The organism is Enterobacter sp. LU1 (assembly GCF_008271405.2).
GTDB classification, from domain to species: Bacteria; Pseudomonadota; Gammaproteobacteria; order Enterobacterales; family Enterobacteriaceae; genus Enterobacter; species Enterobacter hormaechei_C.
The window spans coordinates 2,805,962-3,728,707 of the sequence record NZ_CP043438.2 but is presented as its reverse complement, the minus strand read 5'-3'; the positions used below and the strand labels follow the sequence as shown (position 1 = coordinate 3,728,707).

At 55.4% G+C, this 922,746-nt stretch carries 835 protein-coding genes, 21 tRNA genes, 3 rRNA genes, 1 other RNA gene, 4 pseudogenes, 1 riboswitch and 2 other annotated features (2 of these 867 only partly in view); of the genes and pseudogenes, 516 read left to right on the top strand and 348 right to left on the bottom strand.

Annotation, left to right across the window (positions count from 1 at the left end; translation table 11 throughout):
• From FZF21_RS17810 to FZF21_RS17785, 6 genes are all read left to right on the top strand, one after another.
• Positions 1-302, top strand: partial view of a hypothetical protein gene (locus tag FZF21_RS17810; RefSeq protein ID WP_080340097.1) — the 3' portion only. The gene continues 268 nt to the left of window position 1, outside the view; 302 of the gene's 570 nt are visible here — the last part of the coding sequence; its start codon lies beyond the left edge, outside the window; it ends in the stop codon at positions 300-302.
• A 295-nt stretch (positions 303-597) separates the two neighbouring features.
• A complete protein-coding gene (locus tag FZF21_RS17805) occupies positions 598-741 on the top strand; it encodes a hypothetical protein (protein WP_015571788.1) in 144 nt (47 codons plus the stop codon).
• 258 nt (positions 742-999) lie between these two features.
• Complete coding sequence (locus tag FZF21_RS17800; RefSeq protein WP_023295377.1) at positions 1,000-1,668, top strand: isochorismatase family protein; 669 nt, start codon at positions 1,000-1,002, stop codon at positions 1,666-1,668.
• A gap of 222 nt (positions 1,669-1,890) precedes the next feature.
• Positions 1,891-3,066, top strand: a complete 1,176-nt coding sequence (locus tag FZF21_RS17795) for an outer membrane protein transport protein (RefSeq protein WP_149121188.1) — start codon at positions 1,891-1,893, stop codon at positions 3,064-3,066.
• A gap of 63 nt (positions 3,067-3,129) precedes the next feature.
• Positions 3,130-3,759: a winged helix-turn-helix transcriptional regulator gene (locus tag FZF21_RS17790; RefSeq protein ID WP_015571785.1), complete on the top strand. Its 630-nt coding sequence runs from the start codon at positions 3,130-3,132 to the stop codon at positions 3,757-3,759.
• A gap of 100 nt (positions 3,760-3,859) precedes the next feature.
• Positions 3,860-4,471 carry an outer membrane beta-barrel protein gene (locus tag FZF21_RS17785; protein WP_023295375.1) on the top strand — a complete coding sequence of 204 codons (612 nt, stop codon included), beginning with the start codon at positions 3,860-3,862 and terminating at the stop codon, positions 4,469-4,471.
• A 155-nt stretch (positions 4,472-4,626) separates the two neighbouring features.
• Here FZF21_RS17785 and FZF21_RS17780 read toward each other — a convergent pair whose 3' ends face one another.
• Complete coding sequence (locus FZF21_RS17780; protein WP_244323622.1) at positions 4,627-4,929, bottom strand: hypothetical protein; 303 nt, start codon at positions 4,927-4,929, stop codon at positions 4,627-4,629.
• A gap of 171 nt (positions 4,930-5,100) precedes the next feature.
• Between FZF21_RS17780 and FZF21_RS17775 the strand changes: the two genes are divergently transcribed.
• A complete protein-coding gene (locus tag FZF21_RS17775; protein WP_149121189.1) occupies positions 5,101-7,083 on the top strand; it encodes an alkyl sulfatase dimerization domain-containing protein in 1,983 nt (660 codons plus the stop codon).
• Positions 7,084-7,185: 102 nt separating this feature from the next.
• On the opposite strand, the gene FZF21_RS17770 is transcribed toward FZF21_RS17775, so the two are convergent.
• Entirely contained in the window at positions 7,186-8,070 is an 885-nt protein-coding gene (locus FZF21_RS17770; protein WP_149121190.1) for an SDR family oxidoreductase, read from the bottom strand.
• A gap of 61 nt (positions 8,071-8,131) precedes the next feature.
• Entirely contained in the window at positions 8,132-8,521 is a 390-nt protein-coding gene (locus FZF21_RS17765) for a YdeI family stress tolerance OB fold protein (RefSeq protein WP_003862868.1), read from the bottom strand.
• Between the two features lie 139 nt (positions 8,522-8,660).
• On the opposite strand from FZF21_RS17765, the gene FZF21_RS17760 reads away from it, so the two are divergent.
• The 4 genes from FZF21_RS17760 to FZF21_RS17745 are packed head-to-tail and all read left to right on the top strand — an operon-like array spanning position 8,661 to position 11,153.
• Positions 8,661-9,164, top strand: a complete 504-nt coding sequence (locus tag FZF21_RS17760) for a hypothetical protein (RefSeq protein ID WP_015571782.1) — start codon at positions 8,661-8,663, stop codon at positions 9,162-9,164.
• Positions 9,165-9,173: 9 nt separating this feature from the next.
• Positions 9,174-9,620, top strand: coding sequence for a YetF domain-containing protein (locus tag FZF21_RS17755; protein WP_006811854.1), 447 nt, complete (start codon positions 9,174-9,176; stop codon positions 9,618-9,620).
• An 11-nt stretch (positions 9,621-9,631) separates the two neighbouring features.
• Entirely contained in the window at positions 9,632-10,150 is a 519-nt protein-coding gene (locus tag FZF21_RS17750) for a 2-oxo-tetronate isomerase (protein ID WP_047738347.1), read from the top strand.
• A gap of 16 nt (positions 10,151-10,166) precedes the next feature.
• Positions 10,167-11,153 carry an SDR family oxidoreductase gene (locus FZF21_RS17745; protein ID WP_015571781.1) on the top strand — a complete coding sequence of 329 codons (987 nt, stop codon included), beginning with the start codon at positions 10,167-10,169 and terminating at the stop codon, positions 11,151-11,153.
• Here the strand turns inward: FZF21_RS17745 and FZF21_RS17740 are convergent, their stop codons facing one another.
• The 7 genes from FZF21_RS17740 to FZF21_RS17710 all read right to left on the bottom strand — a co-directional run bounded on the left by FZF21_RS17740 (position 11,154) and on the right by FZF21_RS17710 (position 17,505).
• Positions 11,154-12,779 (bottom strand): alpha-amylase family protein, encoded by a 1,626-nt coding sequence (locus FZF21_RS17740; protein ID WP_149121191.1) that lies wholly within the window; start codon positions 12,777-12,779, stop codon positions 11,154-11,156.
• Positions 12,780-12,787: 8 nt separating this feature from the next.
• Positions 12,788-13,798, bottom strand: a complete 1,011-nt coding sequence (cydB, locus tag FZF21_RS17735; protein WP_015571779.1) for a cytochrome d ubiquinol oxidase subunit II — start codon at positions 13,796-13,798, stop codon at positions 12,788-12,790.
• On the bottom strand, positions 13,798-15,201 hold the full coding sequence (locus FZF21_RS17730) for a cytochrome ubiquinol oxidase subunit I (protein WP_017382872.1): 1,404 nt from the start codon (positions 15,199-15,201) through the stop codon (positions 13,798-13,800). Before FZF21_RS17730 ends, cydB begins: the two co-directional genes overlap by 1 nt.
• A gap of 70 nt (positions 15,202-15,271) precedes the next feature.
• Positions 15,272-16,144, bottom strand: coding sequence for a manganese catalase family protein (locus FZF21_RS17725; RefSeq protein WP_015571777.1), 873 nt, complete (start codon positions 16,142-16,144; stop codon positions 15,272-15,274).
• A 17-nt stretch (positions 16,145-16,161) separates the two neighbouring features.
• Positions 16,162-16,668 carry a ferritin-like domain-containing protein gene (locus FZF21_RS17720; RefSeq protein WP_017382870.1) on the bottom strand — a complete coding sequence of 169 codons (507 nt, stop codon included), beginning with the start codon at positions 16,666-16,668 and terminating at the stop codon, positions 16,162-16,164.
• 60 nt (positions 16,669-16,728) lie between these two features.
• Positions 16,729-17,226 carry a ferritin-like domain-containing protein gene (locus FZF21_RS17715; protein ID WP_003862851.1) on the bottom strand — a complete coding sequence of 166 codons (498 nt, stop codon included), beginning with the start codon at positions 17,224-17,226 and terminating at the stop codon, positions 16,729-16,731.
• Positions 17,227-17,316: 90 nt separating this feature from the next.
• The gene (locus FZF21_RS17710; RefSeq protein WP_015571775.1) at positions 17,317-17,505 is read right to left on the bottom strand and encodes a general stress protein; all 189 of its coding nucleotides are present in this window, start codon (positions 17,503-17,505) and stop codon (positions 17,317-17,319) included.
• A 453-nt stretch (positions 17,506-17,958) separates the two neighbouring features.
• Here FZF21_RS17710 and yjdI point away from each other — a divergent pair, with 453 nt between their 5' ends.
• Together yjdI and FZF21_RS17700 are read left to right on the top strand one after the other, a co-directional pair.
• Entirely contained in the window at positions 17,959-18,189 is a 231-nt protein-coding gene (yjdI, locus tag FZF21_RS17705; RefSeq protein WP_015571774.1) for a 4Fe-4S mono-cluster protein YjdI, read from the top strand.
• A 10-nt stretch (positions 18,190-18,199) separates the two neighbouring features.
• Positions 18,200-18,472: a GNAT family N-acetyltransferase gene (locus FZF21_RS17700; RefSeq protein ID WP_003862848.1), complete on the top strand. Its 273-nt coding sequence runs from the start codon at positions 18,200-18,202 to the stop codon at positions 18,470-18,472.
• A gap of 33 nt (positions 18,473-18,505) precedes the next feature.
• On the opposite strand, the gene FZF21_RS17695 is transcribed toward FZF21_RS17700, so the two are convergent.
• Both FZF21_RS17695 and FZF21_RS17690 read right to left on the bottom strand, forming a co-directional pair.
• Positions 18,506-19,735: an amino acid permease gene (locus FZF21_RS17695; protein WP_015571773.1), complete on the bottom strand. Its 1,230-nt coding sequence runs from the start codon at positions 19,733-19,735 to the stop codon at positions 18,506-18,508.
• 116 nt (positions 19,736-19,851) lie between these two features.
• The gene (locus FZF21_RS17690; RefSeq protein WP_017382868.1) at positions 19,852-20,316 is read right to left on the bottom strand and encodes a multidrug/biocide efflux PACE transporter; all 465 of its coding nucleotides are present in this window, start codon (positions 20,314-20,316) and stop codon (positions 19,852-19,854) included.
• Positions 20,317-20,417: 101 nt separating this feature from the next.
• Here FZF21_RS17690 and FZF21_RS17685 point away from each other — a divergent pair, with 101 nt between their 5' ends.
• From FZF21_RS17685 to FZF21_RS17675, 3 genes are all read left to right on the top strand, one after another.
• On the top strand, positions 20,418-21,284 hold the full coding sequence (locus FZF21_RS17685; RefSeq protein ID WP_015571771.1) for a LysR family transcriptional regulator: 867 nt from the start codon (positions 20,418-20,420) through the stop codon (positions 21,282-21,284).
• 92 nt (positions 21,285-21,376) lie between these two features.
• A complete protein-coding gene (locus FZF21_RS17680) occupies positions 21,377-22,555 on the top strand; it encodes an acetyl-CoA C-acetyltransferase (protein ID WP_017692722.1) in 1,179 nt (392 codons plus the stop codon).
• Between the two features lie 317 nt (positions 22,556-22,872).
• Positions 22,873-23,556 (top strand): oligogalacturonate-specific porin KdgM family protein, encoded by a 684-nt coding sequence (locus FZF21_RS17675; protein WP_045344637.1) that lies wholly within the window; start codon positions 22,873-22,875, stop codon positions 23,554-23,556.
• A gap of 206 nt (positions 23,557-23,762) precedes the next feature.
• Here the strand turns inward: FZF21_RS17675 and FZF21_RS17670 are convergent, their stop codons facing one another.
• Complete coding sequence (locus tag FZF21_RS17670) at positions 23,763-24,938, bottom strand: oligogalacturonate lyase family protein (RefSeq protein WP_032649393.1); 1,176 nt, start codon at positions 24,936-24,938, stop codon at positions 23,763-23,765.
• A gap of 300 nt (positions 24,939-25,238) precedes the next feature.
• Between FZF21_RS17670 and kduI the strand changes: the two genes are divergently transcribed.
• The 3 genes from kduI (at position 25,239) to FZF21_RS17655 (ending at position 28,628) form a co-directional block, all read left to right on the top strand.
• Positions 25,239-26,075 (top strand): 5-dehydro-4-deoxy-D-glucuronate isomerase, encoded by an 837-nt coding sequence (kduI, locus tag FZF21_RS17665; RefSeq protein ID WP_017382863.1) that lies wholly within the window; start codon positions 25,239-25,241, stop codon positions 26,073-26,075.
• A gap of 63 nt (positions 26,076-26,138) precedes the next feature.
• Complete coding sequence (kduD, locus tag FZF21_RS17660; RefSeq protein WP_003862835.1) at positions 26,139-26,900, top strand: 2-dehydro-3-deoxy-D-gluconate 5-dehydrogenase KduD; 762 nt, start codon at positions 26,139-26,141, stop codon at positions 26,898-26,900.
• A 312-nt stretch (positions 26,901-27,212) separates the two neighbouring features.
• On the top strand, positions 27,213-28,628 hold the full coding sequence (locus FZF21_RS17655; RefSeq protein ID WP_023304357.1) for a sugar porter family MFS transporter: 1,416 nt from the start codon (positions 27,213-27,215) through the stop codon (positions 28,626-28,628).
• Positions 28,629-28,710: 82 nt separating this feature from the next.
• Here FZF21_RS17655 and FZF21_RS17650 read toward each other — a convergent pair whose 3' ends face one another.
• Genes FZF21_RS17650 through FZF21_RS17635 form a run of 4 tightly spaced genes read right to left on the bottom strand, consistent with a single transcriptional unit; the run spans position 28,711 to position 32,936 of the window.
• Positions 28,711-29,997, bottom strand: a complete 1,287-nt coding sequence (locus FZF21_RS17650; RefSeq protein WP_047738355.1) for an ABC transporter substrate-binding protein — start codon at positions 29,995-29,997, stop codon at positions 28,711-28,713.
• A 13-nt stretch (positions 29,998-30,010) separates the two neighbouring features.
• Entirely contained in the window at positions 30,011-31,138 is a 1,128-nt protein-coding gene (locus FZF21_RS17645) for an ABC transporter ATP-binding protein (RefSeq protein WP_017382861.1), read from the bottom strand.
• A 12-nt stretch (positions 31,139-31,150) separates the two neighbouring features.
• Positions 31,151-32,053: a carbohydrate ABC transporter permease gene (locus tag FZF21_RS17640; RefSeq protein ID WP_017692724.1), complete on the bottom strand. Its 903-nt coding sequence runs from the start codon at positions 32,051-32,053 to the stop codon at positions 31,151-31,153.
• Entirely contained in the window at positions 32,046-32,936 is an 891-nt protein-coding gene (locus FZF21_RS17635; protein WP_023304356.1) for a sugar ABC transporter permease, read from the bottom strand. The genes FZF21_RS17640 and FZF21_RS17635 overlap by 8 nt, the downstream gene beginning before the upstream one ends.
• 544 nt (positions 32,937-33,480) lie before the next feature.
• On the opposite strand from FZF21_RS17635, the gene wzz(fepE) reads away from it, so the two are divergent.
• Entirely contained in the window at positions 33,481-34,617 is a 1,137-nt protein-coding gene (gene wzz(fepE) / locus FZF21_RS17630; protein ID WP_017382859.1) for an LPS O-antigen length regulator Wzz(fepE), read from the top strand.
• Positions 34,618-34,650: 33 nt separating this feature from the next.
• Here wzz(fepE) and FZF21_RS17625 read toward each other — a convergent pair whose 3' ends face one another.
• Positions 34,651-34,974 carry a cupin domain-containing protein gene (locus tag FZF21_RS17625; protein WP_015571763.1) on the bottom strand — a complete coding sequence of 108 codons (324 nt, stop codon included), beginning with the start codon at positions 34,972-34,974 and terminating at the stop codon, positions 34,651-34,653.
• A 135-nt stretch (positions 34,975-35,109) separates the two neighbouring features.
• Here FZF21_RS17625 and FZF21_RS17620 point away from each other — a divergent pair, with 135 nt between their 5' ends.
• Entirely contained in the window at positions 35,110-35,802 is a 693-nt protein-coding gene (locus FZF21_RS17620; protein ID WP_015571762.1) for an aspartate/glutamate racemase, read from the top strand.
• Here the strand turns inward: FZF21_RS17620 and FZF21_RS17615 are convergent.
• Entirely contained in the window at positions 35,797-36,723 is a 927-nt protein-coding gene (locus FZF21_RS17615) for a LysR family transcriptional regulator (protein ID WP_149121193.1), read from the bottom strand. The genes FZF21_RS17620 and FZF21_RS17615 overlap by 6 nt on opposite strands.
• A gap of 120 nt (positions 36,724-36,843) precedes the next feature.
• Here FZF21_RS17615 and lysA point away from each other — a divergent pair, with 120 nt between their 5' ends.
• Positions 36,844-38,106, top strand: a complete 1,263-nt coding sequence (lysA, locus tag FZF21_RS17610; RefSeq protein WP_017692727.1) for a diaminopimelate decarboxylase — start codon at positions 36,844-36,846, stop codon at positions 38,104-38,106.
• Here the strand turns inward: lysA and FZF21_RS17605 are convergent.
• Complete coding sequence (locus FZF21_RS17605) at positions 38,076-39,113, bottom strand: LacI family DNA-binding transcriptional regulator (RefSeq protein WP_003862814.1); 1,038 nt, start codon at positions 39,111-39,113, stop codon at positions 38,076-38,078. The two genes, lysA and FZF21_RS17605, sit on opposite strands and share 31 nt — an antisense overlap.
• Positions 39,114-39,412: 299 nt before the next feature.
• On the opposite strand from FZF21_RS17605, the gene FZF21_RS17600 reads away from it, so the two are divergent.
• From FZF21_RS17600 to FZF21_RS17585, 4 genes are all read left to right on the top strand, one after another.
• Complete coding sequence (locus FZF21_RS17600; RefSeq protein ID WP_032649375.1) at positions 39,413-40,738, top strand: PTS transporter subunit EIIC; 1,326 nt, start codon at positions 39,413-39,415, stop codon at positions 40,736-40,738.
• 7 nt (positions 40,739-40,745) lie between these two features.
• Positions 40,746-42,173, top strand: a complete 1,428-nt coding sequence (locus tag FZF21_RS17595) for a glycoside hydrolase family 1 protein (protein WP_047738357.1) — start codon at positions 40,746-40,748, stop codon at positions 42,171-42,173.
• Positions 42,174-42,251: 78 nt separating this feature from the next.
• Positions 42,252-43,025, top strand: a complete 774-nt coding sequence (locus FZF21_RS17590; RefSeq protein ID WP_003862809.1) for an FCD domain-containing protein — start codon at positions 42,252-42,254, stop codon at positions 43,023-43,025.
• The gene (locus FZF21_RS17585) at positions 43,022-43,498 is read left to right on the top strand and encodes a GNAT family N-acetyltransferase (RefSeq protein ID WP_032669290.1); all 477 of its coding nucleotides are present in this window, start codon (positions 43,022-43,024) and stop codon (positions 43,496-43,498) included. The genes FZF21_RS17590 and FZF21_RS17585 overlap by 4 nt, the downstream gene beginning before the upstream one ends.
• On the opposite strand, the gene galR is transcribed toward FZF21_RS17585, so the two are convergent.
• Positions 43,453-44,475 (bottom strand): HTH-type transcriptional regulator GalR, encoded by a 1,023-nt coding sequence (gene galR, locus FZF21_RS17580; protein ID WP_003862806.1) that lies wholly within the window; start codon positions 44,473-44,475, stop codon positions 43,453-43,455. The two genes, FZF21_RS17585 and galR, sit on opposite strands and share 46 nt — an antisense overlap.
• A gap of 617 nt (positions 44,476-45,092) precedes the next feature.
• Here galR and aas point away from each other — a divergent pair.
• On the top strand, positions 45,093-47,252 hold the full coding sequence (gene aas / locus FZF21_RS17575) for a bifunctional acyl-ACP--phospholipid O-acyltransferase/long-chain-fatty-acid--ACP ligase (RefSeq protein ID WP_063945979.1): 2,160 nt from the start codon (positions 45,093-45,095) through the stop codon (positions 47,250-47,252).
• Positions 47,245-48,438 carry a lysophospholipid transporter LplT gene (gene lplT, locus FZF21_RS17570; RefSeq protein WP_047738360.1) on the top strand — a complete coding sequence of 398 codons (1,194 nt, stop codon included), beginning with the start codon at positions 47,245-47,247 and terminating at the stop codon, positions 48,436-48,438. The genes aas and lplT overlap by 8 nt, the downstream gene beginning before the upstream one ends.
• Positions 48,439-48,531: 93 nt before the next feature.
• Here lplT and FZF21_RS17565 read toward each other — a convergent pair whose 3' ends face one another.
• The 3 genes from FZF21_RS17565 to mutH all read right to left on the bottom strand — a co-directional run bounded on the left by FZF21_RS17565 (position 48,532) and on the right by mutH (position 50,744).
• Positions 48,532-49,572: an NADP(H)-dependent aldo-keto reductase gene (locus tag FZF21_RS17565; RefSeq protein ID WP_015571754.1), complete on the bottom strand. Its 1,041-nt coding sequence runs from the start codon at positions 49,570-49,572 to the stop codon at positions 48,532-48,534.
• Positions 49,573-49,704: 132 nt separating this feature from the next.
• Positions 49,705-49,923 (bottom strand): YgdI/YgdR family lipoprotein, encoded by a 219-nt coding sequence (locus FZF21_RS17560; RefSeq protein WP_003862794.1) that lies wholly within the window; start codon positions 49,921-49,923, stop codon positions 49,705-49,707.
• 128 nt (positions 49,924-50,051) lie between these two features.
• Positions 50,052-50,744 (bottom strand): DNA mismatch repair endonuclease MutH, encoded by a 693-nt coding sequence (gene mutH / locus FZF21_RS17555; RefSeq protein WP_033487604.1) that lies wholly within the window; start codon positions 50,742-50,744, stop codon positions 50,052-50,054.
• A gap of 683 nt (positions 50,745-51,427) precedes the next feature.
• Between mutH and rppH the strand changes: the two genes are divergently transcribed.
• From rppH to recD, 12 genes are all read left to right on the top strand, one after another.
• Positions 51,428-51,958 carry an RNA pyrophosphohydrolase gene (gene rppH, locus FZF21_RS17550; protein WP_003862791.1) on the top strand — a complete coding sequence of 177 codons (531 nt, stop codon included), beginning with the start codon at positions 51,428-51,430 and terminating at the stop codon, positions 51,956-51,958.
• 12 nt (positions 51,959-51,970) lie between these two features.
• On the top strand, positions 51,971-54,217 hold the full coding sequence (ptsP, locus tag FZF21_RS17545) for a phosphoenolpyruvate--protein phosphotransferase (protein WP_015571752.1): 2,247 nt from the start codon (positions 51,971-51,973) through the stop codon (positions 54,215-54,217).
• 228 nt (positions 54,218-54,445) lie between these two features.
• Complete coding sequence (lgt, locus tag FZF21_RS17540; protein WP_149121194.1) at positions 54,446-55,321, top strand: prolipoprotein diacylglyceryl transferase; 876 nt, start codon at positions 54,446-54,448, stop codon at positions 55,319-55,321.
• Between the two features lie 6 nt (positions 55,322-55,327).
• Positions 55,328-56,122: a thymidylate synthase gene (thyA, locus tag FZF21_RS17535; protein ID WP_015571751.1), complete on the top strand. Its 795-nt coding sequence runs from the start codon at positions 55,328-55,330 to the stop codon at positions 56,120-56,122.
• A 184-nt stretch (positions 56,123-56,306) separates the two neighbouring features.
• Positions 56,307-56,771, top strand: coding sequence for a prepilin peptidase-dependent protein (locus tag FZF21_RS17530; protein ID WP_017692737.1), 465 nt, complete (start codon positions 56,307-56,309; stop codon positions 56,769-56,771).
• A complete protein-coding gene (locus FZF21_RS17525) occupies positions 56,762-57,322 on the top strand; it encodes a prepilin peptidase-dependent protein (protein ID WP_047738365.1) in 561 nt (186 codons plus the stop codon). The genes FZF21_RS17530 and FZF21_RS17525 overlap by 10 nt, the downstream gene beginning before the upstream one ends.
• Positions 57,319-57,717: a DUF2509 family protein gene (locus tag FZF21_RS17520; protein ID WP_017382846.1), complete on the top strand. Its 399-nt coding sequence runs from the start codon at positions 57,319-57,321 to the stop codon at positions 57,715-57,717. Before FZF21_RS17525 ends, FZF21_RS17520 begins: the two co-directional genes overlap by 4 nt.
• Entirely contained in the window at positions 57,702-58,025 is a 324-nt protein-coding gene (locus FZF21_RS17515; RefSeq protein ID WP_023295356.1) for a prepilin-type N-terminal cleavage/methylation domain-containing protein, read from the top strand. The genes FZF21_RS17520 and FZF21_RS17515 overlap by 16 nt, the downstream gene beginning before the upstream one ends.
• A 12-nt stretch (positions 58,026-58,037) precedes the next feature.
• Positions 58,038-61,412 (top strand): exodeoxyribonuclease V subunit gamma, encoded by a 3,375-nt coding sequence (gene recC / locus FZF21_RS17510; RefSeq protein WP_047738368.1) that lies wholly within the window; start codon positions 58,038-58,040, stop codon positions 61,410-61,412.
• 139 nt (positions 61,413-61,551) lie between these two features.
• The gene (gene ptrA / locus FZF21_RS17505) at positions 61,552-64,434 is read left to right on the top strand and encodes a pitrilysin (RefSeq protein WP_047738370.1); all 2,883 of its coding nucleotides are present in this window, start codon (positions 61,552-61,554) and stop codon (positions 64,432-64,434) included.
• Entirely contained in the window at positions 64,431-67,973 is a 3,543-nt protein-coding gene (gene recB, locus FZF21_RS17500) for an exodeoxyribonuclease V subunit beta (RefSeq protein ID WP_045333549.1), read from the top strand. The genes ptrA and recB overlap by 4 nt, the downstream gene beginning before the upstream one ends.
• Positions 67,970-69,790, top strand: a complete 1,821-nt coding sequence (gene recD, locus FZF21_RS17495) for an exodeoxyribonuclease V subunit alpha (RefSeq protein WP_149121195.1) — start codon at positions 67,970-67,972, stop codon at positions 69,788-69,790. Before recB ends, recD begins: the two co-directional genes overlap by 4 nt.
• A gap of 33 nt (positions 69,791-69,823) precedes the next feature.
• On the opposite strand, the gene argA is transcribed toward recD, so the two are convergent.
• Positions 69,824-71,155: an amino-acid N-acetyltransferase gene (argA, locus tag FZF21_RS17490; RefSeq protein ID WP_047738372.1), complete on the bottom strand. Its 1,332-nt coding sequence runs from the start codon at positions 71,153-71,155 to the stop codon at positions 69,824-69,826.
• Positions 71,156-71,382: 227 nt separating this feature from the next.
• Between argA and amiC the strand changes: the two genes are divergently transcribed.
• Positions 71,383-72,636 carry an N-acetylmuramoyl-L-alanine amidase AmiC gene (gene amiC / locus FZF21_RS17485; RefSeq protein ID WP_017382840.1) on the top strand — a complete coding sequence of 418 codons (1,254 nt, stop codon included), beginning with the start codon at positions 71,383-71,385 and terminating at the stop codon, positions 72,634-72,636.
• Between the two features lie 89 nt (positions 72,637-72,725).
• On the opposite strand, the gene FZF21_RS17480 is transcribed toward amiC, so the two are convergent.
• The 3 genes from FZF21_RS17480 to FZF21_RS17470 all read right to left on the bottom strand — a co-directional run bounded on the left by FZF21_RS17480 (position 72,726) and on the right by FZF21_RS17470 (position 73,171).
• A tRNA-Met gene (locus FZF21_RS17480) sits at positions 72,726-72,802 on the bottom strand.
• Between the two features lie 44 nt (positions 72,803-72,846).
• A tRNA-Met gene (locus FZF21_RS17475) sits at positions 72,847-72,923 on the bottom strand.
• A gap of 171 nt (positions 72,924-73,094) precedes the next feature.
• Positions 73,095-73,171: transfer RNA gene (locus FZF21_RS17470), tRNA-Met, on the bottom strand.
• A 208-nt stretch (positions 73,172-73,379) separates the two neighbouring features.
• Here FZF21_RS17470 and mltA point away from each other — a divergent pair.
• Positions 73,380-74,477 carry a murein transglycosylase A gene (gene mltA, locus FZF21_RS17465; RefSeq protein ID WP_015571742.1) on the top strand — a complete coding sequence of 366 codons (1,098 nt, stop codon included), beginning with the start codon at positions 73,380-73,382 and terminating at the stop codon, positions 74,475-74,477.
• Positions 74,478-74,552: 75 nt separating this feature from the next.
• The gene (tcdA, locus tag FZF21_RS17460; protein ID WP_006811804.1) at positions 74,553-75,359 is read left to right on the top strand and encodes a tRNA cyclic N6-threonylcarbamoyladenosine(37) synthase TcdA; all 807 of its coding nucleotides are present in this window, start codon (positions 74,553-74,555) and stop codon (positions 75,357-75,359) included.
• Here the strand turns inward: tcdA and csdE are convergent.
• The gene (gene csdE, locus FZF21_RS17455) at positions 75,350-75,796 is read right to left on the bottom strand and encodes a cysteine desulfurase sulfur acceptor subunit CsdE (protein WP_017382839.1); all 447 of its coding nucleotides are present in this window, start codon (positions 75,794-75,796) and stop codon (positions 75,350-75,352) included. The two genes, tcdA and csdE, sit on opposite strands and share 10 nt — an antisense overlap.
• Complete coding sequence (gene csdA / locus FZF21_RS17450) at positions 75,796-77,001, bottom strand: cysteine desulfurase CsdA (protein WP_047738374.1); 1,206 nt, start codon at positions 76,999-77,001, stop codon at positions 75,796-75,798. The genes csdE and csdA overlap by 1 nt, the downstream gene beginning before the upstream one ends.
• Before the next feature lie 191 nt (positions 77,002-77,192).
• Between csdA and FZF21_RS17445 the strand changes: the two genes are divergently transcribed.
• The 4 genes from FZF21_RS17445 to rlmM all read left to right on the top strand — a co-directional run bounded on the left by FZF21_RS17445 (position 77,193) and on the right by rlmM (position 80,216).
• Positions 77,193-77,420: a YgdI/YgdR family lipoprotein gene (locus FZF21_RS17445; protein WP_015571738.1), complete on the top strand. Its 228-nt coding sequence runs from the start codon at positions 77,193-77,195 to the stop codon at positions 77,418-77,420.
• A 350-nt stretch (positions 77,421-77,770) separates the two neighbouring features.
• Positions 77,771-78,688: a glycine cleavage system transcriptional regulator GcvA gene (gcvA, locus tag FZF21_RS17440; protein ID WP_003862758.1), complete on the top strand. Its 918-nt coding sequence runs from the start codon at positions 77,771-77,773 to the stop codon at positions 78,686-78,688.
• A 39-nt stretch (positions 78,689-78,727) separates the two neighbouring features.
• Positions 78,728-79,123 carry a DUF423 domain-containing protein gene (locus FZF21_RS17435; protein WP_003862756.1) on the top strand — a complete coding sequence of 132 codons (396 nt, stop codon included), beginning with the start codon at positions 78,728-78,730 and terminating at the stop codon, positions 79,121-79,123.
• The gene (gene rlmM / locus FZF21_RS17430; RefSeq protein ID WP_045340018.1) at positions 79,116-80,216 is read left to right on the top strand and encodes a 23S rRNA (cytidine(2498)-2'-O)-methyltransferase RlmM; all 1,101 of its coding nucleotides are present in this window, start codon (positions 79,116-79,118) and stop codon (positions 80,214-80,216) included. The genes FZF21_RS17435 and rlmM overlap by 8 nt, the downstream gene beginning before the upstream one ends.
• A gap of 57 nt (positions 80,217-80,273) precedes the next feature.
• Here rlmM and xni read toward each other — a convergent pair whose 3' ends face one another.
• The 5 genes from xni to queF form a co-directional block, all read right to left on the bottom strand.
• A complete protein-coding gene (gene xni, locus FZF21_RS17425) occupies positions 80,274-81,029 on the bottom strand; it encodes a flap endonuclease Xni (RefSeq protein ID WP_045141976.1) in 756 nt (251 codons plus the stop codon).
• A gap of 112 nt (positions 81,030-81,141) precedes the next feature.
• On the bottom strand, positions 81,142-82,509 hold the full coding sequence (locus tag FZF21_RS17420; protein ID WP_015571736.1) for an L-serine ammonia-lyase: 1,368 nt from the start codon (positions 82,507-82,509) through the stop codon (positions 81,142-81,144).
• Between the two features lie 62 nt (positions 82,510-82,571).
• Positions 82,572-83,861, bottom strand: a complete 1,290-nt coding sequence (locus FZF21_RS17415; RefSeq protein ID WP_003862749.1) for an HAAAP family serine/threonine permease — start codon at positions 83,859-83,861, stop codon at positions 82,572-82,574.
• A gap of 504 nt (positions 83,862-84,365) precedes the next feature.
• Entirely contained in the window at positions 84,366-85,730 is a 1,365-nt protein-coding gene (gene ppnN / locus FZF21_RS17410; RefSeq protein ID WP_003862748.1) for a nucleotide 5'-monophosphate nucleosidase PpnN, read from the bottom strand.
• Positions 85,731-85,846: 116 nt separating this feature from the next.
• Positions 85,847-86,689 (bottom strand): NADPH-dependent 7-cyano-7-deazaguanine reductase QueF, encoded by an 843-nt coding sequence (queF, locus tag FZF21_RS17405; RefSeq protein ID WP_047738377.1) that lies wholly within the window; start codon positions 86,687-86,689, stop codon positions 85,847-85,849.
• Positions 86,690-86,758: 69 nt separating this feature from the next.
• On the opposite strand from queF, the gene syd reads away from it, so the two are divergent.
• The 8 genes from syd (at position 86,759) to FZF21_RS17365 (ending at position 95,093) form a co-directional block, all read left to right on the top strand.
• Positions 86,759-87,304 (top strand): SecY-interacting protein, encoded by a 546-nt coding sequence (syd, locus tag FZF21_RS17400; RefSeq protein ID WP_047636592.1) that lies wholly within the window; start codon positions 86,759-86,761, stop codon positions 87,302-87,304.
• A 632-nt stretch (positions 87,305-87,936) separates the two neighbouring features.
• A complete protein-coding gene (locus tag FZF21_RS17395) occupies positions 87,937-88,266 on the top strand; it encodes a YqcC family protein (protein ID WP_017382834.1) in 330 nt (109 codons plus the stop codon).
• Complete coding sequence (gene truC / locus FZF21_RS17390) at positions 88,263-89,048, top strand: tRNA pseudouridine(65) synthase TruC (protein ID WP_023295347.1); 786 nt, start codon at positions 88,263-88,265, stop codon at positions 89,046-89,048. Before FZF21_RS17395 ends, truC begins: the two co-directional genes overlap by 4 nt.
• 15 nt (positions 89,049-89,063) lie before the next feature.
• A complete protein-coding gene (locus FZF21_RS17385) occupies positions 89,064-89,513 on the top strand; it encodes a flavodoxin (RefSeq protein WP_047734878.1) in 450 nt (149 codons plus the stop codon).
• A gap of 308 nt (positions 89,514-89,821) precedes the next feature.
• Positions 89,822-91,177 carry a galactarate/glucarate/glycerate transporter GudP gene (gene gudP / locus FZF21_RS17380; protein ID WP_003862734.1) on the top strand — a complete coding sequence of 452 codons (1,356 nt, stop codon included), beginning with the start codon at positions 89,822-89,824 and terminating at the stop codon, positions 91,175-91,177.
• Positions 91,177-92,517 carry an enolase C-terminal domain-like protein gene (locus FZF21_RS17375; protein ID WP_045333289.1) on the top strand — a complete coding sequence of 447 codons (1,341 nt, stop codon included), beginning with the start codon at positions 91,177-91,179 and terminating at the stop codon, positions 92,515-92,517. Before gudP ends, FZF21_RS17375 begins: the two co-directional genes overlap by 1 nt.
• A 15-nt stretch (positions 92,518-92,532) precedes the next feature.
• Positions 92,533-93,870: a glucarate dehydratase gene (gene gudD / locus FZF21_RS17370; RefSeq protein ID WP_032619132.1), complete on the top strand. Its 1,338-nt coding sequence runs from the start codon at positions 92,533-92,535 to the stop codon at positions 93,868-93,870.
• Between the two features lie 77 nt (positions 93,871-93,947).
• The gene (locus FZF21_RS17365; RefSeq protein WP_045331239.1) at positions 93,948-95,093 is read left to right on the top strand and encodes a glycerate kinase; all 1,146 of its coding nucleotides are present in this window, start codon (positions 93,948-93,950) and stop codon (positions 95,091-95,093) included.
• Positions 95,094-95,143: 50 nt separating this feature from the next.
• On the opposite strand, the gene barA is transcribed toward FZF21_RS17365, so the two are convergent.
• Positions 95,144-97,903, bottom strand: a complete 2,760-nt coding sequence (barA, locus tag FZF21_RS17360) for a two-component sensor histidine kinase BarA (RefSeq protein WP_017692749.1) — start codon at positions 97,901-97,903, stop codon at positions 95,144-95,146.
• A gap of 57 nt (positions 97,904-97,960) precedes the next feature.
• On the opposite strand from barA, the gene rlmD reads away from it, so the two are divergent.
• The 5 genes from rlmD (at position 97,961) to eno (ending at position 105,643) form a co-directional block, all read left to right on the top strand.
• Positions 97,961-99,259, top strand: coding sequence for a 23S rRNA (uracil(1939)-C(5))-methyltransferase RlmD (rlmD, locus tag FZF21_RS17355; RefSeq protein ID WP_047738379.1), 1,299 nt, complete (start codon positions 97,961-97,963; stop codon positions 99,257-99,259).
• Positions 99,260-99,310: 51 nt separating this feature from the next.
• Positions 99,311-101,542: a GTP diphosphokinase gene (relA, locus tag FZF21_RS17350; protein ID WP_017382827.1), complete on the top strand. Its 2,232-nt coding sequence runs from the start codon at positions 99,311-99,313 to the stop codon at positions 101,540-101,542.
• 67 nt (positions 101,543-101,609) lie between these two features.
• Positions 101,610-102,401 carry a nucleoside triphosphate pyrophosphohydrolase gene (mazG, locus tag FZF21_RS17345; protein WP_003862720.1) on the top strand — a complete coding sequence of 264 codons (792 nt, stop codon included), beginning with the start codon at positions 101,610-101,612 and terminating at the stop codon, positions 102,399-102,401.
• A 223-nt stretch (positions 102,402-102,624) separates the two neighbouring features.
• Positions 102,625-104,262 carry a CTP synthase (glutamine hydrolyzing) gene (gene pyrG, locus FZF21_RS17340; protein WP_003862718.1) on the top strand — a complete coding sequence of 546 codons (1,638 nt, stop codon included), beginning with the start codon at positions 102,625-102,627 and terminating at the stop codon, positions 104,260-104,262.
• Between the two features lie 82 nt (positions 104,263-104,344).
• Positions 104,345-105,643: a phosphopyruvate hydratase gene (gene eno / locus FZF21_RS17335; RefSeq protein WP_006811784.1), complete on the top strand. Its 1,299-nt coding sequence runs from the start codon at positions 104,345-104,347 to the stop codon at positions 105,641-105,643.
• Between the two features lie 52 nt (positions 105,644-105,695).
• On the opposite strand, the gene FZF21_RS17330 is transcribed toward eno, so the two are convergent.
• Positions 105,696-106,520, bottom strand: a complete 825-nt coding sequence (locus FZF21_RS17330; RefSeq protein WP_015571725.1) for a MurR/RpiR family transcriptional regulator — start codon at positions 106,518-106,520, stop codon at positions 105,696-105,698.
• 166 nt (positions 106,521-106,686) lie between these two features.
• Between FZF21_RS17330 and FZF21_RS17325 the strand changes: the two genes are divergently transcribed.
• The 3 genes from FZF21_RS17325 to queE are packed head-to-tail and all read left to right on the top strand — an operon-like array spanning position 106,687 to position 109,679.
• Complete coding sequence (locus FZF21_RS17325; protein ID WP_047732549.1) at positions 106,687-108,246, top strand: maltose/glucose-specific PTS transporter subunit IIC; 1,560 nt, start codon at positions 106,687-106,689, stop codon at positions 108,244-108,246.
• Positions 108,246-108,953: an N-acetylmannosamine-6-phosphate 2-epimerase gene (locus tag FZF21_RS17320; protein ID WP_017692753.1), complete on the top strand. Its 708-nt coding sequence runs from the start codon at positions 108,246-108,248 to the stop codon at positions 108,951-108,953. Before FZF21_RS17325 ends, FZF21_RS17320 begins: the two co-directional genes overlap by 1 nt.
• A 54-nt stretch (positions 108,954-109,007) precedes the next feature.
• A complete protein-coding gene (queE, locus tag FZF21_RS17315) occupies positions 109,008-109,679 on the top strand; it encodes a 7-carboxy-7-deazaguanine synthase QueE (protein WP_006811780.1) in 672 nt (223 codons plus the stop codon).
• 17 nt (positions 109,680-109,696) lie between these two features.
• Here the strand turns inward: queE and FZF21_RS17310 are convergent, their stop codons facing one another.
• Positions 109,697-111,094, bottom strand: a complete 1,398-nt coding sequence (locus FZF21_RS17310) for an MFS transporter (RefSeq protein WP_063945972.1) — start codon at positions 111,092-111,094, stop codon at positions 109,697-109,699.
• Positions 111,095-111,121: 27 nt separating this feature from the next.
• Positions 111,122-112,291, bottom strand: coding sequence for a M20 aminoacylase family protein (locus tag FZF21_RS17305; RefSeq protein ID WP_063945971.1), 1,170 nt, complete (start codon positions 112,289-112,291; stop codon positions 111,122-111,124).
• Positions 112,292-112,462: 171 nt separating this feature from the next.
• On the opposite strand from FZF21_RS17305, the pseudogene FZF21_RS17300 reads away from it, so the two are divergent.
• Positions 112,463-114,305: pseudogene (locus tag FZF21_RS17300) on the top strand (hypothetical protein).
• Here FZF21_RS17300 and queD read toward each other — a convergent pair.
• On the bottom strand, positions 114,290-114,655 hold the full coding sequence (queD, locus tag FZF21_RS17295; protein WP_006811776.1) for a 6-carboxytetrahydropterin synthase QueD: 366 nt from the start codon (positions 114,653-114,655) through the stop codon (positions 114,290-114,292). The pseudogene FZF21_RS17300 and the gene queD overlap by 16 nt on opposite strands.
• A 303-nt stretch (positions 114,656-114,958) precedes the next feature.
• On the opposite strand from queD, the gene cysJ reads away from it, so the two are divergent.
• From cysJ to cysH, 3 genes are all read left to right on the top strand, one after another.
• Positions 114,959-116,764, top strand: coding sequence for an NADPH-dependent assimilatory sulfite reductase flavoprotein subunit (gene cysJ / locus FZF21_RS17290; protein WP_032619140.1), 1,806 nt, complete (start codon positions 114,959-114,961; stop codon positions 116,762-116,764).
• Positions 116,764-118,476: an assimilatory sulfite reductase (NADPH) hemoprotein subunit gene (cysI, locus tag FZF21_RS17285; RefSeq protein ID WP_015571717.1), complete on the top strand. Its 1,713-nt coding sequence runs from the start codon at positions 116,764-116,766 to the stop codon at positions 118,474-118,476. Before cysJ ends, cysI begins: the two co-directional genes overlap by 1 nt.
• A gap of 99 nt (positions 118,477-118,575) precedes the next feature.
• Positions 118,576-119,310: a phosphoadenosine phosphosulfate reductase gene (gene cysH, locus FZF21_RS17280; RefSeq protein ID WP_017382820.1), complete on the top strand. Its 735-nt coding sequence runs from the start codon at positions 118,576-118,578 to the stop codon at positions 119,308-119,310.
• A 93-nt stretch (positions 119,311-119,403) separates the two neighbouring features.
• Here the strand turns inward: cysH and FZF21_RS17275 are convergent, their stop codons facing one another.
• Positions 119,404-120,447, bottom strand: a complete 1,044-nt coding sequence (locus FZF21_RS17275) for an aminopeptidase (protein ID WP_015571715.1) — start codon at positions 120,445-120,447, stop codon at positions 119,404-119,406.
• A gap of 237 nt (positions 120,448-120,684) precedes the next feature.
• Here FZF21_RS17275 and cysG point away from each other — a divergent pair, with 237 nt between their 5' ends.
• From cysG to FZF21_RS17220, 11 genes are all read left to right on the top strand, one after another.
• Positions 120,685-122,043, top strand: coding sequence for a siroheme synthase CysG (gene cysG / locus FZF21_RS17270; RefSeq protein ID WP_047055867.1), 1,359 nt, complete (start codon positions 120,685-120,687; stop codon positions 122,041-122,043).
• 9 nt (positions 122,044-122,052) lie between these two features.
• Positions 122,053-122,961, top strand: coding sequence for a sulfate adenylyltransferase subunit CysD (gene cysD / locus FZF21_RS17265; protein ID WP_006811770.1), 909 nt, complete (start codon positions 122,053-122,055; stop codon positions 122,959-122,961).
• A 9-nt stretch (positions 122,962-122,970) separates the two neighbouring features.
• Positions 122,971-124,395: a sulfate adenylyltransferase subunit CysN gene (cysN, locus tag FZF21_RS17260; RefSeq protein ID WP_063945970.1), complete on the top strand. Its 1,425-nt coding sequence runs from the start codon at positions 122,971-122,973 to the stop codon at positions 124,393-124,395.
• Positions 124,395-125,000, top strand: a complete 606-nt coding sequence (gene cysC / locus FZF21_RS17255; protein ID WP_149121196.1) for an adenylyl-sulfate kinase — start codon at positions 124,395-124,397, stop codon at positions 124,998-125,000. Before cysN ends, cysC begins: the two co-directional genes overlap by 1 nt.
• Positions 125,001-125,058: 58 nt before the next feature.
• Positions 125,059-125,385: a DUF3561 family protein gene (locus FZF21_RS17250; RefSeq protein WP_006811767.1), complete on the top strand. Its 327-nt coding sequence runs from the start codon at positions 125,059-125,061 to the stop codon at positions 125,383-125,385.
• Positions 125,386-125,464: 79 nt separating this feature from the next.
• Positions 125,465-125,776: a cell division protein FtsB gene (gene ftsB / locus FZF21_RS17245; RefSeq protein WP_003862095.1), complete on the top strand. Its 312-nt coding sequence runs from the start codon at positions 125,465-125,467 to the stop codon at positions 125,774-125,776.
• 19 nt (positions 125,777-125,795) lie between these two features.
• A complete protein-coding gene (gene ispD, locus FZF21_RS17240; RefSeq protein WP_063945969.1) occupies positions 125,796-126,506 on the top strand; it encodes a 2-C-methyl-D-erythritol 4-phosphate cytidylyltransferase in 711 nt (236 codons plus the stop codon).
• Positions 126,506-126,985, top strand: a complete 480-nt coding sequence (gene ispF / locus FZF21_RS17235; RefSeq protein WP_003862097.1) for a 2-C-methyl-D-erythritol 2,4-cyclodiphosphate synthase — start codon at positions 126,506-126,508, stop codon at positions 126,983-126,985. Before ispD ends, ispF begins: the two co-directional genes overlap by 1 nt.
• Complete coding sequence (truD, locus tag FZF21_RS17230) at positions 126,982-128,031, top strand: tRNA pseudouridine(13) synthase TruD (RefSeq protein ID WP_062938581.1); 1,050 nt, start codon at positions 126,982-126,984, stop codon at positions 128,029-128,031. The genes ispF and truD overlap by 4 nt, the downstream gene beginning before the upstream one ends.
• On the top strand, positions 128,012-128,773 hold the full coding sequence (gene surE / locus FZF21_RS17225; protein WP_017382816.1) for a 5'/3'-nucleotidase SurE: 762 nt from the start codon (positions 128,012-128,014) through the stop codon (positions 128,771-128,773). The genes truD and surE overlap by 20 nt, the downstream gene beginning before the upstream one ends.
• Positions 128,767-129,393, top strand: a complete 627-nt coding sequence (locus FZF21_RS17220) for a protein-L-isoaspartate(D-aspartate) O-methyltransferase (protein ID WP_015571709.1) — start codon at positions 128,767-128,769, stop codon at positions 129,391-129,393. Before surE ends, FZF21_RS17220 begins: the two co-directional genes overlap by 7 nt.
• Before the next feature lie 94 nt (positions 129,394-129,487).
• Here the strand turns inward: FZF21_RS17220 and FZF21_RS22260 are convergent, their stop codons facing one another.
• Entirely contained in the window at positions 129,488-129,619 is a 132-nt protein-coding gene (locus tag FZF21_RS22260) for a peptidase (protein WP_336624881.1), read from the bottom strand.
• Here FZF21_RS22260 and nlpD point away from each other — a divergent pair.
• A complete protein-coding gene (gene nlpD, locus FZF21_RS17215) occupies positions 129,561-130,634 on the top strand; it encodes a murein hydrolase activator NlpD (RefSeq protein ID WP_244323633.1) in 1,074 nt (357 codons plus the stop codon). The genes FZF21_RS22260 and nlpD overlap by 59 nt on opposite strands.
• Positions 130,635-130,693: 59 nt before the next feature.
• A complete protein-coding gene (gene rpoS, locus FZF21_RS17210) occupies positions 130,694-131,686 on the top strand; it encodes an RNA polymerase sigma factor RpoS (RefSeq protein ID WP_013098493.1) in 993 nt (330 codons plus the stop codon).
• 50 nt (positions 131,687-131,736) lie between these two features.
• Here rpoS and FZF21_RS17205 read toward each other — a convergent pair whose 3' ends face one another.
• Positions 131,737-132,114, bottom strand: a complete 378-nt coding sequence (locus tag FZF21_RS17205) for a DUF4440 domain-containing protein (RefSeq protein WP_045347777.1) — start codon at positions 132,112-132,114, stop codon at positions 131,737-131,739.
• A complete protein-coding gene (locus FZF21_RS17200) occupies positions 132,111-133,313 on the bottom strand; it encodes an MFS transporter (RefSeq protein ID WP_047738391.1) in 1,203 nt (400 codons plus the stop codon). The genes FZF21_RS17205 and FZF21_RS17200 overlap by 4 nt, the downstream gene beginning before the upstream one ends.
• 109 nt (positions 133,314-133,422) lie before the next feature.
• Here FZF21_RS17200 and FZF21_RS17195 point away from each other — a divergent pair, with 109 nt between their 5' ends.
• On the top strand, positions 133,423-134,310 hold the full coding sequence (locus tag FZF21_RS17195; RefSeq protein ID WP_047738395.1) for a LysR family transcriptional regulator: 888 nt from the start codon (positions 133,423-133,425) through the stop codon (positions 134,308-134,310).
• Here FZF21_RS17195 and FZF21_RS17190 read toward each other — a convergent pair.
• Positions 134,307-134,714 carry a MarR family transcriptional regulator gene (locus FZF21_RS17190; protein ID WP_015571704.1) on the bottom strand — a complete coding sequence of 136 codons (408 nt, stop codon included), beginning with the start codon at positions 134,712-134,714 and terminating at the stop codon, positions 134,307-134,309. The genes FZF21_RS17195 and FZF21_RS17190 overlap by 4 nt on opposite strands.
• Positions 134,715-134,887: 173 nt before the next feature.
• On the opposite strand from FZF21_RS17190, the gene FZF21_RS17185 reads away from it, so the two are divergent.
• The 3 genes from FZF21_RS17185 to FZF21_RS17175 are packed head-to-tail and all read left to right on the top strand — an operon-like array spanning position 134,888 to position 137,139.
• A complete protein-coding gene (locus FZF21_RS17185; protein ID WP_047738398.1) occupies positions 134,888-135,490 on the top strand; it encodes a non-oxidative hydroxyarylic acid decarboxylases subunit B in 603 nt (200 codons plus the stop codon).
• Positions 135,480-136,907, top strand: a complete 1,428-nt coding sequence (locus tag FZF21_RS17180; RefSeq protein ID WP_149121198.1) for a non-oxidative hydroxyarylic acid decarboxylases subunit C — start codon at positions 135,480-135,482, stop codon at positions 136,905-136,907. The genes FZF21_RS17185 and FZF21_RS17180 overlap by 11 nt, the downstream gene beginning before the upstream one ends.
• 10 nt (positions 136,908-136,917) lie before the next feature.
• On the top strand, positions 136,918-137,139 hold the full coding sequence (locus FZF21_RS17175; protein WP_003862116.1) for a non-oxidative hydroxyarylic acid decarboxylases subunit D: 222 nt from the start codon (positions 136,918-136,920) through the stop codon (positions 137,137-137,139).
• 140 nt (positions 137,140-137,279) lie between these two features.
• Here FZF21_RS17175 and mutS read toward each other — a convergent pair whose 3' ends face one another.
• Together mutS and FZF21_RS17165 are read right to left on the bottom strand one after the other, a co-directional pair.
• Positions 137,280-139,841 (bottom strand): DNA mismatch repair protein MutS, encoded by a 2,562-nt coding sequence (mutS, locus tag FZF21_RS17170; RefSeq protein WP_017692766.1) that lies wholly within the window; start codon positions 139,839-139,841, stop codon positions 137,280-137,282.
• Positions 139,842-139,954: 113 nt separating this feature from the next.
• Positions 139,955-140,185, bottom strand: coding sequence for a SymE family type I addiction module toxin (locus FZF21_RS17165; RefSeq protein ID WP_017692767.1), 231 nt, complete (start codon positions 140,183-140,185; stop codon positions 139,955-139,957).
• Positions 140,186-140,360: 175 nt separating this feature from the next.
• Here FZF21_RS17165 and FZF21_RS17160 point away from each other — a divergent pair, with 175 nt between their 5' ends.
• On the top strand, positions 140,361-140,705 hold the full coding sequence (locus FZF21_RS17160) for a nitrous oxide-stimulated promoter family protein (RefSeq protein ID WP_022649174.1): 345 nt from the start codon (positions 140,361-140,363) through the stop codon (positions 140,703-140,705).
• Between the two features lie 61 nt (positions 140,706-140,766).
• Here FZF21_RS17160 and flhA read toward each other — a convergent pair whose 3' ends face one another.
• The 6 genes from flhA to hypA form a co-directional block, all read right to left on the bottom strand.
• A complete protein-coding gene (gene flhA / locus FZF21_RS17155; RefSeq protein WP_017382808.1) occupies positions 140,767-142,839 on the bottom strand; it encodes a formate hydrogenlyase transcriptional activator FlhA in 2,073 nt (690 codons plus the stop codon).
• A 62-nt stretch (positions 142,840-142,901) separates the two neighbouring features.
• Positions 142,902-143,912, bottom strand: a complete 1,011-nt coding sequence (hypE, locus tag FZF21_RS17150) for a hydrogenase expression/formation protein HypE (RefSeq protein ID WP_047738401.1) — start codon at positions 143,910-143,912, stop codon at positions 142,902-142,904.
• Entirely contained in the window at positions 143,909-145,030 is a 1,122-nt protein-coding gene (gene hypD, locus FZF21_RS17145; protein WP_047738403.1) for a hydrogenase formation protein HypD, read from the bottom strand. Before hypD ends, hypE begins: the two co-directional genes overlap by 4 nt.
• Positions 145,031-145,033: 3 nt before the next feature.
• Entirely contained in the window at positions 145,034-145,306 is a 273-nt protein-coding gene (locus tag FZF21_RS17140) for a HypC/HybG/HupF family hydrogenase formation chaperone (protein ID WP_015571696.1), read from the bottom strand.
• Complete coding sequence (gene hypB / locus FZF21_RS17135) at positions 145,297-146,160, bottom strand: hydrogenase nickel incorporation protein HypB (RefSeq protein WP_149121199.1); 864 nt, start codon at positions 146,158-146,160, stop codon at positions 145,297-145,299. The genes FZF21_RS17140 and hypB overlap by 10 nt, the downstream gene beginning before the upstream one ends.
• A gap of 3 nt (positions 146,161-146,163) precedes the next feature.
• Positions 146,164-146,514, bottom strand: coding sequence for a hydrogenase maturation nickel metallochaperone HypA (hypA, locus tag FZF21_RS17130; protein ID WP_015571694.1), 351 nt, complete (start codon positions 146,512-146,514; stop codon positions 146,164-146,166).
• 210 nt (positions 146,515-146,724) lie between these two features.
• Between hypA and hycA the strand changes: the two genes are divergently transcribed.
• From hycA to hycI, 9 genes are all read left to right on the top strand, one after another.
• Positions 146,725-147,189, top strand: a complete 465-nt coding sequence (gene hycA / locus FZF21_RS17125; protein ID WP_017382804.1) for a formate hydrogenlyase regulator HycA — start codon at positions 146,725-146,727, stop codon at positions 147,187-147,189.
• Positions 147,190-147,262: 73 nt separating this feature from the next.
• The gene (locus FZF21_RS17120) at positions 147,263-147,871 is read left to right on the top strand and encodes a 4Fe-4S dicluster domain-containing protein (RefSeq protein WP_017382803.1); all 609 of its coding nucleotides are present in this window, start codon (positions 147,263-147,265) and stop codon (positions 147,869-147,871) included.
• The gene (hycC, locus tag FZF21_RS17115) at positions 147,868-149,682 is read left to right on the top strand and encodes a formate hydrogenlyase subunit 3 (RefSeq protein ID WP_047738405.1); all 1,815 of its coding nucleotides are present in this window, start codon (positions 147,868-147,870) and stop codon (positions 149,680-149,682) included. The genes FZF21_RS17120 and hycC overlap by 4 nt, the downstream gene beginning before the upstream one ends.
• 1 nt (position 149,683) lies before the next feature.
• Positions 149,684-150,607 carry a respiratory chain complex I subunit 1 family protein gene (locus tag FZF21_RS17110; RefSeq protein ID WP_032625965.1) on the top strand — a complete coding sequence of 308 codons (924 nt, stop codon included), beginning with the start codon at positions 149,684-149,686 and terminating at the stop codon, positions 150,605-150,607.
• Positions 150,608-150,622: 15 nt separating this feature from the next.
• Entirely contained in the window at positions 150,623-152,332 is a 1,710-nt protein-coding gene (hycE, locus tag FZF21_RS17105; protein WP_077580019.1) for a formate hydrogenlyase subunit HycE, read from the top strand.
• Positions 152,333-152,341: 9 nt separating this feature from the next.
• On the top strand, positions 152,342-152,884 hold the full coding sequence (locus FZF21_RS17100) for a formate hydrogenlyase complex iron-sulfur subunit (protein WP_023295328.1): 543 nt from the start codon (positions 152,342-152,344) through the stop codon (positions 152,882-152,884).
• The gene (locus FZF21_RS17095; RefSeq protein ID WP_017382799.1) at positions 152,884-153,651 is read left to right on the top strand and encodes an NADH-quinone oxidoreductase subunit B family protein; all 768 of its coding nucleotides are present in this window, start codon (positions 152,884-152,886) and stop codon (positions 153,649-153,651) included. Before FZF21_RS17100 ends, FZF21_RS17095 begins: the two co-directional genes overlap by 1 nt.
• Complete coding sequence (locus tag FZF21_RS17090) at positions 153,648-154,058, top strand: formate hydrogenlyase maturation HycH family protein (RefSeq protein WP_017382798.1); 411 nt, start codon at positions 153,648-153,650, stop codon at positions 154,056-154,058. The genes FZF21_RS17095 and FZF21_RS17090 overlap by 4 nt, the downstream gene beginning before the upstream one ends.
• Complete coding sequence (gene hycI / locus FZF21_RS17085) at positions 154,051-154,506, top strand: hydrogenase maturation peptidase HycI (protein ID WP_023295326.1); 456 nt, start codon at positions 154,051-154,053, stop codon at positions 154,504-154,506. The genes FZF21_RS17090 and hycI overlap by 8 nt, the downstream gene beginning before the upstream one ends.
• A gap of 88 nt (positions 154,507-154,594) precedes the next feature.
• Here hycI and FZF21_RS17080 read toward each other — a convergent pair whose 3' ends face one another.
• Together FZF21_RS17080 and ascF are read right to left on the bottom strand one after the other, a co-directional pair.
• Entirely contained in the window at positions 154,595-156,019 is a 1,425-nt protein-coding gene (locus tag FZF21_RS17080; RefSeq protein WP_017692779.1) for a 6-phospho-beta-glucosidase, read from the bottom strand.
• A gap of 18 nt (positions 156,020-156,037) precedes the next feature.
• Positions 156,038-157,489 carry a PTS cellobiose/arbutin/salicin transporter subunit IIBC gene (ascF, locus tag FZF21_RS17075; protein WP_047738412.1) on the bottom strand — a complete coding sequence of 484 codons (1,452 nt, stop codon included), beginning with the start codon at positions 157,487-157,489 and terminating at the stop codon, positions 156,038-156,040.
• Positions 157,490-157,702: 213 nt separating this feature from the next.
• On the opposite strand from ascF, the gene FZF21_RS17070 reads away from it, so the two are divergent.
• From FZF21_RS17070 to FZF21_RS17055, 4 genes are all read left to right on the top strand, one after another.
• The gene (locus tag FZF21_RS17070; RefSeq protein ID WP_017382794.1) at positions 157,703-158,716 is read left to right on the top strand and encodes a LacI family DNA-binding transcriptional regulator; all 1,014 of its coding nucleotides are present in this window, start codon (positions 157,703-157,705) and stop codon (positions 158,714-158,716) included.
• A gap of 133 nt (positions 158,717-158,849) precedes the next feature.
• The gene (gene hydN, locus FZF21_RS17065; RefSeq protein ID WP_017382793.1) at positions 158,850-159,395 is read left to right on the top strand and encodes an electron transport protein HydN; all 546 of its coding nucleotides are present in this window, start codon (positions 158,850-158,852) and stop codon (positions 159,393-159,395) included.
• A gap of 6 nt (positions 159,396-159,401) precedes the next feature.
• Positions 159,402-161,618 (top strand): carbamoyltransferase HypF, encoded by a 2,217-nt coding sequence (gene hypF, locus FZF21_RS17060; protein ID WP_149121200.1) that lies wholly within the window; start codon positions 159,402-159,404, stop codon positions 161,616-161,618.
• Between the two features lies 1 nt (position 161,619).
• Positions 161,620-162,642, top strand: coding sequence for a HoxN/HupN/NixA family nickel/cobalt transporter (locus tag FZF21_RS17055; RefSeq protein ID WP_032669326.1), 1,023 nt, complete (start codon positions 161,620-161,622; stop codon positions 162,640-162,642).
• Positions 162,643-162,769: 127 nt separating this feature from the next.
• Here FZF21_RS17055 and norW read toward each other — a convergent pair whose 3' ends face one another.
• Together norW and norV are read right to left on the bottom strand one after the other, a co-directional pair.
• Complete coding sequence (gene norW / locus FZF21_RS17050) at positions 162,770-163,903, bottom strand: NADH:flavorubredoxin reductase NorW (protein ID WP_039269942.1); 1,134 nt, start codon at positions 163,901-163,903, stop codon at positions 162,770-162,772.
• The gene (gene norV, locus FZF21_RS17045; RefSeq protein ID WP_040118028.1) at positions 163,900-165,348 is read right to left on the bottom strand and encodes an anaerobic nitric oxide reductase flavorubredoxin; all 1,449 of its coding nucleotides are present in this window, start codon (positions 165,346-165,348) and stop codon (positions 163,900-163,902) included. The genes norW and norV overlap by 4 nt, the downstream gene beginning before the upstream one ends.
• 187 nt (positions 165,349-165,535) lie before the next feature.
• Between norV and norR the strand changes: the two genes are divergently transcribed.
• Positions 165,536-167,050, top strand: coding sequence for a nitric oxide reductase transcriptional regulator NorR (gene norR, locus FZF21_RS17040; protein WP_047365796.1), 1,515 nt, complete (start codon positions 165,536-165,538; stop codon positions 167,048-167,050).
• Here norR and gutQ read toward each other — a convergent pair.
• The 7 genes from gutQ to srlA all read right to left on the bottom strand — a co-directional run bounded on the left by gutQ (position 167,047) and on the right by srlA (position 171,981).
• Entirely contained in the window at positions 167,047-168,012 is a 966-nt protein-coding gene (gene gutQ, locus FZF21_RS17035; RefSeq protein WP_015571677.1) for an arabinose-5-phosphate isomerase GutQ, read from the bottom strand. The two genes, norR and gutQ, sit on opposite strands and share 4 nt — an antisense overlap.
• Complete coding sequence (locus FZF21_RS17030; RefSeq protein WP_015571676.1) at positions 168,005-168,778, bottom strand: DNA-binding transcriptional repressor; 774 nt, start codon at positions 168,776-168,778, stop codon at positions 168,005-168,007. The genes gutQ and FZF21_RS17030 overlap by 8 nt, the downstream gene beginning before the upstream one ends.
• A 63-nt stretch (positions 168,779-168,841) precedes the next feature.
• Positions 168,842-169,201 carry a transcriptional regulator GutM gene (gene gutM / locus FZF21_RS17025; RefSeq protein WP_047738419.1) on the bottom strand — a complete coding sequence of 120 codons (360 nt, stop codon included), beginning with the start codon at positions 169,199-169,201 and terminating at the stop codon, positions 168,842-168,844.
• Between the two features lie 91 nt (positions 169,202-169,292).
• Complete coding sequence (srlD, locus tag FZF21_RS17020; RefSeq protein WP_045338371.1) at positions 169,293-170,072, bottom strand: sorbitol-6-phosphate dehydrogenase; 780 nt, start codon at positions 170,070-170,072, stop codon at positions 169,293-169,295.
• Positions 170,073-170,086: 14 nt separating this feature from the next.
• On the bottom strand, positions 170,087-170,449 hold the full coding sequence (gene srlB / locus FZF21_RS17015; RefSeq protein ID WP_017692786.1) for a PTS glucitol/sorbitol transporter subunit IIA: 363 nt from the start codon (positions 170,447-170,449) through the stop codon (positions 170,087-170,089).
• A gap of 12 nt (positions 170,450-170,461) precedes the next feature.
• Positions 170,462-171,421 (bottom strand): PTS glucitol/sorbitol transporter subunit IIB, encoded by a 960-nt coding sequence (locus FZF21_RS17010; protein WP_149121201.1) that lies wholly within the window; start codon positions 171,419-171,421, stop codon positions 170,462-170,464.
• Positions 171,418-171,981 (bottom strand): PTS glucitol/sorbitol transporter subunit IIC, encoded by a 564-nt coding sequence (srlA, locus tag FZF21_RS17005; protein WP_015571673.1) that lies wholly within the window; start codon positions 171,979-171,981, stop codon positions 171,418-171,420. The genes FZF21_RS17010 and srlA overlap by 4 nt, the downstream gene beginning before the upstream one ends.
• Before the next feature lie 251 nt (positions 171,982-172,232).
• Between srlA and mltB the strand changes: the two genes are divergently transcribed.
• From mltB to FZF21_RS16910, 19 genes are all read left to right on the top strand, one after another.
• The gene (gene mltB, locus FZF21_RS17000; protein ID WP_015571672.1) at positions 172,233-173,333 is read left to right on the top strand and encodes a lytic murein transglycosylase B; all 1,101 of its coding nucleotides are present in this window, start codon (positions 172,233-172,235) and stop codon (positions 173,331-173,333) included.
• Positions 173,334-173,623: 290 nt separating this feature from the next.
• Positions 173,624-174,277 (top strand): ATP-binding cassette domain-containing protein, encoded by a 654-nt coding sequence (locus tag FZF21_RS16995; protein ID WP_017382783.1) that lies wholly within the window; start codon positions 173,624-173,626, stop codon positions 174,275-174,277.
• Positions 174,274-175,134 carry a metal ABC transporter permease gene (locus tag FZF21_RS16990; RefSeq protein WP_015571669.1) on the top strand — a complete coding sequence of 287 codons (861 nt, stop codon included), beginning with the start codon at positions 174,274-174,276 and terminating at the stop codon, positions 175,132-175,134. Before FZF21_RS16995 ends, FZF21_RS16990 begins: the two co-directional genes overlap by 4 nt.
• Positions 175,135-175,148: 14 nt before the next feature.
• Positions 175,149-176,027, top strand: a complete 879-nt coding sequence (locus FZF21_RS16985; RefSeq protein WP_047738422.1) for a metal ABC transporter substrate-binding protein — start codon at positions 175,149-175,151, stop codon at positions 176,025-176,027.
• Between the two features lie 130 nt (positions 176,028-176,157).
• Complete coding sequence (gene pncC, locus FZF21_RS16980; RefSeq protein ID WP_003862172.1) at positions 176,158-176,655, top strand: nicotinamide-nucleotide amidase; 498 nt, start codon at positions 176,158-176,160, stop codon at positions 176,653-176,655.
• An 89-nt stretch (positions 176,656-176,744) separates the two neighbouring features.
• Entirely contained in the window at positions 176,745-177,803 is a 1,059-nt protein-coding gene (gene recA / locus FZF21_RS16975; RefSeq protein ID WP_015571667.1) for a recombinase RecA, read from the top strand.
• 68 nt (positions 177,804-177,871) lie between these two features.
• Positions 177,872-178,372 (top strand): recombination regulator RecX, encoded by a 501-nt coding sequence (recX, locus tag FZF21_RS16970; RefSeq protein ID WP_047738424.1) that lies wholly within the window; start codon positions 177,872-177,874, stop codon positions 178,370-178,372.
• Between the two features lie 131 nt (positions 178,373-178,503).
• On the top strand, positions 178,504-181,131 hold the full coding sequence (gene alaS / locus FZF21_RS16965; protein ID WP_015571666.1) for an alanine--tRNA ligase: 2,628 nt from the start codon (positions 178,504-178,506) through the stop codon (positions 181,129-181,131).
• Positions 181,132-181,372: 241 nt separating this feature from the next.
• Positions 181,373-181,558: a carbon storage regulator CsrA gene (csrA, locus tag FZF21_RS16960; RefSeq protein WP_000906486.1), complete on the top strand. Its 186-nt coding sequence runs from the start codon at positions 181,373-181,375 to the stop codon at positions 181,556-181,558.
• A 342-nt stretch (positions 181,559-181,900) separates the two neighbouring features.
• Positions 181,901-181,993: transfer RNA gene (locus FZF21_RS16955), tRNA-Ser, on the top strand.
• A 4-nt stretch (positions 181,994-181,997) separates the two neighbouring features.
• Positions 181,998-182,074, top strand: a tRNA-Arg gene (locus FZF21_RS16950).
• 64 nt (positions 182,075-182,138) lie between these two features.
• Positions 182,139-182,215, top strand: a tRNA-Arg gene (locus tag FZF21_RS16945).
• Between the two features lie 29 nt (positions 182,216-182,244).
• Positions 182,245-182,321 (top strand) — tRNA-Arg (locus FZF21_RS16940).
• Between the two features lie 29 nt (positions 182,322-182,350).
• Positions 182,351-182,427: transfer RNA gene (locus FZF21_RS16935), tRNA-Arg, on the top strand.
• A 126-nt stretch (positions 182,428-182,553) separates the two neighbouring features.
• Positions 182,554-183,120, top strand: a complete 567-nt coding sequence (yqaB, locus tag FZF21_RS16930) for a fructose-1-phosphate/6-phosphogluconate phosphatase (RefSeq protein WP_015571665.1) — start codon at positions 182,554-182,556, stop codon at positions 183,118-183,120.
• The gene (locus FZF21_RS16925; protein ID WP_017692791.1) at positions 183,117-183,545 is read left to right on the top strand and encodes a YqaA family protein; all 429 of its coding nucleotides are present in this window, start codon (positions 183,117-183,119) and stop codon (positions 183,543-183,545) included. Before yqaB ends, FZF21_RS16925 begins: the two co-directional genes overlap by 4 nt.
• A gap of 83 nt (positions 183,546-183,628) precedes the next feature.
• Positions 183,629-185,173, top strand: a complete 1,545-nt coding sequence (gene gshA, locus FZF21_RS16920) for a glutamate--cysteine ligase (protein ID WP_023295314.1) — start codon at positions 183,629-183,631, stop codon at positions 185,171-185,173.
• 152 nt (positions 185,174-185,325) lie between these two features.
• Positions 185,326-185,841, top strand: coding sequence for an S-ribosylhomocysteine lyase (gene luxS / locus FZF21_RS16915; protein WP_017382778.1), 516 nt, complete (start codon positions 185,326-185,328; stop codon positions 185,839-185,841).
• A gap of 53 nt (positions 185,842-185,894) precedes the next feature.
• Complete coding sequence (locus tag FZF21_RS16910) at positions 185,895-186,659, top strand: helix-turn-helix transcriptional regulator (RefSeq protein ID WP_045328381.1); 765 nt, start codon at positions 185,895-185,897, stop codon at positions 186,657-186,659.
• Here FZF21_RS16910 and leuA read toward each other — a convergent pair.
• From leuA to FZF21_RS16845, 13 genes are all read right to left on the bottom strand, one after another.
• Complete coding sequence (gene leuA, locus FZF21_RS16905; protein WP_047738426.1) at positions 186,646-188,301, bottom strand: 2-isopropylmalate synthase; 1,656 nt, start codon at positions 188,299-188,301, stop codon at positions 186,646-186,648. The two genes, FZF21_RS16910 and leuA, sit on opposite strands and share 14 nt — an antisense overlap.
• A gap of 185 nt (positions 188,302-188,486) precedes the next feature.
• On the bottom strand, positions 188,487-190,034 hold the full coding sequence (gene emrB, locus FZF21_RS16900; RefSeq protein ID WP_006811709.1) for a multidrug efflux MFS transporter permease subunit EmrB: 1,548 nt from the start codon (positions 190,032-190,034) through the stop codon (positions 188,487-188,489).
• Positions 190,035-190,050: 16 nt separating this feature from the next.
• Positions 190,051-191,223, bottom strand: a complete 1,173-nt coding sequence (gene emrA, locus FZF21_RS16895; protein ID WP_017382776.1) for a multidrug efflux MFS transporter periplasmic adaptor subunit EmrA — start codon at positions 191,221-191,223, stop codon at positions 190,051-190,053.
• 130 nt (positions 191,224-191,353) lie between these two features.
• The gene (gene emrR / locus FZF21_RS16890; protein WP_017694792.1) at positions 191,354-191,884 is read right to left on the bottom strand and encodes a multidrug efflux transporter EmrAB transcriptional repressor EmrR; all 531 of its coding nucleotides are present in this window, start codon (positions 191,882-191,884) and stop codon (positions 191,354-191,356) included.
• A gap of 314 nt (positions 191,885-192,198) precedes the next feature.
• On the bottom strand, positions 192,199-193,383 hold the full coding sequence (locus tag FZF21_RS16885; RefSeq protein ID WP_033487554.1) for an MFS transporter: 1,185 nt from the start codon (positions 193,381-193,383) through the stop codon (positions 192,199-192,201).
• Between the two features lie 204 nt (positions 193,384-193,587).
• Positions 193,588-194,583 (bottom strand): glycine betaine/L-proline ABC transporter substrate-binding protein ProX, encoded by a 996-nt coding sequence (gene proX / locus FZF21_RS16880; RefSeq protein WP_149121202.1) that lies wholly within the window; start codon positions 194,581-194,583, stop codon positions 193,588-193,590.
• 9 nt (positions 194,584-194,592) lie between these two features.
• Positions 194,593-195,657: a glycine betaine/L-proline ABC transporter permease ProW gene (gene proW, locus FZF21_RS16875; RefSeq protein ID WP_015571659.1), complete on the bottom strand. Its 1,065-nt coding sequence runs from the start codon at positions 195,655-195,657 to the stop codon at positions 194,593-194,595.
• Positions 195,650-196,852 (bottom strand): glycine betaine/L-proline ABC transporter ATP-binding protein ProV, encoded by a 1,203-nt coding sequence (gene proV, locus FZF21_RS16870; RefSeq protein WP_023295312.1) that lies wholly within the window; start codon positions 196,850-196,852, stop codon positions 195,650-195,652. The genes proW and proV overlap by 8 nt, the downstream gene beginning before the upstream one ends.
• A gap of 333 nt (positions 196,853-197,185) precedes the next feature.
• Entirely contained in the window at positions 197,186-198,145 is a 960-nt protein-coding gene (gene nrdF / locus FZF21_RS16865) for a class 1b ribonucleoside-diphosphate reductase subunit beta (protein WP_017382773.1), read from the bottom strand.
• 9 nt (positions 198,146-198,154) lie between these two features.
• Complete coding sequence (nrdE, locus tag FZF21_RS16860) at positions 198,155-200,299, bottom strand: class 1b ribonucleoside-diphosphate reductase subunit alpha (RefSeq protein ID WP_017692796.1); 2,145 nt, start codon at positions 200,297-200,299, stop codon at positions 198,155-198,157.
• Entirely contained in the window at positions 200,272-200,682 is a 411-nt protein-coding gene (nrdI, locus tag FZF21_RS16855; protein WP_015571656.1) for a class Ib ribonucleoside-diphosphate reductase assembly flavoprotein NrdI, read from the bottom strand. Before nrdI ends, nrdE begins: the two co-directional genes overlap by 28 nt.
• Entirely contained in the window at positions 200,679-200,918 is a 240-nt protein-coding gene (nrdH, locus tag FZF21_RS16850; RefSeq protein WP_017382770.1) for a glutaredoxin-like protein NrdH, read from the bottom strand. Before nrdH ends, nrdI begins: the two co-directional genes overlap by 4 nt.
• Positions 200,919-201,159: 241 nt before the next feature.
• Positions 201,160-201,486, bottom strand: coding sequence for a DUF883 domain-containing protein (locus FZF21_RS16845; RefSeq protein WP_017382769.1), 327 nt, complete (start codon positions 201,484-201,486; stop codon positions 201,160-201,162).
• A 158-nt stretch (positions 201,487-201,644) separates the two neighbouring features.
• On the opposite strand from FZF21_RS16845, the gene FZF21_RS16840 reads away from it, so the two are divergent.
• On the top strand, positions 201,645-201,989 hold the full coding sequence (locus FZF21_RS16840) for a DUF2002 family protein (protein WP_006811693.1): 345 nt from the start codon (positions 201,645-201,647) through the stop codon (positions 201,987-201,989).
• A 32-nt stretch (positions 201,990-202,021) separates the two neighbouring features.
• Here the strand turns inward: FZF21_RS16840 and alaE are convergent, their stop codons facing one another.
• Positions 202,022-202,471, bottom strand: coding sequence for an L-alanine exporter AlaE (gene alaE / locus FZF21_RS16835; protein ID WP_015571653.1), 450 nt, complete (start codon positions 202,469-202,471; stop codon positions 202,022-202,024).
• A gap of 496 nt (positions 202,472-202,967) precedes the next feature.
• On the opposite strand from alaE, the gene stpA reads away from it, so the two are divergent.
• A complete protein-coding gene (gene stpA, locus FZF21_RS16830) occupies positions 202,968-203,372 on the top strand; it encodes a DNA-binding protein StpA (RefSeq protein ID WP_015571652.1) in 405 nt (134 codons plus the stop codon).
• Between the two features lie 37 nt (positions 203,373-203,409).
• Here stpA and FZF21_RS16825 read toward each other — a convergent pair whose 3' ends face one another.
• Positions 203,410-203,589 carry a hypothetical protein gene (locus FZF21_RS16825; RefSeq protein ID WP_015571651.1) on the bottom strand — a complete coding sequence of 60 codons (180 nt, stop codon included), beginning with the start codon at positions 203,587-203,589 and terminating at the stop codon, positions 203,410-203,412.
• A 342-nt stretch (positions 203,590-203,931) separates the two neighbouring features.
• Here FZF21_RS16825 and FZF21_RS16820 point away from each other — a divergent pair, with 342 nt between their 5' ends.
• Positions 203,932-204,090 (top strand): YqaE/Pmp3 family membrane protein, encoded by a 159-nt coding sequence (locus FZF21_RS16820; RefSeq protein WP_003862203.1) that lies wholly within the window; start codon positions 203,932-203,934, stop codon positions 204,088-204,090.
• Here the strand turns inward: FZF21_RS16820 and FZF21_RS16815 are convergent.
• Positions 204,087-205,016: a LysR substrate-binding domain-containing protein gene (locus FZF21_RS16815; protein WP_015571650.1), complete on the bottom strand. Its 930-nt coding sequence runs from the start codon at positions 205,014-205,016 to the stop codon at positions 204,087-204,089. The genes FZF21_RS16820 and FZF21_RS16815 overlap by 4 nt on opposite strands.
• 320 nt (positions 205,017-205,336) lie before the next feature.
• Between FZF21_RS16815 and FZF21_RS16810 the strand changes: the two genes are divergently transcribed.
• The 7 genes from FZF21_RS16810 to FZF21_RS16780 all read left to right on the top strand — a co-directional run bounded on the left by FZF21_RS16810 (position 205,337) and on the right by FZF21_RS16780 (position 213,790).
• Positions 205,337-205,942, top strand: coding sequence for an ankyrin repeat domain-containing protein (locus FZF21_RS16810; RefSeq protein ID WP_015571649.1), 606 nt, complete (start codon positions 205,337-205,339; stop codon positions 205,940-205,942).
• A 108-nt stretch (positions 205,943-206,050) separates the two neighbouring features.
• Positions 206,051-207,592 (top strand): acyl-CoA synthetase FdrA, encoded by a 1,542-nt coding sequence (gene fdrA, locus FZF21_RS16805; protein ID WP_023295310.1) that lies wholly within the window; start codon positions 206,051-206,053, stop codon positions 207,590-207,592.
• On the top strand, positions 207,592-209,007 hold the full coding sequence (locus tag FZF21_RS16800) for a DUF1116 domain-containing protein (RefSeq protein WP_047738434.1): 1,416 nt from the start codon (positions 207,592-207,594) through the stop codon (positions 209,005-209,007). The genes fdrA and FZF21_RS16800 overlap by 1 nt, the downstream gene beginning before the upstream one ends.
• A gap of 11 nt (positions 209,008-209,018) precedes the next feature.
• Positions 209,019-210,599, top strand: coding sequence for a xanthine permease (locus FZF21_RS16795; RefSeq protein ID WP_149121204.1), 1,581 nt, complete (start codon positions 209,019-209,021; stop codon positions 210,597-210,599).
• Positions 210,596-211,552: a carbamate kinase family protein gene (locus FZF21_RS16790; protein ID WP_017382762.1), complete on the top strand. Its 957-nt coding sequence runs from the start codon at positions 210,596-210,598 to the stop codon at positions 211,550-211,552. Before FZF21_RS16795 ends, FZF21_RS16790 begins: the two co-directional genes overlap by 4 nt.
• A gap of 1 nt (position 211,553) precedes the next feature.
• Positions 211,554-212,933 carry an amidohydrolase family protein gene (locus tag FZF21_RS16785; RefSeq protein ID WP_047738437.1) on the top strand — a complete coding sequence of 460 codons (1,380 nt, stop codon included), beginning with the start codon at positions 211,554-211,556 and terminating at the stop codon, positions 212,931-212,933.
• A 125-nt stretch (positions 212,934-213,058) separates the two neighbouring features.
• Entirely contained in the window at positions 213,059-213,790 is a 732-nt protein-coding gene (locus FZF21_RS16780; RefSeq protein WP_017382760.1) for a methyltransferase domain-containing protein, read from the top strand.
• Here FZF21_RS16780 and FZF21_RS16775 read toward each other — a convergent pair.
• Positions 213,787-214,389 carry a short chain dehydrogenase gene (locus FZF21_RS16775; RefSeq protein WP_047738439.1) on the bottom strand — a complete coding sequence of 201 codons (603 nt, stop codon included), beginning with the start codon at positions 214,387-214,389 and terminating at the stop codon, positions 213,787-213,789. The two genes, FZF21_RS16780 and FZF21_RS16775, sit on opposite strands and share 4 nt — an antisense overlap.
• Positions 214,390-214,486: 97 nt before the next feature.
• Here FZF21_RS16775 and FZF21_RS16770 point away from each other — a divergent pair, with 97 nt between their 5' ends.
• Together FZF21_RS16770 and FZF21_RS16765 are read left to right on the top strand one after the other, a co-directional pair.
• Positions 214,487-215,374 carry a LysR family transcriptional regulator gene (locus FZF21_RS16770; RefSeq protein WP_015571641.1) on the top strand — a complete coding sequence of 296 codons (888 nt, stop codon included), beginning with the start codon at positions 214,487-214,489 and terminating at the stop codon, positions 215,372-215,374.
• Positions 215,375-215,393: 19 nt separating this feature from the next.
• Positions 215,394-216,575, top strand: coding sequence for a PLP-dependent aminotransferase family protein (locus tag FZF21_RS16765; protein WP_017382758.1), 1,182 nt, complete (start codon positions 215,394-215,396; stop codon positions 216,573-216,575).
• A 26-nt stretch (positions 216,576-216,601) separates the two neighbouring features.
• Here the strand turns inward: FZF21_RS16765 and FZF21_RS16760 are convergent, their stop codons facing one another.
• The 12 genes from FZF21_RS16760 to FZF21_RS16705 all read right to left on the bottom strand — a co-directional run bounded on the left by FZF21_RS16760 (position 216,602) and on the right by FZF21_RS16705 (position 240,787).
• A complete protein-coding gene (locus FZF21_RS16760; RefSeq protein ID WP_015571639.1) occupies positions 216,602-216,967 on the bottom strand; it encodes a HigA family addiction module antitoxin in 366 nt (121 codons plus the stop codon).
• A gap of 10 nt (positions 216,968-216,977) precedes the next feature.
• On the bottom strand, positions 216,978-217,277 hold the full coding sequence (locus FZF21_RS16755) for a type II toxin-antitoxin system RelE/ParE family toxin (RefSeq protein ID WP_015571638.1): 300 nt from the start codon (positions 217,275-217,277) through the stop codon (positions 216,978-216,980).
• A gap of 250 nt (positions 217,278-217,527) precedes the next feature.
• Positions 217,528-218,727 carry an HlyD family efflux transporter periplasmic adaptor subunit gene (locus FZF21_RS16750; RefSeq protein ID WP_017382757.1) on the bottom strand — a complete coding sequence of 400 codons (1,200 nt, stop codon included), beginning with the start codon at positions 218,725-218,727 and terminating at the stop codon, positions 217,528-217,530.
• Positions 218,708-220,900: a type I secretion system permease/ATPase gene (locus FZF21_RS16745; protein ID WP_045328302.1), complete on the bottom strand. Its 2,193-nt coding sequence runs from the start codon at positions 220,898-220,900 to the stop codon at positions 218,708-218,710. Before FZF21_RS16745 ends, FZF21_RS16750 begins: the two co-directional genes overlap by 20 nt.
• Positions 220,897-222,300 carry a TolC family outer membrane protein gene (locus FZF21_RS16740; protein WP_023295304.1) on the bottom strand — a complete coding sequence of 468 codons (1,404 nt, stop codon included), beginning with the start codon at positions 222,298-222,300 and terminating at the stop codon, positions 220,897-220,899. Before FZF21_RS16740 ends, FZF21_RS16745 begins: the two co-directional genes overlap by 4 nt.
• 82 nt (positions 222,301-222,382) lie before the next feature.
• Positions 222,383-233,806, bottom strand: coding sequence for a BapA/Bap/LapF family large adhesin (locus FZF21_RS16735; protein ID WP_149121205.1), 11,424 nt, complete (start codon positions 233,804-233,806; stop codon positions 222,383-222,385).
• Positions 233,807-234,670: 864 nt separating this feature from the next.
• On the bottom strand, positions 234,671-235,846 hold the full coding sequence (locus tag FZF21_RS16730) for a hypothetical protein (RefSeq protein ID WP_047738443.1): 1,176 nt from the start codon (positions 235,844-235,846) through the stop codon (positions 234,671-234,673).
• Between the two features lie 11 nt (positions 235,847-235,857).
• Complete coding sequence (locus FZF21_RS16725; protein ID WP_023295301.1) at positions 235,858-236,649, bottom strand: aldolase/citrate lyase family protein; 792 nt, start codon at positions 236,647-236,649, stop codon at positions 235,858-235,860.
• On the bottom strand, positions 236,631-237,374 hold the full coding sequence (locus FZF21_RS16720; RefSeq protein ID WP_047738445.1) for an alpha/beta hydrolase: 744 nt from the start codon (positions 237,372-237,374) through the stop codon (positions 236,631-236,633). The genes FZF21_RS16725 and FZF21_RS16720 overlap by 19 nt, the downstream gene beginning before the upstream one ends.
• An 8-nt stretch (positions 237,375-237,382) precedes the next feature.
• A complete protein-coding gene (locus tag FZF21_RS16715; RefSeq protein WP_047738448.1) occupies positions 237,383-238,147 on the bottom strand; it encodes an SDR family oxidoreductase in 765 nt (254 codons plus the stop codon).
• A gap of 3 nt (positions 238,148-238,150) precedes the next feature.
• The gene (gene hisD / locus FZF21_RS16710; protein ID WP_017692807.1) at positions 238,151-239,473 is read right to left on the bottom strand and encodes a histidinol dehydrogenase; all 1,323 of its coding nucleotides are present in this window, start codon (positions 239,471-239,473) and stop codon (positions 238,151-238,153) included.
• A gap of 75 nt (positions 239,474-239,548) precedes the next feature.
• Entirely contained in the window at positions 239,549-240,787 is a 1,239-nt protein-coding gene (locus tag FZF21_RS16705) for an MFS transporter (RefSeq protein ID WP_023295299.1), read from the bottom strand.
• 308 nt (positions 240,788-241,095) lie between these two features.
• Between FZF21_RS16705 and FZF21_RS16700 the strand changes: the two genes are divergently transcribed.
• The 5 genes from FZF21_RS16700 (at position 241,096) to FZF21_RS16680 (ending at position 247,048) form a co-directional block, all read left to right on the top strand.
• The gene (locus FZF21_RS16700; RefSeq protein ID WP_003862277.1) at positions 241,096-242,166 is read left to right on the top strand and encodes a LacI family DNA-binding transcriptional regulator; all 1,071 of its coding nucleotides are present in this window, start codon (positions 241,096-241,098) and stop codon (positions 242,164-242,166) included.
• Positions 242,163-243,134, top strand: coding sequence for a nuclear transport factor 2 family protein (locus FZF21_RS16695; RefSeq protein ID WP_015571630.1), 972 nt, complete (start codon positions 242,163-242,165; stop codon positions 243,132-243,134). The genes FZF21_RS16700 and FZF21_RS16695 overlap by 4 nt, the downstream gene beginning before the upstream one ends.
• A 105-nt stretch (positions 243,135-243,239) precedes the next feature.
• Positions 243,240-244,382 (top strand): ester cyclase, encoded by a 1,143-nt coding sequence (locus FZF21_RS16690; protein ID WP_015571629.1) that lies wholly within the window; start codon positions 243,240-243,242, stop codon positions 244,380-244,382.
• Complete coding sequence (gene hisD, locus FZF21_RS16685; protein ID WP_017692810.1) at positions 244,383-245,678, top strand: histidinol dehydrogenase; 1,296 nt, start codon at positions 244,383-244,385, stop codon at positions 245,676-245,678.
• Between the two features lie 53 nt (positions 245,679-245,731).
• Positions 245,732-247,048 carry an amidase family protein gene (locus FZF21_RS16680; RefSeq protein WP_045141893.1) on the top strand — a complete coding sequence of 439 codons (1,317 nt, stop codon included), beginning with the start codon at positions 245,732-245,734 and terminating at the stop codon, positions 247,046-247,048.
• A 64-nt stretch (positions 247,049-247,112) separates the two neighbouring features.
• On the opposite strand, the gene ugpC is transcribed toward FZF21_RS16680, so the two are convergent.
• From ugpC to FZF21_RS16620, 12 genes are all read right to left on the bottom strand, one after another.
• Positions 247,113-248,168: a sn-glycerol-3-phosphate ABC transporter ATP-binding protein UgpC gene (gene ugpC / locus FZF21_RS16675; protein WP_047738452.1), complete on the bottom strand. Its 1,056-nt coding sequence runs from the start codon at positions 248,166-248,168 to the stop codon at positions 247,113-247,115.
• Between the two features lies 1 nt (position 248,169).
• Positions 248,170-249,381 (bottom strand): ADP-ribosylglycohydrolase family protein, encoded by a 1,212-nt coding sequence (locus FZF21_RS16670; RefSeq protein ID WP_063150992.1) that lies wholly within the window; start codon positions 249,379-249,381, stop codon positions 248,170-248,172.
• A complete protein-coding gene (locus tag FZF21_RS16665; RefSeq protein ID WP_149121206.1) occupies positions 249,378-250,778 on the bottom strand; it encodes an extracellular solute-binding protein in 1,401 nt (466 codons plus the stop codon). The genes FZF21_RS16670 and FZF21_RS16665 overlap by 4 nt, the downstream gene beginning before the upstream one ends.
• A 14-nt stretch (positions 250,779-250,792) precedes the next feature.
• Entirely contained in the window at positions 250,793-251,692 is a 900-nt protein-coding gene (locus FZF21_RS16660) for a carbohydrate ABC transporter permease (protein WP_045328343.1), read from the bottom strand.
• Positions 251,692-252,615, bottom strand: coding sequence for an ABC transporter permease subunit (locus FZF21_RS16655; protein WP_223230137.1), 924 nt, complete (start codon positions 252,613-252,615; stop codon positions 251,692-251,694). Before FZF21_RS16655 ends, FZF21_RS16660 begins: the two co-directional genes overlap by 1 nt.
• Positions 252,616-252,736: 121 nt before the next feature.
• Positions 252,737-253,975, bottom strand: a complete 1,239-nt coding sequence (rbsK, locus tag FZF21_RS16650) for a ribokinase (protein WP_032649197.1) — start codon at positions 253,973-253,975, stop codon at positions 252,737-252,739.
• A gap of 582 nt (positions 253,976-254,557) precedes the next feature.
• Positions 254,558-255,439, bottom strand: coding sequence for an AbaSI family restriction endonuclease (locus FZF21_RS16645; RefSeq protein ID WP_149121207.1), 882 nt, complete (start codon positions 255,437-255,439; stop codon positions 254,558-254,560).
• Positions 255,440-255,852: 413 nt separating this feature from the next.
• Complete coding sequence (locus FZF21_RS16640; protein ID WP_149121208.1) at positions 255,853-258,186, bottom strand: primase-helicase zinc-binding domain-containing protein; 2,334 nt, start codon at positions 258,184-258,186, stop codon at positions 255,853-255,855.
• A gap of 14 nt (positions 258,187-258,200) precedes the next feature.
• Positions 258,201-258,521, bottom strand: coding sequence for a DUF5375 domain-containing protein (locus tag FZF21_RS16635; protein ID WP_149121209.1), 321 nt, complete (start codon positions 258,519-258,521; stop codon positions 258,201-258,203).
• Positions 258,518-258,745, bottom strand: a complete 228-nt coding sequence (locus tag FZF21_RS16630) for a hypothetical protein (RefSeq protein ID WP_017692848.1) — start codon at positions 258,743-258,745, stop codon at positions 258,518-258,520. The genes FZF21_RS16635 and FZF21_RS16630 overlap by 4 nt, the downstream gene beginning before the upstream one ends.
• On the bottom strand, positions 258,742-259,299 hold the full coding sequence (locus FZF21_RS16625) for a host cell division inhibitor Icd-like protein (protein WP_059353804.1): 558 nt from the start codon (positions 259,297-259,299) through the stop codon (positions 258,742-258,744). Before FZF21_RS16625 ends, FZF21_RS16630 begins: the two co-directional genes overlap by 4 nt.
• On the bottom strand, positions 259,296-259,562 hold the full coding sequence (locus tag FZF21_RS16620; RefSeq protein WP_047737302.1) for an AlpA family transcriptional regulator: 267 nt from the start codon (positions 259,560-259,562) through the stop codon (positions 259,296-259,298). The genes FZF21_RS16625 and FZF21_RS16620 overlap by 4 nt, the downstream gene beginning before the upstream one ends.
• 550 nt (positions 259,563-260,112) lie before the next feature.
• Here FZF21_RS16620 and FZF21_RS16615 point away from each other — a divergent pair.
• The 5 genes from FZF21_RS16615 to FZF21_RS16595 all read left to right on the top strand — a co-directional run bounded on the left by FZF21_RS16615 (position 260,113) and on the right by FZF21_RS16595 (position 263,742).
• On the top strand, positions 260,113-260,856 hold the full coding sequence (locus FZF21_RS16615; protein WP_149121211.1) for a capsid protein: 744 nt from the start codon (positions 260,113-260,115) through the stop codon (positions 260,854-260,856).
• 2 nt (positions 260,857-260,858) lie between these two features.
• A complete protein-coding gene (locus FZF21_RS16610) occupies positions 260,859-261,077 on the top strand; it encodes an ogr/Delta-like zinc finger family protein (protein ID WP_149121212.1) in 219 nt (72 codons plus the stop codon).
• 28 nt (positions 261,078-261,105) lie between these two features.
• The gene (locus tag FZF21_RS16605; protein ID WP_149121213.1) at positions 261,106-261,669 is read left to right on the top strand and encodes a phage polarity suppression protein; all 564 of its coding nucleotides are present in this window, start codon (positions 261,106-261,108) and stop codon (positions 261,667-261,669) included.
• Between the two features lie 508 nt (positions 261,670-262,177).
• The gene (locus FZF21_RS16600; protein ID WP_149121214.1) at positions 262,178-262,999 is read left to right on the top strand and encodes a hypothetical protein; all 822 of its coding nucleotides are present in this window, start codon (positions 262,178-262,180) and stop codon (positions 262,997-262,999) included.
• Positions 262,996-263,742, top strand: a complete 747-nt coding sequence (locus tag FZF21_RS16595) for a hypothetical protein (RefSeq protein ID WP_128771958.1) — start codon at positions 262,996-262,998, stop codon at positions 263,740-263,742. Before FZF21_RS16600 ends, FZF21_RS16595 begins: the two co-directional genes overlap by 4 nt.
• A gap of 43 nt (positions 263,743-263,785) precedes the next feature.
• On the opposite strand, the gene FZF21_RS16590 is transcribed toward FZF21_RS16595, so the two are convergent.
• The 12 genes from FZF21_RS16590 to FZF21_RS16540 form a co-directional block, all read right to left on the bottom strand.
• Positions 263,786-264,979: an integrase domain-containing protein gene (locus tag FZF21_RS16590; RefSeq protein WP_149121215.1), complete on the bottom strand. Its 1,194-nt coding sequence runs from the start codon at positions 264,977-264,979 to the stop codon at positions 263,786-263,788.
• Positions 264,980-265,298: 319 nt separating this feature from the next.
• Complete coding sequence (locus FZF21_RS16585) at positions 265,299-266,207, bottom strand: DUF4760 domain-containing protein (RefSeq protein ID WP_023317197.1); 909 nt, start codon at positions 266,205-266,207, stop codon at positions 265,299-265,301.
• A 488-nt stretch (positions 266,208-266,695) separates the two neighbouring features.
• Entirely contained in the window at positions 266,696-267,871 is a 1,176-nt protein-coding gene (locus FZF21_RS16580; protein ID WP_149121216.1) for a DUF3596 domain-containing protein, read from the bottom strand.
• A complete protein-coding gene (locus tag FZF21_RS22255) occupies positions 267,826-268,035 on the bottom strand; it encodes a hypothetical protein (protein WP_000050710.1) in 210 nt (69 codons plus the stop codon). The genes FZF21_RS16580 and FZF21_RS22255 overlap by 46 nt, the downstream gene beginning before the upstream one ends.
• Positions 268,025-268,336, bottom strand: coding sequence for a hypothetical protein (locus FZF21_RS16575; protein WP_149121217.1), 312 nt, complete (start codon positions 268,334-268,336; stop codon positions 268,025-268,027). The genes FZF21_RS22255 and FZF21_RS16575 overlap by 11 nt, the downstream gene beginning before the upstream one ends.
• A gap of 103 nt (positions 268,337-268,439) precedes the next feature.
• Complete coding sequence (locus FZF21_RS16570; protein WP_149121218.1) at positions 268,440-268,853, bottom strand: hypothetical protein; 414 nt, start codon at positions 268,851-268,853, stop codon at positions 268,440-268,442.
• Between the two features lie 189 nt (positions 268,854-269,042).
• Positions 269,043-269,297 (bottom strand): hypothetical protein, encoded by a 255-nt coding sequence (locus tag FZF21_RS16565; protein WP_149121219.1) that lies wholly within the window; start codon positions 269,295-269,297, stop codon positions 269,043-269,045.
• The gene (locus FZF21_RS16560) at positions 269,290-269,655 is read right to left on the bottom strand and encodes a hypothetical protein (protein ID WP_125366205.1); all 366 of its coding nucleotides are present in this window, start codon (positions 269,653-269,655) and stop codon (positions 269,290-269,292) included. The genes FZF21_RS16565 and FZF21_RS16560 overlap by 8 nt, the downstream gene beginning before the upstream one ends.
• Positions 269,656-269,880, bottom strand: a complete 225-nt coding sequence (locus tag FZF21_RS16555; RefSeq protein ID WP_125366207.1) for a hypothetical protein — start codon at positions 269,878-269,880, stop codon at positions 269,656-269,658.
• Positions 269,881-270,054: 174 nt separating this feature from the next.
• Positions 270,055-270,249 (bottom strand): hypothetical protein, encoded by a 195-nt coding sequence (locus tag FZF21_RS16550; protein ID WP_116363850.1) that lies wholly within the window; start codon positions 270,247-270,249, stop codon positions 270,055-270,057.
• Complete coding sequence (locus tag FZF21_RS16545) at positions 270,239-270,559, bottom strand: hypothetical protein (RefSeq protein WP_149121220.1); 321 nt, start codon at positions 270,557-270,559, stop codon at positions 270,239-270,241. Before FZF21_RS16545 ends, FZF21_RS16550 begins: the two co-directional genes overlap by 11 nt.
• A 184-nt stretch (positions 270,560-270,743) precedes the next feature.
• Positions 270,744-271,388 carry a helix-turn-helix transcriptional regulator gene (locus tag FZF21_RS16540; protein WP_116363849.1) on the bottom strand — a complete coding sequence of 215 codons (645 nt, stop codon included), beginning with the start codon at positions 271,386-271,388 and terminating at the stop codon, positions 270,744-270,746.
• A gap of 165 nt (positions 271,389-271,553) precedes the next feature.
• On the opposite strand from FZF21_RS16540, the gene FZF21_RS16535 reads away from it, so the two are divergent.
• From FZF21_RS16535 to FZF21_RS16515, 5 genes are all read left to right on the top strand, one after another.
• Entirely contained in the window at positions 271,554-271,787 is a 234-nt protein-coding gene (locus FZF21_RS16535; protein ID WP_109740585.1) for a helix-turn-helix transcriptional regulator, read from the top strand.
• A complete protein-coding gene (locus tag FZF21_RS16530) occupies positions 271,771-272,067 on the top strand; it encodes a hypothetical protein (protein WP_149121221.1) in 297 nt (98 codons plus the stop codon). The genes FZF21_RS16535 and FZF21_RS16530 overlap by 17 nt, the downstream gene beginning before the upstream one ends.
• A 426-nt stretch (positions 272,068-272,493) precedes the next feature.
• The gene (locus FZF21_RS16525; RefSeq protein ID WP_149121222.1) at positions 272,494-274,113 is read left to right on the top strand and encodes a DEAD/DEAH box helicase; all 1,620 of its coding nucleotides are present in this window, start codon (positions 272,494-272,496) and stop codon (positions 274,111-274,113) included.
• On the top strand, positions 274,110-275,081 hold the full coding sequence (locus tag FZF21_RS16520; protein WP_149121223.1) for a toprim domain-containing protein: 972 nt from the start codon (positions 274,110-274,112) through the stop codon (positions 275,079-275,081). The genes FZF21_RS16525 and FZF21_RS16520 overlap by 4 nt, the downstream gene beginning before the upstream one ends.
• A 77-nt stretch (positions 275,082-275,158) precedes the next feature.
• A complete protein-coding gene (locus tag FZF21_RS16515; RefSeq protein WP_149121394.1) occupies positions 275,159-275,503 on the top strand; it encodes an antiterminator Q family protein in 345 nt (114 codons plus the stop codon).
• Positions 275,504-276,033: 530 nt separating this feature from the next.
• Here the strand turns inward: FZF21_RS16515 and FZF21_RS16510 are convergent.
• Positions 276,034-276,855 carry a hypothetical protein gene (locus FZF21_RS16510; RefSeq protein WP_048209458.1) on the bottom strand — a complete coding sequence of 274 codons (822 nt, stop codon included), beginning with the start codon at positions 276,853-276,855 and terminating at the stop codon, positions 276,034-276,036.
• A 368-nt stretch (positions 276,856-277,223) separates the two neighbouring features.
• Here FZF21_RS16510 and FZF21_RS16505 point away from each other — a divergent pair, with 368 nt between their 5' ends.
• Genes FZF21_RS16505 through FZF21_RS16495 form a run of 3 tightly spaced genes read left to right on the top strand, consistent with a single transcriptional unit; the run spans position 277,224 to position 278,528 of the window.
• Positions 277,224-277,472 carry a class II holin family protein gene (locus FZF21_RS16505; RefSeq protein ID WP_008499363.1) on the top strand — a complete coding sequence of 83 codons (249 nt, stop codon included), beginning with the start codon at positions 277,224-277,226 and terminating at the stop codon, positions 277,470-277,472.
• A 1-nt stretch (position 277,473) separates the two neighbouring features.
• The gene (locus FZF21_RS16500; RefSeq protein WP_149121224.1) at positions 277,474-278,013 is read left to right on the top strand and encodes a lysozyme; all 540 of its coding nucleotides are present in this window, start codon (positions 277,474-277,476) and stop codon (positions 278,011-278,013) included.
• Complete coding sequence (locus FZF21_RS16495) at positions 278,010-278,528, top strand: hypothetical protein (protein ID WP_149121225.1); 519 nt, start codon at positions 278,010-278,012, stop codon at positions 278,526-278,528. Before FZF21_RS16500 ends, FZF21_RS16495 begins: the two co-directional genes overlap by 4 nt.
• 412 nt (positions 278,529-278,940) lie before the next feature.
• Here the strand turns inward: FZF21_RS16495 and FZF21_RS16490 are convergent, their stop codons facing one another.
• On the bottom strand, positions 278,941-279,522 hold the full coding sequence (locus FZF21_RS16490) for a hypothetical protein (RefSeq protein ID WP_149121226.1): 582 nt from the start codon (positions 279,520-279,522) through the stop codon (positions 278,941-278,943).
• 72 nt (positions 279,523-279,594) lie between these two features.
• On the opposite strand from FZF21_RS16490, the gene FZF21_RS16485 reads away from it, so the two are divergent.
• Positions 279,595-281,052 carry a glycosyltransferase family 2 protein gene (locus tag FZF21_RS16485; RefSeq protein ID WP_149121227.1) on the top strand — a complete coding sequence of 486 codons (1,458 nt, stop codon included), beginning with the start codon at positions 279,595-279,597 and terminating at the stop codon, positions 281,050-281,052.
• Positions 281,053-281,163: 111 nt separating this feature from the next.
• Here FZF21_RS16485 and FZF21_RS16480 read toward each other — a convergent pair whose 3' ends face one another.
• Positions 281,164-281,385: a hypothetical protein gene (locus tag FZF21_RS16480; RefSeq protein ID WP_045626411.1), complete on the bottom strand. Its 222-nt coding sequence runs from the start codon at positions 281,383-281,385 to the stop codon at positions 281,164-281,166.
• Between the two features lie 163 nt (positions 281,386-281,548).
• Between FZF21_RS16480 and FZF21_RS16475 the strand changes: the two genes are divergently transcribed.
• Positions 281,549-282,154 (top strand): hypothetical protein, encoded by a 606-nt coding sequence (locus FZF21_RS16475; protein ID WP_149121395.1) that lies wholly within the window; start codon positions 281,549-281,551, stop codon positions 282,152-282,154.
• A 16-nt stretch (positions 282,155-282,170) separates the two neighbouring features.
• Here FZF21_RS16475 and FZF21_RS22245 read toward each other — a convergent pair whose 3' ends face one another.
• Positions 282,171-282,350, bottom strand: coding sequence for a hypothetical protein (locus tag FZF21_RS22245; RefSeq protein ID WP_077064159.1), 180 nt, complete (start codon positions 282,348-282,350; stop codon positions 282,171-282,173).
• A 101-nt stretch (positions 282,351-282,451) separates the two neighbouring features.
• On the opposite strand from FZF21_RS22245, the gene FZF21_RS16470 reads away from it, so the two are divergent.
• From FZF21_RS16470 to FZF21_RS16360, 23 genes and pseudogenes are all read left to right on the top strand, one after another.
• A complete protein-coding gene (locus FZF21_RS16470) occupies positions 282,452-282,808 on the top strand; it encodes an HNH endonuclease signature motif containing protein (protein WP_149121228.1) in 357 nt (118 codons plus the stop codon).
• 14 nt (positions 282,809-282,822) lie between these two features.
• A complete protein-coding gene (locus tag FZF21_RS16465; protein WP_053004003.1) occupies positions 282,823-283,386 on the top strand; it encodes an HNH endonuclease in 564 nt (187 codons plus the stop codon).
• A 115-nt stretch (positions 283,387-283,501) separates the two neighbouring features.
• The gene (locus FZF21_RS16460; protein ID WP_045326830.1) at positions 283,502-283,999 is read left to right on the top strand and encodes a phage terminase small subunit P27 family; all 498 of its coding nucleotides are present in this window, start codon (positions 283,502-283,504) and stop codon (positions 283,997-283,999) included.
• On the top strand, positions 283,999-285,735 hold the full coding sequence (locus FZF21_RS16455; protein ID WP_149121229.1) for a terminase TerL endonuclease subunit: 1,737 nt from the start codon (positions 283,999-284,001) through the stop codon (positions 285,733-285,735). The genes FZF21_RS16460 and FZF21_RS16455 overlap by 1 nt, the downstream gene beginning before the upstream one ends.
• Positions 285,735-287,039: a phage portal protein gene (locus FZF21_RS16450; RefSeq protein ID WP_149121230.1), complete on the top strand. Its 1,305-nt coding sequence runs from the start codon at positions 285,735-285,737 to the stop codon at positions 287,037-287,039. Before FZF21_RS16455 ends, FZF21_RS16450 begins: the two co-directional genes overlap by 1 nt.
• Before the next feature lie 13 nt (positions 287,040-287,052).
• Positions 287,053-287,901 (top strand): head maturation protease, ClpP-related, encoded by an 849-nt coding sequence (locus FZF21_RS16445; protein WP_020898875.1) that lies wholly within the window; start codon positions 287,053-287,055, stop codon positions 287,899-287,901.
• Between the two features lie 9 nt (positions 287,902-287,910).
• Positions 287,911-289,122, top strand: a complete 1,212-nt coding sequence (locus FZF21_RS16440) for a phage major capsid protein (protein ID WP_058679255.1) — start codon at positions 287,911-287,913, stop codon at positions 289,120-289,122.
• A gap of 43 nt (positions 289,123-289,165) precedes the next feature.
• Positions 289,166-289,492: a head-tail connector protein gene (locus tag FZF21_RS16435; protein WP_149121231.1), complete on the top strand. Its 327-nt coding sequence runs from the start codon at positions 289,166-289,168 to the stop codon at positions 289,490-289,492.
• Between the two features lie 8 nt (positions 289,493-289,500).
• Positions 289,501-289,839, top strand: coding sequence for a phage head closure protein (locus FZF21_RS16430; protein ID WP_149121232.1), 339 nt, complete (start codon positions 289,501-289,503; stop codon positions 289,837-289,839).
• The gene (locus FZF21_RS16425; protein WP_047731783.1) at positions 289,836-290,285 is read left to right on the top strand and encodes an HK97-gp10 family putative phage morphogenesis protein; all 450 of its coding nucleotides are present in this window, start codon (positions 289,836-289,838) and stop codon (positions 290,283-290,285) included. The genes FZF21_RS16430 and FZF21_RS16425 overlap by 4 nt, the downstream gene beginning before the upstream one ends.
• Entirely contained in the window at positions 290,282-290,629 is a 348-nt protein-coding gene (locus FZF21_RS16420; RefSeq protein WP_022648886.1) for a DUF3168 domain-containing protein, read from the top strand. The genes FZF21_RS16425 and FZF21_RS16420 overlap by 4 nt, the downstream gene beginning before the upstream one ends.
• Positions 290,630-290,688: 59 nt before the next feature.
• Positions 290,689-291,108, top strand: a pseudogene (locus FZF21_RS16415) (phage tail tube protein); the annotation flags it as partial.
• Between the two features lie 32 nt (positions 291,109-291,140).
• Entirely contained in the window at positions 291,141-291,524 is a 384-nt protein-coding gene (locus FZF21_RS16410; RefSeq protein WP_001549114.1) for a phage tail assembly chaperone, read from the top strand.
• An 8-nt stretch (positions 291,525-291,532) separates the two neighbouring features.
• Entirely contained in the window at positions 291,533-291,817 is a 285-nt protein-coding gene (locus FZF21_RS16405; protein WP_112001095.1) for a DUF4035 domain-containing protein, read from the top strand.
• Positions 291,818-291,884: 67 nt separating this feature from the next.
• On the top strand, positions 291,885-292,484 hold the full coding sequence (locus FZF21_RS16400; protein ID WP_126496713.1) for a hypothetical protein: 600 nt from the start codon (positions 291,885-291,887) through the stop codon (positions 292,482-292,484).
• A gap of 63 nt (positions 292,485-292,547) precedes the next feature.
• On the top strand, positions 292,548-295,802 hold the full coding sequence (locus FZF21_RS16395; RefSeq protein ID WP_149121233.1) for a phage tail tape measure protein: 3,255 nt from the start codon (positions 292,548-292,550) through the stop codon (positions 295,800-295,802).
• A gap of 2 nt (positions 295,803-295,804) precedes the next feature.
• Positions 295,805-296,143: a phage tail protein gene (locus FZF21_RS16390; RefSeq protein WP_149121234.1), complete on the top strand. Its 339-nt coding sequence runs from the start codon at positions 295,805-295,807 to the stop codon at positions 296,141-296,143.
• Positions 296,140-296,898, top strand: a complete 759-nt coding sequence (locus FZF21_RS16385) for a phage minor tail protein L (RefSeq protein WP_006809150.1) — start codon at positions 296,140-296,142, stop codon at positions 296,896-296,898. The genes FZF21_RS16390 and FZF21_RS16385 overlap by 4 nt, the downstream gene beginning before the upstream one ends.
• A 2-nt stretch (positions 296,899-296,900) precedes the next feature.
• Positions 296,901-297,611, top strand: a complete 711-nt coding sequence (locus FZF21_RS16380) for a C40 family peptidase (RefSeq protein WP_023296258.1) — start codon at positions 296,901-296,903, stop codon at positions 297,609-297,611.
• A complete protein-coding gene (locus FZF21_RS16375) occupies positions 297,611-298,195 on the top strand; it encodes a tail assembly protein (protein WP_045357639.1) in 585 nt (194 codons plus the stop codon). The genes FZF21_RS16380 and FZF21_RS16375 overlap by 1 nt, the downstream gene beginning before the upstream one ends.
• Before the next feature lie 53 nt (positions 298,196-298,248).
• Complete coding sequence (locus tag FZF21_RS16370) at positions 298,249-302,088, top strand: DUF1983 domain-containing protein (RefSeq protein WP_149121235.1); 3,840 nt, start codon at positions 298,249-298,251, stop codon at positions 302,086-302,088.
• Between the two features lies 1 nt (position 302,089).
• A complete protein-coding gene (locus FZF21_RS16365) occupies positions 302,090-303,055 on the top strand; it encodes a DUF6453 family protein (protein ID WP_149121236.1) in 966 nt (321 codons plus the stop codon).
• A 61-nt stretch (positions 303,056-303,116) separates the two neighbouring features.
• Positions 303,117-304,280, top strand: coding sequence for a hypothetical protein (locus tag FZF21_RS16360; RefSeq protein ID WP_244323621.1), 1,164 nt, complete (start codon positions 303,117-303,119; stop codon positions 304,278-304,280).
• A gap of 66 nt (positions 304,281-304,346) precedes the next feature.
• Here FZF21_RS16360 and FZF21_RS16355 read toward each other — a convergent pair whose 3' ends face one another.
• From FZF21_RS16355 to smpB, 3 genes are all read right to left on the bottom strand, one after another.
• The gene (locus tag FZF21_RS16355; RefSeq protein ID WP_149121237.1) at positions 304,347-304,586 is read right to left on the bottom strand and encodes a DinI family protein; all 240 of its coding nucleotides are present in this window, start codon (positions 304,584-304,586) and stop codon (positions 304,347-304,349) included.
• A gap of 271 nt (positions 304,587-304,857) precedes the next feature.
• Positions 304,858-305,221, bottom strand: a transfer-messenger RNA (tmRNA) gene (gene ssrA / locus FZF21_RS16350).
• Between the two features lie 89 nt (positions 305,222-305,310).
• Entirely contained in the window at positions 305,311-305,793 is a 483-nt protein-coding gene (smpB, locus tag FZF21_RS16345; protein ID WP_003863115.1) for an SsrA-binding protein SmpB, read from the bottom strand.
• Positions 305,794-305,949: 156 nt separating this feature from the next.
• Between smpB and FZF21_RS16340 the strand changes: the two genes are divergently transcribed.
• Both FZF21_RS16340 and FZF21_RS16335 read left to right on the top strand, forming a co-directional pair.
• Positions 305,950-306,387 carry a type II toxin-antitoxin system RatA family toxin gene (locus tag FZF21_RS16340; RefSeq protein ID WP_003863117.1) on the top strand — a complete coding sequence of 146 codons (438 nt, stop codon included), beginning with the start codon at positions 305,950-305,952 and terminating at the stop codon, positions 306,385-306,387.
• Complete coding sequence (locus FZF21_RS16335) at positions 306,377-306,664, top strand: RnfH family protein (protein ID WP_017383006.1); 288 nt, start codon at positions 306,377-306,379, stop codon at positions 306,662-306,664. Before FZF21_RS16340 ends, FZF21_RS16335 begins: the two co-directional genes overlap by 11 nt.
• Positions 306,665-306,772: 108 nt before the next feature.
• Here FZF21_RS16335 and bamE read toward each other — a convergent pair whose 3' ends face one another.
• The 3 genes from bamE to nadK form a co-directional block, all read right to left on the bottom strand.
• Positions 306,773-307,111, bottom strand: coding sequence for an outer membrane protein assembly factor BamE (gene bamE, locus FZF21_RS16330; RefSeq protein WP_003863121.1), 339 nt, complete (start codon positions 307,109-307,111; stop codon positions 306,773-306,775).
• A 138-nt stretch (positions 307,112-307,249) separates the two neighbouring features.
• Positions 307,250-308,911 (bottom strand): DNA repair protein RecN, encoded by a 1,662-nt coding sequence (gene recN / locus FZF21_RS16320; protein ID WP_015571579.1) that lies wholly within the window; start codon positions 308,909-308,911, stop codon positions 307,250-307,252.
• Between the two features lie 85 nt (positions 308,912-308,996).
• Complete coding sequence (gene nadK, locus FZF21_RS16315; protein ID WP_017383004.1) at positions 308,997-309,875, bottom strand: NAD(+) kinase; 879 nt, start codon at positions 309,873-309,875, stop codon at positions 308,997-308,999.
• A gap of 122 nt (positions 309,876-309,997) precedes the next feature.
• On the opposite strand from nadK, the gene grpE reads away from it, so the two are divergent.
• Positions 309,998-310,591 carry a nucleotide exchange factor GrpE gene (grpE, locus tag FZF21_RS16310; protein WP_003863126.1) on the top strand — a complete coding sequence of 198 codons (594 nt, stop codon included), beginning with the start codon at positions 309,998-310,000 and terminating at the stop codon, positions 310,589-310,591.
• A gap of 51 nt (positions 310,592-310,642) precedes the next feature.
• Here the strand turns inward: grpE and FZF21_RS16305 are convergent, their stop codons facing one another.
• Positions 310,643-311,929, bottom strand: coding sequence for an HlyC/CorC family transporter (locus FZF21_RS16305; protein ID WP_026094274.1), 1,287 nt, complete (start codon positions 311,927-311,929; stop codon positions 310,643-310,645).
• A 19-nt stretch (positions 311,930-311,948) separates the two neighbouring features.
• Complete coding sequence (locus tag FZF21_RS16300; protein WP_014832951.1) at positions 311,949-312,740, bottom strand: inner membrane protein YpjD; 792 nt, start codon at positions 312,738-312,740, stop codon at positions 311,949-311,951.
• A 166-nt stretch (positions 312,741-312,906) separates the two neighbouring features.
• Between FZF21_RS16300 and ffh the strand changes: the two genes are divergently transcribed.
• The 7 genes from ffh (at position 312,907) to FZF21_RS16265 (ending at position 318,324) form a co-directional block, all read left to right on the top strand.
• Positions 312,907-314,268: a signal recognition particle protein gene (gene ffh, locus FZF21_RS16295; RefSeq protein WP_003863132.1), complete on the top strand. Its 1,362-nt coding sequence runs from the start codon at positions 312,907-312,909 to the stop codon at positions 314,266-314,268.
• A gap of 116 nt (positions 314,269-314,384) precedes the next feature.
• Positions 314,385-314,633 carry a 30S ribosomal protein S16 gene (rpsP, locus tag FZF21_RS16290; protein WP_003863133.1) on the top strand — a complete coding sequence of 83 codons (249 nt, stop codon included), beginning with the start codon at positions 314,385-314,387 and terminating at the stop codon, positions 314,631-314,633.
• Between the two features lie 15 nt (positions 314,634-314,648).
• Positions 314,649-315,188 carry a ribosome maturation factor RimM gene (gene rimM / locus FZF21_RS16285; protein WP_015571575.1) on the top strand — a complete coding sequence of 180 codons (540 nt, stop codon included), beginning with the start codon at positions 314,649-314,651 and terminating at the stop codon, positions 315,186-315,188.
• Positions 315,189-315,219: 31 nt separating this feature from the next.
• Positions 315,220-315,987: a tRNA (guanosine(37)-N1)-methyltransferase TrmD gene (gene trmD, locus FZF21_RS16280; RefSeq protein WP_003863138.1), complete on the top strand. Its 768-nt coding sequence runs from the start codon at positions 315,220-315,222 to the stop codon at positions 315,985-315,987.
• Positions 315,988-316,030: 43 nt separating this feature from the next.
• Positions 316,031-316,378, top strand: coding sequence for a 50S ribosomal protein L19 (gene rplS / locus FZF21_RS16275; RefSeq protein WP_002914145.1), 348 nt, complete (start codon positions 316,031-316,033; stop codon positions 316,376-316,378).
• Between the two features lie 132 nt (positions 316,379-316,510).
• Positions 316,511-316,915: a DUF2946 domain-containing protein gene (locus tag FZF21_RS16270; RefSeq protein ID WP_023304265.1), complete on the top strand. Its 405-nt coding sequence runs from the start codon at positions 316,511-316,513 to the stop codon at positions 316,913-316,915.
• Positions 316,916-316,953: 38 nt separating this feature from the next.
• On the top strand, positions 316,954-318,324 hold the full coding sequence (locus FZF21_RS16265) for a PepSY-associated TM helix domain-containing protein (RefSeq protein WP_047738490.1): 1,371 nt from the start codon (positions 316,954-316,956) through the stop codon (positions 318,322-318,324).
• Between the two features lie 2 nt (positions 318,325-318,326).
• On the opposite strand, the gene FZF21_RS16260 is transcribed toward FZF21_RS16265, so the two are convergent.
• From FZF21_RS16260 to FZF21_RS16245, 4 genes are all read right to left on the bottom strand, one after another.
• Positions 318,327-318,812 (bottom strand): OmpA family protein, encoded by a 486-nt coding sequence (locus FZF21_RS16260; RefSeq protein ID WP_017382956.1) that lies wholly within the window; start codon positions 318,810-318,812, stop codon positions 318,327-318,329.
• Positions 318,813-318,824: 12 nt separating this feature from the next.
• Positions 318,825-320,045: a diguanylate cyclase DgcN gene (dgcN, locus tag FZF21_RS16255; RefSeq protein WP_017692859.1), complete on the bottom strand. Its 1,221-nt coding sequence runs from the start codon at positions 320,043-320,045 to the stop codon at positions 318,825-318,827.
• Positions 320,038-320,574: a YfiR family protein gene (locus FZF21_RS16250; protein ID WP_032672087.1), complete on the bottom strand. Its 537-nt coding sequence runs from the start codon at positions 320,572-320,574 to the stop codon at positions 320,038-320,040. Before FZF21_RS16250 ends, dgcN begins: the two co-directional genes overlap by 8 nt.
• 153 nt (positions 320,575-320,727) lie before the next feature.
• Positions 320,728-321,102: a DUF2799 domain-containing protein gene (locus tag FZF21_RS16245; protein WP_032669369.1), complete on the bottom strand. Its 375-nt coding sequence runs from the start codon at positions 321,100-321,102 to the stop codon at positions 320,728-320,730.
• Positions 321,103-321,314: 212 nt separating this feature from the next.
• Between FZF21_RS16245 and aroF the strand changes: the two genes are divergently transcribed.
• From aroF to FZF21_RS16230, 3 genes are read left to right on the top strand one after another with little or no spacing between them, the layout of a single operon-like run.
• On the top strand, positions 321,315-322,385 hold the full coding sequence (gene aroF / locus FZF21_RS16240; RefSeq protein ID WP_006811632.1) for a 3-deoxy-7-phosphoheptulonate synthase AroF: 1,071 nt from the start codon (positions 321,315-321,317) through the stop codon (positions 322,383-322,385).
• A gap of 10 nt (positions 322,386-322,395) precedes the next feature.
• Entirely contained in the window at positions 322,396-323,517 is a 1,122-nt protein-coding gene (gene tyrA, locus FZF21_RS16235; protein ID WP_149121238.1) for a bifunctional chorismate mutase/prephenate dehydrogenase, read from the top strand.
• Positions 323,518-323,577: 60 nt separating this feature from the next.
• Complete coding sequence (locus tag FZF21_RS16230; protein ID WP_047055254.1) at positions 323,578-324,450, top strand: SMP-30/gluconolactonase/LRE family protein; 873 nt, start codon at positions 323,578-323,580, stop codon at positions 324,448-324,450.
• Here the strand turns inward: FZF21_RS16230 and pheA are convergent.
• From pheA to bamD, 4 genes are all read right to left on the bottom strand, one after another.
• Positions 324,447-325,607 (bottom strand): bifunctional chorismate mutase/prephenate dehydratase, encoded by a 1,161-nt coding sequence (pheA, locus tag FZF21_RS16225; RefSeq protein WP_022649058.1) that lies wholly within the window; start codon positions 325,605-325,607, stop codon positions 324,447-324,449. The genes FZF21_RS16230 and pheA overlap by 4 nt on opposite strands.
• Positions 325,608-325,637: 30 nt before the next feature.
• Positions 325,638-325,763 (bottom strand) — a sequence feature (Phe leader region).
• Positions 325,715-325,762 carry a pheA operon leader peptide PheL gene (pheL, locus tag FZF21_RS16220; protein ID WP_100229775.1) on the bottom strand — a complete coding sequence of 16 codons (48 nt, stop codon included), beginning with the start codon at positions 325,760-325,762 and terminating at the stop codon, positions 325,715-325,717. It overlaps the preceding feature by 48 nt.
• Positions 325,764-325,867: 104 nt before the next feature.
• Positions 325,868-326,209, bottom strand: coding sequence for a ribosome-associated translation inhibitor RaiA (raiA, locus tag FZF21_RS16215; protein WP_003863162.1), 342 nt, complete (start codon positions 326,207-326,209; stop codon positions 325,868-325,870).
• A 267-nt stretch (positions 326,210-326,476) separates the two neighbouring features.
• The gene (gene bamD / locus FZF21_RS16210; protein WP_003863164.1) at positions 326,477-327,214 is read right to left on the bottom strand and encodes an outer membrane protein assembly factor BamD; all 738 of its coding nucleotides are present in this window, start codon (positions 327,212-327,214) and stop codon (positions 326,477-326,479) included.
• Positions 327,215-327,345: 131 nt separating this feature from the next.
• On the opposite strand from bamD, the gene rluD reads away from it, so the two are divergent.
• The 9 genes from rluD (at position 327,346) to FZF21_RS16165 (ending at position 339,324) form a co-directional block, all read left to right on the top strand.
• Positions 327,346-328,326, top strand: a complete 981-nt coding sequence (gene rluD, locus FZF21_RS16205; protein WP_017383977.1) for a 23S rRNA pseudouridine(1911/1915/1917) synthase RluD — start codon at positions 327,346-327,348, stop codon at positions 328,324-328,326.
• Positions 328,323-329,054: a purine nucleoside phosphorylase YfiH gene (gene yfiH / locus FZF21_RS16200; RefSeq protein WP_040118001.1), complete on the top strand. Its 732-nt coding sequence runs from the start codon at positions 328,323-328,325 to the stop codon at positions 329,052-329,054. Before rluD ends, yfiH begins: the two co-directional genes overlap by 4 nt.
• Positions 329,055-329,183: 129 nt before the next feature.
• Complete coding sequence (clpB, locus tag FZF21_RS16195; RefSeq protein ID WP_045337481.1) at positions 329,184-331,757, top strand: ATP-dependent chaperone ClpB; 2,574 nt, start codon at positions 329,184-329,186, stop codon at positions 331,755-331,757.
• Between the two features lie 429 nt (positions 331,758-332,186).
• Positions 332,187-333,728: ribosomal RNA gene (locus FZF21_RS16190) — 16S ribosomal RNA — on the top strand.
• 84 nt (positions 333,729-333,812) lie between these two features.
• Positions 333,813-333,888, top strand: a tRNA-Glu gene (locus FZF21_RS16185).
• 182 nt (positions 333,889-334,070) lie between these two features.
• Positions 334,071-336,975, top strand: a 23S ribosomal RNA gene (locus FZF21_RS16180).
• A gap of 192 nt (positions 336,976-337,167) precedes the next feature.
• Positions 337,168-337,283: ribosomal RNA gene (gene rrf / locus FZF21_RS16175) — 5S ribosomal RNA — on the top strand.
• Together the 16S, 23S and 5S rRNA genes with 1 tRNA gene alongside form the textbook arrangement of a ribosomal RNA operon.
• Positions 337,284-337,412: 129 nt before the next feature.
• Entirely contained in the window at positions 337,413-337,865 is a 453-nt protein-coding gene (locus FZF21_RS16170) for a DUF4385 domain-containing protein (RefSeq protein WP_032619240.1), read from the top strand.
• Positions 337,866-338,016: 151 nt separating this feature from the next.
• Entirely contained in the window at positions 338,017-339,324 is a 1,308-nt protein-coding gene (locus FZF21_RS16165; RefSeq protein WP_017383558.1) for an MFS family transporter, read from the top strand.
• On the opposite strand, the gene FZF21_RS16160 is transcribed toward FZF21_RS16165, so the two are convergent.
• The 5 genes from FZF21_RS16160 to trxC all read right to left on the bottom strand — a co-directional run bounded on the left by FZF21_RS16160 (position 339,321) and on the right by trxC (position 345,042).
• Complete coding sequence (locus FZF21_RS16160) at positions 339,321-339,644, bottom strand: YfiM family lipoprotein (protein ID WP_003860739.1); 324 nt, start codon at positions 339,642-339,644, stop codon at positions 339,321-339,323. The genes FZF21_RS16165 and FZF21_RS16160 overlap by 4 nt on opposite strands.
• 45 nt (positions 339,645-339,689) lie before the next feature.
• Positions 339,690-341,045, bottom strand: coding sequence for a CDP-diacylglycerol--serine O-phosphatidyltransferase (pssA, locus tag FZF21_RS16155; RefSeq protein WP_006811620.1), 1,356 nt, complete (start codon positions 341,043-341,045; stop codon positions 339,690-339,692).
• A 109-nt stretch (positions 341,046-341,154) separates the two neighbouring features.
• The gene (gene pat / locus FZF21_RS16150) at positions 341,155-343,818 is read right to left on the bottom strand and encodes a protein lysine acetyltransferase (protein WP_063946201.1); all 2,664 of its coding nucleotides are present in this window, start codon (positions 343,816-343,818) and stop codon (positions 341,155-341,157) included.
• A gap of 35 nt (positions 343,819-343,853) precedes the next feature.
• Positions 343,854-344,552: a tRNA-uridine aminocarboxypropyltransferase gene (tapT, locus tag FZF21_RS16145; RefSeq protein WP_047718866.1), complete on the bottom strand. Its 699-nt coding sequence runs from the start codon at positions 344,550-344,552 to the stop codon at positions 343,854-343,856.
• 70 nt (positions 344,553-344,622) lie between these two features.
• Complete coding sequence (gene trxC, locus FZF21_RS16140) at positions 344,623-345,042, bottom strand: thioredoxin TrxC (RefSeq protein WP_003860733.1); 420 nt, start codon at positions 345,040-345,042, stop codon at positions 344,623-344,625.
• 204 nt (positions 345,043-345,246) lie between these two features.
• Between trxC and FZF21_RS16135 the strand changes: the two genes are divergently transcribed.
• Positions 345,247-346,332 (top strand): tRNA/rRNA methyltransferase, encoded by a 1,086-nt coding sequence (locus FZF21_RS16135; RefSeq protein WP_017383555.1) that lies wholly within the window; start codon positions 345,247-345,249, stop codon positions 346,330-346,332.
• 39 nt (positions 346,333-346,371) lie between these two features.
• Here FZF21_RS16135 and ung read toward each other — a convergent pair whose 3' ends face one another.
• The gene (ung, locus tag FZF21_RS16130; RefSeq protein WP_003860729.1) at positions 346,372-347,061 is read right to left on the bottom strand and encodes a uracil-DNA glycosylase; all 690 of its coding nucleotides are present in this window, start codon (positions 347,059-347,061) and stop codon (positions 346,372-346,374) included.
• A gap of 315 nt (positions 347,062-347,376) precedes the next feature.
• On the opposite strand from ung, the gene grcA reads away from it, so the two are divergent.
• Positions 347,377-347,760 carry an autonomous glycyl radical cofactor GrcA gene (grcA, locus tag FZF21_RS16125; RefSeq protein WP_003860727.1) on the top strand — a complete coding sequence of 128 codons (384 nt, stop codon included), beginning with the start codon at positions 347,377-347,379 and terminating at the stop codon, positions 347,758-347,760.
• A gap of 52 nt (positions 347,761-347,812) precedes the next feature.
• Here the strand turns inward: grcA and srmB are convergent, their stop codons facing one another.
• On the bottom strand, positions 347,813-349,141 hold the full coding sequence (srmB, locus tag FZF21_RS16120) for an ATP-dependent RNA helicase SrmB (RefSeq protein ID WP_017383554.1): 1,329 nt from the start codon (positions 349,139-349,141) through the stop codon (positions 347,813-347,815).
• 132 nt (positions 349,142-349,273) lie between these two features.
• On the opposite strand from srmB, the gene FZF21_RS16115 reads away from it, so the two are divergent.
• Positions 349,274-350,011 carry a tRNA1(Val) (adenine(37)-N6)-methyltransferase gene (locus tag FZF21_RS16115; protein WP_017383553.1) on the top strand — a complete coding sequence of 246 codons (738 nt, stop codon included), beginning with the start codon at positions 349,274-349,276 and terminating at the stop codon, positions 350,009-350,011.
• On the opposite strand, the gene nadB is transcribed toward FZF21_RS16115, so the two are convergent.
• A complete protein-coding gene (gene nadB / locus FZF21_RS16110; protein WP_017692868.1) occupies positions 349,996-351,615 on the bottom strand; it encodes an L-aspartate oxidase in 1,620 nt (539 codons plus the stop codon). The genes FZF21_RS16115 and nadB overlap by 16 nt on opposite strands.
• 425 nt (positions 351,616-352,040) lie before the next feature.
• Between nadB and rpoE the strand changes: the two genes are divergently transcribed.
• The 7 genes from rpoE to FZF21_RS16075 all read left to right on the top strand — a co-directional run bounded on the left by rpoE (position 352,041) and on the right by FZF21_RS16075 (position 357,081).
• Positions 352,041-352,616 (top strand): RNA polymerase sigma factor RpoE, encoded by a 576-nt coding sequence (gene rpoE, locus FZF21_RS16105; protein ID WP_006176728.1) that lies wholly within the window; start codon positions 352,041-352,043, stop codon positions 352,614-352,616.
• Positions 352,617-352,647: 31 nt separating this feature from the next.
• Positions 352,648-353,298, top strand: a complete 651-nt coding sequence (gene rseA, locus FZF21_RS16100; protein WP_015572138.1) for an anti-sigma-E factor RseA — start codon at positions 352,648-352,650, stop codon at positions 353,296-353,298.
• Positions 353,298-354,251, top strand: a complete 954-nt coding sequence (gene rseB, locus FZF21_RS16095; RefSeq protein WP_003860717.1) for a sigma-E factor regulatory protein RseB — start codon at positions 353,298-353,300, stop codon at positions 354,249-354,251. The genes rseA and rseB overlap by 1 nt, the downstream gene beginning before the upstream one ends.
• Positions 354,248-354,724 carry a SoxR-reducing system protein RseC gene (rseC, locus tag FZF21_RS16090; protein WP_063946202.1) on the top strand — a complete coding sequence of 159 codons (477 nt, stop codon included), beginning with the start codon at positions 354,248-354,250 and terminating at the stop codon, positions 354,722-354,724. Before rseB ends, rseC begins: the two co-directional genes overlap by 4 nt.
• 431 nt (positions 354,725-355,155) lie before the next feature.
• Positions 355,156-356,385: a site-specific integrase gene (locus tag FZF21_RS16085; protein ID WP_149121239.1), complete on the top strand. Its 1,230-nt coding sequence runs from the start codon at positions 355,156-355,158 to the stop codon at positions 356,383-356,385.
• 106 nt (positions 356,386-356,491) lie between these two features.
• The gene (locus FZF21_RS16080) at positions 356,492-356,629 is read left to right on the top strand and encodes a hypothetical protein (protein ID WP_167497066.1); all 138 of its coding nucleotides are present in this window, start codon (positions 356,492-356,494) and stop codon (positions 356,627-356,629) included.
• A complete protein-coding gene (locus FZF21_RS16075) occupies positions 356,614-357,081 on the top strand; it encodes a type II toxin-antitoxin system YafO family toxin (protein ID WP_141421123.1) in 468 nt (155 codons plus the stop codon). Before FZF21_RS16080 ends, FZF21_RS16075 begins: the two co-directional genes overlap by 16 nt.
• A 78-nt stretch (positions 357,082-357,159) precedes the next feature.
• On the opposite strand, the gene xis is transcribed toward FZF21_RS16075, so the two are convergent.
• From xis to FZF21_RS16030, 10 genes and pseudogenes are all read right to left on the bottom strand, one after another.
• Positions 357,160-357,414, bottom strand: a complete 255-nt coding sequence (gene xis, locus FZF21_RS16070) for an excisionase Xis (protein WP_244323632.1) — start codon at positions 357,412-357,414, stop codon at positions 357,160-357,162.
• 76 nt (positions 357,415-357,490) lie between these two features.
• Positions 357,491-357,733, bottom strand: coding sequence for a DUF4060 family protein (locus FZF21_RS16065; RefSeq protein WP_017692869.1), 243 nt, complete (start codon positions 357,731-357,733; stop codon positions 357,491-357,493).
• On the bottom strand, positions 357,720-358,331 hold the full coding sequence (locus FZF21_RS16060) for a hypothetical protein (protein WP_149121241.1): 612 nt from the start codon (positions 358,329-358,331) through the stop codon (positions 357,720-357,722). Before FZF21_RS16060 ends, FZF21_RS16065 begins: the two co-directional genes overlap by 14 nt.
• 34 nt (positions 358,332-358,365) lie before the next feature.
• A complete protein-coding gene (locus FZF21_RS16055; protein ID WP_063959361.1) occupies positions 358,366-359,451 on the bottom strand; it encodes a RecT family recombinase in 1,086 nt (361 codons plus the stop codon).
• A 9-nt stretch (positions 359,452-359,460) separates the two neighbouring features.
• Positions 359,461-362,526 carry a RecE family exodeoxyribonuclease gene (locus FZF21_RS16050; RefSeq protein WP_032659825.1) on the bottom strand — a complete coding sequence of 1,022 codons (3,066 nt, stop codon included), beginning with the start codon at positions 362,524-362,526 and terminating at the stop codon, positions 359,461-359,463.
• Between the two features lie 122 nt (positions 362,527-362,648).
• Positions 362,649-362,936: a hypothetical protein gene (locus FZF21_RS16045; RefSeq protein ID WP_022651664.1), complete on the bottom strand. Its 288-nt coding sequence runs from the start codon at positions 362,934-362,936 to the stop codon at positions 362,649-362,651.
• 83 nt (positions 362,937-363,019) lie between these two features.
• Positions 363,020-363,178 carry a YdaE family protein gene (locus FZF21_RS16040; RefSeq protein ID WP_167497065.1) on the bottom strand — a complete coding sequence of 53 codons (159 nt, stop codon included), beginning with the start codon at positions 363,176-363,178 and terminating at the stop codon, positions 363,020-363,022.
• A gap of 9 nt (positions 363,179-363,187) precedes the next feature.
• Positions 363,188-363,373 carry a YebW family protein gene (locus FZF21_RS16035; protein WP_022651662.1) on the bottom strand — a complete coding sequence of 62 codons (186 nt, stop codon included), beginning with the start codon at positions 363,371-363,373 and terminating at the stop codon, positions 363,188-363,190.
• Positions 363,373-363,613: pseudogene (locus FZF21_RS22235) on the bottom strand (hypothetical protein). Before FZF21_RS22235 ends, FZF21_RS16035 begins: the two are co-directional and overlap by 1 nt.
• Before the next feature lie 58 nt (positions 363,614-363,671).
• The gene (locus tag FZF21_RS16030; protein ID WP_032645736.1) at positions 363,672-364,082 is read right to left on the bottom strand and encodes a helix-turn-helix domain-containing protein; all 411 of its coding nucleotides are present in this window, start codon (positions 364,080-364,082) and stop codon (positions 363,672-363,674) included.
• A gap of 115 nt (positions 364,083-364,197) precedes the next feature.
• On the opposite strand from FZF21_RS16030, the gene FZF21_RS16025 reads away from it, so the two are divergent.
• The 9 genes from FZF21_RS16025 to FZF21_RS22300 all read left to right on the top strand — a co-directional run bounded on the left by FZF21_RS16025 (position 364,198) and on the right by FZF21_RS22300 (position 368,898).
• On the top strand, positions 364,198-364,425 hold the full coding sequence (locus tag FZF21_RS16025) for a YdaS family helix-turn-helix protein (protein ID WP_022651660.1): 228 nt from the start codon (positions 364,198-364,200) through the stop codon (positions 364,423-364,425).
• Positions 364,426-364,427: 2 nt separating this feature from the next.
• Positions 364,428-364,970 (top strand): toxin YdaT domain-containing protein, encoded by a 543-nt coding sequence (locus FZF21_RS16020; protein ID WP_006811599.1) that lies wholly within the window; start codon positions 364,428-364,430, stop codon positions 364,968-364,970.
• A gap of 8 nt (positions 364,971-364,978) precedes the next feature.
• Positions 364,979-365,233 carry a hypothetical protein gene (locus FZF21_RS16015; RefSeq protein WP_032659815.1) on the top strand — a complete coding sequence of 85 codons (255 nt, stop codon included), beginning with the start codon at positions 364,979-364,981 and terminating at the stop codon, positions 365,231-365,233.
• A 173-nt stretch (positions 365,234-365,406) separates the two neighbouring features.
• Positions 365,407-366,399 (top strand): replication protein, encoded by a 993-nt coding sequence (locus FZF21_RS16010; protein WP_032654604.1) that lies wholly within the window; start codon positions 365,407-365,409, stop codon positions 366,397-366,399.
• Entirely contained in the window at positions 366,383-367,075 is a 693-nt protein-coding gene (locus FZF21_RS16005) for a replication protein P (protein WP_032654601.1), read from the top strand. The genes FZF21_RS16010 and FZF21_RS16005 overlap by 17 nt, the downstream gene beginning before the upstream one ends.
• 11 nt (positions 367,076-367,086) lie before the next feature.
• Positions 367,087-367,773 carry a DUF1627 domain-containing protein gene (locus tag FZF21_RS16000; protein WP_045349313.1) on the top strand — a complete coding sequence of 229 codons (687 nt, stop codon included), beginning with the start codon at positions 367,087-367,089 and terminating at the stop codon, positions 367,771-367,773.
• A 3-nt stretch (positions 367,774-367,776) separates the two neighbouring features.
• Positions 367,777-368,037 carry a DUF977 family protein gene (locus tag FZF21_RS15995; RefSeq protein ID WP_032654595.1) on the top strand — a complete coding sequence of 87 codons (261 nt, stop codon included), beginning with the start codon at positions 367,777-367,779 and terminating at the stop codon, positions 368,035-368,037.
• Entirely contained in the window at positions 368,034-368,453 is a 420-nt protein-coding gene (locus FZF21_RS15990) for a hypothetical protein (protein ID WP_023304246.1), read from the top strand. Before FZF21_RS15995 ends, FZF21_RS15990 begins: the two co-directional genes overlap by 4 nt.
• Positions 368,454-368,772: 319 nt before the next feature.
• Positions 368,773-368,898 carry a hypothetical protein gene (locus tag FZF21_RS22300; protein ID WP_280115426.1) on the top strand — a complete coding sequence of 42 codons (126 nt, stop codon included), beginning with the start codon at positions 368,773-368,775 and terminating at the stop codon, positions 368,896-368,898.
• A 132-nt stretch (positions 368,899-369,030) separates the two neighbouring features.
• Here the strand turns inward: FZF21_RS22300 and FZF21_RS15985 are convergent, their stop codons facing one another.
• Complete coding sequence (locus FZF21_RS15985; protein ID WP_032659802.1) at positions 369,031-369,411, bottom strand: hypothetical protein; 381 nt, start codon at positions 369,409-369,411, stop codon at positions 369,031-369,033.
• Positions 369,412-369,859: 448 nt separating this feature from the next.
• On the opposite strand from FZF21_RS15985, the gene FZF21_RS15980 reads away from it, so the two are divergent.
• The 8 genes from FZF21_RS15980 to FZF21_RS15945 all read left to right on the top strand — a co-directional run bounded on the left by FZF21_RS15980 (position 369,860) and on the right by FZF21_RS15945 (position 373,456).
• On the top strand, positions 369,860-370,276 hold the full coding sequence (locus FZF21_RS15980; protein ID WP_032659798.1) for a hypothetical protein: 417 nt from the start codon (positions 369,860-369,862) through the stop codon (positions 370,274-370,276).
• Positions 370,277-370,432: 156 nt separating this feature from the next.
• Positions 370,433-370,666 (top strand): DinI-like family protein, encoded by a 234-nt coding sequence (locus tag FZF21_RS15975; protein ID WP_045341234.1) that lies wholly within the window; start codon positions 370,433-370,435, stop codon positions 370,664-370,666.
• Between the two features lie 404 nt (positions 370,667-371,070).
• Positions 371,071-371,670 (top strand): DUF1367 family protein, encoded by a 600-nt coding sequence (locus FZF21_RS15970; protein ID WP_126340206.1) that lies wholly within the window; start codon positions 371,071-371,073, stop codon positions 371,668-371,670.
• 5 nt (positions 371,671-371,675) lie between these two features.
• On the top strand, positions 371,676-371,876 hold the full coding sequence (locus FZF21_RS15965; protein ID WP_017692885.1) for a hypothetical protein: 201 nt from the start codon (positions 371,676-371,678) through the stop codon (positions 371,874-371,876).
• A 2-nt stretch (positions 371,877-371,878) separates the two neighbouring features.
• Positions 371,879-372,160: a DUF1364 family protein gene (locus FZF21_RS15960; protein ID WP_047736743.1), complete on the top strand. Its 282-nt coding sequence runs from the start codon at positions 371,879-371,881 to the stop codon at positions 372,158-372,160.
• The gene (locus FZF21_RS15955) at positions 372,157-372,513 is read left to right on the top strand and encodes a RusA family crossover junction endodeoxyribonuclease (RefSeq protein WP_045343112.1); all 357 of its coding nucleotides are present in this window, start codon (positions 372,157-372,159) and stop codon (positions 372,511-372,513) included. Before FZF21_RS15960 ends, FZF21_RS15955 begins: the two co-directional genes overlap by 4 nt.
• Positions 372,510-372,647 carry a YlcG family protein gene (locus FZF21_RS15950; protein ID WP_017692888.1) on the top strand — a complete coding sequence of 46 codons (138 nt, stop codon included), beginning with the start codon at positions 372,510-372,512 and terminating at the stop codon, positions 372,645-372,647. The genes FZF21_RS15955 and FZF21_RS15950 overlap by 4 nt, the downstream gene beginning before the upstream one ends.
• Positions 372,644-373,456 carry an antitermination protein gene (locus FZF21_RS15945; RefSeq protein ID WP_149121242.1) on the top strand — a complete coding sequence of 271 codons (813 nt, stop codon included), beginning with the start codon at positions 372,644-372,646 and terminating at the stop codon, positions 373,454-373,456. Before FZF21_RS15950 ends, FZF21_RS15945 begins: the two co-directional genes overlap by 4 nt.
• 143 nt (positions 373,457-373,599) lie before the next feature.
• Here FZF21_RS15945 and FZF21_RS15940 read toward each other — a convergent pair whose 3' ends face one another.
• Positions 373,600-373,971, bottom strand: a complete 372-nt coding sequence (locus FZF21_RS15940; protein ID WP_006811580.1) for a hypothetical protein — start codon at positions 373,969-373,971, stop codon at positions 373,600-373,602.
• A 561-nt stretch (positions 373,972-374,532) separates the two neighbouring features.
• Here FZF21_RS15940 and FZF21_RS15935 point away from each other — a divergent pair.
• The 19 genes and pseudogenes from FZF21_RS15935 (at position 374,533) to acpS (ending at position 392,302) form a co-directional block, all read left to right on the top strand.
• Entirely contained in the window at positions 374,533-375,504 is a 972-nt protein-coding gene (locus tag FZF21_RS15935) for a P63C domain-containing protein (RefSeq protein ID WP_047736739.1), read from the top strand.
• Positions 375,505-375,682: 178 nt separating this feature from the next.
• Entirely contained in the window at positions 375,683-376,069 is a 387-nt protein-coding gene (locus tag FZF21_RS15930) for a phage holin family protein (protein ID WP_015570936.1), read from the top strand.
• The gene (locus tag FZF21_RS15925) at positions 376,056-376,337 is read left to right on the top strand and encodes a phage holin family protein (RefSeq protein ID WP_026094305.1); all 282 of its coding nucleotides are present in this window, start codon (positions 376,056-376,058) and stop codon (positions 376,335-376,337) included. The genes FZF21_RS15930 and FZF21_RS15925 overlap by 14 nt, the downstream gene beginning before the upstream one ends.
• A complete protein-coding gene (locus tag FZF21_RS15920; protein WP_149121243.1) occupies positions 376,337-376,966 on the top strand; it encodes a glycoside hydrolase family 19 protein in 630 nt (209 codons plus the stop codon). Before FZF21_RS15925 ends, FZF21_RS15920 begins: the two co-directional genes overlap by 1 nt.
• Positions 376,967-376,973: 7 nt before the next feature.
• Entirely contained in the window at positions 376,974-377,243 is a 270-nt protein-coding gene (locus FZF21_RS15915; protein WP_032637826.1) for a hypothetical protein, read from the top strand.
• 1,095 nt (positions 377,244-378,338) lie between these two features.
• The gene (locus FZF21_RS15910) at positions 378,339-378,569 is read left to right on the top strand and encodes a hypothetical protein (RefSeq protein WP_017692897.1); all 231 of its coding nucleotides are present in this window, start codon (positions 378,339-378,341) and stop codon (positions 378,567-378,569) included.
• Between the two features lie 219 nt (positions 378,570-378,788).
• A pseudogene (locus FZF21_RS15905) lies at positions 378,789-379,403 on the top strand (terminase small subunit); the annotation flags it as partial.
• 688 nt (positions 379,404-380,091) lie between these two features.
• A complete protein-coding gene (locus tag FZF21_RS15900; RefSeq protein ID WP_149121396.1) occupies positions 380,092-380,640 on the top strand; it encodes a recombinase family protein in 549 nt (182 codons plus the stop codon).
• A 116-nt stretch (positions 380,641-380,756) separates the two neighbouring features.
• Entirely contained in the window at positions 380,757-381,179 is a 423-nt protein-coding gene (locus FZF21_RS15895; protein ID WP_149121244.1) for a hypothetical protein, read from the top strand.
• Between the two features lie 759 nt (positions 381,180-381,938).
• The gene (locus FZF21_RS15890; protein WP_149121245.1) at positions 381,939-383,735 is read left to right on the top strand and encodes a FliC/FljB family flagellin; all 1,797 of its coding nucleotides are present in this window, start codon (positions 381,939-381,941) and stop codon (positions 383,733-383,735) included.
• A gap of 145 nt (positions 383,736-383,880) precedes the next feature.
• Positions 383,881-384,813: an RNA-guided endonuclease TnpB family protein gene (locus FZF21_RS15885; RefSeq protein ID WP_149121246.1), complete on the top strand. Its 933-nt coding sequence runs from the start codon at positions 383,881-383,883 to the stop codon at positions 384,811-384,813.
• 595 nt (positions 384,814-385,408) lie between these two features.
• Entirely contained in the window at positions 385,409-385,606 is a 198-nt protein-coding gene (locus tag FZF21_RS15880; RefSeq protein WP_244323620.1) for a hypothetical protein, read from the top strand.
• 182 nt (positions 385,607-385,788) lie between these two features.
• Positions 385,789-387,594 (top strand): translation elongation factor 4, encoded by a 1,806-nt coding sequence (gene lepA, locus FZF21_RS15875; RefSeq protein ID WP_003860714.1) that lies wholly within the window; start codon positions 385,789-385,791, stop codon positions 387,592-387,594.
• A gap of 15 nt (positions 387,595-387,609) precedes the next feature.
• Positions 387,610-388,584: a signal peptidase I gene (gene lepB / locus FZF21_RS15870; RefSeq protein WP_006811565.1), complete on the top strand. Its 975-nt coding sequence runs from the start codon at positions 387,610-387,612 to the stop codon at positions 388,582-388,584.
• A gap of 223 nt (positions 388,585-388,807) precedes the next feature.
• Complete coding sequence (gene rnc / locus FZF21_RS15865; RefSeq protein ID WP_003860711.1) at positions 388,808-389,488, top strand: ribonuclease III; 681 nt, start codon at positions 388,808-388,810, stop codon at positions 389,486-389,488.
• Entirely contained in the window at positions 389,485-390,390 is a 906-nt protein-coding gene (gene era, locus FZF21_RS15860) for a GTPase Era (RefSeq protein ID WP_003860709.1), read from the top strand. Before rnc ends, era begins: the two co-directional genes overlap by 4 nt.
• A gap of 17 nt (positions 390,391-390,407) precedes the next feature.
• Entirely contained in the window at positions 390,408-391,115 is a 708-nt protein-coding gene (gene recO / locus FZF21_RS15855; RefSeq protein ID WP_015572142.1) for a DNA repair protein RecO, read from the top strand.
• A 75-nt stretch (positions 391,116-391,190) separates the two neighbouring features.
• Positions 391,191-391,922 carry a pyridoxine 5'-phosphate synthase gene (gene pdxJ, locus FZF21_RS15850; RefSeq protein WP_015572143.1) on the top strand — a complete coding sequence of 244 codons (732 nt, stop codon included), beginning with the start codon at positions 391,191-391,193 and terminating at the stop codon, positions 391,920-391,922.
• Positions 391,922-392,302: a holo-ACP synthase gene (gene acpS, locus FZF21_RS15845; RefSeq protein WP_015572144.1), complete on the top strand. Its 381-nt coding sequence runs from the start codon at positions 391,922-391,924 to the stop codon at positions 392,300-392,302. The genes pdxJ and acpS overlap by 1 nt, the downstream gene beginning before the upstream one ends.
• Here acpS and FZF21_RS15840 read toward each other — a convergent pair.
• Both FZF21_RS15840 and FZF21_RS15835 read right to left on the bottom strand, forming a co-directional pair.
• A complete protein-coding gene (locus FZF21_RS15840; RefSeq protein WP_003860704.1) occupies positions 392,299-392,559 on the bottom strand; it encodes a YfhL family 4Fe-4S dicluster ferredoxin in 261 nt (86 codons plus the stop codon). The genes acpS and FZF21_RS15840 overlap by 4 nt on opposite strands.
• 56 nt (positions 392,560-392,615) lie before the next feature.
• Complete coding sequence (locus tag FZF21_RS15835; protein WP_003860702.1) at positions 392,616-393,464, bottom strand: MurR/RpiR family transcriptional regulator; 849 nt, start codon at positions 393,462-393,464, stop codon at positions 392,616-392,618.
• Between the two features lie 118 nt (positions 393,465-393,582).
• Here FZF21_RS15835 and murQ point away from each other — a divergent pair, with 118 nt between their 5' ends.
• The 4 genes from murQ to tadA are packed head-to-tail and all read left to right on the top strand — an operon-like array spanning position 393,583 to position 397,056.
• Positions 393,583-394,479 carry an N-acetylmuramic acid 6-phosphate etherase gene (gene murQ / locus FZF21_RS15830; protein ID WP_015572145.1) on the top strand — a complete coding sequence of 299 codons (897 nt, stop codon included), beginning with the start codon at positions 393,583-393,585 and terminating at the stop codon, positions 394,477-394,479.
• Between the two features lie 9 nt (positions 394,480-394,488).
• Positions 394,489-395,853 carry a PTS transporter subunit EIIC gene (locus tag FZF21_RS15825; protein ID WP_015572146.1) on the top strand — a complete coding sequence of 455 codons (1,365 nt, stop codon included), beginning with the start codon at positions 394,489-394,491 and terminating at the stop codon, positions 395,851-395,853.
• A 3-nt stretch (positions 395,854-395,856) separates the two neighbouring features.
• Positions 395,857-396,492 carry a phosphatidylglycerophosphatase C gene (gene yfhb, locus FZF21_RS15820; RefSeq protein WP_017383550.1) on the top strand — a complete coding sequence of 212 codons (636 nt, stop codon included), beginning with the start codon at positions 395,857-395,859 and terminating at the stop codon, positions 396,490-396,492.
• 24 nt (positions 396,493-396,516) lie between these two features.
• Complete coding sequence (tadA, locus tag FZF21_RS15815) at positions 396,517-397,056, top strand: tRNA adenosine(34) deaminase TadA (protein ID WP_149121247.1); 540 nt, start codon at positions 396,517-396,519, stop codon at positions 397,054-397,056.
• On the opposite strand, the gene mltF is transcribed toward tadA, so the two are convergent.
• Positions 396,944-398,494 (bottom strand): membrane-bound lytic murein transglycosylase MltF, encoded by a 1,551-nt coding sequence (mltF, locus tag FZF21_RS15810; protein ID WP_017383549.1) that lies wholly within the window; start codon positions 398,492-398,494, stop codon positions 396,944-396,946. The genes tadA and mltF overlap by 113 nt on opposite strands.
• A gap of 267 nt (positions 398,495-398,761) precedes the next feature.
• On the opposite strand from mltF, the gene purL reads away from it, so the two are divergent.
• The 5 genes from purL to glnB all read left to right on the top strand — a co-directional run bounded on the left by purL (position 398,762) and on the right by glnB (position 407,117).
• On the top strand, positions 398,762-402,649 hold the full coding sequence (gene purL, locus FZF21_RS15805) for a phosphoribosylformylglycinamidine synthase (RefSeq protein ID WP_063946203.1): 3,888 nt from the start codon (positions 398,762-398,764) through the stop codon (positions 402,647-402,649).
• 532 nt (positions 402,650-403,181) lie between these two features.
• Positions 403,182-404,615 carry a two component system sensor histidine kinase QseE/GlrK gene (qseE, locus tag FZF21_RS15800; RefSeq protein WP_003860691.1) on the top strand — a complete coding sequence of 478 codons (1,434 nt, stop codon included), beginning with the start codon at positions 403,182-403,184 and terminating at the stop codon, positions 404,613-404,615.
• Positions 404,612-405,364: a two-component system QseEF-associated lipoprotein QseG gene (gene qseG, locus FZF21_RS15795; protein WP_149121248.1), complete on the top strand. Its 753-nt coding sequence runs from the start codon at positions 404,612-404,614 to the stop codon at positions 405,362-405,364. Before qseE ends, qseG begins: the two co-directional genes overlap by 4 nt.
• Positions 405,361-406,698 carry a two-component system response regulator GlrR gene (glrR, locus tag FZF21_RS15790; protein WP_015572150.1) on the top strand — a complete coding sequence of 446 codons (1,338 nt, stop codon included), beginning with the start codon at positions 405,361-405,363 and terminating at the stop codon, positions 406,696-406,698. The genes qseG and glrR overlap by 4 nt, the downstream gene beginning before the upstream one ends.
• A gap of 80 nt (positions 406,699-406,778) precedes the next feature.
• On the top strand, positions 406,779-407,117 hold the full coding sequence (glnB, locus tag FZF21_RS15785; RefSeq protein ID WP_003860685.1) for a nitrogen regulatory protein P-II: 339 nt from the start codon (positions 406,779-406,781) through the stop codon (positions 407,115-407,117).
• Positions 407,118-407,197: 80 nt separating this feature from the next.
• On the opposite strand, the gene hmpA is transcribed toward glnB, so the two are convergent.
• Positions 407,198-408,388 (bottom strand): NO-inducible flavohemoprotein, encoded by a 1,191-nt coding sequence (gene hmpA / locus FZF21_RS15780; RefSeq protein ID WP_017383546.1) that lies wholly within the window; start codon positions 408,386-408,388, stop codon positions 407,198-407,200.
• A 304-nt stretch (positions 408,389-408,692) separates the two neighbouring features.
• Here hmpA and glyA point away from each other — a divergent pair, with 304 nt between their 5' ends.
• Positions 408,693-409,946: a serine hydroxymethyltransferase gene (gene glyA, locus FZF21_RS15775; protein ID WP_003860678.1), complete on the top strand. Its 1,254-nt coding sequence runs from the start codon at positions 408,693-408,695 to the stop codon at positions 409,944-409,946.
• Positions 409,947-409,999: 53 nt separating this feature from the next.
• Here the strand turns inward: glyA and FZF21_RS15770 are convergent, their stop codons facing one another.
• Positions 410,000-410,422, bottom strand: coding sequence for a DoxX family protein (locus tag FZF21_RS15770; RefSeq protein WP_015572152.1), 423 nt, complete (start codon positions 410,420-410,422; stop codon positions 410,000-410,002).
• Between the two features lie 172 nt (positions 410,423-410,594).
• Here FZF21_RS15770 and FZF21_RS15765 point away from each other — a divergent pair, with 172 nt between their 5' ends.
• Positions 410,595-411,734 carry a 3-phenylpropionate MFS transporter gene (locus FZF21_RS15765; RefSeq protein WP_017692912.1) on the top strand — a complete coding sequence of 380 codons (1,140 nt, stop codon included), beginning with the start codon at positions 410,595-410,597 and terminating at the stop codon, positions 411,732-411,734.
• Here the strand turns inward: FZF21_RS15765 and csiE are convergent, their stop codons facing one another.
• Complete coding sequence (gene csiE, locus FZF21_RS15760) at positions 411,735-413,012, bottom strand: stationary phase inducible protein CsiE (RefSeq protein ID WP_015572154.1); 1,278 nt, start codon at positions 413,010-413,012, stop codon at positions 411,735-411,737. It lies immediately after the preceding gene.
• Positions 413,013-413,137: 125 nt separating this feature from the next.
• Here csiE and FZF21_RS15755 point away from each other — a divergent pair, with 125 nt between their 5' ends.
• Both FZF21_RS15755 and FZF21_RS15750 read left to right on the top strand, forming a co-directional pair.
• A complete protein-coding gene (locus tag FZF21_RS15755; protein ID WP_017692913.1) occupies positions 413,138-413,776 on the top strand; it encodes a DUF1007 family protein in 639 nt (212 codons plus the stop codon).
• Positions 413,767-414,747 (top strand): nickel/cobalt transporter, encoded by a 981-nt coding sequence (locus FZF21_RS15750; protein ID WP_017692914.1) that lies wholly within the window; start codon positions 413,767-413,769, stop codon positions 414,745-414,747. Before FZF21_RS15755 ends, FZF21_RS15750 begins: the two co-directional genes overlap by 10 nt.
• Positions 414,748-414,793: 46 nt before the next feature.
• Here FZF21_RS15750 and FZF21_RS15745 read toward each other — a convergent pair whose 3' ends face one another.
• The 3 genes from FZF21_RS15745 to suhB form a co-directional block, all read right to left on the bottom strand.
• Entirely contained in the window at positions 414,794-415,477 is a 684-nt protein-coding gene (locus FZF21_RS15745; protein WP_045142488.1) for a DUF2931 family protein, read from the bottom strand.
• Positions 415,474-417,459, bottom strand: coding sequence for a type VI secretion system tube protein TssD (gene tssD, locus FZF21_RS15740; RefSeq protein ID WP_149121249.1), 1,986 nt, complete (start codon positions 417,457-417,459; stop codon positions 415,474-415,476). Before tssD ends, FZF21_RS15745 begins: the two co-directional genes overlap by 4 nt.
• Before the next feature lie 210 nt (positions 417,460-417,669).
• Positions 417,670-418,473, bottom strand: coding sequence for an inositol-1-monophosphatase (gene suhB / locus FZF21_RS15735; RefSeq protein ID WP_003860668.1), 804 nt, complete (start codon positions 418,471-418,473; stop codon positions 417,670-417,672).
• Positions 418,474-418,605: 132 nt separating this feature from the next.
• Between suhB and trmJ the strand changes: the two genes are divergently transcribed.
• The 11 genes from trmJ (at position 418,606) to sseB (ending at position 427,401) form a co-directional block, all read left to right on the top strand.
• A complete protein-coding gene (gene trmJ / locus FZF21_RS15730) occupies positions 418,606-419,331 on the top strand; it encodes a tRNA (cytosine(32)/uridine(32)-2'-O)-methyltransferase TrmJ (RefSeq protein WP_015572157.1) in 726 nt (241 codons plus the stop codon).
• 234 nt (positions 419,332-419,565) lie between these two features.
• Entirely contained in the window at positions 419,566-420,057 is a 492-nt protein-coding gene (gene iscR / locus FZF21_RS15725; protein WP_015572158.1) for a Fe-S cluster assembly transcriptional regulator IscR, read from the top strand.
• A 119-nt stretch (positions 420,058-420,176) separates the two neighbouring features.
• Entirely contained in the window at positions 420,177-421,391 is a 1,215-nt protein-coding gene (iscS, locus tag FZF21_RS15720) for a cysteine desulfurase (RefSeq protein ID WP_003860663.1), read from the top strand.
• A 24-nt stretch (positions 421,392-421,415) separates the two neighbouring features.
• Positions 421,416-421,802, top strand: a complete 387-nt coding sequence (iscU, locus tag FZF21_RS15715; RefSeq protein ID WP_003860661.1) for a Fe-S cluster assembly scaffold IscU — start codon at positions 421,416-421,418, stop codon at positions 421,800-421,802.
• Between the two features lie 13 nt (positions 421,803-421,815).
• A complete protein-coding gene (gene iscA / locus FZF21_RS15710) occupies positions 421,816-422,139 on the top strand; it encodes an iron-sulfur cluster assembly protein IscA (protein ID WP_003860659.1) in 324 nt (107 codons plus the stop codon).
• 76 nt (positions 422,140-422,215) lie between these two features.
• Positions 422,216-422,731, top strand: a complete 516-nt coding sequence (gene hscB / locus FZF21_RS15705; RefSeq protein WP_024908642.1) for a co-chaperone HscB — start codon at positions 422,216-422,218, stop codon at positions 422,729-422,731.
• Positions 422,732-422,745: 14 nt separating this feature from the next.
• Entirely contained in the window at positions 422,746-424,596 is a 1,851-nt protein-coding gene (gene hscA / locus FZF21_RS15700) for a Fe-S protein assembly chaperone HscA (protein WP_015572159.1), read from the top strand.
• 1 nt (position 424,597) lies between these two features.
• Positions 424,598-424,933 carry an ISC system 2Fe-2S type ferredoxin gene (fdx, locus tag FZF21_RS15695; protein ID WP_003860652.1) on the top strand — a complete coding sequence of 112 codons (336 nt, stop codon included), beginning with the start codon at positions 424,598-424,600 and terminating at the stop codon, positions 424,931-424,933.
• A gap of 1 nt (position 424,934) precedes the next feature.
• Positions 424,935-425,135: a Fe-S cluster assembly protein IscX gene (iscX, locus tag FZF21_RS15690; RefSeq protein WP_003860650.1), complete on the top strand. Its 201-nt coding sequence runs from the start codon at positions 424,935-424,937 to the stop codon at positions 425,133-425,135.
• Positions 425,136-425,196: 61 nt separating this feature from the next.
• Positions 425,197-426,483, top strand: coding sequence for an aminopeptidase PepB (gene pepB, locus FZF21_RS15685; RefSeq protein WP_047736714.1), 1,287 nt, complete (start codon positions 425,197-425,199; stop codon positions 426,481-426,483).
• Positions 426,484-426,624: 141 nt separating this feature from the next.
• A complete protein-coding gene (gene sseB / locus FZF21_RS15680; protein ID WP_023325069.1) occupies positions 426,625-427,401 on the top strand; it encodes an enhanced serine sensitivity protein SseB in 777 nt (258 codons plus the stop codon).
• Between the two features lie 17 nt (positions 427,402-427,418).
• On the opposite strand, the gene FZF21_RS15675 is transcribed toward sseB, so the two are convergent.
• From FZF21_RS15675 to FZF21_RS15660, 4 genes are all read right to left on the bottom strand, one after another.
• Positions 427,419-428,189 carry a MurR/RpiR family transcriptional regulator gene (locus FZF21_RS15675; RefSeq protein WP_017692918.1) on the bottom strand — a complete coding sequence of 257 codons (771 nt, stop codon included), beginning with the start codon at positions 428,187-428,189 and terminating at the stop codon, positions 427,419-427,421.
• Entirely contained in the window at positions 428,189-429,034 is an 846-nt protein-coding gene (gene sseA, locus FZF21_RS15670; protein ID WP_017383536.1) for a 3-mercaptopyruvate sulfurtransferase, read from the bottom strand. Before sseA ends, FZF21_RS15675 begins: the two co-directional genes overlap by 1 nt.
• An 89-nt stretch (positions 429,035-429,123) precedes the next feature.
• Entirely contained in the window at positions 429,124-430,491 is a 1,368-nt protein-coding gene (locus FZF21_RS15665; protein WP_047736713.1) for a 6-phospho-alpha-glucosidase, read from the bottom strand.
• 12 nt (positions 430,492-430,503) lie between these two features.
• Positions 430,504-432,048 carry a PTS transporter subunit EIIC gene (locus tag FZF21_RS15660; RefSeq protein WP_032671865.1) on the bottom strand — a complete coding sequence of 515 codons (1,545 nt, stop codon included), beginning with the start codon at positions 432,046-432,048 and terminating at the stop codon, positions 430,504-430,506.
• A 286-nt stretch (positions 432,049-432,334) separates the two neighbouring features.
• Between FZF21_RS15660 and FZF21_RS15655 the strand changes: the two genes are divergently transcribed.
• The 16 genes from FZF21_RS15655 to FZF21_RS15580 all read left to right on the top strand — a co-directional run bounded on the left by FZF21_RS15655 (position 432,335) and on the right by FZF21_RS15580 (position 455,558).
• Entirely contained in the window at positions 432,335-437,287 is a 4,953-nt protein-coding gene (locus FZF21_RS15655; protein ID WP_063946207.1) for an alpha-2-macroglobulin, read from the top strand.
• A gap of 1 nt (position 437,288) precedes the next feature.
• A complete protein-coding gene (gene pbpC / locus FZF21_RS15650; RefSeq protein WP_149121250.1) occupies positions 437,289-439,616 on the top strand; it encodes a peptidoglycan glycosyltransferase PbpC in 2,328 nt (775 codons plus the stop codon).
• 88 nt (positions 439,617-439,704) lie between these two features.
• Entirely contained in the window at positions 439,705-442,083 is a 2,379-nt protein-coding gene (locus tag FZF21_RS15645) for a DMSO/selenate family reductase complex A subunit (RefSeq protein ID WP_348273040.1), read from the top strand.
• Positions 442,080-442,709 carry a DMSO/selenate family reductase complex B subunit gene (locus tag FZF21_RS15640; protein ID WP_015572168.1) on the top strand — a complete coding sequence of 210 codons (630 nt, stop codon included), beginning with the start codon at positions 442,080-442,082 and terminating at the stop codon, positions 442,707-442,709. The genes FZF21_RS15645 and FZF21_RS15640 overlap by 4 nt, the downstream gene beginning before the upstream one ends.
• Positions 442,702-443,481 (top strand): DmsC/YnfH family molybdoenzyme membrane anchor subunit, encoded by a 780-nt coding sequence (locus tag FZF21_RS15635; RefSeq protein ID WP_032103986.1) that lies wholly within the window; start codon positions 442,702-442,704, stop codon positions 443,479-443,481. The genes FZF21_RS15640 and FZF21_RS15635 overlap by 8 nt, the downstream gene beginning before the upstream one ends.
• On the top strand, positions 443,481-444,356 hold the full coding sequence (locus FZF21_RS15630) for a 4Fe-4S binding protein (protein WP_047062461.1): 876 nt from the start codon (positions 443,481-443,483) through the stop codon (positions 444,354-444,356). Before FZF21_RS15635 ends, FZF21_RS15630 begins: the two co-directional genes overlap by 1 nt.
• Before the next feature lie 124 nt (positions 444,357-444,480).
• On the top strand, positions 444,481-444,912 hold the full coding sequence (gene ndk / locus FZF21_RS15625) for a nucleoside-diphosphate kinase (protein WP_003860625.1): 432 nt from the start codon (positions 444,481-444,483) through the stop codon (positions 444,910-444,912).
• Between the two features lie 147 nt (positions 444,913-445,059).
• Positions 445,060-446,226, top strand: a complete 1,167-nt coding sequence (locus FZF21_RS15620; protein WP_003860623.1) for a bifunctional tRNA (adenosine(37)-C2)-methyltransferase TrmG/ribosomal RNA large subunit methyltransferase RlmN — start codon at positions 445,060-445,062, stop codon at positions 446,224-446,226.
• A 291-nt stretch (positions 446,227-446,517) separates the two neighbouring features.
• The gene (rodZ, locus tag FZF21_RS15615; protein ID WP_032649072.1) at positions 446,518-447,528 is read left to right on the top strand and encodes a cytoskeleton protein RodZ; all 1,011 of its coding nucleotides are present in this window, start codon (positions 446,518-446,520) and stop codon (positions 447,526-447,528) included.
• A gap of 26 nt (positions 447,529-447,554) precedes the next feature.
• Entirely contained in the window at positions 447,555-448,673 is a 1,119-nt protein-coding gene (gene ispG / locus FZF21_RS15610) for a flavodoxin-dependent (E)-4-hydroxy-3-methylbut-2-enyl-diphosphate synthase (RefSeq protein ID WP_017383528.1), read from the top strand.
• Between the two features lie 81 nt (positions 448,674-448,754).
• Entirely contained in the window at positions 448,755-450,029 is a 1,275-nt protein-coding gene (gene hisS / locus FZF21_RS15605) for a histidine--tRNA ligase (protein WP_022649001.1), read from the top strand.
• Positions 450,030-450,042: 13 nt separating this feature from the next.
• Positions 450,043-450,663 (top strand): YfgM family protein, encoded by a 621-nt coding sequence (locus tag FZF21_RS15600; RefSeq protein ID WP_017383526.1) that lies wholly within the window; start codon positions 450,043-450,045, stop codon positions 450,661-450,663.
• 10 nt (positions 450,664-450,673) lie between these two features.
• A complete protein-coding gene (gene bamB / locus FZF21_RS15595) occupies positions 450,674-451,852 on the top strand; it encodes an outer membrane protein assembly factor BamB (RefSeq protein WP_017383525.1) in 1,179 nt (392 codons plus the stop codon).
• Positions 451,853-451,964: 112 nt separating this feature from the next.
• Positions 451,965-453,437: a ribosome biogenesis GTPase Der gene (gene der, locus FZF21_RS15590; RefSeq protein ID WP_022648998.1), complete on the top strand. Its 1,473-nt coding sequence runs from the start codon at positions 451,965-451,967 to the stop codon at positions 453,435-453,437.
• A gap of 299 nt (positions 453,438-453,736) precedes the next feature.
• Positions 453,737-455,278: a peptide MFS transporter gene (locus FZF21_RS15585; protein ID WP_003860609.1), complete on the top strand. Its 1,542-nt coding sequence runs from the start codon at positions 453,737-453,739 to the stop codon at positions 455,276-455,278.
• A 58-nt stretch (positions 455,279-455,336) separates the two neighbouring features.
• Positions 455,337-455,558: a zinc ribbon domain-containing protein gene (locus tag FZF21_RS15580; RefSeq protein WP_003860607.1), complete on the top strand. Its 222-nt coding sequence runs from the start codon at positions 455,337-455,339 to the stop codon at positions 455,556-455,558.
• Here the strand turns inward: FZF21_RS15580 and FZF21_RS15575 are convergent.
• Genes FZF21_RS15575 through xseA form a run of 3 tightly spaced genes read right to left on the bottom strand, consistent with a single transcriptional unit; the run spans position 455,555 to position 458,357 of the window.
• Positions 455,555-455,905 (bottom strand): protealysin inhibitor emfourin, encoded by a 351-nt coding sequence (locus FZF21_RS15575; protein WP_003860606.1) that lies wholly within the window; start codon positions 455,903-455,905, stop codon positions 455,555-455,557. The two genes, FZF21_RS15580 and FZF21_RS15575, sit on opposite strands and share 4 nt — an antisense overlap.
• On the bottom strand, positions 455,905-456,924 hold the full coding sequence (locus tag FZF21_RS15570) for a M4 family metallopeptidase (protein ID WP_047736706.1): 1,020 nt from the start codon (positions 456,922-456,924) through the stop codon (positions 455,905-455,907). The genes FZF21_RS15575 and FZF21_RS15570 overlap by 1 nt, the downstream gene beginning before the upstream one ends.
• Positions 456,925-456,983: 59 nt before the next feature.
• Positions 456,984-458,357, bottom strand: coding sequence for an exodeoxyribonuclease VII large subunit (xseA, locus tag FZF21_RS15565; RefSeq protein WP_047736704.1), 1,374 nt, complete (start codon positions 458,355-458,357; stop codon positions 456,984-456,986).
• A gap of 159 nt (positions 458,358-458,516) precedes the next feature.
• On the opposite strand from xseA, the gene guaB reads away from it, so the two are divergent.
• Positions 458,517-459,983: an IMP dehydrogenase gene (guaB, locus tag FZF21_RS15560; RefSeq protein ID WP_003860601.1), complete on the top strand. Its 1,467-nt coding sequence runs from the start codon at positions 458,517-458,519 to the stop codon at positions 459,981-459,983.
• A 67-nt stretch (positions 459,984-460,050) separates the two neighbouring features.
• Positions 460,051-461,628 carry a glutamine-hydrolyzing GMP synthase gene (guaA, locus tag FZF21_RS15555; RefSeq protein ID WP_003860599.1) on the top strand — a complete coding sequence of 526 codons (1,578 nt, stop codon included), beginning with the start codon at positions 460,051-460,053 and terminating at the stop codon, positions 461,626-461,628.
• 101 nt (positions 461,629-461,729) lie between these two features.
• On the opposite strand, the gene FZF21_RS15550 is transcribed toward guaA, so the two are convergent.
• Positions 461,730-462,083: a helix-turn-helix domain-containing protein gene (locus tag FZF21_RS15550; RefSeq protein WP_015572178.1), complete on the bottom strand. Its 354-nt coding sequence runs from the start codon at positions 462,081-462,083 to the stop codon at positions 461,730-461,732.
• A 337-nt stretch (positions 462,084-462,420) separates the two neighbouring features.
• Here FZF21_RS15550 and FZF21_RS15545 point away from each other — a divergent pair, with 337 nt between their 5' ends.
• Positions 462,421-463,596 (top strand): efflux RND transporter periplasmic adaptor subunit, encoded by a 1,176-nt coding sequence (locus FZF21_RS15545; protein ID WP_023295135.1) that lies wholly within the window; start codon positions 462,421-462,423, stop codon positions 463,594-463,596.
• Between the two features lie 23 nt (positions 463,597-463,619).
• On the top strand, positions 463,620-466,772 hold the full coding sequence (oqxB, locus tag FZF21_RS15540; protein WP_047736702.1) for a multidrug efflux RND transporter permease subunit OqxB: 3,153 nt from the start codon (positions 463,620-463,622) through the stop codon (positions 466,770-466,772).
• A 66-nt stretch (positions 466,773-466,838) separates the two neighbouring features.
• On the opposite strand, the gene FZF21_RS15535 is transcribed toward oqxB, so the two are convergent.
• The 3 genes from FZF21_RS15535 to FZF21_RS15525 all read right to left on the bottom strand — a co-directional run bounded on the left by FZF21_RS15535 (position 466,839) and on the right by FZF21_RS15525 (position 469,551).
• Positions 466,839-467,318, bottom strand: a complete 480-nt coding sequence (locus FZF21_RS15535; RefSeq protein ID WP_003860591.1) for an Rrf2 family transcriptional regulator — start codon at positions 467,316-467,318, stop codon at positions 466,839-466,841.
• Positions 467,319-467,485: 167 nt separating this feature from the next.
• A complete protein-coding gene (locus FZF21_RS15530) occupies positions 467,486-468,874 on the bottom strand; it encodes an ATP-binding protein (RefSeq protein WP_045327324.1) in 1,389 nt (462 codons plus the stop codon).
• Entirely contained in the window at positions 468,874-469,551 is a 678-nt protein-coding gene (locus FZF21_RS15525; protein ID WP_063946209.1) for a response regulator, read from the bottom strand. Before FZF21_RS15525 ends, FZF21_RS15530 begins: the two co-directional genes overlap by 1 nt.
• A gap of 203 nt (positions 469,552-469,754) precedes the next feature.
• Between FZF21_RS15525 and FZF21_RS15520 the strand changes: the two genes are divergently transcribed.
• Positions 469,755-470,591, top strand: coding sequence for a MipA/OmpV family protein (locus FZF21_RS15520; protein WP_063931630.1), 837 nt, complete (start codon positions 469,755-469,757; stop codon positions 470,589-470,591).
• Between the two features lie 129 nt (positions 470,592-470,720).
• Here the strand turns inward: FZF21_RS15520 and FZF21_RS15515 are convergent, their stop codons facing one another.
• From FZF21_RS15515 to FZF21_RS15505, 3 genes are all read right to left on the bottom strand, one after another.
• A complete protein-coding gene (locus FZF21_RS15515; protein ID WP_032649056.1) occupies positions 470,721-471,467 on the bottom strand; it encodes an alpha/beta hydrolase in 747 nt (248 codons plus the stop codon).
• 10 nt (positions 471,468-471,477) lie between these two features.
• Entirely contained in the window at positions 471,478-471,945 is a 468-nt protein-coding gene (locus FZF21_RS15510) for a DUF6130 family protein (protein ID WP_040117934.1), read from the bottom strand.
• Between the two features lie 156 nt (positions 471,946-472,101).
• Positions 472,102-472,272: a YfgG family protein gene (locus tag FZF21_RS15505; protein WP_017383512.1), complete on the bottom strand. Its 171-nt coding sequence runs from the start codon at positions 472,270-472,272 to the stop codon at positions 472,102-472,104.
• A 368-nt stretch (positions 472,273-472,640) separates the two neighbouring features.
• Here FZF21_RS15505 and FZF21_RS15500 point away from each other — a divergent pair, with 368 nt between their 5' ends.
• The gene (locus tag FZF21_RS15500; protein ID WP_149121252.1) at positions 472,641-474,881 is read left to right on the top strand and encodes an EAL domain-containing protein; all 2,241 of its coding nucleotides are present in this window, start codon (positions 472,641-472,643) and stop codon (positions 474,879-474,881) included.
• 4 nt (positions 474,882-474,885) lie between these two features.
• Here FZF21_RS15500 and ppx read toward each other — a convergent pair whose 3' ends face one another.
• The 4 genes from ppx to purM form a co-directional block, all read right to left on the bottom strand.
• On the bottom strand, positions 474,886-476,424 hold the full coding sequence (gene ppx, locus FZF21_RS15495; protein ID WP_017383510.1) for an exopolyphosphatase: 1,539 nt from the start codon (positions 476,422-476,424) through the stop codon (positions 474,886-474,888).
• A gap of 3 nt (positions 476,425-476,427) precedes the next feature.
• On the bottom strand, positions 476,428-478,488 hold the full coding sequence (gene ppk1, locus FZF21_RS15490; protein ID WP_015572188.1) for a polyphosphate kinase 1: 2,061 nt from the start codon (positions 478,486-478,488) through the stop codon (positions 476,428-476,430).
• Positions 478,489-478,716: 228 nt separating this feature from the next.
• Positions 478,717-479,358: a phosphoribosylglycinamide formyltransferase gene (gene purN / locus FZF21_RS15485; RefSeq protein WP_006811493.1), complete on the bottom strand. Its 642-nt coding sequence runs from the start codon at positions 479,356-479,358 to the stop codon at positions 478,717-478,719.
• Positions 479,355-480,392, bottom strand: coding sequence for a phosphoribosylformylglycinamidine cyclo-ligase (purM, locus tag FZF21_RS15480; protein WP_017383509.1), 1,038 nt, complete (start codon positions 480,390-480,392; stop codon positions 479,355-479,357). The genes purN and purM overlap by 4 nt, the downstream gene beginning before the upstream one ends.
• 266 nt (positions 480,393-480,658) lie before the next feature.
• On the opposite strand from purM, the gene FZF21_RS15475 reads away from it, so the two are divergent.
• The 4 genes from FZF21_RS15475 (at position 480,659) to FZF21_RS15460 (ending at position 485,102) form a co-directional block, all read left to right on the top strand.
• A complete protein-coding gene (locus FZF21_RS15475) occupies positions 480,659-482,089 on the top strand; it encodes a 6-phospho-beta-glucosidase (protein WP_023295128.1) in 1,431 nt (476 codons plus the stop codon).
• Positions 482,090-482,305: 216 nt separating this feature from the next.
• Complete coding sequence (upp, locus tag FZF21_RS15470) at positions 482,306-482,932, top strand: uracil phosphoribosyltransferase (RefSeq protein ID WP_003860560.1); 627 nt, start codon at positions 482,306-482,308, stop codon at positions 482,930-482,932.
• Positions 482,933-483,014: 82 nt separating this feature from the next.
• Positions 483,015-484,304, top strand: coding sequence for a uracil permease (gene uraA, locus FZF21_RS15465; protein ID WP_017692944.1), 1,290 nt, complete (start codon positions 483,015-483,017; stop codon positions 484,302-484,304).
• Positions 484,305-484,400: 96 nt separating this feature from the next.
• On the top strand, positions 484,401-485,102 hold the full coding sequence (locus FZF21_RS15460; RefSeq protein WP_166792068.1) for a DnaA inactivator Hda: 702 nt from the start codon (positions 484,401-484,403) through the stop codon (positions 485,100-485,102).
• Positions 485,103-485,188: 86 nt separating this feature from the next.
• Here the strand turns inward: FZF21_RS15460 and FZF21_RS15455 are convergent, their stop codons facing one another.
• Genes FZF21_RS15455 through celB form a run of 3 tightly spaced genes read right to left on the bottom strand, consistent with a single transcriptional unit; the run spans position 485,189 to position 488,886 of the window.
• Positions 485,189-486,607 (bottom strand): leucyl aminopeptidase family protein, encoded by a 1,419-nt coding sequence (locus FZF21_RS15455; protein ID WP_110292308.1) that lies wholly within the window; start codon positions 486,605-486,607, stop codon positions 485,189-485,191.
• Positions 486,607-487,563, bottom strand: coding sequence for a N(4)-(beta-N-acetylglucosaminyl)-L-asparaginase (locus FZF21_RS15450; protein WP_017383506.1), 957 nt, complete (start codon positions 487,561-487,563; stop codon positions 486,607-486,609). Before FZF21_RS15450 ends, FZF21_RS15455 begins: the two co-directional genes overlap by 1 nt.
• Before the next feature lie 3 nt (positions 487,564-487,566).
• Positions 487,567-488,886, bottom strand: a complete 1,320-nt coding sequence (gene celB / locus FZF21_RS15445; RefSeq protein ID WP_015572194.1) for a PTS cellobiose transporter subunit IIC — start codon at positions 488,884-488,886, stop codon at positions 487,567-487,569.
• 147 nt (positions 488,887-489,033) lie between these two features.
• Here celB and FZF21_RS15440 point away from each other — a divergent pair, with 147 nt between their 5' ends.
• Positions 489,034-489,858 (top strand): homeodomain-like domain protein, encoded by an 825-nt coding sequence (locus tag FZF21_RS15440; protein WP_040117930.1) that lies wholly within the window; start codon positions 489,034-489,036, stop codon positions 489,856-489,858.
• Here the strand turns inward: FZF21_RS15440 and arsC are convergent.
• Both arsC and bepA read right to left on the bottom strand, forming a co-directional pair.
• Entirely contained in the window at positions 489,855-490,211 is a 357-nt protein-coding gene (gene arsC / locus FZF21_RS15435) for an arsenate reductase (glutaredoxin) (protein WP_047717124.1), read from the bottom strand. The genes FZF21_RS15440 and arsC overlap by 4 nt on opposite strands.
• 13 nt (positions 490,212-490,224) lie before the next feature.
• Positions 490,225-491,688 carry a beta-barrel assembly-enhancing protease gene (gene bepA, locus FZF21_RS15430; RefSeq protein WP_047062602.1) on the bottom strand — a complete coding sequence of 488 codons (1,464 nt, stop codon included), beginning with the start codon at positions 491,686-491,688 and terminating at the stop codon, positions 490,225-490,227.
• A 220-nt stretch (positions 491,689-491,908) separates the two neighbouring features.
• On the opposite strand from bepA, the gene FZF21_RS15425 reads away from it, so the two are divergent.
• Positions 491,909-492,973: an AI-2E family transporter gene (locus FZF21_RS15425; RefSeq protein ID WP_149121253.1), complete on the top strand. Its 1,065-nt coding sequence runs from the start codon at positions 491,909-491,911 to the stop codon at positions 492,971-492,973.
• Positions 492,974-493,112: 139 nt separating this feature from the next.
• On the opposite strand, the gene bcp is transcribed toward FZF21_RS15425, so the two are convergent.
• Both bcp and FZF21_RS15415 read right to left on the bottom strand, forming a co-directional pair.
• Positions 493,113-493,583 carry a thioredoxin-dependent thiol peroxidase gene (gene bcp / locus FZF21_RS15420; RefSeq protein ID WP_015572198.1) on the bottom strand — a complete coding sequence of 157 codons (471 nt, stop codon included), beginning with the start codon at positions 493,581-493,583 and terminating at the stop codon, positions 493,113-493,115.
• On the bottom strand, positions 493,583-494,152 hold the full coding sequence (locus FZF21_RS15415; RefSeq protein WP_000213743.1) for a glycine cleavage system transcriptional repressor: 570 nt from the start codon (positions 494,150-494,152) through the stop codon (positions 493,583-493,585). Before FZF21_RS15415 ends, bcp begins: the two co-directional genes overlap by 1 nt.
• A 145-nt stretch (positions 494,153-494,297) precedes the next feature.
• On the opposite strand from FZF21_RS15415, the gene dapA reads away from it, so the two are divergent.
• The 6 genes from dapA (at position 494,298) to ypfH (ending at position 500,755) form a co-directional block, all read left to right on the top strand.
• Positions 494,298-495,176 carry a 4-hydroxy-tetrahydrodipicolinate synthase gene (gene dapA, locus FZF21_RS15410; RefSeq protein ID WP_003860542.1) on the top strand — a complete coding sequence of 293 codons (879 nt, stop codon included), beginning with the start codon at positions 494,298-494,300 and terminating at the stop codon, positions 495,174-495,176.
• 16 nt (positions 495,177-495,192) lie between these two features.
• Positions 495,193-496,227 carry an outer membrane protein assembly factor BamC gene (gene bamC, locus FZF21_RS15405; RefSeq protein ID WP_006811481.1) on the top strand — a complete coding sequence of 345 codons (1,035 nt, stop codon included), beginning with the start codon at positions 495,193-495,195 and terminating at the stop codon, positions 496,225-496,227.
• Positions 496,228-496,336: 109 nt separating this feature from the next.
• Positions 496,337-497,050 carry a phosphoribosylaminoimidazolesuccinocarboxamide synthase gene (purC, locus tag FZF21_RS15400; RefSeq protein ID WP_001171626.1) on the top strand — a complete coding sequence of 238 codons (714 nt, stop codon included), beginning with the start codon at positions 496,337-496,339 and terminating at the stop codon, positions 497,048-497,050.
• A gap of 120 nt (positions 497,051-497,170) precedes the next feature.
• Positions 497,171-498,040, top strand: coding sequence for a neutral zinc metallopeptidase (locus FZF21_RS15395; RefSeq protein WP_001303362.1), 870 nt, complete (start codon positions 497,171-497,173; stop codon positions 498,038-498,040).
• Positions 498,040-499,986, top strand: coding sequence for a GNAT family N-acetyltransferase (locus FZF21_RS15390; protein WP_045328415.1), 1,947 nt, complete (start codon positions 498,040-498,042; stop codon positions 499,984-499,986). Before FZF21_RS15395 ends, FZF21_RS15390 begins: the two co-directional genes overlap by 1 nt.
• Before the next feature lie 73 nt (positions 499,987-500,059).
• Positions 500,060-500,755 (top strand): esterase, encoded by a 696-nt coding sequence (gene ypfH / locus FZF21_RS15385; RefSeq protein ID WP_023295120.1) that lies wholly within the window; start codon positions 500,060-500,062, stop codon positions 500,753-500,755.
• Between the two features lie 39 nt (positions 500,756-500,794).
• On the opposite strand, the gene FZF21_RS15380 is transcribed toward ypfH, so the two are convergent.
• Genes FZF21_RS15380 through FZF21_RS15370 form a run of 3 tightly spaced genes read right to left on the bottom strand, consistent with a single transcriptional unit; the run spans position 500,795 to position 502,504 of the window.
• A complete protein-coding gene (locus FZF21_RS15380) occupies positions 500,795-500,992 on the bottom strand; it encodes a YpfN family protein (protein ID WP_000383991.1) in 198 nt (65 codons plus the stop codon).
• A gap of 24 nt (positions 500,993-501,016) precedes the next feature.
• Complete coding sequence (dapE, locus tag FZF21_RS15375) at positions 501,017-502,144, bottom strand: succinyl-diaminopimelate desuccinylase (RefSeq protein WP_017383496.1); 1,128 nt, start codon at positions 502,142-502,144, stop codon at positions 501,017-501,019.
• Positions 502,145-502,147: 3 nt separating this feature from the next.
• A complete protein-coding gene (locus FZF21_RS15370) occupies positions 502,148-502,504 on the bottom strand; it encodes an ArsC family reductase (RefSeq protein ID WP_015572203.1) in 357 nt (118 codons plus the stop codon).
• Positions 502,505-502,891: 387 nt separating this feature from the next.
• Here FZF21_RS15370 and ypfM point away from each other — a divergent pair, with 387 nt between their 5' ends.
• A complete protein-coding gene (ypfM, locus tag FZF21_RS15365; RefSeq protein WP_015572204.1) occupies positions 502,892-502,951 on the top strand; it encodes a protein YpfM in 60 nt (19 codons plus the stop codon).
• Between the two features lie 109 nt (positions 502,952-503,060).
• Here the strand turns inward: ypfM and acrD are convergent, their stop codons facing one another.
• Positions 503,061-506,174, bottom strand: a complete 3,114-nt coding sequence (gene acrD, locus FZF21_RS15360; RefSeq protein WP_017383494.1) for a multidrug efflux RND transporter permease AcrD — start codon at positions 506,172-506,174, stop codon at positions 503,061-503,063.
• 141 nt (positions 506,175-506,315) lie between these two features.
• Positions 506,316-508,010, bottom strand: coding sequence for a nitrate/nitrite two-component system sensor histidine kinase NarQ (gene narQ, locus FZF21_RS15355; protein ID WP_032669410.1), 1,695 nt, complete (start codon positions 508,008-508,010; stop codon positions 506,316-506,318).
• A 152-nt stretch (positions 508,011-508,162) separates the two neighbouring features.
• Between narQ and aegA the strand changes: the two genes are divergently transcribed.
• The 3 genes from aegA (at position 508,163) to FZF21_RS15340 (ending at position 511,950) form a co-directional block, all read left to right on the top strand.
• The gene (aegA, locus tag FZF21_RS15350) at positions 508,163-510,139 is read left to right on the top strand and encodes a formate-dependent uric acid utilization protein AegA (RefSeq protein WP_149121254.1); all 1,977 of its coding nucleotides are present in this window, start codon (positions 508,163-508,165) and stop codon (positions 510,137-510,139) included.
• Positions 510,140-510,206: 67 nt separating this feature from the next.
• Positions 510,207-510,800 (top strand): GDP-mannose pyrophosphatase NudK, encoded by a 594-nt coding sequence (gene nudK, locus FZF21_RS15345; RefSeq protein ID WP_017692952.1) that lies wholly within the window; start codon positions 510,207-510,209, stop codon positions 510,798-510,800.
• Positions 510,801-510,906: 106 nt separating this feature from the next.
• Positions 510,907-511,950 (top strand): DUF1176 domain-containing protein, encoded by a 1,044-nt coding sequence (locus FZF21_RS15340; protein ID WP_023295117.1) that lies wholly within the window; start codon positions 510,907-510,909, stop codon positions 511,948-511,950.
• An 89-nt stretch (positions 511,951-512,039) separates the two neighbouring features.
• Here FZF21_RS15340 and ygjK read toward each other — a convergent pair whose 3' ends face one another.
• The 6 genes from ygjK to ebgR form a co-directional block, all read right to left on the bottom strand.
• Positions 512,040-514,391 carry an alpha-glucosidase gene (gene ygjK, locus FZF21_RS15335; RefSeq protein WP_047737528.1) on the bottom strand — a complete coding sequence of 784 codons (2,352 nt, stop codon included), beginning with the start codon at positions 514,389-514,391 and terminating at the stop codon, positions 512,040-512,042.
• 15 nt (positions 514,392-514,406) lie between these two features.
• Positions 514,407-515,465 carry a protein YgjJ gene (ygjJ, locus tag FZF21_RS15330; RefSeq protein ID WP_032102771.1) on the bottom strand — a complete coding sequence of 353 codons (1,059 nt, stop codon included), beginning with the start codon at positions 515,463-515,465 and terminating at the stop codon, positions 514,407-514,409.
• 38 nt (positions 515,466-515,503) lie between these two features.
• Positions 515,504-516,940, bottom strand: coding sequence for an amino acid permease (locus tag FZF21_RS15325; protein WP_149121255.1), 1,437 nt, complete (start codon positions 516,938-516,940; stop codon positions 515,504-515,506).
• Between the two features lie 53 nt (positions 516,941-516,993).
• A complete protein-coding gene (locus FZF21_RS15320) occupies positions 516,994-517,443 on the bottom strand; it encodes a beta-galactosidase subunit beta (RefSeq protein ID WP_015572213.1) in 450 nt (149 codons plus the stop codon).
• Positions 517,440-520,523: a beta-galactosidase subunit alpha gene (ebgA, locus tag FZF21_RS15315; RefSeq protein ID WP_047737525.1), complete on the bottom strand. Its 3,084-nt coding sequence runs from the start codon at positions 520,521-520,523 to the stop codon at positions 517,440-517,442. The genes FZF21_RS15320 and ebgA overlap by 4 nt, the downstream gene beginning before the upstream one ends.
• Positions 520,524-520,669: 146 nt before the next feature.
• On the bottom strand, positions 520,670-521,653 hold the full coding sequence (ebgR, locus tag FZF21_RS15310; protein ID WP_015572215.1) for a transcriptional regulator EbgR: 984 nt from the start codon (positions 521,651-521,653) through the stop codon (positions 520,670-520,672).
• Positions 521,654-521,791: 138 nt separating this feature from the next.
• On the opposite strand from ebgR, the gene FZF21_RS15305 reads away from it, so the two are divergent.
• Positions 521,792-522,124, top strand: coding sequence for a tRNA-binding protein (locus FZF21_RS15305; protein WP_017692958.1), 333 nt, complete (start codon positions 521,792-521,794; stop codon positions 522,122-522,124).
• An 87-nt stretch (positions 522,125-522,211) separates the two neighbouring features.
• Here FZF21_RS15305 and tkt read toward each other — a convergent pair whose 3' ends face one another.
• Positions 522,212-524,200 carry a transketolase gene (gene tkt, locus FZF21_RS15300; protein ID WP_015572216.1) on the bottom strand — a complete coding sequence of 663 codons (1,989 nt, stop codon included), beginning with the start codon at positions 524,198-524,200 and terminating at the stop codon, positions 522,212-522,214.
• 19 nt (positions 524,201-524,219) lie between these two features.
• Positions 524,220-525,170, bottom strand: a complete 951-nt coding sequence (gene tal, locus FZF21_RS15295; protein WP_047719307.1) for a transaldolase — start codon at positions 525,168-525,170, stop codon at positions 524,220-524,222.
• A 286-nt stretch (positions 525,171-525,456) separates the two neighbouring features.
• On the opposite strand from tal, the gene maeB reads away from it, so the two are divergent.
• A complete protein-coding gene (gene maeB, locus FZF21_RS15290) occupies positions 525,457-527,736 on the top strand; it encodes an NADP-dependent oxaloacetate-decarboxylating malate dehydrogenase (RefSeq protein ID WP_023295115.1) in 2,280 nt (759 codons plus the stop codon).
• A gap of 79 nt (positions 527,737-527,815) precedes the next feature.
• Here the strand turns inward: maeB and hemF are convergent, their stop codons facing one another.
• Both hemF and amiA read right to left on the bottom strand, forming a co-directional pair.
• The gene (hemF, locus tag FZF21_RS15285) at positions 527,816-528,715 is read right to left on the bottom strand and encodes an oxygen-dependent coproporphyrinogen oxidase (protein ID WP_023295114.1); all 900 of its coding nucleotides are present in this window, start codon (positions 528,713-528,715) and stop codon (positions 527,816-527,818) included.
• Positions 528,715-529,590, bottom strand: a complete 876-nt coding sequence (gene amiA / locus FZF21_RS15280) for an N-acetylmuramoyl-L-alanine amidase AmiA (RefSeq protein WP_047737521.1) — start codon at positions 529,588-529,590, stop codon at positions 528,715-528,717. The genes hemF and amiA overlap by 1 nt, the downstream gene beginning before the upstream one ends.
• A gap of 212 nt (positions 529,591-529,802) precedes the next feature.
• Between amiA and FZF21_RS15275 the strand changes: the two genes are divergently transcribed.
• The 10 genes from FZF21_RS15275 to pdxK all read left to right on the top strand — a co-directional run bounded on the left by FZF21_RS15275 (position 529,803) and on the right by pdxK (position 538,149).
• Positions 529,803-530,228 carry a GNAT family acetyltransferase gene (locus tag FZF21_RS15275; protein WP_003861292.1) on the top strand — a complete coding sequence of 142 codons (426 nt, stop codon included), beginning with the start codon at positions 529,803-529,805 and terminating at the stop codon, positions 530,226-530,228.
• Positions 530,215-530,664, top strand: coding sequence for a DUF2919 domain-containing protein (locus tag FZF21_RS15270; RefSeq protein ID WP_003861294.1), 450 nt, complete (start codon positions 530,215-530,217; stop codon positions 530,662-530,664). The genes FZF21_RS15275 and FZF21_RS15270 overlap by 14 nt, the downstream gene beginning before the upstream one ends.
• Positions 530,665-530,727: 63 nt before the next feature.
• On the top strand, positions 530,728-531,303 hold the full coding sequence (locus tag FZF21_RS15265) for an RpoE-regulated lipoprotein (protein WP_032102764.1): 576 nt from the start codon (positions 530,728-530,730) through the stop codon (positions 531,301-531,303).
• Positions 531,304-531,395: 92 nt separating this feature from the next.
• The gene (locus tag FZF21_RS15260) at positions 531,396-532,295 is read left to right on the top strand and encodes a Dyp-type peroxidase (protein ID WP_017383480.1); all 900 of its coding nucleotides are present in this window, start codon (positions 531,396-531,398) and stop codon (positions 532,293-532,295) included.
• 176 nt (positions 532,296-532,471) lie between these two features.
• Positions 532,472-533,485 carry a sulfate ABC transporter substrate-binding protein gene (locus FZF21_RS15255; RefSeq protein ID WP_047737519.1) on the top strand — a complete coding sequence of 338 codons (1,014 nt, stop codon included), beginning with the start codon at positions 532,472-532,474 and terminating at the stop codon, positions 533,483-533,485.
• The gene (cysT, locus tag FZF21_RS15250; protein WP_047057292.1) at positions 533,485-534,318 is read left to right on the top strand and encodes a sulfate/thiosulfate ABC transporter permease CysT; all 834 of its coding nucleotides are present in this window, start codon (positions 533,485-533,487) and stop codon (positions 534,316-534,318) included. The genes FZF21_RS15255 and cysT overlap by 1 nt, the downstream gene beginning before the upstream one ends.
• Positions 534,318-535,193: a sulfate/thiosulfate ABC transporter permease CysW gene (gene cysW, locus FZF21_RS15245; protein ID WP_149121256.1), complete on the top strand. Its 876-nt coding sequence runs from the start codon at positions 534,318-534,320 to the stop codon at positions 535,191-535,193. Before cysT ends, cysW begins: the two co-directional genes overlap by 1 nt.
• Positions 535,183-536,277 (top strand): sulfate/thiosulfate ABC transporter ATP-binding protein CysA, encoded by a 1,095-nt coding sequence (cysA, locus tag FZF21_RS15240; RefSeq protein WP_047057290.1) that lies wholly within the window; start codon positions 535,183-535,185, stop codon positions 536,275-536,277. The genes cysW and cysA overlap by 11 nt, the downstream gene beginning before the upstream one ends.
• 118 nt (positions 536,278-536,395) lie before the next feature.
• The gene (gene cysM, locus FZF21_RS15235; RefSeq protein WP_032671795.1) at positions 536,396-537,307 is read left to right on the top strand and encodes a cysteine synthase CysM; all 912 of its coding nucleotides are present in this window, start codon (positions 536,396-536,398) and stop codon (positions 537,305-537,307) included.
• Between the two features lie 5 nt (positions 537,308-537,312).
• Complete coding sequence (gene pdxK, locus FZF21_RS15230) at positions 537,313-538,149, top strand: pyridoxine/pyridoxal/pyridoxamine kinase (RefSeq protein ID WP_015572224.1); 837 nt, start codon at positions 537,313-537,315, stop codon at positions 538,147-538,149.
• Positions 538,150-538,193: 44 nt separating this feature from the next.
• Here the strand turns inward: pdxK and crr are convergent, their stop codons facing one another.
• The 5 genes from crr to cysZ all read right to left on the bottom strand — a co-directional run bounded on the left by crr (position 538,194) and on the right by cysZ (position 542,988).
• Positions 538,194-538,703 (bottom strand): PTS glucose transporter subunit IIA, encoded by a 510-nt coding sequence (gene crr, locus FZF21_RS15225; RefSeq protein ID WP_003861316.1) that lies wholly within the window; start codon positions 538,701-538,703, stop codon positions 538,194-538,196.
• Positions 538,704-538,743: 40 nt separating this feature from the next.
• Positions 538,744-540,471 carry a phosphoenolpyruvate-protein phosphotransferase PtsI gene (ptsI, locus tag FZF21_RS15220; RefSeq protein WP_006811455.1) on the bottom strand — a complete coding sequence of 576 codons (1,728 nt, stop codon included), beginning with the start codon at positions 540,469-540,471 and terminating at the stop codon, positions 538,744-538,746.
• Between the two features lie 45 nt (positions 540,472-540,516).
• Entirely contained in the window at positions 540,517-540,774 is a 258-nt protein-coding gene (gene ptsH / locus FZF21_RS15215) for a phosphocarrier protein Hpr (protein ID WP_000487600.1), read from the bottom strand.
• A 317-nt stretch (positions 540,775-541,091) separates the two neighbouring features.
• On the bottom strand, positions 541,092-542,063 hold the full coding sequence (gene cysK / locus FZF21_RS15205; RefSeq protein ID WP_047737516.1) for a cysteine synthase A: 972 nt from the start codon (positions 542,061-542,063) through the stop codon (positions 541,092-541,094).
• 163 nt (positions 542,064-542,226) lie between these two features.
• Positions 542,227-542,988, bottom strand: coding sequence for a sulfate transporter CysZ (cysZ, locus tag FZF21_RS15200; protein ID WP_006811452.1), 762 nt, complete (start codon positions 542,986-542,988; stop codon positions 542,227-542,229).
• Positions 542,989-543,217: 229 nt separating this feature from the next.
• Between cysZ and zipA the strand changes: the two genes are divergently transcribed.
• The 3 genes from zipA to FZF21_RS15185 all read left to right on the top strand — a co-directional run bounded on the left by zipA (position 543,218) and on the right by FZF21_RS15185 (position 546,514).
• Positions 543,218-544,213 carry a cell division protein ZipA gene (gene zipA, locus FZF21_RS15195; protein ID WP_015572226.1) on the top strand — a complete coding sequence of 332 codons (996 nt, stop codon included), beginning with the start codon at positions 543,218-543,220 and terminating at the stop codon, positions 544,211-544,213.
• A gap of 68 nt (positions 544,214-544,281) precedes the next feature.
• Positions 544,282-546,297: an NAD-dependent DNA ligase LigA gene (gene ligA / locus FZF21_RS15190; RefSeq protein ID WP_017383473.1), complete on the top strand. Its 2,016-nt coding sequence runs from the start codon at positions 544,282-544,284 to the stop codon at positions 546,295-546,297.
• A gap of 1 nt (position 546,298) precedes the next feature.
• On the top strand, positions 546,299-546,514 hold the full coding sequence (locus FZF21_RS15185) for a DUF3820 family protein (protein WP_003861328.1): 216 nt from the start codon (positions 546,299-546,301) through the stop codon (positions 546,512-546,514).
• On the opposite strand, the gene FZF21_RS15180 is transcribed toward FZF21_RS15185, so the two are convergent.
• The gene (locus tag FZF21_RS15180) at positions 546,511-547,506 is read right to left on the bottom strand and encodes a bile acid:sodium symporter family protein (protein WP_015572227.1); all 996 of its coding nucleotides are present in this window, start codon (positions 547,504-547,506) and stop codon (positions 546,511-546,513) included. The two genes, FZF21_RS15185 and FZF21_RS15180, sit on opposite strands and share 4 nt — an antisense overlap.
• Positions 547,507-547,595: 89 nt before the next feature.
• Here FZF21_RS15180 and FZF21_RS15175 point away from each other — a divergent pair, with 89 nt between their 5' ends.
• A complete protein-coding gene (locus tag FZF21_RS15175; protein ID WP_033487403.1) occupies positions 547,596-548,537 on the top strand; it encodes a LysR family transcriptional regulator in 942 nt (313 codons plus the stop codon).
• On the opposite strand, the gene FZF21_RS15170 is transcribed toward FZF21_RS15175, so the two are convergent.
• The 5 genes from FZF21_RS15170 to FZF21_RS15150 all read right to left on the bottom strand — a co-directional run bounded on the left by FZF21_RS15170 (position 548,528) and on the right by FZF21_RS15150 (position 549,384).
• A complete protein-coding gene (locus FZF21_RS15170) occupies positions 548,528-548,869 on the bottom strand; it encodes a FlxA-like family protein (RefSeq protein ID WP_017383471.1) in 342 nt (113 codons plus the stop codon). The two genes, FZF21_RS15175 and FZF21_RS15170, sit on opposite strands and share 10 nt — an antisense overlap.
• Positions 548,870-549,006: 137 nt before the next feature.
• Positions 549,007-549,082 (bottom strand) — tRNA-Lys (locus tag FZF21_RS15165).
• A 4-nt stretch (positions 549,083-549,086) separates the two neighbouring features.
• Positions 549,087-549,162, bottom strand: a tRNA-Val gene (locus FZF21_RS15160).
• A gap of 29 nt (positions 549,163-549,191) precedes the next feature.
• Positions 549,192-549,267: transfer RNA gene (locus FZF21_RS15155), tRNA-Val, on the bottom strand.
• A 41-nt stretch (positions 549,268-549,308) separates the two neighbouring features.
• Positions 549,309-549,384: transfer RNA gene (locus FZF21_RS15150), tRNA-Val, on the bottom strand.
• 258 nt (positions 549,385-549,642) lie between these two features.
• Here FZF21_RS15150 and gltX point away from each other — a divergent pair.
• Entirely contained in the window at positions 549,643-551,058 is a 1,416-nt protein-coding gene (gene gltX / locus FZF21_RS15145) for a glutamate--tRNA ligase (protein WP_047737512.1), read from the top strand.
• Between the two features lie 51 nt (positions 551,059-551,109).
• Here gltX and FZF21_RS15140 read toward each other — a convergent pair whose 3' ends face one another.
• Positions 551,110-551,496, bottom strand: coding sequence for a YfeC-like transcriptional regulator (locus tag FZF21_RS15140; RefSeq protein WP_017383469.1), 387 nt, complete (start codon positions 551,494-551,496; stop codon positions 551,110-551,112).
• A 1-nt stretch (position 551,497) separates the two neighbouring features.
• Positions 551,498-551,860, bottom strand: coding sequence for a YfeC-like transcriptional regulator (locus FZF21_RS15135; protein ID WP_015572232.1), 363 nt, complete (start codon positions 551,858-551,860; stop codon positions 551,498-551,500).
• A 217-nt stretch (positions 551,861-552,077) separates the two neighbouring features.
• Between FZF21_RS15135 and FZF21_RS15130 the strand changes: the two genes are divergently transcribed.
• The 3 genes from FZF21_RS15130 to FZF21_RS15120 all read left to right on the top strand — a co-directional run bounded on the left by FZF21_RS15130 (position 552,078) and on the right by FZF21_RS15120 (position 554,672).
• Positions 552,078-552,153: transfer RNA gene (locus FZF21_RS15130), tRNA-Ala, on the top strand.
• 41 nt (positions 552,154-552,194) lie between these two features.
• Positions 552,195-552,270, top strand: a tRNA-Ala gene (locus FZF21_RS15125).
• Positions 552,271-552,482: 212 nt separating this feature from the next.
• Positions 552,483-554,672: an EAL domain-containing protein gene (locus FZF21_RS15120; RefSeq protein WP_149121257.1), complete on the top strand. Its 2,190-nt coding sequence runs from the start codon at positions 552,483-552,485 to the stop codon at positions 554,670-554,672.
• Between the two features lie 46 nt (positions 554,673-554,718).
• On the opposite strand, the gene nupC is transcribed toward FZF21_RS15120, so the two are convergent.
• The gene (gene nupC / locus FZF21_RS15115) at positions 554,719-555,906 is read right to left on the bottom strand and encodes a nucleoside permease NupC (RefSeq protein WP_003861341.1); all 1,188 of its coding nucleotides are present in this window, start codon (positions 555,904-555,906) and stop codon (positions 554,719-554,721) included.
• Between the two features lie 345 nt (positions 555,907-556,251).
• On the opposite strand from nupC, the gene FZF21_RS15110 reads away from it, so the two are divergent.
• Complete coding sequence (locus FZF21_RS15110) at positions 556,252-557,490, top strand: Nramp family divalent metal transporter (protein ID WP_149121258.1); 1,239 nt, start codon at positions 556,252-556,254, stop codon at positions 557,488-557,490.
• Positions 557,491-557,523: 33 nt separating this feature from the next.
• On the opposite strand, the gene FZF21_RS15105 is transcribed toward FZF21_RS15110, so the two are convergent.
• Both FZF21_RS15105 and mgrA read right to left on the bottom strand, forming a co-directional pair.
• A complete protein-coding gene (locus tag FZF21_RS15105; protein ID WP_015572233.1) occupies positions 557,524-557,871 on the bottom strand; it encodes a DUF2502 domain-containing protein in 348 nt (115 codons plus the stop codon).
• Between the two features lie 126 nt (positions 557,872-557,997).
• A complete protein-coding gene (gene mgrA, locus FZF21_RS15100) occupies positions 557,998-558,996 on the bottom strand; it encodes an L-glyceraldehyde 3-phosphate reductase (RefSeq protein WP_015572234.1) in 999 nt (332 codons plus the stop codon).
• Positions 558,997-559,182: 186 nt separating this feature from the next.
• Here mgrA and ipdC point away from each other — a divergent pair, with 186 nt between their 5' ends.
• Entirely contained in the window at positions 559,183-560,841 is a 1,659-nt protein-coding gene (ipdC, locus tag FZF21_RS15095; RefSeq protein ID WP_017692977.1) for an indolepyruvate decarboxylase, read from the top strand.
• Here the strand turns inward: ipdC and FZF21_RS15090 are convergent, their stop codons facing one another.
• Entirely contained in the window at positions 560,842-562,077 is a 1,236-nt protein-coding gene (locus FZF21_RS15090) for an ion channel protein (RefSeq protein WP_032619299.1), read from the bottom strand.
• A gap of 205 nt (positions 562,078-562,282) precedes the next feature.
• On the opposite strand from FZF21_RS15090, the gene glk reads away from it, so the two are divergent.
• Positions 562,283-563,248 (top strand): glucokinase, encoded by a 966-nt coding sequence (gene glk, locus FZF21_RS15085; protein ID WP_045349118.1) that lies wholly within the window; start codon positions 562,283-562,285, stop codon positions 563,246-563,248.
• 35 nt (positions 563,249-563,283) lie between these two features.
• On the opposite strand, the gene FZF21_RS15080 is transcribed toward glk, so the two are convergent.
• Both FZF21_RS15080 and FZF21_RS15075 read right to left on the bottom strand, forming a co-directional pair.
• The gene (locus FZF21_RS15080; protein WP_015572237.1) at positions 563,284-564,015 is read right to left on the bottom strand and encodes a LytTR family DNA-binding domain-containing protein; all 732 of its coding nucleotides are present in this window, start codon (positions 564,013-564,015) and stop codon (positions 563,284-563,286) included.
• A gap of 13 nt (positions 564,016-564,028) precedes the next feature.
• Positions 564,029-565,726, bottom strand: coding sequence for a sensor histidine kinase (locus tag FZF21_RS15075; protein WP_045349116.1), 1,698 nt, complete (start codon positions 565,724-565,726; stop codon positions 564,029-564,031).
• Between the two features lie 386 nt (positions 565,727-566,112).
• On the opposite strand from FZF21_RS15075, the gene alaC reads away from it, so the two are divergent.
• Positions 566,113-567,348, top strand: a complete 1,236-nt coding sequence (alaC, locus tag FZF21_RS15070; RefSeq protein WP_023304168.1) for an alanine transaminase — start codon at positions 566,113-566,115, stop codon at positions 567,346-567,348.
• Positions 567,349-567,406: 58 nt separating this feature from the next.
• On the opposite strand, the gene ypdK is transcribed toward alaC, so the two are convergent.
• Complete coding sequence (gene ypdK / locus FZF21_RS15065) at positions 567,407-567,478, bottom strand: membrane protein YpdK (protein WP_099458937.1); 72 nt, start codon at positions 567,476-567,478, stop codon at positions 567,407-567,409.
• Positions 567,479-567,837: 359 nt separating this feature from the next.
• A complete protein-coding gene (gene lpxP, locus FZF21_RS15060) occupies positions 567,838-568,758 on the bottom strand; it encodes a kdo(2)-lipid IV(A) palmitoleoyltransferase (protein ID WP_026080619.1) in 921 nt (306 codons plus the stop codon).
• 268 nt (positions 568,759-569,026) lie between these two features.
• On the opposite strand from lpxP, the gene FZF21_RS15055 reads away from it, so the two are divergent.
• Positions 569,027-570,406, top strand: a complete 1,380-nt coding sequence (locus FZF21_RS15055) for a diguanylate cyclase (RefSeq protein ID WP_045349114.1) — start codon at positions 569,027-569,029, stop codon at positions 570,404-570,406.
• Between the two features lie 13 nt (positions 570,407-570,419).
• Here FZF21_RS15055 and FZF21_RS15050 read toward each other — a convergent pair.
• Positions 570,420-570,491, bottom strand: a tRNA-Arg gene (locus FZF21_RS15050).
• Between the two features lie 75 nt (positions 570,492-570,566).
• The gene (locus FZF21_RS15045) at positions 570,567-571,496 is read right to left on the bottom strand and encodes a formate/nitrite transporter family protein (protein WP_015572241.1); all 930 of its coding nucleotides are present in this window, start codon (positions 571,494-571,496) and stop codon (positions 570,567-570,569) included.
• A 314-nt stretch (positions 571,497-571,810) separates the two neighbouring features.
• Here FZF21_RS15045 and mlaA point away from each other — a divergent pair, with 314 nt between their 5' ends.
• Positions 571,811-572,563, top strand: a complete 753-nt coding sequence (gene mlaA, locus FZF21_RS15040) for a phospholipid-binding lipoprotein MlaA (RefSeq protein WP_003861365.1) — start codon at positions 571,811-571,813, stop codon at positions 572,561-572,563.
• Positions 572,564-572,605: 42 nt separating this feature from the next.
• Here mlaA and fadL read toward each other — a convergent pair whose 3' ends face one another.
• A complete protein-coding gene (gene fadL, locus FZF21_RS15035; RefSeq protein ID WP_017383456.1) occupies positions 572,606-573,889 on the bottom strand; it encodes a long-chain fatty acid transporter FadL in 1,284 nt (427 codons plus the stop codon).
• Between the two features lie 372 nt (positions 573,890-574,261).
• Between fadL and FZF21_RS15030 the strand changes: the two genes are divergently transcribed.
• From FZF21_RS15030 to sixA, 4 genes are all read left to right on the top strand, one after another.
• Entirely contained in the window at positions 574,262-574,546 is a 285-nt protein-coding gene (locus FZF21_RS15030) for a YfcZ/YiiS family protein (RefSeq protein ID WP_017383455.1), read from the top strand.
• Positions 574,547-574,774: 228 nt separating this feature from the next.
• Positions 574,775-576,085: an acetyl-CoA C-acyltransferase FadI gene (gene fadI, locus FZF21_RS15025; RefSeq protein ID WP_017383454.1), complete on the top strand. Its 1,311-nt coding sequence runs from the start codon at positions 574,775-574,777 to the stop codon at positions 576,083-576,085.
• Positions 576,085-578,232: a fatty acid oxidation complex subunit alpha FadJ gene (gene fadJ / locus FZF21_RS15020; RefSeq protein ID WP_047737495.1), complete on the top strand. Its 2,148-nt coding sequence runs from the start codon at positions 576,085-576,087 to the stop codon at positions 578,230-578,232. The genes fadI and fadJ overlap by 1 nt, the downstream gene beginning before the upstream one ends.
• A gap of 209 nt (positions 578,233-578,441) precedes the next feature.
• Entirely contained in the window at positions 578,442-578,927 is a 486-nt protein-coding gene (gene sixA / locus FZF21_RS15015; RefSeq protein ID WP_003861375.1) for a phosphohistidine phosphatase SixA, read from the top strand.
• A 46-nt stretch (positions 578,928-578,973) separates the two neighbouring features.
• Here the strand turns inward: sixA and smrB are convergent, their stop codons facing one another.
• Positions 578,974-579,525 carry an endonuclease SmrB gene (gene smrB / locus FZF21_RS15010; protein ID WP_015572246.1) on the bottom strand — a complete coding sequence of 184 codons (552 nt, stop codon included), beginning with the start codon at positions 579,523-579,525 and terminating at the stop codon, positions 578,974-578,976.
• Between the two features lie 145 nt (positions 579,526-579,670).
• On the opposite strand from smrB, the gene prmB reads away from it, so the two are divergent.
• Genes prmB through FZF21_RS14980 form a run of 6 tightly spaced genes read left to right on the top strand, consistent with a single transcriptional unit; the run spans position 579,671 to position 584,222 of the window.
• Positions 579,671-580,603 carry a 50S ribosomal protein L3 N(5)-glutamine methyltransferase gene (prmB, locus tag FZF21_RS15005; RefSeq protein ID WP_003861381.1) on the top strand — a complete coding sequence of 311 codons (933 nt, stop codon included), beginning with the start codon at positions 579,671-579,673 and terminating at the stop codon, positions 580,601-580,603.
• Between the two features lie 60 nt (positions 580,604-580,663).
• Positions 580,664-581,749, top strand: coding sequence for a chorismate synthase (gene aroC / locus FZF21_RS15000; RefSeq protein ID WP_015572247.1), 1,086 nt, complete (start codon positions 580,664-580,666; stop codon positions 581,747-581,749).
• A 2-nt stretch (positions 581,750-581,751) separates the two neighbouring features.
• A complete protein-coding gene (gene mepA, locus FZF21_RS14995) occupies positions 581,752-582,576 on the top strand; it encodes a penicillin-insensitive murein endopeptidase (RefSeq protein ID WP_017383452.1) in 825 nt (274 codons plus the stop codon).
• On the top strand, positions 582,576-583,385 hold the full coding sequence (locus FZF21_RS14990) for a sulfite exporter TauE/SafE family protein (protein ID WP_003861386.1): 810 nt from the start codon (positions 582,576-582,578) through the stop codon (positions 583,383-583,385). The genes mepA and FZF21_RS14990 overlap by 1 nt, the downstream gene beginning before the upstream one ends.
• Positions 583,385-583,930: an elongation factor P hydroxylase gene (locus FZF21_RS14985; RefSeq protein ID WP_032102744.1), complete on the top strand. Its 546-nt coding sequence runs from the start codon at positions 583,385-583,387 to the stop codon at positions 583,928-583,930. Before FZF21_RS14990 ends, FZF21_RS14985 begins: the two co-directional genes overlap by 1 nt.
• Before the next feature lie 13 nt (positions 583,931-583,943).
• Positions 583,944-584,222 carry a YfcL family protein gene (locus tag FZF21_RS14980; RefSeq protein WP_017383451.1) on the top strand — a complete coding sequence of 93 codons (279 nt, stop codon included), beginning with the start codon at positions 583,944-583,946 and terminating at the stop codon, positions 584,220-584,222.
• Positions 584,223-584,280: 58 nt separating this feature from the next.
• Here the strand turns inward: FZF21_RS14980 and mnmC are convergent, their stop codons facing one another.
• Positions 584,281-586,278 carry a bifunctional tRNA (5-methylaminomethyl-2-thiouridine)(34)-methyltransferase MnmD/FAD-dependent 5-carboxymethylaminomethyl-2-thiouridine(34) oxidoreductase MnmC gene (gene mnmC, locus FZF21_RS14975; RefSeq protein WP_149121259.1) on the bottom strand — a complete coding sequence of 666 codons (1,998 nt, stop codon included), beginning with the start codon at positions 586,276-586,278 and terminating at the stop codon, positions 584,281-584,283.
• A gap of 158 nt (positions 586,279-586,436) precedes the next feature.
• Here mnmC and fabB point away from each other — a divergent pair, with 158 nt between their 5' ends.
• Complete coding sequence (fabB, locus tag FZF21_RS14970) at positions 586,437-587,654, top strand: beta-ketoacyl-ACP synthase I (RefSeq protein ID WP_017383449.1); 1,218 nt, start codon at positions 586,437-586,439, stop codon at positions 587,652-587,654.
• A 68-nt stretch (positions 587,655-587,722) separates the two neighbouring features.
• Positions 587,723-588,901, top strand: a complete 1,179-nt coding sequence (locus FZF21_RS14965; protein ID WP_047729280.1) for an MFS transporter — start codon at positions 587,723-587,725, stop codon at positions 588,899-588,901.
• Positions 588,902-588,986: 85 nt separating this feature from the next.
• Here the strand turns inward: FZF21_RS14965 and flk are convergent, their stop codons facing one another.
• Positions 588,987-589,991, bottom strand: a complete 1,005-nt coding sequence (flk, locus tag FZF21_RS14960; protein WP_045349109.1) for a flagella biosynthesis regulator Flk — start codon at positions 589,989-589,991, stop codon at positions 588,987-588,989.
• 111 nt (positions 589,992-590,102) lie between these two features.
• Here flk and pdxB point away from each other — a divergent pair, with 111 nt between their 5' ends.
• The 15 genes from pdxB to hisP all read left to right on the top strand — a co-directional run bounded on the left by pdxB (position 590,103) and on the right by hisP (position 604,206).
• The gene (pdxB, locus tag FZF21_RS14955; protein ID WP_047057273.1) at positions 590,103-591,239 is read left to right on the top strand and encodes a 4-phosphoerythronate dehydrogenase PdxB; all 1,137 of its coding nucleotides are present in this window, start codon (positions 590,103-590,105) and stop codon (positions 591,237-591,239) included.
• A 66-nt stretch (positions 591,240-591,305) separates the two neighbouring features.
• Positions 591,306-592,319, top strand: a complete 1,014-nt coding sequence (locus FZF21_RS14950; protein WP_015572252.1) for an aspartate-semialdehyde dehydrogenase — start codon at positions 591,306-591,308, stop codon at positions 592,317-592,319.
• Positions 592,319-593,131 (top strand): tRNA pseudouridine(38-40) synthase TruA, encoded by an 813-nt coding sequence (gene truA, locus FZF21_RS14945; protein ID WP_001286071.1) that lies wholly within the window; start codon positions 592,319-592,321, stop codon positions 593,129-593,131. The genes FZF21_RS14950 and truA overlap by 1 nt, the downstream gene beginning before the upstream one ends.
• A gap of 28 nt (positions 593,132-593,159) precedes the next feature.
• Positions 593,160-593,819, top strand: coding sequence for a DedA family protein (locus tag FZF21_RS14940; RefSeq protein WP_003861406.1), 660 nt, complete (start codon positions 593,160-593,162; stop codon positions 593,817-593,819).
• A gap of 154 nt (positions 593,820-593,973) precedes the next feature.
• Complete coding sequence (gene accD / locus FZF21_RS14935) at positions 593,974-594,879, top strand: acetyl-CoA carboxylase, carboxyltransferase subunit beta (RefSeq protein ID WP_014884667.1); 906 nt, start codon at positions 593,974-593,976, stop codon at positions 594,877-594,879.
• Between the two features lie 70 nt (positions 594,880-594,949).
• On the top strand, positions 594,950-596,218 hold the full coding sequence (folC, locus tag FZF21_RS14930; protein WP_023295092.1) for a bifunctional tetrahydrofolate synthase/dihydrofolate synthase: 1,269 nt from the start codon (positions 594,950-594,952) through the stop codon (positions 596,216-596,218).
• Positions 596,208-596,903, top strand: a complete 696-nt coding sequence (gene dedD, locus FZF21_RS14925) for a cell division protein DedD (protein WP_017383444.1) — start codon at positions 596,208-596,210, stop codon at positions 596,901-596,903. The genes folC and dedD overlap by 11 nt, the downstream gene beginning before the upstream one ends.
• A 254-nt stretch (positions 596,904-597,157) precedes the next feature.
• The gene (gene cvpA, locus FZF21_RS14920) at positions 597,158-597,646 is read left to right on the top strand and encodes a colicin V production protein (RefSeq protein WP_000262116.1); all 489 of its coding nucleotides are present in this window, start codon (positions 597,158-597,160) and stop codon (positions 597,644-597,646) included.
• Positions 597,647-597,679: 33 nt separating this feature from the next.
• Entirely contained in the window at positions 597,680-599,197 is a 1,518-nt protein-coding gene (gene purF / locus FZF21_RS14915) for an amidophosphoribosyltransferase (RefSeq protein ID WP_006811407.1), read from the top strand.
• 89 nt (positions 599,198-599,286) lie between these two features.
• Positions 599,287-599,856 carry a UbiX family flavin prenyltransferase gene (locus tag FZF21_RS14910; protein ID WP_015572254.1) on the top strand — a complete coding sequence of 190 codons (570 nt, stop codon included), beginning with the start codon at positions 599,287-599,289 and terminating at the stop codon, positions 599,854-599,856.
• A gap of 290 nt (positions 599,857-600,146) precedes the next feature.
• A complete protein-coding gene (argT, locus tag FZF21_RS14905) occupies positions 600,147-600,929 on the top strand; it encodes a lysine/arginine/ornithine ABC transporter substrate-binding protein ArgT (RefSeq protein WP_015572255.1) in 783 nt (260 codons plus the stop codon).
• Positions 600,930-601,155: 226 nt separating this feature from the next.
• Positions 601,156-601,938: a histidine ABC transporter substrate-binding protein HisJ gene (hisJ, locus tag FZF21_RS14900; RefSeq protein WP_003861421.1), complete on the top strand. Its 783-nt coding sequence runs from the start codon at positions 601,156-601,158 to the stop codon at positions 601,936-601,938.
• A gap of 88 nt (positions 601,939-602,026) precedes the next feature.
• Complete coding sequence (locus tag FZF21_RS14895) at positions 602,027-602,713, top strand: histidine ABC transporter permease HisQ (RefSeq protein WP_015572256.1); 687 nt, start codon at positions 602,027-602,029, stop codon at positions 602,711-602,713.
• Positions 602,710-603,423 carry an ABC transporter permease gene (locus FZF21_RS14890; RefSeq protein ID WP_003861424.1) on the top strand — a complete coding sequence of 238 codons (714 nt, stop codon included), beginning with the start codon at positions 602,710-602,712 and terminating at the stop codon, positions 603,421-603,423. The genes FZF21_RS14895 and FZF21_RS14890 overlap by 4 nt, the downstream gene beginning before the upstream one ends.
• A 9-nt stretch (positions 603,424-603,432) precedes the next feature.
• Complete coding sequence (gene hisP / locus FZF21_RS14885; RefSeq protein ID WP_003861426.1) at positions 603,433-604,206, top strand: histidine ABC transporter ATP-binding protein HisP; 774 nt, start codon at positions 603,433-603,435, stop codon at positions 604,204-604,206.
• Positions 604,207-604,346: 140 nt separating this feature from the next.
• Here hisP and FZF21_RS14880 read toward each other — a convergent pair whose 3' ends face one another.
• From FZF21_RS14880 to yfcG, 4 genes are all read right to left on the bottom strand, one after another.
• Positions 604,347-604,847, bottom strand: a complete 501-nt coding sequence (locus FZF21_RS14880; protein ID WP_149121260.1) for a GNAT family N-acetyltransferase — start codon at positions 604,845-604,847, stop codon at positions 604,347-604,349.
• Positions 604,848-604,891: 44 nt separating this feature from the next.
• Positions 604,892-605,785, bottom strand: coding sequence for a TIGR01777 family oxidoreductase (locus FZF21_RS14875; protein ID WP_047734976.1), 894 nt, complete (start codon positions 605,783-605,785; stop codon positions 604,892-604,894).
• Positions 605,786-605,798: 13 nt separating this feature from the next.
• Complete coding sequence (folX, locus tag FZF21_RS14870; RefSeq protein ID WP_003861432.1) at positions 605,799-606,167, bottom strand: dihydroneopterin triphosphate 2'-epimerase; 369 nt, start codon at positions 606,165-606,167, stop codon at positions 605,799-605,801.
• Positions 606,168-606,242: 75 nt separating this feature from the next.
• The gene (yfcG, locus tag FZF21_RS14865) at positions 606,243-606,872 is read right to left on the bottom strand and encodes a GSH-dependent disulfide bond oxidoreductase (RefSeq protein WP_003861434.1); all 630 of its coding nucleotides are present in this window, start codon (positions 606,870-606,872) and stop codon (positions 606,243-606,245) included.
• Positions 606,873-607,012: 140 nt separating this feature from the next.
• Between yfcG and yfcF the strand changes: the two genes are divergently transcribed.
• Genes yfcF through yfcD form a run of 3 tightly spaced genes read left to right on the top strand, consistent with a single transcriptional unit; the run spans position 607,013 to position 608,887 of the window.
• Complete coding sequence (yfcF, locus tag FZF21_RS14860) at positions 607,013-607,657, top strand: glutathione transferase (RefSeq protein WP_017692996.1); 645 nt, start codon at positions 607,013-607,015, stop codon at positions 607,655-607,657.
• Between the two features lie 56 nt (positions 607,658-607,713).
• Positions 607,714-608,265, top strand: coding sequence for a phosphodiesterase (gene yfcE, locus FZF21_RS14855; RefSeq protein WP_017692997.1), 552 nt, complete (start codon positions 607,714-607,716; stop codon positions 608,263-608,265).
• Positions 608,266-608,320: 55 nt separating this feature from the next.
• Positions 608,321-608,887: an NUDIX hydrolase YfcD gene (gene yfcD, locus FZF21_RS14850; protein WP_006811396.1), complete on the top strand. Its 567-nt coding sequence runs from the start codon at positions 608,321-608,323 to the stop codon at positions 608,885-608,887.
• 3 nt (positions 608,888-608,890) lie between these two features.
• On the opposite strand, the gene FZF21_RS14845 is transcribed toward yfcD, so the two are convergent.
• Positions 608,891-609,910, bottom strand: a complete 1,020-nt coding sequence (locus FZF21_RS14845) for a LacI family DNA-binding transcriptional regulator (RefSeq protein WP_017383439.1) — start codon at positions 609,908-609,910, stop codon at positions 608,891-608,893.
• Positions 609,911-610,146: 236 nt separating this feature from the next.
• Here FZF21_RS14845 and FZF21_RS14840 point away from each other — a divergent pair, with 236 nt between their 5' ends.
• The 5 genes from FZF21_RS14840 to FZF21_RS14820 all read left to right on the top strand — a co-directional run bounded on the left by FZF21_RS14840 (position 610,147) and on the right by FZF21_RS14820 (position 614,128).
• A complete protein-coding gene (locus FZF21_RS14840; protein ID WP_045349104.1) occupies positions 610,147-610,590 on the top strand; it encodes a PTS sugar transporter subunit IIA in 444 nt (147 codons plus the stop codon).
• 79 nt (positions 610,591-610,669) lie between these two features.
• On the top strand, positions 610,670-610,942 hold the full coding sequence (locus FZF21_RS14835) for a PTS sugar transporter subunit IIB (RefSeq protein WP_014884648.1): 273 nt from the start codon (positions 610,670-610,672) through the stop codon (positions 610,940-610,942).
• A gap of 21 nt (positions 610,943-610,963) precedes the next feature.
• Complete coding sequence (locus FZF21_RS14830; protein ID WP_017383437.1) at positions 610,964-612,355, top strand: PTS ascorbate transporter subunit IIC; 1,392 nt, start codon at positions 610,964-610,966, stop codon at positions 612,353-612,355.
• Entirely contained in the window at positions 612,352-613,182 is an 831-nt protein-coding gene (locus tag FZF21_RS14825) for a transketolase (protein ID WP_047737465.1), read from the top strand. The genes FZF21_RS14830 and FZF21_RS14825 overlap by 4 nt, the downstream gene beginning before the upstream one ends.
• Positions 613,175-614,128, top strand: coding sequence for a transketolase family protein (locus tag FZF21_RS14820; RefSeq protein WP_015572265.1), 954 nt, complete (start codon positions 613,175-613,177; stop codon positions 614,126-614,128). Before FZF21_RS14825 ends, FZF21_RS14820 begins: the two co-directional genes overlap by 8 nt.
• A 108-nt stretch (positions 614,129-614,236) precedes the next feature.
• On the opposite strand, the gene pta is transcribed toward FZF21_RS14820, so the two are convergent.
• Both pta and ackA read right to left on the bottom strand, forming a co-directional pair.
• The gene (gene pta, locus FZF21_RS14815) at positions 614,237-616,378 is read right to left on the bottom strand and encodes a phosphate acetyltransferase (protein WP_017383435.1); all 2,142 of its coding nucleotides are present in this window, start codon (positions 616,376-616,378) and stop codon (positions 614,237-614,239) included.
• A 75-nt stretch (positions 616,379-616,453) separates the two neighbouring features.
• Entirely contained in the window at positions 616,454-617,656 is a 1,203-nt protein-coding gene (gene ackA / locus FZF21_RS14810; RefSeq protein WP_015572267.1) for an acetate kinase, read from the bottom strand.
• Between the two features lie 337 nt (positions 617,657-617,993).
• On the opposite strand from ackA, the gene yfbV reads away from it, so the two are divergent.
• The 4 genes from yfbV (at position 617,994) to FZF21_RS14790 (ending at position 621,615) form a co-directional block, all read left to right on the top strand.
• Positions 617,994-618,449: a terminus macrodomain insulation protein YfbV gene (yfbV, locus tag FZF21_RS14805; RefSeq protein ID WP_047737463.1), complete on the top strand. Its 456-nt coding sequence runs from the start codon at positions 617,994-617,996 to the stop codon at positions 618,447-618,449.
• A 92-nt stretch (positions 618,450-618,541) separates the two neighbouring features.
• Positions 618,542-619,036, top strand: coding sequence for a YfbU family protein (locus FZF21_RS14800; protein WP_008502874.1), 495 nt, complete (start codon positions 618,542-618,544; stop codon positions 619,034-619,036).
• Between the two features lie 11 nt (positions 619,037-619,047).
• Positions 619,048-619,707 (top strand): sugar phosphatase, encoded by a 660-nt coding sequence (locus FZF21_RS14795; protein ID WP_047737461.1) that lies wholly within the window; start codon positions 619,048-619,050, stop codon positions 619,705-619,707.
• A 75-nt stretch (positions 619,708-619,782) separates the two neighbouring features.
• Positions 619,783-621,615 (top strand): SLC13 family permease, encoded by a 1,833-nt coding sequence (locus tag FZF21_RS14790; protein ID WP_017693001.1) that lies wholly within the window; start codon positions 619,783-619,785, stop codon positions 621,613-621,615.
• Between the two features lie 80 nt (positions 621,616-621,695).
• Here the strand turns inward: FZF21_RS14790 and yfbR are convergent, their stop codons facing one another.
• Together yfbR and alaA are read right to left on the bottom strand one after the other, a co-directional pair.
• A complete protein-coding gene (gene yfbR, locus FZF21_RS14785; protein ID WP_003861468.1) occupies positions 621,696-622,295 on the bottom strand; it encodes a 5'-deoxynucleotidase in 600 nt (199 codons plus the stop codon).
• 117 nt (positions 622,296-622,412) lie between these two features.
• Positions 622,413-623,627, bottom strand: coding sequence for an alanine transaminase AlaA (gene alaA, locus FZF21_RS14780; protein WP_003861471.1), 1,215 nt, complete (start codon positions 623,625-623,627; stop codon positions 622,413-622,415).
• 937 nt (positions 623,628-624,564) lie between these two features.
• On the opposite strand from alaA, the gene lrhA reads away from it, so the two are divergent.
• The 14 genes from lrhA to nuoN all read left to right on the top strand — a co-directional run bounded on the left by lrhA (position 624,565) and on the right by nuoN (position 641,169).
• A complete protein-coding gene (gene lrhA, locus FZF21_RS14775) occupies positions 624,565-625,503 on the top strand; it encodes a transcriptional regulator LrhA (protein WP_017693002.1) in 939 nt (312 codons plus the stop codon).
• Positions 625,504-626,134: 631 nt separating this feature from the next.
• On the top strand, positions 626,135-626,575 hold the full coding sequence (nuoA, locus tag FZF21_RS14770) for an NADH-quinone oxidoreductase subunit NuoA (protein WP_003861475.1): 441 nt from the start codon (positions 626,135-626,137) through the stop codon (positions 626,573-626,575).
• A gap of 15 nt (positions 626,576-626,590) precedes the next feature.
• Complete coding sequence (gene nuoB, locus FZF21_RS14765) at positions 626,591-627,265, top strand: NADH-quinone oxidoreductase subunit NuoB (protein ID WP_003861482.1); 675 nt, start codon at positions 626,591-626,593, stop codon at positions 627,263-627,265.
• Between the two features lie 89 nt (positions 627,266-627,354).
• A complete protein-coding gene (gene nuoC / locus FZF21_RS14760) occupies positions 627,355-629,157 on the top strand; it encodes an NADH-quinone oxidoreductase subunit C/D (RefSeq protein ID WP_149121261.1) in 1,803 nt (600 codons plus the stop codon).
• A 2-nt stretch (positions 629,158-629,159) separates the two neighbouring features.
• Entirely contained in the window at positions 629,160-629,660 is a 501-nt protein-coding gene (nuoE, locus tag FZF21_RS14755) for an NADH-quinone oxidoreductase subunit NuoE (protein WP_006176513.1), read from the top strand.
• Entirely contained in the window at positions 629,657-630,994 is a 1,338-nt protein-coding gene (gene nuoF / locus FZF21_RS14750) for an NADH-quinone oxidoreductase subunit NuoF (RefSeq protein ID WP_003861487.1), read from the top strand. The genes nuoE and nuoF overlap by 4 nt, the downstream gene beginning before the upstream one ends.
• Before the next feature lie 54 nt (positions 630,995-631,048).
• Positions 631,049-633,772, top strand: a complete 2,724-nt coding sequence (gene nuoG, locus FZF21_RS14745) for an NADH-quinone oxidoreductase subunit NuoG (RefSeq protein WP_015572271.1) — start codon at positions 631,049-631,051, stop codon at positions 633,770-633,772.
• Positions 633,769-634,746 carry an NADH-quinone oxidoreductase subunit NuoH gene (nuoH, locus tag FZF21_RS14740; protein ID WP_003861490.1) on the top strand — a complete coding sequence of 326 codons (978 nt, stop codon included), beginning with the start codon at positions 633,769-633,771 and terminating at the stop codon, positions 634,744-634,746. The genes nuoG and nuoH overlap by 4 nt, the downstream gene beginning before the upstream one ends.
• 14 nt (positions 634,747-634,760) lie before the next feature.
• Complete coding sequence (gene nuoI / locus FZF21_RS14735) at positions 634,761-635,303, top strand: NADH-quinone oxidoreductase subunit NuoI (protein WP_003861491.1); 543 nt, start codon at positions 634,761-634,763, stop codon at positions 635,301-635,303.
• A 10-nt stretch (positions 635,304-635,313) separates the two neighbouring features.
• Positions 635,314-635,868: an NADH-quinone oxidoreductase subunit J gene (gene nuoJ / locus FZF21_RS14730; protein ID WP_003861493.1), complete on the top strand. Its 555-nt coding sequence runs from the start codon at positions 635,314-635,316 to the stop codon at positions 635,866-635,868.
• Positions 635,865-636,167 (top strand): NADH-quinone oxidoreductase subunit NuoK, encoded by a 303-nt coding sequence (nuoK, locus tag FZF21_RS14725; protein ID WP_003861496.1) that lies wholly within the window; start codon positions 635,865-635,867, stop codon positions 636,165-636,167. Before nuoJ ends, nuoK begins: the two co-directional genes overlap by 4 nt.
• On the top strand, positions 636,164-638,005 hold the full coding sequence (gene nuoL / locus FZF21_RS14720; protein ID WP_003861497.1) for an NADH-quinone oxidoreductase subunit L: 1,842 nt from the start codon (positions 636,164-636,166) through the stop codon (positions 638,003-638,005). Before nuoK ends, nuoL begins: the two co-directional genes overlap by 4 nt.
• A gap of 170 nt (positions 638,006-638,175) precedes the next feature.
• Positions 638,176-639,705 (top strand): NADH-quinone oxidoreductase subunit M, encoded by a 1,530-nt coding sequence (nuoM, locus tag FZF21_RS14715; protein ID WP_003861498.1) that lies wholly within the window; start codon positions 638,176-638,178, stop codon positions 639,703-639,705.
• 6 nt (positions 639,706-639,711) lie between these two features.
• On the top strand, positions 639,712-641,169 hold the full coding sequence (nuoN, locus tag FZF21_RS14710) for an NADH-quinone oxidoreductase subunit NuoN (protein ID WP_015572273.1): 1,458 nt from the start codon (positions 639,712-639,714) through the stop codon (positions 641,167-641,169).
• A 105-nt stretch (positions 641,170-641,274) separates the two neighbouring features.
• Here nuoN and FZF21_RS14705 read toward each other — a convergent pair whose 3' ends face one another.
• Together FZF21_RS14705 and rbn are read right to left on the bottom strand one after the other, a co-directional pair.
• The gene (locus tag FZF21_RS14705) at positions 641,275-642,279 is read right to left on the bottom strand and encodes a chemotaxis protein (protein ID WP_015572274.1); all 1,005 of its coding nucleotides are present in this window, start codon (positions 642,277-642,279) and stop codon (positions 641,275-641,277) included.
• 64 nt (positions 642,280-642,343) lie between these two features.
• Positions 642,344-643,261: a ribonuclease BN gene (rbn, locus tag FZF21_RS14700; RefSeq protein ID WP_015572275.1), complete on the bottom strand. Its 918-nt coding sequence runs from the start codon at positions 643,259-643,261 to the stop codon at positions 642,344-642,346.
• A gap of 71 nt (positions 643,262-643,332) precedes the next feature.
• Between rbn and FZF21_RS14695 the strand changes: the two genes are divergently transcribed.
• The 8 genes from FZF21_RS14695 (at position 643,333) to menE (ending at position 651,244) form a co-directional block, all read left to right on the top strand.
• Complete coding sequence (locus FZF21_RS14695; RefSeq protein WP_023295084.1) at positions 643,333-643,797, top strand: GNAT family N-acetyltransferase; 465 nt, start codon at positions 643,333-643,335, stop codon at positions 643,795-643,797.
• Between the two features lie 50 nt (positions 643,798-643,847).
• The gene (elaB, locus tag FZF21_RS14690) at positions 643,848-644,153 is read left to right on the top strand and encodes a stress response protein ElaB (protein WP_017693006.1); all 306 of its coding nucleotides are present in this window, start codon (positions 643,848-643,850) and stop codon (positions 644,151-644,153) included.
• Positions 644,154-644,239: 86 nt separating this feature from the next.
• Positions 644,240-645,535 carry an isochorismate synthase MenF gene (menF, locus tag FZF21_RS14685; protein WP_017693007.1) on the top strand — a complete coding sequence of 432 codons (1,296 nt, stop codon included), beginning with the start codon at positions 644,240-644,242 and terminating at the stop codon, positions 645,533-645,535.
• An 88-nt stretch (positions 645,536-645,623) separates the two neighbouring features.
• Positions 645,624-647,294, top strand: a complete 1,671-nt coding sequence (gene menD, locus FZF21_RS14680) for a 2-succinyl-5-enolpyruvyl-6-hydroxy-3-cyclohexene-1-carboxylic-acid synthase (RefSeq protein WP_063946218.1) — start codon at positions 645,624-645,626, stop codon at positions 647,292-647,294.
• Entirely contained in the window at positions 647,291-648,067 is a 777-nt protein-coding gene (menH, locus tag FZF21_RS14675) for a 2-succinyl-6-hydroxy-2,4-cyclohexadiene-1-carboxylate synthase (RefSeq protein WP_017693009.1), read from the top strand. Before menD ends, menH begins: the two co-directional genes overlap by 4 nt.
• Positions 648,064-648,921 (top strand): 1,4-dihydroxy-2-naphthoyl-CoA synthase, encoded by an 858-nt coding sequence (gene menB, locus FZF21_RS14670; RefSeq protein WP_003859452.1) that lies wholly within the window; start codon positions 648,064-648,066, stop codon positions 648,919-648,921. Before menH ends, menB begins: the two co-directional genes overlap by 4 nt.
• Complete coding sequence (gene menC, locus FZF21_RS14665) at positions 648,921-649,886, top strand: o-succinylbenzoate synthase (protein ID WP_045338078.1); 966 nt, start codon at positions 648,921-648,923, stop codon at positions 649,884-649,886. Before menB ends, menC begins: the two co-directional genes overlap by 1 nt.
• The gene (gene menE, locus FZF21_RS14660; protein ID WP_047737450.1) at positions 649,883-651,244 is read left to right on the top strand and encodes an o-succinylbenzoate--CoA ligase; all 1,362 of its coding nucleotides are present in this window, start codon (positions 649,883-649,885) and stop codon (positions 651,242-651,244) included. The genes menC and menE overlap by 4 nt, the downstream gene beginning before the upstream one ends.
• Here menE and FZF21_RS14655 read toward each other — a convergent pair whose 3' ends face one another.
• The 3 genes from FZF21_RS14655 to FZF21_RS14645 are packed head-to-tail and all read right to left on the bottom strand — an operon-like array spanning position 651,245 to position 654,194.
• A complete protein-coding gene (locus FZF21_RS14655) occupies positions 651,245-652,759 on the bottom strand; it encodes a tripartite tricarboxylate transporter permease (RefSeq protein ID WP_047737447.1) in 1,515 nt (504 codons plus the stop codon).
• Positions 652,760-652,770: 11 nt separating this feature from the next.
• Positions 652,771-653,202 carry a tripartite tricarboxylate transporter TctB family protein gene (locus FZF21_RS14650; protein ID WP_149121262.1) on the bottom strand — a complete coding sequence of 144 codons (432 nt, stop codon included), beginning with the start codon at positions 653,200-653,202 and terminating at the stop codon, positions 652,771-652,773.
• Between the two features lie 11 nt (positions 653,203-653,213).
• Positions 653,214-654,194, bottom strand: a complete 981-nt coding sequence (locus FZF21_RS14645) for a tripartite tricarboxylate transporter substrate binding protein (RefSeq protein WP_006811363.1) — start codon at positions 654,192-654,194, stop codon at positions 653,214-653,216.
• A 152-nt stretch (positions 654,195-654,346) separates the two neighbouring features.
• On the opposite strand from FZF21_RS14645, the gene tctD reads away from it, so the two are divergent.
• The 4 genes from tctD (at position 654,347) to FZF21_RS14625 (ending at position 658,383) form a co-directional block, all read left to right on the top strand.
• Positions 654,347-655,021 carry a transcriptional regulator TctD gene (tctD, locus tag FZF21_RS14640; RefSeq protein ID WP_006811361.1) on the top strand — a complete coding sequence of 225 codons (675 nt, stop codon included), beginning with the start codon at positions 654,347-654,349 and terminating at the stop codon, positions 655,019-655,021.
• Positions 655,008-656,417, top strand: a complete 1,410-nt coding sequence (locus FZF21_RS14635) for a sensor histidine kinase (protein ID WP_047737444.1) — start codon at positions 655,008-655,010, stop codon at positions 656,415-656,417. The genes tctD and FZF21_RS14635 overlap by 14 nt, the downstream gene beginning before the upstream one ends.
• A gap of 129 nt (positions 656,418-656,546) precedes the next feature.
• Positions 656,547-657,089, top strand: coding sequence for a YfaZ family outer membrane protein (locus FZF21_RS14630; RefSeq protein WP_003859436.1), 543 nt, complete (start codon positions 656,547-656,549; stop codon positions 657,087-657,089).
• A 94-nt stretch (positions 657,090-657,183) separates the two neighbouring features.
• Positions 657,184-658,383 (top strand): nicotinamide mononucleotide deamidase-related protein YfaY, encoded by a 1,200-nt coding sequence (locus FZF21_RS14625; RefSeq protein ID WP_047737441.1) that lies wholly within the window; start codon positions 657,184-657,186, stop codon positions 658,381-658,383.
• Positions 658,384-658,414: 31 nt separating this feature from the next.
• Here FZF21_RS14625 and glpC read toward each other — a convergent pair whose 3' ends face one another.
• Genes glpC through glpA form a run of 3 tightly spaced genes read right to left on the bottom strand, consistent with a single transcriptional unit; the run spans position 658,415 to position 662,437 of the window.
• Complete coding sequence (glpC, locus tag FZF21_RS14620) at positions 658,415-659,605, bottom strand: anaerobic glycerol-3-phosphate dehydrogenase subunit GlpC (protein WP_045141706.1); 1,191 nt, start codon at positions 659,603-659,605, stop codon at positions 658,415-658,417.
• Positions 659,602-660,819: a glycerol-3-phosphate dehydrogenase subunit GlpB gene (gene glpB, locus FZF21_RS14615; RefSeq protein ID WP_017693018.1), complete on the bottom strand. Its 1,218-nt coding sequence runs from the start codon at positions 660,817-660,819 to the stop codon at positions 659,602-659,604. Before glpB ends, glpC begins: the two co-directional genes overlap by 4 nt.
• Positions 660,809-662,437 carry an anaerobic glycerol-3-phosphate dehydrogenase subunit A gene (gene glpA, locus FZF21_RS14610; protein ID WP_047737439.1) on the bottom strand — a complete coding sequence of 543 codons (1,629 nt, stop codon included), beginning with the start codon at positions 662,435-662,437 and terminating at the stop codon, positions 660,809-660,811. Before glpA ends, glpB begins: the two co-directional genes overlap by 11 nt.
• Positions 662,438-662,687: 250 nt before the next feature.
• Here glpA and glpT point away from each other — a divergent pair, with 250 nt between their 5' ends.
• The gene (glpT, locus tag FZF21_RS14605; protein ID WP_149121263.1) at positions 662,688-664,040 is read left to right on the top strand and encodes a glycerol-3-phosphate transporter; all 1,353 of its coding nucleotides are present in this window, start codon (positions 662,688-662,690) and stop codon (positions 664,038-664,040) included.
• 11 nt (positions 664,041-664,051) lie between these two features.
• A complete protein-coding gene (gene glpQ / locus FZF21_RS14600) occupies positions 664,052-665,113 on the top strand; it encodes a glycerophosphodiester phosphodiesterase (protein WP_023304137.1) in 1,062 nt (353 codons plus the stop codon).
• Positions 665,114-665,196: 83 nt separating this feature from the next.
• On the opposite strand, the gene yfaE is transcribed toward glpQ, so the two are convergent.
• The 4 genes from yfaE to ubiG all read right to left on the bottom strand — a co-directional run bounded on the left by yfaE (position 665,197) and on the right by ubiG (position 670,045).
• The gene (gene yfaE / locus FZF21_RS14595) at positions 665,197-665,451 is read right to left on the bottom strand and encodes a class I ribonucleotide reductase maintenance protein YfaE (protein ID WP_003859419.1); all 255 of its coding nucleotides are present in this window, start codon (positions 665,449-665,451) and stop codon (positions 665,197-665,199) included.
• Positions 665,451-666,581, bottom strand: coding sequence for a class Ia ribonucleoside-diphosphate reductase subunit beta (gene nrdB / locus FZF21_RS14590; RefSeq protein WP_032620274.1), 1,131 nt, complete (start codon positions 666,579-666,581; stop codon positions 665,451-665,453). The genes yfaE and nrdB overlap by 1 nt, the downstream gene beginning before the upstream one ends.
• A 100-nt stretch (positions 666,582-666,681) precedes the next feature.
• Positions 666,682-668,967 (bottom strand): class 1a ribonucleoside-diphosphate reductase subunit alpha, encoded by a 2,286-nt coding sequence (gene nrdA, locus FZF21_RS14585; protein ID WP_023295072.1) that lies wholly within the window; start codon positions 668,965-668,967, stop codon positions 666,682-666,684.
• A gap of 349 nt (positions 668,968-669,316) precedes the next feature.
• A complete protein-coding gene (gene ubiG, locus FZF21_RS14580) occupies positions 669,317-670,045 on the bottom strand; it encodes a bifunctional 2-polyprenyl-6-hydroxyphenol methylase/3-demethylubiquinol 3-O-methyltransferase UbiG (RefSeq protein ID WP_006811346.1) in 729 nt (242 codons plus the stop codon).
• A gap of 146 nt (positions 670,046-670,191) precedes the next feature.
• Between ubiG and gyrA the strand changes: the two genes are divergently transcribed.
• Together gyrA and rcsC are read left to right on the top strand one after the other, a co-directional pair.
• Positions 670,192-672,828 carry a DNA topoisomerase (ATP-hydrolyzing) subunit A gene (gene gyrA / locus FZF21_RS14575; RefSeq protein WP_017693022.1) on the top strand — a complete coding sequence of 879 codons (2,637 nt, stop codon included), beginning with the start codon at positions 670,192-670,194 and terminating at the stop codon, positions 672,826-672,828.
• Between the two features lie 135 nt (positions 672,829-672,963).
• Positions 672,964-675,810, top strand: coding sequence for a two-component system sensor histidine kinase RcsC (rcsC, locus tag FZF21_RS14570; RefSeq protein WP_149121264.1), 2,847 nt, complete (start codon positions 672,964-672,966; stop codon positions 675,808-675,810).
• 111 nt (positions 675,811-675,921) lie between these two features.
• Here rcsC and rcsB read toward each other — a convergent pair whose 3' ends face one another.
• Together rcsB and rcsD are read right to left on the bottom strand one after the other, a co-directional pair.
• Positions 675,922-676,572 carry a response regulator transcription factor RcsB gene (gene rcsB / locus FZF21_RS14565; RefSeq protein WP_003859405.1) on the bottom strand — a complete coding sequence of 217 codons (651 nt, stop codon included), beginning with the start codon at positions 676,570-676,572 and terminating at the stop codon, positions 675,922-675,924.
• Positions 676,573-676,588: 16 nt separating this feature from the next.
• Positions 676,589-679,261: a phosphotransferase RcsD gene (rcsD, locus tag FZF21_RS14560; RefSeq protein ID WP_017383411.1), complete on the bottom strand. Its 2,673-nt coding sequence runs from the start codon at positions 679,259-679,261 to the stop codon at positions 676,589-676,591.
• A 744-nt stretch (positions 679,262-680,005) separates the two neighbouring features.
• On the opposite strand from rcsD, the gene FZF21_RS14555 reads away from it, so the two are divergent.
• The 6 genes from FZF21_RS14555 to mgtE all read left to right on the top strand — a co-directional run bounded on the left by FZF21_RS14555 (position 680,006) and on the right by mgtE (position 687,348).
• On the top strand, positions 680,006-681,100 hold the full coding sequence (locus tag FZF21_RS14555; RefSeq protein WP_039270334.1) for a porin OmpC: 1,095 nt from the start codon (positions 680,006-680,008) through the stop codon (positions 681,098-681,100).
• A 114-nt stretch (positions 681,101-681,214) separates the two neighbouring features.
• Positions 681,215-682,270: an FAD:protein FMN transferase ApbE gene (gene apbE / locus FZF21_RS14550; protein WP_015572290.1), complete on the top strand. Its 1,056-nt coding sequence runs from the start codon at positions 681,215-681,217 to the stop codon at positions 682,268-682,270.
• A gap of 72 nt (positions 682,271-682,342) precedes the next feature.
• Positions 682,343-683,401, top strand: a complete 1,059-nt coding sequence (gene ada, locus FZF21_RS14545; RefSeq protein ID WP_126805085.1) for a bifunctional DNA-binding transcriptional regulator/O6-methylguanine-DNA methyltransferase Ada — start codon at positions 682,343-682,345, stop codon at positions 683,399-683,401.
• The gene (gene alkB / locus FZF21_RS14540) at positions 683,401-684,051 is read left to right on the top strand and encodes a DNA oxidative demethylase AlkB (protein WP_003859395.1); all 651 of its coding nucleotides are present in this window, start codon (positions 683,401-683,403) and stop codon (positions 684,049-684,051) included. Before ada ends, alkB begins: the two co-directional genes overlap by 1 nt.
• Positions 684,052-684,127: 76 nt before the next feature.
• Positions 684,128-685,771, top strand: coding sequence for a multidrug ABC transporter permease/ATP-binding protein (locus FZF21_RS14535; RefSeq protein WP_149121265.1), 1,644 nt, complete (start codon positions 684,128-684,130; stop codon positions 685,769-685,771).
• Between the two features lie 140 nt (positions 685,772-685,911).
• Positions 685,912-687,348: a magnesium transporter gene (mgtE, locus tag FZF21_RS14530; RefSeq protein WP_006811337.1), complete on the top strand. Its 1,437-nt coding sequence runs from the start codon at positions 685,912-685,914 to the stop codon at positions 687,346-687,348.
• On the opposite strand, the gene FZF21_RS14525 is transcribed toward mgtE, so the two are convergent.
• Positions 687,311-688,606 carry a SulP family inorganic anion transporter gene (locus FZF21_RS14525; protein WP_033487472.1) on the bottom strand — a complete coding sequence of 432 codons (1,296 nt, stop codon included), beginning with the start codon at positions 688,604-688,606 and terminating at the stop codon, positions 687,311-687,313. The two genes, mgtE and FZF21_RS14525, sit on opposite strands and share 38 nt — an antisense overlap.
• A 187-nt stretch (positions 688,607-688,793) precedes the next feature.
• On the opposite strand from FZF21_RS14525, the gene mqo reads away from it, so the two are divergent.
• Positions 688,794-690,443: a malate dehydrogenase (quinone) gene (gene mqo, locus FZF21_RS14520; protein WP_032103229.1), complete on the top strand. Its 1,650-nt coding sequence runs from the start codon at positions 688,794-688,796 to the stop codon at positions 690,441-690,443.
• Positions 690,444-690,577: 134 nt separating this feature from the next.
• Here mqo and eco read toward each other — a convergent pair whose 3' ends face one another.
• Positions 690,578-691,087, bottom strand: coding sequence for a serine protease inhibitor ecotin (eco, locus tag FZF21_RS14515; RefSeq protein WP_015572295.1), 510 nt, complete (start codon positions 691,085-691,087; stop codon positions 690,578-690,580).
• A gap of 202 nt (positions 691,088-691,289) precedes the next feature.
• Here eco and FZF21_RS14510 point away from each other — a divergent pair, with 202 nt between their 5' ends.
• Entirely contained in the window at positions 691,290-691,550 is a 261-nt protein-coding gene (locus FZF21_RS14510) for a DUF2534 family protein (protein WP_006811332.1), read from the top strand.
• A 66-nt stretch (positions 691,551-691,616) separates the two neighbouring features.
• Here FZF21_RS14510 and FZF21_RS14505 read toward each other — a convergent pair.
• From FZF21_RS14505 to FZF21_RS14495, 3 genes are all read right to left on the bottom strand, one after another.
• Positions 691,617-691,693, bottom strand: a tRNA-Pro gene (locus tag FZF21_RS14505).
• 73 nt (positions 691,694-691,766) lie between these two features.
• Complete coding sequence (yejM, locus tag FZF21_RS14500; protein WP_047737432.1) at positions 691,767-693,527, bottom strand: LPS biosynthesis-modulating metalloenzyme YejM; 1,761 nt, start codon at positions 693,525-693,527, stop codon at positions 691,767-691,769.
• A 19-nt stretch (positions 693,528-693,546) separates the two neighbouring features.
• On the bottom strand, positions 693,547-693,774 hold the full coding sequence (locus tag FZF21_RS14495) for a YejL family protein (RefSeq protein WP_001135586.1): 228 nt from the start codon (positions 693,772-693,774) through the stop codon (positions 693,547-693,549).
• Between the two features lie 134 nt (positions 693,775-693,908).
• On the opposite strand from FZF21_RS14495, the gene yejK reads away from it, so the two are divergent.
• Positions 693,909-694,916 carry a nucleoid-associated protein YejK gene (gene yejK / locus FZF21_RS14490; RefSeq protein WP_017693031.1) on the top strand — a complete coding sequence of 336 codons (1,008 nt, stop codon included), beginning with the start codon at positions 693,909-693,911 and terminating at the stop codon, positions 694,914-694,916.
• 51 nt (positions 694,917-694,967) lie between these two features.
• On the opposite strand, the gene rplY is transcribed toward yejK, so the two are convergent.
• Complete coding sequence (rplY, locus tag FZF21_RS14485) at positions 694,968-695,252, bottom strand: 50S ribosomal protein L25 (RefSeq protein WP_015572298.1); 285 nt, start codon at positions 695,250-695,252, stop codon at positions 694,968-694,970.
• Between the two features lie 125 nt (positions 695,253-695,377).
• On the bottom strand, positions 695,378-697,138 hold the full coding sequence (locus FZF21_RS14480) for a DEAD/DEAH box helicase (RefSeq protein ID WP_015572299.1): 1,761 nt from the start codon (positions 697,136-697,138) through the stop codon (positions 695,378-695,380).
• 151 nt (positions 697,139-697,289) lie between these two features.
• On the opposite strand from FZF21_RS14480, the gene rsuA reads away from it, so the two are divergent.
• The 3 genes from rsuA to FZF21_RS14465 all read left to right on the top strand — a co-directional run bounded on the left by rsuA (position 697,290) and on the right by FZF21_RS14465 (position 699,833).
• Positions 697,290-697,997 carry a 16S rRNA pseudouridine(516) synthase RsuA gene (gene rsuA, locus FZF21_RS14475; protein ID WP_017383401.1) on the top strand — a complete coding sequence of 236 codons (708 nt, stop codon included), beginning with the start codon at positions 697,290-697,292 and terminating at the stop codon, positions 697,995-697,997.
• Between the two features lie 15 nt (positions 697,998-698,012).
• Positions 698,013-699,212: a Bcr/CflA family multidrug efflux MFS transporter gene (locus FZF21_RS14470; RefSeq protein WP_017383400.1), complete on the top strand. Its 1,200-nt coding sequence runs from the start codon at positions 698,013-698,015 to the stop codon at positions 699,210-699,212.
• A gap of 276 nt (positions 699,213-699,488) precedes the next feature.
• A complete protein-coding gene (locus FZF21_RS14465) occupies positions 699,489-699,833 on the top strand; it encodes a YejG family protein (RefSeq protein WP_003859372.1) in 345 nt (114 codons plus the stop codon).
• 3 nt (positions 699,834-699,836) lie between these two features.
• Here FZF21_RS14465 and yejF read toward each other — a convergent pair whose 3' ends face one another.
• The 9 genes from yejF to FZF21_RS14420 form a co-directional block, all read right to left on the bottom strand.
• On the bottom strand, positions 699,837-701,426 hold the full coding sequence (gene yejF / locus FZF21_RS14460; RefSeq protein ID WP_149121266.1) for a microcin C ABC transporter ATP-binding protein YejF: 1,590 nt from the start codon (positions 701,424-701,426) through the stop codon (positions 699,837-699,839).
• Between the two features lies 1 nt (position 701,427).
• Entirely contained in the window at positions 701,428-702,453 is a 1,026-nt protein-coding gene (locus FZF21_RS14455; RefSeq protein ID WP_015572302.1) for a microcin C ABC transporter permease, read from the bottom strand.
• On the bottom strand, positions 702,453-703,547 hold the full coding sequence (locus FZF21_RS14450) for a microcin C ABC transporter permease YejB (RefSeq protein WP_003859369.1): 1,095 nt from the start codon (positions 703,545-703,547) through the stop codon (positions 702,453-702,455). Before FZF21_RS14450 ends, FZF21_RS14455 begins: the two co-directional genes overlap by 1 nt.
• Before the next feature lie 9 nt (positions 703,548-703,556).
• Entirely contained in the window at positions 703,557-705,362 is a 1,806-nt protein-coding gene (locus tag FZF21_RS14445) for an extracellular solute-binding protein (RefSeq protein WP_017383396.1), read from the bottom strand.
• Positions 705,363-705,437: 75 nt separating this feature from the next.
• Positions 705,438-706,991, bottom strand: coding sequence for a cyclic di-GMP phosphodiesterase (locus tag FZF21_RS14440; RefSeq protein WP_059295361.1), 1,554 nt, complete (start codon positions 706,989-706,991; stop codon positions 705,438-705,440).
• Positions 706,992-707,118: 127 nt separating this feature from the next.
• Positions 707,119-707,688: a bifunctional murein DD-endopeptidase/murein LD-carboxypeptidase gene (mepS, locus tag FZF21_RS14435; protein ID WP_003859364.1), complete on the bottom strand. Its 570-nt coding sequence runs from the start codon at positions 707,686-707,688 to the stop codon at positions 707,119-707,121.
• Positions 707,689-708,103: 415 nt separating this feature from the next.
• Positions 708,104-708,817 carry a phosphatase PAP2 family protein gene (locus FZF21_RS14430; RefSeq protein ID WP_017693036.1) on the bottom strand — a complete coding sequence of 238 codons (714 nt, stop codon included), beginning with the start codon at positions 708,815-708,817 and terminating at the stop codon, positions 708,104-708,106.
• 33 nt (positions 708,818-708,850) lie between these two features.
• On the bottom strand, positions 708,851-709,837 hold the full coding sequence (locus FZF21_RS14425; RefSeq protein ID WP_059295359.1) for a GTP-binding protein: 987 nt from the start codon (positions 709,835-709,837) through the stop codon (positions 708,851-708,853).
• A gap of 123 nt (positions 709,838-709,960) precedes the next feature.
• A complete protein-coding gene (locus tag FZF21_RS14420; protein ID WP_149121267.1) occupies positions 709,961-711,427 on the bottom strand; it encodes a fructuronate reductase in 1,467 nt (488 codons plus the stop codon).
• Positions 711,428-711,632: 205 nt separating this feature from the next.
• Between FZF21_RS14420 and uxuA the strand changes: the two genes are divergently transcribed.
• Positions 711,633-712,823, top strand: coding sequence for a mannonate dehydratase (gene uxuA / locus FZF21_RS14415; RefSeq protein ID WP_017383391.1), 1,191 nt, complete (start codon positions 711,633-711,635; stop codon positions 712,821-712,823).
• A gap of 116 nt (positions 712,824-712,939) precedes the next feature.
• Here uxuA and yeiP read toward each other — a convergent pair whose 3' ends face one another.
• The gene (gene yeiP / locus FZF21_RS14410; protein ID WP_003859355.1) at positions 712,940-713,512 is read right to left on the bottom strand and encodes an elongation factor P-like protein YeiP; all 573 of its coding nucleotides are present in this window, start codon (positions 713,510-713,512) and stop codon (positions 712,940-712,942) included.
• Positions 713,513-713,676: 164 nt separating this feature from the next.
• Between yeiP and FZF21_RS14405 the strand changes: the two genes are divergently transcribed.
• The gene (locus FZF21_RS14405) at positions 713,677-713,931 is read left to right on the top strand and encodes a YkgJ family cysteine cluster protein (protein ID WP_003859353.1); all 255 of its coding nucleotides are present in this window, start codon (positions 713,677-713,679) and stop codon (positions 713,929-713,931) included.
• Here the strand turns inward: FZF21_RS14405 and setB are convergent.
• Positions 713,928-715,109 carry a sugar efflux transporter SetB gene (gene setB, locus FZF21_RS14400; protein ID WP_015572310.1) on the bottom strand — a complete coding sequence of 394 codons (1,182 nt, stop codon included), beginning with the start codon at positions 715,107-715,109 and terminating at the stop codon, positions 713,928-713,930. The genes FZF21_RS14405 and setB overlap by 4 nt on opposite strands.
• 358 nt (positions 715,110-715,467) lie before the next feature.
• On the opposite strand from setB, the gene fruB reads away from it, so the two are divergent.
• Genes fruB through fruA form a run of 3 tightly spaced genes read left to right on the top strand, consistent with a single transcriptional unit; the run spans position 715,468 to position 719,238 of the window.
• Positions 715,468-716,598, top strand: coding sequence for a fused PTS fructose transporter subunit IIA/HPr protein (gene fruB / locus FZF21_RS14395; RefSeq protein ID WP_040117881.1), 1,131 nt, complete (start codon positions 715,468-715,470; stop codon positions 716,596-716,598).
• On the top strand, positions 716,598-717,536 hold the full coding sequence (gene fruK / locus FZF21_RS14390; RefSeq protein WP_006811313.1) for a 1-phosphofructokinase: 939 nt from the start codon (positions 716,598-716,600) through the stop codon (positions 717,534-717,536). The genes fruB and fruK overlap by 1 nt, the downstream gene beginning before the upstream one ends.
• 16 nt (positions 717,537-717,552) lie before the next feature.
• Entirely contained in the window at positions 717,553-719,238 is a 1,686-nt protein-coding gene (fruA, locus tag FZF21_RS14385; RefSeq protein ID WP_015572312.1) for a PTS fructose transporter subunit IIBC, read from the top strand.
• Between the two features lie 74 nt (positions 719,239-719,312).
• Here fruA and nfo read toward each other — a convergent pair whose 3' ends face one another.
• Together nfo and FZF21_RS14375 are read right to left on the bottom strand one after the other, a co-directional pair.
• Positions 719,313-720,170, bottom strand: coding sequence for a deoxyribonuclease IV (gene nfo / locus FZF21_RS14380; RefSeq protein WP_017693043.1), 858 nt, complete (start codon positions 720,168-720,170; stop codon positions 719,313-719,315).
• Between the two features lie 64 nt (positions 720,171-720,234).
• Positions 720,235-721,281, bottom strand: coding sequence for a YeiH family protein (locus FZF21_RS14375; protein ID WP_017383388.1), 1,047 nt, complete (start codon positions 721,279-721,281; stop codon positions 720,235-720,237).
• A 97-nt stretch (positions 721,282-721,378) separates the two neighbouring features.
• Between FZF21_RS14375 and yieE the strand changes: the two genes are divergently transcribed.
• Positions 721,379-722,245, top strand: coding sequence for a DNA-binding transcriptional regulator YeiE (gene yieE / locus FZF21_RS14370; RefSeq protein ID WP_017383387.1), 867 nt, complete (start codon positions 721,379-721,381; stop codon positions 722,243-722,245).
• A gap of 180 nt (positions 722,246-722,425) precedes the next feature.
• Complete coding sequence (locus tag FZF21_RS14365) at positions 722,426-723,895, top strand: amino acid permease (protein ID WP_006811308.1); 1,470 nt, start codon at positions 722,426-722,428, stop codon at positions 723,893-723,895.
• 54 nt (positions 723,896-723,949) lie between these two features.
• Here the strand turns inward: FZF21_RS14365 and FZF21_RS14360 are convergent, their stop codons facing one another.
• Together FZF21_RS14360 and fghA are read right to left on the bottom strand one after the other, a co-directional pair.
• Positions 723,950-725,935, bottom strand: coding sequence for a ligand-gated channel protein (locus FZF21_RS14360; protein WP_015572315.1), 1,986 nt, complete (start codon positions 725,933-725,935; stop codon positions 723,950-723,952).
• A gap of 267 nt (positions 725,936-726,202) precedes the next feature.
• Complete coding sequence (gene fghA, locus FZF21_RS14355) at positions 726,203-727,030, bottom strand: S-formylglutathione hydrolase (RefSeq protein WP_149121268.1); 828 nt, start codon at positions 727,028-727,030, stop codon at positions 726,203-726,205.
• Between the two features lie 137 nt (positions 727,031-727,167).
• On the opposite strand from fghA, the gene FZF21_RS14350 reads away from it, so the two are divergent.
• The 7 genes from FZF21_RS14350 (at position 727,168) to mglC (ending at position 735,361) form a co-directional block, all read left to right on the top strand.
• A complete protein-coding gene (locus FZF21_RS14350) occupies positions 727,168-728,316 on the top strand; it encodes a YbfB/YjiJ family MFS transporter (RefSeq protein ID WP_017383385.1) in 1,149 nt (382 codons plus the stop codon).
• A 102-nt stretch (positions 728,317-728,418) separates the two neighbouring features.
• Positions 728,419-729,087, top strand: coding sequence for a GTP cyclohydrolase I FolE (gene folE / locus FZF21_RS14345; protein ID WP_015572317.1), 669 nt, complete (start codon positions 728,419-728,421; stop codon positions 729,085-729,087).
• Between the two features lie 18 nt (positions 729,088-729,105).
• Positions 729,106-730,263 carry a DUF418 domain-containing protein YeiB gene (gene yeiB / locus FZF21_RS14340; RefSeq protein WP_149121269.1) on the top strand — a complete coding sequence of 386 codons (1,158 nt, stop codon included), beginning with the start codon at positions 729,106-729,108 and terminating at the stop codon, positions 730,261-730,263.
• 155 nt (positions 730,264-730,418) lie between these two features.
• Complete coding sequence (galS, locus tag FZF21_RS14335; protein WP_003859324.1) at positions 730,419-731,441, top strand: HTH-type transcriptional regulator GalS; 1,023 nt, start codon at positions 730,419-730,421, stop codon at positions 731,439-731,441.
• Positions 731,442-731,736: 295 nt separating this feature from the next.
• Positions 731,737-732,735: a galactose/glucose ABC transporter substrate-binding protein MglB gene (mglB, locus tag FZF21_RS14330; RefSeq protein WP_017383382.1), complete on the top strand. Its 999-nt coding sequence runs from the start codon at positions 731,737-731,739 to the stop codon at positions 732,733-732,735.
• 79 nt (positions 732,736-732,814) lie between these two features.
• Positions 732,815-734,335, top strand: coding sequence for a galactose/methyl galactoside ABC transporter ATP-binding protein MglA (gene mglA, locus FZF21_RS14325; protein WP_003859320.1), 1,521 nt, complete (start codon positions 732,815-732,817; stop codon positions 734,333-734,335).
• Between the two features lie 15 nt (positions 734,336-734,350).
• A complete protein-coding gene (mglC, locus tag FZF21_RS14320; protein ID WP_003859318.1) occupies positions 734,351-735,361 on the top strand; it encodes a galactose/methyl galactoside ABC transporter permease MglC in 1,011 nt (336 codons plus the stop codon).
• A gap of 127 nt (positions 735,362-735,488) precedes the next feature.
• Here the strand turns inward: mglC and sanA are convergent, their stop codons facing one another.
• From sanA to FZF21_RS14300, 4 genes are all read right to left on the bottom strand, one after another.
• Entirely contained in the window at positions 735,489-736,199 is a 711-nt protein-coding gene (sanA, locus tag FZF21_RS14315) for an outer membrane permeability protein SanA (RefSeq protein ID WP_017383381.1), read from the bottom strand.
• A gap of 127 nt (positions 736,200-736,326) precedes the next feature.
• Complete coding sequence (gene cdd / locus FZF21_RS14310) at positions 736,327-737,211, bottom strand: cytidine deaminase (RefSeq protein ID WP_032103253.1); 885 nt, start codon at positions 737,209-737,211, stop codon at positions 736,327-736,329.
• A gap of 128 nt (positions 737,212-737,339) precedes the next feature.
• Positions 737,340-738,035 carry a CidB/LrgB family autolysis modulator gene (locus FZF21_RS14305; protein ID WP_015572322.1) on the bottom strand — a complete coding sequence of 232 codons (696 nt, stop codon included), beginning with the start codon at positions 738,033-738,035 and terminating at the stop codon, positions 737,340-737,342.
• Entirely contained in the window at positions 738,032-738,427 is a 396-nt protein-coding gene (locus tag FZF21_RS14300; protein ID WP_003859308.1) for a CidA/LrgA family protein, read from the bottom strand. Before FZF21_RS14300 ends, FZF21_RS14305 begins: the two co-directional genes overlap by 4 nt.
• Before the next feature lie 168 nt (positions 738,428-738,595).
• Between FZF21_RS14300 and dusC the strand changes: the two genes are divergently transcribed.
• The 3 genes from dusC (at position 738,596) to FZF21_RS14285 (ending at position 742,096) form a co-directional block, all read left to right on the top strand.
• Positions 738,596-739,531, top strand: coding sequence for a tRNA dihydrouridine(16) synthase DusC (gene dusC, locus FZF21_RS14295; RefSeq protein WP_015572323.1), 936 nt, complete (start codon positions 738,596-738,598; stop codon positions 739,529-739,531).
• Positions 739,532-739,862: 331 nt separating this feature from the next.
• The gene (mdtQ, locus tag FZF21_RS14290) at positions 739,863-741,281 is read left to right on the top strand and encodes a multidrug resistance outer membrane protein MdtQ (RefSeq protein WP_149121270.1); all 1,419 of its coding nucleotides are present in this window, start codon (positions 739,863-739,865) and stop codon (positions 741,279-741,281) included.
• A gap of 50 nt (positions 741,282-741,331) precedes the next feature.
• Entirely contained in the window at positions 741,332-742,096 is a 765-nt protein-coding gene (locus FZF21_RS14285; RefSeq protein WP_149121271.1) for an SDR family oxidoreductase, read from the top strand.
• Between the two features lie 94 nt (positions 742,097-742,190).
• Here the strand turns inward: FZF21_RS14285 and FZF21_RS14280 are convergent, their stop codons facing one another.
• Positions 742,191-742,763 carry a DedA family protein gene (locus tag FZF21_RS14280; protein WP_032671766.1) on the bottom strand — a complete coding sequence of 191 codons (573 nt, stop codon included), beginning with the start codon at positions 742,761-742,763 and terminating at the stop codon, positions 742,191-742,193.
• Positions 742,764-742,920: 157 nt separating this feature from the next.
• On the opposite strand from FZF21_RS14280, the gene FZF21_RS14275 reads away from it, so the two are divergent.
• Together FZF21_RS14275 and pbpG are read left to right on the top strand one after the other, a co-directional pair.
• Positions 742,921-743,508, top strand: a complete 588-nt coding sequence (locus FZF21_RS14275) for a Yip1 family protein (protein WP_003859296.1) — start codon at positions 742,921-742,923, stop codon at positions 743,506-743,508.
• Positions 743,509-743,675: 167 nt separating this feature from the next.
• Positions 743,676-744,599, top strand: a complete 924-nt coding sequence (gene pbpG / locus FZF21_RS14270) for a D-alanyl-D-alanine endopeptidase (RefSeq protein ID WP_015572329.1) — start codon at positions 743,676-743,678, stop codon at positions 744,597-744,599.
• A gap of 105 nt (positions 744,600-744,704) precedes the next feature.
• On the opposite strand, the gene FZF21_RS14265 is transcribed toward pbpG, so the two are convergent.
• Both FZF21_RS14265 and dld read right to left on the bottom strand, forming a co-directional pair.
• Positions 744,705-745,259, bottom strand: coding sequence for a GNAT family N-acetyltransferase (locus FZF21_RS14265; RefSeq protein WP_015572330.1), 555 nt, complete (start codon positions 745,257-745,259; stop codon positions 744,705-744,707).
• Between the two features lie 102 nt (positions 745,260-745,361).
• Positions 745,362-747,119: a D-lactate dehydrogenase gene (gene dld, locus FZF21_RS14260; protein WP_015572331.1), complete on the bottom strand. Its 1,758-nt coding sequence runs from the start codon at positions 747,117-747,119 to the stop codon at positions 745,362-745,364.
• Positions 747,120-747,308: 189 nt separating this feature from the next.
• On the opposite strand from dld, the gene bglX reads away from it, so the two are divergent.
• The 5 genes from bglX to FZF21_RS14235 all read left to right on the top strand — a co-directional run bounded on the left by bglX (position 747,309) and on the right by FZF21_RS14235 (position 753,494).
• Positions 747,309-749,606 (top strand): beta-glucosidase BglX, encoded by a 2,298-nt coding sequence (bglX, locus tag FZF21_RS14255; protein ID WP_149121272.1) that lies wholly within the window; start codon positions 747,309-747,311, stop codon positions 749,604-749,606.
• A gap of 136 nt (positions 749,607-749,742) precedes the next feature.
• Entirely contained in the window at positions 749,743-750,660 is a 918-nt protein-coding gene (locus tag FZF21_RS14250) for an ABC transporter substrate-binding protein (RefSeq protein ID WP_015572333.1), read from the top strand.
• Positions 750,661-750,672: 12 nt separating this feature from the next.
• Positions 750,673-751,830 (top strand): ABC transporter permease, encoded by a 1,158-nt coding sequence (locus FZF21_RS14245; protein WP_017383374.1) that lies wholly within the window; start codon positions 750,673-750,675, stop codon positions 751,828-751,830.
• Positions 751,823-752,773 carry an ABC transporter ATP-binding protein gene (locus FZF21_RS14240; protein ID WP_149121273.1) on the top strand — a complete coding sequence of 317 codons (951 nt, stop codon included), beginning with the start codon at positions 751,823-751,825 and terminating at the stop codon, positions 752,771-752,773. The genes FZF21_RS14245 and FZF21_RS14240 overlap by 8 nt, the downstream gene beginning before the upstream one ends.
• Positions 752,757-753,494 carry an ABC transporter permease gene (locus FZF21_RS14235; protein ID WP_017383373.1) on the top strand — a complete coding sequence of 246 codons (738 nt, stop codon included), beginning with the start codon at positions 752,757-752,759 and terminating at the stop codon, positions 753,492-753,494. The genes FZF21_RS14240 and FZF21_RS14235 overlap by 17 nt, the downstream gene beginning before the upstream one ends.
• On the opposite strand, the gene FZF21_RS14230 is transcribed toward FZF21_RS14235, so the two are convergent.
• Positions 753,469-753,582: a protein YohO gene (locus FZF21_RS14230; protein ID WP_017383372.1), complete on the bottom strand. Its 114-nt coding sequence runs from the start codon at positions 753,580-753,582 to the stop codon at positions 753,469-753,471. The two genes, FZF21_RS14235 and FZF21_RS14230, sit on opposite strands and share 26 nt — an antisense overlap.
• Positions 753,583-753,651: 69 nt before the next feature.
• A complete protein-coding gene (gene mlrA, locus FZF21_RS14225; RefSeq protein ID WP_017693055.1) occupies positions 753,652-754,392 on the bottom strand; it encodes an HTH-type transcriptional regulator MlrA in 741 nt (246 codons plus the stop codon).
• Between the two features lie 218 nt (positions 754,393-754,610).
• On the opposite strand from mlrA, the gene FZF21_RS14220 reads away from it, so the two are divergent.
• From FZF21_RS14220 to FZF21_RS14210, 3 genes are read left to right on the top strand one after another with little or no spacing between them, the layout of a single operon-like run.
• On the top strand, positions 754,611-756,296 hold the full coding sequence (locus tag FZF21_RS14220) for a sensor histidine kinase (protein ID WP_149121274.1): 1,686 nt from the start codon (positions 754,611-754,613) through the stop codon (positions 756,294-756,296).
• Entirely contained in the window at positions 756,290-757,009 is a 720-nt protein-coding gene (gene btsR, locus FZF21_RS14215) for a two-component system response regulator BtsR (protein WP_149121275.1), read from the top strand. Before FZF21_RS14220 ends, btsR begins: the two co-directional genes overlap by 7 nt.
• Positions 757,010-757,055: 46 nt before the next feature.
• Positions 757,056-757,526 (top strand): DUF1456 family protein, encoded by a 471-nt coding sequence (locus FZF21_RS14210; RefSeq protein WP_015572337.1) that lies wholly within the window; start codon positions 757,056-757,058, stop codon positions 757,524-757,526.
• Positions 757,527-757,634: 108 nt separating this feature from the next.
• Here FZF21_RS14210 and metG read toward each other — a convergent pair whose 3' ends face one another.
• Positions 757,635-759,668 (bottom strand): methionine--tRNA ligase, encoded by a 2,034-nt coding sequence (metG, locus tag FZF21_RS14205; RefSeq protein WP_015572338.1) that lies wholly within the window; start codon positions 759,666-759,668, stop codon positions 757,635-757,637.
• Positions 759,669-759,805: 137 nt separating this feature from the next.
• On the opposite strand from metG, the gene apbC reads away from it, so the two are divergent.
• Complete coding sequence (apbC, locus tag FZF21_RS14200) at positions 759,806-760,915, top strand: iron-sulfur cluster carrier protein ApbC (RefSeq protein WP_017383367.1); 1,110 nt, start codon at positions 759,806-759,808, stop codon at positions 760,913-760,915.
• A gap of 89 nt (positions 760,916-761,004) precedes the next feature.
• On the opposite strand, the gene FZF21_RS14195 is transcribed toward apbC, so the two are convergent.
• Positions 761,005-761,484, bottom strand: a complete 480-nt coding sequence (locus tag FZF21_RS14195; protein ID WP_149121276.1) for a GNAT family N-acetyltransferase — start codon at positions 761,482-761,484, stop codon at positions 761,005-761,007.
• Positions 761,435-761,767, bottom strand: coding sequence for an RcnB family protein (locus tag FZF21_RS14190; RefSeq protein ID WP_017383366.1), 333 nt, complete (start codon positions 761,765-761,767; stop codon positions 761,435-761,437). The genes FZF21_RS14195 and FZF21_RS14190 overlap by 50 nt, the downstream gene beginning before the upstream one ends.
• 482 nt (positions 761,768-762,249) lie before the next feature.
• Between FZF21_RS14190 and FZF21_RS14185 the strand changes: the two genes are divergently transcribed.
• Genes FZF21_RS14185 through FZF21_RS14175 form a run of 3 tightly spaced genes read left to right on the top strand, consistent with a single transcriptional unit; the run spans position 762,250 to position 766,036 of the window.
• Positions 762,250-763,389: a polysaccharide export protein gene (locus FZF21_RS14185; protein ID WP_047737410.1), complete on the top strand. Its 1,140-nt coding sequence runs from the start codon at positions 762,250-762,252 to the stop codon at positions 763,387-763,389.
• The gene (locus FZF21_RS14180) at positions 763,389-763,838 is read left to right on the top strand and encodes a protein-tyrosine-phosphatase (RefSeq protein WP_017383364.1); all 450 of its coding nucleotides are present in this window, start codon (positions 763,389-763,391) and stop codon (positions 763,836-763,838) included. Before FZF21_RS14185 ends, FZF21_RS14180 begins: the two co-directional genes overlap by 1 nt.
• The gene (locus FZF21_RS14175; RefSeq protein ID WP_149121277.1) at positions 763,838-766,036 is read left to right on the top strand and encodes a polysaccharide biosynthesis tyrosine autokinase; all 2,199 of its coding nucleotides are present in this window, start codon (positions 763,838-763,840) and stop codon (positions 766,034-766,036) included. The genes FZF21_RS14180 and FZF21_RS14175 overlap by 1 nt, the downstream gene beginning before the upstream one ends.
• 44 nt (positions 766,037-766,080) lie before the next feature.
• Here FZF21_RS14175 and FZF21_RS14170 read toward each other — a convergent pair whose 3' ends face one another.
• The 5 genes from FZF21_RS14170 to FZF21_RS14150 form a co-directional block, all read right to left on the bottom strand.
• A complete protein-coding gene (locus FZF21_RS14170; RefSeq protein WP_023304100.1) occupies positions 766,081-767,547 on the bottom strand; it encodes an aspartate aminotransferase family protein in 1,467 nt (488 codons plus the stop codon).
• An 18-nt stretch (positions 767,548-767,565) separates the two neighbouring features.
• On the bottom strand, positions 767,566-768,942 hold the full coding sequence (locus FZF21_RS14165; protein ID WP_015572345.1) for a diaminobutyrate--2-oxoglutarate transaminase: 1,377 nt from the start codon (positions 768,940-768,942) through the stop codon (positions 767,566-767,568).
• 311 nt (positions 768,943-769,253) lie between these two features.
• Positions 769,254-769,697 (bottom strand): hypothetical protein, encoded by a 444-nt coding sequence (locus FZF21_RS14160; RefSeq protein ID WP_032654244.1) that lies wholly within the window; start codon positions 769,695-769,697, stop codon positions 769,254-769,256.
• Positions 769,698-769,882: 185 nt separating this feature from the next.
• On the bottom strand, positions 769,883-770,167 hold the full coding sequence (locus FZF21_RS14155; protein ID WP_032654241.1) for a YadA C-terminal domain-containing protein: 285 nt from the start codon (positions 770,165-770,167) through the stop codon (positions 769,883-769,885).
• A gap of 193 nt (positions 770,168-770,360) precedes the next feature.
• Positions 770,361-770,813 carry a hypothetical protein gene (locus FZF21_RS14150; RefSeq protein WP_063946227.1) on the bottom strand — a complete coding sequence of 151 codons (453 nt, stop codon included), beginning with the start codon at positions 770,811-770,813 and terminating at the stop codon, positions 770,361-770,363.
• Positions 770,814-771,429: 616 nt separating this feature from the next.
• A riboswitch (TPP riboswitch) is annotated at positions 771,430-771,526 on the top strand.
• A gap of 35 nt (positions 771,527-771,561) precedes the next feature.
• Between FZF21_RS14150 and thiM the strand changes: the two genes are divergently transcribed.
• Genes thiM through FZF21_RS14135 form a run of 3 tightly spaced genes read left to right on the top strand, consistent with a single transcriptional unit; the run spans position 771,562 to position 773,918 of the window.
• The gene (gene thiM / locus FZF21_RS14145; RefSeq protein WP_023295038.1) at positions 771,562-772,332 is read left to right on the top strand and encodes a hydroxyethylthiazole kinase; all 771 of its coding nucleotides are present in this window, start codon (positions 771,562-771,564) and stop codon (positions 772,330-772,332) included.
• Positions 772,329-773,129, top strand: coding sequence for a bifunctional hydroxymethylpyrimidine kinase/phosphomethylpyrimidine kinase (thiD, locus tag FZF21_RS14140; protein ID WP_017383356.1), 801 nt, complete (start codon positions 772,329-772,331; stop codon positions 773,127-773,129). The genes thiM and thiD overlap by 4 nt, the downstream gene beginning before the upstream one ends.
• 42 nt (positions 773,130-773,171) lie before the next feature.
• Positions 773,172-773,918 (top strand): GntR family transcriptional regulator, encoded by a 747-nt coding sequence (locus tag FZF21_RS14135; RefSeq protein WP_003859242.1) that lies wholly within the window; start codon positions 773,172-773,174, stop codon positions 773,916-773,918.
• On the opposite strand, the gene FZF21_RS14130 is transcribed toward FZF21_RS14135, so the two are convergent.
• From FZF21_RS14130 to FZF21_RS14120, 3 genes are read right to left on the bottom strand one after another with little or no spacing between them, the layout of a single operon-like run.
• Positions 773,892-774,845: a PfkB family carbohydrate kinase gene (locus tag FZF21_RS14130; RefSeq protein WP_116481195.1), complete on the bottom strand. Its 954-nt coding sequence runs from the start codon at positions 774,843-774,845 to the stop codon at positions 773,892-773,894. The two genes, FZF21_RS14135 and FZF21_RS14130, sit on opposite strands and share 27 nt — an antisense overlap.
• Positions 774,842-775,846, bottom strand: coding sequence for an ADP-ribosylglycohydrolase family protein (locus FZF21_RS14125; protein WP_149121278.1), 1,005 nt, complete (start codon positions 775,844-775,846; stop codon positions 774,842-774,844). Before FZF21_RS14125 ends, FZF21_RS14130 begins: the two co-directional genes overlap by 4 nt.
• Positions 775,843-777,120: a nucleoside permease gene (locus tag FZF21_RS14120; protein WP_003859236.1), complete on the bottom strand. Its 1,278-nt coding sequence runs from the start codon at positions 777,118-777,120 to the stop codon at positions 775,843-775,845. The genes FZF21_RS14125 and FZF21_RS14120 overlap by 4 nt, the downstream gene beginning before the upstream one ends.
• 248 nt (positions 777,121-777,368) lie before the next feature.
• Between FZF21_RS14120 and fbaB the strand changes: the two genes are divergently transcribed.
• Entirely contained in the window at positions 777,369-778,421 is a 1,053-nt protein-coding gene (gene fbaB / locus FZF21_RS14115) for a class I fructose-bisphosphate aldolase (RefSeq protein ID WP_047737397.1), read from the top strand.
• Between the two features lie 54 nt (positions 778,422-778,475).
• Here the strand turns inward: fbaB and FZF21_RS14110 are convergent, their stop codons facing one another.
• From FZF21_RS14110 to FZF21_RS14100, 3 genes are all read right to left on the bottom strand, one after another.
• A complete protein-coding gene (locus FZF21_RS14110; protein ID WP_063419072.1) occupies positions 778,476-779,783 on the bottom strand; it encodes an RbtT/DalT/CsbX family MFS transporter in 1,308 nt (435 codons plus the stop codon).
• 96 nt (positions 779,784-779,879) lie between these two features.
• Positions 779,880-781,487, bottom strand: a complete 1,608-nt coding sequence (locus tag FZF21_RS14105; RefSeq protein ID WP_149121279.1) for an FGGY family pentulose kinase — start codon at positions 781,485-781,487, stop codon at positions 779,880-779,882.
• A gap of 11 nt (positions 781,488-781,498) precedes the next feature.
• Entirely contained in the window at positions 781,499-782,248 is a 750-nt protein-coding gene (locus tag FZF21_RS14100; protein WP_017693070.1) for an SDR family oxidoreductase, read from the bottom strand.
• A gap of 162 nt (positions 782,249-782,410) precedes the next feature.
• On the opposite strand from FZF21_RS14100, the gene FZF21_RS14095 reads away from it, so the two are divergent.
• Positions 782,411-783,442, top strand: a complete 1,032-nt coding sequence (locus FZF21_RS14095) for a LacI family DNA-binding transcriptional regulator (protein ID WP_047736601.1) — start codon at positions 782,411-782,413, stop codon at positions 783,440-783,442.
• Here FZF21_RS14095 and FZF21_RS14090 read toward each other — a convergent pair.
• Entirely contained in the window at positions 783,439-784,386 is a 948-nt protein-coding gene (locus FZF21_RS14090) for a sugar-binding transcriptional regulator (RefSeq protein ID WP_023295033.1), read from the bottom strand. The two genes, FZF21_RS14095 and FZF21_RS14090, sit on opposite strands and share 4 nt — an antisense overlap.
• A 211-nt stretch (positions 784,387-784,597) precedes the next feature.
• Here FZF21_RS14090 and dalD point away from each other — a divergent pair, with 211 nt between their 5' ends.
• From dalD to FZF21_RS14040, 10 genes are all read left to right on the top strand, one after another.
• Complete coding sequence (gene dalD, locus FZF21_RS14085; protein WP_047736603.1) at positions 784,598-785,965, top strand: D-arabinitol 4-dehydrogenase; 1,368 nt, start codon at positions 784,598-784,600, stop codon at positions 785,963-785,965.
• Positions 785,966-785,974: 9 nt separating this feature from the next.
• Positions 785,975-787,438: a xylulokinase gene (xylB, locus tag FZF21_RS14080; protein WP_015572354.1), complete on the top strand. Its 1,464-nt coding sequence runs from the start codon at positions 785,975-785,977 to the stop codon at positions 787,436-787,438.
• 67 nt (positions 787,439-787,505) lie between these two features.
• On the top strand, positions 787,506-788,783 hold the full coding sequence (locus tag FZF21_RS14075; RefSeq protein WP_017693074.1) for an RbtT/DalT/CsbX family MFS transporter: 1,278 nt from the start codon (positions 787,506-787,508) through the stop codon (positions 788,781-788,783).
• 44 nt (positions 788,784-788,827) lie between these two features.
• Positions 788,828-789,493 (top strand): HAD-IA family hydrolase, encoded by a 666-nt coding sequence (locus FZF21_RS14070; RefSeq protein ID WP_015572355.1) that lies wholly within the window; start codon positions 788,828-788,830, stop codon positions 789,491-789,493.
• Between the two features lie 297 nt (positions 789,494-789,790).
• Positions 789,791-790,945 carry a mandelate racemase family protein gene (locus FZF21_RS14065; RefSeq protein ID WP_047738859.1) on the top strand — a complete coding sequence of 385 codons (1,155 nt, stop codon included), beginning with the start codon at positions 789,791-789,793 and terminating at the stop codon, positions 790,943-790,945.
• A 33-nt stretch (positions 790,946-790,978) separates the two neighbouring features.
• Positions 790,979-792,595, top strand: coding sequence for an ABC transporter substrate-binding protein (locus FZF21_RS14060; RefSeq protein WP_047062943.1), 1,617 nt, complete (start codon positions 790,979-790,981; stop codon positions 792,593-792,595).
• A complete protein-coding gene (locus FZF21_RS14055) occupies positions 792,592-793,629 on the top strand; it encodes an ABC transporter permease (protein ID WP_017693076.1) in 1,038 nt (345 codons plus the stop codon). The genes FZF21_RS14060 and FZF21_RS14055 overlap by 4 nt, the downstream gene beginning before the upstream one ends.
• Complete coding sequence (locus FZF21_RS14050) at positions 793,626-794,531, top strand: ABC transporter permease (protein ID WP_015572358.1); 906 nt, start codon at positions 793,626-793,628, stop codon at positions 794,529-794,531. Before FZF21_RS14055 ends, FZF21_RS14050 begins: the two co-directional genes overlap by 4 nt.
• Positions 794,503-795,363, top strand: coding sequence for an ABC transporter ATP-binding protein (locus FZF21_RS14045; protein ID WP_032669503.1), 861 nt, complete (start codon positions 794,503-794,505; stop codon positions 795,361-795,363). The genes FZF21_RS14050 and FZF21_RS14045 overlap by 29 nt, the downstream gene beginning before the upstream one ends.
• A gap of 9 nt (positions 795,364-795,372) precedes the next feature.
• A complete protein-coding gene (locus tag FZF21_RS14040) occupies positions 795,373-796,146 on the top strand; it encodes an ABC transporter ATP-binding protein (protein WP_023295028.1) in 774 nt (257 codons plus the stop codon).
• 69 nt (positions 796,147-796,215) lie between these two features.
• Here FZF21_RS14040 and yegS read toward each other — a convergent pair whose 3' ends face one another.
• From yegS to yegD, 9 genes are all read right to left on the bottom strand, one after another.
• Entirely contained in the window at positions 796,216-797,115 is a 900-nt protein-coding gene (yegS, locus tag FZF21_RS14035) for a lipid kinase YegS (protein WP_015572360.1), read from the bottom strand.
• A gap of 248 nt (positions 797,116-797,363) precedes the next feature.
• Positions 797,364-798,725, bottom strand: a complete 1,362-nt coding sequence (gene yegQ, locus FZF21_RS14030) for a tRNA 5-hydroxyuridine modification protein YegQ (RefSeq protein ID WP_017383261.1) — start codon at positions 798,723-798,725, stop codon at positions 797,364-797,366.
• A gap of 228 nt (positions 798,726-798,953) precedes the next feature.
• Positions 798,954-799,676, bottom strand: coding sequence for a two-component system response regulator BaeR (gene baeR / locus FZF21_RS14025; protein ID WP_015572364.1), 723 nt, complete (start codon positions 799,674-799,676; stop codon positions 798,954-798,956).
• Complete coding sequence (gene baeS, locus FZF21_RS14020; RefSeq protein ID WP_063946294.1) at positions 799,673-801,076, bottom strand: two-component system sensor histidine kinase BaeS; 1,404 nt, start codon at positions 801,074-801,076, stop codon at positions 799,673-799,675. The genes baeR and baeS overlap by 4 nt, the downstream gene beginning before the upstream one ends.
• Positions 801,073-802,488: an MFS transporter gene (locus FZF21_RS14015; protein ID WP_032669506.1), complete on the bottom strand. Its 1,416-nt coding sequence runs from the start codon at positions 802,486-802,488 to the stop codon at positions 801,073-801,075. The genes baeS and FZF21_RS14015 overlap by 4 nt, the downstream gene beginning before the upstream one ends.
• On the bottom strand, positions 802,489-805,566 hold the full coding sequence (mdtC, locus tag FZF21_RS14010) for a multidrug efflux RND transporter permease subunit MdtC (RefSeq protein ID WP_017693079.1): 3,078 nt from the start codon (positions 805,564-805,566) through the stop codon (positions 802,489-802,491).
• Entirely contained in the window at positions 805,567-808,689 is a 3,123-nt protein-coding gene (locus FZF21_RS14005) for an MdtB/MuxB family multidrug efflux RND transporter permease subunit (RefSeq protein WP_149121280.1), read from the bottom strand.
• Entirely contained in the window at positions 808,689-809,891 is a 1,203-nt protein-coding gene (locus FZF21_RS14000; protein WP_047738854.1) for an MdtA/MuxA family multidrug efflux RND transporter periplasmic adaptor subunit, read from the bottom strand. Before FZF21_RS14000 ends, FZF21_RS14005 begins: the two co-directional genes overlap by 1 nt.
• A gap of 216 nt (positions 809,892-810,107) precedes the next feature.
• The gene (gene yegD, locus FZF21_RS13995) at positions 810,108-811,460 is read right to left on the bottom strand and encodes a molecular chaperone (RefSeq protein WP_047738852.1); all 1,353 of its coding nucleotides are present in this window, start codon (positions 811,458-811,460) and stop codon (positions 810,108-810,110) included.
• Positions 811,461-811,590: 130 nt separating this feature from the next.
• On the opposite strand from yegD, the gene alkA reads away from it, so the two are divergent.
• Positions 811,591-812,463 (top strand): DNA-3-methyladenine glycosylase 2, encoded by an 873-nt coding sequence (alkA, locus tag FZF21_RS13990; protein ID WP_023295022.1) that lies wholly within the window; start codon positions 811,591-811,593, stop codon positions 812,461-812,463.
• Here the strand turns inward: alkA and FZF21_RS13985 are convergent.
• Positions 812,428-815,757 carry a diguanylate cyclase gene (locus tag FZF21_RS13985; RefSeq protein ID WP_047738850.1) on the bottom strand — a complete coding sequence of 1,110 codons (3,330 nt, stop codon included), beginning with the start codon at positions 815,755-815,757 and terminating at the stop codon, positions 812,428-812,430. The genes alkA and FZF21_RS13985 overlap by 36 nt on opposite strands.
• Positions 815,758-816,099: 342 nt before the next feature.
• Between FZF21_RS13985 and udk the strand changes: the two genes are divergently transcribed.
• The 3 genes from udk (at position 816,100) to asmA (ending at position 819,288) form a co-directional block, all read left to right on the top strand.
• On the top strand, positions 816,100-816,741 hold the full coding sequence (gene udk, locus FZF21_RS13980; protein ID WP_000130320.1) for a uridine kinase: 642 nt from the start codon (positions 816,100-816,102) through the stop codon (positions 816,739-816,741).
• 91 nt (positions 816,742-816,832) lie between these two features.
• On the top strand, positions 816,833-817,414 hold the full coding sequence (gene dcd / locus FZF21_RS13975) for a dCTP deaminase (protein ID WP_006811250.1): 582 nt from the start codon (positions 816,833-816,835) through the stop codon (positions 817,412-817,414).
• A gap of 23 nt (positions 817,415-817,437) precedes the next feature.
• Positions 817,438-819,288: an outer membrane assembly protein AsmA gene (gene asmA / locus FZF21_RS13970; protein WP_047727523.1), complete on the top strand. Its 1,851-nt coding sequence runs from the start codon at positions 817,438-817,440 to the stop codon at positions 819,286-819,288.
• A 90-nt stretch (positions 819,289-819,378) separates the two neighbouring features.
• On the opposite strand, the gene FZF21_RS13965 is transcribed toward asmA, so the two are convergent.
• Positions 819,379-820,962 carry a TerC family protein gene (locus tag FZF21_RS13965; RefSeq protein ID WP_015572372.1) on the bottom strand — a complete coding sequence of 528 codons (1,584 nt, stop codon included), beginning with the start codon at positions 820,960-820,962 and terminating at the stop codon, positions 819,379-819,381.
• Positions 820,963-821,655: 693 nt separating this feature from the next.
• Between FZF21_RS13965 and FZF21_RS13960 the strand changes: the two genes are divergently transcribed.
• The 36 genes from FZF21_RS13960 (at position 821,656) to ugd (ending at position 862,774) form a co-directional block, all read left to right on the top strand.
• Positions 821,656-822,792 (top strand): polysaccharide export protein, encoded by a 1,137-nt coding sequence (locus FZF21_RS13960; RefSeq protein ID WP_003862079.1) that lies wholly within the window; start codon positions 821,656-821,658, stop codon positions 822,790-822,792.
• A gap of 6 nt (positions 822,793-822,798) precedes the next feature.
• Positions 822,799-823,242, top strand: coding sequence for a low molecular weight protein-tyrosine-phosphatase Wzb (wzb, locus tag FZF21_RS13955; protein WP_003862078.1), 444 nt, complete (start codon positions 822,799-822,801; stop codon positions 823,240-823,242).
• A gap of 2 nt (positions 823,243-823,244) precedes the next feature.
• A complete protein-coding gene (gene wzc / locus FZF21_RS13950; protein ID WP_015572374.1) occupies positions 823,245-825,407 on the top strand; it encodes a tyrosine-protein kinase Wzc in 2,163 nt (720 codons plus the stop codon).
• Between the two features lie 111 nt (positions 825,408-825,518).
• On the top strand, positions 825,519-826,361 hold the full coding sequence (wcaA, locus tag FZF21_RS13945; protein WP_017693085.1) for a colanic acid biosynthesis glycosyltransferase WcaA: 843 nt from the start codon (positions 825,519-825,521) through the stop codon (positions 826,359-826,361).
• The gene (gene wcaB / locus FZF21_RS13940) at positions 826,361-826,852 is read left to right on the top strand and encodes a colanic acid biosynthesis acetyltransferase WcaB (RefSeq protein WP_003863505.1); all 492 of its coding nucleotides are present in this window, start codon (positions 826,361-826,363) and stop codon (positions 826,850-826,852) included. Before wcaA ends, wcaB begins: the two co-directional genes overlap by 1 nt.
• Positions 826,849-828,066: a colanic acid biosynthesis glycosyltransferase WcaC gene (wcaC, locus tag FZF21_RS13935; protein ID WP_047738848.1), complete on the top strand. Its 1,218-nt coding sequence runs from the start codon at positions 826,849-826,851 to the stop codon at positions 828,064-828,066. Before wcaB ends, wcaC begins: the two co-directional genes overlap by 4 nt.
• Positions 828,041-829,261, top strand: a complete 1,221-nt coding sequence (gene wcaD, locus FZF21_RS13930; protein ID WP_003863508.1) for a colanic acid polymerase WcaD — start codon at positions 828,041-828,043, stop codon at positions 829,259-829,261. The genes wcaC and wcaD overlap by 26 nt, the downstream gene beginning before the upstream one ends.
• 16 nt (positions 829,262-829,277) lie before the next feature.
• Complete coding sequence (gene wcaE / locus FZF21_RS13925; RefSeq protein ID WP_003863510.1) at positions 829,278-830,024, top strand: colanic acid biosynthesis glycosyltransferase WcaE; 747 nt, start codon at positions 829,278-829,280, stop codon at positions 830,022-830,024.
• 16 nt (positions 830,025-830,040) lie between these two features.
• Positions 830,041-830,595 (top strand): colanic acid biosynthesis acetyltransferase WcaF, encoded by a 555-nt coding sequence (gene wcaF, locus FZF21_RS13920; RefSeq protein ID WP_032671738.1) that lies wholly within the window; start codon positions 830,041-830,043, stop codon positions 830,593-830,595.
• Between the two features lie 21 nt (positions 830,596-830,616).
• Positions 830,617-831,738, top strand: a complete 1,122-nt coding sequence (gmd, locus tag FZF21_RS13915) for a GDP-mannose 4,6-dehydratase (RefSeq protein ID WP_003863514.1) — start codon at positions 830,617-830,619, stop codon at positions 831,736-831,738.
• A 2-nt stretch (positions 831,739-831,740) separates the two neighbouring features.
• Entirely contained in the window at positions 831,741-832,706 is a 966-nt protein-coding gene (locus FZF21_RS13910; RefSeq protein ID WP_023303988.1) for a GDP-L-fucose synthase, read from the top strand.
• A gap of 2 nt (positions 832,707-832,708) precedes the next feature.
• Positions 832,709-833,188, top strand: coding sequence for a GDP-mannose mannosyl hydrolase (locus tag FZF21_RS13905; protein WP_003863519.1), 480 nt, complete (start codon positions 832,709-832,711; stop codon positions 833,186-833,188).
• Positions 833,185-834,408: a colanic acid biosynthesis fucosyltransferase WcaI gene (gene wcaI, locus FZF21_RS13900; protein WP_022651482.1), complete on the top strand. Its 1,224-nt coding sequence runs from the start codon at positions 833,185-833,187 to the stop codon at positions 834,406-834,408. The genes FZF21_RS13905 and wcaI overlap by 4 nt, the downstream gene beginning before the upstream one ends.
• A 3-nt stretch (positions 834,409-834,411) precedes the next feature.
• Positions 834,412-835,848 carry a mannose-1-phosphate guanyltransferase gene (cpsB, locus tag FZF21_RS13895; RefSeq protein WP_047738846.1) on the top strand — a complete coding sequence of 479 codons (1,437 nt, stop codon included), beginning with the start codon at positions 834,412-834,414 and terminating at the stop codon, positions 835,846-835,848.
• 109 nt (positions 835,849-835,957) lie between these two features.
• Positions 835,958-837,328, top strand: a complete 1,371-nt coding sequence (cpsG, locus tag FZF21_RS13890; protein WP_045338360.1) for a colanic acid biosynthesis phosphomannomutase CpsG — start codon at positions 835,958-835,960, stop codon at positions 837,326-837,328.
• Positions 837,329-837,442: 114 nt separating this feature from the next.
• Positions 837,443-838,837, top strand: a complete 1,395-nt coding sequence (gene wcaJ, locus FZF21_RS13885) for an undecaprenyl-phosphate glucose phosphotransferase (RefSeq protein ID WP_006811236.1) — start codon at positions 837,443-837,445, stop codon at positions 838,835-838,837.
• Position 838,838: 1 nt separating this feature from the next.
• Complete coding sequence (gene wzxC / locus FZF21_RS13880; RefSeq protein ID WP_003863527.1) at positions 838,839-840,317, top strand: colanic acid undecaprenyl disphosphate flippase WzxC; 1,479 nt, start codon at positions 838,839-838,841, stop codon at positions 840,315-840,317.
• A gap of 15 nt (positions 840,318-840,332) precedes the next feature.
• Positions 840,333-841,613 carry a colanic acid biosynthesis pyruvyl transferase WcaK gene (gene wcaK, locus FZF21_RS13875; RefSeq protein ID WP_045338358.1) on the top strand — a complete coding sequence of 427 codons (1,281 nt, stop codon included), beginning with the start codon at positions 840,333-840,335 and terminating at the stop codon, positions 841,611-841,613.
• On the top strand, positions 841,610-842,830 hold the full coding sequence (gene wcaL / locus FZF21_RS13870) for a colanic acid biosynthesis glycosyltransferase WcaL (protein WP_047726988.1): 1,221 nt from the start codon (positions 841,610-841,612) through the stop codon (positions 842,828-842,830). The genes wcaK and wcaL overlap by 4 nt, the downstream gene beginning before the upstream one ends.
• 12 nt (positions 842,831-842,842) lie before the next feature.
• Positions 842,843-844,234: a colanic acid biosynthesis protein WcaM gene (gene wcaM, locus FZF21_RS13865; protein ID WP_032654200.1), complete on the top strand. Its 1,392-nt coding sequence runs from the start codon at positions 842,843-842,845 to the stop codon at positions 844,232-844,234.
• Positions 844,235-844,408: 174 nt separating this feature from the next.
• Positions 844,409-845,305 (top strand): GalU regulator GalF, encoded by an 897-nt coding sequence (galF, locus tag FZF21_RS13860; protein WP_047738844.1) that lies wholly within the window; start codon positions 844,409-844,411, stop codon positions 845,303-845,305.
• A 386-nt stretch (positions 845,306-845,691) separates the two neighbouring features.
• Positions 845,692-846,816 carry a UDP-N-acetylglucosamine 2-epimerase (non-hydrolyzing) gene (gene wecB, locus FZF21_RS13855; RefSeq protein ID WP_047354495.1) on the top strand — a complete coding sequence of 375 codons (1,125 nt, stop codon included), beginning with the start codon at positions 845,692-845,694 and terminating at the stop codon, positions 846,814-846,816.
• A 3-nt stretch (positions 846,817-846,819) separates the two neighbouring features.
• Entirely contained in the window at positions 846,820-847,908 is a 1,089-nt protein-coding gene (gene rfbB, locus FZF21_RS13850) for a dTDP-glucose 4,6-dehydratase (RefSeq protein WP_047354496.1), read from the top strand.
• Positions 847,905-848,804: a dTDP-4-dehydrorhamnose reductase gene (rfbD, locus tag FZF21_RS13845; protein ID WP_047354497.1), complete on the top strand. Its 900-nt coding sequence runs from the start codon at positions 847,905-847,907 to the stop codon at positions 848,802-848,804. The genes rfbB and rfbD overlap by 4 nt, the downstream gene beginning before the upstream one ends.
• A gap of 45 nt (positions 848,805-848,849) precedes the next feature.
• Positions 848,850-849,728 carry a glucose-1-phosphate thymidylyltransferase RfbA gene (gene rfbA / locus FZF21_RS13840; protein WP_048210193.1) on the top strand — a complete coding sequence of 293 codons (879 nt, stop codon included), beginning with the start codon at positions 848,850-848,852 and terminating at the stop codon, positions 849,726-849,728.
• A 2-nt stretch (positions 849,729-849,730) separates the two neighbouring features.
• A complete protein-coding gene (rfbC, locus tag FZF21_RS13835) occupies positions 849,731-850,279 on the top strand; it encodes a dTDP-4-dehydrorhamnose 3,5-epimerase (RefSeq protein ID WP_047738840.1) in 549 nt (182 codons plus the stop codon).
• An 11-nt stretch (positions 850,280-850,290) separates the two neighbouring features.
• A complete protein-coding gene (locus FZF21_RS13830) occupies positions 850,291-851,427 on the top strand; it encodes an oligosaccharide flippase family protein (RefSeq protein WP_149121281.1) in 1,137 nt (378 codons plus the stop codon).
• Positions 851,411-852,475 carry a polysaccharide pyruvyl transferase family protein gene (locus FZF21_RS13825; RefSeq protein ID WP_072059665.1) on the top strand — a complete coding sequence of 355 codons (1,065 nt, stop codon included), beginning with the start codon at positions 851,411-851,413 and terminating at the stop codon, positions 852,473-852,475. The genes FZF21_RS13830 and FZF21_RS13825 overlap by 17 nt, the downstream gene beginning before the upstream one ends.
• 16 nt (positions 852,476-852,491) lie before the next feature.
• Entirely contained in the window at positions 852,492-853,910 is a 1,419-nt protein-coding gene (locus tag FZF21_RS13820) for a hypothetical protein (protein ID WP_047738837.1), read from the top strand.
• Entirely contained in the window at positions 853,907-854,761 is an 855-nt protein-coding gene (locus FZF21_RS13815; RefSeq protein WP_047738835.1) for a glycosyltransferase, read from the top strand. Before FZF21_RS13820 ends, FZF21_RS13815 begins: the two co-directional genes overlap by 4 nt.
• Positions 854,762-854,771: 10 nt before the next feature.
• Positions 854,772-856,169 carry a mannose-1-phosphate guanylyltransferase/mannose-6-phosphate isomerase gene (locus tag FZF21_RS13810; protein ID WP_047738880.1) on the top strand — a complete coding sequence of 466 codons (1,398 nt, stop codon included), beginning with the start codon at positions 854,772-854,774 and terminating at the stop codon, positions 856,167-856,169.
• A gap of 18 nt (positions 856,170-856,187) precedes the next feature.
• Positions 856,188-857,618 carry a phosphomannomutase gene (locus FZF21_RS13805; protein ID WP_047738833.1) on the top strand — a complete coding sequence of 477 codons (1,431 nt, stop codon included), beginning with the start codon at positions 856,188-856,190 and terminating at the stop codon, positions 857,616-857,618.
• A gap of 22 nt (positions 857,619-857,640) precedes the next feature.
• Positions 857,641-858,756 (top strand): glycosyltransferase family 4 protein, encoded by a 1,116-nt coding sequence (locus FZF21_RS13800; protein ID WP_208971015.1) that lies wholly within the window; start codon positions 857,641-857,643, stop codon positions 858,754-858,756.
• An 8-nt stretch (positions 858,757-858,764) separates the two neighbouring features.
• Complete coding sequence (locus FZF21_RS13795; protein ID WP_047354504.1) at positions 858,765-859,823, top strand: DUF1972 domain-containing protein; 1,059 nt, start codon at positions 858,765-858,767, stop codon at positions 859,821-859,823.
• Positions 859,824-859,976: 153 nt separating this feature from the next.
• A complete protein-coding gene (gene gndA, locus FZF21_RS13790) occupies positions 859,977-861,383 on the top strand; it encodes an NADP-dependent phosphogluconate dehydrogenase (protein ID WP_047738831.1) in 1,407 nt (468 codons plus the stop codon).
• Positions 861,384-861,607: 224 nt separating this feature from the next.
• Entirely contained in the window at positions 861,608-862,774 is a 1,167-nt protein-coding gene (ugd, locus tag FZF21_RS13785) for a UDP-glucose 6-dehydrogenase (RefSeq protein ID WP_045343191.1), read from the top strand.
• Between the two features lie 49 nt (positions 862,775-862,823).
• Here ugd and FZF21_RS13780 read toward each other — a convergent pair whose 3' ends face one another.
• Complete coding sequence (locus FZF21_RS13780) at positions 862,824-863,828, bottom strand: NAD-dependent epimerase (RefSeq protein ID WP_047738828.1); 1,005 nt, start codon at positions 863,826-863,828, stop codon at positions 862,824-862,826.
• A gap of 192 nt (positions 863,829-864,020) precedes the next feature.
• Here FZF21_RS13780 and wzzB point away from each other — a divergent pair, with 192 nt between their 5' ends.
• Positions 864,021-865,001 (top strand): LPS O-antigen chain length determinant protein WzzB, encoded by a 981-nt coding sequence (gene wzzB, locus FZF21_RS13775; protein ID WP_047738827.1) that lies wholly within the window; start codon positions 864,021-864,023, stop codon positions 864,999-865,001.
• Positions 865,002-865,040: 39 nt separating this feature from the next.
• Here wzzB and hisIE read toward each other — a convergent pair whose 3' ends face one another.
• The 9 genes from hisIE to hisL form a co-directional block, all read right to left on the bottom strand.
• Positions 865,041-865,652: a bifunctional phosphoribosyl-AMP cyclohydrolase/phosphoribosyl-ATP diphosphatase HisIE gene (gene hisIE / locus FZF21_RS13770; RefSeq protein ID WP_047738825.1), complete on the bottom strand. Its 612-nt coding sequence runs from the start codon at positions 865,650-865,652 to the stop codon at positions 865,041-865,043.
• Complete coding sequence (hisF, locus tag FZF21_RS13765; RefSeq protein ID WP_047062981.1) at positions 865,646-866,422, bottom strand: imidazole glycerol phosphate synthase subunit HisF; 777 nt, start codon at positions 866,420-866,422, stop codon at positions 865,646-865,648. Before hisF ends, hisIE begins: the two co-directional genes overlap by 7 nt.
• Complete coding sequence (hisA, locus tag FZF21_RS13760) at positions 866,404-867,141, bottom strand: 1-(5-phosphoribosyl)-5-[(5-phosphoribosylamino)methylideneamino]imidazole-4-carboxamide isomerase (protein ID WP_033487305.1); 738 nt, start codon at positions 867,139-867,141, stop codon at positions 866,404-866,406. The genes hisF and hisA overlap by 19 nt, the downstream gene beginning before the upstream one ends.
• The gene (gene hisH, locus FZF21_RS13755; protein ID WP_063946288.1) at positions 867,141-867,731 is read right to left on the bottom strand and encodes an imidazole glycerol phosphate synthase subunit HisH; all 591 of its coding nucleotides are present in this window, start codon (positions 867,729-867,731) and stop codon (positions 867,141-867,143) included. Before hisH ends, hisA begins: the two co-directional genes overlap by 1 nt.
• Positions 867,731-868,798 (bottom strand): bifunctional histidinol-phosphatase/imidazoleglycerol-phosphate dehydratase HisB, encoded by a 1,068-nt coding sequence (hisB, locus tag FZF21_RS13750; protein WP_015572397.1) that lies wholly within the window; start codon positions 868,796-868,798, stop codon positions 867,731-867,733. The genes hisH and hisB overlap by 1 nt, the downstream gene beginning before the upstream one ends.
• Positions 868,795-869,856, bottom strand: coding sequence for a histidinol-phosphate transaminase (gene hisC, locus FZF21_RS13745; protein ID WP_149121282.1), 1,062 nt, complete (start codon positions 869,854-869,856; stop codon positions 868,795-868,797). The genes hisB and hisC overlap by 4 nt, the downstream gene beginning before the upstream one ends.
• Complete coding sequence (gene hisD, locus FZF21_RS13740) at positions 869,853-871,157, bottom strand: histidinol dehydrogenase (RefSeq protein ID WP_017693108.1); 1,305 nt, start codon at positions 871,155-871,157, stop codon at positions 869,853-869,855. The genes hisC and hisD (FZF21_RS13740) overlap by 4 nt, the downstream gene beginning before the upstream one ends.
• Before the next feature lie 5 nt (positions 871,158-871,162).
• Positions 871,163-872,062 carry an ATP phosphoribosyltransferase gene (hisG, locus tag FZF21_RS13735; protein WP_000886595.1) on the bottom strand — a complete coding sequence of 300 codons (900 nt, stop codon included), beginning with the start codon at positions 872,060-872,062 and terminating at the stop codon, positions 871,163-871,165.
• 45 nt (positions 872,063-872,107) lie between these two features.
• Positions 872,108-872,231: a sequence feature (His leader region), on the bottom strand.
• Positions 872,207-872,257, bottom strand: coding sequence for a his operon leader peptide (gene hisL, locus FZF21_RS13730; RefSeq protein WP_131618339.1), 51 nt, complete (start codon positions 872,255-872,257; stop codon positions 872,207-872,209). It overlaps the preceding feature by 25 nt.
• Before the next feature lie 172 nt (positions 872,258-872,429).
• Here hisL and FZF21_RS13725 point away from each other — a divergent pair, with 172 nt between their 5' ends.
• The 4 genes from FZF21_RS13725 (at position 872,430) to FZF21_RS13710 (ending at position 875,855) form a co-directional block, all read left to right on the top strand.
• Positions 872,430-873,254 (top strand): SDR family oxidoreductase, encoded by an 825-nt coding sequence (locus FZF21_RS13725; RefSeq protein ID WP_017383300.1) that lies wholly within the window; start codon positions 872,430-872,432, stop codon positions 873,252-873,254.
• A gap of 41 nt (positions 873,255-873,295) precedes the next feature.
• The gene (locus tag FZF21_RS13720; RefSeq protein ID WP_047728942.1) at positions 873,296-874,225 is read left to right on the top strand and encodes a LysR substrate-binding domain-containing protein; all 930 of its coding nucleotides are present in this window, start codon (positions 873,296-873,298) and stop codon (positions 874,223-874,225) included.
• Positions 874,226-874,444: 219 nt separating this feature from the next.
• Positions 874,445-874,507, top strand: coding sequence for a membrane protein YoeI (yoeI, locus tag FZF21_RS13715; RefSeq protein WP_099458931.1), 63 nt, complete (start codon positions 874,445-874,447; stop codon positions 874,505-874,507).
• Entirely contained in the window at positions 874,497-875,855 is a 1,359-nt protein-coding gene (locus tag FZF21_RS13710; RefSeq protein ID WP_006811203.1) for an APC family permease, read from the top strand. The genes yoeI and FZF21_RS13710 overlap by 11 nt, the downstream gene beginning before the upstream one ends.
• A 126-nt stretch (positions 875,856-875,981) precedes the next feature.
• Here the strand turns inward: FZF21_RS13710 and sbcB are convergent, their stop codons facing one another.
• The gene (gene sbcB, locus FZF21_RS13705) at positions 875,982-877,409 is read right to left on the bottom strand and encodes an exodeoxyribonuclease I (protein ID WP_180240627.1); all 1,428 of its coding nucleotides are present in this window, start codon (positions 877,407-877,409) and stop codon (positions 875,982-875,984) included.
• Between the two features lie 200 nt (positions 877,410-877,609).
• On the opposite strand from sbcB, the gene dacD reads away from it, so the two are divergent.
• The 4 genes from dacD (at position 877,610) to FZF21_RS13685 (ending at position 881,007) form a co-directional block, all read left to right on the top strand.
• Positions 877,610-878,782 carry a serine-type D-Ala-D-Ala carboxypeptidase DacD gene (gene dacD, locus FZF21_RS13700; protein WP_047740833.1) on the top strand — a complete coding sequence of 391 codons (1,173 nt, stop codon included), beginning with the start codon at positions 877,610-877,612 and terminating at the stop codon, positions 878,780-878,782.
• A 118-nt stretch (positions 878,783-878,900) separates the two neighbouring features.
• On the top strand, positions 878,901-879,374 hold the full coding sequence (sbmC, locus tag FZF21_RS13695; protein ID WP_017383302.1) for a DNA gyrase inhibitor SbmC: 474 nt from the start codon (positions 878,901-878,903) through the stop codon (positions 879,372-879,374).
• A 91-nt stretch (positions 879,375-879,465) separates the two neighbouring features.
• On the top strand, positions 879,466-880,524 hold the full coding sequence (locus FZF21_RS13690; protein WP_149121283.1) for an FUSC family protein: 1,059 nt from the start codon (positions 879,466-879,468) through the stop codon (positions 880,522-880,524).
• A 147-nt stretch (positions 880,525-880,671) separates the two neighbouring features.
• Complete coding sequence (locus tag FZF21_RS13685; protein WP_000450410.1) at positions 880,672-881,007, top strand: DUF496 family protein; 336 nt, start codon at positions 880,672-880,674, stop codon at positions 881,005-881,007.
• A 146-nt stretch (positions 881,008-881,153) separates the two neighbouring features.
• On the opposite strand, the gene FZF21_RS13680 is transcribed toward FZF21_RS13685, so the two are convergent.
• Positions 881,154-881,229, bottom strand: a tRNA-Asn gene (locus tag FZF21_RS13680).
• 226 nt (positions 881,230-881,455) lie between these two features.
• Between FZF21_RS13680 and emmdR the strand changes: the two genes are divergently transcribed.
• Positions 881,456-882,874, top strand: a complete 1,419-nt coding sequence (emmdR, locus tag FZF21_RS13675; protein WP_023294986.1) for a multidrug efflux MATE transporter EmmdR — start codon at positions 881,456-881,458, stop codon at positions 882,872-882,874.
• Positions 882,875-882,977: 103 nt separating this feature from the next.
• Positions 882,978-883,053 (top strand) — tRNA-Asn (locus FZF21_RS13670).
• A gap of 119 nt (positions 883,054-883,172) precedes the next feature.
• On the opposite strand, the gene FZF21_RS13665 is transcribed toward FZF21_RS13670, so the two are convergent.
• Positions 883,173-884,627 (bottom strand): AMP nucleosidase, encoded by a 1,455-nt coding sequence (locus FZF21_RS13665; protein ID WP_015572404.1) that lies wholly within the window; start codon positions 884,625-884,627, stop codon positions 883,173-883,175.
• Positions 884,628-884,703: 76 nt separating this feature from the next.
• Positions 884,704-886,020 (bottom strand): shikimate transporter, encoded by a 1,317-nt coding sequence (gene shiA / locus FZF21_RS13660; RefSeq protein WP_149121284.1) that lies wholly within the window; start codon positions 886,018-886,020, stop codon positions 884,704-884,706.
• Between the two features lie 256 nt (positions 886,021-886,276).
• Between shiA and pagP the strand changes: the two genes are divergently transcribed.
• Positions 886,277-886,852, top strand: coding sequence for a lipid IV(A) palmitoyltransferase PagP (gene pagP, locus FZF21_RS13655; RefSeq protein ID WP_003859516.1), 576 nt, complete (start codon positions 886,277-886,279; stop codon positions 886,850-886,852).
• On the opposite strand, the gene FZF21_RS13650 is transcribed toward pagP, so the two are convergent.
• From FZF21_RS13650 to FZF21_RS13640, 3 genes are read right to left on the bottom strand one after another with little or no spacing between them, the layout of a single operon-like run.
• Complete coding sequence (locus tag FZF21_RS13650; protein WP_026080612.1) at positions 886,849-887,772, bottom strand: acyltransferase family protein; 924 nt, start codon at positions 887,770-887,772, stop codon at positions 886,849-886,851. The two genes, pagP and FZF21_RS13650, sit on opposite strands and share 4 nt — an antisense overlap.
• Positions 887,773-887,810: 38 nt before the next feature.
• On the bottom strand, positions 887,811-890,873 hold the full coding sequence (locus FZF21_RS13645; protein ID WP_149121285.1) for an efflux RND transporter permease subunit: 3,063 nt from the start codon (positions 890,871-890,873) through the stop codon (positions 887,811-887,813).
• A complete protein-coding gene (locus FZF21_RS13640) occupies positions 890,873-891,958 on the bottom strand; it encodes an efflux RND transporter periplasmic adaptor subunit (RefSeq protein WP_167497064.1) in 1,086 nt (361 codons plus the stop codon). The genes FZF21_RS13645 and FZF21_RS13640 overlap by 1 nt, the downstream gene beginning before the upstream one ends.
• Positions 891,959-892,432: 474 nt before the next feature.
• On the opposite strand from FZF21_RS13640, the gene FZF21_RS13635 reads away from it, so the two are divergent.
• From FZF21_RS13635 to ldtA, 3 genes are all read left to right on the top strand, one after another.
• Positions 892,433-892,864, top strand: coding sequence for a universal stress protein (locus tag FZF21_RS13635; protein ID WP_003859525.1), 432 nt, complete (start codon positions 892,433-892,435; stop codon positions 892,862-892,864).
• A 47-nt stretch (positions 892,865-892,911) separates the two neighbouring features.
• Complete coding sequence (locus FZF21_RS13630) at positions 892,912-895,605, top strand: cation-transporting P-type ATPase (RefSeq protein ID WP_149121286.1); 2,694 nt, start codon at positions 892,912-892,914, stop codon at positions 895,603-895,605.
• Positions 895,606-895,667: 62 nt separating this feature from the next.
• Positions 895,668-896,600 (top strand): L,D-transpeptidase, encoded by a 933-nt coding sequence (gene ldtA / locus FZF21_RS13625; protein WP_015572412.1) that lies wholly within the window; start codon positions 895,668-895,670, stop codon positions 896,598-896,600.
• A gap of 135 nt (positions 896,601-896,735) precedes the next feature.
• On the opposite strand, the gene FZF21_RS13620 is transcribed toward ldtA, so the two are convergent.
• Positions 896,736-896,811 (bottom strand) — tRNA-Asn (locus tag FZF21_RS13620).
• Positions 896,812-897,131: 320 nt separating this feature from the next.
• Between FZF21_RS13620 and nac the strand changes: the two genes are divergently transcribed.
• Together nac and cbl are read left to right on the top strand one after the other, a co-directional pair.
• Positions 897,132-898,049 (top strand): nitrogen assimilation transcriptional regulator NAC, encoded by a 918-nt coding sequence (gene nac / locus FZF21_RS13615; RefSeq protein ID WP_003859531.1) that lies wholly within the window; start codon positions 897,132-897,134, stop codon positions 898,047-898,049.
• A 96-nt stretch (positions 898,050-898,145) separates the two neighbouring features.
• Positions 898,146-899,096, top strand: a complete 951-nt coding sequence (gene cbl, locus FZF21_RS13610) for an HTH-type transcriptional regulator Cbl (RefSeq protein WP_017383311.1) — start codon at positions 898,146-898,148, stop codon at positions 899,094-899,096.
• A 154-nt stretch (positions 899,097-899,250) separates the two neighbouring features.
• On the opposite strand, the gene FZF21_RS13605 is transcribed toward cbl, so the two are convergent.
• From FZF21_RS13605 to FZF21_RS13595, 3 genes are all read right to left on the bottom strand, one after another.
• On the bottom strand, positions 899,251-900,132 hold the full coding sequence (locus FZF21_RS13605) for a nucleoside-specific channel-forming protein Tsx (RefSeq protein WP_149121287.1): 882 nt from the start codon (positions 900,130-900,132) through the stop codon (positions 899,251-899,253).
• Positions 900,133-900,216: 84 nt separating this feature from the next.
• Entirely contained in the window at positions 900,217-901,779 is a 1,563-nt protein-coding gene (locus FZF21_RS13600; protein WP_149121288.1) for a bifunctional UDP-sugar hydrolase/5'-nucleotidase, read from the bottom strand.
• Between the two features lie 128 nt (positions 901,780-901,907).
• Complete coding sequence (locus FZF21_RS13595) at positions 901,908-903,461, bottom strand: bifunctional UDP-sugar hydrolase/5'-nucleotidase (RefSeq protein WP_015572415.1); 1,554 nt, start codon at positions 903,459-903,461, stop codon at positions 901,908-901,910.
• 132 nt (positions 903,462-903,593) lie between these two features.
• Here FZF21_RS13595 and FZF21_RS13590 point away from each other — a divergent pair, with 132 nt between their 5' ends.
• Positions 903,594-904,769, top strand: a complete 1,176-nt coding sequence (locus FZF21_RS13590) for a cytoplasmic protein (RefSeq protein ID WP_085939390.1) — start codon at positions 903,594-903,596, stop codon at positions 904,767-904,769.
• A 105-nt stretch (positions 904,770-904,874) separates the two neighbouring features.
• Here the strand turns inward: FZF21_RS13590 and FZF21_RS22225 are convergent, their stop codons facing one another.
• From FZF21_RS22225 to FZF21_RS13545, 10 genes are all read right to left on the bottom strand, one after another.
• Positions 904,875-905,666: an aryl-sulfate sulfotransferase gene (locus FZF21_RS22225; RefSeq protein ID WP_244323619.1), complete on the bottom strand. Its 792-nt coding sequence runs from the start codon at positions 905,664-905,666 to the stop codon at positions 904,875-904,877.
• A complete protein-coding gene (locus tag FZF21_RS22220) occupies positions 905,663-906,400 on the bottom strand; it encodes an aryl-sulfate sulfotransferase N-terminal domain-containing protein (RefSeq protein ID WP_244323618.1) in 738 nt (245 codons plus the stop codon). Before FZF21_RS22220 ends, FZF21_RS22225 begins: the two co-directional genes overlap by 4 nt.
• A gap of 246 nt (positions 906,401-906,646) precedes the next feature.
• Positions 906,647-907,036, bottom strand: coding sequence for a M15 family metallopeptidase (locus FZF21_RS13580; RefSeq protein WP_023294975.1), 390 nt, complete (start codon positions 907,034-907,036; stop codon positions 906,647-906,649).
• Positions 907,023-907,349: a phage holin family protein gene (locus tag FZF21_RS13575; RefSeq protein ID WP_017693121.1), complete on the bottom strand. Its 327-nt coding sequence runs from the start codon at positions 907,347-907,349 to the stop codon at positions 907,023-907,025. The genes FZF21_RS13580 and FZF21_RS13575 overlap by 14 nt, the downstream gene beginning before the upstream one ends.
• A 329-nt stretch (positions 907,350-907,678) precedes the next feature.
• Positions 907,679-907,754 (bottom strand) — tRNA-Asn (locus FZF21_RS13570).
• 163 nt (positions 907,755-907,917) lie between these two features.
• Positions 907,918-910,107: a TonB-dependent siderophore receptor gene (locus FZF21_RS13565; RefSeq protein WP_149121289.1), complete on the bottom strand. Its 2,190-nt coding sequence runs from the start codon at positions 910,105-910,107 to the stop codon at positions 907,918-907,920.
• A 26-nt stretch (positions 910,108-910,133) separates the two neighbouring features.
• On the bottom strand, positions 910,134-911,459 hold the full coding sequence (locus tag FZF21_RS13560) for a SidA/IucD/PvdA family monooxygenase (protein ID WP_017383315.1): 1,326 nt from the start codon (positions 911,457-911,459) through the stop codon (positions 910,134-910,136).
• Positions 911,456-913,198 carry an IucA/IucC family siderophore biosynthesis protein gene (gene iucC, locus FZF21_RS13555; RefSeq protein WP_047738794.1) on the bottom strand — a complete coding sequence of 581 codons (1,743 nt, stop codon included), beginning with the start codon at positions 913,196-913,198 and terminating at the stop codon, positions 911,456-911,458. The genes FZF21_RS13560 and iucC overlap by 4 nt, the downstream gene beginning before the upstream one ends.
• Positions 913,195-914,142, bottom strand: a complete 948-nt coding sequence (locus FZF21_RS13550) for a GNAT family N-acetyltransferase (RefSeq protein WP_047738791.1) — start codon at positions 914,140-914,142, stop codon at positions 913,195-913,197. The genes iucC and FZF21_RS13550 overlap by 4 nt, the downstream gene beginning before the upstream one ends.
• Complete coding sequence (locus FZF21_RS13545; protein WP_047738789.1) at positions 914,142-915,884, bottom strand: IucA/IucC family protein; 1,743 nt, start codon at positions 915,882-915,884, stop codon at positions 914,142-914,144. Before FZF21_RS13545 ends, FZF21_RS13550 begins: the two co-directional genes overlap by 1 nt.
• A gap of 138 nt (positions 915,885-916,022) precedes the next feature.
• Here FZF21_RS13545 and FZF21_RS13540 point away from each other — a divergent pair, with 138 nt between their 5' ends.
• Positions 916,023-917,222, top strand: coding sequence for an MFS transporter (locus FZF21_RS13540; RefSeq protein WP_047738787.1), 1,200 nt, complete (start codon positions 916,023-916,025; stop codon positions 917,220-917,222).
• A gap of 3 nt (positions 917,223-917,225) precedes the next feature.
• Here the strand turns inward: FZF21_RS13540 and mtfA are convergent, their stop codons facing one another.
• Positions 917,226-918,023, bottom strand: a complete 798-nt coding sequence (gene mtfA, locus FZF21_RS13535; RefSeq protein ID WP_017693127.1) for a DgsA anti-repressor MtfA — start codon at positions 918,021-918,023, stop codon at positions 917,226-917,228.
• 266 nt (positions 918,024-918,289) lie between these two features.
• Between mtfA and FZF21_RS13530 the strand changes: the two genes are divergently transcribed.
• Positions 918,290-919,192 (top strand): LysR family transcriptional regulator, encoded by a 903-nt coding sequence (locus FZF21_RS13530; RefSeq protein ID WP_003859540.1) that lies wholly within the window; start codon positions 918,290-918,292, stop codon positions 919,190-919,192.
• Here FZF21_RS13530 and FZF21_RS13525 read toward each other — a convergent pair.
• The 3 genes from FZF21_RS13525 to FZF21_RS13515 form a co-directional block, all read right to left on the bottom strand.
• On the bottom strand, positions 919,164-919,952 hold the full coding sequence (locus FZF21_RS13525) for a substrate-binding domain-containing protein (RefSeq protein ID WP_032619377.1): 789 nt from the start codon (positions 919,950-919,952) through the stop codon (positions 919,164-919,166). The genes FZF21_RS13530 and FZF21_RS13525 overlap by 29 nt on opposite strands.
• Before the next feature lie 6 nt (positions 919,953-919,958).
• Positions 919,959-921,260, bottom strand: coding sequence for an MFS transporter (locus tag FZF21_RS13520; RefSeq protein WP_003859542.1), 1,302 nt, complete (start codon positions 921,258-921,260; stop codon positions 919,959-919,961).
• A 260-nt stretch (positions 921,261-921,520) separates the two neighbouring features.
• A protein-coding gene (locus FZF21_RS13515; RefSeq protein WP_149121290.1) for a serine hydrolase crosses the window boundary here: on the bottom strand, positions 921,521-922,746 show its 3' portion. Its footprint extends 70 nt past the window's final position; the window shows 1,226 of its 1,296 coding nt (coding positions 71-1,296); its start codon lies beyond the right edge, outside the window; it ends in the stop codon at positions 921,521-921,523.

Sequence of the window (922,746 nt, the reverse complement as noted above, 5' to 3'; positions counted from 1 at the left end):
CAACTGCGAAAACTTATCTCTGTCAGTATGCTATTGCTGCGGTACAGAATGGGAGAATAGGCGCATTGCGTGTGCTGGGTAAGGCTGAGGTAACGTTGTATGTTGATAGCTTCAAAGCAAACCGTCTGGACGGTACATACCTGCTCACGCCAAAGCTGAAAACTAAGGGGATATTGATGATGGCAGATGATAAAAGCAAAGTTTATGCTTATGATCCGTCGCTGAAGAACTTTGCAATTAGTGACCGCATCGCAAGAAGCACTGAACAATGGGATCGTTGTGAATTGGTGCAAAATAAATAAGCCAATACTGCTGATTAATTATGGTTTCAGGTAATGTGGGGCCTGGCTTCTTTACGGTTGAATACCTCAATCAACTAGTTTTTCCGATGAATCCTCTGTATTGAATGTTTCGCATAGGGATAACGCTGAACGCTGGTTACCCAGGTGAACAGGTTGATACGTGCAAAGTGTTTTTCCGTTCTGCGTCCGCTCCTCCTCTGCTAAACGACGAATCACCCACGGCATAACACGCTAAGTTGCACATTTCCTGCACCCTGGATACCCTGAGATTAATCCTAATAACTCAAGGGTGAGTATGGCTACCGGGAAGAGAAAGAACCAAAAGGAATCACCTGAAGAAGAGTTAGATCGCTTGCTGGATGAGCTTGAACTCACAGAGGAGCAACGGGAGTTTATCGAATCCATGCGGGAGGATAAGGGCGATCCCAGTAGTGAGTAACGCTTGCCTTCAGCCGAACGAATACGAATGGCCGCGTAACGGCATTGTAAAGATTTCTTCTCCTCACGAGGGCTTCCGTCAGCGTCGATGGCTCAGCGTACCGTGCCAGAAATTGTCCTGAAATGATGCAGTATTCAGACCGGATCGGACTACTATTCATTATGATTTATCAATGCATTATACCCTGACCATGTGCATGTAAAATCGCGGAGCCGGGAGAGTTGACGGCAATGTAAAAGAAATCATGAGGAAAGAAATATGGCTGCTACAAACGGTATGATTGATACTGATGACGCTGTAATTTTACTCATCGACCATCAGAGTGGCTTATTCAACACGGTACGTGATGTGCCTGTACCAGACCTTCGTAATTATGTGACAGCGATAGCCAAAGTTGCCACGCTTTTAAATATCCCGGTGATCACCACGGCCTCTGTTCCTGACGGTCCCAATGGCCCGCTCATCCCGGAAATTCACAAATATGCACCCCATGCCGTGTATGTTCCACGCACCGGGCAGATTAATACCTGGGATAATCCGGCGTTTGTGAAGGAAGTGGAAAAGACGGGCAGAAAGACCCTGATTATTGCCGGCACGCTCACCAGCGTCTGCATGGCGTTCCCTGCGGTTAGCGCTGTCCAGGAGGGGTATAAGGTTTACTGTGTTGTGGATGCCTCGGGGAACTGGTCCAAAATCGCGACCGATACCACCATCGCGCGCGTGGCTCAGGCGGGAGCGATCCCTACCGATACGTTTGCCATTGTCGCTGAATTAATGAGAACCTGGAACCGCGCGGAAGGTTCTCGCTTTGCTGAGATCCTGGCAGAGCATGTCTGTCCGGAATATAAGTGCCTGATTGAAAGTTTCGGCAAAGCTCAGGAAATTGCCAGAACAGGCCCGGAAACCAATCTGGAGCATTATAAGTAAGTCCGGATAAACCTGAACATAATTCCTGGATTTTATCGTCCTGTACCTGAACGTATTACAGGTGCAGGACGTAGCGGCGTCGTATTCCGGACGTCGCTGAATTGTCAGAGATATTAAGAGGGGCTGAACCGCGCATAATTTAAAATTAAACCCTCTTCCTTTTTACGTCATCAGGCGCCCCTGTTATATCTGTCGGCAAATTTTTTATTTCCCGGATCGCAGATGAAAACACGACTCCTCCTGTGCGCGGGCTTATTTGCCGCCTCCAGTGCCCATGCCAGCGCCCTCTATTTTTATGAAGCCGGCACCGAAGATACCGCGCTTGCCGGAGCAGGGCAGGCGGCTCGTGCGCAGGACGCCTCGACAATCATGACCAACCCTGCTGGCATGACGCGCCTGCCGGATCATATGGTCACCGGTGGGTTACAGGTTATGGATGGCTCCATCGACAACCAGCTGGATAACCATGCCCATCAAAGCCCCGGCGACGTGATGAAAACCATCCCGAATGCCAGCGCCTTTTATAGCCAGAAGATAAACGATGATCTTTATGCCGGGATCGGGCTTTACGGTAATTACGGTCTGGGGATCGATTACGGTAGCTGGGCGGGCGACAGGCTGATTAAAAAGAGTACCCTGGTTGCAATGACGCTCAGTCCGTCACTGGCATACAAGCTCAACGACCGAATCTCAATAGGGGCGTCCGCCAACGTTAATTACGGTTATTTCTCGCTGACCCGCAACGTTAATGATAATGACTATCGGCAGCATGATGAGGACTGGGCCATGAGCTATCGGCTTGGGCTACTCATGCAACTGACCGACCAGACGCGAGCCGGTATTACATGGAACAGCGAGACGAACTATCGCTACTCTGTTAACGGCAAAGCTCGAGTACAGAATGGTGCCTACGACCTCCCGGTGTCGGCACAAATCAGCGCGCCGCAGCAAATCATGCTCAGTCTTGTGCATGATATTAACCCGCGGTGGTCGGTTATGGGCGATCTCGGCTGGCAGGACTGGAGCCAGTTCGGTGCCCCGCAAATCGTCGTTGGGGAGCGGCAACTGAACAACGTCAGCCGCCTGAAGGATACGTGGCACGGCGCGGTGGGCGTGCAGTATCGTCCAACACCTCAGTGGCGACTGAATATCGGTGTGGCGTTCGACAGCTCGCCGTATGAGAGTCAGAGTGATGTGGTCTTAACTTTACCCACCGGGGATGAGTGGCGATTTGGCACGGGAGCCCAGTATCAGATCACCCCGGCCAGCAATATTGGTATTGCCGTGTCGTATCTTCATATGCAGTCGTCGCATGTGAAATCCCCGACGGCGTTTGCCGGAAGTTACGATCATCCTTATCTTTGGTTTGCCAGCGTCAACTACAGCTATCAGTTTTGATCGGCTAACCGCTTAAAATATATGGTCTATAATGGCAGATATTGAATGTCAGAAGGTTGTACCATGCATATTTTACCGCCTGTTCGACCCGAAAAATCCATCGAACGACTGACCGCCATCCTTGAGCCGATAGCGGAGAAAGTGCACGTTGTTCCGCGTAAGCGACTCACCTGGTTACGGAAGGGGAAACAGCAGATGTACCTCTTTCTGGAAGGAGAGCTGTCCCTGCTGCGGGCTTCGGATGGACTGGTGGTAGTGACCGTTTACGAGCCGCATTTGTTTGGTATTGCAGAGATGATCCAGCCTACGCAGGGGCACCTTCTCCGTGCTGAAAGAGAGTCGACTATTTTACGTCTCGATGCGGACAAGGCGGCTGAGTTGTTTCGTGCCGAGGGCGTCTGGGAGGATGTCGCCGCGCTGCTCTCATACCATACGGCCTATTTAATATTCCGTGATGCTCAGGTACTCCAGCAGCGTACCTATTCCGTTATTCGTAACCACCTTCAGGAAATGATTTTGCTCCCGGAAGAGACGCGTTTGCGTACCACGATTCTGGAATATATCCAGGATCGTACGCTGCTCTCTCGCAGCAGTATACTCAATGTATTATCTGCTCTTAAGCAGGGGGAATATATCGCCTTTAAGCGCGGTGGATATCTGCTTGAGGTCAGACATTTACCCGAGTCATTCTAGCGGAAGTTTAAAATTAAACAGAAATGCAATTAACGCTACCGTTAATTTTCTATATCGTTTGCTTTCTCAGATTTAACATTATCAAGTAAACGGTATATTTATGAAAAAGACAGTTATCGCATTGATTATGGCTAATGCATTTACCGCCACTTCCGCGTTCGCCGCCGCTGATGCGGGCACCTGGTATAGCGGGGCGAAATTCGGCTGGTCTCACTATTTTGATACCAATATGGGTTCAAAAGCGTTTGAGAACACGCATTCCGATCACTTCGATTTTAACCATGATAATGTCGGCGGGGGTGTTTATACGGGTTATCAGATTACCCCATGGCTTGCGGTAGAAGGTGGTTATGATTATTTAGGTAACATGCAGATTAAAGGTCAGCATGGCGCCGGGGCGCAAATGAAGACGCAGGGCCTGCAAATGTCTCTGAAGGCCAGTTATGCCCTGACCAGTGACTGGGATATTTACGGCCGTGCCGGCGCAATGGGCTATCGCGCTGAATCCGATGTAAGTGGTCACAATCGTTTTGAAACCGGTGTGCGCCCGCTTGCAGCCGTGGGTACTGAATACGCTTTCAATAAAAACTGGGCGGGCCGCCTGGAATATCAGTGGGTAAGCAACGTGGGCAATGTTAACCAGATCGGCGTGAGCAGCGACCTGAGTTCCGTCACCGCAGGGCTTAGCTATCGCTTTGGTCAGTACGACTGATGCCCGTGATATGCCCATTAATAAAAACCCGGCTGCTTATGTTGCCGGGTTTTTTATTTTCAGCTGGTGAATAACGGTTCAAGAATGATATGAATATTTTGCAGGCCCGTGACATTATTATCTTTCAGGTATTGCTGATTAACCATATCTAACTGTTACAGTTTGGTCAGCGAGGCATAGACGCGTTGAACGTCACTGTCCGCAACAAAAATTTCTTTTGCGGTGGTGTCCTGGAGATACTGTGATTTTACGCTGCGCGTTAAGGTCTCGATCTGCTGTTTATTTTCCTGATAAAGAGACGCGATATGCGATATCTGTGCCTGCGGCGGTTTTTCCCCCGGCAACACCAGTGGAATTTGCAGATGATTAATTTTTTCAACATTGTCTGGTTGGGGAGAACTACAGGCTGTTAATGTGCTGAGGGTTAATACAGCGAAAAAGAACGGCAGGCTCTTCATCGAATCACTCCGGGGAAATAACTGGACTCAGCATTATCCCTTAAGGACGCAGCGACGAAAGAATAAACTAATTTATTTATAAACGTTATTTCCATAGGTTAAAGATAAGCCTGGTGATAGCCTCCTTTCCCCCCATGTACCGCCAGCGTGAATATAACTCCTCGAGGAAGTATGAAATTTAAAACTCTCGTTAGTGCGATGGCCGTTGCTGGTCTGCTATTAGTGTCGTTGACCTCATTGCCTGTCCTGGCACAAAAGGAAGGGAAGGGAGCCACTGCCCATACGAAAGAGATGAATGATGCACTTTATGGTCAACTGCCCTTCTTTGATAAGACGGATTTCCGAAATGCGCACAAAGGCTTTATTGCCCCGCTGCCACCCGCGGTGATTAAAGGCGAAAAAGGCGCCGTTATCTGGAACCCCCAGAAATACGCTTTTATTAAAGAAGGGCAAAAAGCGCCGGATACCGTCAACCCGAGCCTGTGGCGTCAGGCGCAGCTGAATAATATTGGCGGTCTGTTTGAGGTCACGGAAGGCGTCTACCAGATCCGTAACCTCGATCTGTCGAATATGACGATTATAGAGGGCAAAGAGGGGATCACGGTTATCGATCCGCTGGTGTCTGCGGAAACGGCCAAAGCGGGCATGGATCTTTACGTTCAACATCGTGGCAAACGCCCGGTTGTTGCCGTTATTTATACCCATAGTCATGTCGATCATTATGGCGGCGTGCGTGGCGTAGTCGATGAAGCGGGAGTGATAACCGGCAAAGTGAAAGTCTATGCTCCAGCAGGTTTTATGGAAGAGGCGGTATCGGAAAATATCATGGCCGGAAATGCCATGAGCCGCCGTGCCAGTTATATCTACGGAAACCTGTTAAAGGCCAATGTAAAAGGTCAGGTAGGGGCGGGTCTGGGGACGACCACCTCAGCCGGGACGGTCACGCTTATCGCGCCCACTCACGCCATTACCGAAGACGGGCAGAAAGAGATCATCGACGGTCTCACCTATGATTTTATGCTGGCGCCGGGGTCGGAAGCGCCGTCTGAAATGCTCTGGTATGTGGAAGAGAAAAAGCTGATTGAAGCAGCAGAGAACGTCACTCACACCCTGCACAATACTTACTCGCTGCGCGGGGCGAAGATACACGATCCGCTGGCATGGTCAAAATACATCAATAACGCCCTCGATCGTTGGGGGGATAAAGCGGAAATTATTATCGCGCAGCACCACTGGCCCACATGGGGTAATAAGAAAGTGGTGAAGCTGATGAAAAGCCAGCGTGATATCTACCGCTATATCAACGACCAGACGCTGAGGCTGGCGAATAAAGGGCTGACGAGGGATGAGATAGCCGCTAATTTCGCCCTGCCTTACGGGCTGGCAAAATCCTGGGCAGGCCGTGGCTATTACGGCTCGGTAAGTAACAATGTCAAAGCCACCTATGTCTACTATCTTGGCTGGTTCGACGGAAATCCGGCGACGCTCAATGAACTGCCTCCGGTCGAGGCAGCGAAAAAATATGTCGATTACATGGGCGGAGCCCGCGCGATCCTTGAAAAAGCCCGGGTTGATTATGCCCGGGGAAATTACCGCTGGGTGGCGCAGGTAGTGAGTAAAGTCGTTTTTGCCGATCCAAATAATAAGGCGGCGCGCGAACTGGAAGCGGACGCGGTTGAACAGCTGGGATACCAGGCCGAGTCAGGACCCTGGCGTAACGCCTACCTCACCGGTGCGCAGGAGTTGCGTAACGGGGTGAAGAGGATGCCGACGCCCAATACCGCCAGCCCGGATGCGGTTCGTGCCACGTCGACTGAGATGATTTTTGACTACTTCGGCGTTCACCTTAACGGCGTCAGAGCTGCGAATGCCAGAGGGATTTTTAACGTTGATCTGGGTCGCGAGGGCGGCAGGTACAAGCTGGAGCTGGAGAATGGCGTGCTGAACCATATCGCCAACGCTCAGGCAGAAGATCCGGATGCAACCATCACGCTCAGCCGCGAAACGCTGAATAAAATCATCCTCAAAGAGACCACGTTGAAAAAGGCGCAACAGGCAGGAGAGGTGACGATCGTCGGCAATGCCGCGAAGGTAAACGAAATGCTGCGCTGCATGGAGAGCTTCAGCTTCTGGTTTCCTGTCGTCACCCCTTAAACGTAAAAAGGGCTGCTTTCGCAGCCCTTTAGCATTCGCCTGCAACAATTTGCCGGGTGGCGGCTTCGCCTTACCCGGCCTACACTCTGCGCGCCTTGAGCGCTAGATGACGCCATCCCCGCCGTCTGAACACCACACCTGCCCGGAGGTGTATGAACACTCATCCGAGGCCAGGGTGACATACAGCGGTGCGATCTCCGCGGGCTGTCCCGGGCGTCCCAGAGGGGTACTCTCGCCAAAATGTTTCACTTTTTCCTGTGGCTGCCCACCGCTGGGCTGAAGCACGGTCCAGTAAGGTCCCGGCGCTACCGCGTTCACGCGGATCCCCTTCGGTCCCAGCTGTTTCGCCAGCGCTTTGGTGAACACCGCGAGACAGGCTTTGGTCTGCGCATAGTCAAGCAGTACGGCGCTCGGTTTAACCGCCTGAACGGAGGAGGTGTTAATGATGGAAGCAGGGGCTTTCATATGGCGCAACGCCGCCTTTGTGATCCAGAAAGGCGCATAGACGTTGGTCTTAAAGGTCGCGTCAAAATCTTCCGTGGTCAGTTCTTCCAGCGATTCACGGTACTGCTGGCGGCCTGCGTTATTCACCAGGATATCCAGCCCGCCCAGTTTTGAGACGGCCTGCTCCACCAGGTTCTGACAAAAAGTTTCGTCCCGCACATCGCCCGGAAGCGCGACGGCATTCCGTCCTTCCGCTTTAATCAGGGCGATGACTTCCGCTGCGTCTTCTTCCTCTTCCGGCAAATAGTTAATCGCGACATCTGCCCCTTCGCGGGCATAGGCAATGGCTACCGCGCGTCCTATGCCGGAATCGCCCCCGGTAATTAGCGCCTTCTTACCGGCAAGACGACCATGCCCTTTGTAGCTCTTCTCGCCGTGGTCGGGTACGGGTTCCATTTCAGAGGCCAGACCCGGTGGCGTCTGGGGCTGCTCCGGGAAAGGTGGCGTTGGGTAAGCGTTCGTACGTTGTTCATTATCACTCATAGCTAACTCCTTGTTAGGGGTGAGATTTGATGGATAGTTACAGCGTTAACGCTTCGCTGAATTATTTTTGCAAGTGGCTGACCCGCACTACGGGTGGGGATGATTTTTTATCGAGCGAGCCGCTAATACTGATCATGTTGTCAGGTTCCACGGTTCTGTCGTCAAATACGGCTTTCGGGATAATAACGTCGATTTTCCCGGTTTTATCCTGGAATACGTATTTATCGCCATTGCCATCAATAAGATTGCCGCGCAATGAAATAGAGGCACCATCATGCATCTCTTTCGCCTGAGTAATGGTCATAATGCGCGCATCATCGGTACCACGATAACCGCTGTCCAGCGCATGCGGCGGTGGCGGCGCGTCACCCTTTTGTAACCCGCCGTTATTATCTGCCCATGCAGTAGGGATAATTAATATTAACAAGGCTGAAATCACTGATAATTTCATCTGATATCCTTCATTTTGGATGTCTTGACTTATTAAGTATTGTTGCTATTCCTTTATGTGGCAAATGTGATAAGTCTTAAAAGCATTTGCACAGGAAAATCATAAATTTCGGCAATTAAGCGAAACGGTGACCACAGCCATGGAACCAAAAAATGAAAAAGTGCCTGGGATAAAAGAGAGTAGCCGTTTACTGACGTTTGAGTATGCATTTCGCCAGGTGGGTTTTATTGTGCTGTTAGCTATTATCGTGGCCGCGATAGCCGGCCTGTTTTCCAGCGGTGCGGTCAGCGACGTGGAGAAAACAAACGAAGCAAAATCCCTGACCCTGAGCTATGAGCGCTTCGGTCGCCGCCAGACCGAATCGCGGATGGCACTGACGTTTCCGGTGACGTCTGAGGGGAAATATACCCTCAGCATGACCAGCGAAAGCAGCGACGCGTATGAGCCAGGCAGCGTCTGGCCACAGCCGGACAGCATGTACAGCCGGGGGAATACCCTGTTTCTCGTCTACGATCGTTTACAACAGACCGATAAATTTACCGTTTTGTTATTTATCACGCCGTCAAAAGCAGGGAAGTGGACAAACAGTATCCGCGTAAACAACGAGCCAGATATCCATTTCTGGCAGTTTATTTACCCCTAGGAGTCGAATATGGACATGGTTTTTCGTGCCCTGGCAATTTACCTGTTTCTGGTCATTGTGTTTAAAGTTGCCGGGCGACGCGCTCTGCTACAAATGACCAGTTTTGACCTCATTTTGCTCTTAATTATCAGTGAGGCGACACAACAGGCGCTGCTTGGCGAAGATTTCTCCGTCACCGGCGCGATGATTACAATAACGACGCTGGTGGTTGTGGATATTATTTTTGGCCTGCTGAAAAAATATTTTTCCACTGTCGAGAATATTCTTGATGGCACGCCGGTGATATTGGTGGAGAACGGTGTTCCCCTTGCCGATAAACTGAAAAAGGTCGATGTATCCTGTGATGATATATTGGTATCAGCCCGCCAGAATCACGGTATTACAGAATTGAAGGAGATTAAATACGCTATTCTTGAGCGTAATGGTCATATTTCTATTATTCCTGACGAAAATTAAGGGGCAACGCGATGAGCAACCTTATTCACGACAGCAACAGCACCATCAGCGAGCTGACGAAAAAGCTCGCCACTCAGCTTACGGACAGAGGTTTGCGGTTAACCACCGCAGAGTCCTGTACCGGCGGCAATCTCGCTGTTGCGCTTTGTGCCGAAGAGAACACGGCGGAATTTTATGACGTTGGCATGGTGGTGTTCAGCGATGCGGCGAAGGAGAGGATCCTCGGCGTGCGGCACGAAACCATTGAGCGCTTCACCGCCGTCAGTGAACAAACGGTGACCGAGATGGCCGCTAAAATTCGCGAAATTGCCGAGGCGGATATCGGCCTTGCCATCAGCGGCTATGCGGGACCGGAAGGCGGCGACGATGGCACCGCAGCCGGTACGGTCTGCTTCGGCTGGAATATTCGCGGAAAGACGGAAACCCGCACCGTGCTGTTTTCCGGTCAATGTCAGGATGTGGTGGATAAAGCGGTGCGTTATTCCCTGTCTGAACTGATCGAAATACTCTCCGGCTGGGATAACGTCTGAAACAAGGGGAAAGGCTATGGCTGTGATCGTTATTACCGGCGGTACGGCGGGCGTGGGGAAAGCCACGGCGCTGCACTTTGCCAAAGCGGGCTACGATGTGGGCATCATTGCCCGCGACGAGCAGAGCCTGCGCTCCACAGAAGAGGAGTTGCGCCGTTTTGGGATCAACGCCCGTGCCGTTCAGGCCGACGTGGCCGACAGCAAGGCGGTGACCGATGCTGCTAACGAGATTGAATACCGGCTTGGGGCCATCGATGTCTGGGTGAATAACGCTATGGGCGGGATGCTGGCGCCGTTTCGCACCATGTCCCCGGAGGAGTTTCGCCGCGTCACCGAGGTGACCTATCTGGGCTATGTTAACGGCACCCGCGCCGCGCTGGAGTTAATGACCCCACGCGATCGCGGAACGATTATTCAGGTTGGCTCCGCGCTGGCCTACCGTTCCATTCCCTTGCAGTCAGCCTACTGCGGGGCGAAAGCCGCAATCCGCGGATTTACCGATGCTGTGCGCACCGAACTGATGCATGAAAACAGCCGGGTGCAGATCGCAATGGTACAGATGCCGGGCCTCAATACGCCGCAGTTCGAGTGGGCGAGGAATAAATTTGCCTGGGCGATGCGCCCGGTTCCTCCCGTTTTTCAGCCGGAAGTAGCTGCCAGCGCTATTTTTAAGGTGGCGCAGAAACCGGTGCGGGAACTGTGGGTGGGCAGCAGCACCGTCCAGTCGATTGTCGGGCAATTTCTTTTCCCCGGCTTTCTGGATCGGCTGATGGTTAAAAAGGCCTGGGAAGGGCAGATGACCGATACGTTAAATGCGGATGACCGTCAGGACTATCTGGATCAGCCGGTTAACGACCTGCATAAAATCCACGGGCACTTCACCGACGAAGCAAAAGAGCGTGCTATCAGCGTCACCTCCGGCATGCCGGGGAAAGTGCTGCTCGGCTCCCTTGCCGTCACGGGCGCGATCGTGGCCCGTCTGCTGCTCTCGCGTAGACGATAATCAGCGCAGTGCGGTACGATCGGTCCAGAACCAGCGGTAGCCATAGCCGCTGAGGTTAAGCGCGACGGTTTTGCCGCACACCAGCGCGTCGTCGTAACGTTTGTCCGCCAGGCAGGCGGTCCAGGTCGCATGCCGGATCCCTCTGGCGGTAAAATTAACGGGCTTATCGCTGAAGTTAACGAAGGTCAGAATGCTGCGCGTGTCGGTTTCGTAATAGAGCCCCAGTACCGCATCGCTGTCGATATTAATAAGACGAAACGGCGCGACGCCGATCTCAGGGAACTCCGAGCGCGTATTGGCGATATCGATAATGCAGTGCAGGAGTGAGTTGCGGTGCAACAGCGAATCCGCCACGTTGATTTTTTGATAGCGGTACGGGCCGTGGTCAATCATCGGGGCGACAAAAGTTTCCGGGTCGGCATCTGAGAAACCGCCGCCTTGCGATCCGGCCCACTGCATCGGGGTGCGTACGGCGTAACGCTCCTCCAGATCCAAATCATCCCCCATGCCAATCTCATCCCCGTAGCGCATGACCGGTACGCCCGGCAGCGAAAACAAGACCGCATGGCAAAAGGCCAGCCGCTTTCGATCGCCATTAAGCATCGGCGCCAGACGGCGGCGGATACCTCGCTGATACACACTCATCTCTTCGTCAGGGGCAAAGGTATCGATGACGGTCTGCTTCGCTTTTTTTCCTATCCCTTCCAGATCCAGCTCATCATGATTGCGCAGCCAGTTGGCGAAGCAGCAGGAGTCCGGCGGCACAATCATCTTCTTCACCGCGTTGCGCAGCGGTCGTGCGCTCTTCTCTGCCAGGCTGACGTAAAAGTACTTATTGAGCCAGAAATTCAGCACCAGGTTGAGCCGGTCGTTCTGACCAAAATAATCTTTGTAGGCCTCGACCTCCACGTCGACTTCGCCGAGCAGGATCGCGTCCGGGTTACGCTGCTCAATAAGACGGCGCAAATGCTCCAGGATCCACAGGCCGCGTTTTTCATCCCCACGTCCGGCCTGTTTTGTCAGGTGCGATGCCGCATCCAGGCGAAAGCCCGACACCCCGAGCTTTAGCCAGAAGATGATGATGTTCTCAATCTCCTTTAGCACCGCAGGGGAGGCCAGATTGAGATCCGGCTCGTGGTGATAAAACATATGCCGGTAGTATTGCCCCGCCTCGTCGTCCCATGTCCAGATGCTCTTCTCCACGCCGGGGAACATCGGTGGCGTATCGTCGTCGTCCGTGTCGGACCACAGGTAATAGTCACGGTAGGGTGACTGGGGGTTGCGGCGGGCCTGTTGAAACCAGGGATGCGCATCCGAGGTATGCTGTATCAGCAGCTCAATAATGACCTGCATCCCCAGCTCCCGCGCCTGTTCAATAAAGGCGATGATATCGTTGAGCTTGCCGAAGCGGGGATCGACCTGCAAATGGTCGCTCACGTCATAGCCTTCATCGAGAAAAGGCGTGAGGTAAAACGGGGTGATCCAGATAACCGTCGCGCCCATCCGGCGGATGTAGCGCAGCTTCGCGGTGATTCCGGCGATGTCGCCACAGCCATCGCCGTTAAGATCGTAAAACAGGGCGGTATCAATCTGGTAAATAATGGCGCGTGTATGCCAGCCTGCCATAGCAATCCTTAATGATAACCTTCGGTATCAGACACTTTGCCCCGGAAGACGTAGTAGCTCCAGGCGGTATAAACCAGGATCACCGGGATGATTAACAGCGTACCAATCAGCATAAACAGCTGGCTGGCAGGCGGCGCGGCGGCTTCCCACAGGGTGATGTGCGGCGGAATAATGTGTGGCCACAGGCTGATGCCCAGGCCGCTAAAGCCGAGGAAGATCAGGCCCAGCGTTAACAGGAACGGACGGGCATGGCTGTCGGGATTGCGCGTCAGCCGCCAGATCCACAGGCTGAATACCGCCACCAGAACCGGAACTGGCAGGAACCAGAAGAAGTTAGGCAGAGTAAACCAGCGCTCGGCGACAAACTGCCAGCCGAGCGGGGTCCAGATACTTACCACCGCAATAACGGCAATCAGCGCCAGCAGCACGTGGCGGGTCAGCTCGCGCATCCGGTTTTGCAGCGCGCCTTCGCTTTTCATGATCAGCCACGTGGTAGCCAGCAGGGTATAGGCGACAATTAAGCCCAGCCCGCAGAACAGATTAAACGGGGTGAACCAGTCCAGCGAGGAGCCCACAAAGCGACGCCCTTCCACGTCAAAGCCGTTGATCATCGCGCCAACCACGATCCCCTGGCTGAAGGTTGCCAGCAGGGAACCGCCGGCAAAGGAGTAGTCCCAGAATTTGCGGTGTGAAGGGGTCGCCTTAAAGCGAAACTCAAACGCCACCCCGCGGAAAATAAGCCCGATCAGCATGGCTGTCAGCGGGATGGTCAGGGCATCGATAATCACTGCGTAGGCCAGCGGAAACGCGCCGAACAACCCTGCACCGCCGAGAACCAGCCAGGTTTCATTTCCGTCCCAGACCGGGGCGACGCTGTTCACCATCACGTCGCGCTCTTTGGCATCGCCCACAAAGCTGAACAGCATGCCGATACCGAGATCGAAACCGTCCATGATGATGTACATCAGCGTGGCGAAGACAATAATGGCAAACCAGATGACCGGGATATCGACGCCCATCAGATCTTCTCCTCTTCCGGAACGGACTCGGCGGCGGACAGCGGACGGGCAGGGGTGCCCGACGTATTAGACGTTAGCGTGCCCACAGGCTGCGGACCTTTTTTAATCAACCGGGCGAGATACACATAACCCACGCCAAACACCGAACAGTAGACCACGATAAAGGCCAGCAGGCTGATGCTCATCTGCAACGTGCTGTGCAGAGACACCGCATCTATCGTGCGCAGATAGCCGTAAACGACCCACGGCTGGCGGCCCACTTCGGTGGTGACCCACCCGGCGAGCAGCGCGAGCAGTCCGGCAGGCCCCATACAGAGGGCAAACCAGTGGAATGGCCGCGAGTGATAGAGTCGACGGCGATAGCGCAGCCAGACACTCAGCACGCCAAGGGTAATCATCAGCAGCCCCATGCCGACCATAATGCGGAAGGACCAGAAGACGATGAGCGAGTTAGGGCGGTCCTCTTTCGGGAAATCCTTCAGCGCCGGGACCTGTTTATCCAGGCTGTGCGTCAGGATCAGGCTGCCGAGCGCGGGAATTTCAAGCCCGTATTTGGTGCGCTCCTCTTCCATATCCGGTACGCCAAACAGCAGCAGCGGGGTGGCCTCGCCGGGCGGGTTTTCCCAGTGGCCTTCAATCGCGGCGATTTTGGCAGGCTGGTGCTCAAGCGTATTCAGGCCGTGCATATCCCCAACCACGGCCTGAATGGGCGCGACCAGCAGCGCCATCCACATGGCCATGGAGAACATTGTGCGAATAGCGGGCGTATCGTTACCGCGCAGCAGATGCCATGCCCCGGATGCGCCCACAAACAAGGCGCTGCACAGGAAGGCGGCGATGGACATATGGATCAGGCGGTAAGGGAATGAGGGGTTAAAGATAATGGCCAGCCAGTCTTCGGGAATGACCTGACCGTTCTGAATACTGAAGCCCTGCGGGGTGTGCATCCAGCTGTTGGAGGCGAGGATCCAGAAGGTGGACATCAGCGTGCCCAGCGCCACCATGCAGGTGGCAAAGAAGTGCAGGCCGGGGCCGACCTTGTTCCAGCCGAACAGCATCACGCCTAAGAAACCAGCTTCCAGGAAGAAGGCGGTTAAGACTTCATAGGTGAGCAGAGGGCCGGTTATGCTGCCTGCGAACTGGGAAAAGCCGCTCCAGTTAGTCCCAAACTGGTAAGCCATGACCAGCCCGGAAACCACGCCCATACCAAAGTTGACGGCGAAAATTTTCAGCCAGAAATGGTATAGCGAGCGCCAGACATCATTTTTGGTGCGAAGCCACATGCCTTCGAGAACCACCAGATAGCTCGCAAGCCCGATGGTGATCGCCGGGAAGAGAATATGAAAAGAGACGGTAAAGGCGAACTGTATCCTGGCCAGATGAAACGCATCAAGCTCGAACATGCTCCGTACCTCTGGAACTGATAGCGCACAAGGCATTGCCAGACAGCCTCAGGCTGCCTGGCAAAACCGGTTACGGTTTTTTCTTACCTGCACCAAGCTCGGCACCGGTAAGCGGATCGGCATTGGGGTCGGATTTCGTGCGTGCGCACATCGCTTTGACCAGCGTTTCCTGCTCTGTAGTGAGCGTTACGCTTGCGCCGCCGTCACCGCCATCGACCGCTGGCTGAGGAGATTCCACGTAGTCGAAGTGCTTATCGCTGTTCCAGCTGCCGCGAACTTCTCCCCCCTCAGACATATTGTAGTACTTGTTGGTGTACTCTTCGATTGGCGGCAATTTACCCGGTGGGAAATTGTTACGGATCGACTGGAGCGCCTTCTCAAACGAGAGCTGGTGTGCTGCCTCACGCGTCATTAAAAACGCCAGCGCATCTTTAACACCCGGATCGTCCGTTACGTTAATAAGCCGTTCGTAGATAATTTTGGCGCGCGCCTCGGCCGCTATGTTAGAGCGCAGATCCGCGGTCGGTTCGCCAATGGTATCCACGTACGCCGCCGTCCACGGTACGCCTGCGGAGTTAGTAAGCGGAGTACCGCCGCCGTAGAGCAGGGAGGTGATATGACTGTCGTTGCCGTTCTCGGTCATGGAGCGGTACAGTTCCGCTTCATTTTCAACGCCTTCCGCCAGTTCGCCTTTCGCACCCTTATTGAGCATACCCACCAGGGTGCCGATAATTTCCAGGTGACTTAACTCCTCGGTCGCGATATCCATCAGCATATCTTTACGACCGGGATCGTCGTCGCTCAATCCTTGCGTAAAGTAACGACATGCCGCGGCAAGTTCGCCCTGTGGCCCGCCAAACTGCTCAAGCAGAAGATTGGCCAGGCCCGGATTCGGTTCGGCTACGCGTACCGTGTATTGCAGCTGTTTTACGTGTCGAAACATACATTCTCCCTCTTTTGTTATTTTTTCGCTTCAACGCCATCCGCGTCGGAGCGCAGCAGGAACTGTTCCGTCGTCTGTGGAATATGCTGGAGCAGCCAGTCTGCCATCTGGCGCTCTTCTTCCAGAATGGATTCAAGGGCTGGAATGGAGGCGGTATCGCCCGCTTGTTTGGCCGCAGCCAGCAGAGAGGTGTAGCAGGCAATTTCAAACTGCTCAAAAACGTAGCCGCTGATAGAGCCTTTAACAATTTCGTCGGAAGGGAACATGCCGCCAATGGACTGGCCGAGCGCCGCCATTTTACTCATGGAATCTTTTATGACCGAACGGGAAATATCATTGCGGTCGAGAATTTCTTCCAGCACGGTAATTTGGTGTTTAGTTTCATTAACGTGTTGTTCAATTCGTGCACGTAAGTCGGGATAATTATCAATACGGCTGGCCATTGATTCCAGCATGGATTCGGCTTGCTTTTCCATCGCATGGGCATCGCGTAGCCAATCATGGTAGTGTTCTACATGATTCATAATTAACTCCTGTGATTTATTTTTGGTTAATTTTTGGTGCTGATGCTCATCAGATATTAATTATCCTTTCTGGGCTTTTTGATTAATATTACCGACAGCCAGATCGGTTAATTTGAGATCGGTTTCTTTTTCTTCTTCCAGCGTTTCGGCAAGAAGTTTAACGGCTTTTTTATAGCCTAATTGTTCAGCCAGGGTGGCCAGGGTGCCGTAGCTGGCAATTTCGTAATGTTCAACTTTCTGAGCTGCGGCAATTAATGCAGCGTCACGCACTTCATTTTTCTCAGTGCTCTCAATAACTTCGTTGGCTTCTTCAATTAAGCCTTCCATCGCAACGCATTTCATGCGCTTCAGTTTGAGACCGGATTCCTGCTCAATAATCTGATCGATACGTTCGATCTGTCCCTGCGTCTCTTCGAGGTGAGCCGTGAACGCGGCACTCAGCTTCTCGCTGGATGCGGCGCGAGCTAATTTGCTTAGCGCGCGGGTCAGCTGCTTCTCAGCGCTGTAGGTGTCGGATAACAGGTGAATAAATACATCTTCAACAGTTTTCATATTCATATTTTCGCTCCAGTGAAATAAAGGGAAGGTACTGCGAGCCGACGGGCCCGCAGCATGCTCTCGGTATATTTATAAGAGCTTTAAATAAGATCAGGAGTTATCAGATTTACGGCCTCCGCCGTGACTGCTCTGTCCCCCTTTCTTACCCGCTTCAGATGCGCGTTGCGGATCGTTTTTGAAATTACCGCCGCTGTGCTGGCCGCCTTTACGTCCAGCTTCTGATGCCTTTTCACGGTCTTCAGCGAAATTACCGGAACCACCACGATGTTGCTCTGCCATATATCAACCCTCATGTTGCGTTTATGTCAGGAGATACGATAAGTAATTCGTATCAGTTGTCGTTCAGAAATTAACATTAGTCGTTATGTGAGAAGAGTCAAATTTCTTGTCTGGGTTGTTTTGCGGTAATTTTGCAGGGAGTGAAGAAATACCGCTTCGTTACGATTTTTAAAAACGGATGGGAAATCCATCAGTTAGATGAAAATAAATCCGGAGGTTAAGATTGCGCTTAGCTAATAATCCTAATGTGAACGTGGCGTGAATTATTACAAGAATTGACACAGCGCAAAAATATATCTTCGCAACGGGTGTTCTTGTATTCGGAATAATCCTATGAACGTGAAGAAGTCATGCGCTGAAAAGAGTGTGGCTAAACCTCGTTTTTGACGTGGTCAGGCGGATCGGGTGAGGGTATGCTTCTTTTGTCACCACAATAATTACAGAGGCAATGTCATGGATCAGGAGCTACTGGATGCGGGGTACCGGGCCTATACCGGTGAGAAAATCGATGTCTACTTCAACACCGGGATCTGCAAACACTCGGGCAACTGCGTGCGCGGCAGCGCGAAGCTGTTCGATCTGAAGCGTAAACCATGGATCGCGCCGGATGAAGTAGATGCAGAAACGGTTATGCGCGTAATTGATACCTGCCCGAGCGGTGCGCTGAAGTACCGCCAAAAATAAGCGAGGAACCATGGAAATTCTTGAAGGCCATAACAAGTTTTACGTCAACGACGCCGAAGGCAATCAGGTAGCGGAGATCGTCTTTGTCCCGACCGGCGAGCATCTGAGCATCATTGAGCACACCGATGTGGATCCGAGCCTGAAAGGGCAGGGTGTGGGTAAACAGCTGGTGGCGAAGGTGGTAGAGAAGATGCGCGGTGAGAATCGTAAAATTATCCCGCTGTGTCCATTTGCGAAGCATGAGTTTGATAATACGCGGGAGTATGACGATATTCGGGCGTAAAACAGATGCCCGGCATTGCGCCGGGCAGCATACTCAACCCACAAACATCACCGACACACACAGCACACCCACAATCAGCGTCAGCAGGTTACCGATGGAGCGGTACGGTTTTAATGACGGGATCAGGTACGTCGACAGCGTCGGCATGATGAACAGGATCATGGCGATAAGCGGACCGCTGATGGCATAAATCATTGAGATCGCATTCGGGTTGATGCAGCAGACCGCAAAGGTAATCAGCGACACGCCGAGAATCGAAATCGCGCGGTTAAAGGCGCGGCTTTTCTTCACACCCACCTGATTCAGCGACGATTTCACAATTTCCGTTGCCCCTTCAATCACGCCAAAATAGGTGCCGAGGAACGATTTCGACATCGCAATAATCGCCACGATAATGCCGGAAATGCCCAGCCATGCCGGGGACGATGGCATCATCGACAGCGCGGACAGGATCGTCACCCCTTCCTCTTTTGCCGCCACGATATACGACGGTGGAATCGAAAGCAGGCAGCTGAACACAAAGAACAGCACGCTGAGGCAGATGATCAGGTACGCCACTTTCATGATTTTTTTGCATTTACCCATCGCCTCTTCACCGTATTTCTCGCGACGGTCTACGGCGAAGGTCGAGATGATCGGAGTATGGCTAAAAGCGAAAACCATCACCGGGATCGAAATCCACACCTGGTGCAGCGTATGCTGGTCGAAGGCCATCTGGCTGGTCAGCAGCGACGGCTGCCAGCTGCCCGTCAGATACAGCGAGACAAACAGGAAATAGGCGATCAGCGGAAAGACAAGGAAACCCATCACCTTAATGGTGATGTGCCGCCCCATCAGGAAGATCAGATTCAAAATCAGCACTACGCCAAAGCTCACCAGCATCCGCATGCCGGTATCCACCGTCATCCGTTTCGCCAGCTGTTCAGTGAGTGAGTTGGTTATCGCCACCGCGTAAATCAGAACTACCACAAAGAAGGCCACAAAATAGAGTGTGGTGATCAGGTTGCCGATCTTTTTGCCGTAGTAATGCGAAACGGCACCGGTGATCCCTTCGTTGCCTTTCGTCTTCGACGACAGAATAAATTGCGCCAGCGCTTTATGCGGCCAGTAGGTTAAGGGATACGCCACAAGGGCGGTGATCAGCAGGACAATCGCGCCAGCAGAGCCGAGCTGAATGGGCAAGAACAGGGTTCCTGCGCCCACGGCAGTGCCGTAGAGGGCGAAACTCCAGAGAGTCTCTTCTTTTGACCAAATTTTCGACATTAGAGCAACGTATCAACTATAAAACGAACAAAAAGGAGTGCAATTTACCATAATTATGCGTTGAGGTCGCCGTTGCTTCGCAGGGGGTGGGCCGGAGCAGGTCTCCGGCCGGAAGGTTATTCGCTTGCCAGGGCGCGTCGTTGCTGGCGGCGCTTGATGATTTTCTCCCGCAGGGTGTCGTACGCCCAGTTGTAGAGCATGGTGTACGGCAGGAAGAACAGAAAGAAACCAATTTCCAGGGTAAAAGCCTGGAGCAGCGTCACGCCCAGCACGGCGGCAACGATGGTTACGCCAATCACAATAAAGCCGCATTCAAAACCCAGGGCATGCAGGGCGCGCACTTTCGCCGTGCGCTTCACCCGCTGGACGGGCCAGAAACGGTCGAAGCCAAAGTTATAGATAATGTTCCAGAGCATTGCCGTGGTCGCCAGAATAATGGTGAGCCCCCCCATTTCAACCACCGAGCGCTGCATTAGCCACGCGGCCGTCGGGGCGAGGATCGCCGTAGCAATGCCTTCAAAACAGACGGCATGGAAGATCCGCTCCGGCAATTTACGTTGGAGTGCATCCTGATATTGCATATTTACCTCATATAGACGCCAGTATGGGCGTTGATGCCGCCTATTCTTATCGTTTAAGGTGATATATAAAAGATGGTATCCATCGATAAAGTAGATACATCATGCGTTACTCTCCCGAAGCACTGACCGCGTTTGTTGAAACTGTCGCCGCAGGTTCGTTTTCTGCTGCGGCACGGCGGCTGCGTAAAAGCCAGTCCACCATCAGCACCTCCATTGCCAACCTTGAAGCTGACCTTGGCTTTGAGCTGTTCGATCGCTCGGCGCGTCACCCGGTATTAACCGCCCAGGGTGAACAGGTGCTGGGCTATGTCCAGTCGATACTCGCCGCCAGCGCGCGCCTGGATGAGCTGGCCGTATCGTTAACCGCGCAAACGGAGGCGCGTTTTACCTTTGTTCTCTCCGATACGCTTAACCCGGCCGTGCTGGAAGAGATGATGAGCCAGTTCGACCAGCGTTTTCCGCACACGGAATTTGAGTGCCTGATTGGAGAAGAGGAGGACGTGATCGATCTGCTGCAAAAGGAGCGGGCGCAAATTGGCCTGACGGAAGCGCGCGACAGCTACCCGACCGATATTGGCGCGACCCGTCTGCCTATGCAGACGCGGATGGCCATCTACGTTTCTGCCGGACATCCTCTGGCAGGGCAACATGAGACGCAGGCGGACGAGCTGCATGGCTGGCGCGAGCTGCGGCTGAGCACCTATCTTGAACGGGAAGCGCCCCTTTCGCGCGGGCCGGTCTGGTCTGCGCCGAATTACCTGTTACTGCTGAGCATGGCGGTACAGGGCTTTGGCTGGTGCGCGTTACCCTGCGCGCTGGTCGACGAATTTGCCGCGTCGAAATCGCTGGTGCAGCTGAACGTGCCGGGCTGGCCGAGGTCGATTGCCATCGATCTGGTATGGAACAAACGAACCCCGCCCGGCGTCGCCGGAAGCTGGCTGCGCCAGTACTTACAGGACGCACGATAATCCTGTGACTAAACTCACTAATTTTAAACATTTGCGTCAATTGTTGATAACAATCCTCTACTATCGTCATGTCATTTTGCACAGAGGTCGTGATGAAAGATGTCGTTATAGTGGGTGCGTTACGTACAGCTATCGGCTGTTTTCAGGGAGCGCTTGCGCGTCACTCTGCGGTTGATCTTGGCAGCGTGGTGGTAAGAGCGCTGGTGGAACGCAGCGGGGTTGCCGCACATGAAATTGATGAGGTGATCCTGGGCCAGGTGCTGACCGCTGGCGCGGGACAAAACCCTGCGCGCCAGGCGGCGCTGAAGGGCGGCCTGCCTAATACCGTTTCGGCAATTACCATTAACGACGTCTGTGGTTCAGGTTTGAAAGCGCTCCATCTTGCAACGCAGGCCATCCAGTGTGGTGAAGCGGATGTGGTCATTGCCGGCGGGCAGGAGAATATGAGCCGTGCCCCGCATGTCCTGACCGACAGCCGGACCGGCGCGCAGCTCGGAAACAGCCAGCTGCTTGACAGCCTGGTTCACGACGGGCTGTGGGACGCCTTCAACGACTACCATATGGGCGTAACGGCGGAAAACCTGGCGCGGGAATACGGTATCAGCCGCGAGCTTCAGGATGCATATGCCCTCAGCTCACAGCAAAAAGCGCGTGCAGCGATCGACTCCGGGCGTTTTCGCGATGAAATTGTCCCGGTCAGTACCCAGCGCCAGAACGGTGAAGCGCTCATCGTCGATACCGACGAGCAGCCGCGCACCGATGCCAGCGCAGAAGGGCTGGCAAAACTCGATCCGGCCTTTGAAACGCTCGGTTCCGTAACGGCAGGCAACGCCTCATCCATTAACGACGGTGCGGCGGCGGTGATGATGATGAGTGAAAGCAAAGCCCAGGAGCTGGCGCTGCCGGTGCTGGCGCGGATCAAAGCGTTTGCCAGCGTGGGCGTTGATCCCGCGTTAATGGGGATCGCCCCGGTCTATGCCACGCGCCGCTGCCTGGAGCGGGCGGGCTGGGAGCTGAACGATGTGGATCTGATTGAGGTCAACGAAGCTTTTGCTGCACAGGCGATCTCGGTCGGGAAAATGCTGGAATGGGATCCGCTGCGGGTCAACGTCAACGGCGGAGCCATCGCGCTGGGCCATCCCATTGGCGCCTCCGGCTGCCGCATTCTGGTGTCGCTGGTCCACGAAATGAAAAAGCGTAACGCCCGAAAAGGGATCGCAACGCTCTGTATTGGCGGGGGGCAGGGGGTGGCCCTGGCTATCGAACGGTAATTTCTCCCTCTGCGCACAGAAAACCTCCCACGGGAGGTTTTTTTGTGTCCGCAGAATCCTTTTTTAACACTTATGCGTTCTTTCTGAAGCCCGCAATAATTATTGCGCGGTTAATTATTGGCTTTGTGAAGTGCTTAATGTGATCTCACGCCTGAAATTTACGGTTAATACCCTTTTTTTGTTGATGGGGTTCACGTCAATCTTTGCCAAAAAAAATGAAACAAATAATTTCGATCCTTGTCACTAAAATAACGATGCATAAAAAATAAACTCAAGTTTCATAAAAACGAAACGTTATTTTAATTGAGGGTTTTTTCATGTTTAAGAAATCTCTGCTCCTTGCTTCCCTTATTAGTGCCTCTTTTGCGGCTAGCGCCGTTACCGTCGATCTGCGTCACGAATATATTGACAGCGGCTCGAATGCCGACCGTGTTGCCGTCTCGCACCGCTTTGATAATGGCTTTGGTTTTTCAGTCGAGGCGAAGTGGAAATCAGGCGGGGACAAGGCAGATCAGCCATTCGCGGATGTAGTGGGGAACGGTCACGAAGATCAGATTAGCTGGCGCTGGAAAGCGACAGACAATATCGCCCTGACCCCTGCGTTTACGATTGAAAGCACAGACAGTCGCACCATTTATAAACCGAATCTGCATGTGCAATATAGTTTCGATAATGGCTTCTACGTGGCTGCGCGTTACCGTTACGAATATACCCGCTACCCGTCAAGCTCAAATAAGGACGATGATAAAGTTAACCGTGGCGATGCGTGGGTCGGTTGGGTATTAGGTGACTGGCGTACCGAGCTGAACTATGTTTACGCGAAAAGTTCTGAAGGCGTGGCCCGAAATAACAATAAAGATTATTCCAACGAATATAACGCCAAGCTGGCCTACAAATGGGATAAAAACTGGGCGCCGTATGTGGAGGTGGGCAACGTGGGGGTTAAAGACACGGACGAACGCCAGACCCGTTTCCGTTTAGGCGTGGCGTACGCCTTCTGATAATTTATCTTCTTCGCTAAAACCGCCGGGTGGCGCTAACGCTTACCCGGCCTACACCTTCTTATCCGACCTACACCTTCCTTCCAATCCGTCGTTTCGTAGGCCGGGTAAGCGAAGCGCCACCCGGCAAAAAGCGCCGCGCAATCACCTAAAAAAAAGCCCTCCGAATCGGAGGGCAAGGCCAGTTACAGAAACACTAACTCAAATCAGACATGCAACATTTCAGGTTGCTCAGGGAGTTTCGCGATATAGAGGGCCGGTTTGCCGTCTTTATCGGAACTGTACAGCACCGCTTTTTCGTCCGGCGTGAAGGACGGATGCGGGTGGGTTACCTGGCGGCTGTTCGCCACCGTAGCCCATGAGGTGTCATGACGGGCGATGCGGTAACAGGCTTTCTTCGCCACGTCAAAGGCATACAGATAAGGATCGTTATCAATGGTGTAGCCGCCGGTGTCTTTCACATCGACAGGCGTACCGGAGCCGTCGCCAACCAGCAGGGTGCCGTCGACGTTGCTCATCAGATGCGAACAGGCGGGCATGTTCATTACCGCTTCATTCACGCCGGTGTCCGGGTTGAAGCGGGAGATGGTGCGCCCTTGCTGACCTTTCAGGTAAGAAACGTAGATCAGCGCGGACCCGTCCGGCACCCAAAATTCATGTGTACAGCTTTCACCTTCCGCGTGCGTTTTCACTTTCCGCACGTTGCTGCCATCTTCGTTCACCAGCCACATGCGGGCGTCGACCAGGTCGTGCGGCCCTTCATGACAGAAGGCCACGGTATTGTCATCGAACGGGCGATAAATCGGATGTCCCAGCCAGATCTTCTCGTCATGAATGGTGGTGCTTTCACCCGTTTTCAGATCAACGCGCAGCAGGCGGCAGTGCGGCCCTTTGTGGAAGAAGTCGTGGAAAATTTTCCAGTCGTTGAGTGGCGTCCAGTCGCGTCTGGCAATCTCAATACCCACCAGTTTGGTGCAGTCGCTGTTCGCGACCCAGGTGCCGTAGCCGACCCACTCTTCCGGAACGCGGTACACTTCGCGCTCTGCCAGCGTCTGTAAATCCACCTCCAGCAGGGTGCGATCGTTCTTCACATAGTAGAGGGATTTATCGTCCGGAGAGAGAAAACCGCCAAAGGTGTTATCGCCCGCGCCTTCGGTCAACTGTACCGCTTCGGCTTTTTTCAGATCCAACAGGTAATAGTTCCAGTGACCGTCGAACTCCCCGGCGAACAGCAGGTGGCTGCCATCGTTAAAGAAGCACTTCTGGTAAAAGTAGTTGCGATGACAGGTTACTTCCGGTGGGGTCAGGCGGGTGACTTCCACGCCTGTATCCGGATCGCGGCTGACCTCGTAGTTCAGCTTGACCCGCATACCTTTAGCCATAATGCACTCCTTTGAACGCGTAATGTAGGTTGAAAACTGGGTGTTAAATTATCAAAACGTTGTTTCATTATGTGTGACTGACAGCGCACTTTCTCAGTTTCATTAACCAGATTGAGGGTCTTAAAGATTTATCGTGATCGAAACACCATTTCTGGCATAAACAAGCAGAAAAAATGAAACGTTGTTTTAAATGCAATTGAAAACCCCGTGGTCAGGGGATAATATGTGTTCATCACGAAAACGGAACGTTGTTTCGTTATTTATCTTTGCCTTCGGGCACGATCAATTCTGGAGGTTTACGTGGACGTCAGACAAAGCATCCACAGTGCGCACGCTAAAACGCTGGATACTCAGGGGCTGCGCAGTGAGTTTTTAGTTGAGCAAGTGTTCGAAGCCGACAAGTACACCATGGTCTACAGCCATATTGACCGCATTATTGTGGGCGGGATTATGCCGGTAGCGAAAACCGTCTCCGTGGGCGGTGAAGTGGGCAAACAGCTGGGCGTGAGCTACTTCCTCGAACGCCGTGAACTGGGCGTGATTAACATCGGCGGGCCGGGCACCATTACCGTCGATGGCCAGTGCTACGAAATTGGTCACCGCGACGCGCTGTACGTCGGCAAAGGGGCGAAAGAAGTGGTGTTCGCCAGCATTGATGGCAGCAAACCGGCGAAGTTTTACTACAACTGCGCCCCGGCTCATACGACTTACCCTACCAAAAAAGTCACGCCAGCGGATGTTGCCCCGGTGACCCTTGGCGATAACCTCACCAGCAACCGTCGCACCATCAACAAATACTTTGTTCCGGATGTGCTGGAAACCTGTCAGCTCAGCATGGGGCTGACCGAACTTGCGCCGGGCAACCTGTGGAACACCATGCCGTGCCATACCCACGAGCGCCGCATGGAGGTCTACTTCTATTTCAACATGGATGAAGACGCCTGCGTGTTCCACATGATGGGACAGCCGCAGGAGACGCGCCATATCGTTATGCACAACGAGCAGGCGGTCATTTCGCCGAGCTGGTCCATCCACTCTGGCGTGGGAACGAAAGCCTATACCTTTATCTGGGGTATGGTCGGTGAAAACCAGGTCTTCGATGACATGGACCACGTCGCTGTTAAGGATCTGCGCTAGTCGCAGGCAGTTAAGTATATATCTGCCTGTTGCTGACAGGCGCTGAACGATTAAGGAATAAACATGATTCTGGATGCATTTTCTCTGCAAGGTAAAGTGGCTGTGGTTTCCGGTTGTGACACCGGGCTGGGGCAGGGTATGGCGTTAGGTCTGGCTGAAGCGGGCTGCGATATCGTCGGGATTAACATCGTTGAGCCAACGGAAACCATCGAGCGCGTTACCGCACTGGGCCGCCGTTTCCTGAGCCTGACCGCGGACCTGCGCAAAATCGATGCGATCCCTGAGCTGCTGGATCGCGCGGTGGCGGAGTTTGGGCATATCGATATTCTGGTCAACAACGCCGGCCTGATCCGTCGTGAAGACGCGATTAACTTCAGCGAAACGGACTGGGACGACGTGATGAATCTGAACATCAAGAGCGTGTTCTTTATGTCCCAGGCGGCTGCGAAGCACTTCATCGCCCAGGGGAAAGGGGGCAAGATCATCAATATTGCCTCCATGCTCTCTTTCCAGGGCGGCATCCGCGTGCCGTCTTACACCGCATCGAAGAGTGCCGTGATGGGCGTGACCCGTCTGCTGGCGAACGAGTGGGCGCAGCACAACATCAACGTCAACGCGATTGCGCCGGGCTACATGGCCACCAACAATACCCAGCAGCTGCGTGCGGATGAAGAGCGCAGCGCGGCAATCCTGGAGCGTATTCCAGCGGGTCGCTGGGGTCTGCCGAGCGATCTGATGGGCCCGGTTGTGTTCCTGGCGTCCCCGGCTTCGGATTATATTAACGGCTACACCGTTGCCGTTGACGGCGGCTGGCTGGCACGATAATTCACCCCGAATAAAGAACCTCTGCCCTCGGGTGGAGGTTTTTTTTGCGCCAAAATTGGCTTTATCCATATCCTTAAAGATGAAAAATCCATACTGAAAAGGAATGAATGACGGGTGTCACACATTTATTGCTTAAATATTAACTAATTAATAAAAAATAAGGTTAAACCACCCTGATTTGAAATTGTAATGTCCATCACAGATCGGTATGTCGTAGCGAAATAATCCATATCTTCACCAGTTCCGGCCTGACACTTTCTTCCGGTATCTCGTAATTTCACTTAACGAATTTCGCTGTTGAGGCAGGAAACTATGACATCTGTAAATGACTCTACCCTTATGCCCGCTGCGCTGCGCGATACCCGACGCATGAACCAGTTTGTTTCTGTTGCGGCCGCCGTAGCCGGTTTACTGTTTGGTCTGGATATCGGCGTTATCGCTGGCGCACTGCCCTTTATTACCGACCACTTTACGTTAAGCAACCGCCTGCAAGAGTGGGTGGTGAGCAGCATGATGCTCGGCGCGGCCATCGGCGCGCTCTTTAACGGCTGGCTGTCGTTCCGTCTCGGGCGCAAATACAGCCTGATGGTCGGGGCGATCCTGTTTGTTGCCGGCTCTCTTGGTTCAGCGTTTGCAACCAACGTTGAAGTGCTGCTGCTCTCCCGCGTGCTGCTGGGCGTGGCGGTGGGTATCGCGTCCTACACCGCGCCGCTTTACCTCTCCGAAATGGCGAGTGAAAACGTGCGCGGGAAGATGATCAGCATGTACCAGCTGATGGTGACGCTCGGTATCGTGCTGGCGTTCCTGTCGGATACATACTTCAGCTACAGCGGCAACTGGCGGGCAATGCTTGGCGTGTTGGCGCTGCCTGCGGTGCTGCTGATTGTGTTAGTCATTTTCCTGCCGAACAGCCCGCGCTGGCTGGCGCAAAAAGGGCGTCACGTGGAGGCGGAAGAGGTGCTGCGCATGCTGCGCGACACGTCTGAAAAAGCGCGTGAAGAGCTGAACGAAATCCGCGAGAGCCTGAAGCTGAAGCAGGGCGGCTGGTCGCTGTTTAAGGCAAACCGCAACGTGCGCCGCGCGGTGTTCCTCGGCATGCTGTTACAGGCGATGCAGCAGTTCACGGGGATGAACATCATCATGTATTACGCCCCACGCATCTTTAAAATGGCCGGTTTTACCACCACCGAACAGCAGATGATCGCCACGCTGGTGGTAGGGCTGACCTTTATGTTCGCCACCTTTATCGCGGTGTTCACCGTTGATAAGGCCGGACGTAAACCGGCCCTGAAAATTGGCTTTAGCGTGATGGCGCTCGGCACCTTAATACTCGGCTACTGCCTGATGCAGTTCGATAACGGCACGGCGTCCAGCGGCCTCTCCTGGCTCTCCGTCGGCATGACCATGATGTGCATCGCCGGTTACGCGATGAGCGCCGCGCCGGTGGTGTGGATCCTGTGCTCTGAAATTCAGCCGCTGAAATGCCGTGACTTTGGTATCACCTGTTCCACCACCACCAACTGGGTGTCGAACATGATCATTGGCGCGACCTTCCTGACGCTGCTGGATGCGATTGGCGCGGCAGGCACCTTCTGGCTCTATACGGTGCTGAACGTGGCGTTTATCGGCGTGACCTTCTGGCTGATTCCGGAAACCAAAGGCGTGACCCTGGAGCATATTGAACGCAAGCTGATGAGAGGGGAGAAACTACGTAATATCGGCGTGTAATGTCATTGCCCGGTGGCGCTTCGCTTACCGGGCCTACGATAGCCTGTAGGCCGGGTAAGCGAAGCGCCACCCGGCTTTGTGTTTACCGCATCGCACGTCTCAAAATACGCTCCGCCTGACGCTGGAAGTCAGCGGCCGTCTCTTCCACGGTTTTCTGCCCGTAGTCGATATACTGCAAAGAAGTACCGAACTGCGCCACAATCTGTGGGTCGTCAAAGTATGGCGAGACGGTGAGTTTCGCCGGCAGCGACTGCGCCAGGCGCAGGCCCGCCACGGATGGATCGTCCTCTTTAATGGTGCCGTCTTCGGTCAGATACTGCACCGCCACTTTGCTCAACGGCACGCCGCGCTCAAGACCCAGCGTATCAACCCCTTCTTTGCTGTTGAGCAGGAAGTTAATCAGCTTCGCTGCCGCTTCCGGGTTTTTGGTTGTCTTACCAATCGACAGCATCTGCGCCGGTTTGAAGAACAGACCCGCGTCGGTGGCTCCCGGCAGCATTGGGTAGCTGCCGAGCTCCAGTTTCGCCGGTGGCTTCAGGTTGTCGGAATATTTGTTGATGGTGGAGTTCCACATGTAGGTGCCGCCCCATTCACCCTGGATCCACGGCTTCATCTCATACATGTTGCTCTTACCGAACGAGGCATAGTATTTGGTGTCCGGCATGACGTGGCTGTCGATCAGCTTTTTGTAGGTCTGGAAAAACTCCACCCACTGTTCCTTTGTGTAGCTGAACTTTTTGGTTTTCTCATCCACCGCAGGAATGTTGTACTTCTGGATCATGTACGAATTCAGCAGCGCCAGCGTATCCTGGTGCTCCAGGATCACCGGGTAGTATTGCTTGCCGAGCTTGCCCTCGAAGGTTTTACCGGCCGCCATCAGCTCGTCCCAGGTTTTCGGGTACGCAATACCCGCTTTTTTCCAGGTTTCGTCATTGAAGTAGAACACGCGCGCCGTCACCGAGATCGGAATGCCGTTCAGCTTGCCGTTCACGGTGGTGGTTTGTAGCTCTTTGGGATCGAACTGCGACAGGTCGATCACGTCCTTCATCTTGTTCAGATCGTAGAAGCCATCACCGGTTTTGGAGAAGATCGGCAGCCAGTTCCAGTTCGTCTGCATTACGTCCGGCTCGGTGCCGCCCGCAATCTGGGTGGTCAGACGGGAAAGGTGACCGTCCCAGCCGGTGTATTCCGCTTTCACGTTGATGTCCGGGTTCTGCTTATGGAACTCTTCCAGCGCTTTCAGGGTGACCTGGTGACGGCCGTTGCCGCCCCACCAGGACATCCGTAAATCCACATTCTGCGCCATCGATGGCAAAGCGGTAAGGCCGAGGGTCGCGGAGATTGCTGCGCTTAAAAGCACTTTTTTCATTTTTATCACTCCATCAGAGAGAGAGGTTCTGTTCAGTTTTTGCGTCAAAAATATGACACTTGTTCATCTCAAACGTGAAATACACCTTACGATGAAGCCCCTTATCAATCATTGGCTTAGCCTCATCGGACGGGATTCGGGCGGTCAGTTCGTAGTCCGCGACCTTCAGGTACACAAAGAATTCGTGGCCCATGTTCTCAACGCGCACCATCTCCCCGCTACAGCCGCCGTCCGGGAAGGGCTCATCAGAGAGCGATACAAATTCCGGGCGCACGCCGTAGAAGATCTCCTGACCCGCGTAAGCCGCGACTTTCTCCTGCTTCTCCGCGTTCAGCGGCATGGTTTCATCGCCAATGGCGATGTGCAGCTGGCCCGCTTTTTCGACCAGCACGCTTTTGCGTATATTCATCTCCGGCGCGCCGATAAAGCCCGCCACGAACATGTTCTTCGGCTTGTGGTAGAGGTTGTCCGGCGTATCCACTTGCATGATATGGCCGAGCTTCATCACGCAGATGCGGTCACCCATGGTCATCGCTTCGGTCTGGTCGTGGGTCACGTAAACGGTAGTTGCTGGTTTACCCGACTTCTTCAGCTGCTTGTGCAGGTCAGAAATACGGATACGCATCGAAGCGCGCAGTTTGGCGTCGAGGTTTGAAAGCGGCTCATCGAACAGGAACACATCCGGTTTTTTCACAATCGCACGGCCTACCGCCACGCGCTGCGCCTGGCCGCCGGAAAGCTGGCGCGGCAGGCGGTCGAGCAGCTCTTCCAGCTCAAGAATTTTGGCGGCTTCATTCACCTGAGACTCAATCTGATCTTTCGGCAGTTTGCTCAGCTTGAGACCAAAGGCCAGATTCTCGCGCACCGTCATGTGCGGATAGAGGGCGTAGTTCTGGAACACCATTGCAATACCGCGCTCCTTCGGCGCGAGGTTGTTCACGATCTTGTCGCCGATGCGCACCTCGCCGCCGCTGATGGTTTCCAGCCCCGCCAGCATGCGCAGGGTCGTGGATTTGGCGCAGCCGGATGGGCCGACGATCACCATGAATTCCCCTTCAGCAATTTTAAGATCGATAGCGTGTACCGCTTTAAAGCCGTTGGAGTAGACCTTTTCCAGCTTGTTGAAAATAACTTCAGCCATGGTATTTCCCTCTTAACCTTTAATTCCGCTGCTGGTGACGCCCTGTACGAAGTAGCGCTGTGCCAGGAAGAAGACAATGATGGATGGCAGAATGGAGATGCTCGCCATTGCCAGAATTTCGTTCCACGGCGCGCCTTCGGTGACGTCGATGGACATTTTCAGCGCCAGTGCGATGGGGTATTTATCCACGCTGTAGACGTAAATCAGCGGCCCGATAAAGTCGTTCATGGACCACATGAACTGGAACAGGGCGACGGAGATAATGGCCGGTTTCAGGATCGGTACCACCACGTACCACAGCACCTGGAAGGAGTTACAGCCGTCAATCTGCGCCGCCTCTTCCATGTCACGCGGGACGCCGCGCAGGAACTGGATCAGCATGAAGACGAAGAACCCCTGAGTGGCGAAGGCCAGCGGCAGGTACAGCGGCATATAGCTGTTGAGCATGCCCATTTCACGGAACATGAGGTACTGCGGGATCAGCAGCACGGTGCTGGGCAGCAGCATGGTGGTGATGAGCGTGGCGAACCAGAACTTCTTCCACGGGATCTCGAAGCGGGCAAAGCCGTACGCCACGATGGTGGAGGAGATAATGGTCAGGATCACTTTCGGGATCACATACTTAAAGGTATTCAGCATGTAATGGCCGAAGTTGTACTCGGTCCCGGTTTTCCAGCCGTTCACGAAACCATCCCAGGTGGCGTGGGCTGGCCACAGGCTCAGTGTGGTGAAGATCTCGTGGTTCGGTTTGAACGACGCGGAGAACATCCACACCAGCGGGTAAAGCATCAGCAGGCCGACAACCAGCAGGATCACATAGCGAACGGAGGCGTTGATTTTCTCTCTGCGCAGCGTGCGGGCCACTTCGCGTTCGGCGACGCTTCTTGCCGTGGAGAGTTGTTGAATATCAGCCATTTTTGCCTCCTTTATCGGCGGAGTAGAACACCCAGTATTTCGACGACTTAAAGGCGATACCGGCGAAGACGGCCACCACCAGGAACAGGATCCACGCCAGCGCCGCGCCATAGCCCATATCGAAATACTTGAACGCGGTGTCGTAGATGTAGAGCGAGAACAGATAGGTCGAATAGGTTGGCCCGCCGCCGGTAATGACGTACGGCCCGGTAAATTCCTGGAACGCCTGCGTGGTCTGCATGATGAAGTTGAAGAAGATCACCGGCGTAATCAGCGGCACGGTCACCTTCATGAACATCTGCCATTTCGATGCGCCATCGATCATTGCCGCTTCATACTGGGACTGCGGTACGTTTTGCAGCGCGGCCAGGAAGATGACCATCGCGGAACCGAACTGCCAGACGCGCAGCAGGGTAACGGACATCAGCGCCAGCGACGGCTCGCCCAGCCAGTTCACCGGATCAAAGCCAAATACACCGATAAAGCTGTTCAGCAGACCATCAATGGCAAATAAGGCGCGCCACAGTACGGCAATGGCGACGGAGCTGCCGAGGATCGACGGAATATAGTAGGCCGTTCGGAAAAAGCCGATGCCGCGTAATTTAAAGTTCAGGACAAAGGCAATTCCTAATGCAAAGGCGAGCTTTAACGGGATGGTTAAAAATACATAGGCAAAGGTCACGCCCATGGATTTCCAGAAGAGCGTGTCTTCGGTAAACATGTAGCGATAGTTTTCGATGCCGTTAAACACCGGCGGACTCATCAAATCGTAATCCGTAAAGCTGAGGAAAAACGATGAGACGAAGGGGAATGCCGTAAAGATTATCAGCCCGATGATATAGGGTGATATCCATGCGAGCCCCAGCAGCTTGTTTTCATTCATACATACCTACCTGGCAATCAATGGTTTAATACGAAATCTGCTTTGTTACATTTTCCCGGGCCTGCGATGCGCGGCATGGGAGCTGAAATTCAGGGTGCAACGTCTGGCAACGGCAAAACCTACGTTTGTTTTTTAACGCTTTTTTGTCTTTCTTCATGCTGTAAGCGCTTCTGGTTTCAAAAGAGCTGAACCGGTGTTCTTGGATGCTAAAACATCGTTTTATTTTATATTATTGCGATTTATTTCTGCGTCATTCGCTTAATGGTGGAAATGTGATCGGCGTCGAAACGCTGTTTCAATATAGTGAGGGAGGTGGCATTTTTGACTTTCCATGGACGTTCGCCGCGGCCCATGAGGAAGAGATAATGAAGCAAAAGGGGAGCAGGAATAACAATAGTCACGCAGCGTGGCTAACTACCAGATCTGATAGCAGGTCTACAGATGTACCAATTCGTCATTCAGATAATTCTTACATTCTTGTATGATTTGTTACACCGGAACCAGTCAGGCAGAATTTCACTGCATCCTTAAAAGAAGAACAGTTATGTCAGCGATGGATTTCAAAAAACATACGGATCTCAATTTTCCTCACTATGCTCCCCCGGCGGTCAGCGCTAAAGAAATAGATCTTCTGGGTCTGCTGGACGTCCTGCTGGCAGCAAAAAAACGCATCATCACCATTGTCTTTGCATTTGCACTGGTCGGCCTGGCAATCGCTTTTCTGATACCGCAAAAATGGACCAGTAAAGCGGTCATTACGCCCGCGGAACAGACGCAGTGGAGTTCGCTGCGCCAGATGATGGTGGCGCTCCAGGTGCTTGATGTCGACGTGAAAATTACCCGTGCGGATGTGTTTAATCTGTTTATCAAAAAGTTTCAGTCCCAGTCTCTGCTTGAAGAGTACATGAAGAGCTCACCTTACGTGATGGCTCAGCTCGATGGCGCTCAGGTTGACCCGCTGGAGCTGCACCGCGCGGTGGTCAATATTGCCGAAAAGATGAAGGCTGTTGATAACACGCAGGAAAAAAACGCTGATAAAGCACCGTACCTCTCCTGGACGTTAAGCTTCACTGCCCCAACGGCAGAGGACGCGCAGAAAGTGTTGAATGGTTACATTCAGTACATCTCCCGCATCGTCGAGCAGGAGACCATGCAAAACATTCGCGATCAGCTGATCCTGAGAACCAAAACGGTTCAGCAGCAGCTGGAGCTGGATCGGGTCCGTCTGACAAATATCCATAATACCAACCTGCAACGCCTGAACTACTCGCTGGAAGTGGCGAACGCGGCAGGGATCAAAAAGCCGGTCTACAGCAATGGACAGGCGGTGAAAGACGATCCGGATTATTCCGTCGCCCTCGGTGCGGACGGGATTGCGCAGAAATTGCAGATTGAAAAAAATCTGAAGGATGTTTCTGAGCTGAACGCCGATTTCCAGAACCGCGAATACTATCTGGCACAGCTGCAAAAACTTTCCTTCGAAGATGTGAGCCTGGAGCCGTTCAAATACCAGCTTTCACCTTCTATGCCGGTGAAAAAAGATGGCCCGGGCAAAGCCCTGATCGTGCTGCTGGCGTGTATTCTGGGTGGACTGTTCGCCTGTGGCAGCGTGCTGCTGCGCGAGGCAATGAGCACCCGCAACCCGCTGCCGGAACAACTTCCTGAGCCGGTTACGGAATAACTTCAAAAAAGGCGCTCAACTGAGCGCCTTTTTTTATTTCAGGAAATCTTCGCGAACCGGCGTAAAGGTATCCAGCAGGGTGCCGGGTTTCAGGCAAACGCAGCCGTGCATCACGTGCGGCGCTTTATAAAGGGTGTCGCCCGCCATCACCACATGCTTCTCCTCGCCGATGGTGAACTCAAACTCCCCCGAGAGAACGTAGGTGAGCTGCTCATGCGGGTGGTTATGCATCGGGCCAATCGCGCCTTGCTCGAAATTCACTTCCACCGCCATCATCCTGCCGTCGTGCGCCAGAATACGACGCGTCACGCCGTTGCCCAGATCCTCAAGCGTGGTCTCTTTATGGAAAATAAACATATTTTCGCCCTGTTATGTAATGAAACATTGTTTCAATTAATTTATCTCACCCGCGGCGAAAAGGAAACGTTTAGCCAAATAACTGGAAAGGCGATCACAAGTTTGCTTCACTGGGTGAAACGCACAGGAGGAAAGATGAAAACGATCGGTCTGTTAGGGGGCATGAGCTGGGAATCAACGATCCCGTACTACCGCCTGATTAATGAAGGTGTCAAACAGCGTCTGGGCGGTCTGCATTCGGCCAGCCTGCTGCTGCACAGCGTGGATTTCCATGAAATAGAAGCCTGCCAGTCGAGCGGGGAGTGGGACAAAGCCGGGCAGATGCTGGCGGACGCCGCGCTCGGGCTGGAGCGTGCGGGCGCGCAGGGTATTCTGCTGTGTACCAACACCATGCATAAGGTGGCGTCGCACATTGAAGACCGCTGTTCGCTGCCGTTCTTACATATCGCGGATGCCACCGGGCGTGCCATACGTGCCGCCGGCATGACGCGCGTGGCGCTGCTGGGGACGCGCTACACCATGGAGCAGGATTTTTACCGCGGGCGGCTGAACAGCCAGTTCGGGATTGAAAGCCTGATCCCCGAAGAGGCCGACCGGGCGCGCATTAACCAGATTATTTTTGATGAGCTGTGTCTGGGCACCTTCAGCGAAACGTCGCGCGCATGGTATGTCAGCGTGATTGAGAAACTGGCGCAGCAGGGGGCGGAAGGGGTCATCTTCGGCTGTACCGAAATTGGCCTGCTGGTGCCGGCAGACCAAAGCCCGATAACGGTCTTCGATACCGCCGCCATCCATGCCGCGGATGCGGTGGAGTTTATGCTGTCATAGTGGTTTTTGCAGGTCAGGTAAGCGAAGCGCCACCTGACGCGCGTGCGCAATCAGGTGTTCACTAAACGCATCAACCAGCGCTGAGGCGGGCCGGTGCAGCGGGCGGATCAGGCTCACGGTAAAGGGAACGGAAACGCTAAAACGGCGCAGAACCACGCCGCTGCTGGCGTAGTCCATGGCCGTGAGCGGGTTCACCACCGAAATACCCACGCCCGCGCGCACCATCGCGCAAATTGACGCCGCACTGTGCGTTTCCATTACCATCCGCCGCTTCACCTGATGTTCGGCAAACAGGCCATCCAGAAGCTGCCGGTAGCTGTCGGTCTGCGACAGGCTGATATAGTTCTCACCGTGAAAATCCGCCGGCGTCAGCTCCGCTTTGTGGGCAAGCGGGTGGCTGGCAGGTAGCACGCAGACCTCATCCAGCGACAGCAGCTCCGTGCGTTCCGTTCCCGCTGGCGTGACGAGGGTTTCGGTCAGACCCAGATCGTGGCGCTGGGCCGAAAGCCACTCCTCCAGCAGCGGCGACTCCTGCGGCACGATGGTCAGGCTGACCTCCGGATAGCGGGCCAGAAACGGCTGTAACAGTACCGGCAGGAATGACTGGGAAAAGACCGGCAGGCAGACGATGGACAGCTCGCCCTGGCGGAACTCCCTCAGGCTCTCTGCCGCGCTCACGATCCTGTCCAGCCCGTACCAGGAGCGCTGAACCTCCTCAAACAGACGTAAACCCTGCACCGTTGGATGCAGCCTGCCGCGGGTGCGTTCAAACAGCTTCAGCCCCAGCACTTTCTCAAAACGCGCCAGCTCGCGGCTGACCGTCGGCTGCGAGGTGTGCAGCATGTGCGCGGCTTCAGTGAGATTGCCGGTGGTCATTACCGCATGAAAAATCTCGATATGGCGTATGTTAACGGCGGGCATAGGGCACCTGATGGCTGAGCGTAGTCCATATCATTTTTGCATAGACTCAAGATAAAACGATATTTTTTATTCTCTTCAGGCTATGGCGTAATGATAAAAAACAGATTTCCGGAGACGACCATGCCACGCCCACTCAACCAGACTGAGACCGATTTAAACGCCGATAACCTGCTGCGCCTGCCTGCCGAATTCGGCTGTCCGGTGTGGGTCTACGATGCACAGATTGTCCGCGAGAAGATCGCCGCGCTGCATCAGTTTGACGTGGTGCGTTTTGCGCAGAAGGCCTGCTCCAATATTCATATTCTGCGCCTGATGCGCGAGCAGGGCGTGAAGGTTGACTCCGTATCGCTGGGTGAGATCGAACGTGCACTGGCGGCCGGGTTTGATCCGAAAGCCGACAGCGACGCGATCGTCTTTACCGCTGACCTGATAGACGACGCCACGCTGGCGCGCGTGCATGAGCTGCAAATCCCGGTCAATGCCGGTTCGGTGGATATGCTGGAACAGCTTGGGCAGGTCTCTCCTGGCCATCGCGTCTGGCTGCGCATCAACCCGGGCTTTGGTCACGGTCACAGTCAGAAAACCAACACCGGGGGCGAAAACAGCAAGCACGGGATCTGGTATGCCGATATGCCTGCGGCGCTGGAGGTTTTACAACGCTACAACCTCAAGCTGGTGGGCATTCACATGCATATCGGGTCCGGCGTGGATTACGGCCATCTTGAGCAGGTCTGTGGCGCCATGGTGCGTCAGGTTATCGATTTTGGTCAGGATCTGGAGGCGATCTCCGCCGGGGGAGGGCTTTCGATTCCTTACCGCGAAGGGGAAGAGGCGATCGACACGGATCACTATTACGGCCTGTGGAGCGCCGCGCGTGACAGCATCGCCGCCCATCTGGGCCATGCGGTGAAGCTGGAGATTGAGCCGGGTCGTTTCCTGGTTGCCGAGGCCGGCGTGCTGGTGGCGCAGGTGCGGAGCGTGAAGGAGATGGGAAGCCGTCACTTTGTGCTGATTGATGCTGGCTTCAACGATCTGATGCGCCCGTCCATGTACGGCAGCTATCATCACATCACCGCACTTGCCGCCGATGGCCGCGATCTGGTTAACGCCCCGCGCATCGAGACCGTTGTTGCCGGCCCGCTGTGTGAATCCGGTGACGTCTTTACTCAGCAGGAAGGCGGGAAAGTCGAAACCCGTTCGCTGCCAGAGGTAAAACCGGGAGATTATCTGGTGCTGCATGATACCGGTGCGTACGGGGCGTCTATGTCTTCCAACTACAATAGCCGCCCGCTGCTGCCGGAAGTACTGTTTGATAACGGCGTGGCGCGGCTGATTCGCCGTCGCCAGACCATTCAGGAGCTGCTGGCGTTAGAGCTGGTCTGATTAAACCAGGGCCCTGTTGTCACCGAATCGCGTAACACCAGCGTGCCGGTGAACGGCGGGATCGCTTCAACCGGCTGGTTTTTTGCCAGCCGGATCGCCTGGTCGATCGCCGTGACGATCATGTTGTCGATCGGCAGATACACCGACGACAGGGCAGGCTCCAGCCACTTTGCGCTGGGGGCATCGTCAAAACCAAACAGCGAAATATCCTGCGGGATCTTCAGCCCGGCCTGGTGTAATGCTTTGGAGGCGCCCAGGGCCATATCATCGTTACAGGCAAACAGGGCGCTGAACGATGTCTTTTCCGCAATCAGCTCCTTGCACAGCTCGTAACCCCGCGTCATGCCTGCATCGCCGTATTTAATCCGCCGCTCGTCGAGACGAATACCGTGCTTCTCCAGCGCCTTACGGTAGCCCATCAGTCGCGCTTTACCCGTTGGCGTGTGGATCGGGACGGTGATACAGGCGATCTCCCGGTGGCCCTGGCTTATCAGGTAATCCACCGCTTTGAAGGCTGCGTCCTGCTGTTCAAAGAAGACGCAGCGATCCGCCGCCTGGCTCACTTCACGGTTAATGATCACCAGCGGCGTCTGCACGCTGTTGATCAGCTTCAGGATCGTCTTTTCGCTCATGTAACGCGTATACAGCACGATGGCGTCGCACTTGCGATCGGCGAGCATCTGGACCGCCTGTTCTTCCTGCTCAGGGGCGTCGTGACCGTCGGTAACAATCAGCTGTTTTCCGTGCTTTTCGGTCTGCCGTGACGCCTGCTGTAGCAAACGACCAAAGTAAAAACCGTCGAACGTCGAGACGACCAGACCAATGCTGTTGCTGGTCTGGTTAGCCAGCGAACGCGCGAGAAAGTTCGGACGATAGCCCAGCTCCTCCATCGCGCGAAATACCTGCTGACGCGTGCTCTCTTTAACCTGACCTGTGCCGTTCAGCACGCGCGAAACGGTGGCCTTCGACACGCCCGCACGCAGTGAGACATCCAGCATTGTTGCCATTCGAAATTCCTGTTTCCACGTAATGGTTTGCAGTTTAACACAGACCATCCGGCGCATAAGCGACGTGGGAAGGGCAAAACCCCATAACGATCACGCTTTTCGGTAACGATCCTCGCCCGCGGGATAAATGCCTGTCATTGGCATGCCAAAATGGTGATAAATCGCAATCTGGAATACCTCTTACCTCATTGAGAGCTTAATCACAGAACAAAGCGCCTGTGGACGCTATTTTTGGCATACCAATAGTATCCGGCTGTCCATCTTATTCAATAAAAGCCCTTTTACTGAGGTATTACCCTATGGCATTTCAGGAAAAACTGATCGACGCTCTGGGCAGTTTTGCCACCACCTTCAACAGCTATCGCTATATCCAGGCGATCAAGTCTGCGTTTATTACCTTAATGCCGGTCATCATTGTGGGGGCGTTCTCGGTACTGATCTCCAATATGGTGCTGGATCCGAAAAACGGCCTGGCGAGCTTTCAGTCGCTGTCGTTTCTGGCGGCGTTAAAGCCGATCACCAGCGCGCTGAACTATGCCACGCTCAACTTTCTCAACATCGGCGCGGTGTTTTTAATCGGCATTGAGCTGGGGCGTATTAACGGCATTAAGTCCCTGTTCCCCGGCCTGCTGGCGGTGATCTGCTTTATCTGCGTGACGCCGACCACGGTGGAAATGCTGGTGGACGGCGAGATGCACGTGGTGAAAGATGTGCTGCTGCGCCAGTTCTCGGATACCCGCAGCCTGTTCCTCGGCATGTTTATCGCCATCCTGTCAGTGGAGATTTACTGCTGGCTGGAAAACCGCAAGGGGCTGAAAATCAGGATGCCAGACACGGTGCCGCCGAACGTCGCCGCGTCGTTCTCTGCGCTGATCCCGGCCATTATCACCACCACCGCCATCGCCACCTTTGGCTTCGTGTTTCATCGGGTTACCGGAATGTATCTCTACGACGCGGTTTACCAGGTGGTGCAACAGCCGCTGGAGCGCGTGGTGCAAAGCCTGCCGGGGATCCTGCTGCTGATGTTTGTCGCCCAGCTGTTCTGGGTGATTGGTATTCACGGCAACCAGATGATCAAGCCGATCCGCGAGCCGCTGCTGCTGGGGGCGATCACTGTCAACATGAGCGCGTTCGAGCAGGGCAAAGAGGTGCCAAACATCATCACCATGCCGTTCTGGGACGTCTATATGAGCATCGGCGGCTCCGGCCTGACCATCGGCCTGCTGATAGCCGTCATGATTGCCACCAAACGTAAAGAGATGAAGGAGATCGCTAAGCTCTCCATCGGCCCGGGTATTTTTAACATCAACGAGCCGGTGATCTTCGGGATGCCAGTCATGCTCAACCCGATCCTGGCTATCCCGTTCATCATCACGCCGCTGGTGACGGGCTCGATTGGCTACTTTGCCACCGTGACCGGATTTGCCGGGAAAGCCGTGGTGATGGTGCCCTGGACCACGCCGCCGCTGATCAACGCCTGGCTGTCAACCGCGGGCTCCATGGGGGCGGTGATCACCCAGTTTATCTGCATCGTGACCGCGGTGATTATCTATCTGCCGTTTGTGAAAATTGCCTCACGCCGCGCAGATCAGGCCGCACTGCAACAAGCCACCGATAACGCATGAGGACAGGATGAGCATAAAACAGATAACCATACCGCCAGATTTTATGCTGGGCGCGGCGGCATCGGCCTGGCAGACCGAGGGCTGGAGCGGCAAAAAGTCGGGGCAGGATTCGTGGATCGATCTCTGGTACAAGAACGATCGTCACGTCTGGCACAACGGCTACGGCCCGGCGGTGGCAACCGACTTTATCAATCGCTTTCGCGAAGACGTGGCGCTGATGAAGCAGGCGGGACTGACCCACTATCGCACCTCGATCAACTGGTCGCGCTTTTTGACCGACTATGAAAACGCCACCGTAGATGAAGAGTACGCCGCTTATTACGACGCGCTGTTCGATGAAATGCACCGTCAGGGCATTGAGCCGATGATCTGCCTGGAACACTACGAATTGCCGGGCGTGCTGCTGGAGACCTACGGCGGCTGGGCGTCGAAGCACGTCGTCGAGCTGTTCGTTCGCTATGCGGAAAAGGTGTTTGAGCGCTTTCACGGCAAAGTCACCCGCTGGTTTACCTTCAACGAGCCGATTGTGGTCCAGACGCGCGTCTACCTCGACGCGCTGCGCTGGCCCTATGAGCAGAACACCAGCACCTGGATGCAGTGGAACCACCATAAGGTGCTGGCGACGGCGAAAGTGGTGAAGCTGTTTCGCGAGAAAGGGTATGACGGCACGGTGGGTTGTATTCTCAACCCGGAGGTGACCTACCCGCGCTCGCGCGCGCCGCATGACGTGCGGGCGGCAGAGATGTACGATCTGTTCTATAACCGCGTCTTTCTTGACCCGCTGGTGCACGGGCGCTATCCGCAGGCGCTTTTTACCCTGCTGGCGCAGCATCAGGTGCAGTGGGATTACACGGCTGACGAGCTGGCGCTGATTGCCGACAACACCGTCGACGAGCTGGGCATTAACCTCTATTACCCGCATCGCGTCAAAGCCCCGTCCCGCGCCTGGCACCCGGAGACGCCGTTCCACCCGGCGTACTACTACGAGCCGTTCGAGCTGCCGGGGCGGAGGATGAACACCTCCCGCGGCTGGGAGATCCTCCCGCGCATTATTTACGACATGGCGATGCGGATTAAAAACGACTATCGCAACATTGAATGGTTTGTGGCGGAAAGCGGGATGGGCGTGGAGAACGAAGCGCAGTTTCGCAATCGCGACGGCATTATCGATGACGCATACCGCATTGCGTTTCTCAGCGAACATCTTTATTACACGCTGCTGGCGCGGGAGGCGGGGGCTAACTGCCACGGCTATATGCTGTGGGCCTTCACCGACAACGTCTCCCCGATGAACGCGTTTAAAAACCGCTACGGGCTTATTGAGATCGACCTTGAAAACCATCGCGCACGGCGGGCAAAGAAATCGGCATCCTGGTTTCGCCAGCTGCGCGATGAGCGTGTGCTGACGCTCAGGGTTGACGATGAATGGAAGTAAGCCTTCTGGTAAAATAGCGCACAAACTGGCCGGGAGGACGTCCGGCCCGCGCATTAACTGAAAAACACAGGTGAAAACGTGGATAAGGCTGTCATCCTGCCGGAAAAAAAACAGTACCAGGAGATTGGCGAGGATTTACGGGCGCAGATTATCCAGGGGCATTATCCCGTGGGATCGCGTCTGCCGCCGGAGCGCAACATCGCCGAGACGTATGGCGTGAGCCGCACTATCGTGCGCGAGGCGCTGCTGATGCTTGAGCTACAGGGGACGGTGGATATTCGCCAGGGGTCTGGCGTGTACGTGATGCGCATTCCGGAGGAGCATGAAAACGAGGAAGAACGTTTTCTGAACAGTGACGTGGGTCCGTTTGAAATTCTTCAGGCGCGCCAGCTGCTTGAAAGCAACATTGCCGCCTTTGCCGCAAAAATGGCGACGCGGGCGGATATCGACAACCTGCGCCGCATCATCGAGCAGGAGCAACGGGCTATTGCCGCCGACGATCGCAGCCAGGACAACAACAAAATGTTCCACCTGGTGCTGGCGGGAGCCACACAAAACCAGATGCTGCTGGCGACCGTTGAAAGCGTCTGGCATCACATGGACAGCAGCCCGCTGTGGCAGCAGTTTAATGGCCACATCGCCAGCCGCGCATGGCGGCTGAAATGGCTCGGCGACAGGCAAACCATTCTCGCTGCGCTCCGCCGCCGCGACGTGATGGGGGCGTGGCAGGCGATGTTCCAGCATCTTGAAAACGTCAAAAAGAGCCTGCTTGAGCTGTCAGACGAAGACGCGCCCGATTTTGACGGCTATCTCTTTGAATCGGTCCCCCTTTTCCAGGGGAAACTGGTGTGAATATACTGCCGCTTCACGCTGCGCCGCAGTTTACACAGCGGGTGATCGACTGGATCTGGAACGCGTTTGGTGAAGGTATGCCGCGTGCCTTTTTCCAGAGCATTGTTGAGCACAGCCTGACGCCGGGCGAGTTACCGCTCACCTTTATTGCCGTTGAGGATGACCAGCTGCTGGGCACCGTTGGGTTGTGGCGTTGCGATTTAATTTCCCGACAGGATCTCCACCCCTGGCTGGCTGCGCTGTATGTCGATGAAGCCGCCCGGGGAAACGGGCTGGCGGGAAAACTTCAGCGGCATGTTATCGGCTACGCGCGACGCGCCGGATATCACGAGCTTCATCTCTGGTCTGCCTGCCGCGACTTCTACGAACGTTACGGCTGGCACTACATCGGCGATGCGCTGGAATACCCGGATAAAACCGTCCATCTCTATCGCTGTTCGCTCACGGCTTCCGCGGGCGATACCACCGAGTGACGGCGCACTAAGGTTGGGCTGAACAGGTGGGTAATTTCCGGTGGCGGGCGATGCTCGGCCAGCGCTAACGCCAGTTCTGCCGCCTGCGTTGCCATGGTCACAATCGGGTAGCGCACGGTGGTCAGGCGAGGGCGCACGTAGCGCGACACCAGCACATCATCAAAGCCAATCAGCGAAATTTCTGCCGGGACGTCAATCCCGTTATCATTCAGCACGCCCATTGCGCCGGCGGCCATGGAGTCGTTATAGCTGGCCACGGCGGTGAAATTCCGCCCGCGGCCCAGCAGCTCCGTCATCGCCTGCTCGCCGCCACTCTCATCCGGTTCTCCGTACGCCACAAGACGATCGTTGCACGGCAGACCGGCTTCGCGCAGCGCGTCGTAATAGCCCTGAAGGCGATCTTCCGCATCGGAAATTGGGTGGTTGGAGCACAGATAACCAATTCGGGTATGGCCCTGCTGGATCAGATGACGGGTTGCGAGCCATGCGCCGTAACGGTCGTCGAGCGCCACGCAGCGGGTTTCAAAACCGGGAATAATACGGTTGATAATCACCATCCCCGGCATCTGTTTCATCAGATGGATCAGCTCGGCGTCGGGGATCATTTTTGCATGGACCACCAGCGCCGCACAGCGATGACGGATCAGCTGCTCAATGGCCTGGCGCTCTTTCTGTTCATTGTGGTAGCCATTACCAATCAGCAGGAAATTTCCGGTGTGATAAGAAACTTGTTCTACGGCTTTGACCATTGCACCGAAAAACGGATCGGATACATCCCCGACCACCAGCCCGATGGTTTCTGTCGACTGCTGGGCAAGGGCGCGCGCGTTGGCGTTAGGGTGATAATTCAGGTTTTCCATGGCGTCCTGCACGGCCTGGCGCGATGCATCACTCGCTTTAGGGGAGTTGTTGATCACGCGGGAGACGGTCGCGACGGAAACACCGGCCAGACGAGCCACATCCTTAATTGTCGCCATTCAATACCTTCTTATAGGGGTAAGCGTTTACACACTAACTAGTGTTGCGGAAAAGCGGCGCGCATTCAAGGGGAGCGGGTAAGCGTCCTCTGCAAACGTGAAGCAGAACATCCCTCGCGGTGTAATCGTTACACGGCCAGTCATGTCTGAATAATGTCAATCTGAACCTTTAGTTACACTTTGCCTCAGGCTGTTGCGATTGTCCGTTAGCAACGATGCGTAGTGAATTGCTAGAGTCGAGATCCCAGAGGTATTGATAGGTGGAATCAACTTCGGTTGATTAACACGATTTACACCAACCTGCGTTTTACGCAGGTTTTTTTTTGCCTGTAAGTTCAACCTGTAACAGCAAAAGAGAATATTCACACCTGGTTGCACTTCGGCTCATTCCCTTGCGTTTTCCCGCTGGCGAAGCCTGTCGCCGGAGGCCACAATCAAGATCCCAGAGGTATTGATTGGTGAGAATTCCTGGTACGTTTTCGTACTCTTCTCTTGCACCAACCTGCGCGGATGCGCAGGTTTTTTTTCGCCTCTGTTTTTGCTATCGCTCCCTCACTACTTCTCGTGTAATCTGCCACCATTTATACCTTTCACACTGGCTGGCAAAGGGAGTTGAAATGCTTTTTGGGTTCTTCCGCACACTGTTTCGTGTCCTGTTTCGCATCCGCGTGACTGGCGATACGCAGGCACTCTATGGCGAGCGTGTGCTTATCACACCGAATCACGTCTCTTTTCTTGATGGCGTATTGCTGGCGCTGTTTTTGCCCGTGCGGCCCGTCTTCGCGGTTTACAGCTCCATCAGTGAAAAATGGTACATGCGCTGGCTCAAACCGCTGATTGATTTTGTCCCGCTCGACCCAACCAAACCGATGATGATTAAACATCTGGTGCGTCTGGTTGGGCAGGGGCGCCCGGTGGTTATCTTCCCGGAAGGGCGTATTTCAGTGACGGGCTCCCTGATGAAAATTTACGACGGGGCCGGTTTTGTCGCGGCGAAGTCTCAGGCCACCGTCGTGCCGCTACGCATCGACGGGGCTGAGCTGACCTTTTTCAGCCGTCTGAAAGGGCTGGTGAAGCAGCGTCTGTTCCCGAAAATTACGCTGCATATATTACCGCCGACGCCACTGCCGATGCCCGAGGCGCCGCGCGCGCGCGACCGCCGTAAAATCGCCGGGGAAATGCTGCACCAGATTATGATGGAAGCGCGCATGGCCGTTCGCCCGCGCGAAACGCTGTATGAATCGTTGCTGTCGGCGCAGTATCGCTACGGTGCGAAGAAAAACTGCATCGAAGACATCAATTTTACGCCGGATACCTACCGTAAGCTGTTGACCAAAACGCTGTTTGTCGGGCGTATTCTGGAAAAGTACAGTAAACAGGGCGAAAAGATCGGCCTGATGCTGCCAAACGCGGGTATCAGCGCGGCGGTAATCTTTGGTGCCGTGTCCCGGGGCCGCATTCCGGCGATGATGAACTACACGGCGGGCGTGAAAGGGCTCTCCAGCGCGATTACCGCAGCACAAATCAACACCATCTTTACCTCCCGCCAGTTCCTGGATAAAGGCAAGCTGTGGCACCTGCCGGAACAGCTGACGCAGGTGCGCTGGGTGTTCCTGGAAGATCTGAAAGCAGACGTCACGACCGCCGACAAGCTGTGGATTTTCGCGCACCTGCTGATGCCGCGTCTGGCGCAGGTTAAGCAGCAGCCGGAAGATGATGCCATTATCCTCTTTACCTCCGGCTCTGAAGGCAACCCGAAAGGTGTGGTTCATAGCCACAAAAGCATTCTGGCGAACGTCGAACAGATTAAAACCATTGCTGACTTTACCGCCAACGATCGCTTTATGTCAGCGCTGCCGCTGTTCCACTCATTTGGTCTGACCGTGGGTCTCTTTACGCCGCTGCTGACCGGTGCTGAGGTGTTCCTCTACCCAAGCCCGCTGCACTACCGCATTGTGCCGGAACTGGTTTATGACCGTAACTGCACGGTGCTGTTCGGGACGTCCACCTTCCTCGGTAACTACGCGCGCTTCGCCAACCCGTATGATTTCTTCCGCGTACGCTACGTGGTGGCGGGCGCGGAAAAACTCCAGGACAGCACGCGCCAGATCTGGCAGGACAAGTTTGGCCTGCGCATTCTGGAAGGCTATGGCGTGACGGAGTGCGCGCCGGTGGTCTCCATCAACGTTCCGATGGCGGCAAAACCGGGAACGGTTGGCCGCATTCTGCCGGGGCTGGATGCGCGTCTGCTGGCGGTGCCGGGTATTGAAGACGGAGGACGTCTTCAGCTGAAAGGGCCGAACGTCATGAACGGCTATCTGCGTGTGGAAAACCCGGGCGTGCTTGAGGCGCCGACGGCCGAGAACGTCAATGGCGAGGTTGAAACGGGCTGGTACGACACGGGCGATATCGTGCGCTTCGACGATCAGGGCTTCGTGCAGATCCAGGGACGTGCAAAACGCTTCGCCAAAATCGCCGGGGAAATGGTCTCTCTTGAAATGGTCGAAACGCTGGCGACCGCCGTCTCGGCGGAGAAAATGCATGCGACCGTGGTGAAAAGTGATGCCAGTAAAGGCGAGGCGCTGGTGCTCTTCACGACAGACGGTGAACTGAAGCGTGACGCGCTGCTCAGGTATGCACGCGAACACGGTATCCCCGAGCTGGCGGTCCCCCGCGATATTCGTTACCTCAAACAGTTACCGGTGCTGGGCAGCGGTAAACCCGATTTCGTGACCCTGAAGGGCATGGTTGAAGAGGCAGAACAGCAAAATGCGTGAGTCAGTGCACACTAACACTTCAATCTGGTCGAAAGGCATGATGGCGGTTATCGCCGCCCAGTTTCTTTCCGCGTTCGGCGATAACGCGTTGCTGTTTGCCACGCTGGCATTGCTGAAAGCTGAGTTTTATCCCGACTGGAGCCAGCCGATCCTACAGATGGTGTTTGTGGGTGCTTACATCGTATTTGCGCCGTTTGTCGGCCAGGTGGCGGACAGCTTCCCGAAAGGTCGGGTCATGATGTTTGCCAACAGCCTTAAGCTTCTGGGCGCGGCAAGTATCTGCTTTGGTATCAACCCGTTTGTCGGCTACACGCTGGTGGGCATTGGTGCGGCAGCCTACTCCCCGGCGAAGTACGGTATTCTGGGTGAGCTCACCACCGGTGATAAGCTGGTGAAGGCCAACGGCCTGATGGAGTCCTCCACCATTGCGGCTATTCTGCTGGGTTCGGTGGCGGGTGGCGTACTGGCAGACTGGCATGTGCTCGCCGCGCTTGGCATCTGCGCCCTGATGTACGGTGGCGCGGTGATCGCCAACCTGTTTATCCCCAAACTGGCCGTGGCGCGTCCGGGGCAATCATGGCGCTTCAGGCCCATGACCGGCAGCTTCTTCAACGCCTGCCGCGTACTGTGGCGTAACGGTGAAACACGCTTCTCGCTGATGGGCACCAGCATGTTCTGGGGGGCCGGCGTTACGCTGCGTTTCCTGCTGGTGCTGTGGGTGCCGGTGGCGCTGGGCATTACTGACAACGCCACGCCGACTTATCTGAATGCCATGGTCGCCGTCGGGATTGTTGTCGGGGCCGGGGCTGCGGCAAAACTGGTGACGTTGGAAACCGTCGCGCGCTGCATGCCTGCGGGGATCCTGATTGGCGTCGGCGTTCTGTTCTTCTCCCTGCAACATGCCCTATTGCCTGCCTATGCCCTGCTGTTGCTGATCGGCATGTTAGGCGGTTTCTTTGTGGTGCCGCTAAACGCGCTGTTGCAGGAGCGCGGCAAGCAGACCGTTGGGGCGGGTAACGCCATTGCGGTGCAAAACCTTGGTGAAAACATGGCGATGTTACTGATGCTGGGGATTTACTCGCTGGCGGTAAAAGCAGGTGCGCCGGTCGTGGCAATCGGGGTAGGATTCGGCGCGCTGTTCGCGCTGGCGATTAGCGGTCTGTGGGTCTGGCTGCGTCGTCGTTGAATTGTGCGGCCTGATGCCCTCACCCCGGCCTTCTCCCACGGGGAGAGGGTGAAAACCCTAAAAACGGCAACGCACGTTGCCGTTTTGCTTTTATTACGGTGCCGGGTAGGTATAAACCTGATGCACCGCTTCAATCTCCGCTAATACCTCTTCACTCAGGTTCAGATGGAAACTCTCAATATTGGTTTTCAACTGATCCATCGTCGTTGCGCCGAGCAGGGTACTCGCCACAAACGGCTGACGACGCACGAAGGCCAGCGCCATCTGCGCCGGATCCAGTCCGTGGCGTTTCGCGATATCCACGTAGGCCGCAACGGCTTTTTGCGTCTGCTCGCCGCTATAGCGGGTGAAGCGGCTGAAAAGCGTGTTACGCGCACCAGCCGGTTTCGCGCCGTTCAGGTATTTGCCCGTCAGGGTACCGAAGCCCAGACAGGAGTAGGCGAGCAGCTCCACCTCTTCGTACTGCGTCACCTCCGCCAGACCCACTTCATAACTGCGGTTCAGCAGGCTGTACGGGTTCTGAATGGTCACGATGCGCGGCAGATCGTGTTTATCGGCCAGATGCAGATAGCGCATCACGCCAAACGCCGTCTCGTTGGAAACGCCGATGTAGCGGATCTTACCCGCCCGCTGGCACTCCGTGAGCGCTTCCAGCGTTTCCAGCAGGGTAACTGCCGGAGCACTTTCGTTCCAGGTGTAGCCAAGCTTACCGAAGCAGTTCGTCGGACGCTGCGGCCAGTGCACCTGATAAAGATCGAGATAGTCGGTTTGCAGGCGCTTGAGGCTGGCATCCAGCGCGGCACGGATATTCTTCCGATCGAGGATCTGGTTAGGGCGGATCCCGGCATCGTTATTACGGGAAGGGCCGCTGACTTTGGAGGCGATGACCAGCTTTTCGCGATTACCGCGTTTCGCCAGCCAGTTGCCGACATACGTTTCAGTAAGACCTTGTGTTTCCGGGCGGGGAGGAACGGGGTACATCTCCGCCACGTCAATCAGGTTAATGCCCTGGCTGACGGCGTAATCGAGTTGTGCATGGGCATCGGCTTCGCTGTTTTGTTCACCAAATGTCATGGTGCCCAACCCCAGTTGGCTAATCTCCAGAGCGCTGTGGGGGATACGGTGATAATGCATAGCCGGTTTCCTTTTTTAGACATACAGACTGCGTCAGGAACCTCCCGACAAAGGAATATAAACATGGCAGAGGGAAGGCAAAAGGGGAAGGAAAAAATCAAAAAGGCCAGCAAGCTACTGACCTTTATCTGTTTAACGCTCGATGATCTGGGAGACTTCGTCGCGATTAATCTGCATTTGATTGCCTTCGCGATCGCGGTAACTCACCAGACCGGTATCGTCGTCGACTTCGGGTTTGCCATCGGTCAGGATCATACGACCATCTTTCGTTGACATGACATAGTCGCTGCTGCAACCCGATACCGCAAACGCTAAACCGACTGCTGAGATAATTACTGCCCATTTTTTCATCGTTCTCATCCTCACCTGGCTCGTATCAAATCATAGTGTAGTAATAACCTGATATTACGACAGGTGAAAGGGGGGAAATCTTAAAAAGGAGGAGATTATGTTAGCCGGAGCGCAAAATTGGTAAAAAACTATGTTTTCAACAGGAAGTGGCGTGCCAGCAGCGCCCCGGTGAAATTCTTTTTAAGATAGAAACCGCGCGGCAGCGTCAGGATCGGTTCGCCCTGTGCGCCTACCGCTTCAGTGAGCGCTTTGCTGTTGGCGGCTTTGGGACGAAGTTGCAGCACTTCGCCATGCCGGGCGGTGATACGCTCAACCTGTCCCAGCACAATCATGTCCATCAGCTCTTCCCAGTCCTGGGAAAGCTGTCTCTCCTCTTCTTCATTCGGGCTCCAGAGCAGCGGGGCGCCAACGCGACGCTCAGCCAGCGGGATCTGCCTGTCGCCCTCAACGGGTACCCACAACACCCGCTTCAGCTTATGCCTGACGTGGCTGGTTTCCCATGTCACTCCGCTGTTACCCGTGAGCGGCGCAACGCAGACAAAGGTGGTTTCCAGCGGCCGCCCCTGGCTATCGATGGGGATCGTCTTCAGTTCCACCCCCAGCGCCGCAAAATCTTGCTCGGGTTTACTGCCCGCGCTTGCGCCCAGCCAGCGTTCCAGCAACACGCCGATCCAGCCCTTATCACGCTTTAGATCGTTAGGTATCGTCAACCCCGCCATCACGGCCAGCTCGCCCAGTGAATAGCCTGCCAGGCGTTGTGCCTGCTGGAGCAACTGGGCTTCACTGACGGGAGGAGAGAGCAGTGGGGCGAGAGATTGCATGCTAACGACCTTTTGATTAAAAAATGAGCTGATATTTTATCCCTTGTGGACAGAGTTTACCTTTTTCTGTGCACCTATTCCATGTGGATGATTTATATCATCTTTTTTAGAATACAATCCGTCCCGCGGCGGCTAAAAAACAGGTTGTGCAATTCTGGTCACTGACAATAAACAGGATCTTACACCATGTTATCCACAGAAAAATGGGATAACTGGGAATAACTGCCACTACTGTTTCAATTTACAGCCTTGACGTGCGATGAAAATCGAATTTTCACACAAATTGTGCCTAACTTATTGGCACAAACTGTGGATAAAACCGACGCTGTTCGATCTTTCATCAGCAGGAGGATCTTTGATGTGATGATCGTCACGTTTATCGCCCTGGATACCCTTAATTTCAATATAATTATATGAATTTAAATGATTTGTTATAAGCGGGGTAAATTGGCGGCTCGTCGGGTTACAAGGTTGTTCATCGGTAATTCCGCACTTCTTCACAACTATATCCACAGAAAAGGTGAATAAAAATGGTCTCTGTCGCCCGAATCTGTTTATAACTCCGCACTAAATTGTGAGTTATTCAAATGTTATTAGGTTGCAGGCCTGTAAGAGAGTGGTTTACCGCCTCCCTGTAGTGTGAAACAATCATTCATATATCAGATTTAGTTTGGGGTAGTCCGGTGATTGATGACGATGGCTACCGCCCAAACGTAGGAATAGTAATTTGTAATCGTCAGGGCCAGGTGATGTGGGCCCGGCGATATGGTCAGCACTCCTGGCAGTTCCCGCAAGGCGGGATCAATCCCGGAGAGTCCCCAGAACAAGCGATGTACCGGGAGCTGTTTGAAGAGGTTGGTTTAAGCCGAAAAGATGTTCGCATCCTGGCTTCGACCCGCAACTGGTTGCGTTACAAGTTACCGAAACGTTTGGTGCGTTGGGACACAAAGCCGGTTTGTATCGGCCAGAAACAGAAGTGGTTTCTTTTGCAGTTGGTGGGCAACGATTCAGATATCAATATGCAAACCAGCAGCACGCCAGAGTTTGATGGCTGGCGCTGGGTAAGCTACTGGTATCCGGTTCGTCAGGTCGTGTCATTTAAGCGCGATGTATATCGTAGGGTGATGAAAGAGTTCGCAAGTGTCGTGATGCAGCTTCAGGAGACGCCTCCGAAGCCACAGAGCGCACCTGCCTGGCGACGTAAAAGAGGTTAAGCTACGCAAATCATGCTCACCCGCTTGCGAGAAATAGTTGAAAAGGTTGCCAGTGCGCCTCGCCTCAACGAGGCGCTGAATATTCTGGTGACGGACATCTGTCTTGCGATGGAAACCGAGGTCTGTTCGGTCTACCTGGCCGACCATGACCGACGTTGCTACTACCTGATGGCAACCCGCGGTTTAAAAAAACCACGGGGACGCACCGTCACGCTCGCGTTTGATGAAGGTATTGTTGGCCTGGTCGGGCGACTGGCGGAGCCAATCAACCTTGCCGATGCGCAAAAACACCCCAGCTTCAAATATATCCCTTCCGTCAAAGAGGAGCGGTTCCGCGCTTTCCTTGGCGTGCCGATTATTCAGCGTCGTCAACTGCTTGGCGTGCTTGTTGTCCAGCAGCGCGAGTTGCGTCAGTACGACGAAAGCGAGGAGTCCTTCCTCGTCACGCTGGCAACGCAAATGGCTGCGATCCTCTCTCAGTCTCAGCTGGCAGCCCTTTTTGGGCAGTATCGTCATACCCGCATCCGCGCGCTTCCGGCCTCGCCGGGCGTCGCGATTGCCGAAGGCTGGATGGATGCCACGCTCCCGCTGATGGAGCAGGTCTACGAAGCCTCGACGCTGGATGAAGCGCTTGAGCGCGAACGGCTTACCGCTGCGCTGGAAGAGGCGGCAAATGAGTTTCGTCGCTACAGCAAACGCTTTGCCGCTGGCGCTCAAAAAGAGACGGCGGCCATTTTCGACCTCTACTCACACCTGCTTTCCGATGCGCGTTTGCGTCGTGAGTTATTTGCCGAGGTCGATAAAGGTTCGGTGGCAGAATGGGCGGTTAAAAAGGTCATTGAAAAATTTGCCGAGCAGTTTGCGGTGCTGACTGACGGTTATCTGAAAGAGCGCGCCGGCGATTTACGCGCGCTTGGGCAACGTCTGCTGTTCCACCTTGATGATACTATTCAGGGGGCGAATGCCTGGCCGAGCCGGTTTGTACTGGTGGCCGATGAACTCTCGGCGACGACGCTGGCGGAATTACCGCAGGACAGGCTGGCGGGCGTAGTGGTGCGCGATGGCGCAGCTAACTCCCATGCCGCCATTATGGTGCGCGCGCTCGGTATTCCGACCGTGATGGGGGCGGATATTCAGCCCTCCGTACTGCACCGCCGTACGCTGGTGGTGGACGGATACCGCGGTGAGTTGCTGGTGGATCCTGAGCCGGTTCTCCTTCAGGAGTACCAGCGTCTTATCAGCGAAGAGAATGAATTAAGCAAGCTGGCGGAAGATGACGTCAACCTGCCCGCGCAGCTCAAGAGCGGTGAGCGGGTGAAGGTGATGCTCAATGCTGGCTTAAGCCCTGAGCATGAAGAGAAGCTCGGCAGCCGCATCGATGGCATCGGCCTCTACCGCACCGAAATACCGTTTATGCTGCAAAGCGGCTTCCCGTCAGAAGAGGAGCAGGTGGCGCAGTATCAGGGCATGTTGCAGATGTTTAACGACAAACCCGTCACGTTGCGCACCCTGGACGTCGGCGCGGATAAGCAACTGCCCTATATGCCCATCAGTGAAGAGAATCCCTGCCTCGGCTGGCGTGGGATCCGCATAACCCTCGATCAGCCGGAAATCTTCCTTATCCAGGTTCGTGCGATGCTGCGTGCCAACGCGGCCACGGGGAATCTCAGCATTTTGCTGCCGATGGTCACCAGTATTGACGAGATCGACGAAGCGCGGCGGTTGATAGAACGTGCAGGGCGCGAAGTGGAAGAGATGATCGGCTATGCGATCCCTAAACCCCGTATTGGCGTGATGCTTGAAGTGCCTTCGATGGTCTTTATGTTGCCGCAGCTGGCGACCCGCGTTGATTTTATCTCCGTTGGCACCAACGACTTAACGCAATACATTCTGGCGGTCGATCGCAACAATACGCGCGTTGCCAGCATCTACGACAGCCTGCATCCGGCGATGCTTCGTGCCCTGGCGATGATCGCCCGCGAAGCCGAGCAGCATAATATCGACCTGCGCCTGTGCGGTGAAATGGCCGGCGATCCGATGTGCGTGGCGATCCTGATTGGTCTCGGTTTCCGTCACCTGTCAATGAACGGACGTTCCGTTGCGCGTGTGAAATACCTGTTACGTCACATCGAACAAGATGAGGCGCGCGAACTGGCCGCGCGTAGCCTGGAAGCACAGCTGGCAGCCGAAGTGCGCCATCAGGTGGCTGCGTTTATGGAGCGACGCGGCATGGGCGGTTTGATCCGCGGCGGCCGCTGATCCCCACAAAATAATGACGGCTCGGACGCCCCCCTCTCCCTTGAGGGAGAGGGATGGGGTGAGGGGGAACAGCGCGCATGAAACCCTATACACATCTTTTACATCTCAGGCGCATCCTCCGCGCCTGCCTTATGCTATGATTCGCAACTTTGGAGCACCTGCCAACGGCGGGAATGCAATTCACCCGCTGTCCACTTTCAGCGGAATAACAACATCTTGTGGTGACAGATGAACAGTGGTTATCTGCATTTTCCGGAATTCGATCCGGTTATTTTCTCAATAGGACCTGTAGCGCTGCACTGGTACGGTCTGATGTACCTGGTGGGCTTCGTCTTTGCCATGTGGCTTGCTGGCCGTCGCGCCAGTCGTCCAGGCAGCGGCTGGACGAAGAACGAAGTGGAAAACCTGCTTTATGCCGGCTTCCTCGGCGTGTTCCTGGGCGGTCGCATCGGTTATGTCCTGTTCTATAATTTCCCGGTATTCCTGAAGGACCCGCTCTATCTGTTCCGCGTCTGGGACGGTGGCATGTCTTTCCACGGCGGGCTGATTGGTGTGATCCTGGTCATGGTGATCTTCGCCAGACGCACCAAACGCAACTTCTTCCAGGTGGCTGATTTTATTGCGCCGTTAATCCCGTTTGGGCTGGGCGCAGGGCGTTTGGGCAACTTCATCAACGGTGAACTGTGGGGACGTGTCGATCCGAGCGTGCCGTTTACCATGCTGTTCCCGGGTTCCCGCGCGGAGGACATCGCGCTGCTGCCTTCGCATCCTGAGTGGCAGTCTATTTTCGATACCTACGGCGTTCTGCCGCGCCATATGTCACAGCTCTATGAGCTGGCGCTGGAAGGCGTGGTGCTGTTCATCATCCTGAATCTGTATATCCGCAAACCGCGCCCAATGGGGGCTGTCTCTGGTCTGTTCCTGATTGGCTACGGCGCGTTTCGTATCATCGTCGAGTTCTTCCGCCAGCCGGATGCGCAGTTTACCGGTGAATGGGTACAGTACATCAGCATGGGGCAGATCCTCTCCATCCCGATGATTGTCGCGGGTGCCATTATGATGATTTGGGCGTATCGTCGTCGTCCACAGCAACAACTTTCCTGAGGAATCATGAAACAGTATCTTGAATTGATGAAAAAAGTGCTCGACGAGGGCACGCCGAAAAACGACCGTACCGGCACCGGTACGCTCTCCATTTTTGGCCACCAGATGCGCTTCAATCTGCAAGAAGGCTTTCCTCTGGTGACAACGAAGCGCTGCCATCTGCGCTCGATCATTCATGAACTGCTCTGGTTCCTGCAAGGCGATACCAACGTTGCTTATCTGCATGAAAACAATGTCTCCATCTGGGACGAGTGGGCAGATGAGAACGGCGACCTGGGCCCGGTATACGGCAAGCAATGGCGCGCGTGGCCTACCCCGGACGGCCGCCATATCGACCAGATCACGACCGTCATGAACCAGCTGAAAAATGACCCGGACTCGCGCCGTATTATTGTTTCTGCATGGAACGTGGGTGAACTGGATAAAATGGCGCTCGCGCCTTGCCACGCGTTTTTCCAGTTCTACGTGGCGGACGGCAAGCTCTCCTGCCAGCTCTATCAACGCTCCTGCGACGTATTCCTCGGCCTGCCGTTTAACATCGCCAGCTACGCGCTGTTGGTGCACATGATGGCGCAGCAGTGCGATCTTGAAGTGGGCGATTTTGTCTGGACGGGCGGTGATACCCACCTCTACAGCAATCATATGGAACAGACGCATCTCCAGCTGACGCGCGAACCGCGTGCATTGCCGAAGCTGGTGATCAAACGTAAACCGGAATCGATCTTCGATTACCGTTTTGATGATTTCGAGATTGAGGGTTACGACCCGCATCCCGGCATTAAAGCTCCTGTCGCCATCTGATACGGCAAATCCTGACACAACCGGTGCTCTTTAGCGCCGGTTTTTTTTCACGCCCGTTTTGTTTTTCGAGCCTGTTTCCAGAGACGATGCAACGCGTTGCAACGGGTGAAAATCTCCGGAAAGCGGCTCGTAAAGTTCTGGTTTGACGCTCGTACCGTTTCTGCTATTCCGCCACACTCCCGCCATGAAAAACGAACAAGGCTTTACGCTTATCGAAACCCTTATCGCCGTTTCGCTGACAGTGATCCTCAGCGCCACAGGGCTCTATGGCTGGGACAGCTGGCAGCAGCGGCAGCGGCTTTGGCAAACTGCCTGCCAGGTGCGGGATTACCTGGTGTTTTTGCGCAATGACGCCAACCGTCACAACAGCGAGCACAGGATCGCGCTGTATAACGACGGTGAAAAGAACTGTCTGGCCAGTTCAGCGGTGACCGGTTGTGACAGCGGCGGACCGTTCGTGATGAAGCCGATGTGGCCCGAGGTCACGATAAGCGACATAACCCCTGCGCTGGGATTTTACGGTTTAAGGGATACCGCATGGGCCGGACATATCCGCGTGCAGAGCCGCGCTGGTGGGTGGTGGGTTATTGTCTCAAATGGCGGACGTATCAGGCTGTGTAATGCCGCAGGAGAAGGTGCATGCCAGTAAATCGAAAAGGGTTTTCCCTGCTGGAAGTGCTTATTGCGATGACGATAAGCAGCATTCTGTTACTCAGCACGTCACGTTTTTTACCGGGGCTACAGCGGGGTGTTTTAGTGCAATCCGGACAGCAGGAGCTGGAGGATGAGGTCTGGCAACGTCTGTTCGCGATCGGTAAACAGTTTCAGAGGGCAGGATATTGTGCAGAGCATTGCCAGGGGCAGGGGATGATCATCGGCAGGCAAGGACGATGTGCGATTGTGCTATGGGATGCGAACAGCAACGGCCAGTGGGATAGCACCGCGTCAGAAAACGACAGTACGGGATTCCGGCTTGAGTCCGGATCGCTTGAAACGCTGCGGGGCGCCACATCCTGTGACGGTAAGGGATGGGATAAGCTCACCGACCCGGATCGGGTCCTGATAGAGCAATTTATGGTCACTAAAACCGATCATGATGGCTTTGCGCCGGTCATCAGTATCGAGCTGCGTGCCCGCCGCAAAGGTGAACTGGCCGCACCCTTTTCGGCTCGCCATACCGTAACGGGGTTTAATCTGTGAATCGTCAGCGGGGCATGTCATCGCTGGCGCTGGTCCTGCTATTACTGGTGCTCGGCACGCTGATCCTCACCGGATTAAATCAGCAGCTGCAAACCTTTAGCACGCTGGTAAGTGGCGAGAGTTTGTCTGTTCGCCAGCAGGCTGCCGTGCAATCTGCACTGGAGTGGGGGCGCGTTCAGGAATGGGCTTTACAGCCAGAGGTTCAGTGCAAACAGACACAACGTTTGCGGGTCTGTATAAGGCTGTTTGGGGCGCGTGTGTTGCTTATTGCCGGCAATGACAATCTATTGCTATGGCGAGGCGGGGACATCTCGGAGGGGCAGATACGCTTTTCCGCCCACGGCTGGAGTGATTTCTGCCCCCTTAAGGAAAGTACGCTATGTCAGTTACCCTGAGCAGACAAAAAGGATTTAGCATGGTTGAGGTTTTGCTGGCAATGATGTTGCTGGTTGTGGTTGTGATGGCGTTATCCGGCTATCATCGCGCGCTGGCAGCCCGGTATGCGGCGCTTAGCCAGTATCGTCAGCTATGGCATCATGCGTGGAATCAGTCGCAGATCTCAACATTAACGCTCCCGCCGGGCTGGCAGGTCAGTCGGGGGCAGACAACACAGTCCGGATGTGTCAGCATCACGGTCACACTTATTTCTCCTATGGGGCGGCAGGGCGCGTTGACGCGTCTGCATTGCCCGGTTAGCCGCTAGTCGGGAGCGTTTATGCTAAGGGTTTACCACTCAAATCGTCTGGATGTGCTGGAAGCACTGATGGAGTATATCGTTGAGCAAGAGCGTCTTGACGATCCGTTTGAGCCAGAAATGGTGCTGGTGCAGAGCACCGGTATGGCGCAGTGGCTGCAAATGTCCCTTTCGCAGAAATTTGGCATTGCGGCCAACATCGATTTTCCGCTGCCCGCGAGCTTTATCTGGGAGATGTTTGTTCGCGTCCTGCCGGATATTCCTGAGCAGAGCGCCTTCAACAAACAAAGTATGGCCTGGAAACTGATGACGCTGCTGCCGGACATGCTGGCGCATGATGAGTTTGCCATGCTGCGGTACTACCTGAATGACGACACCGACAAGCGTAAACTTTTCCAGCTTGCCTCACGTACTGCCGACCTTTATGACCAGTATCTGGTTTACCGTGCAGAATGGCTGATTCGCTGGGAAGCGGGAGAATTAGTCGATGGGTTACCGGAAGCGCAAATCTGGCAGGCGCCGCTCTGGAAAGCGCTGGTCGAGCATACCGGGAAACTCGGTCAGCCTAAGTGGCACCGTGCTAACCTGTACGATCGCTTTATCTCAATACTTGAGAACAGCGCAGAACGGCCAGCCCGTTTGCCGTCACGCGTGTTCATTTGCGGTATCTCCGCGCTGCCGCCTGTCTACCTGAACGCGCTAAAAGCGCTCGGTAAGCACACTGATATCCATATCCTCTTTACCAACCCGTGTCGGCACTATTGGGGGGATATTCAGGATCCGCGCTGGCTATCACGGCTGGTCACCCGTCAGAGAAAACGCCTCTTTGAGGAACGCGCCGTGCCGCTGTTTAAAGACAGTGAAAACGCGGCGCAGCTTTTTGATGAAGAAGGGATTCAGAACCTGCCGAACCCGCTGCTTGCCTCGTGGGGCAAGCTCGGACGCGACTATATTTATCTGCTTTCTGAAATCACCTCCTCGGGAGAAGGGGATGTGGATGCGTTTGCGGATATTACGCCGGACAGCCTGCTGCACAATATTCAGCTTGATATTCTGGATTTGGAAAACCGTGCCGTTGCCGGGATCACCGCCGAGGAGTTTGCGCGAAGCGACAATAAGCGAAAACTGGATCCTGACGATCGCAGTATCGCGATCCACGTTTGCCACAGCCCACAGCGTGAAGTTGAAATTCTTCATGACCGCCTGCTGGCCATGTTACAGGACGATCCAACCCTGACACCGCGCGATATCGTGGTGATGGTGGCGGATATCGACAGCTACAGCCCGTTTATTCAGGCGGTATTTGGCAGCGCAACGGGCGACCGCTATCTGCCCTACGCAATCTCTGACCGTCGCGCTCGTCAGTCACACCCGGCGCTACAGGCCTTTCTCAGCCTGCTTTCGCTGCCTGATAGCCGGTTTATCTCTGAGGATGTGCTGGCACTGCTGGATGTGCCAGTTCTGGCCGCACGTTTCAACATTAACGAAGAGGGGTTGCGCTATCTGCGCCAGTGGGTCAACGAATCTGGTGTCCGCTGGGGTATCGACGATGATAACGTCCAGGAGTTCGAACTCCCTGCGACCGGCCAGCATACCTGGCAGTTTGGCCTGACGCGCATGCTGCTGGGGTATGCGATGGAGAGCATCCACGGCGAATGGAATGACGTGCTGCCGTACGATGAATCCAGTGGGTTGATCGCGGAACTGGTTGGTCACTTAGCCTCGCTGCTTATGCAGCTCAACCGCTGGCGCCGTGCGTTGATGCAGCCCCGCCCGCTCGAAGAGTGGCTGCCGATTTGCCGCGAAATGCTGAATGATTTCTTTCTGCCGGACAGCGAAACTGAAGCCGCCATGGCGCTTATCGAGAAGCAGTGGCAGGCCATCGTTGATGAGGGGGTTAATTCGCACTATCACGAGGTGGTTCCTCTTTCGCTTCTGCGTGATGAGCTGACGCAACGTCTCGATCAGGAGCGCATCAGCCAGCGCTTCCTTGCGGGGCCGGTGAATATTTGTACCCTGATGCCAATGCGTTCAATCCCGTTCAAAGTGGTCTGTCTGCTTGGCATGAACGACGGTATTTATCCGCGTGCGCTTCCACCTCTGGGTTTTGATCTCATGAGCGCACAACCGAAGCGGGGCGACCGCAGCCGCCGCGATGATGACCGTTATCTCTTTCTTGAGGCGCTGATGTCTGCGCAAAGCAGGCTGTATATCAGCTATATCGGTCGTTCAATTCAGGACAACAGCGAGCGTTTCCCGTCTGTGCTGGTGCAGGAGCTGGTGGATTACATCGGACAGAGCCACTATCTGCCGGGGGATGAAGCCTGCAACTGCGACGAAAGCGAACGTCGGGTGATAGCGCATATCACCTGTCACCATAGCCGTATGCCGTTTGATCCTGTCAATTACGTTCCTGATGAACTGCAAAGCTACGCCCGCGAGTGGCTTCCCGCCGCGAAGAAAGCGGGGACGCCGCAAACCGATTTTATTCAGACGCTCGAACCGCGCGTCATAGATACCCTCTCGTTTGAGCAGCTACAGCGTTTTTGGGCGCACCCGGTCCGGGCTTTTTTCCAGCAACGCTTGCAGGTGAATTTCCGTTCTGAAGAGAGCGAAATCCCCGATGCGGAACCGTTTATTCTTGATGGGCTGGAGCGTTTTAAGCTTAATTCCCAGCTTCTGAATGCGCTGGTTGACGAAGAAGACGCCAGTAAACTGTTCCGACGTTACAGGGCGTCGGGATTACTTCCGTATGGTGCATTCGGCGAAATCGTCTGGGATGCCCAGTGCGAGGAGATGCGAGCGCTTGCTGACCGCGTTATCGCGTGTCGGCAGCCGGCGAGCAGCATTGAAATCGATCTCGATTGTAACGGTATGCACCTCAGCGGCTGGCTCACGCACGTGCAGTCTGACGGGCTGCTGCGCTGGCGGCCATCCATGCTCAGCGTTTCACATGGCCTGCAACTCTGGCTCGAACATCTTGTCTACAGTGCGAGTGGTCACGAAGGTGAAAGCCGGTTGTTTGTCCGTAAGGACGGCGAATGGCGTTTCCCGCCGATGGAGCCTGAGCAGGCGTTGACGTATCTGTCGCTTTATATTGAAGGTTACCGTCAGGGCATGAACAAACCTCTGCTTTTGCTGCCTGAAAGTGGAGGAGCATGGATAAAAGCCTGTTATGACACGCAGAATGATGCCATGTTAACGGATGAGGCTTCGCTCCAGAAAGCGCGCAGCAAGTTTTTGCAGGCCTACGAAGGGAACATGATGGTACGTGGCGAAGGTGACGATGTCTGGTATCAACGTTTATGGCGAACGCTGGAGCCAGAATATTTCGACATTATCACCCAGGAGGCGCAACGCTACCTGTTACCGTTGTTCAAATTTAATCAGTCCTGAGTGCTGTATAAAAATTGCGCAGTATGAGGTGTTCATTTATGATGCACCTCTTATCACGGACTGATGTACCCAAAGAAAGAGATGCTGGCGTGTCCAGCACGCACGTTGTTAATGATGTAGCCGTGATAAAGAGGTCGTAATGCCAGGCAGCACCTTGTTCAAAGCGTTTGTTTTGTTTATCGCCCTTTGGGCTCCCGTCACTCAGGCCGATTCCGGTTGGCAACCTGTCAAGGAAACAATCCGTAAGAGCGATAAGGACACCCGTGAGTATCAGGCGATTCGTCTTGATAACGGGATGACCGTGCTGCTGGTTTCCGATCCTCAGGCGGTGAAATCGCTCTCCGCGCTGGTTGTGCCGGTGGGTTCGCTGGAAGATCCTGACGCCCATCCGGGACTGGCGCACTACCTTGAGCACATGACGCTGATGGGCTCTAAAAAATACCCACAGCCTGACAGCCTGTCCGAATTTCTGAAAATGCATGGCGGCAGCCACAACGCCAGTACCGCGCCGTATCGCACCGCGTTTTACCTGGAAGTGGAAAATGATGCGCTTGATGGGGCGGTGGACCGTCTGGCGGATGCCATCGCCGCACCGCTGCTGGATAAAAAATACGCTGACCGTGAACGTAATGCCGTGAACGCCGAACTGACGATGGCGCGCACGCGAGACGGTATGCGCATGGCGCAGGTTAGCGCTGAAACCATCAATCCGGCGCACCCGGGTTCGCGCTTCTCAGGCGGCAACCTTGAAACGTTGAGCGACAAGCCCGGTAGCCCGGTGCTCAATGCGCTGCATGCGTTTCGTGAAAAATACTATTCCGCCAATCTGATGAAAGCGGTTATCTACAGCAATAAACCGTTGCCGACGCTGGCAAACATGGCCGCGCAGACCTACGGCAGGGTGCCAAATAAAAATATCGATCTGCCGCAGATTAACGTGCCGGTTGTCACGGACGCGCAAAAAGGCATTGTTATTCACTATGTGCCGGCCTTGCCGCGCAAGGTGTTACGCGTTGAATTCCGTATTGATAACAACACGGCGCAGTTCCGCAGCAAAACCGACGAGCTGGTGACGTATCTTATCGGCAACCGCAGCCCGGGTACGCTCTCCGACTGGCTGCAAAAGCAGGGGCTGGTGGAAGGTATTCGCGCTGACTCCGATCCCGTTGTAAATGGGAATAGCGGCGTGCTGGCCATCTCCGCGACGCTGACCGATAAAGGGCTGGCTCACCGGGACGACGTCGTTGCGGCCATTTTCAGTTACCTCTCTCTGCTGCGCGATAAAGGCGTCGATAAACGCTACTTTGACGAGCTGGCGCACGTGCTGGATCTCGATTTCCGCTATCCCTCTATCACGCGTGATATGGACTACGTTGAGTGGCTGGCAGATACCATGATCCGCGTGCCGGTGGAACATACGCTGGATGCGGTAAATATTGCCGACCAGTATGACGCCGGAGCGCTCAAAGCGCGTCTGGCGATGATGACTCCGCAGAATGCCCGCGTCTGGTATATCAGCCCGAACGAACCGCATAACAAAATGGCCTACTTCGTTGATGCCCCGTATCAGGTTGAAAAAATCAGCGAACAGACCTTCGCGGGCTGGCAGAAAAAGGTGGGGGAAATTGCGCTGACGTTACCGGAACTTAACCCCTACATCCCGGACGATTTCTCGCTGATCAAACCCGCAAAGGCGTATCCGCACCCGGAGCTGATTGTTGATGAGCCGACGCTGCGCGTGGTCTACACCCCAAGCCGCTATTTCGCCGACGAGCCAAAAGCGGATGTTAGCGTGGTGCTGCGTAACCCCAAAGCAATGGACAGCGCCAGAAACCAGGTGCTGTTTGCGCTTAATGATTATCTGGCCGGTATTGCCCTCGATCAGCTCAGCAATCAGGCTGCCGTTGGCGGTATCAGTTTCTCCACTAACGCCAATAACGGCCTGATGGTGAATGCCAACGGCTATACCCAGCGTTTGCCGCAGCTGTTCCAGGCGCTGCTGGACGGTTATTTCAGCTATACGCCTACGGAAGAACAGCTCGAGCAGGCTAAGTCCTGGTATGCCCAGATGATGGATTCTGCCGAGAAGGGTAAAGCCTACGATCAGGCGATTATGCCAGCACAGATGCTGTCGCAAATTCCGTACTTCCAGCGCGAAGATCGCCGCGCGTTATTGCCCTCAGTCACCTTAAAAGAGGTGCTGGCTTACCGTGATGCGCTGAAAACCAATACCCGTCCTGAGTTCCTGATTGTAGGGAATATGAGCGAAGATCAGGCTAAAACGCTGGCGCAAAACGTCCGTGCGCAACTGGGTTCAAAAGGCGATGAGTGGTGCCGTAACCAGGATGTGCTGGTAGAGAAAAAACAGAACGTGATCTTCGAAAAAGCGGGAAGCAGCACGGATTCCGCGCTGGCCGCGGTGTTTGTCCCTGTCGGTTATGACGAATTTACCAGCTCAGCCCAGAGTGCGGTGCTTGGTCAAATTATTCAGCCGTGGTTTTACAACCAGCTGCGCACCGAAGAGCAGCTGGGCTATGCGGTGTTCGCTTTCTCCATGAATGTGGGCCGTCAGTGGGGGCTGGGCTTCCTTCTGCAAAGCAGCGACAAGCAACCCGCTTACCTGTGGCAACGTTATCAGGCGTTCTTCCCGCAGGCGGAAGCAAAACTGCGCGCCATGAAGCCGGAAGAGTTTGCCCAGATCCAGCAGGCGGTTATCGCCCAGGTGATGCAGCCGCCGCAGACGCTGGGTGAAGAGGCCTCGCAGCTGAGCAAAGATTTTGATCGCGGTAATATGAAATTTGATTCGCGTGATAAAATAGTGGCCGAAATAAAACAGCTGACGCCACAAAAGGTTGCCGATTTCTTCCATCAGGCGGTAGTAAAACCGCAGGGTATGGCCATCCTGTCTCAGGTTTCTGGCAGCCAGAACGGGAAAACGGACTACGTAAAATCAAAAGAGTGGACCGTCTGGAAGAGCGTCAGCGCGCTGCAACAAACTATGCCCTGGAGTAAGAAAGAATGACCCATACCGCTGAGCCGCTTGATCCCCTAAGTTTACCTCTACAGGGTGAGCGACTGATTGAAGCCTCAGCGGGAACGGGAAAAACCTATACCATCGCCGCGCTCTATCTGCGTCTGCTGTTGGGGCTCGGCGGCAACGCCGCTTTTTCGCGCCCGTTAAGTGTGGAAGAGCTGCTGGTGGTAACCTTCACCGAAGCGGCCACTGCCGAGCTGCGTGGCCGTATTCGCAGCAACATTCATGAGCTGCGCATCGCCTGTCTGCGTCAGACGACGGATAACCCCCTCTATGCCAGCCTGCTGGACGAGATTGCGGATAAGCAACAGGCTGCGCAATGGCTGCTGCTGGCCGAGCGGCAAATGGATGAAGCGTCCGTTTTCACCATTCACGGTTTTTGTCAGCGCATGCTGAGCCTGAATGCGTTTGAATCCGGCATGCTCTTTGAGCAGCAGCTTATTGAAGATGAATCCGAGCTTCGCTATCAGGCCTGTGCGGATTTCTGGCGTCGTCACTGTTATCCGTTGCAGCGCGACATTGCCGAAGCTGTTCACGCCCTGTGGAAAGGTCCGGAAGAGCTTCTTCGCGCTATCGACCGTTACCTGCAAGGCGAAGCGCCGGTCATTAAATCTCCGCCGCCTGCCGATGAAACGCTGGCCTCGCGCCATGAAAAGATCGTCGCTAAAATTGCCGCGCTTAAGCAGAAGTGGAATGAGTCGGTTGGTGAAATCGATACAATCATCGAAAACTCAGGCATCGACAGACGCAAGTTCAACCGTGGGAACCAGGGGAAGTGGATCGAAAAGATCAGCGCCTGGGCCCAGGAGGAGACGCGGGGCTACCAGCTTCCGGACGCGCTGGAAAAATTTTCGCAGCGCTTTTTGACTGAGCGAACCAAAGCCGACGGCATTGTGCCTGAGCATTCCCTGTTTGTGGCGATTGATGCGCTGCTTGCGGAGCCATTAACGCTCAATGACCTGATGATCACACGCGCCATGACGGAGATCCGCCAGGCCGTCGCGCGCGAAAAACGTCGCCGGGGCGAGCTGGGGTTTGATGACATGCTGAGCCGCCTGGACGAGGCGCTGTCCAGCGAGAATGGTGAAGCGCTCGCCAGCGCGATCCGTACCCGTTTTCCGGTGGCGATGATTGACGAATTTCAGGACACCGACCCTCAGCAGTACCGCATTTTTCGCCGCATCTGGCGACAGCAGCCCGACACTGCCCTGTTGTTGATAGGCGACCCTAAACAGGCGATTTACGCCTTCCGTGGGGCAGATATCTTCACCTATATGAAAGCCCGTAGTGAGGTTGTCGCGCATTACACGTTAGACACTAACTGGCGTTCCGCGCAGGGGATGGTTGAGAGCGTCAATGCGCTGTTCAGCCGTATGGAGACGGCGTTCATGTTCAATGAAATCCCTTTCCTGCCGGTGAAATCCGCCCCAAAAAACGCATCCCTGCGCTTCGAAGTCAGTAGCGCGGTGCAACCCGCCATGACCTTCTGGCTGCTGGAAGGGGAAGGCTATGGGGTTGCCGACTATCAGGCGGCGATGGCCCAGCACTGCGCCGCGCAAATCCGTGACTGGCTGAGCGCAGGCGCGCGCGGCGAGGCGCTGCTGTGGAAGGGGGAACAGGCGAATCCAGTTAAAGCCTCTGATATTACCGTGCTGGTGCGCAGTCGTCAGGAAGCGGCGCTAATCCGCGATGCGCTAACGCTGCTGGATATTCCGTCAGTGTATCTTTCTAACCGCGACAGCGTGTTCGACACGCTGGAAGCCCAGGAAATGCTCTGGCTGCTTCAGGCGGTGCTGGCCCCGGAGCGCGAAAATACGCTTCGAAGCGCGCTGGCCAGTTCCATGCTGGGGTTGAACGCGCGCGATATTGATGAGCTCAACCATGACGAAAACGCATGGGATACGGTGGTGGAAGAGTTTGTCCATTACCGTGAACGCTGGCAAAAACGCGGCGTCATGGCGATGCTGCGCGAATTGATGACGCGGCGCCAGATTGCCGAAAATATGCTGGCGTCATCGGGCGGTGAAAGGCGTCTTACCGATATTTTACACATCAGCGAACTGTTGCAGGAAGCCGGCACCCAGCTTGAAAGTGAACATGCCCTCGTGCGCTGGCTGGCGCAGCAAATCGCGGATCCAAACAGTAACGCCTCAAGCCAGCAGATGCGTCTTGAGAGCGATAAGCATCTGGTGCAAATCGTCACCATTCACAAATCGAAAGGTCTCGAGTATCCGCTGGTCTGGCTGCCCTTTATCGCTAACTACCGCGTTCAGGATCAGGCCTATTATCATGATCGCGAGACTTTCGATGCGGTGCTCGATCTCAGCAAGGCGGAAACCAGCGTTGAGCTGGCGGAAGCGGAGCGTCTGGCGGAGGATTTGCGCCTGCTTTACGTGGCGCTGACCCGTTCTGTCTGGCATTGCAGCCTGGGCGTCGCGCCGGTTTTCCGCCGTCGCGGGGAGAAAACAGGGGAGAGCGATTTCCATTTAAGCGCCTTAGGGCGGCTTATTCAGCGTGGTGAGCCGAAAGATGCGGCGGGGTTGCGCCTCTGTATTGAGTCGCTTTGCGGAGACGATATCGCCCTCCATATCCCTTCTCTGCCAGACAACAGCCGCTGGGAAATGGCGCAAGAGCCCGCGACCGATCTTAACGCGCGCCAGATCACACGGGTGCTTGCCGACGACTGGCGCGTCACCAGCTATTCTGGCCTGCAACAGCACGGGCAAAGTATTGCGCAGGATCTCATGCCGAAGCTGGACGTGGATGCCGCAGGGGTGGGCGATGTTCCGGTTGAACCGACGTTAACTCCACATCAGTTCCCACGCGGCGCGTCGCCGGGCACCTTTTTGCACAGCCTCTTTGAAGAGCTTGATTTCACCCAGCCTGTCAGTGAGGAGTGGGTGCTGAAGATGTTGCAGAGTGGAGGCTATGACGCGCACTGGCAGCCCGTTCTCACTGACTGGATCAGCGCCATTTTGCAGGCGCCGCTGACGTCGCAGGGCTTCTCTCTTCGCCAGTTAACGGCAAGAAATAAGCAGGTTGAGATGGAGTTTTATCTGCCTGTCGCAGGCCCGCTTAAGGCCGACGCGCTCGATGCGCTTATCCGTCAGTACGATCCGCTGTCAGCTGGTTGCCCGCCGCTGAACTTCCGTCAGGTACAGGGCATGCTGAAAGGGTTTATCGACCTGGTCTTCCGTCACGAAGGACGGTACTACCTGCTGGATTACAAATCGAACTGGCTGGGCGAGAACAGCGAAGCCTATACCCAGCAGGCGATGGCGGCCGCTATGCAAATGCATCGCTACGATCTGCAATATCAGCTCTATACCCTGGCGCTGCACCGCTATTTGCGCCACCGTATTGCGGATTACCGCTACGACGATCATTTTGGCGGCGTCATCTACCTGTTCCTGCGCGGGGTCGACGCTGCCGATCCGCGCTCCGGGATCTTCAGTACTCGTCCGGATGCGGAATTGATTAATAAAATGGATAACCTGTTTGCAGCAAACACGGAGGAGATGGCATGACGATGCAGGACTTATTGCTGGATGCGGTAGAGCAACGCGTGCTGCGTCAGCTGGACGTGCAGTTTGCCATGATGATTGCCGCTGACCAGCCCGCCGTGATGCTTGCCGCTGCCCTGTTGAGTAAAGACGCCGGAGAGGGGCATGTGTGTCTGCCGCTCTCGCGTCTGGTGGTTGACGAGAAAATGCCGCCTGTCCTCCAGTCCTGCTTTGCGCTGCTGGGGGAAAGGGTGGACTGGCAGAAAATCTTGCGTGAATCGTCAGCCGTCGGGCCGGGAGACAACCAGGCACCGCTGATCCTGACGGGGGAGCGCTTATACCTGAACCGCCTGTGGCGAAACGAACTGACGGTAGCGCGTTTCTTTAGTGAGACCAATGCGCCGCTTCCCTGCGACGAAGCACAGCTTCGCCAGACGCTGGACAGGCTGTTTGACTCCGGTGAGGCCACAGACTGGCAGAAAGTGGCGGCAGCCGTCGCCCTGACGCGGCGGATCTCGGTGATATCCGGCGGCCCGGGAACGGGGAAAACAACGACCGTCGCAAAGCTGCTGGCAGCCCTGATACAGCTTTCAGGCGAGCAGCGATGCCGTATTCGTCTGGCGGCGCCCACCGGGAAGGCCGCGGCGCGTCTGACCGAATCACTGGGCGGTGCGATGCAACGGCTGCCGCTCACCCAGGAGCAGCTTGCGCTTTTCCCGGGTGAAGCAAGTACTCTGCACCGTCTGCTCGGCGCGCAGCCGGGTAGCCAGCGGCTGCGCTACCATGCGGGCAATCCGCTGCATCTGGACGTGCTGGTGGTGGATGAAGCCTCCATGATCGACCTGACCATGATGTCGCGCCTGATCGATGCGCTACCACCCCATGCGCGCGTGGTTTTCCTGGGCGATCGCGACCAGCTCGCCTCTGTAGAAGCCGGGGCGGTGCTGGGAGATATCTGTACCTACGCCAGTTACGGTTATACCGCCGCGCGGGCGCAGGAGCTCGCCCGTCTGACCGGTTGCTCGCTTGAACCCGATCACACGCCGATCGCGGGCGCACTGCGTGACAGCCTGTGCCTGCTGCAAAAAAGCTACCGTTTCGGTAGCGACTCCGGCATCGGCCAGCTGGCTGCGGCGGTCAACCGTGGCGACAGGCACGCCACGCGTAGGGTGTTTGACGGTTCTTTCACTGACATTGAAAAGAAATCGCTGCAAAGCGGGGAAGAGTATCAGGCTATGCTTGAGGAGGCTCTCCAGGGATACCAGCATTTTCTGAGCTGCGTGCAGCAGCGCAGTCAGCCCGGGCAGGTCATCGCCGCATTTGGCGAATACCAGCTTCTGTGCGCATTACGGGAAGGGCCGTTTGGCGTCACGGGCCTGAACGACAGTCTGGAGCAGCTGCTGGTGCAGAAGCGCAAAATTAACCGTCAGCTGCATTCGCGATGGTATGAGGGCCGGCCAGTGATGATCTCCCGCAACGACAGTGCGCTGGGGCTGTTCAACGGCGATATCGGCATTGCGCTCGATCGCGGTAACGGACTGCGCGTCTGGTTCCAGCTACCGGACGGCAGCGTGAAGTCCGTCCAGCCCAGCCGCCTGCCAGAGCATGAAACGGCATGGGCGATGACGGTACATAAATCTCAGGGCTCCGAGTTCAACCATGCGGCGCTGATCCTGCCGACACAGCTGTCGCCGGTTGTGACCCGCGAGCTGGTCTACACCGCCATTACCCGTGCGCGCCAGCGTCTTTCACTGTATGCGGATGAGCGCGTGTTGAGTCAGGCGATTGCCACTCGTACCGAGCGCAGAAGCGGATTAAGCGCGATATTTGAATCTGTCTGAGTGAACGCCCTCTCCAGCAGGAGAGGGTGACTGTTATCCCAGGTCCGCCATTAACACCTTCGAGCGGCGCTGGTAGTTGTACATCTCTTTCTTACTTTCCGGCAGGGAATCAATCTCCACCGGCGTGAAGCCGCGCTCCTGGAACCAGTGAATGCTGCGCGTGGTAAGCACGAACAGCTTGCTCAGACCCATCTGGCGCGCCTGTGCCGCCACGCGTTCAAGCAGCAGCTCCCCCCGTGAGGAGCTACGGTAATCAGGATGCACGGCGACGCACGCCATTTCGCCAATCTGCTCTTCCGGGAACGGATAAAGCGCCGCACAGGCAATGGTCAGGTTATCCCGCTGAATGATGGTGAACTTGTCGATCTCCATCTCCAGCTGCTCGCGGGATCGGCGAACCAGAATTCCCTGTTGTTCCAGCGGACGGATCAGCTCCAGAATGCCGCCGATATCGTTGATGGTGGCACGGCGGATCTGCTCGGCGCTCTCCATGACGATCTGCGTACCGATCCCGTCACGGGAGAACAGCTCCTGCAACAGCGCGCCGTCTTCCTGATAGCTGATCAGGTGGCTGCGGCGCACCCCGCTACGGCACGCTTTAACGGCGCCGCGCAGAAAACGCACGGTACCGGAATAGTAATCGCCTTCTGCTTCCAGCGCTTCGACGCGCGCCTGGGCTTCATTCGGAAAAAGTTCTGGCACAATCACGCCCTCATCGTTCACGACACCCTGTGAGGAGCAAAAGCCGATCATTTTTTCCGCTTTCAGCTTGATGGCCAGCTGGGTGGCAATCTCTTCTGAGGTCAGATTAAAACTTTCACCCGTTACGGAGACGGCAACAGGGCCCATCAGAACGATCGCGCCATTGTCTAACTGGCGGTGAATGGCTTCTTCATCAATACGGCGGATGCGGCCGCTGTGGCAGTAATCCACGCCATCGTCCACGCCGAGCGGCTGAGCGATGATAAAGTTGCCGCTCACCACGTTGATGTGCGCGCCCTGCAACGGCGTATTATTCAGGCTCATCGACAGGCGGGCGGTGATATCGAGCTGCAACAGACCCGCCGCCTGTTTGACCAGCTCGAGGGTTTTCGCATCCGTCACGCGCGTGTGTTTGTGGTAGATCGGCTCATGGTGATGGGCGGCCAGGTTGGCTTCAATTTGCGGACGTGCGCCATACACCACCACCAGACGGATGCCGAGGCTGTGCAGCAGGCCGATATCATTGACGATGCTGGAAAAGTTTTCATGCTCAATGGCTTCGCCGCCAAGCATGATGACAAACGTTTTTCCCCGATGGGTGTTGATATAGGGAACAGAATGGCGGAATCCCTGGACCAGTTCGGTTCTGCGTTCCTTAACCATGACACAACCCTTAGTGAATGTTTATTCGTAATTTCTGTATTTTTATTCGATTGTGGCCGCGTGTGCAAGCCTAAATTTTCTGCGACCCACAGAAAATAATAAGTAATCCGTGCGTTAACGTATGATTGTTTACCCTTTTATAGATGACAGTTTATGCGTCATTCGTTAAAGTTTTCGGTCAATTTGGGCGTTTTGTTCATCAATCAGATTTCTTGCTCGGGAGAAGCATGTCGGGATCCAATTCAGCAATAAGCCGCCGCCGCCTGTTAAAAGGGGCCGGGGCGATGTGGTTGCTTAGCGTCAGCCAGGTGGGTCTTGCCGCCACAAGCCAGGTAGTCGCGGTGCGCGTCTGGCCGTCGTCGACCTATACGCGCGTGACGGTCGAGTCCAATCGCGTGCTGAAATACAAGCAATTTGCCCTCAGCAATCCTGAACGTGTGGTGGTTGATCTCGAAGGTGTGAACCTCAACTCCGTGCTTAAAGGCATGGCAGCTCAGATCCGTGGCGACGATCCGTTTATTAAATCGGCGCGCGTCGGGCAGTTCGATCCGCAAACCGTGCGCATGGTGTTTGAGCTGAAGCAGAACGTGAAACCTCAGCTCTTTGCCCTTGCGCCTGTAGCCGCCTTTAAGGAGCGTCTGGTGATGGATCTCTATCCGGCGAATGCGACGGATATTCAGGATCCGCTTCTGGCATTACTTGAGGATTACAACAAAGGCGATCTCGACAGCCAGGTTCCGCCAGCGCAAAGTGGCCCACAGCCGGGCAAGGCGGGGCGCGATCGCCCGATTGTGATCATGCTCGATCCTGGCCACGGCGGAGAAGATTCCGGCGCTGTCGGGAAATATCGCACCCGCGAAAAAGATGTGGTGCTGCAAATTGCCCGTCGTCTGAAGGCATTGATCGACAAAGAGGGCAATATGCGCGCCTACATGACGCGCAACGAAGATGTCTTTATCCCGCTGAAGGTCCGCGTGGCAAAAGCGCAAAAGCAGCGCGCGGATCTGTTTGTCTCTATTCACGCGGATGCCTTCACCAGCCGCCAGCCGAGTGGATCTTCAGTGTTTGCCCTGTCAACGAAAGGGGCGACCAGTACCGCCGCGAGATACCTGGCGGACACGCAGAACGCCTCGGATTTAATCGGTGGCGTGAGCAAAAGTGGCGACCGTTACGTCGACCATACGATGTTTGATATGGTGCAGTCGCTGACCATTACCGACAGCCTGAAGTTTGGTAAAGCGGTGCTGGGCAAGCTGGGCCGGGTCAACAAGCTGCACAAAAACAGCGTCGAGCAGGCCGGATTTGCGGTACTGAAAGCGCCAGATATTCCATCCATTCTGGTCGAAACCGCGTTTATCAGTAACGTGGAAGAGGAACGTAAGCTCAAGACGGCTAAATTCCAGCAGGAAGTGGCGGAGTCGATTCTGGCGGGGATCCGGGCCTACTTCTCAGACGGGGAAACCCTGGCGCGGCGGGGGTAGGGCATTAAGCCGGGTATCATGCCCGGCACTTTCACAAACGCCAGATACAAAAAAACACCCTTCAGGGTGTTTATTGTTTTAAGAAGTGTTGGTTGCGGGGGCCGGATTTGAACCGACGACCTTCGGGTTATGAGCCCGACGAGCTACCAGGCTGCTCCACCCCGCGTCCGTCTTTCTACACTTGTAGAAACTTACTTCTTCAAATTTGATTGGTTGCGGGGGCCGGATTTGAACCGACGACCTTCGGGTTATGAGCCCGACGAGCTACCAGGCTGCTCCACCCCGCGTCCGTCTTTTTGCTTCGTATTTCAAACCACATCTGCGTTGACTTTCCTCGTTCACCTCAGTCACTTACTGGAGTAAGTTCCTAAGGATTCACTGCGTCGTCGCCTTGCTGTGATTCGAACTACTTCGCAAAAACTTCTACTGTCGTAGAAGATACTTCATCAAATTTTAATTGGTTGCGGGGGCCGGATTTGAACCGACGACCTTCGGGTTATGAGCCCGACGAGCTACCAGGCTGCTCCACCCCGCGTCCGTGGAAGCGCACTATACTCGGATAGGTTTGTGATGCAACCCCTTTTTCACATAATTCATTATTTTGTATGCAAAATGAACGGTAAAAGCCACTTTGGACTATTTTTTGTGCAGAATTTGCCAAAGGGAAGGCGATTGCATTTCATTAACACGGTGGGTTTGTTATCTTCATCTCGCGGAATTGGGCAACTAAAAGACGAGATATAATGAAAGGACGTTGGGCGAAGTATCTGATGACAGGCGCAATGGTGGCGATTCTTGCGGCTTGCTCTTCCAAACCGACCGATCGCGGTCAACAGTATAAAGACGGGAAGTTATCCCAGCCTTTCTCTTTAGTTAACCAGCCAGACGCCGTGGGCGCTCCGATCAATGCCGGAGACTTCTCCGAGCAGGTCTACCAGATCCGCACTGCTTCTCCGCGTTTATACGGTTCGCAGAACAACGTCTATAGCGCCGTGCAGGACTGGCTGCGTGCAGGCGGTGATACCCGCAATATGCGCCAGTTTGGTATCGATGCCTGGCAGATGGAGGGGGCGGATAACTACGGTAACGTCCAGTTTACCGGTTACTACACTCCGGTTGTCCAGGCGCGACACACACGCCAGGGCGAGTTCCAGTATCCTATTTACCGTATGCCGCCGAAACGCGGTCGTCTGCCGTCCCGCGCCGAGATCTACGCCGGCGCGCTGAGCGAAAATTATGTTCTGGCCTACAGCAACTCGCTGATGGACAACTTCATTATGGACGTGCAGGGCAGCGGCTATATTGATTTTGGCGACGGCTCGCCGCTGAACTTCTTTAGCTACGCCGGGAAAAATGGCCATGCCTATCGCAGCATCGGTAAGGTGCTCATCGACCGTGGCGAAGTGAAACGAGAAGATATGTCGATGCAGGCGATCCGCGAGTGGGGCGAAAAACACAGCGAAGCGGAAGTGCGTGAGCTGCTTGAGCAGAACCCATCGTTTGTATTCTTCAAACCGCAGAACTTTGCGCCGGTGAAAGGGGCGAGCGCCGTCCCGCTGATTGGCCGCGCTTCTGTGGCATCGGATCGTTCGATTATCCCGGCAGGTACTACGCTGCTGGCGGAAGTTCCACTCCTCGACAACAACGGCAAATTCAACGGCAAGTATGAATTACGCCTGATGGTGGCGCTGGACGTGGGTGGGGCGATCAAAGGCCAGCACTTCGACATTTATCAGGGCATCGGCCCGGATGCCGGCCATCGTGCAGGCTGGTATAACCACTACGGACGCGTGTGGGTGCTGAAGGCAGCGCCGGGTACCGGAAACGTATTCAGCGGCTGATTGTGTTATTCTGAGGGCAAGACGGATTACGGTTCAGGGTGAGGAATACCTCACCCTTTTTACATCTGAGGTTTTATGTCTGTGGTAATCAGCGATGCCTGGCGCCAGCGTTTCGGCGGCACGGCACGGTTATATGGTGAAAAAGCCCTGCAACTGTTCGCGGATGCGCATGTCTGCGTGGTGGGCATTGGTGGCGTGGGGTCGTGGGCGGCAGAAGCGCTGGCGAGAACCGGCATTGGCGCAATTACGTTGATTGATATGGATGACGTCTGCGTCACTAACACTAACCGTCAGATCCACGCCCTGCGTGATAACGTCGGTCTGGCGAAGTCCGAGGTGATGGCGGAGCGTATTCGTCTCATCAACCCGGAGTGTAGGGTGACGGTGATCGACGACTTTGTGACGGCAGATAACGTCGCGGAGTACATGAGCAAAGGCTACAGCTATGTGATTGACGCCATCGACAGCGTGCGGCCAAAAGCGGCGCTGATCGCTTACTGTCGTCGTTACAAGGTGCCGCTGGTGACAACGGGCGGCGCGGGTGGACAAATTGATCCGACGCAGATCCAGGTGGCGGATCTGGCGAAAACCATTCAGGATCCGCTGGCCGCTAAGCTGCGCGAGCGCTTAAAAAGCGACTTCAACGTGGTGAAAAATAGCAAAGGCAAGCTGGGCGTGGACTGTGTGTTCTCGACAGAAGCGCTGGTTTATCCGCAGGCGGATGGTTCGGTCTGTGCAATGAAAAGCACGGCGGAAGGGCCAAAGCGGATGGATTGTGCCTCAGGGTTTGGAGCGGCCACCATGGTGACCGCCTCCTTCGGCTTTGTGGCGGTCTCTCACGCCCTGAAGAAGATGATGGCGAAGGCGGAACGTCAGGCCTGAGCCTGACGGGCGGCATCCAGTACCGCGTCGTTTAGCGCAATCAGTCCCTGACCGCGCGAGGCGCTAAGCTGCGCGCGAAGTCCCAGCTCATCAAACAGCGCCAGCGGAGAATGCGCCAGCAGTTCTGCGGCGCTTTTCCCTTCGATTGCGGTCAACAGCACCGCCAGCAGACCGCGAACAATGCGTCCCTCGCTGTCGCCGAAGAAATGCAGTTTCTCACCGGATACGCTAAACCCAAGCCAGACGCGGTTCTCGCAGCCTGCGATCTCCTTCGCCTGTGATTTCAGCTCGTCTGACAGCGTGGGCAACTGTTTACCCAGCAGGATCAGCTGACGATATTTATCTTCCCACTGCGTGAGCGGGACGAAGGTCTGTTTTAACGTCTCTTCAGTAATAACGGTGCCGAACGGGTGTCCGGCTAAAGCTGAACTTGTCATTAATCCACCAGTAATTCCAGGGCGCGGTCGACGGCGGAAACCAGCGCCTCGACGTCGCTTTTTGTATTATACGGTGCAAACGAGGCGCGCAGGGTACCGCTTACGCCAATGGCCGCCAGCAGCGGCTGGGCGCAGTGCTGTCCGGCACGCAGGGCAATGCCATATCCGGCAAGCAACGTCACCATGTCGCTATGGTGCACGCCCGCGAAATCAAAGGCGAGCAGGCTGGAGTCCTGGACGCGGAACGAGCGAAAACCCGGACGTTTTTTCAGTTCTTCTTCCGCCAGCGTCGCCAGACCCCGGCTCCAGCTTTCAGCCTGAACCACGTCCGTTTCTGCCAACCATTCGAGCGCTGCGCTCAGACCGATAACCCCGGCCACGTTTGGGGTACCGGCTTCCAGGCGGTAGGGTACATCCTGCGTTTTAAAACCGTCGAAGGTGACTTCGGTAATCATCTTGCCGCCGCCGAGCCACGGCGTCATCCGGGCCAGCAGTTCAGCTTTGCCGTACAGCGCGCCGATACCGGTTGGCCCGTACAATTTGTGTCCTGAGAAGGCATAGAAGTCGATATCCAGCGCCTGAACGTCAGCCGGAAAATGCACCACACCCTGCGCACCGTCGACCATCACCACCACGCCGCTGGCATGGGCAATCTCAATGGCACGCGCCAGATCCGGGCAGCCGCCGGTGACGTTGGACATCTGCCCCAGCGCCAGAATACGGCTGCGCGGCGTAATCAGCTCAGGCAGACGCGCCACGTCAGGCAGGAAGTCCGCACCCAACGGGAGCTTTACAACCTGTGCCCCGGTTTGTTCGGCCACCATCAGCCAGGGTACCAGGTTGGCGTGGTGTTCCGCCTCGCTGACGATGATCTCATCCCCGGGCTGCAACAGCGGACGCGCGTAACATTGCGCCACCATGTTAATGGCCTCGGTGGTGCCCCGCGTCCAGACGATGTTCTTACCGCTGTCAGCATTGATCAGGCGCGCGACCTGATCCCGTGCGGCTTCGTATTGCGCCGTTAAGCGCTGCGCGTCGGCATACTGGCTGCGGTGCACGTTCCCGGCGCTCAGGGTGTAAAACTGGCGGGTTGCCTCAATCACCGCCTGCGGTTTAAGGGCCGTGGCGGCGCTATCAAGATAAATGCCGGCATCGGCCAGCGCAGGAAACTGTGCGCGAAACTGCGCAGGACTGAAAGCGTTCATGGAATTCCTCATATCGATTCTACGATCGTCGCGCAAATTCATCGGCAGGGCAAGGAAGTTGATATCTATCAGATTTGTCTGCTTATCCTGGCGAGTCTGAAAAAGCAGGTTATGCTAAATAGTGTTAGGCGGATGTTTTAGCCTGTTATAAATCGAGGTTTGAATAGCATTAATTGCTAAAGGAGATAATCATGAAAAAGACAGCTGCAATCATTTCTGCCTGTGCGTTGACCTTTGCCCTGAGCGCCTGTTCTGGTAATAACTACGTAATGCATACCAACGATGGTCGATCTATCGTCTCTGAAGGGAAACCGACAACCGATAATGATACCGGGATGATTTCATACAAAGATGCTAACGGGAACAAACAGCAGATCAACCGCAGTGACGTGAAAGAGATGAAGGAAATCGAGCATTAACAGTTAGATAAGCGAAAAAAAAGCACCGCAAGTTGGCGGTGCTACATTAATCACTATGGACAGACAGGGTAAATGTACAGGAAGTGAAAAATTGGTAGCGTTGCTACCGTGGTCTGAATCGCAGACCAATTGCAAACACAACAACACAACATCACAACCGTAAGCCAAAAGCCCTTCAGAACACGCATTCCAAAAAAAGCTTTTCGTTCCGGCTCAGGAAGTGCCGCCACTATAGGTATTTGCTGGTAGTTCCTCAACGGACAAATTATAATGGCTCAGATAAAAAAAACTAATAGGTTAAACGTTGTTTCCTATATGTTAAATCTCATTAACATCTAAGCCAGATAACCATGTCCAAGCGATTGCCACCCCTAAATGCATTACGTGTTTTTGATGCAGCAGCACGCCACCTCAGCTTCACCCGCGCAGCCGATGAGCTTTTTGTGACACAGGCCGCAGTAAGTCATCAAATCAAGTCTCTGGAGGATTTTCTGGGGCTTAAGCTGTTCCGTCGACGCAACCGTTCGTTGCTGTTGACCGAAGAGGGGCAGAGCTATTTTCAGGATATTAAAGAGATTTTTTCCCAGCTGACGGAAGCCACTCGCAAGCTTCAGGCCCGGAGCGCAAAAGGCGCTCTGACTGTGAGTTTATTGCCCAGTTTTGCCATTCAGTGGCTGGTGCCGCGACTCTCAAGCTTTAACTCAACTTATCCGGGAATCGATGTCCGAATCCAGGCGGTGGACCGTCAGGAAGACAAGCTGGCAGATGATGTGGACGTGGCGATTTTTTACGGTCGCGGTAACTGGCCGGGCTTGCGTGTGGAAAAATTATACGCAGAATATCTGTTGCCGGTCTGTTCACCGCTGCTGCTGACGGGGGATAAAGCGCTCAAAACGCCCGCCGATCTGGCGCAACATACGCTTTTGCACGATGCTTCGCGTCGCGACTGGCAAACTTATACCCGCCAGTTAGGTCTTAATCATATAAACGTGCAGCAGGGGCCCATTTTTAGCCACAGCGCGATGGTGCTACAGGCTGCCATTCACGGGCAGGGCGTGGCGTTGGCAAACAACGTTATGGCGCAGTCCGAAATTGAGGCAGGCCGTCTGGTTTGCCCATTTAACGATGTACTGGTCAGCAAGAATGCATTTTATCTGGTTTGTCATGACAGTCAGGCAGAACTGGGTAAAATAGCCGCTTTCCGGCAGTGGATACTGGCGAAAGCGGCAAGCGAGCAAGAAAAATTCCGCTTCAGGTATGAACAATAACGTTTGTGTGCCGGGCACGCATCAATTCAGGACTTAAACATGACCAGCCGATTCATGCTGATTTTCGCCGCGGTGAGTGGCTTTATTTTTGTAGCTCTGGGCGCGTTTGGCGCGCATGTCTTAAGCAAATCTCTGGGCGTTGTGGAGATGGGTTGGATCCAGACCGGCCTTGAATATCAGGCGTTCCACACGCTGGCAATTTTTGGGCTGGCGGTGGCGATGCAGCGCCGCATCAGCATCTGGTTTTACTGGAGCAGCGTCTTTCTGGCGCTGGGTACCGTACTGTTCAGCGGCAGTCTTTACTGTCTGGCGCTGTCGCATTTACGCCTGTGGGCGTTTGTTACACCTGTCGGCGGCGTCAGCTTCCTGGCGGGTTGGGTGTTAATGTTTATCGGAGCTATCCGTCTGAAACGCAAGGGCGTTGTTCATGAATAAGGTTGTTTTATATTGTCGCCCGGGGTTTGAGAAAGAGTGCGCCGCGGAAATCACCGATAAAGCGGCGAAGCGTGAAGTCTTCGGATTCGCTCGCGTCAAAGAGAACGCGGGCTATGTGGTATTTGAATGCTATCAGCCTGATGATGCCGACAAGCTGGCGCGCGAACTGCCGTTCAGCTCATTGATTTTCGCCCGTCAGATGTTTGTCGCGGGCGAACTGCTGAAAGATCTTCCGCCGGAAGATCGCATCACGCCGATTGTTGGCCTGTTGCAGGGTGTGGTGGAGAAGGGCGGCGATTTGCGCGTGGAAGTGGCCGACACCAACGAAAGCAAAGAGCTGATGAAGTTCTGCCGTAAGTTCACCGTGCCGCTGCGCGCGGCGCTGCGTGATGCGGGTGTGCTGACAAACTACGAAACGCCAAAGCGCCCGGTCGTGCATATCTTCTTTATTGCGCCAGGATGTTGCTACGCCGGCTACTCGTATACCACCAATAATTCGCCGTTCTTTATGGGGATCCCGCGTCTGCGCTTCCCGGCAGATGCGCCAAGCCGTTCAACCCTGAAGCTGGAAGAGGCGTTTCACGTCTTTATCCCGGCGGACGAGTGGGACGAACGTCTGGCAAACGGCATGTATGCCATCGACCTTGGCGCGTGCCCGGGCGGCTGGACCTATCAGCTGGTGAAACGCAATATGTGGGTTTCGTCTGTGGATAACGGCCCGATGGCGCAAAGCCTGATGGATACCGGGCAGGTCACCTGGCTGCGTGAGGACGGCTTCCGCTATCGCCCGAACCGCAACAACATCTCCTGGATGGTGTGCGACATGGTAGAAAAACCGGCGAAAGTCGCGGCGCTGATGGCCTCCTGGCTGGTGAACGGCTGGTGTCGTGAGACGATTTTCAACCTCAAGCTGCCGATGAAAAAGCGCTACGAAGAGGTGTCGCAGAACCTGGCTTATATTCAGCAGCAGCTGGACGAACACGGGATTAACGCGGAAATCCAGGCGCGTCAGCTTTATCACGACCGCGAAGAAGTGACGGTGCATATCCGTCGCTGGTGGGCGGCAGTGGGTGGGCGTCGCGACGAGCGATAACGTTTGTAACGCCCGGTGGCGCTGCGCTTACCGGGCCTACAAAATCGTGTAGTTGTTTTAACGTTCTAACCTTAACTGCTGTAAATTCCCGTCCAGCTGTAAATCCGTCTGTAGCGTCGCCACCTCCCGGCAGATAAACGCCATCTCTTTATGCGCCTCCAGCTTTTTGCGCCATTTTTCCGGCACTTCATCAAGCCTGGCGTAAATTCCTTCCAGACTCTGAAACTCCGTCAGCAGCTGTGCGGCGCTTTTGGGTCCAATACCGGCGACACCCGGCACTTTAGAGCTGCTGATCCCCGCCAGCCCCCAGTAATCCGGCAGTTGCTCAGGCGATACGCCAAACTCGCTGGCAATGAATGGCGCGTCCAGCCAGCGTTTTTGAAAGTAGTCCCGGATGCGGATCGTTGGAGAGAGCAGCTGGCAGTAGCCTTTGTCGGTTGAAACGATAGTCGCCTGATGCCCGGCGCTCGCGACTTTAACCCCCAGCGTTGCGGCTAAATCGTCAGCCTCATTACCGTGGGCGCCCCAGCACGGAACGCCGCGCTGCTCAAAGGCCGCGCGGATAGCGGGCATTTCTGCGTGCAGATCGTCCGGCATCGGCGCACGTCCGGCTTTGTAGTCCGGCAGGCGCTGGTGCCGCCAGCCGGTATTGCGTGCTTCATCGTCGAATACGGCAACAGCGTGGGTGGGTTCGCTATGGCGAATGAGCTGCTCCAGCGCGTGTAAACAGGTGTCCTTGCAGGGGGTGCCCTGTACCGCATGAATACGGCGAATCAGGTTAAGTGCATCGACGATAAGCAAATGAACGGCCACAGATAATCTCCCTTCTGTCTAATGGGTGAAGGGTAACACTGAGCGCAGCATGAAACTATGAATGGTGGGGAAAACAGGAAGAAGCCTCGCAAAACGAGGCTTCCTGAGAGGCTTAATCGCAGGTGACGATCTTCATCGCCAGGCCACCGCGGGAAGTTTCGCGGTATTTGGCGTTCATATCTTTACCGGTTTCGTACATGGTTTCGATAACCTTGTCGAGGCAGACGCGCGGTTCGCTGGTACGACGCAGCGCCATACGGGCCGCGTTCACCGCTTTCACAGAGGCGATGGCGTTACGCTCGATGCATGGCACCTGGACCTGTCCGCCGACCGGATCGCAGGTCAGCCCCAGGTTATGTTCCATGCCGATTTCCGCCGCAATACAAACCTGCGCAGGACTTGCGCCCAGTAGTTCGGCCAGACCCGCCGCCGCCATAGAGCAGGCGACGCCCACTTCACCCTGACAGCCCACTTCCGCGCCGGAAATCGAGGCGTTCATCTTGTACAGTGAGCCAATCGCACTGGCGACCAGCATATACCGCGCGAGTGAGTTTGCATTCACTTCACGGATAAACTTGTCGTAATACGCCAGAACCGCCGGAACAATTCCGCACGCCCCGTTGGTTGGCGCGGTGACGACGCGGCCACCCGCGGCGTTCTCTTCGTTCACCGCCAGCGCGAACATGTTGATCCAGTCGACGACGGCCATCGGGTCGGTGGTGGTTTTGTCGGTGCTGACCAGCATGCGGCGCAGCGCAGCCGCACGACGCGGAACACGCAGTTTACCCGGCAGCACGCCTTCGGTGGTGATCCCGCGCTCAATGCCGCTGCGCATCACTTCCCAGACGTTAGCGAAGTGCTGTTCCAGCTCCTCTTTGCTGTGCAGGGCCAGCTCGTTTTTCATCATCAGGCCGGAGAGAGAAAGCCCTGTCTCCTGGCAGTGACGCTGTAAGTCGGCCGCGTTTTTGTAAGGGTACGGCACATCAACGGCAGAATTGGTACTTTGACCAAAATGGTCCTCGTCGACGATAAACCCGCCGCCGATGGAGTAATACGTCTGGCTGTAAACCGCTTTGTCGCCGGCCAGCGCGGTAATGCGCATGCCATTCTCGTGCAGCGACAGGTTATCCGCATGGAAATTCATGCAGTGATCAACCGGGAATTCAACCTCATGCTCGCCGTTCGCCAGCAGCAAACGACCGTGGGTGTTCACGTCCTGGATAAAGCCAGGTATTGCATCAATATCAACGGTATCCGGCAGATTACCCGCCAGCCCCATGATAATGGCAATATCGGTATGGTGGCCTTTACCGGTCAGGGAAAGGGAACCATATACATCGACAACCACGCGGGTGATGTCGTGCAAAATGCCGCGTGCAATCAAGTCATCCGTGAATTGTTTACCGGCTTTCATTGGTCCGACGGTGTGAGAGCTGGAAGGACCAATACCGATTTTGAAGATATCGAATACGCTAATCATGATGCGTCCATTGCTTCAGTCAGAGGGGAGAAGTGCGCCGTCCGCAGACGGCGCAGAAGGTATTAGCTGAACAGCGAGTAGAAAATAGCGGAGATGGCAATCAGGCCCATCACAACAACGAACACGTTGCTGATATGGCCGCTGTATTTACGCATCGCAGGCACTTTCTGAATCGCGTACATCGGCATCAGGAACAGGATCATCGCGATAATCGGGCCGCCCAGGGTTTCAATCATGCCCAGAATGCTTGGGTTCAGGGTGGCTACCGCCCAGGTGGTCACCAGCATGAACAGCGCAGTGATTTTGTTCAGACGGTTGATTTCAATGGTCTTGCCTTTACCACGCAGAGATTTAATCACCATGCCGTTGAAGCCTTCACGTGCGCCCAGGTAGTGGCCCAGGAAGGATTTGGTGATGGCGATAATTGCGATGATCGGCGCCATCCACGCAATCAGCGGTGCGTTAAAGTGGTTTGCCAGGTAAGACAGAATAGAGATGTTCTGCTCTTTCGCCGCCGCCAGATCCGCCGGGGAGAGGCTCAGCACGCAGCTGAACACGAAGAACATTACGGTCAGTACCATCATGATGTGCGCGCGAGCCAGGATGCTGGAGCACTTCTTCTCTGCGCCATTGCCGTACTCTTCACGCTTCGCTACTGCGAAGGAAGAGATGATTGGCGAGTGGTTGAAGGAGAACACCATCACCGGGATCGCCAGCCACAGGGTCAGCAGCAGACCGTTGCCGGTCGTGGATGCGCTGCTCAGAGACAGGGTTTCCAGCGCAGCGCCGTTCCACTGTGGGATCAGGTACAGAGCCAGCACCATCAGAGCCGCAACAAACGGGAACACCAGCACGCTCATCGCTTTCACAATCATCTGCTCGCCGAAGCGCACGATGGTCATCATACCGACGATCAGGATCAGGGACAGAATCGCACGCGGCGGCGGGGTCATCTGAAGCTGGTGCATCATAAAGCTTTCTACGGTGTTGGTGATAGCAACACTGTACACCAGCAGAATCGGGTAAATCGCGAAGAAGTAGAGCAGGGTAATCAGCTTACCTGCGCCGACGCCGAAGTGTTCTTCGACGACTTCAGTGATGTCTTCGCCCGGGTTTTTACCGGACAGCACGAAGCGGGTCAGGCCTCGGTGCGCAAAGAAGGTCATCGGGAAGGCGATGAGGGCCATGATGATCAGCGGGATCATACCGCCGACACCTGCGTTGATAGGAAGGAACAGTACACCAGCGCCGATTGCTGTGCCGTACAGGCCAAGCATCCACATGGTATCCGTTTTGCGCCAACCGCTTCGGGATTCAATCGAAGCAACGGTGCTGGTTTGAGTGGTTTCCATCTGTATCTCCTGGAGGAAGCAAATTGTCAGGTTTTTAGTCAAATCCGATGAAAAAGCGCCTGACGGTAATATGAAATTCGTTCAGTGACGGTTTTTTAATAATTTTTGCCCGTAACTATTGGCGGGCGGAAAGATACATTCTAGTTATGAATCTATCAGTGATCGCGATCCCAAATGCAATAATCCACTTGTGATGTGGGTATCTTTAGACCATTTATCTGTTAAAAAAACATCAAAGAGAATTTACGGGCGCGAAGGCTACCATTAACGACATGTTTTCGAAAAGGTCGACCCGCGAGATAGGTGTCTTTCGCTGTAAAGAAATGGGATTTTAGGATTTTCTGGCGGGTAATTTCGATTAAGACTGATTATTTACGGTTTCAAAAACGAGGTAATCGTTTGCGCAGGCGTCAGATTTGTTAATAACATTGAAGATCGCTATGAATTGCAACACGAATAAAAAAGCCGGATGACGATCCGGCTTGAGAGGAGAGGAATGTCGCTTTACTTGATGATTTCGTAACACGGAATATAGGCAGAGCCTGGAAGCTTCATGCGGTGCTGAGCGACAAAGCCCTGCAACATATCATCCATGCGGCGCATCATCTCCGGATCACCGTGGATCTTATACGGGCCAAACTCTTCAATTGCGCGTATCCCCACCTCTTTCACGTTCCCCGCCACGATGCCAGAGAAGGCGCGACGCAGGTCGGCAGCCAGCACTTCCACCGGCTGATCCGGATAGAGTTTGAGGTTCGCCATGTTCTCATGCGACGGCTCGAAGGGGATCTGAAGATCCGGTGCGATACGGATGGACCAGTTAAAGCTGTAGGCATCCCCGGTATCACGACGATTCTCTTTCACCAGCGGCATCGCTTTTTTCATCTGACGGGCCACTTCTGCGGCATCGTCAATAATAATGCGGTAGTGACGGCGCGCGTCTTCGCCCAGCGTATGCACGATAAACTCGTCCAGCACGCGGAAGTAGTCGGCGCTCTCTTTCGGGCCGGTCAGGATCAGCGGCAGAACCTGATCTTTGTTGGCCGGGTTCATCAGGATCCCGAGCAGATAAAGCAGCTCTTCCGCCGTACCTACGCCGCCCGGGAAGATAATAATGCCGTGCGCGATACGGACAAACGCCTCAAGACGTTTTTCGATATCCGGCATAATAATCAGTTCGTTAACCAGCGGGTTAGGCGGCTCAGCGGCGATGATCGACGGCTCGGTCATGCCGATAAAACGGCCTTCTTTATAGCGTTGCTGCGCGTGACCTACTGCCGCGCCTTTCATTGGTGCTTCCATCGCGCCAGGACCGCAACCGGTACAGATATTCAGTTCGCGCAGGCCGAGCTGCGTCCCCACGCGGCGGGCATACAGGTATTCGGTTTCGTTAATAGAGTGACCACCCCAGCAGACGACCATGTTCGGCGCTTCGCCCACGTGCAAGGCGCGGGCGTTACGCAGAATGGAGAAGACCAGGTTAGTGATATGAACGGAACTTTCCAGGTCAAGATGCTGGAAACGTCCGGCGTTGCTGATCTGTCCGTTAACAAACAGAATGTCGCGCAGCACGGCAAACAGGTTGGCCTGAAGTGAGCGAATAATACGCCCGTCGACAAAAGCGTCTTCCGGCGGGTTGATCACTTCCAGCTTCACCCCGCGCTCGCGGCGCAGCACGTTGATATCAAAACTTTCGAAGCGGGACAGCAGCTCTTTACTGTTGTCGGTCAGGCTTCCGGAGTTCAGTACGGCAAGTGAACAGTTACGAAACAGTTGATAAAGGTCGCTACTGGCGGTGCGTTTAAGCATGTCCACTTCCAGCTGCGACAACATATCCATAGAGCCAAGCGGGCTAATATGTGTAATCAAGTGAGCTCCTTATGGGACGATTATCGTCTTTCCCTGTTGATTACAATAGCCCTGGCTTATGACGTTTCACAACACTTCGGGCGGAATACCGCCCGCATATTGTGAAAATATTTATCTTACTGGCGCACCAGCCGTCCGGTGGCAGGCACAAAATCGGTATTGGTGCGCCACGGATTGATATCCAGGCCGCCGCGACGGGTGTAGCGGGCGTAAACGCTCAGCTTTTCGGGCTGGCAGAAACGCTGGATGTCGTTGAAGATGCGCTCCACGCACTGCTCGTGGAATTCGTTGTGATGACGGAATGACACCAGGTAACGCAGCAGCTTTTCACGGTCAATCTGCGGGCCGCGGTACTGGATCTGTACCGAGCCCCAGTCCGGCTGATGGGTGATAAGGCAGTTGGATTTCAGCAGATGGCTGACCAGCGTCTCGTTGACCACTTTTCCGCCCGCCGCGTTTTCCAGGTAGTCGGTGCTAAATTCATAGCTTTCCACCTCAATGTCCTGATCGTCGATGCAGGTGCCGTGGAAATGGGCGACAGGCTGTCCTTCCAGCTCATGCAGACGGTATAACGAGACGGTTACGTTCCCCTGCGCGCACGCGCTCAAATCACGTTCAAGCGTCTGTTGTACCTGGTCCCAGCTGTTGAATTTGGTCTGGTTAAAGCTGTTGAGATAGAGCTTAAAGCTCTTGGATTCGACCAGGTTTACGCTGGCGTAATCCAGCTCGACGTGGCCCACGGCCACCTGCGGCAGACCGCGCGCATTCAGCCAGGAGAGTTCGTACAGCGTCCAGATGTCGCCGCCGACAAACGGCAGCGCGTCAGCGTGCAGCCCGAGCGGATCGCGGTTCAGACTGCGCGGCACGCCCTGCAACAGGCTTGCATCGTAGGTGTCGCGGTAATCGGTCGATTTACCCAGCGTTAAGCCCGTTAACGCCTGATGATTTTCGTAAGACATGTTTCATAGCCACTTTACAGGTACACTTATGGGCTGAGTTTATCCTGTCTTACAAGAAGAGAGAAATCGGTGGATATCGAAACTGCAAATGCCCTGACGTCCTTCACGACCCGCTATTGCGATGCCTGGCATGAAAAGCGGGGGACGTGGCCGCAAAGTACTGACTTATATGGCGTGCCGTCACCGTGCATTATCGCTTCGCAGGATGGTTACGTTATCTGGCAACCGAAACCGTTCACGGGCGAGCAGAATGTAAATGCGGTTGAACGCGCGATGGACATTGTGATACAACCTGCGCTTCATGCATTTTATACCACGCAGTTTGCCGGGGATATGACTGCATGTTTTGCAGGACAGCCGTTGACGCTGCTGCAAACCTGGAGCGAAGACGATCTGCAACGCGTTCAGGAAAACCTCATTGGTCACCTGGTCACGCAAAAACGCCTTAAGCTCTCTCCGACTCTTTTTATTGCGACGCTCGACAGTGAACTGGACGTCATTTCTGTCTGCAACCTGTCTGGTGAGGTCATCAAAGAGACGCTCGGCACCCGCAATCGCGACGTTCTCGCGCCTTCACTTGCGGATTTTCTTACCCAAATTGAGCCGCTTCTGTAATCCATGATGCTACTGGACGTGTGAGAGATCTCTTACACGCTCTGTGAGACATCGCCGAAACAGTTAGCGTTGCCTTAGGAATTTCAGATTAATATTAACTTTTCTTTCAACAGGTTAGTGGTTTTCTGAAAGGGAATCCCCCGTTTCGCCTGGCTTACATTGCTTACAAGGTGGGTTGTAAGACGAAGCAGAATAGCGGATTCTATCTGTGTCGACAGGATGCCGACACGAGAAACGAACATCAGGATGATGGCGTTTCTTACCAGGGACACGTCAGGATGACGCCGCAGGAAGGCTTCAGGATGAAGCAAAGTGGATCACGCAGGATGCGTAAGGGACACCTCCAGGAAGGAGAACGAGAGCCGGTCAGGATGGTCGGTGGGTCAGGATGGCCAGGACGTTTCAGGATGAAACCTACACATCAGGACGATGTGAGCAGGAAGCAAAAGGTAAAGGGATGACCAGGCCTTCGGGCATCAGGAAAAGTTGTCACGGATGAGCAGGGAGCACGTATTGTAGCTGGAATGCTGCGAAACGAACCGGGAGCACTGTTTTTACAGTGCTCCCTTTTTTTATTTCTGTCGTCCGCAATGCTATGCTTCGCGCCATTCCGTTTTTCAGTTGAGGTATATATGTCGCATCATGACAACGTTCGTGCGCAGTTGCACGCCATCGAAGCCCTTATGCGCCAGCATCAGCTGTGGCAGGATAACGCGCCGCAGCCAGACGCGTTCGCCAGCACCCAACCGTTTTGTCTGGATACGCTGGCCCCGTTCGAGTGGCTCCAGTGGGTCTTAATTCCGCGTATGCACGCGCTACTGGAAGGTGGTCACGCGTTGCCCGCGTCTTTTGCCGTCTCTCCCTATTACGAAATGGCGCTGGAAGCGACCCACCCGGCGCGTGCCATGATGCTGGTGGAGCTGGAAAAGCTCGATGCGCTTTTCGCCGGTGACGATGCATGACGCTTGAGATCCTTTATCAGGATGAGTGGTTAGTGGCGGTGAATAAACCGTCCGGCTGGCTGGTGCACCGTAGCTGGCTCGATCGCGATGAGAAAGTGGTGGTCATGCAAACCGTGCGCGATCAGATCGGTCAGCACGTCTTTACTGCTCATCGTCTGGATCGGCCAACCTCTGGCGTTCTGCTGATGGGGCTTTCCAGTGAGGCGGGTCGACTGCTTTCGCAGCAGTTTGAGCACCACCAGATGCAAAAGCGCTACCACGCCATCGTGCGTGGCTGGCTGACGGATTCCGCCACGCTTGATTATCCGCTGGTGGAGGAACTGGATAAAATTGCCGATAAATTTGCCCGCGAAGATAAAGGCCCGCAGCCTGCGGTGACCGACTATCGCGGTATGGCGACCACAGAACTGCCGGTGGCGACCAGCAAATTTCCGACCACGCGATACAGTCTGGTTGAGCTTTTGCCCAAAACCGGGCGCAAGCACCAGCTTCGCCGCCATCTTGCACATCTGCGCCACCCAATTATCGGCGACAGCAAGCACGGCGATCTGCGCCAGAACCGCAGCGCGGCCGAGCACTTTGGCTGTAACCGGCTGATGCTGCACGCCAGCGAGCTACGCCTGACGCACCCGTTTACCGGCGAACCGCTGACTATTCGCGCGGGGCTGGACGAGGTCTGGATGCAGGCGCTGTCACAGTTTGGCTGGCTGGGACAACTCCCCGAAAATGAAAGGGTTGAGTTTGCCGCAGGCAACGTTCAGGATGAACAGCAAGCGCAATAATTACGGGAGCAAAGCATGGCTGAAGTAGGCATTTTTGTCGGCACGATGTACGGCAACTCGCTGCTGGTGGCGGAGGAAGCGGAAGCAATCCTCGTAAACCGGGGCCATAAAGCAACGGTCTATGAAGATCCGGAGCTGGCGGACTGGGAAAAGTATAAAGATAAATACATCCTGGTGGTGACCTCCACCACCGGGCAGGGCGATCTGCCGGACAGCATCGTCCCGCTTTTCCAGGGCATTAAAGACCAGCTCGGCTATCAGCCAGATGTTCACTATGGCATCATCGCCCTCGGCGATAGCTCTTACGCTAATTTCTGCGGTGGCGGTAAACAGTTCGACGCGCTGTTGCAGGAACAGAGCGCTCAGCGCGTCGGAGAGATGTTGCTGATTGATGCGGGTGAACACCCTGAGCCAGAAAGCGAGTCAAACCCGTGGGTCGAGCACTGGGCAACGCTGCTTAAATAACCCTGCGCTATACCAATGCCAGGCCGGGTCAGGCGTAGCCGCCACCCGGCATTACACCCCGCCCCAAACGCCATTTCCGTGAACCACCTTCCACTCCTCTGGGCTTATGCCCTAAACAACCTCCCTCACGCCCTTCAATACTGTGTTTTTGCACGGTGAGGTGAAGAGGCACTCCTTCATATACTTTTCCCGTCACTATAAAACGGCTTCTGGCCGTACCAAAACCAAACACAAATCTCTCATTCTGATTACCCTACAGGTGCTGTACAGAATGAACCAGGCGAAAGCTATGTTTCAGGAGTGCAACAATGAGTACATTAAGCCACGCGGCGAGCAGCGCTGAGAAGCGCACCAACGCCCGCTACTGGATAGTGGTGATGCTGTTTATCGTCACCTCTTTCAACTACGGCGACCGTGCCACGTTATCCATTGCCGGCTCTGAGATGGCAAAGGACATCGGACTTGATCCGGTAGGTATGGGTTATGTTTTCTCCGCATTTTCATGGGCCTACGTAATCGGCCAAATCCCTGGCGGCTGGCTGCTGGACCGCTTTGGTTCAAAACGGGTCTATTTCTGGTCCATTTTCATCTGGTCGATGTTTACCCTGTTACAGGGCTTCGTGGATATCTTCAGCGGCTTCGGCATTATCATTGCGCTCTTTACCCTCCGCTTCCTGGTGGGCTTAGCGGAAGCGCCATCGTTCCCTGGCAACAGCCGTATTGTGGCCGCCTGGTTCCCGGCGCAGGAGAGGGGAACGGCGGTAGCCATCTTTAACTCGGCGCAATACTTTGCGACGGTTATTTTCGCGCCAATCATGGGCTGGCTGACGCACGAAGTGGGCTGGTCGCACGTCTTCTTCTTCATGGGCGGGCTGGGGATCGTCATCAGCTTCATCTGGCTGAAAGTGATCCACGAACCAAACCAGCATCCGGGCGTGAACAAGAAAGAGCTGGACTACATTGCTGAAGGTGGGGCGCTGATCAACATGGATCAGAAAACCCAGAAAGCTAAAGTTCCGTTCAGCCAGAAATGGGGGCAGATCAAACAGCTCGTCGGCTCACGAATGATGATCGGTATCTATCTCGGCCAGTACTGCATTAACGCCTTAACCTACTTCTTTATCACCTGGTTCCCGGTTTACCTGGTGCAGGCGCGTGGGATGTCGATTCTGAAGGCGGGGTTTGTCGCCTCCGTGCCGGCCATCTGTGGCTTCGTGGGCGGGGTGCTTGGCGGGGTCATCTCCGACTGGCTGATGCGTCGTACCGGTTCGCTGAATATTGCGCGTAAAACGCCAATCGTACTCGGCATGCTGCTCTCCATGACCATGGTGTTCTGTAACTACGTCAGCGCGGAGTGGATGATTATCGGCTTTATGGCGATGGCCTTCTTCGGTAAAGGCATTGGCGCACTGGGCTGGGCGGTGATGGCAGATACCGCGCCGAAAGAGATCAGCGGCCTGAGCGGCGGTCTGTTCAACATGTTTGGCAACATTTCCGGCATTGTCACCCCAATCGCTATCGGTTACATCGTCGGCACCACTGGCTCCTTCAACGGCGCGCTGATTTATGTAGGCGTCCATGCGCTGGTGGCGGTACTCAGTTATCTGGTGCTGGTGGGTGACATCAAACGAATCGAACTGAAACCTGTTGGGGAGCGCGGATGATGACAACGCAATCAAGCCCAATCGTGACGGAGATGAAGGTCATTCCGGTGGCGGGGCAGGACAGCATGCTGCTCAACATTGGTGGCGCGCATAACGCCTGGTTCACCCGCAACATTGTGGTGCTGACCGACAGCGCAGGGAATACCGGCGTCGGGGAAGCGCCTGGCGGAGAGGTGATTTACCAGACGCTGGTCGACGCCATCCCGCAGGTGGTTGGGCAGGAGGTCGCCCGCCTGAACAAGGTGGTTCAGCGGGTGCATAAGGGCAACCAGTCGGCGGATTTTGATACCTTCGGCAAAGGCGCCTGGACGTTTGAACTGCGCGTTAACGCGGTGGCGGCGCTGGAGGCGGCTCTCCTCGATTTACTGGGCAAGGCGCTGAACGTGCCGGTCTGCGAACTGCTGGGGCCAGGCAAACAGCGTAATGCGGTAACGGTGCTGGGCTATCTGTTCTACGTTGGCGACCGGACGAAAACCGATCTGCCGTATCTGGAACGCTCGCCGGGCAGCCACGAGTGGTATCACCTGCGTCATCAGGAGGCGCTCTCTGGCGAGGCGGTGGTACGCCTTGCAGAGGCGGCGCAGGATCGCTACGGCTTCAAAGACTTCAAGCTGAAAGGCGGCGTTCTGCCCGGCGAGCAGGAGATTGACAGCGTGCGCGCGTTGAAAAAACGCTTCCCGGAGGCACGCATCACCGTCGATCCGAACGGCGCCTGGCTGCTGGATGAAGCTATCGCGCTGTGCAAAGGGCTGGGCGACGTGCTGACCTACGCGGAAGATCCGTGCGGCGCCGAGCAGGGATTTTCTGGCCGCGAGGTGATGGCCGAATTCCGCCGCGCTACCGGGCTGCCGGTTGCGACCAACATGATCGCCACCAACTGGCGTGAAATGGGTCATGCGGTGATGCTGAATGCGGTGGACATACCGCTGGCGGACCCGCACTTCTGGACCCTTTCCGGCGCGGTGCGCGTGGCGCAGCTGTGCGATGACTGGGGGCTCACCTGGGGCTGCCACTCCAATAACCATTTCGACATTTCGCTGGCGATGTTTACCCACGTTGGCGCGGCGGCGCCGGGCAACCCGACCGCCATCGATACGCACTGGATCTGGCAGGAAGGCGAAGCGCGCCTGACCAAAAATCCACTTGAAATCAAAAACGGCACCATTGCCGTACCGGATGCGCCGGGGCTGGGCGTGGAGCTTGACTGGGATCAGATCCACAAGGCGCATGAAGCGTATAAAAAACTGCCGGGCGGCGCGCGCAACGACGCAGGCCCGATGCAGTACCTTATCCCCGGCTGGACATTTGACCGTAAGCGCCCTGTATTTGGACGTCACTGATAAAAGGATCGAACGATGAGCACATTTTCTACCCCTGTAGTCACCTCCATGCAGATCATTCCTGTCGCGGGACATGACAGCATGCTGATGAACCTGAGCGGCGCCCATGCGCCGTTCTTCACCCGTAATATTGTGGTGATCAAGGACAACTCAGGGCATACCGGTGTCGGTGAAATCCCGGGCGGGGAGAAGATCCGTAAAACGCTGGAGGACGCCATTCCGCTGGTGGTGGGTAAAACGCTGGGCGAGTACAAAAATGTGCTGACTCGCGTGCGTACGACCTTTGCCGATCGTGATGCGGGTGGCCGTGGTCTGCAAACGTTTGATCTGCGCACCACTATCCATGTGGTCACGGGCATTGAAGCCGCGATGCTGGATCTGCTGGGCCAGCATCTTGGCGTCAATGTCGCCTCCCTGCTGGGCGACGGCCAACAGCGCAGCGAAGTGGAAATGCTCGGCTACCTGTTCTTTATCGGCAACCGCAAACTCACCCCGCTGCCGTACCAGAGCCAGCCGGACGAAAAATGCGACTGGTATCGTGTGCGTCACGATGAAGCGATGACCCCGGACGCGGTAGTGCGCCTGGCGGAAGCCGCGTATGAAAAATATGGCTTTAATGACTTCAAGCTGAAAGGCGGTGTACTGGCGGGTGAAGAAGAAGCAGAGGCGATCGCCGCGCTGGCGAAGCGCTTCCCGCAGGCGCGCGTCACGCTGGATCCGAACGGTGCCTGGTCGCTTGATGAGGCGATAAAAATCGGTAAGCAGCTTAAAGGCGTACTGGCCTATGCGGAAGATCCGTGCGGTGCAGAGCAGGGGTTCTCCGGACGTGAAGTGATGGCGGAGTTCCGTCGCGCCACCGGGCTGCCAACCGCCACCAACATGATCGCGACCGACTGGCGTCAGATGGGGCACACGCTCTCGCTGCAATCGGTGGACATTCCGCTGGCAGACCCGCACTTCTGGACGATGCAGGGCTCGGTTCGCGTGGCGCAGATGTGCCATGAGTTCGGCCTGACCTGGGGCTCGCACTCCAACAACCACTTCGACATCTCGCTGGCGATGTTCACCCACGTGGCGGCTGCCGCGCCGGGCAACATTACCGCCATCGACACCCACTGGATCTGGCAGGAGGGCAACCAGCGCCTGACCAAACAGCCGTTTGAAATCAAAGGCGGTATGGTACAGGTTCCTGCTACGCCGGGTCTGGGCGTAGAACTGGATATGGACCAGGTCATGAAAGCACATGAGCTGTACCAGAAACACGGCCTGGGGGCGCGTGATGACGCGCTGGCGATGCAATACCTGATCCCAGAGTGGACATTCGACAATAAACGTCCGTGCATGGTACGATAAGCACATTGGGACCGCTCCCATGAGTGGTCCCTTACGTGGTGTATGCTTAACGTAACTAACATGCGTAAGGATGGCTTATGAAAATTGTTATCGCTCCGGACTCGTATAAGGAAAGCTTGAGCGCGCTGGAGGTGGCGACAGCGATAGAGGTCGGTTTTCGCGACATTTTCCCGTCAGCGGACTATGTCAAATTACCGGTTGCCGATGGTGGCGAAGGGACGGTGGAAGCGATGGTGGCAGCCACGCATGGGCGTCTTGTCCATGTTCCCGTTACCGGGCCTTTGGGTGAACGCGTGGAAGGGTTTTTCGGGTTATCCGGAGACGGGAAAAGCGCCTTTATCGAGATGGCGGCAGCGAGCGGTCTGGAGCTTGTTGCTCCCGCAAAGCGTAACCCGTTAATCACCACCTCCTGGGGAACCGGGGAACTGATCCGTCATGCGCTGGATGCGGGCGTTAAGCATATCATTATTGGCATTGGAGGCAGCGCGACCAATGACGGTGGCGCAGGCATGGTGCAGGCGCTGGGCGTAAAACTGCTGGATGCGAAAGCGCAGCCCGTAGGGCCGGGCGGCGGCGAACTGGCAAGCCTTGCACATATCGATCTTAGCGGGCTGGATAAGCGGCTGGCAGACTGTCGAATTGAAGTGGCCTGCGATGTAACCAACCCTCTGATCGGCGAGACAGGCGCTTCTGCGGTATTTGGTCCGCAGAAAGGGGCGACGCCGGAGATGGTCAGGACGCTGGACAACGCGCTGGCGCATTACGCAAAAATTATCGCCCGGGATCTGGATATTGACGTCTTAAACCTGGCGGGCGGCGGTGCGGCTGGCGGAATGGGGGCGGCGCTGTATGCATTTTGCGGCGCACAGCTCCGTCAGGGGATTGAGATTGTCACCGATGCCCTGCATCTTGATGAACAGGTCGCGGACGCCGATCTGGTGATCACGGGCGAAGGGCGTATCGACAGCCAGACGATCCACGGCAAAGTGCCCGTTGGCGTGGCGAGAGTCGCGAAACGCTATAACAAGCCAGTTATCGGCATTGCCGGCAGCCTGACGGCGGATGTTGGCGTGGTGCATGAGCATGGACTGGATGCCGTATTCAGCGTGATTTACACCATCTGCTCGCTGGAGGATGCGCTGGAAAATGCGCAACAGAATGTACAGATGGCCGCAAGGAATATTGCGGCGGTGATAAAGATGGGGCAGGGGATGTCGCGTTAACGTTCGTGCTCCTGTAGGCCCGGTAAGCGAAGCGCCACCGGGCTTTGGTCTTAGCTCCCCAACACCTTCATTGCTTCCCGCGTCACGTTGTCCATCTCGTCCAGCAGCTCCAGGAACTCCGGTTCGAGATCGGATTCTGGCGTACCCGCGCGGAGCTGCTGTTCAAGCAACTGGCAGAGATTTTTCAACCGCGGTACGCCGCTGTAGCCGCAGCTGCCGTGCAGTTTATGAATGGCTTCCAGCAGTCCTTCGGGGTTTTCACCCACCAGCTGTTCTTCAACCTTGTTACGGATCTCAGGCAGGAAGTCCACCAGCATTTGCAGCATATCGCGGGCCAGATCGGGTTTGCCTGCCGCCTGGCGCAGCGCCAGTTGCCAGTCAAACGTGGCGTTCTGGTTAACGCTGATCTCCGGCGATTCAGCTGTAATGGTGTATGTCCCGCCAATGTGCCCCGGCTTGTAGCGTAGCAGCAGGCTGTGCAGCTTCTCTTCGTCGATCGGTTTCGCCAGATAATCGTTCATGCCCGCACCCAGCAGTTTCTCCTTTTGCCCCGCCATCGCGTGCGCCGTCACGGCAATCACCGGCGTCTGCTGCTGGTGCGGAAGCTGGCGAATCAACTCGCAGGCGCGGATGCCGTCCATGCCCGGCATCTGAATATCCATCAGGATCAGGTCGAACTGCATCTGTTTGGCTTGTTCCACGGCTTCGGCGCCGCTGGTACACAGCTCAACATGCTGAACCTGATCCTCAAGCAGCACGCCAATCAGCTTCAGGTTCGCCGGGTTATCGTCCACGGCCATCACCGTCATCGGCAGCTTATGTTCGTCGTTTTCCAGCGGCAGGGACTGATGCGTCAGACGGCAATATTCGGTCAACGCAGGTAACAGCCGTGTGGCGGTGAGGGGTTTCAGCAGACACGCCGCCGCCCCGTCGTTTTTCAGCTCTTCGGCGTTGATTTGGGCGTGGCACGGCAGCGCCAGCAACAGGTAGTCCGTCATTGAGGCCGCCTTCGCCAGGCGTTCCTGCTGCATGGTCAGTTCTCCGGTAAACGTCACCGGAATTCCTAACAAAAGAATATCGTAATGATCGTTCGCCAGCGCGGAGAAGGTCGGGCTGTAGATGACCTCCAGCGGCGTGCTGCTTAATACATCCAGCGTACACTGCGCCGCCGCGGCGTTCGGTTCCACATAGGCCAGACGCATCCCTTTCAGGCAGCCGGTGACCGGGCCGTCGGTCTGCACGTTCGGGTTAAGATCAAGGTTGATATGGAACCAGAAGGTTGAGCCCCGGTTAGGCTGGCTGTGGAAGGAGATATCGCCTCCCATCTCTTTCACCAGCTTTTGGGTGATCACCAGCCCCAGGCCCGTTCCGCCGTGGCGACGGGAAATGCTCGCATCGGCCTGGCGGAAAGCCTGGAACAGACGCGTCTGATCGCGCTCCGGAATACCGATGCCGGTATCCCTGATCTGCACTTCAATCTGGACTTTGTTATTACTGAGCGCCCTTTTTTCGACCAGAATGTCGATGTTGCCGCTCTCGGTGAACTTAATCGCGTTGCCCACCAGATTGGTAATGACCTGTTGCAGGCGCAGCGGGTCGCCAATGACGTTATCCGGCACATCATTTTTAATATTGAGCGTCAGCTCCAGTCCCTTATCATGCGATGAGTGGGCAAGAAGCGTGACCACGTCATCCAGCGTGCTGCGCAGCGGGAAGGGGATACTCTCCAGAATCAGCTTGCCCGCTTCCAGCTTCGAGAAGTCCAGTACGTCGTTAATAATGGTCAGCAGGTTGTTGGCTGAGCGTTCAATGGTATGCAGATGGTCACGCTGGGTCGGGTTCAGCTCGCTTTTGAGCGTCAGACGGGTGAAGCCAATCACCCCGTTCAGCGGCGTGCGCAGCTCGTGCGACATGTTCGCCAGGAACTCAGACTTAATACGTGCCGCCTCCTGCGCACGTTTTTTCGCCAGATCCAGCTCCACGTTCTGAATCTCCATCTGCTCCAGCGTTTCGCGCAGGTCAGAGGTGGCCTGGTCAACGTTGTGCTGCATCTCTTCGTGATAAGCCGCCAGCGACATCGCCATTGAGTTGATGCCATTTTTCAGCATATCCAGCTCGCCGAGCATAAAGCCTTCCACGCGGCTGTCGAGCTGACCCCGGCGGATCCGGTCAACGGTATTCACCATGTTGCGGATAGGCCCCGTGACGTCGCGCATCAGTCGCCAGCCGAAGATCAGCGCGATGCCGATGCAGAACAGCATCATCACGCCGGAGATGAAAATTTCTTTGTACTGCTGGAGCCGCACCGACTTGAGATCCAGCTCCAGCGCCACATATCCCAGCATATTATTGCTGGACTTCGCATCGGACTGGGCGGATTCATCGGGTGAATAACTTTCGGAGATAATCGGCGTGCGCAGGATCATGATATCGCCGCGCCGCAACACCGTAAGATGACGCGGGAAGGGGGTACCTTCCGGGATTTTCAGCGACGTGGGGTCCAGATGGAAATTCGAGGTGACGAACAGACGGTTATGCTCATCGTAAACGGAAATGGCGCGCACGATCTCTGAATGACGGCGGTGCAGCACGCTGATTAACTGACCAATGGATTCACGGTTTTGCAGGTTCATGCCGTACTCGCTGGAGACGGCCAGCGGTTCGATAATGCTGGCCCCGGCATCTTCAAGCTGTCTCTGCAAATCGTTATAGCGATGCACCACAAAGAAAATGCTCAGCAGCAAACCGATGAGAACGGTAGGAGCGAGGATCAAAATCATCATGCGCGCGCGCAGGCTGTAGTTGGTCATGGAGTTCCGTTATGGGACAATCAGGCTAATTATGTTTATTTGAGAACAATCTCGGCGATGGCGCAATTCTACTCTGCAAAACGACGCGTGACGACGCGTCAGATCATAACTGTTGAAGCCACGGACCTCGATCCTTTTGGACAGGGGGTGGCGCGTCACAAGGGTAAGACACTGTTTATCACAGGTTTGCTGCCAGGAGAACGCGCAGATATCACGCTGACGGAAGACAAACGTCAGTATGCGCGCGGTCAGGTCAAGCGCCGTCTTAATGATAGCCCGGAGCGCGTGACGCCTCGCTGCCCCCATTTTGGCGTCTGCGGTGGCTGCCAGCAACAGCATGCCAGCACAGAATTACAGCAAAAAAGTAAAAGCAGCGCGCTGGCCCGCCTGGTCGGACACGACGTGAATGACATCATTGCCGATCGGCCCTGGGGCTACCGTCGCCGCGCTCGCCTGAGCCTCAGCTACCAGCCCAAAACCGAGCGGCTGGAGATGGGTTTTCGCAAAGCCGGCTCCAGCGATATCGTCTCTGTCACGCAGTGCCCTGTTTTGGCGCCCCATCTTGGGGCGTTGCTCCCGGACGTGCACCACTGTCTTGCATCGCTGGATGACGTGCGTTCGCTGGGCCATGTCGAACTGGTGCTGGCCAACAGTGGCCCGCTGATGGTGCTGCGCCACACCGCGCCGCTGTCAAAGGCGGATCGCGAAAAACTGGAACGCTTTTCGCATTCTCATGAGCTTGCGCTTTTCCTCGCGCCGCAAAGCGAGATACTTGAGCAGGTCAGCGGAGAAGCGCCCTGGTATGCGTCAGACGGGCTACGCTTAACGTTCAGCCCGCGGGATTTTATCCAGGTTAACGACGGCGTGAACCAGCAGATGGTGGCGAACGCGCTGGCGTGGCTGGACGTAAAGCCCACTGACCGGGTGCTCGATCTGTTCTGCGGCATGGGGAACTTTACCCTGCCGCTGGCGCGCAGAGCAGCCAGCGTGGTCGGGGTGGAAGGCGTTGAGGCGCTGGTGGCGAAAGGCCAGGAGAACGCCCAACAGAACGGTTTGCAAAATGTGACATTCTTTCATCAAAATCTTGAGGATGATGTCACTCGGCAACCGTGGGCTAAGCAGGGCTTTGATAAGATCCTGCTCGATCCGGCGCGCGCAGGTGCGCCGGGCGTGATGCAGCATATAATTAAACTCGCGCCTGAACGCGTGGTCTATGTTTCCTGTAACCCGGCGACGCTTGCCCGTGACAGCGAAGCATTATTGAGCGGGGGTTACCAGATTCGGCGTCTGGCAATGCTGGACATGTTCCCGCACACTGGTCATCTGGAATCGATGGTGTTGTTCGAGCACATCTAATGAGTTTGGCTTGTCGACTTCGACAGGCCCTTGTCCCTAAAGGAGAGGACGATGGTTGCGGTAAGAAGTGCACATTTAAATAAAGCTGGTGAGTTTGACCCTCAAAAATGGATCGCAAGTCTGGGGATTTCCAGCCAGCAGTCGTGTGAACGCTTAACCGAAACCTGGGCCTATTGTTTACGCACAACGCAGGGGCATCCGGACGCTGAACTGCTGTTGTGGCGCGGCGTGGAGATGGTTGAAATTCTCTCCATGCTGAACATGGACATCGAAACACTACAGGCCGCACTGCTGTTCCCCCTGGCGGACGCCGACGTGGTGACGGAAGAGGTCCTGCGTGAAAGCGTCGGCCAGTCCGTCGTGGCGCTCATCCACGGCGTGCGTGACATGGCTGCCATTCGTCAGCTGAAAGCCGCGCAAACGGACTCTGTCTCTTCCGAGCAGGTGGATAACGTCCGCCGCATGCTGCTGGCGATGGTAGATGATTTCCGCTGCGTGGTGATCAAGCTGGCCGAACGGGTTGCCCATCTGCGTGAAGTGAAGGATGCGCCGGAAGACGAGCGCGTTTTGGCCGCCAAAGAGTGTACGAATATCTATGCGCCGCTGGCGAACCGTCTCGGTATCGGGCAACTGAAGTGGGAGCTGGAAGATTACTGCTTCCGCTATCTGCATCCGGCGGAATACAAACGCATTGCAAAATTGCTGCACGAACGCCGCATTGACCGCGAGCACTATATCGAGGAATTTGTCAGCGGGCTGCGCCAGTCGATGAAAGAGGAGAATGTGCGCGCCGAGGTTTACGGGCGTCCGAAGCACATCTACAGCATCTGGCGCAAAATGCAGAAGAAACACCTCGCCTTTGACGAGCTGTTTGACGTGCGCGCCGTACGTATCGTGGCGGAGCGTCTCCAGGACTGCTATGCCGCGCTGGGGATCGTGCACACCCATTTCCGCCATCTGCCGGATGAGTTCGATGACTACGTCGCCAACCCCAAACCAAACGGCTATCAGTCCATCCATACCGTGGTGCTCGGCCCTGGCGGCAAAACGGTGGAAATTCAGATCCGTACCAAACAGATGCACGAAGACGCCGAGCTGGGCGTGGCGGCGCACTGGAAATACAAAGAGGGTACCTCCGGCGGCGGTCGCTCCGGTCACGAGGATCGTATCGCCTGGCTGCGTAAGCTGATTGCGTGGCAGGAAGAGATGGCTGACTCCGGCGAAATGCTCGACGAAGTGCGCAGTCAGGTCTTCGACGATCGCGTCTACGTCTTTACCCCGAAAGGGGACGTGGTTGATTTGCCGGCAGGCTCCACGCCGCTCGATTTCGCCTACCATATCCACAGCGATGTGGGACACCGTTGCATCGGGGCGAAGATCGGCGGACGTATCGTACCGTTTACCTACCAGCTCCAGATGGGCGACCAGATTGAAATCATCACCCAGAAGCAGCCAAACCCAAGCCGCGACTGGTTGAATCCGAACCTCGGTTACGTTACCACCAGTCGTGGGCGCTCTAAAATTCACGCCTGGTTCCGCAAGCAGGATCGTGACAAGAACATCCTTGCCGGTCGTCAGATCCTGGACGACGAGCTGGAACATATTGGCATCAGCCTGAAAGAAGCGGAGAAGTTCCTGCTGCCGCGCTACAACTTCAACGAGCTCGACGAACTGTTAGCGGCGATTGGCGGCGGCGATATCCGCCTGAACCAGATGGTGAACTTCCTGCAAGCGCAGTTCAACAAGCCAAGCGCAGCGGAGCAGGATGCGGCGGCGCTGAAACAGCTCCAGCAGAAAACCTACGCTCCGCAGCAGCGCAGCAAGGACAATGGCCGCGTGGTGGTTGAAGGGGTGGGTAACCTCATGCACCATATTGCCCGCTGCTGCCAGCCGATCCCGGGAGACGATATTGTCGGCTTTATCACCCAGGGGCGCGGGATCTCGATTCACCGCTCCGACTGCGATCAGCTTGCAGAGCTGCAATCGCATGCGCCGGAACGTATCGTGGAAGCCGTCTGGGGGGAGAGCTACTCGGCGGGTTACTCGCTGGTGGTGCGCGTCACTGCCAACGACCGCAGCGGCCTGCTGCGCGACATCACCACCATTCTCGCCAACGAGAAGGTCAACGTGCTGGGCGTTGCCAGCCGCAGCGATACCCGCGAGCAGCTTGCCACCATCGATATGACTATCGAAATCTATAACCTTCAGGTGCTGGGCCGCGTACTCGGCAAACTGAACCAGGTGCCGGATGTGATTGACGCGCGTCGTCTGCACGGCGGCTAAACATCCTCTTCTGTAGGCCGGGTAAGGCAACGCCGCCACCCGGCTCAGGCATTTAATGGAATCTGTTATGACTCAAATCGACCGCCTGCTTGGCATCATGAAACGCCTGCGCGACCCGGAAAACGGCTGCCCGTGGGATAAAGAGCAGACTTTCGCCACCATTGCGCCTTACACGCTGGAAGAGACCTACGAAGTGCTGGACGCGATTTCGCGAGAGGATTTCGACGACCTGCGCGGTGAGCTGGGCGACCTGCTGTTCCAGGTGGTGTTCTACGCGCAGATGGCGCAGGAAGAGGGGCGCTTTAACTTTGACGATATCTGCGCCGCTATCAGCGACAAGCTGGAGCGCCGTCATCCGCATATCTTTGGTGATGCCTCCGCAGGCAACAGTGCGGAAGTGCTGGCGCGCTGGGAGCAGATAAAAAGCGCCGAACGCGCTGAAAAATCCCAGCACTCGGCGCTGGACGACATTCCCCTGAACCTTCCCGCGCTGATGCGCGCGCACAAAATTCAAAAGCGCTGCTCGGCGGTAGGGTTTGACTGGACCTCTCTCGGCCCGGTGCTGGAAAAAGTGCACGAAGAGATCGACGAAGTGATGCATGAAGCGCAGCAGGCCGTTGTGGATGAAGCAAAGCTGGAAGAGGAGATGGGCGATCTGCTGTTTGCGACCGTCAACCTTTCGCGGCACCTCGGTGTAAAAGCGGAAACCGCCCTGCAAAAAGCGAACATTAAATTCGAACGTCGCTTTCGCGAAGTTGAGCGGATTGTCGCCTCGCGCGGCCTGGAAATGAGCGGGATTGACCTCGACGCGATGGAAGAAGTCTGGCAGGAAGTAAAACGCCAGGAACATGATCTCTAACGAGATTTTGCGATCAAGCGCAATTTGTGTGATTTTTTAAATGACAAGCGCTTGATTTGCGTCAAAAACATTTACCCAAAAGGGGCTATTTTCTCACTCCTTATGTTTGTCATGGCCTGGAGTGGAGACGGAGAATGAAAGTTTGTGGCGCTCGTCGTGTTCGGGTATACTACTTTCCCGTCCTGGTTATTCCATCGTTTCACCCTAACTTCTCAGGTTCAGCATGACAACGAACTATATTTTTGTGACCGGCGGGGTCGTATCCTCTCTGGGTAAAGGCATTGCCGCAGCCTCCCTCGCAGCCATTCTTGAAGCCCGTGGCCTCAATGTGACCATGATGAAACTGGATCCGTACATCAACGTCGATCCTGGCACCATGAGCCCAACCCAACACGGGGAAGTGTTCGTTACTGAAGACGGCGCTGAAACCGATCTGGATCTTGGCCACTACGAGCGTTTCATCCGTACCAAAATGACCCGTCGTAACAACTTTACGACTGGCCGTATCTACTCTGACGTTCTGCGTAAAGAGCGCCGTGGTGACTACCTGGGCGCGACCGTGCAGGTCATCCCACACATCACTAACGCCATTAAAGAGCGTGTCCTTGCCGGTGGCGAAGGGCATGACGTTGTGCTGGTTGAAATCGGCGGTACCGTAGGGGATATCGAATCCCTGCCGTTCCTCGAAGCGATTCGTCAGCTGGCGGTAGATATTGGTCGTGAGCACGCGCTGTTCATGCACCTGACGCTGGTGCCTTACATGGCGGCAGCAGGTGAAGTGAAAACCAAACCGACTCAGCACTCTGTTAAAGAGCTGCTCTCCATCGGTATTCAGCCTGACATCCTGGTTTGCCGTTCCGATCGCGCGATTCCGGCGAACGAACGCGCGAAAATTGCATTGTTCTGTAACGTGCCTGAAAAAGCCGTTATTTCAATGAAAGATGTCGATTCCATTTATAAAATCCCGGGCCTGTTGAAATCACAGGGTCTGGACGATTATATTTGTAAACGATTCAGCTTGAACTGTCCGGAAGCTAACCTGTCTGAATGGGAGCAGGTGATTTACGAAGAAGCCAATCCGGGCGGCGAAGTGACTATCGGTATGGTCGGCAAGTACATCGAACTGCCGGATGCCTATAAGTCAGTTATCGAAGCGCTGAAACACGGTGGTCTGAAGAATCGCGTCTCTGTGAACATCAAGCTGATTGATTCACAGGATGTGGAGACGCGCGGCGTTGAAATTCTTAAAGATCTGGATGCTATCCTCATCCCTGGCGGCTTCGGCTACCGTGGTGTTGAAGGCAAGATCGCCACTGCACGCTATGCGCGTGAAAACAATATTCCATACCTCGGTATCTGCCTGGGTATGCAGGTTGCGCTGATTGAATTTGCGCGCAACGTAGCGGGAATGGAAAACGCGAACTCTACGGAATTTGTGCCAGACTGTAAGTACCCTGTTGTGGCGCTGATTACGGAATGGCGCGACGAAGACGGTAACGTCGAAGTCCGTACCGAGAAGAGCGATCTGGGTGGCACCATGCGTCTTGGCGCACAGGCCTGCCAGCTGTCCGACGATAGCGTGGTACGCAAGCTGTACGGCGAGCCGGTCATCACCGAGCGCCATCGTCACCGCTATGAAGTCAACAACATGTTGTTGAAACAAATTGAAGCTGCGGGTCTGCGTGTTGCGGGCCGTTCCGGGGATGATCAGTTAGTCGAGATCATCGAAGTGCCTAACCATCCGTGGTTCGTGGCCTGCCAATTCCACCCGGAATTTACTTCAACGCCGCGTGACGGGCATCCGCTGTTTGCAGGCTTCGTGAAAGCCGCCAGCGAGTACCAGAAGCGTCAGGCGAAGTAAAAAAAGTTAGAACGGCAACGCGTACCTTTGGTACGCGTTGTTTGTCTGGAGTTTTAGTTTAACTTGTACTGAGGAAAATCTAATGTCCAAAATCGTTAAAGTCATCGGTCGTGAAATCATCGACTCCCGTGGTAACCCGACCGTTGAAGCTGAAGTTCATCTGGAAGGTGGTTTCGTCGGTATGGCAGCGGCTCCATCAGGTGCTTCTACAGGTTCCCGCGAAGCGCTGGAACTGCGTGATGGCGACAAATCCCGTTTCATGGGCAAAGGCGTACTGAAAGCGGTTGGCGCTGTTAACGGTCCTATTGCTCAGGCTATCGTTGGCAAAGATGCTAAAGATCAGGCTGGCATCGACAAGATCATGATCGATCTGGACGGTACTGAAAACAAATCTAACTTCGGTGCGAACGCAATCCTGGCCGTTTCCCTGGCGAACGCCAAAGCGGCAGCGGCAGCTAAAGGCATGCCACTGTTCGAGCACATCGCTGAACTGAACGGCACCCCAGGCAAATACTCCATGCCTGTACCAATGATGAACATCATCAACGGTGGTGAGCACGCAGACAACAACGTTGATATTCAGGAATTCATGATTCAGCCAGTTGGCGCGAAAACCCTGAAAGAAGCGGTACGTATGGGTTCTGAAGTGTTCCACAACCTGGCTAAAGTTCTGAAAGCTAAAGGCATGAACACGGCTGTTGGTGACGAAGGCGGCTACGCGCCAAACCTGGGTTCTAACGCAGAAGCACTGGCTGTTATCGCTGAAGCAGTTAAAGCAGCAGGCTACGAGCTGGGCAAAGACATCACCCTGGCGATGGACTGCGCAGCATCTGAATTCTACAAAGACGGTAAATACGTTCTGGCTGGCGAAGGCAACAAAGCGTTCACCTCTGAAGAGTTCACCCACTTCCTGGAAGACCTGACCAAACAGTACCCAATCGTTTCTATCGAAGACGGTCTGGACGAGTCTGACTGGGATGGTTTCGCATACCAGACCAAAGTACTGGGCGACAAAATCCAGCTGGTTGGTGACGATCTGTTCGTAACCAACACCAAGATCCTGAAAGAAGGCATCGAGAAAGGCATCGTTAACTCCATCCTGATCAAATTCAACCAGATCGGTTCTCTGACCGAAACGCTGGCTGCGATCAAAATGGCGAAAGACGCTGGCTACACCGCGGTTATCTCTCACCGTTCTGGCGAAACTGAAGACGCTACCATCGCTGACCTGGCTGTTGGTACCGCTGCTGGCCAGATCAAAACCGGTTCTATGAGCCGTTCTGACCGTGTTGCTAAATACAACCAGCTGATTCGTATCGAAGAAGCGCTGGGCGAAAAAGCACCTTACAACGGTCGTAAAGAGATCAAAGGCCAGGCATAAGCCTGAACCTTCGTTCTTATGAAAAAACCCGCTTCGGCGGGTTTTTTGTTTTCTATAGCAGAAGCGGCAACGTGGCGCTTGCCGTTTGCTGGCTAACGTCACCGTAATGGCTGTCTACTGCAATAAGGGAAGTGGTTAGCAGTTCAACCAGTAGCATCACGCCAACCTTGGCGTTGAGCGCACCCGCGCTCAGCGGTCCCTCGGGTTTGGCTGCAACCAGCTGTAAATCGCTCAGGGAGGCCAGCGGGCTGCGAGGCGTATTGCTGAGTGCCAGTACCTTAACGCCCCTCTTGCGGGCGAGTTTCACCACGTGAAGCAGATCCCGTGTAGAGCCGGAACTTGAGATGGCCACCACCAGCGTCTCTTTCGAGAGCGTCGTCGCATTCATGGCGGCGCGATGCATATCGCTAAATAGCTGTGCAGGTTTGCCGAGTCGCAGCAGCTTGTAATGCAAATACTCCCCCAGAATCGCGCTGGCCGCCACTCCGTAAATTTGCACTGACTGCGCCTGATGCAGGGCCAGTGTCGCCTGTTCAAGCTGGGCCCGGTCGAGGAGTTTTGCGGTATCTTGCAGCGCCTGGACAGACTCATCCACCACGTTATCTATTGCATCTCCTGCCTGACGCTCCGGCAAACCCTGCTGAATATCCAGCGCAAGCGCCATTTTAAATTCGTTATATCCCTTACAGCCCAGCGTGCGGCAAAGGCGTGTGACGCTGGCCTCGCTGGTGCCGCTTTCACGCGCCAGCTCGGTGATCGTCAGGTAGAGCACTCTGGCAGGATCGTTGAGGACAAACTCCCCCAGTTTTTGTTGCGTTGGGCTGTACCCGGAAGCCTCCTGGCGTAGCTTCAGCAGCAGGTTTTCATGGTCCGACATGCTAGATCCTTAATGCGTTTCTCTGCCAACTAGTGTGGCGGAAAGCGGGGGAGAGATGCCAGTCATTTCGAAAAAGTATGATCGGTGTCCTGGTTTTTGGTGGTAATTTTCACAGTTAAAAATATATATGGTAAAAATTTTCATCAATAACCAGGGGGATAAAAAAATGATGCAAATGTTCAGCGGAACGTCTTCCGGCGGATGGTTTGAAAAAGCGCAGCGCTTCGGCAAATCCTTTATGTTACCCATCGCCATACTGCCCGCAGCAGGTCTGTTGCTGGGGATCGGCGGGGCGCTATCGAATCCAAATACGCTTACTGCGTATCCATTTTTAGACGTTGGCTGGCTACAGGCCATCTTTACCATCATGAGCAGCGCAGGCTCGATTGTGTTTGCAAACCTGTCGGTACTGTTTGCTGTTGGGGTCGCCGTTGGGCTGGCGAAAAATGATAAAGGCACGGCAGGGCTGGCGGCGTTGCTCGCTTATCTGGTGATGAATGCCACTATCAATGCGCTGCTGATCCTGACCGGAAAACTGGCGCATGAGAACCCGGGCGCCGTAGGGCAGGGCATGACGCTGGGTATTCAGACGCTTGAAACGGGCGTGTTTGGTGGGGTAGTTATTGGGCTGGTGACCTGCGCACTGCATCATCGGTTTAATAAAATCGCGCTTCCGCAATTCCTGGGCTTTTTTGGCGGCTCACGCTTCGTTCCCATTATCAGCTCACTGGCGGCGATACTCGTCGGCGCGCTGATGACCGTGGTCTGGCCGAATTTTCAGAAGCTGATCTTTGGCCTCGGCGGGCTGGTGGATGCCACCGGCTATCTGGGGACGTTGCTGTACGGCTTCATCCTGCGCATGCTTGGCCCGTTTGGTTTGCACCACATCTTCTATCTTCCGTTCTGGACCACCGCGCTTGGCGGCAGTGAAATTGTTAACGGTCACCTGGTTGAGGGCACGCAGCGGATCTTCTTCGCCCAGCTCGCCGACCCGAACACGCAGCATTTCTATGAGGGCACGTCGCGCTTCATGTCCGGGCGCTTTATTACCATGATGTTTGGTCTGCTCGGCGCCTGCCTTGCGATGTACCACACGGCCAGGCCGGAGAACAAAAAGCGGGTTGCCGGGCTGCTGCTCTCTGCGGCGTTAACCTCATTCCTGACGGGAATTACCGAGCCCATAGAGTTCTCATTCCTGTTTATTGCCCCGGTGCTGTACGTCATTCATGCGCTGTTTGACGGGCTGGCGTTCATGCTCGCGCACATGCTGCACATCACCATCGGACAAACATTCTCCGGCGGGTTTATTGATTTCGTGCTGTTCGGCATTTTGCAGGGGGAAGCGAAAACTAACTGGATGTTCGTCCCGCTGGTGGGCGTACCGTGGTTCTTCCTTTACTACTGTACCTTCCGCTATCTGATCAAACGTTTTGATTTTGCCACGCCGGGCCGTGAAAAGGAGGCGTTGGCTGACGAGGCTACCCTGCCGCAAAGCGAGCGCGCCGCGGCGGTGATCGCCGGGCTGGGAGGAAAAGACAATCTGGATGACGTTGACTGCTGCGCCACGCGCCTTCGCGTCACGGTGAAAGACGGTAGCAAAGTCAATGAATCTGCACTGAAAGCGACCGGCGCCCGCGGCGTAATCGTCCGCGGCAACGGTGTCCAGGTCATCTATGGACCGCACGTCACCATTATCAAAAACGAAGTAGAAGAGATCTTATCGTAATGAAAACTGTACTGGATAACCTGAAAGGAAAACTGGTCGTCTCCTGCCAGGCGCTGGAAAACGAACCGCTGCACAGCCCGTTTATTATGTCGCGAATGGCGCTGGCGGCGGCCCAGGGCGGTGCCGCTGCGATCCGCGCCAATAGCGTGGTGGATATTGAGGCTATCAAAGGGCTGGTCTCACTGCCGGTAATCGGCATCATCAAACGAGACTATCCGGACAGCGAGGTGTTCATCACCGCAACGCTCAAAGAAGTGGATGAGTTGATGGCGGTCGGCCCGGAGATCGTTGCGCTGGATGCGACCGCCCGGAAACGGCCCGGTGGCGGATCGCTGGACATGCTGATCGCGCAGATCCGCACCCGTTACCCTTCGCTGCTGCTGATGGCGGATATTGCCACCGTGCAGGAGGCCGTGGCCGCGCAGGCGCTGGGGTTTGATTGCGTCGGAACCACCCTTTACGGTTATACGGCGGAGACTGCGGGCCATTCGCTACCGGAAAATGACTGCGCGTTTTTGAAAGAGGTGCTGTCTGCCGTCACGATCCCCGTGATTGCTGAAGGTAACGTGGATACGCCTGAACGCGCGGCCAGGTGTCTGGCGCTGGGGGCGCACACGGTTGTCGTCGGCGGGGCGATCACCCGACCACAGCAAATTACGGAACGGTTTATGGCGGCAATTGGCGCGCAAAGCACCGATGGAGCATGATCATCTGACGGGGATCTGCGATACTTATCGTTTATCCCTTTAACAGAGTTGACTATGCAGTACCCGATTAACGAGATGTTCCAGACCCTGCAAGGCGAGGGTTACTTTACCGGCGTTCCCGCTATCTTTATTCGTTTACAGGGATGCCCGGTTGGCTGCGCCTGGTGTGATACCAAACATACGTGGGATAAGCTCGCAGATCGGGAAGTATCGCTGTTCAGCATTCTGGCGAAAACCAAAGAGAGCGATAAATGGGGCGCGGGTAGCGCAGAAGATCTGCTTGCCATTATTGGTCGTCAGGGCTGGACGGCGCGGCACGTGGTGATCACCGGCGGGGAACCCTGCATTCACGATCTGATGCCGCTCACCGAACTGCTCGAGAAGAACGGCTATAGCTGTCAGATCGAAACCAGCGGCACCCATGAAGTGCGCTGCTCCCATTCAACGTGGGTAACGGTTTCACCAAAAGTGAATATGCGTGGTGGGTATGACGTACTGTCGCAGGCGCTTGAGCGAGCTGATGAGATCAAACATCCGGTGGGGCGCGTGCGTGACATCGAAGCGCTGGACGAACTGCTGGCGACGCTGACGGACGAAAAGCAGCGCGTGATCGCGCTACAGCCTATCAGCCAGAAAGACGATGCGACCCGTCTGTGCATTGAAACCTGTATCGCCCGCAACTGGCGCCTGTCGATGCAGACGCACAAATATCTGAACATTGCCTGATACTTTTGTGGCCCCGCTTAACGCGGGGCTTTTGTTGTTGGCAGTAAAGCCCAGGTCACGACTGCCGACCCAAGGCAAATCGCACTGTTGAAAAGCAAGGCATACTGCGCGGCACTGGCCGTTCCCATCGGCAGCCATAGCGCGTACAGCGATGCGGTGACCGCGATACCCATTGCGCCGCCCAGGGAACTGCCCATCTTATAGATCCCAGAAGCCACCCCCACTTTGTTTTCAGGGGCATTCATTACCGCCGTGTCCGTTGAGGGCGTGGCGTAACATCCGAGCCCCAGCCCGAATAAAATATTGCTCAGAAAAACGGTAACAATGTAGACCTCTTTGCTTAAGAAGGTGCATGAAATCAGCGAAATACCTGTTGCGGTCAGCAGCGGGCCGGTCATCATCGGCAGCCTGGCACCATAGCGCTGAAGCAGTTTTTCACCCACCCGGATCATCGCCAGTACGGTAACCAGATACCCCAGCGTCATCATGCCGGTCTGTAGCGGTGACAGATGATGGCCCTGCTGCAACCAGATGCTGGCGATCATCATGGTGCCAATGCAGCCGTTGAGCAGGAAATTTGAGAATACCGAGGCGCTATAGGCCCGGTTTTTAAACAGGGCGAAATCGATCAGCGCCGCATCGCCTTTCCGCCGCCCGGTAACGATAAAGCACATCAGTGCAATCACGGCTCCACACAGTACAAGAAGCGATAAACTGCTGCTCCAGCCCCAGCTGTGTCCTTTGCTGATAAACAGATTGAACAGCACCAGCATAAGGACAAAACTCACCAGGCCGCTGATATCCAGTTTGTGTCGACACGCATCAGGGCAGCGGCTTTCCGGCGTGGCGCGGATAAGCAATAGCGCGACCAGCGCTACCACCATCGACAAAATAAAAATCCAGCGCCAGCCCAGCGTGGTGGCGATGGCGCCTCCCACAAATGAGCTCAGGCCACTCCCGCCCCATGAACCGATAACCCAGAAACTGATTGCGCGCTGGCGTGCTTTACCTTCATACCAGGTTTTAATCAGCGCCAGTGTGGCGGGCATAATGCAGGCCGCTGATAGCCCCTGTATCGCTCGTCCCAACAGAAACAGGACGGGCTCCCATGAAATGAACAGCAGACCACTCCCGATCATGCTCAGGATCAGGCCAATCATGGTCAGGCGCATGCGCCCAAACTTATCGGCAAACCCACCGCAGGCGACGACAAAACAGCCGCTGAACAACGCGCTCAGGCTGACGGCCAGCGTAAGGGTTTCGAGGGCAATATCGAGGCTGTTCTGCATGGCCGGAACCACGTTGATAACCGACTGGGCAAACAGCCAGAATGTCAGAACGCTCATGACGATCCCCGCCAGCAGCCGATCGTTACCGGCGTAGGCGGATGTGCCTGTCAGGGAAACGGTACTCATAGTGCAGCCCTCCCGGGAAGGTGCGAATCAGCGCAGATAGTGTTCGGTCAGTGCGGCCCACAGCGCCGCGCCGGTGAGGAGAATGTTGTCGTTAAAGTCGTAACCCGGGTTATGTACCATGCAGCGGTCAGGCTCATCCCCGGCGCCAAGGGTGAAATAGCAGCCATTGGGATTTTTATCGAGCATGAAAGCAAAGTCCTCGCTGCCCATAAACGCATTCACCTCCGCGACGGCATCCTGACCGAACAGATCGGTGGCGACGCTGCGCACCATCTCGTTGGCTTGCGGATTGTTTTTCAGCACCGGGCTGCCGTTAATGTGTCGAATGGTGGCCGTCGCATTGAAACTTTCCGCCTGTGCAACGGCGATATCATGGATACGCTGTAACACGGTTTGCCGCACGTGTTCATCCAGCGTGCGCACGGTAAGTTTCATCAATACTTTGTCGTTGATAATGTTGGGAGCGTGCCCGGCCTGAATGCTGCCTACGGTAACGACGGCAGGCTGGAAGGGGGTAATGTTGCGCGAAACAATGGACTGCAACGCGATAGTGATATGACAGGCAACCAGGGTGGCGTCAACGGTATGTTCTGGCACCGCGCCGTGCCCCCCCACGCCGTTAACCTCAATATGAAGGGTGTCGGAAGAGGCCATCATGGCGCCATCGCGCAGACCAATTTTTCCGAGGGGCTGTGACGGCATATTGTGCAGACCAAAGATGTGGTCGCAGGGGAACAGGTCAAACAAACCGTCCTCTACCATAACGCGTCCGCCATACAGAAGTTCTTCCGCGGGCTGAAAAATAAGGTGCAGCGTGCCGTTAAAATTGCGGGTGCGTGCCAGGTACTCCGCTGCATACAGGAGCGTTGTGGTGTGGCCGTCATGACCGCAGCCGTGGAATTTACCCTCAACGGTACTGCTCCACGCCTTGCCGTTGTTTTCCTGCATTGGCAGCGCATCCATATCGGCGCGCAGGCCCAGGCGTTTATGCCCGTTACCCACCTTCAGTGTGCCAACCACACCGGTTTTCGCTAGGCCGCGATGAACCTCATATCCCCATTCCTGAAGCAGCGCTGCAACGCGATCGCTCGTGTTGTGCTCCTCAAAACCAATTTCAGGATGCTGATGAAAATAGCGACGTAATTCAGTGAACCGAGCTTCGTTGCCACGCAGAGCTTCGATAATTGGATGTGTCATTTTTGTTATCCTTTTTCTGCCAAACGATGATAATTTCGAGTCTATGACGATCGTCCCGCCTGAAAATGCATTTTTTTGTTGTAAAGCGACGGCTTTATTTTGATTGTTTTTCATACAATTCAGTTATGACAAAAAAGATCAGGTCATTTTTTGTCTTTGGTGAGGGGTAAGATGGCGCAACGGGGAGATGAGTTTTGGATAGAGATTCAGGACATTCGCCACTGCGTGGAGGATGAAGGCGATACGCTAACGTTGCTCTGGGTGCTGGAAGGGCGGGCAGAGCTGAACACCGATGTGGGACGTGACATCCTGGAGGCCAATACCCTTGCTATCATCAACCGTCATCGGCGCTGGCAGTTCACGAGCGAAACGGCAAATGTCACCCTGCGCGTAACCCTTTCCGGGCGCTGGGTCGTCCAGCTCTGCAATGATTTTTTTGCCCATGATTATGCTGTACCGGCAGAAGCCGGAGGCGGCACGTATTCGGACGGACAGGCGTGAGCAGCGCTATCCGGTCGCCGTGGACAAGCTGTTTAGCCTGCTCAATGAACCGGTGGCGCGCGGTTGGGGAGCCTCGCCGCTCATCGTTCATCCGCAGCAGGAGCAGAGCCTGGATCTTGAGCAGCTTAATCCTCTTTCTGCCTCGCTGCGCCGTATGCGGGTGGTCATTACCCTGCGTGAGCTCGACGATTTGCTGCGTGAGGACGTTCGACAAAATCTGGAGGCGATAAATGAGGCCATTCCCATTGAGGGAATTGATATCGCCGAACCTTTTCTCAGCAGTCGTCTGTTTGCCACCGGGTGGGATGACCCCCAGATGGCGGGCTACGCCTGCTGGTACAATCTGCATCAGCTCTTCACCTGGCTGGCAAAAAAGCAGTGGACGGTGCTACTGCACACCGGCGTAACGACCCGTCGCGATCTTCTGACCCGTTTTTTACAACAGTCGGTTAATCATTTTTCGCCAGAGATCACCGCGGGCTGGCACTTCGTCATGCACTGGTCAACACAGGCAAGTGAGGAGACCCGGGAGCAGGTCTGGCTGGCCCAGCAAAAGGCAATACGAACTTATCTTCCGCAGGCAAAGTTTGGTTTATGGCACCGATTTGCCCCCGTCAGCGCGGGCGTAAGCGACGATACCCTGTTCAGTTCAGCCATCCTGATGCAGGCCGATTTTCTTGCCTGTTCTGCCGATGCTAATGAACTTCTCGATCCCGCGCAGCTGGAGGCAACCCCTCTCTCCTCAACGGAAAATTATCCGATACTGAAGGTCCGCCAGATCCTCGCTGCCCTTCGCCTGCGAAAAAGTTCGCTTCCCGTCTGGCTTCTCTCCTGGAATACCCTCACCGGCAACACGCGGGCGACAAACGGCTGGTTTTTTCGTGGGGCGCTGCTGATGCAGAACCTGCTCGGGCTTTCGGAGCAGGTCTGGCTGGCGGGATTCTGGCTCAATTCGGGCCTTCAGGGAGAAGCTCGTGCGAACAACACCATCGATACCTCAAGCCTTGCGCTACAGTATAACCATGGTCTGCCGCGTCCGGTTTATTGGGTACTCTGGCTCTGGCAACGTCTGCGGGGCGAGGTGCTGGTCAATGATAAGCGTGTCCTGCTTACGCGCCATCGCAATGGTTATCAGCTGTTGCTGCGTAATGTGGTGGTTTTTAATCCGCTCCTTTCCAGTGAAGAAGCATTCATCCAGCGTTTTCGCCAGCAGTATCATTTACACCTGAAGGGAATGCGCGGTAAATGGCGAATTAAATGTCATCTGTTTGATCAGCACAACGGCGCGCTCTATCCGTTACTTGAAGGGGTTGGCAGCGAAAGCGGCCCTGATGAAGAGATGTGGCGCTGGATAGCGCATAAAGCGCGTCCAACGCTTTCCGTACGCGATGAACGCCTTTATGACGGCTGGCAACTGAGTGAATCACTGGAGAGTAATGCGCTGGTGCTCTACGAGTTTACGCCGCTCGTGCCTCGTGAGACCGCAACGGAGGAGATTCACTCCCCGCGGTAGACGCAGCCTGCCGTGCAGGTCTCTTTGATCATCACCGCGCTCAGCAGCGGGACCAGCGGTTTCATCTGATCCCAAATCCATTTCGCCAGCACTTCGCTGGTCGGGTTTTCAAGGCCCGGAATATCATTCAGATAGTAGTGATCGAGACGATCGTAGGTCGGCTTAAACGCAGCCTTCAGTTCGGCAAAGTCCATGATCCAGCCCGTATGGGGATCGACTTCACCGGTGATTTCAAGACGCACCATAAACGAGTGTCCATGCAGGCGGCCACATTTGTGTCCGGCAGGAACGTGTGGAAGGTGGTGTGCGGCTTCGAAGGTGAAATCTTTAAACAGTGTGGTGGACATCATAGCTCTCAGGAATGCGGAAAAAACCGCCGCATAGTACCGGAAAGCACAATTTTTATCATTAACTAAAACGGCTCTGAACGGTCACCGCCTCGTATTCATGGTGTTTATCGGCCTTTATTGTTTTATTTCAAATAGTTATTTAATCGCTTTTATCGTTAAGAACGATAACTAAAACAGGTTAGTCCATTTGGTTATTTATTATTTCCATCCCTTCTTTAATTGTTATTATCCCCGCCGTTAACCTTATCTTCAGTTTGGATTTATTCGCTTAAAGTCCGCTTTGCTACTGGAACATAACGACGCATGACAACACAGGCCCCACCTTCAAATTTGCTTCCCCTTAACCCGGAGCAACTGGCGCGCCTCCAGGCCGCGACTTCCGATTTTTCACCCACCCAGCTCGCCTGGGTCTCCGGCTATTTCTGGGGAATGCTCAATCAGCAGCCGGGTGCTGTGGCTGGCGTCCCGCCAACGGCCGTTGAAATTCCTGCCATCACGCTTATCTCCGCTTCGCAAACGGGTAATGCCCGTCGTGTGGCCGAAGCGCTGCGTGATGACCTGCTCGCCGCGAAGTTGAACGTCAACCTGGTCAACGCCGGGGATTATAAATTCAAACAGATCGCGTCAGAAAAACTGCTGGTGGTGGTGGCGTCAACGCAGGGGGAAGGTGAGCCTGCGGAAGAAGCCGTCGCGCTGCATAAGTTCCTGTTCTCGAAAAAAGCGCCCAGGCTGGAGGGCACCGCCTTTGCCGTCTTCGGCCTCGGTGATACGTCCTATGAATTTTTCTGCCAGTCCGGTAAAGACTTCGACAGCAAGCTGGCGGAGCTGGGTGCAGAGCGCCTGCTGGATCGCGTAGACGCTGATGTCGAATACCAGGCCGCCGCCGCCGAATGGCGGACGCGCATCGTTGAGGTGCTGAAGGCCCGCGTCCCGAAAGAGACGCCAGCGCAAGCCGCCGTTACCGCAGCGGGCACCGTCAACGAAATCCACACCAGCCCTTACACGAAAGAGGCGCCGCTGACGGCGAGCCTGTCGGTAAACCAGAAAATCACGGGCCGTGATTCGGAAAAAGACGTGCGCCATATCGAAATCGATCTCGGTGACTCCGGCCTGCGTTATCAGCCTGGCGATGCGCTGGGCGTCTGGTATCAGAACGATCCGGCGCTGGTGAAAGAGCTGGTCGAGCTGCTGTGGCTGAAAGGCACGGAGCCGGTCCAGGTGGAAGGTAAAACCTTACCGCTCTCTGAGGCGCTTCAGTGGCATTTCGAGCTGACGGTGAACACCGCCAATATCGTTGAAAACTACGCCACCTTAACGCGCAGCGAGTCCCTTCTGCCGCTGGTGGGGGACAAAGTGAAGTTACAGCATTACGCCGCGACGACGCCGATTGTCGACATGGTGCGTTTCTCCCCGGCACAGCTGGATGCCGACGCGCTGATCGGCCTGCTGCGTCCGCTGACGCCGCGTCTTTACTCCATCGCCTCCTCACAGGCGGAAGTGGAAAACGAAGTCCACATCACCGTTGGCGTGGTGCGTTACGACATCGAAGGCCGCGCGCGGGCGGGCGGGGCGTCGGGCTTCCTGGCCGACCGCGTGGAAGAAGAGGGCGAGGTGCGCGTCTTTATCGAACACAACGACAACTTCCGCCTGCCGGCAAACCCGGAAACGCCGGTGATCATGATTGGCCCGGGCACCGGCATCGCACCGTTCCGCGCCTTTATGCAGCAGCGTGCAGCGGACGAGGCGCCGGGTAAAAACTGGCTGTTCTTCGGCAACCCGCATTTTACTGAAGATTTCCTCTACCAGGTTGAATGGCAGCGCTACGTCAAAGAGGGCGTGCTGACCCGCATCGATCTGGCCTGGTCCCGCGATCAGAAAGAAAAAGTATACGTACAAGACAAACTGCGCGAACAGGGCGCAGAGCTGTGGCGCTGGATCAATGACGGCGCCCACATTTATGTCTGCGGCGACGCCAATCGCATGGCGAAAGACGTTGAGCAGGCACTGCTGGAAGTGATTGCCGAATTCGGCGGTATGGATGCCGAAACGGCGGATGAATTTTTAAGTGAGCTGCGCGTAGAGCGCCGTTATCAGCGAGATGTCTACTAATGAGCGAAAAACATCCTGGCCCACTGGTGGTCGAAGGCAAACTGTCTGATGCCGAGCGCATGAAGGTAGAGAGCAACTACCTGCGCGGTACCATTGCCGAAGATTTAAATGACGGCCTGACCGGCGGTTTCAAAGGCGACAACTTCCTGCTGATCCGTTTCCACGGTATGTACCAGCAGGACGACCGCGATATCCGCGCCGAACGTGCCGAACAGAAGCTGGAGCCGCGTCATGCGATGCTGCTGCGCTGCCGCCTGCCGGGTGGCATCATCACCACCAAACAGTGGCAGGCGATCGACAAGTTTGCCGGTGAAAACACGATTTACGGCAGCATCCGTCTGACTAACCGTCAGACCTTCCAGTTCCACGGCATTCTGAAGAAAAACGTCAAGCCGGTGCACCAGATGCTGCACTCCGTGGGGCTGGACGCGCTGGCGACCGCCAACGACATGAACCGTAACGTGCTTTGCACCTCGAACCCGTATGAGTCCGAGCTGCACGCCGAAGCGTACGAGTGGGCGAAGAAGATCTCCGAGCACCTGCTGCCACGCACGCGTGCCTATGCGGAGATCTGGCTCGATCAGGAGAAAGTCGCGACCACGGACGAAGAGCCGATCCTCGGTCAGACCTACCTGCCGCGCAAATTCAAGACCACGGTGGTTATCCCGCCGCAGAACGATATCGACCTGCACGCCAACGACATGAACTTCGTGGCGATTGCCGAAAATGGCAAGCTGGTCGGCTTTAACCTGCTGGTGGGCGGCGGTTTGTCCATCGAGCATGGGAACAAGAAAACCTACGCCCGCACCGCGAGCGAGTTCGGCTTCCTGCCGCTGGAGCACACGCTGGCCGTGGCTGAGGCGGTGGTTACTACCCAGCGCGACTGGGGCAACCGTACCGACCGTAAAAACGCGAAAACCAAATACACCCTGGAGCGTGTAGGCGTCGAGACGTTCAAAGAAGAAGTGGAGCGTCGCGCGGGGATCAAGTTTGAGCCGATCCGCCCTTACGAATTCACCGGTCGCGGCGATCGCATTGGCTGGGTGAAAGGTATCGATAATAAATGGCACCTGACGCTGTTTATTGAAAACGGTCGTATTCTGGATTATCCGGGCCGCCCGCTGAAAACCGGTCTGCTGGAAATTGCTAAGATCCATAAAGGCGAGTTCCGCATTACCGCCAACCAGAACCTGATTATTGCCGGCGTGCCGGAAAGCCAGAAGGCGAAGATCGAGAAGCTGGCGCGCGATCATGGGTTGATGAATGCGGTTAAACCGCAGCGTGAAAACTCGATGGCCTGCGTGTCGTTCCCGACCTGCCCGCTGGCGATGGCCGAAGCGGAACGTTTCCTGCCGTCCTTCACTGATAAAGTGGAAGCGATTCTGGAAAAACACGGTATTCCGGACGAGCATATTGTTATGCGCGTCACCGGCTGCCCGAACGGCTGCGGTCGCGCGATGCTGGCCGAGCTGGGTCTGGTGGGCAAAGCGCCGGGTCGTTACAACGTGCACCTTGGCGGCAACCGTATGGGGACGCGCATTCCGCGTATGTACCGTGAAAATATTACGGAACCGGAAATTCTTGATTCCATCGACGAGCTTGTCGGGCGCTGGGCGAAAGAGCGTGAAGCGGGTGAAGGCTTCGGCGACTTTACGGTGCGTGCGGGCATCATTCGCCCGGTGCTCGATCCCGCCAGGGATTTCTGGGAGTAACACATCCTTTGCCCGGTGGCGCTTCGCTTACCGGGCCTACGGGTTTTGTAGGCCGGGCAAACGCAGTGCCGCCCGGCAAAACAGGCAAACGAGGTTCTTATGTCCGTACTCGATCTAAACGCCCTAAATGACCTGCCAAAAGTCGAACGCATTCTGGCCCTGGCAGAAACCAACGCCCAGCTGGAAAAACTCGACGCCGAAGGGCGCGTGGCGTGGGCGCTGGAAAACCTGCCGGGTGACTATGTGCTGTCGTCAAGCTTTGGCATCCAGGCGGCGGTCAGCCTGCACCTGGTGAATCGGATCCGCCCGGACATTCCGGTGATCCTCACCGATACCGGCTATCTGTTCCCGGAGACCTACCAGTTTATTGACGAGCTGACGGACAAGCTCAAGCTGAACCTCAAAGTTTACCGCGCGACGGAAAGCGCGGCCTGGCAGGAGGCGCGCTACGGCAAGCTGTGGGAACAGGGCGTTGAGGGCATTGAGAAATACAATGAGATCAACAAGGTCGAGCCGATGAACCGGGCGCTGAAAGAGTTGAACGCTCAGACCTGGTTCGCGGGCCTGCGCCGCGAGCAGTCCGGGAGCCGGGCAACGCTGCCGGTGCTGGCGGTGCAGCGCGGCGTGTTCAAAGTGCTGCCGATCATCGACTGGGATAACCGCACGGTGTACCAGTATCTGCAAAAGCACGGGCTGAAGTACCATCCGCTGTGGGATCAAGGCTACCTGTCGGTAGGCGACACCCACACCACGCGTAAATGGGAACCGGGAATGGCGGAAGAAGAGACGCGATTCTTTGGGCTGAAGCGCGAGTGCGGATTGCACGAAGGGTAATGTTTTTTCGCCCGGTGGCGCTGCGCTTACCGGGCCTGCAACGGCACGAAACGTAGGCCCGGTAAGGCGTAGCCGCCACCGGGCTTAACGACATCAGGCTTTCCCCGCTTTCGCCAGCTCCTTCACCAGCGGCAGCATCACCTTCACGACATCCCGGCTGCGGTGCTCAATCCGCTGCGGCAGCGCTTTATCAATGTGCTGCTGATTATCCAGCCGCACATCATGCCAGCTGGTCCCGTCCGGAAAGGCTTTCGATTTGCTGCGCTGCTGATAGCCATCTTTTTTGCCCAGCGCCCAGTTCGTCGCCTCGACGTACAGCACCGGAATGCCCGCCTTATCAAACACTTCACCGTCATTACAGCAGCCTGTGCCTTTAGGATACTGCGGGTTACCGCCCGGATTTGTCGCGGCATAGACGCCATGTGTGCGGGCAAGCGCCAGCGCGCGGTCGCGGGTGAGTTTACGTACGCTGCTCGGTGTGCTCTGTCCGCTATTAAAATAGAGCTTATCCCCCACGATCAGATTATCGAGGTTAATCACCAGCAACGTATTTTTCTTCTCCTCAGCGCTCATGCGCTTAAGGAGATTCTCAGCGCCGAGTTTTCCTTCTTCTTCGCCGCTGGTCGCAACAAAGCGAATGCTGTATTTCGTCGGAATATTCTTCAGGCGTTCGGCCAGCTCAAGCATCACGCCCAGCCCCGCCGCATTATCATCCAGTCCCTGAAGCGTCAGCCCGCCGAGGTTATTATCGACATCGGCGTCGCTCAACGGCGTGTAGGTATCAAGGTGCGCCATAATAATAATCTGCTCAGCCGCCTTTCCTTCGTGCGCCGCAATAACCGTGCTGCCGGTTACGTTATGCCAGTTTTGCGTTTTATTGCGTGTGGTATAGATGTAGCGGCTGTGGAAAGCGCGAATGTCGCTCTCATAGCCCATATCCGCAAACTGCTGACGGATATAGTCTGCCGAGAGCATCTCGGCTGGGGTTCCGGTCATACGGCCCGGAAAGACCGTCGCAATATGCCGCGCCTGCATACTGGCTATTTCACCGTAAGATTGATTTTTTGCCTGAGCCGGAAGGATAAAGCAAACGCCGAGCGCCAGGGCAACGAATCGGTGGCGCATTGCGGAAAACATAGTGAGTCCTTAAAAACAGAGCAAAATTTTAACCCGCATAGTATGAAACTGTGATCGGGTAGACACAATTTGAATTGCTCCTAAATGCCCGAAATTTCGCGTGTTAAGCACTTTTTGATATTTGCTTTTCCACGGCGTTATTCCATTGAGTAACTACTCATTCCAATTCGTAATTTCATTCGATCTAAGCCGCCCCCTATAGTCCCTTTATTCGTGGTTGTTAGTGAGTTGTTGCCTGTGGACTATCTCCCCCTTTTTGCTGCCTTAAAAGACCGACCGGTACTGGTTGTCGGGACGGGTGAAATTGCCGATCGCAAAATCGCCTTCCTGCAACGCGCCGGGGCGCAGGTGCAGATCGTTGCAGAGGCGGATTTTGAAGAGTCTCAGATCGACAGCGTGGTGCTGGTGATTGCGGCAACCGAAGATCGGGCGCTCAACCGCCGCATCTCCGACGCAGCTCAGGCCCGTCACCGTCTGGTGAACGTGGTAGACGACCAGCCGTTATGTTCATTTATCTTCCCGTCGATTGTCGACCGCTCGCCGCTGCTGGTAGCGATCTCCTCCGGCGGCACCGCCCCGGTGCTGGCGCGCGTGCTGAGAGAAAAAATCGAAGCGCTGCTGCCGACCAGCCTCGGACGCATGGCGGAGAAGGCCAGCTACTGGCGCAACCATTTGAAAACGCGTCTGACCAGCGTGACGGAACGCCGTCGCTTCTGGGAGCGTGTGTTTCGCGGCCGCTTTGCCAGCCTGATGCAGGCCGGTAACGAGACGGCGGCGCAACAAATTCTCGAAGACGAACTGGATAACCCCGGCAGTACGGGCGGAGAGATCATTCTGGTGGGCGCCGGGCCGGGCGATGCCGGGCTGCTCACGCTGCGTGGCCTCCAGGTTCTTCAGGATGCGGATATCGTGTTCTATGACCACCTGGTCACCGACGGTATTCGCGAGCTGATCCGCCGTGACGCGGAGCAAATTTGCGTCGGCAAACGTGCCGGCGAGCACTCCGTGCCCCAGCACGACACCAACCAGATGCTGATTGCCGCTGCGAAAGCGGGCAAGACCGTGGTGCGCCTGAAAGGGGGCGACCCGTTTATCTTTGGTCGTGGTGGCGAGGAGTTGCAGGCGGCAGCCGAAGCGGGCGTCCCGTTCCAGGTGGTTCCCGGCATTACAGCGGCGTCTGCCGTCACTGCCTACGCCGGTATTCCGCTGACCCATCGCGATTACGCCCAGAGCGTGACCTTTGTGACCGGGCACTATAAAGCCGACAGCACGCCGTTTGACTGGTCGCATCTCGCCCAGAGCCGACAAACGCTGGCGATTTATATGGGCACGATGAAAGCGGCTGACATCAGCGAACAGCTTATTCAGCACGGTCGCGATGCGACGACGCCGGTAGCGGTGATCTCCCGCGGGACACGCGTCGATCAGCATGTCGCCATCGGCACCTTACAAGACCTTGCAACCCTGGCGAAAGACGCCCCAATGCCCGCCCTGATCGTGGTGGGAGAAGTGGTGCAGCTGCACAGCACGCTCGCCTGGTTCCAACACACAACCGACACAGAAGGCTTTGGCGCTTCTGTTATAAATTTGGCTTAAGGAACGGTTATGGACCAAAAACGACTTACTCACCTGCGGCAGCTCGAAGCGGAAAGTATCCACATTATCCGCGAAGTGGCCGCCGAGTTTTCTAACCCGGTGATGATGTACTCCATCGGTAAAGATTCCAGCGTCATGCTGCACCTGGCGCGCAAAGCGTTTTATCCGGGTACGCTGCCGTTCCCGCTGTTACACGTGGATACCGGCTGGAAATTCCGCGAGATGTACGAGTTTCGTGACCGTACCGCCAAAGCCTACGGCTGCGAGCTGCTGGTGCACAAAAACCCGGAAGGGGTGGCGATGGGCATCAACCCGTTCGTGCACGGCAGCGCCAAGCATACCGACATCATGAAAACCGAAGGGCTGAAGCAGGCGCTGAATAAATACGGTTTTGATGCGGCCTTCGGCGGCGCGCGACGTGACGAAGAGAAATCCCGCGCCAAAGAGCGTATCTACTCTTTCCGCGACCGCTTCCACCGCTGGGACCCGAAAAACCAGCGTCCGGAGCTGTGGCACAACTACAACGGCCAGATCAACAAGGGCGAAAGCATTCGCGTCTTCCCGCTCTCCAACTGGACCGAGCTGGATATCTGGCAGTACATCTATCTGGAAAATATTGAGATCGTTCCGCTGTATCTGGCGGCCGAGCGCCCGGTGCTGGAGCGCGACGGCATGCTGATGATGATCGACGACGATCGCATTGATTTACAGCCGGGCGAAGTGATCAAAAAACAGATGGTCCGTTTCCGTACTCTCGGCTGCTGGCCGCTGACCGGCGCGGTGGAATCCAGTGCGCAGACGCTGCCCGAGATCATCGAGGAGATGCTGGTGTCGACCACCAGTGAGCGACAGGGCCGCGTGATTGACCGCGACCAGGCAGGCTCCATGGAGCTGAAGAAACGTCAGGGTTATTTCTAAGGAGCCGCCATGAATACGACTATTGCCCAACAAATTGCCGATGAAGGCGGCGTAGAAGCTTATCTGCACGCCCAACAGTACAAAAGCCTGCTGCGTTTCCTGACCTGCGGCAGCGTGGATGACGGGAAAAGTACCCTGATTGGTCGTCTGCTGCACGACACGCGCCAGATCTACGAAGATCAGCTCTCTTCCCTGCACAATGACAGCAAACGCCACGGCACCCAGGGCGAAAAACTCGACCTGGCGCTGCTGGTGGACGGCTTGCAGGCGGAGCGCGAGCAGGGCATTACCATTGATGTCGCCTATCGCTACTTCTCTACCGAAAAGCGCAAATTTATTATCGCCGACACCCCGGGGCACGAGCAGTACACCCGTAACATGGCGACCGGCGCGTCCACCTGTGACCTGGCGATCCTGCTGATCGACGCCCGTAAAGGTGTGCTGGATCAGACTCGTCGTCACAGCTTTATCTCTACGCTGCTGGGGATCAAGCATCTGGTGGTGGCGGTGAACAAAATGGATCTGGTGGACTACAGCGAAGCGCGTTTCGACGAGATCCGCCAGAGCTACCTGACCTTTGCTGAACAGCTGCCGGGCAACCTCGATATTCGCTTTGTGCCGCTGTCGGCGCTGGAAGGGGATAACGTCGCCTCTCAGAGCGCGAACATGCCGTGGTACAGCGGCCCGACGCTGCTGGAAGTGCTGGAAACCGTTGAAATTCAGCGCGTGGTCGATACCCAGCCGATGCGCTTCCCGGTGCAGTACGTGAACCGTCCGAACCTCGATTTCCGCGGCTTCTCCGGTACTCTCGCTTCAGGCTCCGTGAAGGTGGGTCAGCGCGTCAAGGTGCTGCCATCCGGCGTGGAATCGACCATCGCCCGTATCGTCATCTTTGATGGCGATCTGGACGAAGCCGGGGCAGGTGAAGCGGTAACCCTGGTACTGAAAGACGAAATTGATATCAGCCGCGGCGACCTGCTGGTCGACGCGCAGGAAACGCTGGCGGCGGTGCAGGGCGCATCCGTGGATGTAGTGTGGATGGCCGAACAGCCGCTGACCGCAGGCCAGAGCTATGACATTAAAATCGCCGGCAAGAAAACCCGCGCCCGCGTGGACGGCATTCAGTTCCAGGTGGACATCAACAACCTGACCCACCGTGACGTGAGCGAGCTGCCGCTGAACGGCATCGGTCTGGTGGATATGACCTTCGACGAGCCGCTGGTGCTGGATCCGTATCAGCAGAATCCGGTGACGGGCGGGCTGATCTTCATTGACCGCCTGACCAACGTCACCGTCGGTGCCGGGATGGTGCGTGAGCCAAACGCGCAGGCTGCCGTGGCCTCTGAGTTCAGCGCGTTTGAGCTGGAGCTTAACGCGCTGGTGCGTAAGCACTTCCCGCACTGGGGCGCACGCGATCTGCTGGGAGGCAAGTAATGGCTGCCCATGATGAGAACGTCGTCTGGCATCCTCATCCGGTCACCGTCGCCCAGCGCGAACAGCTCCACGGTCACCGTGGGGTTGTGCTGTGGTTTACCGGGCTGTCTGGCTCCGGTAAATCCACGGTGGCAGGCGCACTGGAAGAGGCGCTGCATCAGCAGGGGGTGAGCACCTACCTGCTGGACGGCGACAACGTGCGTCACGGCCTGTGCAGCGATTTAGGGTTCAGCGATGAAGATCGTAAAGAGAACATTCGTCGGGTGGGGGAAGTCGTCAGCCTGATGGCGGATGCCGGGCTGGTGGTGCTAACGGCGTTTATCTCACCGCACCGCGCCGAACGTCAGATGGTGCGCGAGCGCGTGGGGCAGAATCGCTTTATTGAAGTGTTTGTGGATACGCCGCTGGCAATCTGCGAAGCGCGCGATCCGAAAGGGTTGTATAAAAAAGCCCGCGCGGGAGAGCTGCGAAACTTCACCGGCATTGACTCGGTTTACGAAGCGCCTGAATCCCCTGAGATTCATCTGCAAGGTCAACAATTGGTAACAAATTTAGTAAGCCAATTATTAGACCTGCTCAGACGGGACGATATTATCAGATCCTGAGACGGTATCGTTCGGGAGCTGTCTTCCCGAGCGATGAGTCACGGTCACAGGATTAGCTATGCGCAACAGTGAAAACTACATGATTACCACCGGGTCGGAACCGTTAACGACCGACGACGAGACGACCTGGTCCTTCCCTGGGGCGATAGTCGGCTTCGTATCGTGGCTACTGGCGCTGGGTATCCCGTTTTTGATCTACGGTGGTAACACCCTCTTTTTCTTCCTCTATACCTGGCCTTTCTTTCTGGCGCTGATGCCCGTTGCGGTGGTTGTGGGCGTGGCGCTGCACTCCCTTTTCAACGGCAAGCTCCTGTATAGTACGCTCATCACTATCGCCACCGTTGTGGTCATCTTTGGCCTGCTGTTTTTATGGCTGATGGGCTAACTTACGGCATAATTAAAACCCCGCAGTAGAGTCCAGCGGAAAGTTATGGGATGATGATGCCGTTTTTTCAGGGGGCAGGATGGGTAAACTAACGCTGCTGTTGCTGGCTTTGCTGGTCTGGCTGCAATATTCGCTGTGGTTCGGCAAAAACGGACTGCACGACTACAGCCGGGTGAGCGATGACGTCGCGGCACAGCAGGCGACAAACGCCAAACTTAAAGCGCGTAACGATCAACTTTTTGCTGAAATTGATGACCTCAATGGCGGCCAGGAGGCGATTGAGGAGCGCGCACGCAATGAACTCAGTATGACTAAGCCGGGCGAAACGTTTTATCGCCTGGTTCCGGATGCGTCTAAACGCAATCAGGGCTCCGCACAAAACAATCGATAATCAGGCCCAGGATTACGACATGGCAGCAACTTTTTCGGACGTCTGTGCCGTGGTGCCGGCCGCAGGTTTTGGCCGGCGCATGCAGACAGAGTGTCCCAAGCAGTACCTCTCAATTGGTGATAAAACGATCCTCGAGCACGCCGTGGCAGCGCTGCTGGCGCATGCCCGGGTGAAACGCGTGGTTATTGCCATCAGCCCCGGCGATGCGCGTTTTGCGCAACTCCCGCTGGCACATCATCCTCAGATTAGCGTTGTTGACGGCGGCGCCGAGCGGGCCGACTCTGTTCTGGCGGGCATTCAGGCTGCCGGGAACGCGCAGTGGGTGCTGGTGCACGATGCCGCGCGTCCCTGTCTGCATCACGACGATCTGTCACGTCTGCTGGCCCTGAGTGAAACCAGTAACGTGGGCGGCATTCTGGCCGCCCCGGTGCGTGACACCATGAAGCGTGCCGAACCGGGTAAACCGGCGATTGCCCACACCGTCGAGCGCGTGGATTTATGGCACGCGCTGACGCCGCAATTTTTTCCCCTCCAATTACTCCACGACTGCTTAACGCGTGCGCTTAAAGAAGGTGCGACCATTACGGACGAAGCCTCGGCGCTGGAGTATTGCGGTTTCCACCCAACGCTTGTTGAAGGGCGCGCTGATAATATAAAAGTGACGCGCCCGGAAGACTTACAGCTCGCGGAATTTTATCTTACCCGTACGACCCCTCAGGAGAAGGCATAATGCGTATTGGACACGGTTTTGATGTACACGCCTTTGGCGGCGTTGGCCCAATTATCATTGGCGGCGTGCGCATTCCTTACGAAAAAGGTCTGCTGGCGCATTCTGATGGCGACGTGGCGCTGCATGCGCTGACCGACGCGCTGCTGGGTGCCGCCGCATTGGGCGACATTGGCAAACTGTTCCCGGACACCGATCCTGCTTTTAAAGGCGCAGACAGCCGCGAACTGCTGCGCGAAGCCTGGCGTCGTATTCAGGCCAAAGGCTACACCCTCGGCAACGTTGATGTGACGATCATTGCTCAGGCACCGAAGATGCTGCCGCACATCCCTCAGATGCGCGTGTTTATCGCTGAAGATCTGGGCTGCCATATGGACGACGTCAACGTCAAAGCGACCACCACGGAGAAGCTGGGCTTTACCGGTCGTGGCGAAGGCATTGCCTGTGAAGCCGTGGCGCTGCTGGTGAAGGCGGCCAAATGACGGATTTCGACAACCTGACGTATCTGCACGGTAAACCGCAGGGCAAGGGGCTGCTGAAAGCCAACCCTGAAGATTTCGTGGTAGTGGAAGATCTGGGTTTTGAGCCGGACGGCGAAGGCGAGCACATCCTGGTGCGCATTCTGAAAAACGGCTGCAACACCCGCTTCGTGGCGGACGCGCTGGCAAAATTCCTCAACATTCACGCCCGCGAGGTGAGCTTTGCCGGTCAAAAGGATAAGCATGCCGTGACCGAACAGTGGCTTTGCGCCCGCGTGCCCGGCAATGCCATGCCCGATTTAAGCAAATTTGAGCTTGAGGGCTGTAAGGTACTGGAGTATGCCCGCCACAAACGCAAATTGCGTCCGGGAGCGTTGAAAGGCAACGATTTCACGCTGGTGCTGCGTGAAGTGACCGACCGCGATGACGTTGAAAGACGCCTTAAGGCCATTACCGAACGCGGCGTGCCAAACTATTTTGGCGCACAGCGCTTTGGCATTGGTGGCAGCAACCTGCTGGGCGCGCTGCGCTGGGCGCAAAGCAGCGCGCCGGTGCGCGACAGGAATAAACGCAGTTTTTGGTTGTCGGCAGCCCGCAGTGCGTTGTTTAATCAGATTGTGAGCGAACGGCTGAAAAAACCGGACGCGAATCAAGTTGTTGTCGGCGATGCGCTACAATTAGCGGGACGCGGAAGCTGGTTTGTGGCAACGGCCGATGAGATGGCCGATGCCCAGTCGCGCGTGGACGCTAAAGCGCTGATGATTACCGCCGCCTTGCCGGGCTCAGGCGACTGGGGAACCCAGGGCGAGGCGCTGGCCGCTGAGCAGTCAGCGGTGGCGGATGCGCCAGAATTACAATCATTGCTGGTGCGGGAAAAAGTCGAGGCGGCGCGCCGTGCGATGCTCCTCTACCCGCAACAGCTGAGCTGGAACTGGTGGGATGACGTAACCGTCGAGTTACGCTTCTGGCTGCCGGCAGGTAGCTTTGCCACCAGTGTTGTCAGGGAACTTATCAACACGTCGGGTGATTATGCGAATATTGCTGAGTAACGATGACGGGATCCATGCGCCAGGTATTCAGACGCTGGCGAAACACCTCCGCGAATTTGCGGATGTGCAGGTCGTGGCTCCCGATCGTAACCGCAGTGGCGCGTCTAACTCATTGACGCTGGAGTCTTCACTTCGCACCTTTACCTTTGAGAATGGCGATATTGCCGTCCAGATGGGGACGCCGACCGACTGCGTGTTTCTGGGCGTAAATGCGCTGATGCGCCCGCGGCCGGATGTTGTGGTCTCCGGCATCAATGCCGGGCCGAATCTTGGCGATGATGTGATTTACTCCGGCACCGTGGCCGCGGCGATGGAGGGGCGTCACCTGGGGTTCCCGGCGCTGGCGGTCTCGTTAAACGGCCACACCCACTATGACACTGCCGCCGCGGTAACCTGCTCTATTCTCCGTGCGCTTGGCCGCGAGCCGCTGCGTACCGGACGTATCCTCAATATTAACGTGCCGGATCTCCCGCTGGACGAGATCAAAGGGATCCGCGTGACGCGCTGCGGCAGTCGCCATCCGGCCGATCAGGTTATTCCCCAGCAGGATCCGCGCGGCAATACCCTGTACTGGATCGGCCCGCCGGGAGATAAATGCGATGCCGGGCCAGACACCGACTTCGCTGCTGTGGATGAGGGTTACGTTTCCGTTACGCCGTTGCACGTAGATTTAACCGCTTATAGCGCGCATGATGTGGTGTCGGACTGGTTAGATCGGGTCGGAGTGAACGCGCAATGGTAAGTAAACGTGTACAAACTCTTCTGGAACAATTACGCGCACAGGGGATCGCCAACGAGCAGGTGCTGGATGCACTTGCCCAGGTTCCTCGTGAGAAGTTTGTAGATGAGGCGTTTGAACACAAAGCGTGGGAAAACGTGGCGCTGCCCATCGGGCAAGGCCAGACGATTTCGCAGCCTTACATGGTGGCGCGTATGACGGAGCTTCTGGAGTTAACGCCAGACTCCCGGGTGCTGGAAATTGGCACCGGTTCAGGGTATCAGACCGCGATCCTGGCCCACCTTGTGCACCATGTCTGTTCCGTGGAACGGATTAAAGGCTTGCAGTGGCAGGCGCGCCGTCGCCTGAAACAGCTTGATTTACATAATGTATCGACACGCCACGGCGATGGATGGCAGGGTTGGCAGGCTCGCGCCCCGTTTGACGCCATAATAGTCACGGCCGCGCCACCTGAAATTCCCGCTGCACTTCTCTCGCAGCTGGACGAGGGCGGCATTCTAGTTTTGCCCGTCGGCGATGAGCAGCAGCTTTTAAAGCGCGTTCGTCGACGCGGCGGCGAGTTTATTATCGATACCGTGGAAGCCGTGCGCTTTGTGCCCCTGGTTAAGGGCGAGCTGGCCTGAGACTCGGATTTTTCCAGGGTTATTGAGGCAAATTCAGAGTATGGTGTGGCGCGATAGGTTCGTGCCATCACGGTTATTTTTAAGTCACTGGTAGTTAACACATTCCTGGGGGATAAATGAGCGCGGGAAGCCCAAAATTCACCATCAGCCGTGTTGCGGCATTATCACTGGTTTCGCTCTGGCTGGCAGGCTGTACAAGTTCTGACAATGCACCTGCGCCCGTCAGTTCCGTCAATGGAACCAGCGGCTCGGGTAACACGTCCAGCGGAATGTTGATTACCCCTCCGCCTAAAATGGGCACGTCCACGGCGCAGCAAACTCCGCAGATCCAGCCGGTTCAGCGTCCAGTTACGCAGCCTTCGCAGATTCAGCCAGTGGATCAGCCTGTTCAGACCGAAAATGGCCGCATAGTGTATAACCGTAAGTATGGGAACATTCCGAAAGGTAGCTATACCGGCGGCAGCACCTATACCGTGAAGCGCGGCGATACGCTGTTCTATATTGCCTGGATCACCGGGAACGATTTCCGCGATCTGGCACAGCGAAACAACGTCCAGGCCCCGTATGGTCTGGAAGTCGGGCAAACGCTTCAGGTTGGCAACGCGACGGGGACACCGCTTACGCCAGGCAACACCGTTTCAGCGGCCGACGTAACTGCGCAAAATAACAGCGTCACCCCTGCACAAAAAATCACCACGGTGGTTGCTTCACAACCTGTAATTACGTATTCTGAGGATTCAGGTGATCAGAGTGCTAACAAAATGTTGCCGAATAATAAAGGTACTGCGACTGTTGTCACAGCACCGACTACGGCACCTGTGGTTAGCTCTACTGTACCGACTGCAAGCAGTCAGAATGCCAGCTCGTCAATCACCACCTGGCGCTGGCCAACTGACGGCAAGATTATCGAGAACTTCGCTACCTCTGAGGGGGGCAACAAAGGGATCGATATCGCAGGCAGTAAAGGACAGGCAATCATCGCGACCGCAGACGGGCGCGTTGTCTATGCCGGTAACGCACTGCGCGGTTACGGTAATCTTATTATCATCAAACATAATGATGATTACCTGAGTGCCTACGCCCATAACGACACTATGCTGGTCCGGGAACAACAAGAAGTTAAGGCGGGGCAAAAAATCGCTACCATGGGTAGCACCGGAACCAGTTCTACACGCTTGCATTTTGAAATTCGTTACAAGGGGAAATCCGTAAACCCGCTGCAATATTTACCGCAGCGATAAATTGACGGGGCATGCCAGCCAGGGTGTCTCGTCCAGGGATCACGGGTAGGAGCCACCTTATGAGTCAGAATACGCTGAAAGTTCATGATTTAAATGAAGACGCGGAATTTGATGAGAACGGAGCAGAGGCTTTTGACGAAAAAGCCTTAGTAGAAGAGGAACCCAGTGATAACGATTTGGCTGAAGAAGAGCTGTTATCGCAGGGTGCCACACAGCGTGTGCTGGACGCGACTCAGCTTTACCTTGGGGAGATTGGTTACTCCCCACTGCTAACGGCCGAAGAAGAAGTCTATTTCGCACGTCGTGCTTTGCGTGGTGATGTTGCCTCGCGTCGTCGCATGATCGAAAGTAACCTGCGACTGGTCGTGAAAATTGCCCGCCGTTACGGCAATCGTGGTCTGGCTCTGCTGGATCTGATTGAAGAGGGCAACTTAGGTCTCATCCGCGCAGTTGAGAAGTTTGACCCGGAACGCGGGTTCCGTTTCTCAACCTACGCGACCTGGTGGATTCGTCAGACCATCGAACGGGCTATTATGAACCAGACCCGTACGATTCGACTGCCGATCCACATTGTCAAAGAGTTGAATGTTTATCTGCGTACCGCGCGCGAGTTGTCCCATAAACTGGACCACGAGCCAAGTGCGGAAGAGATTGCAGAGCAACTCGACAAACCGGTTGATGACGTAAGCCGTATGCTGCGTCTCAACGAGCGCATTACCTCGGTTGACACCCCGCTGGGTGGCGACTCCGAAAAAGCGCTGCTGGACATCCTGGCCGATGAAAAAGACAACGGCCCGGAAGACACCACGCAGGACGATGACATGAAACAGAGCATCGTCAAATGGTTGTTCGAACTGAACGCCAAACAGCGTGAAGTGCTGGCACGTCGTTTCGGTTTACTGGGGTATGAAGCTGCGACACTGGAAGACGTCGGTCGTGAGATTGGCCTGACCCGTGAACGTGTTCGTCAGATTCAGGTTGAAGGACTACGCCGCCTGCGTGAAATCCTGCAAGGGCAAGGTCTGAATATCGAAGCGCTGTTCCGCGAGTAAGCAACCATTCGTCAGAAAAGGCCCGTCGTGAGACGGGCCTTTTTTATGCCTTACGGCTGCGCCGTTTCGTGCAGCAAACGCCAGGTGATGTTATCCCCTTCCTGATTAAGCACTGCGGTTGACCAGCGCACGTTGACGGGCTGGCCTGGCCGGGTTTGCGTCTCCCGGTAATGGAGCACTGCGCCGTTGTCCCATGTCTGAAGCGTTGTTAACGCATCAATGTCGATCCTGAGCCCCGGTCGGGTTCCCCGCTGCGCATATAAAAATTGGGCAAGCGCGTGATGATCTAAAGGGTTGCCACTCGGTGGAACCATCAGAAAATCCGGACGGAAACGGGCGAGCAGGGCGTCCCCATCGCCTTCGCCTGCACCTAACCAGTTTTCAAGGGCGACGTGAATGTCGAGGATCTCTTGTTCGAAATGGGTCATGGTTGCTCCTGTTGCAGTTGCGCAAGTAACTGCGTGTTGTTAAGACGGTAAACGTACAGTATGGGCAGTAGGGTGATGACTGCGGCAAAAACAAACATCCAGTGCCAGGCGGCCAGCGGCGCGAGATAATCCTGCATGAAGCTCAGCGCCTGCGCCAGCAGCAGAGCGCCCGCAAAAAAGCTCAACTGACGATTCAGATTCCATAGCGCGCTGGCATCGGGCATATCTTTCGGTCGCATCGTCAAAAACGCGCTGCTCTGAGCCGTACTGCTGCAAAGGCTTCCCCCCGCGCCCATCAGCGCAAACGCAACGGCAGGTAGCAGCATTGCCGGGCCGACGTTAACTAAAAGCAGAATGCCCGTCGCCTGCAAAAGGCAACCGATGACCACCAGCGGCCGGGGGCCGATACGGTTGAAATAGCGTCCTGTCGCGGTGATAGCCACAAACGAAGCCACAGACCACGGCAGCATAAGCATGCCCGTTGCGGCGGGTGTCATATTGGCCTCGCTCTGGAGGTAATACATGCCCGTTACGTTCACGCCGATAAAGATGCCGGGTACGCACACATAGATAAGCATGGATAAGCGCAACAGCGGATCCGTCAGCAAAGACAGGTTTACTGTCCTGGTGGTGTTTATCGGCGACGGTTCTGTTTTAAGCCACGCGCAGGCCAAAGCAAAGGTGACAATGGCGACGGGCAGGGTGGCAAAAAAAATCCAGCGCCAGCTGAATGTCTGAACCAGCATACCGCCCACAGCCGGTGAGCACGCGGGGGCAAGCAGTGCGACCAGCATCACCGCCGAGGAGAGTCTGGCCCGCTCATGAGGCTTAAACTGTTGCCAGGTCAGCGCCTGACCAACCGGGATCAGTAAACCCCCTCCGGCGCCCTGTACGACTCGCCAGGCAATCAGACTTTCCAGCGAAGATGAGAGACCCGCCGCAACGGAGGCCGCGCTAAAGAGAAGCAGTGAGAGCAGGATAACGCGCTTCGGCCCGACGCGGCGCGTCAGGATACTGCTGAAAGGGATGACTAGCGTCAGCCCGGCAATGTATCCGTTACTTACCCAGGCAAGCGCGGAAGGTGTGGTATTGAAAGCACGAGCCATCGCCGGAAAGGCGATACTGGCAATAAACATGTTTATCAAATCAAGGAAAAAGCCGAGCAGAAAGACGACGGCGATTTTGCTGCGATACGTCATGGAAGTTCCTCCGGTGAGGTGGCGTATCGTATCGGCCCGCGCGTTACGGATAAACGCGACAAAGCACGATATACTGTCAACATTATTTTGACAGTTAACCAGGTAAGCGATGCTTAATTTACAGCGTACGGCGATGTTTATCGCCGTAGCGGACACCGGCAGTTTCACCGCCGCAGCGGAGGCGATGGGGCTGACAAAAGCGGTGGTCAGCTTTCATATTCGTCAGCTTGAAGAGGAGCTGGGCGTCACCCTGTTGCTGCGAACCACCCGACGCCTGAAGCTGACCGAGGCGGGGAAGCTCTTTCATCAACGAAGCGTGATGCTGTTACGGGATGCAGAGCGATTGCAGGATGATGTTCGCGCCAACCACGCCGGGCTGACGGGAGAACTGCGGATCACCACCACGCCCGAATATGGCTCGCAGGTGGTGGTGCCTTTGCTGGCTGAATTTAGCCAGCTGCACCCGGACCTTCGCGTGCGGCATGTCTCGTCCTCTTTGCATGCCGATCTTATCGCCGAGCGCTTCGATGTCGCTATCCGGCTCGGCACGCTTGCAGATTCGCGCTACCACGCCGCGTTGATGACCTCCTTCACCATCCTGCCCGTGGCAACGCCAGGCTGGCTGGCAAACCATCCGGTTAACTCGCTGGAGCAGCTGGCGGAAGCGGACTGGATCATTCATGAGCGTTTAACCTCGCCGCTGCGCTGGCAGGTGAGAGGTGTTGATGAGCAGCCGATTTCCTTTGAGATCAAGAGAGCGCCGCGCCTGTATGCAGACAGCGCCCAGGCGCTGATGGCTTTTGCCCTCGCGGGATGTGGAGTGGCGCTGCTGCCGGAGTGGCTGGTGCGAAACGCACTGGATGCAGGGGAACTGGTCTCGCTGTTACCGGCGTACACGTTCGCTCAGCAGGGCATCTATGCCGTTTATCCTGATGCCCGGCATGTGCCCGCGAAAGTGCGAACATTTATTGATTTTATGCGCGTCAGGGTTACTTAATCCTGCATCATCTTTTTAATGAGCGCTGAAAATTGCTCTCGTTCCGCGCCGTTAAGGCGCCCTAAAAACGCCTCATCCACCTCATTTCCAATCGGTTTACTGCTCTCAAGCAGGGCCTCACCTTCGGCCGTCAGAAAGACAAACCGACGGCGCTTGTCCGCCGGATCGTGCTCGCGCCTGACCAGGCCGCGTGCTTCCATGCGGCTCAGCATTTCTGCCAGCGTCGCTTTGGTGCTCACCGCGACTTCAGTCAGGGCAACCTGCTCAATGCCAGGATTTTCAGCAATTGACCGCATCACCGCATACTGTGGCTTTGTCAGTTCGGGCAATGCGTGCTGCCACTGGGCGGTATGCTGTTGAAAAAGCTGACGTAGCAGGTGGAAAGCTTCTTGTCTTAACTCCATGGACACTCCGACGGAAAAATACTCCCTCTATGATAGCCGCTCTCGGGCTGAATTTTAACGCGAGAGTTTTTTAGCGATTAGTGTGATCGTATGCGAACGATCTTGTCAGCAGCAGGATCAAGGCGTAGTTTAATTAATATGTTCGTATACGAACAAACTAATTGAGGTGCTGAATGAGATTGATTGTGGGAATGACGGGCGCAACGGGTGCGCCATTAGGCGTGGAGTTGTTGCAGGCGCTGCGGGAAATGCCGGAGGTGGAAACGCATCTGGTGATGTCGAAGTGGGCAAAAACCACGATTGAGCTGGAAACGCCCTTCACTGCGCATGACGTTGCTGCCCTGGCGGATGTCGTCCATAGCCCGGCCGATCAGGCTGCCACCATCTCCTCCGGCTCGTTTCGCACCGACGGCATGATCGTCATCCCGTGCAGCATGAAAACGCTGGCGGGTATCCGCGCGGGCTACGCCGAAGGGCTGGTAGGGCGTGCGGCAGACGTGGTGCTGAAAGAGGGACGCAAGCTGGTGCTGGTTCCCCGTGAGACGCCGCTCAGCACCATCCATCTCGAGAACATGCTTGCCCTTTCCCGCATGGGCGTGGCGATGGTGCCGCCTATGCCTGCGTACTACAACCACCCGCAAACCGCCGATGACATTACCCATCATATCGTGACCCGCGTTCTCGACCAGTTCGGTCTGGAGCATAAAAAAGCCCGACGCTGGGAAGGTTTGCAGGCAGCGAAACATTTTTCACAGGAGAATAAAGATGGCATTTGATGATTTGAGAAGCTTCTTGCAGGCGCTCGATGAGCAAGGGCAGCTGCTGAAAATTGAGGAAGAGGTAAACGCTGAGCCGGATTTAGCGGCGGCCGCCAACGCTACCGGGCGCATTGGCGATGGCGCGCCTGCGCTGTGGTTCGATAATATTCGCGGTTTCACCGATGCCCGTGTGGTGATGAACACTATCGGCTCGTGGCAAAACCACGCTATTTCGATGGGGCTGCCGGCGAATACCCCGGTGAAAAAACAGATCGACGAGTTTATTCGTCGCTGGGACAAATTTCCCGTCGCGCCAGAGCGTCGTGCAAACCCGGCCTGGGCGCAGAACACGGTGGACGGGGAAGACATTAACCTGTTCGACATTCTGCCGCTGTTCCGCCTGAACGACGGTGACGGGGGCTTTTATCTCGATAAAGCATGCGTTGTCTCCCGCGATCCGCTCGACCCCGATCACTTCGGCAAGCAGAACGTCGGGATCTATCGTATGGAAGTGAAGGGCAAGCGTAAGCTCGGCCTGCAACCGGTGCGGATGCACGATATTGCGTTGCATCTGCATAAGGCAGAAGAGCGCGGCGAAGACCTGCCAATTGCCATTACGCTGGGTAACGATCCGATCATCACCCTGATGGGCGCCACGCCGCTGAAATACGATCAATCCGAGTATGAGATGGCCGGTGCGCTACGTGAAAGCCCGTATCCGATTGCGACGGCTCCGCTGACCGGTTTCGATGTGCCGTGGGGGTCGGAAGTGATCCTGGAAGGGGTGATTGAAGGCCGGAAACGTGAAATTGAAGGGCCCTTCGGTGAGTTTACCGGTCACTACTCCGGCGGGCGCAACATGACGGTTGTGCGTATCGACAAAGTTTCTTACCGCACTAAACCGATTTTCGAATCTCTCTACCTGGGCATGCCGTGGACCGAGATTGATTATCTGATGGGGCCCGCCACCTGCGTACCGCTCTATCAGCAGCTGAAGGCTGAATTCCCGGAAGTGCAGGCGGTAAACGCCATGTACACCCACGGTCTGCTGGCGATTATCTCCACTAAAAAGCGTTACGGCGGTTTTGCCCGTGCGGTCGGGCTCCGCGCCATGACCACGCCACACGGTCTGGGTTACGTGAAAATGGTGATTATGGTGGATGAAGACGTCGATCCGTTTAACCTGCCGCAGGTGATGTGGGCGCTGTCATCGAAGGTCAATCCGGCAGGCGATCTGGTGCAGCTACCGAATATGTCTGTGCTCGAGCTTGACCCCGGCTCCAGCCCGGCGGGGATCACTGACAAGCTGATCATTGATGCCACCACCCCTGTTGCCCCGGACAACCGTGGTCACTACAGCCAGCCGGTACAGGATCTTCCTGAAACCAAAGCCTGGGCCGAAAAACTGACCGCGATGCTGGCGGCACGTCAATAAGGAGGAAAAAATGATTTGTCCACGTTGTGCCGATGAACATATTGAAGTGATGGCAACATCACCGGTGAAAGGTGTCTGGACGGTATACCAGTGTCAGCACTGTCTGTATACCTGGCGCGATACCGAACCGCTGCGCCGTACCAGCCGCGAGCATTACCCGGAAGCGTTCCGCATGACGCAGAAGGATATTGATGAGGCGCCGCAGGTGCCGACGATCCCGCCGCTGCTGTAAAAAAAGCCCGGTGGCGGCTGCGCTTACCGGGCGATAATATTGTGCGGTCCTTTGCCCGGTGGCGCTACGCTTACCGGGCCTACGGGTTTTGTAGGCCGGGTAAGGCGAAGCCGTCACCCGGCAAAAAAGACCGCAGAGAACTAAACCAGACTCTTCAACCGATAAATCCACTCCAGCGCCTGTCGCGGCGTCAGGGAATCCGGGTCGAGATTTTCCAGCGCTTCCACGGCCGGAGAGGTCTCTTCCGGGACCGCTAGCAGTGACATCTGCGTACCATCTATCTGCGTCGCCGCCGCATTCGGTGACAAACTTTCCAGCTCACGCAGTTTCTGACGCGCGCGCTTGATCACCTCTTTCGGCACGCCCGCCAGCGCCGCGACGGCCAGGCCATAACTCTTGCTTGCCGCGCCGTCCTGCACCGTGTGCATAAAGGCGATGGTGTCGCCGTGCTCAAGCGCATCAAGGTGGACGTTAGCCACGCCTTCCATTTTCTCTGGCAGCTGTGTCAGTTCGAAATAGTGCGTTGCGAACAGCGTCAGCGCCTTGATTTTATTTGCCAGACTTTCCGCGCACGCCCAGGCCAGGGACAAGCCGTCATAGGTGGAGGTACCGCGTCCTACTTCGTCCATCAACACCAGACTGTTCTCTGTTGCGTTATGCAGAATGTTGGCGGTTTCGGTCATCTCGACCATAAATGTAGAGCGACCGCTCGCCAGATCGTCCGCCGCACCCACACGGGTGAAGATACGGTCGATAGGGCCAATCTCAACTTTCTGCGCCGGAACGTAGCTGCCGATGTAGGCGAGCAGCGCGATAAGGGCTGTCTGGCGCATATAGGTGCTTTTACCGCCCATGTTGGGGCCGGTAATGATCAGCATTCTTCGCTGCGGTGACAGGTTCAACGGGTTGGCAATAAACGGTTCGTTCAGCACCTGCTCAACCACCGGGTGGCGGCCTTCGGTAATGCGAATGCCGGGTTTGTCAGTAAAGGTCGGACAGGTGTAGTTCAGCGTATCGGCGCGCTCGGCCAGGTTTACCAGGACATCCAGCTCGGCCAGCGCAGCGGCGCTCAGTTGCAGGTCAGCCAGGTGCGGCATCAGGATGTCGAACAGCTCGTCATACAGCTGTTTCTCCAGCGCCAGCGCTTTACCTTTCGACGTGAGCACTTTGTCTTCGTACTCTTTCAGCTCGGGAATAATGTAGCGCTCGGCATTTTTCAGCGTCTGGCGGCGAACGTAGTGAATCGGTGCCAGGTGGCTCTGCCCACGGCTGATCTGGATATAGTAACCGTGTACCGCGTTGTAGCCGACTTTCAGGGTGTCGAGCCCCAGACGTTCACGCTCGCGGATTTCCAGCTTATCCAGATAATCCGTCGCGCCATCGGCCAGCGCACGCCATTCGTCCAGCTCTTCGTTATAACCTGGAGCAATAACCCCGCCATCCCGCACCAGAACAGGCGGCGCATCAATGATGGCGCGTTCCAGCAGTTCGCGAAGCTCGGTAAATTCGCCCATGGTTTCGCGCAGCTTCTGCACTGGCGCGCTGTCGATCTCTCCCAGCTGAGCACGCAGTTCCGGCAACTGCTGGAACGCGTGACGCATACGGGCAAGATCGCGTGGACGCGCGGTGCGCAGTGCCAGGCGCGCCAGGATACGCTCAAGATCACCCACCTGACGCAGCACCGGCTGCAAGTCGGTGTAACGATCCTGCAATGCGGCAATGGTTTGCTGGCGGCCGATCAGCGTGTCGGTATTGCGGATCGGCATATGCAGCCAGCGTTTGAGCATACGGCTGCCCATGGGGGTAACCGTGCTGTCGAGAACCGACGCCAGCGTATTTTCCATGCCGCCAGCGAGGTTCTGAGTGATCTCCAGGTTGCGGCGCGTGGCGGCATCCATGATGATGCTGTCCTGCTGACGCTCCATGGTAATGGAACGGATATGGGGCAGGGCGGTACGCTGCGTATCCTTAACGTACTGCAACAGGCAGCCTGCGGCACACAGCCCGCGCGGGGCATTTTCTACGCCAAAGCCAATCAAATCGCGCGTGCCAAATTGCAGGTTCAGCTGCTGGCGCGCGGTATCAATTTCGAACTCCCACAGTGGACGACGACGCAGGCCGCGGCGACCTTCAATCAGCGCCGTCTCGGCGAAATCCTCTGCATAAAGCAGTTCTGCCGGATTGGTGCGCTGTAGTTCAGCCGCCATGGTTTCACGGTCAGCCGGTTCACTCAGGCGAAAACGACCGGAGCTGATATCCAGCGTGGCGTAGCCAAACCCTTTACCGTCCTGCCAGATCGCCGCCAGCAGGTTATCCTGGCGCTCCTGAAGCAGGGCCTCATCGCTGATGGTTCCCGGCGTCACGATGCGTACGACCTTGCGCTCAACGGGGCCTTTCGACGTGGCCGGGTCGCCAATTTGTTCGCAGATAGCGACAGACTCACCCTGGTTCACCAGCTTCGCCAGATAGTTTTCAACCGCGTGATGCGGGATACCTGCCATCGGGATGGGCTCGCCTGCCGACGCGCCACGTTTCGTCAGGGAAATGTCGAGCAGCTGAGACGCACGTTTCGCATCGTCATAAAAAAGCTCGTAAAAATCGCCCATACGGTAAAACAGCAAAATTTCCGGATGCTGTGCCTTCAGCTTCAGGTACTGCTGCATCATTGGCGTATGCGCGTCGAAATTGTCGATTGTGCTCATGGAGTTATGATATCCATTTCTTTGAAAATATTACGCTTTGAGCGGCTCAATGGCCGATTGTTCCTTCTATTGTCGCATGAAAAAAAGGTGCGGCGCAGAAAAAAGTCACGACTTTACGAGGCATCTTCCACCATTAATTCAATGATGATTTTCCCGTGCTCGACGCCCACCCGAACCTGCGAGTTGGTGGTAAATCCCGCTTGCTCAAGCCAGTCGCCTTTCAGGCTCAGCGCTGCGTGTACGCTGTAGCGTTTTGGAATTTTCGTTTTACGGTCTTCATGACGTTTTCTGAAGTAACCCACTTTCAAGTGACGATAGGGTTTGGCGATCGCGATCTCTTGCATAAGCTCTCCGGTGAATGCGGTCAAAGGTGGTTATTTATGCCTGTATAAAATACCAGTAAAACGCAGCGGGGGGCGGGGTAATTCTGGAAGGGCGCTTCAGAAAATGGAATGCAATGACTGAAAATGTGCGGATAAAAGGGTATTATAAATGCACTTTATTGTTGAGGACGACGTTATGTCCGGTAAACGTATTTCACGAGAAAAAAAGACGATCGCCAGAATGATCGCCCTGTACGAAAACAGGTGTCCGCACGCCATAAAAGAAGAGGGGCACTATTCAGCGCTCAAGGCTTATGCCGATAAGCGGCTGGATAAATGCGTGTTTGGTGAGGAAAAACCTGCCTGCAAACAGTGCCCTGTGCACTGTTATCAGCCCGCCCGACGGGAAGAGATGAAGCAGGTGATGCGCTGGGCAGGGCCACGTATGTTATGGCGCCATCCGATTCTGACCATCCGTCATCTGATCGACGATCGCCGTCCGGTTCCGGAATTACCCGAAAAGTATCGGCCCAAAAAATAACCGGCTCCGCGCCGCAGTGGGCGACAAATTACGCGCAGGGCGACGTCGCCGGAATGACGGGTTAATTCAGACTCTCTTTATCGATTCCCAGACGCTTCATGCGCGAGAGCAGGGTGGTACGCTTCAGCCCCAGCCGTTGCGCCGCACCTTTCGGTCCGGCTACCACGCCGTTGGTCTCCTTCAGCACTCGCATAATGAGCTGATATTCATCTTCTCCCTCTTTCGCAAGCTCGGTTGCGGTCACGGTCGTTTCAGAAGGAGTAACCTCTGGCAGGGAGAGCTGGAGCACGTTCCCGCGGGTCAGCAGGACCGCGCGTTCAATGACGTTTTCCAGCTCGCGCACGTTCCCCGGCCACTCCATCGCCGAGAGTGTGCGTAGCGTTTCGGCAGGAATACTGTCGATATTTCGCCCCATCCGGCGGGCAATCTTCGCGGTAAAGGCTTTCACCAGCAGCGGAATATCTTCCGGGCGCTCGCGCAGCGGCGGCAGGCAGATCGGGAAGACGTTCAGGCGATAGTAAAGATCGCTGCGAAACTCGCGGTCGGCGACCATTTTTTTTAGATCGCGATTGGTGGCGGCAATAAGACGCACGTCGGTCTGGATCAGCTTGTTGCTGCCGAGGCGCTCGAACTCCTGCTCCTGCAAAACGCGCAGCAGCTTGGGCTGAAGCTCCAGCGGCATATCGCCCACTTCGTCGAGGAACAACGAGCTTTTATCCGCCAGTTCAAAACGGCCCAGCCGCTGGCTGCTGGCGCCGGTAAAGGCGCCGCGCTCGTGGCCGAACAGGTCGCTTTCCAGTAAGCCCGCAGGCATCGCCGCGCAGTTCATCTTCACCATCCGGCGGCTGTTGCGGTTGCTCAGGTTGTGGATCGCCCGGGCAATCAGCTCTTTCCCGGTACCGGTTTCACCGAGGATCAGCACCGTGCTGTCGCTCTGCGCCACCATTTCCACCTGCTTAAGGACGCTGTACATGGCATCGCTGCGTCCGATGATTTCGCCAAACTCGCTGTCCACGTTGTTGAGCTGCTCGGTCAGCGCCAGGTTTTCGTCCACCAGCCGCTCCTTCAGGCGGTGGATCTCCTGATAGGCGAGGGCGTTATCCAGCGCAATGGAGATACGCTCGGCGATCTGGCGCAGCAGCTTCAGGTTGGCGGTAGTAAATACGGCCTCATCGCACTGCGCCAGTTTAAGCACGCCGAGCATGGTGTTGCCGGACATCAACGGCAGCAGGCACAGGGTCTGGATCTTGTTGCCCCAGGTGTTGAACAACATCCGCTCGTAGGGGGCTACCGGATCCTGTTCATTGAGATTGAGCAGCAGGATCTCTTTGCTTTTAAATACCCGCTCGGACAGCGTTCCCGCTTCGTCCACTTCGCTCTGCTCGTGCGCCGGGTTGGCTTCATCAAGGTAGTGGGTGGAGTAGATGTTCAGCTTGCCTTTCCGGTTGCCGCGTAGCGCAATGCTGATGGCATCGATTTTAAAATAGTGATGGATCTCTTTTGACACTTCGCTGACCAACTCATCCATGTCCAGGCGGGAGAGCACGGCGTTGGTGATGGCAACCAGAATGCGGAAGTTATCGCGCTCGCGGCTCAGCAGGTCGTAGTCCACGTTATTGGTGACGCGGCTTTGGATCTGCTCCGCGACAACGGCCACAATCTGGGTAAAGGTGTGCAGGCGTTCGTACTCCGCCTCGCTCCAGGGCTGGTCGGTATCGCGGATAAACTCGCAGCCGCCAAAAATTTGCCCTTCCACCGCCAGCGGCAGCATGCTGTAGTGGCCGAACGGGTGGTAAAGATTGCTCTCTGCCAGCTTCGGCCAGGCCTGGCGAAACTGGTCAAAATTGCAGTGCAGCGCTTCCGGGCGGGAGAGGATACGCCGCACCGGGCCGTGGGCCAGAAACGTTTCATCTTCATATTCGAAGATTTTGCCGTTATCACGCGTTGAGAAATAGCTCGCGCGGTGGGTTGCGCTATGCCAGAGCACAATGGCGGCGCTGTCCGCCAGCGCTGATTGCCTGACCAGCCGCGTCAGGGCATCGCTCAGCGCGCCGAGATCGGGCTGTTGTAAAAGTGTGCGCGTGATGTCAAACAGGCCCTGCTGTCCAAGATCGCTCATCGGTGTATACGGCATTGTTGCTTTCCAATAGAAACTGGCAAAAAGAGAAATTCAGCGCTGACCGCTTTTGGCGCGGTCTAGCAAATTCGGGGTAACGGTTCAGCGTGCGGCAGATCCAGCGTGCGCTTCACGCCGTAAAGCCCGGTCAGGCGCACCCCTTTGCACTCAACCACGTCGCCGATGATGGCCGCGTCTTTCCCTAAAGGATGCGCGCGCAGCTGTGCAAGTACGGCTTCCGCCGCCGCGCGTTCCACGCCGATCACCAGCTTGCCCTCATTGGCAAAGTTAAGCGGGTCTAGCCCTAATAGCTCGCACAGCCCGCGCACGGCGGGCTTAACGGGCAGGCCGCGCTCGGTCAGCTCAATCCCGCAGCCGCAGCTTGCCGCGAACTCGTGCACCACGGCATTCACGCCGCCCCGCGTGGCGTCGCGCAGGGCTTTTACGCCCGGCATGTCGCGCAGCGTCTGGATCAGCGGCGTGAGTACCGCGCAGTCACTGCGCAGCTCGCCATCCAGCCCCAGGCCTTCGCGCAGGTTCAGGATGGTTGCCCCGTGGCAGCCCAGCGTGCCGCTGACAATCAGCACGTCGCCTGCGCAAAGCTGCTGCGCGCCCCAGTGAATGTCGGCGGGGATCGCCCCCATCCCGGCGGTGTTGATGAAGAGCTTATCCGCCGCGCCGCGCTGCACCACCTTGGTATCCCCGGTCACGATAGCGATCCCCGCCTCGCGGGCGGTGTGCGCCATGCTGTTGACCACCGCCGTGAGCGTCTCCATCGGTAACCCTTCTTCGAGGATAAACCCGCAGGAGAGGTAACGGGGGATCGCGCCGCTGACGGCCACGTCGTTTGCCGTGCCGCAGACGGCGAGCTTGCCGATATCGCCGCCGGGGAAGAACAGCGGGTCAATCACGTAGCTGTCGGTAGAGAACGCCAGCCTGTCGCCGTGGGCGGTCAGGGCCGCGAGGTCAATACGCGCCTGATCTTCCTGCTCGGCGAGCCAGGGGTTATTAAAGGCCTCCATGAACAGCCGGTTAATCAGCTGCTGCATCGCCTGTCCACCGCTTCCGTGCGCCATTTCCACCGTGTTCATGCTTCACACTCCTGGTTGCGATAGTTATACCACGCGGCGCATGCCCCTTCGGAAGAGACCATCAGCGCGCCAAACGCGGTTTGCGGGTTACAGGCGTTGCCAAATAACGGGCAGTGATGAGGTTTGCATTTGCCGGTGAGTACGTCGCCACAGCGGGCGCGGGGATCGTCGCACACCTGCTGCGGTTGCGGGCGGAAATGCGCTTCGGCGTCGAAGGCGCGATACGCGGGCGTCAGGTGCACGCCGGATTCGGCAATCAGCCCCAGTCCGCGCCACTCGCTGTCGCCTTCGACGCTAAACACGTCGGCTATGGCCTGCTGTGCCCGTCTGTTACCTGCATCGGGCACCACGCGACGATACTGATTTTCCACCGCACTCAGGGCCGCTATTTTCTGCTCAACCAGCATGGTCACGCCTTGCAGTAGATCAAGTGGCTCGAAACCAGCCACCACTAACGGACGATTGTACTGTTCAGCGATAAAACCGTAGGCTTCTGTGCCGATCACCATGCTGACGTGGCCCGGCGCCAGAAACGCGTCGATACCGTTATCCGGCGCTTCAAGCAGGCTGCGCAGCGTGGGAATAAGCGTGATGTGCTGGCAGAAAAAGTAAAAGTTTGTGACATTGCGGGCTTTCGCCTGCTGGAGGGTAATGGCGGTGGCGGGCATGGTGGTTTCAAAACCCAGCCCGAAAAAGACGACCTTACGCTCAGGATTAGCCATCGCCAGCGTCAGGGCATCCATCGGTGAGTAGACGATCCGCACGTCCGCGCCGCGCGCCTTCGCCTGGAGCAGCGAGCCATTTTTTCCCGGAACACGCATGGCGTCGCCAAAGGTGCAAAAAATCACACCGGGGCGGCTGGCGATGTCGATACAGCTGTCGATGCGCCCCATCGGCAGCACGCACACCGGGCAGCCGGGGCCGTGGATAAACTCGATGTTCTCCGGCAGCAGCTGGTCGAGGCCAAATTTAAAGATGGCGTGGGTATGTCCGCCGCACACCTCCATGATCCGCAGCGGTTTTTCTTTCGTGTAGTCCAGCAGCGAGGCGCGGGTTTTCAGGCGATCGATAAGCTGCAACACCTGCTCCGGCGCGCGATATTCATCAACGTAACGCATGTGTTATCGCTCCTCGCCATACAGCAGGGCGCCCACGTCCGGCTCGACGTCAAACATATTCTGTAGCGCATCCAGCGTGTCGCGGGCTTCTTCCTCATTAATCACGCTCATGGCAAAACCCACGTGGACCAGCACCCACTGGCCGAGACGCGTTGCACCGGTCTCATCGTGGCTGCCTACCAGCGTCAGGTCGACATCGCGCAGGATGCCGCAGACCTCCACTTTGGCCTGATTGCCGTCGAGGGAATGAATTTGTCCGGGCACGCCTATGCACATCGTTCGTTCTTCAGCCAGTTCAGCCAGGCGTCCATCCCGTCGCCGCGCGTGGCGGAAACCAGCAGGATCTCAATGTCCGGGTTCACTTCCCGGGCGTAAGCCAGGCACTTATCCACGTCGAAATTCAGGTACGGCAGCAGGTCGACCTTGTTCAGCAGCATGAGGGAGGCGGCGGCAAACATATGCGGATATTTAAGCGGCTTGTCTTCCCCTTCGGTCACGGAGAGCACCGCCACTTTATGCCGCTCGCCGAGGTCGAAGCTTGCCGGGCAAACCAGGTTGCCGACGTTTTCAATAAACAGGATACCGTTATCCGCCAGCGGCAGGCGCGGGGCGGCGTCGGCAATCATCTGCGCGTCCAGGTGGCACCCTTTCCCGGTGTTGACCTGAATCGCAGGCGTACCGGTTTCGCGGATGCGCGCGGCGTCGTTTACCGTTTGCTGGTCGCCTTCGATTACGGCGCAGGAGACGTGTTCGTTCAGACGTTTAAGGGTTTCGGTCAGCAGCGTGGTTTTACCGGAGCCGGGGCTGGAGACCAGGTTCAGCACCAGCTGTTCGCGCGCGGCAAAGCGGGCGCGATTGCGGGCGGCGAGCTGGTTATTCTTGTCCAGCACGTTGATCTCCACCTCCAGCATCTGGCGCTGGCTGATGCCCGGCGCGTGCGTACCCGCTTCGCCGTGGCCGTAATGCAGGTCGCCCGCGTCGGAACGCTGCGGGGCAAAGGTGATGCCGGTCAGGGCCGCCGCGGGACGCGGGGCAGGAGAAAAGGGCGCGGAGCGAAACGCGGAGTGGGGACGGTGTTCATCCCCTTCTATATACAGGTTGCCTTCAGCGCAACCGCAGGTACTACACATACATTACTCCTTCTCGATTTCGAGGCGTTGGATCTGCATACCGTCATCCGCCACGATGCGCAGCCCGCTGCTCTGGCACTGCGGACAGCGCTGTACCTTCGATGACAGCAGCGTGACGTACTGCTGACACTGCTCGCACCAGCACTCCGCCTGCTGCTCGTCGATATGCAGCTCGCACCCTTCCGCCAGCGTGCCGCGGCACACCAGCTCAAAACAGAAGGTGAGGGCGCTGGTCTCGACGCAGGAAAACGCCCCGACCTTCAGCCAGACGCCGGTGACGCGTTTCGCGTGGTTTTGCACTGCCTGCTGTTCGATAAGTTCCAGTGCCCGCTGGCAGAGAGTGATTTCGTGCATGACGCCTCCTTAATGAATTGCCCCTTCAATGCAATAACGGTGCCAGCTTGATTTGCGTTACGGCGTGACGATGTCAACGCTGTCGAAATGACACGTCGACACTGCGGCGGTGACAGTGCACATCTCTTTAAAATCCATTTAAATCAATCAATTAAAAAGTGGCACGAAATCTGCTTAACAGCCGCTAACTCCATTAACCGGATACCTTTTATGACTATTTGGGAAATTAGCGAAAAAGCGGATTACATCGCGCAACGTCATCAGCAGCTCCAGGAGCAATGGCACCTGTACTGCAATTCACTGATCCAGGGGATCACGCTGTCGAAGGCCCATCTGCATCACGCCATGAGCTGTGCGGCGCAGGGGGATATGCGTTTTGTCCTGTTCGGCCACTTTACGATTTACGTCACCCTGGCGGAGACCTTCAACAGCCACACGATTGAGTACTACGTCGAGACGAAAGAGGGCGACAGGCACTGCATCGCCCGGGCGCAGCTGATGGCGGACGGCATGGTGGACGGTCACGTCAGCAACCGCGATCGCCAGCAGGTGCTGGAGCACTATCTGGAGAAAATCGCGCCGGTTTACAACGGCCTCTACGCCGCCGTTGAGCATGACAGGCCAGTCAACCTGAAACAGCTGATCGACGGAAAATCCTCCGCGAACGTGGCCTGAAAAACGAGTGTCGAGAAGTGTCGATAAGACAGTTTTTTTTCGTCAAAAATGACCATCACCAGAGGATGACCCGGTGAACCGTTTTGTAATTGCTGACTCGACGGTCTGTATTGGCTGTCGGACCTGTGAGGCGGCGTGCTCGGAAACGCACCGCCTGCACGGGCTACAGTCCATGCCGCGCCTGCGCGTCATGCGTAATGAGAAAGAGTCTGCCCCGCAGCTCTGTCACCACTGTGAAGACGCCCCGTGCGCGGGCGTCTGTCCTGTCAATGCCATCACCCGCGTTGACGGCGCGGTACAGCTGAACGAAAGCCTGTGCGTGAGCTGCAAGCTGTGCGGCATCGCCTGTCCGTTCGGCGCCATTGAGTTTTCAGGCAGCCGTCCGCTGCATATTCCGGCGAATGCTAATACTGCGAAAGCGCCGCCTGCGCCACCGGCTCCGGCACGCGTGAGTACGCTGCTGGACTGGGTGCCGGGCATTCGCGCCGTTGCGGTGAAGTGCGATCTGTGCAGCTTCGATGAGCAGGGTCCGGCCTGCGTGCGGACCTGCCCGACCCGGGCGCTGGTCCTGGTCAACATCCGCGACATCGCTCGCACCAGCAAACGCAAGCGCGAGCTGACCATCAATACCGACGTCGGCGATCTTTCGCTGCTGCGGGCGCTTAACGAGGGGGCGAAATGAACGCGATAGTTATGATGACCAGCGGTGTGGCCTGGTTTGCCGCCGCCGCTGTCCTGGCGCTGCTTCTCTCCTTCCATAAAACGCTGAGCGGGGTGATCGCCGGTATCGGCGGGGCGGTCGGCAGCCTGATGACGCTGGCGGCGGGCGGGGTTGTCCTGATCGACGGCCAGTCCGTCGACACCCTCATCCCGCTGATTCACCACGCCGTTGAGCTTACGCCGCTGAACGCCATCTGGCTGATAACCTTTGGCCTGTGCGGACTGTTTATCAGCCTGTTTAATATCGACTGGCACCGACATCAGCACAGCAAAGCCAACGGCCTGCTGGTTAACCTGTTGATGGCCGCCGCGGTCTGTACCGTTATCGCCAGCAACCTCGGCGCGCTGGTGGTGATGGCAGAAATCATGGCCCTGTGCGGCGTGTTCCTGACCGGATGCAGCGCCTCCGGAAAGCTGTGGTTTGCGCTCGGACGTCTCGGTACGCTGCTGCTGGCGCTGGCCTGCTGGCTGGTGTGGCAGCGTTTCGGCACGCTGGATTTTGCCGCGCTTAACGGTCAGCCGCTGGGCAACGACGTCTGGCTGTTGGGCGTAGTCGGTTTTGGCCTGCTGGCCGGGATTATCCCGCTGCACGGCTGGGTGCCGCAGGCGCATGCCAATGCCTCAGCCCCGGCCGCTGCGCTGTTCTCCACCGTGGTGATGAAGGTCGGTCTGTTCGGCATCCTGACGATAACCCTGTCGGGCGGTCAGCCGCCGCTGTGGTGGGGCGTGGCGCTGCTGATTGCGGGGATGATCACCGCGTTCGTCGGCGGGCTGTACGCGCTGATGGAGCACAACATCCAGCGTCTGCTGGCGTACCACACCCTGGAGAACATCGGGATTATCCTGCTCGGCATGGGCGCGGGCGTCACCGGGCTGGCGCTCAACCAGCCGGCGCTGATTGCCGCCGGGTTTATTGGCGGTCTGTATCACCTTATCAACCACAGTCTGTTTAAAAGCACCCTGTTCCTCGGTGCGGGCAGCGTCTGGTTCCGCACCGGGCACCGCGATATTGAAAAGCTCGGCGGGATTGGCAAAAAAATGCCCGTCATTTCGCTGGCGATGCTGGTCGGGCTGATGGCGATGGCTGCGCTGCCGCCGCTGAACGGCTTTGCCGGCGAGTGGGTGATTTATCAGTCCTTCTTCGCCCTCGGCCAGAGCGAGGCGTTTATCGGGCGTTTACTCGGCCCGCTGCTGGCGGTGGGCCTGGCGATCACCGGCGCGCTGGCGGTGATGTGTATGGCGAAGGTTTACGGCGTCACCTTCCTGGGCGCACCGCGTACGCGTGAGGCTGAGAACGCCTGCTGCGCACCGCTACTGATGGGCGTAAGCGTGGTCGCACTGGCGGTGTGCTGCATCGCGGGCGGCGTCGCCGCGCCGTGGTTGCTGCCGCTGCTGGGCCACGCCATTCCGCTGCCGCTGGTCACGGCGCATACCGTCGTTTCCCAGCCGATGATGGCGCTGCTGCTGATTGCCGCGCCGCTCCTGCCGTTCGTGCTGATGCTGTTCTTCAGACGCGACCGTCTCGCCTCCCGCTCGCGCGGCGCGGCGTGGGCCTGCGGCTACGAACATGAGCAGTCGATGGTCATCACCGCCCACGGTTTCGCTATGCCGGTGAAGGAGAACTTCGCCGCCGTGCTGAAGCTGCGCCACTGGCTGAACCCGGTGGGCTGGGTGCCGGGCTGGCAGGGTGCCGCTGTGCCCGTGCTGTTCCGCCGCCTGGCGCTGCTCGAGCTGGCGGTGCTGGTGGTGATTGTCATTTCACGAGGAGCCTGACATGAGTCTGTTACTGGCAATTCTTCAGGCGCTGGTGCTGTTCGCCGCCGCGCCGCTGCTGTCGGGCATCACGCGCGTGGCGCGCGCCCGGCTGCACAACCGTCGCGGACCTGGCGTGCTCCAGGAGTACCGCGATCTCTTCAAACTGCTTTCCCGTCAGAGCGTCGCGCCGGACGCCGCAGGCTGGGTGTTCCGCCTGACGCCGTTTGTGATGGTGGGCGTGATGCTGACCATCGCCACCGCGCTGCCGGTAGTGACGGTGGGCTCGCCGCTGCCGGTGCTGGGCGATCTGATTACGCTGATCTACCTCTTCGCCATCGCGCGTTTCTTCTTTGCGATTGCGGGTCTGGATACCGGCAGCCCGTTTACGGGTATCGGCGCCAGCCGCGAAGCGATGCTCGGCGTGCTGGTTGAGCCAATTCTGCTGCTGGGGCTGTGGGTTGCCGCACAGGTTGCAGGCTCGACCCATATCAGTTTTATCACCGACACCGTTTACCACTGGCCGGTTTCACGTTCTCTCCCGCTGGTGCTGGCGCTCTGCGCCTGCGCGTTCGCCACCTTTATCGAGATGGGCAAGCTGCCGTTCGATCTCGCGGAAGCGGAGCAGGAATTACAGGAGGGGCCGCTCACCGAATACAGCGGCTACGGCTTTGCGGTGCTGAAGTGGGGCATCAGCCTCAAGCAGCTGGTGGTGTTGCAGATGTTCGTCGGCGTTTTCTTCCCGTGGGGGCAGATGACGCACTTCTCTGCGGGCGGCCTGCTGCTGGCCGTGGTGGTGGCTGCGCTCAAGCTGCTTATCGGCGTGCTGGTGATTGCCCTGTTTGAAAACAGCATGGCGCGCCTGCGTTTTGTCGAAACGTCACGCATCACCTGGGCCGGTTTTGGTTTTGCATTTTTAGCGTTCGTCTCCTTGCTGGTGGCGTGATTAAAGAGAGTGTTTATGTCTGAAGAAAAGAAAGGTCAGCAGTATCTCGCCGCGTTGCATCAGGCTTTCCCGGGCGTGGTGCTGGAGGAGTCCTGGCAAACCAAAGACCAGATCACCGTCACCATTAAGGTGAACTATCTGCCGGAAGTGGTGGAGTTTCTCTATTACCAGCAGGGCGGCTGGCTGTCAGTGCTGTTCGGCAACGACGAGCGTCAGCTGTGTGGCAACTATGCGGTGTACTACGTGATGTCGATGGAGCAGGGGGAGAAGTGCTGGCTCACCGTGCGCGTAGAGGTCGATCCGGCTAAACCGGAATACCCCTCCGTCACGCCGCGCGTGCCTGCCGCCGTCTGGGGCGAGCGCGAAGTGCGCGACATGTATGGTCTGGTGCCGGTTGGCCTGCCTGACGAGCGTCGCCTGGTGCTGCCGGACGACTGGCCGGATGAACTCTATCCGCTGCGCAAGGACAGCATGGACTACCGCCAGCGCCCGGCCCCGACCACCGACAGCGAAACCTACGACTTCATCAACGAGCTGGGCAGCAAGAAGAATAACGTGGTGCCGATTGGCCCGCTGCACGTTACCTCCGACGAACCGGGCCACTTCCGCCTGTTCGTCGACGGCGAGAACATTATCGACGCCGACTACCGCCTGTTCTACGTCCACCGCGGCATGGAGAAGCTGGCGGAGACCCGCATGGGCTACAACGAAGTCACATTCCTCTCTGACCGCGTGTGCGGCATCTGCGGCTTTGCCCACAGCACCGCCTACACCACCTCTGTGGAAAACGGCATGGGGATCGTGGTGCCGGAACGCGCGCAGATGATCCGCGCCATTCTGCTGGAGGTGGAGCGCCTGCACTCGCACCTGCTCAACCTCGGCCTGGCCTGCCACTTCGTCGGCTTTGACTCCGGGTTTATGCAGTTCTTCCGCGTGCGCGAGGCGTCGATGAAGATGGCGGAGATCCTTACCGGGGCGCGTAAAACCTACGGCCTGAACCTGATCGGCGGGATCCGCCGCGACCTGCTGAAAGACGACATGATCCAGACCCGCCAGCTGGCGCAGCAGATGCGGCGGGACGTGCAGGAGCTGGTGGACATGCTGCTCAGCACGCCAAACATTGAGCAGCGCACCGTCGGGATTGGTCGTCTTGACCCGGAAATCGCCCGCGACTTCAGCAACGTCGGCCCGATGGTGCGCGCCAGCGGCCACGCCCGCGATACCCGCGCCGATCACCCGTTTGTCGGCTACGGCCTGCTGCCGATGACCGTGCACAGCGAGCAGGGCTGCGACGTCATCTCCCGCCTGAAGGTGCGCATCAACGAGGTATTCACCGCGCTGAACATGATCGACTACGGCCTCGATAATCTGCCGGGCGGCCCGCTGATGGTGGAAGGCTTCACCTACATTCCAAACCGCTTTGCCCTCGGCTTTGCCGAAGCGCCGCGCGGGGACGACATCCACTGGAGCATGACCGGCGACAACCAGAAGCTCTACCGCTGGCGCTGCCGCGCGGCCACCTACGCCAACTGGCCAACCCTGCGCTACATGCTGCGCGGCAACACGGTTTCCGATGCGCCGCTGATCATCGGCAGCCTCGACCCGTGCTACTCCTGCACCGACCGCATGACCGTCGTGGACGTGCGCAAGAAGAAAAGCCAGGTGGTGCCGTACAAAGAGCTTGAGCGCTACAGCATTGAGCGTAAAAACTCGCCGCTGAAATAAGGACTCGCCATGTTTACCTTTATCAAAAAAGTGATCAAAACCGGCACGCAGACCAGCAGCTATCCGCTGGAGCCGATGCCGGTGGATAAAAACTTTCGCGGCAAGCCGGAGCACAATCCGCAGCAGTGCATCGGCTGCGCGGCCTGCGTCAACGCCTGCCCGTCGAATGCCTTAACGGTGGAAACGGACCTGAAAACCGGCGAGCTGGCCTGGCAGTTTAACCTCGGGCGCTGCATCTTCTGCGGCCGCTGCGAGGAGGTCTGCCCGACGGTGGCCATTCGCCTGTCTCAGGAGTACGAGCTGGCGGTGTGGAAAAAAGAGGACTTCCTCCAGCAGTCGCGCTTTGCGCTGTGCAACTGCCGCGTCTGCAAGCGTCCGTTCGCCGTGCAAAAAGAGATCGACTACGCCATCGCGCTGCTGAAGCACAACGGCGACGTCCGCGCGGAGCATCACCGCGAAAACTTCGAAACCTGCCCGGAGTGCAAGCGTCAGAAGTGCCTGCTGCCGTCCGACCGTATTGATATCACCCGCCATATGAGAGAGGCCAGCTGATGGAAAACCTACTGGGCCCGCGCGATGCTAACGGCATTCCTGTGCCGATGACGGTGGACGAATCCATCGCCAGCATGAAGGCGTCGCTGCTGAAAAAAATCAAACGCTCGGCCTACGTCTACCGCGTGGACTGCGGCGGCTGCAACGGCTGCGAGATTGAGATCTTCGCCACGCTGTCACCGCTGTTTGACGCCGAGCGCTTCGGCATCAAAGTGGTGCCGTCTCCGCGCCATGCGGACATTCTGCTGTTTACCGGGGCCGTCACCCGCGCCATGCGATCCCCCGCGCTGCGCGCCTGGCAGTCCGCGCCGGACCCGAAAATCTGCATCTCGTACGGTGCCTGCGGCAACAGCGGCGGCATCTTCCACGACCTGTACTGCGTCTGGGGCGGCACCGACAAAATCGTGCCGGTGGACGTCTACATTCCGGGCTGCCCGCCGACGCCCGCCGCCACGCTGTACGGTTTTGCCATGGCGCTCGGCCTGCTGGAGCAAAAAATCCACGCCCGCGAGCCGGGCGAGCTGGACAACCAGCCTGCCGCCATTCTGCACCCGGACATGGTGCAGCCGCTGCGGGTGAAGGTTGACCGCAAGGCGCGGAAACTGGCGGGCTATCGCTACGGACGCCAGATTGCCGACGATTATCTGCGCCTGCTGAGCCAGGGCGACCATCAGGTGGCGCGCTGGCTGGAGGCGGAAAACGATCCGCGTCTCAATGAGATCGTGGCGAACCTGAACAGCATCGTCGATGAGGCGCGTATCCGATGAGTGAAACGGTGGTGTTCAGCCAGCTGAGCCGTAAGTTTATTGATGAGAACGATGCCACGCCGGCTGCGGCGCAGCAGGTGGTCTATTACAGCCTGGCGATTGGGCATCACCTCGGGGTGATCGACTGCCTGGAGGCGGCGCTGAGCTGCCCGTGGGCCGATTACCTGGCGTGGATCGCCACGCTGGAGGAGGGCAGCACGGCGCGGCGCAAAATGGAAGGCGTGCCGAAGTACGGCGAGATCGTGATCGACGCCAACCACATTGCGATGCTCGCCAACGCCTTTGACGAGGCGCTGAGCAGGCAAACCCCCGAACAGCAGGCGTGGAGCAAAACGCTGCTTAGCATGCTGCACGATATTCATCAGGAGAGCGCCATCTACCTGATGGTGAGGAGATTACGTGACTGACGTTTTACTGTGTGTCGGCAACAGCATGATGGGCGACGACGGCGCGGGTCCGCTGCTGGCGGAACTGTGCGCCGCAAACCCGCCGGGCAGTTGGGTGGTGATTGACGGCGGCAGCGCGCCGGAAAACGACGTGGTGGCCATTCGCGAGCTGCGCCCGGACAGGCTGTTAATCGTTGATGCCACCGATATGGGGCTCAACCCCGGTGAGATCCGCCTGATTGACCCGGACGACATCGCCGAAATGTTTATGATGACGACGCACAATATGCCGCTGAACTACCTGGTCGATCAGATTAAAGACGACGTGGGTGAGGTGCTGTTTCTGGGGATTCAGCCGGACATTGTCGGGTTCTATTACCCGATGACGCCGCCGGTGAAAGAGGCGGTGGACGTGGTCTATTCACGGCTTGCCGGGTGGGTTGGGGATGGGGGATTTTCTCAGCTCTGAGCAGTGCCGGGTGGCGGCTTCGCCTTACCCGGCCTACCAAACCCATCCCCCTCTCCCTGTGGGAGAGGGCTGGGGTGAGGGCAACAGGCTACTCCAGATCCCCCCCGTTACTCGCAATCACCTTCTTATACCACCAGAATGATTTCTTGCGCTTGCGGTCCAGCGTGCCGTTCCCGGCGTCGTCCCGTTCGACGTACACAAACCCGTAGCGCTTGCTCATTTCCCCCGTTGAGGCCGAGACAAGGTCAATGCAGCCCCAGGTGGTGTAGCCCAGCAGCGGTACGCCGTCCTCAATCGCATCAGCCATCGCGCGAATATGCTCGCGCAGGTAGCTGATTCGGTAGTCGTCGTTGATCTCGCCGTTTTCATCAATGACGTCCTTCGCTCCAAGGCCGTTTTCCACCAGGAACAGCGGCTTCTGGTAGCGGTCGTACATCATGTTCATGGTGATGCGCAGGCCGAGCGGGTCAATGCCCCAGCCCCATTCGCTCACCTGAATGTGCGGGTTGCGCAGGGACTTCACGATGTTCGCCGCGCTGGTGTTTCCCGCGTTCATGTCCGCCGACGCGCAGCGCGAGGCGTAATAGCTGAACGAGACAAAGTCGACGGTGTTTTTCAGCAGTTCATCGTCGCCCGGGTCTTTCACAATCACCACGCCTTTCTCGCGGAACACGCGGGCAGAGTAAGCCGGATAGCTGCCGCGCGCCTGCACGTCGATAAAGAACAGGTTCTCGCGGTCTTTCTCCAGCGCCATCCACACGTCTTCCGGCTTGCAGGAGTACGGGTAGAAATTGCCGCCCGCCAGCATGCAGCCGACGTGGTTTTCCGGGTTCACCTCGTGGGCGATTTTGGTCGCCAGCGCGCTCGCCACCAGCTCGTGGTGCGCGGCCTGGTATTTCACCTGATCTTCGTTTTCACCTTCTTCAAATACCAGCCCCGCGCCGGAGAACGGGCTGTGCAGCATGATGTTGATTTCGTTGAAGGTCAGCCAGTATTTCACCAGCCCGTTAAACGCCTCGAAGCAGGTGCGGGCGTAGCGGGCGAAGAAATCCACCATCTTACGGTTGCGCCAGGAGCCGTACTCCGTCACCAGGTGCATCGGCACGTCGAAGTGGCAGAGCGTCACCAGCGGCTCGATGTTGTACTTTTTACACTCCTCGAACACCGCGCGGTAGAAGGCAATGCCTTCCTGATTCGGCAGCGGTTCGTCGCCGTTCGGGTAGAGGCGGCTCCAGGCAATCGAGGTGCGGAACACCGTAAAGCCCATCTCCGCCATCAGGGCGATGTCTTCTTTGTAGCGATGGTAAAAATCAATCGCCTCGTGGCTCGGGTAGAATTCGTCGTCCCGCAACGAAAACCGTTTTTCCTTGCCGACTTTTACCGCCAGACGGTTTGCGCCGTGGGGGATCATGTCGACCGTCGTCAGTCCTTTGCCGCCTTCACGGTAAGCCCCTTCACTCTGGTTGGCGGCAAGCGCGCCGCCCCATAAAAATCCTTGTGGAAAAACAGACATTCTTACCTCGCTTTCAGTTTATGCTTCTGCTGCTTTGTTCTGTACCGGTGCGGTTTGCAGGGCGCGTGCTTTTTCGGCTTCGTCTTCTACCGGGATATCCTCAAACCCTAACAGCAGGGTTAGCACAAACGACAGCACTACCGCCAGACCCATCACGCCAAACACCCAGACGATGGTCATCGGGTTGGCCGGGTCGAAGAACTGCACGCTGGTGAACAGCCCCGGCGCCGCCATCGAGTGGCTGGCAAGACCGGCCATGCCCGCCACCGCGCCGCAGATAAAGCCGCTGATCAGGCTCGCAATCAGCGGACGCTTCAGGCGTACCGCTACGCCGTACAGGGCCGGTTCAGAGATCCCCGCCATGATGGCGGAGGCCGCCGCGGCCAGCGCCGTCTGGCGCAGCTCCGGGTTTTTGGTTTTCCACGCCACCGCCAGCGACGAACCGCCGAGCGACAGGTTGGCGCCGATTTCCGACGGCATCACCATCCCTTCTTTGCCCGTTTCGGCAATGGTCTGGATGATGGTCGGCGTAAACACGCGGTGCATCCCGGTCATCACCAGCAGCGGCCACAGCGCGCCCATAATGGCAACGGAGAGCCAGCCCAGATAGCCGTGAATGGTGTAGACCAGCGCGGAGATGGCGCTGCCGATCCAGATCCCGAGCGGGCCAATCAGTACGATGGCGAGCGGGGCGGCAATCAGCACGATCAGCATCGGCTTGAGGAAGTTTTTGGTCACCGCCGGGGTAATGCGATCCACCCAGCGTTCGATGTATGACAGGCACCAGGTCATCACCAGGGCGGGGATCACCGTGTAGGTGTATTTCACCGCCGTCACCGGAATGAAGGCGAACTCAACGTGCTCGCCCTGCGCGGCTTTCGCCATCAGCTCGATAAAGCTCGGGTGAACCAGAACGCCCGCGATGGCGATTGCCAGCGACATGTTGGTTTTGAACTTCACCGCCGCGGACGCCGCCACCATCAGCGGCAGGAAGAAGAACGCGCCATCGCCGATAACGGTCAGGATCGTCAGCGTCGGGTCGCCTTTGCCCAGCACGCCGGTCATCTCAAGGATCATCGCCAGCAGCTTGACCATCGACCCGCCGATGATCGCCGGGATCAGCGGAGACATGGTGCCGATCAGCGCATCAAGGATCCCGGCGCCAATGCGGCGCAGCGTGAGCTTCTGTGGACCTTCCGCTACGGCAGGTTGCAGGTTAGCGGGCAGCAGGCTCACCACTTCACGGTATGCCTGGGACACGGTGTTGCCGATGATCACCTGACACTGGTTGTCGTTGCGCACCACGCCGAGCACGCCGCTGATGCTTTTCAGGCGTGCGGCGTCGGTGAGACTTTCGTCTTTCAGGACGAAGCGCAGTCGTGTCATGCAGTGGGTGACGGCGACGATGTTCTCTTTACCGCCCAGCGCGCTGACAACGTCGTTTGCCAGCGCAGCGTAATTTTTTGCCATCGGATGTGATCCTGTTATCGTTGTGTGAAATGTAGGAAACCGGTTTCACATAATCATCATGAGTTTCTTCTAATGAAACAAGACTACTTTTTATGCATTTTTTCGTTTCGTGATGACGATCACTCGTGGCCGTAAAAAGCGTGATAACGCCGCTGCGACAATTTTTCTGCGGTGCAGTACACTGCGCCCATCAGGTTCAGACGGAATAATAATATGACCACGATGCTGGAAGTGGCGAAGCGGGCAGGCGTATCAAAAGCGACGGTCTCCCGGGTACTGTCGGGGAACGGTTACGTCAGCCAGGAGACGAAAGACCGCGTGTTTCAGGCCATCGAAGAGAGCGGGTATCGCCCCAATCTGCTGGCGCGAAACCTGGCGACCAAACGCACCCAGACTCTGGGGCTGGTGGTGACGAACACCCTGTACCATGGGGTCTACTTTAGCGAGCTGCTGTTTAACGCCGCGCGGATGACGGAAGAGAAGGGGCGTCAGCTGATCCTGGCGGACGGCAAGCACAGCGCCGAAGAGGAGCGCGAGGCGATCCAGTACCTGCTCGACATGCGCTGCGACGCGGTAATCATCTATCCGCGTTTTCTGAGCGTGGAAGCGCTGGACGAGATCATTGAGAAATGCGAGCAGCCGATCATGGTGCTCAACCGCCGTTTGCGGAAAAACAGCAGTCACAGCGTCTGGTCCGATCATAAAGCGTCGTGTCAGGACGCAGTATCGCAGCTGATTGCGAAAGGCCACCGGGAGATTGCGTTTATCACCGGTTCGCTGGATTCCCCCACCGGGGTGGAGCGTCTTTCCGGCTACAAGGACGCGCTGGCGCAGCACGGGATTGCAGTTCGCGACGCGCTGATCGCCGAAGGGAAGTGGAACCCGGCCAGCGGCGCGGCGGCGGTCTCTCAGTTGCTCACCCGCGGCGAAACGTTTACCGCGCTGGTGGCGAGTAACGACGACATGGCGATTGGCGCCATCAGGCAGCTGCACGAGAGCGGCGTCGCCACGCCGGGCGCAGTGTCCGTCATCGGCTTTGACGATGTGGCAATCGCGCCCTATATCGTGCCGTCCCTCTCCAGCGTGCGTATTCCAGTAACGGAGATGATTCAGGAGACCATCAGCCGTATGATTTTCATGCTCGACGGCGGTGAGTTTAAGCCTCAGCAAACCTTCTCCGGCGAGCTTATCCTGCGCGACTCCGTCATTGACGGCCCGCATCGCTGACGTCGACATCTGTCATCGTCACTAATGACGATGACAGATCCTTCTCTTTTAAATTTCCCTATAAAATCAATGCATTAAATATTGGCACGGTTTATGAATAGCTTCGCGCATAACAGTAATGCCGGAGAAGCAGATGAACCGTTTTATTATGGCCGATGCCAGCAAATGCATTGGTTGCCGTACCTGTGAAGTGGCGTGCGTGGTGTCCCATCAGGCAGAGCAGGATTGCGCCTCTCTCACCCCTGATACCTTCCTGCCGCGCATCCACGTCATTAAAGGCGTGAATATTTCTACCGCCGCTATCTGTCGCCAGTGCGAAGACGCGCCGTGCGCCAACGTCTGTCCGAACGGGGCGATTAAGCGCGAGAAAGGCTTCGTGCATGTGATGCAGGAGCGCTGCATCGGGTGCAAAACCTGTGTGGTGGCGTGTCCGTATGGCGCGATGGAGGTGGTGGTTCGCCCGGTGGTGCGCAACAGCGGTATCGGGCTGAGCGTACGCGCGGAGAAAGCCGAAGCCAATAAATGTGACCTCTGCTACCACCGCGATGCCGGTCCGGCGTGTATGGAAGCCTGTCCGACGCATGCGCTGGTCTGCGTCGATCGCGACAAGCTCGAACAGATGAGTGCCGAAAAACGCCGCCGCGCGGCGTTCGACACCTCATCATCGCTGCTGTTTTAAATTGCGATGCGCGTTAACGGCGTACAGCTTCGGGTGCGCGGCAAGGTGCAGGGGGTAGGATTTCGTCCCTTCGTCTGGCAGCTTGCGCACCAGCTGGGGCTGGCAGGCGACGTCTGCAACGACGGAGAGGGTGTCCTGGTGCGTCTCGCGGGCAGTGGGGGTGACTTTACCGCGAGACTGCGCCAGGACTGCCCACCGCTGGCGCGCATCGATCGCATTGAAACGCAGCCGTTCAGCTGGACGACGCTGCCGGATGAGTTTGTCATCCGCCACAGCGAGAGCGGGGCGATGGACACGCAAATCGTCCCGGATGCCGCCACCTGTCCCGCATGCCTGGTGGAGATGCGCGATCCCCGCGAACGTCGCTACCGCTACCCGTTTATCAACTGCACCCACTGCGGGCCGCGGTTTACCATTATCCGCGCCATGCCCTATGACCGCCCGGCCACGTCAATGGCGCCATTCCCTCTCTGTGTGCCCTGTGAAACGGAGTACCGCAACCCGGCTGACCGGCGTTTTCACGCCCAGCCGGTGGCCTGCCCGGATTGCGGACCGCAGCTGGAGTGGCGAGCCGGGGAGGCTGCTGCCACCCGCGAATCGGCGTTAAGCGCGGCGGTGGCGATGCTGGAAGGCGGCGGGATTGTGGCGGTCAAAGGGCTGGGCGGTTTTCACCTGGTCTGCGACGCGCTTAACCCGCAGGCGGTTCGGAAATTACGGGCACGCAAGCAGCGCCCGACCAGGCCGCTGGCGGTGATGATCCCGCATGCGGACGATCTGCCGGAGGCCATCCAGACGCTGTTACGTTCACCCGCTGCGCCGATTGTGCTGACGCCAAAAGCCTGCCTTCCTGCGTTTCCTGAGGAGATTGCGCCGGGGCTGGATACGGTCGGCGTGATGCTGCCTGCGAACCCGCTCCAGCATTTGCTGATGCTGGACTGCCAGCGCCCGCTGGTGATGACCTCCGGCAACCTCAGCGGCCATCCACCCGCCATAAGCAACCAGCAGGCGCTGGAAGAACTCAGTGACATCGCTGACGGCTTCCTGCTGCACAACCGCGACATCCTGCAACGGATGGATGATTCAGTGATGGACCAGGAGGGCACGATGCTGCGTCGCGCACGCGGTTTTGTGCCGGATGCCATCACATTGCCCGCCGGATTCCGCGACATCCCGCCCATGTTATGCACCGGCGCGGAGATGAAAAACACCTTCTGCCTGGTGCGTGGCAACCAGGCGGTACTGAGCCAGCATTTTGGCGATCTGAGCGACGAGGGGGTAGAGGCGCAGTGGCGCAGTGCGCTCTCGACGATGCAGGACATCTACGCCTTTCAGCCTGAGCGCGTGGTGTGCGATGCCCATCCGGGATATCACGCCCGACAGTGGGCCCGGACGCAGGCGCTGCCCGTTGAGACCGTGCTGCATCATCATGCGCATGCGGCAGCGTGTCTGGCGGAGAATGGCTGGCCGCTCGACGGCGGGGATGTTATTGCCCTGACGCTGGACGGGATCGGCATGGGCGAGAACGGCGCGCTGTGGGGCGGCGAGTGCCTGCGGGTGAACTATCGCGACTGCGAACGGCTGGGCGGTCTGCCAGCCGTTGCGCTGCCGGGGGGCGATCTGGCGGCAAAACAGCCGTGGCGCAATTTGCTCGCCCACTGTCTGGCGTTCGTACCTGACTGGCAGCAGTACCCGGAAACAGAGGTGGTACAGCGTCAAAACTGGCCGCTGCTGGCAACGGCTGTGTCGCGCGGTATCAATGCGCCGCGGGCCTCCTCCTGTGGTCGTCTGTTCGACGCCGTGGCCTGTGCGCTGGGCATTGAAACGCAACGCTATGAGGGCGAAGCCGCGTGCCGGCTGGAGGCGCTGGCCGAACGCTGCGCAGGGGTTGATCATCCGGTGACGCTCCAGACGGATAACCTTGCGCTGTTCTGGCAACAGTGGCTTACCTGGCGGGCGGAACCCGGCGAGCGTGCCTGGGCTTTTCACGATGCGCTGGCAAAAGGGCTGAGCGAACTGGCGGCAACGCATGCCCGCCGACGGTCGCTCTCTACGGTGTGCTTCAGCGGCGGCGTCCTTCACAACCGCCTGCTGCGCGCGCGCCTTCGTCACTACCTTTCTGATTTCACGCTTCTTTTTCCTTCGCGCCTGCCCGCAGGCGACGGAGCGATCTCCTTCGGGCAGGCGGTGGTTGCTGCCGCCCGATCATGTTCACAAGGGATTTAAAATGTTACGACTTTTACGCAATGAACCTCGTGCAGCGTGCCTGCTGCTGGCTCTCGGGATGGCTAACCTGCTGGCCTGGGGGCTGGCGTGGCACACCTTTAGCGGCAGTACGGCGCTGATGGCGGCCAGCCTGCTGGCCTGGTGTTACGGACTGCGTCATGCGGTGGATGCCGACCATATCGCCGCGATTGATACCGTGACGCGTAAGATGATGCAGCAGGGTAAGCGCCCGTCCGGCGTGGGCGCATGGTTTTCACTCGGACACTCCACCATCGTGGTGCTGGCCTCCATTGCCATCGCCGCGACCGCCACGGCATTTCAGAAGAATATGGCATGGTTCCATGAAACCGGCAGCCTGATTGGCACCGCCGTCTCCGCCACCTTCCTGCTGGCGATGGCGCTGGTGAATATGGTGATCCTGCGCGGCGTCTGGCGCAGTTTTCAGGCGCTGAAACACGGCAGGCCGGTGCAGGGCGACATCACGCTGCCTGCACAGGGTGGCGTCATGAACTGGCTGTTCGGCAAAACCTTCAGCCTCGTCAATAAAAGCTGGCAGATGTACCTGGTCGGTTTCCTGTTCGGCCTGGGGTTCGACACCGCCACCGAAATCGGCGTGCTGGGGATCTCCGCCGCCAGCGCCTCCAGCGGGATGTCGGTGTGGTCGATCATGATCTTCCCGGCGCTCTTCGCCAGCGGCATGGCGCTGGTCGATACGCTCGATAACCTGCTGATGGTGGGTGCCTACGGCTGGGCGTTTAACAAGCCGCAGCGCAAGCTGTACTACAACATGACCATCACCGGGACTTCGGTGGTGGTGGCGCTGTTTATTGGCGGCCTGGAAGCGCTGGGTCTGCTGATGGACAAGTTCTCCCTCAGCGGCGGCGTGTGGGATCTGATTGGCGCGGTGAACGATAACCTGGGCGACGCCGGATTTGTGGTGGTCGGGCTGTTTGTCGCCTGCTGGCTGATCTCGATGGCGAACTATCGCTGGCGCGGTTATGACGCGCTGGTGGTGCGCCCCTGACGCTGAAAGTGTAGCGATAAAAAAAAGCCCCGGGACATCGGGGCGGTGGACAATAAAATCCAAAGGTTAAGTAAGCGTGGCAGTACTGTAGGCCGGGTAAGCGGAGCGCCACCCGGCATGACGAGGGTTAAGCTGGTAGCGATTTCAGCAGCGCGAAGGCCTCCTTCATTCTGTCTTCGCTGACGACAAAGGCGCGCATCTGACCGTCGGTATCGGTGCCGCGCGCCACCATGCCCTGAGGCGAAAGGACAATCTCCCAGTCCAGATCCTGACGCTGCGTTTCACCTGCGAGATGCAGCGGTAGTTCCGGCGTTTTTACCTTCACCAGCATGGCGGGTAATTTCACCGGGGCGTTGCCGCCGAGCAGGTTTTTCGCCAGGAACATGGCGCTTAACTGAATCGGTTGCAGGAACGGCAGCACCTGGCCGTTAATTTCCGCACAGTCGCCCAGGGCATAAATGTCCGGCCGGGTGGTTTGCAGGTAGCTGTCCACCTTCACGCCGCGATTGATCTCTGCGCCCGCGCGGTGCGCCAGCGCGGTTTCCGGGCGCAACCCCGTCGCCGCAATAACCACATCCACTTCCACGCTGCGGTTGCGGTCGAGCGTCGCACAAATGCCGGTTTCGGTTTTGCTCAGGCTCTGTAACTGCGATTTCAGCAGCAGATGTACGCCCATGTCGGTCAGACGATGCTGTAAGCGACTGCTTACTTCTGCCGGCATCAGCGCTGACAGAATGCTGGCCGCGTGGTCAACCAGGGTGACGGATTTTCCCGCCCGGCAGAAGTCCATCGCCAGCTCGGTGCCAATCAGTCCGCCGCCGACAATCATCACCCGCGTGGCGTCGCGTAACAGGGTCTCGCTGGCCTGATACTCCTGCTGGCTGTTGAGCGTGACCATCAGCTCGCGGCCCTCAACCGGCGGCACAAACGCCGATGCCCCCGTCGCCAGCACCAGTTTGTCGTACTGCCAGGTTTTATCTTTCGCGTTCACCACGTGGGCGTCGGCGTCGATATCGGTGACCCAGGTGTACGGAAACAGACGCAGGTTAAACTGTTCTGCGAACTCCCCCGCCGTCTGGCGGGTGAGATCGTCGGCGCGCTGATTCTGGCTAATGACGTGGCTTAAATCAGGCTTGTTGTACTCATCCATGCTGTCGGCGGCGATCACCGTCAACGGCACGTTAGCATCCTGTTTGCGGATATTTTTCACCAGCTGGCGGGCGGCAAAGCCCGAGCCGATAATGACGATGCCGTGGCTCATTTTGCCTCCGTTGCCAGTTCATCAAAGACGTCTTTCCCGAGGGAACATTCCGGGCAGAGGAAGTTGTCCGGCACCTCGCTCCACGGCGTACCCGGCGCGACATCCTGCAACGGCTCGCCCAGCTCAGGATCGTAAATCCACTGGCAGACGCTGCACTGCATGCAAGGGCCGAGGTCGGCAGCGGCAGGAGCGGCTTCTGCTACAGCTTCCGGCGTAACCGCCGCGGCGGGTGCGGTTTCCGGCAGCGGCGCAAGCGCCCACTGGCGGGCAATGTCGCGACCGTGCTGACGACAGATTTCCAGCGCGTCGAGATCCGGACGCCATTTCGCCTTCAGGCTCAGGGACATCTCAAAACCGGCATCCTGTAAACGGGTGGAGAGACGGTCTACCGCGCCGCCGCTCCAGCCGTGTGAACCAAAGGCGCTGGCGCGTTTGTTACGAAAGCGCAGGCCGGTCATCTCTTCTACCAGTCCGGCAATTTTCGGCATCATCACGTTATTCATGGTGGAGGTACCCACCAGCACGCCTTTGGAGCGGAAGACGTTGGTCAATACCTCATTCTTATCGCTGCGCGCCACGTTGAAGATTTTCACCGCCACGTTCGGGTCAACTTCGTTGATGCCCTGGGCAATGGCGTCCGCCATCATGCGGGTGTTGTTGGACATGGTGTCGTAGAAGATGGTGATGCGATCTTCCTGATAGTCCGCCGCCCACTTCAGGTACAGTTCGACAATCTGGGTTGGATTTTCACGCCATACCACGCCGTGGGAGGTGGCAATCATATCCACCGGCAGGTTGAAGCCGAGGATCTCGGTGATTTTTGGCGTGACCAGACGGCTGAACGGGGTCAGGATGTTGGCGTAGTAGCGCTGGCACTGTTCGAACAGCTCGGTCTGATCCACTTCGTCGTTGAACAGACGTTCGTCACAGTAGTGCTGGCCGAAGGCGTCGTTACTGAACAGCACCGCGTCACCGGTCATGTAGGTCATCATGCTGTCCGGCCAGTGCAGCATTGGGGTTTCCACGAAGATCAGCTGTTTGCCATTGCCGATATCCAGCGTGTCGCCGGTTTTCACGGTGTGGAAGTTCCACTCCGGATGGTGGTGGTGGCCGTTGATGGAGTCAATGGCGTTGGTGGTGCAGTAGATCGGGGTATCCGGAATGTGGGACATCAGTTCGGTCAGCGCCCCGGCATGATCCTCTTCCGCGTGGTTGATGATAATGTAGTCGATCTCATTCAGATCGATTTCGCTGCGCAGGTTCTGCACGAACTCGCGGCTGAATTTGTGATCGACGGTATCGATCAGGACGTTTTTCCCTTCACGAATGAGATAGCTGTTGTAGCTGCTGCCGCGCAGCGTTTTGTATTCCGTCCCGTGAAAATCACGTACTTCCCAGTCACGTTGACCCACCCAATGAATGTTATTTTTAACCAGAATAGACATAGCAACCTCAACTTAATACGGCGTTTTCAAATAAGATGACTGTCATATATCAAGTTGCGTGCCAACTTTTTAACCTGTTGAAAATTATGTGTTTTCGTTTCGATGCTCCTTAGTGGGTAGTCATTTTGACTATCTTAAAAATTGTCAATATGACACTATGTATTGTCAAAATGACAGTGAGGCAGAGATGAGCTTTTCCGTAGATGTGCTGGCGAAGATCGCCATAGAACTGCAAACCGGTATTGGTCATCAGGACCGCTTTCAGCGGCTGATCTCCACGTTGCGCCACGTGCTGGATTGCGATGCGTCGGCGCTGCTGCGTTACGAAGGGCGGCAGTTTATTCCGCTGGCTATCGACGGTCTGGCGAAGGACGTACTCGGGCGGCGCTTTACCCTGGAGGGCCACCCGCGTCTGGAAACCATCGCCCGCGCGGGTGACGTGGTGCGTTTCCCGGCAGACAGCGATCTGCCCGATCCTTACGACGGCCTGATCCCCGGACAGGAGAGCCTGAAGGTGCACGCCTGTATCGGCCTGCCTCTGTTTGCCGGGCAGAACCTGATTGGCGCGTTAACCCTCGACGGCATGTCGCCTGATCAGTTCGATACCTTCAGCGACGAAGAGCTACGGCTGATTGCCGCGCTGGCGGCCGGGGCGCTGAACAACGCCCTGCTGATAGAACAGCTGGAGAGCCAGAATATTCTTCCGGGTAGCCCGACGGTGTTTGAGCAGGTGGCGCACACCGAAATGATCGGCCTTTCGCCGGGCATGGCGCAGCTCAAAAAAGAGATTGAGATTGTCGCCGCGTCTGATTTGAACGTGCTGATCTTCGGGGAGACCGGCACCGGTAAAGAGCTGGTGGCAAAAGCGATCCACGAAGCCTCGCCCCGTGCGGTGAATCCGCTGGTCTATCTCAACTGCGCGGCGTTGCCGGAAAGCGTGGCGGAAAGCGAGCTGTTCGGACACGTCAAAGGGGCCTTTACCGGGGCGATCAGCAACCGCAGCGGCAAGTTCGAAATGGCTGATAACGGCACGCTGTTCCTCGATGAAATTGGCGAACTCTCCCTTTCGCTCCAGGCCAAACTGCTGCGGGTGTTGCAGTATGGCGATATTCAACGCGTGGGAGACGATCGCAGCTTACGCGTGGATGTGCGCGTGCTGGCGGCGACGAACCGCGATCTGCGCGAAGAGGTGCTGGCGGGGAATTTCCGCGCCGATCTGTTCCACCGTCTGAGCGTGTTCCCGCTCACGGTGCCGCCGCTGCGCGAGCGGGGCGAGGATGTGGTTCTGCTGGCGGGCTTTTTCTGCGAACAGTGTCGGCTCAAAATGGGGCTTTCCCGCGTGGTGCTAAGTCCCGGCGCGAGGACGCACCTGCTGAGCTACGGCTGGCCGGGTAACGTGCGTGAGCTGGAACATGCGATCCACCGCGCGGTGGTGCTGGCGCGGGCAACGCGTTCGGGGGATGAAGTGGTTATTCATGCGCGCCATTTCGCGCTGCATGAGGAAACGATGCCGCCCGTGAAGCCGGTGATACCTGAGAGCGTGAACGAAAACCTGCGCGAGGCGACGGATGCGTTCCAGCGTCAGATGATCGCCCGCGCGCTGGAGCAGAATAACCGCAGCTGGGCGGCGTGCGCGCGGGCGCTGGAGATGGACGTCGCCAACCTTCACAGGCTGGCGAAACGTCTGGGGCTGAAGGGTTAAATAATCCCCGCCTGGTAGAAGTCTTGCAGGTTGATCGCGCCGCACAGCCTGCCGTGCTCGTCCACCACCGGCGCGGCGGTGATTTTGCGCTTCATCAGCACCTCTTTGGCTTCAATCGCGCGGCTGTCGGCATTCAGCGTCAGCCCGCCCTGGGTCATTGCTTCGGATACCCGCGCCTCCAGCTTGCCGCCGCCCACCAGCCAGCGGCGCAGGTCGCCGTCGGTGAAGACGCCCTTCACCTGGCGGTCATTGTCGCATACCGCAACCAGCCCCAGCCCGGTGCGGCTCAGCTCCAGCATGGCGTCCATCACGCTGGTGTCGAGTTTGACCTGAGGAATGGCATCGTCCGTGCGCATCAGGTGGTGAACCTTGTTGAGCAGACGAGCCCCAAGCGCGCCCGCAGGATGGGAGCGGGCGAAATCTTCCTCATTAAAACCGCGCGCCTGCATCACCGCCATCGCCAGGGCGTCGCCCATCATCAGCGTGTTGACGGTGCTGGAGGTCGGTGCCAGGTGCATCGGGCAGGCTTCGCGCTCAACGGAAATATCCAGGGTTGCTTTCGCGGCCAGCGCCAGCGGCGAACGGGATTTGCCGGTCATCGCTAACAGGGCCACCGATTTTTCTTGCAGGCGAGGGATGATGAGATCCAGCTCTTTGGCTGAACCGGAGTAGGAGATAAACAGCATCACGTCGCGGCTTTCGATCATCCCCAGATCGCCGTGCAGCGCTTCGGCAGGATGCACGAAGAACGCCGGGGTGCCGGTGCTGGCAAGCGTCGCGGCAATCTTCTTGCCGATATGACCGGATTTACCGATACCCGCCACGATCACTTTGCCCTCGCAGTGGATAATGGTGTTGGCTGCACGAACAAAATCCTCACCCAGACGTTCCGGCAGGCGGCTGGCTTCCTGTAGCTCCAGCAGCAGGGTCTGACGGCCTGCGTTTAACAGAAAATCACTCATTTTTCTCTCCGGTTACGATCACGTCGATGCCCTTCGCTTCCAGCGCTTTTTTAAATGCCGGATCGATACCTGCGTCGGTAATCAGCTTATCGACGCTTTCAAGGCTACAGACAATGTTGGGGCTTTTACGGCCAAACTTCGACGAGTCCGCCATCAAAATCACTTCCCGCGCGGCGTTGCACATCGCTTTGCTGACGCTGAACACCTCGTTGAAGGTGGTCACGCCCGCGTTGAGGTCGATGCCGTCCGTGCCCATAAACAGCTTATCGAAGCTGAAGTGGTCGAAGGCATTCTCCGCCAGCTGCCCGTGAAACGACGCGGATTTTTTACGGAAGGTGCCGCCGGGCATCAGGATGGTCTGCTCGCTGTCGAACTCTGACAGGGCATTGACGATGTGCAGGCTGTTGGTCATCACGGTGATGTTATTAAAGCGGCTGAGCAGCGGGATCATCTGTAGGACGGTACTGCCTGCGTCGAGGATAATGGAATCGCCGTCCTGGATAAATTTGACGGCGGCTTCGGCAATCAGCGCTTTCTGGTGGGTATTGATCAGCGTTTTGTGGTCGATAGGCGGGTCGGCTTCGTCTTTATTGAGCACCACGCCGCCGTAGGTACGAATGACGGCGCCGGAGTTTTCGAGCAACACCAGGTCCTTGCGTATTGTCGTGCCGGTGGTGTCAAAGTAGTGGGCCAGATCCTCTACCGAGCACTTTCCCTGCTTTTGCAGATGCTCAAGTATGGCCGCCTGCCGCTGACGTGGTTTCATAGGCGCTTCGTTCCTTACGTTGCGAAATGATAATTCCGCAAGTTTATAACTTTCACAACGAAATTATCCATGTTTCAGATTAAGCGCTAATGATAGTGCATTCTGACAGAGTGAATCATGGGGGAAGATCACATCAGGTTGTAATTCATGCAGCGAAATGCCGTCGATCGCCTGGATTTTGGTCGGACGGGCAAACACCGTTACGCCGCGCATGATGAGGGAATCGCAAACCATATTGTTTTCATCCAGCGCAACAGCGACGACAACCCGCGGTTTAAAGCGGCCGCCGGAACGCCCGACGCCCACGCGGCCTTTCTGGCACAGGGCACCAAAGGCGCGGTTAAACTGATGGATTTGCCAGCCGCCAAACGCCATCTGGCAAAGCCAGGCGAGGGCGGCGACGGTGATGAGTGCGGTGACCATATCGGCTCCTTAACTGCCGGGTGGCGGCTGCGCCTTACCCGGCCTACGGGGATTGTAGCCCCGGTAAGCGCAGCGCCACCGGGGAATGAACTCAGAACATCACCTGCCCACCGGTGACGTTAATCGACTGCCCGGTGCAGTACGAGGCTTTCGGGCTGGCGTAAAACAGCAGCATGTTCAGCACGTCCTGATAATCGCACCCGCGCTTCAGCGGCACTTTGTCGATGTAGTACTGTTCGACGTCCTCCGCTTTGATGCCAAGTTTGGCGGCATACTGCGGCAGCAGGGACTGGAACATCGGGGATTTCAGCAGGTTACCCAGCATCAGCGCGTGAACGGTTATGCCGTATTCGGCCAGATCCAGCGCCAGAGACTGCGTCAGCCCGACGCCGCCAAACTTCGCCGCGCTGTAGCCGGAGTTGTGCTTGCTGCCCACTTTCCCCGATTTTGAGTTGATCTGAATGATGCGACCCTGAATACCGTCGCGGATCATCAGACGGGAAAATTCGCGGGCGCAGAGGAAATAGCCCACCAGATTCACCTGCAACGAGCGGTCAAAATCCCCCAGTTCGAAATCGCTGATAAAGGCCGCTTTCGCAATCCCCGCGCTGTAGACCAGCAGATCGGTGCGACCAAAAATCTCATCCACGCCGCGGGCCAGCGCCATCACGCTCTGCTCGCTGGTGGCGTCGGCGCCAAATCCATACGCCATCCCTTCGCCAAATTCGATGTTGATGGCGTCCGCTACGCGGGCGGCTTTCTCACTCTGAATATCCACGACCGCCACGCGGTAGCCCTCTGCGGCAAGCCCATGGCAGAGGAACTCGCCTAAGGTTTGTCCCCCACCAATGACAACGGCAACCTGACTCATGTGTCTCTCCTTTATTACGAAATAAATTTTAACGTGCAGCCTGGGGTGACAGCCTGCGGAACCGGCCCCTCAACGTGAACCGTGCCGGGATACTCCGCCCGCGGCTGGCCGTCGAAACGCAAGGTGATGTGCCCCAGCTCGCGCAGGTTTTGCTCGGCGACGTCACCGACGGCGGTTACGGCATAGCGCGCCTTGCCCAGTTCCAGCTGGCCACCGGCCTTCAGCTCGCCGTTTAACTCGCCGTGGCAGTGGATGAAGCAAAACTCTTCGATATCTGCCGGGGCCCCTTCGCGGAAGGTGATCAGCATCTGGTCGCTCAGCGCATCGGCTGCGCTCTGGCCGATGCGGGTAATGGTGGTCTGGTAAATCACGGTCATGGCAGGAACCTCTTATTGATAAATAAAGCCGGAGACAAACCAGGCAATTAGCACCGTTGGCGCGCCCGTCAGGAAGCGGCTCACCAGCACGGAGGGGACGCCCACGCGCACGGTCTCCTGGCGCGCTTCCGCCAGCGACAGCCCGACGGGGATGAAGTCGCACGCCGCCTGAGCGTTAATGGCAAACAGGGCGGGCAGGGCGAGATGCGGAGGGATGTTCCCCAGACCAATCTGCACGCCAATCAGCACGCCGATGACCTGGGCAATCACCGCGCCCGGGCCGAGGAACGGCGACAGCAGCGGGAAGGAGCAGATCAGCGCCAGCGTCACCAGGCCGAGCGGGTGGCTGGCGAGCGGGGCGAGGCCGTGGGCAATCCAGTCGCCGAGGCCGGAGGCCATGATGATGCCGATCAGCGCCGAGACGAACGCCATAAACGGCAGAATGGTTTTCAGCACCGTGTCGATGGTGTCGCGCCCGGACTGAAACAGCACCGCCACGGCGGACCCCATCCCCATCCCGACCTTCGCCAGCAGGCCGTCGCTCTGCTCGGTGATTTTTTTGCTGGTGTCGTAGTCGCGCGGGGATGCTTTTTGCGGCGCGGGTGTGCCATTCACCAGCGTGATGTTGTCCTCCTTCACGCCCGAGACATAAATGTCCTCAAGGATGTACTGCGCCAGCGGGCCTGATTTGCCCGTGGAGTGAATATTCACCGTCGGAATGCGGCGCTTCGGGTAGATGCCGCAGCGCAGGGTGCCGCCGCAGTCGATTACCGCCACGCCGATTTCCGCTTCCGGCGGCTCGCCTTCCTTGAAGCCGTCGAACGCTTCCCAGCCGGTCAGCTCGCGCAGCCTGTCGACGATCGCCGGGCGCGTGCCCGCGGTGATGTAGACGATCTTTTTGCCTTCGGTGGCGTCGAACTCCAGCGGGCCGCCCCAGCCGCCCGTGCCTTTATCTATGCGGATCCGGTTCATACTGTGGCTCCCGAAAGCTGGACTTTCTCATCAAGCTGAATGCCCATTTTTTTCTCAAAAATGGCGGTAGTGAGGTCCGTTACCCAGCCGCGGAAGAAGTTGGTCACCAGGCCGACCAGCAGATAGCTCACCGCCAGCGGGCCGAGCGGCAGTCCCAGCGTAGTGAGACCGCTGGCAATCCCGAGGTAAACAAACAGCTCGCCGGGGTTAATGTGCGGGAACAGGCCGTTCATTGAATGGCAGCTGTAGGAGGCGGCGGCGTAATAACTCGGCTTGTACTTCTCTGGCATAAAGCGGCCGAGGCTTAAGGTCATCGGGTTGCAGAACACAAAGGTGCCGATGAAGGGCAGGATCAGGTAGCGGGACAGCGGATTGCCGGCACAGCGCTGGGCGAAGCGTTCAATACGCTGCTGGCCGATAAAGTTAATCAGGGCGTTCATGATCACCAGCAGGCTGATCAGCAGGGGCAGGATCCCGGTCACCATGCCGGTGAATACCTCGCCGCCTTTCTGAAACAGCCCGATGAACCACTCGGCGCCGTGGGTGATGGTTTCTATCATTCTTCTCTCCTGTAGGGCGTTTGTTTTTGTCTATCTGCGGCTAATAATAATCACTTTGAAAGGTTTTAAAGTGTTAATCAGATCTCACAATGAAAGAAAAATGTATTATTTTGAAAGTTTATTGGTGAGGTGAATAATTTTTGGTGGAAAAAAGCGCGGATTTGCGTCGGGGAGGTGTGTACCGCTTCCTTGAGGAGTTGGGGATGCTTTACCATACTGGGTTCTTACCGAACTCGTTAAATGGATGCCACATGTTCAAGCGTCGTTATGCAGCGCTGTTGCCTGCGCTTATTCTCCTGTCCGCCTGTAGTAGCAAACCCAAGACCGAAGCCGCTCAGCCAACGGCGGGCGCGCCTTCCGGAGGATTCCTGCTGGAGCCGCAGCACAATATGATGCAGATGGGCGGCGACTTCGCGAATAACCCTGCGGCCGAACAGTTCATCGATAAAATGGTGAGCAAGCACGGTTTTGACCGCCAGCAGCTGCATGCCATTTTGTCTCAGGCGAAGCGTCTGGACTACGTGCTGCGCCTGATGGACAGGCAGGCGCCGACAGCCCAGGTGCCGACCGGGCCAAACGGCGCGTGGCTGCGCTATCGCAAACAGTTTATTACCCCGGACAACGTGCAGAATGGCGTGGTGTTCTGGAATCAGTATGAAGACGCCCTGAACCGTGCGTGGCAGGTCTATGGCGTGCCGCCGGAGATCATCGTCGGTATTATTGGGGTCGAGACCCGCTGGGGACGCATTATGGGTAAAACCCGCATCCTTGATGCGCTGGCGACGCTCTCCTTCAACTACCCGCGCCGCGCCGAGTATTTCTCTTCCGAGCTGGAAACCTTCCTGCTGATGGCGCGAGACGAACAGGACGATCCGCTCGATCTGAAAGGGTCGTTCGCCGGGGCAATGGGCTACGGCCAGTTTATGCCGTCCTCCTATAAGCAGTACGCGGTAGATTTTAACGGGGATGGTCACATCAACCTGTGGGATCCCGAAGATGCCATTGGCAGCGTGGCCAACTACTTCAAAGCGCATGGCTGGACGCCGGGCGGCCAGGTGGCGGTGCAGGCGAACGGCGAGGCGTTTGGTCTGGAAAACGGATTTAAAACCAAATACAGCGTGGCGCAGCTGGCAGCGGCAGGCTTAACGCCGTCGCAGCCGCTGGGCAATGTTGACCAGGTGAGCCTGCTGCGCCTGGATGTCGGAACCGGTTATCAGTACTGGTTCGGGCTGCCGAACTTCTACACCATTACCCGCTACAACCACAGCACGCACTATGCGATGGCGGTGTGGCAGCTGGGGCTGGCGGTGTCTCAGGCGCGTGTGCCGGCAGCGTCACCGTTTAGCCAGTAAGTTACCCTGACGGGTAGGCCGGGTAAGGCAACGCCGCCACCCGGCATGGCTGCCCGCACCCTGACCCTCTCCCACGGGAGAGGGAAGTTTGCAGAAACATTTCGCCACACTCCCACTTCACTCCCACCGTTTACATCTTAACCGTCTTTCATTATTGTTATGTTATAACATTACTTTTGAATTGAGATATCCATGTCCCTGTTTTCTCTCTCATCCCCGGTTCGGCTGCTGCTGGCGCTGGTGCTCATTCTGTTTCTCGGCCTGGCCGTGCGCTGGGCGGTGGCGTTGCCATGATCGTGATGAACGACCTGGTGGCGGGTTACGATCGCCAGCCCGTTACGCGCGCGCTGTCCGGCGTGATTGAACGCGGGAGCATGACCGCTATCGTCGGGGCCAACGGCTGCGGCAAATCCACGCTGCTGAAAACGCTCGCCGGCTTTATTCCGCCCGTCAGCGGTACGTTTCGCTGGCAGGGGAGACGTCCGGTGGTGGGCTGGCTGGCGCAGCGTCACGCGCTGGAGGCGCAATTTCCTCTGACCGTGCAGGACGTGGTGAGTATGGGCTGCTGGCCAGCAATCTCACTGTTTGCCGGTTTTCGTCGGGATACCCGCATGCGCATTGCCGGCGCGCTGGAGCGCGTGGGGCTGGAGTCCATGGCGTTCTCTACCATAGATGAACTTTCCGGCGGCCAGTTTCAGCGCATGCTGTTTGCCCGCGTTTTGGTGCAGCAGGCGCCGCTGGTGATGCTGGATGAGCCTTTCACCGGCGTCGATGAAGCGACCTGCAACGTGCTGATGGATCTGATGCTGGAGATGTATATGCAGGGGCAGACCCTGCTGGCGGTACTGCACGACAGCGAACGCGTCTCGCGCCACTTTCCACAAACGCTGCGGCTGGACGCTGATACGCCGCACTGGAAAACCGAGCGGGTGAGGGTGGCATGATCTGGCATCTCTTCTTCCAGCCGTTTATTGAGTACGGCTTTATGCGGCGCGCGCTGGTGGTTTGCCTGGCGCTCTCCGTCAGCACCACTGCGCTGGGCGTATTTCTTCAACTGCGTCGGATGAGCCTGATGGGGGACGCCCTTTCTCACGCCATTTTGCCGGGTGTCGCGGTGGGCTATCTGCTCAGCGGGATGTCGCTGCTGGCAATGACTGTCGGCGGGTTTATTGCCGGGATCGCCGTTGCGCTGGTGGCCGGGCTGGTCAGCCGCCGCACGCCGCTTAAAGAGGATGCCAGCTTCGCGGGGTTTTACCTGGGCTCGCTGGCGCTGGGCGTCACGCTGGTGTCGCTGCGTGGTTCAAATGTCGATCTGCTTCATCTTCTGTTTGGCTCCATTCTCGCCGTGGATAGCGCGTCAGCCCTGTTCGTGACGGGCGTTTGCATGTTCACGCTCCTCACGCTGGCGATTTTTTATCGGGGGCTGGTCAGCGAAGCGTTTGATACCGCGTGGTTGCAGGTGAACGCGCGCTGGCTGCCCGGGATGTTACACGGTCTGTTTCTGGCGCTGCTGGTGCTCAACCTGGTAGCCGGTTTTCAGGTGCTCGGCACGCTGATGGCCGTCGGGCTGATGATGTTACCCGCCGTGGCGGCACGCTGCTGGGTGCGCACACTGCCAGGGTTACTTTTGATGGCGGGTATCAGCGGTATTTTTTGCGCGTGGCTGGGCTTAAGCCTTTCCTGGGCAGTGAGTCTGCCCGCCGGGCCCTCCATTGTGCTGACCGCCAGCGCATTGTTCTTTATTTCAGTTTTATTTGGCACGCGCAGCAGGCTGGCGGATAGCCTGCGGGCGCTTTTTTAACGCAAGGGGAAACGATGAAACGTACAGGGTTAGCCGTGGCGCTCGCGCTCGGCATGATGACGCACGGCGTAATGGCGAAAACGCTTAATGTGGTGACCAGCTTTTCCATCCTGGGAGACATCACGCAGCAGGTTGGCGGCGATCGTGTAAAGGTGACGACGCTGGTGGGGCTGGACGGTGATCCCCATACTTTCGAACCCTCGCCCAAAGACAGCGCGGCGCTGAGTAAAGCTGACGTGGTGGTGGTCAATGGGCTGGGGCTGGAGGGTTGGCTCGACCGTCTGGTGAAAGCCTCCGGATTCAAAGGCCAGCTGGTGGTTGCTTCGGACGGCGTGAAAACGCACACGCTGGAAGAGGACGGTAAAACCGTGACCGATCCGCACGCGTGGAACAGCGCGGCGAACGGCGCGCTGTATGCGCAAAATATTCTCTCAGGGCTGGTGAAGGCCGATCCTGAAGATACGGCGGCGCTTGAAGCTACCGGTAAACCCTATATTGCGCAGCTCTCTCAGCTGGACGGTTGGGCTAAAAAGCGTTTCAGCGACATCCCACAGGCGAAGCGCAAAGTGCTGACCAGCCACGACGCCTTCGGCTATTTCAGCCGCGCCTACGGCGTGACGTTTATGGCGCCGCAGGGGCTGTCGTCTGAGAGTGAAGCCAGCGCGGCGCAGGTAGCGGAGATCATCAATCAGATTAAAGCTGACGGCGTGAAAACCTGGTTTATGGAAAACCAGCTTGACCCACGCCTGGTGAAGCAGATTGCGACCGCCACGGGCGCCCAGCCGGGTGGTGAACTTTACCCGGAAGCGCTGTCCGCGAAGGGCGGCGTGGCGGACACCTACGTCAAGGCGTTTCGCCACAATGTGGACACCCTCGCTAACAGCATGAAATAAGCGTCTCTCTGGCCGATGCGCCCGCATCGGCTTTTTTCTGAAGCCCCCTCGTAAAACCCGACGCGCATCCCCATATTTGATGAGAAAGTGCTATCTTGTGCTGCATGTTTTTCTAAGGCCTGGAGCGAGAATGACTGACCATGAATTGATGCAGCTAAGCGAAGTGGTGGGGCTGGCGCTGAAACAGCGCGGCGCGACTCTCACGACCGCAGAATCCTGCACCGGCGGCTGGGTGGCGAAAGCAATTACCGATATTGCTGGCAGTTCCGCCTGGTTTGAACGCGGCTTTGTGACCTACAGTAACGAGGCGAAAGCGCAGATGATCGGCGTGCGTGAAGCCACGCTTGAGCAGCATGGCGCGGTCAGCGAGCCGGTGGTGATCGAGATGGCGATTGGCGCGCTGAAAGAGGCGCGCGCAGATTACGCTATCTCCATCAGCGGTATCGCGGGGCCGGACGGCGGCAGCGACGTGAAGCCTGTCGGCACCGTCTGGTTTGGCTTTGCCACCTCAAAAGGTGAAGGGATCACCCGCCGGGAATGCTTCAGCGGCGACCGCGAAAGCGTGCGTCGTCAGGCAACGGAATACGCGTTAAAAACGCTCTGGCAACAATTTCTACAAAATACTTGATACTGTATGACTATACAGTATAATTGCCTCAACAGAACAGAAGTCCATGGTGAAGCGCAGTTGCTTCTCCCGGCATGACAGGAGTAATAATGGCTATCGACGAAAACAAACAGAAAGCGTTGGCGGCAGCACTGGGCCAGATCGAAAAGCAATTCGGTAAAGGCTCCATCATGCGCCTGGGTGAAGACCGTTCCATGGATGTGGAAACTATCTCCACTGGTTCGCTTTCTCTTGATATCGCACTGGGCGCTGGCGGTTTGCCGATGGGCCGTATCGTAGAAATCTACGGTCCGGAATCCTCGGGTAAAACTACCCTGACGTTGCAGGTTGTTGCGGCGGCACAGCGCGAAGGTAAAACCTGTGCGTTTATCGATGCCGAGCACGCGCTGGACCCGGTCTATGCCCGTAAACTGGGCGTTGATATCGACAACCTGCTGTGCTCCCAGCCGGACACCGGCGAGCAGGCACTGGAAATTTGTGACGCGCTGGCGCGCTCAGGCGCGGTTGACGTGATCATCGTCGACTCCGTTGCGGCGCTGACGCCAAAAGCGGAAATTGAAGGTGAAATCGGTGACTCTCACATGGGCCTCGCGGCACGTATGATGAGCCAGGCGATGCGTAAGCTGGCGGGTAACCTGAAGCAGTCCAATACGCTGCTGATCTTCATCAACCAGATCCGTATGAAAATTGGTGTAATGTTCGGTAACCCGGAAACCACCACCGGCGGTAACGCTCTGAAATTCTACGCTTCTGTCCGTCTGGATATCCGCCGTATCGGTGCGGTGAAAGAAGGGGATAACGTAGTCGGTAGCGAAACCCGCGTGAAGGTTGTGAAGAACAAAATCGCAGCACCGTTCAAACAGGCTGAGTTCCAGATCCTCTACGGCGAAGGTATCAACTTCCTCGGCGAGCTGGTTGACCTGGGCGTGAAAGAGAAGCTGATTGAAAAAGCGGGCGCATGGTACAGCTACAACGGTGACAAGATTGGTCAGGGTAAAGCGAATGCTATCTCCTGGCTGAAAGAGAACCCGGCGGCGGCGAAAGAGATTGAGAAGAAGGTGCGTGAACTCCTGCTGAACAACCAGGACTCTAAACCTGATTTCGTGGTCGACGGCGCGGATGCTGAAGAAACCAACGAAGACTTTTAATCCTCTCGGATAAAAATGAAGGGCTGCTGATGCGGCCCTTTTTGCATTTCTGAATCGACAGGTTTTTTATGAGTGAACCGACATCACGCCGACCAGCCTACTCACGCTTGCTGGATCGGGCCGTGCGTATTCTTGCCGTGCGTGACCATAGCGAACAGGAGCTGCGGCGGAAACTGTCAGCGCCCGTCATGAGCAAAAACGGTCCGGAAGACATTGATGCCAGCGCGGAAGATTATGACCGCGTGGTTGCCTGGTGCTACGAGCATCACTATCTGGATGACGGCCGTTTTGCCGCTCGCTTTCTTGCCAGCCGTGGTCGTAAAGGCTATGGGCCAGCGCGTATCCGCCAGGAGCTGAACCAGAAAGGCGTAGCCCGTGAATCGATTGAAAAAGCCATGCGCGAAAGTGAAATTGACTGGTGCGAACTGGCGCGTGAGCAGGCGGTACGAAAGTACGGTGAGCCGCTGCCGCGTGAATTTTCAGAAAAAGTTAAAATCCAGCGCTTTTTGCTCTACCGCGGCTTCCTGATGGAAGATATTCAGGATATCTGGCGTAATTTTACCGATTGAACGCATGCGGGATTTTACTTCCCACTAAAGAAAACTTATCTTATTCCCACTTTTTCCAGTAGCTGGTCCGTCCAACTGTTTACAGATACAGATCTGCTGCGACATTTCGTTAGCTTGATTTCAGGATAATTATGAGCAAGAGCACCGCTGAGATCCGTCAGGCGTTTCTCGATTTTTTCCATAGTAAGGGACACCAGGTTGTTGCCAGCAGCTCCCTGGTACCGAACAATGACCCGACTCTGCTGTTTACCAACGCCGGGATGAACCAGTTCAAGGATGTGTTCCTTGGTCTCGACAAGCGTAATTATTCCCGCGCCACAACCTCACAGCGTTGCGTGCGTGCGGGCGGTAAACACAACGATCTGGAAAACGTCGGTTACACCGCGCGCCACCACACCTTCTTCGAAATGCTGGGTAACTTCAGCTTCGGCGACTATTTCAAACACGATGCCATTCAATACGCGTGGGAACTGCTGACCGGTGAAAACTGGTTCAATCTGCCGAAAGAGCGTCTGTGGGTGACCGTGTATGAGACCGATGACGAAGCGTTCGACATCTGGGAAAAAGAAGTGGGTATCCCGCGCGAACGTATCATCCGTATCGGTGACAACAAAGGCGCGCCTTACGCGTCTGATAACTTCTGGCAGATGGGCGACACCGGCCCTTGCGGTCCGTGCACCGAGATCTTCTACGATCATGGCGACCACATCTGGGGTGGCCCTCCGGGAAGCGCGGAAGAAGATGGCGATCGCTACATTGAGATCTGGAACATCGTCTTCATGCAGTTCAACCGTCAGGCCGACGGCACCATGGAGCCGCTGCCAAAACCGTCCGTAGATACCGGTATGGGCCTTGAGCGTATCGCGGCCGTTCTGCAACACGTTAACTCCAACTATGAGATTGACCTGTTCAGCACCCTGATCAAAGCCGTTGCTGAGGTAACGGGCGCAACCGATCTGAGCAACAAATCACTGCGCGTTATCGCAGACCATATTCGTTCCTGTGCGTTCCTGATTGCTGACGGCGTTATCCCGTCGAATGAAAACCGTGGCTATGTGCTGCGTCGTATCATTCGTCGTGCGATCCGCCATGGCAACATGCTGGGCGCGAAGGACACCTTCTTCTATAAACTCGTTGGGCCACTGATTGGCGTGATGGGCTCTGCCGGTGACGAGCTGAAACGCCAGCAGGCGCAGGTTGAACAGGTTCTGAAAACCGAAGAAGAGCAGTTTGCCCGTACGCTGGAGCGCGGTCTGGCGCTGCTGGACGACGAGCTGGCGAAACTCAAGGGCGACACGCTGGATGGCGAAACCGCTTTCCGCCTGTACGACACCTACGGCTTCCCGGTTGACCTGACCGCGGACGTTTGCCGCGAGCGCAACATCAAAGTTGACGAAGCAGGCTTTGAAGCCGCAATGGAAGAGCAGCGTCGTCGTGCGCGTGAATCCAGCGGTTTTGGCGCGGACTACAACGCGATGATCCGCGTTGATAGCGCGTCTGAATTTAAAGGCTACGAAGAGCTGGCCCTGACCAGCAACGTAACCGCGCTGTTTGTTGACGGTAAAGCCGTAGACAGCATTAGCGCGGGCCAGGAAGCGGTTGTTATCCTGGATAAAACGCCGTTCTATGCGGAATCGGGCGGCCAGGTTGGCGATAAAGGCGAACTGAAAGGCAATGGCTTCAGCTTCAGCGTAAGCGATACCCAGAAATACGGTCAGGCAATTGGTCACCAGGGCAAACTGGTTTCCGGCTCTCTGAAAGTGGGCGAGGGCGTTCAGGCCAACGTTGACGAAGCTCGCCGCGCGCGCATTCGTCTGAACCACTCGGCAACCCACCTGATGCACGCAGCCCTGCGCGAAGTGCTGGGTACGCACGTTGCACAGAAAGGTTCTCTGGTTAATGACAAAGTGCTGCGTTTCGACTTCTCGCATTTTGAAGCGATGAAGCCGTCTGAAATTCGTGCGGTGGAAGACCTGGTGAATGCCCAGATCCGTCGTAACCTGCCAATCGAAACCCACATCATGGATCTCGAGGCAGCGAAGAAGAAAGGTGCGATGGCGCTGTTTGGCGAGAAATATGACGACCGCGTTCGCGTGCTGAGCATGGGCGACTTCTCTACCGAACTGTGTGGCGGTACTCACGCATCCCGCACCGGTGACATCGGCTTGTTCCGCATCGTTTCCGAGTCGGGGACGGCGGCAGGCGTGCGTCGTATTGAGGCGGTGACCGGGGAAGGCGCAATTGCCAGCCTGCATGCGCAGAGCGACCAGCTGCACGAGATCGCGCAGCTGCTGAAAGGCGATAGTCAAAACCTGGGCGAAAAAGTGCGTGTCGCGCTGGATCGTACCCGTCAGCTGGAAAAAGAACTCCAGCAGCTGAAAGAACAGGCTGCGGCGCAGGAGAGCGCAAACCTCTCCAGCAAAGCGGTAGACATTAAGGGCGTCAAACTGCTGGTCAGCGATCTGGCGGGCGTTGAGCCTAAGATGCTGCGTACCATGGTCGACGATCTGAAGAACCAGCTTGGTTCGACGGTTATCGTGCTGGCAACGGTCGCAGAGGGTAAGGTTTCTCTGATTGCGGGCGTCTCTAAGGATGTGACGGATCGTGTTAAAGCAGGGGAACTGATTGGCATGGTCGCCCAGCAGGTGGGTGGCAAAGGTGGCGGTCGTCCGGACATGGCGCAAGCCGGTGGTACGGATGCGGCGGCACTTCCCGCGGCATTAGCCAGCGTTGAAAGCTGGGTAAGCGCGAAACTGTAATAACTACAAAGCACAAGCAGACGCCATAGCGGTAACGTTATGGCGTCTTGCTCACTGCGCTATCGATAACGATAAAGTCAGGTTGAGTTTGTGTATATCGGCTAAACTTACGTTTAACAGAATGTGATGCCGTGACTGCTTACACTTTACGTGTTTGTCATCGCTTACTTTTTGGCGTTATATGATGGATAATGCCGGGATACAAGAGACCCGACTCTTTTAATCTTTCAAGGAGCAAAGAATGCTGATTCTGACTCGTCGAGTTGGTGAGACCCTCATGATTGGGGATGAGGTCACCGTGACAGTTTTAGGGGTAAAGGGTAACCAGGTACGTATTGGTGTTAACGCTCCTAAAGAAGTATCTGTCCACCGTGAAGAGATCTACCAGCGTATCCAGGCTGAAAAATCCCAGCAGTCCAGTTACTGATATTGTCGCGTCTCGCTGTCGGGCGAGACGCAACCCTCCTGCTATTTTTCCTGCATAAAGTTACCGTTCTATTTCAAACGCTTCGTTTTTGACCACTCTCATAATCTTATCTCATCCAAAAGACGCGCTTCTCTCAACACAATTCTGTGAAGATGCCTGCAAAATCAGCTTATAAAACACTCTCTTTGCGGCTTTTACATGCGAATTGGGTGCGAATTGTGCAAACGAAAAAAGCATGTGGAAAATTGTTTGACTTATAAGTCCCAGAAAGTAATATATGCGCCACGCAGCGACGAGAAGCTCTTAACGAGTTGCTCGAAGCACTCGAAAGAGGCGTTGTGTGGTGAGGTGGCCGAGAGGCTGAAGGCGCTCCCCTGCTAAGGGAGTATGCGGTCAAAAGCTGCATCCGGGGTTCGAATCCCCGCCTCACCGCCATTTTGCATCCGTAGCTCAGCTGGATAGAGTACTCGGCTACGAACCGAGCGGTCGGAGGTTCGAATCCTCCCGGATGCACCATCTATTACTTCATATTGCTTTCGAAGTGATATGAATATCGAGCAGTACAGTAGTAAATCCCGATGCATCCGTAGCTCAGCTGGATAGAGTACTCGGCTACGAACCGAGCGGTCGGAGGTTCGAATCCTCCCGGATGCACCATTTACTATTTCTGAAAGCAGTTCCCTGATGCATCCGTAGCTCAGCTGGATAGAGTACTCGGCTACGAACCGAGCGGTCGGAGGTTCGAATCCTCCCGGATGCACCATTTACTGTTTATAAAAGCATTTCCCCGATGCATCCGTAGCTCAGCTGGATAGAGTACTCGGCTACGAACCGAGCGGTCGGAGGTTCGAATCCTCCCGGATGCACCATCTCTTCTTGTGATCCCCTTCGATGTTTAGTTCTTAATCACTCTCATTGTTATCACTTCGCAATCAGCGACAAAAATCCCCTTTTACGATAAAGTAATGCTTTGTTAATCGTTTAGCGAGAGCACGATGTACGCACAGTATGACGGTTTGATCTTCGACATGGACGGCACCCTCCTGGATACCGAACCCACGCATCGTCAGGCCTGGACCGAAGTCCTGGGCCGTTACGGTATGCGTTTCGATTTACAGGCGATGATTGCCCTCAATGGATCGCCCACCTGGCGTATCGCACAGGCCGTGATTGAGCTGAATCAGGCCGATCTCGACCCGCATCAGCTCGCGCGTGAAAAAACCGACGCGGTAAAAGCCATACTGTTAGACACCGTGCAGCCTTTACCACTCATTGACGTCGTCAAGGAGTGGCACGGGCGTCGTCCTATGTCTGTCGGTACGGGCAGCGAGAGCGCGATTGCTGAAGCGCTACTCAACCACCTTGGCCTGCGCCACTATTTTTCTGCCGTCGTTGCCGCCGATCATGTTAAACATCACAAACCCGCACCGGATACCTTCCTGCTCTGTGCAGAATTAATGGGTGTTCCACCTGCAAAATGCGTGGTGTTTGAAGATGCTGATTTTGGCATTCAGGCCGCGCGTGATGCCGGAATGGCGGCGGTGGACGTTCGCTTACTGTGAGTGACGCGCTGTCACTCGCTTCATTATTCGCCAGCAGTTTTTTAAGCTCCACCCTCTTACCGGGGAATTCGGAAGTGGTGCTGGTGGCGATGCTGTTGTCCGGCGTAAGTCAGCCCTGGTTGCTGGTCTTAATAGCAACAATGGGTAATAGCCTTGGAGGGCTGACTAACGTTATTCTTGGACGTTTCTTTCCGCTACGCGAAAAATCTCGCTGGCAGGAAAAGGCAGTCGGCTGGCTAAAACGCTATGGCGCTGCCACGCTGTTATTAAGCTGGATGCCTGTAATAGGCGATTTACTGTGTCTGCTGGCGGGATGGATGCGCATTTCCTGGGGACCGGTGCTCTTTTTTTTGTGCCTTGGCAAGGCGTTACGCTATGTTTTACTGGCATGGGTAACACTACAGGGTATGACGTGGTGGCACTAATTGGTGGAATGAATTCGCGACCTTCAATCGTCAACCATTACAATTATGCTGAGTGACAATTTTTTGACAGGCGGGAGGTCAAATTGATCCCGGACGTATCACAGGCGCTGGCCTGGCTGGAAAATCACCCTCAGGCACTGAAGGGTATTCAGCGTGGGCTTGAGCGCGAAACGCTGCGCGTAAATGCGGATGGTAGCTTAGCGACTACGGGACACCCGAAGGCGTTAGGCTCGGCGCTGACACATAAATGGATCACAACCGATTTCGCCGAAGCGCTGCTGGAGTTCATCACGCCAGTAGACGGTGATATTGATCATATGCTGACGATCATGCGCGACGTGCATCGCTTCACCGCCCGCAACCTAGGCGACGAGCGTATGTGGCCTCTCAGCATGCCGTGCTATATCGAGCAGGGGCAGGATATCGAGCTGGCGCAGTACGGCACCTCGAATATTGGTCGGCTGAAAACGCTGTATCGCGAAGGACTGAAAAATCGCTACGGCGCACTGATGCAGACGATCTCTGGCGTGCACTACAATTTCTCTCTGCCGATGGCGTTCTGGCAGGCGAAGTGCGGTGAAACGGATAAAGAAGCGATCTCCGCGGGTTACTTCCGCCTGATCCGCAACTACTACCGTTTTGGCTGGGTTATTCCGTATCTGTTCGGCGCGTCACCGGCCGTCTGTTCTTCGTTCCTGCAAGGGAAACCGACCACGCTGCCGTTCGAGAAGACCGAATGTGGCATGTATTACCTGCCGTACGCGACCTCCCTGCGCCTGAGCGACCTTGGCTATACCAATAAATCGCAAAGTAATCTCGGAATTACGTTTAACGATCTGCACGAATATGTGGCAGGCTTGAAGCGGGCGATAAAAACCCCGTCGGAAGAGTACGAAAAAATCGGCCTCGAGAAAGACGGTAAGCGCCTGCAAATTAACACCAACGTGTTGCAGATTGAAAATGAACTGTATGCGCCGATTCGTCCGAAGCGCGTGACGCGCAGCGGTGAAACACCGTCGGATGCGCTACAGCGCGGCGGGATCGAATACATTGAAGTGCGCTCGCTGGATATCAACCCGTTCTCACCGATTGGCGTTGACGAACAGCAGGTTCGCTTCCTTGACCTGTTTATGGTCTGGTGCGTACTGGCGGATGCGCCGGAAATGAGTTCCGACGAACTGCTGTGTACCCGTGCCAACTGGAATCGCGTGATTCTGGAAGGGCGCAAGCCGGGTCTGACGTTAGGTATTGGCTGTGAAACGGCTCAGTTCCCACTGTCTAAGGTAGGGAAGGATCTGTTCCATGACCTGAAGCGCGTAGCCCAGACGCTGGACAGCGTGTACGGCGGCGAAGCTTACCAGAAGGTCTGCGACGAACTGGTTGAAAGCTTTGATAACCCGGAACTGACATTCTCAGCACGTATTCTGCGTTCTATGATTGAGCAGGGAATTGGTGGCACAGGGCGTTCACTCTCAGCGGAGTACCGTGAGATGCTGATGCAGGAGCCGTTAGAGATCCTGAGCGAAGCGGATTTTGTGACAGAGCGTGATGCGTCCGTTGTGCGTCAGAAAGAGGTCGAAGCGGCGGATACGGAGTCGTTTGAGGCGTTTCTGGCGAAGCAGGCCTGAACCAAAAAGAAAAAGGCCACATCGCTGTGGCCAAAATATACATCTCTGAATTCAGGGATGATGATAACAAATGCGCGTCTTTCATATACTCAGACGCGCATTCTGTAGAAGAGTTCAGTTTATTTTAAAAAAATCACTATCGGAGGTGACGTATGCCGTTATTAGATAGCTTTACTGTCGACCATACCCGTATGGAAGCACCAGCAGTCCGCGTGGCGAAGACCATGAACACGCCGCACGGCGACACGATCACCGTTTTCGACCTGCGCTTCTGCGTGCCCAATAAAGAAGTGATGCCAGAGAAAGGCATTCACACGCTGGAACACCTGTTCGCCGGATTCATGCGCGACCACCTGAACGGCAACGGCGTGGAGATCATCGATATCTCTCCGATGGGCTGCCGCACCGGTTTCTACATGAGCCTGATTGGTCAGCCTGATGAGAAACGCGTCGCGGATGCGTGGAAAGCGGCGATGGAAGACGTACTGAAGGTGAAAGAGCAGAACCAGATCCCTGAGCTGAACGTTTACCAGTGCGGCACTTACCAGATGCACTCTCTGGAAGAAGCTCAGGAGATTGCCCGTCATATCATCGAACGTGATGTTCGTGTAAACAGCAATGACGAGCTGGCCCTGCCAAAAGAAAAACTTCAGGAACTGCACATTTAGTATCGTGCCTGTGGATGCCCGGTGGCGCTTCGCTGACCGGGCCTACAATCCTGATGACGACAACCATCACCTTCTCCTTTACCCATCGCCCGCTTGTGCCGTTTTCGCATGATTATGCTCATGGCGACAGCGAGCCGTGGCATCAGCACGACTGCGCGCAGCTCCTGCACAGCCTCACCGGCGTCGTGCGGGTCGATACCGCATCCGGCTGCTGGGTGGTGCCGCCCGGTCGCGGCGTCTGGCTACCTGCGGGTACGCAGCACGCCTTGCGCATCACCGGCAACGTTGCTGCCCGCACGCTGTTTATCGACCCGCTGGCGCGCGCCGATCTTCCGGCGACCTGCCAGATCGTGCAGATCTCGCCCCTGCTGCGCGAGCTGATCCTGACCTCCCTTACGCTTCCTGAATCTTACGCACCCGGAAGCCGCGATGAACGTGTTTATGAGCTGATCCTCGATGAAATTCGCCTCATGCCGGTACTGCCGTTTCACCTGCCCGAGCCGGAAAGCGAAGCGCTGCGCCACCTCTGCCAGCAGATTCGAATGGCCCCGGGAGAAAGCTGGAGCAGCGCCCAGGCCGCAGGTATTGTGGGGATGAGCGAACGCACGCTGAACCGCCATTTTCAGCAGCAGACAGGCCTGAGCTACGGCGAGTGGGTGAGAAGGGCGCGACTGCTGGAAGCCTTAGTGCGGCTGGCGCAGGGCCAGCCGGTATTACGCGTGGCGCTGGATCTGGGGTATGGCAGCCACAGCGCCTTTACGGCAATGTTTCGCCGGGTAATGGGTCTCTCACCCAGCGATTACTTCAGGAACGACTGACCGCGTTAAAAAGCGCCTGAATCGACGCGCGTGCCACGTCGCTGTCGATGCCCACGCCCCAGCGGCTGGTCCCATCCTGGAACAGGCAGCGGATATAGGCCACCGAGCGGCTGTCGCTGCGTTCGCCTAACGTATGTTCGTGATAATCCTTGATCACAAACGGTGCGTTGATCCAGCGGCTTAAGCCGTGAGCGGCGGCGGAGAGCAAACCGTTTCCCTGGCCTTCCAGCTGGCGGGTGCCCCCTTGCGTGGCGACGCTTGCCGTCAGCCGCAGCTGGCCGTCCTGCTGGCTGTCGCTGCGGTACGATTGCAGCGCTAATGGCGGGCTCGCCACCAGGCCGTAGCGGGCGCGGAACAGCTGCCAGAGCGCATTCTGCGTCATCTCTTTTCCATGGTTATCCGTTTCCTGCTGCACGTGCTGGCTAAAATCCTGTTGCAGGGCGCGAGGCAATTTCAGGCCGTGGTTTTGCTCAATAAGCCAGGCGCTTCCGCTTTTTCCTGACTGGCTGTTCACGCGGATCACCGCTTCATAGGTACAGCCAATATCCTGCGGGTCGACGGGCAGATAGGGCATCTCCCAGCGTTCGCCAGGCTTACGGGCATCGAAACCTTTCTTGATGGCATCCTGGTGCGAGCCGGAGAAGGCGGTGTAAGCCAGACGACCCGCCCACGGATGGCGCGGATGGACGGGCAGCTGGTTGCAGGTTTCTACCGTTTCAACCACCCGATTCATATCACTGAAATCCAGATTCGGGCTAATGCCCTGGCTGTAGAGGTTCATCGCCAGCGTCACCAGGCAGACGTTGCCCGTGCGCTCACCGTTACCAAACAGGCAGCCCTCCACGCGGTCAGCCCCGGCCATGACGGCCAGCTCTGCGCTGGCGACGCCGGTACCGCGATCGTTATGCGGGTGCACGCTGATACAGACGTCACTGCGGCGGCTGAAGTGGCGGCAGAAATACTCGATCTGGTCGGCATAGACGTTCGGCGTGCTCACTTCGACGGTAGCGGGGAGGTTGAGGATCATCGGACGCGCCGCGCACGGCTGCCAGATCTCCGCCACGGCTTCACAAATCTCCAGCGCAAACTCCGGTTCGGTAAAGCAGAAGGTTTCCGGGGAGTACTCGTACTGCCAGCGGGTGTCAGGGTTCTCTTCACACAGCTGACGAATCAGGCGCGTCGCGCGCGTCGCCAGCTCGACGATTTGCGCTTTCTCCATGCCGAATACCAGACGGCGGAACAGCGGGGCGGTGGCGTTATACAGGTGAACGGTGGCCTGCTTCGCGCCGCGCAGGGAGTCGAAAGTGCGACGGATAAGATCGTCCCGCGCCTGCGTTAACACCTGAATGGTGACGTCATCCGGGATGCGGTTCTCCTCAATCAGCTGACGCACAAAATTGAAGTCCGTCTGCGAGGCGGACGGGAAGGCGACTTCGATTTCTTTAAACCCGCAGCTCAGCAGCAGATCCCAGAATTGCAGCTTGCGCGCGCTGTCCATCGGCTCGGCCAGCGCCTGGTTACCGTCGCGTAAGTCGGTCGAGAGCCAGCGCGGGGCGCGGGTGATAATCTGCTCCGGCCAGCGGCGGTCGGGCAACGAAAGGGTGGGGTAAGGCTGGTATTTTTCGGCGGGTGTGTTCAGCATGGTGCGCTCCTGTTGTCTTTTCACTATCGTGAATCGATTTCAGGCGCACTGCTTTATCGGAACTGACAATCGCTGTCGCGTTTTGGACAAGGGGGGCGATTGTTGCCCGGTGGCGCTGCGCTTACCGGGCCTACGATCGTAGGCCGGATAAGGCGTAGCCGCCACCCGGCAACCCGTGCACAGGGCTAGTGCGCCCCACCGCCCCCGCTACCGGCCCCAAAAGGCGGTTTGGCAAACCACACCAGCCCCAGCAGGACGATGAAGATCCCCGCCGATATCCAGAAAATCTCGTTTGCCGAGATAATCAGCCCCTGGTTGGTGATCTGCTGGGCAAGCCAGCCGGACGCCTGCTGCTCCGTCATCCCCATCCCCTCAAGCTGGCTATACATCTGCTGAGCGTTAGGGTTGAACGGGTTCACCGCTTCGGTGAGTTGAGCATGGTGCATCGATTCCCGGTTGGTCCACAGCGTGGTGGTGATCGAAGTCCCGATGGAGCCCGCCAGCGTACGGGTGAAGTTCGACAGGCTCGATGCCGCCGCCATCCGCTCAGGCGGTAAGCCGGAAAGCGTAATGGTGGTCAGCGGCATAAAGAAGCACGCTACGGCGAAGCCCTGAATAAACTGCGGCCACGCGGAGGCGCCAAAGTCCATTCCCGGTTCAAACGTATACGCGCGCCAGTAGAAGCACACGGCGTACATGATGAAGCTGAACGTCACCAGCCTGCGCATGTCGAGCTTATGGGCGAAACGGCCAATAATCGGCGACAGCAGAACCGGAATTAACCCCACCGGCGCGGAGGCCAGCCCCGCCCAGGTTGCGGTATAGCCGTACACCTCCTGCAACAGCTGCGGCAGCAGAACAATCGCGCCGAAGTAGAGCATATAGGCGAGACTGATACAGAGGCAGCCGATGGTGAAGTTTCGCGATTTAAACAGCGAGAGGTCGACTATCGGATTATCGTCCGTCAGCTCCCAGACAATCAGGAAGCTGATGGCCACCACGGCGACCACCGTCAGCACAATGATTTCCGTAGAGGCAAACCAGTCCAGCTCTTTGCCGCGGTCGAGCATGATTTGCAGGCTGCCGATGCCGACAACCAGCAGTGCCAGCCCGATGCCGTCGATCCGCCGCTGTTCGGTCCGCGTTTCGCGACCACGCAGAGACTGTAGCGTCATCAGCACCACCAGCGCACCGATGGGCACGTTGATGAAGAAGATCCAGCCCCAGTGATAGTTATCGCTGATATAGCCGCCGAGGATTGGCCCGCAAATTGGGGCGACGATCACCGTCATCGACCACAGCGCGAGCGCGATGGAGCGCTTGGCGGGCGGATAGTTGTTCAGCAGCAAACTCTGCGACAGCGGAATCAACGGCCCGGCGACAATCCCCTGGATGACGCGGAAGAAAATCAGCATCGTCAGGCTGCTGGACATGCCGCAGGCCCAGGAGGCCAGCACGAACAGGATCGTCGACCAGAGGAACAGCTTCACTTCACCGACGCGCTTCGCCAGCCAGCCGGTGATGGGAATGGAGATGGCGTTCGCCACCCCGAACGAGGTAATGACCCAGGTCCCCTGGCTCAGCGATGAGCCAAGGTTCCCGGCGATCGTAGGGATCGCCACGTTTGCGATGGTGGAGTCCAGCACCTGCATGAATGTCGCCAGCGACAGCGCAATGGTCATAATGACCAGCTGCGCCCCCTCCAGCGGTTTTTGCGGCTTTTGCTGTTGCATAACGCTCACCTTCGGCTTAACCGGCGTTTGCCTTCACGATGTCATCGATCAGCTTATTGACCGGATCGAGGCTAATTTCACGGGCGTTACTTTCATAAGCTGGCGTACTGCGCACCTGGCTTGCGAGGATCTGACCGTCGCGGTTGGCGGTATCGACCGTCACCAGCGTGGAAAGGCCAATTCGCAGCGGATGGTCTGCCAGCTGCTTAGGATCCAGCTCGATACGCACAGGCAAGCGCTGTACCACTTTGATCCAGTTGCCGGTGGCGTTCTGTGCAGGCAGCAGGCTGAACGCGCTGCCGGTCCCCATGTCCAGACCGACCACTTTTCCGGTGTACTTGACGTCATCGCCGTAAATATCGCTGACCACGGTCGCGGTCTGGCCGATACGCATATGCGCCAGCTGGGTCTCTTTGAAGTTCGCATCGACCCACAGATTGTTTGCCGGAACGACCGCCATCAGCGGCGTGGTGGTGCTAATCTGCGCCCCTGGCTGTACGGAACGACGGGAAACGTAGCCGGTCATCGGGCTGACGATTTTGGTACGTTGCAGGGCAAGCCATGCGTTACGCACTTCGGTCGCCGCCTGTTTCACCGCTGGCTGGTTTTCCAGAGAGGTACCCAGCACCATCGCCTGATTAGCGTTGTACTGTTGGATCGCCACGTCCAGTTGCGCCTGTGCGCTGGCCACCGCGTCGCGGGCGTGCTGCAACTCTTCACGGCCAATCAGGTTGGCGGTGCCGAGAGGAACACGACGATTGAGGTCGCTCTGCGCCTGAGCCAGGGCCGTTTTCTGCACGTCGATATTGGCCTGAAGCTGCTTGCTGTTGATCATCAGCTGGCGGGTCTGGCGAACGCTGGAGGCCAGCGCCGTCTGTGCTTTTTCAAACGCCTGTTGGGCGTCGGTCGGGTCGAGCGTGACCAGCACATCGCCTTTTTTCACAAAGTCGGTGTTATCAGCCCAGACTTTCGTCACGCTGCCTGACACCTGGGCCATGATTTGAACCTGATTCCCTGCCACGTATGCATCGTCTGTCTCTTCAACATGACGCAAGACTAAAAACCAATAGATCCCATATGCCACGGCAATAATAATAAAGAGCAAGGTCAGCAGAATAAGGGCGCTCTTACGTTTGCCCTTTTTGTTGGCCGGTTGCTGCGGGAGGGTGTTCTCCGCATTTGCGCTCATTGTTGTTCTCCACGATCTTTTTATTTTCACATCGGCTGAGCCGACCTGTTGTCAGAAAGGCCAGCAGTTTCACGTGCTGGCCTGTCAGTTTTTCTTTTTAGCAATCTGGAATGTTGAGCGGATCGTCGCGTTAGCGCAGCGCCTCAAGGATGACGCCGTCTTCATCCATCTGGTCCAGACGGGTGAGCAGCTTGCGAGTAATGTGCTCAAGCTGGTCGCGCTCGGCGGTGCTGAGGGCAGACCAGAGCTGGTGCAGGCAGTTGTGCTGCGGTGGCAGCACTTCGCGCAAGAATTCGTGACCTTTCTCGGTCAGTTGCAGATGCAGGCAGCGGCGATCGTTATCGCTTTCACGGCGTTCAATCCAGCCGCGCTTTTCCAGTTCATCCGCGATACGGGTCGCATTGGTACGGGATGACCCCAGCGCACAGCTCAGTTCCGACGGCTGAATGCTGTGATTTTCCTGAGACTCCAGCGTAATCAACGCCATAAACAACGTCTCGTTAATCCCCTGCGCTTTCAGCATCTTGTTACGATTTTCCAGCAGCTTACCCTGCATGTGCATGCACAGGCGGGTCAGCAGGATTTCCTGATACGGGAAGTCCTCATGACGACTGGCGCGGAACTTAAGCATTTGTTCAATGGGCGTAAACGAACTATCCATTTTGGGCATAACCTCATTAATTACAGCCGATATAGTAACGACAGTGACAAATAATGTAAATGAATTATTTGTGCGGTTATATCCGCCAAACGTATGTCACCATCAGAAAGCGCCGGGTAAATCCGTGACCCGGTGAGCACAGAGAGCGTGGGGTGTGTACCCGCGAAAGAGGGGATGTGAGGACAGGGGTCTGAACTATTCATGCCGGTAGTAAATATGTCACCCACAGTAAAATTTCTGGGATAAATGATTACCGTTACCTTAACAGATGCAGGCCCCCTTTACACCCCAGGGGGCCCAAAGCTAAGTAAAACTTAGTGAATTGCTTCCTGACGGTGATAGCCGCGCCACCATACCAGCAGATTTATCGCCGCGACGATGGCGCCGATGGCGCACACGCCCGTCCAGCCCGCATGCTGCCAGGCGGAGGCTGAGATGAGCGAGCCCGCCGCGCCGCCGATAAAGTAGCTGGTCATGTACCCGGCCGTCAGACGGTTACGGGCATCCGGCTTCACGCGGTAAATCACGGTCTGGTTGGTGATATGTACACCCTGCACGGTGAGGTCGAGCACCAGAATACCGACAATCAGCGCCAGCACAGAGACGTGTCCGTACCAGATGGCCGCCCAGGAGAGCAGGAGTAAAACCAGCCCTGCGGAGGTGGTCATATGAGATTTGCCTTTGTCGGCCAGCCCACCCGCCGGGCGCGCGCCCAGTGCGCCAGCCGCGCCTGCCAGCCCGAACAGGCCAATCACGCCTTCTGAGTAGTTAAACGGCGGTGCGGCGAGCAGAAACGCCATCGACGTCCATAAGATGCTGAAGTTAGCGAAGGTGAGACACCCCAGAACGGCGCGCGTGCGCAGGAGTTTATCCCGGGTGAAGAGGCTGAAAACGGAGGCGAGGAGCTGCGGATAGTTCAGGTGATTTTCCTGCTTCACCCTTGGCAGGCCGCGCCACAGAGCCAGCGCCATGATAACCATCAGCACGCTCGCCACCCAGTAAACGGTGCGCCAGCCGCCGAGGCTCGCCAGCAGCCCGGCAACGGTTCGCGCCAGCAGGATGCCCAGCAGCAGGCCGCTCATGATAGTGCCGACCACTTTGCCGCGTTTTTCCGGGGAAGCCAGCGTCGCGGCGAGGGGAACCAGAATTTGCGCCACCACCGAGAACAGCCCCGTCAGCGCGGTGCCGATAATCATCATCGTTAACGACTGGCTGCTGGCGGTGATCAACATCCCGCCCGCCGCCAGCAGCGTCATGGAGACGATAAGCATCCGGCGCTCAAACATATCGCCTAATGGCACCAGGAACAGCAGCCCGGCCGCATAGCCGAGCTGTGCGGCGGTGACAATAAACCCGGCGGAGCTGGCTGAAAGATCGAAGGCGCGTGCGATGGTGTCGAGCAGTGGTTGTGCGTAATAGTTGCTGGCGACGGCCAGACCCGTTGCCACGGACATTAAAAGGATGAGTGCGGGGCTAAGCCCTTGAGTTGTTTTTGTCATTAGTTTCAGGAATCGTGAGTTAAGTGATTATTTTTCCGGAAACATAATAACCAATGATGGTGAATGTTGGGGAATTGTTACGTGGTGGATTGTGCGGTTAAGGTTGGGTGCGGTTTGATCCCCTCACCCCGACCCTCTCCCAGGGGGAGAGGGTGGTCATCGTTCCCTCTTCCCCTGGGAGAGGTTAGGGTGAGGGAAAATGTTTTACTTCTGCACCTCAAGCGCCTCTTTCACCCAGCCATCGAACTGCTGCTGGTGGGCTTTGATCCAGCCATCCACGTGGCCTTTGATATCAGCTTCGGATGATTTACCCGCGTGCATCATCGCGTTCTGGGCGTTAATGTCTGCCAGCGGCAGTTTCATCACCGAGAACAGCTTCGCCGCCGCCGGGTTTTTCTCGGCCCAGGCTTTGTTCGCCACAATATGCATGGTGTTCACCGGGAAGCCATAGTTCATGCCGTTTGGCAGTTTGGTGTCGATATCTTTCTGCTCGCCTGGCAGGGAGGAGAAGGGCACCTGCAACCACACCACGTCTTTGCCCGGCTTCAGCACGTCGCTCACCCAGTACGGCGTCCAGGTGTAGTAGATCACCGGCTTGCCTTCTTTAAAGCGGGCGATGGTGTCGGCCATCATCGCAGAGTAATTGCCGTGGCTCACGTCGACGGTCTTCGCCAGATCGAAGGCTTTGTTCTGGTGGTTAATCACCGCTTCACAGCCCCAGCCCGGCGAACAGCCCATCATGTCGGCTTTACCGTCACCGTTGGTATCAAACAGTTTTGCGATCTTCGGATCTTTCAGCTGTTCAATATTGGTGATGTGATATTTATCGGCGGTTTTCTTGTCGATCAGATATCCCTGCGCAGCGCCGGTCACAAAGGTGCCTTCGCGGTAGAATTTCTTGTCACCGCCTGCGGCGGCATACATGTCGTCGTGCAGCGGCTGCCAGTTCACGGCGGTAAAGGTGGCATCACCGGAGGCAATGGAGGTATAGCCCACGTTGTAATCCACTTCGCTGGCGGTATTCACCGTATAGCCCAGTTTCTCCAGCGCACGGCTGACAATCTGGGTCTGGAAGGACTCTTCCGAAATGGTGCTCTGCACCGGCTGCACGATAATGCCTTTGCCCGGCAGGTCAGCGGCAACTGCGCTGGTGGAGACAAGGGTCGCAAACGCTGTGGCAAAAAGTACGTTATGTCGCATCGTTGTTCCTTATTTTGTAAATGGGCGGGTGAGTAACCCGACAGGGCCGGTGGTGTACCAGCGACGGTTGCCGCGACTACGTGAATCACGACCGACAGCCTGGGTCAGGCGGTCAAGAATGATGGCGAGGATCACAATCCCGACGCCGCCGACGGTCGCCAGCCCCATATCGAGACGGCCAATGCCGCGCAGTACCATCTGACCTAACCCGCCAACGGCAATCATCGAGGCGATCACCACCATCGACAGCGCCAGCATCAGCGTCTGGTTAACACCTGCCATAATGGTCGGCATCGCCAGCGGAAGCTGAACCTTAAACAGCATCTGACGCGGGCTGGCGCCGAACGAGCGCGATGCCTCTATCAGATCCGCAGGCACCTGGTTAATGCCCAGAATGGTCAGGCGAATAATCGGTGGCAGGGCGAAGATAATGGTCACGACCACCCCCGGTACGTTACCGATGCCGAACAGCATCACAATAGGCACCAGGTAAACGAACGCTGGCGTGGTCTGCATCGCATCCAGCAGCGGGCGGATAATCTTCGCGGCCCGGGGGCTGCGCGCCAGCCAGATCCCCATCGGCAGGCCGATCACCACGCAGAACAGCAGGGCGGTCAGCACCAGCGCCAGGGTGATCATCGCCTGAGACCACGCGCCAATCGCGCCGATGGCAATCAGGGAGATGAGCGTGGCGATCCCCATACCCGCGCTGCCGAACTGCCATGCGATCAGCGAGAACAGGATAATCGCCACCGGCGCGGGCATGCCCAGCATCAGCTGCTGGAAGCCGTTCAGGATGTAATCCACCGGGATGCGGATCCCCTGGAACACCGGACGGAAGTGGGTAACGACCCAGTCGATCCCCTCCGTTACCCAGCTATCCAGCGGGATCAGCGTCTTGTGGAACGGATCCATAATATTGAAATGCTCTGGGGCAGGCGCTGGTGCGCTGTTGAGCCAGTCTGCCGCGCCGCCGCCATCGGCAGGCGCAGGCGTCGACCCCCACGCATCGGCAGATTGCGCCGCGCTGTCCGCTGCTTCAGTGGTGCCCCATGGGTTTGATTGATCAGCCATTGTTTGTCCCCTCGCGATCTAAAGCCTGTAGCAGCATCCGTTTTGAGATGATGCCAACGTACTGTTGTTCTTCACCGACGACCGGCACGGCGCACGGCGCCTGACCCACGTGAGAGAGCAACTCGCTGAGCGGCGTTTCGGCGTCCACGGCAAGCGGAGCGTCAATCAACGCCGCATCGATTCCCTGGTTTTCGCTCAGGGCGGTTTTCAGAGAGTCGATGGAGACCACGCCGACAAATTTATTGCCGCGTTCAACCAGATAACCGTATTCACGGTCTTCGTCCTGCAACAGCTTCAGCGCGGAGCGCGGGCCAAAACCTGGCGTTTTACGAATAATGCCGTTTGGTGTTCGACGGGCAATATCTTTCGCACTGAATACGTGGCTAATATCCACGCCGCGGAAGAAGGTGCGCACATAATCATTCGCCGGATTATTGAGAATTTCATCCGGTGTGCCGACCTGCACCACTTCACCATTTTGCATAATGGCGATACGGTCGCCAATACGCATGGCTTCATCCAGATCGTGAGAAATAAAAACAATGGTGCGCTGATGTTTGGCCTGTAATTTTACCAGCTCATCCTGCATCTCGGTGCGAATTAAGGGATCGAGCGCCGAGAAGGCTTCGTCCATTAATAAAATGTCCGGATTAATCGCTAATGCACGCGCTAATCCCACACGCTGACGCATACCGCCGGAGAGTTCATCCGGATACGCATGAGCATAATTTTCCAGCCCGACCTGACGCAGTGCATCAAGGGCTTTTTCCTGACGTTCCTGAGCGGGCGTGCCGGCTAACTCCATGCCAAAGGCGGTATTATCGAGTACCGTCATGTGCGGCATCAGTGCAAATGACTGAAACACCATCGCAATTTTCTTTCTGCGCACCTCGCGGAGATCTGCGTCTGATATTCTGGCGATATCCACGCCGTCTATCAGCACCTGTCCGCGGGTGGGTTCAATCAGGCGATTGAGAAGGCGAACCATAGTGGATTTACCCGAACCGGATAATCCCATGATGACAAAAATCTCGCCTTCTTCAATGGCCAGACTGGCGTCTTTAACGCCAAGCGATAGCCCGGTTTTTTCCAGAATTTGCTCTTTCGAAAGGCCTTTCTCAATATATTTGAATGCGCGCTGCGGGTGCTCGCCAAATACTTTATAAAGATTTTTCACTTCTAATTTAATTGCCATGCAATAGAGAGTGTCCTGTTATTTGTTTATGTCGATATGATTACCATGGTAAATAGTTAACTGGCATTACCCTAACATACTCAGAATCTGAGACAACCCTGGACCGGCCTGAGGGCGGAATTTTGCCGCAAGCGAAACGGCTGAATTTCCCATGAATAAAGGGCTGAGGGCAGTTTGAATTTTTCTCAATTTTTTGCTGCTGCATCGGGAAATTTCGCCTGAATCGGTGTGATTCAGGCGAATATGACGGGGAAATTACAGTGTAGTACGTAGTGGAATATTCGGCTGGAAATAATGAAATGCAGAGTTAATTAATGAACGTTAATTCATTCATTAAAAATCCCAGTCCTCGTCTTGCGTTTCCACCGCTTTACCCATCACGTACGACGAGCCGGACCCGGAAAAGAAGTCGTGGTTTTCATCGGCGTTGGGCGACAGCGCCGCGAGGATCGCCGGGTTCACCTCCGCCATTTCTGGTGGGAATAACGCTTCGTAGCCCAGGTTCATCAGCGCCTTGTTGGCGTTATAGCAGAGGAAGGCTTTTACGTCCTCTTCCCAGCCCGTTCCGGCGTACAGCTCTTCGGTATAGCTCAGCTCGTTGTCATACAGATCCATCAGTAAATCGAGGGCAAAACCTTTGAGTTCCTCGCGTTTTTCCGCGCTGACTTTCTCCAGCCCTTTCTGATACTTATAGCCGATGTAATACCCGTGTACCGCTTCATCGCGGATGATGAGGCGAATCAAATCGGCGGTGTTGGTGAGCTTGCCCCGGCTCGACCAGTACATAGGCAGCCAGAAGCCGGAATAGAAGAGGAAAGATTCCAGGAACACGCTGGCGATCTTCTTCTTCAGCGGCTCGTCGGCCCGGTAATATTCCAGCACCAGATCTGCCTTGCGCTGCAATGACGCGCTCTCTTCACTCCAGGCGTAGGCCGCGTCCACGTCTCTGGTCTGGCACAGGGTGGAGAAAATCGAGCTGTAGGAGCGGGCATGGACCGCCTCCATAAAGCTGATATTCGACATTACCGCCTCTTCGTGCGGGGTCAGCGCATCACTCATCAGCGCGGGCGCACCCACGGTATTCTGAATGGTGTCCAGCAGCGTCAGGCCGGTAAAGACGCGGATTGTCAGCTGCTGCTCGGCATGGCTCAGGGTTTGCCAGGCCGGAATATCGTTGGAGAGCGGGACCTTTTCCGGCAGCCAGAAGTTGCTGGTCAGGCGGTTCCAGACCTCCAGGTCTTTATCATCCTGAATTTTGTTCCAGTTAACGGCACTTACGCGTGACAGTTTCATCCTTTCTCCTTACAGCGCGCAGGACACGCAGCCTTCAATTTCGGTGCCTTCCAGCGCGAGCTGGCGCAGGCGAATGTAGTACAGCGTTTTGATGCCTTTCTTCCAGGCGTAGATCTGCGCTTTGTTGATATCCCGCGTGGTGGCGGTGTCCGGGAAGAAGAGCGTCAGCGACAGCCCCTGATCCACATGTTTAGTCGCCTCGGCGTAGGTATCAATGATCTTTTCCGGGCCAATCTCATAGGCGTCCTGGTACAGCGCCAGATTCTCGTTGGTCATAAACGGGGCAGGGTAGTAGACACGCCCGGTTTTGCCTTCCTTACGGATTTCAATCTTCGACACGATGGGGTGGATGCTCGACGTGGCGTGATTGATATAGGAAATGGAGCCGGTTGGCGGCACCGCCTGAAGGTTCTGGTTATAAATGCCGTAGCGCATCACCTCTTCACGCAGCTGTTGCCACATCTCACGCGTCGGCAGGGTGATGCCAGCGCGGGCAAACAGCGCGCGTACTTTTTCGGTTTTCGGCTGCCAGTCGCCTTCCAGATACTGGCTGAAATACTCTCCGCTGGCGTAGCGGGACTGCTCAAAGCCTGCGAACCGCTGGTGGCGTTCGCGCGCCAGCATCATCGAGGTATGCAGCGCATGCCAGGTGATGGTGTAGAAATAAAGGTTGGTGAAATCCAGCCCTTCCGGGCTGCCGTAGGCGATGCCCTCCCGCGCCAGATAGCCGTGCAGGTTCATCTGCCCAAGGCCGATGGCATGCGACGCGGCGTTGCCCGCCTCAATGGACGGTACGCTGCGGATGTGGCTCATGTCCGATACCGCCGTCAGCCCGCGAATGGCGGTCTCTACCGTGCGGCCAAAATCGGGTGAATCCATGGTATGGGCAATATTCAGCGACCCGAGGTTACAGGAGATATCCTTGCCCACGTCCGCGTAGTCGAGGTTTTCGTCGTAGGTGGACGCGCTGTTGACCTGCAAAATCTCCGAGCACAGATTGCTCATGTTGATGCGCCCGGCAATCGGGTTAGCGCGGTTCACCGTGTCCTCGTACATGATGTACGGATAGCCGGACTCAAACTGAATTTCAGCCAGCGTCTGGAAGAAATCGCGGGCGTTGATGGTTTTTTTGCGAATGCGATCGTCGGCCACCAGCTCGTCGTACAGCTCGCTTATCGCCACGTCGCCAAAGGCTTTGCCGTAAATCCGCTCAACGTCATACGGTGAGAAGAGCGCCATGTCGGCATTCTCTTTAGCCAGCTTAAACGTGATATCCGGGATCACCACGCCAAGCGACAGGGTTTTGATGCGGATCTTTTCGTCGGCGTTTTCACGTTTGGTATCCAGAAAACGCAGAATGTCCGGGTGGTGCGCGTGCAGATAAACCGCACCCGCGCCCTGACGTGCGCCAAGCTGGTTGGCGTATGAGAAGGCATCTTCCAGCATCTTCATCACCGGGATGACGCCGGAAGACTGGTTTTCGATGCGCTTAATCGGCGCGCCCGCTTCCCGCAGGTTCGAAAGCAGAAACGCCACGCCGCCGCCGCGTTTCGAAAGCTGTAGCGCCGAATTCACCGCACGGCCAATCGACTCCATATTGTCTTCAATACGCAGCAGGAAGCAGGAGACCAGTTCGCCGCGCTGGGCTTTCCCACAGTTAAGGAACGTTGGCGTGGCGGGCTGGAAGCGACCGGAGAGGATCTCCTCCGTGAGTCTTTCGGCCAGCGCTTCATCGCCCTGCGCCAGCGTCAGCGCCACCATCACCACCCGATCTTCAAAGCTTTCTAAATAGCGTTTGCCGTCAAAGGTTTTCAGGGTGTAGCTGGTGTAATACTTCCACGCGCCGAGAAACGTCTGGAAGCGAAAACCGCTGGCGTGCGCCCGTTCAAACAATGCCACCACGAAGGCGCGGTCGTAGCGTGTCAGGACACGCTCTTCGTAATAACCCTCTTTTACCAGCCAGTCGAGACGTTCCTGCTGGCTGCCAAAGACGACGCTGTTCGGGCGTACATGAGCGGCAAAAAAGGCGTCCACCGCCTCATGATCTTTGCCAAACTGAATGCGCCCCTCGCGGTCATAGAGGTTTAGCATGGCGTTTAATGCGTGGTAATCCGGCGTCGCCTGAATCACGCGTTCTGCGGTTGTCGTTGCCAAAATTCGTTCACTCCTTTACGCACGTTCTCTACGTCCTGCTGTGTCCCCATCAGTTCAAAACGATAGAGATACGGCACGCCGCATTTTTGAGAGATGACATCCCCGGCGCGGGCAAAGGCCTCGCCGAAGTTGCGATTGCCTGCGGCGATCACGCCGCGAATCAGCTGCCGGTTATGGGGATCGTTCAGAAAGCGGATCACCTGACGAGGCACAGCCCCTGCGGTGCCGCCACCTCCATAGCTGGGCACCACCAGAATGTAGGGTTCGTCTACCTGAATACGCTCCCGCTCGTTCAGCGGAATGCGTATCGCGGGCAGCCCGAGACGCTCCATAAACCGAAGCGTGTTTTCCGAGCTGCTGGAAAAGTAGACCAGCGTGCTCATGCACTGACGCCCTGAGCGGCAAGGCGGTTGATCATGTCCGGACGGAAGCCAGACCAGCTGGTGTCGCCGGCAACGACAACCGGAAGCTGACGGAAACCCTGCGCCCGCAGGGTGTCTGCCGCGTCGGGCACCTGATCAATATTGACCATCTCAAATGCCACGCCGCGGCTCTCCATCGCCCGTTTCGTGGCGTGGCACTGAACACAATCGTTACGAGTGTAAATAATAATGCTCATGATTCGTATTTCCATTTAGAATGAGAGAACGGCGCGAGTAAACGCGTCATGTTGTGTGTCTTTCTAAAGGGAATACTAGATGTAGTTGCGATAAGTTTCAACCACACAAGATATGGGAAATACAGATTAATAAGGCCCCAACGATGAGCCTGGCGGGGCAGGGCGGGCTGTGCGGGTTTTTCAGGCTGTCAGGCAAAGAAAAGCCCCGGCGCCTGAGGCGACCGGGGCTGAGAACGCGCGCTTACTTACGCAAGCTAAGCAGGGCGCCGACAAAAATCCCGACCGCCGCGACCGTTCCCAGCGTACAAAGTGGTTTTTCACGTACGAAGGTGGTGGCGCAGCTGGCCATGTCGCAGGCCGCCTGAGTGGTACGTGAGCGGCCATTCATCCTTGCCCGCGTTTCACGCAGCAGAGACTGAGCCTTACGTTTCGCGGCATCTGCTTCGTCCTTCGCGTCAGAGCCCCAGGATTTCAATACGGCTTCCAGCGTGTCCGCTAATTGGCTGACATCGTTACGAATATCCTGTGTGTCGTCATTAATATCGTTTCGGTTCGGTCTGTTAAACATACGATCCTCCATAATTTGTGTTCCCGTTTAGTTTAGTCCAGAAATGTAATATCTGAAGCGAGTCACGGCTTATCGGGCAGTTTATGGAATATTCTGAAAGCCCTGCTAATGCTGAATACTGTAAGGTTGCCGGGCAGGAATGATAATGAGGAAAAGATATGTATTTACGACCCGATGAGGTGGCGCGCGTTCTTGAAAAAGAAGGGTTCACCATGGATGAGGTAACATCAAAAGCGTACGGATATCGCCGTGGTGAGAATTATGTTTACGTCAACCGTGAAGCAAGAATGGGGCGTACTGCTCTCATTATTCACCCGACACTCAAAGACAGAAGCCTGTCATTTGCTGAGCCCGCCTCGGATATTAAAACCTGCGATCATTATCAGCAATTTCCGCTCTATTTAGGCGGCGAGACGCATGAACATTATGGTATTCCGCACGGTTTCAGCTCGCGTATGGCGCTGGAGCGGTTCCTGAAAGGGCTGTTTGGCGACGTACAATAACTCTGCGACTGGCCTGAGCCAGTCGCCTTACCTTACGCTTTTGCCTGGCTATAAGGGCTGACTTTAAACAGGCGGCGGCAGTAGTCAAGAAAGTAACCGTACACCGCACCCATCAGCATGGATACCACGATATTTGAACTTACCGCAGCGGCGATTTGATGCCAGTCTGCGCCCACCGTCAGCAAAATAACCACATACACCGGGGACTGGAACGTTACGTAAGCCAGCACGTCCGCCAGGTTTTTTACCCAACCCGCCGGGCTAATACGCCGGGCTAAACGCATCACTGCATCGCGATACAGGCCGTACGGCCAGGCAATCATGATATTCACCGGAATGGCCACCAGGCGCGACGAGAGGGATTGCTCAAAGGACATTCCCGACAGGAAAATTTCAATCAGCATATTCACGACGGAACAGTAAACGACCATCGCGAACGTATCCGCTACCGCATGGCGCAGGCGAGACTGCGGTGAGAACATGTCTGAACTCCTCGAACAGGACAAAAAAGTGACGTTTTACCTGCGGCCCTTAGTGCTTTAGGTTGGTTTGCTATGAGTGTATAGCGTATCTCTCTGGCTTTTAACTAACAAGTAGTGATTAATTTTTATTTGCAGGCGCTTTGGCCATAAAATTCTCTAAAGTTGTGCGTTTTTTGCGCGCTTCGTTATTTTCTCTCCCTGTCTATATTTTATTAAAATAAATCAATGGATTAGTTTATCAGTGCGCGTGTAAAACCTCTGTTGTATGGGAGAGTGGAGGCGGTTTTTTGAACTGTTTTAAACAGGGGTTTTTGGCCTGGGGAAGGGCGGTATATTACGCATTAAAACAGACATATATTTCGGGGTTATATTAACGGGATATTCTAAAACATTTACAATAATGTCAAAACGTCAGGGTGGGTAGATATCAGAACAAAAATCAATTATTCTGTTGCCTGATTTATGTTATACACACGAAGAAAGGTTTTTCATTATTATGGCTTTAACGTTACAGAATCTTAATAATATTCGTACCCTCCGGGCGCTGGCACGTGAATTATCCATGGATGTTCTGGAAGAAGTGCTGGAAAAATTCCGGATTGTCACTGAAGAAAAACGCAGCGAGCAGGCTGAATTAGAGCGTCAACGCGCTGAACAGCAGGATAAAATTAATGCTCTGCTGGAACTGATGAAAGCTGACGGTATTTCTCCGAGCGATCTGTTAGGCAGTGATCTGGCGCAGGCGGGTCAGCCGACGAAAAAACGTAAAGCGCGTGCGGCGAAATATCGTTTTACTGACGCGAACGGTGAAGAAAAAACCTGGACCGGCCAGGGGCGTACGCCAAAGCCAATTGCAACCGCACTGGCAAACGGTAAATCGCTGGACGATTTCCTGATCTGATGATTATTCGGGCGGTGTATTCCGCCCGATTATTGACTTAGCAGACGCCAAAGTCACCGTCTTCGGAGTACAGAACCACGTCCGCCGCTTTCAGGTGATATTTCTCGCCCTGCTCATTGCTGGCCTGCACAGCCACAATGTTTTCACCATTCACTTCGAGCACTTTCAGTTTCGGACCGCCCTGACGCGGTTGGACATAATCACCGACAGAAAACATAGCACCTCCTCATCATTGTCATGATCTTCACCATAGCCCACGTCCGGGGGCGGGGTACAGCCTAATCTTTCAGATACTCCTTATCAGGTACGTCGGTTCCACGGCATCACTTTCAGCAATCAGCGCGTTTGCCTGCTGCGGCGAAATAAGAGGAAGAGACATTGCGTTTCCTTACGGTCAATTTCAGAACAGTAGAGCATTTAAGGCGGGGGTTTAAGCCAGTGTAAAGAGGGTAAAGGCAGGTAAAAGCGCGAGAGACGCATGGCAGTTAACCGTAAACTGGCTACGCTTAGAGAAGTGTCTTTTATAATTTTCAATTGGTTAGCTTGCACGGAGTTTTTTATGGGTTTTTGGCGCGTTGTTTTTACGATTATTCTCCCGCCGCTGGGCGTGCTGCTTGGCAAGGGGCTGGGCTGGGCGTTTATTCTGAATATCCTTCTGACCATCCTGGGCTACTTCCCCGGTCTTATCCACGCGTTTTGGGTTCAGACGAAGAGCTAGGTACGCCACAGTAAGTCACTGTAGATCCGGGTCAGCACGCCTTCGGGGCCAAACTGCTGTTTGATCCAGCGCGTGACCTGACCGGTCGCCGCATGCTGCGTGGCGAGCAGCATGCGCGAATCCTGACGTGGATTATTGATCCGCCGCGTTACCAGCAGCCCGTCCTCCACCGCCTCACGCGTCATATATTCCGGTAAAAAGCCAATACCTTCCCCCAGGATCTGACACTGGCATTTCGTGTTGAAGTCCGGCACCAGAATCGCCTCCTGACCGTGAAGCAGCCAGCCCACCTTCTTGTTGATGGTATGCGCGGTGTCCTCGACCATGATATTGGGATACAGACGCAGCTGACTTTCGGAAATGGGCTCCGGGGCGAACGCCAGCGGATGCGTGGGCGCGATGGCAAATACCCAGCGGATCGCCCCTATCTCGGTGTAATCAATGCCGCCGCCGTCCAGCAGCGTATCCGGCGCGCCAATGGCGATATTGGCCTGATTATTAATGATGGAATCCCAGACGCCGTTATACACCTCGGTCGTCACCGTGATCTGGCAGGTGGGAAACTGTTTTTTCAGCACCTGGAGCAAACGCGCGGTATGGCGTGGCGTATACAAAAGCTGATTTATGCAGATGCGCACCCGCGTCTCAATGCCCTGAGAAATGGTATCAATCCCGCGCTTGATGGCATGAAAGTCATTCAGCAGGTCGGTCGCTTTACGATAAAAATAAAAACCGGATTCGGTCAGCTCAATGCTGCGCGTGTTGCGTACAAACAGCACCACGTCCAGTCCGGTCTCCATGCGTTTGATGGTGTAACTGATGGCGGAGGTGGTCACGCCCAGCTCGGCAGCCGCTTTGCTAAAACTGCCAAAACGTGCCGCGGTGGTGAAGGCCAGCAAATTCTCTTCGGTAAAGATGGAATTCATATTATGGCTCCTGGTGACCATCAGTATTGAACATATTTTAACAGCGGCGTTACATCATAGTTGATGTCGATCACAGTTCTGGATTTTTACGTAGAACCGTGCTGTGTAAGGCTTTTTCAGCCATAAGGATAATGCAGCCTGAAGCGCGTAAAAGCGGTGAAACATAAGAAAAAGGTTGCACAGACGCACATTTCTCCCGGACCGTTGAATTTAACTCAACAATGAATTGCGTGTCGATGAATCATTTTTAAGCGGATTCTTTTATGACCAGGCTGTTGCTATTCTCAGGTCATCAGAAGTGAAACATAGGGAGTCTGAATATGTCTGCAACTGCACTGGTTACAGAATTTCTGCTGGCGGCAGAAGAGGGCAATATCGACGCGCTAAAAGCCTGCCTGGAGAAAGGCGTGGATATTAACGCGACCAACCGCCAGAAAAGAACCGCCATTATTATTGCCAGCCTGAAAAAGCATTACGCCTGTGTGGAGTTTTTAATTGCCGCCGGGGCGGATATTGATAAACAGGACCAGACCTGTTTTAACCCCTTCCTGATCGGCTGCCTGACCAATGATTTAACCCTGCTGCGCATTGTCCTTCCGGCAAATCCGGATCTCGATCGTCTGACGCGCTTTGGCGGCGTGGGCATTACCCCTGCCAGTGAAAAAGGGCACGTTGAAATCGTGCGTGAGCTGCTGGAAAAAACCGACATCAACGTCAACCACACCAATTTTGTCGGCTGGACGCCGCTGCTGGAGGCCATCGTATTAAACGACGGCGGCGCAAAGCAGCAGGAAATTGTGAAGCTGCTGCTCGATCACGGCGCGAACCCGCACATGACCGATAAATACGGCAAAACCCCGCTCGAACTGGCGCGGGAAAAAGGCTTCAACGCGATCGCAGACCTGCTGCTGGCGGCAGGCGCATAGTGCATTCGGTCAGCCTTCCCCTGGCTGGCCGTTAATCAATAAACGCATTGTTACCGACGTGCATTTAGCACGACGGCGGCCCCCTTTTATCTTAAACAGGTGAAAATAATGCCAACCAAAATCGTCATAAAAAAGAATACGTATTTCGATTCGGTTTCCTTAATGTCGGTTTCCACCAAAGCCAATAAATTGCCGGGCGTCGAGCAGGCGTTTGTGGCGATGGCGACGGAAATGAACAAAGGGGTATTAAAAAACCTCGGGCTATTAACGCCGGAATTAACGGACGCGAAAAACGGCGACCTGATGATCGTTATTAAAGGCGACGCGGCGAATGAGGAAACCCTCGCCGCCATTGAAGCGTTATTCACGCGTAAAGAGCGCACTGGCTCCCATGAAGCACGCTACGCGACGATTGCCAGCGCCAAAACCCATCGTCCGGACAGCAACCTTGCGGTGATTTCCGTCAACGGCACCTTCGCCGCACGGGAAGCGCGCCAGGCGCTGGAAAACGATCTTAACGTGATGCTGTTCTCCGATAACGTATCGCTCGACGACGAGCTGGCGCTGAAGCAGCTGGCGCATGAAAAGGGTCTGCTGATGATGGGGCCAGACTGCGGCACCGCCATTATCAACGGCGCGGGGCTGTGCTTCGCCAATGCGGTGCGTCGCGGGCAGATTGGCATCGTTGGTGCCTCCGGCACCGGCAGCCAGGAGCTGAGCGTGCGCATTCACGAGTTCGGCGGCGGCGTGTCGCAGCTGATTGGCACCGGCGGACGCGATCTCAGCGAGAAGATCGGCGGCCTGATGATGCTCGATGCCATCGACATGCTGGAGGCGGACGACGCGACCCGGGTGATAGCGCTCATCTCCAAACCGCCTGCACCCGCGGTGGCTGAGAAAGTACTGGCCCGGGCTCGCGCCTGCCGCAAGCCTGTGGTTGTGTGCTTCCTGGGCAGCAACGAACCGCCAGCCGATGAAGACGGTTTACAGTTTGCTCGTGGCACTAAGGAGGCGGCCCTGAAAGCGGTGCTGCTTACCGGCATTAAAAAAGACGACCTGGATTTACATCCGCTCAACTGGCCGCTGATCGAAGAGGTACGCGCCCGCCTGACGCCGCAACAGAAGTACATTCGCGGCCTGTTCTGCGGCGGCACCCTGTGCGACGAAGCGATGTTTGCCGCGCTGGAGAAATTTGACGATGTTTACAGCAACATCCAGCCGGATCCGGCCAGGCGTCTGAAAGACATCAGCGTCAGCCAGGCCCACACCTTCCTTGATTTCGGTGACGACGACTTCACCAACGGCAAGCCACACCCGATGATCGACCCGACCAACCGCATCAGCCGCCTGCTACAGGAGGCGCGCGATCCGCAGGTGGGGGTGATCGTGATGGATTTCGTGCTTGGCTTTGGCGCGCATGACGATCCGGTTGGGGTGATGATCGAGGCGATCAAAGAGGCACAGGCGATCGCGAAAGCCGACAACCGTCCGCTGGAAATTCTCGGCTACGTGCTCGGCACCGATCAGGATCCGCAGTCGCTGGCGCAGCAGTGCCAGCTGCTGACTGACGCAGGCGTCATCTGGGCCAGCAGCAGCACCAATACCGGATTACTGGCACGCGAATTTGTCTGCAAAGGGGAGAGAGCATAATGACGACCTTATTCAACCAGCCGCTGAACGTGATTAACGTCGGGATTGCGATGTTCAGCGACGACCTCAAAAAACAGCACGTTCCCGTAACCCAGCTCGACTGGACGCCGCCGGGGCAGGGCAATATGCAGGTGGTGGACGCGCTCGACCAGCTGGCGGAAAAACCGCTGGCGGAGAAAATTGCCGCCGCGAACAAAATTGCCCTTGAGCGGATTATTCAGTCCCATCCGGTGCTGGTGGGCTATGACCAGGCCATCAACGTGGTGCCGGGCATGACCCGCACGACCATTCTGCACGCCGGTCCGCCTGTTACCTGGGAAAACATGTGCGGGGCGATGAAAGGCGCGGTTACCGGCGCGCTGGTGTTTGAAGGGCTGGCGACGGATCTGGACGATGCGGCAAGGATCGCCGCCTCCGGAGATATTACGTTCTCGCCGTGCCACGAGCATGACTGCGTGGGCTCGATGGCGGGCGTCACCTCCGCGTCGATGTTTATGCACATCGTTGAGAACAAAACCTACGGCAACCGCGCCTTCACCAACCTCAGCGAGCAGATGGCGAAGATCCTGCGCATGGGGGCTAACGACCAGAGCGTGATCGAGCGCCTGAACTGGATGCGCGACGTGCTCGGCCCGATGCTGCGCGACGCGATGAAGATTATCGGCGAAATCGACCTGCGCCTGATGCTGGCCCAGGCGCTGCACATGGGCGACGAGTGCCACAACCGCAACAACGCGGGCACCACGCTGCTTATTCAGGCGCTGACGCCGGGGCTGATCCAGGCGGGCTATCCGGTGGCGCAGCAGCGTGAAGTGTTCGAGTTTGTCGCCAGCAGCGACTACTTCTCCGGTCCGACGTGGATGGCGATGTGTAAGGCCGCGCTGGATGCCGCCCACGGCATTGAGTACAGCACCGTCGTCACCACCATGGCGCGCAACGGCTACGAGTTCGGCCTGCGCGTTTCCGGCCTGCCGGGGCAGTGGTTCACCGGCCCGGCGCAGCAGGTGATCGGCCCGATGTTCGCGGGCTATAAGCCGGAAGACTCCGGGCTGGATATCGGCGACAGCGCGATTACCGAAACCTACGGCATCGGCGGCTTTGCAATGGCGACGGCCCCGGCCATCGTTGCGCTGGTGGGCGGCACGGTGGAGGAAGCCATCGATTTTTCTCGCCAGATGCGCGAAATCACCCTCGGCGAAAACCCGAACGTCACCATTCCGCTGCTGTCGTTTATGGGCATCCCGACCGCCATCGACATCATGAAGGTCGCGGGCAGCGGCATTCTGCCGGTCATTAATACCGCCATTGCCCACAAGGACGCCGGGATCGGCATGATTGGGGCGGGCATCGTTCACCCGCCGTTTAGCTGTTTTGAAAAGGCGCTGTTAACCTTCCGCGATCGCTTCGTTCTATAAGGTATGCATCCATGAAAAACATGAAACTGGAGTGGAAAAGAGGTGACTGGGCAGCTTATTTCGGGTTGATGACCAACAACCTGACCAATTTGCTGACCATGATGGGGCTGCTCATTTTTGTCGTCGGCATCCCGAAGGAGATTGTTTATGGACGCATCGCGCCAGCCTTCGGGCTGGCGGTGCTGGTGGCGAGTCTTTGCTATACGTGGTTTGGCCTGCAAATGGCGCGCGCCACCGGACGAACGGACGTCACCGCGCTGCCGTCCGGCCCAAGCGCGCCGTCGATTTTTACCGTGACCTTCCTGGTCTTAATGCCGGTTTACCAGCAAACCGGCGATGCGGATTTCGCGATTCAGATTGGCCTGGTGTGGTGCTTTGTGGAAGCGATGATCCTCGCGGGCGGTTCCTTCCTGGGGGAAACCATCCGCAAGATGATCCCGCGTACCGTGCTGCTGTCGTGCTTGTCCGGTCTTGGCCTGCTGCTGCTGGCGATGAACCCGATGTTGCAGGCGTTCGAAGCGCCGACCGTGTCGTTTATCGTCCTGCTGCTGATCTTCATTAACTGGTTCGGTAAAAAGCCGATTTTCGCCAAAATCCCGACCGGCCTGCTGCTGTTAATTGCCGGTACTCTGCTTGCGTGGATCTCCGGCCTGCAAAGCCCGGATGCCATTAAAGCGTCCATGTCATCATTCGGCTTTAACCCGCCAGAAGTGCACGTGGACAGCTTCATGCAGGGACTGCCGCACGCGCTGCCGTATCTGGCGTCCGCCGTACCGCTGGGGCTGGCGAACTACATCTTTGACCTGGAGAACATCGAAAGCGCCCACGCGGCGGGGGATGAATACCCGACCCGCAAGGTAATGCTGGCGAACGGTCTGGCCTCGATGCTCGGCTGCCTGATGGGCAATCCGTTCCCGGTCACGGTATACGTCGGCCATCTTGGCTGGAAAGCGATGGGCGCCAGCATCGGCTACACCCTGGCGTCCGGCGTGACCATGTTCATCGTGCCGCTGTTCGGGCTGGGGGCCTTTATGCTCGCCATCATACCGATGACCGCCATCGTGCCGATTCTGGTGTTTATCGGCGTCGTCACCGCCAACCAGGTGGTGAGGGAGACCCCGAAAGTGGAGGTGCCCGTCATCTTCATCTGCCTGTTCCCGTGGATCGCCAACTGGGCGCTGACCATGATGAACAGCGTGATGAGCGCGGCGGGGACCAGCGCGGCGAAAATCGGCACCGACGTGCTACACAGCAAGGGGATCTACTACGAAGGGCTGATGCATCTCGGCAACGGCGCGCCGCTCGCCAGCATGCTCTGGGGCTGTATCGCCATTTTCGCCATCCTCAACAAACCGCTGCGTGGGGCCGTCGCGGCGGCCGGTGGAGCGCTGCTGGCGCTGTTTGGGGTGATCCACGCGCCGGTGGTGGGCTTTGCCGAGGGCAGTTCCCTGATGTTCGTCACGGCCTACCTGATGATGGGCGGGATGTTTGTGGTGAAGCATGTGCTGGATACCTCTGTTAATCCCCCTCTCCCTGTGGGAGAGGGCCGGGATGAGGGCACCAGAACGCACCTTCTAAAGGAAACAAAATGAAAGAGCTTATGGTCGTCGCCATCGGCGGCAACAGCATTATCAAAGACAACGCCAGCCAGTCGATTGAGCATCAGGCGCAGGCGGTCAAAGCGGTGGCTGAGTCGGTGCTCGAAATGCTGGCCTCGGACTATGACATCGTGCTCACCCACGGCAATGGCCCGCAGGTGGGGCTGGATCTGCGCCGCGCCGAAATCGCCCACGAGCGGGAAGGGCTGCCGCTGACCCCGCTGGCAAACTGCGTGGCGGATACCCAGGGCGGGATCGGCTACCTGATCCAGCAGGCGCTCAACAACCGCCTGGCGGCGCGCGGGGAACAAAAAGCGGTCACGGTCGTCACCCAGGTGGAGGTGGATAAAAACGATCCTGGCTTTACGCACCCGACAAAACCCATCGGCGCGTTCTTCAGCGAGGCGCAGCGCGACGAACTGCAACTTGCGCACCCGGACTGGCATTTTGTTGAGGATTCAGGCCGGGGGTATCGCCGCGTGGTGGCTTCACCGCAGCCGCGGCGCATCGTTGAGTCGGATGCCATCAAGGCGCTGACGCAGAAAGGATTTGTGGTGATCGGCGCGGGCGGCGGAGGCATTCCTGTGGTGCGCAGTGAACAGGGCGATTACCAGAGCGTGGACGCGGTGATAGATAAAGATCTCTCTACCGCGCTGCTGGCGCGCGAGATCCGCGCCGACGTGCTGGTGATCACCACCGGCGTGGAGAAAGTGTGCATCCACTTCGGCAAGCCAAACCAGCAGGCGCTGAGCACGGTGAACGTGGCGCAGATGACGCGCTACATGGAAGAAGGGCATTTTCCGGCGGGCAGCATGTTGCCGAAAATCGTCGCCTCGCTGGAATTTTTACGCCATGGCGGCAGGCGGGTGATCATTACCTCGCCGGACTGCCTGCCCGCAGCGCTGCGCGGTGAAACGGGTACCCACATTATTAATGAAGGAAGATAAGATGAGTGAGAATAAAAGCCGCCGCGAGTTTATCAGCCAGAGCGGCAAAATGGTTACCGCCTGCGCGCTGTTTGGCGCCACGGGTTCCGTCGCGTATGCTGCCGATTCAGCAAAGGCAACCTGCGAGACGGGTAAACCGATGAACATCACCGCAAAACATTACTATCTCGACAACGTGCTGCTGGAAGCCGGGTTTAACTTCGACGGCAGCGTGGCGACAAGTACCCGCACCGAGCTGAAAACGCTGGAAATCAAAGACGGGAAAATCGTCACCCTGCGCGACAACAACAGCCACGCGGACGCGACCCTGCCGCACTTCGACGCGGGCAAAAAGCTGATGCTCCCGGCGATGCGCGACATGCACATCCATCTGGATAAAACCTTCTACGGCGGCCCGTGGCGCTCCCTGAACCGTCCGGCGGGCACCACCATTCAGGACATGATCCGCCTGGAGCAGAAGCTGCTGCCGGAGTTACAGCCCTACACGCAAGAACGCGCCGAAAAGCTGATCGACCTGATCCAGTCCAAAGGGTCAACCATCGCCCGCAGCCACTGCAACATAGAGCCGGTTTCCGGCCTGAAAAACCTGGAAAATTTGCAGGCGGTACTGGCGCGCCGAAGCCCTGGTTTTGACTGCGAAATCGTTGCCTTCCCGCAGCACGGCCTGCTGCTGTCTCATTCTGAAAAGCTGATGCGCGAGGCGATGCAGGCGGGGGCGCATTACGTGGGCGGGCTGGACCCGACCAACGTCGACGGCGCGATGGAGAAATCCCTCGACACCATGTTCCAGATTGCGCTGGATTATGACAAAGGGGTGGATATCCATCTGCATGAAACCAGCCCGGCGGGCGTGGCGGCGGTGAACTACATGGTAGAAACCGTGGAGAAAACGCCTGCGCTGAAGGGAAAGCTGACCATCAGCCACGCCTTCGCCCTGGCGACGCTTAACGAGCAAGAGGTGGATGAGATCGCCACCCGCATGGCGGCGCAGCAGGTGACCATCGCCTCCACCGTGCCGATTGGCACTCTGCACATGCCGCTGAAGCAGCTGCGTGATAAAGGCGTGTTTGTCATGACCGGTACCGACAGCGTGATCGACCACTGGTCGCCGTACGGTCTGGGGGACATGCTGGAGAAAGCCAATCTCTACGCCCAGCTCTATATTCGCCCGAACGAGCAGACGCTTTCGCGCGCGCTGGGCATTGCCACCGGCGACGTGCTGCCGCTGAACGACAAAGGCGAGCGCGCGTGGCCGAAAGCGCAGGACGACGCCAGCTTTGTGCTGGTAGATGCCTCCTGTTCTGCCGAGGCCGTGGCACGCATCTCTCCGCGTACCGCTACGTTCCATAAGGGGAGTCTGGTCTGGGGCTCTGTGGGTTAATGTGGTGCCGGGTGGCGCTGCGCTTACCCGGCCTACGGTTCGGAGATTTTGTAGGTCGGGTAAGGCGAAGCCGCCACCCGACAATGCAGTATACTGCTATGCACATTCTTAAAGAGGGATCAGCCATGGCACAAAACATCTACGACAATCCGGCGTTTTTCGAAGGCTACGCTCAGCTTCCGCGCTCGGTGCAGGGGCTGGACGGCGCGCCGGAGTGGCCTGCGCTCAGGGCGATGCTGCCGGATTTAACCGGCAAATCGGTTATCGATCTTGGCTGCGGCTATGGTTGGTTCTGCCGCGCGGCGCGTGAGCTGGGCGCGTCTGACGTCACGGGCGTGGATATCTCCGAAAAGATGCTCGCCCGCGCAGTGGAGCTCACCGCCGATCCACAGATTCACTATCAGCGTAGCGATCTGGAGTCTCTCAAGCTCAACGAGAACAGCCTCGATCTGGTCTACAGCTCGCTGGCGCTGCACTATCTGCCGGAACTGAACACATTATTTGCCCACGTTCAGCGCGCGCTTAAACCCGGCGGTTGCCTGGTCTTCTCAATGGAGCACCCGATTTACACCTGCGCCTCCCGTCAGGGCTGGCTGACGGACAACAGCGGCGAGCGGTTCTGGGGCGTGAACCATTATCAGGACGAAAGCCAGCGCGTCAGCAACTGGCTGGCAGACGGGGTGATTAAATACCACCGTACGCTGGGCACCACGCTTAACGCGCTGATCAAGGCCGGATTAACAATAAGCGAAGTCAATGAGTGGGGACCAACGCAGGCGCAAATTGACGCCTGGCCCGCGCTGGCAGAAGAGGCAGAGCGCCCGATGCTGGTGCTGATCGCCGCCCGTAAGGCTTAATAACCGACTTTATACACCCGCCCGCTCTGCACCCCTTCGACGCTGCGGCGGTAAGCCTGCGCAACGGTCGCGGCGGGAACGCTTTCAAAGCCCGGGAAGAAGCCGTCGTACGCTTCGGCGGATTCGGTCAGCACCGTCGGGCTGATCAGATTAATGCGAATACCGCGCGGCAGTTCACAGGCCGCGGCGCGCACAAACCCTTCCAGCGCGGCGTTAACCGTGGTGGCATTCACGCCCTGGGCAATCGGCTCGTGCGCCACAATCCCGCTTATCAGCGTAATCGAGCCACCTTCGTTCAGGTAGTGCTGGCCGGTCAGCGCCAGACGAACCTGCCCCAGCAGCTTATCCTGCAAACCCTGGTTGAACTCGCCGTCGGTCATGGTTGAGAGCGGGCCGAAGTGCAACCCTCCGCTGGCGGAGACAATCGCATCCACCGGACCGATCTTTTTGAACAGCGCCTGCACGCTCGCCTGCGAGGTGATATCCACCTGATGATCGCCCTGCGTGCGACCCACGCGGATCACCTCGTGGCGACGGCTTAGCTCTTCTGTCACAGCACGACCGACGGTACCGCTGGCACCAATAATGATGATTTTCATAGCAGGCTCCTTATGTTGTGAGCCTTCATTCTTTAATAAATAAAAATTCAGATAAACTGGGCTGATGTTAGAAGATTACTAACCAGAGGTTCGTAATATGGATAAGCTTCGCGGCATGGAGACGTTCATCGCGGTGGTGGAAAGCGGCAGCTTTACCGGCGCGGCGGCCCGGCTGGAGATGTCGGCGGTAATGGTCGGGAAGTATATTGCGCAGCTGGAATCGCAGCTCGGTACGCGGCTGCTGGAGCGCAACACCCGTCGCCAGAGCCTGACGGATGCCGGACGCGTTTATTTCGAAGAGGCCAGGCGCGTGCTGGAGCAGGTCTCGATTGCTGAAAACGCGGTTGAGCGTCTGCGAGCCACGCCCGCCGGCACCCTGCGCGTGACGGCGCCTACCTCGTTTGGCGGCTGCGTTATCGCGCCTCTGACGGCCACGTTTTTGCAGCGTTACCCGGAAGTGCGCATCGAACTGGATCTCACCAACCGAATGGTGGATCTGGTAGAGGAAGGGGTCGATCTGGCCATTCGTATCGGTGAGATCCGTAATGAGGATCTGGTGGCGAAATATCTGTGTCCCTACAACATGGTGATCTGCGCCGCGCCGGATTATCTGGCGCGTCACGGTACGCCGCAAACGCCAGCCGATCTGGTGGATCACCTGTGCCTGTCGCACACGGTCTGGACGGCGCGTAACGAGTGGCGGCTGCCGGGAGTGGAAGGCGAAGTGCGCTGGAAGCGTGATGCCGTCTTACGATGCAATGACGGCTACGGCTTACGCATGGCGGCGCGAGCCGGGGCGGGACTCCTGCTGCAACCGGAAGTGCTGGTGGCGGAAGAGCTGGCGAGCGGCAGGCTGGTTAGGGTTCTGGAAGCGTTTACGCCCGCGCCGAGGCCGGTGCATTTACTGTGGCGTCAGGATTTGCGGCCGCTGCCTAAGCTAACGGAATTTATTGCCCATATTCTGCTAAGATTGGGCACAATATAAAAAAGAAGGTAAGTAAAGAATGTCTGCAAACAAACTCGCCAGCAGCGCGCAGGGCCTGCAATCCTCTGCCATCCGTGAATTATTAAAACATAGCAAAATGGCAGGCGTGATTTCGCTGGGTGGCGGTATTCCAAATCCGGACCTGTTCGATCATGAGGGTTTAAAAATCGCTGCTGATGCCGTGCTGTCTCAGCATTTTGGCGAAGCGTTCCAGTATGGCCTGACGGAAGGCGTCCCGGGGCTGCGCGAAGAGATCCAACGCATCTGTGAAGGTCGCGGCATCGCCTGTAAAGCCGATGACGTGGTCATTACTTCCGGCTCGCAACAATCGCTTGACGTGCTGGCGCGGGCGTTAATTAACCCGGGCGATACGGTCGTCGTGGAGCGGCCTACCTACCTCGCCGCGTTGCAGGTCTTTGGCCTGGCGCAGGCGAATTTTGAATCCGTTGGCACCGACGGCGACGGCATGAAAGTGGATGAACTTGAAGCGCTGGTAGCCACCAAAACCATCAAAGCGGTTTATATCGTGCCAACCTTTGGTAACCCGGGCGGCGTGACGCTCTCCGAAGCGCGTCGTAAACAGCTGGTGGAATTATCGAAGCGCTATGACTTCGTGATTATCGAAGACGACCCGTACAGCGAGATCAACTACACCGACGAAGCGTTCCGCCCGCTGATTGCTCATGCCAAAGATATCGGCAATGAGGATAACGTGGTGTACACCTCCACCTTCTCTAAAATCCTCGCGCCGGGCACCCGCGTGGGCTGGGTGCTGGTGCCGGAGTGGCTGAAGCGCGCGGTGGTGAACCTCAAGCAAACCACCGATCTGCACACCAGCACGCTGTCGCAGCTGATGACGTACGAGTATCTGAAAACCGGTCGTCTGGCGAATCAGATTAAAATGATCCGCGAAGCCTATCGCCAGAAATACCAGACCTTTGCAACGGAACTGGAAGCGGAGCTGGGCGATGTGATGTCGTTCCACAAGCCAAAGGGCGGCATGTTCCTGTGGGCGAAAATGAACAACGGCATCAATACGACGAAATGGCTGGAAAAAACGTTGAGCAACGGCGTCGTGTTTGTGCCGGGTGAGTTCTTCTACTGCAACGAGCCGGACCATACCACGCTGCGCATGTCTTTCGTTACCCCAACGGATGAGCAGCTTAAAGAAGCGGTTCGACGCCTCAAAATTTCCCTGTAACAGGATGCGCATAATGGCAGATGCCGTTATGCGCTGTTCCCGTGCAGGGTAACGTCTGGCTTGCCGGATTTTCGCTTCGCCATGACTTCCGCAACGGTTTTTATCCGGCTTAACTCCTCCTGCGTGCGGGAGTTAGATTGCGCTTCCCAGATATCAACGTTTAGCTGTAAGTTCAGCCAAAATTCAATAGTGGTATTAAAGGCTTTTGCCAGTTTGATCGCCATATCGGCAGTAAGTTTGCGATTGTTATTGACCAACGCGCTTACGGTATTGCGGTGTACATTTAGCATCTCTGCCAGATCGTTGATTTTCAGATTGAGCGGTTCAAGATACTCATACTGCAACACCTCGCCCGGCGTGGTGGGTTTGCGGAGTGCCTGTTGAAGTGTCATAGGTGATGCCTCACTTGTGTTGCGTGTACTTGTGTGGAGAGAGATAGAGATCGTCTGCTTTTCCCTCTGACCAGCGAAATACAAGCCTGTATTGTCTGTTTACCCGGATAGAGGAATATCCCTTCAACGGAGGACTCAATGCTTCATACATATTGCCCGGTGGCGATCGTAAATCCAGGTGCGACATGGCCGCATTGATGATGTCGAGCTTTCTTGCAAGCGCTGTTTCCAGATTCAAAGGAATAACATTGCTCGATCTCCCGTAGAGAAAAAAATCCTCAAGCCATTGATCCCGAAAATGATTAATCATAATGCTGGTAAGCTCCAGTCCTTGAAGCTGAGTGGATAGTAATGCACTCCTGCACTGTGCGCAAGTGCGTTTTGTCTGCGAGTAATTTTACCCTGGTCATGGCTGAAGGGAAGTGTGATGCATGACTAAAGGTTAATTCTTCGAGGCGGATTCCACGTCTTGCGTGCGGATTAATGCCCGGCGGCGCTGCGCTTGCGCGGGCCTGCGAGAATGTAGGCCGGGTAAGGCGCAGCCGCCACCCGGCGTTTGACTACCGCTCCCTCAGCGCCTCCTTCGCCCGGTTAAACGGTTTGATCATATAATCCAGCACCGTTTTCTCCCCGGTCTTGATATCCACCGTCGCTATCATCCCCGGCACGATCGAGAAGTGCCTGCCCGCCTTATTCACCAGATAATCCTGGCTGGTACGGATAAACACCCGGTAATAGAACACCTCCGGCTTCGCTTCGTCCTGAATAGTGTCCGGCGAAATGGTCTCCACCACCCCGTGTAGCCCACCGTAAATCGCGTAATCGTAGGCGGTGATTTTCACCAGTGCCTCCTGATTAGGGTGGATAAAGGCGATATCCCGCGGCGAGAGGCGGGTTTCAATCAGCAGGTGATCGTCCACCGGCACAATTTCCATCAGCTCGCCGTTGGGCGGGATCACACCGCCAATCGTCGTCACTTTGATGTTTTTCACGATCCCGCGCACCGGAGACTTCACCGTCAGACGGGTAACGGAATCCTCGCGGCCTTTCAGGATCGCTGACACCATATCCACCTCGGCGTTGGCCTTCGACAGCGCTTCACGGGCCTGCACGTAATACTGGGAACGCACGTCGGTGAGCTTCAGCTCCAGGTCGCTTTTCTGCCGTTGCAGGCGCAGCACTTCCACGTGGCTGGCGGCCCCGGTTTTCACCAGCCGCTGGGTGATCGCCAGCTCTTTGTTCGCGAGATCTAACGCGGCGCGCAACTCCCGCTGGGTATCCTCAAGCTGGGCGCGGCGCGAGTTGTAGAGCCGCGTTTCAGCGGCGGTCAGGTCGGTCCATTTCGCCAGGGACGGCGGGAATTTGAGCGGCAGATCGTTCACCTCGGCATACAGACGCGCGCTGGAGGCCAGCGATGCCCGGTAACGCGCCGCGCTTTCGCCGACGTTGGATTCCGAGCGGGTAGGATCCAGCCGCGCCAGCACCTGTCCGGCCTGCACCTGATCCCCTTCGTGCACGTTCAGCTCGGTGAGGATACCCCCATCCAGCGACTGCAATACCTGCTCGCGTGAACTGGGGATCACTTTCCCGGTGCCGGTTGAGACTTCGTCCAGCACCCCGAACCACGCCCAGACGCCAAGCACCACAAACATCAGCAGGGAGAAGAAAACAATGCGCCGGGCACCGGTATAACCGCTTTCTGAGTCGAGCGCGTTATCCAGATCTTCTACTGCGGCAACGTCACGCTGACTGATTTTCATTTTTCCACTCCCGTCCGGTTGCCTGCTGCTGTTGCTGCATACGGCTGTTGTTCAGCGCCTGGGCTTTTGGCGCGTCCATCACCAGCATGCCATCTTTGAGTACCACCACGCGCTCCACCAGCTCCAGCACCGGCACGCGGTGGGTCGCGACAATCAGCGTGCGGTTGCCAAGCCACGCTCCGAGGCGCTGAATAAATTCCCGCTCGGTATGCTCATCAAGGGAAGCGGTCGGTTCATCCATCAGCACGATATTCGGATCGCGCAGTAGCATCCGTGCCAGCAGGATGGACTGCCGCTGCCCGCCGGACAGCCCGACACCGTTCTCCATAATCGGGTAATCCAGCCCCTTCGGCAGCTTCTGCACAAAGCTGGCCGCGCCGCACATCTCCAGCACCTCGAAGATCTCTTTATCGGTGGCGCGCGGCATGCCGAGCGTGATGTTCTCGCGCAGGGTGCCGTAAAACAGCCGGGCGTTCTGGGTCATAAAGCCGACGTTTCGCCGCACGTCAGCCACGTCCAGATGCGGCAGGCTGAGGTTGTCGAGCCGCAGTTCACCGCCCGCCAGATCCATCCCGCCCGCCATCGCCTGCAACAGGGTTGATTTGCCCGCGCCGTTGCGCCCGAGGATCGCCACTTTCTCGCCCGCTTTGATCTCCAGACGGTTAATGCGCAGCGCCATGCGCGGATCTTCCGGGTGATAGCGGAACTGCGCCTGCTCGAACAGGTAATGTCCGCGCAGCACGTCCTGACGGATCGGCGTCTCTTCGCGCTGATTCTCGGTCGGCAGCTGCATAATGCTGTCCAGCCCCTCTTTGGCCGCCTTCACCTGCTGCCAGCGGGCCAGCACGCCGCACAGCGTCGCCATCGGGGCGATCATCCGTGAGGCGAGCATTGAGGCGGCCACCACTGAACCGGTGGTTAAGGTGCCGTCGATCACCATCGGCGCGCCCACCACGATCACCCCGGCATACACCAGGCTCTGAATGGTCATCCCCCAGTTGATCAGGTTCTGCGTCAGCTCGCGGGTGCGCAGGCCGGATTCGGCGGTGATCTGGATATAGCTGTTCCACTGCTGCAAAAAGCGGTTCTCCGCCTGCATCAGCTTGATGTCCTCCAGCCCCTGCACGCTCTCCACCAGCACCGCGTTGCGCAGGGTCGATTCATGCGCCGACTGCTTCGCCAGCTCCGCCAGCTTCTTTTGCAGCAGCAGGCCGGGCAGGACCATGATCACCGCCGCCACCGGGGCGATCCACGCCAGCTGCGGGGCGATGATCGCCAGCACAATCACAAACAGGATAAAAAACGGCAGATCGACGATGGTGGAGATGGTGGAGGAGGTGACCATCTCGCGGATCTGCTCCAGCTCGCGCAGCTGGGAGATAAAGCTGCCGGTGGATCGCGGAATGGCGCTGTGGCGCAGCCGCAGCGCGTGGCCGAACACCCGATCCGAGACGCGCAGATCCGAGCGTTTACCCAGCAGATCCATAATGTGTCCGCGCGCCACGCGCAGCACAAAGCCAAACAGCGTGGCGATCAGCACCCCGATGGTCAGCACATAGAGCGTCGGATAGGACTGGGCGGGGATCACCCGGTCATACACCTGCATGGAAAAGACGATGCCCGAGAGGGAGAGCACGTTAATGAACAGTGCCGCCAGCATTACCCAGCTGTAAGGGCGAAGGTCGCGCATCACCAGCCGGTAGAGCCAGTCCGGGCGGTATTTTGAGATATAGGCATCCACGCGGCTGTCCTTCAGCGCCGCCAGCGGACGCAGGGCGATGACGTGGCGGATGGCAGGCAGCATCGCGCTCATCGACAGGCGGTTGGTGTGCGTGCTGTCGTCGAAAAAGCTGACCTCAAGCGTATCCTCGCCGTCGAAATTGTCGATCACGCCGATTTTACCGTCGTTCAGCTCCACCACCACCGGCAGACGCCAGCTGTTGATAGCGTGCTGATCGGCCGTCAGCAACTGGAATGTCAGCCCGGCTTCACGGGCGAGCTGCGTCAGGGCGGGCACCATCGGTTTGCCTTTCAGCCACGGCGCGCCGGCGATCAGCGAGCCTGGCGAACAGGCAACGCGATAGCGCGTCGCCACATAGCCAAACGCCTGCGCCCACTGCTCCAGCGCCTCATCCGTCATGTTTTCACCCTGCGGAATATCGCGTTGCTTCATGGCTGGATCTCCACGGTCTGGATGGTGCGGTTTTCAAGATCGAACGCGTGACGCAGGCGCCCGGTGTTGTACAGACAGTTGAGCTGAAGCTGATGCAGCTGTCCGGCGGTTTGCTGTTGGGTAAAGCGCGCCTGATACACCTCCTGCTCGGCGTTGAGCACGTCGAGCAGCGGGCGGGAACCGAGATCGAGATACTGCTGCTGATACAGCTCGCGGGTGCGGGCGCTGAGCGCTTCCTGACGGCCCTGGATCTGAAGCGTGCTCATCAGGCTCATCACCTGGCTGCGCGCTTCCAGCAGTTTTTGCCGCACCTCAAGACGGGTGCGCTGGATGGTGGACTGGGCGGATTCCACCGCGTGTCCGGCGGCGTTACGCCGGGCGGTGAGGCCGCCGCCCTGATAGAGCGGCATCTGCACTTTTACCCACGCGGAGTACTGGGTGCGGTCCCGCGTTTCGTTGCCGGCGTAGCGGTCGTTCAGGTAGTGACGAACTTCCGGCTCCAGCGAAACGGTAGGGGTCATTTGCGCGTTGGCATAGTCGAGATTAGCCTGCGCGACGTTGGCCTGCGCCCAGGCCGCTAATACCGAGGGCACCAGACGATCGTCCGGCTCGGCGATGTCGCAGCTGCGGGCCAGGCTCTGCGGAAAGTCATTGCTGACCGCGTTCAGGCTGTCCCAGCCCAGCAGGCTCATCAGCGTGGCGCGCGAGCTGTCGAGGCTGGCCTGATACTGCATCAGCTGCGCACGCGCCCCTTCGATGCGGGCGTCGGTCTGCACCACGTCAGAGAGTGACGTTGCGCCTTCATCATTACGTTGTTTCGTCAGGGTGCCGATGGAGGACAGGGCATCCAGCTGTTCTTTGGCGGTCTCGACCATCTGCTGCCAGGTCTGCACCTGCACCATGGCGATGGCGGTATCGTGGGCGATGGTGTCGATGCTCACCAGCACGTTGGCCTGCTGCTGGGCGACGCCCGCGTTTTCCGCGCGTACCTGGCTTGCGACTTTGCCGAAGTCGTAAAGCATTTGCGAAAGAGAAAGCACCAGCGAAGGGGTAAAGCCATTATCGTCGCCGTCGTGGCTATAACCGTTATCCATGCCGGCGTTAATTTGCGGATAATATTTCGATTTGGCGACGTCCACATTTTCGCTCTGCTGATAAAGTTTGCCGACGGCTTCACTGATGGCCGGATGCCAGGTCACGGCGCGGTTAACCGCTTCATTCAGCTGTAGCGTGCCGGGGGCGGCTTTGCTGGCTACGGGCGCCACGCGACCATTTAAAGAGGGGAGTTCCTGCGTTTCGCTTAATTGTCCGGTATTAATCATCGCCGCAGGGTTTGCCGCGATAGCGGGCACAGATATCAGGCAGCACGAGAGCCACCAGTAAGGCATCTTCTTTCCCATGTCTTGTCCCTAATAAAAAAGTACTGCTTTTTTGTTTATGCCCGGGCGCTGTGCGCGCCCGGGTCATTTCTTGCAGGTGCTATCAGGTAATGATGTGTTGCTGGTTTACAAGCTCGTCGTAGGTGGTCTGAACGTTGTCCAGCGTAACGAGCGCAGATTTAGTGTAGGCGGCTCCCGTGCCGTCACGGTCGATGGAGATCACAGTATTGTTACCGCTTTGTGAAACAGACACATAGTTCCCCAGCGTCGACGCACTACCGTTCCAGCCCACCAGAAGATCGCCAATGTCGATCTTGTCTCCCTGCGTGAGGGAGAAGTTCGTCCAGTGGTCGCCCGTGCTGTTACCTGCGGTAGCGTTACCCGCCGTATTGTTCAACACCTGATAAATCAGCGTGTCGCCGTAGGCCGTGCCGTTAATCACATCGTTATGCTCCGAACTGACAAATTTCGGCGCCATGTCAATGGTCAGCGACGCGGTATCCGTGGCGCCGCTGGCGTCGGTCAGGGTGTAGTTAAAGACCTCCTTGCTGGTAATGGTAGAGAGCGAGATCCCCGGGTTAAGGGTATAGGTGTAACTGCCGTCAGCGGCAATCGCCAGCGTCCCGTAGTGGCCCGTGATGTTTGACATCGTGCTGCCGGTGTACGGATCCAGCGTGGTGGTAACGCCGTCGTAGCCGGTAATGCTCACGCGGGTATCAACCGAGTGCAGCTGGTCCATCGCCCCTGCGGAGCCGGTGCCGTCGAAGATATTGCCGTCAACGGTGTGGGTGCCCGTCGCGTCGAATTGCGACAGGGAGTAGGTCGTGCCGTTTACGCTTGGGGTAATGGTGATGTTCCCCACGCTCAGCCCCGGTACGCTGCCGGTAAAGTTCAGCGTATAGGTCCCGGCGTTGAGATCCAGACCGGTCAGCGGAACGTCGATGCTGCCGCCCAGCAGTGAGCCTCCGCTGAAGGAGCCGCTGCGAATCACATTCGTCCCGTCAGTGATTGACCAGTTCACCGTCAGCCCGCCCAGTGCTAGCAGCGAGGCCACGTTAAAGTGCAGCGAGGCGTTATGCAGCGCGGTGTTTGCATCCACCACGAAGGTCCCGCTTCCGCTGCCCTGCGTTGACCCCAACACGGCGGTGGTCCAGCTGGCGGTGCCGACGGAGGTATCCGTATAGGTTGAGGTATGGTGAACCGACGTGACGTCCATCGCGGTGCTGACATCGTTTACCGCATCCATTGGGCGCGCGGTTGGGGTGATGTTCAGCGATGCCGTGTCTTTCGAGCCGTCAGGCGCGGTGATGGTGTAGACGAAGGTATCCGGCGTGCTGATATGGTCCGCCCCGACCCCGCTGTTCAGGGTGTAGGTGTACTCTCCGGCCGCGTTGATCCGCAGCGTACCGTACTCGCCGGTGATCTCCGTCAGACCGCTGCTGTTCACCGCCACGCCGTTAACGTCGGAGACTACGGTACCCGCTGGCGCAATATCATCCGCCAGCACATCCCCGGTCGTGCTCTCGCTCACGCTTGCCACGCTGTAGACATGATCCTGCAAGACGTTCAGCGTGTAGGCCGTCAGCGCGGTGATCCCCGCCGCCGTATTGAGCAGGAACAGGTACTCGCCAGCGGGCAGATTCAGCGTCAGCTGCGAGGAGGTGCCGCCCAGCAGCGGCGCGCGCAGCCAGCCGGGTTCAACGCGCATCTGCTCGAAGGTCTGCGTCGCATTGTTGAACTTATAGATGTAGAGGTCGAACACCGAGGCCAGCGCCACGCCGCCCACGGACGCCTGAACGGTCATGGTGCGGGTGGTGCCTTCTTCTACGGAGTAGATGATCGGGTTGGCCAGATCGTCCAGCAGGTTCAGCCCCAGCGTATTGCCAAGGTTGATCCCCACCAGGGTAAAGCCGCCCTGCGACGAGGTGCCGTTGTTGATCGCCTCCACGGTGGTATCGAAGGTCAGCGAGGCGGTATCGTCCACGGCCACGATACCGCTGCTGCTGGTGCCTTCGCCCAGCGACAGCACCAGATTTGCCGAGGCGCTGGTGCCGTTGTGGGTGATGGTGTAGGTAAAGTTCTCCGTGCGCCCAATGACGGCGGCGCTGGTGTTGGTCAGGTTATAGGTATAGCTGCCGTCCAGGTTGATGGTCAGCGTGCCGTACTGCCCCTGAATCACCGTGCCGTCGGCCGTGACGCTGGTGGTGGTGCCCTGGGCGTTGGTGACCGCGGTGACGGTGGTGCCCGCCGGGGCGTTGTCGCTGCCTGCGGTTGGGTCCACGTCGGTGATGACGTTCCCGACAACGCTGGTCTCGCCGGACACGGTGCCTGCGCTGGTCTCTTTCACCGCCACATCGAGGCTGGTGTAAGAGCCGGTTGCCAGCAGGTTAGTGTTGTAGCTCAGGACGCGATACTGACCATCCGCCAGGCCGGTCAGGTTCAGCGACACCCCCGTCGCGCCGAGGGTCAGCAGGTCAGCGAACTGCGGCTGTCCGGTGTCGACCACGGTGGTCCAGGTGTTGTTGGCGGCGTCAAAGCGCTGTACCACCAGCTCAAGGGTATTGAGCAGGGAAAGAACGGCCCCCGTGGCGTTGGCGTTCACGGCAATATCCGCACTGCCGCCGCTGCCGACGGTGAAACCTACCTGCGCGGTGTCGTTGCCGAGCAGCGTCAGCACGTTACCTACGGCGCCCACCAGCAGGAAACCATAGTCGCTGTACTGCGAGTTGGTCACCGTTGCGGTGGTTGTCAGCGCCAGCTCTTCAACGTTGGTGCTGGCTGAGAGCGGCACCACCGGCGCAAGGGCTGAGCCGGGCAGCGAGACGTTGCCTGCCGCGTCGGTGGCGGTGATTTGCAGCGTCTGGCCTTCCGTCTGTTTATTGAGGAAGGTGTAGCTCCAGGAGCCGTTGCTGTCTGCCGTGGCGGTGACCGTTGAGTTATCCGCCAGACGGATGGTGACGGTACTGCCCGCTTCGGCGCTACCGGTCAGTACGCTGCCGTCTGCGTTGAAGGTCCCGGTCGGGGCCGTTGGCGCAGTGAGATCGACAATGACGGTGGTCGAGGTGGAAATCGGGCTGGTGCCCGAGCCGTTGCTCGCCGTGGCGGTGAAGGCATGCGGCCCTTCGCTCAGCACCGGCGTGGTGAAGCTCCAGTTGCCGCTGGCATTCGCGGTGACCGTGCCCATCAGCACCCCGTTGTTATAGAGGGTGATAGTCGCGTTTGGCTGCGCCGTGCCGCTCAGAGTTGGCGTGGTGTCATCGGTGGTTTTCCCGTTGGTCAGGTTGCCCGTCACCGTGCCAACGTTATCGTCGATGTTAGCGATAACCGGCGCGTTCGGGATCGTGGTGATCGGAGCAATCACGGAGGTGGTGATACCCGCGTTACCGGCCTTATCGGTAGCAAAGACAATCAGTGACTCCCCGCCGGTCTGTGGAGGGGTGAGGGTGGCGCTGAAGTTTCCGCTGCCGTCCGCGACGGCGGTACCAAGCACGGTTCCGGTGCTGCTGGTGATGGTGACGGTACTTCCTGCTTCCGCCGTACCGGTAACCTGCGTCCCGTTGGTGATCACCGCCAGCCCGGTTGGGGCTGGTGGCGGCGTCAGGTCAACGTTGATCGTGATAATCGGCGATGGCGCGCTGGTATTGCCCGCGGCATCGGTGGCGGTGGCGGTGAAGTTATGCGCGCCTTCGGTCAGCGTGGTGCTGGTTTGCGGCAGCGTCCAGTTGCCGTTGGCATCGGCAGTGACGGTTCCTACCAGCGTCGTGCCGTCGTAAATACGTACGGTGGCATTGGCTTCCGCCGTACCGTTTAAGGTCGGACGGGTGTCGTTGGTTGGGTTGGTGCCGGTGACAGGGCCGGTGACGGTTCCCACATCATCCACAATCGAGGTGATTGCCGGTGCGACAGGGGCGGTGGCATCCACATTGATGGTGTAACCCCCGGTCTGCGCGCTGGCGTTGCCCACGGCGTCGGTGGCGGAGAAGGTCAGATTATGCGGCCCGTCAGCCAGCGGGGTGGACGGCGTAAAGCTCCACGCGCCGCCGGTGGCGACCGCGGTGCCAATCTGTACCCCATTGTCATAGATGGTTACCGTCGCGCCGGCTTCTGCCGTACCGGTGAGCGTTGGACGTGCATCGTTGGTTAACCCGCCGTTGGCGACAGGCGTCGCAGCATTACCGACGTCGTCGGTGATGCTGGTCAGCACCGGTAGCGCTGGCGGCGTGGTGTCAATGGTCAGGCTGAAGTCGGCGGACGGCGCGCCGGTGTTCCCCGCCTGATCCGTTGCTTCTGCGGTAAAGGTGTGTGACCCGGTGCCCAGCGGCACGGTGATATCCACGGTCCAGTTGCCGTTAGCATCGGCAGTACCGGTGCCCACCAGCGTAGTGCCTTCGTAGATATTCACGGTGGCCAGCGGCTCGCTGGTCCCCACCAGGCGCGGGAGAGGATCGTTCGTGGTCTGGCCGGAGCCAATCGCCCCGGTGATGGTGCCAACATCGTCAATCGCCTGGGTGATAACCGGCGCGGCAGGCGCAGTCGTATCCACAACCAGCGTAAAGCCTGGTGAGGCAGAACTGACGTTGCCCGCGGCATCGGTTGCCGTGGCGGTCCAGGTGTGGCTGCCGTTTGCCAGCGTGCCGGTGGTGAAGCTCCATACGCCGTTGGCATCCGCCACGGCGGTGCCCACCTGCTGACCATTCTCATAGATGGTGATGGTCGCGTTGGCTGCCGCGGTGCCGTTCAGCGTTGGCGTGGTGTCGTCTGTGCTTTGTCCCGAGGCGACCGGGCCCAGCACGGGACCGGCATTGTCGGTGGCAGGGGTAAAGACCGGTGCGTCGGGCACCGACGTATCCACCGTCAGGTTGAACGGTGGCGAGGTGACCCCGGTATTGCCTGCGGCATCGGTGGCGTTGAAGGTAATGGTATGCGGCCCTTCACCCAGCGCGGTGGTCGGCGTGAAGGTCCAGTTACCCTGCGCGTTGACGACCGCCGTGCCGATTTCCACATCATCGACAATAACGTGCACCGTTGCGCCCACTTCCCCCGTACCGTTGAAGGTTGGACGGGTGTCGTTGGTGGAACCGTTGCTGGCGATGATTCCCGTTCCCGGGCTGACATCGTCTATCACCGTGGTGACCACCGGGGCCGCAGGGCCGGTGGTGTCCACCGTAAAGGCGAACACTGGCGAGTTGGCGGAGACGTTTCCGACATCATCGCTGGCGTTGACGCGCAGGTTATACGTCCCGTCCGTCAGAACCGGATCCGGCGTAAAGGTCCAGTTACCGTTGCCGTCGACCGTAGTGGTACCAATCTCCACGCCGTTATTCAGAACGTGAATGGTGGTACCCGCCTGGCCGGTGCCGCTCAGGGTTGGCGTGGTGTCATTGGTGACCTGCCCGGCGGTAAGCGGGCCGGTTACGCCACCCGGAGCGTTGTCGCTGACCGTATCGATCGTCGGCACCTGTGGCGCCGTCAGATCGATATTGATGCTCCAGACGCCGGACGGCTGGCTGACGTTGCCCTGCGGATCCGTCGCTCTGACCGTAAAGTCATGCGTTCCTTCCCCGAGGGCGGTTTCAGGGGTAAATGTCCAGGCGCCGGTACCGTCTGCCGCCACCGTACCAATCTGCGTGGCGCCATCAAAAATGGCGACGACGCTGTTCGGCTCGGCGGTACCGGTCAGGGTTGGCGTGGTGTCGTTGGTTGGATCGCCGCTTGGGACAGGCGTTGCCGCATTGCCTGCGTTATCCGTCACGCTGGTAATCACCGGCGTGGTGGAAACGGTGTCGACCACAATGGTGATCCCGGCCGACGGGGTGCTCTCATTGCCTGCCGGGTCGGTGGCGGTCACGGTCAGGGTGTGGCTGCCGTCGTCCAGCGCAGGCGGCGTGTAGCTCCAGGTGCCGGTCGGACCGACAACAACGGTGCCCAGCGGGTCGCCGTTATTGTACACGGTAATGGTGTCCCCGGCCGTGCCTGTCCCGGTCAGGGTAGGACGGTTGTCGTTGGTGCTCTGCCCGTCGGCGATTGGGCCGGTGACCGGACCTACGTCATCGGTCACCGCACCGATGGCTGGCGCTGTCGGGGCGGTAAGGTCGACGGTGACGGTCGCGACAGGCGACTGCCCGCTGGTCGCGCCGGTGGTGGTATTCGTGGCGGTGACGGCGAAGGTGTGTGGCCCTTCCGTCAGCGGCAGGAGCGGCGTGTAGCTCCAGTTGCCGTTATCATCCGCAACAACGTTCGTCAGCGGAACCAGCGCCCCATCCTGATAAATGGCGATCACGCTGCCCGGATCGGCGGTGCCGGTAAGGGTAGGCGTGACGTCATTGGTGGTTTTATCTTTCACATCACCAGTGACGGGATCGACGTCATCGTTGATCGCCATAATCACCGGCACCGCAGGCAGCTCGAGCGGAGAGTCCGGCACGTCAAAGGTGGTTGACGGGCTGGCATTGCCTGCGGGGTCCGTGGCGGTGAGCGTCAGCGTCGCGGCATCCAACTGGGCCGGGGAGAGGGCAATGGAGAAGGTGCCTCCCGTCGCGACCCCGGTCCCGATGACATTGCCGTTGGCGTCACGAACCGTCACCGTGGTTCCGTCATCTGCCGTCCCGGTCAGCGGGGTGCCCTCCGCGGCAATGGTGATATTAGTTGGCGTTGCAGGCGGCAGGGTATCCACCGTCACGCTGAGATCCCCGGAGCTGGCGGAGGTATTCCCCGCCGCGTCACTCGCGGCCACTGAGAAGGTATGCGGCCCCTCGGTAAGCGCAGGGTCGGCGGTCCAGGACCATGTCCCGTTCGGCTGAACCTCCACGACCACCGGCGAGGCGACACCATCAACAGAAACGGTTACGCTCGAACCCGGCTCGCCAATCCCGGTGAGGGTTGGCGTACCGTCGCGGGTGTAAAGCACGCTGTTGGTCAGCTGGCTGTCAGAGACGGCGTCAATTTGCGGCACGGTTGGCGCCTGCGTATCAACCTCCACCGTAAAGACCGGGCTTACCGGGCTAACGTTACCGGCATCGTCCACCGCGGCGACGGTGATATTCAGCGGGCCGTCGGTCTGCGTCGGCAGGGTATAGGACCATCCGCCATTGACGACTTCAACGCGATCCACTTCCACGCCGTTGTTGTAGATGATCACCGTCTCGCCGGTGGTGCCGGTTCCGCTCAGGGTCGGTGTGGTGTCGTTAGTGGACCCGCCGTTCTGCGCGCCGGCGATGTCGCTGATGGTCGGGGTATCCGGGGCGAGGGTATCGACCGTTATCGTGATACCGGCTGATGGCACAGATTCGTTCCCGGCTTCATCGGTGGCGGTCGCCGTGTATTCGTGCGTCCCTTCGCCAATGTTGCTCTCAGGACGCCAGCTCCAGTTACCGTTACCGTCCACCGTAACGCTGCCCACGGCCTGCGGCTCGCCTGTACCCACCTGGTCATAGATGGTGATAACGTCATTCGGCGTACCGGTGCCGCTCAGGACCGGACGCGGATCGTTGGTGGATTCGCCATCCAGCACGGGGCCGGTGATCTGGCTTACGCTGTCTGTCACCGTTGGGGTTCCCGGCTGGTCAGGCGCGTCGGTATCAATGGTAATGGTCACCGGCGTGGACGGCGCGCTTTCGTTCCCGGCGCTGTCCTGGTTAGTGACCGTCAGGGAGAGAGCGTAGGTGCCGTCAGGCAGCGGAGTGGTGGGCGTCCAGCTCCAGTTACCGTCGCCATCGATCTCGGCCTCACCAATTTTGGTGGCGCCATCGTAAATGTTCACGGTATCCCCCGGCGTGCCCGAGCCGCTCAGGGTTGGCGTGGTATCCCGGGTGGTCTCCCCAGGATTCAGGGCCGTCCCCGGCGTGCCGCCGTCCGGGTTGACGGTGATCTCAGGAATATCCGGCGTTGCAGGCGCGGTCGTGTCGATCGCCAGTTCAAACGGCGGCGAAATGGTGGTGTTACCCGCCTCATCCGTTGCGTGGACCGTCAGCGAGTGCGGGCCGTCCGTCAGCGGCGTGGTTGGCGTAAAGCTCCAGCCACCGCTGCCGTCGAGCACCGCCGTGCCGAGCAGGGTGGTTCCGTCATAGATCGTGATGGTGGTGCCGTCCGGTGCGGTTCCCTGCAACTGCGGCAGCGTGTCGTCGGTGGTGTCCCCGCTGTTAAGCGGAAGCTGCACGGGCCCCACGTTATCGGAAACGGTGTCAATGGTGGCCGCCGGTGGCGGAGTCGTATCGACGGTAAAGGTAAAGCCGGCTGATGGTGCGCTGGCGTTGCCCGCCGCATCGCTCGCGACGACGGTGAACGTATGCTGCCCGTTCACTAATGGGGTAGTAGGCGTGAAGGTCCATGCGCCACCGCTGTTGACAACGGCAGTACCAATATCCTGTCCGTCCAGACGGATCGTTACGGTGGAGCCCGGCTCGCCGGTACCGTTCAGCGTCGGGAGCGTGTCGTTGGTGGTTTCATTGGTGTCGAGCGCACCCGTGCGGCCCGGTACGTCATCAATGACCTGCGTAATGGCCGGCGCGCCCGGGGCGGCGGTATCCACCGTGATGCTCCAGGTGTTCGATGTCCCGCTGAGGTTATTGTTGGCGTCAACCGCCGTCGCCGTCAGTACGTGCCCGCCGTCCGGTAGCGCGGTTTCCAGCGTGATGGACCACTGACCGTTCGCCGACACGACTGCGGTGCCAATTTCGGTAGTACCGCTGTAGAGGGTGATGGTGGTGCCAGGCTCGCCCGTTCCGTTGATGGTTGGCGTGCTGTCGTTGGTGAGACCGTTCTGGCTGACAGGACCGGTGACGCCGGGGGCATCATCCACCACGCCCGTGATGACCGGGGTTTGTGCCGCGGTGATGTCCGGCGCGTCAAACGGCGCGGTCGGACCGGTGTTTCCGGCGGTATCAGTGGCATCGGCGGTCAGGGCTTCGCCGTTGGCTTTCGGCGGGATCAGATCTACGCTGAAATTCCCCTGATCGTCGGCGACCGCTTCCCCGACCTTCACGCCATTTTCACGAATGGTGACGGTACTGCCCGGCTCGGCTGTACCGGTTACGGTGGTGCCGTCGGCAGAGATCACCACGTTTTCCGGCGCCAGCGGTGGGGTGCTGTCTGGCGCGTCGGCAAAGCCAGACGGGCTGGTGTTGCCGCTGCCGTCGGTGGCCGTCACTTCAAGGGCTTCGCCGTTGGTCTGGGCTGGCGAAATCGGGATGGTAAATGTGCCGTCCGGACCGGCGGTGGCCTGGCCGATGATCGTACCGTCCGGCGCTTTAATGATGATTGTGCTGTTTGGCTCGGCGGTTCCGCTGACGCTGGCCCCGTCTTCCGCCACCACCAGGTTGCCCGGTGCGGCAGGCGGGGTGATATCCGCTGCGTTAACCAGCGCCGGTGAGCTCTGGTTGCCTGCGGCATCGGAGGCGACCACGGAGATAATCTCACCGTTGGTCTGCGCAGGGTTCAGGTTGGCGACATAGTTGCCGTTGCTGTCGGCAGTGGCGGTCCCGATTTGCAGCCCGGCATTGTTGGTGATGACGATTTTACTGCCCGGCTCGGCGGTACCGGTGATCTGGGTGCCTGCGGAGTTGAGCGTCGCAACCGGCATGTCTGGCGGCGTAAGATCGACGGTAAAGTTGATCGGCTGAGACAGACCGCTCTGGTTGCCTGCCGCATCGGTTTCCCGCAGGGTAATCGAGTGTGCGCCTTCTGCCAGTGGATTCGTCGGCGTGATGCTCCAGGTACCGTTCGGCAGAACGGTGGTGGTGCCGATAACAACGCCGTTATCGTAAACCGTGATCGTGCTGCCCGGTTCGCCTCTGCCCGTCAGGCGCGGCTCTGAGGCATCGGTAAACTGCCCGGCACCGATCGCTCCTTTCAGTACGCCCGTGTCGTCGTTAATGATAAATCCGGAAGGCGTTTGCGGCGCGGTGACATCTACCGTGACGGTAAAGACCGGCGAGGCCGGACCGGTGTTACCGGCGACGTCGGTGGCGCGCACGGTAAGCTGGTGGCTGCCTTCGCTCAGATTCACCGACGGCGTAAAGCTCCAGCTTCCGTTACTGCCCACAACCGCTGTGCCAATGGCAATGCCGTTATCATAGATGGTGACCGTCGAGCCCGCTTCCGCCGTGCCGGTGAGCTGTGGCCGTGGGTCGTTGGTGCTGCTTCCACTCCCGAGCGTGCCGGTGCCAGGCGCAACATCATCGGTGATGCTGACGATCGCTGGCGCGCCAGGCGCGACGGTATCGACCACGAAGGTTACCGCCGTGGACGCCGGGCTGGTATTGCCTGCGGCATCGGTCGCGGTGGTGGTAATGGCGTGGCTGCCTTCAGACAGGTTGGTCGACGGGGTAAAGCTCCATTTCCCGGTGGCATCGGCTGTGGCGGTGCCAATCGGTTTCCCGTTGTCATAGAAGGTAATGACGGTGCCGGCTTCACTGATGCCGCTGAACGTCGGACGCGAATCGTCCGTGCGTTGTCCGTTGCTCAGCGGGCCTGTTTCGGCGCCCACGTTATCATTGACGGTGACAATCTCGGGTGCATCCGGCGCGGTTAAATCCGGTGCCGTGACCTGAACGCCCGGGCTGGTATTGCCGGACGGATCGGTGGCGGTAGCGGTGATCTGTTCTCCGTTGGTAAGCGGCGTACCGAGATCAATCGTAAATTTCCCGTCGCTGCCCGCTTTGCCCGTTCCGATGGTGTTGCCATCGGCATCTTTCAGGGTAACGGTGCTGCCCGGCTCAGCGGTACCGGTGACGGTTTTGCCGTCAGGAGAGACCTCCAGATTGGCCGGGGCATCCGGCGCGGTGAGATCCGGTGCCGTAACCTGACCGCCCAGGCTGGCATTGCCGGACGGATCGGTGGCGGTGGCGGTGATCTGTTCCCCGTTGGTGAGTGGCGTACCGAGATCAATCGTAAATTTCCCGTCGCTGCCCACCTTGCCCGTTCCGATGGTGTTGCCATCGGCATCTTTCAGGGTAATCGTGCTGCCCGGCTCAGCGGTACCGGTAACGGTTTTGCCGTCAGGTGAGACCTGTAGATTGGTGGGGGCATCCGGAGGCGTGGTATCTGGCTCGGAAGGATTTCCCGGATTGCCGGGATTCGGACTGTTGTTATCGTCATCCCCGCCACCTCCACCGCCGGTTCCCGCCGCAATGGCAATCCCACCTGCGACGGCCAGGCCACCCAGCACCCAGGGCCACGCTGCGGCGCCGCCGGTATCACTCCCTGACGCCGCCAGTAGGGCGTCCGTGGAGGCGATGGATTCATAGGTGGCGGCACCGGTTGGATCTTCAATCCACCACAGCGCACCGTCGCTCTCCTCAAGCACCAGCTGGCTCACGCCCTGCGCGTCGGTGACGTAGAAATTCTTGAGGGTAATCACTTCGCCCGAGTGGAGGGTAATCACCAGATCGTTTCCGCTGCGGGAGTAACCTGAGATATCGGCGCGATCCACGTTAAGTTTAACGATTGAGGAGTGATCGAGTGTTATCTGTGTCCCTTCCGTGGTCGTTTCCACGCCAGTTAGTTTCGATATAACAGATATTTGGCTCATACAGTTATTACTCCAGCAGAGTTATTGTTTACGGCGTGTCAGACGTGGCCATATTTTCTGGAGGGATGAGGGCGCTCCCGGCGAAAATACTGTGAATAAAACAGTATTTACCATTGCTTTCTTTAGAGCGACCGAGATCCGCCAGCAATCAACGTGGCAACATCAGGGCGAAGCTAATTATTTACATGAGAAACTGTTATTTATTTATATTTTCGTATTTTATAAGCCTTATTATTTGTGCAGGTATTATTTATTTTGCTGTAAAAATGATATAGCTATAAATATCTGAATGTGCAAATTAAGTGTCTGTAAACCCTGCACTGTGATTGCAGAGAAAATTAATTGATAGCGCGAATATATTTTGTTGGCTATGCGGACCGCGCCACAGAGGCGTTGGCGTACAGGCGGTCGGGATTAGGTAGTGGAAGAGATGATAGGGGGATAATACTGAATACACAGGCTTTATTTATAATTCCAGCGAACATTAATGACTGCTTAATTATGATTTAAGTTAGGGTAAATCATCTGCTGTATGATATATTTCAAAGAATCGCATTAATAAAATATATTTTCGGTTTGGGTTTGGATTCTGCTACGCATAAAAATAAACTGTCGACTTCACATATTTCATAAATAAAAAGGCCGCAAATGTGGCCTTTCTGAGGGGGGAGGTTTAGCCGAAAGAGATAATCCCCATTTCAATCAGTGCGGCGAGCGTCAGAAGAATAAAGAGGATAACGACTATGGGTCTGTACATTTGATTTTCCATCCATGTTTATCATGCAATCCGTTTTATGTGCATCATTATTGATGATGGTGCAGGCGATCCCTGCCCCCCTATTTTGCGCCACTTTGCCGTAAAAATCAGTTAGCTGCTGGCACTTTTTCTACTTTTTCTCCGGCCCGACGGGCCGTGGCTGGCAGGATGTCGGCATCCGCCACGTAGCCATCAGGATCGAGACAGCGATTGTGTTCTCTCGCCTGGTGCAGGATCGCTTCGTCCCAGTACAGGCGCTTACGCTGATCGCCCTGGGTCGTCAGAATAAACTCCACATTGCCATCAACCGCGCGGTAGCGGCGCCAGCTGTTTGCCGGAATGGAGATCACCGAACGTTCCGGGGCGATAATGCTGACTTCCTTACCCGCCTCGTTCCAGGTCACCTCCAGCTGGCCTTTAAAGACCATGATCACCTGAATATCCGGGCAGAGATGGCGACCGACAATGTGGTCGTCAGCAAGCCGCAGCCATTCGACGGAAAAACCGTGCGGGCTCAGGATAGCGGGAGCGGAATCCCGATCCTGTGAAATGCCGAAACCGATAACCGGCGCAATTTCGCCGCCGTGTCCCGGCAGCACCGAGTCCAGCAGTCCCTGCGCTGACCAGCAGCGATCATCGCCGGTTACCGCACGCTGGCGCATCTCCTCAACGCTGTAGTCACGCAGACCGGCAATATATTGCTCTGACAGCGGCGTCAGCAGCGTGGCGGGATCGGGCGTTGGTTCACCTGCCTCCTGCGCAATCAGCATATTATCCTTGCTGAGATACATACCGTACTCGCTGGCGGCCGCCAGCACTGACGGGTGCCAGATGATGCCGCCCGTGTTGTCCCCGCCGAGCACGGTAAATACCATGCCGCAGGTATCTTCTTTACTGACGTTGGTGAAACCGCGGAAGATCCAGGTCGGTATTGAGAGGATGGTGGGCGCGCTAAATTCAGCTTCATGCTCGCCGTTGGCGCCCCAGCGAAAACGCCATGTCCCTTCATGGATCAGGAACACTTCTGCGGTGAAATGCAGATGCAGGTTATTGGTTACCCCTTTCGGCATAGCCGCCGCGCCAATGTTAAAGCCGTGCGGCTCGGGGATATTAACAATCTGCTCGCTGGACTGAGTTACACCCGGGCCGATGAAGGAATAGTTTTGTTTGAGATGCGAACCGGGCAGCTTGCAATCAATAAAGGCAAGATTGCAGGAAACCATATCGTCGGGGGCGATTAACCGTGTTCGTGCCTGGCTCTGGGTAAGATGGATAGTTTTCATCATTTCTCCTTTTAATAACCGGATGCACCGGTGGTAGGGATGGCGTTGCCGCGGGCGAGGGCAATTGCTTCACGTGAGGCGCGACCCAGCTGCATAACGTCGTTTGCAGGGGTAACAAACTGGAAACCCTGCGCAATACGCGCTGCGGCGGCCGCGCCGGAAGTGCAGAAAATACCGGCAATCTTCTGCTGCTGGCGGCAGCAGTGAATCACCCGCTCAATAGCAGCAAGCATTTCGGGATGTTGGGATTCGGCGCTGGCGCTGCCGGTCAGCGTCAGCGAGAGATCGTTGGGGCCAATAAACACACCGTCCAGTCCTTCGGTATCAAGGATGGCGTCAAGATCCGCCAGCCCTTCGCGGGTTTCGATCATTGCCAGCGTCAGGATCTCGTCGTTAGCGTGCTGTGGATAATCACTGCCGCCGTAGAGTAGACCTCTGGCCGGACCAAAGGAGCGAACACCCAGCGGTGGATAGCGACAGGCAGCGACAAAACGGCGAGCCTGTTCCGCGCTGGAGATCATCGGACAGATTACGCCATACGCGCCGGCGTCTAATACGCGCATGATTTGCGCCGGATCGTTATCTGCCACCCTCACCAGCGGCACGGCAGGCGTGCTCGATAGCGCCTGTAGCATCGACAACGCGCTGGCAAAATCAATCATGCCGTGCTGCAAATCGACGGTGACGGCGTCGTAACCCTGATGGCCCATAATTTCCGCGCTATACCCGGACGGGATCGCCAGCCAGCCGTTAACGATCGGGGTATTTTCCAGAAATGCGGTCTTTAAACTGTTTTTGCGCACTGTATGCACTCCGTTATCCACTGACGCAGCAGCGGCGCGATCTCATCCGGGGTTTCCAGCGGAATAAAATGCCCGCCAGCCTCCACCGTATGCCTGGTCACGTTCGCGTTGCCTGCTGCCAGTAGCTGATGATGATGGGGCGTGCAGATAACGTCCTGCGCGCCGTTTAGAAGTAATGTGGGGCAGGAGAGGGCGTTAAACGCAGCCCGGTTGTCCTGCCGGTGAATGGCCATTTCCGTTTGCTCCGCAAAGGTCTCAATGCCGCACTCTTGCGCCATTCGGCAAATAGTCTCTTGCAGGATCCGATCGGACAGATGTGACGGGGCGACATAGCTCTGCCACAGCGACGAGACCAGCCAGTCGGCCAGGCCCCGCGCCTGTGCGGTGTGTACCGCTTCCCGGCGTGAAGCAAGGGTGTCTGGCGCAACGGGCAACGGATTAACGGAAATCAGCGTCAGCCCGTTCACTCTTTCTGGCGCGTCGGCGGCCATTTGCAGCGCGACAATCGCGCCGAGCGAAAAGCCCGCCAGCAGAAAGCGCGGCGGCAGAACCTTTAACAACCGCCGTGACGCCTGCGGCGCGGACTCTGCGCCCGTCAGCGTGATGCACAGCATCGCTGAGACGTTCAGCCGTTCAATGACGGGCTGCCAGAGCCGGGCGTTACACAGCGTGCCGCCAAGCAGCACCAGCGGCAGATCGGTATTGTCCAGAAGCGGATATTCCATTGCATCCCTCACGTAGCCGTCCAGCCGCCGTCAACCATCAGGGCGCTGCCGGTGATCAGCCCGGCGGCCTCAGAGGCGAGGAACACTACCGGCCCCATAATGTCCTCCAGCCTGCCTGGCCGGCGCAGTTTGATGTTGTCCAGCACATAGCGGCGAAATGCCGGGTCGGCGAGCGACGAACGCGTCAGGTCGGTTTCAATGAAGGTCGGGCACAGCGTATTGACACGGATCCCCGCATCGCCCAGCTCCAGCGCCATCGTTCGGGTTAACCCTTCAAGCGCGAATTTGGAGGCACAGTACACGCTACGCTCGGGGCCACCAACGTGTCCCATTTGCGATGAGATGTGAATAATTGATCCCCCCTTACCGTCCGCCCGCATTCTGCGCGCCACATGCTGGCTGATAAAAAAGGTGGCGCGCAGGTTAAGCGCCATCACCGCATCGAAATTATCCTCGTTCACCTCAAGAAACGGCTGGTGGCGGGCCAGCCCGGCACTGTTCACCAGAATGTCGGGCGTGGGCAACGTCGCCAGCACACGTGCCACCTCCTGAGTGTCGGTAATATCCAGTTCCAGCGGGTGAAATGCGAGACTGTGTTCCGCTGCCAGACCTGTGGCATGCGCCAGCGCCTCGCGGCCCCGGGCGGCGATCCATACCTCTGCTCCCGCCTGTGCGAGGGCGACGGCAGCGGCGAAGCCAATCCCTCTTGACCCGCCGGTCACCAGCGCGCGTTTGCCGTGCAGGGTGAAAGAGGGCGTTTGCAAAAGCGTCATGGCTTACACCTTTTCCCTGACCGGGGCCGGTGTGGCGTAGGGAACTTCCGTCTGGCCATAACGGCGCACGCGAATATTGGCCTGCTCGGCATGCCCGGCGAACCCTTCCAGCAGCGACAGACGGGAACAATAGCTGCCGATTTCGGCAGTGGCTTCGTCGCTGAGGACTTTCTGGAAGGTGCAGGTTTTCATGAACTTGCCCACCCACAGGCCGCCGGTATAACGTGCGGCTTTCTGCGTGGGCAGGGTGTGGTTGGTGCCGATCACCTTATCGCCGTAGGCCACGTTAGTACGCGGTCCAAGGAACAGCGCGCCGTAATTGGTCAGGTTAGCCAGGAACCAGTCGTCCCGGTCGGTCATCACCTGAACATGTTCGGAAGCGATACGATCTGCCTCCAGCAGCATCTCTTCGTGGCTGTCGCAGACGATGATTTCCCCGTAGTCCTGCCACGACTGGCGGGCAATGTCGGCGGTAGGGAGCTTTTCCAGCAGCCGTTCCACTTCGCTGAGCGTCTCTTTGGCAAGTTGAAGCGAGTTCGTCAGCAGGATGGCAGGGGTGGTGACGCCGTGTTCGGCCTGGCCCAGCAGGTCCGTGGCGCACATTTCCGCGTCAACAGTGTCATCGGCAATCACCAGCGTTTCCGTCGGACCGGCAAACAGATCGATACCTACCCGGCCGAACAGCTGGCGTTTGGCCTCCGCGACGAAGGCGTTACCGGGCCCGACCAGCATGTCGACCGGTGCCAGCGAGTCCGTGCCCAGCGCCATGGCGCCTATCGCCTGAATGCCGCCAAGGGCATAGATTTCCGTTGCGCCAGCCATTTTTTGCGCCGCGACAATCGCCGGGGCGGGCTGACCGTTAAACGGCGGGGCACAGCTGATGATTCTTGAGCACCCCGCCACGCTGGCGGTGATGATCGACATGTGCGCGGAGGCGAGCAGGGGATATTTTCCGCCAGGCACGTAACATCCTACGGCGTTAATCGGAATATTTTTATGTCCGAGGATCACCCCGGGACGCGTTTCAATTTCCAGGTCCCGCAGACATTCTTTCTGCGCGCGGGCAAAATTCGCCACCTGCTGTTGGGCAAATTCAATATCCTGAATATCCTGGCGGCTTAACTGTTTTATGCAGCGGTCAATCTCCGCGGACGTCAGACGATAATCCTGACGGTCATAACGATCGAATTTAATGGATAATTCGCGAATGGCTTTATTTCCGCGTTTTTCAATATCCGCAAGTATTTGTTCAACCGTTTCTCTTATTTGCTGGTTGGCTTGCTGGCGCTCTTCGGTAGATTTACCGGTTTTTAATTTCCAGGACACTCGCTTCTCCTTACCTTTTTCAGATGTCAGTTGTCCTCCCGGCGAGCCGGGAAAGGGTGTTTACTTCAGAAAGAGTTATTGATCCGGCGCGGCAGCGTACGCACCGTTTTTTAATAATTGGGCTGAGGTTTGCGTTTTACGGGCATATACCCATCGAGCGGACAGCGGCGTGGCAATAGCGGCCACAACGGAAAGGGCGGCAATCAATATATAACCGGACGACAGGTTAATATGTTGCATCATTACGCCCATCATTACCGGCCCGACAAACATGCCGCAGGAATAAATGGTCTGGAATAGTCCCATTCGCGTGGATTGTTCATCAGACGAGGTATTCACTACGCTGAGCGACATGAATGCGGCAAAGGCCATACCGAACGAGAACCCCGCCAGCGCCTGCCACAGGTAAATCACATAGATATTGCTGGTAAAGGGAATGCCGAAAGTGGAAATCACCTGTAAAACGATGCCGAGCACGGCGGTTTTTACCAGCCCAAGGCGCTGATAAAACACCGAGCTGCACAGGGCGATGGCCAGCCCGTAAAAAAGAAGGTGAATGTTACCCAGCAGCGCGAGGATCCCCGCCCGGGCGCCAAGCTGCTCGGCATAGACCGGCGTCAGCGTGTCGCGGGTGGCGAAGGGCACCAGAATGACGACGGTCGCCAGGATGCCAATCAGCCAGACGGAACGGTCGGCCAGCTGCTGGCGCGCGCCGGTAATGCAGGCTTTAAGCGTGGGGGCCTGAACCGGGTCGTGCACGTCCTGAATGCGGGTCGTCAGGAATAACGCCACCAGGGCGGAGATGCAGGAGACAAAAAAGGCGATGTTATTGGCGAAATAGTGAATCAGCACCGCGCCAATACAGTTACCGAGAAACACGCCGATGGGCCCTGCCAGCGCCAGCAGCGCGACGGCGGCAGGCGCTTCGTTGCGACCGAAGTAACGCATGAACAGGATGTTGTACAGCACCCAAGTCGCCGCCGTGACACCGTCTGCCGCTTTCGCCAGATACAGCGTAATGGCGTTGGGTTCAAGCCAGGCAATCGGCCAGGCGATAATTGGCAGCAGCAGGCCAATCTGGATGAAGATCCTGCGGCTTTTAACCACGTCGGAAATAATGCCTAACGGGAAGCGTATCAGAAGGGTTGCCAGACCGGACGCGCCCATGATGATGCCCATGATCTGTGGCTCAATGCCCTGGTTGATCATCATGGGGGCCAGGAATGCATCAATGCTATGAATGCAGATAAAGAACAGGATGCTGATGATGAAAAAGAGCCGGGCTTCCCGACGGCGTAACAGTGCTTGAAACATGGTTTTGAACCTCTTAAGAATTAATGGGTTATAACCAGTCAGGGACGACGTTTACCGGTTCAATCCTTTGGGCGACTCCTGTTCTCTCCGGTACCATTGACGGTATGAAAACTCTTTGCATACGTATTCAAGATTTGAAGTTACGAAAAGGTTTCACATTTGTAAAGTGATCTCGATCTTGTTGTGAGAATTTTAATTTTTTGTGTTGCATACGCATGCAAAGGTGGTGTAAGTATAAAAAACACCCACTTGCTGAGGCGTTTGAAGCACGCGCAAATGGGCAGGACGTTGATAAGGAATCAGGGGTAATGAAACGTAAGACTTTTGCAGCAGTCACATCCCAACAGGTCGCTCAGCTGGCGGGGGTATCGCAATCTGCGGTGTCGCGAACGTTTACGCCGGGGGCCAGCATTTCACCGGCAACGCGTGAAAAAGTGCTGAAGGCAGCGCGCGAGCTGGGCTATCGCCCGAATGCGATCGCCCGTTCGCTCAACACGGCTCGTTCGCGCATTATCGGTGTCGTCATTTCTTACTTTGATAACCCCTTTTACTCGCAGGTGCTGGAGGCGCTGGCGCAAAAGCTGGATACGCTGAACTATCACCTGCTGCTGTTCGTTGGCGACCGGGAAGGTAACGTAGACCGTATTTTTGACCAGATTATGCAGTACCGGGTGGATGGCATTGTGCTGGCCTCGGTGACGCTGTCGCTGGAGTTATCCGAGGAGTGCCTTGCCGCCGGGATCCCGGTAGTGCTGTTTAACCGCAGCGAAGAGAGTGGCATGGCCTCCAGCGTCAACAGTAATAACGAAGCGGCCGCGCGGCAGATTGCCGAGTTTCTGCTGGCGGGGGAGCACAAGCGTTTTGCCTACGTGGGCGGCGTGGCCGATTCCCCGGTCAATATCGCCCGCCAGCGCGGGTTCATTTCCACGCTGGAAGAACATGGCATCACCGATGTCCGGGTGGTGCACGGGAATTACGACGCTCAGCAAACCACCCGGGCAGCCTATACCCTGTTTTCGACGTCGCCAGCGCCGGATGCGGTCTTTGTCGCCAACGATCATATGGCCGTCACGGTAATGGATGTGGCGCGCTATGAGTTTGGTTTGCGCATTCCGGAGGAGGTCTCCGTTGTCGGCTATGACGACATCGGCCCTTCCGGCTGGCCCTCTTATGCGTTGACCTCGGCGTCGCAGCCGGTCGGCGCGATGGTGGATGCCACGGTGGAACTGTTAATGAAGCAAATTGACAGCGGAACCATAGAGCCTGAACAGATTACGGTGCCCGGTACGCTGGTGATACGCCACTCGGCGCGTCGCCCACGCAGCGGCGTTATCGAAACCAATGGTTTAACGCTATTCCAGTCTAAGGAGCGCACATGACCAGATTGCGGGGCTTCAGCCCTCAATTCGACTCTATCCAGCAGTTCATTTTGACGCTGACGCACGTGGTGTGGGAGCAGAAAGATATCGGCCAGCTGGCGGATTTTTACGCCACGCCGGTGGTTTTCACTACACCCGAAAAACAGCTGCATGAGCTTTCCCAGTTTATGCGCCTGACGCTTGAGGCGATGCACAGCTTCCCGCAGCGAGCGGTGCTGACGGAGGATATTCTGTGCAGCCAGAACCCGGGGGACGAGTACTATGCGGCGCAGCGTACCGTAGCCCGCATTCAGCACCAGGGGGAGGGATTTTTTGGCCCGCCGACCGGGAAAAATGTCTGGGTCCGCACCTGGGCCGATCGCATCTGTGTTGATGGTGCCGTACGCCAGGAGTGGCTGCTTCAGGATCGTGCTGCGATTGTGGCGCAACTGGGGCTGGATGTCCGCGACTTTGCTTTTAACCTGGCGACCATGCGCCAGCAGCTTGGGCTGGAATCTGTGTCTGCTGAGACGCTGGACGCCCGCTGGGCGGGTGGGCCTGAGGGCGACGACGTGGAAGGGGCGCTGGCCGGGGTCGTTGAGCGCTACTTAACGATGTGGGCGGGCGGTAACAGCGGCGTGGTGCCCGGTCTCTATCACCCGGCGGCGACGCTGTACGCGCCGGGGCACTGCCTCTGCACCGGCGAACAGGAAATTGGCGCACAGCTTTCCGGTTATCGCGCTTCATTTGCCGACAGCGAAACGCAGCTTCATCACCTGATTGTGCGTAAAGATCCTAATGAGCCGATTCGACTTTCATTGCGCTGGTCGTTGTTAACCTGGCATGACGGTTACGGCAAATTTGGTGCGCCGACCCGTAAACCCATATCAATTACCGGTATCAGCCAGCTTGAATTACGTGATGGTTTAATTTTCCGTGAATATCTGGGGATCGATGAATTAGCGATTTGGTCGCAAATATTTAATTAATGGGGCGGTAGCCCCCTTATTCCGGCTGCAAAAAATAACCGTGTTTAATTCACCCTCACTTACGGGTGCGGGTTCTTATTGTCTGAAAACAGAGCAGGAGTTTATATGTCTTCCACCGAAGCAACAAATAAAGCACCAGCCGTACCCGAAAAAAGCAGCGTGAAATCGCTGAAAGAGGAACCTGTATTACAGGTGGAGCGTCGTGATTTTGTCGATCTGGTACCGGAAAAAAGACCGCGCGTGCAATCATTACGCGGCTTTGATGACTGCTATACCGATATTGTCGATTATATCGTTCGCTGCACCCATAAAATATGGGACGAGCGCGATGTTGGCTTAATTTATTCTCACTATACCCATAATTGCGTGCTGTATAACGCGCTGGGGACACTCTATAACCGCGAACAGGTGGTACAGGATACGCTGCAACGCTTAATTGCCTTCCCGGAACGGCGCGGAATGGCAACCCAGGTTATCTGGAACGGAAATGATGTTGACGGTTTTTATACCTCTCACCTGGTGACGGGAAGCGGGCGGCATACCCAGCACAGCCATTTAGGTAAGCCGACGAACCGTACGTTTGTGACGCGTACCGTGGCGGATTGCATGATCCACGAGAATAAAATTTATCGGGAGTGGGTGGTCAGCGACAATATGTCACTGATGAAACAGCTTGGCCTGAATACCGATCAAATCGCATTTAATATGGCAAAGGAGCAGTTCGATAAAGGCTTCCGCGTGATGGACATCGGCGAAAACGGCCGCATGCTGGGGCAATATCCGCCGGAGATGGAGTGCGATGTTTCCATTGCGCACACCGATACGGAGGAGCAGTGCCTGCGCTGGCTGCATGAGATCTACAACCGCCGGATGTTTGGCAAGATCAAAGAAGTGTATGCGCCTAACGTACAGTGGCACGGTCCGCTGATGAAAGAGCTGTACGGCACCGCGGCGGTAACCCATCAGACGCTGGCGCTGGTGGGGATGATCCCTGACGGCGCGTGGCTGCCGCAGCATATTTGTTCCAACCCGTGCGATGAAGGCGGCGTCAAAGTGGCCGTACGCTGGATTATCGAAGGACATCACCTGGGTTACGGCGAACTCGGCAAGCCGACCGGAGAACGACTGTTCGTGATGGGCATGTCGCACTACCACATCGTCAACGGAAAAATTGTTGATGAGTGGGTGGTTTATGACCATCTGGCGCTGCTGGCGCAGATCAAACTCGGCCAGATGGAGGACGCGTAAATGTTAAATCAGGTGAGCTGGATTAAGCGCCCGCAGGGGCAGGATGCGCAGGCCGATCGTTCCCTGACGGAGAAGGTCAGCGCCATTATCGAGCGCGTGAAAACCGAGGGCGATACGGCGCTAAGAGCCTTTTCGCAGCAGTTTGATCATGTCGTACCGGCGCAGTTTGAGGTGAGCGAGCAGGAGATTGCCGAAGCACTGGAGGGGATGGATGCCCAGACGCGCCGCGACAGTGAGTTTGCCATTAATCAGGTGCGTCGTTTTGCGCAGGCGCAGCTGGCGACCATGCTGCCGCTGGAGGTAGAGACGCTGCCTGGCGTGCATCTCGGTCACCGGATCATCCCGGTGCAGACGGTGGGCTGCTACGTGCCGGGCGGACGGTATCCGATTCTCTCCGCACCCGTGATGTCGATTGTTCCTGCGACGGTGGCGGGCTGTGAACAGATTATCGCCTGTCTGCCCCCGGGCGCGCATCCGGCGATGATTGCCGTTTGCCATCTGGCGGGCGCGCACCGCATTTTCAAAGTTGGCGGCGCGCAGGCCATTGCGGCTATGGCCTGGGGAACGGAGAGTATTCCGTCAGTGGACAAAATCGTTGGGCCAGGCAACGCCTTCGTTAACGAAGCGAAACGCCAGGTGTTTGGTCGAGTCGGCATTGATGCCCTCGCCGGGCCGAGCGAGATTTTTACTATCGCCGACGACAGCGCCGATCCGCGCATTCTGGCCGCCGATATGCTGGCGCAGGCAGAGCACGATATTCATACCCGCGTCGGGCTGGCGACAACCAGCCGGGATATCGCTGAGCGTACCCTGGCGGAGGTTGAGCGTCAGCTTGCGACTCTGCCAACGGCCGCCACGGCGGGCGAGGCGTGGCGTCGGCAGGGTGAGATTGTGCTCTGCGAAGATGAAGCGCAGCTGATTGCGTTTGCTGACCATATGGCGACGGAGCATTTGCAGGTGCATACCCGCGATCCGCACGCGACGGCAGCGAAGATCCGCAACTATGGCTCGCTGTTTATTGGTCAGAACGCCAGCGTGGTGTTCTCCGATAAATGCTGCGGCACCAACCATACGTTACCGACGATGGCGGCGGCACGCTATACCGGCGGTCTGTGGGTAGGGGCATACGTCAAAATCTGTACCCATCAGTGGATTGACGAGCAGGGTATCCCGGCAATCGCAGAACCGGCGATCCGCCAGAGCCGTACCGAGGGGATGCAGGGGCACCGACGGGCGGCGGAAATTCGTCTGCGTCCGCAGGACATTGATGCCATTACTACCGGCATGCGGGACTAAAACGTATCCCGGGCAGCCTTCTGCCCGGTTTTCAGCACGGGGAGCCTGAGACTATGAAGCGCCTGATACCGCCAGACGACTGTCCGGAGGAAATTGCCCGCCGTCTCGACGTCATACAGCAGCACCGGGCGCTCAACGCGATCCTCGGGGTTAACCCTGACGCCATGTCTCAGGCGGAACAGCATCAGCAGCAGCGTCGGCGTGGAGAGCCGATCGGCCCCCTGCACGGCGTGCCGCTGATCGTCAAAGATAATATTGCCTGCGCGCCGATGCCGATCACCCTTGGCTGCCGTGCGCTGGCCTCACTTAACGCGACAGCGGATGCTCGGGTCGTGCAGCGATTGCGCAGAGCGGGGGCGATTATTCTTGCCAGGGCCAATATGTCCGAGTTCGCGTTCGATGTGCGTTCGCGTAGCTCGCTGGGGGGTGATGTGGCGAATCCACTTTGCCCGACACTCACCGCCGGAGGTTCCAGCGGAGGATGCGCCGCGGCGGTGGCGGCTGGAATGGCGGATGGCGCATTGGGTACCGATACCGGCGGCTCTATCCGCATTCCCTGTAGCTATACCGGGCTGGTGGGGCTACGGCCTGCCTTTCGCCGTTCACAGCTGGACGGCGTGGCGCCGCTCTCACCCAGCAAAGATACCGTTGGGCCAATGGTACATAGCGTTGAGGATGCCGCCTTGCTGCATGCGGTGATCCATGGCCTGCCGCCGGTTGCGCTTCCTGTGCGTTCGCTGAAAGGCGTTCGCTTTGGCGTGGTGACCGCGTTACAGGGAGAGGATGAGGTACAGCTGGAGGTCTGGCAGTCGGCGCTGCACACGTTGCGCCGTGCCGGAGCGACGCTGGTGGAGGTTTCACTCCCCTTCCTTGAAGAGGTGAGGCAGGCCACCTGCCTCAGTCTGTATGAATTTCGCGTGGCGATTGACGACTGGCTTAGCAAACAGCCTGGCGCTCCCTCCGGACTGACAAGCATTGTGGACTCCGGCGCTTTCCTGCCAGAGTTTGCGCCGTTTCTACGTCAGATGCTGGCGAGTAACACGCTGAAAACCCCGCTCTGGCTGGCGGGGCGTCGCTTTCAGCGCCTGTTGCGGCAGAACCTTTGCCAGGTGGCGGAGGTGCAGCGCATCGACGGATTTGTGTATCCCACCGTACAACGATTACCAGAAAGTATGGCGAAGATGCCGCCAGGCTGCGCGCCGGAACTGGCCGCCATCAGCGGCCTGCCTGCCATTACGTTGCCCTGTGGCGTAAGCCGTATCGGGCTGCCGGTAGGGATGGAGATGTTATCGGCGCAGGAGGATGAGACGATGCTGATGACGCTGGCGCTGGCATGTGAGGGGGCATTGCACAGTAAATGTAAGATATAAAAAGCCCGCAAGGCTTGCACCATGCGGGCTTTAATGCGTTCACAGGATGGATTGAGCCAGCATGTTATGACCGCAAACGCTTACCGGTCTGGGCATCAAACAAGAACATTTTTTCCGTGTCTACGGTGAGGAAGACCTTCTGACCCACGTTGATATCCAGCTTTTCATGGGACACCACGATCAGCTCCTGATCGTTGATACGCACCCGGATCTCCTGTCCTTCCCCGGTCATTTCTATCAGCACGATTTCCGCTGGCATCCCTGACTCGCCGAGCCGGATATAGTGCGGTCGGGTGGCGCAGATGATCTCCATCCCTTCAATATGTGAGCGGAGGGGGCAGGGGAAGCGGTAGCCGTTGTTGAGCACAATCTCGCCGTGCTGAATCACGCCTTTAAGGGTGTTAATTTCCGGCGTGCCGATAAAGCCCGCGACAAACAGGTTATCCGGGTTACGGTACAGCTCTTCCGGGGTGCCGACCTGCTCAATATGTCCGGCATTCAGCACCACAATCCTGTCCGCCATGGTCATCGCTTCCGTCTGATCGTGCGTCACGTAGATGGTGGTGCGACCCATCCGCTGGTGGATCTTACGAATTTCGCCGCGCATTTTATGGCGCAGTTTGGCGTCCAGGTTGGAGAGCGGTTCATCAAACAAAAAGGCCTTCGGGTCACGCACCAGCGCGCGTCCCATCGCCACGCGCTGACGCTGGCCGCCGGAAAGATCCCGCGGGAGGCGATCGAGCAGATGCGTCAGGCCGAGGATTTCCGCTGCCTCTTCCACGCGCGCCATCCGTTCCGCTTTTGAGACGCTGGCAAGCTTCAGGGCAAAACTCATGTTGTCCCGCACCTTCATGTGTGGATAGAGCGCATAGCTCTGGAACACCATGGCGATATCGCGTTTTTTGGCGGGCAGAGTGTTGACCACCTCGCCGTGCATCAGCAGTTCACCGGAGGTGATGTCTTCCAGACCCGCAATCATGCGCAGCAGGGTGGATTTCCCACACCCGGACGGGCCGACCAGCACAATAAATTCGCCTTCGTGAATGCTCAGCGAGATCCCTTTAATGATGCTGACGTTGCCGTAGGATTTACCGAGATTATTTAAAACGATTTGGCTCATGTTACTCTCCTCGCCCGGCGGTGTGGCCTGGCTGCAATAATGGCATGACGTGCTGGCGGTAAAGCGCCGCCGCAGCGAGATCCTGCTGGATAATGCTTTGTGCTGATTCGCTGAAGCGCAGCGCGGCCGTACGCAGATCCAGGTGGTTGGCGCTATCAATACCCGCCAGCACCTCAGGTTCGACAATGGCTTCCCCGTGCAGCGCGCCTAAAATCGCGCCGCTCATCACCCCGATAGAGTCGGTATCACGGCCTGAATTGATGGCGTCTTCCACCGCCCCGCGAAACTCGCCTTCGCGCAGCAGGCAGAAGGCCAGCGCCATCGGCAGTTCCTCAATCGACATCAGACGCGAGGGCTGGTAGGCCATGGTGGGGACGCCCGCTTTTTCCGGGCCGTGCATCAGGTCATCACCCATCGGTGAGAAGGGCAAAAGCGCATCGTGCAGGGCGTCAACGACCTGTTGATAATCCCATGCGGTTCCACGGTAGCGACGCGCGACGTCAAGCGTTGCCGCGATGGCCTGGCGGGTGCCGTCTTTAGCCAGTTTCAATGCGATGTTGGTGATAGCCTCAATGGTGATGCCAGGAATAAATGCCGCTGCAACGCAGGCGGCGAAGACCCCGGCGGCCTCCAGCCCATAGCTCTGCTGATGCCCCTGGGTGAAATTAATGGCTTCCTGGTAAGCTGCCTCAGGGTTGCAGGCATTAATAGCTCCGATGGGGGCGGCATACATGGCTGCGCCGCAGTTCACCATATTGCCCACGCCGCCCTGGCGCGGATCGCAGGCGGCCAGTTGCAGACGATGGAAGATCCATTTTTCCGGATAAAACAGGCGCTCAATAACCAGCGCTTCCCGATCCAGTTCCGGCACCCAGCGCGGTTCCCAGGCAATCTTCCGCACAAAAGACTCCCCCATATCCCACGCATCAACGTGACGGCCCAGCTCGCTGTAAACCTCCATCAGGCAGAGTGTCATCAGCGTATCGTCGGTGATGATACCGTTGCCGCGTACGCGGTTGTTGCGCCGTGCGGACGGCTCGTTCATCCGGTGCCAGCGCTGGTGGATGGAGGTGACGCGGCCATATTTCTCCGCGATTTGCCGGGCGGAGAGTTTCTCAACCGGTCCGCCTAAGGCATCACCGAACGCCACGCCATACAGCATGCCCAGAATGCGGGACGTGAACGATAAATCAGCGGCTTGAGTAACGGTCATTTTAATTTTTCCTCTGCATATTCGGTCATGGCGTTTCCACCTGCGGCTTTCCAGGCGCTGACATACTGATCCCACTGATCAAATGACGCTTTGCCAGAGACAAACTGGTACGCCCACTGGTTATAAATACTGCTGGTTGAGTCGATGGCGGCGGCAAACGACGCCGGGAAGATAAAGGCGTTATCCGCCGTAAAATAACGTTGTGAATTGTCGATATAGCGCAGCATCGCGGGCGTCCGCCACTCCACCGGCGGCTTCCAGTTGGCGGCCTGGATAAACCGCGGATACCAGGCATTAATTTTTGGCGTCACGTTTATCGTGTTGCCCTTACGAACGTAGTGCGTGTTCTCGAAGCCCATCTGCTCCATCATTTGCCCTTCCGGGCTTGCCAGAAAATCGAGCAGGATCATCACTTCCTTTTTATGTTTCGAGAGCGAGGACATGGCAAAGCCGCGCGTTTCCATGGAAACATCTGTCGCCGCCAGCCCTTTACCTGCCGGGCCTTCGGGTGGGTCGAGCAGGGTGAGGGTGGCGTCAGGATGGATCTGGCGCATCTTTTCCTGGTACACGCCGACGTTGCCCGGCGATGAGACGGATACCACGCCAACCTTGCCGGTATAAAACTCATCCTCTTTTAGCTCCCAGTTGGTGGTGATGTACTGGGAGGAGAGCAGTCCTTTCTGATACAGCGAATGGTAGAACTCCAGCTTGCTCCGCTCCTGCGGGCTTATCTGGGCGTTGATCAGCTTGCCCTGATCGTCCTTGAGCCAGGTGGCGTGAATGCCAAACGCCGGGTTCATAAAACCGTCGAGATCGCGCAGGTCTTTCTCGGAGGTGATCCCCCAGCTATCCGTCTTACCGTCGCCGTTGTAGTCACCGGCGTGGATCGCATTGAACAGCGTGACGTACTCCGCCAGCGTTTTGGGTGATGCGCTGAATCCGCTCTTCTGTAACCAGTCCTCACGGATCACCGGCTGGCGCGCGCGCAGGGGAAAGACATACAGCAGGGTCGGATGGTTTTGCAGGCGAAGCCGGTTGTGCGGCCACAGCGCCTCTTTCAGATAGCGGGTTTTCGTAATCCACGGACGCCAGTCTTCAAGAATGCCCTGTTCGACCATCTTCTGGTCGCTGCCGTTGAAATAGATCAGATCAGGGATGGTGCCGGAGAGCAGCATCACGTTCAGCACGTCGGAGTAGCCGGAAGACGACAGGTTGACGATCTCAATGTGGATATCGTGTCCCTGGCGTGCCAGCGCCTGCTCGATTCGCTGAATATGCGCGACATCTTCGCGGTTGGTGGTCAGCAGATCTTTTTCCACAATCCGGATAGTGACCGGCTCGGCCCAGACGGCCTGGCATAACAGCAGGCCGCAGGCGATTGCTGTGAATAATTTCATCGTCATCGCTCCTGTTAACCCTTCACCGCGCCGGACATGGTCCCTTTGGTGAAGAAGCGCAAAATAATCGGGTAGATGGCAATCAGCGGGGCGATGGTTAAGGTGATCATCCCGGCTTTCAGCGCCTTGATGCTGATCTGGCTGGCATCGGTGTAGTTCGACATGCTTTCGACGCCTACCATCGCCAGCTTATCGCCCTCGACGACAAACTGACGCAGCACCACCTGCAACGGCCATTTGTCCGGGTCGTTGAGGTACACCATGGCGCGGAAAAACTCGTTCCAGTGCAGCACCATGTAAAATAACGTGATCATGGCAATGGACGATTTGGCGACCGGCATAATGACGTACCACAGCGTCTGGAACGGGTTCGCGCCATCGAGTTCCGCGGCTTCCAGCAGCTCCTCCGGGATCTCTTCGAACAGGCGAACCAGAATAATCAGGTACCAGGCGAAGACGGCGCGATACAGGATGACGGACCAGTAGCTGTTCAGTAGCCCCAGCTTTTTCATCACCAGAAAATCGGGGATGATGCCCGGCTCAAAGACGATGGTGAACAGGACAAACATAAACAGCCAGCGGCGTCCCGGCAGGCGTTTTTGCGCCAGCGCCCAGGCCAGCAGCACGGTGAAAACTACGTTGATGATGGTGCCCACCACGGTAATCAGCATCGCATTGCCAAACCCGCGCAGCACGGCTTCGTTGGTCAGCAGCAGCTTCCAGACGTCCAGCGAAAAGCCCTGCGGAATAATCTCCAGGCCGCTCATGCCGGGCACGTTTGTCGGGCTGGAGAAGGATATCGCCACCAGGTTGAGGATCGGTTGTAGCGTCACGACAACCAGCAGCATCAGTACCGAGAGAATGAGCACGTATTCGATGCGCTCAAAAGGGGTGCTTCGTGATGAGATGCGCATTACCAGACTCCTTTACCCGTCAGGCGTTTTGAAACGTTATGTGCCAGCACGATAAGGACCATGCCGATCACGCCTTTGAATAACCCTGCGGCGGTCGCCAGCGAGAACTCCCCGGTGCGCAGGCCCATGCGGTAGACGTAGGTGTCGATGATGTCTATCTGACCGTTCACCACGTCGTTGGTCATGTTGAAGACCTGATCAAAACCCTGGCTCAGGAAGAGCCCGACGTTGAGGATAAACAGCGTGGCGATGGTCGGGGTGATAGCGGGCAGGGTGATGTGCCAGATTTTGCGCCAGCGCCCGGCACCATCCATTTCTGCCGCTTCATACAGCTGTGGATCGATGGCGAGGATCGCCGCGATGTAAAGTAATGAGTCCCAGCCCGCGCTGCGCCACATTTCAGTGAACACCAGTACCCAGCGGATAGAGCCGCTGTCGGTCATAAAGGGGATCGGATCGTAGCCCATCGATTTAATGATGTCGTTAACCGCGCCATCAACCGGCGAGAGCGTGGCAATCGCGATGCTGGCGATCACTACCCAGGAGAGATAGTGCGGCAGATAAATCACCGACTGGACAAATTTACGGTAACCGGATGAGCGCACTTCATTGAGCAAGAGCGCCACGATAATGGGAACCGGAAAAATAAAAATCAGCTTCATTGCGCCGATAATCACGGTGTTCTGTATCACCTGCCAGAAAACAGGGGATGACATCAGCGTGGCAAAATACTGCATCCCGACCCAGATATTCGGCGGGATAATACGGTACTGCTCAAACGCAATTTTGGTTTCCCAAATGGGTAAATAGTGCCAGATAAAAAAATAGATAACCCCAGGCAGGGCCATCACGTAGAACGGCCACCACCGGCGTAACGTCTGGCGGCAACGTGCCATGCGGGATAGTGTTTGCTGGTGAGGCATGTTATTTACCTGCGGTATCGCGCCGCCGGGTTTAGATTCTGTCAGGGCTTTCATCGGACATACTCCCATTACTGAAATGGTTGTCGTGAATATAATCTGTGTATGCAGAAATATGCGTGCGTTAAATTTTCTCGGTGAGAATGTTTTTATCGTTATATTGCGCGAGGCGGGTCAGGACATCTTTATATTCAGGCATATTTGATGCGCCTTCTTTTTCGACGGCCAAAGACGCGAAAGCACAGGCAAATTTTGCTGCCTGAATAATGGATTCCCCTTTCGCCATCGCGGCGGCGAATGCGCCGTTGAAGGCATCGCCAGCACCGGTGGTATCCACACATACGGCTTTCAGCGCCGGGATATGAATAAATTGCTCACCGTCATAAATAAGCGCGCCTTTCGCTCCCATGGTGATGATGACGTGACCTACCCCTTTCGCTTTAATGGCTCTGGCGGCTTCCTTCGCGCTGGCAAGGTCTACGATATGAATGCCGGACAGCAATGAGGCCTCAGTCTCGTTTGGGGTCAGAAAGTCCACGTTCTTCAGGCAGCTAACCACATCAGATGACCAGGGGGCAGGGTTCAAAACCACCTTAATCCCGTTACGGCGGGCAATTTCAATGGCCCGAAAGGTAGCGGGTAGATTATTTTCCAGCTGGGTTAAAAAAATATCTGCGTTTTTCACTTCAGGGGTAATAGCTTCAACTTCATCGGCTGTAATGGACCGATTGGCCCCAGGGCTGATGGCAATCATATTTTCACCATCACTTTGACAAACATAAATAAGCGCGGTGCCGGTTTTCTGATCTTTATCCTGATAAAGCGTGAAGCTGTCGATAGCAGAAGATGAAAGATGTTCAAAGGCCATCTGACTAAACTGATCGTTACCCACCTTACCGACAAAATGGGTTTTAACATTGCATTTGCTTACGGCCAGCGCCTGATTGGCGCCTTTGCCGCCGGGTCCAATAATGGTATTTTCGGAGAAAATAGATTCTCCGCTTTGCGGGAAACGATCGACATTAGCAATAATATCAACGTTGAATGAACCCAGAATACAGACTTTACCTTTCATCTTTCGCCCTTTATGTCGGGATTTGATCGTTTTTCTTGACTGCGCGGAGTCAAAAAAATGAATGATATTGCTATCTAAATTATTGACTGATTGGGTATGAAAAATACGGCGTTTGATAATTGCCCCACCGTGGCATCGCTCAATGCCGCCTTCCTGCGCTAATAAGTTCAGGTCGCTGCGAATCGTTTCCCTGGTGACGTTAAATACTTTCGCAAGCTGATTCACCGTCGCCCGTTCGTACCTGTTAAGCCAGGTCAAAATTGCATAATGCCGTTCTTTATTGAGCATAAGGTCACCTCTGTAGTTATATTATTGTTTCCTTGTTGTTAATGTTTTGGTGTTGTTCACAGATCGTTCGACAAAACAAAAGGAAACGGAAATATATGAGGTGATAACTATTTAATATCAATTGGTTATGTTGATTGCGTTAAGGGGGGTTGGGCTTTGATTTGCAGTGCGGGGATTTCAACGATGGCATGGGCCATGACGCAACGTTAGATTTTTCTCGGGCGCTTTAGCACGCAGAACATTGGTGTAGGTCTGGGGGGCTGTGGCTGATCCGGCATGAACCGGAATACCTGAACGTATAGCGATAATCGCCGGACTAAGTCGAATGGCTCGGAGAACGACAGACACAAAAAAGCCCGCAGGGCTTGCGCCGTGCGGGCTTTCAGGACTTCATCGGATGACTCTGGTATTCACCGATGGAGAATTTTGGTGGGCTGGCGGAGTCTGAATAAATTTCCCAACCTATTAAAAGTATGAGATTTTTTCGTATTCAACTTTCAGTTGTGTACCTAAGCGTGTACCAATTTTCTCACTGTAGCAGTGTTGTATCTCGTATAAACAGGGAACTAAATATGCTGTTAATCATGGGGCAGCATCATTAGGAGGGTATACATTGACCGATGTACTTACACGATGAAACTCTAGTATGTTGCCAGTATGGTGACCAGGGATAGCTTCAAACACCCCAAGAAATCGGTACAGTGTCCTGTTCAACTCATCACGAGAATGTGCCATAACAATTCGTTTATCCCAGCGTTCTGTGTATCCCTCATCATCTTTTATATTCCGCTCTATGATTTTGTTACCATCATCAGTCAATTCATTTCCCCAATCTGAATTTCCATATAGTTTTGGAAACCAAACCATGCATTTTCCTGATAGACCCATTGCTTCACTTATGTGAGAAGGAATGCTCCAACCGCCAGACTGATGATGTCCTTTGTTGTAACCGAAACAGTTCAAAGCATCCCGGTGGTATCTGAAGACGGCATCTGGACCTACAGATATCCTTCCTGCCTTAAGATGTGGACGAGCTGTATATTTATTATCATAATCCCATTCTTTGAATTTTTTATCTTTAATCATTCTATTTTTACGATTGCGTATCAACTCAATAAATTCATTGATATAACGATCGAAAATTTCAAGACTTATTTCGCTGGCGGGAATTCTTATCTCTAAAAATCCTGTAGCTTCAGTAATATCCATACGACGTTTCGCATCATCTATTTGTGATTGCTCACTGTTGTGATGCCCTTCATCAATTTCAAGATAAAGTTCCAGTTGTGGGAAAAATAAATCTGCCAAATAGATTTTTCCATTTTCTTTTCTGACACATTGCTGGCAGACAAATTCAATGGCGGGATCATTTAAAAGATGATAAATGCGAGTTACTGCATAATGTTCCCATCGTTTTTTTGAGGTTTTCGTAAGTGAACGTAGGATGTAATCAGTTTTATCCATTTATATGCCTTCCTTCTTTGTTCTTCATATAATGTGCTTTTTCTTATGGCGATAGTGTTACCTATCGCCATAAGATGCGTTAGTATTTTTTTAATCTAACTGTTTATACTGTTAACTTCGATGATTTTCTATTTTATATCATGTGGTTAAGCGGTGGTGAGTTGGTGAGGAGTGAAAAGTCGAATCTTCCCCTTTGTGATTTTTGCTCGTTCTGGATCTGCCCGGTCAGGCGATGTGGTGGGGGGATAAAAAGTTTTTTTAGGTTTTACTGTTCACACTGTTCACCTCTGTTTTTTTATTAATAATTTCATGATGATACAGGGTGAAGATACGGTGAAGGGTGAACAGTGGATTGTTCACCCTGTGGCAATGGCCAGAAAGGAAAAGACCGGCTGTTGCCGGTCTGAGTGAGGTTATGTTGCTACTGGTTCGTCGCATTTCGGTAGCCAGTCGCCGTAGCTTTCCTCTTTCAGCGACAGATTGGTTTGTATCCCCTGCTTAGTGTGCCGCTTCTCATAATTCATGCCGTACTCTTTCAGCATTATGGGCAGCCCCAGCCCGAACATTTTCAGGCTGAGCACGTTTCTGTACCCGTTGGCCTCCATATAGGCCAGATACGCGTGATAGAGATACTTACGGTAATTACGCGGGACGATGCTGGCATTACCCATAAACATCCCGCTGGTCTGCGGCAGCATTTCCAGATAGCCGCAAAAATCAAACGTCGGGTCAGCATCGCGCTTGATATTGAGTGCCTCGTCGGAGTTCTGCTGCGACTGGAGCAGTGCGCGGGCGGTCATCGGGTCGCTGAATTTCTGCATAAGCTGGCGCACGATAACGGCCAGCTCGCGCGCAATTTTATCCCTGAGCTGCGGGTCGCGCTCTTCCGGGGCAATCTGCTCCGGGAAATGAATAATCACCCGGCGACGGGATACACCGCCGCTGCGGTCGGTGAAGCGCATCGGGTTGTTGTTCACGGCCAGAATCACCGCCGGAATATGCGTTGAATATGGATTCTGGTATTTCGGGTCAACCGAGACCGCATCGCCGCCGGTGATGGCCTTCAGTCCTGCGCCGTCACCGCTCCATTTTTCCTGGTCCGGCAGACGTATCAGCGAGAAGCCAATCAGGGAGGCACGCTTGCGCGGGTCTTCCAGCGTGTCGATGTCGGCCGACGTGGCGTTATCCTCTCCGGCGAGCAGGGTCGCGATTTCGGCGAGAATGCTTTTGCCACTCCCGCCGGGACCGGTGACTTCGAGAAAGAGCTGCCAGTCGTAGCGGTTCGCCAGTACCATAAACAGTGCAGCGAGTATCACGTCGCGTTTTTGTGGATTTTTACCGGCCGCCCGGTCGAGCCAGCGCCAGAAGTTCGGCGCGTGAGTCTCCAGCATTTCGCCTTCCACCGGCGGGGTAAAATCCACGTCGCACAGCGTGCGCAGCCAGTGCGATTTACTGTGCGGGCTGAATATGCCGCTTTGGGTATCGAGTACCCCGTTGCGAAAGCCAATCAGACGGCGTGCCGGTGCGTCCTGCTGCGGAATAATCAGTTTCAGGGTCTCCACCACCGAGGCAATTTTCCCGGATGAGAACGGGGCGCGTAAGCGCTGGAATAAATCAGCCACATTTCGTGAGAAAGTGGCGGCCGGGATATTTTTCCAGATGCCGTTTTCATAGCGGGACAGGAGCTGGCCGTTCGCATCCACCGCCAGCGCTTCGCCGTAATGCTCATGGACCCGCAAAGCCTTCTCACTGGCGCTCATGGCGGTAAATTCCGCCTCGCTCATGGTGTCGAACGGGCTTTGTGCCGGTGGCCGGATGGCGTCATAAATCGCTTTTCGCGTGGCCTCCCCGCCATTCTGCACAAACGCATCATTCCAGTCACCGAACACCGGCGGCAGGGCGACAATGCCCTCACAAGCGTCTGCTGCCGCTGCGGCTTTATTCTGGCCGTCGCCGTTAAGGTCACGGTCGGCGGCGAGGACAATCTGACAGGCCGGGTGTTTTTGACGGACAAGGCTCGCCAGAGAAAGAAGGTTCACGGACGACAGTGCCACCATGACGGTTTCCCCGGTCAGGTGATGCACGGTGAGCGCGGTCGCATAGCCCTCCGCAATCCACAGGCGTTTTCCTGCCTGCTTTTTCCCTTCGATGACATGACATGCCCCTTTAACCTGACCGCCTTTCAGGGTGCGTTTGAGACCGTCAGAATTGATAAGCTGAAGGTTAACCAGTGCGCCGGTATCGTCATACAGCGGGACAACCACATCACCGGCGCGGAACGTCACGCCGCCGGTTTTGTGTGTGGCCGACAGTACCGGACATTCCAGAGCGGGGAAGCCCTTGCGGGTCAGGTAGGCGTTGCCGCTGGCCGGTTGGGTTTTCTCCATCAGTTTTGCGGCCAGCGCGGCCGCCGCCTTGCGGTCAGCCTCCGTTTCAGCCTCTGCGGCCGCAATCACTTCCGGGGCAACCGGCGGCAGGTTGCCGGTCACGGCGTTCACCTTCCCGGCAGCCTCTGATGCGTTCATGCCGAACACTTTCTCTACCAGCTTAAGTCCGTCACCCGCACCGCACTGGTTGCAGTACCACGTCCCGCGCCCCTCTCTATCGTCAAAGCGAAAACGGTCAGAGCCGCCGCACACCGGACAGGCCTGATGCCGGTTTTTCATGACCTTCACACCAAGCGCCGGGAGAATGCGCGGCCAGTGGCCGCACGCCTGTTTTACGGTTTCCGTTACGTTCATTTTCATCGTTATTTTCTCCCTCAGTGCACAACAGGTGATTGCATGTGACGGGCGCAGAGTTCATCCATCACGGCGAGCCCGAGAAAGGACAGTGAGGGAGAGGCTTTGAGTGGTCCGGCTTCCATTAAATCTTCCAGCAGTGCACAGGCAATCTGGCGGCCTTTTTCCTCGCCGTGCTGGCGCAGGTAGAAGCCCTCCAGCTCGTTGGCAATCGCACTTTCCAGCGCGTCGAGGGTGAGGTGCAGGTAGCGGTGCTGGCGTTCGCATACCGTCAGCCATGCACAGGCGACAGCGCGGCGATACAGCGCGGCGCGTAATACGGGGGGTAATGGCTTTTTCATACGTTGCCCTCCCCGGTCAGCCAGCGCTGATTGCAGCGCTCTACCACGCCGTCGAGCTGGGCGGTCATGAGGTAAATCACGGAAGTAAGCTGTGACTGCTGCGCCGGGTCACGACGAACGGTGGCGCAGTCCTGCACCTGCATCAGCTCATTGACGAGCTGGCCGACGTTGCGCATATGCTCAAGGCATTCGAGGTCACGGGCGGTAATGGTGGTGTGTCTCATGCGCGCACCTCCGCAACCGGCAGACGGCCAGCAAACGAGAGGACGTAGTCGCGAACGAGCGACAGGCGTGCGGCGTGTTCATCACCGGCAACGGTGCGGAGCATACAGATACGGGGTTTACGGTCTGCACGACGAACGGCGGCAAACACAAAGACAAACTGCGGGTACGATGGGGTGAGGGTAGTAGCCATGATGGCAGCCTCCTTGAAGTAGTTTGAAAAACTACCACCGGAAACGCCAATTTCACTGGTGGCAGCCCGAACGGGGTTGGCGTAACCGGCCTTCAAGGAAACCGGCCAGCCCGAAGGCTGCCCCGCCCGGACTACCATTATCAGAAAAGGACTCGGGTGCACGAATAAACACCACAGCCCTGAAAATGGGTGTGCCTGAGCAACGACATAAAAAAACACGCATGGCGCGTGTCGTGTCGCCTTGAAGTTATTCGGAACGCCAATTCCGGCTGCCGATTTTGCGACAGCGGGAAAACTATACCTGGAAACGACGACAGGAAGCAAGCCAGAAAAAGGGGCTGAATGCTGAACGGTCATCATCATGCGTCATAGCCCCGGTTGCGTTCGTCAATGCGATCTGCCATCCATGCGGTGATTTCAGACTGCGCCCACGCCACATTTTTTCCACCGAGGGAGATTTGTTTCGGGAAGGCTTCCCGGCTGATGAGGTCATAAATGGTCGACCGGGACAGGCCACACAGATGCATCACTTCGGGCAGGCGGATAAAGCGCTCCTGAACGGCATCAGAAACCGGCATCAGTGGTGCGGCAGGGGCAGAAGACGGGGAAGAAAAAGCAGTGTGCATCGGGCTACCTCATAAAGTCCATACAGTGCCGGGCGTGTCCGTCCGGCCTCGGGTAGCTCTCTATTCTGTTAATATTTTCCCTCAGGGCAACAAGTCATTTTGCAGTACTTCACCACACAACAGACTGTTTTTTATACAGCGACAATCTCTGACAATGTTCTGGTATATCGTGGGTATCCTTTGGCACATTCTGGCATATCTATACATAACCAAAAGTGGTTAATAGCTTATTTTTTATTAATAAAAAATATATACGACTTCAGGAGAGTTCAGAAGATGGGTGAACAGTGGTGAACAGACGGTGAACAGTCAGACCCTCAACTGTTCACCCTTTATCTTACTGTATTACTTATATTTTTATTTAAGGTGAACAGTAGTGAATAGTTATATGTAAAAAAACAAACGATGAGTAAGGTTTTGCTGAGACCTTTCTCTGGCAAGCCGGATTTTAAGTGCTGTTTGTGCCAGAACTGCCACAACTGCAATGAATCGAGATGTTGTGTGATGAAGGGCAGAATCATTTCAGGTTGAATAAACGGAGAGCCTGAACATGAAACCCAAAACAGTTATTACCGCCCTGCAAGACGTTGCCGCTCAGCAGTACGCAGAGAACAGCCAGCGCATCACCGACAAGCTGAGCGCATTCACTGCGGCCAGAGACACCCACGCAGCCAGCATGCAGGTACTGAAGGAGATTGATACGGCCATTGAACGCTGTAAGCAGGAGCGGCAGACCGCCCTCGATGAGAGCACTGAGGCGGAGCAGAACTGGCGCAGCCGCTTTCGCACCCTGCGCGGCAGTCTCACCCCTGAAATGAAAGCTGAGCACAGCAGGCGTATCGCCAGTCGCGAGCTGGCCGACGAGTTCACCGGCTTGATTGCGGAGCTGGAGACAGACCGGAAACGCGCCATGCTGAATGCCTGCTCCACCGGCAATAAATACCTTTCAGCGCATGAAGATGCCTTTACCGCTTATGCCGGTGCGGAATGGGCTCAGGCTGTCAACGCCGTTCCTGTCGCCCTCATCCGCGCTTTCCTGCTGCGCATTCGTGCCCTCGAAATGAAGGGTGAAAGTGCCCCGCAGTCCGTGGCCACCGGCGAGCTGCGCGACGCGCTGAGCCGTCAGGGCAGCATGTATAACTTCGACATGACACAGGAGCCTGTATTGTCCGTGACGGGCATGCACCGGCCGCAGATTACTGACGTTGATACGGAGCTGTTACGCAGCCCTGCGAAGAGAATGATGCTCGCCAGAAAGCTGGCTGAAAATGGCGAGACAGAAGCGGAGGGGTAAGCATGTTTCACTGCCCGTTCTGCAAAACCAGCGCGCATTCCCGCACCAGTCGCTATCTGTCCGATAACGTCAAACAGCGCTATCACCAGTGCATGAACATCGATTGCTCGGCCACGTTCCGCACGCTTGAATCCATCGACGGGGTTATTCGTTCACCGGTAACAGAGCCGGTTATCCCGCTACCCGCACCGGCGGCCATCGTTAACCGTGCCGGTGCGTAAGCACGGCCAGTCATCAGGAGAAACATACGTGACCACACTGACGCTAGAGAAAGCCTTTGAGGCCTGTCAGGCAAACAAATCCGCCTGGCTGCAACGCAGGGAAGAACTGACGCAGGCCGAGCAGGCATACCGCGAACAGCTTGCCGGCAGCGGCCACAGCGGCCGGAGCCTGCAAACGCTGCGCGAGATTATCGACGTGAAAAAGTGGGAAATTAATCAGGCTGCCGGTCGCTATATCCGCTCGCATGAGGAGGTGCAGCGCATCAGTATCCGCGGCCGTTTAAATGATTTTATGCAGGTACACGGCGCGGAGCTGGCCGCCGCCCTTGCCCCTGAACTGATGAATTATTCCGGGCAACACTCCGCCGTTCAGCGCTGCGCCATGCAGCACTCACTCGACTGTCTGCGTGAGGCGCTACAGGTCTGGCTGGTCGCCGGTGAAAAAATTAATTATTCGGCGCAGGATAATGACATTTTAACGGCCATCGGATTCAGACCTGACGCGGCTTCGCGGGATGATAATCGTGAAAAATTCACACCTGCGCAAAACCTGAATTTCACTCGCCAGCGCGCAGAACTAGCTGCACAGTAGAACGCTCAATAATTCCCTAAAATCCCGCCATTTTCCCGTAAAAAAGCCATGCATTCTAAGGTGCATGGTTTTGCATGCGTTTTACCGACACTGAATCCCCCGCCAGCGCCAGCACTGGCGCGCCCTGAGGCCGGTCATGCACCTGCATTAAAAGCGCCCCCTTAAGCGGGCAGGCGGGGCGGGGAGAGCATTGCGCGCCAACGGTAAAGTATTTATTTAATTATATTTAGTTTCGCTGTCTGAGCGCGTCTCTGTGCGGCGCGGGTTCTCGGGAGTGTCGGTGGTTAGTGCGGTGCTGTTCGAGAGCGTGGCGAGCCTCTGGGGCGGCGAGGCTTGGGAGTAAGGAAAACGCCCGGAGGCGGGGGGTAACTCCGCACGAAATTAGTTGATCATCATCAAAAAAAACATTTTATTCACTTGCTTGTTATATACAATATGCGATTGATAGATGGTTAAGTAATATATTTATCCATTTGGAGCAAATTGCTCTCGATTCGTGGGGGAAAAAATGAAAGTAAGTCTTGATCTTGTCATAAACAGTGGTGACAACGAAGTTGACATGGATTACGCTCTTCAGACTTTATCCGGAGCTTCAGGGGTTACAAGTATAATCACAGAAGCAATATTACGAGGGAAGGTTAAAGAAAATCGCCATCAGACTAATGAAATTCGCACAAAATTAAAGCATTCTTTTACGGGTTCTTTTGGCCAATGCTTTGATGTAGTAATATCGGATAGAAATGTCGCAGCTAGATTGTCTACAATGACTAGATCAGTCTTTTCAGAAGTGATGAGTTATTACATTTATGAATCTCTTTTTTTAGAAAGCCCTAGACTTAGCGATGCCGCTATAAAAGTTATTAAAGGGTTAGAAGATATTGAGGATGAACTTACCAAAGCTATAAGAAATAGACTGAAAAACATGCACAAAATTTCTACGATGTGTAATTATTCAGTCGATTTGAATTATAGAAAACCTGGCGGTAAACAAAGAATAGCGACTTTGAATCAACATACAGCTTTAAATATTACAGAGTTAATTGAAACTGACCATGACCATTACATAGAGGCTATCATAACCCGCTTTAACACCTTCACAGGAAATGGTAGACTATTAGTTAATGGCGAAGAGAGAACTACATCGTTTGGTTTTTTAAATGGACTTAAATATGTCACTGATGCTCAGACGAAAAAAATAACAAGTAATCTTGATGCAAATAACAGGCTGGCCGAAGAAGAACGAGAGCACTTGTTATTAAAGGTCAGGGATATGACCATTAGCAATGGTGAGATCGTAAAATATTTAGTTATTGAGGTTGAAGACTTATGAAATATATTGGTTGGTTAGCGTCATTTTTGATAGTGTTAACTTTAGGTGTTTACTATTATCAATTTGGCGTTGGTCCAACCATTCTTTCAAAAGGAAAGGATGTATGGGGGCAGTTTGGTGATTACTTTGGAGGGGTTCTCAATCCTATCTTAAGTTTTATTTCCATACTGCTTTTGATTAAATCAGTAAGAATGCAATTTACAGCTAATGAATGTTTAATTAATGAGACTAGGAGACAAGAGATTCTGGATAAAAGAAAGTCATTTGAATTTCAATTTTATAATCTAATTGAGGCGCAAAAAAGTGGCTTTGATGACTTTTCTTTAATTTTTCCATCTCCTAATGGGGGGCATGAGGTAAAGAAAGTTGATGCAGTAAATAAACTTGAGCAACTTATAAAAACAAGCGTTCAGAGAGGTATGGTTGGTGTGAATTTAACTAACATACTTGAGACTTTAGACAATAACTCTGATGATAAAATGTTTTCTTTTGCTAGGAGATTTTATCTTGCAGTTAAATTGATTGACAAAGAGATTACTGTTCAAAATGGGTTCACTGAACAGGATAAGGTAATGTATGTGGAAACGCTTATTAACCTTTCTGATTTTGCTATGGTAAGATTGATATGTATAATAATTACATATCTCTCTTGGCCTAATGTAGAGTATTTGAAAAAATCAAAAGAAATGAACTTGATTATCAAGTCGACTGGATTGGAAACATATATTAACTCCATTAAATAAGAGATTGATTTTGGTCAATCTCTATTTTGATTTTCTGTTAGATTTATTTTTTATTTTCTACGAAGTCTGCCCACCAATTCATTAGTTCAATTCGTTGCATGAGATAGGTTGTTCGATTGTAAGCTTTACGTACTTCATTTTTATCACTATGCGCTAATGCTGCTTCTATCACGTCTGGGTTCATTCCTGCTTCATTTAGCGCTGTACTAGCAATAGACCTTAATCCATGTGCGACTAGCTTACCTCCATATCCAATACGCTTTAAAGCTGCGTTAGCCGTCTGACTATTCATTGGTTTTTTAGGATCATTTCTGCTTGGGAAAATATATTGTCTATGAGCGCTAATAGTCTTCATTACATCCAGAATATCTAATGCTTTAGTAGACAAAGGAACAATGTGCTCACGCTTGGCCTTCATGCGTTCGGCGGGGATCGTCCAGAGTTTGGCATTGAGATCGATCTCGACCCACCGAGCACCAGAAGCCTCAGAAGGGCGCACTAGGGTCAGGAGCTGCCACTCAATAAGACAGCGAGTCGAAACAGAAAGATTGGACATAACAAGAGAACGCATCAGTTTCGGCAATTCCTCTGGCCGAAGCGTAGGCATGTTTTGCTTTTTGGGTTTCTCAAATGCCATTCCAACCCCTGATGCCGGATTCGCATCGATCAGGCCAGTGTTGACTGCGTAAATCATGATTTCGTTAATACGTTGCACCAGACGGCGAACCGTCTCTAATGCACCACGCGCTTTAATTGGCTCCAATGCATCAACAATCGTTCTCGCCTTAATCTCCTGAACAGGTATCGCGCCTATTGCGGGGAACACGTCCTTATCTAGAGAGCGCCAAATATCTTTCGCGTAGTCCTCTGTGACGCTTTTGCTTTTCATTTTGAACCAGTTGGCAGCTACAGTAGAGAAAATACTATCTAGCTCAATCTGACGTTGCTCTGAAGCTTGTTCTTGTTGCTGTTGCGGATCTATCCCTTGTGCGAGCACAGCTAAATGTTGGTCGCGTATCTGACGAGCTGCTGCGAGTGTAAGGGCAGGATATGAGCCGAGACTCAAATTTGTGCGGCTACTGCTTCCCGGTCGTTGATAACGGAAGCGCCAGAGTTTTTTACCGGTGGTTTTGACCAGCAAAAACAAGCCATCTCCATCATGAAGGGTGAAGTCTTTTTCACGGGGTTTGGCTTTAAGGATTTCATTGTTAGTGAGGGGGCGTGTGATACGCGCCATGTCTGGATCCCTTCCATAATTGGTACACGTTTAATGGACCACAGTATAGCGTGTACCTAAACGTGTACCAATTTTCTCTGGATTTAGCTGGATGTTCTCGGACAACGACAGACACAAAAAAGCCCGCAGGGCTTATGCCATGCGGGCTTTCTGTACTTTACCGGACGTATCCGGATTATTATTTGGTGGAGCTGGCGGGAGTTGAACTCGCGTCCGGAAATGGTGTAACTTATTGAAAAATTGAGTTATGTATATTTTATTTTCCGGCGCGTGCATTTTAAGTGCATTTTGTTGTCCACTCCTGGTCCATGCATCAATGTTAAGTGGCCACCTGAAGCTCTGGACCCGTGTCGCTATCAATCAACGGCTGACCTTGAACCATTTTTTCGACAGTTTCGTTTGAAGGATATGGAACCCCCAGTTCTACTGTGTTTGGGTTTGAACGGTGGGTTTCAACAAACGAGGTTCCGTTCCATTTTTTTGAAAGATAAATAATTCCTTCAAAGGCCGCTGGATCTTGTTTTTGAGATTCTAAAATCATGTGGAATCCACGGCGTTCTATTCCGCGTAAGAAGCTGGAAAAACACTCCTTCAGTAACTCGTCATCCAAATCCTTGAACTTGATTCCCTGCGCAAGAAACTCGAAATAATTAAGAATGTACAGAAGGCCGTTAATGGCATCTCTATACTCGTCGGGTACCTTCATGTTCTTGTATTCTTCTTTATCCGGGTTGCAGCGCCACTCAGAGAGTTCTTGCGGCACATAACGCATACCCCGATAAAATTTTGTGCTGTTCCGTAACTGTTTTTGGTATTCGGGACTGGTGCGTGTGTTAATGATCATGTTAAGGGTATGTGACCTGCGCGTATTCGCTGCTGACGTTATGCACTGGATCCACCATCCCATCCCAACGAGCATACCTGTAACCATAATCGAAAGAGATGTTTGATAAGCCGGAGTGTATCTCAGGATTGCATACCCGATCAGGACTATCACATAACAAACAGTACTGAACATTGGAAGAAATTCTGCAGTGTCTGGATAGCGCTTTTTGATAAAGCAGAAGATAGAAGAAATGGCAGCGCCAGATCCAGCAATGACTACCAGCCAATCAATGATGGCTAGGTTAAAGGGGAGTTTGCCAGGGTAGATATAAGTAAATAGTGCTCTGACAATCAACATTAGAGCAAAAATTGTAGCGCTGACGTTTACAAGTGTTCTCGCCATCTTATTGATTCCTATAACAAAAGACCTCCGCAAGGGAGGCCTTATTGTGCTAATGGAGGTTTGTGTTACAAATTTAGGTTGTAGTTAACCTTCACCGAAACCTACAGTCAGTGTGTTTTTCATAGTGGTCACTCCAGTTATAATACTCCGCCAGTACCTACGTTAAGCTATTGAATATTAAAAAAAACATAAAAGTTCTTGTATTAGTGGAGCACAGGATAACAGTTTGTACCGTAACTCTTCAAGTACTATCAGTGTCCCTGTGCTGTCCTAACGAAAGTTTAACTCAATAAAAATCAACAGGTTATGCTATGTCAAGGAATATATTTGCATTGCGTTTATTGCCATGATCTAAGGTGTTGTTTTTAAATGAGTTTTAACTTTTGTAAACACAGTAATAAAGCTATCAATTACATAGATGATAGCTCATTTCACAAAAAGCAATGGTAGCCTCATTCTTAATTTTCTTCAGACGCAGGCAGCTCTACTCAGGTTGACACAACCTTTATAGACGTCTTTCCATCATATACTGCAAGGTACTTACCATAATTGCGGAACAACATTTCCGGCCCTTTGTGGCCCATCTGTCCGGCAAGCCAGAAGAGGTTAACGCCCTGGCTAATATGCTTGGTGGCGAATGTGTGCCGCGTCTGGTACGGGTTACGATAGCGCACACCAGCTTTTTTCAGGGTCGGCACCCATGCCTTTTTACGGATCGCGTCGGCGTTCGCCCAGGGCTCTCCCGTTTTCGGATCGCTGAATATGAACTCACTTTTCATAAAAGTGTATTGTTTCTGCGCCTGCAGGGCTGCTAGCGCCTCACTGTTCAGCTCAACCTTACGGGTACCGGCTTTTGTCTTGGTGCCTTTAAGTACCCCTACGACACTGGCCGCCTGAACGTGGGCTGTTTTCGCGATGGTGTCGAGATCAACCCAGCGCAGCGCGCACAGTTCGGAACTCCGCAGACCGGTATTGAAAGCAAAGCGGAATAGGTTTTCCCATTCCGGGTACCTGCAGCTCTGGTAAATAGCGAGGGTTTCCGCTGGCGTGAACGGATCCACCTCGTAATCGTCGGCGCTTGGGCTGCTGTCGATCACGTGGTACCGGCTGGCGCTGACGAGGGTTACCGGATTAATGGCCAGCAGGCCATCCGTAACAGCTTCATCGATGGCGCTGCGTAGAAACGAAAGGTTATTCCTGGTCGTTTTCAGCTTTGTTTTCCGGCTGGCTATCCAGTTTTTAAGGACCGCTGGCGTCAGTTCTGACACGTGGAGTTTATGCAGAGCTGACAGCGCCGACAGGCATTTTTCATAACCGTTGATAGTCGACGGGGACAGGTTGCGGTTCTGGCAGATTTTCAGGTACTCGTCCAGGTAAGACTTTATATTTTTGGTTTTCTTTACTACCCCGAAAAGCTCTAGCTTTTTGGAGTTTGGGAAGTATTTCGCATAATCGAATGTGCCGCCGGCGATCTGGTTTTGTATCTCCCCGAGCAGGCGCTCGGCGTACTTCACACCGCGCGCGTTTGCTTCCATTTTGGAGAGGGGCTCCCGGCACAGAACCCCTTTGTATGTGAAAGTGATAACCAGAGTGTCGCCAGTTTTATGCTGGCGGATGGTTACTCCTCTTGGGAGAGATAATGATCCTTGTTCTTTCTTGCCCACTTTGAAACCTCCGTTAAGTCAATCCAGCGTTCTTTAACGCCATCGACTTTTAATACATGTACTCCCTCCTTCCATAACCCCCTTTGTATCCGTTTGTTAACGGCTTCTACCGTTTCCCCCGCGTCCCTGCAGTACGTAGAAAGGGGTACACAGTCAAGACTCATGGCTGACCTCCTGCCCGAAAGCCTGGGCATTTTCCAGTTCATTAGCGGCATAAATCAGGGCGTTGTGATGAGCGCGAAAACCACCATCTAGTTCGCGAGCAGCTCTATCGCGCAAGATGTCGATCGCAGCCTGATAGTCATTCTGGCAATCGGCCGACTTTTCGGCCGAACTGGCCGGTAGCTCCCCCAGCACCATCAACATATTTTCCGGGTCGATGGGGATGGTGGTAAGCCCCAACTGCTTGGCCTCCGTTGCCAGACGGGTCCAACGCTTAATAATTTCTAAAACTGGCTTATTCATGGAGCGCCTCGCTACCTCACCAAAAATTTATATTCAATCAGCGCGCCGATAACGGTGGCCGCCAGCAGCATGGAAACAATGATGATGAAAATGAAGGGCTTCATCATTTCACCCCTGCTGGTTTGATGGCCTGCAGTGCATCAACCTCTTTAACGAATCGGTCATGCATCGCGTCCCATTTCTCACACCATTTCTCCATTTCTCGCTTGCGCGCCAGGATGCGACGCAGACGGCGAACACAACGCTGGTGGGCGGACAGATACTCAGCCTTTGTTTCCCCGTCTCGCCATACTTCCCTGTCATCGCGATCAATACGCACCCGCGGGTGACGCTGCGGAAAACCTGAACGCTCAAAAGCCTCGGTGGTCATGAAGAAAGCCAGATAGCGGATCGCCGTATCTCGCGTGAAGCATTTTTTGATACGACCGTGGCGTACTGCTACGAACAGTGGGCCAACAGGCGTATCGTGTTTCTGTAATGCCAGGTCAATCATGCTCACGGTGCGTTTATCGTTCATTTCCGATCCTTAACTTTGCTATAGCGTTCGTGTGACATCACTTCCCAGTTCTTGCCGCCATCGCGGGAGAGTAGCCGCCAGCGGTGGTTAACCTTGAGGCTCAAATTCCCGGAGCCGTGCATACGGCAAGGGTGAATGCGCCTTGCCCTGAACTGGCTTAAAACGTGTACCGCTTTGAGGTGAACCCACTCAGGAATTCGTATCGCTGTCAGTGCCACCAGCTACCTCCTCAAATCTCAGCTCCATTTCGCGCGCCATTTCGATAAACGTGGCCAGTGAGCAAATGTGCTCGTCGTCGAACAGCTGGCGGTCGCATATCACCCTCCCGTTCTCGATGTGCAGGACTACCCGCCAGGTAAAATCAGGGAGGACGTGCAGATCCACGTTCAAAACGGGACGGGGAATCAGCGCACCCTGATAGAGCACTGTTTGCTGGTTATTCATGACTGGCCTCCGGGGTAGCTGGTTTTTGTTTCTTGGCAAACTCGACCAGCTCAGAAATAAGATCGTCGACGAGTACCTTTCCGCTTTCTGTCAGAAACTCTCCGCTGCCGTTAACATCTACAGCGCTGCTGTATATCCATCTGATGATTTTTACGCCTTCGATATTTCCGTACTCACCAAGAGTCAATTTTTCGAATCTTCTCAAAAGGCCATCCATGAGAATCTCTGTTAACTCGAGAGTATTGATCCCTCCTTTAGGAAGGTTAATAACAAGGCAGTTACTGCCTGTTTTACGCTGGTGGCGTAATAACGCTGCCTTTAAAATTCTGCGTCGATAGGTGTTAATTAAATTATTCATCTAGTTAACCCTTCTTTGCTGCTCTTCATTTTGAAGAACAATTCCTTCCTCTTTTTCCGTCCATGAATAAACCGATCCCGCAAGGTCATAAGCAAGTCCTAAAAGCCCATCAAGTTGATGGCAGTCGAAATCCTTATGATGAGCATGAATTGTTTGCATGAGGAAATTGAGTTGCTCTGCTTTAATGTTCACACCCTGAATATCTTGGCGCTGCTGCATAGTCATAATTATCTCCCGTAAGCTTTTTTTAAATATAAAATTGCGATATCCCAATAACCGGCGCTGCAAATCATCTTTGCTGTTTTGAAAGCATCTTTATTTCTCATGGTGCCCACCTAAATAATGTTTGTGAGAGTCCACAGCAATTAAGCTGAAATAAATGGTTATAATTGACTTAGTTTATTTTTTATCTTTTATAGCTTGCTCTTCTATGAGCCAGGCGCATACATCGCCAGTTAACTTGCTAAGCAACGAAGCTACAGCTTCAATTTCTGAACAGTCCATTTTGTTAGGGTACACTTCCATCATGCGGCAAATTATTTCTGCTTGATGGGCCTTTTCTTTTGCCTGTTCTAAAGAAATTTCATGCGCCATGATTGCTATCCTTTAAACCAGAAAGATATGAGGCTGCATGAGATATCTTATTTGTTGCAATCCCAAGCTCTGCAAGGTAAGCGATGATGCAGGAAAGATTTCCAATTTTTTCTTTACCAATTCTATCATCTTCTGCAAGCGAGAATATGCTCAGGCTAATATGATTTATGGCCTCAAGTATTGAAATTGTTTTCGTTTCACAGTCACATGCTATATCGCCATAATCGATATTTGAGCAGTTATTGCTATAACGATAATCTTCTATATCTACGAGTTGGTGAAACTTTTTGGTTGTCGGTGCGGTTGTCATTTTCAAGGCTCCGTTGTTTGCCGTTGAAATAAGCATACGATCACCAAAAATGTCTGTCAAACATAAATATGTTTGGGAAACATAAAATGTTTATAACTACTTGTTTTACATACAAATGGATTTTATGTTTTTGACACAAAAAAAAGAGCCTTTCGGCTCTTTGTTATGGGGGCGGGATTGAAAATTATGCGTGACGGCGGAACTGTTGGGACTGGCTTAGCAGCACCTTTCCACAAACGTGAAGCATGTCCATTTCTTCGTCGGTAATCTGCCACTCTCTGTACTGTGGATTGTCAGAGAGAACATGCAAACTGGTCTTAATTTTTTGAAGTCGTTTAACGAACAGATCGCCGCTAAAGTCGAAAACATAGATGCCATCTCCGTCGAAGTAGTTGACGGCCACGTCAACAAAAATTAAATCCCCCGGCTCTATAGTGCCCTGCATGCTATCACCGCGAACGTTGATAAGCTTGACCTGGTTAGCTGGCCGGTGACCGAAGAGATTTCTGGCCTCTTCTGTCACGTATTCTATTGAGCTGACAACCTCTATGAAATCGCGTGTTGAGTTCCCATTGCCAGCGCTGGCAGAAACATCCATAACATCAACTCTGTACACATCACTTCTCCTTTCCGACGAGAGTGAACCGACACTGTATGTATCAACAGTGTCGTTTTTGTCTTGGAAAGAGAATAGTTCAGATAATGGAACTTCCAATGCTTTGGCAATTTTTTTGAGGCTGGCCTCACTGTAACCCTGCATACCTCTTTCGAGTCGAGAAATGTTACCGACATCCCAATCTGTCAGCGTGGCCAGCTGATTGATGGTCATTTTTCTCGCTTTGCGTAGTTCTCTAATGCGTTGTCCAACAGTCACAAAAGCACCCCCATCCAAAGTTAATTAATTTGTATTTTATACATATTTTTGCAACCCACACAACTGAACTTGCATAATATGCGCATGAAACATATTATGTCTAAAACACATATGGGAGTTATGCGCATGTTTACTACACCGCTACGCAAAGCTCGCCTTAACGCGAAGATGACCATTCAGGAGGTTGCAGCATCCATTAAGTGCGACCCAGGTAATCTTAGCCGAATGGAGCGAGGTATTCAGCGTCCATCTCCGGAAGTAGCGGAGAAGCTAGCCAAATTGTTCAGTGCCGAATTAACGGAAATCCAGATCCTTTATCCAGAGAGGTTCTGTGCTGATGCAAACCACGCGTAACGATTTCCTGGTTTTGCCTGAAGAACATAGCCAGGCCGATGCCGATTGGATCAAGCAGCAGTTACTGAGCCTGACGCCAGCAGCACGACAAAAAGCCATTCAGCGTTATGCAGCTGTGTATCAGGAATCGTTCGAAGCCGAGCCCGTTTCATACCGCAAGGAGAACCGGGCAAGGCATGAAGCAAATATGCGGCTTCGTCTGTTTGTGAGAAATCACGGCAGGGCTTTACAGGGGTTTACCGTGGAACCTCCCCTGGCCGGAACGCCACAGCGTTCCTGATTGTTGCGGGTTTAAAGGTACCCGGACAAAAGCAGGCTTAAAGGTGCCTGTTCAGGTTGGCAACCCACTAACTCAATTCCCCGTATGTACTAGGTAAGTAGTACGTTTTTATGGGGAAGAGGGAAAGGGGGGTAAGGGGGGATTGGGTGTAGGGGTAGGAATAGGGTCTTTTCCAACAGGAGAGATCCATTGGTTAAGTAGATCACTGTCTTAAGGGCGCAATAAAAAAAACGCCCGTATCAGCAAACCAGTACAAGGCGCTCAGGCGCTGAGAAACAAAAGGGTTCTTTCTGGAAGAGTGATTTTTCAGGGGAGCTGAATCAGAAGGGAGGCTGGCAGCCTTTGGGGAGGCCACCAGCCATGTGAGGGGGAATCCATGAAAACCACATCACAGAATTATTATCTCATCACCGCGGGGTCCGCACAATGCAGCTGACGATCACACCAAATTTTGCACAGGAACGAGCACTTAACCAGCTGCGCCGTAACTGGAAGGATACAGAAACCTTCATGGTGTACTCGCCGACGGGCAGCGGTAAAACAGGACTGGCCGCCTTCATCGTTGCCGGGTTCGTCAGTCGTGGCATGCGGGTAATGTTTTGCGCGCCTTACCAGATCCTAATAACCCAAACAGCAAACCGTTTTGTGGAGTATGGGTTGCCGGGTAATGAAATCGGCTATGTATGGGCGGATCACCCAAACTATGATCCTTCCCTCAAAATACAAATTGCAAGCGCCGATACGCTTATTCGTCGCGTGTTTCCTGACAATATCGATCTGCTGATTATCGACGAAGCTCACCTGCGAAAAAAACGCATCCTGCAGGATATCGAACGCCTGCGCGAAAAAGGCGTGAAAGTGATCGGCCTGTCGGGGACACCGTTTTCCCCGTTCCTGGGCAAATACTATGACCGACTGATTAAGCCAACCACCATCGGCGAGCTGATCCAGCGCGGCGACCTGAGCAAATACGAATTTTACGCGCCCACAAAGCCGGATCTGAAGGGGGTTAAAACCTCTCCGTCCCTGCAGTACGGTACCGACTACAACGAGGCGCAGCTGGCGGAGATCATGTGCGGTTCCACGCTGGTGGGCGATATCGTCCAAAACTGGCTGGAGAACGGCCGGGACCTGCCGACAATCGCGTTCTGCGTCAACGTAGACCACGCTAATTTTCTGACTATTCAGTTTAACCAGGCTGGCGTAAATGCAGAGGTTATGACTGCAGATACGCCTGCGGAAGAACGCCAAACCATCATTCACCGCTTCGAAACTGGCGCCACAAAAATCATCGTCAGTGTAGGGGTGCTGGTTGCCGGGTTCGACAGCGATGTTCGCTGCATCATCTACGCCAGGCCAACTAAGAGCGAAATTCGCTGGCTGCAGGCGCTCGGGCGTGGCTTGCGCACCGCTCCGGGTAAAGAGTCCTGCCTCATCTTCGATCACAGCGGAACCGTGCACCGCCTGGGTTATCCGGACTCTATCGAATATGACGATCTTCCGGGTAAATCAGACGGGATGGAGGAGGGCGCTCGCCGCGCAGCTGAGGAACGAGCAGATAAGCTGCCTCACGAATGCTCGCAATGCCACTTCATGAAGCCTGCTGGCGTCTATGTCTGCCCTAAATGTGGCCACAAGCCGCTGGCCGGTGAGGACATTGATACCGACACCGGGCGAAAACTCAAAAAACTTGGGGGCGAGCAGCGCCAGCCGACGAAAGCAGAGAAACAAGCCTGGTGGAGTCAGATCAAATTCTATCAGCGCCAGCGCGTATCGCTGGGGAAAAAGCCTGTCAGCGATGCCTGGTGTGCTCACACCTTCCGCGAACGTTTTGGCGAATGGCCGAACGGACTGAGCGATTACCCGATGGATATCACTCCGACAGTCTCAAACTTCATTAAGCACAAGCGGATCAGCTTCGCTAAACGAATCGAAGCTCAGCAGCGCCAGCAGGCACAGGCAGAAGAGCAGCCTACCCAGGAAAGAATTCAGCAGGCGCTTAATCGCGTCAGTGATATCAGACAGCAGTTAGGAAAACGAGCATGAAGACGGTAGAAGCAGCAAAAGGCCAGTGGGCCATGATTTTTGAGCATTACGGACTGCCGCCGATCACCGGTAAAAACCACTTTAGAGGGAAATGCCCTCTGTGTGATTCGGTTGGCAAATTCCGCATCGACGACCGCGACGGCGCAGGAACATGGATCTGCACCTGCGGAAGCGGTACGGGAATGGACTTGGTTACCAAAACCCAGGGCAAACCATTTAACGAGATTTGCCGCGAAATCGACGCACTGATCGGCAATACGTTCAGGCGTGACAAAATTCCCGAGGCTAGCGACGCTTCCAAGCTGCGGAAAAAGGTACTCAGTAATTTTGCAAAAATGTCACCTCTGCGCGGTACATGCGCCGCTGAATACCTTAACTCACGGGGTATTTATCAGCTTCCGGCTGAGTCCGTGCGGCTTAATCCCAAGCAACGGCATAACGGACGGGTGTACCAGTCTATTTATTCACTGGCAACAGATGATAAAGGCGAGCTGTGTTACCTCCATCAGACGTTATTGGATGGTGCAAAAAAGGCTGACATCGGGGCCAGCGCCAAGCGGCAGAAATCACTGCAGGAAGATAACTATCTTGATCACGCTCGCTCAGTTGCGATCCGTATGTTCCCGGTCGCCAGCACACTGGGCATCGCAGAAGGAATCGAAACCGCCTTGTCTGCTCATCAAATTTACAAGGTGAATACCTGGGCCACCATGACAAGCGGATTCATGAAGAAATTCCGTGTTCCTGCAGGCGTGAAGAATTTGATTATTTTTGCAGATCGAGACGTAAACAGCGCCACCGGATTGGCTGCGGCCACTGAATGCGCTCATGCCAACTTAATGGCAAAAAATGACCTGCAAAAAATCAGCATCTACTACCCGGATAACGGTGATTTTAACGACATGCTCATGAACGGCGATCAGGTTCGTGAAGTGGTTTTCTATAAAAAACAGCAGGTGGCCGCATGAAACTGAAAGCAGCTCTTAAACATTTCAGCCCGCAGGGCATGCATATTAGTGACAAAGAACAGGAAAGAGAAACCGCAATGCGTGATATGTACGAGGTTATGGATCGTTGGGGGGCCTGGGCTGCCTCAGATCACAACGGAGTGGACTGGCAGCCAATTGCAACTGGATTCAAAGGGCTCCTGCCGCACGGTAAGAAATCACGGCCTCAGTGTAACGATGATGAGGGGATCATGATTGATGGATGCGTTGCGAGGTTGAAAAAATTCAAACCTAATGAATGTGAACTTCTGATTGCTCATTTCGTTTTCGGAATCTCATTGAGAGCAATTGCGAAAAAAAGAAAAGTCTCCGATGGTACTATTAGGAAAGAACTACAAACTGCAATGGGGTTTATTGATGGCTGCATTTGTATGTTAAGCTGAGTATCAGGCAGCACTAGCTGCCTGATTTATCATTAAGTTCTTTCTTCTCTGTGTAAAGCTTTTTCAATTTCAAAGGTATGAACGTAGACTGAATAAATGAGAAGCAAGTTAAGAATGATATTGCATGGGTTATCACGCTTATTGATAATGATAAAGCCAAACCTGTGTGGCTTTTATCTTTTGAGAGTAAGTAATATATGAAAATTAGTGCTAATGTTAAAAGATACAACAAAAACAAACTGTAATATCTATTGAATCTAATTAAGAATCTATTTGTTTGATATGTGCGCTCAACTTCAGTTAGTCCAAGTGAAACGGAAGAATTATCGCCTGACAGTGTGATGACTAACAATAAAAAGCCAGTCAATATTGAGAATATATTGGCAACCAAGTTGAGTGCGTCAGTGTTATTAGTAAGAGTTTCAGTAAAGAAATAAGAAAAAAATAAAGAGGCGAGCATGTTTAACGCTGTGATAGCAATTGCATTTATATCAAGGTTTCTCATTATCTCAAGCCTCTTAGAAATCTCATTAAAACTCGTTTTTTACAAAATCGCTTAAAATTTCTTCCGCATATTTTGACAGGATCGACTTTGCCCCATAGGGAATAGTGTAGTATACCTGTGTAAGCCTTAAGCTGTCACTGGTTATTTTTTCGCTTTTTTTTGTTTCAAAGTAAAAGTCACTATCTAAATCACTTATCCAAGGGGTTGGATTATTTTCAATAGATTTAGCGAGTTGTGGATTTCCTTTATGATCAATAGTTAGATGACCTGAAATTCCTGTCTGTTTTACAGCTGGTTCATTTTGGATTAATGATTTTAAAAAGCCCGGTTGTTTATTAAAATCAGAGCTCATTACTTCCAGATTTACATGGACCGCTTTTAATCCGTCTGATTGCAATTTCGCAACTGTATCCTGGCGGAGGATGCATGTTGGAATAATGTCTATCTTAAAATGACCAAATAATTTACTGGTCTTAACCTCTGGCCAATTAGTCGATATTAACATTAGTGATGCTATTTTGTTCCCTTTAATCATGTAGAAAGCATGCAGGTTGTCATGGTTTTTGACTGGAAAAAGATCTTTATCTTTAGGATTGATAGGTGAGACTGAGACCTGCTCATTAGGGTTGTATGAAGTAAAGTGAATAAAATGTGTATTATTTATAGTTTTGAGTTCTTTGCATTTGATGTGCTTGGTAGCTGAATATTGAATGATGGTGCCCGCAGCTAAACTTTTACTAGCTGCGATCTGCTTATATAAGTTGTTGTTATTATTTGAGTTTACTTTAAATGCCCTAACCGTAACCTTGCGGGTTAGGTTGGCTTGCTTTTGTTTTGAGAAGTTCATCGCTTTTCCTTAAGGTTAGAGTTTAGGCGAGCATACTTTAAAAAACTAACGCGTACGCAAAATGTATAGTATTCTGCTATGAGTTGTCACTACGCACTGACACATAACATTCGAAACCTCGCCAGCCGGCGGGGTTTTTTTATGGTCGCAATTCCTGCTTTATCCTCGCGCCATTGGTCTCGTCGCTAATGGATGGCGGTAAGTTGGAATTATCCGCGAGGTCAGGCCAACAATCATAAGCCTCGGCATCCTGCCGGGGCTTTTCTTTTTCAGGCTCCCGGAACCATCCTCGACATGCCTTCTTGTTAAATCGTCCCGAGGGCCTGACCCATTACACACAGCTCCCGCCAATACGCGAGGAGAAAGAGATGATCCGATATATGCCTGACAAAATCGCATCCGCAGTCTCGTATTGCGTGTCTGGCAGTCTTATTTGTGGAGGCGGCATTTTGCAATGGTTGCACGACCTCGACTGGAACAAGGTTGCAGTGATTGGCGGTTTTCTTATCGGTATAGCCACTTACCTTACCAACCTCTACTTCAAAAGACGCCAGACCAAGGCATACGAGAAGGCCCTCAAGAAGGGCTACATCACCGCACCTCCACAGGATAATTAACATGGCATCGACAAGAGCAAAACTCAGCGCCGCCATGCTATCCCTGATCGCCGCTGGAGCATCGGCGCCAGTGCTGTTTGACCAGTTCATTAGTGAGAAGGAAGGTAATGCTCTCGTGGCCGTCATGGATCCAGGTGGCGTCTGGTCGCTATGCCATGGTGTGACGGTTATCGACGGAAAACGTGTCGTAAAGGGTATGACCGCTACCGAGGCGCAATGCAAGAAGGTCAACGCCGTTGAGCGTGATAAAGCGCTTGCCTGGGTCGACCGGAATATCAAAGTGCCCCTGACAGAGCCGCAGAAAGTTGGCATCGCATCGTTCTGTCCGTACAACATTGGTCCCGGAAAGTGCTACCCGTCGACGTTCTATCAGCGAATTAACGCCGGAGACCGGAAAGGTGCCTGCGAGGCTATACGCTGGTGGATTAAAGACGGCGGCCGTGATTGCCGACTAACCAAAGGCCAAAAGAATGGCTGCTATGGGCAGGTCGAGCGGCGCGATCAAGAAAGTGCGCTGGCGTGCTGGGGGCTGGACCAATGAAAATTAATGCAGGTCTTATCGGCGTTGTCGTTATTGCTGGCCTTTCGGTCGCTCTCGTTAAGAGCTGCTCGGACGCCAGGAACCTTCAGAGCGATAACGACGTTCTGCGAAGCGACAACTCTTTGCAGGGGCAGGTAATCGCCACCCAGGCATTCAACTTTAATCGGTTCAATCAGGTAGCCGAACATGCCAACAAGCTTAACTCCCTAATCGACACCAGCACCGAAGAAACCGTAATCGAATACCGGGAGATTCTCCGCCGTGAAAAAACTTGTGATCTGCCTGTTCCTGCTGACATTGCTGGTGGGCTGCTCAAATACGCGTACCGTTTACGTTCCATCGCAATGCACGCCGATACCGACGGACCTGACGCAGCCGATGATCGTACCGCTGCCGCCAGCTCGATAACATACTGCCAGGCTGTGCTCTGGATTAAGCCGCTGCTGGCTGTGATTGAGAAGGGCAACAATAACCTGGCTGGTATAAGGCAGATAGAGCGGGAAAGGAAAAACTAGGGATGGCTCGTCCTTGAGCACACGGGTATTTATGAACGACGGCTTTACCTGACATAGCAAAGCACCTTTAAATTCTAGAAAAGACTCAATATTTAACAAGCGAAGCGCATCAATCCCAAAAAAAGCCCCCACAAGGAGGGCTACCGGAGTCTCAGTTTCACATGCTCTTTTTATCGATGTTTCCCTGGAGTTGGCATTCTCCGCATCAGAGTCTTGGATATCCTGGCATGGACCTAGAGATCAACAAGCGTAAGCGTAAGGAATTAAGATTTTACTGAGTCAGAAAAATTGGTGTTAGGTGCCAAGTTATCTATCTGTTCACGATATTGACGTTATGGACCGCCAGACGAAGAAAGACATCCTGGCGCATAACAAAGCGTGGCAGGCGAACTGCCACAATTAGAATAACAAATTATTGTTTGAGGAATATATTTTCAGCCTCTGCAAGATAAGATTCGTAGAATTCAATGCCTAATACAGCAATATCTATTGGGCTTTTAGTTTTTAAAGCTTTACCTAAATGTGAGTCTGGTGGATTGTATGTAACGCCTCTGTTTCGACATGGTATTGCTTCTACCGAACTAGGTATTACGTTAACTTTAATAGGCGACCCGGCTATAATATTAACATTACCGTTCTTATCAAAAGTTAACGACTTGATGTGAACGCTTCCACCTGGTGCAACAGGATTAATGCCGAATCCGCCAGTAACATATTTGGACGTATCTGCAATTCCATGATGGACTGAATTGCGTGCCTGTTTGAGATAGACAAGTAAACTATCTGTAGCCCGAAGGTGATTCGTTCTAGATGAGAACGAGGGATACTTTTTATGAGTTTCAGCTGCGACCTTGATTCTGCTGAAAACATTTTCAATTCGACTTAGAAAATCGCTCCATGCCTCATCATACTCATCGTAGGATGTTGCCGATCTCATGCGTTCAATACAACGTTTAGCCCTGTTTAACTCTTTCCGGGATGGAACAAGATCCATTTCATTCACCATTCATCAAAGATAAGTGCATTGAACTTAGCGTTTCAATAAACATTATTCAATGAGGTTAATATGGAGGTCACGATTGATGGTGTCCCGTTTGCACCTGCCTGCGCTTCAGCTTCTAGGATTGGCATTGCGATTACCACCCACAACCGGGCAGACGTTTTAAAGCGCGCCATTGAGCAGCACCAGAAGCATCTTCCCGCCGGCGCGCTGGTGGTTGTTATCGACGATGGTTCAAAACCTGCAGCGGTAGTTCCCCACGGTGTGCAGCTGCTTCGCCATGAAACATCACTCGGCATTGTTGCTTCGAAGAACGCCAGTTTAACCGTGCTGATGGACGCCGGATGTGAGCATCTATTCCTTTGGGACGATGACGCCTGGCCCATCGCTGATAACTGGCACTTGCCATACATCGAATCACCCGAGCCACACCTGGCTTACCAGTTCCTCGATCTTGCTGGCCAGAATAAGCTCAATGACCTTTCGGTACTTTACCGTGACGATCAGCATGTGGCGTATACCGGGCAGCGCGGCGTGATGCTGTACTACCACCGCAGCACCATCGAGAAGGTGGGCGGATTCGATCCCGTTTATGGTCGCGGCATGTACGAGCATAGCGATCTCGCCTTGCGCATCCATAACGCAGGGCTGACTACTTGGGCTTACGCTGATGTCGTCGGTTCAGAAAAGCTGATTCATTCCCTCGATGAGCATGAAGCGGTGGAGCGTTCGGTACCGAGGCCAGACCGCCAGGCGCTGGTGGAACGTAATGTGAAGATCCACAACGAACGACGTGATACCGGCTTTACCGGTTACGTTGAATATCGGCGTCAGCGCGACGTGGTTATCACTACGTTACTGACCAGCCAGCCTGACCCGCAGCGCGGTACGAAAATGACCGCCTCTCCTGAAATGCTGGCTAAATGGGCGTCCTCGCTTCGGAATTGTGGACGTATTGCGCTGGTGGATGAGCTGCAGACGGCCCCGGCAGACGTTGAGCTGTACCACGTTCCTGACGTGAAGATGAATGTTTACTTCCGGCGATGGCTGCACATCTGGCAGCACCTGCGAGATCACCCTGAATACCGGTTCGTCTGGTGTACCGATGGTACCGATGTCGAAATGCTTCGCGCGCCATGGGATGAAATGAAGCCCGGGAATGTTTACGTCGGTTCCGAACCGAAGACCTACGCCGACACCTGGGCAAAGCAGAATCATCCTGAGCGTATCTATCAGGAGTTCATTGAATCGCACCGCAATAATGTGATGCTTAACGCTGGTCTGCTGGGTGGCAGCCGCGCTGATGTAATGGCGTTCGCTCACGGCATCATCCGTCTTTACTACCGGATCGAAAGTTATCGTTTCTGGAAGAAAGAGCAGGCTGGCGCTGCGGTGGGTGACATGCTGGCGTTCGGCATTGTCGCGCAGTCATTCGCTGACAGGCTGGTCACCGGACCTCTGGTTCACACGGTGTTCAAAACTGAGGGCATCGGCACAGAGTGCGCCTGGTGGAAACATAAATAAGAGAGATATGTATTATGGATAAATCTTACATGCGTCTGAGTGAAGACAAGAAAATGGTTGTATTTTATGCTCCAAAATTTCGATTAAAGGCCAGTTGCCTGGCCCTTAAAATTACTTCGGCATAAATTGCTTCAATTCAGTAGATATCTTTTGAAATGCTGGGTAGTCGTACTGAGTCAACTCAATCAAAAGGTTATTTTTTTCTGCATCAGGCAGTCTCGCAAATAATAAACCAAGGGCCAATTTAAGTGCTGTTACCTCGGTTGCTACGTCTTCGAGAGTGTCGCATGTGGTTGAAAGCTTTAACCCTTCGATATATCTGATATTAGACATATTGTTCCCTTATCCAGAGGTAATCAGCCATCCCTCTGCGCTGAGTGCGCCAGTGTCCCACCACTGACGGGCTGAATGCTTACCTTAACCAGGGTTAAAGCTATACAACACCCTGATATTCAAACAGTAGCCGCCATTGTGCGGCTTTTTTATTGGAGATTCGCTGGTGGCTGAAGACATAAAGTTTGTGGTGGTCGGCCATCACATCCGCTTAGGACAAGCGCAACGGCTTGCTGCGCTGCTGGATGCTCACCTGCTGGTTGATGATGCTAACCATGGTGCGAACTGGAATCACCGGCGCGCTATCGAATGGGCCGCAGACCAACCTTGCCGGGTAGTTGTGCTGGAAGATGACGCGCTGCCGGTACATGGATTCACCGAAAAGGTAACTGACTGGCTGGCTCGTTTCCCTGACGACATGCTGAGCTTTTATCTCGGTACCGGCCGACCACCGCAGTATCAGAAAGAGATAGCCGACTGGCTGATTGTTGCAGATAAGTCACGCGCAGACTTCATCACGCTTCAGCGGCTGATACATGGCGTGTGCTACAGCATACCGCCTCAAAGCGTCAGCCGTGTGCTGTCTCAATGGGACCGCAGTAAGCCTGCTGATTATGCCGTGGGTGATGCCTGGGGCGGTTCAGTGATCTATCCGTGTTACTCGCTGGTGGACCATACTGACAGCGAACCGGTTGAGCGTCACCCTGACTCAGCGCCACGCACAGAACGGCGACGAGCGTGGAGAATCGCCTGGAAAACCGGCCAGTAGGCCGGTTTAATTAGTTTTATCTTTTGCTGTCTGGAGTCCGTTTTACTGGTTCCCATGTTGCACCAGGTTTTGAAGTTGGTGGCGCCCTATGGTTATCAGGAATGGTTGTGTAATTATCGGTTTGGCCGCCACGCGGACCGCGTTCACGATATACACCGCCATCGCGTCCACTAGACTGACCAGGTTTCAAACCCATAAATACCTCCACGAAATTAACCACAAAAGCGTGGCAAATACACTTTGCAGTAAGAATTTACGTTTTCAACGTGGTGATGACTCAATTTTTTAGGAGTGTTAATGCCATCACAAATACCGCGAGCATGCCGCAAGCGTGGCTGCTCTGGCACAACCACAGACCGCTCAGGCTATTGCCCCAAGCACCTTAACGAAGGCTGGCAGCAGCATCAGCGAGGACAGAGCAGGCATCAGCGAGGTTATGGCAGTAAGTGGGACAGGCTGCGCCCAATCGTTCTCGACAGAGATAAACACCTTTGTCAGGAATGCCTGCGAAATGGAAGGTATACACCCGCTGAGACGGTTGACCACATTAAGCCGAAAGCTCACGGCGGTACTGACGATCTCTCTAATCTGGAATCAATTTGCCGCGGCTGCCATAAAGCCAAGACAGCACGCGAGCGCCTGAACAGAAATTAAGTAACGAGGTGAAGATGACTGAATCGAAACATGGTTCAGGGCTTCCGCACGCCCAAATGAAAGATATTCCCGGTTATCCAGGATATCTGGCAAGTGAAGATGGACTTATTTACTCGCTCCGCTCAGGTAGCGTTCGGCAGCTGTCGATGCGGCTACATAACGGCTATTGGCACGTGAATGTAAACACCGGAGTAAGCAATGATACGAAAGTGAAGAAGCAAGTACACCAGCTTGTGTTGCTTGCCTTCTCCGGGCCAAAGCCATCTGACGCCCATATCACCCGCCATCTGGATGGCAACCCGCTGAACAACAGCAAAACAAACCTCGCTTGGGGAACGCCAAAGGAGAACACTTCTGACAGCATGCAGCACGGAACTGCCGCTTGTCTGCGGCGCGGACAGCGAGCGGTAGCAACAAAATTGAAGCCTGAAATCATCCTGAGCATTGAGCGAGAGGCGAGATCTGGTAAGAGGCTGGTAGAAATTGCAAAGCGCTACGGTATTACGCACACGCATGTTCGCCGCATCAGGGATCATCTGTGCCATCCAGATATTTGGTCAAAGGGGGAGGGCGGGTAAAAACCTCAGGGGAATCACCCCAAAGGACCGCCGCCTAACCTCTTTTCACATCGCCGCAGGTTAGAAAACTTTTTTATGGGGTCCCCCATTCGATGATTAATAGGAGTTTTCGATTATGTCTGGACCACCGAAAACCCCGACCCATCTACGTTTGGTGAGGGGTAACCCATCAAAACGCCCGATTAATGAAAACGAACCTAAGCCAGCTGCAGGGGTACCCCCAACGCCGAAGCATTTCGACAAGCAGGGGAAATACTGGTTCAGGCGTATGGCTGAAGAGCTCGATGCGCTAGGCGTCATGTCGCAGCTGGACGCGAGAGCACTTGAGCTTCTGGTTGAGGTTTACACCGAGTACCGGCATCACTGCGATACGCTGGAGAGAGAAGGCTACACCTACGCCGTTTATAGCGACGAAGAGCCAGACGAAGGTAAAGAGCGAGAGATTCGCATGATCAAGGCTCACCCGGCCGCCATTATGAAAGCTGATGCCTGGAAACGTCTGCGCGCCATGCTCGGTGAGTTCGGCATGACGCCAGCCAGCCGCTCTAAAGTGAATGCAAAAGGTCCTGATGCGGTTGATCCGCTGGCCGAGTTTATGAAAGCGAGGGATTAATGGCTAAGGTTGCAGAAGGCATCCGCTATGCCGAGAGGGTGGTGGCGGGGGAAATTATTGCCTGTGAGTATGTGCGCCTTGCCTGCCAGCGTTTTCTTGACGATCTGGCACACGGCGAAGAGCGCGGTATTTTCTTTAGTGAGCCGCGCGCGCAGCACATTCTGAATTTCTATAATTTTGTGCCTCACGTAAAAGGCGCCCTGGCAGGCCAGCCTATTGAGCTGATGGACTGGCATGTTTTCATCCTGATTAATATTTTTGGTTTTGTTATCCCGCTGGTGAACGAAGAGACGGGGGAAACCGTCCTGCGTAACGACGGCAGCGGTCGGCCGGTGATGGTTCGGCGTTTCCGTACAGCAGATGTTGAGGTGGCCCGTAAAAATGCCAAATCAACACTTTGCTCCGGCGTGGGGCTCTATATGGCTGGCGCTGACGGCGAGGGCGGGGCGGAGGTTTATTCCGCTGCAACCACCCGTGACCAGGCGCGAATTGTTTTTGAAGACGCGAAAAATATGGTCAAGAAGGCGAAAGCCACTCTTGGGCGGATCTTCGAATTCAACAAGCTCGCTATCTACCAGGAGCAAACGGCCTCCAAATTCGAGCCTTTATCATCAGATGCGAACAACCTCGACGGCCTGAACATCCACTGTGCCATCGTCGACGAGCTGCATGCTCATAAAACCCGTGACGTCTGGGACGTTCTGGAGACGGCCACAGGCGCACGCCTGCAATCGCTGCTTTTCGGTATCACCACCGCCGGCTTCAACAAAGAAGGTATCTGTTACGAACTACGCGATTACGCAATCAAGGTCCTGCGCGGCCTAGTTAAAGACGATACGTTTTTTGCCATCATCTACACCTTAGATGAAGGTGACGATCCCTTTGATGAAAAAGTCTGGCAGAAGGCGAATCCGGGGCTGGGTATCTGTAAGCGCTGGGATGACCTGCGCCGCCTGGCTAAAAAGGCGAAAGAGCAGGTTTCGGCCAGGATTAACTTTTTCACCAAACACATGAATATCTGGGTTACCGCTGAGTCTGCCTGGATGGACATGATGAAATGGGAAAAATGCGAGTTTATCGCCCCGCAGCACGAACTTAAAACCTATCCCTCCTGGGTGGGCGTTGACCTTTCAAACAAAATTGATATCTGTGCAGCCGCTAAAGTCTGGCGCGCGCCAGGTGGCCACGTTCATGCGGATTTTAAATTCTGGCTGCCGGAAGGACGCCTTGAGAAATGTTCACGCCAGATGGCAGAGCTCTATCGTAAGTGGGCCGAGTTGGACAAACTGATCCTTACCGACGGGGATGTAATCGATCATGCCCAGATTAAGGAAGAGCTGCAGGCGTGGGTTGCTGGTGAGAGCCTGAAAGAAATCGGCTTTGATCCGTGGAGTGCAACGCAGTTCAGCCTTTCGCTGGCAGAGGAAGGGTTGCCGCTGGTGGAAGTGCCGCAGACGGTTCGCAATTTCTCTGAGGCGATGAAAGAGGTCGAAGCACTGGTATACGGTGGACGCTTTCATCACAGCGATCACCCGGTGATGAACTGGATGATGTCCAACGTAACCGTCAAACCTGACAGGAACGAGAACATTTTCCCTAACAAGTCCACACCTGAGGCCAAGATTGATGGCCCAGCGGCATTGTTCACAGCAATGAGCCGTGTTCTGGTTAACGGTGGCAACGACCAGCAGGATCTCTCCGGATTCTTCAATAATCCCATCATGGTAGGTTTCTGATGAAAAAAAACAAACGGCCAGGCAGGGTTAAAAGTGCTCTGCTTAACTGGCTTGGTGTGCCTATCAGCCTGACTACCGGCACGTTCTGGGAGGAATGGTTTGGTACCAGCAGCAGCGGAAAGGTGGTGACGGCCGATAAAGCCATCCAGCTATCGGCTGTATGGGCATGCGTAAGGCTGTTAAGCGAGTCTATTTCAACCCTTCCGCTGAAAATATACGTTCGACAGCCTGACGGTTCGCGTAAAGCGGCAACCGACCACCCGGCTTATTCTGTACTGTGTCGCCGTCCCAATTCAGAAATGACTCCATCACGCTTTATGCTGATGGTGGTTGCCAGTATTTGCCTGCGCGGGAACGCCTTCATTGAGAAGAAATTCATCGCAAATCGCCTGGTTTCGCTGGTGCCTTTGCTGCCGCAGAACATGGTGGTTAAACGTCTTACTACCGGGGCGCTGGAATACAAATACACTGAAAACGGTAACGAGCGCGTCATTCCCGTCAAAAACATCATGCACATTCGCGGGTTCGGTCTGGATGGCGTTTGCGGAATGATGCCGATGAAAACGGGCCGGGATGTGATCGGTGCCGCGATGGCTGTTGAGGAATCTGCGGCAAAGATTTTTGAACAGGGACTTCAGAGTTCAGGTTTTCTCTCCGCTGAAAATGCTCTCAGTGATGAACAACGTGAAAGGCTTCGCGGCTACATGGCTGCATTTACCGGCTCTAAAAATGCCGGAAAGATTATGGTACTTGAAGGCGGGTTAAAGTATCAGGGCGTCACCATGAACCCTGAAGATGCCCAGATGCTGGAAAGCCGTTCTTTCAGTATCGAGGAAATTTGTCGCTGGTTTCGCGTGCCTCCTTTCATGGTCGGTCATACCACGAAACAAAGCAGCTGGGCATCCAGTCTTGAGGGGATGAACCTGCAGTTCCTGACGCACACCCTTCGACCGCTGCTGGTAAATATTGAGCAGGAAATTGGCCGGTGCTTACTGGACAGCGATGATGACGTGTTCGCGGAATTCTCCGTTGAAGGACTGCTGCGCGCCGACAGCGCAGGTCGTGCTGCATACTATACCAGCGCGCTTCAGAATGGCTGGATGTCCCGAAATGATGTTCGCCGTCTGGAGAACATGCCACCGATTGAAGGGGGCGACATTTACACCGTTCAGCTCAACCTGACGCAACTGAAAAATCTCGAAAGCAGCAATCCTGCTGTTCAAGCCCTTGCCCTGCGAGAGCTGCATAACCACGTATTCCCCGACATTTCCTTTGAACAATCTCCGCTGAAACAGGCCGCTTAGGAGCAATTTCCTGATGAGCAAAAAACAACTTCCGGTAGCACCGGCGGGTCGCCCCTGCGCGCGCGTTACCTGTGAAACATTACCGTCCGCACTGGACCGCTGGGACGGCGGGATCAAAGCGGCGGCCACCGACGATAACAGCATTTCTGTTTTCGATGTTATCGGGCAGGACTACTGGGGCGAAGGGGTAACAGCTAAACGTATTGCCGGTGCGCTTCGGGCGATGAACGGTGCCGACGTTACGGTGAATATCAACTCACCGGGCGGCGACATGTTCGAAGGTCTGGCTATTTATAACCTGCTCCGCGAATACGAAGGCCGTGTAACGGTGAAGGTGCTGGGCATTGCCGCCAGTGCCGCCTCGATAATTGCGATGGCCGGGGATGATATTCAGATTGGCCGCGGTGCCTTCCTGATGATCCACAACTGCTGGGTATACGCGATGGGAAATCGCCATGACTTTGCTGAACTGGCACAGTCGCTGGAGCCCTTCGATACCGCTATGGCTGATATCTACGCGGCGCGCTCCGGCCTTGATATAGCCGCCGTTCAGAAACTGATGGACGCCGAAAGTTATATCGGTGGCAGTGATGCTGTGGCGAAGGGACTGGCAGACAGCCTGCTTTCTGCTGATGCAGTCAGCGACGGCGACGAATCACCTGCCGCCGCGCTTCGCAAACTTGATGCATTGCTTGCCAAGACCAACACCCCGCGCTCTGAGCGCAGAAAACTCATTAAAGCCTTATCCGGTGGCATGCCTGGCGCTGTCACCACCAACGACGGTACGCCGGGCGCTGCCGAAGACATCAAACCTGAAACCATCAATTCACTTGAAAGCGCCCTGGCGGCGTTAGTCAAATAAGGACCCTTTATGTCTGAAGTAAACGATATTCTGAAAAAAGTCACGGCCAGCATTGAAGAGGCAACCGGCAAGTTCAACGCGAAAGCAGAAGAAGCAGTGAAGGAGGCGCAGAAGTCAGGCAAGCTGTCAGAAGAAACAAAAGCAGCCGTCGATAAAATGGCTTCTGAGTTCAACGCCCTGCGTGAGGCAGAAAAAACGCTGAAGGCAGCGATGGGCGAACTGGAGCAACATGTTGCCCAGATGCCGCTGGCAAACGCGAAGCATGTTGTGGAATCAATCGGCCAGCAGGTGATCTCTGCTGAGGCGCTGAAAACCTTTGCTGCCGGTGTTGAAGGTGGCAAACGTATCAGCATCCCTGTGAAGGCTGCTTTGACTTCTGCGGATGTTCCTGATGGCGTTGTGGAGCCTCAGCGCCTGCCGGGTATTGATACGGCACCGAAGCAGCGTCTGTTTATCCGCGATCTGATTGCGCCTGGTCGCACTTCTTCCCCGGCTATTTTCTGGGTGCAGCAGACGGGCTTCACCAACAACGCGAAAGTGGTTCCTGAAAATACGCAGAAACCATACAGCGAAATTGAGTTCACGCCAAAAATCACTGGCGTCAGCACCATCGCCCACCTGTTCAAAGCTTCAAAGCAGATCCTGGATGACTTCGCACAGCTGCAGTCCACCGTTGATGCCGAAATGCGCTACGGGCTGAAGTACGCGGAAGAGCAGGAAATTCTCTTCGGTGATGGTACCGGCGTTCATCTGCATGGCATCGTTCCTCAGGCGTCGGCGTTTAATCCAGCGTTCACTGTCGAACAGCAGAGCGGGATTGACGATCTGCGTCTGGCAATGTTGCAGGCGCAGCTGGCGCGCTTCCCTGCATCCGGTCACGTTCTTCACTTCATTGACTGGGCGCGGATCGAGCTGACAAAAGACAGCCTGGGCCGTTACATCCTGGCTAACCCGGCGGCACTGACTGGCCCGACTCTGTGGGGGCTGCCTGTTGTTGCAACGGAAGCGGCGGCCTTCCAGGGTAAATTCCTGACCGGTGCATTCAACGCTGGCGCGCAAATCTTCGACCGCGAAGATGCGAACGTCGTTATCTCCACGGAGAACGCCGACGACTTCGAGAAAAACATGATCACCATCCGTTGCGAAGAACGTCTGGCGCTGGCTGTGAAACGCCCTGAGGCGTTCGTGTACGGTTCATTCAGCACCGGCGCGGGTAGCTGATAACTATTGCGGCCTTCGGGCCGCTTTTTTTCTGGGCAAACAAATGCTTGATCAAAATGTGGTGAAACAGCACTGCCGCATTGATACCGATTTTACCGGCGATGATGCTCTGCTGAAGATATACACGGGAGCGGCGGCGCGATACGTCCAGACATGGACAAGGCGAACGCTGTATGAGAATGAAAGCAGCCCTGGCTATTCAGACGACCCGGACCCGATTCTACTGAATGATGATGTTAAGGCAGCCATGTTACTTCTGATCGGACACTGGTATGCAAACAGGGAGGCGGTAAATATCGGGAACATAACATCAGATGTTCCATTTGCTGTTGAAGCGCTACTGCAGCCGTACCGAATCTATGGGTTGTAGGAGGTGTTATGCAGGCCGGGAGACTCAGAGACAGAATCACCGTACAGAACATTTCTTCAGAAAGGGATAGTTCCGGGCAGCCCGTTGAATCGTGGCATGACTGCGCTGAAACCTGGGCAGAAGTAAAAGGGATCAGTGGTCGTGAACTGGTAGCGGCAGGGGCTGAAACCGCAATCGCTACCATCAGGGTGTGGACACGATTTCGCCGTGATATCACTGCTGCCTCCAGGATAAGGGTTGAAACTGGCCCATTTAAGGGGGCTGTTTTAAATATTGTTGGTCCACCAATACCCGATTCTCGGGGTGTTCTGTTCGAAATTTTATGTAAGCAGGGGGCCGAAAAATGATTGAGACGAGCCTCGATTTTTCCGGGCTGAATGACATCGCAAAGGATCTGGAGGCGCTTAGCCGCGCTGAAAACAACAAGGTTCTGCGTGATGCCACGCGCGCCGGCGCCGAAGTGCTTAAGGACGAAGTGATCGCACGTGCACCGGTACGCACCGGAAAACTGAAAAAAAACGTGGTGGTGGTGACCCAAAAAAGCCGCCGCCGCGGGGAAATTTCTTCCGGCGTCCATATTCGTGGCGTTAACCCGCGCACCGGCAACAGCGATAACACGATGAAGGCGAATAACCCGAGAAACGCCTTTTACTGGCGATTCGTTGAGCTGGGCACCGCGAACATGCCTGCACATCCGTTTGTGCGACCCGCTTACGATACTCGCGAGGAAGAGGCCGCCAGCGTCGCCATTGCCAGGATGAATCAGGCTATTGATGAGGTATTGAGCAAGTGAATGAAGATAATATCTACGCCTTGCTTTCTTCCCTGGCAGAAGGACGGGTATACCCCTATGTTGCGCCATTAGGTAGTGACGGGAAACCGTCTGTCTCTCCACCCTGGATTATCTTTTCCATCGTCGATGATGTTTCCGCTGACGTACTGTGTGGCCAGGCAGAGAGCAGGGTTTCCGTTCAGGTCGATGTGTATTCCACTTCGATCGCTGAATCACGATCCCTGAGAGATTTGGTGCTCGCTTCGCTTGAGCCGTTAACCCCTACAGAGGTGGTAAAAATCCCCGGGTACGAGCCAGATTATCGGCTCTACCGTGCCACCCTGGATTTTAAAGTTACCCCCTGACAATTAATTCACCCAACGAACCCGCCTGATGGCGGGTTTTCTTTTTCCAGGAGACAGCTATGTCTGCACTTTATGAAAAATCGCAGCTGACGAAGATCCTTATTTCCTCCCTGCCAGCCACCAAAGAAACGATGGATTCCGCAACCTTCCTCGATCTGAGTTGCACCATCAAAGAAATTCAGTTCACCGGTGGTCAGAAGCAGGATATCGACGTAACAACACTTTGCTCTACCGAGCAGGAGAACATCAACGGCCTGCCTTCTCCGTCAGAAATCTCTCTGTCCGGCAACTTCTACAAGAATCCGGCGCAGGACGCCTTGCGTGAGGCCTATGACAACGATACGACCTACGCTTTCCAGGTTATCTTCCCGTCCGGCAAGGGCTTTAAGTTCCTGGCTGAAATCCGCCAGCACACCTGGTCTTCAGGTACCAACGGCGTAGTGGCGGCAACGTTCTCCCTGCGCCTGAAAGGTAAGCCTGAAAACATCGAGTCTGGCTCCTGAGAGGTCGCATGAAGAATATTAAAAATCTCGCCCTGGCTAAGATGTCGGGATTTCGTCATAAGACGGTCGCCGTTCCTGAGTGGGAAGGCGTCAAAGTGGTTCTCCGTGAGCCGTCAGGTGAAGCCTGGCTGCGCTGGCAGGAAGTGGTGAAAGCGGGTGCTGATGATGAAAATGTGTCGGTATCGGAAAAGGCACACCGTAATCTTTGCGCTGACGTGGTGCTCTTCATTGACGTTCTGTGTGACACCGATAAGCAACCGGTATTCAGCGTAGACGAAGAAGAGCAGGTGCGTGAAATCTACGGCCCCGTCCATTCACGCCTGCTCAAACAGGCGCTTGACCTGATCAACAACGCGGACGAAGCGCGGGAAAAGTCTCAACCCCCGGCGTAAAGTTTCTGATGTCGCTTGCGCTCCGGATGGGGCGCACGCTCTCAGAGCTTCGGCAGAATATGACGGCAAGCGAGCTTCTGATGTGGATTGAGTACGACAGGCAAAGTCCGGTTGGCGATATCCGTGGTGACATTCAGGCAGCCCAGCTCGTCTCTGCCATCTACGGCTCGCAGGGGGCAAAAGTACCGCTGGACGATGCGATCCTGCGCTGGGGTGGCGATGAGCAATCAGAACCGAAGGACCCGTTTGCAGGGCTTGAGGCGGCGCTTACAGCTGCGACGCAAGCTTCTTAGTTACGAGTTTTGTTGTTTCGTTTATCCCTGATACCATTCTGGGAAAATAACCAAGTGAGGAAGGGATATGAAATATATAATCTGTATTATGCTTCTTTTAGTGGGAGGGAGCGCATGGGCTAATGGCAATTTTGACGCTCCGGCAGGATTGCAATGGGGTGAAAAAGGAGAGTCGTTAATACAAAAATATCAAGCAGTAAAGGTTGATGTAGATAGTCCATTAGAGCTTTACGAAATCAAAAAACCACCTATTCTTCCTGATAGCATTAGTGAGATATACGGAACAGTTGATAAAAAATACGGACTTGTACGAGTCATTTTAATAAAAGTCATTCATAACGACGCTTTCGGTCATGAAGGTATCGAATCATATAAAAGATACAAAAAGATACTAAGTGATAAATATGGTAAACCAGAAAGTTATGAATACTCTGGTCGACTGGTTTATAAAAATAAAAGTGAGTTTTATGAGTGCCTGGCTTATGAGGGATGTGGTGGTTATTCATCTTTCTTTTCACCAAGTAACGATGGTGGTTTATATATGATGCTTAAAGGTTATCGAAGAGGTGAGGGAGAATTAAGGATTATATATGAATCAAAAGAATTTAATAACGCACAAAAAGAAATAGAGTCTATTTCAGAAGAGAAAGATAAAGCCGCTCTTTGATTATAAGTTTGATGACTTTATAAAAACCCCGCCCAGCGGGGTTAAATTTTTTAGAGGCGAAGAATGGCAACACTCCGCGAACTCATCATTAAAATTTCCGCAAATTCACAGTCCTTTCAGTCAGAAATTTCCCGAGCTTCACGTATGGGTAATGATTATTATCGGGTAATGCAGACTGGAGGGCGTCAGGCGGCGGCTGCGTCGCGTGAGACTCAGCGTGCGCTGGCGGAAGTAACTAATCAGATAAATACTGCGAAATCGTCGGCTTTGGGGATGGCAGGTGCATTCGCGGGAGCATTTGCCACTGGTCATCTGATTTCACTGGCTGATGAATGGAGTTCTGTTAACGCCCGTCTTAAGCAGGCTTCTCAGTCATCTGATGACTTTACGGAATCTCAGCGTGCACTGATGGATATCAGTCAACGAACCGGCACCGCCTTTTCTGATAATGCGAGCCTGTTTGCGCGTTCCGCTGCATCAATGCGTGAATATGGTTACAGCTCACAGCAAGTGCTGGACGTTACCGAGGCCATTTCTACCGGGCTGAAGCTTTCCGGCGCCAGCACGTCAGAAGCAAGCTCTGTAATCACCCAGTTTAGTCAGGCGTTAGCACAGGGCGTTCTGCGCGGCGAGGAGTTCAATTCTGTTAACGAAAACGGAGATCGGGTTATCCGTGCTCTTGCCGCAGGGATGGGCGTAGCTCGTAAAGATCTGAAGGCAATGGCCGATCAAGGTCTGCTAACTGCTGATAAAGTTGTCCCGGCCCTGATTAGCCAGCTTGGCACTATGCGCGGTGAATTCGAGTCAATGCCGCAGACTGTGTCAGCCGCAACGACAAAAATTGAAAATGCCTTTATGGCTTGGGTTGGCGGAGCAAACGAAGCTACCGGCGCTACAGCTACTCTGGTCAGCGTGATGAATGGGGTGGCTGACAATATTGATACAGTTGCGGCTGCTGCGGCTGTTTTAGCGTCTATCGGTGGTGCCCGGTATTTGGGCGGTAAGTTGAGCGATCTCGGCAGCGAAACAGCTAACCTGATAGACGCTCGTAAAAATGAAATTGCCCTGGCAGCTGCTCGCGCAGAATCAGCCACCCAGTCGCAAAGAAAAGCGGCTGCTGATGCTCTTGCCGCTGAGCGTGCCTATCAACTCGCTCAGTCAGAACTGGCACTGGCCAAAAATACCAATGCTGAAGCGTTGGCAACGCAAAATGCTATTGCGAAGCGCCAGGCGATGATCGCAGCGAATGCCGCGTTGGTGCAGTCAAACCGTGCTGTGGCAACTTCTCAGGAAGCGCTGAACAAAATGACATCGGCTATGAATTTGGTTAAAGCCGGTGCATCTGGGCTGCTATCCCTTGTTGGTGGCATTCCTGGAATTCTGATGCTTGGTGTAGGTGCCTGGTACGCCATGTATCAAAAACAGGAGCAAGCGCGCGAATCTGCTATTCAGTACGCATCGACTTTGGATGAAGTAGTAGAAAAGTCGAAACAGATGAGTCCGGCACAAATTAAGGGGGCTATAGCTGATGCCGGAGACTCAATTGATGCTTTAAAGCGGAAATTAAATGATTTAAGAGATCAGCAAGACAGCGCAAGTGCGTCTATTAAGCAATATACGGACTTAGCTAAACAGTTCGGCGTAGAGAATGACACCAATAACGGTTATGTCATTAATGCGATAAAATACCAGCGCGAATATGATAAAATTTCCAGGGATATAGCAGAAACCACTTCGAGATTAAATCAGACAATATCAAATCAAAATAAGCTTCAGGGAGAGGCTATAAATAAAACCGTTGAAATGGCAGGTGCGGTTGGCTCTTTGACGGAAATGTATGATCGTCTGAACAAAGTAACCAAGCAGTATACACCAGTATCACCGCCAAAATATTCAGGACCAGTCCTTCCAGCGCTTGATTCAAAGCAACAACAAGCTATTGAGAAAGCACAGCGACAGCTTGAGCTATCTGGCCTTCAGGGATTGGATAAGGCTCGAAAGCAGGCAGAATTCGATGCATCTGATCTGAACCTTCCAGCTGGTTGGCGTGAGAAATATGTCAGCATGGAAGTTGAGTCTGCCAGGCAATTACAAGCAATTCGTGACTCCAGCCGCCATAAAGGCGGTAAATCGGAAGCTGAAAAAACAGTTGATACGTATGACAAGCTGATCAAGCAGCAGAAAGAGCAGATTGCTCTGGCTGGTCAAAATACCGAACTGGCAAAACTGAAATACCAGGTTAGCCAAGGGGAGCTTGCTTCTCTGACAGAAGCCCAGAAAAAGACGGTATTGCAGAATGCTGCGCTGATTGACCAGGTTAAATTACGTGAGCAACTGCGAAATTACGAAGCCAACCTTGCCGACAGTAACGCCAGCGCCCGCGCAGCCAATGAAGCGCAACTGCTGGGCTACGGGCAGGGAACCAGGTTCCGTGAAAGACTTCAGGAGCAGTTCAATCTGCGTAAGGAGTTTGAGCAGAAGAATACCGATCTTCTCCGCCAGCGTCAGGCTGGTGAAATCGACGAGACGTTCTATCAGCAGGGGCTGGCACTTAATAAGCGCTACCTCGAAGAGCGCCTGCGCGACCAGGAGGGATATTACGCAGCTTCTGATGCGCAGCGTGACGACTGGATGACGGGACTGTCTGAGGGTTATGCGAACTGGGTGGACGAAGCCACTGATTATTCTTCCATGGCCGCTGACGGCATGAAGCAGGCCATGGGTGGCGCGGTCACCACGATCACCGACATGCTCAATGGCAACGTTGACAGCTGGAAGGACTGGGGCGTGAGCGTACTGAAGATTATCCAGAACGTTCTGGTGAACATGGCTGTTGCTAATGGCGTCAGCTCAATTGGATCACTGTTCAGTTTTGGTGCCACGTCAGCCGCAACCGCCAGCAGCGGTACCGCTATTCAGAATGCTGGCGCGAACTTCACATTTAATGCGAAGGGTAATGTTTACGACTCTCCGTCCCTGAGCGCATACAGCAATGGCGTTTTCCAGACGCCTCAGCTGTTTGCTTTTGCCAAAGGCGCAGGGGTTTTTGCCGAGGCTGGTCCGGAAGCCATTATGCCGCTTACGCGCGCCGCTGATGGTTCGCTGGGCGTTCGGGCAATTGGTACTCCGCAGGTCTCCGGCGGCCTGCCTTCAGTTAACTTCGGCGATATCAATATTCAGGGTGGATCACCACAGGCTGCAAGTCAGGGAACCGCCGGCGCCGCTGGCAGACAACTGAAAGATGCCATCACTGGTGTCATTAACGAACAGGCCAGCATGCCGGGCTCGCCTCTGTGGCGATTAATCAAGGGAGTTTAACCATGGCAGTCGAAACCTTCAGCTGGTGCCCAAAGGTTGCCTCTCAGGTTGATACAAATTTTCGTACCCGAAAGGCGCAGTTTGGCGATGGCTATACACAGGTGGCCGGGGACGGCATCAACCCGGTAACACCTCAGTGGAGCGTGAGCTTTACCGGCGACGAGGCTTACATTCAGGCCATTAAAAACTTTCTGTACAGACATACAGGGTGGAAGTCATTTATCTGGAAGCCGCCGCTTGAGCCTTCAGGTTTATGGCGCGCGGAATCCTTCCAGATATCTACCCACGGCAACAAAAAATACACCCTCAGCAGCACATTCATACAGGCATACCATCCATGAGTATTTCATCTGATGTCCAGAAACTGGAACCGGGTAAGCGCGTCCGCCTGATCGAGGTGGACGGCTCAGCGTTCGGTGCGGGTATTCTTCGCTTTCACAACGAGACAATCCCGCATACCGAGGCGGAAATCATCGCCGCAGGCGGCGACGAGTCAAAACTTGAGCCGAAGTCGGTGTGGTGGCAGGGGCAGGAGTATGGCGCGTGGCCGTATGAACTGACCGGCATATCTGTCAGCAGTGACGGCCAGAGTTCACGGCCGTCTCTCACAGTTGCAAACATCAGCGGCACGATTGGCGCGCTGTGCCGAAGATTTCAGGGGATGGCTAAAGCAAAGGTGATCATCCATGACACTTTCGCACACTATCTGGACGCCAGAAACTTCCCTGATGGGAACCCGACTGCGAATCCCAACGAGGAGCGCAAACAGGTTTATTACATCGACCGTAAATCAGGGTCAGACGATGAAACCGTAGAGTTTGAGCTTTCCAGTCCAGCCGATTTGCGAGGGCAACTCATTCCGACCCGGCAAATTCAGCCAATGTGCACGTGGTGCATGCGGGGCTGGTACAAAACCGGGAACGGCTGCACCTACGCCGGGCAAAACGGCTGGTTCGATAAAGACGGCAATCGGGTGGACGATCCTTCACAGGATGTTTGCTCCGGACTGCTGTCAACGGGCTGTAAACCTCGCTTCGGAGAGAATGAACAGCTGGATTATGGCGGGTTCCCCGGCGCTTCACTTCTGAGAGGATAATCATGCGCGACAAAACAGTTAGCGCCATTCTGGCGCATGCCGCCGCATCCTTCCCCGAGGAGTGCTGTGGCGTGGTTATTCAGAAGGGGCGGGTGGAGAAATACATCCCCTGCAAAAATAATGCTGAGTCGCCGACTGAGCAATTTGAACTTAATCCTGAGGATTATGCGGCCGCCGAAGAGCAGGGCACTGTGGTGGCGATCGTCCACAGCCATCCCGGCGACGGGGCAACAACTCAGCCGAGCGAACTCGACATGCTGATGTGTGATGCCACGGAACTGCCCTGGATTATTGCATCGTGGCCGGAGGGCGACATTCGCACCGTCATGCCTCGCGGAGACCGCCCCCTCACAGGGCGCCAGTTTGTACTCGGGTATGCAGACTGCTGGTCTCTCATCATGGACTATTTCCGCATCGAGCACGGCATTGAACTGCCCAACTACAGCGTAGATCGCCACTGGTGGGAGCAGGGTGAAAATCTCTATATGGATAACTGGCAGGAATGCGGTTTCCGTGAGTACGACGGCCCCGCTCAGCCCGGTGACATGGTTATCATGCAGGTTCAGTCCACCGTCCCGAACCATGCCGGGATTTTGCTTGATGGCAACATGCTACTGCATCACATGTACGGTCAGCTAAGCCAGCGCATTCCTTACGGCGGCTATTATCGTGACCGTACCATCAAAATTCTGCGTTATAAGGATTTGATGTAATGGAAAGAAAAACCGTCATTAAACTCAGCGGCTCAATGGCTCAGCGATTTGGCAGGACACATCGCCGCGCACTAACGTCTGCCAGCGAAGTGTTCAGGGCGCTTTCTAACACCATTGACGGCTTTGATGCTTATCTGCGTGAAGCTCGGGCAAAGGGACTGGATTTTGTTATTTTCCGGGATCGCCGCAATATCGGACACGAAGAGTTTGAGCTCCTGGGCCCAGGGGATGAACTGAGAATAATCCCTGTAATAAGGGGAAGCAAAAGAGCGGGAGTTTTCCAGGCATTGCTCGGAACGGCTTTGGTGGCTGCGGCCATATGGATGCCAGGAGTTAGTATTGCAGCAAGTAACCTAATGTTTTCCGTAGGTGCCGCGATGGCCGTTGGCGGTGTAGTGCAAATGCTCTCTCCTCAGGTCTCAGGTCTGCGAATGCGGCAAGATCCTGATAACAAACCTTCCTATGCGTTTGGTGGACCCGTTAATACGACAGCTTCCGGTAATCCCGTTCCCCTGCTTTATGGTCAGCGAGAAATAGGCGGCGCTATTATCTCCGCCGGGATATATGCAGAAGATCAGCAATAAACCAAACCACCCACTGTAAGCCACCTAACGGTGGCTTTTTTTATGGACGCGATATGACGACGACAATCATCAAAGGCCGCGGCAAAGGTGGCAGCAATCAGACCCGAACGCCTGTTGAGGCACCGGACAGCATTCAGTCCATTGCCAGGGCAAAAGTGCTTATTGCTCTTGGGGAGGGGGAGTTCGCCGGTGGGCTTGATGGTAAAAATATTTTCCTTGGTGACTCATCTTCATACACGCCTCTCCAGAACGCCGACGGAAGTTACAATTTCAATAATGTAAAATACGAGTTCCGTTCCGGTACTCAGGACCAGGATTACATTCAGGGCTTTCCGGGCATTGAAAACGAACTTCAGGTTTCATATGAGCTGAAACAGGCTGTGCCGTACGTGCGCGCGGTATCCAACACGCAGCTCTCTGCGCTGCGAATTCGCCTGGGATGGCCAACTCTTTTACTCCAGAAAAACAACGGCGATAAAGTCGGCACCCGCGTTGAGTATGCTATCGATCTGTCGGTCGATGGCGGGCCGTATGAAACGGTGGTTAACGGTGCTGTTGATGACAAAACCACGTCGCTTTATGAGCGCAGTCACCGCGTCAATCTTCCGAAAGCCTCGACTGGATGGCAGTTGCGGGTTCGCAGAATCACGCCGGATTCCACGAGCGTGAATATCGTCGACACCATGCGCGTTGTGGCCGTTACTGAAATTATTGACGCCAAACTTCGCTACGTTAACACAGCGCTGCTGTATGTAGAGTTTGACGCAAAGCAGTTCCCTAATGGCATTCCTCAGGTTGTGTGTAATCCGAAAGGGCGAATCATCCGTGTACCTGATACTTATGATCCCGAAACCCGCACTTATTCTGGTACATGGGAGGGCGTATTTAAATGGGCGTGGACGGATAACCCTGCCTGGATTTATTACGACATCATTCTGAACGAGCGCTTCGGGCTGGGTCAAAGAATCGATGCGACTCAGATAGACAAATGGGAACTTTATCGCATCGCCCAGTATTGCGATCAACTGGTACCAGACGGCAAGGGCGGCAGCGGGACGGAGCCTCGTTTTCGTTGCAACGTTTATATCCAGGACCGTAATGACGCCTGGACCGTACTTCGTGATCTGGCGGGTATATTTCGCGGCATGACGTACTGGGGCGACAATAAGATGTATGTCCTGGCCGATATGCCACGGGATGTGTGGCACATCTATAACCACGCCAGCGTTGTTGAAGGAAAATTTACCTTTGCGGATCCGAGTGAAACCACCCGAAACACTGCCGCGCTGGTGAACTGGTCAGACCCTGCCAACCACTATAAAGACACGCCTGAGCCTGTTTACGATAACGATCTGGCCATGCGCTTCGATTATCGTCAGCTCGAAATGACTGCGATCGGCTGCACCAGGCAGTCAGAGGCAAACCGGCGGGGGCGCTGGGCGCTGCTTACCAACGGTATCGGCGAGGTGGTGACCTTCAGCACGGGCATGGACGTTCCCCCTGTTGGTGAGGTGATCGGCGTGGCTGCTAACGAGCTGGCCGGAAGAACTATCGGCGGCAGGGTGAGCGCGGTTAACGGCCGCAACATAACCCTCGATCGCGCCGCTGATGTGAAAGCCGGTAACAGGCTGTTTTTGAATCTTCCATCAGGCACAGCTCAGGCCAGAACCGTCCAGGCCGTTAACGGAAACACAGTCACTGTCACCACACCCTACAGCGAAACGCCGGAGGCTGAATGTAACTGGGGCGTGGACTCTGACGATCTGTTTATAGCGCTTTTCCGTGTTACGGGAACGCGGGACAACAACGACGGAACTTTCGAGGTCACCGGGACGACTTACAACCCTGATATCTATTCCGCTGTTGATACCGGCGCAAGACTGGACGAGCGGCCAGTCAGTGTCATTCCACCGGGGGTTCAGGCTCCCCCAGGAAATATTGTCGTAGACAGTTACTCTACGGTTAACCAGAACATTGCGATTACCACCATGCGCGTTGCCTGGGATTCTGTTCAGGGTGCAGTTGCGTACGAGGCGGAATGGCGGCGTGACAGCGGCAACTGGATTAGTGTGCCCCGAACGTCTTCTCTCGGCTTTGAAGTGCAGGGTATCTACTCGGGTCGCTATCTGGTCCGTGTCAGGGCGGTGAACGCCAGCGACGTTTCATCAGTATGGGCGACATCATCAGAAGTAAATCTTACGGGTAAAGTGGGCAATCCGCCGAAACCGGTCGGCTTCATCGCTTCTGATAATGTGGTTTTCGGTATCGAGCTTAGCTGGGGATTCCCGGCGAACACCGACGACACGCTGAAGACGGAAATTCAGTACAGCCTGACCGGGACGGAAGACGATGCGATGCTGCTGGCAGACGTACCCTATCCGCAGCGCAAGTATCAGCAGATGGGCCTTAAGGCTGGGCAAATTTTCTGGTACCGCGCGCAGCTGGTGGACCGTAGCGGCAACGAGTCAGGATACACCGACTGGGTGCGCGGACAGGCGAGCATCGATGTTTCCGATATCACCGATGTGATCCTGGAGGAAATTAAAGATTCCGAGGTATTCAAGGATCTGATTGAGAGTGCCGTAGAAAGTAGCGAGAAACTGGCCGAATTGTCTGATGCGATTAAGGAGAACGCCGATGGTCTGGCTGCAGCAGTAGGTTCGAATAAGCAGACAGCAGAAGCAATCATTGGCAACGCCCTGGCTATTGCTGATGTTGTTGTGCGCCAGACTGCGCAGCAGGGGGCTAACTCTGCGACATTCGAACAGCTCCGGGAGGTGATCGCTACTGAGACGGAAGCACGCGTCACGGATGTTACTCGTCTTGAGGCACAAACTGCGCAGAATGAAGCGGGTATTACTGAAGTTCGCCAGGCGTTAGCAACGGAAACTGAAGCTCGCGCTTCCGCGGTAAGCCAGTTGACTGCAGCCACACAGGCCGCCTCTGATAAAGCTGATTCGGCTGCTGCAGTCGGTGCGCAGAATACGGCTTCAATCACCAACCTTAGCCAGGTTGTCACAGACCTCGATTCGTCAATGGCGTCACGTCTTGAAGAGCTGGGAGCGAAAACGGACAAGGCCAGCGGCGGCATTCAGAACAACGCTATTGCGTTGATCACCAGTACGCTCGCACAGGTTAACCAGCGCAACCTTATGAGCGTTCAGTATGGTGATAACAAAGCCAGTATTGAACGGGTCGACAATGTCATGGCTGACGCCAGTAAGGCTGTTGCTGAGTCGTTGCGTACCCTAGATTCCAGTGCCGGTGGAAACACAGCGAATGTCACTGACTTGTCGAAGACACTTGCTGACTTCACCCAGGCGTCTGCGACGCAAATTAACTCGCTTAAGGTCACGGTTAACGGCCAGTCTGCGGCTATTGTCCAGAACAGCCAGGTAACAGCCGACATCAATAATAACCTGAATGCAATGTACAGCATCAAGGTAGCTATTGATTCTAATGGCAACCAGTACGCAGCCGGAATGGGCATTGGTGTTCAGAATACGCCAGCGGGTATGCAGTCGCAGGTGCTCTTCCTGGCTGACCGCTTTGCTGTGATGACTCAGGCAGGCGGCGCCGTGACTCTTCCGTTTGTTATCCAGAACGGACAAGCCATCATCCGGGACACAGTAATTGGTGACGGGACGATCGGTAACGCCAAAATCGGCAGCTATATTCAGTCTTCAACCTGGGACGGAACCGGGAACGTTGGCTGGCACATCAACAAATCTGGCTACGCGACGTTTAACAACGTGACCGTTCGCGGCTCGATTTACGCCACAAACGGTAATTTTTCTTTCAATGGCTCCGGCAACACAACGGTGATTAATGGTAATGGCGTAACCATTAATATTCCGGGTGGAGGTCGCATCGTACTGGGGACATGGACATAAAATGCCGACAGGATTATTGATAGAACTTAACGACGGCGGAAAGCGTATGGAGATAACGGCAGGTCTGAGATGCCCGTCGTTTGGTGCTAATTTTGACAGTGGCTACCAGAAAGCAAAATACGCGGACATTGCCGGTTATGTGTCCGGAGCGCAGGTACTGTTTATCCCACATGCGACGGCTTACCTTGATTCAGGTCTGCTTCATAAAATGAACTCGGTCACCATTTCTGGGGGCAGGGTTACGCAGAACTCTACGATGAAAGACAACAGCATCAGCGAAAGGGAGAGTACTTACACGTTTCCGGGAAGCCTCTGGCAGATATTTCCGACAGGTCAGACAAGTGGGGTGGGCCTGCTCATCAGCAACAGTACAGACTTCACCTCGATAACTAATGCCACACAGTCAGGTCAGTGTATCTGGAAGGGTACCGTCAGTGTTCCCACCGGGGGATGGGCTGTCCCCACAATAGCAGGATACGACAAGTCGAAGTATATCGTTTTCGGGCGCTGTAACAGCGGTAATACAATTGACTTCGACGGTAACACGGTCAGGTTTTTCAGCCCTCCGACAACAAATGATGACTCTCCTGCAACCGGCACGATAGACATCGCTATCTTCGCCAGTGGCGTAGCGCCGCAGCCTGGCACCGGCCTTAATATTTTCAATGCTGCAGGAGCCTGTACCTTTTCAACCACAAAACGACCTTTCGTTTACCTCAATCAACTCTGGTCGCCTTCTAAAAGCGCTGTGAACATAGGCAGCGGGTATGTTCCGCTGGGCAGGTTTGGGTTAATGACCCATGAGGTTAACGGAGTATATGTGTATCGAATGTTTGGAATAAAAATTCAGAATGGTTACGCATCAGTTCAGGGAGGCAAGTATCTCGGGCGCGAACAATATGCCATTTTTGGTAATGACACGGTAACGCCCCTCAATCTTCCCGTTCTTCCCGATATGTACGTCTGAAAAATATCACCCTTTAAATGCACCCTCGCTCCGGCGGGGTTTTTTATTTCCTGGAGAAAATATGATTTATACCACCGGCACTATCGCCCTAAGCGGAAACACCCTTACAGGTACCGGCACAAACTTCACTGCAGCTGGCTCACTTATTCGTAACGGCTGTACTGTTATCGCCCTGACAAGCCCGGCGCAGGTTTTTCAGATTACCGCGATTGGAAGCGCAACCTCTCTTACCGTTACGCCCGCTGCTAACCCCGCCGTACCTTCTGGAACTAAATATGCCATTCTTCTGAGCGACAGTCTGAGCGTGGATGGCCTGGCGCAGGATATTGCTGAAACCTTCACGATGTATCAGCGTTACATGAGCGGGTTTGCTGATGTAATGAACGGTACTTCTGATGTAACCATTACTATTAATGGCACAGCAGTTACCGTACCCGGCCAGAAATCCCTGGCGAAAAAAGGTGCAAACAACGACATTACCAGCCTTAGTGGGCTTACTACGGCTCTAAGCGTCAGCCAGGGCGGAACAGGTGATAAGACTGCTTCAGGTGCTCGCGCAAATCTTGGCGCAGCTGCTTCTGGTAACAATTCAGATATCAACAGAATGACTGCAATTGATGCACCACTCACTACGTCTCTCGGCGGCCCAGCTGGGGGGCTTGTGACTCAGAAAACGACAAATGCAACTTCTAATTCCTTTGCCTGCAAACCGTTTGTTGCGAGGTTTGGTACTGGCACGTATACACTCAATGCTGCTTTTGGTGGATACATGCACAGCTCGGGACAAGCTGCTAATAGCGGTGCGTTAATAAGCGTCAGTGATGACGGCACCTTTGGTTCGTACTGGTACTTCATTCAGGGCGGAAGTGTGATTCAGACCAGCAACGGGACTATCACTCCAGCCGTCTCAGATATCCGTGTCAAGAATGAGAAAAAAGTCATCAGTGAAGAGGAGGCAGTGAGCTTTATTCAGGACTGGGAGTCCATTCTCTATACGCTTAAATGGTCACCCGATAAGGTTCGTGCCGGTTTTCGTGCTCAGGACATTTTGGTACGTAATGAGGAACTGATCGAACGACAGGAGCTTATTGATGGTGAGGGCGGCATTATCGAAGACGGAATGATTGTTGATGTTGCGGAAGTTGCATCAGCTTATATTGTGCCGGTAGTGCGACAACTACTAAGAAGGGTGACGGAGCTTGAAAACCAGTTGAAACAAATTTAACGCCAATTGCCGCTACATCATTAGCGGCATCTTTTGACTATCTCACGATACCAGGCGAGCGGTAGGTTATTCTGATGTTAACCACATATCGGCCTCTTCAAACATTTCCTCTAACATGCGGTTCAGCTTTTCCCGATCGCTTTTGCTGGCATCACTATTTAAGCCGTTCGCCTGCATCGGCTTTACCTTCACTTCGGCATCAGGAAAAATCTGGTGCACCCGCTTCGTTAGTTCAGCCAGGATGATCTCTCTGGCCCCTTGGAGCCCTTCAACATTACGCTTGTCATAAACCAGTTCAACGAACATATAAGCCTCCGGAAAACCACTGTGATTGCATACAGTATTTTTACTGTAAAAATAAACAGTGTCAAGGAGAGCGAAGCGCGAAAGGGTGAGGGGTTTTTGTTACCCTTAGTTACAAATAGAAAAACCCCAGACCGTGAGATCTGGGGTTCTTTTAAAGTGCACGTGCATTTCACGTGCATATTTTTGTCTTTTCTCAGTCTGCGCACTGTCTGGTCAGTGTCCGTAAGTGGCTGTTTTTATTGCCGCTGTCCGGTTGCAGTCCTATCAAAAGTGGTGGAGCTGGCGGGAGTTGAACCCGCGTCCGAAATTTCTACATCCTCGGTACTACATGCTTAGTTTGTCTTTACATTCGCACGCCAGCTGCGGACAAACACGCCACTGACGAACTAGCCTGATTAGTTTTAACGCTTCAACCCCAGGCAGGGTTTCCACGCGATCTCTTTTGGGTTTGACCTCTCTTTGATCCCCGTCTTAAGAGCGGAAGCTAGGGAGAGAGGGCTCTTAGCAGGTTATTAAGCTGCTAAAGCGTAGTTTTCGTCGTTTGCGACTATTTTTTTGCGGCTTTTAACGAGGCAAACCGCCCCTCGGCATGCACCTTGGGTTTCGCAAATCCCGTCGAATCCAGAATCAGCCCCAATAGTGTTGAACTCAGTATACCAGATTTTACTTCCTCGACACCAGCCCAAAACGCTAACTTATTGAATAGTACAATAAGTGCGCAGAATCAACGTCCTGCGTTTTTCATGATACGTGCTTTGTCGAGCTGCCACTCGCGTGCTTTCAGGTCAGTACGTTTGTCGTGCTGTTTCTTACCTTTCGCCACGCCGATTTTCACTTTGCACCAGGCGTTTTTCCAGTACAAAGAGAGCGCCACCACGGTGAAGCCTTCGCGGTTGATGCGTCCGTAGAGGGATTCCAGTTCGCGCTTGTTCAGCAGCAGCTTACGGGTGCGGGTAGGATCGCAGACGTAATGTGAAGAGGCGACGGTCAGCGGCGTAAAGTTCGCGCCGAACAGGAAGGCCTCACCGTCTTTCAGGATCACGTAGCTGTCGCCGATATTGGCTTTCCCGGCACGCAGCGATTTTACTTCCCAGCCCTGCAACGCAAGGCCGGCCTCGAATTCTTCTTCGATGAAATACTCGTGGCGAGCACGCTTGTTAAGCGCAATGGTCGCCGAACCAGGTTTATGTGCTTTTTTCTTCGTCATAAGTGTCGTAAAGCCGTCGGTAATCTGATTTTAAAAAGTCACCTCATTGCGTCCTGTGAGGTCTAACGCGCTATCTTAGCACGAGATAAGGCTTAGCGTTTTTTTAACAGGTGATAAATGTTATTATTTGTCTGTTGTGTGACCATGGAAAATGCTATGCCTCAGATTAGCCGTACCGCGCTTGTTCCTTACAGCGCGGAACAAATGTATCAGTTAGTGAACGACGTTCAGTCCTATCCGGAATTTATTCCGGGATGCACCGGTAGCCGGGTGCTGGAATCCGGCCCGACGCAGATGACTGCGGCCGTGGATGTCTCCAAAGCGGGGATCAGCAAAACGTTCACCACGCGCAATACCCTGACGAGCAATCAGAGTATTTTGATGCATCTGGTGGATGGTCCGTTTAAAAAACTGATGGGGGGGTGGAAGTTTACGCCGCTGAGCGCTGACGCCTGCCGCATTGAGTTTCATCTGGATTTTGAATTTACCAATAAGCTGATCGAACTGGCGTTTGGCCGTATCTTTAAAGAGCTGGCCTCGAATATGGTTCAGGCGTTCACCACGCGCGCCAAAGAGGTTTACAGTGTCGCATAAGATTGCTGTTGAGGTAGTGTATGCGCTGCCAGAGAAGCAGTATTTGCAGCGCGTAATGCTTGAAGAGGGCGCCACCGTTGAGGCGGCTATCCGGGCCTCCGGCATCCTTGAACTTCGCCGTGATATTGACCTGGCGAAGAATAAAGTCGGCATTTATAGCCGTCCGGTTAAGCTTGCTGATGCGCTGAAGGATGGCGATCGGGTTGAGATTTATCGCCCGCTGATTGCTGATCCGAAAGAGCTGCGCCGTCAGCGAGCGGAGAAATCGGGTAAGTAGCGCTTTCTCCCCCGGTGGCGCTTCGCTTACCGGGACTACGATTCTGCGTAAGAATTCAGATACAAAAAAGGTGCTCAATGAGCACCTTTTTGCGTTGCTGACGCCTGATTATTTGGTCAGGGCAGGCTTGTTGTCGATGTTGGTCAGCACGCCGGCACTGCTGAAGGTCAGCGTCAGGGTTTGCTGGGTCACATCTTCATGACCAGGCTGCTGGCGGAATACATAGAACCAGGTGTTTGTGCCGAACGGATCGGACATCATCGGGGTTCCCAGGGCATAAGCGACCTGCTGTTGTGTCATACCCACGCGGATTTTGGACACATCGTTAGGGGTAAGGTAGTTCCCCTGGTTGATGTCAGGACGGTAAACCACTTTCTCCAGAGTGGAACAGCCTGCGGTCAACATCAGAAGAACCGCTGCGGCAGCGGTCAGCGTTTTACAGCGCATAGTGATTTGATTCCTTTTCGGGCCCGAGCAGTACGCGGCTCATATGTAATATGCCGATGATAATAGACCTTGCCCCACTTTGAAACCGGTCTTGCGGCGTTTTTGTTGTTCTGTATGACCCTGAGATCCCGAAAAAGTTTATGCCGCCAGCAGTTCTTTCGCATTCGCAAGCGTATTGCGGGTGACTTCACTGCCGCCGAGCAGGCGTGCCAGCTCCTGCAAGCGTGAGCGTTTATCCAGCGGCTTCATGTGCGTTTCCGTCATTTCGCCATCGGTTTCCTTGCTGACGATAAAGTGGTGATGACCACAACCGGCGACCTGCGGCAGGTGAGTCACACACATGACCTGCGTCGATTCACCTAACTGACGCAGCAGTTTGCCGACAACGGCCGCGGTCGGGCCGCTGATACCCACATCCACTTCATCGAAAATCAACGCCGGGGTTTCCATTTTACGGGCGGTAATCACCTGAATGGCCAGGGCGATACGCGACAGTTCACCGCCGGAAGCCACTTTCGAAATCGCCTGCAAAGGCTGGCCCGGGTTGGTGGTGACGCGGAATTCTACGCGGTCTGCGCCTTCCGCCGTCAGGTGATTCTCTTCAAAGCGAACATCTATGGTGAACACCCCATGCGGCATCGCCAGCGTATGCATGCTGTCGGTAATGTGCTGGCTAAGCTCCAGCGCATAGTGTTGCCGCACGTCATGCAGCCGTTTCGCCGTTTCCAGCGCCTGCTGATGATGCAGATTGACCGCCAGAGACAAGGTTTCAAGGGAATCGGCCTGATCGTCCAGCTGCTGCTGTTCCTCCAGCAGAGACTGATAGTAATTCGGCAGCTCTTCCGGGGTTACGTGATGCTTACGCGCCAGTGAAATCTGACGGGAGATGCGTTGCTCAAGTTCGAACAGACGGTTCGGGTCGAGATCCAGACGTTCACAATAGTGGCGCAGCTCATCCCCGGCTTCTGAAATCTGAATCGCGGCCTCTTCCAGCATTTCCAGTACGCCAGAAAGCTTATTGTCCATGCCGGTCAGTTCGGTCACAAGCTGACGCACGTTATACAGCTGGCTCTGCAAATTCACGTCTTCGCCATCCGCCAGCATGTTAAGGGCAGTCTGGCTGGTGGAAAGCAGCTGACCGCTGTTGGCCAGACGCTTGTACTCTTCGTCGATTTGCTCAAATTCACCCGCCTGCGGGTTAAATTCGTTCAGCTCTTTCAGCTGATATTCCAGCAGCTCGGCGCGCGCGGTACGCTCCTGGCTTTGCTGCTGATGCTGCGCAAGTTCGCGGCAGCTTTGATGCCACTGACGATAGTGCTCCGCCATGAGTTGAGTAAGCGCGTACTCACCTGCGTAGCCATCAAGCAGGGCTTTCTGTTGTTCGGGTTTGATTAACTGCTGGTGCGCATGCTGACCATGGATCTGGATGAGCAGCTGGCCCAGCTCGCGAAGCTGGGAAAGGGGAACCGCTGTACCATTGATAAAACCGCGGGAGCGGCCATCGCTGCTGATGACGCGGCGAAGTAAACACTCACGTCCGTCTTCGAGCTGGTTCGCTTCCAGCCAGCGCAGGGCGGCAGGTGTGTCTTTCAACGAGAAGCGGGCGCAGAGATCGGCACGGGCGGCGCCTGTGCGCACCATATCCCCCTCAGCACGACCGCCGAGGCACAAGCCGAGGGCATCAATGGCAATGGATTTACCTGCACCGGTTTCTCCGGTAATCGCCGTCATTCCGCTATGGAAGTCGATCTCAAGCTCACGAACAATGGCAAAGTTGCTGATGGTCAGTTGTGCCAGCATAATTGTTTTCCTGTATGAAAAACCATAACTGTGTTTGTATACAGTATAAACTGGTTTTATATACAGTAAAGTGCTGGATGCAAAATCAGAACAATTTTTTTGACCAGCCGAGCTTGGAGCTTAATGTGTTGAAATAGCTGTAATCTTTCGGGTGAATCAGGTTCAGATGGTAATCGCAGCGGCGAATGAGGACATCTTCACCTTCCTGAATGGGGAGCGCAATCTGACTGTCGCAGCTGATCTCCAGGTCGTTACGGCGATGGGAAAAACGCAGGCGGATGGTGCTGTCGCCGTTGATCACCAGCGGACGCGCCGAGAGCGTATGCGGGAACATCGGCACCAGGGTAATGGCATCCAGCGATGGCGTCAGGATTGGGCCTCCGGCTGAAAGCGAGTAGGCAGTTGACCCCGTCGGGGTTGAAATAATCAGCCCGTCAGAACGCTGCGAGAAAGCGAAGATTTCGTCGATATAGACTTCGAACTCGATCATGTGCGCCACTTTACCGGGATGGAGAACCACCTCGTTAATGGCGGTGCTGATGCGCTTCTGGCAGTCCTGCTGACACACCTGGGCTTCCAGTAAAAACCGTTTTTCACTGATATAGTGGCCTTCCAGCACGTCCGCCAGCTGCTGCTGCGCATTGTCCGGGTCGAGGTCGGTCAGGAAACCGAGATTGCCACGGTTAATACCAATAACCTTAATATCATAGCGAGCCAGCGTTCGCGCCGCGCCCAGCATATTGCCGTCGCCACCGACCACCACGGCGAGATCCGCCTGCTGGCCAATTTCCGCCAGCGTGCCGGTTCTGACGCTTTTAAGCTGCAACTCCTGGGCGATCTGCTGCTCGACCATCACTTCATAGCCTTTACCACACAGCCAGCGATACAACATTTCATGTGTCGTCAATGCGGTAGGGTGACGCGGATGGCCGACGATCCCAATACACCTGAAATGATTATTCATTTTCTGGAGGTCCTTGTGCCTGATGAATGATGACAATCTGCCTTGTTCCCTTGAATCCAGGAAACTGATCCCCATAATAAGCGAAGTTAGCGAGATGAATGCAGAAAAACGCGGAGAAATTCATGAGTAGTAAAGAACAGAAAACGCCTGAGGGGCAAGCCCCTGAAGAAATTATCACGGAACAGCACGATGAAGTTGAGGCAGTAGAGCCAGACACGTCTGCTGAGCAGGTGGACCCGCGCGATGAAAAAATTGCCAACCTGGAAGCTCAGTTGGTAGAAGCGCAGAATCGCGAACGCGATGGCGTACTGCGTATCAAAGCGGAAATGGAAAACCTGCGCCGTCGTACCGAGCTGGACGTTGAAAAGGCGCACAAATTTGCGCTGGAGAAATTCGTCAACGAACTGCTTCCGGTGATCGACAGCCTGGATCGCGCGCTGGAAGTGGCGGATAAAGCTAACCCGGATAACGCGGCGATGATTGAAGGCATTGAGCTGACGCTGAAATCCATGCTGGATGTGGTGCGTAAGTTCGGTGTTGAAGTGATTGCCGATACGGATGTACCGCTGGATCCAAACGTTCACCAGGCCATTGCGATGGTGGAATCCGAAGACGTTGCCGCGGGTAACGTGCTGGGCGTTATGCAGAAAGGGTATACCCTGAACGGTCGTACTATTCGCGCTGCGATGGTGACCGTGGCGAAAGCGAAAGCATAACGTGCTGCCTGTAGTGCCGGGTGGCGGCGTTCGCCTTACCCGGCCTACATTTTATTCGGCAATACTTTCGCGTAGAGGCTTAACGGGCAGGACCTTCACCTGCTTAATCATGTTGTCCTGAACGTCCAGAATATCAATATCATACTGTTCAATGCGCACGCGCGTGCCTGCCGCCGGGATCTCTTCCAGCGCTTCCAGGATCATTCCGTTCATCGTCCGCGCTTCGTCTTCCGGCAAATGCCAGTTGAAAGCTTTATTGATTTCACGAATGTTGGCGCTGCCGTCGATAAGCACTGACCCGTCGTTTTGCGGGGTGACTTCTTCCGCAAGGGAAGGCGACATTGACGTGGTAAAGTCCCCTACAATCTCTTCCAGAATATCTTCGACCGTCACCAGCCCCTGTATGTCGCCGTATTCATCCACCACCAGGCCTACTTTCTTCTTGTTTCGCTGGAACTTCACCAGCTGCGTGCTGAGTGGGGTGCCTTCCGGCACGTAGTAAATTTCGTCGGCGGCGCGCAGCATTACCTCTTTGGTGAACTCGTTTTTCTCAGTCATCAGACGATAGGCCTCGCGCACGCGCAGCATGCTGATGGCATCGTCGAGAGAATCGCGATAGAGGACGATACGCCCGTGCGGGGAGTGCGTCAGCTGGCGGACAATGGCCTTCCAGTCGTCGTTGATATCAATCCCGACGATTTCATTGCGCGGCACCATGATGTCGTCAACGCTGACCTTTTCCAGATCCAGCACCGACAGGAGCATGTCCTGATTGCGGCGGGAGATCTGCGAGCGGGATTCATTCACGATGGTACGCAGTTCGTCTTTGCTGAGCGCGCTACTAATGGTGACGTCTGCCTTTATACCCACCATGCGCATCAGCACCCGTGTCACCATATTCAGCAGCCAGACCAGCGGCATCATCAGAATAAGCAGCGGTGCTAACAGGAAGCTGCTCGGGTAGGCGACTTTTTCCGGGTAAAGCGCGGCGATGGTTTTGGGCAGCACTTCCGCAAACACCAGCACCACAAACGTGAGCACACCTGTGGCAATCGCCACGCCTGCGTTGCCGTATAGACGCATCCCGACGATGGTGCCCAGTGCAGAGGCGAGAATATTGACCAGGTTGTTACCGATAAGCACCAGGCTAATCAGCCGGTCCGGCTTACGCAGAAGCTTTTCGACACGACGCGCGGCACGGTTACCCTGCTTGGCGCGATGGCGTAACCGGTAGCGGTTCAGCGTCATCATGCCGGTTTCAGAGCCAGAGAAATAAGCGGAGATGACCACCATGATGACCAGAATGACGATCAGCGTGGTGGTAGAGATGTGTTCCAGGGGGAACTCCTTTTGTTACTTAGCCAGCAAATTGCTGTATGAAGCGGCTACCAAAATAGGCAAGCGTGAGAATGCCCGCACCCGCTACGTTGAACCAGACCACGCGACGACCGCGCCAGCCTTCATGATAATGGCCCCATAACAGGACAATATAGACAAACCACGCGATGATGGAGAGGACCGCTTTATCGATATTCTCCACGCTGAACAGGTTCTTCATATAAAACAAGCCCGTGCACAGCGTCAGCGTCAGCAGAACCACACCGACCTGGGTGATGTGGAACATCTTACGCTCAATCACCATCAGCGGCGGCATTTCGTGGTTAAACGCCAGCTTTTTATTTTTCAGCTGGTAGTCAATCCAGGCGAGTTGCATGGCGTAAAGGGCGGCGATGATCAGCGTCGCGTAGGAGAACAGCGACAGGCCAATATGCACCAGCATCCCCGGCGTGGCTTCCAGGTGAGTAATAAACTCATTGGGCATGAACGTGGCTAACGCCAGGTTGATCAGCGCAAAGGCGTAGACTATCGGCAGCAGCAGCCAGCCACGGTTTTTAGACGCGACAATGGTCATGACCGTACAGATCATCAGGCTGACCAGCGAGCCGACGTTCAGTACGCTCAGATTTTGCACGCTGCCGTCGCCGGGAATGATGCGTGATTCCAGCGCAAACGCGTGGCTAATCAGTGCGATCACTGCCGAAAGAATAGCCATGCGCCGCCAGCCGCTGTTTTTTTGCAGCAGGCCAGGAATGATCAGCGCGAGGCTGACAGAGTAGGCAACAAGGGCGATCAGTGCGAAAACAGGCATATAGGCGTCGACAGTTGTCTTAATAAGAAAGAGAAGCAGTATAACGTTACGTGACGCCTGCTCCAACCGTTGCATAACAACAAAGGCGCCTTCATGTTATACTCCGGCAAAATTCTGTGTATGTGTCGCCCAGGCGACCTAACGTTTCTACCCCAGGCGAGAGACAATGTTTGATAATTTAACCGATCGTTTGTCGCGCACGCTGCGCAACATCAGCGGCCGTGGACGCCTCACCGAAGAGAACATCAAGGAAACGCTGCGCGAAGTGCGCATGGCGCTGCTGGAAGCAGACGTCGCGTTGCCGGTCGTGCGTGATTTTATCAACCGCGTGAAAGAGAAAGCGGTTGGCCATGAAGTGAACAAGAGCCTGACTCCGGGTCAGGAGTTCGTCAAAATCGTCCGTAACGAGCTGGTTTCGGCGATGGGCGAAGAGAACCAGGTGCTAAACCTGGCGGCTCAGCCGCCGGCCGTCGTGCTGATGGCGGGTCTGCAAGGTGCGGGTAAAACTACCAGCGTCGGTAAGCTGGGGAAATTCCTGCGCGAAAAGCACAAGAAAAAGGTGCTGGTGGTGTCGGCGGACGTGTATCGCCCGGCGGCGATCAAACAGCTGGAAACGTTGGCCGAGCAGGTTGGCGTTGACTTCTTCCCGTCCGACGTGGCGCAGAAGCCTGTCGATATCGTTAACGCGGCGCTGAAAGAGGCGAAGCTGAAATTCTACGACGTGCTGCTGGTGGATACCGCCGGTCGTCTGCACGTTGACGAAGCGATGATGGACGAAATCAAGCAGGTGCATGCCTCTATCAATCCGGTAGAGACCCTGTTTGTTGTTGACGCCATGACCGGTCAGGATGCGGCGAACACCGCAAAAGCGTTTAACGAAGCCCTGCCGTTAACCGGCGTGGTGCTGACCAAAGTCGACGGCGATGCCCGCGGCGGTGCGGCGCTCTCTATTCGTCATATCACCGGTAAGCCAATCAAGTTCCTCGGCGTGGGCGAGAAAACCGAAGCGCTGGAGCCGTTCCATCCGGATCGTATTGCCTCCCGTATCCTCGGCATGGGCGACGTGCTGTCGCTGATCGAAGATATTGAAAGCAAGGTTGACCGCGCGCAGGCGGAAAAACTCGCCAGCAAGCTGAAAAAGGGCGACGGTTTCGATCTGACCGACTTCCTTGAGCAGCTGCGTCAGATGAAAAACATGGGCGGCATGGCAAGCCTGATGGGCAAACTGCCAGGCATGGGCCAGATCCCGGACAACGTCAAATCCCAGATGGATGACAAAGTGCTGGTGCGTATGGAGGCCATCATCAACTCGATGACGCTGAAAGAGCGCGCGAAGCCAGAAATCATCAAAGGTTCCCGTAAACGCCGTATCGCAGCCGGTTGCGGCATGCAGGTGCAGGACGTTAACCGCCTTCTGAAACAGTTCGACGACATGCAGCGCATGATGAAGAAAATGAAGAAAGGCGGCATGGCGAAGATGATGCGCGGCATGAAAGGCATGATGCCTCCCGGTTTTCCTGGGCGTTAATCGCTTTTGAGATTGCTTTTTGCCCGAAAATGAGTAAAATTTTCGGGCTTTTAATATGACACCCGGGCTCCGTTCCTCGATGGGGCCCGGTTGTTTTATTCACACAAGAGGATGTTATGGTAACTATTCGTTTAGCTCGTCACGGCGCTAAAAAGCGTCCGTTCTACCAGGTTGTTGTGACTGACAGCCGTAATGCACGCAACGGTCGCTTCATCGAGCGCGTTGGTTTCTTCAACCCACTGGCCGCTGGCGCAGAAGAAGAAACCCGTCTGGATCTGGATCGTATCGCTCACTGGGTTGGCCAGGGCGCTACTGTTTCCGATCGCGTTGCTACGCTGATCAAAGCAGCAAACAAAGCAGCTTAATCTGTCACGGTGGTCATGATGAGCAATAAAGCACCTGTTGAACCGATCGTATTGGGAAAAATGGGTTCTTGCTACGGTATCCGTGGTTGGCTCAGAGTGTTTTCCTCCACTGAAGACGCTGATAGCATTTTTAATTACCAGCCCTGGTTTATCCAGAAAGCCGGTAAGTGGGAAGAGGTCGAGCTGGAAAGCTGGCGTCACCACAATCAGGACATCATCATCAAGCTGAAAGGCATTGACGATCGTGATGCCGCGAATGCGCTGACTAATTGTGAAATTGTCGTGGATTCGTCGCAGTTGCCACAGCTGGAAGAGGGTGACTACTACTGGAAAGACCTTATGGGTTGCCAGGTAGTGACCACTGAAGGCTACAGCCTGGGGAAAGTCATCGACATGATGGAAACCGGGTCAAATGACGTTCTCGTCATTAAGGCAAACCTGAAAGATGCATTTGGCATCAAGGAGCGGTTGGTTCCGTTCCTCGATGGACAGGTTATCAAGAAAGTCGATCTCACTACTCAAACCATTGAAGTAGATTGGGATCCTGGTTTTTAAATTCTCCGGATAAACGGTAAAAGACGGCGCTATGTGGATTGGCATAATTAGCCTGTTTCCTGAAATGTTCCGCGCGATTACCGATTACGGGGTAACTGGCCGGGCAGTAAAGAATGGCCTGCTGAGCATCCAGAGCTGGAGTCCTCGTGACTTCACGCACGACCGGCACCGTACCGTGGACGATCGTCCTTACGGCGGCGGACCGGGGATGTTGATGATGGTGCAACCCTTACGGGACGCCATTCACACAGCAAAAGCCGCGGCAGGTGAAGGCGCGAAGGTGATTTATCTGTCACCTCAGGGACGCAAGCTTGATCAAGCGGGCGTGAGCGAACTGGCGACGAATCAAAAGCTGATTCTGGTCTGTGGTCGCTACGAAGGGATAGATGAGCGCGTAATTCAAACCGAGATTGACGAAGAATGGTCTATCGGCGATTACGTTCTCAGCGGTGGTGAGTTACCAGCAATGACGCTGATTGACTCCGTTGCCCGGTTCATTCCGGGTGTACTGGGCCATGAAGCTTCGGCGACAGAAGATTCGTTTGCCGATGGATTGCTGGACTGTCCACACTATACTCGTCCTGAAGTGTTAGAAGGGATGGAAGTCCCGGCAGTGTTACTGTCTGGAAACCATGCCGAGATACGTCGCTGGCGTTTGAAGCAGTCGCTGGGCCGAACCTGGCTTAGAAGACCTGAACTTCTGGAAAACCTGGCTCTGACTGAAGAGCAAGCAAAGTTGCTGGCCGAGTTCAAAACTGAACACGCGCACCAGCAGCATGAACATGATGGGAAAGCGTAATACGCTCCCGAATATCAGTTTACCCAGGATAAGAGATTAAATTATGAGCAACATTATTAAGCAACTTGAACAAGAGCAGATGAAGCAGGACGTACCTTCCTTCCGTCCAGGTGACACCGTGGAAGTGAAAGTATGGGTTGTTGAAGGTTCCAAAAAACGTCTGCAGGCATTCGAGGGCGTGGTTATCGCTATTCGTAACCGCGGTCTGCACTCTGCATTCACTGTTCGTAAAATTTCCAACGGCGAAGGCGTTGAGCGTGTCTTCCAGACTCACTCTCCGGTAGTTGACAGCATTGCTGTTAAACGTCGTGGTGCTGTACGTAAAGCTAAACTGTACTACCTGCGTGAGCGTACTGGTAAGTCTGCTCGTATTAAAGAGCGTCTGAACTAAGATTCGCTTAAGCGACATCCTGTTAGAAAGGGCTGGCCGAAAGGCTGGCCCTTTTTTTATCCCATCGCACCTCTCGCGTTAACCCTTCCGTCATAAATCATTTACAATGTTCGCCTCTTGGGTGGAGGGTAAGTGGATAACGTACTGCATCAGCGTAACTGGAAACGCGCAGCGGCATTGACCGCGCTGTTTGCGATCCTGCTGATCGTCGTGGCGCCGCTGATCTCCGTCTCGCTGCAAAAAGATCCCATGAGCGCCATGCCGGGTATGCACCATGACATGAGCATGATGTCGATGGACGAGCATCATGGTGATATGCCGCATTCTATGCCAGTTGACCATGCGGAAGCATGCGGCTACTGCGTGCTGTTAGCGCATGTGCCGGGCGTGATGCTGGCGCTTATCGTTCTGCTCAGCGTGGTGTTGCAGCGGCTGCGCGTGAAACCGCCTCGTCAGGCGGTCAGCCACTGGCACTTTTTCCCCTGGCTTTACCCCGATACCCGCGCGCCGCCGCGTCGGTCTGCTTTCTCCCTTTAAAACAAAATCACTCACTTTTTGCCTTAAAAAGGAAAAGTATGACTACCTGCACTCCGCGCGCGGCATGGGGAAACCTGCTGCGTCGCCTCCATTTCTATATCGGGCTGTTTGTCGGTCCGTTTATCTTCTTCGCAGCGCTGACCGGAACGCTGTATGTCGCCACGCCGCAGCTTGAAAAGGCGCTGTACCATCATGCACTCCACACGGATGCCGTGGGTGAGGCGCAGCCTCTTGCTGAACAAATTGCCGTGGCGGAAAAGGCCGTGGGTTCAGCGCTGCGTTTACATGCTGTACGTCCGGGGCTGGAAGAGGGCGAAACGACCCGCGTGATGTTTGCCGACCCGGCGCTGGGTCCCTCCGAGCATCGGGCTATTTTTATTGATCCCACCAGCCTTGAGATTCGAGGGGATATGACCGTGTACGGCACCAGCGGGATTTTACCGCTGCGTCAGACTATCGATTATCTGCATACCTCGCTGATGCTGGGCAACATCGGGCGCCTCTATAGCGAGTTAGCCGCCTCGTGGATGTGGGTTGCTGCCCTGGGCGGGATCGCGCTGTGGTTCTACACCCGACCGAAGCGCCGTATTAACAATCGTTTCCAGAATCGTCGTCGCCTGCATGTGATCTTAGGCTGGACGTTACTGGCGGGAATGCTGCTGTTCTCAGTCACCGGGTTAACCTGGTCACAATGGGCCGGTGGCAACGTCGATAAGCTGCGTGCAGAGATGAACTGGCTGACGCCGCAGGTAAATACCACCCTTTCCGGTGCGCCGGAAATGAGGGATGAACACGCCGAACATCGTGGTCATCACGGGGAAATGACGATGCCTGAAATGCCAGTCAAACTGTCGCTTTTTGACAACGTATTGCAGGTCGCCCGCCAGTCAGGGATTGATGCGAACAACGTTGAGATCCGTCCGGCAAGCAGGGTCGACCAGGCCTGGACGGTGACGGAAATCGATCGCCGCTGGCCAACGCAGGTTGATGCCGTTGCCGTGGATCCCCACTCACTGAAGGTGCTGGACAGCACTCGCTTCGGGGATTTCCCGCTGATGGCTAAACTCACCCGCTGGGGCGTGGATTTCCATATGGGGATCCTGTTTGGTCTGGCAAATCAGCTGCTGCTCATCGCGTTTGGCGTTGCGCTGTGTGTGTTAATTATCTGGGGATACCGGATGTGGTGGATGCGTCGCCCTGCAACGTCAGCCGCGAATCCGGTACAGACGCTCTGCCAAAGCTGGCTGGCATTGCCGCTGTGGGGAAGTGGAATGACGTTCCTGATAAGCCTCCTGCTGGGGCTGGCGTTGCCGGTAATGGGCGTCAGTCTGGCGGTCTTTATTGTGATTGACTGGCTGCGCTGGCGAGCAGGTTCAGGCGTGTCGCTCGCCGGAACAGCCGTTAAATAGCCTTAAGGCGTGCTGATGACTACCGCAACCCGGCGGTTTTCAGCGCGCCCCTGCGCAGTGCGGTTGCTGCTGACAGGGTATTTTTTGCCTAAGCCCCGCGTAGTGAGATTGCTGCGCGGGATGTTCGCGCCCTTCGCCCAGGCATCCGCCACAACATTGGCACGTTTTAACGAAAGCGCTTCGTTGTAGCTCTCTTCGCCATAGTTATCCGTATGGCCATCCATCCTGGCGTGGTTCAGACCGGTTGCCGCCAGGCGTGAGGCCATAGTCTGGATCTGCGTTTCACTTTCCGGGCGCAGCCTGGCGTCATTTTTATCAAACAGGATCTTATCCGACAGGCCCAGAGACCAGTCGCCATTCAGTTCGTTAAAGCCGTAGGATTTCATGGCCGCAATTTGCTCTGGCGTGAATTTTCCTTCAGGGGATGACTGGCATCCGGACATTACCAGTGATGCCAGTATTAACGGCGCAAAGTATCGCTTTAACATATCGTCTTCCTTTCAGGATATTGTTTTCGAACGCTGGTTTTTGACCAGATACATATTGCGATCGGCTTGCTCCAGTAATGCTTCAACGGAGGCATTTTCCCACGCCAGAGCAAAGCCAATGCTGAGGGACATTGATGCTGTGTGCCCGTTATGCAGATCAAACGGACGGATAAATTGCTGCGACAGCGCAGCGCAAATAAATTCGACCTCACGTGCGGTGTGGACGCCGTAAAGGATCATGGCAAATTCATCGCCGCCAAGACGGTAAGACTGATGACGTTTTTCGCCAAACTCGACCATCCTTTTGGCGGCTTCGATCAGTACGCAGTCACCCGCGGCATGACCCCAGGTGTCATTGATAACCTTGAAGTTATCACCGTCCAGGAAGAGCAGGGCAGAATTGGTTTTTGCTGAAGCGTCGTTCATTAATGCCGCAATGTTGTTGCGAAACGCGGCGCGGTTTGCAAGCCCCGTGAGCGGATCGTGCATGGCGGTACGCAACAGTTGAGCGTTTTTCGCCTGTAGCTTGAGCTGCCACTCTTCCATTTCATCCAGCAGGCTGTTGAAGTCTTCACCAAACTGGTGGAACTCTTCAATGCGGCCTTCCGTTACCCGGCGAGAGAAGTTGCGGTTAGTGCGAACGTCATGCACAACATCAGTGATGTTTTGCATTTCAACAACCATGCCATGATGTAGCGAGCGGGTGATGGTCAATGCGACGGCAGAGGCAAAAAGAATGCAGCCGGTGAGGACCGCAAATGAGAGCCAGATAAAGTGGCTAATCAGGCTGTCTCGCGCGGTCAGACGAATTTCGCCAATCACATTGCCGTTATGTATGATGGGCTGTGCGACAGGAACAGGGAACAACCACCGGTTGACCAGCGCGCCCAGCGTGTCGGTATTATCCGCCGGGTTCCATGACCACCAGGCAAACCGTTTATGATGTGCGTTAAGCACTTCCGCCACGGCAAACTGTCCCTGCTTGCCGAGGGTCGCCAGCGTTTCATTTGCCGCCACGGCATCGTTGAACACCAGAGAGGCTTCAAGGCTGTGGCTCATGGTGGCGCCGGTAAGTTCGAGGTTTTTTTGCGCGTATTGCTTTAATGTCACCACGGAAGCGAAACACAGCAGCAACCATATAAACGTCATCGTTATAATGACGCTTATCATGCTGATTCGTCGCAACGTTCTTTTAAACGTCGGACGCGGTGTTGGTGCGACTTCCTTATTCATGCTTCTTATTCCGTGCGAGCATTAATACATCCGGATTGACTCTTACGCCACTGCGCGCCAGCGCATCCAGATTTACGGAAAACCTGACGAGGTTGTGCTCTATTATCAGACAAAATGCGCTGCCAATAACGCATTCAGGATTTTGTTCTGACATTAATAGCAACGCCTGGCCCTGATATTGATTTATTATTTCCTGTTGTTTTGCCGGCGACTCGCTCCCGAAATAGAGGGCATCACACCTTGCTGCGAGTGCTTCCCGATCGCTATGCACAATGACAGGACTATAGGGCAACGGGTTGTGTTCATCTTCACTGCTGAGCGCCTGTCTGTAATGGGAAGAGGCATAAATACAGAGCTTAGGCTGGCCGGACAGTGCTGGCCATCGGGTGTAGCTCACAATGCCAGAAACAATCGAACGTACTGATTTATCCGTTTCCGTGTACGAGCCTGCCGTTGCAGGGGCTACTAAAATGAACAGTATTAGCGCCAGGGGGAGTCGGAGCAAAGCGATCAAGATTGCATTTCTCATCAGAATCCGCCAAACCGCCCCGGAAATAGATGTCCTTAAGAATTGTCGGCAGAATACCATTGTTTATCAAAGCCGTCATTATGTCAGAAATATCCCTGTTTTGACCTAAGCTAAATCTTACAGTGAGCTATATTCAGAGGAATTAAGGCAGGCTCAATTAAGCCTGCTGGAACGCATACTTTCATCCAATCCTTGTTGCCAGGATTCATGCAGTTTTACTGCATTTTCAGTTGCATCGCAGCTGGCAGGAAATGATTTGCCCGCTAATCCCCAGGCGTGAATAAAGCCCTCTTCGCATATTTTTTTCTGTCCGTCAGCGTAGCCACGAAGATATTCCGCTCGATCAACCTGAGGGTCATTAAAACTATCGGCCAGAGCCTGGTTATCTTTAACCGGAACACCATTCATAGCGTCTTCTTTACCGGCCGTGAACCAGTCCGGGCTGGTCCAGTCAGGCTGAAAAGTATAAGGATTGATCTGGCAACCCGACAAAATCAGCGACAACAACATAAAAATAATTGAACGCATGGCTATTCTCCTTTTTGTGAGCATAGCCTGACTTACAGGCGTGCGTGTGTAATTTTAAATTTACGAATTTAGGCCATGACTTTTGCAATTAAAGGGTTGATGTAAAGTAATGTGTACGTATTTTGGATTGAAATCTTTACTTAATGTGATATCGTTGTGTCACCTCTTCGAGGAAAACCACTATCGCAAACGAGTTTGACAGGATCGCAATCATGCAAAAAGACGCGCTGAACAACGTACATATCACTGACGAACAGGTGTTAATCACCCCGGATCAACTGAAGGCGGAATTCCCGCTGAGCGTCGCGCAGGAAGCTCAGATTGAGCACTCGCGCCAGACCATTTCTGACATTATCGCTGGCCGCGATCCGCGCCTGCTGGTGGTATGTGGTCCTTGCTCTATTCACGATCCTGAAACCGCCATTGAGTACGCTCGTCGATTTAAAGCATTAGCGGAGGAGGTCAGCGATAGCCTCTATCTGGTGATGCGCGTCTATTTTGAGAAGCCACGTACGACCGTTGGCTGGAAAGGGTTGATCAACGATCCGCACATGGATGGCTCGTTTGATGTGGAAGCCGGCCTGAAGATTGCGCGTCGCCTGCTGGTAGAGCTGGTCAGCATGGGGCTGCCGCTGGCAACCGAGGCGCTGGATCCGAACAGCCCGCAGTACCTCGGCGATCTGTTTAGCTGGTCTGCGATTGGGGCGCGCACCACCGAGTCACAAACCCACCGCGAGATGGCGTCTGGCCTGTCTATGCCGGTTGGTTTTAAAAACGGTACCGACGGCAGCCTGGCCACGGCGATTAACGCCATGCGCGCCGCCGCCATGCCCCATCGTTTTGTCGGGATCAACCAGGCGGGCCAGGTATGCCTGCTGCAAACGCAGGGCAACCCGGACGGGCATGTGATCCTGCGCGGTGGTAAAGCGCCAAACTACAGCCCGGCGGATGTCGCGCAGTGTGAAAAAGAGATGGAACAGGCGGGACTGCGTCCGGCGCTGATGGTAGATTGCAGTCATGGTAATTCGAATAAAGATTACCGTCGCCAGCCTGCGGTTGCAGAATCTGTGATTGCTCAGATTAAAGATGGCAACCGTTCAATTATCGGCCTGATGATTGAAAGTAATATTCATGAAGGCAATCAGTCATCGGAACAGCCGCGTAGCGCGATGAAGCCCGGCGTCTCGGTCACCGATGCCTGCATTAGCTGGGAAACCACCGATGCGCTGCTGCGTGAGATCCACAAAGATTTGAACGGCCAGCTGGCGACGCGTCTGGCATAAGAGGGTAGTTATGGTTGCTGAATTGACCGCATTACGCGATCAAATTGATGAAGTGGATAAGGCGTTGCTGGATCTTCTGGCGCGCCGCATGGCACTGGTTGCTGAGGTCGGCGAGGTTAAAAGTAAATACGGACTGCCGATTTACGTTCCGGAGCGTGAGGCCTCTATGCTCGCCTCCCGCCGTAAAGAGGCACAGGCCCTGGGCGTATCACCTGATTTGATTGAGGACGTCCTGCGTCGCGTGATGCGGGAGTCCTATTCCAGCGAAAACGACAAGGGCTTCAAAACCCTCTGTCCGTCGCTGCGCCCGGTGGTTATCGTCGGTGGTGACGGGCAGATGGGGCGTCTGTTTGAGAAAATGCTGACGCTTTCTGGCTATCAGGTGCGTATTCTGGAGAAAGAGGACTGGTCGCACGCGCCGGAGCTGATGAAAGACGCCGGAATGGTTATCGTCAGCGTGCCGATCCATGTGACGGAGCAAATAATCGCGAAACTTCCTCCGCTGCCGGAAGATTGTATTCTAGTGGACCTGGCCTCCGTTAAAAATGGTCCGTTACAGGCAATGCTGGCGGCGCACACTGGCCCCGTGCTTGGGTTACACCCGATGTTTGGCCCGGACAGCGGAAGCCTGGCGAAGCAGGTAGTGGTTTACTGTGACGGACGGCAGCCGGAAGCCTACCAGTGGTTCCTGGAACAGATCCAGGTCTGGGGAGCACGTTTGCACCGCATTAGCGCGGTAGAGCATGACCAGAACATGGCGTTTATTCAGGCGCTGCGCCACTTTGCAACCTTCGCCTATGGGCTGCACCTGGCGGAAGAGAACGTTCAGCTTGAACAATTGCTGGCGCTTTCCTCGCCAATCTATCGTCTGGAGCTGGCGATGGTCGGGCGACTGTTTGCCCAGGATCCGCAGCTTTACGCCGACATCATCATGTCGTCTGAAAATAATCTGGCGCTGATCAAGCGCTATTATCAGCGTTTTGGCGAAGCGATCACCTTGCTGGAACACGGCGATAAACAAGCCTTTATCGACAGTTTCCGTAAAGTGGAGCACTGGTTCGGTGATTACGCCACGCGATTCCAGAGTGAAAGCCGCACGCTGTTGCGCCAGGCAAATGACAGTCGCCAGTAATGCGATGATGTATATACTGAAAGCCAGCATTGCTGGCTTTTTTCATTTTGGGGAACTGTCATGGCTGAACCGCAGCTGCTGTTGAACTATACCGGGCATCTGCCCGAATGCCCGACGTGGAGTGCAGAAGAGAAGGCGCTCTACTGGGCGGATATCCTGGAAGGGGAGATCCATCGGTACCATCTGCCCACCGCAGAGCACTCGGTGCTCTCATTCCATGAAGAAGTTGGGTGTTTTGCCCTGCGTGAACGCGGCGGATTTATCGTCGCGATGCGAAACGCCATCTGGCTGACCGATAAACACGGTCTGCTCCAGCGTAAAGTTTGCGATAACCCATCCAACCCGCAGCTTGCACGCTTTAACGATGGCGGTACCGATCATCAGGGACGGTTTTATGCGGGCACGTTCTGGGGGCCGGGAGATTATAACGGCGCCATGCTGATGCGTATCGACAACGACCTAACGCCGAAAGTGATCCAGTGCGATATTCACGGGCATAACGGTTTAGCGTTTAGTCCTGACAAACGATGGATGTTTACTTCTGATACGCCGAACGGTGTGATCTACCGTACGCCGCTTGATGAGCAGGGGGAACCCGGTAAGCGCGAAGAGTTTCGCCGGTTTAGCGAGGGAGACGGTATACCCGACGGAGCGGCAATGGATGAGGAAGGCTGCTACTGGAGCGCACTGTTTGACGGCTGGCGTATCGCACGGTTTTCACCGCAAGGCGAACAGCTGGAAGAGTATCGGCTGCCGGTACGCTGCCCGACAATGGTCTGCTTTGGCGGCGACGATATGAAAACGCTGTTTATCACCACCACGCGGGAAAATATGGAGGCGGAGGAGCTGGCGAAATACCCGCTTTCCGGTGCCATCTTCACCCTGCCTGTAAATGTGGCAGGGATGAAGAAAAGCCGCTTTATCGAACATTAAGCCGGATCGACCGGGACCACGGTTTCGCTCGGATAGCAGCCCAGCACTTTCATGGAGCGTGTGATCTCGCCCAGTTCGCGCAGGGCTTTCTGCATAGACGCAGACTCCAGGTTGGCCTGAACGTCGAGATAAAACATTTCTTCCCACGGGTTGCCATGTATTGGGCGGGATTCCAGCTTCGTCATGATCAGGTTGTGATTACGCAGCACCAGCAGCGCTTCAACCAGCGCACCCGCCTGCTGGCCGGTCGCCATCAGCAGGGTGGTTTTCGCCGGGACCTGGTCCGACACGTTGATGGCCTTGCGGGCCAGAACCACGAAACGGGTGATATTCTGCGTCTGGTTGGCCAGATTGCGTTCCAGCACCTGTAAGCCATACAGCGCGCCGCCCGCTTCGCTACCGAGAGCCGCGACGGCAGAAGAGTTTGCCTGCGCCACTTTTTCCATCGCCGCCGAGGTGCTTTCGGTGTATTCAATTTTCCAGTGCGGATAACGGTTCAGGAACTGGCTGCACTGCTGGAACGGCTGCGGGTGGCTGTACACCGTTTCGATCTGACTCAGATCGGTTGAGCCAGAGACCAGCACACAGTGATCGATAGGGATAGTCAACTCGCCGACTAACGACAGGCTGGTGTGCTGGAGCAGATCGTAAACATCGTTGATGGCGCCGGAACTGGTGTTCTCAATAGGCACCACGGCGTAATCTGCCTGGCCGGTTTCGACCTGGTTGAAGATGTCTGCAAATTTCGCGCAGCCGCTCTCAATAAACTCTTCGAAATGTCGGGCTGCGTACTGGCGAGCCGCCAGGTGAGAATAGGAGCCTTTCGGGCCGAGGAAAGCGATACGAGCAGAGTGCGGGTTGGTTTTGTTCAGATGCTGCTGGAGCAGGGCTTGTTGCGTCAGAACGGAGTCTTCGATGATGAGCTGGAACAGGCGGGTGATGTAGTGCGCATCCAGATGATGCGCTTTGCCGAGTTGAATCAACCGTTCCAGTAAATCACGTTCGCGATCGATATCGCGCACCGGCCGATGGGACTCGAGCTTGGCTTTGCCCACTTCAACGGCGAGCGCGCGGCGTTCTGCCAGCAGGGCCAGTAATTTTTCGTCGAGTGCACTGATTTTTACGCGTAAATCCAGGAGCGGGTTTTCCGGTGTCATAGTGTTGTCTGTCTCATTTTATCGTTATCAATAAAAAAGGCCTCCCGGTGTGGGAGGCCTTGTTGTTCGTCTTCGCATTCTTTATCACACGACGAAACGCCTCCCGGTCAGGGGAAGGTAAAAAAGAATGCGAAGAAAAACGGCGTCTGTTTCATAAAGTCATCCTGAAATTGATAGGGTTAAAGTACCTGCACTGTTTTGATCCTGTCAATAAAAAACGCGCCCGAAGGCGCGTTGTCGGTACACTCAATTTTAGAGGATTACTCTTCTTCAACTTCTTCCGCGAAGCTGGCGTCTTTCACCGAGGTTGCGGCGCGACGTGCTTCACCTTTGTGTTGCACTTTATTGAGCTGCCGTTCCAGCTTGTTGATCAAATCGTTAATTGCGGTGTACATATCCTCGTGTTTTGCGCTGGCGACCAGATGGCCGTTTGGAGTATTGATAGTTGCATCAGCGATGAAACCCTGCGGCTCCTTGGACAGGATGATATGTGGATTAATCAAATGTGTTTGCCATTTATCCAGTTTGGCGAGACGGTCTGCGACGTGCTGGCGGATTGCCGGAGTAATTTCCATTTGTTTACTGGTAATGTTCATTGTCATAAATTTTACCTCTTGTCTTTCCGTCTTGGTGATTCCAGCATACCCGACCTAATGTCAAAATGTGTGATTTAGATCACGTTATTTTGTCGGTTTTTGTCAGGGAATCTTTTTTGTGAGGCAGGGCAGGAAGAGGTGAGATTTACCTTGTCGAAGCCAACAATTGCGGTCATAGTTGAATGGATGTGTTGAAGCTAAACCGCTTCAGCGTAAGTGTGAAAGAATAAAAAAACGGCAGCCCGCGGGCTGCCGTTATGCGTTGTAGCGGTATCAGGTGTTGCTGCTGTTCGCGGCGATGATTTTCGCCACTTTGTCAGCCTGAGCCGTCATCTGCATCTGGCGATACGCATTTTCCATCAGCTTCAGGCCATCACGCGTGGCCTGGGTATCCGGATAATCACGCAGCATGCCTTCTACACGGTTAACCACGGCAACCCATGCGCCACGGCGGGTGTAGTATTCCGCAACGGAGTACTCATATTTCGCCAGACGATCTTTCAGGAATACCAGACGCTTAGTGGCATCGGTAATGTACTGGCTGTTCGGGTAGCTACGCACCAGTTTGGAGAAGTCATTGAAAGCATCACGCGCATGTTGCGGGTCACGGTCGGAACGATCCACCCCGAAGAAGCCCTGCAATGCACTATCATCCAGCGCCATGTTAGTCAGGCCGCGCATGTACATCACGTAATCGATGTTAGGATGGGTAGGGTTCAGACGCATGAAACGATCGATGGTTGCCTGAGCCAGCGGCAGATCGGCATTTTTGTAGTAGGCGTAGATAAGATCTAACTGTACCTGCTGCGAATACGGGCCAAATGGATAGCGATTATCCAACGCTTCCAGTTGCGTTATCGCCTGTTTCCAGTTACCGTCCTGCAACTTTTGTTGTGCAGTCGCATAGATTTCATTCGGCGGATTGTCAGGGACCTGTTCATTCGAACCGGAGCAGCCCACCAAAGCCAGGCTCAACGTGGCCGCTGCCACCAGATATTTCATGCGCGTCATGACGTTTTGACTTTCCTCAAATGTTTGTCCGGGAGAAACTCAGTTCCTGCTCCCGATTAAGACCAGCTACAATAGCACACTATATTAAACGGCAAAGCCGTAAAACCCAACGTTAAACGAAGAAGCAGTTTATGGCACAACGAGTAGAACTCACCGCAACAGTCTCCGAAAATCAGCTCGGTCAACGCTTAGATCAGGCTTTGGCCGAATTGTTCCCTGATTATTCGCGTTCACGCATAAAAGAATGGATCCTTGACCAGCGCGTGCTGGTAAACGGCAAGATCTGGGACAAACCAAAAGAGAAAGTGTTTGGTGGGGAAGCTGTCGCCATCAATGCTGAAATCGAAGAGGAAGTCCGCTTCGAGCCGCAGGATATCCCGCTGGATATCGTCTACGAAGATGACGATATTCTGGTCATCAACAAGCCGCGCGACTTTGTTGTTCATCCGGGCGCGGGCAATCCTGACGGTACGGTACTTAACGCTCTCCTTCATTATTATCCGCCGATTGCCGACGTACCGCGTGCCGGTATCGTTCACCGTCTGGATAAAGACACCACGGGTCTGATGGTGGTGGCGAAGACGGTCCCAGCTCAGACTCGCCTGGTGGAATCTTTGCAATTGCGCGAAATTACCCGTGAGTATGAAGCGGTGGCGATTGGTCATATGACCTCTGGCGGCACGGTGGAAGAGCCTATCAGCCGTCACCCAACCAAGCGTACGCATATGTCCGTACACCCAATGGGTAAACCGGCGGTAACCCACTACCGCATCATGGAACATTTCCGTATTCATACGCGCCTGCGTCTGCGCCTGGAAACCGGGCGTACTCATCAGATCCGCGTGCACATGGCGCATATTACCCATCCGCTGGTGGGTGACCCGGTTTACGGCGGTCGTCCGCGTCCACCAAAGGGCGCATCGGATGAATTCATCTCCGTGCTGCGTAAATTCGATCGCCAGGCGCTGCATGCGACGATGCTGCGTCTTTATCACCCAATTACTGGAATTCAGATGGAATGGCATGCGCCGATCCCACAGGATATGGTGGAACTTATCGACGCGATGCGCGCAGATTTCGAAGAACATAAGGATCACGTGGACTGGTTATGACCAAACTGATTGTCCCGGAGTGGCCACTGCCTGAAGGCGTGGCCGCCTGTAGTTCAACCCGTATCGGTGGCGTGAGCCAGGGCGCGTGGGAGTCTCTGAACCTCGGTGCGCACTGTGGCGATAACCTGGAGCACGTTGAAGAGAACCGTAAACGCCTCTTTGCTGCGGGAAACCTTCCTTCAAAACCGGTCTGGCTTGAGCAGGTGCACGGTAAAGCGGTGCTGAAGCTGACGGGGGAGCCCTATGCGTCTAAGCGCGCCGATGCTTCGTACAGCAATACGCCGGGAACGGTTTGCGCGGTGATGACTGCTGATTGCCTGCCGGTGTTGTTCTGCAATAAGGCAGGAACTGAAGTGGCTGCTGCCCACGCCGGATGGCGAGGCCTGTGCGAAGGCGTGCTGGAAGAGACCGTTGCCTGCTTCCATGACGATTCTGCAAATCTCATCGCCTGGCTTGGCCCGGCGATTGGCCCGCAGGCGTTTGAGGTCGGGCCCGAAGTGCGCGATGCCTTTATGGAAAAAGATCCGCAGGCGGTCGAAGCGTTTGTGGCTTCCGGAGATAAATATCTGGCCGATATTTATCAGCTTGCCCGCCAGCGCCTGAATAACGTCGGCGTGACCCAAATCTTCGGCGGAGATCGCTGTACCTTCAGCGAAAAGGGTGATTTTTTCTCCTATCGCCGCGACAAGACGACAGGTCGTATGGCAAGTTTCATTTGGCTGATATAACCTAAAGAATCAAGACGATCCGGTACGCGCCGTTTTCTTTTCACATAATTCAGGTTATTAACCTTGAATAATTGAGGGATGACCTCATTTAATCTCCAGTAGCAAATTTGACCTGTTATGGGAGGAGTTATGCGTCTGGATCGTCTTACTAATAAATTCCAGCTTGCTCTCGCCGATGCCCAGTCCCTCGCACTGGGGCACGACAACCAATTTATCGAACCTCTTCATTTAATGAGCGCCTTGCTGAATCAGGAAGGGGGATCGGTACGTCCTTTATTAACGTCCGCTGGCATTAATGCCGGCCAGTTACGCACCGCCATCGATCAGGCGCTGAGCCGTTTACCGCAGGTAGAAGGTACCGGCGGCGACGTGCAGCCGTCGCAGGATCTGGTGCGCGTGCTGAACCTTTGCGACAAGCTGGCGCAAAAACGTGGGGACAACTTTATTTCGTCAGAGCTGTTTGTTCTGGCGGCGCTTGAATCACGCGGTACCTTAACCGACCTGCTGAAATCCGCCGGTGCAACCACCGCTAATGTGACCCAGGCGATTGAGAAAATGCGCGGAGGTGAAAGCGTGAACGACCAGGGAGCCGAAGACCAACGTCAGGCTTTGAAGAAATTTACGGTCGACCTGACCGAACGTGCCGAGCAGGGCAAACTTGACCCGGTAATCGGCCGTGACGAAGAAATTCGTCGGACTATCCAGGTACTGCAACGTCGTACCAAAAACAACCCGGTGCTGATTGGTGAGCCTGGCGTCGGTAAAACCGCCATCGTTGAAGGGCTGGCGCAGCGTATCGTTAATGGCGAAGTGCCCGAAGGGCTGAAAGGCCGTCGCGTACTGGCGCTGGATATGGGCGCGCTGGTGGCCGGGGCGAAATACCGCGGTGAATTTGAAGAGCGTCTGAAAGGCGTGCTGAACGATCTGGCGAAACAGGAAGGTAACGTCATCCTGTTTATCGACGAACTGCACACCATGGTGGGGGCGGGTAAAGCTGACGGCGCAATGGATGCCGGGAACATGCTGAAACCTGCGCTGGCACGTGGTGAACTTCACTGCGTCGGCGCCACTACGCTGGACGAGTATCGTCAGTACATTGAAAAAGATGCCGCGCTGGAGCGTCGTTTCCAGAAGGTGTTTGTCGCTGAACCAAGCGTTGAAGATACCATCGCCATTTTGCGTGGTCTGAAAGAGCGTTATGAGCTGCACCATCACGTGCAGATCACTGACCCGGCCATCGTTGCGGCGGCGACGCTTTCGCATCGTTACATTGCCGACCGTCAGTTGCCGGATAAAGCCATCGACCTTATCGATGAAGCGGCGTCCAGCATCCGTATGCAGATTGACTCGAAACCGGAAGAGCTGGACCGGCTCGATCGCCGCATTATCCAGCTCAAGCTGGAACAGCAGGCGCTGAACAAAGAGTCTGACGAAGCGAGTAAGAAACGCCTCGATATGCTTAACGAAGAACTGGACGAGAAAGAGCGTCAGTATTCTGAGCTGGAAGAAGAGTGGAAAGCTGAGAAAGCCTCCCTCTCTGGCACCCAGACAATCAAGGCGGAGCTGGAGCAGGCGAAAATTGCCATTGAGCAGGCCCGTCGCGTAGGAGATCTGGCGCGGATGTCCGAGCTACAGTACGGCAAGATCCCTGAGCTGGAAAAACAGCTAGAGATCGCCACGCAATCGGAAGGCAAAACCATGCGTCTGTTGCGTAATAAAGTGACGGATGCCGAGATTGCCGAAGTGCTGGCGCGCTGGACGGGCATTCCTGTGGCTCGCATGATGGAAAGCGAACGCGAGAAACTGCTGCGTATGGAGCAGGATCTGCATCAGCGCGTCATTGGACAGAACGAAGCGGTCGAAGCGGTATCTAACGCCATTCGTCGTAGCCGTGCGGGGCTGTCCGATCCGAATCGTCCAATCGGCTCGTTCCTGTTCCTGGGGCCAACCGGTGTCGGTAAAACCGAGCTGTGTAAAGCGCTGGCTAACTTTATGTTCGACAGCGATGACGCGATGGTGCGTATCGATATGTCCGAGTTTATGGAGAAACACGCCGTCTCGCGTCTGGTCGGTGCGCCTCCAGGATATGTCGGTTACGAAGAGGGCGGTTACCTGACGGAAGCGGTTCGTCGTCGTCCTTATTCCGTCATCCTGCTGGATGAAGTGGAAAAGGCTCATCCTGACGTGTTTAACATTCTGTTGCAGGTGCTGGATGATGGGCGTCTGACGGACGGGCAGGGAAGAACGGTCGACTTCCGTAACACGGTGGTGATCATGACCTCGAACCTGGGTTCCGATTTGATTCAGGAACGCTTCGGTGAGCTGGATTACAGCCATATGAAAGATCTTGTGCTGGGTGTGGTCAGCCAAAACTTCCGTCCGGAGTTCATCAACCGTATTGATGAAGTGGTCGTGTTCCATCCGCTGGGCGAGAAACACATCGCGTCGATTGCGCAGATCCAGTTGCAGCGTCTGTACAAACGTCTGGAAGAGCGTGGGTATGAAATCCACATTTCCGACGATGCGCTGAAACTGCTGAGCGAGAATGGTTACGATCCTGTTTATGGTGCGCGTCCGTTAAAACGTGCTATCCAGCAGCAGATCGAAAACCCGCTGGCACAGCAAATCCTCTCTGGGGAGCTGGTTCCGGGCAAAGTTATTCGTCTGGAAGCCAACGACGATCGCATTGTGGCAGTGCAGTAAGTCACAAAACGCAAAAACGGGCCGCTTGCGGCTCGTTTTTGTTTAAAAACCAGGCGAAAATTGAGGTCTGGGATGTGATTTGCCTGGAAAATGAGCGGTCAGTAAATAATTTTCACTTTATCCTTGCAGGTTCGGAATTACTCCCTATAATGCGCCTCCACTGACACGGAACAACGGCACGCAAGCCGCCGGGTCAGCAGAGAAAAGCAAAACAAACGCTTGACTCTGAAGCGGGAAAGCGTAATATGCACACCCCGCGCCGCAGCGAAAACGAAGCGGCACTGCTCTTTAACAATTTATCAGACAATCTGTGTGGGCACTCAAAGTGACATGGATTCTTAATGTCCTCGGACACTAAATGAATACCAAGTCTCAACGAGTGAACACGTAATTCATTACGAAGTTTAATTCATTGAGCATCAAACTTTTAAATTGAAGAGTTTGATCATGGCTCAGATTGAACGCTGGCGGCAGGCCTAACACATGCAAGTCGAACGGTAACAGGAAGCAGCTTGCTGCTTCGCTGACGAGTGGCGGACGGGTGAGTAATGTCTGGGAAACTGCCTGATGGAGGGGGATAACTACTGGAAACGGTAGCTAATACCGCATAACGTCGCAAGACCAAAGAGGGGGACCTTCGGGCCTCTTGCCATCGGATGTGCCCAGATGGGATTAGCTAGTAGGTGGGGTAACGGCTCACCTAGGCGACGATCCCTAGCTGGTCTGAGAGGATGACCAGCCACACTGGAACTGAGACACGGTCCAGACTCCTACGGGAGGCAGCAGTGGGGAATATTGCACAATGGGCGCAAGCCTGATGCAGCCATGCCGCGTGTATGAAGAAGGCCTTCGGGTTGTAAAGTACTTTCAGCGGGGAGGAAGGCGATAAGGTTAATAACCTTGTCGATTGACGTTACCCGCAGAAGAAGCACCGGCTAACTCCGTGCCAGCAGCCGCGGTAATACGGAGGGTGCAAGCGTTAATCGGAATTACTGGGCGTAAAGCGCACGCAGGCGGTCTGTCAAGTCGGATGTGAAATCCCCGGGCTCAACCTGGGAACTGCATTCGAAACTGGCAGGCTAGAGTCTTGTAGAGGGGGGTAGAATTCCAGGTGTAGCGGTGAAATGCGTAGAGATCTGGAGGAATACCGGTGGCGAAGGCGGCCCCCTGGACAAAGACTGACGCTCAGGTGCGAAAGCGTGGGGAGCAAACAGGATTAGATACCCTGGTAGTCCACGCCGTAAACGATGTCGACTTGGAGGTTGTGCCCTTGAGGCGTGGCTTCCGGAGCTAACGCGTTAAGTCGACCGCCTGGGGAGTACGGCCGCAAGGTTAAAACTCAAATGAATTGACGGGGGCCCGCACAAGCGGTGGAGCATGTGGTTTAATTCGATGCAACGCGAAGAACCTTACCTACTCTTGACATCCAGAGAACTTTCCAGAGATGGATTGGTGCCTTCGGGAACTCTGAGACAGGTGCTGCATGGCTGTCGTCAGCTCGTGTTGTGAAATGTTGGGTTAAGTCCCGCAACGAGCGCAACCCTTATCCTTTGTTGCCAGCGGTTAGGCCGGGAACTCAAAGGAGACTGCCAGTGATAAACTGGAGGAAGGTGGGGATGACGTCAAGTCATCATGGCCCTTACGAGTAGGGCTACACACGTGCTACAATGGCGCATACAAAGAGAAGCGACCTCGCGAGAGCAAGCGGACCTCATAAAGTGCGTCGTAGTCCGGATTGGAGTCTGCAACTCGACTCCATGAAGTCGGAATCGCTAGTAATCGTGGATCAGAATGCCACGGTGAATACGTTCCCGGGCCTTGTACACACCGCCCGTCACACCATGGGAGTGGGTTGCAAAAGAAGTAGGTAGCTTAACCTTCGGGAGGGCGCTTACCACTTTGTGATTCATGACTGGGGTGAAGTCGTAACAAGGTAACCGTAGGGGAACCTGCGGTTGGATCACCTCCTTACCTTAAAGAACCTGCCTTTGCAGTGCTCACACAGATTGTCTGATGAAAAGTAAATAGCAAGGCGTCTTGCGATTGAGACTGTACGTCCCCTTCGTCTAGAGGCCCAGGACACCGCCCTTTCACGGCGGTAACAGGGGTTCGAATCCCCTAGGGGACGCCACTTGCTGGTTCGTGAGTGAAAGTCACCTGCCGTCATATCTCAAAACTGACTTGCGAGTCATGTTTGAGATATTTGCTCTTTAAAAATCTGGATCAAGCTGAAAATTGAAACGACACACAGCTCATGTGTGTTCGAGTCTCTCAAATTTTCGCAATCAGAAGTGAAACATCTTCGGGTTGTGAGGTTAAGCGACTAAGCGTACACGGTGGATGCCCTGGCAGTCAGAGGCGATGAAGGACGTGCTAATCTGCGAAAAGCGCCGGCGAGGTGATATGAACCTTTGACCCGGCGATGTCCGAATGGGGAAACCCAGTGCAATCCGTTGCACTATCGTTAACTGAATACATAGGTTAACGAGGCGAACCGGGGGAACTGAAACATCTAAGTACCCCGAGGAAAAGAAATCAACCGAGATTCCCCCAGTAGCGGCGAGCGAACGGGGAGCAGCCCGGAGTCTGAATCAGCTTGTGTGTTAGTGGAACGGTCTGGAAAGTCCGACGGTACAGGGTGATAGTCCCGTACACGAAAATGCACATGCTGTGAACTCGAAGAGTAGGGCGGGACACGTGGTATCCTGTCTGAATATGGGGGGACCATCCTCCAAGGCTAAATACTCCTGACTGACCGATAGTGAACCAGTACCGTGAGGGAAAGGCGAAAAGAACCCCGGCGAGGGGAGTGAAAAAGAACCTGAAACCGTGTACGTACAAGCAGTGGGAGCCTCTTTATGGGGTGACTGCGTACCTTTTGTATAATGGGTCAGCGACTTATATTCTGTAGCAAGGTTAACCGTATAGGGGAGCCGAAGGGAAACCGAGTCTTAACTGGGCGTTAAGTTGCAGGGTATAGACCCGAAACCCGGTGATCTAGCCATGGGCAGGTTGAAGGTTGGGTAACACTAACTGGAGGACCGAACCGACTAATGTTGAAAAATTAGCGGATGACCTGTGGCTGGGGGTGAAAGGCCAATCAAACCGGGAGATAGCTGGTTCTCCCCGAAAGCTATTTAGGTAGCGCCTCGTGAATTCATCTTCGGGGGTAGAGCACTGTTTCGGCTAGGGGGCCATCCCGGCTTACCAACCCGATGCAAACTACGAATACCGAAGAATGTTATCACGGGAGACACACGGCGGGTGCTAACGTCCGTCGTGAAGAGGGAAACAACCCAGACCGCCAGCTAAGGTCCCAAAGTCATGGTTAAGTGGGAAACGATGTGGGAAGGCACAGACAGCCAGGATGTTGGCTTAGAAGCAGCCATCATTTAAAGAAAGCGTAATAGCTCACTGGTCGAGTCGGCCTGCGCGGAAGATGTAACGGGGCTAAACCATGCACCGAAGCTGCGGCAGCGACACTATGTGTTGTTGGGTAGGGGAGCGTTCTGTAAGCCGTTGAAGGTGTGCTGTGAGGCATGCTGGAGGTATCAGAAGTGCGAATGCTGACATAAGTAACGATAAAGCGGGTGAAAAGCCCGCTCGCCGGAAGACCAAGGGTTCCTGTCCAACGTTAATCGGGGCAGGGTGAGTCGACCCCTAAGGCGAGGCCGAAAGGCGTAGTCGATGGGAAACAGGTTAATATTCCTGTACTTGGTGTTACTGCGAAGGGGGGACGGAGAAGGCTATGTCAGCCGGGCGACGGTTGTCCCGGTTTAAGCATGTAGGCGGAGGTTCCAGGTAAATCCGGTACCTTGTTAACGCTGAGGTGTGATGACGAGGCACTACGGTGCTGAAGTGATAAATGCCCTGCTTCCAGGAAAAGCCTCTAAGCATCAGGTAACACGAAATCGTACCCCAAACCGACACAGGTGGTCAGGTAGAGAATACCAAGGCGCTTGAGAGAACTCGGGTGAAGGAACTAGGCAAAATGGTGCCGTAACTTCGGGAGAAGGCACGCTGATGTGTAGGTGAAGCCCCTGCGGGCGGAGCTGAAATCAGTCGAAGATACCAGCTGGCTGCAACTGTTTATTAAAAACACAGCACTGTGCAAACACGAAAGTGGACGTATACGGTGTGACGCCTGCCCGGTGCCGGAAGGTTAATTGATGGGGTTAGCGGCAACGCGAAGCTCTTGATCGAAGCCCCGGTAAACGGCGGCCGTAACTATAACGGTCCTAAGGTAGCGAAATTCCTTGTCGGGTAAGTTCCGACCTGCACGAATGGCGTAATGATGGCCAGGCTGTCTCCACCCGAGACTCAGTGAAATTGAACTCGCTGTGAAGATGCAGTGTACCCGCGGCAAGACGGAAAGACCCCGTGAACCTTTACTATAGCTTGACACTGAACACTGGTCCTTGATGTGTAGGATAGGTGGGAGGCTTTGAAGCGTGGACGCCAGTCTGCGTGGAGCCAACCTTGAAATACCACCCTTTAATGGCTGGTGTTCTAACGTAGACCCGTTACCCGGGTTGCGGACAGTGTCTGGTGGGTAGTTTGACTGGGGCGGTCTCCTCCCAAAGAGTAACGGAGGAGCACGAAGGTTGGCTAATCCTGGTCGGACATCAGGAGGTTAGTGCAATGGCATAAGCCAGCTTGACTGCGAGCGTGACGGCGCGAGCAGGTGCGAAAGCAGGTCATAGTGATCCGGTGGTTCTGAATGGAAGGGCCATCGCTCAACGGATAAAAGGTACTCCGGGGATAACAGGCTGATACCGCCCAAGAGTTCATATCGACGGCGGTGTTTGGCACCTCGATGTCGGCTCATCACATCCTGGGGCTGAAGTAGGTCCCAAGGGTATGGCTGTTCGCCATTTAAAGTGGTACGCGAGCTGGGTTTAGAACGTCGTGAGACAGTTCGGTCCCTATCTGCCGTGGGCGCTGGAGAATTGAGGGGGGCTGCTCCTAGTACGAGAGGACCGGAGTGGACGCATCACTGGTGTTCGGGTTGTCATGCCAATGGCACTGCCCGGTAGCTAAATGCGGAAGAGATAAGTGCTGAAAGCATCTAAGCACGAAACTTGCCCCGAGATGAGTTCTCCCTGAGACTTTAAGTCTCCTGAAGGAACGTTGAAGACGACGACGTTGATAGGTCGGGTGTGTAAGCGCAGCGATGCGTTGAGCTAACCGATACTAATGAACCGTGAGGCTTAACCTTACAACGCCGAAGGTGTTTTGGCGAAGAGACAGACACGATTTTCAGCTTAGATTCAGAGTCCGAAGGATTTTGCGCTGAGACAAGGCGGCAAACGAAGGAAAGGAAGGAGCATACTGAGGTATGTGACTGACTTTACGAGAGCAGCCAACGCAGTATCAGTGCGAAAGACACAGGACAGAGCACAAGAATTTGCCTGGCGGCTGTAGCGCGGTGGTCCCACCTGACCCCATGCCGAACTCAGAAGTGAAACGCCGTAGCGCCGATGGTAGTGTGGGGTCTCCCCATGTGAGAGTAGGGAACTGCCAGGCATCAATCAAGAAGAACCCCGTACCGTAAGGTGCGGGGTTTTTTGCTTTGTACATGGGAAAACATGGCGGATGGCGGCTTCCCCTTATCCGGCCTACAATTGTTAAAACAATTTTAACAATGGTGCCGCTTTGACTCGTCCCTTTGATTATCAACAAGATTTTGCCAATATTAATTTTCGCGAACATCCCGAACGGTATCAGGTTGGCCGGGGTGAGCAGGGCGTATTGATGGTCGAGCCTTATAAAAGCGAAATCCTGCCGCACTGGCGTTATAAAAATGCTGAAGTCGCAGCGCGTTCGGCAGAAGAGATCTACGCCCTTTTTGAAGAATACCGCAGGAAAAACGATTTTGTCGGCATGGATATGGCGCGTAAATTCATACAGATGGGATACACCCGTGCCCGACGATACGCCAATCATAAAGGCGGTAAAAAGTATGATGAGAAGCGCCAGGTCAAACCCCTCGATCACGATCCAGTAAAAGCAGAAGCCGCTGCGGTGTTCAAAACGTGGTGGGATAAAATTCGTGCCGATGAAGATTATTTGCAGCGAAAAAAGGCTCACCAGCAAGCGTGGGGATAATTACTACGTCCGCTAATAATTCGATACCTGATCGAGTTCACAAAATCCAATGAAACATATTGGAAACATTTTATTTACCTAACGATTCGTTTTAAATCCGGTTTTACTGTTTGTGGGCAATGGCCCGCAATGTGAGACAGGGGATTTTAAAATGACAGAAACCGTAGCCAGTGCAGATACGGATAACACAAGTTTAGCAGGCAAGGATACTCGCCGTCGGGTTTGGGCAATCGTTGGAGCTTCATCGGGGAACCTTGTAGAGTGGTTTGATTTTTACGTCTATTCATTTTGTTCACTCTACTTTGCACATATCTTCTTCCCGTCAGGGAACACTACAACGCAGCTTCTGCAAACCGCAGGCGTTTTTGCCGCCGGGTTCCTGATGCGTCCCATTGGCGGATGGCTGTTCGGCAGGATCGCGGACAGGAAAGGGCGCAAGACATCCATGCTCATCTCCGTATGCATGATGTGCGTCGGCTCGCTGGTGATTGCTTGCCTGCCCGGATATGACACTATCGGAACATGGGCACCGGCGTTGTTGCTGCTGGCACGCCTGTTCCAGGGGCTGTCAGTGGGTGGCGAATACGGCACCAGCGCGACATACATGAGCGAAGTAGCTGTTGAAGGGCGCAAAGGTTTCTATGCATCATTCCAGTATGTAACCCTCATTGGCGGTCAGCTGCTGGCGTTACTGGTTGTGGTGATCCTTCAACAAATCCTTAGCGATGAAGATTTACGCGCCTGGGGCTGGCGCATCCCGTTTGCCCTGGGGGCTGCCCTGGCGGTTGTGGCGCTGTGGTTACGCCGTCAGCTTGATGAAACCTCCCAGCAGGAGGTCAGGGCGCTGAAAGAAGCCGGTTCGATGAAAGGGCTGTGGCGAAACCGCAAAGCGTTTTTGATGGTATTAGGCTTTACCGCCGCAGGCTCGCTAAGCTTCTATACCTTCACCACCTATATGCAAAAATATCTGGTCAACACCACGGGCATGCATGCTAACGTTGCGAGTGTCGTCATGACGGTGGCGTTACTGGTCTTTATGCTCATCCAGCCGATTGTTGGCGCGCTGTCGGACAAAATAGGTCGCCGCACCTCCATGCTGATCTTTGGTGGCATGCTCACCCTGGGGACTGTTCCGCTTTTGACGGCGCTACAGCATACAACCTCTCCGTATGCCGCTTTCGCTTTGATTATGGTGGCACTTATTATTATTAGTTTTTACACGGCAATCAGTGGCATTTTGAAAGCAGAAATGTTTCCCGCACAGGTGAGGGCGCTGGGCGTAGGCCTCTCTTATGCGGTCGCTAACGCCCTGTTCGGCGGTTCGGCAGAGTATGTCGCGCTATCCCTTAAGTCATGGGGCAGTGAATCGACCTTTTTCTGGTATGTCACCATCATGGGGGCGCTGGCGTTTATTGTCTCCCTGATGCTGCATCGTAAAGGAAAAGGGATCCGCCTTTAATAATGCGCCATCTGCCAGACGGCGTAGCCGGTTGTTGCCCCGGCTACGTCCCAGGCAAAATCTTTCCAGCTCCAGCCGCTTCCCGAGGGGCGGCTATCCCAAAGTTCTTTTGATGCCCCCAGGCTGATGGAGAACATCAGCCCCATTGTGGCACTTCGATCCCGGCTATAACCCTGGTGCAGCGCATATTCATTACCCGCAGCGGACAACATTGCAGACGCCAGAAAGTGTTGAGCTTTATCCTGACCCGACCAGTTATCATTAGCCATATGGCTGCAACCGGTCAGGAAAAGAGGGATTATCAGGAAAGGCGTACGCATTAACAGACTCCATAAAAAAGCCCCGTCGATGACAGGGCTCGTGTATTACAGAATGCGGCTGATGAGGCGGTCGATACGGATCCGACGTAGACGGCGAATCAGCTTGCGAACTTTCACCGGATAATCAGCGATGCTTTGCAGATCGCGATAATGACGAACCACTGTAGTATGCGTGCGTATAAGCTCCAGCTCACGATCGCGTTTCGCGGCTAACGCATGCTGAGGATCGTGAATAAGGATGGCGTTTTCCAGATCCAGACGCCAGGCGCGTGGGTTGAGATTATTACCGGTCAGCAGCATCCACTCATCATCCACCCACATTCCTTTGAGGTGATAGCTGTTGTCTTCATCTTTCCAGAGACGCACAACCAGCTGGTCCGTGTTCACATAGTACTGTAAACGGCTCAGGAAGCGACGCAGGTTAATCTCATAGAGATAAGGCAGTGCGCCGATGATCTTGAAAGGCTGATCTTCCGGAATGAAAAAGTCATTTGCCGTTTTATCCCCAACAATGATTTCCACCTTTTTACCATCACGCAGCAGCTGAATGATATTACGCACCAGAACGGCGGGAAGGTTAAAGTACGGGGTGCAGATGGTGAGCTTATGCTCTGCGCACGGCATCAAATGAAAGATAGTCTTGTTCAGCAGGCTGGATTTTCCCAGGCCTACCAGAGGCGTAACGGACAGTTCTTCATTATTGGCATCACCCTGAAAACGATAAACCGCATCGCGCAGTTCCTGGCGGAAGGAGCGAACGTCATTTTTGATTTCCGGGCTTTTCGGGCGATGAGGATCGTCAAGACGGTGCACACCCCGACCATGAACCAGGTTTTTATCAACCCAGTTGAACATGATGTCAGCCATCTGCGGATTGCGGATCAGATGGTAGCGATCGTAGCGGTATTTATCGAGCTGATGGAGATACACATCATTCAGGCTGGCGCCGCTATAAAGGACGCTGTCATCAATGATAAATCCTTTAAAATGAAGAACGCCAAGCGCTTCACGGGTATTCACCGGTACGCCATACACCGGGATATCAATACCCGGATTTTCCTGTGCCGTGCGGCAATACCAGTCAGCATTGGTATTCGAGGCAGCCGCACCAATACGGCCACGCTGAGCACGGTGCCAGTCAACCAGCACGCGAACATCCAGTTCCGGACGCTGACGTTTCGCTTCATAGAGCGCGTTCAGGATCGCACGCCCACCTTCATCTTGTTCAAGATAGAGCGCCACAATGCAAATACGTCGCGTAGCGCTGGCAATCTTTTCAAGAAGCGTCTCCCGGAAATGAGCGGGAGCATAAAAGAACTCTACATCATCAACTGACTGAGAAATCTTCGGTAGTTGAGCAAGGTGTTGTTGATGTTTATTACGCTTAAATTTTGACAACATCACAGTGCGTTTCTTCTCTGTTCATTGAAGGGTTGTCTGTACCAGGCAAACAACATAAGCGGACAATGATACCCCAGTGCCGGTAAAAGTGGGTAACATTTCCAGCAGCTTACTCTTGTTTATCCGTCGAAGTCAGGCTGAGGGACAGAGAGACAATGCCTTCATCCAGCTGGATATCAACGTCAAAACCGAGCTTCCGCGCCAGGGTCACCATACCCCGATTGTTTGGCATAGTAATGCCATTCAGGCGTGACAATCCGTGATCGCGCGTATAACCAATGAGTTTTTCGAGCAGCCGTCTGCCCAACCCTAAACCCTTAAGATCGGAACGCACCAGTACGGCAAACTCCGCATCCACGTTATCCGGGTCGGAAATGGCACGCGTCACGCCGAGGATCTCCTCTTCCGCTCCAGAACGGCGGACCGCCACAATCGCCATTTCTCGATCGTAGTCGATCTGGGTCATATTGGCTAAATCGTCGTGGGTAAATTCATTGATTTCGCTGAAATAGCGATAGTACAAATCTTCCTTCGTCACCTGCGAGATGAACGCCCGCAGCAGCGGCTCGTCTTCCGGCAGGATAGGGCGAAACAGCGCCCGTTCCCCATTTTTCATCACCACCCACTCTTCCAGGTGAAGAGGATAAGGACGAATGGCGAGACGGCTTTCGGGGTCACCGATATAGGGCGCAATATCCAGCGTCACGTCCAGCGCGGTAAATTCATTTCCGGAGGCAAGAAGGGGGTGGATATCCAGGCGCTGGATCTCCGCACAGTCAACAATGAGGTTGGAGACCTTCACCAGAAACTGGCTTAACCCGGCGATATCAAGCGGCCGCAGAGCGCTTCTCCCGCGGATTTTTTTGCTTTTGATGGCCTGAATAATCAAATAACGCGCCAGGTTCATGTTTAGAGGAGGAAGCGCGACAACCGCCTGTTCTTCTGGCCGCCACTCAACGCCGCCTTCACCCAGCATAATGAGCGGACCAAAAACCGGATCGTGTTCGACAACCACGCGTAGCTCCTGCGCACCTGCACGGTTGGCCATGCTCTGCACCAGCAGGCCGTGGATCCGGGCCTGTGGCCACGTCATTTTTACGCGATCGATAATTGCATCCGCGGCCTGTTGTACTTCTGTCGCGGTGCGCAGATACAGCATTACGCCCTGCACATCCGATTTGTGCGGAATATCGGGAGAGCGCAGCTTCAGCGCGACCGGATAACCAATCTGCTCAGCGATATGTACCGCCTCAGCGCTGTCGCCGGCAATCCAGGTGGGCAGGGTTTGCATCCCATAGCTGCCAAGAATGGGTTGCACCTCATGTGTATCAAGAGAAGTGGCGCCCTCTTCGATGGCCTGCTGCAAAAGCCTGTGCACATCCACCGAATTTGCGGTGAGATTGCCCGGCAGGGCAGGCGTTTCACGCAGCTGCTTCTGGTTGCGGCGGTATTCAACCATATGCATAAACGCGGTAATGGTGCCCTCCGGGGTACGGTAGGTTGGCAACCCGGCTTCACTAAACAGACGCCGTGCCTCCTGCGAGGAGAACTCGCCGCACCAGTTGGTCAGCAGGGTAACGTATTTGCCGCGGGGATGGTTTCGGACTGCCTCAATCAGCGCACGCGCACTTTCGCTGCCTGGCGCAACCGCGCTGGGCGAATGGATAATCATCAGCGCATCAAAGTCCTGGCTATCGAGCAAAATCGTGATCGCCTTAATGTAACGATCGCTGCTGGCATCATCGCGCAAATCGAGGGGATTATCGGGAACAACGCTTCCCGGTAACGCGTCCCGCAGGCGCTGTAGCGTCTCTTCACCCAGCGTGGCCAGCTTGCCGTTGCGTAGCCAGAGCTCGTCCAGCGCCAGGGCGGCGGGAGCGGCACCGTTGCTGACAATCATCAGCTTTTCACCGCGCAGGGGGCGCATGTGGCTTAACGTTTCGACGGCGGAAAAAAGCTCGTGCGTATCCTGTACCCGCAGTAAACCGGCGCGCTGGATCGCTGCATCCCATGCGGGATCCATCCCTGAACGGGAATGTAGCAGGCGCTGAGCCGCAGGGCTGCGCCCGCTTTTGATGACCAGTATCGGTTTATTTCGCGATGCGCTACGTGACGCCGACACAAAACGACGGGCGTCGCTCAGGTGTTCAAGGTAGAGCAGGATAGCGCTGGTTTTGCTGTCACGCGCCAGGAAATCCAGCAGCTCATCGACGTCAATGTCCAGGCTGTCGCCCAAAGCGATGAAGTAGGAAAAACCCATCTCACGCTGCTGCGCCCAGTCGAGGATGGTATTGGATACCGCAGCCGACTGCGAAATAAAGGCCAGTTTGCCTTTGCGGATCGGAACCGGGGAAAAACTGGCATTCAGCCCTTGCCAGGGCGCAAGCAGACCGAGGCTGTTTGGACCAAGAATGCGCATCTGGTAGCGGCTGGCGCAGGCCAGCAGTTCGGGCTGCTGTTCAGGAGGCGAGGAAAGAATAATGCAGGTTTTACAGCCTTTCTGACCGAGCGACTCAAGCAGCTCGAGGTTTCGTTTCGCATGTGTACAGAGCACGGCGAGGTCGGGAACGAAAGGCAGGCTCTGCACATCCGGCCACGCCAGTACCCCCTGTACCGCCTTATAAGCGGGCGTAACGGGCATGACCGGGCCGTTAAACCCGCCAGCCAGCAGGTTACGCATCATCAGATACCCTGCGCGGTCCGGTTTCATCGAGGCGCCAATAACGGCAATGGATTTAGGACGGAGTAGCGCTTCTAACCCTCTCTGGCTCATGCAGGCCTCCCGTGAATGCAAGCGACCTGATGATTTTAAACGCTTTCTGTCTCTGTTGCTGTGACGCTACCCTTATGAACGGTTTTTCCCGCAAGATAACGTTCACGGAAGCAGGAGAAGTGGGAGCCCAGCGCGCCGGCCGCCTGGGTATCGCCCGCCAGATCCAGTAGCGCAATAGCGACTTCAGCGGTGCAATATTGACCGTCGGCATGCGCTTCACGCAAGCGATAGGCCGAAACGCGCGACAGATCGACGGAAATCACCGGCAGCGCATCAAGGTAAGGGCTTTTGCGAAACATCTTTCTCGCTTCGGTCCAGGTGCCGTCGAGCATAATAAACAGCGGCGGCTTACCGGATGGTGGCGCCGTAAGCACCTGACGTTGTTCGCCTGCATATGATGCCGGGAAAACGACCATAGGCTGATAGTCCGGGCTTGCCACCAGGTCGAGCAGAGCCTTAGGTGGCTCAGTGCGCGACCACTGAAACGCTGCGGTGTTAGGCAGAATATCGGCGATCAAACGCCCCGTGTTGCTGGGCTTCATCGGTTCGGTATCGAACATGACCAGACAAAAGCGGCTTTTCGCCTCGCTCGGTACAAGCGTTTCGCACAGACACACTTTCAGCGGTAAAAGGCAGCGCTGGCAGCGGCGAATACGATTGCCTCGGGCCAGAAAAGGGCGGGTGGCGCGCGCAAGGCGCTCGGCGCGTAATTGGAGTACAGCGTTATCAGTCATGGGCGAAAAGGCAGGAAAAACCCCATTTTCGCAGAGGAGAGAACGGGGCACAAGATATGCCCCGCGAATGTTACAGGGATTCGTTTAACCAGCTGTCGAAAGGCGCTTTCGGTACTGCGCCATTGAGCATGTCGATCACTTCACCATTTTTGAAAATCATAATGGTTGGAATGCTGCGAATGCGAAAACGGGCGCTGAGTTCACGTTCCGCTTCGGTATTCACTTTGACAAAACGCATTTTCCCGCTGCGCTCTTCAGCCACGTCTTCGAAGATGGGCGCAAAGTTACGGCAGGGGCCGCACCACGGCGCCCAGAAATCGACCACAACAGGCAGATCGTCCTTGAGGAGTTTGTCCAGCGTAGCACCCGTCGCGTTAATGACATCGCCATCAAATAATTCGTGGCCACAACGCCCGCATTTCGCACCGTCATCCATCCGATCGTCCGGAATGCGGTTTAAAGCCTGACAGTTGGCACATACGGTATTCATAACTAACCTCTGATAGAGCCGTGGAACAACGGCAGAACGCCGATAATGTTTCTGATATGTTACATATTATCAGTGAGCCTGTATGAAACGACAACGCGTTTTATTCAATGGGAACAATAGTCACAGGCTTTTGTACGAAATTATGGCTATGAGCTTGCACATCGGGTAATCTGCGCGCTTCGCGCAGCGCTGGTGGAGAAAAGCATGAACGACGAAATGAAAAACAAAAGCGGCAAGGTCAAAGTGATGTATGTCCGCAGTGATGATGACTCTGATAAACGCACCCAAAATCCGCGTACCGGAAAAGGTGGCGGGCGTCCGGCGTCTTCTCGTGCAGACGGTGGCCGTCGCCCCGCCCGCGATGACAGAAATAACCGCGGCGATGACCGCAAACGTGATGACCGTAAGCGTGACGATCGCAAACGCGATGATGTTGTCCGTGACGGTGGATCGCCATGGCGTACCGTTTCTCGCGCGCCCGGTGAAGAGGCGACCGAAAAAGCCGATCACGGCGGTATCAGCGGAAAAAGCTTTATCGATCCGGAAGTGTTGCGTCGTCAGCGTGCGGAAGAGACCCGTGTCTACGGTGAGAACGCCTGTCAGGCCCTGTTCCAGAGCCGCCCGGAGTGTATCGTTCGTGCATGGTTTATTCAGAGCGTGACCCCGCGCTTCAAAGAAGCGCTGCGCTGGATGGCGGCGAACCGCAAAGCCTACCACGTGGTTGACGATGCCGAGCTGACAAAAGCGTCCGGTACAGAACACCACGGCGGCGTCTGCTTCCTGATCAAAAAACGTAACGGCACTACCGTGCAGCAGTGGGTTAGCCAGGCGGATGCCGATGACTGCGTGCTGGCGCTGGAAGATGTGGGTAACCCGCATAACCTGGGCGCTATGATGCGTAGCTGCGCGCACTTTGGCGTGAAAGGCGTTCTGTTGCAGGATGCCGCGCTGCTGGAATCCGGTGCGGCGATTCGTACCGCGGAAGGCGGTGCAGAGCACGTTCAGCCGATCACCGGCGACAGCGTGCTGGAAGCCCTGGAGCAATTCCGTAAAGCGGGCTACACCATTGTCACCACCTCAAGCCGTGCCGCTACGCCGCTGTTTAAAGCGACGCTGCCGCGCAAAATGGTGCTGGTGTTAGGTCAGGAGCGTGATGGTCTGTCTGATGCGGCACTCTCCAGCGCTGACCTGAGCGTCTCTATCGACGGCACTGGCAACGTTGAAAGCCTGAACGTATCCGTTGCGACCGGCGTGCTGCTGGCGGAATGGTGGCGTCAGAACAAGGCATAAGCCTTTTATGTGCCGGGCCTGACCCGGCACATTCAAACCCTACTCGCTCTCTGCCGGTAACACAGGCATCCAGTCAATCGGCTTTTCGCCGCGCTTTTCCAGCCACTCATTCGTCAGAACAAAATGATTACTGCCAAAGAAACCGCGATGCGCAGACAGCGGCGACGGGTGCGGTGCCTTCAGCACGTGATGACGCTGACGATCGATAATCGCCCCTTTCTTTTGTGCGTGCGATCCCCAGAGTAAAAACACGACGCCTTCACGATGCTCATTGATCAGGCTGATAACCTTATCGGTAAAGGTTTCCCATCCCAGACTGGCGTGGGAGTGTGCCTGACCCGCCCGGACGGTTAATACGGTATTCAGCAACAGCACGCCCTGGCGCGCCCAGCTTTCCAGATAACCGTGATTAGGGCGGGTAAAACCCGGAATCGTTCCTTCCAGCTCTTTATACATATTCAGCAGAGAAGGGGGGATGGCTACGCCCGGACGCACGGAAAATGCCAGTCCGTGAGCCTGCCCGGGGCCGTGGTATGGATCCTGCCCCAGGATAACCACCTTTACATCGCTCAGTTCGGTGTAGCGGAAGGCGTTAAACACATCTTTCTGCGGCGGATAAATTGTCTGGCCGGCCTGCCGTTCAGCCGCAACGGTACTGAGGGTGTTAATAAAATAGGGCTGCTGCTTCTCTTCTGCCAGCACGTCATGCCAGGTTAAAGGTGTTGTCATCTCGCTCTCCTGCGAATCTCATTCTGTGTCTAGCTTACCTGTTAAACCCCAATGAGCAAAATTACCCGCGGAAAACCAGGCTAAGTGACTCAATTTATGTTGAAAACCAGGCAGGATAAGTCGAATTGGTAAACCTTTAAAATTGATCTAAAACAAAAAATACAGACCACACTCTTTGTGTGGTTGGTGGTTTTGTTGATTTTAATCAATAAATCACCCGGGTCTGAATGTTATATATACACACAACAAACAATGGTTTTACCAATTGGCCGCAAAAGGCCAGCATCAGTTAATGTAGCCTAAGGGAGGCAACACATGATTACAGGTATCCAGATTACTAAAGCTGCAAATGACGATCTGCTGAACTCTTTCTGGCTGCTGGACAGCGAGAAAAACGAAGCGCGCTGTGTAGTAGCGAAAGCAGGTTTTGCGGAAGACGAAATCGTTCCGGTGAGCAAACTGGGCGAAATTGAATACCGTGAAATTCCAATGCAAGTGCAACCAGAAGTACGCGTGGAAGGCGGTCAGCACCTGAACGTTAACGTCCTGCGTCGCGAAACGCTGATGGATGCCGTTGAGCACCCGGAAAAATACCCGCAGCTGACCATCCGTGTGTCTGGCTATGCGGTGCGTTTCAACTCTCTGACCCCGGAACAGCAGCGCGACGTTATCGCGCGTACCTTTACTGAAAGCCTGTAAAGTTCAGCTTCGGGGGTGGAATAAAAAAGCCGGGAATGTCCCGGCTTTTTTTTTACTCTTCAGTTTTTGTCTCTGGCGCAGCAGAACTTGGCTTACGGCGCTTACCAATATTTTTGGTATCGCGGTGGCGCTGTTTAACGCGCGGCTTCTCTTTTTCTTTCTCTTTTCTCTCAGCACGTTTCGCGAGCGCTTTCTTGGACGGTTTACCCGTCATTTTTTCACTCGGCGCACGTGTGGTCGGACGAAGCCCGTCAATCACGCGAGCTTTCAGCGGCTCCTCAACGTAGCGGCCAATTTTCTGTAGCAGCAGATGGTCGTGCGCTTCTACCAGAGAGATAGCAATACCTTTGCGGCCCGCACGGCCGGTACGACCAATACGGTGCAGGTAAGTATCACCGCTGCGCGGCATATCAAAGTTGATTACGTGGCTCACGTCCGGGATGTCGATCCCACGCGCGGCAACATCGGTGGCAACCAGCACATTCACGCGGCCATCGGTCAGGCGCTTAATCCCTTCGGTTCGCTTAACCTGCGCCATTTCACCTTCGAGATAGCAGTTGTTAATGCCGGCGTTGCGCAGCATTTCTGCCAGCTCATGCACGCGCTCACGTTTGCGTACGAAGACGATGGTACGGGTTGCCTCTTCCTGCTTCAGCAGGTGTTTCAACAACTCAACCTTATGCTCAAGGTTATCTGCGCGGTAGTACCACTGGTGGATCTTCTTACGCTCACGGGTCGATGGCGTAGCGGACACTTCCACCGGATCTTCCAGCAGACGTTCGGCGAAATCTTTAATGGCATCCCCTTCAAGGGTTGCCGAGAACAGCATTGTCTGATTACGCCAGCGCGTTTCACCCGCGATGTGTTCGATATCCTGGGCAAAGCCCATGTCCAGCATGCGGTCAGCTTCATCGAGAATCAGCGTTTCCACCGCGCGGCAGTCGAAGTTCTCTTCTTTTATGTATTGCAGCAGACGGCCTGTCGTCGCGACAACGATATCCTGGTTTTCGCTGAACACTTCGGCGTGGTTCATATACGCTACGCCACCGGTGATGGTCGCGATATCCAGATGGGTGTTCGCCGCCAGCTCACGCGCGTGTTCGGCAACCTGCATCGCCAGTTCACGGGTCGGGGTCAGGATCAAAATGCGCGGCGGGCCTGATTTTTTACGCGGAAAGTCGAGCAAATGCTGCAACACAGGCAGCAAGTAGGCTGCTGTCTTCCCCGTGCCGGTTGGCGCAGAACCGAGCACATCGCGGCCCTCAAGCGCAGGCGGAATGGCCGCGGCCTGAATGGCGGTCGGGCGTGTAAAGCCTTTGCTCTCAAGGGCATTGAGCAGGCTTTCATCGAGTTCAAGTTCGGAAAAAGTCGTTACAGTCATGTTCTACCTCTGTGTGGGGCGCTGATTATAGACGTTACGGCTGTAATCTTCATCTGTTTGTATGGATATCGCTTTTCGACCACTTCGCTTTCCCCTATGCTACTCCAGTTTCACTCAGAAGGTTGCCCTGACATGTCTCAACTCAAAGCGCAGTTGCGCCGCGATGGTTTTACGTTTAAACAGTTTTTTGTGGCGCACGATCGTTGTGCGATGAAAGTCGGTACAGACGGTATTTTACTGGGTGCATGGGCGCCTGTCGCAGGTGTAAAACGCATTCTGGATATTGGTACGGGCAGCGGACTTCAGGCGCTGATGCTGGCGCAGCGAACGGAAGAACACGTCACGATCGACGCCGTTGAGCTTGATCCTCAGGCGTCCCGGCAGGCAAGTGAAAACGCTGCCGACTCTCCGTGGGCAGATCGCATCAGGGTAGAATGCGCCGATGTCCTGACCTGGGCGTCGGAGCAAACCGCGCGTTACGATTTGATTGTCAGCAATCCGCCGTATTTCACGCCAGGCGTGGAATGTGGAACGCCAGAACGCGAGCAGGCACGTTACACCGGCTCGCTCGATCACAAGGCGCTACTGACCAGTGCGGCGGAGCTCATCTCGGAAGAGGGATTTTTCTGCGTGGTCTTGCCTGAAAGCACGGGTAATACCTTCATTGAGATCGCACGGGGGATCGGCTGGAATCTGCGTCTTCGTACCGATATTTCGGATACGGAAGGACGCTTACCGCACCGCGTGTTGCTGGCGCTCTCGCCGAAAGAGGGGGAATGCTTTATCGACAGGTTGGTCATTCGTGGGCCAGACCAGCGTTATTCCGAAGATTACACTGCCCTGACCCAGGCCTTTTATCTGTTTATGTGAACCTGCGGCGTCAACACCGACGGGCCGGACATTTCAAGCGGTTCGGGATAGTCCAGCGTATAATGCAGGCCACGGCTCTCTTTGCGCATCATCGCACAGCGCACAATCAGCTCGGCAACCTGCACAAGGTTGCGCAGCTCCAGCAGATTATTAGAAACGCGGAAGTTGGCGTAATATTCATCAATTTCCTGCTGCAACATCATGATGCGGCGTAACGCGCGTTCCAGACGCTTCGTTGTGCGTACAATCCCGACATAATCCCACATGAAAAGCCGCAGCTCGTGCCAGTTATGCTGGATAACCACCAGTTCGTCCGGGTTTTCTACCCGACTTTCATCCCATGCCGGCAAGTGTGTTGTCGGACGTGCATAGGGCATGCGTTTGGTAATATCTTCCGCAGCCGACCACCCATACACCAGACACTCCAGCAGCGAGTTTGAGGCCATGCGATTCGCACCATGCAGGCCGGTGTAGCTGACCTCGCCGATCGCATACAAACCATCCACGTCGGTACGACCATGATCGTCAACCATCACCCCGCCACAGGTATAGTGTGCGGCAGGTACAATCGGCACCGGATCGCGGGTTAAATCAATACCCAGACTCAGCAGCTTTTCATAAATCATCGGGAAGTGCTGGCGAATAAAGTCTTCCGGTTTATGGCTAATGTCCAGATACATACAGTCGACGCCAAGCCGCTTCATCTCGTGGTCAATGGCGCGGGCCACGATATCCCGCGGGGCAAGTTCACCTCGGGGGTCGAAGTCCGGCATAAACCGGGAACCGTCCGGACGCTTCAGATACGCGCCTTCGCCGCGCAACGCTTCAGTTAACAGGAAGTTACGTGCCTGCGGGTGGAACAGGGCGGTAGGATGGAATTGATTAAACTCCATATTCGCCACGCGGCAGCCTGCGCGCCAGGCCATGGCGATACCGTCTCCGGAGGCGATATCCGGGTTAGTCGTGTACTGGTAAACCTTGGAGGCGCCGCCAGTCGCCAGCACAACGGCTTTTGCCTGGCAGGTTTCCACCTTCTCTTTATTCCGATTCCACACCCATGCGCCGACAACACGGCGCGTGCCGGGCAGGCCAATCTTATCGGAAATAATCAGGTCGACGGCGTTGCTGCGCTCCAGCACCCGAATATTAGGATGGCTGAGGGCTTTGCTGACCAGCGTGGTTTCAACCGCTTTTCCGGTTGCATCAGCAGCGTGCAGAATACGGCGGTGGCTGTGCCCGCCTTCACGGGTCAGGTGATAGCTCTCTTCACCATTAGGCTGAACATGCGTATCAAACAGCACGCCCTGATCGATAAGCCATTGCACGCAGTGGCGGGCATTGCTGGCGACAAACTCTGCCGCATGCTCATCCACGATCCCGGCGCCGGCAATCAGGGTGTCTTCTACGTGCGAGGCTATACTATCCGTTTCATCAAACACGGCGGCAATACCGCCTTGTGCATAGAAGGTGGAACCTTCGCTCATCGGCCCTTTACTCAGCACGATTACGTTCTGATGTTCCGCCAGGCGCAGTGCGAGGGATAGGCCGGCAGCACCGCTGCCGATGATCAGTACATCACAATGAAGTTCAGGCGTCGTGTTCATGATGTTTGTTTAATTTACTAAACATGGTGTGGGGAGAATAGCATTGTGATGCGAGATATCGCACGTTTTTTTTGTTGTGTGTTGCAATGACTAAACGGAAGGCCAGAAGTTAAATCTGCGCTAAATGGCCGGAAATATTTTGCGAAGCAGATCGTTAGCTTCAGATTTTGTGGTGAAATAAAGCCTGTGTTGCGTTACTCTTCTGACGATAAAGTTGATGATTCTTGACAGAAAGCGGGTGCGTATCGTGAACAGACTTATAATGAGAGAAAATGAACGGTCTGCGGCGCGATGAACAAAAACAAAGGCGTTACGGAACTTATTGAAGAACAGACACTCTAATTCGGTGCTTGCTCAAAGTGCAATGTTGTTAGAGTGGCGTTTCGATAACGCGTGGAATTTGGTTTGGGGAGACATTACCTCGGATGAGCGAGCAGTTAACGGACCAGGTCCTGGTTGAACGGGTCCAGAAGGGAGATCAGAAAGCTTTTAACCTACTGGTGGTGCGCTACCAGCATAAGGTAGCGAGTCTGGTTTCCCGCTATGTACCGTCAGGCGATGTTCCTGATGTGGTGCAAGAGTCTTTTATTAAGGCCTATCGCGCGCTGGATTCATTCCGGGGGGATAGTGCTTTTTATACCTGGCTGTATCGTATTGCAGTCAATACGGCTAAGAATTATTTGGTTGCTCAGGGCCGTCGTCCGCCTTCTAGTGACGTTGACGCTATCGACGCAGAAAACTTCGAAAGTGGTGGCGCGCTGAAAGAAATTTCGAACCCTGAGAACTTAATGTTGTCAGAAGAACTGAGACAAATCGTTTTTCGCACGATCGAGTCGCTCCCGGAAGATTTACGCATGGCAATTACGTTACGGGAGCTGGATGGCCTAAGCTATGAAGAGATAGCCGCCATCATGGATTGTCCGGTCGGCACGGTTCGTTCACGAATTTTCCGTGCGCGAGAAGCCATTGATAATAAAGTTCAACCGCTTATCAGGCGTTGACGATAGCGGGATACTGGAAAAGGTATTAGGCATGCAGAAAGAAAAACTTTCCGCTTTAATGGATGGTGAAACGCTGGATAATGAGCTGCTCGATGAGTTGTCTCATTCTCCCGAAATGCAACAGACCTGGGAGAGCTATCATCTTATCCGCGACTCTCTGCGCGGTGATACCAGCGAGGTTCTCCATTTCGATATCTCAGCACGCGTTATGGCGGCCATTGAGAACGAACCTGTTCATCAGACCACGCCGCTGATTCCTGAAGCGCAGCCTGCACCTCACCAATGGCAGAAAATGCCGTTCTGGCACAAGGTGCGTCCATGGGCCAGCCAGCTCACCCAAATGGGGGTCGCTGCGTGCGTATCGCTTGCAGTTATCGTTGGGGTCCAGCACTATAATACTCAGTCTGAAGCCAATCAGCAGCCTGAAGCGCCAGTGTTCAATACGCTGCCGATGATGGGTAAAGCCAGCCCGGTTAGCCTGGGCGTACCGGCAGATGCCTCCGCAAGCGGCGGACAGCAACAGCAGGTACAGGAGCAGCGCCGTCGCATTAATGCGATGTTGCAGGATTACGAGTTGCAGCGCCGTCTGCACTCCGAGCAGCTTCAGTTTGAGCAGGCCCAAACCCAGCAGGCTGCTGTGCAGGTGCCAGGAAACCAAACTTTAGGAACGCAATCGCAGTAATGAAGCAACTTTGGTTCGCCATGTCTTTGATGGCGGGTAGCCTGTTCTTCTCTGCTAACGCCTCGGCTGATGTTTCATCCGGGGCGTTGTTGCAGCAAATGAACCTGGCCAGCCAGTCACTCAATTACGAGTTGGCATTTATCAGCATCAATAAGCAGGGTGTCGAATCGTTACGCTATCGCCACGCCCGCCTTGATAACCAGCCGCTCGCCCAGCTTTTACAGATGGATGGCCCGCGTCGGGAAGTTGTCCAGCGTGGGAATGAAATCAGCTATTTCGAGCCTGGCCTTGAGCCGTTTACGCTCAATGGTGACTACATCGTTGACTCCCTGCCGTCGCTCATTTACACCGATTTTAAACGTCTCGCCCCCTACTATGATTTTATCTCGGTGGGGCGAACGCGTATTGCCGACAGGCTGTGCGAAGTGATCCGCGTTGTTGCGCGGGATGGGACACGTTACAGCTATATCGTCTGGATTGACGCAGAGACGAAGCTGCCGATGCGCGTTGATCTGCTCGATCGCGACGGTGAGACGCTGGAGCAGTTCCGCGTGATCTCCTTCGATGTGAACAGTCAGGTTGGCAACAGCATGCAGAATCTGGCCAAAGCCAGCCTGCCGCCTTTGCTTTCCGTGCCTGCCGGCGATTCTGTCAATTTTAACTGGGTACCATCCTGGATCCCGCAAGGGTTCAGCGAAGTTTCCAGCAGCCGTCGCCAGCTCCCAACCATTGAAACACCAGTTGAGTCGCGACTCTATTCCGATGGGCTGTTTAGCTTCTCGGTGAATATCAATCGCGCTACGGCGAACAGTTCCGAACAGATGCTCCGTACCGGTCGCCGGACGGTCAGCACGACGGTGCGCGATAATGCGGAAATTACCATTGTCGGTGAATTACCGCCGCCAACGGCAAAACGTATTTCAGACAGCATTAAATTCAGGGCTGCGCAATGATTAAAGAGTGGGCCACGGTCGTATCCTGGCAGGATGGCGTAGCGCTTGTCAGCTGTGACGTTAAAGCATCATGCAGCAGCTGCGCTTCGCGAGCCGGTTGCGGCAGCCGCGTGTTGAATAAGCTGGGGCCGCAAACGTCGCACACTATTGCTGTGCCGAGCGATCAGCCGCTGGTGGCAGGGCAAAAAGTGGAGCTGGGCATCGCTGAAGGTAGCCTGCTCACTTCCGCCATGCTGGTTTACCTTTCTCCGCTGGCAGGTCTGTTCGTGATGGGCGGGGTTTTCCAGATGCTGTTCGGCACAGATTTGGCCGCCATGTGCGGTGCCGCGTTGGGCGGCGTGGGCGGGTTCTGGCTTGCTAAAGGCTTTTCCCCAAGGCTTGCCGCCCGGGAAGCGTGGCAGCCCGTTATCCTCAGCGTTGCACTGGCACCCGACCAACTTCGTGTTGAGACGCTCTCTTCTGAGGCCCGGTAATCTGCCGGGCTTTATTATTATTTACATCGCAATAAAGAAAACGCCGTCTCTTCGCGCTATACCTGGCTCTAAGTGCATTTCCAGCTGACGAGGATGTAGTGTAGAATGCTGCGTTTTCGCACTGAAAAACGTCAGGCTAAGAACAGCGGCCTCCAGGAATTCGTAAGGCATAATTATTTAACTATATGAAGAACATACGTAACTTTTCGATCATTGCTCACATCGATAATTGATACCCCGCCAGCCTCCGCAAACCTCCGACAATAACGCCTCAAGATCCCCATCAAATCTGCCTTTCCAAAAATTATACTGTTTGCATGTACAGTCAACCTACGACATCATAAGTCATGGTTTTTGTGTCCACCAGCGCGTCCATATCCTATGATGGACACAGAACCTCACGTTCTGATGGACACACGCAGGGATAAATCATGGCTATTTCAGATAGTTATCTAAAGTCGTGCCTTGGGCGCGAACGAGACAAAGTTGAAGAAAAGGCAGACCGGGATGGTTTGTGGGTACGCATCTCCAAAAAGGGGGCCGTAACTTTTTTCTACCGATTCCGCTTCCTGGGCAAACAGGACAAGATGACGATCGGCAGCTATCCGGAGTTCGGATTAAAGGCCGCGCGCGATGAAGTGGCTAAGTGGGCCGCTATTCTTGCCCGTGGCGTAAACCCACGGATCAGGCAAAACCTCGACAAAGCCAAAATCAACAGCCAGTACACCTTCGAAGAGCTGTTCCGCGAATGGCACGCTATGGTCTGCATTCAGAAAGAATCAGCCGGGCAGGTCCTCCGCACGTTTGAATTGCACGTTTTCCCTAAGCTCGGGAAGTACCCGGCGCATCAGTTGACGCTTCACAACTGGCTCACTGTTCTGGATCGCCTGGCGCAGGGATACACCGAGATTACCCGGCGCGTAATCAGCAATGGCCGGCAGTGTTATTCATGGGCGGTGAAACGCCAGTTGATGGAGGTCAATCCACTGGCTGAAATGTCGGGTCGTGACTTTGGCATTCAAAAGCAGATGGGCGAGCGAACGCTTGACCGGAAAGAGTTAGCGATTGTCTGGCGCGCGATTGAAGATTCCCGCCTTATTGAGCGAAATAAGATCCTCTATAAATTGTCACTGCTGTGGGCGTGCAGGGTCGGCGAACTCCGGCAGGCTGAAGTTGCACATTTTGATTTTGAAGACGGAATCTGGACTATTCCGTGGGAAAACCATAAGACGGGCAAGAAGAGCAAAAAGCCAATTATCCGACCTATCATTCCCGAAATGCTCCCTATGCTAAGGCGGGCCATTGAGCTGGCGCCGGGCCGCTTTGTTTTCTCAAAATACGCAGACAAGCCGATGAGCGAAGGCTTCCACATGAGCATCAGCAGCAACCTGGTGAAGTTCATGCTGAAGGCCTATAACGAGCAGGTTCCGCATTTCACGATACATGATCTCCGCAGGACCGCGCGAACAAATTTCTCTGAGCTGACAGAGCCGCATATCGCCGAAATAATGCTTGGCCATAAACTACCAGGGGTGTGGTCGGTGTACGACAAACACACTTACGTTGAGGAAATGAGGGAGGCCTACAGCAAGTGGTGGGCTCGACTTATGAGCATCGTCGATCCCGACATCTTGGAGTTCACGCCGCGTCAGGTAGGGTGAGTCAATATTAGACAACTTAAGATATCATAAGACAGCATATCATTGACCTAATATCGCCTAAGCTATACACTGAATCTAAATCACCAAAGGTGATAAGGAGGATGGTATGACACAAAAACGCGAACTAAATAAGCCACGCCGTACTGTGCGTCGCTCCGCTGATCATAAAGCGCGTCTGAGTGCGGGTTCTGCCATGCTGGCTGAAAAAATGGAAGAGAAGCGTATTGCATGGGCTTCAAAATAAGTCGCTCTCAAGCGCTAATTGATGTTATTACTCAGTTTCCAATCGCTGAGCATCCTATACAAGAATTCGAAGATTATAAGCGGGAATGCATCGAGTATGATGACGTTCCCGCCCCTGCTATTCATATCCAGCTGGCTCATCCTGCACACTTTGACACCATTGGTCGTGATAAACTCATGGAGCGTCCTGTTGAGGCTCGAGGCGAAGAACTGCATCACGTCCACATTTGGCAGGAAGGCTGTTGCTGGGAAGATGATGATGGGCTTTTAGTGCAGTGGGCATCCACCAGTGATAGTTATGTTGTCTATTCGTACTTTATTGACAGGGACAAAGATCATCACTTCTATGTCATCGATTACTGCAATGATAAAGCCCACGCATTGATTGAAGATAAGCAACAGGTTGCTGAGTGGACCCGGCAAGCCCAAGAGTTCAGGGTCCAAAATATTTAAAATTTGAAACTGCTGAAAGCCGATTGACTCAATCGTTTTTTTTATGCTTATCAATCGGCTCAGCAGTTTATCGATTTTTCAAAAATTTTCAGGCCGACGCAACTTCCCTAATTCATCCCTAACTAAATTCAGGTGAGACATCGGCTTACGTGTTGACCGTGACATCTCTCTGATTTGCCAAGCTGTAACTTTGGTTTTTAACCATTTATTGGGTCCACCCATGTAAGCGCAATCTGGCTCAGGGAAAGGGTTCTCGTTTGGGGCTCTTTTCCTGTAGCGTTCGAGCGTACGTGAGGAAATACACAGCTGCCCGCAGATGTCTTTAGTGCTCATCAGCTCAAATTTATTCGTTGCTTTGCTCATCTTCGTTCTCCAAGGGCCCCAACCGGGGCCGTTTGATAATTCTTTATCAGGACGCCTGGCCGGGAAGGGCACGCAAGCGGCGCATGCCTGTCATTGCCGTGGCCACATAGCTCGCCTTGCGGTTCACCACCTCCACCCAGACCTTCACGCCTTCAACCTTCACCGTATACGTCTCTTTCATCTTGCTGCGCCCATAGTCGCCGTATCTTTGCTGGTGGGCTGCCAGCGCGATGTCGCATGCCTGACGCGCTAACGGGGATTGCTGGTTACCTCGGTTAATCAGTCGCATGGCCATCTCCTTCGATACGCTTAAACTTGATCACATAGACCCATGGGTTAGCGCGCCAGCTGTCAGAACCGTAGATAGACCGCCATAACGCTGCGTAAGCCTCTTTAACGTCACGTGCCGAGGAGCCAGAAATTCCCTCCGAACGTGCGTCTTCCTCACTGATATCGTTCAGCTGCTCGACCCGTACATCGGTGATCTCCAGCAGAATACGGCTGGCCCAGCGCGGCATGTGGATGCTGGGTGTCCAGCGGACATCCTCTGCCGGCGGCACGTTCTCGTAATGAGTTGGAACATGCGCAGGGTAATTCGCGCGATAAAGTTTCAGATCCGGCGCGCTTGCTCCAGCCTCTGCCCACGTCTCCCGCACCCAGATGCGATCACCGACTACACCGAACGGGCAATGGATTGCGATATCTTCAATTTTCGGCAACAACAGTCTGTTAAGAGGCCTGCTTAACCACATACCGGATAAACTTCCGCTTAATGTTCCCTCTGGCTGCGGCTTGATGATCCGCCGCGTCTGCGTCTTCCGTCCATCGAGGATCGCCCGCACCATCTCACCGTTAAAAATCATTCCGCGTTCGATAATTTTCGTCATATCGTTACCGGGAGGGCGAACCCTCCCGCCTCCCTTAGGCCACATATTCCGGTTTCATATCATCGAGGGTGATGCGGTACTTATCGTGCAATTCATCACCCAAGTGCCGTTTAGCCGCCAAGAGCATCTTTTCAACTTCCTCGAAGTGTTCTCCCGCACCTTCCACTCCCGGTTTTGGAAGTGCTTTGATAGCTGTATCAACTTTGTTTTTCGCATTCACAAAGTGGTACCGGCGCGTAGCTTTGTTTTTCAGTTCGGTGTGCAATGCTGCACCCAGTACGGATTTAGAAGCATTGATGTCGTTTCCGACGGTAGTGGCATCGTCCAGAGTTTCAGCAGAATCAATCCGTTTACGGTATTCATCAGCCAAAGTGCCGATATTTACTGAGGACTGCTGCGCGTTCTGTGTGGTAGATAAGTTGTCATCAGTAATTTCAGTCAAGCTTATGTGCTGCACAGGGGCAGGGTTTACCTCCCGTTCTTCACGCCGATCATCCAGCTCGTCCGGGGTATAAACGCCCAGAATCACATCCGGGCAGAACAGGCGGGCCCAGCGCTTCACTGCGAGATATGCAAGCTGCTGGCGCGGGTCGTCAGCCCAGAGCGTTGAGTTACGGGTGCGAGCCTGAGCCAGCAGTAAATCGAGTTCTCTCGGCTGATCTTCACCCTTCAGGGTTGCGCGGATAATAATGCCGATCCCGGCTTCGTCAGCCAGGGTCCAGCCAGGTACCCGGTACTCGCCTTTTTCGCCTTTACGAATATGGAATTTTCCAACAACTTTTTCCCATGGCCCGTACCACTCATATTCAAAGCGGCTGGCAAGCACGCCGCTACGCGAAATGACGGCATTGACCAACTGCGCTTCGTACCCGAGCACACCATTAATAAGGTGCGTCTTCTGTGCTACAGCAAAGGGATTCATCTGCCATTGTGCTGCCTGCATCGCTACGGCCATGCAATCGGCCTGATTGCCCTGAAGATGCTTAGGAACTGTCGCGGTGCCCTGAGCCATAATCTGCGCAAAAGTGCTGATGGCGTTAAGGTATTGAGAATCGAACAGTGCCACGTTGGAATTAATAACGGTGTTCTGATCAGCAACGGTAACGTTGGTATTTTGCATATATCCCCCTTATGCCTGAGTACGCAGCGCTTCGAGGCGGCGCAGGTCGAAGTCGTTCAGTTCGTCGGTGTAGTCGGCAGTGATTGGTGCTGGCCATTCACCTGTGTCGAATCCGGTTGCGATAGCGCGCATCGCTTTGCGGTACTCGAGCATGCCCAGCTCCAGCAGTTCAGCGGATGCCTCGATGATGGCGATCCAGTGGTAGTTCTCGTCTTTGTTGACGAAAATCCAGAAGAACTGGTCCAGCGCCGCGGTTTCGCAGTACATGGCTGCGCTCAGGTGATAGTCGCGGTCAATGATTTCCCGGTGCAGTCTGGCGCGCAGGCTTTCCTGCTTTACGTTCCACATGCTGATAGTTTTCAGGTCTGCGCCGATACGCACACCGTCCAGGTCGATCTCGAGGTCCGGGCGCACACGAACTTCCAGGCCCGTCTCCTCGTCAAAGCCGAAGTAACTCACCTCGACGGCACGGCTCGGGTGGGTCAGCAGCATGCTGGCGGTCGGGTGAGCCAGAAGCGCTTTTTGAATATTCAGTGCGGTGCCCAGCTGCTGGCGGGTAACCAGCACTTTCCCCTCCGGGTTATCGCGCCAGGCATCCAGCAGCTCGTCGGCAAACACGGCATCTGGTTTGACTGTCTTCACGGCCTGAATCAGATCGGCCTTAGTGCCAGATACTTTCAGCGGCTGTGGCTTCTGCGCTTCCTGCGCCACCATGTCAGGGTTGATGATCGCTAACTGCTCGAGCAGCGCGTCACGGCTGCCGCTAGTTTTAACCGGCGTCGGCAGGGTGGCGTTGTACTCTTTGATGCAGGCTTTCATTGCCGTTGCCGTCTGCTTCTGGTCTGCATCGATACGCTGGAAGTTAGCTGGCAGCGTCATATAGTTCTGCGCTGTTTCTTCCAGGCTAGCGCCCAGCGGCACCTGAGCGGGCAGCGTGGCGTTATGCTCTTCAAGAAATCTTTTGATATCGTCTGCGCTCAGCAGTACAGGCAGGCCGTTGTTGTACTCATCGATAAAGGTGCGCAGTGTCGCCGTGGTGGTGAATGCGCCTTCTGGGATAACCGGTTCAATGCTGAACTCTGCATCCAGCTGTTCAGGCTGCAACGCCAGCGCATGCACTAAGTTGCCCATGTCCAGAACTGCGGAGCGCTCTTTGACGATGGTTTTTTCAACGTGGCGCGCATTGAAGTACATCAGCGACACGCGCGCATCTTTTACCTGGGTAGAGCTGATGCCGTTAGCGGCGTGATAAACCTCGTTCGGAAGACCTTCATAGCGGCCTGGCTCGAAATAAGCAGGATATTCAACAGCTGGTTCTTCCTGATGCACTTCTGGTTCGTTTTGTGCCGATTCTGGTTCGTTCTGGTCCACTGAATCAGGAATTTGGGTTGCATCATCCCTGTCCTGGCTGGCGAGACTCGGCGCGCTGGTGGCCAGAATCTCAGCGGCAGACGGCTCTACGGTAGCTGGTTCCTCACCAGTGTCAGCACTGCTTTCACCTGGCTGCAATACGACTTTGCCCGGTGACAGCGCATCACAAGTCGGTTCTTCATTACTGTTATTCTCTTGAACCTGCACATTGCTGGTGGTCTCCACTTCCGTTTTTTCTGCTTCATTTGAGGCGCTCTGGTTGAGCAGGCCTTCAATGGAAAACATGCCGTTGCCCATACTTGTGATTTCCGGCTGCTCTTTCATTTCCTCAGCGCGGCGCGCACCTTCTTCACGAATCCGTTGTAAATTCTCTTCGTGAGTAGTGGTGGTCATACGGTGGGTTATTTCCCATTTCGGATCTGTTGGGTCGCTAATACCCTCGACAAATTCTCCACGTTCGGCTGCCAGCTGCTTGTCCACGTCTTCACGTGAAATAACTGGGGCGGCAGAAGGCAGCGGCATTAACTCGGTCGTGGAGTTGAAATTTGTGGTCATTGTTCGATTAACAAATTCCAGATGAGTAGCAGGGGTCTTGTGGATGTTCTCAGGAGCGATACGCACGAGATTGAAGATTGCTGTGCGGTTCACTGCCAGCACCCCCGGTTGATTACGCAGGATGTTGCTCCACGATTTCCACGGTTCCTCTTTTTTAGCGACGATCTCCTTCGCGCGGCGCAGCACGCTGCCTGGTATTTCGTGTGGGTTGAAATCCATGGGTAGCAGGGCGCAGGCAATTTCAAGATCAAGAGAATCAAGCGTATGGTGCGCCCCTTCGCCGCGGTCCGTTTTATAGCCCCCGTCGGCATTAGTACCGGAGTCAGTACGCTGCACGGCGCTGATGCGGTTACCTTTGGCCCATTCTTTTGTCAAAATTCCACGATCGAGGTGTGATGTTTCTGCCCATACTTGCGTAAACTTCAAAATCAGAGAGAGCTCGTGACGTTTCTCCATATCAAAAACGTCTCTGACGGCTCTGGTGTATTTCCACAGAAATGGCATATCCAGAGTCTGGATCTTTTCTACGCTTGCGGCTGCCAGCAGCAGGTTCTGGACGTATCCGTTATCAGTGTCCATTTCCAGCGTGCTTATTTCCTGATACTCCGCCTGCGTGAGGTGATAGCGAAGTTCATCCGACGTAAGCTGCGACAACAGCTGCTTGCGGAACGACATTTGCACGATCGGGTAGCGCGTGTTTTCGTCGTCGCCTTCGTCAATCTTCAGATCAGAATTGGTCGGAGGAACTGCATCAGCCTCGTTAAAAGCCTGTTCGTCGACGATTTCACCAGTAGACGTGTCAACGCCATTAACGACCGTGGCTTCGGCCATTTCCGCTTTTTGTGTTGCAGGATGCTCGGGCAGAGAAACCCCAGGGATCTGCTCCCAGTTCATTTTGCCTTTATCGAGCTGATAATAATCACAGAAGGTAAAACTGATTTCGCCTTCCGGTGGAAGTTCGTTTACAACAGGGAAATTAGTTGCGACCGCTTTGTAATAGTCTTTAAATTTGCGACCGGACTTAAGCAGTAAATAATCCAGGGTGGCATTAGCGGTTTCAAAGTCCTCGCTGCACCATAAAACTGCATCAGGCTGACCAGATTGTTTTTTTGCTCTTCGAACAAGAAATACAGGGTTCGTGTTAGTCATGACACATAATCCTCTTATCGTGTAGACTGGAGGTGCCTGAAAGACACCTCGTATTTACCTGGGGATGTCCGGTTCGCTTTGGTCGGTGAGACCGGACAGGCAGGCCCACTTCGGTGGGCTTTTTAATGGACAGTGATGAATGCACGCTCCATGAAGTTGCGCTTGTGCTGGCGATAGCTGCCGTGCCCGCTCTTTTCACCATCTTTAATTTTCACGGCCAGCAGGCTGATAGCCTCGATAGCGCAGTGCGGACAGTCGAACGAGTCAAGAACATAACCCCCATCAAGTACGACGGTGGTTTCGCCGTTTTCAGTGGTATGAATCAGGCCAGATACTTTCTTGTCGCAGTTGAATAAAGCGATGCTTTTGTTAATTGCTTTCAGATTTAATTCGACTTTTACGATTTCCATAGAATGTTCCTTTTGGTTTATTCAGGGTGTAAGAATCCACGCCAAATAAATGGCGAATTTTTTTCAAATTACAGGGCTGCTAATTACGCTTCGTGTGCCATCTGGTATTTTTCAGCACACTGTTTTGAGCAATACTCTTTTTCTTTACGGGCAAGATTATTGCCACAAAAATAAAGCAAGGTGCGTTTAACTTCTTTCCCCGCTTCAAAAGGCTTGCGGCAGTATCCGCATTCTTTCTTCATTTCCGCTCCTTACAGGCTTGCCGGGATCTCGCCGTTACGAATAATTCCCTCTACAGGCCAGCACTCACCATTCACGTTTTGCTCGATAGCAGCTGCCTGGCACTGTTGCTGGTTGTCATATACATCGATTACTACATCCTGCGATTCACCGTTGAGGGAGATAACAGTCAGAACCAGTGCAAATAAAGTGTTCATTACGGAGTACCCTTTTGAGCCAGTAAGTAACAAAGCTGGCGGATTCTGACTGTAATCCAGTTGAGGCGAACGGCCTGCTGCTGTGCTGGTTTGCGTGCAAAATCAATCATCTCATCCTCTTTGCCTTGTCGCCGGCCAGCGGAACGTTTATTACCTGACAACGATGCGCTTGTTGTCGATGGAGATAACAATACAAATATTATTTACATCTAGCAAGCGGAATGAAATATAAATTTTCAATTAAGGGTGTGTCAATGCATCCAAACTATTGGATGCAATGAAAAAAAAGATGTGATTTTTACTTCTGAATGCTTTGGATGATGTTGGTAACGTCATCCTTGAGGAGATCTAACTCTTTAAGAGTAGCTTTTGCGTGAACGATGAGGCGAAGCTTTTCAGCTTCAGGCATCTGGTTGAATAATGAGAGCAAAGCGATTTCTTTTTCATCCAGTTGCCGTGGAGGTTTATGCATGCTCAGGTCATCATCACCTGCATCAGGCGGCATAAAAAACCAGTGCTCTGGTTTACCTGTGGCAGCTGCAAGGCGTTTCAACCTTACACCTCGAGGCGCTGACTCACCTTTAGCCCATTGCTGAACTGCCTGGGGAGTAACCATGGCTCTCCTGGCTATATCAGACATGTTCCAGCCGAATTCATCTTTGATGAGCTGAAGTCGGTAGGCGAACGCTTCATGAGGTGCTTTTTTCATGGCATTCATTCTACAAGGTAGCCTTTCATAGTGCATTGCAAAGATTTTTTTCATACATGATTGAAAATAATATTTTCATGCTGTAATCTCATTTTTCATTCACTGAGGGCTGGATATGACCAAATCAATTAAACAGCGAGTATGCGATGTCATGACTCAAACAGAGATCGCCAAGAATCTTGGCACAACTTCTCAAGCTGTAAGTCTGTGGCTGAACCATGAGGTTCCCGCGCATCGAGTGCTACCGATTTGCAAGTTGTTGGGATGGAAAATCACTCCGCATGAAGTACGTAGTGACATTTATCCAAATCCCACAGACGGGCTGCCAAAACAGGAGTCTTGACCATGCATGCCATTTCATATCAACAAAATACCGGATTAACTCCGGTTGCGATGATAAATCGCAATCAGCCAGGCGCGGCAGATAAGCACGAACAGATCCGAGACGCCGTTCGTGCCTGGGCTGCGTCACTGGATAACCAGGATGTCGTTGCCGGGATCATCGTTGAGGAGTGGGAACGTCAGGGCGGCGCCGGGCTGGAATTTCCCGAAGACCTGAGCCGTAAGCGTCAGAAACTCTTCCGCTGGCTCGATGGTGATACGGAGTATGCGCGCAAAAACATCAGCCAGCTGTCGCCCGCGATCATCGCCGTTCTACCGCTTGAGTTCCGTGGCCGCCTGGTACCTCAGGACTGCTTTATGACGCGCTATGCAGCGATGGAGAAGGAGATCGGCGAAGCGAAACGCGCGGTGATTCTGAGGGCGCCGCAGCACCAGCTGGTGAAAGAGGTGAGGGAGGGCATTGAACACCTGCTGGCGCTTCTGCCTGGGGAGGCTGTTGTTCAGGTTCTGAGTGGTCTCGCAGTCATGGGACCGGGCGTCATGTGAGGTGTGCAGTGAATCATGTCGAATTTATTGAAAAGCACGTTCGCGAAGAACTTATCCGGCAGGGCTTCACCGCAGCTGTGGCGCAGGGGGGGGCATTTCAGGCCGTCGATATGTACAAGCGAATGTCTCAGGCAAGTCGTAAGGGGAGAATTTTCGATGATGTTTTGCGTCACGCGAAGTTATGGGCAGAAAAACAGACAGTGCCGGCAGATCGGTTTGAGTCGAAGCGCATCAAGCGCGGTAAGCAGCAGGGGCTGTTCTAAAAGGGTGAAAGCCGCGGTGAGGGGTCACCAACGGCTTTCGGGTGCAAAAACGGGACGTAATTGCGAGGTCATTATGACAAACGCATGTACTAAACACCAGGCTAAAGGGGCATAGCATGTCAAATGTCGCTTATGCCGATTTTGCGGCACGTAGTGCCATCAGGAGCAACCGGATGGAGAACCAGAAGACCGGATTCATCCCGTTGTACCGGAGCGTACTGAAGAAGCCCTGGGCGAAAGATGTGTTCCTGCGCACGTTGTGGGAGAACCTTCTTTTGGGTGCTGCACGTCAGCCCTACACGGCGAACTTTAAAGGCCGTCAATGGCCCTTACAAACCGGACAACTGGTAACCACAACGGCCGATTTGGGGCTGAAATTATGCGACCGGGAAGGGAAGCCGAGTAGTCGCCACGCCGTGGACAGGATGCTTGATGTTTTCGAGCGCGAAGGAATGATTTCTCGTTCTGGAGAGAAGCGAAAAGGCACTGTGATAACCATCACAAATTATGAGCAATATGCTCAAAAAATAGACGATTTACCCGCGCAATTCCCCGCGCATAACGGCGAGCATTTCACCGCGCATGACGAAGCCAGTAGTGGCGCGGCTTGCGAGGGACATGCCGCGCATTTACCCGCGCATAAGACCGCGCAATTCCCCGCGCATCATGAACAACAATATAATAACAACAATATAAATAATAAGATCTCTTCGTCTCGGAATTCTGAAGAATCCCGAAACGAGGCGACTCAAAAATTCCTCTCTCGTCACCCTGAAGCTGCTGACGGAATTTACACCCCGGCAGGTAAATCATGGGGAACTGCTGACGATCTCAAAGCCGCTCGCTGGATTCATTCTCTGCGCCTGACCGTCAATGCCAGCCTGAGCGAACCGAAATGGGTCGAATGGGCTAACACAATCCGCCTGATGCGCGTCCAGGACAAACATACGCACTTCGAGATATGCGATCTGTTCAAGTGGGCCAATAAGGATGATTTCTGGAAAGACAACATCCTGAGCCCGTCAAGCCTGCGCAGGAAGTGGGACGACCTAACTACCAAGCGCCTGCGCAGCGGTGGACAGCCAGCGAAGACCACTGCGAAGGGCAAGGTGGATTTCAACAACACAGACTGGATCAACGGGGTGTTCGATGAAAAGTCTTTCTGAGCAGATGGTCAGCATAGACCGTGACAATTTTGCGCGCATAGCACGCGGCATGCCCGAATTGCCGGATGCGCAGGACACGCCCGCAGAGCAGACCGCTGAAATCTTCAACGCGCTGTTTAGCGCCTTGCGTGCAACATTCCCGGCCAGCGTGCATAGCTTCAGTGACCAGTCTGAGTTCGACGAACTGCGCCGCCAGTGGGCTCAGGCATTTCGTGAAAACGGGATCACCACCATGGAACAAGTGAACGCCGGGCTGCGCATTGCACGTCGCCAGGAACGCCCGTTCCTGCCGTCGCCAGGTCAGTTCATCGCATGGTGCCGGGAAGGTCATGGCGCCCTGGGTATCACCGTTGACGATGTCATGTCCGAATACTGGCGCTGGCGAAAGCTGGTATTTCGCTACCCGACCAGTGAGCAATATCCGTGGAGCCAGCCCGTGCTCTATCACATTTGCCTTGAACTGCGCAGGCGCGGTACTGACGGCCAGCTCAGCGAGAAAGAACTTGTTCGCGTTGCTGGTGATCTACTCCACGACTGGGAAATGCGTGTTCTTGATGGAAAGCCTGTTCCACCAGTACGCCGGGCACTAACCGCACCAGCTCAGGATCGAGGCCCGACTCCGGCGCAGATGCTAATGGCGAAATACAAACAGCGGAAAGACGCTGGACTGATTTGAGAGGAAATCACATGGAAACCGTAATTCAGGCACTGGAAAAAATGGGCCGGGCGACATACCGCGAAGTTGCTGCCCGTCTTGATATCGACCCGGTCGATGCGCTTACCATGTTACGTGAGCAGCGTGATCAGGGGTTGTGCGATTTTGGCGATGGCGGCTGGTTCCTCGGTACCGTGACAGGACAGCCTCAGCAGTCAACGCCAAAGGCTCCTGTGAATCCGGCCCCGCGTCTGAAAGGTGAGGAGCCGGAACCCGTTGATCCTGATGTCGTCCGACAGCAGTTGCGTGAGCAGGGGGCAATGACGACAGTTTCGCTGGCTGCGGCCGTCAATCGCAATGCCCGCGGAATGGTCTCTGTTCTTCGCGCGCTGGAGCGCCAGGGCGTTGTGGTGAAGAACGGGAAGGGCAAAGGCGTTACCTGGTCCCTTGCTGTTGTTACAGAACCCGTTAAGCAAGAACCGGTACCGGAGGCACCTGCCGCGCCGGAAGAAGCAAAACCAGTCGAACAGATCGTGAGTGAAATCCCCTCGTTCACCGAAGGGCGCGCCGCAGTCGAAGCGGTACCAGCGGTGCGGGACATTTCGCGCGAAATCCGCCGCACCAGAAACAAGCTGGAGCAACTGACCAAACTGCGTGACGCGGTTCGTGTTATTGGTCGCCACAGAAATCTCGTGCAGCAGCTGACAGGGAGGGAATAACCGATGGCCAGAAAGAAAACCGACAAAGAACGCACCCTGATCATTAACCGGATTATCGAACTGGTGAAGGAGCAGGGACGCATCACCACGAATGATGTCGTTGCGATTTTCGGCCTGCACCGGACCACGGCGGAGAAATATCTCCGCGTAGCGGTGGAGCGGGGTGGCCTGGTTCGCCACGGGCGCTGCGGTATCTTCCGTGACCTGCGGGCAACAATCGACTTTGACCTGAAACGTTTTTCACACAACAAGGCGGCGGCATGATTACCGAGAAAGACAACGTTTTTTATTGTGACTGCGGATTTTCTTTTGAGAGGGGGCGCAGCGGTGCGCATAGCTGTGAACTTGGTTTGCGTAAGAAACTTGCCGAGTCAGAAGCCAAGCTCGCTGCGCTGGCTGCGGAGAATGCGGGGCTGAAAAAAGTCCCGGCAACTGACAGCGAAACAATGCTGTTGGCTTTGGACGCATTCAACACGCACGGCTCCATGAGGCCTGATGTGGGCTTACAGCAGGCGATAAATGTCGTAATGCAACGTAGAGAAACCCCGGCCACCGACACTTTCCTAGCTGAAGTTCGGGCGCAAGCAGTGGAGATGTTCGCCAAAGAGATGCATGCAGATATCAGCGGTGATGATGCCCGCGAGTTCGCCGCCCAACTTCGCAAAGGAGCAGCATCATGAGCAATACCCTAAAAGAATAGCTCCTGAAGACCATTTCGGAGCTTGAAGAAGAGCGCGATGCAACGCCTGGCATCGTAAACTAAGATGCGGGCGCTTGCTGTGATGAAGTTAGCGCTGGAATCGCTCGAAGCGGGGACTGCCATTCTTTGCTGGCGTCGTGTGACCGTTGAGCCATACGGCCCTTAACCTTGGCATAACGGTAATTTTATCGGCTTCTCAAAACCCGTTGAGGGCATTGAGGACGAGTATTTACTCCGCCCCGCCAGCGCAGGTATCTGTTCCTGGTGAGCTGACACGCGAAGAGTACAAGTGTAGGTTCATGGAAGAGGACAACTTTGATGTCACTTTTCGTTGCGGCTGGAATGCCTGCCGCGCCGCCAATCTTCTGGGTAGCCAACCTGTAAGTAATCGTGATGAGTTGCCGCCGCAACAGCAGGTTGAATGATGGCTAAATCCCCAGCAGAGCACAGAAGTAATTCTCTATGGCCGGAGCGTAAAGGGTTTTATCCAGAAATGGCGGAATCAGTATTTTTCTGATATGGATTATGAGCTATTGTTTTAACAATAGCCCCCTCCTTTAACGTTTTTGTGAGTTAGCAGCACCTCTAACGGCACACATAAAATCACCAATACCAGCGCCGACGCTGTTCCCTTCGGCAACATAATCACCTTTGAAAGCTAACTTCCCATCCATATAGAAGAGTTTTAACTCTCCATATCCACTATCGCAGTCGGCATCTTTAATACTAACTTTGTAATACTCTACTTTTTTATTTTTTGTTTGATACATGAACAAGGCAGATGAATCACCTTTAACATTCCTGTATGTCCCTGCTTTTGCTGAAAAAACGCCATCATCAGCTGTGGTAACCTCAACCCAGTTACTTGTAGTTTCAGCAAAAGCGACACTCGCAACAAACAGAGCAGAAAAGCCCAGCGATGCGGTTTTCTTATCCATAATTAATATTCCATTTTTAATGTTTTGTTTGATTCTATCTTCGTCTCAAAAACCGTTCAACAAAACACCGCTTACCAACTTAAATGGGCACGGAAAGCCATTCAACCCCGTAGCCTTAGCAACGCAACGTGCGCGAGAATGCTTCGCTCGTGATTCGCTGTAAGAGAAGTTCATTAGTGACGCAAAGCAAACCCGATTCGGCGGTTTTTTTCTTTCTCATTAATCCGTTGCGGCAATGCTGTGCCTCCGCCATTCGCTGAGGCGCTGGTGAGGGCGAATCTTCCTGATCTTTGTGTGCCAAGAGAGTTGGCGGCCTGATGACAAGCGATATCGTATTGTGGTTAATATTGCCATCCTATCTGAGGAAAATCCTAATTATTAGGCTTCAGCTTTTTCTCGACACTCTGCTGAGGAATAATTTTGTCAGAAATATATCAAAGGACTAATCGTGAAAAAATTCCTTCTTCTGGGCATGGTGCTTCCAGTGTTATCAGGTTGCGTGATTAAAGAACAAACAAGATATGTAGAATCTCCAGTTGCTACCAATCTCAACAATCCGGCCAATAATCAGGCTGGTGCTGCCACAAAAAAATGCAGCATCACGAATTATAAAGAAGCAAAACTTGATAGCCAGTCTCCATCAGGGACTGTGATTATTGATTACGGTAATCGTTTCGATATTATGTTTGAAAATTTTGGAAACGGTGAGGTTTTCCATAGTCCTATACTGAATATTGCGAAAGAAAATATGATTATTGGCTATTCAGGGAGCATGATGTATAGCAAGGGAATAGGAAAGATGGCTGGGTTTTACGGAACCTATAATACAGAGTCAAAGTTCAACACCATATTCCAGTGCTATTAAGCAACGTATGTAAAAGCAACAAATAACCTGCCTTATTCGGCAGGTTTTTTTATGTCTAAAAGTTTATGTTTTTAACATTTTGTGCTCTTAACAGGTTGATCATTCTGAGTTTGCGGGTTACTGTATAAAAACACAGTATATGCAAAGGAGGCCACCATGAAAGTTGAGTTAACCATTGATCGCACAAAGAAACTTCCTGATGGAGCAATGCCAGCTCTGGAAAAAGAACTCCTAAAAAGACTCCAGAATCAGTTCGAAGATTGCAGTCTGGTTGTCCGTCGTGCTGGTTCGGATGGGTTAAGCGTTTGTGGTGGGGCAAAGGAAGCGAAGAAGACGGTTGAAGGGATCCTTCAGGAAACCTGGGAAAGTGCAGACGACTGGTTCTATTAAGGGTGTTCTCAGGGGTAGCGCGCATTTTCAGAATACCGCAATTTGCGAATCCCTTTGATGCTGCTGCCGACAATTTCTAATCGCGTCTGTATGTCGCTCAGGGGGATTCCGTGGAGGGTGTAGTTCAGTCAGATCTGCGAGTTACCATAACCGATGGGAAAGGAAGGGAGTTGCTGTCATTCAAATTGGGGGCTGAAGAGCGCTATATAATTTCCACCAAAGATAGCTCCATAACTCACAGAAAACTAAGCAGGGATGATCGTTACTGGTCTAAAGAAACCATTATGGAAGTTGTAAGGGAAATGGCTTCTAAAAATTGACTTGTGACTACGTACGCAATCATAATTCTTGAGCTGGCCTGAACAACCAGCAACCTGACCGCGATGCGCCACGGAGTGAACACCATGGCGCAGTTACAACTCATTAAGCAGTCCTCAGGGATCCTGATCCCGGCTACGCCGGAGACCAGCGATTTGCTGCAATCAAAAATCAAGCTCGGCGCCGTGCTGGTGGCCGACTTCAAACAGGTACGCAATCCTGCGTTTCATCGCCGCTTCTTCGCTCTGCTGAATCTGGGCTTCGAATACTGGGAGCCTACCGGCGGCGCAATCTCCTCCAACGAGCGCAAGCTGGTTACCGGCTACGCTAAATTCCTGGCCTCCTATGGCGGAAACGAAAGCGCACTGCTCGATGCCGCTGAGCACTATCTTGAGCAGGTTGCGAGCCGCCGCGTAACAAACGGGATCAGCCTCTGTAAATCCTTCGATGCATACCGCGCCTGGGTGACTATTCAGGCCGGGCATTACGACGCTATCAAACTTCCGGATGGCACACTTCAGAAGCACCCACGCAGTATTTCATTCGCCAACATGGACGAAATTGAGTTCCAGCAGCTGTACAAGGCCGCGCTTGATGTCCTCTGGCGCTGGATATTATCCAAAGCATTCAGGGACCAGCGCGAGGCGGAGAATGCCGCTGCGCAACTCATGAGCTTTGCGGGGTGACGGGAATGAAGAAGACCTGGTTCCATCATACCGATTGCACAACCCAGCAGTCCGAAGAACTCATTGCGGAATACCAGCGCCGCGGCGTGAAGGTAGAGCGCAACCTGAACTCAGATTATCTCACCTGGACCGTCAGCGCCCGGCTGCCTGAAGGCAATAAACCACCGCGTATAAATCGCCGGTGGCAAAACCGGATATGGGGGTGAGCATGGCTATTTATCGCAGCAAAAAATGGCTCGCCGCCGTCGGGCAGAACGAGCGTTGTGTTCTTTGTGGAGCATGGGGGACGCAAGTGGCACACCGAAACGAAGGGAAAGGCATGGGATTAAAAACCGATGACTGTGCGACAGCTGCGCTCTGCGTTTGCTGTCATGACAGCATTGATAACGGGAATAAGCTGAACCGGGACGAGCGTCGGCAACTTATGGACCGCGCGATTGTTCTGACAGTGATTGAAGTTGCCCGCCGCGGGCTGGTGGTGCCCGCATGAAAATTTACGAAATTACGCCGATTGGCAAACCCCGAATGACTCAGCGCGACCGATGGCATAAACGGCCAGCAACAGCAGTGTACTGGGCGTACAAAGAACAGGTCCGGTTGCTGGGCATCCACCTGCCAGAGTCCGGATATCACGTCACGTTCGTTATCCCCATGCCAAAGAGCTGGAGTAGGACAAAGCGGGCGCAATATGTCGGCCGTCCTCATCAACAAAAGCCTGACAAAGACAATCTGGAAAAAGCTCTGCTGGATGCAGTGTTTGACGAAGATAGCCATGTCTGGGACGGACGGGTTACCAAAATCTGGGGAGAAACCGGGCAAATCATCATCGAGGAGGCCAGATGAAGCCAGAAACGCTTGAAATACTCCGCGCGCGCTGGCAGCGCCTTCGGATTTACCGCTACCGGGGATCGGTGCTGGTGGATTACCGCATCTTCCGTAATTACATCAGAATTGAATCAAAGCAGAGGGGCACATGAAACTGGAAGCAGCACTTAAACATTTTAGTCCTCAGGGAATGCATATCAGCGAAGATGTAAAGGGAACCTCTCCGGATCGTCTCACCGGCACTGATGTTATGGCGGCCATTGGCACCACCAGCAGCCGTGCGCGCTTCGGCCTGGCTGCTTTCTTCGGCAAAGCCGGCATTAGCAAAACAGATGAACAACTCGCAGTTCAGGCGCTGGCGCAGTTTGCCATTAAAAACGCCCCTAAAAATGTCCGCAAAGCCGCTGGCGATAAGCTCGGAGCCTGCATGTTGACGCTGGCGCAGTTTGCTTTCGCGGAGTATTCCTGTTCGGCGGCTACCAGCGTGATGTGTCACAGCTGTTGTGGTACCGGCCGGACCACTAAAGAGCAGGTCACCCGCAAGGTTTCGTACCCTTGGGGTAAAGCGCCATACTGGGCCAGCCGCTCCGGTGCCGTTCGTCCGTCTGACTGGGAGCTGTGGACAGAGGTAACAGAGGTTGTACCGGCGGTCTGTGATGTTTGCGAAGGCAAGGGAACGATAAGCGCCCGTTGTCGTTGCGGCGGCATAGGTGAAGTGGTGGACCGTAAAGCAACGAAGGAACGTGGCGTACCAGTTTTCAAAACGTGTGAACGTTGCTCTGGTATTGGCTTCTCTGCTATCTCCTCGGCGACGGTATATCGCGTCATTCTGAAGCGACTCCCTGACCTTCATCAGTCATCATGGTCGCGTAACTGGAAACCACTCTTTGAAATGCTTGTGGACACGCTGCGCAAGTGGGAATGTCAAGCGGCTGTCGAATTCGAGAAGGCAACAACTTAATAATATGATCGAAGCAAATGACGAGGCATTTTTGCATGTTAGGGTTGACTTTGCATAAAAATGTCCTGTATGATTTCCACAGTTGATTATTGCGACCAAATGAAATTAAACCCGCTTTAGTGCGGGTTTTTGTAGCTAATTCATTAATTTCCACAGACAAGATCAGCTATGTAAGCGGCTGCACTTGAGCCACCTTTAACATAATCATATTTTCCAGCAACTTTTCCGCTCATTTCATACATTGTTATTTCACCAAACTCATTTTTGCATGCTTTAGAAGGAATGGTGAAATGAGAGTAGAGAATTTTCGCACTGGAGTTCTTGGAAATTGGAACTTCTTGTATGATTATTGACCGAATACCTTTGTTTTCAGTCAATGAACGTTCCTTACCATAGAAGTTGAAATTGTTTGTATTTGTCAGAAAGATCCAGCCGTCAATTTTGTCAGCTGTGTATGCAGGAAGAGAAGAAATAGCTAATAAAAATGCTCCTGCTAACTTCAATTTTTTATGCATTAATGGTTTTCCTCGTTATCCATTTTTGACTGGTACGCTTAAAGATGACACATCATCATTTGGTGATCAGGTTATCGGCACCATTCGCAAGCTATTTAATTAAAATTTCTGGTCGTGATCCGGCGTGCCTTTGCCACATCCGCGTCATGAGTTACACGATGGGTCACAGAACCTTCCGAGTGTGAGCCATAGGAATATGGCAAAGCGATTTTTTACCGCGATGCTATAGTTAAAGTGGCATTCGATAATGCTCTCGATACTGAAAATACTGGGTGGGGAGACACCCGCTTCGCAGAGACAACTGCATGACCCATGACCAGCAACCCAATGCTGGTCTTTTTTTTCCACTGGTCAGTGCACGGAGCTTCTACCTCTGTGGTTCAAGGTTCGAATCCTCGATGGTGGACCATTAAGCACTACAACATTCGTTTACTGAAGGCTACCATCCGTCGGCCTTTTATATGCTCTTGACTATGCAAGCATAAAATAGTGAAAAATGCTTGCTATGTGTTTTGGTTGCTGTTTATTATGCAAGCATGTTTTACAGAAAGGTGCTTGCATATGTCAGGCGATAAGAAAGATCCAAAGGGTAAAGCTAAGGGCGGGGTTGCCAGGGCGAAGTCTCTTACTAAAGAGCAGCGTTCTGACATTGCCAAAAAGGCTGCTGCTGCAAGGTGGAGGGATAAAATTCACAAAGCCACCCATATGGGTAATTTCAAAGATGAATTTGGAATAGATGCTGAGTGTTATGTCTTAAGTGATGAATCGAAAACCGCAGTAGTTACTAAGGCTGGACTTGCTCGACTTTTAGGTATCGGCAACTTCGCAAGGGATGTCGATAAACTACTAAGCGCTGGTTACATGAAGGAGTTTGGTGGTCCAAGTTTAATAGCGAAAATTGAAAATCCTATTAATTTTCAATATAGTGGGCAGTCCAAAAACATCAATAACGCTCATGGGTTTGATATTGATGTGATCGTTGATATCGGAAAGGCGCTGATAGATGCAAAAAGTGCCGATGCTCTGCCACCGTCTAGAATCCCTGCTGCCGATACAGCTCAAAAACTAATAAATGCTTCCGCTAAATCAGGTATAAAAGGCGTAGCCTATGCATTGGCCGGTTATCGACCTGAAGTTCAAGAGGTAATCGATGCTTTTAAGGCATTTGTACGAGAGGAAGCCCGCCAATATGAGAAAGAGTTTCCCGACGAGTTGTATGAGGAATGGTATCGGTTATATGGACTTAATCGTCCGGAAAAAGGCAGGCCGATCCGCTTTGGACAGTTGACTAATATGCAAATTTACGTCCCACTGGCTAAGAGTAAGGGGAAGATATTAGAGCAAATTCGCGCCAGTAGGGATGAGAATGGAAAGCAATCAGATAAGTTACACCTCTTCCTTTCTGAAATTGGCGTCAAGGCCTTACGACAACACATCGGCAAACTTCTTGGCGTTGCAGCAATGAGCGACAACAAAGAGGAGTATGAGGCCGGCATTGAAAAAGTTTTTGGCCGTATGAAGCCAGAATTATAAACTTTCTGCCCGGCCACCGCGCCGGGTTTTTATTGTCTAAAGTCTTTCCCAATACTGCCGATAATCTTCGTTCTGAAATTGAAAAAAATAAATATCTGCATTCGTTGCCCGCTCCCGTGCGGGCTTTTTTTATTCCCCTCATTACTGAGAGGATACACAGCTATATGAGGGGAGACCTATGTCCGATCCATTTTCCGGCACAGGGCTGGCCGGTTTAGCTTTGACTGGAGCCAGTGTTTACGGTCTATTGACCGGAACTGATTACGGTGTTGTTTTTGGAGCATTTGCAGGCGCAGTATTCTACATAGCGACAGCGGCTGACCTGAGTGTGTTACGTCGCCTGGCATACTTCTTCGTGTCGTATATCGTCGGCATTCTTTGTTCGGGGCTGTTGGGTTCAAAACTCACATCCTGGACGGGGTACACCGAGAAGCCTCTGGATGCTATCGGTGCCGTAATAGCTTCTGCGTTAGCCGTTCAAATCCTTACGTTCCTGAACAAGCAGGACATCGGCTCGCTGGTGGCGCTGATAACGCGCCGGGGAGGTTCAGGTGGCACTAAATGACCCAACAGCAACTATCAACGCGCTGCTCTGCGCCGGAGTTGTGATTACTCTGATGTTTTATCGCCGTGGTGATTCGCGGCATCGGCCATGGATTTCGCGTTTAGCCTGGCTGATTACCGTCACTTACAGCGCTGTACCGCTGGCGTACCTGTGTGGGATCTACCCGCATTCATCATGGGCCACCATTGCGGCCAATATCATATTCCTTTCCGTGCTGGTGGCCGTCAAAGGCAACGTTGCACGTCTGGTTGATCATCTGAGGCACTAATGAACCAATCACTATTTCAGAAGGCGGCTGGTATCAGCGCCGGATTAGCTGCGCGCTGGCTTCCGCATATCGACGCCGCCATGAAGGAATACGGCATCACCGCACCGCTTGACCAGGCCATGTTTATTGCCCAGATGGGGCATGAAAGCTCCAGATTTACCCGTGTGGTGGAAAATCTTAATTATGCGGCAGAAAACTTAGTGCCGACGTTCGGCAGCCGCCGCATCACTCCACAGCAGGCCGCCGCACTAGGCAGAACGGCAGAGCACTCGGCTAATCAGAAAGCGATCGCTAATCTGGTTTACGGCGGTGAGTGGGGAAAAGAACACCTGGGCAATCAGGCTGCCGGTGATGGATGGAAATACCGCGGTCGCGGGCTGAAACAGGTTACCGGCCTGAGTAACTATCGCAGTTGTGGTCACGTGTTGAAACTGGACCTTGTTACCCATCCGGAGCTGCTTGAACAGGATGAATACGCCGCGCGCTCTGCTGCATGGTTCTATGCCTCCCGCGGTTGCCTTCTTCATTCCGGCGACGTGGAACGCGTGACGCTTCTTATCAATGGGGGCAGAAACGGGTTGGATAAACGCCGCGCACTATTTAACCTGGCGAAATCCGTTCTGGTGTGAGGTGAATGTGGGGATCGAAACGATAATTGGGCTGGTCGCATTGGTTATTTCCGCTATCGCCGGCGCTTTTGGCCTGGGCCATATTCGCGGCACCAGCAAAGCTGAAGTGAAAGCCGACCAGCAGCGCACCGAAGATAACGCAGCGGCAACGGTCGCAGCAGCCGAACGCCGGGTAGAAGCAACGAAAGAGGCCAGCAATGTACAGCAGACTGTTAACCATATGTCTGACGACGATGTTGATCGCGAGCTGCGGGACAACTGGACCCGTAAGGGTTGAGGTAGCCGATACGTCTTGCGACTGGGTTAAACCCATCTACTGCACAGCACACGACTGGGATGTACTGGACAGGCAGACGAAGCGCGACATCCTGGCGCATAACAAAGCGTGGCAGGCGAACTGCAAGTAGGCCTTAATTGAAAGATAACTAAATAAATTTTCCAAATGGTCGTTATATAGAGAGTGTGTTTAATTAAGGGGGCAAACAATGCCTTTTCTCATGGTGTTCTTTGTTGTCATTATGGTGTTACTCCTCTGGAAGGCAGGAATACCCCAGGCTATCATTATGTTAATCATACCCATCATGTTTAGTACTTTGGGAGGTATGGTTGCCGCCGTGGGAGTAAGCGCGTTCGCTACACCTATTGTTGGAGTGCCTGTTGGAATCGTTGTATTTTTAATGTTGATGGGTAAGTTTTTATCCAGGAGGTAACCTAAATCCAATACTGAGGACAGGCATGTCACATGAATAGCTATGGCTTTCTTATGCGCATTCTTCATCTATTACAAAGCTCATCTGCTGGTTGCTAATGATGATAAAATGCAGAGTCCCATGGATTTTGGGGTAGGAAAAGCCTGGATATGATGCTAGAAATCATAACATTAAAAAGACCGTGAGATGCAGTATGAAAATCTTAGGATTGGATGAGTACAGAACCCTTCGTGAGGGAGGGACAATGAAGTATTTTGAACTGGAACGCATGCCTAACAGCACTTGGGTTGCCATTTTCGAAAGTTTGTTTGCCGAAAAGGATGAAAAGGCGTGGGTAGAGGGTTACTGCATTGTGACGAACTGCTCAAACAGTGAAGTATCCATCCGGTTCATATACTTGAAAGAAAAGTGCGAAGAAGCGAACTCTATATACAGGGTTAAGCATTCTGCACTATAACTAATTAAATAAAGTTAAACTCCTGGTGATTTGTTTGCTGCCATTTTCACTTCTTTCAGAATTGAATTCAGGTGTATGAGTTAAAAAAGACTTTTGGGCTATTAAAGGTAACGGAAATCACAGGCAAAAGATTCATCAATGTGATTGAGTGTTCATGGGACTAACAATCTTCTCTTGTAAGGAATTATGTGTAGAAGGAGATTTTATGGCACAGCTATTGATTTTTGCTGATGATGAGCCTGCTAAGTTGCTGAAAATTCGAAGTTATCGGAGCAAGATTCTTTATCTGTATGCTAATAATGAGGTGAGGTGTTTGGATGTGGTGATTTTTTTTTCAACTTTTCTGAAAGGCGAAAGTGGAGCCATATTGGTGGCAGCCGACAGATACGTGAGCAGGAAAGAAATTATCGAGGCTTATGATGCTCTGATTGGTTGAAAGCAGCGAGACTGGCGCGTAGCAGTAGGATGGGTCATGCTTGGTTCTATACGTCAGTAGAGTGATACAGGAGTTCATATCGGCCAGACGAAGCGTGATGCTACTTTAATCCAGCGGGTGAGCGCTTAATATTGTTTGTCCCAACGGTTCGAACCCATTTCTGATTACCACATTCAAGCCACTGGCACTCGCTGGTGGCTTTTTTTATTGGAGTGAATAATGGCAAAACCGGACTGGGGAGAGCTTCAGCAACGGTTCCTGTCCGAACATGCCGCAACCGGCGTATCACCAAAGGAATGGTGTGAAGCGCAGGGACTGAACTACGCTACCGCCCGAAGATATATCAAAAAAACTTCTGCGCAAAAACCTGCGCAGAAAAAAATGCGCACTGCGCAGAAAGATAAAAGCGCAAATGAACTGGTGGATGATGATGGACTTACTGCTCAGCAGTGCTTATTTGTCGCGGAGTATCTGAAGGACAACAACGCCACCGCTGCCGCTGCACGTGCTGGTTATAGTGACCCAAACTACGGCCGTCAGCTCATAACGAATCCTAACGTTGCGCAGGCCATTGCGCATCAGCAGAAAGCCTCCATTGCGCGCACGCTTGGCGGTGCCGATGAAGTCCTCGCGCAGATTTGGCAGCTCGCCACCTTCGATGCAAACCAGCTTTCACAGTATCGTCGCGGCGCGTGTCGTTACTGCTGGGGATTCGGTCACCAGTACCAGTGGCGCGATATGGTGGAGTTCGAAGAGAAACGCCTCGAAGCGCTTGAACGGAAAAGTCGCGAGCCCGTCGATGTAGGCGGCTATGGCTACGATCACACCAGAGAGGCTAAACAGGATGATTAAATGATCAATACCGATAAGCGGCTGCTTGTTGCGATCGGTTGGGATGTCAAAACCGCCATCGATGCCGCCCCAGGCAGCATCTGAGTTCAGTCCCTGGCATCCTTCAATCCGATATTCGCCAACGGCTATGCGTATAACAGTACATCCTTCAGATTCATCATTCGTTTCGTACTTACCATCCCAAAAGAGTTTGACAACTGGGGATGCCTTTTTAATTGAGCCGCTACTATCAACGGTGGTATTCGATTCTTGCCAAAAAACGGACCAACCTGTCCAAACTCCTGTGTTTCCGTTTCTCGCTCGCATAGCCATGTTATTTGCTGCTGCTGGCATATTTAATTGGCTTATGTAAGCGGTATTGGCAAAAGCGGCATGGTAAGTCCATAAATGGCCAGTGTATTTGATATTGGCTGTGGCGCCTACATAGCCATACGTGATTGTTCCTGGCTTGGCGTCATTTGCATCAGAACCAACACCAAGTGGAGTACCTCCATACGAAAAGGCAAGTAAATTGGCTGTTGCTGTTGAATGACTATTTCCTCCAGTTCCCCCGAGGCTGATCGGTACATACCCTGAGGAATCTACCAAACCGACGTTTTATAGATTGCCCTGTTGCAGCCATGCCGATAACTTCACCTGATTTTTTTGCAGAAAATATTGGGTGAAAAACATGCAAATTGGCTACGTAAGGGTGTCAACAAATGACCAAAACACGGATCTCCAGCGACAAGCTCTCGAACGCGCAGGATGTGAACAGGTTTTTGAGGAAAAAATGAGCGGGACGGTAGCGAACCGGCCAGTGCTTAAAAGGCTTCTTCGAACGCTGAATGAGGGCGATACGCTGGTAGTGTGGAAGCTGGATCGCCTCGGGCGAAGCATGCGAAACCTGGTACTGCTGGTCGACGAACTCCGGCAGCGCGGCATCCACTTCAAAAGCCTTACGGACAGCATCGACACTTCCAGCCCAGTGGGGCGTTTCATATTCCACATCATGTCAGCCCTGGCCGAGATGGAGAGGGAGTTAATCGTGGAACGCACCCGGGCAGGACTGGCGGCAGCCCGGGAAAAGGGACGGATAGGTGGCAGGCGCCCGAAGTTAACCCCAGAGCAATGGGCGCAGGCTGGCAGGCTGATCGCAAACGGAATGGACAGAAAGCAGGTGGCGATTATTTACGACGTTGCGGTGTGCACCTTGTATAAAAAATTTCCGGCGCGGTAGGGGTAGAGGAAAAAAATATTGAACATTTAATCCAATTTTCGTAATAAAGTATTGAAATAATGTAATAAAGTTGTTGAAATTTTGGTAAGCGGTTGGGTTGAGCATTGGGGGTATTCATGGCAAAAACAGATTCTATTACACCTGAAGAGTTTAGGGCTATTCACTTTGAATTGTCTAAAATCTCATCAACATGGGCAGACTTATGGTTAACATTGTTTTCTCTCCGTGCTGAAGGCAGCAGGGTGATTACTATGAGATATTCCGATATCGAAGATGACATGCTGCACTTGGCTGGAACTCCAAAATTTGAGCCACGAACAATTAGATTAAATTTATTGCTTTCTAAGTTAATTGCGTACAGAAAGGATTGCAATCCTTCTGATATTTATGTTTTCCAGAGTAGATCAAATCGAGTTAAAGGATTAGCTAGGCCTGTGACTGTAATAGCAATGAATAATGCCTTAAAACAAGCATCCAAATATGTAACAAGGAAAAACATCACCATGAAAAGTGCTTTAAGGGTGATCGGAAGGAACTAGATGGACGGGGGTTCATACACTACATACCCACCTGTGTATGGAAGGTTAGGGCGATGGTCTATGAGCACGTCCTTTATCAAGTCATTATTCATCCCTGATGCTTTTCGATTTACTACTCGATTGGATGTAAGATATGTACATGCATGAATCTTAGGAGGGATTTCGAGTAAGTAAAATGAGATCCTGATCAGAATAAATCAAACCTAGCATTGAGTAGAGTAAATAATAAAGCAGCGCATGCAAGATTTAAGAGTATAACAAAACGGGCGGAAACATTCACTGAACAAATCTCCTGATCATGTATTAGACAGAGAATGACTGTAATGTAAAACCATCTTACATACACCTACTAAAAAAGACAGATAAAACAAGGTGCCATCCGATGAGATAGCTAAGCATTTGCGCCTTGGATAGGTCTTACCATCGGAGCATCGGGTTATGCTCGCTTGTTGAGTGCTGAGAAATGAAGAGATTAGAGGTTTATAAGAGGTAGCCAGTTTGTCAAACGAGATAGTTTATTTACGATGCTCAACATATTGAATTATATGGCTTTATTATGGTGGGTTGAAGGGCGTTAAAACGAAATTATCACAAGCATACAGTTCTGTTTCGCTTGGGGCCTGAAAGCAGATGGGGACGGTTTTCACTTTTTCTTCTAAAGGTCCAGAATACTTTGCCGATAGTGAACATAGCGGCGCAGGAGCCAAATGGTGGAAGCCGTAAACTTAATTTAAGTTCAGTCAAATAGGAATTACTATCATGGCACAAGTCATCAATACCAACAGCCTCTCGCTGATCACTCAGAACAACATCAACAAGAACCAGTCTGCGATGTCAACAGCCATTGAGCGTCTGTCATCCGGCCTGCGTATCAATAGTGCAAAAGATGACGCTGCTGGCCAGGCGATTGCCAACCGCTTCACCTCTAACATTAAAGGTCTGACTCAGGCTGCGCGTAACGCCAATGACGGTATCTCCGTTGCGCAGACCACTGAAGGCGCACTGTCTGAAATCAACAACAACCTACAGCGTATCCGTGAACTTACCGTTCAGTCTTCTACAGGTACTAACTCCCAGTCTGACCTGGACTCCATCCAGGACGAAATCAAATCCCGTCTGGACGAAATTGACCGCGTTTCCGGTCAGACTCAGTTCAACGGTGTGAACGTGCTGGCTAAAGACGGCTCTATGAAAATTCAGGTTGGTGCGAACGATGGCCAGACTATCACTATCGATCTGAAACAAATCGACTCTGAAACTTTGGGTCTGACTGGTTTCAATGTTAACGGTGCAGGTTCAGTTGCCAATACTGCTGCTACTAAATCTGACCTGGCCGCCGCTCAGCTTGCTAAGACAGCCGCTGGCATTGCTATTGCGGATCCGGAAGCCGATTCGAATGGTGTGACTAAGTATACGGTAAGCGCTGGCCTCAATGCATCTACTAAGGCTGACGTGTTTTCCAGCATAGGTGACAAGGCAGTAATTAATGCTACTGTTTCAAGTGGTTTTGATAGCGTCACCGGTAATAACTATAAATATCATAAAGATACTAACGATTTTACTTACACGGGAACTATTAGCGCTGGAGATGCAACGACTCCAAGCAATAGCGCTAAGCTTCAATCTTTCCTGACGCCTAAAGCTGGTGATACAGCTAACCTAAAAATTGATATTGGTGGCACGTCTGTTAATGTTGTGCTGGCTAGCGATGGTAAAATCACCGCTAAAGATGGTTCTGCACTCTTCATTGATTCGACAGGTAACCTGACTCAGAACAGCGCCGGTGCTGTTACAACTGCAACACTTGATGGTCTGACTAAAAACCATAGTGCTGCTGCCGACGCTACCAATCCTGCCGTTGCTGTTGCGGTTGATATCACCACAGAAGACGGTGCTAAAATCCATTTGGCTGGTGATGCCGCTCTTGCTAATGAATCTGCAACTGGCGGTGCTATTACTGTAAAGGATGCTCGAATCAGCGCGGATTCCCTGCAATCTGCCACTAAAGGCGTTGCCTTTACAATTGATTCTGCTGGTGATGGTGCCACCACAACTGTTGGTGATATTAAAGTTGCTGCAAATGGTGATATTACAACTACAGCTGATGGTACAACTTTCTCTGCGGCCTTTACTAATGCAGACGGAACTTTGACTACCAGCAATGAGCAAGAGATTTTCCTTCAGAAAGACGGTTCCATCACTAATGGTTCTGGAAAAGCTGTATATGTATCTAAGGATGGTACCTTTACCACAGATGCGACTACTAAAGCGGCAACTACAACAGATCCACTGAAAGCCTTGGACGACGCTATCAGCTCTATCGATAAGTTCCGTTCTTCTCTGGGTGCAGTACAGAACCGTCTGAGCTCTGCTGTAACTAACTTGAACAACACCACCACTAACCTGTCTGAAGCGCAGTCCCGTATTCAGGATGCCGACTATGCGACTGAAGTGTCGAATATGTCCAAAGCGCAGATCATTCAGCAGGCTGGTAACTCCGTGCTGTCCAAAGCTAACCAGGTTCCTCAGCAGGTTCTGTCTCTGCTGCAAGGCTAATTTCATATTAAGTGTCAAAGCCCCATATATGTGGGGCTTTTTTATTGGCTGAATAAGCTCGTTAAAAGTAGTCAAATCCGCTAATCAAAGCTCGCACGATGATTTAGCATTTCACCAGTTTTGCTCCGTTTACACAGGTCCAGTTGTGATTAAAAAACAGGCATTCAAATTTTTGCTTGAACCAAACAAAGGTCAGTTATTTGACTTTTTGGCCTTTGCTGGTTCCTGTCGTTTTGTTTACAACAAAGGCCTTGCTCTTCTTAACGAGAATTACCGTTCGGGTAAAAAATTCATAGGCTACAATCAGCTGGCTTCTGAATTAGTGGAATGGAAGAATGAAGAGAGCCTTTCTTGGTTGAAAGAAGCTCCATCTCAGTGTTTACAGCAATCGTTAAGAGATTTAGACAGAGCATTCAGAAACTTTTTCACCGGCAAATCACAATATCCAAAGTTTAAAAAGAAAGGTCGGCATGATTCTTTCCGTATACCATGCCAAAGGGTTAGAGTAGATCAAGAAAAAAAACTGGTGTCTCTCCCTAAAGTCGGCTGGGTAAAGTATCGCAAGAGCCGTGAAATTATTGGTGATTTAAAAAATGCAACTATTTCCCTTAATCAGGGAAAATGGTATATCAGTTTTAATACAGAGCAAACAGTTCCTGATCCAATACACCCCTCTGATATCAAAACTACAATTGTACTTAATAATGTGAATAGCGTTCATCTGTCATCTGGGGTTGGCGGTGATAACACTTACCAAGCGGAAGAAAAGAAAAAGTTAATCCGTCTCAATAAAACACTGACGAGAAGAAAAAAATACAGCAAAAATTGGCTAAAAACCAAAGGTAAAATTGATAGAGTAAGATCAAAGGCAGCAAGGATAAGACTTGATAATATTCATAAAGCAACCACGGCAATTTGTAAAAATCACGCAGTTGTTGAGGTTGTGAACTTGATGGATTCTGTATCTGCCAAGAACGATAACACTCTGAGTATGAGATACGAATTTGTCAGGCAGTTGATATACAAACAAGAGTGGCTGGGTGGTGAAATTATTCGCCGAGAGAGTAAACTCTTGTAACGGTTTTTTCCGTGATGATGTTGTACTATGTGATGAATTTTAAGCGGCAGGGCATGTCGTTCTGCTTGTGGAGGAAGGTTAATTCAACTTCCGTTGAAGCAAGAATCTCTTGATTGTTATTGAGAATGTCAACGTCTGGTCCAATACTTTACAAGTAGAAGTATATAAGTATGTTGAAATGGATTTGCGAGTTTTCAGTTGTGAAAGTTAAAAGCTAACTCAAAACGTAATTTATAAACTACTCGGTATCTCAACTAGTACCGCCCCTCAGTGATTCTTGAAAATAGGCTTAAACTTACTGGGTCAGCGACAGACTCAGGTTACCAAGCTTGTTTACAAAATAGGATTACTTGACTGCTCTATTGGCTGTCTACGGAACAATGAGTGGAAATTGAAGTATAGGAGCAATTTATGAGGCAGAAAAAGAAGATAAAAAAATCTGAGTAATACACGCAATATTCTTAATAGAACGAGTAAAGTAAACATCCGCCTGTCGTATGCAAAACGGGCGGCGACTGGCCGGTGATGGGGCGATAGTAAGAGTTGCAGAGCGAGCTTCGAAACTGATAAAGGCTTTGCGGTAATCGAACCTGTAATGAAGAAGACGCCAGGTGATGTGTTGTTGATTCTGTGCGACGGCCACACACAATTTGCAAAACTCATGGGCATGGCGCTCATTACGGATGATGGTGAAGCGATTGAGGGATCAGCGCTTGAAGGAGTAGAAGTGCTGGGTAGGGTGATGTTCTTCTTCAACCGCGCGCTGGGTGATGATGACTGCCCAACAATTTAATTTACATTGCTTAACCGTAGCCACTCGTTATCACTCGATGAACAGGAGATCGTATGCTGACGATTTGGGCGCTACAGTGTAATATGCATGCCAGTCGTTGATGGGGTAGTTACTGTGGAGTGTCCACCGCTGTGTCCATCAAGAAGATTTAATCCGCATAGCGAGTAAATAAATTCATAAATATGAAGAACATAAGAAATTTCTCCATCATTGCTCACATTGACCACGGTAAGTCGACGCTGTCTGACCGTATTATCCAGATTTGCGGTGGCCTGTCTGATCGTGAAATGGCAGCCCAGGTTCTGGACTCCATGGACCTGGAACGCGAACGCGGTATTACCATCAAAGCGCAGAGCGTGACGCTCGACTATAAAGCTTCCGATGGTGAAACCTATCAGCTGAACTTTATCGACACCCCAGGGCACGTTGACTTCTCTTATGAAGTGTCACGCTCGCTGGCGGCCTGCGAAGGCGCGCTGCTGGTGGTGGATGCCGGGCAGGGCGTAGAGGCCCAGACGCTGGCAAACTGCTACACCGCCATGGAAATGGATCTCGAAGTGGTGCCGGTTCTGAATAAAATCGACCTGCCAGCCGCCGATCCTGAGCGCGTAGCGGAAGAGATTGAAGACATCGTCGGTATTGATGCGACCGATGCAGTGCGCTGCTCGGCGAAAACCGGTGTCGGTGTTCCGGACGTACTGGAACGTCTGGTGCGTGATATTCCGCCGCCGGAAGGCGACCCGGATGCGCCGCTACAGGCGCTGATCATCGACTCCTGGTTTGATAACTACCTCGGCGTTGTCTCGCTGGTGCGTATTAAAAACGGCACCATGCGTAAAGGCGACAAAATCAAGGTCATGAGCACCGGCCAGGTCTACAACGCTGACCGTCTGGGCATCTTCACGCCAAAACAGGTTGACCGTACCGAACTGAAATGCGGCGAAGTGGGCTGGCTGGTCTGTGCCATTAAAGACATCCTCGGCGCGCCGGTGGGTGATACCCTGACCGGTGCACGTAACCCGGCAGATAAAGCGCTGCCAGGCTTCAAAAAGGTGAAACCGCAGGTTTATGCGGGTCTGTTCCCGGTCAGCTCTGACGATTACGAAAACTTCCGCGATGCGCTCGGAAAGCTGAGCCTCAACGATGCCTCCCTGTTCTACGAGCCAGAAAGCTCAACGGCGCTGGGCTTTGGCTTCCGCTGTGGCTTCCTCGGTCTGCTGCACATGGAGATCATTCAGGAACGTCTGGAGCGTGAATACGATCTGGATCTGATCACCACCGCCCCGACGGTTGTCTACGAAGTAGAAACCACCTCGAAAGAGGTGATCTACGTCGACAGCCCGTCCAAGCTCCCGCCGCTGAATAATATTCAGGAACTGCGCGAGCCAATCGCAGAGTGTCACATGCTGCTGCCGCAGGAGTTCCTCGGTAACGTGATCACCCTGTGTATTGAGAAGCGTGGCGTGCAGACCAACATGGTTTACCACGGTAACCAGGTGGCGCTGACCTATGAAATTCCGATGGCAGAAGTGGTGCTCGACTTCTTCGACCGTCTGAAGTCTACCTCCCGTGGCTATGCGTCGCTGGACTACAACTTCAAACGCTTCCAGGCCTCGAACATGGTTCGTGTGGACGTGCTGATCAACGGCGAGCGTGTGGATGCGCTGGCGCTGATCACCCACAACGATAACGCACCGTATCGTGGTCGTGAGCTGGTTGAGAAGATGAAAGATCTGATCCCGCGTCAGCAGTTTGACATTGCGATTCAGGCGGCCATTGGTAACCACATCATTGCCCGTTCAACCGTGAAGCAGCTGCGTAAAAACGTTCTGGCTAAGTGCTACGGCGGCGACGTCAGCCGTAAGAAAAAGCTGTTGCAGAAGCAGAAAGAAGGTAAGAAGCGTATGAAGCAGGTCGGTAACGTTGAGCTGCCGCAGGAAGCATTCCTTGCCATCCTTCATGTTGGTAAAGACGGTAACGGTAAATAACCTTAAGGAGTTGGCATGGCGAACATGTTTGCCCTGATCCTGGTCATCGCTACCCTGGTGACAGGTCTGTTGTGGTGCCTCGATAAGTTTATCTTCGCCCCAAAACGCCGTGAACGTCAGGCTGCCGCGCAGGCAGCCACGGGCGATGCGCTGGACGCGAAAACCCTGAAAAAAGTCGGCCCAAAACCGGGCTGGCTGGAAACAGGGGCATCGGTATTCCCGGTGCTGGCGATTGTGCTGGTGGTGCGTTCATTTATCTATGAACCGTTCCAGATCCCGTCAGGATCGATGATGCCAACGCTGCTGATCGGTGATTTCATTCTGGTTGAGAAGTTTGCCTATGGCATCAAAGATCCGATCTACCAGAAAACGCTGATCGAAACGGGTCATCCGAAACGTGGCGACATCGTGGTGTTTAAATATCCGGAAGATCCGCGGCTGGATTATATTAAACGCGCGGTAGGTCTGCCGGGCGATAAAGTGACCTACGATCCGGTGGCGAAAGAGGTGACCATTCAGCCAGGCTGTAGCTCTGGCACCGCATGTGAAAATGCGCTGCCAGTCACTTACTCCAACGTTGAGCCAGCTGATTTTGTGCAGACCTTCGCCCGCCGTAACGGCGGTGAAGCGACCAGCGGATTCTTCCAGGTGCCAAAAGGTGAAACCAAAGAGAATGGCATTCGTCTGGTTGAACGCAAAGAGACGCTGGGCGATGTTACTCACCGCATTCTGACCGTGCCCATCGCACAGGATCAGTTGGCAATGTACTACCAGCAGCCAGGCCAACAGCTGGCGACCTGGATTGTGCCGCCGGGACACTACTTCATGATGGGTGATAACCGCGATAACTCTGCGGACAGCCGTTACTGGGGCTTTGTGCCGGAAGCGAATCTGGTCGGTAAAGCAACCGCTATCTGGATGAGTTTTGAGAAGCAGGAAGGCGAGTGGCCGACCGGCGTTCGCCTGAATCGTATTGGCGGAATTCATTAATTTTCGCCAAAAATAACACGTAGCGGCTTTTATTCGCCGCTACGTGAATTATTTCAGCGATAAATCTCTTTGAACTAACGACATCCCCTGTCGTTGTGTATAGAATATTCCCCCGAAGTTTAAGGTTGGCCCTGCAAGGGTGCCACGGCACACGAAACCGCGTTGGTTTTCTCAGGTCGGTTTCGTGTGCTGCATTTTTGACGCATTCATTTATTGGTATCGCATGAACCCCATCGTAATTAATCGGCTTCAACGGAAGCTGGGCTACACTTTTCATCATCAGGAGTTGTTGCAACAGGCATTAACCCATCGCAGTGCCAGCAGCAAACATAATGAGCGTCTCGAGTTTTTAGGCGACTCTATTTTAAGTTTTGTGATTGCAAATGCGCTTTATCATCGTTTTCCGCGTGTGGACGAAGGTGATATGAGCCGCATGCGCGCCACGCTGGTGCGCGGCAATACCCTCGCTGAAATCGCACGCGAATTTGAGCTGGGTGAATGCCTGCGTCTGGGGCCAGGTGAGCTGAAAAGTGGTGGTTTCCGTCGTGAATCCATCCTTGCCGATACGGTCGAGGCATTGATCGGTGGCGTGTTTCTGGACAGCGATATCCAGACCGTAGAAAAGCTGATCCTTAACTGGTATCAGACCCGCCTGGACGAAATCAGCCCGGGCGATAAACAAAAAGATCCTAAAACGCGTCTGCAAGAATATTTGCAGGGTCGTCATCTGCCGCTGCCATCCTATCTGGTGGTGCAGGTGCGTGGCGAAGCCCACGATCAGGAATTTACCATCCATTGCCAGGTCAGTGGCCTGAGTGAACCGGTGGTCGGCACGGGTTCAAGCCGTCGTAAGGCTGAACAGGCTGCCGCCGAACAGGCGTTAAAAATGCTGGAGCTGGAATGAGCATCGACAAAACCTATTGCGGATTTATTGCCATCGTCGGACGTCCGAACGTTGGCAAATCCACCCTGCTGAATAATCTGCTTGGGCAGAAGATTTCTATCACCTCGCGTAAGGCGCAGACCACGCGTCACCGCATTGTCGGTATCCATACTGAAGGCGCGTATCAGGCGATCTACGTCGATACACCGGGCCTGCACATGGAAGAGAAGCGCGCCATCAACCGTCTGATGAACAAGGCGGCGAGCAGCTCCATTGGCGACGTAGAGCTGGTGATTTTCGTTGTGGAAGGCACCCGCTGGACGCCGGACGACGAAATGGTCCTGAACAAGCTGCGCGACGGCAAAACGCCGGTGATCCTCGCAGTCAATAAAGTGGACAACGTGCAGGAAAAAGCCGATCTGCTGCCGCACCTGCAATGGCTGGGCAGCCAGATGAACTTCCTGGACATCGTCCCGCTGTCTGCGGAAACGGGTCTGAACGTTGATACCATCGCGGGTATCGTGCGCAAGCATCTGCCGGAAGCGACTCATCACTTCCCGGAAGACTACATCACCGATCGCTCTCAGCGTTTTATGGCGTCTGAAATCATCCGTGAGAAGCTGATGCGTTTCCTGGGCGCTGAACTGCCGTATTCTGTGACGGTGGAGATCGAGCGTTTCCAGAGCAACGAGCGTGGCGGCTACGATATTAACGGTCTGATCCTCGTTGAGCGTGAAGGGCAGAAGAAGATGGTGATCGGCAATAAAGGCGCCAAGATCAAAACTATCGGAATCGAAGCCCGTAAAGACATGCAGGACATGTTTGAAGCACCGGTTCACCTGGAACTGTGGGTGAAAGTGAAATCTGGCTGGGCCGATGATGAGCGTGCGCTGCGCAGCCTCGGTTACGGCGAAGATCAGTAACCTAAGACGACGAGCATATGGATGGATGGCAGCGCGCCTTTGTCCTGCATAGTCGTCCCTGGAGCGAAACCAGCCTGATGCTGGACGTCTTCACGGAAGAGTCCGGTCGCGTGCGCCTTGTTGCCAAAGGCGCACGTTCCAGACGTTCTAATCTGAAAGGTGCCTTGCAGCCTTTCACCCCGCTGCTGGTCCGCTTTGGCGGGCGAGGGGAAGTCAAAACCCTGCGCAGTGCTGAAGCCGTCTCCCTGGCGCTTCCTCTTTCTGGTATCACGCTCTACAGCGGTTTGTATGTTAACGAACTCATCTCACGGGTTCTTGAACATGAGACCCGCTTCTCTGAACTTTTCTTTGATTACCTGCACTGTATTCAGGCACTTGCTGGCGCAACCGGCACCCCTGAGCCTGTTCTGCGTCGTTTCGAACTGGCGCTGCTCGGACACCTTGGTTACGGCGTTGATTTTCTGCACTGTGCGGGAAGCGGCGACGAGGTAGAAGATACCATGACCTATCGCTATCGTGAGGAAAAGGGCTTTATTGCCAGTGTCGTCGTCGATAACAGCACCTTTACCGGGCGCCAGCTCAGAGCACTGTATGAACGCGAGTTCCCGGACGCCGACACCCTGCGTGCGGCAAAACGCTTTACCCGAATTGCGCTCAAGCCGTATCTTGGGGGCAAACCTTTAAAGAGCCGCGAATTATTCAGGCAGTTTATGCCGAAACGCTAATGTTTTACCCCTCACCCCAGCCCTCTCCCGGAGGGGGAGGGAGAAGGTAAATGAACAAAAATACCGAGGATTGTCATGGCTGAATTACTGTTAGGCGTCAACATCGATCACATCGCCACGTTACGTAATGCACGCGGTACCGCGTATCCCGATCCGGTTCAGGCGGCGTTTATCGCTGAGCAGGCTGGCGCCGACGGCATTACCGTTCACCTGCGTGAAGATCGTCGCCACATCACCGACCGGGACGTGCGCATCCTGCGTCAGACGCTGGACACCCGCATGAATCTGGAGATGGCGGTCACCGAAGAGATGCTGGCGATTGCCTGCGAGACCAAACCGCATTTTTGCTGCCTGGTGCCGGAAAAGCGTCAGGAAGTGACCACCGAAGGCGGTCTGGATGTGGCCGGGCAGCTCGACAAAATGCGCGATGCCTGCAAACGCCTGGCGGATGCCGGTATCCTGGTTTCTCTGTTTATCGACGCCGATTTCACCCAGATTAAAGCCGCTGCCGACGTGGGGGCGCCGTATATTGAAATTCACACCGGCTGCTATGCCGATGCCGAAAACGATGCAGCGCAGGCGAAAGAGCTGGAGCGAATCGCCAAAGCGGCAACCTACGCCGCGAGCCTGGGACTGAAGGTTAACGCCGGTCACGGCCTGACCTATCACAACGTAAAAGCCATCGCTGCCCTGCCGGAAATGCACGAGCTGAACATCGGCCACGCCATCATTGGCCGCGCGGTGATGAGCGGTCTTAAAGAAGCGGTTTCCGAGATGAAGCGCCTGATGCTGGAAGCGCGTCAGTAATGGCTATTCTGGGCTTAGGCACCGACATCGTTGAAATAGCCCGCATTGAAGCGGTGATCGCCCGGAGCGGCGATCGCCTCGCAAGACGCGTGCTGAGCGATAACGAATGGGCTATCTGGGAGGCGCATCAACAGCCGGTGCGCTTTCTGGCAAAGCGTTTCGCGGTAAAAGAGGCGGCGGCGAAAGCGTTCGGCACGGGCATTCGTAACGGCCTGGCGTTTAACCAGTTTGAAGTGTTTAACGATGAGCTGGGTAAGCCACGTCTGCGTTTATGGGGCGAGGCGCTTAAGCTGGCGGAAAAGCTGGGCGTGGCGCACATGCACGTAACGCTTGCAGATGAACGCCACTACGCCTGTGCGACGGTGATCATCGAGAGTTAAATTTTGTCCGCATGGTGCATCAGGACAAACTTATCCCACAGCTGTTCTTCGTTCTCGACGTGTGCCGGATCTTTTAAGATCGTATTGGGAATGGGGCACACCTTCTGGCAGGTCGGCGTCTCATAGTGGCCGATACATTCGGTGCAGCGGTCACTGTTAATCTCATAAATGCTGTCGCCCATCGAAATCGCCTCGTTCGGGCATTCGGGTTCGCACATATCGCAGTTGATGCATTTTTTGGTGATTAACAGCGCCATCAGGAAATTCTCAGAAACATCACAAACAGGGCGGGCATTATACGCTCATTCGTTGTTCAGACCAGTTTTTTTACCAGCTCTTCGCTGTGACGAATACGCTCTGGCGCACGCTCCAGATCCTGCTGAACCAGCGCCATAAACAGCAGGTCCGTCAGCATCATCTGCGCACTCGTCGACGAAATCGCCGCACTGCGAGTGGCCTGTTCCTCGGCGATGGTATACAGACAGCGGGTGGCCCGCTGCTGGAGCGCATTCGGGCTGAAGCCAGTAATCGCCAGAATTTTTCCTCCTACGCGCAGGGCTTCGTCGGTAGCCATATTAATTTCACGGCGCTCGCCGGAATAGGAGATGGCCAGCAGTAAATCGTCAGGATCCATGGCCTGCACGGTCGCCAGCAGCGCGTGCATATCCTGTTCAACGATGGCGTTATAGCCGATTTTTGTCAGCTTCCAGCCAAAGTTACGCGCAACCAGTCCGGAGGCGCCGATCCCGGTCAACACAATACGCCGCGCGTCGCGAAGCATGGCTACGCTTTCCAGCAGCTTCTCTTCCGTGTTCACATCCAGCGTGGCATGCATTGCCGCCACGTTCTCTTTGATCAGCTTTTCGCCGACCAGACGCATCGGATCGTCGCCGCGGATCTGGTTATGCACCGGCATTGACTGCGGATTAGGGTTGCTTACCAGTGCTTCACTGATCGCCAGTTTTAGCGCCGGAAAGCCTTTATAGCCTATCTTCTGGGCAAATTTCACCACGCTCGACTGGCTCACCCCGGCTTCGCCTGCCAGCTGCTGGGAGCTGAGGTGTCGCGCGCGATCGGGCTGGGAAAGTAAATAATCCGCCAGCTTTTTGTCACTCTGGGCAAACCCTGCGTAGCGCTGGCGAATACGAATTAAACAGTTCATACGGTCTCCTGGCGAAAATGTGATTACCCGCGCAAATACGAATTTTGCTCGCCTGAATGAATTTTATATTCCATTATAGTGCGTTTATTATGAATTAAAAATTCCAGAGGTAAATAACATGAATCTAGGCTCTCTTGTTTCTGAAACGCGTAACCCGCAAACCATGGATCTTGATGCACTGTCCACGCTGGAGCTGGTAAACCGCTTTAATCAACAGGATACCCTCGTCGCGCTGGCAGTCAAAGAGACATTGCCCGAGGTGGCGAAAGCCGTAGACGCCGCTGCCGACGCTCTGAAAGCAGGAGGACGCATTATTTACATGGGGGCGGGTACCAGTGGGCGACTCGGTGTGCTGGATGCCTCAGAATGTCCCCCGACCTTTGGCGTTCCGCACGGTCTGGTCGTTGGCCTGATTGCCGGTGGCCCCGGCGCGCTGCTGAAAGCGGTGGAAGGGGCAGAAGACAATAAACAGCTTGGGGAAGACGATCTCAGGGCGCTGAACCTGACCGCGCAGGATCTGGTCGTCGGGCTGGCGGCTTCTGGTCGTACGCCGTACGTCATTGGTGGGCTGGAATACGCCAGACAGACGGGATGTACCACGGTGGCCATCTCTTGTAACCCGGGTTCGCCGATTGCGCAGGTGGCCGCCATTGCCATCTCTCCGGTCGTCGGGCCGGAAGCGCTCACCGGCTCCACGCGCCTGAAATCGGGAACCGCGCAGAAGCTGGTGCTCAATATGATCTCCACCGGCGCGATGGTGAAATTCGGCAAGGTCTACCAAAACCTGATGGTGGATATGCAGGCCACCAACGTCAAGCTGGTGGACAGAGCCTGCCGCATGGTGATAGAGGCGACAGGGGCAGGTCGGGAAGAGGCGGAAGCGGTACTCAAACAGACCGATTACGACGTCAAACCCGCCATTCTGATGATATTAACCGGGCTGGATGCAGCCGCGGCCAGAGCCAGGCTCGAAGCCCATCACGGGTTTTTACGGGCGGCATTAGAACACCAATAAGAGGCGTGTATGGACAAAACAGCAGCGCTCGCCAGCGACATCCTGCTTGGGATCGGTGGGGAAAAAAATATTCAGCGTCTGGAAAACTGCATGACGCGTGTACGCGTCGAGGTGCACAACGACGAAAAGCTTGATTTAACGCGCCTGAAGCAGCTCCCCGGCGTGAGCGGGTACGTTAAACAGGGGCAACAGCACCAGCTGATTGTCGGTCCGGGCAAAGCGGCGCAGGTGGTTGATGCCATGCGCGCCCTGATGACGGGCAGTGAAACGGCTCCCGCCTTTGACGACGCGGAACGCACCAAAGCGCAGGCGAAAGCCAAATACAAAGCCCCCATGAGCGATGCGCTGCGCCAGCTGGCAAACGTCTTTATTCCTCTGATCCCGGCGTTTATCGCATCGGGGCTGATCACCGGGATTATCAATATCCTCAAGCGTCCGGATATTGTCGGGAATTTCGCCACCCAGTATCCGAACCTGCTGGGTATTCTGGCGATTTTCGGCAGCGCGGTGTTTGCCATCATGAACATTCTGGTGGGGGTAAACACGGCCAAAGTGTTCGGCGGCTCGCTGGCGATGGGCGGCGTAATGGCGGGTATCCTCTCCAGCCCGCAGCTGGCGCAGATTACGCTGTTTGGCGAGGCGCTTCAGCCAGGCCGCGGTGGGGTGATTGCCGTGCTGCTGGTGGTCATTCTGATGTGCTGGATCGAGAAAAAGCTGCGCGCGTTGCTGCCAGGCTCGATTGAGCTGATCCTCAACCCGCTGCTGACCACATTGATTACCGGGAGCGTGGCGATTGTGGCGCTGCAACCGTTAGGCGGCGCGATCTCTGAAGCCATCGCCCACGGCGCGTCTCTGGCGATCGATCGCGGCGGGCTGCTGGTGGGGGCCGTGCTGTCCGGGACCTTCCTGCCGTTAGTGCTGACCGGTCTGCATCAGGGGCTGGTGCCGATCCACGTCGAACTGGTACAGGCGCACGGCTATAACGCACTGCTGCCGATCCTGTCGATGGCGGGCGTTGGGCAGGTCGGCGCGGCCATCGCGGTGCTGATGAAAACCCGCAACGCGCGTCTGAAAAAGGTCATTAAAGGGGCGCTGCCGGTCGGGTTACTCGGTATCGGCGAACCGTTGATTTTCGGCGTGACCTTGCCGCTGGGTAAGCCGTTCCTGGCCGCCTGCCTCGGTGGCGCGGTGGGCGGGGCGTTAATCAGCTACTGGAAAGTGGCGACCGTCATTACCTTCGGGATCTCCGGTTTACCGCTGGCATTAACCATCGTGACCGGAAAAGTGATGCTCTATCTGTTAGGCTATCTGGTAGCGGTGATCGCCGGGTTCCTGTTTACCTGGCTGTTAGGATTCAACGACCCAGAGGAGTAAGGTTTGGCCAGTCACGAGCGTCGCGTTGTCTTTTTTGATCTGGATGGAACGCTGCATCAGCAGGATATGTTCGGCACCTTTATGCGCTACCTGCTGCGGCGCCAGCCCCTTAACGCGTTGCTGGTATTACCCCTGTTACCCGTTATTGGTATCGCGCTGCTGGTGAAAGGCCGTGCAGCGCGCTGGCCGATGAGCCTGCTGCTCTGGGGATGCACGTTTGGTCATAGCGAAGCGCGCCTTAAGCAGCTCGAACAGGATTTTGCGCACTGGTTTCGCGGGCACGTCGCCGCGTTTCCCGTGGTACAGGCGCGCCTGACCAGCTATCTCGACGCCAACGATGCCGATATCTGGCTGATTACCGGCTCCCCGCAGACGCTGGTGGAGCATGTCTATTTTGATACGCCCTGGCTGCCGCGCGTGAATCTTATCGCGACACAAATCGCGCGCGGCTACGGCGGCTGGGTGCTGACTATGCGCTGCCTCGGACATGAAAAAGTGGTGCAGCTGGAGAAACGCATCGGTACGCCGCTGCGTCTGTACAGCGGCTACAGCGACAGCAAGCAGGACAACCCGCTGCTCTATTTTTGCCAGCACCGCTGGCGCGTCACGCCTCTGGGCGAACTTCAGCAACTCGAATAGTCTTATCTGTACCGGCTGTGTATAATGCCGCCCGCTTTTCGACTGGAGTATCAGCCCTTGTCCAACCCTGAACACAATCATGAATACTGGATGCGCCATGCGCTGGCGCTGGCTCAGCGCGCCTGGGAAGAGGGCGAAGTGCCCGTGGGCGCGGTACTGGTCCATAACAATCAGGTGATTGGGGAAGGGTGGAACCGTCCGATTGGCCGTCACGATCCTACCGCGCATGCTGAAATTATGGCGCTGCGTCAGGGCGGACTGGTGCTGCAAAACTATCGTCTGCTTGATACCACCCTGTATGTCACCCTTGAGCCGTGCGTAATGTGCTCCGGGGCGATGTTGCACAGCCGAATCGGTACGCTGGTGTTTGGCGCGCGGGATGAAAAGACGGGCGCTGCTGGTTCACTGATGGACGTACTTGGGCATCCGGGGATGAACCACCAGGTGAAAACTATCGGCGGGGTACTTGCACCAGAATGTTCGGGTCTGTTAAGTGACTTTTTTCGAATGCGTCGGCAGCAGAAAAAGCAACAAAAGGCAGAATTGAAACCGCAGGATGATTAAGCTCGTCCGGTGCGACCACCGGATAGCTTTCAGCCAGCTGTTGCGCCTCGGCCGCCTCTTTTTCTTTCTCCAGCAGATATCCCACCAGGCTTATCTGGTACTTACGAATATTTTCCACGTAGGCATACGCTTCATGCCCGCGCGCATAGCCGTACGTCAGCTTCTGGTACCACTGTTTCTGGCTAAGCAGCGGCAGGCGCTGTTTTACATCTGACCAGCTGTCCGGATTACCTTTAGTTTTCGCCGTCAGCGCCCGCGCGTCGAGCATGTGCGCATAACCCATGTTATAGGCGGCCAGCGCAAACCAGATACGCTCCCCTTCCGGGACCGTCTCCGGCACTTTCGCCATCATATCCTGTAAATACTGCGCGCCGCCGCTGATGCTCTGTTCCGCATCGGTCCGGTCGCTGATGCCGAGGCTCTGGGCGGTATTTTTGGTCAGCATCATCAACCCGCGCACGCCCGTGGGTGAGGTGGCCTGAGCATCCCAGTGCGATTCCTGGTAGGAAATTGCCGCCAGCAGCTTCCAGTCAATCTCCTCGGCGTACTTCTCAAACAGCGGTTGCAGGTCCGGCAGCACACTGTCCACCGCGCGCAGGAAAGTGCGGGTGTCAACGTAATCAAAATCGTCCCCGTGACCGAGATATTTCTCTTCCAGGCGCGCCAGGGTGCCGTCTTCATTGATGGAATTAAAGAAATCGAGCATAGCCGCAGAGACGGTTTGATCGTCATCCAGCTGGGTAAACCAGGTCACCGGCTGTTCGTCGGTCACATCCAGCGCCACGGCGATTTCAGGATGAACGCGCTGGAAAAGGCTAATCGCCACCGAATCAGCAATGGTATAGGCCAGCTTTTTATCTTTAACCTGCTCCAGCAATTCGGTCGTGCCGAGTTTAGGATCGACCGTCCAGCTGAGGTTAGGGTATTTTTTCTCTTTCAACGCTCGCAGATCGTCAATCACCACATGGCCTGGCGCAATGGTCAATTGCTGGTCGGTGATGTCGGCCAGTGAGCGCGGACGCAGGCTACCCACACGATAAACCACCTGCTGCGACACGGAGTAATAGGTCGGGCCCGGCTGATAGTTTTTGCTGCGTTCGCTGTTGTACACCAGACCTGCGGCGAGAATATCGGCACGGTCATGGTCCAAATCATCAAACAGCTGGTTGATGTTCTGCCGCACGGTAACTTTCAGCTTCACGCCCAGATAGTCTGCAAACAGCTGTGCCAGTTCGTAATCAAGACCGATGGTTTTACCGTTGATATCATCGTAAATAAGCGGGGAGGAGAGGGTACTGACGCGCAACTCCCCCCGCTCCTGAATGGCGGCGATACGGTTTTCGGCCTTGCCGAACCAGGGGATAGACGGCCAGAGGGCCACTGCCAGCAGCAACGTAACAATGCCGATGAGCAGATAATTAATCTTTAATTTTTTCAATTAGTTAATTCTCTGCGACGCCGGTTGCCTCAGTGTGCTGTAGTCATGTTAAGAGTAGAGTTTGCCATTGATTGAGCGGCATTTTGCGCAAAGTAGCGCCAGTTGGCAACCAATTAGAGAGACAGGTCACATCTATTGTTAAACATAAAGGATGATTTTATTTCGACGCAAACGGTTTCGTCGGCGCTCAGGATTCTCTATAATGACGCCCGTTTTCCCCCCTTGCGCACACTGTAAGCGCCCCGGCGCTTCGAAGACGAGAGACTTATGATGGAAATTCTGCGTGGTTCGCCTGCACTGTCTGCCTTCCGTATTAACAAACTGCTGGCACGTTTTCAGGCGGCCGACCTTCCGGTAAGCAATATTTACGCTGAGTATGTCCATTTTGCTGACCTGAACGCCCCCCTGAATGCAGAGGAGCGCGTACAGCTGGAACGCCTGCTTAAATATGGCCCAAGCCTGAGCAGCCATACGCCGACCGGCAAATTAATCCTCGCCACGCCACGCCCTGGCACCATCTCCCCCTGGTCTTCCAAAGCCACCGACATCGCTCACAACTGCGGCCTGAGCCAGATTAACCGTCTGGAGCGCGGTGTGGCGTACTATGTGGAAGCGTCAACCCTGAGCGACGCGCAGTGGCAGGTGGTTGCCGCAGAGCTGCACGACCGCATGATGGAGAGCGTGTTTGATTCTCTGGATGATGCGCAGAAACTGTTCTCCCACCATCAGCCTGCGCCGGTACAGAGCGTGGATCTGCTGGGGCAGGGGCGTCAGGCGCTGATCGACGCAAACCTGCGTCTTGGTCTGGCGCTCGCAGAAGATGAAATCGACTACCTTCAGGATGCATTCGTTAAGCTGAATCGCAACCCGAACGACATCGAACTGTATATGTTCGCGCAGGCCAACTCCGAGCACTGCCGCCACAAGATTTTCAACGCCGACTGGATTATCGACGGCGAACAGCAGCCGAAGTCGCTGTTCAAAATGATCAAAAACACCATGGAGCAAACCCCTGACCACGTGCTGTCTGCCTATAAAGACAACGCCGCGGTGATGGAAGGTTCCGAGGTGGGCCGCTTCTTCGCCGACCGCGAAGCGGGGCGCTATGACTTCCACCAGGAGCCTGCGCATATCCTGATGAAAGTGGAAACCCACAACCACCCGACGGCGATCTCCCCGTGGCCGGGTGCAGCGACCGGCTCCGGCGGTGAAATCCGTGACGAAGGTGCGACCGGTCGCGGCGCGAAACCAAAAGCGGGTCTGGTCGGTTTCTCCGTTTCCAACCTGCGTATTCCGGGCTTTGAGCAGCCGTGGGAAGAAGACTTCGGCAAGCCAGAGCGCATTGTCACCGCGCTGGATATCATGACCGAAGGCCCGCTGGGCGGCGCGGCGTTCAACAACGAATTTGGTCGTCCGGCGCTGAACGGTTACTTCCGTACCTACGAAGAGAAAGTGGACAGCCACAACGGCGAAGAGCTGCGCGGCTACCACAAACCGATCATGCTGGCGGGCGGGATCGGCAACATTCGCGCCGATCATGTGCAGAAAGGCGAGATCGTCGTCGGCGCGAAGCTGATCGTGCTCGGCGGCCCGGCAATGAACATCGGTCTGGGCGGCGGGGCAGCCTCGTCTATGGCTTCCGGCCAGTCTGATGCGGATCTCGACTTCGCATCCGTGCAGCGCGACAACCCGGAAATGGAGCGCCGTTGTCAGGAAGTGATCGACCGCTGCTGGCAGCTGGGCGATGCCAACCCGATTCTGTTCATCCACGACGTGGGTGCGGGCGGCCTGTCCAACGCTATGCCTGAGCTGGTGAGCGACGGCGGTCGCGGCGGACGCTTCAACCTGCGCGATATCCTGAGCGATGAGCCGGGCATGAGCCCGCTGGAGATCTGGTGTAACGAATCCCAGGAGCGCTACGTGCTGGCGGTTGCCGCCGATCAGCTGCCGCTGTTTGACGAGCTGTGCCGCCGCGAGCGCGCGCCGTATGCCGTCATCGGTGAAGCGACCGAAGAGCAGCACCTTTCCTTAAGCGACACCCATTTTGACAACCAGCCGATCGATCTGCCGCTGGACGTGCTGCTCGGCAAAACGCCGAAGATGACCCGCGACGTGCAGACTCGCAAAGCGGCGGGCAAAGCGCTGGATCGCCAGGGCATCACCGTGGCAGAAGCGGTTAACCGCGTGCTGCACCTGCCTGCCGTGGCAGAGAAAACCTTCCTGGTCACCATCGGCGACCGTACCGTGACCGGTATGGTATCGCGCGATCAGATGGTCGGCCCGTGGCAGATCCCGGTCGCTAACTGCGCCGTGACCACCGCGAGCCTCGACAGCTACTACGGCGAAGCGATGGCGCTGGGCGAACGCACGCCAGTGGCGCTGCTGGACTTCGCCGCTTCTGCCCGTCTGGCGGTCGGTGAAGCGCTGACCAACATCGCCGCGACGCAGATTGGCGATATCAAACGCATCAAACTTTCCGCGAACTGGATGGCCGCTGCCGGTCACCCGGGCGAAGATGCCGGCCTGTACGAAGCGGTGAAAGCGGTGGGTGAAGAGCTGTGTCCTGCGCTCGGCCTGACCATTCCGGTGGGTAAAGACTCCATGTCGATGAAAACCCGCTGGCAGGAAGGTAACGAGCAGCGCGAGATGACCTCTCCGCTGTCGCTGGTGATCACCGCGTTTGCGCGCGTGGAAGACGTGCGTCATACCGTTACGCCGCAGCTTTCCACTGAAGATAACGCCCTGCTGTTGATTGACCTCGGCAAAGGCCATAACGCACTGGGCGCCACCGCGCTGGCGCAGGTTTATCGCCAGCTCGGCGATAAGCCAGCCGACGTGCGCGACGTCGCTCAGCTGAAAGGCTTCTACGACGCAATTCAGGCGCTGGTGGCGCAGCGTAAGCTGCTGGCCTACCACGACCGTTCCGATGGTGGCCTGCTGGTGACGCTGGCAGAGATGGCCTTCACCGGTCACTGCGGCGTTGAAGCAAACATTGCAACGCTTGGCGAAGACCGCCTGGCGGCGCTGTTTAACGAAGAGCTTGGCGCGGTCATTCAGGTACGCGCCGCAGATCGCGACGCGGTGGAAGCGATTCTGGCGCAGCACGGTCTGGCAGACTGCGTACACTATCTCGGTAAAGCGGTGCAGGGCGACCGCTTCGTGATTGAAGCCGACGGCCACGCGGTGTTCAGCGAAAGCCGCACCACGCTGCGTATGTGGTGGGCGGAAACCACCTGGCAGATGCAGCGCCTGCGTGACAATCCGGAATGCGCCGATCAGGAACACAACGCGAAGGCGAACGACAACGATCCTGGCCTGAACGTGAAGCTCAGCTTCGACATTAACGAAGATATTGCCGCGCCGTACATTGCGACCGGTGCGCGTCCGAAAGTAGCCGTGCTGCGCGAGCAGGGCGTTAACTCCCACGTTGAGATGGCGGCGGCCTTCCACCGGGCGGGCTTTGACGCCATCGACGTCCACATGAGCGACCTGCTGACCGGGCGTACCGGGCTCGATGATTTCCAGGCGCTGGTCGCCTGCGGGGGGTTCTCCTACGGTGACGTGCTGGGCGCGGGCGAAGGCTGGGCGAAGTCTATTCTGTTCAACAGCCGCGTGCGTGACGAGTTCGAAACCTTCTTCCATCGTCCGCAGACGCTGGCGCTGGGCGTGTGTAACGGCTGTCAGATGATGTCTAACCTGCGCGAGCTGATCCCGGGCAGCGAAGCCTGGCCGCGCTTTGTGCGTAACCAGTCTGACCGCTTCGAAGCGCGCTTCAGCCTGGTAGAAGTGACCCAAAGCCCGTCTCTGCTGTTGCAGGGAATGGTCGGTTCACAGATGCCAATCGCGGTTTCGCACGGTGAAGGTCAGGTTGAAGTGCGTGATGCGGCGCACCTGGCTCAGCTTGAAAGCAAAGGACTTGTAGCGCTGCGCTTTGTTGATAACTTCGGCAAGGTCACCGAAACCTATCCGGCTAACCCGAACGGTTCGGCAAATGGCATTACCGCCGTCACCAGCGAAAGCGGTCGGGTGACGATCATGATGCCGCACCCGGAACGTGTCTTCCGTACCGTGAGCAACTCCTGGCACCCGGAAAACTGGGGCGAGGACAGCCCGTGGATGCGCATTTTCCGCAACGCGCGTAAACAACTGGGTTAAGTTTCAACGCCCTGACTGTAGGCCCGGTAAGCGCGAGCGCCACCGGGCTTTTTTGTACCTGTCGCAAAATCGCGACAATCCTCTGGGTTGAGTGTCTCCAATAAGAGACATTTAACTTATTGATTTATATATGTCAGGACGGGTTCCCGTTAAGGTGTTGCTTAATAGCGACACTTAGCCTGGAAATCATTCACCTGACAATCAATGCATTTTAATAATAAAACGATTATTAATCATAAGGATAGTATCAATTTTTGCAATCTGGCACGCGCGTTGCATAATAGTAACCAGTGGCTCATTCACCTTCTTATGTCAGCCCCTTCGGGACGTGCTACATAAACTTCGAATGACGCACAAAAAGGTGCCTGCCGTCCAACTACTGATTATTGCGATGCTTTATCAGGCCAGGGCGAAACGTCGAGTTAGGCACCGCCTTATTCCATGACAAAGCCGGGTTTTTACCCGGTTTTGTTGTATCTGAAGGGCAGACTCAGTTACGCTCTCCTCAAACCCGGATGATGAGAGTAATGTGTTGAAACGCTGGCCCGCTTTCCCTCGCTCCCTGCGACAGCTCGTTATGATGGCCTTCCTGCTGATCCTGCTACCTTTGCTGGTTCTGGCGTGGCAGGCATGGCAAAGCCTGAATGCGTTAAGTGCCCAGGCGGCCCTGACTAACCGCACCACGCTTATTGATGCCCGCCGTAGCGAGGCAATGACCAACGCCGCGCTGGAGATGGAGCGTAGCTATCGCCAGTACTGCGTGCTGGACGACCGCACGCTGGAGAGGGTCTATCAGAACCAGCGTAAACGCTACAGCGAAATGCTGGATGCCCATGCCGGGGTCTTGCCGGATGACAAACTCTATCAGGCGCTGCGTCAGGATCTGAACGATCTGGCGCAGCTCCAGTGCAAAAACAGCGGTCCTGATGCCGCCGCCGCCGCCCGACTTGAAGCCTTCGCGAACGCCAATACGGAGATGGTGCAGTCCACCCGTACGGTTATCTTTTCCCGTGGCCAGCAACTCCAGCAGGAGATTGCCGAGCGCGGCCAGTTCTTCGGCTGGCAGGCGCTGGTGCTGTTCCTCGTCAGCCTTGGGCTGGTACTGCTCTTTACCCGCATGATTATCGGCCCCGTAAAGGGGATCCAGCGGATGATTAACCGCCTGGGGGAGGGCAAATCTCTCGGGGATACGGTTGTTTTTAAAGGCCCGCGCGAGCTGCGCTCGGTCGGTCAGCGTATCATCTGGCTTTCTGAACGCCTGGCGTGGCTGGAATCGCAGCGTCATCAGTTCCTGCGCCATATCTCACACGAACTCAAAACACCGCTGGCCAGTATGCGTGAAGGCACGGAGCTGCTGGCAGACGAAGTAGCGGGGCCGTTAACCCCTGAGCAAAAAGAGATCGTGGCGATTCTGGATGCCAGTAGCCGCAATTTACAAAAACTTATTGAACAACTGCTGGACTATAACCGCAAGCTGGCGGATGGTGCTGTGGTGCTTGAAAGCGTTGAGATTGAACCGCTGGTGGACATGGTGATCTCCGCCCATAGCCTGCCAGCAAGAGCTAAAATGATGCATACCCAGGTGGATCTCAATGCGCCTTCCTGCCTGGCAGAGCCGATGCTGTTAATGAGCGTACTGGATAATCTTTATTCCAATGCGGTGCACTATGGTACTGAATCCGGTACCATTTATATCAGAAGCAATAACAACGGTTCGCGGGTATTTATTGACGTAGCGAATACGGGAAGCCCGATTCCGGATGATGAAAAAACGATGATCTTTGAGCCCTTCTTCCAGGGGAGTCATCAGCGAAAAGGTGCGGTAAAAGGAAGTGGTCTGGGGCTGAGTATTGCCCGCGACTGCATACGACGCATGCAGGGTGAGCTTAACATCGTGAGTGATGAACGCGCCGATGTCTGTTTTCGTATCGAACTGCCTCTTGAGCCGGAAAAATCAATGAAATGAATAACAACCTGGTGAGTATGTCACACGTCTTTTACCGCGCACTGCGCGCGGTGTTTTCCAGCAAAAATGTGCGCCTGAACCTGCCCTGCTTACTGCTGGCCGGCTGTGTAACCCATGCGCCGAAAAGTGCAATTAGCCACAAACAGGAAGATAAATGGCCGCAAAAACAGCTGGCCGATTTCCTTTCAACACGTTGCGATGATATCTGGAACCTGTCGGGGCGTGATGTTGAATCCAATCCGCTGTTCTGGCTGCGCGGAATAGACTGCGCCCAGCGGCTGGCGCCCGCCGAGGCCCGTGCCCAGGCGGCGATGCTGGTGGACGATACCTGGCAGGACGCGTTTAAACGTGGGATCGTGATGGCGGATGCCAGAATCACGCCTGTCGAACGCCGCGCCAACGTGACGCGGCTGGATACTTACGTGATCAATATTCCCCCGCAGGTGCGCCCGGTCTATCAGCTCTGGCGGGATGGACAAACCCTGCAATTACAACTGTCTGAAGAGCGTTTCCGCTACAGCAAATTGCAGCAGTCGAGCGACAGCGAGCTTGATGCGCTTCGCCAGCAGCAGGAGTCGCTGCGCGAGCAGCTGGAAACCACCACCCGCAAGCTCGAAAATCTGACCGATATCGAAAGACAGCTCTCGACGCGTAAGCCGGCAGGCAGCTATCTGCCCGATGGGTCGAAAGGCAACTCTGCCACGACGCCAGACAGTGAGACGCCGAAACAAGAGGATGTGAAGCCATGACAAGCCGTAAACCTGCCCATCTGTTACTGGTGGATGACGATCCCGGGCTGTTAAAGCTGCTGGGAATGCGTCTGGTCAGCGAAGGCTACAGCGTGGTCACCGCTGAAAGCGGGCAGGAGGGGCTGAAAGTGCTCAGCCGCGAGAAAATCGATCTGGTGATCAGTGATTTGCGCATGGATGAAATGGATGGCCTGCAACTGTTCACGGAGATCCAGAAGCAGCAGCCCGGGATGCCGGTGATTATCCTCACCGCTCACGGATCTATTCCTGATGCGGTGGCCGCAACGCAGCAGGGGGTATTCAGCTTCCTCACCAAACCAGTGGATAAAGACGCCCTCTATAAAGCAATCGACAGCGCCCTTGAGCATGCGGCGCCATCCGGCGACGACGCCTGGCGTGAATCCATCGTGACGCGTAGCCCTGTGATGCTGCGCCTGCTGGAACAGGCGCGGATGGTGGCGCAATCCGACGTTAGCGTGCTGATCAACGGCCAGAGCGGGACCGGGAAAGAGATCCTGGCCCAGGCGATCCACAACGCCAGCCCGCGCAGTAAAAATGCCTTTATTGCCATCAACTGTGGCGCGCTGCCGGAACAGCTGCTTGAGTCTGAGCTCTTCGGCCATGCCCGCGGCGCCTTTACCGGCGCGGTGAGCAGCCGTGAAGGGCTGTTCCAGGCGGCTGAGGGGGGCACGCTGTTTCTTGATGAAATTGGCGATATGCCCGCGCCGTTGCAGGTCAAACTGCTGCGCGTGTTGCAGGAGCGAAAAGTGCGTCCGCTTGGCAGCAACCGCGATATCGATATCAACGTGCGTATTATTTCCGCTACCCATCGCGATTTACCCAAGGTGATGGCGCGCAACGAGTTCCGTGAAGATCTTTACTATCGACTGAATGTCGTCAACCTTAAAATCCCGGCGCTGGCCGAGCGTGCGGAAGATATCCCGCTGCTGGCAAATCACCTTTTGCGCCAGGCCGCTGACCGCCACAAACCATTTGTGCGCGCGTTCTCCACCGATGCGATGAAACGCCTGATGACCGCAAGCTGGCCGGGCAACGTACGCCAGCTGGTGAACGTGATTGAGCAGTGCGTGGCGCTGACGTCATCGCCGGTGATCAGCGATGCGCTGGTGGAGCAGGCGCTCGAGGGGGAAAACACGGCCTTACCGACGTTTGCGGAAGCGCGAAACCAGTTCGAGCTGAACTATCTGCGTAAGCTGCTGCAAATCACCAAAGGCAACGTGACCCACGCGGCGCGCATGGCCGGGCGTAACCGTACCGAGTTTTATAAATTGCTCTCACGCCACGAGCTGGAAGCGAACGATTTTAAAGAGTAATACCGCAAAATTCGCCTGAATATGATACTGTGAGCAACCGATTACGAGGCTGCTTACTGGCAAGAGTTTAAGGACCCACCATGAAAAAGATTGATGCGATTATTAAACCTTTCAAACTGGATGATGTACGTGAAGCGCTGGCAGAAGTAGGCATCACCGGGATGACCGTAACTGAAGTGAAAGGTTTTGGTCGTCAGAAGGGCCACACCGAGCTATACCGTGGCGCAGAGTACATGGTGGACTTTCTGCCGAAAGTGAAAATCGAGATCGTGGTGAGCGATGATATCGTCGATACCTGTGTGGATACCATCATCCGCACGGCGCAGACCGGTAAAATTGGCGACGGGAAAATCTTCGTCTTTGACGTGGCGCGCGTGATCCGTATCCGTACCGGCGAAGAAGACGACGCGGCGATTTAACATTCTTGCCGGGTGGCGCTGCGCGTACCCGGCCTAAAAAACCCTTCGTAGGCCCGTGCAAGCGCAGCGCCGCCGGGCGATTACAGCACTTTATGCGGGCCGAAACATTCGTAATGAATGTTGTCTTTATTCACGCCCAGGTCTACCAGCTGCTTCGCGGCATACTGCATAAACGCTACTGGCCCACAAACGTAGAACTGCATCCCCGGTGCGCTGAACGCCCCTTCATGCTGCCCTAAATTCATCAGGCCTTCGCTGTCGAAACGAGCCGCTGCGCGGTCTGCCTCCGTCGGCAGGCGATACCAGGTATGCGCGGTGAAACGCGGCAGGGTCGCTCCAAGCGCTTTGACTTCATCCGCAAAGGCGTGCACATCACCGTTCTCCGCCGCGTGGAACCAGTTAACCTGCGCGCTGTGGTTTGCTTTCGCCAGCGTATCCAGCATCGCCAGCATTGGCGTCTGACCTACGCCTGCGGAGATCAGCGTCACCGGGGTATTCGTTTCAACGGCCATAAAGAAATCGCCCGCCGGTGCCGCCAGATGGACCACGTCGCCCACGCTGGCTTCGTTATGCAGCCAGTTGGATACCTGACCGCCTTCCTCACGTTTAACCGCAATGCGATAGCCTTTGCCGTCTGGCTTGCGGGTCAGGGAGTACTGGCGAATCTCCTGGTGCGGGAAGCCTTCAGGCTTCAGCCAGACGCCCAGATACTGGCCCGGCTGGTAATCGGCAACCGGCTGACCGTCCACTGGCTCAAACTCAAAACTGGTGATCAGTGCGCTGCGCGGGGTTTTCTCGACGATGCGGAAGGCGCGCGTGCCTTCCCAGCCGCCATTCTTGCTGGCGTTTTCGCTGTAGATCTGCGCTTCACGGTTGATGAATACGTTTGCCAGCACGCCATAGGCCTTACCCCAGGCATCCAGCACTTCCTGGCCCGGGCTGAACATTTCGTCCAGTGTTGCCAGCAGGTGACTGCCGACGATGTTGTACTGCTCAGGTTTGATCTGGAAGCTGGTGTGCTTCTGGGCGATTTTTTCCACCGCAGGCAGCAGAGCCGGCAGGTTTTCGATGTTGCTGGCATAGGCGGCAATAGCGTTAAACAGCGCTTCGCGCTGATCGCCGTTACGCTGGTTGCTCATGTTGAAAATCTCTTTGAGCTCCGGGTTATGCGCGAACATGCGATCGTAGAAATGGGCGGTCAGTTTAGGACCCGTTTCAACCAGCAGGGGGATTGTGGCTTTCACGGTAGCGATGGTTTGGGCGTCGAGCATAGCAGCTTCCTTCTGATGTTACTTTAATGATGTATTTTAGATGCATCTTATAAAAATACCCCTGCAATGTAAATGGTTCTTTGCATCGTGAAAAATATGCATCACAAAGCTGAAAAGAAATCCGTTGAAAATGGCGAGAGCTTTATTGCTCAAACCCTTGCGTGGCGTGGAGGTAAACGTTTGCGTAAAATCGTTTGTCAAGACCTGTTATCGCAGAACTATTCAGTTATACTGTTGCCCGTCGTCCAACAGGACTGCCTTTTCAGGCCAAAAATTTACTTGTTAGCTGAGTCAGGAGATGCGGATGTTAAAGCGTGAAATGAACATTGCCGATTATGATGCCGAACTGTGGCAGGCTATGGAGCAGGAAAAAGTACGTCAGGAAGAGCACATCGAACTGATCGCCTCCGAAAACTACACCAGCCCGCGCGTAATGCAGGCGCAGGGTTCTCAGCTGACCAACAAATATGCTGAAGGTTATCCGGGCAAGCGCTACTACGGCGGTTGCGAATACGTTGATATCGTTGAGCAGCTGGCGATTGACCGTGCGAAAGAACTCTTTGGCGCTGACTACGCGAACGTCCAGCCGCACTCTGGCTCTCAGGCTAACTTCGCTGTTTACACCGCGCTGTTGCAGCCGGGCGATACCGTTCTGGGTATGAACCTGGCGCAGGGCGGCCACCTGACTCACGGCTCCCCGGTTAACTTCTCTGGCAAACTGTACAACATCATCCCTTACGGTATTGATGAGTCCGGTAAAATTGACTATGAAGACATGGCGAAGCAGGCCAAAGAGCACAAGCCGAAGATGATCATCGGTGGCTTCTCTGCTTACTCCGGCATCGTTGACTGGGCAAAAATGCGTGAAATCGCTGACAGCATCGGTGCGTACCTGTTCGTCGACATGGCGCACGTTGCCGGTCTGATTGCGGCAGGCGTTTACCCGAACCCGGTTCCACATGCGCACGTTGTGACCACCACTACCCACAAAACCCTGGCGGGTCCACGCGGTGGTCTGATCCTGGCGAAAGGCGGTGACGAAGAGCTGTACAAAAAGCTGAACTCCGCCGTGTTCCCAAGCGCCCAGGGCGGCCCGCTGATGCACGTTATTGCCGCGAAAGCCGTCGCGCTGAAAGAAGCGATGGAGCCAGAGTTCAAGGTTTATCAGCAGCAGGTTGCTAAAAACGCCAAAGCGATGGTGGAAGTGTTCCTGAACCGTGGCTACAAAGTGGTCTCTGGCGGGACTGAAAACCACCTGTTCCTGCTGGACCTGGTTGATAAGAACCTGACCGGTAAAGAAGCTGACGCAGCCCTCGGTCGCGCCAACATTACCGTCAACAAAAACAGCGTGCCAAACGATCCGAAGAGCCCGTTCGTGACTTCCGGTATCCGTATCGGTTCTCCGGCCGTAACTCGCCGTGGCTTTAAAGAAGCGGAAGTGAAAGAGCTGGCGGGCTGGATGTGTGACGTTCTGGACAACATCAATGACGACGCGGTTATCGAGCGCGTTAAAGGTAAAGTTCTGGACATCTGCGCACGCTTCCCGGTGTACGCATAATTCTCTGCGTCGCAGAACTGAAAAAGGCCGCTCATGCGGCCTTTTTTTATGGGCTAACGTCGGTCGAGGGAGATGGCCCCCGGCCCGGTAATCGCCAGCAAAATAAAGCCGCCAGCGATACTTACATTTTTGTAGAAGTTAATCATATTTGGCAGAACCGCATCGCCCGTCATATCCCAGTAGTGGTGACCAATCACCGCTGTTCCCAGCGTATAGAAGACAAAGATCACCGCGAGGGGGCGGGTGAAAAAGCCCAGCACAATCAGAATCGCGGCGGGGACTTCCATCACCACCGCAACAATGGCGGCCAGCATGGGCATGGGGGCGCCGAGCGACGTCATATACTGAACGGTGCCGCTAAACCCCGTCAGCTTGGGATAACCGAAAATAATAAACAGGACCACAATAGCAATGCGGGCAATTAAAAGCAGGAAAGAACGAGAGGAGCCGAAATCGAAATAACGTAAGTTGTTCATGGCAAACGACCTCTTCAGGCGATGTTCTTTAAACGTAATACAATTTTGCCGCTCTCGCCATACGCCGACCGGCTGTCCATGATGTTAATTTATCGTTAATTTATAGCGCGCTAACGACTTGCTAAAGTCAGGGATTAACGCCAGACTATCGCCTCCATTTCGGGAGGGATTCATGGTCTTGCATTCCACGCGCTGGCTGGCGCTCAGCTATTTCACCTATTTCTTTAGTTACGGTATTTTTTTGCCTTTCTGGAGCGTCTGGCTCAAGGGAATTGGTCTGACGCCTGAGACCATTGGCATCCTGCTGGGCGCGGGGCTGGTGGCACGTTTCCTGGGTAGCCTGCTGATTGCGCCCCGCGTCAGCGATCCCTCCTTACTGATTAAAGCGGTGCGAATTCTGGCCCTGCTGACGCTGGTCTTTGCGGCCTGCTTCTGGGTCAGCCATCAGTTTGCCTGGCTGATGGTGGTAATGGTTGGCTTTAATCTGTTCTTCTCCCCGCTGGTGCCGCTGACGGATGCCCTGGCGAACACCTGGCAAAAGCAGATCATCATGGACTATGGCCGCGTGCGCCTGTGGGGATCGATTGCCTTCGTGATCGGCTCTGCGCTGGTCGGGAAACTGGTCAGCCTCTATGACTATCGTGCCATTCTGGCGCTGTTAACGCTCGGCATCGCCTCGATGCTGCTCGGTATGTTGCTGCGTCCGTCGGTAATGCCGCAGGGCGAAAGCCGCCATCAGGAGAGCGCCGGCTGGCCCGCCTGGCGCTCGCTGGTGGCGCAAAGCTGGCGTTTCCTGGCCTGCGTCTGTCTGCTCCAGGGGGCACATGCGGCCTATTACGGCTTCAGCGCCATCTACTGGCAGGGGGCGGGCTACTCGGCTTCTGCGGTAGGCTACCTGTGGTCGCTCGGGGTGGTGGCGGAGGTCATTATCTTCGCGCTGAGCCAAAAACTTTTCCGTCGTTTCGGGGCGCGTGACCTGCTGCTGCTTTCCGCCGTTTGCGGCGTGGTGCGCTGGGGCATCATGGGCTGGACGACGGAGCTGCCGTGGCTGATTGTGGCGCAAATTCTGCACTGCGGAACCTTCACCGTGTGCCATCTGGCGGCGATGCGCTACATTGCGGCGCGAGAGGGTGGGGACGTTATTCGTCTTCAGGCGGTCTATTCAGCGGTGGCGATGGGCGGCAGTATTGCGGTGATGACCGTATTTGCCGGTTTCCTCTATCAGCACCTGGGGCACGGTGTGTTCTGGGTGATGGCGCTGGTCGCTTTACCTGCCATCGTCATCCGCCCAAAGGTGGCTGCTCGCTCGTAACTATGATTCGAGCATAACGCGAATATGTTCCTGCTGCTGCGTGTTCAGGGCCTCAACGGCATGAATGAGCGGCGGCGAGAACAGCGGCAAGGCGGTTGGATAAGGCGTAATGACCAGCGCCGCCTCGCGGGGGGCGCCCTCCTTCTTAAACGCCTCCAGGCTAAGATAACGAATATTGAGCGGCAGCAGCGTCAGCTCGCGAAGCTGCTGCTCAATTAACGCTTCGCAGGCTTTATCTTCCCCCGTTAACAGGACCACCTGTTTTTCATGCAGGTCGGTCTCCTGCATCAGCCAGGCACCAAAAATCACCGCCACCAGAGCCATCTCTTCACCGGAGAATCGCAGACCAAATTCGGCTTCCAGCTCAAACAGCGCCTCTTTAGTGGTGCGCAGCAGCCGGGGGTATAAACGGTGGATCTCTTCCGGCAGACTGTTGTCGATGCCGATGTCAAATAAGGAGCGGTCCAGCGCCTGAGCCAGATGAATATAAAGCTGATCGGTCAGCCCTTGCTCATCGCTGAAGTTCATCCCGGTTTGCGCCCGGAAACGGGCAATCATACGCACGATGGCGCGACGCAGGCGCTGATCCTGCTGGTGTTTATCCATCACCGGGTCGGGTGTGCGAAGCATCATAAACAGCAGTGCCAGGAACAGCTGTTCATCGCTGTGCGTTCCCTGCGGGACGCGCCGTTTCCAGTGGCGGACAATTTCCTGCGCCGTAAAGTATTCCCCTCGGGACTGCGTCCAGCTGCGCTGAACGGGCGAAAACTCTGGCGTATTGCCCAGATGATGCTGAATCAGACAATATTGCAGATAAAGCTGTAAAAACTGTACGTCGCGGGACTCAAACTGGCGCTGAAGCTTGCGCGCACAAAAGTTGATAAGCGCCCGAAGGTTCGCATCGTCATAAAGCGGGCGGGCAATGCCGTGCTGTTTAAGCGCGGTTTTTAAGGCAGGGGTAAACTGTTGGGCGACAAAATGTGGACAGAGCCGAAGCGCCCTGCGCAGCCAGTGCAGCAGGCACAAACGTTGATTCAGGGCGGAACCCTCAATTCGGTAGCAGCCATCATGGTGCGTGACGATATCAAGCCGATGATAGCGCTGGATTTCATCGCGCGTCTCGGCTATATCTTGCCGTGCCATGACGTCGTCCACGCCGTTGGCAGCGATTATGCTCTGTGCGGTGATGGCAGCATCGGGCAGGTAAAGCATCAAAAGCACCTGGCAGCGGCGCTGCGAACTGGAAAGCACAGATGGAATTTCAAGCGTCGTCATCATCTGTCGGGTATCCAGTGTGAATGTTTGATAAGAATAGCTAAAGGATGGGCGCTGAAAAGCGCACCGGCAGGCCTTTCACTCAGGATTGCTGGCGAACATCACAGAATTTTTGACGTGAGGAACAGATGCAAATAGTTAAACAAAGCGCGGTAGCGTTATTTTTGGCGGTTTTCACTTGTGCCGCCGGCGCACATCCTCACAGTTTTATCAGCCTGAAAACCGAACTGGTGACGGACGGCACGCAGCTCAGCGGCCTGAAAATGCGCTGGACGATGGATGAAATCACCTCCGCCGACCTGCTGTACGATGCCGGAAACGCAAAGCCCGGCGATGAGATCTGGAAAAAGCTGGCGGCGGAAGTGATGGCCAACGTGCTGGGTCAGCACTACTTCACCGAGTTCTGGCACAACGGACAAAAGGTGAAATTTCTCAACCGTCCCACGGTGTACGGTATGACCCGCGACGGACATCAGGCGGTGCTGACCTTTATCCTTCCGCTGGCGCACCCTCAACCGCTGGCCGGGCAGAAGTACAGGTTTTCCACGTTTGACCCAACCTACTATGTCGATATGCGCTATGACAATGACAGCGACGTACGGCTGCCGGACGCGCTGCAAAAAAGCTGCAAAATTGCCGTGCACACCCCGAAACCCAGCGAAGAGATGCTGAACTTTGCCGTTTCTCTTGATAAAGAGGATGCGCCCCCCGAAGACATGGAGTTAGGTAAACAGTTTGCGCAGGAGGTGACGTTACAATGTCAGTGATCTCCTCTCCCGTCAGTAAGCCGCGTCGCTGGCTGCACCTCTGGCCTCTGGCGCTCTTTTTGTTGTTAGCGGTTGGCGGCGCGCTCTGGCTGTGGCAGGCATGGCCGCAGGTGATGATGAAAAGCATCCTCTGGCAGCGGGAAGTTAATCAGCAGATGAGCGGTCTGCTGAAAGCCGTGGCGGAAAATCCGACCAAAGCGGGCGGCGCTCTTCTGGCGTTCAGCTTTATCTATGGCGTGCTGCATGCCCTGGGACCGGGGCACGGCAAAATCGTCATCACGACCTGGCTTGCCACGCATCCGTCGAAGCTGAAATCGAGTATCGGCCTGACGCTGGCTTCTTCTTTACTTCAGGGCGGTGTGGCGATTGCGCTGGTCGTGGTCGTCCTTTCGCTGCTACAGCTGCCGGCCCGCCAGCTGCATATGAGCAGCTTCTGGCTGGAGAAGGGGAGTTACGCGCTGGTAGGCGTGCTGGGGCTGATCCTCTGCTGGCGGGCGCTGAAAAAATTGCGCGCGTTGCTGCGAAAACCAAAATTCAAATCCTTTACACCGCATCACGTTCACCATGAAAACTGCGGGTGCGGGCATCAGCATCTGCCGACGCAGGAACAATTACAGAACAGTGAGGACTGGCGTGCGCGCCTGATGATTGTTCTCTCAATGGGGATGCGTCCATGCTCGGGCGCAATCATGGTGCTGTTGTTCAGCAAAGTGACAGGCGTATTTGGCTGGGGCATGCTCTCGGCGCTGGCGATGGCGGCGGGAACGTCTCTGACGATCTCTTCGTTAGCCCTGCTGGTGCACAGCTTCCGTCAGCTGGCGGTAAAACTCAGCGGCAATAAAACGCCGGTATTGTGGCGACAGGTTGGCTGGACGACGCTGGCACTGGCGGGTGGGGTGATTCTGCTGGTAGCGGCGGTGACAATGTGGATGAGTGCGGTGCCGGTGGGAAGGGGGTTGCGGCCGTTTTAGCGACGTACGGTCTGATCCCCCATAACCACGAGTCTGTCGCTTCTTGTTAATCCCAGTTACCGTAGGGGTAGGTTTTGCCTTTGATGAAATCCTGCGTTGACTGGATGACGTTAAACGTACCGCCGGGAACGACGTAGCCTTTGCACAGGGTAAGGTCCTTGCCGGAGCGGGTCGTCAGTTTCAGCGGTTTGACGGGCAGGCTGGGGCGTCCGGCGACATCTGAAAACCAGATTTTGACTTTTCCTCCGGGGGAGAGGCCAAATACCATTCTGTTGTACCAGACAGTTCTGCCCGTGGGACTGATATGATCGGCAGGTGTTTTCATTCGCAGCCAGGTGTCCGGGCCGAAGACGGCGCTGGTTTCGTAGGTTTGCTGGTCAATATAGGATTCCCAGCAGAAGACAATATACTGCGGGGGGGCTTTGACTTTGTTAAATTGACCGCCAAAGCCATGTGCATTCTCAGGCCATCTATCAACAGAGCCAGGATCTCTGGACGTCGGATCAAGAGTATTGAACGTATACAGATAACCATCCGTGTCGATGACTCTGGCGTGATTTACCATAGACGGTAATTCTCTGGGTGTGATAAATAAAAAAAACCACTTGTCATAGGGAAGCGTCCAGTCACCGCTGGCGGCCTGTTTTGACTGTAAAGGGTGAGATTTTTGTGGGCTGCAGCCTGCAGCCGTAAGCAGCAGGGCAAGCGCCAGCACGTTGCGTTTTTTCATCGTTTGGTTCCATCCATGTTGTAAATCGTTCTGCTCCAGTTCTCATCCGGCCGGTTGACAAAGCCGACGGTTTCGGACGCTGAGGCACCACCCTGTAATTCACCGGACTTTTTGAGTTCAACAGCGTTCCAGTGGGCTGAGCAGTGGATATATTTCCGGGCAATTATGTCCACTTCATCAGGTGTAAAGCCGGTTACGCTTCTTTGCTGACGGGCCGCTTTTCCCATTTCTCGGGCGCGGTCAGACAACGGCTTTAGCTCATCAGGTAAGCCGTGCGTTTTGTTGCCATCTACGTCAGCAAATAACGCCCCAGCCTCTACCGCTGCATCAACCATGAGCCGCAGCGCCACTTTCGACCAGTCAAAAAAGACCGTCCGGTGGCGCAGCGTCAGAGCGGAAAAGGTCTGTTTCTGCGGCTGGCTGTAGTGGTCCGGCGGGGCAAGATCGTCTTCCCATACGTCCGGGGTGATGGCACTGGTACGAATGACGGGCATGATGGCCGGTGAATGCTCCAGCGCGCGTAGCTGCGCCATCGTTTGCTGGTAAGCGTGCGACTGCGCGCCTGGCTGGTTGTGAGGCAGGGTTTCCACCAGTGGACGGGTGAGAAAAAGGTCTTCCCGCAGCTGGGGCAGATAGCCGCCGCCGATATCAGAATGAGCGCCGGGAAGTATGAGTTCCGGCCAGGCGGGAGCAACGCTGTTGAGGGCAAAGTTATAGCGGCATTCGTGCTGGGCGGTGATGTGGAATACTTTTTCCGCCACGCCGGGACGCAGGCGTATGTCGACATTGCCGGTATCGGCGCTGTGTGGATTGAGACCGTTCGCCAGCGTGCCGACGGCCGCCACGGTGTCCATGATGCCGAGAAAACGGTTTCTGCCTGCCGGAGCACCGCGGTAGCTAATTTTACCCATACCCGCTGAAATGGCGCTGATAATGGATTGGTCTTCCGCCTGGACACGGTTGGCGAAGTGGCGAGCCGCCGCAGCGCCGCGGCTGAAGCCGAAGATATCAAATCGCAGTTTGTCGACGATAAACTTCCCTTTCAGTAAACCAAGCGCTGCATCTATGGTTGTCGCCAACTGCGCTACCGCATCGTCAGTTTTGGCAATAATACCAGTCTCTGCTGTACCTAACCCAAGCCCTATCGGATTATCGGGTTCTCCAGCTCGAGTTCCAATGCCTTCGACATAAACAGTATTTTGAATGTAACTACTCTCTGGGGGAAAAGTTATTACATACAGTTCATTCAACCAGTGAATATTCGTGTAATACCCCAGATAGCTGCCCGCCCCGATCCCACTAATCCCCATCTTTTCCGATGCATTTCTGGCGAGAATGGTTACCGCATCCGGGCTGTTAATATCAAAGTGCTGCGCCGTAAGGGCCTCAAGCATGTTCCGGGTGTTTACCGCGTTATTACCGGTGCCATCAAAGAATATCCCCAGCACCAATGTCACTCTCCGTTCAGGCTGCTCTTCGGGGAGGATAGTCTTCTGCACCACCGGAAAAAGACGGCTGTAATTTTCAGGCGTCAGCAGATAATCAAATTCGGTACCGGCAATAAGATGGCGACTCAGAATATAATCATAATCCACCGAGATATATTCATAGTCTATATCATTCATTTTTGAATGCAGCTGAATGGACCGTATTGATGCACCACGTAATTCGATAAGATAATACTTCTCCATTTGACCGTATCGATTAGTGCGGTAAATATCAAAGGTAAGCTTAAGACGTTCATTATAATTAATAGCGTTACTGATTAACGGAGAGCTTTTATCCAGGAGCTTACAGAATTGTAGTCCGCGATGGTAAATCCGGCCACCGGTACCGCCCGCTTCCTGCATCAGGCTGAAAACAAAGATTTCATCTTCATGCCCCAGCTGATAGCGGTTGCCGACTGAAGCCTGAGAACCACAGCCAGCAGAAATCTTTCCCTGAATATTGCCCTCAAGCGTTAAATAAATAAGGTTGCTCATTTATTTTTCCTGAGTGAGGCGTTTAGTCAAGAAGTATCGTAATGATAAAAACGAAAAGGCAATCTGCTATAAATCAAATTACAGAGTAAATACTGATGGTTATTTAGGCGTAACAGGAACGACTAATAAAAAAATCCCCGATGATGAATATCGGGGATTTATAAACACAGACAGCATTGGGGAAATAGCCGCTGAGTGCAGTTACCGGGATTAACGCTTCAGCGCATCGCTCAGTTCATCACGCATGTTTGCCAGCATGGCTTTAACAACGCGCGGGTTACCTGCAACGATGTTGCCGGTAGACATATAGTTATGGCCGCCGGTGAAGTCGCAAACAATCGCACCAGCTTCACGAGCGATCAGCTCGCCCGCCGCAAAGTCCCACGGCTTCAGAGACAGCTCAAAGTAACCGTCAACGCGGCCGGTCGCCACGTAGGCCAGATCCAGTGCAGCAGAGCCGGTGCGACGGAAGTCCGCGCATTCGGTGAACAGCTTGCCCAGGATATTCATATAAGTGGTTGCGTGCTGCTTCGCCTTGAACGGGAAGCCGGTCGCCAGAATCGTGCCGTCCAGATCGCGTGCATTGCTGCAACGCAGACGGTAGCCGTTCAGCTGCGCGCCCTGACCGCGGGTTGCGGTGAACAGTTCGTTACGCATTGGATCGTAAACAACGGCAACTTCAGTACGGCCTTTGATGCGTACTGCGATAGACACAGAGAAGTGTGGCAGGCGTTTGACGAAGTTGGTGGTGCCATCCAGTGGATCGATAACCCATTGAACATCCTGATCGGTACCTTCATGTTCACCGCTTTCTTCGGTGATGATGGTGTGCTGCGGGTAAGATTTGCGAATCGTTTCGATAATAATCGCTTCTGCGGCTTTATCGACGTTCGTCACGAAATCATTGCTGCCTTTCTGGCTGGTTTCTACGGAGTCTGGGGTTTCGTAGTGTTTGGCAATTACATTACCCGCCTTGCGCGCTGCGCGCACGGCGATGGTCAGCATCGGATGCATCGGTCTCTCTCACTGGATGTTAAAGAACAGGAAAATCGGCGCAGAGTATAGCAGCGGGATCGGATTATGTCTCTCGTTTATGATAATATGCCCGAATATTCTTCAGACACTGAATCCAGACATTTAAAAATTATGCTGCAAAACATTCGAATCGTGCTGGTCGAAACATCGCACACCGGCAACATGGGCTCTGTGGCCCGCGCTATGAAAACCATGGGCTTAACGAACCTGTGGCTGGTGAATCCGCTGGTGAAACCAGACTCTCAGGCTATTGCTCTGGCGGCCGGCGCCAGCGACGTGATCGGGAATGCGCAGATCGTGGACACCCTGGATGAAGCCCTGGCCGGTTGCAGCCTGGTGGTGGGGACAAGCGCGCGCTCCCGTACGCTGCCCTGGCCGATGCTGGACCCGCGCGAATGCGGCCTGAAAAGCATCTCAGAAGCGGAACAGGCGCCGGTTGCGCTGGTGTTTGGCCGTGAACGTGTTGGCCTGACCAACGAGGAATTACAGAAGTGCCACTATCACGTGGCGATTGCCGCCAACCCGGAATACAGCTCGCTGAATCTGGCGATGGCGGTGCAGGTTATTGCCTACGAAGTGCGCATGGCATGGCTGGCGACGCAGGAGAAACCGGTCGAACCTAAAGAAGAGACGGCCTACCCGCTGGTGGACGACCTCGAGCGCTTCTACGGTCATCTGGAGCAGACGCTGCTCTCAACCGGCTTTATCCGTGAAGGCCACCCGGGCCAGGTGATGAACAAGCTGCGCCGTATGTTCACCCGCGCGCGTCCGGAAAGCCAGGAGCTGAACATCCTGCGCGGGATTCTGGCGTCGATTGAGCAGAAGAATAAGGAATAGTGTCGTCTGTTCGCCGGGTGGCGCTTCGCTTACCCGGCCTACAAAGCCCGTAGGCCCGTGCAAGCGCAGCGCCGCCGGGCAAAATACGGCACAGAAGGTTAAATACCTGACTAAAACAGTCAAGTAAATAGTTGACCAATTTAGTCAGGAATGTCAGACTTGGCCCTGCTATGCAATACCCCCATTTTACAATAAAAAACCCCGGGCAGGGGCGAGTTTGAGGTTAAGTAAGACATGAGACTGACATCTAAAGGGCGTTATGCCGTGACCGCGATGCTGGACGTTGCGCTCAACTCCGAAGCGGGCCCGGTTCCGTTGGCTGATATTTCTGAACGACAAGGGATCTCCCTCTCTTACCTGGAACAGCTGTTCTCCAGACTGCGTAAAAATGGACTGGTGTCCAGCGTTCGTGGCCCGGGCGGCGGTTATCTGCTGGGTAAAGACGCAGGCAGTATTGCGGTTGGCGAAGTGATTAGCGCCGTTGACGAATCCGTCGACGCGACCCGTTGCCAGGGTAAAGGCGGCTGCCAGGGCGGCGATAAGTGCCTGACCCACGCGCTGTGGCGCGATCTGAGCGACCGTCTGACCGGCTTCCTGAACAACATCACCCTGGGTGAACTGGTGAATAACCAGGAAGTTCTGGACGTGTCGGGTCGTCAGCAAAGCCATGAATCACAGCGCAGCACCCGTTCGCAGGACGCTATCGACGTTAAACTGCGCGCGTAATAAAAAGATAAGTATTTCAGAATCAGGCCGGGGCGTTAGCTCGCCCCGTGTACTCGGTCGTACATCCAGCCGGTTGCCTGATTCCTTGCATTGAAGCGATGTACGGAGTTTATAGAGCAATGAAATTACCGATTTATCTCGATTACTCCGCAACCACGCCGGTGGACCCGCGTGTTGCCGAGAAAATGATGCAGTGTCTGACCCTGGACGGAAACTTTGGTAACCCAGCTTCCCGTTCTCACCGTTTTGGCTGGCATGCTGAAGAGGCGGTTGATATCGCCCGTAATCAGATTGCTGACCTGGTCGGTGCCGATCCGCGTGAAATTGTTTTCACCTCCGGTGCGACCGAATCCGACAACCTGGCGATCAAAGGTGCAGCCAACTTTTATCAGAAAAAAGGCAAGCACATCATCACCAGCAAAACCGAACACAAAGCCGTGCTGGACACCTGCCGTCAGCTGGAGCGTGAAGGGTTCGAAGTAACTTACCTGGCGCCACAGAGCAACGGGATCATCGACCTGAAAGAGCTCGAAGCGGCGATGCGCGATGACACCATTCTGGTTTCCATCATGCACGTTAACAACGAAATCGGCGTTGTGCAGGACATCGCGACCATCGGCGAAATGTGCCGTGCGCGCGGCATCATCTACCACGTGGATGCGACCCAGAGCGTGGGCAAACTGCCTATCGACCTGAGCCAGCTGAAAGTGGATCTGATGTCCTTCTCCGGTCATAAAATCTATGGTCCGAAAGGCATCGGCGCGCTGTACGTTCGTCGTAAGCCACGTATCCGCATCGAAGCACAGATGCACGGCGGTGGTCACGAGCGCGGCATGCGTTCCGGTACGCTGCCTGTTCACCAGATCGTGGGCATGGGCGAAGCGTATCGCATCGCGAAAGAAGAGATGGAAACCGAGATGGCACGCCTGCGTACGCTGCGTAACCGTCTGTGGGACGGCGTGAAAGATATGGAAGAAGTGTATCTGAACGGCGATCTCGAGCAGGGCGCGCCAAACATCCTCAACGTCAGCTTCAACTATGTTGAAGGCGAGTCGCTGATCATGGCGCTGAAAGACCTGGCGGTTTCTTCCGGTTCTGCCTGTACGTCTGCAAGCCTGGAGCCATCCTACGTGCTGCGCGCGCTGGGCATGACTGACGAGCTGGCACACAGCTCTATCCGTTTCTCTTTAGGTCGTTTTACTACCGAAGAAGAGATTGACTACACCATCAAGCTGGTTCGTAACTCCATTGGCCGTCTGCGCGACCTTTCTCCACTGTGGGAAATGTTCAAGCAGGGCGTGGATCTGAACAGCATTGAATGGTCACATCACTAATCGGTACATAAGGAGAATTCAATCATGGCATACAGCGAAAAAGTTATCGATCATTACGAGAACCCGCGCAACGTTGGCTCTTTTGACAACAGCGATGAATCTGTCGGTAGCGGCATGGTCGGTGCACCGGCATGTGGCGACGTGATGAAGTTGCAGATTAAAGTCAACAATGAAGGTATCATTGAAGACGCGCGCTTCAAGACCTACGGCTGCGGTTCAGCTATCGCGTCCAGCTCCCTGGTCACCGAATGGGTGAAGGGCAAGTCTCTGGACGAAGCACAGGCAATCAAGAACACGGATATTGCTGAAGAACTCGAACTGCCGCCGGTGAAAATTCACTGCTCAATTCTGGCAGAAGACGCGATCAAAGCCGCCATTGCGGATTACAAAAGCAAACGTGAAGCAAAATAATTGAGGTTTGAGTATGTCGATTACCCTTAGCGACAGCGCTGCCGCGCGAGTAAGCTCTTTTCTGGCGAACCGTGGTAAAGGCTTTGGCCTGCGACTGGGCGTACGTACCTCCGGCTGTTCTGGTATGGCTTACGTACTGGAGTTTGTTGACGAACCGGCGTCTGATGACACCGTGTTTGAAGACAAAGGCGTGAAGGTGGTGGTCGATGGCAAAAGCCTGCAATTTCTCAACGGCACTCAGCTGGACTTCGTAAAAGAAGGCCTGAACGAAGGGTTCAAATTCACGAACCCGAACGTCAAAGACGAGTGTGGTTGCGGCGAAAGCTTCCACGTTTAACCGCGCGTCATCCGAAACCCCACCGTGGCTTTGCTACGCGTGGGGTTTGTTCTAACAGGCTACCCCTGAGATTGTTATGGATTACTTCACTCTCTTCGGACTACCCGCTCAATACCCGATCGATCTCCAGGCGCTGACGATCCGTTTTCAGGATCTCCAGCGTCAGTACCATCCGGATAAATTCGCCAGCGGGACGCAGGCAGAGCAGCTGGCCGCGGTATCACACTCCGCAACCATCAACCAGGCCTGGCAAACGCTGCGTCATCCGCTGGCGCGTGCAGAATATCTGCTCTCGCTCCACGGTTTCGATCTGGCGAGCGAACAGCATACCGTGCGCGACACCGCCTTTCTGATGGAACAGCTGGAGCTTCGCGAAGAGCTGGATGAAATTGAACAGGCTAAAGACGAAGCGCGTCTGGAAAGCTTTATCACGCGCGTAAAGGGCATGTTCGATACCCGCCATCAGCAGATGGTGGAGCAACTGAACAACGAGACCTGGGACGTGGCGGCAGACACTGTGCGCAAACTCCGTTTTCTCGATAAACTGCGAAGCAGTGCTGAACAACTCGAAGAAAAGCTGCTCGATTTTTAATTTCGGAAGCAATTATGGCCTTATTACAAATTAGTGAGCCTGGCTTAAGCGCCGCACCGCACCAGCGTCGTCTGGCGGTCGGTATTGACCTGGGCACCACCAATTCTCTCGTGGCGACCGTGCGTAGCGGCCAGGCGGAAACGCTGGCTGACGAGCAGGGCCGCCATCTGCTGCCTTCCGTGGTCCACTACCAGCAGCAGGGTCACGCGGTCGGGTTTGATGCCCGCGCTAACGCCGCGCGCGATCCGGCCAATACCATCAGCTCGGTTAAGCGCATGATGGGCCGCTCGCTGGCTGATATCCAGACCCGTTACCCGCATCTGCCGTATCAGCTTCAGGCCAGCGAAAACGGCCTGCCGATGATCGCAACGTCTGCCGGTCTGCTGAACCCGATTCGCGTTTCTGCTGACATCCTTAAAGCGCTGGCGGCGCGCGCCACGGCGACGCTCGGCGGCGATCTCGACGGCGTGGTGATCACCGTTCCGGCCTACTTTGACGATGCACAGCGTCAGGGCACCAAGGACGCCGCGCGTCTGGCGGGCCTGCACGTGTTGCGTCTGCTGAACGAACCGACGGCGGCGGCCATTGCCTACGGCCTCGATTCCGGTCAGGAAGGGGTGATTGCGGTTTACGACCTCGGCGGCGGAACCTTTGATATCTCGATTCTACGCCTGAGCCGCGGCGTGTTTGAAGTGCTGGCGACCGGCGGGGATTCCGCGCTCGGCGGCGATGACTTCGACCATCTGCTGGCAGACTACATCCGCGAGCAGGCGGGCATCAGCGATCGCAGCGATGCGCGCGTACAGCGTGAACTGCTGGATGCGGCCATCGACGCCAAAATCGCCCTGAGCGACGCGCAATCGGTCACGGTTAACGTTGCGGGCTGGCAGGGTGAGATCACCCGCAATCAGTTCAGCGAACTGATCGCGCCTCTGGTTAAGCGTACCCTGCTGGCCTGCCGTCGCGCATTGAAAGATGCGGGCGTGGAGGCCAGCGAGGTGCTGGAAGTGGTCATGGTTGGCGGCTCAACCCGCGTGCCGCTGGTGCGCGAGCGCGTGGGCGAATTCTTTGGCCGCACGCCGCTGACCTCTATCGACCCGGACAAAGTGGTTGCCGTGGGCGCCGCTATCCAGGCCGATATCCTGGTCGGCAACAAGCCGGACAGCGAAATGCTGCTGCTGGACGTCATCCCGCTGTCTCTGGGTTTAGAAACCATGGGCGGCCTGGTGGAGAAAGTCATTCCGCGTAACACCACCATTCCGGTGGCGCGCGCGCAGGAGTTTACTACCTTCAAAGACGGCCAGACCGCGATGTCCATCCACGTGATGCAGGGCGAGCGCGAGCTGGTGCAGGACTGCCGCTCTCTGGCGCGCTTTGCGCTGCGCGGAATTCCTGCGCTGCCGGCGGGCGGGGCGCATATTCGCGTTACCTTCCAGGTGGATGCGGACGGCCTGCTGAGCGTCACGGCGATGGAAAAATCGACCGGCGTGGAATCGTCCATCCAGGTGAAGCCGTCCTACGGCCTGACCGATGGCGAAATCGCCTCCATGATTCAGGACTCAATGAGCTACGCCGAGCAGGATGTGAAGGCGCGTATGCTGGCCGAACAAAAAGTGGAAGCCGCACGCGTGCTGGAAAGCCTGAACGGCGCGCTCGCTGCCGATGCCGCGCTGTTAAGCGCCGCTGAGCGCCAGGTGATTGACGACGCTGCCGCGCGCTTAAGCGCAGTCGCCGAAGGCAATGACGCTGACGCAATAGAAGAAGCCATTAAAAACGTTGATAAACAAACCCAGGACTTCGCTGCTCGCCGCATGGACAAATCTGTCCGCGTCGCGCTGAAAGGCCAGTCCGTGGACGAGGTTTAATATGCCAAAGATTGTAATTTTGCCTCATGCGGACCTCTGTCCGGATGGCGCTGTTCTGGAAGCGAAGACCGGTGAAACCATTCTCGATGTTGCCCTGCGTGCAGGTATCGAAGTGGAACACGCCTGTGAAAAATCCTGTGCCTGCACAACGTGCCACTGCATCGTGCGTGAAGGTTTCGACTCTCTTGCAGAGAGCACCGAAGACGAAGACGACATGCTGGACAAAGCATGGGGTCTGGAGCCCGACAGCCGCTTAAGCTGTCAGGCCGCGGTGACCGATGAAGATCTGGTCGTGGAGTTCCCACGTTACACCATCAACCACGCACGCGAGCATTGATATGGGACTGAAGTGGACAGACAGCCGTGAAATCGGCGAGGCGCTCTACGACGCGAACCCGGATCTCGATCCGAAGACCGTACGATTCACCGATATGCATCAGTGGATTTGCGATCTGGAAGATTTTGACGACGATCCAAACGCATCCAATGAAAAAATTCTGGAGGCGATTCTGTTAGTCTGGTTAGATGAAGCAGAATAGATAACATAAACGGGCTGCCTTCAGGCGGCCCGTTTGCTAGTTGCTAATAAGGATAAATAAAATGACCGAAGCGATGAAGATTACGCTCTCCACGCAGCCAGCCGACGCACGCTGGGGCGAAAAAGCCACCTACAGCATCAACAACGACGGTATTACCCTGCACCTGACGGGCAATGATGATTTGGGCCTGATCCAGCGCGCCGCGCGTAAAATTGACGGCCTTGGCATTAAGCATGTGTCGCTGGAAGGCGAAGGCTGGGACACCGACCGCAGCTGGGCGTTCTGGGCAGGCTACAAAGGGCCGAAAGGCACCCGCAAAATCGAGTGGGCGAACCTCGACGAAGCCGGTCAGAAAGAGCTGGAAAGCCGCCTGCAAATCATCGACTGGGTGCGCGACACCATCAACGCCCCGGCGGAAGAGTTAGGCCCTGAGCAGCTGGCGCAGCGCGCCGTCGACCTGCTGTGCGGCGTGGCGGGCGACAAGATGTCTTACCGCATCACCAAAGGTGAAGACCTGCGCGAGCAGAACTACATGGGCATCCACACCGTGGGCCGTGGCTCCGAGCGTCCTCCGGTCCTGCTGGCGCTGGATTACAACCCAACCGGCGATAAAGAAGCGCCGGTCTTTGCCTGTCTGGTCGGAAAAGGCATCACTTTCGACACCGGCGGCTACAGCCTGAAGCAGAGCGCGTTCATGGACTCCATGAAGTCCGACATGGGCGGTGCGGCCACCATCACCGGCGCGCTGGCGTTCGCGATTACCCGCGGCCTGAACAAGCGCGTGAAGCTCTACCTGTGCTGCGCGGACAACATGGTGAGCGGCAACGCCTTCAAGCTGGGCGACATCATTCGCTACCGCAACGGTAAAAACGTTGAGGTGATGAACACCGACGCCGAAGGCCGTCTGGTGCTGGCCGATGGCCTGATCGACGCCTCTGCGCAGAAGCCGGAGCTGATTATCGACATGGCAACCCTGACCGGCGCGGCGAAAACGGCGCTGGGTAACGACTATCACGCCCTGTTCAGCTTCGACGACAAGCTGGCCGCTCGCCTGCTGGCCAGCGCGGCGGCGGAAAACGAACCGTTCTGGCGTCTGCCGCTGGCCGAGTTCCACCGCAGCCAGCTGCCGTCTAACTTCGCCGAGCTGAACAACACCGCGAGCGCGGCGTACCCGGCGGGGGCAAGCACCGCAGCAGGCTTCCTGTCTCACTTCGTTGAGAACTACCATGAAGGCTGGCTGCACATTGACTGCTCCGCAACCTACCGTAAAGCGGCGGTTGAGCAGTGGTCTGCGGGTGCGACCGGTCTGGGCGTGCGTACCGTGGCGAACCTGCTGACGGCTGAGTGATCTTTTTTGCCGGGTAGCGCTACGCTTACGCGCGCCTTCGGAGTCATCGTATTGCCCGGCGGCGCTGCGCTTGCACGGGCCTACGGTTTTGTAGGCCGGGTAAGCGAAGCGCCACCCGGCGTTTTTTGAAGTAGCCAAACTATGTCAGAAACCAAAAACGAATTAGAAACCCTGCTGGAGCAGGCGGCGACCGAACCCGCCCACCGTCCGGCCTTTTTCCGCACGCTGCTGGAATCCACCGTCTGGGTGCCGGGCACCGCGGCGGAAGGGGAGCAGGTTGTCGAAGACAGCGCGCTGGATCTGCTGCACTGGGAGAAAGACGACGGCACCTCGGTGATCCCGTTCTTTACTTCGCTCGAGGCCTTGCAGGAAGCGGTAGAAGACGAACAGGCGTTCGTGGTGATGCCGGTGCGCACGTTGTTCGAAATGACCCTGGGGCAGACGCTGTTCCTCAACGCCAAACTGCCGACCGGGAAAGAGTTTACTCCGCGCGAAATCAGCCACCTGATTGGTGACGAGGGCAACCCGCTCAGCACTCAGGAGGTGCTGGAAGGGGGCGAAACGCTGCTGCTGTCTGAAGTGGCCGAGCCGCCCGCGCAGATGATTGACTCCCTGACCACGCTGTTTAAAACCATCAAGCCGGTAAAACGCGCGTTTCTCTGCTCCATCAAAGAGAGCGCTGACGAAAAGCCTGTTCTGCTGATAGGGATTGAGGCCGACGGCGATATCGACGAGATCATCCAGGCAGCGGGAAGCGTGGCAACCGACACCCTGCCGGGCGATGAGCCGATTGATATCTGTCAGGTGAAGAAAGGTGAGAAGGGGATCAGCCACTTTATTACCGAGCACATCACCCCGTTCTACGAGCGTCGCTGGGGCGGCTTCCTGCGCGATCTCAAGACCAACCGCATTATCTGATTACGGCGGGGTGACCTTCACCCCGTTGCTTCCAGCAGCAGTAAATCCATCAGCAGCACCAGATTCGACTCAAACGACGTTACCCCTGCGGCTTCGGCGGCGAAATGTACCGCTTCGTCATAGAGGGCAAAATGCACGTCCGCCATACCCGCCAGCGTATTGGCCGACGCGCGGGTAAACGCGACGATCGTCATGCCGACGTTTTTGGCGATCCGCGCTTTATCCAGTACCTGCTCCGTTTCGCCGCTGCGTGAAACGGCAATAAACACCTGATAGCGCGCGGCGTTGCTGAGAAAAATATTCCGGCTGTCTCCCGGCCCGGAGATGAACGCCGTTTTTCCCAGCACCTGCAACTTCTTGGTCAGGTACTCGGCAAAAAGGTACGAAAACCCGGCGCCGTAGAGAAAGAAGCTCTCTTTCTGGCGCAGCAGGCTGGCAAACTGCTGGCGTTTGTCCTGAGTGACCCACTGGAAGGTCTGCTGATAGTTGGCAACGAACCGGGTAAAAAGCCCGGGCATTTCCGCATGTTGCTCAGGCTGTACGGTGATATGCGGCGTGTCAGAAAGCAACTGCTTGCAGTGCCAGATAAACTCGCTAAAGCCGCTAAACCCCAGCTTCTGACACAGCCGCATAATCGTCGCGGTAGAGACAAATGTCGCCTGCGCCAGCTCGCGCACCGTGATGTTGCCCACCAGCAATGGATGCTCAGTGAGGTGGGCGAGGACGCGATACTCCGCGCGGGTCAGCGACGATCCGCGCGTTAACAGCGTTGCCAGGCGGTTATCCATTATTTCGCCGGTTCAACCGGCAGATCGTCCCGTGCACCCCATTCACTCCAGGCGCCGTCGTACAGAGTCACGTCATTCGCGCCAAGGGTTGCCAGCGCCAGGATCACCACGCAGGCCGTCACGCCGGAGCCGCAGCTGGCAATAACCGGACGATGCAAATCCACGCCCTGACGTTCAAAAATGGCACGCAATTCATCGGTGGTTTTCAGCTCGCCTTCAAACACCAGATCGCCCCACGGTACGTTCAGCGCCCCCGGGATATGTCCGCGTTTCAGTCCCGGACGCGGCTCGTCCGCTTCTGCGTTGAAACGTGGAGCGGGACGCGCATCGACGATTTGCGCCGTGTTTTCGTGGCTCACGACCAGCACGTCGGTCAGGCGCTTGACCACGTTAGCGTCAAACGTGGCATCAAATTCCCCTTCCGGCAGCGTGACGTCACCCTGCTGAAGCGGTAGTTCGTCGCGCTTCCAGCCTGCAAGTCCGCCCGCCAGAATCGATACCTTTTCCACGCCGAAGTTTTTCAGCATCCACCACGCTCGCGGCGCGGAAAACAGATTACCTTCATCGTAAACAACAAGATGTTTATCTTTGCTGATGCCCAGCTCGCGCATCGCCACGGAAAACGCTTCCGGGCGAGGCAGCATGTGCGGCAGGGGAGAGGTGTGATCGGAGAGGGCTTCGATATCAAAAAATACCGCGCCAGGCAGGTGCCCTGCACGGTATTCAGCGGGAACGTCACGATGCTCCTGGCCCGGAGGGGCCATGCGCGCGTCGATAATCTGAACTTCCGGGTCGTCGCCGTGCTCAATCAGCCAGTCGGCAGCGACAAAATATGAGGTGGACATGGTTGCCTCCATTCTTTTCCGTAAAAAAGGATTGTCGGTGTTTTTTCTGACACCGACAAGCTAACCACGTTCAACTCGCGAGCAAGCCCCTATTTTTTCACCGCTTCACCGTCCTGCCAGGCCTTTTGCAGCGCAGGCCAGTAGTCGCGGTTGGCTTCGATCATCTCATCCAGAATCGCTTTCGCGTGCTCCATGGTCGGCACGGTGCGGTTCAGAGTGAACGCCTGCAACGCTTTCTCGTAGCTGCCTTCGATGGTTGCCTCAACCAGCAGCTGTTCAGAGGCCAGCTGCTGTTGCAGGAGCGTCTGGTGGAACAGCGGTACCTGACCCACGCGGACAGGCTCCGGCCCTTCGGAGGTGATATAGGCAGGCACTTCCACCACCGCATCGTACGGCAGGTTGGTAATCGCCCCGCGGTTTTCCACCATCACCAGATGGCGTTGGCGCAGGTTGAACGCCAGTGAGCAGGCGACATCGACGATAAATTCGCCGTGAACACCTACGTGGAAGGCGTCCGGTAAAATTCCGGTGCGCTGGTACTCTTCGGCGGCGGCAAACAGCTTTTTCTCACGCCCGTTCATCACTTCGTTGGCGCGGGTATAGTCAGGGTTCTGATGCTCCACAATCTGGTTTGGCATCAGGTAGTACTGTAGATACGGGTTCGGCAGGTACTCCGGGAAGTTATCCATAATCGGCTTGATGTTGCGCCAGGTTTTCACCCACGACGGATCCGAGTGCTGCGGGTCGGTTTTCGCGGCATCTTCCGTCAGCAGGCCAAACTTCGCGATATGTTTACGCAGCTCCGGCAGCTTGTCCTCGCCGTCCACCCGCACGCGGGTAAACCAGCCGAAATGGTTGAGGCCAAAATAGTCCACCTCCAGTTTATGGCGATCCACGCCCATAATGGCGCCCATATTGCGCATCGCGGCAACCGGCATATCGCAGATGTTCAGCACGCGTGCGTTGGGGCGCAGGCGACGCACGCCCTCAGCGACAATCGCCGCCGGGTTGGAGTAGTTCACGATCCACGCCTTTTCGTGCGCGTAGCGTTCCACCCGATCGATCAGCTCTACCATCGGCAGGATAGTACGCAGGCCATATGCCAGCCCGCCGGGTCCGCAGGTTTCCTGGCCGACCACCCCGTGGCGCAGCGGGATCTTTTCATCCTGCTCGCGCATTTTGTACTGTCCGACGCGCATCTGGGCAAAAACAAAATGCGCGCCGCTGAAGGCCACTTCCGGGTCGCTGGTGACGGTGAATTTGATGCTCTGGCTGTGGTCGCGAATAACCTTCTCCACCACGGGCGCAATGGTGTTCTGGCGCGCCTCATCAATGTCATACAGGCGGATCTCTGCCAGAGGGAAATCATGCAGACGTACCATCAGGCTTTTCACAATACCTGGCGTGTAGGTGCTACCGCCGCCGGCAATCGACAGAATAAATGGGGGTGTAAACATCTTTAGCTCCTTTCAGAGAAACGTCTCAACGGCTTCTCGCATTTTTTTGACATGCAGCCCGTAGACCACCTGAACGTTGTTACCTTGTTTGATAACCCCTTTCGCGCCGGTCGCTTTCAGGCGCGGTTCGTCGATGATGTCGACGTCCTTCACCGTGACGCGTAAGCGGGTGTAGCAGTTATCCACTACCTCTATATTTTCCCGACCGCCCAGACCCACCACGATGGATTCGCCCAGCTCGTCGTTATTGCCCTTCGCCTGGTACTCCTGCTTGCTGTAAAGACGTGTCTCCTGGTCCTCATCTTCACGCCCCGGCGTTTTCATGTTGAAGCGCAGGATCAGGAAGCGGAATACCACGAAATAAAGGGCGAACATGATCAGCCCGACCACGATGTACATGGGCCAGTTGGACTTCTCCGTGCCGAGCGGCAGGTTGTAGAGGATGAAATCGATAATCCCGTTGGCGCCGATGGCGTGAACGCCAAACAGCGAGAACAGCATCATGCCGATACCGGTCAGCACCGCATGCACCACGAACAAAAGCGGGGCGACAAACAGGAAGGAGAACTCAATCGGCTCGGTTACGCCGACCAGCAGCGAGGTCAGCGCCGCCGGGATCAAAATCGCTTTCGCAATCGCTTTACGCTCTGGCTTCGCGGTCATGTACATCGCCAGCGCGGCGGCGGGAAGGCCGAACATTTTGCTGATGCCGCGCGCATCCCACACTACGGTGCTGCTGAGCTGCTTCACGTCCGGGCAGGCCATCTCGGCGAAGTAGATATTGCGCGCGCCCTGATAGGTTGCGCCACACACCTCCTGCGTACCGCCCAGTTCGGTATACAGGAACGGCGTATAGACCAGATGATGCAGGCCCGTCGGCACCAGAATGCGTTCAAGGAAACCGTAGATCGCCACGCCAAACGGACCGGACCCTTTGATCGCCAGCGCCAGAGCGCTTATTCCATGCTGTGCGTACGGCCAGAGTTCGCTCATGACCACGCCGAGCAGCATAGAGACAGGCAGCATCACAATCGCGACAAAGCAGTGACCGGAGTAAATCGCCATCGCGCCGTTAAACTGGACACCGGAATATTTGTTGTACAGATAACCGGAGAGCGCCCCGGTCAGGATCCCGGCGAAAACGCCCATCTCCAGCACCTGGACGCCCAGCACCATGCTTTGTCCGGCGGCTTTCATCTGTTCCGCAGGGGCCAGTTCTCCCTGAAGCTGTAACGTCACGTTCATCGCGTTAATGAATACGATAAAGGTCACCAGCCCAATCAACGCCGCGTAGCCTTTGTCTCGTGTTGCCAGTCCAATGGGGATCCCGACGGCAAACACCAGCGCCAGGTTGACCAGCACCGACACGGCAGATTTGGCGATCAGCTGGCCGACACTCTGGATCAGCGGGTGGCCGAGAAACGGCAGGTACTCGGCCAGATTGCCGTTACCCAGCACATTCCCGAAGGCGATAAACAGGCCGACGATGGGTAAGATAAGTACAGGTCCGTACAATGATTTTCCGAAATTTTGTAGGGCGTTCACGGCTCGTTTCATGGCTTTCTCTCTTATTGAACCGCGCACTCGGGGTGCGTCATGGTCATAAAACTAGCAGGCCTGATGCGAGCTTATCCAGCTATCTTCTTGTTTTAAAAACAAATGACGCGAAAGGTAACATGTTACGTTATGCGCTGTGATCGCCGTTCCATCACGGTTTGGCTGCGTGATGCCATTCTGCGAGGTGCTTTCCAGATTATAAAATTGGACTTTTTGTATTAACGAAACTTGCGGATAATACTTATCCGGACGATGACCAACAGGCCCCTCAGGCCAGGGACACAGGATGAAACCGTTTCGCTTAGCTGCGATCTCTCTCGCGCTGCTCACCACCTTTACGCTTGTCGGCTGTGATAACAGCGACGACAAACCTCAGGCCGCTGCCCCCGCAGCGTCTACTGCATCAGAACAGAAAACCCCGGCAAAACCGGATCCTGAAAAGCTGGCTAAGCTGGCCGCGCAGAGTCAGGGCAAGGCGTTGACGCTGCTGGATGCCTCTGAAGTGCAACTCGACGGCGCTGCGACGCTGGTTCTGACCTTCTCTGTACCGCTGGAGCCCAGCCAGGATTTTGCGAAAACGGTGCATGTGGTGGATAAAAAAAGCGGCAAAGTGGACGGCGCCTGGGAACTGGCCCCCAATCTGAAAGAGCTGCGCCTGCGCCATCTGGAGCCGAATCGTAATCTGGTCGTCACCGTCGAACGTAATTTGCTGGCGCTGAACAAAGCGACATTCGGCATCGACTATGAAAAAGCGATCACCACCCGGGATGTTGAACCGACGGTCGGATTCGCCAGCCGCGGATCGCTGCTGCCGGGTAAGGTGGTGGAAGGGTTGCCGGTGATGGCGCTCAACGTCAACAATGTGGATGTGAACTTCTATCGCGTGAAGCCGGAGTCGCTGGCCTCGTTTGTCAGCCAGTGGGAGTACCGTAACTCGCTGACCAACTGGGAATCTGACAACCTGCTGAAGATGGCGGAACTGGTCTACACCGGCCGTTTCGACCTCAACCCGGCGCGCAATACGCGTGAAAAACTGCTCCTGCCGCTCAAAGATATTAAGCCGCTCCAGCAGTCTGGCGTCTATATCGCCGTGATGAATCAGGCTGGTCACTATAACTACAGTAACGCCGCGACGCTCTTTACCTTAAGTGATATTGGGCTGTCCGCTCACCGTTATCATAACCGCCTGGACATCTTCACCCAGAGTCTTGAAAACGGTGCGGCACAGTCAGGTGTGGCTATTACCCTTCTGAACGATAAAGGGCAGACCCTGGCCGAGGCGAACAGCGACGCCGATGGTCATGCGAAACTGGAAACCGATAAAGAAGCCGCGCTGATCCTGGCCAGTAAAGATGGCCAGACGACGCTTCTCGACCTCAAACTTCCGGCGCTGGATCTGGCGGAGTTTGATATCGCCGGTAACCCGGGTTACAGCAAACAGTTCTTTATGTTTGGCCCGCGCGATCTCTATCGTCCGGGTGAAACGGTGATCCTGAACGGCCTGCTTCGCGACAGCGATGGCAAACCGCTTCCCGATCAGCCGGTAAAACTTGACGTGCTGCGCCCGGACGGACAGGTGGCGCGTACGGTCGTTGTGCAACCTGAGAACGGCCTTTATCGCTTCAACTATCCGCTCGATAGCGGCGCCCAGACCGGCATGTGGCATATTCGCGCGAATACGGGCGATAACCAGCAGCGCATGTGGGATTTCCACGTCGAAGATTTTATGCCTGAGCGTATGGCGCTGAATCTGACCGGGCAAAAAACGCCAGTTTCCCCGCAGGATAATGTCGACTTTAACGTTGCTGGCTATTACCTGTATGGCGCGCCGGCTAACGGTAATTCTCTGCAAGGCCAGCTTTTCCTGCGTCCGCTACGTGACGCGGTGCCTACGCTGCCTGGCTTCCAGTTCGGTGATATTGCCGAGGAGAACCTGAGCCGCAGCCTGGATGAAGTGCAGCTTACGCTGGACGAACAGGGGCGTGGGCAGGTTACCACCGAAAGCCAGTGGAAAGAGGCGCACTCGCCGCTGCAACTGATTTTGCAGGCCAGCCTGCTGGAATCAGGTGGGCGTCCGGTAACGCGACGCGCCGAGCAGGCTATCTGGCCTGCGGCTGAACTTCCGGGGATCCGCCCACAGTTCGCCAGCAAGGCCGTTTACGACTACCGTACCGATACCACCGTCAATCAGCCGATTGTCGATGAAAACGGCAACGCCAGCTTTGACATCGTCTATGCCGATGCCAGCGGGACGAAAAAAGCGGTATCTGGTTTGCAGGTGCGTCTGATCCGTGAGCGTCGCGACTACTTCTGGAACTGGTCCGAGAGTGAGGGCTGGCAGTCCCAGTTTGATCAAAAAGATCTGGTTGAGGGCGAGCAGGAGCTAAACCTCAAGGCCGATGAAACCGGTAAAGTCACCTTCCCGGTGGAGTGGGGCTCATACCGTCTGGAAGTGAAAGCCCCTGATGACATGGTCAGCAGCGTGCGCTTCTGGGCGGGGTACAGCTGGCAGGATAACAGCGATGGCACGGGCGCTGCTCGCCCGGATCGTGTGACGCTGAAACTGGACAAGCCATCCTATCAGCCAGGCGATACCATCAACCTGCATATTGCAGCGCCGGCCGCAGGCAAGGGCTATGCAATGATCGAATCCAGCGAAGGACCGCTGTGGTGGAAAGAGATCGACGTGCCAGCAAACGGTCTGGATCTCGCCATTCCGGTGGATAAGGACTGGAAACGTCACGATCTCTACCTCAGCACGCTGGTGGTTCGTCCTGGCGATAAATCCAAATCCGCCACGCCAAAACGGGCGGTTGGCCTGCTGCATCTGCCAATGGGGGACGAAAATCGTCGCCTGAACATCGCACTGGATAACCCGCAAAAAATGCGTCCGAACCAGACGCTTTCTGTGAAAGTGAAAGCCAGCGTAAAAGAGGGGACTGTGCCACAGAAGGTGAACGTACTGGTCTCGGCTGTCGATAGCGGCGTGCTGAACATTACCGACTACGTCACGCCGGATCCGTGGGAAGCTTTCTTCGGTCAGAAGCGCTATGGCGCGGACATCTATGATGTTTACGGCCAGGTGATTGAAGGTCAGGGACGTCTGGCCGCACTGCGCTTTGGCGGAGACGGCGATGAACTGAAACGCGGCGGTAAGCCACCGGTGAACCATGTCACCATAATTGCCCAGCAGGCGCAGCCGGTTACGCTTGATGCCAACGGCGAAGGCACCATCACGCTGCCGATTGGCGATTTCAACGGCGAACTGCGTCTGATGGCGCAGGGCTGGACGGAAGACGATTTCGGCAGCAGCGAAAGCAAAATCATTGTGGCGGCTCCGATTATCACCGAGCTTAATACGCCGCGATTCCTCGCCAGTGGCGATACCTCCCGCCTGACGCTGGACCTGACTAACCTGACGGACCAGCCGCAAACGCTGAACATTGCGTTAACCGCAACCGGTAAGTTGTCGCTCGAAGGCGCTCAGCCAGAGCCGGTTAAGCTGCCGCCTGGCGCACGTAGCACCCTGTTTATTCCGGTGCGCGCCCTGGAAGGCTATGGTGATGGTGAAGTGACTGCTCAGGTGTCGGGGCTTCAGCTCCCTGGTGAGACGTTTGCGCCGCAGCAGAAGAGCTGGAAAATTGGCGTGCGTCCCGCATTCCCGGCGCAAACGGTGAATACGGGCACGATGCTGAACCCTGGCGAATCCTGGAGTGCACCAGCACAGCATATCAACGGTTTCTCGCCTGCCACGCTACAGGGGCAGCTGTTGCTCAGCGGTAAACCACCTTTAAATCTGGCGCGCTACATTCGTGAACTTCAGGCCTATCCATACGGATGTCTTGAGCAGACCACCAGCGGCCTGTTCCCGTCGCTTTACACCAACGCGGCACAACTTAAGGCACTGGGTATTAAAGGCGATACCGACGATAAACGCCGTGCGGCCATTGATATCGGGATCTCCCGTCTGCTGCAAATGCAGCGTGACGATGGCGGTTTTGCCTTGTGGGATAAAAACGGCCCGGAAGAGTACTGGCTGACCGCCTATGTCACGGACTTCCTGGTGCGGGCAGGGGAGCAGGGTTACAGCGTGCCTGCCGAGGCAGTGAATAACGCCAACAGCCGACTGCTGCGCTATTTACAGGATCCGGGGATGATGTCCATCCGCTACAGCGACGACACCCAGGCCAGCAAATTTGCTGTTCAGGCGTACGCTTCGCTGGTGCTGGCTCGTCAGCAAAAAGCGCCGCTCGGTGCGCTGCGTGAAATCTGGGAGCGCCACGCTCAGGCTGCTTCCGGGCTTCCGTTGATGCAGCTGGGCATGGCACTCAAACTGATGGGGGATGCACCGCGCAGCCAGCAGGCGCTGGATCTGGCTCTCAAAACTCCCCGTAACGACAGCCGAAACTGGATGGCGGATTACGGCAGCCAGCTGCGTGATAATGCCCTGATGCTCTCCCTGCTGGAAGAGTACAAGCTGCTGCCGGATGCGCAAAACAGGCTGCTGAACGCGTTATCTGAAGACGCGTTCAGCCAGCGCTGGCTGTCTACCCAGGAGAGCAATGCGCTGTTCATGGCCAGACGTTCACTGCAAACCTTGTCAGGCGCGTGGACGGCAACGACCAGCCTCTCTGAACAGACCCAGAGCAGTGATAAAGCGCAGGTAGAAAACCTGAACGGCGACCAGCTTGATGCCTTGCAGGTGACGAATACCGGCACTACGCCGCTGTGGGTACGACTGGACACGACTGGCTATCCGGAGTACGCGCCTCAGCCATCCTCTAATGTCTTGCAGATTGAACGTCATATCCTGGCGACAGACGGCAGCAGCAAGTCGCTCTCTTCTCTGAAGAGCGGTGAGCTGGTTCTGGTGTGGCTGGAGGTGAAGGCCAGCCAGAACGTGCCGGATGCGCTGGTGGTGGATCTGCTCCCGGCAGGTATGGAGCTGGAAAACCAGAATCTGGCGAGCAGCAGCGCCAGCTTGCAGGACAGCGGCAGTGAAGTGCAAAACCTGCTGAATCAGATGCAACAGTCTGATATTCAGCACATGGAATTCCGCGACGATCGCTTTGTGGCCGCGGTGCCGGTCAATGAAGGTCAGCCGGTCACGCTGGTTTACCTGGCCCGTGCCGTTACGCCGGGAACCTACCAGGTGCCTGTTCCGATGGTCGAGTCCATGTATGTTCCGCAGTGGCGGGCAACGGGGGCGGCCAGTGGCCCGCTGATCGTTGTTCCGTAAGATGCGGATAGCACGCCTGATTCGCTCCCGCTGGCTGTGGCTGGCGGGAGCGCTTCTCGTTTCAGGGGGGCTGATTGTCGTCGCTGACCGCGTGTGGCCGTTGCCCCTGAAAGAGGTCAACCCAGCGCGAGTGGTGGTGGATGAGCAGGGTGTTCCGCTGTGGCGTTTTGCCGACAGCGAAGGCATCTGGCGCTATCCGGTTACCATTGAAGAGGTTTCCCCACGCTATCTTGAGGCGCTGATCCAGTATGAAGATCGCTGGTTCTGGGATCACCCGGGCGTCAATCCGCTTTCTGTACTGCGTGCCGCCTGGCAGGATCTCACCTCCGGGAGAGTGGTTTCCGGCGGGAGCACGCTTACCATGCAGGTGGCGCGCCTGCTGGATCCGCATCCGCGTACCTTTGGCGGTAAAATTCGTCAGCTGTGGCGGGCGATGCAGCTGGAGTGGCATCTCTCCAAGCGTGAAATCCTGACGCTGTATCTTAACCGTGCCCCGTTTGGCGGCACGTTGCAGGGCGTGGGCGCGGCAAGCTGGACTTACCTTGGCAAACCGCCGTCTCAGCTGAGCTATTCCGACGCGGCGCTGCTGGCAGTGCTGCCGCAGGCACCCAGCCGTCTGCGCCCGGACCGCTGGCCGGAACGTGCCGAAGCGGCGCGGAACAAAGTGCTCGACCGTATGCTGACTCAGGGTGTCTGGTCTGAGAAGCAGGTGAAAGAGTCCCGTGAAGAGCCGGTCTGGCTGGCTCCCCGGCAGATGCCGCAGCTGGCACCGCTCTTTTCCCGCATGATGCTGAGTAAAAGTCGTGACACAAAAATAGTCACCACGCTGGATGCAGCTTTGCAACGACAGCTTGAAGAGCTGGCAATGAACTGGAAATCACGCCTGCCCGCCCGTAGTTCGCTGGCGATGATCGTCGTGGATCATACATCCATGAAAGTGCGTGGCTGGGTAGGCTCGGTAGATATCAATGATGACAGCCGTTTCAGCCACGTGGATATGGTCAATGCGATCCGATCGCCGGGATCGGTCCTCAAGCCATTCATCTATGGCATGGCGCTGGACGATGGTCTGAGCCATCCCGCTTCGTTATTACAGGATGTGCCAAGAAAAACGGGGGATTATCGTCCGGGCAACTTTGACAGCGGCTTCCATGGGCCGGTCAGTATGAGCGAAGCCCTGGTGCGTTCCCTCAACCTGCCTGCGGTGCAGGTTCTGGAAGCGTACGGCCCAAAACGTTTTGCCGGAATGCTGAGCAACGCGGGATTACCGCTCATTCTGCCTGCGGGGGCACAGCCCAACCTCTCTCTGATCCTGGGGGGCGCAGGCGCACGCCTGGCTGATATCGCTGCCGCCTATAGCGCCTTTGCGCGTCAGGGTAAGGCGGGCCGGCTGCGTTTACAGCCGGGCGATCCGCTGATCGAACGTCCGCTGCTGTCGCAGGGGGCGGCGTGGATCATTCGACGCATTCTCGCTAATGAAGCACAGCCCCTGCCGGACAGTGCGTTGCCCCAGGTTGCGCCGCTGGCGTGGAAAACGGGCACCAGCTATGGCTACCGGGATGCCTGGGCCATCGGCCTGAATGCCCGGTATGTCATTGGAATCTGGACCGGACGCCCGGACGGCACGCCCGTTGCCGGGCAGTTTGGTTTCGCCAGCGCGGTACCGCTCCTGAATCAGGTCAATAACATGCTTCAGTCCCGCTCGATGGTGGATGAAGCGCGCCTGCCGCGCGATCCGCGTCCTGCAAGCGTAGGACGGGGCGTGATTTGCTGGCCGGGGGGCCAGTCCCTGCCTGAAGGGAGCGAAAACTGTCGGCGTCGGCTGTCAACCTGGCTGCTGGAAGGCAGTGAACCGCCTACGCTGTTGCTGCCGGAACAGGAAGGTATTCGCGGGATCCGTTTCCCGGTCTGGCTGGATAAAGAAGGCAAACGCGTTGCGGCGGATTGTCCTGATGCGACAGAGAAAGTGCTGGATGTCTGGCCGCTACCGCTGGAGCCCTGGCTGCCTGCTGCTGAAAAACGGGCTGCTCGTCTTCCCGCCCGTTCAGCTATTTGCCCTCCGCTGGATAACCATAATGCGGCGCCGATGATGTTGTCAGGCGTCAGAGAAGGGGCGGTAATTAAACGTCTTCCGGGTGAGAAAAATATGACCCTTAACGTTTCAACCAGCGGTGGGGAGGGACAACGATGGTGGTTTTTGAATGGCGAACCGCTGGACGGGCATCAGAAGAATTATTCACTGCAATTATATTTGCCGGGTAAATATCAATTAATTGTATTAGATGAAACAGGACAAACGGCGACAGTGAATTTTGAATTAGATCGCTAAGTATTACCCCTCAAGAGTTAGCTTGATAATTATCAATATTCGTTCCTGAAAAAAAACGAGAATGCGTTTTTATTTGAAGGAACGAGCAATGAAAAAAAATAAACATCAGGGAGAAGGGCTTATTCCCGCCATATCCCGGCGTCAGTTTATTCAGGCAGGGTCGGCGCTCGCCGCCCTGCCGTTTGTCGTCAAAACCGGCAAAGTACAGGCACAGGGCGCGGCGGTTTCAGACGCTACGCCTGAAGAAAAAGTGGTGCAAACCTGTAGTACGTTTGACTGCGGCGGCAAATGTGATATTCGTGCTCACGTCAGTGATGGCGTTGTGACCCGAATTTCAACGCGTCCGGATAACGCGCTGGATCCGCAGATGCCAGTAATGCGCGCCTGCGTTCGTGGTCGGGCTTATCGGAAATTTGTTTATCACCCCGATCGACTGAAATATCCAATGAAACGTGTAGGTAAACGTGGCGAAGGAAAATTCGAGCGTATTACCTGGGATGAAGCCACCACCCTCATTGCGAATCAATTAAAAACTATTACGCAAAAATACGGTGCTGCGTCACGCTATGTTCATGTGGGCACCGCGGTGTCCGGCGGGACCTTTTCCGGCGATAAAATGGTTCGTCGTCTGCTCAACTTAACCGGCGGCTATCTCGAAAGCTATCACTCGGTCAGTATGAGTAACACGGCGGCGGCAACGCCGTATACCTATGGCACCGCCGCCAGCGGCAGCTCTCTGGACACGCTGCTGGACACCAAACTGGTCATTCTCTGGGGGCATAACCCGACGGAAACCATCTTCGGGCACAGCAACCACTTCTACCAGAAGATGAAGCAAAACGGCACGCGCTTCATTGTTGTCGACCCACGCTATTCCGATACGGTTTCCTCCCTTGCCGATCAGTGGATCCCGCTGCTTCCCACAACAGACAACGCCCTGATGGACGCGATGATGTATGTGATCGTCACGGAGAATCTGCACGATCGCGACTTTATTCAACGCTACACCCTGGGCTTTGACGAAGACGCCATGCCAGAGGGCGTTCCGGCCAATGAATCCCTGATGGCTTACCTGAGCGGTGCAAAGGATGGCGTGGCGAAAACGCCTGAGTGGGCAGAGAAAATCACCCACGTGCCTGCACAAACTATTCGTCAGCTGGCGCGTGACTACGCAACCACCAAACCCGCCGCGCTGATCCAGGGCTGGGGACCGCAGCGTCACAACTGCGGCGAGCGCACCGCGCGCGGCTCGACGATACTGGCCACGCTAACGGGTAACGTCGGGGTGAAAGGCGGCTGGGCAGCAGGCTATGGCGGCTGCGCAAACCGCAAATTTGCGGCCGGGCCAGAGATGCCGGACAACCCGGTCAACGCCAAAATTTCGGTCATGAACTGGGTCCAGGCCGCGGATGATGCTTCTAAGGTAACCGCGGAAGATGGCCTGAAGGATGCTGAGAAGCTGGACAGCAATATCCGCATCCTGTTCTCGCTGGCGGGCAATTATCTGGCTAACCAGAACCCGGATCTTCATCAGGCAACCCGTGTCCTGGAAGACGAGTCGAAAATCGAGTTTATCGTCGCAAGCGATCTGTTTATGACGCCGAGCGCCAGATACGCCGACCTGCTTTTGCCGGAAACCAGCTTCATGGAACGCTGGAATATCGGCGAAACCTGGGGCACGGCAAGCTATCTGATCCTGTCAGAAAAGCTGATTGAACCTGAATTTGAACGCCGTTCAGACTACGACTGGCTACGGGAGGTCGCTGCTAAGCTTGGCGTCGAGCCAGCGTTCAGCGAGGGCCGTGACGAAAAAGCGTGGATTGAGCACATCTGGGAGCAGACGCGGCTGTCCATGCCGGATGAAAACCTGCCGGACTTCGCGACGCTACAGAAGACGCGTCAGCATCTTTTCAAAAGCGCGCCGTACGTTGCCTTTGAAGACAACATTCGCGATCCGCAGAATCATCCGTTCCCGACGCCGTCCGGAAAAATTGAGATCTTCTCGAAGCGTCTGTACGACATGCAGCACCCGGAAATTCCGGCGCTGTCGCACTACGTGCCAGCCCATGAAGGGCCGGAAGACGAGCTGGCGAAAACCTTCCCGCTCCAGCTGATCACCTGGAAAGGGATAAACCGCGCTAACTCCACCCAGTACGCCAACCCGTGGTTAATTGAGGCGCAGCAGCAAAAGCTGTGGATCAACCCGCAGGATGCGCAAAAGCGCGGCATTGCGCAGGGGGATACCGTGCGTATTCATAACGCGCGCGGCATTTGCGAGATCCCGGCGGAGGTCACGCCGCGCATCATTCCAGGCGTGGTGGCCATGCAGGCAGGCGCCTGGTGGCAGCCGGACGCGCAGGGTATCGATAAAGGCGGCTGCGCGAACGTGCTCAGTTCCGCCCGTATTACCGCGCTTGCGAAAGGGAATTCCCATCAAACCATGCTGGTGGAGGTAGCTAAAGCATGAGTCAGTTTAAACATTACGCACCGGTGAGCGACAAACAGCTGGGTTTTTATATCGACTCTTCTCGCTGCTCGGGCTGCAAGGCATGCCAGGTGGCGTGCAAAGATAAAAACAACCTTGAGGTCGGACGTCGTTTCCGTCGCGTTTATGAAGTCAACGGCGGGAGTTTTATCCCGACCGGGCAGGGCGGCGTCAGCAACAACGTTTTTGCCTACACGCTCTCTATTTCCTGTAACCACTGCGCAGATCCTGTCTGCACCAAAAACTGTCCAACCACCGCGATGCATAAGCGTCCGGGGGACGGCATTGTGCGCGTTGATACTGATAAGTGTGTCGGCTGCGGCTACTGCGCATGGTCTTGCCCTTACGGCGCGCCACAGCTCAACGAGCAGACCGGGCAGATGTCCAAATGTGATTTCTGCGTGGATCTCCAGGCGAAGGGAGAGCAGCCCGTCTGTGTGGCAACCTGTCCACTCGAAGCGATTAAATTCGGGCCGATTGATGAACTGCGGGCGAAGTATGGTGCGGTCTGTGATGTGAAAGGCCTGCCTGATTCCTCCATCACCAAACCAAACCTGGTGATCAAAGCGCATCAGGGCGCAGAGAAAGAGGGGAAACGTCATGCATGAGTTACCGCTGCTGATTTTTACGTTGTTCCTGCAAGGATCGGTTGGCGTTACGCTGTGGCTGGCGTTCGGAAGCACGCAACGCAGCGCGCTGCTGCCGGCAGCCGGAGCGTTTGTGCTGGCGAGTCTGGGGCTGCTCGCCTCCGCGCTGCACATGGGCTATCCGCTTAATGCTCTTAACGCGCTGCGCCACGTATCCAGCTCCTGGCTGAGCCGTGAGATTATCTTTGCCAGTCTTTATCTTGCGGCGCTTGGCTTCGCAACGCTGCTGATGTTTGTCAAAAAGCCAGGCTGGAAGCCACTGTTGGTTGTGGCAGGTCTGGTTGGTTTAGTCGACGTGTTCTGCATGGCGCAGATCTACATGCACGCATCCGTGGTGACATGGCAGCACGTTAACACGCTGGTGCTGTTTTTCGGTTCGGTGGGGATTATCGGTTCAGCCTGCATGGCCGTTGGGACGCGTTCCCAGACTACCGTGCGTGCGGCGGTTGTCATTATCACGCTGCTGGTGCTTGTGCGTCTGGTGATGCAGCCCGTCTGGCTGGCAGATATTACGGCTATGGACAACACCGTGGTGACGTTCCCTCACGCACCGCTACAGATGCTGGAGCAACTGCGAACCGTTCATCTGCTGAGCTGGTGCGTATCCGTTGCGGGTATGCTGTGCTTTGCTGCGGGCGGTCTGAAAGCGGCGCGATCTCCCATGCTGCTGGGAAGCGCATTGCTGATTGTCGGTGAGCTGATGCTGCGCTTCGTTTTCTTCAGTATTGGCTGATGGGCGGATTGACCTTTGCCCCGGCGATGGACGTGACGCATGCGTGCGTCCGTCGCCGTTTTCGCCACGCTTCCTGCCTCGCCTGCGCGGACGTCTGTCCTGTGCAGGCTTTTTCTTTTACCGACTCAGGCGTCTCGGTTGATGACAGCCGCTGTATTGAATGCGGTGACTGCCTGTTCGTCTGCCCCGCTGAGGCCATCACCGGCATCACGCCGCGAAAACGCTTTCTGTGTGGCGATACGCTTGTTGGGCCGTTTACTGACCGTGCGCCAGGGGTGAATGAGCTTCTGCTGTGGCACGCGCAGTACCACGTTCGTTTTATCAGTATCGACGCGGAGCAGAATCCTGACTGGTTGCTGGCGATTGCCCGGCTGAATCTGGCGCTTCGCCGACGCGGTGAAGCGGCGTGGGCGTTTAAATATATACCCGTCAACGAGGTTAATACCGCCCGGCGTGTACTGATGCACGTTCCCCGAGAGGATGTCCAGGCCTGTAGCGTCGTGCCCGGTCAGCGTGAACTGCGCAGGGCGTTTTCTGCGTTTAGCGAGGCAGAGATAACTCTCGATACCGAATCCTGCGTACTGTGCGGCGCGTGCTGGCGAAGTTGTATGGAAAACGCGATTCGGTTTAAGAACGCTGAACTGGTCGTGGAAACCGGACGCTGTACGGGGTGCGGCGGCTGCGAAGCGGTATGCCAGCATGCGGCGATAAACGTGACACAAACAGACGGGGTAGGGAAAAGCGTGACCATACCGGCATATGAAGCCGTTTGCCTGACGTGCCACCGTCATTTCTGGTCATTTACGTCTGATGAAAAGCAGTGTCCGCTCTGTTTTCATCATCAACACGGTATGCGAAATACGAGCTGTTGCTAATCTTCGTCTCATTTTAAAAAAATGTTATGCATAACCATAGGCAATGGCGCTATTGCTCTTTATAATCCGCGCCACACCATACTCAGGTATGCAAAAACAACAGAACATTTTACAGAGGTTATCAATGGCTATTGAACGTACTTTTTCCATCATCAAACCAAACGCGGTGGCAAAAAACGTTATTGGCAGCATCTTCGCTCGCTTTGAATCAGCAGGGTTTAAGATCGTTGGCACCAAAATGCTGCACCTGACCGTTGAGCAGGCTCGCGGTTTTTACGCTGAGCACGAAGGTCGCCCATTCTTTGATGGTCTGGTCGAGTTCATGACCTCTGGCCCAATCGTGGTATCCGTACTGGAAGGCGAAAACGCGGTACAGCGTCACCGCGATCTGCTGGGTGCAACCAACCCGGACAACGCGCTGGCAGGTACTCTGCGCGCCGACTATGCAGACAGCTTCACCGAGAACGGCACCCACGGTTCCGACTCTGTTGAATCTGCTGCGCGCGAAATCGCGTTCTTCTTCGCTGAAGGCGAAGTGTGCCCGCGCACTCGCTAATAATTTCGTAAATGCCGCGTGCAAACGTGGCATCCCTGCGCCAGACTTTGTACAATGCAACGCCCCGGACGAGCAGACTGCTTACCGGGGCGTTTCTTTTCAACCCACCAAGGGCCACAACGTGTAACAACGAGGCCGGAAAAAATTATGTCTGAATTAGTGAATACCTCCGAAGTCGCCATTCCTGCGGTTCCCAATAAAAATGGAAAAATTAACCTGCTGGACCTGAACCGTCAGCAGATGCGCGAGTTCTTTAAAGAGATGGGCGAGAAGCCATTTCGTGCCGATCAGGTCATGAAATGGATGTACCACTATTGCAGCGACAACTTTGATGACATGACGGACATCAACAAAGTGCTGCGCAATAAGCTTAAAGAAGTGGCGGAAATCCGCGCACCGGAAGTGGTGGAAGAGCAGCGCTCTTCAGATGGCACCATCAAGTGGGCCATTGCCGTTGGCGATCAGCGCGTTGAAACCGTGTATATCCCGGAAGACGATCGCGCCACGCTGTGCGTCTCTTCTCAGGTGGGCTGTGCGCTGGAGTGCAAATTCTGCTCTACGGCGCAGCAGGGCTTTAACCGTAACCTGCGCGTGTCGGAAATCATCGGCCAGGTCTGGCGTGCCGCGAAAATCGTGGGCGCGGCGAAAGTCACCGGTACACGTCCAATCACCAACGTGGTGATGATGGGGATGGGTGAACCGCTGCTCAACCTGACCAACGTCGTTCCGGCGATGGAAATCATGCTCGACGATTTCGGTTTTGGTCTGTCCAAGCGCCGCGTTACGCTCTCTACTTCCGGCGTTGTGCCTGCGCTGGACAAACTGGGCGACATGATTGACGTTGCGCTGGCCATCTCCCTTCACGCGCCAAACGACGCCATCCGTGACGAAATTGTGCCGATCAACAAAAAGTACAATATCGAAACCTTCCTGGCTGGCGTGCGCCGTTACCTGGAGAAATCTAACGCGAACCAGGGCCGCGTGACCATTGAGTACGTGATGCTGGATCATGTTAACGACGGTACCGAACATGCACATGAGCTGGCTGAACTGCTGAAAGATACGCCATGTAAGATCAACCTGATCCCATGGAACCCGTTCCCGGGCGCGCCGTATGGCCGTAGCTCGAACAGCCGTATCGATCGCTTCTCAAAAGTGCTGATGGAGTATGGTTTCACCACCATCGTTCGTAAAACGCGTGGCGATGATATCGACGCAGCCTGTGGTCAGCTGGCGGGTGACGTTATTGACCGTACCAAACGTACGCTGCGTAAGCGCATGCAGGGTGAGTCAATCGCGGTCAAAACCGTTTGATTATTATGCAGACACGGCGCGTTTTTTGCGCCGTGAAGCATTAATTTACTGAATATTCAGTCACAATCATTATGACTGATTAATAATTACGGTGCGTTTCATACGACTTTCGGGCAGTATGTAACGACGTAACAACAGTTTAGCGTGAAGGCCTGCCAGCGCTGTCATCTGCGGCCCGACAGTCTTATACTGTTTGTTCCAGGTTAACTGACCTAAAGTTTCGCGGTGCGGGTGGCATTGTGACTCACCGGCACCTGAACCCTTATTTTCACGTACCAGTAGTTGTAGCGAATGAATACTGAAGCCACTCACGATCAAAATGCAGCACTCTCCACTGGCGTTCGTCTTCGCAACGCCCGTGAACAACTCGGACTCAGCCAGCAAGCCGTTGCAGAACGCCTGTGCCTGAAGGTTTCCACCGTTCGCGATATTGAAGAAGATAAGGCACCCGCCGATCTGGCTTCAACGTTTCTGCGCGGTTATATCCGTTCTTACGCCAAACTGGTTCATATCCCTGAAGACGAATTACTGCCGATGATGGAGAAGCAGGCGCCTGTGCGTGCGGCAAAAGTTGCGCCGATGCAGAGCTTCTCTCTGGGTAAACGTCGTAAAAAACGCGATGGCTGGCTGATGAGCTTTACCTGGCTGGTCCTGTTCGTGGTTGTCGGCCTGACGGGCGCATGGTGGTGGCAAAACCACAAAGCGCAGCAGGAAGAGATCACGACGATGGCCGATCAGTCCTCCGCTGAGCTCAATCAGTCTGGTAATAACGGCGCGCAAAGCGTGCCGCTGAGCACCGAAGGAGCTGCGACCTCCAGCGAACCTCAAGCGGCAGCAAGCAGCACGCCTGCAACCGAGCCAGCGACGACGCCAGAAGCGACGGCGAATACCGCACCAGCCACCCAGGCCCAGGATCAGAACGCGGTCGTATCACCTTCACAGGCCAATGTTGATACCGCCCCTGCGGCAACGGCACCGGCAGATAACACCGCGGCGTCACTGCCAACTGACCCGGCGGGTACGGCGGCACCTGCCGTTGACCCGAATGCGCTGGTGATGAATTTCACGGCGGATTGCTGGCTGGAAGTGACTGATGCGACAGGTAAAAAGCTGTTCAGCGGCCTGCAACGTAAAGATGGCACGTTAAATCTAACGGGCCAGGCACCTTACAAGCTTAAAATCGGCGCACCGGCAGCGGTACAGATCCAGTATCAAGGAAAACCTGTCGATCTGAGCCGCTTTATCAGAACTAACCAGGTTGCGCGTCTTACCGTTAATGCCGAACAATCAGCAGCACAGTAACAGACGGGCAATGCGGGAGATTTTACATGCATAACCAGGCTCCTATTCAACGTAGAAAATCGAAACGGATTTACGTTGGGAACGTGCCAGTCGGCGATGGGGCGCCTATCGCCGTCCAGTCGATGACCAATACGCGTACTACGGATGTAGAAGCGACGGTCAATCAAATCAAAGCATTAGAACGCGTAGGCGCGGACATTGTTCGCGTCTCTGTACCGACCATGGATGCCGCCGAGGCGTTCAAACTGATCAAGCAGCAGGTGAGCGTTCCGCTGGTTGCCGATATTCACTTCGATTACCGTATCGCGCTGAAAGTCGCTGAATATGGTGTCGATTGCCTGCGTATTAACCCAGGCAACATCGGCAACGAAGAGCGCATTCGCATGGTGGTTGACTGCGCCCGCGACAAAAACATTCCAATCCGTATCGGCGTGAACGCTGGCTCTCTGGAAAAAGATCTCCAGGAAAAGTACGGTGAGCCGACGCCGCAGGCGCTGCTCGAATCCGCAATGCGTCACGTCGATCATCTGGATCGCCTTAACTTCGATCAGTTTAAAGTGAGCGTGAAAGCGTCTGACGTCTTCCTGGCCGTTGAATCGTATCGTCTGCTGGCAAAACAGATCGATCAGCCGCTCCACCTTGGGATCACCGAGGCGGGCGGTCTGCGCAGCGGTTCGGTAAAATCGGCGATTGGTCTCGGCCTGCTGCTCTCTGAAGGCATCGGCGACACGTTACGCGTCTCCCTGGCCGCCGATCCGGTGGAAGAGATCAAAGTCGGTTTCGACATCCTGAAATCACTGCGTATCCGCGCGCGTGGGATCAACTTCATTGCCTGCCCAACCTGTTCACGTCAGGAGTTTGACGTGATCGGCACCGTGAATGCTCTGGAGCAGCGCCTGGAAGACATCATCACCCCAATGGACGTTTCCATCATCGGCTGCGTGGTGAACGGTCCGGGTGAAGCGCTGGTGTCCACGCTGGGCGTGACCGGTGGTAACAAGAAAAGTGGTCTCTATGAAGATGGCGTTCGTAAAGATCGTCTGGATAATAGTGATATGATCGACCAGCTCGAAGCCCGGATTCGCGCGAAAGCGACGATGATGGACGAAGCGAAGCGCATCAGCGTTCAGCAGGTTGAAAAATAACGTGATGGGAAGCAGGCTGCTTCCCATGTATGATTGAACCCATTCTTTGGGTTCTTTTTTGTATATAGAAAGAGAATAAACGTGGCAAAAAACATTCAAGCCATCCGCGGCATGAACGATTATCTGCCTGGCGAAACCGCCATCTGGCAGCGCATTGAAGGCACACTGAAGCAGGTGCTCGGCAGCTACGGTTACAGCGAAATTCGTTTGCCGATTGTAGAGCAGACCCCGTTATTCAAACGCGCGATCGGCGAAGTAACCGACGTGGTTGAAAAAGAGATGTACACCTTTGAGGACCGCAACGGCGACAGCCTGACCCTGCGTCCTGAGGGGACGGCGGGTTGCGTACGCGCCGGCATCGAACATGGTCTCCTGTACAATCAGGAGCAGCGCCTGTGGTATATCGGCCCGATGTTCCGCCACGAACGTCCGCAAAAAGGCCGCTACCGTCAGTTCAACCAGCTTGGCGTGGAGGTGTTTGGTCTGCAAGGACCAGATATCGATGCCGAACTGATTATGCTTACTGCCCGCTGGTGGCGTGCGCTCGGTATTTCTGAGCACGTTTCCCTGGAGCTGAACTCTATCGGTTCTCTGGAAGCGCGTGCGAACTATCGTGATGCGCTGGTGGCGTTCCTGGAACAGCACAAAGAGAAGCTCGACGAAGACTGTAAGCGTCGTATGTACAGCAACCCGCTGCGCGTACTCGATTCCAAAAATCCTGACGTACAGGCGCTGCTGAACGATGCGCCAGCGCTGGGTGACTACCTGGATGAGGACTCCCGCGAACACTTTGCTGGCCTGTGCAAGCTGCTTGAAGCGGCGGGCATTGCTTATACCGTTAACCAGCGTCTGGTGCGCGGTCTGGACTACTACAACCGCACCGTATTTGAGTGGGTCACCACCAGCCTCGGTTCGCAGGGTACCGTCTGTGCCGGCGGTCGTTATGACGGTCTGGTCGAACAATTGGGTGGTCGCGCAGCACCGGCTGTAGGCTTCGCGATGGGCCTTGAGCGACTTGTTTTGCTGGTTCAGGCAGTTAATCCGGAATTTAAAGCCGATCCTGTTGTCGATATATACCTGGTGGCCTCAGGTGCGGATACGCAGTCTGCGGCGATGCAGCTTGCCGAACGCGTGCGCGATGCGCTGCCGGACGTTAAGCTGATGACCAACCACGGCGGCGGCAACTTTAAAAAACAGTTTGCTCGTGCCGATAAGTGGGGCGCAAGTATCGCACTGGTGCTGGGTGAGTCCGAAGTGGCCAACGGCGAAGTGGTAGTCAAAGACCTGCGCTCTGGTGAGCAAACTACGGTAACGCAGGATGGCGTTGCGGCGCACTTGCGCACTCTATTGGGCTAAGGAGAAGGACTGCGTGGAAATTTACGAGAACGAACACGACCAGGTTGATGCGGTTAAGCGCTTCTTTGCTGAAAACGGCAAGGCACTGGTTGTAGGGGTTATTTTAGGTGTTGGTGCGCTGGTAGGCTGGCGTTACTGGAACAATCATCAGGCTGACTCTGCTCGCGGTTCGTCCCTGAACTACGAAAATACCGTTAGCGCAATCCGTGCCGATCAGCCGCAAACGTTGACGGCTGCGGAGAAATTTGCCGCTGACAACAAAAACACCTACGGCGCGCTGGCTGCGCTGGAAGTGGCTCAGCAGTATGTTGATAAAAACGAACTGGACAAAGCCGCTGCGCAACTGTCTCAGGGGCTTGCTGCTGCCAGTGACGAAAATCTGAAAGCGGTGATCAATCTGCGTCTGGCGCGTATCCAGGTTCAGCAGAAAAAAGCCGACGACGCGCTGAAAACGCTTGATACCATCAAAGGCGAAGGCTTTGCCGCTATTGTTGCCGATCTTCGCGGTGAAGCACTGCTGAGTAAAGGTGATAAAGCGGGCGCGCGTAAAGCGTGGCAAGCTGGCGTGGATAGTAAAGCTTCACCTGCGCTGAGCGAAATGATGCAGATGAAAATAAATAATTTGTCCGTCTGAGAGGGACCCAATGCAATTGCGTAAATTACTTCTGCCAGGACTGCTTTCTGTTACGTTATTGAGTGGTTGTTCACTGTTCAGTGGCGAAGAAGACGTTGTTAAAATGTCCCCGCTGCCGACGGTTGAAAACCAGTTCACCCCATCCACCGCCTGGGACACCTCTGTGGGAGATGGTATTGGCGATTTTTATTCCAACCTGCACCCGGCATTTGCTGACGGCGTTGTCTATGCGGCCGATCGCAAAGGCACCGTTAAAGCGCTGAACGCTGATGACGGAAAAGAAGTGTGGTCCATTAACCTGGCGGAAAAAGACGGCTGGTTCTCCCGTAAACCTGCACTGCTTTCTGGCGGCCTGACCGTTGCCGGCGGTCATGTGTATGTGGGCAGCGAAAAAGCGCAGGTTTACGCGCTGAATGCCAGCGACGGTTCGGTTGCATGGCAGACCACCGTTGCCGGTGAATCCTTGTCGCGTCCGGTTGTCAGCGACGGCCTGGTGCTGATCCATACCAGCAACGGCCAGTTGCAGGCGCTGAACGAAGCCGATGGTCTGGTAAAATGGACGGTTAACCTGGATATGCCAGCGCTGTCTCTGCGTGGTGAATCTGCTCCGGCGACCGCCTTTGGCGCCGCCATTGTGGGCGGTGACAACGGCCGTGTCAGCGCGGTACTGATGCAGCAGGGCCAGATGATCTGGCAGCAGCGTATTTCCCAGGCGACCGGTTCAACTGAAATTGACCGTCTGAGTGACGTGGACACCACGCCAGTCATCGTTGACGGTGTGGTTTACGCGCTGGCGTACAACGGCAACCTGACGGCGCTGGACCTGCGTAGCGGCCAGATCATGTGGAAACGTGAGCTGGGTTCCGTGAACGATTTCATCGTCGACGGCAACCGTATTTATATGGTGGATCAGAACGACCGTCTGCTGGCGCTGAGCACCGAAGGTGGCGTGACGCTGTGGACGCAGAGCGATCTGCTGCACCGTCTGCTGACAGCACCGGCACTGTATAACGGCAGCCTGGTGGTGGGCGACAGCGAAGGCTATATGCACTGGATCGATCCAGAGAATGGTCGCTTCGTGGCACAGCAGAAAGTGGATAGCTCAGGCTTCCTGACGGAGCCCGTTGTGGCTGACGGCAAACTGCTGATTCAGGCAAAAGACGGCACGCTGTACGCGATCACGCGTTAATTACACGGCGGTTGTAGTATACTAAACGGCTCCTGTTCACTCAGGAGCCGTTTTGACATTTTTAAAAACGCTGCGAAAGCGACGTTATTTTGAATTTTATGAGGCTTCAAACATGGTACCTGTGGTCGCGCTTGTCGGGCGCCCTAACGTTGGAAAATCCACTCTTTTTAACCGTTTAACACGCACCCGTGATGCGCTGGTTGCGGATTTCCCGGGGCTGACGCGTGACCGTAAGTACGGTCGTGCAGAGGTGGAAGGACGCGAGTTCATCTGTATCGATACCGGGGGTATTGACGGTACGGAAGACGGCGTAGAAACCCGCATGGCAGAGCAATCTCTGCTGGCTATCGAAGAAGCGGATGTGGTTCTGTTTATGGTGGATGCTCGCGCTGGCCTGATGCCCGCGGATTCTGCTATTGCTAAACATCTGCGTTCACGCGAAAAGCCTACCTTCCTGGTGGCGAACAAAACTGACGGCATCGATGCCGATCAGGCTGTTGCGGATTTCTGGTCTTTAGGCCTGGGCGATATTTATCCTATCGCGGCCTCGCATGGTCGTGGCGTCACCAGCCTGCTGGAAACCGTTCTGCTGCCGTGGGTTGATGAAGTAAACCCGCCGGAAGAGGTGGACGAGGACGCTGAATACTGGGCGCAGTTTGAAGCCGGAGAGGAAGGCGAGGAAGAGCCGGAAGACGACTTCAACCCGCAGGATCTGCCTATCAAGCTGGCTATTGTGGGTCGCCCAAACGTAGGTAAGTCTACGCTTACTAACCGTATTCTCGGTGAAGAGCGCGTGGTGGTTTACGACATGCCAGGCACAACGCGTGACAGCATTTACATTCCAATGCAGCGCGATGAACGTGAGTACGTACTTATCGACACCGCAGGGGTGCGTAAGCGCGGGAAAATCACCGATGTGGTGGAAAAATTCTCGGTGATCAAAACCCTTCAGGCGATTGAAGACGCCAACGTGGTGCTGCTGGTCATCGACGCACGTGAAGGTATCTCCGATCAGGATCTCTCTCTGCTCGGCTTTATCCTCAATAGTGGGCGCTCGCTGGTTATCGTCGTCAACAAGTGGGACGGTTTGAGCAATGAAGTGCGCGAGCAGGTGAAAGAGACGCTGGACTTCCGTCTGGGCTTTATCGACTTTGCCCGCGTTCACTTCATCTCTGCCCTGCACGGGAGTGGTGTTGGCAACCTGTTCGAATCCGTTCGTGAAGCCTATGACAGCTCTACCCGCCGTCAGAGCACGGCGATGCTGACCCGTATCATGAACATGGCTGCTGAAGACCACCAACCGCCGCTGGTGCGTGGTCGTCGCGTGAAGCTGAAATATGCTCACGCCGGGGGGTATAACCCGCCTATCGTGGTGATCCACGGTAACCAGGTGAAGGATCTGCCGGACTCCTACAAACGCTACCTGATGAACTACTTCCGCAAGTCGCTGGACGTGATGGGTACGCCTATCCGTATTCAGTTCAAGGAAGGGGAGAACCCGTTTGCGAATAAACGCAACACCCTGACGCCGAACCAGATGCGTAAGCGTAAGCGTTTGATTAAGCACATTAAGAAAAGCAAATAATTCTTACCGAACTCACTAAAACCCGCGCCTGTCGCGGGTTTTTTTCGCCCATTCAAAAGGCCTGCCTTCCCTGTGTGATGTCAATCACTATTCGCTTTTAACCATGTTTATATCTAAGAAAGTAGACAATCATCGAATTTTCGTCTTAAAGTCCAGGGTTCGGTACTAGACAAAACTAGCGCCTGGTTATCAAATGGTTAACCAACATTTCGCCGCATGTAAAAAATCGATCGGATACGTAACCGTTCGGCGTACATGCTGGTGTTTACAAGCACGACACATACCTTCTCGGGAGAATTATGCAATCCTCTGTTAATCAAAAAGAGAGCCGAACCTTCTTCGGCCATCCTTATCCGCTCGGTTCGCTGTTCTTCACCGAGATGTGGGAGCGTTTCTCGTTTTACGGTATTCGCCCGCTACTGATCTTGTTTATGGCCGCCACCGTGTATGACGGCGGAATGGGCCTGGCGCGTGAAAACGCCTCGGCGATTGTCGGCATCTTTGCCGGCACCATGTACCTCGCTGCGCTGCCGGGCGGCTGGCTGGCGGATAACTGGCTCGGCCAGCAGCGGGCCGTCTGGTACGGTTCGATTTTGATTGCGCTCGGGCACCTGTCGATCGCCCTGTCGGCCATCATGGGCGACAACCTGTTCTTCATCGGCCTGATGTTTATCGTGCTCGGCTCCGGCCTGTTCAAGACCTGTATCTCGGTCATGGTGGGGACACTGTACAAAAAGGGCGATGCGCGTCGTGACGGCGGTTTCTCGCTGTTCTATATGGGCATCAACATGGGCTCGTTCATTGCCCCTCTGATTTCCGGCTGGCTGATTAAAACCCACGGCTGGCACTGGGGCTTTGGTATCGGTGGTATCGGGATGCTGGTCGCCCTGATTATCTTCCGCGTGTTTGCCGTTCCGGCCATGAAGCGCTACGACAGTGAAGTCGGTCTGGACTCCACCTGGAACAGTCCGGTAGTGAAACGTAACGGCGTGGGTGCCTGGCTGCTGGCGCTGGCTGTGGGTGTTGCAATCATCGTAACGTTGATTGCCCAGGGCGTGATTGTGATTAATCCGGTCGCGGTCGCCAGCGTGCTGGTGTATGTGATTGCCGCCTCCGTCGCGCTCTACTTCATCTATCTGTTCATCTTCGCCGGGCTGAATCGCAAAGAGCGCGCAAGGCTGCTGGTGTGCTTTATTCTGCTGGTCTCCGCCGCGTTCTTCTGGTCCGCGTTCGAGCAGAAGCCAACCTCCTTCAACCTGTTCGCCAACGACTACACTAACCGCATGATCGGTGATTTTGAGATCCCGGCGGTGTGGTTCCAGTCGATCAATGCCCTGTTCATCATTCTGCTGGCCCCGGTATTTAGCTGGGCATGGCCGAAGCTGGCGAGCAAAAACATTCGTCCGAGCAGCATCACCAAGTTCGTGATCGGCATTCTGTGCGCGGCGGCGGGCTTTGGCCTGATGATGCTGGCGGCGCAGAACGTGCTGAGCAACGGTGGGGCAGGGGTTTCTCCGTTCTGGCTGGTGGGCAGTATCCTGATGCTGACGCTCGGGGAACTGTGCCTGAGTCCGATTGGTCTTGCGACCATGACCCTGCTGGCGCCGGAGAGAATGCGCGGCCAGATGATGGGCCTGTGGTTCTGCGCCAGTGCGCTGGGTAACCTGGCTGCGGGGCTGATTGGTGGTCACGTGAAGGCCGACCAGCTGGATATGCTGCCAGACCTCTTTGCCCGTTGCTCCATTGCGCTGCTGATTTGTGCTGCGGTGCTGATCGTCCTCATTGTTCCGGTGCGCCGCATGCTGGAAAATGCGCAGACTAAACCGGCTACCGAAGCCTGATACTATTCAGCCTGCCGGGGCAGTTATCCTGCCCCGGCCCAACTCAACAGGAGAGAGCATGTCGATTACCTGTCCGGATTGCCACGCAGCGCTCGAGCCGCAAAACGGTATCGCGCATTGCGACAGCTGCAATAAAGATATTCCCCTCGAAGCGCGCTGCCCTGACTGCCATCAGCCGCTTCAGGTACTCAAGGCCTGCGGCGCGGTGGATTACTTCTGTCAGAACGGCCACGGGCTGATCTCAAAAAAACGCGTCGAGTTCGTCAGGGCTGGGGCTTAATCGCACACGCAGCCTTCCCCTTTTTGCCATAGCTCAATCAGCGATTCCGGCGCCTCCTGCTCCGGAACCAGCACAATAATATCGGTATACTGCGCCTGATTGTGCCGGGTCCAGATTATCTGAATGCGAAAATAGCGCTGATCGCCGCTGCCCGGAGACGACGCCTGGCCCGGTGGCTGTCCGCGCGGGATAGCCTGTTCCAGAATATTCACCACGCGCTGACGCTGCGCCTCGTTGAGCGTGGAGAGGGCGATCGTGCGCTGACCGCTCAGCTTAGGAATAAAGGCGACGCCGCCTTCCCGGGCCAGCTCAACCACGGCGTCATCCGTCAGTTCCGGTACCTGCATTACAGTACTCCCACCTGTTCCCAGGCTTGTTTAATGGCCGCCCCAACATCACCCCCCGAGCGTTTCTCGCCGTGGGCGATCGTCAGTTTTGCGAAAACGTCAAAATCCGCATCCTGCGCCAGGTTGCGATCGCAAACCGTGTCGTACCAGGCATAACCCGCTTTTTCCCAGGCGTAACCACCGATCGCCGTTGCGGCCAGGTAAAACGCCCGGTTGGGGATGCCGGAGTTGAGGTGTACGCCGCCGTTATCCTCGCGCGTCTTAATGAAATCTTTCATGTGCGCGGGCTGCGGGTCTTTGCCGAGCAGCGGATCGTCGTAGGCGGTACCGGGTTCAGACATGGAACGTAGCCCTTTGCCGTTAATCCCCGCTGCCAGCAGCCCTTCACCAATCAGCCAGTCTGCTTTATCGGCGGTTTGCTTCAGAAGATACTGCTTCACCAGCGAGCCAAACACGTCGGATAACGACTCGTTCAGCGCGCCCGACTGTTCAAAATAAATCAGCCCGGCTTCGGTCTCGGTCACGCCGTGGCTCAGCTCATGCGCCACCACGTCGATGGCAATGGTGAAGCGGTTGAAGATTTCTCCGTCACCGTCGCCAAAGACCATCTGCTGGCCGTTCCAGAAGGCGTTCTGATATTCCCGACCATAATGCACGGTGCCGGTGAGGATCAGTCCTTTGTTATCGAGTGAATCGCGCTGATATTCTTTCCAGAAGAAATCATGGGTGATACCCAGATAATCGTACGCTTCATCCACCGCCACATCGCCGTTGGAGGGCTGGCCTTCATAGCGCACCTGGGTACCCGGCAGCTCCTGGGTCTGTTTCGCATCGTAGATGTCACGCTCAAGCTGACCGGCTTTATTCACATGCGGCGCGGCGGGTTTGCCCGGCATATGGGCCATCAGCGTCTGGACGTGGGTTAAGGTCTGACGGGCGCAGCGCTGCTGCGGCTCAGAACCGCTTTCGATAATACGGCGAAGAATATACGGAGGGATGACGCTATGAAAATGGGGCATGCTGCTCTCCTTATTAAAAAAAGGCAATAGCAGCAGTATAGTTTGTAACCGGCGAAGATTTATCCGCTTTTACGCTGGCGCGTTTTTTTCACCGGTTTGATCTCTTTCACCTCACTCTCGACCCAGCCGTCAGAAAGCCGGGTGGTGAGCACATCCCCGGCTTTAACCTGTTTCGTTTGTTTCAGCACTTTGCCGTCCGTCGCAGTGGTCACACTATAGCCGCGAGCCAGCGTGGAGAGCGGGCTGACGGCTTCCAGATGGGTGACCGCATTGCCAAAACGCTCGCGCGTGGTGCTCAGGCGTGAGCGGATATTTTCCGCGAGGCGGAACTCAAGCTGCTGGATCCGCGTTTGCGCGCGATAAATCTTCGGCTGCGGATTCTGCTGGTTCAGACGCTGCGTCGTGCGCTGCTGGCGCGATACCGCCCGCTTAAGCTGGTTATCCAGCGCGAAGTTCATCCGCTGACGCAGACGTTCCAGCACGGTTTGCTGACGCGCCAGACGCAATTGCGGATGCTGCTGTTGCAGACGATGGTGAAGCTGGGTAAAGCGGCGGGTACGGTTGGCGAGGAAGTAGTCCATCGCCATCTCCAGGCGCTGCTGCCCGTTCTGGATCTGACGCAGCAGCTCCAGCTGGTTACGGCTGACCACCTCTGCCGCCGCGGACGGCGTGGGCGCGCGTAAATCCGCGACAAAATCGGCAATCGTCACATCCGTTTCGTGACCGACGGCGCTTACCACCGGGATAAGGCTGGCAAAGATTGCCCGCGCCACGCGCTCGTCGTTAAAACTCCACAGGTCTTCCAGCGAGCCGCCGCCGCGCCCAACGATCAGGACATCACACTCCTGACGCGCATTCGCCAGCTCAATGGCGCGCACGATCTGCCCCGGCGCATCGTCACCCTGAACGGCAGTCGGGTAGATAATGACGGGCAGGGAAGGGTCACGGCGCTTCAGGACATGCAAAATATCGTGCAGGGCCGCACCGGTTTTTGAGGTGATAACCCCAACGCAGTGGGCAGGTGAGGGCAAGGGCTTTTTGAACTGCTGGTCAAACAACCCCTCAGCCGAAAGCATGGCTTTAAGCTGCTCGTATTTCTGTTGCAACAAGCCTTCGCCCGCGGGCTGCATGCTCTCGACGATAATCTGATAATCGCCGCGCGGCTCATACAGGGTAATATTGGCGCGAACCAGAACCTGCTGGCCATGCTGAGGGCGAAACGTCACGCGACGGTTGCTGTTGCGGAACATCGCGCAGCGCACCTGAGCGGTGTCGTCTTTCAGCGTAAAGTACCAGTGTCCGGAAGCGGGCTGTGTGAAGTTAGAGATTTCACCGCTGATCCAGACCTGTCCCATTTCCTGCTCAAGCAGCAAACGCACCGTCTGATTAAGGCGGCTGACAGTATAAATTGAGGGGGATTGAGAGGATAACATGTGAGCGGGATCAAATTCTAAATCAGCAAGTTATTCAGTCGATAGTAACCTGCTGAGAGGTGAGCGCAAGCATTTTTTTCAAAAAAGTGTGGATGCAATCGGTTACGCTCTGTATAATGCCACGGCAATATTTAACCACCCAGGTCAGAGATATTGCCCATGCTACGTATCGCTAAAGAAGCACTGACGTTTGACGACGTCCTCCTCGTTCCCGCTCACTCCACCGTTCTGCCGAATACTGCCGACCTCAGCACGCAGTTGACGAAAACCATTCGTCTGAACATTCCTATGCTCTCCGCAGCAATGGACACCGTGACTGAAGCGCGTCTGGCTATCGCCCTGGCACAGGAAGGCGGCATTGGCTTTATCCACAAAAACATGTCTATTGAGCGTCAGGCGGAAGAAGTTCGCCGCGTGAAGAAGCATGAATCCGGTATCGTGTCCGATCCTCAGACCGTTCTGCCAACCACCACGCTGCACGAAGTGAAAGCTCTGACCGAGCGTAACGGCTTCGCAGGCTACCCGGTAGTCACTGAAGACAACGAACTGGTCGGCATCATTACCGGTCGTGACGTGCGTTTCGTGACTGACCTGAACCAGCCTGTCAGCGTCTACATGACGCCAAAAGAGCGTCTGGTGACCGTGCGTGAAGGCGAAACCCGCGACGTGGTGCTGGCGAAAATGCACGAAAAACGCGTTGAGAAAGCGCTGGTTGTGGACGCGAACTTCCACCTGCGCGGCATGATCACCGTTAAAGATTTCCAGAAAGCAGAACGTAAACCGAACGCCTGTAAAGACGAGCATGGCCGTCTGCGCGTCGGCGCTGCGGTTGGCGCAGGTGCGGGTAACGAAGAGCGCGTTGACGCGCTGGTTGCTGCGGGCGTTGACGTGCTGCTGATTGACTCCTCCCACGGCCACTCCGAAGGCGTTCTGCAACGTATTCGTGAAACCCGTGCTAAATACCCGGATCTCCAGATCATCGGCGGTAACGTAGCAACCGGCGCAGGCGCTCGCGCGCTGGCGGAAGCGGGTTGCAGCGCGGTGAAAGTGGGTATCGGTCCTGGCTCTATCTGTACCACCCGTATCGTCACCGGCGTAGGCGTGCCGCAGATCACCGCGGTTTCTGACGCGGTTGAAGCGCTGGAAGGTACCGGTATTCCGGTCATCGCGGACGGCGGTATCCGTTTCTCTGGCGACATCGCCAAAGCGATCGCCGCAGGTGCCGCAGCCGTGATGGTGGGCTCCATGCTGGCCGGTACCGAAGAATCCCCGGGTGAAATCGAACTCTACCAGGGGCGTTCTTATAAATCCTACCGCGGTATGGGCTCCCTGGGCGCGATGTCTAAAGGTTCCTCTGACCGTTACTTCCAGACCGATAACGCCGCAGACAAACTGGTGCCGGAAGGTATTGAAGGCCGCGTGGCGTATAAAGGCCGCCTGAAAGAGATCATTCACCAGCAGATGGGCGGCCTGCGCTCCTGTATGGGTCTGACCGGCTGTGGTACCATTGACCTGCTGCGTACCAAAGCGGAATTCGTACGCATCAGCGGTGCGGGTATCCAGGAGAGCCACGTTCACGACGTGACGATCACCAAAGAGTCCCCGAACTACCGTCTGGGCTCCTGATAAATTTCCGCGCCCGGCTCAATGCCGGGCGCTTTGTTTTGTTTCACTTGCCTCGGAATTAGCGTCAATGACGGAAAACATTCATAAACATCGCATTCTCATCCTGGACTTTGGTTCTCAGTACACTCAGCTGGTGGCGCGCCGCGTGCGTGAGCTGGGCGTTTACTGTGAGCTGTGGGCGTGGGATGTCACGGAAGCACAGATTCGCGAGTTCAATCCAAGCGGCATCATCCTGTCCGGCGGCCCGGAAAGCACCACCGAAGAGAACAGCCCGCGTGCGCCGCAGTACGTGTTCGAAGCGGGCGTACCGGTGTTCGGCGTTTGCTACGGCATGCAGACCATGGCGATGCAACTGGGCGGCCACGTAGAAGGCTCTAACGAGCGTGAGTTCGGCTACGCACAGGTTGAAGTCGTCACCGACAGCGCGCTGGTGCGCGGTATCGAAGACTCCCTGACCGCAGACGGCAAACCGCTGCTGGACGTGTGGATGAGCCACGGCGACAAAGTCACCGCTATCCCGTCCGACTTCGTGACCGTTGCCAGCACTGAAAGCTGCCCGTTCGCCATCATGGCGAACGAAGAAAAACGCTTCTACGGCGTGCAGTTCCACCCGGAAGTGACCCACACCCGTCAGGGTATGCGCATGCTGGAGCGCTTCGTGCGTGACATCTGCCAGTGTGAAGCCCTGTGGACCCCGGCAAAAATCATCGACGACGCCGTGGAGCGTATCCGCCAGCAGGTTGGTGATGACAAAGTGATCCTCGGCCTCTCCGGCGGCGTGGACTCCTCCGTGACCGCCATGCTGCTGCACCGCGCGATCGGCAAAAACCTGACCTGCGTCTTCGTGGACAACGGTCTGCTGCGTCTGAACGAAGCGAAGCAGGTTATGGACATGTTTGGCGACCACTTCGGTCTGAACATCGTTCACGTGGAAGGCGAGCAGCGCTTCCTGGACGCGCTGAAAGGCGAGAACGATCCGGAAGCGAAACGTAAAATCATCGGTCGCGTGTTCGTGGAAGTGTTCGACGAAGAAGCGCTGAAGCTGGAAGATGTGAAATGGCTGGCGCAGGGCACCATCTACCCTGACGTGATCGAGTCTGCGGCCTCCGCTACCGGTAAAGCACACGTCATCAAATCTCACCACAACGTGGGCGGACTGCCGAAAGAGATGAAGATGGGCCTGGTTGAACCATTGCGTGAGCTGTTCAAAGACGAAGTGCGTAAGATCGGCCTGGAGTTGGGTCTGCCGTACGACATGCTCTACCGTCACCCGTTCCCGGGCCCGGGTCTCGGCGTACGCGTGCTGGGCGAAGTGAAGAAAGAGTACTGCGACCTGCTGCGTCGCGCGGACGCGATCTTCATCGAAGAGCTGCACAAAGCTGACCTGTACAACAAAGTGAGCCAGGCGTTCACCGTGTTCCTGCCGGTTCGCTCGGTCGGCGTGATGGGCGATGGCCGTAAGTACGACTGGGTTGTTTCCCTGCGTGCGGTGGAAACCATCGACTTCATGACCGCGCACTGGGCGCACCTGCCGTATGACTTCTTAGGCCGCGTGTCTAACCGCATCATCAACGAAGTGAACGGCATTTCCCGCGTGGTGTATGACATCAGCGGCAAGCCACCGGCGACGATCGAGTGGGAGTAAGCCCATAACCTTTCCTGCGAAGTTATAAGCAGGTAAGACTGATAAAACCCTCTGTTTACAGAGGGTTTTTCTTTTTGGCCGATATCCGGCCCGGCGGTGAACTACTGGCTCATCTGCCGCGATTCACGGCAGCCGATACTGCGTCGCCATGCGCCGGGTGCCTGACCATACTGACGCTTAAAGCTGCGGTTGAAGGACTGCTGAGAGTCAAAGCCCAGCGCGATCGCCACGTTCAGAATCGGTTCATCGCTGTGGGCCAGGCGCTCAACCGATTTTTGCAGCTTTTGCGCGCGAATATATTCGGCGAGAGGGGAGCCGGTATGTTCTTTGAAAAGCCGCTGGAGGTGCCATTTCGAATAGCCGGCTCGCCTGGAGACGGTTTCAATGTCCAGACGGCTATCGAGGTTGTTGTCGATCCAGTCGAGTAAATCGTGAATGAATGCACCCGTGTTCATTTTGCTTCCCCCTACGCCACGCATTAAAAAGCATCTTTGTTTGTTGCACTTAAAGGTGACCCGTTTTTACATTAATTGCAAGTTTTATTGTTGCATTTAAATCCCTTCTCAAAACGCGTGATTTATCTTCGCCGCAAATAGCACATAAAGTGCAACAATTATTCTTGCACTTAATTAAGCGCCTTCCTACAATCGCCGCGATAGTGTATTCGCAACTGTTACAGTTTTGTGGCGATGAACGACACAAATGGCCTTCAGCCAGCTACCGGACAAAGGAAGTGGCGCGGCGCCTCCCGCTGCGTCTTGCCCGGCGGCTACAATAACCGGAATAAAAATAATGAGCCTGCAAAAAACCTGGGGTAACTTTCATCTGAGCGCGATGGGGGTGGTTTTACTCTCCGCGCTTCTCGTCGGGTGCGATGACAGCGTCGCGCAAAATGCCGCGCCGCAAGCGCCCGTTGTCAGCGCTGCTGACGTGGTGGTGAAATCCATTAGCCAGTGGGACAGCTTTAACGGTCGCATTGAAGCGGTGGAAAGCGTTCAGCTGCGTCCGCGCGTCTCCGGCTACATTGAGAAAGTGAATTACACCGACGGCCAGGAGGTGAAAAAGGGCGAGGTGCTGTTCACGATTGATGACCGAACCTATCGCGCCGCGCTGGAACAGGCGCAGGCGAACCTGGCGAGAGCCAAAACGCAGGCCAGTCTGGCGCGAAGCGAGGCTAACCGTACCGATAAATTAGTCAATACCAACGTGGTGTCCCGCGAAGAGTGGGAGCAGCGCCGTTCCGCCGCTACCCAGGCGCAGGCCGATATTCGCGCCGCACAGGCGGCGGTAGACGCTGCGCAACTTAACCTCGACTTCACCAAAGTGACCGCGCCTATCGACGGTCGCGCCAGCCGGGCGCTGATCACCAGCGGTAACCTGGTGACGGCGGGCGACAGCGCCAGCGTGCTCACCACCCTGGTCTCGCAGAAAACGGTTTATGTCTACTTCGACGTGGACGAGTCAACCTACCTTCACTATCAGAACCTGGCCCGCAGCGGGCAGCGGGTGTCCGGCGATCATGCGGCGCTGCCGGTGGAGATTGGCCTGACGGGCGAGGAGGGCTATCCCCATCAGGGCAAAGTGGATTTCCTGGATAACCAGCTCACGCCGGGTACCGGAACGATCCGCATGCGCGCGCTGCTGGATAACTCACAGCGTCAGTTCACGCCTGGACTCTTTGCCCGCGTGCGTCTGCCGGGCAGTGCGGAATTTAAAGCCACGCTTGTTGACGATAAGGCGGTGCTGACCGATCAGGATCGTAAATATGTTTATATCGTGGATAAAGACGGGAAAGCGCAGCGCCGTGACATTACGCCCGGGCGTCTGGCCGACGGTTTACGTATCGTACAGCAGGGGCTGAATCCCGGGGATAAAGTCATCGTCGATGGTTTACAAAAAGTGTTTATGCCGGGTATGCCGGTTAACGCGAAAACCGTTGCCATGACCGCCAGCGCCGCCCTCAACTGATCCCTTACCTGAGAATCCAATCCATGGACTTTTCCCGTTTTTTCATCGACAGGCCGATTTTTGCCGCCGTACTGTCGATTCTGATTTTTATCACAGGATTAATCGCCATCCCGCTGCTGCCGGTGAGCGAATACCCTGACGTCGTGCCGCCAAGCGTGCAGGTGCGCGCCGAGTACCCGGGCGCCAACCCGAAAGTGATTGCCGAGACCGTGGCAACGCCGCTGGAAGAGGCGATCAACGGCGTTGAGAACATGATGTACATGAAATCCGTCGCGGGCTCCGACGGCGTGCTGGTGACTACCGTCACCTTCCGTCCGGGTACCGACCCGGATCAGGCGCAGGTTCAGGTGCAAAACCGCGTCGCGCAGGCCGAAGCGCGTCTGCCGGAAGACGTGCGGCGTCTGGGCATCACGACTCAGAAACAGTCGCCAACGCTGACGCTGGTGGTGCATCTGTTTTCGCCTGGCGGTAAGTACGATTCACTGTATATGCGTAACTACGCCACGCTGAAGGTGAAGGACGAGCTGGCGCGTCTGCCCGGCGTGGGGCAGATTCAGATTTTCGGCTCGGGTGAATACGCGATGCGCGTCTGGCTGGACCCGAACAAGGTCGCGGCCCGCGGGCTGACCGCTTCGGACGTGGTCACGGCGATGCAGGAGCAGAACGTGCAGGTGTCCGCCGGGCAGCTTGGCGCCGAGCCGCTGCCGAAAGAGAGCGATTTCCTGATCTCCATTAACGCCCAGGGCCGCCTGCATACCGAAGACGAGTTCGGCAACATTGTCCTGAAAACCACGCAGGATGGTACGGTCGTCCGGCTGCGCGATGTGGCGCGTATCGAGATGGGGTCCGGCAGCTACGCGCTGCGCTCTCAGCTGAACAATAAAGACGCGGTCGGGATTGGTATCTTCCAGTCGCCGGGGGCAAACGCCATCGATCTGTCTAACGCGGTGCGCGCCAAAATGGACGAACTGTCCACACGATTCCCGGACGATATGAAATGGGCGGCGCCTTACGACCCGACGGTGTTTGTACGCGACTCGATCCGCGCGGTGGTGCAAACGCTGCTGGAAGCGGTGGTGCTGGTCGTGCTGGTGGTGATCCTGTTCCTGCAAACCTGGCGCGCGTCGATAATCCCGCTGATTGCAGTGCCGGTATCGGTAGTGGGCACGTTCAGTATTCTCTACCTGCTGGGCTTTTCGCTGAATACCCTGAGCCTGTTCGGGCTGGTGCTGGCGATTGGTATCGTGGTGGACGATGCCATCGTGGTGGTGGAAAACGTCGAACGAAATATCGAAGAGGGGCTCGCCCCACTTGCGGCAGCGCATCAGGCGATGCGTGAAGTGTCCGGACCGATTATTGCCATTGCGCTGGTGCTGTGTGCGGTATTCGTTCCGATGGCGTTCCTCTCCGGCGTGACCGGTCAGTTCTACAAGCAGTTTGCGGTAACGATAGCCATTTCCACGGTGATCTCCGCGATCAACTCGCTGACGCTCTCGCCAGCGCTGGCCGCGCTGCTGTTGAAGCCGCATGGCGCCCCGAAAGATTTCCCGACCCGGCTTATCGATCGTCTTTTCGGCTGGATTTTCCGTCCGTTTAACCGCTTTTTCCACCGCAGCTCGACTGGCTATCAGGGGCTGGTGGGCAAAACGCTCGGCCGACGCGGGGCAGTGTTCGTGGTTTATTTGCTGCTGCTTTGCGCTGCGGGCGTGATGTTTAAAGCCGTTCCCGGCGGGTTTATTCCGACGCAGGATAAGCTGTACCTGATCGGCGGCGTGAAAATGCCGGAAGGCTCGTCGCTGGCGCGCACCGATGCGGTGATCCGCAAAATGAGCGAAATCGGGATGAATACCGAAGGCGTGGATTATGCGGTCGCGTTTCCTGGCCTGAATGCGCTCCAGTTCACCAATACGCCGAACACCGGGACGGTCTTCTTTGGCCTGAAGCCTTTCGACCAGCGTAAACATACTGCGGCGGAAATAAACGCGGAGATCAACGCGAAAATCGCGCAAATCCAGCAGGGCTTTGGCTTCTCGATTCTGCCGCCGCCGATTTTAGGTCTGGGCCAGGGATCGGGCTATTCGCTGTACATTCAGGATCGTGCTGGTCTGGGCTATGGCGCGCTGCAAAACGCGGTGAACACCATGTCCGGGGCGATTATGCAGACGCCAGGGATGCATTTCCCTATCTCAACCTACCAGGCAAACGTTCCGCAGCTGGATGTACAGGTTGACCGTGATAAGGCGAAAGCGCAGGGCGTGTCGCTCACCGATCTCTTCGGGACGCTGCAAACCTATCTGGGCTCGTCTTATGTGAATGACTTCAACCAGTTCGGTCGCACCTGGCGCGTAATGGCACAGGCCGACGGGCAGTTCCGCGACAGCGTGGAAGATATCGCGAATTTACGCACCCGTAATAGCCAGGGTGAAATGGTGCCGATTGGCAGTATGGTGAAAATCACGACCACCTACGGTCCGGACCCGGTGATCCGCTACAACGGCTACCCGGCGGCGGATCTGATTGGCGATGCCGACCCGCGCGTGCTCTCTTCCGCGCAGGCGATGACGCAGCTGGACGGTATGTCTAAGCAGATCCTGCCGAACGGGATGAATATTGAATGGACGGACCTGAGCTTCCAGCAGGCCACCCAGGGCAACACGGCGCTGATCGTCTTCCCGGTCGCGGTGCTGCTGGCGTTCCTGGTGCTGGCGGCGCTGTATGAAAGCTGGACGCTGCCCCTGGCGGTGATCCTCATCGTGCCGATGACGATGCTCTCCGCGCTGTTCGGCGTCTGGCTGACCGGGGGCGATAACAACGTCTTCGTGCAGGTAGGGCTGGTGGTACTGATGGGGCTGGCCTGTAAAAACGCGATTCTTATCGTGGAGTTTGCCCGCGAGCTGGAAATTCAGGGCAAAGGCATTATGGAGGCCGCGCTGGAAGCGTGCCGCCTGCGTCTACGCCCGATTGTAATGACCTCTATCGCCTTTATTGCCGGGACCATTCCACTGATCCTTGGTCACGGGGCAGGGGCAGAAGTGCGCGGCGTCACCGGGATCACCGTGTTCGCCGGGATGCTGGGTGTGACGCTGTTTGGTCTGTTCCTGACGCCGGTCTTTTACGTAACGCTGCGTAAGTTCGTGACGCGCGGTAAAGCGGAAAGAGAGGTGTTGCCTGCGTAGGACGTAGCAGATAGCAAAAAGCCGCCTTCACAATGAAGGCGGCTTTTTTTTCGCAGTCTGTCAGGATTAGGGCGCTTTTTTATGCTGTGTGCAGAGTTCCGGCACCGGATCGCACCCGCTGGTATCGGCTTTTTTCACCTCTTCCAGCGCGCTGGCGACGGTATGGCGCGCTAAAACCGCTAACGAAGCCTGCTCCGCTTCATCAGCGATTGATTTGAAGTACCAGCAGGCGTTGGCGCTGACCACACAGCGGGCCGGGACGTCAGGACGGGACGCCCACAGCTTTTTATCTTCAGTGACGGAAAGGTAGATATCACGCAGGGTAATCTCTTCCGCCGGGCGGCCAAGGTGAATAGAGCCGTTGCGGCCAAGCGTGGAGACGATAATGCCGTCGCGGGCGAGAGGAACCATTAATTTGCGGATAAAGCTCGGATTCGCTTCCAGGCCGTAAGCCAGGATTGCACTCGTCGAACGTTCACCCGATTGCTCCGCCATCGCTACGCTGAGAACCATCTGCAAAGCTGTCGGGAAGCGGTAATCTAACATTTTTCTGTCCTGGGTTGCGGTGAATCTTGTTCTTTTTGGCACCGCAGAGGTGAATAATCAGTAAGTAACAATATAACAAATACGGTAATTTTATTGAAGCAATCTGCGGCATACGTGAAGTAACGCTGCGCTGACACATGTCAGGACGTGTAGCGCCGCGTTTACGTTCATGCGAACGCCGGATTCGGGAAATCAACGATCACCATAAGACCACCTTCGGCTGACGTACTCAGATTGACCCTGCCGTTGTGTTGCTGCGTAACGGCTTTAACGATAGCAAGCCCCAGTCCACTCCCGCTTTGGGTCTGATTAGGATCGCGGAAGAACCTGTCGAACACACGCTCCCGCAATTCAACCGGAATGCCGGGACCCGCGTCTGAGACGCGCAGCTGAGCGGACTTATCACGCGATTGCAGTTGTACCTCAATGCGTCCACCCTCAGGGCTGTACTTCACGGCATTCTCAATTAAATTGTCGATCAGCGATACCAGACGTTCCCGAATGCCTGTGATATGGATTTCATCATCGGCGATGAATTCAAACTCAATTCTGCGCCCGGACGCCAGCGGTTCCAGGGCAGCCATTCGCTCCTGAATAAGCGTCGTCAGCGGCACAGGCGACATCACCGTGCTGATGTGCGCTTCGCTGTGCATCATCAGCAGAAGCTGATTGACGAGACGCGCAGCACGGCTATTGCTGCGAACAATGCCCGCAAGCAGCTCCTGCTGGCTTTCGCTGATGACCCAGGACTGCAACGCCTCGACGTTGATCCGCATCGCGGCCAGAGGCGTACGCAGTTCGTGTGCGGCATCGGCAATAAACATTCTTTCCCTTTCGGCGCTTTCCCGCACCCTGGCCAGAAAGTCATTAATCGCGTCGACTGTCTGGCGAAGCTCCCTGTGTCTGGGGACGGCTTTTAAAGGCGAGAGATCGTCCGGCGTGCGCAATGAAATTTCATTCACCACCTTGTTCCAGGGGCGCATCGCGATGCGGATGGACAGCCACGCGGGGAACAGAAGAAAAGGGATGCATATCATCAGCGGCATGACGTAGTAGCCGCGCGAGTTCAGATAGATAAAGAAATTCCAGCTACCGGCAGGGGTAAAAAGGGTGACTTCCACGTCGGAGTGCGCGGATTTGAGGGTACGGCTCGTCCATGTATGGTCCTCACTCTGGACATGCTGCATGACCCCCAGACGGCTATTTTTTACCCCCGTTGGCGCACCATCCGAAGAAAAAATAATCTCGTTATTCTTGCGAACAATGAGGTTGATGGACAGCTCCGGATCTTCGCCGCCGCCATAGCCCTCCCGCAGCGCCTTGCTGAACGCTGCCAGCACAGCATCACGCGCCTGCGGACGATCGTCCATGCTCTCTACCAGGGAAAACAGGGTTTCATAAGTCTCACTGCCCGTCAGTATGGGAGGGCTACGCAGGTCTTCCAGCAAAATGAAGGTTAAAAAGAGACACCAGAGCAACGTAAGCAGCAGCATCTGGGCGACCAGCATTCGCCTGACCAGCGTGGGAAGCCGGAGGTGGTGCCAAAAATTACGCATCAACCTGCTGCCTTCTGAACGAGTACGGTATCGATGACATACCCAACGCCTCTTACCGTTCGCACAAAGCCATCGCCAATTTTTCGCCGCAGGTTACCCATATGCACGTCAAGCGCGTTGCTGAGGTTTTCTTTCGTGCCAAATATCCTTTCTTCCAGATACCGTCGCGTAAGCACGCGATCGGCGCGCAGCATTAACGTTTCAAGCAGCGCATATTCGCTTGCCGTCAGCTCAACGTGGCGTGCGCTCACCGTTACGCGACGCGTCGGAATATGAAGCGACAAACCGCGAATTTCTATTGCCTCATTTTCAAAACCGTAACTGCGCCGCGCAAGGGCTCTCACGCGCGCCAGCAGTTCGGCGAGAACAAAAGGTTTGACCAGATAATCGTCTGCACCTGCATCCAGCCCGCACAGGCGGTCCTGTAGCGTGCCTCGCGCCGTCAGGATGATGACAGGGACGCCCTTAAGCTGTTGACGCAGGCGCGTCATCAGGCTCATGCCATCGCCATCGGGCAGCCCCAGGTCGAGCAAAATAAGTTCCGGCACGCAGATCCCAAGCTGATGCAGCGCATCCTCTTTGCGGCGTACCCATATGACATCAAATCCTTGATCTGCAAGGGCGATACGCACGCCATTGCCGAGATCCAGGTCGTCTTCAATTAGTAGAATTTTCACATTGGTAACTGTATCAACAGTGCATGAAGAACAACTGAAGAAAAAACGGTAACAGGAATTCTTCAGGGTTTACAGAACCTTCACGTGCTTCAGCATTTCTTCATTTACGGCTCATAAGAACCTTAGGGTGAGTATTCAGAATGAGCGCTCTGGCGTTTAACACCGCTTGTATCGCAATCATCTGAATCCAAAGGGCTTCTTTAATGAGAAACATCACACTGCGTAATAGTTTCCCCCGTTCACGCATCGGTCGCAGCATGAAAAGCATCTTGCCGGGGGCCGTCCTGGCGTTACTGGCTACCCCGACCCTGGCGGCAGATCAGCCTCAGGGCAACGTGTTAACCCTGGGAGGCGGCGTGGATGTTGCGCCACGCTATTCCGGTTCGGACAAGAGCCGGGTCTCTGCGGCTCAGGTGGTTGATTACGCGATGGCCAATGGTTTTTTTGTCAGCACCACGCGGGGGATCGGCTACGGCAACAGCTTTGGTAACCTGGACTACAACGCAGCGCTGAGCTATCGCGCAGGACGTAAGGATCGCGACGTAAGCAGCGATTCGATCGCCTCCGGCAGCGACTACCTGCGAGGAATGGGTGACATTAAAGGTTCAGCTATCGTTGTGCCAGGGCTGGGATACAGGGTGACTGACTGGCTGACCGTGCAGTTGCAGGCAGAGGTCCCGGTTTCTGAGAGAGACAATGGTGAAGCTGTGCATTTCGGCATTGCCAGCCCGCTCTATACATCTCCGAAAAATGTGTTAGCGCTGGCGCTGACCGGTAGCTGGGGATCCAGTAAGTATGTGCAAACCTACTACGGGGTGAATGCCGCCCAGTCGGCCGCATCGGGTTTTGCCCGACACGATGCCGGATCGGGAATATATGCGTATTCGCTGAACCTGGACTGGACCCATAAGCTTACCTCCCGCTGGAGCCTGCTTGCCGCAGCTGGCGTTACGCAGCTGACGGGAGAGGCTGGCGATAGCCCCATTGTTCAGCGAAAAACGTCTCCTGTGGGAAGTTTGAAGGTGACGTACAGCTTCTGATGGTTCAGCGAGGGGTTAGGTGCGTTTGTGACAAAACCGCACATAACCCCGTTGCAGGAGCCGGAAGTGCATAAAGCCCGCAGGATGGCGTGGCCCGAAGTCGGACCGTTCATCATGCGGGCTTTTTTATCACTGTTGACCCGATAACGCCTGTTCAATCGTACGGGTAATGACGTCCGGCTGGCTGACCATCGATACATGGCTTGCCGCTACCTCCGTGGTGTTGGCGTTGATTTTCTTCGCCATTGCGCGCTCTAGCTCAGGATTGATCATCCGGTCATTTTTGCTGACCACATACCAGCTCGGTTTGTCATGCCAGGCGGCATGCGCGATTTTCTCCCCAAACGCATCGGCCTTAATGGGGCTCTGCGTCGCGGCAATCACGCTGCGCTCAACGTCCTTCACGTCAGGGGCGAAATTCTCGCTGACCGCTTTTATCGGCAGATATAAATACCCCTCTGTGGTTTTAGCGAGGCTGGCGCTCCCTGGCGGAGCAGGGAAGCTATTTGCCAGAGCTGCCGTCGACTGGCCGGAATCCGGCGCAAAAGCGGCAACGTAAACCAGTGACTTCACGCGGGCATTGTTTCCCGCCTCGCTGATTACCGTCCCGCCCCAGGAGTGACCGACCAGCACCACATCCCCATGAGCCCGGGCGATAGCACGCTGCGTGGCGGCGACATCATCTTTCAGAGACGTGAGCGGAAGTTGTACCGCAATGACCTCGGTATGGTGTTTTTGCAGCCGGGTAATCACCTTATTCCAGCTGCTGCCGTCGGCAAACGCCCCGTGTACCAGCACCACGCTGGCTTTCGTCTCTGCCAGCGCGCTGGTGGAAACCGCCAGCACCATCGCTGTTAATACAGACAATGCTTTCATAACAGGCTCCTTAAAAGTGATGAACCGCGGCGTGTGGCGGCACGGTGAATTCAACGGTTTTATGGTCGATGGGTTTATGCGTCGGGTCGGCAACGACGATCGTCACCTTGTGCTTTCCTGCGGGCAGCCCGACCAGGATCACCGGCTCGCCGCTGGTATCAGCCCAGTGCCAGGGCGCGTCATCCACCACAACGTGAATATGGCCGATACGCGGAGTGACTTTCAGCGCGTCGGGTCCAAATACAGGTTCAATGCGCAGGTTTTCGACACGGTACTGAATAAAGACCGCACCTTTACTTAGCGGTCCCGCCAGCGGCGGATCGACAATCAGTTTTGCTGGCGGCTGGGGGTGTTCAGGCGGGGCGACGGCGGCTGGACCGTTGACATCAGCGGCGCTCAGGCCATGCAACGGTGCGGCCATTGCGCCAGCAAAGGACGTCAGCGCAAATACAGGAAGCAGGAAATATCGACGAATCATCTGTTTCTCTCCTCATCAGTTTATTATGGCGAGGGATACAGAAGACCATTTTTATGTATCGGGGATGTTTGCTTTTGCGGGCGTGTTGTACCGGTTTGTCAGCGTAGCGCTCGGGATACAGTGCGATACAGTTTGTCTGCCGGGAGCAAACACGCTTTAGCGCTCGGGCGAATCCACCACAAGACCTGATTGCTGTGACTGAATTTTGTCCTGATGGTGATACCAGGCACCAATGGAGGAATAAACAAAGCGGCCAAAGAAAAACAGGAAACTGATGAGCAGTATGATGCGGGTCATCCGGGTGTTAAATCGATGTCGTTTTCGCATACGCGTAGCCTGACTCACTTTCTTTTCCTGAGTATACCCTTTTGGGCGATGCGGCTATTAAGGCACAGCCGCAAGTCAGGGTCAATTCGGCGAAATGTAAAATAGCGTCAATGCTTACATTAATTTATGTTATTAAAAACAACGCTTTTATTTATCGCATTGATAATTACAGGAAAAATATTCAAAAAAAACGTAAGAAAGGTTTATTCAGATAAATTAATTTGATTTAGGTCAACCGCATCCCGTCGTTGATATTTAAAATCCCTCCTCCACTGTGCTTGCCAGGAATTTTCCAGGCAACGTGTACGTCAGGTTGGATGCCTGTCTTCATTTACCCTCTGGAGCGCAAGGGTTGTAAACGAGCATCTATGAATATTCACCACATCCTGAAGCAAAATAAAGACCGCTGGTGGGCACTTCCTCTTATTTTACCCGTCGTGTTACTCCCGGTGCTTAGTGTGGCTAATACCTTAACGCAGTTGGGCGACGGTATCGTTGCGCTCTATTATCTACCGCTCTCCTTTTTGCTGACGCTGATGTTATTCTTTGGCCTGGAAGCCCTCCCCGGGGTGGTGGTGTCGCTGTTTTTACGTTATTACCCCTCCGTTGGGTTATTTGAAGCCATGGCCGGCATTCTGCATTTTATCGTTCCTCTGGTGCTCAGCTGGGGCGGTTATCGCGTGTTTGCGCCCCGGCGCAATATGACCGCTTACGGTGACATACGCCTGATGGGGCAGCGTATTTTCTGGCAGGTGTTTTGCCCGGCAACGCTATTTCTGCTGCTGTTTCAGTTTGCGGTCTATCTCGGCGTCTATGAGAGCCGCCAGAGCCTCGCAGGACTGAATCCCCTCAATATTCGGACCCTTATTAACTATCAGGGGCTGCTGGTGAGCGGGCTGACGGGCGTGCCGCTAAGCTACCTGCTGATCCGCCTGATACGTCATCCGCGCTATATCAAGGGACTGATGTCCCAGCTCCGCGCGCAAATAGACAAAAAGGTGACGGCCTTTGAGTTTGTGGTGTGGTTTTTAGCCCTGGGCGGGTTGCTGGTCATGCTGCTGCTGCCCATGAATGCAAACAGTTCCATTTTCAGTACCAACTACACCTTGTCCCTGCTGATGCCCGTGATGCTCTGGGGGGCGATGCGCTTTGGCTACAAGCTGATGTCACTCATCTGGACGCCGGTCCTGCTGGTGTCGATTCACTTTTTTTATCACTACATTCCGGTGCAAGAGGGTTATGGCATTCAGCTGGCGATCACCTCATCCAGCTATCTGGTCTTTTCCTTCGTTGTGACGTACATGTCGATGCTGGCGACACGCCAGCGGGCCATCAATATTCGCTCCCGCAGTCAGGCTTTTCTCGATCCGGTGGTGCATATGCCCAACCTGCGGGCGCTGTCGCGCGAGCTGGCCAGTCATCCGTGGTCAGCGCTCTGTTTACTGCGCGTGCCCGAGCTGGAGGTGCTGGGACGCAATTACGGCGTGATGCTGCGGATCCAGTATAAACAGCAGCTGGCGCAATGGATAAACGGCACCCTTCAGCCCAATGAGCGAGTCTATCACCTCACCGGGTATGACATGGCGGTGCGTCTGGAGGCGGAGTCGCATCAACAGCGCATTGAAACGCTGGACGAGCATATCAAGCAGTTTGTTTTTATCTGGGATGGTATGCCGGTACAGCCTCAGGTCGGCGTGAGCTATTGCTATGTACGCTCACCCGTCAATCATCTCTATCTGGTGCTGGGGGAACTGGGCATCGTGGCCGATCTCTCCCTTTCTACCAACCACCCGGAAAATCTTCAGCAGCGCGGGGCTGTTCATTTGCAGCGTAGCCTGAAAGATAAGGTCGCGATGATGAGTCGTTTGCAGGCCGCGCTGGAGCAGGACGCTTTTACCCTGCTGGTTCAGCCCGTTCGCGGGCTGCGCGGTGATTGTTATCACGAGGTGCTGCTGCGAATGCGTGATGATAACGGGGCGCTGATCTTTCCCGAGCAGTTCCTGCCCATTGCACAGGAGTTTGGTTTATCGTCGCGTGTTGATTTATGGGTACTGGAGCGTACGTTGAGTTTTCTGGCACAGCACCGCCAGCGTTTGCCGGGCCAGCGCTTTGCGATCAACCTCGCACCTTCTACCGCCTACAGGGCGCAGTTCCCGCTTGAAGTGAGCCGCCTGTTAACCAAATACGCCGTTGAAGCGTGGCAGCTGATCTTTGAAGTGACCGAAAGCAGCGCCTTTGGTCATGCGGATCTGGCGGCGTCGACCCTCAGGAAATTACAAAAAATGGGCATCCGGATCGCCATTGATGATTTTGGCACGGGCTACGCCAGCTATGCGCGGTTAAAAAGCGTGGACGCAGACATTCTCAAAATCGATGGCGGTTTTATTCGCAATATTGTCAGCAACAGCCTGGATTACCAGATTGTGGCTTCCATTTGCCATCTGGCCCGGATGAAGAAAATGCTGGTGGTGGCGGAATATGTGGAAACGGAAGAGATACGTAGCGCGGTGCACGCGCTAGGTATCGATTATGTGCAGGGCTATTTGATTGGGTTGCCGACTGAGCTTGATACGTTGCTCAACACGCAGCCTTCTCAGGAGAGCGCCTGAGCCGTTACGCTGCCGCCTCAGAACTCTCTTCTTCAATCTTCAACAGCCAGCCGGTGACCGCTTCCCAGTACTGCTGCTCTTTTTCCAGATCCAGCAGCACCAGCGCGTTCTGGCTAAACCAGTCGTGCGGGAAGCTCAGCGTCCAGTGATAGTCATCCGTTTTTAGCTTCAGCGTCGGCGGCGTGGTGGTTGCCTGTCGCTGATTATTGAGCAACACGCCCAGGCGCAACAGCTGAATGAGCGGCAGGAACTGCTTTTTCTTAAATAACGTAAAGCGCGGCAGATCGTCGAGCTTGATGGCTTTGCGGTGATAGCGCACCAGCGTCGCCATCATGGATTGCTGCTCCTGGTTGAAGCCAGGCAGATCGCTGTTTTGCAGAATATAGGCCGAATGGCGATGCATTCCGCTGTGGTTAATGTTCAGCCCCACCTCGTGCAACATGGCGGCCCATTTCAACAGCGCGGCCAGCTGCGGATGCGCCAGCTTCGGATTCTGCTCCTCCCACTGCTCGTACATCTGAACCGTGGTTTCGAGCACCCGTTTCGCCTGTTCGCGGTCGATGTTGTACTGGTTGGCCAGGCTCTGCGCGGTGCGGCTGCGAATATCCTGATGACGGAAACGGCCTTCCATCTCATACAGCACGCCTTCACGCAGGGCGCCGTCAGAGAGGCGCAACTCTTTGATCGCCAGCGCGTCAAACACGCCGCAGAGGATCGCCAGCCCCGGTACGAACACGGCTTTACGTTCGTCGGACAGACCCGGCAGACTCAGGGCGTCGAAGCTCTTATGCTTAAGCACCTCTTCGGTGAGTTTCACCAGGCGCTCAGGCGTAATAAAGCCGTCTTTTTCACCCATTGCCAGCAGCACTTCATGGGCCGCTTTAATCGAACCCGATGCGCCCAGCGCCACGTTCCAGCCCTGAATACGGTATTGCCAGGCCAGATTTTCCAGTTTTTGTACGGCGGCCATGCGCGCGCGCTGGAAGTTTTCGCGGGTGATGACGCCGCCCGGGAAATACATCTGCGCGAAGCTGACGCAGCCCATACGGCGGCTTTCCACCAGACGCGGCTCGAAGTCTTCGCCAATCACCAGTTCCGTGGAACCACCGCCGATATCAATCACCAGCTTGCGGCCTTTTTCCGGCTGCGTATGCTCCACGCCCATAAAAATCAGGCGCGCTTCTTCGTTACCGGAGATGATCTCAATCGGGTAGGGGATAACCTTTTCCGCGCGCTTAAGAAACTCCGGCGCGTTCAGCGCCTGGCGTAGCGTATGCGTCCCGACGATGCAGACGCTGGACGGCGAAAAGCCTTGCAGACGTTCTGCGAACAGCGACAGACAGTTCAGCCCGCGCTCCATGGCCTCTTCGCTCAGCATGTTACGCGCGTCGAGACCATCGGCCAGATGCACACGCTGCTTCAGACGACCGATGATCTGCATCGCGCCATCCACCTCGCGGGCGATGACCATATGGAAACTGTTTGAGCCAAGATCGACCGCGGCGAACTCCTGCGGGCGTGGGGTATTATCGTTTATTGGCATAGGTTAATCGGATTGCTCAAGTGATTTAATGTAATCGTAAATCGCCAGCTGCGAGCGCACTTTACGGCGATTGCCGCGCGGTACATAGCGATTACTGAGTTCTTTGTCGATATAACGTGCTTTCACCGTATCGCTGAACAGGATCTCGATAATGTCCAGGATACGCTGCTTAAGGCGAGGATCCAGCAGCGGTGCCGCCACTTCAATACGGTAATCAATGTTACGCGTCATCCAGTCGGCGGACGAGAGGTATACGCGCTTATCACCGGCGTTATCGAAAATATAGACGCGATCGTGTTCAAGATAGCGATCCACAATGCTGATCACGCGGATATTGTCGCTGATGCCTTCCAGTTCCGGAATGAGCGAGCACATGCCGCGAATGAGCAGATTTACCGGAACGCCGGAGCTGGAGGCCGCGTACAGGCGGTCCACCAGCCCTTTGTCCACCAGATTGTTGAGCTTCAGCGTGATGCCGGACGACAAGCCGTTCTGCGCATTGGCAATCTCTTTATCGATCATATCGTACAGCAGGCGCCGTGAGTTCTGCGGTGACACCAGCAGATAATCGAAGCTCACCGGGCGGTACGGGTTCTCAATGAAGTTGAACACCCGACGCACTTCGTTGGTGATGCGGGCATCGGCAGTCAGCAGCGAATAGTCGGTGTAGATTCTCGCGGTTTTCTCGTTAAAGTTCCCGGTACCGATATGGGCGTAGCGCACCACGTCGTCGCCCTCTTTACGGGAGATCAGGAACAGCTTGGCGTGAATTTTCAGCCCTGGCGCGGAGAAGATGACGTGTACGCCCGCTTCCGTCAGTCGGCGCGCCCAGTGGATGTTGGCCTCCTCGTCGAAGCGAGCCTGGAGCTCAACCACCACGGTCACTTTCTTGCCGTTGTGCGCCGCGTGGATCATCGCATCGATGATACGGGAATCTTTCGCCACGCGATAAATGTTGATTTTGATCGCCAGCACGTTCGGATCGAACGAGGCCTGACGCAGCAATTCCAGCACGTGTTCAAAGGTGTGATACGGATAGTAGAGCAGCACATCCCGTTCGCGGATGGCGTCGAACCCGTTGCGGAACTTATCGAACCAGATATGGCGCAGGCGCGGCAGCGGTTTGTTCACCAGATTGGCCTTGCCGACGTTCGGGAAGCCAATGAAATCTTTAAAGTTGTGGTAACGCCCACCGGGGATAATGGAGTCGTAGCGGGAGATGGTCAGCTTATCGCGCAGCATCTCCACCATCGCGTCCGGCATATCGCGTTGATAGACAAACCGCACCGGCTCCGCCGTCAGGCGCTGCTTGAGGCTGGAAGACATCAGCTCCATCATGCTGGCCTCCATCTCATGCACCAGATCGTACTCGGCGTCACGGGTCATCTTCATCGAGTAGGCGTTGAGCGCGTCGTAATCGAAGAAGCCTTTGAAGATATCGTCCAGGCAGTAGCGCAGGATGTTATCCAGCAGGATCATCGGCTTACGCCGGCGCGGGGTTTCCGGCGGCAGGTTTACAAAGCGTGGGACTTTATCAGACGGTATTTCCAGCAACGCGTAGTTAATGGTCTCACCCCGAATGATTTCTACCGCCAGATAGGTGTAATCATCTTTCAGGAACTGCACCAGATCGGTTTCACGGTTGATCAGAATCGGGGTGATATGCTGGCGCAGATAATGTTTGAAATAGTGGCGCAGCCAGTTTTGCTGATTCGCGGAGAGCTGGCGTTCGTTGATCAGGAAGATTTGGTTGCGTGCCATTTCCAGCAGCAGTTCGTTATAGAGGCCATCAAATTCCTGATCGGCTTTCATGACGCGAGACTGGATTTTTCCAAGCAGATGCCGCGAGTGGGAGTTTAAGCCCTGTTCTTCGCTGATGATGATTCGCCGTTTCAGTTCGGCGAAGCGAACCTTGTAGAACTCATCCAGATTGTTGGAATAGATGCCTAAAAAACGCATACGTTCAATCAGCGGGTTGCTTTTATCGGCCGCTTCCTGAAGTACACGTTCGTTGAATGCTAACCAGCTTAGCTCTTTCTCGATGTATAACTTTTCCTGACCCATTACAGCTCACACTCCAGTTCAATCACAGGACGTGGTAAATCCGTCTCGTCCTTATTATGGCGAGCATTTCCACGATATGTCCAACAGTGCCAGAAAAGTATGACAGTTATTTTTTTGTTGGGGAATTTAGAGGGTTGGGGAAGGGGGGGGCGGGTGGCGCTGCGCTTACCTCGGCCTACGGGACCGTAGGCCCGTGCAAGCGAAGCGCCGCCGGGCAATTCAAACAGACTACTCTTCGGCCGCATAACCCTGCGGGGGCAACTTCACGCCGTCCAGCCAGGCTGCGCCGTTGCGCATCTCCAGACGTCCATCGACAAACCAGCTTACCACCAGCGGATAAATGGCGTGTTCCTGCGTCTGCACACGTTCGGTCACGTCGTCTTCGTTGTCGCCGTCAAAGACCGGTACTTTTGCCTGCAAAATCACCGGACCACCGTCCAGCTCGTCGGTAACGAAATGCACGGAGGTACCATGCTCCTCATCGCCGTTCTCCAGCACCTGACGATGGGTGTGCAGACCGGGGTATTTTGGCAGCAGGGAAGGGTGGATATTGAGCAGTCGTCCGGCGTAGTGTGCAACAAAAGCCGGGCTCAGGATGCGCATGTAGCCTGCCAGCACCACCACGTCAGGCGCGTAGGCGTCAATCTCCTGCACCAGCTCACGGTCAAAGGCTTCACGCCCGGCGAACTGGCTGGCTTCCAGCGCGTGCGCAGGAATGTTCGCTTCCCGCGCGCGCTCAAGGCCGAATGCATCGGCCTTGTTGCTGAATACTGCCCGAATGGTGCCATTGATTTTCTTCTGTTTGCAGGCGTCTATGATTGCCTGCAAATTGCTTCCGTTGCCGGAAATGAGCACCACGATGTTTTTCATTCAATGACCACACGCTGTTCGGAATCGGAAGCTTTAATCGTACCGATTTTCCACGCGTTTTCACCTTTTTCTGTCAGCAGCTTAACCGCTTTATCCGCTTCGCTGGCGGGCAGGGCGATAACCATGCCCACGCCGCAGTTAAAGGTGCGGTACATTTCGTGAGAGCTCACGTTGCCTGCGGTTTGCAGCCAGTTGAAGACGGACGGCCACTGCCATGAGGATGCGTCGATCACCGCCTGGGTATTGTCCGGCAGCACGCGCGGAATGTTTTCCCAGAAGCCGCCGCCGGTGAGGTGAGCGATGGCGTGCACGTCAACGTTCTCAATCAGCTCCAGCACGTTTTTCACGTAGATGCGCGTCGGGGCCAGCAGGTGATCGGCCAGCGGTTTGCCGTCCAGCTCGGTGGTCAGCGGGTCGCAACCGCTCACTTCGAGGATTTTACGCACCAGAGAGTAGCCGTTGGAGTGCGGACCGCTGGAGGCCAGCGCAACCAGCACATCGCCGTCAGCCACTTTGCTGCCGTCGATAATTTCTGATTTTTCTACCACGCCGACGCAGAAGCCTGCGACGTCATAATCTTCACCGTGATACATGCCAGGCATTTCCGCGGTTTCACCGCCGACCAGCGCACAGCCGGATTGCAGGCAGCCTTCGGCGATACCGTTAATGACGCTGGCTGCGGTATCCACGTCCAGCTTGCCGGTCGCGTAGTAATCGAGGAAGAACAGCGGCTCGGCGCCCTGTACCACCAGGTCGTTGACGCACATCGCCACCAGATCGATACCAATCGTATCGTGACGCTTAAGATCCATCGCCAGGCGCAGTTTTGTACCGACACCATCCGTACCCGAGACCAGCACAGGTTCACGATATTTTTGCGGCAGCGCGCACAGTGCGCCGAATCCACCCAGGCCACCCATCACTTCCGGGCGGCGGGTTTTTTTCACCACACCTTTGATTCGGTCAACCAGCGCATTACCTGCGTCAATATCAACACCGGCATCTTTGTAGCTGAGAGAAGTTTTGTTGGTCACGGCTTAAATCCCCACGCGATTGCATAGCTAGTAAGAAAAATCGGCGCAATTCTAACAGTCCAGGCAAACGTTTGCGAGCCTATTCTCGGCGCGAGGATCTTTTTTTCTGTGCGGGCTGTCCAGGGCAACAAACTTGACTCTGTTCACGAAAATGAAACCGGTTTCGGCGATCTGCTTGCAACGGCTATCCCCTTTGCACATCATCAAACTGAAACCGGTTTCTGTAACTGTTTTTGCAGAAAATAACGCAGAATGAGGGATAGCGAATGTCAGGATTTAAAGCAGGTTTTCTGTGGGGTGGGGCCGTTGCGGCGCACCAGCTCGAAGGTGGCTGGAAAGAGGGCGGCAAGGGCGTGAGCGTTGCCGATGTCATGACGGCAGGCGCCCACGGGGTACCGCGTGAAATCACCAACGGCGTGCTGGAGGGGAAAAATTACCCAAACCACGAAGCCATCGACTTCTATCACCGCTATAAAGAAGACATCAAACTCTTTGCCGAGATGGGGTTCAAATGCTTCCGCACCTCCATCGCCTGGACGCGTATCTTCCCGAAAGGCGACGAGCTGGAGCCGAACGAAGCGGGACTCAAATTCTATGACGATCTTTTTGATGAGTGCCTGAAGCACGGCATCGAGCCGGTGATCACGCTTTCCCACTTCGAGATGCCTTTCCACCTGGTGACGGAATACGGCGGCTGGCGCAACCGTAAGCTGATCGACTTCTTTGTTCGCTTCGCGAAGGTCGTTTTTGAGCGCTACCAGCATAAAGTGAAGTACTGGATGACCTTTAACGAGATCAACAACCAGGCCAACTTCCACGAAGACTTTGCGCCGTTTACCAACTCCGGGCTGAAATATGCGCCGGGAGAAGATCGCGAGCCGGTGATGTTCCAGGCGGCGCACTATGAGCTGGTGGCCAGTGCCCTGGCGGTGAAGGCGGGGCGCGAGATCAACCCGTCGCTGCAAATCGGCTGCATGATTGCCATGTGCCCCATCTATCCGCTGACCTGTGCCCCGGACGATATGATGATGGCGATGAACGCCATGCATCGTCGCTACTGGTTCACCGACGTTCACGTGCGCGGCAAGTATCCGCAGCATCTGCTCAACTACTTTGAACGTCGCGGCTTCGCGCTGGATATCACCGAAGAAGATAAAGTGGCGCTGACGCAGGGCTGCGTGGATTACATCGGGTTCAGCTACTACATGTCTTTCGCCACCAAAGCGACGGCGGACAACCCGCAGCTGGACTACGACGAGAGCAAGAGCCTGGTCTCTAACCCGTACGTGCAGAAATCGGACTGGGGCTGGCAGATTGACCCGGTGGGGCTTCGCTACTCCCTCAACTGGTTCTGGGATCACTACCAGCTGCCGCTGTTTATCGTTGAGAACGGCTTTGGCGCGATCGACGTGCAGGAGAGCGACGGCACGGTGAACGACCAGTACCGCATCGACTACCTTTCCGCGCATATCCGCGAGATGAAAAAAGCGGTGGTGGAAGACGGCGTGGATCTGATGGGCTATACCCCGTGGGGCTGTATCGACCTGGTCTCTGCCGGCACAGGCGAGATGAAAAAACGCTACGGCTTTATCTTTGTCGATAAAGATAACGAAGGTAACGGCACGCTGAACCGCAGCAAGAAGAAATCGTTCGACTGGTATAAGCAGGTGATTGCCAGCAACGGAGAGCAGCTATAATTGCCCGGTGGCGCTGCGCTTACCGGGCCTACGGGATGTGTAGGCCGGGTAAGCGTTAGCGCCACCCGGCAGAATCCCGCACCCAAGCCGGAGCCCAGCCTCCGGCTTTTTTGTTTTTGATTGATATACGTCAAGCAAGATGGGTATGGCGCAATCCGAAAAAAGCGGTATAATCCCGCGATTTTTTTGCGGATGCCACCTCAGAGGAGAAAGAGAATGAAGATTGTGGAAGTGAAACACCCACTCGTTAAACACAAGTTGGGCCTGATGCGTGAGCATGACATCAGCACGAAGCGTTTTCGCGAACTGGCTTCTGAAGTGGGTAGCCTGCTGACCTACGAAGCGACCTCTGATCTGGAAACGGAAAAAGTGACCATCGAAGGCTGGAACGGTCCGGTACAGGTTGAGCAGATCAAAGGTAAAAAAATTACCGTGGTGCCAATCCTGCGTGCGGGTCTGGGCATGATGGAAGGCGTGCTGGAGCACGTCCCAAGCGCGCGTATCAGCGTGGTGGGCATCTACCGTAACGAAGAGACGCTTGAGCCGGTCCCGTACTTCCAGAAGCTGGTCTCTAACATCGACGAGCGTATGGCGCTGGTGGTTGACCCGATGCTGGCGACCGGCGGTTCGATGATCGCCACCATCGACCTGCTGAAAAAAGCGGGATGCAGCAGCATCAAAGTGCTGGTGCTGGTTGCGGCGCCGGAAGGTATCGCGGCGCTGGAAAAAGCGCACCCGGACGTTGAACTCTATACCGCGTCTGTCGACCAGGGACTGAACGAGCACGGGTACATCATCCCGGGGCTCGGCGATGCCGGCGATAAGATTTTTGGTACTAAATAATCGAATAACGATAAAGAAGCCGACTTTGATAGTCGGCTTTTTTTTGAATAAAAACCAACAATGACACTCAGAGGAAAACACTATGACGCGCCGTGCTATCGGGGTGAGTGAAAGACCGCCGCTTTTACAGACAATCCCGCTTAGTTTGCAGCACCTGTTCGCCATGTTTGGCGCAACCGTGCTGGTGCCAATCCTGTTTCACATTAACCCGGCTACCGTGCTGCTGTTTAACGGCATCGGTACGCTGCTTTACCTCTTCATCTGTAAAGGCAAAATCCCGGCCTATCTCGGGTCGAGCTTCGCGTTTATCTCCCCGGTTCTGCTGTTGCTGCCGCTGGGTTATGAGGTCGCGCTGGGCGGCTTTATCATGTGCGGCGTGCTGTTCTGCCTGGTCTCCTTCATTGTGAAGAAAGCCGGTACCGGCTGGCTGGACGTGATGTTCCCGCCTGCGGCAATGGGGGCCATCGTTGCCGTCATCGGCCTGGAGCTGGCGGGCGTGGCGGCGAACATGGCCGGGCTGCTGCCTGCGGACGGTCAGTCACCGGATTCCAAAACCATTATTATTTCGCTGGTGACGCTGGGCGTGACGGTATTCGGTTCCGTCCTGTTCCGCGGCTTTATGGCGATTATCCCGATCCTGATCGGCGTGCTGGCGGGTTACGCGCTCTCCTTCGTGATGGGCGTTGTGGATACCACCCCGATTGCCGAGGCGCACTGGTTCGCGCTGCCAACCTTCTACACCCCGCGCTTTGAATGGTTCGCCATTTTCACCATTCTGCCTGCCGCGCTGGTGGTGATTGCTGAGCACGTCGGCCACCTGGTGGTGACGGCGAACATCGTGAAGCGCGACCTGATCCGCGACCCGGGCCTGCATCGCTCCATGTTTGCCAACGGTTTCTCCACCATCATCTCTGGTTTCTTCGGCTCCACGCCAAACACGACTTACGGTGAGAATATCGGCGTAATGGCGATCACCCGCGTCTACAGCACCTGGGTTATCGGCGGCGCGGCGATCATCGCCATTCTGCTCTCCTGCGTTGGCAAACTGGCGGCGGCGATCCAGATTATCCCGGTTCCGGTGATGGGCGGCGTTTCCCTGCTGCTGTACGGGGTGATCGGTGCCTCCGGTATTCGCGTGCTGATTGAATCCAAAGTGGATTACAGCAAGGCGCAGAACCTGATCCTGACCTCCGTTATCCTGATTATCGGCGTGAGCGGCGCGAAGGTGCACATCGGCGCGGCAGAGCTGAAGGGTATGGCGCTGGCGACCATCGTCGGCGTCGGCCTGAGCCTGATTTTCAAGCTGATCTCAGTGATCCGCCCGGAAGAGGTGGTGCTGGACGCAGACGAAAGCGAAAAAGCGCCACATTGATCGTCATGCCGGGCGAAGGATCGCCCGGTTCTCTCCTTGCAGGTTCCGTGTTAAACTCCATTCCGATTTTATGTAAGATCTCTGGTTGAGGTATTTCTGAACGGACCGGCACAGCTCTCTCTGCCACTTTATCTCCCTGACGACGAAACTTTCGCGAGTTTCTGGCCGGGTGATAACCCCTCTTTACTGGCTGCACTGCAAAACGTGCTGCGCCAGGAACACAGCGGATACATCTATATCTGGTCACGCGAAGGCGCGGGACGCAGCCACCTGCTGCATGCCGCCTGTGCGGAGCTTTCGGCGCGCGGTGACGCGGTAGGCTATGTGCCGCTGGATAAACGCACCTGGTTTGTGCCTGAGGTGCTGGAGGGCATGGAACATCTTTCCCTGGTCTGCATCGATAATATCGAATGCGTGGCGGGGGACGAACCGTGGGAAATGGCGATCTTTAACCTCTACAACCGCATTCTGGAGTCGGGCAAAACCCGGCTGCTGATCACCGGCGATCGTCCGCCGCGCCAGCTCAATCTGGGGCTGCCGGATCTGGCGTCTCGTCTGGACTGGGGGCAAATCTACAAGCTGCAACCGCTGTCGGATGAAGACAAACTCCAGGCGCTTCAGCTGCGCGCTAAGCAGCGTGGGTTTGAGCTGCCGGAGGACGTGGGTCGGTTCCTGCTTAAACGCCTGGACAGGGAAATGCGCACGCTGTTTGACACGCTCGATCAGCTCGATCGCGCGTCTATTACCGCACAGCGCAAGCTAACCATTCCGTTTGTGAAAGATATTCTTAAGCTTTGAGTTTTTTGCCCGGTGGCGCTGCGCTTACCGGGCCTACGAAAACCCGTCATACCTTGTAGGCCGGGTAAGGCGCAGCCGCCACCCGGCTAAAGATCCCCCAACAAGTGCTCCACCAGCAGAGGAATCGGCCTTCCCGACGCCACGCTTCGTCCGCTTTCACGCCACAGCGCCGTCCCGCTGATATCCAGATGCGCCCACGGAATAGTCGGCGGGCAGAAATGGTGCAGCAGCCACGCCGCCGACGCGCTGATCGCCGCGTTGTTGGTCGGCGTGTTGCACAGATCGGCAATCGCGCTGTCGGTTTGCTTTCTCAGCCGCGCATCCAGCGGCAGGGACCACACCTCGTCGCCGCTCCGTTTGCCCGCGAGCGTCAGTGCCTGACGCAGCGGTTCATCCTGGGTCATCAGCCCGCTCAGCTCATACCCCAGCGCTTTCACCACCGCTCCGGTTAAGGTCGCCATATCAATGATATAGTGCGCCTGCGGATGGCGCTGACTCGCCCAGGCGATAGCGTCTGCCAGTACCAGCCGGCCCTCGGCATCGGTATTGTTGATTTCAACGGTGGTGCCGTTGCAGGCCGTCGCCACCGTGCCGGGCTGCATGGCGTCGGGGCCGATGGCGTTTTCCGCCAGCGCCAGCACGCCCATGATGCGCACGGGTAATTTCAGCTCCGCAACGGTCAGCATCAGCCCGAGCACGTTAGCCGCGCCGCACATGTCATATTTCATGGTGTACATGCCCGCGCCTTCCTTCAGCCACAGGCCACCGGTGTCAAAGGTAATGCCTTTTCCCACGTAGCAGCGCACCGGGCCATCAGACACGCCGTTATAGTGAATAGCCAGCAGACGCGGTGGGCAGGTCGCCCCTTTGCCAACGGCGTGCAGTAGCCCCAGCCCCTGCTCAACAATTTGCTTTTCATCCAACACCTCGCAGCGCAGGGCAGGGCTGGCGGCACACAGTTTTTGCGCCTCTTCCACCACAAACTGCGGCGTGCAGCGGTCGGACGGCATATCCGCCAGACGTCGCGCCGCAACCATGCCGAGCGCAATGGTCTGCTGCTGGCGGAAGGTCGTCTCCAGCTTCGCCTGCTGTTCCGGCAAGCAGAGGGCAGTGATGCAGGTAAGACGCAGCGCTTCGTCCGTCTTCTTCAGCTTCAGGTCACTGAGCCTGTGCGCCTGATTAAAGAGAAAACGCAGTACCTGCGCCAGCACCACATCGTCAATATCCGTCACGTCCAGCACGAGTTCGGCGCTGGCGGGGGCGGCAAGCAGCGGTCGCAGAGCGGTTAGCAACCCTTCGGTCAGGGCGTCATGCCAGAGCGCATCCGGCAACAGGGTGATGCGGGCAAACGGCGCGCAGCCAAAGCGCGCGTCCGCGACGGTGCTCTGCTGGCGCATTTCAGCGACAAGAGCGCTTTCCGGTAACAGGGAACTGTCAGCGCGCGCAATCAAATGGCTTTGCGGCTTCGCGTCTGAAAGCGCGTTGATAAACTGGTATGTGATCATCATGACTCCTCAATCGGTGCGCGGATCCGCGCGGCATAGGCCTGCATCCACTCCTCATCTACCGCGTGATAGTGCGTTTTCTCCCGCAGGCGTTCAGTACGGAAAACGGTGAGGGGCTGGCGAGCCGTCGCCACCACAAACGAGAAGGTTTTGATGTTGGTCGCGGCGCCAAATTCTCCTTTGCTGTTCATGCACACCACGGAGAGATCGCCCGCGCGGCCAAAGCGCGACATCAGCTTGTCTTCCAGTTCGAACACCACCGAATCCGCCGCCTGCTGCGGCGTCATCCCTTGCGCCATCCGGCGAACGATTTCGTAGCTGGTACAGCCCTTCATCAGATCTTCACCGACGCCCGTGGCGGTGGCCGCGCCGGTTTCGCTGTCGCAGTAAAAGCCGGAGCCGATGATGGGTGAGTCACCGAGGCGACCGCGTTTTTTCATAAACAGGCCGCTGGTGGAGGTGGCGACGCTCATCGAGCCCTGTTTATCGAGGCCAATGATGCCGACGGTGTCATGTCCGTCGTAGGGGCTTAACCCCTTGTCCAGCGTTTCGCGGCAGCGCTTACGGTAGTGTTGCATGGCGCGATCCGTGAGCATGGTTTTGTCGGCAAAGCCCTGGCTCAGCGCCCATTCGCGCGCGCCCTGGCCGACCAGCAGGCTGTTATAGCGCTGGCGGCTGAGCGCGTGCGCCACGCGTACCGGGTTGGCGATATCCACCAGATTGCCCACGGCGCCGAACGCCAGCGTGTCGCCGTCCATATAGGCCGCGTCCAGCTCCACCTCGCCGTTCTCGGTCGGCAGCCCGCCGTAGCCGACGGATTTATAAAACGGAAAGTCCTCGACGGCGGCGACGGCATCCACCACCGCCGGAGCGACAGGTTTGCCCGCAGCCAGCGCAGACGCAGATTCCGTGACGCCTTCAAGCGCCATTCGCCAGGTTGCGATAATTCCCCACATGCTTTACTCCTGTTTTGCAAGGGTGGTGTCGGTTTGCGTAGCGGTAGTCAGCTCCGCGGCGCGGTACTGTTTATCCACGATACGCATGAAAGGCAGGTACAGCATGGCGCCAATCAGCAGGTTGATCAGCTGCATCACGCTGCCGCTCAGGTGCCCGGTGACGATAAAGCCGCTGATAACCGGCGGCAGCGTCCAGGGGATAAACACCCCGGTGGTGACGGCGACCGCACCAATTTTCATCGCCGCATACTGCACGGTGACCAGCACCAGCGGCACCAGATTGAACGGGATGAGCATGATCGGGTTCATGATCACCGGCAGGCCAAACAGGATCGGTTCGTTGATGTTAAACACCGACGCGCCCGCACCGAGGCGCGCTACTTCGCGCATGTTTTTGCTGCGGGCGAAAATCAGCATCGCAATCACCAGCGACAGCGTGGCACCCGCGCCACCCATCCAGATCATGTCAAAAAACTGTTCGGTGATGATGTGCGGCGGCGTCGTTCCCGCCTGGATCGCGGCGATGTTGTCGGTCTGGTTCTCCATCCACAGCGGGCGAATAATCCCGTTGATCATCGAACCGGAGTTAATGCCCACTGACCACAGAATGGTGATGCTGAATACGGTCATCAGCGCCCCGAAATAAGAGGTGCCGTAGTGGCGCACCGGGGTGGCAACCACTTCATAAATAAACTGGTGGATGGTGTGATAGTGGGTGTTTTCAAAGATGATGCGGATAAGCAGCACCAGAATCATCACCAGCAGGGCCGGGATCAGGGCCGCGAACGACTCCTGCACCGCCGGAGGCACGCCGTCCGGCATTTTGATGACCAGCTTTTTGCGCTTCAGCCAGCAGAACAGTTCCGTCCACAGCAGGGAACCGATCATCGCCACGAACAGCCCTTTGCTGCCAATCCACTCTACCGGCATCACGGTAATGCCGCCGTTTTCCGCCACTTTGATAAAGGGCGTCAGGATCAGAAACGCGACCAGCGCCAGGATGCCGCAGGAGATGCGGTCCTCGCCATAATGCTCAGCCAGGCGGTAGGCCACCAGGAAGCTGATAAACAGCGACATGGTTGAGAACACCGCGTTAAACGGGATCTCTATAATTGCACTCCAGCTCTCACCAAAGGCCTGAGACATAAACTGCTGATAGGCCTGATTCGGGAAGGAGGAGATCACCAGCAGAATGGAGCCGACGATGATAAACGGCATGAATGAAACGTAGGCGCCGCGAATGGCCCCAAGATGACGCTGCTGGGCCGTTTTCGCCGCCAGCGGCATCAGTTTTGCTTCAAGAAATCCCAGAACATTGTTCATTGTGAACTCCGTACAAGATTGAGAGGTGTTGTTTATGTTATGTCTGTGGATTATCAGTGAAGCGCGGCGAGCGAAAGGTGAAATCGGTCACAAAGCATTCGCTGCTCTGATATAAATCTCATAAGATTAGTTCCGGAGAGAGACGCGATGGAAATCAAACTGCATGCCAACGCCACCACCACGCCGCGTATCCGTCGTTATCTTCAGCAGTCAGATAAAAGCGACAGGGAACTTGCCGTTGAGCTGGGGATCTCGGTCACCACCGTCAGGCGCTGGCGCAACCGCGACCAGGTTTCGGATAACCACACAACGCCAAAAGTGATACACAAAGCACTGAGACAAGAACAGGCGGCACTGATAAATGCCCTGCGGGATATCACAGGGGCACCGCTGGATGAACTGCTGCTGCTGGTGAATGACGGACTCGGGATCGCCGTTTCCCGCGCGACCCTGAACCGCTACCTCAAACCAGCCTCGCTAAAACAAAAGGGGGCGTCGTTGCAGGGCAAAAAGGCGCTGAAGGCCGGGATCATGCCGCAGAAGCTACTCCTGCATCATCAGCCGCTGTCGCTACATATGGACGACGATGGCGAGCAACACCTGCTCTGGGCGCGTGAACCCGTCAGCGGCTGGTGTTACGCCCGGCTTTATGCTGGCGTATCGCCGCAGTTGCTGACCCGCTGGACGAACGAGGTGCTGGCTGCCTGTCCGGCTGATATTCAATCTGTTGAGACTTTTGGGCTAGAAGTGAACTTGCCGGAGCATAACGTCACCGTAAAAGTGCATTCACAGTATTATCTCGCCCTTCAGGTCACCGTGCCGTTACGCGAAATCATTCCGCGGGTGAACAGTGAACCGATGGGAGAGCTGTTGATCCAATTGTGTGAGTTTTACAACCGGGGAAAAGCGCAGAAAAAGCTGGGAGAGCGTACGCCGCAGGCGTTTCTGGAAGCGCTGCGGCGTAACGATTAGACGATCTCGAGCACGTCTTCCGGCGGACGGCCGATACGCGCCTTGCCATTTGCCACTACAATCGGGCGCTCAATCAGCTTTGGATTGTCGACCATCGCCTGAATCAGCCGATCTTCAGTGAGACTGGTATCGTTCAGATTGAGCGACTTATACAGATCTTCTTTCTGACGCATCAGGTCGCGTGCGCTGCCCATGTTCAGCATCTTCAGCAGCTGGCGGATATTCTGCGCGTCCGGCGGCGTCTCCAGGTACAGCACCACTTCCGGTTCGATGCCGTTAGACTTCAGCAGGCTGAGGGTGTCTCGGCTCTTGGAGCAGCGAGGGTTATGGTAAATTTTTACCGCGTCTGTCATGACTTCTCCTTTATTACATCTTCTCGTACGGCTTAAAGCGTTGTTGCAGGCCGCGCAGCTGGTCGATTCGCGCATCGTAGCGGGCCTGTTGCAGGCTGCCAAGCTTCACCTGCGAGCTGGCGCTGCTCAGCAGGGAAATGGCCTGATCGAGACGACCCGCCAGCGCCAGACCTTCCGCACGCGCGGCCAGCTCCTGATCGCGGTTACCCAGTTGCCCCTGGGCCTGGGCGAGCAGCTCCCAGCCGTTCTGGTCGTCTTTATTGTTAAAGGTGTAGCGGTTCAGAATGGTCACCGCCTCGCCGGGCTGGCCGCCCTGTAGGTAGGCGTTCGCCAGGTTAAGCTGCAATACTGGATTATTACGAAGATCTTTCGCCCCTTTCAGGCGATTAATCGCATCGGTCGCTTTTTTCTGCCCCAGATCGATATCGGTGGCGAGGTCGAGATACCACGGATTGTCAGGCGCCGCCGCCAGCAGCGGCTGTAGCGCTTTTCGCGCTTCATCGTATTTGCTGGCCTCCATCGCCTGGAGCGCCTGACCATACTGCGCCGCGTTTTTCTCGCGCACGTTGCCTTTCGCCAGCGCGTCCAGCAGATCGCTGGTGAGCTGATTACGTCCGGAGTTGTACATGCCAAGCGTTCTCACTTTGGCCATGTAGAAATCCTGCGAAGACTGCACCACGACCGGACGCATCTGGTTGGCTCGGTTACGCGCATCCGAGAGGCGGCTTTCCGGCAGCGGGTGGGTCAACAGAATTTCAGGCGGGCGCGACGAGTAGCGTGCCTGGTCGAGCAGCTTTTCCAGGAAGCTCGGCATGGCCTGCGGGTCAAAGCCGGAACGCTGTAAAACCTGAATGCCGATGCGGTCTGCTTCCTGCTCGTTCTGCTGGGTAAAGCTGATCATCCCCTGACGCGTCCCCGCCAGCGTCCCGGTAAGCGCCGCCATCCCGGCCTGCGGGCTGGCCATCGCCAGCAGAATAGAGCCCAGCGCGCCCACCCAGGTTAGCGGGGCGTTACGCTTCTGATCTTCCATCGCACGCGCCAGATGGCGCTGGGTGACGTGCGAAATTTCGTGCGCCATGACGGACGCCAGCTGGCTTTCGTTATCGGAATAACGGAACAACGCCGAATGCAGCACCACGTTCCCGCCAAAGAAGGCGAAGGCGTTGATTTCATCGTTATTGATTAAATAGAAGTGGAAGGGCGTTTTTACCGAGTCGGCGTGCGCCACCAGACGCATTCCCAGACCGTTAATGTATTGCACCAGCAATGGGTCGTTAATCAGCGGAGCACTGCCGCGCAGCTGGCGTACGTAATAATCACCCATCTGCATCTCCTGCCCGATGGAGAGCGTGCTTCCTGCCGTGGTGCCCATGTCCGGCAATGAATCGGACGAGTCAGCGAAAGCGGGCAACACCTGACCCACCGTCATGGCGGCAATCAGTGTCGCAACCAGTGTTTTTCTCAACTGCCTGAACATAACCACTGTCCTGTATGTTGGATGTGCTAATTTGACCAATGAACCCGCATAACGTTCATCTCCGCTGCTCTGCGAGTGTAGCCGTGTTAAGAGATGAAGAAAATCCCATTCATCAGGGTTTTGCGAAACCTGACAGTGAAACAAAAAGGAAAGTCTTTTTTGTGACAGTTAGATACAATTCACCGTCTCACTCCCGCCATTCGATTCAGGGAAGGGTTGTATGCTCGAAATGTTAATGCAGTGGTATCGGCGTCGGTTTAGCGACCCGGAAGCCATTGCTTTGCTGGTCATTCTGGTTACCGGATTCGGTATCCTGTTCTTCTTTAGTGGCCTGCTGGCACCGCTACTGGTGGCAATTGTGCTGGCGTATCTGCTGGAGTGGCCCACCGCGCGTCTGGAACATATCGGCTGTTCCCGCCGCTGGGCGACCAGCATTGTTCTGGTGCTGTTTGTCGGCATTCTGCTGCTGATGTCCTTCGTGGTGATGCCCATCGCCTGGCAACAGGGGATCTACCTGATCCGCGATATGCCCGGCATGCTGAATAAACTGTCTGATTTTGCCGCCACGCTGCCGCGCCGCTATCCTGCGCTGATGGACGCCGGGATCATCGATGCGATGGCCGAAAACATGCGCGCCCGCATCATGACCATGGGTGACTCGGTGGTGAAATACTCTCTGGCCTCGCTGGTAGGCCTGCTGACGCTGGCGGTTTACCTTGTTCTCGTGCCGCTAATGGTGTTCTTCCTGGTCAAAGATAAAGAGCAGATGCTGAACGCGGTGCGCCGCGTGCTGCCGCGCAATCGCGGTCTCGCCGGTCAGGTCTGGCAGGAGATGAACCAGCAGATCACCAACTACATTCGCGGCAAAGTGCTGGAGATGATTGTGGTGGGCGTGGCGACCTGGATTGGCTTCGTGATCTTCGGACTGAACTACTCGCTGCTGCTGGCGGTGCTGGTCGGATTCTCGGTTCTGATCCCGTATATCGGCGCGTTTGTGGTGACCATTCCGGTTGTGGGGGTGGCGCTGTTCCAGTTTGGTCTGGGTACGGAGTTCTGGAGCTGTTTCGCCGTATACCTGATTATTCAGGGACTGGACGGGAACCTGCTGGTACCGGTGCTGTTCTCAGAAGCAGTTAACCTGCATCCGCTGGTGATTATCCTGTCAGTGGTGATTTTCGGCGGGCTGTGGGGATTCTGGGGGGTATTCTTCGCCATTCCGCTGGCGACGCTGATTAAAGCCGTGGTCCACGCGTGGCCGGATGTGCCAGCGGTGGAAGAGAAGTAGATTTAGTGCGGGCTGATGCCCTCACCCCAACCCTCTCCCGCGGGGAGAGGGGGCAAACACTAAAAACGGTAGCGCATGCTACCGTTTTGCATTTACCTTGTAGGCCGGGTAAGCGCAGCGCCACCCGGCACTAAAATGATCACGCGTTCTCTTTCAGCCACTTCAACACCACGTCGTGGTGGTTGCTGGTTTTGAAATCATCAAACACGTGCTCAACTTTACCGTCAGCGTCAATCAGGAAACTGATGCGGTGAATACCGTCGTACGTTTTGCCCATAAAGGACTTCTCACCCCAGACGCCAAACTGCTCGCAAACCTGGTGGTCTTCATCGGAAAGCAGCGTGAAGTTCAGCAGCTCTTTTTCCGCAAAGCGTGACAGCTTCTCTGGCTTATCGGTGCTGATGCCCAGCACTTCCACACCGACCTTTTTCAACTCATCCATGTTGTCGCGTAGACCGCAGGCCTGTACGGTACAGCCCGGGGTCATGGCTTTCGGGTAGAAATAGACCAGAACACGCTGTCCCTGGAAGTCGGTCAAATTTACTTGCTCGCCGTCTTGATCCGGTAAGCTAAATTTCGGTGCGATATCACCGGCTTTCAGTGGGTTCATTACTCAACTCCATCCTGTTCGTGCTGCGAATAATCGACGACGCTTATACTGCCTTGCGCATGTAATTCTGTACAGAGGGCTTTGAACGCTTGCTCGATATTTGACGCATCCTGCGAGGCAGGGCTGTGTGCGGTAATTTGAATGAACAGCGTCGGGATTGCGTTTTCATCGCCCGGCTGCGTGCGGGAAACCAGTTCGGCAATGTTCATCTGATGGCTGTCAAACAGCGCCGTAAAACGTTCAATCAGATGAGGTGAATCAGGCACTTCAACCTGTACCCAGACCGTGGCAGGCAGAGCCGGACGCGGGCGCGCGGTGGTGCGCTTCATCACAATCAGTAAATCCAGCTCTGCGCCTTTCAGCGGCAAGGTAGATTCGATGAGGGTAATGGCATTCCATGTTCCGGAAAGCAGCATGATGAACGTGAACTCTTCGCCAAGCATAGCCAGCCGGCTATCTTCGATGTTGCAGCCGCAGCTGCTCACGTGGCGAGTGATGGTATTCACGATACCCGGCCTGTCAGCACCCAGCGCAGTGATAACCAGGTAATGTTGTGATGAGGTTGTCAAACCTGTTCTTCCTTTGCGTGGTTAAGTCTTCCTAAGGAAAGCATAAAAAAAACATGCATACAACCGCCTGAGAGCCTCAGGTCGCTTGCTTTTATTACAGTTCCAAACGTAACATTGAGGCTCTTGTTCGCACAGAGGATGGCTCATGTTCACGGGAAGTATTGTCGCGCTTGTTACACCGATGGATGAAAAAGGTAATGTCTGCCGGTCAAGCATGAAGAAGCTCATTGATTACCATGTCGCCAATGGAACCTCGGCGATCGTTTCGGTAGGGACTACCGGTGAATCCGCTACGCTGAGCCACGAAGAGCACGGCGACGTTGTGATGCTGACCCTGGAACTGGCGGACGGGCGTATTCCTGTCATCGCGGGTACGGGCGCAAACGCAACGGCAGAAGCGATTAGCCTGACTCAGCGTTTTAACGACAGCGGCATTGTCGGCTGCCTGACGGTGACCCCTTATTACAACCGTCCTACTCAGGAAGGTTTGTTCCAGCATTTCAAAGCCATCGCTGAACATACTGACTTGCCACAAATTCTGTATAATGTGCCGTCCCGTACCGGTTGCGATATGCTGCCGGAAACCGTTGGCCGTCTCTCGAAAGTAAAAAATATTATCGGGATTAAAGAGGCGACAGGGAACTTAAGCCGCGTTCATCAGATCAAAGAGCTGGTTTCAGACGACTTTATCCTGTTGAGCGGCGATGATGCGACCGCGCTGGACTTTATGCAGCTCGGTGGTAACGGCGTAATTTCCGTTACGGCGAACGTGGCGGCGCGCGATATGGCTGACATGTGCAAGCTGGCCGCAGCCGGTCACTTTGATGAAGCTCGCGTGATTAATCAGCGTTTGATGCCGTTGCACAATAAATTATTTGTCGAACCCAATCCGATCCCAGTGAAATGGGCATGTAAGGAGTTGGGGCTTGTAGCAACCGACACGCTGCGTCTGCCAATGACACCGATTACCGACCACGGTCGTGAAATTGTCGCTGGCGCGCTGAAGCATGCCGGTTTGCTGTAAAGTTTAGGGAGATTTGATGGCTTATTCAGTACAGAAGTCGCGCCTGGCGAAGGTTGCGGGTGTTTCGCTTGTTATGCTCCTCGCTGCCTGTAGTTCAGACTCGCGCTACAAGCGCCAGGTGAGCGGTGATGAATCCTATCTGGATGCGCCGCCGCTTGCTGAACTTCACGCGCCTGCCGGCATGATCCTGCCGATCCAGAACGGTGATTATAATATTCCGGTTACCAACGGCAGTGGCCTGGTGGGTAAAGCGCTTGATATTCGTCCGCCGGCTCAGCCTCTGGCGCTGGTGAGTGGCGCGCGCACGCAGTTTACCGGTGATACGGCCTCTCTGCTGGTGGAAAGCGCACGCGGTACCACGCTGTGGCCGCAGGTTGTGAGCGTTATTCAGTCGAAAAACTATACGATTGATAAACGCGACGACGCCAGCCAGACTTTAACCACCGACTGGATTGAGTGGAACCGTCTCGATGAAGACCAGCAGTATCGTGGTCGTTATCAAGTCTCCGTTAAGCCGCAGGGTTATCAGCAGGCGGTTACCGTCAAGCTGTTGAATCTTGAGCAGGCAGGTAAACCGGTTGCCGATCCGGCCGCCATGCAGCGCTACAGCACTGAAATGCTGAACGTGATTGCCGCAGGTCTGGATAAAAACGCTACCGATGCCGCAAACGCCGCGCAGAACCGTAACGGTTCAACGTTTGATGTGCAGAGCGGTGCAGACGATACCGGCCTGCCAATGCTGGTGGTGCGTGCGCCATTTAACCAGACCTGGCAGCGCCTGCCAGCAACGCTTGAAAAAGTGGGCATGAAGGTGACCGACAGCACCCGTTCAACGGGCAGCATCACAGCGACCTATAAGCCGCTGTCTGATAGCGCCTGGCAGGAGCTGGGGGCAAGCGATCCACAGCTGCCTTCCGGTGACTACAAAATCCAGGTTGGCGACCTCGATAACCGCAGCAGCCTGCAATTTATCGATCCGAAAGGACACACGCTGACCCAGGCGCAGAACGATGCGCTGGTCGCTGCCTTCCAGGCCGCATTCAGCAAATAATAGTGAGGGCTGGTTAATCCAGCCCTTTTTATTTTCGTGCTACGCAAACGTGTGCGTGGCATAATATGGCCAGTTTTGAATACAAATCATCACACCAGGAGTAATGAAGATGCAGAAGCAAGCTGAGTTGTATCGTGGCAAAGCGAAAACCGTATACAGCACGGAAAACCCGGATCTGTTGGTGCTCGAATTCCGCAATGATACGTCAGCAGGAGACGGCGCACGCATTGAGCAGTTCGATCGTAAGGGCATGGTGAACAACAAGTTCAACCACTTCATTATGACCAAACTGGCCGAAGCCGGTATCCCGACTCAGATGGAAGCGTTGCTGTCCGATACGGAATGTCTGGTAAAAAAACTGGATATGGTGCCGGTTGAGTGCGTGATCCGTAACCGTGCCGCAGGCTCCCTGGTGAAGCGTCTGGGCATTGAAGAGGGTATCGAACTGAATCCACCGCTGTTCGATCTGTTCCTGAAAAACGACGCCATGCATGACCCGATGGTCAACGAATCCTACTGCGAAACCTTCGGCTGGGTAAGCAAAGAGAACCTGGCGCGCATGCAGGAACTGACCTACAAAGCCAATGACGTGCTGAAAAAGCTGTTTGATGACGCGGGCCTGATCCTGGTCGACTTCAAGCTGGAGTTCGGTCTGTACAAGGGTGAAGTGGTGCTGGGCGACGAATTCTCGCCGGACGGCAGCCGCCTGTGGGACAAAGAGACGCTGGATAAAATGGACAAAGACCGTTTCCGCCAGAGTCTGGGTGGCGTGGTCGAAGCGTACGAAGCGGTTGCTCACCGTTTAGGCGTTAAGCTCGACTAAACTGCGCATTTGCCAAAGGATGTTGGCATCCTTTGGCGTCTTATCCTTGTTTACTATGGTAATCCTTTCATTAACCGCCTACGATCATAGCTATTATAAATGGAATAGTTCGAGGTGTTTATGCGCTGGCAAGGGCGTCGTGAAAGTGACAACGTAGAAGACAGACGCAGCAGTGGTGGCGGTGGTCCGTCTATGGGCGGGCCAGGTTTCCGGTTACCCAGCGGCAAGGGCGGCATTATTCTGCTGGTCGTCGTGCTGGTGGCGGGCTACTACGGCGTCGACCTGACCGGTTTGATGACCGGTGAAACCGGGCAACAGCAGCAGTATTCTCAGCGCTCCATCAGCCCGAATGAAGATGAAGCGGCGAAATTTACTTCCGTTATTCTCGCGACGACCGAAGATACCTGGGGTCAGCAGTTCGAGAAAATGGGGCGGACTTATCAGCCGCCAAAACTGGTGATGTACCGGGGCGCAACCCGCACCGGCTGCGGCACCGGGCAGTCCGTTATGGGGCCGTTCTACTGCCCGGCGGACAGCACCGTCTATATCGATCTCTCCTTCTATGACGACATGAAAAGCAAGCTGGGCGCCGACGGCGATTTTGCCCAGGGCTACGTGATCGCGCATGAAGTCGGCCACCACGTGCAGAAGCTCCTCGGCATTGAGCCTAAAGTGCGTCAGATGCAGCAGAATGCTTCTCAGGCGGAGGTGAATCGTCTGTCCGTACGCATGGAGCTTCAGGCCGACTGCTTCGCTGGCGTCTGGGGACACAGCATGCAGCAGCAGGGCGTGCTGGAAACAGGCGATCTGGAAGAGGCCCTGAATGCCGCACAGGCGATTGGTGACGATCGCTTGCAGCAGCAGAGCCAGGGGCGCGTTGTGCCGGACAGCTTTACCCATGGCACCTCAGAGCAGCGCTACAGTTGGTTTAAGCGTGGCTTCGACAGCGGCAACCCGTCGCAGTGTAATACCTTCGGCAAAGCTATGTGATGTTGGGGTTTGAACAGCTGGTCAACCAGCTTCAGCGTACCGGGCACCGCCGGCTGGTGGTGCTCAGCGGCGATGAAGCGTGGACGTTGAGCCAGGCGACCATTCTGCGCGATACGTTACCAGGAGACTGGCTGTGGCTGGAGGAAAACCCCTCTAAGACCATCAGCGGCCTGCTGGGACGTGAATACCTTCACGCCGTTTTTGACGCGCGTCGCGGGTTTGACGTCTCGGCCTTCGCCGCCCTCAGCGGGACCCTGCGCGCCGGAAGCCTTCTGATGCTGCTGGTGCCGCCGTTCTCCGTCTGGGCTAACAGGCCCGACGCGGATTCTCTACGCTGGAGCGACAGCGCCGAGCCGATCGCCACCCCGCACTTTGTTCACCACTTTTGCCGGACGCTTGCCGCCGATTCAGATGCCATCGTCTGGCATCAACATCGTCCTCTGTGCCTTCCCGTTACGTCAGATTTACCCGCCTGGCAGCCTGCCAGCGGTGAACCGCAGCGCGAGCAAGCTGAGATCCTCGACGCTCTTCTGACCATGCCTGCGGGCGTGGCCGCCGTGACGGCACCGCGCGGACGCGGAAAGTCCGCCCTGGCGGGCATGTTGCTCAACGGCATTCAGGGGAGTGCAGTCGTGACGGCACCGGCAAAAGGGGCGACGGATGTCATCGCGCGTTTCGCCGGGGAACATTTTCACTTTATGGCCCCGGATGCGCTGCTGGCCTCCACAACAGAAGCTGACTGGCTGATTGTCGATGAGGCGGCCGCCATCCCCGGCCCGCTGCTGGAGAAGCTGGCGTCGCGCTTTCCCCGCGTGTTGCTGACCACCACGGTGCAGGGTTATGAAGGCACGGGCAGGGGATTCCTGCTGAAGTTCTGCGCCCGGTTTAGCGGGCTGCGGCGTTATACCTTATCCACGCCTGTTCGCTGGGCTGCCGGATGTCCCCTTGAGCGGATAGTGGCGAACGCGCTGCTGTTCGACGATGCGCTTATCGATCGCAAACCGGAAGGCGAGGTACGTTTAACGTCGCTGGAGCCCGGGATGTGGGAGAGCGATCCGACGCGCGGGGCAGGCGTGTATGAACTGCTGTGTGCCGCGCACTACCGGACGTCACCCCTCGATTTACGCCGGATGATGGACGCCCCCGGCCAGCACTTTGCTGTTGCTCAGGCGGGCGCGGAGATCGCGGGCGCGCTCTGGCTGGTGGAGGAGGGGGGATTACCCCCTGAACTTAGCCGCGCAGTCTGGGCGGGCTTTCGTCGGCCGCGTGGAAATCTGGTGGCGCAGTCGCTGGCAGCGCACGGCGGCTCGCCGCTCGCGGCGACGCTGAAAGGCCGACGCGTCAGCCGCATTGCGGTTCATCCCCATCGCCAGCGGGAAGGCATCGGCCAGCGGCTGATCCGCAGTGCCAGCGGAGAAGATTATCTCTCGGTCAGCTTTGGCTATACCGACGAGCTGTGGCGTTTCTGGCGGCAGTGCGGGTTTGTGCTGGTGCGAATGGGCAGCCACCGGGAAGCCAGCAGCGGGTGCTATACGGCGATGGCGTTGCTGCCGCTGAGCGAGGCGGGGCATCAGCTCTGCGAACAGGCGCATCAGCGGTTATGTCGTGATATGCGCGTCCTGTCGGCCTGGAATGGCGAAAAGATCCCGGTGACGGATGCATGGGAAGCTACCCTTAATAGTGACGACTGGCTGGAGCTGGCGGGGTTTGCCTTTGCTCACCGGGCGTTTTCAACTTCGGTTGCGGCGCTGACGCGGTTGTTGTTAGCCGTGGACATGCCACTTCCGGCGCTGCGGGGGAAAATGGAAGGGAATACGCACGATTTCGGGCGCAAAGCGTTGCTGGCGAAGCTACGCGAGGAAACCGCTCACGCGCTTGAAAGGCTTGATTACTCCCGTAGCCAGCAGCTGAAAGCCGACATTTTGCAATGGCAATTTTTTCAATGACTTCTTCAGTAAAGTGGCATGGTCATTACCCCGCAGAGGCGTAAAATCCTGCTTATCAATTAAGGAGATCGCCATGAAACATGACCATTTTGTTGTGCAAAGCCCGGACACACCTGCTAAACAGCTCCTGCTTCTGTTTCATGGCGTGGGCGACAATGCCGTCAATATGGGACAAATTGGCAGCTGGTTTGCACCCGTTTTCCCACACGCGCTGATCGTCAGCATTGGCGGCGTGGAGCCGTGCGGTCCGGACGGGCGGCAGTGGTTTTCCGTCGAGGGCGTGACGGAGGAGAATCGTCAGGCGCGTATTGATGCCGCTATGCCAGCCTTTATCGATACCGTGCGTTACTGGCAGCAGCAGAGCGGCGTAGGCGCCGACGCAACGGCGCTGATTGGCTTCTCTCAGGGCTCAATCATGTCGCTGGAAAGCGTAAAAGCGCAGCCCGGACTGGTGTCCCGCGTGATTGCCTTTAACGGGCGTTTTGCGACGTTACCGCAAAGCGCGACCACGCAGACCACGATCCATCTCATTCATGGAGGGGAAGACCGGGTAATTGAGCTTTCGCATGCGGTTGCTGCCCAGGAGACGCTGATGCGCGAGGGCGGAGATGTGACGCTGGATATCGTAGACGATCTGGGGCATGCCATTGACGATCGCAGCATGCAGTTCGCGCTCGATCATCTGCGTTATACCGTACCGAAGCACTACTTTGATGAAGCGCTCAGCGGCGGTAAGCCGAATGACGATGATATCGTCGAGTTTATGTGAGGTGTCCCCCTCTCTTTAGGGAGAGGGGAAACAGAGCGATTACTTCTTCTGGTCCTTCTTCGGCCAGTCGTCTTCATCGTCCCACTTGTCGTTAAAATCACGGTGCGGCGGAAGATCCGGTTTGTTGGCAAGGAACTTTTTGTGGTCAACGCGCTTGAGATCTTTAATCACGTTAAGCAGCACGCCTACCAGAAATACCAACACCAGAATCCACCAGTACTTTGAAAGCCAGTCCATTCGCTAATCCTCTTTAAGCACCCGTCAGGCGACGAGCTGCTCCATAATACGTTGATACATGCGGGCCAGCAGTTGTAAATCGGCAGCGTTCACGCATTCATTGATTTTGTGAATCGTCGCGTTAACCGGACCCAGTTCGACAACCTGTGCGCCCATGCGGGCGATAAAGCGTCCGTCAGACGTGCCGCCCGTTGTCAGCAGTTGTGGCTTAATTTCATTATAGTGCGCAATGGCGTTCACCACCGCATCCACCAGTTTACCGCGCTGCGTCAGGAACGGCTGGCCAGACAGCCACCAGTCGAGGGTATAGCGCAGCTGATATTTCTCGAGCAGCGCAATCACGCGCGCTTTGATCATCTCGTCGGTCAGTTCGGTGCTGAAGCGGAAGTTAAACTGGACGAAGAGATCGCCGGGAATGACGTTGTTGCTGCCGGTGCCAGCCTTGATGTTGGCTATCTGCATGCTGGTTGGCGGGAAAAATTCGTTGCCTTTATCCCATTCAATGCCTACCAGTTCGTTCAGCATCGGCGCGGCGCGGTGTACCGGGTTATCCGCCAGGTGCGGATAGGCAACGTGGCCCTGCACGCCATGAATAGTCAAATTACAGGTCAGGGATCCACGGCGGCCATTTTTCACCACATCGCCCACCACTTCGGTGCTGGACGGTTCGCCCACCAGACAGTAGTCCAGACGTTCATTGCGCGCCATCAGGGCCTCAACGACCTTCACGGTGCCGTTGTGGGCGCTGGCTTCTTCATCGGAGGTAATTAAAAACGCAAGACGGTTTTTATGGTTCGGATGCTGGGCGACGAAACGCTCTGCCGCCACGACCATCGCAGCCAGAGAACCTTTCATGTCCGCAGCGCCGCGTCCGAAAAGCATGCCGTCGCGGATGGTCGGCTCAAAAGGCGGGTTGATCCAGCGGTCTGCGTCGCCTGCGGGAACTACGTCAGTATGTCCGGCAAACGCCAGCGTCTCTCCCTGACCGCGCCATGCCCAGAAGTTCTGCGTATCGCCAAAATCCATGTGCTCCACGGTAAAACCGATGGCACGCAGGCGCTCAATCATTAATGCCTGACAACCTGCGTCGTCCGGGCTAAGGGAAGGACGGCGAATAAGCTGCTGAGTCAGCTCAATGACCGGGCATGACATAGACTACACCTCAACGAATAAATCTGAATAAAGGGTTTCACTGAAACCCAGCAGCATAGGCTGACCTGGCTTGCAGAGCAATGGGCGTTTGATGATTGCCGGCATTTCAAGCATCAGTTTGGCTGCGCTGTCGGCGTCGTTGATCGTGGCCCGGAGAGATTCATCCAGTTTTCGCCAGGTGGTCCCGCGTGTATTCAGTAGCGCTTCCCATCCCAGTTCGTTGATGGCGGAATGGAGAAACGCGGGGTCAAGCCCGTCGGCACGGTAATCGTGGAAGCGATAGTCGATGTTGTGTGCTTCCAGCCAGCGGCGGGCTTTTTTAATCGTGTCGCAATTCTTAATGCCGTACATCACAACCATAGTGAATCCTTTTGTTCTTTTGTGGATTAAATGTTCAATATTTTCGAAGATATATCCTTAAGTGGAATATAACACATTCGGAATTTTTCGGGATTTACAATTCTCCATAATTCAACGAACAGCTGTAAGCTGAATAGTCTTTCATCTTTTAAGCATAGTTGTCCACCCTGTTTAAATTGCCAATAAACTCAGGGGGAAATTAAAAATGCTGTCATTTTTCCGACTATTTCAAAATATTGCTGTAGGTCACATAAAATTTACCCGACAACGCTCATAGTGATCCTAAACCTACCAGCACAGCGGGGCTCAATCACAGCAATCGGTTAAAGTGGCTTCACAATGATGATACGTTTTCGTAGAATGCGCATAATAATAAGAGAGGTTGTTATGATTGAACGTGAACTGGGGAACTGGAAAGATTTTATCGAAGGCATGCTTCGTAAATGAATTTCCGGTAAGAAATGCAAGAGCACTTAATTAACTAAAATAACCATAGTGTGAAAGAATCACACAATAAAAAGGCGGCCTGTAAAGCCGCCTTTTTTATTTCAACGTGTTATTCCGGCTTATCCTTCAGCGGGAAACGACGGCGTACCAGCACAAAGAACAGCGGTACGAAATAGATAGCCAGAATCGTCGCCGAAATCATTCCCCCCATAACGCCCGTTCCCACCGCGTGCTGGCTGCTGGAGCCTGCGCCGGAGCTGGTGGCCATCGGCAGGACGCCAAACACAAACGCCAGAGAAGTCATCAGGATCGGGCGCAGGCGCTGACGACAGGCGTGCAGCGTGGCGGCCATCAGTTCGTGACCTTTGGCATTCATCTCATTGGCAAATTCGACGATCAGAATGGCGTTTTTCGCCGACAATCCGATTACGGTGAGGAGTCCGACCTGGAAATAGACATCATTTTCCAGGCCGCGCATCCAGGTTGCCAGCAGCGCGCCGATGACCCCGAGAGGCACCACCAGCATCACCGAGAACGGCACTGACCAGCTTTCATACAGCGCCGCCAGACAGAGGAACACCACCAGCAGCGAAAGGGCATACAAGGCAGGCGCCTGAGCGCCGGAAAGCCGTTCCTGGTAGGACATCGCCGTCCACTCCAGGCCAAAGCCGGTCGGTAACTGCTGAACCAGTTTTTCCATTATGTCCATTGCGGTACCGGTACTGACGCCCGGCGCGGCTTCACCGACAATCTCCAGCGCCGAATAGCCGTTGTAACGCTCCAGACGCGGTGAACCGGTCTCCCAGCGTGACGTCGCAAATGCCGAGAACGGCACCATGCCGCCGGTGTTATTGCGCACATACCAGCGGTTGATATCGTCCGGCAGCATGCGGTATTTGGCGGCAGACTGAACGTAGACCTTCTTCACGCGGCCGCGATCCATAAAGTCATTCACGTAGCTTGAGCCCCATGCCGTTTGCAGGGTGTCGTTAATGTCGTCGATGGAGACGCCCAGCGCCTGCGCTTTACGCTGGTCAATATCCACCTGTAGCTGAGGGCTGTCATCCAGACCGTTATGACGAACACGGGTAAGCTGCGGATCTTTCCCGGCCAGCTCCAGCAGCTTGTCGCGAGCAGCCATCAACGCGTCATGCCCGGCACCCGCGTGATCCTGAAGCTCCATATCAAACCCGGCTGAGCTGCCCAGGCCGCTGATGGCGGGCGGGCTGCTGGCGAAAACGCGCGCTTCCTTGATTTTGTTGAACGCTTTGGTTGCACGTTCAATGATGGCAAAGGAGGAGCCGGTATCGCTGTCGCGCTGGTCCCAGTCTTTCAGGCGCACAAACATACGCGCCACGTTCTGCCCGTTACCGCCAGGGCCAGAGCCGACGGTGGAGAAGACGGAGACCACGTTGTCTTTCTCCTGAGTATGGAAGTAGTTCTCAACCTTCTGCACCACTTTCAGGGTCTGCTGCTGGGTCGAGCCGCTCGGTAACTGTACAGAGGTGATAAACATGCCGCGATCCTCCAGCGGCAGGAACGAGGTTGGCAGCCGCAGGAACAGGAAGACCATGCCGCCGAGCAGCAGGACATAAACCACCATCCAGCGCACGCTGCGGTGCAGTACTTTACCCACGCCCGCTTCATAGCGCGCCGCATTGCGGTTAAACATGCGGTTAAACCAGCCGAAGAAGCCTTTTTGACCGTGATGTTCGCCCTTATGCAGCGGTTTCAGCAGCGTCGCGCACAGGGCAGGGGTAAGGATCATCGCCACCAGTACGGAGAGCACCATTGCAGAGACGATGGTGATCGAGAACTGGCGATAAATCGCGCCCGTGGTGCCGCCAAAAAACGCCATCGGGATAAATACCGCCGACAGCACCATGGCGATACCGACCAGCGCGCCCTGAATCTGTCCCATCGATTTGCGCGTGGCCTCGCGGGGCGAAAGCCCTTCCTCGCTCATGATGCGCTCAACGTTTTCCACCACCACGATGGCATCATCCACCAGCAGACCGATGGCCAGCACCATGGCGAACATGGTCAGGGTGTTGATGCTGTAACCGAAGGCATACAGCACCGCAAAGGTACCCAGCAGCACCACCGGCACCGCAATAGTGGGGATCAGCGTAGCGCGGAAGTTTTGCAGGAACAGGTACATCACGAGGAACACCAGCGCGATAGCTTCGAGCAGGGTTTTCACCACATCTTCGATGGAGGCTTTTACGAACGAGGTGGTTTCGTAGGCGACTTTGTACTCCAGTCCGTGCGGGAAGAAATGCGACAGCTCATCCAGACGCTCTAGCACCCGCTGCGCGGTCGCCATTTCGTTGGCGCCGGAGGCCAGTTTCACCCCCAGCCCGGACGCGGCATTGCCGTTGAAGCGGCTCAGGTAGTCATATTTTTCCGCCCCCATTTCCACGGTGGCGACATCCCCCAGACGCACTTCCGAACCGTCCTGATTCACGCGTAGCGTGATATTGCGGAACTGTTCAGGTGTCTGGAGCAGCGACTGGGAGTTGATGGTGGCGTTAAGCGCCTGGTTGTCCACGGACGGCGTACCGCCGAGCTGCCCCACGGCAATCTGGGCGTTCTGCGATTCGATAGCGTCGGTGACATCTTTGGCGGTCATCTGCACGCTGTTCAGCTTGTTGGGATCCAGCCAGATACGCATGGAGTACTGCGAGCCGTAGGCGTCGATATCACCCACGCCGTTGATACGGCTGAGCGGGTCCTGAATATTACTGGCGACGTAGTCCGCTATGTCCTGCTTATCCATTGAGCCATCGGTTGAAACAAACGCGATGGTCAAAATATTGGTGTCACCGGTTTTACGCACGGTCACCCCCTGGTTCTGCACCGCCTGAGGCAGTTTACGCAGGGCCGATTGCAGCTGGTTTTGCACCTGCTGCACCGCTTCATCCGGATCCGTGCCCGCCGTAAAGCTCAGGGTTACCGTCGCCTGGCCCGTGGCGCTGCTCTGTGAGGACATGTACATCAGGTTATCGAGACCCGTCATGTTCTGCTCGATAACCTGGGTGACGGTATTTTCCAGCGTCTGTGCCGAGGCGCCAGGGTAGTTCGCCGTGATACGCACGTTGGGGGGCGCGAGGTCAGGGTATTGCTCAACAGGAAGGGACGTAATCGCCAGGACACCCGTCAGACACAACAGGATTGCAAGCACCCAGGCAAAAATGGGGCGATCGATGAAAAAATTCGCCATTAAAGTGTGACCTCGTTTTGCTGCACGTCATTATTGTTTATTGCCCGCCTAACTTTAGCGGTAAGGCCCAGGTCAAACGTGGAGAAATAAAGGAGATAATGTAAATTATCATGCGCTTTTTTCAGCGCGCCTTCTTTCTCGCTATTTTTCAGCCTGGGCCGCAGGCGTCTGGAACGTTACGCTGACCTGTGTCCCGCCCTGTGGCGGCTGAGAAAAGTGTAATGTCCCGCCGAGCCGTCCCGCGCGTTCGCGCATGATATTCAGCCCGTAATGCCCCGGCGGTTCACTGGCGTCGCCGATACCAATGCCGTTGTCGCGGATCGTGACCGTGTGAGTGCCGTCCGCGGTGGTGACGCAGCTGACCACAATCTCGCTCGCGTCGGCATGTTTAATCGCATTCAGCACTGCCTCACGCACAATCTGTAAGAGGTGCACCTGTTTTTGTGCGTCCAGCGCCAGCGATGAGAGACGGCAGTCGAGCACCAGCTTCGCGCGGGTCTGGCTTTGCAACCCGTCGAGAGACTCCTGTAGCGCGGCAGGAAGATTGGCGTGATTGAGCGTCAGGCGGAAGGTGGTGAGCAGCTCGCGTAGCTGATGCCAGGCATTATTCAGCTCGCGGGAGAAGTCCGTAATGATGGTCTGCGCCGGAGCATTGTCGCCCGGCACGGCATGCTTCAGCAGCGTAAGCTGAATACGCAAATAGGAGAGCACCTGCGCCAGCGAATCATGCAGCTCGCGCGCGATGGTGGCGCGCTCCTCCATCAGCAGCAGCTGCTGATAATGTTTCTGCGCCTGATTAAAATAGAGCCCCCGGCCCAGCATCGTCGCCACGCTTTCCATGAGCGGCAGCGGAACATCCCCGGTCGCGCTTTGCCAGCGCAGTTCGCCGTACAGGGTGTCCTGCATTAACACCGGTAAATTGTGCATTTTCTCGCCCGGGGACTCCTGTCCTTCGTAAAGCTGCCAGTCGTCACTGGTGCGCAATTGCAGGTAATTCATCTGCGTATAGTCATGCACAATCTGCAAAATATGCCGGAAGCAGTGGCTGTCTATCTGCCCGGTATTCAACGCCTGTGAGCATTTGAACAGCATTTCGAGCTGCTGATGCGCTTCATTCAGGTGGCGGGTTTTTTCAGCAACGGAGCGCTCAAGTGAACGGTACAGGGTGTGTAATTCCGCCGACATATGGTTGAAGGCGCGGGAAAGCTGGCCCAGCTCGTTGGGAAGCGTAGTATCCGGCGCGGGAGTGTCGAATTGCCCCTGTTCGATACGCTCGCTCGCCGCCACCAGATTATTCAGCGGCAGCACAACCTGACGGCGGATGCGCCGCAGGGTCACTACCGCCAGCAGCAGGATGCCCAGGCCGCCCGTCAGCGACATGAAAATCACCAGCTGAATTTTATGTTCGGTGTAGTGCTGTAGCGCCAGCACAAAGGCATCTATCCGGCCCACGAAATCCTCAATGTGGCTCTGATACCACCCGGTATCGCCGCTGGCGATGCGCGTGTCCATCTCCTGCCAGCCAAGGTGCAACTGCTGGTAACGCTGTTTGACGTCCTCTGGCACATACCAGCGGTTTAGCTTCTGCAACGCAGGCGCGCTCAGCGTTTTTTGCCAGACCGCGCGGTGCTCTGCCAGCGATGGGCCGGCGCGCTGCATTTCGTAGCCCAGGCGGTAGCTCTGCATACGCAGCGAGCCGGCGATGTTAATCGCCTCGGCGTCGCGCTGGCTGCTGGCGAGTGTGACCAGCGCAATGGCGCTGATCAGAACGGACAAGACAATCATCGAAAAGAAAGCCCGAGCCAGGCTTCCCGATACGGGGCGTTTAACGGTCACTCATCAGCTTCCTGAATTAAATTGATCTGCCACAGGTTCACTGGAAATAGTTCGGCTTCCTGGGCATTTGAACATTGCGTCGCCATGCCGCTGTGGGTAAATACGATAACAATAGAAAGAATAAGGTTATTGAACCAAAAACAGGTGTTGTTATGAATCGTTTTATTATGGCCAACGCTCAACAGTGTATCGGTTGTCGCGCCTGCGAAGTTGCCTGTGTGATGGCGCACAACGGGGAGCAGCACGCGCTGAGCGAGCGCCATTTTCATCCCCGCATTACGGTCCTTACCTCAGGCTTGCGAAAAAGCCCCGTGACCTGCCACCACTGTGAAAACGCGCCCTGCGCGCAAAGCTGCCCGAACGGAGCCATCACGCAACACAGCGACAGCGTACAGGTCAATCAACAAAAATGCATTGGCTGTAAAGCCTGCGTGGTGGCCTGTCCGTTTGGCACGATGGACATGCTGATCGCCCCGCTGGAAAACGACAGCGTAAAGGCCTCGGCGCACAAATGCGACCTCTGCCTGGAAAGGCCGCAAGGCCCGGCCTGCGTGGAAAACTGCCCGGCGGAGGTGCTTACGCTCGCCACCCCAGCCGTACTGGATAAGCTGGTTAAGCAGCGCCGACAGCGCAGCGCAAGGCTGAACGCGCTGCCGTGGCACAGCGAGGCGGTTCAGTCAGTCCCTCCGCAAACCAAACGGCAACAGATGCAAAACACCCCGGCGCGCGGTGAGCCGGATAAGCTCAGCCCCGAAGCACGCGCATACCATTTTAACGAGATCTACCTGCCGTTTCGCCCGGAACAGGCGCAGCGCGAGGCATCCCGGTGCCTGAAATGTGGCGAGCACAGCATTTGCGAGTGGACCTGCCCGCTGCATAACCACATTCCCCAGTGGATTGAGCGGATCGGGGCGGGGGATATCGTCGGTGCGGCTGAGCTTTCTCACCAGACTAACTGTTTACCGGAAATTACCGGCCGCGTCTGCCCACAGGATCGATTATGTGAAGGCGCCTGCACCCTGCGGGATGCGTCAGGGGCAGTAACCATCGGTAATATCGAACGGTATATCTCGGATCGGGCGCTGGCGATGGGCTGGACGCCGGACGTCAGCCACGTTAAGCCGGTCGGTACGCGCGTCGCCATCATCGGCGCCGGTCCGGCAGGGCTGGCCTGCGCCGACGTGCTGGTGCGCAGCGGCGTCGGCGTGACGGTCTACGACCGCCATCCGGAAATCGGCGGATTGCTGACCTTTGGTATTCCGGCCTTCAAGCTGGATAAATCCCTGTTAGCGCGGCGCAGAGAGATATTCAGCGCGATGGGCATCCGCTTCGAGCTGAACTGCGAGGTGGGAAAAGACGTGTCGATGGCCCAACTGCAAAACGACTACGATGCCCTGTTCATCGGCGTAGGGACCTATCGTTCCATGAAAGCGGGTATCCCTCACGAAGACGCGCCGGGCGTGTACGACGCGCTGCCGTTTTTAGTGGCAAACACGCGGAACGTGATGGGCCTTGATCCTGCCGCAGACGAACCGTTTATCGACACGCAGGGTTTAAACGTGGTGGTGCTCGGCGGGGGCGATACGGCGATGGACTGCGTGCGCACCGCGCTGCGGCATGGCGCGGCGAAAGTCACCTGCGCCTATCGGCGGGACGAGGCCAACATGCCGGGCTCAAAGAAAGAGGTTAAAAACGCGAAAGAAGAGGGCGCAGCGTTTGAATTCAATGTCCAGCCGGTTGAGCTCACGCTGGATACCGACGGGAAGGTTAACGGTATCCGGATGCTGCGCACCAGGCTGGGCGAGCCGGATGCGCAGGGGCGGCGGCGTCCTGTCCCGGTGGCGGGCAGTGAGTTTGTCATGCCAGCGGATGCGGTGATCATGGCGTTTGGTTTTAATCCGCACGCCATGCCGTGGCTTCAGGCGCAGGGCGTCGACACCGACGACTGGGGGCGCATCAGGGCCTCCGTGGAGAGCCGTTATCGCTACCAGACCTCGAATCCGCAGATTTTTGCTGGCGGTGATGCGGTACGCGGTGCGGATCTGGTGGTCACCGCGATGGCGGAAGGGCGCCATGCCGCGCAGGGGATCATGGACTGGCTTGGCGTGCCGCCGCGCAACATGCATTAATGCAGACGGGCGACAAAGCGGGCTTCACGGCGTAGTATAAACAGACTCATATTGCCGTGGAGCCCGTATGTCCCTGAACATTACCGTTATTAAAGACAAAATCCTTTCTGAAAATTACTTTGTCCTGCGTAACATCACTTACGATCTCACCCGTAAGAACGGGGACGTCATTCGCCATAAACGCGAAGTCTACGACCGGGGCAATGGTGCAACCATCCTGCTGTATAACCGTGAAAAGCAAAGCGTGGTGCTGATCCGCCAGTTTCGCATCGCGACATGGGTCAATGGCAACGCGGACGGACGTCTGATTGAAACCTGTGCAGGTCTGCTTGATGACGATGAGCCGGAAGTGTGTATCCGCAAAGAAGCCATTGAGGAGACGGGTTTTGAAGTGGGTGCGGTGCAGAAAGTCTTTGAGCTGTTTATGTCCCCTGGCGGGGTTACCGAGCTGGTTCACTTCTTCATTGCGGAATATACCGATGCTCAGCGCACGCACCGGGGCGGCGGCGTGGACGATGAAGACATTGAAGTGCTGGAAATGCCTTTCGCTCAGGCTGTCGACATGGTGAAACGCGGCGAGATCCGCGACGGTAAAGCGGTGATCCTGTTGCAGTATCTGCAAACCAGCGGGCTGATGAATGCGGCGGCGGAAGCGCGATAAGTTGTATTTCAGATAAATCTATCCGATAAATCCGATTGAGCCAGCCCGCCCAGGGCACGAAGATACGCCCCAGATTGACCTATTCGTTTCCGGGGCTGTGCCGTTCATGCGCTACTGCGTTTATCTTCTCTTCTTCATTTGCGTGCTTCCCGCGCCTTTGGTGTGGGCTGCGCCTGCGCAGCAGTCTTTTTCAGACTGGCAGGTGACCTGCAATAACCAGAACTTCTGCGTAGCGCGCAATACCGGCGAGCATCGCGGTCTGGTCATGACGCTGAGCCGCAGTGCGGGGGCAAAAACGGACGCCAGCCTGCGCATCGATCTCGGCGGGCTTTCGGCGCCTCCGGTGAAAGAGCCTGACATCGCCCCGCGCCTGCTGCTCGACAATGTGCCGCTTAAACTCACGTCGCAACACTGGCAGTTAGCCCCCTGGCATCTTAAAACAGACGATACGGCCACCATCACCACGTTTCTGAAAACCATTCAGGAAGGGCAGGCGCTGACCCTGCGCGGGGGGAAGCAGACAATTTCTCTGGCCGGTCTGAAAGCGGCGCTGCTGTTTATCGATGCCCAGCAAAAACGCGTCGGAAGTGAAACGGCGTGGATTAAAAAAGGGGATAGTCCACCGCTGAGCGTGCCGCCTGCGCCGGCATTAAAAAAGGTGGCGGTGGTGAACCCCACGCCAACGCCGCTGACGCATAACGAACTCAACGATCTGCTGGATTACGGTACCTGGCGCATGAACCACAGCCAGTGCTCTCTCGATCCGAACCGGCGTGAAGTGCGCGTGACCGCGCTGACCGATGACAAAGCGCTGATGATCATCAGCTGTGAGGCGGGGGCGTACAACACCGTCGACCTGGCGTGGCTGGTGTCGCGTAAAAAACCATTTTCGGCCAGGAGCGTGAGATTGCGCCTGCCGTTTACCCCTTCCAGCCAGAGTAGCGACATGGAGCTGATGAATGCCAGCTTCGACGAAAAAACGCGCGAGCTGACCACGCTGGCGCTGGGACGCGGGATTGGCGACTGTGGGATCCAGACCCGCTGGCGTTTTAACGGCCAGCGCTTCCGCCTGGTACGCTACGCGGAAGAGCCAAGCTGTGATAACTGGAATGGGCCAGATGCCTGGCCCACGCTGTGGATCACAAGGTAGGGTTTTGCCGGGTGGCGCTGTCGCTTACCCGGCCTACTTTTTAGAACCGTAGGCCCGGTAAGGCGTAGCCGCCACCGGGCACGAGGGGATCACCGATCGCTCTTACGGAAAAAGTCGTTATACAGCATATACAAATGCGCCGCGCTCCAGGAGAAGTTAGGTGCGCCCTGCTGTGCTCCGGTCAGGGGGTTATAGTTCTCCTGAATCGGGCCGTCCGAGGTTAACCCTTTCGCATGCTTAAAGAAGGTTTCGGCGAGGGTTTGCGCCTGCTCACGATAGCCGTAACGTTCCATGCCTTTTAGTCCAAACCAGAACTGATCGACCCAGACCCGGCCGCGCCAGTATATGTCTGCGCCGAACGCCGGGTTTGTCAGCGCGGCGGTGCCGAGCGGTACCCAGGTATTGAACTCCTTCGGATCCAGCATCACCTTGACCACGGCATCCGCATGTTCCTGCGTCGCGGCACCGTTAAACAGCGGAGACCAGCCTTCCGGCCCTTTACCGCGCTCGACGATAGGTTTGCCCGCACAGCCGTTCGCCAGCGGCTTATCCTCGATACGAATGTCATAGTAAAACCCGCTTTTCGCATCGAACATGCAGGTGTTGATATAGGTTGCGAGCTTATCTGCCAGCTGGCGATAGTGGCTGGCCTCCTGCTCTTTACCCAGCAGGCTCGCCATCTGCGCCAGAAAGTGATTGTCGCTGTACATATAGCTTGCCTGGTCAACGGACTCCTGTAATAAGGAATACCCTAACAGATCGCCTTTTTTACTCCTGTTTTCGGCAAATTTAACCGTCCAGTCGCTGCGTTTCCCGCCGTTTTCAACGTACTTATCCAGCTGCGCTTTATCGATAAATCCGAATACGGCGGCATCATCGCGCCCGGACTCCCACGAGGCGGCCACCTGCGCGGGGATCTCCAGGCCGTCGTACTGGCCGTTATCGATTATCCGTGCGTAGTTATTCAGGCCGGAAAGCGACTCTTCTTTATCACCTTTTTTCACCGTGAACAGCATCTCGCCGGTAGCGGTGTTATGGGCCTTATCACGCGTCGCACCGTACTCCGGCACGCCGTTGCCGTTATGATCGCGGTTACGCAGCCACCAGTCGTGATAGGCAACCAGTTTTGGATACATCTCGGCAAGCCAGGCTTTATCCTGCGTGGTGTTATACACCTCCATCACCGACCATGCCGCCAGGCTCGGCTTGGTGTTACGCTCGTTCCAGTTACCGCCGTCGCCGCCTCGTTCCGGGCTCAGGTTCCAGGCGATTAAATCCGGCACAAATCCGGTATCCTGCGGGCGCACCGGATCGTCGGGTTTGATCTGCCAGGAGAAGACCGCGCGGATGTTATCTTTGGCGATCTCCGGGTTGAAATGCGCCATGGCAAATGCCTGTTTCCAGGTGTCCCACGGCCAGGTCTGGTTGCCGGAGAACCAGCGTCCGGTTACGGAGGGCGTCACCGTGTTAAAACGCACCGCGCCGCCTGGCGAACGCCAGTTACCGTTCAACGTCTCGATGGCTTTCACCGCCACGCGCGTTTGTTCTGGTGTCGCGTGCGGGTTGGTTAACCCTTTTTGTAAATACCTCTCCCAGCGCGCTTGCGAGGCGGCCATAAAGTAGGCCGGACGCGCCAGAATGTCGCGGATCTGCGGCTGTTCACGCGCGACGTCATCGGCGTTCAGCAGATGGGAGTAGGTAGTGTACAGCGTGGTGCTGCCGGAAATCTGTGCCCGGCTGGTAAAGCGATGTCCGTCAACGGTGGTCTCGGCAGGAAGAGAGCGGTGTAACTGATATTCGGAACTGCCGGAGGTGAGCAGATCCCAGGTGGAGCGTACCTTGCCGAAGGTCACCTTCAGGCCGTCGCGCGTGGCTACAATTTTACGCTGATAATCAGGATATGCGCTGTCGATGGTTTTATCCGAACGCGGCTTGCCCTCTTTGGCCTCCAGTTTTTCCAGCAGCTCGCCGTCCCACACCAGCTCCAGCGGCGTTTTGCTGGTAATACGGGTTTCAAGCAGCGAAGTACGCGCAGAAGCAAAGCGCAGCGTCATCACGATCTGAACATCCCTGGCGCTCAGTTTCTGCACCAACGCGCCAGGGAGGCTGTAGGCTTCAAGGGTGAAATCCACTTTTTTACCGTTCTGGTAAACGGACAGGCGATCAAAATTCGTCGCCATAAAGTTGATGTACTCTTCGGTGAGCAGCGCTACGCCGGGAAATCCGCCCTGGGTCTGCGGCCCGTCCGGCAGCAAATGCCCATGCCAGGCACCCATATCAAAAAAGGGATTAAACCGCTGGTGGTCGTCGTAGTCGAAATCCTGCATGAAGAGCGGCGCGCCGGTACGGTTGATGACGTTTTTGAAGTCAGTTGCGGTGGCGGCGTGAGCCGAAAAACTGAGCGCCAGCGCGCAGGCCAGCGGCGTGAGGACGTATTTCATGGTGGTAGATCCTTTTTACCAGTAGAAGTATTGCATCAGGAAGACCTGATCGCTCGGGTCGCCGGAGGCATTTTTCATATAGAAGCGGCTGTCGGCAGCGGTGGCAAAACGCCCGCCGCCGTACTCGTACCAGATCCCGAACTGCATAAACGAGGTAGTTTTTTCAGCCGCATCGTCCGGACGATGTTTCGCGTAGCTGTAAGCAGTGGAGAGATAAACGCCTTTCAGGGCTTCCACCATGGCGCTGACCATAAATCCGCTCTCCGTGCCGGAGACGTTCTGTCCATCTGCCCGTCCGGTATGATGCCACGCGCGTGCCGCCAGGTTGGGTGTCAAAACGCCTGTTAAAAAGAGCTGGCCTGTACCGTCGGTAATTTCAAGACCGTTCATCCAGGTGACATCTTTCAGGATGTCGTACTGAATATAGCCATTCGCCATTGCCGGATAGGTATATTTGTCGTCATAACGATCGTATTTGCCGAAGTGCAGCCAGGCCTTGCTTTCGTCATGGTGACCCGCTGGCGTGGCGGTGACGCTATAGCGCAGGTTGCCGGAGAGGTTTTGCACCTTTAGTGCGTACAAGATGTCGCGGGTGTTGGGGATCACATAACCCAGATCCGGCGTAAAATCGCCCCACCATTGCAGGTCATCGAGAGACGAGTCCTGGCGCAGGCTGAGCATGATCTCGGTGCTGTTATCGGTTTTGTAACCGCCGTAGAAGCGGTTAATCCCACCTTCAAACCCGCCCCAGCTGTGATCGGGCACCCAAGCGTTGCCCTGATGATCCGCCTGTACGGTCCAGCCTTCGCCGTAAATCAGGCCGAACCAGTTCCCCTGTTTTATCTCCAGACCGCCCTCAATATAAGTGCCGTCGCTGTATTTATGTTTATCCTGACCTTCTAAATCCATATACCCACCGACGCCCATCTCGCCATAAAAACGAAATGACGGGGAGGTTATTGCCGGTGTTTTGGTATCGTCATGTTCAGCGGGCCGGGCATCTTCTGCGGCAATAGCAGGGCAGCAGAAAGAGAGGGCAGCGAGTGCCCAAAATGTTTTTTGTTTAATTTTCATAAACTCATCCCAATGAGATAAAATCCATGCCTTTTATTTCAGTTAATATTCGAGGCAGGTGATGCTTCAATTTTTTGTTGTTCTTTTGATAATCCGTTTACGTATTTGCTGTATTTCCACCAGGCAAATCCGAGGAATAAAACAATGCCACCGACGTTATAGAAAATAATCGTCAGAATATTGGCACCGGTAGGGAAAGTGGATGCCACAAAACCAATGGCGAAAATAACAATCAGCATCGACACTATGGTTATACCCGTGGTTCGTGAACCCATCCTGAAATCGCGCGGCAGGTGATCGAGCTTACGACGCAGGTTGAGGTAGGCCAGCATAATAAACAGCGGCGGTAACATTGAGGCTGCTGCGGTCATATTGATGACGGTGTTCATCAGCTCCTGCGCGGTACTGGAGCCCATGGTCGGGATAATCATCAGTGGGATCACAATCAAATACTGGATCCAGGCCGCCCGCGCCGGTACGCCGTTTTCGTTCAGCGCCACGGTTTTCGGACCAAAAATGCCGGTCGGGATCTCCGAGAAAAAGATTTTGACCGGCGTCGCCGTCCACATCAGCAGGGAGCCGAACATGGCGGTAAAGGAAACCAGACCGACGAAACGGTTCATCAACACTTCCGGCAGGCCAAACCACACCGCCAGACAGTGGAACACCTGCACCGAACCCCCGGTAAACTTCAACGCTTTGCTGCTGATAAAGACGTTGATCAGTACCGAGGAGATGGAGTACAGCACGCCGATAAAGATCCCCGCCAGGATGATCACTTTAACGAAAGATTTCGAACCGCCTTTCACATCGTTTACGTACACCGCGACGGATTCCGCGCCCCCGGCAGCCATAAATATCCAGGTGGTAATGCCGAGGAATGCCCAGTTAAAATGCGGGATCATCGCGTCGACGGTAATCGGATCAGCGGGCTGCACCCCACCCATTAGCGCCGCGCCCGCCAGCAGAATGTAAGAGAGCGTCAGCAGCAGCATCAGCGTGGAGGTTACAGACGTAATTGGCCCCAGCATCTTCGCCCCGTTGGTGGAGACCCACGTTGAGAAGGCGAACAGCACCATACTTAGCACCGTTGTGGCAAATGGTGTGAGAATGTACTCATAGCCAAGAAAGGCATAAGAGGCATAGGCAATGACGCGCGGTAATAACGAGGTGAAGAAGAATAAATTCACGAACCAGTATGTATAAGCGGTAATAAATGCCCAGCGCCCGCCGAGTGAACTTTTTACCCAGGCATAAACTCCAGCTTCTGAGTTTTTATTCAACGAGACAAACTCAGCGATAATTAAGCAGAACGGGATAAAATAGAACAGGGTTGCTAAAAAGAACATCGGCGCGGAGGTAAGTCCGAGTTCGATATTATTATTGATCACGTTGTTAAAACTAAACACGGCGGCAAAGGTCAGCGACAGCAGGCCGAATTTGCCGATGGTATTGCGTTTGGTGGTTTCAGACATAACGTTTCTCCGGGTAAGAGGCTAGCGGTGCTTCATTGGCACCGCTCGTTTTTTTATTTGTTATGGAAATAACCGTCTTCGATGGTCACATTGAGAATGACTTTTTTGACCGGCTCCTCGCTGATAAAGCGATACGCCTCATGGTTCTCACAAATTACGATCTGCCCCTCGCGCACCTGTTCGGTGGTACCCACGCCTTTCAGGTATTCTCGATCGGTCTCATCGCGGTAACACTCCACTGTCTGAAGCGCATCTTTGGCGGCATATTCAATTTTCTGCGCGCCCTGAAGGTAGTAATGCACCTCGAAATAGCGGCGATGCCCGACAAACAGCGCGTCGGTGCTGGCATCATTGGTCACACGGTAGGCCAGCGAATCGCCAATCGAATGGGCTACGCCGGGCGAGATATTATCGATATTGTTAATGGCTTCTGAGCAGCGCTGCCATTTGCGACCCGTGCGGTAATGCTGTTGAAACTGTTCCAGGCTCTCAAGAACGATCATTTGTCTGCCTCGCTGTGCAAATCCATGGAGAAGAAACCGGTGCCGAATTGCTGGCGTGCCAGCGCCATCGAGGCGATGCGGCCGCCATTGAGCGGGAGCAATGTGAAGCCGTAGCGGAACGGACTGAACCAGACGCGCCAGCTCTCCAGTACCTCACTTCCCCAGGAATTGGAGCCTAAGCCAAGCACCTGGTGGTCAAGATTAAGCGTGATGTCATCGCAGCGGCGCAGTTCGTTGCAGTGCTGTGCGGCGTGAATATTCTCAGCCGTGTAGTGCCAGGCGCTGAAGTGGAGAGGCTGTTGCGGTACGACCAGCACGCCGCTGCCATGACGATCCGCGAGGGAGGCCCAGCGCACCTGCTGACGGTTGCCGTTGTTTTGCGGGAACGGATAATTTTCAAACATCTTATCAACCGTGGTGTGCCACAGGTCGATGGTGCTGGCCTGCTGGCTGTCCGGATAGTTTTCACCCGGCCCTCGCCCGTAGTAGCTCACCTGATCGAAACCGCCGTTGATGCCAAGCGTAAAGCCGATGCACGGAATGATGTGCGGGTACTCGCCGTAGCGCTCACCGCTTAGCTCAACGTTGATTTGCCCGTCGGCGGCGATGCGCCAGCGATAGGTACAGCGCATGCCAAAATCAAACACTGGCGGGGCAATCAGGGTACGGGTGGTGACGATGATCGCATCGTTATGCTGCTCAACCTCGAAACCGCGCAGATGCTCCTGCATGATCTGGAAATGATACGGCTGCCACAGCCCTTCATACTCCTGCTTATGGTTATCAATCATGGGCTTGAAGAAGTTAATCTTCGGCTCACGGGTAAGGTATTCCTCACCGTTCACCTGCCAGGCGCTGAGTTTTCCCGATACTTTAGAGAAGGTCGCGCGGAAGTTATGCCCGGTCACGGTGCAGCTCAGGCGATCTTCCTCCAGACGCAGCGGAGTGGCACTGGTGTTGATAAACGGTGTCGGGCGTGCCGTGCGGCCTTTTAACGGGAACTGATACACCGCGATCTCGTGCCCGACCTCGCTGTAGCGCGTGGGACTGTTTTTGATAATACGTACAGTCAGGAATGCTTCGCGCTCGTCCAGTTCCGGCACGTGCAGGCTGACGCTGCGGGAGCTGTTGGGGGCCAACCCGGTGATGTTCAGTGGCTCGCTGTGCAGCGTTTCACCTTCCGCACGCACCTCCGTGAGCAGGGTGTAATCATCCAGGCTGGTGAACCATAAGCGGTTATCAACGTGCAGCTCACCGTTTTGCCAGCGCAGTTTGACCGGGGCGATCACCTGCTTGTACTCACGCAAACCTTGCCCGGGCGTTTGATCGGAGTAGATCAGCCCGTCGAGGCAGAAGTTGTAATTATTGGGGTAATCACCGAAGTCGCCGCCATAGGCGTACCAGATATTGCCGCTGGCGTCTGTTTTCTGAATACCGTGGTCGCACCACTCCCAGACATAATGCCCCTGAATGCAGTCGTGGCGATCGAACACGTTCTGATACTCGGTCAACCCGCCGGGACCGTTGCCCATCGCATGGGCGTATTCGCAGATAATGCGCGGTTTGGCGTGCGGGTATTCGCCAAACAGATTCATCAGCGGTACGCGGGTATACATGGTGGAGATAATGTCCACCACCTCGGCGTCGCGATCTTCTTCGTAGTGAAGCAGGCGAGTATCATCCAGCGCTTTTGCCGCACGGGCCATCGCGCGGATGTTACAGCCGTAGCCGGACTCATTTCCGAGCGACCAGATGATGATCGACGGATGATTTTTCTGCGCGTGAATATGGCGTTCGATGCGCTCAACGTAGACCGGCTCCCACACCGGATCGTCCGTAATGCGGCTCAGGTCGCCGACGTTGGCGAAGCCGTGAGACTCCACATCCGTTTCAGCCATTACAAACAGGCCGTACAGGTCGCAAAGCTCGTAAAAGCGCGGGTCGTTCGGGTAGTGGGCGGTACGTACCGAGTTGATATTGTGCTGCTTCATCAGGATCAGGTCGCGCTCCACGCGATCCATCCCTACCGCGCGGCCCCTCAGATGATCGTTGTCATGACGATTGACGCCGTGCAGCTTCAGATAACGGTTGTTAACGTAGAACAGGCCGTCTTTCACCTTGATATCCCGAAACCCGATGCGCTGCGGGATGATTTCCAGCGTCTGGCCATGGTTATCTTTTAAAGTCATGACCAGATGATAAAGATCCGGCGATTCAGCGGACCACTGGCGGGGTTGCCTCACCTCAATGCTGAAGGCGGTTTCCGCACGCTCGCTGACGGTCAGGTTGTCGGTTGTTCCCTTGTGCAGCACTGTCTCGCCGTCGTACAGGGTATAATCCAGTTGAACACAGCCAGGGCGTGCAGCAAGGTTTTCCAGCTCAAGCTGACAGAAGAGGGTGGCGTCCCGGTATGCCTCGTCGAAGGTGGTTTTAACCGTGAAATCGCGGACATGCGTGAGTGATTTTCCCAGCAGGTAGACGTCGCGGAATATCCCCGCCGTCCACCACATGTCCTGATCCTCAATGTAGGTGGAATCTGCCCACTGCATAACCCGCACGCACAACAGGTTTTGCCCGCTGTGTACCGCATCGCTGATATCAAACTCGGCAGACAGTCGGCTGCCTTTGCTAAAGCCTATATAGCGGCCATTCACGTAGACTTCGAAATAGGTTTCGACGCCGTCAAACTTGATAAGGGTCTGTTTCTCTTGCCAGCTTTCAGAAAGCGTAAACCAGCGCTGGTATGCCCCGGTCGGGTTGTCTGACGGCACCCATGGTACGTCCACCGGGAAAGGAAAGCCTTCGTCGGTGTACTGCAACTGGCCGTGACCTTCCATCTGCCACATGCCCGGCACGGTAATATCGCCCCAGTCGGCCATGTATTCTGAGGTAAAGTTTTCCGGGACAAGCAGCGGGTTCGTGAAGAAGCGAAAGTTCCACTTTCCGCTTAGCGACAGAAAGTGGCTGCTGGCTTCACGCGCAAACGTGCGCGCCCGGGAAACGGTGTCATAAGAGAAGAAGTACGCACGTGGCGGGAGCCGGTTTTCATGCGTGAGTTGAATATTTTCCCAGCGATTCATGTGATCTCCCTGTAGGGGTAAAACATCATTGCCGGAGATTTTAGTAAATATTTTACTAAATAAAATCAGTAAAACCGATTTGCTTTAACTCGATCACGAAATTAAAAAAGCCGGGCGTGCCCGGCGGGAGAGTTAACAGGTGGAAATCAGCGGGTGGTGCCGCGCAGCTTCAGTACGCTCGGGACAAAGACCTGAAGCGGTAGCGCGCGGCCATCGCGGGCCTTTTCCAGCAGCAGATTAACGCCCTGGCTGCCCATCATTTCAGAGTGAATGCGCACGGTGGAAAGAGGCGGGAAGGTAAAGCGGGCGGTTGGAATGTCGTTCACGCTGATCAGTGAAATATCTTCCGGGATCGCCAGCCCTTTTTCGTGGATGGCGCGTAACACCCCGATGGCGATGGAATCGGAGGCCACGAACAAGGCGGAAGGCCAGCACTGTTGTGCCAGCATGATTTTTGCCAGTTCATAACCGGACGAGCTGGAAAAACCGCCGCGCCAGATGTCCTGTTCCGATACCACCCCTTTCAGAAGCCCGTACTCCACGAAGGCGGCTTCCCGAATATCAGCCTTGCCTGGCTCATCTTCGCCGCCGATAAAGCCAATCCGCTTAACTCCCTGAGCAATAAAGAAATCCACGATCTGCTTGCTGATGCGCGAAAGGTCAATATCGACAGAATCGTACTCGCTGCCTGGCTCGTGAAAGTCGATAAAACAGACGTTGTCGGTCAACGACATTGCCGCACGTCGAAGCGCAGGGGAGGGTTTGCCTACAATCAACACCCCGGTGAGCTTTTTCAGCTCCGGCAGGGTGGCATTAGCGTAGCAGTTACTCAGTTCGACCCCCAGTTTTTCGCACTGCGTCTCAATGCCGTGGCGAATGGCAAGATAGTAAGGGTCGTTGATCTCCAGTTCCTGCTGGTAGCTGTAGAGCGCCAGAATATGTTGCTGACCGGCAGCGACAGACTGCATTTTACGGGAGGTCGTGCTTTTGTATTCCAGCTTCTCGGCAATCTCCAGAATGCGGTGTTTCGTCTCTTCTTTCACATTCAGCGTCGGGTCATCGTTTAAAACCCGGGATACCGTTGCCAGCGAGACGCCAGCTTCCGTCGCGATGTCTTTCAGCGTTGCCATGTTTGTCCTCATTCCCCACGAGATAGCTTATTGTAAAGGATGCGTTCGGACATGCATTAATTTTTAGTAAATAACATCCCTGTTGCCCTCGCCAGTTACCGTGTTAGTATTTAGTAAAATTTTACCAAGGAGGCAAAAGTGGAAACGGTAGCATACGATGATTTTGCAAAGCTCGAGCTCCGCGTGGGGAAGATTGTTGACGTTAAACGTCACGCCAATGCGGACAAGCTCTATATTGCGCAGATAGAGGTGGGAGACAGAACGTTGCAAACCGTCACCAGCCTGGTGCCGTATTACCGGGAAGAGGAGCTGATGGGCAAAACGGTGGTGGTGTTGTGTAACCTGGCAAAGGCTAAAATGCGCGGTGAAACATCTGAATGCATGTTGCTCTGCGCGGAAACCGATGACGCCCGAGAAAGTGTGTTATTAACGCCGGAGCGGGTGATGGCGGCAGGGGTAAGAGTGGTGTGAAAAAGCCGGGTGGCGGCTACGCCTTACCCGGCCTACAAAGCCTCGAACCGCAGGCCGGGTAAACGACAGCGTCACCCGGCAAAAGCACTACAGCACGCTTAGCGCCTTCTCCACCACGTTCTCAACGGTAAAGCCGAAATATGGGAACAGCTTGTCGGCCGGGGCGGATTCACCGTAACCATGCATCCCGACAATTGCCCCTTTCAGGCCCACGTATTTGTACCAGTAGTCGGCAATGCCAGCTTCAACCGCCACGCGCGCCGCGACGTTTGAAGGCAGCACCGATTCGCGGTACGCCTCATCCTGAGCATCAAAGATATCCGTTGAAGGGAGTGAAACCACGCGCACCGCGTGACCCTCGGCGGTCAGTTTCTCCGCCGCTTTTACCGTGATTTCCACCTCGGAACCGGTGGCGATCAGGATCACGTCTGGCTTGCCGCCGCTGTCTTTCAGGATGTACCCGCCGCGGGCGATATTTTTCACCTGCTCCGGCGTGCGCTCGATCTGCGCCAGGTTCTGGCGCGACAGGATCAGCGCCGTGGGTCCGTTATGACGCTCTACGGCCAGCTTCCAGCCCACTGCCGCTTCCACCTGATCGCAAGGACGCCAGGTGCTGAAGTTTGGCGTTAAGCGCAGGCTCGCCAGCTGCTCTACCGCCTGGTGCGTCGGCCCATCTTCACCCAGCCCGATGGAATCGTGGGTGTACACCATGATTTGCCGCGCCTTCATCAGGGCCGCCATACGCGCCGCGTTACGGGCATATTCGACAAACATCAGGAAGGTGGCGGTGTACGGCACGAAGCCGCCGTGGTGGGCGATGCCGTTAGCAATGGCGGTCATCCCGAACTCGCGCACGCCGTAGTGGATGTAGTTCCCGGCAATGTCCTCCTTCAGGGATTTAGAGCCGGACCAGATGGTGAGGTTACTTGGCGCCAGATCCGCCGAGCCGCCCAGCAGTTCGGGCAGGATTGGGCCAATCGCGTTCAGGGTGTTTTGTGATGCCTTACGGGTGGCAATTTTCGCCGGGTTGGATTGCAGGTTTTCAATCAGCGCCTGGGTTTTCTCTTCCCAGTCTTCCGGCAGGCCGCCGCTCATGCGGCGGGTAAACTCAGCCGCCAGCTCCGGATACGCTTTTTTGTAGGCGGCAAACTTCTCGTTCCAGGCCTGCTGCGCTTTTTCACCTGTTTCGCGAGCATCCCAGGCCTTGTAGATCTCTTTTGGGATCTCAAAGGCCGGGTGTTTCCAGCCCAGTTTCTGGCGGGTCAGCGCCACTTCCTCTTCACCCAGCGCCGCGCCGTGCGCCTCCTCTTTGCCCGCTTTGTTCGGCGAGCCGAAGCCGATGGTGGTGCGGCAGATGATCAGGGACGGTTTGTCCTTCACGCTCTGCGCTTCCTGAATCGCTTTTTTCACCGCCTCTGGATCGTGACCGTCGATCTCGTGCACCACGTGCCAGTGATAGGCTTCAAAGCGTTTCGCCGTATCGTCGGTAAACCAGCCCTCGGTTTCCCCGTCAATGGAGATACCGTTGTGATCGTAGAAGCCAATCAGCTTGCCCAGCCCCAGGGTGCCCGCCAGAGAACAGACCTCGTGAGAGATCCCCTCCATCAGACAGCCGTCGCCCATAAAGACATAGGTATAGTGATCGACAATCTCGTGGTCGGGCTGGTTGAACTGCGCGGCCAGCGTACGTTCGGCAATCGCCAGGCCAACCGCATTCGCCAGCCCCTGGCCCAGCGGGCCGGTAGTGGTTTCAACGCCCGGCGTATAGCCGATCTCCGGGTGGCCCGGCGTTTTGGAGTGCAGCTGGCGGAAGTTTTTTAATTCCTCAAGCGGCAGATCGTAGCCGGAAAGGTGCAGCAGGCTGTAGAGCAGCATCGAGGCGTGCCCGTTGGAAAGAATAAAACGGTCGCGGTCGTACCAGGTCGGATCGGTAGGGTTGTGCTTCAGGAAGTCGTTCCACAGCACTTCGGCGATATCAGCCATACCCATGGGGGCGCCAGGGTGGCCGGAATTGGCTTTTTGTACGGCATCCATGCTGAGGGCGCGAATGGCGTTGGCGAGCTCTTTACGGGACATAGTTCACTCCGTGGCAAGGTTAAAGTTTGGCGGCGAGAAGATCTTCGAGTTTGCGCTGGTCGACGGCGAACTGACGGATGCCGTCCGCCAGTTTTTCCACGGCCATTGGGTCCTGATTGTGCTCCCAGCGGAATTCCGCTTCGGTCATGGGTTTTGGTTTTGGCAGAACGGTAGAGGTTGGCACAAGCTTGCGGATCACCGTCTCTTCACTCTCCTGAAGCTTTTTCAGCAGGTCAGGGGAGATGGTCAGCCGGTCGCAGCCCGCGAGCGCGAGGATCTGCTCGGTGCGGCGGAAGCTGGCCCCCATCACGATGGTCTCGTAGCGGTGCTGCTTGTAATAATCGTAGATATTACGCACCGATTTCACGCCGGGATCTTCGTCCACCACATACGGATCCATCGGCTGTTTCGCCTGATACCAGTCGTAGATACGTCCGACAAACGGTGAAATCAGGAACACGCCCGCTTCGGCGCAGGCACGCGCCTGGGCGAAGGAGAACAGCAGCGTCAGGTTACAGTTGATCCCCTCTTTCTCCAGCACTTCCGCCGCGCGGATGCCTTCCCAGGTGGAGGCAAGCTTGATCAGGATGCGTGATTTATCGATCCCCTGCTCCTGGTAGAGTTCCACCAGGCGGCGAGCCTTGCTAATGCTCTTTTCCTGGTCGAATGAGAGGCGGGCATCCACTTCGGTGGAGACGCGTCCCGGTATACTTTTAAGAATTTCCGCACCGATATTGACCGCCAGCTTGTCACTGGCTTCGGCGACCTGCTGCTCCTGCGTTTTCCCGCGCTTTTTGCCGTAGGCAAGGGCGTCATCAATCAGATGACTAAAGTGCGCAAGACCGGCCGCCTTGAGCAGCAGCGAGGGGTTGGTGGTCGCGTCTTCCGGCTGGTAGTGACGAATCGATTCGATGTCGCCGCTGTCTGCAACCACGGTGGTAAATTGTTTGATGCCGTCTAGCTGGTTCATAATTACTCCTTGGAAATAAAAGAGTTAGTCGAGTGCGTCAGGTCACACTTCTGAGAAAATCATGATGGACTTAACAAAAAAGCATAGCAGACGGGGGAGGCATTGCTGTCTGAGACGGGTAACATGGCTGTTATAAATTGATAACAATTTTTATTCTGCAATGGTGAGAGTTTGGCAGCCTTCAAAGTTTAGGAGCCTGCCTGCGGCGATACTATGCGGCACACCAGGGTGTGCATAGGAACGTCAACATCACCCTTTTTGACCGAAACGTGAAAGGAATAACAAGATGGATGATCAGTTAAAACAAAGCGCTCTCGATTTTCACGAGTTTCCTGTTCCGGGTAAAATCCAGGTATCCCCGACCAAACCGCTGGCGACCCAGCGCGATCTGGCGCTGGCCTACTCGCCAGGCGTAGCTGCCCCGTGCCTTGAAATCGAAAAAGATCCGCTGGCAGCGTACAAATACACCGCCCGTGGCAACCTGGTGGCCGTTATCTCTAACGGTACGGCGGTACTGGGGTTAGGGAACATTGGCGCGCTGGCCGGTAAGCCGGTGATGGAAGGGAAGGGCGTTCTGTTTAAGAAATTTGCCGGTATCGACGTCTTCGATATCGAAGTGGACGAACTGGACCCGGATAAATTCATCAACGTGGTGGCGGCGCTGGAGCCGACCTTCGGCGGCATCAACCTGGAAGACATCAAAGCGCCGGAATGTTTCTATATCGAGCAGAAGCTGCGCGAGCGTATGAACATTCCCGTGTTCCATGACGACCAGCACGGCACGGCGATTATCAGTACCGCCGCCATTCTGAACGGTCTGCGTGTGGTGGAGAAAAACCTCTCCGACGTGCGCATGGTGGTCTCCGGCGCTGGCGCCGCGGCCATCGCCTGTATGAACCTGCTGGTGGCGCTGGGCATGCAGAAACACAACATCGTGGTCTGCGACTCCAAAGGCGTGATTTACAAAGACCGCGAGCCAAACATGGCGGAAACCAAGGCGGCCTATGCGGTGGAAGACGACGGCAAGCGCACGCTAGAAGACGTCATTGAAGGTGCCGACATTTTCCTCGGCTGTTCAGGCCCGAAAGTACTGACCCAGGAGATGGTGCAGAAGATGGCGCGCGCGCCAATGATCCTGGCCCTGGCGAACCCGGAGCCGGAAATTCTGCCGCCGCTGGCGAAGGCAGTGCGTGAAGACGCGATCATCTGTACCGGACGTTCGGACTACCCGAACCAGGTGAACAACGTGCTCTGCTTCCCGTTCATCTTCCGCGGTGCGCTGGACGTTGGCGCTACGGCAATCAACGAAGAGATGAAGCTTGCCGCCGTTCATGCTATCGCAGAGCTGGCGCACGCCGAGCAGAGCGAAGTGGTGGCCTCCGCCTACGGCGATCAGGATCTGAGCTTCGGCCCGGACTACATTATCCCTAAACCATTTGACCCGCGTCTGATCGTGAAGATCGCGCCAGCGGTGGCCAAAGCGGCGATGGACTCTGGCGTGGCGACGCGGCCGATTGAAGATTTCGATGCCTACGTCGATAAACTCACCGAGTTCGTCTACAAAACCAACCTGTTTATGAAGCCGATCTTCTCCCAGGCGCGCGCTGACGCGAAGCGCGTGGTGCTGGCGGAAGGGGAAGAGGCGCGCGTGCTGCATGCCACGCAGGAGCTGATCACCTTAGGGCTGGCGAAACCGATCCTGATTGGTCGTCCGAGCGTGATCGAGATGCGTATCCAGAAGCTGGGCCTGCAAATTAAGCCGGGCGTCGACTTTGAGATCGTCAATAACGAATCCGATCCGCGCTTCAAAGAGTACTGGAACGAATACTATTCGATTATGAAGCGTCGCGGGATCACCCAGGAGCAGGCGCAGCGAGCGGTGATCAGCAACACCACGGTGATCGGCGCGATCATGGTTCACCGCGGTGAGGCGGATGCGCTGATCTGCGGCACCATCGGCGAGTACCATGAGCATTTCAGCGTGGTGCAGGAGATCTTCGGCTATCGCGAGGGTGTCCATACTGCCGGCGCAATGAACGCACTGCTGCTGCCAAGCGGTAACACCTTTATCGCCGATACCTACGTCAACGACGATCCTTCCCCGGACGAACTGGCGGAAATCACCGTGATGGCGGCGGAAACCGTGCGCCGCTTTGGTATCGAGCCGAAAGTGGCGCTGCTGTCGCATTCTAACTTCGGGTCATCCAAATCCGCGGCGGCGTGCAAAATGCGCCAGACGCTGGACCTGGTGCGCGAGCGTGCGCCGGAACTGATGATCGACGGCGAGATGCACGGCGACGCCGCGCTGGTGGAGAGCATTCGTAATGAACGTATGCCGGACAGCCCGCTGAAAGGCTCCGCGAACGTGCTGATTATGCCGAACGTGGAAGCGGCGCGTATCAGCTATAACCTGCTGCGCGTGTCGAGTTCTGAAGGGGTGACCGTAGGGCCAGTGCTGATGGGGGTGTCAAAACCGGTACATGTATTAACGCCGATTGCCTCCGTGCGTCGTATCGTCAACATGGTAGCGCTGGCGGTGGTTGAGGCACAGACGCAGCCGCTGTAAGCGCTTTATGTCGGGTGGCGCGTTCGCTTACCCGACCTACGGGACTCGTAGGCCGGATAAGCCCAGCGTCATCCGGCAGTTACACCCAGTCCCGAACCCGAATAAAATCACGCAAGGCAGCCTCCGGGCTGCCTTCTTTGGGTTCAAAGCTGTATTCCCAGCGCACCAGCGGCGGCATCGACATCAGAATGGACTCCGTGCGCCCACCGGTTTGCAGGCCAAACAGCGTCCCGCGATCCCATACCAGGTTAAACTCCACGTAACGCCCGCGGCGGTACAGCTGGAACTCACGCTCGCGAACGCCGTAGTCGGTGTTTTTGCGGCGTTCGACAATCGGCAGATAGGCATCGGTAAAGCCTTCACCCACTGCGCGCATAAAGCTGAACGCGGTATCAAAATCCGGCGTGTTGAGATCGTCAAAGAACAGCCCGCCGATGCCGCGTTGCTCGTCGCGATGCTTCAGATAGAAATAATCATCGCACCACTTTTTGTATTTCGGGTAAACGTCTTCGCCGAACGGCAGGCAGAGGTCGCGCGCGGTGGTGTGCCAGTGCACGGCGTCCTCTTCGAAGCCATAGTAAGGCGTTAAGTCGAAACCGCCGCCAAACCACCAGACCGGATCGGCCCCCGGTTTTTCCGCGATGAAAAAGCGCACGTTGGCGTGGCTGGTTGGCACAAACGGGTTATGCGGATGCACCACCAGCGAGACGCCCATCGCCTCGAAGCTGCGGCCCGCCAGTTCAGGCCGATGCGCCGTGGCGGACGCCGGCATTGCATCACCGTGGACGTGGGAGAAGTTGACCCCGGCCTGTTCAAAAATGCCACCGTTACGCAGCACGCGGCTGCGTCCACCGCCGCCCGCTTCGCGCTGCCAGGCATCTTCCTGGAATTCACCGCCGTCTGCGGCGGCCAGTTTCTGGCAAATCGCGTCCTGTAGCTGCATCAGGAAAGTTTTGACCAGCTGTGCATTCGGTTTCATCAACGTTTCCTGGAGTGCGCTTTTTGATTATCGAACCAGTTGAAATAACTGATGACCCCGGAGGCGATAGCGTTCGCGATCTTCTGACGAAACGCCGTGGTGCCGAGTAAACGCTCTTCTTCCGGGTTGGTAATGAACGAGGTTTCAACCAGCACGGACGGAATGGACGGGGACTTCAGCACCACAAACGCGGCCTGCTCGGTGCTTTTACTGTGCAGACGGTGCACGGGCTTAATCCGTTTGAGGATATGCGAGCCGAGCGTCAGGCTGTTTTTGATGGTATCGGTCTGCACGAGATCAAACAGAACCTGCTGCAACAGATGGTCTTTGTCGGTGGCTTTTTTCCCGGCCACTTCATCCGCCCGGTTTTCGCGATCGGAGAGGTATTTCGCCATGGCGCTACTGGCGCCACGGTTGGAGAGGGCGAACACCGATGCGCCTGCGGCGGAAGGGTTTGTGAAGCCATCCGCGTGAATAGACATAAACAGGTCGGCGCCGTGCTTATGGGCAATTTCCACGCGATCGTACAGCGGGATAAACGTGTCGCCCGTGCGCGTCAGGCGGGCGTCAATGCCGTTGCTGCGTAAAATTGCGCGCACATTTTTTGCAATTGCCAGCACGACGTGTTTTTCTTTCGACCCGTTTCGGCCAATGGCGCCGGTGTCGATCCCGCCGTGGCCCGGATCGAGCATGACCAGACGCTTTGCGCCGGCTTTTTTGGTTTTCGGCTTGCTGTGTCCGTTACTGGTTTTAAGCGAGCTCTCTTCTTTTGCCTGAGCCTGCTTTACGATGCCTGTTAACGTTAAGGCCGCCAGCCCCGCTTTGAGAACCTGACGACGCGATGTGAGTGCTTTTAATGGTTTGAATGTGCTCATGCGGCCTGAATTGTAAAAATTGGGGTCCTGGTGTTATATCGTATCGCGTTTTGCGTGACGACATTCCTTATTGAGAATTGTTTTACTTTTCATTTCAATACGTGACAAAGTGACATTATGCCAAATTTTGGCGAGTTTTTCCCCGGTTATTGGCTAAATGCCCTGTTCACGCCATAATCACTGTTTTTAAACCCGAAAAGGCGGTTAATACCATGGAGATACGCGTTTTTCGCCAGGAAGATTTCGAAGAGGTGATCACCCTTTGGGAGCGCTGCGATCTGCTGCGTCCGTGGAACGATCCGGAAATGGACATCGAACGGAAGGTGAATCACGACGTCAGTCTGTTTCTGGTCGCTGAGGTCAACGGCGAGGTGGTCGGGACGGTAATGGGCGGGTACGACGGCCACCGCGGGTCGGCCTACTATCTGGGCGTGCACCCGGAATATCGCGCGCGCGGCATCGCCAACGCGCTGCTTAACCGTCTGGAAAAGAAACTGATCGCCCGTGGCTGCCCGAAAATCCAGATTATGGTGCGGGAAGATAACGACGTGGTGCTGGGCATGTATGAACGTCTGGGCTATGAGCACGCGGATGTACTGACGCTGGGTAAGCGCCTGATCGAAGATGAAGAGTACTGAGTTCCACCCTGGCGACTATGATGTTCACGGTCGTCTGCGTCTGCCTTTTTTATTCTGGTGCGTTCTGCTGTTGCAGGCCCGCACCTGGGTGCTGTTCGTGATGGCTGGCGCGTCACGCGGGCAGGGCGATACGCTACTGAATCTCTTTTATCCCGATCACGATGCGTTCTGGCTGGGGTTACTGCCCGGTGTACCGGCGGTGCTGGCGTTCCTGTGCAGCGGTCGGCGGCAGTTCCTCCCGCGCTTCTGGCGCGCGCTTCGCTGGCTGTTGATTCTGGCGCAGGTTGTGCTCCTGGTCTGGCAGCCCGTGCTCTGGCTGTACGGCGAGCCGCTTTCCGGTATCGGGATTGCGCTGGTGGTGGCGGATATTGTCGCGCTGCTGTGGCTGGTCACGAACCCCCGTTTACGCGCCTGTTTTACGCAAGAGTCAGATTAAAACGGCACTTTTTGCCGATACTGCACTCCAACAAGCGTTGATTTATTACGTAAGGACGTCTCAATGAAATCGCTGCGTTTACTTTTATGCGCTCTCCCGCTGGCGTTAACCGGCTGTTCCACGCTCTCATCCATCAACTGGTCTGCGGCCTATCCGTGGAACTGGTTTGGCTCCTCAACGGAAGTGACCGAGCAGGGCGTGGGCAAAATCACCGCCTCGACGGCGCTGGATCAGGATGCCATTCAGGAGGCCATCGGCAGTGATTATCGCCTGCGCAGCGGCATGAAAACCGAGAACGGCAACATCGTGCGCTATTTCGAAGCGTTGAAAGACGACAAGGTGGCGATGGTCATCAACGGCGATAAAGGTACGGTCAACCGCATTGCGGTGATGGATGAAGAGATTCCGACCTCAGGTGGCGTGAAGGTAGGTACGCCGTTTGGCGAGCTCTACCAGAAAGCGTTTGGCCACTGCGCCAGCGTGCCGTCGGATGACAGCGTGGCGGTCGAGTGTAAGGCCGACGGCAGCCAGCACATTAGCTATGTATTCAGCGGCGCCTGGAACGGTCCGGAAGGGTTAATGCCGTCTGACGACACCCTGAAAAAGTGGAAAGTGAGCAAAATTATCTGGAAGCAGTAATTTGCGCCTGAGCAAGCCGCCTCGCTGAAATCCAGGTATAATAGCCGCCATCAATGCCACGCTGTCGTGGCATCTTTTTTTCAGGAGGAGCGATGTCTCAGGTTCAGAGTGGCATTTTGCCAGAACATTGCCGCGCGGCGATTTGGATTGAAGCCAACGTCAAAGGGGACGTGGATGCCCTGCGCGCGGCCAGCAAAATTTTCGTTGATAAACTGGCCACCTTTCAGGCCAAATTCCCCGAAGCCCATCTGGGCGCGGTGGTTGCCTTTGGCAACACCGTCTGGCGTCAGCTGAGCGGCGGCGAAGGCGCAGAAGAGCTGAAAGACTTTATTCCTTATGGCAAAGGTCTTGCGCCCGCCACCCAGTATGACGTCCTGATCCATATCCTCTCCCTGCGCCATGACGTGAATTTCTCCGTCGCTCAGGCAGCGATTGAGGCCTTTGGTGACAGCATCGACGTGCAGGAAGAGATCCACGGTTTCCGCTGGGTGGAAGAGCGCGATTTGAGCGGCTTCGTCGACGGCACCGAAAACCCGGCCGGGGAAGAGACGCGTCGCGAGGTGGCTGTAATCAAGGATGGCGTGGACGCGGGCGGCAGCTACGTGTTCGTCCAGCGCTGGGAGCATAACCTCAGGCAGCTTAACCGCATGAGCGTGCATGACCAGGAGATGATGATTGGCCGCACCAAAGACGCCAATGAAGAGATTGACGGCGATGCGCGTCCGGTCACGTCCCACCTGACCCGCGTTGACCTTAAAGAAGACGGTAAGGGGCTGAAGATTGTTCGCCAGAGCCTGCCGTACGGCACCGCGAGCGGTACGCACGGCCTGTACTTCTGCGCTTACTGTGCACGCCTCTACAACATCGAACAGCAGCTGCTGAGCATGTTTGGCGATACCGACGGCAAGCGTGACGCCATGCTGCGCTTCACCCGTCCGGTGACCGGCGGCTACTACTTTGCGCCGTCCGTTGAGCGCCTGCTGGCGCTGTAAATCGCTCTCCATTCGTAGGCCGGGTAAGCGTTAGCGCCACCCGGCAATTTCTCCCGCACCCCTTATTCCCTTTTCTGCTTCTAAATCACCAAACGGTATATAAAACCGTTACTCCTTTAGACTCCGTTATAAATATTATGACTATAAGATAGTCATCACATTTATAAGGGTGCGCAATGGCCGTTACTGTACTGAAAAAAGGATCGCTGGCACTGGCAGGTTTACTGCTGGTGGCGCAGGCGCAGGCAACCGAGTTGCTGAACAGTTCTTATGATGTTTCACGCGAGCTGTTTGCCGCCCTTAATCCCGCATTTGAACAGCAGTGGGCGAAAGATAACAGCGGCGACAAGCTGACCATCAAACAGTCGCACGCTGGCTCATCCAAGCAGGCGCTGGCCATTTTGCAGGGGCTGAAAGCGGATGTGGTGACCTACAACCAGGTCACGGACGTGCAGATCCTGCACGACAAAGGCAAGCTGATCCCGGCGGACTGGCAAAGCCGCCTGCCGAACAACAGTTCGCCGTTCTACTCCACCATGGGCTTCCTGGTGCGCAAGGGCAACCCGAAAAACATTCACGACTGGAACGACCTGGTGCGTTCTGACGTCAAGCTGATTTTCCCGAATCCGAAAACCTCCGGCAACGCGCGTTATACCTATCTGGCGGCGTGGGGCGCGGCGGACAAAGCTGACGGTAACGATAAAGCGAAAACCGAACAGTTTATGACCCAGTTCCTGAAAAACGTCGAAGTGTTTGATACCGGCGGCCGGGGCGCAACCACCACCTTCGCCGAGCGCGGGCTGGGCGACGTGCTGATCAGCTTTGAATCCGAAGTGAACAATATTCGTAAACAGTACGAAGCGCAGGGCTTCGAAGTGGTTATCCCGAAAACCAACATTCTGGCCGAATTCCCGGTGGCGTGGGTGGATAAAAACGTCAAAGCCAACGGCACTGAGAAAGCGGCAAAAGCCTATCTCAACTATCTGTACAGCCCGCAGGCGCAGACGGTGATTACTGACTATTACTACCGCGTTAATAATCCGGACGTGATGAACAAGCTGAAAGACAAATTCCCGCAGACCGAGCTGTTCCGCGTGGAAGATCATTTCGGCGCCTGGCCTGAGGTGATGAAAACGCATTTTGCCAGCGGCGGTGAGTTAGACAAATTGCTGGCGGCGGGGCGTAAGTAATGTTTGCAGGATCAACAAGACGTGTGCTGCCGGGTTTTACCTTAAGCCTCGGGACCAGCCTGCTGTTCGTCTGTCTGATTTTATTGTTACCGCTCAGCGCTCTGGTGATGCAGCTCGCTGAGATGAGCTGGTCCCAGTACTGGGAAGTGGTCACCAACCCGCAGGTGGTGGCGGCCTACAAGGTCACGCTGCTGTCTGCATTCGTGGCCTCGATTTTTAACGGCGTGTTTGGCCTGCTGATGGCATGGATCTTAACCCGCTATCGCTTCCCGGGCCGCACGCTGCTCGACGCCCTGATGGATCTGCCGTTTGCCCTGCCGACGGCTGTGGCCGGTTTGACGCTGGCGTCGCTGTTCTCCGTGAACGGCTTTTACGGCGAATGGCTGGCGAAGTTTGATATTAAAGTGACCTATACCTGGATCGGTATCGCGGTGGCGATGGCCTTTACCAGCATCCCGTTTGTGGTACGTACCGTGCAGCCGGTGCTGGAAGAGTTAGGCCCCGAATACGAAGAGGCTGCGGAGACCCTGGGCGCCACGCGCTGGCAGAGTTTTCTTAAGGTTGTGCTGCCGGAACTTTCTCCGGCCTTGCTGGCGGGGGTGGCGCTTTCCTTTACCCGCAGCCTCGGTGAATTTGGCGCGGTCATTTTTATCGCCGGGAACATCGCGTGGAAAACCGAAGTGACCTCGCTGATGATTTTTGTCCGTTTGCAGGAGTTTGATTATCCGGCCGCGAGCGCGATTGCCTCGGTGATCCTTGCCGCGTCGCTGCTGCTACTGTTTTCGATTAACACTCTGCAAAGTCGCTTTGGTCGACGTGTGGTAGGTCACTGATGGCGGAAGTTACGCAATTGAAGCGCTATGACGCGCCCCGCATCAACTGGGGCAAATGGTTTCTGATTGGTACCGGCGTGCTGGTCTCCGCATTCATTCTCGTCGTGCCGATGGTGTACATCTTCGTGCAGGCCTTCAGCAAAGGGATTATGCCCGCGCTGCAAAACCTGGCCGATCCGGACATGCTCCACGCCATCTGGCTGACGGTGATGATTGCCCTGATCACCGTCCCGGTGAATCTGGTGTTTGGCGTATTGCTGGCCTGGCTGGTAACGCGCTTTAACTTCCCGGGGCGTCAGCTGCTGCTGACCCTGCTGGATATCCCGTTTGCGGTGTCTCCGGTGGTGGCGGGTCTGGTTTATCTGCTCTTCTACGGCTCCAATGGCCCGCTGGGCGGCTGGCTGGATGAGCACGACCTGCAAATCATGTTCGCCTGGCCGGGAATGGTGCTGGTGACCGTCTTTGTCACCTGTCCGTTCGTGGTGCGCGAGCTGGTGCCGGTGATGCTCAGCCAGGGCAGCCATGAAGATGAAGCCGCGGTGCTGCTCGGCGCTTCCGGGTGGCAGATGTTCCGCCGCGTCACGCTGCCGAATATCCGCTGGGCACTGCTTTACGGCGTGGTGCTGACCAACGCCCGTGCGATCGGTGAGTTTGGCGCGGTGTCGGTGGTATCCGGCTCGATTCGCGGCGAAACCCTGTCGCTGCCGTTACAGATTGAATTACTGGAACAGGACTACAACACCGTCGGTTCCTTTACTGCCGCAGCGTTGCTGACGCTGATGGCGATTTTGACCCTGTTTTTGAAGAGTATGGTGCAGTGGCGTTTAGAGAATCAGGAAAAACGTCAGCATCAGGAGGGAAATCATGAGCATTGAGATTGCCAATATTAAGAAGTCTTTTGGTCGCACCCAGGTGCTGAATGATATCTCGCTGGATATCCCTTCCGGACAAATGGTGGCGCTGCTGGGGCCGTCTGGCTCCGGTAAAACCACGCTGCTGCGTATTATCGCCGGGCTTGAACACCAGACCAGCGGACATATTCGCTTCCACGGTACGGACGTTAGCCGCCTGCACGCCCGCGACCGTAAAGTGGGCTTTGTATTTCAGCATTATGCGCTGTTCCGCCACATGACGGTATTCGACAACATCGCGTTTGGCCTGACCGTGCTGCCGCGTCGTGAACGTCCAGATGCCGCCGCCATCAAAGCGAAAGTGACCAAACTGCTGGAGATGGTGCAGCTTGCGCATCTGGCGGACCGCTTCCCGGCTCAACTTTCCGGCGGGCAGAAGCAGCGCGTGGCGCTGGCGCGTGCGTTAGCCGTTGAACCGCAAATCCTGCTGCTGGACGAACCGTTTGGCGCGCTGGATGCACAGGTGCGAAAAGAGCTGCGCCGCTGGCTGCGTCAGCTGCATGAGGAACTCCAGTTCACCAGCGTTTTCGTGACCCACGATCAGGAAGAGGCGATGGAAGTGGCCGATCGCGTGGTAGTGATGAGTCAGGGCAACATTGAGCAGGTTGACGAGCCAGAGCAGCTCTGGCGTGAACCGGCGACCCGCTTTGTGCTGGAGTTTATGGGGGAAGTAAACCGCCTTCAGGGCACCATTCGCGGCGGTCAGTTCCACGTTGGCGCGCACCGCTGGCCGCTGGGGTATACCTCCGCGCATCAGGGGCCGGTGGATCTGTTCCTGCGTCCGTGGGAAGTGGACGTCAGCCGCCGTACCAGCCTGGATTCACCGCTTCCGGTGCAGGTGCTGGAAGCTAGCCCTAAAGGGCACTACACCCAATTAGTGGTACAACCCCTGGGCTGGTATACCGAGCCGCTGAGCGTGGTTATGCGTGACGACGAGCCGCCGCACCGGGGGGAGCGTCTTTTTGTGGGGCTGCAACACGCGCGCATTTATCACGGTAACGAGCGCATTGAAACGCGCGAGGATATTGCTCTGGCGGAGTCAGCCTGATAGGTTATTAGTATGTTTATCGCCCGGTGGCGCTGCGCTGACCGGGCCTACAGTTATCACTGCGTCTTGTAGGCCGGGTAAGCTAAGCGCCACCCGGCTTTTTTATTGAGTAAAAATCGTGAATACACTCGAACACACCATCGGCAACACCCCTCTGGTCAAACTTCAGCGCATGGGGCCTGATAACGGCAGCGAAATCTGGGTCAAACTCGAAGGCAATAACCCGGCGGGGTCGGTGAAAGACCGGGCGGCACTGTCGATGATTGTCCAGGCCGAGAAGCGCGGTGAAATTAAGCCAGGCGACGTGCTCATTGAGGCCACCAGCGGAAATACCGGAATTGCGCTGGCGATGATTGCCGCCCTGAAAGGCTACCGCATGAAGCTGCTGATGCCGGATAACATGAGCCAGGAGCGCCGGGCCGCCATGCGCGCCTATGGAGCCGAGCTGATTCTGGTGAGCAAAGAGCAGGGGATGGAAGGGGCGCGAGATTTAGCGTTAGCGATGTCGGAGCGCGGGGAAGGCAAGCTTCTCGACCAGTTCAACAACCCGGACAACCCGTACGCGCACTACACCACCACTGGCCCGGAAATCTGGCAGCAAACCGACGAGCGCATCACCCACTTTGTCTCCAGCATGGGGACCACGGGCACGATCACCGGTGTGTCACGCTTTCTGCGCGAACAGGAGAAGCCGGTGACGATTGTCGGCCTGCAACCGGAAGAGGGGAGCAGTATTCCGGGCATCCGCCGCTGGCCGGCGGAGTATATGCCGGGCATCTTTAATGCGCAGCTTGTGGACCAGGTGCTGGATATTCATCAGCGCGAGGCGGAAAATACCATGCGTGAGCTGGCCGTGCGTGAAGGTATCTTCTGCGGCGTCAGCTCTGGCGGTGCCGTAGCGGGCGCGATCCGGGTGGCCGAGTCCACGCCGGGAGCGGTGGTCGTAGCGATTATTTGCGATCGCGGCGACCGTTACCTGTCTACCGGCGTCTTTGGTGAAGAGAGTTATTCGCAGGGGGCGGGGATTTAAGCGTCATGGAGATGATTTTATTCCGGGATAACACCCGGGCGCAGCAAACCGATATTGTCGCCGTACAGTCGCAGGTGGTGTACGGCAGCGTGGGAAACAGCATCGCGGTGCCGAATATTCGCACCCACCGGCTGAACGTTACCGCCGTGCCAACGGTGCTGTTCAGCAATACGCCGCACTACGACACCTTCTACGGCGGGGTGATCCCGGACGAGTGGTTCAGCGGCTACCTTAAGGCGCTGGAAGAGCGCGAGATCCTGCGCGAGCTTAAAGCGGTCACCACCGGCTATATGGGCAGCGCCAGCCAGATCGCGCTGCTGGCGCAGTGGCTGAAGGCAATCAAAGTGCAACATCCCGATCTGCTGGTGCTGGTCGACCCGGTAATTGGGGATATCGATAGCGGGATGTACGTGAAGCCGGATATTCCTGAAGCCTACCGTGAGCATCTGCTCCCGCTGGCCCAGGGCATTACGCCCAACGTGTATGAACTGGAAGTGCTGAGCGGCAAACCGTGCCGTACGCCGGAGAGCGCCATTGCCGCCGCGCAGGGGCTGCTGTCCGACTCGCTGAAATGGGTAGCGATCACCAGTGCGCCAGTGTCTGACGATCCGCAGAATATCCACGTTGTGCTGGTGAGCGAAGAAGGTGTTACCGTAAGCGCGCACCCGCGCGTAGAGACGGATCTGAAAGGAACGGGCGATCTGTTCTGTTCGGAGCTGGTCAGCGGCATTGTGGGAGGGAAAACCGTTGCCGATGCCATTCGCATGGCGGGCGATCGGGTGACTGACGTTATGATCTATACGCAGTCGAAAGGCTATGACGAGCTTATCCTGCCGGCATAAACAAAAATGGCGCCCGAAGGCGCCATTTTTCTGTGCGGCAAGAATTACTTCTTGATGCGGATAACCGGGGTTTCACCCACGGTGACGCTGCCAGACAGTTTGATCAGTTCTTTGATTTCGTCCATGTTGGAGATAACAACCGGAGTCAGGGTAGACTTCGCTTTTTCTTCCAGCAGCGGCAGATCGAATTCAATTACCGGGTCGCCAACTTTAACACGCTGGCCTTCTTCTGCGATACGTTTGAAGCCTTCGCCTTTCAGTTCAACGGTGTCGATACCGAAGTGAACGAACAGTTCGATACCGCTATCGGATTCGATAGAGAACGCATGGTTGGTTTCAAAAATTTTACCGATGGTGCCGTCAACTGGAGCAACCATTTTGTTGCCAGTTGGTTTGATAGCAATGCCATCACCAACGATTTTCTCAGCAAACACTACATCCGGCACGTCTTCGATGTTGACGATCTCGCCGGAGAGCGGAGCAACAATCTCAATAGTTCCGGAGTCTTTCTTGTCATCAGAAACCAGAGATTTCAGTTTATCGAACAAACCCATGATCTTCTCCTAAGCAGTAAATTGGGCCGCATCTCGTGGATTAGCAGATTGTTTTTTCTTCAATGAACTTGTTAACCAGCGTCATTAACTCGTCCGTTGTCGGTTGAGCAAGAGCCTGCTCTGCTAACACCTTCGCATCTTCGAAGTTCGTGTTACGGATAATCTTCTTAATGCGCGGGATGGAAATGGCGCTCATAGAGAATTCGTCCAGACCCATACCCAGCAACAGAAGTGTAGCACGTTCGTCGCCTGCAAGCTCACCACACATGCCAGTCCATTTACCTTCTGCATGAGAAGCATCAATAACTTGCTTGATCAAATTCAGTACGGACGGTGACATTGGCTGGTAGAGATGTGAAATCATATCATTACCACGGTCAACTGCCAGGGTGTACTGCGTTAAATCATTGGTACCGATACTAAAGAAATCAACTTCTTTGGCTAAATGACGCGCAATGGTCGCGGCTGCCGGTGTTTCCACCATCACGCCGATCTCAATGGATTCGTCAAATGCTTTACCTTCGTCGCGCAGTTCCTGTTTGTAGATTTCGATCTCTTTCTTCAGTGCACGCACTTCTTCAACAGAGATGATCATCGGGAACATGATGCGCAGTTTACCGAAAGCGGAGGCACGCAGAATAGCGCGAACCTGGTCACGCAGGATCTCTTTGCGATCCATGGCGATACGCACGGCACGCCAGCCCAGGAACGGGTTCTCTTCTTTCGGGAAGTTCATGTACGGCAGCTCTTTGTCGCCACCGATGTCCATGGTACGGACGATTACAGCCTGCGAGCCGCACGCTTCCGCAACCGCTTTGTACGCTGCAAACTGCTCTTCTTCCGTTGGCAGAGCGTCGCGATCCATGAACAGGAATTCAGTACGATACAGACCTACACCTTCCGCGCCGTTGCGCTCAGCGCCGTCAACGTCACGTACGGTACCGATGTTAGCGCACACTTCAACCTGATGGCCGTCCAGCGTGATAGCTGGCAGATCTTTCAGTTTAGCAAGTTCCGCTTTCTCGGTAGCAACCTGCTCCTGAACGGAACGCAGCTGCTCGATCACATCGTTAGTTGGGTTGACGTAAACCACATTGTTTACGGCATCCAGAATCAGATAGTCGTCGTTTTTAACCTGGGAGGTAACGCTACCGGTACCCACAATGGCTGGCAGCTCCAGAGAACGCGCCATGATTGAGGTGTGGGAGGTACGTCCACCTGCATCTGTAATGAAACCCAGCACCTTGTTCAGGTTCAGCTGTGCGGTTTCAGACGGGGTCAGGTCAGCGGCAACCAGGATGACTTCGTCCTGAATCGCGCTCAGATCGATGATGGCCAGACCCAGGATGTTGCGCAGCAGGCGCTTACCGATGTCACGTACGTCAGCCGCACGTTCTTTCAGGTATTCATCGTCCAGCTCTTCCAGGGCAGATGCCTGACCTTCGATAACTTCATGCGCAGCCGCGTCGGCCGTCATGCCTTTATCTTTAATCAGGGCTATGATTTCCTGCTCCAGCTCCTCATCTTCGAGCAGCATAATGTGCCCTTCGAAGATGGCTTCTTTTTCTTCACCGAAAGTTTCGCCAGCTTTAGTTTTAATCGCTTCCAGTTGCGCAGATGCCTTGGCACGACCGCTCAGAAAACGTTCAACTTCCTGATCAACCTTGTCGGCAGAAATTTTTTTCCGGTCAATGACGATTTCGTCTTCTTTCAGCAGCAATGCTTTGCCGAAAGCGATACCCGGGGATGCTAAAATGCCTGAAATCATAACCCTACCTTACTTGTGACTGATATTGAAAAGAACCCGGTAAACTTACTCGAGTTCAGCCATCAGCTTAACCAGATGCTCAACTGCTTTCTGCTCGTCTTCACCTTCAGCGGAGATGGTAACAACGGTACCCTGAGTCAGGCCCAGAGTTTGCAGCTTGAACAGGCTTTTTGCGCTAGCGCTTTTGCCGTTGGAAGTCACAGTGATTTCAGAAGTGAAGCCTTTCGCTTCTTTAACAAACTGAGCAGCAGGGCGGGTGTGCAGACCGTTCGGAGCGGTAATGGTAACTTCTTGCTGGAACATTGTATTTCCCCAACTTATAGGTTTAGTGTTGTGGAACTAAAGTCTAGCCTGGCGACTTAACTTTAGCCTGTATAGTTAGCGCTGACGTTTCAATCGTCATTAAACATTATGCAGTGAAAGCAAGACTTGAACCAAATCATAAAATCGATTCAGCAGCGCTATTTCGTTCACCGATTAATTTCGCGCATCAAAATAATTGCTGGTTTAAATACCAGACCCAACGGGGTGAAGCAATGCCAGGAGGGGTAAAACTTTGAAGCAGGCCACAAAAAAGCACCTGAAAAGGTGCTTTTTTACGCGTTTTTAACATGCTGGCATCACTGTTGCAGTTCTTTCTCTGTGAAGAGATCGGCAAACAGTGCTGTGCTTAAGTAACGCTCACCCGAAGACGGTAGGATAACCACAATGTTCTTATTGGTAAAGGTTTCATCTTCCAGCAGTTTGAGGGCTGCCGCAACCGCCGCACCGGAAGAGATACCCGCCAGAATGCCTTCCTCGTCCATCAGGCGACGCGCCGTGGAGATGGCTTCTTCATTGGTAATGGCGACGACTTTATCGATCAGCTTCAGATCCAGGTTGCCTGGAATAAAGCCAGCGCCGATACCCTGGATTTTGTGTGGGCCAGGTTTGATCTCTTCGCCTGCCAGCGCCTGAGCGATAACCGGTGAGTCGGTTGGCTCAACGGCAACGGTAATCAGATCTTTTTTACCTTTCGTGCCTTTAATATAGCGAGACACACCGGTCAGCGTACCGCCGGTGCCTACGCCGGAGATAAACACATCAACCTGACCGTCGGTATCTTCCCAGATTTCCGGGCCGGTGGTTTTCTCATGAATTTCCGGGTTGGCCGGGTTGCTGAACTGCTGGAGCAGCAGATACTTTGTCGGATCGCTGGCAACAATTTCTTCGGCCTTCTGAATCGCGCCCTTCATGCCTTTTGCGCCTTCGGTCAGGACCAGGTTCGCACCCAGCGCTTTCAGCAGCTTACGACGCTCAATGCTCATGGTTTCAGGCATAGTCAGCGTCAGCTTATAGCCACGCGCCGCCGCAACATAGGCCAGAGCGATACCGGTATTGCCACTGGTGGGTTCAACCAGCTCAACGCCAGGTTTCAGCACGCCACGCTTTTCAGCATCCCAAATCATATTCGCACCGATACGGCATTTAACGCTGAAGCTTGGGTTACGAGATTCGACCTTCGCCAGAATGCGTCCATTACCGATACGGTTCAGTCGAACCAAGGGCGTATGACCGATAGTCAGCGAGTTGTCTTCATAAATCTTACTCATGGCCTGTCCTTAACTGTATGAAATTGGGATACCGACCCAGCATACCTGTTGAACAGGTATGGGGAAGTAAGGAAATCGCATATCTATATGCTGCAAGGAAATAATGGGGATCAGTATGGAATAAGGGGCGGCATAAGCCACCCCTCTTTTACACATTTTTGCATTACTTCCATAACGCGTGCTTAGCACGGTAGCAGTCCACCCACATCGCCGTCGCGCCGCAAACGGCAACGGGCATGATGAACAAATTCAGGAAAGGGATCATGGTGAACAGGCTGGTCAGCGCGCCAAACTGCATGTTGGCAACCTTCTGAGTGCGCAGGGCAGTGCGCATCTCTTTAAACGGCACTTTGTGGTTATCGAACGGATAATCACAGTACTGGATAGCGAGCATCCAGGCGCTGAACAGGAACCACAGCACGGGCGCGACCGTCTGGCCAATCCCGGGTACAAAATAAAGAATAAGCAGCACAATCGCCCGCGGCAGGTACCAGGCGAACTTCTGCCATTCACGCTTCATGATGCGGGGGAGATCTTTCACGATCCCCAGTACGCCCGTGTCAGGTGGCGTCGCACCGGTCAGGCGCGCTTCCAGCTGTTCGGCCAGCAGACCGTTGAACGGCGCGGCTATCCAGTTTGCTATCGTCGAAAAGAAATAGCCGAAAACCAGCAGCACGGAGATAACCGCAATCGGCCAGAGCAGGTAGTCTAGCCACTGTAACCAGTCCGGCACATAGCTCATCAGGGAAGGGATCCAGCTTTCCAGTCTGGTGAACAGCCACCAGAAGGCCCCGCCCATCAGAATAATGTTGATCAGTAACGGCAAAATAACGAAGCGTCGAATGCCCGGCAGGGAGACCAGTTTCCAGCCCTGAGAAAAGTACCAGACCCCGCTGCGTGGGGCAGAAGAAGATGTTGAAACCATACCAGGCTGTACTCCTTTTTACACAACCAGTGGAATTGCCCGCCTATATTATCCAGTTACGGGCCAATGACCAGTTCGGAAATGTTCGAAAAACCAGCAAAAAGCACGATTTAGTTCATCTTTATGCTGTGAATGCTCTGCATACACTTGCACTTGACGTAAACGGCAAATACTCTTAGTGAGTAAATGTTTGCCGTGGTGGCAAGGTGTTAGAACAACAGAGAATATAATGATGCAGGATTTGCGTCTGATATTAATCATTGTTGGCGCGATCGCCATAATCGCTTTACTGGTACATGGTTTCTGGACCAGCCGTAAAGAGCGTTCCTCTATGTTTCGCGATCGTCCACTGAAGCGCATGAAGTCCAGTCGTGACGACGATGACGTTGAAGACGACATCGACGGTCCTGACGACGACGGCGTGGGTGAAGTTCGTGTTCATCGGGTCAATACTGCGCCCGGCGCAGCGCATGGAGAGCATGAAGCCCCCCGCGCTCCGCAGCACCAGTATCAACCACCGTATGCTTCTGCCCAGCCGCGCCAGCCAGCGCCGCCGCCAGTGGAAGAACCTGTTCGTCATCCGCCGCAGCAGCCTGTGCAACAGCAGCCCGTTGCGCCACAGCCTGTACAGCCGCAACCTGTGCAACAGCCTGCACAGCCAGTGCATCAGCCACAGCCTGTTCAGCAGCCGCAGCCGGTACAACAACCGCAGCCGCAGCCTGAACCGCCTGCGCCACAGCCCGCTCCGCGCGTTGAGCCAGAGCCGGTCGCAGAGCCAGAACCGGTTGTTGAAAAGCCGCAGCGTAAAGAAGCAGTGATCATCATGAACGTGGCTGCTCATCATGGCACCCATCTGAACGGTGACGTGCTGCTTAACAGCATCCAACAGGCAGGCTTCAAGTTCGGCGACATGAATATTTTCCATCGCCACCTGAGTCCTGACGGTAGCGGTCCGGCGCTGTTTAGCCTGGCCAATATGGTCAATCCAGGCACGTTTGACCCGGAAATGACCGGTGATTTCGTCACGCCGGGGGTTACGATCTTTATGCAGGTGCCGTCCTACGGTGACGAGCTGCAAAACTTTAAGCTGATGCTACAGTCCGCTCAGCACATCGCCGACGAAGTGGGCGGTGTGGTGCTCGACGATCAGCGTCGAATGATGACGCCGCAGAAACTGCGCGAGTATCAGGACCGCATCCGCGAAGTTAAGGAAGCGAACGCGTAATCGTCGCGTTAACTTCACCTCCTCCTCAACCCCCGCCTGTCGGGGGTTTTTCTCATTGATGGTGCGATATGGACTCAATCGAACAACAACTTACTGAACTGCGAACCACGCTTCGCCATCATGAATATCTCTATCATGTTATGGACGCACCGGAAGTGCCGGATGCGGAATATGACCGCCTGATGCGTGAACTGCGCGAGCTGGAAGCGCAGCACCCCGAACTGATTACGCCCGATTCCCCAACGCAGCGCGTCGGCGCGGAACCGCTGGGCGCTTTCAGCCAGGTGCGCCATGAAGTGCCGATGCTGTCGCTGGATAACGTGTTTGATGAAGAGAGTTTTCTGGCTTTCAACAAGCGTGTGCAGGATCGCCTGAAGAGCATCGACAATCTGAGCTGGTGCTGCGAGCTAAAGCTGGATGGTCTGGCCGTTAGCATTCTTTATGAGAACGGCGTGATGGTGCGTGCCGCAACGCGCGGCGACGGCACTACCGGGGAAGACATCACCACTAATGTGCGCACTATTCGTGCGATCCCGCTGAAACTGCGTGGCGATAACATTCCCGCCCGGCTGGAAGTGCGCGGGGAAGTGTTCCTTCCGCAGGCGGGCTTCGAGAAGATCAACGAAGAAGCGCGTCGTACCGGTGGGAAAGTGTTTGCAAACCCGCGTAACGCGGCGGCAGGTTCGCTGCGTCAGCTCGATCCACGAATCACCGCGAAGCGACCGCTTACTTTCTTCTGCTACGGCGTCGGGATCCTGGAAGGCGGTGACCTGCCAGATACTCACCTGGGTCGTTTAATGCAGTTCAAAGAGTGGGGGTTACCGGTTAGCAACCGCGTGCAGCTCTGCGACTCTCCGGAGGCGGTGCTGGCGTTCTATCACAAGGTTGAAGAGGATCGTCCCACGCTCGGGTTTGATATTGATGGCGTGGTGATCAAGGTTAACTCGCTGGCGTTGCAGGAACAGTTAGGATTTGTGGCCCGTGCGCCGCGCTGGGCGGTAGCCTTTAAGTTCCCGGCGCAGGAGCAGATGACCTTCGTTCGCGACGTGGAGTTTCAGGTAGGGCGTACGGGGGCGATTACGCCTGTGGCGCGTCTGGAGCCTGTGCAGGTGGCTGGCGTGCTGGTAAGTAACGCCACGCTGCATAACGCCGATGAAATTGCCCGCCTGGGCCTGCGCATTGGTGACAAAGTGGTGATTCGCCGCGCGGGCGACGTGATCCCACAGGTGGTTAACGTTGTTGAGTCTGAACGTCCTGCCGATACCCGTGCCATCGAGTTTCCAGCCCACTGTCCGGTATGTGGTTCGGACGTTGAGCGCGTGGAAGGTGAAGCGGTAACGCGCTGTACGGGCGGGTTAATCTGCGGCGCGCAGCGTAAAGAGTCCCTGAAGCACTTTGTCTCCCGCCGGGCGATGGACGTCGACGGAATGGGTGACAAGATTATCGACCAGTTAGTTGAGAAAGAGTACGTCCATACGCCAGCGGACCTCTTTACCCTGACGGCAGGTAAGCTGACCGGTCTTGATCGTATGGGGCCAAAATCTGCCCAGAACATCGTTAACGCGCTCGAGGCGGCCAAAAACACCACCTTTGCCCGTTTCCTTTACGCGCTCGGCATTCGTGAAGTCGGCGAGGCGACAGCGGCAGGGCTGGCGGCGTATTTCGGCACGCTGGACGCGCTGGAGAAAGCCACCATCGACGAGCTACAGAAAGTCCCTGATGTCGGCATTGTGGTCGCTACCCATGTTTTCAACTTCTTCGCCGAAGAGAGCAACCGTGAAGTGATCGGTAAATTACTGGAACAGGGCATTCACTGGCCTGCACCGGTAGTGGTTAATGCCGAAGAGATCGACAGCCCGTTTGCCGGTAAAACGGTGGTGCTGACCGGCAGCCTGAGCCAGCTCTCGCGCGATGACGCGAAAGCGCGCCTGGTGGCGCTGGGGGCAAAAGTGGCGGGAAGCGTATCGAAGAAAACCGACCTGGTGATTGCCGGGGAAGCGGCCGGTTCGAAGCTGGCAAAAGCGCAGGAGCTTGGCATCGAGGTGATCGATGAAGCGGAAATGATGCGCCTGTTAGGAGAGTGACGTGGAAAAAGAGCAGCTCGTTGAGATCGCCAATACGGAGATGCCGTTCGGTAAATATAAGGGCCGCAGGCTGATTGATTTACCGGAAGAGTATCTGCTGTGGTTTGCCCGTAAGGATGAATTCCCCGCCGGGCGTCTGGGCGAACTGATGGCTATCACGTTACTGATCAAAACGGAGGGGCTGACCCAGCTGGTTCAGCCCCTGAAACGTCCTTAAACTTTCGCGGCGCGGGTCTCTTCCTGCGCCAGCTTTTCCGTCTGCGCCTTGTAACGCCGCGCCAGTACTGCACATACCATCAGCTGGATCTGATGGAAAATCATCAGCGGCAACACCATCATCCCAATGACGGACGTCGGGAACAGAATATTGGCCATTGGGATCCCGTTGGCGAGGCTCTTTTTCGATCCGCAAAATACAATGGTGATTTCATCGGCTTTATTGAAGCCGCATTTGCGGGCCACAAAGACGTTAACCGCGATGACAATGGCCAGCAGAACGATGCTTACCACCACAATAAACAGCAGCGATCCAGCGCCCACCCTGTGCCAGATGCCGTTCACCACGGCTTCGCTGAAGGCCGTGTAAACCACCAGCAGAATTGAGCTTTGGTCCGTTTTCCCGATCCATTTTTTATGTTTCGCCACAAACGCCCCAATCCAGGGACGGGATAAGTGTCCGAGCACAAACGGCAGCAGCAGTTGCAGACAAATTTTACCCACCTGCTCCAGATTGCCTTCCGCACCGTGCATGTTCATCAGCAGACCGACCAGCAGCGGTGAAACAAAGATCCCCAGCAGGCTGGAAGCGGAAGCAGAACAGACCGCCGCCGCGACGTTACCGCCCGCCAGCGAGGTAAAGGCAATAGCGGACTGCACGGTGGCCGGTAAAATGCACAGATAAAGGAAACCGGTATACAGCGCCGGATCGACATTCACCGGCGCCCACCAGGCGAACAGCACGCCCAGAACCGGGAAAAGGATAAAGGTGCTGCACATTACCCACAGGTGCAGTCGCCAGTGGCTACCGCCTGCAATAATGGCTTCCCGGGAGAGTTTGGCGCCATGCATAAAGAACAGAAGGGCAATGGCTGCCGTGGTCAGCCCTTCAATAACCGGAACGAAACTGCCCCGCGCCGGGAAGAACGAGGCCAGCAAGACGACACCAATCAGGGTCAGCGTAAACGGATCAAGGATACGAAAAAGTTTCATAATCACTCCTGAAAACAGATGCCGCTATTGTGCTTTCTTCCCTTTGAGAAATAAAATTGATTTATTGCATCCATTCATGAATTAAACAGATGAATTATTCGTTACGTCAGCTTCGCGTTTTCGTCACCGTCGCGCAGGCCCGCAGCTTTAGCCGGGCAGGGGAGATCATTGGCCTCAGCCAGTCGGCGGTGAGCCATAGCGTTAAGGAGCTTGAAACGCAAACGGGAGTGAAGCTGCTCGACCGTACGACGCGAGAAGTGGTACTCACCGAAGCGGGACAGCAGCTGGCAATGCGACTGGAAAGGCTGCTGGATGAACTGAACAGTACGCTCAGGGATGTTGGCCGGCTCGGACAACAGCTTTCCGGTACCGTGAGAGTGGCGGCGAGCCAGACGATTTCAGCGCATCTTATTCCCCAGTGTATCGCTGAAAGTAATCACCGCTATCCGGATATCGATTTTGTTTTGCACGACAGGCCGCAGCAGTGGGTACTGGAGAGTATCCGTCAGGGGGATGTGGATTTTGGCATCGTTATTGATCCCGGAGCGGTAAGCGACCTGGAATGTGAAGTGGTGCTCTCGGAGCCCTTTTTATTGCTCTGCCGCGATGATGATCCGCTGGCATCGCTGCCACAGGTGGCCTGGCAGGCCTTGCAGGGGGCAAACCTGGTGTTACAGGATTATGCATCAGGCAGCCGTCCGCTGATAGATGCCGCACTGGCCGCGCAGGGTGTTAAGGCAACCATTGTGCAGGAGATCGGGCATCCTGCCACGCTCTTCCCGATGGTCGAAGCGGGGATTGGCATCAGCGTTCTGCCGGCGCTGGCGCTGCCACTGCCGCAGGGGAGTCGTTTAACGGTGAAGCGTTTCGTACCCTGTGTCGAACGCCAGCTGATGCTGGTACGCCGTAAAAACAGGTCACTTTCCGGCGCGGCGCATGCCTGCTGGGATGTGGTGCGTATGCAGGCCGAACGTTTGATGGAGGCCCGCACACGCGATCCACTTTTTAACGAAACCAATAATCAGATGTAGATATTAATCTGATGCTCCGCGGAGGGCTTATTGATGCCTTCCGCGACTGCCTGACCTTTTTCCTGTTTTGGCATCGCCTCTTCTGCCTGCTGACGCTGCAATTGCGCCAGCTGTGCCTGCAACATAGCCAGCTGAGATTCGAGTAATTCCTGCTGCTTTTGCTTCTCTTCTGCTGTGGCATCACCCATGGCCACTTCTTTGAGCTGCTGAGTGACTTTCGTTATCTGTTTGGTCAGACGGGTGATTTGAGAAGCAATGTCGTTTCCGCCGGAGCTGTTATCTACGCTGCCGATTTCCATCGCCGACAGAGAAACGGGCTTAAGAGTTGTCATATTGAGATCCTTTTCGCCATAAAATAGAGGTATCGGCAAAGAAGGCGTGAGCTTGAGTAAAACAAGCGGTCTGGCTGCAATGGGGATGTGCTATATCGCAGATAGCAAAAAAGCGCCTTTAGGGCGCTTTTTTACATTGGTGGGTCGTGCAGGATTCGAACCTGCGACCAATTGATTAAAAGTCAACTGCTCTACCAACTGAGCTAACGACCCGAAATGGTGGGCGATGACGGGCTCGAACCGCCGACCCCCTCCGTGTAAAGGAGATGCTCTACCAACTGAGCTAATCGCCCATTTCGGAACTGCTGCGATAAGGTGAGAATGGTGGGCGATGACGGGCTCGAACCGCCGACCCCCTCCGTGTAAAGGAGATGCTCTACCAACTGAGCTAATCGCCCAATCTCAATGCTTATCTACATTGCGAGTCTACCGAAGTAGATGGTGGGTGATGACGGGCTCGAACCGCCGACCCCCTCCGTGTAAAGGAGATGCTCTACCAACTGAGCTAATCACCCCCGCTGTGTGGAGTCGCATTATAGGGAGAGTTGAAAATGAGTCAACGCATTTTCTAAAGTTTTTATTCGTTCGTCGTAAAATTAGTCAAAACGATCGCAAAACGGACTGTGGCGCATGATTTATAAACAAAAACAGCAATCTCGAACCGGATAAAGTGATCGACATTGAGGAATCGGCCCACAGTGATAGAATATTGCCCATTGTTTTCTTCCCGGAATTTGCCGATTACCGGCATCTTTATAACGTAAGGCCATTTCATGAAAATCAAAACTCGCTTCGCGCCGAGCCCGACAGGCTATCTGCATGTCGGTGGTGCACGTACCGCTCTCTACTCCTGGCTTTTCGCACGTCACAACAACGGTGAGTTTGTGCTGCGTATTGAAGACACCGATCTGGAGCGCTCAACGCCGGAAGCAATTGAAGCCATTATGGATGGGATGAACTGGCTGAATCTGGCGTGGGACGAAGGTCCATACTTCCAGACCAAACGTTTTGACCGCTATAACGCCGTAATTGACGAGATGCTGGTGGCAGGCACGGCCTATAAGTGCTACTGCTCCAGGGAGCGTCTGGATGCGCTGCGTGAAGAGCAAATGGCAAAAGGCGAAAAACCGCGTTATGACGGTCGTTGCCGCCATGACCACAGCGAGCATGCTGCGGATGAGCCTTGCGTAGTGCGTTTTGCTAACCCACAGGATGGCTCTGTTATCTTTGATGACCAGATCCGTGGCCCGATCGAATTCAGCAACCAGGAGCTGGATGACCTTATCATTCGTCGTACTGACGGATCGCCAACCTATAACTTCTGCGTAGTTGTGGACGACTGGGATATGGAAATCACTCACGTGATCCGTGGTGAAGACCATATCAATAACACCCCGCGTCAGATCAACATTCTGAAAGCGCTGAACGCGCCTGTACCGGTGTATGCGCACGTATCAATGATCAACGGTGACGACGGTAAAAAGCTGTCCAAACGTCATGGCGCGGTGAGCGTGATGCAGTACCGTGATGACGGCTATCTGCCGGAAGCGCTGCTGAACTACCTGGTGCGTCTGGGCTGGGCTCATGGTGACCAGGAGATCTTCAGCCGCGAAGAGATGATCGAGCTGTTCTCTCTGAACTCGGTCAGCAAATCAGCCAGCGCGTTCAACACTGACAAACTGCTGTGGCTGAACCATCACTACATCAATACCATGCAGCCAGAATATGTGGCGACTTATCTGCAATGGCACATTGAACAGGCAAACATCGATACCCGTACGGGCCCTGAACTGGCGGATCTGGTGAAGCTGCTTGGCGAGCGTTGCAAAACGCTGAAAGAAATTGCTGAAAGCTGCCGTTACTTCTATGAAGAGTTTGACGCGTTCGACGCCGACGCGGCCAAGAAACACCTGCGTCCGGTTGCGCGTCAGCCGCTGGAAGTGGTGCGTGATAAACTCGAAGCCATTAACGAATGGACTGCGGAAAATGTTCACCACGCGATTCAGGCTACCGCTGATGAGCTGGAAATTGGCATGGGTAAAGTCGGTATGCCGCTGCGCGTTGCGGTGACGGGGGCAGGCCAGTCTCCGGCGCTGGACGTGACCGTTCATGCCATCGGCAAATCACGTAGCGTTGCGCGTATCAACAAAGCGCTGGGCTTTATTGCTGAGCGTGAAAGCCAGCAGTAATACTCGTGTAATACAAAAAACGGCAGGGTAACCTGCCGTTTTTTATGCCTGTTATTCAGCAATACCAAGACGCGTGAGAAAACCCTGCAACCCTTCACGAGCGAGCAACTTGTGCAAACGTTCCTGTTCGACAGTCGTCATGTTTTCCAGCGAGTCGATAATTTGTGGAAGCAGGCTGGATGAGGTTGCCACGCCGTAGTGGGAGGGGCTTTCCGCCACATGGTAAACAGCCCGACGGTTACGAATGGCGGGAAGACTAATGATGTGCTCCTTAACGTGCGCATCAATACATATCACCCTCGCTCTTCCGCCTTTTACACCGTTGATACCCTCCGTTTTCCATCCCTTCTGTCGTATCCAGCGATTAACGGTTTGTCGGGCTACGCCCAGACTGTCCGCCAGCTCTTCCGTGGTCATTTTGCTGCGTAATCTTTTCATATCAGCGTTGGTCGCGAATCCCTAAACGTTGTAACAAGCCGGTAATCCCTTCCCGCAGTAACAGCGATGTCATCTGCTTTTGCTCTTCCGGCGTCATTTCATTCGCCAGCGTCAGGAGCAGGGCATGAAGCGAGCCCTCGTGGTACGCCTTATCTGGCAGTTCCGGCGTCTCTGTTGCCCTGCGCGCGCTGCGAATAAAGTCGCGCACTTTTTCATTGACGTGTACCAGACGCGCTTTGCCACCCTGAACGCCTGGCTTTGGCGATGTAATCCAACCCTCTTTGCGTACCCATTTATTGATGGTCTGTCGGCTATAGCCAGTCAGCAGGGCTAACTCTTCTGGCGTCATTCGTTCCTTGATCATACAATTTCCTGAATATCTGTGGGGTTAATTAGTGGTTCATTTTATAGCACCGTTTTACGTGAAAACGTGACAAGCTTAACTCCTGGCTGCGAGCAGGCTCGCAAAGTGATTCATTTGCATGATTTTTCGGCGATTGAAAGGCGGAGGCTGAATTTGCCGTTGACACTCTGCGGCGGAATTCATATTATGCCGCCCGTCAACATGACAGCTTTACGACGGGGCTATAGCTCAGCTGGGAGAGCGCCTGCATGGCATGCAGGAGGTCAGCGGTTCGATCCCGCTTAGCTCCACCAAACTCTGAACCCAACAGAGTGCGGTAGGTAAAGTAACATGTGGGGCTATAGCTCAGCTGGGAGAGCGCTTGCATGGCATGCAAGAGGTCAGCGGTTCGATCCCGCTTAGCTCCACCAAAATTTAAACCCTCGTCGCAAGACGGGGGTTTTTTTATATCTTGTAAAATATTTTAGACTGTTTTTGTTGCAATTAACGTCGTTTTCTACACCTCACCTCAATCCAAATCAATAAACAAGTCTATAAATAGACCTGAACTTGATTCGTGTTATTAATAAACCTATTATCCATGCGGTCAATGAGACGATGGTAAAATAGATTATCCGGATTAATGAATAGAAAAATTTACAATAATGTAAAGATATTTATGATTGCCCTGGCGCTAAGCCTGATTGCGATTCCTTTTTCTCGTTATATCTCTCCACGGGCCATCGTCAGCGAAAATGATGTTTATCTGGCGTGGTTGCCCTTAAGTGCCATGCTCGCCATCGTGTTGTTATTTGGACGACGGGCAATCATTCCTTTGCTGTTAAGTTTTAGTATTACTAATATTTATAATCTTGATTTAGCACCACTACAATATGCCGTATTATCATGTTGTCAGACGTTTACCGTCTTCGCCGCCTGTGGCGTCATCCGTCTGGTGCTGGGCAAGCGCTGGCGACACAGCATACCGAATAAGTACATTGGCATACGTATTTTCTGGCTCGGATTTATGGTGCCTGTGGGCATCAAATTATCGATGTATCTGGCGGGATATTTATTTGATTTCCCGGTGACAATCTCCTCCTATTTCGGCGAAGGCTCTGCAATTTATAACGTTATCGATATTCAGAGTCTGATTTGTGCCGCCCTGATTTTCACCATGATGTTCTATTATCCGTTAAGAATGATTATTAATCCTCGCTATGCCCGAACATTCTGGCGGCGGAGCGTGAAGCCCCTCTTTTGTCACAAAAAAGCGTTATTTATCGTTGTGTGGCTGATGCTGTTGATCTCGATGATCGCTATTTTATGCGCGCCTTTTGAGTCGCAGTTTATTGCGGGTTATTTGATGCCAATCGTTTTCATTCTTTTCACCCTGGGGATTGGTCGTCTGAGCTATGCGCTCATCTCTTTATTCTGGGCGGCCTCGGCGCTCATGCTGTTGACCTATAATTATAATTTTCTTAATGGCGTTGAATCGGGCCACTCGCTCTCCTTTATCCTGTCGGTGCTTATCTCTTTCGCCATCTGCCTGCTTTACATGTCGCGGATCTACCAGAAAAGTGAATGGCTGAAACAGGGGTGGCAGGAGAGGGCGCTTACCGATCCGCTCACCGGTCTGCCTAACATTCGTGCGCTGGAAGTGTTTTTACAGCACCATCCCGAGGCCAAAGTCTGCTGCCTGCGCCTGGATAATCTCGAATTCCTGAGCCGTCACTACGGCATCCTCATGCGTGTACATTGTAAAAAGATGATAACCGCGTCGCTGCAACCGTTATTGCAAAAAGACGAGAAGCTCTTCCAGTTGCCGGGCAGTGAGCTGGTAGTGGTCTTGCTGGGTCCGGGCACGGCTGAACGTCTGCAATATATGGTTGATCATCTGAACAGCCGTAAGATTATCTGGAACAAGACTGAGCTCGACATCGAGTTTGGCGCCTCCTGGGGTGAAGTGCCGGATGGAGAAAGCCTGCATCACACGCTGGGTCAGCTGAGCTGGCTCTCCGAGCAGTCCTGTGCCGGGCACAACGTCCTGGCGTTAACCAACAGTCTGGATGATGTCTCCGGTCAGACGACGGACAGAGTGCTGATGCTGGCCCGCATAAAACGCGCCCTTGATATCGGTGGGCTTCACCTTTACGCCCAGCCAATCCATAACGCGCGTGGGGAAGGGTACTTTGAAATCCTCTCAAGGCTTGAAAGCGAGGGGGAGATCATCACGCCTGATCGCTTTATTCCGCTGATTGCTCAGTTTAACCTGAGCCACCGATTTGACCTGAACGTGATGGAAAAATTGCTGAAGTGGATGCGCAGCCATCCGTCCGAACGGGCCGGAACGCGGTTCTCCGTCAATCTGATGCCGCTGACGCTGATGCAAGATGAGATTGCGGCTGAGATCATCGCGCTTTTTGAACGCTACGCCATTGCGCCGCAAGATATCGTCATTGAGATCACCGAGGAACAGGCTTTCTCTGACTCGGGAAGCAGTATCAACAATATCCAGCAGCTGCGGGATTACGGCTTCCGCATTGCTATTGATGACTTTGGTACCGGCTATGCCAACTTTGAGCGCCTGAAGCGGCTGGAGGCCGATATCATTAAGATCGATGGCTGCTTCGTGAAAGATATCTGCACCGACAGCATGGATGCGATGATCGTGCAGTCCATTTGCAACATGGCCAAAACGAAATCGCTTTGTGTGGTGGCTGAATATGTGGAATCGGCTGAACAACGCGAGATGTTGCTGCGATTCGGCGTGGACTATTTGCAGGGCTATTTGATTGGTAAACCACTGCCCCTGACGGCGCTGGAGGCATAAAAAAAACCGGGAGCGATGGCTCCCGGTTTTTATTGCACGGTATGAATTACAGAACCAGTGCTGCGATAGAGGCAGACAGGACGCTCACCAGTGTTGAACCGTAAACCAGCTTCAGGCCAAAGCGAGAAACGACATTACCTTGCTCTTCGTTCAGGCCTTTAATCGCACCAGCGATAATACCGATGGAAGAGAAGTTCGCGAAGGAGACCAGGAAGACGGACAGGATCCCTTCCGCACGTGGGGAGAGCGTGCTGGCAATCTTCTGGAGATCCATCATCGCCACGAACTCATTGGAAACCAGTTTCGTTGCCATGATACTGCCCACCTGCAACGCTTCGTGAGCGGGCACGCCCATCACCCAGGCAACCGGGTAGAAGATGTAGCCCAGAATACCCTGGAAGGAGATACCGAGTACGGCCGCAAACAGGGCGTTCAGCGCAGCGATCAGCGCGATAAAGCCAATCAGCATCGCGGCGACGATAATTGCAACCTTGAAACCCGCCAGAATGTATTCACCCAGCATTTCGAAGAAGCTCTGTCCCTCGTGCAGGTTTGACATCTGAATGTTCTCTTCGCTGGCATCCACACGGTACGGGTTAATCAGCGAAAGCACGATAAAGGTGCTGAACATGTTCAGAACCAGCGCCGCAACTACGTATTTTGGTTCCAGCATGGTCATATACGCGCCCACGATAGACATGGAAACGGTAGACATTGCGGTTGCCGCCATGGTGTACATGCGGTTACGGGACATCTTGCCGAGAATATCTTTATACGCAATGAAGTTCTCAGACTGACCCAGGATCAGCGAGCTGACTGCGTTAAAGGATTCCAGTTTGCCCATGCCGTTAACTTTCGATAACAGGAAGCCGATCGCACGGATAACCACCGGCAGAACGCGGATGTGCTGAAGGATACCGATCAGGGCAGAGATGAAGACGATAGGGCAGAGCACCTTCAGGAAGAAGAAGGCCAGACCCTGATCGTTCATGCTGCCAAAGACGAAGTTTGTCCCTTCGTTGGCAAATCCGAGCAGTTTTTCGAACATTTCGGAGAAGCCTTTCACGAAGCCCAGGCCTACGTTGGAGTTCAGGAAGAACCACGCAAGTAAAACTTCAATGACCAGCAGTTGGACAACATAGCGAATACGAATTTTTTTGCGGTCTGTGCTGACCAGCAATGCAAGTGCAGTAACGACAACGAGTGCCAGGACAAAATGAAGGACGCGGTCCATATTTGCTCCAAATATGAGGCAGGTTTAATTTCCGTGCACATTCTATGTAACAAGCACAAAGAAAACGAGATCAAGCCCACACTATAGTTACATCCTGTGACGAGTCTCAAAAATAGTGATCAACAAGACATTTTTGTTATGTTAGGTAAATGAGTGAAAAGTTAAGTTTGTGTGCTACGCTTCACAAATGTCTGCGCATTTTCACATTCTGTGACCTTGCTCCACCTGCCTGTCTATCGTTCCTGACTATCAGAGAAATCATGTTAACCGTTACAAATGAACTTGATAATCATTCTCATTTTGATAGCATAAAACATAGCAAAGGCTATATTTCCAGAGGCAGAAATGACGAATAGTCGCGTAGAGAGTAGCAGCAGCAGAGCGGCACGCAAGCTGCGGTTCGCATTAATGGGACCGGCATTCATTGCCGCGATTGGCTACATCGATCCGGGTAATTTTGCGACCAACATTCAGGCCGGGGCCAGTTTCGGCTATAAACTGCTGTGGGTTGTGGTCTGGGCCAATCTGATGGCGATGCTGATTCAGATGCTCTCCGCGAAGCTGGGTATTGCTACCGGAAAAAACCTGGCGGAGCAAATCCGCGATCATTATCCACGTCCGGCAGTTTGGTTTTACTGGGTTCAGGCGGAAATTATCGCCATGGCCACCGATCTCGCCGAGTTTATCGGGGCGGCGATCGGCTTTAAGCTTATCCTGGGCGTCTCCCTGCTTCAGGGGGCGGTGCTGACCGGTATCGCCACTTTCCTGATTCTGATGCTCCAGCGGCGGGGGCAAAAACCGCTGGAGAAAGTCATCGGCGGCCTGCTGCTGTTCGTCGCTGCCGCCTATATTGTTGAGCTGATTTTCTCCCAGCCGAATCTGGCGCAGCTGACGAAAGGGATGGTGATCCCGTCGTTACCCACTTCTGAAGCCGTTTTTCTGGCTGCCGGGGTGCTGGGGGCGACCATCATGCCGCACGTCATTTATCTGCACTCTTCATTAACCCAGAATCTGCATGGCGGGACGAGTAAAGAGCGCTACTCCGCCTCGAAATGGGATGTGACTATCGCGATGACCATTGCCGGATTTGTGAATCTGGCGATGATGGCGACCGCCGCCGCCGCGTTCCACTTTAACGGGCATACCGGGGTTGCCGATCTCGACCAGGCTTATCTGACGCTGGAGCCGTTGCTGAGTCATGCCGCTGCCACTATTTTTGGTTTAAGCCTGGTTGCTGCGGGTCTTTCATCTACGGTTGTGGGGACACTGGCCGGGCAGGTGGTGATGCAGGGGTTCGTACGTTTCCATATTCCGGTGTGGGTTCGCCGCTCGGTCACGATGCTGCCTTCCTTTGTTGTGATCCTGATGGGGCTGGATCCGACCCGCATTCTGGTGATGAGTCAGGTACTGCTAAGTTTCGGGATTGCGCTGGCGCTGGTGCCACTGCTGATCTTCACCAGTAATAAATCGCTGATGGGCGAACTGGAGAATTCGACGTGGGTGAAGCGCGCCGGGTGGGCCATTGTGGTCGTGGTGGTGGCGTTAAACTTGTGGTTGCTGATAGGCACAGCCGCAGGCCTGTAAAAGAAAAAGGAGCCGGAAGGCTCCTTTTTGTTGTTAATGGTGATGGCCGTGACCGTGGCCTCTGCCTTTTCCATGACCCCAGCCGCCACGGCGGTCGTCACGATCGTTCCAGCCTTCGCGGTAGCCGCGTTCGTAAGCCTTACGCTTATCCCAGCCACGGTGATAGCCGTTATCGTGTTTCCACCAGCGGTTTTGACGCCATTCATAATGGCGATGCCAGTAGTCACGGTCGCGCCAGTAGCCACCGTCCCAGTATCTGCCGTAGTCATCACGATCGCCAATTTGTAATTTAATCGATGGCAACAGGGTGATTTCGCCCGCACTGGCGACCAGCGGGGCCGAAGCCAGTAATACCGCTGCAAGAATCAGTGACCTGAACATACTCTTCTCCTTCACGATCGGGGCCGCTGTGCGACCTGTTAACGCAATTTTACGAGTTGGTAAACATTCGTTTCATCGCCTCAACTCCTAAATCATGAACGAGAGCACTTTTTGCTAAAAGTGTTTTTAATCTGAACTGGACAGGATCGTATCTATCGTCTTCAGCTCTTCTGCCGTGAACCGACAATTCTCAAGCACGCCTGCTGCATCTTCAATTTGTCCGGTCTTGCTTGCGCCGATGAGCACGGATGTCACCGCATCGTGGCGCAGGATCCAGGCCAGTGCCATTTGCGAAAGCTTTTGCCCCCGGTTTTCCGCCAGCGCATTCAGCTTGCGTACCTTTTCCAGCTTTCTGTCGGTGATCTGCTCCGGGTTAAGGAACTTACTGCCGCTTGCTGCGCGAGAATCCGCCGGGATACCGTTCAGATAGCGATCGGTCAACTGTCCGCCCGCCAGGGGGGAGAAGGGGATACATCCCACCCCTTTATGCTGCAACACGTCCAGCAACCCCTCTTCAGGCGCACGTTCAAACATGGAGTACTTCGGCTGGTGGATCAGACATGGCGTGCCCAGATCCTCCAGTATTTCAATCGCCTGCCTTGCCACTTCTGCCGGGTAGTTGGACAGACCGATGTACAGCGCCTTGCCCTGACGCACCACATGGTCAAGCGCTTTCATGGTTTCACGTAGCGGCGTTTGTGGATCCGGGCGGTGGTGATAGAAAATATCGACATACTCCAGCCCCATACGCCTGAGGCTCTGGTCCAGGCTGGCGATCAGATATTTACGTGAGCCCCAGTCACCGTAAGGCCCGTCCCACATGGTGTAGCCCGCTTTAGTGGAGATGATCAGCTCATCGCGCCAGGGCAGGAAATCCTCCTGCAAAATGCGCCCGAAATTACGTTCGGCCGAACCAGGAGGCGGGCCGTAATTATTGGCAAGGTCAAAATGCGTAATACCCAAATCGAAAGCACGCTGTAAAAGTTGACGGCTGTTTTCGAGTAACGTCGCGTCGCCAAAATTATGCCAAAGCCCCAGCGAGATGGCGGGAAGCTTAAGGCCGCTTTGTCCACAGCGGCGATATTGCATTGTCTGATAACGATTTTTGTCAGGCTGATAACCCATTGACGAGACCTCTGGCGCTGGAAAGAAACATCAGTGTATACGTTTACACTAACCTGAAGAAAATGAGCATAGCTCAGCTTTTTTCGTAAAGCATTCTTTCCAGACCCTGATTATCGCCAATTCTGGACACGCTTCACGCTTATTTAATACTCAGAGTGAGGTCAACGTCAGAAGGACACTTATAATATGCGTACCCCCTATTGCGTCGCCGATTACCTGCTGGACCGACTAACAGATTGTGGTGCCGATCATCTGTTTGGCGTGCCGGGCGACTATAACCTGCAATTTCTCGATCACGTGATAGACAGCCCGGACATCTGCTGGGTGGGCTGTGCCAACGAACTGAATGCGTCTTACGCCGCAGACGGCTATGCCCGCTGTAAGGGCTTTGCCGCGCTCCTGACGACATTCGGCGTTGGGGAGTTAAGCGCCATGAATGGTGTGGCGGGCAGCTTTGCCGAACATGTTCCCGTCCTCCATATTGTGGGGGCCCCGGGTATGGCGGCGCAGCAGCGAGGAGAGTTATTGCACCATACGTTGGGCGACGGCGAGTTCCGCCATTTCTATCATATGAGCGAACCCATCACCGTTGCACAGGCGGTACTTACCGAACAAAACGCCTGCTATGAAATTGACAGAGTCCTGACCACTATGCTGCGGGAGCGCCGTCCGGGCTACCTGATGCTGCCCGCTGATGTGGCGAAAAAAGCCGCTACGCCCCCTGTAAGCGCTCTCACTGTTAACCCCGCACCGGCTGATTCAGCCTGCTTGCAGGCGTTCCGTGAGGCTGCCGAAAAGCGCTTGTCCACGAGCAAACGCACCGCGCTGTTAGCGGACTTCCTCGTACTCCGCCATGGTCTGCGCACGGCCCTTCAGACGTGGGTGAAAGAGGTGCCGATGGCACACGCCACCATGCTGATGGGCAAGGGCATTTTTGACGAACGACAGAGCGGTTTTTACGGCACCTACAGCGGATCGGCGAGCGCCGCGCCGGTCAAAGAGGCCATCGAGGGGGCTGATACGGTGCTGTGTATTGGCACGCGCTTTACCGATACGCTCACTGCCGGGTTTACCCACCAGCTGACGCCAGACCAGACGATAGAGGTTCAGCCACACGCGTCCCGCGTCGGCGACGTCTGGTTTACGGGTATCCCGATGAGGGAGGCCATTGAAACGCTGACAGCGCTGTGTAAAACCTATGTTCGTGATACGCGAGCGCCATTGGATCACAGCGGCTTTTCGTTCCCGACTATCGAAGGGGCGCTGACTCAGGAGAGCTTCTGGCGTACCCTGCAAACGTTTATCCGCCCCGGAGACATTATTCTGGCTGACCAGGGAACGTCTGCTTTCGGCGCTATCGATCTGCGTTTACCGGCGGACGTGAACTTTATCGTCCAGCCGCTGTGGGGATCGATTGGCTACACGCTGGCGGCAGCGTTTGGCGCGCAAACGGCGTGTCCGAACCGACGCGTGATTGTCCTGACGGGTGACGGCGCCGCGCAGTTGACCATTCAGGAGCTGGGATCGATGCTGCGCGACAAGCAGCGCCCGATTATTCTGGTGCTTAACAACGAAGGATACACGGTGGAAAGGGCCATCCACGGGCCGGAGCAGCGCTATAACGACATTGCCCTCTGGAACTGGACGCAGATCCCGCAGGCGCTGAGCCTGGCGCCTCAGGCAGAGTGCTGGCGCGTCAGCGAAGCGGAAGCGCTGGCGGAGGTGCTGGATAAAGTGGCACACCATGAGCGGCTTTCGCTGATCGAGGTGATGCTGCCGAAAGCCGATATTCCGCCGCTGCTGAGCGCGCTGACCAAAGCGCTGGAGGCGCGCAATAACGCCTGATTACCTGTCGTTTCGCCATCCCATCAGCATCGGTTTGCCCGCCAGCAGGAGCCAGGCGGGCAACATCACGATACAGAGCAGCGGCAGAAGCGTGGTATCCGGCACGACAACGGCCGCCATAAACAGGCTCAGCCACGCATCGCGCGTGACCACCAGTACCAGCCCCAGAATGGAACAGGAGACGGTAATCGCCGCAGGGACAGCGTCAACGTGCTCATGCAGCATCAGCCCCAGCGCGACGCCAACAAATACCGCCGGGAAGATTCGACCTCCCCGGAAACCACAGGCCGCAGCGACCACCAGCGCCGCCAGTTTTACCAGCGCGAACAGCAGATAATCGGAGACGCTAAAGACCTGGCTGAAGGCCAGCTGCTGCATCTCGTCCAGACCCTTAAACAGCGTAACCGTCCCGCCGATGGCGCCTAAAACGCCCAGAATAAAACCCCCCATGCCCAGAATCAGCACCGGATGCTTCAGCCTGTGCATCAGGCGATGCAGGCGAGGGAGACACCACACCGCGACCATCCCCAGCGCAATGGCGATCGCGACGACGACGGCACCGCTGAAAATATCGGTGAGTTGCATCTGGCCGTAGTGGGGGATGGTGAGTGAAAAATGGGGATGGAAAAACAGGCTGGTGGTGAGGGCTCCCGCAGCGGCGGCCATTAGCGGCGCGAAGAGTTTATCCCACAGCGGTACTTCATGATCACTGCTGAGGGTTTGCGAAAAAATGAGCGCAGCCGCGACCGGAGTGCCAAACAGCGCCCCGATGGTGCCTGCTGACGCCAGGATCGTCCAGTCCAGCGCGCCAACGCGCGGGAAAAGACGCGCCCCCAGAAAGACCGCCAGCGCGATATTAACCGCCATAATGGGATGTTCAGGCCCGAGGCTTACGCCGCCCGCAAGACCGATAATCAGCGCGATAATAAGCCCCGGCAGAGCAGAGGGAGAGACAGGCGCGCCAATCAAGGGTTCCAGTGCCGGGTCCGGCCCGGCATGACCCGGGCTATAGCGGATCACCAGCCCTACGGCAATCCCGGTCAGGGTCAGCATCATCATGATCCAGCCCGGCGAGTCAATGCTGATGCCGAGTTTTACCGGAAGCGCGGTCCATAAAATCGTTTGCAGCACCGCCGCCACTTTCATGACGACGATGAGCACCAGGCTCGACGCCACGCCAATAATCAGCGCCGGGACAGCCAATAACAGCATGGTTCTGGCTCGCGGATGGAGCATGATGATTTCCTTGTACAAAACGGCTTAACGTTACTTTGCACAATCAGCATTGTGGCAATAGTGCAAAAGGTGCTGAAACGGTAAAGTTATAATGTGACGAAGATCGATAATCCATGGGCAGTCACCTTCTGGTCGTTGTTGTTATCACGCCTTGAATTTACAGTGTCCCAAAGATTTATTCTGACTTTAGCGGAGCAGTAGAAGAATGACAAAGTATGCTTTGGTAGGTGATGTAGGCGGCACCAACGCGCGCCTTGCCCTGTGCGATGTGAACAGCGGTGAAATTTCTCAGGCGAAAACCTATTCAGGGCTGGATTCCCCAAGCCTGGAAGCGGTGGTTCGCGTCTATCTGGAAGAGCATAAAGTGAGCGTTGAAGACGGTTGTATCGCTATCGCCTGTCCGATCACCGGCGACTGGGTGGCGATGACCAACCACACGTGGGCCTTCTCAATTGCCGAAATGCGGAAAAACCTCGGCTTCTCGCACCTTGAAATTATCAACGACTTCACTGCGGTTTCCATGGCTATCCCAATGCTTAAACCAGAGCATCTGATTCAGTTCGGCGGTACGGCCCCGGTTGAAGGCAAACCGATTGCCGTTTACGGCGCGGGAACCGGTCTGGGGGTGGCGCACCTGGTCCACGTCGACAAACGCTGGGTCAGCCTGCCGGGCGAAGGCGGTCACGTGGATTTTGCGCCGAACAGCGAAGAAGAGGGCATTATTCTTGAGGAGCTACGCGCCGAGATCGGTCATGTGTCGGCCGAGCGGGTGCTTTCTGGTCCGGGCCTGGTGAACCTGTATCGGGCGATTGTAAAATCAGACGGTCGTCTGCCGGAAAATCTGCAACCTAAAGATGTGACCGAACGCGCGCTGGCCGACAGCTGTATTGACTGCCGCCGCGCGTTGTCGCTGTTCTGCGTCATCATGGGGCGTTTCGGCGGCAACCTGGCGCTGAACCTTGGCACCTTTGGCGGGGTCTATATTGCGGGCGGGATCGTACCGCGCTTCCTCGATTTCTTTACCGCCTCCGGCTTCCGTGGCGGCTTCGAAGACAAAGGCCGCTTCAGGAGCTATGTCCAGGACATTCCTGTTTACCTGATTGTCCACGACAACCCAGGCTTACTGGGCTCCGGGGCGCATCTGCGTCAGGTACTGGGTCAGATCCTCTGATGCTCATTCCCCTCTCCTGCGGGAGAGGGAACGCGCTACAGGTGCATGAGCTGGCGGAACTCTTTCACCCTGCTGCGGCTTACCGGCACCTGAAAATCCAGATCCTTCAGCCGCAAAATATAGGTGTTATTAAACCAGGGTTCGATTTCGCGGATCTTGTTCAGGTTGACGCAGAACGAGCGGTGGCAGCGGAAGAAGTGAGCGGCCGGGAGTTTATTGCAGAATTCGGTGATGTTCATCGCCATGACGTAGGATTCACGCCGCGTATAGACAAACGTCATTTTTTCATGCGCTTCGGCATAGTAAATATCGTCGACAGGCGTGACGATGATCCGTTCGTCCTTCACCAGATTAATGGTGTCGTTTTCCCGCGCTACCGGGCTGGCACTGGCGGGTAATGCTTGCTGCTGCCACGCGGCTTCCAGCTTATGCAGCATGCTGATAATACGCGACTCCTGGTACGGCTTCAGAATATAGTCAAACGCCTCAAGCTCGAAGGCTTCCACGGCATGCTCTTTCCACGCGGTGACAAACACAATAAACGGCTTGTGGGCGAACTGATTGATATTTTGCGCCAGCAGGACGCCGTCCAGCGACGGAATATTAATATCGAGGAATATCGCGTCGACCCGGTTATGCTGTAAAAATTTCAGCACGTCCAGACCATCCTCAAAACAGCCAACAATCTCCATCTGGCTGTGGGTTTTGATAAGCCAGCTCAACTCCTGTTGAGCCAGAAATTCATCTTCTACGATGATGACTTTCATCTGTTACTCCGGCCTACGGCAACAAGGATATCGGGGCATTCACGGGCGTTCGCTCATTCGGAACATAAAAGGCAATTTCGGTGCCCGGCTCAAGACGGTGAATATGCAGCCCGTCACCGTACAGCAGTTTGACCCGGTGATGCACATTCAGCAGTCCGATCTTGTTGCCCGGCATTTCGTTTGATTTGACGCGCTCGATGACTTTCAGATCGATGCCGTGCCCGGTATCGCGCACGGCGATGCGCACGCGGTTACCGCTTTCCGTCACGCTAATCGTTACTACGCCTTTGCCTTTACACGGCTGAATACCGTGAACAATGGCGTTTTCCACCAGAGGCTGGATCAGCAGGCTTGGGATCACGCAGCTGACCTCTTCATCAATATCGTAAATGACCGTGAGCTTATCGCCAAAGCGTGCCTGCTCGATGGCGATGTAATCCTTGATTTGATACAGCTCTTTTTTGATGTCGATCTGCTCGTCGTCATTTAGCTCAATGTTGTAGCGCAGATAGCGTGACAGATTAAATATCAGCTGCCGCGCGGTATCCGGATTCAGACGGATGGAAGAGGAGATAGCGTTCAGCGCGTTAAACAGGAAATGGGGATTGATCTTGCTTTGCAGGGCGCGCAGCTCTGCCTTATTTGCCATCTCGCGCAGCTGCTCTGCACGCGAAACCTCAAGTTGAGTGGAGATAATCTGCGACAGGCCAATCGCCATCTCCTGGAGCGAGGAGGTGATTTGGTGCGCATGGCAGTAGTAAATTTTCAGCGTCCCCGTGACCACGCCTTTTTCCCACAGCGGGATCACCAGCATTGAGTGGATCTCTGGCGTCCGGTGGGCTTCATCATTGTTTTTAATGATGATTTTTCCGTAGTTAATCGCCTGTCTGGTGGTCGGGCTGATGGTATCGTCGCTGTCGCGATAATTGTGCTCCCCGACGCCAACGTAAGCCAGCACGTGGTCAATATTGGTGATGGCGACCGCATCGGCGTGAATATCACGGCGGATGATATCGCAAACCTGACGTAAAGATTCGGCGTTAACGTGTCGGAAAAGCGGCAGCGTCTTGTTGGCGATATCCAGCGCCAGCTTGGCCTGACGCGCGGCGCTGGCCTCTTTTTCGCCCTCCACGCTTTGCACCAGTAGCACGATAAAACCGATACAGACGCTCCCGAGGATCATAGGAATACCGATCTTCGAGACGATATCCAGCCCCAGCGCAACGGTTGGCGCCCAGACGATGACCAGGATCATGGTCAGCGTTTCGCAGACCATCCCCGCGATAATCCCTGCACGCCAGTGCTGCTTTTTCGGGATTTTGCGGTTAATCCAGCCCGAGAGCAGCCCGGCAATAATGCTGGTGATAAAGCAGGGGACTGCCGTCACGCCGCCAATATCAATCAGGTATCGATGGGTGCCGGCGATGATGCCTGTGATAATCCCTACCCAGGGACCAAAGAGGATCCCGCCCGACATGACGGCGATGATGCGCACGTTCACCAGCGAGCCTTCTACCGGCACCCCGGACCAGGTGCTGAACAGGGCAAACATCGAAAAGATAAACGTGACGGCCAGCAGCTCTTTTGGCGAATGGGCAGATTTATGCAACAGTTCGCGGAACAAGCGGATGCGGATAAGGAAAAAGAGACAGATCAGCATTAATGCCGCGCGGTCGAACACCGCCAGGAGCATATTGAAGATTTCGTGCACGGTCAGGCCTGGGAAAACGGGAAAAATCTATGATAGAAAACATAGGGCCTGATGACCAGCTATCCATCAGATTTATCAAATGGGGAAAAACCATAATTCTCAAAGGGGATTGCTGGCTTTTGACTGAAAGCCGGTGCTTTTCCGTTTGGGGAGAAAAGTCAGGTAACGATACTGAAAATATTGTGTTAAATCGTAGCGCTTAAAACTGCCTGTTCGCGATAAGAGTTCCGCTTTTCACTGCAATCACATTCCCGTTTTAGCGCAAAATATTGTTTTGCCGTTATCCTCTCGACAGCGTCTTTTTCTTCAGGTTATTTTCTAAGCACGCCACACGGGTGGCAGCGTCGCTCGGACGGTCCGGGCGCTAACGTGACTCTGAGGAATCTATGGCTGAATTCAGTCCTGAACGCCGTTTTACGCGTATCGATCGTCTCCCCCCTTATGTTTTCAATATCACTGCTGAACTGAAAATGGCTGCGCGTCGGCGCGGCGAAGACATTATCGATTTCAGTATGGGTAACCCTGACGGACCAACGCCGCCGCATATCGTTGAGAAACTCTGCACGGTTGCGCAGCGTCCTGATACCCATGGGTATTCCACCTCACGCGGCATTCCACGCTTACGTCGGGCGATCTCCCGCTGGTATCAGGATCGTTATCAGGTCGATATCGATCCTGAAAGTGAAGCGATTGTGACCATTGGCTCCAAAGAGGGGCTGGCCCACCTGATGCTGGCGACGCTGGATCACGGCGATACCGTACTGGTGCCGAATCCGAGCTACCCCATTCACATCTATGGGGCGGTGATTGCCGGCGCGCAGGTGCGTTCTGTCCCGCTGGTGGAAGGCGTCGACTTCTTTAACGAGCTGGAACGGGCGATTCGTGAAAGCTATCCGAAGCCGAAAATGATGATCCTCGGTTTCCCGTCAAACCCAACGGCACAATGCGTTGAACTCGAATTCTTCGAGAGAGTGGTCGCGCTGGCTAAGCGTTACGACGTGCTGGTGGTACACGATCTCGCCTACGCCGATATCGTTTATGATGGCTGGAAAGCGCCGTCAATTATGCAGGTACCGGGTGCCCGTGATGTGGCGGTTGAGTTTTTCACCCTGTCGAAAAGCTACAACATGGCGGGCTGGCGAATTGGTTTTATGGTGGGAAACAAAACGCTGGTGAGCGCCCTGGCGCGTATTAAAAGCTACCATGACTATGGCACCTTTACGCCGTTACAGGTCGCGGCCATCGCGGCGCTGGAAGGGGATCAGCAATGCGTGCTCGATATTGCCGCTCAGTACAAACGCCGCCGTGATGTGCTGGTAAAAGGGCTTCATGAAGCAGGCTGGATGGTGGAAATGCCAAAAGCCTCTATGTACGTCTGGGCGAAAATCCCTGAGCCGTATGCGGCGATGGGTTCTCTGGAATTTGCCAAAAAACTGCTTCAGGACGCCAAGGTTTGCGTCTCTCCAGGCATTGGCTTTGGTGACTACGGTGACACGCACGTGCGTTTCGCGCTGATTGAAAACAGCGACCGTATCCGTCAGGCAGTGCGGGGCATTAAAAGCATGTTCCGCGCGGATGGCCTGCTTGCAGCGAAGAGCGTTGCGGAACAACCCGAGTCGTAACGGACAACAAAAAAAACAGGCGCCAACGGCGCCTGTTTTTTTGACTGCATTTTCTTAACTAGATCATCAGAGCAAACGTTCCGGCCCAAACTAAAACAATAACCGAAATGCCCATAAAGAAATATTTCACGTTTCATCGCTCCGCGTATCTTCCGGTACGCATTAAAAAAACAGAGTCCAACTGAGTATAGAGAGTTGAAATCATGCGAAAGGGGAAATCGGAATTATCCCGTGACGTCGCTAACTTCAGCTCTGAATTCTGTGCTTTCCTGTCGCCAGACGGCGCTAATGTACGCCTAAATTTCAGGAGTGACAAGAGGCATTTTTTTAAATAATTTCCTACACTTACGAGTGTCGTGGAACGGCGACAGTTTGATTTCGGTACGCAATAAATGCCTTTTGAGCGACGGTCGAAAAAAGCCGTTACGCACTGCGATTACAGGTGTTTGAAAAGGTTAGTTTCTTAGCGAAACTAACCTTCGGCAGGGGTCAGATATAGAGTGAGGCTTCGCCCAGGGGACGGGTTTTAAAGCGGCGGTGCATCCACAGATACTGCTCAGGTGCACGCATAATCTCAAACTCAATCACCTTATTGATAAAGGTCGCGGCTTCACTCTCATCTTCAGGATAGTTCGCCATCTCTGGGGAGATATGCAGACGATAGCCTGACTTATCCGCTTTTCTGACCATGGTCACCGTCAACATCGCGGCGCCTGAGAGACGTGAAATCACAAAGGTACCGTTCGTCGTAGCGACATCTTTAACCGCAAAGAAAGGGGCAAAACTGCTGCCTTTAGGACCGTAGTCCTGGTCCGGGGCAAACCAGACGGCTTCCCCTTTTTTCAGGGCGCCAACCATACCGCGCAGATTGTTACGGCTGATCATCGCCTTATTTGAACGCATGCGGCCCCGAGTTTGTACCCATTCCATCAGCGCGCTGTTATGCGGGCGATAGGTTGCCATCATCGGCTGACAAAGACCCATAACGCGGCCGCCCAGCTCAAGCGACATAAAATGCACACCCACAACCATCACGCCGCGGTTTTGCATCTGGGCACGTTTCAGGTTATCCAGGCCTTCCACGTCAAACCATTTACGGACACGCTCATCTGGCCAGAACCAGGCCATACCGGTTTCAAGCAGCGCCATACCGATAGATTTAAAGTTTTCCGCAATCAGCGTTTCGCGCTGCTGGGCATTGTAATGCGGAAAGCAAAGTTCGAGATTTTTTCGGGCAATGGATTCACGGCGCTTAAGAAAGTAACGCGATGCGCTGCCGAGCTTAGAACCCAGGAAACGGATCACGGGATATGGAAGTTGAACCAGCAGCCAAAGCACGCCAAGGCCGAACCATGTAAACCAGTAGCGCGGGTGCAGAAACGCCCGCTGAAATTTGGATTGAGACAAAATAGTGGAACCTATGTGAAGCCTGTGAAGGTAGCGCAGACTTCGCGATACCACGTGCCATTGAGACCGTAGGACGAGGTCATGGTTGCAGGCTTTACCGTTCTTTACGACGTTGCCTGGCCATTGCTGACTTGGGTGGGCGGCATAATGTAGCACCGTTATACATTATGAGCTATCACTCGTTTTTGTTTAAAAAAGCGGCAATTGCGGAGTGGTTTGATTTTGCTATTGTTAAATCTGCGTTCCCGCATGTCTCCTGAAGGTGCAGACCATGGAAACCTACCTGCAAACGGTGAAAGAAGAGTGGGTGAAGCTGATTAATGAAACCGATCCCGATGTGCATCGGCTTGCGACTGAGCTTGCCAGGGATAATGCAATGCCACTGGTCGCTGAATTCTATCGTGTTGTGCTGGCAGATCCATCGGCAGCTGAATTCCTGACCACCGAACAGGTGGAGAGGCAGCTTCAGGAGGCGCTTCGTCGCTGGCTTATTGATGTGCTCTCATGCCGTGTGGAGCAGGTTGAAGAGCAGATGCGGGCGCAGCAGCGCGCTGCGGATGTTCATGCCCGTATTGGTATTTCGGTTGATTTAGTTGAAATGGGCTTCCGTGTTCTGAAAAAGCTGCTGTTACCTGTCATTACTACCAGCGCCCATTCGCCTGAGGTGAAGCTGCATATTTATCACTACGCGATAAACAGTATCGATCTGGCCATGGAAGTGATGTCGCGGGCCTATGTATTTAGCGAGAACAATGCGGCGAAAGAGGACGAAAATTATCGCATCTTTTCCTTAATGGAGAACGCAGAAGAGGAGAAGGAGAGACAGACCGCGGCGCTGCTGTCATGGGAAATGGTGCTTCTGTATAAGATCACGCTTAATTCCAGTATCGGCAACAGTCTGCCGCTGGGGCAGTCTGAATTTGGACTGTGGTTTAGCCATAAAGGTCGGCACTATTTCAGCGGCATCGCTGAGGCCGGTCATATCTCTCGTCTGATTCATGAATTCGATGACCTTTTTAACGAGGTCCGTCTTGCAGGGCAGGGTCTGAGTGATAAAGCGCAGCGGGATAAATTCTTGCAGCGAATGCGTAATACCCTCTCGCAAATCATCACGCTTTTGCGCGAACTGTTTGACGAAGTGTCGCGACACGAGGTGGGGGTTGATGTCCTGACCCGCCTGTTGAATCGCCGTTTCCTGCCAACCATCTTCAAACGCGAAATCCTGCACGCCACCCGGGCGGGAACAAAGCTCTCGACGCTGCTGATTGACGTCGACAAATTTAAACAAATCAACGATACCTGGGGGCACAATACCGGGGACGAGATCCTGCGAAAAGTCTCCGGCGCGTTCTACGACAACGTGCGAACCTGTGATTACGTTTTTCGCTACGGCGGCGATGAATTTCTGATTGTGCTAACGGAAATCTCAGAGGTGGACGCGCTGCGAATTGCCGAGCGTATCCGCAGGCGGGTGGAAAAAATCAAGGTTAACTCCCCAACCGGCGATATTATCCCGCTCTCCCTCTCGATAGGCGTTGCGATGTTCAACGGGCATCCCGATTACGAGCGATTGATTCAGGCGGCGGATGAAGCCTTATACGGCGCGAAACGGCGTGGCCGAAACTGCGTGGAGCTTTGGAAGGGGGCGTAAGGAAAGACAGAAGTGTCCCCTGCAGGAATCGAACCTGCAACTAGCCCTTAGGAGGGGCTCGTTATATCCATTTAACTAAGGGGACGAAGCGGCAAGAGTATAGCGTTATTTACACTTTTCGTTAAGCGCATTGCCGCCTGACTGGTCAAAGAGTCACCGTTCACGCCGATTTTTCGGCAGTTTTATCCTTTTTTTCCTGAGCCTTAAGCTCGGCCTTACGCTTGTTGGACATGTCGTTACGGATTTGCGCATGGCTCAGCAGCGCAAAGATAAAGGTCCCGCCACAAATGTTGCCTGCGAGGGTAGGCAGGGCGAACGGCCAGAAAAAGTCGCTCCAGTGGAGTGTGCCGTTAAATACCAGATAAAGGATTTCAACAGTTCCGACAACAATGTGTGTGGTATCGGCGAGTGCGATAAGCCAGGTCATCAGGATAATTACCACGATTTTCGCGCTACCCGCTGACGGGAACATCCAGACCATAGTGGCGATGATCCAGCCGGAAATTATGGCATTAGAGAACATTTCAACCGGCGTGTTTTTCATCACATCCATGCCAATTTTCACAAATGCGTCGCGGGTCGGTTCATCAAATATTGGCATATACTCGAATGCCCAGGCGGCTATGCCCGTACCGATCAGGTTCCCCAGCAGCACGACGCTCCACAGGCGCATCAGTAAACCGAAATTACCGAGGGTCGGATTTTGCATGACGGGCAGTACGGCAGTGACGGTATTCTCCGTAAAAAGCTGCTGTCGCGCCATAATGACGATAATAAAGCCGAACGTGTAGCCTAAATTTTCAAGCAAAAACCCGCCCGGTACGCCTTCCAGCTGAACGTGAAATATCCCTTTGGCGAGCAGAGAGGCACCCATCGACAGACCGGCTGCAATGGCTGACCACAGCAGGGCCATCGCGTCGCGCTCCATCTCTTTTTCCCCGTCCTGGCGAATATGCTCATGAATAGCCATGGCGCGCGACGGCAGGCGCTCTTCATCGACTTCTATCTCTTCTCCCCGGTCTTTCTCCTCGCTTTCAATCTCATGTTCCTCTTTGCTTTCACCAATTTTCTCTTCGCTAATGTCTTTCATAACAGCTCCTTCGGGGTAATTGCTCATTTAAGCGTAGCGGCTTTTAGCGCTTTCCCCGTGGGGATGCTCTTAAATTGCTGAAAATGGCAATAAAGGTGAGACATCTCTTTCAAAGCCAATATAAAATTGCCAGCGAAACGAATTCCGAAAGACAGGCTATGCTGAAATTAGCGTGATGACGCGAGCGGGTCGACATTGTCCTCGTAGACATCGGTAAGCGTGCTGTTACAATCACTTGCACGTTTCAGGCGGAGCATCACCGGCTCCGTCACAGATGGCATTCAACGATAGCCATATTGAACAGGGAGAAATTTATGAAGCTTCGGCTGTCGGCGCTTGCGCTGGGCGTAACAATGCTTGTGGGCTGCGCCAGCTCTGGCGAGCAAACGGGACGCTCCGATCCTCTCGAAGGATTTAACCGTTCAATGTACAGCTTTAACTATAATGTGCTGGATCCATATCTGGTTCGTCCGGTTGCCGTGGCATGGCGTGACTATGTTCCGCAGCCGGCGCGTAACGGGCTGAGCAACTTTACCAGTAACCTGGAAGAGCCAGCGGTTATGGTCAACTACTTCCTTCAGGGCGACCCGTATCAGGGGATGGTGCATTTCACCCGCTTCTTCCTGAACTCCCTGCTGGGTATGGGCGGCTTAATTGATGTCGCAGGCATGGCGAACCCGAAATTACAGCGTGAACAGCCGCACCGTTTCGGCAGCACGCTGGGTCATTATGGCGTAGGTTATGGTCCGTATGTGCACCTGCCATTCTACGGCAGCTTTACCGTGCGTGATGATGGCGGCGACATGGTGGATACGCTGTATCCTGTACTGTCATGGCTCACCTGGCCGCTGTCGATTGGTAAATGGACCGTGGAAGGAATTGAAACGCGTGCGCAACTGCTGGATTCTGATGGTCTGCTGCGTCAGTCTTCCGATCCGTACATCATGGTGCGCGAGGCCTACTTCCAGAACCATGACTTTATTGCCAACGGCGGTAAGCTGAAGCCGGAAGATAATCCGAACGCGAAAGCCATCGAGAACGAATTAAAAGATATCGATTCGGAATAAAAAAAAGGTGAGCAATGCTCACCTTTTTTAATCGTGTTGGGATTAGAACGCGTAGTTGAAGTTGGTACCAAACAGCCAGGCTTTACCTTCAGAGGAAAACTCGTACGGGCCTTCCTGGAAGGTCACCTTCTGGCCATGCATGTACGACACGCCCGCGTCGATAGAGGCATTCTCGTTGAACGCGTAGGTTGCCCCCGCACTCACCCAGAAACGGTCCTGATCCGGAATGGAGATAGAACGTTTATCGGCCGGTACCGGGCTGTCATCAAATGCCACGCCGGTACGGAACGTCCAGTTGTCATCCATATAATAGGTCGTACCAAGCGCGATACGGTAAGCATCGTGGAAGCTTTCGTCTTTATAGAACAGCGTCTGGCCGTTGCTGCCGGTGGCTTTAAGCTCCTCGAACTGGCTCCAGCTGGTATACGCGAGGCTGTAGTGAATTGCCCACTGCGGCGCAACGCGGTTATAACCTGACACTTCCCACATTTCTGGCAGATGCAGCGACAGTGAACCCGGTACGGTTTGATTCGAGGTACCCCATGGAATGGTGGTGCCCGCGCCTGGGACCATACCGTTGACTGGGCTCAGGATGCCGCTTTTGTAATCGCCATCGAAATCAATTTTCACTTCTGAGCGATAGGTCAGACCCCAGCGGTTGTTTTTATCCAGTTCATACAGGATACCGGCGTTCCAGCCGTAACCCCATTCATCACCTTTCAGGCTGGCAATTTTATTGCTGTTTTTCGGCAGTGCAGCAGTTTGCTCCCCGGAGTAACGCTCGATTTTTGCATCGGCGTAGACAGCATCAAAGCCCAGACCAAAGCTCCAGTTATCGTTCAGACGATATGCGCCGCTCAGGTTGAGGTTCAGGGTCGTCAGGTCGGTTTTACCGCCGTATTCCCCGGCCGGATAGTTGTTATTGAACTCCGTTGCCAGGCCATAGTTAGAGGTGACAGAGGCACCCCAACCAAACTGTTCATTGATTGGCGCAACAAAGTGCAGGTTAGGCACCCACGCGGTCGGCGCAATGTTATCCGCCTTCAGATCTGCGCCGGTGAACTGAGATTTGCCAGAAATGTTGACATCAGGATCGATGTAAACCGCACCGGCAGAGAAGGTAGGGCGATCAAACATCATGATCAGTGCCGGGTTACGACTCGCGTTGCCTGCGTCATCGGCAATCGCACCTTCCCCGGAATACGCACGGCCAAGGCCAGAGGAAGAAAATTCGTTTAACTGGAAGCCCGCTGACCAGGCGGACGTTGAGACGATTGCCACTGCAACTGCTAAAGCAGTTTGTTTGAACAGGGTTTTCTGGCTCATGACCATAACCTCATTGAGTTATTTTTATTCAATAATTGTTACATACCGTAACAGGAGCGCGAAGTGTAGGGTCTGAGGTATGACTTACAAATCAGACCAGTGGCGAGAGTATAGGTCTGACCAGCTGGGATGTTGCAAGTTTGTTTATTAATATTTTCAGATATGTTTCTTGAAACGAGATCTGGTTGGCAAAATTGTGACCAGTGCGATTCCTCTGAAAAGGGGAATTTTGTTTTAGATCATTTTTTAGTGTGATATTGCTCACTTATCCGATTTTGCGCCATTAACGGCTGGAGGGGGCTCGTTCGGGGGCGTAAAATAGACGCATCGTGTTTATCTCGCGCCCTGCGCGAATACAGAGGAAATTGAGCTATGAGTAAATGCAGTGCTGATGAAACCCCGGTTTGCTGCTGTATGGATGTTGGCACCATTATGGACAACACCGATTGCACCGCCTCTTACAGCCGCGTATTCCCTAACCGCGCTGAAGCGGAAGAGACGCTGGCCGCGCTGAGCCAGCGCGCGCGTGAAGTCGAATCCGATCCGTGTGAAATCAAATCCACCTTCACGGAAGTGGAAGGCGGCGTGCGGCTGGATATCGACTTTGTGTTCGCCTGCGAAGCAGAAACGCTGATCTTCCAGCTGGGCCTGCGTTAATACTTTTTGCACGGGCCTATGATCGTGTAGGCCGGTTAAGGCAACGCCGCAACCCGGCAACAAATCTCCCAAATGCCTCTGCCATGCAGGGGCATTTTCTTTTTCTTCTCTGTGCCTTAGCTCGCAATTTTTCGCTTCCCCGATTGGCTCAATGTAAAAAAATAGTTAAGACTATTATCAGGTCAGACCACTTAATGTGTGCGCAAAATTTTTTTACAGGGGAGTGTTATGAGTCAGGCATTACCGCTTATCACCCGACACGGTGACCGCATTGCCATTGTCAGCGGGTTACGTACGCCGTTTGCGCGTCAGGCAACCGCGTTTCACGGTATACCGGCTGTCGATCTGGGAAAAATGGTGGTGGGGGAGATGCTGGCTCGCAGCGAGATCCCGCCACAGGTTATTGAGCAACTGGTTTTCGGCCAGGTGGTGCAAATGCCGGAAGCGCCCAATATCGCACGTGAAATCGTGCTGGGCACCGGCATGAATGTTCACACCGACGCATACAGCGTCAGCCGCGCCTGCGCCACCAGTTTCCAGGCGGTGGCGAACGTGGCGGAAAGCCTGATGGCGGGGACCATTCGCGCGGGGATCGCCGGCGGCGCGGATTCCTCATCCGTGCTGCCCATCGGTGTTAGCAAACAGCTGGCCCGCATCCTCGTGGATGCCAACAAAGCCCGGACCACCGGTGCGAAGCTCAAACTCTTCTCGCGTTTACGTCTGCGCGACCTCATGCCCGTGCCACCTGCCGTTGCTGAATACTCCACCGGCCTGCGTATGGGCGACACTGCCGAGCAGATGGCAAAAACCTACGGTATTACCCGCGAACAGCAGGATGCACTGGCGCATCGCTCGCATCAGCTCGCTGCGAAGGCGTGGTCGGAAGGCAAACTTGCCGACGAGGTGATGACGGCTTACATCCCGCCTTTCCGCGAACCGCTGGTGGAAGATAACAATATCCGTGGCACCTCGACGCTGGAGGATTACGCAAAACTGCGCCCGGCGTTTGATCGTAAACATGGCACCGTTACGGCGGCGAACAGTACGCCACTGACGGACGGTGCCGCCGCCGTGATCCTGATGACGGAATCCCGGGCGAAAGAGCTTGGCATAACACCGCTGGGCTATTTGCGTAGCTACGCCTTTACCGCCATTGATGTCTGGCAGGACATGCTGCTCGGTCCGGCCTGGTCCACGCCGCTGGCGCTGGAGCGTGCGGGGTTGACGCTGGCTGACTTAACCCTGATCGATATGCACGAAGCCTTTGCCGCACAAACCCTGGCAAACATTCAGCTGCTGGCAAGCGAGCGCTTCGCGCGCGATGTACTGGGCCGCGCCCACGCGACCGGCGAAGTGGATCAGAGTAAGTTTAACGTGCTTGGCGGATCCATCGCCTACGGCCATCCATTTGCGGCGACCGGCGCGAGAATGATAACTCAGACTTTGCACGAGCTGCGTCGCCGCGGCGGCGGTTTTGGTCTCGTTACCGCCTGTGCGGCGGGCGGCCTGGGTGCAGCAATGGTTCTGGAGGCTAAATAATGGAAACGACATCTGCATTTAATCTGGCTGTTCGCCTTGATAACGTGGCTGTTATCACCATTGATGTACCCGACGAAAAGATGAACACTCTGAAGGCCGAGTTCGGTGTTCAGGTGCGTGCGATGCTCAGACAGATCCGCGAAAACAAAGCGATACGTGGCCTGGTATTTATCTCGGCAAAGCCGGATAACTTTATTGCCGGGGCCGACATCAACATGATTGCCCGGGCGAAAAGCGCTCAGGAAGCAGAAGACCTGGCGCGTCAGGGGCAGCAGGTAATGGCGGAGATCCATGCGCTGTCGATACCCGTTGTCGCTGCGATCCACGGGGCCTGCCTGGGCGGTGGGCTTGAGCTGGCGCTGGCCTGTCACAGCCGAATTTGTACCGACGATGCGAAAACCGTACTCGGACTGCCGGAGGTACAGCTTGGATTGCTGCCCGGTTCAGGTGGCACGCAGCGCCTGCCGCGTCTGGTGGGCGTCAGTACGGCGCTGGAGATGATTTTAACCGGTAAACAGCTGCGCGCCCGTCAGGCGTTAAAGGCGGGTCTGGTTGATGAGGTCGTTCCGCACGCCATCTTGCTTGAGGCCGCCGTTGAGCGGGCGCTGAAAGGTCGTCAGGCGAAACGCCCTCTGCCGGTGCGCGAGCGTATCCTCGCCGGGCCGCTGGGGCGCACGCTGCTGTTCAATATGGTGGGTAAAAAAACCGAGCAAAAAACCAAAGGGAACTATCCGGCAGCGACGCGCATTCTGAAGGTGATTGAAACCGGTTTATCGCAGGGCAGCAGCAGCGGTTATGCTGCGGAAGCGAAAGCCTTTGGCGAGCTGGCGATGACGCCGCAGTCGCAGGCGCTGCGCGGCATTTTCTTTGCCAGCACGGAGGTTAAAAAAGATCCGGGCAGTGAAGCTGAACCGGCTCCGCTGCGCGCCGTTGGCGTTCTGGGTGGTGGGCTGATGGGCGGCGGCATCGCATTTGTCACCGCCAGCAAAGGCAAATTGCCCGTACGTATCAAAGATATCAACCCTAAGGGTATCAACCACGCGTTGCAGTACAGCTGGCAGAACCTTGATCGCAAAGTGAAGCGCCGCCATATCAAGGCCAGTGAGCGTGATAAAACCCTCGCGATGATCACTGGCGCCACCGACTACAGTGGGTTTGCACACCGCGATCTGGTGATTGAAGCCGTGTTCGAAGATCTCGCCCTTAAGCAGCAGATGGTGGCGGACGTTGAACAGCATTGCGCGCCGCACACTATTTTCGCGTCAAACACCTCGTCTTTGCCGATCGGCGACATCGCGGCGAAAGCCGTGCGCCCGGAGCAGGTGATAGGGCTGCACTATTTCAGCCCTGTAGAAAAAATGCCGCTGGTGGAGGTTATCCCGCATGCCACAACCAGCCCGCAAACTATTGCCACCGTGGTGAAACTGGCGAAAAAACAGGGCAAAACCCCGATTGTGGTCGCGGACAAAGCCGGCTTTTACGTCAACCGCATTCTGGCGCCGTACATTAACGAAGCGATGCGGTTGCTGACGGAAGGGGAGAAAATTGAGCACGTCGATGACGCTCTGGTGAAGTTTGGTTTCCCCGTCGGCCCAATCCAACTTTTGGATGAGGTAGGAATTGATACGGGGACTAAAATTATCCCTGTGCTGGAAGCGGCTTATGGCGATCGTTTTGCGCCGCCTGCAAACTTTGTTTCCGCAATTTTGAAGGACGATCGCAAAGGCAGAAAAAATGAACGAGGTTTCTATCTTTACGCCGCGAAAGGGCGTAAAAGCAAGAAACAGATCGACCCTTCAGTTTATGCGCTTATTCCTGTTACGGGTCAGGGAAAACTGTCGGCGGTTCAGTGTGCTGAGCGCTGTGTGATGATGATGCTCAATGAAGCGGCGCGCTGCTTTGGTGAGCAGGTTATCAAAAGCGCGCGCGACGGCGACATCGGCGCCGTGTTTGGTATCGGTTTTCCGCCATTCCTTGGCGGCCCGTTCCGGTATATGGATACCCTCGGGGCGGGTGAAGTGGTTGCGATCCTGCAACGTCTGGCCTCGCAATACGGTCCACGGTTTACTCCGTGTGACGAATTATTGCAGATGGCGGAACGGGGTCAGACATTCTGGCCCGCAAGGGAAACTGATTGCGTAAACTGAAGTCAAAGAAGGGTAAATCCTGTGGTGAATGAACCTGTTCTGGCGAAATTGTAAACAGAGATTGACTATACTTACGCCATTGAGGTAAAAAACAGCGTTTCATTCACCGAATGGATCAGGCACAATGCCCGGCCATCGGGTTTTCTACCTCAGAGCATTAATCGCGGGTAGTTAACGCCGGTGATTCTGGTTAACAAAAGCGGTGCAATATGCAAGTTTTTATCATGCGTCACGGCGACGCGGCACTCGATGCCGCCAGTGACTCAGTACGTCCTTTAACCGTCTGTGGCTGCGACGAATCCCGTCAGATGGCGACATGGCTTAAAGGTCAAAAAGTGGACATTGAACGCGTTCTGGTGAGTCCGTTCCTGCGGGCAGAACAGACGCTGGATGTGGTAGGGGAGTGTATGAACCTGCCATCCAGTGTGGATGTTCTCCCTGAACTCACGCCGTGTGGCGATGTTGGCCTTGTCAGTGCTTACCTTCAGGCGCTGTGCAATGAAGGTGTCGCTTCCGCACTGGTCATTTCCCACCTGCCGCTGGTCGGCTATCTGGTATCTGAGCTGTGCCCGGGCGAAACGCCACCGATGTTCACAACGTCCGCCATTGCCAACGTTACCCTCGACGAAACCGGCAAAGGGGTCTTTAACTGGCAAATGAGTCCGTGCAACCTGAAGATGGCAAAAGCCATCTGACGTGACGTGCGATATGGCGGGGTGCAGCGTGCCTCCCGCCATCCTGTCAGGGCAATTCTGGCGGCTGCCACTCCTCGACCTCAATCAATACCAGCAATGCGGCATCTCCGCCGTACTCTTTTGGCGCTTGATGAAAAGCCATCACGTGTGGATGCTGAGCCAGCCACAGCGGTGTCTGTTGCTTAAGAATATGTTTGCCGTGGCCGTGCATCACGCAGGCGCAAAAAACATGCTCGCGACGACATGCCGCGATCAACGCCCCCAGCTCCTGTTTCGCCTGCATCTGGGTCAACCCATGCAGATCGAGGAACAGCTCCGGCGAATAATCTCCCCGGCGTAATTTTTTCAGTTCAAAATGGCTGACGTCTTCGCGCACGTATTTCACCGCACCCTGCGTATTTAGCAGCGGCTGAAACTCATCTGAAAAATAGTGGCTGTTATCGGCCTGCTCCTGGAGCAACCGTTTGACCGGTACCTCGCTGACTTTTTTACGCTGCGGGCGATGGACAATGGTGTCGTGCGTGATTTGACGCGTCCCGGTCATCAGCTGGCGGAATAGAGCCTGATCCTCCTCGCTGAGCGATGTTTTCTTTTTCATTCGTCATTCTCATCTCGTATTTCCGATAGTGTACCCGACTAAACGCATTTTTTAACCTCAAGCGGTACGCGTCATTGCTGATTTATCGCCGTCTTCATGGCAAACTAGCCGCCGAAAATTATGCGAGCATGCCCTGGAGGAAAGAGTGGATAAAATTTTTGTCGATGAAGCAGTAAACGAGCTGCATACCATACAGGACATGTTGCGCTGGTCGGTTAGCCGCTTCAGCGCCGCCAATATCTGGTACGGACACGGTACCGACAATCCGTGGGATGAGGCCGTGCAGCTGGTGCTGCCGTCTCTCTACCTGCCGCTGGATATTCCGGAAGACATGCGCACCGCGCGCCTGACCTCCAGTGAAAAACACCGCATCGTTGAGCGCGTGATCCGTCGCGTAAACGAGCGCATTCCGGTGGCTTACCTGACCAACAAAGCCTGGTTCTGCGGCCACGAATTCTACGTTGATGAGCGCGTGCTGGTGCCGCGTTCGCCGATTGGCGAGCTGATCAACAACCATTTTGACGGCCTGATTAACCATCAGCCGCAGCACATTCTTGATATGTGCACCGGCAGCGGCTGCATCGCCATTGCCTGCGCGTACGCCTTCCCCGAAGCGGAAGTGGACGCCGTCGATATCTCCACCGACGCGCTGGCCGTCACCGAACACAACATTGAAGAGCACGGGCTGATTCATCACGTCACGCCTATCCGCTCTGACCTGTTCCGCGACCTGCCGACGCTGCAATACGACCTGATCGTCACCAATCCGCCGTACGTGGATGCAGAGGACATGTCCGATCTGCCGAACGAGTACCGTCACGAGCCGGAGCTGGGCCTGGCGTCAGGCTCTGACGGGCTGAAGCTGACCCGTCGCATCCTGGCCTGCGCGCCGGATTATCTGACCGACGACGGCGTTCTGATTTGTGAAGTGGGCAACAGCATGGTACATCTGATAGAGCAGTACCCGGATGTGCCGTTCACCTGGCTTGAGTTCGACAACGGCGGTGACGGCGTCTTTATGCTGACTAAAGCGCAACTGCTTGATGCACGTGAATACTTCAGCATTTACAAAGATTAATCCAGCGGGCTTCGGCCCGTTTCACAACGCTCAAACACAAACAACAACATCGGAGCCGTGATGGCAGGAAACAGTATTGGACAGGTATTCCGTGTGACCACCTTTGGCGAGTCGCACGGTCTGGCACTGGGTTGTATCGTTGATGGCGTCCCGCCAGGCATCGAACTGACCGAAGCCGATTTACAGCATGACCTTGACCGTCGTCGTCCGGGTACCTCTCGCTACACCACGCAGCGTCGCGAGCCGGACCAGGTCAAAATTCTCTCCGGCGTATTTGAAGGCCGTACCACAGGGACCAGCATTGGTCTGCTGATTGAAAACACCGATCAGCGTTCTCAGGACTACGGCGCGATTAAGGACGTTTTCCGTCCTGGTCACGCCGACTATACCTACGAACAAAAATATGGCTTTCGCGACTATCGCGGCGGCGGGCGTTCTTCCGCGCGTGAAACCGCGATGCGCGTGGCGGCAGGGGCAATTGCCAAAAAATATCTCCAGCAGAAATTCGGCATCGTTATCCGCGGCTGTCTGTCCCAGATGGGCGACATTCCGCTGGCAATCAAAGACTGGGATCAGGTAGAGCTCAACCCGTTCTTCTGCGCCGATGCCGACAAGCTGGACGCGCTGGATGAGCTGATGCGTGGCCTGAAAAAAGAGGGCGACTCCATTGGTGCGAAAGTCACCGTGGTGGCCGACGGCGTGCCGGCTGGCTGGGGCGAGCCGGTATTTGACCGCCTTGACGCCGACATCGCCCACGCGCTGATGAGCATCAACGCGGTGAAAGGCGTCGAAATCGGCGACGGTTTTGACGTGGTCAAGCTTCGCGGCAGCCAGAACCGCGACGAAATCACGAAGGCGGGTTTCCAGAGCAACCATGCGGGCGGCATTCTGGGTGGCATCAGCAGCGGGCAGCAAATTATTGCCAATATTGCGCTGAAGCCAACGTCCAGCATTACCGTCCCGGGCCACACGATTAACCGCGCTGGCGATGAAGTTGAGATGATCACCAAAGGGCGTCACGATCCGTGCGTGGGGATCCGCGCGGTGCCGATCGCAGAAGCGATGCTGGCGATCGTGCTGATGGATCACTTCCTGCGCCAGCGCGCGCAGAATGCGGATGTGACGACCACCATTCCACGCTGGTAACTATGAAAAAAACCGCAATCGCTCTGCTGGCGCTGCTGGCCAGTGGAGCAAGCCTGGCCGCTACGCCGTGGCAGAAAATTACCCACCCGGTAGCGGGGAGCGCGCAGTCCATTGGCGCTTTCTCCAACGGGTGTATCGTCGGCGCGCAGGAACTTCCGCTGCAATCGGATACCTATCAGGTGATGCGCACCGACCAGCGCCGTTATTTCGGCCATCCTGACCTGGTGCTGTTTATTCAGCGTCTTGGCAACCAGGTGCATAACCTGGGGCTGGGGACGGTGCTGATTGGCGATATGGGGATGCCTGCCGGTGGTCGCTTCAACGGCGGTCACGCCAGCCACCAGACCGGACTGGATGTGGATATCTTCCTGCAATTGCCGAAAACGCGCTGGAGCTCAGCGCAGCTGCTGAAACCGCAGGCGCTGGATCTGGTCTCGGCCGACGGTAAACGGGTCGTCGCCTCGCGCTGGTCGCCGGAAATTTCCAGCATGATTAAGCTGGCGGCAGAGGATAACGACGTCACGCGGATCTTTGTTAATCCGGCCATCAAGCAGCAGCTTTGCCTGGATGCGGGAACGGATCGCGACTGGTTGCGTAAAGTGCGCCCGTGGTTCCAGCACCGGGCGCATATGCATGTTCGCCTGCGCTGTCCGGCGAACAGCCTGGAATGTGAAGATCAGCCGCTGCCACCGCCTGGCGATGGTTGTGGTTACGAACTGCAAAGCTGGTTTGAACCAGCCAAGCCTGGAACCTCTAAGCCTGAGAAGAAGACACCGCCTCCGTTGCCGCCTTCCTGCCAGGCGCTACTGGATGAGCATGTACTTTAATGGATAATTTCGTCGATCTGTTCATGGTGTCACCGCTGCTGCTGGCGGTGCTCTTTTTTGTTGCGATGTTAGCCGGATTTATCGATGCCCTGGCGGGCGGCGGCGGGTTGCTCACCGTTCCGGCGCTGCTGGCGGCAGGCATGAGCCCTGCCCAGGCGCTTGCCACCAACAAACTCCAGGCGTGTGGCGGTTCGCTCTCCTCGTCGCTCTATTTTATCCGGCGCAAAGTGGTGAATCTCGCCGATCAGAAGCTCAATATCCTGATGACGTTTATTGGCTCAACGGCGGGTGCGCTGCTGGTCCAGCACGTACAGTCCGACATTCTGCGCCAGATCCTGCCGCTGCTGGTTATCTGTATCGGCCTCTATTTCCTGCTGATGCCAAAGCTCGGGGAAGAAGATCGACAGCGTCGTCTTCACGGCCTGCCGTTTGCGCTGATTGCCGGTGGCTGCGTCGGTTTTTACGATGGCTTCTTTGGCCCGGGGGCAGGTTCGTTTTATGCGCTGGCATTCGTGACGCTGGCCGGATTCAACCTCGCCAAATCCACCGCCCACGCCAAAGTCCTCAACGCGACCTCCAACGTTGGCGGTCTGCTGCTGTTTATCATTGGCGGCAAGGTTATCTGGGCAACCGGGTTTGTGATGATGGCAGGGCAGTTTTTGGGCGCGCGCGCAGGCTCGCGTCTGGTATTAAGCAAAGGACAAAAGCTGATCCGCCCGATGATTGTTGTCGTCTCGGCGGTGATGAGCGCCAAACTTCTTTATGACAGCCATGGACAGGAGATCCTCACCTGGTTGGGGATGAACTAATGAACAGTACGCATAACTACGAACAGCTGATTGAGATCTTCGATAGCTGTTTTGCTGATGATTTTAATACCCGTCTGATTAAAGGCGACGACGAACCGATCTATCTTCCTGCTGATGACGAGGTTCCGTATAACCGCATCACCTTTGCCCACGGCTTTTACGCCAGCGGTTTGCACGAAATTTCGCACTGGTGTATCGCCGGGAAAGCGCGTCGCGAGCTGGTGGACTTTGGTTACTGGTACTGCCCGGACGGGCGCGACGCCACCACCCAGGGGCAGTTCGAAGATGTGGAGGTGAAACCTCAGGCGCTGGAATGGCTGTTCTGCGTAGCGGCGGGTTTCCCGTTCAACGTAAGTTGTGACAACCTCGAAGGCGACTTCGAGCCAGACCGTATCGTCTTCCAGCGCCGCGTTCATGCGCAGGTGATGGAATATCTTGAGAAAGGCATCCCGGCACGTCCGGCACGCCTGATCGAGGCTTTACAGAATTATTACCACACGCCGGAGATCACGGCGGAATGCTTCCCTTGGCCGGAAGATCTTTAACAGAGGAAAGAAGATGATCGCAGAATTTGAATCACGCATTCTGGCGTTAATTGATGACATGGTGGAACACGCCAGTGATGATGAGCTGTTCGCCAGCGGTTATCTGCGTGGTCACCTGACGCTGGCGGTAGCCGCGCTGGAAGCCGGGGACGATCACTCTGCCGACGCCGTTCACGCGGAAGTCACTCGCAGCCTGGAAAAAGCCATTCTGGCCGGGGAACTCTCTCCGCGCGACCAGTCTTTAGTGCTGGGCATGTGGGACAATTTGTTCCAGCAGGCGAAAGCGAAGTAAGTGTATCACCGCCCTCTCCCACAGGGAGAGGGCGGGGGTGAGGGCACCAGACCGCACCCTACTTGACCATTTTCCCCTTCAGCAATTTCCGCACCCACAGTCGGTTTGGATTCAGCCCCGCGAGCGTAATCCTGTCCAGCGGAACCGGCTCGTCGCTCATTTGCGCGGCTAACGCTTCAGCCAGCAGCGGTGCGGAGCACAATCCCCGCGAGCCTAAGCCACCCAGCATAAACAGCTCGGGATGAACGGGCGCGCTTACCGCCGTTTCTTTGTTGTCAGCAAGATCCTGATAGACTTCAAGCGTGGCGTCATAGTCCGGCACGTTTCCCGCCATCGGCAGGTGATCGCGGGTCGCGCAGCGTACGCCGCAGCGCGCCTGACCCTCACTGACATCCACCTCTTTTGCCCACGACGCATCCGGGAAACAGTCGAGCAGGCGCTGGCGGTTTTGCTGCTGATCCGCTTCGCTGTACTGCATATCTGTTTCACCGCGATGGTAGCTGGCACCGATGCAGTGATGGCCGTTGGACGGATTTTGCGGCGTCAGGTAGCCGTCGTAACACAGCACCTGACGCAGTTTGCTCAGTTGGGGGGCGGCAGGAATATGGCTCACCTGGCCGCCGACCGGATAAACCGGCAATGATGCTGTCTGGGTAAACTGGCTTATATGATGCCCGTTGGCCAGCACAACGCTGGCATGCTGGGCCTCTTTGCCGTCAGCGAAACGCAGTTTCCAGTGCGCAGTGCGGCTTAGCGATTGAACCTTATGGGCATAATGCACTGTCAACCCACACGACTGCCCGAGGGCTATCGCCGCAGAAGTCAGTTCAGCAGGACACAGCCAGCCGCCGAGTGGATACTGAATACCCCCGCAGCCGGTGTCGACGCCAGCGGTCTCAGCAACCTGCTGTGCCGTCACTGCATGGGCGATGGCCTCCGGCAGACCCAGCGACAGCATTTGTGTGATTTTCAGCTGGCTCTTCTCGTCCCAGCCGAGCTGCGTCACGCCGCACCAGTTGTGGTCGAACGCAACCGGCAGGCTATCGTAAAGGCGGCGAGCAAACGTAAACGCCGCCGGGAAGAACTGGAACAGTGCCGGATCGTGTGAACTTAATAAGGGATAAAGCGCGCCCTGACGGTTGCCTGATGCGCCCGTCGCCGGCGCCTCGTCAGCGCAGTAGAGCGTCACCTGCCAGCCACGGTGCAGCAGCGCCAGCGAGAGCAGGGCGCTGGCGATACCCCCGCCCACAATGGCGACCTCACGCGAGGTGCTGGCGCGACGGGCAAACCAGGGGGCCTGCGCCGGGATCGCCAGATCCTGTTCCATCACCCCGACCAGCATGTCGCGTTTGCGGCCAAAGCCTTTGGTTTTCCGCATGGTAAACCCCGCCTCCTGCAACCCACGACGGACAAAGCCCGCCGAGGTGAAGGTGGCAAGCGTTGCGCCCGGGCGCGCCAGACGTGCCATGGCGCTGAACAGGTGCGGGCTCCACATGTCCGGGTTTTTGGCGGGCGCAAAACCGTCTAGGAACCAGGCGTCCACCTTCTGATTCAATGAGTCATCAAGCTTATCGGTCAGGTCATTAATGTCGCCAAGCCACAGGTCGAGCGTGACGCGTCCGTCGTCCAGAATCAGACGATGACAGCCGCCGATAGCCGGAGGCCACTGGGCCTGAAGCTGTTCCGCCCAGTGGGTAAGCTCCGGCCAGCGCTGATGGGCAAGCCGCAGATCGTGTGCGGTAAGCGGAAATTTTTCGAAACTGATGAAATGTAATCTTTGTAAGGTAGCCTCGGGTTGTGCAGTGCGAAACTGGTCGAACGCCTGCCAGAGGGTCAGAAAATTCAGCCCGGTGCCGAAACCGCTCTCCGCTACGACAAACAGGCTGCGCGGATGCTCAGGGAAGCGGGTGCTGAGATGATTTCCTTCGAGGAAGACATAGCGCGTCTCTTCCAGTCCGTTATCATTAGAAAAGTAGACGTCATCAAAATCTCGGGAAACAGGTGTACCCTCAGCGTTGAATTCGAGGTTGGCAGGTTGTATGGCGTTTTGTTTCACGTAAGTTACTCGTCCGACAGGCAGTGGCACGATCTTAGCGATGTGAGCCCATCGGTGCAAATTTCCACAGAAAATGGCTGATCGGACTTGTTCGGCGTACAAGTGTACGCTATTGTGCGACTCGAAACTTTTTATAGTGCGACTTACAGAGGTATTGAATGAAACGTGCAGTGATTACTGGCCTGGGCATCGTTTCCAGCATCGGTAATAACCAGCAGGAAGTCCTGGCATCTCTGCGTGAAGGACGCTCCGGGATCACTTTCTCTGAAGAGTTTAAAGATTCTGGAATGCGTAGCCACGTATGGGGTAACGTTAAACTGGACACCACCGGTTTAATTGACCGTAAAGTGGTTCGTTTCATGAACGATGCCTCTATCTACGCCTATCTTTCCATGCAGGAAGCGATCAAGGATTCTGGTCTGAGCGAAGACGCTTACCAGAACAACCCACGCGTGGGCCTGATTGCAGGCTCCGGCGGTTCCTCTAAAGCTCAGGTGTTCGGTGCTGACGCCATGCGCAGCCCGCGCGGCCTGAAAGCGGTCGGTCCATATGTTGTGACCAAAGCCATGGGTTCAGCGGTTTCCGCGTGCCTGGCAACGCCGTTCAAAATCCACGGTGTGAACTACTCCATCAGCTCCGCATGTGCGACCTCCGCACACTGTATCGGTAATGCGGTTGAGCAGATCCAGCTGGGCAAACAGGACATCGTATTTGCTGGCGGCGGCGAAGAGCTGGGCTGGGAAATGGCCTGTGAGTTTGACGCAATGGGCGCACTGTCCACCAAATACAACGAAACGCCAGACAAAGCGTCCCGTACTTATGACGCACACCGCGACGGTTTTGTTATCGCTGGCGGCGGCGGTATGGTTGTGGTTGAAGAGCTGGAACACGCGCTGGCGCGTGGCGCGCACATCTATGCTGAGATCGTGGGCTACGGCGCAACGTCTGACGGCGCTGACATGGTTGCTCCATCCGGTGAAGGCGCGGTGCGCTGCATGAAGATGGCGATGCACGGTGTTGATACTCCAATCGACTACCTAAACTCCCACGGCACCTCAACGCCGGTAGGCGACGTGAAAGAGCTGGGTGCGATCCGTGAAGTGTTCGGCGACAATAGCCCGGCTATCTCTGCAACCAAAGCCATGACCGGTCACTCTCTGGGAGCGGCGGGCGTGCAGGAAGCGATCTACTCTCTGCTGATGCTGGAAAACGGCTTTATCGCGCCAAGCATCAACATCGAAGAGATGGACGAGCAGGCGGCTGGCCTGAACATCGTGACCGAAACCACCGAACGTGAGCTGACGACCGTTATGTCCAACAGCTTCGGTTTCGGCGGCACCAACGCCACGCTGGTGATGCGTAAGCTGAAAGCGTAAGCGTTTGAAGGTATAGTAGAAGGGAGCCGCGCGGCTCCCTTTTTTTATGCCTGAACACGGAGTTATGCATGAAGGCTGTTACCCCTGAGAAGAGCGCTCCTTCCGGGAACCTTTCCCTTTTCCGCATCGCCTTTGCGGTGTTTCTGACCTATATGACCGTTGGCCTGCCGCTGCCGGTGATCCCCTTGTTCGTTCACCAGGAGCTGGGCTATGGCAACACCATGGTCGGTATTGCGGTGGGCATTCAGTTTTTAGCGACGGTATTAACCCGGGGCTACGCCGGTCGCCTGGCGGATCAGCACGGCGCAAAACGCTCGGCGTTGCAGGGCATGTTTGCCTGCGGGCTGGCGGGGGGAGCCTGGCTGCTGGCGGCGCTGTTGCCGATAGATGCAGCGTATAAATTCGCGCTGCTGGTGGCAGGGCGTCTGATCCTCGGCTTTGGCGAAAGCCAGCTGCTGACCGGCACCCTTACCTGGGGAATGGGGCTGGTGGGGCCTGCGCGTTCCGGAAAAGTGATGTCCTGGAACGGGATGGCGATTTACGGCGCGCTGGCGGCAGGCGCACCGCTGGGGCTGCTGATCCACAGCCAGTTTGGTTTTGCGGCGCTGGCAGGCACCACCATGGTATTGCCGCTGCTGGCGTGGGCGTTTAACGGTTCGGTGCGTAAGGTGCCCGCCCATAAAGGCGAGCGTCCTTCGCTGTGGAGCGTGGTGGGGCAAATCTGGCAGCCGGGGCTTGGGCTGGCGCTTCAGGGGGTGGGCTTCGCGGTTATTGGTACCTTTGTTTCCCTCTATTTCATGAGCCGCGGCTGGGCGATGGCGGGCTTTACGCTGACGGCCTTTGGCGGCGCGTTTGTATTGATGCGCGTGCTGTTTGGCTGGATGCCGGATCGCTTTGGCGGCGTGAAGGTGGCCGTGGCGTCACTTGTCATTGAGACCGTGGGTCTGGTACTGCTCTGGCAGGCGCCCTCTGCATCCGTTGCGCTGCTGGGTGCGGCGTTAACCGGCTGCGGCTGCTCGCTGATCTTCCCGGCGCTGGGCGTTGAAGTGGTGAAGCGCGTGGCTCCGCAGGTGCGCGGCACGGCGCTGGGCGGCTATGCGGCGTTTCAGGATATCTCATACGGCATCACCGGGCCGCTCGCGGGGCTGCTTGCAACGTCGTTTGGCTATCCTTCCGTCTTCCTGGCCGGTGCGGTGTCAGCGGTGGTGGGAATTGTGGTGACGCTGGTGGCGTTTCGCAGGTCGTAGTTTTTTGCCCGGTGGCGCTTCGCTTACCGGGCCTACAATCGCGCGAACCGTAGGCCGGGTAAGGCGAAGCCGCCACCCGGCAGTTTTAAGCAACCAGCCAGAAAATCGCCAGCGCAATCACCAACGCGATAAACATCAATCCCGGACGGGCAGAAAGCGTTTTGAACGTATCAACTACGGGGGCAAACAGCGGGCTGTAGATCGGCTGAATGTTTCTTACCTCCGGCATGCCGCCTTCCCGCTCGGCGCGGCGAATGAAGATCTGATTGAGCACGTCCTGCACCTGCGCGGTGGTCAGCACCGTTTGCGGCGTAGCCTGCCAGCTCTGCTGAGCGTAATCCCGGATCGTATCGAACTCGTGCGGTTCCAACGGTTGTTTCAGCGCCGCCTGTACGCTGTGCAGGGTCGGGGCGCTCTGGGTGCTGAGCGTCTGACGCGCCTGGAGCCAGGTGACCAGATGGGTAAACTGTTTTGCCGGGATCATCTCGCCCGCTTTCACACCGGAAAGTTCCAGCATGGATTGCCAGATAAGCTTTGTGGGTTCGCCGGTAGCGGCAGCCAGCTTAGTGACCATCTGCTTGAGCGTATTATGCTCCGCAGGCTGCAATGGCCGTTCTGTAGACGGGCGCTGTTGCGGCTGCGGGATAGAAAGCTGATTGCTTTGTAGCAGGGTCAACACGGTTTTCAGCTGTTCTTGCGAAAGCTGGCTCAGGGCGGTATGACCGTACTGTTGACGGATAAAATCACTCACCGCCTGGCGATTATTCCCCTGGCCCAATAGCTCGGTCAGCTGCGAGATAATCTGGCGGGTAGTATGTTGCTGCTGTGCGCTGGTAAGACGCTGGTTAAGGTTTTGTTCGGCGGCAGGGAAATGGCGCGACTGTAGCGGCGCATCGTTTCTTACGCCCAAATCGTGCTTAACGCCGGCCCATACCTCTGCGTTTTGCTGTGAGGTTAACGCAATAAGACGCGTGATCAGACGCTCCAGTACGGTGCGTTGCTGCGTGGAGAGCGGTTGTTCGCCTGGCGTGTTGGGCGTTACGGGGCCTTCACCCGGAGGGCGCGGAGGCGTACCTGAAATGGGCTGCATCGTCAAAAATCCTTAAAGTCAAACTCTGCGTAACCGGGCGGAGATATATGCCCGGCGGCGAGATTATGGCACACTTGGCAGGTTTACTTCCTCTCAAACAGGTACTCAGACGTGAAAATCCTCGTTGATGAAAATATGCCTTACGCCCGTGAGCTATTCAGCCGCCTGGGTGAGGTTAAGGCTGTCCCTGGTCGCCCGATTCCGGTTAGCGAACTGGACGATGCAGACGCCCTGATGGTGCGCTCGGTGACCAAAGTAAATGAGGCACTGCTCACTGGCAAAGGGGTTAAATTTGTCGGGACGGCAACGGCCGGGACCGATCATGTGGATGACCAGTGGCTTAAGCAGGCGGGGATTGGTTTTTCCGCGGCGCCAGGCTGTAACGCCATTGCCGTCGTGGAATATGTTTTCTCCTCGCTATTGATGCTGGCCGAGCGCGATGGTTTTGCGCTGAAAGACCGCACCGTCGGGATTGTGGGTGTGGGCAACGTGGGCGGACGTCTGCAAAAGCGTCTGGAAGCCTGGGGCATCCACACCCTGCTGTGCGATCCGCCGCGTAAGGATAACGGCGATGAAGGCGACTTCCGCACGCTGGATGAGCTGGTCGACGAGTGCGACGTCATCACCTTCCATACGCCGCTCTTTAAAGAGGGGCCGTACAAGACTCTGCACCTGGCCGACGAAAAGCTGATCCGCCGTCTGAAGGCTGGCACTATTCTGATAAATGCCTGCCGGGGACCGGTGGTGGATAACGCGGCGCTGCTGGCATGTCTCGACGAAGGACAAGAGCTTAGCGTCGTGCTGGACGTCTGGGAACCAGAGCCGGATCTCAACGTCGCCTTGCTGAATAAGGTGGACGTGGGTACCGCGCATATTGCGGGTTATACCCTTGAAGGCAAAGCGCGTGGCACAACCCAGGTGTTTGAGGCTTACAGCGCCTTTATCGGCCATCCGCAGCAGGTGGCGCTGGATACGCTGCTGCCCGCCCCGGAATTCGGCCGCATTACCCTTCATGGCCCGCTGGATGAGGCAACGCTGAAAAGACTGGTGCATTTGGTGTATGATGTGCGCCGCGATGACGCGCTGCTGCGTAAAGTGGCGGGTATTCCGGGTGAGTTTGACAAGCTGCGCAAAAATTACCTTGAGCGCCGCGAGTGGTCTTCCCTGTATGTCATGTGCGATGACGCGTCAGCGGCGGGGCTGCTGCATAAACTGGGATTTAACGCCGTTCACCACCCGGCACGTTAATGTCTTCTTAATGCTCCCTGTCGGATGCTCCGGCAGGGACGCTTTTTATTTCTGGAGTAAACCACCATGTCTGAAGGCTGGAACATTGCCATTTTGGGTGCCACTGGCGCCGTGGGCGAAGCCCTGCTTGAAACCCTTGCTGAGCGTCAGTTCCCGGTGGGTGAGATTTACGCACTGGCGCGTACCGACAGCGCAGGAGAACATCTGCGTTTCGGCGGCAAATCCGTGATGGTGCAGGATGCCGCCGCGTTTGACTGGACGCAGGCTCAGCTGGCGTTTTTTGCCGCAGGGGCGGAAGCCACGGCGTCTTACATTGAAGAAGCGACAAATTCAGGCTGTCTGGTGATCGACCTGAGCGGCCTGTTCTCCCTGGAGCCGGATGTGCCGCTGGTGGTGCCGGACGTCAACCCGTTTGTGCTGGCTGACTACCGCAACCGCAACATCATTGCAGTACCGAACAGCCTCACCAGCCAGCTGCTGACCGCGCTGAAGCCGCTGATCGACGACGGTGGCCTGTCGCGTATTTCCGTGACCAGCCTGCTTTCAGCCTCCGCTAACGGTAAAAAAGCCGTAGACGCACTGGCAGGGCAGAGCGCGAAGCTGCTGAACGGTATCCCGATCGACGAAGATGATTTCTTTGGCCGCCAGCTGGCGTTCAACATGCTGCCGCTGCTGCCGGATCGTGAAGGTTCGGTGCGGGAAGAGCGTCGTATCGTCGATGAAGCACGCAAAATTTTGCAGGATGACGGGCTAATGATCTCCGCGAATGTCGTGCAGTCTCCGGTCTTTTACGGCCACGCGCAGATGGTCGGGTTTGAAGCCCTGCGTCCGCTGGCGGCTGAAGAAGCCCGCGACGCGTTTGGCCGCGGTGAGGATATTGTCCTGTCCGAAGAGAGCGAATTCCCGACGCAGGTGGGCGACGCCACCGGCAGCGCGCATCTCTCTGTGGGCTGCGTGCGTAACGATTACGGTATGCCGGAGCAGGTGCAGTTCTGGTCCGTTGCCGACAACGTGCGTTTTGGCGGCGCGCTGATGGCGGTCAAAATCGCGGAAAAACTGGTGCAGGAGTATCTGTACTGATGTCAGATGTGGAACAAAAGCCGGTCCACAGAATTGCCCTCGGCATTGAATACGATGGCAGTAAATACTATGGCTGGCAGCGGCAGAATGAGGTGCGCAGCGTCCAGGAGAAGCTGGAGAAAGCGCTCTCTCAGGTGGCGAATGAACCGATAAGCGTCTTCTGTGCGGGCCGCACCGATGCCGGCGTTCACGGCACGGGGCAGGTGGTGCATTTTGACACCACCGCCGTGCGCAAAGACGCGGCCTGGACGCTGGGTGTAAATGCGAATTTGCCTGGTGACATTGCCGTGCGTTGGGTGAAAGCTGTGCCGGATGATTTTCACGCGCGTTTCAGCGCGACGGCGCGGCGCTACCGTTATGTCATCTATAACCAGCGCCTGCGCCCGGCGGTGTTAAGCCAGGGCGTGACGCATTTTTATGAACCGCTGGATGCAGAACGTATGCAGCGTGCGGCGCAGTGTCTGATTGGAGAGAATGATTTTACGTCGTTTCGTGCGGTGCAGTGTCAGTCCCGTACGCCGTGGCGTAACGTCATGCACATTAACGTCAGTCGTTATGGCGCGTATGTGGTGGTGGATATCAAAGCCAATGCCTTTGTACATCATATGGTGCGGAATATTGTAGGCAGCCTGATGGAAGTGGGCGCCGGACACCAGCCGGAGAGCTGGATTGCAGAACTGCTGGCAGCGAAGGACAGAACGCTTGCGGCAGCAACGGCGAAAGCGGAAGGGCTGTATCTGGTTTCGGTGGATTATCCGGACCGGTTCGACCTGCCAAAACCGCCAATGGGCCCGCTGTTTTTAGCGGACTAAACAAAGGTGCAATTAGGGCTTAGACAATATGGACGTAATACGTTTTCTGATTGATTTCATCCTGCATATTGATGTTCACCTGGCGGAGCTGGTCGCGCAGTACGGCGTCTGGGTGTACGCCATTCTGTTCCTCATTCTGTTCTGTGAAACCGGCCTTGTGGTTACGCCGTTCCTGCCGGGAGATTCACTGCTGTTCGTGGCGGGCGCGTTATCCGCACTGCCAACGAATGACCTGAATGTCCATCTGATGGTGGTCCTGATGATCATCGCCGCGATTGTTGGTGATGCGGTCAACTACACCATCGGGCGGGTGTTTGGCGAGCGGTTGTTCAGTAATCCGGACTCGAAGATTTTCCGCCGCAGTTATTTAGATAAGACCCATGCGTTCTATGAGCGCCATGGCGGTAAGACCATTATCCTTGCCCGTTTTGTGCCTATTGTGCGTACATTTGCACCGTTTGTGGCGGGAATGGGTCACATGTCCTATCGTCATTTTGCCATGTACAACGTGGTGGGCGCGCTGCTGTGGGTGCTGCTGTTCACCTATGCAGGCTACCTGTTTGGCGATCTGCCGGTGGTTCAGGAAAACCTTAAGTTACTGATTGTAGCGATTATTGTGCTTTCCGTACTGCCTGGCGTCATCGAAATTATCCGTCACAAACGCGCGGCGGCAAAGCAAGCGAAGTAAATGCACGCTGGCGGTTCGACCACTTTTTTATCCAAAGTTTCGGGCTGTTATGTTTTAATGTGCAACATTCATGGTCTGTTGGAGGCAAAAATGGCATTATTCGCCTCTTACAGCAAAACTGGCATACGACCAGGTTCAGGCAGAAAGGTTATCAATGAGCTGGATTGAACGAATTAAAAGCAACATTACCCCAACGCGTAAAGCGAGCATTCCTGAAGGGGTATGGACGAAGTGTGATAGCTGCGGCCAGGTTCTGTATCGCGCAGAGCTGGAACGCAATCTTGAGGTGTGTCCGAAGTGTGACCACCATATGCGTATGTCGGCGCGCAACCGCCTGCATAGCCTGCTGGACGAAGGTTCTCTGGTAGAACTGGGCAGCGAACTGGAGCCAAAAGATGTGCTTAAGTTCCGCGACTCCAAAAAATACAAAGATCGTCTGGCCTCTGCGCAGAAAGAGACCGGCGAGAAAGACGCGCTGATCGTTATGAAAGGCACCCTGCACGAGATGCCGGTGGTTGCCGCCGCGTTTGAGTTCTCCTTTATGGGCGGCTCAATGGGCTCTGTGGTTGGCGCGCGCTTCGTGCGTGCCGTTGAGCAGGCGCTGGAAGACAACTGCCCGCTGATCTGCTTCTCCGCCTCCGGTGGCGCACGTATGCAGGAAGCGCTGATGTCCCTGATGCAGATGGCGAAAACCTCTGCGGCGCTGGCGAAAATGCAGGAGCGCGGTCTGCCGTACATCTCGGTACTGACCGATCCAACCATGGGCGGCGTTTCTGCAAGCTTCGCGATGCTGGGCGACCTGAACATCGCTGAGCCAAAAGCGCTGATCGGCTTTGCGGGTCCTCGCGTTATCGAGCAGACCGTACGTGAGAAACTGCCGCCGGGCTTCCAGCGCAGTGAGTTCCTCATTGAGAAGGGCGCCATCGACATGATCGTCCGCCGTCCGGAAATGCGCCTGAAACTGGCAAGCGTCCTGGCGAAGCTGATGAATCTGCCGGCGCCGAACCCGGACGAGCCGCGCGAAGGCGTGGTGGTACCGGATCAGGAACCCGAGGCCTGATAACTGAAAAGGGCAGGGCCGAATGGCGCTGCCCTTTTGCTTTCTAAACCGTTAATGACAACCGGGCATCATGGAAAATAAAAGCATTCCTCAAGCCACGTCGCCCCTGGCCGCGTGGCTTTCTTATCTGGAAAACCTGCACAGTAAAACTATCGACATGGGCCTTGAGCGCGTAAGCCAGGTTGCCGCGCGTCTTGACGTGTTGAAACCCGCGCCTTTCGTATTTACCGTGGCCGGCACTAACGGTAAAGGCACCACCTGCCGCACGCTGGAATCTGTCCTGATGGCGGCGGGGTACAAGGTTGGCGTTTACAGCTCGCCGCATCTGGTGCGCTATACCGAGCGCGTGCGCGTGCAAAACACCGAGCTGGCGGAATCCGCCCATACGGCGTCGTTTGCCGCTATCGAAGCTGCGCGCGGCGAAACCTCATTAACCTATTTCGAATACGGCACCCTGTCGGCGCTGTGGCTGTTTAAGCAGGCGCAGCTGGACGTGGTGATCCTGGAAGTGGGGTTGGGCGGGCGTCTGGATGCCACCAATATGGTGGATGCGGATGTCGCCGTCGTCACCAGCATCGCGCTGGATCACACCGACTGGCTGGGCCCGGACCGCGAGAGCATTGGCCGTGAGAAGGCCGGTATTTTCCGGGCCAATAAGCCTGCCGTGGTAGGCGAACCGGACATGCCGCATACCATTGCTGAGGTAGCGAAAGAGAAGGGCGCTCGTCTGCTGCGTCGCGGCGTGGACTGGCAGTATGAGGTGCAGGACAAAGGCTGGCGCTTCAGCGATGCGCAGGGCGTGCTGGAGAATCTGCCGCTGCCGCAGGTGCCGCAGCCTAACGCGGCGACTGCGCTGGCAGCCCTGCGCGCCAGCGGATTAGCGGTAAGTGAGCAGGCGATCCGCGACGGCATTCAGAACGCACTGTTACCGGGACGTTTTCAGATTGTGAGTGAGTCACCGCGTCTGATTCTGGATGTTGCACATAACCCGCATGCGGCGGCGTACCTCGCAGGACGTCTCAAATCGTTACCAAAAACCGGGCGCGTGCTGGCGGTTATCGGTATGCTTCATGATAAAGATATCGGCGGCACGCTGGCCTGCATGGAGAGTGTGGTCGATAGCTGGTATTGTGCTCCTCTGGAAGGGCCGCGCGGCGCGACTGCTGAGCAGTTGATGGAACATCTCGGCAAAGGCGAAATCTACAGCAGTGTGGTTTCGGCCTGGCGTGCCGCGATGGCGGAGGCTAAACCAGAAGATACCGTGCTGGTGTGTGGGTCATTCCACACGGTGGCACATGTCATGGAAGTGATGGACGCGGGGAGAACCGGTGGCGAGTAAGTTTCAGAACCGTTTAACAGGAACCATTGTGCTGGTCGCGCTCGGGGTGATTATTCTCCCGGGACTGCTCGACGGGCAAAAAAAGCATTACCAGGATGAATTTGCGGCCATTCCGCTGGTACCCAAACCGGGCGATCGCGACGAGCCCGATATGCTGCCAGCGGCAACGCAGGCGCTGCCTGCCCAGCCGCCAGAAGGTGCAGCGGAAGAGGTGCGCGCAGGTGATGCAGCCGCGCCGTCTCTTGATCCGTCGCGTCTGGCCGCGAATAACAACGTTGAAATCGATCCTGTACCGGTAGAGCAACCCAAACCGGTTGAAAAACCGAAGCCGGTAGAGAAAACGCAGCCTAAACCGCAGCGTGACAAAGCCGACGAGCAGCTGGCTGCGGCAACGGAAACGCCGCCACCGGCCAAACAGACCCAGCAGGAGGCCGCCCCTACGGGTAAAGCCTATGTCGTTCAGCTCGGTGCGTTGAAAAATGCAGATAAGGTCAATGAGATCGTGAGTAAACTGCGCGGCGCGGGATACCGTGTTTATACTTCACCCACCACGCCGGTACAGGGTAAAATTACCCGTATCCTCGTGGGGCCGGATGCGTCTAAAGATAAGCTCAAAGGTTCGCTTGGCGAGCTGAAGCAAATCTCCGGCCTGAGCGGTGTGGTGATGAACTACAGCGCAAACTGATAGAAATTACCCCCTCACCCTAACCCTCTCCCCAAAGGGGCGAGGGGACGGTTTGCTCCCTCTCCCTTGAGGGAGAGGGCCGGGGTGAGGGGGAGGCAGACGTTCACAGAAACGTCAAAGGTGCGGTGGCGTTGAGCATTTTTTCAGCGCCTTTTTTATTTACGCGTGGGAAGGAAATCCCTACGCAAACGTTTTCTTTTTCTGTTAGAATTCGCCCCGAACTGGATGACAGGGCGTTTAATCGTGGGACACATATGGTCTGGATTGATTACGCCATCATTGCGGTGATTGGTTTTTCCTGTCTGGTTAGCCTGATCCGTGGCTTTGTTCGTGAAGCGTTATCGCTGGTAACCTGGGGTTGTGCTTTCTTTGTTGCCAGTCATTACTACACTTACCTGTCTGTCTGGTTCACGGGCTTTGAAGATGAACTGGTCCGAAACGGAATCGCCATCGCGGTGCTGTTTATCGCGACGCTGATTGTCGGCGCTATCGTCAATTACGTGATAGGTCAGCTGGTCGAGAAAACCGGTCTGTCAGGAACGGACAGGGTACTCGGCATCTGTTTCGGCGCGTTGCGAGGCGTGCTCATTGTGGCCGCGATCCTGTTCTTCCTGGATACCTTTACCGGGTTCTCCAAAAGTGAAGACTGGCAAAAATCGCAGCTCATTCCGGAGTTCAGCTTCATTATCAGATGGTTCTTTGACTATCTGCAAAGCTCGTCGAGTTTCTTGCCCAGGGCATAAACCCTGAGATGTGGCTTAACGAGGAAAAGACGAATGTGCGGTATTGTCGGTATCGCCGGTTTCATGCCGGTAAACCAGTCGATTTATGACGCGTTAACGGTGCTTCAGCACCGTGGGCAGGATGCTGCGGGTATCATCACCATTGATGCAAACAACTGCTTCCGTTTACGCAAGGCGAATGGCCTGGTAAACGATGTGTTTGAAGCCCGCCATATGCAGCGTCTGCAAGGTAATATGGGGATCGGTCACGTTCGTTATCCTACTGCTGGCAGTTCCAGCGCCTCTGAGGCTCAGCCTTTTTACGTTAACTCCCCGTATGGCATCACGCTTGCCCACAATGGCAATCTGACCAATGCCCACGAGCTGCGTAAAAAGCTGTTCGAAGAGAAACGTCGCCACATTAACACCACCTCTGATTCTGAAATCCTGCTCAATATCTTTGCCAGCGAACTGGATAACTTCCGCCATTATCCGCTGGAAGCAGACAACATTTTTGCCGCCGTTGCCGCGACTAACCGCCTGATCCGTGGCGCGTACGCTTGCGTGGCGATGATCATCGGTCACGGCATGGTGGCCTTCCGCGATCCAAATGGCATTCGCCCGCTGGTGCTCGGCAAACGTGACCTCGGCGATGGCCGTTCCGAGTACATGGTTGCCTCCGAAAGCGTGGCGCTGGACACTCTGGGCTTCGAATTCCTGCGTGATGTCGCGCCAGGCGAAGCGGTCTACATCACTGAGAAGGGCCAGCTGTTTACCCGTCAGTGCGCCGACAACCCGGTGAGCAACCCGTGCCTGTTCGAATACGTTTACTTCGCGCGTCCGGACTCGTTCATCGACAAGATTTCCGTTTACAGCGCGCGCGTCAACATGGGGACGAAGCTGGGCGAGAAGATTGCCCGCGAGTGGGACGATCTCGACATTGATGTCGTGATCCCAATCCCTGAAACCTCCTGTGATATCGCGCTGGAAATTGCCCGTATTCTGGACAAGCCGTACCGTCAGGGCTTCGTAAAAAACCGCTACGTGGGCCGCACCTTTATCATGCCGGGCCAGCAGCTGCGTCGTAAGTCCGTACGTCGTAAGCTGAACGCTAACCGTGCCGAGTTCCGCGACAAGAACGTGCTGCTGGTGGACGACTCCATTGTGCGCGGCACGACGTCTGAGCAGATCATCGAGATGGCGCGTGAGGCCGGGGCGAAGAAAGTGTATCTCGCCTCCGCAGCGCCGGAAATTCGCTTCCCGAACGTGTATGGCATTGATATGCCAACCGCTAACGAGCTGATTGCTCACGGTCGTGAAGTAGACGAAATTCGGCAGATCATCGGTGCCGACGGCCTGATTTTCCAGGATCTGAACGATCTGATCGACGCGGTGCGCGCCGAGAACCCGGATATTCAGCAGTTCGAATGCTCGGTATTCAATGGGATCTACGTAACGAAAGACGTTGACCAGCAGTATCTCGACTATCTGGATTCGCTGCGTAACGACGATGCGAAAGCCGTCCAGCTGCAAAACGATCTCGAAAGCTTAGAGATGCACAACGAAGGTTGATGCGTATGCAGGTGAGGGCGCTCGCCCTCACTTGCAACTCCCCGTAAAATCCTGCACAGTCTGCCCTGAAATCAGCAAGGGCGAAAATCATGAAACGACTCATTGTAGGGATCAGCGGTGCCAGCGGCGCGATTTATGGCGTCCGGCTGTTACAGGTGCTGCGTGACGTTGCAGGCGTAGAAACCCATCTGGTGATGAGCCAGGCGGCGCGTCAGACCCTCTCTCTTGAAACCGATCTCTCTCTGCGCGACGTTCAGGCCCTGGCTGACGTTGTCCACGATGCCCGCGATATCGCCGCCAGCATCTCTTCGGGCTCGTTTAAAACGGCCGGCATGGTTATTTTGCCCTGTTCGATTAAAACCCTTTCCGGCATTGTAAACAGCTATACCGACACGCTGGTGACGCGTGCAGCGGATGTGGTGCTGAAAGAGCGTCGTCCTCTGGTGCTCTGCGTGCGGGAAACGCCGCTGCACCTGGGACATCTGCGTTTAATGACGCAAGCAGCCGAACTGGGGGCCGTGATTATGCCGCCGGTCCCCGCGTTCTATCATCGTCCGCAAACGCTGGACGATGTCATCAACCAGACCGTTAACCGCGTACTGGATCAGTTCGATATCGACCTGCCGGAAGATCTCTTTACCCGCTGGCAGGGGGCGTGAAGCTGTGCACAAACAAGGTGCATGAAAAGACAATTTGCCCTGTTTCAGGGCAAAACTGCAACCGCGATCATATCCTCAACATTTAATTCGCTTTTTCCCTTTTTCTCTTTCCGGTTCGTTCGGCAGACCTGCTATCTTTCACCATTAAGGCAGTATCGCAACGTTTTATTAACATATTTAACGTCGTAGTTTTAACCCGACGACAATGTGGCATAAGACCTGCAAGAACAGCCTGCAACACAACACACAACATAAACCATAATAAAATCACGGTTCTTGAGGGTAAATGTATGAAGAAGACGGTTCTGGCTCTGTCTTTGCTCGTGGGCTTGAGTGCAGCAGCAAGTAGCTATGCAGCGCTTCCACAGACAGTTCGTATCGGTACAGACGCAACCTACGCGCCATTCTCCTCCAAGGATGCGAAAGGCGACTTCGTGGGGTTTGATATCGATCTGGGAAATGAGATGTGCAAACGCATGGAAGTGAAATGCACATGGGTGGGCAGTGACTTTGACGCGCTGATCCCGTCGCTGAAAGCCAAGAAAATTGATGCCATTATCTCTTCTCTTTCCATCACGGAAAAACGTCAGCAGGAGATCGCCTTCTCTGAGAAGCTCTACGCTGCCGACTCACGTCTGATTGCCGCGAAAGGCTCGCCAATCCAGCCGACCATCGACTCGCTGAAAGGCAAACATGTTGGCGTGCTTCAGGGCTCGACCCAGGAAGGTTACGCCAATGCTAACTGGCGCGAGAAGGGCGTCGATGTTGTGGCTTACCAGAACCAGGATCTAATCTACTCTGACCTGGCGGCAGGCCGTCTGGATGCCGCGTTTCAGGATGAAGTCGCCGCGAGCGAAGGCTTCCTGAAACAGCCTGCGGGTAAAGAGTACGCCTTTGCCGGCCCGTCGGTAAAAGACAAAAAATACTTTGGCGACGGTACCGGTATTGGCCTGCGTAAGGATGATACCGAGCTGAAAGCCGCCTTCGACAAAGCGTTTAATGAGCTGCGTAAAGACGGTACCTACGACAAACTGGCGAAGAAATACTTCGATTTCAACGTCTACGGTGATTAATGCCTGAATAAGATGCACTGAAGTGGTGCATCTTAACGGGGTTATGTTCCAGTGTGGTGCAACACATGCACCATACTGGATCGCTGTGTGCATAGTTAAGCATTTAAAATGCAAAAATTCCCGTTCAAAGGCATTAATCTTTGCCTGAATGAGGGGATTAATGGCACATTAACAACACCCCGTCGTCGTAAAAATCTCGTATTAAGACAGTTTGTTGAGGACAGATATGAAAAAACTGGTGTTGTCACTTTCTCTGGTACTGGCTTTTTCCAGCGCCACCGCGGCATTCGCAGCAATTCCGCAGAAAATTCGTATTGGAACTGACCCAACCTATGCACCTTTCGAATCGAAGAATGCGAAGGGGGAACTGGTCGGTTTTGACATCGATCTGGCTAACGAGCTGTGCAAACGCATTAAAGCGCAATGTACCTACGTTGAAAACCCGCTGGATGCGCTGATCCCGTCCCTGAAAGCGAAGAAAATTGACGTGATCATGTCCTCCCTGTCCATCACAGAGAAACGTCAGCAGGAGATTGCCTTTACGGACAAACTCTACGCGGCAGATTCCCGTCTGGTGGTGGCCAAATCCTCTGACATTCAGCCAACCCTTGAATCTCTGAAAGGCAAACGCGTGGGCGTGTTGCAGGGTACGACGCAGGAAACCTACGGCAACGAGCACTGGGCGCCAAAGGGGATTGAAATTGTCTCTTACCAGGGCCAGGAAAACATCTACGCAGACCTCACGGCAGGCCGCATTGACGCGGCATTCCAGGATGAAGTGGCGGCAAGCGAAGGCTTCCTGAAACAGCCTGTGGGTAAAGATTACAAGTTCGGCGGTCCGTCCATTAAGGACGAAAAACTCTTTGGCGTCGGTACCGGTATGGGCCTGCGTAAAGAAGACAACGAACTGCGTGAAGCCCTGAACAAAGCGTTCGCCGAGATGCGTGCGGACGGCACCTATGACAAGCTGGCGAAAAAGTACTTCGATTTTAACGTTTACGGCGGCTAATCGCCCCGTCTGATAACGTGCGGCCCCTCCCGTTGCGGGAGGGGAAAAGACACGGTTCCACCACTCACGAGACGACAGGGCACGCGGTATGCTGTACGGATTTTCTGGCGTTATTTTACAGGGCGCGCTTGTCACCCTTGAGCTGGCTATCAGCTCCGTGGTGCTGGCGGTGCTGATAGGCCTGGCGGGCGCGGGGGCAAAATTATCCGCCAACAGACCGCTGGCGCTGATATTTGAAGGCTATACCACGCTGATTCGCGGCGTGCCTGACCTGGTGCTGATGCTGCTGATCTTTTACGGCCTGCAAATCGCACTTAACGGCGTGACGGATGCCATCGGCATGGAGCAGATCGATATCGACCCGATGGTGGCCGGTATTATTACCCTTGGTTTTATCTACGGTGCCTATTTCACTGAGACTTTCCGCGGCGCTTACATGGCCGTGCCGAAAGGGCATATTGAAGCGGCAACCGCCTACGGTTTTACCTCCTCACAAACGTTTCGCCGGATCATGTTCCCGGCCATGATGCGCTACGCGCTGCCGGGCATCGGTAACAACTGGCAGGTTATTCTCAAGGCAACGGCGCTGGTCTCCCTGCTGGGTCTGGAAGATGTGGTGAAGGCCACGCAACTGGCAGGTAAAAGCACCTGGGAACCGTTCTATTTTGCGGTGGTTTGCGGCGTGATCTATCTGGTCTTTACGACCGTCTCCAATGGTGTGCTGCTTCTGCTCGAACGTCGCTACTCCGTGGGTGTGAAGAGGGCTGACCTGTGATTGAGATTATTCAGGAGTACTGGAAATCCCTGCTGTGGACGGATGGCTACCGCTTTACTGGCGTGGCGATCACGCTGTGGCTGCTGATCTCCTCGGTGGTAATGGGCGGCATTCTGGCGGTGTTTCTTGCCATTGGCCGCGTGTCGAACAATAAATTTATCCAGTTCCCTATCTGGCTATTCACCTACGTGTTTCGCGGTACTCCGCTGTACGTGCAACTGCTGGTGTTCTATTCCGGGATGTACACGCTGGAGATCGTGAAAGGCACCGAGATGCTGAACGCGTTCTTCCGCAGCGGTCTGAACTGTACGGTGCTGGCGCTGACCCTCAATACCTGCGCCTATACCACCGAGATCTTCGCCGGGGCCATCCGTTCTGTGCCGCACGGTGAGATCGAGGCGGCGCGCGCGTACGGCTTCTCCTCCGTGAAGCTCTACCGCTGTATTATTCTGCCTTCGGCGCTGCGTATTGCGCTGCCGGCCTACAGCAACGAAGTGATTTTAATGCTGCATTCGACGGCACTGGCGTTTACCGCCACGGTACCAGATCTGTTAAAGATTGCCCGCGATATTAACTCTGCCACCTACCAGCCGTTTACGGCGTTTGGCATTGCGGCAGTGCTCTATTTGATCATTTCTTACGTCCTGATCAGCCTGTTCCGTAAGGCTGAAAAACGCTGGTTGCAGCATATAAAACCGTCGACGCACTGAGAATTTATGATGGCTGAGAACAAATTAAACGTAATTGATTTGCACAAGCGCTACGGCGAACATGAAGTGCTGAAAGGGGTGTCGCTGGAGGCTAACGCGGGCGACGTGATCAGTATTATCGGCTCATCAGGTTCGGGTAAAAGTACCTTCCTGCGCTGCATCAACTTCCTCGAAAAGCCGAGCGAAGGATCGATTGTGGTGAGCGGACAGAACATCAACATGGTCCGTGATAAAGACGGCCAGCTTAAAGTGGCGGATAAAAACCAGCTGCGCCTGCTGCGTACACGCCTGACGATGGTGTTCCAGCACTTCAACCTCTGGAGCCACATGACGGTGCTGGAGAACGTGATGGAAGCGCCGGTTCAGGTGCTCGGCTTAAGCAAGCAGGAAGCCCGCGAGCGTGCGGTCAAATACCTGGCGAAAGTGGGTATCGACGAGCGGCAGCAGATCAAATATCCGGTGCACCTGTCAGGGGGGCAGCAGCAGCGTGTTTCTATCGCCCGTGCGCTGGCGATGGAGCCGGAAGTGTTGCTGTTTGACGAACCGACTTCCGCGCTGGATCCTGAACTCGTTGGCGAAGTACTGCGCATCATGCAAAAGCTGGCGGAAGAGGGCAAAACGATGGTGGTGGTGACGCACGAGATGGGCTTCGCCCGTAACGTTTCTAACCACGTTATCTTCCTGCATCAGGGGAAAATTGAAGAGCAGGGTCATCCGGATGAGGTGCTGGCGAACCCGCAAAGCCCGCGGTTGCAGCAGTTCCTGAAAGGCTCGTTGAAGTAGGTTTGGCCTTTCTCCCTCTCCCTGTGGGAGAGGGCCGGGGTGAGGGCATCAGGCCGCAGAGCCGCCCAATTGCCCGGTGGCGCTTCGCTTACCGGGCCTACAAAACCCGTAGGCCGGGCAAACGCAGTGCCGCCCGGCATTCAACACTCCAGCCGATACACCCAGTCGTCATACCGTACGCCTTTAATCTCGTACGCCTTCTCCAGCACCTGCGTGCGCACAAAACCCGCTTTCTCAAGGACCCGCACCGACCCGACGTTATCCGCCAGCACGTACGCGTTTATCGCCTTCACGCCCGTCTGGTGAAATGCATACTCACACACCGCCCGCAGCGCTTCGCTGGCAATGCCTTTTCCCTGCGCGGCAGGCACGACCGTGTAGCCAATATCCGCCTCTTCACGGTTCGCCGCACCGATTTGCAGACCGATATCCCCGAGCGGCGTAACGTCGTTATGCAGACGGATCACAAAGACATGCTCCGCCATCAGGCGTGCGGCAAATACGCGGCGCGTCTCTTTTTCCGGCGTGATAGCGGCCATATAGCGCATGATGTTGGAGTCTTCGCGCAGAGAGCGAAAGAACGCCCAGTCAGAAGGTTCGAAAGGGGTGAGGTGAAGCCGGGTTGTGGTGATGGTTGCCATAGTTACGCCATATCATCCAGACATGGCGTATAACTCTAACATATTCACTGCACCACATCCCCCAGCGCCTCTTCCAGGTCATACCAGCGGAACGTAAATCCGGCCGCTTCCAGCCGTTTTGGCAGCGCGCGCTGCCCGCCCAGTACCAGCACCGAAGACTCACCCATCAGCAGACGAATCGCCGTCGCAGGCACGCGCAGCACCGCCGGGCGATGCAGGGCATGGCCCAGGGCGTGAGCAAACTGTTCATTACGTACCGGATACGGAGACACCATGTTAAACGGCCCGCGCAGGTCGTTATCCAGCAGCCAGAGAATGCCGTTGACCATATCGTCGATATGGATCCACGCCAGATACTGACGACCGTTGCCGATGGGCCCGCCAAGCCCCATTTTAAACGGCGGCAGCATTTTACCGAGAATACCGCCCTTCGGCGCAAGCACCACGCCGGTGCGCAGCAGGCAGACGCGGGTACGATCGCTCTGCGCCGCGCAGGCGATGCGCTCCCACTGGGCGCAGAGTTTATGGGTAAACTCGTTGTGCGGCGGCTCCTCTTCGGTCACCACCACTTCACCGAGATCGCCATAGTAGCCTGTAGCAGAGCCGGAAATCAGCACCGAAGGCGGCGTCTCGCTGTTGCGAATCAGCTCAACCAGCCTTTCGGTCATGTTCCAGCGGCTGCTGCATAAACGCTGTTTTTGCTCTTCGGTCCAGCGTTTATCGGCAATAGGTTCGCCTGCGAGGTTGATGACGGCGTCAAAGCCGTTCAGATCCTGCCGTTCCGCCAGGCCTTTCCAGATCTCAACGCTGGCACCCAGCACCTGGCGCGCTTTCTCCGGGCTGCGCGTGACCACGGTAATGTCGTGATGCAACGCCTGCAAGCGTGGAATGAGATGGCGACCAATCAGGCCCGTACCGCCGGTGAGCAGGATCTTCATACAACCTCCAGGTTTACGCCTGGCGCTGCCAGCTTAACGTCATGGAGACGGAGTCGGCGTAGCGCAGGGCGTGAAGTTTATCGATCTCCACTTCAGCATAAGTGACCCAGTGGTGTTCGCGTGCGATGTCGAGCACATCCTGAGTTAATTTTTCCAGTAGCGCAAAACGGTTGTTCTCAACGTACTGGATGATGCTTTTGGTGATCGTGCGATAGTTCAGCGCGTCATTGATGTCTTCGCTGGCGCGCGCCTTGTCTGCCGGGTAGTGGATCACCACATTCACCACGATATCCTGGCGATTCGCGATCTCCTCCTCTTTGATACCAATGAACGTGCGTAAGCGTAAGTTTTTTATGCGAATAATAGCGTCATGCTGGGACATTGCAGGTCTTCTCCGTGTCAGTATTTTCACCTCATCATACATGAGGAGAACACCTGCACCCAACGGGGCGCAGGCTCAAATCTGATGGATTTTTTGCATGGCGCGTTCGGTGGCCGGGCGGGTCCGGATGCGCTCAAACCAGTTGTTCACCGCCGGATAAGTGGCCAGATCGATCCGGTGGCGTTCATGGGTGTTGATCCACGGCCAGCAGGCGATATCTGCGATGCTGTAATGCTCACCTCCCAGCCACGGTGATTTTTCCAGCCGACGGTTCAGGACCCCGTACAGGCGCTGGGTTTCGACCTGATATCGCTCAATGGCGTAAGGGATCGTCTGCGGCGCATAGGCAGTAAAGTGATGATTCTGCCCCAGCATCGGCCCGAGGCCGCTCGACTGCCAGAATAACCATTGCAGCGTGTGATGACGCTCGCGCAACTCCCCGCTCAGGAGCTTGCCGGTTTTCTCTGCCAGATAGAGCAAAATCTCTCCGGACTCAAACAGGCTTAACGGTTTGCCGCCGTCGGAGGGCAGGTTATCAATGATGGCCGGAATTTTATTGTTGGGCGATATGGCCAGAAAAACGGGGCGGAACTGGTCGCCTTTACTGATATCCACGCGAATGATCCGGTAGTCCACTTCGGCTTCTTCAAGAAAGAGGGTGATCTTATGGCCATTAGGGGTGGGGGCATAATAGAGATCTATCATTCTCAACTCCTGTCAGTGCGAATAGTGTTGCCATGAAAAATCAGTATAGGTGCTTGTTGTAAATCGTGAGTTTTCATCAAGTGACAGCGAGGCAAAGAGATTATATGTTGAGTGAAAACCGATCAGCCGATGAGGATGTTATGAGCCAGCCTGTAATAACGTTATGGTCCGATGCGAACTTTTTTTCTCCTTATGTCATGAGCGTTTATGTGGCGCTGGCAGAAAAGGGGCTTACTTTTAGTCTGAAAACCGTTGACCTGGACAGCGGTGAACATCTGAAGCCTCAGTGGCAGGGCTACGCGCTCACCCGCCGTGTCCCTGTGCTGGAGATTGACGGTTTTGAGTTGAGTGAATCCTCGGCGATTGACGAGTATCTTGAGGACCGCTTTGCCCCGCCAGAGTGGGAACGCATCTATCCTCACGATCTGCAAAAGCGCGCCCGCGCCCGCCAGATCCAGGCATGGCTGCGTAGCGACCTGGTGCCGATTCGCACAGAACGCTCTACGGACGTGGTGTTCGCTGGCGTCAAAAAGCCCGCCCTCAGCGAGGAAGGCTTATCCAGCGCCCGGAAGCTGATCGAAACTGCGTCATCGCTGCTGGCGCAGGGTAACCCCAACCTGTTTGGCGAGTGGTGTATTGCCGACACCGATCTGGCGCTGATGCTCAATCGCTTGATCCTCAATGGCGATGACGTCCCACAGCTGCTGGTGGATTACGCCACATTCCAGTGGCAACGCGCGTCGGTACAGCGCTATCTGGCACTCTCTGCTAAGCGCGCGGGCTGATAAGACGGGGCGCTTGAGGTATGATAGGGGCAGTCTGAATTCCTGAGGAGTAACTGATGAAACTGATGTTTGCGTCGGATATTCATGGATCGCTGCCCGCGACCGAACGCGTGCTTTCTCTGTTCGCCCAAAGCGGGGCGCAATGGCTGGTGATCCTGGGCGACGTGTTAAACCACGGCCCACGCAATGCGTTGCCGGAAGGCTACGCTCCCGCGCAGGTGGCGGAAAAACTTAATCATTTTGCCTCGCGCATTATCGCCGTTCGCGGCAACTGTGACAGCGAAGTTGACCAGATGCTGCTGCATTTTCCCATCACCGCTCCCTGGCAACAGGTGTTGATGGAAAACAGCCGTTTGTTCCTGACCCACGGGCACCTGTTCGGCCCGGATAACCTGCCGTCACTCGCCGCTGGCGATGTCCTGGTTTATGGTCATACTCATATTCCGGTGGCGGAAAAACGCGGGGCGTTTTATCACTTTAATCCCGGGTCTGTCAGCATTCCTAAAGGCGGCAATCCGGCAAGCTACGGCATGTATGAAGACGGGACATTAAGCGTTATCGCACTTAATGATCAGCAAGTTATTGCGCAGATAGCGATTAATCCGTAAGTTACACCACAACTGCAAACGCGCCAAAAGAGCGCTTAGACGAGAAGGTTTCCCGATGGTGGAGCAGAATCATTTGGCAAGTACTGAGTGGGTTGACATTGTCAGCGAAGAGAATGAAGTGATCGCGCAGGCCAGCCGCGAACAAATGCGTGCGGAGCGTCTGCGTCACCGCGCGACTTACATCGTTGTTCATGACGGCATGGGCAAGATTCTGGTCCAGCGTCGCACCGACACCAAAGATTTTCTTCCTGGTATGCTGGATGCCACAGCAGGTGGCGTTGTGCAGGCCGATGAAGTATTGCTGGATTCCGCGCGTCGTGAAGCTGAAGAAGAGTTAGGTATCGCTGGCGTGCCGTTTGCCGAGCACGGGCAATTTTATTTCGAAGATGAACATTGTCGCGTCTGGGGCGGGCTGTTCAGCTGCGTTTCCCACGGACCTTTCGCCTTGCAGGAAGAGGAAGTGAGCGAAGTGTGCTGGATGACGCCGGAAGAGATCACTGCGCGTTGCGACGAGTTCACGCCCGATTCCCTTAAAGCACTGGCGCTGTGGATGACCCGCAACGCCAAAAACGAATCCGCTAAACCGGAAAATAAGGCGGAAAAAGAGGAAGAGGCTGAGTAAGCCTTAACAGCTTTCTCGCAGACACAGGCTGGACGCGATGGGTTTATGATCGCGCCAGTCTCCGTCATTCAGACGTTCCAGTAACGCTTTCCCGGCTTCAATCCCAATCTTGCGATGCGGTACTGCCATCGTTGTCAGCGGCGGCTGGCAGACGCGGCTGACGTCGCTGTCGCCAAAGCCCACGACCGCTAAATCGTCCGGCACTTTGATGCGCCGACGCTGGCACTCATACAGCGCGCCGCAGGCCAGTTCATCTGATACGCACACCAGCGCATCCAGTTCCGGCCACGCCAGCAGGAACTCTGGCAGTTGTGCCGCACCGGTGGAGAAGTTCGGCGGCATGGCGGCATTAATCACTCTGTTCGGCGACAGGTGGTGGCGCAGCATCGCCTTGTACCAGCCCTGCAAATGCTGCTGAAAAATCCACTGCTCCTGGTTAGCGCACAGCAGGCCGATATTCTGGTAGCCACGCTGAATCACCATCTCGGTAAGTTCATACATGGCGGCGACGTTATCAATCCCGATATTCATATCAATCGGATCGGCACGCATTGCACCCATTTCCATCACCGGGATAGAGGCGTTTTTCAGCCAGTGGCGTACGGTATCGGAGTGCTCGACGCTGAGCAGTATCGCCGCGGCGATATTCGAGGCCAGCAGCGTTTCGAGCAGTTTCTCTTCCTGTTCAAGACGATGCTGAGATTCCGCCAGCATGATCTGATATCCGGCTGGCTGGAGCACCTGCTGTAGCCCGGCGAACATCTCGGAACAGCCAGCTTCGGAAAGATTGGGAACAACCATCGCAATCGTCCATGACGACGCCGATGCCAGTGCGCTGGCGGCAAGATTGGGCATATAACCCAGCTCCTGCACTGCGGCTTCAATTTTTTCACGCAGTTTATCGGAAACCTGTTCGGGCGTGCGGAGGGCACGGGAAACAGTCATCGTGCCTACGCCGGCAAGCTGTGCGACATCCGCGAGCGTTACTTTTCCGGTACTGCGCCGTTTTCGGGTTAAAGACATACATCTTCCTGCTGACAGGACGCGATTCAGTTTCATCCTTCATTTTACGTGACAGGCAGTATACGCCTTAAATCCCTTTTTTTGCTGTGATTTCGCACCATGATAGCAATTTGATAGCGCTATCACAGTTCTGCATGTTAGTCGTTGGTAGCGCTATCTTTGTGATCGCGATCGCAGTCATTGATTGATGGGTTGAATAGAGTTTGCCCATGTCTGGTCTTTAGCGGGAGTGAAAAATGCTCAAAAAGTGGATATATGATACAACCATCATCCTACAGGATAGCGTTGAAAGCTGGCCCCAGGCGCTGGAACTGTGCGCGAAACCGCTGCTGGATTTGCAGGTCATTGCGCCGGAATATGTCACGGCTATCATCGAGCAGCACCAGACGTTAGGTCCCTACTATGTGCTGGCTCCAGGGCTGGCAATGCCACATGCGCGACCGGAAGAAGGGGCGAAAGGACTTGGCCTGTCATTATTAAAACTAAAACAGGGCGTCTCTTTTGGTGCCGGTGAGTTTGACCCCGTCGATGTGATTGTGATGCTGGCGGCGCCGGACAAGCATAGCCATATCGAAATGATTTCAGCCTTAGCGGAATTATTTTCCAGCGACGAAGATATGGCTGAATTACATCGGGCGAAAACGCTGGAGGAGATAAAAACCGTTATCGATCGCTTCTGATTTAATTATTTAATCCGATTCATCTCAACATTACGCGTCAGCGTGATGGGGCGTACTCTACTCAAAAAAGGGGATAACAATGAAAATTATGGCTATTTGCGGCTCCGGCCTGGGCAGCAGTTTTATGGTCGAAATGAATATTAAAAAGGTGCTCAAAAAACTGGAAATTGATGCCGAGGTTGAACACTCCGATCTCTCCTCGGCCACGCCGGGCGCGGCGGACCTGTTTGTAATGGCGAAAGACATTGCCGCCAGCGCCAGCGTGCCGGAAAGCCAGCTGGTGGTAATCAACAATATCATCGATATCAACGAACTCGAAGCGCAGCTGCGCGCCTGGTTCGAAAGACAATAATCCTGATAAGGCGAGGTGGATATGTTTATCCTTGAAACGCTGAATTTCGTTGTTGATATTTTAAAAGTCCCTTCAGTGCTGGTAGGTTTAATTGCTCTGATTGGTCTTGTGGCGCAGAAAAAAGCCTTTTCGGATGTGGTAAAAGGCACAATTAAAACCATTCTCGGCTTTATTGTACTGGGCGGCGGCGCAACTGTGCTGGTGGGCTCTTTAAATCCGCTCGGCGGTATGTTTGAGCACGCCTTTAATATTCAGGGCATTATTCCCAACAATGAAGCTATTGTATCGATTGCCCTGGAGAAATATGGCGCTTCCACCGCGCTCATTATGGCCTTCGGGATGGTGGCGAATATTATTGTTGCGCGCTTTACCCGCCTGAAATACATCTTCCTCACCGGGCATCACACCTTCTACATGGCATGCATGATCGGCGTGATCCTGACGGTTGCAGGCTTCGAGGGGGTCGGGCTGGTCTTTACCGGTTCGTTGATCCTCGGCCTGATTATGGCCTTCTTCCCGGCGATTGCGCAGCGCTATATGAAGCGTATTACCGGCAACGATGAGATCGCCTTCGGTCATTTCGGCACGCTGGGCTACGTGCTGTCCGGCTGGATTGGCAGCAAGGTCGGGAAAGGCTCGCGCTCCACCGAAGAGATGAACCTGCCGAAGAACCTTAGCTTCCTGCGTGACAGTTCAATCTCCATCTCCCTGACCATGATGATTATCTACCTGATCATGGCGGTGAGCGCCGGACGTGAGTACGTGGAGGCCACCTTCAGCGGCGGCCAAAACTACCTGGTATACGCCATCATTATGGCCATCACCTTCGCGGCAGGCGTGTTCATCATCTTGCAGGGCGTGCGCCTGATTCTGGCGGAAATCGTCCCGGCCTTTACCGGCTTCTCGGAAAAACTGGTGCCCAATGCGCGGCCTGCGCTGGACTGCCCGGTAGTCTACCCGTATGCGCCAAACGCGGTGCTGATTGGCTTCCTGTTTAGCTTCCTCGGCGGGATTGTTGGGTTGTTCATCTGCGGTCAGTTTAGCTGGGTGCTGATCCTCCCGGGCGTCGTTCCGCACTTCTTCACCGGCGCAACGGCGGGCGTGTTCGGTAACGCCACCGGTGGACGTCGCGGGGCGATGATTGGCGCCTTTGCTAACGGCCTGCTGATCACCTTCCTCCCGGTCCTGCTGCTGCCTGTTCTGGGCGCAATTGGCTTTGCGAATACGACCTTCTCGGACGCTGATTTTGGTGCGGTCGGGATTGTGCTGGGCAACCTGGCACGCTTCCTGTCGCCGCTTGCCATCACCGGACTGGTTGTTGTGTTGTTCGCGCTGCTGGTGGCCTACAACGTCTTCGCTAAAAACAAACCTGCCAGCGGTAACGCGCAGGAAAACCCCGGAGCCAAATCATGAATGAGAATGAAATAACCGAACTGGCGCGTCAGATCCGCCTTGAGACGCTGAAATCCCTTACGCAGCTGGGTTTTGGTCACTACGGCGGCAGCATGTCAGTCGTTGAAACGCTGGCCGTTCTGTACGGCGCGGTGATGAAAATTGACCCGGCCGATCCGGACTGGCCAGAGCGCGATTACTTTGTGCTGTCGAAAGGCCATGCGGGGCCGGCGCTGTACAGCACGCTGGCGATTAAGGGCTACTTCCCGATTGAAGAGTTGAGCACGCTGAACCAGAACGGGACGCGTCTGCCAAGTCACCCGGATCGCCTGAAAACACGCGGCGTGGATGCCACCACCGGTTCACTGGGGCAGGGGATCTCCATCGCTGGCGGCATGGCGCTGTCGCACAAGCTGGCAGGAAGGCCAAACCGGGTGTTTTGCATCGTTGGCGACGGAGAACTGAATGAAGGGCAGTGCTGGGAAGCCTTCCAGTTTATCGCTCACCATCGACTGAACAACCTGACGGTATTCGTGGACTGGAACAAACAGCAGCTCGACGGCGAGCTGGACGAAATCATCAGCGCCTTCGACCTGGAAGGCAAATTCCGCGCCTTTGGTTTTGACGTGGTGACGGTGAAAGGGGATGACATTCCGGCGCTGCTGGAGGTGACCGAGCCGATCCCTGAGGCCGATGCGCGTCCGCGGGTGGTGATCCTCGACAGCATCAAAGGGCAGGGGGTGCCATATCTGGAACAGCTCAGCAACTCGCATCACCTGCGATTAACCGAGGAGAGCAAAGCGGCGCTTAACGAGACGATTCGCCAACTGGAGGCTTCACATGATTAAGGTTGCACCGACAGGACAGAAAGATGCCGTTGAGATGCGTAAGGTCTACGCAGGTTTTGTGGCAAAACAGATTGAGGCCGGGAGCGAGATCATTGCGCTCGAAGCGGATCTGATGAGTTCGATGGCGATGGACGGCGTAGCGCGTGATTACCCACAGCACGTCATCAACTGCGGAATTATGGAGGCCAACGTGATTGGGACGGCCGCCGGGCTGTCGCTCACCGGACGTAAGCCGTTCGTCCATACCTTTACCGCCTTTGCCAGCCGTCGCTGCTTCGACCAGCTGTTTATGTCCCTGGACTACCAGCGCAATAACGTGAAGGTGATTGCCTCGGATGCGGGCGTGACGGCCTGTCACAACGGCGGGACGCATATGTCTTTTGAGGATATGGGCATCGTGCGCGGTCTGGCGCATTCAGTGGTGCTTGAGGTGACCGATGCGGTGATGTTCGAAGATGTGCTGCGTCAGCTTATCGACCTGGAAGGCTTTTACTGGGTAAGGACCATCCGTAAACAGGCGCCGAGCGTGTATGCCCCGGGGTCAACCTTCACCATCGGCAAGGGCAACGTGCTGCGCGAGGGAACCGATATTACCCTGATTGCTAACGGCATTATGGTGGCGGAAGCGCTGGAGGCGGCGCGCCAGCTGGAGCAGGAGGGGGTAAGCGCAGCGGTCATCGACATGTTTACCCTGAAGCCCATCGATCGGATGCTGGTGAAAAACTATGCCGAGAAAACCGGGCGTATTGTGACCTGCGAAAATCACAGCATTCACAACGGGCTGGGGTCGGCGGTGGCGGAAGTGCTGGTGGAAACCTGTCCGGTGCCTATGCGGCGGGTGGGGGTGAAGGAACGGTATGGTCAGGTGGGTACGCAGGACTTCTTGCAGAAGGAGTATGGCCTGACGGCACATGACATTGTGTCGGCGGCGCGGGAGCTGCTGTAATAAAAAAGGCGACCATTTGTGGTCGCCTCTCTTGCCGGATGGCGCTTCGCTTATCCGGCCTATAAAACCGTAGGCCCGGTAAGCGCTAGCGCCACCGGGCTTTTTAGCTTACTGCTGCTGCGAAGACTGGATCGCGGTCAGCGCGATGGTGTAGACGATATCGTCAACCAGCGCACCACGGGACAGGTCGTTCACAGGTTTGCGCATGCCTTGCAGCATTGGCCCGATGGAGATCAGGTCTGCTGAACGCTGTACCGCTTTATAGGTGGTGTTACCGGTGTTCAGATCCGGGAAGATGAACACGGTAGCGCGGCCTGCAACCGGCGAGTTCGGCGCTTTGGATTTCGCCACGTCAGCCATTACCGCGGCATCGTACTGGAGCGGGCCGTCGATCATCAGATCCGGACGTTTTTCCTGTGCAATGCGGGTCGCTTCACGGACTTTCTCTACGTCACTACCTGCACCAGAGGTGCCGGTGGAGTAGGAGAGCATCGCGACGCGTGGTTCGATACCGAAGGCAATCGCGGAGTCCGCAGACTGGATAGCGATTTCTGCCAGCTGCTCTGCGGTTGGGTCCGGGTTGATCGCGCAGTCGCCGTAAACGTAAACCTGTTCAGGCAGCAGCATGAAGAACACGGAGGAGACCAGAGAGCTGCCCGGTGCAGTTTTGATCAGCTGCAACGGTGGACGGATGGTATTTGCGGTGGTGTGAACCGCACCGGAAACCAGACCGTCAACTTCGTCCTGCTCCAGCATCAGCGTACCCAGCACCACGTTGTCTTCCAGCTGCTCGCGCGCAACGGCTTCGGTCATGCCTTTGTTCTTACGCAGCTCAACCAGACGGGCAACGTAGCTTTCGCGGACCACGTCAGGATCAACGATTTCGATGCCCGCGCCGAGCTCAACGCCCTGAGACGCCGCAACGCGGTTGATCTCATCCGGGTTACCCAGCAGCACACAGGTCGCGATACCGCGCTCTGCACAGATGGCTGCCGCTTTAACGGTACGTGGTTCGTCGCCTTCTGGCAGAACCACGCGTTTGCCCGCTTTACGCGCCAGCTCGGTCAGCTGGTAACGGAAGGCTGGAGGAGACAGACGACGGCTGCGCTCGGAGGTCGCCGTCAGGGATTCGATCCAGTCTGCGTTGATGTAGCCCGCAACGTATTCCTGAACTTTCTCGATACGCTCGTGGTCATCAACCGGCACTTCGAGGTTGAAGCTTTGCAGGCTCAGGGAGGTCTGCCAGGTGTTGGTGTTCACCATGAAGACTGGCAGGCCAGTGGCGAACGCACGTTCGCACAGCTTGCTTACGCGTGGGTCCATCTCGTAGGCACCGGTCAGCAGGATCGCGCCGATCTCCACGCCGTTCATCGCGGCCAGACAGGCTGCAACCAGCACGTCCGGACGGTCTGCGGAGGTTACCAGCAGGGAACCTGCACGGAAGTGCTCCAGCATGTGTGGAATGCTACGTGCGCAGAAAGTTACGGACTTCACGCGGCGGGTGTTGATATCGCCTTCGTTGATCACGGTGGCGTTCAGGTGACGCGCCATATCGATTGCACGGGTGGCAATCAGATCGAAGCTCCATGGCACCGCGCCCAGAACAGGCAGCGGGCTGGAATCCTGCAACTTAGCCGGGTCAACTTTGATGACTTTCGCTTTGGAAGAGTCGTCAAAAATTTCGGACAGGTCAGGACGCGTACGGCCCTGCTCATCTACTGGCGCGTTCAGCTTGTTAACAATCACGCCGGTGATGCTGGTGTTTTTCGCACCGCCGAAGCTGCTGCGCGTCAGTTCGATACGCTCTTTCAGCTGCTCTGGGGTATCCGTGCCCTGAGACATCACGAAAACGATCTCTGCGTTCAGGGTTTTCGCGATTTCAAAGTTCAGAGACTGGGCAAACTGGTGTTTACGGGTTGGGACCAGGCCTTCAACCAGCACCACTTCCGCGTCCTGCGCGTTTGCGTGGTAGTTGGCAATGATCTCTTCCATCAGCACGTCTTTCTGGTTGCTGGAGAGCAGAGATTCAACGTGGCTCATCTTCAGCGGTTCAGCCGCTGGCAGATTGGAGTTCTTGCGAACGATGGTGGTGGTCTGGTCTGGCGCATCGCCACCGGCACGTGGCTGGGCGATAGGCTTAAAGACGCTCAGACGAACGCCTTTGCGTTCCATAGCGCGGATCACGCCGAGGCTGACGCTGGTCAGGCCGACGCTGGTTCCGGTAGGGATCAGCATAATAGTACGGGACACGGTTTATCCTCTTTCGTTACCGCCGCGTTGGGCGGGTTACAAAACAGCACCGCCAGCATTGCTGGCGGTGTGGAATCAGGCAGTCAGGCGGTGCGCGTCTTGCGCGATGACCAGCTCTTCGTTAGTTGGGATAACGATAGCAGGGCGGGTGCCTTCTTTGTTGATGAAGCCAGACTTGCCGAAGCGGGCAGCCAGGTTACGCTCATGATCAACTTCGAAGCCCAGAACGCCCAGTTTGCCCAGGGACAGTTCACGTACCATTGCCGCGTTCTCACCGATACCGCCGGTGAAGATAACAGCATCCAGACGGCCTTCCATCAGCGCGGTGTAAGAACCGATGTACTTCGCCAGACGGTGGCAATAAACGTCCATTGCACGTTTAGCGTCAGCTTTTTCTGCGTAGTTGTCTTCAACGTAACGGCAGTCGCTGGTGACCTCGGTCAGGCCCAGCAGGCCAGACTCTTTGGTCAGCATTTTGTTGATGTCGTCAACGCTCATGCCCAGGGTGTCGTGCAGGTGGAAGATGATCGCCGGGTCGATATCACCGGAACGGGTACCCATCACCAGACCTTCCAGCGGGGTCAGACCCATAGAGGTGTCAACACACTTACCGTTGCGGATAGCGGAAACAGAACCACCGTTGCCCAGGTGGCAGGTGATGATGTTGACTTCTTCAACCGGCTTGTTCAGCACTTTTGCGGCTTCCTGAGTCACATAGAAGTGGCTGGTGCCGTGGGCGCCGTAACGACGGACGCCGTGCTCTTTGTACAGGCTGTATGGCAGGGCATAGAGGTAAGACTCTTCCGGCATGGTCTGATGGAACGCGGTATCAAACACGGCCACGTTTTTGTCTTTCAGACTCGGGAAGGATTTCAGTGCTTCAGCGATACCGATCAGGTGAGCCGGGTTATGCAGCGGTGCGAAAGACGCAGAGTCTTTGATACCCTGGATCACGGAGTCGTCGATTACCACGGAACTGGTGTATTTTTCGCCGCCGTGGACGATACGGTGACCAATTGCGGTCAGCTGAGCAGACAGTTCTGGTTTTTGTGCCAGAATAGTGTTAACGATAAAGTTCAGCGCTTCACTGTGAGCGGCGCCTGCACCTAAAGCCGCTTCTTGTTTGCTGCCGTCCATCTTCCACTTGATACGTGCTTCAGGCAGATGGAAACATTCGGCCAAACCAGAGAGGTACTCGTCACCGTTGAGCGCATCGATGATGGCGAATTTCAGTGAGGAGCTACCGCAGTTCAGAACCAGTACTAACTTACTCGACATGGAAGTACCTATTATTGATACGTGGCTAAAAAAACGTCAGTGAGTCTAAAAGCGTAACGCATGCTGACCCAGACATTTATGATTAACATCATGCCAAACAAACATTCTGGCAGGATGGAAGAAATACCTATGATTTTAAGCCATTTTGAACATTTTTCAGACAATGGCATAATATGCGATAATTTGACGAGTTAACGCTTATCGTCTACGGCCCTATCAGGCTGGCACAGGATACCCGATACGGGGTAGCGATGACAAAATATTTTGAACGTTGTCATAGCCTGTTGTGGTTTTGCACGAAAATTTTAATTTTTATATGTGAAGTTGAGGTACAGCCATGTCGACACCCGAAATCCCGTCCGTGAACTTTTTTAGTCTGTTTCGTCGGGGACAGCATTACGCAAAGACATGGCCGATGGAAAAGCGCCTCGCGCCCATGTTTATTGAAAATCGCACTATTCGCGCCACGCGCTATGCGATTCGCTTTATGCCCCCGATTGCCGTTTTTACCCTGTGCTGGCAGATAGCGTTAGGTGGACAGCTTGGCCCTGCCGTCGCGACGGCGCTTTTTGCGTTAAGCCTGCCGATGCAGGGGCTATGGTGGTTAGGCAAACGTTCCGTCACGCCACTTCCGCCTTCTGTTTTACACTGGTTTTATGAAGTGCGTGGAAAACTGGAGGAGGCGGGCCAGGCGCTGGCACCGGTTGAAGGCAAGCCAGACTATCAGGCGCTGGCGGATACCCTCAAGCGTGCGTTTAAACAGTTTGATAAAACATTCCTCGATGACTTGTGATTGATCATCGAAACGACGACCAAAAGAAGGCACAGTAACAATCAGTTACCGTGTCTTTTTTTTACAGTGCAATGCGCTACAGGAGTCGAAAGATGGAAATGACCCATGCTCAACGTCTGATTTTGTCTAACCAGTACAAGATGATGACTATGCTTGATCCCGATAACGCTGCGCGCTACAGCCGCCTGCAAACCATTGTTGAACGTGGTTTTGGCTTGCAGATGCGCGAACTGGATCGCGAATTTGGCGAACTGAAAGAGGAAACCTGCCGTATCGTTATCGACATCATGGAGATGTACCATGCGCTGCATGTGTCCTGGACCAATCTGAAGGACCAGCAGTCCATTGACGAGCGCCGCGTGACGTTCCTGGGCTTTGATGCCGCGACGGAAGCGCGCTATCTGAGCTATGTACGCTTTATGGTGAATACCGAAGGGCGTTACACCCATTTTGATGCGGGTACGCACGGCTTCAACGCCCAGACCCCGATGTGGGATAAGTATCAACGTATGCTGAGCGCGTGGCACGCCTGTCCGCGTCAGTACCATTTAAGCAGCAACGAAATTCAACAAATCATTAATGCCTGACGGAGGTGTGTGTGCAGTGTAAAGGTTTTCTGTTTGATCTGGACGGTACGCTGGTGGATTCGCTACCGGTGGTGGAGCGCTCGTGGTGCCACTGGGCCGACCGGCACGGCATCGACCATCATGACGTACTGAATTTCATCCATGGCAAACAGGCCATTACCTCATTGCGGCACTTCCTTGCGGGACGTTCTGAGGAAGATATTCAGGCGGAGTTCCGCTATCTTGAGCAGATTGAAGCTACCGATACCGAAGGCATCACCGCGCTGCCCGGTGCGCGTGAACTGCTTGAGCACCTGAATGAAGCGCAGATCCCGTGGGCTATCGTCACCTCCGGCTCGGTTCCCGTCGCGCATGCCCGTCATAAGGCGGCAGGTTTACCGACGCCGGACGTCTTCATTACCGCTGAGCGCGTGAAGCGCGGCAAGCCTGAACCGGATGCGTTTCTGCTCGGCGCAGAACTGCTTGGCCTTGCGCCAGCGGAGTGCGTGGTGGTGGAAGACGCGGCAGCAGGCGTGCTGGCCGGGCTGAACGCCGGAAGCCACGTCATTGCCGTTAACGTCCCGGCGGGTTCCCCCCGGCTGGAGGAGGCGGATTTCGTGCTTAATACCCTGACCGCCATCGACGTCTCGAAGGCGTCAGACGGAGTTGTAACCGTCTCGCTAAAAATGTAATCCCATGATATAGCCCCGCATTACCGGGGCTTTTTTATGGCAGAATTGCTTCTCCTCCACTGACAAGGACATGTTGTGAACGGTGAACTGATTTGGGTCCTGAGCCTGCTGTTAATCGCCATCATTCTTTTTGCCACGGGCAAGGTGCGCATGGATGCCGTCGCCCTGTTTGTGATTGTCGCATTCGTTCTGAGCGGTACCCTTTCCCTGCCGGAAGCCTTTTCCGGGTTTAGCGATCCCAACGTTATTTTGATTGCCGCCCTGTTTATTATTGGCGACGGGCTGGTACGCACCGGCGTGGCGACGATGATGGGGTCGTGGTTGGTTAAGGTGGCGGGCAGCAGCGAAACCAAAATGCTGATTTACCTGATGCTGACGGTCGCCGGGCTGGGCGCGTTTATGAGCTCTACGGGCGTCGTGGCCATCTTTATTCCGGTCGTGCTGAGCGTCTGCATGAGGATGCAGATCTCCCCGTCGCGGCTGATGATGCCGTTGAGCTTCGCCGGGCTCATCAGCGGCATGATGACGCTGGTCGCGACGCCGCCGAACCTCGTCGTGAACAGCGAACTGATCCGTGAGGGGCTTGAGGGGTTTAGCTTTTTCAGCGTTACGCCGATCGGGCTGGTGGTACTGGTGATGGGCATTATCTATATGCTATTGACCCGTTTTGCGCTGAAAGGGGAGAAACAGGATAAAGCCAAAGAGGGCTGGAAGCGGCGCTCTTTCCGCGATCTGATTAAAGAGTATCGTCTGACCGGGCGTGCCCGACGTCTGGCTATCCGCCCGGGATCGCCCATGGTGGGGCAGCGGCTGGATGACCTTAAGCTACGCGAACGCTATGGCGCGAACGTCATCGGGGTTGAGCGCTGGCGTCGTTTTCGCCGGGTGATCGTTAACGTGAACGGGGTGTCAGAGTTTCGCGCGCGTGACGTCCTGCTGATTGATATGTCCACCGCAGACGTGGATCTGCGGGAGTTTTGTAGCGAGCAGCTGCTGGAGCCGATGGTCCTGCGCGGCGAGTATTTCTCTGACCAGGCGCTGGATGTGGGAATGGCCGAGGTGTCGCTGATCCCGGAATCGGAGTTATTGGGCAAAACCGTGCGTGAAATCGGCTTTCGTACCCGCTATGGCCTCAACGTGGTGGGCCTGAAGCGCGATGGCGTAGCCCTTGAAGGGGCGGTGGTGGATGAGCCGATCCTGCTGGGGGATATCTTCCTCGTGGTCGGCAACTGGAAACTGATTAGCCAGCTCGGGCAGAAAGGCCGCGATTTTGTGGTGCTGAATATGCCGATTGAAGAGAACGATGCATCACCGGCGCACAGCCAGGCGCCCCATGCGATTTTTTGCCTGGTATTGATGGTCGCGCTGATGCTGACGGACGAGATCCCTAACCCGGTGGCGGCGATAATCGCCTGTCTGTTAATGGGCAAATTCCGCTGTATTGACGCCGAAAGCGCTTACAAAGCGATTCACTGGCCGAGCATCATTCTCATCGTCGGGATGATGCCCTTCGCCCTGGCGCTACAGAAAACCGGCGGGGTGGATTTGATCGTGAAAGGCTTAATGGACGCGGGCGGGGGATATGGTCCGTACCTGATGATGGTTTGCCTGTTCGTCATGTGTGCCACCATCGGTTTGTTCATCTCCAATACCGCAACGGCGGTGCTGATGGCGCCCATTGCGCTGGCGATGGCAAAATCGATGGGTGTTTCGCCGTATCCGTTTGCGATGATGGTTGCGATGGCGGCGTCCGCGGCATTTATGACGCCGGTCTCTTCCCCGGTGAACACGCTGGTGCTGGGGCCCGGGAATTATAGGTTCAGTGATTTCGTGAAGCTGGGTGTGCCGTTCACCGTGCTGGTGATGGTGGTGTGCGTGGTATTGATACCGGTCCTGTTTCCGTTCTGAGCATTTTGCCGGGTGGCGGCTACGCCTTACCCGGCCTACAACCCCGTAGGCCCTGCAAGCGCAGCGCCGCTGGGCGAAAATCAGAGTGGCGAATCCTGGCTAATCTCATCCAGCGACAAATGGAAGCTCGGCACAAACACGCGCATAAAGTAGTCCATCTCTTCGCTGCGACGGGATTCCAGCGTTTTTTCCAGACGCGTTTTTGCCAGTAAAAATTCGTTATTCCCGGCGGATAACTCTTCCAGACACTTCAGGTAGGCGCACAGCGCATCGGCCTGCTTAACCAGGGATTTCTCCTCTTCCGTATACTGATGCTCATCGATCAGCGGCCCGAAGATATCGCGCAGCTCTTCAGGCACCATGTCGATCAGCTTCTGCTGGGCAATCTTCTCAATGGCCTTATATTCCTGGGCAATCTGCGAGTTGAAATATTTCACCGGCGTAGGCAGATCCCCGGTCAGCACTTCCGATGCATCGTGATACATCGCCAGCAGGGCGATACGTTCGGCATTCACCTGCCCGTTGAATTTGCGGTTTTTAATCGCGGCCAGCGCGTGCGCGACCATGGCAACCTGCAAACTGTGCTCAGACACATTTTCAGTGCGCACGTTGCGCATCAGCGGCCAGCGGTTGATGAGTTTCAGGCGGGAGAGGTGGGCAAAGAAATGACTCTGACTCATAGGTTACCTTATGTCTTCACTGCGACAGACTTCATTGTGCGGGGGGGGGAGGGAAGATGCAAATTTGCGGATGTTGCAGGCCGGGTAAGCACAGCGCTACCCGGCGAAAAGTCAGCGTTACTGATGGTACCCGGAGAGGAAGCGCCCGAAGCGGCTGATGGCCATCTCGAGATCGTCTTCGCGCGGCAGGGTGACGATACGCACGTGATCCGGCCACGGCCAGTTAAACGCCGTCCCCTGAACCAGCAGCACTTTTTCCTGCAACAGGAAGTCGAGCACCATTTTCTGGTCGTCGTGAATATTGAAGCGCTTCGCGTCGATTTTCGGGAACATGTACAGCGCGCCGTTAGGCTTCACGCAGGAGACGCCCGGAATATCATTAATCAATTCCCATGCGCGGTTGCGCTGTTCATACAGGCGGCCGCCTGGAACGATAAACTCGCTGATGCTTTGATAGCCGCCGAGAGCTGTCTGGATCGCATGTTGCGCCGGTACGTTGGCGCACAGACGCATGGATGCCAGCATCTCCAGCCCTTCAATGTAGCCTTTCGCATGTTTTTTCGGACCGTTCAGTACCATCCAGCCCTGACGGAAACCGGCAACGCGGTAAGTTTTAGACAGTCCGTTAAAGGTGACCGTCAGCAGATCGGGCGCCAGCGCGGCGATAGAGTGGTGCTGCGCCGCGTCGTACAGGATCTTGTCGTAAATCTCGTCGGCAAAGATGATCAGGTTGTGCTGGCGGGCGATCTCGACGATCTCCATCAGCAGCTCTTTTGAATAGACCGCACCCGTCGGGTTATTCGGGTTAATGATCACGATACCCCGGGTGCGCGGGGTAATTTTGGCGCGAATATCATCCAGATCCGGGAACCAGTCAGAGGATTCGTCGCACAGGTAGTGCACCGCTTTACCGCTGGACAGGGACACCGCAGCCGTCCACAGCGGATAATCCGGGGCAGGAACCAGCATTTCATCGCCGCTGTTCAGGAGCGCCTGCATCGCCTGAACGATCAGCTCCGAGACACCGTTGCCAATGTAGATATCTTCAACGGTGACGTCGCGCATACCGCGAGCCTGATAGTGCTGCATGATGGCTTTACGGGCGGAATAAAGCCCTTTTGAATCGCAGTAGCCTTGTGCAGTGGGCAGGTTACGGATCACATCCACCAGGATCTCATCCGGCGCTTCAAAACCAAATGGCGCGGGGTTGCCGATGTTGAGTTTCAGAACCTTATTGCCTTCCTCTTCAAGGCGTTTTGCCTCTTTGAGTACCGGGCCACGGATGTCGTAACAGACGTTGTCGAGCTTGCTGGATTTTTCGATAGGGGACATGAACCTTTAACCTTTTCGCTATTATTGCAACTTCCTGCCGTGGAAGTGAGCACGGAACAATGTACTCCCACCGCGCTTCGTTTTGAAGGGCGCACAGAAGAAGATTTCGTCCAACCGGGCAATGCCGCGGTAATCGCTTACTCTAACGACGGAGTGATTTTGTGCCTGAATTTATCGTGATAAAGAGGGGTGCTGGGTGGTTTATGCTAAAAATTTCATATAAGGATGAATATTATTCTGGAATAAATAAAAAGACGATTCGGGCTGATGCATTAGTCCCCCTGAGTGACCATTCGTAAAACCTGAATGCTGAGATACCGATTGCCATATTAGCAAAGCCAGGTTAAAAGTTACTCATGTGAAATTAATGTTAAGGGTTATTAATGAATGGCCTGAATCTAAATTAAACTTTATTTATTATTAACGACGAAAATGCAACTTTCGTTAATTTTAATAAAAAGAGTGTAGTTGCTTATCATTGGCGGTAAATCCTTAATATTGCAATAAGACTTATAAATATAGTGGATTTGGGTTAAGATGTGTTTCGGGAATGCAGCATAGCGATAGGCCTGTTACGTATATCGGATACTGCTTTCCTGTATTAATCGATTGTTATTGTTAAAATTATCTCTGGCTGATTGGGTAAGTCACATCTTGCTACGTTGCCAACGCTGCGATATAGATGGCAGAAAACATGTCTTACTCTTTATGGTATTAACATCGACCTGCAAACAACGAAATATCCTGGACGCAAGAGAATAAAAATAACGTCATGAAACGTGATTTCTGACTGGTGATATACCGCAGTACAATAACTATCTGTCAGGCAGTCTGCCGGGCCGGGATGCGAGGGAAACTCTTCAGAAGGAATTGCTTAACTGTTACACACAGCTTCAACCCGGGCAGCTCCGCACGAGCAACCTGAAAGTGAAAAGATATGATAAATGCAAATCGTCCGATAATGAATCTCGACCTCGATCTGCTGAGAACGTTTGTTGCGGTCGCCGATCTCAACACTTTTGCAGCAGCTGCTGCCGCCGTTTGCCGTACCCAGTCCGCCGTGAGTCAGCAAATGCAGCGGCTGGAACAACTGGTTGGTAAAGAGCTTTTTGCGCGTCATGGACGTAATAAGCTTTTAACAGAACATGGTATTCAGCTTCTGGGTTATGCCAGAAAGATACTGCGCTTTAATGATGAAGCCTGTATGTCATTAATGTTTAGCAACCTTCAGGGAGTGTTAACATTAGGGGCGTCAGATGAATCAGCAGATACCATTTTACCCTTCCTTCTCAACCGAATTAGCTCGGTTTATCCGAAGCTTGCCCTGGACGTTAGCGTTAAACGCAATGCCTTCATGGTTGAGATGCTGAAAGAAAACGAGGTTGACCTGGTGGTCACCACGCATCGACCTGGCCAGTTTGACAGCCTGACGCTGCGTACTTCTCCAACGCACTGGTACTGTGCCGCGGAGTATGTATTGCAGAAAGGTGAGCCGATACCCCTGGTCCTGCTGGACGATCCGAGTCCGTTCCGCGATATGGTGCTGGCTGCGCTCAACGAAGCCGGTATTCCATGGCGCCTGGCGTACGTGGCGTCAACCTTGCCCGCAGTGCGAGCGGCGGTGAAGGCCGGGCTTGGCGTAACGGCCCGTCCGGTGGAGATGATGAGCCCCGATCTGCGTGTGCTGGGTCAATCCGAGGGACTCCCGTCGTTGCCGGATACGGAGTACCTGCTGTGCCATAACGCCGCCAGCAACAACGAGCTGGCAAAAGTGGTGTTCGAGGCAATGGAAAACTACCACAATCCATGGCAGTACGCGCCTGTTACTCCCGAAGGAGGGGACGACTCCCTGATCGTGGAAGGGGATTTTGAGTGATCATTCCCTCAAAATTCTCGTAACAAAATGTAAGTGCAAAAAAGAGCCACTCGCATGATTTTTTCCTGCGAGTGGTTTTTTTTGCTATTCATAACCGTGAACGGAGCAGGGATAAAGCAAATACCGCTTATTTATCAATGCAGAAAATGTTTTTGGTTAAGATGTAAACAATACCTGTTCTAACTTACCTCATACCCCGCCGATGTTAAAAAAACAGGAAATATGTTGCTGTTTTTTTGATTGAATTAACAAAAGCGTGTCTCAGATCAAGAAAATACTCCCATTTAGGGGGAGGAATCGTTGGCAAATCCTGTCAAAATAGGAGGGTTATTTTTTTTACTTCCAAAACGGACACGATTCAACAAGATGCATTTGACGGAAAGTCATGTACCCACCAGGGTTAAAGGGCACCAAATGTTAATGAGAATCGCACGTTGTAATTTAATGTGAAGAAACCTTTGTTAAAGTTGACAAAAGGTTATAGAAAGGAGTAAAAAACCCCATCATTTTGCTGTCTATGTCTCATTTCTGACAGTTAGTGTAAGGTTATTTTGTTCCTCCCCATGAATCGATGTGATGCCCATCTGCCAGCAAGAGCAGTGTCGTCGGTATCACTTTTGATGAGTAAGCAATGAGTATGTCAACATCCACAGAAGTCATCGCTCATCACTGGGCATTCGCAATCTTTCTTATTGTAGCCATTGGCCTGTGCTGCCTGATGTTAGTCGGCGGCTGGTTCCTGGGCGGTCGCGCCCGCGCAAGGCACAAAAACACACCTTTCGAATCAGGTATTGATTCAGTAGGTACCGCTCGCTTACGCCTGTCTGCCAAGTTCTACCTGGTAGCCATGTTCTTCGTCATTTTTGACGTGGAAGCGCTTTACCTCTTCGCGTGGTCTACCTCCATTCGCGAAAGTGGTTGGGTGGGCTTTGTCGAGGCCGCAATTTTCATTTTAGTGTTACTGGCCGGTCTGGTTTATCTGGTGCGTATTGGCGCGCTGGACTGGACACCTGTGCGTTCACGCCGTGAACATATCAACCCGGAAAACAGTATCTCTAATCGTCAGCAGTAACAGCGAGGCAATAAGATGGATTATACGCTCACCCGCATAGATCCTAACGGTGAGAATGACCGTTACCCCCTGCAAAAACAGGAGATCGTAACCGACCCCCTGGAGCAAGAAGTCAACAAAAGCGTGTACATGGGCAAGCTCGAACATGCCATGCACGACATGGTCAACTGGGGTCGTAAGAACTCCATCTGGCCATACAACTTTGGCCTTTCTTGCTGCTACGTTGAAATGGTGACGTCATTCACTGCGGTGCATGACGTTGCGCGTTTTGGGGCCGAGGTACTGCGTGCTTCTCCACGTCAGGCTGACCTGATGGTGGTGGCCGGGACCTGCTTTACCAAGATGGCACCGGTTATTCAGCGTCTTTATGACCAGATGCTGGAGCCAAAATGGGTTATCTCCATGGGCGCATGTGCAAACTCCGGCGGTATGTACGACATTTATTCCGTTGTGCAGGGCGTTGATAAGTTCATTCCGGTGGATGTGTACATCCCGGGCTGCCCGCCGCGTCCAGAGGCCTATATGCAGGCGCTGATGCTGCTCCAGGAGTCAATTGGTAAAGAACGCCGCCCGCTTTCATGGGTTGTTGGCGATCAGGGTGTCTATCGCGCGAACATGCAGTCTGAGCGCGAGCGTAAACGTGGTGAACGTATTGCCGTCACCAACCTGCGTACGCCTGACGAAATTTAATTTGCGCCTGTGGGCCTGGAGAACACCTTCGCATATCACTACTCAAATAGCGCGAAGCCAGGCTTAACAGTCACCACGGACCATTTGCAATGGTGAACAATATGACCGACTTAACCGCGCAAGAAGCCGCCTGGCAGACCCGGGATCATCTCGATGACCCCGTCATTGGCGAACTGCGCAACCGTTTTGGGCCGGATGCCTTTACTGTTCAGGCCACCCGCACCGGGGTACCCGTTGTTTGGGTGAAGCGTGAGCAATTACTGGAAGTTGTCGATTTCCTCAAGAAATTGCCAAAACCTTACGTCATGCTGTTTGACTTACACGGCATGGACGAACGCCTGAGAACGCACCGCCAGGGTCTCCCTGCTGCGGATTTTTCCGTTTTCTACCACCTGATCTCAATAGACCGCAACACGGATATCATGCTCAAGGTGGCATTGTCTGAAAACGACATGCATCTGCCGACGATCACCAAACTTTTCCCGAACGCCAACTGGTACGAGCGTGAAACCTGGGAAATGTTCGGCATGACCTTCGACGGTCACCCGCATCTGACGCGCATCATGATGCCGCAGACCTGGACCGGCCACCCGCTGCGTAAAGACTACCCGGCACGCGCCACCGAATTCGACCCGTTTGAGCTGACCAAAGCCAAGCAGGATCTGGAGATGGAAGCGCTGACCTTCAAGCCGGAAGACTGGGGCATGAAGCGCGGCACCGAAAACGAGGACTTCATGTTCCTCAACCTCGGTCCAAACCACCCGTCTGCGCACGGTGCATTCCGTATTATTCTTCAGCTTGACGGCGAAGAGATTGTCGACTGCGTGCCCGACATCGGCTATCATCACCGTGGTGCCGAGAAGATGGGCGAGCGTCAGTCCTGGCACAGCTACATTCCGTACACCGACCGTATCGAATACCTCGGCGGCTGCGTGAACGAAATGCCATACGTGCTGGCCGTTGAGAAGCTGGCAGGCATCACCGTCCCGGATCGCGTTAGCGTGATTCGTGTGATGCTGTCTGAACTGTTCCGTATTAACAGCCACCTGCTGTACATCTCCACGTTCATTCAGGACGTCGGCGCGATGACGCCGGTCTTCTTCGCCTTTACCGACCGTCAGAAAATCTACGATCTGGTGGAAGCGATTACCGGTTTCCGTATGCACCCGGCCTGGTTCCGCATCGGCGGTGTGGCGCACGATCTGCCGCGCGGCTGGGACCGTCTGCTGCGTGAATTCCTCGACTGGATGCCAAAACGTCTGGCGTCTTACGAGAAAGCCGCGCTGCGTAACTCCATCCTGAAAGGCCGTTCCCAGGGCGTTGCTGCCTACGGCGCGAAAGAAGCGCTGGAGTGGGGAACCACAGGTGCAGGTCTGCGTGCGACGGGTATTGATTTCGACGTGCGTAAAGCCCGTCCTTACTCTGGTTACGAGAACTTCGACTTTGAAGTCCCGGTTGGCGGCGGCGTATCCGACTGCTATACCCGCGTGATGCTGAAAGTGGAAGAGCTGCGCCAGAGCCTGCGCATCCTTGAGCAGTGCCTCAACAACATGCCGGAAGGCCCGTTCAAGGCGGATCACCCGCTGACGACGCCGCCACCGAAAGAGCGCACGCTGCAACATATCGAAACCCTGATCACCCACTTCCTGCAAGTTTCCTGGGGCCCGGTCATGCCGGCACAGGAATCCTTCCAGATGATTGAAGCGACCAAGGGTATCAACAGCTACTACCTCACCAGCGACGGCAGCACCATGAGCTACCGCACCCGCGTGCGTACGCCAAGCTTCGCACACTTGCAGCAGATCCCGGCCGCCATTCGCGGCAGTCTGGTCTCCGACCTGATTGTGTATCTGGGTAGTATCGATTTTGTTATGTCAGATGTGGACCGCTAATTATGCACGAGAATCAACAACCACAAACCGAGGCTTTTGAGCTGAGTGAAGCAGAGCGTGCCGCCATTGAGCACGAGATGCACCACTACGAAGACCCGCGTGCGGCGTCCATTGAAGCGCTGAAAATCGTACAGAAACAGCGTGGTTGGGTGCCGGATGGGGCGATCTACGAGATCGCAAAAGTGCTGGGCATTCCGGCAAGTGACGTAGAAGGCGTAGCCACGTTCTACAGCCAGATCTTCCGTCAGCCGGTAGGCCGCCATGTGATCCGCTACTGTGACAGCGTGGTCTGCCACATCACCGGTTATCAGGGCATTCAGGCTGCGATTGAGAAGAAACTCAATATCAAGCCGGGCCAGACCACCTTCGACGGACGCTTTACTCTGCTGCCAACCTGCTGCCTGGGTAACTGCGACAAGGGGCCGACCATGATGATTGATGAGGACACTCACAGCCATCTGACGCCGGAAGCGATTCCTGACCTGCTGGAGCAGTACAAATGAAAACTGTAATTCGTACTGCTGAGACGCATCCGCTGACCTGGCGTCTGCGTGATGACAAACAGCCGGTCTGGCTCGACGAATATCAGAGCAAAAACGGCTATGCCGGCGCGCGTAAAGCCCTTGGCGGCATGGCGCCGGACGACATCGTTAACGCGGTGAAAGAGTCTGGCCTGAAAGGCCGCGGGGGCGCGGGCTTCTCCACCGGTCTGAAGTGGAGTCTGATGCCGAAAGATGAATCCATGAACATCCGTTACCTGCTGTGTAACGCCGATGAAATGGAGCCGGGTACCTATAAAGACCGCCTGCTGATGGAACAGCTGCCGCACCTGCTGGTGGAAGGCATGCTGATCTCCGCGTTCGCGCTGAAAGCGTACCGTGGCTATATCTTCCTGCGCGGTGAATACATCGAAGCGGCTGAAAACCTGCGTCGCGCGATTGCCGAAGCCACTGAAGCCGGTCTGCTGGGTAAAAACATCCTGGGCACCGGGTTTGACTTCGAGCTGTTCGTGCACACCGGTGCCGGGCGTTATATCTGCGGTGAAGAAACCGCGCTGATTAACTCCCTGGAAGGCCGCCGCGCGAACCCGCGCTCCAAGCCACCGTTCCCGGCAAGCTCCGGCGTGTGGGGTAAACCGACCTGCGTCAACAACGTCGAAACCCTGTGCAACGTCCCGGCGATCCTCGCGAACGGCGTGGAGTGGTATCAGGGCATCTCCTCAAGCAAAGATGCCGGTACCAAGCTGATGGGCTTCTCCGGTCGCGTGAAGAACCCTGGCGTCTGGGAGCTGCCGTTCGGCACCACCGCACGCGAAATTCTTGAAGACTACGCCGGCGGCATGCGCGATGGCCTGAAATTCAAAGCCTGGCAGCCGGGTGGGGCAGGGACGGACTTCCTGACCGAAGCCCACCTTGACCTGCCAATGGAGTTCGAAAGCATTGGTAAAGCAGGCAGCCGTCTGGGTACGGCGCTGGCGATGGCCGTCGACCATGAGATCGGCATGGTATCCCTGGTGCGTAACCTGGAAGAGTTCTTCGCCCGCGAGTCCTGCGGCTGGTGTACACCGTGCCGTGATGGTCTGCCGTGGAGCGTGAAGATCCTGCGTGCTATCGAACGTGGCGAAGGCCAGCCTGGCGATATCGAGACACTTGAGCAACTGTGTCGATTCTTAGGGCCGGGTAAAACCTTCTGTGCCCACGCACCGGGCGCCGTCGAGCCGCTGCAAAGCGCGATTAAATATTTCCGCGACGAATTCGAAGCAGGCATCAAGCAGCCGTTCAGCAATACCCATTCGATCAATGGTATTCAGCCGAACCTGCTGAAAGCGCGCTGGTAAAAACAGAATTTTGATTAACGCTCGGTTTCGGCCGAGCCAACTGGAAGCATGCTAATGGCTACGATTCATGTAGACGGCAAAGAATACGAAGTCAACGGGGCGGACAACCTGCTGGAAGCTTGTCTGTCTCTTGGCCTCGATATTCCGTACTTTTGCTGGCATCCGGCGCTGGGCAGCGTCGGTGCTTGCCGCCAGTGTGCGGTGAAGCAATATCAAAACGCGGAAGACACGCGTGGTCGCCTGGTGATGTCCTGTATGACGCCAGCCGCCGAAGGCACCTTTATTTCGATTGATGACGAAGAAGCCAAACAGTTCCGCGAAAGCGTGGTGGAGTGGTTGATGACCAACCACCCGCACGACTGTCCGGTGTGTGAGGAGGGCGGTAACTGCCACCTTCAGGATATGACCGTCATGACCGGTCACAGCTTCCGTCGCTATCGCTTTACCAAGCGTACCCACCGTAACCAGGATCTGGGGCCGTTCATCTCTCACGAAATGAACCGCTGCATCGCCTGCTACCGCTGCGTGCGTTACTACAAAGATTATGCAGACGGACAGGATCTGGGCGTATATGGCGCGCATGACAACGTCTACTTCGGTCGTCCGGAAGACGGTACGCTGGAAAGCGAATTCTCCGGTAACCTGGTAGAAATCTGTCCGACCGGCGTATTCACGGATAAAACCCACTCTGAACGTTACAACCGTAAATGGGACATGCAGTTTGCGCCAAGCATCTGCCAGCAGTGCTCCCTTGGCTGTAACACCAGCCCGGGTGAACGTTACGGCGAACTGCGTCGTATCGAAAACCGTTACAACGGTACAGTTAACCACTACTTCCTCTGCGACCGCGGTCGTTTCGGCTATGGCTATGTGAACCTGAAAGACCGTCCGCGTCAGCCGGTTCAGCGCCGTGGCGATGACGTCATTACCCTGAACGCTGAGCAGGCGATGCAGGGCGCGGCAGATATTCTGCGTCAGTCGAAGAAAGTGATCGGCATCGGTTCCCCGCGCGCCAGCATCGAAAGCAACTTCGCGCTGCGCGAGCTGGTTGGGGCGGAAAACTTCTATACCGGTATCGCCCAGGGCGAGCAGGAACGTCTCCAGCTGGTGCTGAAAGTGCTGCGTGAAGGCGGCATTCATACGCCTGCGCTGCGCGAAATCGAATCTTATGATGCGGTTCTGGTGCTGGGTGAAGACCTGACGCAGACTGGTGCACGCGCGGCTCTGGCGGTTCGTCAGGCGGTGAAAGGCAAAGCACGTGAAATGGCAGCGGCGCAGAAAGTGGCTGACTGGCAGATTGCGGCCATTCTTAACATCGGCCAGCGCGCGAAGCATCCTCTGTTTGTGACTAACGTCGACAACACCCGTCTGGACGATATCGCCGCGTGGACCTACTGCGCGCCGGTTGAAGATCAGGCGCGCCTCGGCTTTGCCATTGCCCACGCGCTGGACAGCAGCTCGCCGGCCGTTGAACTGGATCGTGACCTGCAAAACAAGGTCGACGTGATTGTTCAGGCGCTGGCGGGGGCGAAGAAACCTCTGATTATTTCCGGTACCAACGCCGGTAGCGCTGAAATCATTCAGGCCGCAGCGAACGTTGCCAAAGCCCTGAAGGGCCGCGGCGCTGACGTCGGTGTGACTATGATTGCCCGTGCGGTGAACAGCATCGGTCTGGGTATGATTGGCGGCGGCTCGCTGGAAGACGCGTTAAGCGAACTGGAATCCGGTGCCGCTGACGCCGTTGTGGTGCTGGAAAACGACCTGCATCGCCATGCTTCTGCCGCTCGCGTTGACGCCGCGCTCTCCAGAGCGCCGCTGGTGATGGTTATCGACCATCAGCGCACCGCGATCATGGACAAAGCGCACCTGGTGCTCTCTGCGGCAAGCTTCGCAGAAAGCGACGGGACGGTGATCAACAACGAAGGCCGCGCCCAGCGTTTCTTCCAGGTTTATGACCCGGCCTACTACGACAGCAACACCGTGATGCTGGAAAGCTGGCGCTGGCTGCACTCTCTGCACAGTACCGTGCAGAGCCGTGAAGTGGACTGGACGCAGCTCGACCACGTTATTGACGCGGTTGTTGAGAAACTGCCTCAGCTGGCGGGCATTAAAGACGCCGCGCCTGACGCAAGCTTCCGCATTCGCGGCCAGAAACTGGCGCGTGAGCCGCACCGCTACAGCGGTCGTACCGCGATGCGCGCCAACATCAGCGTGCACGAACCGCGTCAGCCGCAGGATAAAGACACCATGTTTGCCTTCTCGATGGAAGGGAACAACCAGCCGTCTGCGCCGCGTTCGCAAATCCCGTTTGCATGGGCACCGGGCTGGAACTCCCCGCAGGCATGGAACAAGTTCCAGGCTGAAGTGGGCGGTCACCTGCGCCACGGCGATCCGGGCGTGCGTCTGATTGAAGCCTCCGAAACCGGTCTGGACTTCTTCACCACCGTTCCGGCGAGCTTCCAGGCGCAGGAAGGTCACTGGCGTATTGCACCGTACTACCATCTGTTCGGTAGCGACGAAATGTCCCAGCGTTCTCCGGTATTCCAGCAGCGTATGCCGCAGCCGTACATCAAGCTCAACCCGGCGGATGCCGCGAAGCTTGGCGTTAACGCGGGTGCGAACATTGCCTTTAGCTACGACGGCCAGACAATCAGCCTGCCGCTGATTATTTCTGAACGCCTGTCAGCAGGGCAGGTGGGTCTGCCGATGGGTATGCCTGGCATCGCGCCGGTCCTGGCGGGTGCGCATCTTGATAACCTTCAGGAGGCAAAAGCATGAGTTGGTTAACGCCGGATCTTATCGACATCCTGCTGAGCATTCTGAAAGCGGTTGTGATTCTGCTGGTGGTCGTCACCTGCGGCGCGTTCATGAGCTTTGGTGAACGTCGTCTGCTCGGTCTGTTCCAGAACCGTTACGGACCGAACCGCGTGGGCTGGGGTGGTTCACTCCAGCTGGTCGCGGACATGATCAAGATGTTCTTTAAAGAGGACTGGGTTCCACGCTTCTCGGACCGCGTGATCTTTACGCTGGCGCCGATGATCGCCTTCACCTCGCTGCTGCTGGCGTTTGCTATCGTTCCGGTCAGCCCGACCTGGGTGGTGGCTGACCTGAACATCGGCATTCTGTTCTTCCTGATGATGGCAGGCCTCGCGGTTTACGCGGTGCTGTTCGCAGGCTGGTCCAGTAACAACAAATACTCGCTGCTGGGTGCGATGCGTGCTTCCGCGCAGACGCTGAGCTACGAAGTGTTCCTGGGTCTCTCCCTGATGGGCGTGGTGGCGCAGGCCGGTTCATTTAACATGACCGACATCGTCAATAACCAGGCCGACATCTGGAACGTTATCCCGCAGTTCTTTGGGTTTATTACCTTTGCCATCGCGGGCGTGGCGGTGTGTCACCGTCACCCGTTTGACCAGCCAGAAGCCGAACAGGAACTGGCCGACGGTTACCACATTGAATATTCCGGTATGAAGTTCGGTCTGTTCTTCGTGGGCGAGTACATCGGTATCGTCACCATTTCCGCGTTGATGGTAACGCTGTTCTTTGGTGGCTGGCATGGCCCGTTCTTACCGCCGTTCATCTGGTTCGCGCTGAAAACCGCGTTCTTCATGATGATGTTCATTTTGATTCGCGCAGCGTTACCGCGTCCGCGTTATGACCAGGTAATGTCCTTCGGCTGGAAAGTGTGCCTGCCGCTGACGCTCGTCAACTTGTTGGTAACGGCGGCTGTCATTCTCTGGCAGCAGCCATAAGGGGCTTTGAGATCATGACCTTAAAAGAATTATTGGTAGGTTTCGGCACCCAGGTACGCAGTATCTGGATGATCGGCCTGCATGCGTTTGCCAAACGCGAAACCCGGATGTACCCGGAAGAGCCGGTATATCTGCCGCCGCGCTACCGTGGACGTATCGTGCTGACGCGCGACCCGGACGGTTCCGAGCGTTGCGTTGCCTGTAACCTGTGTGCGGTAGCGTGTCCGGTGGGCTGTATCTCTCTGCAAAAAGCAGAGACGGTAGACGGCCGCTGGTACCCTGAGTTCTTCCGCATCAACTTCTCACGCTGCATTTTCTGCGGTCTGTGTGAAGAAGCGTGCCCAACCACGGCGATTCAGCTGACTCCAGACTTCGAGCTGGGTGAGTACAAGCGTCAGGATCTGGTGTACGAGAAAGAGGATCTGCTGATTTCCGGTCCGGGCAAATACCCGGAATATAACTTCTACCGGATGGCGGGTATGGCAATCGACGGCAAAGATAAAGGCGAAGCAGAGAACGAAGCTAAGCCTATCGACGTCAAGAGCCTGTTACCGTAAGGAGAGGGCAATGGAATTCGCTTTTTATATCTGTGGCCTTATCGCCATCCTGGCTACGCTGCGAGTGATCACGCACACCAATCCGGTGCATGCGCTGCTGTATTTAATCATTTCGCTGCTGGCTATTTCCGGGGTGTTCTTTGCGCTGGGCGCGCACTTCGCTGGTGCGCTGGAAATCATCGTCTACGCCGGGGCCATCATGGTGCTGTTTGTGTTCGTGGTGATGATGCTGAACCTGGGCGGCTCTGAAATTGAGCAGGAACGTCAGTGGTTAAAACCGCAGGTGTGGATTGGTCCGGCAATTTTGTCGGCCATCATGCTGGCGGTGATTGTTTACGCCATTCTGGGCGTCAACGACCAGGGTATCGACGGGACGCCAATCAGCGCGAAAGCTGTGGGTATCACCCTGTTTGGTCCGTACGTTCTGGCGGTTGAGCTGGCCTCAATGCTGCTGCTGGCGGGTCTGGTTGTGGCCTTCCACGTTGGCCGCGAAGAGCGTGTCGGCGAGGTGCTGAGCAACCGCACTGACGACCGCGCGAAAAGAAAAACGGAGGAACGCGCATGATCCCCTTAACACATGGACTGATCCTCGCTGCGATTTTATTCGTTCTGGGCTTAACCGGTCTGGTTATCCGCCGCAATCTGCTGTTTATGCTGATCGGTCTGGAAATCATGATCAACGCTTCCGCGCTGGCCTTTGTGGTCGCCGGTAGCTACTGGGGCCAGACCGATGGTCAGGTGATGTACATTCTCGCCATCAGCCTCGCGGCTGCTGAAGCGAGTATTGGCCTGGCGCTGTTGCTACAGCTCCATCGTCGCCGCCAGAACCTGAACATCGATTCAGTAAGTGAGTTGCGTGGATGAACATGCTTGCCTTAACCATTATTTTTCCGCTGATTGGCTTCGTGCTGCTGGCGTTTTCTCGCGGCCGCTGGTCTGAGAATCTGTCTGCCACCGTGGGCATTGGCTCTATCGGCCTGGCTGCGCTGGTCACAGCGTATGCGGGTATCGACTTCTTTAACAATGGACGTCAGGCCTACAGCGTACCGCTGTGGAACTGGATGTCGGTCGGTAACTTCAACATCGGTTTCAACCTGGTGCTGGATGGTCTGTCTCTGACCATGCTCTCCGTAGTTACCGGCGTCGGCTTCCTGATCCACATGTTCGCCTCCTGGTACATGCGCGGTGAAGAGGGATACTCCCGCTTCTTCGCCTACACCAACCTGTTTATCGCCAGCATGGTGGTTCTGGTGCTGGCCGATAACCTGCTGCTGATGTATCTGGGCTGGGAAGGCGTGGGTCTGTGTTCTTACCTGCTGATCGGTTTCTACTACACCGATCCGAAGAATGGCGCAGCGGCCATGAAAGCGTTCGTCGTGACCCGCGTGGGTGACGTGTTCCTCGCTTTCGCGCTGTTCATTCTTTACAACGAACTGGGCACGCTAAACTTCCGCGAAATGGTGGAACTGGCGCCGGCGCACTTCGAAGCAGGCAACAACATGCTGTGGTGGGCAACGCTGATGCTGCTGGGTGGCGCTGTGGGTAAATCCGCGCAGTTGCCGTTGCAGACATGGCTGGCCGACGCGATGGCGGGTCCAACCCCTGTCTCCGCGTTGATCCACGCCGCGACCATGGTCACCGCCGGTGTCTACCTGATTGCGCGTACCCATGGCCTGTTCCTGATGACCCCGGAAATTCTGCATCTGGTGGGTATTGTCGGTGCGGTTACGCTGGTGCTGGCAGGCTTTGCCGCGCTGGTGCAGACCGACATCAAGCGCGTGCTCGCATACTCCACCATGAGCCAGATTGGTTACATGTTCCTGGCGCTGGGCGTTCAGGCGTGGGACGCGGCCATTTTCCACCTGATGACGCACGCGTTCTTTAAAGCGCTGCTGTTCCTCTCATCCGGTTCGGTGATTCTGGCCTGCCACCACGAGCAGAACATCTTCAAAATGGGCGGACTGCGTAAGTCTATCCCGCTGGTGTATGTCTGCTTCCTGGTAGGCGGCGCGGCGCTGGCGGCACTGCCGCTGATCACCGCAGGCTTCTTCAGTAAGGACGAAATCCTGGCGGGCGCCATGGCGAATGGTCATATCAATCTGATGGTTGCGGGTCTGGTCGGTGCGTTTATGACCTCCCTGTACACCTTCCGTATGATTTTCATCGTCTTCCACGGTAAAGAACAAATTCACGCTCACGCAGGGAAGGGGATTACCCACCACCTGCCGCTGATTGTGCTGCTGGTCCTGTCCACCTTCGTTGGCGCGATGATTGTGCCACCGTTGCAGGGCGTACTGCCGGCGACAACCGAGCTTGAGCACGGTCGCGTTCTGACGCTTGAAATCACCTCCGGCGTAGTGGCTATCGCGGGCATCCTGATTGCCGCATGGCTGTGGCTGGGCAAACGCACGCTGGTGACTGCCGTTGCCAACAGCGCGCCGGGCCGTCTGCTGGGCACCTGGTGGTACAACGCATGGGGCTTCGACTGGCTGTACGACATGATCTTCGTGAAGCCGTTCCTGGGCATTGCGTGGCTGCTGAAGCGCGATCCACTGAACAGCCTGATGAATATCCCGGCGATCCTCTCTCGCTTTGCAGGTAAAGGCCTGCTGTTCAGCGAGAACGGTTATCTGCGCTGGTATGTGGCGTCCATGAGCATCGGTGCGGTTGTCGTACTGGCGCTGCTGATGGTGTTGCGTTGATTTTGAGTTAGCGGGGATTGTCGGGTGGCGCTAGCGCTTACCCGACCTACGGACCGTAGGCCCGGTAAGCGAAGCGCCACCGGGCAAAAGGCCCCACACTCAAACGTGAATTTTGTCGAATTCGTTGAAAATCGGTCCCTGAGGGACTTTAACAAGGAATAAAAATCGCCATGTTACTACCCTGGCTAATATTAATTCCCTTCATCGGCGGCTTCCTGTGCTGGCAGACTGAACGCTTTGGCGTGAAGATGCCGCGCTGGATCGCGCTGATCACCATGGGATTGACGCTCGCGCTTGGTCTGCAACTCTGGTTGCAGGGTGGCTACTCACTGACCCAGTCCGCGGGCCTTCCGCAGTGGCAGTCTGAGTTCATTCTGCCGTGGATCCCACGTTTCGGTATTACGATCCACCTCGCGATTGACGGTCTGTCGCTGCTGATGGTGGTGCTGACCGGTCTGCTCGGCGTTCTGGCGGTACTCTGCTCCTGGCGAGAAATCGAAAAATACCAGGGCTTCTTCCACCTGAACCTGATGTGGATCCTGGGCGGCGTGATCGGCGTGTTCCTGGCCATCGACATGTTCCTGTTCTTCTTCTTCTGGGAGATGATGCTGGTGCCGATGTACTTCCTGATCGCGCTGTGGGGCCACAAGGCATCCGACGGTAAAACGCGTATCACGGCGGCCACCAAGTTCTTCATCTACACCCAGGCGAGTGGTCTGGTGATGTTGATTGCCATCCTGGCGCTGGTATTTGTGCATTACAATGCGACCGGCGTGTGGACCTTCAACTACGAAGACCTGCTGAAGACCCCGATGTCTCACGGTGTGGAATACCTGCTGATGCTCGGCTTCTTCATCGCCTTCGCGGTGAAAATGCCGGTCGTACCGCTGCACGGCTGGCTGCCGGACGCGCACTCTCAGGCGCCAACGGCGGGTTCCGTTGACCTGGCGGGTATCTTGCTGAAAACGGCAGCCTACGGTCTGCTGCGTTTCTCCCTGCCGCTGTTCCCGAACGCCTCCGCAGAGTTCGCGCCGATTGCCATGTGGCTGGGCGTGATCGGTATCTTCTACGGTGCATGGATGGCCTTCACGCAGTACGACATCAAACGTCTGATTGCTTACACCTCCGTTTCCCACATGGGCTTCGTGCTGATTGCCATCTACACCGGCAGCCAGCTGGCATACCAGGGCGCGGTGATCCAGATGATTGCGCACGGCCTGTCTGCTGCCGGTCTCTTCATCCTGTGTGGTCAGCTGTACGAACGTCTGCATACCCGCGACATGCGTATGATGGGCGGCCTGTGGGGCAAAATGAAATGGCTGCCGGCGCTCTCCATGTTCTTCGCGGTGGCGACTCTGGGTATGCCGGGTACCGGTAACTTCGTCGGCGAGTTTATGATCCTGTTCGGCAGCTTCAACGTGGTACCGACGATCACCGTCATCTCCACCTTTGGTCTGGTATTTGCCTCCGTGTACTCGCTGGCGATGCTGCACCGCGCTTACTTCGGTAAAGCGAAGAGTGAAATTGCTGCACAAGAACTGCCGGGGATGTCGCTGCGTGAGCTGTTCATCATCCTGCTGCTGGTCGTACTGCTGGTGCTGTTGGGCTTCTATCCGCAGCCGATTCTGGATACCTCGCACTCCGCGATGGGTAACATCCAGCAGTGGTTTGTTAATTCTGCTTCTACTACAAGGCCGTAATTCGCCATGACAATAACTCCACAACAACTGATCGCGCTGCTACCGCTGCTGATCGTCGGATTGACGGTGGTGGTTGTGATGCTCTCCATTGCGTGGCGACGCAATCACTTCCTGAATGCGACCCTGTCCGTTCTGGGTCTGAACGCTGCGTTAGTTTCCCTCTGGTTTGTTGGCCAGGCGGGAGCGATGGACGTCACGCCGCTGATGCGCGTTGACGGTTACGCCATGCTCTACACCGGTCTGGTGCTGCTGGCGAGCCTGGCAACCTGTACCTTTGCGTACCCGTGGCTCGAAGGTTACAACGACAACAAAGAAGAGTTTTACCTGCTGGTACTGATTGCCGCACTGGGCGGTATTCTGCTGGCGAACGCGAACCACCTGGCCGCGCTGTTCCTCGGTATTGAGCTGATCTCACTCCCGCTATTCGGCCTGATTGGTTACGCTTTCCGCCAGAAGCGCTCTCTGGAAGCGGCAATCAAGTACACGATCCTGTCTGCTGCCGCGTCGTCGTTCCTGCTGTTTGGTATCGCGCTGCTGTACGCACAGACGGGTAATCTCTCCTTCATGGCGCTCGGTAAGAGCCTTGGCGACGGCATGATGCATGAGCCGCTGCTGCTGGCGGGTCTGGGCATGATGATTGTTGGCCTTGGATTTAAACTTTCACTGGTTCCGTTCCACCTGTGGACGCCAGACGTATACCAGGGTGCCCCTGCACCGGTCTCGACCTTCCTGGCGACGGCGAGCAAAATCGCTATCTTCGGTGTGGTCATGCGTCTGTTCCTGTACGCCCCGGTGGGTGACAGCGAAGCGGTCCGCGTGGTGCTGGGCATTATCGCGTTCGTGTCCATCATCTTCGGTAACCTGATGGCGCTGAGCCAGACCAACATCAAGCGTCTGCTGGGCTACTCCTCTATCTCCCATCTGGGTTACCTGCTGGTGGCGCTGATTGCGCTGCAAAGCGGTGAGATGTCGATGGAAACTGTGGGCGTCTATCTGGCCGGTTACCTGTTTAGCAGCCTCGGCGCGTTCGGCGTGGTGAGCCTGATGTCCAGCCCGTACCGTGGCCCGGATGCGGATTCCCTGTTCTCCTACCGTGGTCTGTTCTGGCACCGTCCGATTCTGTCTGCGGTAATGACCGTGATGATGCTCTCTCTGGCGGGTATCCCGATGACGCTGGGCTTTATCGGTAAGTTCTACGTGCTGGCCGTCGGTGTGCAGGCGGGTCTGTGGTGGCTGACGGCGGGTGTCGTTATCGGCTCCGCGATTGGTCTCTACTACTACCTGCGCGTTGCCGTGAGCCTGTACCTGAGCGCGCCTCAGCAGCTCAACCGCGATGCGCCGTCCAACTGGCAGTATAGCGCCGGCGGTATCGTGGTGCTGATCTCCGCGCTGCTGGTGCTGATCTTCGGTATCTATCCGCAGCCGCTGATTGATATCGTGCAGCGCGCGATGCCGCTGATGTAAGGTGAAAGCAAAAAGGCAACGAAAGTTGCCTTTTTTATTGCCCAGCGGCGCTACGCTTGCAGGGCCTACGGGTTTTGTAGGTCGGGTAAGCGTAGCGCCACCCGACTAAGCCAGCTGCTTGCGGCTAATCAACGGCCCTTCAATCTTCTTCATCGAGCGGTCCAGCACCTCTTCAATTACCGACGACAGCTCGTTCAGCTCAAACTTCGCCACATAGCCGTCCGCCTTCACTTTGCGAATATGATCTTCGTTCGCGTTGCCGGAAAGAGACGAGTGGATCACCACCGGAATATCTTTCAGTACCGGGTCGGATTTGATTTTTCGCGTCAGCGTAAATCCGTCCATCTCCGGCATTTCGAGGTCGGTTAATACCAGGGCAATCTTATCGGTAACGGGAACGCCCTCGGCCTGTGCCTGCGCGGCCAGCTGAGTGATTTTCTCCCACGCGTCTTTGCCGGTGATATGCAGCTGGGCCGGGATCTCCATCGCCTGCAATCCCTTCTCCAGCATTGAGCGCGCTACTTTTGAATCTTCTGCAACAATCGCGACAGAGCCAGGCTTGATGTTGAATTTGGTGGTTTCCAGATGGGTGGCGTGCAGATCGTGGTTCGCCGGGGTGATGTCGTACAGGATCTGCTCCACGTCCAGCACCATCGCCAGATCGTTGGTATCGGTCTTCTCGTCCAGACAGGCAATGCTGGTGATGTAGCGACCGCTGACGGCGGTTTCCGCGGCGTGCACCTGCTTCCAGTCCAGACGCATGATGTTTTCCACCGATTCTACGGCAAACGCCTGCACGCTGCGGGCATATTCGGTGATCAGCAGGATGTTCAGCCCGGTGGCTGGTTTGCAGCCGGCGACGGCGGCCAGATCGATCACCGGGATCACCTGGTCGCGAATGTTCACCATCCCCATTAGCGGAGACTTCATTCCCGCCGGTTTGGTGAAGGTCGGCATCGGCACAATTTCGCGCAATTTGAATACGTTGATGCCGAACAGCTCGGATTTATTTTCGTTCAGAGAGGTGCCAAGACGGAACAGCAACAGTTCAAAACGGTTGGACAGGGTCAGGTTCGCCCTGTCATCAATATCTTTCTGGAAATTATCCATTCTACCCTCAAGAGAAATGCTGGCCTTTTAATCGTTATCGGCACGCTGAGGGAAAAATGAAGGACTAAACGCTGACCTGAGCAAAATCTTCCGCCAGCTCGCATGCCGGAAATACTTCCCGGCACTCTGCCAGCAGGCTTTCAGCGCCGCGGACGTCATAGCGTGAGCTGACGTGAGTGACAATCAGTTTCCGGACGCCAGCCTCACGTGCCAGCTGCGCCGCCTGACGCGTTGAGCTGTGCCCCCGGCTGTTGGCTTTTTCTTCCATCGCCGCTTCCAGCGTCGCCTCATGCACCATCACATCTACACCTCTGGCAAGCCTGAGCGCCGAAGGGCAGGGGGCGGTATCCCCAAAAATAGCCAGTTTTTTGCCCGGCTGCGGTGGGGCGAGGTAATCCTGACCGTTGATGACGCGCCCGTCTTCCAGCGTGACGGTCTCGCCGTGCTTCAGACGCTGGAACAGCGGGCCTGGTTTCACCCCATCAGCCTGCAACGCGGCGGCGTTCAGCGCCCCGGGCTTGTCATGCTCCTCAACGCGATAGCCGTAGCATTCCACCGGATGGTTAAGCGGGTAAGCGCGCACCAGGTAATCTCCGTCATCGAACACCAGACCCTCGCCGATCTCTAACACCTCCAGCGGATAATCGGTCCACGAGCCGCTCAGGCGCAGCGTGGTTTCAACGAATTCCTGAATACCCGCGGGGCCATAAATGGTCAGCGGGTTAGCGTTACCGGCCATCGAACGGCTGCACAGCAGGCCCGGCAGGCCAAACAGATGGTCGCCGTGCAGATGGGTGATAAATATTTTATCCACTTTCCCCGGGTGGTATGAGGTATGCAGCAGCTGATGTTGCGTACCCTCGCCGCAGTCAAACAGCCACAGCCCACCCCGGGTAGGATGCTTAAGATCCAGCAGAATCGCCGTCACGTTTCGTGAGCGGGTTGGCACCCCGGCGGACGTACCCAGAAAAATCAGTTCCATAACGCAATCAGCCCTTTGCCGAATGGGAAGGGGTTTAGTATAACGTGATGAACCCCAGGAAGGAGAAACACATGATCCAGTGGCAAGATCTACACCACAGCGAACTGACCGTGCATTCACTCTACGCCCTGCTCAAGCTGCGCTGCGAAGTCTTTGTGGTTGAACAAACCTGCCCGTATCAGGATATCGACGGCGATGACCTGATCGGCGAGAACCGGCACATCCTCGGCTGGCGCGATAACGAGCTGGTGGCGTATGCGAGGATTCTGAAAAGCGAAGAGGATTTTGACCCTGTCGTCATTGGCCGCGTCATTATCAGCGGCCGCGCGCGCGGTGAAAAGCTGGGCTATCAGCTGATGGAAAAAACGCTGGACGCATGCCAGAAACAGTGGCCGGACAAGGCGTTATACCTGGGCGCGCAGGCGCATTTGCAATCATTCTATGGCCATTTTGGTTTTACCCCGGTCACGGACATTTACGACGAAGACGGCATCCCACACATCGGCATGGCACGCGAAGCGAAACAGGCGCAATAGCAATACGTTGTCTATAGTTACCGGACTGGTGTACTAACATGGAGAAAAATATGTCATTTCAATCCTGGGATACCCGAGTCGACGACGACCTGACGCTGCTAAGCGAAACGCTGGAAGAAGTGCTGCGCTCTTCAGGCGATCCTGCCGATCAGAAGTACATTGAGCTCAAAGCCCGCGCCGAGCAGGCGCTGCATGACGTGAAAAACCGCGTCAGTAACGCCTCCGACAATTACTACTACCGCGCCAAACAGGCGGTTTATCGTGCCGACGATTATGTGCATGAAAAACCGTGGCAGGGCATTGGGGTCGGTGCGGCCGTAGGGCTGGTGCTGGGTCTGCTGTTAGCCCGTCGTTAAGCCGGTAAACCACTCCCTACACGTGGGTACTGCTATTTATCGTCAGTACCCCGTATAATATAAGGCTTTAACAGGGAGAGGTTCGCGTGCACTCGATTTTCCTCGCGCTGCAAAGCCTGCGTACTCAGCTTGCGCAAGCATTGCCAGCTACACCCGGTTTACGCCATTTCGATGTCTCTTTCCCGTTAAACGACGCCTTCGATCCGCTGGCCTGGCTCGGTGTGCAGCGATGCTATCCTCAGTTTTACTGGCAACAGCGCAGCGGCGATGAAGAACTTGCCGCGCTCGGAAGCCTCGCCCATTTTGATTCTCTGGCCTCGGCCTCGCGGTTTTTGCACACCCACGACGTAGCCAATGACACCCGTATCTGCGGCCTGAACGCCTTCAACCCGGCGCAGGGCAAGTTGTTTTTACCGCGCCTTCTCTGGCGACGGTCTGGCGGGGTCGCCACGCTGCGTCTGCAACTGTGGAGCGAAACGTCGCTGCGGGAAGATGCCCGTGAGGCGCTGAATTTTGTCGATAACCTGCGCGACGCCGCGCCGATCCGCCCGTTGTCCGTGCAGATTGTGCAGGAAACCCATCATCCGGAAAAACCGGAATGGCTGGCGTTGATTCGTCAGGCGACGGATACCCTTGCTCGCGGCGATTTTGAGAAAGTGGTCCTCGCACGTGCTACAGACGTGCATTGCCAGCAGCCCGTGAACGCCATCGCGCTGATGGCTGCCAGCCGCGCGCTAAACCTCAACTGCTATCATTTTTGTATGGTCTTTGACGCCAGCAACGCTTTCCTCGGCTCGACGCCTGAACGCCTGTGGCGGCGACGCGGCACGCTGCTGCGCACTGAAGCGCTGGCAGGCACCGTCGCCAGCCATTCTGACGATAAGCAGGCTCAGCGTCTGGGCGACTGGCTGATGAACGACGACAAAAATCAGCGGGAAAATATGCTGGTGGTGGAAGATATCTGCCAGCGTCTTCAGCACCATACCCGGACGCTGGAGATCCTGCCTGCGCAGGTGCTGCGTCTGCGCAAGGTGCAGCATTTACGTCGCTGTATCTGGACCGAACTTAAACAGCCTGACGACGAGCAGTGCCTGCATATTCTGCAACCGACGGCGGCGGTGGCCGGGCTGCCGCGACAGGCGGCGCGAGAATTTATTGCGAAAGTGGAGCCGTTTGACCGGGAGTGGTACGCCGGGTCGGCGGGCTATTTATCGCGCGATCAAAGCGAATTCTGTGTGGCATTACGCTCCGCCCGCGTTCACGACGCTGCGCTGCGTCTTTATGCGGGGGCGGGCATCGTCAGCGGTTCCGATCCGGAGCAGGAGTGGCAGGAGATCGAAAACAAGGCCGCCGGGCTGCGTTCCCTTCTCCTAAGGGATTAATACTGATTCGTGCAATCCCGATTCATATCAAAATTCTGACTTTTTCTATTATTTATACTGTGTCGCATTCTTGATACTGGACAATCTCATGTCAGTAAGTTCTTTTAACCGACGCTGGGCGGCGGTGATCCTTGAAGCCCTGACCCGTCATGGTGTCAGGCATGTGTGTATTGCCCCGGGCTCTCGCTCCACGCCGCTCACCCTTGCTGCCGCGGAAAACCGGGCTTTTATTCACCACACCCATTTTGATGAGCGGGGTCTGGGCCATCTGGCGCTCGGGCTGGCGAAAGTCAGCAAAGCGCCCGTGGCGGTGATAGTCACCTCCGGCACGGCGGTGGCGAACCTCTATCCGGCGCTGATAGAAGCGGGATTAACCGGCGAAAAGCTGATATTACTCACTGCCGACCGTCCCCCGGAACTTATTGACTGCGGCGCTAACCAGGCGATTCGTCAGCCTGGCATTTTTGCCTCGCATCCTTCACAGACGGTCTCGTTGCCGCGCCCCACCCAGGATATTCCCGCCAGCTGGCTGGTCTCAACCCTCGACCACGCCATGAACGCACTGCGCAGCGGCGGGCTGCACATTAACTGCCCGTTTGCCGAGCCGCTGTACGGTGAAATGAACGATACTGGCCTCGTCTGGCAACAGCAGCTGGGAGACTGGTGGGAGAGCGAAAAACCCTGGCTGCGCGAGCAGACGCATCTGGAAAGCGCAAAACAGCGCGACTGGTTCTTCTGGCGCCAGAAGCGCGGCGTGGTGATTGCCGGGCGGATGAGTGCGGCGGAAGGCAAGCTGGCGGCGGAGTGGGCACAAACGCTTGGCTGGCCGCTGATTGGTGACGTGCTTTCCCAGACGGGCCAGCCGCTGCCCTGCGCCGACCTCTGGCTGGGTAACGCGAAAGCGGTTACCGAGCTGGCGCAGGCGCAGATTGTCGTCCAGCTGGGATCGAGCCTGACGGGGAAGCGTCAGCTCCAGTGGCAGGCCACCTGTACGCCTGAAGAGTACTGGCTGGTGGACCCGCTCGAAGGACGCCTTGACCCGGCGCACCATCGTGGCCGCCGCCTGGTGAGCGATATTGACAGCTGGCTGGAATTGCATCCGGCGGAAAAACGCAAACCCTGGGCGGTGGAGATCCCGGCGCTGTCACGTCAGGCGTGGGAACTCACCAAAACGCAGTGCGAGGCGTTCAGTGAAGCCGGGCTTGCGCACCGTATCCGCAAATATCTTCCCGAGCAGGGACAACTTTTTGTCGGTAACAGCCTGGTGGTGCGCCTGATTGACGCCTTTTCGCAGCTGCCGGCGGGTTATCCGGTGTACAGCAACCGGGGCGCGAGCGGCATTGACGGCCTGATCTCCACAGCCGCTGGCGTACAGCGGGCCAGCGCGAAATCCACGCTGGCGATTGTGGGGGATCTCTCAGCCCTCTACGATCTCAACGCGCTGGCGCTCCTGCGTCAGGCGTCGGCCCCGTTCGTGCTGATTGTTGTGAACAATAACGGCGGGCAGATTTTCTCGTTGCTGCCGACGCCGCAAAGCGAGCGTGAGCGCTTCTATCTGATGCCGCAAAACGTGCAGTTCGAACACGCCGCCGCCATGTTCAGCCTCAAGTACCATCGCCCGGAAAACTGGGACGCGCTGGAGACGGCGCTGAACACCGCCTGGCGGCAGCCTGGCGCGACGCTGATTGAGCTGGTGGTAAACGATGCTGACGGCGCGCAGAAGCTGCAACATCTGCTTGCGCAGGTGAGTCACCTGTGATCCTCGCAGGCCTCTCCCAGCCAGGAAAACCAGGCTACCCCTGGCTGGTTTTCCTGCACGGTTTTTCCGGCGACTGTCGCGAGTGGCAGGCTGTCGGGGCGTCGCTGCATGACTACCCCCGGCTCTACCTTGACCTGCCTGGGCACGGTGGTTCAGCGGATACGGGCGTGACGGGGTTTGCAGAGGTAAGTGAATTGCTCTCGCATACCCTTGTTAGTTACAACATACTAAGATACTGGCTCGTGGGGTACTCCCTCGGCGGCCGCATTGCGATGTTCCATGCCTGCCAGCATCCTGCGGGGTTAGACGGGGTGATTGTGGAAGGTGGACACCCGGGCCTGCAAGACGCCGATGCGCGCCAGGCCCGGCTGATCTCTGACCGCCGCTGGGCGTCACGGTTTCGCAGTGAGCCGCTGGAGGCCGTCTTTGCCGACTGGTATCAACAGCCGGTCTTTGCCTCACTTACGGATGATCAGCGCAGGGCGCTGATCGCGCTGCGCAGCCGGAACAACGGCCCGAGGCTGGCAGAGATGCTGGAGGCCACCTCGCTTGCCGTTCAGCCTGATTTACGTCCCGCGCTCATCGCGCGTGATTTTTCTTTTGACTATCTCTATGGCGAACGTGACGGGAAGTTTGCAGCTATCGCCGCTGAAATTAACGCCACGCGTCATGCTATCCCTCACGCCGGACACAACGCCCACCGGGACAACCCGGACGCGGTTGCCGCGAGTCTGGCTCAGATACTGCGTTATCGAACAAAGGACACGCTATGATCTATCCTGATGAACACATGCTTTACGCGCCGGTTGAATGGCAGGACTGCTCCGAAGGCTACACCGACATTCGTTACCACAAATCCGCCGATGGTATCGCCAAAATTACTATCAACCGTCCACAGGTGCGCAACGCATTTCGTCCGCTGACCGTAAAAGAGATGATCCAGGCGCTGGCGGATGCCCGCTACGACGACACTATCGGCGTCATCATCCTCACCGGGGAAGGGGAGAAAGCCTTCTGCTCCGGCGGCGATCAGAAAGTCCGCGGTGACTACGGCGGATACCAGGATGATGCGGGCACGCACCACCTGAACGTGCTGGATTTCCAGCGCCAGATCCGCACCTGTCCAAAACCGGTGGTCGCGATGGTGGCAGGGTATTCCATCGGCGGCGGTCACGTGCTGCACATGATGTGTGACCTGACGATCGCGGCGGAAAATGCCATTTTCGGTCAGACTGGCCCGAAAGTCGGCTCTTTCGACGGCGGCTGGGGCGCGTCCTATATGGCGCGCATTGTCGGTCAGAAAAAAGCCCGCGAAATCTGGTTCCTGTGCCGTCAGTACAACGCCCAGGAAGCGCTGGATATGGGGCTGGTTAACACCGTGGTGCCGATCGCCGATCTGGAAAAAGAGACCGTGCGCTGGTGTCGCGAAATGCTGCAAAACAGCCCAATGGCGCTGCGCTGCCTGAAAGCGGCCCTCAACGCCGACTGTGACGGTCAGGCGGGCCTTCAGGAGCTGGCAGGTAACGCCACCATGCTGTTCTATATGACCGAAGAGGGTCAGGAAGGGCGCAACGCGTTCAACGAAAAACGCCAGCCGGACTTCAGCAAATACAAACGGAACCCGTAATGCGTTGCGCGCAGGTTTACCGCTGGCAGATACCGATGGACGCGGGCGTGGTGCTGCGTGAACGGCGGTTAAAAACCCGTGACGGCTTTTTCGTGCATCTCCGGCAGGGCGAGCGGGAAGGGTGGGGCGAAATCGCCCCGCTTCCGGGCTTTAGCCTGGAAACGCCGGACGAGGCGCAGGCTGCGCTGATGGCCTGGACGTACGAATGGCATGAGGGAGCAGCTCCGGCGCTGCCGGACGTTCCTTCCGCCGCGTTCGGCATCAGCTGTGCGCTGGCAGAGCTGGACGGCAGTTTACCGGACGCGGCGAACTATTGCGCCGCGCCGCTCTGTACCGGCGATCCGGATGAACTTTTCGCGCTCCTTTCCGCGATGCCTGGCGAGAAGGTGGCGAAAATAAAGGTTGGCCTGTACGAAGCAGTGCGCGACGGAATGGTGGTTAACCTGTTACTGGAAGCCATTCCCGATCTACACCTGCGCCTGGACGCCAACCGCGCCTGGACGCCGCTCAGGGCGCAACAGTTTGCGAAGTACGTCAACCCGGCGTACCGCAGCCGCATCGCGTTTCTCGAAGAGCCGTGCAAAACGCGCGACGACTCGCGCGCCTTTGCCCGGGAAACCGGCATTGCCATCGCCTGGGATGAGAGCCTGCGCGAAGCCGATTTCGCGTTTGCCGCCGAGCCGGGCGTCAGGGCCGTGGTGATTAAGCCAACGCTGACCGGCAGCCTCGACAAGGTGCGCGAGCAGGTTGCGGCGGCCCATGCCGCAGGGCTGACGGCGGTGATCAGTTCATCCATCGAATCCAGCCTCGGCCTGACGCAGCTGGCGCGCATCGCTGCATGGTTAACGCCGGACACCGTTCCCGGTCTCGATACGCTAAACCTGATGCAGGCCCAGTTGATTCGTCAGTGGCCTGGCAGCACCTTGCAGTGCCTCGACGTCGGGGCGCTGGAGCCATTGCGATGAGTTTTACCGACTGGCCGTGGCGGCACTGGCGCACCCGGCGTGCCAATAAACCCGCGCTGCGTTTAGACGATGTAACGCTCAGCTGGTCTCAGCTGGGCGAGCGTATCGATCGTCTCGCAGCCGGTTTTCAGTCTCAGGGCGTTACGGACGGTGACGGCGTCATGCTGCTCGCCCACAACCACCCGCAGACCCTGCTGGCCTGGCTGGCGCTGCTTCAGTGCGGTGCCCGCATTTTGCCGGTGAACCCTCAGCTTCCCCGTCCGCTGCTGGACGTCCTCCTGCCGCAGATGACCCTGCGCTTTGCGCTGGTGCTTAACGGTGAGTATGACGGTCTGCCCGGTCTGGTATTAAGAGAGGGCGAGGGGCAGGGCGGCGTCACGTGGCGGGCAGAACGGCTGGCCTCAATGACGCTCACCTCTGGCTCCACCGGCTTGCCGAAAGCGGCGGTGCACACCTGTGCCGCCCACCTTGCCAGCGCAAAGGGCGTGCTGGCGCTGATGCCTTACGGCGGTAGCGACGACTGGCTGCTCTCTCTGCCGCTGTTTCACGTCTCCGGTCAGGGGATTTTGTGGCGCTGGTTGCAGGGCGGAGGCCGTCTCACCGTGCGTGAAAAACAGCCGCTGGAGCAGGCGCTACAGGGCTGTACCCACGCCTCGCTGGTGCCAACGCAGCTGTGGCGGCTGCTTAATTCACACCATCCCGTCGCGCTGAAAGCCGTGCTGCTCGGCGGGGCGGAAATCCCCGTTGCGCTGACCGAACATGCGCGTGAGCAGGGGATCCGTACGTTCTGCGGCTACGGTCTGACCGAGTTCGCCTCCACCGTCTGCGCCAAAGAGGCCGACGGCGCGCCGGACGTGGGCAGCGCGCTGCCGGGCAGAGACGTTCGGGTGGTGAACGGTGAAGTCTGGCTCCGGGCGGAAAGCATGGCGGCGGGCTACTGGCGAGACGGCGCATTATTGCCGCTGGTCAATGAGCAGGGCTGGTTTGCCACCCGCGATCGCGGCGAGTGGCATGACGGACGCCTGACCATTCTGGGCCGAATGGACAATCTCTTTTTCAGCGGTGGAGAAGGGATCCAGCCCGAAGCGCTGGAGCGCGTTATCGCCACGCATCCGCAGGTAAGCCAGGCGTTTGTCGTTCCGCTGGATGATGCCGAGTACGGGCAACGTCCGGTGGCGGTAGTGGAATGCGAGCCGGGCACGGATATCACGCTGCTGCCGGAGTGGGTTCAGGGCAGGCTGGCGCGCTTTGAGCAGCCGGTACACTGGCTGGCGCTGCCGTCAGAACTGAAAAATGGCGGGATTAAAATCTCCCGCCAGGCGTTAAAGCAGTGGGTCAATGCCCTGTTGAGGGGCTAATCAACCGATATCCGGCTGCGGTTTGTGCTGGCGTCGGCGGATCCAGCGCAGCACCGGCGGCACGACAATCACCATAATCGCCATTGCCAGCAGGATCTTCGTCACGCTGCTCTCCCACAGGATCCCCATGTTGCCATTGCTGATGGAGAGGGCGCGGCGCAGGTTCTGCTCCAGCATTTCCCCCAGCACAAACCCTAAAATCAGCGGCGACATCGGGAAGTGCATCTTGCGCAGAATGTAGCCCAGCACGCCGAGCAGCACCATCAACACCAGGTCGAAGGTGGTGCTGTGCACCGCGTACACCCCAACCGCAGAGACGGCGGCGATGGCCGGGACCAGGAACCACAGGGGAATGGTCAGCATGCGGGTGAACAGGCCGATCAGCGGGATGTTCATTACCAGCAACATCACGTTGGCGATCAGCAGGGCGGCAATTAAACCCCAGACGATATCGGGCTGCTCGGTAAACATCGCCGGACCCGGGGTGATGTTATAGAGCGTCAGCGCGCCCATCATTACCGCCGTGGTGCCGGAGCCCGGCACGCCGAGGGTCAGCATCGGGATAAACGAGCCGCAGGCCGAGGCGTTATTCGCCGCCTCCGGCGCCGCCACGCCGCGGATATCGCCTTTGCCGAAGCTGTCGCTGTTACCGCTCAGCTTTTTCTCGGTCATGTAGGTGATAGCGCTGGCGATAGTAGCCCCCGCGCCGGGCAGAATGCCGACGAAGAAACCGATCACCGACGAACGCAGGGTGGCGCCAATACACTGCGCCCCCTCTTTGGCATTAAAGAGCATACGTCCGGTTTTACGCACCAGCGTCTTCCCGCTGCTGGTATGCTCCAGCATCAGTAAGATTTCTGAGACAGAGAACAGACCAATCACCACGACGATAAACTGCACGCCGTCGGAGAGATGAACGCTGTCGAAGGTAAAACGATAAACCCCGGTGTTGGCATCCACGCCGACGGTCGCCAGACTGAGGCCAATCAACGCAGACAAAAACGACTTCAGCGGATTCTGCGCCATCATGCTGCCGAGACAGGCGATGGCGAACACCATCAGGGCAAAATACTCGGCCGGACCAAACGCCAGCGACCACTGGGCCAGCGCCGGGGCGAAGAGGATGATGCCGCCAATGGCGATCATGGAGCCAAAGAACGAGCTGACGGCAGAAATAGAGAGCGCCACGCCGCCGCGCCCCTGCTGCGCCATCGGGTAGCCATCCAGCGCGGTCATAATGGCGGCGGCATCACCGGGCACGTTAAGCAGAATCGAGGAAATACGCCCCCCGTATTCGCAGCCGATATAGACCGTCGCCAGCAGGATCAGCGCCGATTCCGCAGGCAGGTGCAGCGCAAAGGCCAGCGGCAGTAAAATCGCCACGCCGTTGATAGGGCCAAGGCCCGGCAGCAGGCCGACGATGGTCCCGACGAAACAGCCGATCAGGGCGATCACCAGGTTTTCCGGGGTCATCGCTACCGCGAACCCCTGAGAGAGATAGATCCAGGTATCCATAGCGTGCTCCGTTAGTTAAACCATGCGCCGAGCGGCAGGGTCACGTCCAGCAGGCAGTCGAAGGCGTACCAGAGTAAAATGCCCAGTACGACCCCGGAGATCCCCGCCGCAGGCAGCGAGGCGTTAAACAGTATGCCAATCACCATCGTCAGCAGGGCGGTGGCAATCGGGAAGCCGAGCCACTCAAAGCCCCACGCATACATCAGCAGGACAATTACCATTACCAGCAGACGTTGCAGCGTACGGCGTGGCGGCCACTCCACGGTATCCGGATGGCGCAGCAGCAGCGCCACCGAACAGAGCAGCATCAGGCCGACAATGCCGACGGGGAAGGGGCGTGGCCCCACGGGTTCATAGCTGTATTCGCTGTGGATCTGCCAGGCGACGAACATGCCGCCAATGCAGAGCAGCAGCCATATCCCGGCAAAAATGCGATCGCTCATAGCGCCTCCGGTTATTTCGCCAGACCAAAGGCTTTCGCCTGTTCTCGGTAGTCATTCACCTGTTTTTTGACATACTCGTCCAGCTGCTTGCCGTTCAGGTTGAACTCAAACAGCCCGCGCAGATCGCGCTGTTTTTTGAACTCCTCGGTTTGCTGAAGTTTTGCGAAGGTATCCACCCACCACTGGTACTCGGCGTCGGTCACTTTTGGCCCGACGAAGAAGCCGCGGATGATCGGCCAGACCAGGTTATAACCCTGCTCTTTAGCGGTTGGGACGTCTGCCAGCTGGCCCGGCAGACGGTTTTCCGAGAAGACCGCCAGCACGCGGATCTTATCCCCGCTCAGGTAGGGCACCATTTCGCTGAGATCGCCCGATACCGCCTGGACGTGATTGCCCATCAGCGCCGTCACCGGCTCGCCGCCGCCTTCAAAGGCCACGTAACGCATCTTGTGCGGATCCACTTTGGCCTGCTGCGCCAGCAGCGCGGCTTTCATCCAGTCCTGGCTGCCGATAGAGGCGCCCGCGCCAATGACCACGCTGTTCGGATCTTTTTCCATGGCGGTCAGCAGATCTTTCAGGGATTTCCACGGGGAGTCCGCGCGCACGGCGATCATGCCGTAATCGGTGCCTACGGTGGCGAGCCAGCGCACGTCATTCACGTCATAACGACCAAATTTCCCCTGCGACAGGTTTAGCAGCGAACCGCCGGAGAAGGCCACCACGGTGCCCGCTTCGGCAGGGCGCTGCGCGACGATGGCGTTATAGGCTACCGCGCCCACGCCGCCGGGCATGTAGGTGACGCGCATCGGTTTTTCAATGGCCTTCGTCTCCAGCAGGCTGACCTGAATCAGCTTGCAGGTCAGGTCGAAGCCGCCGCCGGGTTTGGCCGGGGCGATACATTCGGTACGGGATGGCGCGTCCTGCGCCTGGACGACAGAGGCACTCAACAGCAATACGCTTGCAGCAAGGGTAGAAAGTAATTGTTTTTTCATCGTTTATCCTCACGCCGGAGAACCGGGAGTACGGGTACGGGTGTATTTTTTCTGATTATGTGAACCACCTTGTAGCGGTTCCGTTGCGTGATTGTTAAAACAATAACCTTTCATTTCCCTTTCACTGCGACACCAACTTTACAGGATGTGATATGCGTCTCTTACTCGCGGAAGATAATCGTGAGCTGGCTCACTGGCTGGAAAAAGCGCTGGTACAAAACGGATTTGCCGTGGATTGCGTCAATGATGGACGGGCGGCCGATCATCTTTTGCAGGGAGAAAACTATGCCGTCGCGATCCTTGATATCGGTATGCCCGGCTTCGACGGGCTGGAGGTGGTGCATCGCCTGAGAAAGCGCGGGCAGACGCTGCCGGTGCTGTTTCTTACCGCCCGCAGCAACGTGGCAGACAGGGTGAAGGGGCTGAATGCCGGGGCGGATGACTACCTGCCGAAACCGTTCGAGCTGGAGGAGCTTGATGCCCGCCTGCGCGCGCTGCTGCGCCGCAGCGAAGGACGAACCCAGGAGCGCCAGCGGCTGGGAGAGCTGGAGTACGATGATGAAGGCTTTTTTCTGCTGCGCGATGAACCCCTTTCCCTCACGCCGCGCGAACTCTCTTTGCTGAAGGTGCTGATGCACCGCCGGACCCGTCCCGTCTCCCGGCAACAGCTTTTCGACCAGGTATTCAGCCTGAACGACGACGTCAGCCCCGAGAGCATCGATCTCTATATTCACCGCCTGCGTAAGAAGCTGACCGGCAGCGGGGTGCGGATCATTACCCTCCGGGGGCTGGGCTACGTGCTGGAGTGCGGCGATGAGGTGGGTTAAGCCGCAGTCGCTTTACCTGCAACTTTTGCTTTTTCTGGGTTTGCCGCTGCTGCTGTTATGGGGGCTGTCAGCCTTTAACAGCTACGTTAGCGCGTTACAGGCGGCGACGCAGGCCTATGACCGCACGCTGTTATCCTCGGCGCGCACGGTGTCAGAGCGGCTGGTGGTGCACAACGGCAAGCTCCAGGTGAACGTGCCCTGGGTCGTGCTCGACAGCTTCGAGCTGAACATGAACGATCGCCTCTATTACAAGGTCGTGGACCCTGACGGGCGGACGATCTCCGGCTACGACGATCTGCCGAATATGCCTCCCTCCACGTCGCGCACTACACACTATCCGGCGCTGGCGTGGTTTTATCATACCGAGTATCGCGGGCAGGCGATCCGCGTGGCTAAGCTGCTCCAGCCGGTTAACGAGGACAGTGTGTTCGGGATGGCGGAGATCTACGTCGCCGAAACGTTGCAGTCGCGGCGCTATCTGGCCACTCAGCTGCTGTTTTCCTCGCTCGTGTCGCAGGGGCTGCTGGTGCTGCTGACGCTGGTCCTGACCGCCTGGCTGCTGCGTCGCGTGCTGCGCCCGATGCGGCAGCTCTCTTCGCTGATGGTGCGCCGTGAGCCCGGGCTGCTGGCCCCGCTGCCGGAGCTGCTGCCCTGGTCGGAAACGCGGCTGCTGATTGTGGCATTTAACCGCTATATCGACAGGTTGCGCGGCGTGCTTTCGCGGCAGGCGCGCTTTAATGCCGACGCCTCACACCAGCTCAAAACGCCGCTGGCGGTGCTGAAAACCCAGGTATCGGTTGCCCTGACGCGTGACGATCCGGCGCTGTGGCAGGAGAGCTTACGGGCGATGAACGTCACGCTGGATAACACCATCGTGCTGACGGAAAGGCTGTTGCAGCTTTCGGCGGTGAAGCGAAAAGAGCAGGGGGAGCGACAGTTTGCGCCTGTCGATCTGGTACAGGTGGTGCAAAACTGCTGCTTTTCCCGGCTGGCGCAGGCGCGAAGTAAGGGTATCGATCTCGGTTATGACGGCGTACAGCAGCCGGTAATGATTGAGGGGGATGACGTGCTGCTGGGCGAACTTTGCGCCAATCTGCTGGAGAACGCGATCAAATACACGCCGGAGCAGGGCGTCGTGACGGTGTACCTGCGCACGGCTAACGATGCCGTTGAGCTGAGCGTGGAGGACAGCGGACCGGGCATTGCTGAAGACCAGATCTCCCAGGCCATGCTGCCGTTTCATCGGCTGGATAACGTGGGCGATGCCGCCGGGTCCGGCATTGGCCTGGCGCTGGCTAACGATATTGCCCGCCTGCACCGCAGCCATCTTCAGCTGATGCCCAGTGAAAATCTGGGTGGGCTGAGCGTGAAAATGCGCTTTCTGATGCTGGTATAAATGCCGATATTATCAAATCGTTACAAACTAATTGCCCGCCGCACGCGGAGTCCATTGATCACACAGGCAGTCAGGTTAAAATCTCGCGGTTTTTGGACATCTCTGAATAAATTGTGCTGGATCACGACAATGAAAAAAGTGGCATTAATGGGCTTAAGCGGCCTGATGTTTGTTTCAGCAGCGGCAAACGCAATTTCCTTCAACGGCTCGGCGGGACAAGATTATACCCATCTGGGCTTTGGTCTTGGCACGGATAGCGCAGGCCTGGCAATGACCGGCGGCTGGACGCACAACGACGACGATGGGGATGCGGCAAGCCTGGGCCTCGGCTTCAACGTGCCGTTGGGTCCCTTCCTGGCGACCGTCGGCGGTAAAGGCATTTACACCAACCCGAACGACGGCGACGAAGGCTACGCGGCGGCAGTGGGTGGCGGCTTGCAGTGGAAAATTGGCGACAGCTTTGGCCTGTTCGGTGAGTACTACTACTCCCCGGATTCCCTCTCCAGCGGTATCGACAGCTATCAGGAAGCTAATGCCGGCGCGCGCTGGACCATCATGCGTCCGATCACCATCGAAGCGGGCTATCGCTATCTGAACCTGGCCGGTAAAGACGGCAACCGCGACAACGCCCTGGCAGACGGTCCGTACGTCGGCGTGAGCGCCGGTTTCTAATCCTCTCGGCGCGGCGTTCAGTCGCGCCAGTTTCTCTCTTCCCCCGGTCTTCGATTGCGCTATAGTGTTTTGACCATTGAAATGGGAGAACACAATGATAAATGTGGAAATGTTATCCACTGGCGACGAAGTGCTGCATGGGCAAATCATTGATACCAATGCCGCCTGGCTCGCCGATCTCTTCTTTGAGCAAGGATTACCGTTAACGCGCCGCAACACCGTAGGTGACAATCTTGAGTCGCTGGTCAACGTTCTGCGCGAGCGCAGCGAACGCTGCGACGTGCTGATTGTGAACGGCGGGCTGGGACCCACCAGCGACGATCTCAGCGCGCTGGCCGCCGCCACGGCCAAAGGCGAAGGCCTGGTTCTGCACGAGGCGTGGCTGGCACAGATGGAGCGCTTTTTCTCCGGGCGTGGCCGCGTGATGGCCCCCAGCAACCGCAAGCAGGCTGAAATTCCCGCCAGCGCGGAACTGATTGATAACCCGGTCGGCACCGCCTGCGGGTTTGCCGTTCAGCTGAACCGCTGCCTGATGTTCTTCACCCCGGGCGTCCCGTCGGAATTTAAAGTGATGGTCGAGCAGCAGATCCTGCCGCGCCTGCGCGCGCGCTTTACGCTGCCTGAACCGCCGCTGTGCCTGCGTCTGACCACCTTTGGTCGCTCGGAAAGCGATCTGGCCCAGAGCCTCGATCACCTGCAACTGCCTCCTGGCGTGTCGATGGGCTATCGCTCCTCCATGCCGATTATTGAACTGAAGCTGACCGGACCGGCGTCAGAGAAAGCCGCCATGCTGGCGCTGTGGCCGGAAGTGCAGCGCGTCGCCGGGGAAAGCCTGATTTTCGAAGGAACGGAAGGGCTGCCGGCGCAGATCGCAGCGCATTTGCAGTCCCGCCAGCTGAGCGTGACGTTAAGCGAGCAGTTTACCGGTGGGCTTCTGGCGCTTCAGCTTACCCGGGCGGGTGCGCCGCTGCTGGCCAGTGAAGTGGTGCCGTTCCAGCAGGAGACGCTGGCGCAGACCGCGCGCTGGGCGTCCGAGCGCAGAGTGAAGCATTTCGCCGGGCTGGCGCTGTTTGTGGGCGGGCTGGATGAGGAGCATCTCAACTTTGCCCTTGCAACGCCGGAAGGGACGCACGCCCTGCGGGTCAGGATGAGCATTACCCGCCACAGCCTGGCCGTGCGTCAGGAGGTGTACGCGATGATGGCACTGAACATGCTGCGCCGCTGGCTGAACGGGAAAGAGGTCGCCAGCGAGCACGGCTGGATCAACGTCGTCGAATCGCTGTTCGTGGAGTGAGAGTGTGCCGGGGCCGTGTCCCCGGCAACGGTTACGCCAGCGCTTTTGCCAGCAAGGTAATGGGATGTTCACAGCGTTTGCTGGTGGACATCTCGATCTGCCACTTGCAGGTTTCGCAGTCCGTCACCACGATATCTGCGCCGCTCTCTTCAATCTGCCGGAACAGCGGCGCGCCAATGGCCTGTGACGTTGGGTAGTTTTCACGCTTGAAGCCGTACGTGCCTGCGATGCCGCAGCAGCGTGAGTCCAGCACCGTCAGCTCCAGCCCGGGGATCAGCCGCAGCAGCTCAAGCGTATAGATCGACCAGCCCATCTTCTCCATATGACATGGCGTGTGATACACCACCTTCAGCGGCAATTTGCCCAGCGGTAACGTCTGCCCGCTGTCCAGTTTGCGCCAGAGAAAACGGGTCGCCAGCTCAATGTGCTCGCGCAGGCCGGTGTTATCCACCTCCAGCAGATGCGGATATTCATCGCGCAGCGTGAAGGTACAGGTTGACGACGTCGCCAGTACCGGTATCCCTTTGTCGACGATCGCCTCACGTAAAGAGGTGACGTTGCTGCTCGCCTGCTTGCGCGCTTTGTCGATGAAGCCGTTGGCAATCAGCGGAACGCCGCAGCACTTTTCTTTGCTCAGCAGCTGAACGCCCGTTCCCATGGCGTTCAGGACTTTCAGCAGGTCTTTCCCCAGCTGCGGATGGTTGTAGTTCACGTAGCAGCCGTGGAAGAAGGCGACCTGCTCAGAGAACTGCGCCTGTTCTGCCGCCACGGATTTAAACCAGCGGCGGAAGGTGCCGTGAGAATATTTCGGCAGACTGCGGTGATGGTCGATTTTGAGCGTCGCATCCAGCAGCCTGCGCACCGGCTTCAGGGCGGTGGCGGCATTGACGACCGGCGCGAAAGGCGTCGAGAGGCTACCCATCAGATCGGTGTGGCTCAGTATCGCGTCACGCAGCGTCGGTTTTTGCGTACTGTAGCGGGCGCGGGCGCGCTGGATGATATCGCCTATTTTCACGTCCGACGGGCAGGCAACTTCGCAGCGTTTGCAGTTGATGCAGTATTTCAGCGCCTCGTCGTAGAGCGCGCCATCCTTCAGGCGCAGACGCTCCCCGTCGGGACCGGCCTGTTTCGGGCCGGGATAGCGCGGATCGACGCCGCTGACCGGGCAAACCGTGGTGCAGACCGTGCATTTGATACAGCTTTCAAATCGGGTGTCGTTCATTGTGCTCCCTCCCTGCGCTGGATAATCTGCTCCGCGACATGCAGCGCAGTGACGGCGCAGACGCCGCCACCGCAGCCCTGCGCCACGGGATCGTACCCGCCCAGAACCGAGCCGATGGCGTAAAGATTTTCAACCGGTTCCCCGCCCAGCCGCGGGCGCAGTTGGCTGTCGACGATGACGCCGAACTGCTGCCAGGGCTGCGGGGTGAAGAAATCGCTTTGATACCAGTCCGCGCGGGAAGCGCTTTGCCGGACGTCCAGACCGAGGATCGCCTCACGCACGCCATCCCGGCTGCTCAGCAGACCGTTACTGAAGAAACTGCCGCTTGCCAGCACCGTAAAGCGTGCGCGAAGCGGGATGTCGCCGTGGTTGCGGGTCCAGATTTCGCTTACCGCGCCCTCAGCCAGGATGATTTTTTTCACCTCGTCGCCTGCCATCCAGACGCCACCCTGGGCAACAAACTGACGCTGAAGCTGGGTGTGCAGACGAATGCCGGGCACGGAAGGGGGGAGCGTCGGCAGTAAACCGAGCGTACAGGGCAGGCGCGCCGAGAGCCAGCGCCAGAGCCGGTTGTCCGTTAAGCCAAAACAGGCGGGCATAAACAGGGCGTCGCAGGTCTCGCCGAGCGGTTGAAGCGCCGCGTACAGCTGCGGCCAGTAACTTTCATTATCCAGCAGGCGGGCAATGTTCACCGCACGAAACTCGCTGGGGTTTTCGCGCAACACGTCGAGTTCGGGGAGATCAATCTCCGCCGTATCCACCTGAACACCCTGCTGTCTGAGAGACGCGGCGGCCAGATGCGGCTGGAAATCGAGGAAGCCGCTGATCCCCACCACCCGCACGCGCTCGGCAGCGATGGGGGCGACAGGCACCTCTTCCGGGCTAAGCCAGGCGGCGCGCAGGGTGCCGAGCGGCGTGACGCGCTGATGATTTTGCTCGGCGTCACCCTGCATGCGTGCGCCGCAGGTGGTGAGCAGGTGTTCGGTTTCGCAGGCAAAGCGGGCCATATTCTCTGCGCCCGTCAGGCGGTAGGGATGTTCAGGCGGCAGATCGGCGAACGATAGCGCGCCCAGTAAATCCAGCGAGCCGGAAGAGAAGTGCAGGGCACTCTGACCGCGAGTGACAATGGCGCAGCGCAGACCCCGCTGCGTCAGTTTGAGGCCGCACAGCAGGCCCGCCAGTCCCCCACCCACAATCACGGTATCAAATTTCATGGTTGTGCTCCTTCTCCAGACCGCAAAGCCCCTGATAGACCCAGCGGGTAAACTCGCTTTCGCGCAGGGCATCGCCCCAGGCGACGGGCTGAATGCCTTTCCAGCGCTCGTTTAAAAAATCGCTGAGCTGGGCAAGCGACTGGGTTGACGTGGTGGCGTGAAAACGTTGCAGCAGCCCGGCGGCACGGCAGGCGCACAGTTCCCCCTGACAGGTGCCCATCCCGACGCGCGTGCGGCGGCGTAAATCGAGCAGGTTGTTCACCGTCAGGTTTTCCACGGCATACTGCACCTCGCCTGCGGTCACGGCTTCGCATTCGCACACCAGGCTGCGGCTGAGTCCCCCTTCACCGAGCCAGGTTGGGGTGCGGTCGCCGTGGCGGTAAATCGCTGAACCGCGAAGCGGGGCAGGGAGTGAAATGATTTTGTGCAGCGTTTTTTCTGTCGTTTGCTGCGAGCCGGGCAGAGCCTGTTCCGCCGTCACGCACGGTGCGGTGTTGCCGAGCTTACGGCAGACGGCATCGGTGGCCCACTGGGCCATCAGCCGGTAGGTCATCAGCTTGCCGCCGGTAATGGTGATAAACCCGTCCATGCCGTCACGTTCGGCGTGATCGAGCAGCACGATGCCGCGGCTGACGTTACGCCCGCTCGGATCGTTATCGCTGGCGACAAGGGGACGCACGCCCGCGTAGGCACGCAGAATACGCGTCTGCGCCATCACCGGGGCCAGCTTTTCCCCTTCGCGCAGCAGGATATCCACCTCTTCTGCGGTGACGCGGTTGTAATCAATTTCGCTGTAGTCCACATGCATTGAGGTCGTGCCGATTAACGAAATGGTGTCCCCCGGCACGAGGATATCGGCGTCGGACGGTTTACGGCAGCGGTTGATGACATGGTTATTGATGCGGTGGTCGAGGATCAGCAGCGAGCCTTTCGCCGGGAACATGCGCACCGACAGGTCCGCGTATTCCGCGATGCGCTGGCCCCAGATCCCCGCCGCGTTGACCACGACGGCGGCATACAGCTCGCGGTGTTCATTGTACTGCGCATCAAACACGCGCACCCCGCGCACGCTATTACCTTCACGAATAAGCCCGGTGACGTGATGCCCGGTCAGGATCCGGGCGCCATGTTCCCGCGCGTCGAGCATATTGGCGGCGGTCAGGCGGAAAGGATCAACGGTTCCGTCCGGTACTTTTACCGCGCCCAGTAACGCCGGGTTTACCGAGGGTTCAAGACGGCGCGCCTGCGCAGGATCGATCGCCTCGGCCTGAATGCCTGCCGCCGTGCAGGCGGTGATAAAGGTTTGCTGAAAGCCGAGGTCATCTTCTGGAAGGGTGATAAAAAGACCGTTGGTCGGTTCAACGCAGTGGCGAGCGATGCCCCTGAGGATCTGGTTTTCAGCGATACACTCGCGTGCTGACTCAGCGTCAGTGACCGCATAGCGGGCGCCGCTGTGCAACAGACCGTGATTACGTCCCGTCGCGCCGGTGGCGATATCGTGGCGTTCCAGAAGCGTGACGCTCAATCCCCGCAGGGCGCAGTCGCGTGCGATGCCGGCACCCGTCGCGCCACCGCCAATGATAATCACATCGCTGAAGCGTGGATCGTGAATTGTCATTGCCTTTCCTCTATGTTCGTTTTTTAGCATTTAGCCACATTGATCGTGTGGTTTGTTTGATTTCGAACATAAACGCGCGAAATTCGAAAGTGAAACGTGATTTCATGCGCTTTTTTGCGCATTCTGTCATATTTCTGTAACAATCTGTGCGTTGATTCACAGTAACATTCACCGTGATTTCTTAACATCGCCGCCTCTGTAGCCGGGCGCGAGATGCCCGGTCATTTTTTGAAAGGCCACGGAGGCTGTTATGCTCAGTATCTTTAAACCTGCGCCACATCGGGCGCGACTGCCAGAGGCAGAGATTGATCCTCTCTACCGCCGTCTGCGTTGGCAAATCTTCCTCGGGATCTTCTTCGGGTATGCGGCGTACTATCTGGTACGTAAAAACTTTGCGCTCGCCATGCCGTACCTGGTGGAGCAGGGCTTCTCTCGCGGCGATCTGGGATTTGCGCTGTCGGGGATCTCCATCGCGTACGGTTTTTCGAAGTTCATTATGGGGTCGGTGTCGGATCGTTCGAATCCGCGCGTGTTCCTGCCCGCCGGCCTGATCCTCGCGGCAGCGGTGATGCTGTTCATGGGCTTTGTGCCGTGGGCGACCTCCAGCATTGCCATCATGTTCGTGCTGCTGTTCCTCTGCGGCTGGTTCCAGGGGATGGGGTGGCCGCCATGCGGACGCACCATGGTTCACTGGTGGTCACAGAAAGAGCGTGGTGGAATTGTATCTGTGTGGAACTGCGCACATAACGTCGGGGGCGGGCTTCCGCCGCTGCTGTTCCTGCTGGGGATGGCCTGGTTCAACGACTGGCATGCCGCGCTCTATATGCCAGCCTTTGGCGCCATTCTGGTGGCGATTATCGCTCTCGCTCTGATGCGCGACACCCCACAGTCCTGCGGCCTGCCGCCGATTGAAGAGTACAAAAACGACTACCCGGATGATTACAGCGAGAAGCACGAAGAAGAGCTGACGGCAAAGCAGATCTTCATGAAGTACGTGCTGCCGAACAAGCTGCTGTGGTACATCGCGGTGGCAAACGTATTTGTCTACCTGCTGCGTTACGGCATTCTCGACTGGTCGCCAACCTACCTGAAAGAGGTGAAGCACTTCGCGCTGGATAAATCCTCCTGGGCTTATTTCCTGTATGAATACGCTGGCATTCCCGGCACGCTGATCTGTGGCTGGATGTCGGACAAAGTGTTTAAGGGCAACCGTGGGGCGACGGGCGTGTTCTTTATGACGCTGGTCACCATCGCGACGGTCGTTTACTGGCTTAACCCGCCGGGGAATCCGGGTGTGGATATGGCCTGTATGATCGTCATCGGCTTCCTGATTTATGGTCCGGTTATGCTGATTGGTCTGCATGCCCTGGAGCTGGCGCCGAAGAAAGCGGCAGGCACGGCGGCAGGCTTTACCGGTCTGTTTGGCTACCTCGGCGGTTCAGTGGCGGCAAGTGCCATCGTCGGTTACACCGTCGACTTCTTCGGCTGGGACGGCGGCTTTATGGTGATGATTGGCGGCAGCGTGCTGGCTGTTCTGCTGCTGGTTGTTGTGATGATTGGTGAAAAACGTCACCACGCCGAAGTGCTGGCGCGTCGTCAATAAGGAGCATTGCGATGAAATTAACTCAGTTAGCGACAGGCCTGCTGCTGGCGGGCCTGATGACAGGCTCCGCGCTGGCGGCGGATAAGATCGTGATCGCCCACCGTGGCGCCAGCGGTTATCTGCCGGAGCATACGCTGCCGGCAAAAGCGATGGCCTATGCCCAGGGCGCGGATTATCTGGAGCAGGATCTGGTGATGACGAAGGACGACCAGCTGGTCGTTCTGCATGACCACTATCTTGACCGCGTGACGGACGTGGCGGAACGTTTCCCGGATCGCGCCCGTAAAGATGGTCGCTACTACGCCATCGACTTCACGCTGGCGGAGATCCGCTCGCTGAAGTTTACCGAGGGCTTCGAGATTGAAAACGGTAAGAAGGTACAGGTCTATCCGGGACGTTTCCCGATGGGCAAGTCTGACTTCCGTATTCACACCTTCGAAGAGGAGATCGAGTTTGTTCAGGGGCTGAACCACTCGACAGGAAAAAATATCGGTATCTACCCGGAAATCAAAGCGCCGTGGTTCCACCATCAGGAAGGGAAGGACATTGCCGCGAAGACGCTGGAGGTACTGAAAAAGTACGGCTACACCAGCAAGCAGGATAAGGTTTTCCTGCAATGTTTCGACGCCGCGGAACTGAAGCGCATCAAAACCGAGCTGGAGCCGAAAATGGGGATGGATCTCAATCTGGTGCAGCTGATTGCGTATACCGACTGGAATGAAACCCAGGAAAAACAGCCGGACGGGAAGTGGGTGAACTACACCTACGACTGGATGTTTAAGCCGGGCGCGATGAAGCAGATTGCGCAGTACGCCGACGGCATCGGGCCGGATTACCACATGCTGGTGGCGGAAGGCTCAACGCCGGGTCACGTGAAGCTGACGGCGATGGTGAAAGAGGCGCATGCGAGCAAGATGCAGGTGCATCCGTATACCGTACGCGCAGACCAGCTGCCGGAGTATGCGACGGACGTGAATCAGCTTTACGACGTACTGTATAACCAGGCGGATGTGGACGGGGTGTTTACGGATTTCCCGGATAAAGCGGTGAGCTTTTTGAAGGATAAACGCTGAAATTGCCGGGTGGCGGCTGCGCCTTACCCGGCCTACGAACTGCGGTTTTGTAGGTCGGGTCAGCGAAGCGCCACCCGACATAATTACATCTCGATCTCAATATCGCCTTTTGCCCGGCAGCAGCAGGGCAAAATCTCCCCTTCACTGATAAAGGCCAGCGGTTCGGTCAGCCAGTCTACCTGGCCTGCGACCAGACGGCAGCGGCAGGAGCCGCAGTAGCCTTCACGACACTGGTACTCTACTTCTACCTGATGCGCTTCAAGCGCCACCAGCAGAGAAGGGTGCTCTTCCTGGCACAACACCTCTGTACCAGAAAGGCTCAGCGTTACGCGGCTCATCAGAGCTGGAAATCGCTCAGGTCGTCGGTGTTGACTTCAGAATCAATCTGACCGACCAGATAAGAACTCACTTCCACTTCCTGCGGCGCAACCTGCACGTTATCGGACACCAGCCAGGTGTTGATCCACGGAATCGGGTTAGAGCGCGTCTGGAATGGCAGATCGAGACCCACAGCCTGCATGCGGATGTTAGTGATGTACTCCACGTACTGGCACAGAATGTCTTTGTTCAGGCCAATCATGGAGCCGTCGCGGAACAGGTAGTCTGCCCACTCTTTCTCCTGCTGGGCGGCCAGCACGAACAGATCGTAGCATTCCTGCTTGCACTCTTCGGCAATCGCAGCCATTTCCGGGTCGTCCGCGCCGCTGCGCAGCAGGTTCAGCATATGCTGGGTGCCGGTCAGGTGCAGGGCTTCGTCACGGGCGATCAGGCGGATAATTTTGGCGTTACCTTCCATCAGCTTGCGCTCGGCAAAAGCGAAGGAGCAGGCGAAGCTTACGTAGAAGCGGATTGCTTCCAGCGCGTTAACGCTCATCAGGCACAGGTACAGCTGCTTTTTCAGGGCCCGCAGGTTTACGGTAATGGTTTTGCCGTTCACGTTATGCGTGCCTTCGCCCATCAGATGCCAGTAGCTGGTCATCTCGATCAGCTCGTCGTAGTAGTGCGCAATGCCTTCCGCGCGCTTCTGGATCTGCTCATTGGTGACGATATCGTCAAACACCACCGCCGGATCGTTCACGATGTTGCGGATGATGTGGGTGTAAGAGCGGGAGTGGATCGTCTCGGAGAACGCCCAGGTCTCTACCCAGGTTTCCAGCTCAGGAATCGAGATCAGCGGCAGCAGCGCCACGTTTGGACTACGGCCCTGGATGGAGTCCAGCAGCGTCTGGTACTTCAGGTTGCTGAGGAAGATGTGCTTTTCGTGTTCCGGCAGCGCCTGGAAATCGATACGGTCGCGGGAAACGTCAACTTCTTCCGGACGCCAGAAGAAGGAGAGTTGCTTTTCAATCAGCTTTTCGAAGATGTCATATTTTTGCTGATCGTAGCGTGCCACGTTGACCGGCTGGCCGAAGAACATCGGCTCTTTGAGCTGGTCGTTTTTCGTCTGTGAAAAGGTGGTATATGCCATTGCGGTGAGTCCTGTTGAGATTTTATTGCCCGGCGGCACTGCGTTTGCCGGGCCTACAAAACCGTAGGCCGGGTAAGCGTAGCGCCACCCGGCGAAGTGCTTAGATCTTACATGCGCCGCTTTCGCAGCCATCGTCCTGAATTGACGGCACCAGGTCGTCCTGGGCGTCTTCCGCACCATCACGGGTGTTGTGATAGTACAGCGTTTTCACGCCAAATTTGTAGGCGGTGAGCAAGTCTTTCAGCAGTTGCTGCATCGGAACCTTGCCAGACGGGAAGCGCGTCGGGTCGTAGTTGGTATTGGCAGAGATCGACTGGTCGATAAACTTCTGCATGATACCCACCAGTTGCAGATAGCCGTCGTTGTTTGGCATTTCCCACAGCAGCTCGTAGTTGTCACCCAGCGTTTCGTAATCCGGCACCACCTGACGCAGCACGCCGTCTTTCGACGCTTTGATGCTGACGTGGCCGCGCGGTGGCTCAATACCGTTGGTGGCGTTGGAGATCTGCGAAGAGGTCTCGGACGGCATCAGGGCAGAGAGCGTGGAGTTACGCAGGCCGTGAGTTTTAATGGACTCGCGCAGGCCTTCCCAGTCGAGGTGCAGCGGCTCGCTGACGATCGCATCCAGGTCTTTTTTGTAGGTGTCGATCGGCAGAATGCCTTTCGCGTAGGTGGTTTCGTTGAACCACGGGCACGCGCCTTGCTCTTTCGCCAGCTCGTTAGAGGCTTTCATCAGGTAGTACTGGATCGCTTCGAACGTCTGGTGCGTCAGATTGTTGGCGCTGCCGTCGGAGTAACGCTTGCCGTTTTTCGCCAGCCAGTAGGCGAAGTTGATCACGCCGATACCTAAAGTGCGACGGCCCATTGCGCCGCGTTTTGCCGCCGGGATTGGGTAATCCTGGTAATCCAGCAGGGCGTCGAGCGCACGAACCGCCAGCACCGCCAGCTCTTCCAGCTCGTCCAGGCTCTTAATCGCACCCAGGTTGAACGCGGACAGCGTACAGAGCGCGATTTCACCGTTTTCGTCGTTCACGTCTTCCAGCGGTTTGGTCGGCAGGGCGATCTCCAGGCACAGGTTGGACTGGCGCACTGGGGCAACCACCGGATCGAACGGGCTGTGGGTGTTGCAGTGGTCAACGTTCTGGATGTAGATACGGCCGGTAGAGGCACGTTCCTGCATCATCAGGGAGAACAGATCGACCGCTTTCACGCGCTGCTTGCGGATGCTGTCGTCTTTTTCATATTTGGTGTACAGACGCTCGAACTCGTCCTGATCGGCGAAGAACGCGTCGTACAGACCCGGGACGTCGGACGGGCTGAACAGGGTGATGTCTTCCCCTTTCAGCAGACGGGTGTACATCAGCTTGTTGATCTGCACGCCGTAGTCCATGTGACGCACGCGGTTGCCTTCCACGCCGCGGTTGTTTTTCAGAACCAGCAGGCTTTCCACTTCCAGGTGCCACATCGGGTAGAACAGGGTCGCTGCACCACCACGCACGCCGCCCTGAGAGCAGGATTTTACTGCCGTCTGGAAGTGCTTGTAGAACGGAATACAGCCGGTGTGGAACGCTTCACCGCCGCGGATCGGGCTGCCCAGCGCACGGATACGACCGGCGTTGATGCCGATACCGGCACGCTGGGAGACGTATTTCACGATGGCGCTGGAGGTCGCGTTGATGGAATCCAGGCTGTCACCACACTCGATCAGTACGCAGGAGCTGAACTGACGGGTAGGGGTACGCACGCCAGACATGATTGGCGTAGGCAGAGAAATCTTGAACGTAGAGACCGCATCGTAGAAACGCTTCACGTAGTCCAGACGGGTCTCACGCGGGTAGTTAGAGAACAGGCAGGCGGCCACCAGAATATAGAGGAACTGGGCGCTCTCGTAGATTTCGCCCGTCACACGGTTCTGAACCAGGTATTTGCCTTCGAGCTGCTTCACCGCCGCGTAGGAGAAGTTCATGTCGCGCCAGTGATCGATAAACCCGTTCATCTGCTCGAACTCTTCTTCCGTATAGTCTTCCAGCAGATGCGTGTCGTATTTGCCCAGCTCGACCATTTTAACTACGTGATCGTAAAGCTTCGGCGGCTCGAACTGGCCGTAGGCTTTTTTACGCAGGTGGAAAATCGCCAGACGCGCAGCGAGGTACTGATAATCCGGTGCGTCGCGGGAGATCAGATCTGCCGCGGCTTTGATAATGGTTTCGTGGATATCAGACGTTTTGATGCCGTCGTAGAACTGAATGTGAGAACGCAGTTCAACCTGGGAGATAGATACGTTGTTCAGTCCTTCTGCTGCCCAGTCGAGAACTCGATGGATTTTGTCCAGATTGATACGCTCGGTGGTACCGTCGCGCTTTGTCACCAGCAGACTCTGATTCATGTGGGTTTTTACCTGTCCGTGAAATAAAAAAATATCCCCCGCTTATCCACAGAACCGTCTTGTGACTAACTCTGTGGATAAATACTACATATAGGGGTTTTGCGATAAGAAGAACGCTATATGGTGAGTATTCTAGTATCGAATCTTTTCAGCACAAGGGTTGATTTTGACGTTAAATTGAGGTTGTGAAAGGGTAAAAAAGGCTAAGTCCTCGTGCCGTAAGGCCTGGAAGAGATGTCAATAATTAAGAAAAAAAATTCAAAATTTGATCGAGTGCTGATTTCTTCAACGGGAGGTCAGAATTGCGCAACATGATGTCGCGCAATCATTATAAGAATAACGGATGACGTTAGTCGTTTTTGGCGGTTGTGTGCAACATATAGTTAACATCCACGCCCGGGGCAAGTTTGAATTTATCCGTCAGCGGATTGTAGTGCAGGCCCGTCATGTGCTGCTCCTTAAGCCATGTCTGGTCAACCCAGCCCAGCAGTTCGGCAGGCTTGATGAACTTCTTCACGTCGTGCGTCCCTTTCGGCACCATGCGCAGCACGTATTCCGCGCCTACCACGGCCATCAGCCAGGCTTTGCCGTTGCGGTTGATGGTCGAGAAGAAGACCTGTCCACCCGGTTTCACCAGTTTTGCACAGGCGCTGACCACCGACTGCGGATCGGGAACGTGCTCCAGCATCTCCATGCAGGTCACCACGTCATACTGGTGCGCATGTTTTGCCGCGTGCTCTTCCACGGTTTCCTGGACATATTCTACCTGTACGCCGGACTCCAGCGCATGAAGACGCGCAACCTGTAGAGGTTCGAAGCCCATGTCCAGACCGGTGACGGTGGCCCCTTCACGCGCCATACTTTCCGCCAGGATGCCGCCGCCGCAGCCGACGTCGAGCACTTTCTTACCGAACAGACCGCCGGAACGCTCCGCGATATAGCCCAGACGCAGCGGGTTAATACGATGCAGAGGTTTGAACTCACCTTCGAGATCCCACCAGCGGGACGCCACCGCTTCAAATTTGGCAATCTCTTCGTGGTCAACGTTGTGAGCCACCGGGGATTTTTCGGCATTCATGGGCGCTTTTACTCCTTATTTAGCAAGACAAATGAGTATATCAGGCAATCCCTGTGAATAAAGCGTATAGGTTTACCTGTATCACCGCGGCTGTGTTATAATTTGCGACCTTTGAATCCGGGATACAGTAGAGGGATAGCGGTTAGATGAGCGACCTTGCGAGAGAAATTACACCGGTTAACATCGAGGAAGAGCTGAAAAGCTCCTATCTGGACTATGCGATGTCGGTCATTGTTGGCCGTGCGCTGCCGGACGTCCGCGATGGCCTGAAGCCGGTACACCGTCGCGTACTATACGCCATGAACGTATTGGGCAATGACTGGAATAAAGCCTACAAAAAATCTGCCCGTGTCGTTGGTGACGTAATCGGTAAATACCATCCTCATGGTGATTCCGCGGTGTACGACACCATTGTCCGTATGGCGCAGCCCTTCTCGCTGCGTTACATGCTGGTAGATGGTCAGGGTAACTTTGGTTCTATCGACGGCGACTCCGCCGCGGCAATGCGTTATACGGAAATCCGTCTGGCGAAGATTGCCCATGAGCTGATGGCTGACCTGGAAAAAGAGACGGTTGATTTCGTTGATAACTACGACGGCACGGAAAAAATTCCTGACGTTATGCCAACGAAGATCCCAAACCTGCTGGTGAACGGTTCGTCCGGTATCGCCGTCGGTATGGCAACCAACATTCCACCGCACAATATCACGGAAGTGATCAACGGCTGCCTGGCCTACATTGACGATGAAGACATCAGCATTGAAGGGCTGATGGAACACATCCCGGGCCCGGACTTCCCGACGGCGGCAATCATCAATGGCCGTCGCGGTATTGAAGAAGCGTACCGCACCGGTCGCGGCAAGATTTACATCCGTGCCCGCGCCGAAGTGGAAGCGGACGCTAAAACCGGCCGTGAAACCATTATTGTTCACGAGATCCCGTATCAGGTGAACAAAGCGCGACTGATTGAAAAAATCGCCGAGCTGGTAAAAGAAAAACGCGTTGAAGGCATCAGCGCGCTGCGTGACGAGTCTGATAAAGACGGTATGCGCATCGTGATTGAAATCAAGCGCGACGCGGTGGGTGAAGTTGTGCTGAACAACCTTTATTCCCAGACTCAGCTTCAGGTCTCCTTCGGTATCAACATGGTTGCGCTGCACCATGGTCAGCCGAAGATCATGAACCTGAAAGAGATCCTGAGCGCGTTCGTGCGTCACCGCCGTGAAGTGGTGACCCGTCGTACCATCTTCGAACTGCGCAAAGCGCGCGACCGTGCCCATATCCTTGAAGCACTGGCCGTTGCGCTGGCGAACATCGACCCGATCATCGAGCTGATCCGCCGTGCGCCGACGCCGGCAGAAGCGAAGGCGTCGCTGGTTGCGCGTCCATGGGATCTGGGCAACGTGGCGGCAATGCTGGAACGTGCCGGTGATGACGCTGCGCGTCCTGAGTGGCTGGAACCGGAATTCGGCGTGCGTGACGGTCAGTACTACCTGACTGAACAGCAGGCCCAGGCGATTCTGGATCTGCGTTTGCAGAAACTGACCGGCCTTGAGCATGAAAAACTGCTCGACGAGTACAAAGAGCTGCTGGAGCAGATTGCCGAGCTGCTGCATATCCTGGGTAGCGCAGAGCGCCTGATGGAAGTGATCCGTGAAGAGCTGGAGCTGGTTCGCGATCAGTTCGGCGACGAGCGTCGCACCGAAATCACAGCCAATAGCTCTGATATCAACATTGAAGATCTGATCAACCGCGAAGACGTGGTAGTGACGCTGTCTCACCAGGGCTACGTGAAGTATCAGCCGTTGACCGACTACGAAGCACAGCGTCGTGGCGGTAAAGGCAAATCTGCGGCGCGTATTAAAGAAGAAGACTTCATTGACCGTCTGCTGGTGGCCAACACCCACGACACGATCCTCTGCTTCTCCAGCCGGGGCCGTCTGTACTGGATGAAAGTCTATCAGCTGCCGGAAGCGAGCCGTGGCGCGCGGGGTCGTCCTATCGTCAACCTGCTGCCGCTGGAAGCGAACGAACGTATCACCGCTATTCTGCCGGTACGCGAGTACGAAGAGGGCGTGAACGTCTTTATGGCGACCGCGAGCGGTACCGTGAAGAAAACCGCGCTGACCGAGTTCAGCCGTCCACGTTCTGCCGGGATCATCGCGGTGAACCTGAACGAAGGCGATGAGCTGATCGGCGTGGATCTGACCTCCGGTTCTGATGAAGTCATGCTGTTCTCTGCCGCCGGTAAAGTGGTGCGCTTTAAAGAGAACGCCGTGCGCGCAATGGGTCGTACGGCGACCGGCGTGCGTGGTATCAAGCTGGCGGGTGAAGACAGCGTGGTTTCCCTGATCGTTCCTCGTGGCGAAGGCGCAATCCTGACCGTCACCCAGAACGGTTACGGTAAACGTACGGCGGAAAGCGAATACCCGACCAAGTCTCGCGGCACGCAGGGCGTTATCTCCATCAAAGTGACCGAGCGCAACGGTTCCGTTGTTGGCGCGGTGCAGGTGGACGACGCGGACCAGATCATGATGATCACCGATGCCGGTACGCTGGTGCGTACCCGCGTGTCTGAGATCAGCGTGGTGGGTCGTAACACCCAGGGCGTAATCCTCATCCGCACTGCGGAAGATGAAAACGTCGTCGGTCTGCAACGCGTTGCTGAGCCGGTGGATGACGAAGAGCTCGACTCTATCGACGGCAGCGTTGCGGAAGGGGATGATGAAATCGCCCCGGAAGCGGACACCGATGATGAAGTAGCGGATGACGCTGACGAGTAACGTCTCCTGACGCATAAAGGGCCGGTTTCCGGCCCTTTTGTTTTGCGCAAGCAGACAAGTGAACGTTGCGACAAGCCGCGTTTACCGCTACCTTAACCACATTCTTTTTGACCCCGACGGCGGAGCCTCGCCCCTTTGAAATACCTCGTCTCCTTTCGTACCACGTTAAAAGTCTCTCGCTATCTGTTTCGGGCGCTTGCGCTACTGCTATGGTTGCTGGTGGCACTGCTCTCGGTGTTTTACATCGTTAACGCGTTACACCAGAAGGAAGCGGAGATCCGCCAGGAGTTTAACTTAAGCTCGGATCAGGCTCAGCGCTATATCCAGCGCACGTCTGACGTGATGAAAGAGCTTAAGTATATTGCTGAGAATCGACTCACGGCGGAGAACGGCATTCTTGCTATCCGCGGTCGGGATGAAAAAACCGAAGTACCTGATTTCGAACCGCTCTTCCCGGACTCCGATTGTTCCGCCATGGGCAAAGCCTGGCGTGGTTCACTGGAGTCCCTGTCATGGTTTATGCGCTACTGGCGCGATAACTTCTCGGCCGCCTACGATCTGAACCGCGTCTACCTGATTAGCAACGAAAATCTCTGCATGGCGGATTTCGGCCTGCGGGATATGCCCGTCGAACGCGAAGATGCGCTGAAAAGCCTGCATGAGCGCATAGTTAAATACCGCAATGCGCCTCAGGAAGAGCGCGGGAACAACATCTTCTGGATAAGCCAGGGGCCGCGCATGGGCGTCGGCTATTTCTATGCCCTGACTCCGGTTTACCTCGGAAACCGCCTGCAAGCGCTGCTGGGGATTGAACAAACCATCCGCATGGAAAACTTCTTCACGCCGGGCAGTCTGCCGATGGGCGTGACCATTCTGGATGAAAACGGCCATTCGCTCATCTCCCTTACCGGGCCTGAAAACCGCCTGAAGGTGGAGCCCAGCTGGATGCAGGAGCGGTCATGGTTTGGCTATACCTCCGGGTTCCGCGAGCTGGTGCTGAAGAAAAGTTTACCGCCATCGTCGCTGAGCATTGTCTACTCGCTGCCGGTGGACAAGGTGCTGGAGCGCATTCGCATCCTGATCCTTAACGCCATTTTGCTGAACATCGCGGTAGGCGTCGCGCTGTTTATGCTGGCGAGAATGTATGAGCGGCGGATCTTTATTCCGGCGGAAGCGGATGCTCAGCGTCTGGAAGAGCATGAGCAGTTTAACCGTAAAATTGTCGCCTCGGCGCCGGTGGGGATCTGCATCCTGCGTACTCAGGACGGGACAAATATCCTCAGTAATGAGCTTGCCCATAACTACCTGAACATGCTCACGCATGAAGACCGCCAGCGGTTAACGCAGATCATCTGCGGTCAGCAGGTTAACTTTGTGGATGTGCTGACCAGCACCCACACCAACCTGCAAATCAGCTTCGTCCATTCGCGCTACCGCAATGAAAACGTGGCCATTTGCGTGCTGGTGGACGTCTCTGCGCGCGTGAAAATGGAAGAGTCGTTGCAGGATATGGCGCAGGCGGCGGAGCAGGCCAGTCAGTCGAAATCGATGTTCCTCGCGACCGTCAGCCATGAGCTGCGAACGCCGCTGTACGGCATTATCGGTAACCTCGATCTGCTCCAGACCAAAGAGCTGCCGAAAGGCGTCGACCGGCTGGTGACGGCCATGAACAACTCGTCCAGCCTGCTGCTGAAAATCATCAGCGATATTCTCGATTTCTCTAAAATTGAATCCGAGCAGTTGAAAATAGAGCCGCGCGAGTTCTCCCCGCGCGAAGTGATGAACCATATCTGCGCTAACTACCTGCCGCTGGTGGTGCGTAAACAGCTTGGGCTGTACTGCTTTATCGAGCCGGATGTGCCGCTGACGCTGCATGGCGATCCGATGCGTCTGCAACAGGTCATCTCAAACCTGCTGAGCAACGCCATCAAATTCACCGATATCGGCTGTATTGTGCTGCACGTCTGTCGGGCAGGGGAGTACCTGACCATTCGCGTGCGCGACACGGGTGTTGGCATTCCGGCGAAAGAGGTCGTTCGCCTGTTCGATCCGTTCTTCCAGGTGGGAACCGGCGTCCAGCGTAATTTCCAGGGGACCGGGCTAGGTCTGGCGATTTGCGAGAAGCTTATCAGTATGATGGATGGAGATATCTCCGTCGATACAGAGCCAGGCATGGGCAGCCAGTTCACCATTCGTATTCCGCTCTATTCGGCGCACTATCCGGCGAAAACCACCGTCGACGGGCTGAGCGATAAGCACTGCTGGCTGGCGGTGCACAACGCCTCCTTACATGATTTCCTGACCTCGATGCTGACCAGCAGCGGCGTGCGGGTTTCACGCTACGAAGGCCAGACGCCGGACGCGGATGACATGCTGATCACCGACGTTGAGCCGGAGCAGGCGTGGGCGGGGCGCGGCGTAGTGATGTTCTGCCGCCGTCATATCGGTATTCCGCTTGAGCATTCGCCTGGGGTATGGGTGCACAGCGTGGCGACACCGCACGAGCTGCTGGGCTTGCTGGCGCGTATTTACAGCGTGCAGCTTGAGGACAGCGACGGCGCCACCGTGCTGGCTTCCCCTGATGAGCTGGCGTCGGTGAACGACGATATGATGATTCTGGTCGTCGACGATCATCCGATTAACCGTCGTCTGCTCGCAGATCAGCTTGGCTCTCTGGGCTATCAGTGTAAAACGGCCAATGATGGCGTGGATGCCCTGAATGTCTTAAGTAAGAACCATATTGATATTGTGCTCAGCGATGTGAACATGCCTAACATGGACGGCTACCGTCTGACGCAGCGTATCCGACAGCTGGGGCTGACGCTGCCGGTGGTGGGCGTGACAGCCAACGCGCTGGCGGAGGAGAAGCAGCGCTGTCTGGAGTCGGGAATGGACAGCTGCCTGTCGAAGCCGGTCACGCTGGATGTACTGAAGCAGACACTGTCCGTGTATGCGGAGCGGGTACGAAAAGCGAGACAATAAAAAAGGCCCGAAAGGGCCTTTTTTATGTACCCGGCGGCGCGGCGCTTGCGCGGGCCTACGGGGTCTGTAGGCCGGGTAAGCGCGAGCGCCACCCGGCGTAGACAGCGAAGATCAATCTTTGTCCGTTGCGCTCAGCGTCACGGAAGAGAGATAGTTCAGCAGGGCGATATCGTTATCCACACCCAGCTTCATCATCGCGGATTTTTTCTGGCTACTGATGGTTTTAATACTGCGGTTCAGCTTTTTGGCGATTTCAGTGACCAGGAAACCTTCAGCGAACAGACGCAGTACTTCACTCTCTTTAGGCGAGAGACGCTTGTCGCCATAGCCACCCGCACTGATTTTTTCAAGCAGGCGTGAGACGCTCTCAGGAGTGAATTTTTTCCCTTTCTGTAGCGCCGCCAACGCTTTTGGCAGATCGGTAGGTGCGCCTTGTTTCAGCACAATCCCTTCAATATCGAGATCCAGAACGGCGCTCAGGATCGCCGGGTTATTGTTCATGGTCAGAACAATGATCGAAATGTCCGGGAAGTGGCGTTTAATGTATTTGATGAGCGTGATCCCATCACCGTACTTATCTCCAGGCATGGAGAGATCGGTAATGAGCACGTGCGCATCAAGTTTAGGCAGGTTGTTAATGAGGGCTGTGGAATCTTCAAATTCACCGACTACATTCACCCACTCGATCTGTTCAAGTGATTTGCGAATACCGAACAGTACAATCGGATGGTCATCGGCAATAATTACGTTCATATTGTTCATGTATAAGGCTACCTTGCTACAGCAAGCTCTTGACGTAAGCGTCAATGTCGCTGATGTATTTTTCAATGCCAGAGGCATCTTTCTCACGAATTAGATGTTCCAGCGTTTCACATAACTGCTTGCCGGGAACCAGATTAAGCATGGCAAACACCCCTTTAAGCCGGTGTGCTGTCTGTGCCAGCGCTGCAAAATCCTGCGCAGCGGACTCAGTATACAACCGCTTAACATCATCTGGTACTGTATCAACGAAGAGCGAATAATATCCGCTGGCATGGAGTTCGGCATTTTCATCGCCGCCTAACGGTGACTCCAGGATCTCTTCCTGCGCCAGATTCTCTTCAATCAGTTGTAATACAGCTTCCTGCATTGCATTGCTCATATTAAAGTTGACGCGCAGCTGCCCAGGGCCGATTTTCCGCACGCCTGGCTCATCATCGCTTAAAAGCAAGCCTGAGGCAGTAAGATTAGACGGATTATCAGTTAAAAATAGATCAAATTCTTGACTCGCGAGCCTTTCGTCCGGGGTAATGCAGGACGCCCCCCAGTTTTCCAGCTGACGAACGACGATATTACGGATCTCACTGGAGGTCACATCCACCATCACCACCACATCGTCCAGCAGACGCTCTTCATCCTCTTCCTGGGGATTCGCCGCCATTTTCACGTGTAAAGAGTAGCGGGTGCCGAGGGATTCGCGCGCCTTGATGTTCAGATGACCGCCCAGCTTACGCGCCAGCTGATCGCAGAGCCAGAAGGTGAGGGCATTCGCCTTGCCGTAGTGGTCGCGCTGGGTATCGTTCAGGAACGGGAAGTGCAGGTTATCAATTTCGCTCACTGTGACGCCTTCGCCCGTATCCAGAATGCGGAACGTCAGACGATCGTCGGTGGACTCATCGGTGCTGACTTCAAGGGTGATCTTGCCGATCTGCGTCGTGGTGACGGCATACTGTATCAACATCATCAGGATGCGACGCAGGGCATCGCGATCGCCGTGACGTTCGTCGTTGGCCGGTAAATGGTTGTTGATCAGCAGCTGGAGTCCCTTGCGCTTGATCACCGGCAGGACTTCCGGCACCACCTCATCAATCAGGTCCTGGATGGAGAAGAGCGTAGGGGTGCCCTTCCAGATATCATTTTCCAGCATGTTCGCAAGCTGGATTTCGTCCACCAGACGAACCAGGGAGTCGGCCTGGCTGCTGAGCTGTCGGCTTTCCGGCGTGCTCAGATCAGCAATCTGCGTGGCGAGTGACTTCAACGGTTGTTTAAAGGCATCGCCAATATTTTGCATAAACGCCGCGCGGCCATGTTGGTTTTTCTCGTACAGCCTTTGCGCCTGCTTGAGCTTTTTATTTACCAGCACTTCGCGATCCTGATCGCGAATGATGAAGATTTGCGTGCGCGAGGCGACCTGACTGCGGAACTGGCGGATCTCATACAGTTCATTATTAACGGTGGCCTGAATAACGCCCTGGTGCTGGTCCGCCATGGCCGTAATATTTTGCAGGTTAAGATGCGGCAGAAGGTGATCGGCAATTTTATTGCTCATTACCGTGCGGTTAGCCTCCTGGTCGTGAACGAGCACCCCAAGCGGTAGCACAGAAATAATCTCTTCATTCAGGGCACGAAGAATGCGCAACTCGTTGCTGGTCCCGGCTGATACCGACGTCGAGTCGCTCTGGCGGCCCGACTGGAAACGGAAGGTGCTGTAGCCAAACAGCGCCAGCGCCAGCAGGCCAATATTCAGCAACAGCGGCAGCAGAATGTTTTGCAGAGTATCAAGCATCAGGGTGCCAAAAGGCACCTGCCACACCAGACGCATACCGGTTGAGTTGAGCGATGAGGCAATCTCAATCTTTGAGCCATTAAAGGAGATCGCTACGCTGTCCGCGCCTTCTTTATCCGACGGCGTGCGCATATTTTGGGTGCTGTTGTCTGGCTCCAGACGGAAACTGTCCAGCGGCATATCCGGTGGGATGAGATCGTTAATCGGCAGGTCGAAGGCAACCACGGTCGCCAGATGGCCCGGCTGGTTAAAGGTGGTTCGCAGCGTAAAGTAGTGGCCATTCTGCCAGGCAAGACGGCGTAGTGACGAGAAACTTTCTCGCTCGTCCAGCGCGTTGGCCTGTTGCAGCATTTCTGCCCGACGGGAATCCACAATACTGCCAACGGTGGTCTCTTTAAAGCCGGACGAAAGATCCTTAAGCGGCAGGGTCGAGATCAGGATCATGCTGTTGTCCTGACCGTTCAGGTAATACATTGACCACGGTACGGTCTCGGCGCCCCACAGGGTGTCCAGATAGGAGGAGATCCGCTGCGTCATCTCAAGCGTTGCGCTGTCGTGCGAGCCGAAAATCAGGGCTTCCGTCTTGCGCTGCGGTTTTTCAAGGTAATACACATCCTGCTTAAGGCGCGTTTCCTGCAACCCTTCGCCTGACGAGGTGGCAGGCGCGGCAGCGATGTTGTCGTAGATTTGCCAGGTCGCATAGCGCCACGTATCAATGCGCTTATGCACCGCATGGGTGATATCGACGATTTGATAGCTTTTATCTTTAAGCCAGGTATTAACGGCGCTCTGAACCATCACCCCCATTGTGACTAACAGCACAACGATCAACAGAAGAAAGAAACGGGTGATGCTGCCCGGTAGAAGGGAGAATTTGCTCGGGGCGGTAGTTTCAGTCTGACTCATCGATGTGTTTAACCCGTAATGGCCGCGCGGTAATGGGATAGGGCAGTATAAAGGGTAATAACTGAATTTCCAGCGTCGTTAACGGTATGACCTTGACTTTTTATCCGGGTAAGCGGCTTCAACGTCCCCGGATGAAAGGTGTACAAAACCCCGTGAAATGTATAAATACGCGATCGCACCGGCAGGAAAATAGCACGAATAAACAAGAAATTAATTTCAATAGCATAAAAAAGAATTCAGTGAAAGCCGGATGCTGGATTTAGTTAATAGTCGTTATCATTTCTGAGGGGTAGCACATAAAATGTAGGCTGACGTAAAGAAAGGTAAAAAAAAACCGAATGCGAAGCATCCGGTTCAATTAGGGATAAACAGACATTCAGAACTGAATGACGGTAATAAATAAAGTTAATGATGATAGCGAGAGTTATTTTAGTGGTGTTGAAGGGAATTTTTTTGTCATTCAGTGCTGTACTGTTTTTTAAGCTAATCACTTGTATTAAATAGAATATATTTTTGTTTTGATTATCCGTGCTATATTTTTAAACTATTTATGCTCTGTAAAAGTTCCTTCAAATTTACAAATTGAAACATGTTGATGGTAAAGTGAAACATCTTCAAAGTTTTCGTATCATATTCCTGTTGGATTATTCTGCATTTTTGAGGAGAATGAACTTGCCGACTGGTTAAGAGGGTTGACCAGTAAGCAGTGGTAAATAATAAGGCATATAACAGAGGGTTAATAAAATGAAAGTTAAAGTACTGTCCCTCCTGGTACCAGCTCTGCTGGTGGCAGGCGCAGCAAATGCGGCTGAAATTTATAACAAAGACGGCAACAAATTAGATCTGTACGGTAAAGTGGATGGTCTGCACTATTTCTCTGATGACGACAGTGCAGACGGCGACCAGACCTACATGCGTCTGGGCTTCAAAGGCGAAACTCAGGTTAACGACCAGCTGACCGGTTACGGCCAGTGGGAATACCAGATCCAGGGTAACTCTGGTGAGAACGAAAACAACTCATGGACGCGTGTGGCGTTCGCAGGTCTGAAATTCGCTGATGCGGGTTCATTCGACTACGGTCGTAACTACGGCGTTGTTTACGATGTGACTTCCTGGACCGACGTTCTGCCGGAATTCGGCGGCGATACCTACGGTTCTGACAACTTCATGCAGCAGCGTGGTAACGGCTTCGCGACCTACCGTAACCAGGACTTCTTCGGTCTGGTTGATGGTCTGAACTTCGCGTTGCAGTACCAGGGTAAAAACGGCAGCCCAAGCGGCGAAGGCCAGACCAACAACGGTCGTGACGCGCTGCGTCAGAACGGTGATGGCTACGGCGGCTCTCTGACCTACGATCTGGGCGAAGGCTTCGCTATCGGTACGGCAGTTACCAGTTCTAAACGTACTGCTGACCAGAACGCTGCGGGCTACTACGGTGAAGGCGATCGCGCAGAGACCTACACCGGTGGTCTGAAATACGACGCGAACAACATCTACCTGGCTGCACAGTATACTCAGACTTACAACGCGACCCGTGCGGGCGACCTGGGCTGGGCTAACAAAGCGCAGAACTTCGAAGTGGTTGCGCAGTATCAGTTCGACTTCGGTCTGCGTCCATCCGTGGCGTACCTGCAATCTAAAGGTAAGGACCTGGAAAACGGCTACGGCGACCAGGATCTGCTGAAATATGTTGATGTTGGCGCGACTTACTACTTCAACAAAAACATGTCCACCTACGTTGATTACAAAATCAACCTGGTTGATGAGAACGACTTCACTCGCGCAGCAGGTATCGGTACTGACGATATCGTCGCGCTGGGTCTGGTTTACCAGTTCTAATTGCTCATACAGCGACAAAGGGGCCATCAGGCCCCTTTTTTCATGCTTTTTTAGGGTCTTACAAATACGCTGTTTTAGTGTACTCTTGCCGCCCTGGCATGAGGATAATAACCAATGGATATGACTTTTTTACGCGCCAGCGTTCTGGCGACTTTTTTACTCCTGACCGCGTGTGACTCTTCCACACAGCCCGCAAAAATCGACGCACCCGCCGCGACGGTGCTGGAAGGGAAAACCATGGGGACCTTCTGGCGCGTCAGCGTGATGGATATTGATAAATCCCGCGCTGAAGAATTACGCGGTAAAATTCAGGCGCAGCTGGATGCCGACGATCAGCTACTCTCTACCTATAAAAATGACTCAGCGCTGATGCGTTTCAATCGCTCCAGCAGCACCTCGCTGTGGCCGGTGAGCGAAGCGATGGCCGATATCGTCACGGAATCCATGCGCGTGGGCTACAAAACCAACGGCGCAATGGATGTGACCGTGGGGCCGCTGGTGAACCTGTGGGGATTTGGCCCCAACAAGCAGCCGGTGACTACACCCGATCAAGCCGCCATCGACGACGCCCGCGCCCGTACGGGGTTACAGCATCTGGCGGTGATCTCCCAGTACGGTCAGCAATACCTGCAAAAAGATATTCCCGACCTGTTTGTCGATCTCTCCACGGTAGGCGAGGGGTATGCTGCGGATCATCTCGCGGCCCTGATGGCGCAGGAAGGCATTCCGCGTTATCTGGTTTCCGTCGGGGGCGCGCTCGTCAGCCGGGGCATGAACGCCAGCGGCAGGCCGTGGCGAGTGGCCATCCAAAAACCAACCGATCAGCAGAACGCGGTGCAGGCGATTGTCGACATCAACGGGCACGGTATCAGCACCTCCGGAAGCTACCGCAACTATTACGAGCTGGATGGCAAACGTATCTCGCACGTGATTGATCCGCAAACCGGACGCCCGATTACCCACAACCTGGTGTCCGTGACGGTGATAGCCCCAACCGCGCTGGAAGCGGATGCCTGGGATACCGGATTGATGGTGCTCGGCACGGAGAAGGCCAAAGAGGTGGTGCGTCAGGAAGGGCTGGCCGTCTATATGATCACCAAAGAGGCTGACGGATTTAAAACCTGGAGTTCGCCGCAGTTCAACAGCTTCCTGGTGAGCGAAAAAAATTAAAAAGCAAGGTTGCGGGTTTTTGTTCGGTGGCGTTCAGGCAAGCTGAGCGTATGCTTGTAAGAGGAGCCGATGATGAAAAACACAACCTATCTTACCGATGAGGATCGCTGGCAGGCCGTACTGGCCCGCGATCCGCGTGCGGATAACCAGTTTGTCTTTGCCGTGCAGACGACCGGCATTTATTGTCGTCCGTCCTGCCGCGCCCGCCACGCGCTGCGTAAAAATGTCTGCTTTTATCCTGATGCTCACCAGGCCGCGCAGGCGGGTTTCCGCCCCTGTAAGCGCTGTAGGCCGGACCAGGTCGACCCTATGGCGCAGAAAAAGGCCAACATTGCGCTGGCCTGTCGACTGCTTGAACAGGATGCCGCGCTGAACCTGGAGGCACTGGCGCAGCAGGTTGCCATGAGTCCGTTCCATTTCCACCGCTTGTTTAAATCCGTCACCGGCATGACGCCGAAAGCATGGCAGCAGGCCGCGCGTGAACAACGCCTGCGCACCCTGCTTGCACAGGGCGGTAAAATCACCGACGCCGTACTGGCCGCTGGCTTTCCGGACGGCAGCAGCTACTACCGTAAAGCCAACGGCGCGCTGGGCATGACGGCAAAACAGTACCGCAACAGAGAGGCTGCGGTCCGCTATGCCATCAGTGACTGCTCGCTGGGCCGCTGTCTGGTGGCGGAAAGCGAGCGCGGGATCTGCGCAATACTGCTGGGTGATGACGACGCCGGGCTGACGGCTGAGCTGCTGTCACTGTTTCCGCTTGCCGTCCGTGAACCGATGGAAGGCGCGTTTGCCGGGCGTGTTCGGCAGGTTATTGCCTCTGTCGACAGCCGCGCGACGCCGCTGACGCTGCCGCTGGATATCCGTGGTACCGCCTTCCAGCAGCAGGTCTGGCAGGCGCTGCGGGCTATCCCCTGCGGTGAAACGGCAAGCTATCAGCAGGTGGCGAAGGCCATTGGTAAACCCAATGCCGTACGTGCCGTGGCGGGGGCCTGCGGTGCCAACAAACTGGCGATAGTCATCCCCTGTCACCGCGTGGTGCGTAACGACGGTGCGCTGTCGGGTTATCGCTGGGGAGCAGCGCGTAAGATGCTATTGTTGAAACGTGAGGCGAACAACCCGGAGGGATAATGCTCGATCTTTTTGCTGATGCTGAACCCTGGCACGAGCCGCTCGCGCCGGGGGCGACGATCCTGAGACGCTTCGCGCTTTCTCGCGCGGCGGCGCTGTTCGACGGTATTGATGCCGTTACCGCTTGTTCACCATTTCGCCATATGGTTACGCCAGGCGGGTATACCATGTCCGTGGCGATGACCAACTGCGGCGAACTGGGATGGGCGACGAATGAGCGGGGCTATGTATATGCCGCGAACGATCCGCTGACGGATCAGCCGTGGCCGCCGATGCCGGAGGCGTTTCAGGCGCTGTGTCATGACGCCGCCGTGGCGGCCGGCTATCCTGATTTTCGACCCGATGCCTGTCTTATCAACCGCTATGCCGTTGGGGCAAAGCTCTCCTTGCATCAGGATAAGGACGAGCCGGACCTGCGCGCGCCGATCGTCTCGGTATCCCTTGGGCTGCCCGCTGTCTTTCAGTTTGGCGGCCTGCGGCGCAACGACCCGCTCAAACGGCTGATGCTGGAGCATGGTGATGTGGTGGTCTGGGGCGGTGAATCACGGCTTTTTTACCACGGTATTCAGCCGCTTAAACCTGGCGATCACCCGGTGGCGGGGGCATTTCGCTACAACCTCACGTTCCGTCAGGCGGCATACAGAGAATAAAAATAAGAATTATTCTTGATGTGTGTGAAAGGCAGTTTACACTGCTGGCTGATTTTTCTTGTCCGGATTGCTCTGCATGCAACTACTTCTTCTTGTCTGGCGGCAGTATCGCTGGCCTTTTATCGCGGTGATGGCGTTAAGCCTTGCCAGCGCGGCGCTGGGGATCGGCCTGATTGCCTTCATTAACGTGCGTTTGATCGAAATGGTCGACACGTCACTCTCCGTCCTGCCGGAATTTCTGGGTTTACTGCTGCTGCTGATGGCAGTCACGCTCGGGTCACAGCTGGCGCTGACCGCCCTCGGCCACCATTTCGTTTTCCGTCTGCGCAGTGAGTTCATCAAACGGATCCTTGATACTCAGGTGGAACGCATCGAACAGCTGGGAAGTGCCTCTCTGCTGGCGGGGCTGACCAGCGATGTGCGCGCCATTACCATCGCCTTTGTGCGCCTGCCGGAGCTGGTGCAGGGGATCATCCTGACATTTGGCTCGGCAGCCTATCTCGCCTGGCTCTCCAGCAAAATGCTGGCGGTAACGGCGCTGTGGATTGTTATTACCATCTGGGGCGGGTTCCTGCTGGTATCACGCGTCTATAAGCACATGGCAGTGCTGCGCGAAACGGAAGACAAGCTCTATAACGATTATCAGACGGTGCTGGAAGGGCGCAAAGAGCTGACGCTGAACCGCGAGCGTGCCGAGCATATCTTCAACCATCTTTATATCCCGGATGCGCACGAATATCGTCATCACATTATCCGCGCCGATACGTTCCACCTGAGCGCCGTGAACTGGTCCAACATCATGATGCTGGGCGCGATTGGCCTGGTGTTCTGGATGGCGAACAGCCTGGGGTGGGCGGATACCAACGTGGCGGCAACCTACTCCCTGACGCTGCTGTTTTTACGCACGCCGCTGCTGTCGGCCGTTGGCGCACTGCCGACGCTGCTGAGCGCTCAGGTGGCCTTCAACAAGCTGAAGAAATTCGACCTTGCGCCGTTTAAGGCTGAGTTCCCGCGCCCGCAGGCCTTCCCGAACTGGCAAACGCTGGAGCTGCGTAACGTTACCTTCCGCTATCAGGATAACGCCTTCTCCGTAGGGCCGATAAACCTGACCATTCATCGCGGCGAACTGCTGTTCCTTATCGGCGGCAACGGCAGCGGCAAATCTACGCTGGCGATGCTGCTGACGGGCCTCTACCAGCCGCAGGCGGGTGAAATTTTGCTGGATGGTAAAGCGCTGAGCGCGGAGAAACCGGAGGACTACCGCAAGCTCTTCTCGGCGGTATTTACCGACGTCTGGCTGTTCGACCGGCTGCTGGGACTGGAAGGGCAGCAGGCGGATCCGGCGCTGGTGGAGAAGTGGCTTGCGCACCTGCAAATGTCGCACAAGCTGGAGCTCCAGGATGGTAAAATCCTGAATCTGAAGCTGTCGAAAGGGCAGAAGAAGCGCGTGGCGCTGCTGCTGGCCCTGGCCGAGGAGCGTGACATCATCCTGCTGGATGAGTGGGCCGCCGATCAGGACCCGCACTTCCGTCGCGAGTTTTATCAGGTCCTGCTGCCGCTGATGCAGGCGATGGGAAAAACCATTTTTGCCATCAGCCATGACGATCACTACTTCATTCACGCCGACCGTCTGCTGGAGATGCGCGACGGCAAGCTGAGCGAGCTGACCGGCGATGAGCGCGATGCGGCGTCACGGGACGCGGTGGCGCGTACGGCCTGATTGCAATTGTGCCGGGTGGCGCCCGGCACACTAATTTTTCATATATGCCGTTTTTTTCTCCATCCCGACCCGCCGTTTATTCTTATTTACATATCCCCGCGCTATGCTTAACGCCAACTCATTTAATGGATTTATGATTGATGTCGGTATTAAAGAAAAACAGCGCCAGGCAGCGTGACCAGGAGCGTGCGCGGCTCATCTGGCTCCTGACGACCGATAAAGCGGTTACGTCAACGTTATTGGGTAAGCTAACCCTGGCTGAGCAATATGATGTCGGCACGCTGGCCGACGATATTGCTGAGGTAGGTGCGCTGGTTGCACATTTACCGCCCCCGGACCTGGCGGACACCCTGGAGGCATTGCCTTCCGAAGAGCGCCACGCCCTGTGGCGGCTGGTGCAGGATCACGAGCGCGGTCAGGTATTGCTTGAAGCCTCGGAAAACGTCTGGGATGACCTTATCGATGAGATGAGCGACCGGGACATCCTTGACGCCCTGCAAACGCTGGATATCGATGAGCAGATTTACCTCGTTCAGCATCTTCCGCGCAACCTGACCGGACGCCTGCTGGCTTCCCTGCCTGCTGAAGAGCGGGCGCGCGTGCGTCAGGTAATGCACTACGAGAAAAACAGCGTCGGCGCGATCATGGAGTTTGGCGTCATCACCGTGCGCCCGGACGTCACCCTGGGTACGGTGCAGCGCTATCTTCGTCGCCTGGGCAGTATGCCGGACAACACCGATAAACTGTTCGTCACCTCGCGGGATAAAACTCTGCTCGGGGAGCTGGAGCTGAAAACGATCCTGCTGAACAGCACCCAGCAGCGGGTGAGTGAGGTCATGGAAACCGAGCCGATGGTCTTCTCGCCGGAAGACGATGCCGAAAAAGCGGCGCGTACCTTCGAACGTGATGACCTGGTGAGCGCGGCGGTGGTGGATTCGGTGGGCAAGCTGATGGGGCGTCTGACCATCGATGAGATCGTTGACGTGGTCTATGAAGAGACCGATAACGACCTGCGTGCCCTTGGCGGGATCAGTGCCGAAGATGACGTTCATGCCTCCGTCGGCAAGGCCGTCAAAACGCGCTGGGCGTGGCTCGCCATCAATTTATGCACCGCGTTCGTGGCGTCCCGCGTTATTGACGGCTTCGAACATACCATTTCCCAGCTGGTGGCCCTGGCGTCGCTGATGCCGATTGTGGCGGGGATCGGCGGGAACACCGGCAACCAGACTATCACCATGATCGTTCGCGCCCTGGCGCTGGAAAACATTCAGCCGGGTAATTTCTCGTGGCTGATTTTCAGGGAGATGGGCGTCGCGCTGATTAACGGCCTGGTCTGGGGCGGCATCATGGGCGGCATTACCTGGTGGCTGTACGATGATATGGCGCTGGGCGGGGTCATGATGCTGGCGATGGTGCTGAACCTGCTGGTGGCGGCGATGATGGGCGTGATTATCCCGTTGACCATGACCCGGCTGGGGCGCGACCCCGCGGTGGGGTCGAGCGTGATGATCACTGCCATTACCGATACCGGCGGTTTCTTTATTTTTCTTGGACTGGCGACGATTTTTCTTCTGTAGCACGCGCTTTTTGCTTAAGTCGGGCAGGGAGGATGAACATCATCACAATCCCGCCCAGCACGCCAATCGCCAGGTTGCCGGTGGAAACCGTTGCCACAACTGTCACCAGCATCACGACGGTTTCAGCCACCGGCGCGTTTTTCAGCGTTCCGGGCTGAACGCTATGCCAGCTAAAGGTCTTGACGGCCACAATGGCCATAATTCCCGCCAGTACCGCCATCGGAATTTTGGCCATCACCTCGCTGAGCGCCGTAACCAGCACCAGCAGTACGATGCCCGCCGCAAGGGTGGAGATACGGCTTCTGCCTTTCCCCATCTCCACGTTAACGATGGTCTGCCCAATCATCGCGCAGCCCGCAATGCCGCCGTAGAACCCGGCCATAATATTGCCCACGCCCAGCCCGATGCTCTCGCGGCGCTTACTGGAGGGGGTAGCGGTCAGCTCGTCCACCAGTTTTGCCGTCAACAAGGATTCCAGCAGGCCAACGAAAGCGATACTTAGCGCGCACGGCCAGATGATGCTCAGGGTTTCCAGATTGAGCGGCACCAGCAGTTGCGTAAAGCCCGGCAAACCGCCACCCATGGAGCCTTCATCCCCTACCGTCGGCAGGATTTGCCCGCTGGTGACGGTGAACAAAGTCAGCAGCACAATGGCAATCAGCGGGGAGGGCACGCTTTTGATATAGCGTGGCACCCAGAGCACAATCAGCAGCGTCAGCACGAACAGGCCCACAATCAGCGGGCTTCGGCTCCAGAAATGGGGCACCTGGGCAAAGAAAATCAAAATGCCAAGGGCGTTAACAAACCCGGTCATCACCGACTGGGGAATAAAGCGCATCAGCCGCGCCATACCCAGCGCGCCGAACAGGATCTGAATCACGCCTGCCATCACCACCGCGGGCAGAATGTACTGTACGCCGTGTTGATGGACCATCGGCCCAATCACCAGCGCGACGGAACCTGCCGCCGCCGTCACCATGGCCGGACGCCCGCCGAGCAGGGAAAGGGCGAAACAGAGCACCACGGAGGCGATAAGGCTCACTTTCGGATCCACGCCCGCGACCACGGAAAACGAAATCACTTCCGGGATCAGCGCCAGCGCGGTGATCACACCGGCCAGGGTTTCGCGCATCAGACGGTGAGGCGAACGTAAAACAGTGGCGACATGGCCTTCTTGAGGTACAGACGAGTGGGGTAATGACATAACAATTCGCTGGTAGGGGCAGGCTTCCGTGCGCGCGATCACAAAGTGCAGCATGATAGCCAGGAAAATCGTCGGGTGCCAGCCTGTCTGCCAAATCCCTACAAACAATCCATCATTAAATTTCACAATTACAATAATTTCGTAACCTTTAAACAATATTTAAAAGTTGCTACCGTGCCACCGCAGCGTGTTTCACCTGTAATTTCCACGCATCAAGCACTATTCAACTAAGGCATAAATGATGAAAAAAATGACTGCCGTGCTCTTTTCTCTGGCCGTGGGGCTGAACGCCGTCTCGATGGCAGCGAAGGCTGACGCACCAAAAGAGCAGGAAACGGATGTCCTTTTAATTGGTGGCGGCATCATGAGCGCCACGCTGGGAACGTATCTTCAGGAATTAGAGCCGAACTGGTCCATGACCATGGTCGAGCGCCTCGATGGCGTGGCACAGGAAAGCTCTAACGGCTGGAACAACGCCGGGACGGGGCACTCGGCACTCATGGAACTGAACTATACGCCGCAGAAAAAGGACGGTTCCATTAGTATCGAGAAGGCGGTAGAGATCAACGAAGCGTTCCAGATCTCACGTCAGTTCTGGTCTCACCAGGTGAACAGCGGTGTGTTGCACAATCCGCACTCCTTCATCAACACCGTACCGCACATGAGCTTTGTGTGGGGCGATCAAAACGTCAACTTCCTGCGCGCGCGCTACGCTGCCCTGCAACAGAGCACGCTTTTCCGCGGGATGAAATACTCTGAAGATCACGCTCAAATCAAAGAGTGGGCGCCGCTGGTCATGGAAGGCCGCGATCCGAACCAGAAAGTAGCGGCGACCCGCACTGAAATTGGTACTGACGTTAACTACGGTGAAATCACCCGTCAGCTGGTGTCCTCTCTGAAGAAAAAAGAGAACTTTAACCTGCAACTCAGCTCCGAAGTGCGTGGTTTCAAGCGCAACGCGGATAATAGCTGGAGCGTGACCGTTGCCGATCTGAAAAACAACGAAGCCGAGCATGTGATTAAGGCGAAGTTCGTGTTTATCGGTGCGGGCGGCGCGGCGCTGAAACTGTTGCAGGAGTCCGGCATTCCGGAAGCAGACGACTACGCGGGCTTCCCGGTTGGCGGCCAGTTCCTGGTGTCGGAAAACCCGGAAGTGGTTAACCGTCATCTGGCGAAAGTGTACGGTCAGGCCTCTGTGGGCGCACCACCGATGTCCGTTCCGCATATCGACACCCGCATGCTGGACGGTAAGCGCGTAGTGCTGTTCGGGCCGTTTGCCACATTCTCCACCAAATTCCTGAAAAACGGTTCCCTGTGGGATCTGCTGAGCGCGACCACGACGTCAAACGTTAAGCCAATGATGGACGTGGGGCTGGATAACTTCGATCTGGTGAAATACCTGATTAGCCAGGTGATGCTCTCTGATGAAGAACGCTTCGAGGCGCTGAAAGAGTACTATCCGCAGGCGAAGAAAGAAGACTGGCGTCTGTGGCAGGCAGGTCAGCGCGTGCAGATTATCAAACGCGATCCGAAAGAGGGCGGCGTGCTGCGTCTGGGCACCGAAGTGGTAAGCGATAAGGATGGCACCATTGCCGCGCTGCTGGGGGCATCTCCGGGGGCGTCTACCGCTGCGCCAATCATGCTGCACCTGATGGAAAAAGTGTTTAAGGACAAAGTATCCAGCCCGGAATGGCAGGCGAAGCTGAAAACCATTATTCCATCCTACGGTACGAAGCTGAACGGTAACGTTGAAGCCACGGAACAAGAGCTGGAATACACCAGCCGCGTTCTGCAACTGCAATACGTCAAACCGCAGGCTGCGGATGCTGCGCCTAAGGCAGAGCTGAAGCCTCAGGCGGAAAGCAAGCCGGTAGCGGATATCGCGCTGTAAGGTAAACGCAAAACGGTAACATCCGTTACCGTTTTTAGTGTTTTCTCCCTCTCCCGGTGGGAGAGGGTTGGGGTGAGGGCACCAGAACGCACCCTTTCCTGGTCGGGTAAGCGAGAGCGCCACCCGACTTATTATTAACGAACTACCGCTTGTCCTACCGTCTCATCCGCCTTCCATACGCGATATTTCACATCCACGTTTTCCGGCGTGTATACGACGATCGGCAGCTTGCTGTTATAGCGCAGCAGACTGTTATCACCCAGATACGCGGTAATAAATTTCTTCTCTTTCTTGCCGTCCGGGCACGCCATCATGGTGGAGACTGGCGAGGTTACTTTGTCGAAGACATAGTAGTCATAGCCCCAGCCTTCCAGCGTTTTGCTTTCCAGCTGGCCGCCCAGGCGATGCTGGTTGCAATCCACTTCCAGCGTCTGGCCGATTAACAGCTCAACTTTGAAATTTGCTTCATCCTGCTGAGCCGGGAGCTGAATAACCTGGCGCTTCATCCCTTTGTCCGCTTGCGGATACGGAGCAACTTTTTCCAGCGGCTGCTCTTTCCGGGTTTCGCTGGCGAAAGCACTGGTGCTGGCGCACGCAGCGGCGATGAGGGCGATGGCAAATTTAGGTGCGTTTTTCACTGTCATTCCTTTTTGTTAAAACGATCCTGGAAAGACTAACATATAGTACGTGAATAGTTGGCGCAATTTACTCATATTTTCATTTTAAATGGAGTAATACACTGCTTTTATGTTTATTTATTGGTGTTTAATGCTGTGTTGGAGTCGATGCGGCAATCGTGTTATTTTACGCGTTAATTATTGTTATTCATCTGTAAAGGGAGGGGAGATGGTACGGGAAAAACTGAAGACACCTGAAGGCCGCAAGTTCCTGCTGGCGTTACTGGTTGTGTTTATGATTGCTGCTGCATGCGTGGGGCGAGCAACCATTGTCGGTGTGATTGAGCAGTACAACATCCCGCTCTCTGCCTGGACAACCAGCATGTTTGTCCTGCAATCGGCGATGATCTTTGTTTACAGCCTGGTGTTCACCGTGCTGCTGGCTATTCCGCTGGGGATTTTCTTTCTCGGTGGGCGTGAAAAGCACTAAGCATTGTGCATGCGGAGAAGGGCAATAAAAAACCAGCCATAAGCGGCTGGTTTTTTTGTGTAGTTTTGGTCGGCACGAGAGGATTTGAACCTCCGACCCCCGACACCCCATGACGGTGCGCTACCAGGCTGCGCTACGTGCCGACGCATAAAAGGAATACTACTCGATTCCTTTTTGAATGCAAGGGGCAAGCAACGCTAACTGATTCATAAATAATCAGTTAGCGATAAAGCGCTTCTCGTCTGTCAGCACCTGCAACAGCAAACTGAGCTGCGGTTTCTGGTCTTTCAGCTTCTCACCTTCGAGGTTATACGTCTGGTAATTGCCGTTGCTGTTCAGCACCAGGGACAACGTCGGCGTGGTCACCACCAGCGTGTTTCCGCCAGCAGCCGTGACCCAGTTATGACGCCGCGTGGCGCTAAAGAGGTCTTGTCCCTGCGAGTACTCAATGGCCGGTGTGCTGACGTGCAGCAGCCGCTGCATTAACGTGGTCATGACGTCCTTATGGTCGGTGAGCATGTTGATGCGCTGCGCGGGAGTGCCCGGCCAGTGGATGACCAGGGGAACATGCAGGTTCGGACGCGACCAGTCCATGGCCTTCGCCTCGTCGCCGAGCGGCACGCCATGCCCCGCCGTGATAATCACGACCGTATTGTCCAGCTTACCCGCGTCGCGCAGTGCGGTCAGCACGCGGCCGATCTGCGCATCGACATCACCCGCCGCACGGCTATAGCGGCGCGCGAAGCCTTTCTGATTGCTGTCATCAAGCGTTGTGCCGTTAAACGCAACCCAGGAGAACCAGCGGTTATCTTCCTGCGCATAGCGCTTCAGCCAGTCTATCCACTGGTCAGCGGTCCGATCGTCAGACTGGCTCTGCGCGGCGGGCAGTGAGAAATCAGACAGCAGCGCCTGGCGGTACAGCGAGCTGTTGAAACCATCAGAGGCAAACAGCCCCAGCTGGTAGCCCTGCTGATTAAGCCCGGTAATCAATGCCGCCGGAATACGGGCCGACAGCACGCCATCCATATAGCTCGGTGAAATGCCGTAGAACAGGCCGAAAATACCCGCGTCGGTCGAATTACCGGAGCTCATATGCTGAGTGAATACGATGTTGTTTTCAGCGAATTCAGCCAGCGCTGGCATCTGCTTCTCATAGCGGGAATAGTTCAGGCCATCGACGGTAATCAGCAGCACGTTCTGACCGCGTCCCATGTCACGATATTTCAGATCGCTCAGGGGATACTGCACGCTGACCGCTTCCGGATTACCCTGTTCGACCAGACGACGCTGATACTCCTGCGCGTCCAGCAGGCCGTGTTTTTCGAGGAAACGACGCGCCGTCATCGGATAGGAGAGCGGCAGGTTCGCGCGCTGCATGGTAATCGGGCGGTAGAAGTTCGCATCTGCCCAGATATACATCAGGTGCGAACCGATAAATGAGGCGAAAAAGAGCGCCGCGACGGGCTTCGCATAATGGCGGCGTCGGGTCAGACTGCGGAGTTTTTGCCAGCTCCACGTGGCGAACAGCATTTCGATCAGCAGGATAATCGGCACGCTGATAAACATCAGCTGCCAGTCGCGCGCGGTCTCGTTCTGATCCGGGTTAATCACCAGCTCCCAGACGACAGGATTCAGGTGCAGGTGGAAGCGGGTAAAGACTTCGCTGTCGATCAGCAACAGCGTCATGCCCGCCGTCGCAAGAATGGCGGACAGGAAGCGCATCAGCCGCTGCGACATGACGATAAATGTCAGTGGGAACAGGATCAGCAGATAGGTGGCGAAGACCAGAAAGCTAAAGTGACCAACAAGACTCATCCACGAGTAGATGCGCCCGGTTAACGTGGTTGGCCAGTCCGCCACAAACAGATAACGGCAGCCGAGCACCATCGCCAACAGAATGTTGAACAGGGCAAACCAGTGCCCCCAGCTGACCATCTGGGAGACTTTTTCACGGTAGCGCTGACGATTCGTCACCATAAACTGTTGTTCGTTTCCCTTAGTGTGCCTGGTCGTCGCTAACGGAGGACTGCAAAGCCTGGGCGAAAGATTTGGCGATCGCCTGACGCTGAGCCGGAGCAACGCTGGTATTGATCAGGTTGGTAACCATATTTCCCAAAACCATCAGGGAGAGATCGGTTGGCGTTTTATGTTTTTCCAGTACGTTGACCAGCTCACTGAGCAATTGTTCAACGTGTTCGTCACTGTAGCGGGAATGTTGTGGCATAAATCAAAATCAGTTTGTTGAGAGAAGGGCGACATATTACCGTAGCAACAGCTTTTTTTCCCCTTTTTTATCTTCTGTTGCACACATGCGTTGGTGGTGGTTGAATACCGCCCGGTCTAAAAGGAGAGTTTATCATGAGTCTGGAAATCAACCAGATTGCCTTGCACCAGCTTATCAAGCGTGATGAGCAAACCCTTGAAGTGGTGCTGCGCGATTCGTTACTGGAACCAACGCCTACCGTTGTCGAGATGATGGCGGAGTTGCATCGCGTCTACAGCGCGAAAAATAAAGCCTATGGCTTGTTCAGCGAAGAGAGCGAACTGGCGGATAGCCTGCGCCTGCAACGTCAGGGCGAAGAGGATTTCCTGGCATTCAGCCGCGCTGCTACTGGCCGTCTGCGTGACGAGCTGGCGAAATATCCCTTCGCCGATGGCGGTATCGTCCTGTTCTGCCACTACCGCTATCTGGCGGTAGAGTATCTGCTGGTCACCGTGCTGAATAACTTAAGCAGTATGCGCGTGAACGAGCAGCTGGATATCAGCTCAACGCACTACCTGGATATCAACCATGCGGATATTGTGGCGCGTATCGATTTAACCGAATGGGAAACCAACCCGGAATCAACGCGCTATCTGACCTTCCTTAAAGGCCGCGTGGGCCGCAAAGTGGCGGATTTCTTTATGGACTTCCTCGGCGCCAGCGAAGGGCTGAATGCCAAAGCGCAGAACAAAGGTCTCCTCCAGGCGGTGGATGACTTTACGGCTGAGGCGCAGCTTGATAAATCTGAGCGTCAGACCGTGCGTCAGCAGGTTTACAGCTACTGCAACGAGCAACTACAGGCTGGAGAAGAGATTGAGCTGGAGTCGCTGTCCAAAGAGCTGGCAGGCGTCAGCGAAGTCAGCTTCCAGGAATTTACTGCGGAAAAAGGCTATGAGCTGGAAGAGAGCTTCCCGGCGGATCGCAGTACGCTGCGTCAGCTGACGAAATTTGCCGGTAGCGGCGGTGGGTTAACCATTAACTTTGATGCCATGCTGCTCGGGGAACGTATCTTCTGGGACCCGGCCACCGACACGCTGACCATTAAAGGCACACCGCCGAATCTGCGCGACCAGCTTCAGCGTCGCACTTCAGGCGGTAAGTAACAGCCATAAAAAAACCCCGCAAACGCGGGGTTTTTCTCGACAGGTTTGCGATTACGCGCGAACGAAGTCGATGTGAGTCAGTTTTGGCTTGAACGCGTGACGCTGAACAGCCTGAACTTTCACTTTTTCTTCTTTACCGTCAACAACGATGGTCAGAACTTCGCTGTAGAATTCAGCTTTGTTCTGCATGTTCCATACTTTGTCGTGATCCAGTTCAATAGCAACTGGAGCAGCTTCGCCACCGTAAACGATAGCCGGGAACTTGTTTGCGGTACGCAGGCGGCGGCTCGCACCCTTACCCTGCACGTTACGTACTTCTGCTTCGATAGTGAACATTGATTTCTCTCTGTATTTAAAACCCTACTACAGGCGACCCAGCAGCAGGTGAGTGTTCTGCCTCACGGATGTGAAGCGGGCGGCATTTTATACTCAAATGGCTCGCGCATCAACGAAAAGTCCCGTTAACCGCGCAATTCGTTTGCCCGGCGAAAGCGTCCTTCATAGTCAAAGACCTTCTCACGCACCTGCCAGAACTGCCCTTTTTTACGGGCGACAACAAAATCAGGATGGCGCAGTAACGCCTGCTGGCGCACGATATCGGCCACGGTTATCCAGCGCAGCGGCACGCCAGGCGTGCGGGTATGCGGGCGGATAAAGAGCTGCTCGAACGCGGTGCGCTGGGCGGGCGTCTGGACCCGGAACCGCTCGCTGACGTCTGCGCCATCCTCGTCGTAGTAGGTAATTTTTAGCCACTCGCCTTTTTCATCCGCGCCGGGCTGTAAGGCCATGCCGGAACAGCGCAGCACCAGCGCATCTTTCAGCTTCAGCGCCGCTTTCAGCATGTCGTCCGGGTCGACCAGGACCGTGTCGCACTCCCGACAGCGGCGGGCGGCAATGTCGTTTTCGGCATTGCACTGCGGGCAGTTTTTGAAGCGGAAGCGGAAGTCACACTGTTCGCGATGGCCTTCATCGTCTTCAAACCAGCCCTGACAGCGGCGGCCAAAATGTTCGATCAGCGTGCCGTCGGCGGTGGTTTTCCCCCAGAAGGTGTTGGCAAACCCGCAGGCAGGGCAAAAAACCTGAACGGGCACGTTGTCGCTCTTGCCTTTTGGCGTGCCGACTTCCGGCGAATAGAGATCGTGCGGGTTACCGGCGTAATCAAGGATCAGACAGTCGGTTTTGCCCGGCGCCAGACGCAGCCCGCGGCCAACAATCTGCTGATACAGGCTGACGGATTCCGTCGGGCGAAGAATCGCAATCAGGTCGACGTGCGGGGCGTCAAAGCCGGTGGTTAGTACGGAGACATTCACCAGATAGCGGAACCGCTGAGCTTTGAAGTCCTCAATCAGGCTGTCGCGCTCCAGGCCGGGGGTTTCACCGGTAATTAACGCCGCGTCGTCGGCGGGCAGCAGCCCCGTAATTTCGCGCGCGTGTTCGACAGTGGCAGCAAAAATCATCACCCCTTTGCGCGTTTGCGCGAACTCTTCAATCTGGCTGATGATATGCGGCGTGATCCGCTTCTGTTTTTTCAGCTCATGGTTAAGATCTGCCTCGCTGAACAGCCCATTGCTCTGCGCCTGTAAGCGGCTGAAATCGTACTGCACGACGGGCATATCCAGCCGCTCCGGCGGCGTCAGGTAGCCGTGCTTGATCATGTAGCGCAGCGGAAGCTCATAGATACAGTCGCGGAACAGGGCCTTTTCATCGCCACGCACCATGCCGTGATAATGAAACTGATAAATCCAGCCCTTGCCCAGACGAAACGGCGTGGCGGTGAGGCCAAGCAGACGGAGGTGAGGATTCACCTTTTTCAGATGAGTGAGGATTTGCTGATACTGGCTGTCGTCGTCATCGCTGATGCGGTGACACTCATCGACAATCAGCAGGGAAAACTCGCTGCGAAACAGTTCCAGGTTGCGCGCAACGGATTGTACGCTGCCAAACACCACTTTTCCGTGGCTCTCTTTGCGCTTCAGTCCGGCGGCAAAAATGTCGGCCTCCAGGCCGAGCGCGCAATATTTGGCGTGGTTTTGCGCCACCAGCTCTTTGACGTGCGCCAGCACCAGCACGCGTCCGCGGGCCAGGCGCGCCAGTTCGGCAATCACCAGGCTTTTACCGGCTCCGGTCGGGAGAACGATGGCGGCGGGCTCCCGATGCTTGCGAAACCAGGCGAGGGTGGCATCAACGGCTTCCTGCTGATAGGGGCGTAATGTGAACGTCATGGCTTCTCTATTCAGTTAACTCGCATATAGTATGCCACGAAACTTTTTCCCTTGAGTGGCGCAACCAGACCATTATACTGAACTGTTTCTGACTGCTTCTTTTTCGGACGCGTAGTCCGACTTCCAGCACCATTAAGGCTAAAAAGATTTCATGCGACTTGATAAGTTTATCGCTCAGCAACTCGGCGTAAGCCGCGCTATTGCCGGGCGTGAAATTCGCGCCAGCCGCGTAACCGTGGACGGCGACATTGTGAAAGACAGCGCTTTTAAACTCCAGCCTGAGCACCAGGTGGAGTATGACGGCAACCCGCTGACCCAGCAGAATGGCCCGCGCTACTTCATGCTCAACAAACCGGAAGGTTACGTCTGTTCAACGGACGATCCGGATCACCCGACGGTGCTCTATTTCCTCGACGAACCTGTGGCGCACAAGCTGCATGCGGCAGGGCGACTGGATATCGATACTACCGGCCTGGTGCTGATGACCGATGACGGCCAGTGGTCGCACCGCATCACCTCCCCGCGCCATCACTGTGAGAAAACCTATCGGGTGATGCTTGAGTCTCCGGTCTCGGATGACACGGCAGAGCAATTCGCGAAAGGCGTTCAGCTGCATAATGAGAAGGATCTGACCAAACCGGCGGTGCTGGAAATCCTCACCCCCACGGACGTCCGTCTGACCATCAGTGAAGGCCGCTACCATCAGGTAAAGCGGATGTTTGCCGCCGTGGGCAACCACGTTGTGGGGCTGCATCGTGAACGTATCGGCGCGATTGAACTCGATCCAGACCTGGCCCCAGGGGAATATCGCCCGCTGACGGAAGAAGAGATTGCCAGCGTCGGGCTGCCTTCACGCTAAATTCAGGAGAACCCTGTGACCACCAGGCCACACTCGTCGTTTAAAATTGTATTTATCCTTGGCCTGCTGGCCATGCTGATGCCGCTGTCTATCGATATGTATCTGCCCGCGCTGCCGGTGATTTCCGCGCAGTTTGGCGTACCGGCAGGCAGCGCGCAGATGACGCTCAGCACCTACATTCTTGGTTTTGCCCTCGGTCAGCTCTTTTATGGACCAATGGCCGACAGCCTGGGGCGTAAACCGGTTATCCTGGGCGGGACATTGATATTTGCCGCGGCGGCGGTGGCCTGCGCGCTGGCGCAGAGTATCGATCAGCTGATTGTGATGCGCTTCTTCCATGGCCTGGCGGCGGCTGCGGCAAGCGTGGTGATTAACGCGCTGATGCGCGACGTCTACCCGAAGGAAGAGTTCTCACGCATGATGTCGTTCGTCATGCTGGTCACGACAATTGCGCCGCTGGTCGCCCCCATGGTGGGCGGGGCGGTCCTGGTGTGGTTCAGCTGGCATGCGATTTTCTGGATCCTGGCGATTGCCGCGCTGCTGGCCTCGGTGATGATCTTCGTCTTTATCGATGAAACGCTGCCGGTCGAGCGACGTCAGAAGTTCCACATTCGCACCACGCTTGGCAACTTTGCCTCGCTGTTTCGCCATAAGCGTGTGCTCAGCTATATGCTGGCCAGCGGCTTCAGCTTTGCCGGAATGTTTTCGTTCCTGAGCGCGGGGCCGTTTGTGTACATCGAACTGAACCATGTTTCACCCCAGCATTTTGGTTACTACTTCGCGCTGAATATTGTGTTCCTGTTTGTGATGACCATTATCAACAGCCGCTTTGTCCGGCGGGTTGGGGCGCTGAATATGTTCCGCGCCGGGCTGTGGATCCAGTTCGTGATGGCTATCTGGCTGGTATTGAGCGCGTTGCTGGGCGTCGGTTTCTGGGCGCTGGTGGTGGGCGTGGCGGCGTTTGTCGGCTGCGTATCGATGGTTTCATCCAACGCGATGGCGGTGATCCTCGACGAATTTCCGCATATGGCGGGCACCGCCTCGTCGCTGGCAGGAACGTTCCGTTTCGGAATTGGCGCGATAGTCGGGGCGCTGCTCTCGACGGCGACGTTTAATACCGCCTGGCCGATGCTGTGGGCGATTGCCCTCTGCGCGACCTGCTCCATACTCTTCTATCTTTACGCCAGCCGGCCGCGAAAGACGGCGCATAAATGACCACTTAAGGCCCGTGACGGGCCTTTTTGTTGACCCATATCAACCAACCCTCCGTTCGTTTACCCTGTGTTTGTTTCTTTTATGTAAAATCTATTTATGTAAAAAGTCACATCATTGTATTTAAAAAGGTTGAGTTAGATCGCAGAAACGGGTACATATAGCGCCGACGCGAGCCTGCAACGCCTATAAAATCCGCTAAACAGTGCAGGTTGGCGATGATGTGTTACTATAAATGTAAATAAATTGTGAAGTAAATTTGCTTCCGGGGATCTGAACGTGAATACATTACAACTCTCCATTGTCCATCGCTTGCCCCAGAGCTATCGCTGGTCGACGGGTTTTGCAGGTTCGAAAGTTGAACCGATTCCGCAAAGCGTTGCCGGGGAGGATAATTGTCTGGTGGCCCTCAAACTGCTCAGCCCGAGCGATGAAAATGCGTGGCCGGTCATGGAACGTCTCAGCCAGGCGCTGACGGACATCGAAGTGGACAGCTCCGTGCTGGAATGCGAAGGTGAGCCGTGCCTGTTTGTTAACAGCCAGGATGAGTTTGCCGCCACCTGTCGTCTGAAAAACTTCGGCGTGGCCATTGCCGAGCCGTTCTCCGGTCAATATCCTTTCTGAGTGCTAGTCAGCGGACAATAGCTGGCGCGTGTAATCCTGCGTCGGCGCGGTGAATACGCGCTGGCACTCTCCCTGCTCAACGACTTCTCCCTGCCGCAATACCACCACCTGATGGCAAAGCGCACGCACCACCTGTAAATCGTGGCTGATAAAGATATAGGCCAGCCGATGCTTTTCCTGTAGCCCCTTCAGCAGCGCCAGAATTTGCGCCTGCACGGTGCGGTCCAGGGAAGAGGTTGGCTCGTCCAGCACGATCAGCTCCGGTTTCAGGATCAGCGCGCGGGCAATCGCTATACGCTGGCGCTGTCCGCCGGAAAACTCAGCCGGATACCGGTGCCGGGTCTCGGGATTTAAACCCACTTCCGCCATCACCCGCTTCACGTCGATTTCACGCTGTTGCGCCGTCATGGTCGGCTGGTGGACGCGCAGGCCCTCTTCAATAATCTGTAATACGCTCAGGCGCGGGTTAAGCGAAGAGTTTGGATCCTGAAATACCACCTGCATCCGCGGACGCATGGGAAGCATCATCCGGCGATTCAGGTTTTGCAGCGGCATGCCGTCAAAAACAATGCTTCCCTGAGAGGCGATCAGGCGCAGCAGCGCCAGGCCGGTGGTGCTTTTGCCTGAACCGGACTCGCCCACAAGCCCAAGCGATTCGCCCGGACGCAGAGCGAAGCTCATGTCTTTCAGAACATGATTGTGATCGACCACGCGACGCAAAATGCCTTTGCGGATCGGGAATGACACCGACAGCCCCTCAACCCTCAGCAACGGCGCGCTGTCAGCGTTAAGCGGAACCGGGTCGCCAGCGGGTTCGCTATCGAGCAGGCGCTGTGTATACGGGTGCTGAGGCGCGCTCAGCAGGGCGGATGCCCGGTTCTGTTCCACGCAGCGGCCGTTTTGCATCACGGCCACCGCGTCAGCGAGCTTTTTCACGATGCTCAGGTTGTGCGTAATAAACAGCAGGCTCATGTTCAGCTCGTCGCGCAGTTCGCGCAGCAGTTGCAGAATTTGTGCCTGTACCGTGACGTCCAGCGCGGTAGTAGGTTCATCGGCAATCAGCAGTTCGGGGCGCGTGAGCAGGGCCATTGCAATCATCACGCGCTGGCGCTCGCCGCCGGAAAGCTGGTGCGGGAAATCGTTCAGCCGTTTCGCCGCATTACGGATACCGGTGCGTTCAAGGCAGTCCAGAATTTCACCCCGCGCTGCCTCTTTACGCATTCCCCGATGAAGTGACAGCACTTCATAGAGCTGTTTTTCCAGGGTATGCAGTGGGTTGAGCGACACCATCGGCTCCTGAAAAATCATGGCGATGTTGTTGCCACGAATGCCGCGCAGGGTTTGCTCGTCAGCGTTCAGCAGCGATTGTCCATGGAACAGAATATCCCCCTGCGGATAGCTGACCGGCGGGGAAGGGAGCAGGCGCAGCACCGACAGCGCCGAAACGCTCTTACCGGAGCCGGATTCCCCGACCAGCGCCAGCGTCTCTCCACGCTGGATCTGCAACGATAAATCCGTCACCACCGTGCGTGATTCGCCCTGTTTTGAAAACGCAATCGACAGATTCTCTATGCTCAGAAGAGGCCGGGTCATGTCATACCGCCTTGTTGGGATCGAAGGCATCGCGCACGGCTTCGCCAATAAAAATCAGCAGGGAAAGCAGCACCGCCACGGAGAGGAATGCGGCGATGCCCAGCCAGGGGGCCTGGAGATTGTTTTTGCCCTGCAACAGCAGTTCGCCAAGGGACGGTGAGCCCAGCGGCAAACCGAAACCAAGAAAATCAAGCGACGTCAGGGTGGTGATGGAGCTGCACAAAATAAACGGCAGGAAGGTAAGGGTCGCCACCACCGCATTGGGAAGCATGTGGCGGAAGATGATTGCGCCATCGCTCACGCCTAACGCCTGCGCGGCGCGAATATAGTCGTAATTCCGCGTACGCAGAAACTCCGCGCGTACCACGCCGACCAGCGCCATCCAGCCGAACAGGACGGTGATCCCGAGCAGCCACCAGAAGCCAGGCTGTACCACGCTGGACAGCAGGATAATCAGAAACAGCGTCGGCATACCGGACCAGACTTCAATCACGCGCTGTCCCCATAAATCTATTTTACCCCCGTAATAGCCCTGCACGGCGCCCGCCACAACGCCCATTACGCTGCTAAAGAGCGTCAGCAGCAGCCCAAACAGGAGCGAGATGCGGGTGCCATAGAGAATGCGCGCCAGCACATCGCCGCCGTTGGCGTCCGTTCCCAGCCAGTTTTGCGCGGAAGGCGGCGAAGGGAAGGGGGTGGACGTGGCGAAGTTAATACTGTTCGCGCCAAAACGAATCGGCGCCCAGATAGCCCAGCCGTGCTGCGCTATCTGTTCACGTAACCAGGGATCCTGGTACTCGGCTGGCGTCGCAAACGGGCCGCCAAAATCGCTTTCGCTGTAGGTAGTCAGCACCGGCACATACCAGCGGTCTTTGAAATGCACCAGCAGGGGTTTATCGTTGGCAATCAGTTCCGAACACATACTTAAGGCGAACAGGACGGCGAAGATCCACAGCGACCAGTAGCCGCGACGGTTGTGGCGAAAGCGCGCCCAGCGGGCCTGATTGACGGGGCTTAAACGCGACATCAGCGGCCCTCAAAATCGATACGGGGATCGACCAGCGTATAGCTGATATCGCTGATGATGTTCAGCAGCAGGCCGATCAGGGTGAAAATGTAGAGTGTGCCAAACATCACCGGATAATCACGGGAGACGGTGGCCTCATAGCCCAGCAGCCCTAATCCGTTGAGCGAGAACATCACCTCTATCAGCAGCGAGCCGGTAAAAAACATACTGATGAACGTGGCGGGGAAACCGGCAATCACCAGCAGCATGGCGTTACGAAAAACGTGCTTCCACATGATCTGCTTTTCACCGACGCCTTTGGCGCGCGCGGTGACGACGTACTGTTTGCGGATCTCATCAAGAAAGGCGTTTTTGGTCAGCATCGTAAGCGCCGCAAAACCGCCGATGACCGTCGCCAGCACCGGAAGCGTGATGTGCCAGAAGTAATCGGTGATTTTCTGATACCACGGCAGGGTGCTGAAATCCGCAGAGACCAGCCCGCGCAGCGGGAAGAGGTCGAAATAACTGCCGCCGGCGAAAAAGACAATCAGCAGCACGGCAAACAGAAACGCCGGGATAGCGTAGCCGATGATAATGAATGTGCTGCTCCAGATATCGAAACGGCTACCGTTGTAGACCGCTTTTCGGATCCCCAGCGGAATGGAGACCAGATAAATAATCAGCGTCCCCCACAGTCCGAGCGTGATGGAAACCGGCAGGCTTTGTTTGATCAGGGTTAACACCGAGGCGCTGCGAAACAGGCTGTCGCCAAAATCGAAACGGACATAATCCCAGAGCATCCTGAAATAACGCTCGTGCAGCGGCTTGTCAAAACCATAGCGATGGGTGATCTCGGCGATCACCTCCGGATCCAGTCCGCGACCGCCCCGGTAGTGGCTTTCGCTGATGTTGCCCACGCCCGTCCGGGCATGGCTGGCCCCCATTCCTTCACCGCCGCCGCCCGGCATGCCGCCAGCGTGACCAAATTCTATTGCCGCAATTGCCTGGTCCACCGGACCGCCGGGGGCGATCTGGACGATAAAAAAGTTAATGGTAATGATGGCCCACAGCGTCGGGATCACTAACAGCAGCCGGCGGATAAGATAAGCGCCCATCGTCACTCCTTAACGCCGCTCTGCGGGCAATTTTGCGGCTTTATTCACGTCATACCACCAGGTGTCAAAGCCGAGGGTGTAGACCGGGCGAACGGCAGGCAGGGAGAATTTATCCCAGCGGGCCACGCGATCTTCGCCCATATACCACATCGGCAGCATGTAATAGTTCCAGGTTAAGACCCGATCGAGCGCGCGGCCAAGCGGCAGAAGCTTGTTCTTATCGCCCTGAGCGGCGACAATTTTTGCAATCAGCGCATCTATCACCGGGCTCTTTACGCCCGGGGCGTTGTAGGAGGAGTCGATATACCCCGATGCCCAGGAGATTTGCAGATCTGAACTCGGCCACGGCTGCGCGGCCCACAGGGTCTGCATCATGTCGTAATCGCGACTGCGCTTGCGGTTGGTTAACTGGGCCATATCGACCTGGCGGATATTCATGGTGACGCCAAGCCGGGCAAGGTTCTTCTTAAATGGCAGCACCCACTGATCGTTTGCGCCGGAGGCAATCAGCAGTTCGAAGCTGAGCGGTTTACCGGTTTGCACATTAACCCGTTGCCGATTTTTCAGCACCCAGCCAGCATCATCCAGCAGGTTGCTGGCTTTCAGCAGGTTGTCCCGGTCGAACCCGTTTCCGTCGGATTTGGGCGGTTCAAATACGCGGGTGAACACCTCCGGCGGGAGCTCCGCTTTCATTGGCGCCAGCAAAACCAGCTCGTCCGCGTGGGGATAATCACGGGCGGCATATTCAGTATTCTGGAAATAGCTGTTCGCCCGGCTGTAGGCTCCGTAAAACAGCGCTTTGTTCATCCATTCGAAATCAAACGCCAGGGTAATGGCTTCACGCACCCGACGATCGGAAAAAACCGGGCGCTGAATATTAAACGCCAGCCAGCGCGTGTCCTGCGCGGATTCGTTTTTGTGTTCGTCTTTAACGATATAGCCTTTCGCGAAATTTTTTCCGATATAGCGGGTCGCCCAATTTTTGGCGCTGTTCTCGACACGTAAATCAAACGCGCCCGCCTTAAATGCCTCGAAGGCCACGTTATCATCCAGGTAGTAGTCGTAGCGGATTGTATCGAAGTTCCAGCGGCCCCGGTTTACCGGCAGCGTGGCTGCCCAGTAATCTTTTACCCGGGAATAGATCACGTACTGGCCCATTCGCCAGTCGGTAATGCGATACGGCCCTCCGGCCAGCGGCGGGGTAGAGAGGGGATCGCTCAGCTTATGATTTTTCCAGAAGGATTCGGGCATGACGGGCAGGGAGAACAGGCTCAGCATATTCTCTTTGTTCGGCTCAGGGAGTTCGATTCGCACGGTCAGCGGGGCGATGGCTTTCACCGTGGTGCCCTTGTACACCAGACGAAACTGCGGCACGCCTTCGGTCATAAATTTATGAAAGGTGAATGCCACGTCACGGGCGCTAACCGGCGTACCGTCGTGAAAACGCGCCCGCGGATTAATCGCGATTTCTGCCCAGCTGAAATCATCGGCGTAACGCACGTTCTCAGCAACCAGGGGATAATAGCTGCCGGGCTCGTCGTCGGAGGTGACGAACAGCGTGTCATAGAGGGATTCGGTACGCGCTGCCGCCACGCCGCGCAGGGCAAAGCGGTTAAAGTTGTCAAACGTTCCCGTGGCGGAAAGCGTCACGTTTCCGCCTTTCGGGGCGGCGGGGTTAACGTAATCGTAGTGGTTAAAGTTAACCGCGTACTTCGGCTCGCCAATGACGGCAAAGGCCGTGCTCTCTTTGATGGTCTGCGCCTGGCTCGACAGGCTCACCAGCGCCAATAGCGTCAACACAACGCGCATAATCATAGTGCGGCGGATCCCTTTGTTCACAGGCAGGCTCGGTTGAACAGAATAATAAGGGACAGCGCCGTGATTGTGAAATTATTCCCCGAGCGTGATGTCGGGTTGCCACGTCCTGAACTGCTCCAGCGGCATCGGGCGGCCGATCCAGTAGCCCTGAAGATAGTTCACGCCATGCTCGCGCAGCCACGCCGCCTGCTCCGGCGTTTCAACACCCTCGGCAACGGTTAACATATTCAGGCGTTCTGCCAGCGTCAGCACCGCGTCAAGCACTGGCGAGGTGACGGTTTCAGTCCCGATGGCATTCACGAAGCCACGGTCAATTTTCAGGTAATCCATCGTAAAGCGTTCCAGATAGATCAGCGCGCTGTGGCCGGTGCCAAAATCATCGATGGCAATTTCAAAACCTTCTTCGTGCAGCCATTCGAACAGCTGATTAGCCTCGCGGTGGTTGATCATATCGCGCTCGGTTATTTCCAGCACAATCTGGAAGTGATCGGGTGGAAGGGCGGCGGCAAACGCGCGCATATCCTCTTTAAAGCTTTCCGCATGCAGATGCCCGGGCGCGATGTTGATCCCAAACTTGGCCCCAGGCGGGAGCACCGTTTGCAGGACAGGGGCATCGCGGATAATCAGGTCAAAAAGATGCAGCGTCAGCGGGACAATCAGCTTCTGCGCTTCAGCGAAATTAATAAAGGCATCCGGTGGAATTTCTCCCATCACCGGATGCTTCCAGCGCATCAGGACTTCCAGCCCGGTCATTTTGAGCGACTGCGCATCCACGACGGGTTGATAGACCACGTAAAACTGGTCGCGTTTGATGGCCGTTAGGATCTCTTTCCCCGGATTAAGACGGATAGTAAGAATATAGAAATTCAACAGGCCCGCCGCGATACCGCAGACCAGGCCGAAAAACAGGGCGTACAGCACTTCATCGGTCGTCCAGGCTTCCGCATAAACATGGATGGTCAGAGGCACATTTTTCAGCGTGGCGGTACGGACCGGGATATCAGGCAAATCACGCGCAGGGACCAGCGTTCCGGAATGGGTTGATAACGCATAATCGCCAATAATGATGGAAATACCGGCAAACTCATCCTGTCTTGAGGTGTAGAGGAGATAAGGAGTCAGGTTAAGATTAACGGAGGTAAATACACCGCCGTCCTTCACCAGTGGGTTGCGATACCAGATGGCAATCGCGGGCTTGTCCGGCATCATGGGGGTGCCCGGCAGGAGCGCCATATCAACCTGTTTATTGATGTGCAGTTCAGGAATAAGCGCTTCCAGAGGGACATTCATCGGGCCGGTGGCGGAAGAGCAGTAGGCGTTTTTATCCTTTACCAGCAAAAAAGCGCGCACGTTGATGCTAAAAGCCGCCCGGGAGGTCAGGGCGGCACTCACTTCCTCGCAGCTGTTTAGCGTGAGTGGCTGGAGCGTATCAATCGACATTTTGAGCTCATCGAAATAGCTCTCCATGTAGACGCTTAAATCGGTAATAAGGGTATCGAATCTGACGTCTCGCTTGTGATAACTCCAGTAAAACTGTAATGCTCCCAGGAGCAGGGCAGTGAATAACCCCGTAAGGAAACTGAGAAACAGAATCTTGCGGTTGCTGGAGAAGTAGCGGGTAAACATAGATGTCGTGATTCCTGAAATGCCGCTGGATAGTTATCAGTGTAACGGGCAAAAAAAAACACTGCCGGAGCAGTGCTTTTTTTATCGTATCGCCAGCCAAGGGATAACCAACGATACGACAGCAATATTAACTACGGCTCAGAACGCGGCGAGCTTCGTTGTAGCGCTTCTTCCAGTAAGGTTCGTTCATGCTGGAAATCGTCACACCACTGCTGGTGGAAGCATGGACAAACTGATCGTTACCGATATAGATGCCAACGTGTCGACCGGTTGAACCCGCTCTGAACAGGACTAAATCGCCCGTGCGCAGTTTAGTGCGCGAAATGGATTTGCCCATTTCCTGCTGCTCATAAGTAGAACGCGGAAGGTCTAACCCAAACTGCTCACGGAACGTACGCTGTACGAACGCGGAACAATCGATGCCTTTCTTGGTGCTGCCGCCCAGACGGTAACGCACACCTTTCCAGTCAGCATACTGATCCATAATACGCGACTTAACGTCGAGATTACGTACCATATTTTCAAATTCATCCTGAGAGGCTTGCAGTGAAGAGGAATCTTCCATTCCCACAACACGCGTCTCAGGATGCATATTCTTCGCGGTATTCGTCGTACTACATGCCGAAAGCAGAACCGCCACTGCAATCGCCGGGATCCCCCGCAAGATATATCTCAAGATTGGTTGAGATTTGACCATTTTGTTTGTTTTCCCTTGAAGTCCTTAACGAAAATATCGTTATAAAAATGCCAACCGTGACGAGACTAATAATCTGTTCACAATGAGACAATTCTTTATGGTGAAAACTGTGGCTCAACGCACAAAATTATTCACCATGATAATAATTATCTCAGTGGGGCAAAACGAGTTCGAGGTTAACCGATTGCACGGGGTATTGCGAGCAAAAAAGTCCATTTTTTTATAAGAAAATGTGATACACAAAGTTACAGCGCGGAATTGCTCAAAATGCCGCCATTCATATCGGTAATCCCTGCAATTGCTTCATTTTTATCACGAATTGTATGACGGGATGATGACAGCGTTGAATGACGCCGAAAAGAAGTGACGCAGGGATCGAAAACGATCCCTGATGAATGGTGTTAATTTTCGTTATTTATTTGTTTCCAGCTTGTTTAAATTTGCCAGGAAGATAGCGATCAAAAATGCCTATTATGCGATCGCTCAGTGGGGTCATCAGCACCCACGGTAAACCAATTAACACCGCCGTGAGGGAGCCTACGGCGATATCTGTCAGCCAGTGAGCGCCAATCATCACCCGCGGGAATGCAAATACCACCACAATAACCAGGGCGATGGTGAAGGCTTTTTTACCAAAATAGCGCAGCATGAAGCCTGCAAAAATCAGCAGCATCATACCGTGGTCGCCCGGGAAACTGTCCTTCGAGGCATCTTTGGTTGGAATATGAAGCAGCTCGCTGACGCGGTTAATATTCGGGAAAAAGAGCGAAGGACTGGCGCGTTTAACCGGCATCAGATGCTGCGCCAGCTGGTTGATAATCACGGCCGTCAGCAGCATCACCAGGCCGATAATCAGAATACGGCGACGACCCGTTTTGTCTTCCTTCAGCCAGAAGGAGAGCATCAGACAGCCCATTGCCAGCAGCGAACAGCCGTCAAACGCGCGGTTGTTGGTGATCGCCACCAGCCACAGGAAGGCTTCACTCTTCGCCAGCGCCTGGTTAAAGAAGTGGAACAGCCCGGAATCCAGCGGGAACCAGAAACCGTGATCCGCCGGGATATACCAGGAGAAAAAGATCGCCAGGCCGGCAGCGTTGAGCAATAAAATAGCAGGAAGTCGAGTCGTCATAGTCTTCAGCAATGTGTGAAATCAGGGGCAACGTTAGCCGCCCAAACTTAAACGAAGCTTCAACAGGCTTGACTGGAGGGCATTCCAGTCGGTATTAACCGCACTAATTAACTCTATCCGGCTGTCGGGTGGCGCGACGTTCTGGGTTTCAATAAAGAAATCCTCGCCCTGACGGTTAATGCGCACCAGACCATCCGGAGTGCGCATGATCCCTTTTACCCGCTCAACCGGCGCGAGTCTCGCCCATTCCAGTATACCAATGGTGTCGAAAACCGTATCGGCATCGAAGATCCACCCGCAGGCCTGATGCCCCTGGCCGCTGTTCAGGTTGCGACGCCAGCGCTGATGCTCCGGCAGGCTCAGTGCAGCCAGGCCTTGCTTCGCGCCGTGGCTATGCGAATGCTCAGCGCTGGCAGGCAGTTGCGTCTGGTTGAGGCGGGGAAGATCGAGCAGGGCGCCATCAATGTTGCCCTGGGTGGTCTGCACATACTGACGTCCACCGCCAGCCTGCTGCCACCAGGACTCGAACGCGGCCTGACTCTCAGCCGTCGCGCGATCGGATTTATTCGCCACGATAATATCTGCCGAGGCGAGCTGGTCGCGGAAATTGTCGTTATTGATCGCTTTTTCATCCAGCAGCTGGCGGGGGTCGAGCAGGCAAAGCGTCGCACGCAGCTCAAGCCACGGCTCGTATACCGGGGCGGTCAGTAAATCAAGGATTTGCTTAGGATGACCCAGCCCGGTGGGCTCAATCAGCAGACGGTCCGGCTTGCCCTGACGCAGCAGCGTATTCAGCCCGACCTGCATCGGCAGACCATTCACGCAGCACATACACCCGCCCGGGATCTCTTTCACCATCGCGCCGCTGTCGGCGAGCAACGCGCCGTCGATCCCCACTTCGCCAAATTCGTTGACCAGCACGGCCCACTTTTCTGCCGGGTCTTTATTGGCCAGCAAATGCAGAATGGACGTAGTTTTACCGCTGCCGAGAAAACCGGTGATCAGGTTGGTTTTGGTCACGTGCGCTCCGATAAATAATTGTGATGTAGTAACAACTATCTATCATCCTGACGAAAAAATCGGGCATTGAGAAGAGGGAGGGCGAACGGAGCACAAAACCGTTCGCCTTAAACGCAATAATCGCTAAATTTTTAACGTTTCGATAACGGCCTGGCGCGCGCCGAGCCGGACGAGGCGCTGGTACGCGCTGGTGATTGCCTCGACAAAGACAGGGTTTTGCGGCAGGTCGTCGCCAAAGATTTCATTTAGCGTCAGCAGGGCGCTAACGCGTTCTGCGTCGCTGCTGGTAGCGACAATGGCCTGAAACTTGTCGCTCAGCGGATCGCGTACGTCAATGGCGTTGCCCTGTTCGTCCGTACCGCTGACGTAGCGCATCCAGCCCGCCACCCCCAGCGCCAGTAATGGCCAGGCGGTGTTACGCTCAAGATGCACGCGGATCCCATCCAGCATGCGCTGAGGCAGCTTCTGGCTGCCGTCCATGGCGATTTGCCATGTACGATGCTGTAGGGCCGGGTTGGCGAAGCGGTCAAGCAGGCTGTCAGCATAGGCTGTCAGATCAACGTTGTTGATGCGCAGCGTAGGGGCCTGCTCATTCAGCATCAGCCTGCGGGCCGCCTCGCGGAAACTGTCGTCCTGCATACATTCATTTATGTGCGTGTAGCCGGCAAGGTAGCCCAGATACGCGAGGAAGGAGTGACTGCCGTTCAGCATCCGCAGCTTCATCTGCTCCCAGGGCAGGACATCCTCAACCATCTGTACGCCTGCCACCTCCCACTCCGGACGCCCGGCGACAAAGTTATCTTCCACTACCCACTGAATGAACGGTTCACAGCTGATGGCGCAGGGATCTTCAACGCCAAGTTCCTGGGTGATTTCCGCGAGTGAGGCGTCGGTGGCGGCGGGCACGATTCGGTCGACCATGGTGCCAGGGAAGCTCACGTGCGCCTCGATCCATGCGGCCAGCTCTGCGGAACGCTTTCCGGCCATGCCGAGAACGGCATTTTTCACCACGTGGCCGTTGTCGGGAATATTGTCGCAGGAGAGCACGGTAAACGCCGGCAGGCCCCGCTCGCGGCGGCGATGAAGCGCTTCAACCAGAATACCCGGCGCGGAATGCGGCTCAGACGGGTGCTCGAGATCGTGCAGGATGCGGCTGTTGCGCATATCCAGTTTTCCCGTCGCCGGATCGATGCAGTAGCCTTTTTCGGTAATGGTGAGGGAGACAATTGCCACCTGCGGTTCGCAGAATTTCTCAATAATGGCTGCCAGCGAGTCGAGTTTGGCGTTCAGGCACTCTTTTACCGCACCGATAATAATGGGCTGATTGCCTTCGGCACCTTTCTCCAGCACGGTAAACAGATGATCCTGCGCCCGGAGCTGGCCCATAAGGACATCGCCGCTAAAGAGGCTAATCTCACAAATTCCCCAGTCGCCTCCTTTGGCATTCAGTACCCGGTTTGTTAACAACGCCTGATGCGCCCGGTGGAACGCGCCAAAACCGAAATGGACGATGCGGGAGCGTAACTGCTCACGATCGTAGCGGGGCTGCTGGACATGAGCAGGAAGCGCGGGGGAGGCAATAGTCTTCATGTAATACACACCTGATTAACCATTAATTAACAATGCCAGTGTAAAGTTATATGACAACAAATTAAATTGGTAAGCCGTAAATATCCCTGTTATGTGAGTTTGATCAATCAATGCCGCGTGCTGTATTGACCACTTCGATTAAACATGTATGGTAGTCGTCATTGAAGTAATACATATTGGTATAACAACTTGAGAGGGTGGGGCAATGGAACAAACCTGGCGTTGGTACGGGCCGAACGATCCGGTTTCTCTTGATGATGTGCGTCAGGCTGGCGCAACGGGTGTGGTCACGGCGCTGCATCATATTCCGAACGGTCAGGTGTGGCCGGTAGAGGAAATCCAAAAGCGTCAGGCTCAGCTGGCAGAGAAGGGGTTAACCTGGTCTGTTGTGGAAAGTATTCCGGTTCACGAAGATATCAAAACCCACTCCGGTGAGTGTGATACCTGGATTGCGAATTATCAGCAGAGCATTCGTAACCTGGCAGCCTGTGGTATTGATACCGTCTGCTACAACTTTATGCCGATCCTGGACTGGACGCGTACCGACCTGGAATATGAAATGGCCGATGGTTCGAAGGCGCTGCGTTTCGATCAAATCGCTTTTGCGGCTTTCGAACTGCACATTCTGAAGCGTCCGGGGGCGGAAGCAGACTACACCGCAGAAGAGCAGCAGCAGGCGCTGGCGTGGTTCAATGCCGCCGGTGAAGCGGACATTGAGAAGCTGGTTCGCAATATCATCGCGGGCCTGCCCGGTGCGGAAGAGGGTTATACCCTCGATCAGTTCCGCGCGCGCCTGGCGGAATATGGCGATATCGATAAAAACCAGCTGCGTGAAAACATGGCGCACTTCCTGCGCGCTATTGTGCCGGTGGCAGAAGAAGTCGGCGTGCGGCTGGCGGTTCATCCTGACGATCCACCGCGCCCTATCCTCGGCCTGCCGCGTATCGTCTCTACGATTGAAGATATGCAGTGGCTGAAAGAGACGGTGGACAGCATCTACAACGGCTTTACCATGTGTACGGGCTCGTATGGCGTGCGGGCGGATAACGATCTGGTGCGGATGATCGAAACCTTCGGCGATCGCATTCATTTCACCCACCTGCGTGCAACCTGCCGTGAAGAGAACCCGAAAACCTTCCACGAAGCAGCCCATCTTGGCGGCGACGTGAACATGGTTGCGGTGGTGGATGCCATTCTCTCTGAAGAGGTACGTCGTAAGCAGGCGGGGGATGTACGTCCTATCCCGTTCCGTCCGGATCACGGGCACCAGATGCTGGACGATCTGCGCAAGAAAACGAATCCAGGGTATTCGGCGATTGGCCGTCTGAAAGGGATGGCGGAAGTGCGCGGTATCGAGCTGGCGCTGAAAATGACGAAGTATCCTGAACTTCTTTAAGCCTGATCGCCCGGTGGCGCTACGCTTACCGGGCCTACGAAAAACCGGCTCTGAGGCCGGTTTTTGTGTTTTTGTAGGCCGGGTAAGGCGCAGCCGCCACCCGACAAACGCCGCAATCAGTCAGCACGACCCATATAGCGTTTTTCTTCGATATGGATACGGATTTTCTCGCCCGCTGACAGGTACTCTGGCACCTGTACGACCAGACCGGTAGTCAGGGTAGCCGGTTTGTTACGCGCACTTGCAGACGCGCCTTTGATGCCCGGCGCCGTTTCAACAATTTCCAGATCAACGGTCTGCGGCAGCTCCAGCGCCAGCAGCACGCCATCCCAGGTCAGCACCTGCATGTCCGGCATTCCACCTTCTGGAATAAACAGCAGCTCTTCTTCGATCTGATCTTTAGTGAAGATATACGGGGTGTAATCTTCTTTATCCATGAACACGTATTCGTTGCCGTCGATGTAGGAGAAATCAACGTAGCGACGGGTGAGGGTCACGGTATCAACGATATCGTCGCCTTTAAAACGTTCTTCCACTTTCAGGCCGGTGCGGACATCGGAGAAACGCATTTTGTACAGCGTTGCTGCGCCACGGGCGCTGGGTGCCTGAATGTCGATATCTTTCACAATCAGCAGTTTGCCGTTGTAATTCAGTACCATACCTTTCTTAATTTCGTTCGCTCTTGGCATTGCAGTAATCCTGTTTACGGGAGGTAAAAAATATCGCGCCAAATTACTCGCGCGCGGCCTTTCAGGCAAGCGGAATTCGTGGGTTTTGCTATCAATACATAAAAGGTGTTACTGTGCGCGCAATGCCCGACTGCGCGGGCATCTGCCACCAACAGAGAGCATGTATGGATTGTCGTTCCGACTGTGGCGCGTGCTGTACCGCACCGTCCATCTCAAGCCCCATTCCAGGCATGCCGGAGGGCAAGCCTGCCAATACCCGCTGCGTTCAGCTCTCTGACACTAACCTGTGCATGATCTTTGGCTCGCCCCTGCGCCCGAAGGTGTGCTCCGGGCTCCAGCCAACCGCCGAAATGTGCGGCAGTACGCGCCAGCAGGCCATCACTTATCTGCTTGAGCTGGAAGCGCTCACCGCGCCTTAAACGTCTTTGATTCGCGTCAGGCAGCTCAGCGTCAGGACGCACATCACCAGCGCAATCCAGAACACCGTATGATAGTTCCAGATTTCAGCCACAACGCCCGCCAGTGAGCCTGCAATAATCCAGCCCACGCGGGTGGTATTAGTATAAAGGGTGGTGGCAGAGCCTGCCTGACCCGGCATCAGATCCTGGAAGTAGAGCATGCCGATACCGGCCAGGATACCGATGTAAATGGCGTTCAGCAGCTGTAAAGCAAGAAGCAAGGCTGGCGTATGAACCGTCAGCATACCGACATAAAACAGCAGCCCGGCTACGGCGGCGACGCGCATCAAAAAGCGCTTGCCGAAGCGCTTCGCGTAATAGCCCGCAATCAGCATGGTGGGGATCTCAAGCCCCGCGGCGGTTCCCATCATGATCCCGGCCAGCTTCTCCGGCAGATGCAACTCATCAATAATAAACAGCGGCATATTAATGATATAGAGGCTGTTGGTTCCCCACATTAGCGTACAGATAATGAATAACAGCAGCGCGTCGCGCCGGTTACGTCGCGGAGCTTCCAGCGTACCGGTCGCCACTTTCGGCTCTTTGCGCATGGAGGGCAGAAAGAACCAGACCATTGCGCCGCATACCACGAAGGCCACGGCTGCGCTGAGGTACATCACCGTAAAGCCAAAACCCATCGCCAGCGCGTAGGCGAGCGGGGGGCCAATCACCCAGGCCAGCGACACCTGCGCGCGCAGTATCGAACTGAACATCACCGCTTCTCGCCCGGTGCGGTCGGCATGCTCGCGGGCAAGGGCGAACATCTGTGGGTTGGCGGTCGAGCCGAAACTGCTCAGGAAGACGCCCACGAACAGCAGAATGAAGTAGTTACGGTTCCAGGCAAACAGCAGGCAGGCAAACACCCCGAGCAGGCAGCAAAAAACGATCAGGCTTTTGCGATCGCCTTTGCGGTCTGAACGCCCGGCAAGAAACTGGCTGACGAAAATGCCGATGATGGCGCTCCCGGTGAAGAAGAAGCCAACCATCGCCGGGCGGGCGTGGACTTCGTTGGTCAGAAACAGGCTCAGCGTAGGCGTTTGTAACGCACCGGCAATACCGGTGAGGAAAGCAACGATCAAAAACGCCGTTGACGTCAAATCAAAAGGCTTTGGTGAGGCGGCAGCGGGGGTGTTATGCATGTTCAGTCTTTGCGAGTAACAGAGAGAGGCGGAGTTTACGCCGCCTGTCATTAAATAAACAGAGGGCAAAATCAAGATTGCCACAATAAATCAAAATAGCATTTCAGTTTATCGCCGTTTCGCTGAAGCGTGCTGAACCTGTTTGCTGAACATCAGCAAAAACCTCCCGACTGAAGAAGAAATGTGCTGCACTTCTAAATTCTGCAACAAGAAATGTAACTTTTCTTGCAACCTTTTGTAGAAAAGACAAGACTTCTTGAAACGTTTCAGCGCTATCTTGCCTGTCCTGACGAAGCAGGTTAGCGCCTGGTTTCTCAGTTAAGCTGAAACGATTCAATTTCAGCAGGAGAGGAGAATCATGTTCCAGTTATCTGTTCAGGATATTCACCCGGGCGAACAGGCCGGGAATAAAGAAGAGGCTATTCGCCAGGTCGCCGCTGCGCTCGTGCAGGCTGGCAACGTGGCTGACGGCTACGTCAACGGCATGCTGGCGCGTGAACAGCAGACCTCCACCTTCCTCGGTAACGGTATTGCAATTCCGCACGGCACCACGGACACCCGCGATCAGGTGCTGAAAACCGGCGTGCAGGTCTTCCAGTTCCCGCAGGGCGTGCTGTGGGGCGAGGGTCAGGTGGCTTATGTGGCGATCGGCATCGCGGCCAGCGGTGACGAACACCTGGGCCTGCTGCGTCAGCTGACGCACGTGCTGAGTGATGATGCCGTCGCGGAACAGCTTAAATCCGCCACCACTGCTGAAGAGCTGCGTGCCCTGCTGATGGGCGAAAAACAGAGCGAAGCGCTGAAGCTGGATAATGAAACCCTGACGCTGGACGTCGTTGCGTCCGATTTGCTGACGCTCCAGGCGCTGAACGCGGCCCGCCTCAAAGAAGTGGGAGCGGCAGATACCACTTTTGTGACGTGCGCCATCAATGATAAGCCATTAAACCTGGGTCAGGGCATCTGGCTGAACGACAGTGCTGAAGGCAACCTGCGTAGCGCTATCGCGGTCAGCCGTGCTGCGGTTGCCTTTGAGACAGACGGCGAACGCGCCGCGATGCTGGTAACGGTCGCCATGGCGGACGATCAGCCGGTATCCGTGCTGAAGCGTCTGGGCGATCTGCTGCTGAACAATAAAGCTGAAAAACTGCTGAACGCAGACGCGGCGACGGTGCTGGCCCTGCTGACCAGCGACGATGCGCTGACGGATGACCTGCTGAGCGCAGAGTACGTGGTGCGTAACGAACACGGCCTGCATGCCCGTCCGGGCACCATGCTGGTGAATACCATTAAACAATTTGCAAGTGAGATCACCGTGACCAATCTGGACGGTTCGGGTAAACCAGCCAACGGGCGCAGTCTGATGAAAGTTGTCGCGCTGGGCGTGAAGAAAGGCCATCGTCTGCGCTTTACCGCGCAGGGTGCGGATGCTGAACAGGCGCTGAAAGCGATTGGCGACGCCATCGCGGCCGGTCTGGGGGAGGGCGCATAATGAGCAGACGTGTTGCGACCATTACGCTGAACCCGGCTTACGATCTGGTGGGCTTCTGCCCGGAAATTGAGCGTGGCGAAGTTAACCTGGTGCGGACGACCGGCCTGCATGCCGCAGGAAAAGGGATTAACGTGGCGAAGGTGCTGAAAGATCTCGGCATCGACGTCACCGTAGGCGGCTTCCTCGGTAAAGACAACCAGGATGGTTTTCAGCAGTTGTTCAGTGAACTGGGCATCGCTAACCGTTTTCAGGTTGTGCAAGGCCGTACCCGCATTAACGTTAAGCTGACCGAGAAAGACGGTGAAGTGACCGATCTGAACTTCTCCGGCTTCGAAGTGACCCCGGCTGACTGGGAGCGCTTTGTTGCCGATTCCCTGAGCTGGCTGGGCCAGTTTGACATGGTGTGCGTCAGCGGCAGTCTGCCGTCCGGCGTCAGCCCGGAAGCGTTCACCGACTGGATGACGCGCCTGCGCAGCCAGTGCCCGTGCATTATTTTCGACAGCAGCCGCGACGCGCTGGTCGCCGGTCTGAAAGCCTCGCCATGGCTGGTTAAGCCTAACCGCCGCGAACTGGAGATCTGGGCGGGCCGTAAGCTGCCAGAATTAAAGGATGTGATTGACGCTGCCCATGCGCTGCGCGAGCAGGGTATCGCTCACGTGGTGATTTCGCTGGGTGCAGAAGGTGCCCTGTGGGTTAACGCCTCCGGGGAATGGATTGCCAAACCGCCTTCAATGGAGGTGGTCAGCACCGTGGGTGCAGGGGATTCGATGGTTGGCGGCCTGATCTACGGTCTGCTGATGCGCGAATCCAGTGAACATACCTTACGTCTTGCTACCGCCGTTGCGGCCCTGGCCGTGAGCCAGAGCAATGTCGGTATTACCGATCGTACCCAGTTAGCCGCGATGATGGCGCGCGTTGACTTAAAACCTTTTAACTAACAGCAGGAGAGGAATAATGAAAACGCTGCTGATCATTGACTCCGGTCTCGGACAGGCTCGTGCCTATATGGCGAAGACCCTGCTGGGCGCGGCGGCACAAAAAGCGCACCTGGATATCATTGATAACCCGGGTGATGCTGAAATGGCGATTGTTCTGGGCGACAAAATCCCCGCGGACAGCGCCCTGAACGGTAAAAAAGTGTGGCTGGGTGATATTAATCGCGCGGTGGCACACCCTGAACTGTTCCTGAGCGAAGCAAAAGGTCATGCGACGGTTTACAGCGCACCTGTTGAGGCGGCGCCGGTTGCCGCCGCTGGGCCGAAACGCATTGTTGCGGTAACGGCCTGCCCGACAGGTGTGGCGCACACCTTTATGGCGGCTGAAGCCATTGAAACCGAAGCGAAAAAACGTGGCTGGTGGGTGAAGGTTGAAACCCGCGGATCTGTTGGTGCGGGCAATGCCATCACGCCGGAAGAGGTGGCGGAAGCCGATCTGGTGATTGTGGCGGCGGATATCGAAGTGGATCTGGCGAAGTTTGCCGGCAAGCCGATGTACCGTACTTCTACCGGCCTGGCGCTGAAGAAGACCGCGCAGGAGTTTGATAAGGCGCTGGCAGAAGCCAAACCGTATCAGGCAACCGGTGCGGCTAAAACTGCGACCGAAGGGAAAAAAGAGTCTGCGGGCGCGTATCGTCACCTGCTGACCGGCGTGTCCTACATGCTGCCGATGGTGGTGGCGGGCGGCCTGTGTATTGCGCTCTCCTTCGCCTTTGGTATCGAGGCGTTTAAAGAGCCGGGCACACTGGCGGCCGCGTTGATGCAGATTGGCGGCGGCTCCGCGTTTGCGTTGATGGTGCCGGTGCTGGCGGGCTTTATCGCCTTCTCCATTGCTGACCGTCCGGGTCTGACGCCGGGTCTTATCGGCGGTATGCTCGCCGTGAGCACCGGTTCTGGCTTTATCGGCGGTATCATTGCCGGTTTCCTCGCCGGTTATGTGGCGAAGCTGATCAGCTCGAAGCTGAAGCTACCGCAGAGTATGGAGGCGCTGAAACCTATCCTGATCATCCCGCTGATTTCCAGCCTGGTGGTCGGTCTGGCGATGATTTACCTGATTGGTAAGCCGGTCGCGGGCATTCTGGAAGGTCTGACCCACTGGCTGCAAACCATGGGGACGGCGAACGCGGTGCTGCTGGGCGCAATCCTCGGCGGTATGATGTGTACCGACATGGGGGGGCCGGTGAACAAAGCGGCATATGCGTTTGGCGTTGGCCTGCTGAGTACCCAGACCTACGCGCCGATGGCGGCGATCATGGCGGCCGGTATGGTGCCTCCGTTGGCGCTCGGTCTGGCGACGATTATTGCCCGCCGTAAGTTCGATAAAGCGCAGCAGGAAGGCGGTAAAGCGGCGCTGGTGCTGGGCCTGTGCTTCATCACCGAAGGCGCAATCCCGTTTGCGGCACGCGATCCGATGCGTGTCCTGCCGTGCTGTATCGTGGGTGGTGCGGTGACGGGGGCTATCTCCATGGCGGTAGGTGCGAAACTGATGGCGCCGCACGGCGGTCTGTTCGTCCTGCTCATCCCTGGCGCCATCACGCCGGTGCTGGGTTATCTGCTGGCGATTGTTGCCGGTACGCTGGTGGCAGGCCTGTCTTACGCGGTGCTGAAGCGCCCGGAAGCGGAAGTGGTCGCAAAAGCAGCCTAAAAGAGGTGTCGGGTGACGGCTTCGCCTTACCCGACCTACAAAAAAAGCCGGGTGCGTAAGCAGCCCGGCTTTTTTTATGCCGCCTGTTCAGCGGTTTGCTGCGCCTTCAGCCAGGCAATCTCTTCCGCCCAGATATCCGGGTTAATGGTTTCGAGCACCATCGGAATGCCGTCGAAGCGGGCGTCCTGCATGATAAAGCGGAACGCATCATGGCCGATGTTGCCTTCGCCCAGGCTGTGGTGGCGGTCAACGCGGCTGCCGAACGCGCTTTTCGCATCGTTTAAGTGCATACCGCGAAGGTATTTAAAACCGACAATACGCTCGAACTCCTCGAAGGTATTTTTCGTGGCCTCGGTTGTGCGCAGGTCATAGCCGGCGGCAAAGGCGTGACAGGTATCGATGCACACCCCCACGCGGGATTTATCTTCCACGCCGTCGATGATCGCCGCCAGATGCTCAAACTTAAAGCCGAGGTTGCTGCCCTGACCGGCGGTATTCTCAATCACCGCCGTCACGCCCTGGGTTTTATCCAGCGTCATGTTGATGGACTCGGCGATGCGCGCCAGACAGGCGTCTTCGTCAATCTGCATCAGATGGCTGCCGGGATGGAAGTTCAGCAGCGTCAGCCCCAGCTGTTCACAGCGCTGAACCTCATCCAGGAACGCTTCGCGGGATTTTTCCAGCGCCTCGGCAACCGGGTGACCGAGATTAATGAGGTAGCTGTCGTGGGGAAGGATTTGGCCAGGCCCATAGTGGTATTTCTCACAGGCGGCTTTGAAATCATCAATCACTTCAGCGGTGAGCGCTGCGGCGCGCCACTGGCGCTGGTTTTTGGTGAACAGGGCGAAAGCGGTCGCCTCGATTTCGGCGGCGCGAATGGCGGCATTCGCAAGGCCACCGGCAGCGCTGACGTGCGCTCCAACATATTTCATAAAAAGACTCCTGTTAACCCGAAATGCCTATGATAGCGGGTTAACAGGAGAAGGACGAGATGGTTTATGCCAACAGGCTGTGCACGGCGAGGTTAATCGCACCACCGCCAACGATTAGCCAGATGAACAGCACCAGCGCCATCAGCAGCGGTTTCGCGCCGGCTTTTTTCAGCGCGCTGACGTGTGTGGTGACGCCCAGCGCCGCCATCGCCATCGCCAGCAGGACCGTATCCAGCGTCACCAGCATATCCACCATTGCTTTTGGCAGCAGGTGGAAAGAGTTGAAGACAGCGACCACGATGAACAGGATCGCAAACCACGGAATGGTGATTTTGCTTTTCTCGCTGCCGCCTGCCGGAGCAAGCTGTTTAACCCGCGCCGCGAGGAAAATCAGGAACGGGGCCAGCATCATCACGCGCAGCATTTTGGCGATGACCGCCGCGTTTTCCGCTTCCGGGTTAATGGCGTGACCTGCCGCCACCACCTGCGCCACTTCGTGCATGGTTGAGCCGATATAAATGCCGTAGGTTTCCGGACTAAACCAGTGCGCCACCAGCGGATACATGGCCGGATACAGGAAGATCGCCAGCGTACCGAAGATAACTACCGTCGCGACGGCAACCGTGACTTTACTGGCTTCGGCTTTAACGACGGGTTCTGTTGCCAGTACCGCCGCCGCGCCGCAGATGCTGCTACCCGCACCGATCAGCCAGCTGGTCTGTTTGTCCAGCCCAAAGATCTTCTGGCCGATAAAGCACGCCAGTAAAAAAGTGCTCGAAAGGGTCAGGACGTCAATGGCAATCCCGCTGACGCCAACGTCCGCAATCTGCGAAAAGGTGAGGCGGAAACCGTAAAGAATAATCCCGAGGCGCAGCAAATGCTGTTTAGCAAAGATTACCCCGCCGTCGCAGGATTTCCAGATGTGCGGGTAAACGGTATTCCCGACCACCATGCCAAGCAGAATGGCCAGCGTCAGGGCGCTGAACCCTGCGCCGGCAACCGCCGGTATACTCCCGCCCCATAAAGCCACGCCGGTCACCACGGCGCTGAGCGCGAGACCCGGCACGAAGTGCCACACTGTACGATGATGTTGTAAGGTGATTTCTGACATAACCTTCTCCTTTGTCTGGCTAAAGGTTACGGCGCTCTGGCTTAAAAATAAAATTGATTATATATTTATAATCAATCTTTATAAGTGGTAAGCAACCATGCACATTACATTGCGTCAGCTGGAAGTTTTTGCCGAGGTGCTGAAAAGCGGCTCGACAACCCAGGCGTCACAAATGCTGGCGCTCTCGCAGTCCGCCGTTAGCGCGGCCTTGACCGATCTTGAAGGGCAACTGGGCGTTCAGCTTTTCGACAGGGTAGGAAAGCGGCTGGTGGTGAACGAGCATGGCCGCCTGCTGTACCCGCGTGCCCTGGCCTTGCTGGAGCAGGCAACGGAGATCGAACAGCTGTTCCGCGAGGACAACGGCGCTATTCGCGTCTACGCCAGCAGCACGATCGGTAACTACATCCTGCCGGAAGTGATTGCCCGCTACCGCCGGGATTTTCCGACCCTGCCGCTGGAAATGAGCGTCGGCAACAGCCAGGATGTGATCAACGCGGTGATCGATTTCCGCGTGGACATCGGGCTTATCGAAGGGCCGTGCCACAACGTGGATATCATTGCGGAACCCTGGCTGGAGGATGAGCTGGTGGTGTTTGCCTCCCCGGCCTCTTCTTTACTCCAGGGCGAGGTGACGCTGGAGCGTCTGGCGCAGGCGCAGTGGATCTTGCGAGAGCAGGGCTCCGGCACGCGTGAGATTGTCGATTATCTGCTGCTGTCCCATCTGCCGCAGTTCCAGTTAGGGATGGAGTTAGGTAACTCCGAGGCGATTAAGCATGCGGTGCGTCATGGCCTGGGCATTAGCTGTCTTTCCCGACGGGTGATTGCCGAACAGCTGGAGACCGGCTCTCTGGTTGAGATCCCCGTTCCGCTGCCGAAGCTGGTGCGCACGCTGTGGTGCATCCATCATCGTCAGAAACACCTTTCCAGCTCGCTCCAGCGTTTTCTGCGCTACTGCGCCATTTAACGTTCCCCGGTGGCGCTTCGCTTACCGGGGCTATGTGCGCTTATCACCCCACATTTTTATGCTTTACTTATAATCCTGGCCGAGTCATGAAGCTCTCTTATAACTGAGCATTTCTGCCGGAAGCAACGCAGATCGTCTGCTACAATCGCGCCTCATTTATTGAATGGACAGCATTTTCACATGGTTTCAGAAACTAAAACCACAGAAGCGCCCGCGCTACGTCGCGCACTTAAGGCGCGTCACCTGACGATGATCGCCATTGGCGGCTCCATCGGTACGGGTCTTTTCGTTGCCTCTGGCGCAACAATTTCGGCAGCCGGCCCGGGTGGGGCACTATTCTCTTATATCCTGATTGGCCTGATGGTCTACTTCCTGATGACCAGCCTGGGTGAACTGGCGGCATACATGCCGGTGTCTGGTTCCTTTTCGACCTACGGACAAAAATACGTTGAGGAAGGCTTCGGCTTCGCGCTGGGCTGGAACTACTGGTACAACTGGGCGGTGACCATCGCCGTTGACCTCGTCGCCGCACAGCTGGTGATGACCTGGTGGTTCCCGGACACGCCAGGCTGGATCTGGAGCGCCCTGTTCCTGGCGGTCATCTTCCTGCTGAACTACATCTCCGTGCGCGGCTTTGGCGAAGCGGAATACTGGTTCTCTTTGATTAAAGTGGCAACCGTCATCATCTTTATCGTCGTCGGTGTGGCGATGATCGTTGGTATTTTCAAAGGGGCTGAACCGGCGGGCTGGAGTAACTGGACTATAGGCGATGCGCCGTTTGCCGGGGGCTTCTCGGCGATGATTGGCGTGGCGATGATTGTCGGCTTCTCCTTCCAGGGTACCGAGCTGATTGGTATCGCGGCCGGTGAATCCGAAAACCCGGAGAAGAACATTCCGCGCGCGGTGCGTCAGGTGTTCTGGCGTATCCTGCTGTTCTATGTGTTCGCGATCCTGATTATCAGCCTGATCATTCCGTATACCGACCCAAGCCTGCTGCGTAATGATGTGAAAGACATCAGCGTCAGCCCGTTCACGCTAGTCTTCCAGCACGCGGGTCTGCTCTCTGCCGCGGCGGTGATGAACGCGGTGATCCTGACGGCGGTACTGTCTGCGGGTAACTCCGGGATGTACGCCTCCACCCGCATGCTCTACACCCTGGCCTGCGACGGTAAAGCGCCGCGTATTTTCTCGAAACTGTCTCGCGGTGGCGTGCCGCGCAACGCGCTGTATGCGACCACGGTGATTGCGGGTCTCTGTTTCCTGACCTCCATGTTCGGCAATCAGACGGTCTACCTGTGGCTGCTTAACACCTCTGGTATGACGGGCTTCATTGCCTGGCTGGGCATTGCCATCAGCCACTACCGTTTCCGTCGCGGGTACGTCAAGCAGGGTCATGATCTGAATAATCTGCCGTACCGGTCAGGGTTCTTCCCGCTGGGGCCGATCTTCGCCTTCGTTCTGTGCCTGATTATTACCCTGGGTCAGAACTATGAGGCCTTCCTTGCGGACACCATTGACTGGGGCGCCGTCACGGCCACCTATATTGGCATTCCGCTGTTCCTGATCATCTGGTTTGGCTACAAACTGACGAAAGGAACACGCTTCGTTCGCTACAGTGAAATGGATTTCCCGGAACGATTTAAACAATAACCGCACTTCCTCTCTTTTAGCCCGCTCAGTTGAGCGGGCTTTTTTATGGGCAGATCAGAAGCTGTAGGTCATGCCGACGGTATAGCGACGGCCATCCAGCACGGTGTCATACGTATCGTAATCAATCTGCTTATCGAGCACGTTATACACACCGGCAGTAACCAGCAGGTTTTTGTTGGCGTTGTAGCGCATACCGACATCAACCTGAGTGTAGGACGGCGTACCCTGGGACATTGACGTGCGGCTCAGGTACTCAGACGTTTTACCGCGCAGGTTCAGACGGCTCCAGAATCCGACATCTGGCGTCGCCTGCCAGTCCAGGGTGGTGTTGAACATGTGTTTCGGCATTTTGTTCAGTGGCTTGCCGGAGAACTGGCCGCTCTTCTGCTCAGACTCCGTATAGGTGTAGTTTGCAGTCCAGTTCACATCGCGCGTGATTTTCCACCCGAAGGAGGACTCCACACCGCGCATGTTGGCTTTGTCCACGTTGACGCGATCGCTGACGAAATCATAGCTGTGATCGCCAATCGTACAGGCGGGATCGGCGCTGCTGTTACAGCGGCGAACTTCCGTAATCTTGTCCTTGAAGTCGGTATTAAACAGCGTTACGCCGGCATTCAGGTTATCGTTGTTATCCCAGAGCAGGGCGAGCTCTTCGCTCAGGCTCTTCTCTGGTTTCAGATCCGGGTTGCCAACGATGATACCGTCAAGACGGCCGCCACCCGTTACCTGGCCCCAGCTGGCAGACGACTGACGCAGATCCGGCGCACGATAGCCAGCCGAAACCCCGCCTTTTAACGTCCACTGATCGGCCAGGTGCCATACGCCGTAACCGCGCGGCGTCCAGTTAGTACCGTAGTTTTGGTCTTTGTCCATACGCAGGCCGCCGGTCAACGTAAAGCTTTCCGTCATTGCCCATTCATCTTCGGCAAACAGGGCCCAGCTCCAGCGCGTCAGTTTGTTCAGGCCGTCAGCAGCTTCCAGCTGATTACCCTTGTCGCGCAGTTTCTCATAACGATACTGCCCGCCGAGGGTCAACGTATGATCGCCGAGGAAAATCTGGTTCTGGTTGTTGAAGGTGGTGTTATAGGAGCGCATTTTGCGACCTGGATTATTGGTCTCTTCCTGCTGGATATAGCTGGTGGTATTGAAGTCGTCGTAATACCCGCTGTGCGTTAAGGAGTAGGTCGTGTGCTCATAGCGCGAGTCGCTTTTGGTATTTGGCGTACAGGTTGTTCCCCGGCAGGTTTCAGCCGCTTTCGACATCCCCGGGGTGCTGTTTCTGTCCTGAAGCTCGCGAGCAAAGTCGAGGTCGAAATCGTTCTTCTCGTCCGGCGTGAAGTTCAGCGTAATGCCACCGTTACGCATTTTCTGCTCGTTATAGCCGTTCACGATTTTATCTTCTGCGCGGCGTGACAACAGCCCCGTCACTTTTGCGCCCAGCAGTCCGTCGATCAGGGGACCAGAAGCGTAGGCGTTGGTCTGGAAGATATCGCCGGAATCATTGTTTTCCTGGAAGGTCGCATCGCCATGCAACGAACCGGTCCAGGCTTTAGTGTTCGAGACTTTTTTGGTAATGACGTTAATTACGCCACCCATAGCATCGGAGCCGTAAAGCGAGGACATCGGGCCGCGGATGACCTCGATGCGCTCAATGGACTCCAGCGGCGGCAGCCAGCCTTGTTCAATACCCGAGTTGTCGCTGTTGGGGCGGGTGCTTCGCGTACTGACGCGTTTGCCGTTCACCAGGAACAGGGTGTACTGAGAGGCCATGCCGCGAATACTGATATCACTGCTGCTCCCGCCGCCAGTGACGACAACGCCCGGGACGTCTCTCAGGGCATCGGTAACATCACGGTAGGCTTTATCTTCAATCTGCTGTTTTGAAATCACAGAGATGGAGGCGGGGGCATTCTGGATCTTTTGTTCAAAACCCGTCGCGGTGACGACAACGGTGTCCTGATCGGCTGCGTGAACGAAGGGGGAACATGTGGCAGCGCCAATGGCGACGGCCAGGAGCTTAATGCGCGGTATTGTCATTTGTACATTCCGTATAAAAATGAATAAAACTCCATCGGGATAACCCTGAGAACTGTATGTTTTTGTCTTGTAAGAACTCTTTGAGATGGAGAAGAGCCTGGAATTGTACAAAAGAATGTAGAATTGTAAACACAAATGATAATTGAAATCATTTGTGTTTGGGTGTCGGCGACAGAAATCAGGCTGGATTCAAGCGGATAGAAGTATGTAAAGAGGGGGAGGGGAAGACCCGGTAGGCAGGAGGCGCTACCGGGCAAAAGGCGGAACTTATCTGAACAGATGCTCCGCATGGAAGCGGAGATGATCCTCAATAAAGGACGCCATGAAGTAATAGCTGTGGTCGTATCCCGGCTGAATGCGCAGCGTTAGCGGCCAATCCTTCTGGCGCGCGGCTTCCGCCAGCACCGCAGGCTGTAGTTGTCCGGCGAGGAACTGATCCGCATCGCCCTGATCGATAAGCATTGGGATCGCATTCACCGAATCGCTCGCCAGCATCAACGCGCAGCTGTCCCATTCCTGCCATTTTTCTGCATCTTCACCCAGATAGTGCGTAAAGGCTTTTTGCCCCCACGGCATCTGCGTTGGGTTCACAATCGGCGCAAATGCGGACACGCTGGTGTATTTCCCCGGATTTTTCAGCGCCATTATCAGCGCCCCGTGGCCACCCATCGAATGTCCGCTTATCGCGCAGCGCTCGCTGACCGCGAACTGAGAGTGCACCAGGGCAGGCAGTTCATCGCGAATGTAGTCATACATGCGGTAATGGCTCGCCCACGGTTGTTCCGTGGCGTTGAGATAGAACCCGGCGCCTTTACCCAAATCGTATCCGGCATCGTCGGCCACGTCATCGCCACGCGGGCTGGTATCTGGCATCACCAGCGCAATGCCCAGTTCGGCGGCAATACGCTGGGCACCCGCTTTGGTGGTGAAGTTTTCGTCGTTGCAGGTCAGGCCTGAAAGCCAGTACAGCACCGGTGGATTGTCCGCAGGGGGCAGGAAAATGCTGAACGTCATAGCACAATTCAGCGTGGTGGAGTCGTGCCGCCAGCGCTGCTGTCGACCTTCAAAACAACGATGCTCTTCGAGCAGTTCCATGCAGGGCTCCTTAAAGGTAAGACGATTCATAAAACGCATAATACAGAGTTTTCATTGACCTGTGAGCAACTTTCACTTTCGCAGGACGGCGAGATGTTGCATCATAAATTTACTTTTCTTTAACAATTGGAGCGATCATGGCGCTGCGTATCGCGCTCAGCGGATTTGTGGTTCTGGTCGTGGCGATGGGGATAGGGCGCTTCGCCTTCACGCCTCAGGTGCCGCTGATGATAGCCGCCGGGCAACTCACGCTTACCAGCGCGGGGCTGGTGGCGGCAATGAACTATCTGGGCTATCTGGTGGGGGCATGGGATGCCATGCGCGCCCATCGCTTCGTTGAAACGCGTCTCTGGCTTGGCATCACCGGTGCGGTGGCGCTAACGCTGCTCTCCGCGGCGGCAGATAATGCCGTTGTTCACGGTCTGCTGCGCTTTGTGATCGGCTGCATGAGCGGCTGGTCGATGGTGCTGATTGCCGCCTGGACCAACGAGCGGCTGGGGCAGCTGGGCAAACCGGGACTCAGTGCGGCCGTCTTTGCCGGACCCGGGGCCGGCATCGCCCTGAGCGGCCTGCTGGCGGTCTATATTCAGGCGAAATCCTTGTCCGCCGGGGCGGCATGGCAAATCTACGGCGTACTGGCGCTGGTGCTGATTGTGCTGGTGGCGCGCTACCTGCCGCGGTCCGGGCAGCTCCATCGGCCCGGTACCGCGCCTGAACCGCTGCTGCTGACCGCAGATCTCAAGCGTCTGGTCTGGAGCTACAGCCTGGCAGGGTTCGGCTATATCCTCCCGGCGACCTTTTTATCGCAAATGGCGGCGGTGCGTTTTCCTGGCAGCCTGTTTGCCCAGTTTGTCTGGCCGATATTTGGCGCCGCCTCGGTGGTGGGAATTGCGCTCAGCATTGCCCTGCGGCATACATCAAGCGCTAACCGCAGGCTGGCGATTGTTCTGTGGTTACAGGGGATTGGCGTGCTGGCGGCCTGGCTGCTGCCGGGCATAGGCGGCTTGCTGACGGGTGGGCTGCTGGTGGGCGGCGGGTTCCTCTGCGCCGTGCAGCTCTCTCTTTTGTACGGTCGCGAGCTGGCGCCAGACCACACGCGTTATATGGCGGGACTGCTCACCACCGGGTATGCCATTGGTCAGCTGGTGGGTCCGGTCACGTCGGCACTGTCGACCTGGCTCACGCATCGGCTGGAACCTGCGCTGGGGCTGGCGGGGATCGCGCTGTTCGTTGGCGGAGCGTTAGTCTGGAACCGTCAGGCTGAAAGGCAACAGCAATTGCAATAATTATCGTCGTGAATACTGGATTATGTGCGTCGCCTCACGCACAATGAGCGCACACTTTTGCCACAACGAGGGCAAAAGACGCCACACCTGCAGGAGAAAAGAATGTCATCACTCAGTAAAGAAGCAGCCCTTGTCCATGAAGCGCTGGTTGCGCGCGGTCTTGAAACGCCACTGCGCCCGCCCGTGCAGGAGCTGGACAATGATACCCGCAAGAGTCTGATCGCCGGCCATATGACGGAGATCATGCAACTGCTGAATCTCGATCTGAGCGACGACAGCCTGATGGAGACGCCGCACCGCATCGCGAAGATGTACGTCGACGAAATTTTCTCCGGCCTGGATTACGCGAACTTCCCGAAAATCACCGTCATTGAAAATAAGATGAAGGTCGATGAGATGGTGACGGTACGCGATATCACGCTGACCAGCACCTGCGAGCATCACTTTGTGACCATCGATGGTAAAGCGACGGTGGCCTATATTCCAAAAGATACGGTCATTGGCCTGTCCAAGATCAACCGCATCGTGCAGTTCTTTGCCCAGCGTCCGCAGGTGCAGGAGCGTCTGACGCAGCAGATCCTGACCGCACTGCAAACTCTGTTGGGTACTAACAACGTGGCGGTGTCTATCGACGCGGTGCACTACTGCGTGAAAGCGCGCGGCGTGCGTGATGCAACCAGCGCAACCACCACCACTTCGCTGGGCGGCCTGTTCAAATCGAGCCAGAACACCCGCCAGGAGTTCCTGCGCGCCGTGCGTCACCACAACTAATCAGACAGGGCAGGGACCATGGAGCGAAACGTCACGCTCGATTTTGTTCGCGGCGTCGCCATTCTCGGTATCCTGCTGCTGAATATCAGCGCCTTCGGTCTGCCGAAGGCCGCTTATCTGAATCCTGCGTGGTATGGCGACATCACGCGCAGCGACGCCTGGACGTGGGCAATCCTCGATCTCTTTGCACAGGTTAAATTCCTGACCCTCTTTGCGCTTCTGTTTGGCGCGGGACTTCAGCTTCTCCTTAAACGCGGTACGCGCTGGATCCAGTCGCGTTTAACGCTGCTGGTTATCCTCGGTTTTATTCACGGGCTGCTGTTCTGGGACGGCGATATTCTGCTCGCGTATGGTCTGGTGGGGCTGATTTGCTGGCGGCTGATCCGCGACGCGCCCGGTGTGAAAAGCCTGTTTAATACCGGCGTGATGCTCTATGTCATGGGACTGACCGTGTTATTGCTGCTTGGCATGATTGCCGATGCTTCCACCAGTCGTTCATGGATCCCGGATGCGGCCAACCTGCAATATGAGCAGTTCTGGAAGCTGAAAGGCGGCATGGAAGCGATAGGCAACCGGGCCGATATGCTCGGCGATAATCTGCTGGCGCTGGGCGCGCAATACGGCTGGCAACTGGCGGGGATGATGCTGATGGGCGCAGCCCTGATGCGCACCGGCTGGCTGAAAGGGGAATTTAGCCTGCGACACTATCGTCGTACGGGAGCAGGGCTGGTGCTGCTCGGCGTGATCATCAACCTCCCGGCGGTGATGATGCAGTGGCATCTTCAGTGGGATTACCGCTGGTGTGCATTCCTGTTGCAGGTGCCGCGCGAACTGAGCGCGCCGTTCCAGACTATTGGCTATGCGGCGCTGATCTACGGCTTCTGGCCCCAGCTTTCCCGCCTGTGGATCGTCAGTGCGGTGGCCTGCGTTGGGCGGATGGCGTTAAGCAATTACATCCTGCAAACGCTGATATGCACCACGCTTTTCTACCGATTCGGCCTGTTTATGAAATTCGACCGCCTGACGCTGCTGGCGTTTGTTATTCCGGTCTGGATTGTTAACGTGGTGTTTTCGGTTGTCTGGCTGCGTTTTTTCTGCCAGGGGCCGCTGGAATGGGCATGGCGACGGTTAACCGTCCGTGCTTCGGGCGTGTCATTGCGTAATACATCCAGATAACGATCTGGATCACAATCATTAACAAAACGGATGTAAGCGTTTTCATCTGTGTGAGCTTCTTCACGTAGTCTCCTCTCTCTCGCTGCCAGAATAGCCACCTTGCTAAACACAGGGGGTGTCTGTGAGTTGCTGCAATCCTTTAAAGGGTGGTGAATATGATCACCATTCGTGACGTCGCCCGCCAGGCGGGTGTTTCTGTTGCTACTGTCTCCCGCGTGCTGAACAACAGTGCGCTGGTCAGCCCTGAAACGCGTGAAACCGTAATGAAAGCCGTGACCCAGCTGGGGTACCGGCCAAACGCTAATGCCCAGGCGCTGGCGACGCAGGTCAGCGATACCATTGGCGTAGTGGTGATGGACGTGTCGGACGCCTTCTTCGGCGCGCTGGTCAAAGCGGTGGACGTCGTTGCCCAGCAGCACCAGAAATATGTGCTGATTGGCAACAGCTATCACGAGGCTGAAAAAGAGCGTTATGCCATTGAGGTACTGATCCGCCAGCGCTGTAACGCCCTGATTGTGCACTCTAAAGCCCTGAGCGATGAAGAGCTGGCCGGGTTTATGGAGCAGATCCCCGGCATGGTGCTGATCAACCGTATCGTCCCCGGCTACGCGCACCGCTGCGTCGGTCTGGATAACATCAGCGGCGCGATGATGGCGACGCGGATGCTCATCAGCAACGGCCATCAGCGCATTGGTTATCTGGCCTCCAGCCACGGTATTGAAGACGACATGATGCGCCGCGAGGGCTGGCAAAACGCCCTGAAAGAGCAGGGCATTGCGCCGCTGGAAAGCTGGGTAGGTACCGGTTCGCCGGACATGCAGGGCGGTGAAGCGGCAATGGTGGAACTGCTGGGGCGTAATCTTCAGCTGACGGCCGTGTTTGCCTATAACGACAGCATGGCGGCAGGTGCGCTTACCGCGCTGAAAGACAACGGCATTGCGGTGCCACAGCATTTATCGCTGATCGGCTTTGACGATATCCCGATTGCCCGTTACACCGATCCGCAGCTGACAACGGTGCGTTACCCCATTGCGTCGATGGCGAAACTGGCGACAGAGCTGGCGTTACAGGGGGCGGCAGGGCTGTTAGATCCTGACGCAACGCATTGTTTTATGCCGACTTTAGTACGCCGCCATTCGGTCGCTATCCGACAAACTGTGGCTCCGATCACTAACTGATAACATCACGTGATGTAACCGTTTTCAATCTGTGAGTAAATTCACAGTATCTTAACAAGCCGCTGTCTATGATGTCAGCGTTTTAGGGGCTGAAACATAATGTAACGGTGATTATTCACTTTTACCGTTACCAGCATGCCTCAAACAACGAATAAAACGCATTTCTGGAGCGTTACCGAACACGGAAGCTGGACATTTTATAAGTGAACTTCGGCGATCAGTAACGTTTTATTAACTTCTGCCCGCCGACCGTTTTTCACAAGAACTACCCTGCATAAAAAAAACCGGAGATACCATGAATAAGAAGGTGTTGACTCTGTCTGCTGTCATGGCAAGCATGCTTTTTGGCGCAGCAGCGCACGCAGCGGATACCCGTATTGGCGTGACTATCTATAAATACGACGACAACTTCATGTCCGTTGTGCGTAAAGCAATTGAAAAAGATGCTAAATCAGCGCCAGACGTGCAGCTGCTGATGAATGACTCCCAGAATGACCAGTCCAAACAGAACGATCAGATTGACGTTCTTCTGGCAAAAGGCGTGAAAGCGCTGGCTATTAACCTGGTTGACCCGGCTGCGGCAGGCACGGTGATCGAGAAAGCGCGCGGCCAGAACGTGCCAATTGTCTTCTTCAACAAAGAACCTTCCCGTAAGGCGCTGGACAGCTACGATAAAGCGTATTACGTGGGTACCGACTCCAAAGAGTCCGGGATTATCCAGGGCGATCTGATTGCGAAACACTGGGCGGCGAACCCGAACTGGGATCTGAACAAAGATGGTCAGATTCAGTTCGTTCTGCTGAAAGGCGAACCGGGCCATCCGGATGCTGAAGCACGTACCACCTACGTTATTAAAGAGCTGAACGACAAGGGTCTGAAAACCCAGCAGCTGGCGTTAGACACCGCCATGTGGGATACCGCTCAGGCGAAAGATAAGATGGACGCGTGGCTCTCTGGCCCGAACGCCAACAAAATTGAAGTGGTCATCGCCAACAACGATGCGATGGCAATGGGTGCGGTAGAAGCGCTGAAAGCCCACAACAAATCCGCCATTCCTGTATTCGGTGTGGATGCCCTGCCAGAAGCGCTGGCGCTGGTGAAATCTGGCGCTATGGCCGGTACCGTGCTGAACGATGCCAACAACCAGGCGAAAGCCACCTTCGATCTGGCGAAAAACCTGGCCGACGGTAAAGGCGCCGCTGACGGGACTAACTGGAAAATTGACAACAAAATCGTTCGCGTTCCTTACGTGGGCGTAGACCAGTCCAACCTGGCTGAGTTTATCGGTAAATAAGTTATCTGCATTGTCTTCACTGGGCGCAATTCGTTGCGCCCTTTTATAACGCGATATGCGAGGCCAACAAGGTATAATTATGGTCAGCACAACTACTCAGTCGTCCGGTGAATACTTGTTGGAAATGACCGGTGTCAACAAGTCATTCCCCGGTGTTAAGGCGCTCGATAATGTTAATTTAAAAGTTCGTCCACACTCTATTCATGCGTTAATGGGTGAAAACGGTGCGGGTAAATCAACATTATTAAAATGCCTCTTTGGGATCTATCAAAAAGATTCTGGCAGCATTCTTTTTCAGGGAAAAGAGATCGACTTCCATTCAGCGAAAGAAGCGCTGGAGAACGGTATCTCGATGGTACACCAGGAATTAAACCTGGTTCTGCAACGTTCAGTTATGGATAATATGTGGTTGGGTCGTTATCCAACCAAAGGTGTCTTTGTCGATCAGGATAAAATGTATCGCGACACCAAAGCCATTTTTGATGAGCTGGATATTGATATCGACCCGCGCGCACGCGTCGGGACATTATCCGTTTCCCAGATGCAGATGATCGAAATTGCCAAAGCGTTCTCCTATGATGCGAAAATCGTGATCATGGATGAACCGACATCGTCATTAACGGAAAAAGAGGTTAACCACCTTTTTACCATTATTCGTAAGCTGAAAGATCGCGGCTGCGGCATTGTCTATATCTCACATAAAATGGAAGAGATCTTCCAGCTGTGCGATGAAATCACCATCCTGCGCGACGGCCAGTGGATCGCCACCCAGCCGCTGGAAGGGCTGGATATGGACAAGATCATCGCCATGATGGTTGGCCGTTCTCTGAACCAGCGTTTCCCGGATAAAGAAAACAAGCCAGGCGAAGTGATTCTGGAAGTGCGTAACCTGACCTCGCTGCGTCAGCCGTCTATCCGCGATGTCTCTTTCGATCTGCACAAGGGGGAGATCCTTGGCATCGCAGGGCTGGTGGGCGCTAAGCGCACCGATATCGTGGAAACCCTGTTTGGTATCCGTGAGAAAGCCGAAGGCACCATTACGCTGCACGGTAAGAAGATCAACAACCACAACGCCAACGAAGCCATTAATAATGGCTTTGCGCTGGTGACGGAAGAGCGTCGTTCCACCGGTATTTACGCTTATCTGGATATTAACTTTAACTCGTTAATTTCTAATATTCGCAATTACAAAAATAAAGTCGGGCTGCTGGATAATTCCCGCATGAAGAGCGATACCCAGTGGGTGATTGACTCCATGCGCGTGAAAACGCCGGGCCACCGCACGCAAATTGGCTCACTCTCGGGAGGGAACCAGCAGAAAGTCATTATTGGTCGCTGGCTATTAACCCAGCCTGAAATTCTGATGCTGGATGAACCTACGCGCGGTATCGACGTGGGTGCAAAATTTGAGATATACCAGCTGATCGCCGAGCTGGCGAAAAAAGATAAAGGGATCATTATTATTTCTTCCGAAATGCCGGAATTGTTAGGGATCACAGACCGTATTCTGGTTATGAGCAATGGTCTCGTTGCCGGTATTGTTGAAACCAAAACGACAACGCAAAACGAAATTTTGCGTCTTGCGTCTTTGCACCTTTAAGATCAGGGGCTCCTCATGAGTGCGTTAAATAAAAAAAGTTTTCTCACTTATCTGAAAGAAGGCGGTATTTACGTTGTTCTTTTAGTCTTGCTGGCGATTATTATTTTCCAGGACCCTACGTTCTTAAGTCTGCTGAACTTGAGTAACATTCTGACCCAGTCTTCCGTACGTATTATTATCGCGCTTGGCGTGGCGGGACTTATCGTTACCCAGGGGACTGACCTTTCGGCAGGGCGCCAGGTGGGTCTGGCGGCGGTCATTGCGGCAACCCTGTTGCAGTCGATGGAAAACGCCAACAAGGTGTTCCCGGAGATGGCGACCATGCCGATTTTCGTGGTGATCCTGATCGTGTGCGCCATCGGCGCGGTAATTGGCCTGATTAACGGCATCATCATTGCTTACCTGAACGTGACGCCATTCATCACCACGCTGGGCACGATGATCATCGTTTATGGTATCAACTCCCTGTACTACGATTTCGTCGGCGCGTCTCCAATCTCTGGCTTCGACAGCGGCTTCTCGACCTTCACGCAGGGGTTTGTTGCGCTGGGCAGCTTCCGTCTCTCCTACATCACCTTCTATGCGCTGATTGCGGTGGCGTTCGTCTGGATCCTGTGGAACAAAACCCGCTTCGGTAAAAACATCTTTGCTATCGGCGGTAACCCTGAAGCGGCGAAAGTGTCCGGGGTCAACGTGGCTCTGAACCTGCTGATGATTTACGCCCTGTCCGGGGTCTTCTACGCCTTCGGCGGGATGCTGGAAGCGGGCCGTATCGGCTCTGCAACCAACAACCTCGGCTTTATGTACGAACTGGATGCGATTGCAGCCTGCGTGGTTGGCGGCGTCTCCTTCAGCGGCGGCGTGGGGACCGTGCTGGGCGTGGTGACCGGTGTGATCATCTTCACCGTTATCAACTACGGCCTGACCTACATCGGCGTGAACCCCTACTGGCAGTACATCATCAAGGGCGCCATCATCATCTTCGCGGTTGCGCTGGATTCACTGAAGTACGCGCGTAAGAAGTAAGATCTTCAGAATGAAAAGGCCCGCTCACGTAGCGGGCCTTTTTTTGCCTGGTGGCGCGACGCTTACCGGGCCTACAAAATCGCGATCGTAGGTCGGGTAAGGCGAAGCCGCCACCCGACAAAAGTTATTACTTCTTCTGAATTTCCAGCAACTGCTCTGGCGTTACCGCCGGGTAACCCTGTGCATTCTCCGGCACTTCGTGCATCGTTGGGATCGGCACCAGCGGGCCTAAAAAGCGCGGTTCACGTTTGAATAAGTACAGGTCAGCCAGCGCGCCAAAACGAGCGCCAAACTCACGTACGCGCACGCTCAGCATATCCTTTGGCGATGGCACCGCATAACACTGCGCCTGAATGCCCATATGCAGGGCGATAAACAGCGCCCGCTCGCAGTGGAAACGCTGGGTAATGATGATGAAATCATTGGTGTCGAACACCTTGCGGGTACGCACGATGGAATCAAGCGTGCGGAATCCGGCGTAGTCGAGCACGATATCGGCCGGGTCGACGCCTGCGGCAATCAGATCTTTGCGCATCGTCACCGGCTCGTTATAGCTTTGCAGCGCGTTATCGCCGCTCAGCAGCAGATAGTTCACCTTGCCGCTGTTATAGGCGTTCAGCGCGCCCTGAATACGATACCGGTAATACTGATTTATGACGCCAGTGCGGTAATACTTGGCGGTGCCAAGCACCACACCAACCTGACGGTAGGGGAGATCCTGTAGGTCATCAAAAATGTAGGGGGCTGTTTTCCAGCTCATCCAGCGGTCGAGACCCAGCACGATCAACAGCAGTATGCCGACCAGGACAGACAGGCTGTAAAACACGCGCTTTAACATGCAGATGGCTCGTACCGATGATGAAATTTCCCTCAGGCTACTGTACCCGCCTGGTTAGCGCAAGAAACAGCGATTCAACTGAGGGGTTTTTCGTCAGACTGGCGGGCAACTCTGCTCGCCGAACAGATTATGCCAGCAGCACGCGGTCGATGGTTGAACAGCCCAGCGCTTTCAGCGTGGCTGCGGTCGCGTCCCACTGGATCAGCGGCGCATCGGCCTTTTCAGCCAGGATTGCGCGCTGAATATCCGGGTAGTCATACCCGTTCAGGCTAAGCAGGTTCAGGGCACCCTGGAGCGGAGGCAGCGTCGGGTTAAATGCGGCGTTCTCTGCATAGCTGCCGGTGAAGATGCGGCCGTCGCGGCACTGAAGGGCGACGCCGCTTGGAGATTTGCTGTAGGGCGTGTGGCTTTTATTGGCGGCGGCAATGGCCGCTTCGCTCAGCTCATCTCCCGAGAGCGCATAACCGTGGTCCTGCTCGTCCATCAGCAGGGTTTTGATCTCAAGATCTTTCGGGCCGAAAGCATCCGGCAGGTAATCACCCAGCGTATGCGGTGCGCGTCCCGGCAGGTTGATACGCAGTTCAAGACCGCTGTTCAGCTCATTCATAAACTGGCGGCAGTGGCCGCAAGGGGTATAGTTGACGGTGATGGCGCGCAGGGCTTTTTCGCCGCGCAGCCAGGCGTGACTGATGGCGCTCTGCTCCGCGTGGACGGTTTGCTGCATGGTCGCACCAAGAAACTCCATGTTTCCGCCGAAGTACCAGGTTCCGCTCACGCCGCGCGCAATTGCGCCTACGTTGAAATGGGAAAGGTCAGCGCGGGCGCAGGCAGCCGCCAGGGGCAGCAGGGCGAAAGCCAGCGCGTCTTCGTCCAGCCCCGTTGCCTGTTTAAGGGTCGTGACCTGATCTGCCGTCAGCAGGGCGGGGAAATGCGCATCCGCCAGAACCGGAGCCAGGGCTGATTGCAAATTCTCTGCAAGCTGAGAGAAAGCAGCTTGAAAACGTGGATGCATGACGTTGCCTCATCAAGGTTAATGGATCGGTAGTGTACGGAGCCGTACGGCCTTTATATGTGATCCAAATCTCATTATGTGTGCAACTTATGAAATGAAAATGAAATTTGCGCGACGCATCGCAAATTTTAGCCCATGACTGCCAGAATAATCGGGAAGATAAACGGCGCGACCAGGGAAGTGATAATCCCGCAGATCACCAGCGCCAGCGAGCTGAATGCCCCTTCCTGATAATCCAGTTCCGCGCAGCGTGCGGTGCCCAGCGCGTGCGAGGCGGTACCCATCGCCAGACCGCGTGCCGCTTTGGTCCGAATTTTCATGATATTCAGCAGCGTATGACCAAACACCGCGCCCAGGATACCGACGAAAATCACGCACACGGCGCTGATGGCCGGAATGCCCCCGATGCTGCCGCCCACGGCCATGGCAATCGGCGTGGTGACGGATTTAGGCAGGATAGAGGCGGCGATCTGCGGCGACGCGCCCATCAATAAGGCCACCGAGGTACCGGTGATCATCGCAACAAGGCTACCCACAAAGCAGATGGTAATGATGGATTTCCAGCGCGCGCGGATCTGATGCAGTTGCTCATATAAAGGAAACGCCAGCGCCACCACGGCAGGCTGCAACAAATCGTTGAGGATCTTGCTCCCGGCGAAGTAACGTTCATAAGGAATGCCGGTGAGCAGCAGAAAAGGAATAATCACCACCATGGCGACCAGCAGCGGGTTGAGCAACGGCATTTTGAAACGCACCGCAAGCTTACGCGCAGCAAAGAACACCACCAGGGTTAACGGCAGGGACCACCAGATATTCGCCATCATTTTTTTGTTTTCTCCCCGACGACCTTGCGTTCGCCATGCACAATGTGTGAACTCCAGCTGACGACCAGGAATACCACCAGCGTACTGATGGCGCAGGAGACCACAATCGGGCCGAACTGCGCTTTAAGCACATCGTAATACTGCATCACCCCAACGCCGATAGGCACAAAAAGCAGGGCCATATAGCGAATGAGAACGAAGCACCCCGGATTAACCCATTTCGCGGGCAGCACCTGTAATGCCAGCAGCACAAACAGGATCAGCATGCCGATAATGCTGCCGGGTATCGTAATCGGCAGCAGCGAAGCGATAAAAATGCCGGCGTATAGGCAGGCATAAATGAGGACGAAGGCGCGAAGGTATTGCCAGATAGTATTCAGTGATTTGCTCATGGTGAAAGTCCTTGCTGAGACGTATTCATCATACAATTAAACCTGAAAATGTGCCACGGATCACATCATGAATTTTGGGCATACCAGACATTCCGCAATGGAACGCCGGGCTTTCAACATACATAGAGAGCAGCTACTATAGCGCGTCTTTTTTCACAGGTACTCAGAATGCGTGTTTTACTGGCCCCGATGGAAGGTGTGCTCGACTCTCTCGTGCGCGAGCTGCTTACCGAGGTGAACGATTACGATCTCTGCGTGACGGAGTTCCTGCGCGTGGTCGATATGTTGCTGCCAGAAAAATCATTTTATCGTCTCTGCCCGGAACTGCATCGTCAGAGCCGTACCCCGTCCGGTACGCTGGTGCGTGTCCAGCTGCTCGGCCAGTATCCCGAGTGGCTGGCTGAAAACGCCGCCCGCGCGGTAGCGCTTGGTTCGTACGGCGTCGATCTTAACTGCGGCTGTCCGTCAAAGCTGGTCAACGGCAGCGGCGGGGGGGCGACGCTACTTAAAGATCCGGAGCTGATTTATCGCGGCGCAAAGGCCATGCGTGAGGCGGTGCCATCGCACCTGCCGGTGACGGTCAAAGTGCGTCTGGGATGGGACAGCGACGACAAGCAGTTCGAAATTGCTGACGCGGTGCAGCAGGCGGGCGCCACCGAGCTGGTGGTGCACGGGCGAACCAAAGAGGATGGTTATAAAGCCGAGCGCATTAACTGGCAGGCGATTGGCGAGATCCGCAAACGGCTTACGATCCCGGTGATTGCCAACGGCGAAATCTGGGATTATGAGAGCGCGCAGGCCTGCCTCAAAGAGACCGGCTGTAATGCCGTGATGATTGGCCGCGGTGCGCTGAACGTGCCGAACCTCAGCCGGGTGGTGAAATATAATGAGCCGCGGATGCCGTGGGCGGATGTGGTGAAACTACTGCAAAAATACACGCGGCTGGAAAAGCAGGGCGATACCGGCTTGTATCACGTCGCGCGCATTAAGCAGTGGCTGAGTTATTTGCGTAAAGAGTACGACGACGCGCTGGGATTATTTCAGGAGATCCGTACCCTACAGACGTCTGCGGATATTGCCCGGGTGATCCAGTCGAAGTCCTGAGCGAAGTGTGAAGAGTTTGCCCGGCACGGAGCCGGGCAACAGAATCAGAAAATCATCTTGAATACGCCTGTTACCACCAGCAGCCCTATCAGAAATATAATCAAAATAACCCACAATAATATTTTCATTCGCCTCTCCTGCGTATGTCTGTCGAAGTAAGTGTAGCAGTCAATTCATAATTAGCATGAATACATGAAATTAAATCATTGTCTTGGGGAATAAATTTCCGGATATGAAAATGTATAACAATATGCGGATTGCCACGCGTTACTAAAAAACGGAACGTCAGTAAGCGTAAGTTGCGCCTTTATTTTTTTGAGTTCATGGCGTAATGAAACGTTCTCTTACTTTATCTCTGAGTGCTCCTCTTGTTTTTATGCTGGCCGCCTGCGCGCCGGAACATGCCACGGTGTCTCCAGTAAAAACGCAAGCCGCCGCCGCAGCTGTAAATACCCAACTGCGTCATGCCGACTGGCCAAAAAGCGAATGGTGGAAAGACTTTAACGACCCCCAGCTCAACGCGCTGATCGACAAAGCGCTGGCGGATGCGCCGGATATGCAAATTGCCCGTCAGCGTATTACCCTGGCGGAAGCACAGGCGAAAGCCGCTGTCGCTGCTGAGGGTCCACAGCTGGATTTTTCCGCAGATGTTGAACGGCAAAAAATGTCGGCAGAGGGGCTGATGGGTCCATTTGCGCTGACCGATCCGGCGGCGGGGACAACCGGCCCCTGGTACACCAACGGCACCTTTGGTCTGACGGCGGGTTGGGATTTGGATTTATGGGGTAAAAACCGCGCCCAAATTGAGGCCCGCATCGGTCAGGTGAATGCGCAAAAAGCGGAGCTGGAGCAGACCCGCCAGCTGCTCGCCAGCAGCGTCGCGCGGCTGTACTGGGACTGGCAGACCGAGGCCGCGGTGGGTGACGTACTCGCGCAAATCAAACGGGAGCAGGAAAATATCATCGGTGCCGATCGTGAGCTTTATCAGCACGGCATTACCTCCTCGGTGGAAGGCGTTGAAACGGATATTAATGCCAGCAAAACCGATGAGCAGCTCGCTGACGTGCACGGCAAAATGAAGGTCATTGAGGCGCGTCTGAATGCGTTGACCCATACCCCTTCAGTCACGCTCGCCCGGCATGCCTTACCTGATGCAGAGGCGTCGCTGCCGTCAACGCTCGGTTATGAACTGCTGGCTCGGCGCCCGGATTTGCAGGAGGCGCACTGGTATATCGAAGCATCCATGAGCGAAGTGGATGCCGCCAGAGCCGCGTTCTACCCTGACATCAATTTGATGGCATTCTTGCAGCAGGATGCATTGCACCTGAGTGACCTGTTCCGCTCATCTGCGCAGCAAATGGGCGTAACCGCCGGGCTGACGCTGCCAATTTTTGACAGCGGTCGGTTGAATGCGAACCTGGATATCGCCCAGGCGCAAAACAACCTCTCCGTGGCGAACTACAACAAGACCGTGGTAGATGCCGTAAACCAGGTTGCCCGGACGGCCAGCGAAGTGGAAACGCTGACCGCCAAAAATCAGCACCAGCAGCAGATCGAAAAAGATGCGGCGCGCGTCGTTGCGCTGGCACAGGCGCGTTTCAGCGCCGGGATCATTGCCGGCTCCCGAGTGAGTGAAGCAAAAATTCCGGCGCTCAAAGAGCGTATTACCGGGTTCATGCTGAAAGGTCAGTACGTGGATGCCACGCTCCAGCTCACCTCCGCGCTGGGTGGCGGATATCATCACGGCTAACATTGCGTATTATCTATACTTACCTCTTTGCAGATTATCAGGAGGTGAGTATGACGCGAGTCGCAATTGTTACCGCATCGGATTCAGGAATTGGCAAAACGACGGCCCTGATGCTGGCCGAACGCGGGTTTGATGTCGGAGTAACCTGGCATTCAGATGAGAAAGGGGCGCTGGCAACCTGCCGTGAAATTGAAGCGCGCGGGCAGCGTGCCGAGGCCATTCATCTCGACTTAAGCAATTTGCCGGAAGGCGCAAAGGCCATTGAAACCCTGATTACGCGTTTCGGGCGGCTGGATGTGCTGGTTAACAATGCCGGGGCGATGAATAAAGCGCCATTTCTGGACCTGTCGTTTGACGACTGGCGGCACATATTCACCGTTGACGTGGACGGCGCGTTTCACTGCTCGCAAATCGCGGCGCGTCAGATGGTGAAGCAGGGGGAAGGGGGGCGGATCGTGAATATCACCTCGGTGCATGAACATACGCCATTGCCGGACGCCAGCGCCTATACGGCGGCCAAACATGCGCTGGGCGGGTTAACAAAGTCGATGGCGCTGGAGTTGGTTAAACATAAGATTCTGGTGAACGCCGTTGCGCCCGGAGCGATCGCCACGCCGATGAATGATATGGACGACAGCGAAGTGAAAGAAGGCGCAATGCCGGAAATCCCGCTGGCACGGCCAGGGCATACCAAAGAAATTGCCAGCCTGGTGGCGTGGCTGTGTGACAGCGACGCCAGCTACACCACCGGGCAGTCGTTTATCGTCGACGGCGGTTTTATGCTGGCGAATCCGCAGTTTAAGCCGGAGGGATAGGTTCCCCTCACCCTAACCCTCTCCCTGTGGGAGAGGGAACTAAAAACCCCCTCTCCCTGTGGGAGAGGGCCGGGGTGAGGGCATCAGGCCGCACTCACTCCTGATCCCGCCTCTTCTCTCTGTGCCGCAGCCACAGCCGTACCACAATCACCACCGCAACAACCAGGATCAACCAGGCCCAGTGTTTAAGATGCTGATCGAGATTATGCAGCCACGGACCTATTACTTCGCCACCCACGTAGCCAAGCGTGGTGAAAATCAGCGCCCAGGCAATCGCCCCGAGAATGTTCAGCGGCAGGAAGATTTTCGGCGGTAAGCGGCTCGCGCCAATCAGTATTGGCCCGATGATGCGAAAGCCGTACATAAAGCGGGTACCAATCACAAACAGCCAGGGACGTCGCTGGATAAGCCGCTGAGCACGGCGAATTTTCTTTTGATGCTTAGCAAAACGTTGCAAAAGCGTTGGGCCAAAGCGCAGCCCCAGAAAGTAGAGCAGCTGATCGCCAATCATACCGCCCAACGCGACGGCGGCGACCACCAGCGAGAATTTCAGCAATCCCTGATGTGCGGCCACCCCGCCCAGCAGCGTGATGGTTTCGCCTTCCGCGACGCTGCCGATCACCAGCGCGGCGTATCCATATTGTTCAATAAGACCGTTGATATCCATTACGTAAACGTCATCTCCCTTACTGTGCCTGCGTTAATCATATACCCCATCCATCAACCGCGCGGCAATCAACGGAAATTTCCCACTGTACATAAAATAATCTAAAGCCTGCATTATACTTAAGCTATCGCTGATGGGCCGACAACAAGGGGGCGTTATGAACCATGTCTGGGGACTTTTCTCCCATCCCGATCGTGAAATGCAGGTGATCCGTAACGAGAACGAAACGGTCGCGCATCACTATACCCACCATGTCCTGCTGATGGCAGCGGTGCCGGTGGTCTGCGCGTTTATTGGTACTACGCAGATAGGCTGGAACTTTGGTGACGGCACCGTGGTTCAGCTTTCCTGGTTTACCGGACTGTACCTGGCCATTCTGTTTTATGGCCTGATGCTGGCCGGGGTGGCGGTGATGGGGCGGGTCATCCACTGGATGGCGCGCAACTATCCGCAGCGCCCGTCGCTGGCACACTGTATGGTCTTCGCCGGATACGTCGCGACCCCGCTGTTTTTGAGCGGTATTGTCGCGCTCTATCCACTGGTCTGGCTGTGCGCGCTGATCGGTACGGTTGCCCTCTTTTACACCGGTTATCTGCTGTATGTAGGGGTGCCAACCTTCCTCAATATCAATAAAGAAGAGGGCCTGAGCTTCTCCAGCTCTACGCTTGCCATCGGCGTACTGGTCCTTGAGGCGCTACTGGCCCTGACAGTTATTCTTTGGGGTTATGGATACCGTCTCTTTTAAGTTCCCTGCATTGCTGGCGTAAATGCCAGCAATGCAGCATCTGGTTATGATTCTCCGCTGGCGACAACGCACGGTGATCGCTATGATGCCGAAGCCAGCCTGTGTTTATCCGTTGACACAGGCGGTGTACGTCATAACGTGCGTGAATCATTATCAGAAGTCTCATCATGCTGAAATTTCGAGTGTCACTCCTTAGTCTTGCGCTGCTGCTGGGCGTCTCCGCTACCGCGCCAGCCATCGCCAAAACGACCGCAGTCGCCACCGCTGCTGCGCAACCCCAGATTGCGTCCGGCAGCGCGATGATCGTTGACCTGAATACCAACAAGGTGATCTACGCCAGTCATCCGGATCTGGTGCGCCCGATCGCTTCCATAACCAAAGTCATGACCGCGATGGTGGTGCTTGATGCACGACTGCCGCTGGACGAAAAGCTGAAGGTGGATATCAGCCACACGCCAGAGATGAAAGGGATCTACTCTCGCGTGCGTCTGAACAGTGAAATCAGCCGTAAAAATATGCTGCTGCTGGCGCTGATGTCCTCTGAGAACCGCGCGGCGGCAAGCCTTGCCCACCATTATCCTGGTGGTTACGACGCGTTTATCCGCGCGATGAACGCCAAAGCCAAAGCGCTGGGGATGAAAAATACCCATTTCGTAGAGCCAACCGGTCTGTCGATTCATAACGTCTCGACGGCGCGTGATTTAACCAAGCTGCTGATCGCCAGTAAGCAATACCCGCTGATCGGTCAGCTCAGTACCACGCGTGAGGAGATGGCGACATTCTCGAACCCGGCGTATACGCTGCCGTTCCGCAACACTAACCATCTGGTGTATCGCGATAACTGGAATATTCAGTTAACCAAGACCGGATTCACTAATGCGGCAGGGCACTGCCTGGTGATGCGCACCGTGTTTAACGGTAAGCCAGTGGCGCTGGTGGTGATGGATGCCTTCGGCAAATATACCCACTTTGCGGACGCCAGCCGCCTGCGCACCTGGATTGAAACCGGGAAAGTGCAGCCGGTGCCGGCTTCAGCGCTGGCGTATAAAAAGCAGAAAGCGGAACAGATGGCGACGGCGCAGAACGACTGAGCCGCCTGTCTGTGCCGGGTGGCGGCTTCGCCTTACCCGGCCTACGGCCCTAAAGCGGCCCCGATACGTAGGCCCGGTAAGCGAAGCGCCACCGGGCGAAAGCGCCTACTCCGGCAGCGTCCAGTCACCATCGTTGAGTGGACGCTGCATGATCAACGTATCCCGCCAGTCGCCCTTCTTATACCCCACGCTGCGCAGTTGACCGACAACCTCGAAGCCATGTTTTTTATGCAGCCGTAACGATCCCGCATTATTGTTTCCGTCACCAACCACGGCAATCATCTGCCGCCAGGGTCCTTGTTCACAACGGGCGATCAGTGCCTGGAGTAAGGCCGAGCCAAACCCGCGCCCGGTAGTGCTGGCATCCACATAGATGGATTCCTCAAGGGTGTACCGGTAGGCCTGGCGTGGACGATAAAACGTGGCGTAGCAGTAGCCGACAACAATGCCGCGATACAGCGCAACCAGCCACGGTAAACCGCTGTCGGTCACGCTCTTCATCCGCTGACGCATCTCATCGACGGTGGGAGGAATTTCCTCGAAGGACGCACGGCCATGAAGCACATGCCAGGCGTATATCGCCGAGATGGCATGCGCATCGTCAGGAAGGGCGTCGCGCACCTCGATTTCAGTTTCGGGGAAAATTTCTACAGCCGACATGTTCTGCCCGCTCCTTGTTTGGAAAGCCAGAGAAACGTTTCTCTGGCAACAGGCAGATACTCTAGTACGTTTGAGGAGGGCTTAACAATCTCTTAAATTTGGCTATAAGAGTTCATCAGAGGCTTGCGTATTGTGTTCCTCTGTTTCGGCACTCTCTTTCCAGTATTTCTTCCGCGTTGTCTTACCAATGCCCGGGTTCATACTGTTTGTAGGGTCATTTTTGCGATAAAACTGTTTAAGCGTCTCCGGCGCTTTGTACAGGTGTCCTACGTTGTGCTCGGCAGGATATTGCGCGCCACGCTCGTGCAGCAGCGCCAGCATCTGTTCTTTCAGCGCGTGTGCATCAACCCCTTTTTTGACGATGTAATCCTGATGGAAGACATAGCACATAAAGTGGCCGTAATAGAGCTTATGCACCAGCTTGCTGTCGATCTCCGGCGGCAGATGTTCAAACCACTCGGTATCGTTGCGACGCAGGGCGATATCCAGCGCCAGAATATCCTCCACCTCTTCGGAATGCACCGCCTGATAACGGATGGCAGCACCCGCCGCGGCGAAGCGGTGCAGGAAGGCTTTGCTGCCTTCTTCCGGCGTACAGGCAAAGAAATCCCCGTCGGCGGTTTTGAAGAATTCGGTGAGCCAGCTCTGCGCTTCGGCAATTCCGTCCCCGGCCATTTTCAGCAGCAGATGGTGCTCATACTTGTCGCGCCAGGTCTTCATCCGCTCCGGTAAATGCGCCGGGAAGACGTTACCCAGCTTCTGCATAAAGCGGTCGGTGAAGTGCGGTTTGAACAACGATACTTTCTCCAGCATCGCGTCGGTGCGGCCCTTCATAGTGAAGAAGAACGGCATTTTGTCGGTGCCGAGCTTGTCGATCATCAGGAAGGTATCTTTGCCGTAGCGCTCGGCGATGTCGTAAATGTCCCGGTGCATATACTCGCCCGCCACCGGCAGGTGAGTGAACTCGGCCAGAATATGACGACGGATCTCCGTCAGCACCTCCGGCTGATTGGTGCCGATGTAAAACACCTGCTGCTTTTTCTCTGCCGGGAAGGTATCGAGGCGCACCGCAAAAACGGCCAGCTTGCCCGCGCAGCCGGAGGATTCAAACAGGCGATCCGGATCGGCATTATAGCGCGCCGGCGTATCGGCATTGATATCGCGCACGCGGGTGATGTAATCGTGGTCATGCGCGTGACGGCCATCGTGCTGAACGTCTTCGTCCTTTACGCGGTCATCGTCGAGTTTGCTGAGGATCTGCTCTGGCGTTACGCCCAGATCGATCCCCAGATGGTTAACCAGCGTCAGCTTGCCGTTTTCATCGATACGGGCGAACAGCGACATTTCCGTGTAAGCCGGGCCGCGCTGCACCAGCGAGCCGCCGGAGTTATTGCAGATCCCGCCGATCACCGAGGCGCCAATGCACGATGAGCCGATCACCGAGTGCGGTTCGCGTCCCAGCGGCTTAAGCGCTTTTTCCAGCGAGTAAAGCGTGGTGCCGGGGAAGGCGAGCACCTGTTCGCCCTTGTCCAGCAGGTGCAGTTTGTCGAGGCGCAGGGTGCTGATAATCACGATGTCACGATCGTAATCGTTGCCGTTCGGCGTGGAGCCTTCGGTCAGGCCGGTATTCGCAGCCTGCATTAAAATAATCTTGTCTGCCGCAACGCAGGCGCTGAGCACGCGCCACAGTTCGAGCAACGTACCGGGGAAGACCACCGCCAGCGCGTCGCCCTGGCCGGAGCGAAAGCCCTTACGGTAGCGGGCGGTTTTGGCCGGGTCGGTAAGCAGGTGAGAGTGACCAACCAGGCGCGACAGTTCGTTAATAAATGTAGTGTTATCGTCAGTTCGAACAGAAGACATCTTCCACTCCTTGTGGTGGGGCAAATTTCTCGCTGTAAAGCATAGCGCGATTAGCCGTTGAGCGGTCGGGTATTCATGAGAAAAATCAGAGAATAACCCTGCAAGGTTTTCAGGCTTTGTGGCACACTGCGCTTTTCGCACGGTCTGGCCGGGTGCTTCCCGCGGTTATTGATGAGAGAGAATAACAACATGAAATGGCTATGTTCTGTAGGTGTTGCCGTCAGCCTGGCGCTGCAACCTGCGCTGGCAGAGGATTTGTTTGGTAATCACCCGCTCACGCCCGAAGCCCGCGACGCCTTTGTCACGGATTTACTCAAAAAGATGACGGTCGATGAGAAAATCGGCCAGCTACGCCTGATCAGCGTCGGTCCGGATAACCCGAAGGAAGCCATTCGCGAGATGATCAAAGACGGGCAGGTAGGGGCCATTTTTAACACCGTTACCCGCCAGGATATCCGCAAGATGCAGGATCAGGTGATGGAGCTGAGCCGCCTGAAAATTCCACTGTTCTTCGCTTATGACGTGGTGCACGGCCAGCGTACCGTCTTCCCGATTAGCCTCGGCTTAGCCTCCTCTTTTAATCTTGATGCGGTGAAAACCGTCGGGCGCGTTTCGGCATATGAAGCCGCAGACGACGGCCTGAATATGACCTGGGCGCCGATGGTTGACGTCTCCCGCGATCCGCGCTGGGGCCGCGCTTCGGAGGGCTTCGGTGAAGACACGTATTTAACCGCCACGATGGGCAAAACCATGGTGGAAGCGATGCAGGGCAAAAGCCCGGCAGATCGTTACTCGGTGATGACCAGCGTCAAGCACTTCGCCGCCTATGGCGCGGTGGAGGGCGGTAAAGAGTACAACACCGTCGACATGAGCCCACAGCGCCTGTTCAACGACTACATGCCGCCATACAAGGCAGGGCTGGACGCGGGCAGCGGGGCGGTGATGGTAGCGCTGAACTCTCTCAACGGCACGCCTGCCACCTCCGATTCGTGGCTGCTGAAAGACGTGTTGCGCGACCAGTGGGGCTTTAAGGGCATTACCGTCTCTGACCACGGCGCGATTAAAGAGCTGATTAAACACGGCACGGCGTCCGATCCGGAAGACGCGGTACGCGTGGCGCTCAAGTCCGGCATCAACATGAGCATGAGCGACGAGTACTACAGCAAATACCTGCCGGGGCTGGTGAAGAGCGGCAAAGTGACGATGGCAGAGCTGGACGACGCCGCTCGCCACGTGCTGAACGTGAAATATGACATGGGGCTGTTTAACGATCCTTACAGCCATCTGGGGCCGAAGGATTCAGACCCGGCGGACACCAACGCCGAAAGCCGTCTGCACCGTAAAGAAGCCCGGGAAGTAGCGCGCGAAAGCCTGGTGCTGCTGAAAAACCGTCTCGACACGCTGCCGCTGAAAAAATCCGGCACCATTGCCGTGGTCGGTCCGCTGGCCGACAGCAAGCGTGACGTCATGGGCAGCTGGTCCGCCGCAGGCGTGGCGGATCAGTCCGTTACCGTGCTGACCGGCATTAAGAGCGCCGTGGGTGATAATGCAAAAGTGGTTTACGCCAAAGGCGCAAACGTCACCGACGATAAAGACATCGTCACCTTCCTCAACCAGTACGAGGAAGCGGTGAAGGTGGATCCGCGCACGCCGAAAGAGATGATCGACGAAGCGGTGAACGCCGCGAAGCAGTCCGACGTGGTGGTCGCGGTGGTGGGTGAAGCGCAGGGGATGGCGCACGAAGCCTCCAGTCGTACCGACATCACTATCCCGCAAAGCCAGCGTGATCTGATCGCGGCCCTGAAAGCCACCGGCAAGCCGCTGGTGCTGGTGCTGATGAACGGGCGTCCGCTGGCGCTGGTGAAAGAAGACCAGCAAGCTGACGCCATTCTGGAAACCTGGTTCGCCGGTACCGAAGGCGGTAACGCCATTGCCGACGTGCTGTTTGGCGATTACAACCCGTCCGGCAAGCTGCCGATGTCCTTCCCGCGCTCCGTCGGGCAGATCCCGGTTTACTACAGCCACCTGAACACCGGTCGTCCGTATAACGCCGACAAGCCGAACAAGTACACGTCTCGTTATTTCGATGAGGCGAACGGCCCGCTGTATCCGTTTGGCTATGGCCTGAGCTACACCACCTTTAAGGTCTCTGACGTGAAAATGTCAGCGCCTACGATGAAGCATGACGGCAAAGTGACCGCCAGCGTGGAGGTGACCAACAGCGGCAAACGCGAAGGCGCGACGGTGATCCAGATGTACATTCAGGATGTCACGGCCTCCATGAGCCGTCCGGTGAAACAGCTGCGCGGCTTCGAGAAGGTCAACCTGAAACCGGGCGAAACCAGAACGGTCAGCTTCCCGATTGACGTGAATGCGCTAAAGTTCTGGAACCAGCAGATGAAATACGATGCCGAGCCTGGCAAATTCAACGTCTTCATTGGCGTGGATTCCGCCCGCGTGAACAAAGCCGAATTCGAGCTGCAATAATCTTACCTTCCTCCCCATCCCCCGCCTGGCGGGGGATGCCTCTCATCTTGTACGAAAAACGGTTAAATTCGCTGTTTTAAGCTACGCTTTTGTCTCAAGCCTATGAAAAAGGCCACAAAATATTGAGGAAAGCAGAATGACGATTATTAAGGGGATAACAGGATCGGCGGTGCTTCTGGCGGCGCTAAGCCTGCCGCTACAGGCCGCAGAGCCGGTTAAGGTGGGTTCCAAAATTGATACCGAGGGCGCGTTGCTCGGCAATATCATTTTGCAGGTACTCGAAAGCCACGGCGTGAAAACGGTCAATAAAGTACAGCTTGGCACCACACCTGTCGTACGTGGTGCCATCACGTCCGGCGAGCTGGATATCTACCCGGAATACACCGGCAACGGGGCATTCTTCTTCAAGGATGAAAACGATCCGGCCTGGAAAAATGCCAAAGCCGGGTACGAAAAAGTCAAAAAGCTGGACGCGGAAAAAAATAAGCTGGTCTGGCTTACGCCGGCACCGGCCAACAACACCTGGACCATCGCGGTGCGTAAAGATATTGCCGAGAAAGGCAAGCTCACCTCGCTTGACGATCTCAGCCGCTACCTGAAAGAGAAGGGCGAGTTTAAGCTCGCGGCCTCGGCAGAGTTTATCGAGCGCGCTGATGCCCTGCCAGCGTTTGAAAAAGCCTATGATTTCAAGCTCGATCAGTCTCAGCTGCTCTCGCTGGCGGGCGGCGACACGGCGGTGACCATTAAGGCGGCGGCGCAGCAAACCTCCGGCGTCAACGCGGCGATGGCCTACGGCACCGACGGCCCGGTCGCGGCGCTTGGTCTGCAAACCCTGACCGACCCGAAAGGCGTTCAGCCAATTTACGCCCCAACCCCGGTCGTGCGCGAGGCGGTGCTGAAAGCCTATCCGGATATTGCGGAATGGCTCAAACCGGTGTTTGAAAAACTGGATGCGAAAACGCTGCAACAGCTGAATGCCAGCATTGCCGTTGAGGGGCTGGATGCCAAAAAGGTGGCTGCCGACTTCCTGAAACAACAAGGGCTTGTGAAGTAACGGGACAAGGCTGTGCCAATAAAATGTCATAACCGCGTCCTGCTGCTGTTGGCCTGTGTGGCCATTGCGGCGGTCGCGTTACCCTTTGTAAATGTCGCGCCAAACCGTCTGGTGTCGGGCGAACCGCGCGCGCTCTGGCAGATCTGGTCATTTACGCCGCTACTGCTGGGCGCGGCGCTGGCGAGTACTGTAGCCTTAGCCTTCTGGCCAGGGCGAGCCGCCCTTTGGCTGACGCTTCTGCTCAGCGAAGCACTGTTTATCGTGCTGTTCTGGAGCGCGGGACAGGCGGCAACGCAGATGGCCTCGGTTGAAAGCCCGCTGGCGCGCACGTCGATTGGCAGCGGGCTGTGGCTGTGGCTGGCACTTTGTCTGCTGGTCTGTAGCGATGCCATTCGCCGTCTCACGCCGCTACCCGTCTGGCGCTGGCTGCTGAACGCGCAATTCTGGGTTATCCCTCTGCTGATCCTCTTCAGTGGCGATCTGAATCAACTCTCGCTGTTAAAAGAGTACGCCAACCGCCAGGAGGTGTTTGACAACGCGCTGGCGCAACATCTGACGATCCTGTTCGGGACTCTGATCCCGGCGCTGCTGCTGGGCGTGCCGCTGGGCATCGGGTGCTACCGGCATCCCAGCCGCCAGGGTGCCGTCTTTACCGTGCTCAACGTTATTCAGACCATCCCCTCCGTTGCCCTGTTTGGCCTGCTGATTGCCCCCCTGGCCGGTCTGGTGAAATCCTTCCCTGCGTTGGCCGCGGCAGGCATTGCCGGAACCGGGCTGACGCCTGCCCTTATCGCCCTTGTGCTGTATGCGCTGCTGCCGCTGGTGCGCGGCGTGGTGGCGGGGTTAAGCCAGGTTCCGCCTGACGTGCTGGAAAGCGCCCATGCGATGGGGATGAGTGCGCGCCAGTGTTTCTGGAAAATACAGCTGCCGCTTGCGCTTCCGCTGCTGGTTCGCAGCCTGCGGGTGGTGACGGTGCAAACCGTGGGGATGGCGGTGATTGCCGCGCTGATCGGGGCGGGCGGCTTTGGGGCACTGGTGTTCCAGGGGCTGCTGAGCAGCGCGCTGGATCTGGTGCTGCTGGGCGTTGTGCCCACGATTGCGCTGGCGGTCGTACTGGATGCCCTGTTTGCCCTGTGGCTCGCGCTGCTCAGGAGAAGAGCCAATGATTGAATTTCATGATGTGAGTAAAACCTTTGCGGGCCGTCCGGCGGCAAGCCACCTCAATCTGCATTTTGCCGAGGGGGCGTTCTCGGTATTGATCGGGACGTCGGGGTCGGGAAAATCGACGACGCTGAAGATGATCAACCGGCTGGTGGAACATGACAGCGGGACGATTCGCTTTGCCGGAGAGGAGATCCGCAGCCTGCCGGTGCTGGAACTGCGGCGGCGTATGGGCTACGCCATTCAGTCCATCGGCCTGTTTCCCCACTGGACGGTGGCCCAGAACATTGCCACCGTGCTACAGCTGGAAAAATGGTCCCGGGGGAAGATCAATGAGCGTGTCGACGAGCTGATGGCGCTGCTGGGCCTGGACGCGTCGCTTCGCGACCGCTATCCGCACCAGCTTTCCGGCGGACAGCAGCAGCGGGTTGGGGTGGCGCGCGCGCTGGCCGCTAACCCGCAGGTGCTGCTGATGGATGAGCCCTTCGGCGCGCTGGATCCGGTCACCCGCGGCGCACTTCAGGCGGAGATGAGTCGCATCCACCGTATTCTAGGGCGCACCATCGTGCTGGTGACACATGATATCGACGAAGCGCTGCGGCTGGCCGATCGTCTGGTACTGATGGATCACGGCGAAGTCGTCCAGCAGGGAACGCCGCTTGAGCTGTTAACCTCGCCGGCAAACGATTTTGTGCGTGAATTTTTTGGCCGCAGCGAGCTGGGCGTCAGGCTGCTCTCGCTGCGCACCGTCAGGGACTATCTGCGTCCGCAGGATGCGCAAATCGGTGGTGAACCGCTGCACGATGGGATGAGCCTGCGCGATGCTCTGTCGGCGTTTGTCGCCCGGCAGTGCGAGGTATTACCCGTTGCGGACGGGCAGGGGACGCCATGCGGGACGATCCATTTTCGCGATCTGCTGGCGGGGGAGGTGACGCGTGAAGTGGGTTCGTGATCCGTTACTCTGGCTGACAGGGCTGTTTATCGCCTTACTCTACCTGATGCCGCACAGCGCGGCGCTGTTTAATGCGCTTATTCCCGGGCTGCCGCGTCCGGTTTACCAGCAGGAGAGCTTTGTTAATCTCACCCTGGCGCACTTCTGGCTGGTGGCGGTGTCAAGCGTGATTGCCATCGTGCTGGGCACAGGCGCCGGTATTGCGGTGACGCGGCCTGCGGGCAGGGAGTTCCGTCCGCTGGTGGAGACCATCGCCGCAACGGGGCAGACCTTCCCGCCGGTGGCCGTGCTGGCGATTGCCGTGCCGGCGATCGGTTTTGGGCAGGAGCCTGCCATCATTGCGCTGATTTTGTACGGCGTGTTGCCCATTCTGCAAGGGACGCTGGCGGGGATTGCGGCGGTGCCTGCATCGGTGCTGAGCGTAGCGGAAGGGATGGGGATGAGCGCCTGGCAGCGGCTGGTGAAGGTCGAACTGCCGCTGGCCGCACCGGTGATTATCGCCGGCGTGCGAACGTCCGTGATTATCAACATTGGTACGGCAACCATCGCCTCGACGGTCGGAGCCAATACGCTGGGAACGCCGATCATTATCGGGTTAAGCGGGTTTAATACGGCTTACATTATTCAGGGGGCGGTTCTGGTTGCGCTGGCGGCGATTGTGGTGGATCGCCTGTTTGAACGCCTGGCCGGATACCTCAGCCAACACCGCCGCGAACAATAAATGAATAACCTGCAAGCATAACGCCACCGATACCGCTGATGGCCATCAGTGCAAAGAGGGTAATTACGGCCAGTTTCGTTGCCTTCATCATGTGCTCCTGTTGTTAACGGAACAATTATACGGTGAAGCGCAGCTGTTAATGAACCATTAAATGCCGTTACGACGCATTTGGCCCCAGCGAGTAAACGGGATAACCATGTTCGCGCCATTCCGTCAGGAGCTGCTGCTGGGAAGCGGAGGGGACTTCGCCGCACCAGACCAGCAGCGTCTGCCCCTCAAACAGTTCCGGTCTGAGCTGGGCCAGGGAGTGGGCAAGCACGTCAACGCGCCAGCCCTGCTGGGTGGCAATCCAGGCTTCGAGCCACAGTCGGGTGGTATCGTGTACGTTCCAGCCGATCACCAGCGCATCTTTGCTGTTTTTATTCCGCGCTGAGGCAAGACAGACGGAAATATAGTTAATCAGCACGCCATCAAGCATGCTGAGCAGTGCCTGTAAGGTGGTTTGCTGACACTGAAGCCGACGCCGTAGGGGAATAAAAAGATGGGTGATCAAGGTTTGCGCCGGGTAGTCTCGACCCTGTTCTTTGATCCAGCCGCGCAGACGCTGCAAATTGCCACTCTGCAACAGCCTCAGCAGCGTTTCCTGCTGCTCGCGCCAGAGAAGCTGCGTATCTGGATCGTCCTGGCTCAGAAGCGATTTTACCTTGCCGACCTGTACGCCATTGTCGATCCAGCTTTTGATCTCGCGGATCCGGTCAATATCCGCATCGTTAAACAGGCGGTGCCCCCCGTCCGTTCTTTGCGGCTTAAGCAATCCATACCGTCGCTGCCACGCCCGTAGCGTAACGGGATTGATATCACACAGGAGTGCCACTTCACCTATTGTGTAAAGCGCCATTTTCGCCCCCAGGCTTGCGCGTCCCCAGCTTAACTGTAGACCCACTTTGCGGAACCAGGAAGATTTGATTCTTTTTTGTACAAATTATACGAAAGACAGGTTATCTCCGGCAAAAGGTGTGATGGCGGACACGATTTATCGCTTTTTTGGCACGTTTCAAAGAAAGTTAACCGCTATCAGTGTATGTTACGCGTTTTTAGAATGTGCGGTTTGTGAGTATGTACGAGTTTAATCTGGTGCTGCTGTTGCTTCAGCAGATGTGCGTGTTCCTTGTCATCGCCTGGTTGATGAGCAAAACGCGCCTGTTTATCCCGCTGATGCAGGTCACCGTCCGTCTGCCGCACAAATTCCTCTGCTACGTCGTATTTTCCATATTCTGCATTATGGGGACCTGGTTTGGTCTCCATATCGAAGATTCCATCGCCAATACGCGCGCCATCGGCGCGGTAATGGGCGGGCTGCTCGGAGGCCCGGTTGTCGGCGGTCTGGTGGGGTTAACCGGCGGCCTGCACCGCTATTCGATGGGCGGTATGACGGCGCTGAGCTGCATGATCTCCACCATCGTCGAAGGGCTGCTCGGTGGTCTCGTCCACAGCTATATGATTAAGCGCGGTCGCCCGGATAAAGTGTTCAGTCCCTTTACCGCAGGGGCGATTACCTTCGTGGCGGAAATGGCGCAGATGGCGATCATCCTGCTGATCGCGCGCCCGTTTGACGATGCGTTACATCTGGTCAGCAGCATTGCCGCACCGATGATGGTCACCAATACCGTAGGTGCGGCGCTGTTTATGCGCATTCTGCTCGACAAACGCGCCATGTTCGAAAAATACACCTCGGCATTTTCTGCCACCGCCTTAAAAGTTGCGGCGTCGACGGAAGGGATCCTGCGGCAGGGATTCAACGAGGAGAACAGCATGAAGGTGGCGCAGGTGCTGTATAAAGAGCTGGATATCGGAGCCGTGGCGATTACCGATCGCGAGAAGCTGCTGGCGTTTACCGGTACCGGCGACGACCACCATCTGCCGGGCAAACCGATCTCCTCGACCTATACCCTGCGCGCTATTGAAACGGGTGAAGTGGTGTATGCCGACGGAAATGAAGTGCCGTACCGCTGTTCCCTGCATCCGCAGTGCAAACTCGGCTCTACGCTGGTCATTCCCCTGCGGGGCGAAAACCAGCGCGTCATGGGCACTATTAAGCTTTACGAAGCCAAAAACCGCCTGTTCAGCTCCATCAACCGCACGCTGGGGGAGGGGATCGCCCAGCTGCTTTCGGCGCAAATCCTGGCGGGGCAGTATGAACGGCAAAAAGCGCTGCTGACGCAGTCAGAAATTAAGCTCCTGCACGCTCAGGTGAACCCGCATTTCCTGTTTAACGCGCTCAACACGCTGAAAGCGGTGATCCGCCGCGACAGCGATCAGGCCGCGCAGCTGGTGCAATTTCTCTCGACCTTTTTCCGCAAAAATCTGAAGCGACCCTCGGAGATCGTCACCCTCGCGGACGAGATTGAGCATGTAAACGCCTATCTGCAAATTGAAAAAGCGCGCTTCCAGTCACGTTTACAGGTGTCGTTATCCGTCCCGGACGATCTGGCGTATCAGCATCTTCCGGCCTTTACCCTGCAACCGATTGTAGAAAATGCCATTAAGCATGGGACGTCGCAGCTGCTGGGAAGTGGAGAGATTATGATTTCCGCTTCCCGTTTTAACCACCATCTGGTGCTGGATATTGAAGACAACGCGGGGCTGTATGAAGCTTCCGCGTCAGGCGGTCTGGGCATGAGCCTGGTGGATAAACGCCTGCGCGCCCATTTTGGTGACGACTGCGGTATCACCGTCGCCTGTGAGCCAGACCGCTATACCCGAATTACCTTACGATTGCCGCTGGAGGAGAACGCATGTTAAGAGTGCTGATTGTCGATGATGAGCCGTTAGCACGGGAAAACCTGCGTGTTCTGTTGCAGGAGCTGAGTGATATCGAGGTTGTGGGGGAATGTGCCAATGCGATTGAAGGCATCGGTGCGGTGCATAAACTGCGCCCGGACGTGCTGTTCCTCGATATTCAGATGCCGCGCATCAGCGGGCTGGAGATGGTCGGCATGCTCGACCCGGAGCACCGTCCCTATATCGTCTTTCTGACGGCCTTTGATGAGTACGCGGTAAAGGCGTTTGAAGAGCACGCATTTGATTATCTGCTGAAGCCGATTGAAGGGAAACGGCTTGAAAAGACCCTGACCCGCCTGCATCAGGAGCGTACCGTGCAGGACGTGACGCTGCTGCCGGAGCATCAGCAGCCCCTGAAGTTTATACCCTGTACCGGGCACAGCCGGATTTACCTCCTGCAAATGGACGACGTTGCCTTTGTCAGCAGCCGTCTGAGCGGGGTATACGTCACCAGCGCTGAAGGTAACGAAGGCTTTACCGAGCTGACCCTGCGCATGCTGGAGAGCCGCACGCCGCTAATCCGCTGCCATCGTCAGTATCTGGTGAACATGGCGCACCTGAAAGAGATCCGTCTGGAAGATAACGGCCAGGCCGAGCTGGTGTTACGTGCCGGGCAAACCGTTCCCGTCAGTCGTCGCTACCTGAAAAGTTTGAAAGAGGCGATAGGGCTGTAAAACTGGTACACTGCGCGCCATTGCATCATCGACATTCGAAGGCTCTATGCTAAGTAACGATATTCTTCGTAGCCTGCGCTACACCCTGAAAGCGAACAATAATGACATGGTGCGCATTCTTGCGCTCTCCGACATGGAATCCACGTCCGCCGGGTTCGACACCTGGATGACTAAAGAAGATGAAGAGGGTTTTGTTCGCTGCCCGGACATTATTCTGTCGGGCTTTCTGAATGGCCTGATCTACGACAAGCGCGGCAAAGATGAATCTGCGCCTGAGCTGGCGCTGGAGCGTCGGGTGAATAACAACACGGTGCTGAAAAAGCTGCGTATTGCTTTCTCCCTGAAAACTGACGACATTCTGGCGATCATGACCGAGCAGAAATTTCGCGTGTCGATGCCGGAAATCACCGCCATGATGCGCGCGCCGGATCATAAGAATTACCGCGAGTGTGGGGATCAGTTTCTGCGTTATTTCCTGCGTGGGTTGACGCAGCGGGTGCATAACCAGAAGGGGTGATTTTAGCCGGGTGGCGGCTTCGCCTGACCCGGCCTACAAAACCCGTAGGCCCGTGCAAGCGTAGCGCCGCCGGGCAAAAAAAAGCCGGATTCTCATCCGGCTTTTTTATTACTTCACCTGCTGACCCGGCTTCGCGCCTTCGTCAGGGCTTAAAAGGAAGATATCTTTCCCGCCCGGGCCTGCGGCCATCACCATCCCCTCAGAGATGCCGAAGCGCATTTTGCGCGGCGCCAGGTTTGCCACCATCACGGTCTGACGACCAATCAGCACCTGCGGATCGGGATACGCGGAACGAATGCCGGAGAAGACGTTACGCTTCTCGCCGCCCAGATCCAGGGTCAGACGCAGCAGTTTGTCAGAACCTTCCACGAACTCCGCGTTTTCGATCAGCGCCACGCGCAGGTCGACTTTGGCGAAATCATCAAAGGTGATGGTCTCCTGAATCGGATCGTCCGCCAGCGGGCCGGTCACCGGTGCGGCAGCCGCTTTCACCTCTTCTTTGGATGCTTCCACCAGCGCGTCAACCTGCTTCATCTCGATGCGGTTATACAGCGCCTTGAAGGTGTTCACTTTGTGGCCGAGCAGCGGCTGCTGGATGGCATCCCAGGTCAGTTCGGTGTTCAGGAATGCTTCCGCGCGGGCTGCCAGCTGCGGCAGAACCGGCTTCAGCCAGGTCATCAGCACGCGGAACATGTTCAGACCCATGGTGCAGATCGCCTGCAAGTCGGCGTCGCGGCCTTCCTGTTTCGCCACCACCCACGGCGCCTGCTCGTCCACATAGCGGTTGGCCACGTCTGCCAGCGCCATGATTTCGCGAATGGCTTTACCGAATTCACGGCTTTCCCAGGCTTCGCCAACCGCAGCGGCGGCGTCGGTGAAGGTTTTATACAGCTCAGGATCGGCCAGTTCGGCAGAAAGCACGCCGTCAAAGCGTTTGGCGATAAAACCTGCGTTACGGGACGCCAGGTTCACCACCTTGTTGACGATGTCCGCGTTCACGCGCTGCACGAAATCTTCCAGATTCAGGTCGATATCGTCGATGCGGGAAGAGAGCTTCGCGGTGTAGTAGTAGCGCAGGCTGTCCGCGTCAAAGTGGTTTAGCCAGGTGCTGGCCTTAATAAACGTCCCGCGAGATTTAGACATCTTCGCGCCGTTCACCGTTACGTAACCATGTACGAACAGGTTGGTCGGCTTGCGGAAGTTGCTGCCTTCCAGCATTGCTGGCCAGAACAGGCTGTGGAAGTAAACGATGTCTTTACCGATGAAGTGATACAGCTCGGCATCGGAATCTTTCTTCCAGTATTCGTCGAAGCTTACGGTGTCGCCGCGCTTGTCACACAGATTCTTGAACGACCCCATGTAGCCAATCGGTGCATCCAGCCAGACGTAAAAATATTTGCCCGGCGCGTTCGGGATTTCGAAGCCAAAGTAGGGCGCATCGCGGGAGATATCCCACTGTTGCAGCCCGGATTCGAACCACTCCTGCATTTTGTTCGCGACCTGCTCCTGCAACGCACCGCTGCGGGTCCACGCCTTCAGCATTTCGCTGAACGACGGCAGGTCGAAGAAGAAGTGCTCGGAGTCACGCATCACCGGCGTCGCGCCGGAGACCACGGACTTCGGTTCGATAAGCTCGGTCGGGCTGTAGGTTGCGCCGCACACTTCGCAGTTATCGCCGTACTGGTCCGGGGATTTACATTTCGGACAGGTGCCTTTGACGAAACGGTCCGGCAGGAACATGCCTTTTTCCGGATCGTACAGCTGAGAGATGGTGCGGTTTTTAATGAAACCGTTCTCTTTCAGACGGGTGTAGATCAGCTCTGACAGCTCGCGGTTTTCGTCGCTGTGCGTGGAGTGATAGTTGTCATAGCTGATGTCAAAGCCAGCAAAATCGGTCTGATGCTCCTGACTCATTTCGGCGATCATCTGTTCCGGGGAAATGCCCAGCTGCTGCGCTTTCAGCATGATCGGCGTGCCGTGGGCATCGTCCGCACAGATGAAGTTCACCTCGTGGCCGCGCATTCGCTGGTAACGGACCCAGACATCAGCCTGGATATGCTCCAGCATGTGGCCGAGGTGGATTGAGCCGTTGGCGTACGGCAGGGCGCACGTTACCAGAATTTTTTTCGCGACTTGAGTCATAGTAGGCATTACTTCTTTTAACTGTGAAAAGGGTTTTCGATATTACCAAAAGGGGCATTATTAAGTAAGCACAAACCGCGGCCTTTCAGGTAAACTTGTTTGTCTAAGGTCTTATTCACAAGAACAAAGGAGTCGGGATGAGTTCTCAATCCCAGGCCAAATCACCGGAAGCCTTACGAGCAATGGTCGCCGGGACGCTGGCTAATTTTCAGCATCCAACCCTGAAGCACAATCTCACGACGCTGAAAGCGCTTCATCACGTCGCATGGCTGGACGATACGCTGCACATTGAGCTACAGATGCCGTTCGTCTGGACCAGCGCCTTTGATGCTCTGAAAGAGCAAACCAGCTCTGAGTTGCTGCGCATTACCGGCGCAAAAGCAATTGACTGGAAGCTAAGCCACAGCATCGCCACGCTCAAGCGCGTGAAAAATCAGCCGGGCGTTAACGGCGTGAAGAACATCATCGCCGTCAGCTCGGGCAAGGGCGGGGTGGGTAAATCGTCGACCGCCGTGAACCTGGCGCTTGCGCTGGCGGCTGAAGGGGCGAAAGTCGGCATTCTGGATGCGGATATCTACGGCCCGTCCATTCCAAACATGCTGGGGGCGGAAAACCAGCGTCCAACTTCGCCGGACGGCACCCACATGGCGCCAATCGTGGCGCACGGTCTGGCGACCAACTCCATTGGTTACCTGGTCACGGACGATAACGCAATGGTCTGGCGTGGCCCGATGGCCAGCAAGGCGCTGCTGCAAATGTTGCAGGAGACAATGTGGCCTGACCTCGATTATCTGGTACTGGACATGCCGCCGGGCACCGGTGATATCCAGCTGACGCTGGCGCAGAACATTCCGGTTACCGGCGCCGTCGTGGTCACCACGCCGCAGGATATCGCGCTGATCGACGCCAAAAAAGGCATCGTCATGTTCGAGAAGGTGGAGGTGCCGGTACTGGGTATCGTCGAGAACATGAGCATGCACATTTGCAGCAACTGCGGGCACCATGAGCCTATCTTTGGTACCGGTGGCGCCGAAAAGCTGGCGGCGCAATACCACACGCAACTGCTGGGGCAACTGCCGCTGCATATCACACTGCGTGAAGATCTGGATAGCGGTAAGCCGACGGTGGTCAGCCGTCCAGATAGCGAATTCACGGAAATCTATCGTCAGCTGGCGGGGCGCGTTGCGGCGCAGCTTTACTGGCAGGGCGAAGTCATTCCGGGTGAAATCGCCTTCCGCGCGGTGTAACGCCTCTGCGCGTTAGTGCCGGGTGGCGGCTTCGCCTTACCCGGCCTGGCTCGATTTTGTAGGTCAGGTAAGCGTAGCGCCACCTGACTTTACCCAAGCCGATAGTGCATCAAATAATACTCTCCGTCCGGAGAATCTCCCGTCGCCTCAATGTGCCAGCCGTGGCGCTGGTAAAACGCAACCGCCCGCTCATTCTTCACCAGACACTTGAGTGAACCCGTGCTGGTAAACGTCTTCTGCACGTGTTCAAGCAACACATGTCCGACGCCCAGGCTCTGATAGTTCGGATCGACAAACAGGTTGTGCAGAAAATTATCGTTCGTCGAGACTGAGGCAAAGCCAAGTCGGTGCCCATCCTGCTCCGCCACCCAAATCCCTTCGTCCAGGGTTGCCGCGTCAAAATCTTCAAGCTGCCACGCAGAATTGTCCATCCACGGCCAGGCTTCACGTCGGGCGTGAAGGAAGAGCGTGCGCAGGAAAGGGCGATCGCTCTCCTGCCACGGACGGATTAGGATCGTATCAGCGGTGATAGAAAATATCTCCGTTATAGGCTTTGTAGATTTTGCCATCGGCATCGCCAATCAGAACATAATTCTCACCCATGTAGGTCCAGTGTGTGCCGGCATCGGGCGCGGGAAGGTTACGCAGCTGGTACTGTTTGATGGTGTACTCAGGCGTCTGATACTGCGCGGGCGCGGTGTCGCCGATTTTAAACTTCGTAAAATCGGCAATAAACTCTTGCTCTTCATAGGCCTTGATGCCGGAAGGCGCTGTCGATGTTTGCGGTGCAGCGTGCGCGGCCCCCGCCAGTGACAGTAATACACCCAGAAGCAACAATTTACGCTTAGCCATTTTTTCTCCAGTCATATCGTTACTGATACTTTTTGTGTGCAGATCCGCTAACGGATGGCAGACAGTTCATTTTAAGTATCCTCACAGGGTGAGTTTGCAAAAAATGTAACAAAAGTGCACGGTTTTGTGTAGTCGCAACCGTCATTAATTATTACTTCGACGAATAAATATGAGCTTATACAGATAACATAATTATTGGTTTATTAATTAATTCTGAAAAAACATTTTCAAGGCAAATTTACTAAGATTCAGGCATGCATTCAACAAATAGAACATTTAAGATTGCCTGAAACCCTCTTTCCGAAAGCCTGATTAAGACAATGCAGGGCTGTAAAGTCTGCCCAAAGGAATGTCGTGTGGTTTTATAAATACTCTTTGTGTTTCTGTTAATTCATTGAATAACAGCAACTTGTGCTTGAGTGAAATGTTACTGTTTTATCCTGTATACGATAATCACTACTATAAAAGATATTATGTAATAAATGAAAAACACAACAGTTGTATCGATATTATTTTTAATTATTACCCCCTTATCTGGCTGCGTATTTTACCCTGGCCAGCATCTCGATCTCGCTGGGAAAAAGATAATTGCCGCAGAAGATGCAAATGATCGTCTTGAGAAACGGATTGATGTTTATCCTCTTACGCCTTCGTTAATTGAAAAAATGCGACCATCGGTTTTGAAATCTCAGGCAAATCCTAATCTGGATGAACAGGTCAAAAACTGGGAATACCGTATCGGCGTTGGGGATATTCTAACCGTCACCGTCTGGGATCACCCTGAACTGACAACCCCGGCAGGGCAGTATCGTAGCGCCAGTGACACCGGTAACTGGGTCAATGCCGACGGCACACTTTTCTATCCCTATGTCGGTAAATTGCCGGTGGCTGGCAAAACGGTCGCACGGGTACGCGAGGAGATCACGGCCCGGCTGAACAATGTTATTGAAAGCCCGCAGGTGGATGTCAGCGTCGCCTCTTTTCGCTCACAAAAAGCCTATGTGACGGGCGAGGTGGTGAAGTCAGGGCAGCAGGCTATTACCAATATCCCGTTAACGGTCATGGATGCCGTAAACGCCGCTGGGGGGCTCTCTGCCGACGCGGACTGGCGCAATGTCGTGCTGACGCATAATGGGAAGGACACGCGCCTCTCGCTATATGCGCTGATGCAGCATGGCGATCTCACGCAAAATAAGCTGCTCTATCCCGGCGATATTCTGTTTGTCCCCCGTAACGATGCGCTGAAAGTGTTCGTCATGGGCGAGGTCGTTAAACAGAGCACGCTGAAAATGGATCGCAGCGGCATGACCCTGGCCGAAGCGCTGGGCAATGCCGGTGGGCTGAACCAGAATATGGCCGATGCCACCGGAATTTTTGTCATTCGTTCGCTGCCGAAAAGCGAGCGTTCAGAAAAAATTGCCAACCTCTACCAGCTCAATGCTCAGGACGCATCAGCCATGGTGTTAGGCACCGAGTTTCAGCTTGAGCCCTATGACATTGTCTATGTCACCACTGCACCACTGTCCCGCTGGAATCGTGTGATATCACAGCTTGTTCCGACCATCAGCGGGATGCATGACCTTACCGAAACGGTTCGTTACATCAGATCGTGGCCGCAATAATGTTCAAATCAATACTCGTGGTTTGCACCGGAAATGTCTGCCGTTCTCCGATTGGGGAGCGGCTTTTGCGCCAGCACCTGCCCGACAGATATATCGCCTCGGCGGGCATATTCGGGCTTGAAGGGTGCCCGGCGGATGACAGCGCCCAGGACGTAGCCTGGCGGCATGGGATTTCCCTCGATGGTCATGTGGCGCGCAGGCTGACACGCAATTTGATGCAGGGATCCGATCTTATCCTGGTTATGGAGCCGGAACATCTTCGCTTCATTGCGGCCATGGCGCCGGAGATTCGAGGAAAGTCGCTGCTTTTTGGGCAATGGCTGGAGCCGCAGGAGATCCCCGATCCCTACCGTCAAAGCCGGGAAGCGTTTGAATATGTGTTTGGGCTATTGGGTAAAGCCAGTCAGGAATGGGCACGTCGTTTAGGTCAGAAAGGAATGAAGCATTAATGTCGTCTTACACAACAGACAATTATGGTGCAGCGGCACCCCAACAACATGAAGTCGATCTCGTTCGTTTGCTCGTCGAGATGATCGACCACCGCACGATGATTCTGTGCGTGACGTTCCTGTTCATCCTGTGCGCCGGTCTCTATGCCTGGATTGCGCCACCTGTTTATCAGGCGGATGCCATGGTGCAAATTGAAAACAAACAGGATAACAACCTGCTCAAAGGTTTGAGCCAGCTGGGCACCGATGTGTCGCCGGATGTTGCCCCTGAAATTTTACTGCTGAAATCCCGCATGATCCTCGGCGAGACCGTTGACAAATTAGCTCTGACACAGCAGGCAAAGCAGCGCGTTTTGCCTGTGGTGGGGCGTCTCTGGCAGCGTCTGCAAGGGCGTGAGCAGGGCAAAATCACGTTAGGCGAACTCCAGATCCCGCAGGTGGAAGGCAAAGCGCAAGAGCTCACGCTGACCGTACAGGAAGCGGGAAAATATCACCTGACGGGCGAAAACATTGAGGCCGACGGTCAGGTTGGGAAAACGCTGGTTACGCAAGGGATCGTTCTGCTGGTGACGTCGATTGAGGCTGAGCCAGGCACGCAATTTTCGCTTAAGTCGTTGACGCGGCTTGAGACGATCAACGCGCTGAAGAAGCGTCTCACGGTTGCGGAATCGGAGAAACAGAGCGGTATCGTGACCTTAACCCTGACGGGCGAAGATCCTGACAGCATCGCCCGGGTGCTGAATGCAATTGCTGAAAATTATCTCCAGCAAAATATCGCGCGCCAGGAGGCTCAGGATTCTCGTAGTCTGGATTTTTTACAGGCGCAGTTGCCGAAAATCAGCGCGGACCTTGATCAGGCAGAAGCGAGGCTGAATGCCTACCGGGCGCAGCGCGACTCGGTGGACCTGTCTCTGGAGGCAAAATCTGTCCTGGATCAGATTGTTAACGTTGAGAATCAGCTAAATGAGCTGACGTTCCGGGAGGCAGAGATCTCCCAGCTCTTTAAAAAGAGTCACCCTACCTATCGTGCATTGCATGAAAAGAGACAGACCCTTGAGCGGGAACGGGAGCGTCTCAATAACCGTGTGTCAGCTATGCCCTCCACGCAGCAGGAGATTTTACGCCTGAGCCGCGATGTTGAGTCGGGTCGCACGATTTATTTACAGCTATTGACGCGCCAGCAGGAGCTGAATATTTCCCGATCCAGCGCTGTCGGGAATGTGAGGATCATTGATGAGGCTGTTACGCTGCCGGACCCAATAAAGCCGCGTAAAGCGTTAATCATCGTTCTTGGCGCGCTGTTCGGGCTAATGCTCTCAATGGGGACCGTGCTGGTACGTCAGGCGTTCAAACGTGGGATCACGCTTTCCGAACAGCTGGAAGCGCAGGGGATGCCGGTTCTGGCTACGTTGCCACGTTCACAGTGGCTGTGGAGTAAAACGCAGTTGCGCAGAAAAAATCCGTTTTCTCGTCGCTGGAAACACAAAACCTCGGATGTGCCTTTCCTGCCCGTCGATCGCCCTGCTGATATGTTTGTTGAAGCGGTGCGCGGGCTGCGGACCAGTCTGCATTTCACCATGATGGAGGCTGAGAACCGCATTGTGATGATTTCTGGCCCCACGCAGGACTGCGGAAAAACGCTGGTGGCGACGAATCTGGCGGCCATCGCCGGGCAGAGCGGTCAGCGGGTGCTGTTTATTGATGCGGATATGCGCCAGGGCTATGTTCATAATATTTTTGGTCTGGAGAACCGCCACGGATTGTCCTGCCTGCTCGAAGGGAAACGCGACTTAGCGGAGGTCATTCAGCATGCTGAAAAAGGGGGAATTGACGTCATCACCTGCGGCCCGGAACCCCTGCGCCCGTTAGAATTGCTGTTAAGCGAACGATTCCTTTCCGTCATGTCCTGGGTTAACGAGCAATATGACATTGTCATCATTGATACTCCGCCGGTCCTGGCCGTCACCGATGCCGCGCTGGTCGCCAGAGCAGCCGGAACAACGCTAATGGTTGCCCGTTTCGATAAAACCAGCGTGAAAGAGATGGAGAATACCGTTAAACGGTTACAGCACGTTGGCGTGAAGGTCAGCGGCACAATCCTCAACGATATTGTTAAATCCGCAGCGCTGTATTACAGCTCGGGGTACAGCCAGTATGAATACGGCTATGCTTCGAGGAAAAAAGGGGAAAGGCGTTAGCGCGGGAAAAACAATCCCTCTCCCGGGTGGGAGAGGGATAAGCATTACTTCGCCATCACTTCCTGCGCGGTACGCTCAACCAGAGACAGCAGGATTTTTACGTCCTCCAGCGTCACGGTTGGGTTCAGCAGGGTCAGCTTCAGGCAGGTGATACCGTTATGCTCGGTCACACCGACGTTTGCACGGCCAGACTCCAGCAGCGCATCGCCAATTTTCTGGTTCAGCAGGGCAATACCGGCGTCATCCATCTGCGCCTGCGGACGGAATCGGAACAGCACGCTTGCCAGCTGGGGTTGCATCACCAGTTCCAGAGCAGACTGCTCTTTCACGTAAGCCGCAACCTGCTGTGCCAGCGTCACGCCGTGATCGATGATTGCCGCGTATTGCTCCTGACCCAGCGCTTCCAGGCTCATCCACAGTTTCAGCGCGTCGAAACGGCGCGTGGTTTGCAGAGATTTGGAGACCAGGTTAGGTACACCCGCTTCTTCATCGAACTCAGAGTTCAGATAGGCCGCCTGATAGCGCATCAGTTCATAGTGACGCGCTTCTTTCAGCAGGAACGCACCGCAGCTGATGGTCTGGAAGAACTGCTTGTGGAAGTCCAGGGTGACGGAATCCACCAGCTCGATACCGTCCAGGTAGTGACGATACTGCTCGGACATCAGCAGCGCGCCGCCCCAGGCCGCATCAACGTGCACCCAGATATTCTGTTTCGCAGCCAGCTCAGCAATAGCACGCAGCGGATCGATAGCACCCGCATCGGTCGTACCGGCCGTGGCCACAATCGCCAGGATCTGCTCGCCGTTCGCGTTGCACTGTTCGATTTTCGCCGCCAGATCGGTGAGATCCATGCGGGAGAATTCGTCAGTTTTCACCTGCACCACGGACTGGTAGCCCAGACCCATCAGCGCCATGTTTTTCTGCACGGAGAAGTGGGCATTTTCCGAACACAGCACGCGGATCTTACGCAGATCGCCTGTCAGACCGTCCTGCTGAACCGAGTGGCCCTGACGCGCAAAGAACGCGTCACGCGCCAGCATCAGCCCCATCAGGTTACTCTGGGTGCCGCCGCTGGTGAAGACGCCTGCGTCGCCAGCCTGATAACCCACGCGGGTACGCAGCCATTCGATCAGTTTGATCTCAATGATGGTTGCGGACGGGCTTTGATCCCAGGAGTCCATACTCTGGTTAGTGGCGTTGATCAGCACTTCCGCCGCCTGGCTAACCACCAGGCTTGGGCAGTGCAGGTGCGCCACACACTGCGGGTGATGAACGGACAAACTGTCTTTCAGGAAGAACTCCACGGCGCGTTCGATCGCCGCTTCGTTGCCCAGCCCTTTCGGGTTGAAATCCAGCTTAATACGGTCGCGCAGCTCCGCGACCGTTTTGCCCTGGTACATCTCAGGCTGTTTCAGCCACTGCATCACAGCCTGAGTGCTTTGTTCAATCGCCTGCTGGTAAGCTTCAATGCTCTGCGCAGAGGAGAACAAAATTGGGTTTGAATCAGACATCGTATTCAACAACTCCGGTTACGCCGGGCTAACGCCCGCAGCAAGCAGTGCCTGCTCGAATTTATCCAGGAAGACTTTCAGCTCGTCATCGCTGATCAGCAGAGAAGGCAGCAGACGCAGAACGATACCGTTACGGCCGCCACGCTCCAGAATCAGGCCGGCTTCGAAGCATTTCTTCTGGATCAGTGCAGACAGCTCGCCATCGCCCGGGAAGCAACCCATGTGATCGGCGGCTTCATGTGGCTTAACGATTTCAATACCGATCATCATGCCCAGACCGCGAACGTGGCCGATCACCGGATAGCGTTTCGCCATCTCTTTCAGCTGGCCTTTCAGCCATTCGCCCTGTGCAGCTACTTTGCCCGCGATGTTCTGGTCTTTCAGGATCTTCAGCGTGGTCAGACCGGTAGCCATCGCCAGCTGGTTGCCGCGGAAAGTACCGGTATGGTGACCTGGCGCCCATGCATCGAACTGCTTTTTGATACCGAGCACGGCCAGCGGCAGACCGCCACCGACTGCTTTAGACATCACGATGATGTCTGGCTCAATGCCAGCGTGTTCGAAGGCAAAGAATTTACCGGTACGGGCAAAGCCAGCCTGGACTTCGTCGAGGATCAGCAGGATACCGTGTTCCTGAGTGACTTTACGGATGCGCTGCAACCACTCAACAGGCGCCGGGTTCACGCCACCTTCACCCTGAACGGCTTCGAGGATCACCGCGGCAGGTTTACGCACGCCGCTTTCGACGTCGTTAATCAGATTTTCGAAGTAGTAGGTCAGCGCCTTCACGCCCGCTTCACCACCGATACCCAGTGGGCAACGGTACTCGTGTGGGTAAGGCATGAACTGGACTTCTGGCATCATACCGTCAACCGCTTCTTTCGGAGACAGGTTGCCGGTGACGGACAGTGCGCCGTGGGTCATACCGTGGTAACCACCAGAGAAACTGATGATACCGCTACGACCGGTCACTTTTTTCGCCAGCTTCAGCGCCGCTTCAACGGCGTCAGCCCCGGACGGGCCAGTGAATTGCAGGCAGTACTCTTTGCCCTGACCAGGCAACAGAGAGAGCAGGTATTCTGAAAACGCGTCTTTCAACGGCGTGGTCAGATCCAGGGTATGTAACGGCAAGCCGCTGGTAATGACATTTTGGATGCTTTTCAGCACATCAGGATGATTGTGTCCAAGCGCGAGGGTGCCTGCGCCTGCTAAACAGTCAAGGTATTCTTTATTATCTGCATCGGTGATCCACACGCCTTCTGCTTTCGTAATCGCTAAAGGCAATTTGCGCGGATAACTCCTGACGTTAGATTCAAATTCGGCCTGACGGGCCAGATAGGTTTCGTTGCTTTTGTGGGCATCTACGGTGTCAATACGGACTTTATCCGTCATCATATCACTCCTACAACCGCCGCTTCGTTATGAGCAACGATTGAATAAAAAGTTAAAAAACAGATGGGGCCTGAAAAAAACGCCGCCAATATAGAGCCTTTTGTCACCGGGCTCAATGGTTAATTTGCTTACTGTTTTGTGACACAGGGCACAGGGCAGGGAAGAACGCCGTTTGTATGGGGGAGATTGCACTTTATGCTAAATAAAAACAGTAGCTTACGTATGATTTATCCGCATTGTAAAATCAGACAAAAGAGTGTGACAAATCGTGCGATTGTCAGGTGAAAAGGAGGCAGTGAGCCTCCTTACGCTGTTTATTTCTGGCTAACGCGTAAAATACCGTGTTCGCGTCCCTTCGTTTTATTCCACGACGCGTCCGTAATACCGTTTTCATCCAGGCTTAGCGATATCACAAAACCATTACCACGGATCTCATAGAAATTCGCATTCAGGCGTTTAACGCTGGCTTTCTTGCCGTTAACGGTGGCGCTAAAAAAGCCGTTAGAAAGCGTGGCGTTAACCGTGTCCGACGAGAACGAGGCTTCACGCAGGGGATCGTGAATGGATGTCGCTGGTTCGTGTTGTGCCGCGTTTTCCGCTTTGGTTTTGCTGATATCACAAGAGCCATCGCCAGCGCTCATTTGCGTGCATCCCGAACGCTCTAATTGAGCGCGATAATGGGCGTTTATGGCGTGCGCAGGCGAGACACAACCTGCAAGCACCGCAGTACCTATAACGAACATCATTACTTTTTTCATTTTACCGCCTTAAAAACGACACAAATACCAGGAGACATACATCACGCCGATCCAGATCCCGACCGAAATCAGCATCAGATACAGGGCTACCGAAATAAAAATATATTTAGACATCTTTTTGTATCAACGAAATGCTCATCCGCTAAAATGAGGCTTTATATTTGTCCCGATGATTGTTTTACGCTTTAAAAGCCCATTCCAATCCCAACCGAAGCGCCCATATTATTCGCGGTATCATCTGAGAAGCTCACTTTCGCGATGACATGGGAATTAAAGTTAACGGATGCACCGACAGCAAGCGCGCTCTCGCCGTTGTAAGTCGCGCCGCCAGCAGAGAACATGACGCGTTGATTGGTTTGCACTTGTGGCAAACCCGCCATCGCCCCTGAAATACCGGCATTGGCCTGCTTCTTATTATTGTCCACTTCATCACGCAGAGATTTAAATTGCTGGCTGGTGTTAGTATTCATTGCCAGTAATGTCTGCCTGGTGGCTTGCAGATCCTGCGTGGCGGCGGTAACAGCCAGGCTATTTTTAGCGACCTTCGCCTGGGTAGCCGTATCCAGCTATCGTTGTGTTATGGTGGTTGTCACACCATCTTTACCGTTATGACCGTCTACACCGTCGCGCCCATTTCTTCCCGCAATGCCTTGTGCGCCAGTATCACCCTTTATCACCTTTCGCTCCATCTGTACCGTTGATGGGTTTAGGTGCATTTTCGAGAGCAGTAAGGCGGCTATCCTGAATATTATCGACGTGTTGAAGGTTGATAATGGCTGTGCCGTTAGTCGCTACACCCTGTAGGGCCGTCTCACTTTTCAGACTGGCGGTATCGACAAGCAACGCTTTCTGATGTGCGTCGTTAGCCATTTTATCCACGACTAACACGCCTGGTTTTGTGGACTGAAGGTCGTCATTAACCTGCGTTAAGCGGTTATCCGTTGCGATATCACGGTTAATGCTATCAGCGTTGTTTTGTGCAATCTGATCCTGATGGTCATTTACAATATTAGTGATTTGCTGATCGTCCCAAACCGTATTCGCGGCTTCAGCCTGGCTCATTGTACCCGCTAAGACAACGCCCATTACAAAAATAGCAATAAAGGTTTTATTCATAGATTTCATTTGAAAAGCTCACATCATTAATTGTCGAAAAATACTGAAGCTGAATCGCTTTGTTTTGTGGATTTAAAAAACGGGTGAACGTTGTCTAAATCTTATTTAGTAACGCGAGTAAACTATCAATTAAACGCAAACCAATGATGTTGATCTAAGTCATAAATATTATGAATAGTTCCGACGGCGTAAAAGTCATTTTGCGGTTGTTATTAATGTAAACATTAAGGTGAAAATGAGGTGGTAAATGAGAGAGTTAAATTAAGTGTTTGACAGAGATAAAATTCTGCAAAATAAATGTTTACATTAATATGTGGGTTTATTTCATACGAAAGAAGGTGGGCTGTCTTATAAAAGCACTCCCGGTGCGTCATTATGGATAAAAATAATATTTCTCAGCACAGTGAGTAAATAATATTTTTCATGTGTTCTTAACAAATCTGGCGGGATAATTAACTGAACAATAATGTATACATATAGAGGGTAGTTAATATCTTGTCGTTTATTGTTCGTTACAGGGGATTAACGGACAGCCCAAAACCCCTTGCACCCGGGTTACCCCCCGGTTACACTACATGACTACGAATTGCTATTTCGTAAATAGCTGTTTTATAAGTAATTTGACTCGGGGTGCCCTTCTTTGTGAAGGCTGAGAAATACCCGTATTACCTGATCTGGATAATGCCAGCGTAGGGAAGTCAGATGCCTGCCCGGTCATCGCTTCTTCACGCACGGCAGGAGCGAAACCATGCAGCCTGACCTGCTCGATTCACACGTTTTACATCAATTCCGAACCCGTTCCCCGCTCACGCACTGTATGACCAACGATGTCGTGCAGACCTTCACCGCCAACGTTTTGCTCGCGCTGGGTGCTTCCCCGGCAATGGTGATCGAAGCCGAGGAAGCGGAACAGTTTGCCGCGCTTGCCGATGCTCTGCTCATCAACGTGGGAACACTCACCGCGCCGCGCGCCCAGTCGATGCGTCGGGCCATTGAGAGCGCGGTAGCCGCGGGTACGCCCTGGGTTCTGGATCCGGTTGCGGTTGGCGCGCTGGCGTATCGCACCCGATTTTGCCAGCAAATATTGTCCCTCAAACCTGCGGCCATTCGTGGAAACGCCTCCGAAATCCTCGCCCTTGCCGGAATGAGTGCGGGCGGGCGCGGGGTTGATTCCACCGATACGGCGGCGAGCGCGTTGACCGCTGCGCAGACGCTCGCCCGCCAGACCCACGCCGTTGTGGTCGTCACAGGAGAAGTGGATCACATCACTGATGGTCAGCGAACCCGTACGGTCGCGGGCGGCGACCCGCTGATGACCCGCGTGGTGGGAACAGGCTGTGCGCTCTCGGCGGTCGTCGCCGCCTGCTGTTCGCTGCCTGGCGACAGGCTTGATAATGCGACGGCAGCCTGCGGCTTTATGAAGCGCGCAGGGGCAGCTGCACTGACTCACAGCCGGGGCCCCGGCAGCTTTGCCCCGGCGTTTCTGGATGCGCTTTACGCGCTGGAGGAGCTGGTATGACACGCATTAATGCCCTGACTATTGCGGGAACCGATCCCAGCGGCGGAGCGGGGATCCAGGCAGACCTGAAAACCTTCTCTGCGCTCGGCGCTTACGGATGCTCGGTTATCACCGCGCTGGTGGCGCAAAACACGCGCGGTGTACAGTCGGTATATCGTATTGAGCCGGATTTTGTCGCCGCACAGCTGGATTCGGTATTCAGCGATGTACGCATCGACACCACCAAAATCGGCATGCTTGCAGAGGCGGACATTGTTGAAGCGGTCGCTGAACGTCTCAAACGTTATCAGATAAAAAACGTGGTGCTCGATACCGTGATGCTGGCCAAAAGCGGCGATCCGTTGCTCTCCGCCTCTGCCGTCGACACCCTGCGTAAAAAGCTGCTGCCGCAGGTGGCGCTGATCACGCCAAACCTCCCTGAAGCCGCCGCGCTGCTGGATGCGTCACACGCGCAAAACGAACGTGAGATGAAAGAGCAGGGCAATGCGCTGCTGGCGATGGGATGCAGCGCGGTGCTGATGAAAGGCGGTCATCTTGATGATGCAGAAAGCCCGGACTGGCTCTTCACCCGCGATGGCGCTCAACGTTTCACCGCCCCGCGGGTACAGACCAAAAACACCCACGGCACGGGATGTACGCTCTCGGCGGCGCTGGCGGCGCTGCGTCCCCGAAACGCGAACTGGGCGGATACGGTGCAGGAGGCGAAGATCTGGCTCTCGTGCGCGCTGGCAAAAGCCGATTCTCTGGAAGTGGGTCACGGTATTGGGCCGGTTCACCATTTTCATGCATGGTGGTAAGCCGTATACTGGCATAAAACCTTATGCCAGAGAAAAACAGAGATGGAACAAGCGCATACCCGGTTAATTGCTCAACTCAAGGAACGAATTGCCGCACCGGACAACACGCCGTTGTACCTGAAATTTGCCGAAACGGTTAAAAACGCGGTACGCAGCGGCGTGCTCGCGCACGGTAATATTTTGCCGGGCGAGCGCGATCTGAGCCAGCTGGCCGGTGTGTCGCGCATTACGGTGCGTAAAGCGATGCAGGCGCTGGAAGAGGCCGGCGTCGTCACCCGCGCGCGTGGATACGGTACGCAAATCAACAATATCTTTGAATATTCGCTAAAAGAGGCGCGCGGGTTTTCTCAGCAGGTGGTGCTGCGGGGCAAAACGCCCAACACGCTGTGGGTTAATAAACGCGTCGTGAAATGTCCGGAGGAGATCGCCCGCCACCTTTCCCTTGCGCCGGACAGCGATGTATTTCTGCTTAAGCGCATCCGCTACGTGGATGACGATGCGGTATCAATAGAGGAGTCCTGGGTACCGGTAGGATTAATCCCCAATCCGGACGACATCGGCGTCTCGCTTTACGATTACTTCCGCAGCCAGAATATCTTTCCGCAGCGCACCCGTTCCCGCGTCAGCGCCCGGATGCCGGACAGCGAGTTTCAGGCGCATATCAAGATGGACGATAAGATACCGGTGCTGGTGATCAAGCAAGTCGCGCTCGATCAACAGCACCGGCCAATTGAGTACAGCATCAGCTACTGCCGCAGCGACCTATACGTCTTTGTGTGCGAGGAGTAGGGCCTCGCGCGTGGGGGCGCAGTCGCCACCGCGATGGCTGACTACCCAGGCGGCTACGGCATTGCCAAGCTGCACCGCCTCTGGCAGTGACCATCCCGCGGACAGCCCGGCAAGGGTACCTCCCGCATGGCTGTCACCCGCGCCGATGGTATCGACCACGGTAGCAGGAAACGCCGGAACGTGTCCGGAAGCGTCACCGTCGTACCAGACCGCCCCGTCTTTATCATGGCGTACGATCAGCGCAGCGCCAAACCTCTGCTGCCACCGTGTGCCGAGCTCTTCCACGTTTACGCCAAGCCATTCGGCGGCAAGTTCCGCCTCCTGACGATTGAGCGAGACGATTGGTTTGCAGGCCATGATCCGCGCCATCAGCGGGTCGGGAATATCCGCGATGCGCGGACCGAAATCGATAAAGAGCGTCGCATCCTGAAGACTTTCCAGCCAGGCCGTCAGCAGCTCACCGCTGGGGGACGCCAGCTGGTAGCCGGACAAAGAGATCAGGCTCCCTGCCGGCACGCTTAACCCGTCCAGCCAGCGCTGCTGCCACTGGTTCTCCACGCCGCTAAACGACATAAAGGTCCGTTCACCGTCAGGCTCCACCAGCGCCAGGCACCAGCCGTTATCGCCCGTTTCCGCTTCCACGGCGCTGTGCAGATCCTGCTTCGCCATGGCGTTACGGATAATATCGGCCCACACGCCGTGGCCGACGGGAAGGGCGTTTTGCGCAGCAATGCCGAGCCGCTTCAGGGCGATGGCGATATTCAGCGCGCAGCCGCCAATATTCACTCCCTGTTGCTTCAGCTCGATATCACACCCGCGCCAGGGCAGGGCGTAGGCGTCGGCAATCACGTCGATGACCGCCGCGCCGAGTACCGTTACGGGGCGCGTGGCGTGAAGGGTTTCGAGACGGCGGGCAAAAGCACTCATACGCCCTCCCTTTGCTCCCGGAAGTGCAGCAGTTTTTCGCAGTAGTGGCCGAAATCGAGCCGGTTTACGGCATCAAGTTCGTTTTTGAGTGCCGGATCAATGGCCTGTACACCGTGCAGCGCGCCGCAGATGGCCGTTGCCATCGCGCCGATAGTGTCAGTATCACCGCCCAGGTTGGCGCATAACACCGCGCAGCGGTTCGGATCGGTACCCGCGAGTTCGACCATCGCAATCGCCGCCGGAACGGACTCAAGGGTGCTCGTGCCCGCGCCAATAAGCTGATAGATCTGCTCGCTGGCGGACTCGGTACCGTTGGCTTCGCGCACGGTTTTCAGGGCCAGCTCAATACGAGCGGAAAGCGATGCGCTGAAGGTGGTCGTGTTCGCCTCCTGCGCCGCACGGGCAATACCCGGCAGGGCATCGGCGATGTGATGCCAGCGCTCGCCGTCGATAGCGCGTGAAACCGCCCAGGCGATCACCACCGCACCGGCGATGGCGAGATCCGATTTATGGGTCGGGCTGGAGGCTAACGCAACCTGTTCCACAAAGTGCGCCAGACGCGTGGCTGGCAGGAGGCATCCCAGCGGGGAGGCGCGCATCGCCGCCCCGTTGGTAACGCCGTTGTTTTCCTGCTGGCTCACCGGCTTGCCGTCACGGATGGCGTTCAGGGCAATTTTGGAGGTCGGGCCGAGCACATTCTTATTGAACGCGTCAAAATCCAGCGCCCAGTCCAGAATATGCTTACCGATAACGTCAGGGTTAATTTCCCCGTCGCATTCGATAATCGCGTCGGCCAGGCACAGCGCCATCGACGTATCATCCGTAAATTCGGCCTGCTTAAAGTAACAGGCGGCATTATTCTCAGCCGGGCCGGGTAAGAAACGGTCGATCCAGCCGAAGTGCGCTTTCACCCGCTTGCGCGGCCACAGCTCCGACGGCATCCCCATCGCATCCCCTAACGCCTGCCCGTAAAGAGCACCGAGAATACGGTCTTGTTTCATTTAACTTCCCCTCGTGTCAGCGCGGTATCGCCATCAACCACCTCAATTGCGGTGATCTCTTTATCCGATTCGCGGAAAAACAGCATAAACAGCACGGCAATCACCACAATCATGATTGCACCAAACGTCCACATTCCGGCCCAGTTGAAGGTCAGCCCATTCACCGGCTCTTTATATGCGAACATTTTTTCCATCATCACGCCGCCGAGACGGTAACCCAGCAGGCTACCAAAGCCCTGACAGCACAGCGTGATCAAGCCCTGCGCCGCGTTGCGCATGTGCACGGGCGCTTTTTTATCCACGTAGATGTACGCGGTGACGTAATAGAAGTCATAGCTTACGCCGTGCAGCAGAATGCCGAGGAACAGCAGGGCGTAGGTGAAGTATTGCTCGGCGCCGCCGTAAACAAAGAAACCGTAGCGAATGGCGGCGGTGATCAGGCCCAGCAGCAAGACCTTCTTAATACCAAAGCGTTTGGTAAAGAATGGCAGAGCGAGCATGAAGAAGATTTCAGAGAACTGGCCGAGGGTCATCCAGCCGGTGGCGTTTTTCATCCCCACTTCGGTGAGATAGCCGTTGGCAAAGATATAGTAGAAGGCCAGCGGCATGGCGAACAGGAACGAGCAGAAGAAGAACACCAGGAAGTTTTTATCGCGCAGCAGGATCAGCGCATCCAGCCCCAGCATCACTTTGAAATCCAGCTTGCCGGTACTCTTCGGCGGGGTATTCGGCAGGAACAGCGCGAAGACGCCAAGCAGAAGGGAGCTGGCAGCGGTCATCAGCAGCGGGATATTGGTGTCAGAGATGTCGCTATAGCCCATCATCTGCGGCAGGAAGCCGCACGCCAGGCCGGAGGCAATCCAGCCGATGGTGCCCATCACGCGGATGCGCGGGAAATCAGCCTCCACGTCATCGACGTTCGCAAAGGCGATGCTGTTGGTCAGCGCGATGGTCGGCATATAGGTCAGGGAGTAGGCCAGCAGCAGCGGGAAGAAGGTGCTGAACTGGGTTTGCTGTGCTGCGAAATACATCAGAATCGCGCCAGCGAACATCAGCACGGCCAGCACTTTCTGGGCGGCGAAGAAACGGTCCGTCAGCGAGCCGACAAGGATGGGAGAGAGGATCGCGGCAATCGCGGTACAGGCGTACGACCAGCCAATTTCCCCGGCGGTAAACCCGCTCTTACTCAGCCACAGCCACAGCGGCACAAACCATGCGCCCCAGATAAACCATTCAACGAACATCATGAATGACAGTTGGACTTTCGTTTTCATTTTTTAATCCTGCATGTCAGAGGTACGCATGTAACATACCATGTGATAATACCTTTTAAATACCTTTAAGGCGATTGTTTGATCAGTGTAACAAAAATGTTGTACACGAAACGAGCCAGCAGATTGTGCTTAAAAAAGTTGCAAATGGTGGAAAATAGGTTAAGTCGGTACCAGGCTTAGTCTGCCTGCAAAAACGTGGGCTTGGATCACACGCTCCGACATCATGTCGGACTTACGGGAGCATCACTATGACTGATATTGCGCAACTGCTTGGCAAAGACGCCGACAGCCTTTTACAGCATCGTTGTATGACCATTCCAGCCGACCAGCTTTATCTGCCTGGCCATGATTACGTAGACCGCGTCATGGTCGACAACAACCGTCCGCCTGCCGTACTGCGAAACATGCAGACGCTTTACAATACCGGTCGTCTGGGCGGGACCGGCTATCTCTCCATTCTGCCCGTTGACCAGGGCGTAGAGCACTCGGCGGGAGCGTCGTTTGCTGCTAACCCGCTCTACTTTGACCCGAAAAACATTGTCGAGCTGGCGATTGAAGCGGGCTGTAACTGTGTGGCATCGACGTATGGCGTGCTGGCCTCCGTTTCCCGCCGCTATGCTCACCGCATTCCATTCCTCGTCAAGCTGAATCACAACGAAACCCTGAGCTACCCAACCGAATACGACCAGACACTGTACGCCAGCGTCGAACAGGCGTTCAACATGGGTGCGGTAGCGGTCGGGGCGACTATCTATTTTGGCTCTGAGCAGTCGCGTCGGCAGATAGAAGAGATCTCTGCCGCGTTTGAGCGCGCGCACAAGCTGGGGATGGTGACCGTATTGTGGGCCTATCTGCGTAACAACGCGTTTAAGAAAGACGGCGTGGATTACCACGTATCAGCGGATCTGACCGGTCAGGCAAATCACCTGGCGGCAACCATCGGCGCGGACATCGTGAAACAGAAAATGGCCGAGAATAACGGCGGGTATAAAGCGGTGAACTTTGGCTATACCGACGACCGCGTCTACAGCAAGCTGACCAGCGACAACCCTATCGATCTGGTGCGCTACCAGCTGGCTAACTGCTACATGGGCCGCGCCGGGCTGATTAACTCCGGCGGTGCAGCAGGCGGTGAAACCGATCTGACCGACGCGGTGCGCACGGCGGTGATTAACAAACGCGCCGGCGGAATGGGGCTGATCCTGGGCCGCAAAGCGTTTAAAAAATCCATGGCCGACGGCGTGAAGCTGATTAATGCGGTTCAGGATGTCTATCTGGACAATAAAGTGACGATTGCCTAATCGCACGCATCTTCCTGCCGGGATAAGCGTGACCCGGCAGGAAAGTTCTCTCGCTTACTCCTTCAGCGTTTCAGGATGAGGAGTATTCAGCAGACCCGCCATCCCTCTCTTGCTGCTATTTGCTTTTTCTAAGCCCGGCTGCGTGACGCGGATAAAGGCACACAGAACAAAAGCCAGCAGATAAAGCACCGTATAGGCGATGACCACGCCGAGCGTGCTGAACCAGGGCAGCAGCACCACGGCAATCGCCGGCGCAAGGAAGTTAGACAGACCGGCTGACAGGTTATACACCGAAATCGCCGCCCCCTTGTGCCGCGGCTCCAGCGCCGGGAACACCGCCGCCATCGGTACGAAGGCCGCCACAAAAATCCCCAGCGCGATGGCCGGGACCAGCGCCATGGCAAAGTTATGCCCGAAGTGCTGCGGAATGTAGTAAAACGCCAGGCTCGAGAGCGCCATCCCGATGCAGCCAAACCAGCGCACCACCCGCATCCAGCCCATTTTTTCCGCCACCACGCCCCAGAAGACGTTCGAGAAGATGGTGGTGAAGAAGAATACCGCCCAGACCTGAAGCCACTCGGAGGTGGTGAAGCCCAGTTCGTCAACAAACATCATCGGCATGATGACGGCAAACCCGAACAGGGAGAGGGTGTTGATGATACGCACCATGCTGGAGAGCAGAATACTGCGGTTGGTGTAGAGCAGCGTCGCTGCACGGCCCAGCTCGGCGAATTTTTCCCGGGTGGAGAGAGTCTGCATATGCCGTGGCGTTTCCACCTTACGCATAGAGACCAGCGCAATGATCCCGCCGGTTACGCAGAATGCCAGCGCCAGCCACAGGGTGCCCATCTCCCCGATGTGCGGAATGGTAAAGCTAGGAATGTAGCTGCCGAACACGCCGATGCCGATAGAGTAAACCGCCCAGAACCAGCCCAGCGCCGCGCTGGTACTGTCGCTGCGAACGTTATGCACAATGGCGACGATAAAGGCATAGAGGAACAGCGGATAGGCCAGGCCGCGGATCCCGTAGAACAGCAGAATTAATGCGTAATTTGCCTGACCCAGACCAAAAACGAGAAACAGGACGTGGAAAACGCACCACAGGACGAAGCCAATCAGCATGGTTTTTTGCGGGGTGATGATTTCAGCCACCACGCCGGAGATCCACGCGGAGAGCGCCGCCGCGAGACCGTAAAGCGTGAAGGCGAAAGAGGCTTCAGCAGGCGTGAAGCCCAGTGATTTAATATAGTGCGACAGGAATGCCAGCTCGAAACCGTCACCCGTCATAAAGACCGCGATCGCCAGATATCCCCATAGCAGGTTCAGCGGCAATCCCAGCCACTGTTTATTTATTTCGGACATATTGACCTCGTTTGTAGCGTACAGGTAAGCCCACACCGGAAATATTCCGGCGTGAGTTTTCTTATTGTCTTTTTCTCTAAATATACTGACGTGTATTTATTCTCTGATTACTGTCGCAGTCTGTTGTAACTGCTTATAAGCCTCGTATCGACGCAGATGAAGGGACTGATAGTTCGCTTGCGGATAGAAATATTTATCCACGTGGGTAAATTGTTTCATGGCATCGGTCACTGAAGGCGCTATATTTCCCGCCACCGCCCCGAGAATGGCCGAACCCAGTAATACCGGTTCGCTGCATTGGGTCGCTAACACCGGCAGCCCGCAGGTATCTGCCAGCAGCTGGCGAACGAAAGGGTGCTGGCCCGCGCCGCCGCTGATAACGATATTTTCGGTCTGTACGCCGCATTCACGCTGGGCGTCAATGATTTGTCGCAAACCGTAACCGATACCACACAGACCGGCCACATACAGTGCCATCAGGTTATTGATATCGTTCTCCATGCCCAGCCCGCAGATCGTGGCCCGCGCATGGGGATCGGCAAAGGGCGCGCGGTTACCCAGAAATTCGGGTACCACGTGCAGTCCTGCTGCCAGGTTCACCGCCTCTGAGGCGGTGGCGAAGGTCTGTAAAAGCCGGTCCGCCAGGTAAACCGGCAGCGGCAGGTCTGACTCCTGTGCCAGCTGGCGCGCTTGCGGTGCGGCAGGATGGAAACTTAATAACCGATCGATAGCGGCACCCGCGGCGCTTTGTCCGCCCTCAATCAGCCACAGCCCAGGTACCATCGCGCTAAAATAAGGCCCCCAGACGCCGGGCACAAAAACGGCGCTCTCGGCGCTGGTCATGGTGCACGATGAGGTGCCAAAAACATACGCGAGATTGTTCAGCGCGCCGCCGCCAACGCCCAACGTCCCGATGCCGCCAGCGTGGGCATCAATTAACCCTACCGCCACCGGCGTGCCTGGCAGCAAGCCCATCTCACGCGCGGCCTGCTCCGTTAAGCCCTCGCCGCAAGGGGTGCCGGGGGCGGCAATATGCTGCCCTATGCGGACAAAATCTTCTCCGGCCAGCTCGTCCAGGCCAACGGTGCGGAAATAGTCCGGGTCCCAGCGATTCTCATGGGCCAGCCACGTCCATTTACAGGTTACGGTACAGATGGAACGGGTGACATCGCCGGTCGCGCGCCAGGTCAGGAAATCGGCCAAATCGAAAAATTGCCAGGCGCGATCGTAGACCTCTCGGTGGTTTTCTTTCAGCCACAGCAGCTTGGGCGTCTCCATTTCGGGCGATATTTTCCCGCCAACGTAGTCCAGCACCGGATGATGGGTGGCGTTGATGCGCTCCGCCTGGTCTGTCGCACGGTGATCCATCCAGACGATGATATTGTTTTCCGCTTCACCGTCAGGGCTGACCGCCAGCGGTTCGCCGTCGTCGTCCAACACCACCAGCGAGCAGGTGGCGTCAAACCCGATGCCGGCAACGCTCTGCGGAGTCGTCCCGGAGTGCGCCAGCGCCTCGCGGATGCAGCGGCAAACGGCCTGCCAGATCTCGGCGCTGGACTGCTCCACGCGGCTTCCGCTGCGGTGCACGGTGGCAATTTTCTGCGTCGCGTGGGAAAGCAGCCTGCCGCTGAGATCGAAAATGCCCGCGCGGACGCTGCCGGAGCCGACGTCTACGCCGATAACGGTTTCTGGTGTACTCTTCATCCTTGCGGCCCTTAAAGATCGACGCTGTTAGGCAGAATCACCAGATCCCGGACGGTAACGTTCTTCGAACGGGTCACCATGAACAACACCGATTCTGCGACTTCAATCGGCTGCATCAGGCTGCCGTTTGCCAGCGCTTCATCCATTTTGGCCTGCGGCCAGTCGTCGAGCAGAGCCGTCACTACCGGCCCAGGCAGAACGGCTCCGACGCGTACGCCATGTTCCGCGACCTGACGACGGGTGGTATGCACGAACGCCTGAACGGCAAATTTGGACGCGGTGTAGATCGGCTCCCAGATAACCGGCACCACGCCCGCAATGGAGCTGGTGAAGATAATATCGCCTGACTTCTGCGCAATCATATGCGGCAGTACGGCGCGAACGCAGCGGAAAGCGGCGTTGATATTCAGGTTCAGTACGCGATCCCAGACGTCCGGGTCGCCTTCAGCAACCGGCCCGCCGATGTAGGCGCCTGCATTGGCGTGAAAAATATCCAGGCCGCCGGCGAGGCCGACAATGTCGCTCAGCATCGCGTCGACTTGCTCGGGTTTGAACAGATCGATTTGCAGGGCAAACGCGTTCTCGCCCAGCTCGGCGACAAGGCGCTGAAGCTTTTCGCCTTCCCGGTCGATTAACACCACCTTAGCGCCAGCGCCGAGCAGCGTTTTTGCACACTCCAGGCCAATACCTGAGGCGGCGCCAGTGATAGCAGCGACTTTGCCCTGAAGGGAACTATTCATGGAGGGGACAGAGTGATTCATTTTATAATCCTTTATGCAGAGATGATTTTTAGGGTGTGTCTGCTTTCGCGTGAAGAACGGGGGTTCTGACTGACGCGTGAAGCAAACTGCTCAATCGATGAAGCAGATCTAGCACTTGCTTATTTCTCCAGCAAGAGACATTCAAAATGAAGAGGCGATTTTGTGACGCGCGTTGAGAAAACGAAGAAAACGACCATTTACGATCTGGCGGAACTCACCGGCGTTTCTGCCAGCGCGGTGAGTGCTATTTTGAATGGCAACTGGAAGAAACGCCGCATCAGCGCCAGCCTGGCAGAGAAGGTAACCCGCATTGCACAAGAGCAGGGCTACGCGGTTAACCGTCAGGCAAGCCTGCTGCGCAGCAAGAAATCGAACGTTATCGGCATGATTGTGCCGAAATATGACAACCGCTATTTCGGCTCTATAGCGGAAAAATTCGAAGAGATGGCGCGTGCCAGAGGGCTGTTGCCGATTATTACCTGCACACGCCGACAGCCGGAACTCGAGCTGGATGCCGCCCGTGCCATGCTCTCCTGGCAGGTTGACTGGGTCATTGCCACGGGGGCGACACACCCGGACAAAATTGCTGAACTCTGTCATCAGGCGGGCGTACCTACGCTAAATCTTGATCTGCCGGGTACCCTGGCGCCCTCTATCATTTCGGATAACTACGGCGGCGCGAAGATGCTGACAGAGCGGATCCTCGCCAGCAGCTTTAAACGGTTTGGTTCGCTGGCTCCGCTGACCTTCGTGGGCGGACGCCGGAGTGATAACAACACCGCAGAGCGCCTGCGCGGGTTCCTTGATGCCCATCAGGCCCATGGGCTGACCGTTCCGGAACAGCAGCTGCTGGTCACAGGATACTCGTCATCGCGCGTGGAGGAGCAGCTCAGAGCCACCTTCCCGTCGCCATCGACGGCGCTAAAGGGGCTGTTTGTCAATTCGACCATTTCGCTGGAGGGGGTGGTACGTTGGCTGGCCCAATACGGGCAGACCGGCCAAAATCAGCCGCCGATGGGTTGTTTTGACTGGGACCCATTTGTCTCTCTGCTGGGACATGATATTGACATGGTGCGCCAGGACGTCCCGGCGATGCTGGAGAAGGTATTTGAAATTCTCGATTCCGGTGATACCTCGGTCAGGCGTATTGAGATCCCACCGGAACTGATTGGCAGCCAGAGCGTCAAGGGCTAGCCCTGACGCGTCAGCAGCCAGCGCGCGGTCTGTTCATCCGTCACCAGACCGTTTACCCAGCCGCCTTTGAGGGCGGCAAGGATCGCCGGGCGTTTATCCTCGCCGCAGGCGGCCGCAATACGTGGACACTGGCTCTGGCGAATATCGTAGCTGGTAATAAAGCGATTAATCTGGCTGTCGATGACGTTGCCGTCGGCATCGATAAAGCGTCCGAGTATTTCGCCAACGCCACCGCGCTGGGTCAACTCTTCCAGCTGTGCCTCATCGATAAACCCGTCTTTGAAGATAGGGCTCTGCCTGCCCAGCGCCCCGATGCCGACAAAAATCACATCGGCCGCATCCGCCACGGCGCAGACGTTACGGAACAGGCGGTTTGAGCACCACATCTCATGCTCCTCGCTGGACTGAGCATAGCGCGGCGCCGGCCACTGGTAATATTTTCCCTGAATTTTACGCGCCAGCAGCAACGGCACATCATCGTAATAGTTACATTGCCCGTGCTCGTTCATGGCGCTGATCAGGGCGACACAGCGGGTGTTGTGGCTGTCAAAATCGATACGCTTGATGGTTTTTTTTAGCGTCAGTCCGGAGCCAATTCCGACAACCGTGGGTTTATCACCTTGCAGGTAGCGGGCCATCAGCTGATAACAGCCAAACGTCACGCTATCCAGCGCGCTTTCATTGCGGTAGACGGGCACAATGTTGCAGTGGGTCAGGTGATATTTTTCCGCGAGAAGTTGCGCATAATCGAGGCAGTTAGCGACAGGATGATGAAGCCCAATCGAGACAATGCCTTCCTCTTTCGCGGCGGCAATCAGCCGCTGCACCACCGGTCTTGATGTGCCGAGCTGGCTGGCAATTTCGCTTTGATTAAGCCCGGCGATGTAATACATCCATGCCGCCCGCACTTTTTGATCGAGCCTGATGTCATCTTCTTTGCTCACGTTTCCCTGCCTCAAGAGTGGGGTTGAGGGCGGTCAACACCCACAACAATTGTCTGTCATTCTGGCGGGTGCTCCGCGCTGAGGCAAGCGGTTTGCTCTTTACTGGTCATTTGTTATTTGAATGGTCATTTGTTCTTTTGTGATCTGTAGCTCTTATTTTAATCAAATGATCATCTACAGTTCAGCCATAACCTCACTGGAGAACAGAACAATGACCGAGAAATACACATGGCTACATATTGGACTGGGGTCTTTTCATCGTGCGCATCAGGCGTGGTATCTGCACCGCCTGATTGCCGGCGGCGATACGCGCTGGCACATCGCTGCGGGCAACATACGCAACGATGCTGAACATGTGGTGCAGGCGCTGGCCGCGCAGAAGGGGCGATATGTACTGGAGACCGTCAGCCCGGAAGGCGAGAGAGACTATGAAGAGATCGCCTCGATTCAGACGCTGATCCCGTGGCAGGCGGATTTGCAGCCGCTGATTGCCGAAGGGGCGAACCCGCAGACTCGGGTCATCGCGTTTACCGTGACGGAGGGGGGCTACTATCTGGATACCAGCCACAGGCTGGATGTGGCCAATGCCGATCTGGCGAGCGATATTAAGGGCGGCTGTAAAACCATCTACGGGACAATTGCCCGCATCCTCGAAGCGCGTATGGCGAACGGAGCGGGTCCGGTAACCTTGCTTAACTGTGACAACGTGCGGCATAACGGCGAGCGCTTCCACTACGGGTTGATTGAATTCTTAACCCTCAGCGGCAAACAGAGGGTCATCGACTGGCTGAGCGCTAATGCGACCTGTCCGAATACCATGGTGGATCGCATCACACCGCGTCCGGCGGCCGATCTCCCGGCGCGCATTAAGGCCCGGACGGGCATAGACGATAACGCCCCGGTTATGGGGGAACGCTTTATTCAGTGGGTGATTGAAGACAATTTCCGCGACGTTCGTCCCGCGCTGGAAACGGTGGGCGTGGAGCTGGTGGGATCCGTCATCCCTTATGAAGAGGCGAAGATCCGCATCCTCAATGCCTCCCATAGCTGTATCGCCTGGGCGGGTACTCTGGTCGGGCAGCAGTATATCCATGAAAGCACGCTGACAGAGTTTATCTACAAGATTGCCGACCGCTACGTGACGGAAGATGTCATTCCCTGCCTGGGAGATAATGGCATCGATCTGCCAGCCTACCGCGACGTAGTGCTTAAGCGTTTTACCAACCCCTGGATTCAGGACACCAACCAGCGCGTCGCGGCCGACGGGTTTTCGAAGATCCCGGCGATGATCGCCCCAACGCTGCGTGAATGTTACCAGCGCGGCGTACGTCCTGACGCTACCGCTATGCTGCCTGCGCTGTTCTACGTCTATATGGAGCAGTGGCATCACGGCAAGCTGCCATATGAATACCAGGACGGTATCCTCAACGCCTCTGCGGTACATGCGATGTTCGAATCGGACGATCCGATAGCCCGATATGCCAGCGATACCGCCCTGTTTGGCGATCTGACCGGCCGGGAAGATTTTGCCGCGCTTCTGCGTGAAAAAATCGCTGACGTCTACGCGCTGATTAAGTGAGAGGTGGGTATGTATCTGGGCATCGATCTTGGCACATCAGAAGTAAAGGCGCTGGTCATTGACGAAAACAACGGCGTTGTCGCCACCCATAGCGCGCCGCTGACGATACAGCGTCCGAAGCCGCACTGGTCTGAACAATCGCCGGAAGCCTGGTGGGAGGCAACCGAATACCTGATTGCCACCCTCCGGGAGAAGTGCGGCCACCACTGGCAGGCGATAAAAGCCATTGGCCTTTCCGGACAGATGCACGGTGCGGTACTGCTGGATGCCGCGGGTGAACCCCTGCGTCCGGCCATCCTGTGGAATGACACCCGCTGCGCGCAGGAGTGCGCAGAGCTGGAAGAGATGGCGCCCGAGCTGCACCAGGTGGCGGGGAACCTGGCAATGCCGGGGTTTACGGCACCAAAGCTGCTCTGGGTGCGCCGTCATGAGCCGCAGAACTTCAGCCGTCTCGCCACCGTGCTGCTGCCGAAGGATTATCTGCGCTTCAAAATGACCGGAAAAAAAATCTCTGATATGTCGGACTCGGCAGGGACGCTGTGGCTGGATGTGGGAAAACGAGACTGGTCGGATGCACTGCTGGAAAAATGTGGGCTGTCGCGTGCCGCCATGCCTGCGCTGGTGGAAGGGTGTGAGGTCTCGGCGCTACTCGAACCTGCGGTAGCGCAGCGGTGGGGTCTGAACCCCTCGGTTATCGTTGCCGGCGGCGGGGGAGATAACGCCGTCAGCGCGATAGGGGTTGGGGCCGTTTCGCCGGGCGATGCGTTTATTTCGCTGGGCACCTCCGGCGTGCTGTTTGTGGTCACAGATGCCTACCGTCCGGCACCCCAGTCTGCCGTGCACGCGTTCTGTCACGTGCTGCCAAACCTGTGGCATCAGATGAGCGTGATGTTAAGCGCCGCCAGTTGTCTACAGTGGTTTTGCCGTCTGGTGGGCGTCACGGAGCTGGCATTGCTTGAGGAGATCGCCCAGCTAAGCGATGCGGAGAAAGCGAGCGCGCCGATGTTCCTGCCGTACCTTTCCGGGGAACGTACGCCGCATAACGATCCCTGTGCACGGGGCATGTTCTGGGGGCTAACGCACTCCAGCCAGCGTGCGCTGATGGGGTATGCGGTGCTGGAAGGCGTCAGCTTCGGTATTGCCGATGGCCTTCGCGTGTTGCAGGAGAGCGGCACGCAGATTGAACAGTGCTCCCTCGTCGGCGGCGGGGCGCGGAGCCCCTTCTGGGCCCAGCTGCTGGCCGATATTCTGGCGATGCCGGTGGTGACGCATAAGGGCGGCGAAACCGGCGGTGCGCTGGGGGCTGCACGGCTGGCCTGTCTCGCAGCCGGTAAGCCGCTGGCTTCCGTGTGCGAAAAACCTGAAGTCTATAAAACCTGGCGCAGCGATCCGGCGCGCCACCGTGCGCTGATGACGCGTTACCAGCAGTTTAACGCGCTTTACCAAAACGACCTGAACTACCGAAACCCATAATTCTGTGGCAAAGACCCTCCGGTGATGCTGCCGGAGCGGTTCCCTGTACCCTAAAAACGAGGTCAATATGTCGTTAAATAACAAACAATGGCTGGGATTACCCCTGAGTCTGGTCTGGGGGTATATCGCTATCGCGGTCTTTATGACGGGCGATGGTTTCGAGCTGGCATTCCTGTCGCACTATATTAAGGCGCTGGGCTTCACGCCTGCTGAAGCCTCTTTCGCCTTCACGCTCTACGGTCTCGCGGCGGCGCTCTCCGCATGGATTTCCGGCGTGGTGGCTGAAATCATCACCCCGCAAAAAACCATGCTGATTGGCTTCGTCCTGTGGTGCGTTTTCCACGTCCTGTTTCTCGTTTTTGGTCTGGGTCAGGCAAATTACGCATTAATTCTGCTGTTCTACGGGATCCGCGGCCTGGCCTATCCGCTGTTCCTCTATGCCTTTATCGTCGCCATTGTGCATAACGTTCGCAGCGACAGTACCAGCGCGGCGCTGGGCTGGTTCTGGGCGGTTTACTCTATCGGCATCGGCGTGTTCGGCAGCTACATTCCTAGCTTTACCATTCCGCACATCGGGGAGATGGGCACCCTGTGGCTGGCGCTGGCATTCTGCGTAACCGGCGGGATCATTGCGCTGGTCTCTATGCGTAAGGTGGAAACGCCACGGCATATGCAGACTCTCTCCACCCGGGAAAAATTCGCCGAGCTGGGCCGTGCAGCGACGCTGCTCTACACCAACCGCAGTATTCTGCTCTCCAGCATGGTGCGTATCATCAACACCCTCTCCCTGTTCGGGTTTGCCGTCATCATGCCGATGATGTTTGTTGACGAACTGGGCTTCACCACCTCCGAGTGGCTTCAGGTCTGGGCAGTATTCTTCTTCACCACCATCTTCTCGAACGTCTTCTGGGGCGTGGTGGCGGAAAAAATGGGCTGGATGCGGGTGGTGCGCTGGTTTGGCTGCATCGGGATGGCGCTCTCGAGCCTGGCGTTTTACTACATTCCGCAGCACTTCGGGCATAACTTTGCCATGGCACTGGTGCCGGCCATCGCGCTGGGGATTTTTGTGGCGGCCTTCGTACCGATGGCGGCGGTGTTCCCGGCGCTGGAGCCGCGGCACAAGGGGGCGGCGATTTCGGTGTATAACCTGTCAGCCGGCCTGTCTAACTTCCTTGCGCCGGCGATTGCCGTGGTGCTGCTGCCCTGGTTCAGCACGCTCGGCGTGGTCATTGCCTACACGGCGCTGTATGTCGTGGCCTTTATCCTGTGTCCGTTTATTCGGGTTGAACAGCCTGGGTTTGTTCGTCAGGAAACCTGTAAGGGTGAAACGGTCGGAATTTCGTAATTTATTCAGGCCTGACGGCAGCGTCGGGCCATTCACGGAGACGTATGATGGATGTTAAGGCGGTAATTTTTGACATGGATGGCGTCATCATTGACTCCGAAGGCCTGTGGCGTCAGGCGCAGAAAGCAGCTCTGGCAGGCTGGCGTGCTGAGGTCAGCGACGAAGAGTGTGAGTCACTGACGAAAGGCAAGCGGCTGGATGAGATTGCCCGGACCTGGTGCGAATACTGCAAACTTGAGGCCGATCCTGAAATGATTGAAGCGGCCATTCGTCTGCGCATCATCGAATTGATTGGCCGGGAAGGCAAAGCGATAGAGGGCATCTACGACGTGATGTCGTATTTTCGAGAGGCAGGTTACCGGATTGCACTTGCCACCTCTTCGTCGCATGAAATCGTGCATGCGGTGCTTAAGAAACTCAGGATGGGTCACTATTTTGAGGTCATTTGCAGCGCCGACGATGAACGCTACGGAAAACCGCACCCTGCCGTCTATCTCTCGGCGCTGCGAAAATTAGGCCTGACGGCCTCGCAGTGCATAGTGATTGAGGACAGCCAGAGCGGCTACCGTGCCGCCCTTAGTGCGGGGCTCAAAACCCTCATCGTCTCGCCAGCGTGCCATCATGCCAGCTTTAACAATGCCAGTGGCCGGTATGCGTCTATGCATGCGCTGCTGGAAACGCTTGCCGTTCCAGCCCCGGAAGCGGGTTAGTTGACTGATTTGTAAGCGCAGAAGTTTCCGCGGGTTGTTGCCGGTCAGCATATTCCTGCTTCTGCGCTTACCTTCAAATAACATCTCCCGATCAACCTCACATTTCCCCGCGCTTTTGTGAAAATTGTCACGTCCGACCGTGCATATGCCCAAAAAATAGCCTCTCCTTAACGCGTTTTGTCCGAGGACGTGCTGATTTTTTATGCTTAAATTACATACTGAAACGCATTTTTAAAATCATAAAACCCCTTTGTCATTTTCTGCTTCTGGGCTTATCGCCGGACTTAAGGATCGATAATGAAAATTGAATCTGTAAACGTCACCGTCTTTCAGTACCCGACGCGTCGGGTCTCTGACGCCGCGGGGCATTCGCATCCTGGGCCGGAGAGCATGGCCAAAATGGCGATGCTGACCATCACGGCAGAAGAGGGCACCCGCGGATATTCGTTCGCGCCGCCGGAAGTGGTGCGCCCCTTTGTGGTCAATACCTTCTTTCGCAAAGTGCTGGTGGGGCAGGACGCATTCAACCGGGAACGCATCTGGCAGGATCTGGCGCACTGGCAGCGGGGAAGCGCGCATCAGCTGACCGAGCGTGCGCTGGGCTTCGTTGAACAGGCGCTGTGGGATCTGATTGGCCGTAAGCTCAACCTGCCGGTCTGGAAACTGCTTGGCGGCTATCGCGATAAGGTGCCGGCCTACGGCAGCACCATGTGCGGCGACGATCTGCCGGGCGGATTATCCATGCCGGAGGAGTACGCCAGCTTTGCCGAAAAGCTGGTAGCGCGCGGTTACAAGGCCATCAAGCTGCACACCTGGATGCCGCCGGTCTCTTTCGCCCCCAATCCAAAGATGGACGTCAAAGCCTGTGCCGCCGTGCGTGAAGCGGTTGGCCCGGACATTGACCTGATGATTGACGGCTACCACTGGTACAGCCGTACCGAGGCGCTGTACATCGGCAAAGCGCTGGAAAAGCTTGACTTCGCCTGGTTTGAAGAGCCGATGGAGGAGGAGAGCATGGCCTCCTACGCGTGGCTGGCGGAGAACCTCTCGATTCCGGTTATCGGGCCGGAAAGCCTGGGCGGAAAGCACCACAGCCGTGCTGACTGGATCAAAGCCGGGGCCTGCGACATCCTTCGCGCGGGGTCGAACGGCGTGGGCGGCATTTCCCCAACGCTGAAGGTGGCGAACCTGGCGGAATCTTTTGGCATGGACTGCGAAATACACGGCAACGGCGCGGCCAGCCTGGCGGTGATTGGCGCCATCAAAAACTGCCGCTGGTACGAGCGCGGCCTGCTGCACCCGTTCCTCGACTACGACCAACCGGCGGCGTACCTCAACAGCCTGGTGGACCCGATGGACGAAAACGGCATGGTCAGTCTGCCGACCCGCCCGGGACTGGGCGAAGACATTAATTTTGCATATATCGAAGCCAATACCGTCAGCCACGACTGACAGATAAAAACGTACCCTACAGGCGATATATACATGAAACGATCTCCCTTAGCCGGGGCGTGCTTGCTCGCGCTCTCGCTGATGATGGGGAGCGGTGCGGCGTACGCGAAAACGCCGCCCGACCAGCTCATCATCGGCATGAACATGAATAACCTGCTGACCCTCGATCCGGCGGCAATGACCGGTAACGAAGTGGTCGGCATTGTGGTCAATCTCTACGACTCGCTGGTGGAGCTGGACCCGAACGCGCTCACCAACGTCAGGCCCGCGCTGGCGACGTCCTGGGATATTTCGCCGGACCGTAAAACCCTGACCTTTCACCTGCGTGACGACGTTAAATTCCACTCTGGCAACCCGCTCACGGCGGAGGACGTGGTCTGGTCAATGCGCCGCCTGCTGCACCTCAACCTGGCCCAGGCTTCGGTGTGGAAATCCTACGGATTTTCTAAAAAGAACATTGATAACCAAATCAGCGCCCCGAATGCATACACCGTGCAGATTGTCCTGCCAAAAGCCAACGACCCGCAGCTGGTGATCTACTCCCTCGGCGCGCTCGGCAACCTCGGCGTGCTCGACAGCAAAACGGTGCAGCAGCACGCGGTCAACAACGACTGGGGCAACCGCTGGCTGACCACCAACGAAGCGGGTTCCGGCCCGTTTATGCTGGAAACCTGGCAGGCGAAGGACATGCTGCGCATGCAGCGCAACCCGCAATACTGGCGGGAAGAACCCAAAATGAGCAGGGTGGTGCTGCGTCATTTCCAGGAGTCACAAACCCTGCGCCTGATGATTGAGAAAGGCGACCTCGACGTTGCCAACAACATGGCGGTGGCGGACATTAACGCCCTGCGCAAAGACCCGCAGCTCACCGTCGAAGCCGTGCAGAAAGGCACGGTCTACTACGTGGCGATGAGCATGAAAGAGGTCCATTTCGCTAACCCGAAGGTGCGCGAAGCGGTGCGCTATCTGATTGACTATCAGGGCATCAACAGCGCGCTGATGCCGGGCTACGGCGTGCTGCACCAGCGCCCGATCAAGGCGGGTATGCCGTCCACGCTGCCGGACCCGGGCTATAGGCTCGATATCCCGCGCGCCAGAAAGCTGCTGGCGGAGGCGGGCTACCCGGACGGGTTTGACACCACCCTGCGGGTGCTGGCGGATCAGCCGTTCCTCAATATCGCCATCGCCGTGCAGTCGACGCTGATGCAGGCGGGCATCAACGCCAAAATCATCACCGGCACCGGGAACCAGATTTACGGCGCAATGCGCGAGCGCAAGTTCGACATGCTGGTGGGGCGCGGCGGTAGCGGCGTCGAACCCCATCCGCACTCCAGCCTGCGGGCGTTGGTCTATAACCCGGACAACAGCGATGAAGCCCGTCTGACCAACTTCCAGGGCTGGCGTACCAGCTTCTACGACAAGCCGCTCAACGAAATGATCGACAAGGCCCTGCTGGAGCGCGATCCGGAAAAACAGATCGCCGACTACCAGCAGATCCAGGTCCGCTACGACGCGCTGATCCCGGCGATGATCCCCCTGTCACAGATGGTCGATTCGGTGGTGGTGCGTAACGAGGTGAAGAACTTCCAGTCGCACCCGTCGGCCACCACCTTCCTGCGTGAGGTCTACAAAACCGGAGGTGACAAATGAGTGTGGCAATTCTCGCGCCCGGCTCACGGACCCGGCGCTTCTCAAAGCGGTTAACGCAGGTGGTGGTGACGCTGTTCGGCCTTCTGCTGCTGACCTTTTTCATCGGCCGCGTAATGCCCGTTGATCCGGTGCTGGCGATTGTCGGACCGGATGCCGACCACAGCACCTATCAGCAGGTCTATCACCAGCTGGGATTCGACCGGTCGCTGCTGGCTCAGTTCGGTATTTACCTCAATAACCTGCTGCACGGCGATCTGGGCAATGCCCTGCTGACGGGTAAACCGGTGACTGCCGATATTCTGCGCGTCTTCCCGGCGACGCTCGAGCTGGCGACGATGGCGATTATCGTCGGTGCGGGTCTGGGCATTCCGCTGGGCGTACTGGCGGCGGCGCGGCGCAACAGCGTTTCCGACTACGTGGTGCGCATCATCAGTCTGGCGGGTTATTCCACGCCGATTTTCTGGGTCGGGATGATGGGGCTGCTGCTGTTCTACGCCTGGCTTGGCTGGGTGGGAGGCGCGGGACGTCTGGATCTCGGACTGGAGGGGGTAGTCCCACGCCGCACCGGACTGATGACGGTGGATGCATTGCTGGCCGGAAACGGCGCGGTGTTCTGGAACGCCATTAACCATCTGGTTTTGCCCGCGTCGCTGCTTGGCTTCCACTCCCTGGCCTATATCAGCCGCATGACCCGCAGCTTTATGCTGGCGCAGCTGTCGCAGGAGTTCATTATCACTGCCCGGGTGAAGGGCTTAACTGAACGTCAGGTGATCTGGAATCACGCGTTTCGCAACATTCTCGTGCAGCTCCTGACGGTAGTGGCGCTGGCCTACGGCTCGCTGCTGGAGGGGGCGGTGCTGATTGAAACCGTCTTCTCCTGGCCGGGCTTCGGTTCGTATCTCACCGGCAGCCTGCTGCTCGGGGATATGAACGCGGTCATGGGCTGCGTGCTGCTGGTGGGGGTCATCTTCGTGATGCTGAACCTGCTCTCCGACATGCTGTATCAACTCTTTGACCCGAGGACGAAATCATGACCGTTTCTCTGGATTCGCCGCTGGGGACCGGGCCATCCGAACGCCGCCAGCGTATCAGACGCACGCTGGGCCGCGCCGCGGGCTTCGTCGGCAAGATGGCGCGCAATCCGCTCACCGCCATCGGCGGCGGGATTATCCTGCTGCTGCTGATTGTGGCGGCGTTTGCCCCGCTGATCGCGCCGTACAACCCGCTGGTGCAGGACCTCAATAACGCGCTGGTCGCCCCGAACGCACTGCACTGGTTCGGCACCGACGAGTTTGGCCGGGACATCTTCAGCCGGCTGGTGTACGGCGCGCGCATCACGCTCTACATCGTGCTGCTGGTCTCCGTGACCGTTGGCCCGCTGGGGCTGCTGCTGGGCGTGACCGCAGGCTATTTCGGCGGCAGGGTGGACGCGGTGCTGATGCGCGTCACCGATATCTTTATCTCCTTCCCGAGCCTGGTGCTGGCGCTGGCGTTTGTCGCGGCGCTCGGGCCGGGGCTGGAGCACGTGGTGATTGCGATTACGCTCACCGCCTGGCCGCCGATTGCCCGTCTGGCGCGCGCCGAAACTCTCTCTCTGCGCCAGGCCGATTTTATCTCCGCCGTGCGGCTTCAGGGTGCTTCCCCGGTGCGCGTACTGTGGCGTCACATTGTCCCGCTGTGCCTGCCGTCAGTGATTATCCGCATCACCATGAACATGGCGGGGATCATTCTCACCGCCGCCGGGCTGGGCTTTCTTGGCCTTGGCGCACAGCCGCCGGAGCCGGAGTGGGGAGCGATGATCTCCAGCGGTCGTACCTACATGATGGAGTGCTGGTGGGTGGTGACTATTCCGGGGCTGGCGATCCTGATCAACAGTCTGGCGTTCAACTTCTTAGGAGATGGCCTGCGTGACATCCTCGATCCTCGTAGCGAATAACCCGATGCTCGACGTGCGCGATCTCCACGTCGATTTTATCAACGGCGGCGCGGTCACCCACGCGGTGCGCGGCGTCTCTTTCCAGCTCGGACGCGAAAAGCTGGCGATTGTCGGTGAATCCGGTTCCGGTAAATCCACCGTCGGGCGGGCGCTGCTACGCCTGCATCCGGCCAAAGCGCAGATCCGCGCCGCGCGGATGCAGTTTGGCGATGTCGATTTACAGGCCGTCAGCGAGGCGCAGATGCGCGGCATTCGCGGCAAGCGCATCTCGATGATCATGCAGGACCCGAAATACTCCCTTAACCCGGTGGTGTGCGTGGGCGACCAAATTGCCGAAGCCTGGCTGACCCATCATCCGGGGCGCAAGGCGGAAGCCAAAGCCAGAGTGCTGGAGATGCTCGACGTGGTGCGCATTCGCCAGCCGGAGCGGGTGTATCACCTCTGTCCGCACGAGATTTCCGGCGGGCAGGGGCAACGCATCATGATCGCCATGATGCTGATCGCCGATCCCGAGCTGGTCATTGCCGACGAGCCGACTTCGGCGCTGGACGTGTCGGTGCGCTTGCAGGTGCTGGGGTTACTGGATGACCTGGTGCAGTCCCGCGGTCTGGGGCTGATCTTTATCAGCCACGACATCAACCTGGTGCGCAGCTTCTGCGACCGGGTGCTGGTGATGTACGCCGGACGGGTGGTGGAATCGATTGCCGCGAAGGATCTGCACAACGCCAGGCATCCCTACACCCAGGGGCTCATCAGCGCGCTACCGGAAATCAACCATCGCCGACCGACGCTGCCGGTATTACAGCGTCAGGCCAGCTGGCTCAACGAGTAAGGAGCAGAGATGATCGAGATACAACACCTTAACCTGACGTTTGGCGAGGGCGAGAAGCGTAATCAGGTGCTGGACGATGTGAATATCAGCGTGAGGGACGGCGAGATTTACGGCCTGGTGGGGGAGTCCGGTTCGGGCAAAACCACGGTGCTGAAATGCCTTGCCGGGCTGTTTACCCACTGGGAGGGCGAGCTGGCGATTAACGGCAAGCGGCTGGAAAAACGTATCAGCCAGGAACGCTGCCGCCGGGTGCAGATGGTATTTCAGGATCCGTACGGCTCTTTGCATCCGCGTCACACCATCGGCGATATTCTGGAAGAGCCGCTGCACATTCACCGCATAAAAAATCGGGAGCGGCGCGTTCACGCCCTGCTGGATAAAGTTGGGCTTAACCGGGCGTTTCGCGATCGCTATCCGCACCAGCTTTCCGGCGGGCAGCGCCAGCGCGTGGCGATTGCCAGGGCGCTGATTCTGGAGCCGCAGGTGCTGCTGCTGGATGAACCTACCTCGGCGCTGGACGTCTCGGTGCAGGCGGAAATCCTCAACCTGCTGGCGGAACTTCAGCGTGAGTCGAACCTGACCTACCTGATGGTGACCCACGATCTGGGCGTGATTGCCCATCTGTGTCAGAAGGTGGCGGTAATGCAGTATGGCAAAATCCTTGAAAGCCTGACGGTGGACGAACTGGTCGCCGGGCAGGCCAAAACCGACTATACGCGGATGCTGGTCAATGCCTCACAGCAGTATTCCCGCGAGATGGCGCGGGAGGTGGCGGTGTATTAGGTAGCCGGGTGGCGGCTACGCGATCGGTCCTGTAGGCCGGGTAAGGCGTAGCCGCCACCCGGCAAACCATCAGCGCAAGAGCTGACAATCCGGCGGTAATCGGCACTGCAACGCGCCCGGAACCACTTCGATGCGGAATTTCTCTCCGCTCAGCGGTTCGCCATCAAGGTTAAAGGTCATGCCGTGTGGGGCGATCACTTCAAACCACGCGGATTTCCCGGCGATAATATTGGGGCTCTCCTCTGGCTGCGTCAGCGTCGTAAACAGCGCGGGCAGCAGCCCGTCGCCAGTAAAAATGCGCAGCTGTAGCTGACCATCATTAATCAGGGCTTCCGGGCAAAGCTGCTGTCCGCCGCCTGCCTGACGTCCGTTGCCGATACCAATCACCAGCGCGTCGCCCTGCCAGTGGAAGTTCTCACCGTGGATTTCACAGCTGTCGGGCTTGAGGGTGTCCATGCGCATCAGGCCGTGAATGAGGTACGAGACGCCGCCCAGCGCGGCTTTCAGCTTCTCCGGCGTTTCGCTGGTGATCCGCGTGCCGAAACCGCCCGTTGCCATGTTGATAAAGCAGGTTCTTTCATTCACCTGCGCAATGTCGACGGCGGTCGCTTTCCCGAGGATAGCCAGTTGCAGCGCTTTGCCTAAATCCTCAGGTATGCCGGCGCTGGTGGCAAAATCATTGGCGGTACCGAGCGGTAAAATGCCCATCACCGGACGATGTGCTGTGTTGAGGTCAATAAGCGCGCCAGCGATCTCGTTGATTGTTCCGTCGCCGCCGCCTGAAATGATGGTCTCAGCGCCTAACCTGATGCCTTCGTCGATATAGCGTGCCGCATCGCCTTTTTCAAAGGTCACCCGCACGTGAATGCGCGCGCCATCTTCACGCAATTCGGTGATCGCCTGGCGCAACAGATCGTTGCCTGCACTTTTGCCATTGAGAATTAATAAACTGTCTGGATAGGATGCCATCCGGGTTGCTCCCTTTTTTAACTATAGAAAGAGTGTATCCCAGAGAAGGAAAAAGCGGGTAAGAACAGGATGAAAGGCAAAAAATAAGCCCGCGTAAGGGAGATTACGCAGGCTAAGGAGGTGGTTCCTGGTACAGCTAGCATTTATGGGTTATGTTTTTCAGCGGGGGGATAATACCCGTATTGAACGAAGCGGTATGTGATCCGATTCTAAGAATTATCCCAGCGTGAAAAAATCCCGTTGATTGACTATTTGCCGTGTGGATTTCGGGTATTTTCACCTTCAAAATTACGCATCAGCAGTGCAAACTCCAGCTCTACCTCTTCAGGAACCGGCAGCCAGACCACATGGCCGTCGCCAGGTGCGACCTCTATCGCCTCACCTTTTTTGTTTTCCAGGTGCTCGAGGCGGAAGTTCATGTTGCCCTGAGGCGTCATCAGCTCCAGGCTGTCGCCTTTAGTGAATTTGTTTTTTACGGCGACGGCGGCCAGCGGACCTTTACGTTCGCCGGTGAAGTCGCCTACAAACTGCTGGCGTTCGGAAATCGAGTAGCCATGCTCGTAGTTCTGGTAGTCGTCGTGGGTGTGACGGCGCAGGAAACCTTCGGTATAGCCGCGATGCGCCAGACCTTCCAGCGTTTCCAGCAGGCTGGTGTCGAACGGTTTACCGGCGGCGGCATCGTCGATGGCTTTGCGATACACCTGTGCGGTACGGGCGCAGTAGTAGTAAGACTTGGTGCGGCCTTCGATTTTCAGGGAGTGTACGCCCATCTGGGTTAAACGCTCGACGTGTGCGATGGCGCGCAGATCTTTGGAGTTCATGATGTAGGTGCCATGCTCGTCTTCGAAGGCGGTCATGTATTCGCCCGGACGTTTGGCTTCTTCGATCATAAACACGCTGTCGGTAGGCGCGCCGATACCCAGCGTTGGCTCAACGTTGGTGACCGGGATCGGCTCGTGTTTGTGCACGATATTGCCGATGTCATCTTCTTTGCCTTCCTGAACGTTATATTCCCAGCGGCAGGCGTTGGTGCAGGTGCCCTGGTTCGGGTCACGCTTGTTGATGTAGCCAGAGAGCAGGCAGCGGCCGGAGTAGGCCATGCACAGCGCGCCGTGAACGAAGATTTCGATCTCCATATCCGGCACCTGGGTGCGGATCTCTTCGATCTCTTCGAGGGACAGCTCGCGGGACAGAATGACGCGGGTCAGCCCCATCTGTTTCCAGAATTTCACCGTTGCCCAGTTGACGGCGTTAGCCTGCACCGAGAGGTGAATGTCCATCTCCGGGAAGTTCTCCCGAACCAGCATGATTAAACCCGGGTCCGACATGATCAGCGCGTCCGGCCCCATCTCCACGACCGGCTTCAGGTCGCGAATGAACGTTTTCAGCTTGGCGTTGTGCGGCGCGATGTTCACCACCACGTAGAATTTTTTGCCCAGGGCATGCGCTTCATTGATGCCGAGCTGAAGATTCTCGTGGTTGAATTCGTTGTTACGCACGCGCAGCGAGTAGCGCGGCTGGCCCGCGTAAACGGCGTCGGCACCATAGGCGAAAGCGTAACGCATATTTTGCAGCGTTCCCGCCGGGGAAAGGAGTTCCGGTTTAAACATGTTTGTTCTCGTTCTGATGACAGGTCAGATCCGCGTGCACCTGGTGCAGCGGTAAGGGGAGATCCCCCACTTTAAGGGCGGGCATTGTAGCGCTGCGGGGAAGAGAGGTAAAGCTTTGCCCCTCACCCTAACCCTCTCCCCTTTGGGGCTGAGGGTTCCCCACAAAATAATGCCTGCACAGACGGCCCCCTCTCCCTTGAGGGAGAGGGCTGGGGTGAGGGGGGGTGTTCAGGCAATCCTGCACGCATCCGCTTCCCAGCGATAACCCACGCCGTACACCGCGCGAATAAACGACTGGTCGGCGTCCAGTGCCTCCAGCTTGCGGCGCAGGTTTTTGATGTGACTGTCGATGGTGCGGTCGGTCACTACGCGGTAATCGTCATACAGATGGTTGAGCAGCTGTTCGCGGGAAAACACTTTTCCCGGCTCGTGGGAGAGCGTTTTCAGCAGGCGGAACTCCGCTGGGGTAAGATCCAATAGTTTGCTGCGCCAGCTCGCCTGGAAGCGGCTTTCGTCGACGATCAGCGGGCTTTGCGCATCCAGCACCTGCAATTCACGCTGTGGCTTACAGCGGCGGAGGATGGTTTTCACCCGAGCGACCACCTCCCGCGGACTGTAAGGCTTGCAGATGTAATCGTCGGCGCCGATTTCGAGCCCCAGCAGACGGTCGATCTCTTCGATTTTGGCCGTCACCATCACGATGGGCACATCGGAGAAACGACGAATTTCCCGGCACAGGGTCAGGCCGTCGGTACCCGGCAGCATCAGATCCAGCAGGATCAGATCCGGCGGCGTCTGGCGCACGTAGGGCAGCACCTGGTCGCCGTGGCTGATAAGCGTTGGCGCGTAACTTGCGGCACGCAGATAGTCGATCAGCAGTTGCCCAAGTTTAGGCTCGTCTTCCACGATCAAAATACGCGGTGTGTTGTCGTCAATCGGTAACTCGGTCATGCTTCCCTCGATAAATCCCGTTCCAGAGGTAACTCTACTGTAATGCTAACCCCGCCAAAAGGCGAATGGGCGGCGCGGATGGTGCCGCCGTGGGCCTCCACAATGTTAACGCAAATCGCCAGCCCAAGGCCGGAACCGCCGCTGGCGCGGTTGCGTGAACCTTCGGTGCGATAGAAGCGCTCGAACAGTTTTTCCAGCTGCGCTTCTTTCACGCCAGGGGCGGAGTCCGCAAAGGTCAGGGCAAAGCGCCCGTTTTCCTGCCTGCCGGAGATATGCAGCGCGCCGCCGCCGTCGGTGTAGCGGAGGCTGTTCTCCAGCAGATTATTGAACAGCTGCATCAGGCGATCTCTGTCGCCAAATACCACCGCGCTGTCCGGCAGCGAAAGGTTGATTTTCAGGTCACGGCTGGCGAAGCGTTCGCGGAATGCGCCGGTCACGACTTCAAGGATATTGATCACGTCGACTGGGGCTTTCTGGTAGGCCAGGGCGCCTTCGTCGGACATGGAAAGCTGATGCAGATCGTCCACCAGCTTGGTCAGCGTGCCGACTTCCGCCTGAAGCGAGGCCACGGACTCGGGGGTGAACTGCCGCACGCCATCCTGAATCGCCTCCAGCTCGCCGCGCAGCACCGCCAGCGGGGTGCGCAGCTCGTGCGAAATGTCGGCCATAAAGTCGCGGCGCATCTGCTGGTTTTTTTCCAGCGTGCTGGCGAGCTGGTTGAAGTCCTGCGCCAGCTTGCCCAGTTCATCCTGGCTGCGGGTGTCCACGCGGGTCGAGAAATCACCCGCCGCCAGCTTGTGCGTGCCTTCCACCAGGCGCTTAACCGGCGCCAGCAGGCCGCGCGCCAGCGGGAAGGTGGCGAGCGCCGCAAGCAGGGTAGAAAGCGCGACAATCAGCCAGCTGGTCTGACGCTGCTGGCGGTCAAAGTTGATGTCGGTGTTGCGCGTCAGCCGCTCGACCGGCGAGGCGATAACCCAGCCCACCGTCGCGCCGTTCGAGGTGATGGCGCGCTTTGTACCGTCCGGCGGTACCGGAGAGCGTGGGCCAACGAGCACGCGCATCTCCTGATCTATCACCCAGAACTGGGTGCGCCAGCCGTGCGGCGGCATGCCCGGCCCCGGGCGGTCGTCGTCATTATCGTGCTCCAGCGAGCGCAGGATTTGAAACACAAAGCGATCGTTATTGCGCAGAAAACGCCAGTTACCGTGCAGGCTATACTGTTCGCCCAGCGCGTCGCTTAAGCCCTGTAGTCGCTGTTCGTTACCGTGCTTAATGTAGTCAATAAAGCCGCGCTCAAAGCTGACCCGCACCGCCCAGTGCATGGTAATCAGCAGGACGATACAGGTGGCGAAAATCGCCACAAAAAGCTTACCGGTGATCCCCGGACGCCAGAATTTCATGGTGCACTCCTTTTGCCGCGTCGGATCACGACGTTTTTGGTCGTGTCATTCGGTACTCTGGCAAAGATAAAAGCGGGCAGGGCGATAATTACCGCCATGCTGAGGTAAGTGTATAAAAAGACCTGATGCGCGACGGGGGTGTCGGCGCTGAGATGGTGCTGCCCGTACATGCCGAGCAGCAATCCGGCGACCGTGACCCCCACGCTCATGGAGAGCTGCATGATCATCGACAGCAGGCTGTTACCGCTGCTCGCCAGCTCGTCCGGCAGATCTTTCAGCGTCAGGGTGTTCATCGACGAGAAGCGCATGGAGTTGATGATCCCCTGGCAGAACAGCACCAGCGGCAGGATGTAGTACCAGCCCAGCAGCGCCACGGCCATAAACAGCAGGCAAACCAACGCCAGCCCGATCGTGGCGGTCACCAGCACCCGGCGATAGCCAAAGCGGTTCACCACCTGCACCACAATACGCTTCATCCCCATGCTGCCGAGCACCATCGGGATCATCATCAGCCCGGCGTGGAACGGCGAGAAGCCCATCCCAATCTGTAAAAACACCGGCGTCATAAACGGCAACATGCCGCTGCCGATGCGTCCGGCAAAGCTGCCGAAGAGACCAAGACGGTAGGTGGGATTTCTGAACAGATTCAGGCTGAACAGCGCGTTAGCGTTGCCTCTGGCATGCCACAGATACCAGAGAATCGCGGTGATCCCCAGCGCCACCAGCAGGGCGAGCGACAGGGAGGAGATCCCCAGCCCTTTTTGCCCGTCGAGGGCCAGGGTGAGCGTCGCCATGCCAGCCGCCAGCAGGATAAAGCCAACGAAATCAAAGCGCCGGGTCTGCATTTTATAGTTCGGCATCAGCGTCAGGGTGGCAATCGCGCCGATAATACCGACCGGCAGGTTGATCAGGAAGATCCAGTGCCAGGAGGCATACTCCACCAGAATACCGCCCAGCGCCGGGCCAAGCAGCGGGCCGACCTGACCGGGCAGGGTGACGAAGGTCATCGCCGCCATATACTGCGCGCGCGGAACAATTTTCATCACCGTTAACCGCCCGACGGGCACCATCATCGCGCCGCCGACGCCCTGTAGCACGCGCGCCATCACCAGCTGGTCGAGGGTATTGGCCTGGGCGCAAAACAGCGACCCGGTGGTAAACAGCACAATGGCGGTGAAGAAGATGTTTCGCACACCGACTTTATCCGCCAGCCAGCCGCTGGCGGGCAGCATCACGGCGACCGTCAGCACGTAGGCGACAATCACCATATGCATGTGCAGCGGGCTCTCCCCCAGGCTTTTCGCCATCGAGGGGAGGGCGGTGTTCACGATGGTCGTGTCCAGCGACTGCATAAAGAAGCCGAACGCGACGATCCACAATTGCCAGCGAACATTACTGGGTAGGTCGGTCATTTACTCGGTCACCGTGGTTCTCTTTTTACGCGAAAAACGCAGCCGCAGTCGGTCAAAGAACAGATAGACTACCGGCGTGGTGTAGAGCGTCAGCAGCTGGCTCATCACCAGGCCGCCGACAATCGTGATCCCCAGCGGCTGGCGCAGTTCAGAGCCGTCACCACCGGATATGACCAGCGGTAGCGCACCGAACAGCGCGGCCAGCGTGGTCATCATGATCGGGCGAAAACGCAGCAGACAGGCCTGGAATATCGCCTCGTCCGGCGTCAGGTTGCCGTTACGCTGGGCGTCCAGGGCAAAGTCGACCATCATAATCGCGTTTTTCTTCACAATACCTATTAATAGCATGATCCCGATGAGCGCGATTAGGCTGAACGGGGCACCGAACAGCTCCAGCGCCAGCAGCGCCCCCACGCCCGCAGAAGGCAGCGTGGAGAGAATGGTCAACGGGTGCACATAGCTTTCGTACAGCACGCCCAGCACGATATAAACCGTGGCAATAGCCGCCAGGATCAAAATGACCTGCGAGTTCATGGTGTCCTGGAACACCTGCGCCGTACCGGCAAAGCTGCCGCGCACGGAGGAGGGCACCCCGAGCTGGGTCATGGCGCGGTTGATGGCGTCGCTGGCCTCAGACAGCGACGAGCCGGTTGGCAGGTTAAACGACACGGTCGAGGCGGCGGAAAGCCCCTGGTGGTTCACCGACAGCGGCGCGTTCGACGGCTGCCAGCTGGCGAAGTACGACAGGGGGATCGCCTTGCCGTCATTATTGATCACAAACATCTTGTCCAGCGCGCTGATGTCCTGGGTGTAGCGCGGATCAACTTCCATCACCACCTTGTACTGGTTCATCGGCTGATAGATGGTGGAGACTTCACGCTGCCCGAAGGCGTTGTTAAGCAGGCTGTTGGCCGCTTCAACGTTAATGCCCAGGCGGGACATGGTTTCGCGATCGTAGGTGAGCGCCATCTCGGCGCCGTTATTCTGGCTGTCGGAGTTCACGTCCGCCAGCTGCGGCAGCGCGGCCAGCGCTTTACGGATCTTAGGCTCCCACTCGCGCAGGGCGGCTAAGTCATCTGAGAGCAGGGTGTACTGATAGCTGGCGTTAGCCTGTCGTCCGCCGACGCGGATATCCTGAACGGCCATCAAAAACAGATTTGCCCCCGGCTCTTTGGCAAGCTTCAGCCGCAGGCGGTCAATGATCTGCTGCGCCGTTTCGTGACGTTCACCGCGCGGCTTAAGGGTAATAAACATCATCCCGCTGTTAACGCGTGAGCCGCCGGTAAAGCCGGTGACGTTATCCACGGCCGGATCTTCCCGGATGATTTTCATAAAGTCTTGCAGTTTGCCCCGCATCGCCTGGAACGAAATACTCTGGTCCGCCTGAATACCGCCCATCAGCACGCCGGTATCCTGCTCCGGGAAGAAGGTTTTCGGGATGGTGATATACATCCAGACGTTGAGCACAATGGTGCCGATCAGCACCAGCCCGACAAGACGCGTGTGGTTCAGCACCCATTTCAGCGATTTGCCATAGCCTGACTGCATCGCCATCAGGACGCGGCCAAAGCCTTTCCTGCGCGGCTGCGAGTGAGGTTGGCTGCGCTTTAGCATCCAGCCGCACATCATCGGCGTCAGCGTCAGCGAAATCACCAGGGAGATACCGATGGCGACGGAAAGCGTGACGGCAAATTCGCGCAGCAGTCGCCCCGGCAGGCCGCCCATCAGCAGCAGCGGCAGGAACACCGCCACCAGCGACAGGCTCATGGACAGGACCGTGAAGCCCACTTCGCGCGTCCCCTGAAGCGCCGCCTGGAGCGGCTTCATGCCCGCTTCCAGATGGCGCGAGATATTCTCCAGCACCACGATGGCGTCATCCACTACAAACCCGGTGGCAATCGTCAGCGCCATCAGCGACAGGTTGTTAAGACTAAACCCACACAGGTACATGGCGGCAAAGGTGCCTATCAGCGATACCGGAACCGCCACCGCCGGGATCAGCGTGGCGCGCCCCGAGCGCAGGAACAGGAACACCACCAGGATCACCAGCGCGACGGAGATGATCAGCGTTTGCTCTACCTCCTCAAGCGAGGCGCGGATGGTAGGGGAGCGGTCCTGCGCAATCTGGAGGTCGATGGCCGCCGGAATCGTTTCCTGGAGCTCCGGCAGGCGCGCGCGGATGCTGTTCACCGTCTGGATAATGTTGGCTTCCGGCAGTTTGCGGATCATCAGCAAAATCGCCGGTTTGGCGTTAGTCATCCCGGCGTTACGCACGTCCTGCACCGAATCGGTGACGCTGGCGACGTCGCTCAGGCGCACCGCCGCACCGTTGTTGTAGTGAATAATCAACGGCTGATACTCGGCGGCGGTTTTCAGCTCGTCGTTGGTCTGGATCTGCCAGCGGTGGCTGTTGTCCTCAATCGCGCCCTGCGGCTTACGCACGTTGGCGTTGCTGATGGCGGAACGCACGTCGTCCAGCGATACGCCCTGGTTAAACAGCGCCTGCGGATTCAGCCCCACGCGCACGGCGGGCAGAGAGCTGCCGCCGACGTCCACGTCGCCCACGCCGTCAATCTGGGCGATGGTTTGCGCCAGCTGGGTGGAGGCAAAATCGTACAGCTCGCCCTGGGAGTAGGTCTCTGACGTGAGCGTCAGGATCATGATCGGCGCGTCGGACGGGTTAGCCTTGCGGTAGGTTGGACGGCTCGGCATGCCGCTTGGCAGCAGGCTTTGGGCGGCGTTAATCGCGGCCTGCACGTCACGCGCCGCGCCGTTGATATCCCGGTCGAAGTTAAATTCCAGAATGATGCGCGTGCTGCCCAGCGAACTGCTGGAGGTCATCTCGTTAACCCCGGCAATTCGCCCAAGCGAGCGCTCAAGCGGCGTCGCCACTGATGACGCCATGGTCTCCGGCGAGGCACCCGGCAGCGAGGCGCTGACCATGATCACCGGGAAATCGACCTGCGGCAGCGGGGCCACCGGCAGCAGCCGGAAGCCCAGCACGCCGCACAGGGTGATAGCGACGGAGAGTAAAATCGTCGCCACCGGACGGTAAATGAAGAGGGCGAAAAACTTCACTTACGCCTCCTCTTCACGTTTCGGGAAGCGGTTTTTCGTCCACAGGGCCAGACGGTCAAACAGCAGGTAGATAACCGGCGTGGTAAACAGCGTCAGCACCTGGCTCACCAGCAGGCCGCCCACCATCCCGATGCCCAGCGGACGGCGCAGTTCGGCCCCCACGCCGGTGCTCAGCATCAGCGGCAGCGCGCCCAGCAGGGCGGCGAGGGTGGTCATCAGGATCGGACGAAAACGCAGCAGACAGGCCTGGTAAATGGCCTCGCGCGGCGCCATACCCTGCTCGCGCTCGGCGGCCAGCGCAAAGTCGATCATCATGATGGCGTTTTTCTTCACAATGCCGATAAGCAGGATGATGCCGATGATCGCAATGACGTCCAGCTCGCTCCCCGCCAGCATCAGCGCCAGCAGCGCCCCCACGCCCGCCGTCGGCAGAGTGGAGAGGATGGTGATCGGATGGATAAAGCTTTCATACAGCACGCCAAGCACGATATACATCGCCACCACCGCCGCGACAATCAGCCAGACGGTGCTGCCCAGCGCGGCCTGGAACGCCAGCGTACTGCCCTGGAACTGGGTCTGAATATCGGACGGGAAGCTGAGTTCTTTCTCCGCGCCCAGAATGGCCTCCACCGCTTCGCCCAGGGAATACCCGTCCGGCACGTTGAAGGAAATGGTGGTGGACGGGAACTGATCGAGATGGTTAATCGACAGCGGGGTGTGACGCTCTTCCACGCTGGCAATGGCGCTGAGCGGCACAATCCCGCCGTCTTTGCTGGTCAGGCGCACCGTGTCCAGCGCGGCCAGCCCGGGCGTGTTCTCGGTGTTATGTTCCAGCACCACGCGATACTGGTTGGCCTGGGTATAGATGGTGGAGATCAGGCGCTGGCCAAAGGCGTTATACAGGGCGTTATCCACGTCGGACATGGTAATGCCCAGACGGCTGGCGGTGTCGCGGTTGACGTTCACGTACGCCGCCAGCCCTTTATCCTGCCAGTCGCTGCTGACGTCAGAAACCTGCGGCAGTGCTTTCAGCTTGTCCACCAGCTGCGGCACCCAGGTGCTCAGTGCCTCAAGCGAGGTGGCCTGGAGCGTAAACTGGTACTGCGTGCGGCTCACCTGCGTATCAATGGTTAAATCCTGGATCGGTTGCAGATACAGCTCAATGCCCGGCACGCGCGCCACCGCGCTTTGCAGGCGTTCAATCACCGCGTTAACGCGATCGTCGCGGTCATCGAGCGGTTTAAGGTTAATTTGCAGGCGCGCGCTGTTGAGCGACGGGTTGGTGCCGTCCACGCCCACGTAGGCAGTCAGGCTTTCCACCGCCGGATCTTTCATGATGATCTCAGACACCTGCTGCTGGCGCTGCGCCATGTTGGCGAAGGAGACCGTCTGCGGCGCCTGAAGCGTGCCCTGAATAATGCCGTTGTCCTGAATCGGGAAGAAGCCTTTCGGAATGAAAATCCACAGCATGACGCTGAGCGCCAGGGTGCCGAGCGCCACGCCGAGCGTTGCCCACGGATGGTTCAGCACTTTCGCCAGCACGCGGCCGTAGGCGGCGATAATGCGCTCGAACATCCGCTCGGAGGCGCGCGATAAGCGGTTTTGCTTGCGCAAGGACTCGTGGCTCAGCATGCGGGCGCACATCATCGGCGTCAGCGTCAGCGACACCACGGCAGAGATCAGAATGGCGACCGCCAGCGTCACGGCAAACTCGCGGAACAGCCGCCCGACGATATCGCCCATAAACAGCAGCGGGATCAGCACCGCAATTAGCGAGAAGGTGAGCGAGATAATGGTAAAGCCGATCTCCCCCGCGCCCTTCAGCGCGGCGGCTAACGGCTTTTCACCTTTTTCGATATAGCGCGAGATGTTCTCGATTACCACGATGGCGTCGTCCACCACAAACCCGGTGGCGATGGTGAGCGCCATCAGCGTCAGGTTGTTAATCGAAAAGTCGAGAAACACCATCACCGCGAACGTTCCGACCAGCGAGAGCGGCACGGCGACGGCGGGAATGATGGTTGCCGGGACGTTGCGCAGGAACAGGTAGATGATCATCACCACCAGCGCAATCGCCAGCATCAGCTCGAACTGGGTGTCGGTCACTGACGCGCGAATATTCGTGGTGCGGTCAGAGAGCACTTTCACGCTGACCGATTTTGGCAGGCTTTCCACCAGCTGCGGCAGCATGGTGCGAATGCTGTCGGCGGTATCAATAATATTCGCGCCCGGCTGGCGCTGAACGTTCATGACAATCGCCTGCTGCTTATTGGCCCACGCCCCGAGCCAGCTGTTTTCTGCACCTTGTTCGACGGTGGCTACGTCGCCCAGGCGGATCGGCGCGCCGTTCTGGTAGGCAATGATCAGCTGACGGTACTCATCGGCGGACTGCATCTGGTCGTTGGCGGAGAGCGTGACCGCGCGGGTCGGGCCGTCCAGCGACCCCTTCGCTGAGTTGACGTTGGCGCTGCTGATGGCGGTGCGGATGGTTTCGCTGGTTAACCCCAGCGCGGCAATGGCCTGGGCATTCAGTTTGACGCGCACGGCGGGGCGTTGACCGCCCGCCAGCGTCACCAGCCCTACGCCGGTCACCTGCGAAATCTTCTGCGCCACGCGGGTTTCAACCATGTCTTCCACCTGGGTCATCGGCATGGCGGAGGAGGTGACGGCAAGGGTCATGATCGGCGGATCCGCCGGGTTGACCTTGCTGTAAACCGGTGGATTCGGCAGGTCAGACGGCAGCAGGTTAGTGGCGGCGTTAATCGCGGCCTGCACCTCCTGCTCGGCGACATCCAGCGACAGCGTGAGCTGGAACTGAAGCGTGACGACCGAAGCGCCGCCGGAGCTCTGGGAGGACATCTGCTTCAGGCCAGACATCTGGCCAAACTGACGCTCCAGCGGGGCGGTGATGGCGGACGTCACCACATCCGGACTGGCGCCCGGATAGAGGGTGACAACCTGAATGGTCGGGTAGTCCACTTCCGGCAGCGCCGACACGGGCAGAAAACGGTAGCCAATGATCCCGGCCAGCAGGATCGCCACCATCAACAGGGTCGTCGCAACCGGACGTAAGATAAACAGGCGTGATGGCCCACCTGTAGAGCTCGGCGGCATCACCTGCATCAGGCTTTTGCTCCTGTATTCTGCGCTTCCACCACCTCGACCTGCGCCCCTTCGGTCAGACGGTCAATACCGTCGGTCACGACGCGGTCGCCAGCGGACAGCCCGGCGCTGATCACCACCGTCTGGCTGTCCTGGATGCCGGTTTTCACCAGGTGTTTGCTGACCTTGTTTTCGCTGTTCAGCACCCAGACAAAGTTGCCTTCACTGCCCATTTGCAGGGCCGCCGTCGGGATCACTACCGCGTTTTCTTCGGTCGCGACCAGCATTCGCGCGTTGACGAACTGATTCGGGAACAGGGCATCGTCCTGATTGTTGAAGCGTGCTTTTAGCTTAATGGTGCCGGTGGTGGTGTCGATCTGGTTATCCAGGCTCAACAGCGAACCTTCGCTCAGCTTCTGCTTGTTGGTGCGATCCCAGGCTTCAACCACCAGCGCTTTTCCGGCCTTCTGCGCCTGTATCACCGTCGCAATGTCGCTTTCCGGCAGGGTAAAGACGAGATCGATAGGGTGCGTCTGGGTGATCACCACGATGCCCGTGGTATCGCCGCTGGAGATTTGGTTCCCGATATCGACCTGTTTCAGGCCCACGCGGCCGTCAATCGGCGCGGTGATCCGGCTCCAGTCAAGCTGGAGCTGGGCGCTGGCGACCGCGGCTTCGTCGGCCTTGATGGTGCCCTGAGATTCACTGACCAGAGACTGCTGGGTGTCCAGCTCCTGGCGCGACACGAGGTTGGTTTTTACCAGCTGCTGATAGCGGGCTAAATCGCGGCGGGCATTGGCGAGGGTGGCTTTGTCTTTCGCGAGCTGCCCCTGCGCCTGCGCCAGGGCCACCTTAAACTGGCTTGGATCGATTTCCGCCAGCAGATCGCCGGCTTTTACCTGCTGACCTTCCTGGAAATGGATGGCCATCAACTGACCGTCCACGCGGCTACGTACCGTCACGGTGTTGGCGGCGGTGATGGTTCCCAGCCCGGAGAGATAACGAGGCACCGCTTTATTCACCGCCGTTGCCGCCTGCACCGGTGCCAGCGCACCGCCGCGCATACCGTGGCGCCCGCCGCCCGTTGAGCGTTGTGAGGGGCTATTAGCGCCAGCAGGTGCCGTGGAGTTCGCGGACTGGCTGTGCCAGTACCAGGCGGCGGCCAGGACCACCACAATCAGACCAACGGCGATTGCCCAGCGGGATTTGTTACTGCCTTTCATCGTTATACGTTCTCATCCTGAAACTCTTTCGGGGAATGATACTAGTTTAGTCAGCTAACACAGCGGAAAAATGGAGGAAATATGGAAGACTGTCGGGAATTGTCTGAGTGTGGCGCTGCGGTTTCGCCTTCGCCGGGTGGCGCTGCGCTTACCCGGCCTACGGTTGGAGGATCTTGTAGGCCGGGTAAGGCGAAGCCGCCACCCGGCACAACCCCATTAGCTAAACACCACCTGCGCCCAGCGCGCCAGCCCTGCCGTAACGGAGCCAAAGTCATCGCCACCGGCAATCGGGATCCCCGGCAGCTGTTCCGCCAGCGCTTTCTTGATCAGCGGCGAACGGGCGCTACCGCCAGTCAGGTAAATTACGTCCGGCTTCACGTTGCCGTTCTCAAGCGCCAGCTGCACCTGCTCCAGAATACGCTGAAGCGGCTGAGTCAGCGCCATTTCCAGCCCTTCCTGAGTGATAGCCGTAGCCAGATCGTCACTGATAAACGGCAGCGAAACCGCATGCTCTGGACGATCGGAAAGGGCAATTTTGCTCTCTTCGGCGGTGCGCACCACGCGGTAGCTCAGGCGCTGACGCCACACCTTATACAGCAGCGCGACCTTCTCTGCATCCTGCGCATCACGCACCAGAACGTTGAGGAAACGGCCATTCGCGGTGCTGTAAAAATCACTCTGGGCAGGGACGTCGTTGATGGCAATCGCGTTCCACCACGGCAGGATCGGCAGGGCGATGCCTTTCTCGGTTTGACCGCCCATACCGAGCAGCGGCATCAGGCTCTTGAAGGCCAGGGCAATATCAAGATCGTTACCGCCCACGCGGCAGCCGCTGTGCCCCAGCAGACTATTTTCACGATCGCGACGGTGATGCCACTGGGGACCCATCAACAGTAATGAACAGTCCGTCGTACCGCCGCCGATGTCCACCACCAGCACCCGTTTCTCTTCAGTCAGCGTGGCTTCAAAATCCAGCCCCGCCGCAACCGGCTCATACTGGAACACCACGTCACGGAAGCCTGCCCGGTGCGCTGCACGCTCAAGGATCCCCTGCGCCTGCTGGTTGGCTTCGTCGCCGCCCAGCCCCTGAAAGTTAATCGGACGGCCAATCACCGCCTGGGTGATGGCATCCGGCACCTGGGACTGCGCCTGATTGCGGATGTGCAGCATCATCGCGCAGACCAGATCTTCAAACATCGCCACCTGCTGCGGCTTCAGGCCGCTGGCGCCGAGGAAGGATTTCGGCGATTTAACGAAGTAGACCTCTTCCGGGTCTTCAATGTACTGCCCGAGGGAAGAGAGGCCGAACTGCACGCTGGACGGGGTAACGTCGATATCTTCCTCGCGGTTAAAGCTGACCGCACGGCGCAGCAGCGCCTGGGTCTCCGCCGCCGTGGCCGGAACCTGATGGTGGCGGAACAGCCACTCGCTCACCGCTTCACGCGTGGGCGCACAAAGCATTGACGGCAACAGCGTACTGCCGTTTTCCATTTTCAGGAGCTGCGGTTGTCCATTTTGCATTATCGCAACCGAGCAGTTTGCGGTGCCGTAGTCGAATCCAATAAACACAATAAATCCCCATGCCGGTGAGAAGGGGCGAGACTTTAGCGAAATGTCTGCCAGGCGACAACAGGAATATGAAAGCAAGGCGCAAGGCGATCTTTCGGTTTATGCTGAGGTAAATACAAAAGGAGAGACGATGTACACCCTGAACTGGCAACCGCCCTACGACTGGTCGTGGATGTTTGGCTTTCTTGCCGCGCGTGCGGTCAGGGGGGTTGAGACCGTTACGGAGGATTACTACGAGCGCAGTTTTGGCTATGCCGGGCACCAGGGCGTTTTCCGGGTTACGCCAGACAGCGCAACCCCTACGCTGGCGGTGTCGCTCAGCCCTGGCCTGATCCCGGTGGCGGATATCTGCCTCGACCGCATCTCCCGCCTGTTTGACCTCGATTGCGACCCGCTGCACATTGCGCAGACTCTCGGCGAGCTCGGCGCGGCGCGGCCGGGCTTACGTTTGCCCGGCGCGATGGATGCATACGAGCAGGGCGTGCGCGCCATTCTCGGGCAACTGGTGAGCGTGGCGATGGCGGCAAAACTGGCGTCACGGGTGGTGGCGCTGTGCGGTGAACCCATTGAGGATGCGCCGGGCTATCTCTGCTTTCCTCCGCCAGAGGTGCTGGCCGCGGCAGATCCGCTGGCGTTGAAAGCCCTCGGGATGCCGCTCAGGCGTGCGGAGTCGTTGATTCATCTGGCGCAGTCGGCGGTGGACGGTGAATTCCCGCTGTTCCCGCCTGCGAACGTTGAGGCCGGGATGAAGGCGCTACAGCAGCGCCCCGGCATCGGGCGCTGGACCGCGAATTATCTGGCCCTGCGCGGCTGGCAGGCGAAGGATGTTTTCCTGCCGGATGACTATCTGATTAAACAGCGCTTTGCCGGTATGACGCCCGCGCAGATCCGTCGCTATGCCGAACGCTGGCAGCCGTGGCGCTCGTATGCGCTGTTACATATCTGGTACACCGACGGCTGGTCGCCGTCAGTTGATGGCGAAATAGCTGGTATTCAGCAGTAGATCAAGCGGCTGCGCTTCCCCGATGGTGTCGCCGTAAATAAAATCAACGCCGATGCCCGACAGCGTATCCATCATGATCGACTGATGGCATGGCCCGGCAATGGTTTTTATGCCCAGACGCTGGGCGTGGCCCTGAATGATTGTCACCATCATCTCATCCATCAGATTGCCGTGGACGTTGGTCACCATGTCTGTATCCAGCAGCAGATAATCGGCGGTGTTGGCGCTGAGCTGGCTGAAGACGTTCATATCGCGTCCGACCCGGGTCAGCACCACGCGACAGCCGGCCTGACGAAGCTTTTGCAGACCCTGCTGCACGTTTTCATCCGTATTGCTCAGCACATCAACGGCGATCGCCAGATGCAGCAGCCGCGCCGGCAGCGGACCTCTGGTGATCAGGTCGAGCAGCTCATCCACCAGCGTGACGCTGGCTAAACCCGCTTCTGAGAGCGGCAGCGCGACGCCCATTCCTTTGGCCGCCACCTGTGCGGCATAGGTACGGAAAAATTCGCTGAATATCCGTCGGTCCAGGGCGTGCAGCAGCTCCGGCTCCGCCAGCCCGGCGCGGAAGGCATGCTCTTCCAGCACTTCTCCCTGGCTGGTCCACAGCCGCAAGGAAATCAGCCAGAAGCTACTGCTCTCGGGAATGCGCGGCGAGGCGACGCTGCGGGCGATCATCAGCAGATGGTTATCTTTAATCATGTGCCACTGCTCATCCAGCGACATCATGCTGCGCGCGCTGTGGATCCGCTCCTGCTGGGGTTCGTAGACGGTGACCACGCCGCGCCCGCTGTTTTTCGAGGCGTAGCAGGCGATATCGGCCTGAGACATCACTTCCGCAGCCTGGTAATTGGTGTCGTCAATCAGCGTAATCCCCGCGCTGGCGCCAATGCGGTGCAGGCGTCCTTCCCAGGAAAAATGATAGTTGTTGATGGCGTCGATCAACCGGCCCGCAATATAGCGTGCGCTTTCGACGTTGCAGTCCGGCAGCAGCAGGCCAAACTCGTCGCCGCCCAGACGCGCCAGCACGTCGCTGGAGCGCAGCATGGTCAGCATCAGCGAAGAGAGTTCGCGCAGGAGAGCGTCGCCCGCCGCGTGGCCTGCCGTATCGTTCACCGCCTTAAAACGGTCAAGATCGATAAAGACCAGCGCGTGACGCTGATGGGTCTCCTGTACCGTCTGCAACAGGCGCTTAAGATGGTTTTCAAAGCTGACGCGGTTCGCCAGGTGGGTAAGGGCGTCATGGGAAGCGCTGTAGCTCAGCTGGCGCAGCATTTTGCGCGACTCGGTGACGTCCTGAATCACCAGCACCGAGCCGATGGTGTGTCCTTCCAGAGTGCTGAGGGGGGTTATGCTGTAATGAATGTCGAAACTGCCGCCATTGCGGCAGTTAAGCACCACATCCTGTTCGATATCGGTACGGGACATATCGCCGCTGTGGATGTTTTCCATTAACGGACCGTTCTCGCCGAAGGTAATGTGTAGCACCTTCAGAATGGGCTGACCCAGCGCTTCGCTTTGCGACCAGCCGCTCATCTTCTCGGCGACCGGGTTCATAAAGGTGATGTTCATGTCGATGTCGGTACACAGCACCGCTTCGCCGATAGAGTCGAGGGTGATATGCAGGCGCTCTTTTTCCTGGAACAGCGCCTCGTTCAGCTGCTTCACCTCGGTCATATCCATGTTGATCCCTAACAGCCGCTCCACTTCGCCCTGTTTGTTCAGCACCCGGTTCGCCAGCGAACGAATGTGGCGAATGCCATCCTTGACGCGAATGCGAAATTCCAGCTTGAAAGGTACCCTGGCCTGGAGTGACTCACGCAGGACCTGTTCGGCGTGCGTACGATCTTCAGGCACCATGGCCGCATGCCAGAGCTGCCAGGTGGGTTTAATGTGCGAGGGGATCTCGTACAGCTCAAACATCCGTTTATCCCAGCTGATTACGTCCGGCTCGAGATCCCACTCCCAAATCCCGATTCCGCCGGCTTCGTTAGCGAGAGTGATACGCTCCATCAGACGCTTATTCACCCACTCGGTCTGTTTCAGATCGTTGATGTCTTCAATCTGGGCAATAAAGTAGAGCGGGGTGCCGTCGGCATGGCGCACAACGGAGACGGCCAGCAGCGCCCACACCACCTCGCCGCTGCGGGTGTAGTAGCGTTTTTCGAGGGTGTAGGTGTTGATCTCGCCGTGAATCAGCTGTTGCAACTGCTCCAGGTCGGTATTTAAATCTTCCGGCCAGGTTAACTGCTGGAACGTGAGCGACTGAAGCTCAGACTGGCTGTAACCGAGGAAATTGCACAGCGCCTTGTTGGCCTGGAGCCACTGGCCCTCAACGCCCACCAGCGCCATACCAATCGCGGAATACTCCATCGCATTGCGAAAACGTTCTTCGCTTTCCGTAATATGTTTACGCTCGGCCCTGAAGGCATACATCACCATCGTCATAATGTTGGCGGGAAGCAGCATCATCAGGAAGGGGAGCCACGGCGCGTTGAAGGTGACGATCATGCTGGAGGGCGTCATGGAGAGCGGATTTCGCGCCATCATCAGGGACACCATCATGATGGTGAATAAAAATATCAGGAACGCTTCCATACGCGGCAGACGTACCGCGCTCCACATCAGCAGAACGATAATGCAGGTGAATGGCCACGGCAGCCAGGTGATTGCCGTCCAGCTAAGAACCAGCGTGACGACCAGGGTCACCAGCGTTTCCAGCAGCAGTTTCGGGTTGCGGTGGCGCAGCAGGTAATGCGGTTTAAACAGCAGACCTAACGGCACCAGCGCCAGTGCGCCAATGGCTTCTGAAAGTACCCAGACAAGGAAATTACGCAGCGGCTCCGCGCTCGGCACCAGAAAATGAACCAGAACGCCCCCCACCAGCGGCGGCACCAGGGCACTGCCGAGGGCAAGCCGGACCCAGTCGTTGAGGTTTTGCAGCGGATTATACCAGGGGAGCAACTTACGCAGTAACAGCGCGCCAACCGTGGCCTCAATGATATTGATCGCCGTGTAGGTGATGTTGATCGATGCCCATGAGAAGAGCATCCACGAGGCAAAAATATTGCCAAAGGAGCAGGCGAGCGCAATGCCGGGCCACATTTTTCCCGCATGGCGGTAAAACGCCACCATCATAATTGAAGTCGGGAACCATAGTGGCGCCAGCAGCGTACCGAAGCGAGTCAGCTCGAGGGAAAATAAGGTGAAGATGAACGTGACCAGACCCAGACAGACAAGCCGCAGTAAAGGATGTGGGGTAGTAACCAAAACCCGCTGGTATTGTTTATTCATTACCGCTCTATCCAGGGACGCCATGTTGTCAGGAGCCAGGTCCGGACGCGTGAAATTATTAATTTGGTTTATGCTAGTACAAACATTTTACAATTCATATGCTGAGTGGTCAGATTTTGACTTCATAGACTTATAAAATAGTTACTCTGCGAAGAAGGGTGATGAAATGGCGAAAAACCGCGCGTAAAAATTTCGCTAAAGGCGTGAAACGGCGCTTTTCAGCCCGCCTCGCATAACCTGCGCATTCGACTGGTATCACGCCCCCGAAATCCCTATAATTGCCGCGTTTGACGCTCCGGCGTCGTCCTTCCTTACATCCAGGTTAATCAGGTCGCTAAATTTATGACTGATAAGTCTCATCAGTGCGTCATCATAGGCATCGCCGGCGCATCGGCTTCAGGTAAAAGTCTTATTGCCAGTACGCTTTATCGCGAACTGCGTGAACAAGTGGGTGATGAGCATATCGGTGTGATTCCCGAAGATAGCTATTACAAAGATCAATCCCATCTTTCGATGGAAGAGCGCGTAAAAACCAACTACGACCACCCCAGTGCGATGGATCACAGCCTGCTGTTCCAGCATCTGGAAGCGCTGAAGCGCGGCGAGGCGATTGAGTTGCCCGTCTACAGCTACGTGGAACATACCCGCACCCAGGAAACGATCCGCATCGAGCCCAAGAAGGTAATTATCCTTGAAGGGATTTTGCTGCTCACCGACGCCCGTCTGCGCGAATCAATGAACTTCTCGATTTTCGTCGACACTCCGCTGGATATCTGCCTGATGCGGCGTATTAAACGCGACGTTAACGAACGCGGCCGCTCCATGGACTCCGTGATGGCGCAATATCAGAAAACCGTTCGCCCGATGTTCCTGCAATTTATTGAGCCTTCGAAACAATACGCCGATATTATCGTGCCTCGCGGCGGTAAAAACCGGATTGCCATTGATATCTTAAAAGCGAAAATCAGTCAGTTTTTTGAATAAGCCGTGTGAATTGTGTACCGTTCAGAGATAACCTGGTTTTGCCCTGACGCCGTAAGGCTTCAGGGCGCGATGCACGAAAGGAGAAAGTGCCATGCGTCTTTGTGACCGCGATATAGAAGCCTGGCTGGATGAAGGCCGCCTGTCTATCACCCCGCGTCCGCCGGTTGAGCGTATTAACGGCGTGACCGTCGATGTGCGTCTGGGGAATAAATTCCGCACCTTCAGCGGCCACACGGCACCGTTTATCGACCTCAGCGGGCCGAAAGACGAAGTCAGTGCGGCGCTGGATCGCGTCATGAGCGACGAAATCGTCATCGAAGAAGGAGAGGCGTTTTATCTCCATCCTGGCGAACTGGCGCTGGCGGTGACCTTTGAATCGGTCACGCTGCCTGCGGACCTGGTCGGCTGGCTTGACGGACGCTCTTCCCTGGCGCGTCTGGGCCTGATGGTGCACGTCACCGCGCACCGTATCGATCCGGGCTGGTCTGGCCGTATCGTGCTGGAGTTCTTTAACGCCGGTAAACTGCCGCTGGCGCTTCGTCCGGGAATGATGATTGGTGCGTTGAGCTTTGAACCGCTGACCGGCCCGGCAGACCGTCCTTATAACCGCCGTCAGGACGCTAAATATCGCGACCAGCAGGGTGCGGTTGCCAGTCGTATCGATAAAGACTGATCTGTGAGTTCACTGAGGAAGCCATGAGAAGAGTTCTGACAACGCTGATGATTTTGCTGGTGGTGCTGGTGGCTGGCCTTTCAGCGTTGGTGCTGCTGGTTAACCCGAATGACTTCCGGGCCTACATGGTGCGGCAGGTGGAAGCGCGCAGCGGGTATGAACTCAAGCTGGACGGGCCGCTGCGCTGGCACGTCTGGCCTCAGCTCAGCATTCTCTCCGGACGTATGTCCCTCACCGCGCCGGGTGCCGCGCAGCCGCTGGTCACGGCGGATAACATGCGTCTTGATGTCGCGCTCATCCCGCTCTTATCCCATCAGCTCCAGGTAGAACAGGTGATGCTGAAAGGGGCGGTGATTCAGCTTACGCCGCAAACCGAAGCCGTTCGTCAGGCGGATGCTCCGGTCGCACCGCGTGAAAACACCTTGCCTGACGTCCCGTCTGACACCGGCTGGTCGTTCGATATTGGTAATCTGAAAGTTGCTGACAGCGTGCTGGTTTTCCAGCATGAAGATGACGAACAGATCACCGTACGCAATATCAACCTCAGGATGGAGCAGGATGCCAACCATCACGCCACCATGGAGTTCTCCGGGCGGATCAACCGCAATCAGCGCGATCTCAACCTGTCGATGAACGCGAACGTGAACGCCTCTGATTATCCGCACCAGCTGACGGCGGACGTTCAGCAGCTTAACTGGCAGCTGACCGGCGCGGATTTACCCGCGAAGGGGATTGCCGGCCAGGGCACGATGCAGGCGGTGTGGCATGAAGAGCGCAAACAGCTCGAACTGAACGCGCTCAACCTCCAGGCCAACGACAGTGCCCTGAAGGGGCAGGCGAGCGTCACGCTTGATGAGAAACCTAAGTGGGTGCTGGATCTGCAATTCGACAAGCTGAACCTCGAGAACCTGCTTCCGCCCCAATCGGTGAACGCGACCGATGAGGGAGCCACGCAGGTGGGGCAAAGCCAGGTTACGCAGTCGCGTCCGGTGATCTCCTCAAATCTCGATCAGCCTGACTACAATGGCCTGCGCGGATTTACCGCCGACATTCTGCTGAAAGCGAACAGCGTGCGCTGGCGTGGGATTGATTTTACTGACGTCAGCAGCCAGATGTTCAACCACAACGGCCTGCTGGTCATCTCCGAGCTCAGCGGAAAAATGGGAGCAGGGAACCTCTCCCTGCCGGGCACGCTGGATGTACGCAAAGACGTTGCCAGCGCCGCGTTCCAGCCGCGTCTGGAAAACGTTGAGATTGGCACCATCCTGAAAGCCTTTAATTACCCGATTGCCCTCACGGGGCAGCTGTCGCTGGCAGGGGATTTCTCTGGTACGAAGATTGATGCGGACGCCTTCCGTCGTAGCTGGCAGGGGCAGGCGCACGTTGAGCTGAAAGATTCGCGCATGGAAGGGCTGAACTTCCAGCAACTGGTGCAGCAGGCGGTAGAGCGCAGCAGCAGCGTGAAAGCGAATGAAAACTACGACAGCGCAACCCGTCTGGACAGCTTTACCAGCGAGCTTGCCCTCGATAACGGTCAGCTCTCGCTTGACGACATGCAGGGGACTTCGTCACTGCTGGCCCTGACCGGAACCGGCGCGCTGGATCTGGTGAAAGAGACGGCAGACACCCGCTTCAACGTCCGCGTGAAGGCTGGCTGGGAAGGCGAAGGCCAGCTTGTGGAGTTCCTGAAAGAGACGCCGATACCGCTGCGCGTGTACGGAAAATGGCAGGAGTTGAATTACAGTTTGCAGGTCGATCAGATCCTGCGTAAGCACCTTCAGGATGAAGCGAAACGTCGGCTGAATGACTGGGCGGACCGCAATAAAGAGTCTCAGTCAGGTAAGGACGTGAAAAAGCTGCTCGATAAGCTGTGATGCCTGTTGTGCCGGGTGGCGGCTTTGCCTTACCCGGCCTACAAAAGCCAGACACCGTAGGCCGGGTAAGCGAAGCGCCACCCGGCTTTTTTACACTTCAAAATCCATCTCATCTTCACCGCGCAGCGGTATCAGCTGCACCTTCTGCACGCGATGGCTCTCAACCTGCAAGGTTTTGATCATGTAATCCCCCACCTGGACCTCTTCGCCCGGCTGCGGAATACGTTGCAGATATTCCATCAGCAAACCGGCGATGGTGTGGTATTCGCGCTTCTCATCCAGCGGAAGCGGAACGAACTGCACCAGATCTTCGAGCGGCATATGGCCGTTGGCGGTCCAGCTGCCGTCGGCGTTTTTCTGAATATCGTGACGCGCATCGATCTCATCCACCTCATTAGGCAGATTACCGGCGATGGTTTCCATCACGTCGCTGAGCGTCACCAGCCCTTCCACAGAACCAAACTCATCAACGACAAACGCGAAGTGGGTACGCGCGTTGCGGAACTGCTCCAGCGCGGAGAGCAGCGGTAGCGCTTCCGGGAAGACCAGCGGCTGGCGCACCAGCGCCCGCAGGTTGAGCGGCTCGCCGTGGAGCTGCTGTTGCAGGAGGTCAATCACGTGTACGACGCCCAGCAGCTCTTCTTCCTCTTCACCGCCGGTCACGACCACGCGGGTGTGCTGGTTTTTATCCAGCAGGGCGCGGATCTGCTCTTCCGGCGCCGTCAGGTCAATATGCTCAATGTCATGGCGGGAGGTCATGATACTGCTCACCGAGCGCTGGTTGAGGTTAAGCACGCGCTCTATCATCCGGCGTTCCTGCGGGTTGAAGATCTGCCCGTCGCTGTGGTCGGCAAGCATCGCCGCGGATTCAGCATCCAGCTCGGCATCCTCTTTTTTGCCGCTCAGCAGGCGCATCACCGTATCTGCGGTGCGCTGTCGTAATGTCTGGTTCGCGGAGAGAAAACGGCGACGGTTGAAAATGGCCAGCTGGTTGAGAAACTCAATCAGCACCGAGAAACCAATGGCGGCGTACAGATACCCTTTCGGGATATGGAAGCCAAAACCATCCGCCACCAGGCTAAAGCCAATCATCAGCAGGAAGCTCAGACAGAGGATGACGATAGTCGGGTGACTGTTCACGAAGCGCGTCAGGGCTTTACTGGCGAGCACCATCAGGGTGATGGCGATGATCACCGCGGCCATCATCACCGCCAGATGGTCAACCATCCCGACGGCCGTGATCACGGAGTCGAGAGAAAAGACGGCATCCAGCACCACTATCTGCGCGACCACTGGCCAGAATTTTGCACCGCGTCGCTGGGTGGGGTTTTCACTGTCTTTTCCTTCCAGCCGCTCATTAAGCTCAACCGTGGCTTTGAACAGCAGGAACAATCCGCCGAAAAGCATGATCAGGTCGCGGGCGCTAAAGCTCAGACCCTGTACGCTGAATAAGGGTTTGGTCAGCGTCACCAGCCAGGAGATTGAGGCCAGTAACAGCAGACGCATCACCATGGCGAGCAGAAGACCCGTCACGCGGGCGCGGTCGCGTTGTGAAGGGGGTAATTTATCGGCAAGGATGGCGATAAACACCAGGTTATCAATGCCGAGCACTAATTCGATGACGACCAGCGTCACCAGCCCGGCCCAGATTGATGGATCGGCAATCCATTCCATAGTAAATGCAATACCTTCTGTTATATGACTAATGTCACACTTCGATCATGGATAAAGCCGACGGAAATTGCAATGCCGGGGTGAGATTTCTCTTAATGCTACACTCAGGTAAACCCCATTTGCCGGGCGGTGTAAATAAGTTAATTGCGAAGATTTAATTACATAAGACGATATTTAGGATATATCGCAATAAATGGTCTGGCGATCTATTTTGTCAATATAAAGAAAATCCGAAAACCTTAAAACTTTGCTCTTAATATTAATCTTAAAAACGAATATTAGGACGGTTGTCTCCTTGCCTGCTATTAGGTTAGCTGCAACAATTCTTCCAGCATCAAATGTTAAATCTCCTTGTTGCTATTTTTGTTTCGGTCTTTGGTGAAGGTTATACATTATCAATCGCCCCTGTGAGGCGTTTGATATATTTCGCAAAAGGCCTTATCCAAGAGGGTGTCTAACCATAACGCATTGTTTAGTCAGTGGATTGGTAACTGAAAGCCAAGGGCGGTAGCGTGCCTGAAAGCGTGTGAATCAGCCTCAATTATTCTGTCAATAGCCAATGGATGAATAAGCTTTTTTTAGGACTGATGCCAGTTATATTGCTAAATGATTAACTGCATTCTGATTGTCACCACGACCCGCGCTTATTTTAATTGCACAGGATAATTACTCTGCCAAAGTGATAAATAATCAATGATGAAATCCAAAATGAAATTGATGCCATTATTGGTGTCTGTGACCTTGATGAGTGGTTGCACGGTCTTTCCCGGCAGCAATATGTCGACAATGGGCAAGGATGTGATTAAACAGCAGGATGCTGATTTTGATCTCGACAAAATGGTGAATGTGTATCCATTAACCCCACGTCTGGTAGAACAATTACGCCCACGTCCAAATGTTGCTCAGCCAAATATGTCTCTGGACCAGGAAATTGCCTCTTACCAGTATCGCGTGGGTCCGGGTGACGTCATTAACGTGACCGTCTGGGATCACCCTGAACTGACCACGCCTGCGGGCCAGTACCGCAGCTCAAGTGACACCGGTAACTGGGTACAGTCCGATGGCACCATGTTCTATCCCTACATTGGCAAAGTGCACGTCGCGGGCAAAACGCTTGCTGAGATCCGTAGTGATATTACCGGCCGCCTGGCGCAGTACATTGCTGACCCGCAGGTGGACGTTAATATCGCCGCGTTCCGATCCCAGAAAGCCTATATCTCTGGCCAGGTCAATAAATCCGGCCAGCAGGCGATCACCAACGTCCCGCTCACCGTTCTCGATGCGATCAATGCCGCAGGCGGCTTAACCGACGGCGCTGACTGGCGCAACGTGGTGCTGACCCACAACGGCAAAGAGCAGCGCATTTCGCTTCAGGCGCTGATGCAAAACGGTGACCTGACCCAGAACCGCCTCCTTTATCCGGGCGATATTCTGTACGTGCCGCGCAACGACGATCTGAAAGTGTTCGTGATGGGTGAAGTGAAGAAACAGAGCACCCTCAAGATGGACTTCAGCGGTATGACCCTGACCGAAGCGCTGGGCAATGCGGAAGGCATCGATCTGACCGCCTCCAACGCCAGCGGTATCTTCGTGATCCGTCCTATCAAAGGCGAGAACGCGAAGGGCAAGATTGCCAACATCTACCAGCTGGATATGTCCGACGCGACGTCCCTGGTCATGGCAACGTCGTTCCGTCTCCAGCCGTACGATGTGGTCTATGTCACCACCGCGCCGGTTGCCCGCTGGAACCGTCTGATCAACCAGTTGCTGCCTACCATCAGTGGCGTTCGCTACATGACGGATACGGCGAGCGACGTTCATAACTGGTAAGCCGCGATGTTTAACAAAATTCTGGTGGTGTGCGTGGGGAACATTTGCCGTTCCCCCACGGCTGAAAGGCTGTTGAAAAATTACCAGCCTGCGTTAACGGTCGACTCCGCAGGGCTGGGCGCGCTGGTCGGAAAAGGTGCCGACGAACGTGCCGCAAGCGTTGCCCTTGAGCATAACCTCTCACTCGACGGGCACGTTGCCCGTCAGGTCTCTGGCCGGATGTGCCGGGAATATGACCTGATCCTCGCGATGGAAAAACGCCACATTCACGCGCTGTGCGATATCGCACCGGAGATGCGCGGCAAGGTGATGCTGTTTGGTCACTGGGATGGTGAGCGCGAAATTCCCGATCCGTATCGCAAGAGCCGCGAGGCCTTTGAGGCGGTATACACCTTACTAGACCAGTCTGCCCGTCAGTGGGCGCAGGCACTGAAAGCTCAGCAGGGATAACAATGACAGAAAAAACAAGACCTTCTGCCGCCCCGACGTCGGGCAGTGATGAAATCGATATCGGTCGCCTGGTCGGGACCGTTATTGAAGCGAAATGGTGGGTGCTGGGTATTACCGCCATCTTTGCCGTGGCGGCGATCGTTTATACGCTGTTCGCGACGCCTATTTACAGCGCCGACGCGCTGGTGCAGATCGAACAAAATACCGGAAACTCGCTGGTTCAGGATATCGGCTCGGCGCTGGCCAACAAGCCGCCGGCATCGGAAGCCGAAATTCAGCTGATCCAGTCGCGCCTGGTACTGGGCAAAACGGTTCACGATCTGGGGCTGGATATCGCGGTCACCAAAAACACCTTCCCGGTATTTGGCGCAGGCTGGGATCGCCTGATGGGGCGCAGTAACGATACGGTAAAAGTGACCGACTTCGTGATCCCAAAAGGGGCAGGGGACCAAACCTTTACCCTGACAGTGCTGGGACCAAAACAGTATCAGCTGACCAGCGACGCGGGCTTCAGCGCACGCGGCGAGGTGGGGCAGATGCTGACCAAAGAGGGCGTCAGCATCAAGGTCAGCGCAATTCAGGCGCATGAGGGCGGGGAGTTTACGGTCACCAAATTCTCGACGCTCGGGATGATCAACAACCTGCAAAACAACCTGACCGTCACCGAAAACGGCAAGGACACCGGCGTCCTGAGCATGACCTTCACCGGTGAAGACAAGGATCAAATCCGCGACATCCTCAATAGCATCACCCGCAACTATCTGGAGCAGAACGTTGAGCGTAAGTCAGCGGAAGCTGCAAAAAGCCTGGCGTTTCTCAGTAAACAGCTGCCGGAGGTGCGCGCCCGTCTGGATGACGCTGAGAACAAGCTGAACGCGTACCGTCAGGACAAGGATTCCGTCGATCTGCCGCTGGAGGCGAAATCGGTTCTCGACTCCATGGTGAATATTGATGCGCAGCTGAACGAGCTGACCTTCAAAGAGGCGGAGATTTCCAAGCTCTATACCAAACGTCACCCGGCGTACCGCACGCTGCTGGAGAAACGTCGTACCCTGGAAGAAGAGAAGGCGAAGCTGAATGACCGCGTGACCGCGATGCCGAAGACGCAGCAGGAAATTGTACGCCTGACGCGTGATGTGGAATCCGGCCAGCAGGTTTACATGCAGCTGTTGAACAAACAGCAGGAGCTGAAAATCACCGAAGCCAGCACCGTCGGCGACGTGCGTATCGTTGACCCGGCGATTACCCAGCCGGGCGTGCTGAAGCCGAAGAAAGCGCTGATTATTCTCGGCAGCATTATTCTCGGCCTGATGCTTTCCATCGTCGGCGTGCTGCTGCGCTCGCTGTTTAACCGCGGTATCGAAAGCCCGCAGGTGCTGGAAGAGAACGGGATCAGCGTGTACGCCAGCATCCCGCTCTCCGAGTGGCAGAAGTCCCGTGACAGCGTCAAAACCGTTAAGGGCGTCAAGCGCTACAAGCAGAGCCAGCTGCTGGCCGTGGGTAACCCGACCGACCTGGCGATTGAAGCGGTGCGCAGCCTGCGTACCAGCCTCCATTTCGCCATGATGCAGGCCAAAAACAACGTCCTGATGATGACCGGTGTCAGCCCGTCAATCGGTAAAACCTTCGTCTGCGCCAACCTGGCGGCGGTGGTGAGCCAGACCAACAAGCGCGTGCTGCTGATCGACTGCGATATGCGTAAGGGCTACACCCACGAGCTGCTGGGCACCAACAACGTTAACGGTCTGTCGGAAATCCTGCTCGGTAAAGGGGAAATCAGCGAGAGCGCCAAGCCGACGTCGATTCCGAAATTTGACCTGATCCCGCGTGGCCAGGTGCCGCCGAACCCGTCTGAACTGCTGATGAGCGAGCGCTTCACGCAGCTGATTGAGTGGGCGAGCAAAAATTATGACCTGGTGCTGATCGATACCCCACCAATTCTGGCGGTCACCGACGCTGCCGTGGTAGGGCGTCATGCGGGCACCACGCTGATGGTTGCACGCTATGCGGTGAACACCCTGAAGGAAGTGGAAACCAGCCTGAGCCGCTTTGAGCAGAACGGTATTGAGGTTAAGGGGGTCATTCTGAACTCCATCTTCCGCCGCGCGACCGGGTATCAGGATTACGGCTACTACGAGTACGAATACAAGTCTGACAGTAAATAATAATCCCCCTCATCCTAACCCTCTCCCCAGGGGGGGAGAGAGGACTGCATGGTGCAGCTTTTCTCCCTCTCCCTCCGGGAGAGGGTCGGGGTGAGGGATAAGGGGAAGACCATGACCACACAACGCCCTTTGATTTCTATCTATATGCCGACATGGAATCGTCAGCAGCTGGCGATCCGCGCGATTAAATCGGTCCTGCGTCAGGATTACGATAACTGGGAACTGATTATCGTGGATGACTGTTCCTCCTCTTACGAACAGCTGCAAAAATTTGTCGAAGACCTGAACGACCCGCGCGTGATGTACACGCACAACGCCATCAACTCCGGGGCGTGTGCGGTGCGCAACCAGGCGATTATGCAGGCGAAAGGGCAGTATCTGACCGGTATCGACGACGATGACGAATGGACGCCAAACCGTCTGTCAATCTTCCTGTCGCACAAAGCGCAGCTGGTGACCCACGCGTTTCTGTATGCCAATGACTATGTTTGCCAGGGCGAGGTCTATTCGCAGCCAGCCAGCCTGCCGCTGTATCCGAAATCACCGTATTCCCGCCGCCTGTTCTACAAGCGCAACATTATCGGCAATCAGGTGTTTACCTGGGCATGGCGCTTTAAGGAGTGCCTGTTCGATACCGAGCTGAAGGCCGCGCAGGATTACGACATCTTCCTGCGGATGGTGGTGGAGTACGGCGAGCCGTGGAAGGTGGAAGAGGCCACGCAGATCCTGCACATCAATCACGGGGAGATGCAAATCACCTCGTCACCGAAGAAATTCTCGGGCTACTTCCATTTTTACCGCAAGCACAAGGACAAGTTTGACCGTGCCAGCCGGAAGTATCAGCTCTTCACCCTATATCAGATCCGTAATAAGCGCATGAACTGGCGCACGCTGCTGACGCTGCTGTCGGTACGTAACGGCAAGCGTCTGGCTGACGGGCTTCGGGGGAAATAATGTTTCTGGAAGATTGCCGTGCTAACAGCTGGAGCCTGCGCCCGTGCTGCATGGTTCTGGCCTACCGTATTGCGCACTTTTGCTCGGTGTGGCGCAAAAAAAATGTGCTGAACAATATCTGGGCCGCGCCGGTGCTGGTGCTGTACCGCATCATCACCGAATGCTTTTTTGGCTATGAAATTCAGGCCGCTGCCACCATTGGCCGCCGCTTTACCATTCATCACGGCTACGCGGTGGTCATCAACAAGTTCGTCGTCGCGGGTGATGATTTCACCATTCGCCACGGGGTGACAATCGGCAACCGCGGGCCAGACAGCCTGGCCTGCCCGGTGATTGGCAATAACGTCGAGCTGGGCGCCAACGTGGTGATGATCGGGGACATTACCGTGGGCAATAACGTGACGATTGGCGCAGGCAGCGTGGTGCTGGACAGCATTCCGGACAACGCGCTGGTGGTGGGCGAGAAAGCCCGCGTGAAGGTGATTAAATGAACATTCTGCAATTTAACGTACGCCTCGCAGAGGGCGGGGCGGCAGGCGTAGCGCTGGATCTGCACCAGCGCGCGCTGCAAAAAGGACTCCAGTCGCGCTTTGTTTACGGTTACGGTAAAGGCGGCAAGAAAAGCGTCAGCCATGATAACTATCCGCAGGTGCTGAAGCAGACGCCACGTCTGACCTCCATCGCCAATATTGCGCTGTTCCGCCTGTTTAACCGCGACCTGTTCGGCAACCTGAATAATCTCTACCGCACCGTCACCCGCACTCGCGGCCCGGTTGTGCTGCACTTCCACGTGCTGCACAGCTACTGGCTGAATCTGGAAGAGGTGGTGGCGTTTTGTGGCAAGGTGAAGGCGCACAAGCCGGATACCCGATTTGTCTGGACGCTGCACGACCACTGGAGCGTGACCGGACGTTGCGCCTTTACCGACGGCTGCGAAGGCTGGAAAGATAACTGCCAGAAATGCCCTACGCTCAGCAACTACCCGCCTGTGAAGGTCGATCGCGCGCATCAGCTGATTGAGGGTAAGCGTCAGCTGTTCCGCGATATGCTCTCGCTCGGCTGCACCTTTATCTCCCCAAGCCAGCACGTGGCGGACGCTTTTAATAGCCTGTACGGAGCAGGGCGCTGCCAGATCATCAACAACGGTATTGATGTGGCAACGGAAGCGATCCTGGCCGAACTGACGCCCGTAGCCGTTACCCCCGGTAGGCCGAAAATTGCGGTCGTCGCCCATGACCTGCGCTACGACGGCAAAACCAACCAGCAGCTGGTGCGCGACATGATGGCGCTCGGCGACAAAATTGAGCTGCATACCTTTGGCAAATTCTCGCCGTTTGATGGCGCTAACGTGGTGAACCACGGGTTTGAAACCGACAAGCGCAAACTGATGAGCGCGCTGAACGGTATGGACGCGCTGGTGTTCAGCTCCCGCGTGGACAACTACCCGCTGATCCTGTGCGAAGCGCTTTCCATCGGCGTACCGGTGATTGCCACCCACAGCGACGCCGCGCGGGAAGTGCTGGAGAAATCCGGCGGTAAAACCTTCAGTGAAAATGAGGTGCTGCCGCTGGTGCAGTTGTCGAAGGCCGATATCGCGCAGGCTGTTTTTGGCACGGACCTGGAATCGTTCCGCAACCGTAGCCGCAAAGCGTACAGTGGACAACAGATGCTGGAGGAGTATGTCTCGTTCTATCAGAATCTGTAGTTATCTGCTGCTGCCGCTGATCTACCTGCTGGTCAACGTTAAGATTGCCCAGCTCGGTGAAAGCTTCCCGATCACTATCGTCACCTTCCTGCCGGTTCTGCTGTTGCTTTACGTTGACAAGCTTAACCTCAAAAAGCTGATGATTGCGCTGGGCATCGGGTTTGGTCTGACGGCGTTTAACTACATCTTTGGTCAGTCGCTGGACGCCAGCAAATATGTCACCTCCACCATGCTGTTTGTTTATATCGTTATCATTATTGGCATGGTGTGGAGTATTCGCTTTAAAACTATTTCTCCGCACAATTATAGGAAAATCCTCAGGTTCTTTTATATTGTCGTCGGGCTGATTGTTGTGCTTGCGGCAATGGAGATGGCGCAAATTATTCTCACAGGCGGCAGTAGCCTGATGGAAATAATTTCGAAATATCTTATATACAGTAACAGCTATGTACTGAACTTCATTAAGTTTGGTGGCAAGCGTACAACCGCGCTCTATTTTGAACCGGCGTTTTTTGCTCTGGCATTAATCTCAATTTGGCTCAGCATCAAACAGTTCGGTATCAAAACCCCCAAGACCGATGCTATGATTCTTGCAGGAATCGTTCTGTCAGGGTCGTTCTCCGGGGTAATGACGTTTATTCTGTTTTACCTGCTGGAGTGGGCGTTCCAGTACCTGAACAAAGAGGCGATTAAGAAAAAACTGCCGCTGGCGATAATCTCTCTGACGGTATTTTTAGTGGGCGTAATATTTGCGTTTCCGTACATTTCTGAACGTCTGGGTGATTTGGGAACGGAAGGTTCGTCGTCCTATTATCGCATCATTGGTCCACTGGTGATGGTGGGTTATTCCTTAACCCATATTGATGGCGTAGTAAGATTCGGCTCACTTTACGAATATGTTGCATCATTCGGAATCTTTAACGGTGCGGATGTCGGTAAAACCATAGACAATGGTCTGTATCTGTTAATTATCTATTTTTCCTGGTTCGCCGTACTGTTGACACTGTGGTATCTGTTTAAAGTTTTCAAAATGATGATTAACGCGTTTGGTGATAACCAGAACTTTCGCGTGCAACTTTATCTGTTCACACCGGTGTCGTTGTTTTTTACCGGGTCAATATTTAGCCCGGAATATGCATTCTTAATTGTATGTCCGTTTATTTTGCGCAAAGCGCTGAATATTACGAGCGTATGAAGAAATGAGGTGATTTATGTTTCTTAGCGTCATTACTGTCGCCTTTCGTAACTACGAAGGGGTGGTAAAAACCTGGCGCTCGCTGCGCAACCTGGCGCGCGATCCGAGCCTCACTTTTGAGTGGATCGTGGTCGATGGCGGCTCGAACGACGGCACGGCGGAGTTCCTGGAAAAACTCAACGGTGAGTTCAACTTACGTTACATCAGCGAGAAAGATAAAGGTATTTACGATGCCATGAATAAAGGCATCAACATGGCGCAGGGGCGTTACGCGATCTTCCTCAATTCCGGCGATGTGTTCCATGAAGATGTGGCGCTGTTTGCCCGTCAACTGGCGCGCCAGAAAGAAGATGCCATGTTTATTGGTGATGCGCTGCTTGATTTCGGCGAGGGGAAAAAAGTGCTGCGCGGCGCGAAACCAGGCTGGTATATCTACCACAGCCTGCCGGCCAGCCATCAGGCTATTTTCTTCCCAATGAGCGGCCTGAAAAAACAGCCTTACGATTTGCGCTATAAAGTGTCATCAGATTATGCCCTGGCCGCCAGCCTGTACAAATCTGGCTACCCGTTCCGTCGAATTAAAGGACTGGTATCTGAATTTTCAATGGGTGGCGTGTCAACCTCGAATAATCTGGAACTGTGCCAGGATGCCAAAAACGTGCAGCGTAAAATATTACGCGTGCCGGGGTTCTGGGCGGAATTATCTTATTTCTTACGTCTGAAAACGACGGGTAAAGCGAAAGCCTTATATAACAAAGCCTGAGATATAAGGAAACGTAATGCAGGAATTAAATGGATTCTCCGTGCCGAAAGGTTTTCGGGGCGGGAGCGGTATTAAAGTTCAACTGTGGTGGGCTGTACAGGCAACGTTATTTGCCTGGTCGCCGCAAATACTGTACCGCTGGCGCGCATTTTTACTGCGTCTGTTTGGCGCAAAAATAGGAAAAAACGTAGTCATTCGACCTTCGGTGAAAATTACTTATCCCTGGAAATTAACGCTTGGGGATTACGCCTGGGTTGGGGATGACGCGGTGTTATATACCCTTGGCGAGATTACGATTGGCGCAAATTCGGTGGTTTCACAGAAGTGTTATTTGTGCACCGGCAGCCACGATTTTATGAGCCCGCATTTTGATATTACCGCTTCGCCAATTGTGATTGGTGAAAAATGCTGGCTGGCAACAGATGTCTTTGTTGCACCTGGTGTTTCTGTTGGCGATGGCACGGTAGTCGGTGCCCGCAGCAGCGTTTTTAAATCGCTACCGGCAAATAAAATTTGCCGTGGCAACCCCGCAGTGGTGATACGCGAACGCGTTGAAACTGAAAAACTTTGATAAGTACAGAGGAATATAAACATGTCTAAAGTCGCTCTCATCACCGGCGTTACCGGACAAGATGGTTCTTACCTGGCAGAATTGCTGCTGGAAAAAGGGTATGAAGTTCACGGTATTAAGCGTCGTGCCTCTTCATTCAACACCGAGCGTGTCGATCACATTTACCAGGATCCGCATGCGGCAAACCCGAAATTCCATCTGCACTACGGCGACCTGACCGATACCTCCAACCTGACCCGCATCCTGCAAGAAGTACAGCCGGACGAAGTGTACAACCTGGGGGCAATGAGCCACGTTGCGGTTTCCTTCGAGTCCCCGGAGTACACCGCTGACGTGGATGCGATGGGTACGCTGCGTCTGCTGGAAGCGATTCGCTTCCTTGGTCTTGAGAAGAAAACCCGCTTCTACCAGGCATCTACCTCTGAGCTGTACGGTCTGGTGCAGGAAATTCCGCAGAAAGAAACCACGCCGTTCTACCCACGTTCTCCGTACGCTGTGGCGAAACTGTACGCTTACTGGATCACCGTGAACTACCGTGAATCCTACGGCATGTACGCCTGTAACGGCATTCTGTTCAACCACGAATCTCCGCGTCGCGGCGAAACCTTCGTGACCCGCAAAATCACCCGCGCGATCGCCAACATCGCTCAGGGTCTGGAGTCTTGCCTGCACCTCGGCAACATGGATTCCCTGCGTGACTGGGGCCATGCGAAAGACTACGTGAAAATGCAGTGGATGATGTTGCAGCAGGAACAGCCAGAAGACTTCGTGATCGCGACCGGCGTGCAGTACTCCGTGCGTCAGTTCGTTGAGATGGCTGCGGCACAGCTGGGCATCAAGCTGCGCTTCGAAGGCACCGGCGTGGAAGAGAAGGGTATCGTTGTTTCCGTGACCGGCCACGACGCACCGGGCGTGAAGCCAGGCGACGTGATTGTCCAGGTTGATCCGCGTTACTTCCGTCCTGCTGAAGTGGAAACCCTGCTGGGCGACCCAACCAAAGCGCACGAGAAGCTGGGCTGGAAACCAGAAACCACCCTGCAAGAAATGGTATCCGAGATGGTGGCCAAAGATCTTGAAGCAGCGAAAAAACACTCCCTGCTCAAGTCTCATGGCTACGAGGTTGCCATCGCGCTGGAGTCCTGAGAATGACAAAACAACGTATTTTTGTCGCCGGTCATCGCGGAATGGTGGGTTCCGCGATTGTTCGCCAGCTGGAACAGCGCGGCGACGTTGAGGTGATTGTTCGCACCCGCGACGAGCTGAACCTGCTTGACAGTAAAGCGGTGCAGGACTTCTTCGCCAGCGAACGTATCGACCAGGTGTATCTGGCGGCGGCGAAGGTGGGCGGCATTGTCGCTAACAACACCTACCCGGCGGATTTCATCTACGAGAACATGATGATTGAGAGCAACATCATTCACGCGGCGCATCTGTACAACGTGAATAAACTGCTGTTCCTCGGCTCATCCTGTATCTACCCGAAAATGGCGAAGCAGCCGATCGCCGAGAGCGAACTGTTGCAGGGCACGCTTGAAGCCACCAACGAGCCGTATGCGATTGCCAAAATTGCCGGGATCAAGCTGTGTGAATCCTACAACCGTCAGTATAACCGTGACTATCGCTCGGTGATGCCGACCAACCTGTACGGACCGCACGACAACTTCCACCCGAGCAATTCGCACGTGATCCCGGCGCTGCTGCGTCGTTTCCACGAGGCGACTGCCGAAAACGCCCCGGACGTGGTGGTGTGGGGCAGCGGTACGCCAATGCGTGAGTTCCTTCATGTGGACGACATGGCTGCGGCCAGCATTCACGTCATGGAGCTGGATCGCGAGGTGTGGCAGGAAAACACCGAGCCGATGCTGTCGCACATTAACGTCGGGACCGGCGTGGACTGCACCATTCGCGAGCTAGCGCAGACCATCGCGCAGGTGGTGGGCTACAAAGGACGCGTGGTGTTTGACGCCACCAAACCGGACGGCACGCCGCGCAAGCTGCTGGACGTGACCCGTCTGCATCAGCTGGGCTGGTATCACGAGGTCTCACTGGAGCAGGGGCTGGCCAGCACCTACCAGTGGTTCCTGGAAAACCAGCACCGCTTCCGGGGGTAATGATGTTTTTAAGTCAGGAAGATTTTGCCACGGTAGTGCGTTCCACTCCGCTGATCTCAATTGATTTGATCGTGGAGAACGAACGCGGCGAGTTCTTGCTGGGGAAACGAACCAATCGTCCTGCACAGGGCTTCTGGTTCGTGCCCGGCGGGCGCGTGCAGAAGGATGAGACGCTTACCGATGCGTTTGAGCGTCTCACTCTGGCGGAACTGGGCCTGCAACTGCCGATGGCAGCGGGCCAGTTTTACGGGGTCTGGCAGCACTTCTATGACGATAACTTTTCAGGCACCGGATTCACCACGCACTACGTCGTGCTGGGGTTCCGCCTGAAGGTGAGTGAGGCAGACCTGCGTCTGCCTGATTCTCAGCATGACGATTACCGCTGGTTAACGCCAGAGGCGCTGCTGGCAAGCGACAACGTCCATGACAACAGTCGGGCGTACTTCCTTGCGGAACGTCAGGCCGAGGTGCCAGGTCTATGAAAATCCTCGTCTACGGAATTAACTACTCGCCGGAGCTTACCGGTATCGGGAAATACACCGGCGAGATGGTCGAGTGGATGGCGAGCCAGGGACATGACGTGCGGGTGATTACTGCCCCGCCGTATTACCCGGAGTGGAAGGTAGGCGAACGCTATTCCAGCTGGCGCTACCGCCGCGAAGAGGGCGCCGCGACCGTCTGGCGCTGCCCGCTCTACGTGCCGAAACAGCCCTCGACGCTGAAACGTTTAATTCATCTGGGCAGCTTTGCCCTGAGCAGTTTCTTCCCGCTGATGGCGCAGCGTCGCTGGAAGCCGGATCGCATCATCGGCGTGGTGCCGACCCTGTTCTGCACGCCAGGCATGCGCCTGCTGGGAAAACTCTCCGGCGCGCGCACCCTGCTGCACATTCAGGATTATGAAGTGGACGCCATGCTCGGGCTGGGGATGGCGGGGAAAGGCAAGGGCGGCAAGGTGGCGAAGCTCGCCAGCGCCTTTGAGCGCAGCGGCCTGCACAACGTGGATTACGTCTCGACCATCTCGCGCTCAATGATGAACAAGGCGCAGGAGAAGGGCGTCCCGGCGGAAAAAGTGATCTTCTTTCCGAACTGGTCCGAAGTGGCGCGCTTCCGCGATGTGACAGACCAGGATGCACAGGCGTTACGCGCGCAGCTCGGGTTGCCTGCTGAGCAAAAAATCATTCTTTACTCAGGCAACATCGGCGAAAAACAGGGGCTGGAGAGCGTGATTGACGCCGCGCTTCAGCTGAGCGAACACCCGTGGATGTTCGTGATAGTCGGGCAGGGCGGCGGTAAAGCGCGGCTGGAAAAAATGGCCAGCGAGCGCGGACTGACCAATATCCGCTTCTTCCCGCTTCAGTCTTATGACGCGCTGCCCGCGCTGCTGAAAATGGCGGATTGCCATCTGGTGGTGCAAAAACGCGGCGCGGCGGATGCGGTGCTGCCGTCCAAGCTGACCAACATTCTGGCAGTGGGCGGAAACGCGGTGATTACGGCAGAAGCCGCAACAGAATTAGGCCAGCTGTGCAACAGCTACCCGGGCATTGCCGTTTGCGTGGAGCCGGAATCGGTTCCTGCGCTGGTGACCGGAATTGAGCAGGCACTCGCCATGCCAAAAGAGAACACGGTGGCACGTGAATATGCCGAACGCACGCTCGAGAAAGAGAACGTGCTGAGCCAATTTATTGCAGATATACGGGGATAAATCATGAGTCAAACCACTTTGTATCCGGTCGTAATGGCGGGTGGATCCGGGAGCCGGTTGTGGCCACTGTCCCGCGTGCTTTATCCAAAACAATTTCTGTGCCTGAAAGGCGACCTCACCATGCTGCAAACGACGGTTAACCGTCTGCACGGCGTGGAGTGTGAAAGCCCGGTGGTGATCTGTAACGAACAGCACCGCTTTATCGTTGCCGAGCAGCTGCGCCAGCTGAACAAACTGACCGAAAATATCATTCTGGAACCTGCCGGACGCAACACGGCGCCTGCCATTGCCCTTGCGGCGCTGGCGGCAAAACGCAGCAGCCCGGACTGCGACCCGCTGCTGCTGGTGCTGGCGGCTGACCACGTCATCCAGCAGGAAGAGGCCTTCCGCGACGCGGTACGCGCGGCGATTCCTTACGCCGAGAACGGCAAGCTGGTGACCTTCGGCATCGTGCCGGATCTCCCGGAAACCGGCTATGGCTACATTCGCCGCGGCAGCGTTACGCCTGGTGAAGGCGACAGCGTGGCCTTTGACGTGGCGCAGTTTGTCGAAAAACCGAATCTGGAAACCGCGCAGGCGTACGTGGCCAGCGGGGAATACTACTGGAACAGCGGTATGTTCCTGTTCCGCGCCGGTCGCTACCTGGAAGAGCTGGAAAAATATCGCCCGGATATCTTGCGCGCCTGCGAAAAAGCGATGGCGGTGGTGGATCCGGATCTCGATTTTATCCGTGTGGACGAAGAAGCCTTCCTCGCCTGTCCGGAAGAGTCCATTGACTATGCGGTAATGGAACGTACGGCAGATGCGGTAGTGGTACCGATGGATGCGGGCTGGAGCGACGTCGGCTCCTGGTCGTCACTGTGGGAGATCAGCGCGCATACCCCGGAGGGTAACGTCCATCACGGGGATGTGATCAGCCACAAAACGGAAAACAGCTACGTCTACGCCGAATCTGGCCTCGTCACCACGGTAGGGGTGAAGGATCTGGTGGTCGTGCAGACCAAAGACGCGGTGCTGATTGCCGACCGTAATGCCGTGCAGGACGTTAAAAAAGTGGTGGAGCAGATCAAGGCCGATGGCCGCCACGAACACCATATTCACCGCGAAGTCTACCGCCCGTGGGGCAAATATGACTCCATCGACGCCGGCGAGCGTTACCAGGTGAAACGCATCACCGTGAAGCCGGGAGAAGGGCTGTCGGTGCAGATGCACCATCACCGCGCCGAACACTGGGTGGTGGTGGCGGGGACCGCCAAAGTGACCATCGACGGTGAAGTGAAGCTGCTCGGTGAAAACGAGTCCATTTATATTCCGCTGGGGGCGACGCACTGTCTGGAGAACCCGGGGAAAATTCCGCTCGACTTAATTGAGGTGCGTTCCGGCTCCTATCTGGAAGAGGACGACATCATCCGCTTCCAGGATCGCTACGGGCGCGTGTAGCACTCCGCATCATGCCCGGTGGCGCTGCGCTTTCCGGGCCTACGAATGACAAAAATAAATTTGGCCATTACATGGTCAGGGCCAACTGTTGCCTGAAAAAGGGGTCATCATGGAAAAATTAACCTGTTTTAAAGCCTACGATATTCGCGGCAAGCTGGGCGAAGAGCTGAACGAAGACATTGCGTGGCGCATCGGCCGCGCGTACGGCGAATACCTGAAACCACAAACTATCGTGCTGGGCGGCGACGTGCGTCTGACCAGCAAATCCCTGAAGCTGGCGCTGGCGAAAGGGCTACAGGACGCGGGCGTCGATGTGCTGGACATTGGCCTTTCCGGTACCGAAGAGATCTATTTTGCCACCTTCCACCTGGGCGTGGACGGCGGTATCGAAGTGACGGCCAGCCATAACCCGATGGACTACAACGGTATGAAGCTGGTGCGCAAGGGCGCGCGTCCTATCAGCGGCGACACCGGCCTGCGTGACGTGCAGCGTCTGGCCGAGGCCAACGACTTCCCGCCGGTGAATGAAGCCACACGCGGCAGCTATAAGCAGATTAACCTGCAAAAAGAGTACATCGACCACCTGCTGGGCTACATCAACGTGGCGAACCTCAAACCGCTGAAGCTGGTGATTAACTCCGGCAACGGCGCGGCAGGCCCGGTTGTCGATGCACTTGAAGCCCGCTTTAAGGCGCTGAACGTGCCGGTGACCTTCGTCAAAGTGCACAACACGCCTGACGGCAACTTCCCGAACGGTATTCCTAACCCGCTGCTGCCGGAGTGCCGCGACGACACCCGCAACGCGGTGATTGAGCACGGCGCCGATATGGGTATCGCCTTTGACGGCGATTTCGACCGCTGCTTCCTGTTCGACGAGAAAGGGCAGTTTATCGAAGGCTACTACATCGTTGGCCTGCTGGCGGAAGCGTTCCTCGAGAAAAACCCGGGGGCGAAAATCATTCACGATCCGCGTCTTTCCTGGAACACCGTCGACGTGGTGAAGGCCGCGGGCGGCGAGCCGGTGATGTCCAAAACCGGCCACGCGTTTATCAAAGAGCGTATGCGTGAGGAAGACGCCATCTACGGCGGCGAGATGAGCGCCCACCACTATTTCCGTGATTTTGCCTACTGCGACAGCGGGATGATCCCGTGGCTGCTGGTGACTGAGCTGCTGTGCCTGAAAGGGCAGAGCCTGGGCGAACTGGTGCGTGACCGCATGGCGGCGTTTCCGGCGAGCGGCGAGATCAACAGCAAACTGGCGCAGCCCGCTGAGGCCATTGCCCGCGTAGAGCACCACTTTGCCATTCATGCGCTGGAGATTGACCGTACCGACGGTATCAGCATGGCGTTCCCGCAGTGGCGCTTCAACCTGCGCTCCTCCAACACCGAGCCGGTGGTGCGCCTGAACGTGGAGTCCCGCGCCGATACCGCGCTGATGGAAGCCCGAACGAAGGACATTCTGGCGCTGTTGAATCAGTAAAAACTGCCCCTCACCCCAGCCCTCTCCCCAAAGGGGAGAGGGTGTTCAAGTTCCCTCTCCCCTTTGGGGAGAGGGGTAGGGTGAGGGGTAAGGTTTAGAACTAAAGGAACAACGATGACAAATCTAAAAAAGCGCGAACGAGCGAGAACGAATGCATCGTTAATCTCTATGGTGCAGCGTTTTTCTGATATCACCATCATGGTCGGCGGACTGTGGGCGGTGTGTTGGGTCAGCGGGCAGTCGTTCTTATACATGCACTTGCTGATGGCGTTGATTGCGCTGGTGGTGTTTCAGATGATCGGCGGCATGACCGATTTCTATCGTTCATGGCGCGGCGTCAAAATGACCACCGAACTGATGCTGCTGCTCCAGAACTGGACCTTAAGCCTGGTTTTCAGCGCAGGGCTGGTGGCGTTCAGCCATGATTTTGATAACCGTCTTGTGACCTATCTCTGCTGGTATCTGTTAACCAGCATTGGCATGGTGGTCTGCCGCTCGCTGATCCGCTTTGGCGCGGGCTGGCTGCGCAACCGCGGGTATAACCGTCGCTTCGTTGCCGTGGCGGGCGACCTGCCGGTGGGACAGGTGTTGCTCGACAGCTTCCGCAAAGAGCCGTGGTTAGGTTTTGAAGTGGTCGGGATTTATCACGACGCGAAGCCCGGCGGCGTGCCGTCCGACTGGGCAGGTAACTACGAACAGCTTATTGACGATGCGAAAGCCGGCAAAATTCATAACGTCTACATCGCCATGCAGATGAAAGATGAATCCCGCATCAAGAAACTGATGCGCGAGCTGGCGGATACCACCTGCTCGGTGATCCTCATCCCGGATGTCTTCACCTTCAATATTCTCCACTCCCGTATTGAAGAGGTGAACGGGGTACCGGTTGTTCCACTGTACGACACGCCGCTGTCGGGGATTAACCGCGTGCTGAAGCGCGTGGAAGATATCGTCCTTTCGTCCCTGATCCTGCTGCTCATCTCCCCGGTGCTGTGCTGCATTGCGCTGGCGGTGAAGCTCAGCTCGCCGGGGCCGATCATCTTCCGTCAGACCCGCTACGGCATGGACGGTAAGCCGATCATGGTGTGGAAATTCCGCTCCATGAAGGTGATGGAGAACGACAAGGTGGTGACCCAGGCGACGCAGAACGATCCGCGCGTCACCCGCGTGGGCAACTTCCTGCGCCGTACCTCGCTCGATGAGCTGCCGCAGTTCATCAACGTGTTCACCGGCGGGATGTCCATCGTCGGGCCTCGTCCTCACGCCGTGGCCCATAACGAGCAGTACCGCACCCTGATTGAAGGCTACATGCTGCGCCATAAGGTGAAGCCAGGCATCACCGGCTGGGCGCAGATCAACGGCTGGCGCGGCGAGACCGACACGCTGGAAAAAATGGAAAAACGTATCGAGTTCGATCTGGAGTACATCCGCGAGTGGAGCCTCTGGTTCGATATCAAGATTGTTTTTCTGACCATTTTCAAAGGCTTCGTGAACAAAGCGGCGTACTAAGATGAGCTTACGAGAAAAAACCATCAGCGGCGCGAAATGGTCAGCCATGGCCACCATCGTCATTATTGGCCTCGGCCTGGTGCAGATGACGGTGCTGGCGCGCATTATCGATAACCACCAGTTTGGTCTGCTGACCGTCTCGCTGGTGATTATCGCTCTGGCCGATACGCTGTCGGACTTTGGTATCGCCAACTCCATTATCCAGCGTAAGGAGATCAGCCATCTGGAGCTGACCACGCTTTACTGGCTGAACGTCGGGCTGGGTATCTTCGTTTTTGTGCTGGTGTTCCTGCTGAGCGATGTGATTGCCGGTGTGCTGCATAACCCGGACCTGGCGCCGCTGATGCGCACCCTGTCGTTCGCTTTCGTGGTGATCCCGCACGGGCAGCAGTTCCGCGCGCTGATGCAGAAGGAGCTGGAGTTCAACAAAATCGGCATGATTGAAACCAGCGCCGTGCTGGCGGGCTTTACCTTCACCGTGGTCAGCGCCCATTTCTGGCCGCTGGCGATGACCGCCATCCTCGGCTACCTGGTTAACTCTGCCGTGCGCACGCTGCTGTTTGGCTTCTTTGGCCGTAAGATTTATCGCCCGGGGCTGCATTTTTCACTGGCGTCTGTTTCATCCAACCTGCGCTTCGGCGCGTGGCTGACGGCAGACAGCATTATCAACTACGTGAATACTAACCTCTCCACGCTGGTGCTGGCGCGCATTCTGGGCGCGAGCGTCGCGGGTGGCTACAACCTGGCGTATAACGTCGCGGTTGTCCCGCCGATGAAGCTCAACCCTATCATTACCCGCGTGCTGTTCCCGGCGTTCGCCAAAATTCAGGACGATACCGAAAAGCTGCGCGTGAACTTTTACAAGCTGCTCTCCGTCGTGGGGATCATCAACTTCCCGGTGCTGCTGGGGCTGATGGTGGTTGCCAGCAATTTCGTACCGCTGGTGTTTGGCGAGAAGTGGAACAGCATCATCCCGATCCTGCAACTGCTGTGCGTCGTGGGGCTGCTGCGCTCGGTGGGGAACCCGATTGGTTCTCTGCTAATGGCGAAGGCGCGCGTGGATATCAGCTTCAAGTTCAACGTGTTTAAAACCTTCCTGTTTATTCCGGCAATTATTGTGGGCGGCCACATGGCGGGCGCCATTGGCGTGACGCTCGGCTTCCTGCTGGTGCAAATCGTCAATACCGTGCTGAGCTACTTCGTGATGATCAAACCGGTGCTGGGCTCCAGCTACCGTCAGTACATCCTCAGCCTGTGGCTGCCGTTCTATCTCTCCTTACCGACGCTTGCGGTGAGCTACGGCCTGGGCGTGGTGCTCAACGGGCATCTGCCGCTGGCGGCGTTGCTTGCGGTGCAGGTCGCGGCAGGCGCGCTGGCGTTCGGCGTGATGATTGTGCTGTCACGCAATGCGCTGGTGGTCGAGATGAAGCGCCAGTTTTGCCGTAACGAAAAAATGAAAACGCTGCTTCGCGCAGGCTAATTTTACGAGGCCATTATGAAATTACTTATTCTTGGCAACCATACCTGCGGCAACCGTGGCGACAGCGCCATCCTGCGCGGTTTACTGGATGCAATTAACACCCTTAAGCCTGAGACAGAAGTGGATGTGATGAGCCGTTATCCGGTCAGCTCATCCTGGTTACTGAACCGCCCGGTGATGGGCGACCCGCTCTACAGCCAGATGAAACAGCACAACAACGCCGCGGGCGTGATGGGGCGCGTGAAGAAAGTGCTGCGTCGCCGCTACCAGCATCAGGTGCTGCTTTCTCGCGTGACCGACACCGGCAAGCTGCGCAACATCGCCATCGCGCAGGGTTTTACCGATTTTGTTCGTCTGCTATCCGGCTATGACGCCATTATCCAGGTGGGCGGTTCGTTCTTCGTCGATCTCTACGGCGTGCCACAGTTTGAGCATGCACTTTGTACGTTCATGGCGAAAAAGCCGCTGTTTATGATCGGCCACAGCGTCGGGCCATTCCAGGATCCGCAGTTTAACCAGCTGGCGAACTATGTCTTCGGCCACTGCGACGCGCTGATCCTGCGTGAATCGGTCAGCCTCGACATGATGAAACGCAGTGAAATCGACACCACCAAAGTGGAGCACGGTGTGGACACCGCCTGGCTGGTGGATCATCAGGATGACAGTTTCCAGGCCAGCTACGCGGTACAGCACTGGCTCGACGTGGTGGCAAAGCAGAAAACCGTCGCCATTACCCTGCGTGAACTTGCTCCGTTCGATAAACGCCTCGGCACGACCCAGGCGGCGTACGAGAAAGCCTTTGCCGACGTGGTGAACCGCGTGCTGGACAGCGGTTACCAGGTGCTGGCGCTTTCCACCTGTACCGGTATCGACAGCTACAACAAAGATGACCGTATGGTGGCGCTCAACCTGCGCAACCTGGTGAACGACCCGTCCCGCTATCACGTGGTGATGGACGAGCTGAACGATCTGGAGATGGGCAAGCTGCTCTCCGCCTGCGACCTGACCGTGGGCACGCGTCTGCACTCGGCCATTATCTCGATGAACTTCGGCACGCCAGCCATCGCCATTAACTACGAGCACAAGTCCGCGGGCATTATGCAGCAGCTCGGTATGCCGGAAATGGCCGTCGATATTCGTCATCTGCTGGACGGATCTCTGGGGGCGATGGTGGGCGACACGCTCGGTCAGCTGCCTGCGATCAACGAACGTCTGGCGGTGGCGGTAAAAGCCGAACGCGAAAAAGGTATTGGCATGGTGAAATCCGTACTCGACCGCGTCCGGGAGGGGAAATGAAGGTTGGTTTCTTCTTACTGAAATTTCCGCTGTCGTCTGAAACCTTTGTGCTGAACCAAATCACCGCGTTTATCGATATGGGGTATGACGTGGAGATTATCGCCCTGCAAAAGGGCGATACGCAAAACACCCATGCGGCGTATACCCGGTATGGGCTGGAGGCGAAAACCCGTTGGTTGCAGGATGAACCCGCCGGACGATTGAACAAACTGCGCCATCGCGCCAGCCAGACGCTGCGCGGCCTGCATCGCGCCTCGACGTGGCGGGCGCTGAATATGTCGCGCTATGGGGCGGAGGCCCGCAACCTGATCCTTTCCGCCATTTGCGGGCAAACGGCGCAGCCGTACCGGGCCGATGTCTTTATCGCCCACTTTGGCCCGGCGGGCGTAACTGCGGCAAAACTGCGTGAGCTGGGGGTGATTGACGGCAAAATCGCAACCATTTTCCACGGTATCGACATCTCCAGCCGGGAAGTACTGAACCACTACACACCTGAATATCAGCAGCTGTTTCGCCGCGGCGACATGATGCTGCCGATAAGCAACCTGTGGGCCGGACGCCTGAAAACCATGGGGTGCCCGAGCGAGAAAATCACCGTTTCACGCATGGGCGTGGACATGGAACGCTTCACCCAGCGACCGGTCAAGGTGCCGGGCAAGCCGCTGCAAATTATCTCTGTTGCCCGCCTGACCGAAAAGAAAGGGCTGCACGTAGCCATCGAAGCCTGTCGTCAGCTGAAGGCGCGCGGAGTGGACTTCCACTACCGCATCCTGGGTATCGGGCCGTGGGAGCGTCGCCTGCGCACGCTGATTGAACAGTATCAGCTGGAAGACGTGGTCGAGATGCCGGGCTTCAAGCCGAGCCACGAAGTGAAAGCCATGCTTGATGATGCGGATGTGTTCCTGCTGCCTTCCGTAACCGGCGCCGACGGCGATATGGAAGGTATTCCCGTGGCGCTGATGGAGGCGATGGCGGTCGGCATTCCGGTGGTCTCGACCCTGCACAGCGGTATCCCGGAGCTGATCACCTCTGAGCATTCCGGCTGGCTGGTCCCTGAAAACAATGCGCTGGCGCTGGCGGACCGTCTGGCCGCGTTCAGTGATATCGATCAGCAGACGCTGATCCCTGTGCTGCAAAATGCGCGGCAAAAAGTTGAAGCAGAATTCAATCAGCAGGTGATTAATCGCCAGTTAGCGAGCCTGCTGCAAACGCTGTAACGCTGAGGTTGTATGCTGAAAAAGATTACCCGACGCCGATTTGTCTCTTCTTTATCCGTCCTGGCTGCCATGCCGCTGCTGTCGCCCCGCGCTGTGCGGGCGGCAACCGGGAAGACGGTTTCTGTCGATCGCTACAACAATAACGACTGGATCGCCGCCTTTAAGCAGGCATTTACCGAGGGCGATACCGTTGTTGTTCCCGCCGGGTTAACCTGTGAAAACATCAATACCGGCATTTTCATTCCTGATGGCAAAACCCTGCTGATCCGCGGTGCGCTGAAGGGCAACGGCCGGGGGCGGTTTGTGCTCCAGGAAGGCTGTAAGGTCATTGGGGAAGGAGAGGGGCGCACGCATAACATTACGCTGGACGTGCGTGGCTCCGACTGTGTCATTAAAGGGCTGGCGATGAGCGGCTTCGGCCCCGTCACCCAGATCTACATCGGCGGTAAAAAGCCGAGAGTGATGCGTAACCTGCTTATCGACCGCATTGCCGTGAGCCAGGCCAACTACGCCATTCTGCGCCAGGGTTTTCATAATCAGGTGGACGGTGCGCGCATAACCAACAGTAAATTCAGCCATTTGCAGGGTGACGCGATTGAGTGGAACGTGGCGATTAACGACCGCAATATCCTGATCTCTGACCACGTGATCGATAACATCAACTGCACAAACGGCAAGATCAACTGGGGGATAGGCATTGGGCTGGCTGGCAGCACGTACGACAATGACTATCCGGAACAGCAGACCGTTAAAAACTTCGTGGTGGCAAATATCACCGGCAGCAACTGTCGGCAGTTGGTCCATGTTGAAAACGGTAAACACTTTGTGATCCGTAATATCAAGGCCAGCAATATTACTCCCGACTTCAGTAAAAAGGCCGGAATTGATAACGCGACGGTAGCTATTTATGGCTGTGATAATTTCGTTATTGATAATATCGATATGGTGAACAGCGCCGGAATGTTAATCGGGTATGGCGTGATCAAGGGCGATTATCTGTCGATACCGCAAAACTTCAAACTTAACGATATTCGCCTGGATAACCGACAGCTTGCCTATAAGCTGCGCGGGATACAGATTTCTTCCGGCAATGCCACCTCGTTTGTTGCCATCACCAACGTCAACATGCAGCGAGCAACGCTTGAGCTGCACAACAAGCCACAGCATCTTTTCTTGCGTAATATCAACGTGATGCAGGAGTCAGCGACGGGACCAGCGCTTAAGATGAACTTCGACTTGCGCAAAGACGTGCGTGGGAAGTTTATGGCCAAAAACGAGACGCTGTTGTCGCTCGCGAACATAAAAGCGGTTAATGAAAAGGGGCAGAGTTCGGTGGATATTGATCGGGTCGATCAACACGTGGTGAATACGGAACGGTTGAATTTTGCGCTGCCGCACAGGTAATCCTACAGCCTATTTTGCGACTATTCCTGGTACGGAATCGCGATCTATTCAGATTACAACTACTGTAATTTGTGGTGGGGTGACCTAGGATTACTTCATATTTACGGCAAAACATGCTGGCGAAAACAGGTTTAAAAGCTATAATTCGTCAACCATTTTAAGGTGGAAGAAATAATGATTAATTTGAAAGCAGTCATACCGGTAGCGGGTTTGGGCATGCATATGTTGCCCGCCACAAAGGCCATTCCTAAAGAGATGCTGCCGATCGTTGACAAGCCGATGATTCAGTACATCGTCGACGAGATTGTTGCTGCGGGGATCAAAGAAATCGTTCTGGTGACGCACTCTTCTAAGAATGCCGTTGAGAACCACTTCGACACCTCTTATGAACTCGAGGCGCTGCTTGAGCAGCGCGTTAAGCGCCAGCTTCTGGCAGAAGTTCAGTCTATCTGTCCTCCTGGCGTGACCATCATGAACGTGCGTCAGGCGCAGCCGCTGGGTCTGGGGCACTCAATCCTCTGCGCGCGCCCGGTGGTGGGTGATAACCCGTTCATCGTGGTTCTGCCGGACATCATTATTGATACCGCTTCCGCCGATCCGCTGCGTTACAACCTGGCGGCAATGGTGGCACGTTTCAATGAAACGGGCCGTAGCCAGGTGCTGGCGAAACGTATGAAGGGCGATCTCTCCGAGTATTCTGTTATTCAGACTAAAGAGCCACTGGAGACGGAAGGGCAGGTGAGCCGGATCGTTGAGTTTATCGAAAAACCCGATCAGCCGCAGACCCTGGACTCTGACCTGATGGCGGTAGGCCGTTATGTGCTGAACGCAGATATCTGGGCTGAGCTGGAAAAAACCGAGCCGGGCGCCTGGGATCGTATCCAGCTGACCGATGCGATTGCTGAGCTGGCGAAGAAGCAGTCGGTTGATGCCATGCTGATGACCGGCGACAGCTATGACTGCGGTAAGAAAATGGGGTATATGCAGGCCTTTGTGAACTATGGCCTGCGTAACCTGAAGGAAGGGGCGAAGTTCAGAAGCCGGATTGAGAAGCTGCTGGCTGAAGACTGATACTTCTTCGCAGCCTGAAAGACGTCATGCGCGGCAGCCATTATTTTAGTTATGTTGTTACATAACCAAAATGATGGCTGCCGCTTTTTATTATTAATTCTCATGATAACAGAGAGTTACCTGCTTCAAATCTGGGCTGATTTGTAACGATTTGTGCTTGTTTCCGAGTCCATTTAGGACGACAATTAATGCCTGTTTTTTGTCTGAAATCAGACTACAAATTCCTTCAATCAAACGTCGCTCAGTGCACTGGTAGCTGTCAAGCCAGGGGCGGTAGCGTGCTTTAAATCTCAGCCATTTGCATTTACAGTGATTTGTTACACGGACAATACGTACACTCACGGGACGTTTGGTTAGATATCAAACATATTAGGTGAAAACTCACAATGACGAAAAAAGTTTTGATTGTATTTGGAACGCGACCTGAAGCAATAAAAATGGCTCCTCTGGTTACTGAAATCAAAAATAACCCACAGCTCAATCTAAAGGTGTGCGTAACTGCACAACATAGAGAAATGTTAGATCAGGTACTGGACTTATTTGAAATTACTCCAGACTACGATCTGAATTTAATGAAAGCAGGGCAAACTCTTAATGATATCACCTCAGCTATTCTCCTCAATCTAAAACCTATTCTTCAGGAGTTCCAGCCTGACATTGTTCTCGTGCATGGCGATACAGCAACCACTTTTGCAGTAAGTTTAGCCGCATATTATGAGAAAGTCGCTATTGGCCATGTTGAAGCCGGTCTACGTACAGGGAACATATACTCCCCGTGGCCAGAAGAAGCAAATCGAAAACTAACTTCTGTATTAACTAATTATCATTTTGCACCGACAGAGTCTTCTAAAGCGAATCTAATCAATGAGGGCTATAATGAAGATAAAATAATTGTTACCGGAAATACAGTGATTGATGCATTGCATATAGCAAAAGATAAGATTGATAATAATACTGCTATGGCCAGTGAGCTAGAAGCGAGTTTCCCTTTCTTGTCTGTTAATAAAAAAATGATATTGGTTACTGGGCATCGCCGCGAGAGTTTTGGCCGGGGCTTTGAGAATATTTGTGAAGCATTAGCAATGCTGGCAAAGCAGCATAATGATGTTCAGATTGTCTATCCTGTCCATATGAATCCAAACGTTAGAGAGCCGGTTAATCGTATCCTTGCAGGTATCGATAATGTGCATCTTATTGAACCACAACAGTATTTGCCTTTTGTTTATTTAATGGACAAATCTTATCTGATATTAACGGATTCAGGCGGGATTCAGGAAGAAGCACCTTCCCTCGGCAAACCTGTTTTAGTGATGCGTGATACCACTGAAAGACCTGAAGCCGTTCAGGCGGGAACAGTTAAGCTTGTTGGTACAGATAAAGACCGTATTGTTAATGAAGTAAACAATCTTCTCGAGTCTGAGGCGGCTTATAACGCGATGAGTTTCGCTCATAATCCTTATGGCGATGGCACTTCATCAAAAGTTATTGTTAATACACTTACTTCCAAATAAATTATGAAAATTCTAATTACTGGCGGTGCTGGGTTTATTGGTTCAGCCGTTATTCGGCATATAATTAACAATACGGCTGATCAGGTTATCAATGTTGATAAATTGACCTATGCCGGCAACCTCGAATCGCTTACCTCCGTCAGCGATGATGAGCGATATGTTTTTGAACAAGTTGATATCTGCAATAAAGATGAGTTGGATCGCGTTTTCGAACAACATAAACCGGACGCGATTATGCATTTGGCCGCAGAGAGCCATGTTGACCGCTCAATCACCGGGCCAGCGGAATTTATCAATACCAACATTGTTGGTACGTATACTTTACTTGAATCAGCTCGAGCATATTGGTCAACCTTAGATAAACCAGCTCAGCAGAAATTCCGTTTCCATCATATTTCCACCGATGAGGTGTATGGCGATCTTCCACATCCAGATGAAATTTCAAAAGGAGAAGCATTACCGCTTTTCACTGAAGAAACGGCGTATATGCCAAGTAGTCCGTATTCTGCATCTAAAGCTGCAAGCGATCATTTAGTGCGAGCGTGGCTCCGAACATATGGGCTGCCAACAATTGTTACTAACTGTTCAAACAATTATGGGCCATATCATTTCCCTGAGAAATTAATCCCGTTGGTTATTCTGAACGCGCTCGAAGGGAAACCGTTGCCGGTTTATGGTAAAGGCGATCAAATACGTGACTGGCTATTTGTTGAGGATCATGCCCGCGCGCTCTATACCGTTGTTACCCAAGGAAAAGTAGGGGAGACTTACAATATCGGTGGGCATAACGAAAAGCAAAATATCGAAGTGATCCGCATTATCTGTAATTTGCTTAATGAAATGGTGCCTAAAGAAACGTCTTATGAAGAACAGATAACGTTTGTTAGCGATCGACCGGGGCATGATCGTCGCTATGCGATTGATGCACAAAAAATTAGTAGCGAGCTTGGCTGGACACCATTAGAAACTTTTGAAACAGGCATACGTAAAACGGTTCAATGGTATCTGAATAATCAAGAGTGGGTTGCGAATGTAAAAAGTGGTGCCTATAAGACCTGGATTGAAGAGAACTACGGAGATCGAAACGCTTGAACATTCTGCTATTCGGAAAGTCTGGTCAGGTCGGTTGGGAACTCCAGCGCGCACTGGCCCCTTTAGGTAAAGTTACGGCAGTTGATGTCCATTCAGCGGACTATTGTGGCGACTTTAGCAAACCTGAAGGGGTAGCCGAAACGGTTCGTAAGCTCAGACCAGATGTTATTGTAAACGCCGCTGCACATACAGCGGTTGATAAAGCTGAATCAGAACCTGAACTGGCACAACTCATTAATGCCACAGCCGTTGAAGCTATTGCGAGAGAAGCGGAAAAGATTGAAGCGTGGGTTGTTCATTATTCAACGGACTATGTATTTCCAGGTACAGGTGACAAACCCTGGTCTGAAAGTGATACGCCAGCCCCATTAAATGTTTACGGTGAAACGAAATTAGCGGGCGAATTAGCGGTTCAGAATTCATGCCGTAAATACCTCATTTTCCGGACAAGCTGGGTTTATGCCAGTAAAGGAAATAATTTTGCAGCGACGATGTTACGCCTTGCAAAAGAGCGCAAGGAAATGTCGGTCATTAACGATCAGTATGGTGCTCCGACAGGGGCTGAACTGTTAGCTGACTGCACCGCGCATGCTATCAAGTCAGTTATTACTCAACCTGAATTAGCTGGTGTATACCACCTTGTCGCATCAGGGACAACAACATGGTATGACTATGCTAAGTTGGTTTTTGAAGAGGCAAAGCGCTCAGGTATCGAACTTTCTTTGGAAACGCTGAATGGCGTACCGACAGAAGCCTGGCCGACTCCAGCCCGACGGCCACATAATTCACGTCTGGATACGTCAAAATTTCAGCAAAACTTCGCGCTGACATTACCTGACTGGGATACTGGGGTCAAACGCATGTTAGCAGAATTATTCTTAGCTCAACGAGCGTAACAAATTTGCTTCGCTCGAATGAGCAAACCATTTATGAGAAAAAGAATGACTACGCGTAAAGGAATTATTTTGGCAGGTGGATCCGGGACACGTCTTTACCCGGTGACAATGGCAGTAAGTAAGCAATTGCTTCCAATCTATGATAAGCCAATGATTTACTATCCATTAACAACATTAATGCTTGCTGGCATTAAAGATATTCTTATTATCAGCACGCCAATGGATACGCCACGCTTTGAACAATTGCTCGGCGATGGAAGTCAATGGGGATTATCATTGCAATATAAGGTTCAGCCAAGTCCAGATGGATTAGCACAAGCCTTTATAATCGGTGAAGAGTTTATTGGTGAAGACAATTGTGCACTTGTTTTAGGCGATAATATTTTCTACGGGCATGATTTGCCTAAAGAACTTGAGGCCGCCGTTAGCAATGAAAAGGGCGCTACCGTTTTTGCTTATCACGTAAATGATCCAGAGCGTTATGGTGTAGTTGAGTTTAATGAATCCGGTCTTGCTATTAGTCTTGAGGAAAAACCACTTGAGCCTAAAAGTAATTATGCGGTAACTGGATTGTATTTCTACGATAATGAAGTTGTAGAGATGGCAAAAAATCTCAAGCCTTCTGCGCGCGGTGAACTCGAAATTACAGATATTAACCGCTTGTATCTTGAAAGAGGAAACCTTTCTGTCGCCATGATGGGGCGCGGTTATGCATGGCTAGATACAGGTACGCATCAGAGTCTGATTGAAGCCAGCAACTTCATTGCGACAATAGAAGAACGTCAGGGCTTGAAAGTGGCATGTCCGGAAGAAATTGCATACCGCAAAGGCTTTATTGACGCAGAGCAGGTTAAAAAGTTGGCAGAACCGCTTAAAAAGAATGCTTACGGTCAGTATTTACTTAAATTAGTAAAGGATATTTGAGCGTGAAAGTAATTGAAACATCTATCTCTGATGTAAAAATTTTTGAGCCAACAGTTTTTGGCGACGAGCGAGGGTTCTTTTATGAAAGCTTTAGCCAAAAAATGTTCAACGAGGCGGTAGGACACCATGTCGATTTTGTACAGGATAATCATTCAAAATCTAGTGGAGGGGTTTTGAGAGGATTACATTATCAGATGCCTCCTTACGCACAAGCAAAGCTAGTACGCTGCATTGTTGGCGAGGTTTTTGACGTTGCGGTTGATGTACGCGAAGCCTCACCGTCTTTTGGTCAATGGGTCGGTGTTCATCTGTCAGCAACAAATAAACGTCAATTATGGATCCCTGAAGGCTTTGCCCATGGTTTCTTAACACTCAGTGAAAACGCAGAGTTCGTATATAAAACGACCAACTATTATCATAAAGAATCAGAAGCCGGTGTGATCTGGAATGATCCAGAATTAAATATTCTTTGGCCGCTGGGTGAATTGAATATTGCTCTATCTCAAAAGGATGAGGAATTACCAATTTTCGCATCTGCACGCTATTTCTGATATTAATAAATATGAACAAATCAATATTTGTTACTTTTGCTGGCGGTTTACTGTCAGCAATTTTAACTTTCATGGTGAATGTTGTTGCTGCAAAATATCTTGTTGTAGCCGAGTTTAACCAGCTAGCCGTATTCATTAATGCAACAGTCATCCTTAGTGCGATTTTTGAATTCGGTCTTTCATCTTCACTAATTGTAATTTATAAGAAAAAAGATAAACATCACTGTGAAATGCTAGCGAGTATGGCTATAGTTGGCATGATTGGTATATTTATACTTTTATTACCTGTTGTTTATTATTACTGGGGTATCAACAGCGTATTATGTGCTTTTGCCTCCTTGTTGATGACCGTTCATAAAGTCCTGAATATATTTAACCAAATTGATGAGGCTTGGGGACGTTATTCCTTTAATAATGTGCTAAGCAATGCTGTAAAATTAGGTTTTGTCACAACCGCTGTGATTGTCTATCCCACTAATGTTATTTATGCCTTGATGGGGCTTACCGTTGCCTATATCGTTTCTATTGTTTATATTATTAGTGGGCGATATATATCTTTGAGTTTTCCACATAAAAATTATTATTTTAAAGATGATTTACCAGTAATATTTAAGCTGTATTTGGTGACAGCTATCGTTGCATTATTGATGCGTGTAGACGTGATTATCATCGATGGAATGGGATTTAACGCAGCAAATTACTTTGTCGCAAGCACACTTTGTATGCTAATACCGTTACTTAACTCATCGGTGATGGCCGTGTTGGTAAAAGTTGGTATTCAAAATGTGCAAAAAAAACAAAAAATATTTTTCATCGCTTTTATCATATTAGGGTATCTCATATGTTCGAAGTGGGTGCTTTCATTATTATATGGTAACACCTACGAGTCAGCAGCAAATATCATGTATATTCTTACCATAGCTTTCTCTGTGGGTCTGTACTTTACTGACAAGGAAAGTGTTCTCTACCATCAGTCTAACAACCGATTACTTTATCTGAAGATCACCCAGTTACTGGTGATGATTGTTTCATCGTACCCTTTGATAACCTACCTCGGTGAAATCGGGATGGCATATGCTGTACTGCTGTCACGCTTGGTTGGCTGGCTATATCTTATTACGATCTGTGAAAATGAAAAAAAAATCTGAAATCACGTTATGGGGCTATTACGGCTTTAAAAATCTTGGCGATGACGTAATGCTTGATGTCTGCCTCCAGGCTATCAAACGTTCACGACGCTACGAAAATATTAATGTCTTCGGTAATTATGATAAAGAAAAAATTGAAGACGGTGTTACTTTTAAGCCATTGGCAGGGCTTAAAAATAAATTACGCTTTCTGTGTGCGTTAATGAGGTCTGAAAAACTTGTTTGGGGAGGGGGAACCTGCTTTTATAAAGATGAAAACACCGGTTACTCTGGTCTTATATTACTTTTTATTGTTACTCTTTTCTGTTTTATTACTGGAACGAAAAATTATTTTGTCGGGGTAGGAATTGGTCATTTGACCACAAACTGGGCAAAAATAATTGTTAATTTAATTCTTCAATTTTCAACATTTGTCGTTTTTCGTGATAATAAATCATATCAAAAAGCAATGCATGATTTTCGGTTAAAAAAATGTGAGTTGGGTGGAGATCTTGTCCTGTTAAATGGAATTTATGCCAATTCAGATCAATCACATGAAAATGAATCCTTTATTTCTGTTTCTGGTCATTACGCTTATGTTTTTGATGAGAAGTTGATCCACAATTATACAGTTGCAATTAATAATGTTATTGAACGCACAGGTATATCAAATATTTGTTTTGTTTCGATGCATCAACATGCAATAAATAACGATCATGAGTTTCATCGCGAACTATGTAAGCATCTACCTGATACTATTGAATTTCATTTTTGTAACGAAAATGAATCTGTACAAAAAATTGCTCTGTCTAAATACCATATAGGGATGAGATTGCATTCGATAGTTTTTGCCACATTGTATAAAGTTCCGCTAGTTGCCTTTACATATTCTCCCAAAATAAATGCTTTTTTAGAGCATATGTATTTTTCTCCATGTGTGTTCGATGGATCATCATTGGTTGATAATCTTGAATTAGAACAAATGACCTGCACTAATCTGAATATAACGAACATAACTGATGAGAAACAACGAGCTTTAAAAACGCTAACAGATGTGGTGACAGGCTAACATCACTGGAGAGGTCATGAGTCGAAATGAATTTGGCCGAATTTTATTCTGGTCACTAATGTCCTTCGCATGGATAACATTTTTTGCTGATAATATGGCAGGTATGCTAATTTCGATATTAGCATTTTTTATATTGATATATTATGGATTGTTTAAGAAAAAAAAGCTTATTGAAGTAAGTTTATTTTTACTTTTTTTGATCCCCGAATATCCCAGAGATATACTTTTTCTTTATGATTCATTAAGTTCAAACGAAATTTTCTATAATACAGTAAATACTGTAAAAATTGGTCCGCTGACATTATTTTATTGGGCAATCATAACGCTACCCGTGGCGATAGTTGTTTTCAATAAATTCAAACTTAGTAGAGCGTCCGGAATTGCAGTCTCTGCGGTAGTGCTTTTATTGGCATGGTTGGTATTCATTACAGTTATCAATGATCAACCTTTTGATTTATCCATCGCAATTACAAATGTAAAAATATACATAGTATTAATATGCGTATTTTTACTTCTTTCAAATTGGAAAGAACAAGAGCTTAAGGCACAGTTACAAAGTTTCTTAATATTTCTGCCTGTAATTATCGGGTTGCGAGTTATTTTATTTATTGCTTATGATTTTACTCTAGGCACTCCATCTTGGGATTATTTTACTCAGCCTTTAATTTCGGTAATAACGTTCATTCTTTTTTTACAGACTAAAGATAAAACTATTTTCGAAAGATCGATGGTTTATAGGATTCTATTCTATATCTCACTATTCTCTTTGAGTCGAGCATTAATTGGTATAGTTATCATAACCCTGTTTTTTTCTTTCTTATTATCGAAAAAAATAAAACTAAAATTTAAAGTTATGATGGAAATAATACCATTCTTTACTGTTCTATGTTTCGCAGTATTGGTTACCAATCCAAATTTATATAATTTCTTATTGTGGAAAGTTTCTGATCTGAATGTTTTTCAGGAAAACAAGGAGATGTCTGGTTCAGGAAAAGTCAGGCAGTATGAAGTTATTAATATACTTGATGGGAACGAGAGTTCTGAGATGAAGGTCCTCTTAGGCTATGGTCTCTCTGGCAGTTTCAATTTTGATAAATATCCGCTGCCAATTCTTGAGGCACTAGACAGTAAAAGTTTTTCTGAAAAGGAGCGACTAGGGAATAGATATTTCTTCCCTCACTCATTCATTGCAGCAAACTTGTTGCGTGGTGGTTTGCTCCTTCTGCTGTTGTATCTTTTTGTACATTTTGCGCTGTTTGTTTATTTCTTTAAGTCTAATGAATACTATTTATCAGTACTCTCAATATTTCTGATTTATAACTCTTATGTTCGTGTTGAATATGCATTGCTTTTGTCAATACTTATCACACTTGCTTTATTGAAGAATCAGGTAAGTACTATTCAAAATAATTCTGACAAGGCTACACATTCATGAATAAAGTTACGTTAATTTCAACTGTCTTCAATGAAGCTGCATCAATCAAGCGATTTTGTGATTCCATTCTTAATCAGACCGATATTCCTGATGAAATTGTCATTGTCGATGGAGGTTCCAGCGACAATACAGTTGAACTTATCAAAGAAGCTTTCTCTGGTCTGGCTGGTCAATGTGAGTTAAATGTTATTGTGGATCCTGAGTGTTGCAAAAAGTATTCGAAGGGGCCAATCGCTCGCGGTCGAAATGTGGCAATCCGCAATGCAAAATATAATCATATTTTAGTCACTGATGCAGGTTGTATTGTTGACAAAGACTGGGTTAAAAACATGAAGGCATGCTTCGATGAAGGGGCGGAGATTGTTTCTGGAACATACAAGGCTCGAGTAACAAACAAATTCCAGGAATACACAGCTGACATTTTTTGTCCAGCGCTACCACCAGATACGCCAGCTAAAAGCTTTTTACCAAGTTCTCGTTCACTGGGTTTTGAAAAACATATTTGGGAGCGCGCAGGGGGGTATCCGGAAGATTCTTATACGGCAGAAGATACCGTATTTATCTTGCGTGCTTTTGAACAAACTGATCGCATAATTATAGCCTATGACGCATTTGTTTATTGGGATCTTCCAGTTGATTTTAAGGAATTAAAATCTAAGCTAATCAACTATGGGATAGGGGATGGATATCACCGCCTTGATAAAAAGAAATATTTAGCTCGCTTCGTTGCGTTGATACTCTTCCCGATAACAATACCTGTTATGTTGCTGAAACATAAGAAATTAATCGCCTTGCCGATGTATTATTATATGTTGAGTGGATATATCAAAGGTCTGCAGCAGAATAAGTGAGATTATGAAAATGGATTATAATTATATCGTTCCTGTAATTATGGCTGGCGGTTCCGGCACCCGTTTATGGCCACTCTCCCGATCCACATATCCTAAACAATTTTTGAAACTGATTGGCGAAACGACGTTGTTGCAGGAGACAATAGCGCGTCTTGATGATATAGATCATGAAAGATCTATTATTATGAGTAATGAAGATTATCGTTTTATTGTAGCGGAACAACTTCGTACGATTAATTATAAAAAAGCAGAGATTATCCTTGAGCCTGAAGCAAAAAATACTGCACCAGCCATTGCTTTGTCAGCCTTTCATGCTTTAACTTATAATAAGCATGCGATATTAGTGGTCTTAGCTGCAGACCATCATATAGAAGATAAAGATAAGTTTACTGCTCTGGTAACAGAAGGTGTTAATGCTGCTGCAGAGGGCTATATTGTTACTTTTGGGGTTGTTCCAAATAAACCAGAAACCGGCTATGGTTATATCCGCTCTGGTGATGAGCTTGACAACAATTTATTTAAGATTGAGTCATTTGTTGAAAAGCCTTCTTTCGAAAAAGCTGAAGAATATCTTAAGAAAGGCAATTATTTTTGGAACAGTGGCATGTTTGTATGCAAAGCATCCACCTATTTAGACGAATTGAAAAAGTATGCTCCTGATATATTTTCTGCTTGCGAAAAATCATTACTAAATTCTCAAGCTGATATGGATTTTTTACGGGTCGATGCCGAAGCTTTTAGCTGTTCTCCAAAAAACTCAATTGACTATGCAGTGATGGAACATACCGAACGAAGTGCAGTTATTCCATTTTCTTCCCAATGGAGTGACGTGGGATCTTGGCTATCGCTTTGGGAAACATCACAAAAAGACAAATCGGGAAATGCGAAGATCGGTGACGCTATTTGTGTTGATAGTACGAATAACTATATGTATTCGTCAGATTCACTCGTGACATTAGTTGGTGTTGAAAATCTCGCAGTTGTGCAAACTCAGGATGCATTACTGGTTGCTTCTTTAGATAAAGTGCAGAACGTTAAAACGGTGGTAGAAGAGCTGAGTCGTTTAAAACGTAAAGAACATATTCTGCATAGTGAAGTATTTCGCCCATGGGGAAATATTCGTTGTATCACCCGAAGTAATAATTATATCGTAAACAAGATCGTTATTAATCCAGGGGCAGGCATCTCTCAGCAGTATCATCATCATCGGGCTGAGCACTGGATAGTTGTTAAAGGAACGGCATATGTAACAAAGGGAAAAGAAAATTTCTTTGTTACCGAAAATGAATCTACGTATATTCCTATTGGAATAATGCACAGCATTAAAAATAATGGTCGTATCCCTCTGGAAGTTATTGAAATTCAGTCTGGCTCATATCTCGAAGAAGACGATATTTACAGGGATTAATGGTTAAGGAAACTGCTCATGAATAATTTATCTACAAAGGATATTATAAATAACAGTACCATAATGTTTGGTACAAGCGGTGCGCGTGGCATGGTCGAAGCGTTTACTGATTTGGTTGTGCGCGCTTACGTTTCAAATTTCGTTACTGTAGTAAGCAAATCAAAAAAAACAGACGAAGTTTTCATTGCTATCGATAATCGTCCTAGTAGCTATGGTATAGCGTTGAGCTGTGCTAACGCCTTAAAAAATCTCGGCGTTAATTATCGTTTTTATGGTGTTATCCCGACACCTGCCTTAGCGTATCACTCGCTTAGTAAAGGTGTGCCAGCAATAATGGTAACTGGTAGCCACATTCCTTTCGATAGGAATGGGCTGAAGTTTTATACTTCAACTGGCGAAATCACTAAGCAGGATGAGCTTGATATTACGAATTGCGACATCCCGTTGAATGACTGCGAAAATGTTGAAACATTGACAATAGATGAATCTGCAAAAGAAAATTACATAGCAAGGTATACTCGTTTTTTCCCAGCTGATTGTCTGAAGGGACTCCGCATTGGAATTTACGAGCATTCGAGTTCTGGCCGAGATGTTTATCCAAGCATTTTTGAAAAACTCGGCGCTACAGTAATATCCTTAGGAAGAACTCAAGCATTTGTTCCCATTGATACTGAAGCCGTATCTGAGGAAGATAAGCAAAAAGCCCGCGACTGGAGAAATCAATTTAACCTTAATGCAATATTCTCAACGGACGGTGACGGCGACCGACCGCTTTTAACAGACGAAAATGGTGAGTGGTTGCGTGGTGATATTTTATGCATTCTAACCGCTATTGCCCTTGGTGTTAAAGCTGTTGCGACCCCCGTCTCATCCAATACTCTTTTGAATCAATGCTGCAAATTCGATGAAGTGTTGTACACTAAAATAGGTTCCCCTTATGTAATCGACGGCTTATCAACATTAATTTCTCGTCATGAGACTGTCGCTGGCTTCGAAGCAAATGGTGGATTTATTCTGGCGAGTGCAATCCGTCAGGGCGATAACTTTATTGGCCCGCTACCAACCCGAGATTCTGTGCTTCCTGCACTGGTAGTTTTAGCTGCCTATGCGAAGACCGGGATTAAGGCTGCATTAAACTTACTGCCGCAAAGATATACTTATTCTGATCGGATTCAGGCTTTTCCTTCTCACGAGTCAACACGTTTAATTTCCCTTGGTAAAGATAAGCCTGAAGAACTTCTGATTTATCTTGGTCTGAATGTTGGTTTAGATAAAGTTGATTATACCGATGGCGTCAGAATGACGCTAACAGACTCATCTATACTTCACCTTAGAGCTTCAGGCAATGCTCCTGAATTGAGAATTTATGCAGAAGCATCCGAAGAGAGTTCGGCTAAAGAGCTTGTGTTATCTTGCAAAGAAAAACTCAAACACCTCTCTTTAACCTGAATATCAGTAAGGAATAATTTTTATGATGAAAGTATTATTTATTTCCCGGCCAACATTATTCAGTGGTCCTGGTGGAGATACCATTCAGTTACTCAAAACGAAACAATATCTGGAAAAGATCGGTGTTTCGATTGATATTTTCGATGGCGGTGAAATAAATTTCGATAATTACGATTTGATTCATTTTTTCAATTTAAGGAATCCTCAGGACATTCTCCATTATGTCCGACAAGCTAAAGAGAAAAATAAACCCATGGTGCTTTCGACCATATGGGGGACTTATTATGAGTGCGATCAAAAATCGCGTGTCGGATTGCAGCGTTGGGTCGCAAATAATTTCCAGGAAAGCAAAGTCGAATATCTAAAAACGGCAATGCGTATTATAAAAAATAGGAATTTTCATTCAGGAACTATAGAATATCTGTTAAAAGGTCATATTAGAGCCCAGCGAGAGATTGCACGAGCTGTCGATGTGCTTCTCCCTAATAGTCCTACTGAGCTTGAACGTGTCCGTCACGATATGGGATTACCAGGCAAGGCTGGGGTTTCTGTGGCGAATGCCGTTGACTTAAATGTCTTTAATTTTGATGCTACAGAAGCCTCCAAATATCAACACCTTGAAGGTTGTCTACTTAGTGCCGCACGCATCGAAATTCGTAAGTGTCAGTTAGAACTTATTCGTGCATGTAAAGACCTCCCATACAAACTGGTATTAGTAGGTAAGCCTAGTCCTAATAGTTTAGGCTATTACGAACAATGTAAACGCGAGGCTGGTGATAACGTTATTTTTATCGAGCATGTCTCACAGGAAGAGCTTGCTGCATTATATAAAGTTGCTAAAGCTCATGCGTTAATTTCCTGGATGGAAACCCCAGGGCTTTCAACACTTGAAGCCGCAATGATGAACTGTAACGTGCTTGTGACGGATCGCGGCGATACTCAATATTATTTTGAAGATATGGCTGTGTATTGTGAGCCGGGTGAGGTGTCCTCTATACGTCAGGGGGTGATTGATGTTATGGAGAAGCCTTTTAATACGAAATTAAAAGAGCGTATCGTTTCTAATTTCACCTGGGCGCATACTGCTGAACAGACACTTGAAGGCTACAAACTGTCACTTCAATTACATAATAAATGAACAATCCTATGAAGAAAATTGCGGTAGTTGGCACTGTTGGGATCCCTGCATGTTATGGCGGTTTTGAATCTCTGGTGCAAAACCTGGTAGATTACCAAAGTGAAGATGTAACCTATACAGTTTTCTGTTCATCAAAGCACTATAAAAATAAACCAGCGCATTATAAAAATGCCCGACTTGAATATATTTCCCTAAAGGCGAATGGAGCCTCAAGTATCTTCTATGATATTTATAGCTTATTCCGTTGCCTCAAGGAAAAGCATGATGTTGTCCTGATTCTTGGGGTGTCGGGATGTGTCGTACTGCCAATATTTAGACTTTTTTCACATTCTAAAATAGTTACCAATATTGATGGTCTGGAGTGGCGACGAGAGAAGTGGGGACGTATGGCTAAATCCTTCCTAAAATTTTCTGAAAAGTTAGCTGTGTTCAGTTCTGATGTTGTTATTTCTGATAATCAGGCTATTGGTGATTATGTTAAGTCTGAATATAATAAGAATAATCAGGTTATTGCTTATGGCGGAGAACATGCGCTTATCAAGGGGCGAGTGGTTCCTGACCAGAAATCTGATTTTTATCTTTCGCTGTGCCGTATCGAGCCTGAAAATAACGTTTCTATGATTCTCGAATCCTTCGCCGGTACACCATATAAACTCAAATTCGTTGGTAACTGGAATAATAGTGAATATGGCCTCGCTTTAAAAAATAAGTACAGTAAATTTGATAATATCGAAATTATTGATCCTATATACGATATTTCGGTACTTTTCGATTTGCGAAGTCAGTGTAAAGGCTATGTTCACGGCCACAGCGCTGGCGGTACAAATCCATCCTTGGTTGAAGCGATGCAATTTGGTATGGATATTTTGGCTTTTGATTGTAATTTCAATCGCTACACGACTGAAGATAAAGCACATTATTTCTCTTCAAGCAATCATCTAAGAGAGATAATTGAAAATATAGAATCCTCTGTACTTCCACAGTCTGGAAAGGATATGGCAGAAATTGCTTACCGTCGATACCAGTGGTCAGAAATTACGCGTTTGTATGAACAGACCTACAATTAGCAACCCCAAAGACAAGTCACTCCCTTTTCGACAGTTAACAGGGCATGGTTAACAGCATCTTCCACTACCCATTTTTTCTGAACCTGAGTTAACATCAAAGATACATTCAAGCCACGTCTTTTTCGTGGCGACCACACCTGACAGGAGTATGTAATGTCCAAGCAACAGATCGGCGTTGTCGGTATGGCAGTGATGGGGCGCAACCTGGCGCTCAACATCGAAAGCCGTGGTTATACCGTCTCCGTTTTCAACCGCTCCCGTGATAAGACCGAAGAAGTCATCGCTGAGAATCCAGGCAAAAAACTGGTTCCTTTCTATACGGTTAAAGAGTTCGTTGAGTCTCTGGAAACACCTCGTCGTATCCTGTTAATGGTGAAAGCGGGCGCAGGTACCGACGCTGCTATCGATTCACTGAAACCGTATCTGGATAAAGGCGACATCATTATTGATGGCGGTAACACCTTCTTCCACGACACCATTCGACGTAACCGTGAACTGTCTGCTGAAGGCTTCAACTTCATTGGTACCGGCGTATCCGGCGGTGAAGAGGGCGCTCTGAAAGGTCCATCTATCATGCCTGGTGGACAGAAAGAAGCCTACGAACTGGTTGCGCCAATCCTGACCAAAATCGCAGCCGTCGCTGAAGACGGCGAGCCGTGCGTGACCTATATCGGTCCTGACGGTGCTGGTCATTATGTGAAAATGGTTCACAACGGCATCGAATACGGCGATATGCAGCTGATTGCTGAAGCCTACTCTCTGTTGAAAGGCGGCCTGAACCTCTCCAACGAGGAGCTCGCAGAGACCTTCACCGAGTGGAACAAAGGCGAGCTGAACAGCTACCTGATCGACATCACCAAAGATATCTTCACCAAGAAAGATGAAGAGGGTAAATACCTGGTTGATGTGATTCTGGATGAAGCCGCGAACAAAGGCACCGGTAAATGGACCAGCCAGAGCTCTCTGGATCTGGGTGAGCCATTGTCCCTGATTACCGAATCCGTCTTTGCACGTTATATCTCTTCTCTGAAAGAGCAGCGCGTTGCAGCATCTAAAGTGCTGTCTGGCCCGCAGGCTAAACCCGCTGGTGATAAAGCGGAGTTCGTTGAAAAAGTGCGCCGTGCGCTGTATCTGGGTAAAATCGTCTCTTACGCGCAGGGCTTCTCTCAGCTGCGCGCGGCATCTGACGAGAACAACTGGGATCTGAACTACGGTGAGATTGCGAAGATCTTCCGTGCCGGCTGTATCATTCGCGCTCAGTTCCTGCAAAAAATCACCGATGCCTATGCTGAGAATGCGGGTATCGCAAACCTTCTGCTGGCACCTTACTTCAAACAAATTGCTGACGAATATCAGCAGGCGCTGCGTGATGTTGTTGCGTACGCGGTGCAGAATGGTATCCCGGTTCCGACCTTCTCCGCTGCGGTGGCATATTACGACAGCTATCGTGCTGCCGTTCTGCCAGCGAACCTGATTCAGGCACAGCGTGACTACTTCGGTGCGCATACGTATAAACGTACCGATAAAGACGGTGTATTCCATACCGAATGGATGGAATAATTTAATCAACTGGCTGTGAACATAACCCGGAGAATTCTCCGGGTTTTTTTTATCCTGAAAATGCCGACTTTTTCGAAGAAGTCTGAATGTCAGCCCACTCATAGGGATTAATCCTGGTTTGCCTTGACAGTTCTGTCGGCCAGGAGGTACAAAGCCCAACAGTCAGGTTTATCGCGATGGTCAGGCGACCATTTGTACAGTTAACTCACAGAAGTCATTAGCGAATGAAAATAACAATCTCCGGAACAGGCTATGTTGGTCTCTCAAACGGTATTCTGATTGCACAAAACCATGAAGTGGTTGCGCTGGACATCGTGCAGGCCAAAGTGGATATGCTCAATCAGAAGAAATCGCCGATTGTAGATAAAGAGATTCAGGATTACCTTTCTAATAAGTCGCTTAATTTCCGCGCTACTACGGATAAAGAAGACGCCTACCGCGATGCGGATTTTGTCATCATTGCCACCCCAACAGACTACGATCCTAAAACCAACTACTTCAATACCTCTACCGTTGAAGCGGTGATCAAAGACGTTACGGCAATCAACCCTAACGCGGTGATGATCATCAAATCGACGATTCCAGTGGGCTTCACCAAATCGATTAAAGAAGAGTTGGGTATTGATAATGTCTTCTTCTCGCCGGAATTTCTCCGCGAGGGCAGGGCGTTATACGATAACCTCCACCCATCCCGTATCGTGATTGGTGAGCGTTCCGAGCGTGCAGAGCGTTTTGCTGCACTGCTTCAGGAAGGCGCAATCAAAAAAGATATTCCGGTGCTGTTCACCGATTCTACCGAGGCAGAGGCGATTAAGCTTTTCGCCAACACCTATCTGGCGATGCGCGTGGCTTACTTCAACGAGCTGGACAGCTATGCCGAGAGCCTGGGGCTGAACACCCGTCAGATCATCGAGGGCGTGTGTCTTGACCCGCGTATCGGTAACCATTACAACAACCCGTCCTTCGGTTACGGTGGTTACTGCCTGCCAAAAGATACCAAGCAACTGCTGGCTAACTATCAGGCGGTGCCGAACAACCTGATTTCCGCCATTGTGGATGCCAACCGCACGCGTAAAGACTTCATCTCGGATTCCATTCTGGCGCGTCAGCCGAAAGTGGTGGGCGTGTATCGCCTGATCATGAAGAGCGGTTCCGATAACTTCCGCGCTTCTTCCATTCAGGGGATCATGAAGCGTATTAAGGCGAAGGGCGTGCAGGTCATTATTTATGAACCGGCCATGCAGGAAGACGAGTTCTTCCACTCTCGCGTCATTCGCGATCTGGATGCATTCAAGAAAGAAGCGGATGTAATTATCTCCAACCGTATGGCGGAAGAGCTGGCGGACGTGAAAGATAAAGTCTATACCCGAGATTTGTTCGGCAGCGACTGATTAAAATCGTGATATAAAAAAACCCGGCACTCTGCCGGGTTTTTTGTTTTTAAACGTTATAGAAGTTGCGGTACCAGTCGACGAAGTTTTTCACGCCTTCTTTGACTGAGGTTTGTGGTTTAAACCCAATAACGTCATACAGCGCTTTGGTGTCCGCACTGGTCTCCAGCACGTCCCCCGGCTGGATCGGCATCATATTTTTCACCGCTTCTTTGCCCAGCGCCTCTTCAAGCGCGGTGATGTAATCCATCAGTTCGACAGGTGAACTGTTACCAATGTTATACACGCGATACGGGGCAGAACTGGTTGCTGGCGAACCGGTTTCGACCGTCCAGTCGGCATCTGCCTGAGGAATGACGTCCTGTAGGCGAATAATCGCCTCCGCAATATCATCGATATAGGTGAAGTCGCGCTTCATCTTGCCGTAGTTGTATACGTCGATGCTGTTGCCTTCAATCATGGCTTTGGTGAATTTGAACAGCGCCATGTCCGGGCGCCCCCACGGGCCATAGACGGTAAAGAAGCGCAGGCCAGTGGTCGGCAGGTTATACAGATGCGAATAGGTATGCGACATCAGCTCATTGGCTTTTTTGGTTGCGGCATACAGCGATACCGGATGATCTACGGAGTCGTCAGTAGAAAACGGCATCTTACGGTTGAGGCCGTACACAGAGCTGGATGACGCATACAGAAGATGCTGAACCTTATTGTGGCGACAGCCTTCCAGCACGTTCAGGTGACCTACCAGGTTTGCATCAGCGTAGGCATGCGGGTTTTCCAGCGAGTAACGGACACCCGCCTGTGCGGCAAGATGGATTACGCGGTCAAATTTCTCATTGGCGAAGAGCGCAGCCATGCCCTCGCGGTCCGCTAAGTCCAGCTTGTGGAAGGTGAAACTCTCGGATTTGAACAGTTCGAGGCGAGCGAGTTTGAGGTTAGGGTCATAGTAATCATTCAGATTATCAAGCCCAACAACTTCATGCCCTGCATCAAGCAGGCGCTTGCTGACATGAGAACCGATAAAGCCCGCCGCGCCCGTTACCAGAAATTTCATAGTTTCCCTCATTTTCAGTGTTCTTGTTGATGTCCCAGGACATCAGAATCCGACTATGATAGCGCGTCGCACTTCACTTACATAACTCATCTTTCCGATATAACTCATCGGATTCTTATAGAAAAATCGCCAGCAACAGATACACTAAGGAAACAAGATTATTTTTGCCCTTTTTCATCTGTTAGGGATTGTATGACGCAAAACAACAATAACCTGGTCACACGCAACAATGACCCGGAGCAAATTGATTTACTGGATTTGGTACTACAGCTGTGGCGTGGTAAGTGGCTAATTGGTGCTGTTATCGTTTTATTCATCGTACTTGCGGTTGGCTATCTGACTTTTGCCAAAGAAAAATGGACTTCATCCGCCATCATCGCACAGCCTGATGCGGCGCAAATTGCGACTTATTCGAATGCATTAAATATCCTTTATGGTTCTGCCGCACCTTCAATGCTGGACATACAGACCCGCGCTATTGGCCGTTTTAATTCTTCCTTTTCTGCTTTGTCTCAGGCTCTTGAAAATCAGGAAGTACCAGAGGAACTGAGCATTGAAGCAGCAGTTAAAGGGCAGTCACTGCCGCTCAGTGTGAGCTATACTGGAGAGTCGGCTGAGGCCGCCCAAAAGCAGTTAGCGCAATATATTCAACAGATTGATGAGCAAACGGCTAAAGAATTAACCGTTGACTTGAAAGATAACATTAAGCAACAGATCACTACCTTAAACGACTCGCTGGAAAACCAGGAGAAAGTAGCGCAGGAGCAAAAGGAACTGCGCATCAAGCAAATAATTGAAGCATTGAAGTTTGCTGAAGCGGCGAAGATTACTACCCCAAAAATCCAGCAAACTCAGGATGTTACTCAAGATACTTTATTCCTGCTCGGTACTGAGGCGTTGAGTTCGATGATTCAACATGAGTCTACCCGACCATTGGTCTTCTCAGGCGCTTACTACCAGACCAAACAAAACTTACTGGATATTCAGAACCTCAACGTTAACCCAGACACTATTCACGTCTATCGTTACGTCATGAAACCTAATCTGCCTATCCGTCGTGACAGCCCTAAAAAGGCCATCACCCTCATCCTTGCCGTTCTCCTCGGCGGGATCATCGGTTCTGCTGTCGTCCTTGGCCGTAACGCGCTGAGAAACTACAAGCCACGAGCCTGATTTACACACAAAAAAAGACCGGGTCTCCCCGGTCTTTTTTTATTTATGTCGTTTCCGCAAATTCCCAATCACCGTCGTTAAATCCAACTCCTGATCCTGGAGCAGCACCAGCAGGTGATACATCAAATCCGACGCTTCATTCGTCAGCTCCTCCCGATCATGCACAGTGGCCGCCAGCGCCGTTTCAACGCCTTCCTCACCCACCTTCTGCGCAATACGCTTGGTGCCGCTGGCGTACAGCTTTGCCGTGTACGAGCTCTCAGGATCCGCTGACTTACGCTCTGCCAGCAGTTGTTCCAGCTGATAGAGGAACAGCCACTGGTGGCTCGCCTCGCCGAAGCAGCTGCTGGTGCCTTTATGGCAGGTCGGCCCAATCGGGTTGACCAGCACCAGCAGGGTGTCGTTGTCGCAGTCTGGCGTAATGCTGACCACATTCAGGAAGTGACCCGAGGTTTCCCCTTTCGTCCACAGGCGCTGTTTGGTGCGCGAGAAAAACGTCACCTTGCCGCTGTCGAGCGTTTTTGCCAGTGCCTCCTGGTTCATGTATCCCAGCATCAGCACTTCGCCTGAAACGGCATGCTGTACAACCACCGGCAGTAATCCGTCAGTTTTTTCCCAGTCCAGCTGCGCCTGTTGTTGCTCTGTTAACATACCCTGATCTCCACGCCCTGGTCGGCCAGGTACGTTTTTAACTCACCAATATTGATAATCTGTTTGTGGAACACGGAAGCGGCCAGCGCGCCGTCTACGTTCGCATCGCGGAAGGCTTCAAGGAAGTGTTCCATGGTGCCTGCGCCGCCGGAGGCAATCAGCGGAACCTGGCAGACCGCGCGCACCTTTTTCAGCTGCTCGAGGTCGTAACCGTTGCGTACGCCGTCCTGGTTCATCATGTTCAGCACAATTTCACCCGCGCCGCGTTTTTGCACTTCCTGCACCCAGTCCAGCGTCTCCCATTGGGTGACGCGCGTGCGGCTTTCATCGCCGGTGTACTGGTTAACGTGATATTTGCCCGTCGCGGTATTAAACCAGGTGTCGATCCCCACGACAATGCACTGCACGCCAAAGCGGTCCGCCAGACGCGTAATCAGCTCCGGATCTGCAAGCGCAGGGGAGTTAATCGAAATTTTGTCCGCACCGAAAGAGAGAATTTTCGCCGCATCGTCAGCAGATTTAATCCCGCCCGCCACGCAGAAGGGAATATCAATCACCTCTGCCACGCGCGCCACCCAGCTTTTATCCACCACGCGGCCATCGCTGGAGGCTGTGATATCGTAAAATACCAGTTCGTCTGCGCCTTCTTCGGCATAGCGTTTTGCCAGTGGAACGATGTCGCCAATGATCTCGTGGTTGCGGAACTGCACGCCTTTTACAACCTGACCATCACGCACGTCCAGGCAGGGAATTATCCGTTTTGCCAGCATTGAATCGCCTCCTTCACCGTAAATTTGCCTTCCAGCAGCGCGCGACCCACGATCACGCCGCGTACACCGGTTCCGCGCAGAGCGGTGATATCCGCCAGGTCGCCGATACCGCCAGAGGACTGAAACGCCACCTGCGGATAACGCGCGCAAACCTCTTCATACAGCGAGACGTTAGAGCCTGCGAGCGTACCATCGCGTGAAATATCCGTGCACAGGACGTGCTTCAGCCCTACGGGGAGATACATCCCGACCAGCTCTTCCAGCGTTACGCCGGAGTTTTCCTGCCAGCCGCTGACCGCGACCTGCTTGTTACCCTGCGCGTCAATGCGCACATCCAGCGCCAGCACCAGCGCATCCGCACCGAAGCGGCGGAACCAGCCCTTGACACTCTCAGGATCTTTCACAGCGGTCGAACCCACTACCACGCGCGCCACGCCCGCGTCCAGTAAGGCGGCAACATCGGCTTCCGTACGCACGCCACCGCCCACCTGCACCGGGACGTCCACGCCAGCCACCAGTGTTTTAAGCAGCGGGATCTGGCGTTTGGCCGGATCTTTCGCGCCGGTCAGATCGACCAGGTGCAACACCTCAGCGCCCTCGGCGGCGTAAGCCTGTAACCGCGGCAGCGGGTCGTTGCCGTAGTCGCGCTGCTGCCCGTAATCGCCCTGGTGGAGACGAACAACCGTGCCGTCAATCAAATCTAAAGCGGGAATTATCATCACATCTCCAGGAAATTTTTCAGCAGTTGCGCACCGGCGGCGCCGGAGCGTTCCGGGTGAAACTGCACGCCGTAAAAGTTATCTTTCTGCACGGCGGCGGTGAACGCCTCGCCGTAATTGCACTGGGCGATGGTGTAGGCATTCACGGGCATGGCGTAGCTGTGAACAAAATAGAAGTACGCGCCGTCTTCAATACCCTGGAACAGCCTGTTGCCCGCCTTCGGATAAACGCGGTTCCAGCCCATGTGCGGCAGCGGCAGGCCGTGGTCGGTCATTTTCGGCACGTCTTCTTCAATAATGTCCAGCAGATCAACGCCGTTGCTCTCTTCGCTGCGGCGGCCAAGCAGCTGCATGCCGAGGCAAATGCCCAGCACCGGTTGAGTACAGGCTTTGATGAGATCCACCAGCTCGCGCTCATGGATCTGATCCATCGCCGCCTGGGCGGTGCCAACGCCCGGCAGAAAGAGTTTATCCGCGCGCAGCACCACGTCCGGGTCGCGGCTCACCACCGGCTCGTAGCCGTGGCGCATAATCGCCGACTGTACGGAGTTCAGATTGGCGCATCCGGTGTCCAGAATCACCACGTTCATTACAGCACTCCTTTCGACGAGGGCAGGGCGTCACCTTCCACGCGGATCGCCTGGCGCAGGGTACGGCCAAAGGCTTTGAACAGGCTCTCGACGCGGTGGTGATCGTTTTTGCCTTTGGTTTTCAGGTGCAGCGTCAGGCCCATGGTGTAAGAAAGCGAGCGGAAGAAGTGTTCCACCATCTCGGTGCTGAGATCGCCCACGCGCTGGTAGGTAAAGTCGGCTTTGTATTCAAGGTGCGGACGCCCGGAGATATCCATCGCGCAGCGCGCCAGGCACTCGTCCATCGGCAGAACAAAGCCGAAGCGGTTGATACCGCGCTTGTCGCCGAGCGCCAGCTTCAGGGCTTCGCCCAGCGCCAGGCCGGTATCTTCCACGGTGTGGTGATCGTCGATATACAGGTCGCCCTTAACGGTGATCTCCATGCGGAAGCCGCCGTGAGTGGCGATTTGATCCAGCATGTGGTCAAAGAAACCGACGCCGGTGTGGATCTTGCTGCCGCCTTCGCGGTCGAGCCAGACCTTCACGTCGATCTGCGTCTCTTTGGTGTTGCGTTCAACGTGGGAATAGCGGTCGCGTCGGGTGAGCTGCTCGCCAATCATCGCCCAGTTTAGCGTGTCGCGGTTATAGCGCAGGCCCGCAATGCCCATGTTGTCCGCCAGCGTGATATCCGTGACGCGATCGCCGATCACATAGCTGTTGCCTTTATCCAGCGCCTCTTCCGCCAGATAACGTTCAACCAGCTTCACTTTTGGCTTGCGGCAGTCGCACTCGTCGGCAGGCATATGCGGGCAGATCAGCACTTCGTCGAAGGCGATGCCCTGCGAGGTCAGCACCTGCATCATCAGGTTGTGCGGGCCGTCAAAGTCTACCTGCGGGAAGCTGTCGGTGCCCAGACCGTCCTGGTTGGTGATCATCACCAGCTTATAGCCTGCTTTCTGAAGCTTCAGCAGCACCGGGATCACATCGGGTTCAAAGGCCAGCTTGTCGAAACGATCGACCTGAAAATCGCTGGGTGGCTCCGAGATGATGGTGCCGTCACGATCGATAAAGAGATACTTCTGACTCATACTTTCTCCGCTTTCAGGGCGTCAATCACGCGCTGGCTCTCTGCACGGGTGCCGACGGTAATACGCAGGCAGCCGCTCAGGGTAGGTTGTTTATTCTGGTCTCGTAAGATAATGCCCTGATCCCACAACGATTTAAATATCGCGCTTGAGGCGGTGAAGCGCACCAGGATGTAGTTGGTTTCCGAGTCGAACACCTGCTCCACGCACGGAATCGTTTTAAGGGCATCGACAAGATACTGACGCTCTTCCAGGATCTGCGCCACACGCTCGCGCATCGCGCTGATGCCCTGCGGAGTCAGCGCCTGTGCCGCAATATCGGCAACCGGCGTTGAGAGCGGATACGGGGCGATGACTTTCAGCAGCAGGTCGATAACCGCTTTATTCGCCAGCGTAAATCCGCAGCGAAGGCCGGCGAGGGCGAAGGCTTTGGAAAGGGTACGAAGCACAACGAGATGCGGATACTCTTCAAGCCAGCCTGCCAGCGTCGCCTGCGGGCAGAACTCAATGTAGGCTTCGTCGGCCACGACCAGCGCTTTGCCGCGCGTCATTTCCAGCAGAGAACGGATATCCTGCGGATTGATAATCTGCCCGGTCGGGTTGTTCGGGCTACAGACAAACACCACCTTCACGCCGTCGAGGTTATCGGCAATGCCCTGCAAATCCAGCTGCCAGTTGTCCAGCGCCTGCACGTTGCGGCAGGCCACGCCAAAGGTTTCGGCGCTGACGCTGTACATCCCATAAGTGGGCTGGCAGTACATCACCGCGTCTTTACCCGGCTCGCAGAAGGCGCGGATCAGCAGTTCAATCCCTTCATCCGCCCCGCGGCTGACCAGCACCTGCTCAGGCTTCACGCCTGCATACTGGGCATAGTTCTCGATCACCGCTTTCGGCTGACACTCCGGGTAGCGGTTCAGCGTCTGCTGCGAGAGCTCAAAGGCCACCGCCGTGGGATATTCATTGGCATTCAGCCAGACGTCGCCGTTCCCGCCCAGACGACGCGCAGACTGATAGGGCGTCAGGCGACGGACATTTTCGCGGGCTAATTCTTCGATGTTCATGCTTGCTCCTTCAGGGCGGCAACGCGCAGCGTCACGGCATTTTTGTGGGCAGTCAGGCGCTCGGCGGCGGCCAGGGTTTCAATGGTCGACGCCAGCGAGGCAAATCCCTCGCGGGAGAGTTCCTGCACGGTCATGCGCTTCTGGAAATCCGCCAGCCCCAGGCTGGAGCAGGTTGAGGTATAGCCATACGTAGGCAGCACGTGGTTGGTGCCGGAGGCGTAATCCCCGGCGGATTCCGGTGACCAGTCCCCGAGGAACACCGAGCCTGCGCTGGTTATGCTGTCGACCAGTTCGCGCGCGTTGCGGGTCTGAATAATCAGGTGCTCAGGACCGTACTGGTTGGAGATGGCGATGCACTGGTCAAGATCGCGGGCCACAATCAGGCGGCTGGCGGATAGCGCCTGACGCGCCGTTTCCGCACGCGGCAGGTCAGCCAGCTGACGCTCAACGGCGTCGCCCACGCGTTTTGCCATGTCGGCATCTGGCGTCAGTAAAATCACCTGCGAGTCAGGGCCGTGCTCGGCCTGCGAGAGCAGGTCAGAGGCCACGAAATCCGGTGTAGCGCCGCTGTCGGCAATCACCAGCACTTCAGACGGACCGGCAGGCATATCAATCGCCGCGCCGTCCAGACGCTGGCTGACCTGGCGCTTCGCTTCGGTCACGTAGGCATTGCCCGGGCCAAAGATTTTGTCGACCTTCGGAATGGATCCCGTCCCGAACGCCAGGGCGGAAATCGCCTGCGCACCGCCCACTTTATAGATCGCCTGCACGCCGCACAGCTTCGCCGCATACAGGATCTCGTCGGCGATCGGTGGCGGAGAGCAGAGCACCACCTTCTGACAACCGGCAATACGTGCCGGGGTGGCCAGCATCAGGACGGTCGAAAACAGCGGGGCAGAGCCGCCGGGAATATAGAGGCCAACGGACGCCACCGGGCGTGTCACCTGCTGGCAGCGTACGCCGGGCAGGGTTTCCACATCCACCGCCTGCAATTTCTGCGCGGTGTGGAAGGTATCAATATTTTTCACCGCGACGGCCATCGCCTGTTTGATGTCATCACCCAGACGATTGCTGGCATCAATGATTTCCTGCTCGGTAACCTGTAACGCGTCGACCTCAGTTTTATCAAACTTCGCGCTGTACTCGCGCAGCGCGTCGTCCCCGCGGGCTTTGACGTTATCAAGGATCTCCGCCACGGTGCGGGTGATGCTCTCCGAGGCGGAAATTGCCGGGCGCATCAGCAGCTCGCGCTGTTGCGCGTCGCTACAGGTATTCCAGTCGATGATTGTGTTAAAGCTCATGGTCGTTACTCCATCATCTTCTCAATTGGCAGCACCAGAATGGAACTTGCGCCCAGCGCCTTCAGTTTTTCCATGGTTTCCCAGAACAGGGTTTCGCTGCTGACCATGTGCATCGCCACGCGCTGCTGGTCGCCCGCCAGCGGCAGAATGGTTGGACGCTCAGCGCCCGGCAGCAGGGCAATCACTTCGTCCAGGCGCTCGGTCGGCGCATGCATCATGATGTATTTGGATTCACGCGCCTGAATCACGCCCTGAATGCGGGTCAGCAGTTTGTCGATGAGCTGCTGTTTGGCGTCGGCCATCTCGCCGTCGCGCTGGATAAGGCACGCTTTGGAGCGGTAGATCACCTCCACTTCGCGCAGGCCGTTCGCTTCGAGCGTGGCGCCGGTGGAGACGAGGTCACAGATGGCATCGGCCAGGCCCGCACGCGGCGCCACTTCAACAGAGCCATTCAGCAGACAGGATTTAAACTGCACGCCTTTTTGATCGAGGTAACGCTTCAGCAGGTGAGGGTAAGAGGTGGCGATACGTTTGCCGTTCAGCGCGGCCGGGCCGTCCCAGGCTTCATCGACCGGCGTAGCCAGCGACAGGCGGCAGCCGCCAAAGTCCAGACGACGCAGGGTAAAGTAGCGCGGATCTTCGCCCTGCGCGCGGCGGGTTAATAACTCTTCTTCCAGTACGTTTTCGCCGATGATGCCGAGATCAACGACGCCATCCATCACCAGGCCCGGGATATCGTCATCACGTACGCGCAGAATGTCGATCGGCATATTTTCAGCCAAGGCGATCAGGCGCTGGGTGTGCAGGTTGATTTTAATCCCGCAGCGGGCCAGCAGTTCGCGTGAATCGTCGCTTAAACGGCCTGATTTTTGAATAGCTATGCGTAAACGTGAGTTATCTAACATTCTGTGTTCCTCGTTAACCTGTTTTAACCTGTCTGAATGCGGTCCAAAAAAAAGCCCCCGGAAGAAGATCTTCCGGGGGCTTTTTCATGCGTTCATGCACCACTGGAAGATCCAAACGTCTTCCAGCACACATCGCCTGAAAGACTAGCCAGGATGATGGTGATGATGGTGGTTTTTAAAAGGAACGCGTGTCATATAAATTCTCGTTGAATGCTTATGCATTTGATGTCTTTTAACCTAAACCAGTTGTACGCCATAAAGCAAGGGCTTTTTTTGATCATTAATTCATTTCATATTGATGGTATGAATTGTGCGTTCCACCAGGCTGGCGTAGCCTTATAACAAGCGTCGTTAAGCGGAGAATGTCATGAAAAAGGTCGCGATTGTCGGGTTAGGGTGGTTAGGAATGCCACTGGCGATGTCATTAGCCGCGAAAGGCTGGCAGGTGACAGGGAGTAAGACCACCCGGGATGGGGTTGAAGCGGCACGCATGTGCGGCATTGATGGTGTCGAGCTGCGTCTCGAACCCGAGCTTATCTGCGATACCGACGAGCTGGATGAACTGATGAATGTGGATGCGCTGGTCATTACCTTACCGGCGCGGCGCAGCGGCCCGGGTGAGTCTTTTTACTTGCAGGCGGTGCAGGAGATTGTCGACAGCGCCCTGGCGCACCATATCCCGCGTATCATTTTCACCAGCTCCACCTCCGTCTATGGCGATATCGACGGTACGGCGAAAGAAAACACCGAGCGCCGTCCGGTGACCGCCAGCGGCCGGGTACTGAAAGAGCTGGAAGACTGGCTGCACAATTTGCCTGGCACGCAGGTGGATATCTTACGCCTGGCCGGACTGGTGGGGCCGGGGCGTCATCCGGGGCGCTTCTTTGCCGGTAAATCCGCGCCGGATGGCCAGCACGGGGTTAATCTTGTGCATCTTGAGGATGTTATCGGCGCCATAGAACTGCTTTTGCAGGCTCCGAAAGGGGGGCACATCTATAATATATGTGCGCCTTCGCATCCGCCGCGCAGTACCTTTTATCCGCTGATGGCGCGCCAGCTGGGTCTGGCGCCGCCGGTATTCAGTGAGGCGCAGGGGGAACGCAAAGGCAAAATTATTGATGGCAATCGTATTTGCCATGAACTGGGATTTGAATATCAGTATCCCGATCCGCTGGTTATGCCCATGGAATAATTGCGCCGGCGGAGACAATCGCACACCGCAAGGGGGCGAAGATGAAACCGCTGCTGGATGTTCTTGTTATTCTGGATGCGCTGGAAAAAGAGGGGAGCTTTGCCGCCGCCTCGGCGAAGCTCTATAAAACCCCTTCGGCTCTGAGCTACACCGTGCAAAAGCTCGAGAGCGATCTTAATATCCAAATCCTTGACCGCACCGGGCATCGCGCGCGTTTCACCCGTACAGGGCAGATGCTGCTGGAAAAAGGGCGTGACGTGCTGCATACGGTTCGCGAGCTGGAAAAACAGGCCGTTAAACTTCACCAGGGCTGGGAAAATGAGCTGGTGATTGGGGTTGATGATACATTCCCTTTCTCCCTGCTTACTCCGCTTATTGAGGCGTTCTATCAGCGCCATAGCGTCACCCGTCTGGTTTTTATCAATGGCGTGCTGGGCGGTTCCTGGGAGGCCCTGACGCAGGGCAGGGCGGATATCATCGTCGGGGCGCTGCATGAGCCTCCCCAGTTAAGTGAATTTGGTTTTGCGCGGCTGGGTGTTCTGGAGCAGGTTTTTGCCGTTGCGCCTCATCACCCGCTGGCGAATGAACCGGAGCCTGTTACCCGACGCGTCATTAAAAACTATCGCGCCATTGTGGTTGGAGACAGCTCTCGCCCCGAATGCGGCATTTCATCGCAGCTGCTGGATGAGCAGGAGGCCATCACCGTTTTTGATTTTAAAACCAAGCTGGAGCTGCAAATAAGCGGCCTGGGGTGCGGTTACCTTCCCCGTTATTTAGCGCAGCGGTTTATTGACAGCGGAGCGCTGGTGGAAAAACAGGTTTTAGCGCAGAGCAGTAACGAATCGGTATGGGTGGGCTGGAATGAACAGACCGCCGGGCTTGCCAGCGCCTGGTGGCGAGACGAAATTTTAGCAAATAGTGCTATCGCTACAGTTTACACTCAGGCAGGTGATGGGAAATCAATCAGTTAGTAAAATTAATTTATGGGCAGGTTTCTCAATGTATTGCCTTTTGTATCTGGAATAGGGCAAAATGCCGCCGCTGCAAACAAATGAATAATCGACGATATAAAAGGCGTCGGTTATTTTTTTTTGCATGTACGAAACGAAACTAAAAACCAAGAGGCCGGGCTTCGTACCGGATAGATATTTACTAAAATCCGACAGTTGTTGTCGCTGAGGAAGAAAGAAATGGGGCAATTTTTCGCTTACGTGGCGGTTATCACCGTAAAGGAGAATAACTATGTCGCATAACGCAACTCCAAACACCTCTCGCGTGGAATTACGTAAAACGCTTACGTTGATTCCGGTTGTTATGATGGGCCTTGCCTATATGCAACCGATGACGCTGTTCGATACATTCGGTATCGTATCAGGCCTTACTGACGGTCACGTTGCAACGGCGTACGCCTTTGCGCTGGTCGCCATCCTCTTTACAGCGCTGAGCTACGGTAAACTGGTTCGCCGTTTCCCGTCCGCAGGCTCTGCGTACACCTATGCTCAGAAATCCATTAGCCCGGCGGTTGGCTTTATGGTGGGCTGGTCATCACTGCTGGACTACCTGTTCATGCCGATGATCAACATTCTGCTGGCAAAAATTTACTTCGAAGCGCTGGTGCCTTCCGTGCCGTCGTGGATCTTCGTTGTGGCGCTGGTGGCCTTTATGACCATCTCTAACCTGCGCAGTATCAAGACCGTGGCTAACTTCAACACCCTGATTGTGATCCTTCAGATGGGGATTGTTGCGGTTATCGTTGGGCTGATCATCTACGGCGTTTCCCACGGTGAAGGCGCAGGTACGCTGACCAGCACCCGTCCGTTCTGGTCTGAAGGCGCGCACGTAGTGCCGATGATCACCGGTGCAACTATCCTGTGCTTCTCGTTCCTGGGCTTCGACGGTATCTCTTCTCTGTCTGAAGAGACCAAAGACGCTGAGCGCGTGATCCCGAAAGCGATTTTCCTGACCGCGCTGATTGGCGGCCTGATCTTCATTGGTGCGTCTTACTTCTTACAGCTGTACTTCCCGGATATCTCTCGCTTTAAAGATCCGGATGCATCACAGCCTGAAATTATGCTGTACGTGGCGGGTAAAACCTTCCAGTGGGGCGTGCTGATCTTCTCCAGCGTCACCGTACTGGCTTCCGGTATGGCTGCGCACGCGGGCGTCTCTCGTCTGATGTACGTGATGGGCCGTGACGGTGTGTTCCCAACCCGCTTCTTCGGTTACGTGCATCCTAAATGGCGTACCCCGGCGTGGAACGTGCTGCTGGTGGGCGCTATTGCCCTGCTGGCGATTAAATTCGACCTGGTAACGGCCACGGCGCTGATTAACTTTGGTGCGCTGGTGGCGTTCACCTTCGTTAACCTCTCCGTGATTTCGCAGTTCTGGATCCGTGAGAAGCGCAACAAGACGCTGAAGGACCACATCAACTATCTGGTGCTGCCAGTGTGTGGTGCCCTGACGGTGGGTGCGCTGTGGATTAACCTGGAAGAGAGCTCAATGGTTCTGGGTCTGATCTGGGGTGCGATCGGTCTGATTTACCTGGCTTGCGTGACCAGAAGCTTCCGCAACCCGGTTCCTCAGTACGAAGACGTCGCGTAAGACTGTGTCGGGTGGCGGCTACGCACCCGACCTACGGACTTCTAAACCGTAGGCCGGGTAAGCGTTAGCGCCACCCGGCAAAAAAAAAGCCGGAGACATCGCCTCCGGCTTTTTTGTACCCGCTACTCAGACAATTTCTTGCGCATACTGGAACAGCGCTTTCAGCAGCGCCTGCTTCTCAGCATTCCCTTCATACTGACCGTAAAGCATCTCCAGCTCCTGGGCGTAGCTATTAAGAAACTCCGGCGTAAACACGTTGCGCCGATGCTGTAACCAGCGTTCCTGCTCTGCTTCATCCAGCGTGCCGGGATAGTTGCGCGCGCGATAATTAAACATCAACTTCTCAATGCGCTTATCTGCGAAGGTGATATCCAGCGCGGGCAGGTTACGCGGGTCGGTTTGCAGCACGATATTCATCGCCGCGCGATCGGCGTCGCTGAAGAAGCCGTTATAAAGCTGCGCATCCACATTCTCAGACGGCACGAACGGCTCAGCTTCGGCAAAAATGGCGACGGCTTTCTCGCGCACATGCGGGTTGTCGCGCAGCACTTTCAGGTTATCGAGGCAGTGCTGACGGTTAATCCCCAGCCGGTCGGCGTCTTCCGGGCGCAGCGTGTTGGCCTGCGCCAGCACCGGGCACTTATTGATGTGCACCAGTTTTACCGGTACGGCTGGCAGGTCACCCAGCGCCTCTTTCGGCGTATAGAGCCGTTCACGTAAGGTGTCGCTGTCGAGCTCAAGCAGCGGGGAGATATCTCCGGCGAGATCCACCATGATGACGGCGTTACGGTTGTCCGGATGCCAGGCAAGCGGCGCCACCCAGCTTGTATTCCCGCGCCACGCACCGAACATCCCTGAAATATGCACCAGCGGTTTCATCTGCGGCACGTCAATTAGCGTCATCAGCTTTTGCTTGCTGCGATGGCTCAACAGATACTCAAACAGGCGCGGCTGCGCGGTTTTTACAAGTTTCGCCATAGCGATGGTCGCGTAAACGTCTGCCATCGCGTCGTGGGCGTTGCTGTGCTCAATGCCGTTGGCCCGCGTCAGGTGCTCGAGCCTGAAGCTCGGCAAGCCGTCGTCGTTCTCCGGCCAGTTAATCCCCTCCGGGCGCAGCGCATAGCAGGCGCGCATGATATCCAGCAAATCCCAGCGTGAATTACGGTTCTGCCAGCTCCAGGCATACGGATCGTAGAAGTTGCGGTAGAAGATATTGCGCGTCACTTCATCGTCAAAACGGATGTTGTTGTAACCCACCACGCAGGTATTGGGCACCGTGAACAGGTCGTGGATGCGACGGGCAAATTCTGCTTCGCTAACGCCTTTATCCCGCGCTTCCTGAGGCGTGATGCCCGTCACCATTACCGCGCCCGGCTGCGGCAGATAGTCATCGGCGGGCTTACAGTAAAACACCTCGGGTTCGCCGATGACGTTAAATTCGTCATCGGTACGGATAGCCGCAAACTGCGCCGGTCGGTCCAGCGCCGGATGGGTGCCAAAGGTTTCGTAATCGTGGAACAAAAAAGTCGGGCGCGCGGCAGAGTCAGACACCAGTAATCTCATCCTGTTAAAAATTGACGTCTCTATGGTAAACGATTGGGGTGAGCAGTCCGAATAAAAAGCACCGTCAGGCAAGAAATTTGCGAGATTTGTTCCGAAAAAATCTGCGTGCTGTCACATTTTTTTGCAATTAAGGCAGGTAACGACATCAGAACTCCCGTAAAAAGGTCATCGATTTTTACTGACCTGAGGATATACCGTTGAAACGCCGTCTGTTTATTGCTGTTTCTTTACTCGCTTCGAGTATTTCTTCCGCGCTGGCTGCCGAGCCGCTGGATTTTTCACCTCAGCCACCTGCCATCCAGGCTGGCTCCTGGGTATTGATGGATTACACCACGGGTCAAATCTTAACGGCGGGCAACGAACATCAGCAGCGTAATCCGGCGAGCCTGACCAAACTGATGACGGGGTACGTTGTCGATCGTGCTATTGATAGCCACCGCATCAGCCCCGATGACATTGTGACGGTCGGACGTGATGCATGGGCAAAAGGCAATCCGGTCTTTGACGGTTCGTCGCTGATGTTTCTGAAGGAGGGCGATCGGGTTTCCGTGCGCGATCTCAGCCGCGGCCTGATTGTTGATTCCGGCAATGACGCCTGCGTGGCGCTGGCGGATCACGTGGCGGGCGGTCAGCCGCAGTTCGTCAGGATGATGAATGACTACGTTGAAAAGCTGAACCTGCGCGATACCCACTTCGAAACCGTACACGGGCTGGATGCACCGGGTCAGCACAGCTCCGCTTACGATCTCGCCGTGCTTTCCCGGGCCATCATTCACGGCGAGCCTGAGTTCTATCACATGTACAGCGAAAAGAGCCTGACCTGGAACGGCATCACCCAGCAGAACCGCAACGGCCTGCTGTGGGATAAGACCATGAACGTGGATGGCCTGAAAACGGGTCACACCTCGGGCGCGGGCTTTAACCTGATTGCCTCCGCGGTGGACGGTCAGCGTCGACTGATTGCGGTGGTGATGGGGGCAGACAGCCCGAAAGGACGTGAAGATCAGGCGCGCAAGCTGCTGCACTGGGGACAGCAAAATTTTGATACGGTGCAGATCCTGCATAACGGTAAAAAAGTGGGAACCGAGCGCATCTGGTACGGCGATAAAGAGCAGATCGCGCTGGGCACGGATCAGGACTTCTGGCTGGCATTACCCAAATCGGAAGTGCCAAACATCAAGGCGAAATACGTGATGGATAAAAAAGAGCTGGAAGCGCCGATCGCCGCGCATCAGCGGGTAGGGGAGATCCAGCTGTACGATCGTGACAAGGTGGTAGCGCACTGGCCATTGGTTACGCTGGAAAGCGTTGAAAAGGGCGGCCTTTTCTCCCGCCTCGGCGATTATCTGCATCATAAACTCTGACCTTTTTGGGCAGACTGGCAGTGTTGCGAGTCTGCTCACATAATAAACACTCCTGGTTTGCCGATAATCTCGATTCTGCTTTACAGTGTATATATATACAGTAATAAACGGAGGCAGCATGGACTACAGCATCAGGCAGCAACAGAAACGTACGATCGCTGGCTTTCATCTCGTGGGGCCGTGGGAAAAGACGGTCAAGCAGGGATTTGAACAGCTGGTCATGTGGGTAGACGGGCGTCATATTCAGCCGCAGGAGTGGGTGGCCGTTTATTATGACAATCCGGATGACGTGCCGGCAGAAAAGCTCCGCTGCGTTACCGCCGTAACGGTAACGGACGATTTCACTATCCCTGAGAACAGCGAAGGGGTGATGATGACCGAAATTGCTGCCGGAGAGTATGCGATTGCCGCCGCGCGCGTCGAAAATCATGATTTCGCCACTCCATGGTATCAGTTCTTCAACTCCCTGCTGGAAGACAACAAATTCCAGATCGCGGCAAAACCCTGCTTCGAACGTTATCTTAACGATGGCAATGCTGACGGCTACTGGGATATTGAGATGTTTGTACCGGTAGAGCACAAAGTGGGATAATCCTGCGGAATGCAGGGTTTTTCAGCCGGGCGCGATCCACCCGGCTGAAAACACAGTACAATTGTGGTTTGCCGTAGAGCTGGAGACGGGTGTGAGCCCCGACAAGTCATTAACCCCTTTTGAAATTCGGTTATACAAACATTATCGCGTGGTGCACGGTTGCCGCATTGCGCTGGCGTTTGTGTTGACCTTCGTACTGGTTCGTCTGCTGGATATCCCGGAAGGGACGTGGCCGCTGATCACGCTGGTGGTGGTGATGGGGCCGATCTCATTCTGGGGGAACGTGGTCCCGCGCGCTTTCGAACGCATAGGCGGCACCGTTTTAGGCTCAGCGCTTGGGCTTATCGCCCTGAAGCTGGAGCTGATTTCGTTTCCGGTCATGTTGCTGTGGTGCGCGGTGGCGATGTTTCTTTGTGGATGGCTGGCCCTCGGCAAGAAACCGTATCAGGCGCTGCTGATTGGCATTACGCTCGCGGTTGTGGTCGGCGCACCGGCGGGCGATATGACCACCGCATTGTGGCGAAGCGGGGACGTGATCCTCGGCTCGTTGCTCGCCATGCTGTTTACCGGCATCTGGCCGCAGCGCGCCTTCCTGCACTGGCGCATTCAGATGGCAAACTACGTCACGGCATTTAACCGGGTCTACCAGGCCGGGTTTTCGCCGAATCTGATTGAGCGCCCGCGGCTGGAAAAGCACCTGCAAAAAATCCTCAATGATGTGGTCAAAATGCGCGGGTTGATTACCCCGGCAAGCAAAGAAACCCATATCCAGAAAGCCATTTTTGAAGCTATTCAGACGGTCAGCCGTAATCTGGTCTGTATGCTTGAACTGCAAATCAATGCCCACTGGGCCTCACGCCCCAGCCATCTTCTGATGCTCAACGCGCATACGCTGAAAGAGACGCAGCAGATGACGCAACAAACCCTGCTGACCATCGCCCATGCGCTCTACGAAGGTAACCCACAGCCGATACGGGCGAACAGCGAGCGGCTGAACGAAATCGTCGCCGAGCTCAAACAGCTGATGAATGAGCGCCAGGGCGACAATGTGGCGGAAACGCCCATCCATGGTTATGTCTGGCTGAGTATGGAGCTGGCGCGACAGCTGGAGTTGTTATCACAGCTGATTTGCCGGGCATTGCGCAAATAAAAAGCGTATGTGATGCCTGCTGCTTCGATTCAGCAACAATTAGGGTTATGATGGTTTTAAACGATATACTCATTGTCATTCGCAGCCGCTGTCTGTTAAAACGGTTGCTTTAACGAATCCGAATCTCACATTATCAGGGGTGTAAAAATGGAAACTACCAAGCCTTCGTTCCAGGATGTTCTGGAGTTCGTCCGCCTGTTCCGCCGCAAAAACAAGCTACAGCGCGAAATCCAGGACGTAGAGAAGAAGATCCGTGACAACCAGAAACGTGTCCTGCTGCTGGACAACCTGAGCGACTACATCAAGCCAGGTATGAGCGTTGAAGCTATTCAGGGCATCATCGCCAGCATGAAGAGCGATTATGAAGATCGCGTTGATGACTACATCATCAAAAACGCTGAGCTGTCCAAAGAGCGTCGCGACATCTCCAAGAAGCTGAAAGTGATGGGCGAAATCAAAAACGTCGACGCTAAAGGCGAGTAATCGCACACTCTGTTGCCCGGTGGCGCTGCGCTTACCGGGCCTACAGGACTGTTATTACGTAGGTCGGGTAAGGCGAAGCCGCCACCCGACAATTTCACGAACGCAGAAAAGCAAAAAGCCTGCTCTAAAAGCAGGCTTTTTAAATTTGGCTCCTCTGACTGGACTCGAACCAGTGACATACGGATTAACAGTCCGCCGTTCTACCGACTGAACTACAGAGGAATCGTTGTGGAGGCTTATCTTAGCGGCGAAAAAACTTTTGTCAAACCTGATCTCAGGCAAAAGCGTTTGTTTGATGATTCTGTCGTCATTTTGTTGTAAATCCAAACATAATTTTATGGAAAATACTTTGCAGGATACGCATTTCTGCCCCATCATTTGAAATGGAGTTTCAACTTTCTCGCTAAGGTCCATTTTGAACGTCACCGCACCCCTACGCCAGGCGATTATGCGCACGCCCTGGTATGCAAAACGTAAGAGCTATCGAGTTCTGTTCTGGCGTGAAATCACCCCCCTTGCCGTGCCTATTTTCCTGGAGAATACCTGCGTCCTGCTAATGGGGGTGCTGAGCACCTTTCTGGTGAGCTGGCTCGGTAAAGAAGCCATGGCCGGGGTAGGGCTGGCGGACAGTTTCAACATGGTGGTGATGTCCTTCTTTGCCGCTATCGATCTCGGTACGACGGTGGTGGTGGCGTTTAGCCTGGGCAAGCTTGATCCGAAGCGTGCCCGCGAAGCGGCCAGACAGTCGCTGATGATCATGACCCTCTTTTCGATCATCCTTGCGGCGGTTATCCATTATTACGGCAAAGAAATTATCGACATTGTCGCGGGAGAAGCGACCAGCGAGGTGAAGGATCTGGCTCTCACCTACCTGGAAATGACGGTGCTGAGTTATCCGGCGGCTGCCATCGCGCTGATTGGTAGCGGTGCGCTTCGTGGAGCAGGAAATACCAAAATTCCGCTGCTGATCAACGGCGGCATGAACATCCTGAATATCATTATCAGCAGCGTTTTGATTTACGGCGTCTTTTCCTGGGAGGGGCTGGGCTTTGTCGGCGCGGGTTTGGGGCTAACCATTTCCCGCTATATTGGTGCGGCGGCGATAATTGGCGTACTGATGGCGGGAATTACGCCATCGCTGCGCCTGACACTGAAAAGCTATTTCCGTCCGCTTAACTTCGCCATTATCTGGGAAGTGATGGGGATCGGGATTCCGGCCAGCATCGAATCCGTGTTGTTTAACGGTGGGAAACTGCTGACGCAGATGTTTGTTGCCGGGATGGGAACAGACGTCATCGCCGGCAACTTTATTGCCTTCTCCATCGCCTCACTCATTAACCTGCCGGGAAACGCGCTGGGGTCGGCGTCGACGATCATCACCGGCAGACGCCTCGGAAAGGGGCAGATAGGGCAGGCGGAACGACAACTTCGGCACGTCTTCTGGCTTTCAACTATTGGACTGACGGCGATTGCGTGGGGAACTGCGCCTTTTGCCGGGCTGATGGCCTCGTTCTATACGCATGAAAATGACGTGAAAGAGGTCGTGAAGGTGCTCATTTGGCTCAACGCGGCGTTTATGCCAATTTGGGCCGCGTCCTGGGTACTTCCTGCCGGGCTGAAAGGGGCGCGCGATGCCCGGTTTGCGATGTGGGTCTCCATGCTCGGCATGTGGGGCTGTCGCGTTGTGGCGGGCTACACGCTGGGGGTAATGTTGGGTATGGGCGTTGTCGGCGTCTGGCTGGGGATGTTCCTTGACTGGGCCGTGCGCGGGGCGCTGTTCTACTGGCGCATGGTGAGCGGGCGCTGGCTGTGGAAATATCCGCGAAAAAAACCGGAGCAGGAGGTTTCGGAAACGGCAAGTGCCTGACAAATGTGCGAAGTGGAGAATAAATCGGCAAACGATTGAAAATCTGCATTCACCCTTTGACATCCTCAGAGCGCATCGATAATATGCGCCCCGTTCACACGATTCCTCTGTAGTTCAGTCGGTAGAACGGCGGACTGTTAATCCGTATGTCACTGGTTCGAGTCCAGTCAGAGGAGCCAAATTTGAAAAGCCTGCTTTTAAAGCAGGCTTTTTGCTTTTCTGCGTTCGTGAAATTGTCGGGTGGCGCTCCGCTTACCCGACCTACGGAATCCCAGGCCGGGTGAGTGGGTCCTTGTTATCAGCGGAACGGTGGCTCATTGAAGGTGCGCAGCTTGCGGGAATGCAGTTTGTCGCCCTCTGCACGCAGTAAATCGATGGCGCGAATACCAATCTGAAGATGCTCTGAGATCGCCCCTTCGTAAAAACGGTTCGCCTGGCCCGGCAGTTTGATCTCGCCGTGCAGCGGTTTATCGGACACGCACAGCAGCGTGCCGTAAGGGACGCGGAAGCGATAGCCCTGCGCGGCAATGGTGGCGCTTTCCATATCGATTGCGACCGCACGGCTGAGATTGAAACGCAGGGCGGAGGCGGAATAGCGCAGCTCCCAGTTACGATCGTCGGTGGTGACGACCGTACCGGTACGCAGGCGCTGCTTCACCTCTTCACCCGGCATGCCGCTCACCTCTTTGGTGGCGTCGTACAGGGCGCGCTGCACTTCAGCGATACTCGGGATAGGAATATCCGGCGGCAGAACCGCGTCAAGGACATGGTCGTCACGCAAATAAGCGTGGGCGAGGACGTAATCGCCAATCAGCTGACTTTCACGCAGGCCGCCGCAGTGGCCGATCATCAGCCAGACGTCCGGGCGCAGTACCGCCAGATGGTCGCAGATGGTTTTCGCATTCGACGGGCCAACGCCGATGTTAATCAGCGTAATGCCCTGACCGTCGGCGGTGATCAGGTGCCAGGCTGGCATCTGGTGCTTTTTCCACGCCAGGTCGGAGATGGCCTCTTCCGGTGCTTCGGTTTCGGCGGTGATCCAGATCCCGCCCGCGCAGGAGAGGGCGATGTAAGGGCTGTCCGGGTCGAGGATCTGGCTACAGCCCCAGCGGACAAATTCGTCCACATAGCGGGTGTAATTGGTAAACAACACGAACGGCTGGAAATGTTCGGCTGGGGTGCCGGTGTAGTGGCGCAGGCGTGCCAGCGAGAAATCGACACGGCGGGCATCAAAGTGCGACAGCGGTGAAAACTCTGCCGGGTGATAGATCCCGTCCGCCGTCTCATCGCCAATCTGCGACAGCTCAGTGGTCGGGAAGTGGCGGGTCAGCCCCGCGCTCATGGAGCGATCCAGCGTCAGCGCCGAGCCGTCTATCACGTACGGGTAAGGGATCTCGTGCAGGGACGGCTCAACGCTGATATGCGCGCCGTAATCCTGATACAGCAGGGTAAGCTGCTCTTCCAGATAGGGGCGGAACAGCGCTGGTCGCGTGATGGTCGTGCTGTAACAGCCGGAGTGGGTGAAACGCGCATAGGCGCGGGTTTTTGGATTGCTGCTGGCGCTGCCGTCCCAGGTGACAGAGAGCGATGGATAAACAAAAAGGCCCTGGGTTCTGGCCTTTTCATCGGGAAGTTTCCCTGTTTCGATATAGTCACTGATGGCGCTGCGCAGTGCATTGACGGACTGTTCATACAGCGCGTCGAGTTTTTCCAGCGCCTGAGCCGGGGTCAGGCTGGAGCCCTTATTATTCATGTCTGTCTCCTTGTTCCACAGGTGTGCGGCTTTACCCGATAGTATGTCACACGCCTGTGAAACAAAAGTGAGGAGATCAGCTGTGCGCGGTTTCCTTCATCAACAGGGCGGTGGCGGCAGAAAGCAGGCAACCCGCCAGCAGATAAATCGCCACGCTGTGCCAGTTACCGCCGGAGAACGTCACCAGCGCGGCGGCGATAAACGGCGTAAACCCGCCGCCGACCACGCTCGCCACCTGATATCCCACGCCCGCGCCGCTGTAGCGGTAGCTTGCGCCAAACAGCTCGGTAAACATTGGCTGCTGCACGCAGACCACCATATCGTGAGCGATGTTCGCAAGCATGATCGCGAAGAAGACAATCCAGAAGACCGACTGTGCCTCCAGCGCCATAAAGAACGGCCAGGCGCTGAGTGTGCCAATGAGCGCCCCGGTGATATATACCCGTCGACGGCCAAAGCGATCCGCCAGCCAGGCGAAGCAGGGGATGGTCAGGCAGCTGATCCCGCCCACCACCAGGCCGATATTCAGGAACAGCTCGCGCGGCAGCCCGAGATTCTGCGTGGAATAGTTCAGGGCAAAGGCGGTGACGATATACATCGTCAACAGTTCGCACAGGCGCAGGGCGATAATTTTCAGAAAAGCGCCAGGGTGCTGCACCAGCGCTTCCATCACCGGCAGCCGTTTTTTCGCGACCGGTTTTTCGCGCTGCTGCCGTCTAAACTCAGCCGACTCTTCCATGCCGTAACGGATCCACAGGGCCACCACGACCAGCACAATGCTGAAGATAAACGGAATACGCCAGCCCCAGCTCAGGAACTGCTCGTCTGTCGTGAGCTGGCTTATTAGCGACACCAGGCCCGTGGAGAGCAGCAGACCCACGCCATAACCCACCTGCACGCCGCTGCTGTAAAACGCTTTCTTGTTCTTCGGCGCGCTTTCCACGGACAGCAATGCCGCGCCGCCCCATTCGCCGCCGACGGCAAAGCCCTGAATGGCGCGCAGCGTCACCAGCAACACCGGGGCCCACCAGCCAATCGAGGCAAAGGAGGGCAAAATACCGATCAGCGCGGTGGCAATGCCCATCATCCAGACGGTGAGCATCAGCATACGTTTCCGGCCAAGGCGGTCACCGAAGTGGCCGAAAATTATCCCGCCCAGCGGACGAAACAGAAAACCGACGCCGAAGGTGGCAAACGCAGCAAGCGTGCCCATGGCGGGGCTGATCTGGGGAAAGAATTCACGGTTAAAGACCAGCGCAGCGGTAATACCGTAGAGCAGAAAGTCATACCAGTCGACGACGGCGCCTGCGAAGCTACCTAAAGCAGCGCGGCGGGCGCGGTTAAGCGAAGGTGTCTCCTCGTTGCGGCGAGCGGAGATAAGGGTGGAGTCCATAGTTGTCCTGTCTGTACTGATTTTTAATTATTGGTATAAGAAAAGGTCACTCACATCGCGGCCGTCATATTGACGGAATGTATGAGACTACCGCGACAGGCGGCCTGAGAAAACGTTTTTATCTTTCCTGAAAGCGCAGAATAAATAAATTTCATCTTATCGGGCGACAACATAAATCAGCCTGTTTGGCTCCGGTTAGGGCTGAATGGTTTACAGTAATAACGATCGCTAAGTGACGTAAGCTGAGGGTATAACGATGCAACGCCTCTTTCCTGCACTGTGGGTAGTCCTGTTTTTAGTCGTATCTCCGCTGCATGCGGAGCCGAAAGTCTATGGCGAACAGCGTATTCACCGCTGGTGGGATGCAGTAACGGACGATATTGCGCAAACCTGGGAACAGCCGGATCGTTACGATCTCTACCTTCCGTTTCTGAGCTGGCATGCACGCTTCATGTATGACAAAGAGAAAACGGACAACTACAACGAAATGCCGTGGGGCGGGGGGCTGGGCGTGTCCCGCTACAATGACGAGGGCAACTGGAGCGCGCTCTTTGCCATGATGTTCAAAGATTCACATAACGAGTGGCAGCCCGCGATGGGCTACGGCTGGGAGAAGGGCTGGTATCTGGATAACGCAAAAGATTTCCGTCTGGGGCTGGGGGCCGCTGCGGGGATCACGGCACGCGACGACTTTGCCAACTATGTCCCGCTGCCGTTTATCTTCCCGCTTTTCTCTGCCGGATATAAGCGCGTCACCGTCCAGTTCACCTATATTCCCGGAACCTACAACAACGGCAACGTGCTGTTTGCCTGGCTGCGCCTGGGCTTTTAGAGGGTGATCACTTTTTTGGCCACTGCGTTGGACAGGATCAGCAGCGAAAACAGGACCGACGTAACAAAGGTAAGCACAATCAGAGCCAGTTTGGTGCTCAGGGACGTCACCGGAATGAGCGCGGTCAGCAGGTGAAACACTGAGTAGTGCATAATATAGACCCCGGTCATGGTTTTGCTAATGGCGGCCAGCACGGACTCTTTAAACTCCGCATTGCGGCGAAAACGCACGCCGTTGGCCGCAATCACCAGGGCAATAATCAGAATGTAGATTTGCGATCCGGTAAGAATAAAGGCGTTTCTGTCTGCTTTAAATAGCGCAAAAAAGAAGTGCCGTTCGTAAAACCACGTGAAGAGATAAATAAACGGTATGGCGATGACCGCTGCCCTGACCACATTTTTACGGCCGATCCACGCCGCGATCTGCGGATCGCAAAAGAGCTGCCCCGTCAGATAAAACAGTAGCCACGTCCACAGGCGATACTGCGGCGACAATGAAAGGACATGGGCATCAGGATAGAGGGCTGACAGTAAATCGTACCCGTATGAGAAAAGCAGCAGGGCGGCAATTACCCCGCAAAAGAGCGTTCGTCGCTGGCTGAGCCACTCCACCACCGGGTGAAACGTGTAAATCACAATAAACGCGAACACGAACCAGGGCTGGATCAGATATCCGCGCTGATAGGGCTCCCACAGGTAGTAAATCGTTACCCAGAACAGAAAGACGATCACCAGGCTTTTGATCTTATCCAGCTGCCAGCGCGTGCCGTGTCGGGATTGCCCGTCCAGATACCCTGCCACCACAAAAAATAACGGCGTGGCGATGGTCGAAATGAAGGTTAAAAAACCGAGGATCCAGTGATAGTCATAATCGTAATGATCCCAGGTGTTGTAGATGGTGAAAAAGGTAACCGCCGTCATACACCCCAGCGTCTTGATGATATTCAGCCCTGTCGCATTCATTGTTGTTCAGCTTTGTCCTTACGATGGAAACACGCGTAAATTACGGGGAGTACCAGCAGCGTCAGGATTGTAGCAAACCCAAGCCCAAACATAATCACAACGGCCATGCTCTGGAAGAACACATCCAGCAGCAGAGGGGCGAGGCCGAGTACGGTCGTAAAGGCGGTGAGGAGGATGGGACGCAGGCGCGACGTGGCGGCGTAAACGATCGCACTGTGCTGATCCTGCTGCACTTTCTGCTGTTCTATCTCTTCCACCAGCACAATGCCGTTGCGGATCAGCATCCCGCTCAGGCTCAGCAGGCCAATCAACGCCATAAAGCCAAAAGGGATGCCGGTAATTAAAAACCCCGGCGTCACGCCGATCAGCGCCAGCGGCACGGTCAGCCAGATGGCGACGGCGTTTTTCACCGAACTGAACATCAGCACCGTGATCACAAACATCACCAGATAGCCGAGTGGCAGCGTGGTAAATAGCCCCTGCTGCGCTTCGCTGGAGTTCTCCGCGTCACCGCCCCACTCAATGCTGTAGCCGTGGGGCAGGGGCAGGGCATCAATTTGCGGCTTCACGCGGGCGAGAATATCGCCGGAGGTTTGCTGGCTTAGCGGGTCAGGGTCGGTCTGCACGGTCAGCACGCGGGAGCGGTCACGGCGCAGGATCAGCGGATCTTCCCACTCCAGCGCGAAGCCGCTGATGACGTTGCTCAGCGGAATATACTGCTGCCGGGTTTGGCTCCAGACCAGAACGTTATTCAGGTGATTGGCGTCCAGCCGCTCGCTTTCCGGCGGGCGCACCACCACGGGCAACAGGTCGCTGCCTTCCCTGTACAGTCCTGCCCGACTGCCGGAGAAATTCATCTCCAGTGCGTTATCGACGTCCTGCTTATCCACGCCAAGCTCACGTCCCAGCGCGGTGACGTACTGCGGGCGGAGCACTTTGCTGCGATTTTGCCAGTCGTTCCTGACGCTGTCCGTCGCCGGATCGCGCGTAAGGATGTTGTCTACCTGGCTGGCGATCAGACGCAGCCTGTCCGGATCGGGGCCTTTAATACGTATTTCAATGGCGCTGTCGCCGGAGGGGCCAAACATCACCCGCTTCGTGCTGGCGTTAACCTGCGGATAGTTCCGTGCGATGTACTCATCAACGTGGCGGGTCAGGGCGGGGATGTTACGCTGGTCGTCCATTCTCACCATAATTTGCGCATAGTTGCTGTACTGCCGCTGTCCGCTGTAGGTCAAAATAAATCGCATACTTCCCTGACCAATCGTCGAGACCGTAGTTTCCACGCCTGGCTGGCCGTTAATGGTTTTCTCGATATCACCGGTCATCTTCTCGGTCCAGTTAATGTCGGTACCGTAAGGGAGCCAGAGGTCGACAAAGAAAATTGGCGTACTGGAGGAGGGGAAGAAGTTCTGTCGCACCGAGCCAAAGCCCCAGATGGCGGCGGCCAGCAGTGCGGCCATCACTACCAGCGTTGGCGCTTTACGCCGTAACAGCGCGTTGAGCACACCCTGATAGATCCGATAGATGCGTTTGTCATAGGGATCCGTTTCGTCGGCCTTTGGCGGTGCAGCATCTCGTTTAAACAGCCACCACTTAATCAGCACTGGCGTAATGGTGAGGGCTGAGAACCAGCTCAGCATGAGCGAAATCAGCAGGACCTGAAACAGCGACTTACAGTATTCGCCGGTGGAATCCTGTGACAGCCCGACGGGCGCAAAGGCCAGGATGGCGATGACCGTTGCACCCAGCAGCGGCAGCGCAGAACGGCGAATAATGTCGCTAATGGCGTTCATCAGGGACGAGCCCTGCTGCCGGGCTACCAGTACCCCTTCGACAATAACAATGGCATTGTCGACCAGCATGCTGAGGGCGATGATCAGAGCGCCCAGTGAAATGCGCTGTAGTTCAATACCCCAGAGATACATGATCAGCAGCGTGCCCAGCACGTTGAGGGCGAGGGAAAAGGCAATAATGATCCCGCTGCGTAAGCCCATAAAGATCAACAACACGCCGATGACAATCGCCAGCGCCATCAGGAAGTTAATGATAAATCCGTTAACGGAATGCCCGACCTCCGCCGCCTGATCGTAAAACAGGTCGATATGGATACCTGCCGGTTTCTCGGCTGACATCTGCTCTAGCTTCGCCTCCAGGGCATGTCCCACGTCGATCACGTTAACGCCGGGGATAAAGGAGACGCCCATGGTGACGGCTTTTCTGCCGTTGGCATGGTAGATGCTGGCAGGGGACGCATCCAGCCCGCGTGACAGGGTGGCAATATCCCGTAAGCGGGTAGCCGCCCCAACGCCGGGCGGGGTCACGATGAGATCGGCCAGCTCGTCAATACTTTCGAATTCACCGGTAGGATGCAGACGAATTGACTCGGTACCGGAGGGGATCTCTCCCGCGCTGGAGACCACGTTCAGCCTGCTGAGCTGGGCAGAAAGCTGGTTCAGCGTTATCCCGCGCGCGGCCATTTTGCTCAGAGAAATGTCCACGTTAATCTGCTGAGTGAGGGCTCCGCCGATGGCCACTTTGCCCACGCCTGGCACGAGGACCAACTCCCGGCGCAGCTGCTCGGCATAGCGAACCAGTTCCGGATTGCTGAATTCATCTCCGGAAATGGCAAAGAAAAAGCCGAACACATCGCCAAAATCGTCATTCACAAACGGGGTCACTACGCCGGGTGGAAACTGTCTGGCGGCATCTCCCACCCGGCGACGCAGTTCATCCCAGATTTGCGGCAGTACATTTGAGTGGTAGCGCGAGGCTATATTGACCGTGATCTGCGACAGGCCGCTGGAGGAGATGGAGCTGACGTTATCCAGATAAGGTAACTGCTGAAGCGCATTTTCCAGCGGCAGGGTGACCTCTTCCTCAACCTGCTGCGCCGACGCGCCCGGATAATGGGTGATCACCACCGCCGTTTTGATGGTAAACGCCGGATCTTCCAGTCTGCCAATGTTCAACAGGGCAATAATGCCGCCTACGCCCAGCAGCAAAATCGTCAGCCAGACGCGAACCGGGTTGCTGATAAACTGACGAGAGATATCCATTACAGTCCCCGTTCACGCGTCCAGATACGTACCGGCTGGTTGGGATGTAGCTCCCCAACGCCTGCGGCCACCACGCGTTCACCGGCCTTAAGCCCACCGACGATGACGACCCCCTCAGCGCTGACTTGCCCCACGCTGACCTTACGATCTTCAAGGTGCAACGTATCGCCTTCGCCCGTCACCACCCAGACATGTGGCTCATTGCGCGGGCGGTTATCCGGGTTAAAGACCGCTTCAACCGGCACTACCAGCGCCTCACTGCCCACGCCCGCCGGAAGGTTGGTTAAATTGATGGTGACCGTTCCGCTGACGCCGCCCACGACGGGAAAATCATCCGGGCGGGGCATGGTTAAAATCACCTGCCAGGTCAATGTGTTGCTGTCGCTACTGCCTGAGTGCTCTTTGTACACAGCGGTAAACTCGCGACCGGGCAGGGCATTGATCCTCACTACCGGTTTGTACTGCGCATTGCGAATATCGAAGGTGTTAAACAGGTTCTCTGGAAGGCTGAACACCACGTCAAGCAGATCGGTACGGGTCAAAGTGACGACGGGCTGGCCGGCGGAGACGACCTGATGATTTCGCACATGGACGCTGGCCGCTGTCCCGCTAAAGGGGGCGATGAGCGTCATCTGGCTTAATTCTTCGCGCGCAATCTGTAGCGCGGCGTTTGCTGAATCGCGGTTGGCGCGCTGGACATCCATCTCGGCTTTCGACACGGCCTGGCGTCCCGCCAGGGTCTGGAAGCGGTCGAATTGCCGCTGAGCCAGGGTCGCCGCCGTTTGCCTGTCGTTCAGGCGCTGCCGGGCTTCACGGGCGTTGAGGCTGGCGAGTCGTTGCCCCTGTTTGACAATGGCACCCTGGCGAATGTCCAGGGTCTCAATCTGCCCGGCTCGTTTGAACGCGAGATCCGTGGCGTCGCCGGATTCAATACGGGCGGGAAACACGCGCTGCTGCGCGTTGCCGGCCTTGACCACCTCTGCGACTTTTACCATTTTCGGCAGGGGCGCGGCGCGGTCGGGTTTCGGATCGCACGCCGTCAGCAGCAATAAAACAGCAGGCAGAAGAGAGAGGTAGCGCTTCACAGTATTCCCCTGATAATAATTGTTTTATTTATTTCGTCATCAATGCTGGGGTGGCGCTATTCTGCCAGGGCCGAGACGACCACATAGGTAAATAGACCGATTGCTGTGCTGGCGATAATGGCGAGCGCAATAAACAAACCAAGGCGAATCAGGCTTAAACCGTACATGCATTCCTCCATGAGGTTGAAGGTGGCGCGGGATAAAGAGAATAAACGTGTTGCATGCCTGACTATGAGCATAGTCGGTGAATAAATAAATGTTAAATAACCATTATTAGTGGCGTGACATACTCAGGCGAAACAAGCGTTACGATGGTGTATCCCCTTTGAATAACATCCTGATATTCCTGTGCTACGTTTAATAGCATCCATTCCTTTTTTTCCGTAAAAGGCATTCACGCCTGTACCCATGGGTTTGATGCGATCTCTCCTGATTCACTCACTGTTGTGTTGGTTATAAAAAAGGATGCTTGATATGTATAAAACGATTCTGGTGCCGGTGGATGTATACGAAACAGCATTGTCTGATAAAGCGCTACAGCATGCCCAATTCCTGGCGCAAAGCGCATCGGGTAATGTCCATCTGCTGTACGTTATGCCAAAGTTCTCGGCGGAACTGACCCGCGGTTTTATTGCAGACGCGAGAAAGATGGATGAATATATGATTAATAATGCTAAAGAAAAACTGGCTGCGCTGGTAAAAAAAATCAACCTGCCGGAAGCAAATGTCCATCTACATGTTCGCAGCGGGAATATACGTGATGAGGTAATCAAACTGGCGGATGAGCTTAACGTCGGTGCGATTATTGTGGGATCGCGTAATCCAAATATTCAAACTCATTTATTAGGGTCAGAGGCGGCGAGTATCGTTCGTTACGCGCATGTTCCTGTTTTCGTTATTCGTTAATGTCATGAAAGCAAGGTGATTTCTGAAAAGAACCCGAGGAAGGAACGATGATAACAGAAAAGCCTCACCGTCCGTATTATCAACAAACCGTTGATGAAACCCTGACAAATATCCAATCCAGCCTCGACGGACTTAGCAGTACAGAAGCCACCGCCAGGCTGGAAAAATACGGTGAAAATGCCTTACCGCAAAAACCGGGTAAACCTGGCTGGCTGCGCTTTCTGGCCCATTTCAACGATGTCCTTATTTACGTCCTTCTGGCGGCGGCGATGCTGAAGCTGATAATGGGACACTGGGTGGATATGTTTGTCATTCTTGGGGTAGCCATCATTAACGCCCTGATTGGCCATATTCAGGAGAGCAATGCGGAGAAATCACTGCAAAGTATTCGCAATATGCTCTCCAGCGAGGCTGTGGTCATCCGGCAGGGCAACCATGAAACTATCCCGACGACAGCGCTGGTGCCCGGAGATATCGTCGTGATACGCGCCGGGGATCGCATTCCTGCCGATCTTCGTGTGACAGAGGCGCACAACCTGCGGGTGGAAGAAGCTATTCTCACCGGCGAATCCACGGTAGTGGAGAAAAGCAGCGATGCGCTCCATGGGGAGTTGCCGTTAGGCGACCGTTACAACCTGCTTTATTCTGGCACCACCGTCAGCTCCGGCGGGGGAAAAGGGCTGGTGGTGGCGACCGGTGGGGAGACTGAACTCGGCCATATCAACCAGATGATGTCAGACATTGAAAAACACCGTACCCCGTTGATGGTGCAAATGGACAAGCTCGGCAAGACCATTTTTATCACCATTCTGGTAATGATGCTGGCGCTGTTCGTTTTCAGTCTTATCTTCCGTGATATGCCCGTATCAGAGCTGGTGCTGTCGTTGATTAGCCTTGCGGTAGCGGCGGTGCCGGAAGGATTACCGGCCATTATCTCGATCATCCTCTCGCTGGGCGTGCAGGCGATGGCGCGTCGCAAGGCGATTATTCGCAAGCTGCCTACCGTGGAAACGCTGGGGGCGATGACGGTTATCTGCTCGGACAAAACCGGCACCCTGACCATGAATGAGATGACGGTAAAAGCGGTGATTACCGCGGACACCACCTACCGCGTGGAGGGAGACAGCTACGAGCCGGTGGGTACTATTCACCCCGTTGACGATCCGACACCGGTCACCGTGAACCCGGGATCTGTGCTGGAGCGCTATCTGCGCACAGTCGATCTCTGTAATGACAGCCAGCTGATCAAAGATGAGCAGGGGCTGTGGAAAATCACCGGCGGGCCTACCGAAGGCGCGCTGAAGGTGCTGGCGGCCAAAATTCCGCTTCCGGCAATTGACGCCGAATTGCGCAGTAAAATCCCATTTGATTCGCAATATAAATACATGTCCACCCTCTATCGCCTGGGCGACGAAGAGGTGATGTTAATCACCGGTGCGCCGGACGTCCTTTTCCGTCTTTGCCAGCACCAGCAGACCCAAAACGGGCTGGAGCCGTTCAACCTGCACTACTGGGAAGAGAAGATTGAAGAGTATGCGCGCGAGGGATTGCGCATGGTGGCTGCGGCCTGGAAACCGGCCGCCAGCGGGCAGCACGAGCTGACGCATGCGGATCTGCAAGAAGGGGTCATACTGCTCGGCATTGCGGGCATGATGGATCCCCCGCGCCCGGAAGCTATTTCGGCCATTGCCGACTGCTTGCAGGCGGGCATTCACGTGAAAATGATTACCGGCGATCATCCACAAACGGCGATGAGCATTGGTCAGATGCTGGGTATTGGCAACGCGGTGAGCGCCATTACCGGGCGCGAGCTGGAGGCGATGGACGACCACCAGCTGAGCGAGGCGGCGCAAAAATACGATATCTTTGCCCGCACCAGCCCGGAAGATAAATTCCGCCTGGTGCAGGCGCTGCAAAGTAAGCAGGAAGTGGTAGGAATGACGGGGGACGGGGTGAACGATGCGCCTGCGCTGAAGCGGGCGGATGTCGGCATCGCGATGGGGATCAAAGGTACTGAAGTCACCAAAGAAGCCGCCGATATGGTGTTAACGGATGATAACTTTGCCACCATTGCCCGGGCGGTCCATGAAGGGCGTCGGGTCTACGACAACCTGAAAAAGACCATTTTGTTCGTTATCCCGAGCAACATCGCCCAGGCCTTGCTGATCATTATTGCCCTGCTGGCGGGGAACCTGATCCCATTAACACCGGTACTGATCCTGTGGATGAACATGGCAACCTCGGCAACGCTGTCGTTTGGCCTGGCGTTTGAAGCGGGTGAGAAGGACATCATGAACCGGCCGCCGCGTAAGTCTAACCTGCATGTGATGGACGGTTATGCCATCTGGCGAGTGGTGTTTGTCGGCCTGATGATTGCCATCAGCGCCTTTGTGCTGGAGGCCTGGCTGCAACCACGCGGCTACTCACCGGAGTTCATCCGCACCGTGTTGCTGCAAACGCTGGTCACCGCCCAGTGGTTTTACATGCTCAACTGCCGCGTCACCGACGGCTTCTCCCTGAGTAAAGGTCTGCTGGCTAACAAGGGGATATGGATTGTGAGCGGCGTACTTCTGGCACTTCAGCTTCTGATCATCTATGCGCCGTTCATGCAAATGCTGTTCGGTACCGAAGCGCTACCGTTCCGCTACTGGATCATTACCTTCCTGATTGGGTTTGCGATGTTCATGATTGTTGAAGCAGAAAAAGTCCTTACCCGGAGATGGCGCACGACGAAAAGATGACTGAATGAGTAGGCTAAGCCTGCCCACCGGCAGGCTTTCTCTTTGACTGAGTACAGAACACTATGATTCGATTTGCCTCGTTCGTTTTTACGCTTGGTATTCTGGTTCCCGCTGCATCTGCTGTAACCTACCCCCTCCCTCCCGAGGGCAGCCGTCTGGTGGGGGCGCCGATCACCATCACCGTGCCTGAGGGCAATACTCTGCCGCTCGAAGCTTTTGCAGCGCAGCACGGACAGGGGTTGAGCAATATGCTGGAAGCCAACCCGGGGGTGGATCCGTTTTTACCGCGAGCCGGAACACAGCTGGTGGTACCCCAGCAGCTTATTCTGCCGCCAACGGTGCGCGAGGGGATTGTGGTGAACGTCGCGGAAATGCGACTTTACTATTATCCACCCGGCAGCAACACGGTTGAGGTGCTGCCTATTGGCATCGGTCAGGCCGGGCGCGAAACGCCGCGTAACTGGGTAACCGCCGTTGAGCGCAAACAGGAAGGCCCAACCTGGTCACCCACGCCAAATACGCGACGCGCTTACGCGAAAGAGGGGAAAACGTTGCCCGCGTTCGTTCCCGCCGGGCCGGATAACCCGATGGGGCTGTATGCCCTCTATATCGGCAGGCTGTACGCGATCCACGGTACCAACTCAAATTTCGGCATTGGTCTGCGCGTCAGCCAGGGCTGCATTCGCCTGCGTAATAACGATATCAAATACCTGTTCGATAACGTTTCGGTGGGGACGAGGGTACAGCTTATCGATCAGCCCTTAAAGGTGACCACCGAGCCGGACGGTAGCCGTTGGGTAGAGGTTCACGAGCCGCTGTCACGCAATCGCGCGGAATTTGAATCGACAAATAAGGTGCCGCTGCCCATTTCAGCCGCACAAAGGACGCAGCTAATAAGTGAAGGGGCGGGGGCTGAGCTGGAACGGCGGTCGGGGATGCCGGTGAAGCTTGCTATGCCCGGTGGCGCTGCGCTTACCGGGCCTACAGGACCGTAGGTCGGGTAAGGCGAAGCCGCCACCCGACAATTTTACCGAACGCAGAATGTAGGTCGGGTAAGCACAGCGCCACCCGACAAACTGACCGAACGCAGAAAAGCAAAAAGCCTGCTTTAAAAGCAGGCTTTTCAAATTTGGCTCCTCTGACTGGACTCGAACCAGTGACATACGGATTAACAGTCCGCCGTTCTACCGACTGAACTACAGAGGAATCGTGTGAACGGGGCGCATATTATCGACCTGCGTACGCCTTGTCAAAGGATGGATCGCCGACTTTGAACTGTTTGCTGACAAAACCAGCAAAGTGACGTTTTTGCCAACGGAATGCACCATTATTGTGCAGATATACCCCGAATGGGGCAGATCGGAAACCGTTGTCCTCGACTCAAAACAGGCACCAGTGATTGGCTTTCCTTATTTTCAGCCGCTTAGCAGCGACATACACCCGCTGCAAAAAACTGGCATCCATATTGCAAAACCTGTTTAACAACACAGCCGTTACCGGCACGCTATTTTCGAACAGGGGGCAACATGAACTTAAGACGACTGAAATACTTCGTAAAAATCGTCGATATCGGCAGCCTGACCCAGGCGGCTGAAGTGCTGCATATCGCGCAGCCTGCGCTGAGCCAGCAGGTCGCGACTCTGGAAGGCGAAATGGACCAGCAACTGTTGATCCGCACCAAGCGCGGCGTAACGCCTACCGAAGCGGGAAAAATTTTATATACCCATGCCCGCACGATCCTGCGTCAGTGTGAACAGGCGCAGCTGGCCGTGCACAATGTGGGTCAGACCCTGAGCGGCCATGTCTCCATCGGGCTGGCGCCGGGAACGGCCGCATCGTCTGTCACCATGCCGCTGCTTCAGGCGGTGCGCGCGGAGCTACCGGAAGTGCTGGTTTATCTGCATGAGAACAGTGGTTCCGTGCTTAATGACAAACTGCTCAACGGTCAGCTGGATATGGCGGTGCTGTACGATCGCTCCCCGGTTGCCGGGATCACCAGCCAGCCGCTGCTGAAGGAAGATCTTTACCTGGTCGGTACCCGTGATTGCCCCGGCCAGAGCATTGATTTAACCGCTGTGGCAGAGATGAACCTGTTCCTGCCGCGCGACTACAGTGCCGTGCGCGTGCGCGTTGACGAAGCGTTCTCGCTGCGCCGTCTGACGGCGAAGATCATCGGCGAGATTGATTCCATCTCCACGCTGACTGCCGCCATTGCCAGCGGCATGGGTGTAACGGTTCTGCCCGAGTCTGCCGCACGTTCACTGTGCAGCGCGGCGAACGGCTGGATGGCCCGCATCACCACGCCATCCATGAGCTTACCGCTGTCGTTGAATATGTCCGCGCGCGGCTCCCTGTCACCGCAGGCGCAGGCGGTGAAAGAGATCCTGATGTCGCTGGTCAGTAAGCCGTCGCTGGAAAATCGCGAGCTGCAACTCGTCAGCTGATATTCCAAATAAGCATAAGATGCTGGTTTTTATTATTTGTTCTCCAGCCCGCCTGACTCTAACAATAGCCTTATGTCAGATGCGCCGGAGTGAATTGTGAATTTCCAGCAACTTAAAATTATTCGTGAGGCGGCCAGGCGGGATTACAACCTGACCGAAGTCGCCAATATGCTTTACACCTCTCAGTCGGGCGTCAGCCGACATATCCGCGAGCTGGAGGAGGAGTTAGGCATTGAGATTTTTATCCGTCGCGGCAAGCGCCTGCTGGGTATGACCGAGCCAGGCAAGGCATTGCTGACCATCGCTGAGCGCATTCTCAACGAGGCCAGCAACGTTCGTCGGCTGGCGGATCTCTTTACCAACGACGCTTCCGGTGTGCTGACTATCGCCACCACCCATACACAGGCGCGTTACAGCCTTCCGACGGTTATCAAAGCATTTCGTGAGATCTTCCCGGACGTACGTCTCGAACTGATCCAGGGCACGCCGCAGGAAATTGAAGTGCTGCTGCATAACGGTGGGGCCGATATCGGTATCGCCAGTGAACGGCTGAGCAATGACCCGCTGCTGGTGGCGTTCCCGTGGTTCCGCTGGCACCACAGCCTGCTATTACCCGCCGAACACCCGCTGAACCAGGTTTCACCGTTGACGCTGGAAGAGATCGTCAAATGGCCGCTTATCACCTACCGGCAGGGCATTACCGGGCGTTCGCGCATAGATGAAGCGTTCAAGCGTAAAGGGCTCACGCCGGACGTGGTGCTGAGCGCGCAGGATTCCGACGTGATCAAAACCTACGTCGAGTTAGGGCTGGGGATTGGCCTGGTGGCCGAGCAGTCTGGCGGAGAATATGAGGCTGGTAATCTGGTGCGTCTGGATACACGTCATCTGTTCGATGCGAACACCGTCTGGCTGGGGCTGAAGCGCGGGCAGCTTCAGCGTAACTATGTGTGGCGTTTTATCGAGCTGTGCAATGCGGGGCTCTCCGTGGATGAGATCAAACGCCAGGTGATGGAGCCGGAAGAAGTGGCGATTGATTATCAGATTTAGTTTTTGCCCGGCGGCGCATTGTCTGCCGGGAACGGTAAGAGTGGCTCTAAGTCTTCCTGGGTGATGCGTGTACCGAGTTAAATAAAATAATGCCATCCATAAATGAATGGCATTATTATTTTATTTCTTAATGGCTAATTCCTTTTAGACATATTTAAAAAGTGTATCCGGCAGTTAAATAGTAGGCCCACCCCGTAGAGTCTATACGGGTGATCTGTCCTTTGCTATTATATGCTTTACTGCCTTCTTCAAATTGCCCACCATGATAGAAATAACGAAGGGTCGCGCCATAGCTCCAGTGAGAGTAAACTAAGCTGAGGATATGGGTAGAAACTATTGAATCATTAGTACGGGAGTAAAAGGGTTGCTCGCCACCTGATTCGTCTTTTAAGTCTGAGCCAAAATCAAAATTGGTGAAACCGACGTAATTTAGCTTCCCGCCAAACAGTGTAGTTAAAGGAATAGCATATTTTAATTTAAAGCGATATCCATCCCATTCGTTTTCGTTGGCGGCGTTATAATTATTCCCCTGGTATTTAGCGTAGATGTTTGCAGATAAAGTTATCGGTAATCCCGTATCAATATCCGTCCCAATTCCCATATACCAGGTACTTTGACGCTGTCCTTCGTTAGTACCCGCATCATAAATATAGTTGTGAGCAAAATACCATTCTTTAAATGGACCAACGCTCAGATCAAGTCCCGTTAATTTACCGATACTAAAACGTGGCTCTATTTCTGTAAAGAATGGCGAGCCATTGTCCCAAATACCAATGTCGTTGTCATTTCCCAAACCAAAAAATTTAGGTAAATCCGCATAGCCGTAAAAATCAAACCAATCCACATGTGCCCACGCACGGTATTCTGGATAGAGATCGGACCTTTTTTGTGGCCCAAAGCGAGTAGAGTTGCTGCCGACTATATTAATGCTTTGATGCCACCAGTCTGATAGATATTCATTATTACCAGAGTCCGCAAACGCAATCATGGGGAGCATTATCAATGCGCCTGGTAAAAGATATTTCATTTTTTTCATGCGTGTATTTCCTTTAATGGGAGTATGTTGAAAAGCGAGTGGTATTTAAAATACATGTCAGTATTTAATCACTTCTTGTTTAATTCATTTTGCTGCGCTTACATCAGTCACCCTCATTTCATGATCGGGTTTAACTGGGCTATGCGCCTTCACATAATCAATAATTGAATCGGCAGAGGTAGTGCTGTTAATAGTTTTAATATTTTTCCCTTTTAAAAATGCTTCAAATCCATCGCCACCTGTCGCACAAAATGAGTGTGTAGCAACCCGATATATCTTGGTCGGATCTATGGGTTGATTATTGACAGTGAATTTAATGAGACGTTTGCCCAGCGGTTTTGTACTGTCATAGACAACATGAACGCTTTTTGATACTTGCAAAATACCATTGGTGAGATTAGTCGCATGGATCATTAAATCGGTGAGATCTTTTCCGGTAAGATCCATTTCAACCAGGTCATTATTAAACGGGAAGGTGGTAATAACATCGCCGTAGGTTAAATTTCCCTGTGGGAAATCAGCACGTATCCCTCCGCTGTTTTGTAATCCAACGACGGCATCCGGCACTTTTGCCATCATGGCATCAATTATCAAATTACCGACGGGTGATGATTCCCCATATGAACGCGTAAAGTGCGCCGTTGTCGAACCAATAACCTGGCCAGTGATTTTTTTCAGACTGGCATTCCACTCATCAATTTTAAGCTGAACTTTTGGATCAGGTTTATATTCATCAGCAAATACAGTGATTAATTCACCTTTGTAACGCACAATTTTCTTCGTCTGAGGGTTAAAATCCAATACTAATTTACCAATGTCAGTACCATAGGCATCCGTTGAAACAATGATAGTGTCATTAACTTTAATCGGTTCTGGCGTCCCTACATGGGCATGGCCTGTGATTAATACATCAATACCCTTAAATTTCTTCGCGGTATCGATATCAGCTTGTAGCATTCTGGCTACGTCTTTGTTTCCATAGCTTGACTGGCGCGCTGGCGTACCTTCATGAATAAGCAGCACGATGATATCCACTTTACCTTTTAAGGCATCAAGCCCTTTTTGAATATAAGGCTCTTCATCACGCGCCTCTGAACCAGCGTAAGCCTTAGCTGCAATCGTGTCATAAAATGCAAATTTCTGATGTACCCCGATTACGCCAATTTTGATGCCATCTTTTTCGACAACCGTCCAAGGGGTATTCCAGACGGGCTTTTCACTGTTGGTATAAAAAATATTACCTAACAAAATGGGGAAGTGTGCTCTTGATAACTGCTTAACCATGTTATCAACGCCATAGTCAAATTCGTGGTTTCCCACTGACACAGCATCAAAGGGCATGGTGTTCATGATATCAATAATGGCTTCGCCTTTGGTCAGGGTACTTATATAGGGCCCGGTAAAGTAATCACCTGCATCAAAGAAAAAAACATCTTTACTTATTTTCTTAGCATCATTGACGATGGTCGCTATATTCGCAAAACCTCCTACCAGACGTTCTTTGTCAACGGTGGGTAGTTTCCCAGGAGAGACATGAGCATGTAGATCGTTGGTATAGTAAATAGTTACATCTTTTGCATGAACTGAGGCGGTTAACGTTGCGAACCAACATAACGTAATCAGGCTCAGCTTTATATTTTTCTTCATAATCAATTCCCTTGAAAAAAATAATAGCTTGAAAAGGGTCCATGTAGAGGTATGAACCCTTAAACGTTTATTTTATTTCAATGCATTCATCACCAATGCGGCGCCAAAAGCCTGTATGGTAAGAACCTTTACTTTTTCACATCAGCAACGCGCATGCCGTTGAGCTGCTCATCCGTAATAGTGTTGCCCGCTTTGAAGTAATCGATCACGGCATTAGAAACGTAGTAACCGCCTGTTGTATTACGCGCTTTACCCTCGGTAAAGGTGGTAAAACCATCGCCGCCGTCAGCAAGGAAGCTCTGAGTGGCAATGTGGTAGACTGTCGCATCCTCAATCGGCTTGCCATTAAGGTTAAATACGACGACCCGCTGACCGATTGGTTTACTGCTGTCATACTTCACCTCTAGGCCTTTTGAAACCTGCAAGACGCCATTACTTAAACTTGCGGCATGTTCCATCAACGTGCGTAATTGTTTACCCGTAAGATCCATTGTGGCCAGCTCGTTAGGGAAGGGGAACGTACTGATGACGTCACCCATCGTAATTGCGCCCGACGGGATCTCATTGCGAATGCCGCCCGAGTTGGTCAAGGCTAGCTGAGTATTTTTACCCGCAGCCACCAGTAGAGCGTCCGCAGCCAGATTACCCAGCGGGGCTGATTCACCATACGCGCGCGTCAACTCAACCGGCGACTGCGCCACCGTTTGTTGAACTACTTTATCCAGTTTCTTATTCCAGCCGTCTATAACCTGTTTCGTTTGCGGATCGGGCTTCCACTCATCGGCGTAAATGGTTTTAAGCTCAAAATTTTTCATCGTAAACTGATGCGGCTTCGTGTAGTCCAGTACCAGTTTCCCCACATCAATGCCGCCGCTGTCGGTCGAGAGGATCAGCGTATTGCCAACTTTAATCGGTTCCGGCGTACCGACATGCGCATGTCCCGTAATCAGAATATCCAGACCTTTCACCTGGCTTGCAGTTTGAATATCTTTATCCAGTGCACGTCGTACGTCGGTCCCTCCCATACTGGACTGACGCGCCGGTGTACCTTCATGGACCAGCAATACGGTCAGGTCGACTTTGCCTTTCAGTTCATCCAGATAGCGCTGTAACCACTTAATTTCATCCCGCGCTTCAATGCCTACGCGCGTTGCCGCGGAGACGGTATCATTGAAGGCAAACACGCCGTGCAAACCAATGACGCCAATTTTCACGCCATCTTTTTCGACGATGGTATAAGGTTTATCCCAGAATAATTTGCTGCTGTTCTCATAGAATATGTTGCCCTGTACGACAGGGAATTTCGCCTGGCTTAGCTGTAATAATGTATTATCCCAGCCATGATCAAATTCATGATTACCTATCGTTACAACATCAAACGACATGGTATTCATAATATCAATAATTGCTTTTCCCTTCGTTAAGCTACTAATATAAGGGCCAGTGAAATAGTCACCTGCATCAAAAAACCATGTCGCTTTACTTTTTGATTTTTCCTCTTTTACCAGAGTAGTGATATTCGCCCAGCCACCAATATCCCGTTTGCCGTCAGCAATCCATGGCACTTTATAAGGTTCTACATGAGCATGGAGATCATTGGTATAAAGGATGGTGACATCCTTAGCGCAGGCCCAAAATGGTAGCGTCGTCAGAATACCCGCAGCGATTAACTTTATCTTCATAAGTCGTTCCTTTCAGTCATATAAAGATTCGCTACTTTACGTTCTGAAAGGATTTTTTATGCGAACCTGCTCACACACTTATGCAAGAGTTATGCGGCAAAATCACCGACCCATTCAAATCGTTGGTGATTAATATTGATTCTGTTTACGATTAATACCTGTAAATCGTTTGGTTGCCGTAATTTAGGGCTGCCAGTATCAGCATCTGAAGATTACAGTTGGCCAGACTACAGGCTGGGATATCCAGCATTGCACTGCCGGGCATGTGGGAGTTATCCCCCTCTGTTTAATGAACAACAATTTAATGAATGGCTTTTTTCTTGCTTAAGCGCCTATGCCTTAGAAAACGGTTATTTTTGCCCTGAATGTTATTGCCCGAAAACTATTTGTTATGGTTATAACCCACGGGGGACACAGCGCGTTCAGTGCCGCGCCTGCAAAAAAGTCTGGACACCCAAACAGCAAAAGCAAAGAAAAATAGTGTATCCAGAACGTATTGAAACTGTGTCACTGGTTGTACCGTTCCAGGGGAGAATTGCAGAACAGAAATTGTATGTCCTGATCAGTTTTGATGCCATCCGCGGTAATATTATTCATCTCTCTACTAATTTTACTGAGCATCAAAGTGGGGAAACATTACGTTATCACTGGAAGGGAAATATCGAGCCTGATTTGCATCACGCTGATATTGTAAAACGCGTTGATATGCGAGAGACACAGTTTCTGCGTCGGAGCCAGTTCGATGAAATACAGTATGGAAGCGCGGCTCTGAAATGTAACGCCAGAGGTTCGATTGTGCGCCCGGTGATAGCGGCTCACGGGCATTTTCGAATACTGAATCTCCTCTTTCCTGAGGTAAAGATGCATGTTATTTCACACGAATGCTTTCTTCGGGGAGCAGTCATTACCGCCTGGGCAAATTTGTTTCGCCTGGGGCAAGGTGAAATGTGGTTTATAGAAGAAGAAATCAACGATAATGATAGTGATATACCCTGGAATTTTCAGAGAACGTCACAGCATGGCTGGTGGCAAAGTCAGTGGCAGCTTTGGGAGCAGGGAAGAAACCGTAAGATGGTTTGCCCATTAACAGGGGGGGATAGCAGTAACGCTAAAAGGCTCTCTTTAACGGCCAGCAGGTGCTTTATCAACTGGCTATATAAACAAACGCATTTTAGTCGCAGCGCGCAACTATCCGCAGGGCGGGTCACGCAAATACTACTTTCCCTGGCGCAAGACTATAACGATAAATTTACATTAGCGCCTTCAGGTATGAATAATGGCTCAATCTTTTCGGCGATGAAGTCATGACCTGTGCGCTTCGTATATAGCATCAAGGGGTCATGGCTCGACATGACCCCCTATTAACATATGCAGTGATCAATTGCATCTGTTCCAGATTGTTACATCATTTGATTAATTTGCATAAATAGATGCCGCAGTGATGACGTCAGTAAGCTCCGTTTCATTAAATAATCTTGCACGGTAGGCCTCCCCTGGGTATTGAGGAGCGCCATCAGATAAAGAAATCACATCATAGATAGAGGCAACCATATTACCGTCTACGTCACTGATAAAGAATGAGCGCGCATGGCAGGTAAAAATAGTGAAATAATCACCATGATCAAACACGCCTCCCATAAAGTCGGTCCATTGGAGGATAGGCGTCGTTGGGAGTTCAACAGGCGCATGAATCTCAACAGCGGTGCCTGCTGCTAAGTCGACCGCATAGAACAGAATGCGGGCTGGATCTGTTTGATAGGGGGCCGACGTCGCTGCGTCATTTATCGGACGAATAACGGGGTTGCCATTTTCATCTACGCAAGATCGGTTATCGAACACTGATAAGACAAATTTTCCTGCGGTAGGATCGATACTGGCAGAAAAAGCACTATTATTCGTAATGCACACCGTATGGGCACCATTTTCAAAATGAGTAATACCCGAATTATCTATATGAATAGTCGCTTGTTTTGCCGGGAACTGAGGGTTGAAATTACCTGTGTCGATTGCCCACAAGATACTGCCATCAACGATAGAGATACCAAAAGTTGTACTCGTTGTGCGAGAATGGACAATAATGGCTTCTTCGTTATTTGGGCTGCTTGCAATCCATGTAAGAGAGTTAAAATGGACATCATTAGGCGTATTGTTATTCAGAATTTGAGAACCACTATATTCGCTGGTATAGTTTTTCGCCCAAATCATTTTCCTGTCTGATCGTTAAATTTCAGAACCAGCGCATCTTGCGCCATCGTGTTGGTTAGTCGGTTAGGGCTATCGGTGCCAAACATATAAATGTCGCCCGCGGAGTCCCAGACTACATCATGAGTATTTGCATAGTGATTGCCATCAGCATCACGCATGTCGAATTCAAGGACGACATTGCCCATGATATCAATTTTGAAAAAGCGACGGCCGTACCACGCCATATCTTCGTCGCTGCCAGTATAGAGGTAGCCATTGTGGATCCGCAGCGGCTGGAGATGATAAACCGATAAGAAGTTAAAACGCAGGTCACCATTTTGGTCATAACCTCGGCCAGTGGATTCCATTAACCAACTGTTTCCCCATACAGAGGTAAATAGTGCAGGATCGGTTTGCTCAATATCGAGGTGGAAGATGACAGATGTATCATATTCCTGATCTTCTGTACTGATGATAAATGGCTGATTGAAAACTTCAGTACCCGTGTCATCCTTAAATACGACCTGCACACTGTTTGCATATTGCGCATAAAGACCAATAACAGGGATTTTAATGGTTTGAGTAACACCATAAATGAGATCCGATGTATAGGTAAAATCTACGCTGGTTGGACTGGTCGTCCTTTTTGTAACAGTGTAAGAATAACTTACCGGGGTATCTGAGGTAAAATAAAGGTATGCAGCGAGCTGGTTGTCGGCTGGTGCAAGTTCAGTTTTAATATAAGTAATTGTCATGATGGTATTCCTTTTATTTCATTCAATAAGATATATGGTTTTTTTTCAGCGCAATTAAGCATCGCCTGTATAAATAACGAGTAAATAAACGCCTGACGGATAATTTTGTGCTTTGATAATTAAAAGCGATTTTGTATTCTCATTCTCCTATTATAAAATTTATGTAAAAAGAACATGGTTAATCATCCGGAAAATAACGATGCGCTGTATTCTCTGCGGAAATATACATGTCAAAAGTGTTAGGTTCTATTCAGGATACATCTTTCGTGATAGCTGAAAATGAACGCCATCCTTTATTTCCGTCCAGTTGCCACCCCACTCAATATCAACTGATAACTCCTTAGCGGCCTGAAAAACAGCCGTTGCAATTGTCTGATAATGTTTAAAATCCCATGAAACGGTACCGTTGATGACCGCGAATACATCGACGGCGTGCCCCGTTAAATGCCTGCTTTTAGACGTTAATGATTTTCCTAATGCTAATAGCTCAAGCTGTCGTTTTTGGTTTCTTACCCCTTCAGAAATACCGAAGTCAACAGGCGATAATTTCAATGCTTTTCTCATCACCTCCGAAAGATCTTTATGTACTCCTTTAAGGTTCTTTTCAGTCTTTCTACTAAATTCATGATTTATCATTACTATCTCCAGAGATTTTCTTCCAGTAATAATTAAGAGCAACAACACCCATTGCACCTGATATACCGCTGACTGCAAGTGAAGTATGAAATACTGAACCAAGGCTTTGTGACATCAACCCAGCAAGTACACCGGTAAATCCTGATACAATAATTTGTGCTAACGCAGAAAATAAACTTCTTCCCGACTGGCCTGACTTAACGTCAAGGAGATATCTGACAAGTCCTCCCCACGCGCCAAATAATATTATGTAAAGCCAGCTAAAAAATGCATTTGATGATGGGTCTTTCCATGGCAAAGCAATTACCTCCATAGGGTATATAAGTAAAAAACTTTAGCTCTTGATGAGATTATTTTTCCTGGTCTAACGATTTGCTTTTGCTATGCGGTAAATAATAAACGTTGAGCAATCCCGTTTTGTGATGAATATCACACGGAATGTAATTAATAGTTTTTGCCGATCGATATTTGATGAATGATAGTTATGTGTTATTAATATTAATGATTCTATTTATTAGTGGAATATATAACAGGGACAGGTGAGGAGGTGGGGGTAAACACTAAAACGGCAACGGGCGCCGTCCTGCATTTCTCATGCGCTGAAAAGCAAAAAGCCTGCTTTAAAAGCAGGCTTCTCAAATTTGGCTCCTCTGACTGGACTCGAACCAGTGACATACGGATTAACAGTCCGCCGTTCTACCGACTGAACTACAGAGGAATCGTGTGAACGAGGCGCATATTATCGACCTGCGTGCGCCTTGTCAAAGGGGAAAACACCGTTTTTGTTCGTTTGCCGAGAATTTCAGCAAACCGATGATTTAATAGCAAATTTGCTTTCAAATTGCACAGCATAATGCGCCGCCCGCAGGCGGCGCGCAGGATCAGAACAGAACGGAGTAGTTCAGGCCAAACGTACGTCCACGGCCTTTATAAGTATAAAGACCCGGTGAGCCATAGGTTGGGCTATACAGCCCCGGTGCGCGCTGGCCCCAGGCGGTGGTGTAGTCTTTGTCCAGCAGGTTTTCCACGCTGAAGCTGACTTTGCCCACCGGCAGGGCGTAGCTGCCCAGGAAATCAACGGTATTATAGCCATCAATCTTCTTACCGTCGGCGTCAGACACGTCGAAGGTTTGTGTGCTCTGCACGCGCAGGGCCCAGTCGCCCGGCGCCCAGTTAACCCATGCGCTGGCTTTAGACGGGCTGGCGCTGTCGACCGTCAGCTTCTCCCATTTCCCGTTTTCACGCGTTTCGGACTTGATGGCGTTAAAGTTCGCCCCGGTGCTCCAGTCGCTGTCGGTGAAGAAATAGTCCACCTGGCCTTCAACCCCATAGATACGACGTTTATCGTCCTCCAGGTTGATGGTCATGTCGCTCTTGTTGATGGTGATGGTTTTATCCGAGAGCGAGTAGTACGCCGCCACCTGGGTACGCAGGTTATCGCCGGTGAAGCGCCAGCCCAGCTCGTAGGCATTGACCTTAATACCGTCCAGCGTTGAGTCGTTCACGTTGACGCTGTTTTGCAGGCGATAGTGACCATCGACCAGCTGATAGGTGCCGGAGCCGTAGTACTTCGCCAGGTCCGGGATCTCGAAGCCCTGGGAGAAGTTAAACCACAGCTGCTGCTGTTCGGTAAGACGTCCAAGGATCCCGGCGTTAAACAGGAAGTTGTTGTAGTCGGTTTTCCCGCCCGGCACCGCGTCAGCGGAGCTCGCTTTGCCCGTGGCGATTGCCTGCTGCTGGGCGTAGCCGACAAAATCGTCCACCTTGTTTTCGGTGTACTGGTAACGCACGCCGCCGCTGAGGGTGATGGCGTCAATGTCATAGCTGGCTTGCAGGAACGGCGCGAGGTTGGTAATGCTGTAACCCGGATAACGGCCCACGTTGTAGGCATTGTCCAGCTCCATGCCGCCGCTCGCCGCCGCTTTGCTCAAGTCAAAGAACTGCTGGTTGGCATCGAACGTTTCGTGGTCGGCATCCACACCCCAGGTGAGGGTCAGGTCGTCTATCGGCTTGCTGTTCAGCGTCAGCTTGCCGCCGTAAAAATCGGTTTTCTGCTGGGATGCGCCAATGCTGGTCACCGCGCCTTTGCTCAGCGTCGGGAACGGGTAGTAGGTCAGGCTCTCGTCACGGTAGTAAATCTGCGCAACCAGATCCTGACCCCAGAAATCGGTGTTCGAGTATTGCAGGTTGATCAGGTGACGCTCTGTGCCCGGGATACGGTCAGAGTTCAGGTTATCTTTATTATAGGCTTTGGCATCGCCCGTGACCGCAGCGAAATTCTCCCCAAGGAACAGGCCGTGCTTGCCGTCGGATTCGCTCTTGTAGTACTGCGTGGTTAACTGGAGCTGCTGATGATCGTCGATGTTGATGGTGCCTGTCCCCATCACGTCGATACGGTCGGAATACTGCAAGCCGGTCTGGGTGTTATCGATAATCACCTCGTCGCCGTTGCCGTCATACCAGCCGCCGTAGCGCTGATAGGAGACCGACAGACGGCCAGAGGCGTTGTCATTGCCGCCGCTCACGGCTGCGGAGACGTTCTCATCATGGTCGTTATGGCTGTTAAAACCGCTTTTTGCCCCGGTCTGGAACTCCACTTCGGTCTCCGGCTGGCCTTTTTTGGTGACGATGTTCACCAGACCGCCGGTACTGCCGCCGCCGTACAGCGAGGTGGCGCCGGAGATCACTTCGATGCGGTCAATGTTGAACGGATCGATAGAGTCGAGCTGGCGGCTGTCGCTGCGGGAAGAGTTCAGACGTACGCCGTCCACCATCACCATCATGGAGCGACCGCGCAGGTTCATGCCGTAGTTGGTACGTCCCTGGCTGCTGACGTCCATGCCGGGGATCAGCTGGGCCAGCACGTCTTTAATCTCTTTCCCGCCCTGAACCTGCTGCTCAATTTCCGCCCGCTCAATAACCCAGGTGGTTTGCGCCATCTCTGCCACGCTGCGATGTGCCCGGCTGGCGGAGACCACAATATCTTCTTCCTTTTGTTCTTCCGCCCACGCAGAGGTAGAAAGCATGGCAAGCAAGCACGGATTTAAAACCCAAAGATGAGAACGTTTCATTGTTATGTTGATCCTGAATGTGTGTGTCAGTACTCGGTGGTCTTCATTAATGATTTAAAAACCTGGCTGCTCTCCGGGCTGGTGGTGCTCCGCCAGTGGATCACGCCGGGGGTGGTTGCCAGCTCAAACGGCTCGTCATCGTGAGCGCGATTCAAAATTCGCGCCGCGCGCCAGGCCATCAGGCTGAGCTGGGGTTCGGCAATACCGAGACGGTGCATCCCGGCATTGACGGCAAACAGGCGGTTGCTCTGCGGGCCGTCCCATTCAAGGGTGAAATCGTTGTTGATGCAGAAGGCTTCATTCTCATCCAGACGCAGTCGGGAAGAGAGCGGGGCGAGAAACGCGGGCTGCACGGCGCGGTAGCCGGTGGCGAAAATCACCACGTCGCTCTCCAGCTGTTCGCGCCCGCCGTCCAGGTGATGCTGGATGCTGAGGCGATGTCCGGTTTCCTGGCGCGTCAGCGCCGTCACCGAGCGGGACGGCATCAGGTGCGCCCAGGGTTTTTCGCGCAGCACTTCGAAGCGGTGATACATGGCGCGATAGATGGCCAGCAGCGACTCCGTGGTGATCCCGTCGGAGGTCATCTTCTGCTCCTGCAACATCTGACGTCGGGCGTCGTCACCAAGGGTCGAGAAGCTGTCCACGTACTCCGGCGTGAAATACTCATTGGCAAACGCGGCTTCATCCAGCGCGTTGTAGTTGTTGCGGCGCGACACCCAGTTGAGGCTCAGCGGCTGCCCCCATTCCCCACGGAAGATATTTAAAAACAGATCCGCACCGCTCTGGCCGCCGCCGACGACGGTGACGCGCTTGCCCGCTAAATCCGGCGTGCGCAGCATCATTTCGCTGGCGTGGAAGCAGGTGTCGTCCTGCGCGGTGACGCAGTCTGGGAGATTGATCTGCTTCCCAATCCCCACGCAGACGTGGCGCGCCAGGAAGCGATCCCGCTGGGTCACGACCTCAAACAGGCCGTTTTGCTCATCAAAGCTGACCTGCTGTACCTGCTGGCTGAAGGCCAGGTTAGTGAGGTTATCCGCCGCCCAGCACAGGTAGTCGGCAAACTCCTCGCGCGACACGGTGCGCTGCTCGGTGGTGAGGAAACGGTAGAACTTTTTGCGCTGTACCAGATAGTTCAGGAAGCTGTGGCGGTTGGTTGGCTCCACGGCGCTGACCAGATCCTTCAGGAAGCTGGTCTGCATATGGCAGTCCGGCACCATCATCCCCGGGTGCCAGGAGAAGTGCGGCTTGCGTTCAAGAAACAGCGAGCTAAAACCGTCCAGCCCCTCTGCCAGCGCGGCAATACTGAGGTTGAACGGACCGATACCAATGCCGATGAAATCATAGGTTTTCATTGCGCTGACTCCTGGGAGACCAGAAAAAGAGGGTTATCAAGATCGCAGACGTAGTTCGGCAGCATGCGGCTGCCGCCGTCGTGTTCAGAGAAGGTAAGTTTGACCGGGTTGAGGATCACGCGAATAATCTGCGGCTTAAACAGGTCGAATTTGGCGAAGCGCGCCGCAAGATCCGGATGGGCGGCTATATAGCGACGTAACACCAGCGCCAGGATCTGATAGAAGCGGGTTTCGCTCACGCCGCATTGCAGGGTGAGGCGGGATATAAAGCGCAGCACCGTGACAAAGTTGCCGGTTTGCAGGTCGTGGATGATGTAATCCGCGCTGAGGCGCGCCGTCACCGCTTTTACCTGCTCCGGCAGGCTCTGCGCCTGCGGGAAATCTTCATCCACCAGGCGCATGTCGCCCTGGAAATCCTTCAGCAAAATGCGCTGCGGAACGTAATCTTTCATCACCAGCGTGACGTTCTGGCCGTGGGCGATGAGCGCCACCCCGTAGCGACAGAGCAGGTGATAGAAGGGGATCACCGTCGCCTCAAACAGCTTTTCCAGCCATGCGTCAGCGGTTAACCCCGAGCGTTTGATCCACGCGTCAATCAGCGGGCGCGCCTGGTTATCGGTTTCCATCAGCGCCGCCATCAGCACCGCCTGTTCGCCATCCTGTAAATAGCAGGATGGGTTCTCGCGCCAGATCACCCCCAGCATCTCCTGATAGCGGTACGGCGCCTCAGGCAATGCGGCATAACCCGGATGCGACAGATATCCGGCTGCGGGTTCGCCAAGCACCTGCGCCCCGGAGTGAATCAGCGTGGCATCGCTGGCGAACTGCTGCTGTAGCCAGCGCGAGGCCAGCGGACCGGCGGCGATATACTTGCCCGGAATACCGCGATAGCAGGAGGTGTTGTAGATAGTCAGCGGCAGCTTGATGTCATACGGCGCGCGACGGCTGGCGTTGGTCAGCGTGCGCAGGGACTGCTGCGCCAGATACTCATCGCCGAACTCACCCAGCTCTACCATCTCACCGCGCGCGAGCTGCGCCAGGAAATGAATGGCAATTTTTTGCTGCCACTGCCACGGGTGCAGCGGCACCGGCAGCCAGCTGTCGTCCAGATCCAGCTCCTGCCAGCGGGCGTCGAACCGCTCGCGCTCGGCATCGTCCATGGCGCTGGAGAGCAGGGCGTTAATATCGCAACCGGCGTCGCTGCTCCAGACCAGACGCTCGCGCTGCACGGCGACCCAGTGCAGGCGGAAACGCCCGCGATATTCCGGCGCGTACAGGCGCAGGGCATCCAGCCCCCAGCCGCGGCGTCCCTTGTTGAAAATAAACTTCGGGTGACCGCGCATCAGGCACTGTAGTTCGTCCGGGTCGAGGTGGATCAGCGTATCGGCATCCAGCGTTTCACGCGCCTGCAACAGCTGCATGTCACCCCGCAGCGTGGCGTAGAGATCTTCCATGTGCTCCGCCGTTTGCGCGTCGCTCATCTCCAGCACGGTGGCCAGTTGCAGCAGCGCGTTTTCCGCTTCGACCGCCGCGCCGCTGGTGGTGGTCAGGGTATCAGGGTCAATATGCAGCCAGCCCCATATCCCACGCGTGGCGCGAAACTGCCAGCACGCGTTGCCCATACTGATGCGCCAGTTGTCCGCCGAAACCGGCTCGGCGCGCAGGGTGCGTTCATATTCCAGTTCGGCGAGGATCTTCGCCACCATCTCGCGGTTCACTTTCTGCCAGAGTGCGTTCACAGTTCCACCTCGTGGAAGAAGTGATGACGCTCGCTCATGATCAGACGGGAGCGTTTGTGCGGGAAGTCGAACTCTTTCACCGTGTCGAAACCGGCGGACGCCAGATGGCGGAACAGACGCTGGTTGTCGAAGCGCGGCTCGGCGACAATGCGCGTGGTGCGCGGTTCATCGAGATACAGATAGTGGCTCAGGCCGCGCAGCCAGCTGCGGATGTATTGCGCGCCGCGCCAGTTTTCTTCACCCACCAGCATGTGCAGCCCGCGGTCAAACGGCTGCCAGCGGTAGTGGCGACCAATGCGATCTTCTGCCGCCCAGTAGAGTTCAAAATAGCCGAACGGCTGGTCATTGAAGCAGCCGATAACCGGGTAGCAGTACGTCGAATCAAGCTGGCGGCGCAGGTAGTTTTCCTGCTCGGCCTGCGGTCCCGCCATCTCCCAGAAAGCGTTCACGCGCGGGTTATTCATCCAGCGGGTAAAGCGCTCGCCGTCCTGGGCCACATCGGCCACGCGGAAGCTCAGGGTGCGTTTAATTTGCGGATCGTAACGGCGATACACCTCACCCTGCGGGCGGTGAGGGCGCAGCGGGAAGTACAGCTGACGGCTTTCGTCAAACTGCATTCCGCCGCTCGCCTGTGGACGTTCGCCTTTCAGCCACAGCGGCAGCTGCCAGAAAATTTCACGCGCCAGATAGTCCCCGTGAACGAGGCTAAACAGCGCCTGCGCCTGAGGTTCATCCTGCCAGGCTGCCCACGGCAGGGTAATGCCGGTCAGGGCGGGCGCGGCAACAAACAGCTGGTCGAGGGCGTCCACCAGCCAGCCGTCCGGGAGCCCGGTCAGCCGCTCCAGCACCGCGCTGCCGTCGAGACCCAGCGTCAGCGGCAGGTTTTGTTCCGTGACCGTGCAGCGAAAGCCGTAGCCGGAATGGACGATATTCGCGTTTGCCATCACGCCTTCTCCTTATAAAACGGGTTGCTAAAGTCGAAATAGATCACCGCCGGATCGACGATGGTGTTTTCGTTGCGATCGTGCAGATAGCAGAAGAAGTTGCCTTTGCAGTTCCAGGTCGGGCTGTCGAGCACGTAATCGAGGCAGCGGGTCTGCTTCGCCGTGGTGCGCAGTTCGGCCAGCGCGTCACGCACGCGGGACATCAGGTTCTCTTCGCTGTCGAAGCCGGCGGCGGCGAGCGCGGCGGTGACGGCAAGGGTAGAGTTCAGCAGCAGGTAATAAGGGAAGTAGCGCAGCAGCTGGCTCTCACCGAAGCGGTTTTCCACCTCGGTTTCACCTGCCTCTTTCAGCCACGCGTCGGCCCCTTCGGTCCAGGCGCTGCCCTGGCAGTCGCGGTAGATCAGCCCAACGGGGAAATCCTGCTGCATCTCAACGAGGATATTTTGCTGGTGCGCCAGCAGGACCAGACCGTAGTCCGCCTCGGCGCTGAACAGCGGAAGCAATACCCGGTCGCAGTAAGCGTCCAGCCAGCAGCGCGCGGCCTGGGCGAGCGGGAGATCCAGACGCTGGCTCAGACGACGCACCGCCGCGGCGAGCAGGCTGTCGCCGCCGTCCGGCGCGGCCTGGGTCAGGCTCACCAGCACGTTGGTTTGCGTTTCAGGGGTATCGAACAGCAGGTTGACGCGCAGGGCCATCAGGCTCTCTTCCTGAACGACGCCGTGCTCATCGCACAGCCCCGCCCAGCCGTCCTCCTGCATCACGCGCATGGTCGGGTAGCGCGCCTGAAGTTCCTGCCAGCGTGCCGTTTTCGCCAGCCGCGCCAGGCGCATGCCGCGCTTAACCTCTTTCACCGACAGCGTGCGCACGGAGTTGGTCAGCCGCACGCTCAGGGAAAACTTAATCATGTCGCTGTTGGTTTCGCTGTACAGCGAGCGGGAAGAGCTGGTGGGCAGCCATTGCGCACCGGCTTCGCCCAGATCGCGCAGGGCGCCTTTTTCTACCAGACGCTGGCACCAGTCCTGCTCCAGCAGATAGTCGGCCTGCCACGGGTGCATCGGCAGCAGCCAGCAGGTGTCGGTGAAGTGACCGAGAAGGGCCGGCGCGCTCTGCGCTGCAAAGCGCAGCAGACGTTCCCGCAGGGAGACATCCAGGCTGTCGCCGGTAATCAGCTCATGCTCAACCGCAAACCAGCGCAGCGGGAAGCGGGAGGCGAAATCCGGCAGATAGCGACGCGCCTCGGCCTCGTTGAACGGCTCGTGCGACTTTGGGGCAGGATGAAAAGCATGACCGACCAGCAGCGCCTGTTCCGCTTCGGCAAACGTCAGCGGCTTATCGCGCAGGTTTGCCCAGTTGTGGCGTAAATCAATGGCCTGCCAGGTGTGCGTATGGCTTTCCAGGACGCGCTGCTTAAAGCGAGCCAGCGTATCGGCATCCAGCTCGCCTTTTATCGTCTCTTTTTGAAGAATGAAATCAATCAGTTGATGGAATGTGACCGTGTCACCGCCGTCGCTGTCGGCCTGAATCAGCGTTGCGGGGAAACGATACTGGTGATGCTGCGTGGGGGAGAAATAGCGTACCGGAACCCGAATGGCCTGGGTTGGGGAGAGCGGGATATGAATCTGCGATAACTCATCCGCACGGGTTGCGGGAAGATAGTGCCAGTCCTTCGTTTCGCGCAGCAGCGCGTTCAAAAAACACTGGGCCGCAACATCTGTACCGGCGGAGCGGGGCAGAGTACGCATAGTTGTACCTCATTCCATGACTGATAATAATTCTCGTTATGATATTCATTCTGTTTACAGTGGCAACTATTTTTGCAATATTTGTTTTCATAAACTTCATAATTTCCACACATTTATTGACATTATCTTCACAATTTTATGCGCACCCGTACTGAGAATCTCACTGACGTTGTGGCCCCCAAAGCTAACTGGCCCCTGGCACTGGGCGCCGGTTTATTAGGTATTGGGCAAAACGGTTTGCTGGTTATGCTGCCGCAGCTGGTCTCCCTGACCGGACTGTCGCTCTCCGTCTGGGCCGGGCTGCTGATGTTCGGCTCGATGCTCTTTTTACCCGCATCGCCCTGGTGGGGACGCCAGAGCGAGCGGCACGGCTGTAAGATCGTTATGCTGGCCTCGCTGGGAGGCTATCTGGCGAGCTTTGTCGTGATGGCGCTGGTGGTCTGGGCGATGGCGAACGGCGCGCTGAATGCTCTCTGGGGAATGGCAGGCCTGGTGCTGTCGCGCATGCTGTACGGCCTGACGGTATCAGGGCTGGTGCCTGCGGCCCAGACGTGGGCCATTCAACGCGCGGGGCTGGATAAAAGGATGGCGGCGCTGGCGACGATAAGCTCTGGCCTTAGCTGCGGGCGTCTGCTGGGACCGCCCCTGGCCGCGCTGATGCTCAGCGTCAGCCCGGTCGCACCGCTCTGGCTGATGGCGGTGGCGCCGTTTATCGCGCTGCTGCTGGTGCTGCGCGAAGCCGCCGATCCCCCGCTGCCGCCGGTGGCGCACCAGTCGACGCGGTTACAGGCCTCCATGCTGCCTTTCCTGGTGCTGGCACTGCTGCTGGCGGCGCTGGTCAGCCTGATGCAGCTTGGTTTATCGCCGCATCTTCACCCGTTATTTAATGGCGATGCCGTGCAAATCAGCCATCATGTCGCGCTGCTGCTGAGCCTGGCCGCGCTGGCGACCCTGGCGGCGCAGTTTCTGGTGGTACGCCCGCAGCATTTTACCCCGAGATTTTTACTCTTAATTGCCGCGGTCTTGATGGTGGCGGGTCTTGGGCTGATGTGTCTCGCCAGTTTAGCCCTGTTCTACGTGGGAATTGTCATCACTTCGCTGGGGGCCGCCATGGCAACGCCGGGATACCAGCTTTTGCTCAACGATCGGCTGACGACGGGCAAAGGCGCAGGGGTGATCGCCACCAGCCATACGCTGGGATACGGGGCCAGCGCGCTGCTGGTACCCGTGGTGACGCGCTTTTACGGTGAGCAGTTTTTGATTACTGCCGCATGGGGAATGGCGCTGCTGTTTCTCGCGGTGAGCGTGTGGGTACGATCGACCGATCGTACCCCTTAAACATTAGTGGAACGGATGAGGGGAGGTGCTGGCTGCGTCCTCACTTTGCCGCAGACGCTGGAGCGGATCCTGCTGATAAAACTGGCAAAAACGCTGCCACAGCGCCGGGAAGCGCGGAGCGAAAAGCTCAGGTGCGCTAAAGAAATACTCGGACAGTACCGCAAAACACTCGGCGGGATCGGTCGCGGCATAGGCATCAATGCTGGCCGCGCTTTCACCCACCAGGTCTATCTCATCCTGAATGTTTTCCATCGCCGCGTGCAGGTCGTGCTCCCATCCCGCGACTTCACGCAGCGGGATCAGCGGCACGCCGCTGGCGCGATCGCCGTTGCGGGTATCCAGCTTATGCGCCACTTCGTGAATGATCAGGTTGAAGCCCGAGGCATCGAACGAGTCCTGAATATCCAGCCAGTTGAGGATGATTGGCCCTTGCTGCCAGCTTTGCCCGGACTGCACCATACGCTGGTTGTGCACCAGCCCGATGTCATCCTCCCACTCATCATCGACGATAAACGGCGCCGGGTAGATCAGCACTTCGTGGAAGCCATCCAGCCATTCGATACCCAGCTCCAGCACCGGCAAGCAGAAGAGCAGGGCGATGCGGGAATTTTTAAGCGGATCCAGTTCGAAGCCCTGTAGCGGTACCAGCCGTTTTTGCTGTAAAAAACGCTCGGCCAGCTGAATCAGCTTTGATTGCTCTTCAGGCAAGAGATTCGCCAGCACGGGGATCGCCAGAGCCTCATCCCAGGGCAGCGCCATATTTCGACCAGCGTCGTTCGTTTTCCAGGGCCACTTAATCATCGCTTTGCTCGTTACTCGCACGTGAACAAAATGGAAAGGTCAGGGGCTGTTAGCATGCCAACATACTCTGTTAAGCAGTATGACACTCCTCTTCGGCTGCATGCAGACTGGCAGCCTGTTTAAGAGGAATCCAGCCCGCATAAACTATCACTATGTGCCGTCAGGTTGATAGCGCTTTAGGGGTATCCCCTTCATTTTGTGAAGTATGTCGTGCGCGACTATGATAAATCTCTTCTTACCCTACCGTGCTTAAGGATCCCGTCAGTATGCCCGTCAATTTTGACCTCAACGATCTCTATGCCTTCCGCGCTTTACTGGAATATGGCAATTTCCGTCTTGCGGCGGAGTCTATCTGCCTTTCCCAGTCGGCGTTGAGTCGCAGAATTGAAAAGCTGGAGGCGGCACTGGGGACAAAACTGTTCGACAGAACCACCCGGCGCGTCACGCTGACCCTGTATGGACAGACCTTTGCCGACCGGTGCGGACAGCTGCTTGCTGATGTGGAGTCCATGCTTTCGGATATCGATAAGGCCAGCGAGGAGCGTACGGGGCTAATCACCGTGGCGACGGTGCCGTCCGCCGCCTGTTACTTTATGCCGGATGTTATCCGCCGCTTTCAGTCCCGTTACCCCCGCGTGCGCATAAAACTGATCGACAGCAGCGCCGGAAATGTTATCGAGGCCGTCACCCGCGGACAGGCGGATTTTGGTATCTGCTTTGCCCGGAGCTTGCAGCCCGACATCGAGTTTGTCCCGCTGGTGGAGGATGTCTACGTGGCCGCCTGCCGGCGCGACAGCCCGCTTGCAAAAAGAAAAAGCCTGACGTGGCAGGCTTTTTATCAGCAGGATTATATCGGTCTGGATAAGACCTCCGGCAACCGCAATCTTCTCGACCAGCGGGTCGGGCATATTCGGCCTGAACGCCCCAGCATCTGCGAAACGCGGCACGTGACGACCATGCTGGGGATGGTTGAAGCCGGGATCGGCATTGCGGCCGTTCCCGCCATGTCAATGCCCCGCGCAGAGCATTCGCTGCTGACGTCGGTACCTTTAACCGAGCCTGAAGTCAGGCGAACCGTGGGGCTGATCCGCCGCCGCGGGCGGATCCAGTCCTATATTGCTGCCGAACTCGAAACGCTGATCACCGAGCAGTATCGCGAGGTGCACTGACGGGCGTTAAGCCCGTTGCCGTAATGACGCTGGCGGCCTGTGGCGAGGCGAGAAAAGTCAGCAGCGCTTTTCCCTGTTCGGGATGGTCAGCCTTCTGCGTTACGGCTCCGGCGAAACGGGTAATGTACTGCATGTCGTCAGGCAACTTACCGACAAACGTCACCCCCGGAACCGGCAGAAGCTCGCTCACCTGCTGAAAGCCGAGATCGTATTTCCCTTTTGCCACTTCAGACGCCACCGGGATACGCTCAACCCGGTGCGCTTTATCGTGGGCCTGGCCGTCGATGCCCAGCTTACGGAACAGCTGGCTCTCTACATACCGGCCGCTGGCGCTGTCGGAATAAGCCATGGAATGCGCCTTCAGCAGCGTTTGCCGCAGGGCGGGCACCGTACTGATATCCGGCACCGGCGCGCCCGCTTTGACGACCATCCCGACGGGCGAATCCGCCAGCTCCACGCGGGAGCCCGCCGCCGTCCTGCGATCCTGTTCCAGTTTCGCCAGCGCATCGCCCACCATAATCACCACGTCCGCTTTTTCGCCCCGGGCGAGCCGGGCCGGAATGGCCTGCGGCGTTTTGCCCATCGACGGGCCGGAGATCACAATGAGCCTGTCGCCGCTTTGCGCTTCGTACTGCGGCGTCAGCTTCTCCAGCGCCGCTTTGAAGCCGCCAGAAATCATCACCGTCACATCCTGCGCAAGCGCGCCCGCGCTGAGGGTGGCGAAGGTCAGGGCGGCAATCACCGTTCTGAATGTAAGCATGAGGGATCACTCCTTAACGGCAGTTTGCAGGATTAACGTGCGACGACGATAGAGATAAAGCGTTGCCAGCAGGGCGCAAACGGCGGCAAAGCTCATCCAGTAGCCCGGGGAGGCTTTGTCGCCGGTGTACTCAATTAAGGCAGTCGAAATCACCGGCGTGAAACCGCCAAAGACCGCCGTTGCCAGGCTGTAAGCCAGTGAGAAGCCCGCCACGCGCACCTCTGCTGGCATGATCTCCGTCAGGGCCGGGATCATCGCGCCGTTATACAGGCCGTAGAGGAAAGAGAGCCACAGCAGCACGGTCAGCATCATTGAGAAGCTCGGGGCTGCGGCCAGCATCGTCAGCGCCGGATAGCTGGTCGCCAGCGCCAGCAGCGTCATGGCGATCAGCACTGGTTTACGTCCGAAGCGATCCGACAGCGCGCCGCCCACCGGCAGCCAGATGAAGTTCGACACCGCCACCAGCAGCGTGACCAGCAGACTGTCCGACGCGCTGAGCATCAGGACTTTTTTACCGAAGGTCGGCGCGTAAACGGTGATCAGGTAAAACGCGGTGGTGGTCATCGCCACCATCAGCATACCCGCGACGACTACCGGCCAGTTAGCGAGCAGCGTTGTGAAGACCTGACGCATCGCCAGATGGTGGCGACGGGCGCTGAATTCCTCGGTCTCTTCCAGCTTGCGGCGCAGGAAAAAGATAAACGGCACAATCAGACAGCCAAACAGGAACGGAATACGCCACCCCCATTCGCGAATGGCACTCTCCTCCAGCACCACATTCAGCGCAAAGCCCATCGCCGCCGCGATCATAATGGCGACCTGCTGGCTACCCGACTGCCAGCTGGTGTAGAAACCCTTGCGGCCCGGCGTGGCGATCTCCGCCAGATAAACCGAAACCCCACCCAGCTCGGCGCCTGCCGAAAAACCCTGCAACAGTCGGCCGGTCAGCACCAGCAGCGGCGCCCACAGGCCAATGCTCTGATAAGACGGGATCAGCACGATCAGGAACGTTCCGGCGGCCATAATCGACAGGGTGACGATCAGCCCTTTACGGCGACCCACTTTATCAATGTAAGCCCCCAGCACAATGGCCCCGATCGGACGCATCAGGAAGCCCGCGCCAAAGACGGCGAAGGTCATCATCAGTGACGCAAATTCACTGCTTGCCGGGAAAAAAGTATGGGCGATGTAGGTGGCATAAAAGCCGAACAGAAAGAAGTCGAATTGCTCAAGAAAGTTGCCCGACGTGACGCGGAAAATCGCGCCCGCTTTGGCACGAACCGTTGCAGGTGAGGTTGAGGAAACCATGATTATCTCCAGTTTTATAGTGACGTTATGCTCGTCTGTTTCTGAAAACTGGATCAGGAAGTGGAAATTAATAAGCGCAAATAGCGCATGGACTGATGCGTGTGGTGCATTAATGACAAAGCGTTGACCAGTATTTACATATTCAACAATAACTTAACATTTCGGTGATCTTTTATTTACTCGATTTCGCTAAGTTGCTGATATATCGGTTTTGTGACATCGCGCAGGTGAGAAGCCAGGCGGGGCCTGGCTTGGGATTATCAGCGCAGCGCGTTCGCAATCGCGCTAAACATCAGCGACGCTTCCAGCGGCTGAGCGCTGAATGACGGCTCTGCCTGCGGCCAGGTGGACCACTGGACGATAACCAGATTTTCTTTCTGATTAACCATGATCATCTGACCAAATATACCCAGCGCCCACAGGGAATCCTTCAGCGAATTTTCGACTTTCGGCTCCACGTGTGTGGCGGTGGCTGGTACTTCGTTGTTCCACCACTGGTAGCCGTATAACCCCTTCGGATGCGCGTCGGACACCGATCCTTTGGCCTGTGTCCAGGCTGAGGACTGTTTCACCCAGCCCTCGGGGAGGATCTGCTTCCCGTCCGGCAGCGTACCGTTATGCAGGATAAACTCCCCGAAACGCCCCCAGTCTTCCAGCGTGGCGTTGAACCCATGCGCACCCACGTCGTGCTGGCCTTTGCTGTAGGCATGCCACACGCCGTCGCTCGCCATGCCGTACGGCTGCCAGATGGTCTTCTCCAGATACGCCGCGAGCGTCATGCCGGTGGCGCGCTCAAGCACATCGCCTAACAGCCAGGCGCCACCCGAGGAATAGGACCAGTTTTCGCCCGCCGGGTGTTCACGGTGTAACCCCTTCACCAGGGTGCGCACGCAGTTGTAGGTGCCCGGCTTCGCTTCGCATTCGGTAAGCCGGGCGAAGTCAGATTGCGGGTTGATGTAATCTTCGTTCCACGCCACGCCAGAGGTGTGGGTGATGAGCTGTTTTAGCGTTACGCCCTCCCAGGCGGTGCCTTTTAAGTCAGGTTCGTATTGGGTGACAAGGTCGTCCAGGGAGTGGATTTTCCCTTCTTTAATTGCAGCACCCACCAGCGCGGAGACCACCGATTTGCCCACGGAACGCGACGTCCAGAGCGTTGAGTCGGTATTGCCTTCACTCAGGTATTTATAGGCCACTTTGCCGTTTTTCAGCACCAGCATGCCGCTGACGTTCTGGCGTTTCAGGTAATCCTGAAGAGTGTAACTCTTACCCTTCACCTGATAGCGGGCATCGGTGAGCGGTTTTTCTGCGGGCAGCAGCGGCGTAGCGTTGCCGTGGCGGAACACATCCCCTGCGTAGTTGCGGTAGTCATTGCGAAAGCCCACCACGCGATCGGTCTGGTTCCAGGTGAGCATGGTATGCGCGTCCGGGAGTCTGGCATCGAAAGGCGCCGGACAGGTGGTGAGGTCGGTACCGTTGCAGGCCGCCA

What these genes read in the sequence shown, in the direction of transcription:
- FZF21_RS17805 (WP_015571788.1), top strand. Translation starts at nt 598, where the DNA reads ATGGCTACCGGGAAGAGAAAGAACCAAAAGGAATCACCTGAAGAAGAG.
- FZF21_RS17800 (WP_023295377.1), top strand. Translation starts at nt 1,000, where the DNA reads ATGGCTGCTACAAACGGTATGATTGATACTGATGACGCTGTAATTTTA.
- FZF21_RS17795 (WP_149121188.1), top strand. Translation starts at nt 1,891, where the DNA reads ATGAAAACACGACTCCTCCTGTGCGCGGGCTTATTTGCCGCCTCCAGT.
- FZF21_RS17790 (WP_015571785.1), top strand. Translation starts at nt 3,130, where the DNA reads ATGCATATTTTACCGCCTGTTCGACCCGAAAAATCCATCGAACGACTG.
- FZF21_RS17785 (WP_023295375.1), top strand. Translation starts at nt 3,860, where the DNA reads ATGAAAAAGACAGTTATCGCATTGATTATGGCTAATGCATTTACCGCC.
- FZF21_RS17780 (WP_244323622.1), bottom strand. Translation starts at nt 4,929, where the DNA reads ATGAAGAGCCTGCCGTTCTTTTTCGCTGTATTAACCCTCAGCACATTA.
- FZF21_RS17775 (WP_149121189.1), top strand. Translation starts at nt 5,101, where the DNA reads ATGAAATTTAAAACTCTCGTTAGTGCGATGGCCGTTGCTGGTCTGCTA.
- FZF21_RS17770 (WP_149121190.1), bottom strand. Translation starts at nt 8,070, where the DNA reads ATGAGTGATAATGAACAACGTACGAACGCTTACCCAACGCCACCTTTC.
- FZF21_RS17765 (WP_003862868.1), bottom strand. Translation starts at nt 8,521, where the DNA reads ATGAAATTATCAGTGATTTCAGCCTTGTTAATATTAATTATCCCTACT.
- FZF21_RS17760 (WP_015571782.1), top strand. Translation starts at nt 8,661, where the DNA reads ATGGAACCAAAAAATGAAAAAGTGCCTGGGATAAAAGAGAGTAGCCGT.
- FZF21_RS17755 (WP_006811854.1), top strand. Translation starts at nt 9,174, where the DNA reads ATGGACATGGTTTTTCGTGCCCTGGCAATTTACCTGTTTCTGGTCATT.
- FZF21_RS17750 (WP_047738347.1), top strand. Translation starts at nt 9,632, where the DNA reads ATGAGCAACCTTATTCACGACAGCAACAGCACCATCAGCGAGCTGACG.
- FZF21_RS17745 (WP_015571781.1), top strand. Translation starts at nt 10,167, where the DNA reads ATGGCTGTGATCGTTATTACCGGCGGTACGGCGGGCGTGGGGAAAGCC.
- FZF21_RS17740 (WP_149121191.1), bottom strand. Translation starts at nt 12,779, where the DNA reads ATGGCAGGCTGGCATACACGCGCCATTATTTACCAGATTGATACCGCC.
- cydB (WP_015571779.1), bottom strand. Translation starts at nt 13,798, where the DNA reads ATGGGCGTCGATATCCCGGTCATCTGGTTTGCCATTATTGTCTTCGCC.
- FZF21_RS17730 (WP_017382872.1), bottom strand. Translation starts at nt 15,201, where the DNA reads ATGTTCGAGCTTGATGCGTTTCATCTGGCCAGGATACAGTTCGCCTTT.
- FZF21_RS17725 (WP_015571777.1), bottom strand. Translation starts at nt 16,144, where the DNA reads ATGTTTCGACACGTAAAACAGCTGCAATACACGGTACGCGTAGCCGAA.
- FZF21_RS17720 (WP_017382870.1), bottom strand. Translation starts at nt 16,668, where the DNA reads ATGAATCATGTAGAACACTACCATGATTGGCTACGCGATGCCCATGCG.
- FZF21_RS17715 (WP_003862851.1), bottom strand. Translation starts at nt 17,226, where the DNA reads ATGAATATGAAAACTGTTGAAGATGTATTTATTCACCTGTTATCCGAC.
- FZF21_RS17710 (WP_015571775.1), bottom strand. Translation starts at nt 17,505, where the DNA reads ATGGCAGAGCAACATCGTGGTGGTTCCGGTAATTTCGCTGAAGACCGT.
- yjdI (WP_015571774.1), top strand. Translation starts at nt 17,959, where the DNA reads ATGGATCAGGAGCTACTGGATGCGGGGTACCGGGCCTATACCGGTGAG.
- FZF21_RS17700 (WP_003862848.1), top strand. Translation starts at nt 18,200, where the DNA reads ATGGAAATTCTTGAAGGCCATAACAAGTTTTACGTCAACGACGCCGAA.
- FZF21_RS17695 (WP_015571773.1), bottom strand. Translation starts at nt 19,735, where the DNA reads ATGTCGAAAATTTGGTCAAAAGAAGAGACTCTCTGGAGTTTCGCCCTC.
- FZF21_RS17690 (WP_017382868.1), bottom strand. Translation starts at nt 20,316, where the DNA reads ATGCAATATCAGGATGCACTCCAACGTAAATTGCCGGAGCGGATCTTC.
- FZF21_RS17685 (WP_015571771.1), top strand. Translation starts at nt 20,418, where the DNA reads ATGCGTTACTCTCCCGAAGCACTGACCGCGTTTGTTGAAACTGTCGCC.
- FZF21_RS17680 (WP_017692722.1), top strand. Translation starts at nt 21,377, where the DNA reads ATGAAAGATGTCGTTATAGTGGGTGCGTTACGTACAGCTATCGGCTGT.
- FZF21_RS17675 (WP_045344637.1), top strand. Translation starts at nt 22,873, where the DNA reads ATGTTTAAGAAATCTCTGCTCCTTGCTTCCCTTATTAGTGCCTCTTTT.
- FZF21_RS17670 (WP_032649393.1), bottom strand. Translation starts at nt 24,938, where the DNA reads ATGGCTAAAGGTATGCGGGTCAAGCTGAACTACGAGGTCAGCCGCGAT.
- kduD (WP_003862835.1), top strand. Translation starts at nt 26,139, where the DNA reads ATGATTCTGGATGCATTTTCTCTGCAAGGTAAAGTGGCTGTGGTTTCC.
- FZF21_RS17655 (WP_023304357.1), top strand. Translation starts at nt 27,213, where the DNA reads ATGACATCTGTAAATGACTCTACCCTTATGCCCGCTGCGCTGCGCGAT.
- FZF21_RS17650 (WP_047738355.1), bottom strand. Translation starts at nt 29,997, where the DNA reads ATGAAAAAAGTGCTTTTAAGCGCAGCAATCTCCGCGACCCTCGGCCTT.
- FZF21_RS17645 (WP_017382861.1), bottom strand. Translation starts at nt 31,138, where the DNA reads ATGGCTGAAGTTATTTTCAACAAGCTGGAAAAGGTCTACTCCAACGGC.
- FZF21_RS17640 (WP_017692724.1), bottom strand. Translation starts at nt 32,053, where the DNA reads ATGGCTGATATTCAACAACTCTCCACGGCAAGAAGCGTCGCCGAACGC.
- FZF21_RS17635 (WP_023304356.1), bottom strand. Translation starts at nt 32,936, where the DNA reads ATGAATGAAAACAAGCTGCTGGGGCTCGCATGGATATCACCCTATATC.
- FZF21_RS17625 (WP_015571763.1), bottom strand. Translation starts at nt 34,974, where the DNA reads ATGTTTATTTTCCATAAAGAGACCACGCTTGAGGATCTGGGCAACGGC.
- FZF21_RS17620 (WP_015571762.1), top strand. Translation starts at nt 35,110, where the DNA reads ATGAAAACGATCGGTCTGTTAGGGGGCATGAGCTGGGAATCAACGATC.
- FZF21_RS17615 (WP_149121193.1), bottom strand. Translation starts at nt 36,723, where the DNA reads ATGCCCGCCGTTAACATACGCCATATCGAGATTTTTCATGCGGTAATG.
- lysA (WP_017692727.1), top strand. Translation starts at nt 36,844, where the DNA reads ATGCCACGCCCACTCAACCAGACTGAGACCGATTTAAACGCCGATAAC.
- FZF21_RS17605 (WP_003862814.1), bottom strand. Translation starts at nt 39,113, where the DNA reads ATGGCAACAATGCTGGATGTCTCACTGCGTGCGGGCGTGTCGAAGGCC.
- FZF21_RS17600 (WP_032649375.1), top strand. Translation starts at nt 39,413, where the DNA reads ATGGCATTTCAGGAAAAACTGATCGACGCTCTGGGCAGTTTTGCCACC.
- FZF21_RS17595 (WP_047738357.1), top strand. Translation starts at nt 40,746, where the DNA reads ATGAGCATAAAACAGATAACCATACCGCCAGATTTTATGCTGGGCGCG.
- galR (WP_003862806.1), bottom strand. Translation starts at nt 44,475, where the DNA reads ATGGCGACAATTAAGGATGTGGCTCGTCTGGCCGGTGTTTCCGTCGCG.
- aas (WP_063945979.1), top strand. Translation starts at nt 45,093, where the DNA reads ATGCTTTTTGGGTTCTTCCGCACACTGTTTCGTGTCCTGTTTCGCATC.
- lplT (WP_047738360.1), top strand. Translation starts at nt 47,245, where the DNA reads ATGCGTGAGTCAGTGCACACTAACACTTCAATCTGGTCGAAAGGCATG.
- FZF21_RS17565 (WP_015571754.1), bottom strand. Translation starts at nt 49,572, where the DNA reads ATGCATTATCACCGTATCCCCCACAGCGCTCTGGAGATTAGCCAACTG.
- FZF21_RS17560 (WP_003862794.1), bottom strand. Translation starts at nt 49,923, where the DNA reads ATGAAAAAATGGGCAGTAATTATCTCAGCAGTCGGTTTAGCGTTTGCG.
- mutH (WP_033487604.1), bottom strand. Translation starts at nt 50,744, where the DNA reads ATGCAATCTCTCGCCCCACTGCTCTCTCCTCCCGTCAGTGAAGCCCAG.
- ptsP (WP_015571752.1), top strand. Translation starts at nt 51,971, where the DNA reads ATGCTCACCCGCTTGCGAGAAATAGTTGAAAAGGTTGCCAGTGCGCCT.
- lgt (WP_149121194.1), top strand. Translation starts at nt 54,446, where the DNA reads ATGAACAGTGGTTATCTGCATTTTCCGGAATTCGATCCGGTTATTTTC.
- thyA (WP_015571751.1), top strand. Translation starts at nt 55,328, where the DNA reads ATGAAACAGTATCTTGAATTGATGAAAAAAGTGCTCGACGAGGGCACG.
- FZF21_RS17530 (WP_017692737.1), top strand. Translation starts at nt 56,307, where the DNA reads ATGAAAAACGAACAAGGCTTTACGCTTATCGAAACCCTTATCGCCGTT.
- FZF21_RS17525 (WP_047738365.1), top strand. Translation starts at nt 56,762, where the DNA reads ATGCCAGTAAATCGAAAAGGGTTTTCCCTGCTGGAAGTGCTTATTGCG.
- FZF21_RS17515 (WP_023295356.1), top strand. Translation starts at nt 57,702, where the DNA reads ATGTCAGTTACCCTGAGCAGACAAAAAGGATTTAGCATGGTTGAGGTT.
- recC (WP_047738368.1), top strand. Translation starts at nt 58,038, where the DNA reads ATGCTAAGGGTTTACCACTCAAATCGTCTGGATGTGCTGGAAGCACTG.
- ptrA (WP_047738370.1), top strand. Translation starts at nt 61,552, where the DNA reads ATGCCAGGCAGCACCTTGTTCAAAGCGTTTGTTTTGTTTATCGCCCTT.
- recB (WP_045333549.1), top strand. Translation starts at nt 64,431, where the DNA reads ATGACCCATACCGCTGAGCCGCTTGATCCCCTAAGTTTACCTCTACAG.
- recD (WP_149121195.1), top strand. Translation starts at nt 67,970, where the DNA reads ATGACGATGCAGGACTTATTGCTGGATGCGGTAGAGCAACGCGTGCTG.
- argA (WP_047738372.1), bottom strand. Translation starts at nt 71,155, where the DNA reads ATGGTTAAGGAACGCAGAACCGAACTGGTCCAGGGATTCCGCCATTCT.
- amiC (WP_017382840.1), top strand. Translation starts at nt 71,383, where the DNA reads ATGTCGGGATCCAATTCAGCAATAAGCCGCCGCCGCCTGTTAAAAGGG.
- mltA (WP_015571742.1), top strand. Translation starts at nt 73,380, where the DNA reads ATGAAAGGACGTTGGGCGAAGTATCTGATGACAGGCGCAATGGTGGCG.
- tcdA (WP_006811804.1), top strand. Translation starts at nt 74,553, where the DNA reads ATGTCTGTGGTAATCAGCGATGCCTGGCGCCAGCGTTTCGGCGGCACG.
- csdE (WP_017382839.1), bottom strand. Translation starts at nt 75,796, where the DNA reads ATGACAAGTTCAGCTTTAGCCGGACACCCGTTCGGCACCGTTATTACT.
- csdA (WP_047738374.1), bottom strand. Translation starts at nt 77,001, where the DNA reads ATGAACGCTTTCAGTCCTGCGCAGTTTCGCGCACAGTTTCCTGCGCTG.
- FZF21_RS17445 (WP_015571738.1), top strand. Translation starts at nt 77,193, where the DNA reads ATGAAAAAGACAGCTGCAATCATTTCTGCCTGTGCGTTGACCTTTGCC.
- gcvA (WP_003862758.1), top strand. Translation starts at nt 77,771, where the DNA reads ATGTCCAAGCGATTGCCACCCCTAAATGCATTACGTGTTTTTGATGCA.
- FZF21_RS17435 (WP_003862756.1), top strand. Translation starts at nt 78,728, where the DNA reads ATGACCAGCCGATTCATGCTGATTTTCGCCGCGGTGAGTGGCTTTATT.
- rlmM (WP_045340018.1), top strand. Translation starts at nt 79,116, where the DNA reads ATGAATAAGGTTGTTTTATATTGTCGCCCGGGGTTTGAGAAAGAGTGC.
- FZF21_RS17420 (WP_015571736.1), bottom strand. Translation starts at nt 82,509, where the DNA reads ATGATTAGCGTATTCGATATCTTCAAAATCGGTATTGGTCCTTCCAGC.
- FZF21_RS17415 (WP_003862749.1), bottom strand. Translation starts at nt 83,861, where the DNA reads ATGGAAACCACTCAAACCAGCACCGTTGCTTCGATTGAATCCCGAAGC.
- queF (WP_047738377.1), bottom strand. Translation starts at nt 86,689, where the DNA reads ATGTCTTACGAAAATCATCAGGCGTTAACGGGCTTAACGCTGGGTAAA.
- FZF21_RS17395 (WP_017382834.1), top strand. Translation starts at nt 87,937, where the DNA reads ATGTCGCATCATGACAACGTTCGTGCGCAGTTGCACGCCATCGAAGCC.
- truC (WP_023295347.1), top strand. Translation starts at nt 88,263, where the DNA reads ATGACGCTTGAGATCCTTTATCAGGATGAGTGGTTAGTGGCGGTGAAT.
- FZF21_RS17385 (WP_047734878.1), top strand. Translation starts at nt 89,064, where the DNA reads ATGGCTGAAGTAGGCATTTTTGTCGGCACGATGTACGGCAACTCGCTG.
- gudP (WP_003862734.1), top strand. Translation starts at nt 89,822, where the DNA reads ATGAGTACATTAAGCCACGCGGCGAGCAGCGCTGAGAAGCGCACCAAC.
- FZF21_RS17375 (WP_045333289.1), top strand. Translation starts at nt 91,177, where the DNA reads ATGACAACGCAATCAAGCCCAATCGTGACGGAGATGAAGGTCATTCCG.
- gudD (WP_032619132.1), top strand. Translation starts at nt 92,533, where the DNA reads ATGAGCACATTTTCTACCCCTGTAGTCACCTCCATGCAGATCATTCCT.
- FZF21_RS17365 (WP_045331239.1), top strand. Translation starts at nt 93,948, where the DNA reads ATGAAAATTGTTATCGCTCCGGACTCGTATAAGGAAAGCTTGAGCGCG.
- barA (WP_017692749.1), bottom strand. Translation starts at nt 97,903, where the DNA reads ATGACCAACTACAGCCTGCGCGCGCGCATGATGATTTTGATCCTCGCT.
- rlmD (WP_047738379.1), top strand. Translation starts at nt 97,961, where the DNA reads ATGGCGCAATTCTACTCTGCAAAACGACGCGTGACGACGCGTCAGATC.
- relA (WP_017382827.1), top strand. Translation starts at nt 99,311, where the DNA reads ATGGTTGCGGTAAGAAGTGCACATTTAAATAAAGCTGGTGAGTTTGAC.
- mazG (WP_003862720.1), top strand. Translation starts at nt 101,610, where the DNA reads ATGACTCAAATCGACCGCCTGCTTGGCATCATGAAACGCCTGCGCGAC.
- pyrG (WP_003862718.1), top strand. Translation starts at nt 102,625, where the DNA reads ATGACAACGAACTATATTTTTGTGACCGGCGGGGTCGTATCCTCTCTG.
- eno (WP_006811784.1), top strand. Translation starts at nt 104,345, where the DNA reads ATGTCCAAAATCGTTAAAGTCATCGGTCGTGAAATCATCGACTCCCGT.
- FZF21_RS17330 (WP_015571725.1), bottom strand. Translation starts at nt 106,520, where the DNA reads ATGTCGGACCATGAAAACCTGCTGCTGAAGCTACGCCAGGAGGCTTCC.
- FZF21_RS17325 (WP_047732549.1), top strand. Translation starts at nt 106,687, where the DNA reads ATGATGCAAATGTTCAGCGGAACGTCTTCCGGCGGATGGTTTGAAAAA.
- FZF21_RS17320 (WP_017692753.1), top strand. Translation starts at nt 108,246, where the DNA reads ATGAAAACTGTACTGGATAACCTGAAAGGAAAACTGGTCGTCTCCTGC.
- queE (WP_006811780.1), top strand. Translation starts at nt 109,008, where the DNA reads ATGCAGTACCCGATTAACGAGATGTTCCAGACCCTGCAAGGCGAGGGT.
- FZF21_RS17310 (WP_063945972.1), bottom strand. Translation starts at nt 111,094, where the DNA reads ATGAGTACCGTTTCCCTGACAGGCACATCCGCCTACGCCGGTAACGAT.
- FZF21_RS17305 (WP_063945971.1), bottom strand. Translation starts at nt 112,291, where the DNA reads ATGACACATCCAATTATCGAAGCTCTGCGTGGCAACGAAGCTCGGTTC.
- queD (WP_006811776.1), bottom strand. Translation starts at nt 114,655, where the DNA reads ATGATGTCCACCACACTGTTTAAAGATTTCACCTTCGAAGCCGCACAC.
- cysJ (WP_032619140.1), top strand. Translation starts at nt 114,959, where the DNA reads ATGACAACACAGGCCCCACCTTCAAATTTGCTTCCCCTTAACCCGGAG.
- cysI (WP_015571717.1), top strand. Translation starts at nt 116,764, where the DNA reads ATGAGCGAAAAACATCCTGGCCCACTGGTGGTCGAAGGCAAACTGTCT.
- cysH (WP_017382820.1), top strand. Translation starts at nt 118,576, where the DNA reads ATGTCCGTACTCGATCTAAACGCCCTAAATGACCTGCCAAAAGTCGAA.
- FZF21_RS17275 (WP_015571715.1), bottom strand. Translation starts at nt 120,447, where the DNA reads ATGTTTTCCGCAATGCGCCACCGATTCGTTGCCCTGGCGCTCGGCGTT.
- cysD (WP_006811770.1), top strand. Translation starts at nt 122,053, where the DNA reads ATGGACCAAAAACGACTTACTCACCTGCGGCAGCTCGAAGCGGAAAGT.
- cysN (WP_063945970.1), top strand. Translation starts at nt 122,971, where the DNA reads ATGAATACGACTATTGCCCAACAAATTGCCGATGAAGGCGGCGTAGAA.
- cysC (WP_149121196.1), top strand. Translation starts at nt 124,395, where the DNA reads ATGGCTGCCCATGATGAGAACGTCGTCTGGCATCCTCATCCGGTCACC.
- FZF21_RS17250 (WP_006811767.1), top strand. Translation starts at nt 125,059, where the DNA reads ATGCGCAACAGTGAAAACTACATGATTACCACCGGGTCGGAACCGTTA.
- ftsB (WP_003862095.1), top strand. Translation starts at nt 125,465, where the DNA reads ATGGGTAAACTAACGCTGCTGTTGCTGGCTTTGCTGGTCTGGCTGCAA.
- ispD (WP_063945969.1), top strand. Translation starts at nt 125,796, where the DNA reads ATGGCAGCAACTTTTTCGGACGTCTGTGCCGTGGTGCCGGCCGCAGGT.
- ispF (WP_003862097.1), top strand. Translation starts at nt 126,506, where the DNA reads ATGCGTATTGGACACGGTTTTGATGTACACGCCTTTGGCGGCGTTGGC.
- truD (WP_062938581.1), top strand. Translation starts at nt 126,982, where the DNA reads ATGACGGATTTCGACAACCTGACGTATCTGCACGGTAAACCGCAGGGC.
- surE (WP_017382816.1), top strand. Translation starts at nt 128,012, where the DNA reads ATGCGAATATTGCTGAGTAACGATGACGGGATCCATGCGCCAGGTATT.
- FZF21_RS17220 (WP_015571709.1), top strand. Translation starts at nt 128,767, where the DNA reads ATGGTAAGTAAACGTGTACAAACTCTTCTGGAACAATTACGCGCACAG.
- rpoS (WP_013098493.1), top strand. Translation starts at nt 130,694, where the DNA reads ATGAGTCAGAATACGCTGAAAGTTCATGATTTAAATGAAGACGCGGAA.
- FZF21_RS17205 (WP_045347777.1), bottom strand. Translation starts at nt 132,114, where the DNA reads ATGACCCATTTCGAACAAGAGATCCTCGACATTCACGTCGCCCTTGAA.
- FZF21_RS17200 (WP_047738391.1), bottom strand. Translation starts at nt 133,313, where the DNA reads ATGACGTATCGCAGCAAAATCGCCGTCGTCTTTCTGCTCGGCTTTTTC.
- FZF21_RS17195 (WP_047738395.1), top strand. Translation starts at nt 133,423, where the DNA reads ATGCTTAATTTACAGCGTACGGCGATGTTTATCGCCGTAGCGGACACC.
- FZF21_RS17190 (WP_015571704.1), bottom strand. Translation starts at nt 134,714, where the DNA reads ATGGAGTTAAGACAAGAAGCTTTCCACCTGCTACGTCAGCTTTTTCAA.
- FZF21_RS17185 (WP_047738398.1), top strand. Translation starts at nt 134,888, where the DNA reads ATGAGATTGATTGTGGGAATGACGGGCGCAACGGGTGCGCCATTAGGC.
- FZF21_RS17180 (WP_149121198.1), top strand. Translation starts at nt 135,480, where the DNA reads ATGGCATTTGATGATTTGAGAAGCTTCTTGCAGGCGCTCGATGAGCAA.
- FZF21_RS17175 (WP_003862116.1), top strand. Translation starts at nt 136,918, where the DNA reads ATGATTTGTCCACGTTGTGCCGATGAACATATTGAAGTGATGGCAACA.
- mutS (WP_017692766.1), bottom strand. Translation starts at nt 139,841, where the DNA reads ATGAGCACAATCGACAATTTCGACGCGCATACGCCAATGATGCAGCAG.
- FZF21_RS17165 (WP_017692767.1), bottom strand. Translation starts at nt 140,185, where the DNA reads ATGCAAGAGATCGCGATCGCCAAACCCTATCGTCACTTGAAAGTGGGT.
- FZF21_RS17160 (WP_022649174.1), top strand. Translation starts at nt 140,361, where the DNA reads ATGTCCGGTAAACGTATTTCACGAGAAAAAAAGACGATCGCCAGAATG.
- flhA (WP_017382808.1), bottom strand. Translation starts at nt 142,839, where the DNA reads ATGCCGTATACACCGATGAGCGATCTTGGACAGCAGGGCCTGTTTGAC.
- hypE (WP_047738401.1), bottom strand. Translation starts at nt 143,912, where the DNA reads ATGAACACGGTGGAAATGGCGCACGGAAGCGGTGGACAGGCGATGCAG.
- hypD (WP_047738403.1), bottom strand. Translation starts at nt 145,030, where the DNA reads ATGCGTTACGTTGATGAATATCGCGCGCCGGAGCAGGTGTTGCAGCTT.
- FZF21_RS17140 (WP_015571696.1), bottom strand. Translation starts at nt 145,306, where the DNA reads ATGTGCATAGGCGTGCCCGGACAAATTCATTCCCTCGACGGCAATCAG.
- hypB (WP_149121199.1), bottom strand. Translation starts at nt 146,160, where the DNA reads ATGTGTAGTACCTGCGGTTGCGCTGAAGGCAACCTGTATATAGAAGGG.
- hypA (WP_015571694.1), bottom strand. Translation starts at nt 146,514, where the DNA reads ATGCACGAAATCACTCTCTGCCAGCGGGCACTGGAACTTATCGAACAG.
- hycA (WP_017382804.1), top strand. Translation starts at nt 146,725, where the DNA reads ATGACTATTTGGGAAATTAGCGAAAAAGCGGATTACATCGCGCAACGT.
- hycC (WP_047738405.1), top strand. Translation starts at nt 147,868, where the DNA reads ATGAACGCGATAGTTATGATGACCAGCGGTGTGGCCTGGTTTGCCGCC.
- FZF21_RS17110 (WP_032625965.1), top strand. Translation starts at nt 149,684, where the DNA reads ATGAGTCTGTTACTGGCAATTCTTCAGGCGCTGGTGCTGTTCGCCGCC.
- hycE (WP_077580019.1), top strand. Translation starts at nt 150,623, where the DNA reads ATGTCTGAAGAAAAGAAAGGTCAGCAGTATCTCGCCGCGTTGCATCAG.
- FZF21_RS17100 (WP_023295328.1), top strand. Translation starts at nt 152,342, where the DNA reads ATGTTTACCTTTATCAAAAAAGTGATCAAAACCGGCACGCAGACCAGC.
- FZF21_RS17095 (WP_017382799.1), top strand. Translation starts at nt 152,884, where the DNA reads ATGGAAAACCTACTGGGCCCGCGCGATGCTAACGGCATTCCTGTGCCG.
- FZF21_RS17090 (WP_017382798.1), top strand. Translation starts at nt 153,648, where the DNA reads ATGAGTGAAACGGTGGTGTTCAGCCAGCTGAGCCGTAAGTTTATTGAT.
- FZF21_RS17080 (WP_017692779.1), bottom strand. Translation starts at nt 156,019, where the DNA reads ATGTCTGTTTTTCCACAAGGATTTTTATGGGGCGGCGCGCTTGCCGCC.
- ascF (WP_047738412.1), bottom strand. Translation starts at nt 157,489, where the DNA reads ATGGCAAAAAATTACGCTGCGCTGGCAAACGACGTTGTCAGCGCGCTG.
- FZF21_RS17070 (WP_017382794.1), top strand. Translation starts at nt 157,703, where the DNA reads ATGACCACGATGCTGGAAGTGGCGAAGCGGGCAGGCGTATCAAAAGCG.
- hydN (WP_017382793.1), top strand. Translation starts at nt 158,850, where the DNA reads ATGAACCGTTTTATTATGGCCGATGCCAGCAAATGCATTGGTTGCCGT.
- hypF (WP_149121200.1), top strand. Translation starts at nt 159,402, where the DNA reads ATGCGCGTTAACGGCGTACAGCTTCGGGTGCGCGGCAAGGTGCAGGGG.
- FZF21_RS17055 (WP_032669326.1), top strand. Translation starts at nt 161,620, where the DNA reads ATGTTACGACTTTTACGCAATGAACCTCGTGCAGCGTGCCTGCTGCTG.
- norW (WP_039269942.1), bottom strand. Translation starts at nt 163,903, where the DNA reads ATGAGCCACGGCATCGTCATTATCGGCTCGGGCTTTGCCGCCCGCCAG.
- norV (WP_040118028.1), bottom strand. Translation starts at nt 165,348, where the DNA reads ATGTCTATTCTGGTTAAAAATAACATTCATTGGGTGGGTCAACGTGAC.
- norR (WP_047365796.1), top strand. Translation starts at nt 165,536, where the DNA reads ATGAGCTTTTCCGTAGATGTGCTGGCGAAGATCGCCATAGAACTGCAA.
- gutQ (WP_015571677.1), bottom strand. Translation starts at nt 168,012, where the DNA reads ATGAGTGATTTTCTGTTAAACGCAGGCCGTCAGACCCTGCTGCTGGAG.
- FZF21_RS17030 (WP_015571676.1), bottom strand. Translation starts at nt 168,778, where the DNA reads ATGAAACCACGTCAGCGGCAGGCGGCCATACTTGAGCATCTGCAAAAG.
- gutM (WP_047738419.1), bottom strand. Translation starts at nt 169,201, where the DNA reads ATGGTCACCGCACTCATCACCGTCGCCGCCCTCGCCTGGCTTTGCCAG.
- srlD (WP_045338371.1), bottom strand. Translation starts at nt 170,072, where the DNA reads ATGAGTCAGGTTGCCGTTGTCATTGGTGGGGGACAAACCTTAGGCGAG.
- srlB (WP_017692786.1), bottom strand. Translation starts at nt 170,449, where the DNA reads ATGACCGTGATTTACCAGACCACCATTACCCGCATCGGCCAGAGCGCA.
- FZF21_RS17010 (WP_149121201.1), bottom strand. Translation starts at nt 171,421, where the DNA reads ATGAACCGGATCCGCATAGATAAAGGCACGGGCGGCTGGGGCGGCCCG.
- srlA (WP_015571673.1), bottom strand. Translation starts at nt 171,981, where the DNA reads ATGATAGAAACCATCACCCACGGCGCCGAGTGGTTCATCGGGCTGTTT.
- mltB (WP_015571672.1), top strand. Translation starts at nt 172,233, where the DNA reads ATGTTCAAGCGTCGTTATGCAGCGCTGTTGCCTGCGCTTATTCTCCTG.
- FZF21_RS16995 (WP_017382783.1), top strand. Translation starts at nt 173,624, where the DNA reads ATGATCGTGATGAACGACCTGGTGGCGGGTTACGATCGCCAGCCCGTT.
- FZF21_RS16990 (WP_015571669.1), top strand. Translation starts at nt 174,274, where the DNA reads ATGATCTGGCATCTCTTCTTCCAGCCGTTTATTGAGTACGGCTTTATG.
- FZF21_RS16985 (WP_047738422.1), top strand. Translation starts at nt 175,149, where the DNA reads ATGAAACGTACAGGGTTAGCCGTGGCGCTCGCGCTCGGCATGATGACG.
- pncC (WP_003862172.1), top strand. Translation starts at nt 176,158, where the DNA reads ATGACTGACCATGAATTGATGCAGCTAAGCGAAGTGGTGGGGCTGGCG.
- recA (WP_015571667.1), top strand. Translation starts at nt 176,745, where the DNA reads ATGGCTATCGACGAAAACAAACAGAAAGCGTTGGCGGCAGCACTGGGC.
- recX (WP_047738424.1), top strand. Translation starts at nt 177,872, where the DNA reads ATGAGTGAACCGACATCACGCCGACCAGCCTACTCACGCTTGCTGGAT.
- alaS (WP_015571666.1), top strand. Translation starts at nt 178,504, where the DNA reads ATGAGCAAGAGCACCGCTGAGATCCGTCAGGCGTTTCTCGATTTTTTC.
- csrA (WP_000906486.1), top strand. Translation starts at nt 181,373, where the DNA reads ATGCTGATTCTGACTCGTCGAGTTGGTGAGACCCTCATGATTGGGGAT.
- yqaB (WP_015571665.1), top strand. Translation starts at nt 182,554, where the DNA reads ATGTACGCACAGTATGACGGTTTGATCTTCGACATGGACGGCACCCTC.
- luxS (WP_017382778.1), top strand. Translation starts at nt 185,326, where the DNA reads ATGCCGTTATTAGATAGCTTTACTGTCGACCATACCCGTATGGAAGCA.
- FZF21_RS16910 (WP_045328381.1), top strand. Translation starts at nt 185,895, where the DNA reads ATGACGACAACCATCACCTTCTCCTTTACCCATCGCCCGCTTGTGCCG.
- leuA (WP_047738426.1), bottom strand. Translation starts at nt 188,301, where the DNA reads ATGCTGAACACACCCGCCGAAAAATACCAGCCTTACCCCACCCTTTCG.
- emrB (WP_006811709.1), bottom strand. Translation starts at nt 190,034, where the DNA reads ATGCAACAGCAAAAGCCGCAAAAACCGCTGGAGGGGGCGCAGCTGGTC.
- emrA (WP_017382776.1), bottom strand. Translation starts at nt 191,223, where the DNA reads ATGAGCGCAAATGCGGAGAACACCCTCCCGCAGCAACCGGCCAACAAA.
- emrR (WP_017694792.1), bottom strand. Translation starts at nt 191,884, where the DNA reads ATGGATAGTTCGTTTACGCCCATTGAACAAATGCTTAAGTTCCGCGCC.
- FZF21_RS16885 (WP_033487554.1), bottom strand. Translation starts at nt 193,383, where the DNA reads ATGACAAAAACAACTCAAGGGCTTAGCCCCGCACTCATCCTTTTAATG.
- proX (WP_149121202.1), bottom strand. Translation starts at nt 194,583, where the DNA reads ATGCGACATAACGTACTTTTTGCCACAGCGTTTGCGACCCTTGTCTCC.
- proW (WP_015571659.1), bottom strand. Translation starts at nt 195,657, where the DNA reads ATGGCTGATCAATCAAACCCATGGGGCACCACTGAAGCAGCGGACAGC.
- proV (WP_023295312.1), bottom strand. Translation starts at nt 196,852, where the DNA reads ATGGCAATTAAATTAGAAGTGAAAAATCTTTATAAAGTATTTGGCGAG.
- nrdF (WP_017382773.1), bottom strand. Translation starts at nt 198,145, where the DNA reads ATGAAACTGTCACGCGTAAGTGCCGTTAACTGGAACAAAATTCAGGAT.
- nrdI (WP_015571656.1), bottom strand. Translation starts at nt 200,682, where the DNA reads ATGAGCACGCTGGTCTACTTTTCCAGCAGCTCGGAAAACACGCTTCGG.
- nrdH (WP_017382770.1), bottom strand. Translation starts at nt 200,918, where the DNA reads ATGAGCATTATTATTTACACTCGTAACGATTGTGTTCAGTGCCACGCC.
- FZF21_RS16845 (WP_017382769.1), bottom strand. Translation starts at nt 201,486, where the DNA reads ATGTTTAACAGACCGAACCGAAACGATATTAATGACGACACACAGGAT.
- FZF21_RS16840 (WP_006811693.1), top strand. Translation starts at nt 201,645, where the DNA reads ATGTATTTACGACCCGATGAGGTGGCGCGCGTTCTTGAAAAAGAAGGG.
- alaE (WP_015571653.1), bottom strand. Translation starts at nt 202,471, where the DNA reads ATGTTCTCACCGCAGTCTCGCCTGCGCCATGCGGTAGCGGATACGTTC.
- stpA (WP_015571652.1), top strand. Translation starts at nt 202,968, where the DNA reads ATGGCTTTAACGTTACAGAATCTTAATAATATTCGTACCCTCCGGGCG.
- FZF21_RS16825 (WP_015571651.1), bottom strand. Translation starts at nt 203,589, where the DNA reads ATGTTTTCTGTCGGTGATTATGTCCAACCGCGTCAGGGCGGTCCGAAA.
- FZF21_RS16820 (WP_003862203.1), top strand. Translation starts at nt 203,932, where the DNA reads ATGGGTTTTTGGCGCGTTGTTTTTACGATTATTCTCCCGCCGCTGGGC.
- FZF21_RS16815 (WP_015571650.1), bottom strand. Translation starts at nt 205,016, where the DNA reads ATGAATTCCATCTTTACCGAAGAGAATTTGCTGGCCTTCACCACCGCG.
- FZF21_RS16810 (WP_015571649.1), top strand. Translation starts at nt 205,337, where the DNA reads ATGTCTGCAACTGCACTGGTTACAGAATTTCTGCTGGCGGCAGAAGAG.
- fdrA (WP_023295310.1), top strand. Translation starts at nt 206,051, where the DNA reads ATGCCAACCAAAATCGTCATAAAAAAGAATACGTATTTCGATTCGGTT.
- FZF21_RS16800 (WP_047738434.1), top strand. Translation starts at nt 207,592, where the DNA reads ATGACGACCTTATTCAACCAGCCGCTGAACGTGATTAACGTCGGGATT.
- FZF21_RS16795 (WP_149121204.1), top strand. Translation starts at nt 209,019, where the DNA reads ATGAAAAACATGAAACTGGAGTGGAAAAGAGGTGACTGGGCAGCTTAT.
- FZF21_RS16790 (WP_017382762.1), top strand. Translation starts at nt 210,596, where the DNA reads ATGAAAGAGCTTATGGTCGTCGCCATCGGCGGCAACAGCATTATCAAA.
- FZF21_RS16785 (WP_047738437.1), top strand. Translation starts at nt 211,554, where the DNA reads ATGAGTGAGAATAAAAGCCGCCGCGAGTTTATCAGCCAGAGCGGCAAA.
- FZF21_RS16780 (WP_017382760.1), top strand. Translation starts at nt 213,059, where the DNA reads ATGGCACAAAACATCTACGACAATCCGGCGTTTTTCGAAGGCTACGCT.
- FZF21_RS16775 (WP_047738439.1), bottom strand. Translation starts at nt 214,389, where the DNA reads ATGAAAATCATCATTATTGGTGCCAGCGGTACCGTCGGTCGTGCTGTG.
- FZF21_RS16770 (WP_015571641.1), top strand. Translation starts at nt 214,487, where the DNA reads ATGGATAAGCTTCGCGGCATGGAGACGTTCATCGCGGTGGTGGAAAGC.
- FZF21_RS16765 (WP_017382758.1), top strand. Translation starts at nt 215,394, where the DNA reads ATGTCTGCAAACAAACTCGCCAGCAGCGCGCAGGGCCTGCAATCCTCT.
- FZF21_RS16760 (WP_015571639.1), bottom strand. Translation starts at nt 216,967, where the DNA reads ATGACACTTCAACAGGCACTCCGCAAACCCACCACGCCGGGCGAGGTG.
- FZF21_RS16755 (WP_015571638.1), bottom strand. Translation starts at nt 217,277, where the DNA reads ATGATTAATCATTTTCGGGATCAATGGCTTGAGGATTTTTTTCTCTAC.
- FZF21_RS16750 (WP_017382757.1), bottom strand. Translation starts at nt 218,727, where the DNA reads ATGAAAATCAGTCAGCGTGACGTTGCCGCAGTAGAAGATCTGGATAAC.
- FZF21_RS16745 (WP_045328302.1), bottom strand. Translation starts at nt 220,900, where the DNA reads ATGAAGCAACGCGATATTCCGCAGGGTGAAAACATGACGGATGAGGCG.
- FZF21_RS16740 (WP_023295304.1), bottom strand. Translation starts at nt 222,300, where the DNA reads ATGGGAAAGAAGATGCCTTACTGGTGGCTCTCGTGCTGCCTGATATCT.
- FZF21_RS16735 (WP_149121205.1), bottom strand. Translation starts at nt 233,806, where the DNA reads ATGAGCCAAATATCTGTTATATCGAAACTAACTGGCGTGGAAACGACC.
- FZF21_RS16730 (WP_047738443.1), bottom strand. Translation starts at nt 235,846, where the DNA reads ATGAAAACTATCCATCTTACCCAGAGCCAGGCACGAACACGGTTAATC.
- FZF21_RS16720 (WP_047738445.1), bottom strand. Translation starts at nt 237,374, where the DNA reads ATGGAATATCCGCTTCTGGACAATACCGATCTGCCGCTGGTGCTGCTT.
- FZF21_RS16715 (WP_047738448.1), bottom strand. Translation starts at nt 238,147, where the DNA reads ATGACGCTTTTGCAAACGCCCTCTTTCACCCTGCACGGCAAACGCGCG.
- FZF21_RS16705 (WP_023295299.1), bottom strand. Translation starts at nt 240,787, where the DNA reads ATGTTTCAAGCACTGTTACGCCGTCGGGAAGCCCGGCTCTTTTTCATC.
- FZF21_RS16700 (WP_003862277.1), top strand. Translation starts at nt 241,096, where the DNA reads ATGAAACGTAAGACTTTTGCAGCAGTCACATCCCAACAGGTCGCTCAG.
- FZF21_RS16695 (WP_015571630.1), top strand. Translation starts at nt 242,163, where the DNA reads ATGACCAGATTGCGGGGCTTCAGCCCTCAATTCGACTCTATCCAGCAG.
- FZF21_RS16690 (WP_015571629.1), top strand. Translation starts at nt 243,240, where the DNA reads ATGTCTTCCACCGAAGCAACAAATAAAGCACCAGCCGTACCCGAAAAA.
- hisD (WP_017692810.1), top strand. Translation starts at nt 244,383, where the DNA reads ATGTTAAATCAGGTGAGCTGGATTAAGCGCCCGCAGGGGCAGGATGCG.
- FZF21_RS16680 (WP_045141893.1), top strand. Translation starts at nt 245,732, where the DNA reads ATGAAGCGCCTGATACCGCCAGACGACTGTCCGGAGGAAATTGCCCGC.
- ugpC (WP_047738452.1), bottom strand. Translation starts at nt 248,168, where the DNA reads ATGAGCCAAATCGTTTTAAATAATCTCGGTAAATCCTACGGCAACGTC.
- FZF21_RS16670 (WP_063150992.1), bottom strand. Translation starts at nt 249,381, where the DNA reads ATGACCGTTACTCAAGCCGCTGATTTATCGTTCACGTCCCGCATTCTG.
- FZF21_RS16665 (WP_149121206.1), bottom strand. Translation starts at nt 250,778, where the DNA reads ATGAAATTATTCACAGCAATCGCCTGCGGCCTGCTGTTATGCCAGGCC.
- FZF21_RS16660 (WP_045328343.1), bottom strand. Translation starts at nt 251,692, where the DNA reads ATGCGCATCTCATCACGAAGCACCCCTTTTGAGCGCATCGAATACGTG.
- FZF21_RS16655 (WP_223230137.1), bottom strand. Translation starts at nt 252,615, where the DNA reads ATGCCTCACCAGCAAACACTATCCCGCATGGCACGTTGCCGCCAGACG.
- rbsK (WP_032649197.1), bottom strand. Translation starts at nt 253,975, where the DNA reads ATGCTCAATAAAGAACGGCATTATGCAATTTTGACCTGGCTTAACAGG.
- FZF21_RS16645 (WP_149121207.1), bottom strand. Translation starts at nt 255,439, where the DNA reads ATGGATAAAACTGATTACATCCTACGTTCACTTACGAAAACCTCAAAA.
- FZF21_RS16640 (WP_149121208.1), bottom strand. Translation starts at nt 258,186, where the DNA reads ATGAAAATGAACGTAACGGAAACCGTAAAACAGGCGTGCGGCCACTGG.
- FZF21_RS16635 (WP_149121209.1), bottom strand. Translation starts at nt 258,521, where the DNA reads ATGAAAAAGCCATTACCCCCCGTATTACGCGCCGCGCTGTATCGCCGC.
- FZF21_RS16630 (WP_017692848.1), bottom strand. Translation starts at nt 258,745, where the DNA reads ATGAGACACACCACCATTACCGCCCGTGACCTCGAATGCCTTGAGCAT.
- FZF21_RS16625 (WP_059353804.1), bottom strand. Translation starts at nt 259,299, where the DNA reads ATGATGATGACCGTTCAGCATTCAGCCCCTTTTTCTGGCTTGCTTCCT.
- FZF21_RS16620 (WP_047737302.1), bottom strand. Translation starts at nt 259,562, where the DNA reads ATGCACACTGCTTTTTCTTCCCCGTCTTCTGCCCCTGCCGCACCACTG.
- FZF21_RS16615 (WP_149121211.1), top strand. Translation starts at nt 260,113, where the DNA reads ATGAAACCCAAAACAGTTATTACCGCCCTGCAAGACGTTGCCGCTCAG.
- FZF21_RS16610 (WP_149121212.1), top strand. Translation starts at nt 260,859, where the DNA reads ATGTTTCACTGCCCGTTCTGCAAAACCAGCGCGCATTCCCGCACCAGT.
- FZF21_RS16600 (WP_149121214.1), top strand. Translation starts at nt 262,178, where the DNA reads ATGAAAGTAAGTCTTGATCTTGTCATAAACAGTGGTGACAACGAAGTT.
- FZF21_RS16595 (WP_128771958.1), top strand. Translation starts at nt 262,996, where the DNA reads ATGAAATATATTGGTTGGTTAGCGTCATTTTTGATAGTGTTAACTTTA.
- FZF21_RS16590 (WP_149121215.1), bottom strand. Translation starts at nt 264,979, where the DNA reads ATGGCGCGTATCACACGCCCCCTCACTAACAATGAAATCCTTAAAGCC.
- FZF21_RS16585 (WP_023317197.1), bottom strand. Translation starts at nt 266,207, where the DNA reads ATGGCGAGAACACTTGTAAACGTCAGCGCTACAATTTTTGCTCTAATG.
- FZF21_RS22255 (WP_000050710.1), bottom strand. Translation starts at nt 268,035, where the DNA reads ATGAGTCTTGACTGTGTACCCCTTTCTACGTACTGCAGGGACGCGGGG.
- FZF21_RS16575 (WP_149121217.1), bottom strand. Translation starts at nt 268,336, where the DNA reads ATGAATAAGCCAGTTTTAGAAATTATTAAGCGTTGGACCCGTCTGGCA.
- FZF21_RS16570 (WP_149121218.1), bottom strand. Translation starts at nt 268,853, where the DNA reads ATGAACGATAAACGCACCGTGAGCATGATTGACCTGGCATTACAGAAA.
- FZF21_RS16565 (WP_149121219.1), bottom strand. Translation starts at nt 269,297, where the DNA reads ATGAATAACCAGCAAACAGTGCTCTATCAGGGTGCGCTGATTCCCCGT.
- FZF21_RS16560 (WP_125366205.1), bottom strand. Translation starts at nt 269,655, where the DNA reads ATGAATAATTTAATTAACACCTATCGACGCAGAATTTTAAAGGCAGCG.
- FZF21_RS16555 (WP_125366207.1), bottom strand. Translation starts at nt 269,880, where the DNA reads ATGACTATGCAGCAGCGCCAAGATATTCAGGGTGTGAACATTAAAGCA.
- FZF21_RS16550 (WP_116363850.1), bottom strand. Translation starts at nt 270,249, where the DNA reads ATGGCGCATGAAATTTCTTTAGAACAGGCAAAAGAAAAGGCCCATCAA.
- FZF21_RS16545 (WP_149121220.1), bottom strand. Translation starts at nt 270,559, where the DNA reads ATGACAACCGCACCGACAACCAAAAAGTTTCACCAACTCGTAGATATA.
- FZF21_RS16540 (WP_116363849.1), bottom strand. Translation starts at nt 271,388, where the DNA reads ATGACCATCAATCAGCTGGCCACGCTGACAGATTGGGATGTCGGTAAC.
- FZF21_RS16535 (WP_109740585.1), top strand. Translation starts at nt 271,554, where the DNA reads ATGCGCATGTTTACTACACCGCTACGCAAAGCTCGCCTTAACGCGAAG.
- FZF21_RS16530 (WP_149121221.1), top strand. Translation starts at nt 271,771, where the DNA reads ATGCAAACCACGCGTAACGATTTCCTGGTTTTGCCTGAAGAACATAGC.
- FZF21_RS16525 (WP_149121222.1), top strand. Translation starts at nt 272,494, where the DNA reads ATGCAGCTGACGATCACACCAAATTTTGCACAGGAACGAGCACTTAAC.
- FZF21_RS16520 (WP_149121223.1), top strand. Translation starts at nt 274,110, where the DNA reads ATGAAGACGGTAGAAGCAGCAAAAGGCCAGTGGGCCATGATTTTTGAG.
- FZF21_RS16515 (WP_149121394.1), top strand. Translation starts at nt 275,159, where the DNA reads ATGCGTGATATGTACGAGGTTATGGATCGTTGGGGGGCCTGGGCTGCC.
- FZF21_RS16510 (WP_048209458.1), bottom strand. Translation starts at nt 276,855, where the DNA reads ATGAACTTCTCAAAACAAAAGCAAGCCAACCTAACCCGCAAGGTTACG.
- FZF21_RS16505 (WP_008499363.1), top strand. Translation starts at nt 277,224, where the DNA reads ATGATCCGATATATGCCTGACAAAATCGCATCCGCAGTCTCGTATTGC.
- FZF21_RS16500 (WP_149121224.1), top strand. Translation starts at nt 277,474, where the DNA reads ATGGCATCGACAAGAGCAAAACTCAGCGCCGCCATGCTATCCCTGATC.
- FZF21_RS16495 (WP_149121225.1), top strand. Translation starts at nt 278,010, where the DNA reads ATGAAAATTAATGCAGGTCTTATCGGCGTTGTCGTTATTGCTGGCCTT.
- FZF21_RS16490 (WP_149121226.1), bottom strand. Translation starts at nt 279,522, where the DNA reads ATGGATCTTGTTCCATCCCGGAAAGAGTTAAACAGGGCTAAACGTTGT.
- FZF21_RS16485 (WP_149121227.1), top strand. Translation starts at nt 279,595, where the DNA reads ATGGAGGTCACGATTGATGGTGTCCCGTTTGCACCTGCCTGCGCTTCA.
- FZF21_RS16480 (WP_045626411.1), bottom strand. Translation starts at nt 281,385, where the DNA reads ATGTCTAATATCAGATATATCGAAGGGTTAAAGCTTTCAACCACATGC.
- FZF21_RS22245 (WP_077064159.1), bottom strand. Translation starts at nt 282,350, where the DNA reads ATGGGTTTGAAACCTGGTCAGTCTAGTGGACGCGATGGCGGTGTATAT.
- FZF21_RS16470 (WP_149121228.1), top strand. Translation starts at nt 282,452, where the DNA reads ATGCCATCACAAATACCGCGAGCATGCCGCAAGCGTGGCTGCTCTGGC.
- FZF21_RS16465 (WP_053004003.1), top strand. Translation starts at nt 282,823, where the DNA reads ATGACTGAATCGAAACATGGTTCAGGGCTTCCGCACGCCCAAATGAAA.
- FZF21_RS16460 (WP_045326830.1), top strand. Translation starts at nt 283,502, where the DNA reads ATGTCTGGACCACCGAAAACCCCGACCCATCTACGTTTGGTGAGGGGT.
- FZF21_RS16455 (WP_149121229.1), top strand. Translation starts at nt 283,999, where the DNA reads ATGGCTAAGGTTGCAGAAGGCATCCGCTATGCCGAGAGGGTGGTGGCG.
- FZF21_RS16450 (WP_149121230.1), top strand. Translation starts at nt 285,735, where the DNA reads ATGAAAAAAAACAAACGGCCAGGCAGGGTTAAAAGTGCTCTGCTTAAC.
- FZF21_RS16445 (WP_020898875.1), top strand. Translation starts at nt 287,053, where the DNA reads ATGAGCAAAAAACAACTTCCGGTAGCACCGGCGGGTCGCCCCTGCGCG.
- FZF21_RS16440 (WP_058679255.1), top strand. Translation starts at nt 287,911, where the DNA reads ATGTCTGAAGTAAACGATATTCTGAAAAAAGTCACGGCCAGCATTGAA.
- FZF21_RS16435 (WP_149121231.1), top strand. Translation starts at nt 289,166, where the DNA reads ATGCTTGATCAAAATGTGGTGAAACAGCACTGCCGCATTGATACCGAT.
- FZF21_RS16430 (WP_149121232.1), top strand. Translation starts at nt 289,501, where the DNA reads ATGCAGGCCGGGAGACTCAGAGACAGAATCACCGTACAGAACATTTCT.
- FZF21_RS16425 (WP_047731783.1), top strand. Translation starts at nt 289,836, where the DNA reads ATGATTGAGACGAGCCTCGATTTTTCCGGGCTGAATGACATCGCAAAG.
- FZF21_RS16410 (WP_001549114.1), top strand. Translation starts at nt 291,141, where the DNA reads ATGAAGAATATTAAAAATCTCGCCCTGGCTAAGATGTCGGGATTTCGT.
- FZF21_RS16405 (WP_112001095.1), top strand. Translation starts at nt 291,533, where the DNA reads ATGTCGCTTGCGCTCCGGATGGGGCGCACGCTCTCAGAGCTTCGGCAG.
- FZF21_RS16400 (WP_126496713.1), top strand. Translation starts at nt 291,885, where the DNA reads ATGAAATATATAATCTGTATTATGCTTCTTTTAGTGGGAGGGAGCGCA.
- FZF21_RS16395 (WP_149121233.1), top strand. Translation starts at nt 292,548, where the DNA reads ATGGCAACACTCCGCGAACTCATCATTAAAATTTCCGCAAATTCACAG.
- FZF21_RS16390 (WP_149121234.1), top strand. Translation starts at nt 295,805, where the DNA reads ATGGCAGTCGAAACCTTCAGCTGGTGCCCAAAGGTTGCCTCTCAGGTT.
- FZF21_RS16385 (WP_006809150.1), top strand. Translation starts at nt 296,140, where the DNA reads ATGAGTATTTCATCTGATGTCCAGAAACTGGAACCGGGTAAGCGCGTC.
- FZF21_RS16380 (WP_023296258.1), top strand. Translation starts at nt 296,901, where the DNA reads ATGCGCGACAAAACAGTTAGCGCCATTCTGGCGCATGCCGCCGCATCC.
- FZF21_RS16375 (WP_045357639.1), top strand. Translation starts at nt 297,611, where the DNA reads ATGGAAAGAAAAACCGTCATTAAACTCAGCGGCTCAATGGCTCAGCGA.
- FZF21_RS16370 (WP_149121235.1), top strand. Translation starts at nt 298,249, where the DNA reads ATGACGACGACAATCATCAAAGGCCGCGGCAAAGGTGGCAGCAATCAG.
- FZF21_RS16365 (WP_149121236.1), top strand. Translation starts at nt 302,090, where the DNA reads ATGCCGACAGGATTATTGATAGAACTTAACGACGGCGGAAAGCGTATG.
- FZF21_RS16360 (WP_244323621.1), top strand. Translation starts at nt 303,117, where the DNA reads ATGATTTATACCACCGGCACTATCGCCCTAAGCGGAAACACCCTTACA.
- FZF21_RS16355 (WP_149121237.1), bottom strand. Translation starts at nt 304,586, where the DNA reads ATGTTCGTTGAACTGGTTTATGACAAGCGTAATGTTGAAGGGCTCCAA.
- smpB (WP_003863115.1), bottom strand. Translation starts at nt 305,793, where the DNA reads ATGACGAAGAAAAAAGCACATAAACCTGGTTCGGCGACCATTGCGCTT.
- FZF21_RS16340 (WP_003863117.1), top strand. Translation starts at nt 305,950, where the DNA reads ATGCCTCAGATTAGCCGTACCGCGCTTGTTCCTTACAGCGCGGAACAA.
- bamE (WP_003863121.1), bottom strand. Translation starts at nt 307,111, where the DNA reads ATGCGCTGTAAAACGCTGACCGCTGCCGCAGCGGTTCTTCTGATGTTG.
- recN (WP_015571579.1), bottom strand. Translation starts at nt 308,911, where the DNA reads ATGCTGGCACAACTGACCATCAGCAACTTTGCCATTGTTCGTGAGCTT.
- nadK (WP_017383004.1), bottom strand. Translation starts at nt 309,875, where the DNA reads ATGAATAATCATTTCAGGTGTATTGGGATCGTCGGCCATCCGCGTCAC.
- grpE (WP_003863126.1), top strand. Translation starts at nt 309,998, where the DNA reads ATGAGTAGTAAAGAACAGAAAACGCCTGAGGGGCAAGCCCCTGAAGAA.
- FZF21_RS16300 (WP_014832951.1), bottom strand. Translation starts at nt 312,740, where the DNA reads ATGCCTGTTTTCGCACTGATCGCCCTTGTTGCCTACTCTGTCAGCCTC.
- ffh (WP_003863132.1), top strand. Translation starts at nt 312,907, where the DNA reads ATGTTTGATAATTTAACCGATCGTTTGTCGCGCACGCTGCGCAACATC.
- rpsP (WP_003863133.1), top strand. Translation starts at nt 314,385, where the DNA reads ATGGTAACTATTCGTTTAGCTCGTCACGGCGCTAAAAAGCGTCCGTTC.
- rimM (WP_015571575.1), top strand. Translation starts at nt 314,649, where the DNA reads ATGATGAGCAATAAAGCACCTGTTGAACCGATCGTATTGGGAAAAATG.
- trmD (WP_003863138.1), top strand. Translation starts at nt 315,220, where the DNA reads ATGTGGATTGGCATAATTAGCCTGTTTCCTGAAATGTTCCGCGCGATT.
- rplS (WP_002914145.1), top strand. Translation starts at nt 316,031, where the DNA reads ATGAGCAACATTATTAAGCAACTTGAACAAGAGCAGATGAAGCAGGAC.
- FZF21_RS16265 (WP_047738490.1), top strand. Translation starts at nt 316,954, where the DNA reads ATGACTACCTGCACTCCGCGCGCGGCATGGGGAAACCTGCTGCGTCGC.
- FZF21_RS16260 (WP_017382956.1), bottom strand. Translation starts at nt 318,812, where the DNA reads ATGTTAAAGCGATACTTTGCGCCGTTAATACTGGCATCACTGGTAATG.
- dgcN (WP_017692859.1), bottom strand. Translation starts at nt 320,045, where the DNA reads ATGAATAAGGAAGTCGCACCAACACCGCGTCCGACGTTTAAAAGAACG.
- FZF21_RS16250 (WP_032672087.1), bottom strand. Translation starts at nt 320,574, where the DNA reads ATGAGAAATGCAATCTTGATCGCTTTGCTCCGACTCCCCCTGGCGCTA.
- FZF21_RS16245 (WP_032669369.1), bottom strand. Translation starts at nt 321,102, where the DNA reads ATGCGTTCAATTATTTTTATGTTGTTGTCGCTGATTTTGTCGGGTTGC.
- aroF (WP_006811632.1), top strand. Translation starts at nt 321,315, where the DNA reads ATGCAAAAAGACGCGCTGAACAACGTACATATCACTGACGAACAGGTG.
- tyrA (WP_149121238.1), top strand. Translation starts at nt 322,396, where the DNA reads ATGGTTGCTGAATTGACCGCATTACGCGATCAAATTGATGAAGTGGAT.
- FZF21_RS16230 (WP_047055254.1), top strand. Translation starts at nt 323,578, where the DNA reads ATGGCTGAACCGCAGCTGCTGTTGAACTATACCGGGCATCTGCCCGAA.
- pheA (WP_022649058.1), bottom strand. Translation starts at nt 325,607, where the DNA reads ATGACACCGGAAAACCCGCTCCTGGATTTACGCGTAAAAATCAGTGCA.
- raiA (WP_003863162.1), bottom strand. Translation starts at nt 326,209, where the DNA reads ATGACAATGAACATTACCAGTAAACAAATGGAAATTACTCCGGCAATC.
- bamD (WP_003863164.1), bottom strand. Translation starts at nt 327,214, where the DNA reads ATGACGCGCATGAAATATCTGGTGGCAGCGGCCACGTTGAGCCTGGCT.
- rluD (WP_017383977.1), top strand. Translation starts at nt 327,346, where the DNA reads ATGGCACAACGAGTAGAACTCACCGCAACAGTCTCCGAAAATCAGCTC.
- yfiH (WP_040118001.1), top strand. Translation starts at nt 328,323, where the DNA reads ATGACCAAACTGATTGTCCCGGAGTGGCCACTGCCTGAAGGCGTGGCC.
- clpB (WP_045337481.1), top strand. Translation starts at nt 329,184, where the DNA reads ATGCGTCTGGATCGTCTTACTAATAAATTCCAGCTTGCTCTCGCCGAT.
- FZF21_RS16165 (WP_017383558.1), top strand. Translation starts at nt 338,017, where the DNA reads ATGACAGAAACCGTAGCCAGTGCAGATACGGATAACACAAGTTTAGCA.
- FZF21_RS16160 (WP_003860739.1), bottom strand. Translation starts at nt 339,644, where the DNA reads ATGCGTACGCCTTTCCTGATAATCCCTCTTTTCCTGACCGGTTGCAGC.
- pssA (WP_006811620.1), bottom strand. Translation starts at nt 341,045, where the DNA reads ATGTTGTCAAAATTTAAGCGTAATAAACATCAACAACACCTTGCTCAA.
- pat (WP_063946201.1), bottom strand. Translation starts at nt 343,818, where the DNA reads ATGAGCCAGAGAGGGTTAGAAGCGCTACTCCGTCCTAAATCCATTGCC.
- tapT (WP_047718866.1), bottom strand. Translation starts at nt 344,552, where the DNA reads ATGACTGATAACGCTGTACTCCAATTACGCGCCGAGCGCCTTGCGCGC.
- trxC (WP_003860733.1), bottom strand. Translation starts at nt 345,042, where the DNA reads ATGAATACCGTATGTGCCAACTGTCAGGCTTTAAACCGCATTCCGGAC.
- FZF21_RS16135 (WP_017383555.1), top strand. Translation starts at nt 345,247, where the DNA reads ATGAACGACGAAATGAAAAACAAAAGCGGCAAGGTCAAAGTGATGTAT.
- ung (WP_003860729.1), bottom strand. Translation starts at nt 347,061, where the DNA reads ATGACAACACCTTTAACCTGGCATGACGTGCTGGCAGAAGAGAAGCAG.
- grcA (WP_003860727.1), top strand. Translation starts at nt 347,377, where the DNA reads ATGATTACAGGTATCCAGATTACTAAAGCTGCAAATGACGATCTGCTG.
- srmB (WP_017383554.1), bottom strand. Translation starts at nt 349,141, where the DNA reads ATGACTGTAACGACTTTTTCCGAACTTGAACTCGATGAAAGCCTGCTC.
- FZF21_RS16115 (WP_017383553.1), top strand. Translation starts at nt 349,274, where the DNA reads ATGTCTCAACTCAAAGCGCAGTTGCGCCGCGATGGTTTTACGTTTAAA.
- nadB (WP_017692868.1), bottom strand. Translation starts at nt 351,615, where the DNA reads ATGAACACGACGCCTGAACTTCATTGTGATGTACTGATCATCGGCAGC.
- rpoE (WP_006176728.1), top strand. Translation starts at nt 352,041, where the DNA reads ATGAGCGAGCAGTTAACGGACCAGGTCCTGGTTGAACGGGTCCAGAAG.
- rseA (WP_015572138.1), top strand. Translation starts at nt 352,648, where the DNA reads ATGCAGAAAGAAAAACTTTCCGCTTTAATGGATGGTGAAACGCTGGAT.
- rseB (WP_003860717.1), top strand. Translation starts at nt 353,298, where the DNA reads ATGAAGCAACTTTGGTTCGCCATGTCTTTGATGGCGGGTAGCCTGTTC.
- rseC (WP_063946202.1), top strand. Translation starts at nt 354,248, where the DNA reads ATGATTAAAGAGTGGGCCACGGTCGTATCCTGGCAGGATGGCGTAGCG.
- FZF21_RS16085 (WP_149121239.1), top strand. Translation starts at nt 355,156, where the DNA reads ATGGCTATTTCAGATAGTTATCTAAAGTCGTGCCTTGGGCGCGAACGA.
- FZF21_RS16080 (WP_167497066.1), top strand. Translation starts at nt 356,492, where the DNA reads ATGACACAAAAACGCGAACTAAATAAGCCACGCCGTACTGTGCGTCGC.
- FZF21_RS16075 (WP_141421123.1), top strand. Translation starts at nt 356,614, where the DNA reads ATGGGCTTCAAAATAAGTCGCTCTCAAGCGCTAATTGATGTTATTACT.
- xis (WP_244323632.1), bottom strand. Translation starts at nt 357,414, where the DNA reads ATGAGCACTAAAGACATCTGCGGGCAGCTGTGTATTTCCTCACGTACG.
- FZF21_RS16065 (WP_017692869.1), bottom strand. Translation starts at nt 357,733, where the DNA reads ATGCGACTGATTAACCGAGGTAACCAGCAATCCCCGTTAGCGCGTCAG.
- FZF21_RS16060 (WP_149121241.1), bottom strand. Translation starts at nt 358,331, where the DNA reads ATGACGAAAATTATCGAACGCGGAATGATTTTTAACGGTGAGATGGTG.
- FZF21_RS16055 (WP_063959361.1), bottom strand. Translation starts at nt 359,451, where the DNA reads ATGCAAAATACCAACGTTACCGTTGCTGATCAGAACACCGTTATTAAT.
- FZF21_RS16050 (WP_032659825.1), bottom strand. Translation starts at nt 362,526, where the DNA reads ATGACTAACACGAACCCTGTATTTCTTGTTCGAAGAGCAAAAAAACAA.
- FZF21_RS16045 (WP_022651664.1), bottom strand. Translation starts at nt 362,936, where the DNA reads ATGGAAATCGTAAAAGTCGAATTAAATCTGAAAGCAATTAACAAAAGC.
- FZF21_RS16040 (WP_167497065.1), bottom strand. Translation starts at nt 363,178, where the DNA reads ATGAAGAAAGAATGCGGATACTGCCGCAAGCCTTTTGAAGCGGGGAAA.
- FZF21_RS16035 (WP_022651662.1), bottom strand. Translation starts at nt 363,373, where the DNA reads ATGAACACTTTATTTGCACTGGTTCTGACTGTTATCTCCCTCAACGGT.
- FZF21_RS16030 (WP_032645736.1), bottom strand. Translation starts at nt 364,082, where the DNA reads ATGAAAAAAGCACCTCATGAAGCGTTCGCCTACCGACTTCAGCTCATC.
- FZF21_RS16025 (WP_022651660.1), top strand. Translation starts at nt 364,198, where the DNA reads ATGACCAAATCAATTAAACAGCGAGTATGCGATGTCATGACTCAAACA.
- FZF21_RS16020 (WP_006811599.1), top strand. Translation starts at nt 364,428, where the DNA reads ATGCATGCCATTTCATATCAACAAAATACCGGATTAACTCCGGTTGCG.
- FZF21_RS16010 (WP_032654604.1), top strand. Translation starts at nt 365,407, where the DNA reads ATGGAGAACCAGAAGACCGGATTCATCCCGTTGTACCGGAGCGTACTG.
- FZF21_RS16005 (WP_032654601.1), top strand. Translation starts at nt 366,383, where the DNA reads ATGAAAAGTCTTTCTGAGCAGATGGTCAGCATAGACCGTGACAATTTT.
- FZF21_RS16000 (WP_045349313.1), top strand. Translation starts at nt 367,087, where the DNA reads ATGGAAACCGTAATTCAGGCACTGGAAAAAATGGGCCGGGCGACATAC.
- FZF21_RS15995 (WP_032654595.1), top strand. Translation starts at nt 367,777, where the DNA reads ATGGCCAGAAAGAAAACCGACAAAGAACGCACCCTGATCATTAACCGG.
- FZF21_RS15990 (WP_023304246.1), top strand. Translation starts at nt 368,034, where the DNA reads ATGATTACCGAGAAAGACAACGTTTTTTATTGTGACTGCGGATTTTCT.
- FZF21_RS22300 (WP_280115426.1), top strand. Translation starts at nt 368,773, where the DNA reads ATGGAAGAGGACAACTTTGATGTCACTTTTCGTTGCGGCTGGAATGCC.
- FZF21_RS15985 (WP_032659802.1), bottom strand. Translation starts at nt 369,411, where the DNA reads ATGGATAAGAAAACCGCATCGCTGGGCTTTTCTGCTCTGTTTGTTGCG.
- FZF21_RS15975 (WP_045341234.1), top strand. Translation starts at nt 370,433, where the DNA reads ATGAAAGTTGAGTTAACCATTGATCGCACAAAGAAACTTCCTGATGGA.
- FZF21_RS15970 (WP_126340206.1), top strand. Translation starts at nt 371,071, where the DNA reads ATGGCGCAGTTACAACTCATTAAGCAGTCCTCAGGGATCCTGATCCCG.
- FZF21_RS15965 (WP_017692885.1), top strand. Translation starts at nt 371,676, where the DNA reads ATGAAGAAGACCTGGTTCCATCATACCGATTGCACAACCCAGCAGTCC.
- FZF21_RS15960 (WP_047736743.1), top strand. Translation starts at nt 371,879, where the DNA reads ATGGCTATTTATCGCAGCAAAAAATGGCTCGCCGCCGTCGGGCAGAAC.
- FZF21_RS15955 (WP_045343112.1), top strand. Translation starts at nt 372,157, where the DNA reads ATGAAAATTTACGAAATTACGCCGATTGGCAAACCCCGAATGACTCAG.
- FZF21_RS15950 (WP_017692888.1), top strand. Translation starts at nt 372,510, where the DNA reads ATGAAGCCAGAAACGCTTGAAATACTCCGCGCGCGCTGGCAGCGCCTT.
- FZF21_RS15945 (WP_149121242.1), top strand. Translation starts at nt 372,644, where the DNA reads ATGAAACTGGAAGCAGCACTTAAACATTTTAGTCCTCAGGGAATGCAT.
- FZF21_RS15940 (WP_006811580.1), bottom strand. Translation starts at nt 373,971, where the DNA reads ATGCATAAAAAATTGAAGTTAGCAGGAGCATTTTTATTAGCTATTTCT.
- FZF21_RS15935 (WP_047736739.1), top strand. Translation starts at nt 374,533, where the DNA reads ATGTCAGGCGATAAGAAAGATCCAAAGGGTAAAGCTAAGGGCGGGGTT.
- FZF21_RS15930 (WP_015570936.1), top strand. Translation starts at nt 375,683, where the DNA reads ATGTCCGATCCATTTTCCGGCACAGGGCTGGCCGGTTTAGCTTTGACT.
- FZF21_RS15920 (WP_149121243.1), top strand. Translation starts at nt 376,337, where the DNA reads ATGAACCAATCACTATTTCAGAAGGCGGCTGGTATCAGCGCCGGATTA.
- FZF21_RS15910 (WP_017692897.1), top strand. Translation starts at nt 378,339, where the DNA reads ATGGCACAGCTATTGATTTTTGCTGATGATGAGCCTGCTAAGTTGCTG.
- FZF21_RS15900 (WP_149121396.1), top strand. Translation starts at nt 380,092, where the DNA reads ATGCAAATTGGCTACGTAAGGGTGTCAACAAATGACCAAAACACGGAT.
- FZF21_RS15895 (WP_149121244.1), top strand. Translation starts at nt 380,757, where the DNA reads ATGGCAAAAACAGATTCTATTACACCTGAAGAGTTTAGGGCTATTCAC.
- FZF21_RS15890 (WP_149121245.1), top strand. Translation starts at nt 381,939, where the DNA reads ATGGCACAAGTCATCAATACCAACAGCCTCTCGCTGATCACTCAGAAC.
- FZF21_RS15880 (WP_244323620.1), top strand. Translation starts at nt 385,409, where the DNA reads ATGAAGAAGACGCCAGGTGATGTGTTGTTGATTCTGTGCGACGGCCAC.
- lepA (WP_003860714.1), top strand. Translation starts at nt 385,789, where the DNA reads ATGAAGAACATAAGAAATTTCTCCATCATTGCTCACATTGACCACGGT.
- lepB (WP_006811565.1), top strand. Translation starts at nt 387,610, where the DNA reads ATGGCGAACATGTTTGCCCTGATCCTGGTCATCGCTACCCTGGTGACA.
- rnc (WP_003860711.1), top strand. Translation starts at nt 388,808, where the DNA reads ATGAACCCCATCGTAATTAATCGGCTTCAACGGAAGCTGGGCTACACT.
- era (WP_003860709.1), top strand. Translation starts at nt 389,485, where the DNA reads ATGAGCATCGACAAAACCTATTGCGGATTTATTGCCATCGTCGGACGT.
- recO (WP_015572142.1), top strand. Translation starts at nt 390,408, where the DNA reads ATGGATGGATGGCAGCGCGCCTTTGTCCTGCATAGTCGTCCCTGGAGC.
- pdxJ (WP_015572143.1), top strand. Translation starts at nt 391,191, where the DNA reads ATGGCTGAATTACTGTTAGGCGTCAACATCGATCACATCGCCACGTTA.
- acpS (WP_015572144.1), top strand. Translation starts at nt 391,922, where the DNA reads ATGGCTATTCTGGGCTTAGGCACCGACATCGTTGAAATAGCCCGCATT.
- FZF21_RS15840 (WP_003860704.1), bottom strand. Translation starts at nt 392,559, where the DNA reads ATGGCGCTGTTAATCACCAAAAAATGCATCAACTGCGATATGTGCGAA.
- FZF21_RS15835 (WP_003860702.1), bottom strand. Translation starts at nt 393,464, where the DNA reads ATGAACTGTTTAATTCGTATTCGCCAGCGCTACGCAGGGTTTGCCCAG.
- murQ (WP_015572145.1), top strand. Translation starts at nt 393,583, where the DNA reads ATGAATCTAGGCTCTCTTGTTTCTGAAACGCGTAACCCGCAAACCATG.
- FZF21_RS15825 (WP_015572146.1), top strand. Translation starts at nt 394,489, where the DNA reads ATGGACAAAACAGCAGCGCTCGCCAGCGACATCCTGCTTGGGATCGGT.
- tadA (WP_149121247.1), top strand. Translation starts at nt 396,517, where the DNA reads ATGCCGCCCGCTTTTCGACTGGAGTATCAGCCCTTGTCCAACCCTGAA.
- purL (WP_063946203.1), top strand. Translation starts at nt 398,762, where the DNA reads ATGATGGAAATTCTGCGTGGTTCGCCTGCACTGTCTGCCTTCCGTATT.
- qseG (WP_149121248.1), top strand. Translation starts at nt 404,612, where the DNA reads ATGAATAACAACCTGGTGAGTATGTCACACGTCTTTTACCGCGCACTG.
- glrR (WP_015572150.1), top strand. Translation starts at nt 405,361, where the DNA reads ATGACAAGCCGTAAACCTGCCCATCTGTTACTGGTGGATGACGATCCC.
- glnB (WP_003860685.1), top strand. Translation starts at nt 406,779, where the DNA reads ATGAAAAAGATTGATGCGATTATTAAACCTTTCAAACTGGATGATGTA.
- hmpA (WP_017383546.1), bottom strand. Translation starts at nt 408,388, where the DNA reads ATGCTCGACGCCCAAACCATCGCTACCGTGAAAGCCACAATCCCCCTG.
- glyA (WP_003860678.1), top strand. Translation starts at nt 408,693, where the DNA reads ATGTTAAAGCGTGAAATGAACATTGCCGATTATGATGCCGAACTGTGG.
- FZF21_RS15770 (WP_015572152.1), bottom strand. Translation starts at nt 410,422, where the DNA reads ATGAACAACTTACGTTATTTCGATTTCGGCTCCTCTCGTTCTTTCCTG.
- FZF21_RS15765 (WP_017692912.1), top strand. Translation starts at nt 410,595, where the DNA reads ATGGTCTTGCATTCCACGCGCTGGCTGGCGCTCAGCTATTTCACCTAT.
- csiE (WP_015572154.1), bottom strand. Translation starts at nt 413,012, where the DNA reads ATGATGACGACGCTTGAAATTCCATCTGTGCTTTCCAGTTCGCAGCGC.
- FZF21_RS15755 (WP_017692913.1), top strand. Translation starts at nt 413,138, where the DNA reads ATGCAAATAGTTAAACAAAGCGCGGTAGCGTTATTTTTGGCGGTTTTC.
- FZF21_RS15750 (WP_017692914.1), top strand. Translation starts at nt 413,767, where the DNA reads ATGTCAGTGATCTCCTCTCCCGTCAGTAAGCCGCGTCGCTGGCTGCAC.
- FZF21_RS15745 (WP_045142488.1), bottom strand. Translation starts at nt 415,477, where the DNA reads ATGAAAAAACGCAACGTGCTGGCGCTTGCCCTGCTGCTTACGGCTGCA.
- tssD (WP_149121249.1), bottom strand. Translation starts at nt 417,459, where the DNA reads ATGAGCAACCTTATTTATTTAACGCTTGAGGGCAATATTCAGGGAAAG.
- suhB (WP_003860668.1), bottom strand. Translation starts at nt 418,473, where the DNA reads ATGCATCCGATGCTGACCATCGCCGTGCGCGCAGCGCGCAAGGCGGGT.
- trmJ (WP_015572157.1), top strand. Translation starts at nt 418,606, where the DNA reads ATGCTGCAAAACATTCGAATCGTGCTGGTCGAAACATCGCACACCGGC.
- iscR (WP_015572158.1), top strand. Translation starts at nt 419,566, where the DNA reads ATGAGACTGACATCTAAAGGGCGTTATGCCGTGACCGCGATGCTGGAC.
- iscS (WP_003860663.1), top strand. Translation starts at nt 420,177, where the DNA reads ATGAAATTACCGATTTATCTCGATTACTCCGCAACCACGCCGGTGGAC.
- iscU (WP_003860661.1), top strand. Translation starts at nt 421,416, where the DNA reads ATGGCATACAGCGAAAAAGTTATCGATCATTACGAGAACCCGCGCAAC.
- iscA (WP_003860659.1), top strand. Translation starts at nt 421,816, where the DNA reads ATGTCGATTACCCTTAGCGACAGCGCTGCCGCGCGAGTAAGCTCTTTT.
- hscB (WP_024908642.1), top strand. Translation starts at nt 422,216, where the DNA reads ATGGATTACTTCACTCTCTTCGGACTACCCGCTCAATACCCGATCGAT.
- hscA (WP_015572159.1), top strand. Translation starts at nt 422,746, where the DNA reads ATGGCCTTATTACAAATTAGTGAGCCTGGCTTAAGCGCCGCACCGCAC.
- fdx (WP_003860652.1), top strand. Translation starts at nt 424,598, where the DNA reads ATGCCAAAGATTGTAATTTTGCCTCATGCGGACCTCTGTCCGGATGGC.
- iscX (WP_003860650.1), top strand. Translation starts at nt 424,935, where the DNA reads ATGGGACTGAAGTGGACAGACAGCCGTGAAATCGGCGAGGCGCTCTAC.
- pepB (WP_047736714.1), top strand. Translation starts at nt 425,197, where the DNA reads ATGACCGAAGCGATGAAGATTACGCTCTCCACGCAGCCAGCCGACGCA.
- sseB (WP_023325069.1), top strand. Translation starts at nt 426,625, where the DNA reads ATGTCAGAAACCAAAAACGAATTAGAAACCCTGCTGGAGCAGGCGGCG.
- FZF21_RS15675 (WP_017692918.1), bottom strand. Translation starts at nt 428,189, where the DNA reads ATGGATAACCGCCTGGCAACGCTGTTAACGCGCGGATCGTCGCTGACC.
- sseA (WP_017383536.1), bottom strand. Translation starts at nt 429,034, where the DNA reads ATGTCCACCTCATATTTTGTCGCTGCCGACTGGCTGATTGAGCACGGC.
- FZF21_RS15665 (WP_047736713.1), bottom strand. Translation starts at nt 430,491, where the DNA reads ATGTTTACACCCCCATTTATTCTGTCGATTGCCGGCGGCGGTAGCACC.
- FZF21_RS15660 (WP_032671865.1), bottom strand. Translation starts at nt 432,048, where the DNA reads ATGAAACGAGCCGTGAACGCCCTACAAAATTTCGGAAAATCATTGTAC.
- FZF21_RS15655 (WP_063946207.1), top strand. Translation starts at nt 432,335, where the DNA reads ATGAAACCGTTTCGCTTAGCTGCGATCTCTCTCGCGCTGCTCACCACC.
- pbpC (WP_149121250.1), top strand. Translation starts at nt 437,289, where the DNA reads ATGCGGATAGCACGCCTGATTCGCTCCCGCTGGCTGTGGCTGGCGGGA.
- FZF21_RS15645 (WP_348273040.1), top strand. Translation starts at nt 439,705, where the DNA reads ATGAAAAAAAATAAACATCAGGGAGAAGGGCTTATTCCCGCCATATCC.
- FZF21_RS15640 (WP_015572168.1), top strand. Translation starts at nt 442,080, where the DNA reads ATGAGTCAGTTTAAACATTACGCACCGGTGAGCGACAAACAGCTGGGT.
- FZF21_RS15635 (WP_032103986.1), top strand. Translation starts at nt 442,702, where the DNA reads ATGCATGAGTTACCGCTGCTGATTTTTACGTTGTTCCTGCAAGGATCG.
- FZF21_RS15630 (WP_047062461.1), top strand. Translation starts at nt 443,481, where the DNA reads ATGGGCGGATTGACCTTTGCCCCGGCGATGGACGTGACGCATGCGTGC.
- ndk (WP_003860625.1), top strand. Translation starts at nt 444,481, where the DNA reads ATGGCTATTGAACGTACTTTTTCCATCATCAAACCAAACGCGGTGGCA.
- FZF21_RS15620 (WP_003860623.1), top strand. Translation starts at nt 445,060, where the DNA reads ATGTCTGAATTAGTGAATACCTCCGAAGTCGCCATTCCTGCGGTTCCC.
- rodZ (WP_032649072.1), top strand. Translation starts at nt 446,518, where the DNA reads ATGAATACTGAAGCCACTCACGATCAAAATGCAGCACTCTCCACTGGC.
- ispG (WP_017383528.1), top strand. Translation starts at nt 447,555, where the DNA reads ATGCATAACCAGGCTCCTATTCAACGTAGAAAATCGAAACGGATTTAC.
- bamB (WP_017383525.1), top strand. Translation starts at nt 450,674, where the DNA reads ATGCAATTGCGTAAATTACTTCTGCCAGGACTGCTTTCTGTTACGTTA.
- der (WP_022648998.1), top strand. Translation starts at nt 451,965, where the DNA reads ATGGTACCTGTGGTCGCGCTTGTCGGGCGCCCTAACGTTGGAAAATCC.
- FZF21_RS15585 (WP_003860609.1), top strand. Translation starts at nt 453,737, where the DNA reads ATGCAATCCTCTGTTAATCAAAAAGAGAGCCGAACCTTCTTCGGCCAT.
- FZF21_RS15580 (WP_003860607.1), top strand. Translation starts at nt 455,337, where the DNA reads ATGTCGATTACCTGTCCGGATTGCCACGCAGCGCTCGAGCCGCAAAAC.
- FZF21_RS15575 (WP_003860606.1), bottom strand. Translation starts at nt 455,905, where the DNA reads ATGCAGGTACCGGAACTGACGGATGACGCCGTGGTTGAGCTGGCCCGG.
- FZF21_RS15570 (WP_047736706.1), bottom strand. Translation starts at nt 456,924, where the DNA reads ATGCCCCATTTTCATAGCGTCATCCCTCCGTATATTCTTCGCCGTATT.
- xseA (WP_047736704.1), bottom strand. Translation starts at nt 458,357, where the DNA reads ATGTTATCCTCTCAATCCCCCTCAATTTATACTGTCAGCCGCCTTAAT.
- guaB (WP_003860601.1), top strand. Translation starts at nt 458,517, where the DNA reads ATGCTACGTATCGCTAAAGAAGCACTGACGTTTGACGACGTCCTCCTC.
- guaA (WP_003860599.1), top strand. Translation starts at nt 460,051, where the DNA reads ATGACGGAAAACATTCATAAACATCGCATTCTCATCCTGGACTTTGGT.
- FZF21_RS15550 (WP_015572178.1), bottom strand. Translation starts at nt 462,083, where the DNA reads ATGAACACGGGTGCATTCATTCACGATTTACTCGACTGGATCGACAAC.
- FZF21_RS15545 (WP_023295135.1), top strand. Translation starts at nt 462,421, where the DNA reads ATGAGCCTGCAAAAAACCTGGGGTAACTTTCATCTGAGCGCGATGGGG.
- oqxB (WP_047736702.1), top strand. Translation starts at nt 463,620, where the DNA reads ATGGACTTTTCCCGTTTTTTCATCGACAGGCCGATTTTTGCCGCCGTA.
- FZF21_RS15535 (WP_003860591.1), bottom strand. Translation starts at nt 467,318, where the DNA reads ATGTTAGATTACCGCTTCCCGACAGCTTTGCAGATGGTTCTCAGCGTA.
- FZF21_RS15530 (WP_045327324.1), bottom strand. Translation starts at nt 468,874, where the DNA reads ATGCGTAATTTTTGGCACCACCTCCGGCTTCCCACGCTGGTCAGGCGA.
- FZF21_RS15520 (WP_063931630.1), top strand. Translation starts at nt 469,755, where the DNA reads ATGAGAAACATCACACTGCGTAATAGTTTCCCCCGTTCACGCATCGGT.
- FZF21_RS15515 (WP_032649056.1), bottom strand. Translation starts at nt 471,467, where the DNA reads ATGAAAGCATTGTCTGTATTAACAGCGATGGTGCTGGCGGTTTCCACC.
- FZF21_RS15510 (WP_040117934.1), bottom strand. Translation starts at nt 471,945, where the DNA reads ATGATTCGTCGATATTTCCTGCTTCCTGTATTTGCGCTGACGTCCTTT.
- FZF21_RS15505 (WP_017383512.1), bottom strand. Translation starts at nt 472,272, where the DNA reads ATGCGAAAACGACATCGATTTAACACCCGGATGACCCGCATCATACTG.
- FZF21_RS15500 (WP_149121252.1), top strand. Translation starts at nt 472,641, where the DNA reads ATGAATATTCACCACATCCTGAAGCAAAATAAAGACCGCTGGTGGGCA.
- ppx (WP_017383510.1), bottom strand. Translation starts at nt 476,424, where the DNA reads ATGCCAATAAACGATAATACCCCACGCCCGCAGGAGTTCGCCGCGGTC.
- ppk1 (WP_015572188.1), bottom strand. Translation starts at nt 478,488, where the DNA reads ATGGGTCAGGAAAAGTTATACATCGAGAAAGAGCTAAGCTGGTTAGCA.
- purN (WP_006811493.1), bottom strand. Translation starts at nt 479,358, where the DNA reads ATGAAAAACATCGTGGTGCTCATTTCCGGCAACGGAAGCAATTTGCAG.
- FZF21_RS15475 (WP_023295128.1), top strand. Translation starts at nt 480,659, where the DNA reads ATGTCAGGATTTAAAGCAGGTTTTCTGTGGGGTGGGGCCGTTGCGGCG.
- upp (WP_003860560.1), top strand. Translation starts at nt 482,306, where the DNA reads ATGAAGATTGTGGAAGTGAAACACCCACTCGTTAAACACAAGTTGGGC.
- uraA (WP_017692944.1), top strand. Translation starts at nt 483,015, where the DNA reads ATGACGCGCCGTGCTATCGGGGTGAGTGAAAGACCGCCGCTTTTACAG.
- FZF21_RS15455 (WP_110292308.1), bottom strand. Translation starts at nt 486,607, where the DNA reads ATGATCACATACCAGTTTATCAACGCGCTTTCAGACGCGAAGCCGCAA.
- FZF21_RS15450 (WP_017383506.1), bottom strand. Translation starts at nt 487,563, where the DNA reads ATGTGGGGAATTATCGCAACCTGGCGAATGGCGCTTGAAGGCGTCACG.
- celB (WP_015572194.1), bottom strand. Translation starts at nt 488,886, where the DNA reads ATGAACAATGTTCTGGGATTTCTTGAAGCAAAACTGATGCCGCTGGCG.
- FZF21_RS15440 (WP_040117930.1), top strand. Translation starts at nt 489,034, where the DNA reads ATGGAAATCAAACTGCATGCCAACGCCACCACCACGCCGCGTATCCGT.
- arsC (WP_047717124.1), bottom strand. Translation starts at nt 490,211, where the DNA reads ATGACAGACGCGGTAAAAATTTACCATAACCCTCGCTGCTCCAAGAGC.
- bepA (WP_047062602.1), bottom strand. Translation starts at nt 491,688, where the DNA reads ATGTTCAGGCAGTTGAGAAAAACACTGGTTGCGACACTGATTGCCGCC.
- FZF21_RS15425 (WP_149121253.1), top strand. Translation starts at nt 491,909, where the DNA reads ATGCTCGAAATGTTAATGCAGTGGTATCGGCGTCGGTTTAGCGACCCG.
- bcp (WP_015572198.1), bottom strand. Translation starts at nt 493,583, where the DNA reads ATGAACCCACTGAAAGCCGGTGATATCGCACCGAAATTTAGCTTACCG.
- dapA (WP_003860542.1), top strand. Translation starts at nt 494,298, where the DNA reads ATGTTCACGGGAAGTATTGTCGCGCTTGTTACACCGATGGATGAAAAA.
- bamC (WP_006811481.1), top strand. Translation starts at nt 495,193, where the DNA reads ATGGCTTATTCAGTACAGAAGTCGCGCCTGGCGAAGGTTGCGGGTGTT.
- purC (WP_001171626.1), top strand. Translation starts at nt 496,337, where the DNA reads ATGCAGAAGCAAGCTGAGTTGTATCGTGGCAAAGCGAAAACCGTATAC.
- FZF21_RS15395 (WP_001303362.1), top strand. Translation starts at nt 497,171, where the DNA reads ATGCGCTGGCAAGGGCGTCGTGAAAGTGACAACGTAGAAGACAGACGC.
- FZF21_RS15390 (WP_045328415.1), top strand. Translation starts at nt 498,040, where the DNA reads ATGTTGGGGTTTGAACAGCTGGTCAACCAGCTTCAGCGTACCGGGCAC.
- ypfH (WP_023295120.1), top strand. Translation starts at nt 500,060, where the DNA reads ATGAAACATGACCATTTTGTTGTGCAAAGCCCGGACACACCTGCTAAA.
- FZF21_RS15380 (WP_000383991.1), bottom strand. Translation starts at nt 500,992, where the DNA reads ATGGACTGGCTTTCAAAGTACTGGTGGATTCTGGTGTTGGTATTTCTG.
- dapE (WP_017383496.1), bottom strand. Translation starts at nt 502,144, where the DNA reads ATGTCATGCCCGGTCATTGAGCTGACTCAGCAGCTTATTCGCCGTCCT.
- FZF21_RS15370 (WP_015572203.1), bottom strand. Translation starts at nt 502,504, where the DNA reads ATGGTTGTGATGTACGGCATTAAGAATTGCGACACGATTAAAAAAGCC.
- acrD (WP_017383494.1), bottom strand. Translation starts at nt 506,174, where the DNA reads ATGGCGAATTTTTTCATCGATCGCCCCATTTTTGCCTGGGTGCTTGCA.
- aegA (WP_149121254.1), top strand. Translation starts at nt 508,163, where the DNA reads ATGAATCGTTTTATTATGGCCAACGCTCAACAGTGTATCGGTTGTCGC.
- nudK (WP_017692952.1), top strand. Translation starts at nt 510,207, where the DNA reads ATGTCCCTGAACATTACCGTTATTAAAGACAAAATCCTTTCTGAAAAT.
- FZF21_RS15340 (WP_023295117.1), top strand. Translation starts at nt 510,907, where the DNA reads ATGCGCTACTGCGTTTATCTTCTCTTCTTCATTTGCGTGCTTCCCGCG.
- ygjK (WP_047737528.1), bottom strand. Translation starts at nt 514,391, where the DNA reads ATGAAATACGTCCTCACGCCGCTGGCCTGCGCGCTGGCGCTCAGTTTT.
- ygjJ (WP_032102771.1), bottom strand. Translation starts at nt 515,465, where the DNA reads ATGAAAATTAAACAAAAAACATTTTGGGCACTCGCTGCCCTCTCTTTC.
- FZF21_RS15325 (WP_149121255.1), bottom strand. Translation starts at nt 516,940, where the DNA reads ATGTCTGAAACCACCAAACGCAATACCATCGGCAAATTCGGCCTGCTG.
- FZF21_RS15320 (WP_015572213.1), bottom strand. Translation starts at nt 517,443, where the DNA reads ATGATCGTTCTTGAGAGCCTGGAACAGTTTCAACAGCATTACCGCACG.
- ebgA (WP_047737525.1), bottom strand. Translation starts at nt 520,523, where the DNA reads ATGAATCGCTGGGAAAATATTCAACTCACGCATGAAAACCGGCTCCCG.
- ebgR (WP_015572215.1), bottom strand. Translation starts at nt 521,653, where the DNA reads ATGGCAACGCTGAAAGACATCGCGACGGAAGCTGGCGTCTCGCTGGCA.
- tkt (WP_015572216.1), bottom strand. Translation starts at nt 524,200, where the DNA reads ATGTCCCGTAAAGAGCTCGCCAACGCCATTCGCGCCCTCAGCATGGAT.
- tal (WP_047719307.1), bottom strand. Translation starts at nt 525,170, where the DNA reads ATGAACCAGCTAGACGGCATCAAACAATTTACCACCGTGGTTGCAGAC.
- maeB (WP_023295115.1), top strand. Translation starts at nt 525,457, where the DNA reads ATGGATGATCAGTTAAAACAAAGCGCTCTCGATTTTCACGAGTTTCCT.
- hemF (WP_023295114.1), bottom strand. Translation starts at nt 528,715, where the DNA reads ATGAAACCGAATGCACAGCTGGTCAAAACTTTCCTGATGCAGCTACAG.
- amiA (WP_047737521.1), bottom strand. Translation starts at nt 529,590, where the DNA reads ATGAGCACATTCAAACCATTAAAAGCACTCACATCGCGTCGTCAGGTT.
- FZF21_RS15275 (WP_003861292.1), top strand. Translation starts at nt 529,803, where the DNA reads ATGGAGATACGCGTTTTTCGCCAGGAAGATTTCGAAGAGGTGATCACC.
- FZF21_RS15270 (WP_003861294.1), top strand. Translation starts at nt 530,215, where the DNA reads ATGAAGAGTACTGAGTTCCACCCTGGCGACTATGATGTTCACGGTCGT.
- FZF21_RS15265 (WP_032102764.1), top strand. Translation starts at nt 530,728, where the DNA reads ATGAAATCGCTGCGTTTACTTTTATGCGCTCTCCCGCTGGCGTTAACC.
- FZF21_RS15260 (WP_017383480.1), top strand. Translation starts at nt 531,396, where the DNA reads ATGTCTCAGGTTCAGAGTGGCATTTTGCCAGAACATTGCCGCGCGGCG.
- FZF21_RS15255 (WP_047737519.1), top strand. Translation starts at nt 532,472, where the DNA reads ATGGCCGTTACTGTACTGAAAAAAGGATCGCTGGCACTGGCAGGTTTA.
- cysT (WP_047057292.1), top strand. Translation starts at nt 533,485, where the DNA reads ATGTTTGCAGGATCAACAAGACGTGTGCTGCCGGGTTTTACCTTAAGC.
- cysW (WP_149121256.1), top strand. Translation starts at nt 534,318, where the DNA reads ATGGCGGAAGTTACGCAATTGAAGCGCTATGACGCGCCCCGCATCAAC.
- cysA (WP_047057290.1), top strand. Translation starts at nt 535,183, where the DNA reads ATGAGCATTGAGATTGCCAATATTAAGAAGTCTTTTGGTCGCACCCAG.
- pdxK (WP_015572224.1), top strand. Translation starts at nt 537,313, where the DNA reads ATGGAGATGATTTTATTCCGGGATAACACCCGGGCGCAGCAAACCGAT.
- crr (WP_003861316.1), bottom strand. Translation starts at nt 538,703, where the DNA reads ATGGGTTTGTTCGATAAACTGAAATCTCTGGTTTCTGATGACAAGAAA.
- ptsI (WP_006811455.1), bottom strand. Translation starts at nt 540,471, where the DNA reads ATGATTTCAGGCATTTTAGCATCCCCGGGTATCGCTTTCGGCAAAGCA.
- ptsH (WP_000487600.1), bottom strand. Translation starts at nt 540,774, where the DNA reads ATGTTCCAGCAAGAAGTTACCATTACCGCTCCGAACGGTCTGCACACC.
- cysK (WP_047737516.1), bottom strand. Translation starts at nt 542,063, where the DNA reads ATGAGTAAGATTTATGAAGACAACTCGCTGACTATCGGTCATACGCCC.
- cysZ (WP_006811452.1), bottom strand. Translation starts at nt 542,988, where the DNA reads ATGGTTTCAACATCTTCTTCTGCCCCACGCAGCGGGGTCTGGTACTTT.
- zipA (WP_015572226.1), top strand. Translation starts at nt 543,218, where the DNA reads ATGATGCAGGATTTGCGTCTGATATTAATCATTGTTGGCGCGATCGCC.
- ligA (WP_017383473.1), top strand. Translation starts at nt 544,282, where the DNA reads ATGGACTCAATCGAACAACAACTTACTGAACTGCGAACCACGCTTCGC.
- FZF21_RS15180 (WP_015572227.1), bottom strand. Translation starts at nt 547,506, where the DNA reads ATGAAACTTTTTCGTATCCTTGATCCGTTTACGCTGACCCTGATTGGT.
- FZF21_RS15175 (WP_033487403.1), top strand. Translation starts at nt 547,596, where the DNA reads ATGAATTATTCGTTACGTCAGCTTCGCGTTTTCGTCACCGTCGCGCAG.
- FZF21_RS15170 (WP_017383471.1), bottom strand. Translation starts at nt 548,869, where the DNA reads ATGACAACTCTTAAGCCCGTTTCTCTGTCGGCGATGGAAATCGGCAGC.
- gltX (WP_047737512.1), top strand. Translation starts at nt 549,643, where the DNA reads ATGAAAATCAAAACTCGCTTCGCGCCGAGCCCGACAGGCTATCTGCAT.
- FZF21_RS15140 (WP_017383469.1), bottom strand. Translation starts at nt 551,496, where the DNA reads ATGAAAAGATTACGCAGCAAAATGACCACGGAAGAGCTGGCGGACAGT.
- FZF21_RS15135 (WP_015572232.1), bottom strand. Translation starts at nt 551,860, where the DNA reads ATGATCAAGGAACGAATGACGCCAGAAGAGTTAGCCCTGCTGACTGGC.
- FZF21_RS15120 (WP_149121257.1), top strand. Translation starts at nt 552,483, where the DNA reads ATGAATAGAAAAATTTACAATAATGTAAAGATATTTATGATTGCCCTG.
- nupC (WP_003861341.1), bottom strand. Translation starts at nt 555,906, where the DNA reads ATGGACCGCGTCCTTCATTTTGTCCTGGCACTCGTTGTCGTTACTGCA.
- FZF21_RS15110 (WP_149121258.1), top strand. Translation starts at nt 556,252, where the DNA reads ATGACGAATAGTCGCGTAGAGAGTAGCAGCAGCAGAGCGGCACGCAAG.
- FZF21_RS15105 (WP_015572233.1), bottom strand. Translation starts at nt 557,871, where the DNA reads ATGTTCAGGTCACTGATTCTTGCAGCGGTATTACTGGCTTCGGCCCCG.
- mgrA (WP_015572234.1), bottom strand. Translation starts at nt 558,996, where the DNA reads ATGGGTTATCAGCCTGACAAAAATCGTTATCAGACAATGCAATATCGC.
- ipdC (WP_017692977.1), top strand. Translation starts at nt 559,183, where the DNA reads ATGCGTACCCCCTATTGCGTCGCCGATTACCTGCTGGACCGACTAACA.
- FZF21_RS15090 (WP_032619299.1), bottom strand. Translation starts at nt 562,077, where the DNA reads ATGCTCCATCCGCGAGCCAGAACCATGCTGTTATTGGCTGTCCCGGCG.
- glk (WP_045349118.1), top strand. Translation starts at nt 562,283, where the DNA reads ATGACAAAGTATGCTTTGGTAGGTGATGTAGGCGGCACCAACGCGCGC.
- FZF21_RS15080 (WP_015572237.1), bottom strand. Translation starts at nt 564,015, where the DNA reads ATGAAAGTCATCATCGTAGAAGATGAATTTCTGGCTCAACAGGAGTTG.
- alaC (WP_023304168.1), top strand. Translation starts at nt 566,113, where the DNA reads ATGGCTGAATTCAGTCCTGAACGCCGTTTTACGCGTATCGATCGTCTC.
- FZF21_RS15055 (WP_045349114.1), top strand. Translation starts at nt 569,027, where the DNA reads ATGGAAACCTACCTGCAAACGGTGAAAGAAGAGTGGGTGAAGCTGATT.
- FZF21_RS15045 (WP_015572241.1), bottom strand. Translation starts at nt 571,496, where the DNA reads ATGAAAGACATTAGCGAAGAGAAAATTGGTGAAAGCAAAGAGGAACAT.
- mlaA (WP_003861365.1), top strand. Translation starts at nt 571,811, where the DNA reads ATGAAGCTTCGGCTGTCGGCGCTTGCGCTGGGCGTAACAATGCTTGTG.
- fadL (WP_017383456.1), bottom strand. Translation starts at nt 573,889, where the DNA reads ATGAGCCAGAAAACCCTGTTCAAACAAACTGCTTTAGCAGTTGCAGTG.
- FZF21_RS15030 (WP_017383455.1), top strand. Translation starts at nt 574,262, where the DNA reads ATGAGTAAATGCAGTGCTGATGAAACCCCGGTTTGCTGCTGTATGGAT.
- fadI (WP_017383454.1), top strand. Translation starts at nt 574,775, where the DNA reads ATGAGTCAGGCATTACCGCTTATCACCCGACACGGTGACCGCATTGCC.
- fadJ (WP_047737495.1), top strand. Translation starts at nt 576,085, where the DNA reads ATGGAAACGACATCTGCATTTAATCTGGCTGTTCGCCTTGATAACGTG.
- sixA (WP_003861375.1), top strand. Translation starts at nt 578,442, where the DNA reads ATGCAAGTTTTTATCATGCGTCACGGCGACGCGGCACTCGATGCCGCC.
- smrB (WP_015572246.1), bottom strand. Translation starts at nt 579,525, where the DNA reads ATGAAAAAGAAAACATCGCTCAGCGAGGAGGATCAGGCTCTATTCCGC.
- aroC (WP_015572247.1), top strand. Translation starts at nt 580,664, where the DNA reads ATGGCAGGAAACAGTATTGGACAGGTATTCCGTGTGACCACCTTTGGC.
- mepA (WP_017383452.1), top strand. Translation starts at nt 581,752, where the DNA reads ATGAAAAAAACCGCAATCGCTCTGCTGGCGCTGCTGGCCAGTGGAGCA.
- FZF21_RS14990 (WP_003861386.1), top strand. Translation starts at nt 582,576, where the DNA reads ATGGATAATTTCGTCGATCTGTTCATGGTGTCACCGCTGCTGCTGGCG.
- FZF21_RS14985 (WP_032102744.1), top strand. Translation starts at nt 583,385, where the DNA reads ATGAACAGTACGCATAACTACGAACAGCTGATTGAGATCTTCGATAGC.
- FZF21_RS14980 (WP_017383451.1), top strand. Translation starts at nt 583,944, where the DNA reads ATGATCGCAGAATTTGAATCACGCATTCTGGCGTTAATTGATGACATG.
- fabB (WP_017383449.1), top strand. Translation starts at nt 586,437, where the DNA reads ATGAAACGTGCAGTGATTACTGGCCTGGGCATCGTTTCCAGCATCGGT.
- FZF21_RS14965 (WP_047729280.1), top strand. Translation starts at nt 587,723, where the DNA reads ATGAAGGCTGTTACCCCTGAGAAGAGCGCTCCTTCCGGGAACCTTTCC.
- flk (WP_045349109.1), bottom strand. Translation starts at nt 589,991, where the DNA reads ATGCAGCCCATTTCAGGTACGCCTCCGCGCCCTCCGGGTGAAGGCCCC.
- FZF21_RS14950 (WP_015572252.1), top strand. Translation starts at nt 591,306, where the DNA reads ATGTCTGAAGGCTGGAACATTGCCATTTTGGGTGCCACTGGCGCCGTG.
- truA (WP_001286071.1), top strand. Translation starts at nt 592,319, where the DNA reads ATGTCAGATGTGGAACAAAAGCCGGTCCACAGAATTGCCCTCGGCATT.
- FZF21_RS14940 (WP_003861406.1), top strand. Translation starts at nt 593,160, where the DNA reads ATGGACGTAATACGTTTTCTGATTGATTTCATCCTGCATATTGATGTT.
- accD (WP_014884667.1), top strand. Translation starts at nt 593,974, where the DNA reads ATGAGCTGGATTGAACGAATTAAAAGCAACATTACCCCAACGCGTAAA.
- folC (WP_023295092.1), top strand. Translation starts at nt 594,950, where the DNA reads ATGGAAAATAAAAGCATTCCTCAAGCCACGTCGCCCCTGGCCGCGTGG.
- cvpA (WP_000262116.1), top strand. Translation starts at nt 597,158, where the DNA reads ATGGTCTGGATTGATTACGCCATCATTGCGGTGATTGGTTTTTCCTGT.
- purF (WP_006811407.1), top strand. Translation starts at nt 597,680, where the DNA reads ATGTGCGGTATTGTCGGTATCGCCGGTTTCATGCCGGTAAACCAGTCG.
- FZF21_RS14910 (WP_015572254.1), top strand. Translation starts at nt 599,287, where the DNA reads ATGAAACGACTCATTGTAGGGATCAGCGGTGCCAGCGGCGCGATTTAT.
- argT (WP_015572255.1), top strand. Translation starts at nt 600,147, where the DNA reads ATGAAGAAGACGGTTCTGGCTCTGTCTTTGCTCGTGGGCTTGAGTGCA.
- hisJ (WP_003861421.1), top strand. Translation starts at nt 601,156, where the DNA reads ATGAAAAAACTGGTGTTGTCACTTTCTCTGGTACTGGCTTTTTCCAGC.
- FZF21_RS14895 (WP_015572256.1), top strand. Translation starts at nt 602,027, where the DNA reads ATGCTGTACGGATTTTCTGGCGTTATTTTACAGGGCGCGCTTGTCACC.
- hisP (WP_003861426.1), top strand. Translation starts at nt 603,433, where the DNA reads ATGGCTGAGAACAAATTAAACGTAATTGATTTGCACAAGCGCTACGGC.
- FZF21_RS14880 (WP_149121260.1), bottom strand. Translation starts at nt 604,847, where the DNA reads ATGGCAACCATCACCACAACCCGGCTTCACCTCACCCCTTTCGAACCT.
- FZF21_RS14875 (WP_047734976.1), bottom strand. Translation starts at nt 605,785, where the DNA reads ATGAAGATCCTGCTCACCGGCGGTACGGGCCTGATTGGTCGCCATCTC.
- folX (WP_003861432.1), bottom strand. Translation starts at nt 606,167, where the DNA reads ATGTCCCAGCATGACGCTATTATTCGCATAAAAAACTTACGCTTACGC.
- yfcG (WP_003861434.1), bottom strand. Translation starts at nt 606,872, where the DNA reads ATGATAGATCTCTATTATGCCCCCACCCCTAATGGCCATAAGATCACC.
- yfcF (WP_017692996.1), top strand. Translation starts at nt 607,013, where the DNA reads ATGAGCCAGCCTGTAATAACGTTATGGTCCGATGCGAACTTTTTTTCT.
- yfcE (WP_017692997.1), top strand. Translation starts at nt 607,714, where the DNA reads ATGAAACTGATGTTTGCGTCGGATATTCATGGATCGCTGCCCGCGACC.
- yfcD (WP_006811396.1), top strand. Translation starts at nt 608,321, where the DNA reads ATGGTGGAGCAGAATCATTTGGCAAGTACTGAGTGGGTTGACATTGTC.
- FZF21_RS14845 (WP_017383439.1), bottom strand. Translation starts at nt 609,910, where the DNA reads ATGTCTTTAACCCGAAAACGGCGCAGTACCGGAAAAGTAACGCTCGCG.
- FZF21_RS14840 (WP_045349104.1), top strand. Translation starts at nt 610,147, where the DNA reads ATGCTCAAAAAGTGGATATATGATACAACCATCATCCTACAGGATAGC.
- FZF21_RS14835 (WP_014884648.1), top strand. Translation starts at nt 610,670, where the DNA reads ATGAAAATTATGGCTATTTGCGGCTCCGGCCTGGGCAGCAGTTTTATG.
- FZF21_RS14830 (WP_017383437.1), top strand. Translation starts at nt 610,964, where the DNA reads ATGTTTATCCTTGAAACGCTGAATTTCGTTGTTGATATTTTAAAAGTC.
- FZF21_RS14825 (WP_047737465.1), top strand. Translation starts at nt 612,352, where the DNA reads ATGAATGAGAATGAAATAACCGAACTGGCGCGTCAGATCCGCCTTGAG.
- FZF21_RS14820 (WP_015572265.1), top strand. Translation starts at nt 613,175, where the DNA reads ATGATTAAGGTTGCACCGACAGGACAGAAAGATGCCGTTGAGATGCGT.
- ackA (WP_015572267.1), bottom strand. Translation starts at nt 617,656, where the DNA reads ATGTCGAGTAAGTTAGTACTGGTTCTGAACTGCGGTAGCTCCTCACTG.
- yfbV (WP_047737463.1), top strand. Translation starts at nt 617,994, where the DNA reads ATGTCGACACCCGAAATCCCGTCCGTGAACTTTTTTAGTCTGTTTCGT.
- FZF21_RS14800 (WP_008502874.1), top strand. Translation starts at nt 618,542, where the DNA reads ATGGAAATGACCCATGCTCAACGTCTGATTTTGTCTAACCAGTACAAG.
- yfbR (WP_003861468.1), bottom strand. Translation starts at nt 622,295, where the DNA reads ATGAGTCAGAGTCATTTCTTTGCCCACCTCTCCCGCCTGAAACTCATC.
- alaA (WP_003861471.1), bottom strand. Translation starts at nt 623,627, where the DNA reads ATGTCCCCTATCGAAAAATCCAGCAAGCTCGACAACGTCTGTTACGAC.
- lrhA (WP_017693002.1), top strand. Translation starts at nt 624,565, where the DNA reads ATGATAAATGCAAATCGTCCGATAATGAATCTCGACCTCGATCTGCTG.
- nuoA (WP_003861475.1), top strand. Translation starts at nt 626,135, where the DNA reads ATGAGTATGTCAACATCCACAGAAGTCATCGCTCATCACTGGGCATTC.
- nuoB (WP_003861482.1), top strand. Translation starts at nt 626,591, where the DNA reads ATGGATTATACGCTCACCCGCATAGATCCTAACGGTGAGAATGACCGT.
- nuoC (WP_149121261.1), top strand. Translation starts at nt 627,355, where the DNA reads ATGGTGAACAATATGACCGACTTAACCGCGCAAGAAGCCGCCTGGCAG.
- nuoE (WP_006176513.1), top strand. Translation starts at nt 629,160, where the DNA reads ATGCACGAGAATCAACAACCACAAACCGAGGCTTTTGAGCTGAGTGAA.
- nuoF (WP_003861487.1), top strand. Translation starts at nt 629,657, where the DNA reads ATGAAAACTGTAATTCGTACTGCTGAGACGCATCCGCTGACCTGGCGT.
- nuoG (WP_015572271.1), top strand. Translation starts at nt 631,049, where the DNA reads ATGGCTACGATTCATGTAGACGGCAAAGAATACGAAGTCAACGGGGCG.
- nuoH (WP_003861490.1), top strand. Translation starts at nt 633,769, where the DNA reads ATGAGTTGGTTAACGCCGGATCTTATCGACATCCTGCTGAGCATTCTG.
- nuoI (WP_003861491.1), top strand. Translation starts at nt 634,761, where the DNA reads ATGACCTTAAAAGAATTATTGGTAGGTTTCGGCACCCAGGTACGCAGT.
- nuoJ (WP_003861493.1), top strand. Translation starts at nt 635,314, where the DNA reads ATGGAATTCGCTTTTTATATCTGTGGCCTTATCGCCATCCTGGCTACG.
- nuoK (WP_003861496.1), top strand. Translation starts at nt 635,865, where the DNA reads ATGATCCCCTTAACACATGGACTGATCCTCGCTGCGATTTTATTCGTT.
- nuoL (WP_003861497.1), top strand. Translation starts at nt 636,164, where the DNA reads ATGAACATGCTTGCCTTAACCATTATTTTTCCGCTGATTGGCTTCGTG.
- nuoM (WP_003861498.1), top strand. Translation starts at nt 638,176, where the DNA reads ATGTTACTACCCTGGCTAATATTAATTCCCTTCATCGGCGGCTTCCTG.
- nuoN (WP_015572273.1), top strand. Translation starts at nt 639,712, where the DNA reads ATGACAATAACTCCACAACAACTGATCGCGCTGCTACCGCTGCTGATC.
- FZF21_RS14705 (WP_015572274.1), bottom strand. Translation starts at nt 642,279, where the DNA reads ATGGATAATTTCCAGAAAGATATTGATGACAGGGCGAACCTGACCCTG.
- rbn (WP_015572275.1), bottom strand. Translation starts at nt 643,261, where the DNA reads ATGGAACTGATTTTTCTGGGTACGTCCGCCGGGGTGCCAACCCGCTCA.
- FZF21_RS14695 (WP_023295084.1), top strand. Translation starts at nt 643,333, where the DNA reads ATGATCCAGTGGCAAGATCTACACCACAGCGAACTGACCGTGCATTCA.
- elaB (WP_017693006.1), top strand. Translation starts at nt 643,848, where the DNA reads ATGTCATTTCAATCCTGGGATACCCGAGTCGACGACGACCTGACGCTG.
- menD (WP_063946218.1), top strand. Translation starts at nt 645,624, where the DNA reads ATGTCAGTAAGTTCTTTTAACCGACGCTGGGCGGCGGTGATCCTTGAA.
- menB (WP_003859452.1), top strand. Translation starts at nt 648,064, where the DNA reads ATGATCTATCCTGATGAACACATGCTTTACGCGCCGGTTGAATGGCAG.
- menC (WP_045338078.1), top strand. Translation starts at nt 648,921, where the DNA reads ATGCGTTGCGCGCAGGTTTACCGCTGGCAGATACCGATGGACGCGGGC.
- menE (WP_047737450.1), top strand. Translation starts at nt 649,883, where the DNA reads ATGAGTTTTACCGACTGGCCGTGGCGGCACTGGCGCACCCGGCGTGCC.
- FZF21_RS14655 (WP_047737447.1), bottom strand. Translation starts at nt 652,759, where the DNA reads ATGGATACCTGGATCTATCTCTCTCAGGGGTTCGCGGTAGCGATGACC.
- FZF21_RS14650 (WP_149121262.1), bottom strand. Translation starts at nt 653,202, where the DNA reads ATGAGCGATCGCATTTTTGCCGGGATATGGCTGCTGCTCTGCATTGGC.
- FZF21_RS14645 (WP_006811363.1), bottom strand. Translation starts at nt 654,194, where the DNA reads ATGAAAAAACAATTACTTTCTACCCTTGCTGCAAGCGTATTGCTGTTG.
- tctD (WP_006811361.1), top strand. Translation starts at nt 654,347, where the DNA reads ATGCGTCTCTTACTCGCGGAAGATAATCGTGAGCTGGCTCACTGGCTG.
- FZF21_RS14635 (WP_047737444.1), top strand. Translation starts at nt 655,008, where the DNA reads ATGAGGTGGGTTAAGCCGCAGTCGCTTTACCTGCAACTTTTGCTTTTT.
- FZF21_RS14630 (WP_003859436.1), top strand. Translation starts at nt 656,547, where the DNA reads ATGAAAAAAGTGGCATTAATGGGCTTAAGCGGCCTGATGTTTGTTTCA.
- FZF21_RS14625 (WP_047737441.1), top strand. Translation starts at nt 657,184, where the DNA reads ATGATAAATGTGGAAATGTTATCCACTGGCGACGAAGTGCTGCATGGG.
- glpC (WP_045141706.1), bottom strand. Translation starts at nt 659,605, where the DNA reads ATGAACGACACCCGATTTGAAAGCTGTATCAAATGCACGGTCTGCACC.
- glpB (WP_017693018.1), bottom strand. Translation starts at nt 660,819, where the DNA reads ATGAAATTTGATACCGTGATTGTGGGTGGGGGACTGGCGGGCCTGCTG.
- glpA (WP_047737439.1), bottom strand. Translation starts at nt 662,437, where the DNA reads ATGACAATTCACGATCCACGCTTCAGCGATGTGATTATCATTGGCGGT.
- glpT (WP_149121263.1), top strand. Translation starts at nt 662,688, where the DNA reads ATGCTCAGTATCTTTAAACCTGCGCCACATCGGGCGCGACTGCCAGAG.
- glpQ (WP_023304137.1), top strand. Translation starts at nt 664,052, where the DNA reads ATGAAATTAACTCAGTTAGCGACAGGCCTGCTGCTGGCGGGCCTGATG.
- yfaE (WP_003859419.1), bottom strand. Translation starts at nt 665,451, where the DNA reads ATGAGCCGCGTAACGCTGAGCCTTTCTGGTACAGAGGTGTTGTGCCAG.
- nrdB (WP_032620274.1), bottom strand. Translation starts at nt 666,581, where the DNA reads ATGGCATATACCACCTTTTCACAGACGAAAAACGACCAGCTCAAAGAG.
- nrdA (WP_023295072.1), bottom strand. Translation starts at nt 668,967, where the DNA reads ATGAATCAGAGTCTGCTGGTGACAAAGCGCGACGGTACCACCGAGCGT.
- ubiG (WP_006811346.1), bottom strand. Translation starts at nt 670,045, where the DNA reads ATGAATGCCGAAAAATCCCCGGTGGCTCACAACGTTGACCACGAAGAG.
- gyrA (WP_017693022.1), top strand. Translation starts at nt 670,192, where the DNA reads ATGAGCGACCTTGCGAGAGAAATTACACCGGTTAACATCGAGGAAGAG.
- rcsB (WP_003859405.1), bottom strand. Translation starts at nt 676,572, where the DNA reads ATGAACAATATGAACGTAATTATTGCCGATGACCATCCGATTGTACTG.
- rcsD (WP_017383411.1), bottom strand. Translation starts at nt 679,261, where the DNA reads ATGAGTCAGACTGAAACTACCGCCCCGAGCAAATTCTCCCTTCTACCG.
- FZF21_RS14555 (WP_039270334.1), top strand. Translation starts at nt 680,006, where the DNA reads ATGAAAGTTAAAGTACTGTCCCTCCTGGTACCAGCTCTGCTGGTGGCA.
- apbE (WP_015572290.1), top strand. Translation starts at nt 681,215, where the DNA reads ATGGATATGACTTTTTTACGCGCCAGCGTTCTGGCGACTTTTTTACTC.
- ada (WP_126805085.1), top strand. Translation starts at nt 682,343, where the DNA reads ATGAAAAACACAACCTATCTTACCGATGAGGATCGCTGGCAGGCCGTA.
- alkB (WP_003859395.1), top strand. Translation starts at nt 683,401, where the DNA reads ATGCTCGATCTTTTTGCTGATGCTGAACCCTGGCACGAGCCGCTCGCG.
- FZF21_RS14535 (WP_149121265.1), top strand. Translation starts at nt 684,128, where the DNA reads ATGCAACTACTTCTTCTTGTCTGGCGGCAGTATCGCTGGCCTTTTATC.
- mgtE (WP_006811337.1), top strand. Translation starts at nt 685,912, where the DNA reads ATGTCGGTATTAAAGAAAAACAGCGCCAGGCAGCGTGACCAGGAGCGT.
- FZF21_RS14525 (WP_033487472.1), bottom strand. Translation starts at nt 688,606, where the DNA reads ATGCTGCACTTTGTGATCGCGCGCACGGAAGCCTGCCCCTACCAGCGA.
- mqo (WP_032103229.1), top strand. Translation starts at nt 688,794, where the DNA reads ATGAAAAAAATGACTGCCGTGCTCTTTTCTCTGGCCGTGGGGCTGAAC.
- eco (WP_015572295.1), bottom strand. Translation starts at nt 691,087, where the DNA reads ATGACAGTGAAAAACGCACCTAAATTTGCCATCGCCCTCATCGCCGCT.
- FZF21_RS14510 (WP_006811332.1), top strand. Translation starts at nt 691,290, where the DNA reads ATGGTACGGGAAAAACTGAAGACACCTGAAGGCCGCAAGTTCCTGCTG.
- yejM (WP_047737432.1), bottom strand. Translation starts at nt 693,527, where the DNA reads ATGGTGACGAATCGTCAGCGCTACCGTGAAAAAGTCTCCCAGATGGTC.
- FZF21_RS14495 (WP_001135586.1), bottom strand. Translation starts at nt 693,774, where the DNA reads ATGCCACAACATTCCCGCTACAGTGACGAACACGTTGAACAATTGCTC.
- yejK (WP_017693031.1), top strand. Translation starts at nt 693,909, where the DNA reads ATGAGTCTGGAAATCAACCAGATTGCCTTGCACCAGCTTATCAAGCGT.
- rplY (WP_015572298.1), bottom strand. Translation starts at nt 695,252, where the DNA reads ATGTTCACTATCGAAGCAGAAGTACGTAACGTGCAGGGTAAGGGTGCG.
- FZF21_RS14480 (WP_015572299.1), bottom strand. Translation starts at nt 697,138, where the DNA reads ATGACGTTCACATTACGCCCCTATCAGCAGGAAGCCGTTGATGCCACC.
- rsuA (WP_017383401.1), top strand. Translation starts at nt 697,290, where the DNA reads ATGCGACTTGATAAGTTTATCGCTCAGCAACTCGGCGTAAGCCGCGCT.
- yejF (WP_149121266.1), bottom strand. Translation starts at nt 701,426, where the DNA reads ATGACCCGGCCTCTTCTGAGCATAGAGAATCTGTCGATTGCGTTTTCA.
- FZF21_RS14455 (WP_015572302.1), bottom strand. Translation starts at nt 702,453, where the DNA reads ATGTCGCGTTTAAGCCCCGTCAATCAGGCCCGCTGGGCGCGCTTTCGC.
- FZF21_RS14450 (WP_003859369.1), bottom strand. Translation starts at nt 703,547, where the DNA reads ATGGGCGCTTATCTTATCCGCCGGCTGCTGTTAGTGATCCCGACGCTG.
- FZF21_RS14445 (WP_017383396.1), bottom strand. Translation starts at nt 705,362, where the DNA reads ATGATTATGCGCGTTGTGTTGACGCTATTGGCGCTGGTGAGCCTGTCG.
- FZF21_RS14440 (WP_059295361.1), bottom strand. Translation starts at nt 706,991, where the DNA reads ATGTTTACCCGCTACTTCTCCAGCAACCGCAAGATTCTGTTTCTCAGT.
- mepS (WP_003859364.1), bottom strand. Translation starts at nt 707,688, where the DNA reads ATGGTCAAATCTCAACCAATCTTGAGATATATCTTGCGGGGGATCCCG.
- FZF21_RS14430 (WP_017693036.1), bottom strand. Translation starts at nt 708,817, where the DNA reads ATGACGACTCGACTTCCTGCTATTTTATTGCTCAACGCTGCCGGCCTG.
- FZF21_RS14420 (WP_149121267.1), bottom strand. Translation starts at nt 711,427, where the DNA reads ATGAAGACTATTGCCTCCCCCGCGCTTCCTGCTCATGTCCAGCAGCCC.
- uxuA (WP_017383391.1), top strand. Translation starts at nt 711,633, where the DNA reads ATGGAACAAACCTGGCGTTGGTACGGGCCGAACGATCCGGTTTCTCTT.
- yeiP (WP_003859355.1), bottom strand. Translation starts at nt 713,512, where the DNA reads ATGCCAAGAGCGAACGAAATTAAGAAAGGTATGGTACTGAATTACAAC.
- FZF21_RS14405 (WP_003859353.1), top strand. Translation starts at nt 713,677, where the DNA reads ATGGATTGTCGTTCCGACTGTGGCGCGTGCTGTACCGCACCGTCCATC.
- setB (WP_015572310.1), bottom strand. Translation starts at nt 715,109, where the DNA reads ATGCATAACACCCCCGCTGCCGCCTCACCAAAGCCTTTTGATTTGACG.
- fruB (WP_040117881.1), top strand. Translation starts at nt 715,468, where the DNA reads ATGTTCCAGTTATCTGTTCAGGATATTCACCCGGGCGAACAGGCCGGG.
- fruK (WP_006811313.1), top strand. Translation starts at nt 716,598, where the DNA reads ATGAGCAGACGTGTTGCGACCATTACGCTGAACCCGGCTTACGATCTG.
- fruA (WP_015572312.1), top strand. Translation starts at nt 717,553, where the DNA reads ATGAAAACGCTGCTGATCATTGACTCCGGTCTCGGACAGGCTCGTGCC.
- nfo (WP_017693043.1), bottom strand. Translation starts at nt 720,170, where the DNA reads ATGAAATATGTTGGAGCGCACGTCAGCGCTGCCGGTGGCCTTGCGAAT.
- FZF21_RS14375 (WP_017383388.1), bottom strand. Translation starts at nt 721,281, where the DNA reads ATGTCAGAAATCACCTTACAACATCATCGTACAGTGTGGCACTTCGTG.
- yieE (WP_017383387.1), top strand. Translation starts at nt 721,379, where the DNA reads ATGCACATTACATTGCGTCAGCTGGAAGTTTTTGCCGAGGTGCTGAAA.
- FZF21_RS14365 (WP_006811308.1), top strand. Translation starts at nt 722,426, where the DNA reads ATGGTTTCAGAAACTAAAACCACAGAAGCGCCCGCGCTACGTCGCGCA.
- FZF21_RS14360 (WP_015572315.1), bottom strand. Translation starts at nt 725,935, where the DNA reads ATGACAATACCGCGCATTAAGCTCCTGGCCGTCGCCATTGGCGCTGCC.
- fghA (WP_149121268.1), bottom strand. Translation starts at nt 727,030, where the DNA reads ATGGAACTGCTCGAAGAGCATCGTTGTTTTGAAGGTCGACAGCAGCGC.
- FZF21_RS14350 (WP_017383385.1), top strand. Translation starts at nt 727,168, where the DNA reads ATGGCGCTGCGTATCGCGCTCAGCGGATTTGTGGTTCTGGTCGTGGCG.
- folE (WP_015572317.1), top strand. Translation starts at nt 728,419, where the DNA reads ATGTCATCACTCAGTAAAGAAGCAGCCCTTGTCCATGAAGCGCTGGTT.
- yeiB (WP_149121269.1), top strand. Translation starts at nt 729,106, where the DNA reads ATGGAGCGAAACGTCACGCTCGATTTTGTTCGCGGCGTCGCCATTCTC.
- galS (WP_003859324.1), top strand. Translation starts at nt 730,419, where the DNA reads ATGATCACCATTCGTGACGTCGCCCGCCAGGCGGGTGTTTCTGTTGCT.
- mglB (WP_017383382.1), top strand. Translation starts at nt 731,737, where the DNA reads ATGAATAAGAAGGTGTTGACTCTGTCTGCTGTCATGGCAAGCATGCTT.
- mglA (WP_003859320.1), top strand. Translation starts at nt 732,815, where the DNA reads ATGGTCAGCACAACTACTCAGTCGTCCGGTGAATACTTGTTGGAAATG.
- mglC (WP_003859318.1), top strand. Translation starts at nt 734,351, where the DNA reads ATGAGTGCGTTAAATAAAAAAAGTTTTCTCACTTATCTGAAAGAAGGC.
- sanA (WP_017383381.1), bottom strand. Translation starts at nt 736,199, where the DNA reads ATGTTAAAGCGCGTGTTTTACAGCCTGTCTGTCCTGGTCGGCATACTG.
- cdd (WP_032103253.1), bottom strand. Translation starts at nt 737,211, where the DNA reads ATGCATCCACGTTTTCAAGCTGCTTTCTCTCAGCTTGCAGAGAATTTG.
- FZF21_RS14305 (WP_015572322.1), bottom strand. Translation starts at nt 738,035, where the DNA reads ATGATGGCGAATATCTGGTGGTCCCTGCCGTTAACCCTGGTGGTGTTC.
- FZF21_RS14300 (WP_003859308.1), bottom strand. Translation starts at nt 738,427, where the DNA reads ATGAGCAAATCACTGAATACTATCTGGCAATACCTTCGCGCCTTCGTC.
- dusC (WP_015572323.1), top strand. Translation starts at nt 738,596, where the DNA reads ATGCGTGTTTTACTGGCCCCGATGGAAGGTGTGCTCGACTCTCTCGTG.
- mdtQ (WP_149121270.1), top strand. Translation starts at nt 739,863, where the DNA reads ATGAAACGTTCTCTTACTTTATCTCTGAGTGCTCCTCTTGTTTTTATG.
- FZF21_RS14285 (WP_149121271.1), top strand. Translation starts at nt 741,332, where the DNA reads ATGACGCGAGTCGCAATTGTTACCGCATCGGATTCAGGAATTGGCAAA.
- FZF21_RS14280 (WP_032671766.1), bottom strand. Translation starts at nt 742,763, where the DNA reads ATGGATATCAACGGTCTTATTGAACAATATGGATACGCCGCGCTGGTG.
- FZF21_RS14275 (WP_003859296.1), top strand. Translation starts at nt 742,921, where the DNA reads ATGAACCATGTCTGGGGACTTTTCTCCCATCCCGATCGTGAAATGCAG.
- pbpG (WP_015572329.1), top strand. Translation starts at nt 743,676, where the DNA reads ATGCTGAAATTTCGAGTGTCACTCCTTAGTCTTGCGCTGCTGCTGGGC.
- FZF21_RS14265 (WP_015572330.1), bottom strand. Translation starts at nt 745,259, where the DNA reads ATGTCGGCTGTAGAAATTTTCCCCGAAACTGAAATCGAGGTGCGCGAC.
- dld (WP_015572331.1), bottom strand. Translation starts at nt 747,119, where the DNA reads ATGTCTTCTGTTCGAACTGACGATAACACTACATTTATTAACGAACTG.
- bglX (WP_149121272.1), top strand. Translation starts at nt 747,309, where the DNA reads ATGAAATGGCTATGTTCTGTAGGTGTTGCCGTCAGCCTGGCGCTGCAA.
- FZF21_RS14250 (WP_015572333.1), top strand. Translation starts at nt 749,743, where the DNA reads ATGACGATTATTAAGGGGATAACAGGATCGGCGGTGCTTCTGGCGGCG.
- FZF21_RS14240 (WP_149121273.1), top strand. Translation starts at nt 751,823, where the DNA reads ATGATTGAATTTCATGATGTGAGTAAAACCTTTGCGGGCCGTCCGGCG.
- FZF21_RS14230 (WP_017383372.1), bottom strand. Translation starts at nt 753,582, where the DNA reads ATGAAGGCAACGAAACTGGCCGTAATTACCCTCTTTGCACTGATGGCC.
- mlrA (WP_017693055.1), bottom strand. Translation starts at nt 754,392, where the DNA reads ATGGCGCTTTACACAATAGGTGAAGTGGCACTCCTGTGTGATATCAAT.
- FZF21_RS14220 (WP_149121274.1), top strand. Translation starts at nt 754,611, where the DNA reads ATGTACGAGTTTAATCTGGTGCTGCTGTTGCTTCAGCAGATGTGCGTG.
- btsR (WP_149121275.1), top strand. Translation starts at nt 756,290, where the DNA reads ATGTTAAGAGTGCTGATTGTCGATGATGAGCCGTTAGCACGGGAAAAC.
- FZF21_RS14210 (WP_015572337.1), top strand. Translation starts at nt 757,056, where the DNA reads ATGCTAAGTAACGATATTCTTCGTAGCCTGCGCTACACCCTGAAAGCG.
- metG (WP_015572338.1), bottom strand. Translation starts at nt 759,668, where the DNA reads ATGACTCAAGTCGCGAAAAAAATTCTGGTAACGTGCGCCCTGCCGTAC.
- apbC (WP_017383367.1), top strand. Translation starts at nt 759,806, where the DNA reads ATGAGTTCTCAATCCCAGGCCAAATCACCGGAAGCCTTACGAGCAATG.
- FZF21_RS14195 (WP_149121276.1), bottom strand. Translation starts at nt 761,484, where the DNA reads ATGGCAAAATCTACAAAGCCTATAACGGAGATATTTTCTATCACCGCT.
- FZF21_RS14190 (WP_017383366.1), bottom strand. Translation starts at nt 761,767, where the DNA reads ATGGCTAAGCGTAAATTGTTGCTTCTGGGTGTATTACTGTCACTGGCG.
- FZF21_RS14185 (WP_047737410.1), top strand. Translation starts at nt 762,250, where the DNA reads ATGAAAAACACAACAGTTGTATCGATATTATTTTTAATTATTACCCCC.
- FZF21_RS14180 (WP_017383364.1), top strand. Translation starts at nt 763,389, where the DNA reads ATGTTCAAATCAATACTCGTGGTTTGCACCGGAAATGTCTGCCGTTCT.
- FZF21_RS14175 (WP_149121277.1), top strand. Translation starts at nt 763,838, where the DNA reads ATGTCGTCTTACACAACAGACAATTATGGTGCAGCGGCACCCCAACAA.
- FZF21_RS14170 (WP_023304100.1), bottom strand. Translation starts at nt 767,547, where the DNA reads ATGTCTGATTCAAACCCAATTTTGTTCTCCTCTGCGCAGAGCATTGAA.
- FZF21_RS14165 (WP_015572345.1), bottom strand. Translation starts at nt 768,942, where the DNA reads ATGATGACGGATAAAGTCCGTATTGACACCGTAGATGCCCACAAAAGC.
- FZF21_RS14160 (WP_032654244.1), bottom strand. Translation starts at nt 769,697, where the DNA reads ATGAAAAAAGTAATGATGTTCGTTATAGGTACTGCGGTGCTTGCAGGT.
- FZF21_RS14155 (WP_032654241.1), bottom strand. Translation starts at nt 770,167, where the DNA reads ATGAATACTAACACCAGCCAGCAATTTAAATCTCTGCGTGATGAAGTG.
- FZF21_RS14150 (WP_063946227.1), bottom strand. Translation starts at nt 770,813, where the DNA reads ATGAATAAAACCTTTATTGCTATTTTTGTAATGGGCGTTGTCTTAGCG.
- thiM (WP_023295038.1), top strand. Translation starts at nt 771,562, where the DNA reads ATGCAGCCTGACCTGCTCGATTCACACGTTTTACATCAATTCCGAACC.
- thiD (WP_017383356.1), top strand. Translation starts at nt 772,329, where the DNA reads ATGACACGCATTAATGCCCTGACTATTGCGGGAACCGATCCCAGCGGC.
- FZF21_RS14135 (WP_003859242.1), top strand. Translation starts at nt 773,172, where the DNA reads ATGGAACAAGCGCATACCCGGTTAATTGCTCAACTCAAGGAACGAATT.
- FZF21_RS14130 (WP_116481195.1), bottom strand. Translation starts at nt 774,845, where the DNA reads ATGAGTGCTTTTGCCCGCCGTCTCGAAACCCTTCACGCCACGCGCCCC.
- FZF21_RS14125 (WP_149121278.1), bottom strand. Translation starts at nt 775,846, where the DNA reads ATGAAACAAGACCGTATTCTCGGTGCTCTTTACGGGCAGGCGTTAGGG.
- FZF21_RS14120 (WP_003859236.1), bottom strand. Translation starts at nt 777,120, where the DNA reads ATGAAAACGAAAGTCCAACTGTCATTCATGATGTTCGTTGAATGGTTT.
- fbaB (WP_047737397.1), top strand. Translation starts at nt 777,369, where the DNA reads ATGACTGATATTGCGCAACTGCTTGGCAAAGACGCCGACAGCCTTTTA.
- FZF21_RS14110 (WP_063419072.1), bottom strand. Translation starts at nt 779,783, where the DNA reads ATGTCCGAAATAAATAAACAGTGGCTGGGATTGCCGCTGAACCTGCTA.
- FZF21_RS14105 (WP_149121279.1), bottom strand. Translation starts at nt 781,487, where the DNA reads ATGAAGAGTACACCAGAAACCGTTATCGGCGTAGACGTCGGCTCCGGC.
- FZF21_RS14100 (WP_017693070.1), bottom strand. Translation starts at nt 782,248, where the DNA reads ATGAATCACTCTGTCCCCTCCATGAATAGTTCCCTTCAGGGCAAAGTC.
- dalD (WP_047736603.1), top strand. Translation starts at nt 784,598, where the DNA reads ATGACCGAGAAATACACATGGCTACATATTGGACTGGGGTCTTTTCAT.
- xylB (WP_015572354.1), top strand. Translation starts at nt 785,975, where the DNA reads ATGTATCTGGGCATCGATCTTGGCACATCAGAAGTAAAGGCGCTGGTC.
- FZF21_RS14075 (WP_017693074.1), top strand. Translation starts at nt 787,506, where the DNA reads ATGTCGTTAAATAACAAACAATGGCTGGGATTACCCCTGAGTCTGGTC.
- FZF21_RS14070 (WP_015572355.1), top strand. Translation starts at nt 788,828, where the DNA reads ATGATGGATGTTAAGGCGGTAATTTTTGACATGGATGGCGTCATCATT.
- FZF21_RS14065 (WP_047738859.1), top strand. Translation starts at nt 789,791, where the DNA reads ATGAAAATTGAATCTGTAAACGTCACCGTCTTTCAGTACCCGACGCGT.
- FZF21_RS14060 (WP_047062943.1), top strand. Translation starts at nt 790,979, where the DNA reads ATGAAACGATCTCCCTTAGCCGGGGCGTGCTTGCTCGCGCTCTCGCTG.
- FZF21_RS14055 (WP_017693076.1), top strand. Translation starts at nt 792,592, where the DNA reads ATGAGTGTGGCAATTCTCGCGCCCGGCTCACGGACCCGGCGCTTCTCA.
- FZF21_RS14050 (WP_015572358.1), top strand. Translation starts at nt 793,626, where the DNA reads ATGACCGTTTCTCTGGATTCGCCGCTGGGGACCGGGCCATCCGAACGC.
- FZF21_RS14040 (WP_023295028.1), top strand. Translation starts at nt 795,373, where the DNA reads ATGATCGAGATACAACACCTTAACCTGACGTTTGGCGAGGGCGAGAAG.
- yegS (WP_015572360.1), bottom strand. Translation starts at nt 797,115, where the DNA reads ATGGCATCCTATCCAGACAGTTTATTAATTCTCAATGGCAAAAGTGCA.
- yegQ (WP_017383261.1), bottom strand. Translation starts at nt 798,725, where the DNA reads ATGTTTAAACCGGAACTCCTTTCCCCGGCGGGAACGCTGCAAAATATG.
- baeR (WP_015572364.1), bottom strand. Translation starts at nt 799,676, where the DNA reads ATGACCGAGTTACCGATTGACGACAACACACCGCGTATTTTGATCGTG.
- baeS (WP_063946294.1), bottom strand. Translation starts at nt 801,076, where the DNA reads ATGAAATTCTGGCGTCCGGGGATCACCGGTAAGCTTTTTGTGGCGATT.
- FZF21_RS14015 (WP_032669506.1), bottom strand. Translation starts at nt 802,488, where the DNA reads ATGACCGACCTACCCAGTAATGTTCGCTGGCAATTGTGGATCGTCGCG.
- FZF21_RS14005 (WP_149121280.1), bottom strand. Translation starts at nt 808,689, where the DNA reads ATGCAGGTGATGCCGCCGAGCTCTACAGGTGGGCCATCACGCCTGTTT.
- FZF21_RS14000 (WP_047738854.1), bottom strand. Translation starts at nt 809,891, where the DNA reads ATGAAAGGCAGTAACAAATCCCGCTGGGCAATCGCCGTTGGTCTGATT.
- alkA (WP_023295022.1), top strand. Translation starts at nt 811,591, where the DNA reads ATGTACACCCTGAACTGGCAACCGCCCTACGACTGGTCGTGGATGTTT.
- FZF21_RS13985 (WP_047738850.1), bottom strand. Translation starts at nt 815,757, where the DNA reads ATGAATAAACAATACCAGCGGGTTTTGGTTACTACCCCACATCCTTTA.
- udk (WP_000130320.1), top strand. Translation starts at nt 816,100, where the DNA reads ATGACTGATAAGTCTCATCAGTGCGTCATCATAGGCATCGCCGGCGCA.
- dcd (WP_006811250.1), top strand. Translation starts at nt 816,833, where the DNA reads ATGCGTCTTTGTGACCGCGATATAGAAGCCTGGCTGGATGAAGGCCGC.
- asmA (WP_047727523.1), top strand. Translation starts at nt 817,438, where the DNA reads ATGAGAAGAGTTCTGACAACGCTGATGATTTTGCTGGTGGTGCTGGTG.
- FZF21_RS13965 (WP_015572372.1), bottom strand. Translation starts at nt 820,962, where the DNA reads ATGGAATGGATTGCCGATCCATCAATCTGGGCCGGGCTGGTGACGCTG.
- FZF21_RS13960 (WP_003862079.1), top strand. Translation starts at nt 821,656, where the DNA reads ATGATGAAATCCAAAATGAAATTGATGCCATTATTGGTGTCTGTGACC.
- wzb (WP_003862078.1), top strand. Translation starts at nt 822,799, where the DNA reads ATGTTTAACAAAATTCTGGTGGTGTGCGTGGGGAACATTTGCCGTTCC.
- wzc (WP_015572374.1), top strand. Translation starts at nt 823,245, where the DNA reads ATGACAGAAAAAACAAGACCTTCTGCCGCCCCGACGTCGGGCAGTGAT.
- wcaA (WP_017693085.1), top strand. Translation starts at nt 825,519, where the DNA reads ATGACCACACAACGCCCTTTGATTTCTATCTATATGCCGACATGGAAT.
- wcaB (WP_003863505.1), top strand. Translation starts at nt 826,361, where the DNA reads ATGTTTCTGGAAGATTGCCGTGCTAACAGCTGGAGCCTGCGCCCGTGC.
- wcaC (WP_047738848.1), top strand. Translation starts at nt 826,849, where the DNA reads ATGAACATTCTGCAATTTAACGTACGCCTCGCAGAGGGCGGGGCGGCA.
- wcaD (WP_003863508.1), top strand. Translation starts at nt 828,041, where the DNA reads ATGTCTCGTTCTATCAGAATCTGTAGTTATCTGCTGCTGCCGCTGATC.
- wcaE (WP_003863510.1), top strand. Translation starts at nt 829,278, where the DNA reads ATGTTTCTTAGCGTCATTACTGTCGCCTTTCGTAACTACGAAGGGGTG.
- wcaF (WP_032671738.1), top strand. Translation starts at nt 830,041, where the DNA reads ATGCAGGAATTAAATGGATTCTCCGTGCCGAAAGGTTTTCGGGGCGGG.
- gmd (WP_003863514.1), top strand. Translation starts at nt 830,617, where the DNA reads ATGTCTAAAGTCGCTCTCATCACCGGCGTTACCGGACAAGATGGTTCT.
- FZF21_RS13910 (WP_023303988.1), top strand. Translation starts at nt 831,741, where the DNA reads ATGACAAAACAACGTATTTTTGTCGCCGGTCATCGCGGAATGGTGGGT.
- FZF21_RS13905 (WP_003863519.1), top strand. Translation starts at nt 832,709, where the DNA reads ATGTTTTTAAGTCAGGAAGATTTTGCCACGGTAGTGCGTTCCACTCCG.
- wcaI (WP_022651482.1), top strand. Translation starts at nt 833,185, where the DNA reads ATGAAAATCCTCGTCTACGGAATTAACTACTCGCCGGAGCTTACCGGT.
- cpsB (WP_047738846.1), top strand. Translation starts at nt 834,412, where the DNA reads ATGAGTCAAACCACTTTGTATCCGGTCGTAATGGCGGGTGGATCCGGG.
- cpsG (WP_045338360.1), top strand. Translation starts at nt 835,958, where the DNA reads ATGGAAAAATTAACCTGTTTTAAAGCCTACGATATTCGCGGCAAGCTG.
- wcaJ (WP_006811236.1), top strand. Translation starts at nt 837,443, where the DNA reads ATGACAAATCTAAAAAAGCGCGAACGAGCGAGAACGAATGCATCGTTA.
- wzxC (WP_003863527.1), top strand. Translation starts at nt 838,839, where the DNA reads ATGAGCTTACGAGAAAAAACCATCAGCGGCGCGAAATGGTCAGCCATG.
- wcaK (WP_045338358.1), top strand. Translation starts at nt 840,333, where the DNA reads ATGAAATTACTTATTCTTGGCAACCATACCTGCGGCAACCGTGGCGAC.
- wcaL (WP_047726988.1), top strand. Translation starts at nt 841,610, where the DNA reads ATGAAGGTTGGTTTCTTCTTACTGAAATTTCCGCTGTCGTCTGAAACC.
- wcaM (WP_032654200.1), top strand. Translation starts at nt 842,843, where the DNA reads ATGCTGAAAAAGATTACCCGACGCCGATTTGTCTCTTCTTTATCCGTC.
- galF (WP_047738844.1), top strand. Translation starts at nt 844,409, where the DNA reads ATGATTAATTTGAAAGCAGTCATACCGGTAGCGGGTTTGGGCATGCAT.
- wecB (WP_047354495.1), top strand. Translation starts at nt 845,692, where the DNA reads ATGACGAAAAAAGTTTTGATTGTATTTGGAACGCGACCTGAAGCAATA.
- rfbB (WP_047354496.1), top strand. Translation starts at nt 846,820, where the DNA reads ATGAAAATTCTAATTACTGGCGGTGCTGGGTTTATTGGTTCAGCCGTT.
- rfbA (WP_048210193.1), top strand. Translation starts at nt 848,850, where the DNA reads ATGACTACGCGTAAAGGAATTATTTTGGCAGGTGGATCCGGGACACGT.
- FZF21_RS13830 (WP_149121281.1), top strand. Translation starts at nt 850,291, where the DNA reads ATGAACAAATCAATATTTGTTACTTTTGCTGGCGGTTTACTGTCAGCA.
- FZF21_RS13825 (WP_072059665.1), top strand. Translation starts at nt 851,411, where the DNA reads ATGAAAAAAAAATCTGAAATCACGTTATGGGGCTATTACGGCTTTAAA.
- FZF21_RS13820 (WP_047738837.1), top strand. Translation starts at nt 852,492, where the DNA reads ATGAGTCGAAATGAATTTGGCCGAATTTTATTCTGGTCACTAATGTCC.
- FZF21_RS13815 (WP_047738835.1), top strand. Translation starts at nt 853,907, where the DNA reads ATGAATAAAGTTACGTTAATTTCAACTGTCTTCAATGAAGCTGCATCA.
- FZF21_RS13810 (WP_047738880.1), top strand. Translation starts at nt 854,772, where the DNA reads ATGGATTATAATTATATCGTTCCTGTAATTATGGCTGGCGGTTCCGGC.
- FZF21_RS13805 (WP_047738833.1), top strand. Translation starts at nt 856,188, where the DNA reads ATGAATAATTTATCTACAAAGGATATTATAAATAACAGTACCATAATG.
- FZF21_RS13800 (WP_208971015.1), top strand. Translation starts at nt 857,641, where the DNA reads ATGATGAAAGTATTATTTATTTCCCGGCCAACATTATTCAGTGGTCCT.
- FZF21_RS13795 (WP_047354504.1), top strand. Translation starts at nt 858,765, where the DNA reads ATGAAGAAAATTGCGGTAGTTGGCACTGTTGGGATCCCTGCATGTTAT.
- gndA (WP_047738831.1), top strand. Translation starts at nt 859,977, where the DNA reads ATGTCCAAGCAACAGATCGGCGTTGTCGGTATGGCAGTGATGGGGCGC.
- ugd (WP_045343191.1), top strand. Translation starts at nt 861,608, where the DNA reads ATGAAAATAACAATCTCCGGAACAGGCTATGTTGGTCTCTCAAACGGT.
- FZF21_RS13780 (WP_047738828.1), bottom strand. Translation starts at nt 863,828, where the DNA reads ATGAAATTTCTGGTAACGGGCGCGGCGGGCTTTATCGGTTCTCATGTC.
- wzzB (WP_047738827.1), top strand. Translation starts at nt 864,021, where the DNA reads ATGACGCAAAACAACAATAACCTGGTCACACGCAACAATGACCCGGAG.
- hisIE (WP_047738825.1), bottom strand. Translation starts at nt 865,652, where the DNA reads ATGTTAACAGAGCAACAACAGGCGCAGCTGGACTGGGAAAAAACTGAC.
- hisF (WP_047062981.1), bottom strand. Translation starts at nt 866,422, where the DNA reads ATGCTGGCAAAACGGATAATTCCCTGCCTGGACGTGCGTGATGGTCAG.
- hisA (WP_033487305.1), bottom strand. Translation starts at nt 867,141, where the DNA reads ATGATAATTCCCGCTTTAGATTTGATTGACGGCACGGTTGTTCGTCTC.
- hisH (WP_063946288.1), bottom strand. Translation starts at nt 867,731, where the DNA reads ATGAACGTGGTGATTCTGGACACCGGATGCGCCAATCTGAACTCCGTA.
- hisB (WP_015572397.1), bottom strand. Translation starts at nt 868,798, where the DNA reads ATGAGTCAGAAGTATCTCTTTATCGATCGTGACGGCACCATCATCTCG.
- hisC (WP_149121282.1), bottom strand. Translation starts at nt 869,856, where the DNA reads ATGAACATCGAAGAATTAGCCCGCGAAAATGTCCGTCGCCTGACGCCC.
- hisD (WP_017693108.1), bottom strand. Translation starts at nt 871,157, where the DNA reads ATGAGCTTTAACACAATCATCGACTGGAATACCTGTAGCGACGCGCAA.
- hisG (WP_000886595.1), bottom strand. Translation starts at nt 872,062, where the DNA reads ATGTTAGATAACTCACGTTTACGCATAGCTATTCAAAAATCAGGCCGT.
- FZF21_RS13725 (WP_017383300.1), top strand. Translation starts at nt 872,430, where the DNA reads ATGAAAAAGGTCGCGATTGTCGGGTTAGGGTGGTTAGGAATGCCACTG.
- FZF21_RS13720 (WP_047728942.1), top strand. Translation starts at nt 873,296, where the DNA reads ATGAAACCGCTGCTGGATGTTCTTGTTATTCTGGATGCGCTGGAAAAA.
- FZF21_RS13710 (WP_006811203.1), top strand. Translation starts at nt 874,497, where the DNA reads ATGTCGCATAACGCAACTCCAAACACCTCTCGCGTGGAATTACGTAAA.
- sbmC (WP_017383302.1), top strand. Translation starts at nt 878,901, where the DNA reads ATGGACTACAGCATCAGGCAGCAACAGAAACGTACGATCGCTGGCTTT.
- FZF21_RS13685 (WP_000450410.1), top strand. Translation starts at nt 880,672, where the DNA reads ATGGAAACTACCAAGCCTTCGTTCCAGGATGTTCTGGAGTTCGTCCGC.
- emmdR (WP_023294986.1), top strand. Translation starts at nt 881,456, where the DNA reads ATGCGCACGCCCTGGTATGCAAAACGTAAGAGCTATCGAGTTCTGTTC.
- FZF21_RS13665 (WP_015572404.1), bottom strand. Translation starts at nt 884,627, where the DNA reads ATGAATAATAAGGGCTCCAGCCTGACCCCGGCTCAGGCGCTGGAAAAA.
- shiA (WP_149121284.1), bottom strand. Translation starts at nt 886,020, where the DNA reads ATGGACTCCACCCTTATCTCCGCTCGCCGCAACGAGGAGACACCTTCG.
- pagP (WP_003859516.1), top strand. Translation starts at nt 886,277, where the DNA reads ATGCAACGCCTCTTTCCTGCACTGTGGGTAGTCCTGTTTTTAGTCGTA.
- FZF21_RS13650 (WP_026080612.1), bottom strand. Translation starts at nt 887,772, where the DNA reads ATGACGGCGGTTACCTTTTTCACCATCTACAACACCTGGGATCATTAC.
- FZF21_RS13645 (WP_149121285.1), bottom strand. Translation starts at nt 890,873, where the DNA reads ATGGATATCTCTCGTCAGTTTATCAGCAACCCGGTTCGCGTCTGGCTG.
- FZF21_RS13635 (WP_003859525.1), top strand. Translation starts at nt 892,433, where the DNA reads ATGTATAAAACGATTCTGGTGCCGGTGGATGTATACGAAACAGCATTG.
- FZF21_RS13630 (WP_149121286.1), top strand. Translation starts at nt 892,912, where the DNA reads ATGATAACAGAAAAGCCTCACCGTCCGTATTATCAACAAACCGTTGAT.
- ldtA (WP_015572412.1), top strand. Translation starts at nt 895,668, where the DNA reads ATGATTCGATTTGCCTCGTTCGTTTTTACGCTTGGTATTCTGGTTCCC.
- nac (WP_003859531.1), top strand. Translation starts at nt 897,132, where the DNA reads ATGAACTTAAGACGACTGAAATACTTCGTAAAAATCGTCGATATCGGC.
- FZF21_RS13605 (WP_149121287.1), bottom strand. Translation starts at nt 900,132, where the DNA reads ATGAAAAAAATGAAATATCTTTTACCAGGCGCATTGATAATGCTCCCC.
- FZF21_RS13600 (WP_149121288.1), bottom strand. Translation starts at nt 901,779, where the DNA reads ATGAAGAAAAATATAAAGCTGAGCCTGATTACGTTATGTTGGTTCGCA.
- FZF21_RS13595 (WP_015572415.1), bottom strand. Translation starts at nt 903,461, where the DNA reads ATGAAGATAAAGTTAATCGCTGCGGGTATTCTGACGACGCTACCATTT.
- FZF21_RS22225 (WP_244323619.1), bottom strand. Translation starts at nt 905,666, where the DNA reads ATGATTTGGGCGAAAAACTATACCAGCGAATATAGTGGTTCTCAAATT.
- FZF21_RS22220 (WP_244323618.1), bottom strand. Translation starts at nt 906,400, where the DNA reads ATGACAATTACTTATATTAAAACTGAACTTGCACCAGCCGACAACCAG.
- FZF21_RS13580 (WP_023294975.1), bottom strand. Translation starts at nt 907,036, where the DNA reads ATGATAAATCATGAATTTAGTAGAAAGACTGAAAAGAACCTTAAAGGA.
- FZF21_RS13575 (WP_017693121.1), bottom strand. Translation starts at nt 907,349, where the DNA reads ATGGAGGTAATTGCTTTGCCATGGAAAGACCCATCATCAAATGCATTT.
- FZF21_RS13565 (WP_149121289.1), bottom strand. Translation starts at nt 910,107, where the DNA reads ATGAAACGTTCTCATCTTTGGGTTTTAAATCCGTGCTTGCTTGCCATG.
- FZF21_RS13560 (WP_017383315.1), bottom strand. Translation starts at nt 911,459, where the DNA reads ATGAAAACCTATGATTTCATCGGCATTGGTATCGGTCCGTTCAACCTC.
- FZF21_RS13550 (WP_047738791.1), bottom strand. Translation starts at nt 914,142, where the DNA reads ATGGCAAACGCGAATATCGTCCATTCCGGCTACGGCTTTCGCTGCACG.
- FZF21_RS13545 (WP_047738789.1), bottom strand. Translation starts at nt 915,884, where the DNA reads ATGCGTACTCTGCCCCGCTCCGCCGGTACAGATGTTGCGGCCCAGTGT.
- FZF21_RS13540 (WP_047738787.1), top strand. Translation starts at nt 916,023, where the DNA reads ATGCGCACCCGTACTGAGAATCTCACTGACGTTGTGGCCCCCAAAGCT.
- mtfA (WP_017693127.1), bottom strand. Translation starts at nt 918,023, where the DNA reads ATGATTAAGTGGCCCTGGAAAACGAACGACGCTGGTCGAAATATGGCG.
- FZF21_RS13530 (WP_003859540.1), top strand. Translation starts at nt 918,290, where the DNA reads ATGCCCGTCAATTTTGACCTCAACGATCTCTATGCCTTCCGCGCTTTA.
- FZF21_RS13525 (WP_032619377.1), bottom strand. Translation starts at nt 919,952, where the DNA reads ATGCTTACATTCAGAACGGTGATTGCCGCCCTGACCTTCGCCACCCTC.
- FZF21_RS13520 (WP_003859542.1), bottom strand. Translation starts at nt 921,260, where the DNA reads ATGGTTTCCTCAACCTCACCTGCAACGGTTCGTGCCAAAGCGGGCGCG.